Raw genomic sequence first — 747,721 nt, 5'->3', positions numbered from 1 at the left:
GATTAGTTTTTAAGTTAATCTGGTGAGAATAGGACAATGGACACACCTGTACCCATACCGAACACAGAAGTTAAGCATTAGTCCGCTGATGGTACTTGGTTGGCAACGACCTGGGAGAGTAAGTTATTGCCAGAAAGGGACAAAAGTCCCCAATAGTCTTAGGTAGCTCAATGGTGGAGCAACCGGCTGTTAACCGGTAGGCTGTGGGTTCGAGTCCCACCCTGAGAGCCAATAAAAAAGACAAGCCGGGGTGGCGGAACTGGCAGACGCACAGGACTTAAAATCCTGCGGTGGTTAAACACCGTATCGGTTCGATTCCGATTCTCGGCACCAAAAAGAAATAGTAGCCGGGTAAAAATGACGCGGGATGGAGCAGCATGGTAGCTCGTCGGGCTCATAACCCGAAGGTCGAAGGTTCAAATCCTTCTCCCGCTACCATAAAAATATATGGCGGCGTAGCTCAGTTGGCTAGAGCATACGGTTCATACCCGTAGTGTCAGGAGTTCAAATCTCTTCGCCGCTACCATTTTCAAATTAACGGTTTGTGATACATAAACCGCCACCATATTAGGCCCTGTGGTCAAGCGGTTAAGACACCACCCTTTCACGGTGGTATCCCGGGTTCGATTCCCGGCAGGGTCACCAGATGGACGCATAGCTCAGTTGGGAGAGCATCTGCCTTACAAGCAGGGGGTCATAGGTTCGAGCCCTATTGTGTCCACCAAAATTGGGCCTGGTAGTTCAGTTGGTTAGAATGCCAGCCTGTCACGCTGGAGGTCGTCGGTTCGAGCCCGATCCAGGTCGCCAATTAAAATATAGTAAATTTATTTTTAATAAGTGAGATGCTGGTGTAGCTCAATTGGTAGAGCAACTGACTTGTAATCAGTAGGTTAGGGGTTCAAGTCCTCCCACCAGCTCCAAAAAATCTTATTAGGACTTACAACATGGAGGAGTTCCCGAGTTGGCCAAAGGGGACGGACTGTAAATCCGTTAGTTTTACTTTCAGTGGTTCAAATCCACTCTCCTCCACCAAATTTTATATAATTTTTATTTATGCGGGTGTAGCTCAGTGGTAGAGCCCCAGCCTTCCAAGCTGGTTGCGAGGGTTCGATTCCCTTCACCCGCTCCATATTAAGCACCTATAGCTCAGTTGGATAGAGCAACGGACTTCTAATCCGTGTGCCGGGGGTTCGAATCCTCCTAGGTGCGCCAACTAATTATTGGGGTGTAGCCAAGTCGGTAAGGCACCAGACTTTGACTCTGGCATGCGTAGGTTCGAGTCCTGCCACCCCAGCCAAGTGAGACCCATTAGCTCAGTCGGTAGAGCACTTGACTTTTAATCAAGGTGTCGCGCGTTCGAATCGCGCATGGGTCACCATTTTTTTTAATTAAATATTTGTGGAGAGGTACCGAAGTGGTCATAACGGGGCGGTCTTGAAAACCGTTAGGGTGCAAGCCCACAAGGGTTCGAATCCCTTCCTCTCCGCCATTTTAATCTGTGGTTAACACAGATTTTTTATTGAAACTTAATAAGACCCATTAGCTCAGTCGGTAGAGCACTTGACTTTTAATCAAGGTGTCGCGCGTTCGAATCGCGCATGGGTCACCAAGTTAGCTGTGAACTTTTCACAGCTTTTTTTGTTACAATTTCTGACTGTTAAGAATAATATATAATTAAAGAGGAAATGTTATTACTAGTAATTAAGGTGTAAGATGTTTTAATGGATATTCAGCTTAAGTTTGTTTAGTTGTTTGTAGAGAGTTAACAAGTTGTTATTTATGAAGTTGATTTTTTATTTGAGTTGGAGCTTATTATTAACTTAAAAATTTTTTTATAAATTGAGATAATTAAGTTTTCTTAACCTTATCTTTACACCCTAAATGCTATACTACTTGTGAGGTGAAAACATGAAGGATTTTGCAGAAAAGAAGTTGTCGTATCTTATGTTATTTTTGTCTATTGCTTTTGTTATTTATGGAGCTTATAGGCAAGAAGTGGACACTGTACTTTCTAAAGCAATAAGAATTTGTTTGGAGTGCGTTGGAATTGGCTAATTTAATAAATCTTCTAAAGAATATTGGTAAAAAACGAAATTTGTTTCAAGGATGCTTTGCCCTTCTCACAAACTTACATATTCCAAACTTCATAAAGGGAACTATCTATACAGGTAAGACTAAGAGCCTTTGTGTTCCAGGACTAAATTGTTATTCTTGTCCGGGAGCTGCCTTCTCTTGTCCAATAGGATCCTTTCAAGCACTTGTTGGCTCGTCAAAATTTAATTTTGCCTACTATGTGACGGGACTAATGCTTTTCTTTGGAACCCTATTTGGAAGGCTTATCTGTGGTTTTATGTGTCCCTTTGGATTTTTTCAGGATCTCTTGTATAAGATTCCCACAAAAAAATTCTCTACAAGAAAATTTACTTTTCTAAAATATCTAAAGTATTTAATTTTAATTTTTGTAGTTTGGCTTTTTGGAATATTTTTGACTGACGAACTTGGAGGGGCTTCTCCATACTTCTGTCAGTATCTTTGCCCACAGGGAATACTCGAAGGAGGAATACCTCTTTCTATTGCTAACAAATCTATCAGAGCTGCCCTAGGAAATCTATTCAAGTTAAAGTTTGCAATTCTCACACTAATAACTTTACTTTCAATATTTTTCTATAGACCCTTCTGTAAATATCTTTGCCCTCTAGGTGCATTTTATGCAATAACCAATAAGTTTTCATTTTATAAATACCATGTGGATGATTCTTGTATTTCTTGTGGCAAGTGTAAGAGAGTTTGTAAGATGGATGTGGACATGTCAAAGAATCAAAATGCTCTAGAATGTATAAGGTGTGGGGACTGCCTAAGGGCTTGCCCTACTTCTGCAATTTCCACCTCTATTAGTAAAAATAAAATTGATGAAGGAGTAAGTTATGAATAAAGTTTTTAATAAGATAAGTAAGTTATTTGTTCTTATGATTTTATTGGTATCTATGTCTGCCTGTACAAGCAAGGCGCCAGAAGCTACTGATATTTCTGCTGGAGACTCTTTCCCTAAGTTTGATGCAGTAGACTTTAAGGGTAACCCAATAAACAATGATGTTTTTAAAGACCACCCTGTTACAATTTTAAGTATTTGGTTCACAGGTTGTAAGGGTTGTATTGATGAAATGCCAGCTTTACAACAAATTAGCGAAGAATTAAAGGACAAGAATGTAAAGGTTATGTCAATTTGCCTAGACACTTATGAAGATAAAAAAATAAAGGAAGAAGCAGAAAAAATCTTAGAAGCTAAGGGTGTAAAGTACACTAACCTTGCTGTTAAACCTTCTAAAGAAATTGATGCTTATCTTAAAAATCTAACTGCCTTCCCAACAACTTTATTAATTGATAGACAAGGAAAGGTTATAGGAGATGTAAGTGTGGGTTCAGTTGATGACAAGGATAAGAAGGCTGAACTTTACAAGAAAATTGACGAAGCTATAGCTAATGACAAAAAATAATTTTTTATAAGTGATCACTAGATAAACCCTCATTAATATACACCTATTGAGACCCTGTATGGGGTCTCTTTTTTGTTTTATTGTTGCATATGCAACAGAAAAGTTTTTCTTTACCTATTAAAATATTTTTAGAAGTTAAGAATCTTAAGAATTTTAAAAGTAGAAGTTGAGAATTTTATAATTTTAAAAATAGAAGGGATGAAGATTATGGATATGTTTTGTTACCAATGTCAAGAAACTTTAAACAACAAGGGCTGCACTAAGAGGGGAGTTTGTGGAAAGACTGCTACTGTTGCTAACTACCAAGACTTTTTAATTTGGATCACTAAGGGACTTTCTGAGATTGCTCTTAAGAGTGAAAGGGAAGATAAGGATGTAGTTGATAGAGTTATTTTAAACCTCTTTACTACTATCACTAATGCAAACTTTGATGATGGGCAAATAAAAAATAGGATCGTAGAAACTATTGAGCTTATGAACTCTTTGAGAGAAGAAAAAACTTACAGCGATGCAGGAGCTTGGTCATCTGTAGACTTTTCTGAAATCAACGAAAAAATTGCAAGTCACCAAGTTTCTATTCTTAAAGAAGAAAATGAAGACCAAAGAAGTTTAAAAGAACTAATAACTTATGGACTTAAGGGTATGGCTGCCTACACAAGACATGCTAAAGTTTTGGGATATGAAGACGAAGGAGTAAATAAGTTTATTTTAAGAGCTATGGCTGACCTCTTAGAAGAGAAAAGCTTGGATGAATTAATTGCCTTGACACTAAAGACTGGAGACATGGGTTATAGGGCTATGGCGACTCTTGATGGGGCCAACACAAAGACTTACGGAAATCCAGAAATCTCTGAAGTAAACATTGGGGTAAGAAAAAATCCTGGCATCTTAGTATCTGGCCACGACTTAAAAGATTTTGAAATGTTACTAGAACAAGCAAAAGATTCTGGGGTGGATATTTACACTCACTCTGAAATGCTACCAGCAAATTATTATCCTAAGTTTAAAAAGTATGAAAACTTTATTGGCAATTATGGGAATGCTTGGTGGAAGCAAAGGGAGGAGTTTGAGTCTTTTAATGGTCCAATCCTAATGACAACTAACTGCATTGTCCCACCAAGGGAGTCATACAAGGATAAGCTATTTACCACTGGAGCTGCAGGATATCCTGGCTGCACTTACATTGAAGAAGGTAATAATGGTCACAAGAACTTTTCAAAAATAATTGAGCTTGCAAAGACTTGTGAGCCACCAGTAGAAATTGAAAAGGGAAAAATTGTGGGAGGTTTCGCTCACAGTCAAGTCATGGAACTTGCTGACAAGGTAATCGAGGCTGTAAAAAATGGTGACATCACAAAATTTGTTGTCATGGCAGGTTGCGATGGAAGAATGACTGATAGAAATTATTATGAAGACTTTGCCAAGAAGCTTCCTAAGTCAACTGTAATTTTAACTGCTGGCTGTGCCAAGTACAGATACAACAAGCTAGACCTTGGTGACATTAATGGAATCCCAAGAGTTCTCGATGCAGGTCAATGTAACGACTCCTACTCACTTATCCAAATTGCCCTTGCCCTTGTGGATGCCTTTGGGGTGGAAAGTGTAAATGATCTTCCAATTGCTTACAATATTGCTTGGTATGAACAAAAGGCTGTAATAGTTTTACTTGCTCTTTTATCACTAGGAGTTAAAAACATCCACCTTGGACCGACTCTTCCAGCCTTCTTATCAAAAAATGTAGTAGATGTTTTGGTAGAAAACTTTGGAATCGCTGGTATCACCAGCGTGGAAGAGGACATGAAAATTTTTGAAATAAAATAAATATTATGCTTGACATTTAAAATCTAAGCTAATATAATAATAAGTAATTCAAAAATAAACTTTTGAGAAGAAGAGTAGCTTAAAATTTTGATTAAAGAGAGCTTCGTTTTGGTGAAAGAAGTAGATGAATTTTTTGTGAACATGGCCTTCTCTAGGAAATACTGATATTAGGTATTTACGGGTCTTCCCGTTACAGAAGTAGAGTATGATGGTACTTGAAGAGGTTGCTTTCGTGAGGAAGCGATGAATTAAGGTGGTAACACGAGCTTTCGTCCTTATGGGATGGAAGCTCTTTTTTATTGTTTTGGAGGAAAAATGATTGAAGTAAAAAATTTGGTTAAAGATTTTAAAACTGATGGAAGAAGTTTTAGAGCCATAAATGATGTTTCTTTCAAGGTCAATAGGGGAGAGATTTACGGTGTCATCGGTTTATCTGGTGCCGGCAAGTCAACCCTTGTTAGGTGTATCAACAGACTAGAAGAGCCAAGTTCAGGAGAAATCCTAGTAAATGGCAAGTCTATTATTGGTCTAAATGAAAAGGAACTCAGGGCTGCTAGAAAGGATATTGGAATGATTTTCCAGTATTTCAACTTATTCATGCAAAAGACTGTGGCAGAAAATATTGCCTATCCACTAGAAATCTCTGGGGTGTCTAGGGAGAAGATAAATAAGAGGGTAGATGAACTTCTAAACTTTATAGACCTAGTAGATAAGAAGAACTCTTATCCAGCAGAATTGTCTGGTGGTCAAAAGCAAAGGGTGGCAATAGCAAGAGCAATTGCAACAAACCCATCAATCCTACTTTCAGATGAAGGGACATCAGCACTTGACCCGGCAAACACAAAGTCAGTCCTAAGTCTTTTAAAGAAGATTGTGGATGAATTTGACATGACAGTTATAATGATCACCCATCAAATGGAAGTTGCTAAAGAAATTTGTGATAGAATTGCAGTTATGGAGGCTGGAAAAATTATTGAAGAGAACAACACAAAGGAACTCTTCACTAATCCAAAGACTGCTGTAACAAGATCCTTTATAAAAAATCTTGAAGACGATGTGGAAGAAGGCTATGTAAGGGCAAGCGACTACAAGGGAGATGTCCTTAGACTATCCTATGCAGATAACAACTATGACAAGCCAATCCTTTCCCAATGCGTCAAGAAGTTTGACATAGATTTTTCCATCTTATCTGGGAATATAAACAAGCTAAATGCGGCAAATGTTGGTTACCTTACAGTTCAAATCCTTGGTAAGGATGAAGAAAGAGCAAGGGCAATTGAATTCTTGAAAGAAAATAATGTAATTGTGGAGGTGCTTTAATATGGATAGGATAATAGATATAGTTTTACCAGCAATTCCACAAACTTTAGTAATGGTAATTGCTTCGACAATAATTGCTCTTTTAATAGGTCTTCCCTTGGGAATAATTTTAACAACAACAAGACCTGGAGGACTTACTGAATCCTTAAAAGTTTATTCAATCCTAGATGGAATCATAAACATCCTAAGATCTTTTCCCTTTGTAATCTTGATGATAGTAGTATTTCCACTTTCAAGATTAATTGTTGGAAAGTCCTACGGAACTGCAGCGATGATAATTCCCCTCTCAGTTTCAGCAGCACCCTTTGTTGCTAGACTAATGGAAGGTTACCTTATCCAAGTTGACTCAGGAATTATTGAAGCAGCTAAGTCTATGGGATCATCTAAGAGGGAAATAATATTTAAGGTCTTGATACCAGAGGCAATGCCAATGATAGTGACAGGTATCACAATGACAGTAATAAATGTTATTGGTTACTCTGCTATGGCTGGTGTCATGGGAGGTGGCGGTCTAGGAGATGTGGCAAATAGGTATGGTTACCAAAGAAATGAGCCCCTTATCCTATGGTCAGCAGTTCTTGTTATTATAGTTTTGGTTCAAATAGTCCAATTTGTTGGCAACTTTTTGGCTAAGAAGATTGACAAGAAAAAATAAAAAAAGCGGAAGAAAAAATAAAGAAGAAAAAAGGAGGAAAAAGATGAAGAAGACAAAAATTTTATTTACACTAATTGGACTTATTGCCATTTTAACGGCATGTGGAAAAGACAAGCAGGCAGAAGAAAAGGACACAAAGACGGGAGAACTAACAAAGGTGACAATAGGTGCATCAGAAACTCCTCACGGAGAACTTTTAAAGGCCCTTGAACCAGAATTTAAAAAGGAAGGAATTGACCTTAATCTTGTAGTTTTCTCAGACTATGTTCAACCAAACCTACAACTTGAATCAGGGGATCTAGACTTAAACTTTTACCAACACCAACCCTACCTTGACAACTTTAACAAGGATAGGAAGACAAATATAGTTTCCCTAAAGGATTCAAAGGTATTTATAACACCCCTTCTTGGATTTTCATCAAAGATAAAGGACATCAAGGACCTTGAAGATGGGGCAGAAATTATAATTCCTAATGACCCAACAAATGGAGCAAGAGCCCTACTAATTCTTGATAAGGAAGGACTTATAAAATTAAAGGACAAGAACAACTTAAACTCAACTGAAGTGGACATAGTGGAAAATCCAAAAAATTTAAAATTCACTGCAGTTGATGCACAAAATATTCCAAGAGTTTATAAAGATGCAGACCTTGCCTTTATAAATCCAAACTTTGCCATAGCAAGTGGACTTGATCCAAAGGATGCAATAATTACAGAAGCTAAGGACTCACCTTATGCAAACATAGTAGCAGCAAGATCTGGCGAAGAAAATAAAGAAATTTATAAAAAGGTTGTAAAAGTATTACAATCAGAAGCAAGTAGAAAGTACATTGAAGATACTTTCAAGGGAGCAGTGCTTCCAACATTTTAATATTAATTAGTTAATAATTTTTTTAGAGGAGGATATATATATGAAAAATTTTAAAAAATTATTTTTACTAGGATCAGTGATCCTATCACTTGCCCTAACAGGATGTGGCGGTACAAAGAAAGATGACGCAAAGGCAGAAGCCCCAGCAGATGAAGACAACAAAATTGTTATTGGTGTATCACCTACACCTCACGGAGAAATCATTGAAGGTCTAAAACCAGAATTTGAAAAAGAAGGTCTTGATGTAGAAGTTGTTAACTTCGACGACTACATCCAACCAAACCTTCAACTAGAAGCTGGTGACCTTGACGCAAACTACTTCCAACACAAACCATATCTTGACAGCTTTACACAAGAAAGAAACATCAAAGACCTTGCAATCTTAGGTTATGTTCACGTTGAACCAATGGCTATATACTCAGAAAAATATAAGTCAGTTGATGAAATCGAAGATGGTGCAGAAATCATCATTCCTAACGACCCAAGTAACGGTGCAAGAGCCTTAATTTTACTTGAAGACGCTGGACTAATCAAGTTAAAGGATAAGACAAATCTTAACGCAACAGAAAAAGATATTGCAGAAAATCCAAAGAACCTAAAGTTCACGGCAATGGATGCACCTTCAATTGCACAAGTTTATAAGGATGCAGGTGCTGCAGTTATTAACGCAAACTTTGCCATTGGACAAGGACTTGACCCAACAAAGGACTCAATCTTCTTAGAACCAAAGGATTCACCATACGCAAACTTAGTTGCAATTAGAAAAGATGACGCTGATAAGGAAAAATTTAAAAAGTTCTTAAAGGTTCTTAACTCTGAAGAAGCTAAGAAATTTATAGAAGAAAAATTCAAGGGAGCAGTTATACCAGCTTTCGAAAACTAAATCTTTTAAAGAGATCCGAGAGGGTCTCTTTTTTTATTTAAGTGAAAAATATAAGTCAATTTTTAAAAGGTAAGATAGAAAATTAAAGAGAAAAATTATGTGGAAGTCATTTCAAAAAGCTTTTATTATAAATTCATTAATCTTTCACAAAACCATACTAAGATAAAGTCATAAATTATTAGAGGAGGAAAAATGAAGATGAATGACAATTTAAATAAAAACCCTGGCATGGGAAAGATAGTAATTATTATTGCCCTAGTTTTTTCCCTAATTGGGGGAATAATTGGTTCAGCAATTACAACTTACAAGCTTTTGCCACAGGGAGATACTAAGACGTCAAATCAGGATTCAAACATAACTATTTCTGCTAAGGACAATGTAACAGTGGCATCAGCCGTTGCCAAGAAGGCTATGTCCTCTGTAGTTGGAATAACAACTAAGGGACTTCAACAATCCTTCTTTGGACAAGTTGAAGTCCAAGGTGTGGGTTCTGGTGTAATTGTTGACCCAAAGGGTTATATCCTTACAAATGCTCACGTTGTTAAACTAAACAACCAAGTTGTAAAGGATGTAACAGTTAGACTCAACAATGAAAAGGACATCCAAGGTAAGACAATTTGGGCAGACGAAATGATTGACCTTGCCATTGTAAAGATTAACACTGATGAAAAATTAAATGCAGCAAGTCTTGGTGACTCTGATGCTCTTTCAATCGGAGACACTGCTATAGCAATTGGTAACCCAATTTCCTTACAATTTTCTCAAACTGTAACCCAAGGTATTATTTCTGGACTTGACAGGTATGTTGGGGCAGTAAGTGGTGGAGGCTATATGACTGGTCTTATCCAAACTGATGCATCAATAAATGGTGGTAACTCTGGTGGTGCCCTATTAAATGCTGAGGGCGAAGTCATCGGCATCAACACAGTTAAGGTTCAATCAGCAGAAGGTCTTGGTTTTTCAATTCCAATTAACTTCATCAAACCAATTATTAAACAAGTTATTGAAACTGGAAAGTACAAGGAAATGTCTATGGGTATGTTGACTATGAATGTTAATGTTGCATCTCAAATCTTAAATGAAAAGCCAGATGTTGATAAGGGAATCTTTGTCTACAAGGTTTACGATGGATCACCTGCAGCAGCAGCTGGACTTGAAGCAGGAGATATTGTTACAAGAATTGGCAAGGACCAAGTGGATGATAACAATGCTCTAAAGTCAATTCTTTATAAGTATCAAGTTGGCGACAAGGTAGAAGTTGAATACCTAAGAAGGGGAAAGAAGATGACTACTGAAGTTAAATTTACTGACTACTCTATAGAAAATGACAAGGAAGCTCAAAAGGATTTGAGGGCACAAGATAGAGAAAAGTTTGCTGAAGAAGAAAGGGCAAGAAGCCAAGAAGATTTATTCAATAGGTTTAGACAAGAATTTGAAAATAATTTTTAAAGACGAGTTATTGAAGAAAAGATAAAAGGATTTTATAAAGTAAAAGTGACACCACCTGGTGCCACTCTTACTTTATTTTTTTGCAATTCTTTCTAATTTTTCTGCGTGGAAGGAATTAAAATATTCTTCCAAGAGGTCTACAAATCTCTTGGCATACTTGGTGATGTAACGATTTTTATTTTTTATGGCATAAATGCCAAGGGTAACAGGTTCATCACCAGAATAAAGAGGGAAGATGTTGATGTCGTCATCAAACTCCTCCAGCCACCTCTTGATGTTCATTTGAGAAATAAAAACTGCAGCAATTGCCTTGTTGCAAATAGATAGGGCAATCCTTGAGTAGCCTGTCTCAATGTAGTCATTGGGTCTTACATCTGCCTCCTTAAAGCTTTCGTTAATGAGGCTCCTTATCCTGTTGTCCTGTGTATAGAGTAGGAAGGGAACCTTGCTGAAGTCCTTAAGATTAACTTTTTCAAAAGATTTTTCCTTTAAAGATTTAAGATTTCTCACATGCTTTTTAAGTAGTCTGTCGCTAACACAGAGGTAAAGTTTTTCATCTAATAGTAGTTGAGATTGTAAATTTTCGTTCTGGTAGTTCTCGTCAATGGAGATGGCAAGGTCTAATTTATTTTCAAGACACATAGACTCCAGATCTTTGGATTGCTTCTCGTGGAGAACAAGTCCAACATGGGGGAACTCCTCAGTAAATTTTTCTATAATCGAAGGGATAAACATATCAGCACGAGGGGAAGAAGCACCTAAGATTAGCTTACCAGTATCCTCGCTTTTTAGGTCCCTAATCTTATTTATCATATCGGACTCATTAGTTAGAAGTCTTTCGGCATAGGCAAGGTACTCTTCACCAATAGGTGTTAGCAATAACTTTGGCTTTCTAAAAAAGAACTTGGCCCCGTAATAGTCTTCAAGTCTTTTAATATGGTTGGAGAGAGTTTGTTGTGAAATGTAAAGTTTTTCTCCAGTTTCGTTCATATTTAAAGTCTTTGCAAGTTCTGTGAAGTAGTAGATACTTTCAAAATTCATATATCCTCCTGTCAAAAATATTTTGTTATTTTTACAAATTATTATTAATTTATTTTGTCGTACTTTTATTATATACTAAGTCTATGATAATTGTGAAATAAAATATTAAGAATCCCTTATAGTTTACCAGTTTTTTTTCCTTAATATCACAATTACCGGAATCCCCTTGCACCCACCTCCTTGGGTGCATTTTTTTTATTCAAGTAATTAAGTCTATGGGATTTTTAAATTGAAAAGCTATGTCTTTATAGGATGCTATAACTTTATAAAGATTTGTAAAGTTGTAAATAATTATGGCTTTATAAATATTTGTAAAGTTGCAAAGAGCTGCGACTTAATGAGCATTAGTAAAGCTTATAAAAAATTAGGAGTCTATGAAAAATTATAAACTTCTAAAATGATACAAGTTTATAAGGATTATTCAAGTTAAAAAGAATAAAAGGGAGTCTTTAAGTAAATTACGATAAAATAATTTTGATAAATTTTATCAAAAACTATTTACAAAATAAAAAACCTATACTATAATAAACACAGTTAATGATAGTCAATGTCATTTAACAAAAATTACTTTGATTTTGGGAACCCCATAACTCCTAAGATTAATAATAAAATTATACCAATCTTCACTCTGAAAAGAGAAATTAAGACTGCTTCGGCAGTCTTTTTTTTGCGAGAAAATGAAATTTTTAAATAAATTAAATTAATATTTTGAATAAATTAAAACTTCTAGGCTTATATTAACTTATGGACAAGTGGAAGCTTAACTCGTGGTATGACAGATATTGATGAAAAAGGGGAAGCCAAGCTTAAAGAGTTTGATGACTTTTACAAAAACTCCCCAAAAATTTAAGAATATTATATAATTGAAAATTAGAAGGTGATTAGATGTTTAATAAAAATAAATCAAAGGAGGTCAAGGCCTTTAGTATCCATGACATTTTGATTCATGGACTTTTTGGATTAATTATTGGTCTTGCTATGCTAACATTGGCACCAGGCGGAGGTCTGCCTGGTAAGTTAATAAGGACTCCCTTAGTCTTGATTTTAAATTTCATTCCAATATTACTTACAGGAATTTTATTTCAAGGACTTCTAGGTAGAAGAAGACCTGCCTTAATTTTAAATTCCATTTTTTACTTAGTGATTTTTGTTGTAAACAGGAATAAGGTTTTTTATAGGAATGCGCCACTTAAAATTTCTGACATAAGACTTGCTGGCGAAGCTCTTAATATGACTAAGAATTCTTATTATCCAGACCTAAGGGGAAGTCTTACAGCCCTTGCTGGGTTAATTGTCTTGCTAGTCTTGGCATTTATATTTAAAAGTAAAAAAATCAGATTAAAGGATAGAATAATTTCAGTCCTTGTAGTTTTAATTTCATCAGCCTTGCTTGTTACTTGTGTATACTCTAAGGATGATCTATACTACAAACTTCCAGTTAAGGGGAATATTTATAATTCAATTGATCAGTGTAACTCCAAGGGCTTTAATTATTCCTTCTTATACAATTTGAAAAATTCTTTTATAAGGCCACCAGAAGGTTACAATGAAAAAGAAATTGCAGAGCGTGACTCCAAAGACCAAAGTAAAAACATCGAAGCAATAAAGAAGATGGAAAGGCCAAATATAATTTGGATAATGGGAGAGGCCTTTACAGACTTGTCACAAGATCCACAATTTACTTTTGAAAAGGGCAATGACCCTAATGAAAACTTTAAAATCTTGCAAGATAAATCTGTCCTACATGGTAGGGTTGTAGTCCCTGCATATATTGGTGGAACAGGTGATACAGAGTTTGATGTTTTGACAGGGGCGATGACTATTAATTGTGCACCTGACAACAACTACGCTTTTAATGCCATAAAAAGAGATGTTGGTTCCCTTCCAAATCTTTTAAAGACTATTGGCTATAAGACTTATGGTTTTCACCCTGGCTTTGCCTGGTTCTATGGAAGAAAAGATGTCTATCCAAAGATTGGACTTGATGACAATATCTTCCTAGAAGATATAAAGGAACCTCTTATGAAGGGTGGATATGTAGATGAAAAACAATTTACAGAAATTTATAAGGAAAGATTTTTAAAGGCAGTAAAGGAATCTAAGGAACCAGTTTTATCTTACGCAGTTGATATCCAAAACCATGGACCTTATGATCTTAGCAAGTATGGAGAAATTTTGCCCTTCACTTGTAAGTCACAACTTACTGAAGATGTAAAGAACAGTATTGGTTCTTACTTCTTGGGGGTAAAGGCCATGGATACAATGTTGGGTGAAATGTACAAGACTATGGAAGAACTTGACGAGCCAACTATTATGATATTTTATGGGGACCACTTGCCAGGACTTGGCACAAATCAGTCAGGCTTTGATGAAATTGGGAAGCATCTTTCCAATGACAATATTGACAAGGAAGTAGAATTTTACTCCACTCCTTATATAGTAGTTGCTAATGAAAAGGCCAAGGCCCTTATGGACAAAAAGAGAGTTGAAGTAAAGGATGGTCAACCTATTGCTGCATGCTATCTTTCATCAACTGTCCTAGATATGTTGGGCTTTAACAAGGTGGATAATTTCTTTATCTACAATTCAGATTTGAGGAAGAAGCTCCCAATTATTTCAAGAAATTATGTTTTTGATGGCAAGGAAGCTTATCCAAGACAAGAAGTAAAGGGCAAGGCAAAGGATTATTATGATGACTACAGGAGATACCAATATTACAGGATTAACAAGTAGGTGACTTATGGAAAATATTTTAAAAATTGTTGAAGAAATCTCTGGTGAACTTGCTTCACTTAGAAAATTTATTTATGATAACCCAGAGATTGGCTTTGAAGAGTACAAGTCTTCAAAGGCCCACATTGATTTATTAAAAAAGCACGGCTTTGATGTAGAGTGTCCTTATCTTGGATGTGAGACTTCCTTTAAGGCAGTTTACGATTCAAAGAAAGCTGGCAGGACGATTTCTTACTTGTCAGAATATGATGCCCTACCAGGAATTGGTCACGGATGTGGTCACAACATCCTAGGAGCCACTGCCACAGGAGCAGGAATAGTCTTATCAAAGTTAATTGATGAGATTGGCGGAAGAGTTATTGTCTTTGGAACTGCAGCAGAAGAAGTTGGCGGTACAAAAATTGAACTTGCTAGATCAGATGAACTAAAGGATGTTGATGTTGTCATTGAGATGCACCCAGGTGACATTAATTCAGTTACACCAAACTCCTTGGCACTTGCCACAAGAAGGTTCGAGTTCTTTGGCAAGACTGCACACGCTGCAGACACACCTCATGAAGGGATTAATGCCCTTGATGCACAAATAGTTTTATTCTCAGCCATTAATGCCTTAAGACAACAAACAAAGGATGGATCAAGAATACACGGCATCATAAAAGATGGAGGCAAGGCTGCCAACATCATTCCTGACTACACTGATTCAAGATTTTATGCAAGAAGTCCAGAGAAAAAATATCTCTTAGAACTTTTGGAAAAACTTGAAGCTTGTGCCAAGGGTGCTGCCCTTGCAACAGGATGTCAAGTTAAAATTTCTGAATACGAAAAGGGAAATGACAACACAGTTAGAAATCTTGCTTTTAATGAAGTCCTAATGGAAAAAATGAAAAAATATCTTGATGAAGAAGTTAAGGACATAGAACTAAACTCAGGCTCCACTGATGCAGGAGATATTTCTCATGAAGTCCCAACACTTCACGGCTATTTTAAAATCGCTGAAGAAGGAACACCATCTCACACAGTTGAGTTTAGGGATGCAACAATGACTGACTATGCCTTTGACCAAATGAAAAAAACTATTGCAGCCATAGTTGAAGTTGGAATAGAAGTTTTGCAAAATGATGAAGTTTATGAAAAAATTATTAGTGAGTTTAAAGCAAGTGTAAAAACTGGTAAAATTATCCCTCACAAGAATTAAATAGCTATAAGGTATTAAAAAACACCTCTCTTCTTGGTATAATATTAAGAATAGAGGTGTTTTTTGTGAAAACAGAAATATTTAAATTTAAAGGGAACGGCAAAGATAAAGTTTATCTAAAAAAAATCAGTCAGACCCTAAGAGATGGAGGCCTCGTTGTCCTGCCAACAGAAACTGTCTACGGACTAGGTGGCAATGGACTTAACAAGAGGACTTGTAAAAAAATATATGAAGCCAAGGGCAGACCTAGCGACAACCCACTAATACTTCACATAGCAGACAATTCACAACTAGATGATTTAGTTGCAGAAGTACCTGAAGTGGCAAAAAAATGTATTAAGAAGTTTTGGCCAGGTCCCTTAACAATAATTTTTAAGAGGTCAGATAAGATACCTGACGAAGCAACAGGTGGCCTTGACACAGTTGCCATAAGAGAGCCAAGCAACAAGATTGCCCACGACATTTTAAAGTCAGTGGATTTTCCAGTAGCTGCTCCTTCAGCAAACCTATCTGGCAGACCTTCCCCAACTAAGGTGGAACACGTAATAGAAGACCTTGATGGTCGAGTTGATATAATTGTAGATGGGGGACATTCCGTTGTTGGAATAGAATCAACAGTTCTTGATGTAACAGTTGACCCACCAATGATTTTAAGACCAGGCAAGATTACCCTTGAGGACCTACAAGAAGTTGATGAAAGAATAACTATTGATACAGCAACTATTGATTCCAAGTCCCAGGAAGTGCCAAAATCACCAGGACAAAAGTACAGGCACTATGCTCCAAGGGCAGAGGCAATTTGCTTTGGTGGTAGACTTGATAAACTTGTAAATGAAATCAAGAAGAATATAGAAGAAAACAAGGGCAAGAAAATTGCAGTTCTTGCAACTGAAGAAACCTATGATGAATATGTAAACAATGGCGTAGAATTACTTATTAACCTTGGATCAAGAGAGCATTTGGAAGAGGTTGCTGCAAATCTTTTTGATGCACTAAGAAGATGTGACGAAGAAGATATTGACATAATTTTTGCAGAAGGTTTCGAGCTTAGGGGAATGGGTCTTAGCATAATGAATAGGCTCTTGAAGGCTTGCGGTGGCAAGGTAGTCATGAGGATTTAGGAGGAAATATGAAAATAGGAATTGGTTCAGATCACGCAGGTTTTTATCTAAAAAAAGACCTAATCCAATATCTTGAAGAAAAAAATATTGAAGTCAAGGACCTGGGACCCTTTGATGATTCAAGGGTAGACTATCCAGACTATGGTCACGCAGTAGGTCATGCTGTAATAGATGAAGGTCTAGACTTTGGCATAGTAATTTGTGGATCTGGAATTGGGATTTCAATTTCTGCAAATAAGGTAAAGGGAATAAGGGCAGCACTTTGCTCCGAACCCTACTCAGCAAGGCTTGCAAGACGTCACAATGATGCCAATGTTTTGGCTCTTGGAGCAAGGCTTATAGGCCACGACATGGCAATAGAAATACTAGATGCCTTCTTAGATGAAAAATTTGAAGGTGGAAGACACATTAATAGAGTAAAGAAAATCGAGGAGGACTAAAATGGGATACACTTTAATAAAACACCCACTAATTGATCACAAGATGACAATATTAAGAAAAAAAGGAACAAGCTCCATGGAGTTTAGACAAGTTGCCAATGAAATAGCAACGCTCATGGGCTACGAAGTTACAAGAGACCTTGAAACTGAAGAAATTGAAATAGAAACTCCTATTTGCAAGACTACAGGAAGAGTTATCTCTGGTAAGAAGGTTGGAATTGTTCCAATCCTAAGAGCAGGACTTGGTATGGTAGAAGGTCTACTTACAATTATCCCAGCAGCAAGAGTTGGTCACATAGGAATGTACCGTGACCCAGAAACTCACAAACCAGTAACTTATTATTCAAAGCTTCCTAAGGACGTTTCATCAAGACTTATGCTTGTTGTAGATCCAATGCTTGCAACTGGTGGTTCCCTAATAGAAGCCATAGACGAACTTAAAAGAAATGGTGCAAAAAACATCAAGTCAATAAATCTATTAGCAGCCCCAGAAGGATTAGAAGCTGTGCAAAAAGCCCATCCTGATGTAGAAATCTATCTTGCAGCTATTGACGAAAGATTAAACGACGACAAATATATTGTACCTGGCCTAGGAGATGCAGGAGATAGATTATTTGGAACTAAGTAAGAGGTTAATATGTATAAATTTGTAATTCCTTTTTTAGCGGCCTTTATACTGACATTTATTCAAATGCCCTTTACTATAAAGTTCGCAAAAAAGAAGGGTTTTTTAGATGTGCCCAAGGATGAGAGACGTGTCCACAAAAAACCTATACCAGTAGGTGGTGGCATAGCCATGGTGATATCTGTTTCCATCCTTATGGTCTACTATCTGCCAATAAATAAAAACTTAATGATGACACTTATTGCCTCCCTTATCATTGCCATATCTGGACTTTATGATGACAAGGAAGGTCTAAGTCCCAAGTTAAAATTTCTTTTTCAAATTTTAGCGGCTGTCATATTAATTCTTGGTGGGATGAAAATAGAATTTTTCACAAATCCCTTTGACTCCCATGATGCCCTACTTATTTTAAATATTTTGTCCATACCAGTTACAATTTTTTGGGTTTGTGGAATAACTAACACAATTAACTTAATTGATGGACTAGATGGACTGGCATCAGGAGTCTCAATGATATGTGCCATCTCCATGTTCTTTATAACATATAAGATGGGAAGGTACGACGTGAGCCTTGTATGTGTCTTAGTAGCAGGTGCATGTCTAGGATTTTTGCCCTTCAACTTCAATCCAGCAAAGATATTTATGGGAGATACGGGAGCCCTTTATCTTGGGTTTATGCTTTCATATATAAGTATTTCTGGATTTTTAAAACAAGCTGCCATATTAATGATATTTGTGCCAGTTTTAATCTTGGGAGTGCCAGTATTTGACACAGCCTTTGCCATGGTTAGAAGAAAGTTATCAGGTAAGTCCATGGTGGAAGCTGACAAGGGTCACCTCCATCACAGACTCTTGAAGATGGGACTAAATCAAAGGCAGACTGTTGTAATTCTCTATTCTATATCTGCGATCTTTGGAGTTCTTGCAAATTTAATTTCAAGATTTCATTCATCCATTGCCCTTGTAATTTCTATAGGAGTTTTACTTATAATAATTGCAACGGGAGTGGCAGCAGGTATGTTAAAAAACAAGGAGGAATAAATTGAAGGTATTATTTGTATTTGGTACAAGGCCTGAGGGCATAAAGATGGCACCAATAATAAAGGAAATTCAAAAGAGGAAGAACCTTGAGTGCTATACTTGTGTCACAGGTCAACACAGAGAAATGCTGGACCAAGTGCTAGAAATTTTTGATATAAAACCAGACTACGATTTAAATATTTTTAAGAAGGGTCAATCTCTTACAGATGTAACTACAAAAACTCTTTTAGGCCTTGAAGGAATCCTAGATGAATTAAAGCCAGACATCTTACTTGTCCAAGGAGATACAACTACAGTATTCGCTGCAGCTCTTGCTGCCTTCTACAAAAAAATAAAAATTGGTCATGTTGAAGCAGGCTTAAGATCAGGCAACATTTATTCACCTTATCCAGAAGAAGCCAACAGGAAACTAACAGGTGTAATTTCAAATTATCATTTTGCACCAACTGAATCAAACAGGCAAAACCTAATCAATGAAGGCTATGATGAAAGAAATATTTTCATAACTGGCAATACTGTTATAGATGCCCTTAAGTATTCTGTTAAAGAAGATTTTATATTTGACGATGAAATTTTAAACAATTTAGATTATAATAGAAATGTAGTGTTACTTACTGCACATAGGAGAGAAAATTGGGGCAAGCCAATGGAAGATATTTTCAAAGCCATAAGACGTGTAGTCTTGGAAAAGGAAAATCTTGAAATTGTATTCCCAAGGCACTTAAATCCTATAGTAAGGGAAGCTTCTGAAAAGTATTTTGCTGATTTAGATAGGGTTCATTTAATTGAACCACTTTCCTACCTTCCTTTTTCAAACTTAATGGCAAGGGTAAAATTTGTCGTTACAGATTCAGGAGGAGTTCAGGAAGAAGCACCTGCTCTAGGGAAACCCGTTCTAGTTCTTAGAAATGAGACAGAGAGAATGGAGGGAGTAGAAGCTAAGACTGCAAAACTTGTTGGTACAAAGGAACAAGATGTTTACGAGTCTATAGTTGCCTTACTTGAAGATAAGGACCTATATGATGAGATGGCAAAAGCTGTCAACCCTTATGGGGACGGTCATGCAGCAGAAAAAATTGTTGATGTACTAGAAGGTATGATTTGATTTTAGGATATTAAATCTATTTAGCTAGCAGTATAAATTGGCATAACTTTTAATAAAAGTTGAAATAAGAGAGAAATAATATTTTTACTCACACAACTTGTACAAATCAAAGGGAGATAGTGTTTTAACTAGTGGCAATTGCCACATGGCACTAATAAGGAGGAAAACATGGAAGATAGAATTGTTATAGCATCAGCTGCAAGAACAGCTGTGGGTAGTTTTGGAGGACAATTTAAGAACACTCCAGCAGTAGAACTTGGTTCAATTGCAGCAAAAGAAGCTCTTAAGAGAGCAAATGTTAAACCTGATATGGTTGACGAAGCTTACATCGGTAATGTTCTTCAAGCAGCACAAGGACAAAACGTTGCAAGACAAGTTGTACTTGGAGCAGGAATTGATATTAAAACTCCAGCAGTTACACTTAATATCGTTTGTGGATCAGGACTTCGTGCAGTAAGTTTAGCAGCTCAAGTTATTAAGGCAGGAGATGCTGAAATCGTACTAGCTGGTGGTACTGAATCAATGTCAATGGCACCTTACGCTCTTACAAATGAAAGATGGGGAGCAAGAATGGGCGACAAAAAAGTTGTTGATACAATGATTAACGACGGACTTTGGGATGCTTTCAACGACTACCACATGGGTATTACAGCTGAAAATGTAGCTGAAAAATATGGCATTACAAGAGAAATGCAAGACGAACTTGCTGCAAGATCTCAAAACAATGCAGAAAGAGCTAAAAAAGAAGGAAGATTTAAAGACGAAATCGTTCCAGTAGAAATTAAAGATAGAAAAGGCAATGTAACAGTATGTGACACTGACGAATTTATTAGAGATGGTGTAACAGCTGAAGGACTTGCAAAACTTAAACCAGCTTTCAAAAAAGATGGTACAGTTACAGCAGGTAACGCATCTGGAATCAACGATGGTGCAGCAATGCTTGTACTAATGAAAGAATCTAAGGCAAAAGAACTTGGAGTAGAACCTCTTGCATACATTATTTCTTATGCAACAGCAGGTGTTGACCCTAAGATTATGGGTACAGGACCTATCCCTTCATCAACTAAGGCACTAAAAATTGCTGGACTAAAGGCAGATGACCTTGACCTAATCGAAGCTAACGAAGCATTTGCTGCTCAAGCTTGTGCAGTTAACAAGGAAATGGGCTTTGACATTAGCAAAGTTAACGTAAACGGTGGAGCTATTGCAATAGGTCACCCAATTGGAGCAAGTGGTGCTAGAATTTTAACAACTCTATTATTCGAAATGAAGAAGAGAGATGCTAAGAAAGGACTTGCAACACTTTGTATCGGTGGAGGAATGGGAACAGCTCTTATCGTAGGAAGGGACTAATCTAGATGGACTATAAATATCTAATAGCAGAAGAGAAACCTAATGGAGTTGTTCTTATAACACTTAGTAGAGAAAAGAGCCTAAACGCTCTTAACTCTGCTATGTTAAAAGAAATTCACCACTTCTTCTCAAATGTTGGAGAAGATGTAAGATGCATCATAATAACAGGTGCAGGTAAATCCTTTGTTGCTGGTGCCGATATTGCAGAAATGGCAAACTTCACAGCCAGTGAAGCTTATGACTTTGCAAAACTTGGTATGGATACTTTTATGGAAATTGAAAAATGTAGAACACCAGTTATTGCAGCAGTTAATGGTTTTGCCCTTGGTGGTGGATGTGAAATTGCCATAGCTTGTGACATAAGACTAGCATCTACAAAGGCAAAATTTGGTCAACCAGAAGTTGGTCTTGGAATTACACCAGGCTTTGGTGGAACACAAAGACTTTCTAGAGTAATTGGACCAGGATACGCAAAGGAACTTATCTATACAACAGAAATGATTGGTGCAGACAAGGCTTACCAAATTGGACTTGTAAACCATGTTTACGAACCAGAAGAACTTATAGATAAGGCTGTTGAAATGGCAAATAAAATTGCATCTCACGCTCCTAAGGCTGTTGAATACGCTAAGCAATCAATTATCAACGGATCACAAACAGACATTGATACAGCTATGCAAATTGAAAAAACTCACTTTGGCCTATGTTTTGCAACTAATGACCAAAAAGAAGGCATGGATGCATTTTTAAATAAGAGAAAATCAGAATTTACAGGGGAATAAAAGAGGGATAACAATGAAAATAGCAGTAATTGGATCAGGTACTATGGGAGCAGGTATTGCTCAAGTACTTGCAACTCATCATGAAGTAATAGTTAGAGACATTGCAGCAGAAGCATTAAAGAATGCTGAAAGCAAAATCATAAAGGGTTACGAAAAAAATGTTTCTAAAGAAAGAATGACAAAGGAAGAAATGGATAAGGCTCTAGCAAATCTTAAATATTCAAGTGATATTGAAGACCTTGTTGACTGTGACCTTATCATTGAAGCAGCCACAGAAAATCCAAAAATTAAAAAAGCTATATTTACAGAATTATGTGAAAAATGCGACGCAAAAACTGTTCTCGCATCAAATACTTCATCTCTTTCAATAACTGACATTGGCGCAGCTACAAAAAGACCTGAAAAAGTAATTGGCATGCACTTCTTCAACCCAGTTCCAGCAATGAAACTTGTTGAAGTAATTTCTGGAAAGAAAACTGATCCTAAAGTTAAGGATATGATTATCGAACTTTCTAAGGAAATCGGCAAGACTCCAGTAGAAGTTGACGAAGCTCCTGGTTTCGTTGTAAATAGAATTTTAATTCCAATGATTAACGAAGCAATTGGTATTTACGCAGAAGGTATTGCATCAGTTGAAGATATTGACACAGCAATGCAACTTGGCGCAAACCATCCAATGGGACCTCTTGCTCTAGGAGACCTTGTAGGACTTGATGTTGTTCTTGCAATCATGGAAGTTCTTTACAATGAATTCGGCGATCCAAAATACAGACCTCACACACTTCTTAAGAAGATGGTTAGGGCTGGACTACTTGGAAGAAAAACTGGCGAAGGATTTTACAAATATTAATTATTTAAACTTTAAAGAAGGCTTAGGCCTTCTTTTTTTTATCAGCCACTTTGTTAAAGCAAGGGCAATATAATTATAAGAAAGAGTTATTATTTAATTAAGCCTCCCGATAATTATATACAGCAAAATATTAAGAAGGCTTATGTCCTTTTACTCTGAAAAAATTAATTGAATTTTAATAATTCTTCTATTATCATAATAATTATTATTAGTAGTATATATGTCCTAACATATTATACGCATTGGGAGGATTTAATAGGAGTGGCGTTAATAAAAACAATATGGATTAATGGAATCTAAAAATGTTTAAGCTTACATATTATATACATTCATTGGGATTAATATAAGGACAATGGTGTAAGTAGGGAAGGCTTTTATAGTTTTAGAAAATATTGTGTTTATTATAATTTAAATTAGGAGGAATTATGAGAAGAAAGATAATATCATTACTCTTGGCATTACTAATGGTTGTTGAGATTGTGTGTCCATCTGTGCAAATAGTATATGCAGATTCTAGTGCTTCACAAGCTGATTTAGAGTTAGAGAAAGAGAAAAAAGAAGATAAGGAATCAGACCTTAATATTAGTAATCAAGATGTAAAACAGGAAAATGAAACTAAAGAGAAAAGTGATTTTAAAAATGAAAAAATATCTATTGAAGATGAGAAGTTTAATAATATTAAAAATCTAGGAAATAGTAAGGAGCTTTCTCAAAATAGAGAAGCTTCAACTGAAAGTGAATCTAAAAACTTATCTGAGATTTATCTTGATAGTAAAAATGGTAATGATGATAATGACGGTACAAAAGAAAAACCGTTTAAAACTTTCGCTAAGGCAATTGAAAAGGCTAAAGACGGGGATACACTTAATGTTGTAAGTCTTTCTGAAACAAATATAACAGTTGATAAACAAGTAACTTTAAAATTTATTAATGATGTAACTATGCAAGGCAGTGGAACGGGTATTGACCTTTCAGAAGGAAGTCATTTAACTGTAGCTGATGGAAAAACATTAACAATGACAGACTATGCTACCGCTATTAATGTTAAAAAAGATGCAGAGATAAATGACGGAAATTATGTTTTAGATAAAAATGAAACTGCTTTTAGTTTGGCTGACGGAGCAAAAATCAATGGTACATCTAAAGATAAGTTAAAAATTTCTGCAAAAGAACAAACAGGCAGTGGATTTTCTTATTCTTCTGATTCTTGGTTTATTGGCTGTAGCGTTTATGTTGAAGGTAAACTTGGCTCAAGTGAACAATATTCAGGACTTTATATGAAAGATGCTTCTCTTACAACTAAAGATGTATGGTATTATTTTAATCCAGATAAACAAACAGATGGAACATTTAAAGGGGGACTTCATTTAGATAATTCTGAATTTTATGTATATAAAGCAAAAGGAGTTTCAGGATATAAGAATTCATTTGGACTCTTTGGACCATCAGAAATAAAAAATAATTCGACAGTTACAGCAGATGGCTCAAGAGTTACAGTTTCAGAAAAATTAGTCGTTAAAGATTCAAAATTTATAATAAAAAACAGTACTGATGGTGGACTTAATATTAACTATAGTCCAGGAGAAGTTATTTTTGAAAATTCAACTTTTGAAACCACAAATATGAAATGGACACCTTCTTATGGAACGGGAAGAACAGATGGACCTTGTTATTTAACTTTCAAAGGAAATTCTGTAGTAAATACAGATGCAAAAAATAGAGATGCTGATTGTGGTGGGGCAAATAGAAACACTAACAGCACTTATGTAGTAACAGGTGGCTCATATCTATTAGCCTATGATTCTACTTATAATTATAATGTTACAACTCCAACAAATGGTAAAGAAAATGGAGATGAATATTTATCTTATTTTACTCTTAAAGACAGTAATATAAATGAATTAAAACCAATAAATAAAAATGGTCAAGAATATACTTATACAGTAGCTAAACCATCAAAGGACAATAAAAAACACGTTTTTGTACCAGGAGCTAAAGTAACTTTTAAATTAAATAATGCTGATGCAAGTTTTGCTGATAATACTAATGTAGATAAAGAATTTAAGACAATAAGAGGTTATAAACTTGATGATGTTGTAGGAAATGTAAATCCTGGTGATCCAACAGATAAAAATGGGGTTAAATTTTTAGGATGGTACTACAAGACAGCTTCCGGGGAAGAAAAAGCATTTGATTGGAATGAAAAACTAACTGCTGACACAGAAGTTTACGCAAAATGGGAAAGAAAAACAGTTATCTATCACAATGGAGCAGGTAAAGACTATATATCTTCTGTAGGTAAAGATGCAAAAGATATAGAAGTTTTATCTTTTGATGATATCTTAAAAGAAAAAGCTGATTTTATAGTAGAAGGCAAAAAATTTATAGGCTGGACAATAACTCCTAACGGAAGCGGAAAAGTTTATAATGCAAAAGAAAAAATAGACTTTGCTGAAGGTCAAAATCAAATAGATTTATACGCAAAATACACTGATAATGAATATAAAGTTTCTTTTTCAGCAAATGGCGGAACATTTAGTGAAAATTCAATCTTTAAGAAAAATACAGATGTCTTTACTATAGAAAAAGATGCAAATGGTGGCGAAGTTGCAGTACTTAAGAAAACTGCAAAATATAATGATAAATTATTTGATTTACTGGGAACATTTGACCATAACAATTTAAAACCAGATAAAGATGCAACAAAAGCAGGTTTTGTGATTTCAAATCAGAATTATTTTTCAAATAGTGCAGAAGCTGGTGGAAAAACAATAAGATTTGATGATCATAAGAATTTTATCTTTAATACTTCAGGTGAAAATCCACAAATAACTAAAGACACAACTTATTATTTAATTTGGAAAGATGATCCGAATATTCCTAATGAAAATAAAATTTCTTCACAAGAACCAATAGACTCTGACATTTGGTCGGACAGCAAAGAAACAAGCAAAGATATAAAAATCATTTCTGAAAATAAAGAATTTGCTTTAACAGGTGAAGTAAATGTTTCTTCTATAAAAGATAAAATGAAAGCAATTGAAGAAATATTTAATAAAAAAGAAGAAAAAGATTTTGATAAAATTTCCTTAACTGGAGCAAAATCAACTTTTACTGCTACTTTAACTTTACCTAAAGAAGTAGAAGCTCCTAAAAAATTACAAGTAGAAGCTAAAGGACTTGGAGATTGTTTTGAAGTTATTGATAAAAAATTAAATGGACAAAAAATAACTGTAACATTTAAACTTAAAGACGGAATGACTGATTATAAGAAATTAAAAGATGCAGTCTTTTCAACAGGTGGTAAAGATAATACACTTTCAGTAACAGTTAGTGGGCTAAAATTAAAAGATTTTGATAAAGTAAAAGACGGCGAAAAATTCACGATTAGAGGAGAAGTTAAAGGTGATTTTTCTGCAGTAGCAAAAGATGGCGATACAATTAAAAAATTCGACTTTAAGTGGACTGGAAACCAATCAATAGAGGGAAAAGATTCAGAAGCAAAAGATGACTCTTCTATCCAATATACAATAATGGTATCAAAACCAACTCAATTAACTCTTGGTGGCGATTTACTTGTTAAAAAAGGAGAAGAAGAATATAACACAGAACATGATAGTATTTATCCAGTAGATAAAGAGGACTTTTTAACATTTGACGGAAAACTTGATGTTTCTTCAATTAAAAATCAAATAAAATCTTTAAAAGATGATTTTGATAAAAACAACAATAATACTTCAAATGAAATAACAACTAAAGATGTTAAAAGTGAATTTATAGCAGAGCTTACAATTCCAGAGGGCTTAGAATTACCAAAAGATTTAAAAGCAACATTAACTGAAAATAATCTTTTTAAAGTTGAAAGCACAGAAGCTAATGGGAATAAAATCACTGTTAAAATGACACTTAAAAAAGACTATACTAAATTTATTGATTTATATACAGATGTAACAAGTGTTTTAGATACATTAGATTTAGAAATTTCAAATATTAAAGTAAAAGATACAGCTAAAGGTAATTTAACAGTAAATGGGAAAGTAACAGGCACATTTACAGGAGTTGCAACAAAAGATTTAAAAACAAAAGTATTTAATTATAAATGGACTGGAAAACAAACACCAGACGGAAAAGACTTCACTCAAAGTGAAGATGATAATGACTCAATTAATCTTACAGTTAATCTTCCACAAGAACTTACTTTAGGTGGAGATATTTTAATAGGTGAAGATACTGAACATGATGCCTTACATGAAGTTAAGGCTGGGGATGTTCTCGAATATACTGGTAGACTTAATGTAAGCAGTATTAAAAACCAAATAAAATATCTAAAAGACAGTTATGCAGGAGATTCTGACGCTATAAAAACAAAAGATATAAAAAGTGAATTTACAGCTACTCTAGAAATTCCTAAAGGTTTAGAAATTCCTGCTGATTTAAAAGTGACATTAACAGATAATAAATTATTTGAAATAAAAAATGGTGATGTTAAGCGTGATAAAAATAAAATCATTGTTAAAATGACTTTGAAAAATGCAAATTACACTAAGTTTTCTAATTTATATACTGATGTAACAAGCGTCCCAGATACCTTAGATTTAAAAGTTCCAAAAATTAAAGTGAATGATAATGTATCTGATGGAAGTAAGTTAACTGTTGTAGGAAAGGTTCATGGTAATTTTAAAGGTAAAGCTACTTCACAATCTGGTAAAAAAGAAGTTTATAATTATAAATGGACTGGAGAACAAACTGAAGATGGAAAAGACTTTTTAATTAAAGATCAAAGGGATAATAAAACAATCCAATATACAATACTTGTAAAAAATCAAGTTAAACCTTCACCAAAGCCTGAAGCAAAACCTGAGCATAAATATTATTATCATCATGAAAAAATAGGAGAACCAATCCTAAATATTAATGACCATTACGCTTATATGAAGGGTTATCCGGACAAAACTTTTGAACCTGATAAAGCAATGACTAGGGCAGAAGTAACTATGATGTTTGCGAGATTGTTAAAGGAAAGACCAGAAAAGGGCAGAAAATATATTATGCCTTATAAAGACATTAAAGAAAATGACTGGTATGCTTACGCTGTAACATTTATGAGTGAAAAGAAATTAGTTTCTGGTTATCCAGATGGAACATTTAAAGCAAATGCTCCAATAACAAGAGCAGAGTTTGCTTCAATTGCTTCAAGATTTGATAATTTGTCAGAAGAAGCAAGGCTAAAATTCTCTGATGTTAAGGAAAATTATTGGGCATATAAATTTATTTCTTCAGCTGAGGATAAGGGATGGATAAGTGGATATCCAGATGGTACCTTTAAACCTGAAAAGAATATAACAAGAGCAGAAGTGGTAAGTTCAACAAACAGAATTTTGAATAGGTATGCAGATTTAGATTTTGCAAAAGCTCATGCACAAGAGCTTGCACCTATGATTGATATGGATGATAGTCACTGGGCATATGGACCAGTAGTTGAAGCCATGAATGGCCATGACTATAAAAGACTTTCTGATGGAAAGCACGAAAAATGGATTAGGTTAAATGGGAAGAGATTTACTTTTCCTATTCCACCTTACGGAGAAGAAAAATAAATTATTTAGTAGTTTATTTTATAAGAAGATATTAATTAAAGATAAAAGGCAGCTCTAAAATGGGCTGCCTTTTAAAATTTTAATTTCGATTTTCTTTTATGGTATATTTTTATTTTTAATGAATTATAGGATTTCTAAAATTTCTTTTATGGAGTCAATTTTATAAGTTGCATCTTTGCCTTCTTCTGGTCCGAAGCCGTAGGTGCAGAAGATGCTCCTCAAATTATTTTTGCGGGCTGCCTCCATGTCGTGGTGTCTGTCGCCAACAAAGATAATTTCTTCTCTAATATTTTTTCTTTCCTGCTTAATGATTTCGTCCTTAGGGATGAAGTCAAAAGTTTCTGCTGCGTAGTATTTTTTGAAATATTTTTTTATTCCATAGATATCAAGGGCTTGGTCCAGGTAGGACTCACGACAGTTGGAAAGGATGTAGAGGTCATAGGACTTTGAAAGTTTTTGCAAGACTTCTTCTGTTCCATCATAGAGCTTGCCAACCCTGTTTTTTATATTTTCATCCATCTTTTGACCAACAAGAGTCATGACTTTTTTCTTAAAGTCATGGTCAGCACTAGGTGCTAAAAGGTCGTAGGCAAAGTTTGGCCTTTCTCCTAAAAATCTTTTTACATTGTCTTCAGAAAGTTCAAAGTCCTTGGCATATCCATGGTCCTTTAAAATTTTGACTCCCTCAGAGAAGGCAGGGTAGTAAACTTTTATTGTGTTGTGAAGGGTTCCGTCAAAGTCAAAAATTATGCTTTTGATATTTTTAAGTTCCCCTCTTATATAATTCTTATCCACGGATCTCACCAAGAAGGTTTGCCATTTCAATAGCAGCTGTTGCAGCATCGAAGCCCTTGTTGCCAGCCTTTGTGCCTGCTCTTTCAATTGCTTGTTCAATATTTTCTGTTGTGATAACTCCAAAGATAATTGGCACTCCAGTTTCAAGTGAAGATGAAGCGATTCCCTTGGCAACTTCAGCCGATACAAGTTCGTAGTGAGTTGTTGCTCCTCTTATAACTGCGCCTAGGGCGATAACTGCGTCGTATTTTTTTGTTTGCGCAAAGGCTTTGGCAGCTAGGGGGATTTCAAAGGAGCCTGGCACCCAAATTACTTCAATTTCTTCGTCAGTTACTCCATGTCTTTTAAGTCCATCAAGGCAGCCATCTAATAATTTTGAAACTATAAACTCGTTAAATCTTGCTAAAACTATTGCATATTTCTTTCCTTGTGATTGTAAATTTGCACTGTAAACTTTCATAATTCCTCCAATTTTATTTTAAAATTTTATTAAATGTAATTAATTTACTAACTTACTTATTTGTACTAAATTCTGACAAGATGTGGTTCATCTTTTCTGCCTTAGTCCTCAAATAGAACTCGTCGTCTTTTGTTGAGTGGATTTCTATTGGAACTCTTTTTTTTATCTTCATGCCAAATTCTTGAAGTGAATAAACCTTGTCTGGGTTGTTTGTAAGAAGTCGCAACTCTTTAACTCCAAGGTCTTGTAGGATTTGGGCACCAGTTGCATAATCTCTTGCGTCTTCTGGGAAACCTAGAGCCAAGTTTGCTTCAACTGTATCCATGCCTTGGTCTTGAAGGGCATAGGCCTTGATCTTATTTACAAGTCCAATTCCACGACCTTCTTGACGCATGTAGAGGAGGATGCCTCTTCCTTCCTTGTCGATTTGATTCATGGCAAGGTGAAGTTGGTTGCCGCAGTCGCATCTTGATGAGCCAAAGCAGTCACCTGTTAGACATTCAGAGTGAACTCTTGTTAAGACGTCCATGCCGTCGCCAATTTCTCCCTTGACAAGGGCAATGTGGTGTTCGCCAGTTACCTTATCAATGTAGGCATGGGCTCTAAAGTCTCCAAACTTTGTTGGAAGTTTTGCCTCAGCAACTTTTTCTACAATTTTTTCGTGTCTCTTCCTATAAAGAAGTAGCTCTTCAGTTGTTGTAATCTTCATGTCAAGCTCTTGGGCAAGTTTAAATAAATCTTCACCACGCATCATGTGACCATCGTCTTGCATTATTTCACAGCAAAGTCCAACTTCCTTAAGTCCAGCAATCTTAAGTAGGTCCACAGTTGCTTCAGTGTGACCACGTCTTACAAAGATTCCATCTTTTTTTGCAACAAGAGGGAACATGTGACCAGGTCTTCTAAAGTCCTCTGGCTTTGCATCATCTTCTGCAAGCTTGTTTGCAGTTAGGGCTCTCTCCCAAGCTGAAATCCCAGTAGTTGTGTCTACGTGGTCAACGGAAACTGTAAAGGCAGTTTCATGGTTGTCTGTGTTGTCTGCAACCATTTGATTTAATTTTAATTTTTCCGCGTATGCCCTAGACATTGGCATACAGATTAGGCCCTTGGCAAGGGAAGCCATGGTGTTTAGACTTTCGCCAGTGGCAAACTCTGCTGCCTGAATCATGTCACCTTCGTTTTCTCTATCTGGTTCGTCAGTTACTATAATGATTTCTCCCTTTTTAAGAGCTTCAACAACTTCTTCAATAGAATTAACTTTCATTTTATCTCCTCTCAATTAAAAACCATTTTCTAGTAAAAATGATTCAGTAATTTTGCTTTCACTTTTTGCATTTACAAAATTGTAGACATAGCGACCAATTATGTCGGTCTCAATATTAATCATATCTCCAACTTTTTTATTTATAAGATTGGTGTCCCTAATAGTTGTTGGAATAATTGAAACTTCAAAATATTTTTCTCCAACCTTTGAGACAGTAAGACTTATACCATCAAGTGCAATAGACCCCTTGGGAGCAATGTACTTAAAATTATCGGAGTCGAACTTTATCCTGTAGACAATTTCATTTCCATGGTTGTGGATAGAAATTATTTCTCCAAGCCCATCAACGTGACCTTGTACTATGTGGCCGTCAAGTCTCTTTGAAGGGCTTAGGGCTCTTTCAAGATTTAGCTTTTCGCCTCTTTTTAAATTTTTAAAAGTTGTGGACTTTATAGTTTCCACCATTACATCAGCCTTGTAAAAGTCATCGCCTAATTCTGTTACTGTAAGGCAAACGCCATTAGTTGCAATAGAGTCGCCCACATTTGTTCCCTCCAAAACTTTTTTGCAGGAAACTCTCAAGCTGTAGAGGTCGCTTTCTCTTTTAATATCAGATAGGCTGCCAATTTCTTCTATAATTCCTGTGAAAATTTTAATCACACCTTCCAGTGACAAGTATGTCATCAAATAATTTTTCGCACTTCATATCCTTTATCCTAATTGCATCTTTGAGCTCATCAATTTCAAGGTCGCCTATGGCAGGTATCCCCTTGGACCCAAGTAAGATTGGGGCAATGAAGAAGTAAAATTTATCAACTAAGTTATTTTTTAGCATTTCTGCATTTAAGGTTCTTCCACCTTCAAGTAGGATGGAGGAGATGTCGTAGCCCTTTAATTTTTCCATAAGATCTTTAAGGTCAACCCTCTTGTCCTTATCCTTACAAATTATGACTTCAACATTTTTCATTGCCTTTAATTTTTCTAACTTATCCTTGTCGCAGTTTTCTGTTGTAGCAAGAATACAAATAGAATCTAAGTCATCTCTTAGGACTTTTGCATCAAGGGGAATCCTCAAGGATGAATCTGTGATAATCCTTATGGGGTTGTTTTTATATTTGCCGTGACGGGTGTTAAGGGTAGGGTCATCTGCAAGGACTGTTCCTATTCCCACCATTATTGCATCAAGTTGACCTCTTAGTTCATGACCCTGAGCTCGTGAAAATTCTGATGTAATCCACTTGGACTCGCCAGACTTTGTTGCAATTTTTCCGTCAAGAGACATGCCAGCCTTTAGGACCACAAAGGGCCTCTTGTTTTTTAAGTAAGTGAAGAATCTTTCATTTAGGTTTAAACATTCTTCTTCGCAAAGACCTTCTGTAACAGAAATGCCTGCATCCTCCAAAATTTTTATTCCCCTGCCAGAAACTTTTTCAAATGGGTCAGATGTTCCAATGACAACTCTTCTTATTCCTTCCTTTACAATTCTTTCAGCGCAAGGAGGAGTCTTGCCATAGTGGGAGCAGGGCTCCAGGTTGACATAGAGGGTTGCACCTCTTATGTCTTCGCCACGAGACTTTGCATCTAGGATGGCATTTACTTCTGCATGATTGTCACCAAACTTTAGGTGGGCACCTTGGCCAATTATCTTGTCATCTTTTACAATTACGCAGCCAACGAGGGGGTTGGTCTTTGTCTTGCCAGTTCCCTCTCTTGCAATTTCAAGGGCACGCTCCATGTAAAAGATATCGTTAAAATCTTCTAAATACATTAAATCACCTATAAAAAAAGAGCCCATGCAGGGCTCAAAAAATTTAAAATTTATCTTCTTTCATCCAGACTATACTGTCGGTATTGGAATTTCACCAATTCAGCTTTCGCTCGCGGACTTTACCGCCGGTGAGGAATTGCACCTCGCCCTGAAGAGTTTTATTAACTTATGAATTTATAATAACACTAGAAATTAAATTGTCAAGAAAAAGCAAATCATTTTCCCTCTTTGATCTTTTTTATTAAGGTGATGACATCCTCAAAGACAGAGTCTATATCCCTGTCGGCATCAATGATATAGTCAGCGTAGGGGTCAAGGTCTTCCAAGACATCAAGTCTCTTTTCTATATCATTTGCACTGTCGTGCCTCTTTATCATCCTATCCCTCAAAGTATCCCTGGAGCACTTTAGGTAAATTGATTTGGCATTTTCAAATTCTTTTTTAATAGCTATGACGCCTTCCTTGTCCACAACAATAACGCAGTCCTTGTGCTTGTTGTTATTCTTTTCAAGGTCTTCCTTTAAGGTTGAGTAGTAGTTGCCAACGTAGCAAGTTGTCCCAATAAATAAATTCTCCTTGTCCATCTTCTTAAAAAGCTCTGAGTCGATGAAGTTATAATCCATGCCATCCACTTCAGAGATTCTTGGTTTTCTTGTAGTGTAAGTAATAATTTTTTCGATTCCGTGTGAAGTCAAGGCATTTCTTATTGTAGACTTGCCTGAACCAGAGTGTCCTAGTATTAAATAAATCATAATTGCTCCTTAAAATTTAATTTATTAAAGTATAACATATTTTTTCTATTATACTTTACAATTATAAAAATTTGAAGTAATATAGAAAAGATAAAATATTAGATGGAGGTTAGGATGAAACATTTAATTGAGCCACTAGATTTTACAACTGAAGAGTACGAAGAAATTTTTAGACTAGTTGATAACATTATCGCAAATCCAGATGATTATTCTCATGTTTGCGACAATAAGTTATTGGCTAGTCTTTTTTTTGAGCCTTCCACTAGGACAAGACTATCTTTTGAGACAGCCATGCTAAGACTGGGAGGACGAGTAATTGGATTTTCTGACGCAGGTGTAAGCTCATCATCAAAGGGAGAGACCCTACTTGATACCATTAGGGTTATAGAAAATTATGCGGACATTTGTGCTATGCGTCACCCAAAGGAAGGGGCAGCCCTTATGGCATCAAAGGTAGTTAAGACAATGCCTATTATAAATGCAGGAGACGGGGGACACTTTCACCCAACTCAAACTCTTGCAGACTTAATAACAATAAGGCACTACAAAAAATCCTTTGACAATTTAACTATAGGACTTTGTGGCGATTTAAAATTTGGAAGGACAATTCACTCTCTTGTAAGAGCCCTTAATCGCTATGAAAATGTAAAATTTATTTTTATTTCGCCAGAGGAGCTCAAGATGCCAGAGCCCTTTAAGAACTTTATAGACGAGGAAAACTATGTTGAGACTAGGGACCTTGTAAGCGTGATTGATGACTTAGACGTCCTCTATATGTCAAGGGTTCAAAAGGAAAGATTTGTATCCTCTGATGAGTATGAAAGGTTAAAGGACTACTACATCTTAAATGAAGAAAAATTAAAAAATGCTAAGGAAGATATGATAATCCTTCATCCTCTACCAAGAGTAAATGAGATTGCACCAGAAGTGGATAAAGACCCTCGTGCAGTTTACTTTGAGCAAACAAAATTTGGAATGTACGGCAGGATGGCTTTGATTATGAAACTTTTGGAGGCTACAAAATGATAAATGTTTCAAAAATAAAAAAGGGAATTGTACTCGACCACATAGAAGCAGGCAGGGCTCGCGTTCTTTATAGAGCCCTTGAACTTGATAAGGTCACAGATACAGTTGTACTTATGCAAAATATTTTTTCAACTTCTATGGGCAAGAAGGACCTAATAAAGATAGAAACAGATTACAACTTGGACTTCACAGTCCTAGGACTAATTGCTCCTCACACAACAGTAAACTTCATTGAAGATGGGGAAAGGGTGAAAAAAATTCGCATGGAAATGCCAGAGCTTGTTGAAGGTGTATTGACTTGCAAGAACCCAAGATGCATCGCAAACTCTGAAAGAGAAGTGCCAGGTCACAAGTTTTTCCTCTACAACAGGGACAAGAAGGAGTATAAGTGCGAATATTGCGACACAGTAACCACATACGGAGAATGATATGGCGAAGGTAATAGAAAACATTGAGGTGTGTAAGGACTACTTCATACTTAGGACAGACCTAGATGTAAAAGTTTATCCAGGACAATTTTTTATGTTAAGGGCATGGGAGTCTTATCCAACTCTTTCGAGGCCAATTTCTGTCTATGACTTCACTGATGGAGTTGACTTTCTAATTGAAAAGAGAGGAGAGGGGACAAAGATACTTGAAAAATTGCAAGCAGGCGACGAGATAAAATTATTTGGTCCCTTTGGCAATGCCTTCTACGCCAACGTAGATGAAGTTGCCCTAGTAGGTGGTGGAGTTGGTCTTGCACCCTTTCACTATCTAATTAAGGAAATTCAAAAACTTAAAGCAAATTCAAAAATCATCCTCTACATTGGAGAAAGAGAAGAGCTTGAACTTGAAAATGCCTTTAAAGATATTAGTTGCGACATAAAAATAAAAAAAGGCGGCTTCATAACAGATATAATTGATTTCCAAAACCACGACCTAATTTACACTTGTGGGCCAGAAATTATGATGAAAAAAGTTGTTGAACTTGCAAAAGCTCATGACATAAGGACCTATGTATCTCTTGAAAAGAGAATGGGGTGTGGCGTAGGTGCCTGCCTATCATGTTCTTGTGACACAAAAAAGGGCAGAAGAAGATCTTGCAAGGAAGGGCCAGTATTTAAGGGGAGTGATCTACTTGACTTCTAGGACTGAAATAGATTTAGCAGGAATAAAATTAAAAAATCCAATAATAATGGCAAGTGGTACCTATGGATTTGGAGAAGAGTTCAAAGACTTTTACGACCCGAAGATTCTTGGAGGGATTTCTTCCAAGGGGATCACAAGACATCCCAAGAAGGGAAATGAAGGCATAAGAATTTGGGAAACTCCATCAGGAATTTTAAACTCAATAGGACTTGAGAACCCAGGAGTTGAAGAATTTGTAAAAACAAAAATCCATGACATGAATAAACTTGGGACAGAAGTCTTCGTCAACCTTGGTGGCAATACTATAGAAGAATACATTGAGTCAGCAGAAATTTTAAATGACTATGACTTCGCTGCCATTGAATTAAATATTTCTTGTCCCAACGTCAAGGAAGGTGGCATGGCCTTTGGTATGGACAAGGACTCTGCTGCAAAAGTTGTAAGAGAAGTGATGAAGGTGACAAACAAAAAAGTTTTTGTAAAGCTTTCTCCCAACGCTGGCGACATTGTTGGCATAGCCAAGGCAGTGGAAGCTGAAGGTGCAACAGGACTTTCTCTTATAAATACAATTCTCGGCATGGCAATTGATTTAGACAGAGGAGAAATTCCCTTTAAGAATACTTACGCAGGCCTATCAGGTCCAGCAGTAAAACCAATTGCTTTAAGGATCCTCCACCAAGTTGCAAAAAATGTAGATATTCCAATAATTGGTATGGGAGGCATATCTAACTACAAAGATGTCTTAGAGTTTTTAATGGCAGGAGCCACAGCAGTAGAGGTTGGAACCTATAACTTTATGAACCCCAATGGAGGAGCAGAAATTATCTCTGACCTTGAAAGGTATTTGGAAGAAAAAAATAAAAACGCAAAGGACTTTATAAAAAAATTAGTTTAAAGATTACAAATTTTGATTTTAGGACTCCTGATTAGGGAGTTCTTTTTTATTCTTTAAAAGTTTTAAAAAAATTTTTCCAAAATTAAAGCTAGCTGGTTGCAAACAAAATTTTTATTAATCTCAACTTACTAATGCAATAAATTATTTTACTAAAATATTGTTTAACTTTAAGCACGAAGTTGGATATAATAAGAGTATATTAAGTCAGTATAAAAACCTTACATACTAGGAGACTTACTGATCTAATAAAAATTTTTTATAAGGAGATGAGTTTATGGATTTATTAAGTATTCTAAATTCAAAACCCCTATACCTACTAGTAGGTATATCACTTGCAATTATTTTTGGAATGTGTATCTTTTTTTGCAAAAGGGCAATAAAAAGAGCAGGAGAGCTTAATATTGGTAAGGACAAAATCAAATCAGTAATAAGAACTTCAATAATATTTTCAATTGTTCCATCAGTTTCCATCATTATAGGTCTTATTACACTTGCACCAATCCTTGGAGTACCTTGGCCATGGTTTAGACTTTCAGTAGTAGGATCACTTCCTTACGAACTTATGGCAGCTGACTTATCAGTTAAGGGAGCAGGCTTTGAAGGCTTTGAAGATTTTTTATCTAATGGAACTCCTGAAGTTATTGGAGCAATAATGTTTGTAATGAGTATCGCTATTATGGCAGGTATGGTTTTTAACATTGTTGCATTAAAAAGAGTTCACACAGGTGTACTTAAGGCTGGAGAAAAGGATACTCCTTTTGGTGATCTTGCATTATCTGTTCTTGTAGTTGGTATGATGTCAGTATTCGTACCAGTTCAATCAGTTAAGTCAACTATTCACTTACTTACAATTATAGTTAGTATGTTGATAACAGTGATTTGTTCAAAGATTGCGACAAAATACAAAGTCACTTGGTTAAACGATTTTACAATGTCCTTTGCCCTTGTTGGAGCAATGGCAGCATCAGTTATTTTCACTAATATGGGAATAGGAGGTTAATTATGCAAATGTCAAATTATATGAAAAATACTTATAGATATGGAATCATTGCAACCCTTATAGCAATGGCTCTTATGCTAGGTATTCCTGCAGTAATGTGTACAATTTATGGAATGTGGCCTGAGTGGTCTCTTATAGCATCTGTTGCTGGTCCGCTAATGGCACTTTTTGTACCGACAGCCTTGGCAGAACAACTTTCTATGATTCCAATTGGTGGTACAACTTGTTATCTAAATTCAATTCTTGGTAATGTTATGAATATCAAATTTCCTTGCTACCTATCAGCTATTGCAACTGTAGATGCAACTCCAGGTACAGAAGAAGCTGACGTTATGGGAATGATAGCAGTTACAGTTTCAGGAATGGTTTCTATGATAACAGTAGTTCTTGGTGTAATTCTTTTGGCACCATTAAAACCAATTCTTCAAACAGAAAGTGTTGCTATTGCAACCAACTACATCCTTCCAGCCCTATATGGGTCAATGGGAATCTCTGCCTTTATATCAAGAGGAGCTGGTTCAAAATACAAGGCACCAAGAAAGCCTCTTATAGCTATAACATCTCTTATTATAGTTTATGCCTTTAACTTCTTAGTGATGCCAATTGCAGGTAAGGAAGGTTACGCTATGCTCATTATGCTTGGAGTAACTTTACTAATTGCTTACGCTTATTACAAGTCAGGCATAGTTAAGTTAGAAAAAAAGGATTAATTATGAATTTGGATAAATTTTTAGAATCAGTAATTGATTATGGAAAAAATTTTACAAGCCAAGGAAAGCTTGTAGACTATATAGAAATTTTAAAAGACGCAGATAAAAATGCTCTTGGGGCTTGCATCATTGACAAAGATGGAAAGGTTTATGAAGCAGGGAGGTCTCGTGAAGAATTTGCAATTATGTCAATTGTAAAAGTACTGCTCTTTGAAATTGTTTTAGAAAATTATGAACTTTCTGAAATCAAAGAGTATATGAGACTTGAAGGATCATCAAAGGCCTACAATTCTATATTGGACTTGGAGGCAGAGGGGGGTAAACCTGTTAACCCCTTTATAAATGCAGGAGCAATTACTTCAGCCTACTTAATTTATAAAAAATTTAAGGATAAGTCTGTTGAAGTCTTAATGAAAAGAGCAAGACTAGTAATGGAAGATGAGAGTCTAGACTACAGTCAAACCCTACTTGATACAGCAAGAACAGGTGGAGAGAATAACCTTGCCCTTGCTTGGATTCTAAAAAAACATGGAACAATTGATAGGTACACTTCTGTAGAAGATGTTATAAACTTATACAATCTTGCTTGTAGTATTATGGTTAACACTAGAGACCTTGCAACCTTTGCTTCTATGATTTCTAAAGATGGGAAAAATTTAGAAGGAGAGCAAATAATTAAGAAGGGGAATGCAAGAATTCTTAGAACACTAATGGCAATTTGTGGAACCTATAACTATTCTGGTGACTTCGCAATAGACATTGGGCTACCTGCTAAGAGTGGAGTAGGCGGAGGCATAATGGCAACTACAAACAAAGAAATTGGCATCTGTACATTTTGCCCAGGACTCGACTCCTTTGGAAATTCTGTTGCAGGTCTTAAGATGCTAGAAAAAATTTCTAAGGAATTGGATTTAAACTTTTATTAAACTTTTTAAGTTTTCTTTGCTTGAAAAAGTTCAAGAGTTTATAAATTATAAAGAAGAAAGATTGATGAATTCATAAATAAAATTTTAAGGAGAAGGATATGGATAAATACAATAAAGAGCTAATAGACCTTGCAAAAAATATTTGGGAATATGCTGAAATTAAATGGAAAGAAATTAAGTCCATTGAAGCTCAAAAAGAAATTTTAAAAAAGCATGGTTTTAAAATAAATGATAACTTGGCTGATCTTCCAACAGCTTTTTCTGCTGAATATGAAAGAGGCAAGGGAGTAACAGTTGGTTTCTTAGGCGAGTTTGATGCCCTATCTGGACTTTCGCAAGTTGAGGACTTGGCTGAAAGGAAGGAAAAAGTTGATGGAGCTTGTGGACATGGTTGTGGTCACCACCTCTTAGGTACTGCATCAATAGGTGCAGCCTTAAAGTTAAAGGACTACATGGATGAAAACAAGCTAGAGGGCAAGGTAGTTTACTTTGGCTGTCCGGCAGAAGAAGGTGGAAGTGGTAAGGCCTTTATGGCAAAGGCAGGTTGCTTTGATCTAGCAGATATTGTCATTGCATGGCACCCCTTTAACGCCAATGCAATTTTCACAGGATCTCTTCAAGCTAACAAACAAGTTTATGTTAGGTTTAGAGGTAAGGGAGCTCATGCAGCAGCATCTCCTCACTTAGGAAGATCTGCCCTTGATGGACTAGAGCTAGTTAATATTGGTGTTCAATTCTTAAGGGAACACATGCAAGACTTCGAAAGAATTCACTACTCAATCATTGATCCGGGATCAGCATCACCTAACGTTGTCCAACCTTATGCTGAAGGACTTTACCTAATCAGATCAAAGGACACAGAACATGTTAATAGACTTTACAAGAGATTTGAAAAAATTGTTGAAGGTGCAGGACTAATGACTGAAACTGAGCCAGAAATAATTTTCGATAAGGCTTGTTCCAATGTAATTCCAAATCCTGTAATTGAAGAAGAACTTTACAAGGCCTTCTTGGAAGAGGGACCAATTGACTTTACAGAAGAAGAATTAAAATATGCAGAGAACTTTAGGGCTACTTTCCCAGAAGAAAATATTGAAAGCGAACAAACTCTTGTCTATGCAGTTGACAAGGTTGATGAGTTAGCCTACCTAAAGGATCACATACTTTATGATAAGATTTTGGACTACAAGCATTCCGATGAGTTGGGAATGGGATCATCAGATGTTGGTGACTGCTCTAATGTTGTGCCAACTGCACAAATTATTACAGCTTGCTTTGCAATAGGAACAACAGCTCACTCTTGGCAAGAAGTTGCTCAAGGGAAGTCCTCTATGGCTATGAAGGGAATGTTAAAGGCATCTAATGTAATGTCAAGAGCTGCAAGAAGCTTTATAGAAAACCCTGAACTTGTTAAGAAGGCTCACGAAGAATTTATAAAGGTGCGTGGAGAAAAATTCATATCACCACTACCTGATGGAGCAAGACCAAGGATGTAAGTTAATAAAATAAATTGTTAGAGGTCTCTTCGGAGGCCTTTTTTAATTTGCTATTCAAAATTTTTCTACAATGAATTCTTTTGTTTTTCAAAGGTCAATATCATTTTACAAACTCACTTTATCGTATTATAATATCAAAAAAGGTTACAGTATATTTAATTTTTTTAAAGGAGAAAAAATGGATTATAAAAATGGATACAAGGAAACTATAAAGGCGAGAGAAAGAATAGGGGATTTTATTTATGAAACTCCTCTAGTAAGACTTAATCATATTTCAGAAATGCTTGGCACATCTATTTATGCAAAACTTGAAAATATGCAAAAGACAAATTCCTTCAAGATAAGAGGTGCTCTAAATAAAATTAGAAAACTTTCTGAAGAAGAATTAAAAAAGGGTGTTGTCACAGCTTCTAGTGGTAATCACGGCAAGGGAATTGCAACTTGCGCAAAAATGTTAGGGATCCCAGCTAAGATTGTCCTATCAGATACTTCTACTGAAGCCAAGAGACAAATGATAAAAGATCTTGGTGCAGAAATTGTAATCACAAGCGTTGAAACAAGATTTGAAGTTGCAAAGGAAATTTCTGAAAAGGAAGGAATGACTTTCATTCATCCTTATGACGACTTAGATGTTTCTGAAGGTCAAGGAACTATTGCAGTGGAAGTCTTAGACAAGATGGACAACTTGAAGATGATTGTTCCTATTGGTGGTGGCGGACTAATCTCTGGTATCGCCATGTATACTAAGGGAGTTTCAAAAGGATCCAAGGTCATTGGAGTTGAACCAGAAAATGTTGCAAGATATACTTTATCACTTAAAGAAGGTGAGCCAAGTCAAGTAAAGAGGGGAGCAACTCTTGCTGATGGACTTCTTTCTGTTAAACCTGGAGACCATGTTTTTCCAATTGTAAGAGATCTTGTTGATGACATTGTAACTTGCCAAGATAAAAATATTAAAAAAGCTTTAGATTTATTGTATAATAAAGAGAAATTAATTGTTGAGCCATCTTCTGCAATAGGTCTTGGTGCAATCTTAGAAGGCAAAATAGATTATGATGACAAGGACAAATTAGTTCTCATAATAACAGGTGGCAATGTAGAAGGCAGAGCAATTGAAGAAATAATAAATTCTTAGGGAGGAAATCATGAGAGATTTTATTTGTAGTAAGTTTAATAAGGTTGGGCCATCTGGCATTAGAAAAATCAATGAAAAAACCCTTGAGATGGAAAGAGCTGGCAAAAAAATCTACCACTTCGAAGTAGGCAGACCAGACTTTGACACTCCAAAGGTAATAAAAGATGCTACTATAAAGAGCATCGAAGATGGAAATGTTTTTTATACATCAAATTATGGCGTAATGCCTCTAAGAGAAGCTGTGGCTGAAAAACTTAGAAATGAAAATAATTTAGACTATACTGCAAAGGAAGTCTTGATAACAGCAGGAGCTACTGAATCTATTTATGATTCTTATTCACTAATCCTTGAAGAAGATGACGAGATTCTTTTACCAAACCCATGCTGGCCAAACTATGTTAACGCAGCTTATATTATGGGAGCTGTGCCTGTAAGATATAGTCTTGCAGAAGAAAATGACTTCCAAATTGATTTTGATGAACTTGAAGGTCTTGTTACAGAAAAGACTAAGGCTATTGTAATTATTAACCCATCAAACCCAATTGGATCTATGTTCACACTAGAAACTTTGGAAAAACTTGCTGACTTTGCAAAGAAAAAAGATATCCTAGTAATTTCTGATGAGATTTACGAAAAGATTATTTATGGAAACAAAGAGCATGTATCCATTGCATCTCTTGATGGAATGAAGGAAAGAACTATTACTATTAATGGTTTCTCAAAAACTTATTCTATGACAGGCTTCCGTCTTGCTTATATTGCAGCCCCAGAAGAATTTATTAGGGTCCTAAATATTATCCACCAACACAATACTTCTTGTGCAACTTCCTTTGTTCAACATGGAGGTATCACTGCCCTTAAAGAAGGAAATGAAGGCGCAGAAGAAATGGTTAAGGAATACAAGAGAAGACGTGATTACATTGTCGATAAAGTTAACTCCATTGAAGGACTTAGCCTAAATGCACCTGATGGTGCCTTTTATGCCTTTATAAATATCAAGGGACTAGGAGTTTCTTCAGAAGAATTTTGCAACTACCTTCTTGATGAAGAATGTGTTGCAATTGTTCCAGGAACAGTTTTCGGAAGTGCTGGAGAAGGCTTTGTTAGATTTTCCTACGCATCTTCTTACGAAGATATAGTTGAAGGTCTTAATAGGATGGAGAAAGCTTGTAAGCATTTTTTAAATAAGTAAGCTCATTGGATTTTAAAAATTATTTATTCAGTGGTCCTTGTTAAGGAGGATTTAATATAGCAAAAGCATTAAAAATAGAGTAGGTTTCTCATTGAACCTACTCTATTTTATTTGCATAAGTTTTTAAAAATATACCAACTACCTTGTGGAAGCGGGCGATGTCAGTTATATAAGCGTAGTCATTGCCGTAAATCTTCTTGATGTTCATACTTTCTGCCTCTTTGCCAGTGAAGACTCCAAAGGTGTTGATCCCTTTAAGTCTTGTCAAGAGGACTTCCTTTGATGTGTCCATTACAGCTTCTTCGTCCTTGTAATTTTCTCCAGGCGTCTTTGATGCACCAACTATTCCAATGTCGATTTCGTCAAAGGGAAGGCCATCAGTTAGAACAATTAAAAATCTTCTTGCGTCTCTGTTTTTTGAAATCAGGTGTCGCATAAATTTTATTGCAAGGCCATCTCTATTAGATCCCGAAGGAGAGTACTTGAAGATGTCCTTATTTTTTATTTTTGGATCATTGTAGTCTCTGTATTTTTTTATTACAAGATAATTGTAAAAGTTGTTGTAAGAGAAGACCCTAGTTTTTATATTTAAAGATGTTAGGGCCTCTGCAATGATATAGGTTTCTGTTGCAAGAATTTCCTTCCTATCATTTTGTGAAGCAGAGGAGTCCAAGAGAATGTCTACATAAATTTCATTGGAGTCCTTCCTGTTAATTTTTTCAAAAATCCTATCTTCATTTAACTCTCTCGTCTTCCAAATTTCTGATGGAATAATTTTTCCAGAAGTGGATTTTAATATTTCATCTTCAGATTCTTTTAAGAGGGAATTTTTTACTACGCCAGCAAGTTCTCTTATGGCACGAGAATTTTGCAACTTGTTGCTCTCATAAAAGTTTAAGTTGTCAGAGTAATTTCCCTTCTCTTCTTGGGCATAGTATGAAGACTTATTTTCAAACTTTCCCACAGGGAAGAAAAATTTTATTTCCTCGTGGATGCCAGTTGAAATCTCTTGGGCAATCCTATCAGCCGTGTGTCTTTTTATTTTTTCTATCCCATATCGTTTGACTAGAGCCTTGTAAATACTTTTGTCTCCAAAGTTATTTACTAGAGTGTCTTCTTTAACGTTTATGTCCCTGTAGTCGTCATTAAAGAAGGTGAACTCAGCTGACTCAATGTTGTACCTCTCAAGGAAGTCCTTGTCTATGAAATTTTTTCTCTGGTAGGGAGAATTTTTCTTTGAAGTTGAGTTGGACTTAGCTTCTTTTTTAAATTCATCGTAGGACTCTTCTGTGTCATGGGGAAGGTCCTTGTTGATGTGAAAATATTTTTTGAAAAGATATCTTAAGAAGTCAAGATACTTAAAAGTATCTTTCTCCTTAAAGTTATAAATTTCTCCTAACATCTCTTCTAAGACTCTTTGGACCTTTGGATATTGACCTTTTTCTTTTCTGATGTAGCCAATTTTAAGTTCCGTAGTCATAATAATTTTTTGTCTGCTTAGATTTTTTAAAATTTTTTCATCGTGGCCATTTTTAAAATCCAAGGTCCCTGGTCTTTCCAAAATCATTTCTTGTGAAAAAATATTTTCCAAAACTAATTTTGAAATTTCCCACAAGTCCCTTTTGTTGTTTAATGAATTTACATACTTCTTGAAGAAGTCATCAAGTACATAAAAATCAAAATACCTACTGGCATGACCAAGAAGGGCAGCCTCGTAGGAGTCTTCAGGTTTAAGTGAAAAATTAAAAATATCAAAGTCGTAGAAGTCTGATAAAGTCCAAAAAATATTTTTTAGCCTATTTTCATCCTTCAAAGAGATCAGCTCTTTCAATATTTTTTACAAAAAGTGTGTCAATGACGTCATTGACAATTTCCTTTTCGTAGGAGTCAAAGGTCTTGTCAACAATGCCAAGGTCAAGGGACTCTCTTATGCCAAGTCCACGATTCATTAGCTCAATACTTGACATAAGTCCACGAAGGTCTATGGCCTTGGAAGAAATTTCTGAGTTAAGAGATTTCTCTTGAAGGTCTAAAAATAATCTTGTGAAAATTTTTATTGCATCTTTGTTGAGTCTTGTGTTTTCTTTAAACAACTTTGCAAGGTCCTCTTCAGTAATAGTTGGCATATCGATTACCAAAAATCTTGACACCAAGGCTTCGTTAAGATCACGAGTACCAATGTAGCCGTAGTTCATTGTGGCGATAAATCTTGTTGCATCGTTTAGCATAAGTCTGTCGTAACCAGAAATATCAAGAACCCTTCTGTAGTCAAGAGTGGAGTGGACAACGGAAAGGGCTTCGTTCTTAGCCATATTTATTTCGTCAAAGACTGCAAAGCCACCTTCTTCTGCTGCTTCATAAACTGGTCCCTTCTTAAGAGTTACTTCGTTGTTCTTGAAGGTATCAGATCCAATTAAGCTTGAAGGGTCTGATGCAATGTTTAAAGAAACTGTCCAGAGGGGTCTCTTAAAGAGATATGCCAAGTTTTCTGCCAAAACATTTTTGCCCGTTGCCTTTGGTCCAGAGAGGAGGATATTGTCGCCAGATAAAATTGCAGCGATGGCCTTCTCCCAAGTTTTTTTGCCGTAATATTTGTATTTTATATTTGGAATTCTATATTCAAAATCCTTATTTAAATTATGTTTTTTTATAAATTCGTCTACTCCCTTAAGTAGATCCTTTGAAACGCCTTGTGAAAGTAAGAAGTCTCTCATTTCATCACCTCTTGCCTATTATAACAAAAAGAAAAAATATGTGTGGGAAATAAATTTTGTAAAAGATTTATTTTATTGTTATAATGTAAGAAAGTATAAAGGAGGAATCATTATGGCTTTTACTTCTAAATCACTTATTGCTTTAATCTTAGGTTTTGGGGTCTATGTAGGAATTTTTGTACTTATTATCTTGGCAATACTTGCCATTATAAAGTATCTTAAAAAATAAAAAAGGCCTTGCAGCCTTTAAAAATAAAAATCTTGTGTTATAATATAGATAAAGAGGACACCGTTTAAGACGGTTGCTCTAAGTTGATATTTATTTAATACCACTTGTAGTGCAATACAGGTGGTATTTTATTTTATGCTATTTCTTATTAAGAAACAGGGCTAATATAGCAATAATCAAACCAATGAATTTTAGCACAAGGCTTAATATTTCAAAATCTGACATTGCAATCACCCCCTTTACTATAAAAGTAAAGAGCAACCACCTTGGTATGTCCTCATTCCTATTATACATATTTTATAAAACTCCATCAATTAATAAATTGGTAAGAGTAAGTCATAAATAAAAAAAGGCCTTGTAGCCTTTAAAAATAAAAATCTTATGTTATAATATAGATAAAGAGGACACCGTTAATACCCATTCGGGCACAAGCAGCGGTCGCCTTATAGTTAGTTTTATACTAAAACCACTTGTAGTGCGATACAGGTGGTTTTTTCATTTTAACTACTTTTTATCGTAAAGTGTTAAGATGATGACTATTAGTGTTGCAAATTCTATTATTAAGGATAGAATTTCATAGTCACTCACGTGTGCCCGAATGGGTATAGTCGTCCCTCCTAATATTTTTATTAGGCAACCACCATCTGTATGTCCTCACTCTTATTATAATCATTTTTAACAACGCAATCAATTGAAGTTACTTTAAAGGACAAAAAGCTTGAACTTATTTTTACTTATGTTATAATAAAAAAAACTAAAAAAGGCGATAATTGAGAATAGTAATTTTAAAAAGTTTTTAAGAGAGCAGGTGGCTGGTGAAAACCTGTAAAATTTTTAAGATGAATCCACCTCATAGTCTATGAAATTTTAAGTGAACCATTTGGTTAATTAGGGTGGCAACGCGGGTCTCTCGTCCCTTTAGGGATTGAGGGGCTTTTTTTATTTTAAGGGAGGATTTATGTTAGACATTAAATTTGTAAGAGAAAACCCAGAAGCAGTTAAGGAAAACATTAAAAAGAAGTTCCAAGATGACAAACTTCCACTAGTTGATGAAGTTATAAAGATTGACGAGGACCTAAGAGCAGCAAAAACTAAGGGCGACAATCTTCGTGCAGAAAAAAACCAAACTTCAAAAGCAATTGGTGGCTTTATGCAAAAGGGAGAAAAGGACAAGGCAGAAGAAGCAAAGAAAAAAGTTGCTGAAATTAATGAAGAGATAACAAATCTTGAAGCTACTGAAAGAGACCTTGCTGAAGAACTTAAGAAGAGGATGCAAGTTATTCCACAAATGATAGATGAAACAGTGCCAATAGGAAAGGACGACAGCGAAAATGTTGAGCTTGAAAGATTTGGCGAACCAGTAATTCCTGATTTTGAAATTCCTTACCACATTGACATTATGGAAAGCTTTAACGGAATTGATCTTGATTCTGCAAGAAATACATCAGGTGCAGGTTTCTATTATTTAAAGGGAGATATTGCAAGACTTCACTCTGCAATCCTAGCTTACGCAAGAGACTTTATGATAGACCGTGGCTTTGAATATCACATTCCACCTTTTATGATTAGATCAGATGTAGTTACAGGTGTTATGAGTTTCACAGAAATGGAAAACATGATGTACAAGATTGAAGGCGAAGACCTTTACCTAATTGGTACTTCTGAACACTCAATGATTGGTAAATATATAAATACAATTACTCCAGAAGAAGATATGCCTCTTGCACTTACTTCATATTCTCCATGCTTCAGAAAGGAAGTTGGAGCTCACGGTATTGAAGAAAGAGGGGTTTATAGGATTCACCAATTTGAAAAACAAGAAATGGTTGTAATTTGTAAGCCAGAAGAATCAAAAGACTGGTACGTAAAATTATGGCAAAACACAGTGGACTTCTTCCGTTCATTAGATATACCTGTTAGAACTCTTGAATGTTGTTCTGGTGACTTAGCAGACTTAAAGGTTAAGTCTCTTGACGTTGAAGCCTTCTCTCCAAGACAAAATAAATATTTTGAAGTTGGATCATGTTCAAACCTTGGCGATGCACAAGCAAGAAGACTTAACATCAAACTTCGTGGCAAGGATGGCACATACTTTGCCCACACACTAAACAACACAGTTGTTGCTCCACCAAGAATGTTAATCGCCTTCTTAGAAAACCTACTTCAAGAAGATGGCAGCGTAAGAATTCCAGAACCACTACAAATGTATATGGGTGGAATGACAAAGCTAACTCCAAAGAAATAAAAATAATTTATTAAGTCTTATTCATTGTTTTAAAGAAAGTAATTTGATATAATTTACTCACTTAGGGGAGTAACTTTTAAATTTTCAGTCGTCATTACGGCATTGCCCGGCTGGAAAGCTTATTATGTAAGTATGTGAGACCGACGTAACAGTCGGTCTCTTTTTTGTATTATAGAGGAGGAAGTATGGAAAAAAATTGGTATAATCAATCTCCTGATGAAGCCCTAAAAAATCTTTCTACAACTAAAGATAAGGGACTAAGTCAAGAGGAAGCCAAGGTTAGGCTTGAAAAATATGGAAAAAATGCTCTCGAAGCAGAAAAGAAAAAATCTTTTGGAGAGAAGTTAAAGGAACAAATCCTTGACCCAATGATTATCATCTTAATGCTAGCAGCCCTTGTATCAGCCTTCAATGGTGAAGCACTTGATGCAGGAATAATTATTGCCATTGTAATTGTCAATGCCTTTTTATCAATCTACCAAGAAGGCAAGGCAGAAGAAGCTATTGAAGCCCTACAAAAGATGTCGTCACCAAAGGCCAAGGTCATAAGAGATGGCGAACACATTGAGGTTGACTCCAAGGCACTTGTGCCAGGGGATATTATCATCCTTGAAACAGGTGACATAGTACCAGCGGACTTAAGACTTTTAGAGTCTTCAAACTTAAAGATTGACGAGTCATCCCTAACTGGTGAATCAGTTCCAGTGGAAAAGGAAGCCTCTGTAGTCTACGATGGCAAGATGGAAATTGGTGACAGAGAAAACTTAGCTTACTCATCAACTATTGTAACTTACGGCAGGGGTATGGGACTTGTTATAGAAACTGGTCACGAAACAGAAATTGGAAAGATTGCAACTTCAATTGCAACAGTTGGAGATGAACAAACTCCTCTTCAAAGAAAACTTGCAAAATTATCAAAGACTCTTGGTATTTTAGTTCTTGTAATTTGTGCAGTAGTTCTTGGAGTTGGCATACTTTATAAGCACGACCCAAGAGAAATGTTTATGACTGCAATTTCTCTTGCAGTAGCAGCAGTGCCAGAAGGATTACCTGCCATTGTAACAATTGTACTTTCAATTGGCATGGGCAAGATGGCAGAAAAAAATGCCATTGTTAAAAAACTTTTGGCAGTAGAAACTCTTGGAACAACTACAGTAATTTGTTCCGACAAAACTGGTACTCTTACACAAAATGAAATGACTGTTGTAAAGGTATTTACTGACGGACATATCTATGATGTTTCAGGAACTGGTTACTCTCCAGAAGGTGACGTAACAAGAAAAGATGCAAAAGTTACAATTGAAGAAGACGAAAACCTTAAAATTTTATCTTCTATCGCAGCCCTAACTAATGATGCAAAATTACAAGTTAAGGGTGAGGAAGCATCAATCATTGGAGACCCAACTGAAGGTGCCCTTCTTACCTTTGCAGAAAAGGCAGGTAATGGTCTTAAGGAACTTTACAGTAACTTTGACAGAATCGAAGAAATTCCTTTTGATTCTGATAGAAAGATGATGACAACTTTCCACGACAAGATTTTTGATGACATTGCATCCTTTACAAAGGGAGCACCAGACGTTGTCCTTGAAAGATGTAGCAAAATCTTAATAGATGGAAAAGAAGTAGACCTTGATGAAAAATTAAGAGAAGAAGTCTTAGCAAAGAACAGTGAGTTTGCAAGATCTGCCCTAAGATGTTTAGGCTATGCTTATAGAAAACACAGGGATATGCCAAGTGAAATCACATCAGAAAACATTGAAAAGGACATGGTTTTTGTTGGACTTACAGGTATGATTGACCCTTCAAGACCAGAAGCAAAGGCAGCAATAAAAGAATGTAGGACTGCAGGCATAAGACCAATTATGATTACAGGTGACTACCTTGAAACAGGTCTTGCTATAGCAAAGGACCTTGGCATTGCCACATCAGATGATGAAGCAATCTTGGGTAGAGAACTTAATGAAATGTCCGAAGAAGAACTTAGAGAAGTTGTAAAGAAAAAATCTGTCTTTACAAGAGTCTCTCCAGAAAATAAGGTTCAAATTGTTACAGCCCTAAAACAAAATGGCCACATAACTGCTATGACTGGTGACGGAGTTAACGATGCACCAGCAATTAAGAAGGCAGACATTGGTATTGCCATGGGTATAACAGGTACTGACGTTGCAAAAAACACTGCAGAAGTAATTTTGACAGACGACAACTTTGCAACAATTGTAAACGCAGTTGAAGAAGGAAGAATTATTTATTCTAACATCAAGAAGTTCGTTGCTTATTTACTTTCATGTAACCTTGGGGAAGTTTTAATAGTATTGATTTCAATCCTAATGAACCTCCCTGTGCCACTAATTCCTATTCAACTACTTTGGCTTAACCTTGTTACAGATTCCTTCCCAGCACTTGCACTTGGAGTTGAAAGAGGAGAGGCAGACATAATGAAGGAGCCGCCACGTGATCCAGACGAACCAATCCTTGACACAGAAATTAAAATTACTGTTGCCATCCAATCTATCGCAATCACACTTGCAACACTACTTGCTTACTTGGTAGGACTTAAGTGGTATGGCACAGGTGAAGGACTTGGACACGCAAGGACAATGGCATTCTCAGCATTAATTATTTGTGAGCTTCTAAGAGCTTACACATCAAGATCAATTGACAAGACTGTATTTCAAATTGGAGTCTTCACAAATAAAAAATTGGTGCTTGCAACAGCCTTCTCCTTCTTATTAATGCTAGTAGTAATTTATGTACCAGTATTAAACGACGCCTTTGGACTTATGGACTTAGGACCAAAAGAAATCGCAGTTGTACTTGGTTCATCAGTTATCCCGCTAGTTGCAGGAGAAATTCAAAAGAAAGTAAGATTCAAGAAAAAATAAAAAATATAAATCCAAAGTATCCTTAAACTAATAAAGTCTAAGGATATTTTTTTATTGAAAATTTTTATAAAATCTTGACAAAATTATTTACTGGGTTTATAGTGTAAATATAAAGTATATACACTTAAAATTTAGATTAAGGAGAGTGAGAGATATTATGAAAAAAGATTTAAAAATTTTTATTGGCATATCATTCATTATTCCCTACTTAATGGGATTTGCTATTTACTATTGCAAACTACACAATATAAGCACAAATATTTATCCTTTATTTCAAATGTTCATTCCATTTTTGGGTGTGATTGCACTGTTGTATAAAGAAGATAAAAATATTTTAAAAATTGCTGCTCTAAGAATATATTTTGTGGCAAGTCTTATATTATTCGTACTTTCAATAATAAATATTTTTTATCAAGAGTTTAGCGGATTGTCTGAACTAGTTATTTTAATTTCAGCTATTCCAATGATAATATCTATTTATAAAATGGACAAAAACTTGAAAAAGAAGTTAGCACTAGATAATCCAAATAAAAAATTAACCTTACTTATGTGCTTACTTTTTATAATTATATATTTTTTGAGAACTTTTTTAGGTTATGTATTGCAAGGGGAAGCAAATGAATTTTTTAAAATCTTAAATCCAAAGAGTTTAAGAATTTTTATTTCAATTTTTATTTTTTCTTTTTTAAATATTATGCCATACATAGGAGAAGAATATGGTTGGAGGGCTTATCTAGCACCAAGGTTAAAAGAAATTTACGGATTTAAAAAATCTATTCTACTTACAGGTTTTATTTGGGGAATTTGGCATTTACCACTTAATTTATTTTATTACTCAGATGGACTATTGACATCACAAATTTATTCCATACTTGTACAACTTGTATTCTGTACATTTTTAGGGATATTCTTAACTTATGCCTACAATAAGACAAAGTCAATCTGGGCACCAGTTATGATTCACTATTTAAACAATAATCTTGCCCTACTATTTGTCACAGATTTTTCTAAGGATATATTTTCTGGACAACATTATGATTTAAAAGGAACTTTATTTTCAATAGTAGGTTCAATAATATTTTTTGGAATTTTTATTTTTTCAAAATACCTTAAGGATGAAAATCTCTGGGAAAAATCTGTATATGAGAAGATTAAAGAATCTTAATCATTTTGTACTTTTACAAAATTTATAAAAATTATTAAAATCACTAAAACAAGTATTGTGTAAAAGCAAAAAAATAAAGTATATAGGCTTAAAGGTGGTGTGATATGAAAATTATTATTTCAAATGACTCTGGCCTTCCAATTTATGAGCAGATTAAAAATCAAATTAAGGCTCAAATCGTTGCTGGTGACCTAAGGGCAGACGAAGCTCTTCCTGGTATGAGGACTCTTGCCAGCGACTTAAAGGTTTCTGTCATTACAACAAAGCGTGCCTACAACGACTTGGAGCAAGAGGGATATACTTATTCCATGCCAGGCAAGGGTTCCTTTGTAAAAAAATTAAATGAAGAAGTTGTAAGAGAGAATGCTCTTGCAGAGATTGAAAAATATTTTACTGACGCAATGACTGTTGCCAAGGCTGCAGGAATTGAAATGGAAGAATTGCAAGAAATTTTAAAGACATTAGATGAAGTGGGTGAAGTATGAAAGCAATAGAAATAAAAAATTTGAGAAAAGAATTTAAGGACTTTGACCTTGATATAGAAAATTTAGAAATTCCAGAGGGAGCAGTCCTTGGACTAATTGGGGAGAACGGTGCAGGTAAGACAACACTACTTAAGTGCATCTTGGACCTCTATAGGTATGATGGGGACATAAAAGTTTTTGGAGAGGAGATTCACAAGGAGTCCTTTGAAAAAATTGGGGCAGTGATACCTGACTCCTTCTTTAACGATACTTTTAAGATAAAAGACGTTGTTGATATTTTAAAAGTTGCCTACAAAAATTTTGATGAAGAAATGTTTTATGACTGTGCAGATAAATTTAAGATGCCAAGGGACAAAAAGTTAAATGAGCTCTCTACTGGTAACTTAATGAAGTTAAAAATTATTTCTGCAATTTGTCACGACCCTGACCTCTTGATTCTTGACGAGCCAACATCAGGTCTTGACCCAGTTATTCGTGACGAAATCATAGGATTTTTATTTGACTACATCAAGGACGGGGACAAGACAATTTTATTTTCATCACACATCTTGTCTGACATAGAAAAAATTGCCGACTATATAATTTATATCCACGAGGGAAGAGTAATCTTATACGATGAAAAGGACTCCCTAATAGAAAAATATGGAATTTTAAAAACTTCTGAAGAAAACTTAAAAAATTATGGAGATTTTATTTTAAAGACAAGAAAAAATAAGTACTCAACAGAAGCTCTAATAAAAAACGTCCAAGTTTTTAAAGAATTTTATCCTAACGAAGTTGTGGATAGGGCAAATGTGGAGGACATAATGATATTTTTATCAAGAGGTGGACAATGAAAGCAGTTTTATATAATGACTTTAAACTTGTAAAGAATATTGTCCTACCAATTGTTATATTTGTTACTGCAATACTTTTTATAGGTTTTTTGATAACAGGACAAGTTTTCAGCAAGTTTTTTAGCCAATGGACTCTTACAATGATCTTTATCATTAGGGCACAAAGCGTCTTTGGGGATAACTTCAAAGATTTTCAAAAGTTCATGACTATGCCAATATCTATTGAGGACTATTCTCTTGCGAAGATAATAAAAAACTTAATTATCTTTGTAATTACTTCTCTTGTTTTGCTAATGGGATTAATTCTTAGTAATGAGGAAGATAAAAACATTATCATAGACATTTATATGAGCCTATTTATAGCCATGGACTTTATGGCACTTAGCCTTAGCCACATTGTTTTTACAAGATATCAAAGGGGACTTGTAGTTTTCCTTTATACCTTAATTGGGATAATTTTTGGAGCAGGCTTAGCTTTTATTTATTCAAGTTTTTATGAAAGCTTTGCTATTTACAGACCAATATTTATAGGTGTATCAATAATAATTTGCATCTTGTCCTTTAGCTTAGACTACAAATATTCTACAAAATACTTGAGAGAGAGGGGGATATTATGAAAACACTCCTAGTAAATGATTTAAAAATTAGAAAAAAATTTATTATTGTCTATCTCATATTTATTGCAATGATTTTTGCCATTAAGAGCCTAGGACTTTTTACAAAAGAATTTAGCTTCTTTGCAGAAAAACCCTTTGCCACACTTTTTCTAATAGCTATCCTATTACACTATGTCTTATACGTAATAAGTAGTGAAGGAATGATAATTGACAAGAGCAAACCCTATTTACTATGTATGGGTGTATCAAGAGCTGACATAATAAATGTAAAGTTCTTGAAGGTATTAAGTATATTTATAATAGATTCACTTTTAATGACTTACATCTTGCAAAATGTTGAAATAAATGGTCTTGAATTTAAGGTTGGACTTTTCGTTATATTGTATGTGATGGTATACTACCTTATAGGTATCCCCATCTATCTTTACTTTGGACAAACAAGTGGAATGGGCACAATCTTTACATTATCGCCAGCTCTACTTCCCTTGCTTGACAAAATTGGAAAAAATCCAGCAGGATTTTTCTTAGGCATAATAAAAAATACAAGCTCCCTTAAATTAAGTTTCTTCTTAATCATCTTTGTCGTAGCAATTTATATCATCGCTCGAATAATAGGAGAGAGAAAAGATTATTAATAAAGAAAGACTTTTGAAGCCCCTGATGTGTACCCATAAAACTGGACACAATATTCAATTAACTAATTGTAGTGGATGCTAACCTATACTTTGTAGGTGGCATCCATTTTGTTTTGGATTGAATTCTTTCATTATTGTAATAATCAATATATTCCTCTATTGCTCTCGAAAATTCTTCAAAAGAGCTATAGCTCTTTTCATAACCATAATAAATTTCATTTTTTAATCTTCCAAAGAATGTCTCCATAATGGAGTTATCATAACAATTTCCCTTCCTTGACATTGATTGTCTTATACCATGTTTTTTAAGCTCATTCACATAATATTTATGTTGGTATTGCCATCCTTGATCTGAATGCAGTATTAGATTATTTAGTTTTGGAAATTTGTTAAATGCTTTTTCTAGCATATTGGATATTTGTTTTAAATTAGGGTGTAAGGATAAGTCATAAGAGATTATCTCATTTGTATACATATCAAGTATTGGAGATATGTAGCATTTACCCCAAGAAAATTTAAACTCTGATACATCAGTGGTCCATTTTTGCAGAGGTCTATCTGCCTTGAAATCTCTATTTATTATATTATCAGCTACTTTCCCTATCTTACCCTTATATGAGTGATATTTTTCCTTAGATCTTTTTCCGAATAGTTTTAACTCATGCATTATCCTTTGAACTCTTTTATGATTTATGACATAACCTTGACTTAGCAACTCCATATATACTCTTCTTACTCCATGTCTTCCTTTGTGTAAGTTAAATATTTGAGTTATTTTATCTGCCACATGACTATTCTTAATTTTTATTTTATCAATTTTATTTATTTCAAAATAGTATGTTGACCTTGGCATATCAATAGCTATTAAAAGATATTTTAGTCTGTATCCTTTTTCTTTGAGTTCTTTGACAATCGCTGCTTTTTCGCCTTGAGTTGCGCAGCGTAGCGTTCTTCTCTCAAGGCGATCTCTTTTTTTATTATTTCATTTTCTGCCTTTATATATTCATTTTCTGCTCTAAGTTTTATTAGCTCTTCTCTTTCAGATTCATTAAGTTCTTTTGCTTTATGGTTATTTTTACTTTTCATGCTTGGATTTTTGGATTTACGACCTTTCTTTTTATTAACAAGACCATTATATCCATAATTTTTATACTTGTTAACCCATGAATAGAGTTGTCCATCATTAATTCCATATTCAATTGCTATGGACTTTATTGAATTTCCAGCTAACACTTTAGATACCATTTCTAATTTCTCATCAGGTGTCCAATTGATATTATTTCCATGTTTTAAAATTTCTGGTCCATGAAGTTCTTCTAACTTAAACCATATTCTAATTGAATTATGAAAGATTTTTTCTTTTGTTCCTTCAGGTGTATTGGGCCATTTACCTTCTCTATACAACTGTACACATTCTTTTTTGAATTCATAACTATATTTCATAAAAAATACCCTCCTTACTGGTTTGTCCAGTAAAGAGGGTACATATCACCCACTTCAAGAGTCTTTTTTTATTACTTAAAATTAAATAAAAGAAAATAAAAAAAATATTATCATCACACTTTCATTTGTCTTGCAATGTGATAGAATAAAAAATGTATTTTATATGAGGAGGAAAAAATGGAAACAAATTCAAGTTTTTTAGAAAGAACATTTTCTCTTAATGAGAGAAAGACTAATGCCAAGACAGAGTTTTTGGCAGGGCTTACAACTTTTATGACAATGTCATATATCCTTGTTGTAAATCCAAATATGTTATCTGAAACTGGAATGGACAAGGGTGGAGTTTTCACTGCGACTATTATTTCGTCAATCATTGCAATGATCTTTATGGGATTGTATGCAAACTTGCCCTTTGCACTTTCAGCAGGAATGGGACTTAATGCTTTCTTCACTTACACAGTTGTATTAAGCATGGGTCACGATTGGTCCTACGCCTTAACGGCAGTATTCGTAGAAGGTGTCATATTTATAGTGATGAGCTTCTTCAACATTCGTGAAGCAATATTTACTTCAATACCGATGTCACTTAAGAATGCAGTATCTGTTGGTATAGGCTTATTTATAACCCTAGTTGGACTTACATCAGCAGGAATTATTGTAAATAATGATGCAACTCTAATTTCTCTTGGAGAAATTGCATCAAGACCATCCTTTGTATTCATAGTATCACTAATGGTTATGGCATTTCTTACTGCAAAAAAAGTCAAGGGAGCACTTTTATATGGAATTATAACAGGAACTGTACTTGCTCTTATCTTAGGAGTTAGTCACTTGCCTGATGGAATGTTATTTTCACTTCCACCATCACTTAGCCCTGTTGCCTTTAAACTTCACTGGGGAGACATCTTCACTTTTGATATGTTCTCTGTTATGTTTACATTCTTATTCGTAGACTTATTTGACACAGTGGGAACTCTTACTGGAGTTGCAACTAAGGCAGACCTAATTGATGAAGATGGAAACCTACCAGGAGTTGGTCGTGCACTCTTATCTGATGCCATTGGTACAGTTGTTGGTGCCCTACTAGGTACATCTACTGTTACAACTTTTGTTGAATCAGCATCAGGTGTTGCAGACGGAGGAAGAACTGGACTTACAACTATATCATGTGCCTTCTTCTTCTTTATATCACTATTTTTATTCCCAATTTTTTCAATTGTGCCAGCACAAGCAACATCGGCTGCTCTTGTAATGGTAGGACTTTTTATGATTAGTCCAATTAATCAAATAAAATTAGATGACTACACAGAATCAGTTCCAGCCTTTTTGACAATGGTGACAATGCCCTTTGCATATTCAATTGCAGAAGGTATTTCTGTTGGAATGATCTCTTATGTAATTTTAAAAGTAGCAACAGGACGTGGAAAAGAAGTTTCACCTGTTATGTACCTATTGGCTCTTATCTTTACAATAAGATACCTAAGACCAATTCTACCTTTATAAGAAATTTATAGTAAATTTTTAGGACTTCAAAAATTATTTTGGAGTCCTATTTTTTTTATGAGTGATTTTTAATTTGTAAGTGATAAATTTTTATGAAGTTATAATTTTTTATGAAGTCGCAATTATTTATAAAGTCGTAATTATTTATGTAGCTTTAAATTTTTTTGAAGTCGTAAATATTTATTAAGTCATAAATTTTTACAAAGTTCTATGAAAATAATTTTTTATGAAAGCTTTTTAGTAAAAATTTATTTTTTATTTAGGATGACCTCCTTACATTAAAAAAAGCCGAGTTTATTGAATTGTTAAAGCCCCTTTAGTATAATTATAAATATATTAAGGGGGCATTCTAATGAAAAAAATGTTTTTATACATTCTTATGGCTTTTACTCTTTTTGTAAATGTTTTTGCCGCTGAAGACATTCAAGTTGTCCTAGAACAACCTGGTTTATCTCAGGCAAAGAGTGGAGACAGCCTAAAGTATAATTTAATTGTAAATTTGCCAAGAGATTACAAGGAGAAGTATTCATCTTTTTCTGTGACTCTTTTGTTGGATAAGGCACTTGAGGTCAAGGAAACAAAGTTAATTGATGAGAAGGAAGTAACTGGTAAGCTAGATATTAGGGAAACTTCTATTAAGGGCAAGGAACAAAGCATCGTCACAATCAATGCTAACGACTTATCTGTTATAAAGGGCGACAGACTAAACCTAGAAATTAGCACTAGGGTAAAGAATGATGTTGGATCAAGCTCCAACTTGAAAAACTCCTTTGTCCTATCCTATGTAGATAAGGAAGGGGACACTAAGAGTGACCAAAAAAATCTTGAGTCCTCAACAAAAACTCAAAATGGAGTTTTGATTATCAAGGACCTTTACGATGGGGCAAGTGAAATCCAAGGTACAACAGAAAAAAATGCTGATTTAAGACTTGCTATTGATAAAAAACTTGTGGCAACTACTAAGGCAGATGAAAAGGGGAACTTTAGATTCCAAGGGCTTGACTTAAAAGAAGGATCTTTTCTCAGAATAGTTGCAAGGACAAAGGACAAGGAAGCAAGCCTTGACTATTTGGTAAAGGCCAAGCTTGAGGCAAAAAAATCAACAGAACTTGTAAATGAAAATAACGTTGAACTAGAAACTTATAGCACAATAAAAACTCTTGAAAAGTTAACTGACTATGTTGACTTTGCGAAAAATCTTTCCACTGCCAAGGCAGGTATCCAAAATGAAAGGAGACTTCGTGCAGCCATTGCCTCAGCTGAATATGTTGTAGTAAAAAGCGAAGTTTCAACTGATGAAGTAAATAAGTCTCTTGAGGAGCTTCAGAAGTCCATAAGTCTTGTTAGACTCCCATATATGTCAGGTATATCAAGTGATAAATTCGCTCCAAACGAAAAAATAACTAGGGCAGAGGCTGCTTCAGTTTTAAAGAGGTTGATTAATGACAAGGCCAAGGCCAATGGAGAGACTAACTTTAGTGACTTGAAGGAGGGCCAATGGTTCTATGACAATATTGTCTTTATAGAAAGGCAGGGCCTAATAGCTGGTTATGAAGATGGAACTTTTAGACCAAATGAGCCAATGACTAGGGCACAGTTTGCCAGCATGATGGCAAATTATTTAAAATTGAATGTGGGCAACCACCCAATTGATTTCAAGGACGTAAAGGGAAATTATTGGGCAAGTGATGCTATAAATGCCTTGTCAAGTAATGGAATTATGGTTGGAAAGTCAAAAAATGAATTCAAACCAAATGACAAGATTACAAGGGCAGAAGCTGCCACAATTTTCAACAAGATTTTGTATAGGAAGATTAACAAGTCTTTCTTAGATAAATATTCAAGCAACCCCTTTAAGGACCTAAACAGGGACCACTGGGCATATTATCAAGTTATAGAAATTACAGCAAAGTAAACAGAAAGGAATAAAAAATGTCAGATATTAAATTAAGATTTGCACCATCACCAACAGGTTACCTTCACATTGGAGGTTTGAGAACAGCTCTTTACAATTACTTATTCGCAAAGAAAAATGGCGGCAAATTTGTCTTGAGAATCGAAGATACAGATAGGACAAGATATGTTGAAGGTGCCATAGAAAACCTAATTGAATCTCTTGAATGGGCAGGCATAACTCATGACGAAGGTGTTATTGTTAAGGACGGCAAGCTAACAGAAGTTGGCGACTGTGGTCCTTACATCCAATCAGAGAGACTTGACATCTACAAAAAATATGTTGATAAATTAATTGAAGATGGCCACGCTTACTACTGCTTCTGTTCTAAGGACAGACTAGATAATCTTAGGGAAGAACAAAGAATTAAGGGAAAGGTGCCTAAGTATGATGGGCTTTGCCGTGGAATTCCTCTTGAAGAAGCTAAGAAGAGAGTTGCGGCTGGAGAAGACTATGTTGTAAGACTTAAACTTCCAAAGAACAAGGACATCACTTTTATGGATGCAGTTCGTGGAAAAGTTACAATTAACACTGACGAAATTGACGACCAAGTCCTAATGAAATCAGATGGTTTTCCAACTTACCACATGGCTGTAATTGTTGACGACCACCTAATGGGTATAACTCACATTGTAAGAGGGGAAGAATGGCTTCCATCTACTCCAAAGCACGTTTATCTTTATGAATGTCTTGGCTGGGAAGCACCAGAATTTGTTCACCTTCCAACAGTTTTAAACAAGGACAGAAAAAAACTTTCCAAGAGACAAGGAGATGTTTCTGTAGAAGACTTCAAGAAGAGGGGCTACCTACCAGAAGGTATTGTAAACTACCTTGCACTTGTTGGCTGGTCTCCGGAAGATGGAGAAGAAATTATGTCCCTAGATGAGCTAGTAGAAAAGTTCTCCTTCGACAGAGTAGGAAAGTCTGGCGGAATCTTTGACACTGACAAGTTAAACTGGGTTAACTCTCACTACATGAAGTCCTACGACTTAGAAAAACTTGCTGAACTTGCTATACCATTTGTAACTGAGTCAGGTCTACTAAGTGAAGAAGAAATTAGAAACAACTTTGAATGGTACAAGATCTTAATTGATACAGTGAGAGAAGCTTGTGACAAGTTAGAAGACATTCCTGGACACATTAAGTTCTTATTTGGCGACATAGAAATCACAGAAGACCAAGCTAAGGAAGAGCTAGCACAAGAACACGTGCCTGCACTTCTTGACTCCTTTATAAAGATTGTAAAGTCACACGATGAAATTGACATGGAAACTGCCAAGGGACTTATGAAAGAAGTTCAAAAGGACTCTGGCGTCAAGGGCAAGCAACTTTACATGCCAGTAAGAGCAGCAATCTCTGGAAATGTTCACGGACCAGAAATGCAAAATATCCTTTACCTCTTAGGCAAAGACAAGTTAATTGAAAGAGCAGAAAAAATTAAAAATTCACTTTAATTAAAAAAATTGGACTAGTCATAGAGATTAGTCCTTTTTGTTTAAAGATTGAGACCTAAATTTTTCTAAAAAATAATTTTTAATGATAGATATTTTTTTATTTTATAAACTATAATATTATTACAAGTATTTTTTAGGTGGGGGATATAGTTGACAACAAATATAAAAAAATTTTTGAAGGTAATCTTTTGGCAGTATCCTAAAAAATCTAATATAATTTATAGGATTTTAATTCATGCCTTTATAATATTTTTAAGCTTGGGTTGGGCTTATATTTTTATTGATAATATAAATATTACTTTTATTAAAGTTTGTCTTATTATCTATACTTATCTCAGTTTTCTATCTTTTTTACCCAGCCTTCTTATTGTTGGAAGTCTAGATGAGAAAAGTGGAAAGTCTTTATTTATTGTATATATATTATCTTCTTACATCTTGGCCTTTATCAGCCTATTTATTTTAATCTACTTAATAAAAAAGGACTTAGTTTAATATAAAATTAATAATCTTGTTTTAATTTATAATGACTTAAGGCAAATAAAAAGAGGACTGAAAATAAATCAGTCCTCTAAATTTTTATAAACTTGTTAAAAATTAAAGTTATTTTAAAAGTCCAAATTCATAGTCCCTGTCTCTGAAGTATTTTATAACTTCTGATAGGGAGTCGGCTGTTAGTTGTTTGTTTATTGCGTCGTGAGAAAGTACGACGGCAATTTTTGTGTTCTTGTTTTCGTTTAAGCTCTTGTCAAGATATTCGATTTGACCTTGGATTGTTGTTGGTCTCACAGATTTTTTCTCTGCATCACCAACAAGGCAGTTCCAGTCAATCCAATTTATATCTTTTGATGCTAGATATGAATCGCAAGCTTCAATATTGTTCCATGACATTTCGCCACCTGGATACCTAAAGACCTTTGAATGAAAATCATCGCCTAAAATATTTTTTAGTCTTTCATTAGTCTTTTCTATTTCATCATAAACTCTTTCCACATTTACAGTTCTTCCTGGGTAGAGGTAGTCGTAGTCGTGGGTGAAGGAGTGAGTACCAATGGCGTTACCATTTGCTAGAATTTCTCTTATACGTCCTGCAGTTTTGTCACCAATAGACTTGCCGACAAGGAAGAAAGTTGCACGAGCATTTTCCTTCTTTAAGGTATCTAGAACTTGTGGAGTGATTTCATTATTTGGTCCATCGTCAAAGGTCAAGAATACAATTTTCTTTTTGCCCTTGTAGTTTTGGTGGACTGTGAAGTCACGAATTTTTTTTGCGTCATAGGCATACTTGTCAACCTTCTTTAGGTGGTTGGATCCCTTGACTATGAATTCATCTTCCATTTGACCTAGTTTGTCCAAGACAACATTAGAGATGTATTCTTTTTCATAAAAGATTGGTCTTGGCCTGTCCTTATAAATTTCATTTGTGTAGTACCACATTAGGGCAGGTGAAACTTCTGTGTCTTTTGAGTTTTTTATTCCAGAAAAGATTTTTGAAAATATAAAAATAAGTATTAAGACAAAAATTGAAATTGAAATAGTTTGTCTTATTCTCTTCTTTCGTCTAGCCCTTTGTCTTCTTAATCTTTTTCTTCTATCGTAGTTTGTTTGGGTCATAAAAAACCTCCCAGTGATAATATACATCAGTGGGAGGTAAGATGCAATTACAAAAGAATTACAATTACTTCATTGAGTTATAGATTAAATATAGAACTTCTTCGAGGGTCATTTCCTTATTGGGGTCTATGTCGCCATTAATATAGGCGAAGCCCTTGGCGATTATATAATAAGATTCATAATCGCCTAAAGACTTTTGATTTTTAAAGATGTCCTCTTTAAAAATTCCCTTGGCTTTTGTAAATCTTTCAAGATTATTTTTTGTAACAAGAATCTTGACTACATCTTTTTCTAAAATATTTTTGTCCTTTAATTTTTCAAGGTCAAGTCCAAAATTATCCATGTAGGAGGAGTTCATTCCATTAGGGCCATTTAGAAGTTTAACAAAGTCTTGATAGTTAATCTTGTCTGAAAGTTTTCTTCCAATGAAACCAATGCCCATGTCCTTTAGATAAAGAATTGCTTCCTTGTCCCTTGCCTTGTTAAGGTCTGGATAGGATATTTGTTCTTTAAAGTTAATAATCTCGCCATTGTAGTCCCTTAGAATTTTATCTTGACCAATGACTGGGTCGAAGTCCCTTATCTTGCCGTAGAAAAGTTTAGGTCCCTTGTCAGTTATTACATACTTTAGTCCAAAGTTTTTAGAGGATAAGAAGATCTTGTTGGCTTCTTCTTGAGTCAAGCTATTGTCACTTGCCTTAGAGAAATCAATTTTTGTTGAAGTCCTTTCATAAGATGAAATTTTTTTATCTTGGTCTACAAAAATATTCACTCCTTCTTTTAGGACAGGGAGTTTATTTACATATCTTGGGATGTAGATAGAAGTCCCCATCTTTGATGACTCAATAGAAATTTTATCTAGGTTGAGCTCAGTCTTGTCACCATATTTTTTCAGAAAGTCAAGGGCAAGCTTTTTTGCATCTGCTTCTTTAAGCTTGTTGTTGTAAACTTTTTTGTCAGTCCATAGGTCTAGGGAAATAAGATTTAAGTTCTTGGCATTTAGCGTGAGTCTGCCATAATTTTTATCTTTCTCTAGGCTTATATTGTAGTAGAAGTTTTCCTTGTCGGAGTCTAAAGAAATTGATGTAATTTGGTAACCATCGCCAGCAATTTCATAGGCTCTTTTCTTGGCTTGTGATTTTTCCTTTAAGTCCTTTAGACCCTCAATCTTTTTAATTTCCACATCGGTTAGGCCTTCAGCCTTGGCAGCTTTATCCATCTCATAGGGCATAAGTCCCAAATTATTATTTTTTACAAGCTTACCATCTTCTGCATCTATATCAAAAATTTCTGAGTGGTAGACCTTGGCTACGGACTTGCCATCATTGGAAATCTTGTAGGAAAGCCTAAGTGGAAACTTTTCTCTAAATATTTTTTCTGCTTCTTCTTGACTTAGCTTGGCCTTGTCTTTAAAGTCCTTGTCACTTAAGAAGGAAGTAGCAGGACCGAAGTCGGAGTTGATTCCCATATTTCCAATTTCTTTAGAAGTAAGGGAGATGTTTACATAAAGAGAGTCTGACGCAAGTGGTATTCCATGTATTATACTATCATATAAAAAATTTAATTCCTTTCCATCATCTAAGAATGAAAAATCTCTTTATTTATATTTTTTAGAAAAGTCGGGAATAAGCTTTGCTAACTTTTCTTCTACAATTTTTTGAGCCTGGTCTTTTGAATTTTTTTTGGAATTTTTATTGTCATCTTGATCCTTGCTCCACTTTGAATAGGAATAGAAGTCGCCATCACTTGTGTAGGCAACTTGTAAGTTTCCTAAGTTTTCATCAGACCATTGGTAGGAGTCAATAGTTTTATTCTTTGCTTTATTATTTAAGTAAGTAGAACCTGAGTCAGAATTAATAGGATCCTTAATCAAATTAAAATCTTCATAGGCTTCTCTGATATTAAACAATTCTTTTATCTCTTTAACTTTTTCCTTTTCCTTCTTTGTTATGTCAACTGCCACTGCCTCATCAGTAGGAGTGTAATTTGTCTTTTCAACTGAAGCCACAACTGGTCCCACGAGAAGGGCTAGGGAGAGTGCATAAATTATTTTCTTTTTCATATTTTTCTCCTTTGTAAATCGTTAAAGTATTTATGTAAAAAAAAGAAGAGGCTCTGCCTCTTCAAAATTAAGCTTTAGATTAAGCATCTGCTTCTTCTTTGCTATCTTCATTAAGAGCAGCTACAAGCATATTGGGATCTATACCATGAACCATTGCTGCTTCTTCAAGACTTTCCATTTGAGAAGATGGGCACATAATGCATCCCATTCCAAAACTCATTAGAGTACCAATTGATTCTGGTTTTTCTGAAAGAATTTGTCCGATTAACATTTCTTTTTTAATTTTCATTTACTAACACCTCCCTGATTAATATACCCAAAATTATTTATACTTAAAAGATGAGTACTTAACAAAATGGTCCTTGCTTTTTGTTCCAAGGCTAATTTCAAATTCACTTGTGGAGTCGAAGCCCTTTGATGTTAAAGTTTTTGCAACTTCAAATCCCTTCTCATAAGGGAAGACTTCCGACTTATCTCCTTGCTCAATCTTTATATAAGGAGTGTACACTAGCTTGCCATGGTACTTAGCAGAAGTTGGTAGGACTTCAACAATATTTTCTGACTTAACATAGGTTGACTCTCCACTTAGCTTGCCTTCTTCAGATGTTGCAAGTACTTCGTTCTTTATATTAGCAAGAAATTTTGAAATGTCAAGAAGAGGGTCCTTTAAAATGTCTAAGCTCTTCTCTTCGTAGTCAGTTACGTAGTCAACAATTTTTACATTGACTTGGTTGTTGACAAGAGAGCGACCAGGAATTGATTTTGAATCAATTTGGACAGAATTATTTTTTTCGTCGAAGTTAACACTGAAACCAATTGTCTTACCAAGTTGCCTCAATTGAAAATAATTATAGCCGTCAATTGTGTACACGCTAAAAGAATGTCTAACTCCATTTACAAAGACCTTGTGAGTTGAACTTTTTACTTCACTGTCGCTGTCCTTTAAAGGTACAAGATCATTTTCAGTTTTCTTGTAGTCAGACTTGCTAGTGATGATGACAGCTTCTCTGTCGCTGTCGTAAGATACATTAAACTCAGCGTCCTTTTCATCAAGAAGAGCTGCAATGTCTCTTAACTTAAAGTAGTTGCTGTCGGCAATGTTGTAGCCCTTAACGCCTGTGTCCTTTCCATCAACTAAGACGCTTTGACTAGAAACTTTTGCGCTAGCAAATACATTTGTAATTAAAACTAGGGATGTAAGCCCTATAGAAATTATTTTTTTCATAACACGACCTCCTAGGTCTATTGTATTTTAAAAGATTGCCCTCGACAAGACCAAATATTTAACCTATAATTTAATAAGGTGATTTTATGAGTAACTTACTTATGGGTTTTAATATTGTATCGCCCGTGTTTATAGTTTTGCTACTGGGATACTTTGCAAAACAAAAAGGATACATTGACAACAACTTCGTAGACAAGGGAACCTGGATAGTCTTTTACATGGCCTTGCCCTTTAAATTATTTTACGACATAAAGAATGCAAGGATTGAATCCCTTCATCCAAAATATGTTGCCTACATCTTATTGGGAATTATTTTTATAATTTTTATTTCTCTTATAATAGGAAAGACTTTGAGGATTAAAGACAAGAGAAAATTATCTGCCTTTATTCACTGTGCCTACAGGTCAAACTTTGTCTATGTTGGCTTTCCCATCCTAGACATAATTTATAATGGTGCTCCTTCAATGGAACACATGATAGTAATAATTGCCTTTGGTCTTACTCTTTATAACATAGCTGCTATTGTAATCTTGACTTATTATTCTGAGGTAGAAGATAAATCAATTTCTGTTGCTAATATTCTTATAAAGATAATAAAGAACCCAATGATTGCTGGTGTAGTCTTTGGTTCAATTTTTAACTTTTTAAACATACCAGTTTATCAAGGAATTGATAAGGCAATAGAAATGGTGGCAAAGATTTCAACACCAATGTCACTTATATTAATTGGGGCAAGTCTAAACTTTGAATCATCAAAGGATGATTTTAAATTTATGTTTATAGCAGCCTTTATCAAGACAGTTTTAGCTCCACTTATGCTTATACCAATAGGAGTTAAGCTTGGCTTTACAAATATGGAGTTGGGAATAGCCTATATATTTTGGGCAACTCCTTGTGCAGCCAACTGCTTTATCTTTACAAAGCAAATGAAGTCCGATTATGAATTTGCATCAAAGGTAATCACTCTTTCTTTTATCATGAGTATTATTACCTACCCAGTGGGCATATCCATAATGAACTATTTTAACTTGTTGCACTAAAAAAATTTAAGTGCTATAATCAAAATTACAAAATATAAATAATACCTTATTGAGAGTGGTGGAGTGAATGGGCACTTTGAAACCCGGCAACCTAGTTGGTGCTAAATCCCACAGATTTTTATCTGGAAGATGAGGTTTAATGGTCCTCACTTTTTGCGTGGGGATTTTTTTATGGATTAAAATTTTATATGACTTTATAAATTTGACCAAATAGAAAAGAGAAAATAAATTCATACATTAAATCAAGGTATTTAAAATGGAGGAAAGAAATAAAATGAAAAAATGGCAATTTAGTTCAGAGTCCGTTACAGAAGGACATCCTGATAAAGTTTGCGACCAAATATCAGATGCCATCTTAGATAAGATTTTGGCAGAAGATAAAAATGCGAGAGTGGCATGCGAAACTATGGCATCCACAGGAATGATAGTTATAACTGGAGAAATCTCAACAGAAACTTATGTGGACTTCGAAAAAACTGCAAGAGAAGTCCTAGAAGATATTGGATACAACAGAGCAAAGTTTGGTTTCGATGGAAGAACTTGTGCAGTCCTTTCTGCAATCAAGGAACAATCTTCTGACATAGCCATGGGTGTTGACAGGTTTAAGGAAGAAGGAGTAGACGAACTTGATTCCTTTGGAGCAGGAGACCAAGGTATTATGTTTGGTTTTGCCTGCAATGAAACTGAAGAGTTAATGCCACTTCCAATTTCACTTGCCCACAAGTTATCAAGAAGATTAACTGAAGTAAGAAAGAATGGTACACTTGACTATCTAAGACCAGATGGCAAGACTCAAGTTACAGTTGAGTATGAAGAAGACAAGCCAGTAAGACTTAAAAATGTTGTAGTATCATCCCAACACGCTCCAGATGTAGCTATGGAACAAATTAGGGAAGACATAATTAGAGAAGTAGTTGAAAAAGTTGTGCCAAAAGAATTCATTGACAAAGACACAGAATTTTTCATTAACCCAACTGGTAGATTTGTTATTGGTGGACCAATGGCTGATGCAGGACTTACTGGTAGAAAAATAATTGTTGATACCTATGGCGGCTTTGGAAGACACGGCGGTGGAGCTTTTTCAGGAAAGGATCCAACAAAGGTTGACAGGTCAGGTGCCTACTACGCAAGGTACATTGCAAAAAATTTAGTGGCAGCAGGACTTGCAGATAAAGTTGAAATTGGACTTGCCTATGCAATTGGTATTGCAAGACCAACTTCAGTTTATGTAGAAACTTTTGGCACTGGTAAACTATCTCATGAAGAAATCGAAAAAATTATTATGGAAAACTTCGACATGAGACCAGCTGCAATTATTCGTGACCTAGACCTATTGAGACCAATCTACAGACAAACTGCATCCTATGGTCACTTTGGTAGAAATGATCTAGACCTTCCTTGGGAAAGGACAGATAGGGTAGAAGACCTTAAGAAGTATCTAAAGTAAGACTGAGTTAAAAATTAAATTTCGGGTAAGATAGGATTAGCTGTTAAAAAATACTAACTTAGTATGCTATAATTAAAGAGCAAATTTATTTTTAGAGTCGAGAAGAGGATGGTTATGAAGAAAACTTTTAATTATTTTAGAGCGAACCCATGTGGAAATATAACAGGCTTTGTTGTTGCTCCTGTTTATCCAGGCTATAGAAAGGCCTACACAGACTGCATTATTGAACAAATAGATAAGGACGTTGAACAAGTTGGATTTATTTCTCCAGCTTATGAAGGTGCACCCCTTAGGATGGATATGATGGGTGGAGAATTTTGTGCCAACGCTACAAGAGCTTATGGACTTTACTCTGCAGGCTTCTACGACACAGATGGGCTTGTTGATATTGAAGTTTATGTAAGTGGTCATAAAGGAACAACTGATGTAATTGCAGATGTTAAAAATCAAAAGGCATATGTTGCCCTTGATGGTCCTATTGAAAGAGAAAACTTGACAATAGATGGCAAGGACTGCACTCTTATTAAACTTCATGGAATTAGTCACTTAGTTGTTGAAGGAGAAGAAGACAGAGACTTTGTAGATAAGGCACTTGAAGTCCTTAAAAAAGATTACAAGGATGATGCCTATGGAGTTCTTTTCTTCAACAAGGAAAAGCTTGAAATGATTCCTTACGTTTATGTAGAAGGTTCTGAAACTTTATTTAGAGAAGGCTCCTGTGGATCAGGAACTGTAGCTGTAGTTAATTATCTTGAAAGCGACATTGAAAAGCTTGATGAAGATTACAAGATTGCAATAAAAAACCCAGCAGGAGAACTTGAAGTCTTTGTTTATGAATTTGAAAATGGAAAGAAATTCTGCGTTGGTGGCAAGGTTGAACTTTCTGAAGTAGAAAAGAAATCTATTGAAATCCCACAAGACGTTGCCCTAGCAGTTATAGCTGAGCACGATAAGATTGTTGAAGAGCACAAAAAGAAAATGGCTGAAGAAGAAAATAAAGAGCCAGTTGACGAAAACGACTTAACTGATGAAGAACTTAAAATAATGAGAGAAAAATTTGGATTTGATTAATCCTTATGAGGAGGGGGCAACCCCTTCTTTTTTTGCAAAATTTAAAGATACAAAATTTGAAAAACTTGAAGTCTTTGAAAAATAATTTTTTTCTTATTAGTAAGCTTAAAATATTTTTCTACAAGATAGGCTAAAGTAAAAAATCATTTCCACTTGCAAAGCAAAGAGATAATAAAAAATTTTTTATAAACACTAAGACTTTATGTGTATAATGTTATCAGGTGATTTGAATGATAAATGTTGTTGGACTTGGATCCACTTCTTCAAGAGACCTTACCCTTGAAGCAGTAAAAATTATGAAAAATGGGAATAAAAACTTTTTGAGGACTTACAGGCATGAAGCCCTTTCTTTTTTTAAAGAAAACAAAATAGCTTACCAGTCCTTTGACTACTTGTACGATGAGATGGAAAGCTTCGACCAAGTTTATAATAAAATTGTAGAAATATTAATAGAAGAATCTAAGAAGGAAGATATAAATTATTTTGTGCCAGGCACTCCATTAGTTGCAGAAAAAACTGTAAAACTTTTAATCGATAAGAAGGAAGACATAAATATTGTAAATGGAATTTCTTTTATTGAACCAGTTCTTGCAGGAGTTGGACGAGATGCTGTTGATGGACTTTTATTTTTAGATTCTGATGCAAAGAAGTTTGACTTTGACACAAGACGTGACACACTGATAACTCAAGTTTACAACAAGAGGATTGCATCAGACCTATCACTTCTTCTCCAAGAAGTCTACAAAGAAGAGGACATGGCTTATGTTATTACCAACGCAGGTCTTGATGATGAGATGGTGAGAAAGGTCGAGATTTATAAACTTCCAAGACTTGATGACTACAACCACCAATCCTGCATCTACATCCCAAGGACAAGTGGCAAAAACTTCCAAATAATTATGGACCAGCTAGAAAATATTTTAGAAGACAAGGAACTTTACTTAGATGATGAAAATTTTGATAGAATTAAAAATCTATTAATGGAAAAATCTAAGGAGATTTCCATGGACTATGAAGATGAAATTGACACCTTAATCCTGTCTTTATTGATGCTTTTCTTAAAGGAGAGAGAGGGTTTAGTGGATTTTCGTGAAATATTTGATGAAATCTATAAAAAATTGGATAAAATAGCGATTATTTTAAAATAAATGTAGAAAATAAAGCCAACTTAGGTTATAATTGTAACAGTCTTAGCAATAGAGCTCTAGTAGGCCTTACATATCAAAGACTTATAGGGTTTTGTAACTAAGGAAAGACTATAGAGAATTCTTCAAGGAGGATATAAAATGAACAAATCAGAATTAGTAGCAAGCATTGCAGAAAAATCAGGTCTTACTAAAAAAGACGCTGAACAAGCTTTAAACGGATTTATTTCTTCAGTTCAAGAAGCTCTTGCAGACGGAGAAAAAGTTCAATTAGTTGGATTTGGAACTTTCGAAGTAAGACAAAGAAAAGCTAGAGAAGGTAGAAACCCTAGAAATCCAGAAGAAGTTATTAAGATTCCTGCATCTAAAGCTCCAGTTTTCAGATCAGGTAAAGCTCTTAAAGAAGCTGTTAATAAGTAAGAAAAGAAAAGAAAAGAGAAGGCAAGGCCTTCTTTTTTTATACTCAAATTTCTTCATAGTATTGAAATTTTCTAGTTTTTTTGATATATTTTTATTTGGAGTATAATATGAGATTAGATAAATTTTTAAAAAACTCAAGACTTATAAAAAGAAGAACTCTAGCAAAGGAAGCTTGCGAAAAGGGCCTTGTCGAAATTAACGACAAGCTTGCCAAACCATCAGATTCTGTTAACATTGATGACATTATTTCACTCCAACTTGGCGAGAGAAAAATTAGGGTCAAGGTTAAGGATATTTCTGATGTGAATTCCAAGAAGGATGCAGAGACTCTTTATGAGAGAATAGATTAATTGAGACTTTTGATCTAATTGTATATAAGGTGGGAGAGACTTATGAAGGTAAAAAGAAGAAGGTTTCCCTTGGCTCTTGCCATTATAATTATAGGGTCTGTACTTTTTGGATCTGTAAAAATTGGCAAGTCAATAGCTCTAAGAAATCAAAAACTTGAGATTATTTCTGCCAACAATAGAGAAATTTCTAATTTAAAACTTGAAATAGATAATCTAAATTCTGAACTTAAAAATTCTTCCTCTACTGATTTTATTGAAAAGGTAGCAAGAGAAGATTTGGGAATGGTTAAACCAAGAGAAGTTATCTATGTTGATAAGAACAAGGATAAGACTACAAATACCGATAAGGATATTTAAAATAAAATTTAGGAGGAAGTTATGGATTTATCGCCAGGCGATATAGTTGAAGGTGTAGTTACTAAGGTTGCTAAATTTGGAGCCTTTGTAGATTTAAAAGATGGCAAGAGTGGTCTAGTACATATTTCTGAAATTGCAGATACTTTTGTTAAGGACATCAATAATCACATTTCAGAAGGTGATGAGGTTAAGGTCAAGGTTCTTAGCATTGACGAAAAGGGAAAGATTGCCCTTTCAATTAAGGATGCCATTGAAAAAAAGGAAGAGCCTAAGGATGAAAAAGTAGACCAAAGATTCGAAGACATCTTGAGCAAGTTCCTCAAGGAAAGCAATACAAAGCTTGACGAAGCTAGAGCAAGATACAATCAAAAGACAAAGAAGAAGAATTCTAGAAATTAGTAGTGGTAACTATCTTTTGATAGTTTGCCACTTTTTTTATTTTAACAATGGATAAGATATTTTACGAGAACTTAAAAAAACTAAATATTATAAAAAAATCTGACAAGCTAAGTCTTGGTGTATCTGGTGGAGCTGACTCTATGTATCTCTTTTATAATTTTATGGATTTAAAAGAAGAATGGAATCTTGATATAATAGTTTGCCACCTAAATCATGGCATAAGAGAGACTGCAAATAGGGATGAAGAGTTTGTAAAAAAATCTTGTCAAGCTTATGGAATAAAATTCATAAGCAAGACAGTGAACATGGATGAATTTGCAAGAAAAGAAAAAATTTCATCAGAAGAGGCTGGAAGGATTTTAAGGTATGAATTCTTTAGAGAAAACTCGCAAGGCAGGAAGATTTTAACAGCCCACAATGCCAATGACAGGGTGGAGACACTTCTTTTTAATATTATGAGAGGGACAGGTCTAAAGGGTCTTTCAGGTATAACTTATGTCAATAAAGACATCTATAGACCCCTCATAAATATTAAGAGGGAAGAGATCGAAGACTACCTTCATAAGAATAAGCTTCCATACTTTGATGATGAAACAAACTTTGAAGAAATCTACACTAGAAATAAAATTAGGCTTGGACTTATACCACAACTTAAAAAATTCAATCCAGACATAATCAATTCTCTTCTTAGACTTTCTGAGAATGCAGAAGAAGCTAATGACTTTATAGGAGAAATTCTAGAAGAAAATTATAATAATTGCCTGGGAGATAATTTTTTAATTCCATCTGAGATAATAAAATTAAAAAAGTTTATAGGTCAAGAAGTAATAAAAAAATACTTAGAAGAGAATTTTTATAGTGAAAATATTTTAAGTAGGCCCAACATACTTGCTATTTATGACTTATGCCTTGGCGACTCTGGAAGACAAATTGATCTTGGCAAAAATATTTCTGCTAGAAGGTCCTACGATAAGATTTATATAGAAGAAGTGATTGACCAAGAAGAAAAGACAAAGAAGGACTTAAGTCTTGGAAGAAACGTAACAGACTTTGGAGAAATTTTTATCGCAAGAGATGGAGAAGAAAGTCATGAGGATTCCTTTATAAAAGTAATAGACTATGATAAAATAAAGGGTAGTCTTAGCATTAGGAAGAGAGCCCCAGGGGATAGGTTTAAACCACTGGGTATGAAAAATAATAAAAAGCTAAAGGACTATTTTATTGATAGAAAAGTTGACAGGCTTTTAAGGGATGAAATAGGTCTTATATGTGATGACGAAAAAATCATCTACATACTTGGGATGGATATCTCAGAAGATGTTAAGATAGATAAAAACACAAAAAGCAAACTCGTTTTGGAGGTTAAGAATGTCAGACATTAAAGCAGCTCTTTATTCTGAAGAAGAAATCAGAGCAAAGGTTAAAGAGCTTGGTGAAAGAATAACAGAGGACTACAAGGATAAAAATTTATTCTTGCTTGGAATCTTAAAGGGATGTGTTCCCTTTATGGCAGATATTATGAGAAGTATTGACTTAGAGCTTGAATATGACTTTATGGATGTTTCTAGCTACCAAGGCACAAGGTCTATGGGTGAAGTTAGGATCCTAAAGGATATTTCCATTTCAATAGTTGACAAGGATATACTAATCGTTGAAGACATAATTGATACAGGTGTGACTCTTTCTTACTTGACTAAACTTTTGAAGTCAAGGGGAGCAAGGTCCATAGAAATTGTAACTATGCTTTCAAAGCCATCTAGGAGAAAGGTTGACCTACCTGTTAAATACAATGGATATGAAATAGATGACCACTTTGTAATTGGTTATGGAATGGACTACAACGAGAGATTCAGAGGACTTCCTTACATTGGAATACTAGATGAGTCTGTCTATTCTAATAGTGAGGAGTGATATTATTGAATAAAAAATTTGGAGGAGCAGGATTTTATATTGTCCTGATCCTTGTGTTAATACTATCTATTAAGTTTTTTGGACCACCAGCAAATGTTGTGGAAGAAAAATCTTTTACAGAGTTTGTAACTGAACTTGAAAAGGACAATGTAAAGTCCGTAAGCTTGCAAAATGGAATTGACTCCATTGCCAGCGTAAAATTAAAAGATGGCGACACTTTTAAGACTATAATACCACAAGAGGCAGCAGATACTTTTTATAAGGATTACCTAAAGGAAAAATCTGATGCTGGTACTATTAATGTAGTTTCAAGTCCAACTAAGCAAACTTCTTTCTTAGTTGAGTGGATTCCAACTCTTCTTATGTTTGTCCTAATTGTTTTCTTCTGGTACAGGATGATGCAACAAACTGGTGGCGGAGGAAAGATGAGTTCCTTCGGCAAGAGCAAGGCAAAACTAATTAACAAAGAAGATGGCAAAAATCTAGTTAAGTTTAAGGATGTTGCAGGCTTAGAAGAAGAAAAGGAAGAACTGGAAGAAGTTGTTGACTTCTTAAAAAATCCTAAGAAATTTATAGATATGGGAGCTAGAATTCCTAAGGGAGTCCTACTAGTAGGTCCTCCAGGGACTGGTAAAACTTATCTTTCAAAGGCTGTTGCTGGCGAAGCAGGAGTTCCTTTCTTTATAATGAGTGGATCTGATTTCGTAGAAATGTTTGTTGGTGTTGGTGCATCAAGAGTAAGAGACCTTTTTGAATCTGCAAAGAAAAATGCACCTTGTATTATTTTTATTGATGAAATTGATGCAGTGGGAAGAAAAAGAGGAACAGGTCTTGGCGGAGGTCATGACGAAAGAGAACAAACTCTTAACCAACTTCTTGTTGAGATGGATGGTTTTGGAACTAACGAAGGTGTTATAGTTATGGCTGCAACAAATAGGGCAGACATACTTGACCCAGCAATCCTAAGACCAGGTAGATTTGACAGGACAGTTTATGTTGGTAAGCCAGATGTTCGTGCAAGAAAGGCAATACTTGAAATTCATTCTAGGGGCAAGAAGCTTGCAGATGAGGTAAATCTTGAAGTAATTGCAAAGAGAACTCCAGGCTTTACTCCAGCAGATCTTGAAAACTTAATGAATGAATCAGCCCTACTTGCTGCAAGACGTAGCGAAAATGCAATCTCTATGGAAGATGTTGATGAAGCATCAATAAAGGTCCAAGCAGGTCCTGCAAAGAAATCTCGTGTTGTTTCAGAAAAGGAAAGAAAGTTAACAGCAGTTCACGAATCTGGTCACGCAATTGTATCAAGACTTCTTCCAGAAGAAGACTCAGTTCATATGATTACAATTATTCCAAGGGGAATGGCCGGTGGTTTTACTGCCTACCTACCTGAAGATGATGTTTCTTTTATGACAAAGAAGAAGATGGAAGCTTCCATTGTATCTCTTCTTGGTGGAAGAGTTGCCGAGTCCCTTGTCCTTGATGACATTTCAACTGGCGCATCAAATGACATTGAGAGGGCTACAAAAATTGCTCGTGCTATGGTAACCCACTATGGAATGAGTGAAAAGCTTGGGACAATTAACTACGACTCATCAGAAAATGAAGTCTTTATAGGAAGAGACTTGGGACGTTCAAGAGATTATTCTGAAAGAACTGCAGCAGAGATTGATGATGAAGTTACAAGAATTATAAACGAGGCTTATGCAAAGTGTAAACAACTTTTAAGTGATAACTTAGACAAGTTGCTCGCATTATCAGATGCCCTATTGGAAAAGGAAACAATTTACTCCAAGGACTTTGAAAAAATCTTCAATGGCGAAAAGCTTGATGAAGAATCTATTGACCTTGATGACACAATAAATGAAGATGACTTATCCGATGAAGCAAAAGAACTCATCCAAAAAAATGATAAAGGTGATAAGAAGGATGAAGTTGATAAGAAAAATTCAGAAGATAGTGAAAGTTTATAAAATCTTATAAAACAAAAAAAGCTCCGATAGGGGCTTTTTATTTTGTCAATTTTTAATAGCTATGCCATTGGAGGGCTTGAATTATGTGTAATATATTTTAAATTTTAATATTATTGATTTGCTTAATCGATAAAATAATTAATTTATACTTAAGTCACAAGTCCTAAGAAAGGAATTTAGAAGTATAACTTGCTTATTAAAATAGTAATTTTGAATTTTAATTACATAGTATGGACCAGTAATATAACTCTTTAAATGTATTTAAGATGAATTAATGAGAAATAATATAATGCATATTAATTCAAATAATATTTTTTAAAGATGATTTGTGAATGAAAATATAATTAAAAATTAAAATTTCAAATAAGATGTGTAGTATTAAAACTTGCAACAAAAAGGTGATGTTGCAGAATAGATGATTCTACTCTGCGACATCATTTTTTTATCAAATATTTAAGTTTAGCCATTATGTTTTTTGCTTTTAAGTTATTTTCTGGATAGATTTATCTTGTTTCATATAAAAATGGGTGCACTTAATAAAGCTGGCTTTAATGAATATTTTTTTCTTAAGCAGCTTTGTATTTTATGATTTCTAGGTTATTATTTTCTATTTTTGATGTCAGTTTATTTAAGTTTAGTGCTATTGATATGAGGCATATCTCACTTTTTATATTTTCTTTTCCTCTGTGGTGGAATCTGTTGTAGTTTAAGCCTGATTTTATTTTGGAGAATGCTCCTTCGGCTTGTATTGATCTATTTATTCTTTCTTCTATTCCTTGGTCGGATTTTATGTTTTTTAAGGATTCTTCTCTATATTTTTGAAATGTTTCTGATATGTAGATTCCTTTGGTTTTTTGTCCTTCTTTGTTCCAATCGAAGCATCTGTAGACTTTTGTTGTTGTTACGTATCCACTTTTTCTTTTTCTGTATCTGTCACTGCATCTTATGAATTCTTTGCCTTCTTGTGATGTGTATTTGTCTTGTCTTTCATCGTATTTTAAGCTTTTCTTAAATTCTTGCTCTTTTTTATATTTTCGTGTTTTTGACTTTTCATAGTTTGATGGTTTTATGTAGGATGTTAAATTATTTTCTGCTAGATATACATAGTTTTCTTCGCTTTCGTATCCTGCATCTGCTACTATCTTGTTTAGCTTGTTTGGATTTTTTTCTAGAAGGTCTTTTAAGAATGGTTTTAGGGTGTACATATCAGATGGATGGTGGGATATGTTTTCTCCTATGATGAAGCCTGATGCACTTGCTAATTGGATATTGTAGGCTGGTTTTAGTTGACCATTTTTCATGTGGTCTTCTTTCATTCTCATGAAGGTTGCATCATGGTCTGTTTTTGAGTAGGAGTTTCTGTTGTCTCCCATTATTTCTAGATGTTTCTTGTAGCTTTCTAGTTTTTCTTTCCATTCTTTTAAATGTTCATAGTCTCTTTGTTCTTTTGTTTTTCTTTTTCCTTTTCCATAAACGAATTTTATTTTTTTCTCTTTGCAGTATTTTCTCAATTGCTTAAAGATTGTTGTTACTGCTTGAAGTACTTGGCCTGGAATTAGACTTTTACTTAGTCCTAGTTCTTCTTTTATTTTTTCTATTAATTTTTCTTGCCATTTTTCTATACTTCCTCTCCATACAAAACTATATCTGTTGGCATAGGCTTCTATCTTTGTTCCATCTATATAGATGCTTGATAGGTCTATCTGTTTTTCTTCTATCAGTATTTGTACCATTTGATTTAGTAGTTCTGGTGTTAGTTCTTGTATTTTCTGTCTAAATCTATTTATTGTGCTATGGTCTGGTGGTTGTTCTGTATCGAGTAGGTACTTAATTCTTAAATCATATTTGCATGATTTTTCTATTTCTCTTGATGAAAATATTCCTTCTGAATAGCAGAATATTATTATTTGAAGCATTGTTACTGGATTTACAGTAGGTTTTCTTCCAAGTGATGAGTAGACTTTTTTTAGTTCTGATAGATTCATCCTTTCAATTATATTTTTTACAAGCCTTAGTTTAACATCATCTTTTATATATATTTCTGTATTAAAGTTTAATCTTAGTTGAATTGTATCATTAACTAGTGTATAGTTAGTTAATGATGATGTATTTTTAGCGGTTTTCATAAATACATTGTATCAAAAAAGACGAGGATTTTTATGTTTCCTCGTCTTTTTTCTATGATGGGACTTTTGCAACAGCCCCTTTTAATCCTCATTATTAATAATTGACTTAGAAGATTTTTTCTTCTTTTTACTTGGCTTGTTGCTGTTGTTTTCATTATTTGATGATTTCTTTTTTCTCTTCTTCTTCTTCTTGTCGCCATTATTATTATCGTTGTTGTTATTGTTATTGTTATTATTATTGTCCTTCTTCTTATCTTCTCTACTCTTTTCTTCAGAAGCTCTGTAGAAGCTGTACTTATTAACGTAGTGAGGCTTAGTTCCGTCAGCAAAGATTTCTCTTCTACCACCTGAATACTTAGTGTAGATACCTTCAGGTTCTTCGAACTTTTTGCTGTCAAGATCTTGGTGAACAGACCTCATAATTTGCTTCCAAAGATAAGCTGATTGAGTTGATCCAAAGGCAAGCTTTTGATTTTTGTCGTTACCAATCCAAACTGAACAAGTGTAGTAAGGAGTGTAACCAACAAACCAAACGTCCTTCTTGTCACTTGTTGTACCAGTCTTGCCGGCAACTTCTTGACCAGGGAAGGAGGCGTTCCTACCTGTACCACGTCTTACAACATCCTTTAACATATCTGTTAAGATGTAAGCATTTTGTGGAGTGGTAATTTCTCTCTCCTTAGGATTAACTTGGTAAATTACATCGCCAGTGTTTGATTCGATTTTTGTAATTACATAAGGGTTGGCGTACTTTCCTTCGTTGGCAATTGCAGTGAAGGCGCCAGCCATTTCAAAAGGACTTATTCCATAACTCATGCCGCCAAGTGTAAGAGGGGCATAGTCTATGTCATTCCATGTAGGGTTGTCCTTCTTCTCAACTATTGTAGAAACTCCAATTGATTTTAAAGTATCAACCATCTTACTAAGAGATTCTTCATCGTTATAGGCCTTAGAATAAGTTGAATTTTTATTTACTTTTGCATCCTTGTCGGCAGAAATATCTCTAGCAACTTGGTAGGCACCAACGTTTGATGATTGACGAAGAAGATTTCTTATAGTTGTCCAACCTTGATAGTAGTTGCCTGCGTTCTTAGGTGAGTGGCCAAATAATTTTTCTGGCATCTTTTGGTCTAGGTAAACATCCCCTGCAGTTGCTCCGTTGTTAAGAGCTGTAAGGTAAACTGAAATAGGCTTAATTGATGAACCAGGTTGTCTTGGAACAAGAGCCCTGTTTAAAAGTCTACCACCACTTACATTTCTACCGCCAACAAGGGCCTTAACTTCGTGAGTTTTTTGGTCGATGATGACAGATGCAACTTGTGGTTGGATAATTCCATTCTTGTCTGTGAAGCCACCATAATAATATTTTGGATTGGAAACAACTTCTTCAAGAGTCCTTTGCATATTTATATCCATTGGAGTATAAATTTTTAGACCTCCATTAAAGAGTTTGTTTGTAGCTTCTTCCTTTGAGTATCCAGATTCTTTTAAGATTTTTATAGCATTCTTTTGAACAACGTCTGTATAGAAAGAAGAAATTCCGCTTTCCTTACGAGAGCCAATGTTGATTTCAATTTTTTCATTTAAAGCCTTGTCGTGATCTTCTTTAGTAATTAGTCCTTGAGCGAGCATCCTCTTTAATACAAGTCTTTGTCTTTCTTGTGAAGTTTCATTAAAGACAGCCTTAACAGGGACTAACATGTCGTTTTGAATTTGAATTAAATCAAAGTTATCAATTTGTCCAAGTTCGTTTAAGTTCTTGGCAATTTTTATAATCCTGTCAGAGTTTGGCTCAGAGTTTTCACTTTTTGGAAGAAGAACAACTTCAATGTTTCCTAAGTCATCTGAGTCTTCTATATTTTTTGTGTTGTAAGGAGTGTACTTTTCTGGAAGGTTTGTTACACCAGCTATAAGGGCACACTCAGCAAGGTCAAGCTCTGATACGTCTTTGTTAAAGAAAGTTTTTGCAGCAGCTTGGACTCCAACAGTTCCCTTGGAGAAGCCTGCAGAGTTTAAGTAAGCTTCAAGGATTTGTTCCTTAGAAAGTTTTTCTTCTATTTGATAAGAATAGTAAATGTCAGTTATTTTTCTCATTACACTTTTTGAGAAGGAAGTGTATAAGTTTTTGGCAAGCTGCATTGTTATAGTTGATGCACCTTGTTCAAAAGACCTAGTTTTTAAGTCGTGAACTATGGCACCAGCGACTCTCTTGTAGTCAACGCCATTATGTTCAAAAAACCTCTCGTCTTCTATTGCCACTATGGCATTTACTAAGTTCTTAGGTATGTCCTCGTAGGGAACGAATTCGCTAAACTGATCAGAGATAAGTGATTCAATTAGCTTTCCATCACTTGAATAGATCCTAGAAGTTTCAGAAAGTTGTGATCTATATTCTGATGGATCTATCACAGGAGCTTTTTTAAAAATACCTAACACAATTGATGCGACAAGTGAGCCTAAAATAATAATTGCAGCCGCAACAATTAAGAGAAGTATTTTTATTACGCTTGAAAGTTTTATCATTCCACGAGGTTTATTGTTTCTATTGTCTTTCATAACAACCTCCTATTTTGTTATTATATCAGAATTCTTAGCATATAACTATAAATATAAATGAAAAAAACCTCGCCGCGAAGCGAGGTTCTTTCGAAGTTATTCTATTAATCATGAATTAAATTATTTGATTGCCTTTAAAATTCTTGGGGCAATAATAGCAGCTACTATAGCCTTTGCCATGTCAGGTATAATGAAAGGAATCATTCCAACAGAAAAAACTTTTGAAATGTCCATGGCATTACCCATGACAACATTTAAGATGTAGTACATGTATGGAAGTCCAATTGCATAGAAGATAACTTCTGCAAGAACTAAGACCACCATAATCTTTCCAAAGTTTTTTTCGCCGTGAGCAAACTTAGATATAAATGCAGCTCCAATTATAAAAGCAATTAAAAAACCAAAGCTTGGTTTTAATACAGATTGGACACCACCAGTGAAACCTGCAAAAATTGGCGCACCAATTAGGCCAAGTAGGACGTAAATAAAAACTGTAAGTCCTGCGTAAAAGGGTGTAAGTAAAAGTCCAGCCATAAATACAAAAAAGCTTTGTAATGTAAAGGGAACTGGTCCAATGGGAATAGAAATAAAAGCTCCCACTGCTATAAGTGCTACTAAGAGTGCTATCTTTGTTGTGTCTTTTGTTTGTATTTTCATTTTTAACCTCCAAAGATATCTTACACAATGTTTACCTAAGTGTCAATAAGGTTAACCTAATAATTTGTTGCAAGGCTTTATTTATCAATCTTAAGAAAATAATTAGTTGAAAGTGTTGGTCTTAAAATATATAATGAATACAATTTGTTAAATAGAGGTGTAAAAATGTTATTAGTAATAGATGTAGGAAATACTTCCATAACTTGGGGTGTCTTTAAGGGAGGAGAGCTGGTCAATGATTTTAGGACTTCCACTGTGAAAACTAGGACATCTGACGAGTATGGTCTTATCTTTATAAATACTCTTCTTCATGCCAACATAGATCCACAAGATATTGAAGATGTTATTATTTCTTCAGTTGTGCCAAACCTTATGCACACACTTCCTTCCATGATTATAAAATACTTTAACAAGAGCCCAATGGTCGTAAGCACAGACCTTGAACTTGGACTTAATATTAAATACGACAATCCAAAACAAGTTGGGGCAGATAGAATTGTAAATGCTGTTGGGGCTATAGAACTTTATGGCGAGCAATCAATTATAGTTGACATTGGAACTGCTATGACTTTTTGTGTTGTAGATAAAGAAAGAAATTATCTTGGTGGACTTATTATGCCGGGTATTGGGATTTCTGCTGAAGCTCTTTTTATGATGACATCAAAGCTTCCTAAGATAGAAATAATTGCTCCAAAAAAAGTTATTCAAGCTGATACAGTTGGTGCAATGCAAGCAGGACTTTATTACGGCTACACTGAAATGATTGATGGAATTGTTGCAAAGCTACTAAAGGAATTAAATTGGAAGGAAGAAGACACTAATATTATTTCAACTGGTGGCTTCTCCACAATGTTAACTAAGGATTCAAAATATAATTTTATTATTAACAAGTTTTTGACACTTGAAGGTTTAAAAATTATTTATGAAAAGAACAACAAACTTGAAGGAATAGATTGAGAGTGATTTTTTGTTAAAGATTTTAGCTCCCATGGCAGGTTATACAGACATAGCCTTTAGGGAAGTGGCTACTGAAAAGGGTGCAGACATAACTGTAACTGAAATGGTGTCGGCCATGGCACTTGTATATGAAAACAAAAAAACTATAGACCTCTTGGACATATCTCCCAAAGAAAAGAAAGTTGCAGTCCAAATTTTTGGCAGCGACCCAGATGTCATGGGCGAAGCTGCAAGAATTTTAAATGATTACGACTTTTCTTATGTAGATATAAATATGGGCTGTCCTGCACCAAAGATTGTAAAAAATAATTCAGGATCCCATCTTCTAAGTGACCCATCATTGGTCTACGACATTGTAAAGTCTGTCGTAAAAAATTCTAACAAGCCTGTCACTGCAAAGGTCCGCAAGGGAATAGGTGGAAGGTCTTCTATGAAGGCCATAAAAAACATTGAGGCTGCAGGGGCAAGCTTTGTCACAGTTCATGGAAGAACTAGAGAAGAATACTACACAGGCAAGGCTGACTGGGACTTCATAAAAGAAGTAAAGGAAAGTGTAAAAATTCCTGTCATTGGAAATGGAGACGTTGATAGTCCAGAAGATGCCATAGAAAAAATAAACTACTCCAAGGTTGATGGACTAGCAATAGGTCGTGGCGCAATAGGTAATCCTTATATCTTTAATCAAATCGAAGAACTTATAAAGACTGGCGACTACTATAAGCCAAGCAACAAAGAAAAATTACTTTTAATGGTTGACGAGCTTGAAAGAAAAATTTCTTACAAGGGAGAGAAGCTTGGCATACTTGAAATGAGAAAGGTCTATGCAGAATATTTTAAGGGAATGAAGGACTCCAAAGAAGTTAGAAACAAGTTAAACAACTTAAGGGACAAGGAAGAAATTTTAAAAATTATAAGTGACTATATAGAAAAAATTTAAATTTTTAAACTCTGTAAGCTTTGCAGAGTTTATTTTTTTTATAAATTTTAATAAAATTGATGAAAGTCTTATAGGCACTTAATCTTCTTGACATTTAGCAGCCTATAAATTATAATGGCTTAGATTAAAAGGTTTTGTGAAAGGCGGCTGACGCCTTATTTTTTATATAATTGAGGGAGAGAGAGTTTTGGAAAAAGATATATTTTTTACACCGGAAGGTTTAGAAAAAATCGAAAATGAAATTGAGTATTTAAAAACAGTTAGAAGAAAAGAAGTTTCTGAAAGAATTAAGGTAGCTCTTGGCTATGGTGACCTTTCTGAAAACTCTGAGTATGACGAAGCTAAAAACGAACAAGCACAAGTTGAAGAAAGAATAGCTAAGCTTGAAATGATGGTTCGTAATGCTAAAATCATAGATGAAAAAGATTTAAATACTGATGTTGTTAACATAGGATCCAACGTAAAAGTTAGAGAACTTGACACAATGGAAGAAGACGAGTACACAATTGTTGGTTCAGCAGAAGCAGATCCACTTGAAGGAAAAATTTCTAACGAATCACCAGTTGGTTCAAAACTTATTGGCAACCGTGTTGGCGATGTAGTTGAAGTTGAAGTTCCAGATGGAATTATCAAGTATGAAATTTGTGGAATAACAATTTAGGAGGCAGTTTGTGAAGAAAACAGAAGATGCAAATCTAAATGAAATGCTTTTGTTAAAGAGACAAAAGCTTGATGAATTAAAAAAAGAAGGCAAGGACCCCTTTGTCAACGAAACTTATGATGTAACTGCACATTCAGTGGGAATCAAAGAAGAATTCAACGAAGCAGATGAAAGAGAAGTTTCTATTGCTGGACGTATTATGAGCAAGAGACGTCACGGAAAAATTTGCTTCCTAGACCTTAGAGATTCAGAAGGCAACATCCAAGTTTTCGCAAGGAAGGATGTCCTTGAAGACAAGTACGAAGATGTTAAGGGCATTGACATTGGAGATATTGTTGGTGTTAAGGGAATTGTATTTAAGACAGAAGCTGGAGAAATCACAGTTCGTGCAACTGACATAACTCTACTTTCAAAGTCCCTACAAATTCTTCCAGAAAAATTCCACGGACTTAAAGACCCAGACCTAAGATACAGACAAAGATATGTTGACTTAATTGTAAATCCTGAAGTTAAGGATGTATTTATTAAGAGAAATAAAATTATCAAGAAGATTAGAGAATTCTTAGACAACAAAGACTTCCTAGAAGTTGAAACACCAATCCTTGGCACTGTAGCAGGTGGAGCAAACGCAAGACCTTTCTACACTCACCACAATACTCTTGACATTGATATGCAACTTAGAATTGCCAATGAATTATTCCTAAAGAGACTAATTGTTGGTGGCTTCGACAAGGTTTATGAAATGGGCAAGATGTTTAGAAACGAAGGAATGGATACAAGACACAATCCAGAATTTACAAACATCGAGCTTTACCAAGCCTATGTTGACTACGAAGAAATGATGAGGATTACTGAAGACCTATTTGAATACGTAGCTCTTGAAGTTCTTGGAACAGATACAATTAACTACCAAGGAACAGAAATTTGCCTAAAGGCACCTTGGAAGAGAATTACCATGATTGATGCAGTTAAAAAATATGCTGACGTTGACTTTAACGAAATTGATACAGACGAAAAGGCAAGAGAAATTGCAAGAGAAAAGGGCATCGAAGTTCATGAAAAGGACACTTGGGGGAAAATTCTTTCAGAAATGTTTGAAGAATTCTGTGAAGAGCACCTTGTTGAACCAACTTTTGTAATTGGTCACCCAGTAGATGTTTCTCCACTTGCAAAGAGAAACCCTAAAGACCCAAGACTTACACAAAGATTTGAAGCCTTCATTAACACTTGGGAATTTGCAAATGCCTTTTCAGAACTTAATGATCCAATAGATCAAAGACAAAGATTTGAAGCTCAAGTTGCAGAAAAGGCAGCAGGAGATGACGAAGCTCACCCAATGGATTCAGACTTCATCAACGCAATTGAGGTTGGTCTACCTCCAACAGGTGGACTTGGTATTGGTGTTGACAGGATGATTGTCCTTCTAACAGACCAGCCAAGCATTAGAGACGTACTTCTATTCCCAACAATGAAACCACTTGGAGCTGAAGTTGCTGAAATTAAAGCTAACAAGGCTGCAGATGAAAAGGCAAGTGTAAAGATTGACATGTCAAAGGTAAAGGTTGAACCTCTATTTGAAGATATGGTTGATTTTGATACCTTCTCAAAATCTGACTTCAGAGTTGTAAAGGTTAAGAACTGTGAAGAAGTTCCAAAGTCAAAAAAACTTCTCAAGTTCACACTTGATGATGGATCAGGTCAAGACAGAACAATCCTATCAGGAATCAAAAACTTCTACGAAGCAGAAGAATTAATTGGCAAGACTCTTGTTGCAATAACAAACCTTCCACCAAGAAAGATGATGGGTGAAGAATCTTGCGGTATGCTTCTTTCAGCAGTATGCGACTATGATGGAGAAGAATTATTAAATCTTGTAATGCTAGAGGACAAAATCCCAGCAGGTGCAAAATTATATTAAAAGAATACGCTAATTATTAAACTGGGGTTTGTTATGAATCCCAGTTTAATTTTTATAATGGATTAATGGAATTATTAAGCAATACAATAAAATCAATTTAAAGAGAAAAATATTAGATAATAACTGGCGATAGAAATTAAAAATGCTATCGTCTTTTTTTATACTCAAAATTAGGAAATTAAGGGGGTTGAAAAAAATTTTTATTGGTGGTATTATTAAATCGATAAGTACACATAAGTACACTTTTGAAACAGGAGGTGCAATATCAATATTATAATAAATACCGATTCTAGCGAACCGATTTATGAACAAATCGAAAATCAGATAAAAAAACAAATTATGAATGAAGATTTGAAAACTGGAGATTCTATACCATCTATGAGAGTATTGGCTAGAAATCTTAAGGTAGCTGTAATTACAGTTCAAAAGGCTTATGAAAATTTACAAAAAGATGGATTTATTGAAACTATTCATGGCAAAGGCAGTTTTATATCAGCAAGGAATATTGAATTACAAAAAATAGAAACATATAAAGAAGTGGAAGATTTAGCTAAGAAAATTGTCAAGAGCATACAATCAAGTTCTATTTCAATAGATGACTTAATAGATTTAATAAAAAAGATATATGAGGAGGGACAATGATGGATTCTTATGAAAATGAATTAGCATTAAAGGTATCTGGATTAAATAAAAATAATAAAACAAATGATTTTTCTTTGAAAAATATAAATATTGAAGTACCTTATGGTTCTATTGTAGGAAATATAGGAAGAAATGGAGCAGGGAAAAGCACTACTATTTCTTGTATTCTTGGAATGTTTCAAAAAGATGAGGGAAAAGTAGAGATATTTGGTACTGAATATTGTAATCAAATAGATATTAAAAAACACATAGGTCTTGTTTTAGATGATCCAAACTTTTCATTATTATTAACTCCTAATGAGATAAATGAGGTAATGAAATTTAATTATAGTAATTGGGAAGAAGATAGTTTTAAAAATTATTTGAATCAATTTAATTTACCAATAGACAAGAAAACTAAGCAATTTTCATTTGGAATGAAGAAAAAGTTATCGTTGGCTATAGCATTGTCTCACGAAACAAAACTTCTCATATTAGATGAAATTACTTCAGGGTTAGATCCAGTAAGTAGAGATGAAATTTTATGTATATTATTAGAATTCATAGAAAATCCAGAACACTCGGTATATATATCATCACACATTACAACAGATTTGGAAAAAATAGCTGACTATATAGTTTTCATGGATGATGGTAGGGTTGTGTTAAGTGAAGAAAAGGACGAATTATTATATAATTATGGGATACTTCGTTGTACTGATACAGAACTAGAAAAAGTGGAAAAAACGGATATCATTTCGTACAGGAAAGAATTTGGAAGGGTAGATATTTTAGTAAAAGATATATCTAAGATAAAGAATAAGTATAAAGAATTTGTTGTGAATAAACCAAATTTTGATGAAATGTTATTAATATTAACAGGAAAGGAGGACTAATAAATGAAAGGGTTGATGTTAGAAATATATTATAAAAACATTAAAAATTTTTATATAATGAATGCGTTTTTAATTCTAGTATGGATTCTAATAAATTTATTTGCTGACATACAAATGATTGTTTTTGCGTATTTTGCAGCAGTAATCTTCACTAACAGTTTATTGGTCCTTTTATCTCAAAGAATAGATTATGATTTAAAATTATACAAATATGAATTCATGCTACCAATAAAAAGTAAAAATATAGTCTTATCAAAATATATAATTCAAGTAGTTATAATTCTCTTTTCTATATTGATGTTGATTATTTTGAATTATATATCAATTTATCTAGGTAAGAATTATTTTGATTATGGATCGTCTGACTTAATAACTTTGTTAAATGTCCTATTAGCTCTTATATTACAATTAGTATCAATCTTCTACTTAGCCTTGTACTTTATTGATTTAGAGAAAGGTGACTTGTGGATAGTTTTAGGCTTGATTGGGTCTATAATGCTAGTATCAATAGAAATATTTGCAGTAAATAGGCTTGGATTTTCTAAGTCAGATGGAAATATTGTACTTTGTATAATATACTTGGTAATATTTTCAATGTCTTTTGCATTGAACTCAAAGAAAATGGAAAATCTAAAGTTAGACATTTAGGATAAATGATAGATATAGAATTAATAAGTGTAATAAGTGATTATAATAAGATTCAGATCTGCTAGGATTAAAATATAGTCTTGTAGTATGGAGATAAAAACTTATTAAGTAGAAAAATATTAAAACATGGATATCTTAGGCGATAGAAATTAAAAAACTCTATCGTTTTTTTTTAATACAAGAAAGGAGTTTTGCATGAAAAAACTAAAACAAATAAGACAAGAGTCAAAAGAAATAAAAGATAAAATTGACGATACAGAAGAAAGATTAAGGCAACTAAAAAACCAAGAAAAGAAAATATTAAAACAAGACATAATAAAAAGAAGAAAAGAAAGAACTCATAGACTCATAACAAGAAGAAAAGAAAGAACTCATAGACTCATAACAAGAAGAAAAGAAAGAACTCATAGACTCATAACAAGAAGAAAAGAAAGAACTCATAGACTCATAACAAGAAGAAAAGAAAGAACTCATAGACTCATAACAAGAAGACCAATCTTAGAAAGCCTTATAGAAAATGCAGAAGAACTAACAGATGAAGAAATAAAAATCCTACTAGAAAAAGCAAAAAAGACAAAAGAATTTAAAGAAACACTAAAAATAATGAGCGAAAATTAAAAAAAAAATAAACAGGAAGATTTTTAAAATGAGCATACTGCATAACTTATTTTGTTTAAAATTTTTAAGAAATATCTGAAAGAATACTTAGGAGAAAGCAAGATCTTAAATATATCTCAATGGAAATCGTAATTTGCCACTATGAAGAAAGAGAAAATAACCTTTACAATCAAATATTAGGGATATGAGAAGAAGTTGAACAAACAGAAAAAGTTAAGACTTGCATAGAGCTGTTACAGGAACAAGAAAAACGACTATCACAGGTAAAACAGAACGAGTTAGACCAATAAAAACAAAAGTGAAATATTTATAACTTAAGCATTGATATCCGGTTTTTTGTGTGATATATTTATAACATCAAGTTAGAAATATATCACTTTAAATTATACGTAAGGAGAATTTGACATGAAAAACAAAGTATCTATACGAGAAGTTGTTGCAACAAAAATTATTATTGCAATTTTAATTGCGGGATATTATTGGTTGTGGAGCAGAAGCGACTATCAGCCTGAATACCAACAGTTTTCAAGCTATTGGGGTTTTATTCTATTTTTGATGCTGATAGTGCATTATTTTAGAGTAAAAAAGTATAAGAAAGAATACTTTGATGAATTTGCGGAAAAAAATCTACACAGATGTGATTCAATATGCTTAAAAATTTTTTGCGTGTTAATAGTTATTATAGCGTATTTAGGAGGGATTTTAGGTCATGTAAACGGAATTTCAACAGCGTTGATGGGATGGCTAATTATTGGAACAGTAATTACAATTACAATACTTCGTACGATTATGTTTATAATTATGGATTCTAAAGGGGTATAATTGTGGCACTAATAACAAAAGTTAAGGAATATAGAGAAAAGGAAAAATATAAACAATCTGAACTTGCGGAAATGGTAAATGCCAGAAGAGAAACTATTGTACATCTTGAAAATGGAAAATATAATCCGTCATTAAAATTAGCTATGGATATTGCAAAAGTGTTTGATGTTAGCGTAGAAGATTTATTTGAATTTACAGATGATTGAGGCACACAATTTAATTTAGGAAATATAATATGCAATTCACAGGATTGCAATGGGACGATCTAGATTTTGATAATGGTCTTATAAATGTAAATAGGACTTTGGTATATTATAGTAAAGGTAAGGGATTAAACAATAGATATGCTATTAATACACCGAAGATAGAATCAGGTAAGCGAAGTATTCCTATGGTTAAAAAAGTGAAAGATGCTTTTATTATGGAAAGAGAGTTACAAAAGACTTTTGGAATCAAATGGTGTGATTCAATCGATGGGTATAAAGATTTTGTATTTTTAAATAGATTTGGAAAGGTTCACAATAATGGAACACTTAATAAAGCTTTAAGAAGAATTATTAGAGATTGCAATTTAAGTATAATGGATAAAAATAAATCGAACTCTAATGATATTCTATTAGTTCCACACTTAAGCAACCACATTTTTAGACATACCTTTACTACAAGGCTTAACGAACAAAATATAAATACAAAAGCAATGCAGTCTATTCTAGGTCATTCTGATATTAGTACAACAATGGATATATACGTAGATGCAACAGAAGACTTTAAGATAGAACAGATGGGAGAATTTGAAAAAGCAATGAAATTTATATTTTAGAATTTACGACAGCTTACGACAAATTTACGACAATTTGCTAGAAATCTATGGGCACTTATAGAGAGTTAGCAAATTGTCGTAAATGGAGAAGTACCATAAAATAGACTTTTATAGAGATTTAGACAATTATCTAAGGTAAAGGGGATTTTCCCAACAATGAAACCACTTGGAGCTGAAGTTGCTGAAATTAAAGCTAACAAGGCTGCAGATGAAAAGGCAAGTGTAAAGATTGACATGTCAAAGGTAAAGGTTGAACCTCTATTTGAAGATATGGTTGATTTTGATACCTTCTCAAAATCTGACTTCAGAGTTGTAAAGGTTAAGAACTGTGAAGAAGTTCCAAAGTCAAAAAAACTTCTCAAGTTCACACTTGATGATGGATCAGGTCAAGACAGAACAATCCTATCAGGAATCAAAAACTTCTACGAAGCAGAAGAATTAATTGGCAAGACTCTTGTTGCAATAACAAACCTTCCACCAAGAAAGATGATGGGTGAAGAATCTTGCGGTATGCTTCTTTCAGCAGTATGCGACTATGATGGAGAAGAATTATTAAATCTTGTAATGCTAGAGGACAAAATCCCAGCAGGTGCAAAATTATATTAAAAGAATACGCTAATTATTAAACTGGGGTTTGTTATGAATCCCAGTTTAATTTTTATAGGTATTTATGAGATGAATAATTAAAATAATTTTATTACCAGTAAGATTAGTATTGAGCTTGCTCATAGCTTTTTTGATTTTTATATTAAACTTGATACTACATTATTAAACGTAGTTTCTACTTTAGACCTATATAACACTTCAGAAACAAGATCAAATCAAAAATCTTTTGGTCTAAATTACCAAAAAACTGGCAAGGAACTTATGAGCCAAGATGAAATAACTGTAATGGATGGTGGTAAGTGTATTTACCAACTAAGGGGAGTAAGACCTTTCTTGTCTGATAAATTTGATATTACAAAACATAAAAATTACAAGTTAATTGAAGATTATGATAAAAAGAATTTGTTTGATGTTGAAGATTTTTTTGAAAAATAGGGATAAAGCTAAATCAACTCCAAAATCTAAGGTATTAAAAATAAAAATATAAAAAACTAATTATAAGATTGAATATAGCAATAAACGATAGATGGTAAAAAATCTATCGTCTTTTTTATTTAAGAAATTATAAAAAAAGCAAAGTACGCTTGACAAAAAAAGCAAAGCAAGCTATACTATATATGTAAAGCAAGCTTGCTATTGGAGGAGGAAAATGAAAAATACAATTTCTCAATTAAGAAAACAACATAAAATAACTCAAGAAGAATTGGCAAATGAAGTTGGAGTAACAAGACAGACCATAACTTCCATTGAAACTGGAAAATATATAGCGTCCCTGCCGTTGGCTTTTAAAATTGCTAAGTTTTTTGATATGAGTATTGAAGAAATATTTAGTATAGAGGAGGATGATTAGTATGAACAAATTAGAAAAATATAAAAAAGGAATAGGATTTAGAATTAATATTTTATTGTTATTATGTATAGTTGCCTTACTCGCAGTTGTTATTGGCAATTTTTATTTAAAATATAAATTTCCATTAAAAGAAGATATGACAGATTATGTAGTAGGATTTTTTATTGGACTTGAACTAGCATGTGTATTCTATATGTCAATGTTTATTAAAGCATATAGGAATAGAGATATATTGGAAAAGATGTATACTAAAGAAACAGATGAAAGAATGATATTAATAAAGATGAAGTCAGGAGCAAATATAATACCTATATTTTCAATGGTTATTGTAATTGTTTCTTTAATTGTAGCATATGTTAGTTATGAAGCCTTTTTAGCTTTAATGATAGTTGCATTTGTACAAATAATATTTTCTAAATTATTAAAAGTATATTGGTCAAAAAAGATTTAAAAATATAATAGTAAATGTATTAGGCGATAGAAATTAAAAAGTCTATCGTCTTTTTTTGTGGACTTTTTTATGGGTCAAGTCTTAATAAGCTTTAAGGACTTAGCAAAAGTTTGTGACTTGATAAAAATTTATAAGTTAATAGAAGTTTATAAAGCAAGAATGACTTACAAGTTAGTAATGTTTTGTGACCTAATAAAAGTTTGCAAGTTAATAAAAATTTACAAGTTCATAAAAACTTACAGCTTAATAAAAACTTACAGCTTAATAAAAACTTACAGCTTAATAAAAACTTACAGCTTAATAAAAACTTATGACTTAAGAAAAATTATATTTTTATTTATATTCATAAAGCTTTCCTTAAACTTCAACTCTCAACAATTTATGGTATAATTTAAGTGATAATTTGACGTAATAAATCGAAAATAAGAGGTGTAAAGTGAAAAAAACTATTAGAGATTTTGATTTTAATGATAAAACTGCCCTTGTTAGGGTGGACTTCAACGTTCCCCTAAAGGATGGAGTGGTAACAGGCGACGACAGAATTATTAAGGCAATCCCAACTATTGATTACTTAATAGATAATGGTGCTAAAGTTGTTCTTATGAGTCACCTAGGTAGACCTAAGGGCGAATACAAGGAAGACCTATCCCTTGAACCAGTTGCAAAAAGAGCTTCAGAACTTTTAAAGAAGGATGTAAAATTCCTTCCTTCTAAAGAAGTTGTAGATGATGAAGTTGTAAATCAAGTTAAGAAATTAGAAAAGGGTCAAGTTGCCCTTCTTGAAAACTTGAGATTTGTTAAGGGAGAGGAAAAAAACGACAAAGACTTTGCAAAGAAGCTTGCATCTCTTGGGGACATCTTTGTAAATGATGCCTTTGGAACTGCCCACAGGGCTCACGCATCAAATGTTGGTGTGACTGAATTCCTACCATCATGTGTAGGTCTTCTAGTTGAAAAAGAAATTAAATATTTTGAAGATGCTTTAAAAAATCCAGAAAAACCTTTTGCAGCAATTCTTGGTGGATCAAAGGTATCTGACAAGATAGGGGTAATCGAAAACCTACTAGAAAAAGTTGATGTCCTTGTAATTGTTGGAGCCATGGCCAATACCTTCCTAAAGTCCAAGGGACTTGAAGTTGGAAAATCTCTTGTAGAAGATGACAAGCTAGACCTTGCGAGAGAAATTATGACAAAGGCAGCAAAAAATCATGTTGAGATAATTCTTCCAAGGGACGTGATTGTTGCTCCTGAATTATCTGATGATGCAAAGGGAACTTTAAAAGACGTGGAAAATGTTGGTCAAGATGATATGATTCTTGATATTGGAAGGGAAAGTCTAAAGGACATTGAAAGATCTCTTGCTAAGGCTAAGACTGTAGTCTTAAATGGACCTTGTGGAGTTTTTGAAATTGAAGAATTTTCTCACGGAACTGTTGCGCTTGCAAAAATTTTGGCTAAACTTGATGCCACTGTAATTGTTGGCGGTGGAGACTCTGTTGCTGCTGTTGAAAAGGCAGGAGTTGCAGACAAGTTAACTCACATCTCAACTGGTGGTGGAGCAAGTCTTGAAATGCTTGAAGGAAAAAAACTTCCAGGTATCGAGGCAGTTGAAGAAGCATGAGAAGAAAATACATTTGTGGGAATTGGAAGATGAATAAGACATCTTCTGATGCCCTTGAATTTGCAAAAGAAATAAATGAATTTGAATTTAATAAGGTTGACGTTCTTCTTGCACCAAGTTTTGTAACTCTAGAAAGTTTAAGAAAAAATTTAAAAGATAAAATAAAAGTGGCTGGGCAAAATGTTTCTCAGTTTGATGAGGGAGCCTACACTGGCGAAGTTTCAACTACAATGTTAAAAGACATTGGTGTAGATGATGTAATAATCGGTCACTCTGAAAGACGTGAAAAGTTTTTGGAAAGTGATGAGATTGTAAACTCCAAGGTAAAAAAGGCTCTTGAAGATGGTCTATCAGTAATTCTTTGCATAGGAGAATCCCTTGAAATAAAAGAAGAGGGTAAGGAAGTTGACTTTGTAAGAGAAGAACTTTTAAATTCTATTGATGGAGTTAAAGACATAGAAAAGGTTACCCTTGCTTACGAACCTATTTGGGCAATTGGAACTGGAAAAACTTGCTCATCAGAAGATGCAGAAATCATGTGTAGGGAAATAAGAAAGGTAATTGATGAAAAATACGGAGAGATTTCTCAAAAGACGAGGATCCTTTATGGTGGATCTGTTAAGCCATCTAATGCGGGAGAAATTTTATCCATGGAAAATATTGATGGAGTCCTAGTTGGTGGTGCAAGCCTAAAGGCTAGTGACTTTATTGAAATAATAAAAGCTGGTGAAAATCTATGAAACCAACAATGTTAATAATCCTAGATGGATTCGGAATAAATGAAAGCAAAATTGGCAACGCAGTTAAACTTGCCAAGACTCCTGTTCTTGATGAACTTTATAAAACTTCATCTCATACAGAAATTTATGCCAGCGAAGAATATGTTGGACTTCCTCATGGGCAAATGGGAAACTCTGAAGTTGGTCACTTAAACATTGGAGCAGGTAGAGTTATTTACCAAAATTTGACAAAAATTACTGAGTCAATTAAGTCAGGAGAATTTTTCGAAAATCCTGAATTTAAAAGGGCAATAGACAATGCCAAGAAAAATAATTCAAGCCTTCACCTCATTGGACTTGTATCCAAGGGAGGAGTTCACTCACACCTTGACCACTTAAAGGCCTTAATAAAACTCATGAAGGAAGAGGGAATAGAAAAGACTTATATCCATGCTATTACAGATGGACGTGATGTTTCCCCTCACGCAGCCCTTGATGATATAAAAGAACTTCAAGAAGAAATAAAAAAAGTTGGAAATGGAAAAATTGCCACAATTTCTGGCAGATACTATGCCATGGATCGTGATAAGAGATGGGAAAGAACTAAAAAATACTACGACAACCTAGTAAGTGATGTGAACTTCACTGAAGAAGACATCCTTTCCTATATAAAGTCATCTTATGATAAAGATGTCACAGATGAATTTTTAGAACCTGCTAAATTTATAAAAGATTCTGAAATTAAAGATAAGGACTCAATAATTATTTTTAACTTTAGACCAGATAGGGTTAGACAAATTACAAGAGCCCTTGTTGATGACGACTTCACAGGTTTTGAAAGAGAAAAAATAAACACAGTCCTTGTTACAATGACAGAGTATGACAAGGAAATAAAAAATAAATTTGTTGCCTTTAAGGACGAGATTCCAAAGGATACCTTAGGAGAAGTTCTTGAAAAAAATAAAATCAAGCAACTTAGAATTGCAGAGACAGAAAAATATGCCCACGTTACATTTTTCTTTAACGGGGGACGTGAAAAACCCTTTGAGGGCGAGGACAGAATCCTAGTTCCATCTCCAAAGGTTGCAACCTATGACTTAAAGCCAGAAATGTCTGCCAATGAAGTTACAGATAAGGTTGTTGAAAGTTTGGAAAAGGACAAGTACGGCCTAATAATTTTAAACTTTGCAAACCCAGACATGGTTGGTCACACAGGAGACTTACAAGCAGCCATAAAAGCAGTTGAAACTGTGGACCATGACCTTGGAAGAATTTTAAAAGTCTTAAAAGAAAAGGACGGGGCAGCAATAATAACTGCAGACCATGGAAACTGTGAATATATGATTGATGATGAAGGCAATGTTGTTACAAGCCACAGCACAAATCTTGTCCCCCTATTTTTATTTAATAGGGATGAAAAATTAAGATCAGGCGGAGCCCTTTGCGACTTGTCACCAACAATTTTAAAAATCATGGGCTTAAAACAGCCAGAACTTATGACTGGCAAGTCTTTGTTTTAATAGAATTTACTAGAAATTTATTTTAAATTTAGGAGGAATTATGAGTTTAATTGATTACGTTTATGCGAGAGAAGTTCTTGATTCAAGGGGGAACCCAACAGTTGAAGTAGAAGTTGGAACACTTAACGGTGGTTTTGGTTCTGCAATTGTACCAAGTGGTGCATCAACTGGTATCCACGAAGCTGTAGAACTTCGTGACGGCGAAGATAGATACAATGGCAAGGGAGTTGAAAAGGCAGTTGAAAATGTAAATGAAAAAATTGCCGAAGAATTAATTTGCTTTGATTGCTTTGACCAACTTGGCATTGACAAGATGCTTATTGAACTTGATGGAAGTGAAAACAAGGGAAATCTTGGAGCCAATGCAATCCTTGGTGTATCAATAGCAGTTGCAAGGGCAGCAGCAAATGAAGCTGGACTTCCACTTTACCAATACCTTGGTGGAGTTAATGCAAAGACTATGCCAATCCCAATGATGAATATAATCAATGGTGGCGAACACGCTGACAACAACGTAGACATCCAAGAATTTATGATAATGCCAATAGGAGCAAAAACTTTTAAAGAATCTTTGAGAATGGGTGCAGAAGTTTACCACGCACTTAAAAAAGTTTTAAAGGACAAGGGACTTTCAACTGGTGTTGGCGATGAAGGTGGCTTTGCACCAAATCTTGAATCCAACAAAAAAGCCTTTGATTGCATACTTGAGGCTGTAAAGTCAGCAGGCTACCAAGCAGGCAAGGACATTGTACTTGCAATTGATGCCGCAGCTTCAGAATTTTATGACGAGGACAAGAAAAAATATATTCTTGCAGGCGAAGGTCGTGAGTTTACATCAGAAGAACTTTCAAAATTCTATGAAGAATTAGTAAATGAATATCCAATCTATTCAATAGAAGACGGACTTGCCGAAGACGACTGGGAAGGCTGGAAGCACTTGACAGACCTACTTGGAAACAGGGTTCAATTAGTTGGCGACGACTTTTTCGTAACAAACACAAAGAGACTTCAAGAAGGAATTGAAAAGGAATCAGCAAACTCAATCCTAATTAAGCTAAACCAAATTGGAACAATAACAGAAACTCTTGACTCTATAGAACTTGCAAAGAGACACAACTACACTGCAATTATTTCTCACAGGTCAGGAGAAAGTGAAGACTCAACAATAGCAGACCTTGCAGTTGCAACTAACGCTGGCTTTATAAAAACTGGAGCACCAGCAAGATCTGAAAGAGTTGCAAAATACAACGAACTTCTAAGAATTGAAGACGAACTAGGGGACTTAGCAATTTATCCTGGCTTTGCTGCCTTCTACAACATTGATAGAAAATGAAAATTTATTTTATAAGACATGGCGAAGCAGAAATTTATGCTGAAGATGACTTCAAGAGAAAGTTGACAACAATAGGAAGAGTTAAATTAGAAAATTCCTTTAAGGCCTTTGCCAATAGGTTAGAAGACAAGAGGTTCTTCAAGATTTACTCTTCACCTCTTGAAAGGGCAAAGGAAACTGCAGAAATCTTGGCGAAGCACTTAGACTCAGACTATGAAGTAAAGGACTATCTTGCAGGTGGAAGGATAAGAGATATTTTAAAAACTCTAGACCAAGATGGAAATTATATTTTCGTATCTCACGAGCCCTTTATATCAAATTGGATTTACCAACTAACTGGTGAGATGAAAATTATATCAAGGGGCAGTATAAATTTTGTGGAGATAAATCCACAGGAATTTGCAGAATAAAAAATAAATATTTTGAAATCTTAATCCTCTTTTGTTACCCTTAATAAGAGAGGATTAAATTATTTTAGGAGGAAAAATGAATAAGAAAATTACACTAGCATCAGTAGCTCTTTTATCACTAACACTAGTTGGCTGCGGAGCAAAAAATGATGCAAAAGAAAACGCAGCTAAAGAAAACTCTACAAAGGTAGAAGCAACAAATAATGCAAAGACAAGTGATGAAGCTGCAGCATTAAAAGACGGAACTTACACAGGTAAGTCATCAGAAGATGATTTCGGTGGACACATGGAAGTTACAATTACAGTAGCTGATGGAAAAATTTCTGAAACTGAAGTTAAGAATCTTCAAAAAGACGGAAGTGAAAAGGGAGAAGACTACGGTAAAGAAGCTGGCGAAGAAGGACACAAGACAGCACAAATGACACTTGAAGCTTCACAAACTTACGGAAAAGAATTAACAGAAAAGGGTTCAGTAGAAGAAGTTGAAGCAGTAAGTGGCGCAACACAATCCTACAACCAATTCGTTGAAGCAGCAAATGATGCAATCAACCAAGCAAAATAATTTTTAAAAATTAAAAGATTTAAAATCACACGCACTGGCAAAAGCTGGTGCTTTTTTGTTGGGAAGATTTAAAAGAACCCAAAATGATTAAGAATTCTTTTAAAAACTAAAGTGTGATAGAATTTGTTTACAAGATTGTGTTAGGTGATTAAATGAAAAAAATATTATTAATAGAAGACGATGAAATTTTATCAAGAGGGATTGAGTCCTACTTATCAAAAAATGATTTTGAAGTGGAAACTCGTAAAAGCTTTGAAGAAGCAAAGATAAAAATAAATAATTCTTTTGACTTGGCAATCTTAGATATAAATTTGCCTGATAAAGATGGGATCGGTTTGTTGAAGACTTTGAGAGAAAATGATGTTAGAGTAATAATCACAACAGTAAAAAACGATGAGAAATTTATCGTTAGAGCCCTAGACAATGGAGCTGATGATTATATTACAAAACCCTTTAAGCTTTCTATTTTAAGAGCAAGAATTGATAAAACTCTTAGAACTGCTCTCGTTAAAGATGATATTATTAGCTTTAAAGACTTAAGTCTAAATAATAATGAAGGAAGCTTTTATTATAAAGATAAAAAACTAGATTTAACTTTATTAGAATTTGAAGTTATGAAATTATTTATAAGTAATCCCAATAGAATTTTTACTAGGGATTTTTTACTTGAGAGATTTTGGGATAGGCGAGAAAAGTTTGTAAATGATAATACACTTACTGCTACTATTAAAAGAATAAGAGACAAAAGTGGCAGAGATATTATTAAGACAATACGTGGAATAGGTTATAGGATGGACTGATGATTTATTTATTTTACCCTGCGAGCTTATTGCTACTTTATTATTTTTTAAAGAGAAGACAAAAGAAAAGGATTAAGGACTTGGAAAATCTTATAGATAGATTGGGAGAAAAGAACTATTCTATTCCCATGGTTCAAGATGACTTTTCAATACTGGAAGATAAGATTTATAAGATTTTTATAGAACTTGTTGAGGCGAGAGAAAGCCTTGAGATAAATTCAAAAAAGCAAAGGCAAAACCTAGAAGACATTGCCCATCAAATAAAGACTCCAATTACTTCAATGGTCTTTGACTTGGAAACAATTGATAAGACTGAAGAAAATAAAAAAGAGCTTGAGGGGCTTGACCTCCAACTCGAAAGGCTTAACTCTCTTGCTGATATTTTATTAAAGCTATCTAGCCTTGATGCAAATATAGACAAGATGGAGAAGAGAGAGGTTTTGATTTCAGAAATACTTGACTATGCTTTGGATATTTTGAGGAAATCAATTGAAGAAAAAAAGGTGAAGGTTATTTGTGACTACGAGGATTATGAGGTTAAAGTTGATTATTATTGGACTTCTGAAGCTTTAATAAATATTATAAAGAATGCCTTAAGCCTTGATGATCTTACAAAAATTAAAATTTCTACAAATAAAAATCCAATTTATACAGAGATAACAATTGAAGATGACGGTGGAGGTATTAAGAAAGAAAACTTTAAAAAAATATTTGAAAGATTTTATAAAAGTCCTGACTCTAAGGGATTTGGCATAGGACTTGCCATGGCAAAATCTATTGTTGAGGCAAACAATGGAGATATCTCTGTGGAAAATGGAAAAGATGGTGCGATTTTTAAAATTAAATTTTACAATGTCACTTAAAAGTCATTTTAACCCTTTATTATAAAGACAAATAGAGGGAGGTACATATGGAAATTGTTAGAACTGAAAATTTATCAAAAACTTATGGAAGTGGAGAAAATCTTGTAAAAGCAATTGATAATGTTAATTTAAAAATAGAAAAGGGAGAATTTATTGCAATTGTTGGACCAAGTGGATCAGGCAAGTCAACTCTTCTTCACTTGTTGGGTGGAGTGGACAATCCAAGTTCAGGGAAAATATTTATAGACGGCAATGACATCTCAAAATATACATCAAAAGAATTAGCACTTTTTAGGAGGAGAAAAGTAGGGCTAATTTATCAATTTTATAATTTAATCCCAAATTTAACTGTTAGGCATAACATTGAGTTGCCCCTAAAACTTGATAAGAGAAAAATCAATGAGGAATCTCTACTAGATATAGTTAGAAAGCTAGGAATAGAGAACAAGTTGGATTCTTTTCCAAGTGAATTATCAGGAGGCCAGCAACAAAGGGTTGCCATAGCAAGAAGTCTTATCTATTCTCCGTCTCTTGTACTTGCCGATGAGCCGACGGGAAACTTGGATCGAGAAAATTCAAGAGAAATAATTGAAATTTTAAAATATTTTAATAGGACTTTAAAACAGACAATTATAGTAATAACTCATGATGAGTCTATAGCCCTAGAGGCAGAAAGAGTAATAACAATTGTTGATGGGAAAGTAGTGGGAGATGAGAAAAATGAATAAGAAAAATCTCTCAATTTCCCTTTCGTTTTTTATAACTGCAATTTTCTTTACATTTTGTGTTTACTTTGGATATGTAAATAATAAGTTCAATTATGAATATTTTAGGAACAGATCCATTTATGATGCTAGAATTATACCTGATACAGTTTCTGGTGACTCAAGTAAATTAAAAGAAATAAAAAACATTAAAGAAGTGGGAGAAGTTGCAGTAGAAAATAATTCTGCCAAGCTATCTCAAAATGTCTTAGTGGTAAATTACACAGACCAGGGTTTTAATAAGATGTTAGAAGATAATATGTTAAAAGAGGGAAGCTTTGCCACAAAAGATAACGAAATTACCATACCAAAAAGTCTTGCAAAAAAAGAAAATTTAAAAATTGGGGATAAGATAAAAGTAGAATTTGGAAATAGATTGGTTGATGGAAAGCTTATAAAGGCAGTTTCAAGTGTTACTAAAGATGAAGAATTTGCAAGAAAAGATATTAAGGAATATGTAATAAGTGGTCTCACAAGAAATCTTTACAATGAGAATATGAAGATTTTTTATGCTTCTACTGCCATAGGAAAGGATGCAAAGACCAATAGCTTTGTAAGATTTCATAATTTTAGAAAAGCCTACAATAATAAAGATAATTTAGAAAAAGATCTTGCATCTGCATTGAATAAAGATAAAGTAGAACTTGAATTTAGCGAGATAATGAAAGATTACTATAATATGGATGGAAGTCTTTTACAACAAAATAGGCAGGTGATTGTAGACACTCTTTTAATTTTTGTTACAATCCTTATTTTTATATTTTTTGTAAAAAACATTTTTACAGTTTGGGGACTAAGAAAGATAAGAGAAGTTTCAATGTACAAGTCCATTGGATCAACAGATTATCAAATTTATAAATTGCTTTTAAAAGATGGATTAAAAATTTCTCTTTTACCAATAGTTTTAGGACATATTTTCGGATATGGAGGAATCAACCTCCTCTATCTTGGCCTTCAAAAAATTGTTGAGAAAGAAGAAAAATTTGAGTTTATAGAATTTTCGCCAAGGCTTTCACTTGTAGTTTTATTAATTTGCTTTTTTATAATTTTTATAGCAATACTTGCTCCAGCTAAAAAAATCGCAAAGATAAATATAATTGATGGTATAAAGGGCAACTTTAATGACAAAAATATAAAATTAAAGAGGAATAAAGATATTTGGAAAGAATTAAAGATAAATAATTTAAAAACTATTTCTTCTCAGAGATATATTTCTGCAATTGGAATGATAATTGTCTCAATTTTTTTGATAGTTTTCTCTATGGCAAAGTACAATAGGGTGAAAAATACTTATACTTATAATAGGAATATAAATATACTAATTCATTCAAATGAGGCTGAAGTTCCTGATGTATTAAAAGATGTAATGAAGACTACAAAAAATGACAGAGCCTTCCTTTCAACTGAAAAATATATTTCTCTTAGTAAGGATCAAAATTATTCAGATGAGTTTAAGCATTTTAATTTAGATGAAAAAATGCGAAAATATTATGATGGTGGCGAAGATTTTTATCTAGATGGAATTATTACGGCCTTAGATGACCAAACTTTTGAAAAGATAGGTGGCAAAAAGGGAGAAGTTTTGCTATTAAATAGGGTCCAAGTTAATCCAAATGCACCAATTGATGGATCAGAAACAACAAAATATTTTGAAAATATGGATATTTTAAATTACTCTATAAAAGAAGATAAAGATTACAATTATTCAATCAAGGTAGATAAACTAATTGATGACACAAAGGACTTTAGGCAAAGAAGGCTACCTTTCTATGTGTATTTATATGTTGACTTTGACACATACTTTAAACTTTTAGATGAGTGGAATAAATATTATTTAAAAAACAACAATGACTTGAGAAGAAACACCTACGAACTCTCAATGCAAGTTGATGAAAATAAGTTAGACGATATAAAGAATGAAATTAAAGATAGATTAGATTCTTCCATTGCCTATAATGAAACTTATAATTTAACTACAAGAAAAGATGAAGAAGCAAATCGGATGAAAGACGTAAAAACTTTTGGACTTATGATAATTTCTATTGCAAGTATAATTTTCATTTTAAATATAACAAATGGATATTCTTCCATTAATTTAAGTTTAATGGCAAGGAAAAAAGAAATTGGATCTTTAATGTCTTGTGGAATAGATGAGGAAGAACTTAAAAATAAATTTATAAGGGATTTCATATTAGAAGAAATTAAATCTCTGGCAATAGTTTTAATAGTAAGTTTTGCTTCTTTATTTATAATTGCAAAAATTTCACCAACAATGGATATAAAAATTTTGTTGTCTTATTTTGAATATAAATATTTCCTTGCTTTTGCAATTTTGATTTATGGTATAATTATATTAATCTACAATTTAACCTTAAAAGGGATTTTAAAGATTGACCCAATTGATTTAATAAGAGGATTTGACTAGGAGGTAATCATGAGAAAGAATATTAGCAAGTATTTATTTTTCCTTGGTATAGGAGTTTTTATAATTTCTTATTTATTGCCAGTGGATATTTTTGGAAATTTTACAAACCTAAGACCCACAGGTCTTACGAGTTTATTTGTCTGCAGGATAATAGGACTTATTGGTCTTGTCTTCGCAATCAAAGATAAGTCAGTTTTGTTTGGGATATTAAATTTTTTGTTAATTAAATTATAATTTTCCCTATCGTTATGCTAATTAACAGTTTCATATAAAATCACAAGCTTTGAGTTTAGGCTCAAGGCTTTTTTATTTGTGCGTGACATGATCTTATAAGCTATCACAAATAAAAATCAAGACTTTCGATTATAATAGAAATAAATAAAAAATATTAAATCATTTCGAGTATACTCGAAATGTACTTGAAAAATAAATTTGATTCGAGTATACTCGAAATGAATGGAGGGATTCAAATGGATTATATTTTTAGAGCTAAGTACATAGAAAGAATTAAAAATTTTATTGATAAACCAATTGTAAAAATTATGACTGGCATGAGGCGTGTTGGGAAATCTACTATTCTAAATATTATCAAGGATGATGTCTTAAAGGATATTCCTGAAGAGAATAAAATTTATATGAATTTTGAATCCTTTGAATTTTTTGAAATTAAGGATGCAGCGTTATTAAAAAATTATTTAAATGAAAATTTGAAGGACAAAGAGGGAAAAGTTTATTTTTTCTTTGATGAAATTCAGCTAGTCGAAGATTGGGAGAATGTCATAAATGCTTTAAGGGTGAGCTTTGATTCAGACATTTACATTACTGGATCCAATTCAAAATTAATTTCTGGTGACTTGGCGACACTTCTTGCAGGTAGATATGTTGAATTTGAAATCCAACCCTTTACCTTTGATGAGTTTTCTCAAATTTATAAAAATTTAAATTTAAACCTAGATGAATTGTTTCAAAAATTTATAAAAATTGGTGGTATGCCTGGTTTAAAATATTTCAATCTCGAAGAAGAAGTTTCTCAAAAATACTTAAATGATATTTACAACACAGTACTTGTAAAGGATGTTTTAAATTATAATAATTTAAGAGACGTGGATATTTTTAATAGGATTCTCAGCTTTGCAATGCAAAATATTGGGGCAACTTTTTCTGCTAGTGCCATAAAAAATTATTTAAAGAGCGAAAATAGAAATATTTCAGTAGATACTGTTTTAAATTATTTGGAATATTGCAGTAGAGCCTTTGTCTTAAAAAAAGTTCCAAGATTTGATTTAGGAGGCAAAAAACTTTTAAAAGTTGATGAAAAATATTATTTGACAGATCATGGATTTAGACAGTCCATGGGTTTTTATAATGTGAAAGATATTGAAAGAACTTTAGAAAATATTGTCTACATTGAACTTTTGTCACGAGGATTTGATGTAAAAATTGGAAAAGTAAAAGATAGAGAAATTGATTTTGTAGCAAAAAAGGGAGAGGAGATTTTTTATTTTCAAGTTGCCTATCTAATGGAGAATGAAAAAACTAGGGATAGGGAGTTTGGAGTTTATGATTTAATAAAAGACAATTATCCAAAGTATGTCCTCTCTATGGATAAACTTGATTTTTCACAAAGAGGCATCATTCACAAAAACATAATTGATTTCTTGTTAGAGAGTGAGAAATAATTTTTTTCACAATAGAAGTGAGCTTGTAAATAAAATTAATTAACTATATAATTACTTGGGGTTTAACCCAAGTTTTTTTATTTAAAGGAGAAAAAATGAAAACTTCTTATATACTTATGATAATCACAATCCTTTCCAAGGTCTTTGGACTCTTGAGGGAGAAGGCCCTTGCTTACTTCTTTGGAGTTGGTATGGTAGCAGATATATTTTTAATTGCCTTTCAACTTCCTATGACTTTTACCAATGTCATTAGTGGTGCAGTTGCTAATGGATTCATTCCTATGTACGACTACATAAGGGAGAGAGAGGATAAAAAATTTGCCGACAAGTTCACTGCCAATCTCTCTAACATTATCTTTGTAGCCTTTACTTTTGTGACAATACTTTCAATTGTGTTTGCAAGACCTCTTGTCAAGTTAATGGCTGAAGGCTTCTCTGGAGAAAAGCTTGAGCTTGCAATTTTTGTATCAAGACTTGCTATGCTATCAATTGCTGTCACTGCAGTGAGTTCAATTTATAAGGCCTACTTACAAATCCATGAAAAGTTTGTAATTTCTGTTCTTCACTCAATAATTATGAACATCATAATTATTATTTCCATGGGCCTTGCCTACAAGATGGGAATAAATTATCTTGCAGTGGGAATTCTTTTAGCTTTTGTCCTTCAATATGGAATTTTTATCAGACCAATTAAGAAGCTTGGCTACAAGCATTCTTTAAAAATTGATTTCAACAAAGACATTAAGAACTTATTCACTTCTATACTTCCAATTTTGATTTCAACTTCTGCCATTGAGATAAACTTTATTATTTCACGTTCTTTTGCATCGGGAGCCTATGCTGGTGGGATTTCAATTTTAAATTATTCTTACAAGCTACAAAGTTTTGTAACGGGAATAGTTGTAACTTCAATTATCACTGCAACTTATCCTAAGCTTGCCAAGTTTGGATCCAAAAAGGACTTGGTAAATTTAAAATCTGCCTTGTCAGAAGGTCTTTCCAATATGCTAATACTTGTAGTGCCGGCAGCCTTTGGTCTTTACATTTTTTCCTTCCCGATAGTAAATCTTTTGTTTGTTGGAGGAGAATTTTCTGTTGAAGATGCCAAGATAACTGCCACAGTTTTATCCTTCTTTGCCTTTGGTGTAATAGGTATTGGAGTTCGTGAAATTATTTCCAGAGCTTTTTATTCTCTTGGCGACAACAAGACTCCAGTTTATAATTCAGTAATTATACTTGGAGTCAATGTTGCCCTTGCACTTTTACTTTCAAAACTAATTGGTATAAGAGGAATTGCCCTTGCAACTTCAATTTCTTTTATTGTGGGAGCTCTTACAATGTACTTCTCTTCAATAAGATTAATAGGAAATGTTTTTGACAAGAAGCTTTTGATGAACTTAATAAAGATTATAATTTCATCAGGACTTATGGCTCTTGGATCAAAATTAGTTTATGAAGTGCTTACAAAAAGTCTTAGCATAAATTTATCTCTTCTTCTTTCTATAATTGTAGCTGGTGGAATTTATCTTATCCTTCTTATTGTTTTAAAGGTTGATGAAGTTAAAGAAATTTTAAAAATAATATTGAAAAAGTAGGAATTTCTCTAATAAGCTTCCCTTTTTCTCTTTATTAGTGTAAAATATTAACTAAGTAAGGAGTGATACATATGAAGGTAATTTTTCACGTAGTAGAACAAGACAAATGGTCTTCTGTAATATCAAACGTAAGAGACTTGTTAGATAGCTTTGAAGACATCCAAGTTGAAATAATTGCAATGGCTAAAGCTGCTGCATTATTTAACAGATATTCAGGAGTGGACTTCCAAGGTATCATAGGAAACCCAAAGGTAAATATTACAATTGGTAAGAGAGGATTAGAAGAAAATAGGCTTACACCAGATCTAATTCCTTCAGAAATAAAAGTTGAGGACCTAGTAATAACAAAAATCGTAAAACTTCAAAATGAAGGTTACGCATACATTAGACTTTAAAAAAAGAATTCTGCCTTTTGGCAGGATTTTTTTATTTAAACAACTTGCAAAGTTTCAGGAAAAATGATAAAATACCTATTTGCATAATAATGATTAGAGTGGTGATTTGGACTCTAATTGGATACACTCATTTGAAAGGCTAGGGTGAGAAAATTAATGGTACATCCTGTTAAATATGGGAAACGTGAGAGAATGAGTTTTTCTCGTGTAGACGAAGTTATGTCACTACCAAATCTTCTTGACGTGCAGACTTCTTCATACAAATGGTTGATTGAAGAAGGATTGAAGGAAGTTTTTGATGACGTATCTCCTATCGAGGATTACTCTGGAAATTTAATTTTAGAATTTGTGGACTATCATTTATCTGATGAAATCAAATATGATATAGACGAATCTAAACAGAGAGATACAAATTATTCTGCGCCATTAAAGGCAAAGGTAAGACTTATTAACAGTGAAACTGGCGAAGTTAAGGAACAAGAAGTCTTTATGGGCGACCTTCCACTTATGACACCAACTGGCACATTTGTAATAAATGGGGCAGAGCGTGTAGTCGTTTCACAACTTGTAAGAAGTCCAGGAGCATATTATAAGGAAGAAAGAGACAAGACAGGTAAGAAAATCTATTCGGCAACACTTATACCAAATAGGGGAGCTTGGCTTGAATTTGAAACTGATGCTCAAGGCGTTATCAATGTAAGAATTGATAGGACAAGAAAAATTCCAATTACTATCTTATTAAGAGCTCTTGGTATTGAATCTAACCAAGAGATTATGGACGTAATTGGAGAAAGTGAAGCTGTACTAAAGACAATTGAAAAAGATACTACTACAAATAAGAATGAAGCTTTACTTGAAATTTATAAAAAATTAAGACCAGGCGAGCCACCTACTATTGACTCAGCTCAATCACTATTTGAGAATATGTTCTTCGACGATAGAAGATATGACCTTGCTAAAGTTGGTAGATATAAATTCAACAAGAAGTTAGGAATTTCTGCAAGACTTGAAGGCAATATACCTGCTGAAGACATAGTTGACCCAATGACTGGGGAAATCTTAGCAGAAGCTGGCGAACTACTAAATAGGGCAAAGGCTGAAAAGATTGAAGCAGCTGGTGTTAACCAAGTTCTAATAAAAACTGATGAAAACTATGAACATGCCAGTGAAAACACAATAGTAATTGGTAACAACTTCACTTTTGTTGATGCCTATGAACTAGACTTCGATATGGAAGAACTTGGCTTTAAAGAAAAAGTTTATAGACCACTTTTTGATGAACTTTATGAAGAATATTCTGAAAACACAGAAAAGTTTAAGGAAGAGCTAGTAAAGGCTCATAGAGAATTATCTCCAAAAAATATTTTAATCGACGATATTATTGCTGGTATAAATTATCAATTTGGACTTATGAATAACGTGGGATCCGTTGACGACATCGACCATCTTGGGAATAGAAGAATTAGATCTGTTGGTGAACTTCTTCAAAACCAATTTAGAATTGGTATTTCAAGAATGGAAAGAGTTATCCGCGAAAGGATGACTGTTCAAGATGTTGATGCAACAACACCACAATCACTAATAAACATAAGACCTGTTACAGCAGCCATAAAAGAATTCTTTGGCTCTTCACAACTTTCACAATTTATGGACCAAAATAATCCTCTATCAGAATTAACTCATAAGAGAAGGTTATCTGCACTAGGACCTGGTGGGTTGAGCAGAGATAGAGCTGGATTTGAAGTGCGTGACGTCCATAATTCACACTACGGAAGAATGTGTCCTATTGAGACACCAGAAGGTCCAAACATTGGACTTATCACATCACTTACAACTTACGCAAGAATCAATGACTATGGATTTATTGAGACTCCATATAGGAAGGTTGTTAACGGAGTTGTAACTGATCAAATTGATTATCTAACTGCCGACGTTGAGTACGAACAAATCATTGCTCAAGCTGACGAAAGACTTGATGAAAATAATAGATTCGTTGAAGATAGAATTGCTGCCAGAGGTCATGGCGGTAATGCCGATATTTTCGACATTAAAGATGTAAACTACATGGACGTTTCTCCTCAACAAATTGTTGCTGTAGGTACTTCCATGATTCCTTTCTTGGAAAACGACGACGCCAACAGAGCCCTAATGGGTGCCAACATGCAACGTCAAGCAGTGCCTCTATTAAAGACTGAGGCTCCTGTTGTTGGAACTGGGATTGAATACAGAGCAGCAAAGGACTCAGGTGTTGTAATTGTTTCTAAGAACAAGGGTAAAATTAAAAAAGTTGATTCCGTTCACATTGAAGTGGAAAGAGAATCTGACAAGGGAATTGACAACTATAAACTTCACAAGTTTATGGGTGGTAACCAAGGAACTACAATTAACCAAAGACCTATTGTCAAAGAAGGAGACCTTGTAGAAGCAGGCGAAATCATTGCTGATGGTCCATCAACTGATATGGGAGAAATGGCTCTTGGTAAAAATATCCTAATAGCCTTTATGAACTGGGAAGGATATAACTACGAAGATGCCATGCTTGTAAGCCAAGAGCTTGTTATTGACGATGTATTAACTTCACTTCACATTGAAGAATACGAATCAGAAGCAAGAGATACAAAACTTGGACCTGAAGAAATTACAAGAGACATCCCTAATGTTGGGGAAGATATGTTAAAGGACCTTGATGACAGAGGTATTATAAGAATTGGTGCAGAAGTTAAACCAGGAGATATCCTAGTTGGTAAGGTAACTCCAAAGGGAGAAACTGAACTTTCTGCAGAAGAAAGACTTCTTCGTTCAATCTTTGGCGAAAAGGCAAGAGAAGTAAGAGATACTTCCCTAAGACTTCCTCATGGTGAACATGGTATTGTTGTTGATGTTAAGACATTTAACAGGTCTGAAGGAGACGAACTTCAACCAGGTGTTAACGAAATGGTAAGAGTCTTTGTTGCTACAAAGAGAAAGATTCAAGTTGGAGATAAGATGTGTGGTCGTCACGGTAACAAGGGTGTTATCTCTAGGGTTATGCCAAAGGAAGATATGCCTTACATGCCAGATGGTACGCCAATCCAAATTGTTCTTAACCCACTTGGGGTTCCTTCTCGTATGAATCTTGGGCAAGTACTAGAAGTTCACTTGGGACTTGCTGCCAAAAAACTTGGATGGCACGTTGCCACACCAGTATTTGATGGTGCTAATGAAAATGACATTTTTGATACACTTGAAGAAGCTGGATATTCTAGAGATGGAAAAATTCAACTAAGAGATGGTAGAACCGGAGAAGAATTCGACCATCCTGTAACAGTTGGTTACATGTATATGTTGAAACTTCACCACTTGGTTGATGAAAAGATCCACGCTCGTTCCACTGGACCTTACTCACTTGTTACACAACAACCTCTTGGAGGTAAGGCACAATTCGGTGGACAAAGATTTGGAGAAATGGAAGTTTGGGCTTTAGAAGCCTATGGTGCCAGCCATACCCTACAAGAAATGCTTACAGTTAAGTCTGACGATATCGTTGGTCGTGTTAAGACTTACGAAGCTATTGTTAAGGGCGAAAATATTCCACAACCAGGAGTTCCTGAATCCTTTAAGGTTCTAATAAAAGAACTTCAAGCACTAGCTCTTGAAATTCAAGTTCTTGATGAAAAAGGAAATGAAGTCGACCTTGAAGTTGATGAAGATGAACTAACAAAGATTGATAACATCGATGATAATAATACAAAATCAGACGACGATGAATTAAAGGAACTAATAGAACAAACTGGAACTGCAAATATTGGAATCAGAACAATTTCAACTGATGAAGTTGAGTCTTTTGAAAACAGTCACTTCTATGAAGACGAAGACGGTGACTATGAAGACGATGATGAATCCGATGAATCTGAAGATTAATTATTATTTTAATTAATATGAAAGGAGAAGTGCTCCTTGAGCGAACATGAATTATTCCATTCAATAAAAATTGGACTAGCTTCACCTCAAAAGATCAGATCCTGGTCTTATGGAGAAGTTAAAAAACCGGAAACTATAAATTACAGGACATTAAAGCCTGAAAAAGAAGGTCTATTTTGCGAAAAAATATTTGGACCTACTAAGGACTGGGAATGTTCCTGTGGAAAATATAAAAGAGTAAGATACAAGGGAGTAGTCTGCGAAAAATGTGGCGTTGAAGTCACAAAGGCTAAGGTTCGTCGTGAAAGAATGGGTCATATTGAACTTGCTGCTCCAGTATCACACATTTGGTACTTCAAGGGAATCCCTTCAAGGATGGGTCTTGTACTAGATATGAGCCCTAGGGCCCTTGAAAAGGTACTTTACTTTGCGTCTTATGTAGTAACTTATGTTGAACCAGGCGAAACAACTCTTTATGAAAAGCAACTATTATCAGAAATTGAATATAGGGAATTCAAGAGAGAATATGGGGACAAGTTCACTGCAAAGATGGGTGCAGAAGCTATTAGAGACCTTCTAGAAAAAGTCGACCTTCAAAAGGAAAATGATGAACTAACAGAAGAGCTTCAAGATGCAACTGGACAAAAGAAAATTAGAATCACAAGAAGGCTAGAAGTTATTGATGCCTTTATCCAATCAGACAACAAGCCTGAATGGATGATTCTTGATGCAATTCCTGTTATACCACCAGACCTAAGACCAATGGTACAACTTGATGGTGGAAGATTTGCAACAAGTGACTTAAATGATTTATATAGAAGAATTGTAAACAGAAACAACAGACTTAAGAAGTTAATGGACATAAATGCTCCAGATATTATCGTTAGAAATGAAAAGAGAATGCTACAAGAATCTGTAGATGCTCTTATCGACAACGGTAGACGTGGAAGACCTGTTACAGGACCAGGAAACAGACCACTTAAATCTTTATCAGAAATGTTAAAGGGTAAGCAAGGTCGTTTCCGTCAAAACTTACTTGGTAAGAGAGTTGACTACTCTGGTCGTTCTGTAATCGTAGTTGGACCAGACCTTAAATTTTACCAATGTGGACTTCCAAAGAATATGGCACTAGAACTCTTTAAACCTTTTGTAATGAAGGAACTTGTTTCTAGAGGCCTAACTTACAACATTAAATCTGCAAAGAGAATGGTTGAAAGAGGAAAAGAAGAAGTTTGGGATGTACTTGAAGAAGTTATAAAAGATCACCCAGTTCTTCTTAACCGTGCACCGACACTTCACAGACTTGGTATCCAAGCCTTTGAACCTGTCCTTGTAGAAGGAAAGGCTATTAAGCTTCATCCACTTTCTTGTACAGCATATAACGCCGACTTCGATGGTGACCAAATGGCTGTCCATTTACCACTATCAACTGAAGCACAAGCTGAAGCAAGGTTATTAATGCTTTCAACTAACAATATCTTGGCACTAAAGGATGGTAAGCCAATTACTACTCCTACACAAGATATGGTTCTTGGTTCATATTATCTAACTCTTATGAGAGAAGATAAGCTAAAGGGTGACGGATCAGTTTATAGAAACTATGATGAAATGTTCCACGCTTATGAATCAGGATTCCTACACCTTCAATCTAAGGTATCTGTAAGAAGATATGCAGATGAAAATGATAAGAGGGGTAAGATTGTCCCATCAACTGTGGGTAGATTTATTATGAATGAGTTTATCCCACAAGACCTAGGCTTTGTTAACAGGGATGAAGATAAATATTCACTTGAAATAGACCAAGTCGTAGACAAGAAACTTCTTGGAAAAATAATCGAAAAAACTTACAAAAAACATGGAAATATAAAAACTGCTGAACTTCTTGACAACATCAAGGCAACAGGATACCACTACTCAACTATTGGAGCTATATCAATTTCAATGGGTGACGTACAAATTCCTGATTCTAAACCAGAAATCTTGGCAGCAGCTGAACAAGAAGTAGCTAAGTACGAAAAAGCCTTTAGAAAAGGTCTTATCTCTGATGAAGAAAGATATGAAAAGGTAATTGAAATTTGGAACAAGGCAACAGATGACCTAACTGATGATGTAATGGACGGCTTCGATGCCCTAAACAACATCTACATCATGGCAGACTCTGGAGCCAGAGGTTCTAAGAACCAAATTAGACAACTTGCAGGTATGCGTGGACTTATGGCATCACCATCAGGTAGAACTATCGAAGTTCCAATCACTTCAAACTTTAGAGAAGGTCTTTCAGTACTTGAATTTTATATGTCAGCCCATGGTTCTAGAAAGGGTCTTGCCGATACAGCTCTAAGAACTGCTGACTCTGGTTACTTGACAAGAAGACTAGTAGACGTTTCACAACAAGTTATTATCTCTGAAGAAGACTGTGGTACAGATGAATATCTTGTAGCTAGAGCCTTTAAAGATGGAAAAGAATTAATAGAATCTCTTGCAGATAGAATCGAAGGAAGATATTCCTTTGAAGATATATTTAACCCAGAAACTGGAGAGTTGATTGTTGGAGCTAATGAAGCCATCTCTGATGACGATGCAGCCCTAATTGAATCTCTAGGAATAGAAGAAGTTAAGGTTAGATCAATCCTTGGATGTAAGAGTAAGACTGGAGTATGTGCCCACTGCTATGGTAGAAACCTTGCAACAGGATCACACATTGGAATTGGTGAAGCAGTTGGTGTAATTGCTGCCCAATCAATTGGTGAACCAGGTACACAACTTACAATGAGAACCTTCCACACTGGTGGTGTAGCGGCAGCTGCCGATATCACTCAAGGTCTTCCAAGAGTTGAAGAACTTTTCGAAGCTAGAAAGCCAAAGGGTCTTGCAGTTATTGCAGAACGTGCTGGGGTAGTTGACGTTAAAGAAACTAACAAGAAGAGAGAAGTTCTTATTACAGCTGAAGATGGGACAGTAGACACCTACAACATCGTTTATGGATCAAGACTAAAGGTTAAAGCAGGCGATGAAGTTGAAGCAGGAGATGAACTTACACAAGGTTCTGTATATCCACAAGACCTACTACGTGTTAAGGGCGAAAAGGGTGTACAAGAATACATTGTAAAAGAAGTTCAAAGAGTTTATAGACTTCAAGGGGTAGACATCAACGATAAGCACATTGAAATCATTGTTAGACAAATGCTATCAAAGTGCAAGATAGAAGATGCTGGAGACACAGACTTACTTCCAGGATCCCTTGTAAATGTTGTTGACTACAAGAGAGCAAACCAAGAAGCTATTGAAGCAGGTAAGGAACCAGCAATTGGTCAAATCAATTTACTTGGTATAACAAAGGCTTCCCTTGCAACAGAATCCTTCTTATCAGCAGCATCCTTCCAAGAAACTACAAGGGTTCTTACAGATGCAGCAATCAAGGGTAAGGAAGATAGGCTTGAAGGTCTAAAGGAAAATATTATAATTGGACAACTTATACCAGCAGGTACAGGTGCTCGTATTAATTCCAAGGTTCAAATTGGAATCGACGAAAGCCTAAGAGAAGATTACAATATCCTAGAAGACTCTGAAGTTATTACAAATGATGATGTTAAAATTGAACTTGAAACAGTTGAAGAAGAATAAAATTTTATAAATTAGAAGTAGGCTTAGAGATAGGCCTACTTTTTTTGTATAAATTTTTATGGAAAAATCATTTGTTAGGAAGATTATTATTAAGACCAAGTTAAAAATTTTTTAAAACTTTATAAGTTTCTCTGAGTTGAAAAATTTTTGTAAACTTTTATGAAGTTATGAAGCAGGGAGTTTTTGTAAACTTGTAAAGAGTTATGAAGCAGGGAAGTTTTTACGAACTTGTAAGAATTTATGAAGTAGAAAATTTTTACAAGCTTATTCTAGGCTATGAGCTAACAATTTTTTGCAAGTTTATAAAAATTAAAAAGTGATAAATTATAAATTAAATTAAAAAATGCAAGATGAAAAAATTTATTGAGGCTAGACTTAGGTCTGGTCTCTTTAAATTTATAATGTATGCGACCTCCTACTTGTGAGGTCGCTTTCTTATATATATTTTACAATAGACACAAAATAAAAAAATTTTTGATTTCTTAAATTAATGAAATGAAAAAAGTTTTTTTTATCAAGATTTCTTTTGCAATAAATAATTTATTTTACTTGAATTATAAGGATTTAAGCTACTTAAAAAAGTCTAATAGTGAAATAAAATAAAGTTTTTTATAAATTTATTTTTGATAAGAAATATCAAAAACTAAGCATTAAGAATGACCATTTTTAAATGATGATAAAGATTTCCTAAATTGAGTTTTTTAAGTATAATAATGTACTTTAATAAAATTTGGTGTTATAATTATAACAAATGGTAAAAAAATAGGCTTATGCCAATTAAGGGGTGAAGTTTTATGAGTTCAAGAAATCTCACTTTTTCCGTAGGTGGAGTTCACATGGACGAACACAAAACTTTGACAGAAAAAATAGCAATTGAAAGGATGCCAAGTCCAAAGATTGCCTACATACCTATGTCACAACACATTGGAGCACCATGCTCACCTCTTGTGTCTAAGGGCGATTCTGTTAAGGTTGGTCAAATTGTTGGGAATTCTGATGCTTTTATTTCAGCAGCTATACACTCTTCTGTATCAGGTACAGTTAAAGAGATTAAAAAAATGTATACAGCTGATGGAAGGTATTGTGATTGCGTCGTTATCGAAAACGATGGCAAGGATGAAATGACTGATGACCTTAAATCTTTTAAGGATTATAAAGATCATCCAATTGACGATTTAATTCCTTTTATTAAAGAAAAGGGAATCGTAGGAATGGGGGGTGCTGGTTTCCCACTTCACGCTAAGTTAAAGAGTGAAGATCCAGCTTTAGATGAATGTATAATCAATGGGGCAGAATGTGAGCCTTTCCTTACATGTGACCATAGAATTATGCTAGAAAAAACTAAGGAAATATTAGAAGGTCTCGATATCTTCTCATATTATTACAACAAGGAAGCTTCCTATATGGCAATTGAAGAAAATAAACCTGATGCAATTGCTAAAATGGAAGAAGTTATAAAAGAAAATCCTAATTGGAATCACTTAAAGGTTGTTGGATGTCAAACTAAGTATCCACAAGGTGATTCAAAGAGACTTTCTGAAGCTGTAGTTGGCAGAATTGTTCCACAAAATGGTGTAACAAATGATGTTGGAGTATTCCTAACAAATGTTGGTACTACTCTAGCCTTCTATGAAGCTATGATTGAAGGTAAGCCTTCCTATGAAAGAGTTATAACTGTTTCTGGTTCTGGTATTAAGGAACCTAAGAATATTCTCGTTAAAATTGGTACTCCTGTAGGAGATATCCTAGACTTCTGTGGGGGAGTTAAAGACAACTTCAAGGAAATCATCTGTGGCGGTCCTATGACTGGTAAGTCTGTATTTAATCTTGACTCTCCAGTTACTAAGACTACTTCTGGTATCTTAGTTTTCACTGAAGAAGAAGTCACAGAAAGAATTGAGTCTCCATGTATTAGATGTTCAAGATGTGTTGACCACTGTCCAGCTCATATAAATCCAACTGATATTAATCATGCGATATTAAAGGGCGATGTGGATATATGTATGGCTCTTCACGCTGATCAATGTATGGAATGTGGTATATGTTCCTTTGTATGTCCAGCCAAGAGACATCTTACAGCATCTATTAAATTAGCTAAACGAGAAATCAGAGCTAATCAAAAGAGATAGGAGGGATCAATTTGGAAAATAATAAAATTAATAAGGATCCGATGACAGCAAATGAGGCACGCTTTGTTTCACTAGCTCCTCATATTAGGTCAAATGACACTGTTAGAAAGATTATGCTTGATGTTATTATTGCACTTGTTCCTGCAATGATTGCTTCTGTTTATTTCTTTGGAACAAGAGCTATAGCTCTTTTGGCAGTATGTGTTGGCTCTTGTGTATTTACTGAACTTATTACACAAAAATGCCTAAAGAAAACTGTACAAATCGCTGATTTATCTGCTGTTGTTACAGGGATATTGATTGCACTTAATATGCCCCAGTCTTTCCCATTATGGATGGCAGCTTTCGGATCAGTTTTTGCAATATTAGTAGTTAAAGAATGTTTTGGTGGTATTGGTTTCAACTTTATGAACCCAGCCCTTGCAGCAAGACTTGTACTTATGACATCTTGGCCAAAACAAATTACAGATTATATTTCACCAGAAATATTGAAGCAAGGTATTACAACATCATCTGCAGCAGTGGATGGAATATCTTTTGCAACACCTCTTCAAATAATTGCTTCTGGCGATTTTTCAAATCTTCCATCAATGGGAGATATGTTTATGGGAAATATTGGTGGTGTAATAGGAGAAACTTCTGCAATTGCACTTCTAATTGGCTTTGTTTACCTAGTAGCAAGAAGGGTAATTACTTGGGAAATTCCAGTTATCTATGTAGCAACTACTGCAGTATGTCTATTTGTTCTTGGAATCCCAATGGAACTACTACCTTATGAACTACTTGCAGGTGGTTTGTTACTTGGTGCTATCTTTATGGCAACTGACTACACTACAAACCCAATAAACAAAAAGGGAAGAATTATTTTTGCCCTTGGATGTGGTATCTTAACAGCAGTTATTAGGGTTAAGGCATCACTTCCTGAAGGTGTTTCATACGCAATATGTCTTATGAACCTCGCAACACCATTAATTGACAAACTTACAGTATCAAGTGCATATGGGGAGGCGAAGTAAATGAAAGAACCAGTAAAATTTGGAATAATACTTTTAGTATTCTGTGCCCTATCAGCAGGTCTACTTGCAGCTGTAAATAGTTTCACTGCTCCAGTAATTGCAGAAACTGAACTTAAAAATACACTTGCATCCTATGAAGTTATTTTTGGTGATAATGCAGATAGTTTCGAAGAATACGATGAAGCTAAGTTAAATGCAATAAAAGAAAAATATCCAAACATCGAAAAAATCTTTGTTGCCAAAAAGGGACAAGATGTTGTTGGATACGGTGTAAATGTAAAATCAAATGGTTATGGTGGAGCTATGGTTAACGCCATTGGATTTCTACTAGACGGTGATAAAATCGCTGGATTTAGAAATATATCCAATGGAGAAACAAGTGGATTTGGTTCCAGAATCACAACTGATGAATACTATCCATCCTATGAAGGCAAGTCTGCTACAGGTCCATTAAAAATATCTAAGGATCCAAAGGCCGACAATGAAGTTATGTGGCTAACATCAGCAACAATTTCTTCAAAGGGTGCCCTTGCAGGTTCCAATGACGCCATCAAAGTTTATAACGAAGTTCTAAAGAATGAATAAGGAGGTTTAAAATGAAATTATCTAAAGTATTTTTAGACGGTGCTTTCAAAAACAATCCTGTATTCATACAACTTATAGGACTTTGTTCAACACTGGCTATTACAAACAGTTTAACAAACTCACTAGCAATGGGTATAGCAGTTACCTTCGTACTTATAATGAGTAACGGTGTAGTATCTGCCCTTAGAAAAGTAATTCCTGATAAAATAAGAATTCCTTGCTTTATCGTAGTAATTGCAACTTTCGTAACCCTAGTACAAATGATCCTTCAAGCATATGCCCAATCAATTTATGCAGCACTTGGTATCTTCCTACCACTAATCGTAGTTAACTGCTGTATACTTGGTGAAGCAGAAGGTTTCGCCTACAAAAACAAACTTATCCCATCAATAGTTGACGGAATAGGAACAGGAGTAGGCTACACAATAGCAGTTCTTTCAATGGGACTTGTACGTGAATTCTTCGGTTACGGGACACTATTTGGAAAGAACATTCTTCCAGAAGCCTATCCAGGAATTGGAATTATGGGAGCTCCAGCAGGCGCCTTCATACTTCTTGGATTCTTAATAGCAGGATTTAAAATATTATTAAATAGGAGGGCAGACTAATGTTAGAAAGTATTTTAACTATTTTAATCTCAACAATACTTGTAAATAACTATGTTTTTGCTCAGTTCTTAGGAATATGTCCCTTCTTAGGTGTATCTTCCAAGACAGAGACTGCCCTTGGAATGGGAATAGCCGTAACCTTTGTAGTTGTACTTGCATCTGCAATAACATGGCTAATTCAAATTTTTGTATTAGATAAATTTGGACTTGAGTATTTACAAACAATTGCATTTATACTTGTAATTGCATCCCTAGTACAATTTGTAGAAATGTTTATTAAGAAGTCATCACCTTCACTTTATCAAGCCATGGGTGTTTACCTTCCACTAATTACTACAAACTGCGTTGTACTTGGTGTAACAGTATTAAACGTGCAAAACGGATATAACTTAATAGAAACAATCTTTAGCGGATTTGGAGCTTCTATAGGCTTCACACTAGCTTTAGTATTAATAGCAGCCCTAAGAGAAAAACTTATGCTAGCAGATGTACCTAAAGCACTTCAAGGTGTTCCTATTGCACTTGTGAGTGCTGGTCTTATGGCAATAGCATTCTCAGGTTTCGGCGGATTGGTATAGGAGGTAATTATGGAACTAAGTACAATACTTACCCCAGTAGTCTTTTTAGGAATTGCGGGAGCCTTCTTTGGAGTGGTACTCTCCATTGCATCAAAGGTATTTTTTGTAGAAGTTGATCCCAAGGTAGCTGAAGTTAGAGAAGCCCTTCCAGGAGCAAACTGTGGAGCTTGTGGTTTTCCAGGTTGTGATGGACTTGCAGAAGCAATTGCCTCTGGCAAAGCACCAGTAAATGGTTGCGTAATTGGTGGTGCAGACACAGCAGAAAAAGTCAGCCACATAATGGGTGTCAATGCAGGAAATGTTGATAGAAATGTTGCCGTAGTTCACTGTCAAGGTAGCTGCAACAAGGCAAAAAATAAATACGACTACAATGACCTAGTTGACTGTAGACTTATAGCCGACTACCAACAAGGTGCAAAAGCTTGTAACTTTGGTTGCTGTGGTGGTGGAACATGCGTAAGCGTATGTGAATTTGACGCCATCCACATGGTTAATGGAGTAGCAGTAGTTGACAAGGAAAAATGTGTAGCTTGTATGAAGTGTATCAACATTTGTCCTAAGAAAATTATTTCACTTAGACCTTACAAATCAAAAACAGTTGTAGAATGTAAGTCACTTGATTCAGGAAAAGTTGTAAGGACAAATTGTAGCATTGGTTGTATAGGATGTGGCATCTGTGAAAAGAACTGCCCTAAGGATGCAATCCATGTAGAAAACAACCTAGCATCAATAGACTATAGCAAGTGTATCAACTGTGGAATTTGTGTTTCAAAATGTCCAACAGGAGCAATCTATTGCGAATATCCTGAAAGAGTGGAAAAGATGAAACAAAAGGAAAAAGAAAAGAAAGAAAAAGAAAGACAAGCAAAACTTGCAGAAGCCCAAGCTAAGAAAGTAGAAGCAGAAAAAGAAAAAGTTAATGCTTAAACTTTAAAATTCAAATTCAAATCAAAACTGTCGTGTGAAAGCGACAGTTTTTTTGTGTTCAATTTTATAAAGTGAAAAAATGAAAATTATTTTGGAAGTAATAGGAGAGAGTAAAGAGGAAAGAATAATAAGTAATGAATAATAAGTAATGAATAAAGAAGAAAGAAGTAATAAGCAATGAAGAAAGAAGAATGAAGAAAGAAGAAAGAAAAATTGAGCAAGAGGTAAGAAGTAAGAGGTAATAAGTAATAAGTAATAAGTATTAAGTAATAAAAAAAAGTTAAGTTATAGATTTAATATTAAAGAGCAAGGAGGGAATAGAGCAAACAAGAAGAGCAAAAATAAAAAGAGTTAATGTAAAATAAAATTAGAAAAGAAATTCTTAGATAGCAAACATTTTCTTTGTAAGAAAGGCCTAAAAATGATATCCTATTTGTGTATAAGGACTTTTAAATACTTTTATAAGAAGTCATACAAAACAAAATAATAAAAGATGAAAAATAAATAAGAGAGGTAAGATAAATGGCTGATAAGATAAAAGAAAACTTAGAGACAGTACAAAGAGCAGAGCTCCATAGAAAAATATGGGCAATAGCTGATGATGTTAGAGGAGCAGTAGACGGCTGGGACTTCAAACAATACATATTAGGAATTTTATTTTACAGATTCATTTCAGAAAACATTACAGAATTTTTTAACAAAGCAGAACACGAAGCAGGAGATTTGGAATTTGACTACGCAGAAATTTCAGATGAAGAAGCAGAGCAAGACTTTAGACCAAACACAGTAGAAGATAAGGGCTTCTTTATCTTGCCAAGTCAACTCTTTAAAAATGTAGTAAAGACAGCAAAAAATAATGAAAACTTAAACACAGACCTTGCAAATATATTTAAAGACATTGAAGGAAGTGCTGTAGGTTTCCAATCAGAAGACGATATAAAAGGACTCTTCGAAGATGTAGATACAAGAAGCAACAAACTAGGCGGAACAGTCGCAGAGAAAAACAAAAGATTATGTGACATATTAATAGGGATAGATAAAATAAACTTTGGCGACTTCAAAGACAATGACATAGATGCCTTTGGCGATGCCTACGAATATTTAATCTCTAACTACGCAAGCAATGCAGGTAAGTCAGGTGGAGAATTCTTCACACCACAAACTGTATCAAAACTCTTGGCAAGGATAGTAATGGAAGGCAAGACAAGCATCAACAAGGTTTATGATCCTACTTGCGGAAGTGGGTCCCTGCTCTTGCAAATGAAGAAGCAATTTGATGAACATATAATTGACGAAGGCTTCTTTGGTCAAGAAATCAACATGACCAACTTCAACCTAGCCCGTATGAATATGTTCCTTCACAATGTCAACTACAACAACTTTTCTATAAGAAGAGGAGACACCCTAATAAATCCCCTTCATGGAGATGAAAAACCCTTTGATGCCATTGTTTCAAATCCACCTTACTCAATAAAGTGGATAGGAGATAAGGATCCAACCCTTATAAGTGATGAAAGATTTGCCCCAGCAGGCAAGTTGGCACCAAAATCTTATGCAGATTATGCCTTTATACTCCATTCACTTTTTTATTTATCAAGCCAAGGAAGGGCAGCCATAGTTTGCTTTCCGGGGATTTTTTATAGGAAGGGAGCAGAAAAAACAATTAGGCAGTACCTAGTAGACAACAACTTCATCGACTGTGTAATACAACTACCAGAAAATCTCTTCTTCGGAACATCAATAGCAACTTGCGTCCTCGTAATGGCGAAGAACAAGACAGAAAATAAAATCTTATTTATTGATGCAAGCAAGGAATTTAAAAAGGAAACTAATAACAACATCTTAGAAGAAAATAACATCAAGACAATAGTGGAAGAATTTAAAAATCGTGAAGAAAAGGAACACTTCTCCAGATATGTAGACATAGATGAAATAGTAGAAAATGACTACAACCTTTCAGTTTCCACTTATGTAGAAAAGGAAGACACAAGGGAAAAGATAGACATCAAGGTCCTCAATAAGGAAATTGATGTAACTGTAAAGAAAATAGACGAGCTAAGAGCTTCTATAAATGAAATAGTAAGGGAGCTTGAAGATGAGTAAGATAGATGAATTATTAAAGAATGAAAAGGTCGAGTGGAAGAAGTTAGGGGAAGTTTGCGAGATAAAAACAGGTCAAGCTATAAGTAAAACCAAAATTGAAAAAAATAAAGGTATATATCCTGTCATAAATAGTGGGAAAGATCCTCTTGGTTACATAAATATTTGGAACACAGAAGATGATCCAATCGGAATAACTTCAAGAGGAGCAGGAGTAGGATCAATTACCTATCAATTAGGAAAGTATTACAGAGGAAATCTAAATTATTCTGTAACTATTAAAGGTAAAGAAATTTTAAGAGTTAGATTTTTATATCATTTATTAAATAATTTACAAACGGATATTCATAAATTATGCAGTTTCAATGGAATACCAGCACTAAATGCAAGTGAATTAAAAACTTTAAAAATTCCAATCCCATCTTTAGAAATTCAAGAAAAAATTGTTAAAACACTTGATAAATTTACAAATTATGTTACTGAGTTACAGGCTGAGTTACAGGCAAGAAATAAGCAGTATGAGTATTATAGGGATACGCTTTTAAGTGAAAAATATTTAACCAAACTCACTAATGAATTCTGTCAAATAGAAGATTTAAAAAGCTTTGATTTTGTTAAAATATCTGAACTATGTCTAAGACAGAGAGGTATAAAAATAACCGCTGAGCAAATGAAGAGCTTAGATAAGGAAAATTCTAGTGTTAAAGTATTCGCTGGTGGAAATACTACAGCAAATCTTTCGACTGAAGAGGTTGGTATTGAAAATATTATAAATAAGCCAAGCGTAATAGTTAAGTCAAGAGGAAACATAGACTTTGAATATTATGACAGAGATTTTACTCATAAAAATGAAATGTGGTCTTATTCAAGTTTGGATGAAGAAAAATTAAATATAAAGTTTTTATACTATATTTTAAAAAATAATTTGAAATATTTCAAAGATAATGCAATTTCAGGAAAGTTACCCCAAATAGCAACTGGCCTTACAGATAATTATAAGGTGCCTTTACCAAGCATACATGTTCAAAATAAGGTTGTTGAGGTTTTGGATAAGTTTCAAGAATTGCTTTCTGATAGTCAGGGTTTGTTGCCAGAGGAGATTGAAGAAAGGCAAAAACAATATGAGTATTATCGTGAAAAACTCTTGACATTCGAAGACAAGAGTGATAGCACGCCGCACGCCGCACGCCGCACGCCGCACGCCGCACGCCGCAAAATAACTCTTAGGAGTTACTTTGCTACATTAAAGCAAGCGTGCGATATTGTGGGAATTAGATTTATATATAATGTTAGTGATTTCTTATTAAAAGATATAACAAATTATTCTAATGAAAAAATTAATGTTAATGACTTGAACAACAGCAATTATGTTGGTGTAGATAATTTGTTAAAAGATAAATGTGGGAAAGTTGATTCTTCTTATTTACCGCCGGAAGGAAAAGTTAATATATTTAGAGAGAATGATGTTTTGTTAGGGAATATTAGACCTTATTTAAGAAAAATTTGGCTCTCAGATAGATTTGGTGGAGCAAATGGAGATGTTCTTATTTTTGTAATAAAAGACGATTGGAAGAATAATATATTACCAAAATATTTATATCAAGTATTATCTTCTGAGAAATTTTTTGATTATAATATTAATTTTTCAAAAGGTGCGAAGATGCCAAGAGGGGATAAGAAAAAAATAATGGAATATAAAATTTTAGTGCCACCAATGGAGGTACAAGAAAAAGTTGTTTCTATCCTAGACAAGTTTGATAGGTTGGTAAATGACATTAAGGAAGGCTTACCTAAAGAGATTGAGTTAAGACAAAAACAGTATGAGTATTATAGAGAAAGGCTTTTGAATTTTCCTAAGTAGAAAGGAGTTATTATGTCCGAGAAAATTATAAATTACAATACGTCGACTATTGCTGAGTTGACCAATGGAATTATTCTAGCAAATTTTAAAAGGGATTTAAGTGCTAGAGAGTCTTCTTATCAAAGTGAAGGTGATCTTGAAAGGAAGATGATTGATAATTTAGTTTCTCAGGGTTATGAGTTTATAAAGACGAGGAACAGTGAGGAATTGTATAGGAACTTGAGGCTACAAATTGAGAAGTTAAATAGCATTTCCTTTTCTGATGATGAGTGGAAAAGATTTTTAGTTGAGTATTTAGATGCTCCCAGTGATGGGATGGTTGAAAAGACTAGGAAGATTCAAGAAGATTATATTTATGATTTCACTTTTGATGATGGTCATTTGAAAAACATTAAGATTATTGACAAGAAGAATATTCACAATAATTTCTTGCAGGTTACCAATCAGGTGAAGGGAGAGGGCAAAAGTCATAATCGTTATGATGTGACGATTTTGGTAAATGGCTTGCCCCTTGTCCATATCGAGCTTAAAAAAAGAGGGGTAAACTTGCATGAGGCCTTTAACCAAATTCACAGGTATAGCAAGGAAAGTTTTAATAGTGATAATTCTCTCTATAAGTTTGTCCAAATTTTTGTAATTTCTAATGGGACTTACACTAGGTATTTTGCAAATACCACTGCTCAAAACAAGAATAATTATGAGTTCACTTGCGAGTGGGCTGATGCTAAGAATAAAGTTATCTGTGACTTAGAGGATTTTACTAAGACCTTTTTTGAAAAGCGTGTTGTGCTTGAAGTCCTTACTAAGTATTGTGTCTTTGATGTCAACAATACTCTTTTGATTATGCGTCCTTATCAAATTGCTGCAACTGAAAGAATTTTATGGAAGATAAGGTCTAGCTATGAGGCGAAAAAGTTTGGCAGACCTGAGGCCGGTGGTTTTATTTGGCACACTACTGGGTCTGGTAAGACTTTAACTTCTTTTAAGGCGGCAAGGCTTGCTACTAATTTGGACTTTATTGACAAGGTCTTCTTTGTTGTTGATAGGAAGGATCTTGACTATCAAACTATGAAGGAGTACCAAAGATTTCAACCTGACTCTGTCAATGGTAGTAAGGATACTAAGGAGCTTAAGAGGTGCATCGAAAAGGATGACAACAGGATTGTTGTAACTACTATTCAAAAGTTAAATGAGTTTGTGAAGAAGAATCCTAATCACGATATTTATGATAAGCAGTGTGTTCTTATTTATGATGAGTGTCACCGCTCTCAGTTTGGTGATGCACAAAAAAATATAAGAAAGGCTTTTAAGGAATACTACCAATTTGGCTTTACTGGTACGCCAATTTTCCCAGAAAATTCTCTTGGTGGCGATACAACTGCAGGAATTTTTGGAGCGCAGCTCCACTCTTATGTAATCACTGATGCCATTCGTGATGGAAAGGTCCTAAAGTTCAAGGTTGATTACAACAACATCAAGCCTAAATTTAAAAATGCTGAAAAAGAAGAGGATGAAAAGAAGTTAGAGCAATTGGAAAAGAAAATGCTTCTTCATCCTGAAAGAATTAGTGAGATTACTAAGTACATTCTCGATGTCTTTGATACCAAGACCCACCGCAATGAGTTTTATGATTTAAAACATAGAAGGCTCAATGGATTTAATGCTATGTTTGCTGTTCAAAGTGTTGATGCTGCTAAGTTATATTATGAAGAGTTTCAAAGACAACAAGAATCTTTGCCTGAAGATAAGAGGTTGAAGGTAGCTACTATTTATAGTTTTGCAGCTAATGAAGAGCAAAGGGCTATTGGAGAAATTTCTGAAGAAAACTTTGATCCTTCTGCTATGGAATCTTCTGCTAAGGAGTTTTTGGATAAGGTAATAGATGACTACAATGGTTACTTTAAAACAAACTTCTCTACTAACGGAAATGAATTTCAAAATTACTACAAGGACTTATCTCTAAAGGTAAAGGATAAACAAGTTGACTTGCTTATTGTTGTTGGTATGTTTTTAACTGGCTTTGATGCTCCTACTTTGAACACACTCTTCGTTGACAAAAACTTAAGGTATCACGGACTTATTCAAGCTTTTTCAAGAACTAATAGGATCCTCAATAAGGTAAAAACTTTTGGAAATATTGTCTGCTTTAGGGACTTGGAGAAGGCGACAAAGGATGCGATTAAGACCTTTGGGGATGAAAACAGCGTAAATGTTATTTTGGAAAAGTCTTACGAAGAATACATCAATGGTTTTAAGGATGAGGAAACTGGCAAGGTTCAAAAGGGCTATGTAGAAATTTGTAATGACTTAGTTTCAAAATTTCCAGATCCAACAGAGATTGTTTTGGAAGCAGACAAGAAAGAATTTGCAGAACTTTTTGGAGAACTCCTCAAGGCTGAAAATATTTTGAAAAACTTTGATGAGTTTGAAAACTTTGAAAAGATTATTTCTGATAGACAGATGCAAGACATGAAGAGTGTCTATGTTGATATTAGAGAAAGTGTTTTAAGTTCTAAAAGGGAAGGTAAGTCTGATGAGGGAATTGATTTTTCTGACCTTGAATTTCAAATCGACTTGCTTAAAACTGATGAGATTAACCTAGACTATATTTTATCTTTAATTTTGGAAAAATCTAAAGAACATGAAGATGTTGAAAGTATTAAAGTTGAAGTAAGAAGGGTAATTAGGTCCAGTCTTGGAACAAGAGCTAAGGAAGAATTAATTATGGATTTTATTAACTCAACTAGGTTGTCTGAATTAAAAAATACTGATGACATCTTAGAATCTTTTTACACTTTTGCCAAGAAGGAGAAGAGTAAAAAGATAGAGGACTTGATTGAAGATGAAAAGTTAAAGGATGATTCAAGAAGGTTTATTGAAAAATCTATTAGCAAGGGATACGTGGACTATGCAGGGGATGAACTAGACCGCATTCTTCCACCGACTTCACGTAGACATGGTGCAAGGGAAAAGAAAAAAGATTCTGTCCTTGATAAGATTAGAAAAATTGTTGAGGTCTTTGTGGGAATTTAAAATTTTGCATCAGGTTTTTATTGAAGTCTTAAAAAATAAATTTCAAATTCAAATCAAAACTGTCGTGTGAAGGCGGCAGTTTTTTTCTGTTCAATTTTATAAATCTAACAAAATGAAAATTTTTAAAAAAGTATTTGACAAGATGTTTTTTATTTCCTATAATGTAAAGCAAATCATAATTTTATTTATAAAAAATATTGGAAAAAACGAGTAGGTTTATTTAAGTTTTCAGAGAGTAGGCGTTTGGTGAAAGTCTATAATGGAGATAAATTCGAAAATCCTTTTTCTTTATGCAAGTCTGAACCTCAGTAAGATTTGCCGCTTTAGTAGGCGTTATCTATACTCGGCATTGATTGATGCTTGTTAAGAGAGCTTACATATTTGTAGGAACTAAGGTGGTAACGCGATAATTCGTCCTTTGTCTATTATTTAGACAAAGGACTTTTTTTATTTATAAAATTAAAATTTAGGAGGAAAGTATGAAAAATTTATCAAGAAGTCAGTTTACTCAAGTGAGCATAATGCTCTTTGGATTGTTTTTTGGAGCTGGAAATTTAATTTTCCCTCCTTTCTTAGGAAATCAAGCAGGGAATAAAACTATAATTTCTCTTTTGGCTTTCTCTATCACTGCAATTATCTTCCCAGTCCTTGGAGCTATAGCTGTTGGCAAGACTGACGGACTTAAAAATTTATCTTCAAGAGTTGGAGAAAAGTTTGCTCTAGTTTTTACTACTGCAATATACCTTTCTATAGGACCTGGTCTTGGAATACCAAGAGCTGGATCTGTTCCTTTTGAGATGGCAATAGCACCTTATGTACCTGAAACTTTTAACTTATCTCTTGTAAGGCTTGCCTATACCTTTGTATTCTTTGCTGTTGCAATGTGGGTTTGCTTAAAGCCTAACAAGTTAGTTGCAAGAGTTGGAAAGTATTTAACTCCAACACTTTTACTTTTAATATTTATAATGTTTGCAAAAGTTATGACTTTACCAAAGGCCCCTGCAATGGCAAGTGGAAATTACAAGGACGCTCCTGTTGTTGCTGGCTTTCTTGCAGGCTATGACACTATGGATGCAGTGGCAGCTCTTAATTTTGGTTTTGTTGTCACTCTTGCTATAAGAAGATTTGGCATTGAAGATAAGAAGCTTGTTACTTCTTACACTGCTAAGGCTGGTCTACTTGCAGGTAGTGTTTTGTTTGTAGTTTACCTAATGCTTTCAACAATGGGTATGGTTACTTCAAAGGCTTTCGCTGGTGTAGAAAATGGCGCAGTTGTTCTTACAGAAGCTGTTAAACTTGTATTTGGCAACTTTGGTTTAGTTCTTTTGGCTTCAATATTTACTCTTGCTTGTTTAACAACTTGCATAGGTTTAATATCAAGTGGATCTGAATATTTTTGCACTCTCTTTAACCACAAGATGTCTTATGGAAGATGGGTTTTCCTTTGGACCTTCTTCTCCTTTGTAATGGCAAACTTTGGTCTTAATAAACTTCTTGCTTTATCAGTGCCACTACTAACTGTAATATATCCAGTTGCCCTAGTCTTAATACTTCTAGGATTTACTCACGACTTTGTTGGCTACTCTAAATACTCTTATAAGGCATCAGCCTTCTTTGCAGTTGCCCTACCACTTGTGTCTGTTGCCAAGTCAACATTTAATCTAAGTCTACCTCTTTTGACAAAGCTTGAAGCAAGCCTTCCAATGGCATCAAGTGGTTTGTCTTGGGTCCTACCAAGTCTTTGTGCTGTAGTCTTAGTTGAAGGATACTCAAGGCTATTCTCACCATCAAAGGCTAGCCTAAAAGCAGAAAATTATATGTAAAACAATTTAGAATTTTTTAAAACAGTCTCACATGATGAATGTGGGACTTTTTTTATTGATTTCTTGCAAAGAGAGGATTAATAAAAAATTTTGTATGCTTGTGATGAAAGAAAAATATGACAAATAAAATCTAATTGAATATAATTAAAAATTTTTTTGAATAGAAAAGAATTTTTGTTAAGAAAATTGAAAAAAGAAATACTATAATAATCTCGATAATTGTTATCAATTTTTTTTTAATTTAATAAAGAGAGGTGTTATATTTTGAAATTATACAAAAAATTATTTTCCTACATACCTGAGAGAAGGCTTCACGGTTTTCTTGCAAGTCTACTTACAATGGTGGGCATTGTTTTAGAATTTTATGCCTATTATTTAATTTGGATTTTGCTAAGGAATGTTTTTACTGGTGGGGTCTTGTCAGAAGGGAGAAGTCTTGCCATAAGAATTTTAATTTTATTTATTGCCTATGGTCTTTTATATTTTATGGGACTTTGGATGAGTCACTTGGCAGGCTTTAGACTTGAAACTCGTCTTCGTGAAAGAGGTATAAGGCATCTTCTTAGGGCATCTAATACTTTTTTTGATCTACATAATTCTGGAGAAGTGAGAAAAATAATTGACAATAATGTTGAGCAAACTCACATGATTGTTGCCCACCTAATACCTGATCAAACTGCAGCATTTTTGACTCCCATACTTATGATAATCTTGACCTTCGTCTTGGATTTCTACCTTGGAATATTTTTTGTGGTCATTGTCCTAATAAGTTTAGTTCTTGTAAAAAATATGATGGGTGATCAGTCCTTTATGAAGAAGTATATGGATATGCTTGATGAAATGAATGCAGGTGCAGTTGAGTATGTAAGGGCTATGCCTGTAGTAAAGATTTTTAATGCACCCCTCATTGGTTTTAAAAAACTTTATGATTCAATCCTCATTTATAAGGAGATGGTCTACAAGTATTCTATGTCCTGTAGGGTTCCCTTCGTCCTATTCCAATGGCTTTTAAATATTTTTATAATTACGCCAATATTTTTTGGAATCTTTATGGTAAATAGGGGAGCTGATCCTGGCCTTTGGGCTGCAAAAATTTTATTTTTCACTTTATTCATGGGGATATTCTTTTCTAACACAATGAAAATTATGTATGTAGCTATGTATATCTTCCAAGCCAACTCTGCTGTTGATAATCTTGAAAATTTATTCCAGGAGATGAAGGCTAAGGAAATAGAATTTGGAAGTCAAAGAGAATTCACAAATAAGAATATTGAGTTTAAGAACGTGGACTTCTCTTATGATGGAAAAAATAAAATTTTAGATAAGTTTTCTCTCAGTCTTGAAGAAGATAAGGTCTATGCCTTGGTGGGTAGTTCGGGTTCAGGTAAGTCGACTATTGCAAAATTAATTTCTGGCTTGTATCCCGTTGACTCAGGAGAAATTTTAATTGGAGGCAAAAATGTTTCTTCCTATGACAAGGAAAGTCTTATGAAAAACATAGGAATTGTTTTTCAAAATCCACAACTCTTCCAAGGTATTTCTATTTTCGAAAATGTCAAGCTTGCGAAAAGTGATGCAAGTGATGAAGAAGTTTTAAGGGCATTAAAGCTTGCAAGGTGTGATGAATTCATAGGCAAATTTAAGGATGCTTATGATGTAGTGATTGGAGCAGAAGGGGTAAATCTTTCTGGTGGAGAAAAGCAAAGGGTAAGTATTGCTAGGATTTTCTTAAAGGATCCAAAAATTATAATTATGGACGAAGCTTCAGCAGCTGCTGACCCTGAAAACGAGTATGAATTACAAATTGCCTTTAAGGAATTAATAAAAAATAGGACTACAATTATGATTGCCCACAGGCTCACTTCCATAAGGGGAGTTGATGAAATTCTTTTAATTGAAGATGGAAGGCTAGTTGAAAGAGGTAGTCACCATAAACTTTATGAGGAAGATGGTAAGTATAAGAAGTTTGTGGAAATGTATATGAAGGCAAATGAATGGAGGGTTGACTGATGAAAAATTATTTGAAAAATCGCTATGGACTTACAGACAAGGGGGCAGAGGGTGCCCTAGTTGCAATAAGATATTCCAGCCTAAAGACCCTTTCTTATATGCTACCTATGTTTCTTCTTATGTATGTAATGCAAGGCTTGTTAAACTTAGGGGACTTTAGTCCAAGGCTTTCAATCATCGCCTATATAATAATTGCCCTTCTTATGATTTTTGTAATTAATAGGGACTACATTACAACTTACAATGAAACCTATAAGGAGTCTGCAAATCTAAGGATAGAAATTTCTGAAATAATTAAGGACTTGCCTCTTAGCTTTTATTCAAGCAGAGATTTAACAGATCTTTCTCAAACAATAATGAAGGATGTAGAGGCAATTGAGCATGGACTTTCTCATGCAGTGCCAGGCTTTTATGGCTTCATAATAAATCTAATAATTATTTCGATTTTACTATTGGTTGGGAATTTTAAACTTGGACTTGCAGTTATAATTCCAATTTATATTTCTGCTATTTTGAATTTGCTTTCCAGCAGGATACAAAAGAAGGGAATAAGGTCTTACTACAAGGAGCAAAGAAAGTCCTCAAAGATGTTCCAAGAACTCATTGACCTATCAACAGAGATCAAGTCCTACAACTTGACTGAAGAAAAGGAAAAAAGTGGAGTTGACTTTGTAAGGTCCTTAGAAAAGGAACACATTAAGTCAGAACTGGGACAAGTTATCCCTATTGTTTCTGCAACAGTTGTGGCAAACTTATCTCTTGCCCTTGCAATATATGTTGGATTAAACAGCTTGATAGATGGAGAAATAAATATCTTGTATTTTGCAGGCTACTTATTTGCGTCAGCAAGATTAATTGATGGAGTTGCTGCCTTCAACCAATTTTATGGAGAGCTAATGTATATTGATTCGCCAGTTGAAAAGGTAAAGGCCCTAAGAAATGAAAAAATTCAAAAAGGAAATAGAGCAGACTTGAAGTCCTTTGACATTAATGGAAGGAAGCTTTCCTTCTCTTATCTCGATGACAAAAAAGTTATAGATAATATTTCCTTTAAGGCTCTGCAGGGGAAGACTACTGCCCTTGTTGGTCCATCTGGTTGCGGTAAGTCTACCCTAATAAAATTAGTGGCAAGGCTATATGATTATGACTCTGGAGAAATCACAATTGATGACAAGGAGATAAAAAATATTGCCACACAAGACTTGTTCAAACACATTTCTATGGTCTTTCAAGATGTAACCCTCTTTAATGGATCAGTGATGGAAAATATTAGGCTGGGCAGGTCCAGTGCCAGTGATGAAGAAGTCCTTGAAGCGGCAAGACTTGCAAACTGCGATGACTTTGTAAAGAAATTGCCAAGGGGATATAAAACAGAAATTGGCGAAAATGGTTCAAACTTATCTGGAGGAGAAAGACAAAGAATTTCCATTGCGAGGGCCTTCTTAAAGGATGCAGAAATAATTCTTTTAGATGAAATTGCTGCATCACTTGACGTGGAAAATGAAAAGTACATCCAAGAGTCTTTGAATAAATTAACAAAGAATAAAACTGTTATCATAATATCCCACAGGATGAAGTCAATAGAAAATGTAGACCAAATAATTGTTATGAGAGATGGAAAGATCGAAGACTTTGGAAGACATGAAGAACTACTAGAAAGAAGCAAGACTTACAAGAAGATGATTGAGTCATCAAAGAAGTCAGAAGAATTTGTATATTAGGAGATGATAAAATGAAAAAATTTGGAATTCGGGATTTAGTAAATGCCGGTGTATTTTCGCTTTTAACTATAATGGCAACTTGGTGTGGAGGTATGATAGGTTTTATACCTGTCCTTATGCCCCTAGTTCCCTTCGCTTGCGGTTTACTTTCAGGACCAGTCTTTATGCTTTATTCAACAAAGATAGATAAGTTTGGCATGGTCTTTATCATGGGTATAGTCTTTGGGCTTGTATTTTCAATGTCAGGTCATGGGGCAATAGTTCTGCCTGCCATAATTATCTTGTCTTTAATTTGTGAAGTGATATTAAAAAAGGGTGGCTACAAGTCAGTAAAGACTGCAAGACTAACTTATACAGTATTTATGCTTTTTGGAGCTGCAAATTTAATACCAATTTATTTTGCTAGAGATGCCTTTGTTCAATCTTTAATTGATAGAGATTATGGAGCTGAATATGCAGAAAAACTATTATCTGTTATGCCAACTTGGTCCTTTATACCTGTAGTTCTAGTAGGTATGTTAGGTGGATACTTGGGTTGCACTATTGGAATTAAAATCCTAAACAAGCACTTCAAAAAAGCAGGAATGGTTTAATGAAAATCGACTTTAGGACAAAAATATTTTTAACAAATGTAATAGGGATTGCTGCTATTGAAGGTTCTCTTGGAAGGAGATATTATTATCTTGGGATTCTAATAGCAATCTTTCCCTATTTACTTGCATTATTTGATAGAAAGTGGTCCCTTTTAATTAAGGGACTTTTATATACTTCTGTTGCAGTCCTAGCACAAGGTCTCTTGCTTAATCTTTCGCAAAACTTTTTTACAATGATTTTAAATCTTTATGCAGGGATAATTATAAGAATCTTGCCTGGGGTTATGATGGGTTACTACGCCCTAGTTACAACAAAAATGAGTGACCTTGTTTACTCTTTACAGAAAATAAGATTGCCAAATTTTTTGATTATTCCAGTTTCTGTAATGTTTAGATTTTTTTATTCAATAAAGGAAGATTACATTAAAATAAATGAGGCCATGTATATGCATGGACTAAGTATGAAAAATTTTTTCAAAGAGCCTGGTAAGATTATGGAATATAAGTTTGTCCCACTTTTAATGATCACATCACAGACTGCTGATGATGTTGCCATATCAGCTATGACAAGGGGAATGAGAGTTGAGGGCGATAGGTCATCTATTTCAAATGCAAGCTTAAGATTGCAAGATTATGTCTTAATGGCCTTTGGAATTTTTATAATTGTTTTATTCATCAGGGGGAAAATATGTTAGAATTTAAAAATTTTTCCTTAGCCTATGAAAATTATGAGGGCAAAGAAAACACAATATTTGAAAATATTAATCTGTTCTTTGAAGGGGGCAGTGTAAATGTAATAAGTGGCGAGTCAGGTTCAGGCAAGTCAACTTTTATAAAGCTAATTAATGGAATTATTCCAGAGATAAATAATGCCAAAATTTCGGGTCAGCTTTTATTTAAGGGAAAAAATTTATTTGACGACAATATAAGCGAGAGGAGTCAATATATTTCTACAGTTTTTCAAAATCCCAAAAATCAATTCTACTGTATCAATTCAAGTGATGAGATGGCCTTTGCTCTTGAAAATAGAAATGTAAAAAGAGAGGACATACTAAGTAAAATAGATTACTATACAAGGATTTTTGGGACAGATAAATTACTTGATAGGGATTTATTCAAATTGTCAGGTGGGGAGAAACAGCTTGTTGCTATAACATCTGTTGCCCTAATGGATAATGAAATTTATATTTTTGATGAGCCCTCTGCCTCTCTTGATAATCAATCCATTGAAAGACTAAAAAATATTATCGAGATATTAAAGGAAAAGAAAAAAATTATAATTATTGCAGAGCATAGGCTTTATTACCTAAGGGATATAATGGATAAGCTCTTTGTCATCGAGGATAAAAAAATAAATTCCTACGAAAGAGAAAAGGTAAATGATGAATTTATAAAAAATCATAAGCTTAGGACCCTAAGAGAAATAACAAAGGAAGATTTGAATAAGGATAAATACATAAAAAAATCTTTTTTTGATAAAAATTTTGATCGTGACAAGATAATGGAGTGTCGAAACTTTCGCTGTAAGTATAGGGGGAGTGAAAGTGTGATTTTTGATTTCAACCTATCCTTTGACAGGGGAATTTATTTTATAATTGGAGCAAATGGAATAGGAAAGACCTCCTTTATAAGAAATATTTGTGGACTTAATAAGGGGCAAAGGGGAGACTTATATTATGGGTCTGAGAAGATAAAGAGACCCTATGAAAAAATTTCTCTTGTCATGCAAGATGTAAACTATCAATTATTTACAGATTCAGTTTACTCAGAAATTTCCATAGTATCAGATGACGACCTCCTAAAGGAAAAAATCTTGCGTGATTTGGGACTTTGGGATAAGAAGAACAGTCACCCTCAAGCCTTGTCTGGAGGAGAGAAGCAGAGGCTTGCCCTTGGACTAGCCCTTGCTAGCAAGAAGGAAATAGTTTTGTTAGATGAACCAACTTCTGGCTTGTGCCTAAAGAATATGAAAAAATTAATTGATTTCTTAAAGGAAATGAAAAAGCAAAACAAAACAATTATTATAATCACACATGATTATGAATTTATTAAGAGTACAGATGAAAATATTTTGGAGTTTGTAAATGAAAAATAATAAGTATTTAGCTTCCTGGGACTTTGAGGTCGTAGATGATAATGATGATTTTATAGAGTATAAAGGGATAAGCCATCCAAAAAATAAAATGAAAAATTATAAACTCTTCCCTGGTCTTATGCTAATGTATATTGACTTAAGGGAAAGGTACCAAGTGCAGGCTTCTAATAGTAAGGGGATGAAGGGTTATAGGATTTCTTATAGCTATGAGGGCAATTACTTTACCTATATCAATGATACAAAGATTTTAATAACGAGAGAAATTTTTATTGGCAAGGCCCTTCCCTATGCAAGGGAATCTTATACAACCAAGGACAGGGTTCAAGCCTTTAATTTTATTATTTTTGAAAATCAGATAGAGAAGGATTCCTTTCAGGGAAAAATCTTAGGGGAATTTTTGAAAAAAATAAATTCCATAAAGGATGTGGGTTTTGTCTATAGGAATGAAAAACTAATTCAAAGGGCAAATGAACTTATTCAAGTCCTAAAAAGTGAAGACGTCTTGGGGATTTCTATAAAGGCTCTTGATTTAATTTACGATATCACGAGAGAAAAAACTTCTGAAATACGAAAATCTTATCAAAAGGAAGAAAGAAACGAAAAAATTATTTTAATTGAAAAGTTTATTAAAGAGAATTTAGACAAGGATATCACTTTAGATTTGCTTACAAAGAAATTTAAAATCTCTAAGTCAAACCTAAACAAAAAATTCACCAGAAAATTTCAGTACACTCCTATTAAGTACCTCAACAATTTGAGGATGATTAAGGCAGAGGAAATTTTGACTAATACAAATAAAAACATAACAGAAATTTCCATGGAACTTGGTCTAACAAGTCCATCGAATTTTACAAGGTCCTTTAAAAAATTTACAGGCCTAAGTCCAAGTGAATACAGAAAAAAAGAAGCTCTAAGTGAATGAGCTTCTTTTTAATGTTTAAATTTATAAAGTAAAGGAAGCGATGTAATAATATTTACCTGCGTCCTTTAGGTCGATTGTCCATTTCTTTTCGATGCCAATTGTCTTAAGCATTTCTTCCATATAGAAAAGGATAACGCCCATGTCTATTAATGATCTTGAGTCTTCATCAGATTTTACCATGTAAGCTTCAACAACTGAACCCTTTAGTACGAATCTCCAAGGTTGGAAGTTCTTGTGGCTTGGTGCAAATCTAACAGATGAGAAGACATCAAAGACTCCGTAGTTTTCTAGAGTTTCAATGGAAATTGGATTTCCTAGAGTATCAGCAAAGACAATTTCTTCCACAGTAAGTCTTGAGCTTGTAACTTCTGGATCAAAAAATTTTTTCTTTTGACCGTAGCCAATCCCTATAAGATAGTCGATGCCTGTTCCCTTTTCGCCAAAGATTGCCTTCTTAGTATCGTGGTCAACATCGTCTACTGTTATCCAACAAGTATCTAGATCAAGGTCAACGATTTTTGTGTTTAACTTTTCAAGGCAGTAGCCACCCTTTAATATGTTTAGTGGTTTGTCATTTTTAATATCTAGTGCAATGTAGTGTGGAGCTTCAATCATAACTCCTGCGTATCCTGCCTTGCCCCTAAGACCTTCTGCTACGATCTTTCCATTTTCGTAAAGTGAAAAATTAATTTCTCCTTCTTCTCGGTCTAGCTCATCCATAAGTAATTTTATATTTTCCAAAGAATCCCTTGGCACAGTATCCTTTTTAAAATTTCTAACTGATTTTCTTTTTTGTAAAAAGTTTGTCATTAACATAGTAATCCCCCCTAAAACTCTTATATACTTAGATTATATCACAAGCTAAGGCTCAAAAATAGATTTAAAATAATCACCCTATAGTTTAAACTATAGGAGGAGGGATAAAGTGAATTTAACACCAAGTCAATTAAAAGCTGTAGACCACTTTGAGGGTCCTGCCCTTGTGTTGGCAGTTCCTGGTGCAGGTAAGACTACTATGATCTTACACAGGACCAAAAAATTAATAGAGAGGGGAGTGGACCCCAAGAGCATCCTCACAATTACTTTTTCCAAGGCTCAGGCTGTGGACATAAAGAATCGTTTTGTAGAAATGGATGGCGACAGGACTGTTCACTTCTCCACCATCCATGCCTTTTGCTATTCAATTGTAAGGGACTATTCCAAGAAGTCTGGCAAGTCTCTTAGCTTAATTGACTCCAATATGAAGAAGAAGTACGAGATCCTTAGAGATATCTACAAATCGGTGAATAATTCTTATCCCACAGAAGAGCGAATTGAAACTGCGATTTCGGAAGTTGGTTATTGCAAGAATATGATGTTGTCGCCCCAGTCTTTTGCCAAGTCCAAGAGGTGTGACACAGATAATTTTGTAAAGTTCTTTGAGACCTATGAGAAATTTAAGAAGGACAGGGGACTTATAGACTTTGATGATATGATAAACCTATCCTACGATGTCTTAAAGAATGACCCTGCAATTATGAAGAAGTACAGGGACAGATTCAAGTTCATCCAACTTGATGAGGGTCAAGACACTTCAAGGAGTCAGTTTATGGTTTTGAAACTCCTCGCCAAGCCAAACAATAATTTATTTGTCGTTGCCGATGACGACCAGTCCATCTATGGCTTTAGGGGTGCCAACACTGAAGAACTTTTTAAATTAAAGGATGAATACAAGGACATAAAGACCTTTTATATGGAAGACAACTTTCGTTCCACTAAGAACATTGTAAATATTGCAAATATTTTTATTGGTCAAAATGAGAAAAGGTTTGAAAAAACTCTTGTAACAGACAACCCCTTTGACAAACCTGTAAGTATTATTAAGGTCAAGGTGCCAAAAGACCAGTACGCCTTAATAGAAGAAGAGTTGAAAAAAGAAGATGGTGACATAGCTGTCCTCTACCGAAACAACTTATCAAGCATTGGCCTTGTGGAATACTTTGAGAGAAAAAATTATGAATTTAATATAAAGGACAAGAAGACCAAATTTTTCTCCCACTTTATAACTCGTGACATCTTGGATATTTTAAACTTTGCTGGGGACCTTTCAGACATAAACCTCTATGAAAAATTTTATTTTAAATTAAAGGGGTATATTTCAAAAAGACACATTGAATACCTAAAGAGGCACAGGGGAAAAAATATCTTCAACATCCTAAAGGATTATCCAGGACTTCCATCTTATTACCACAAGAATATCAATGGACTCTTAGTAGGCTTTAAGAAGATTGCAAGGGTAGACGTCTATGAGGCAATAGATTATATTGACAAGGAAATGGGCTATGGCGACTACCTAAGAGAAAATGCCAAGAGGTTTATGGAAACAGAAGCGACCTTAAACGAATACCTCTACTACCTAAAGATGATTGCAAAGTCGACGAAGTCCTTGGACCTATTTATTGGCAGGCTCAAAGAATTGGAGTATGACCTCTTAAAGGCCAAAGACACTGATGCCAAGCTTACCTTCTCAACTATCCACTCAGCCAAGGGACTTGAATTCACTCGAGTTTTTGTTGTAGACTTGTATGAGGGGACCTTGCCTTCAACAGCAAGCATGGAGGGTCTAAGAGAAGAACCAGACCTTTATGAAGAGGAGAGGAGACTCTTTTATGTAGCCATGACTAGGGCAAAGAGGGAACTCTACCTCATGTATTCCCACTACACAAATGGAAAGAAAAATGAAATTTCTTCCTTTGTTACAGACTTAGAGACTTTAGCAGGAGGAAACAGTGAACATAATAGATGAAATAAAAAATATAATATTAGAAAGAGATGAAGTAAAAGCCAACGAGCTCTTTGAAGAATATCACCCCGTCGATATCTCGCTGGAGCTTGAAGACCATGAAGACGAAGAAATAGAAATCTTTGTAAAACTATTAAACAAGGAAAATCTGGGCATACTCTTAGAGTCGGCAGAAGAAGAATTAGCAAGAATAATAATGAGTTTTTTTACGAATGAAGACTTAATAGAAACTTTTGCCTTTATAGAAAACTCCATTGTGGCAGACCTTCTTGGATTTCTTTCCACAGTTAGGAGAAAGGAAATCTTGTCACTAATAAAAAGTGATAAGCGAAACATCCTAAAGATGATTCTCTCCTTTGACGAAGAATCTGCAGGCTCAATTATGACAACAAACTTTATAGCCCTAAAGGAACACTTGACGGCAGACCAGGCAGTAAAGAAAATAATTTCAATTTCTCCAAAGACAGAGATCATTGACAAGATTTTCGTTACCGATGACAAGCATAGACTTAGTGGGATAGTGACTATGAGGGACCTCTTAGTTTGTCAAGCAGACACTCTCTTAAAGGACCTCATGGTAGATGACGACTTCTATGTATATGGGACAGATGACCAAGAAGTTGCTGCCAACCTCTTCTCCAAGTACGAGTTAGACATCCTTCCTGTTGTAAATAACAAGATGGCAGTCCTTGGTGTAATTACATCAGATGACATCATCGCAGTCATTGACCAAGAGCACAACGAAGATATGTTGCAGATGCACGGGGTTAATGCCGATGAAGAATATGACTCAAGTATTTTTGAATCCTTTAAGTCAAGAACACCTTGGCTTATTGTTAACTTGTTGACTGCCTTTTTAGCGTCATCAGTAGTAAAGGTATTTGAAGGCACTATATCTCAGGTTGTAGTATTATCAGCTGCAATGTCAATTGTAACAGGAATGGGAGGTAATGCAGGCTGTCAAACCTTATCAATTATTATAACGTCTCTTGCAAGGGGAGAATTATCCCTAAAGGAAGACTACAAATTAATTTTTAAGGAAATCATCTTGGGAATTGCTGAAGGGGCAATAATTGGGATTATAACTGGTGGAGTCTTTATATTATGGCATCACAATTTTTATCTTGGTTTAATTTTATTCTTGGCAATGATCTTCAATATGATAATCGCCTGCTCTATGGGATTTTTAATTCCACTTATGCTTGACAAAATAAAAATTGATCCAGCCACTGCATCATCAATATTTTTGACAACCTTCACAGACACCTTTGGATTTTTTATCTTCCTAGGTCTAGCAACAGTGTTTTTACCAAAATTAATATAAAAATTCATATAAAAAATAAGATTTTTACAGTAAAGAACATATCGAGGTCAGAGCTTGATATGTTTTTTTAATATATTATAAAAATAATGTTAACAAGATTATTTTAATTACATATATTATGTACAGATAACATCTAAAATAAGGAGAGTTTATGAATAAAAAAATAAAAATTTTAGCTGTTTCTACGGCATTAACAAGTGTAGTTTTGTTAAATAATACTTATGCATTGAATTCAAATAGCTTAGCTAATAATAAGTCTATTGATGTAAATAATCTTATCTATACAGTCGAAGATTTTGTAATTAAAGGTAATAAAATTTATGGATTTTCAGATAAGGGTCTTAAGAAATTGAAAGAAAACCCAATTGTTAAGTTACCAAGTTTTGATGAGGAAGGAAATCCGATTACAAAAATTGCTTCTTTTGCCTTTACAGCAAATAAGATGGTTGCAATAGACGAGTTTCTATTAAAAGACGAGTCGCCAGATTCTGAAACTTATGGAAAAGATTACTATGGAGAAAAGGTTGAAAAATTAGGCGGAGTTTTTAGAAACACAGAGATTAAAGAAGTTATTATACCAGAAGGCTATGTAGAAATAGGACCAGATGCTTTTAGAGATAATAAAAATCTTAAAAAAATCACATTCCCTAGTACGTTAAAGCATATAAAAGATTATGCGTGTGCACATACATCTATTAATAATCTTGTTTTAAATGGGGGACTAGAAAAAATTGATGATACATCTTTTTTTGATTCTGAAATAAAAGGTAAATTAGTAATACCTGAAAGTGTTTGTGATATAGGTGAGAGAGCTTTTAAAAACAATCAAATCCAAGAAGTTATTTTCAATGGAGAAAAATTAGAAGAATTAAAAGAGCAAGTTTTTGAAGATAATCAAATTGAAGAAATAACAATTCCAAGTTCTATAAAGAAGATTTCTCCTGACGCTTTCAACGCTAACACAGGTAGCACAAGTTATGCTAGGCGTGTAGTTGTGAAGTACAATGGAAATATTGATCTATTAGATGGCGCAAATTTTTATGTAAATCCAAGTGAAGATAAAAGAACAGAAGGCTTAGATATAGATGCAAGTGAGTGGAATCTTTCCGATTTTATTATTGAAGGCAAATCTATTAAAGGATTCAGCACAAGTGGATTTTTAAAAATTTTAAAAAATAAAAACTTAATACTACCAAATAAGAATAAAAATGGGGAAGATATAGTAGAAGTAGCAGCAGATGCTTTTAGAAATGTTGATTTCGATGAATCGAGTATAAAGAAATATGATATTGAAAGTGTAGTTTTACCAAAGAATATTGAAAAGATTGGAGATTTTGCATTTCAATCTAATAATATAAAAGAAATTGATTTTTCTGAAAATAATAATCTTAAAGAGATTGGTAAGGGTGCATTTATGAATAATAAAATTGAATCTTTATCATTAAATGATGAAATTGAAAAAATAGATGATGCGGCTTTTCATATAAATAAAATAGAAATGTTGTTTTTACAAGGAGGACATCTAAAATATATAGGCAAATCTTCTTTTAGACAAAATAATATCTCAATTTTATATTTAATTTCTAATGAATTAAAGGAAATTTCTGATATGGCTTTTCTAGAGAATGATATAAAAGGTGAGCTTGACTTATCAAAATTACCTAATTTAAAGAAAATAGGAGTACAAAGTTTTAGGAACAATAACATTGAAAAGTTAAACATTCCAGATAGTCTAGAGGAAATATCAGCAGAGGCATTTTATAACAATAAAATAGAAACATTAGACATATCAGATAATTTAAAATCAATAATGTTTAATGCTTTCGATACTAACGATGGGTCAGGTAAATCTGTAATTATTAATACAGTTGGGAATAAAAATATTAACAATATAGCTGATGGCAATAATTTTAAAATTGATCCTAGTGTACTAGCTGTAGATAAAACTGAATTAATTAAGATTGTAAATGAAATTAAAAATCTTGATAAAAGAGAACTAAGAGAATCTACAAGAAAACAATTTGATGATATTATTACAAATGGAGAAGAATTAATAAAGAATGAAAAACTAACCAGGGGTCAACTTCTTAAATTTGTAAAAGATACTAAATTTTTCTTAGGTAGAGTTAATCTCGACAAGGCAATGGAAAAGGCAAGTAAGGCAATTTTAAATAAGTCCTTAAAAGAGAATGAAATTAAAATTTTAAAAAACAAGTTAAATTATGCCAATACAGCTTATAATAATGCAGCATCACCTAGCTGGAAGATAGAGAGGACAAGCAAGGAATTAAATTTATTGTCAGATTTATGCCTTAATAAGGGAGAAATTTCTGAGGCAAATATGGTTCAAGGAGTTTATAAATTAGAAAGTCCTCTTCCAATTCCGCCATACTATATAGGTGTAAATATGTATTTTGATAATCAGGGCAAGATTTTATATGTACTTGATATGTCTTATACCATAGGAGAAGGAACAAAAAATGAATTTGGTGCTGATGTTTTAAATGTTGATGAAGATAATGAAGGTTACCATGAATTGGCTATAAGAAGTCTAAGTCAATATGATGGAAAAAATATAAAAGACATTCTAAATTCGGATTTTTCAATTATAAAAGACTACGGTGACTTAGAAAAGTATCACGTTGAGGGCATTTTCAATGCTGTAAAAGATGCTTGTAAAGATGCAAAGATTCTTTTAGATAAAAAGAGTTCAGAAAATTCAAATTCCCTAGATGAAAATATTGATGACTTTAGAGAACTTCCCAAAATTTCAGTAAGGAATAGTAGTGTAAAGGGAGAGAAAGTCTATGTTCAAGGTAAATTAAATAGTAGTTCAAGAAGTGAAAGAAATACCAAAGGTAAAAATAAGAAGGTAATATTAAAACTTGATTCTAATAAATATTTTGAAATTACACCAAGTGGAAAAGTCGAAAAAGAATTTGAATTCAAACCCTTTGTTAAGGATGGAAGAACTATGTTACCTATTAGATTTATAGCGGAATTTATCGGATTAAAGGTTAATTGGATAGAGGATACAAGGACTGTTATTTTTGAAAAAGATAATAAAAAAATAAGTATAAATGTAGATGATGATAAAATTATAGATGAAAATGGTAATGTAATTAAAATGGATACAAAAGGAGTAATAAAAAAAGATAGATTTTATTTACCTTTGACAAATGTTTCTAAACTTTTTAATTTAACTAATGGAAATCTAAAAGATAATAAAGAAAATGATATCGAGTATAAAGAAGATACGAGAGAAATATTAATAAATATAAAAAATTGATAAACGATGAGAAAAACTCCTGGGGACAGGAGTTTTTTCTTTTACATTCTTTCCTTATAATTTTCAATTTCTCTTTGACTGGAAACTACAACTTTTCCATCAGGACCCAAGAGGGGAGTGATTCCCATCCCATAACCTGCACCGACGTAGAGATAATTTACTCCAGTCTCTGTGTCTAAGAGAATTTCCATGGACTCAGTAAAAGCTCTTTCTTTAAAAATTTTTATAAATCTTTTGTCATCCTTATCTTTAAACATTTTAACCTCACAATTCTTTCTCAAAGGCAAATCTTTCATTCTTGCCAGAGAGATAAACTAATCCGACATATTTATAATTTAAAGACTTAAAAAGCCCTTGCATTGTTTTATTACCCCTGTGGGTGTCAATCCTCACAGACTTAAAATGATTTTCTCTTGCATAAGATTCGGCAAGTTCAATAATCTTTCTTCCGTAACCCTTTTTGCATTGGCTCTCAAGTGTACCAATCCTGTGAAGAGCCACATAAGGCTTGGGACTTTGCCATCTTCCATCTAAATTATTTTCGTAGTCTATGTCGTAGTCATAAATAATTACACTTGATACAACTTTACCTCCATCATCCAAAACAAAAATATTTTTATTCGCTATAAGCTTTTCAAAATTATCAAGATTTGGTTTGTCTTTACCCTGCCACTGGTCAAGTCCCAAAGCTTTTAACTTTTTTGATCCATCATCATAAATTTGTAAAATTATTTCTCTATCATCTTCTCTTGCGAGTCTTAATTCCATCTTTCCTCCAAAATAACGGGAACTTCCTTGTTAAGTTCTATTGAATTCCTTGTGACTACCGAATCATAGGCGAGGACTTTGACTCCATTTTCACTTGCCTCCCTAAGTCCTCTTGAAAAACTTGGGTCAGTCAAATAATTTGGTGTAAAAAATTTAACATCTTCCATTTGAATTACAAATAAGACAAAGGTCATAAAGTCCTTGTGAGACTTATCTAGTCCCTTGACGTGCTTAAGTCCTCTCTTAGTTGGGGCATCAGGGAAGGCGACGATGCCCTCCTTCTCAAGGGTAACGCCCTTTACTTCCATAAGAGCTTTTTGTCCCTCGCCTTCAAGATAAAAGTCAAATCGTGAATCCCCATGTGTGTATTCTCTTTTAATTTTCTCGTACTTAAAGCCCAAGTCGATTTTATTTTTTAACAAGGCTTCTTCTACGACTTGGTTGGGAGCTTGTGAGTCAATATTAATAAGTCTGTCGCCCTTCACTACTCCGATTAAGGTGTAGGAAGTCCTCCTATTGGGGTTATCATTGTAGGTCAAGAAAACTGTTACCCCTTCAATGAGAAGCTCCTTGCAGCGACCTGTGTTTGGCACGTAGACCTCCAAGGTCTTAGAGCCCTTCTTGCAATAGGATATAAATCTGTTCTTTCTATATAAAAATTCTGCTTTGATAACGCTAGTGTATTTCATAAGTCACCCCAAAATATTATACAGGCAACTTTAATTTATGTAAAATATGGAGTAAGATAGAGAAAAAGGAGGGAGCTAATGGACATTTTAGTAGTTATTGATATGCAAAATGATTTTATTACAGGAGCTCTTAAGACCAAGGATGGTGAAGGGCTCTTAAAGGAAGTTGCCAAAAAAGTTAAGGACTTTAAGGGTAAGGTGGTTTACACCCTAGACACTCACTATGACGATTATCTCTCAACAAATGAAGGAAAGAATCTTCCTATAGAGCACTGCATCAAGGGGACTTGGGGTCACGATATTCCAGTAGACTTAAAGATGACAAAGTCCTTTGAAGGAGCAAAGAAGTTTGAAAAAAATACCTTTGCTTCAGTAGAACTAGGAGAATATTTAAAAAAGTTAGATGAAGAAGAGGGAATAGGGGACATATATTTTCTTGGATTAGTTGCAGACATCTGTGTGGTTTCTAATATTTTATTAGTTAAGGGCTTCTTACCAGAAAAAAATATTTATCTTTATAAAGATCTTACAGAAGGACTTACAGATGAAAAGAAGGCATCAGCCCTTGATGTACTAGAGTCCTGTCAAGTAAAAATAATTTGAGAAATAAGAAAAATTTAAAAATTAGAAATTAAAAAGCACACAACTATTATGTGACAAGCATAAAGTAGTGTGCTTTTATAATGCAATTAATTACAAAAAAATATTAGTTGAAGAACAAATAAACTTTTCAAATAAAAAAGACTCTTGAAAAATAAAATTTCAAGAGGCCAAAAATAAGCAAAAAAATAAGTACCAAAGACTTGGTACTTATTCTGGTGCCCAGAGCCGGAATCGAACCAGCGACACGAGGATTTTCAGTCCTCTGCTCTACCGACTGAGCTATCTGGGCAAGTTAATGGTGGGCCTTCAGGGACTTGAACCCGGGACCTACCGGTTATGAGCCGGGCGCTCTAACCAACTGAGCTAAAGGCCCTCACCATTGGCGGAGAAAGAGGGATTTGAACCCTCGCGACCCTATTCGGGACCTACTCCCTTAGCAGGGGAGCCTCTTCAGCCACTTGAGTATTTCTCCAAATCGAAGGTCACTCTTTAGCAACTTACTCTACTCATTCTAAAGTAATGAGTTTCTTTTGTCAACTGTTTTTTAAAAGTTTTTAAATTTTATTAAAAATCTATTTAAAAATTTTTAAAACAATTTAGGGTCATCTCTTGCTTAAGTATTATCTCATAAAAGCTTAAAAAAATAAAGACAAAAAATCTATTGACAATCATAAGGGATGAAATATAATGAATATATGAACAAGTATCGAAGTATTAAAAATAAAAAGGAGAAATTTATGAATAAATATATTTTTCACTTAAGAGGACTTACTTGTGCCAACTGTGCAGGCAAGATAGAAGAGGAACTTAAGTCAAGAGATGAACTCAAAAATCTTCACTACGATTTTCTAAATGACGAGCTTGTCTTTGAATCAGAAGAAGAGACAAGTGAACTAAGAAACAAAATCCAAGAGATTGTTGACTCCATAGAGGATGGTGTCTTCGTAACAGAAGACCTTGGTGAAGAGATAGAAGAAGAGGAGGAAGAAGAAAGTTTCTCCATATACAAGTCTATTATCGTCTTAGTAGGACTTGTGATTTTACATTTTGCAAAATTAAATGAAAAATTTACAATTATTTCTTATTTAATTCTATATCTTATTATTGGTTACGATGTAATAAAGCCTTCAATAACAAAAATTGTTACAGGCAATTTTATGGATGAAAAATTTCTTATGACAGTGGCATCTCTTGCTGCCATAATTTCTGGCGAGTATGCAGAAGCTGTAGCAGTTATGCTTTTCTACAGCGTGGGTGAAATTATCCAAGACAAGGCTGTGGACTCTTCAAAGAAATCCATAAGAGAAGCTTTAAAGTTAAAGCCAGACTTTGCCAACTTAATGATTGATGGAGAGATTAAAAAAGTTGACCCAAGTGAAGTTGCTATTGGACAAGTTATTCTAATTAGGCCAGGAGAAAAAGTTCCCCTAGATGGAAAAATTTTAAAGGGATCATCTAATCTCGACACTTCGAATATCTCTGGAGAGTTTGCTCCAGTTTCTCTTGAAGAAGGGGACGTAATCATATCTGGTTTTGTAAACCTAGACTCTTCTCTTGAAGTTGAAGTTACAAAAACTTACAATGAGGGAACTATTGCAAAAATTATTGACATGGTAAAGAACGCCAGCGTCAACAAGGCAGAGGTCGAAAAATTCATAACACGTTTTGCAAAAATTTACACTCCAATAGTAATAGGCCTTGCAGTAATTTTATTTTTAGTTCTTAACTTTGCAACAGACCATACTTTTAAGGAAGCACTTTACAGGGCAGCAATATTTCTAGTAATTTCTTGTCCTTGTGCCCTTGCTATTTCAGTTCCATTGACAATTTTTGCAGGGATAGGATCTCTTTCAAGAAGGTCAATCTTTGTTAAGGGAGGAAATTCTATTGAAGCCTTAACTGACATCCGTGGAGTTGCCTTTGACAAGACTGGAACAGTAACTAAGGGAGAATTTATTATTGCAGAGGTAGAAGAAATCTCAGCGTCAAGAGATGAAATATTAGAAATTGCTTCCGTGGGAGAAGCTTATTCAACTCACCCAATAGCCAAGGCAATCGTAAAAGCCTTTAAAAGTAAAAAAACACCTGACCACTTGAATAATCTTGGCGGTAAGGGAATAGAATTTGAACTTGAAGGCAAGTCCTACCTTGTTGGAAATAAAAAATTAATGGAAGACTTTGGTATAGACCTTGAAGGGAACAAGGAATCAAACTTCGTTGACGTATTTGTTGCCGACAAGGAAAAAGTCCTTGGAGTTATAAAACTTAAAGATCAAATAAAAGATGGAGTTAAGGACAGCGTCAATAAACTTCATCAAAGAGGAGTTAAGACCTATATGTTCTCAGGCGACAAGGACAGGGTTGTTGAAGAAATCGCAAGAGAAGTTGGAATTGATTACTACAAGGGGTCTCTTCTTCCAGAAGACAAGGTAAATGAAATCAAGAAAATTGAAAAGAATAAAAAAGTTGCCTTCGTTGGCGATGGAACAAATGATGCTCCTTCACTTGCATCAGCCTATCTTGGTATCAGTATGGGTTCAGGATCAGATATTGCAATAGAAACTTCAGACATTGTTCTCCTAAAAAATGATATTTCTTCTATTGTAAGAGCAATTGATATTGCTAAGAGAGTAAAGAAGATCGCCTACCAAAATATTTTTATAGCCCTATTCTTAAAGGTCTTAGTATTAGGACTTGGGGCAGTGGGTTATGTGTCCATGCCTTTAGCAGTTTTTGCTGATGTTGGAGTTGCCTTGATTTGTATCCTTAATGCCCTTAGAGTTTTTAAAGAATAATAAATCACAGTAAAATGCTATGGTTTATTAGTTTTAATGAATACAAGAATTGATAAAAAAAGCTTAATTGATAATTCAAAAATTTTAAAATAGGACTTAAGCCTTGTAAATGCTTAAGTCCTATAATTTTTTACAAAATTAGCGATATTTTATCATAAAAAAAGGATAATAATGATTGAAAAATTAAAAGTATTATGTTAATATAGTGACATAAGATTATGAATAAGGGAATTCATAAATTTTGGTATAATTTTTTATGGAGGTAATTTAATATGGCATATGTAATTAACGATTCTTGCATCGCATGTGGTGCATGTCAAGCAGAATGTCCAGTTGGATGTATTAGCGACGGAGATATCTATACAATTGACGATTCTCAATGTATCGATTGCGGTAGCTGTGCAGCTGTTTGCCCAGTAGGTGCTCCAAATCCAGAAGACTAATTTACTTAAAGAAAAGATAGGTTTCGGCCTATCTTTTTTGTTTGCTCTAAAACATAGCTCTAAAATGGTGATGTTGCAGAATAGATGATTCTACTCTGCGACATCATTTTTTTATCAAATATTTAAGTTTAGCCATTATGTTTTTTGCTTTTAAGTTATTTTCTGGATAGATTTATCTTGTTTCATATAAAAATGGGTGCACTTAATAAAGTTGGCTTTAATGAATATTTTTTTCTTAAGCAGCTTTGTATTTTATGATTTCTAGGTTATTATTTTCTATTTTTGATGTCAGTTTATTTAAGTTTAGTGCTATTGATATGAGGCATATCTCACTTTTTATATTTTCTTTTCCTCTGTGGTGGAATCTGTTGTAGTTTAAGCCTGATTTTATTTTGGAGAATGCTCCTTCGGCTTGTATTGATCTATTTATTCTTTCTTCTATTCCTTGGTCGGATTTTATGTTTTTTAAGGATTCTTCTCTATATTTTTGAAATGTTTCTGATATGTAGATTCCTTTGGTTTTTTGTCCTTCTTTGTTCCAATCGAAGCATCTGTAGACTTTTGTTGTTGTTACGTATCCACTTTTTCTTTTTCTGTATCTGTCACTGCATCTTATGAATTCTTTGCCTTCTTGTGATGTGTATTTGTCTTGTCTTTCATCGTATTTTAAGCTTTTCTTAAATTCTTGCTCTTTTTTATATTTTCGTGTTTTTGACTTTTCATAGTTTGATGGTTTTATGTAGGATGTTAAATTATTTTCTGCTAGATATACATAGTTTTCTTCGCTTTCGTATCCTGCATCTGCTACTATCTTGTTTAGCTTGTTTGGATTTTTTTCTAGAAGGTCTTTTAAGAATGGTTTTAGGGTGTACATATCAGATGGATGGTGGGATATGTTTTCTCCTATGATGAAGCCTGATGCACTTGCTAATTGGATATTGTAGGCTGGTTTTAGTTGACCATTTTTCATGTGGTCTTCTTTCATTCTCATGAAGGTTGCATCATGGTCTGTTTTTGAGTAGGAGTTTCTGTTGTCTCCCATTATTTCTAGATGTTTCTTGTAGCTTTCTAGTTTTTCTTTCCATTCTTTTAAATGTTCATAGTCTCTTTGTTCTTTTGTTTTTCTTTTTCCTTTTCCATAAACGAATTTTATTTTTTTCTCTTTGCAGTATTTTCTCAATTGCTTAAAGATTGTTGTTACTGCTTGAAGTACTTGGCCTGGAATTAGACTTTTACTTAGTCCTAGTTCTTCTTTTATTTTTTCTATTAATTTTTCTTGCCATTTTTCTATACTTCCTCTCCATACAAAACTATATCTGTTGGCATAGGCTTCTATCTTTGTTCCATCTATATAGATGCTTGATAGGTCTATCTGTTTTTCTTCTATCAGTATTTGTACCATTTGATTTAGTAGTTCTGGTGTTAGTTCTTGTATTTTCTGTCTAAATCTATTTATTGTGCTATGGTCTGGTGGTTGTTCTGTATCGAGTAGGTACTTAATTCTTAAATCATATTTGCATGATTTTTCTATTTCTCTTGATGAAAATATTCCTTCTGAATAGCAGAATATTATTATTTGAAGCATGGTTACTGGATTTACAGTAGGTTTTCTTCCAAGTGATGAGTAGACTTTTCTTAGTTCTGATAGATTCATCCTTTCAATTATATTTTTTACAAGCCTTAGTTTAACATCATCTTTTATATATATTTCTGTATTAAAGTTTAATCTTAGTTGAATTGTATCATTAACTAGTGTATAGTTAGTTAATGATGATGTATTTTTAGTTCTTTTCATAAATACATTGTATCAAAAAAGACGAGGATTTTTATGTTTCCTCGTCTTTTTTCTATGATGGGACTTTTGCAACAGCCCCATTTTTTTGCAAAAAACACTTATACGTATTTAGGCCTAGACTTAAAAGAACTAAAAACCTAAAGCTAGGAGTTACATATAAGGGCAAAATAATAAGATGAAATTATTGGTTTTAAAGATTTAATTTTTGATAGTTTTTATAAGGATAATAACTTTCTTCTTTTGACGAGTTTGTTAAAAGTGGATACTCTTTTTCTTCTTTACATAAAAAAGAGACTCGATTGATTTAACGAGTCTCTAAAATATTTGAAATAGTTCTTAAATATCTCTATATTTATTTAATATTTTGGCTTATCGCCACCACAGGGATGAGTTCCTTGTTATACTGTCAAGCTCTTTATATTTAAATATAAAATTTAATTTCTACTATAATACAAGTTACGATAGTCGATAATTTTTCACAAATTATCTTTTAACATAAGCCTACTCATCTTCCAAAGTTATTGAGGTGTGGTAAGTAGACAGAAGTCGCTCCTTAATCCTTAAAGGAGTTACTTCCTTGGCATAGGCTGCATTGCGTATTAAATTGAAAGATTCCCTCAAGAATTTAACAAAGTCCGGGTTGTTAGAAACAATGTATTTAAAACGCCATTTTGAAGAGGAATACAATTTTTTGGCTACGAAGGTGTGATCAGTCATGTAAAAAGATAGGGGAAAATCCCAATCTAAAGGTTCATTTGCATAAGGGTCAATCATATAAAAATGAGAGGCCCTCATGGACTCCAATCCTTTGGACATAAGATCAATACATTTTTTCATATCGTCATTATCCATTTTCAAGATGTGAGATGCTAATGACAATTTATGTTCTCTAAGAGAACGGAAAAAAGGAACTGAGTTAATAGTAATAGTCATATTTCCATTATGGTAAGTAGCGTTTTTTAATTTTAAGGTATTTTTTAATACTTCGCTATCAAAGTTCTTAATGTGATTTTGCTTTAAAATTTTGTTAATCAAGCTTTCATTTAAGAAAAAACCATCGAAAAAAGAAGCAAAAATATGAAGATTATGATCACGGTAATTATTTCCTTGGAAAAAATCTACCTCAAAATAAGGGTCTTGAATAGTTTTCATCAGCGTATGCTGATGAAGATTTAAAGACTTTATATAAGCTTCCGTTTGTTCGAGTACATCAGGATCAGTGACGTAATTACAAATAATTGGCAAGCCATTTTCATCCATATGGAAATAAAGAACAAAATGATTAGGCACATATATAAACTCTGGTTGACCAGCGGAAACTGTACGATTATAAATAAAAAGATCGTAATAAATCATTTCTGTCAAAATATAATAAATATCATAAAAATCATCAAATTCAAAAAAAGAACCAGGATTTTCTAAGATAAAATGAACATCCACAGGTGTTTCGTTTGAAAATAGAAGCAGGTTCTGATAACTGCCGAAGATGCTCTTAAGGAAAGAATAATTAATATGATAAAACAAATTTACTTTTTCATTACCCAAGGGTTTTGAATAGAGCGAAAACAAAAATTGTTTAATTGCATCTAATCCGACAATGGTTTGAAAAGGATTGTCACCAATTAACATTAAATTTTTATTGCGTTTGTAAAAGCTTTTAATATAGGAAGAATTTAATGCGTTATATATGATTTTTTTCAAAATCACATTTGAAGCCAAATCAAGATTACCTGGTAAAAAACCACGCACATCTTCTTGGAGGTTATTACGATAAATAACATCTGCAAAGCGGTTGGACAAATAAGAGTTTGTGGATTCAACCTGACTTAAGCTGGGCAAGTAGTGTCCATTTAGCCACTTGCTAAAGTAAGATGAATCGTAATGCAACTCTTGAGATAGGTCTTTTGATTTTAAATGGGTTACTTTAATTAATAATTTTAAGAGAGTCTCGTAATACATACAACGATGTCCTTTCAAAACAAAATGTAAGAATTTTTATATTTAGTATAAAGGAGTGAAAAAGAAAAGTAAATAGAAGTCCCCATTAAATAGGAAATTAGTTAAAAATAATTGAAAGTTTAAATATAAAAGTAAAAAAAACCTAGGGGGGGGGTAGAAGAAAAGCCGTAAATTCAAGGGTTTATACATAAGGATTAAAGAAACTTGAAAAATAGGATTGTGAATTCAATAAAATTGGAAAAACGCACTGGAAGAACATACACGGAAAGAGTATAATAACTTAGAAAAGTTCAGGTAGATTCTTTTTAGGGGGGATTGAGTATAAAATGAGAGTCTGAACTGTAGAAAATAACTGCAAGAATATAAGCTAAAAAAAGGAGGAATTGATTATGAAAAAAAACCCTAAGCATTTAGGGAATTTGATAGTCTTATTTGTCTTAATAATTACCATATCAATTGTACCAAACGTTTCCTTTGGGAACGGATGGCACGGAGGTTTTGGGCAAAATAAACAAGGACAGAAAACCATAGACATTCGAGATGATGCCATGGAAACAGTCACTAGAGATGATAACTTCCAATACTCTTATGATGATTATGTCAATATCAAAAGAACAGAACATCCCGACACGGGGAAGATCGACTGGGAAGTTGACTTTATGCCCACAGGTGGTATATGGCGAAGCAAGTTAACCAGTGGTAACGGCGGCGGGATAAAACACGTCTTATTTTTGCCACACATGGCCGATGATAGCGCCAAAGATGTAGTTATAAATCGAACAAAATGGCGCTATGACTACGGGAAAGGCGGAGACTGGAATGTTGCCTCCAAAGATGTACTTAATGTAGGAATCGACCAAGAAGGAACCAACGGCGTTCAGAGATTCAACAACCCGGACAAAAACCGCTGGCGTTCTGAAGATGACGGTAAATATCAATATAGAAACAATACCAACTACTTCAATATGAACTATAAGTACTTGGAAAGCGCCTTCCAAGGAACAGATCTTTTCGACACCTTGAATTTTTGGCGTCGATACAATGTTTTAGAAGGCGTTGGAGACGGCAAGTATGGAACCTTCCGCTACTGTCTCAACGACTGGGCAAGCCAAGCCGATGCGTCGAGCACTTGGAAGTTCACTACCAGTCACGGCAAGGGAACAGACCTTTCCAAGGTTGTTTTGATTGCCGGTACTCGCGACTACGGCAACAATCTGTATTCTTACCAACGACACTTTAGAGTATCCGGGTCCATGGGTGTGGGAGCCATTGCCCGTATGGACATGACCAAGGATATTTATGTAGACAATAAGTTGCAATTAACAGATACAGAAAAAGCAGCTATAGAAAAACTATTAAAGGAAGATTCCAAAAAGAAAACAGAAGCAGCAATGAGGTCTGTGGGAACTTTAAGTAAAGCAACCCAAGATAAGGTACTAAATGCAATCCAAAACAGTTCCGTAAGCTACGAGATTGATCAAAAGGCGAAAAAAGTTGTAGCCAAGATGAATTTAAGCTATACCATGAGGGGTGCTTCTGGAGCAGACCTTACCTTTAATCAACCGGTGAAGATGGATATTACAGACCATCTAAAGTTAAAAAGAGATTTGATTAAGGGTTCGGAAGGAGAGCCTAAGGAATTCTTAGCCTACAATGGCGAAGATGTTAAGAAGGATTATGTAAAAGTAACTTTTGACTATAACAGTTTCCAAGGTGGAAAACTTGTAAATAAAGCTGAAAAACCAGAAAGCTTTTACTACATCCACAAGAATAAAAAAATCGACAAGGCGAAAAAAACAGGGATGGATCCAGAACTCGGTTATCCAAACAATGTTTACCCTGGTGTAGGGGAAACGGCTGAACTAGAAAATATGGTTTTCTCCCACTGGGCTTGGTCTAGAGATGGAGAAGAGAGTAAAAAAGATGCCTTTGATAAAACAAACGATGTATTTTATCAAAGCGACAAGAAAGAACTTGAAGCTAAGACTCTTTACGCTGTTTATAAGCCTATCTTAAAGATAGTCCTTCATAATGGAAAAGATGGTAAAGATGAAAGAATAAAAGAAATCCCAGTTACTAAGGATATGTTCCAAAATAGAAAGGCATCAGTTAAAATTGATCAACCTTATTACAACTCAAGTACACCGGGAAATCTTGGGGATGACTTTAAGATGAAGGATCAATCCTTCGTTGGTTGGACAATCCAAAAAGGCTTAAATGTATCCTTTGGAGATCACTTAGTAGACAATGCCAACCAAATCTCTGCAAAAGCATCGGGTAAGTATATGGTTTACACCTTGAAGCAACTGCAAGACGGCAAGAGTTTGACAAAAAAAGATGGAAAGTATGTAAATCCACCATATCTACCTAACGGATTCAACTTGGTTCTTGAAGGGGACTTACAACAGATTGCAAAGGACAACCAAGGTGTAATTGATCTATATGCCAACTACAAGCCATATATCACTGTAACAGCGAAAAAAGAATTCAAAAAATACGATTGGACTAAGAAGAAGTACGAGGATTACAATGGGGATAAACCAAAAGTTTATATGGGTCTTCTATACAGAACTCATGTAACCAACTTTAATGACCCAACAGTTCACGTAGATGCAAACTACCACCCTCTAAGACCAAGAGACTATGGTGTAGATGAAACGTCTTGGGATGCTTACAAGCAAACAGTCCTAAAAGAATATAAAGGAAATAATACACCGACATGGAAAGTTAGAGGCTATGACGAATTTGGTGTACGTATATCCTACTCACTTGTAGAAGTGCCTGATGAATATATGAATGATTACATGAATTTTACAAATGACTGGGCGACATTGGGAGTACAAATCTTCCACCACGCATCAGGAGCCGGAATCAATCCAGATGCTCCAGCAGATCCATGGAGTGATGGTAGACAAGTTGCAAAATTGCAAACAGTAACCATCCCTAGTGAAAAAAATAAGGGACAAGTTGATGCCTTTACAGCAGCAACTACTAGAAAAACAATTCAAAGCAAAGAACAAGAAGGTACTAATGACTACAATGGGTACGAAATTAAAGTTGCAAATATTCCTGTTGATGTTCCAAATCCAAACGTAGATACCATAACCCATAGTGATACTGAAGCTATCATTAGCTACAGTGAAAATAAATCTCCTGGTGCACAAAATGTAGATAAGATTCACATTTATTATACTCCTAAAGATAGTGAAACCTATGAATATGAATTGACTTTAGACAAGGCAAAAGGAACATGGACAGTCCATGGAACAACTGCATCTCCAGATTTGTTCAAGGCGGAATTTACAGATAAAAACCATACTGCTGTTCGATTGGCTTTTAAAAATCCGGATGTTAATAAATTCTTCTGTACCGAAAGCAGTGATGGTAAACAAAAGACTGATAAAATGAGGGTATCTAACAAGAAGGGTCAAAAAGAATCAAGATTTACACCAGTTACCTTTGAACCTTTGCGTGATTCCAATAGGCTTGTACACTTAAGACAAGAGCACAATGAAACGAAAGACAATAAAGAATATACTGTAATTGCAGCGACACTTCCTTCTCCAACCCTTTATGAAGCAAAACAAGGAACAGTTTACGCCCTAGTGAATAAGAAAGAGTATGATAAAGTCCTCAGTAAAGTTCCCGGAGCACAACAAAACCCGACATTTGCTCAAGGAATTGTCGATGCCGATGCACAGGAAAAAGCCAAAGCTATCAGTGCAGAAGTAGACAAACAAATTGCGGCGGATAGCAAAAACGGACACAACTACAAGGTAACGGTAAATGGTGTAGACTACTACACTTATTACCTACGAGAAGCCTTGCCTTCCAACAGTACCATCTATTTCAAGATTCCAAAACCGGAATCAGAAGCTTTGGATGACAATACTTTTTATATTGTAAGTATGGAAAAGAAGAAAAAGGCAGTTTACTCTGAAGAAACCTTAAAACTTGATACAAAGGCAAAATTAGATAGGGCAGAAGCCATTACAAGCCCAGGTTCTTTAAGAGCAAGTATCAAGGCAATTATGAGTGAAGATGTAAAACCGAGCCATACAATTAAGATAAGCTATCCTGGTAAGACTAGAGAGTTCCAACTCAATAGCGTAAAAGTGAACAATGATGGAACAAGAGAATTTATAGGCACAAGCATTGCACCTTTAGGACAAGACATTTCCGTAACCTATATCGATTACTTTGGAAATAGCAAAACCATAAAGACGAAAATCAATGTGCCGGAATTCATTACACTTGGAGTTGTAGAACCTAAACGTTATTCAAAATATATCTATGTTAATAGAAGAGATGACAGCCAAGGCGCAAGTGTTACTGTAAAAGTTATTAGAGGTGGTACACAATTCACCCTAAGTGAAGTCGGTAATACAGGTAGATTTAGGTTTACAGGAGGCGGCAAGGATGATCGTCTAAAACCTGGTGATATTATTGATGTTAGTGGCTCATTAAATGGTAAAACAACTTACCCATATAGGGTTAAGGTACGTTAAGGAGGTATGATATGAAAATTTCAAATAGAATATGTTCAATCCTCCTAGCAGGTTTAATGTTACTTCCATCCGCATCTGTTTGGGCAGAGGAGGACACTCAAAACAAGTCTTCCCAAAGCTACCAAACAAGAGATGCAGGAGATGAAAATGACGCCATTCCTATTGGCGTACAAAGTAAAGTCAGCGCTCAGGGTTTAAAAGGCAAAGCATTCCCATGGAACACCTACTTTAAAAATATGGGATATGGACAAATAGGTGTCTATAAACAATGGATTACCTACTTTAAGGATAGTTCATCCTACCAAGCCGATCCTAACGAAGGCTCCCATTTTTCAACAGGCTATGAAGATGGATCAAGACCAAAGAACATTCCGACATTAACTTGGTCTTTTGATATTCCACCTCTTAATGGAGAGTTTTACGGTTTCCATTCCGATAACAACTTTAGCGAGAGAAAAGACATTCCAGCAACCTACGAAGAATCAACCGGTTGGATACAAGAAAAAGCCAACCATAGTGTTTGGAGTAAGGGTGAACTTCATGGTGTTTACACTATGGAAACAAAGATTATGGAACACCACAAGCCAATGCTAAATGTAAGCTACAAGACCCCCTATGGAACAGAATTTAGTGCATCCGATCAGGGCGATATTAGTGACATGGTGCCGGAAGAGTTAAAGGTAAAATTCTTGACAAGTGATAAGGCTACTAACGATGACATTGATGCCTTCGATTTACCAAAGGAACCGGGCGACTACAACCTTTGGGAAATCGGAGACCAAAACGGAACCTATGTTTTCGATAGCTATGCCTTTACAAAAGAAATGCCGCAAGTAGCTGTCTTAGATAATTACGGAACCAATCTTGTCGGCGACAGGGTTTGGACGAGAAACTTTAGACACGGCAAACGCGTTAAAAGCATTAAGTCAAGCTACGTGGAAGGCGTCGGCGGGAAGATCGAACTAGAGCTTATGCCGAAAATTATGGAAGTGCCGGCAGATCAAGCTGGTAAAGTTCCCGATGGATATCAACGTATTACCCTAGATGCTAATGGTACAACTATTGGCAATCAATCAGTAAGTGGTAAAATCCAAAATGGAAACTTTAAGAAACAAGCGTGCTCCTATCTTGATGTGCGAAATGAAACAAAATGGAACGACGGGGAATTGCTTCAAAAGCTTAGGGCTATAACAGCCCAAGGAGATAAAGGCGAAATTCAAAATGAAGAGCATCCTTGGACGGGTAAAGGCTTAGAAAATATATTCTCAGGAAAAACAGATGATTATGTTGAAACAACAACCTTAAAGGCCAACTATGAACCGACTAAGGTTATCATTCCAAAAGATGATGTAGCTGACAATCCTGGCGACAACTATGTAACTCTTACACTACACGGAACAAGTAAGGCAAGCACAAAAGAACGTGGTGACGGTAAAATCTATAGAAAAAAAGATGGAAAAGATGAAACAAAGGGCAACCAAGTAAACTTTTGGATTAGAAAAGAAACCCCTATTGACTTTGCTACTATAGACCAAATTATGCAGGCAACAGACGGATACTATCCAAAGGCAGATAGTCCATTTATGACCTTTAAGGCATGGCACACAGATGAAAGAGCAACTGATGCCAATATATTAGGAGAAGTTAAAAACGGCGTCCACACTCCAGAAAAGTTAATAGCAGATAGCCACGACGTCAACTTATATGCATCATATGAGGATCAAAAGATGGCGGACAAATGGAAAAATTATCTACAAGTTAAAGATATAAATGTCCTTCAACGTCGTATATTAAATCCTGAAGATGATGACATTAAGAATATATCAGATCAGGCAGTTAAGGATAATGTAATTAAGGACATCCAAGACCTTTGGAAAGGCGCCGTTGAAAAACGTCAACCAAAGCCTGATGAAACCTTCCCTGAAGAAATTCAAGGTGATATTCCAATAGAAAAAGTAGAAGACCAATCTAGTAGAAATGCCGATACGGCGGGAGATAAAGTCGGCAACATAAAAGTAACCTTTAAAGATGGATCGACTTTAGAACTTAAAAATCAAAAAGTTAAAGTAGAAGCTTATCATGCAGACTATGACAACAGCACAGTCTTCAAGGCAGGCGACACTCAAGAAAAAGTCACTTTGAGAAAAGAAAAACCAGAATACAAGGGCGGTAGTGTTGCTATCGCACTATTAGACGGAGAAACACAAAAAGAATTGTTAGGAAAAGCAACTCTGGACTCCACTGGGAACTATATAGTTGAAACCAATAGACAACTTGTTGCAGGAGAAAAAATCCGAGTTCAAGTAATGCATCCTGGCTATAAGACAGAGGGTCACTGGTGGACTAAGTGGGTTCAACTAAACACTGGACCACTAAAGGAAAGCTATGACCTTGGTAATAATCTTTATGACAAGCTTGGTAAAGACAACACCTTGGATAAGACTAAGAAGGATGCCTTAAAGAAAGCTATCGACAAGGCTAAAGAGTTGATTAACGACGATGGAAGTCCAAAAGTTACAACGCCAAATGAAGAAAATCAAAAGGCATTGGATAAAGCTAAAAAAACAATAGATGAGGCTATCAAAAATCTTGGTGGTAATGACCTATTGACTTTACTTCCATACTTGCAAGTAAAAGCCCTTGCAGTTTGGGAAGGAGAAAAGCCAAGTCAAGATGACTTTAAGGCACAAGTCGGACTAAATGACAATGTAGAAAGTGATCCGAATAAAGACAAAATAAAAGCAACTTGGGATAAAGTAAAAGATAAAATTACTTTTGAAATTCCAGAAACCTTAGATACTAACATACAAGAGCCAAAGGCAATGAAGATGATAACAAGTCAAGTAAAGATTAAACTTGACGAAAATACAAGTCTTAACAAAAACTTTGACCTTTATGTATATCCGGACCTTGCAATTGATCCTAATAAGGACAAGCAACCAAGCGACATAGGATTCTTGCCACTGCCAAAAGATTATGGATATTTAGCCTTTGTACCAGGTACTGGAATAGAAAAGATAAAAGACAACAGTCTTTATATCTATAAGGCAAAAGATGATTTCAAATTACTTGAAAATCAATTCCCAATCCTTAGTGCAGACGGTGAAAAAGTTAAAGATGCCTTATTGCCAAGCTTGAAATTAAAAGCAGGATCTACAGCACCAGTAACTTGGAAGGCTATGGATGCATATGAAATCACAAAACCTGCATCAGGTAGTGCAACTTATATGACAGAAGAAGACTTGCTTAACAATGACTTCAAACAAGATCCAAAACCGACTTTAAAGGAAGAAGAAGTCAATAATAACACTGTTCTTACAACACTTCCAAAAGTTAAAGTCCTTGGAGAAAAGGGAAAAGAAGTCACAGTCCTTGTAGCAAACGCAAAACCTACAAATCAGGCACAATTGCCAAAACCTGTAATAAGTCAAGGACATAATACAGATAATGGTGAAACAACAATCACAGGAACAATCACAGGCCAACCACAAGGAACAAAACTTGCCCTCTATATTTTAGGAAATAAAGTGGACATAGATCCAATTCCTTATGATAAAGAAGGTAAATTTACTGTAACCTTACCAAGTACCTACAACACATCAGGAGTAGAACGAAAAGTTTACCATGGTGATTCCGTTGAAGTGAAAGCCTACTACGAAGGAACTGATGCAGCTTACGGAGAAAACGTCAGTGATAAGCTGATTTTAGACAAAAAGGCACCTGAAATAAAAAATATTGTTTCTGAAAATATGCCAGGACAAGCACAAAAAATTTCAGGTTCAATACAAGATGAAAACTTGCCAGGAAAAATCACTTTAAAAACTTCAGACAATGCAACTATTAGAACAGTTGATATAGGTGATAATGGAACATTTATTGCGACAATCCGTAAACCTGCAAGAGGGGGAAGTATAGTTCTTATAGCTGAGGATAAGTTTGGAAATAAGACTGATGAAACTGATATGAGAAATCTTGCAGATCAACCTCAAATTAGTGTTAGCGTTGAACAACCTTTTGCTGGTGAAACAGAGATTTTAGTTTTCACAGTTCCGGGAGCTAAAGTAGAAGTATTTACTAAGAATGGTGAAACGGAAACGTTAATTGGAAGTGCAATTGCAACTTTTGATTCTATGACAGTAGTAAAGCTTGAAAGTTCACTTGTAAAAGAACAGACAATTTATGTTAAAGCAAGTAAATATGGTTATCAAAGTCAGGCTACAGATACAGTAATAACTGTTAAATAAGTTATATAAATTCTTATGACTTTATGTAAAATTAAAAAAGGAGAAAGTATGAAAAGAAAGATTATTTCAAGCCTTCTTTTGCTATTCATGCTAATGAGCACAATCATAGCCCAACCAGTATTAGCAAAGGCAGAAGGAAATGTTGTAGGTCAAAAGTTGACCTTCAATGCTAAAGATTTTGGGCTTTCAGAATACGAAAGCACTCAAACAAAAAGAGAACAAAGTTATCGTGCAAAAAATCCAATACGAGTTAAGAGATATGCTAGACTTTTCTCAAATGGCGTTTCATTTAGAAGTGCACAACCAGATCCTCAATTGGGATTTGACCCAAAAACAGAGTTTTTGTTTCCTCTAAGATTACAAATATTGACTAAAAATAGTAAAGCAGGATCTGACGCAGGAGGAATTAATCTTAATGATATTGGATTAAAGGATGGATTTAAAATCAAGATTAATCAAATAGACTCTAGGGGAAACATTAAAAATGTTTTTGAATCAGATAAGATTCTTCAAGCTGGTCTTGAAGCTACAGATACTAAAACAGGGAATGCAAAAGGAATTGTAACCTTTAAATATGCTGCAGGATCTGAAGATGTTACAGAAGGAAGAAGACAAGCTGGAGAAAAGGCAGATAATGTCAGAATTTATGATGACTACGGCAAGGCATTTAGCTACGAAATTGTAGCGGAGGATTCAGTAGAATATAATATTCAATTAAGAGTTCGAAAGACCAATGCAGACCCTGCTTATAATAAAGATTATATTCATATGGAGTTACACTTAATTCAAATTGCAAACTCTACTATGAAAAATGAAGTTGTTGATAAGAATGGAAAAGATATTAAGTCAGAACTTAAAGATGGCCAAAAGTTAATAGCTTATTTTGGCAGAATTCAAGGTGGAGCCAATTACTTTATTGATTTTTCTAAGAAACAAACAGTCCTAAGAAAAGACTTTGGAGATCAAAAATTAATAGCTTTAAATGATTTGTCTATTATTAGTAAAAATAGATATCATCTAAGAAGAGCAGAAAATTTCAGTTGGAACGAGGATGGCTATGTAACTTTAAAAGATAAACAAGATAAAGATATAGCATTTAAGGTTGAAACATCTTATGACTGCGTTAAGGGTGGACTTGTTAAATTTATTAAGCAAGACAAAGTTATAATTCCAGATGAACCAGGTCAAGGTGAAACACCTACACCATGTCCTTCAACACATTATGAAGTAAACTTCAAAGCTGGAGCAAATGGTACATTAAAAACTGGTATGAAGACAAGATTCTTTGTACAAAAAGGCTTAACTTGGGGCGAAGCAAAAGAAGCTGAACCTAAACTTACAGTACCTGTACCAGTACCAAATACTGATTATAAGTTTGATGCTTGGTATAAAGAAGTAAATGGTGCATTAGATAAAACAAAAGCTGGCTTACCTGAAGATACTACAACAGTGGAAACTGCAACTTATCAAGCTGAATTTACAGGAAAGGATAAGGTTGTAGACAAAACACCAGATGATCCAAATGTTACACCAGAATTGCCAAAGAAACCAAACCCTGATTTTGATCCAAGTCAACCTGAAGGTGATAATAATAAGAGAGAAATACCTGATGATGATTATGAACTAATCACTTTCAAATCTGATGAACACGGATTCTTAAATGCAGGCAAAAATATTACTCGTAAAGTTTATGCTGTTTTAAAAACATCAACTTGGGCTGATGCAAAATCAGCAGATCCTAAGATGGACGTACCATCTATTGACAGCACAACTTTAAAATTAACAGGAGCTGACAACTACACCTTCACAAAGTGGACAAAAGATGGTAGCACTGAAATTTCATTACCTGAAGGAACTAAAAAAATTAGTGAACTTACAGATAAGACTTTCATCGCAAAATTCGAACAAAATGAAATCAAGAGAGGCAAAGAAACAACTGAACCAATTCCAGATGGATATATTCGTCTAAAATTCTCTGCTGGTGAAAATGGTACAATTGCTACTGACAATAAAGCCGACCTAATTATCGATGTCTTAGAAAAGGCAAATAAAAAAGTTGGCGATTACACAAAACCAAAAATTACACCAAATGTAGGATATAGCCAAAAGAAAGATCCAAACGCTTGGGACAAGGCAGACACACTTGTTATTAATAGTACAAATGCAACAAGTGAAGATAAGAAAGAATTGATTGTAACAGCTCAATATGATAAGAAAAAGAGCATTATAGACATTACACCAAAGCCACCTACACCACCGACACCAGGAACTGAACCTGAAGATCCTAAAGGACCTACAATTCCAGACAAAAATATACCAGATCCAGACTATATAGTTGTAGCTTTTAAAGCAGGAGCAAATGGTAAGATTAAGGGTGGAAATAAGTTCTATGCCATCTTAAAGAATATGACTTGGAAAGAAGCCAAAGAATATACTCCTGATACAACAAAAGGAGAAGCAAAACTTGTTATTCCAAGTGAATTTGAACCAGAAACTGGTTATGGATTCGTAAATTGGAATCCGACTCTTCCGACTGATGAAAATAAGAAATTGGAAAAGCTTGTACAAGCAGGAGAAACTAAATTAACTTATATCGCTAAATTTGATAAAGATATCAAAGAAGATGACAATAAAGATGAAGAAGGATATCTAAGAGTTGTTTTTGATGGCAACGGAGGTATCTTAAAAGGAAATGTTAAAAATTCATACAAGGTAAGAGTAGGCGTAGCAGGAGTTGCAGGTTCAGAATCTTCTAAAAAAACTTATGCAGATCTAGCAAGATTTTCTGCTACTAACTTCGTAGCCACAGATAATACTACTGATGATGGTATCACTCCACCAATAGATCAAAAATTTAAAGAGTGGAGAAAAGGTGAAGAGACAAAAAAACTTGATGGAGCAATTGAAATTCAAGGTACAAGTAAGAGCGTAATCACTGTCAAAGCTTACTACGAGTCTGAAACAGCCTTAGTGGTACCAAGCATTACTCAAACAGTAAGTCCAGCTCTTCCTGCTGATAAAAAAGATGATGATAATACTGCTCAAAAGGTACTAAAAGTTAACTTTTCAAATGATCCAACAACAGGAGCAACTTATAAAATTGTAAAAGAAGATGGTACAGAAGTAGCTACTGTCACAAATCCACAAAAAGGCGATAACTATGTAGAAATTCCAAACACTGTAGTGGATAAAGACATTGTAAAGGTTAAGGTAACAAAACCGGGAATGAATGAAAAGACATCAGATTCTATAACTCTTGATTTGGCAGGACCTACATTTGCTGACTTGAAGATTGTAAAGAAGACACCTCATATAGCAACAATAACTGGAAAGGTAACAGATACACCGGCAGGAGTTTATTGGGTTAAGATTAAAGGAAAAGGTCCAAATCAAACTGATACATTTGTTGAAATTGGTACAGATGGAGCATTTTCAATAGATATGCCTATAACTACTGATGATGAATACACTTTAACTGCCAAGGATAATCTTGCAAATATTTCTGAGAAGAAGACATCAACTGGTGATGTAGATAAAAACAATAGCTTCGATAAGAGCAAAATCAAAAAAGTAACTATTGAACAAGGATATGCTGGCGAAAAAGAAATACTTGTATTTGCTGAAGAAGGTGCAACTGTTAAGTTATATAAAGTCAATGGTGGAAATGAAATAAGTTTAGGAGAAGTTACAATTTCATCAGGAATGGGAAGTTTAAGTATTTCAGATGAAAATGGATTGGTTGCCAATGAACGTATTTATGCTATCGTTATAAAAGATGTATCAAATAATGATATCAGTAAATTCAACACACCAGCGATTATGACAGTAAGACCAGTGACAGGGGAAAATGTTACTCCTCCTACAAACCAACCACAAGCAGCAGCAGAAGGATCACAATCATAAGCAATGAGGATAAGCCCAAGTATTTGGGCTTTATCCTAAATTTAAAGGAGGTAAAAGATGAAAAATAGAATACTTTCATTTGTTTTGTCTTTACTGTTTGTATTAACACTTCTTCCAATAAATATTTTTGCTTATGGAACTAAAACGAATCAACAGAGACTTGTAGTTGAACCTCAGTGGAATGAAAAAGACATTCAAGATGTCTATAATCTTCTAAATAAAGATGATAAGGAGTTTGAAAGTCTTTTCGATTTTGAAGCCATGAAAAACCTATATAAGGAACATGGGAAAAATTCTTTTCAATCTTTGGTTAAATCTGCCAATAAAAATGGTGGACTGGAAATTGAGAATTTAAGAGCAGGCAATTTAAGAATGAATCATGTAAATCAAAATATTGATCCCGATATTTTGAAGATTAAGCATGAATTAATTGTAAAGGTAAATCTTAAAAATTTCATTGACCAAAGTGGCCATAAGAATATGGATATATTCCACGAAAATTCTCCAAAGATAGTTATTCAGAAATTAAAATATGATGAAAATGGAAATGAAGTTAGTGTAGGAGCTCCTATAACTACGACAATAAATCAAGCAGGAGAAGTTTCTTTAGGGGAGACAGAGGCCTATTACGTTGTAAATAATGAAATAAGGTTCTACCATTATGCTCATGATTTTCAGAGCGAAAAGTTTAAGTTCAATTTAAAAGAGTTCTATTCTAATGGGTCTTATAAAGAAGGAAATAAGCAGCTTGTATTTGATTATGATATTTATCAAGTAGCTGCTTCAAAGATAAAGCTTGAACTACCTGCGGGCATCGAGTTAAAAGAAAATCCAATTGGGCTCTTTACTGGAAGAACTAAGAATGGAACTCAAAAACCTGTTCGATATTATCTTCCGAAAGCAGGTGGAGAAACCATCATAAGATCTGATAGCGGAAATCAAAGACTTTTAAATCCAAGAATCTATTTACCTAATTTAGATGAAGTTTATTTAGGAACTATTAAACTAGAGGGTCAAACAAATGAAAATACAATTTCTTGTGTTTTGAAGGATGGCACAAGTAGAACTTTTAAGGTTTCTACATCCGGAAACTTTGTAGATGGTTGGACCATCCAACTGCTACCAGAAAATTCTTTTACTGTAACTTTTGATGCAAAGGGCGGGAATCCAACACCTCCTGCACAAGTCATTGAAAAGAATAAGACTGCAAAAGAGCCTAGTGCCCCTAAAAAGGAAAATTTCATTTTTCAGGGCTGGTTTAAAGCAGGAGAAGAATCAAAATTTAATTTTTCTACACCAATTAGTGGGAATACTAGTTTAGAAGCGAAATGGAAGCAAGTAACCTATGGGCCATTTGATCCAGACCAACCTGGAGGGGAACCACAAATTCCTGATACCGACAAAGACCAGTATGTAACTGTAATGTTTGAAGCTGGAGCTAATGGTAAATTAATTATGCCGAGGACAATTCCAGAAAAATTGGTGAAGAAAGTTGCCTATAAGGTTCTAAAAGAAACTCCTTGGTCAGAAACGGGAATTACATTCCCTCAAACCCAAGGTGATCCAAAAGATAAGTATGAACTAGATAAATGGGATAAGGCTATACCAAGTACAGGCAAGGTAAGTCAAGGAGAAACATTTAATGCATCTTTCAAAGAGAAAGTTGCTCCAAATCCACCGACACCACCTGTACCACCACAACCTCAACCACAACCTCAACCTGTACCTGATTCGTCAAATGATGGTTTACCTGGAATAAAGTTCCACGAGCCAGTTGAATCTATTCCTGTTTATGTTCACAGACAAGAGGAGATAGAAAAGGGCATCCATTATATTTATATTTATGGTTATGAGGACAAGACTATTCGTCCTGAAGGTAAACTAACTCGTGCAGAGGCAGTTGCTATGTTACTTCGCTTAGTTGGGGCGGATTTATCAAACAAATCAAAACTTGACTTTGTAGATACTCCATCTGCTTGGTATAATGGTGCTTTAAATGCTGCCATGAAGAAGAAACTTTTAATTGCTGATGGTAATAAGTTACGTCCAAATGAACCTATTACTCGTGGAGAGTTTGCTTATGCTTTGTCTAAGATGGATTCTATGAATGATGCTAAGGCACCTTATAGAGATATCAGAGGTCATGTATTTGAGGATGCCATAAACCAAGAATATGGTAATGGTCGAATCAAAGGATATCCTGATGGAACTTTTAAACCTGATAATAATTTGACTCGTGCTGAAGCTGCAACTCTTTTAAATAATTTTGCAAGGAGAAGGGTTACTCAAGCAGGTCTAGTTAAAGTTAAGGATAAGGTCAAAGTATTCCCTGATATTGATGAAAGCCATTGGGCTTATTACGAAATTGTTGAAGCTGGACATACTCACCGTTATGAGCGTCCAAGTCATACTTTAGATGAAACATGGGTTGAGATTTTGGAATAAATCTTAGCATAATTTTGTTTTAAAATTTTAGGAAGATTAAATATTTTTAAGGACATGGCGAGATTACTTTTGATCTATGCCAAGTCCTTTTATTCTATGAAAAGGAGTTTTTATGAAGTTAAGGAAGTTTTTATTTGTTTTTATTTTGGCTGGATTATTGTTTACTTGCCAAGTATTTGCTGAAAGAGATATTAAGATTTTAGTAAGGGGTGATGAGGTTAAGAGTGACGTTATGCCTGTTATTGAAAATAATAGGACTCTAGTACCTATTCGTGTTATCAGTGAAAGTTTAGGTTATGTTGTTTTATGGGATAATGATAATCGTGAAGTGAAAATTTCTAAGGATGATAAAAATCTTATTTTAAAAATCGACTCTAAGCTTATTAGTCTTAATGATGGAAAAAAGAAGGATGAAGTTTCTATTGATGCACCGGCTAAAATTATTAAGGATAGGACTTTTGTTCCACTAAGAGCTGTGGCAGAATTATTTGGCGAAAAAGTTAATTGGGATGATAATACTTCTACTGTTTTTGTGGGTGATATTCCTGAAGCTATTTCAATAGAAAAGAAGAATAAAAATGATAGTAAGGAAAAGAAGGTTATTTTAGATAATAAAATTTCTGTTAAAGAAAGAAATCCAGAATCTTATCTTAAAGTCTTGCAAGAGAATGTAAGTGATCGTGGTGCTATTACTTTTGACAAAAAAAATGCTACTTTCAATCTCACTCCTAAGGATATGGCTGCAAATTTTTATAGGTATTTAAGAGATAATGATTCTTTAGAAAAGGATTTTAAAGATGCATTTGATGAGGAGATTAGTGTAATTAAAGATTATAGCTTACAGATTAAAGATGATAAGGGTGTTAATTATGGTCTTAGAATTACTGATCCAGATAATGTCAACAAGACTCTAGTGCTTATTCGTGATGGTAAGGTTATTGAAAATAATTTAAAAAGTACTAAGTAATTTTAACAAGATAAGTCTTTTGTAGAAAATTTTAAATTAAGTATTCTTTAATAAAAGACCTCTATAATATCTGTTGGGGATTAAATCTCTAACAGATATTTTTATGTAAAAATTTTTCCGGTCAAAGAAATTATAAAAGCATATAATGATAGTAGGGAATAGAGAAACATTTACAAAATAAAAATTACAAACTAAGATAAAAAGAAAACTAAAAGGGAGTAATAATATTGAAAGAAATAAGAAATCAAAAGGGACTAAATTATAAATAAAAAAGAAAAAGATGAAAATATAAAGCATAAAGTTTATGATAAAATATAACATAAATAGAGTATTAAGCTTGGATAAAAATAAGTGGTATTACTTTAATGTGGCTAAAAATAAAGAAAGCATTGGCAAAATTTTAAAGATTTGTTATAATATTTTCATAAATAGCAATAATCCATAAGTATGCAATAAACTATATTGAAGTAAAGACTTATGGACAAAATTTAGGAGGGATAAAAATTTTAATATCCAATAAAATTAGAAAGGAGATAAAAATGGATAAAAAACAAATGAGTCAAAGATGCTTGGCTTTTTTCCTAGCAATAATAATGATAGTAGGAGTAATGCCATTAAATGTTTTCGCAGGGCAAGATGGAGATACGACTTCTAATAATGAAGGTAAAGTTCCTATTCAATATGTAGATGAAATGGGTAACGCTATTAAGGAGAAATACCATATTGTTGGTCAAGAGTATCCAAGTGAGGCTAAAGGTAAGGTTGGCGACGATGTTGATGCAAACTTGATTCCTCAGCCTAAATTTATCGGATATGTAAGAAAAGGAAATATCGTTGTAGCTGATAGAAAGTATGTGGAAAATGGTGGACGCCCAGTGGAAGTACCTTACGAAAAACTTCTTGACATTATCCCAGCTAAGGATGATTATGGTAATGACAATCCAAAGGCAACTGAGGATGTTAAGGCGACTTACAAGTCTGTTACTATTAAGGTTGACGGTGCAAAGGGTCTATTCAGAAAAGGTGACACTGCTAAAACAGAGACTTCATTTGTTTACTATGTAAATCCTGTTGGAGGGAAGACTTTACAAGATGTATTAATTGCATCAGATTTGACTGCTGAGTCTAAGGATGAAAATGCTAATAAGATTGATGCTAATAAAGAGTGGAAATTCACACCAAATAAGACAAAGACAGACACACCAGCAGATGTTGCGTTAGGAACAGCAGTTACAGAGGAAAACTTTAAAAATGAAAATGTTGTAATGGAAGTTAACTTCAAACAAACTATGGCTGACCAACTTAAAGATAAGTTAGAGGCAGTTGATATTAGGGTTTGGGTTGGCGATCAAATTACTTGGAAAGACGGTGTTAAGCTTAAAGAAGCAAACACAGAACTTCAAAATCTTTTAGATGAAATCGCTACAACATTTACTGACCTTGGAAAAAATGACACAGATCTTAAAGAAAAAAGAAATTCTTCAAGGCAAAATCTTCCTAATGGAGCTACAGGCAGTATTGAAGTAAAATTTGGCGACAAGTCAAGAATAACTGTCCCTAATCAAACTTTGTATGTAGCAAATGAGAAGAATGTTGTTAAAGCTGGCGAATCAAATCAAATCAATCCAGAAAATTTACCTGATGGTAAGTTTGCAGTTGAATTTAAGCTAGGCGAAGGTGTTAAGATTGGAGATAAAGAAGGTAATACTACTCCAGTTCTTTATGAAACATACTATGTAAAACCAGGAACAAGTTTAGATTCTAATGAAATTCCTGCAACTACTCTTCAAAATGGTTACAAGGATAACAAATGGTACAATGGAACAAATGACCTTGAACAAGCTGATTATACTAATATAGAATCAAATAAAGAATTTGTAGCAAAGGCTACCAAAAAGGATCAAAAAACTGTTGAGTACTCTTTTAAGTTCTATAATAGCAATAAGCCAACAGCTGAAATTCCAAAATCTGTTCTTACAGGTAAATTTGAACCTACTGTTCCATCATCAGAAACCAAATATGAAGACGATGATATTACATTACCTACAATTACACCAGCAGAACATTCAGTTAATTTTGGAGATATGACAGGAATTTGGAAGTTTGATGGTTGGTATAAAGATGGAAATAAGGTAACAAATATCCCGAAAGTTTCTGCATATGACAATGAAAACAAATTTGTTGGTAAGTGGGTACTAACTGAAACTGAAAGAAGAGCAGTTACACGTAAATTTGATATTGATCAAGATGTTATTGGTCAAGGGAAACCTGTTCCACAAATGCATCGTTTACCTGAGGGTGTAAAAAAACAAAACCATCTAGTTGAAACTCAAAATTATATAGGATCTACACAAAAACCAGGTCAAAATAATTTTACTAAAGTCTTTGAAGAGATTGGTGGAAAGAAAGGTAATTGGGAATTTGTTAAATGGAATCCATCAGAATTAATTGTAAGTGAAACTGAAGCAAACAACGTGTTTACTGGTACTTGGACTTGGAAAGAAAATGACAAATTTACAGTTAAGTATGAATTCAAAACTAATCCAGCTAACAAAGGACTTCCACAAGATCTTAAGGCTTTAAAACCTGCTGATGGTACTGGGGAAGTTTACGAAACTGATGTAAAGAAACCACAAGATTTAAATCTAAGTGCAGAAGCTGTACAAAAAGCTCTTGTTGAAAAAGATCCTAGTGGAAAGGAAATAGGTACTTGGACAGCAAGTGGATGGTCTGAACCAGTTAAAGATACAGAAAATAAAACTTTAACTTACACTGTAACTTGGACTTTTACAAAGAAGGAGGAACCAGCACCTCAACCAAAGCCAGAACCTCAACCTAAGCCTGAAGTTAAACCGGTTCCAGAAATAAAGATTCCTGAAATCAAGATTAGGGACCACCACACTAGAACTTCTCCAGTTTATGTTAGTGTAGCTAAGCCTAGTATAGCTAAGGAAAAGAAATCTGATACAGTTAGGTATATCTTCCACATAGACAAGTTAATTTTTGAGGAAGTAAGAAATAATGAGACAATAACTCACAAAATGGATGTAAAACCTGTTATTAGGAATGGAAGAACTATGATTCCATTAAGATTTGTGGCGGAAGCTATCGGTGTCGATGTTAAATGGGACAATAAAACAAGAACTGCTATATTTACTAATAATGGTTTAACTGCCAAAATCCAAATTGATGGTGATGAAATTGTTCTTTCAAATGGAAAGACTATAAAGATGGACTCTAAACCTCTTAACATTAATGGCAGAATCTTAGTTTCTGTGGTTAACGTAGCTAATGTTTTCGGACTTACTAATGGCAATACTCAAGATGGAGTAGATCATGATATCGAATGGAATAATGAAAAACCAGGCACAGTTGTGATTAGAAGATAATTCTTATAAGTTGTTAGATGTTATAAGATAAAGAAAGGCCGAGCAATCGGTCTTTTCTTTTATGTATTTTAAATAGACTCTATGTCAAATATTTAGGAGGCTCGTTAATTCGTGCCTCTTTCTTTGTAATCATAACAAGTAGTTAAGTGGTGATTTAATTACAAAAAATGCTTTTACTATTACAAAAATCATTAAAGTAGTTTATAATAAACAAAAGCAATTGTTAAGAAATGTCAAACTTCTTAATAATAAAAATCAAACTTTTTTAAAATATTTGTTGTATTTGCAATTAGAAAGTGCAATAATTATGTATCTCAGAATGTATATCAATCTTAAGTAGGATTAATTTATACATAAAACTTAGTGGCTTTTATTTTGAAAGGGGAAAGTGGCTATGCTAATTCACATGGGATTAGATGTTGGTTCAACTACTGTAAAACTTGTAATACTCGATGAAAAATTAAATATTTTATATAAAACTTATAGAAGGCATTTTTCTGATGTAAGAAAAACTGTGAAGGATGTTATTAATGAAGTCTATCCACAGTTTAAGTATGATACAGTAACTGTTAATGTAACAGGATCAGGAGGACTTTCTGTTCACGAATTTTTGGGGATTGATTTTGTCCAAGAAGTTGTGGCAGGTAGGGAAGCAATTTCTTGCTTTATTCCAAAGACTGATGTGGCAATTGAACTTGGTGGGGAAGATTCAAAAATTACTTACCTAAGGGGATCTGTTGAACAAAGGATGAACTCCATTTGTGCTGGTGGTACAGGTGCCTTCATAGACCAAATGGCTTCACTTCTTCAAACTGATGCCTCAGGTTTAAATGAAATGGCAAGGGACTATGAAAAGTTATATCCTATTGCGTCAAGATGTGGAGTTTTTGCCAAGACTGACGTTCAAGCTCTAATCAACCAAGGGGCAAGCAAGGCTGACATAGCTATTTCAGTTTTCCAATCTGTTGTAAACCAAACAATTTCTAACTTAGCTTGTGGTAGACCGATAAGGGGTAATGTTGCCTTCTTGGGTGGACCACTCCACTTCCTTCCTATGTTAAAGGAAAGATTTGTAGAAACTTTGGACTTAAAGGAAGATGAAATTATCGCTCCAGAAAATTCACAAATTTTTGTTGCTTTGGGTGCTGCCCTTTCAAGTTTTGATTCCAAAGCCATGTCTTTTGTGGAACTTTACAACAAGGTGAACACAAGTGCAGAAATTCTTGTAAAGGAAAGTGACGTCATGCCAGCCCTCTTTACAAGTGATGAAGAAGTTAAAGACTTTAGGGAAAGACACAAGACAAAATCTCTTAAAAAAGTTGACCTAAAAACTTATGAGGGACCAATTTATCTTGGAATAGATTCAGGTTCAACAACTTCGAAGCTAGTAGCAATTTCTGACAAAAATGAAATCCTCTACACTTTCTATGGATCCAACAAGGGTAATCCACTTGACATAGCTATAGAAAACTTAAAGGAAATTTATGAAGAAAAAAATGACAAGGCCTACTTTGCTGGTTGCGGCACAACTGGTTATGGGGAAGAATTTTTAAAGGCTGCCCTAAACTTAGACCTTGGAGAAGTTGAAACCATAGCCCACTTCACTGCGGCAAAGTATTTTGATCCTGATGTTGATTTCATTTTAGACATTGGTGGACAAGATATGAAGTCTATGAAGATAAGGGATGGAGTAATTGAGTCCATCCTCTTGAATGAAGCTTGCTCAGCAGGATGTGGTTCCTTCTTGGAAACCTTCGCCCACTCAGTAAATATGACTGCAGAAGAATTTGCCAATGAAGCTACAAGGTCTAGGGAGCCAGTTGACCTTGGATCACGTTGTACAGTTTTTATGAACTCTAATGTTAAACAAGCTCAAAAGGAAGGGGCATCTGTCCCAGATATTTCTGCTGGACTTGCTTACTCAGTAATAAGAAATGCTATCCAAAAGGTTATAAAGGTGAGAGACCCTAAAGACCTAGGCCAACACATTGTTGTTCAAGGTGGCACCTTCTTATCTGATGCAGTGCTTAGAGCCTTTGAAAACTTAACTGGAGTTGAAGTTACAAGACCAGAGATAGCTGGACTTATGGGTGCTCTTGGCATGGCTCTTATTGCAAAGGAAAAATCCACAGGCAAATCAAATATAATTTCCAAGGAAGACTTGGATGCCTTTAAATATAAATCAATCTCAACAAATTGTAGACAATGTACTAACCAATGTGCCCTCTCTGTAAATATATTTCCTAATGGAAAGAGATATATCACAGGAAATAGGTGTGAAAAGGGAGCAGGTCAGGTTAGGAGCAAGGAAGATCAACTTCCAAATATGTTCGTCTACAAGTACAAGAGAGTCTTTGACTACAAGTCTCTTCCAGAAGAAGAAGCTCCTAGGGGCATTGTCGGAATCCCTAGAGTTTTAAACATCTATGAAAATTATCCCTTCTGGCATAGCTTCTTCACAGAGCTTGGCTATTCAGTAGTCTTATCTTCTAAGTCATCAAGAGAGATTTACGAAAAGGGAATCGAAACAATAACAAGTGAAACTGCTTGCTATCCTGCAAAAATTTCTCACGGACACATAGAAGATTTAATAGAAAAGGGAATAAAATTTATATTTTATCCAGCAGTCTTTTATGAAGAAAGACAATTTAAAAATGCAGACAACACATTAAACTGTCCTGTAGTTGCAGGATATTCTGAAGTTATAAAAAATAATGTGGATGACATAGTTGATGGCAAAGTCAAATTTATGAATCCTTTTATCTCCTTTGACGATAGGAAAAAATTGGAAAAGAGATTGGCTGAAGTCTTTGACTTTATACCTAAGAATGAAGTTAAGAAAGCAGTAAGAGCTGGATATGAAGAACAAGATAGGTATAGGCTTGATGTCTTAAATGAAGGCAACAGGATCTTAGAAGAAGTAAATTCTAAAAATCAAAGAGCCATTGTCCTTTCAGGTAGACCTTACCACATAGACCCAGAAATAAATCACGGCATACCTGAACTCATTACAAGTCTTGGTCTTGCAGTTATTTCTGAAGATGGTATTGCAAGGAATGTAGAAATTGATTCAAGACTTAGGGTTCTTGACCAATGGAACTACCATTCAAGACTATACAGGGCGGCAAAATTTGTTGGAGAGCACGAAAACTTGGAGCTTGTACAACTTAACTCCTTTGGTTGTGGTATTGACGCAGTAACAACTGACCAAGTCCAAGAGATTTTGGAGTCCTACAATAAAATTTACACAGCCCTAAAGATTGATGAAGTTTCAAATCTTGGTGCAGTAAAAATTAGGATTAGGTCCCTTATAGAAGCAGCTGAAAAGAGAGAATTTGAAAAAATTGATGCAGAGCTTGAAGGTCTACTAGACGATAAACCAGTTATCTTTACAAAGGAAATGAAAAAGGACTACACTATTTTGATGCCACAAATGGCGCCTCTTCACTTTAGCATCTTTGAACCAATCCTAAGACAAGAGGGAATAAACATAGAAGTCCTTCACGACACAGGTCACAAGGTTGTCAATGAAGGTTTGAAATATGTAAACAACGACGCTTGTTACCCATCAATTTTCGTAGTGGGACAATTTATTGATGCTGTAAAGTCTGGTCAATATGACACAAATAGGTTGGCACTCTTAATGAGTCAAACTGGTGGAGCCTGCAGGGCATCAAATTATGTTGGCTTTATTAGAAAGGCTCTTAAGGATGCAGGCTACGGTCACGTTCCTGTAATAGGACTTTCCTTCCAAGGGATAGAAGAACATCCTGGCTTCCAATTTGATAAGAAACAAATGGTTAGGATTGGTCGAAAATTAATTCAAGGCTTGCTTTACGCTGACTTAATAATGAGACTTACTCAAGCTACAAGACCTTATGAAGTCATAAAGGGTTCAACAAATATCTTGCGTGATAGGTGGGTTGACCTTACAAGTTCAGAAAATTTGATTTACGACAAGACGACTTTTAAGAAAAATGTAAATCAAATGGTAAGTGAGTTTGACAGACTTGAAATTACAAAAGATAAAAAACCAAAGGTTGGAATAGTTGGAGAAATTTTAGTTAAGTATCATCCAGCTGCCAATAACCACCTTGCAGACCTACTTGAAAGGGAAGGGGCTGAAGTTGTCATTCCAGACTTGACTGACTTTATGATGTACTCCTTTAAGAACGCAAGGGCAAAGGCTGACGAACTTTCAAAATCAAAATTATCTGCCTTTATTTGCGAAATAGGAATTTCTTACATTGAGTCTTATAGGAAGTTTGTGAGAGAAGCTCTTAAGGGTACGAGATTTACTTCTCCAGAAAAAATTGAAGATATAATCAAGTACGCAGAAAAATATGTTGACCTTGGCAACCAATATGGAGAAGGTTGGCTCTTAACTGGTGAAATGGTTGAGTTAATCGAGTCAGGTGTTGAAAATATTATTTGCGTTCAACCCTTTGGATGTCTTCCAAACCACATCACAGGTAAGGGTGTCATAAAGGCCATAAGGTCTTCCTATGAAAAGGCAAATATAATTCCAATTGACTACGACGCATCAGCTTCTGAAGTAAATCAATTTAACAGGATCAAGCTTATGCTTTCACAAGCCAAGAAAAATATGGAAGAAGGCGAAGACAAATACAACAGAGGCTACCTAAAGAAAAAGGCAAGTTTGAAAAATTAAAAAGTTTGAAATAGACAAAACCCCTCATTCATTTGAGGGGTTTTTCATATGCCGAAATTTAATTGTTAAAAATTATAAATTAAAGATTTTTAATAATATTTTTGAAAGTCTTGTCTTGTAACAAGTTAGTAGTTGAATTTTGTTTTTCCTTTTGGTCCTTGTAAACTTCTATGTCTTTTTGTACCTTGTAGTCCTCTCCCTTAAGAGCAGCCTTAAAGGAATCTGTAGCTTCTTGTAGTTTAACTTGGAAGTCATTTAATTCCATTATAAAAGCTTTTGCAGCTTTCTCGTCCTTGGATAGGATAGAATTTTTTAGACCTGGAAGAATTTCTAGGGCCTTTTCACTTGCCTTTAAAGTGTATTGGTGAGAAGCTTTAAATTTTTCTGGCACATCAAGGACCTTAAGCTTATCTAGTGTTGCCCTGATTTCTCTATCTGCTCTTTCGTAAGCATTAGTTAAGTCAGCATCACTTAGCTTTGCAGCATTTTCAAAGAAGGATGACTTTAAATCCTTCATAGACTTACTCAAATCTCCTTGAAGAGAAGTAAGCTCTTTTACATACTTATCTTCTTCTGTTGTAAGGTCAATAATAGAAGATGCTTGTCCCTTATTGTCATTAATAATAACCTTGAAGTTTTTGTTGTCCCACTTAACTTCAGCCTTTAGATTTTCAGCAACAAATCTTAGGGGAACGAAAGTACGATCCTTCTTAATTGATGCAGGAGCATCAAGCTTTAATTCCTTGCCATTAACCTTAGCCTTAGTGGAATCAATCTTAAGACTTATTTCTGTGTCCTTGCCACTAATGCCAACTTCTCTCTTGTCCTTATCCCAAGTAACCTTGTAGCCAAGAGTTTCTGAAATAAATCTTATGGGAACCATAGTCCTTTCATTTTTGATGTAGGGTGCCACATCGGATTTTATAATTTTTCCATTGTACTCAATAAGAGGACTTCTTCCTGCAAAAACATTTGAAGTCACAAAAATCATGAGAACAAGTGAAAACAATACAGACTTAAATTTTTTCATTTTTATCTTCCTCCTTATTTACTCTTAATTGATGAAGTGTGAGAGTTTGGATCAAATTGCTTTTCAATATAAATTAAGTTTGAGTCCTTGTCTCCTTGCAACTCAATGAAGGCTCCATCTCTATCAGTTGGAGAAACTTCTCCCTTTTCGTCATCCTTGTAAAAAACTAAATATTCTTTGTTAGGACTTAAGTTCTTTGGAATATCTACTTGTATTTGAGAAAGGTCGCCCTTGTAATCCTTTAAGAAGGCTGTTGACATTCCCTCAGCAGTAGATGTTGAAATTCTAATTCTTGAAATATAATCAGAGTTTTTGATGAGTTCGTTAACAGCTTCTTTGTCAAAGTTTGAAGTTGCAACTTGCTCTTCATCAGTTTCTTTGTTAGTAACATCTGATGCAACTTTTGCATCACTAGCTCCAGCCTTAGCTTGATCTTTTTTGCCACAGGCAGCAAGACTAAGACTTAGGAGTAATGACATTGAAATAATAAAAATTTTTTTCATATTCTACCTCCAATTTTAGTTCATTATATCACAAGACAATGGCTTAATTATATAATTTTAAATTAAGAACAAGAATGTTATAATTAAAAGGGTGATTGAATGCCAAAGGATGTCCTATTTATTTTAAACAAACTAAGAGAAAGTGGCTTTGAGGCCTACATAGTTGGTGGGTCTGTGAGAGACAAGCTAATGGGTATTGAGCCACATGATTACGACATAACAACTTCTGCAAGGCCAGAGGAAATTAAAAAAGTCTTTCAAGACTATAAGACTGTCTTAGTTGGAGAAGACTTTGGAACAGTTGGCATTTTATTAAACAATACTCTCTATGAAGTTACAACTTTTAGGATTGACGGAGCTTATATAAACAACAGGAAGCCAGAGAAGGTTACTTTCTCTAAGAATCTCACAGAAGACTTAAAGAGAAGGGACTTTACCCTTAATGCCATGGCAATGGATGGAGATGGAAATCTTTATGACCCCTTTCATGGTCAAGATGATATAAAAAATAAAATCATTAGGGCTGTGGGTGATCCAAATGAAAGGATAAGAGAAGATGCTCTTAGGATGATGAGAGCCATTAGATTCGCTGGAAGGTTTGGATTTTTTATTGAGGAAGAACTTTTTGATGCCCTATCCTTAAATGCAGGACTCTTAAAGAAAATCGCTCCAGAGAGAATTTTTGATGAGTTTTCCAAGATGATCACAGGAGAAAATCCATCTCATTATTTATTATTGATGGAGGAGACTGGGATACTTGATGTGATTTTCCCAGAGCTAAAGAGGACAGTTGGCTTTGTTCAATTTTCTCCCTACCATGACAAGACCCTCTTTGACCATCTTATTTGTGTTATGGATAATGTGAAGCCAGATCTAAGTCTAAGGCTTGCGGCACTTTTCCATGACATTTCAAAGGTTGACACTCTATCAATTGGAGAAGATGGCAGGGGACACTTTTACGGACACGAAGTCCTTGGTGCAGAAAAGGTTGAAGAAATTTTAAAAAGATATAGACTTCCCAACAAAATAATTGAGAAGGTAAAAATTTTAATCTTAGACCATATGAAGGTCCATGCAGAGATGACGGACAAGGCCCTAAGAAGACAAATAAAAAGAGTGGGAAGAGATAAGGTCCTAGACCTTTATGACTTATTAATTGCAGATTGTATGTGCACAAGGGCAGATAGGGACGCTTCCTTTATTATAAATAGAAAAAATAGGGTAAAAGTCTTATTAGACGAAAAAGAAATGAAAACTGAAAAGTTTTTGGAAATTAATGGAAATGATATTAAGTCCTTGGGATTCTCTCAAGGGAAAATTATTGGAAGGATTTTAAGGGACCTTGAAGAAATGGTCTTAGATGATCCAGAAAAAAATAATAAAACTTACTTAATAGATTATATAGATAAAAATTACAGGTGATGAAATGACAAGATTATTTGGAACAGATGGAGTTCGTGGAATTGCTAACAAGAAACTAACTCCAAAGCTTTGCTATGATATTGGAAGGGCAGCAGCCTATGTACTTGCCAAGGGCAAGAAGGGCAAGGTCCTAGTTGGAAGAGACACAAGACTTTCAGGAGACCTAGTTGAGTCTTCTCTTGTGGCAGGTTTTATGAGTATAGGACTTGATGTGGACTTGGCAGGAGTGATACCAACTCCAGGTGTTGCTTACTTAACAAGGACTGGCGACTACCTATGTGGAGTATCTATTTCTGCATCTCACAACCCTTATGAACACAATGGAATTAAATTTTTCTCATCAGAGGGGCTAAAGTTAGATGATGAAGTAGAAGATGAAATAGAAGAAAAAATTCTTTCAACTACAAAAATATACAAGGACGTAACAGGAGAAGAAATTGGAAGGCTAAATAGGTCCCCTGAATTTACTCAAAAATATGTGGACTACTTAAAGAATTTAGTTGATCTTGACTTCTCAGACTTTGAAGTTGCAGTGGATGCAGGCAACGGTGCCCAATCTCACATAGCCGAAGAAGTCCTAAAGTCCTATGGTGCCAAGGTTAAAATTATCAACAATGAACCTAATGGAATGAATATAAACGACTCTTGTGGTTCAACAAATCCTGATCTAATTCAAGAGCTTGTAAAAAAAGAGGGAGCCGACATTGGTATGTCCTTTGATGGAGATGCTGACAGAATTATTGCTGTTGATGAAGAAGGCAATATTGTAGATGGCGACCACATACTTGCCATTGTTGCAACTTACTTAAAGAAGAATGGCAGACTAAAAAACAATGCAGCAGTGGGAACAATAATGTCTAATGTGGGTCTAAAGAAGTATCTTGAAAAAATTGACGTGGACTTTGTTGAGACTAAGGTTGGGGACAGGTACATCCTAGAAAAGATGCTTTCCGATGATTATGTAATTGGAGCAGAACAATCTGGTCACGTAATCTTCCTTGACTACAATACAACGGGAGATGGGCTTGCAACAGGTATCCACCTCTTAGAAATTATGAAGAAGACTGGGGAAAAATTATCTGAATTAAATAAACTAATGAAGAATTATCCACAAGTTCTTAAAAACGCAAGAGTTCGTGATGACTTGAAAAATAAATACCAAGACTTCCCAGAAATTATGGGTGCCATAAGAGAAGTTGAAGAAAACTATAATGGATCTGGTAGGGTTGTAATAAGACCATCAGGTACAGAGGCCCTTGTTCGTGTAATGATTGAGGGAGAAGACCAAGATAAACTTTCAAGTGATGCTGACAAATTAGTAAAGCTTATTGAAGATAAATTGAATTAGGAGCAAGCAATGTACAAGATTATATCAGACACAAGTTGTGACTTAAGAAAAGATGAAGTAAGGGATTTGGGGATAGAGTATGTTCCCTTTAAGATCTCTATTGATGGAAAAGATTACACAGACGATGAAAATCTAAACTTAGATGAATTCTTAGAAGTAATGAAAAAAACTGAAAATCCAATTCACACAGCCTGTCCATCTCCCTATGATTATTTTAAAATAATTGAGGAAAATAAGGACAAGGACATTTATATTTTGACAATTGGATCAAAACTTTCTGGGTCTTACAACTCTGCAAAGGTAGCAGAAGCTGAAGCAAGAGAAAAGTTTGAGGGAATAAATATTCACGTTATAGACTCCAAGGCAGCATCAGCAGGAACTACTAGGATTGCTTTAAAGTTACTTGACCTTGTAAAGGAAAAGGACTTTGATGGAGTTGTAGAGGCAATTGAAAGGGAAACAGACTTAGAGACAACTATGTTTGTCCTAGAATCTATGAAGAACCTAATCAAGAATGGAAGAATAAAAAAGACAACAGGCCTTATTGCCAATGTCCTAAATATTAGACCAATTATGATTTCCGATGATGGAGAAATTGAACTCTATGAAGTCAATCGTGGAATGAAAAAGTCTCTTGATAAAATGGTTAAGGCAATAGAAAGCAAGTGCAAGAGAGAAAAGCCAGACCTTATTACAATTTCTTATGTGGAAGATGAGGACAGGGCAAAAAAGTTAAAGGAAAGAATTGAAGAACTTTATGAGGGTGCCAAGGTCCACCTTAGACATACTAATGGACTATCCTCTGGATATGCTGACATTGGAGGAATCGTCATAGCTTTTTAAACAAAAGCTGGCTTTTTGAGGTGAAGAATGAGAAAAGATAGGGAAAAAAATTTTCAAGACAAGATAAACGACGCCTTTAGACAAGAAGATTTTAAGGAAATTGGAGAAATAATTGGCGAAGGAATAGACACAGCTATTGATGTGACAAAAAGATCTATAAGTAGCTTTGTGAATAAAAATAAGAGAAAATTACCTTATAGTATTCAAAATGATGACAGAATAATAAATCAAAATCCAAAGACTGTAAACAGGGTAAAGACATGGGGATTTGTCGCAAAAGTTTCAATTGTGGGTCATCTTTTTGCTTTGTTTGGTTTTCTCATGGATATGTTTGATACTTATGGATCAATAAGAGAAGATTTGCCAGCCTTAATTTTTTGGGTAATTCCTGCCCTTATTATTTCTTTTTATGCAAACTACAGAATAAAAAAGACTAAGGACCAAATTATTAGATTTAGAAAATACAATCGTGAAATTGGAAACAACACTGTTATACCAACAGCAGACCTTGCAGCAATAACTGCTAAGCCTCTTGATTTTACTATCAATGATCTCCTAAATATGATTGAAAGAGATTATTATAGGCAGGCAAGGATTGTTGAAGAGGGAAAATTGTTTATCTTAGATTCAAAGACCTATAAACTTTATAAGGAAGAAGCCCTAAGAGATCCTCATGAAAAGATGGAGGAACTTGAAAATCAAGAAAATAGTGAGATGGCAGAAGAACTTATCCTAAGGGCAAGGTCCTATGTGACTGAACTTACACAAATTGAAGGAAAGATTTCATCTCCAATGGATGAAAAAATCAGAGAGCTTTTGAAAATAGTTGGAAAGATTTTTGAACTCTTAAAAGAAAATCCAAGCACAGCTGGAGACTTAAACAAGGCTATAAATTATTATCTGCCAACAACTCTTAAGCTTTCCAACTCTTACTTAGAGATGAAGGAGAAGCCAACAGAATCTGTTAAAGGATCTCTAAAGGATATTGAAGACACAATGGACATTGTAATAGATGCCTTTATGAAAATTCTTGACAATATTTACCAAGAAAAAATTATGGATTTATCATCAGACATGAGCGTATTAAAATCCATGCTAAAGCAAGAAGGACTCTTAGATAAGGATGAATTTAAAATTGGGAGGTAAAAAGTGGATAGAGAAATAAAATTATCATTATCAGATGACTTTGATGTAATTCAAGAAGAAGAAAAAAACAGCTTGAAAGAAGTTGAAGCTGATAAGGAAATTAAACTAAGCCCAGAAGAAGAAAAACAAGTAAATGATTTTGCAAAAGAAATCGACATAACAAATTCAAACATTGTCCTTCAATATGGGGTTGGTGCCCAAAGGAAGATTTCAAATTTTTCTGAGAAGACTCTAGAGTCTGTTAAGACTAAGGACCTTGGAGAAGTTGGCGACCTCTTATCTGGCGTTGTAAATGAACTTAAGTCTTTTGACCTTGATGAAGAAGACAATAAGTTACTTGGATTTTTCAAAAAGCAAGCCAACAAGATGACTTCAATTAAGACTAAGTACGACTCAGCAGAAAAAAATGTAAACAACATTATAAAGACTCTTGAGGACCATCAAGTTACTCTTATGAAAGATATTGCTATGTTGGACCAAATGTATGACTTAAATGAGTCCTATTACAAGGAACTCAGCATGTACATACTTGCTGGGAACAAAAAGCTTGAAGAGGCAAAAAATATTGAGCTACCAAAGTTAAAGGAAAGGGCAGAAGAGACTAACCTACCAGTGGATGCACAGCGTGCTAATGATTATGTAAATATGATTTCGAGGTTTGAAAAGAAGCTTCACGACCTAGACCTTACTAGGATGGTTTCAATTCAAATGGCACCACAAATTAGGATGGTCCAATCTTCTAACACAGTTATGGTTGAGAAAATTCAATCTACAATTGTGAACACAATCCCTCTTTGGAAGTCCCAAATGGTTATTGCCCTTGGAGCAAATCATTCAAAGGAAGCAGCCAAGGCAACTAAAGAAGTGACTGATTTGACTAACCAACTCTTGAAGAAAAACGCAGAAACTTTAAAACAAACTACTGTTGTAACTGCAAAATTATCTGAGAGGGGAATAGTTGACATGGAAACAATTAGGTACACAAATGATCAACTTATCTCAGCCTTAAACGAAGTGCGTGAAATTCAAATTGAAGGTCACAAGAGACGTGAAGAAGCTTCACAAGAGCTTAGAAGAATAGAAGAAAATTTGAAATCATCTTTAGTCGAAATTGCAAACAAATAAATTTTAAAGTTAATAGGATGATAAGAGCCGAGAGAAATCTCGGTTTTTTTATTTTAAAATTTTTTGTGAAGGCTCATAAGTTGTTAGGAGTTAACAAAAAATTATTGGGAATGAGATAAAAATTAACGAAGACCTCTTAGGCAAAATAAAAAAGCTCCCAATGTTTTTTAACATAGGGAGCTTATGAGTTAACTAATAACAACTTATCTAAAAGTAATCTTTCCATCGTCAATGGAATCAATAATTGCTAGAGAGAGAAGGTCGTAACCCATATCCCTAATAATCTTGCCACCATCTTGGAAGCCCTTTTCAATGGCAACAGAAACTCCAGAGACTTTAGCACCTGCTTGCTTTGAAACGTCGATTAAACCCTTTAGGGCATTTCCTTCTGCTAGGAAGTCGTCAATAATAAGTAAGTTGTCTTCAGGAGATAAAAATCTCTTGGAAACAGTAATAGTATAATTTTTCTTTGTAGTGTAGGACTCAACCTTTGACTCGTAAACATCATTGCCAATGTTTAAAGTTTTTTGCTTCTTGCAAAAGACCACCATGGCATCGTCAAAGTGTTTTGAAGCAACAGTTGCTAGGGCAATCCCACTTGCTTCAATAGTAAGTATCTTGTTTATTTTTTTGTCCTTGAAATAATTTGCCATCTCTTCAGCAAGCTTGTCCAAGAACTTTATATCAAGTTGGTGGTTTAAAAATGAATCTACCTTAACAATATTTCCATCTAAAATTCTTCCGTCATTTATAATTCTTTCTTCTAATAATTTCATTTTACACCTCTAGAATATTTTAAGGCATAAGAAAGAAGTTATCAAGTTGAGGGCAAGCTTTTATAAAAATAAATTAAAAATCTTAAGATTTTTCATAGACCTTTACTAAGTAGCTAAGATATTGTTGCAATTTTTACTTATATAAAGTTAATATTTTCTACAAAAAATATTAAGACACAGAGGTTAAAAAAATTTTATTATTTAATAAGTTGTAAAATTAAATGCGACACAAATAAAAAATAAAAACTCATACTAACTTCGTGTAAAATGTTAATAACGACAAAAACACACACGGAGGTTAATATGAGCTATAAACATCTTACACTAAACGAAAGAAATAAGATAGAGGTATTAAACAAAGAGGGCTATTCTTCTAGAAGAATAGCGAAAATTTTAGGATGTCATCATTCCACAATAGCTAGAGAGCTTAAAAGATGTGATACTGAATACGAAGCTGGCCTAGCAGAAAGAGATAAAGAATCTAAATCATCATTAAAAGGAAGAAAAACTAAAGTAACTTATGAAATATTAGAAAATATCAAAGAAAAGCTTAATTCTAAATGGTCACCTGAGCAAATTGTAGGTTGCCTTTATAAAGGAATATTAAGCTTTAAAACAATATATAACTGGATTTATTCTGGAGTAATAGATTTTGATATTTCAAGATTAAGAAGAAAAGGTAAGTCTAGAAAAAGCAAAGAAACAAGAGGAAAATTTAACATAGGTACATCTATAAGAAAAAGACCAAAAAACATAAAGTATAGGGTTTCCTTCGGACACTGGGAACTTGATACAGTTGTGTCTTCTAGAGGAAAAAGCAAGGGGTGTTTAGCAACATTTGTTGAAAGAAAAACAAGGTTTTATATAGCATTACCAATGAAAGATAGAAGCAAAGATTCAATGTTTGAAGCAATCAATAAACTTGTTAAATCACTTCCAAAAGAAGCCTTAAAAAGTTTTACATCAGATAGAGGAAAAGAATTTGCTTGCTATGATGAAGTTGAAAAGCTTGGGATAGACTTTTACTTTGCTGACCCATATTCAGCATGGCAAAGAGGAAGTAATGAAAATTCAAATGGTCTATTGAGAGAATATTATCCTAAAAAGACAGATTTAGCAGAGATATCTGAAGAAGATCTTATTAAAAATTTAATGGAGCTTAACAGCAGACCTAGGAAATGTCTAAATTATCAAACTCCATTTGAATTATTTTTACATGAACTTAGTTTAATTTAGGTGTCGCAATATTATTTGCAATTCATCATTTAAGAAGAGAAAATTTTTCTAATATATGTCATTATAAATTATTTGTGATATCATAAAACAAGGTGATAAAATGATTTTGGAAGCATTGATTATTGCCCTAGTAAGTATGGTTTTTATTAGGGACAAGGACTTTAATAATTTAATAAATTTTAAATTCAAAAGAGTTTATCTTGCCATTTATGGAATAGTTTTAATGATTTTAATAAACTTTATAACGGGAAGGGATTTTGGAAGTCTTACTGAATTCTATGTAAAAAACTTTAAAGTCTTTCACATCCTATTTCTCTTGCTCATTAGTCTTTCATTTTTTTCGAATTATGAGAACAAGGGACTTTTGATTTGTGGACTTGGAACTTTTTTAAACGCCCTACCAGTGATGGCAAATGGAAAGATGCCCGTATCGGCAAGTGCCCTAATGAAAATAGGCAACGAGAGAATTATAAAAATTATTTATATGGGCGGGAGCCTAAGTCATGGGGTCTTTGATAATCCAAAACTTTATTTTTTGTCAGACTTCATATACTTAAAAAGATTTATTGGGCCCTCTAAGGTCATTAGCCTTGGAGATATTTTAATAGCCCTTGGTTTATATTTTGCACTAATAATTATTGTTAGAAAGAGAGGTGCTTAGGATGGAAAAGTTTAGCAACTTATTAAATGTTATAAATTTAAGAGATGTGGTGGACATACTAATTGTTACCATCCTTATCTATTACGTTTTAAAGCTAATTAGAAACACCAGAGCAGAGCAAGTTTTTAAGGGGATTCTTTTTATCCTCCTCTTTATAAAAATTTCACAATTTTTCCAACTTTACACAGTTAACTGGATCTTCACTAGGTTTATCAATGACGGTATTGTTGCCATTATTGTCTTGTTTCAACCAGAAATTAGAAGAGGTCTTCAATATCTTGGGCTTACTTCCAATATAAAAAATAGCTTTAGTCAAAATAAGGACAATGTGCCAGAGACTGTAGAAGAAATTACGTCTGCTGTTGCATCTCTTGCTAGGCAAAAGATTGGTGCCCTTATAATTATTGAAAACGAAGTTGGACTTACAGAAGTTATTGAAACGGGAACTGAAATAAATGGAAAGGTTAGCAGCGGACTTCTTATTAATATATTCATCCCTAACACACCCCTACACGATGGAGCTGTTATTATAAAGGGATCAAAAATCAAGGCGGCAGCTTGCTTCTTGCCCCTATCTGATAGCCAAAAGATTTCCAAGGAATTGGGTACAAGGCACAGGGCAGGAATTGGAATTTCCGAAAAGTCTGATTGCGTATCTATTATGGTTTCAGAAGAAAATGGAACTATTTCAACAGCTGAAAATGGAGTTATCTCAAGATACTTGGATATAGAAACTCTTGAAGCAAAACTTCTAGAAATTTACAATCCAGACTACAAAGCGAAAACTATTTTCTCAAAGCGTGGTGAAAAAGATGAAGAAAATTAATTTTAGAAATGACAGAAGTTTGATGCTTAAAGTTATGTCTTTGATTTTTGCCATAATTCTTTGGTCCTATGTAAAGGGTGAGGCAAACTTTATTAGTTCAACAAACTTTAAAAATATAGAAGTCACTTATGACGGACTTAGTCATCTAAAGGAAAGGAACCTAACCATAATATCTCCCAAGGAGTCAACAGTTGATGTCAAGCTCCAAGGTTACAATTCCTACATGAGAAATGTCACAAGAGATGGGATTGTTGCCAAGGTTGATGTAAGCAAGTTAACTGAGGGAGAGCACTCAGTTCCTATAAATGTTTCCTATATTGATCTTGGAATTTCTGTTACTAACACCACACCAAGAAGGATTCCCTTTAAAATTGACAAGGTGTTAGAGGAAAAGACTGAGGCAAATATTGTATTTTTAAATAAGCTAGAAAAGGGTCTAACTCTTGGGGACTTAAATAAACAAGTTAATGTTAAGGTCAAGGGACCTTCTACTTATGTCAACAAGATTAAAAAGATTGATTCTTATATTGATCTTTCAGACATCACACAAACAACAAGCATTGAGGCAGAAATTTTTGCCTATGATGATGCTGGGAAGATAATAAAGGAAGTTGAAGTGACTCCTGCGAGCGTAAAAGTTGACCTTCCAATTTTAAAAAGTAAAACTGTGCCAATTAAATTAAAATTTAATGAAAATACTAGTAAAAATATTGTGACAAGTGACTTTTCAATTGAGCCATCTTCTGTTACAATTAGAGGAAATTCTGATGTAATTGATTCTATTAACTTCATAGAAACTAGACCAATTAATTTTTATAATTATAAAAATGGAAATGATTTAGTTAAATTGAATTTGCCAGATAAGGTTACATTAGTTGACGAGAATATTGACTTCAGGTTGAAGCCAGTAGGAAAAGAAGATTAATGTCTATTAATAATCAGGAGGTAATATGGAATTTTTTGGAGAAGGACTAACATTTGACGATATTTTACTTGTGCCAGCAAAATCAGAAATTTTGCCTAACGAAGTTGACTTATCTACAAACCTAACGGAAAAGATTAAGCTAAACATTCCTCTTATGTCAGCAGGCATGGACACAGTTACAGAACACAAGATGTCAATTGCCATGGCAAGAGAAGGTGGAATTGGTATCATCCACAAGAATATGTCAATTGAAGCGCAAGCCTTAGAAGTAGACAGGGTAAAAAGATCTGAACACGGAGTTATAACTGATCCCTTTTCACTAACTAAGGATCATTCTATTGCAGATGCTTCTGAACTTATGGAAAGATACAGAATATCTGGAGTGCCAGTAGTTACAGAAAAGGGTGTCTTAGAAGGAATTATTACAAACAGGGACATAAGATTTGAAACTGATCTTTCTAAAAGAATTGGCGAGGTAATGACTTCAGAAAAACTTATTACTGGAGATCCTGACATTAATTTAAACCAAGCTCTAAATATTCTAAAGAAATATAAAATTGAAAAACTTCCTTTAGTTGATAAGGACAATGTATTAAAGGGACTTATCACAATTAAGGACATTGAAAAACACGAACAATATCCAAACTCAGCAAGAGATAAGTCAGGAAGACTTTTAGCTGGAGCAGCTGTTGGAGCAACTAAGGACGTTTTGGACAGAATCGAAGCCCTTGTTAAGGCAAAGGCTGACGTTGTTGTTATTGATACAGCTCACGGTCAATCTAAAAATGTATTAAACACAATAAAGAAAATAAAGGATGCCTTCCCAGACCTACAACTTATTGCAGGTAACGTAGCAACTTATGAGGGTACAGAAGACCTAATTAAGGCTGGCGCCGACTGTGTTAAGATTGGTATTGGACCTGGTTCAATTTGTACAACAAGAGTTGTAACTGGTATTGGGGTTCCACAAATTACTGCTATCATGGAAGCTTATAGGGCTGCCAAAAAGTATGGGGTTCCAATAATTGCCGATGGTGGTATTAAATTCTCTGGTGATGTTGCCAAGGCTCTTGCAGCTGGTGGTAATGTTGTTATGATGGGTTCACTTTTCGCAGGGACTGATGAATCTCCAGGAGAAGAAATCTTCGTTGAAGGTAGAAGATTTAAAGCCTATAGAGGTATGGGTTCTCTTGGCGCCATGAGTGCTGGTTCATCTGATAGGTACTTCCAATCAGGTACAACTAAGTACGTTCCTGAAGGAGTTGAAGGTAGGGTTCCTTACAAGGGACTTGTTGGTGACATAGTATTCCAACTTGTTGGTGGAGTTAAGTCTGCTATGGGTTATCTTGGTGCAAAGGACCTTGAAACTCTTAGGGCAACTGCTAAGTATGTCAAGATCACACAAGCTTCACTTACAGAATCTCACCCACACAATATTACAATTACAAGAGAAGCTCCTAACTATTATTAAGACATTAATAAATCCACTTCAATTGAATTTGGAGTGGATTTTCTTTATAATTACAAGTATAGAGGTGATATTTTGAAAACAAAAGTCTTGCTCGTTGAAGACGAAGAATCAATTAGAAAATTTGTTAAAATAAATCTTGAAAGAGAAGGCTATACAATTTTTGAAGCTGGCAGTGGAGAAGAGGGAATCGAAATTGCTAGACGTGAGCTTCCAGACATTGTAGTCCTTGATATTATGTTGCCAGGCATTGACGGTTTTGAAGTCTGCAAGACCTTGAGGGGAGAGTTCCCAAGTCTTGGTATCATTATGCTAACTGCAAAGGCAGAGGACTATGACAAGATTATGGGCCTTCAATATGGGACTGATGATTATTTGACTAAACCCTTTAATCCAACTGAGCTTACCCTTAGGATAAAATCCATTGAGAGAAGGCTTGAGATTGGTGAAGAAAATGAAAGCAACTTAATCACAGATCCACCTTTTAAAATAGATTCTTATTCAAGAAAGTTTTATAAGGACGATGTGGAACTAGAACTAACCCCTACAGAATATCAAATCATAAAAATATTTATGACTAACCCAGGCAAGGCAATGACTAGAAATGAAATTTTAAAACTCGTTTGGGGCGACGACTTCTTAGGTGACTCAAAAATTGTTGATGTAAACATAAGAAGACTTAGGTCAAAGATTGAAACTAATCCAGCAAAACCAGATTACATTGAAACTGTTTGGGGAACTGGCTACAGATGGAAGTAGGTTTATAATTGAAAAATAAAATTGGGAAAAGACTTGTAAAAAGTTTTTTAATAATAATTTTAATTACAATTTCAATTATAGATATATTCTTGCTTTTTGCTTTTAGTTCCTACTTTTATAACAACATCTCCAAGGAATTAATTCAGAGGATGGAGGTCTCACTTGAAATATATAGGAGGGACTATTCCGACAAGTCCATTGAAGATTTGATTTACGAAGACAGTGACATCTTCTTGTCTAACACCAATGCAGAGGTTCAAATTCTTGACAAGGACAAGACCCTATTATCAGATTCCATTGGTAGGTTGGCATCAAAGCCCATAGAAACTTCAGATGTCTTGGCAGCTGAAAGGGGAGAGATAAAAACTTGGAGGGGTGAAGAGTCACAAACTGGTGAATCAATAATGTCAGTTGCAGGCCCCATAAAAAACAATGAGGGAGAGACAATTGGCTACCTAAGGTTTATATCTTCTATGGAAGAAGTCAAGGCTGCAATTTTTAAAACTATTATAAGTTTACTTATCTTTACATTATTTGTTGCCCTAGTGACAACTATGGTTTCACTCTTGATTTCTAAGTCTATTGTAAGGCCAATACTTGAACTTACAGAAGTTGCCAAGACTATGTTAAAGGGCAATTATGAAGAGAAGGCCAAGGTCTTTGAAGATGATGAAATTGGTGAGCTTGCAAAAACCCTTAATGCCATGAGTGATGAAATTATAAATAAGGATAGGATCAAAAATGATTTTATCTCTTCTATTTCTCACGAGCTTAGGACTCCTCTTACATCCATAAAGGGTTGGGCAGTTGTCCTAAAAGACGCAAAGGAAGATGAAAAGGACCTAGTGGAAGATGGCTTAAACATAATAGAAAATGAAGCCGACAGACTTGCAAAGATGGTAGAAGAACTTTTAGACTTCTCAAGATATATATCTGGAAGGATAACTCTCAATAAGGAAATAATTGATATTTCTCAAACTTGCCTTGATGTATCTAAGCAAATGAGGCCTCGTGCCAAGTCCAACAACATTGAACTAATAACTGACCTTCCAAAGGAGTCAATCCTTATTAACGCAGATGAAAATAGGATTAAGCAGCTGCTAATAAATCTTTTGGACAATGCCATTAAGTTTACATCAGACAAGGGCTGGGTTAAGTTCCAAATGCTCAAGGAAGATGATAAAGTTCAAATAATGATTTCGGATAATGGTATGGGGATGACTAAGGAAGAACTTGCCCACGTAAAGGAAAAGTTCTATAAAGGCAAGCACTCCAAGAGCCACAGTGGGATTGGTCTATCCATAAGTGATGAAATAACTAAGCTTCATCAAGGAAACCTTGAAATTTTCTCGGAAGAAAATATTGGAACTACAGTCAAGGTTAGTTTGCCTCTCGATATTGATAAAGAAGTAGGTGAAAACAATGATTAAAAAAATAATTTTTTACCTTTCACTATTTTTCCTTGTCCTACTAAGTGGTTGTTCCTTCTTGGCTAATCAGGGGACAAATGTTAAGAGACCAGAGATGGGTCAAGCTCCTATCTATGGCAAGTGGACCATAACTAAATTTATTTCCAACAAGAAGGGCAACCAAGACAACTTTAGGTTCAAGGATATAATAGGAGAGGACCTTTACTTTAGTAACAATTCAGTCCTTCTAGCTAATGACTACATCAAGGATGCTTCCTACAAGACCAAGTACGTTAAACTTTCTGACTACTTGTATGAAAAGTTCAACCTTGATTATAAGAACTTAGGAGTGGAAGACTCTGATGTATTTACAACTTATGTATTTGATTCAAATTCCAACTCTTCCTTATATTATGAAGTCATAAAGACAAGTGAGAACACAGCTCTCTTGTTTGACAACGGCATTACACTTGAGATAAAGCTTGTAGACGACAAGATTGACAATGAGGACTTAAACTCTACTATCTTAGCAAGGAAGGATGAGGTCTTGGCAAAAAGCAACTTATTTGATCTAAATGGCGACAAGGGATTTTTAATTGGATTTAAGACAAAGGTGGACTCAGATATTCCATCATGGAACTACAAGACCCTTTATCTAAAATTTTCTGATTTGAAATTGGAAAATGTCTACGAGATGAACAACATAATCTTGCCAAGAGATGACAGGTTCTTTGAAGTAAGTGTTCAAAGAGAGTCAAAGGCTGAGGAAACTACAGATAGGTTAATCGCAAAGGAATATAAGACTTCAAACCTTCTCAATAAGGATCCAGAGATTCCAAAAATTGAAACTGAAGAGTTAAGGGATGATAATTCACTAAAGACCATCAACTTTATTACCAACAATTATATTAATGTTGAGAGTTTAGATAGAAATGCTAATGAGAAATGTCTTAGGATTTATAATCTCGATAACTTAGAAGATAAAAAGGCCCTAAGTTTTAAGGACTTTATTTCTGAGGATGCCCTAGAGAGTGAAGGCAAAAACATTGAAGCCCTAAATAAAGATCCATACAACATAGGAATCTATAGGGACAATGGTTTTTGGAAATTAAAGGGAAGAGTTAATTCAGAAAATGGAAATTTTTCTGATTTTGATTTAAACCTAGTTCTTCCTTACGAGGTTAACAAGTATAACAAAATTAATATTCCAATGGCACAGATTAAAAATTTCAAGTCATCAATCAAGGATGGATTTGTATCTCCTGACAATAATTTTTTAATAACATTGGAAAATAATTATTTAAAAATATATAATATAAGTGAAGGGAAAATTCTTCCTAACCCTATCTTTGAAAGGGAAATTGGAGAAGAAGCTTCCACTATTATGACTGAGTGGGCTACAGGCCGCTACGCAAATATTTGGCAAGATGAACTTTCATCTAATAAATGAGGTGTAAAATGAATAAAATCATGGAATTAGTTGGGGAAAATTCTCTTTACTTGCTCCTAACTCTAGGTGCAATATTAATTGGAGTTGTCCTCACCTTTATAGTAAATTTTGCTGCGAGAGATTTAAAATTTATAAAATACTTACCAGGACTTGCCTTGGTATTTATTGGAACAATATCTCTTTTCATCGTGATCAATAAACTTTTTGATCCAAGCAGCTTAGACAATTTAATTATCTTTGTAGTTGGAGTTTCATCTGGATTAGTGTCCCTAATCTTTGCTCTAATTATAGGCATAGCCACTTCAGATAAAAATCGCTACAAGAGAAACCCAAGAAAGAGATAAAGATAAAAGCTCAAGATAAGAGGCACTTAGGTGCTTCTTTTTTCTTGAGCTTTTTTATTAGAAAGGATATGAAAAATATAAAATTTAAAATTTATATCTGCCAAGAGCTTGCAGCTTAAAAGTACATAAGCAATGATTAATTAAAAATTAATAGGTGGAGATGTAGTCCTTCATTGATTCAAACTTTTTGTCCCCAATGCCAGGAACATTTTTTATGTCCTCAATAGAAGAGAAAGAATTATTTGCCCTGTAGTCTAGTATCTTTTGAGCAGTTTTTTCTCCAACGCCAGGAATTTTTGTTAGCTCGTTTAAGTCTGCTGAGTTAATATTTATCTTTGAAGATGAAGCACTTGATGATGGACTGGAGGCAAGACTAGAAATATTACTTTGGACTTCGCCAATCTTTGGAATGTAAATTTTTTCTTCGTCGTGAAGCTTTGCTGCAAGGTTAATCTTGTCGAGGTCTGCATCATCTCTTGCACCACCAGCAAGGTCAAGAGCATCAACGACACGCTTATTTGAGTCAAGCCTAAGTATGCCAGGCTTATTGACAGCTCCTGAGATGTGAACCATAATCTCTTCCTTTTCGTCAGAAGCCCTTTCTATTGCAAGATCACTTGACCCTGACTCGAGAGCTTTATTCTTATCGGTTACGCCAGAGGTATTAATTTTTAAAAATTCTTTGGCATCATCATCTTCATTATGAGAATCGTAATACTGATAGCCGATGACTAAGAGCAAGGCTACTATTATTATGTAGGGAAGGTTATCTTTTTTCAAAAATTTAAAATCCATTTACACCACTCATTTATTAATAATATTATATTTATAAGCTTGTAATACCCTAAACAGATAAATTTTACACAGTTTTCAAATACTAAAAATTATGTTATAATTTATTCATCGAAACGATTTCAAAAAAATTAATATATTTAGGAGGAAAACAATGAAAGTTTATACAACAGATAAGGTAAGAAATCTTGCTCTTGTGGGACATTCTGGCTCCGGAAAGACTAACCTAACAGAGGCTATGTTATTCCAAAGTGGAGCTACAAAAAAGCTTGGAAATGTTTCTAGCAAGAATACAATCTCTGACTTCTCAAAGGAAGAAAGAGAAAGAGGAACATCAATAGCTACATCAATTATTCCTGTTGAATGGAGAAATTATAAAGTAAACATAATAGATACTCCTGGATTTCTTGATTTTGTTGGAGAAGCTCACAGTGCCCTAAGAGCTAGTGAAGCTGCAATTATGGTTATAGATGCAACTAAGGGAATCGAAGTTGGAACAGAAAGAACTTGGAAATACACAGAAAAAATTGGACTTCCAAGAATTATATTTATAAATAAAATTGACGGAGAAAATGTAAACTTTAGAAAGCTAATGGACGAGCTTGAAGCCGCCTTTGGTAAAAAAGTTATTCCTTTCTCTGTACCTATTGGCGAAGGAGAAAACTTTATTGGTGTAACTGATGTAATCTTCCAAAAGGGTTACAAGTATGTGAACTCTGCACCACAAGAAACTGAACTTAACCACGACCAAGTTAAGGCAACTGAAAGAATGTACGAAGAAATTGCAGAAGTTGTTGCAGGTTCTGATGAAGTTCTTATGGAAAAATATTTCTCTGGAGAAAAATTCACAAGAGAAGACCTTTTAAGAGGAGTTACAACAGCCCTACTTGAAGGTGATGCAGTTCCACTACTTGTTGGATCTGGTGAAAAGGGAATAGGTATTGATATTTTACTTAACACTATAGTTAATTACATGCCAGCACCAGACGATGATCGTGCCCACCTTGGATTTAGATACAAGGAAGGGGAAGAAAGAAAGGTTTCAGCAAAGGATCCTTTTGCAGCAGTTGTATTTAAAACTGTATCCGACCCATTCTTAGGAAAAATTTCTATCTTTAAGGTAATTTCTGGTATTTTAACTAAAAATACACCTTTATATAATGTTAATAATGGTGAAAGTGAAAAACTTGGCGGTCTTTTCGTAATGAGAGGTAAGGAACAAATAGAAGTTGACGAAATTTATGCAGGAGATATTGGCGCAACAACAAAACTTGCTGGAACCTTAACTGGAGATACGCTTTGCGATAAAGACCACCTAGTTGAATACAAGAAGTTAAAACACCCAACTCCAGTTTTATATTATGCAATTGAACCTAAGACTAAGGGCGATGAAGAAAAACTTACTCAATCTCTAAAGAAGATTAGGGACGAAGACCCAACATTTACTATAGAAAGAAACACAGAAACTAAGCAAATGACTATTGGTGGTCAAGGTAAGGTTCAACTTGACGTTATCCTTGAAAAATTAAAGAACACTTATGGAGTTGAAGTTGAAATTGTTCCATTTATAATTCCTTACAGAGAAACAATTAGAAAGACTGCAAGTGTTCAAGGTAAGCACAAGAAACAATCTGGTGGAGCAGGTCAATACGGTGATGTTTGGATTAGATTTGAACCTTGTGAAGCTGAATTTGAATTTGGCGAAGAAGTATTTGGTGGTGCAGTGCCTAAGAACTACTTCCCAGCAGTTGAAAAGGGTATCATTGAATCTAAGGAAAAGGGAGTTCTTGCAGGCTATCCTGTTACAAACTTCAAGGCTGTTCTATATGATGGATCTTACCACGATGTAGACTCCAACGAAATGTCTTTCAAGCTTGCTGCAAATCTTGCCTTCAAGAAGGGTATGCAAGAAGCAAGCCCAGTTCTTCTTGAACCAATTATGAAGGTTGAAGTTACAATCCCAGAAGCATATCTTGGGGATGTAATGGGAGATATGAATAAAAGACGTGGAAGAATTCTTGGTATGGACCAACAAAATGACGGCACTCAAGTTCTTATTGCTGAAGCTCCTCAAGCTGAATTATTCACTTACCTAATTGATCTTAGATCACTTACTCAAGGTAGGGGAACTTTCAATATGGAATTTATAAGATACGAAGAAGTTCCACAAAATATTGCAGATAAAATTATTGAAGAAAGACAAGCAGAAAAATAATATAAATTTTTAAAGGTTGGGCTTAAGTGCTCAACCTTTTTTATTATAAAACAATTAAAGATATTGAAAAGCAACATTGATAGTTTTATAATTTAGTTAGGTAACATTATATCTTATAGAAAGGGGATAAAAATGAAAACTAAAAAAATTGTATTAATTTTGATATCTTTGGCTCTTGTGTCAATTATGTGTGGATTTTCTTTTTTAAATTCAAAAAAAGAAAACTATGATTTTCATATTGATGTTTGTGATGAAAAACCAAACTATGAAAAAATTATTAATAATTTAAGTTATGATAGTTTGTACAAATATAAGTTAAAAGATGTTATAGTAAGCAACAAGATTATGGAAGAACAGGGTTTTAAATTTACAACAAATAAAGATGCGGATTATTTATTAATATTTGCTAATAAAGATAATGAGAATGCACGTATAGCAGTAAGAGTTTCTGATATGAGTTTGAGAATTTCTAGTTCTAAAAAACATAGTAGTTATGTACTTATTACTGATTCAAAAAATTCAAAAAAAGATTTAGATTTCTCTTCTAATAGTGGTATTCCAAAAGGATCATTTACTATTTTAGAACTAGAACGAGAAAAAGTCGCAAATAAGTAAAAAAGAATTAAATGGCTTGAAAATATCTGTTGGTGAGTTAAAACCCAACAGATATTTTCATTTAAAAAATTTACTATTTTTATGAATCCATTTCTTAACTTTTTAATAAAATAATTAAAGTAATAATTATTTAAAAACAACAAAAAGCATATAGGGTTAAAAGGACACGAAACCAAATACTTTACAAAAGCCCTAGTTTATATTAAACTAGATATAGTAAAAGATAGTCAGTTTTTTTATAATTTAAAAGACAAAGATAGTCAAAGGAATGGTTTTATGTCAAAATTATCCAATTCCATAGAAGATTTTTTAACTGAATTAATATTTGAATCTGGTGGAGTTGTTGAAATACAAAGATCAAAAATTTCAGACCAATTTAACTGCGCCCCTTCACAAATAAATTACGTTTTGACAACGAGGTTTACGCCCTTTAAGGGCTACTACGTTGAGTCAAGACGAGGTGGCGGCGGCTACATTAGGATTGTAAAAGTTAAAATAGAAGATGATGATGAAAGGCTGGAGAGATTTTTGGACTTCGTAGGGGACTCCATTACAAAAAATAACTCAGATGATCTTTTGGAAGAGCTTGTTAGACTTAAGAAGGTCACTAGAAGGGAAATGGAACTTATGAAGGTGAGCCTATCTGATAGGTCTCTAAGTCAATGCGAAAATAGAAATGAACTGAGGGCAGATTTGTTAAAGAATATGCTCCTTGTCATTTTCAGCTAGGAGGGAAGAAGATGTTGTGCGACAACTGCAAAGAAAGAGAATCAATAATTTCCTACACAAGGATAAATAATGACGAAGTGGAAGAAGTTCATCTCTGCCAAGTTTGTGCTGAAGAAAAATTTAAAAAAGAATTTCAGGGTTATCAAAATATAATTCCTCAACTAGAAAATGCCCTAAAAAATATTTTTAAATTCACTGCCAACTCTTACAATGAGGAGGAAGATGACATAAGATGTGAGTATTGTGGCAGGAGCCTAAGTGAACTTAAAAACACAGGAGCCTTGGGTTGTCCAAAATGTTATGACTCCTTTGGAAATGAAATTAAGTCTTACCTAAAGGCCCTAAATATAAATTTAAAATACAGGGGAAAAATTCCCAAGAACTCAGAATCCTATATTTACTACAATAGGAAGCTTGAAGACCTTAGGGAAAAGTTGGACCTTGCTATTAGCCTAGAGGAATATGAAAGGGCTGCAGAAATAAGGGACGAGATAAAAGCCTTAAAGGAAGATGCCAATGTCTAATATTATTTTGGGAAATAAGGTAAAATTATATAGAAACATTGACGGCAAGAACTTCGTCAACACTATGTCTGATGAAGAATTAAGAGAAAATTTAGAATTTCTTGACCCAATAATAAGAGGAAGGGGTTATGAAAATCTTGATATTGAAAAGATGCCATCCCTCAAGAAGTTAAAACTTATTGAAGAGGGGAGATTTGGCAAGACTTTTGTTGATAAGAAGAATATTGGCTTCTACCAAAAGGATGATGAGCCAGATATTTTGATTAATTCCAGTGAACACCTAGAACTTTCAAAGTTTTCTAGGACTCAGTCCCTTGATGAACTTTACAAGGAAATCTATGACCTGGAAGGAAAGCTTGAAGAAAAAATAAACTTTGCCTTTAGTCCAGAGTATGGCTACCTGACTTCAAGGGTTTTTAATGCAGGAACTGGTTTTAAACCCATAGCCTTTTTGTACCTGCCAGCTCTAAATTATTTTGGGATAAATGAAATTGCCAAGGGTCTATCAAGGCTTGGTTACACATTGGGGTCTTACAGGGACAAGTCCAAGAAGGCTCTTGCAAGTATTTACACCCTTTCCTTTGAGTCAAGCTTGACAGAAGAGGAAGGATCTTATATAGAAAAATTAAAACTCATTAGCGAGGAGATTGCTGATGTGGAAAGAGAAAATAGAAAAAAACTTTATCTTGATAATATTATTAGCCTTGAAGACATGGTCAACAGGTCCTACGGTCTACTTGCCAATGCAAGGTTATTGTCGGAAGAAGAGATGATGCAGTCCATGAGCATGATAAACCTTGGGGTTGAACTTTCAATCTTAAAGCCAAATAGGGAATTTGACTTTTACCAAGAAATTATGAAGCTTAGAAATGGACACTTACAAATTGAGAGAGGCTCAATCTTAGACCTTAGGTCGAGAGACATCCTAAGGGCTAACAAGTCGAGAGCTCTCATGAAGGAGGTTTTCAAATGAGTATGTTTGGGAAGTTTAGTGAAAAATCACAAAAAGCCATCCTCTTTGCTCAGCAAGAAGCAAGGGAACAGAGGCATTCATATATAGGGTCAGAACACATCCTTCTTGGAATTTTGCGAGAAGGAACAGATGCAGGTGCCCATATACTTTCAAAGCTTGGGATAGATTACAAGAAGGCAAAGGAAACTACTATGGATATAGTTAGCCAGGGTCAAGGTCCAGTGGTGTCAAGCATTGCTTACACTCCAAGGACTAAGAGGATCTTTGAACTTGCCTTTGAAGTTTCAAGAGAGATGGGCGAGAACACAGTGTCAACTGATCACCTTCTCCTTGGTATCCTAAGAGAGGGTCAGGGAGTTGCCATCCTAGTTTTAAAAAGACTAGGCATTGACATAATGAGTCTTGAAAATGATATTTTAAATAATATGGAAGACTATGAAGATTATGAAGAAGGCGATGAAGCTGGATCAGAAGCTTTAGAAAAATACACAACAAACTTAAATAAAAAGGCAGAAGAAGGAAAAATTGACCCTGTAATTGGAAGGGAAAAGGAAATTAAAAGAGTTATCCAAGTCCTTTCAAGGAGGACAAAAAACAACCCAGTCCTAATTGGAGAGCCAGGTGTTGGTAAAACTGCCATAGCTGAGGGACTTGCTGCAGAAATTGTTGCAGGAAATGTTCCAGAAATTATGAAGGATAAAATTATCCTAACTCTTGATATTTCTCAACTTATTGCTGGAGCAAAATACAGGGGAGACTTTGAAGAGAGATTAAAAAATGTAACTAATGAAGCAAGCAAGAATAAAAATATTATTTTATTCATTGATGAGATGCACGTCATCATTGGTGCAGGGTCAGCTGAAGGATCTCTTGACGCTTCAAATATTTTAAAACCTATGCTTACAAGGTCTGTCCTACAAATTATTGGAGCTACAACAATTACAGAATACAGGCAAAAAATTGAAAAGGACTCTGCCTTTGAAAGAAGGCTTATGCCAATAATGGTTGATGAACCAAGCACAGAAGACTCAATTAAAATCATCCAAGGTCTTAAAAAGATTTACGAAGACCACCACCATGTTATTATTCCAGATGAAAGTATTGAAGCAGCTGTAAAATATTCTGACAGATACCTAAATGATAGGTTTTTGCCAGACAAGGCCATTGACCTCATTGATGAAGCAAGCTCAAAATTAAAAATTGAGTCCTACAAGGTTCCAGAGTTTGAAGAAAAATATAAGCTTGACCTTGAAGACATTGAAGAAAAGAAAAGCCAAGCAGTGAGAGACCAAGACTACGAACTTGCAGCCAACCTTAGAGATGAACAAAAGCGAGTTGAAAGGGAATTAGAGGACAAGAGAATTGAATTTAGAGAAAAAGAATCCAAAAAGGAAGTTTCTCCAGAGCTTATAGCTGACATAGTTTCAGATTGGTCCAAGGTTCCTGTTACTGAAATGACAGAAGAAGAAACAGAAAAATTAAGAGACCTTGACATCAAATTAAAAGAAGACGTCAAGGGACAAGACCAAGCTGTTGAGGCTCTTGCCAAGGCAATAAAGAGGTCAAGGATTGGACTTAAGGATCCAAACAAGCCAATAGGTTCCTTTATCTTTGTTGGTCCAACTGGTGTTGGTAAGACTTATCTTGCAAAGAGCCTAGCCAAAAACTTATTTGGCAAAGAAGAAAATATGATTAGGTTTGATATGTCTGAATATATGGAGAAATTCACTGTATCAAGACTTGTGGGTTCACCTCCAGGATATGTTGGTTACGACGAAGGTGGAGAGTTAACAGAGGCTGTTAGGACCAACCCTTATTCAGTTATTCTTTTGGATGAAATTGAAAAGGCCCACCCAGATATATTTAACATCCTTCTACAAATTCTTGATGAAGGAAGGCTAACTGACTCCAAGGGAAGGACTGTAAACTTCAAAGACACTGTTATAATTATGACATCCAATGCAGGTGCTAACCTCTTAGCTAAGAATTCAGTTCTAGGCTTTTCAACTTCAGATGATTCTGAAAAGAAAAGTGAGTATGAAAATATGAAGAAGATTATAGACCAATCCTTAAAGGATATGTTTAAACCAGAATTTTTAAACAGGGTTGATGATGTAGTAGTCTTTAAGGCTCTTGAAAAAACTGAAATCAAAGACATTGTTAAGAATATGCTTGCTAGTCTTAACATTAGACTTAAGGACATGGGCATCAAGGCAACTTACACAAATAAACTTATAAACTTCTTAGTTGATGAGGGATATGATAAGGTCTTTGGCGCAAGACCTCTTCAAAGAACTATTACAAAATTAATCGAAGACAAGATTGCCGATGAATTCTTAGATGGAAAGATCAAGGATGGCGATGGGATTTCTGTAGATGTTAAATACAAGAAGGTTCAAATAAAAAAACTTAAAAAGACAAAAAAGGCAAAAGATGAAAAAGAAAATAGTCTATCAATGTAATAAATGCGGTTACATTTCTCATGGATTTTTTGGGAAGTGTCCCAACTGTGGTTCTTGGAATAGCTTAGAAGAAAAGGAAGAGGAGTCCTCATCAGGAAAGACTTCCACAAGGACCAAAAAAGTTAAAAAGGATGCACAAAAATTAAATACTGTTGCAGTTTCTTTAGATGAGAGAGTAAAGACTAGCATAGAAGAATTTAACAGGGTCATGGGCGGGGGAATAGTTCGTGATTCTGTTAGCATCTTGACGGCAAAACCTGGTTCAGGTAAGTCAACTCTTCTTATGCAGGTTGCCAATGACCTTGCCAACAAGGGGATGAGGGTCCTCTATGCATCGGGAGAAGAATCAGAAACACAAATTAAGATGAGAGCAGAGAGGATTCTCGACAAGCTTTCTGAAAATATTTGGGTTTACTCTGTAACTTCACTTAACTCTGTCCTGGACCAAGTTGAAAAAATTGATCCTCAACTTATAATCATAGACTCAATTCAAACCTTTACTCTTGATGAGTTTCCACAAAGACCAGGGACGCCAACACAAACTATGGAGTGCGCCTACAAGATGACAGAAGTTGCCAAGGATTTAGAAAAGCCTCGTATGGTTTTCTTAGTTGGTCAAATGACTAAGCAAGATGAACTTGCAGGTGTGAGAAGCCTTGAACACTTAGTGGATACTGTCCTCTTAATTGATGGCGATTCATCAGAAGACTTGAGGTCCCTTATGACAACAAAGAACAGGTATGGGTCCACTGGTGAAATTGGATTTTTTTCTATGACAGAAAGGGGAATGATTTCAATTGACAACCCATCAGAATATTTTATGACCAAGAGGGCAGTATCAGACCAAGTACCAGGCTCATCTCTTTCAGTTATAAGAGAGGGAACAAGACCAATAATTCTTGAAACAGAGGCCCTTGCCTCTAAGTCCTTCCTTCCTTATCCATCAAGGATTTCTGAATCAGTTAGGAGGGAACACCTAAACACTCTTGTTTCAATTCTTGAAGAGAGGGCAGGTATGACCTTCTTAGACAAAAACATAGTAGTCAAGTCAACTGGTGGCATAAAAGTTAAGGAGCAGGCATCAAACCTTTCAGTAATGGTTTCTATTGTGTCATCAACTCTTAACAAGCCCGTTGAAGCTAACTCAGTTTTTGTTGCCGACGTGGGACTTACGGGAGAACTAAAAAATGTTCCAAGCCTTGACGTAAGACTTAAAGAAGCAGAGAGAATGGGCTTCAAAAAAGCCTACGTTTCTAAATATTCCAATGTGAAGGAAGAAAATTACAAGGACTTAGAAGTTATTAAGATGTCAAACATCTCTGAAGTCCTAGCAAAAATTTTTAACTTATAAAAATTTAGACAATAAAAAAAACTCTTGTTACTTAACTAATAAGTAATAAGAGTTTTTCTTTTGCATTTTTTAAAATTTTAGGCTTCCTTAGTGTGTCTTGTAGATGAAATCGCAAGAGCAACTAAAAGTCCAAGGATCATTGGGCATACCCATCCAAGACCAAACTCAGTAAGTGGTAATTTTGTAAGCATTTCTCCAAATCCACCAAGAAGTCCCTTGCCTTGTAGGACGAATAAGAAACCAAAGGCTAGTGAAACAAGAGAAGGAAGCTTAAAGACTAAGTCGTCTTTAATTTTTTCGTTAAATAGTCCTAGGATGACAATTGTCATTGCACATGGATAAATAATTTCAAGAATTGGTGCAGAAATTTTAATAATTTGTGTAACACCAAGCATTGATATTAAACATGAAACAATGGAACAAAGAACAACAACTCTTTCGTAAGAAATTTTGTTGAAAGTTAAGTCGTTGAAGAAGTTACCAGTTGCAGAAATAAGTCCAATAGCAGTTGTAAGACAAGCAAGAGCAGTAATAATAGCAAGGATGTAAACCCCAATGCCGCCAAGAACTCGATTTGTAATATCAACAAGAAGTAGAGTAGAATCAGTGTCTGCATTATAAATGCCAAGGAGTGAAGTTTGAGCTCCAAGATATAAAAGACCTCCGTAAATTAGTGCCAATAAAATTACTGCAATAACACTTGATAAAATAGTTGCCTTAATCTCAACTTTTTGTGAAGAATATCTTCTTGTCTTAACTGCGCCAATAACAACTAGGGCAAACATACAACTTGCAATGGCATCCATTGTTTGGTAGCCATCAGTGATACCCTTTTTGAGGACATTGTCGATCATTGTAGTGTCTGCAACTTCGCCTATTGGAGTGGCAATTCCCTTTATAATTAGAACTGTCATACAAAGTAAAAGTGAAGGAGTAAGAAACTTTCCAACTATGTCAACAACCTTGCTAGGTCTAATACTTAGTAGACAAGCAACAACAAAGAAGATAACAGAGAATAAATACCTGTTAAAGGACTCACCAAAGATTGGCAAGATTGCAATTTCATAAGTAGTGGCAGCAGTTCTTGGAGTTGCCAAGAAGGGCCCGATACATAAAATAATAGCCGTAGACATAACAATTGCAAAAGTCTTGTTAATCCTTGAAGCGAGGACGTTGAGGTTACCTTCATACTTAGAAAGGGCTATGATTGCCAGTAGTCCTAAGCCTGCATCTGTAATCGTAAAACCTAAAAATCCTATCCACCATTGGTGACCCGACAACAAACCTAGATAAGGGGGAAAGATTAAGTTACCAGCTCCGAAGAACATTGCGAATAATGCGAAGCCAATAATGAATAAATCTTTCGTCTTGATTTCATTGTTCATCTTTTTACCTCCATAATAATATTTTTTCTATTCTATCACATAGAGAGGCTTTTGGATACACAAATTATTGATTAGATGTAAATATTTTGATAATATCAATATTATTGAAAGGAAGGTTTATATGGATTACAAAGAAGCAGTAGCTTGGCTTGAAAATAGAAACATACCTCTTGGAGAATTTACTCTTGATAACATCAGAGCCCTATTAGAAATTTTTAATAGACCCCAAGATAAATTAAAAATAATTCACATAACAGGAACTAATGGCAAGGGATCAGTTGCAAGTTTCATCACCAATGCCCTCATAGAAAATAATTATTCAGTGGGCAAGTTCACATCACCCTATATAACAAATATTCGTGAAGAGATAGAAGTTAATAGGGAAGTCATAAGCGAAGATGACTTTGCAAAGCTTGCCAGTGAAGTAAGAAAAGAAGTTGAAGAACTTGATAAGAAAGAAATTTTTGTTAGCGGCTTTGAAATTTTAACTTCAATAGCCTATATTTACTTCGCAAGAAAAAACTTGGACTTCGCAGTAATGGAAGTTGGTATGGGAGGACGAGTTGACGCAACCAATGTAATGGAAAAATCCATCCCAGTCTTTTGTCACATAGCTCTTGACCACGCAAACATCTTGGGAGATACCCTAGAGAAGATTGCAAAGGAAAAGGGTGGGATAATAAAAGAAAACTCTCATGTTTTTTCTTATCCACAAGCTGAAGAAGCAAAAGAAAAGTTAAAGAGTCTTGCAAAAGAAAAGTCCTCTAGCTTTAATGACTTTGACTTTGATGAAGTTGAAATAATTTCTTCTAATGAATTTGGAAACAAATTTAACTTTAGAGACTATAAGGACCTAGAGACTTCCCTTGTAGGGGATCACCAAGTGTACAATGCAGCCCTTGCCCTTATGGTTTTGGATTATTTAAGAAAAGACTATAAGTTGGATAAGGAAAAAATAAAAGAAGGAATAAAAAAGGCAGAGAACATTGGAAGGATAGAATGTATTTCAAGAGATCCCCTTATTGTAGTTGACGGGTCCCACAACCTAGACTCCATTGAGGGCATAGAAAAAAGTGTAAAGAAGTTCAGCTACAATAAATTAATCTTAGGTTTCTCCCTCTTAAAGGACAAGGACCACAAACACATCTTAGAAAAAATTGAAGGACTTGCAGATAAGCTTGTCTTGACAGAAATAGATAACGATAGGCGAACAGACATTGACTTGCTAGAAAAGGAATTTAAAGAAATATCAAGCAAAGAAATATTTGCCATCAAGAACAGGAGAGAAGCAGTAGAAAAAACTCTTGACCTTGCAGACCAAGGAGATATGATCCTCTGGTGTGGATCTCTCTACCTCATCAAAGACATAAGAAAAATAATTTTAGAAAAGTTAAAATAAAATTGCAAGCAAAAAGCCCCTTGATTACTGTGGTGACCCCATAAAGTTGGACCTAATACCAGGACTGGTAGTTTACTAGTTCTGGTATTATTTTATTGCTTTCCACCCCTAGGGGTGGAAAATTTTTTATGCTGCGTTTAACTTTCTATATTCCACTGGACTTAAATATCCTAATTTTTCTTTTATTCTGTCTTTATTGTAATATTCTATATACTCTTCTATTGTTTCTTTTAATTCTTCATATGAATAGAATTTCTTGCCATAGTAGATTTCTTGTTTAAGTATCCCGAAGAAGTTTTCCATTGGGGAGTTATCTAGGCAATTTCCCTTTCTTGACATCGATTGGGTTATCCCTTCTTTTTCAAGTCTTGATGTATATTGTTTTATTTGATAAGCCCATCCTTGGTCTGAATGAAAGATCCTCTTATTCTTGTTAGTGCTTGTTATTTCTATTGCTTTGTCTAAGGCTTTTAGTATTGGTTCTAGTGTTGGTTGTTTTGATATCTCATAGGATATTATTTCACCATTATACATATCTAAATATGGATTTAGATAAAGTTTTTTTACTTGATAGTTGTCTTTTGTATCTTTTTCTAGATACTTAAATTCTGTTGTATCTGTTGTTATATATGTGTAGGCTTTTTCTACTTTAAAGTTTCTATTTATTTTATTGTCTGCTACTCTACCTATTGTTCCTTTGTATGATGAGTATTTTCTTGTTTTTCTTGAGAAGTTTGTTACTTGAAGTTTTAGCTTTTGTACTAGTCTTTGAACTTTCTTTTTATTTATCAAAAGCCCTGTTTTCTTTAACATTGCTGTTATTCTTCTGTATCCATAGTTTGGATTATCTTTTCTAATCTCTAGTATTTTCTTCTCTACTTGCTCATCTTTGTTTGGTATGTCTAAGCGTTGTTGCCAATACATGTAGCTTGATTTTGGAAAGTTAAAGTATTCTAAAAGATCCTTTAGTTTGAATTTATCTCTTAATGATCTAATGACCTTAGATATTCGTCTATTTCTGTTTCTGTCATTTGAGAGAATTGAATCTTTTTTTTTAGAATTTCTACTTCCATTTGAAGATAGTAGTTTTCTTTTCTTAGTTTTTCTAATTCACTCAATTCTTTTTTGTTTTATTATGTTTGTTTTTTAAATCTTTATTTTTATCTGTATTTGGCATATTTGAAGGTCTTCCTCTCTTTTTTGGTTTCAGTCCTTCTATGCCTTCGTCTCTAAATTCTTTTACCCATCTAGCTATAATGGATGGATTACTGATTTTAAGTTCATTTGCTAGGCTTTGATAGGACATTTCTCCTGTTAAATACAAGTCTACTACATTTAGTTTTAAGTCTAAAGAGTAGTTATTATTTTTTCTTGATACTTTTAGTCCTTCATAGCCTTGAGATTCATAAGCATTAACCCAAGTTCTAACGATATGTTTATCTGGTATGGAGTATTTTTTCGCTAAGTCTTTGTAACTTACATTTCCTTCAAGATATTCTTTTACTACTTTAACCTTAAATTCTGTTTTGTATTTTGCCATTTAAAAACTGACCTCCTTAAGTTGGTTTTTAAGTCCAACTTTTGGGGGTCAGTTCATACTCAAGGGGTTTTCTTATTGAAACTCCACTAGGGAGAATATGTAAATCCTAAATAAAAAAAGGATCTTAACCAAGACCCTTAATTATATAGCTCTTTCGACTTTACCAGATCTTAGGCATCTAGTACATACGTTAATTCTTTTTCTTGATCCATTAACTACAGCCTTAACTCTTCTAATGTTAGGAGACCAGCTTCTGTTAGAACGAGAGTGAGAGAAAGAGATTTTATTTCCAAATGATTTTTCTTTTCCACAAATTTCACATCTTTTAGCCATAACGCACCTCCTTTAGTTATTAAGCAGACAATATTTTATCAAAAAAGCCCGCTAAGTGCAAATATTTTTTCAATATGTTATTATTTTACACTAAATTATAATTTTTTACAAAGGATATTTTGAAAATCTGTTAATATAGGACAAGTTCTGATATAATGTATTAGATAAGGAGGTGCCCTCATGCCGGCAATTATAAATAGAGAACTTGGAAACATTGTAATAGAAGATAGCGTACTTGCAAATATAGCAGGAATTTCAGCTATGGAATCCTACGGAATTGTTGGAATGGCATCAAAAAATGCCGCAGATGGAATTTTTGAATTATTGAGATTCGAAAATCTTTCAAAGGGAATTGTAGTAAAGACTGACGAAAATGAAATTTCTATAGAACTTCACGTTGTACTAGAATACGGAGTTAAAATTTCTACTGTTGGTGAAAATATTATAGAGAGAGTTAAGTTTAATATAGAAAATTTAACAGGACTTGAAGTTGACAACATTGAGGTCCTAGTAGAAGGTATTAGACTTAAGTAGTGGAGGTAAGATTTTGGAAATAAATAAAATTAATGGTCCCCTATTAAAAGAAATTTTTAAGGGAGCCGTAAATTATCTAATATCCAGAAAGGAAGAGGTCAACGCTCTTAATGTGTTCCCTGTTCCCGATGGAGATACAGGAACTAACATGAGCCTTACATCAAAATCTGCCTTAAAACAAATCGACAGTTTAGAAGGAGATTTTACTGCTGCAGATGTTTCAGCTGCTGCAGCTCGTGGTGCCCTTATGGGAGCTAGGGGTAACAGTGGTGTTATTCTTTCACAACTTTTAAGAGGTTTCTCAGAAGGTCTTGAAGGTATAGACGAAGCAAGCACTTCTGACCTTGCTCATGCCTTCAAAAAGGCAAGTGAAACAACTTACAAGGCTGTTATGAGACCTATTGAAGGAACAATCCTTACAGTTGGAAGAGAAACTGCTGACTTTGCAATTAGACATCACAAGAAGGCTGAAGACTCAATTACATTTTTAGAAGATGTAATAGTAGAAGCAAATAAAGCCCTTGATAATACACCAAACCAACTTGAAGTTTTAAAGGAAGCTGGAGTTGTTGATGCAGGTGGTAAGGGTCTTGTTGTTCTACTTGAAGGGGCTCTTAAGGTTCTAAAGGGCGAAGACATTGCTGATCAAAGCGATGACGAAACCCTAAAGAAAAAGGCCCAAAAAGAAATTCAATTCACTGAAGCAGATACTTCTTTAAAATATGGTTACTGTACAGAATTTATTATAAATACCGACTATGAAGACATTGATAGCTTTAGAGAAAAGATTTCTCCACTAGGAGACTGCCTTCTAGTAGTTGGGGGTGGTGGAAGTCACCTTATTAAAGTTCACGTTCACACAAATGACCCAGGAATTGTCCTTCAACATGCTTGCGAGCTTGGACTACTTCAAGATATTAAAATCGACAATATGAGATACCAACACAGGGAAGTTCTCTTTGACGATGCAGAAGTAGCTGAAGCTAAAAAGAGAGAAGAAGAGGGAGAAGTAATCGAAGAAAAAGATTATTCCTTCATCACTGTTTCCATGGGAGATGGAATGACAGAAACTTTTAAATCTCTTGGAGTAGATTATGTTGTTGCAGGTGGACAAACTATGAACCCATCAACAGAAGACTTCTTAAAGGGAGTTGACAAGGTTGGTGGCAAGGTAATCTACCTAATTCCAAACAATAGCAACATAATTTTATCAGCAGAACAAGCAAGAGATATTTCTGATAGGGAAATCATTGTAATTCCATCAAAATCTGTTCCACAAGGTATAGCAGCTATGCTTGCCTTCAATGAAGATGCTTCAAAAGAAGAAAATCAAGAAAATATGATGGAAGCAATCCAAGATGTAATTGACGCATCAGTAACTTATGCCGTTAGGGACACTACAATCAATGGAAAAGAAATTCACAAAGACGACATTATTGGTATTGCAGCCAAGGATATAATTTCTAGCGGCAAGACTGTCTATGATGTTGTTTTAGACACTGTGGGCAAGCTAATGGACGAAGACATTTCACTTGTTACACTATTCTATGGAGAAGATGTAACAGAAGAAGATGCAGAAGTAGTTCGTGAGGCTATCGAAGGAAAATATCCAGACATTGATATAGATGTAATAGAAGGCGACCAACCAATCTATTACTACATCATATCTCTTGAATAAATTTAGATTATTAATTAGCCCGAAGTTTTGCTTTGGGCTTTTCTTATATGAAATAAACTAGGAGACAATTATGAACTTATGGGACCATATAAAAAGCTTAAAGGGGATTGGACCCAAGAGGGCAGAGCTCTTTCATAAGCTTGGAATTTATACAATTGAAGACCTCCTCCACTTTTATCCAAGAAGATACGAAGACTCTTCAAAGGTCACTAGGGTTTCAGAAGTGAAGATTGGAGAAAAAAACACCCTTAGAGTTAGAATACTTTCCAAACTCCAAAACAGGAGAGTAAGGAAGGGACTTACCCTAGCTAGCTTCTTGGCAGAAGATGAATCAGGTCAAGTAGAATTATCCTTCTTCAATGCCTTCTATCTTCAAAATAAAATTTTGCCGGGAAGATACTACCTAGTCTATGGAAAGGCAGACTACTTTAGGGGAAGGGTTACTATGTCAAGTCCTGAAATTGAAGAAGTCGATAACTTAAAGAAGCTTGGCAAGATTTCTCCAATTTACAATTTAACAGAAGGTCTAAACAACTTTGTCTTTGAAAAAGTTGTAGATCAAGTAATAGGCGAAAATCTTTTTAGAGAAAACCTACCAAGAGAAATTATAGAAAAATATTCTTTTCTAAGCAAAAATGATGCCATAAGGTCCATCCACTTTCCCAAGTCAAGAAAAAATTACATACAAGCTAGGGAGCGACTTATCTATGAAGAGCTATTTTTGTTTGAGCTTTCCATTTTAAAGAACAAGGTCCAAAATGAGAGACGAGATGCCATAAAGTTTGAAATCAAAGATCAGGTTTTGGATTTTATAAATAAATTACCTTTTAAGTTGACTGAAGGACAAGATACAGTCCTAGAAGAAATCTTCGGCGACATGAAAGGGGGCAAGGCCATCAACAGACTTATCCAAGGTGACGTTGGTAGTGGTAAGACAATTATTGCTATTATAATAATGTACCTTGCCTACCTAAATGGTTACCAGTCATCAATAATGGCGCCAACAGAAATTTTAGCAAAGCAACACTTCGAGTCCTTTGTAGAATTACTAGAACCCCTTGGCATAAAAGTTGGACTCTTAATTGGTTCAACTTCCAAGAAGGCAAAGAGGGACATCTTAGATAATTTGGAGATGGGATCACTTGACATCCTCATAGGAACTCACGCATTAATAGAAGAAAATGTAGTCTTTAAAAAATTGGGAGTAAATGTTATTGACGAGCAACATCGATTTGGAGTTGTCCAAAGAAATATGCTCCAAAATAAAAACAAGGATGCAGCAACTCTTGTTATGTCGGCAACACCAATCCCAAGGAGTCTTAGCCTTGTCCTCTATGCAGACCTTGACGTCTCCATAATAAAGTCAATGCCAAAGGGACGAAAGCCAATTAAAACTATAGCCATAAATGAAAATATGCTGGAAAAATCTCTTGCCTTTATAAAAAAAGAATTATCAGAGGGAAGGCAGGCCTATGTAATCTGTTCCCTAATAGAAGAAAACCAAGACTACGAAAACTTGCAAGCAGTGGAAAAAGTTTATGAAGAACTAAGTCAATACTTTAGTGATTTTAATCTAGGACTTCTTCACGGCAAGATGAAGGCAGAAGAAAAAAATCGGGTTATGAATGACTTTGCAGAAAATAAAATCAAGCTCTTGGTATCCACGACAGTAGTAGAAGTTGGAGTCAACGTACCCAACGCAAGCGTCATAATGATTTACAACGCAGAGAGGTTTGGTCTCTCAACCCTCCACCAACTTAGAGGTAGAGTTGGAAGAGGAGACCAACAATCCTACTGCATCCTCTACAATCTTTCTAAAAGTGAAATTTCCTGGGAGAGAATGAAGATAATGACGGACTCTAATGACGGATTTTATATTGCCAACAAGGACCTAGAGCTTAGGGGATTTGGCGACATACTTGGTACAAGACAATCAGGCATGCCAAACCTAAGACTTGCCGATCCCTTTAGGGACGAAACAATTTTAAAATACGCAGCAGATGACGTGAAAAAAATCCTAGAAGTGGATCCAAACTTAGAAGGCGAAAAATATTCCTACCTAAACAAAGAAATCACTGAATTTTACTCAGATTTGAACTAAATATCTTTTAAATTATCCTTTCTTATGGTAAAATAAAACTAATTTGGAGGCTTTATGAGAATAATTTCAGGAAATAGAAGGGGACTCAAATTAATAGCTCCCAAGGGACTAGATACAAGACCCACAGAAGACAGGGTCAAGGAATCGGTTTTCAACATCTTGGGACAAAACTTCTTTGATGTCACAGTCTTAGATTTATTTTGTGGCTCCGGAGCCAATGGAATAGAATTTTTATCAAGGGGAGCCGAAAAAGCTTACTTCCTTGACAAGTCAAAGGAAGCCATAGACTGTGTGAAGAAGAACCTAGACAAGGCCAAACTCACAGACCAGGCCATAGTCATAGAAAACCATTTAAACCAGGCTATAAAAAAACTTGATGTAGACTTCGACTACATCTATATGGACCCACCCTTCGAAAGACGAGATTTATACAAAAAAGCCTTTAAACTAATAAGAGAACATAGAATACTAAAGCCCAATGGAAAATTAATTGTGGAATACAGCACAGATAAGCCACTTTTAATTGGTGAAGGCTTTGTAGAAATAAAAAACAAAAAATATGGAAACACATCAATTTCCATATGCGGATGGGATGAAAATGAAAGTAATATATGCAGGTAGCTTTGATCCAGTGACCAATGGCCACCTAGACATAATAAAAAGAGCAAGAGAAATCTTTGGAGAAGTCATAGTTGCAGTCCTAGACAACACTTCAAAAAAGGGACTTTTCACAGTGGAAGAGAGGAAAGCCTTCCTTCATGAAGTCTTAGATGGCATGGAGGGAATAGAAGTAGATTCCTTTGACGGACTCTTAGTAGAATACGCAAAAAGGAAAAACTGCAAAGTAGTAGTTAGGGGACTTAGATCAGCAACAGATTACTTCAGCGAATACACCCTTGCCATGGCAAACAAAAATTACAAAGACAGCATAGAAACAGTCTTTTTATTGTCATCCAATGAAAATTTATTTGTGAGTTCATCACTTGCAAAAGAAGTAGCCAACTTTGACGGAGATACAGATTTATTCGTGCCTCCTATTGTAGGAGAAGCTATGAAGAAAAAATTACTTAGGAGGAAGATATGAATTTAATTGATTTAGTTGAAGAATTAGAAGACCTAGTGGAAACATCATCACAAATTCCACTAACAAGCAAGGTAATGGTAGACAGGGAAGAGTTTTTAGAAATTGTTAGCGAATTAAAAACACAAATTCCTGGAGAAGTTTCAGAAGCACAAAAAATTGCTCAAGACAAGGAAGACATCATCAATGGAGCTCACGACGAAGCAGACAAGATTATCTCTGCAGCAAGAGCACACTCAGAAAAGATTATTGACGAAAACGAACTTGTAAGACAAGCAAATGAAAGAGCAGCTGAAATATTAAAGTCTGCAAAAGAAGAGTCAACTCAAATAAGAGAAGGCGCAAGAGACTACGCAGACGAACTACTTGAAAACACACAAGTAAACCTTTCAGAAATTATAAAAATGCTTAACGAAAATAGACAAGAGTTAAGAGGATAAAATAAAGAGATAGACCTGAGTCACAACCTTAGGTCTTTTTTGTTGCAACAAATTAGATCAAAGAGAAAATAGAATAAAGTATAAGAGAAAGTGCAAGTAGAAAGCAAAATCTAACTTGCACTTTTTTGCTGCGTAAATTTAATAGTTTATAAATCAGTATATAATTATGACTTCACAAACTTATATGAAGTCATAGAATCTCACAAAGCGATAAAAATTCATAAGATTATAGAAAACTATGAGTTAAGTAAAATTTAAAAATTGAATCTTACAAGGTGATAGAAAACTATGAGTTAAGTAAAATTTGAAAATCAAAATTTATAAAGTCCTAGTAAATTAACAATCAATAAAAAATAAAAAACCAAAATTTATAAACTAATGAGGAGCAAAGAATAAAGTAGAACTTAAAAATCAAAACTTGTAAGTTTGTTAAAAATTTAAAATCGAATGGAACAATTCAAAGTCTAATAAGAATGAAAATTAAAACTAACAAGCAATAAAAGGCAAATAAAAAACTGACCTCCTTAAGTTGGTTTTTAAGTCCAACTTTTGGGGTTCAGTTCAAGCGATACGGGTGGTATTTTTTCATTCTAACTACTTATTTTTGAAAAGTGTTAGGATGATGACTATTAGTGCTGCAAACTCTAGCATTAATGATAGAATTTCATAATCACTCAATTAGTCATTCCTCCTAATAATTATATTAGGTGACCACCTTCGTATGTCCTCAAGCTAATTATAACATCTTTTTATTTGTTTTATTTTTCTATGGTTGGGAAGTCTTTTCTGCCTATAAGATATTTCAGATGTTAAATAATATTATCTTGTAAAAGTGTACGAGTTTATAAAAGTTTGTTAAGTTAAAAAAAGTTAGGACTTAACAAATATTTACGAACTTGTAGAATCTAATGAGTTATTATAAACTTGATACTTTATAAGAATTTGTTAAGGTATGAAAAGTTTGGACTTTATAATTATTTACTAATTTATGAAAACTTATGAGTCAATAAAAGTTTAGGACTCTGCAAAAATTTGTTGAGTCTATAGAATAATATAACCTTATAAAAAATTACGAAGTTGTAAAATGCTAGGGCTTTATAAAAAAGTCAAGACTTTAAGAAAAATTATGAAGTTGTAAAAATTTATGACTTTATGAAATTTTATGAAGTTGGAAAAATTAAAATTTAAAATCAAAACTATTCAATTCAAAACACAAACTCAAAATTTATTCCTATCTTCCAACAAAATATTAGTGTGATTATAGCAACTGTGTTATACTAAAATAAGCAATACAAAGGAGGATTTTTATGGAGCAAAATATCTATTTAGATAAGGAGCGCCTGGAAAATTCCAAGCTTACTACTAAGTCTCTTGGTGAATCTCTTGAGATAGATTCTCTTAAGAAAAAAGTTGTTGAGCTAAACAAAAAACAAATGGAACCAGGTTTTTGGGAAGACAATGAAAGTGCCCAAAAAGTTATACGTGAAACTAATTCATACCAAAGAAAGATAGATCAATACGACAAGTTAATTAACTTGATTGCTGATGCAGAGGACCTTATTGCCCTAATGGAAATCGAGGAAGATTACTCTTCTTATTCTGACTTCCAAAATCTTGTTAATGAGATTGAAAAGGACACTGCTGACTTTAAATTAAATACTTTATTAAATGGCGAGTACGATTCCCACGATGCAATTCTTTCTATCCACGCTGGTGCTGGTGGTACTGAGGCCCAAGACTGGGCAAGTATGCTTCTAAGGATGTACACTAGGTATGCTGAGAACAAGGGCTTCAAGGTTGAAACTCTTGACCTCTTAAAGGAAGACGAGGCTGGTATTAAGTCTGTTACTCTTAAAATTTCTGGAGACAATGCCTATGGTTATCTCAAGGGTGAAAAGGGAGTTCACAGACTTGTTAGGATTTCGCCTTTTGACTCCAACAAGAGGAGGCACACTTCCTTCTCATCTGTGGATGTCTTCCCAGAAATTGATGACGATACAGAAGTTGAAATCAAGGATGAAGAATTAAAGATTGATACTTACAGGTCATCTGGTGCTGGTGGACAACACGTTAACACTACTGATTCAGCTGTTAGAATCACTCACATTCCTACAGGGATTGTTGTTCAATGTCAAAATGAACGTAGCCAAATCCAAAACAGGGAAAAGGCAATGAATATGTTAAAGGCAAAACTTGTTGCCCTTGCTGAAGAAGAAAAGAAGGAAAAAATTGAGGACCTTCAAGGAAATTATTCACAAATTGCTTGGGGTTCACAAATTAGGTCTTATGTCTTCCAACCTTACACTATGGTCAAGGACCACAGGACTAATGTAGATGTTGGTGACGTGGAAAGGGTAATGGACGGAGATTTAGATATCTTTATTAACGCCTACTTGCAAGATAAGGCGACTGGAGAAAGCTGAGGTTAATATGGCAAAGGATGTAATTATTGCACTAGATTTTCCAAGTGGAGATAAGGCTCTTGATTTTTTAAAGGACTTTAAAGATGAAGAGGTCTATGTAAAGGTTGGGATGGAACTTTTCTACAAGGAAGGTCCAAGTATTATCAGGGAAATAAAAAAGCTTGGTCACAAGATTTTCTTAGATTTAAAAATTCACGACATTCCAAACACTTGTAAGGGAGCAACAAATTCCCTTATTGCTCTTGATGTTGACATGATTAACTACCACATTGCTGGTGGCAAGAAGATGTTAAGTGATGCCAGCGAAATTGTTAAAAGGGAAAAAAGTGACCTTATAACTTTAGGTGTTACTATGTTAACTTCTACTGATGAAGATGTGATGCACAGGGAACTTCAAATTGACAAGGACAAGTCCATTGATGAGGTTGTTCTTGCCTATGCAAATATTGCCAAGGAAGCTAACTTAAGTGGTATTGTTTGTTCTGCTCTTGAAGTGCCAAAGATAAAGGATAACTTGGGTGAGGACTTTATAACAGTTACTCCAGGTATTAGGAAGGTAAAAGGCACTGATGACCAAAAAAGGGTTGTAACTCCTAGCGAGGCAAGAGAGCTTGGGTCTGACTACATTGTTGTAGGTAGACCAATCACTAAGGCAGAGGACCCACTAAAGGAATATAGAGAAATCAAAAAAGACTTTTTAGGAGGAAAATAATGCGAGAAATTGCAAAAATTTTATTAAAATTAAAGGCTGTTACTCTTTCGCCAGAAGAGCCTTATACTTGGGCATCTGGTATAAAATCTCCAATCTACTGTGACAACAGACTAACTCTTTCTTATCCAGAAGATAGAAGCATAGTAGAAAAGGGTCTTGTTGATTTAATTAAGGAAGAGTATCCACAAGTGGAATATATAATGGGGACTGCAACAGCAGGCATCCCTCACGCAGCTATTATTGCTGACAAGATGGGTCTTCCTATGGGCTTTGTAAGATCTTCCAACAAGGACCACGGAAAGCAAAATAAAATTGAAGGTGCAAAGATTGAAGGAGCAAAAGTTGTAGTTATCGAAGACTTATTCTCAACTGGTGGCTCATCAATTGAAGCTGCAAAGGCCCTTGAAGAAGTGGGCTATGAAGTCCTTGGCATAGTTAGTATCTTCACTTATAATATGAAAAATGCTGAAGAAAACTTTAAGGCAGCTGGCTTTAAACACCACTCACTTACAAACTTTGATGAGTTAATAGAAGTTGCACACGAAATGGACTATATAAAAGAAAGTGAAATTGAAAAGTTAAAATTATTTAGGGACAATCCAAAGGATTCTTCCTGGATGAATGCCTAATTTCTTTTTGGGTAAAGAAATCAAGTAAGGGAAGTGCAAATTTTAACTTAGGGGGAGAAATTTGAATTATTACAGAACTTTGAAAAGGCTGATGCCCTATGCCCATCAGGTTTTTAAAAACAAAGATAGGCTTAACAGGGTTGTTCAAGAGTCCATGTCAAGAACAAATAAAAAGGAATTGTTCAAAAAGATTTCACGAGAGCTTATGCTTGCCCTAGGTCTTGTAATGGATTATTCTAAAGGCAATTATAGGGAAGTAAAAAAGAGGGATATATTTTTAATCTTGGCAGGCTTTTTATATCTTTTAAATCCTGCTGATATAATACCAGATTTTATTTTATTATTTGGATTCTTTGATGACCTAAGCGTGCTAACTTATATAGTTAAAAAATTTGACAAGGAATTGGAAAAGTATGATGTCTGGAAAAATTCTAGAGATTGATTTTTTTAAGAGAGACACAGTTGAAGTTGCAAAATCATTAATAGGCAAGAAAATTATCAGAAATATTTCTGGTAATTTTTTCTGTGCAAAAATAGTTGAGACTGAGGCTTATCTTGGTCTTGAGGATAGGGCTTGTCACTCCTATGGGGGAAAGATAACTGATAGGAATAGGACTCTTTATCTTCCAGGTGGTCACATCTACGTTTACTTGATTTATGGAATGTATGACCTCTTAAATATTGTGACAAGGGATGAGGACCATCCTGAGGCTGTATTAATTCGTGGAGTTGAGCCTATCTACAACTTAGATGGGATTGCAAAAAATCGCTTTGGCAAGTCCTATGATAATCTCTCTGCCTATCAAAGAAAAAATTTAACTAACGGACCAGGCAAGTTATCAAAAGGTCTAGGGATTGATAGGTCTCTAAATGGAAAGATTTTGTCAGAGGACTATCTCTACATAGGAGAGGGAGAAGCTGTCCCTGAAAAGGACCTTGTAATTACAAAGAGAATTGGAATAGATTATGCAGGCGAGGACGCTAAACTTCCCTTGAGATTTTGTCTTAGAAATAACCCCTATGTATCCAAATAAATTTTATAGATTTTTGTTAAGTTATCCTTTATAATAGGTTAACATAAAGGTGATAATATGATTAGTATAAAAAATTTGTCTTTTAAATACGACTACGAAGATGAAAATGCAATTCAGATTTTAAAAGATATAAATTTAGAAATAAAAGAGGGAGAGTTTGTTGCCTTGCTAGGTCACAATGGGTCTGGTAAGTCCACTCTTGCCAAGTTAATAAATGGTCTACTCTTACCAGGTCAGGGTGATGTCCTTGTTGATGGAATGAATACCAAGAATGAGGAAGAAATTTGGGACATAAGAAGGACTGCAGGCATGGTTTTTCAAAATCCTGACAACCAATTAGTAGCAACAATTGTTGAAGATGAAGTTGCCTTTGGACCAGAAAATATGGGAGTTGAACCAAGTGAAATTAGAAGAAGGGTTGACAGAGCCTTAGAAGATGTTGGCATGGGTGACTACAAGAAGAATGCTCCCCACCTTCTATCTGGTGGACAAAAGCAAAGGGTAGCCATAGCAGGGATTCTTGCCATGTCTCCTAAGTATATAATTCTTGATGAGCCAACTGCCATGCTTGACCCAAGTGGTAGGAGGGAAGTAATGGATACCCTTGTTAAGCTTAACAAGGAAGAAGGCAAGACAATTATTTTAATAACCCACTACATGGAAGAGGCTGCCATAAGCGACAGGGTTGTAGTAATGGAAGATGGCAACATAGTCCTAAGAGGGACACCGAGAGAAGTCTTTTCTCAAGTTGATAAGATTAAGGGACTGGGTCTAGATGTTCCTCAGGTGACAGAGCTTGCCTATGAACTTAAGAAAGATGGACTAGAAATTTCTACGGAAGTTTTAAATATAGAAGAAATGGTGAAGGAAATATGTCACTGATAGAAATTAACAACTTAAAGCATGTCTATAGTCCAGGTCTACCCTTTGAGAAAAAGGCTGTGGATGACATAAGCCTAAAAATCGAAGAAAATGAATTTATTGGCCTCATCGGTCACACAGGATCAGGCAAGTCAACCTTTATCCAACACCTTAATGGACTTCTAAAGCCATCATCAGGTGAAATTATTATTGATGGAACTAGGGTGGATAAGTCTGGATCAAACTTAACTGACCTTAGAAAAAAAGTGGGTCTAGTCTTTCAATATCCAGAGTACCAACTTTTTGAAGAAACGATTGAAAGAGATATTGCCTTTGGACCAAGAAACTTAGACATAAGTGAAGAAGAAGTCCAAGAAAGGGTCAAGTCTTCTATGGAGTCCGTTGGTCTCGATTACGAAACTTATAAGGACAAGTCACCCTTTGAACTTTCTGGTGGACTAAAGAGAAGGGTAGCCATAGCAGGTGTCCTTGCTATGGAGCCAAGAGTTTTAATACTTGATGAGCCAACAGCAGGGCTTGACCCAAGAGGTCGTGACGAAATCCTAAGTGAAATAAAAAGTATTCATGAAAATAGAAAAATCACAGTAATTTTAGTTTCCCACTCCATGGAGGACGTGGCAAAAATTGCTGAGAGAATTATTGTCTTCGACAAGGGCAAGGTCTTTTTGGATGGAGAGCCAAGGGAAATCTTTAGGAATGAAGATAAGCTACTTGGTGTTGGACTAGGAATTCCACAAATCACATCTCTTATGAGGACTTTAAAGAAGAAGGGTCTCGACATAAATGAGGATGCTATCACTGTGGAAGAGGCCAAGGAGTCTCTAATAAAATATTTGAGAGGTGCTTCTAATGTTTAAAGATATAACAATTGGTCAATATTTTCCTGGTGAAAGTGCCGTCCACAAGTATGATCCAAAATTAAAAATGATAACTATGATTTTATTTATATGTTCGCTCTTTTTTATAAAATCTGTTTTCATGTATGTGCCAGTAGTCTTATACTTGCTACTTATAATTGCAAATGCCAAGCTACCTCTTGGTATGGTCCTAAAGGGTCTAAAGCCACTTAAGTGGATTATCCTAGTTACTTTTATTATTAACTTGTTTTTCACACCTGGAGACCCAATTTACACTTTTAAATTTTTAAAAATTTCTCAAGAGGGACTAGACCTTGCAGTCTTTATGGGCATTAGACTTATCCTCCTAGTTCTTGGAACAAGTTTATTAACTTACACAACTTCTCCAATTGAATTAACTGATGGGATTGAATCACTTCTAAGACCCTTCAGGAAGATTGGAGTGCCAAGTCACGAGATTGCCATGATGATGACAATTGCCCTTAGGTTTATCCCAACTCTTATTGAAGAGACTGACAAGATTATGAAGGCTCAAATGGCAAGAGGGGCAGACTTTGAATCAGGAAATATTATTAAACGTGCAAAGAATTTAGTTCCACTCCTTGTGCCACTTTTTATTAACTCCTTTAGGAGGGCAGAAGAACTTGCCACTGCTATGGAAGCAAGATGCTACAGGGGTGGAGATGGCAGGACAAAGATGAATGCTTCAAAAATCGTGGGTAAGGATGTCTTAATTTTCCTTGGCAACCTAATCTTCTTTGTAATAATAGTTGTGGTTTCTAAGTTATGAAAAATATTTTAATAAAAATAAATTACGACGGGACCAACTTTCACGGCTTTCAGATGCAACCAAATGAGAGGACTGTGGAAGGGGAATTAAATCTTGGAATAGAAAAGACTGTCAAGCACCCAGTGAAAATTTTTTACGCAGGGAGAACTGACAGGGGAGTTCATGCTGAGGGACAATATGCAAATTTTTATTCTGACACCACAATTGACATTGGAAATCTTCCTAAGGTTTTAAACTTTAACCTGCCAGATGATGTATCAGTTGTTGATGCTAAGTATGTTCCTGATGACTTTCACGCAAGGTTTGATGCAAAGTTAAAGAAGTATCGCTATGTGGTTCACAGGTCAAGATACAGGCATGCCCTTTTATGCAACCGTGCCTATGAATATCCCTATGAAGTTGACCCAAGTAGGATGAGGGTGGCTCTTGCATCTTTAATAGGAGAACACGACTTCAATTCTTTTATGGGAAAAGGTGCCATAGTCAAGGACTCCATAAGGAGCATTGAGCGAATTGATGTCATTGAAGATGGAGATTTTTTGTATTTTGATTTTGTGGCAAAGAGCTTTTTAAAAAATATGATAAGAATTGTAACGGGAACTGTCCTTGAGATAGGACGTGGTCAAAGAGAAATTGAATATATGAAGGAAGCCTTGGAGAAAAAATCTCGCAAGGCTGCTGGACCAACAGCACCTGCCTGTGGACTATACTTGGTTGACGTCAAGTATTAAGTCCGCGGGCTTTTTTTATTTTTATGACCTTGTAGGATTTCATAACTTTATAAAAATTCATAACTTTATAAAAATTGTCTAACTTTATAAAGATTTATGACTTATTTTTTTCTTACAACTTCATAAAAATTTATGACTTTATAAATTTTTACAAAGTCATAAATTTTTATCACTTAAGTCTTTCTCAAAGAGCTAGAAATTTTTATTAAGTCATAAAAAAATTAAAATCCTCTTCCATAAGTCTTTATACTTTTAAATATCTTATTAAAAAAGTCAGGCAAAGTGCAATAAATTGATAATATAAGAAGTATTTGGTATAATTATTTTAGTTAATTTGGAGGTGTAATAGTGGATAATAAATATCTTGTTAATGGTAATGAGGCAGAAGGAAAAGTTAAGATTTCTGAAGATGTTATCGCTACAGTTGCATCAGTTGCAGCTGAAAATGTTGATGGTGTTGTTAAGGTTGGATCTAACTTCAAGTCTCAAGTTACTGACATTTTAAATACAAAAAATTTCAATAGGGGCGTCAAAGTTAATATTGGCGAGAGAGAAACTATTGTAGACGTATATATTACTATTGAATATGGAATAAAAATTGTTGAAGTATCTGAAAGGGTGCAAGAAGAAGTTAAAGAAGCTATTGAAAATATGACAGACTTTGATGTTGTAGAAGTGAATGTTCACATCTCCGGCATTGCTGTAAAAAATTCTGAAAAGACTGTTGTCAAATGAGTAGGAAGAGAGCAAGAATAGGGGTCATGCAGGCCCTATTCTCCATGGATCTTAATGATGATTTTTCCACTGACAAGCTAGATCTTTTTATGGAAAATCATGAATTCCAAGGAGACGAAGTTGACTACATCAAGAGGACTGTGCCAGACATTTTGGACAAGCTTGAAGTAGTTGATGAGACAATAGAGAAGAACTTAAAGGGTTGGACTATGGCAAGACTTGCCAAGGTTGACAGGCAAATCCTTAGGATTGCTGTCTACGAATTTCTCTACAAGGATGATATCCCTGAAGAGGTTTCTATTAATGAAGCTGTTGAGATTGCAAGACTTTATAGTTCTAACGAAGCACCTAAATTTATAAACGGAATTTTGGGAACAATTTACAGGAGTTTTTAATTTGGCAAAGTCTGCTTTTAATGTAAGTGAACTGAATAATTACATCAAAAAGCTAATTTCTATGGACTATATCCTAAGGGATATTAGCATCACTGGGGAGATTACCAATTTAAATTTCCACAAGAATGGAAATATTTATTTTTCTCTCAAGGATAAGTTCGCCCGCATTGATGCCATGGCTAGCCAAGAGGATATAAAAATAAATTTATTCGATGGCGCTAAAGTTATGGCAAAGGGAACTGTCACTTACTATGAAAGGAGTGGCAGGGTTTTTTTATATATTAGCCAATTAGAACTTGATGGCAAGGGTAACCTCTATCAGGAGTACCTGGACTTAAAGGAAAAGCTCACTAAGGAAGGGCTTTTTAATCCAGGACATAAGAAGAGCCTAAAGAAGTACCCATCAAGGATTGGACTTATTACATCAACTAGTGGTGCAGTCATTAAGGATGTTATAAATATTTTTAGGACGAGGAATAAGACTTGTGACATTATTGTTTATCCAAGTCTTGTTCAAGGAGCCTATGCTGCTGAGTCTTTGATTGCAGGTGTCAAGTATTTTAACCAAGAAGAACCAGTTGACACCATAATAATTGCTAGAGGTGGAGGAAGCTTTGAGGATCTCTTTGTCTTTAATGACGAGGACCTTGCAAGGGAAATTTTTGCCTCAAAAATCCCAGTGATTTCTGCTGTGGGTCATGAGGTGGACTACACTATTTGTGATTTTGTGGCAGATATGAGGGCGGCAACTCCAACTAATGCGGCAGAGCTTGTGACTATTAGTGAAGATGAAATTCTCTCTGAACTTGAAAAGAAGAAGTCACAACTTACAAATCTCATTGAGAGAAGACTTGATTACAATTGCCTAAGACTCTTAAACCTATACAAAAATATTTCTATAAAAAATCAAGTTTATAAGATTAATGAAAGGACTAGGGACCTATTGAGGGCTCATGCCCTTTTAAATTCTGCAATGAAAAATATTATTGAGGGTCAAGAGTATGATCTTCAAGAGAAAAAATTTTATCTGGAGAATTTTAAGCTTAAGGAGTCCAAGCTAATCGAAAATTATTCTTATAGACTAAAAAATATTTCTGTAAATATAAATTCTAGACTCAATAAGAATATTGAGAGTCTAAATTTTGATAAAAAACTTTTAAATTATTATTTTAAATCCTATGTTAATGACAATCACAGGAAGTTTAAAAACCTTGAAAAGTTTTTTACATCCTATGACCTAACATTAAGGTTAAAAAATGAGAGAAACAGGTTAAATCTCTTGAAGTTGGGACTTGATTCAGCCTTTGAAAAGATAAGTAAGGTTGAAATCTTAGGAGCAGATGGTAAGAGTCTTAAGTCTGCAAGAGATGCAAGACCTGGAGATATTATTTCTCTCAAGTTTAAGGATGGCAAGCTAGAATCCAAGGTTCAAAAGGTGGAAGTGAGGGATTAAATGGAAAGAGATTATGAAAGTTCCTTTAGGGAGCTTGAAAATATAATAAGGGAACTTGAGTCTAAGGACATTAGTCTTGAAGATTCCATAAAAAAATACGAAAAGGGGATTGAACTTTACAAGTATTTGAACAATACCCTAAAGGCCTATGAGGGCAAGATTAAAACTATTGCAGAAGAAAATTCTGAGTTTATTGAGGACAAAAAAGATGAGAGATTTAGATAATTTACTAGAAAAATTTAATAATTATTTGAGCTCCTTACTTGAGTATGACAACAGCCCACAACATAAGGTTATTGACTCTATGAAGTACTCCTTGTTTTCTGGTGGTAAGAGGATAAGACCCCTTCTTTCTCTTATAACTTTTTGTGAATTTTCTGAAGATTCTTTAGACAAGATTCTTCCCTTTGCAGCTGCAATTGAAATGATACATACTTATTCACTTATTCACGACGACCTACCAGCCATGGATGACGATGACTTTAGAAGAGAAAAACCAACAAACCACAAGGTTTACTCTGAGGGAATTGCAATCCTAGCAGGAGATGGGCTCTTAAATATGTCTATGGAAATTCTTTTAAGACACATTGAAAACATCGAGGATTCTGAGGACCTAAAGCGTGCCATGAGGGCAATGAAATACATCTACAATGCCTCAGGTGTAAATGGAATGATTGGTGGTCAAACAATTGATATAAGCAGGGATGTTGCTGATTACACAGAAGATGAATGCGAAAATATGTACAAGCTAAAGACTGGCGCCCTTATTAAGGCCTCTGTTGTAGTTGGTGGAATCATAGCAGGTCTTGACCCAGACAACATCAATAAGCTTGCAAGATTTGGCGAGTCCATAGGTGTTGCCTATCAATTTGAAGATGACCTCTTAGATGAAGAAAAGGATCCTGACAGCGGAGAGATCAATATGCTTGTCTTTAAGGACAAGGAAGACCTTAAAAATGAAGTTATCGACCTAACAAATGTCGCCTATGAAGCACTTGAAGGCCTTGAACTTAAGGATGATGCATTGAAGACTTTTGCAGCAAAGCTAGTAAATAGGAGTAGGTAATGGCAAAAAAGCGAGCAGATGTATTATTAGTCGAAAAGGGTCTAATTGATTCAAGGGAAAAGGCCAAGAGGCTAATAATGGAAGGCAAGGTTTTTATAGGGACAGACAGGGTGGATAAACCAGGAACCCAACTAAAGGAAGATGAAAAAATCTACATAAAGGGCCTTGAAGATTCCTTTGTATCTCGTGGTGGTCACAAGCTTGAAAAGATGATCCATGACTATGAAATTGATCTTAAAGATGCAGTTTGCCTTGACATTGGAGCTTCAACTGGAGGCTTTACTCACTGTATGTTAAAGCATGGGGCAAAAAAAGTTTATGCCATAGATGTTGGATACAATCAACTTGACTACAAGCTAAGGATGGACGAGAGAGTTGTCTCTCTTGAGAGGACCAACATAAGATATTTTGATAAGGACATAATAGAAGAAGATGTTTCTTTTATCTCTATTGACGTTTCCTTTATTTCACTTGAACTCGTTCTTCCAGTTGCCAAGGACATCTTGGGAGATCGAGGTGAGATTGTCGCTCTTGTTAAGCCCCAATTTGAAGCTGGCAAGGGAAAAGTTGGCAAGGGTGGAATTGTAAGGGAGAAAAAAGTACATATTGAAGTTATAGAAAAAATAATTGACCTTGCAGGAGAGCTAGGATTAAATATCAAGGCCCTTACAAATTCTCCAATTAAGGGGACAAGTGGCAATATAGAATTTTTAATTTACTTGTCAAATTATGGAGAAGCTTCTGGGAATTTTGATGCCAAGGAAATTGTAGAAAAGGCTTATGAAAATTTAAGTGATTAGGTGAAATATGCTTTTAGAGTTAAATATCGAAAATTTTGCAATAATTGAAAATATGAAAATTGAATTTGAACCTGGTCTTAATGTCTTAACTGGAGAGACAGGTTCTGGTAAGTCAATAATCATAGATTCCCTTGGACTTGTTCTTGGTCAAAGGGCCAACAAGGACATTATAAAAAAGGGGAAGGACAGGGCCTTTATTGAGGCTGTTTTTTCTTCTTATGACAAGGAAACCAAGGATCTTCTTCTTGAGTATGGCATCGAGTCTGGTGACCTAGTAGTTGTCTCAAAGGAAATTCGTGAAAAGGGGCCAACTATTACAAGAGTCAACAACAGGACAGTGACATCGCAAATCCTGTCAAAAATTTCAAGTCACCTCATCGATATTTTTGCTCAGCATGAATCCATCTCCCTTATGGACAACAAGAACCAGTTAAGGTTAATAGATGACTTTTCTGGTAAAGATCAAGGAGAACTTCTTGGAAATTTAAAGGACCTTGTGCATGAGATAAATTATTTAAAAAATGAGTATCATGACAAGTCTACTATGGAACAAAATAAGGACAGGGAGATAGACCTTCTTGAATACCAAATAAAAGAAATTGAAGACGCAGGTCTAAGTGACTATGACGACGAAGAACTCTATGACGACTTCAACGTCCTTAACAATATGACAGACACTTTGATAAAATTATCTGAGGCCAAGTCCTTAATCAATGAGGGTTACGAAACGTCTTCTCTTGAAGACATCTTAGACAAAGTAATTGCAAATGTAGTTGAAGTAACAAGATACAACAAGGACCTAAAGGAAGTCGAAGAAAACTTAGAGGACATAAGATTTAGGATTTCTGATATTGCTAAGGACCTTGATAGGTATGTGAACTCTAGTGAAATTGATGAAGAAAGGCTTCAATTTTTAAGGGAAAGAATAGACCTTGTTAACAATTTAAAACTAAAGTATGGAAACAATGTAAAGGTTATAAATTCTTTTTACGAAGAGATTAGTGAAAGGCTTAGGTTTTTACAAAACTTTGAAGACAATTTAAATAAACTCTTAAAGAAAATTGAAGAGAAAGAAGCTGAAGCCTTAGTCCTTGCAGAGAAGATTAGTAAGAACAGGAAGAAGACTTCAGAAATTCTTGAGAAAAAAGTTGAAGAAGAGATCAACAAGTTAAATATAAAAGACGCAAAATTTAAAATTGAAATAAAAGAGAAAGAACTTTCCTTTGATGGAATTGACAAGATTGAATTCTTAATTGCACCAAACTTAGGTCAAGACCTTATGCCAATGGCAAAGGTTGCATCTGGTGGTGAAATGTCAAGAATTATGCTTGGCTTTAAGTCAATAATTGCAGAAAAGGACAACATCCCAACTCTTGTCTTTGATGAAATAGATACGGGTATAAGTGGAAAGACTGCCCAAATAGTTGGCAATAAGATAAAAGAAGTTTCAAAGGATAGACAAGTTATAGTAATTTCTCACTTGCCACAAATTGTTGCCCTTGCGGACACGCACTTTGCAATAAAAAAAGATGTGGTTAACAACAGTACAATTTCTACAATTGACAAATTAAACTACGACGAGAGAGTTAATGAAGTGGCAAGATTAATTGGCGGATTGAATGTAAGTGAAATTGCAATTGAGACTGCAAAGGAAATGATTGGTGATTAAATGACAAATACAAATTATGAAGAAAGAACTATGAAATCGACAAAGATTTTTGACGGTAAGGTCCTGCAACTAAGGGTTGATACTGTTGAGATGGAGGGACAAAAGTACACTAAGAGAGAGATAGTGGAAAGGCATCCATCTGTAGGTATAGTTGCCATAACTGAAGAAGATGAAATTATTCTTATAAAACAATATAGGAAGGCCATTGACAAAGAAATCTATGAGATACCAGCTGGAATGGTTGACTTTGGAGAGGAACCTCAAAGGGCTGCCTTAAGAGAACTCAAAGAAGAAACTGGTTATGAGGCTAAGAAGTCTGACTACCTTGCAGAAATTTATTCTTCACCAGGTTTTACTAATGAAAAATTATTTATTTTTTATGCAGAGGACTTAAGTCTTGGTGACCAAGACCTTGATGAGTTTGAACACCTTTCTGTTGAAAAGATAAAATTTAATGAAGCTCTTAAGCTTGTTAACTTAGGAGAGATAAACGACTCAAAGAGTGTGGCAGGTATTCTTTACTACAATAACTTTAGGAGGAATAATGAATAAATCAATTGATTATATAAAAGAAAAAATTAAAAACCAACTTGAGATTGGTATTGTACTTGGATCAGGCCTAGGCGACTTTGCCGATGCCATTGAAGATAAAATTGAAATTCCTTACAAAGAAATTCCCGGCTTTCCAGTTTCTACAGTTAAGGGACACGATGGAAAATTAATTTTTGGTCAAATAAATTCTAAAGAAGTTTGCGTAATGAAGGGAAGGATTCACTATTACGAAGGCTACGACATCAAGGAAGTAGTTTATCCAATAGAAGTTCTTGCAGGTCTAGGAATTAAAACTATAATTCTAACGAATGCAGCAGGTGGAGTTAACACTGACTTTGAACCAGCTGACCTTATGATTATTACTGACCACATCAACCTAATGGGCAAGAATCCACTTATTGGACCTAACGATGAAGACCTTGGACCAAGATTCCCTGACATGACAGACCTTTACAACAAAGAACTTGTTGAAGTAGCAGAAAATTCTGCAAAAAAACTAGGCATCGACATTAAAGAGGGAGTTTACATGTACTTCACTGGACCTTCTTATGAAACTGCAGCTGAAGTAAGGATGGCAAGAATCCTTGGAGCAGATGCTGTTGGTATGAGTACAGTTCCTGAAGCAATTATTGCAAGACACAGGGGCCTAAAGATTTTAGGTATTTCAACGATAACTAATATGTCTACAGGTATTCTTGACACGCCACTTGATCACACAGAAGTTGTAGAAGTTGGAAAAGAAGTTGCAGGTAAGTTTAAAGAATTATTAAAAGAGATAATTGAGGAAATTTAATGAATTTTTTAGATATTATTCAAAAGAAAAAAGAAAATAAAGTTTTAAGTCAAAGTGAAATAGAATTTTTTATAGAAAATTATGTCAAGGGAGAAATTCCTGACTACCAAGTTTCTGCCTTCTTAATGGCAATTTATTTTAATAAGTTAAACCTAGATGAAACTTACTATCTTACAAAGGCAATGATTGACTCAGGAGAAACTGTTGACTTATCAGAAGTCCCTGGATCAAAAGTTGACAAGCACTCAACAGGTGGAGTTGGCGACACAGTTACCCTTGTTCTTGGTCCCCTACTTGCATCAGTAGGTCTTGTTTTTGCCAAGATGAGTGGAAGGGGACTTGGCCACACAGGAGGAACTCTTGACAAGTTAGAAGCCATTCCTGGCTTTAACATAAATATTGGCGGAAGAGATTTTATTGAAATCTTAAAAAAATCTAATATTGCAGTAATTGGTCAAACAGAAAATATTGTTCCAGCAGATAAGCTTTTATATGCCCTAAGAGATGCAACAGCAACTGTTGATAATGTTAGCTTAATAGCATCCTCAATCCTTTCAAAGAAAATTGCATTGGGAACAGACGCCTTAGTTCTTGATGTCAAGGTTGGCAATGGTGCCTTTATGAAGGACGTTCCATCAGCAGTAGAACTATCAAAGCTAATGGTTGAACTTGGTAAAAAATTTGGAAGAAACACTAAGGCAATTATCACTAGCATGGAAGAGCCTCTTGGTGATGCAATTGGCAATAGCCTAGAAGTTATTGAGGCAATAAACATCTTAAAGGGCAAGAAGGAAGGTCACTTAAAGGACATTGCCCTAAGGATTGGTGCAAAGCTAATGCTAATGGAAGGCATTTCATCTTCTGAAGATGAAGCAATAAAAGTTCTTGAAGGAAAAATAAGTGACGGATCTGCTATTGAAAAGTTCAAAGAAATGGTTGAGCTACAAGGTGGAGACAAGACTTATATTGATGACACAGACAAGTTTAAAAAATCTTCAATAGTAAGAGAAATTTATGCTGAAGAGTCTGGCTACGTAAAATCCATTGAGGCAATTGAGATTGGAATTGCGTCAAGAGACTTGGGAGCTGGCAGACATAAAAAAGGTGATGTCCTTGATTTATCTGCAGGAATATATCTTCACAAAAAAATTGGCGACCTTGTAGAAAAGAGCGACAAGCTTGCTACAATTTACACTGAAAAAGAAAATGAAGTTGAGGGAGCAATCCAAAGAATAAAGTCTGCCTATGCTTTTTCCGATAAGAAGGAAGATTATAAATTAGTTATAGAAGAGATTGATTGAGATGGATAACTTAGATATTGTATCAATATTAATAAACATTGTCGCCCTAATGGTGGCAATAATTCCTCACGAGATAGCTCACGGTTATGTGGCATATCTCTGTGGAGATACAACTGCAAAGGATGACGGAAGACTTAGCTTAAACCCACTACATCACATTGACCCTGTGGGTTTAATTTCTATGGTTATTTTTAGATTTGGTTGGGCAAAGGCTGTTCCTATTAATCCCTATAGGTTTAAGGGGAATAGAAAAGTTGCATCACTTTTAGTTTCTCTTGCAGGAGTCTTTACTAACTTTGTTCTTGGACTTATATCTGGGATAATTTTAGTTTACTTAAATTACAAGTCATCTGCCTTGGTGCCACTTTTCACATCAATCTTTTGGTACAATATTATGCTTGGCGTATTTAACCTTGTGCCCCTTCCACCACTTGATGGGTCAAAGGTCTTGGCGACATTCTTGCCAGAAAATTTGGAATACAAGTTTTATAAGTACGAAAAATATTTTTACTTTGTATTAGTTATAATGATTTTTTCTGGACTTGTTGACAAATTTATTGGGCCAATTGTCTATGGAATAATCAATGGAATTATTTCTTTGGGAATTAATTTATGGAATACAATATTGTTTTAAAAACTTATGAAGGTCCAATGGATCTTCTTTTAGATTTAATAAAAGAAAATGAAATAGATATTTACGACATACCAATTTTTAAAATTACTGAAGAATTTTTAAAATACATTGAGAATATGAAGAAGTTAAACCTAACTCTCACATCGGATTTTATTTTAATGGCCTCAACTCTTTTAGAGATAAAGTCTAAGATGCTGTTACCTAAGAAGGAAGACTTTGATGAAGATGGAGAAGAGGAAGAAGACCCAAGACAGGACTTGGTGGAAAGTCTCTTGGAGTATAAGAGGTATAAGGAAGCTTCAGAAATTTTAAAAGTTCAAGAAGAGTATGAGTCTAAGTCCTTTTACAAGCTTAGGACAGAAATTTTTTCTATGAGCGAGATGGACTTCTTAAAGGATTCTAACGTGGACAAACTTTCGCTTGCTTTTTTTAACATCTTAAAAAGATACAAGGACAAGGAGGTTGTTGGGATTGAAAGGGAGTACTTCAAGGTTGAAGATGCGGCCAGAAAGATTAAACTTGCTCTTCACAAGAATAAGGAAATTAAATTTAGCGACTTACTTGTGGACATAGTTTACAAGGTGGACGTCATAACTTATTTTTTGGGTATGTTGGAACTTATTAAGAATGAGTATATTTATGCAGAGCAAAGTGATAACTTTGCAGATATTTTAATTAAAGAGAGAGAATACAATGGACAGGAACAAGCTGAAATCAATAATTGAATCAATACTTTTTATCTGGGGCGACCCCATAAGCTTAGAGGATCTTGCATCTACCTTAGAACTCAGGAAAGACTACGCAAGAGAGATTCTTTTGGAGATGAAGGAAAACTATAAAAACGAAACATCAGGACTAAGGCTTAGGGAAGTTGATGGTAAGTTTCAACTTGGGACTAAGCAAGAAAATGAACCCTATTTAAAAAATTTAATTCAAGAAAAAAATGAAAAAAATCTTTCGAAGCCTGCCCTTGAAACTCTTTCTATAATTGCCTACAAGCAGCCAGTGACAAAGTTAGAGGTAGAAGAACTAAGAGGAGTTAATTGCGACTCAACTATTAAGGGACTTTTGGATTTTGATTTAATAGAAGTTTCTGGAAAGCTAGATAGGATTGGTCATCCTAATCTTTATTCCACAACAGAAAAATTTTTACAAAAATTTGGAATGGAAAACTTGGAAGAGCTACCTGACTTGAAGGAATTAGAGGAGGAATCTAATTGAGATTACAAAAATACATGGCTCACTGTGGAGCTGCATCGAGAAGAAAGTGCGAAGAGTTTATAAAGGAAGGACTTGTTAAGGTTAACGACGAAGTAGTGACAGAACTTGGAACAAAGATTGATCCCAATGTGGACAGGGTTTACCTTGATGGAAAAAGGCTAACACTTGAAGGCAAAAAAGTTTATATGATTTTAAATAAACCTATTGGAGTTGTAACATCTGCATCTGATGAAAAGGACAGACCAACTGTGACAGACCTTGTGCCAGATGACTACAGAGTTTATCCAGTGGGAAGACTTGACATTGACACAACTGGTCTAGTCTTTCTTACAAATGATGGCCAACTTGCAAATATTATGATGCACCCAAGATATAAAATTGGCAAAAAATATATTGTAACAGTTGATGGAACTCCCAATGCTCATGAACTTTCTCTCTTGAGAGAGGGACTTAACATTAGGGACCTAAAAACTTCTCCAGCAAATGTGAAAATTTTAAAATCCTTTAAGCAAGATTCTATTCTTGAAATTGAAATTTTTGAGGGACAAAACCATCAAGTGAAGAGGATGTTTGATTACATTGGCCACAAGGTTAAGAAGTTAAAGAGAATTTCTATGGGAGAAATTCAACTTCTAGACCTTGAACCAGGGAACTACAGATATCTTAGTGAAAAAGAAGTTAAGTATCTAAAGGGATTAAAATGATAGTAAAGGAAAAGTATTTTGAGATAGTGGATGAAGCCCTATCTCATAATTTTTTAGGGAAAATTGCAGTTGATGCAACTGTGGGCAAGGGCAATGACACTCTAAAACTATTAAAGGCTGTTGGCAAAGATGGTTTTGTCTATGGATTTGACGTTCAAGAAGAGGCTATCAATAAGGCAAGGATCTTATTAGAAGATTATGACAATTATGAATTATTTTTGGATTCTCACGCAAATATTGATAGGCTTAAAAATTTTGATCTTGTGATTTATAATCTCGGTTTTTTACCAGGATCTGATAAAAAGGTTACAACTTTAAGAGAGTCTACTCTTGAGTCCTTGAAGAAGGCCACAGAAAAAATAAATGAAGCTGGAATAATAATTGTGGTTTCATACCTGGGTCACGAAAACTCTCTTGAAGAAAGAGAGGGTGTGGATGAGTTCTTAAAGTCTCTTGATCAAAAAATCTTTAAGGTTGAGAAGAGAGAATTTTATAATCAAAAACACAATCCACCCATTGTTTACTTAATTGAGAAGAAGGTGACGAGATGAGAATAGGAATTATTGGAGGAGGACCTGCTGGTATGATGTGTGCCATTAAGGCAGGAGAAAACCATGAAGTTGTCCTCTTCGAGAAAAACGAAAAACTTGGGAAAAAATTATTTATCACAGGCAAGGGAAGGTGCAACTTAACAAATTATGTAGACGAGAAAGAATTTATGAAGAATCTTGTGAGGAACCCTTCCTTTATGTTCTCATCGATTTATTCCTTTTCTCCTTTCACAACTTACTATTACTTTGAAGACCTAGGCCTATCCTTAAAGGTTGAGAGAGGGGACAGGGTCTTCCCAGCAAGTGACAAGTCATCAGATGTCATAAGGACCTACGAAAAAAAGTTAAGACAAGTTGGAGTCGAAGTAAGACTTAATACAGAAGTGAGGTCTATAAAAAAAGATAGAGAGGTCTTCATCTTAAATGACAGGGAAAAATTTGACAAAGTTGTTATAGCAACAGGTGGTCTTTCTTACAAACTCACAGGGTCCACTGGCGACGGATATAGGTTTGGAAAAGAATTTGGTCACAAGCTTGTAGAACCTAAGCCAGGGTTAATTGGTATCAATCTTTCAAATAATTTTGACTTGGCAGGTCTTAGCCTAAAGAATGTTGAGCTAAGAGTTGAAAAAGATAAGAAAGTTATCTCGAAAGAGTTTGGAGAGATGCTCTTCACTCATAGGGGAATATCAGGTCCCATTGTCTTAACAAGTTCAAGTAAAATTAATAGGATGGGGGACTTTGATTTATATTTGGACTTAAAGCCTGCTCTTACAAGTGACAAGTTAGACAAGAGAATCTTGAGAGACTTTGATGAAAATCAAAATAAAAATTTAGAAAATGTTATGAAAAATCTCCTTCCAAAAGATTTAATTTCTTATGTCCTTGATGAAGCAAAAATTCACGGGGACAAGAAGGTAAACCAAATCACCAAAGAAGAGAGAGAAGGACTTGTTAAAACAATTAAAAACTTTAAATTAATTTTTGATAGCTTAGACGACATCAACAGGGCAATAGTAACCAGTGGAGGAATCGACGTCAAAGATCTTGACCCAAAGACTATGGAGTCAAAGCTTGTTAAGGGCTTATACTTTATTGGCGAAGTCATAGATGTTGATGGACTAACTGGTGGATATAATATTCAAGTTGCAAACTCAACAGGATACTCCTGCGGCATCAATCTCTAAGCCTTTACTTATTTTCAAAAATAAAATATAATAAACACAAGAATAAGAGTCACTACAGAAAGTAGTGATTTTTTTTGGAGGTAAAAATGAAAATTGCAATAGATGGACCAGCAGGCTCTGGCAAAAGTTCCCTTGCAAAGGAAATTGCAAAGAGACTTGGCGTCCTATACGTGGATACAGGGGCAATGTATAGGGCAATCACACTTAAACTTTTAAAGACAGATGAATCTTCTTACGAAGAAATTCTTAAAAATACAAAAATATCTTTTGATGGAGATAAAATATTTCTTGATGGAAGAGATGTCTCAAAGGAAATCAGAGAAAATGAAATTTCCAACAAAACTTCAGAGATGTCTAAGAAGAAAATCATAAGAGATTATCTTGTGAAGATGCAAAGAGAAATTGCATCTGACAAGGACGTTGTCATGGAGGGAAGAGATATTGGATCAGTTGTCCTAAAGGATGCTGAATACAAATTTTTCTTAACTGCTGATGTAGAAACTCGTGCCATGAGAAGGTACAAACAAATTAACGACGACAAGGTTAGCTTTGAGGAAATCTTAGAAGACTTAAAGGTAAGAGACTACAATGACTCTCACAGGGCAAACTCTCCACTTATTCAAACAGAAGATGCAATCTTAATTGACAGTACAGACTTAAATGCTGAAGAGACAATTGAAAAAATAATTTCTTATATAAAAAGGTGATTTATGTTTTACTTTGCTGTTAGAAATTTTGTGGGATTTTTTATAAGACACATTTATAGGATTGAAGTCTTTGGACTTGAAAATATTCCACAAGATAATGAAAGATTAATAATTTGTGGCAACCACAAGTGTAACCTAGACCCTGTAGCAATATCAGCAGTTTTTGACAGACAAATTTTTTGGATGGCAAAGAAGGAACTATTTAAAAATAAATTATTAGGTGCTTTCTTATCTAAGTTGGGGGCCTTTCCCATTGATAGACAGGGTAATGACCTTGTAGCCATAAAGAAGGCTCTGAAAATTTTGAAAAATGAAAATGTCCTTGGAATCTTTCCAGAAGGTACAAGGATGAAGAAAGTTGACTACACGAGAATAAAGTCAGGCATTGCACTTATTGCACAAAAGACAAATTCAAGAGTCCTCCCAGTTTATATTGAGGGAGATTACAAGCCCTTTAGGAAGACTAGGATTCACTTTAGGAAGCCTGTAATGGTTAAGAAGGAAATAAAATATTCTCCAGAGGAACTTGAAAATATTTCACAAGACATAATGAGAATAGTATATGGTGATGAAGTCAAATGGAAATTATTGTAGCTGAAAAGCATGGATTTTGTGGCGGTGTAAAGAGAGCTGTTAAGATGGCCTTTGACAATGCAGGCAAGGGAGTCTACTCCTATGGTGATCTTGTACACAATGAAAGAGTTGTAAAGGAACTTGCTGACTTGGGAGTTATTACTATTGATGATACAAGTGTAGAGAACTCTAAGGTCATAATAAGAAGTCATGGAGTCCATGAAAAAATTTTAGAGGAACTAGAAGAAAAAAATAATGAAATAATAAATTGTGTTTGTCCCAAGGTAGAAAAAGTTTATAATATAGTAGATAATTTCTACAAAAAAGGATATAATGTAGTAATTATAGGGAATAGAGACCACCCCGAAGTGGTGGGAATTAATTCTCGATGCAATGACTCTGCAATAATTATTTCCAAATTGGAAGAGATTAAAATCCCAGAGGGAAAAATAGTTATAGTCTCGCAAACTACAAACAAGGTAGATTTTTTCGAAAAAGCAACAAATCTTATAAAAGATATTTCAAAAGATGAAGTTTTAGTTTATAATACTATATGTAATGCAACTTTCGAGAGACAAGAGAGTGTTAGAGATTTATCGAAAAAAGTTGACGCCCTAATCGTTTTAGGCGGCAAAAAATCTTCCAACACAAAAAAACTTGCAGAAATTGCAAAATTAAATTGTAAAAATGTATTTTTAATTCAGTCCATTAGAGATGTTGATTTAAATATATTTAAAAAATTTAATAAAATAGGTATTACCGCCGGAGCATCCACACCGGAATCGGTAATCAAGGAGGCTGTTAGTAGGATGGAAAATTTTGACAAAGGTGAGATGATGGAAGCCATCGAAAATTCTTTTAAAAGAATTAGACGTGGTGAAGTAGTAACTGGAGAAGTTTTATATATAACTGATTCAGAAGTAATGGTAAATCTTGGATACAGATCAGATGGTATCATTTCAAGAGATGAACTTGCAGGAGGACCTGATGTAAATCCTCAAGATCTTTATGAACAAGGTCAAGAAATTGATGTTTATGTTCTAAAGATGGATGATGGAGACGGCAATGTTGTTCTTTCAACAAAAAGAGTTGCTGACATGAAGGTTTGGGATGAAGTTGAAGAACTTTATAACAACAAAGAAAACATAAAAGTAACTGTTAAGAACCAAGTTAAAGGTGGACTAACTGCAGATTTCAGAGGACTTAATGCATTTATACCTGCATCTCATGTTTCTGTTAGATTCCAAAAAGATTTAAGCAAATTCATTGGAGAAGAATTCGAAACTGAAATTATCGACTTTGATAAGAGAAAGAGAAGAATTGTTCTTTCAAGAAAGAACGTACTTCAAGAAGAACTAGACAAGGTTCGTGACGAAGTATATGACAAGCTTAAAGAAGGAGACATTATCGAAGGAACTGTACAAAGATTAACTAACTTTGGTGCATTTGTAGACGTTGGAGGAGTAGATGGACTTATCCATATCTCTGAACTTTCTTGGAACAGAGTTAAACACCCTTCAGATGTAGTAGCACCTGGAGACCTTGTTAAGGTACAAGTTCTTAATGTAGATAAAGAAAAGAATAGAATCGCACTTGGACTAAAACAAACTATGGAAAAACCATGGGATGTATTTACTAAAGAAGTTAAAGTTGGCGACGTTGTTAAGGGTAAGGTAGTTAACCTTCTTGACTTCGGTGCTTTCGTTAGACTTGAACAAGGCGTGGATGGTCTACTTCACGTTTCTCAAATCTCAAGAGAACATGTTGAAAAACCACAAGATAAACTTTCTATTGGTGAAGAAGTTACAGTTAAGGTAACTGACATTGATGAAGAAAATCAAAAGATTTCTCTTTCAATCAAGGCTCTAATTGAACCTGAAGAAAAAGAAGAAGGCGAAGAAGCTAAACCAAAGGAAAGAAAACCTAGAAAAGAAAGAAAAGCTCCAAAGAGAGAAAAGAAAATTGAAGAACCTAAACAAGATGACTTCAATATGACTATTGGAGAAATGCTAGGAATTAACTTCTCAGATGCAAGTCTTGACGCTGATTTAGTTGATGAAGATGTAGTTGGAGAAAAAGTAGCTGAAGAAGAAAAAGCAGATCAAGAATAATAATTCTTATTTGAATTTTAAATATCAAGAGACTCGCAATCCGGGTCTCTTTTTTGTTACTCTTTTACATATAAAATTAATTTACTTGTCATTCTAAACTTTCACAATCTTATCTCACAGACCAAGCTTATAAAAAATTATGGCTTGTGGTAAAAATTCTTAAAAATAATGTGTTAAACAAATAAATAAATTGTTAAATTAAATGATATAATCATCTTATGAGATACATAATTTTTTTACTTATTTTTTTGACAGGATGCAGGGGCAAGGAAGCTATAGTTCTAGATAAGGCTGCTCATGTTAATCTGGATGCTGAAATTATTTCTCTTGATGGAAGATATGGGAGCGAATTAAAAATTAAAAGTAAGGGAAGAGAATTTTCTATTGATGTAAGTGACATAAGACCTTGGAAGATTGATTTTTGTAATGTGGATGGAGGTGAGATGGAGCTTGCACTTGGTGTTTACAAAAAGACTCCCTTTGATAAAAAGTTTGACAGGAGGTGTTTCTTATATAACATTGACTTTAAAAACAAAAAGATAAGGCCAAAACTTAGAATATCAAGATTATACAATCCCATTAAAGATTTTAACTTGTGCGACCTTGATGGAGATGGTTACGATGAAATTATTTCCATAGAAAAAAACCTTGATGGCAATTATTTATTTGGTGTCTATGACTGGACTAATTTCGCTGTCGAAAGAAATCATGGGAGCGAAGTCTTAAAGGATGAGCCAAAATTTTTAGACAAGGAGAAAAAAGTTGAGATAGATGGAAGCGAAAGAGAATTATATTTAGAAGGAGATGAAATAAAATGGAAGTAAAGAAAAAAATACTTATAAGTTTCCTTGTAGCACTTACGCTTTTGACTGGATGCAAAAATGTTAAGGGGATTTTGTCAGACAAGGAGGCTGCAAATATTAAACTTCAAGATACAAAGTTCTTGGATGAAATGGAAAATAAAACTACTCACATTGATTACAAGCTTTCTGATTTCACACCAAGCCTTAAAGATTATAAAGTTGCAGATGATTTTTCAAATGTAGTTAATTTTTCTGACTTTGGAGATTTTACTGAAAAACAAAAAGAAATGCTTTTAAAAAATGGTTTTGTAATTACAAGACCAAAAAATTTGGAAAACAACGCGTACAGTGAAAACCCATGGGATTATGAGTTCGACCAAATACACCAAGTTTATGAAGACAATGAATATAAAAATTTGGCAAGTTTTGTGACAACTGATTCAGTAACTCACATCTTCCACATTTTCTATGATGGATTTTTGAGAAATTTGGAAAAGGATGAACTTTATCCAAAGTCTATTGAACTTAATAAAAACTTACTTGCAGAAAATATAAATCTTTTAAGTGAAATAAAAAACGAGAGGTTAAAAGAAATTCAAAATAGAAATATCGCCTTTATAGCAACTGGCCTTAAGCTCTCGGGAATTGAACCAGAAAATTTACCATCAGAAGCCAAGAAGATTTATGAAGAAGAGATAAAAAAGGCAAGCTCAGAAGAAGTTGCTTCTTCAGCTATCACTGGAAGGGACGTAGATTTTTCACAACTTAAACCAAGAGGTCACTACACTAGAAGTGAAGATTTAAAAAGATATTTTTCAGGCACAATGTACTTTGGTCAAGTTGGACTATTTATAGAGAACGAAGGAAAGCCTGATGAAGACAGTATCTTGCAAGGACTACTTCTTACTTATTCAATTTATAAAAATCCTGAAATTTTAAAAACTTGGGAAGATTTAGTTGAGCCAATTGACTTTATGGTGGAATCTGCTGACGACCTTTCTATAAGAGAATATGCTAGAACTCTTTATGGAGTGTATGGAAAAGATTTTGACATTAATAAGCTTGATGATAATAAAAATTTAAAAACTGCCTATGAAGTTTTAAAGTCCTATCCAGATCCACAAGTTGCAGGTTTTATGGGCAAGTCCTTTAGGTATATGCCACAAAGAGAAGTTATGGACAGCGTATTGATGCAAAATGTTGTTGATATTGCAAGTCCAAAACACTCGTCTGATAGACCAATATATTCTGGCTTGGACCTTATGGCTGCCTTTGGAAATGAAAAGGCGAGAGAAATTTTAAATAATGACTCCTACAATTCTCACTGGGATAAGTACAAGGAAAAAACTGATGAAAATATTTCAGTTGTGAAGAAGATGGAAGATTTAGATTGGCAAAAAAATATGTACCGTGGCTGGCTATGGATGCTAAAGTCCTATGATCAAAAATTTGGAGAAGGCTATCCAATGTTTATGAGAAATGATGCTTGGGAAAGAAAGGACCTAGTATCTGCACTTGGATCTTTCGCAGAGTTAAAACACGATACAGTATTATATGGCAAGGCAGTCATGGCAGAAATGGGTGGCGGAGGAGATTTTGAAATTCCAAAATCCTACGTTGAACCAAATGTAGAACTTTACGAAAAATTAAATTGGCTACTTGAATTTACAAAAATCAATTTAAAAAATCGAAACATGTTAAGTGAAAAGTATGAAGAAAAATTAAATAATTTCCAAGCTATGGTTATTAAGTTTAGGAATATTTCTATTAAAGAACTTCAAAACGAACCACTTACTGAAGAGGAAATTATTGATTTACTAAACATTGGTGGGGAAATGGAAAGAATAATGGTTGACTTCGTTGAATCCTCTGATGAAAATAATATTTCTTATTGGTATGAAATTCAAAATGCAACTGACAGGAGGATGCCAGTAGTAGTTGACCTAATGAGAGTTGCAGAAAACAGCGTGGGACTTCCAGAAGGAGAAATCTCTCACATAGGAACAGGCAAGCCAATGGAAATTTTTGTAATCTATCCTCACCAAGATAAACTTTACATGGGTAGGGGAGCAACTTTTTCTTATTACGAATTTTTAAATAAGGAAAGACTTACTGATGAAGATTGGCAAAAGATGGTTTATGATGAAAAAACTGATTTTCCATCATGGTACAAGGACCTTGTGACAGAAGAAAAGAAAGCAATAGAATTTCATAGTTATGGATCAGATTATGAAGAAAGCATGTATAAAGAGTAGTTAAAGAGGGCGAGTCCCTCTTTTTTTCTTGCAAATTTTTAATTTTGAAATTACTATGTGTTATAATACTTTGAGGTGATGATATGCTTTTAGATTTAGTTGAAAAGAGAAGAAGTATAAGAAAATTTACTGATGAAAAAGTTTCTGAAGAAGACGTGAGAGAAATCTTAACAATTGCACTTCATGCCCCAACGGCAAAAAACAGAAACCCAGTTAGATATATAATTATTAGAGATAAAAAAAGATTGGAAGAGCTTTCGAATTTTAAAGTTCATAGTGCCAAGTTCTTAGCTGGCGCTGACCTCGCTATTGCCATTGTAACAGATAGTGAGATTGCACCGAACACCAACCACCAAGATGCCTCTATTGCTGCAACTTATATTTTACTAGCAGCAGCTGACCTTGACCTTGGAGCAACTTGGGCAAATGTTGTTGATGCAAAACACGAAAGTGGAATTACTGCTCAAGAATTTTTGCACAAGTTCTTTGACCTTGAAGACAAGTTTGATGTTGAGTGCATAATTGGCATAGGTCATCTAGCTGAAGAAAAGTCAGAGAAAGTTCCTTTTGAATATTCGGAAAGTGTATTTGAGGATTTACATGATAAGCTTAAATAATTTAGAAGAAACAGAAAAATTTGGATTATTTCTTGGAGAAAATTTAAATCCAGGAGATGTTGTCTGCCTCAATGGTGACTTGGGAGCAGGAAAGACTACCCTAACTAAATCTATTGCCAAGGGACTTGGAATTGATGACTATGTAACAAGTCCAACCTTTACCATCGTCAATGAATATTATGGCAAGACAGATCTATATCACATCGACACTTATAGACTTGATGACAAAATTGATGTGGACTATCTTGGCTTTGATGAATATTTTTATTCTGATGGAGTTACCATAGTTGAGTGGGCAGAAAAAATTAGAGATGCCCTACCAGAGGAATATATGGAGATAAATATTAAGTCCCATGATAATAAAAGAGACTTAGATATTAATTACATTGGAGATAGATTTGATAAATTGAAGGAGAAATTAGATGAAAGTTTTGGGGATTGATACTTCCACAAGAACAACTGCTATTGGACTAATTGAAGATGATGAGGTCCTAGCTGAATACAACTTAAGAGGTCGTGTTTCTCATTCAGAATCTGTGACAGATATGATTGAAGAGATTTTCAAAAAATTTGAATTTTCTTTAGAAGACATCGACTTAATTGCTGTTGGCATAGGACCAGGATCCTTTACAGGACTTAGGATTGGAATAACTATTGCCAAGGTCTTGGCATTTTCACTTAATAAGGACCTAGTTGGAGTTTCTTCTCTAGTTGCAAATGGTATGTCCGACTATGGTAAGGTTGCAACTATTGTTGATGCAAGACGTGGAAATGTATATGGATCTATAATTGATAATAAAGAAGAGCCAGCAGTTTTATTTGAAGACTCTCTCTTGCCCTTTGAAAAGTTTAAGGAAGAATTAAATAAGTATGATGAAGTCACTCTTGTGGGACTTGATGCAGAAAAGTTCTTGGGAGATCTCCCTCAAGGAAAATTATCCAAGAATAAGGGAATGAGGGGGACAAACATTGCAAGGCTAGGTCTAATAGATTATAAAAAGAAGGGACCTATGGATGTCTTTAATCTTGTCCCAAATTATTTGAAACTATCACAGGCAGAGGCTCAGTATGAAAAGAATCACGAGACTGGCAAATAAGTCTGACATAGATAGGATTCACGAGCTTGAAGTTGAGAATTTCGAAAACCCCTGGTCAAAAAAATCCATTGAGAATGCCATAGTTTCTGATGAACTTTCAGATATTTTAGTGGTGGAAGTTGATGGTGACATAGGAGGTTTCATTTCTTTTATGAGGATTTATGACGAGATCCACATAGGGAATGTTGCAGTCGGAAAGAAATATCGTGGACAAAAATTTGCTAATGACCTCTTTGAAGGTCTAATAGATCTTGCAGAGAAGGGGTCCTATAAGATAACCTTAGAAGTTGAAAACTCTAATAGGATTGCCTTTAATTTGTATAAAAAATTTGGATTTATTATCCAAGGAATGAGAAAAAATTATTATGGCATCGACAGGGATGCCTATATAATGTGGAGGGAGTGATGAGATGAAAGTTTTGGCAGTGGAATCCTCTTGCGACGAAACTTCTGTTGCTGTAGTTGAGGATGGACGAAAAGTTTATTCCAATGTAATTGCATCACAAATTGATACACACAAAAAATTTGGTGGAGTAGTGCCTGAGATTGCATCGAGACAACACGTTGAGGCAATTAACACAGTCTTAAAGGAAGGACTTGATGAGGCAGGAGTGGACCTTAAGGATATAGATATTATTGCAGCCACAAAGGGACCAGGACTTATTGGGGCCCTACTAGTTGGTCTAAGTGCAGGAAAGACTCTTGCCCTTGCAACTAATAAACCCTTTGTTGGAGTTAACCACATAGTGGGACACGTTTGTGCAAATTATATTTCCTTTAAAGAGTTGGAACCACCCTTTATTGGTTTAATAATTTCTGGTGGTCACACTTACTTAATTGAAGTTAAGGACTATGTTGACTTTACACTTCACGGAAGAACTGTTGATGATGCAGTGGGAGAAGCCTTTGACAAGGTGGCAAGGGCCATGGGCATTGGTTATCCCGGTGGACCTATAGTTGATAAACTTGCTAAGGAAGGTAAGGAGACCATAGACTTCCCAAGAGTTATGATCAAGGAAGACAATTACAATTTTTCTTTTTCAGGACTTAAGACTGCAGTCCTAAATTATTTAAACTCAACTAGGCTTCGTGGGGAAGAAATTATAAAAGAAGATGTTTGCAGGTCCTTCCAAGAGGCAGTTGTTGATGTCCTACTTGAAAAGGCCTTTAGGCTTGCAAGAGAAAAGGGCATGGATAAGATTGTCCTTTGCGGTGGAGTTTCAGCAAACTCTAGAATAAGAGAAGCCTTTGAAGAAAGAGGCAAGGAAGAAGATATTAAAATCTTCTATCCTGAACTAAAGCTTTGCACAGACAACGCAGCTATGATTGCATCTGCAGCTTACTACGAATACATGGCTGGCAAGCTTGATGAAGAAAATTTTGCAAATCCAAATTTAGGTTTGGAATAAGTCAGATATTAAAAAATCTAAGTCGTGGAATAAAAAATATTTCATGGCTTAGACTTTTTTATTTAGTAGTAAAAGTTTACAAGCTTATAATTTTGTAAAAAGAAGTAAATTCATGTGAAGTTATAGACTTTTATAAAGTTAAAAGATTTTATGAAGTCAAACTTTTTTACAAGTTAGTGAAAACTTGTGAAATCAAAAAATTTTATAAAAAAAAGTGCATTTCTGCACTTAATTTTATAAAGAATTAATAAATTTTAAAACTTCTATCTTAGAAAGATTGTTTTCAATAACTTCTAGGTGGTCAATGCCCATGACTTCGTGGGCAGTTTTTATGCCCTTCTTTACCAGCTTTTCAACAGAGTAAAGTTCTCCAAAGTCAGAAGCCTTCGATGAAAGGAAAATTAAATTTGAAATTTGATTTATATTTTTATTGTAAACTTCGCCAGGAAGTTTTTTGTAATTTTCCATCAAGGAAATAGAAACGGATTTTAAATTAAACCTAAGCTCGCCAAAGTCATCTTCAAGTCCAAAGAGTTTAATGAGTTCAAAGAAAAAGTCTTCGCCATTTAATGCCTTAAAGACATCGCCAATAAAAATTGAATTTTTATTTGGATTTAAAACTTTTAAGATAATATTATTGCCAAGGATTTTTGCAGAAATTCCAGACTTAGTCTTAAAAATAAAGAAGTCGCTGCCTCTCAAATTATTTTTGATTTTCTCTGAGAAGATAGGATAAGAGAAGTCAAAGTTTACATACAAGATACCTGAGTCAGAAGTCCTACCTTGGATTTCCTTATAGATGTTATGGCTAGAAATTTTTTCACTAAAGTAATAGGTGTTTAAAATATTTTCTGGCAGGCTTTGTGTGTTGCCAAGATAAAGATTATCCAAGTAAGTTGGCGATTCAATGGAAATAATATCCTTTAAATCTGTATAAACTTCTTCAATATGTTCATCTTTTTCAAAGACAAGCTTGTCAACGTGAGTATAGGCAGAAGAAAATTCGACAAACTTGTAGCCATCTAAAAATTTAACACCTGCATCTTCTAAGTAAGTACGGAGCTTTTCATAAATAATATTGGAATCCAAGTTGAAGTAAGAAGTTGATCCAATATAATCAAGTATAGCTTCCTTAAGTTCACTAACTGGGGAGGATGCTTTTAAGTTGTAGATACTTGCCAAGTAGTAAAATAAGTTTGAATTCACAAAGTCTGAAGATAAAAAGTACTTCTCAATACTTGATTCACTAGCGAAATCAAGGGGAGATAGCATTAGCTTGTAGATTTTCTTCTTGCTAACTTCATCTATCTTATTCACATCATAGGATGCATTCATAGACAAGTCCAAGATTCTTGGGCTTTCTTTTTTTGCAATCTTTTTATTTATGTCTTGAAGTTCTTCTTCACTCATTATATTTTTTAAAATCTCAAGTGTGTTTTTAAAATTGTATTCAGAAAACCTATTGTCAAAGGTCACATAAGTATCTTCTCCCTGAGAGGTATTTGTAAACTCGTTAAAGCCCTTTATATAAATATTTATATTTTGGGGATCTAAGTTTGCGTGATTAATAAGTCCATAGGCAAGAGCTAGGTTGCCAAAACCATCGCCTAAGAGATAGGCAAGTGAGCCTTCGTCACGATTTGGCATTAGGACCTTTACATCATCATCAGAAACTTTTTTTGCAGCAAGGATGGCTGCAGATATTGTGGCAGCTGCAAGAGCTAATTTTTTGATGTCATCTTTTCTTGACATAATTTCACCTCAAGTAGACTTTACCCAATAAATAGCTACTTAATTCTAGTTTGTTAAATTGTTTTTGAACAAGTATAATGGACCTTGGAGGGATTAACTTGAATAATTATAAATTAATCGAAGAAAAATATATAGACGAGGTTGCATCCACTTGCAAGGTCTATACTCATATAAAGACAGGAGCAAGAGTCTTAACTCTTGAAAACAATGACGACAACAAGGCCTTTGGCATTGGATTTAGAACGCCACCTGTAAGGGGCAATGGTGTTTGCCACATCGTTGAGCACTGTGTCCTTTCTGGTTCAAGAAAGTTCAAGACCAAGGAACCTTTTATGGACTTGATTAAGTCATCACTACAAACTTTTTTAAATGCCATGACTTTTCCAGACAAGACAATTTATCCAGTATCTTCAAGAAATGAAAAGGACTTTTACAACTTGATGGACGTCTATCTTGATGCAGTTTTCCACCCAGCAATTTATGAAGAAGAAAAAATATTTCTTCAAGAGGGATGGCATTATGAATTAAAGGACAAGGATGACGACTTAAAATACAATGGAGTTGTTTACAACGAGATGAAGGGAGTTTACTCTTCATCAGAAAATATTGTATCAGATGCTATGGTCTTTGCCCTTCATGAGGGCTCATCCTATGGAGTTGACTCTGGTGGAGATCCTAAACTTATCCCTAGCCTAAGCTACCAAGAGTTTAAGGACTATCACAAAAAATACTACCACCCATCAAACTCCTACATTTATCTTTATGGAAATCAAAATATGGAAGAAGCCTTAGACTTCATCGACAAAAATTATTTACAAGACTTTGACAAGGCTGAAATCAATTCAAAAATTATTTTAAATGACGAATTAAAGAAAACTAAGGATGTGGAAATTACATTTTCTGCATCAAAGGAAGAAATGAAGGACAAGATTGACTACCTATCCAAGGGTTGGACAATTGGCTATGCCGACTCCAAGATGGATGTCTTTATGCGTGACTTCTTGGCAGAACTTTTAATTGAGGCTCAAGGAGGACCACTAAGGAAGGCAATATTAGATGCAGGTCTTGCTGAAGATGTTTATTCAGAAACTTCATCATCACTTCCTCTTGACCTTTCTATAGTTTTAAAAAATACTGACGCAGATAAGAAAGATGAATTTTTAAAAGTTTTAAAGGACACTTTAGAAAAACTTGTTGAAGATGGAATTGACAAGGACCTACTTGAAGCAACTTTAAATAAATTTGAATTTATCTTTAGAGAAGGTGGAGGAACTCAAAAGGCAATAATTTATTATATTAGGTCTCTTAACTCATGGCTTTACGACCAATCGCCGCTCGATGCCCTCTACTACAACGATGTTTTGGAAGTAGTTAAAGAAAAGCTTGACGAAGGTTTCGTAGAAAATTACATCAAGGAAAAAATTATAGATAACGAGTATTCTGTAAATTTACTTGCAAGACCTGAGTTAAATAAAAATGACAAGGAAGAAGAGGTAATGAGAAAAGAACTAGAAGACCTCAAAGCAAAAATGTCAGAGGAAGAGATTGAAGAAATTGTAAAGAAGTCAAGAGACCTTGAAGACTATCAAAACGTCGAAGACTCCAAGGAAAACAAGGACACAATTCCTTCACTAGACTTAGCTGACATAGACGAAAAAGTAACTAAATATCCAGTGGAAGAAGATAAGATTGGAGATGTGATTTATCTAAAATCCAATCAAGAGACAAATGGCATTGTCTACACAAGTCTATCTCACGATATCTCTTTTATTGAAAAAGAAGAGATGGAGACAATGTCCCTTCTACTTTCCTTGATTGGTCTAATTGATACAAAAAACTACACTTATGAAGAATTAAATAACGAAATTTATAAGGCAAGTGGTGGAATTTCCTTTAACCCTGTTGTATATGTTGATGAAAAGGACAAGACAAAATATGTCCTAAGGATGAACATTAAGATGAAGTCCACAGCAGATAAGTTTGGACGAGGGCTTGAAATTATAGATGAAATAATGAAGAGGTCAATCCTTGATTCTAAAAAGAGGGTAAAGGAACTTCTAAACATTTTAAAATCAAGAATTGAATCAACAATGCTACAAAATGGTCACCAATTTATAATTTCAATTTTAAAATCCTACTATTCAAAAGTTGCAGACATTCAATCCCATCTTGGGGGACTAAACTATTACAACTTTATGAGAGACCTAGTGGAAAACTTTGAAGATAAATGGGAAGATTTTGAAAAAGACGCAGAAAAAATTTATGAAAAACTCTTTGTCAGGGACAATTTAATTATTTCCACAACAGGAAACCTAGCTGACTTAAATAGACTTAAGCCTGAGCTAGAAAAATATATTAACTCCTTAGAAGTGAAAAATATAAAGCCAGCGACTTATGAATTTGTAAGAGAAAATAAAAATGAAGGACTTTATACAACTTCAAATGTTGTCTACGTATCAAAGGGTTATGACCTAGAAGACTTGGGATTAAAATACAGAGGCGACCTAACAGTTCTCGCAAATATTTTGAACTCATCCTTCCTTCACAATGAAATCAGGGCCAAGGGTGGAGCCTATGGCGGAGGAATTTCTATTGGAAGGTCTGGCGATATGGCAACTTACTCTTATAGGGACCCAAATTTAAAAAATACAGTCAAGGTTTATGACTCTATTGGAAATTTTGTAGAAAATTTAAAGATGGCAGACGAGGACCTAAAGAACTTTATTATTGGATCAATGAATTCCTTTGACCCACTACTTTCTCCAGAACAAATTGGAGACATAAACCTATCAAGATTTATAACTGGACTAACTATTGAGGACTTAGAAAAATCTAAGAAGGAAGCTCTTGAAACAAGTGTGGAAAGATTAAAGACCTATGGAAAATTCTTTGATGAAGCTATGAAGAAAAATTATCTTGCTGCCTTTGGTAGTGAAAGCATAATTAGGGATGGAGCAGACCTCTTTAAGGCAATAAAATCCATTAAGTGATTGGTGAACTATGATTAATTACGAAGACCTATTAAGTGAAATTGAAAGACTAATGAAGGAAGCTTCAAAAATTTTCTTTGATCTAGACCCAGAAAATAATTTTGAGATGAAGGGGAGAAATGACTTTGTAACAGAAGTCGACTTCAAAGTCCAAGAAGTTTTGGGGGGAGAACTTTTAGAACTAATAGAAGGCTCTAACCTCTTGGCAGAAGAAAGGGACAAGTCAAGTGCAGAGATAAAAGACTACACTTGGGTCCTTGATCCCGTTGATGGAACAAGCAACTTAGTCCATGGATTTCAACACTCAGTCATTAGCCTTGCCCTAATTGAAAAATCAGAAGTTGTCATAGGGGCAGTTTATGATCCCTATAGGAATGAATTTTTCTCAGCAATAAAAACTAAGGGAGCAAGACTAAATGACAAGGCCATTAGAGTATCTGACAAGGAAGAACTTGCCAACTCTCTTATTGGTGTTGGAACTGGTGGGGGAAGACTGGGAAGAGTTGATGAGACCTTCGAGATGATGAGGTATATCTACGAGAATACAAATGGAATAAGAAGGATTGGGTCCGCAGCACTTGAGATGTGCTATTCTGCTTGTGGAAGATATGACGCCTTCATAGAAGATGACTTAAATCTTTGGGACTACGCAGGAGGAACTTTAATAGTTAGAGAAGCTGGCGGACAAGTCATCAATATGCATGGAGAAGAAGTCATGACAGAAAGAAGAGGCGGAATAATATCTGGATCCAAAAAAATTGTTGATGAATTAAAAAGATTTACCTATTAAACCAAAAATTTTAATTTTATAAGATCAAAAAACTTTTAAGACAGGATGAAATTTCATTCTGTCTTTTTCGTGAATTGAAAAATAAAATAGGAAAGAAGAAATAAATTGAAGAAACAATCTTACAAAAAATTATAAAAATCAAAAAAATTTTTTTATAAAAATGCACCTTTACTTTTTAAATAGGTCTATTTTACGTTATATTCTAAGACTTTATTAATTATTCTCTAGTTTATAAAAACTATTGACAATTAAAAACTAAATTGTTACTATCTAAGAGTACGAGAGCTCTTATCATGAGTGAAAGTGTACCTAGGGATCCAGGCATTGCCAAGGACCGAGCGGTACGGGTACTTTTATTAAAGTATCACACCTTAGGGAAAAAAGCCCAGAGGGGTAGGTTTTACGAAATCTGCCTCTTTGGGCTTTATTTAATTTACTGGAGGAAATTATGAAAACTATTTACCAAGGAAAAACTAAGAATGTTTTAACAGAAGACGGAAGATGTTACTTACAATTTAAGGATGACATGACAGGAACTGACGGAGTTTTTGATACTGGTGGAAACCAAGTAGCTGGTAGTATTGAAGGTGCAGGTAAAGAATGTTTAAAGGTTACTAAATACTTCTTCGAAAAAATCAACGAAGCTGGAATTAACACTCACTACATTTCTTCTGACCTTGACAATAATTTGATGGAAGTAAAAAAAGCAACTGTATTTGGTAAGGGCCTTGAAGTTATAACAAGATTTAAGGCTGTTGGATCTTTCTACAGAAGATATGCTCTATATGTAGAAGAAGGTGCCGATCTTCCAGAATATACTGAAATCACTTTAAAAGATGATGGAAGAGACGATCCACTTATTACTAAAGATGGACTTGTTACCCTAGGTATCCTAAAAGCTGAAGAATATGATACAATAGTAGAAATGAACAAAAAAATTGCAAATATTGTAAAAGACCTTTTAAAAGAAAAGGGACTTGACCTTTACGATATTAAATTTGAATATGGTAGACTTGAAGGATCTGACGAAATCGTCCTAATTGACGAAGTTAGTGGTGGAAACATGAGAGCCTACAAAGATGGAGAATATGTAAAACCTCTTGATGTTTCAAAATATCTAGGAATTTAAGGAGCAAAAATGAGAGTATCAATTATTATGGGTTCAATTTCTGACAGAGAAATTGCAGACAAGATTGTTGCAAAATTAATGGAATTTGGAATTGAATATGAAGCCAAAGTAATTTCTGCTCACAGAGCCTTAAAAGAACTACAAGAATATGTAAAAAATGCTGAAGATGAAAGCCAAGTATTTATTTCTATAGCAGGCAAGGCTGCCCACCTTGGTGGAGTTATAGCAGCTCTTACTACAAGACCTGTTATTGGAGTTCCTGTTAAGAGTTCAACTCTTGACGGACTTGATGCACTTCTTTCCACTGTTCAAATGCCAAGTGGAGTACCTGTTGCTACAGTTGCTATTAATGGTGGAGAAAATGCTGCAATCCTTGCTGCAGAAATTTTGGCTATTTCTGATGACAATTTAAAGGAAAAGCTAAGACAATTTAGGTCTGATATGTCAGAAAAAATTGCAAACACCGAATATATTTACGAAGGATAAAAGGAGCGGAGATGGCAATTAATTATAAGAATGCAGGCGTAGATGTTGATGCCGGTCAAAGAGAAGTTGAATTAATTAAGGGTATTGTTAAAAAAACTCAATCAAGGGATGTCTTATCATCCCTTGGGGGTTTTTCTGGTTTATTTAATTTAGACCTAGATGAAATTAAAAATCCCGTGCTTTGTAGTGGTACAGATGGTGTTGGGACCAAGGTTATCTTGGCTCACATGCTTGATAAGCACGACACTATTGGTATTGACTGCGTGGCTATGTGCGTAAATGATATTTTATGCCAAGGTGCTAAGCCACTTTTCTTCTTGGATTATATTGCAACTGGCAAGTTAATCCCAGAAAAGATGGAAGAAATTGTTAAGGGAGTTGCTGAAGGTTGCATCCAATCTTCTGCATCACTTATTGGTGGCGAAACAGCAGAAATGCCAGGAGTTTACCAAGAAGACCAATATGACCTAGCAGGCTTTGCTGTTGGAGTAGTTGATAAGGATAAGATTATTGACGGTTCTAGCATCAAGGAAGGTGACATAGTATTTGGACTTTCTTCCAATGGCATCCACTCTAATGGGTATTCACTTGTTAGAAAAATTGTCTTTGACCACTGCAAGCTTGATTTAAATGAAGAAATTGATGAATTAAATTGTACTCTAGGGGAAGAACTTTTAAAGCCAACAAGGATTTATGTTAAAGAAATTCTTGAACTTTTAAAAACTGTAGATATAAAGGGAATGAGTCACATCACAGGTGGTGGCTTCTACGAAAATATTCCAAGGATGATACCAGATGGACTTTGCGCAAAGCTTGATGCATCTGTAATAGAAACTCCTAAAATATTTAAGCTATTAAAGAAGTGGGCTGATCTTAAAGATGAGGATATGTATGCTACCTTTAATATGGGAGTTGGATTTACCCTTGTTGTATCTCAAGATGATAAAGAAAAAGTTGTTGACTTCTTTAAGAATACTGACTTAAAGCTTTATGAACTTGGAAAAATTGTAGATGGAGAAGATAAAATTGATCTTAGCCTCTAAAAAAAATATTGCAGTTTTAATTTCAGGTGGTGGCACAAATCTACAAGCCATCATTGACAATACAGAAAACAATTATATCAATGGAAAAATAAAAATTGTCATTTCTAATAAAGAAGATGCTTATGGTTTAGTTAGAGCAGAGAAGGCAGGTATACCTGGCTTCTTTATAAAAGATGATGAAGAACTTATAAGCAAGTTAAGAGAATATAATATTGACTTAATCATTCTGGCAGGGTACTTAAAAATCTTGCCAGAAAAAATTATAAAGATTTATGAGAATAAAATAATAAATATACATCCATCATTAATTCCCGCCTTTTGTGGCAGGGGTTATTATGGATTAAAAGTCCATGAGGCCGTCATTGAAAAAGGTGTCAAGTACACTGGTGCCACTACTCATTTTGTAAATGAGGGGGCAGATGAGGGTCCTATTATCATGCAAAGAATTGTTGAAGTTGAAGGGGAAAGTCCCGAAGAGCTCCAACAAAAAGTTTTAAAGGTTGAGCACGAAATTTTGCCTCTATCTGTAAAATATTTTTGTGAGGACAAGTTAAAAGTTGTTAAGGGAAAAGTTGTAATTGGAGGTTAGGATGAGGGCACTTATTTCAGTTTATGACAAAGAAGGAATTGTTGAGTTTGCCAAGGAACTTGTTAATAAAGGTTGGGAAATCATTTCTACTGGGGGAACTTATAATAAGTTAAGAGATGCAGGAATAGATGTAATATCTGTAGACAAGCTTACTGGCTTTCCAGAAATTTTAGATGGAAGAGTGAAGACTCTTAACCCAAAAGTTCACGCTGGCATCCTTGCTAGACGTGACTTAAAAGAACATATGGCAACTTTAAAGGAAGAAGAAATTGGGACAATTGATATGGTTGTAAACAATCTTTATCCCTTTGAAGAAAAGCTACTTGAAAATGCTGATCACGAAACTATGATTGAGAACATAGATATTGGTGGGCCTTCTATGATTAGGGCTGCTGCCAAAAATTATAAGGACGTCTACATTGTAACTGATCCAGCAGACTACAAACTTGTACTTGAGTACATAGATAAAAGTGATCCAAAATTTAATGAATATCTTGCCAACAAAGCCTTTAGCTACACTGCCCATTATGATGCAGTAATTTCAAATTATTTCGCAAAAAGACAAGGGGAAAGATTTCCAAGATATATTAATAAGTCATACAAGCTTGTTGAAGAGTTGAGATATGGAGAAAATCCACATCAAAGTGCCGCCTTCTATGAAGACTCTTATACACCAGACAAGGTTGAATACAAGGTTCTTCATGGAAAACAAATTTCCTACAACAACTTAAATGATATGTATTCTGCCCTTAATGCACTTATAAATTTTGACAAGCCAGCAGCAGTTGCTATTAAGCACACTAATCCTTGTGGAATTGGAACAGGTGACAGTCTCGAAGAAGCCTTTGTAAAGGCCTATGAATGTGATGACGAATCAATTTTTGGTGGAATCATTGCACTTAATAGGGAAGTTGATGTAAAAACAGCAGAGCACCTTTCAAAGATTTTCTTGGAAATTGTAGCTGCTCCAAGTTTTTCTAAGGAAGCCTATGAACTTTTAGCACAAAAGAAAAATATAAGACTTATAGAAATCCCTGACTTTGAAAAACTATATAAGCCTGGCTTTAAATTTAAGCAAGTTCTAAATGGGATTATTATCCAAAACTCTGATGATGTGATTTGGGACCAAGATAAACTTGACTTTTTTTCAAATAGAAAGCCAACAGAAAAGGAACTTGAAGAATTAAAATTTGCCTTCACTTGCTGCAAGACAACTTTTTCAAATTCAGTTGTAATTGCTAAAGAAGGAGGAACTCTTGCCCTTGGTCAAGGTGAAACAAAAAGGTCATGGTCAGTAGAAGAAGCCATTGAAAGAGCTGGAGAAAAAATAAGGGGAGCAGTCCTTGCTTCTGATGGGTTCTTTTTCAGGGACACAATTGAACTTTTATACCAAGCAGGAATTGATGTAATAGTTCAGCCAGGTGGATCTGTTAAGGACCAAGAAGTTATAGATTTTGCAAATGAAAATAATATTTGTCTTGTCTTTACTAATATGAGACATTTTAGACACTAGGAGGCCAAATGAAAGTACTTGTAATTGGAAATGGTGGAAGAGAGCACGCACTTGCATGGAAGCTTAAAGAAAGTAAATCAGTAGATAAAATTTACATGGCTAAGGGAAATGGTGGAACAGAAAACTTCTGCGAGAACCTAGACATTGACCCAACAGATATTGAAAAACTTCTTGCCTTTGCAGTGGAAAATAAAATTGATTTAACTGTAGTGGGTCCAGAAGATCCCCTTTGCGGAGGAATAGTCGATGCCTTTAATGAAAAGGGACTTAGGATATTTGGACCAAACAAGGCTTGTGCAAGATTTGAAAAGTCCAAGGAATTTACAAAAATATTTCTAGAAAAATATTCTATACCAACAGCAAAATATAAGAGCTTTGAGTCCTTTGATGACGCAGAAAAAGGTCTTGAAGAATTCTCTTACCCTTTAGTTGTAAAGGCAGATGGACTTTGCCTAGGAAAGGGAGTTATAATTTGCAAAGACAGAGAAGAGGCAGTTGATGCTCTTGAAAAAATCTTTAAGGACAAGATCTTTGGAGACCAAGGCAAGACAGTTGTTATTGAAGATTTCTTGACAGGAGAAGAAGCATCTGTCCTTTGCTTAGTTTCAAAAAACAAATTATTCCCACTTGAAAGAGCCAAGGACCACAAGCAAATCTTTGATGGAGACAAGGGACCAAACACTGGTGGAGTTGGTACTTACTCTCCAGTATCAGCAAGTCCTAAGTTAGAAGAAAATCTTGAAAAAATTTACAAACAAATTGAAGATGGACTTAATAAGGAAGGACTTCACTATTCAGGAATCCTCTTTGTTGGATTTATGATTGAAGATGATATGCCAAAAGTCCTTGAGTTTAATGTAAGATTTGGAGACCCTGAGACAGAAGTCCTAATGCCAAGACTTGACGTTGACTTGTGCGAACTTTTAAACAAGACCATAGATGGTAAGCTTGAAAAAGATGACATAAGATGGAAAAATGAAAATTGCCTCACTCTTATAATGTGTTCAGGTGGTTATCCAGGATCATATGAAAAGGGAAAACTTATTGAAGGACTCGATAGAGTTGACAGCGATATAATTGTCTTCCACAATGGAACAAGGAAGACTGATGGACTTTACACAAATGGTGGAAGAGTCTTATCTATTACGGCTCTAGGTAAAAATTTAGAGGAAGCTCGCAAGAAGGCCTACGACAATGTAGAAAAAATTTCCTTCGAAGGAGCTTACTATAGAAAAGATATAGGAAGCAAATAAATATTTTTCTTCCCACAAAAAATAAAAAATAAAAAATTTGCAGGTAATTGATTACAATTACCTGTTTTTTCTTGCAGAAATTTATTTTTGTATTAGACTATATGTTGGTGGTTAATATGAAATTAAAATCTTATGAAAACTTACACGAAACTTTTTTGGTATTGATATTTATAACTTTGGCAGGAGGCTTTCAAGATGCCTACTCCTATCTAATGAGGGGGAAGGTCTTCGCCAACGCACAGACAGGCAACATAGTTCTCTTATTTAAAAACATAGTGGACTTAAACTTTAAAGAATCTATAGCCTACTTAATTCCAGTTCTTTCGTTTGTACTTGGTGTTTACGTTGCAGTTCGTTTTGAAGATGCAATAGAAAAAAGAATTCTTCACTGGCGCCAATATATAATTGGTTTTGAAATTATAATTATGATATTAGTTTCTATGATTCCAGAGAACTTAAATAACTTAGCTAACGCCCTTCTATCATTCTCTTGTGCCATGCAAGTCTACTCCTTTAAAAAAATTTATGGACTTAGCTTTGCAACAACAATGTGCATTGGCAACTTAAGATCAGCAACAGAAAATCTCTCCAAGTATCACATCACAAGACAAGATGTATATTTAGAAAATGCAAAAAAGTATTACGCAGTTATAATAATCTTTGGATTAGGAGCAGCCCTTGGTTATTTAACTTCAAAGACTTTTGGCTTTAAGTCAATCTTAATAGTAGCAGTCCTTTTGACAATTTCCTTCTTTATTTTATTCTTAGAGGATCGTGGGGAAATTTAATTGTTTTGAATAGGACTTTGAATCTTAACTATACTTAAAAAATTAAAAATATTAATAAAAAAATATTAGATTAAAAAAGCTTTATATAACATTTAATTTTTAGCCTGACTTATGTCAGGTTTTTTTAATTTAAAACACTTTAGATTGTTAGGGGTTAAAATGGCAAAAGTTTTATACTTTTATAAGCTTATAAAAATTATCTTTTTATAAATTAAATCTAAAGACAAGATTTTAAAAAATTTTTAGAATATGTTAATATCAAGCTTATTTTAAGTACATAAAACTTATTAAACCTATAATTTGAAATGTAGACATGTGAAATTATTGTATTTTTATTTTTAAAAATATGAAAATTAAATCATATTTCCATTGTATTTTGCCATTTAGTGTGATAAAATCTCTATAATTTATAAACCAATATTAAATAAATTAAAAGAGGTGTTAAAAATGAAAAAATTTAAAGGGTTTATGGGTATCATGCTTTTAATGCTTATGGCATTAGCATTCACTGGTTGTCAAAAAGTAGACAACGGAGCTGCAAAGGAAGGCAATGATGCTTCCAAGACTGCAGCTTCAGGACAAAAAGCAAAGTTTGAAACTCTCAAAGATGGCGAAGAATATCACATAGGAATTGTTACTGGTACAGTTTCTCAAGCTGAAGATGAGTTCCGTGCTGCTGAAAAAGCAATTGAACTTTACGGTTCTGCTGATAACGGTGGAATTATTAAACATGACACTTATCCAGACAGATTTGAAGCTGAACAAGAAACAACAATTTCAAAAATTGTTGCTATGGCAGACGATCCTCTAATGAAGGCTGTAATTGTTAACCAATCAGTTCCAGGAACTGTTGCAGCATTTAACCAAATTAGAGAAAAAAGACCTGATATCCTTCTTGTAAACTTAGTTGCTCAAGAAGATACAGTAATGGTAGAAAATGCATCTGACCTTGTAATGGATGCTGACAACGTATCAAGAGGATACAGAATTATTGCAGCTGCTAAAGAAATGGGAGCTAAAAAATTTGCACACATCACTTTCCCAAGACACATGTCTATTGAACTTCTAGCTCTTAGACGTGCAATCATGGAAGAAGCTTGTAAGGACCTAGGCCTTGAATTTATTTCATTAAACGCACCAGATCCTACAACTGATATTGGTGTTCCAGGAGCACAACAATATATAGCAGAAAACATCCAACCATGGATTGATAAGTATGGTAAAGACACTGCTTTCTTCTGTACAAATGATGCTCACACTGAACCACTTCTTAGAGGTGTTGCAGCTGGTGGAGCAATCTTTGTAGAACAAGATTTACCATCTCCAATTATGGGTTATCCTAAGGCATTCTCAGTAGACATCCAAAATATGGCTGGAGACTGGAAGGCAATCAACGCAGCTGTTGAAAAAGCAGTTATCGCAAAAGGTGGAGACAAGAGAATGGGTACTTGGGCATACTCTCTAGGTTATTCATTAACTCTTGGTGCTGTTGACCATGTTATGGAAGTTCTTAAGGGTCAAGGCGAACTTCTTAACAAAGAACAAATCCTTGCTTCTATTCAAAAGCATACTGAAGGTGCAAAATGGATGGCTGAAAACTATATAGATAGAGCAACTGGAGAAACTAAGGACAATCACTTCTTACTAGCTCAAGACACTTATGTATATGGTAGAGGATACCTAGGAATGGATAAAGTTAAAGTTCCTGAAAAATATCTAAACCTAAACGTAGACTTAGATGCTATTAAGGAAGCTCAAGAACACGCAGAAGGAAAAGCGGAATAATAAAATTATTCTAAAAAATAACAAATAAGTAAATATCTTATTAAAAAAATTAAAGTCAACGGGCTACCGTTGATTTTAATTTTATAATTATGAAGATGGAGGGATTTTGTTGACAAATAGTTTACTTGAAGTCAAGAATGTCAGCAAGAGTTTTGGCGAAAACGCCGTCTTAAAAGATGTTAATTTCTCTCTCAATAAAGGAGAAATCTTAGGGCTTGTTGGAGAAAATGGTGCCGGTAAGTCTACTCTAATGAATATAATTTTTGGAATGGAAGTTATTAGAGATACAGGCGGTTACAACGGTGAAATTTATTTTGACGGAAAATTAATTGACTTTAAAAATCCAATTGATGCCTTAAATGCAGGCATAGGAATGGTACATCAAGAATTTAGTTTAATCCCTGGATTCACAGTTGCAGAAAATATTACTCTAGATATGGAAGAAACAAACTCTTCTGTAATTTCTAAAATTTTTGGAAAAAAATTAGAAAGTATTGATGTAAAGGAAAATATAAAAATTGCAGGAAAGTCTTTAGACACTCTTGAAGTTAATATTGACACTAATGCACTTGTTTCAGAAATGCCTGTAGGTCACAAGCAATTTATTGAAATTGCAAGGGAAATGACAAGAAAAGACGTTAAGTTAATTATTATGGATGAGCCAACAGCAGTTCTTACAGAAAGTGAGGCTAATAACCTTACAGATTCTTTGAGGACTCTTGCTGATCTTGGCATTTCCATAATATTCATCACTCACAGGCTACGTGAAATCACAAGTGTTTGTGATCAAGTGGTTGTTTTAAGAGATGGTGAAATAATTGAAGATAGAAAAAATGAAGACCTATCTATTGAACAAATAGCTCAATGGATGGTTGGAAGAGATGGAGAGAAGAAGCTAGCCAAGGAAAAACTTGAAAAGCACCTTGAATCAAATGACCATATAATGGAAATAGAACATCTCTGGGTTGATATGCCAGGTGAAGCTGTATATGATGTTAATCTTTCAGTTATTAGGGGAGAAATTCTAGGTATTGCTGGTCTTGCTGGTCAAGGAAAGCTTGGCATACCTAATGGAATCCTTGGAACTTATCCTGTAGGTGGTAAAATAACTTACAATGGAAAAGAATTAAAACTTGGGGATACTCTAGATATCTTAAAAAATAAAATTGCCTTTGTATCTGAAGATAGAAGGGGAGTTGGACTTTTACTAGAAGAGCCAATATTTTGGAATATTGCCTTTAATGCAATGCAGGTCCAAGAAAAATTTATTAAAAAAATATTTGGATTCAAATTCAGAGATGAAGTTAAGATGAGAGAATTATCTGACGAATATATTAAGTCTCTTGCTATCAGGACTACTGGTTCTGATCAAAAGGCAGGGAACCTATCTGGTGGTAACCAACAAAAAGTTTGTCTTGCCAAGGCCTTTGCCATGGATCCAGAACTTCTATTTGTATCTGAACCTACAAGGGGTATTGATATAGGTGCTAAAGAGCTTGTTCTTGATGCCCTAAAGGAATCTAATGAAAAGGATAATACTACTATTGTAATGGTTTCATCAGAACTTGAAGAACTAAGAAGTATTTGTGACAGGATAGCTGTTATCTGCGAAGGTAAAATCACAGGAATACTCCCAGCTAGTGCTGATCCAACAAAGTTTGGACTTCTAATGAGTGGGGAAGGAGAGCTTGGAAATGACTAAAAAGAAAAGTTTAATACAACAAATAGGAATACCAAGACTTATTATTGGAATTTTCCTCTTAATGCTTTTTATAGCTGCTCCAATGGCTGGCGTTTCTCTAACTGACTCAGTCCAAAACGTGCTTTCAAGATTTGGAATGTTCTCTGTTTTAGTTCTGTCTCTTGTGCCAATGGTACAATCTGGTTGTGGACTTAACTTTGGTATTCCAATTGGAGTTGTAGCAGGAATACTTGGTGGAGTTACATCTATTGAGTTTGGTTTTAAAGGTTTTACAGGTATTTTTATTGCAATGATATTTGCTGCTCTTATAGCAGTAGTTTTTGGATTTTTCTACGGAATTTTATTAAATAGGATTAAGGGCGATGAAATGCTTATAGCTACTTATGTAGGTTATTCATTCACAGCCTTCATGTGTATTGCTTATTTAATCCTTCCATACAAGAATCCAGTTTCCGTATTAAGTTATAGTGGTAAGGGACTTTCACAACAAGTTCCAGTTGCAGATTATTGGATGAAGTCCAAGGTCCTAGAAAATGGAACTAAAATTACAGAAGGTCTTTTAAACAACTTATTATCTATTAATATACTTGGAGTTAGGATTCCAGTTGGAATGTTCTTAATTTTTGCTCTTATGGCTTTTATTGTTTGGGCATTCTTCAAGACAAAGACTGGTACAGCTATGACAGCTGTTGGATCAAACCCAGAATATGCAAGAGCATCTGGAATTAATATTAACAGGGTAAGGCTTGTTTCTGTAATATTCTCTACAGTACTTGCTGCAGTTGGAATTATTATTTACCAACAATCTTATGGTTTTATCCAACTTTACCAAGCTCCGCTTGCCTTTACTTTCCAAACAGTAGCGGCCCTACTAATTGGTGGTGCAAGTATTAACAAGGCATCTATTCCAAATGTTATAATTGGTACATTTTTATTCCAAGGTGTAATTACACTTACTCCTACAGTTATAAATGGTGCACTAAATATAGATATTTCAGAAATACTAAGAATGATAATCACAAATGGAATGATAATTTACGCACTAACAAGGAGGAGTAAAGATGAATAAAAAATTTAATTTAAAAGAATTTTTATACAGATTTATGGTTCCAATTTTGTTTATAATCATAGTTGTGGCAGGTCTTATTATTGCCAAACCACCACTATCTTATATAACAAATGAACTTTCAAAGAGAATGGTAAGAAATACTTTCTTAGTACTTTCTCTTATTATTCCAATCATAGCTGGTATGGGAATTAACTTTGGTATTCCTCTAGGAGCTATGGCAGGACAAATTGGAATAATATTTGCCCAAGATTGGGGATTCACTGGAGCAACAGGGCTTCTTATTGCTGCTCTTATTGGTACTCCAATTGCAATTTTACTTGGACAATTTTCAGGTAGAGTTCTTAACAGAGCAAGGGGTAGAGAAATGATCACATCAATGATGCTTGCATTCTTTATCCTAGGTTGGTACATGCTATTCCTACTTTACTTCTGCGGAACTTTAATTCCAATGAGAACTAAGTCTATGGTCCTTTCAGCAGGTTATGGTATTAAAAACTCTATAACACTAGCGTCTGCTCAAGGCTTTGACAACATTATGAAGTTTAGAATTAATATTCCTATTACTCCTAAACATCAAATACTTTTTGATGTTCCAGTAGTTACTCTTGCAATAATCGGTCTACTTTGCCTATTCATCGTATGGTTTAGAAATACAAAACTAGGTCACGATATGAAGGCAGTAGGTCAAGATCAATTTGTTGCACAAAATGCAGGAATGAATTCTGATAAAATAAGAATTGCATCAATTGTTATGTCAACAGTTCTTGCTTGCTACGGACAAATTATTTATCTACAAAACATTGGTACTCTTGCAACTTATGCAGGACAAGACCAAGCAGCTCTTTATGCAGCAGCATCAATTCTTGTTGGTGGTGCATCTGTATCAAAGGCTTCAATACCAAATGTTATCTTGGGTACAGCCCTCTTCCACCTAATGTTTATAGTTCTTCCACAAGCGGGAAGAGTTTTAACAGGCGATGCTATGATGGGTGAGTACTTCAGAACATTTATCTCTTACGGAGTTGTAACTCTTGCACTTATACTTCACGCTTTCGAAAGAAAGAGAGAGCTTGACGCAAATAGGTTAAAGCTAAGAGAAGACAAGATAAATAAGGGAAACAAAGTAGCTGAATAAAAATATAATTTTAGGCAAAATAAAAATTGCTCCATGTAAAAGTGGAGCAATTTTTTTTGAAAACTTTTAGATTTTATCCTATAAACTATGAGAATTTAAAATTTTAAAATTCTCATACTCAAATATTATTAAACTAATTAAAGGTCAATATATCTATCATTATCCATAATGAAGGGTGGTGCTACTTCTGGGTCCACATAGTCCTTGTACTTATCTTTTAAATACTTATAGGCATCTTCTTTCTTGGAAAACTTTATTGCTTGATAGGGTTCCTCAAAGGAAATTTTTTCCAAGAATAAATAACCATCATCTATTGGAAGTAGAACTCCAACATGACCTATAAATAAATAATCACCATCTAAATTGTCATTGAGAACTACTGATAGCATACGGACATCCCTTGGGAAGTTAAACTTCGACAAAAACTTTTCCATGACCTTAGCATGAACCTTTGGGTCCTTAGATGAACTTGTCTTGACTCTTGAAAATAATTTATAAAATTTTTCTAAGTCTTCTTCATTAAATAAGTTAGAAGACCTTAGGGCTTCCTTGTCCATAAAAAGAATTTCATCGTCTATTGGAAGCTCATCTTTAAGTGATAAGTTGTCCTTTAAGAGTAAGAAAGAATTTATCCTGCAATTAGTGTCAGGGTATGAATGCTTAATAGATGATCTCATCTCCAAAATTTTATCAAGCTTATCTTCTTTAGGGGGCTCCCTAAAGTCACCACTTAATAATTCTTTTGGGATTGATTTATTGTAGTCACTTACAAGACTTGCAAAGACTTCTCCATTCTTCTTATTTAAATTCTTTTCGATTGCTGATTTTATAAAATTAAGTGAGGTTTCGTCATTCATATTTGAAACAAGATAATCTCCACTTTTATTTTCATCAAGATTGACCTCTTGAATTTTTTCAGCTTTATTTTCTATTTTATTAGTTTTATTTTTATTTCCACAAGCAGAAGTCAAAAGACTAAAGCAAGTGATAAATATTATAGATTTTTTATTCATCCTTCCTCCATAAAAAATATTTTCTAAACTATTATACAATAGAAATTTAAAATTTAATAAAAACTAATTAAACTCAAATAAGTAGATTAAAAATCAATATAAATATTTAAGACTTTGAGCAAGCCCAAGAATATTTGAAAAGATAAAATAGGCGTGAACTTTTATTTTAAATGGGTAACTTCTAAATAGAAAGATTTAAAATAGGAGGTCATCATGGAAGTTAAAAAAGGTAGAAATTGTTATTATATAGGAGAAGGCGAAAATAATTATAAGGGAATTTTACAATATGTTGAAGAGGGTCATGTAATAGATGCTCAGCACACAATTGTTAAGCCAGAATTTGGTGGCCAAGGTCTTGCAGGTCAACTTGTAAAACAACTTGTGGCGGACGCAAGGAGAGAAAACAAAAAAATAAAAGGAACTTGTTCTTACGTAAAAAAGAAACTTGAATCAAGTGACTTTGATGATGTGAGAGCTTAAAGAAATGTGAAATAATGTAAGATCATAAAAGAAGATGGGGCAACCCATCTTTTTTAGTGCAATAAACTTTCATTCTCTTTTAAAAATTTTAAACTTTATAAGACTTAATAGATAAAAATATATTTATATAAAAAAAATTAAGTAATTGACAAAGTGAAGTTAATCCTATAAAATTTATTACATAAAAAAACTTAACTAATGGAGGAGAAAAATGAATTTAGAAAATTTAAAGAATATTATTGCAAATAACTTTGGTGTAAAGAAAGAGGAAATCAAAATGGAGTCAAACTTACAAGATGACCTTGGTCTTGACTCTCTTGATGCAGTTGAACTTTCTATGGCAATTGAAGAAGAAACTGGAAAAGAGATACCAGATGAAGAATTTCAAAAATTCATAACAGTTGAAGATTTGATAAATTTTTTAAATAAATAAAATGGAAAAATATTTAGATCTTACAAACAAGCTTATTTCTTCTTTAGAAAATTCATCTTTAGAGATATTAGAATTTAAAATGGAAAATTTTTCTTTGATGCTTAAAAAAAATAAACCTATAGAGAAGAATCTTATATCTGAAAGAGAAGTTACTAGAGAACTTGATAAAGATTCAGTAAATGTTTCTGACTTTGATAAGAAAGAAGAAGTTGAAGCTAATAAAAATATAAAAACTTTAAGGACTCCAATTTTAGGAGTCTTTTACTCTTCAAAAAGTCCTGACTCTGAACCCTTTGTAAAAGTGGGAGACCAAGTTAAGAAGGGGGCTACTCTTTGCATAATTGAGGCAATGAAGATGATGAATGAGCTAAAGGCACCCTATGATTGCAAAGTTATTGCTTGCCTTGTGAAGAACGAGGACTTTGTTGAATATGATCAAGAAATCTTTAAGTTGGAGCAAATATGATTAAGAAAGTTTTAATTGCCAATCGTGGCGAATGTGCTCTTTCGATTTTAAGAAGTGCAAAGGAACTTGGCATTGAAACCCTGGTTATTTATTCGAAAGCAGATGCTTACCAATACTATATTTATATAGCTGATGAAGCAGTTTGCATAGGCGATAAGTTTTCAAAGGACACTTACTTGAATATGGATGTCATAATTACTTGTGCTAAAGAGAGAGGCTGCGATGCAATTCATCCTGGTTATGGTTTCTTGTCCGAGTCTTATGAATTTGCAAAAAAAGTTTGTGATGCTGGAATTATTTTTATTGGTCCCAGCCCAAATCTTATAAAACTAATGGGAGATAAGATTGGGGCAAAAAATCTTATGGAGGATATAAAAGTTCCTGTGGCAAAGGCACACTCTCTTGATGGTGAATCGGAGGAAGAAATCTTAAAAATTTGTGACAAAATAGGATACCCAATAATTTTAAAAGCAAGGTCTGGTGGTGGAGGCAAGGGAATGAGAAGGGTTGATTCTCCTGAAGATCTCTTTCACAAGATTGATTTGTCTAAGGCTGAAGCCAAGGCATCCTTTGGGGATGAAAGAATATTTATAGAAAAATTTATTGAAAACCCAAGGCACATTGAAGTCCAAGTTTTGTCTGATGGAAATAAGGTCCTTCACTTATATGAAAGAGAGTGCAGTTTGCAAAGAAATAATCAAAAAATTCTTGAAGAAGCTCCTTGCAATTTCATTTCAGATGAATTAAAGGGAAAACTTTATAAGGCCAGCCTTGATTGTGTCAGAGCCACTGGCTATCTTGGGGCAGGTACTGTAGAGTTTCTAGTTGATAAGGATGAAAATTTTTATTTTTGTGAAATGAACACTAGGCTTCAAGTTGAGCATGCTGTGACAGAAATGATAACGGGACTTGACATAATTAAGGAACAATTTAGGATTGCTTCTGGTCTTGGCCTATCAATTAGTCAAGATGATGTAAAAGTTTCAGGTCACGCAATAGAAGTTAGGATAAATGCAGTTGATCCCATGAAAGACTTTACTCCATCAAGTGGCAAGATAAATTTTTTGTTTACACCTGGAGGCATGGACACAAGATTTGAGTCTGCAATCTACAAGGGATTGGAAATTCCCATTTATTATGATTCAATGATTGGAAAAATAATTGTGAAGGACCAGAGGAGACTCTCTGCAATTAAAAAACTAAGAAGAGCTATAGAAGAAACTATGATTGATGGAATTGAAACCAATCTAGGTTTTATGTATTCAATTTTATTTGACTTAGATTTTATAAGGGGCAATATAAGCACTAATTTTATAAAAGAAAAAGAAACTGATCTTCTAAAAAGAATGAAAGAGGTGAGGGATAATGTCACTTAAAGATTTCAAGAAAAGAAAAATCTTGTTAAACACTATAAAAAATTTAAGTAAGCTCACAAAAAATTCATCCTTTAAAAGAAATAATCAGGAGAGAATTTTATGCAAGGCTTGTGGGAAATTTATTTATTCTGATGACTTAAAAAATAATTTATTTATTTGTCCTCAATGTTCTTCTTACTTACCACTAACAGGCAAAGATAGGTTTGACCAACTCCTAGATAAGGGTTATAGGCTTATTGATTTTGGAACAAAAAAATTAAATCCTATAAACTTTCCTGATTATAGAAAGAAGGATGAAGACAAAAATTCTGAAGCAGTAAAGCTTGCAAGGGGAAAAATCTTGGGCAATCCTGTCATGGTTGCTTCTCTCATTGACCAATATATGATGGGAAGTCTTGGTACCTATGTTGGGGAAGAGATAACAAGGATGATTGAAGAAGCTGAAAAATATAAGCTGCCAATTATTATAATTTCCCTTAGTGGTGGGGCAAGGATGCAAGAAGGAATGTTTTCTCTTATGCAAATGGCAAAGATAAGTTCCGCCTTGGCTTCTTTTAAAGAAAAGGGCGGACTCTACATAAGTCTTTTAACAAACCCAACAATGGGTGGTGTAAGCGCAAGCTTTGCGGCTCAAGGTGATTATAATATTGGCGAGCCTGGTGCCATAATAGGTTTTGCTGGACCAAGAGTAATAAAAGAAACTCTTCATGAAAGTTTGCCTGAAAATTTTCAAAGGGCAGAGAAATTAGAAGAGTATGGTTTTCTTGACATGATCCTAGAAAGAAAGGATCAAAGAGAAGTCCTTGGCAAAATTTTGAGGATGCACAGGAGGAAGTATGGACGCTTATGAAAAAGTTGTAAATGCCAGGTCAAAGGACAGAAGCATTTCGAAAGAAATAATTGAGAACTTATTTGATGATTACTTTTATGTAAAGGGTGACAGGGCCTTTGGCGATTCACAAGCAATAATAGGTGGTCTTGGTGAGCTTGATAAATATACTATGACTTTTATAGGTATTCAAAAGGGTCACGAGATAGAAGAAGCCATTAAAACAAATTTTGGTATGCCAGAGCCTCATGCTTATAGGAAGGCAATTAGACTTATGAAGGCTGCAGAAAAATTTAAAAGACCTCTTGTAACTTTTATCGACACACCTGGAGCCTATCCTGGAGTTGAAGCAGAAGAAAGAGGTCAACACCAATTAATAGCTGATTGTTTGATGACAATGGCAGGCCTAAGGGTTCCAAGCCTTGCCTTTATTATAGGAGAAGGAGGGTCTGGCGGTGCCCTGGCACTTGCCCTTGCCAATAAAATTTATATGGGAGAGGGAGCTGTGTTTTCAATTCTTTCTCCAGAAGGTTTTTCTTCAATTTTATACAAAAACAAGTCTAGGGCAAGAGAAGCTGCTGATTTAATGAGATTAACTGCTAAGGATTTATACGAAGATAAGATTATTGATGGAATAGTGGAAGAAGTTGACAACAAAATTAAAATTTCTAATCTTAAAAAGACAATTCTTGAAGACTTGAAATACTATTCAAAACTATCTTCGGATAAGATTCTTAAAGATAGACATGAAAAATTTAGAAGGATAGGTGTTTAATGGGTTTAAAGTTTATAGAAGCTCACAAGTTTGATATTGATGACTTCTTAGATAATTCTTACTTTGAAAAATATCTTGATACAAGTTCAGAGTGGATTGAAAAGAGAACGGGAATATTTACCAGACAATTTTCTAATTGTGGAAATGATCTTATGGCATTGGACCTAGCCAAAAAATTTAAAAATCCAATGCAAGACTTAGATTTAATTATCTGTGCCTCCTTCACATCTAAAAAAAGGATGCCATCCATATCAAGTATAGTAAGAGATGAACTTGGAGGAAACAAACATTGCCTATGTCTTGACATAAACCTAGCCTGCACTGGTTTTGCTGCGGGCTTAATTATTGCAGAGTCCTATCTCAAGATGGGGAGAAGGGCTTTTATTTTTGCAAGCGAAAAAATTTCTGACTATATGGATATGACAGACAGGAGGACAGCCATACTTTTTGGAGATGGAGCTGGAGGAGTCTTGGTAGAGAAGAAGGATAAACTTTGGGAAACAGATATTGCTTCATTTCCCCATGAAGACACCTTGAACTTGGATGAAAATTCTTTTATTACTATGGATGGCAAAAAGGTTTATAGGTTTGCGGTGGAAGAGGTTTCAAATTCTATAAGAAGACTTTTAAATAAAAATAATTTAAGGGGAGAAGATGTAGATAAATTAATTTTGCATCAAGCTAATGAAAGAATTATTAATCAGCTTATAGGTAGACTGGGAATAAACAAAAATAATTCTCTAAAGAATTTAGAAAAATATGGAAATACTTCTGCTGCATCAATTCCCCTTGTGATTGCAGAAAATATTGATTTATTTAAAGATAAGGAGAAAGTCATTTTATCTGGATTTGGGGCAGGACTTTCACTTGCAAGTATCTTAATGGAGTGGTGATATGGATTTAAAAGATTTACTTAATATAGACTATCCAATTATACAGGGTGGAATGGCACACATAGCTAAGGGAGAATTTGCTGCAGCTGTATCAAAAGCTGGAGCCTTAGGCATAATAGGTTCTGGTGGTATGGACAAGGATGAACTAAGAGAGAATATTAAAGCTCTTAGAAGAGAAACAGATAAGCCCTTTGGTGTTAACTTAATGATGCTTAGGCCAGACATTGATGACTTGGTCAAGGTAATTTTAGAAGAGGATGTAAAGGTAATAACTGTGGGGGCAGGAACCTATAAAAAGTTTGCAGATGATTTTAAAAGAAAAAATGTAAAAGTTATTCCCCTTATATCTTCTCCAGTACAAATAAAAAGGTACGAAGCATTAGAACCTGATGCCTATATAGCTGAAGGTATGGAAGCAGGTGGTCATATTGGTCAAATGACAACTATGACTTTATTACCACAAGCTTCAAAAGAAACTAATAAAAAAATTATAGGAGCCGGTGGAATTGCATCAGGTAAAGAAATTTTCGCCGCTGAAGTCTTAGGTGCAAGTGGAGTACAGATTGGGACTGGTTTCTTATTTACAAAAGAATGTCCCCTTCATGAAAATTATAAAAATCTTTTATTGAAGTCCAACTCCTCAAAGGTAACTGTTATTGGAAACCTAAAAGGGATACCAATGCGACTAATTAAAAATAAAATGACTAGAGAATACCAAAAGTTAGAGAGAGAAAACTCCTTGATGGAACTTGAAGGCTTTACCCTTGGCAGACTTAAAAGGGCAGTAGTCAATGGGGATGTAGAAAATGGGTCTGTCATGACTGGCCTATCAATTGGATCCTTTGACAGGATTGTTAGCGTAAAAGACTTTATAGAAAAGCTAATGAGAGAATACCAAGAGGTTAAAGATGTCTATAAGAATAAAAAATAAGTCCATTGACATCCCACTTGTCCAAGGTGCAATGGCAATTGGTATGTCAAGTCCTGACCTTGTAGGTGGAGTTGCAAGACGTGGGGGCATAGGCACCCTCTCTATGGTCAACCCTGGTTATAAGGAAAAAGATTTTTTGAAAAACACCTTTGAAGCCAATAAGAGAGCATATATAAAAGATTTAAAATATGCAAAAGAAAAATCTCAAGCGAGAGGAATTATACTTACTAACCTAATGCAGGTTGTGGAAAGATTTGAAGATTATTTAGATTTTTTAAACACAACAGATGTTGATGGCATAGTTGTAGGTGCTGGCCTTCCCCTAGACCTGCCAAAACATATATCTAAGGAAAAGATAATTGGCCCCATAGTATCTTCAGAGAGGGCCTTGAGGCTCATTATGAAAAGGTGGGACAAGTACAATAGAAGACCTGATTTAGTAATCTTGGAAGGACCAAAAGCAGGAGGTCATCTTGGATTTAAAAGAGAAGATTTAGAAATAAATATTTTAGATGAACTAGAAAAAATTTTAAAAATTAGTGATGACATACCAGTCTTTGTTGGTGGAGGTCTTGGTAGACCTGAAAAAGTTAAAGAAGCCTTAAATCGTGGTGCAAGTGGAGTACAAATCGGGACAGGATTTTTATTTACAAAAGAATCTGGACTTCCAATATCAGCTAAAGAAGAAATCTTAAAGAGAGTAAAGTCATCAAAGATGAAAAATCTTATCTTAGAAAGTCCAGTTGGTCTTTTAGCGAGAGGAATGGAAACTAAACTTGTAAAGAAGATGGTAACAGAAAATATCCCTCCAAGTCACTGCCTTTCTTGCATAAGAACTTGTAAAAGAAAAGACACCAAATACTGCATAAGTGAAGCACTTATTAATGCTGTAAGAGGAAATCTTGATTCAGGACTTTTCTTTGCAGGCACAGATGTTGAAAAGATTGAAAAAATTAGGTCTCTTGATGAATACATAGACTGGTTACTGGAGGAAGAATGAAAAAGATAGGAATAGTTTTTGGTGGGCAAGGATCTCAATACCAAGGAATGGGCAGAGACTTTTTAAAGCACCCAAAGACCAAATATATTTATGAAGAAATTGATGAGTATAAAGATATTATTTTAGATGGAAGTTTAAGTGACCTTTCTAGGACGAAGAACCTTCAACCAATAATGTTAGCCTTTCAGCTTTCTGCCCTTGAATTTTTAAAAGATAGGGAAGATATTGTCGCTACTTGTGGACTTAGTCTTGGAGAGTATGGAAGCTTAGTTCTTGCAGATGTACTCACCTATAAAGAAGCTCTTTCACTTGTGAAAACTAGGGGAAGACTAATGGATGATGACAGTCAAAAGTTAGAAAGCAAAATGCTGGCAATTTTAAATAAAAATGAAGATGAAGTTAAAGACCTGATTTTAAATTCATCACTAGATAAGGAAATTTTTATATCTAATATAAATAGCCCAAGGCAAGTTGTTGTGGCAGGAGAGTCTAGCAAGATAAATATTTTTAAGGAATTTTTGAAAAATGAAAGAGTAACAAATATTGAGATGAAAGTTAGCGGGGCCTTCCACACAAAGTTTATGAAAACTGCTGGAGAAAAATTTTATCAAGACTTAAACAAAGTCAAATTCTCCCAACCAAGGCTGGACTATTATTTGAATTTAAGTGGGAAAAAATATGAAGGAGAAGACTTGAGTCTTGTCTTGTCTCAACATATTTATAATCCTGTTAGACTTTTTGATGATATAAAGAGCATGGTAGACCAAGGAGTAAGTGAGTTTATAGAGATTGGACCAGGAGATGTTATTTCAAAAATAATTAGGAAAAACTTTAAAGACCTTGAAGTTAGGTCTCTGAAGAATGAAGAGGAAATTATACGAGGTGAGAAATGAGTAATAAAAAGTATGCACTGATAACAGGTGCTAGTGGTGGAATTGGAAGGGAAATAGCAAGAAGACTTGCAGGAGATTATAAGCTAATCCTCCACACAAGAAGTCGAGAAGATAAAATAAATGAATTAAAAGATGAGTTGGATACAGAGGCTATTTGCGTGAAGGGTGACCTATCAAAGCAAGAAGATTGTGAAAAAATTTTTAACTTGTGCCGTGAAAAAAATATAGAGGTTGAAGTCCTTGTTAATAACGCAGGAATGACAAGAGACAATTTAATTTTTAGGATGAAGGAAGAAGACTTTAAGAAAGTTATAGAAACTAATCTCTATTCTGTTTTTTATCTCTCAAAATTATTTGCAAGGCAGATGATGAAGAACAAGGGTGGAAGGATAATTAATATTTCATCTATTAGTGGGATAAGAGGAAATGCAGGGCAAACAAATTACAGTGCATCAAAGGCAGGTGTGATTGGTTTTACAAAAGCACTTGCCAAGGAAGTGGCTTCAAAAAATGTTTTAGTGAATGCAGTTGCCCCAGGATTTATAGAAACAGAAATGACAGAGGCTTTATCAGATGAAGTTAAAAAACAAATTCTTAGTGACATACCAATGAAGAGATATGGACTTGCTAAGGACGTAGCTAATGTAGTTAGTTTTCTTGCAGGAGAGGACTCTTCTTACATAACAGGACAGGTAATCTCTGTTGATGGAGGCATGAATATATGAGAGTTGTTGTAACAGGTTTTGGGGCATTGACACCTCTTGGTTCAACAAGGGAAGAATTAATTAAGGCAATGCGTGAAGAAAAATGTGCCATTGATGAGATAAGTAGGTATCCAATAGATGATAGGGAAGTTACTCTTGCTGCTGAAGTAAAAGACTATGATGAAGAAAAAGAGTTTTCGAGAAAAGAATTAAATAGGTTGGACAGGGTAAATCAATATGCATTACTAGCAGCTAGAAGGGCAATGGAAGATGCAAAGATTTCGAGAGAAGAAATAGAAAATAGAAGAGTTGGTGTTTATATAACATCAGGTATAGGTGGCCTTAGAACTATTGAAGAAGACTATCAGAGGGGTATGAAAAGAAGTTTTGATAAGCTAAGCCCATACTTTATTCCAAAGGCAATTATAAATTCCGTAGGGGCTAATGTTGCCATAGATATGGGAGCTCATGGAGCTTGCCTTTCAATGGTGACAGCCTGTGCCTCATCAACTAATGCAATAGGAGAAGCCTACAGGGCGATAAAAAATGGTTATGAGGAAATAATTTTTGCTGGTGGAAGTGAAGCATCAATAACCTATCTTGGCATTGGTGGTTTTACTTCTATGAAAGCCTTAAGTAACTCCAAGGACAAAAACAGGGCGTCAATCCCCTTTGACAAGGATAGGAATGGTTTTGTAATGGGAGATGGAGCAGGCATTTTAGTTTTAGAAAGTTTGGAGTCTGCCCTAAAGAGGGGGGCAAATATAATAGCAGAAATTGTTGGCTACGGAGTTAACTGTGACGCATATCACATAACATCTCCATCCCCAAGTGGAAAGTTTGCAAGAGAGGCCATGGACTACGCAATTAAAGATGCAGGTATAAGTCCAAGTGAAATTGATTATGTGAATGCACATGGGACATCAACAAATTTAAATGATAAGCTTGAAAGCCTAGCAATAAAAAGTATTTTTGGAAGCAAGAGGGTCAAGGTTTCCTCATCAAAATCTCAAATGGGTCACCTCTTAGGTGGATCAGGAGTTGTTGAGTCAATACTATCTATACTTGCAATGAATGAAAACTTTTTGCCACCATTAATAAATTATAAAAACAAAGATGAAGAATGTGATCTCAACTTTGCACTTAAGGCTGAAGACTACAAAATAAATTATTTTTTAAAAAATTCCTTAGGTTTTGGTGGACACAATGCCTGCCTAATTTTTAAGAGGTACTGATTATGGAAATAAGCTTTGATGAATTAAGAAAAATTTTACCTCATTCCTACCCCTTTATACTTGTTGACAAGATTGTAGAAATAGATAATAATAAATACGCAAAGGGAATAAAAGCTGTATCCGGTGGTGAATATTTTTTTCAAGGACATTTTCCAAAGGAAGCTATTATGCCAGGAGTTCTTCAAATAGAAGCTGTTGCACAAGTTGGTGCTGTTGCCTTATTAAAAGAAAACCCAGGCAGGCTTGCAATACTTGGAGGTGTAAAGAGAGCACGCTTTTATAAACCAGTGAGACCGGGTGACTATTTAGAAATAAATTGTAAAATGATAAAATTAATAAAAAATCTTGGCATTGCAGAGGGTTATATTTCAAGAAGGGGAGAAAAAATTATGACCTGTGAAGTATCCTTTGCACTACAATAGGAGGATAGTATGGACAATAATTTGGAAGAAAAATTTAACGAAGTCTACGATAAATTTAAGTTGAACTTGTACAAAAATATGTTTGCTAAGCTAGAAGATAGGGAGGCAACATTAACAGCAACAGAAACTTTCACAATGGAAGTAATACACGCATTAAATAGACCTAGAGTAAGTGACGTAACAGACTTTCTTGAATGGTCACATCCAAATATTGCCTATAAGTTAACAGCTTTAATAAAGAAGGGTTATCTTAGAAAAGTTCAATCCCAAGAGGATCGAAGAGAGTACTTTCTTGAATGCACAGATAAATTTTATGAATACTATAGTATGAAAACATCTTATGTAAAAGTAGTCTTAGATAGACTAAGAGAAAGAGTGGATAAGAAAGACATAGAAACTCTTGAAAATATTCTGGATATAATGAGCAGTGAACTTATGCCAGAAGTTACAAATTTTATTAATGAAAGAAAAAATGAAAAGCTTTGATATAATAATTTAAAAAATTCGAACACTAAAAAAGACGAGCATGTATTTGTGCCCGTCTTAATTTATTTAAAGTAAAGTTTCATATCACCATCTTGAATTAGACCCTTCCTGTAGAGAACTTCATAAATCAAAAAGGTCACAAGGCCTGGCAAGATTATGTGCATTAGTAAAACTATTCCCAAAAGTTTAGTGAAAGGGACATCAGGCATAGCAGCAAAGGTTGAAATTTGTCCCACAAGCCCACTGGTTCCCATACCAGAACCTAGTGGAGTATTTTCAAGTTTAAAGACCATTGTTGATACTGGTCCTAGGATTGCTGATGAAAGTATTGGCGGAATAATTATTAGAGGCTTTCTCACAATGTTTGGCATCTGTAGCATGGAAGTGCCAAGACCTTGAGCCACAAGACCTTCAATCTTATTGTCACGATAGGACATAACTGCAAAGCCAACCATTTGACAGCAGCAGCCAATAGTTGCAGCTCCACCAGCAAGGGATGAAAGTGAAAGCATCATTGAGAGGGCAGCTGATGAAATAGGAAGCGTCAAGACAATTCCAACAACCACTGAAACAATTATTCCCATAAAGAAGGGAGCCTTGTCTGTGGCGCTAATAATAATTGCACCAAGTAAGTTCATAAAGTTGCCAATAATAGGACCAACAAAGTTTGCAACAAAGACTCCACTTAAAACTGTGATAGCAGGAGTAACTATTATGTCGATTTTTGTTCTTCTGCTCACAAGCTTTCCAAATTCAACAGCAATTATAGTTGCAATATAAACCCCCATGGGACCGCCAAGTTCATTACCGGCAATCCCAACAACAGTTGCCGCATAGACAACAAGACTAGGAGCAGCCATAGCTGTGGCAATGGCAACTGCAATAGCAGGTCCCGTTGCCTTTTGAGCTAGGGGCCAAAGGACATCTGTCAAAAAGGCAATATTAAATGACTTACCAAGAGTATTTAATATTGTACCAACTAAGAGAGTTGCAAAAAGTCCAAAGGCCATAGCGCCAAGGGCATCAATAAAATATAATTTTGCCTTTCTCTTTATAAAATCAGAAAAACTTTTTTTACTTGTACTCATTATAATCTCCTTACAATTTCATCTAGTTTATATTTTGGAACTACATAGTTCCCATCATCATCTAAGTAATAAGATTGATCTTCTTCTAAAGCAATTTCTTTTATAGAAGACTTTATCTTTGGATAGCCAAAGGCAATAAGGATGTTGCAAGTGTATCTCTCATCATAAGATAAAATTTCACGCATCTTATCATCAGTGACACTTCCAATTATACAAGACCCAATTCCTATTTCAGCAGCAGCAAGAGTTAAATTAGAAATCACAAGTCCTTGGTCAACTCCGTCAAACTTTAATTTCCTCTCCTTGTCACTTAAGATGGCAATAAAATAAACTGGCCTTTCGCCTTCCTTAGGTCTGCCAAGACCATTAGGAAGAGAGGCAGCCCATCTTGTATTTTCAAAAATTTCTAAAACTTTTTCCTTGCTCTCAACAGAAATGAATCTGAGAAACTGTCTGTTGTTTGCACAAGAAGTAAACTTAATAGAAGATAAGATCCCATTGATGTCTTCCTTAGAAATTTCTTTATCTTCATCAAATTTTCTGTAAGATCTTCTCCACTCTAATAACTTTTCTAATTTCATAATTCCTCCAATTTCAACAAATAACTTCTTTTAGTTTTATATTTTACAACAAAAAAAGAATTAAGCAATTAATAGATTAATAGATGGTAAATTTTTTAAATTAGGGTATAAATGCAAGTGAAAAAAAAGCAAAAATAGCCAGCACAAAAATATTTTTAAAAATTTTTAAAAATATTGTGAAAATGTTTTGACACTTAATTAAAGATGTTGTATACTTTAGTTAATGTATACCGTATTGGTGTATCTTTTGTTTTTAACTTTTTAAAGTAACAAATACTTTAATTATCTTTAATCTTAAAAGGAGGAAAATATGTCAAATATGTACAAGACAACTGCAGAACATGAAGCCCTTCGTAAGGCTATCAGAGAATTCGCAGAAGCAGAAATCAAGCCATTATCTTTTGGACTTGATCAAAACAATCAATTTCCAGAAGAAATTATTAAGAAGATTGGAGAAAACGGTTGGATGGGTCTTCCATATCCAAAAGAAGAAGGCGGAGCAGGTAAAGATGTTATCTCTTACGCCATCGCTGTAGAAGAACTTTCAAGAGTAGACGCAGGTGTTGGTGTTGTATTATCAGCTCACACTTCACTAGGCTCTTATCCAATTCAAGCTTTCGGTACTAAAGAACAAAAGGAAAAATACTTAAAACCTCTTGCTCAAGGTAAAAAACTTGGTGCCTTTGGATTAACTGAACCAAATGCTGGTTCTGATGCAGGTGGTACAGAAACAACTGCAGTTCTTGATGGAGACTACTACATCTTAAATGGTAATAAAATCTTCATCACAAACGCTCCAGCTGCTGACACTTATGTTGTATATGCAGTAACTACACCAGGAATCGGTACACACGGAATTTCTGCTTTCATAGTAGAAAAGGGATGGGAAGGATTCACATTTGGAGATCACTATGACAAGTTAGGTATTAGATCTTCAACTACTGCTGAACTTCAATTTAACAATGTTAAGGTTCCAAAGGAAAACTTACTTGGTAAAGAAGGTCAAGGATTTAGAATTGCAATGCAAACACTTGATGGTGGTAGAATTGGTATAGCATCTCAAGCACTTGGTATTGCACAAGGTGCTTTTGAAGCTGCACTTGCTTATGCAAAAGAAAGAATTCAATTTGGTAGACCAATTGCTCAACAACAAGCAGTTGCATTTAAGATTGCAGATATGGCTACAAAGATTAGAGCTGCAAGACTTATGATCTATTCAGCTGCCGAAATGAAACAAAATCACGAAAACTATTCAATGGAAGCTGCAATGGCTAAGACAGTTGCATCTGAAGTTGCTATGTGGGTTGTTAACGAAGCTCTTCAAATCCACGGTGGTAATGGATACCTAAAGGGTATGGACGTAGAAAGATTCTTCAGAGATGCTAAGATTACAACAATCTATGAAGGTACTTCTGAAATCCAAAGAGTTGTAGTTGCAAGTCACCTTATTGGTAAGGCTCCAAAGAAAAAAGGTAGAGCTGCTGTACTAGATAAAAAAGCTGGCCCTATCACTGGAGAAAGAAAAAGAGAAATTATAAAAGCAGACACAGCAAAAGAAGCTGTTGATATATTAGTTAAAAACCTTAAGAAAGATGGATATGACTTCTCTGTAGGTATTGATATTAATACTCCTGTTTACGAAGCTGAAAGAGTTGTTTCAGTAGGTAAGGCAATAGGTGGAGAAGAAAATATGGATATGGCTAGAGAACTTGCTCACGCAGCAGGTGCAGCACTTGGTTCTTCAAGACCAGTTGCAGAAACTCTAAAACTTCTTCCACTTGAAAGATACGTTGGTATGTCAGGACAAAAATTCAATGGCAACCTATATATCGCATGTGGTATCTCAGGAGCCAGCCAACACTTAAAGGGTATTAAGAACGCATCAACAATTGTTGCTATCAATAAAAACGCAGGTGCTCCAATCTTTAAGAACTGTGACTACGGTATAGTTGGAGATATATTCGAAATTATGCCACTTCTTGCTGAAGCTCTTGGAACTGGTAAGAAAGAACCAGCACCTACAATGGTTAAAGTTAGAAGGTCTAAACCTAGAAAGTTAGCTCCAAATTATAAAGTTATGGTATGTCCAGGTTGTGGATATGAATATGATCCAAACTACGGAGACCCAGAAGGAGAAATCGATCCAGGTACAGATTTCGAAAAATTACCAGAAGATTGGACTTGCCCAGAATGTCAAGAAGAAAAGCAAAACTTCATTGAAGAAGATTTCACTGCTGATAGAAAGTAAGGAGGCTCTTTAAATGTTAAATAATAGAAAGATAACAGATGATTTATATTTTGTAGGGGGAAATGATAAAAGACTTGAACTTTTTGAAAATATGTTTCCTATTCCAGATGGAGTTTCTTACAATTCATACCTTTTGATGGACGAAAAGACAGTTCTTGTAGATTCAGTTGATTGGTCAATTGCAAGAGATTATATACAAAGCATTGAAAATATATTAGATGGACGTAGCCTTGATTATATGCTAATCCACCACATGGAACCTGACCACTGTGGAGCTATTGAAGAAATATGTATAAGATGGCCTGATATTAGAATTATATCAAGTGAACAAGGTTTCCAATTTATGAGACAAATGGGATATCACATTCCAGAAAACCAACTAATAATAGTTGAAGAAGGAGATACAATTTCCTTTGGTAAGCATACATTTGCTTTCATTGAAGCTCCAATGGTTCACTGGCCAGAAGTTATTATGTCTCTTGACGTAACTGATGGAGTATTGTTCTCAGCAGACGGATTTGGTTCCTTTAAGTCTATGGATGGTAAATTATTTGCAGATGAAGTTGATTGGGAAAGAGATTGGCTTGATGAAGCTAGAAGATACCTTACTAACATCGTAGGAAAATATGGACCATTTATCCAAGACGTTCTTAAAAAGGCTGCACCACTTCTTCCACAAGTTAAATATATCTGCCCACTTCACGGACTTGTTTGGAGAGATAACTTTGGATTTATCCTAGACAAGTATGACAAATGGTCAAGATATGAACCAGAAGAAGAAGGCGTGTTAATAGTTTATGCATCAATGTATGGAAATACAGAAAGAGCTGCACAAGCTTTTGCAAATAGCCTAGTTGAAAGAGGAGTTAAAAAAGTAGAAGTATATGATGTTTCTAAGACAGATATATCCTACCTAATAGCAAAAACATTCCAATACTCTCACCTTGTCATAGCATCTGTAACTTACAATCTAGGAATCTATCCTAAGATGAAAAACTTCTTACACGATTTAGAAGCACTAAACGTTCAAAACAGAACAGTTGGTATCATTGAAAATGGTACTTGGGCTTGTACAGTTGGCGATAAAATTGAAAACTATATAGATGAAAATCTAAAACTATTTGATGTTCTTCCAGAAAGAGTTACAATCAATACATCTCTAAACGAAGCTAACGAAAACGACATGGAAGCTCTTGCAGGTTCTATTATCGAATCTATGGAAAAGATTAGAGAAATTAAAGCAAAATCAGCTGAACAAAAGTAAGCTTGAAAATATATTTGTTTTAAAAATATAGAGAGAGGCTATATCACTTGATATAGCTTCTTTTTTTGTGAGATTTTTTTGAATGAAAATTTGTTAAACGGCAAATATAAAAAAACTAAGAAACAGATACAAAATGAAAAAGTAAATACAAATAAAAAATTCCAATAAAATAATCAGCCTAGGCTGAATACTTATCCCTTCTTATAAAACTTAGTTTTAAATCAAAGAGGAGAAACTTGCCCCAAGTATTCAAACTGGCTGATAAAATTATTTTCTGAACTTGCAACTTTTTTAAAAATAAAATAATGGTCCCTAGAGTCTGCAGAATTTATAGAATTGAGGAGGAAGTAGGAGTGACCTGTGGCAAACATGTGAAGAAGTAGGTCCTCGGTCAAAAAAATCAAGGGGATATTAACATTTGAAAACTCGTAAAAAGTCTCCTCAAAATTTTTGTAGTTAATAGAAAAATAATCAAATTGAATAGAATTTTTTTCCAAGTCCTTCATAGGTCCTCCGCTAAAACAATTTTAATAATATCCTCAAAAACAATGTTGAGAGGTTCTTCTCCACTTAAATAAATACTTTCATCAAAAATTTCCTTAATCCTACCAAGGTAGGGCTCTTGCCTGTAACTTGTAAAGACCAAAACCTCAAGACTATTTACATAAACTTGACTAATCAAAAGGACTATGTCCTCATTAGACATTTGAGAAGAAAAATCTATGAAGTCCCCCATGTGGGAGAGGGCAGTAGTGTGTTCCGAGATAAAAAATCCCATCCATTTTGCCATCCCCCTATCCATATATTCTCTAGCAGACTTAAAGGGCAAATAAGATCTGTCAACCATAAAGACACCTCCTAAATCACTATAAACCATCCATGCCACCGCAGTGACCACCAATTAACTTGCTTCTTTCAATTACCCTAGACCCTTCCATGAGAGAAGTCGCCCTTTGTAGAGAAGTGAAGCCAAACCTGTCCCTAATTTCATCAATAGCATGGTCGAGATTTTCTTCTCTTTCAATAGCTCTAACATCATCAAAAAAATCAAAAACAGTAGAAGACTGGTCCACCAAATTGTCGTAAGTAACGCCAAGATTTCTCACAGCACCGCCCTCATACCTTTCCCTAAAAAGATTTAGAACTTCATCCTGCAAGACCCTAGTAGATTGACTAGGCCTAATAGTTCGCCTAGCATTAATAGACTTCTTGTTCTCTGTGTGAGAAAAGCCAACGTAAATGGCGACAACAGAAGCCTTCTTCCTAATACGTCTAATCCTAACAGCAACTTGCTCGGCAATCTCAGATAAGACAATTTCAATTTCATATTGTGACTTGTAATCACGAGGTAAGACCTGAGAGTTGCCAAGTCCCTTGGACTTAGACTTATAGGGTCTTGATACCTTAGACTCATCAACACCATTGGCGTGAAACCAGAGCTGAAGACCCATAACACCAAAAACTTTTTTCAAGATATCAGGATCATAATTTGCAAGATCACGAACAGTGTAAATCGACATAGAATTGAGCCTTCTCTTGAGCCTAGACCCAATTCCCCAAAAGTCACTTAAATCATTAATAGCCCAGACCTTGGACTCCACATCCTCATAGGACCAGTTAGCACGCATAGTCCTAGTCTTCTTGGCCTCATTATCAAGAGCAAGCTTAGCAAGAAGAGGATTGGCATTGCTCATGCCAACAGTAGAATAAAGACCAGTAGACTCCCAAATCTCCCTTTGAATCATAGAGGAAACAAGGTCCAACTTGTATCGCCTTGAAACATTTTTGTCGGGGACAAAATAATTGAGAGAATTAGTGAGATCAATAAAACCCTCGTCAATAGAGTAGGGAAGGATGTCCTCCCTAGGAGCATAATTTTGGAAAACTTTTTGAACTTTTAAGTTCTCCTCAATGTAGAGAGCCATCCTTGGGGGGACAATAAAAGTTTTCTCCGCCCAGCTCTCGATAAAATCAATATAAGACTTCGTAATCTCAATATTTTGTCTCCTAGCCTTGTCAAAACTAAACTTTCTAGTATCAATATCAAAGGGAAGTTCGCTAGACCTGCCAACATTATTTTTGCCGTAGACACGCTTAAAGAGGGGAGAGCTTGCAAGGATTAGGCCATTAGAATTACTAGACCTACTCATAACACAAAGGCAAGTAGATAGAGGGTCCAAGTTCCTCTTGACGCACTCAACACTGGCGTAGAAAGACTTGATGTCCACAAAAGCAATATCAGATTTAGGTTCCAAAGAATAATCAATAAAAGTCATAAGCCACCTCGAGGTAAAACCAGTAAAATAAAATTAAAAATTATGTAAGTAAATTTATTTAATAAGCAAGCACTTAAATAAAAATAATTAAATAGTAATAAAAATTTTAGTTATGTATTAAATAATAACGAATACATATTTAAACAACAGTTTCAGTTAAGTATATTTTAGAATAAATGAGCGAAAAACACAAGTTCCAAAAATTGTGAATTCATAAAGATTAATGAAGTTCTAAAGATTGATGAAGTTATAGAAATTCAAAAAAGTTATAGAAATTCAAAAAGTTATAAAGGTTGACGAGTTTGTAAAAATTTAAAAAGTTATAAAAGTTGATAATTTTGTAGAAGTTGAAAAAGTTATAAAAGTCCATAAGCTTGTAGATATTTATGAGTTTATAAAAATTACTTAAGTTATGAAAGTTAACAAAGTCGTATAAACTAACTACGAAGAAATAATCTTAAAATGTAAAAGACTAATACAAATTAAAATAATGAGTTAGTGTATCTAAGAAAATATAATTAAAAAATAATATGCAAAAGAATATAAAATATAAAGTAATGTTTAATTAACATTTAAAGATGAGAAAAGTTATAAAAAGGAAATTTTGCTTTCAAGCTATGATATAATTAATTCAAAACTTTTTAAATTAATTATATATTTTAGAGAGGTGGATGTTTTGGAACAACAAGTAAAACTAATTGACAATGTAAACAATAGATTAAAAGATGATTTGCAATTAGAAATAAAAAAATCCACAAAAATATCAATAGCAGCAGCTAGTTTTTCGATATATGCCTTTGAAGAATTAAAAAAAGAATTAAAAGAAATAGATGAGCTGAGATTTATCTTTACTTCTCCAACCTTTATAAAATCAAAAGAGAAAAAAGAAAAGAAACAATTCGATATTTTTAGAAAAGAAAGAGAAAGAAGCTTATATGGGACAGAGTTTGAAGTAAAACTTAGGAACGAAATGAAACAAAAAGCTATTGCAAGGGAATGTGCCCAATGGATAAGAGAAAAAGTTTGCTTTAAATCCAATATATCAAACGAAGAAATGATGGGATTTATAAACGTAAACAATAAGAGTTATGCTCCAATACGAAACTTTACAACAGTAGACCTAGGTTGTGAAAGGGGAAATAATGCTTACTTTATAATCCAAAAAACATCAAGGCCCTATAGCGAAGAGTATCTAAGAGTATTTGACGAATTTTGGAATAATGAAGATAAATTGGAAGATGTAACAGATCAAATAATTGAAAGTATAACAAATGTATACAATGAGAACTCACCAGAATATTTATACTTTGTTACCTTATATAATATTTTTAATGAATTTTTAGAAGATGTATCAGAGGACGAACTACCAAACGAAGCTACAGGATTTAAGAACAGCAAAATTTGGAATATGTTATTTAACTTTCAAGCAGATGCAGCCTTGGCAATTATAAACAAGTTAGAGAAATATAATGGATGTATATTGGCTGACTCAGTAGGACTTGGTAAAACCTTTACAGCACTTGCCGTAATGAAATATTATGAAAATAGAAATAAAACAGTCCTAGTTCTCTGCCCAAAAAAGCTATCAGAAAACTGGAATACATATAAGGGCAATTACATTAACAATCCTATAGCTGAAGACAGGATGAGGTACGATGTATTATTCCACACAGACTTAAATAGGGATGGTGGATATTCCAACGGAATAGACCTAGATAGGATAAACTGGGGAAACTATGACTTGGTTGTGATAGACGAGTCTCACAACTTTAGAAATGGTGGAAATATATCTGAAGATAATGAAAAAGAAAATAGATATGCAAAACTTCTCAACAAGGTAATAAGAAGAGGAGTAAAGACAAAAGTATTAATGTTATCTGCAACACCAGTAAATAATAGGTTCAACGACTTAAAAAACCAACTAGCCCTATCCTATGAAGGAGATAGCAGTTTATTAAATGACAAATTAAAAACAAGCAAGAATATAGAGGACATATTTAGACAGTCACAAAGAGCCTTTAATAACTGGAGCAAACTAAGCCCAGACGAGAGAACAACAGATAGACTTTTAAATTCTCTGGAATATGACTTCTTTGAACTACTTGACAGTGTCACAATAGCAAGATCAAGAAAGCACATTCAAAAATACTATGACACCAAGGATATAGGGAGCTTTCCAAAGAGAAGAGTACCAATATCAAAAAGACCAGGTCTAACAGACTTAAAGACCACAGTAAATTATAAAGATATTGCCGAGGTATTAAGCTCATTAAATTTAGCAATCTATACTCCATCAGACTTTATACAAGACAGCAAGATTTTTAAATACACAGATAAGTACGACGCAAAACACGTTCGCGGAGGACTAACACAGTCAGGACGTGAAAAGGGAATAAGGAGACTTATGGCTATAAACCTAATGAAGAGGTTAGAAAGCTCAGTCCATTCCTTTAACCTAACCTTAAAAAGAATAAACGAACTTATAACCGAGACAATTAATAAAATTGACAACTTTGAGAAAAACAAGATGAATGCAACCCTAGACTTGGAATATTTTTCAGACATGGATCTTGACGGAGATGACATGGAGGACGATAGATTTGTAATAGGGCGAAAGGTTCAAATAGACATTGAAGACATGGACTATATATCTTGGAGATATGCTCTAGCTAGGGACAAAGAATACCTAGACCTTTTAATATCCATGGTAGACGATATAAGACCAAAGCACGACATAAAGTTACAAACCCTTTATGAACTTATTGATGATAAACAAAGACATCCAATAAATCCTGGAAATAAAAAGATACTAATTTTCACGGCCTTCGCCGATACAGCAGACTATCTTTATGAAAATGTATCAAAATATGTCAAGGACAAATATCACTTAGAGACAGCCCTTATTACAGGAACAACAGATGGAAAGACAACACTAAAATCAGCTAAAACAGATTTAAACACAGTCCTTACTTTATTTTCACCAATATCAAAGGGAAAAGATCTTATATTCCCAAATAGAAAAGAAGAAATTGATATCTTAATAGCAACAGATTGTATATCAGAAGGACAAAACCTTCAGGACTGCGACTACTTAATAAACTATGACATACACTGGAATCCAGTTAGGATAATTCAAAGGTTTGGAAGAATCGATAGAATTGGTTCAAAAAACAGTGAAATCCAATTAGTAAACTTTTGGCCCGATGTAGACCTAGACGAATACATCAACCTAAAGGGAAGAGTAGAAGGAAGGATGAAGGCTGTCAATCTAAGTTCTACAGGCGACGACAATGTCCTTACACCAGAGGAAGAAGTTGAACTAGAATACAGAAAGAAGCAGCTGAAAAAACTTCAAGAAGAAGTAGTGGACTTAGAGGACATGAACACTGGAGTAAACATAATGGACCTAGGACTAAATGAATTTAGACTAGACCTCTTAAACTATGTAAAAAGTCATCCAGAGATAGAAGAAGCACCTAGGGGAATGAATGCAGTAGTTGGATCAAGAGAAGGACTTGATCCAGGAGTAATCTTTGTCCTTAAAAACATAAAATCAAGTGTAAATATAAACAATCAAAATAGACTTCACCCCTTCTATATGGTTTATATATCTAATGAAGGGCAAGTTCTAATAAATCACTTGCAGGCAAAATCCATCCTTGATGCCTTTAGATTACTTTGCAAGGATAAAACAGAAGCAGATAGAGAACTCTGTAGACAATTCAATAAAGAAACGAGAAATGGAAAGGACATGTCAGAGTATTCGACACTCTTAGAAGAAACTATAGGGTCAATAATAGAAGTCAAAGACGAAGATGAAATAGACAGCTTTTTATCTGGAAAGGAAATGAGTTTCTTTGACGAAAAGATTGAAGGCTTAGATGACTTTGAACTAATAAGTTTTCTAGTCGTAAAGGATCAAGACAATGTTTAAATTACCAGAATCTACAAATATAAAAAAAATAATATTTAAAAACAAAATATTTGACAAGTATAGGGATGAATTAAAAGGTAAGAAAAAGGAAAAATTTGATAGGGAAATTGGAAGAATAATTATCATAAATGAAATCTCAGAAAAAACTATTAAGCTTCCCAAGACCCAAGAAATATCATCAATCTTTGTAATAAAAATTGAACTCAAGACCAGGGACTACACAGACTCTAATATAGTCCTAATAACAAAACTTTTTGGGCAAAATATACTTTATATCCTAAACTTTGAAGATGAATATAAGTTGGCAGTCTACAAGGATAAATTAATCACAAGTCCATGGAACAAAGAGGACCAAATTGATTTAAGCCTACAAGGCCTAGACCTACTAAGCGTCTGGGAAAATTTAATAATAAAAGTTGGAGACATAGACCTTGAAGATGGAAAGACCCTGGAAGAACAAATAGAGATAGATGATAGAAGGACAAAATTAGAAAAACTAATAGAGCAAACAAGAAAGAAAATGGGAAGAGAAGTACAGGCAAAGAGAAAACACGAACTATTTAAAGAAATAAGAAAGTACGAAGAGGAGCTAGAGAGGTACAATGGATAAGCTAAATATGCAGACAAAAAACTTGGCAGATGAAAAGTTTGAAAAATTAAAGGAACTTTTCCCAAATGCAATTACTGAAAGCATAGATGAAAATGGTAATCTTGTAAGGGCAATAGATAAGGATGTACTTGCACAAGAAATATCCAATGAAGTTGTAGAAGGTAGAGATGAAAGATACCAGTTTACTTGGCCTGAAAAAAGGAAAGCAATCCTAAATGCCAATGCACCCATATCAAAAACCCTAAGACCTTGCAGGGAAGAAAGCCTAAATTTTGATGAGACAGAAAACTTATATATCGAAGGCGACAACCTAGAAGTTTTAAAACTCTTACAAGAAACTTATTTAGGCAAGGTAAAGATGATTTACATAGACCCGCCATATAACACAGGCAGTGACTTTGTTTATAACGATGACTTCGATGCTTTGTACAATGACTATAAATTTATAAATGGCGACTATAATAAAAATAATGAAAGATTAGTTCAAAATAAAGAAACTAATGGACGCTTCCACACAGACTGGCTCAATATGATTTATCCAAGACTAAAATTAGCTAGGAATCTATTGTCTGATGATGGTGTTATTTTTATAAGTATGGATGATAATGAATATGCAAATTTAAAGAAAGTTTGTGATGAGATATTTGGAGAAAAAAATTTTATATTTGATTTGATTAGAAAAACCAAATCAACAACAAATGATGCTAAAACAGGTGTTAATATACAGCATGAAAATTGTTTAGTATATGGAAAGCAATATGATGCTGTAAATTTATTGGGAGGTGAAAAGAAACTTGATAGATATTCAAATCCAGATAATGACCCAAATGGAGATTGGATATCAGATAATCCTAGTGCTAAAAGCGGTAATATGGAAACTGGATTTTTTCCGATTGTGAATCCATATACTGGAAAGGCAGACTATCCTCCGAAAGGTGCATTCTGGAGATTTTCAAAAAACACAATGCAAAAACATATAGATTACGGAACTATAACTTTTAAAAAGGAGCATAGAGATAACGAGAGAGGATTTATATATAAAAGATATAAAAAAGACTTAAAAACAACAAAGAAAACAATGGATAGTTTAGAATTTACAGATAATCAGTACATGAATCAAAGAGCTACTAAAGAATTGTTAAGCTTAGGTTTAGTAGAATTTTTTTCATATCCTAAAGGAATAGATTTTATAAAAAAAATGGTATTACATGGGTCTGATGAGGAATCAATTATTCTCGATTTCTTTTCTGGCTCAGCAACTACCGCTCATGCCGTTATGCAACTAAACGCCGAAGATGGTGGCAATCGTAAGTATATTATGGTGCAACTTCCGGAAGAAACTGATGAAAAATCTGAAGCCTACAAGGCTGGTTATAAAAATATCTGTGAAATAGGTAAGGAAAGAATTCGTCGTGCTGGTAAAAAGATTCTCGAAGACAATAAGGACAAGGATGGGATTGAAAATCTAGATATTGGCTTTAGGGTTTTAAAGACTGACACTTCTAACATGAAAGATGTCTTCTATAGACCAGGAGAGCTAAATCAAAACTTCTTAGACAACTTAACAGATAATATCAAAGATGATAGAGGAGCTGAAGACCTCTTATTCCAAGTAATGCTAGACTTGGGAGTGCCACTTTCATCTAATATCCAAGTTGAAAACATTGATGGAAAGGAAGTTTATCTTGTGGACCAAGGCTACCTAATTGCATGCTTTGACAGAGATATTGACGATGACTTAGTGACAAAAATTGCCAAGAGGGGACCTGCTTTTGCAATCTTTAGAGATTCCTCCATGGTAAATGATTCTGCCTTAAATAATTTTGACCAAATATTTGAAAGACTTAGTCCTGAAACTACTAGAAGGGTGATTTAGTATGAAATTTAATTTTAGGATACAGGATTACCAAACTAGGGCTGTAGAATCTCTTGTAGATGTATTTAAGGGACAGAGGAATTCCAGCGGTATCAAGTACAGGATTGATCCAGGTACAAAAAAGATTACTAAAAACCAACAGAGAAAAATGGACTTTGATAATACTGATAAAGTTTTTGATGATGAAGTCATTGAATTAGGTTTTAAAAACAATGAACTTGATCTTGGCAAGACTGAAATGCTTAATAATATAAGGAGTGTTCAGTTAAACAATAATATAAGGACTTCAGACTCCCTTATTGATGGGCAGGGTGCCTGTTCTCTTGATATTGAAATGGAAACAGGGACTGGTAAGACCTATGTTTACATCAAGACTATGTATGAGCTCAACAAAAATTATGGATGGTCCAAGTTTATAATTGTTGTTCCTTCTATTGCTATTCGTGAAGGTGTTAAGAAGTCCTTTGAAATGACTGAAGAACATTTTATGGAGATTTATGGAAAGAAAATTAGGTATTTTATTTATGACAGTAAGAATTTAAATCTAATAGACACTTATTCTTCTGATGCTGGAATTAATGTCATGATTATAAACACTCAAGCCTTTAATACCTTGAAGGAGGGTGCAAATAACTCAGCAGCAAGAATTATTTACAGTGAGAGGGACGAGTTTGGATCTAGAAGACCTATTGATGTTATAAAGGCAAACAATCCGATTCTTATTTTAGATGAGCCACAAAAGATGGGTGGAGCTGCCACTCAAAATGCTCTCAAAAATTTCAATCCCTTATTTTCTATTAACTATTCGGCAACCCATGCTAAGGAACACAACCTAGTTTATGCTCTTGATGCTGTTGATGCTTACAACGAAAGACTTGTGAAGAAAATAGAAGTCAAGGGTTTCCAAGTTAAAAACTTTAGGGGAACTGATAGGTATTTATACTTAGATGAAATTATTTTATCTGATAAAAAACCACCAAGGGCAAGACTTGAGTTTGAAATTAACTACAACAAGTCTATAAATAGGGAAGCTAGAATCTTATCTGTTGGCGATAATTTATATGAATTATCAAAAAACATGGAGCAGTACAAGGGATTTTCAATTGCTGAGATTGATCCCATAGGTGGACTTGTAAAATTCACTAATGGAGAAGAAATAAGAAAGGGAGATGTCTCTGGTGATGTGTCTGAGAAGGACATGAGGCTTATCCAGATAAGAGAGACAATAAAATCCCACTTTGAAAAGGAAGAAGAATTATTTAACAAGGGAATAAAAACCCTATCCCTATTCTTCATCGATGAAGTTGCAAAGTATAGGCAATATGATGAAGATGGGGAAGAAGTTCTTGGCGAATATGGAAAGATTTTCGAGAGGGAATATAAGTCAATTTTAAATGAATATATAACTTTGTTTGATACCGATTATGTTAAGTATTTGAAGTCAATTGATGTTCATGATACTCATAAGGGATACTTTTCCATAGACAAGAACGGTAGAATTGTTAATAGTAATGAAAAGGGAACAGAAAAAATTTCCGATGATATTTCTGCTTATGATTTGATATTGAAGAATAAGGAGAGACTCCTTAGCTTTGAAGAACCTACTAGATTTATTTTTTCTCACTCAGCCCTTCGTGAAGGTTGGGACAACCCAAATGTATTTCAAATCTGCACCTTGAAGCATGGCAACAGTGCAACAATGAAGAGACAAGAAGTTGGTCGTGGCCTTAGACTTTGCGTTGATAAAAATGGATACAGGATGGATTCCAAAACGCTTGGCAGGGATGGAGTTCATGATATAAATAAACTAACTGTAATAGCAAGTGAATCTTATAAGGATTTTGTAAGAGACCTGCAAAAAGAAACTAAGGAAAATCTTCACGATAGACCACTAAGTGCTAGCAAGGAATATTTTGTTGGCAAAGTTGTCTACAAAGATGGTGAAGCTCATAAGCTCACAGCTCAAGAAGCAAGCATTTGTTATCAGTATCTTGTTAAGAATGATTATGTGTCTAGTGATGGGGAAGACAAGATAAGTGAAAAATACCATGCAGATTTAGAAAATAACAATCTAGCTCCAATGCCTGAACTTTTAAAAGAAGTAGAAAGAGATGTTCATACCTTAATTCAAAGAGTCTTTAATGACAGTGATTTGGATAAGATGATAGATGATGGACACGAAACTAAAGTGCTTGACAATAATTTAAATGACAATTTTTATAAGAAGGAATTTCAAACTCTTTGGGGATATATAAATCACAAGTATTCTTATATTGTATCTTTTGATAGTGATGAACTTATTGAAAAGTCAATTAAGTCAATAAATGAAAATTTATATGTTTCTCGACTTCAATATACAGCTTCTGTATCAGAACAAAAAGACAATATAACTGTTGAAGAAGCTAAGGAAGGATTTTTATTTAAAGCTGAGCAAACAAAAACTCATAATCTTGACTCCTATGAGACAAGTGATATTGAGTATGACTTAGTTGGTAAAATTGCAGAGATAACTATTCTTACAAGAAGAACTGTTGTTAGAATTTTAAAGGGAATAAATCCATATAAGTTCTTTATGTATAAAGAAAATCCTGAAGAATTTATCAGCAAGGTTTCTAGGCTTATAAAAGAACAAAAGGCTTCAATAATTGTAGAACATATTTCTTATGACGAGATTGATGGCAAGTATGACGCATCAATATTTACTACTGAAAAGAATGGAACAATTGACAAGGCTTATAGGGCTAAAAAACATATAAAACCTTATGTATTTACAGATGGTAGTGCAGACAAGTCTGTTGAAAGAAAATTTGCTGAAGACTTAGACGGTGCTGCTGAAGTTTGCGTTTATGCGAAGCTGCCAAGAGGATTTTCAATTCCAACGCCAGTTGGTAATTATTCGCCAGACTGGGCCATAGCCTTTAATGCAGGAACAGTTAAGCATATTTTCTTTATTGCAGAAACAAAGGGGACTATGGAAAGTCTACAACTTAGACCTATTGAAAAGGCAAAAATTTCTTGTGCAAAAAAACTTTTTAACGAGATCTCAAATAAGGATGTAGTTTATCATGATGTAGATAGTTATGAAAGTTTATTAAATATTATGTCTACCTTATAGGTTTTAGAATTTAAAATGAGAATTAATTATAAGCTCGGGCTAGGCTCGAGTTTATTTTTTATGCTATAATGTAGTAAATTAAATCTTGGAGGTGGCTACTATGAAAAAGGAATTTAATTTAAAAAAATTTTTTATTGGACTTACTATAGTTTGTGCTTTAATTTTATTATTTTTCTATATTGCTTTTTTCGGAAATCCTATTTCAAGAATTATGGCAGAAAAGTCTGCTACTAAATATATCGAGAGTCACTACAAGGACTTGGATTTAAATCGTGACAGAGCTTATTATAATTTTAAGGACGGCTACTATATTGTAAGACTTCGTGATAAAAAAAGTGAGGACACTAAGTTTTATTTGGGCTTTGATTCTTTTGGAAAGTTAAAGCAAGATACTTACGATGATATTTTATTTAACACTGAGATTAGATTATCTGACGAGCTAAGAGAATACGGGTCTAAGCTCCAAGAGAAGTATAGTTTTCCTTATGAAATTTCTTTGACTACAGTTAATGATGGTCTTGAAGAAAAACTCATTCTAGACCAAAAATTTGATTTTAATAATTTTAAGGAAGATTTAAATGCTCAGGCCTTTGGTTATGTTAAAAAGCCAAGCCTTGAAGATTGTTTTGATGCTCTTTGCGATTTGCAAAAAATTATGGATAAGACTTCTTTGAAGGTCACTAAATACTCTGCTATTTTAGTTCCAGAGGAAAATAAGAAGCCTGATGGGGAAGCTGAGTCCTGGGTAGGTTCTATTAGCGTCCACGATGTTCCTCAAGAAGTCTTGAGAAATAAAGATATAAAAGAATTTAAAAATATTTATGAAAAGTCAATAAGCGAAACTAAAGACTAATAAAAAACTCTCATTCTAAGATTTCCATTTTAGGATTTCTTAGGATGAGAGTTTCTTTTTGCTTTTAATTAAAAAATTTGATTTTTTATAAGTTTATAATTTTTTATAGACTTCTCTTGTGAAGTCTGTTTTTAATTTTCCACTTTTTATGTTATACAAGTCACTTGCCAAAACTTCCTTATCAAGCAGCTCTTTTGTGATGCCTGATGATGTGTCGTAAAAGGATTTAAAGGAATAAATTTTATTTTTATTTTTTGATTTTTTAAAAATTTCTAGACCTCTCTCGTCGCAAGCGAGGACCCTTGTGTAGGGATCTTTCAAAGAATTTTTTATTAAGTCTTTTTTGATGTCTAAGAGGATTTCTATGACTAACCTCTTTATCCTAGACCTGCTGTGTCTTTTTGAATGGACTTTTTCTATGAGGTCCTGAAAATTTTCTGCATCGAGATTTTCCAAAATTCTATTTTCAAGTCCTTCTTCATAATCAAAGTAGTCCTTAAAATTTATTTTTTCACTTAGCATCTTGTACTTGAAGATGTCAAAGTAATTTTCTAACTTATTTTCCGCTACTAAGTCATAGCCTGGCAAGAAGTTTGAGACATCTTCACCTTTATAGACTAGGCTTCTAATGTGTGATGCTGATGCAAAGTCATCAAGGGCAAAGTCATCGTGGTGGTTAACATTTTTTCTCTTTATTGAGTGAGCTTCTATAGATGAATTTAATTTTGCAAGGCTCCTAAGGTATTCCATGCCCAAGATGTTGTTGGGTTTTTTTAAAATTTCTTTTTCATCTTCATCTAAGAAGTTCATGGCAAGTTGGCGAGACTTTATAAAGGACTTGCCTTCTGATAAATATTTTTTTAACTTAGCTTCATCAAAGTTCTTGTCAATTTTTTCTTGAAGACTCCTTAAGACTTCAACATTATCTTCGCTTCCAAAGTAAAGTCGATTAATTATGCCCATGGAGTTTAAAATATTTATAGCCCCGAGAGCAAATATTTCTGCGTTAGAAGTTGCGTAGGGAAGGGGGAGCTCTAGGACAAGACTTGCTCCATTGTCTACAGCCTGCCTTGCTCTTTCGTATTTATTAATAATTGCAGGCTCGCCCCTTTGAACAAAGTTGCCAGACATTATGACTACAATGAAGTCTGTGCAGTCCTCTTTTATTTTATTAATTTGATAGGCGTGTCCCTTGTGGAAGGGATTGTACTCGGCTATTATAGAAGCAATTTTCATATTTTTAAATCTCCAATTATTGACTAATGGCTACAACTGTTATAAACTAATTATTAGTTATTATACTATATTTAATAAATTTAAAAAACCGAGGAGGAAATATGAAGATATTAGTTATTAATTGCGGATCATCTTCCCTTAAATATCAACTTATTAACATGGAAACTGAAGATGTGATGGCAAAGGGTTTAGTTGAAAGAATCGGAATTGAAGGTTCAAGAATTAAACACGAAACAATTGGTAAGGAAAAGAAAACTATTGAAACTCCAATGCAAGACCACAAGAGGGCTCTTGAACTTGTAATGGAATCCCTAACAAATGAAGAATACGGTGCAATCAAATCACTTGATGAAATTGATGCTGTAGGTCACAGAGTAGTACACGGTGGCGAAGACTTCGCTCAATCAGTTGTGATTGACGAAAAAGTCCTAAAGGGAATTGAAGATAATGTTGAAATAGCTCCTCTTCACAACCCACCAAACATTATGGGAATCAAGGCTTGTCAAAGACTTCTTCCTAATGTTAAGCAAGTTGCAGTTTTTGATACAGCTTTCCACCAAACTATGCCAGAAGCAAGCTACATCTATGCACTTCCATACGAATATTACGAAAAATATAAAATTAGAAGATTTGGTTTCCACGGAACTTCTCACAGATACATCACTAACAGGGCAGCAGAATTACTTGGTAAGGATGTAAATGAAGTTAACCTAATCACTTGTCACCTTGGCAATGGTTCAAGTATCTGTGCAGTTGAAAAGGGTAAATCTATTGATACATCAATGGGCTTCACACCACTTGAAGGACTTGCAATGGGTACAAGATCTGGTGACTTAGACCCAGCTATTCTTCCATTCATTATGGAAAAAGAAAATCTTTCTACTGAAGAAATCAAAACTCTAATTAATAAAAAATCAGGTGTACTAGGAATTTCTGGAGTATCAAGTGACTTTAGGGATATTGAAGAAGCTAGAGACCAAGGAAACAAGAGAGCAAAACTTGCACTTGATATCTTTGAAAAGAGAGTTTGTGGTTACGTTGGTTCTTACATGACTGAACTTGACCATGTTGATGCAATTGTATTTACAGCTGGCGTTGGTGAAAACTCTATTGAAATGAGAGAATCAATTTGTGCTGGATTAAAATCTCTAGGCATCAAACTTGACCCTGAAAGAAACAATGTAAGAGGAGAAGACAAACTTATTTCTTCTGACGATTCTTCAATCAAAGTTTTTGTTATCCCAACTAACGAAGAGCTTATGATTGCAAGAGATACAAAGGAACTTGTTTAAGTTTAATTTTCAATATAGTATTGACAGACTAAATTTTAAAAGTTATAATGATTTGTATGTATTTTTGAGGTGAGTAAATGAAATTAGATCTTAGTACTTTTTTGTCTTCTGATGAAGTCAGATTAGACTTTGAGGGTATTCTAGAGGAAAATGACACGGATTTGAATTTAGAGGATCTCAATCTCATCTATCCCGTAGAGTACAATGGATATATTCATGATTTGACAGGGGAGTTAGAACTTTGTCTCAATATTTCCTACAAATTTAAGGCTAACTGTGACCGATGTCTCAAAGAATTTGTAAATGAAAAGGAGACAAGTTACATTGCTTACAATTTTAAAGACACAAGTCTATATGATGAAGATTCTGTAGACGAATACTTTAAAGTTAAAAATGATTCCATAGATCTTTCGGAAATTATTTTTTCACAAATACTTACTTCCATTAATGGAAAGAATTTGTGTAGCCAAGATTGCAAGGGATTGTGTCCACATTGTGGCAAGAACTTGAATGATGGCCCTTGTGATTGTGTGGAAGAAGAAATTGAAGAAGAAGTTGTGGACCCAAGATTTGGGAAGTTATTAGATTTATTTAAAGATGAGGAGGTGTAGAAATGGCCGTACCTAAGAGAAAAACTTCAAAACAAAGAAAGAACAAGAGAAGAGCATCTTCTTACAGATTAAATAAAGCAACAGTAGTTGAATGTCCTAACTGCCATGAAATGAAATTACCTCATAGAGTTTGTCCTTCTTGTGGACACTATGCAGGCAAAGAAATTGTTACAGAAGCAGAATAATAAAGTGAGACTTTGGTCTCGCTTTTTTTATTTGCCTTTTGAATTTTAAAAATTTTATATGCAAAAAATTAGAGAGGTTTCGCAACCTCTCCTTTTTATTAGTTATCAAATTTTTTTAGTAAACCAAAGATCCTTCCAAGTAAGTAAAGTTTTATAAATTCAAGTCCTAAGTTTAGGATCAAATGAATTCCTATTCTTATTGTTTCTGTATATTTTTCCATAAGATCACCTCTTATTACTGATTTCTTTTAGCTTATTCAATATCAAAACAAGAAAAATTATTTCTACAATACTTGTTATGTAGTTGGGTTGTAAGAATGTTAAAAATTTGATTGTTTGTGGACTCATAAGCTCCTCCTTTAGTTTCTAAAGTTTTCTTATTTACAGTTTACTACTTTAGTAAAAAAATCAAATTAGAATTAAAATAAATGTGATAAAAGTCACATTATTTTTTTGCAAATAATGGTAAAATTGAAATAGAAAAGAGGGATACTATGAGTTTATTTTTAGGATACATTCACCATTTAATGTACGGAAAGATTTTATTTCAAGAAGAATTGTTAACAAGTTTGCTTGACTTAGCTGATGAAGATGAAAAAATTAGTTTAAGCAAGGACCTTGATAAGGAATTTCCCATAGAGAAGGGTGACTTAAAGGATATTATTGACGAAGGTAATATTCACGGATGGCTTGATGAAAGAGTGAGAAGAAGTGAAAACCGACTTGCTAAGACAGTGGGAGTTTTGTTAAAGGACTTTGACATAGAAGATTTAAAAAACAAATTCTACGACTTTGGAAAATTTTATGAGGCTGGAGATACTCCTGATGAAGCCTTCAACTTCATTACTTCAAAATTTTTAGATGGGATGCCCTGCGATCACTCTCTTATGATTGTAAAAAATGATGAAGATGAATTTGTTTTTGAGGTTGTAAGAGACCTTCATAGAGATATTTGGGAAGCTTATGTTAATCCAGATCTTTATTGGGACCTAAGAGATGCTTTTATAGGTGGAAGTTTAGCAAATTCTGGATTAAAGTATGAAAAGATAAATGAAACTTATGTAATTAGGAAGTGAATAAATGGATACTTTAAAATTTACGATTGAATATTTGGAAGATGAGCACGAAGAAATTCTTGCTTTTTGTAATAAAATTGAAGATAAGTGTTTGGAAATTCTTCACGGAAATGTTGATAAAGAATTTTTTAGAAAAGCTATAAGTTTTATAAGATTATATGCCGACGGTCTTCACCACAAGAAGGAAGAGGACATTTTATTTAAGGCAATGCTTGATAATCTTGGACCTCTTGCAGAAAAAGTTGTACGTGGTGGCATGCTTGTTGAACATCAAATGGCAAGGGGCTATGTAATGGAGCTTGAAAATAATTTAAATTTGTTTGAAGAAAATTCAGATGATCTTGCAAAGTTACACATAATAACAAATGCTATGGCTTATGTTGAGCTACTTAGAAATCATGCAGAAAAGGAAAACAAAACAGTTTATCCCTTTGCAGATAAAAGTCTTCCAGAAGATGTGAAAGAAGAAGTTGCAAGAGAAATGAAAGAAAGGGTTAGGGAGGAAGAGAAGTCTCTAGAAGATAAAAAGAATTTGATGAAGTCCTTGGGAATTTAATTTAAAATCCCACTTAATTTTATATAAATTCACTTTCATCTATTAGTATAAAGATTACAAATTGATTACAAAGTCTTGATAAACAAGACTTTTACAATACTTTCTGATATTATAATTCTTCGAGGTGAAAGAATGAAAAGAATACTCATATTGATGATAATTTTAATTGCAGCACCCTTTAGTGTTTTTGCGTCTAAAGAAGTGGCAATGCCTTTGAATGTAAGTGCAATTAAAGAAAGTGATATTTATAATTTTGAAATTAAAAATGCTAAAGATAAGGACCTAATAGAAATTGAAGTTAAGAGCGAGGGAAATGAATCCAAGGGAGTGTTTAAGAAAAATATTATCTCCAAGGATAACAAGAAATTTATTTCTATAAGCCAAGAGGAATTGGATTCTCTTGTTGGACCATCAAGTGGCTATGCCTTTAGACTTAGGTTTGCCAATAATGAAAAGTCCTTAGGATTTTCCAACGAACTTCACTTAGGTAAGGCTCCTGTTTTTAGAAATTATAGCAACTGGGCTTATCAAGATTTATTAAAGGCAGAAGGTTTAAAACTTTTTTCTAAAGAAGTAGCAACTGATACAAGAGCAAAAATTACTAGGGAAGAGTTTGCAGAAATTGCAGTTAAGGCCTACAAGATAAAGTATGAGAGATCTTCTCAAGGAACTGTGAAGCACTTCAAGGACACAGACAATCAATATGCTAACATGGCTTATGACCTTGGCATAATGAGTGGAAAGGGCGATGAAACTTTTTCTCCAAAGGCTCACATGACTAGGGAAGACTATGCAGTTGTTATTGCAAATATTTTTGAACTAAATAACAGCAAAAACGTAAGTATGAAGGATAGGAAGAAGATTGCAAATTATGCAAGAGAATCTGTTAACAAGGCACTTAATGCAAAGTATTTGACTTTGGATGAAAAGAAAAACTTTAATCCAAAGAAGGAAATGAATAGGGAAGAAGTTATTTCTTCTATAGTACGTCATATTTAATGAAAAGTTTACAAAAAATTTATTTAAATTATAAAATTAAATAATCTATGATATAATACTTCCAGGTGAGATAATGAAAAAAGTAATTTTTGACATTAGTCCACTTGGAAGTTTTCAATTTTCTTGTGAGACTTACATAATTTATTATAGGGAAAAATATGGAAAAGATATTTTTTTCTACACTAGAAAAGATGGAAAGTACATTAAGGTAGAGGACAGTGAAGAGCTAAAGAATTTAAATAACAGGGTTATTGTTCACAGAGATTTGGGACCCGTTGTTGAAATGATTCCTCACGACTTAGGCACAAGAGTCTTGCCACTAGATGAAGAGCAAGAAGAAGATGAAATCCTAATTGATATTGTTGAGAGATTAGGAGATAGAGCAAGCTGGAAGAATTCTAAGATTCAGGTTGTTGAAGTTCAATAATTAATAGGTAAAGTAAAAGAGATTCGTAATCGAATCTCTTACTTTTTTAATAAATAGTAAAATATTTAAAAATAAGAAAAATTTATAAAAGACTTTTTTAAAAAAAGTGCTATAATAACAAACTGTACAAAATATTTTTTAGTAATTTTTTGTACAAAAATTTATAGGAGGTTTTATTATGACACTAGAAAACGTTCTTGGTTATTTTGGGACTTATACTCCTGGCAAAAACGGTGAAGTTGCATCCTTCCAATTTGAATACTTATGTACTCTTGGTATCGCAGCTTTAGTAATTTTTGCTGGTAGATGGTGTGTAAGCCACTCAAAAGCCTTGAAGAAGTACGCTATTCCTGCTCCAGTTGTATCAGGGCTAATTTTTTCAATAATTATAGCAATAATTAAACTATCAGGATTCATAGCACTTAGCTTTGATGCTAAGATTACAAAGGATTTAGCACAAAATATATTCTTCTTAACAGTAGGATATGGATTTTCTGCTTCATTATTTAAGAAGGCTGGGGGAAAACTTATATTTAATATTGCCTTCGCAGCTTGCTTACTTATAACATTGCAAGATATCTTGGGAGTAGTAGTTGCTAAAGCAATTGGTATGCACCCTCTATTTGCTCTTCAATGTTCATCAGCAGCTATGTCTGGTGGAGTTGGAACAGCATCTGCCTTTGGACCAATTTTTGCAGATTGGGGAGCACCTGATGGTGTAACTGAAATTGGTGTTGCTGCTGGTACAATGGGTAACATTATGGGTTCACTAATTGGGGGACCAGTTGCTGCATATTTAATTCACAAGCACAACCTAAAGGCTGATCCAAATGATAAGCCAGAATCTGCAATTAATAACGAAGTACATCCATTAGTAGACAGCAGGATGATTGTAGCTTTTGCTATGGTTCTTCTTATTTCCGCACTTGGTATGCCAATTTACTTCCTTCTTGATAATATTCCTGGAATTGAAATGCCTAAATTTATTGGCTGCCTATTTGCAGGTGCAATTGCAAGAAATGTTATTGAAAAATTTGGAAGAGATACTTATGTATCTGAAGTTAGTGCTATTGAGCATATGTTCCTAGAACTTTATCTAGCACTTGTTTTGATGACAATTGACATTACAAAGCTATTAAGTCACTTAGGCCAAATGGGTATTGTTTTGGCATCACAAGCAGTTTTAATGGCATTATTCGCTTTACTTATTTCTTACAGAATGTTTGGAAAGAATTATGGAGCAGCAGTAATGGCAGCAGGAAACTGTGGCTGGGGCTGTGGTTCAGGACCAAATGCTGTTGCAAATACAAAGGCTGTAATGGACGCTTATGGTTACAATAATATTGCGTGGATTCTTTATCCTTCCTTCGCAGTAATTATTGACGATATTTACAATCCATTATTCTTATCTTTCTTTGGAAAGCTTGTAAGTGGTATGTAATAAAATTTTTATGAATAAAATTTTATAGGCAAAAAAAGAGATTCAATTGCGAATCTCTTTTTTTGTACGCTTTAGCATGAATAAACCACCAGCTATGCTGGTGGTAGGAAAATAAGCTTTAGCTTCAAGCAAAAAACCTCCCGTGATAAACTATTAATGTTACTGGCAGTAGCATAAATAGAAAAGGGAGGTATCCTAAAATGGATAAAAATAGTTTATCACATACATCCTGGAATTGTAAGTATCATGTAGTATTTGCTCCAAAATACAGAAGGCAAGTAATATATGGAAGATTAAAACAAGATATAGGAAAAATATTAAGGGATTTATGTGATAGAAAAGGAATAAATATAATAGAAGCGGAATGTTGTCCAGACCACATTCATATGCTGTTGGAAATCCCACCAAAATACAGCATATCTCAAACAATGGGATATTTAAAAGGTAAAAGTAGTCTAATAATATTTGATAGGCATGCGAATTTAAAATACAAATATGGGAATAGACACTTTTGGTGTAGAGGATATTATGTAGACACAGCAGGAAAGAATGCGAAAAAGATACAATAATATATAAAAAATCAATTAAAAGAAGATTACATGGCAGATCAAATAAGCATTAAAGAATTTGTAGACCCGTTTACGGGTGAGCAAGTAAACAAAAGCAAAAAATAAGGTGCTTTAGCACCAGATGTGAAAATTGGTGCACGAGAAAGAAAGTTCAAAGCATGGAATGCTGCCGGTAACAGCCCCTTATAGGGGCAAAACAAACCACCGGCTTAGCCGGTGGTTATGATTTTACAAATTTTTATTTCTTTATATCTGGTGGGAAGTCCACAAGAATTTTTTCAATCCTGTTTTTTGTCTTTTTAACAATTGTAAATTTAATGTCGCCAATTTTTATGACTTCGTTGAGTTTAGGGAACCTGTCAATATTTTCGATTATATAACCACCAAGAGAGTCAAACTCTTGGCACTCAAGTTCTGTTCCAAAGATTTGATTTATCTCGTCAATGTTAATTGAGGCTTCAATAATATATTTGTTTGGACCCACTTGTAGGATGTCTTCGTCCTCTTCTGTGTCGTACTCATCAGATATTTGTCCTACGATTTTCTCAAAGATGTCTTCAAAGGTAATCATACCTTCAGTTCCACCATATTCATCTGTAACAATAGCAACAGATAATTTTTTTTGCCTCATTTCAGAGAAGAGGGTTCCTGTTGGTTTGTACTCATAAGTAAAGAAGGCTTTCTTGAAAAACTTTTTGTTATCTGCAAGGGACTTGGTCCTATTCATGTGGAAGATGTCTTTCACATTTAATATACCAATAATATTGTCGAGGTTGTCTTCATAGACTGGCATTCTTGAATAAGAATATTCTGAAATTTTTTCTATAACTTCATCAAAACTTTCTTCAATGTCTATGGCTACTATGTCAGTCCTTGGTGTCATAATGTCCTTGGCGTAGTTATCCTTAAAGTCAATTACATTTTGGATCATCCTTGACTCATTTTTATTTATGATTCCTTCTTCCATACCAAGGTCCATGGCATCAATAAGGTCTTCTTCTGTTATTATTGGAGCCTTGTAGTCCTTGTCCTTAATAACAATTTTTATTATAGATTGGGACAATAGGTTTATAAAAATAGAAAAAGGTCTCAAAATTGTAATTAAAAAATTTAAAAATTTTGCATACTTTGGCACAATTTTTTCGCAGTTATTCTTGCCTAAGTTTCTTGGCAAGCTTTCGCCAAAAATTATTATTACTATGGTTGAAATTATTATTCCTATAATAAGTCCAGGGATGTAAAAGGACAAGTAGAAGAAAAGTGAAGTAAAAATAATTGAAAGAGAATTAGAAAAATAATCCAAGATCAAAGTTGTTGAATAAATATTTTCTTTCTTCACAAGTTTTTTTATCACAGAAATATTTTTTACTTCTAAGTCTTCAAGCTTAGATAACTTTACCGAACCAAGAGCCAAGTAGGCATTCTCGATTAGGGTAAATAAATAGGAAAAATATATTGCCACAAGGGCCAAGATTAGGTATATATAATAAGCCATAAAATTCAACTCCATTTTGTTTTTTATACCCAAATAAATTTAATCTAAAAAAGCTGCCCACAGGCAGCCTTTTGATTATTCAACAGTTACTGATTTTGCTAAGTTTCTAGGTTTGTCTACGTCATTGCCAAGTAATACTGAAGTGTAATAAGCAATTAATTGTTCAGGTATTACTGCAAGAAGTGGTGTCAAGAGATCAATAGTCTTTGGAATCTCTATTATTTCATCTGAAGAATCCTTAACAAATTCGTTTCCTTCTTCTGCAATGGAAATAACTTTTGCTCCTCTGGCAATAAGCTCTTGGTTATTTGAAACAGTCTTATCAAGAATTTTGCTATAAAGTGCAACTGAGATAACAGGTGTGCCTTCTTCTATAAGGGCAATTGAGCCGTGTTTAAGTTCTCCAGAAGGGAAGGCTTCTGTGTGAATGTAGGAAATTTCCTTTAACTTTAGGGCTCCTTCTTTTGCTGTTACATAATCAAGAGATCTACCAGTGTAGAAAATTGACTTTGAATTTTTGATTGAGTCTGCAATTTTTTTAAAGTCTTCCTTGTGCTTTAAGATTTCTTCAATTTGTGATGGAAGTTTTTCCATATTTTCAATTATATTTTTAACTTCATCTTGAGAAATTTTATTTAACTTAAGGGCAATATCCATAGCCAAGAAGTAAAGTGAAATAACTTGTGTTGTGTAAGCCTTAGTAGATGCAACAGAAATTTCTGGTCCTGCATAGCAATAGACAACCTTGTCAGCTTCTCTTGCAATAGATGAACCCAAAACATTTGTAATAGCAAGAGTCTTTGCTCCAATCGCTTTTGCTTCTCTAAGAGCTGCTAGGGTGTCAGCAGTTTCACCAGACTGAGAAACAAAAATTACAAGAGACTTGTCATCTAGGAACATATTCTTGTATCTAAATTCAGATGCAATTTCTGAAATTACTGGAATACCTGCAAGATTTTCCATTGCATACTTGCCAGCTTCGCCTGCGTGGAAGGCAGTTCCACAAGCAGTTATATAAATCTTATTTATATTTTTAAGTTCTTCAAGAGAAAGACTTCCTTCTGCTGGAAGATTTATCTTGTAGTCCTTGTGTTTAATTGAGATAACTTCTTTTAAGATGTCTGGCTGTTCGAAAATTTCCTTAATAAGGAAGTGGTCGTAGCCTTCTTTTGATGCATCTGATGCAGAAATTTCAACTTCAGAAATTTCTCTTTCAACTTTATTGTGGTCCTTGTCATAGATTGTGTAAGAATCTTCTCTCATATCAACAACATCGCCATCTTCAAGATAAACAATCTTATTCGTGTGTTCAATTACAGATGTAATATCACTTGCTATGAAGTAACCATCTTCACAAATAGCAAAGAGAAGGGGAGAAGAATTTCTGACAGCTATAAGCCTATTAGGTTCATTTTCATCAATGATTCCCAGACTGTAGGCTCCCTTTAAGATGTCAGTTGATTTAAAAACAGCGTTTAAGATGTCGCCATCATATACTTCTGAAATTAAGTTAGGGATAACTTCTGTATCTGTTTGTGAAAAGAAAGTGTGTCCCTTATCTACTAACATATTTCTAAGCTCTAAGTAGTTTTCTACGATTCCGTTGTGAACAACAGAAACTTTTTTGTCTGAACTTAAGTGGGGGTGAGCATTAATTTCATTTGGCTCGCCATGAGTTGCCCATCTTGTGTGACCAATACATACATTAGATGGGTACTTATCAAGATCAAAGGATTCTTCAAGAACCTTAATACGCCCCTTCTTCTTAAATGTTACTAACTTATCATCTTTTATAAAGGAAAGTCCTGCAGAGTCATAGCCTCTGTATTCTAATTTTTTTAGACCTTCTAGTACTAATTTCGTTGCATTATTTTTTCCGATATATCCAACTATACCGCACATATTTCTACCTCCAATTTTATTAGAGACTCACTACATTTATTTTGTTATAAAATTACTTTTATTTTTTGTAAAATGTTTAGGCTGTGAAACCTTTGAGGCATCCGCCGATTTTCGATAACCTCATACCTCGTCAGCCACTAGGGCTCAGGCGCTTAATAAATTTTTATCTCTTTCTGTAAATTTTACCATAAGGAATATTTAAAGTAAACTTAATAAGGTTGCGAGGCCTCTTGTACCTATGAATTAGTAAAATTATGTTAAAATAAATTTGGAGGTTCTTATGAAAATTTTTTGTAAAGATTACGAAGCTATGAATTTTTTATCAAGTGATGGAGAGTTAAAGCTCAATCAGCTTGTGAGTTATTTAATAGAGACTTCAAACTATCAATCAATTAATCTTGGCCTTAGTAATGAAAAGTTATTAGACATGGGTTACACTTGGATGATTTATAAGTGGAATATAAAAATTAAGAGCTACCCAAGAAGTCATGAAGAAATAAAAATTAAAAACTTGGGCGAGCGGATTTAAAAATATAAATGCCTTTCGTGAGTTTGAAGTTTATTGTCAAGGTGAAAAAATTCTCGAAGCTTCGGCTGTACTTTTGTTAGTTGATATTGAGAAGAGAAAGCCTATAAAAATTCCTGAAGAAGTTGCAAAAATTTATGGAGATAATGGCAGAAGAATTTTTAAAAGTATAGATAGAGTCAATGAGCCAAGTGAAGTGGAGAGAGCAAATAGGATTTCTTATAAAATTTTAAGACGTGACCTTGACTTTAATAACCACGTCAATAACGCCGTCTATCTTGAACTTATTTATGAAGCTCTAACTGAAGAGTACTCTCGTGTGAAGTTTAAAGACATAAGCGTAAACTATGTTAATGAATTGAAGTTTGGCTATGAGATTGTAATTGATTTTTATAAGGAGGAAGACAAGTTTTATTTCTTCTTCAAGAGCAAGGACGAGAGTCAAATTTATGCAAGGATTTGTGGCGTATCTGCGACCCCAATAAGTTGAAAAAATAATTTTCTAATGTTAACATTACTTATAGAAAAGATACTAAATAAGAAATAAAATTACGGAGGTAATAATGGATAAAGATAAAGTTTTAGCAGAAGTAAATGGCAAGAAAATAACAGGAGTTGACTACAACTTATTCATTGATTCACTTAACCCACAATTAAAACAATATTTTGGCAGAGAAGAATTAAATAAAGACGTAGTAAATGAATTAGTTTACCAAACTCTTTTATATGAAGATGCAATGGAAAAGGGTATGGACAAGGAAGATGAGTTCATACAAGTTGTTGAAAAGACAAAGGAAAGTATGTTAAAGACCTACGCCCTTGGAAAGCTTCTTGCCACTGCTGAAGTTAAAGATGAAGATATTAAAAGATTCTATGAAGACAATAAAGATGCCTTTAAGCAAGCAGAATCTGCTGATGCTTCTCACATCTTAGTTGAAGAAGAAGACAAGGCAAGAGAAATATATGAAAAAATTAAAAATGGCGGAGACTTTGAAGAACTTGCAAAGGAATTTTCAACTTGCCCATCAAAGGAAAAGGGTGGAGACCTTGGAACTTTTACTAGGGGACAAATGGTAAAAGAATTTGAAGATGCAGTTTTTGAAAACGAAGTTGGAACTATCACTGAACCAGTTAAGACTCAATTTGGTTACCACATTATAAAAATCAATAAAAAGAATCCTGCAAGGGAACTTTCTTTTGACGAAGTAAAAGATAAGATTGTGGAACAAGTTAGAAGACAAAAGGAACAAGAAATTTACAACAAAAAGATTACAGAATTAAAAGATAAATACGAAGTGAAGATGAATATCTAGGTGAACTATGAAACTTGAGCTTTTTAATTACATTGATGATGTAATGGATCTTTTTGACTACCATAAAATTGAACTTGCAGGAGTTAATAAAGAGCTTAAAAAGTATTTTACAGATTTATTTTTAGATGATGATAGGCTTACAAATATCACCACAAGAATGAAAACTCAGGAATCCTTACGAGAAAAACTCATTAGAAGAAATTTTTTCATGAGGTTTCCCGATCCTGTTAGTGGATTTAAGTACATTCAAGATTTAGTTGGTATTAGAATTGAGTGTCGTTTCATCAAGGATGAGGAAGACCTCTACAAAAAGATTATCAAGGACTTTACTATAAAATCAGACAGGGGTTATTATAGGTCTAATAAAAATAGAAAGGTTAGGCTTAAGCTAGATGACCCACAACCTCAAACTCTTGCAAATGGTTTCAAGATGTTTAAACTTGACGGTGAATATGATACTGGGTCTTATATCTATTGTTTTGAGCTTCAGATAAAGTCCTTTGTAAATGTATTTTGGGGCGAAATTGACCACAAACTACTTTATAAAAACTATAACTACATTGTGACTGAAGGTTTCTTTAGGGAAATCATGAATTCCATTAATGACAACTTAAAGATGATTGATAAGCAGCTTATGATACTTTACGATCATGTAAAGAAGCAAGACGCTTCCGTAACTATTTCTGCTGAGTACCAGCTAAAGAAACTTTTGTCGAAGATTCTTCACGATGTTTTCACTACAAAAATTCACGAAGAGTTGGGACTATACTTAAATATAAAAATTATAACAGACATAGTTGTTGATTTTCTCTTTATGAAGTCATCGAGGAATAAGGACCTAAGTTATGGAGAAAATTTTATAAATTTAATTAATAAGGTGAACTCTGTCTCTGGAAATGAAATGGATTTCGAAGAGTACATTGTATTTAAGAACAAGCCAAGATATTATGACAATTTTTCCAAGGGACTAATAGAAGTTTTTAGCAAGGTATTAAACAATGATCTCGATTGGAATATTTTCTTCAAGATTTTACAGAGATTGTTGCAAGAATCATATAGTGATATATTAACTGAGTTTATTATTTTCGTTAGATATGAATATACTTGTGAGCTAAAAAAACTTTACGAAGACAAAGAACTCCCACGAGAAAAGTCTCAAGAATTTGAAAAAGAAGTTTTATCTCTTGTTTTAGAAGAGTTTAATAAGACACCCACTCTTGAGTTTTTAATGGATAAATCTCTCAATAAGTTTAGAAACGTACTTTGTGAAATAAATGAATCTGAAAGCAAATCAAGGGGCAGAATGCTTAAAATATTTAAAGACAATTATACTTTTTAATCTGTAATTCTTAATGCTTCTTATGTATAATAGACCTAGGAGGTTTAAATGAAAACTAAAGATACCTTATTAGAGAACAGAACGTTTTATTATTTTGATAAATTGACAAAAATTCCAAGATGTTCCTATGAAGAAGAAAAGATAAGAGATTATTTGATTTCTTTTGCAAAAGACCACAATTTGGAATATAGGACTGATACAATTGGAAACGTTGTAATAGTTAAAGAAGCCACAAAGGGCTATGAAGATGTGGATAGCATTATCTTGCAAGGCCACATGGATATGGTTTGTGAAAAGACTCCAGAATGTACAATTGATTTTTCTAAAGACTCAATAAAGTATGAAATTGATGGAGACTTAATTATTGCACGTGAAACAACACTAGGTGCCGACAATGGTATTGCTGTCGCAATGACACTTGCTCTATTAGAGTCAGAAGAATACAAACATCCTAAGATTGAAGCCCTCTTCACTGTTAACGAAGAAAGTGGAATGACAGGTGCAGGAAATCTTGAAAAGGGAATGGTAACATCTAAGAGACTTTTAAACATTGACTCCGAAACTGAAGGAGTTGGATGCATCTCTTGTGCAGGTGCAGAAAGGGACCTATTAAAACTTAAAAAAGAATTTAAAGATATAGATAAGGACAAGACTTTTTATGAAGTTATTGTTAATGGACTAAAGGGTGGCCACTCAGGTCAAGAAATCCAAGTTGGTCTTGGCAACGCAGTTAAAATTTTAGGAAGAAGTCTTTATACACTATTCCAAAAGGTTGACGGAGATTTAATTGAAATCGAAGGTGGAGCAAAACCAAATGCAATCCCAAGATATGCAAGAGCTCTTGTGGCAGTAAAAGATGAAGACATAAAAAAAATTCAAGATGTTATTGTGGAATTAAATTCTGAATTTGTAACTGAACTTGGAAAAGTTGATCCTGATGTAAGACTTAACTTTGAAAAATCAAAAGAAACTTGTGACAAGGCTTTTAAAGATGATTTAAAGAATAGGATAGTTGATCTTATTAACCTACTACCTAATGGTGTTATTGCAATGAGCAAGAACATCGAAGGCTTAGTAGAAACTTCTGTAAATGTTGGAGTAATTGAAAATCATGAAGATGAAATTCACATTATTTCAAATATAAGATCTTCTGTATCATCTGCTAAGGAATACATTGGCAGTGTAAACAAAATTGCTGCAAAAAATCTTGGAGCAGAAGTAGAAATTATTACAAAATATCCTGCTTGGGAATATAAAGAAGTGTCACCTCTTAGAGAAGTGGCAAAGGAAGCTTACAAGGAAGTAAGTGGAAAAGAATTTAAGCTTGAAGCAATTCACGCAGGTCTAGAATGCGGCATTTTTGTTGAAACAATTGGAGATATAGATATGCTTTCTATTGGTCCAAATATGAAGGGAGTGCACGCACCTGGCGAGCACCTTTCTATTTCATCAACTGAAAGAGTATTTGACTTCTTAATAAAGATATTAGAAAAATTAAAATAAATTTGGAGGAAATATGAATAACGAAGAAAAAAACCTACACCAACACGACGAAGATTGTGGATGCGACTGTGGTTGTGGACACGACCATGATCATGAAGATGGCTACCAAACTATCACCCTTACACTAGAAGATGAAAGTGAAATGGTATGTATAGTTCTTGGAATTTTTGAATGTGAAGATCAAGAATACATTGCCCTACTTCCTGAAAATGAAGAAGATGGCGAAGATGTATTTATTTACAAGTACAAAGAAATCAACGAAGAAGAAGTTGAACTTGATACTATTGAAACTGAAGAAGAATTTGAAAAAGTTTCAAAGACTTTCGAAGAAATTTTTGACGACGAAGACGAAGAATAATTTTCTATATGGCTTATAGAAAATACTCGGACTTTTTAAGAGATAAGTTTGGCGAGAAAGTTTATAAGCTTCCAGTCAAACTTGACTTAACTTGTCCCAACAGGGATGGAACTTGTGGAAGAGGTGGATGTATTTTTTGTGGTGAAGAAGGTGGCTCTTTCGAAAACAGTGAAGGAAGTGTAAGAGAGCAACTTTTAAAAAATATGGATCACATAAAAAAGAAATACAAGGCCAAAAAATTTATAGCCTATTTTCAAAATTTTACAAACACCTACATGCCCTTTGAAGATTTTAAAAGGGTAATAGAGGAGTCTCTTATTGAAGATGTTGTTGGGGTCAGTATATCAACTAGACCTGATTATCTTCCCAAGAGACACCTAGACTACTTAGAAGAATTAAATAAGAAATACTTCGTAACTCTTGAAATTGGTCTTCAAACTTCAAATTATCACAGCTTGAAGAAATTAAATAGGGGACACGGACTTGCAGAGTTTATTGATGCAGCTATTAAGTTAAAAAATAGGAATTTAAATATTTGCACTCACATGATTATTGGCTTACCTTGGGATGACGACTTAGACATTGTTGAAGGGGCAAAGATATTAAATGTCCTTGGTGTTGATGAAGTAAAGCTCCACGCCCTTTACATCTTAAAAGGCACTGCCCTTGGAAGAATGTATGAAAGGGGAGAGGTAGAACCTATTTCTTTAGAGGACTACAAGAAAAAAGTTATACTCTTTTTAAGAAATCTTAAAGATGATATAATAGTTGAAAGAATAATTGGAAGAGCACCTTATGAAGATTCTCTCTTCTGCAATTGGAATACTTCCTGGTGGAAAATTAGAGACGACATTATTAATGAGATGCAAGAAAACGGATACACCCAAGGTGATCTAGTGAAAGGAGAATTACTATGATAAAGTATATTTTAGGAAGCAAAGGCTCTGGAAAAACAAGATGGTTAATCGACAATGCTAATGAAGATATGAAGCAAGGCGATGGAAATATTGCTTTTGTAGAAGTTGATGACGATCACATTTTTAGTCTTGATTATAATGTAAGACTTATTAATGCTACTGAATACAGATTAAACTCAATTGATAGTTTCTACGGTTTTATCTGTGGACTTCTTGCAATGGATTATGACCTACACAAGATTTATGTTGATGGAATTTATAAAGTTCTTAAACTTAACGTTGAGGACCTAGAACACCTATACAACAAGATTGCTAAAATTCCTGATGCTGAAAACAAAGAAATTTTTATTAACGTTGATTATTTAAAGGAAGACATGCCTGAATCATTAAAGGATAAATGTCTAGAAGTTACTGGTAAATAAGGTGTTGTAAGTGGATAGAAAAACGATGGTTAGAATTATTGCGATTTTACTTGTTATAGCAATGGTAATCCCAGTATTTCTTAGTGTGATTAATTGGTGATTCGTGGTTTTAAATAAAAAAAGAGGAGTATTTGAAGATTTTTTTGAACACAGGTCCTTTCTCATAAGCCAATACACAAATGGCGATCTAACCAAGAGGGAGTTTTTGCAAAAAAATTTTGATTATTTTGCAATGAGGAATGCTAGACCTTATATAAAGGTTGACTCCTATGAAAAGGGAATGTACAACTACCAATACTACAATGTGATGGCAAAGTATTATAGATCTCTTTCAAAGGACGTAAGAAATACAAAAAAACATTCAAAGTACTACAACTATTATCTGAATTTAACAAATAAATACTACGAGCTTAAGGACAAATCTGTCTTAAATATTTTAAAGATTCAAGACTTTAGAAATATGAAAGCTTATTATATAAAGTGCCAATCAAAGGCATTGAGAAATGAGCTTTATGAAATAGTCCTAGAGGACAAGAAAGAGGCAATCTTTCATTCAAAGGCCGACTGGCTTTTGAAGGTCCTTCAAGAAGAAAATATTTTTGATGATAGAATTAAGACTTCCATAATAGATCACTATATCAATGAAAAATATTATTAAATAGAAAGACTGAAACAGAAATTTGTGGTGACCCCATAAAGTTGGAATTAAAAACCAACTTTATGGGGTCAGTTCACTTTCTGATTCAGTTTTTTGTAATTAGAATGCCCTCGGTCCAACCGGGGGTATTCTAATTACAAAAAATGCCAACTAATTTTAGTTGGCATACAATATAATATAAAATTTATTTTGCTTTTCTTCTTATTTCGATTAGGAAGGATTCCATAATTCTTGTTAAGTCATCCTCTTTACATTGAATGTCTAGGGTGTACATGTTGCCTGTTCCAGTGAAGCTGAAGTGGTCTTTTAATTTTTCAAAAATCTTTTTAAGATCAAAGTTTAGATTTTGTGATCTTAGGATTATAATTTTTGATTTTGATCCATTTTTAAGGCCATAAATTTGTATAAAGTTATCTTCTTTTAAAATGTAATTTGAAATTTCACGAAGTTCTTTTAAGTTTATATCTTGAAGGACCTTGTATATATAATTTAGACCAGAAAATTCAGTGGAAAAGTTTTTAAAGCTTTCTACTGCTTGATAGAAGAGGGAAGTTCTTTCATCATCTTCTTTGTTGCTAAGTTTTATAGAAGAGGCATCTTTTTCGTTTGAATTATTATTTTCTAACTTATCCTTCTTCAATGTAACTTTTTCTGTGTTGTCACCTTTATTAGGACTTGTAAATTTATTTAAGTCTTTGAAGGATTCAAGTTTGTATTTTTCGTGGAAGAATTTTGCATCGTATTTTTCTTCATTTTCAACCTTAGCATTTCTTTCTTCTTCATTACTAATTTCTTTTTTATTAGTTTCAATTGACCCCTTGGCTTTGTTAGGACTTGTAAATTTATTTAAGTCCTTGAAGGATTCAAGCTTATACTTTTTGTGGAAGAAGTCTGCATCATACTTTTCTTTCTCTTCTTTGGTTTTAATATCTAATTCTTTTGCGGCTTCTTTTTTAATTTCTAAAATTTTATCTGATTTTTTATTTACAGTACATTCACTGTCATCTAAAAGTTTTTTATCCATATCAATATTCTTATCGTCCATAGTTTCTGTTGATTTATTAGAATTAACAGACTTATCTTTTTCAAAATCTTTATTAAATCTTTTAACCTCATCATCTTCAACAAGCTTATGAGGATTTTTTGATGAACTCATATTAGCTCTTAACTTTTTAACATCAGAAAAGACTGAGTTAATGCTATCGCTATTTAGATACATCTTCATATTGTCTAAGATATTTAAAGAGTTGCGGGCTAACTTGTAGGCATTTTCTCCTGATGTGATTGTAAGCCTAATTAGTGAATTTAGCTTCTCAACAGAAGAAATAAAAATCATTCCAATTTCACCAGTTCTAGATAGGGCTGGACCTTCATAAGGGATGTCTGCAAGTCTTTCGATAGAAATGTGGTCGTCAAAACTTTCGATGGCGAGGTTGGAGAAGACTGCGTAGTTGGCAAGAGACTCAATATTTTTTGCAGTCATAAACTTAAAATCTTTTGCAGACACATCAATATAGGACGAAGAATTCTCAACCTTGTAGCCAATAATTTCTATGTTTGTGTTGGCTGTTAAGAAATGTCTTACAAGGGCGTTGCCAAGATTTTCTTGCATAAGAAGGAGTCTATTCTTCCATCCAATTTCAATTTCTACATTTTTTGCATCTTCATCAATTTTAAAATAGGACTTGTTGCCCGATAAAAACTTAGGCTCTTCTCCATTTATTATAATTTGGTCAGCTGAAACTCTTTCACTACCTAAGAAGTAGGGAGGATTTGCAAGCTTCCCATAAGTAATTCCGTTGCGATTTATTTTATCAATTATTTCTAATTTGTATTTTGTCTTGTAAGGGTTTTTGTAAACTAAATTCATAATTACCTCCTCTAATATATTAACATATTTCATGGTCCATGACCTTAAAAAGATATATAATGAAGAGGGGTGCCTATGTACTTATTCGCAGGAGTAATCTTTGGAATTATACTTTCAATTTACATAAAATCCTATCTTCTTGTGGGAATAATTTTACTTATTACCAGTGCATATATTTTATCCTTGAAAGATAGAAATAAATTTTTATACTTACCTCTTGTAATCCTCTTTGTTTTTATAAATTTTAACTTCAGGGATTACAGCTTAAAGACCTTTGATGGACAAGTCATGGGTAAGGTTATCTTATCTAATGAAAATAAATCTATTATTAAGACAGAGACTATCAACAGAAAAAAATTTAAGACTAAGGTCTTAGTTTATGAAAAGTTGGAAAGAGGAGGAAGGTATAAAATTCAGGGGAAATTTTATCCGCCTCTTCCTGCAATGAACAAGGGGACCTTTGACTACGAGAAGAATAATAAGTCTCAGGGAATTTATCTCCTTGGAAAGATTAGTAGATATGAAAAAATTTCTGACCCAAGGGGGCTCTACAAATTTTCAAATCTTTTTCTCGATAGGGCAAAATATTTTTTTAATAAATATTTAGATGAAAGAAACGCTGGTTTGCTTGGGTCTTTAATCTTAGCTGACAAGTCCTTAGTTGATTCTTTGGATAGAGATAGGTTTGACTCTCTTGGTATGAGTCATATCTTAGCTGTGTCTGGACTTCACATTGGAGTTCTAGCTCTCTTTTTAGAATTTATAATTAAAAAGTTGATCAAGAATAAAAAATTTACGGACTTGGCCCTTGTGATTATTTTATTCTTTTACATAATGGCAATTGGCTTTCGAATTTCAGCTCTACGTGCCTACTTGTTTTACATCCTTTACAAGGGCAACACTTATTTGGAAGAGGACATTGATAATAAGGATATTTTCTTCTTAAGTCTATCAATAATTCTTTTAATAAATCCCATGGCAATTTATTCCATCTCTCTATTGTTGTCATACGGGGCAATTTTTGGTTTGATTTTTGTCTATCCAAACCTCATTGAAAGAGTTTCGAGTAGGAGCCTAATTAGCAAGTCGTTTGTTGGGACCTTGTCAGTAATAATTTCAGTTTTCCCATTAATAAATTATTATTTTTCAGGTTTTTCCATTTTAGTTTTTCTTGCAAACTTAATAATAGTTCCGATTTATTCTCTTATCATCTCCTTAGGTTTTCTTATGGGCTTGGGAATATTTCCAGGCTTACTTGGAAGATTTTTAAATTTACTAATGAATGCTACTTATGGACTAGAAAGTCTCCTGCTTTCCAAGGGGTCAATATTTTTAACAATAAAGGCCTTTAAGTTCGAGTATATTTTCATCTACTACCTCTTACTTCTTGTAATTCTAAACAGGAGTAAATTAGATGAAATCATTAAACTTAACTTAAGAATAATAGAAATCTATGGGGCTCTTGCATTTATCCTAATGGGCTATGGCATATACAGAGACCTTATTACCTTTGAGATAAGTCAACTTTATATAGACCAGGGGGACTGTGCTTTGATTTCTTATAAGGGAAGGAATTATCTCATTGATACTGGCGGGGCTAGGTTTGAAAATAAGATTGCAGAAAAATATTTATTTCCAAGTCTAAAGCTAAGAGGTGTTTCTACAATAGATGGGATTTTTATTTCTCACTTTGATGAGGATCACTTTGGCAACTTAAATAAAATATTAGAAAACTACAAGGTAAAAAATATTTTTATAAATCATCTTCCAGAAGACCCAAGTATCTTAGAAGAAGGAGAAAAATATTCAAAAATTATAAAACTTTCTAGGGGAGATAAGGTAAAACTTTTTAAGGACACAAGCATGGAAGTCTTGCTAGATAATGAAAAGAAGGAAGAAGAAAACGACAAGTCCATGGTCTTACTCTTAGACCACAAGGGTTTTAAGACTCTTTTCACAGGAGATATATCAGCAGAGATTGAGAGAGAAATTAATTCAAAGATAGACTTGTTAAAAGTTGCTCACCATGGATCTAGGACTTCAACTTGTGATGAATTTTTAGAAAAGACAAAACCAAAACTTGCAGTGATTTCTGCAGGCTATGAAAATTCTTATGGTCATCCCCATAAAGAGAGTCTGGAGAATTTAGAAAAACATGGTATCATATACTATGTTACTTCAAGAGATGGGGAAGTTGATTTTAGAATTTTAGGAAATCAACTAAGGATAGAAGTGAACAATAAGGAGCAAGATTATAAGCTTGATTTAATTTTGATTATTTTAAACACTAGCTTATTATATATTGTGGCGAGGAAAAATTATGAACTACAAGAAAATCTACAGAGATAGCGACCACTCAGGAGCCTACTTATTTTTTGGACAAGAAAAATATTTAATGGAAAATGCAGTGGGCTATTTAATAAATAAATATGTAAAGGGTACTGAGGTCTTTAACTATACTAAGTTAAAGGGAAGCGAAGCCAAACCGGAGGATATTATCTCAGCTTGCGAGACCTATCCAGTGATGAATGACAAAAAAATTGTCCTTGTTCGTGACCTAGTAGACTTTTTAAGCGAAAATGACTTAAAGGATTCCTTTTATGATTTTTTGGACAACTTATCTGACTTTGTAATTTTAATTTTTTGGGATACTGCAAACATCAAAAAGACGACAAAATTTTACAAGGCTTTTAAGAAGAAAGATAGGGACATGGACTTTGCAAAGTTAAACCCTGTGGACCTAAACAACTTTGTTAAAGGCTACTTCATTAGGAAGGGAAAGGAAATTAGTCAAAGTGAAGTTTCTCTATTTATAGGAGAGAGTGGTTATAATTCAAAAAATGAAGATGTAAGCCTTCTGGACCTCAAGACAGAAATGGATAAGATTGCTTCTCACGCTAAAAATAAAAAAATTTCAAGAAAAGATATATCTAGCACAATCACAGAAAATATTGATACAAATATTTTTAAGTTTTTAGATGCCATGATGGGGAGAAGTAGAGAAGAATCTTTAAAGGAACTTCACAATCTCTACAAGCTTGGAGAGCCTTCTCTTAAGATTTTTACCATGGTAATTAGACAGGTTAAAAACTTATTATCATATAAGATTTTATCTACAAAAAACATAAGTCAAAATGACATAATGAATAAGATGGAAGTAAAAAATTTCGAGTTAAAAAAAATAAGAGACTTTGAGAGAAACTTTTCTAAGGAATTTTTAATTAATTTTTATGAGGAATTAATAAAAACTGACGAGCTTTTTAAAACTTCCTCCATTGATGAAAAATTAATTATGGAAACTTTAATTGTTAAATATTGTAATAAGAATTAGAATTTGCAAGACTTCTTGAAAATCACTTGCAATGATTTGTAATTCGTGGTAAAATAGCAAAAGCGTTAAATATTGGAGGTGAAATAATGGCAAATATTAAATCAGCTATCAAGAGAATTGATGTTGCTAGAAGAAATTCTGAACAAAACAAACCAATTAGAACTGAAATGAAAAATGCAGTTAAAAATTTTAGAGCAGCTCTTAATGAAGATAGAATTGACGATGCTAAAGAACTTCTTATTGTTGCAGATAAAAAGTTAAAGAAGGCTGCAAATAAAAATATAATCCACAAAAATCAAGCTTCCAGAAAGCTAAGTCGACTAGCTAAGGAACTTAACAGCAAGATCGCTGGCTAAGAGAAATTTTCCCGGGAAAGTTTCTCTTTTTTATTTAAAAGTGGTAAATAAATTCTAATAAAATAAAAAAGAGAATGAGAAAAAGAGGTAGATCAAGGGTCTACCTCTTTTTTGTGCGTGCTTATTTAAAGAAATCTAATTCAACTTGGTTGGAAAGGTCACGACCCTTTTCAGTAAGTCTTAGATTATTATCTTCTAATAAAATTAAATTTGATTTTAAATTTGTTTCTATTTCTTTATCATAAATTTTTAAAAAGTCTTCATTAAATTTTTTATCGAACTCATCTATGTCCACACCAGAGTTAAGTCTCAGACCCATCATTATAAACTCATTCATCCTGTTAGTTTTACTTAAGTTTTCTAAGAAGCCTATAGGTTTTTCATTTTTATCAAGAGCCTCATAATAATCTTTAAAGTTATAATAATTTGTGTATCTCAAGTTATCAATATTTGATGACGCAGAAAGGCCAAAGGAAATATAATTTCTTAACTTCCAATAGGTTATGTTGTGTCGACACTCATAGCCTTCCTTGGCAAAATTGGAAATTTCATATTGCTTGAGACCAATATTTTTAAGCTCATCTACTACATAGTGATACATAATTCTGTCTTCATCTTCAGTAGGAAAGGATAAAGGAGACTTCTCATGATTTTTAAAAAGTTTAGTCCCTTCTTCTAATATAAGTGAGTAATAAGAAATATGTGGAAGATTTAATTCTTTCACTTCCTTTATAGACTCTTCAATATCAGAAAATTTTTGACCAGGTAGGGCAAGCATTAAATCTAAATTTATATTTTTAAAACCTGCTGATCTGGCATTCTCGAGGGCCCTATAAATATCATCTTTTTTATGAATTCGTCCAATTCTTTTTAAGATTTCTTCGTTAAAAGATTGGGCACCGAGGGAAATTCTATTTATGCCAGAAGAAAAATATGCTTCTGCCTTTTCTCTAGTTAGAGAGTTTGGGTTGGACTCTATACTTATCTCTCTGTCATTAGAAAACTCAAAATCAGATAAGTCTTTCATAATTTCTTTTATAAAGCTAGAGTTAACTGAAGAGGGAGTTCCTCCTCCAATAAAGACTGTGTCAATGACCCTATCTTTTAAAAAGTCCTCGTGAAGTTTAATTTCTTTTCTCAAATATTTAAAATATTTTTCTACATTAGACCCAGGTAAAAGAGAAGAGCAGAAGTCACAATAGTGACATCTACTCTCACAAAAGGGTATATGAATATAAATTGAAATCTTATTTGTCTTCATCATATTTTAAAACAGATAAGAAGGCATCTTGTGGAATTTCTACGCTACCCACAGTACGCATTCTCTTCTTTCCTTCTTTTTGCTTTTCAAGAAGCTTTCTCTTTCTCGTAATATCTCCACCATAACATTTTGCAAGTACGTCCTTTCTAAGGGCACGAATAGTTTCTCTTGCAATTATTTTATTTCCAATTGCAGCTTGGATTGGCACTGCAAATTGGTGTCTAGGGATTACATCCTTTAATTTTTCACAAACATTTCTAGCACGATTGTAGGCAGAAGATTCGTGAACAATTAAGGAGAAGGCATCAACAAGCTCTTCATTAATAAGGATATCTAACTTAACAAGGTCAGATTTTTCATAACCAATTAATTCGTAGTCATAAGATGCATAGCCACGAGTTTTTGACTTTAAGGCATCAAAGAAATCATAGATAACTTCATTAAGTGGCATGTGGTAGGTGATAAGGGCTCTAGTTTCTTCTAAATATTCCATATTCTTAAAGACGCCACGTCTGTTTTGACAAAGTTCCATAACTTGACCAACGTAATCTGTTGGGGTCATAATTTCTGCCTTAACAATTGGTTCTTCCATGTAGTCAATTTCAGTTTGATCAGGAAGGTTAGATGGATTTTGAATTGAAATCATCTCACCATTTTTTTTCATTACATTGTATATAACTGATGGAGCAGTAGTGACAATATTTAAGTTAAACTCTCTCTCAAGTCTTTCTTGAATTATTTCCATGTGAAGAAGACCTAAGAAGCCACATCTAAAACCAAAGCCAAGAGCAACAGAAGTTTCAGCTTCAAAGTCAAGGGCAGCATCATTTACCTGTAGCTTTTCTAAGGCTTCACGAACGTTGTTGTATTCTTCACCTTCGCCAGGGTAAACCCCACAGAAGACCATAGGCACAACTTTTTTGTAACCAGGCATTGGTTCATCAGCCCTATTATTCTTAAGGGTAATGGTGTCACCAACTCTTGCGTCTTTAACATTTTTAATAGAAGCAGTTATGTATCCAACTTCACCAGCACTTAAAGAATCAAGAGGTATGTGACCATTTGAAGTAACTCCAACTTCAACAACTTCAAAGGACTTACCTGTTGCCATCATAATTATTTCGTCGCCAGGTTTAACTGATCCATCAACAACTCTCACATCACAAATTACTCCCTTGTAAGAATCGTAGAAGGAGTCAAAGATTAAAGCCTTAAGGGGAGCATTATGGTCTCCACGTGGGGCAGGAACTTTATCAATAATTGCGTGAAGAACATCATCAATACCAATGCCTTCCTTTGCAGAGATAAGAGGAATTCCTTCAGTATCAATTCCAATAATATCTTCGATTTCTTCTTTAATCTCTTCTGGTCTAGCACTCGGTAGGTCGATTTTGTTTATTACTGGTACAAGTTCAAGATCTTGGTCAATTGCTAGATAAACATTGGCAAGGGTTTGAGCTTCAACACCTTGGGCAGCATCAACAACAACAATGGCACCTTCACAAGCTGCAAGAGAACGAGAAACTTCATAATTAAAGTCTACGTGACCTGGAGTGTCAATAAGATTTAAGATGTACTCTTGACCATCTCTGTCGTCTTTATAGATTAACCTTACTGCCTTTAATTTAATTGTAATTCCTCTCTCACGTTCAAGGTCCATGGAGTCAAGGACTTGTTGTTCCATTTCTCTCTTCGTAAGCATGCCTGTTGATTCGATTAATCTGTCGGCAAGAGTAGATTTTCCGTGATCAATGTGTGCTATTATTGAAAAATTTCTTATATTTTTCTGATTTCTCAAATTTTTACCTCCGAATTCAAGGGGATTAAATATTTTAAATTTTTCCTCTAGTACTTAGAGGTAAAATCCTATATACTGCTGCTGATTTTATTCTTTTCTTTTCAATTGGTCCAAAGTATCTGGAGTCAATACTCATTCCTGGAAGTCTGTTGTCTCCCATTACAAAATACTCATCATCTTTTAATTTAAAGCATTCAACATCAGACTCTGTATAGTCTGATGAAGTATAAGCTTCTTCCAAAACTTTTCCATTTAATATAACTTTTCCATCTTTAAATTCTATTGTGTCGCCAGGCTTTCCAATTAATCTCTTAATATAATTTCTATTGTCATTTGGCGCATCTATTACCACAATTTCTCCACGAGGAAGGTCAGTGTATCTTTTATAAGAAAGACAAATCAACTTATCTCTTTCGTTTAAAGTGGGGTGCATGGACTCTCCATTAACTACAGCTATATTAAAAATAAAATTTCTCACAAAAAGTGCAATTAGAACTGCAGCTACAATTGTAAGAACAAAAGATAGGGTTTCATTTTTTTTCATGTGATCATCTCCAATTTCTAATTTTATCATAAATAGGCAAAAGATTGGATAACTATTTCTCTTATAAGTTGAAGGAATGTTGTTACAAAATAAAATAAAACTTATACGTTAAATCAACTTATAAAATTTTAAATAGAGAAGTGAAGTAAATTTTTTTTCACAAATTGTGCAAAAATTTTTATAAGTTTATGTTGTGGAGGGTCTCTATAGACATAGAGACTATAAAAAATAAAAATTATATCATATAAATTTGTATCAAGAGGGTCAAAGGAGCCTGCAGGGTTTAAAAATTTTTTTTATTTTATTAGTTAAAAATTAGTTAAAGAAAAACAATTTTAGGAAGGGATGACTTTATAAAAAATTTTAAAGTTATATTATCTTATGAGCACACAAATTTTTGAAAAAAATTTTTTGCAACTTTGTTGAGGGAAACTAAAGTAAAAAACAAAACAAATTAAGTGTAATAACCTTATGAAAATTTATTAACCGAAGACATTTTAAAATTTAAAGTTCTAAAAACTTCTTAGATAAAATAAATAAATTAAAGAAAGTCAAAAAAAGTCAAGATTATTTATAAATATCCTTGACAAAGCATTAGGTGTGAAGTATTATATAAACAGATTAGCACTCGGGGATAAGGAGTGCTAACAAAGGAGGAGTTATGGATACTAGAAAAATTAATATTTTAAATGCCATAATTGAGGCGTATATAGATATGCCAACTCCAGTTGGTTCGCGAACCCTTTCCAAAGATTACGACCTTGGAGTTAGTTCAGCGACTATAAGAAATGAAATGGCAGATCTTGAAGATCTTGGTTTTTTGAATAAGCCACATCAGTCAGCAGGAAGAATTCCATCTGAGCAGGCTTACCGCTTCTATGTTGATGAACTCTTTAAAAACTTTAATAGTTTTCACGACACAGATGCCTCTGGAAAAATCATGGAGCGACTCTTATTAACTTCGAGAAATCACGAAGACTTTTATAAAAATGCAGTCAATCTCCTAGCCAATTTAAGTTCTTGTACGGCTTTTCTCATAACACCACAGAAGGCTGATACAAAAATCAAAAGACTTACTCTAGTTAAACTTGATGATTTCACAGCTCTTTTAGTTCTCATAGGGGACAAGGGAGTTATTGAGAAGTATTTTTTAGAGATAGAAAATATTTCTGACGAAGATTTTCATCTAATAGAGAAGGTCTTAAATGAAAAAATATCAGGAATTGATTTTAATGAAATTGAATCACTTAAGATTTCACTTTCAGAGGACATGATAAGACATGGCAAGTTTATTTCTGATGTTGTAAAAATTGCTAGTCAATTTAATAAAAAGGTGTCTTCCATTGACATTTATTATGACGGTCTTACAAATATTTTAAACTTTGATGAATATAAGGACCTAGACAAGGCTAGAGATTTTATGAGCTTAGTAGAAGATCGGGACAGCTTATTCCAAATCCTAAAAAATGATAAGTTCACCAGTGATGTTGAAGTTATTATTGGATCAGAAAATAGCGCAAGTCTCATGAAGGAAAATACTATTATAAGAGCTCCCTTCGCTAAGGAACATGGAGTCTATGGAAGTATTGGAATCATTGGACCAGTTAGAATTGATTACATTAGATTGGTCAAGGTCGTTAAAACTTTTAGCGACGCAGTGAAAAGTGGATTGAAAGAAATGTGAGGGAGTACATGACGAATGAAGATATAAAAAAAGATAATTTACAAAATGATGATATAGATATGAAAGAAGAAAATCTTGATGTGAATGATGAAGCTGAAGTAGACGCTTCTGATGATGAAAAGTATCAAGGTTTAATGGATAAGTTTATGAGACTTCAAGCAGACTTCTCCAACTACAAGAGAAGGACTGAGGGACAAAAGTCTGAGTATGTTGAGCTTGGAGTAAAGAAAATTGCAAATGACTTACTTCCTGTCATAGATAACTTTGAAAGAGCCTTGGACTCAATTGTAGATAAGGATTCAACCTATGAGGGAATATTAATGATAAAAAAACAACTTACTGACGTACTTGCAAAGGACGGCATAGTTGAAATGGATGCATTGGGAAAAGAATTTGATCCAATGTATCATCACGCAGTACTCACTGAAGATTCTGATGAATATGACAGTGGTTATGTTATAGAAGTATTGCAAAAGGGTTATTTAATTGACGATAAAACACTAAGACCTGCAATGGTCAAAGTTTCACAATAAGGATTTAGGAGGAAATATTTATGGGAAAAATAATTGGAATTGATTTAGGTACAACTAACTCTGCAGTAGCAGTAATGGAAGGTGGAGAATCTGTAATAATTCCTAACATTGAAGGTAACAGAACTACTCCATCAGTAGTAGCTTTCACAAAAGACGGAGAAAGATTAGTAGGTGAAACTGCTAAGAGACAAGCAATCACAAACCCTGATAGAACAATCTCATCTATTAAGAGACATATGGGTTCTGATTTTACAGTAAAGATTGATGGAAAAACTTACACTCCACAAGATATTTCAGCTATGATTTTACAAAAATTAAAAGCTGATGCTGAATCTTATCTTGGCGAAAAAATTACAGAAGCTGTTATTACTGTTCCAGCTTACTTTACAGATGCTCAAAGACAAGCAACTAAGGATGCAGGAAGAATTGCAGGACTTGATGTAAAGAGAATTGTAAACGAACCAACTGCAGCAGCACTTGCTTATGGAGAAGACAAGGACAAGGATGCACAAACTGTTATGGTTTATGACCTTGGAGGTGGTACATTTGATGTATCTATCCTAGAACTTTCTGATGGTGTCTTTGAAGTACACGCAACTCGTGGTAACAATAAACTTGGTGGAGATGACTTCGACAATAGACTAATTGATTATATTGCTGAAGAATTCAAAAAAGAAAATGGAATTGACCTTAAGGCTGACAAAATGAGCCTACAAAGATTAAAGGAAGCAGCTGAAAAGGCAAAGAAGGAACTTTCTTCTACAATGTCAACAAATGTTAACCTTCCATTTATCACAGCTTCTCAAGCTGGTCCACTTCACTTAAATATGGATATTACTCGTGCTAAGTTCGACGAACTTACAGCAGACCTTGTTAAAATGACTGAAGAACCTGTTAAGGATGCTTTAAAAGACGCAGGACTTTCTGCAAATGAAATAGATAAAGTTCTTCTAGTTGGTGGTTCTACAAGAATTCCAGCAGTTCAAGAATGTATTAGAAAGTTAACTGGAAAGAATCCTCAAAAGGATATTAACCCAGACGAATGTGTAGCTCTTGGTGCAGCTATCCAAGGTGGAGTTCTTTCTGGAGATGTTAAGGATCTACTTCTTCTTGACGTAACACCACTTTCTCTAGGAATTGAAACAATGGGTAACATTACAACAAGACTTATTGAAAGAAATACAACTATCCCAACAAAGAAGTCACAAATATTTACAACTGCAGCAGACAATCAAACTTCTGTAGAAATTCACGTACTTCAAGGTGAAAGACAAATGGCAAAAGACAACGTAACTCTTGGTAGATTTACACTTGATGGTATTGCACCAGCAAGAAGAGGAGTGCCACAAATCGAAGTAACTTTTGATATTGATGCAAATGGTATTGTAAATGTAAGCGCTAAGGACATGGGTACTGGTAAAGAACAACACATCACAATTACATCTTCAACTAACTTAAACGAAGAAGAAATCGAAAAGAAAGTTAAGGAAGCAGAAATGTATGCTCAAGAAGATGCTAAGAAGAAAGACTTAATTGAAGCTAGAAATAACGCTGACTCAATGATTTATCAATCTGAAAACACACTTAAGGATGTAGAAGGAAAGATTTCTGATGCAGATAAGACTAAGATTGAAGAAGCAATCAAGGGACTTAAGGATGTAAAAGATGGTGAAGATCTTGAGGCTATTAAGTCTAAGACTGAAGAATTAACTCAAGCTTTCTACGCAATTTCAGAAGAAATTTATAAACAACAAGCTGGTCAAGGTCAAGCTGGTGGCTCACAAGCACAAGCTGATGACGATGTAGTTGACGCTGACTATGAAGTTGTAGATGAAGACGAAGAATAATAATTAAATAAAAATGTTGCAGTTTCGGCTGCAACTTTTTTTATGTAGAAAATTTTTTTGGAATTCTTATAAATTTACTTTTTAAAATTAAATTATAAAAGTTTAAATAAACTTTATTTTTTCTAGTTTTTATATTAGAATATAGAACTATTGAGGTGGAAGATGAGAAATTTTTATGAAATTCTTGAAGTTGAAAAAAATGTAAGTAAAGAAGAGTTAAAGAAATCTTATAAGAAGCTTGCTAAAAAGTATCACCCCGACTTAAATCCAGGAGATGAAGTTGCTGAGGCAAAGTTCAAAGAAATATCCTATGCCTATGAAGTCTTAGCTGATGATGAAAAGAGACAAATTTATGATGCCTATGGTGAAGAAGGACTTAAGGGCAACATGGGTGGATCAGGAGGAAGTGGCTTTGGAGGTTTCTCTGATATCTTTGATGACATCTTTGATATTTTTGGCGGCTCAAGATCAAATAGATATGAATATGCAAACAGAAAAGATATGCCTAAGAAAGGACCTGATGCAAGAGTAGACGTAACTCTTGATTTCTTTGAAGCAATATTTGGAGTGGAAAAAGAAATTTCTGTTAAGGTTAGGGAAGAGTGCTCCCACTGTCATGGCAGCAAGATGGAACCGGGTAGTGAAAAACATACTTGTGAAACTTGTCATGGTACAGGTCAAGTTACTTCAGAACAAAACACACCATTCGGAAGGTTCGTAAGGACTTCAGCTTGTGAAGACTGTAAGGGAACAGGAGAAGTTATAGAAAAACCATGTAAAGAATGTGGTGGAAGAGGAAGCAAGCTAAGAACTAAGAAGTTAAAAGTAAACATTCCTAAGGGAGTTGACACAGGAAATATAATTTCACTTAGGAACCAAGGTTCTGTTGGAGAGAATGGTGGCGAGAATGGAGACATCTTCGTCTATATTAGGGTTAGATCAGATGCAGTCTTTAAAAGAGAAGGCAACGACATCTACTTAAATATTCCGATTTCTTACTCAGATGCAGTTCTTGGAGCAAAGATTAAAGTCCCAACTCTTAAGAAAATCGTAGACTATGATATCCCTAAGGGAACTACAGGTGGAACAATTTTTAGGTTAAAGGGAGAAGGAGTCCCTTATGTCAATAGAGAAAAACAAAGAGGAGACCTCTTCTTCAAAGTTGATATTATTATTCCTAAAAAGGTTAGCGACGAACAAAAGAAACTTCTTGAAGAATTAAGAGAAACTGAGCCAGAAGTTGCAGAGAATAAAAAATCATTTTTAGATAAATTAAAGAACTTATTTGATTAATGCGAATCACTGATTCGCATTTTTTAATTTGTATAAAGAAATTATCTATAATATAATGAAACAAGGTGATTAGATGAAATACATTGAAATGACAATAAATACTTCAAAGGATAAAAAAGATATCATTGAAGGAATTCTATTTGATTATGGAATTTATACAACAGAAGAAATTTCTAGCGACATAGTTGAAGAGTTAGAACAAAACGAAAAGGATTGGGACTTTATAGATTATCCTCTTTTAAACTCAAAGGAAGGTGTTTTTGCACTTAGAGTTTATCCTGAAAATATGGAAGATGCAAAGAGTTTAAAAGATGACTTGAGTGAAAAAAATCTTGGTCAATGTCTTATTGAAGAAAAGGATGACGAAGACTGGGCTAACAATTGGAAAAAATATTACAAACCACTAGAAATTGGTGAGAAGATTGCCATTGTTCCTGAGTGGGAAGCTTATGAAAATGAAAATGAAAATAGAATAGTTATAAAAATAAATCCAGGTATGGCTTTTGGAACAGGAACTCATGAGTCAACATATATGTGCCTTGAACTTTTAGAGAGATATGTAAAAAGAGATGACGAAACCTTTGATATAGGTTGCGGGTCAGGTATCCTTGCCATAGCGGCTTTAAAGCTTGGAGCAAAGAGAGCCCTTGCAGTTGATATTGATGACAAGTGCATTGATGCTTCTCATGAAAATGCAAGTCTAAATAATATCGAAGACAAGATGGATATCAAAAAGGGAAACCTTCTTGACGTGGTAAAGGGTAGAGCAGACCTAATAGTTTCAAATATTATTGCAGAAATAATTGTAGATGAAATTAAAAATCTAAAGAACCACATGGATAAGGGTGGAATTTTTATAACTTCAGGAATTATAAAAGAGAGAAGACAAATGGTAATTGATGCCCTAGAAGAAAATGGATTCGAAATTATTGACGAGTTGGAAAAAAACAATTGGGTTGCTATTGTAGGAAGATTAAATGTATAGATTTTTTGAAGATAGAGAGTTTCAAGGCAATACGAATTTAAAGGAGGAAACTCTTCATCACTTAAAAAATGTAATAAGGATAAATGATGGAGAAGTCTTTCAAGTTGTTTTTGAAGATGGGATTTTTTCCTTTGCTTATGAAGGCGAAAAAGTAAAAAATCTTGGGGAAGTCAAAGAATCTAATGAATCTAAGGTTAGACTTTCCTTATTTTTTGGAGTTTTAAAAAATAATAAGTCTGAAGATGTTTTAAGGCATGCCACAGAAATTGGAGTTAGTGACTTTTATCCTCTTATAATGGATAGGTCTATCTCAGATATTTCCAAGAAAAAAGAAAAGAAAATTGAAAGATTTCAAAAAATTGTGGAGTCAGCTGCAAAACAATCAAAGCGAGATGTAATACCTATAGTCCATGACATAATAAAGACAGAAGATATTTTAAATTTTTCTGGCGATTTAGTTTTATGTTATGAAGATGAAAGCAAGACGCAATTGGGCGATGTAACAAAGTCTTTAAGCAATAATGTAGGACTTGTTATCGGACCAGAAGGTGGTATTTCAGAAAGAGAACTTGAAATATTAAGTGAAGCAAAAAAGGTCGGACTTGGAAGGAGAATCCTTCGAGCAGAGACTGCAGCTATTACAGCTTCTTTTTATATAATACACGCAAAGGAGTGTGAGTAATGGAAAAAACTTTTTCAATTTTAACTCTTGGCTGCAAGGTTAATCAATACGAATCAGAAGCCATGAGCGAACTCTTTGAAAGTAGGGGATATAGACAAGTTGAAAATGATGACTTTAGTGATGTTTATATAGTTAATACTTGTACAGTTACAAACTTATCAGACAGAAAATCAAGGCAGTTTATTAGAAAATCCAAGAAGATTAATCCAGACTCAGTTGTTGCAGTTGTGGGATGTTATTCACAAGTTTCTCCTGAGGAAGTGAAAAGCATCGAGGGAGTTGATGTTGTTGTTGGCACAACAGAAAGAAATAGGATTGTAGACTTAATAGAAGAGTCCAAGAAAAACAATGAAAAGATAAATATTGTTAAGGACTTAAAAAATGTCCGTGAATTTGCCAATACAACAAATTTTGATAGCAACAACAGAACTCGTGCCTATATGAAGGTCCAGGATGGTTGCAACAGATTTTGTACCTATTGCATCATTCCCTTTGCAAGAGGACCAATTAGGTCAAGAACAATTGAAGACTCAGTTAGAGAGGCGAGGGCCCTCGCTGATAGGGGTTTTAAAGAAATTGTTCTAACAGGAATTCATATTGGTTCTTTTGGCAAGGACCTTGGGGATATGAGATTAATAGATTTAATAGAAGCCATAGCTGAGGTGGATGGAATTGAAAGGATAAGACTTTCATCTGTTGAACCACTTATTATAAGTGATGACTTTATGGAAAGGGGACTTAAGACTGGAAAGTTATGCGACCACTTCCATCTATCTCTTCAAAGTGGATCAAACAATATTCTTAAAGCTATGAATAGGCGATACACTCGTGAAGAGTATATTGAAAAGGCAAATATTATCAGGAAGTATATGCCTCATGCAGGACTTACAACAGATATAATTGTTGGTTTCCCTGGAGAAAGTGATGAGGACTTTAAAGATTCAATGAATATTGTAAGAGAAGTTGGCTTTTCAAGGATTCACGTCTTCAAATATTCTAAGAGGAAAAACACAAAGGCCGCTGTCATGAAAAATCAAATTGATGGAAATGTTAAGAAGGAAAGGTCTGAAAAATTAATTGATCTTGGAGAAGAATATCAAGAAATTTTTGAAAGAGAAAATATGAAGACACCACAGTCTGTTTTATTTGAAGAAGAACATGATGGAGTTTATTATGGGTACACTACTAACTACATTAGGGTTAAGACAAAATCTAAGGAAGAGCTTACAAATAAAATTAAGAAAGTGAAAATTTTAGATACGGGCGAAATTGCAAATTGTGAAGTTCTTGGTGATTAAATGTTAAATATAAGAGCTCACCATCTCTTGTGCACAAAAAATTTTGTTGGTCAGGGTTACAGTGATGATTTTTCAAAAAATATGACAAGGCTTATTAAGGAACTAGAAGAGAACCCAGAGGTTAAGCTACTAGCTGACCTTGATGATATTTGTGGTCCTTGTCCAGAAAACCTTGGATATAAGTGCAAGAATGACGACTTAGTTAAGTCATACGACAAAAGAGTTTTAGATTTTTTAAACCTAACTCAAGATGAAATTTATTCCTGGGAGGACATAAAAAAGCTTGCCTGTGATATAATATTTTCAAAGAATAGGCGAGAAGAAATTTGTAGAGAATGTCAATGGAATGAACTCTGCAAAGAAGTTGAAGCCAAAAGGAGGTAAGGATGGACTGTTTATTTTGTAAAATAATAAAGGGAGAAATTCCTTCAACAAAACTTTATGAAGATGAACTTGTGTATGCCTTTAGAGACATAGACCCACAAGCACCTACTCATTTTTTAATTGTTCCAAAGGAACACATAACATCAGCAGATGATCTTGATGAAAACCACAAAGACCTAATAGGTCACATCTTCTTAGTTGCAAAGAAACTTTGTGCTGAAGAAGGTCTTACTAAGGGTTATAGGATCGTAAACAATTGCAAAGAAGACGGAGGTCAAACTGTAGATCACCTTCACTTCCATGTACTTGGAGGAAGAAGTTTAAATTGGCCACCAGGTTGATAAAAATTTTTACTAAAGCTGGGATAAATGTCCTGGCTTTTTTTATGTCTTTTTAATTTTTAATAAGAAATTAAAAAAGTCAAAGTGATGAACTGGTTTATATTTATTTTGTGGATGCGAAAAATAATTTAAGAGAGACGAAGACAAATAAAATTTTTAATTTTTCTAGAAGATTTTACTTTTAAATTTGATTAGTAAAAATAAAAATTAAAATTTAAATAAGAAAAATATTATTGAAGTTTTGGGACTTATAGAGTATAATAAACCTAAATTGGCCGGAAGGTCATACTCTTTTCTACGAGAGGAGGTTAAAAAATGTCCGAAATCAGGGTTGGTGAAAATGAATCTTTAGACAATGCGCTAAAAAGATTCAAAAGACAATGTGCCACTAGTGGAGTTCTCAAAGAAGTAAGAAAAAGAGAACATTACGAAAAACCAAGTGTTAGAAGGAAGAAAAAATCCGAAGAGGCACGCAGAAAAAAACACAGATATTAAAGAGGGTGTTCTTATGTCTCTAAAAGAGAGACTCATGGCTGATTTAAAGGATGCTATGAAAAATAAAGATAAACTTCGCAAAGATGTTATCACCATGGTTCGTGCAGCTATTAAACAAAAAGAAGTAGATGAACGAGTTGAGCTTGACGACAGTGATATTGAAAATATCATTGGCAAGCAGCTAAAAGAAAAAAAGTCGTCAATTGAAGAGTTTAAAAAAGGTAATAGAGAAGACTTGGTTGAACATACAAATCAAGAAATGGAAATATTACTTGATTACTTACCTGAGCAATTATCAGATGAAGAATTAAAAGAAATCATACAAAAAGTAATTGACGAAAATGAAATAACATCAATGAAGGATATTGGAAAATTAATGAAAAATGTCATGCCTTTAATTAAGGGCAAGGCAGATGGCAAGCAAGTTAATGCTATTGCCAAAGAATTATTAAATTAAAACTCGGGGAATTTCCCTGGGTTTTTTTTTTACAATTTTTTATCTTGCAAGTTTTAGATAGAAAAACTTAAAGTATTAATTTTTTATATTTCATTAATAAGGAGACTTATATGAGTGAGAGGAATTATTTAAGAAAACATAAGGAAAGGCTTCCTGTGATTGCTATTTGTTATGATTTTGATAAGACACTGACACCAAATGAGATGCAGGCACAAGGCTACATTCAATCTTTGGGTTATGAAGCCAATGAATTTTGGAATAAATCAAATGGAATAGCAGAAGATAATGATATGGATGAGAACTTGTCTTATATGTATATGATGGTAAACGAGTTTAAGGATCATCATAAGTTAGATAGAAAAACTTTAGAGGCTTATGGAGCTGAAGTAAAATTGTTTTTAGGTGTTGATGATTGGTTTAGACGTATAAGAGAGTATGGATTAGAGAGGGGAGTTCTTGTAGAACATTATATAATTTCCTCTGGAATCAAAGAAATGATTGAAGGCACAGAAATTGCTAAAAAGGGTGAGTTTGAAAAAATTTATGCAAGTTCCTTTTATTTTGATGACAAGGGCATAGCAAGATGGCCAGCACAAGTTGTTAATTACACTAACAAAACTCAGTTTCTTTTTAGAATTCAGAAGGGAACTTTAGATATTAACGACCCAGGTATTAATGATTATTTTCCACCTGATGAGATAAGGGTTCCCTTCAGAAATATTGTTTATATTGGAGATAGTGATACTGACATCCCATGTATGAAATTAGTGAACACTTATGGGGGATTTTCTGTTGGAGTTTACAATCCAGCGCAAACTAAAGACAAGGTTTATAAGATGATCAAGGACAACCGAATTAAATATTTTGCTCCTGCAGACTATAGAGAAAACAAAGAGCTAGATCTTTTAATAAAAAATATTATAGAACGAACAGTCTTTAATGAAAAGTTAGAATCACGACACTACAATTGCTTTAAAGAAGCTATGGAATCTTAAAAAATTTTAATAATGTCAATACCTAATCTTAAATAAGATTTAGATTATTCATAAAATCTTTGGGGTAAAATGGTAATAAGTGCAAAGGAGGTTAAATTGAAGAAACATAAAAATTTATTTTACAGTCTCCCACTTTTGATGTTTTTAATAAATTTTGTTTATGCAAAAGCTGAGGGGACAGGATCTTTAGAAAGTATCTTTTCTAATGATTATATTTTTTCTATTTTACTTATTGTGGCAATTGTTACAGCCGTTTTTGAAGTTTTAACTCCAGGATTTGGTATATCTGGAATCCTTTCAATAACCTGCTTTTTTACCTTTTTCTGGGGATCTATAAGAATGGGAAATACAAATATTTTTGAAATCTCCTTATTTGTTATAGGCTTGCTCTTATTAGGATTTGAAATGATGATACCAGGCTTTGGCGTTGCTGGGGTCAGTGGAATTATTGCAGTTTCTGCTGGTTTAGTCTTGTCAATGAGTGATATTTATTTTGCCTTGTTTTCACTAGCACTTGCCCTAGTTATTGCATTAATTCTTGGATACGGGTTAGTAAAAAGAGGAATTAAATCTGAAGCAATTAATAGGCTTAGACTTTTTAAAGAAAGTTCCACCGACAAGGGTTATGTTAGTGTTAAGGCTGCAGAAGTTTCTCCAGGAGATATATTAATAACAAAAACTCCCCTTAGGCCAACAGGTTATGCTATATTAGGAGATAGAAAGATAGAAGTAGTTTCAAATACTGGATTTATCGGAAAAGATGAATCAGTAGTTGTTGTTAAAATTAGCGGCGCAATAGTTTACGTCGAAAATAAATAGGAGGATTTATGTCATATTATCCAATTGGAAGTATTTTTATAATTGCAGTAATCATCATAGTAGTTTCCATGTTCTTGTCCTTCGTGCCCGTTGGACTATGGGTAACTGCATTTTTCTCTGGTGTTAAAATAAAAATATCAGAGCTTATTGGAATGAAACTTAGAAGAGTAAAACCTTCAAGAATTGTTAGACCAGCTATAAAGGCAACTAAGGCTGGACTTAATCTTGAAATATCTAGTCTTGAAGCTCACTACCTTGCAGGTGGTAATGTTAATACACTTGTAGATGCACTAATAGCAGCACAAAGAGCAAATATACCCCTACAATTTGAAAGGGCAGCTGCCATTGATCTAGCAGGTAGAGATGTGCTTGAAGCAGTTCAAGTTTCAGTAAACCCTAAGGTAATTGAAACACCAAATATTTCTGCTGTTGCCCAAGACGGTATTGAAGTCATAGTTAAGGCAAAGGTAACTGTTAGGGCCAACATAGAAAGACTTGTTGGTGGTGCTGGAGAGCAGACTATTATTGCAAGAGTTGGAGAAGGTATTGTAACAACAGTGGGTTCATCAAAGAGTTATAAGTCAGTTCTAGAAAATCCAGATTCAATTTCAAGAGTTGTTCTAGATAAGGGACTTGACTCAGGTACAGCTTACGAAATTTTATCAATTGATATAGCAGATGTGGACGTTGCAAGAAATATTGGCGCAAGACTACAAACTGATCAAGCTGAAGCTGATAAGAGGATATCTGAAGCTAAGGCATCAGAAAGACGTGCTATGGCCCTTGCTCGTGAACAAGAAATGAAGGCTGAAGTAGAAGCTATGAGGGCAAAGGTTGTAGAAGCAGAGTCTCAAGTTCCAATTGCTATGGCAGAAGCTCTAAAAAGTGGAAATCTTGGAGTCTTTGATTATTATAAGATGCAAAATATAAACTCTGATACTGATATGAGAAAGTCAATTTCAAAAATCCCTGAAAAAAATCACAAAAAGGAAAATAAATAATGGGATCTATTTTTAGTCTTGTAATTGCTATTATTTCTCTCATGCCAGCCATAATATTCATTGTTATTTTCAAAGTCCTTTTAACTATTCTTAGCAGAGGTAAAAAGAAAATGACGGAGGATTTTTATGAAGCTGAGAGAAATAATCCAAACTCTAAAAATATTCATGGCGATGTGAAATCAGATTCAGAAAGTTTAATTGATGAAATAAAAAAAATAATCAAAGAAGAAAGGGAAAAAGAGAAAGAAAAAGATAAAAAGGAAACTTTAGGTAAAAGTTTTAAAGAAATCTTTAAAGAAGAAAAGGATAAATCTAAAAATAAAGTAAAAGAAAAAAGTGATAGAAAACTAATCGATAAAGATCCTATCCACGCTCAAAAAGAACTTAAGAAAAATTCTTTGGAAAAGAAACCTTCACTGGATAAAGACTCAGGAAAATCCAAAGATGAGAATAACAAAGAGGTTTTGGAAGGATCCATTAATCTAGAAAAGATACCCGAGAAGATTTTTGAAAGTGAATTCATAAAAGAATGTGAATCAGACAGGGTTATTTATGAAGATGAAGAGGGCGAAAACTTTATTGATGCTTTCTTAAACTTTAACGAAGAAGACTTACCTAAAATTCAAATTTATAAAGAGATTTTTGATAAACCTTTAAGTCTAAGATAAATCAAGGCTTGCTTTCCATAATCTATGGAAAAGTAAGCCTTTTTATGGTATTATTAAAGTCACGTTTAAGGGGGTATATTTTTTGACTAAAATGGAAAAATCCATTGAAATTAATGATATAAACTTAATGTCAATTTTATTTGGCAAGCTAGATGAAAATATTGCTCTTATAGAAAAAGAACTTGGGCTTAGTATTAAATCCAAAGCAGACAAGATTTTTATAAGTGGGGAAGAAGATGTAGTTGGAGATGGGGCAGTTCTTTTGACAAACTTAGTTGAAACTGCTAGGCAACAAAATTCTTTAAGCTTATCAGATGTAAGATATGCGATTTCACTTATTAAAAATAATGAAAAGAGACCAGTAGCAGAGCTCTTAAAGGATACCTTGGTTTATACATCTATGGGCAAGCCCATAAGAGCTAAGACTCTTGGTCAAAAGAGATATATTGATAATATAAATAATAATGACATTGTTTTTGGAATCGGACCAGCTGGTACTGGAAAAACATACCTTGCTATGGCAGCAGCAGTTCGTGCCTTTAAGGCAAAGGAAGTTAACAGAATTATTTTGACAAGGCCTGCTGTAGAAGCTGGAGAAAACTTGGGTTTTCTTCCTGGAGATTTACAAAATAAAGTAGATCCTTATTTAAGACCCCTTTATGATGCATTGTTCGAGATACTTGGACACGACACCTATAACAATTTATTTGAAAAGGGACTTATTGAGGTTGCACCACTTGCTTATATGAGGGGTAGAACTCTTGATTCAGCCTTTGTTATCCTGGATGAGGCACAAAATACAACTAATGAGCAAATGAAAATGTTTTTGACAAGACTTGGATATGGATCTAAGGCTATTGTCACTGGCGATGTTACACAAATAGACCTACCAAAAGGTAAGCAATCTGGTCTAAAGACTGTGTTGAAAATTCTTGATGGAGTAAAGGGAATTGGGATAACTTATCTCAATAAAAATGATATTGTTCGTCACGCCCTTGTTCAAAGGATAATAGATGCTTATGAAAAATATGAAAAGACAAATGAAAAGGCTAAAAAGGTAATTGAGGCTAAGAAGTCAAAGAACTGGAGAAAGTAATGGAAGTTTATTACGATGACAGACAAGATGATATAGAAATAACTGATGAAATAAAATCTTTAGTTGAAAAATCTATTGCTTCTGTTTTAAAAGTTGAAGGTCTTGATGATGAAGTTGAAGTATCTGTTTCCTTTGTTGGAGATGAAGAAATTAAAAATTTAAACAGGGATTACAGGGGAGTAGATAAATCTACAGATGTTTTATCTTTTCCTATGGATGATGAATTTATTATAGACAAGAGGATTCTTGGAGATGTTATAATAAATACAAGAAGAGTAATGGAGCAAGCAGAGGAGCTTGGTCATTCTCATGAGAGAGAACTTTCTTATTTAACAGTACACAGTATTCTCCACCTTTTAGGATACGACCACATGGAAGAAGAAGACAAAAGAGAAATGAGAGAAAGAGAAAAGTTAGCCATGAAGGAACTTGAAATTTATAGGTGATTTTATGAAAAAAGGACGCTTTATTTCATCATTTAATTACGCAGTCCAGGGAATTATTTCTGTTTTAAAGACTGAGAGAAATATGAAGTTTCATTATCTTGCTGCTCTCGGAGTTATAATTTTATCACTTTTCTTTGATATATCATCTACAGAATTTCTATTAATGTTATTTGCCATTACACTAGTTGTATTTGCAGAAATGATTAACACTGCAATAGAGAGAACTGTTGATTTAGTAGTACAGGAATATAACCCTATTGCTAAGTATATAAAGGACGTATCGGCTGGAGCAGTTTTAATTACGGCGCTAAATGCTGCCGTTGTAGCTTATTTAGTATTTTATGACAAGTTTGCATCCTTTGGAGACTTGCTTTTATTTAAGATAAAAAATATGCCAAATCACTTGGCCTTTGTATCCTTGCTAATAATTATCATAGCAACAGTTGGAGCCAAGCTTATAATGGCTAAGAAAAGTGGAGGCACTTATTTTCAAGGAGGAGGTCTAAGTGGACACTCTGCAATTTCTTTTTGTGCAGCCACAATTATAACTATGATAGCAGAAAACTCTCTTGTGACACTTTGCTCCTTTGGACTGGCCTTTCTCGTTGCAGAAAGTCGTGTTGAAGGAAAAATTCATAAGGTTTCTGAAGTTGTCGTTGGAGCAATCTTGGGAGTTTGCGTTGCAATATTTGTATTTAAGGTAGTTGGTTAAAATGGAATATAAAAAATTGATTGAACTTGCACTTGATGCAAGAGATAATATGACATATACACCTTACTCACACTTTAATGTGGGGTGTGCAGTTGAGATGGAAGATGGATCAGTTTATGTTGGCGGCAATATTGAAATAGCTTCTTATTCTCCAACTAATTGTGCAGAGAGAACTGCAATATTTAAAGCAGTATCTGAAGGTAAGAGAGAAATTAAAAAAATAGCTATAGTTGGGGACAGTGATTATACATTCCCTTGTGGAGTTTGTAGACAGGTTATTCGTGAATTTTCAAAAAATCCAGAAATAATAATAGCAAGTTCTACTGAAGACTATAAAATATTTGGAATGGAGGAAATTTTGCCTCATTCCTTTGGTCCAGAAGACCTAGATGGAGATGAAAATGATAGATAAAATTTTTAAATCGGGCTATGTATCAGTAATAGGGAGGCCCAATGTTGGGAAGTCTACCTTATTAAATGCAATAATTGGAGAGAAAATTTCAGCTATTTCTTCAAAACCCCAAACAACCAGGCAAAATATTACCTTTATCCACACAGATGAAGATGCACAAATAATATTTTTAGATACACCTGGAATACAAAAACCAAAAAATAAGTTGGGAGAGTTCATGCTAACTGAATCAAAAGAGGGTATAGAAGATTCAGATGTGATTACCTATATAGTTGACACTTCAAAAAAAATTGGTAGAGCTGAAAGATCAATTATAGATATCTTAAAAGAATACAAGGGGAAGCTACCTATTATACTTTTAATAAATAAGGTTGATACAATAAGAAAAGATGAACTCTTAGAAATTATTTCAATGTACGCAGAAGAAGATATTTTTGACGAAATAATTCCTATTTCTGCTATGAAAAATGATGGAGTAGATATTTACTTAGGAAGTCTTAAAAAATATTTAAAAGCAGGACCGATGTACTATCCAGAAGACATGATTACTGACAAAAATGAGAGATTTATTGTCGCAGAAATCATAAGAGAAAAAGGACTTATGTACTTAAATGAAGAAGTTCCCCATGGTCTTGCAATCTCAATTGAAAAATTCAAAAAAAGAGAAGATAAAAATATGTATGATATTGATGCAAACATCTATGTTGAAAGGGATACTCACAAGGGAATTCTTATTGGAAAAAATGGTTCTATGTTAAAGAGAATTGGGACCGAAGCAAGAGAAGACGCTGAGAGACTTTTAGACGCCAAGGTAAATCTTCAAATTTGGGTTAAGGTTGAGAAAAACTGGAGAGACAGAGATAATTTGGTAAAGAGATTTGGTTACGACAAATAATTACACTCTAGGTATAGTCATAAATGAAATGGAATTTGGTGAATCTTCTAAGATAATTAAGGTTTTCACCAAGGAGTATGGGAAAATTTCCATTATGGTAAAGGGAGCTATGAGCCCTAAGTCCAGAAATTTAAGTGTTTCACAAATATTTGGTCTAAATGAATATCTCTTAAAAAAGGGACAAAGTTTTTTCTATATTAGTGATTCAAAAATCTTAGAGTCAAACTTTAAAATTAGGGAAAATTACGATAATCTAATTCATGCATCCCTATTATTAGAGATTATAGATAAATCATCTATAAGTGGTGAGGCTAACAAAAAAGCCTTTGATCTCTTAAGAAAAACCTTAAAATTTTTTAATTTTACCACAGATCCAATAGGACTTGCTCTTGCCTTTGAATTAAAATATCTTAGCTTTATAGGTTACAGACCAAAACTTGATATTAATGAAAAATCTTACTTTTCAATTAGGGAAGGAATAATTGATTTTCAAGATCCTTATTCCTTTTCACTAACAAGAAGAGATTTGCATTTTTTAAATTCAATTCTTTATGGCAAGCTTGAAGAATTAGAAAACATAGAAGATTTTGAAAAAAGCAGAAAAAAATACCTGCATAATATTATAATAAAGTATATAAAATACAATTTAGATATAAGCAGTTTTAAGTCTGACAAGCTGTTTAATTAAGGAGGAAAAAATGTATTTCCAAGATTTAATAATGACATTGGAAAATTATTGGAAGGAAAAGGGAGCAATAATCATGCAACCTTACGACATTGAAAAGGGTGCGGGAACAATGAATCCTAATACATTCCTAAGGTCTCTTGGACCTGAAGAATGGAAGGTAGTTTACGTTGAACCTTCAAGAAGACCAGCAGATGGTAGATATGGTGAAAATCCAAATAGGCTTTACCAACATCACCAATTGCAAGTTATTTTAAAACCATCTCCAGAAGATGTTCAACAACTTTATCTAGATTCTCTTTTTGCAATTGGAATCGATCCAAAAAAACACGATATTAGATTTGTTGAAGACAATTGGGAGTCTCCTACACTTGGCGCGTGGGGTCTTGGTTGGGAAGTCTGGCTTGATGGAATGGAAGTAACACAATTCACTTATTTCCAACAAGTAGGTGGAGTAAACCTTGATCTTGAAAGTGCAGAACTTACTTATGGACTTGAAAGAATTGCTATGTATCTTCAAAATGTTGAGTCAGTATATGACATTCAATACAATGAAAATATAACTTACGGAGAAGTATTTAAAAGAAATGAGTATGAACACTCTAAATATGCCTTTGAAACAGCTGATATTGATATGTTGAGAAAACTTTTTGATATGTATGAAGCTGAAGCTCAAAGAACTATAGATGAAGGCATTGTTATAGATGCCTACGACTACACTCTTAAGTGTTCACATGCCTTTAACTTATTAGACGCTAGAGGAGCTCTTTCTGTTTCTGAAAGGACAAGTTACATTCAAAGGGTTAGAAACCTTGCTAGAATTGTAGCAAAAACTCATTTAAAACACAGGGAAGAAATGAATTATCCCCTTCTAAATAGAGGTGAAATAAATGAATAATTACTTACTTGAAATTGGAGTTGAAGAGTTACCATCAAGATTTGTCAATATGGCAATAGAACAACTCAAAGAAAAATCACAAAAGTTATTGGTTGAAAATGAACTTGGATTTGAAGATGTGAAAGTTTATGCAACTCCAAGAAGGCTTAGTCTTATTATTGAAGGGCTAGATGAAAAGCAAAGGGATATTACAAAGGAAGTAAAGGGACCTGCCCTTAAGATCGCTTATGATGATGAAAAAAATCCTACAAAACCTCTTTTAGGCTTTATGAATTCACAAAAAATCACTGAAGAAGATATTGTTATTAAAGAAGTAAAGGGTACTGACTATGTTTTTGCACACATTTCATCAATAGGTAGAGACTCTGCAGAAATTTTAAAAGAAATAATTCCTGGTCTTATTAAAGATATAAATTTTCCTAAGAATATGCGTTGGGGCGGAAAAAATATTAGATTTGCTAGACCAATAAGATGGGTTGTTTCACTTTTAAATGATAAGATTGTTAAATTTGATTTTGAAGGAATTCAAGTTAGCAACATAACAAAGGGCCACAGATTTTTAGGTTCATCAGAAATAAAAATTGACAAGGTAGAAAATTACGAAAAATTGCTTAAAGACAACTATATAATACTAGATCAAAATAAGAGACGTGAAATTATTAAATATGAATCTACTAAGATTGCAAAATCATTAGGTGGAGAAATTCATGAGAATGAAGATCTACTAGAAGAACTTACTTACATTGTTGAGTATCCTACCCCAATTAAGGGAAGCATCAAGGAAAAATACCTAAGTCTTCCAAAGGAAGTTGTAACAACAACTATGATTGATCACTTAAGATTTACACCAATCTATGCCCAAGATGGGGGACTTTTGCCATATTTTATTACTGTAAGGAATGGTACAAGGGATTACGAAGATATAGTTATTGCTGGAAATGAAAAAGTTCTTGGAGCAAGACTAGAAGATGCTAAATTCTTCTATGATGATGATATTTCAAAACCTCTTGAAGATTATGTTGAAAATCTAAATGGAGTTCTTTTCCACGATAAGTTAGGAACAATGCTTGAAAAAGAAAAAAGAGATGGTGTAGTTGCAAATAAAATAGCAGAATCTCTTTCCTTTGCAGATGAAGCTATTGATGCAATAAAAAGGGTAGCCCACCTCTCAAAAGCTGACTTAACTACAAAAATGGTAATTGAGTTTACAGAACTACAAGGTGTAATTGGTGAAATTTACGCTTTAAAGTCCGAAGAAAAAGAAATTGTTGCAACTGCAATAAGAGAACAATATCTACCTAAGTTTGCAGGGGATAAACTTCCAGAATCAAGTGTTGGTTCAATATTCTCTCTTGCAGATAAAATTGATACTATTGCTGGACTTTTTGCTATTGGAGAAATTCCTACTGGTTCAGCAGATCCATTTGCACTTAGAAGGTCTGCCATAGGAATAATAAATATTATTAGAAATAATTCTTGGAAGTTTGATTTAGACGAAGCTGTGGAAACAAGTTTATATGAATATATTAATGATCTTGGTCTAACATTTAACCATGAGGAAGTTATTTCTAATGTAAGAGATTTCTTCTTTGGAAGAATTAAGACTATGCTTCAAGATGAAGGTATAAGATACGATATTATTGATTCTGTTTTAATTCCTGAAAGTGAAATCCATAATATCTTTGATAAAGCTAAAGAATTAAATGAATGGTTTAAGGAAGATAGAAGCAAGTTTGTTGATGCCTATAATAGAATTAATAACTTGACTAAGAATGTTGATTTACTTGAAGTAAATGAAGATTTATTTGAGGAAGAAGCAGAAAAAGATTTATACAAAAAATTTGTAGAAATTGATGGTAGCTTTAAGGAAGCCCTAGCAGAAGAAAATTACATGGATGCTATGGACTTATTAAATGACCTTGTACCATCAATTGATAAATTCTTTGATAATGTTATGGTAATGGTTGATGACGATAAGATTAGAGAAAATAGACTTGGACTAATCAATAGGATTGAGGAAAATATTCAAAATATATTAAAAATCGAAAATATTGTAGAATAGGTCGGTGAGTAAATGAAATTCAGCGATAGGCAGACTGAAATAATTGAAATTGTAAAAGAAAAGGGACCTATTACTGGCGATGATATTGCAGAAATTCTTGGGCTATCAAGGGCTACAATAAGATCAGACCTTTCTGTTCTCACTATGATTAATATATTAGGTGCACGACCAAAATTTGGATATTTTTATACAGGTAAATCCATTTTTTCTCAATTGTCAAAAGATCTTAAAAGTTTAAATGTTAAAGACTATATGTCACTTCCTTTTTCCTGTGACCAAAAGACTTCGGTGTATGATGTAGTAGTAGACCTTTTTATGGAAGACCTATCTTCTATGTTTATTACGGAAGGTGGTTATCTTGCTGGAATCGTATCTAGAAAAGATTTAATTAGGTTTATGATAGGGGATGCTGATATAAAAAAGACTCCTGTCAGTGTAATTATGACAAGGATGCCTAATGTTTTTTATGTAAACATTGAAGATAGTGTCTATAAGGCTGCCAATTTAATTGTGACAAAGGGTATTGACTCCCTTCCTGTTGTTAAAGTAAAAAATGAAAAGGATCTTGAGGTTGTAGGTAGATTTACGAAGACCAATGTTACAAGGCTTTTTGTAGATGTATGCGACCAAGAGATCGTATAGGAGGAGAAATGAATAAAGACGATAATCAACTCACTATTTTTGTAATTTCTGATTCAATTGGAGAAACTGGAGAGTTAATTGCAAAATCTTCTGCAAGACAATTTGAAAAAGAGAATTATGAGATTATTAGATATCCTTACCACAATAGTATTGAACAAATAAAACCAGTGCTGGAAAAGGCATCTGAAATCAAAAATAGTCTTATTGTTTATACAAATGTTGTTAAAGAAACTAGAGACTTTATTGAAGAAAAAACTCATGAGTTAAAGCTTCACACAGTCGATGTTATGGGTGAGCCACTACTTCAAATACAAGATATTTTAGGCTATGAACCTCTAAGAGAACCTGGTCTTATAAGAAGGCTTGACGAAAATTATTTCAAGAAAGTTGAGTGTGTTGAGTTTGCAGTTAAATACGATGACGGTAAAGATCCTCGTGGTGCAAAAAAAGCCGACATCTGTCTAGTTGGAATTTCAAGAACTTCAAAGACACCTCTCTCTATGTATCTTGCAAATAAATTATATAAAGTGGCAAATATTCCTCTAGTTCCAGAAGTTCCTGTGCCAAAAGAAGTATATGAAAAAGATGTAGACAAGATAATTGGTCTTACAGCTAATCCAGAAAAGATTATATCTGTTAGAGAACAAAGGTTAAAGTCTCTTGGGCTAACTTCTGGTGCAAAGTATGCAAACTACGATAGGATAAGAGAAGAATTAAATTATTCAAAACAAGTTATGGAAGAGCTTGGATGTTTTGTTATAGATGTATCTGACAAGGCAATAGAAGAAACAGCGGAAATTATTATTAACCACATGGAATCCAGGAAGTGATTAGATGAATCTTCGAGTTGAGAGAGAAAAACTTGAACATAAGATGTTATTTGAATATGCCACTTTTGCAGATTCAACTTTGGGGAGAAAAACGGAAGAAGAAAAATGTAATCTTAGGACTGACTTTCAAAGAGATAGGGATAGGATAATTCACTCAAAGAGTTTTAGAAGGCTAAAACATAAGACTCAAGTCTTTATTTCTCCTGAAGGAGATCATTTTAGGACGAGACTCACTCACACTCTAGAAGTTAGTCAAATAGGCAGGACAATAGCAAGAGCTTTAAGGTTGAATGAAGACCTAGTAGAGGCTATTGCTCTTGGTCATGATCTTGGTCACACACCTTTTGGCCACTCAGGTGAAGCTGTTTTAAATGAATTAAAGTCATCTGGTTTTATTCATGGAGAGCAGTCTTTAAAGGTAGTAGACTTTTTGGAAAGATCTGATCAAAGAATTGGATTGAATTTAACAGATGAAGTTCGTGATGGTATAGTAAATCATTCAGGCAGTGGAAATGCAAAAACCCTTGAAGGAAAAATTATTAAGTTTGCAGATAGGATTGCCTATATAAATCACGATATTGACGATGCCATTAGGGCAGGTATTATTTCTGAAGCTTCATTGCCTAAGGAGTTGACAAAAGTCCTTGGCAATACTTCTTCGAAAAGAATTAACAAAATGATTAATGCCTTAGTTGAAAACTCTTATGGCAAAGCAATTGTTGAAATGGAAGAGGAAGTTTATCAAGCTACAATGGAACTTAGACAGTATATGTTTAAGAATGTTTATATGGATTCTGTAGTAAAGAGTGAAGAAATAAAAATTAAGAGGTTATTAACAGAACTTTATAATTTTTATATGGAAGATTTAAGCAGGATTCCAGAAAATCACTTAAGTCTTTATGATGATAGAACTCACAATGATGAAGATATTGTGTCAGATTATATTGCAGGTATGACTGACACTTATGCTAAAAAACAGCTAAAAAATATTTTTATACCGAAGGGATGGAGCATTTAATTGTATGTAATAAATGACAATGTTCTTGATGAGATTAGAGATAGGGCAGATATTGTTGATTTAATTGGAGAGTATGTTGACCTTAAAAGGTCAGGATCCAATTATATGGGACTCTGCCCTTTTCATTCTGAAAAAACGCCCTCTTTTTCTGTTTCACCTTCCAAAGGAATTTTTAAATGCTTTGGATGTGGAGTAGGTGGAGATGTAATTACCTTTGTAATGAAAAGAGAAAATCTTAGTTTCCCTGAGGCTGTAGAATTTTTAGCAGACAAGTATAGTGTTAGACTAGAAGTTTATAAAGATGAAAATAAAGAAGCCCGTGACAAAAGAGATAGATTATATGAAATTAATAGGGAAGCTGGACTTCACTTTTTAAAAAATTATCAGACATCACAAAAAACGCAATTATATTTAAAAAATAGGATGTTAAATGATAAGACTATAAGGTCTTATGGAATTGGATACTCAAAAGATTCATGGACAGATCTCTACGATCACTTGACAAAATTGGGTTACAAGGAAGAGGAGCTTTTAGAACTTAATCTAATTTCAAAAAGTAAAAATGGCAACTATATAGATAGATTTCGCGATAGAGTTATGTTTCCAATAATCAATAGGAATAATAGGATAATAGGTTTTGGAGCAAGAGCTTTTGGAGATGAAAAACCAAAGTACTTAAACTCAAGAGAAACTCCAATATTTCACAAGGGAAATAATGTTTTTAATATGAATATTATTTCAAGAGAATCCACTAGAGAAAGAATAATCTTGGTAGAGGGCTACATGGATGTTATTTCTCTTTATAATAGTGGTATAAATTATAGTGTAGCAAGTCTTGGTACGTCACTCACTATAGACCAGGCCAATATTATAAAGAAAATGGCAAAGGATATTTACATTTGTTATGACAGTGACAATGCAGGTATTAATGCGACTTCAAGAGCTATAGATATATTTTTAGAAGCCTCTGTAAAACCAAAAATAATAGAACTTGAGGGCGGTCTTGATCCCGATGATTTTATTAAAAAATATGGAATGGAAGGCTTTGAAAATAAAATAAAGTCTGCCATTTCTTATATTGAATTTAAAATAAAAAAGCTCAAAGAGAATTTTAATTTAGAAGATAGTGAAGGGCTTAGCAATTTTACTATTGAATCAGCTAAGATTCTTTCAAGTATCATCAATCCTATTGAAAGAGATATTTTTGTAAAAGACTTTTCGAGAAAGTATAATATTTCCTTTGCAGCAATTGAAAATTATATTAATTATTTAAATAGAAATAAGCTAAAGGAAACGAAGAGAGAAAAATTGAAGGTAAAGAAAAATACAAATGTTGTGAAATCTAACAAGGCTAGAGCACAAGAGGAATTATTATCTTATTCTTTACTAGACAATGACATTTACAAGTATATCAAGAATAAAATTGAGGTTTTTTATTTTACAAATGCAATGACAAGGGCAGTATTCGAAGAGATACCTAGGCTTTATAAAGAAGAGATGGAAGTTAAGGACTTTCTATCACTTTTAGAGTCCAACAGACTTGTAGATATAGAATTTGTTGGGAATATACTTAGTATTATTAGTGAAATTCATGTTGATGACAAGATAGTTGATGAATTAATAAGAACTATTGAGGGAAATTATCTCCGAGATCGAAAAAACAAAATTCTCGAAAATATCGAAAAACTTCAAGGCGAAGAGAATAAAAATCTTCTACTCGAGGCTTTAAAAGAATTGCAAGAAATTAATTTGAAGCTAAACGAGTTGAAAGAGGAGGGCAAGTATGAGTGAAAATGTAAAAAACAATGAATCAATAGAGGAAATAAAGGACCAGCTCTTAAAGGATGGTAAAAAGGATGGTAAACTTACCTATGAAGAAATAGGTGATGCCTTCGAAAAATATGAGATTGATTCTGATGATATAGATGAACTATACAAGGTCTTTGAAAAAGAAGGCATTAATTTAGTTGATAAAAAAGATTCAAAAGATGATGACGATGAGGTAGATGTTACTAAAGAGGATTTATCTGTTCCTAAGGGTGTTACAGTAGACGACCCTGTAAGGATGTATCTTAAAGAAATTGGGAAAATTTCCCTTTTAACTGCTGAAGAAGAAGTTGAAATAGCAAAAAGAATGGAAGAAGGCGACGAATTGGCTAAGAAGGAACTTGCAGAAGCCAATTTAAGACTTGTAGTTTCTATTGCTAAGAGATATGTTGGTAGGGGTATGAGCTTCTTGGATTTAATTCAAGAAGGCAACCTTGGACTTATGAAGGCGGTAGATAAGTTTGACTACACAAAGGGTTTTAAGTTTTCAACATATGCTACTTGGTGGATTAGACAAGCTATTACAAGAGCCATTGCAGATCAAGCAAGAACTATTAGGATACCAGTTCACATGGTAGAAACTATAAATAAGCTTGTAAGAGTTCAAAGACAATTAGTGCAAGATCTGGGACGTGATCCTCTTCCAGAAGAAATTGCAGCTGAAATGAATTTAGACGTTGAGAGAGTTCGTGAAATTCAAAAGATTGCTCAAGAACCAGTTTCACTAGAAACTCCAATTGGAGAAGAAGAAGACTCCCACTTGGGAGACTTTATACCAGATGATGAAATTCTTTCTCCACAAGATGCTGCTACCTTTACTCTTTTAAAAGAACAACTTAACACGGTGTTAGAAACTTTAACTGATAGGGAAAAGAAAGTTCTAACACTTAGGTTTGGACTTGATGATGGTAGAGCTAGGACACTTGAAGAAGTTGGCAAAGAGTTTGATGTTACTCGTGAAAGAATTAGACAGATTGAGGCGAAGGCTCTTAGAAAGCTTCGTCATCCATCAAGGTCAAAGAAATTAAAGGATTATTTAGAATGATAAAATTATCAAAGAGGCTTAATAAAATTGCAGAACTTGTTGATTTTGGAGCTTCGGTAATTGATGTGGGCACAGATCATGGATATGTGCCCAATTTTTTATGCGAAAATAAAATCTCAAGGGACGTTATTGCAACAGATATTTCAAAAAATTCTCTGGAAAAATCTATAGAACTCACAAGAGAATTAGGGAACGAGAAAGAAATTAGAAACATTTTGGCAAATGGAATTGTAAATGAAGAGAGGGACAATATAATTATTGCAGGTCTTGGTGGAATTCAAATTGCTGAGATAATCGCTAAGTCCATTGACATTGCAAAGTATTCAAAAAAATTAATTTTGCAGCCCATGCAAAAGACTAACATCTTGCGTCGTGAATTAAATAATATGGGTTTTGAAATTTTTGATGAAGAAATTATCTATGAAGATGAAAGATACTTTGAGATAATACTTGCTAAATTTTTAAACTATAAAAATGAGGACTTAAAAGAAGAGGACTTTTATTTTTCAAAAAAATTAATTGAAAAGAAAGATAAGATTTATCTTGAATATCTTAAGGAGAAGAAAGATTATTTAAGGTCTATTATAAAAAGCTTTGATCCAAATAGCCAAAGGTCAAAGAAGAGGAATCAAGAATTAAATAGTTTACTAAAAAAAGTGGAGGAGGCAATTGATGAAATATCAAGTTGAAGAAATAAAAAATTTTATGGAAGCTTGGGCAAAAAATGAATACCAACTTTCTTGGGACAACTCTGGTAGTCAAATTGAACTTAAAGAAGAAACTGGAGCAGTAGTTCTCGCTATGGATGTAACAGATAAAGTTGTAGACAAGGCTATAGAGATGGATGCAAAATTAATTATAAGCCATCACCCAATGTTTTTCACTGGCTCAAAAAATATTGTTGAAGGAACTTATCTTGGCGACAAGATAATAAGACTCATAAAAAATAATATTTCTGTTTTTTCTTATCACACTTCAATGGATATAGCTGAGGATGGAGTTAATGATACTTTATTTGAGAAATTATATTTAAAGAATAAGTCTGTATTAACTTATGAAGAAGACAAACCGATGGGTCTTATTGGTGAATTTGAAACAGAATTGCCGCTTAAAGATTTAGACAAGTTCTTAAAAGATAAACTACAAGTTAGTAAAATTAAATATTATGGAAGAGAAGAAAAAAGTATTAAAAAAGTTGCAATCCTTGGAGGAAGTGGATCAGACTTTATTAGTCAGGCTAAGGAGGCAGGAGTAGATGCCTACATTACTTCTGATATCAAGTACCATGACGGACAAAGAGCCTATGAAGACGATTTAATTTTAATAGATGTGGGACATTTTTTTTCTGAAAGAATAATTCTTCCAAAGATTAAGAAGAAGCTTGAAGAAAACTTTAAAGATTTAAATTTTTATATCCAAGAGACATCAAGCTTTGAGCTTGATATTTAAGGACTTAAGTGGTAAGATTATCTGGTAAGTAAATTGGTCAACTGCACATATGTGAGGAAAGTCCGCGCTCCACAGAGCAGGGATGCTGGCTAACGGCCAGTGGGGGTGACCCCAAGGCTAGTGCAACAGAAATATACCGCCCTAGGGTAAGGTTGGAAAGGCGAGGTAAGAGCTCACCAGGTCATTAGTGATAATGATGCTATGTAAACCCCATTCGGAGCAAAACCAAATAGGAATAACAGATGTTGCTCGCATCTGCCGGTAGGTAGGTTGCTAGAAATTATAGGTAACTATAATTCAAGATTGATAGTTGACAAAACAGAACGCGGCTTATAGATTTGCTTACTACATACAAATAAATACAAATTTAAACAAAAGTTACAAAAAAGTTAAAATTATTTTAACAATTTTGTAACTTTTTGTTGTTTTTCTGTAATTACTTTGTTATACTTAAACAGTAACCAAAATAGTACGAATATAATTATTATAAAAATACAAAGTATAGGAGTTGTTAGTATTGGTTTCCTTAAAAAATAAATTGCCACTAGGACTATTTGCACTATGTGCAGTTTCAATAGTGGGCATGAAAGATACAGGGGTATTTATTAACGAACATGTACAGAAGACATACAGTGGCAATGAAATAGACTTTTCTATTGGAGAAAAAGTTGAAGTTCTTGAAAAGAAGGGTAATGACTACTTTGTTCAAAAGGGCAAGGCTAAGGTTACTATTCCACAAGATAAATTATTACTTACAGAAGTTAAAGTTCCAACATATAAGGTTATAAAGGCTAGTCCAATCTTAGACGATAATGGCAAAATTATAAGAAGCTTATTTATCGATGAATATGTAATTGGAGTTTCATCTAGTAACGACAAAGTTAAGGTTAAATGTAACGATGGAACTGTTGGTAATGTAGATGTAAAAGCACTTAAAAAGATTGCTGATAAAAGAAATAATGTAACTAATGTTGAAGTTAGAAACAAAACAGTAGCTACAAATCAAAATGGAAAGAAATTAAATCTAAATAAGAAACAAGTTGTAAATGTTGTTGACTTTGTAGAAGGTTTCTTCATTATTGAAGACAACGGATCTAACTACAATGTTCCAGCTAAGGATCTTAATATTGCTTCTGGCAATAAGATAGATAGATCTTTAGACAACAATGAAGCAACCATTGTATCTAATGACGAAAAAGAAATTCAAGAAGTTATAAAAAATAAAGAAGCTATAAAGGTTAACTACGCTGCAAAGAAAGTTGCAGGACCAAATGCATCAATAGCAAATAAGGTTATCACTTCTGCAGAAAGCAAACTTGGATCTACATATGTATATGGAGATACTGGTAAGGCAGGATTTGACTGTTCAGGTCTTGTTTATTCAATTTATAATGACGAGCTTGGTATTTCAATTCCAAGATCTTCTAGATCACAATCAACTTTTGGAAAACAAGTTGATAAATCAGACTTACAAGAAGGAGATTTAGTATTCTTTAACACAACAGGTAATGGCGTTAGTCACGTTGGTATTTATGTTGGCGATGGAAAATTCATCCACGCTTCATCAGGACAAGGAAAAGTTATGACTTCTTCTTTATCTGAGGCATACTACCAAGACAGATATGTAAACGCAACACGTATATTATAATTAAATTTTAAATTAAGAGCCTATTGGCTCTTTTTTTTTATATGGATTTTTGTAAAAGAAGGCTTTGTTGTATAGCCACCTTTGTAGAAATAAATACTTGAAGCTAAATTCACGAAAAAATTATAATCAAAACAAATTTATTTTTATAAATAATTAAAGCAAAATTTTACTATATTTATTAGAATTCAATGGTAAAATGTTAAGAGTAATATTGTTAAAACAAATTTTATAAGGAGGAGAAATGAAAAAAAATAATTTTTTTAATTCTTTGGTTTTTAAACTAATATTAGGAATTATTATAGGAATATTTGTTGGTAGAATTTCCAACGAAGGTGCAATTGTTGCCATTGATTCAGTTAAAAGAGTTATCGGTGATTTAATAGGCTACATAGTACCCCTAATTATTTTGGGATTTATTACTCCAGCTATAGTTTCCTTAAAGGAAAGTGCAGGTAAAATTCTAAGCGTTACACTTATAATTTGTTACTTGTCTACTGTTGGAGCTGCCACAATGTCATTCTTGGCAGGAAGAGCAATTATACCAAACCTTAATATAGCTTCAAATGTAGATGCGGGTAATGCCATACCAGAATCCATATTTAAACTATCAATTGATCCTATTATGCCTGTTATGACAGCTCTTGTGACTTCAATACTATTTGGTATAGCAGTTATTGTTACAAATTCTGAAACATGGGAGAAAATGCTTATTGAATTAAATAAGATTGTCCTATCAATAGTAAACAATGTTGTTATAAGAATTCTACCGGTTTATATAGCAACTACTTTTGCAGTTTTATCTTACGAAGGTGTAATTATTTCTGAGTTGCCTGTATTCTTGAAGATTATCATAATTGTAATTGTGGGTCACTTTATCTGGATGACTGTTATGTATTCTTTTGCAGGTTTAATTTCAAAAACAAATCCTAAAGAGGTCTTCAAACACTACCTACCAGCTTACTTAACAGCAGTAGGAACTATGTCATCTGCCGCAACTCTTCCAGTTGCAATTGAATGTGCTAGAAAATCTTCTACACTTGATCCAAAGATAAGGGACTTTGGGATTCCACTATGTTCCAACACCCACCTTTGTGGATCAGTTTTGACAGAAGTATTCTTTGTAATGACAGTTTCTAAAATTTTAACAGGTCAGCTTCCGGAGACAGCTAATATGATAGTTTTCATACTTTTACTAGGAATCTTTGCCATAGCAGCTCCAGGAGTGCCTGGAGGAACAGTAGTAGCATCTCTCGGTTTAATAACATCAGTCCTAGGATTTAACGACACAGGAACAGCACTTATGCTTTCTATATTTGCATTGCAAGATAGCTTTGGTACTGCTTGCAACGTAACATCTGATGGTGCAGTTGTATTAATGGTAACAGGTATTTTTAATAAGGTACCTGGAAAAAATAAAGAAAGTATGAAGAATTAAAAAATTTATTAGATCGAAAAACCCAGGATTATTAAGCCTGGGTTTTTACGTAGATAAAATGATTAATTATTGATTCTTATTTTACGAAAGTTTTTATAAATGCAAGTACGATTGGTTGATAGATTATATCTACTAAGAAAGCACCAACAATTGGAACAATCATCATAGCCCTTCTACTTAAACCGTATTCATCATTTATAGCAGTCATATTTACAATAGCTGATGGAGTTGCACCTAGACCGTGACCACAAAGTCCAGCACTCATAACTGCTGCATCATAACTTTTACCAAGTACTCTAAACACAACAAAATATGCATAAATTAGCATAAAAATAACTTGACAGATTAGAACAACAAGAACTCCGCCCATTAGATCTTGAAGTTCCCAAAGTTTTAAGGTCATAAGGGCAAGTGCAAGGTATAAGTTAAGCATAATATCTCCAATACCATCAACTAAGGAACCATTAAACTTATAGATATTAATTTTTTCATTTAAATTTCTTAAGATAACTGCTATAAACATAGCTCCTACATAATCTGGAAAATCCATATTAATTAGTGTTCCAATAAATTTTGATACGAGAGTTCCTAATGCCATTGAAATGATAATTGCAGAAACATTCTTCATAATATCTAAATTTGTTAATTCAAATTTTTCTTCGGTAAATAAAGCGTCTAATTTTGATGAATCAAAGTCATCATTATTTGGAGTAAGTCCATTTTTAACAATTAGTCTTCTTCCAAGTGGACCTCCAATAACAACACCAAAAATAAGACCAAATGTAGCTGCAGCCGCTCCAACAACAGGTGCTTGTTCGTAACCCATCTTAGCAAAAGTTGACCCATAACTCATAGCAGCTCCATGTCCACCAATCATTGATATAGATGATGCAAGCATTGCGTATGCAGGTTCAAGTCCAATAATTTTTGCGACTCCAATGCCAATTGAGTTTTGAATAAGTGAACAAAATCCACACACTAACCAATAAATTATAAGTAAAATTCCTCCGGATTTTAAAATCTTAAGGTTTGCTCCGAGCCCAACAGTGGTAAAGAATGCAAGCATAAAAGTTGGTTGAAAAATATTTTCATAAGTAAAATTAAAGCTGTTTGTTTTATAACCTATAAAAGTTATAAACATAAACAAAAATCCACCTACTACAGGAGCAGGTATACAATATTTTCTTAAAAATAATGATCTATTTTTAATACCATATCCAGCTAACAATACAATTACAGCAAGGGCAAGAGTTAATATTGAGTCTAAATTTATATTCAAAACTCCATTTTCTTTAATAAATTCCATTTTTACCTCCTTTATTAACATTTTATCTGATTAAAATTTTATCATTTCTGTAATTTTATGACAATAAATTATTATCAGTCTAAAAGATTGCTCTATAAAGCATTATAAAAAGGAATTAATAAAATTTAAAAAATTATAATAATTTATATAATTATATCTTTTAAAAATATATTAAAATTAAATCAATTGATAAGAGATATCAAAAATAATTTTGGAGGGAATAAAAATGAAAAAAGTAAATGTAATATACTGGTCAGGAACAGGTAACACAGAAAGAATGGCAGAAGCTCTAGTTAGGGGAGCTGAAGGCGAAGGTGCTGATGTTAAACTAATTCAAGTTGGATCTGCTACTGAAGATGATGTAAAAGATGTTGATAGACTAGCCTTTGGATGTCCTGCAATGGGATCTGAAGAATTAGAAGAAACTGAAATGAGACCTTTCATGGATAAGGTTAATCCTCTTCTATCTGGTAAAAATGTAGTTTTATTCGGATCTTACGAATGGGCAGATGGAGAATGGATGAGACTTTGGCAAGAAGAAGTTGAAGGAACTGGTGCAAAATTACTTGCTGATGGTTTCGCAGCTTATGACGACCCTGATCAAGATGCTTTAGAAGAATGTGAAGCTTTAGGAAGGGATCTTGCGAGGTCATAATGTATGATAAAGTTCTAATCGAATTTTTATCTTACATCAATAACTTTAAGGACTTTGATTATATATTGGCTCTTATTAAGTCTACAGTTGCACCAACTAATAACAACTTGAAGCTTGGAACCATGATGAATCTAAGAAATGCCAAAAGGCCCTTAAAGGATTATTGGATGAAGAACAAATTTATATTAAAAGATGCCTTGGGACTTGATTTTTATGAGTTAAAAGAGGGAGAGGACTTTGTCTTAGTTTATTTTTTTAAAAATGATAGACTTGAAAAGAAACTTTCTCAAGTTAAGATTAAGGACTTTTTAAATTCTCATGGTTATGAATCTTGTCTTACCACAGGCGACTACTTAAATTTATTGAGGGTTAGATTTGCTGAAACTTGTCCAGATGAAATTGGAGTGTTTTTAGGTTACCCCCTAAAAGACGTAATAGACTTCAAACATAGGGACAAAAAGATATGTAAGTGCACAGGTTATTGGAAGTGCTTTAATAATGAAAAATCTTCCCTTGAAGCCTTTAAAAGGTTTGATGAAGTAAAGGTTATTGAAATGAAAAATATTTTACAAAGCCTTTATTAATTTGAAAAATACCTAACTAATATTAATAATAAAACTCTATACCATATTTCAATCCAAGAGGACCGAGTAATTTAACTTGGTCCTTTTAAATTTGTGGAATTTTTCTATTATAAGTATTATCTAAGTATCTATCTAGATTATTCTTAAATTATATTATAAAATCTTAATAGGATTTAATAGTTGATTTCTTTTTGAATATTTAAATAAAAGAGGTGGGTATGGAAGAATTAGTTTTTAAATTTTTAGAAAAAGAAGATATTGACGATATTTATGATTTGACTTGTGAAGTCTATGAAGGCATAGAGAACAAAGAAATTTTTTCTCAGGACTCTAAAGAAGAATTGGAAGCTTTAATAGATGGGGGAGGCTCCTTTGTCGGTGTATTTGATGGGGGAAAGCTTGTAGCCTATAGGAGCATAAAGGTGCCAAGTCATAAAGACAACCTTGCCCACGATGTAGACTTCTATATTGAACCTGAGTCTGTAATTGTCAATGATACAGTTGTAGTTTTAAAAGAATACAGGGGAAGAAATTTACAAAATATAACTAGGGAAAAGCTTGAAGAAAGATATAAAAATTCAAAATTTACAAATAAGATGTCTACTATTTCTCCTAAGAACTACAGATCTTATAAGAATACTTTAGATTCTGGATATATGCTAGTATCATTAAAGAAAAAATATCCAGATGAGTTTTCAGAAGATGGTTATGATAGATTTATCCTATTGAAGTCTGATGACTTAGATATAAAGATGACAGGTAAGGAGAGGATTATTCACTCAAGTAAAACTGATGAACTTAAAAAAGCTTTCGAAGATAGCTACTTTGGTCTTGCAGTGGATGAGGATGGCTATATACTTTTTAGAGAAGTAGAAATTTCATAATTTTAAATCTTGGTCAGAAGTTTTCTGACCATTTTTTATAAAAATTTTGCAAAATAAAAAACCGAGATAAACTCGGTTTTCTTAAAAAAGTGTTACAAATATAAAATTAATAATGAACCATATCATCTTAAATAGGAGTTCAAAAAGTGTAAAGGAAATTGCATACCAGCCTACAAAGTTTATCTTTGATCTAGCAAAGAAATTGTCCTTATATTGGTTTAATCCTATTAGAAGTGAAAGTCCAATTATAATTAATGTTGCAAGAGGCATAGGGGTTAAGGCTTGGAGCATGTTGTATTTGAAAAAACCGCCAAAAGGTGAAATTAAAAATCCAACAAATAATACAGCCTTACAAATTATCCAGTTTATTAAGGCAAATTTTTTGACTTCTGAAGAAGATGTATCAATATAATCTCTGCCAGTTGCAATATTTAGTGGGATATAAAACTCCAAATAATCAAAAGCTATTTTTAAAATTAAAAATGGAATTAAAATTAATTTAAAAGTTCCACTTCCAATAAGGAGCATGATTAGATTTAATAATATACCAAGTCCAATTATTTTTTTACTTTCCTTAGAACCAAAGTCACCAATATAATCAGATAATTTTCCTGTTAGCTTATCTAGGGAATCAAGAAGCTTATCTATTTCTTTGTCAGACTTATTAGTTACCTCCATTACCTTTTCTGAAATATTATGTTCTATGGATTTTTCAAATTCAGAAGAAACTTCTTCTATATCCTTAACAGGTTTTTCTCCCTTATCAGCAAAGCTGAATAAGTCTTTAAGATTTCTTTTCTTTTTAGATTTCTCTTTAACTTCAGAATTTTTAGGAGCTTCTTTAACTTCTATCTTTTCTTTTTTTGAATTATTTTCTGGAGTTTTATTTACTTTTTCTTTTTTGACCTTAGATTTCTCTTCTTCAGCTTCTTTGATAGCATTTTCAATGTCAATCTTAGGTGTGCTAAGTGTGTTTTCAAAGGATCTGTCAGTATCTTCAACAGATTTACTTATTTCTAAGTTTCTAGTATCCTCTTTTTTCTTAGTATCGTCTCTTAGGTCCCCAAAGATTGAATATTCATCGTCATCCTCTTTTATAAAATTATTCCATTTTTCTTTTAAAGAGAATTTTTTTTGAGACTCTTTAGTCGTTTCTTCTTCAAAAACTTCTATAGGGTGGTCAGTTTCATCGTTAGAAGACTTGGGAGTTTCAGATGAAGTCTTATTTATATCCTTTTCATCAAAGCTAGATTTTTTTAGTTCTTCTTGAACCCTACGAACCAATTCTTTTTGGCTCATTTTGTTAGAAGAATCAGGATCTTTAAATTCATCTAAGATATTTTCATCAAACTTATTTGAATCAATACTTTTTGACTTATCTTTATTCTTTTTTTCTTTTTTATTTTTATTTTTATTTTTTTCTGAAGCTTCCTCAGGCTTTGCTTTTGATTTCTTTTCTTTTTCAGAAGCTTTTGTCTGAAGATTATTATTTTCATAATCTTTTATATTTTTAGAAATAGTCCTATCAACTTCAGCAATAATATTTTTTAGTTCATCAGTAGTGTCAATTGCATCTAGAGATCTTGGATTAAAGACTCTTGTGTTTTGACTAACTTTTTCCACCTTGTTGGTGTCTCCAAAGCTTTGATTGTTTTTTGATGTAATATTTATTTTTACGTCTTTTAAGTTGTGACCACATGAAGCACAAAAGTTATCATTTTTAGAAACTTGGTTTCCGCATTTTGGACAAAACAATGTAACACCTTCTTTCATAAATTCTATTGAAGTAATTATATCATATTTTTTTATTTAGATTAATCTTTTATATGCTAAATTAGAAGATTACTAAAAGATTTTAAGAAAATTTTATATAAAAAAAAGAAGCCTCGAAAGGCTTCTTTGAAAGTTAAGCTAAATTATTTTGCTTTTTCTTCTTTAGCGTTATCAGCTTTAGCGTTATCACATTTAGCGTTGTTTGCTTTAGCGTTGTTTCCTTCTTTAGCTTGTTCTTCGTCAGCTTTTGCGTTAGCTTCTGCTTCTTTAGCGTTAGCTTCAACTTTTGCTTTGTTAGCGTTAGCTTGTTCTTCTACTGCAGCATTTTTAGCGTTAGCAGCTTCGTTAGCTTTTTTGTCAGCGCCTTGGCATGCTACCATACCTAGCATTAATACTGAAATCATTCCAACGCTTGCTAATTTCTTTAAATTTTTCATTTTAATAAATCCTCCTAAATTGAAACATATTGTTTCTTTAATTTGTCTATATCTTATACTTGCCATGTGAAAATTATGTGAAGATGATGTTAAATCTTTTCGAAGAGATTTTAATAAATTAGTCATAAATGGAATAATTTAATTTATTATAAAAGTTTTTAATGTATAATTATTACAAGGTGAGAGAATGTATAAAGCTTTATATAGAAAGTATAGGTCAAAGACCTTTGATGAACTTTACGGTCAAGAAGCTGTAATAGCTTCATTAAAAAATCAAGTTAAAAATAATGAAATAAGTCATGCATATATTTTTCAAGGAACTAGGGGAACAGGCAAGACATCTGCTGCAAAAATTTTATCTCGTGCAGTAAACTGTCTTCACCCCGTAGATGGCAACCCTTGTAATGAATGTGAAAACTGTAAGAGGATTTTAAATGAATCAGTCCTAGATGTTGTTGAGATGGATGCAGCTAGTAACAATGGTGTAGATGATATTAGAGATTTAAAGGACAAGGTAATCTATCCTCCTCAAGCTCTAAAGTACAAAGTCTACATTATTGACGAGGTTCACATGTTATCAAAAGGGGCCTTTAATGCTTTACTTAAGATACTAGAAGAGCCACCGAGACATTTGATTTTTATCTTGGCGACAACAGAAATTGAAAAAATTCCTGCCACAATCTTATCAAGATCTCAAAAATTTAATTTCAAAAGAATATCTGTAGAAGATATTGAAAATAATTTAAAGAGAATAACTGAGCTTGAAGGAAAGTCTTGCGATGACGAAGTCTTTACATTAATAGCAAAGACAGCTGACGGTGCCATGAGAGATGCCCTATCAGTTTTAGACCAACTTCTTACTAAGAACAAGGACCACATAAAACTAGAAGATGCTATGGAAGTCTTAGGCATATCATCTTCTGACTTATTATTTTCACTTTCAAGTGCAATGATTAAAAGAGATATAAATTCTTCTCTTAATGTTATTGATGAGATTTATAGGGAGGGTGTGGACTTTAATACACTGTCCTCGCAAATATTAAGTCACTTTAGGGACATCTTATTAGTAAAAACTCTAAGTGATCCAAAAAAGATAGTTTATACAACTTATTTGAAAGAATTTCGAAATCTTGCTGGAAGCCTTGAACTTGAAGACATCTTAGATATTATTGAGGTCTTAAAAGAATTGGCTCTTGAGATTAAATATGCAGATAACAAGAGAGTTGTATTTGAAATGAATGCAATTAAAATTTGCAACAGGTCTAGCAAGAAGGATTTAGAGGGAAGAATTAAATTATTAGAAGATAGAATTAATAATTTGGGAAGCAGTAACCTTAGTAATTCTTTAAATAATCAGATTAATAATTCTGCCAATAAGATAGAAGATAGCTACAATAATTTCGATGATAATTACTATAATCCTGGAGATTATTATAAGGCAGAAGTAAGTCCTACAGAAAAAAAATTTACTAGTGCCAATGAAGAAAATCCAATTGAAAATATAAAAGAAGCTAGTAGTCCGACAATTGAAAAAAAAGGGCAATCTGCTATAATTGAAAATGACGAGAAAATAAATATTAGTAAAGAAGATAATGCTATTAAAGATATAAGCCTTGATAGGATAAGATCAGACTGGGACAAGATAATAAGTGAACTTGTATCTAGGGGCAATAAGGGTTTTGCTGGTTTTGTCTGTCATGCTAAAGCAGAAGGTCTTCATGATAATATTTTAGAGTTAGTATTTGAAGAAAAAGACAGCTTATTTTATGATTACTGCGTAATGCCAGAACATAAAACTATTTTACCTGAATTAATTAACAATATTTATGGAACAAATATTGATGTCAGGATGAAATTGCAAAAGCCTGGTATAGATAAGCTAGAAGAAATTTTTGGTAAAAATAATATAGAAGATATTTAGGAGGAAAAATGGCTAGAGGTGGATTTAACGGCTTCCCTGGTGGAGGCGGAAGAAATAATATGATGAAGCAAATCGAAAAGCTTCAAAAACAAATGGAAGAGATGCAAGAAAATTTAGCAAATGAAGAAATTACTGCTACTGCAGGTGGTGGAGCAGTTTCTGCTACTGTGAATGGCAACAAGGAACTTATTTCTATTAAGCTAGATAAGGATGCAGTAGATCCTGACGATGTTGAAATGCTTGAAGACCTAATTGTTGCCGCAGTTAATGAAGCATTGAGAAATGCTGATAGCAAGATGAGCTCTCAAATGGGTAAATTCACAGGTGGATTAAACATACCGGGGCTATAATATGACAAAAGAAATAGGACCTATTGAAGACTTAATCAAGAGATTAAATCGTCTACCGGGAATTGGTTCTAAGACTGCTCAAAGACTAGCCTATTATATAATTGGACTTGAAGAAAATGAAGTTAGGGACTTAGCAGAGGCTTTAATTTCTGCTAAAAACAACACTGTTGAATGTTCAATTTGTATGAACTATGCGGATAGTGATCCTTGCGAAATTTGCTCCAACAAAAATAGGGACGATTCAATAATTTGTGTTGTAGAAAGTCCAAAAGATGTTGACGCAATGGAAAGGTCTTTAAGTTTTCGTGGCAAGTATCATGTACTTCACGGAGTTATTTCACCCCTTAAAGGCAAGACTCCTGAAGATGTTACTATTAAAGAATTAATAAAAAGAATTGAAGAGGGAGACATAAAGGAAGTAATAGTTGCAACTAATCCAACTGTAGATGGAGATGCGACAGCAAGGTATATTAAAAATATCCTAGAAGATTACGACATTATTGTCTCAAGAATTGGCTACGGACTTCCAGTTGGCGGCGACCTTGAGTATTATGATGAGATAACAATTCAAACGGCAATGGAAAATAGAAGAAGACTAGACTAATTTTGGGACTTGGTCCCAAATTTTTTCTTTATTAACCTTTAAGAGGGGGAAAAATTTGTCAAATAAAAATAATGATTATAAAAAATATATTCCCACAATAATTTACGTAATCTTGGCAATTGTAATTTTTTACACAGTTGCCATAGTAGTCTTACCAAGACTTAATAAGGATTCAGAAATAAAAGAAATTGATTATGTTTCCTTTGTAAATATGGTAAATGGGAATCAGGTAAAAAAGGCAGAGGTAAGAGATAGAACTATTGCCTTTGAAGTTGAAAAAGACGGAAAGAAAATTAAATATGAAACTAATAGGATGTATGATCCTAATTTAGTCGATAGATTAGTAAATAAAAATGTAAAGTCAGCCCAAGTTTATAAACCCGAGATGAATCCAGTTTTATCCTTTATCATCTCAACTGTTGCAACCTTTGCGATATTTATTGCTTTTTGGCTCTTACTTTCCAAATTTATTTTCAAAAAAATGGGGGACGTTGGTCCAATGAATTTTGGCAAAAGTGGAGCAAAAATTTATGTGGAATCAACTGATGGTATTAAATTTGATAATGTTGCAGGTCAAGATGAAGCTAAGGAGGCTCTATCAGAACTTGTAGACTTTTTACACAATCCAAAGAAATACACAGAAATTGGGGCAAAACTTCCAAAGGGGGCTCTACTCGTTGGACCTCCAGGGACAGGTAAGACCCTATTAGCTAAGGCTGTTGCTAGTGAAGCAGAAGTACCTTTCTTCTCTATATCAGGTTCTGCCTTTGTAGAAATGTTTGTTGGGCTTGGTGCAGCCAAGGTGAGAGACTTATTTAAGCAAGCAGTGGAAAAGGCTCCTTGTATTATATTTATTGATGAAATTGACACTATTGGAAAGAAGAGAGATGGATCAGGTTTTTCTGGCAATGATGAAAGAGAACAAACTCTAAATCAACTTCTTTCAGAAATGGATGGCTTCGATGCAAAGGCTGGAGTAGTAATTTTAGCTGCAACTAATAGGCCAGACTCCTTAGACCCAGCACTTTTAAGACCGGGAAGGTTTGATAGGAGAATTCCAGTTGAATTACCTGACTTAAATGGTAGGGTTGAAATTTTAAAGGTTCATGTCAAGGATATTAAAAAAGAAGAGAACATTGATTATGAAAAAATTGGTAGAGCAACTGCAGGTGCAAGTGGGGCAGACCTTGCCAATATGGTAAACGAAGCGGCCCTTCGTGCAGTTCGTCAAGGTAGGGACAAGATGAGTGAAAGAGACCTTGAAGAATCTGTTGAAGTTGTATTAGCTGGTTATGAAAAGAAAAATGCTGTTATATCTCCTCGTGAAAAGAGGATTATAGCTTATCACGAAGTAGGTCATGCTCTTGTAGCTGCAAAGCAAAAGGGTTCTGCACCAGTTCATAAGATAACAATTATACCTAGGACCTCAGGAGCTCTGGGTTACACTATGCAGGTTGATGAAGAAGAAAAATTCTTAATGACTAAGGAAGATGCTATCAACAACATCGTAACCTTAACTGGGGGACGATCAGCAGAAGAATTAATCTTTAACATAAGGACAAGTGGCGCTTCAAATGATATTGAAAAGGCAACAAAGATTGCCAAGGCCATGGTGACAAGATTTGGTATGACAGATGAATTTGGTTTTGTAGCACTTGAATCTATGACTAATGCTTATCTTGGTGGAGATACTTCTCTACAATGTTCACCACAAACTCAATATGAAATTGACGCAGCTGTTCAAAAAATTATTGATGATGCTCATAAGGAAGCAAGAAAAATTTTAAGAGAAAATATAAAAGCCCTTCATGCTATTTCAGAATATCTACTTCGTCAAGAAACTATTACTGGTGAAGAGTTTATGGATATCTTAAAAAGATATGAAGAAGAGGAAGAACTTTCTCAAGAAGATAAGAATGAAACAATTGAAGAAGATAAAAATGAATCTTCAATAAATTAAGTAATTAATAATTATTTAAAAAAATTTAATTGTTGATGTGGAATTAATTAATATCAAATAAAGGTAAAAGACTTTTCTAATTTAGTGAAAAGTCTTTTTTTTTGGGTATATTTTATCATAGAATATATATTGTAAGCATATAATTTAATAGAAAAGGAGAAGAAATGATATTTTCAAACGCAGTAGTGCTGTCGGTAATTATTTTGGCAGCTTTATGTTTAGTAAAAATTCCTGTATTTTTTGCTCTAATGATCTCAGCAATTTCTGCAGGACTTATCTCAGGTATGGGTATTGCTGAAACAATGAGCACCCTAATAGGTGGTATGGGAGGTAACGCTGAAACAGCCTTGAGTTATATATTGCTAGGATCTTTAGCTTATTGCATGGAAGAAACTGGTGCAGCAGCGATAATGGCAAAAAAAATTGGATCCTTAGTTAAGGGAAACAAGATTTTACTTTGTGGGATAATAATCGTAATAGCCATAATGGCAGAAACAATTATACCAATCCACATAGCCTTTATTCCAATTTTGATTCCACCTCTTCTTTCACTTACTAATAAGATGAAAATGAATAGAAAGATGCTTTCTGTTTCCTTTGGTTTTGGACTTAAGGCACCCTATATTGCGATACCTCTAGGTTATGGTGCAATTTTTCATGGCTTAATAATTGATTCCTTTGGAAGATCAGGACTTAACATTACAGATAAAGATGTAACAGGAACTAACTGGATTGTTGCAGCTATTATGTTTTTAGGTCTATGTTCTGGTTTATTATTCTTTATAAGAGATAGGGAATATGACACTAAGGATGTAAAAGGTGAAATTGTTGAAGTAGGAGATGAATTAGAAAAGAAACACATTCTAGTTTTACTTTCTGGACTCATTACAGTTGTGGTACAAATATTAACAGAGTCCCTTCCTCTGGGAGCCTTAGTGGGACTTATATTTGTAGTTATAACAGGCGTAATAAAGTGGTCTGATATGCAAAAGATGCTTGATGGTGGCATTAGCATGATGGGCTTCATAGCCTTTGTTATGTTAATTGCTGCTGGTTATGCAAATGTAGTAATAAAGTCAGGTGCAATAGATGACTTAGTTCAAGTTGCCCAAAACCTACTTGGTGGATCAAAACTTGTAGCTTCATATGTAATGATTTTGCTAGGACTTATGATTACTCTTGGAATAGGAACTTCCTTTGGTACAGTTCCAATTATTTCTGCAATTTATGTTCCAATAGCAATGAGTTTAGGATACTCCCTTAAGGCGACTATCCTACTTGTTACAATTGCAGCAGCTTGTGGTGATGCAGGTTCACCAGCATCAGATACAACTCTGGGACCAACATCTGGTCTTTCAGTGGATGGTCAACACGATCATATAAAGGATACTTGCATTCCACAGATTATATTCTTTGGATTACCACTAATTGTATTAGGTGGATTTGTCACAACATTAATATAAAAATAAAAGAGACTTACTGCGGGGTGTACAGTAAGTCTCTTTCATTTTCAAAATATAAGTAAAGGATAGTAAAATAATTCAAATATTATTTCACTAATATAATTATAACCCTAAACAAGAAAAAGTAAAGAAAAATTTTGCCATACGAAGTCTATTCCATATTATGAAATTAATTCTTTTGACATTCTGGACAAAGACCCTTTAGCTCAACAAGGTGACCTATAACTTTAAAACCAGTTTCTTCTTCAGCAATTTTTTCAAAATCCGAAATAGGACATTCTTTTATTGGAGACACCTTGCCACACTTTGAGCAAACTATATAATGTCTATGTTCAGATTCAGCAAACTCATAATAGAAGAGACCATTAGAGTATAAATTTTTTCTTATTATTCCTTTTTCTGATAGCTCATTTAACATCCTATAGAGGGAAGTAAGACTGGGAATAGAATCCTTGTCGGCAGATTCAAAAATTTCTTCTGTATTCATAGGAACTTTTGATTTATTTAATTCTTCTAAAAGTGCAAGACGACCCTTAGTAACCTTCAAATTATGTTTTCTTAAAATATCATCAAATATTTTCATAACCTCACCACCTTTAATAAGATAATTATAACAAAATTTAAGTTAATTTAAAAAACACCTTTTATTATTATTTTTTTCTGTTATAATTACTAATGCAAATCATTATTGTTTAGGAGGAAAAAATGAAAAATATTAAAAAATTTATATTTTTATTAGCAGGAATTATTTTATTATCAGGATGTTCTAAAGGAGGAGAAGCTAAGAACTCTAGTGAAGCTAGCAATAAAGACAACAAGCTAAAGGTTTACGCTTCTGTATATCCTATTTATGATTTTACAAAAAAAATTGCTGGTGATAAGTTAGATGTTGAAATGGTTATGCCACAAGGAACTGAGCCTCATGGATGGGAACCAGATTCTGACGCAATTAAAAATCTAGAAAATGCTGATATGCTTATATACAATGGAGCTGGTCTTGAATCTTGGACAGATAAGGTTATTGGTTCACTATCAAATAAAGACCTAAAAGTTGTTGAAGCATCAAAAGGTGTAGAACTAATTAAGTCAACTCATAGTCATGACGACGAAGATGAAGATCATGACCACGAACACGAAGCTGATAATCACAACCATGAAGCTGAAGAAAATCACAATCACAATCATGAAGCAGCAGAAAACAACCACAATCATGAAGAACATGACCACGAAGGGCACCACCATGGACCAATGGATCCACATGTATGGATGTCACCAAAGAATGCAAAAATAGAAATGGAAAATATTAAAAATGCCCTAGTGGAACTTGACAAAGACAATGCAGATTATTATGAGTCAAATTATGAAAAATATGCTAAAATGTTAGATGAACTTGATGCAAAATATAAGGAAAAATTAGCAAATCTTCCAAAGAAAGAAATTGTTGTAGGTCACGAAGCCTATGGATATCTATGCAAGGACTACGGCTTAACTCAAATTGGTGTTAAGGGAGTAAATGCAGAAACTGAACCAGATGCTAAGAAGATGGCAGAAATTATTTCTTATATAAAAGAAAATAATATTAAAACTATTTTCACAGAAGAATTAATTGATCCAAAGGTTTCAAACATTATTGCAAGTGAAACTGGTTGCCAAGTTAAGGTTCTTTCACCAATTGAAGGTTTGAGCCAAGAACAAATAGATAATAAGGAAGATTATTTTAGCATCATGGAAGAAAATCTAGAAAATTTAGTAGGTGCTTTAAAATAGTGAAGGAAAAATTGTTAGAAATTAAAAATCTAAAATTTAAATACAATGATGATTTAGTTTTAGATGATATAAATTTTGATGTCTATAGGGGCGACTACATCGCCCTTATAGGATCTAATGGTGCTGGAAAGTCGACTTTGGTTAAACTTATTTTAAATCAACTTAAGCCGCTAGAGGGCACTATTTCTTTTTATACAGAAAATGGAATAGAAAACATTGGTTACGTTCCACAACTTTCTGTACCATCAAGCCTTGAGTTTCCAATTACAGTTTCAGAACTCTTGTCGCTAGCTCTTTATCCAAGGAATAAGGGGTTTAGAAAATTAAAAACTTACCATAAAGAAAAAATAACCAATGCCTTAAATTTAGTTGGCATGAATGATTACAGGGAGAGACTTTACACAGAATTATCAGGTGGACAAAGGCAGAGAATTTTAATTGCCAAGACCTTGGTTGCAACTCCAGAATTTTTAATTCTTGATGAACCCATGACTGGCGTAGATAAGGAGTCTAAGGAATCTTTATTTCACCTTTTAAGTCACATAAATCAACAACACAATATTACGATTCTTATGATAACTCACAACCTTGAAGAAATAGAAGAGAATGTTAACAAGGTTTATGAGATAAAAGATAAGAAGATAAGGGAAGTGAAATAATGGAAATTTTTCAGTATTCATATATGATAAAGGCTTTAATAGTTGGAGCTTTTTTATCAGTAATAATCCCTTGCATGGGTGTTGTGGTTGTAAATAAAAAAATATCTGTAATTGGGGATGCCCTATCCCACGTATCCCTTGCTGGTGTAATGCTTGGTCTCATTACTTCAACTTCTCCTGTTATAGGAGCCTTAATACTCTGTGTTGTTGGCTCTATATTTTTGGAGTATGTTAGGACGAAATTTCCTGGTTATCAAGAAATTTCTTCTGCTATATTAATGAGCACAGGAATAGGTCTCGCATCACTTTTTTCAGGCTTTGTTAAGACAAGTGCAAATTTTGAAGAATATTTATTTGGATCCATAATTGCCATACCACAATTAGATTTCTATCTAATACTTGGGGTTTCAATAATAGTATTCTTTTTGTTTTCCTATTTATTCGTGGACTTAATGTATATTTCCTTTGATGAGTCCTCTGCAAGACTTTCTGGAGTCAACGTGGATAGAATAAATTTAATTTTCATGATTCTTATAGCTGTTACAATTTCTGTATCAGCAAGGACTGTTGGGATTCTAATTATTTCATCCCTAATGGTAGTGCCAGTAGCTTGCGCTATGCAGTTTAAGTTTGGATATTTAAAGACCACTATTCTTGCTTCATGCTTTGGTTTTATTTTTACCATGCTTGGACTTGTGTCATCCTTTTACTTGGGATTAAAGCCAGGTGGTGCCATCGTATTAATTGGAGTTTTATTTTTAACAATTTTACTAATTATAAAGAGAAAATAAGAGTGAGGATTTTTATATGACCTCACTCTTTATTAATATCTTATGTTTTAATTTTAATTATATATATAATCCAAGCTGATATACACAAACAAAATAGGCAAAAACAATGAAAGCTATAACAGTGCAGAGGTATGTAAGAATATAATATTCTTTTTTGAAGGATTTTTTAAAATCAGAAAATCCTAGTTTTCCGAGTATGATAGGGTAAAAGGGTAATAGAATAATTAAAAACTGTCTAAATAAATAATTAGAATAATCGCTCATATAATCACCTCATAAATATCATAGTACATTTTTCATCAATGTACAATGATATTTTGGTAAAGTATGAATAAGAATATTTTATACTAAAAACAAGTATAATCTTTATTTATGAGTGCCTATGATTTATGATAGAGAGAGTGAATACATAGAGGTGTTTTATGGAAATACAAGTAAAAGAAAATAATTATAAAATAGATATTGATTATAAAAGTGACGACAAATTAAAAGATTTTTTAAGGGGAAGAAGCGAATCAAAATTTTTGATAGTTACTGACGAAAATGTTTTTTCTTTATACGAAAAAAGAATGAAAAATATAATGAAGGGCTTTGAATATTTTGTTTTCACAATTACTCCAGGGGAAGAATCAAAATCCATTGAAAACTTTGTGAAAATTAATCAGTTTCTTGTAGAAAATAATTTTAACAGGGGCGATGCAATCATAGCCTTTGGTGGAGGAGTAGTTGGAGATCTTGGTGGCTATGTTGCCGCAAGTTACCTTAGAGGTATTGATTTTGTTGCTGTTCCTACAACTTTACTATCAATGATTGACTCATCTGTTGGCGGAAAAAATGGAATAAATTTTATGAATTTAAAAAATCAGATTGGGTCTTTCTATTTTCCAAAGTATGTGCATATTGATTACAGTTTTTTAGAAACTCTTGATGAGAGAAATATTAATAACGGACTGGCAGAAATTTTCAAGTATTCGGTTTTAAAGGATAGGGAACTTTTTGATTATTTAAAGTCAGCTGATGAATTGGATTATGAAAAGATTATTTATAAATCTCTAAATATAAAACTAGATTTTGTTAGAGATGATGAAAGAGATAAGGGTAAAAGACAACAATTAAATCTTGGCCACACAATAGGTCATGGTATTGAGTCTCTATCAAACTACCAACTTAACCATGGTGAAAGTATTGGAATAGGAACTATTTATATGGCAAGGGCAGCTTATAAATTGGGTCTTGCAGAAGATGACTTTTATAAAGACCTAATTGATGCTTTTAAAAATCATAATTTGCCAATATTTTATGATTTTGACTCAGATGAAATTTTGGAAGTATTAAAGCATGACAAGAAGATAAAAAATAATAAAATAAACATAATTATTCCAACAAAAATTGGTGAAGTTGTAAGTAAAAGAATTGATTTTGATGAATTAAGGGAAATAATAGAACTTGGGAAAAATGGTTAATAGACTCATTGAAAGTAAAAAATTATATGGAAAAATTTCAGGAATAACATCAAAATCCTATGCTCATAGGGCAATCTTTTGTGCCGCTTTGGCAAGAGGTGAATCTATTTTAGAAATCGACAACTTGTCAAAAGATATAGAAGCATCCCTAAATGCTGTAGAGTCTTTAGGTGTAAGAGTTTCAAGAGAAGGAAGTAAATTTCACATTGAAGCTCCAGAAGAGTTTAATAAAACACTTATTGATGTAGGAGAAAGTGGAAGCACCCTTAGATTTATTTTGCCAATTTTGGGAGCACTTGGAATAGAAGCAGAAGTTATAAGAAGGGGGAGCCTGGTAACAAGAACCAACTCCGTTTACTTTGATTTATTTCCAAAACATGGGGTTTCTATAAAAGAAGTTGGAGAAAAAATTTTAATAAGTGGAAAATTAACAAATTATAATTTTGAAGTGCCAGGAAATATTTCCTCTCAGTTTATTAGTGGTTTATTGTTGGCAGGTGGATCAGGTCAGGACTGCACTATTAAACTGACTAGTGAAAGAGAATCAAAGCCCTATATTGATATGACTATAGATGTAATGGATAAATTTGGAGTAAAGGTTCTAGAAGATAAAAATACTTATTTAAGCAGGGGAAGATTTGTAGGACAAGATTATATTGTTGAAAAAGATTGGTCTAATGCCCTTTTCTTTCTAGCAGCTGGAGTAGAAGTTAGAGATTTAAATAAGTCTTCAATTCAAGGAGACAAAGAAGTATTAAGGTATTTTAATGAACTTGGACTTGAAAATATTTCAGATATTGGCTATAAATTTATAAAGAAAAAAGATGCTAAGGAAAAAATTATAATAGATGCAAAAAACATTCCTGATACAATTCCAATCCTATCAGTTCTTTGTGGAATTTATGGAAAAAAAGTAGAGATCATAAACATTGAAAGGCTAAAATTAAAGGAAAGTGACAGGGTAAAATCAACAATTGAAATGCTAGAAAAGCTTGGGGTAGAAGTCTGTCTAAAAGAAAACTCCTTTTCCTTTAGAGGAGTTGAAATTTTTAATTCATGTAAGATAAATTCCTTTAATGATCACAGGATAGCTATGTCTGCGTCTATTGCTGCAGGTTTTGCCAAGGGTCCTATAGAAATAATTGATAGCGAATGTGTAGAAAAATCCTACAGAGAATTTTACAAGGACTTAGCTTCAATAGGAGGTAAAAATCATGTCTTATAGTTTTGGAAAAAATTTCAAAGTAACATTATTTGGGCAGTCCCATTCAAGTGAAATTGGTCTTGTCATTGACGGAATTGAGGCTGGATACAAAATTAACAGAGACCTAATTGAAAAAAATCTTGATAGAAGAAGACCTGGGAGAAATGAATTTTCAACTTCTAGAAAGGAAGAGGACTCTTATGAACTTGTTAGCGGAGAAGTAGACGACATAACATGTGGTGCACCTCTTTGTGCAATTATAAAAAACAAAGACCAAAGATCTAAGGATTATGAAAATCTAAGAGATATGCCTAGACCATCTCATGCAGATTATCCAGCCTATGTGAAATTTGATTCTCACAATGATATAAGAGGTGGAGGCCAGTTTTCTGGAAGGATGACAGCTCCCCTTGTAATAGGAGGATCAATTGCCGAAGACCTTTTAATGAAAAGAGGAATAAAAATTTATTCAAGGATTAAAAGGATAGGTTTGGCTGAGGATAGTGAAATAAATTTAGAGGATATAAACGAAGAAAATTTTTATGACTTTAAAGATCAAGTTTTTCCTGTAATAGACCTATCTTCAAGAGAAAAAATGGAAGCAGAAATTTTAAAGGCAAAGGATGAAGGAGACTCCATAGGAGGTATAGTTGAGACCTTTATTTTAAATATGCCTGTGGGGATTGGGGAGCCCTTCTTTGATTCACTAGAGTCAGTGATTTCTCATGCAGTTTTTTCCGTACCTGGCATAAGGGGGATTGAGTTTGGAAGTGGTTTTGAAGCTGCAAAAATGCTAGGAAGCAACCACAATGATCCTTATTATTATGAAAATAATAAAATAAAGACTAGGACTAATAATCATGGGGGAATAATAGGTGGACTTTCAAGTGGTATGCCAATTGTTTTTAGGACTGCTGTAAAGCCAACAAGTTCTATAGCTAAGCTTCAGGATACTGTTTCATTTAAGAACAAGAGTAATACAAAGCTAAAAATTGTAGGAAGGCACGATCCATCTATTGTGCCAAGAGCACTCGTTGCAATAGAAATGGTTACTGCTATAGCCCTTCTTGACCTAGTGATGGAAGGTGAAAAATGAGAAATTTAAAAGAAGATAGGGAAATCCTAGATAAAATTGATAATGAAATAATAAAACTACTTGAAGAAAGAATGAAGATCATTAAAGATATAGGTCTTTATAAGTTAAATAACAATTTAAATACAGAAGATAAAAATAGGGAAAGAGAAATTATCAAAAATTTAGAAAATAAGATTGATGGAGAATTTAAAAATATTGTAGACCCAATTTACTCTTCAATCTTTAAAGAAAGTAAAAAGCTTTCAGCAAAAATAAAAGATGAAAATTTTACTTATGGATTGATTGGCGAAAGCCTATCTCACAGTAAGTCCAAAGAAATTCACGAACTTTTAGGATACTACCCTTATAACTTAAGAGATATAAAAACAAATGAATTAGATGAATTTTTTAAGTTGAGAAAGTTTAAAGGAATAAATGTTACTATACCCTACAAGGAAGTTTCAATGTCTTATCTAGATGAGATAGATGAACTTGCCAAGGAAATTGGAGCTGTAAACACCATAGTAAATAGAGATGGAAGGCTGATTGGATATAATACAGACTACCTTGGTTTTGACTACAGTTTAAAATTTTATGGAATTGATTTAAAAGATAAAAAAGTATTAATTCTAGGATCAGGTGGTGCTAGCAAGATGCTACAAAGGTTAGTGATGGATAAGGGAGCCAAGAAATTTGTAGTTATAAGCAGGTCCACTGAAAACAATTATGAAACTATAGAAAAATTTGCTGATTTTGAAGTTATAATTAACGCAACACCGCTTGGCATGTATCCAAATAATATGGAATCCAAAGTAGATCTGGCTAAGTTTAACAAATTAGATTTTGTCATAGACTTAATTTATAATCCACTAAAGACTAAGTTAATCCTCGATGCAGAGAAATTAAATATTAAAACTATGTCAGGTCTTATGATGCTAGTTGCACAAGCTTTCTTTGCCTGCCAACTTTTCTTAAATAAAAAACTAGATGAATCTATAATTATAAAAATTTATAAAAAATTAAAATTTAATATGGAAAATATCCTTTTAATTGGTATGCCATCATGTGGTAAGACAAGTATGGGTAAGATGCTTGCAGAAAAACTTAAGAGAGACTTTTATGACACAGATAAGTTAATAGAAGAAGAGGAAGGCAAAACAATTCCAGAAATTTTCGAAGAAAAAGACGAAGATTATTTTAGAAATTTGGAAAGCAAAATTTTAAAAGATCTTAGTAAGAGGAATGGTCTAGTAATAGCTACTGGTGGAGGAACACCTCTAAGAGAAGAGAATAGATATTATATCCAACAAAATTCTCTAGTTATATATCTTAATAGAAATCTAGAGAACCTAGAAGCATCTGGCAGACCTCTTTCAAAAAATTTAGATAATCTTAAAAAGCTTTATAAAGAAAGAAAAGAAATTTATGAGGACTTAGCTCATATAAAAGTAGATGTAATTGAAGATAAAATTAAAAATTTAGACTTAATTCTTAAGGAAGTGGAAAATTATGAAAATTCTTGTGATTAATGGACCTAATATAAATATGTTAGGGATTAGAGAAGTAAATATTTATGGCAGTGATAACTATGAAAAACTCTTAGATAGCTTAGAGAAAACTGCTAATGAAGAAAAAATAGAACTTGAACACTTTCAATCAAATCATGAGGGAGCTGTTGTTGATAAAATTCAAGAAGCCTACAAGAAGTTTGATGGCATTGTAATAAACCCGGCTGCATATACTCACACCAGTGTCGCAATACTTGATGCCTTAAAGGCAGTAAGCCTTCCAACCGTTGAAGTTCATATTTCAAAAGTATCAGAAAGGGAAGACTTTAGACAAGTAAACTTTATAAGGGACTACGCTATAAAGTCCTTTGAAGGATTAGGAATATCTGGATATAAAGAGGCTATTATTTATTTAAAAAATTATTTAAAGGAGCAAGGATGAAATCACTTATAATTGACAATTACGATTCCTATACTTACAACCTCTATCAATTAATTGGAAAAGTTTCAGGTCTTGAGCCCATAGTAATTAAAAATGATGAAATGACATTTGATGAAATTTTAAATTTAGATTTTGACAATGTAATTATTTCTCCAGGGCCAGGTAGTCCAGACAAGGAAAAAGATTTTGGAGTATGTAAGGAAATAATCGAAAAATTAGATAAACCAATCTTAGGGATTTGTTTAGGTCATCAAGGAATTTATCATTACCATGGTGGGAAAGTAGTAAGGGCAGAAGAACCTATGCATGGAAGACAAAGTTTCATTAGACACAATGGAAAGGGTTTGTTTAAGGGAATAAAAAATAATTTTATTGTCACAAGATATCATTCTCTTACTTGCCAGGACGAAGAACTTGATGATATTGAAATTGATGCAAGAACTCCTGAGGGTATAGTAATGGGAATATCTCATAAGACTAAACCTATTTATGGTCTCCAATTTCATCCAGAATCCATAGCAAGTGAATGTGGAGAGGAATTAATTAAAAATTTTATAAATATTACTAGAGACTTTTATAATAAAAATCAACTTGCCTATGAAATAATTGAAAAAGATCTTGATACAGGTGAGCTTTATGAGAGACTTTATAGTTATGATGACAAGACTCTTTGGCTTGATAGCAGCAAGGTGGAAGAAGGACTTTCAAGATTCTCAATTTTTGGCTTGCAGGGCGAAAAAAGAGGACACACAATTAAGTATGATGTTGATAAAAAATTAGTGGAGAAAACTTTTGTAGCTTCAAAGAAAAAAGAAATCTACGAAGAAAATATATTTGATTTTTTAAAGGCTAATAGACTTAGATGGGACTATGACGAAGCTCTTCCTTTTGACTATCAACTAGGTTATATTGGATATTTTGGTTACGAGTTAAAAAATGACACAGAGAATGTTTCAAATAATTATTCTTATTCCTATCCAGATGCCTATTTTAAATATTGTGACAGAGCACTTGTCTACGATCACTTAGAAAAGAAATTATATCTACTTTCATACAGAGATGATTTAGAATGGAAAGAAGAAATAAAAAATCTTTTAAATAAAGATTTAGAAAGTAAAAAAGAAAAAGAAGTAAAAAGAGATTTTCCAAAATCAAAGTTCGTAAAAGATAAAAAAACTTACATAGAAGATATTTTAAAAATAAAAGACTTAATTCGTGCTGGAGAAACTTATGAAGTTTGTTTAACAAATAGACTTGATATCTTTGACAAAATTGATGGAAAGAAGTATTATATGGAGCTCAGGGATAAAAGTCCTGGACAATATAGTGCCTTCTTGCCACTTGATGAGTTAAAGATTGCATCTTCATCAATGGAAAGATTTTTGAGAGTAGATAAAAATAAAATTGTATCAACTAAGCCTATCAAGGGTACTATAAAAAGAGGAGAGTCAAAGGAAGAAGATGAGAGGTTAATCGAAGAACTTAGGAGTGAAGAAAAAACTAAGTCAGAAAACCTAATGATTGTTGATCTTCTTAGAAATGACCTTGGCAAGTACTGCGAGATTGGTACTGTTGAGGTACCAAAACTTATGGATGTAGAGACTTATAAGACACTACACCAACTTGTAACTACAGTCTCTGGAAAAATTAAGGAAGATGTTGATATAATAGAAGTTCTTGAAAAAACTTTTCCAGGTGGTTCTATGACAGGCGCACCAAAGAAGAGGACCTTAGAGATTATTGACGAACTTGAAACTTATCCTCGAGGTGTTTATTCAGGAACAATTGGATATATATCAAATAATTCAACCATGGATTTTAATATTGTTATAAGGACTGCTCTTATTGAAGAAGATAAGGCTACAATAGGAGTTGGAGGAGCCATAATCCTTTTATCAGATGAAGAAGAAGAGTTTGATGAAATTGTCTTAAAGACCAAGGGTTCACTTCTTGCACTCCAATCTTATTACAATAATTTTGATGAAATAGATATTGAGGTAAGCAAATATTAAAATGAGAGAAAATTTAAGCAAAGCTAAAATTGTAAAAATTAGAGATATAAATCTTGGAGATGGCAAGCCAATATTAATTGCAGGGCCCTGCTCCATTGAATCACGAGACCACATAATAAATGAAGCCAAAGACTTAAAAAGATTTGGCGTTGACATAGTAAGAGGAGGGGCTTTTAAGCCTAGAACATCTCCCTTTGATTTTCAAGGCTTGGGATTTGAAGCTGTTGAATATTTAAATGAGGCATCAAAGGAAGCTGATGTCCCAGTAATAACAGAAGTTTTAAGTGAAGATCACGTTGAACTAATAAAAGATTATGTTGACGTATTTCAAGTTGGATCTAGAAATATGTATAACTATGCTCTTTTAAAAAAAATTGGTAAGACCAACAAGCCGGTAATTTTAAAGAGAGGATTTTCTGCAACTCTAAAAGAGTGGGAATTGGCAGCAAAATATATTGAAGTTGAAGGAAATGAAAATATAATTTTCTGCGAAAGAGGAATTAGAACTTTTGAAACTGAAATGAGAAATACTCTTGACCTTGCAGGAGCTTACATGATAAAAGAAAAAACTGGTTACCCTGTAATAGTGGATCCAAGCCATGGAACTGGAAAGAGGGAACTTATTGAACCTATGGCCAAGGCAGTTCTTGCTCTTGGACTTGATGGGGTTATGGTAGAAGTTCATCCAAAGCCAGACCAATCTATAAGTGATGCAGCTCAAGCAATAGGTTATGACATCTATAAAAGAATTGTAAAACATTTTGAGGAGTTTAATGAAAATAGAATTTGATGATGGTTATTACTTTGGAAGAGGGGCCTTTGAAACCATAAAAGTAGTTGATGGGAAGCCTCTCTTTCTTGAAAAGCATTTAAGGAGACTAAAAAAATCTTTAGAATTCTTTGGAATTGAAAGAGATATTGATGAAGAAAAAATTTATGAGCATATAAAATCTTCAGAAGAGAAAAATTTTGCCTTAAAGCTAATTGTTTCTGATAAAAACTTTATAGTGACAAGTAGACCTGACAATTATAGAGAAGATAATAAGAAGTTTAAATTAATTGTTTCAGATGTTAGGAGAAACTCAACTTCAAAAGTGGTCTATCACAAGTGCCTTTCTTATTATGAAAATATTATGGAGCATAGGTGGGCACAAGATAGAGGATATGACTCAGCTCTTTTTATAAATGAAAGAGAAGAAGTTTGTGAAACATCCTTTGCAAATATTTTTTGTGTGAGAGAAGGAGAAATTTTTACTCCAACTCTTTCTTCTGGACTTTTAAAGGGAACTATGAGGGACTTCATTTTGGAAAACTACAAGGTTAAGGAAGAAGTAATTTGTTTTAAAGACTTGGAAAGTTACGAAGAAGTTTTTATTTCTAATTCACTTATGGGAATTAGAAATGTATCCTCAATTAATGATGTAAAATTTAATAAGGACAAGGAAACAAAATTAATTCAAAGTTATTTGAAAGAATTTGGTTTTTAAATTAAGCTGGCAGTAAGCCAGTTTTTTATTTGAAAAATTTATTGTTAATATGAGCAAAAATTTTTAAACAGATGAAGAAAAATTATTTTTGTTGTAAAATTAAGACAGATGAAAAGGTGATTTTATGAAAAAAACTAATGCAATGAGAATTCTTGAAAGTGAAAAAATTAATTTTGAAATAATTGAATATTCCACTAAGGATGGAATAGGTGGAGTAGACGTGGCTGAAAAGTTAGGAGAAGATCAAGACATGGTTTTTAAAACTCTTGTAACAGAAGCCAAAGCAGGAGAACACTTCGTATTTGTAGTTCCTGTGTCATCAGAGCTTGATTTAAAAAAAGCTGCAAAGGTGTCAGGAACAAAAAAAGTTGAAATGATTCCACAAAAAAAGCTCTTGCCACTAACTGGTTATATACATGGAGGTTGTTCACCAGTTGGAATGAAAAAGGAATTTAAAACTTTTGTAGATTCTTCTGCAGAAAATTTAGATTTCTTTTATGTAAGTGGTGGAAAAGTTGGGATGCAAATAAAAGTAAATCCAAAGGAATTGGTTGGCTTAATAGGTGGAGAATTTGCTGATATAAAAAAGGAGTAAGTATGTATAGAGATATTTATGAAGAGTGGCTTAAAAGTGATAAAGTAAGCCAAGACTTAAAAAATGAACTATTAAAAATGAAAGACAACGAAGAAGAAATAGAAGATAGTTTTTATAAAGATCTTGAATTTGGTACAGCTGGTCTTCGTGGAATTCTTGGACCTGGAACAAATAGGATGAATTATTTAACTGTAGGTAAGACTGCTCTTGCCCTTGCTGATTTAATCGATGAACTTGGAGAAGATGCCAAGAAGAGGGGAGTTGTAATTGGTCGTGATATAAGACATGAATCTTATGAATTTTCTATACTGACCGCAAAAATATTAGCAGATAGGGGAATAAAAGTTTATTTGTTTCCAGGAATTTGTCCAACTCCACTTTTAGCTTATTCTATAAGATACTTAAAGACTATTTCCGGAATAATGATTACTGCGTCTCACAATCCAAAAAATTATAATGGATTTAAACTCTATTGGGAAAAGGGATCCCAAATTCTAAATGATATTGCTGAAGCAATTGAAGAAAAATCAAATAGAATAAATATTTTGGATTTTGATTTCAATAGTTTAAAAAAATTAGGTGAGTACAAAGAGATTAAATTCTTGGGAGAAGCTGTAATAAATTCTTTTTATAAGGATACTCTAAGTCTATCCTTAACAGATGATATCGACAAGGATATTAAAATTGTTTATACACCACTTAGCGGTTGTGGAAATAAATTTGTAAGAAAAGTTTTATCAGAGAGGGGTTTTAAAAATGTTTATGTTGTATCTGAACAAGAAAATCCTGATGGAGATTTTACTAATGTATCCAATCCAAATCCTGAAGATATAAGAGCTTTTGATAAAGCCATAGAACTTGCGAAAATAGAAGATGCTGATATCATAATTGCAACGGATCCAGATTCTGATAGGGTGGCTGTCCTTGAAATGGGAGATGAAATTTTAAGAATTAGCGGTAACCAAATGGGATTTATCTTAGGCAACTTCTTGCTTGAAATGAATATCCATAAGAATATAGAAAACCCTGCCTTTGTTAAGACAGTGGTAAGTGCTGACCTAATTAAGAAAATTGCAAAAGATTATGATGTTGAAGTTTTTGAAACTTTAACAGGATTCAAAAATATTTGTAACTTGCCAAATATTTGGGATGAAAGTAAAGAGCATAACTTTATCTTTGGATATGAAGAATCTATTGGTTATGTAATTGGAAACCATATTAGAGATAAGGATGCAGTAGGAACTTCTATGATAATTGCTGAGATGTCAGGATATCTAAAGAAGAGAAATCTCAAAATAAAAGATTACATTGAAGAAATTTACAAAAAATATGGCTATTTTGAAGAATATCTTGACTCAGTCTATTTCGAAGGAAAAGATGGAAATGCTACTATGAAAAAAATTATGGAAAGTTTCAGAGAGCTTGATTCCTTTGAAAAAATTGGCGACTTAAAGAAAAAAGAAGACTTTATAAAAGATGAAGAAAAACCACAAGATCTTTTGAAGTTTTATTTTGATGATGAAACTTGGTTTGCCCTTAGACCTTCAGGTACTGAACCAAAATTAAAAATTTACGCTTATGTGGTATCTGATAATAAAGTCGAAGCCAAAGAAAAAATAAGAATTATGAAAGAAGAGATAATGGAAAAAATTCATACAAGTAGGTGAAAAAATGATTCTTTATTGTGACTTTAATCCGAAAATTGTTAGAGAATTTAATTTAAAAGATGAATCAAATGACATTATTGAGTCCTCAAAGATTTACCCAAGTGGTCATGGGATATATATGGCTCTTTTTGCAAAAACACTTGGCATTGATTCAGAAGTTTTTATGTTGAAGGGCAATAAAAGAGGTAGAGAAATTGCATTGTCCCTAAGTCAACTGGGAATTGATGTGAACTTTACAGGTCTTAAGGATGAAAATGTAGAAGAAGTTTTAATAAAATCCAATGATTCTAAAAAAGTTTATAGGACTGAAGACCCAAGAATTACTATGGAAGACAGGTCTGATATATTAAACTCCTTTGAAAGATCCTTATACAATAAAAAAATAGTTGTTATTCCCAAAATTGATTTAAAGGGTTTAGATGATGACATTTATGAAAAACTCGTAAATATTTGCTATCAAAAAAATGTTAAGGTTGCTGTTAATCCTATAAAGCTTGATAAAATTGAAAAGGCCAATCCCTATATACTAATGTTTGATAAAAATGACATAGAGAAAGATAAAAAAATTAATTATACTGGAGAAGTAATTGAATTCAACAAAAAATTTATAAAGTCTGGAACTAAAATTGTTTTTGTTAATAGTAAAAGGGCAACAATTATTTCAACAGAAGAAAAAAATTATAGGGCCTATATAAACAAGGAAAAATTAGAGAATAAAGTTTTGACAGAAAAGTTTGACACAAGTCTTTGTCTTTCAGGTCTTGCTATAGCTCTTGATAGAGATTATGATTTTATAACTTCAATAAAACTTGCAATCTCTTGTGGAGTGTGGGAAAATTTTGTTGAAAAAGATAAAATTGAAATGAGCGCTATAAAAAGAATTATGAATAGCGTTGAAGTGGAAGAAATTTTATAAATATAGGAGGGAATATGAAAAATTTTCACTTAAATAGGGAAGATGTTGTTTTTACCTTTATTGATATTCAAGACAAATTATTAAAGGCAATGTACAATAAGGATGAAATTGTTAAGAACTCAACTGTATTAGCAAAGGTGGCAAGCACAATTGGCGCCGAAGCAATTTATACAGTTCAATATCCAAAGGGACTTGGTTTTACTAATGAAGAAGTTAAGGCTCCCCTTAAAGATAAAAAGGAATTTCCTAAGTTAACTTTCAACTCTTATGGAGACGAAGAAATAAAAAAAGAATTTGACAGACTTGGTAAAAAACAAGTAGTTCTTTGTGGAATGGAAACTCATATTTGTGTCTTCCAAACTGTTAGAGCTTTACTTGAAGCAGGGTATGAAGTTTTCGTTGCAGCAGATGCCTTGGGTTCAAGAAGTGAAGAAAACTCCAAAAATGGAATGGAACTCCTTCGTGAAATGGGAGCAGTTATTTCTAATACAGAAACAATTTTGTTTGACCTTGCAGGTATAGCAGGAACAGATGAATTTAAGACTTTGCAAAAATTAATAATTTAATAAAATTCTTAAGATGGGAGCATCCACATGGATGCTCATTTTTAGTCTAAATCTGTGATATAATTATTTTGGTGATAAGATGAAAATAATTCACACTGGTGATTTACATTTAAAAAAATTTTATAAGGGACGACTTCCTTTAGAAGTTTCAAATAAACTTTTAGAGGATTCTTGGCGTGCTCTCTATGAAGTTTTTGAATTTTCAAATGAAGTCCAAGCTGACATTATTTTAATTGCTGGTGATTTATTTGAAAGAGAATTTTTTAACTTAAGAGATTTAAATAGATTTTTAGACTTGGTGAAAAAACTTAATGCTAAAGTTTTTATTGCCTTTGGTAATCATGACTATCTTTCTGAAGATAATTTATTTTTAAAGGTAAACTTGCCAGAGAATTTATATATCTTTAGTAATGAACTCGATTATTTTGAGTTAAGTGAATTAAAAACGAGAATTTATGGAATTTCCTACGACTCTTTTGCATTTAAAAAAGATTTTAATGATATAAAATTGGACCAAAATTTTGTAAATATAGGTCTCTTTCATTCTGACCTAAAAGATGAAAGGTACCTGCCATTAAGTAAGGATTTCTTGGAGAAGTTTAACTATGTTGCCCTAGGTCATATCCACAAGAGGGGGAAGGTCTTTGACAATACTTATTACTCGGGATCTTTAATTCCTCTTTCTTTTAAAGACCAAAGCAAGAGAGGGATAATTTTTTTAGATGATGATAAAAAAACAATTGAGTTTAAAGATTTTTCAAGAAGAGAGTTTGTAAATCTTGAAATAAATTTAAAAAAAGAAATGACTTATAGTGAAGTCCTAAATTTAATTCAAGATCAAATCGAACAAAATAATCTTTATAGGATAATACTCAAGGGAGAAACCCTTCATCCAAGAGATATCGAAAACTTCTTAAAAGAAAATTTGTCAGCATTTTATTTTGAAATTCAAAATGAATTAGTTGATTCTTATGAAGAATATGAGATAAGGGACAAGTATATAATTGATCTCTTAGATAGTTTTGCTTCTAGTAAGATGGAACAAGAAGCAAGAGAACTTTCAAAAAAATATATTTTGGAGCAAGGCTATGATAATTAAAGAATTAGGACTTTTAAATTTTGGAAAATTTGAAGATAAAAAGATTGAGCTCCAGGAAGGAATAAACCTGATTTACGGCAGAAATGAAAAGGGCAAATCAACAATCGTAAATTTTATAGATGGGATTTTTTATGGTTTTAGTCGTGACTCCCTTGTGAAGAAGGTTCGTGATGATTTATTTGAAAAATCGATACCTTGGAATTCAAATTTATATAGGGGTTACATTATTTTAAATGACAAGGGAGAGGATTTTTGGATTAGCAGAGACTTTGATAAGGACGAATGTTCAATTTTAAATCTCAAAACTGCTGATAACCTATCAGATGACCCTAGAATTTTTATGTATTCTAGGATTCCTCAACCAGGGGTTTTGTTTTTTGATTTAAACAGAAAAATTTATAAATCAACATTTTTTATTGGTCAAAGATTAAGTCAGCTTGATAGTGGTGCCAGTGTAGAATTACAAAATAGGATTAATAATTTTTCTGTTTCTGAAGATGAAAATGTTGATTTGAGTAAGGTCATAGAAAGGATGAAGGAAGACCTCTATGATATAGGAACAAAAAAGAGAAAATCATCAGAAATCGGAAGGATTAATGATGAATTAGAAAAGATATCAAAGGACAAGGTTAACTTCATAAGTCTTAAGGAAACCTATGAGAAGTCAATTGATAAATACAAGTCTTCTAAAGATAATTTAAGAGATTTAGAAGACAAGCTTAGGGGACGAAAGCTCTTTGAACTTGAGAACTTAAAAGAAAAACTAAGGGAATGTCATGAAAGTAATTCAGAAAATGATGAAAAATATAATTTTGCCGATCTTGAAAAGGCAATTGAAATAAACAGGAGTCTTGGAATCTACTCTAGTAAGCTTGATGATTTATTATCAGTTGAAAGAGAAAGCTTTGATGTCGACCTTGATCTTGAAGAGGACTATCAAAGATTTAAAGAAATAAATAGGGAGATACAAGCGTTAAACGAAAATAATTATTCTAAAGAAAGAGAAATAATTTCATGGGATATAAAAAATACCGAAAAAGAAGTTTTTAAATATATTTTAAAATTTCTTTCATCTTTTGTAGGTGGACTTCTTGTAGTTTTGATTTCTATTTATTTAAAAAAATATTTGATTTCTACCCTATCTTTTATATTGTTTGCTTATTCATATTTTAGGATTGTAAAATATAGAGAGAATAAGGATCTACTAAATAGATTGAGAAATAAATACCAAGATTATAAAAAGAAATCTCAGGAAAAAACTTTAATAAAGAAAAAATTTGATAAAGAAATTGATGAAATTTTAATTAAATATGATGCTAGAGATAAAAAAGAACTAAGTGAAATTTTTGATTTAAAAATCGAAGAAAACTTAAAAAATATTTCTAAAAATGAATACAATAGAGAATGGATAGAAAAAAACTCTCTAGAAATAGATGATACTAAGAGAAGCATTTTTAATCTTGAAGGAGACCTTCAAACTATATTCCAAAAATATGAAGTTGAGAATATTAAGGATTTGAAAAATCTGTTTTATGAAAATAGAGATGCAAATAGGATAAGTGAATACAAGTATAGGATTAAAGAACTTGAAAAAGAAAATATCACAGGAAATATTTACAGAGAAGAATCTATTGATGAAATACAAGAAAAAATAGATTTTGAAAAAAATAATATTTTAAACTTGGAAGGAAGCTTAAAAACCCTTGAGGACTCCTTAGAAAAATTAAGAGTTTTAGAAGAGAGATCCTTTGAGTTAAAGGACAAATTAAAGAAATTAGTATATAAGAAGGAATTGTTAGAAATATCTATCGAAAGATTTGAAGACTATGTAAAGGCAAGAAGAATAGACAAGCTTCCACTTCTAAAGAAAGAAATTTCAATATATTTGGATGCAATGACTTCTGGTAAATATAATGAAATTTTAATTGATGACACCTTTGGCATAAGGGTTTATGATAGAGACATAGAAAATTACGTTGGATTAGATAGTCTAAGCCTGGGTACTATTGATCAGATTTATCTAGCTTTTAGACTATCTATATCAAAAATTATTAGTGACAAGGAAATACCTATAGTGCTTGACAGCCACTTTGATTCTTATGATGACTTCAGACTTAAAGAAGCTCTTGAAATTTTACAAAATAATGAACAAGTTTTAATCTTTACAAGCACAAATAGGGAAAAAGAGATTTTAGATAAATATAGTATGACATATAAATTAATTACAATTTGAGGTGTATATGATATTCGCAATTGGGGATCTTCACTTCGACTACACACAAGAAAAACCTATGAATATTTTTGGAGATAACTGGGAAAATCATGAAGAAAAAATAATTAAGAACTGGAAAGAAGTTGTCAAAGAAGATGACTTAGTTCTTTTACCAGGAGATATTTCTTGGGCTCTTAAACTTGAGACAGCTACTTATGACTTAAAAAGAATTGATGACCTTCCAGGAATAAAAATAATTTCCAAGGGAAACCACGATTATTGGTGGTCTTCGCTCAATAAGATGAATAATCTTGGCTACAAGACCATACATTTTATTCACAACAACTCCTTTGAATACAAGGGTTATTCAATATGTGGTACAAGAGGATGGGCTGCTAGAGATTCCTTTGAGTTTTCTGAAAATGATGAAAAAATTTATTTGAGAGAAGTTCAAAGATTAAAAAATTCACTAGATTCTTGCGTAAATAAAAAAATTATTGCCATGATTCATTACCCACCCTTTAATCAAGACCTAAGTGTCAATGAATTTTCACAAACTTTAAGCGATTATGAAGTGGAAAAATGTGTCTATGGACATCTTCACGGAAAGGGACACAAGTTTTCTTACGAAGGAGACATGGCAGGAGTTGACTACCACTTTGTGGCCAGTGACTTTTTGGATTTTAAATTAAAGATAATTGAGGAGGACTAATGGAAAGAGAGATAGAGGTTAAACTTCTTGATATTGATGTAGAAGAATTTGAAGATAAAATAAAAAAGATTGGTGGCAAATTTGTTAAAGAAGAAAATCAAACCAATATTACTGTAAATTCAACAGCTCATAAGATTTACAAAAAGAAGGGGTATTTGAGAATTAGAATTTCTGAATCCTCTGATGGAGAGAAAAAATATTTTACCTTTAAAGAAAATGTTTCTGATTTTAAGGTTAGGGACAATATAGAACACACAACAGAGATTACCAGTGTAGAGGATCTTATTAATATTTTGAAGTGCCTTGGATATGACATATATCACAAGGGCTTTAAGCATAGAAAAAAATATTCCTATAAAAAATTTATTATTGACATAGATACTTGGGACAAGGATACTTATCCAAAACCATATGTTGAGATAGAAGCACCTAGTATGGAAGATATTTATCACTTAGTAGATATATTAGAAATACCTAGAGATAAAGTTTCAACAATGTCTATTGATGAACTTAGAAAATCTTTAAAAAAGTAGTATGACATATATAATATATGTGTTATAATATTTTTAGAAAACAAGGAGGAATTATGTCTAAGTATAATTATATTAAATGGTTTGATGAAATCGGTAAAGAAGATGTAGGAATTGTTGGAGGAAAGGGAGCTAATCTTGGTGAGTTAACTAGCTTTGGTCTACCAGTGCCTCCAGGATTTTGTGTAACAGCAGAAGCATACACTAAATTTATTAAATACGCAGAACTTGATGAAGTTGTTAAATTATTAATGGAAGCTGTAGACGTTGAAAATGTTGATGACCTTACTAATGCTTCAAAGGAAATTCAAACTAAGATTAGAGAAAAAGACTTTGACCCTGAACTTGAAGAAGAGATCCTAAGAGCTTACAGAGAATTTTCTGAAAACATTGGAGTTAAGGACCCAGAAGTTGCAGTTAGATCATCTGCTACTGCAGAAGACCTTCCAGATGCATCCTTTGCAGGACAACAAGATACTTACTTACACATTAGTGGCGAAGAAGAACTTTTAAACCACATTAGAGATTGCTTTGCATCCCTTTGGACATCAAGAGCAATTTACTACAGAGAAAAACAAAACTATGATCACTTTGATGTAGCTCTTTCTGTTGTAATTCAAAAAATGGTTAACTCAGAAAAATCTGGAGTTATGTTCACAGCAAATCCAATTAATAACTCTAAAGATGAAATGATGATTAACGCATCTTATGGACTTGGAGAAGCTGTTGTATCAGGTATAGTTACTCCTGACGAATATATTATTGACAAAAAGACAAAAAAAGTTATTGAAAAAAATATTTCTGAAAAAGAATATATGGTAATTAAAAATGAAAATGGTGTTGGAACTAGGACGGTTAATGTTAAAGATGTTTTAGGAGAAGATGCTATAAAGGCAGAAGCTCTAGCACCAGAAGAACTTAACACTCTAATTGAAAGAGGACTTAAGGTAGAAAAACTTTACGGATCAGTACAAGACACTGAATGGGGATTTGATGCAGATACAAAAGAATTTTACTTCCTACAATCAAGACCTATAACTACTCTTGAAGAAGAAAAGGAAGAAAAATTAGTTACCCTTTGCAAGGGTCTACCAGCTTCTCCAGGAATTGGAAGAGGTAAGGTAAAACTTATTAAAGATATTTCCGAAATCAACCTTGTTGAAGAAGGTGATGTTCTTGTAACTGCTATGACAAACCCTGATATGGTACCTGCTATGAGAAAGTGCGCTGGTGTAGTCACTGATGAAGGTGGAAGAACTTGTCATGCAGCAATTGTTTCAAGAGAATTACAAATACCTTGTATAGTTGGAGCTAAAAATGCTACAAAATCTCTTAAGACTGGTGATAGTGTTACAGTTGATGCAGTAAGAGGTATTGTTTATGAAGGAGAAGTTCTTAAAGAAAAAGCAGAAAAGAAAACTGAAAGTCAATCTTCAGGACCAAGCCTTGGAAATATTGACGAACTTAGAAATTTGTTTGCACCAACAACTGCTACTAAGATTTATATGAATCTTGGCGAACCAGGACTAATAGATAAATATAAAAACCTACCAATGGATGGTATTGGTCTAATGAGAACTGAATTTATCTTCACTAACATGATAGGTGCTCATCCAATGTATCTTGTAAAGACTGGTCAAGGAGACCTAATGGTAGACAAACTTGCTGAAGGTATCTCTAAAGTTGCTCAAGCAATTTATCCTAAGAATCTTGTTGTAAGAACAAGTGACTTTAGAACAAATGAATTTAGAGGTCTAAAGGGTGGAGACGAAGTTGAACCAATCGAAGCAAACCCAATGATTGGTTGGAGAGGTGTTTCAAGATATATTTCTCCAGAATACGAAAAAGGATTTAGACTAGAATGTCAAGCAATCAAAAAAGTTAGAGAAGAGTATGGTCTTACTAACGTAATTGTTATGCTACCATTTGTTAGAACTCCACAAGAACTTAAGGTTGTTAAGGGAATTATGGCTGAAGAAGGTCTAGTTCAATCAAAGAACTTTAAGATTTGGATAATGGCAGAAGTACCTGCAGTAGTTCTTCAAGCAGAAGAATTTGCAGAACTCGTTGATGGATTCTCAATTGGATCTAACGACCTAACACAATTAGTAATGGGAGCTGATAGAGACTCAGGAATCCTTAACAACATGGGATACTTTGATGAAAGAAATGATGCAGTTAAGATTGCTCTTAAGACAATAATTGATGCAGCAAATAAGAAGGGAATCACTTGCTCAATCTGTGGTCAAGGACCAAGTCAATATCCAGAACTTGCAGAATTCCTTGTTGAATGTGGAATAACTTCAATGTCAGTTAACCCTGATACAGTTGAATATACTAGAAGACTTGTTGCAAGTGTTGAACAAAAAATAATTCTTAAAAAACTTAGACAAATGTAAATAAAATTAAATTTTATAAAGGAAATAACCTCATGAAATGTGGTGACCCCATAAAGTTGGACCTAATACCAGGACTGGTAGTTTACTAGTTCTGGTATTATTTTATTGCTTTCCACCCCTAGGGGTGGAAAATTTTTTATGCTGCGTTTAACTTTCTATATTCCACTGGACTTAAATATCCTAATTTTTCTTTTATTCTGTCTTTATTGTAATATTCTATATACTCTTCTATTGTTTCTTTTAATTCTTCATATGAATAGAATTTCTTGCCATAGTAGATTTCTTGTTTAAGTATCCCGAAGAAGTTTTCCATTGGGGAGTTATCTAGGCAATTTCCCTTTCTTGACATCGATTGGGTTATCCCTTCTTTTTCAAGTCTTGATGTATATTGTTTTATTTGATAAGCCCATCCTTGGTCTGAATGAAAGATCCTCTTATTCTTGTTAGTGCTTGTTATTTCTATTGCTTTGTCTAAGGCTTTTAGTATTGGTTCTAGTGTTGGTTGTTTTGATATCTCATAGGATATTATTTCACCATTATACATATCTAAATATGGATTTAGATAAAGTTTTTTTACTTGATAGTTGTCTTTTGTATCTTTTTCTAGATACTTAAATTCTGTTGTATCTGTTGTTATATATGTGTAGGCTTTTTCTACTTTAAAGTTTCTATTTATTTTATTGTCTGCTACTCTACCTATTGTTCCTTTGTATGATGAGTATTTTCTTGTTTTTCTTGAGAAGTTTGTTACTTGAAGTTTTAGCTTTTGTACTAGTCTTTGAACTTTCTTTTTATTTATCAAAAGCCCTGTTTTCTTTAACATTGCTGTTATTCTTCTGTATCCATAGTTTGGATTATCTTTTCTAATCTCTAGTATTTTCTTCTCTACTTGCTCATCTTTGTTTGGTATGTCTAAGCGTTGTTGCCAATACATGTAGCTTGATTTTGGAAAGTTAAAGTATTCTAAAAGATCCTTTAGTTTGAATTTATCTCTTAATGATCTAATGACCTTAGATATTCGTCTATTTCTGTTTCTGTCATTTGAGAGAATTGAATCTTTTTTTTTAGAATTTCTACTTCCATTTGAAGATAGTAGTTTTCTTTTCTTAGTTTTTCTAATTCACTCAATTCTTTTTTGTTTTATTATGTTTGTTTTTTAAATCTTTATTTTTATCTGTATTTGGCATATTTGAAGGTCTTCCTCTCTTTTTTGGTTTCAGTCCTTCTATGCCTTCGTCTCTAAATTCTTTTACCCATCTAGCTATAATGGATGGATTACTGATTTTAAGTTCATTTGCTAGGCTTTGATAGGACATTTCTCCTGTTAAATACAAGTCTACTACATTTAGTTTTAAGTCTAAAGAGTAGTTATTATTTTTTCTTGATACTTTTAGTCCTTCATAGCCTTGAGATTCATAAGCATTAACCCAAGTTCTAACGATATGTTTATCTGGTATGGAGTATTTTTTCGCTAAGTCTTTGTAACTTACATTTCCTTCAAGATATTCTTTTACTACTTTAACCTTAAATTCTGTTTTGTATTTTGCCATTTAAAAACTGACCTCCTTAAGTTGGTTTTTAAGTCCAACTTTTGGGGGTCAGTTCAGAAATCATGAGGTTATTTTAATATTAACGCTTATATTAAATTAAATTACAATTTACTCACTCTTTTTTATTAGAGTAACAAAAAATTCACTAGCCTTAACAGCATAAATAGAAATATAATTTTCACCATCAAACTTCAAAACCTTACCTGGTTCAAACTCTCTATCTTCTTCATCATTTAATAGTACTTTTATTTCACCCTTAACAATAGTTACAAGTACAGTAAAGCCAGGGTGCTTGTGTTTTTCAATAATTTCTCCAGGAGCCAAAACTTTTTTTACTAGAGTAAATTCTTTTTCGTTAAAAACTTTTCCAGGCATACTTCCTACATAACCAATCATTTTATACATCCTTTCTTGATTATATTACTTATCAAACTTATCTAAATCTTTAAAAGAATCTAAATTTAAATTTGATTTATCAAGTTCTTTATCCTTTGAGATGCTCTTTGCATCATTAAGGTTCCTTTTTATAATTTGATCATTATCCATTGTAGATTCTTTTTCAGACTTAATTTCTTCTCCCTTTTCAATTGAATCAATTAAATCTTCTGATGATTTTAAATCCTCAATCTTATATCCAGGCATCTTATCTAGGAAAGTTGAAAGGTTTATAGTTTCACTTTCATAAAGCCTTCTGATAATTTCGTCAATGTTTTGTGAATTTTTACGAACTAATTCTGATCTAATTTCATTTAGAATATTAATTTTTTCAATGCTATATTTTTTTGAAAATTTTTCTAAATCTTCAAAAATAATATCAGTAATAGTTGGGTTAATCCTAGGAGAATTAAGTGAAAAAGTTAAAGGTCCTCGTTCAATAGATTTATTAATAGAGATCAAAGACTTAGACAAGATGTCAAACCTTTGATAAACCATTTTTCTTGAAAGAGCTCTTTTTTCTAAAGCTTCATTTACTTCGAAGTTTTCAGTAGCTATTAGTACATAATCATAGCCCATAAACATAAAGTCTTTATCAACTTCGTGTTCCTTTAATTTAATTCTGCCTTGGGACTTCTCAGCAATATTTACAATATTTGTTGTAAAAGAATCTCCAATCATATAAATTTCTGCATCTGAATCAATAACAGACTTTAAAGCAGAATAGGCAAGATAACCTCCACCTAAAATTAGGATTTTTTTGTCGAGAGTATCTAAGCTCACTGGCATATATCGCATCTTATCACTCCTTTAAAAATTTTTTACATTAGTGTATGTGTCACTTAGCTTAATTATACCAAATAAGAGCTAAGTTTATTCAATATATTGTTTTAATAGATACTTTTCCTTGTTAATTTAATAGAATTTTAATAAATTCTAAATTTCATAAAAGTAGATTTATGTTATAATGATTAAAAGATTTAGAAAGAAAATGGAGGTTTTATTATGAAATCCAACAATTTAAAAAGAGCTGCTGCTCTTGGACTTGCAGCTTTGATGCTAGCGCCAAGTGCAACTTTTGCTAAAGAGTTCAAAGATGTGAAAAAGATAAACAACAAATATTCTTGGGCTTACGATGCTATCGATAAATTAAGTGACAACAATATTATTAATGGACACCCTGATGGAGAGTTTAAACCAGCTGAGTCTGTTTCTCTAGAAGAGCTTCTACAACTAATCAAACAAGTTTTAAGACCAAGCGATCAAGAGTTAAAAACTGCTAAAGAAAAATATTCTAAAATTGCTAAAGATAACGGTGTAAACTCTTGGGCAGAAGAAGCAATATGCCTAGCACTTCACAGAGGTTACCTAGATGAAAGCTCTTTAAAGAAAGCAAATGAAAGAGGTTTCTTTAAAATAAGTGGTAGAGAATACCCAACTAGAAGCGACATAGCAATTTTCTTTGCAAGGGCACTACAACTTAGCCCAAATGGAAATACAAGCCTTTTAAAACATAAGGATAAGGATAAGATGAGCGAAACTCTTAAGGGTTATTTATCTTCTCTTGTAGATGCAAAAATATTCGCGTCAACTGGATCTGATGGAAACTTTGAAGGTGATAGAGCAATCACTCGTGCTGAAACTGCAATAATTACAAAGGCTTCCTTTGACTACGCAGAAAAAAATAAAATTGAAGCAAAAACTGAAAAAATGAAGGGTACAGTTATTCTTTCATCAAAGCTTAATAATGTTAATGTTGTTATCATCGAAACTAAAGGCACAAAATATTCTTTTGATATTGATAGTAATACAAAGTATAAATTAAAAGATAAGGATATCAAGCTTGAAGATATTAAGGCTGGTCAAGAAGTTGAAATTGAATATGCTAAGGCTAAGACTGGTGAAAGAGAAGGAACTGCAAAAACTATAACAGTTACAAATTCAATGCTTAATATGGTTGGATATGTAAACTCTAAGGGCAACAATCAAATCACTCTTAGATACAGAGAAAACTCTGATTCTATAAACTTTAGAACTACATCAAAAATCTCAACATCAGATACAAAAACTTTTGATTTAGATAAAAATGTAAAAATTAAGGCTTATGGCAAAGATTTAAAATTAGAAGACATTTCAGTAGATGACTTAGTTGAATTTAAAACAAATTCTGATAATAAAATAACAGAAATAACAGTATTCCCTAAAGAAGCTAATGTTACCGGAAGAATCATTTCAGTAGACACATCTAATAAAGATAGAGCATCTTTGAAGATAAGATTAAAAGATAATAAGGATTACGAATTTTATATCACAAATTCTACAAGAGATTTAGATAGAATAACAATTAATGATAATATAACACTTTATGTAAACTATAAAGTTGCTATGGGACTCGCATCAAATAACCAAACTAATACAAATGTAGTGGGAGATGTTGTAGGATATAGTGGAGATGAATCATCCTTTACGAATATAAGATCAAATAGATATATAGATATAATTACAACTGATGGATATACAAGGAAATATTATCTTGCTGATCGTTATGAAATAAAATCTTATAATGGTGTTAAACAAACTCAAGTTACAGAAAGTTATTTAAAAGGAAAGAGTGTTCTTTTATCATTAAATAGTTTCGGTGATGTTGAAACAATTACTTTGGTGGATTCTAACCTTAAATTTAGTGCAATGTTTCAGGTTGTAAGTAAGGTTGATGTTGGTTATAATTACAATGTTTTTAAAATTGGATTAAGAGTTATTCAATCAGATAATACAAAAATAGAACCAGGAAAAGTAATTTATTTCCAAACTGGACAAAATTTAGATTTATATGATGTTGTGTCTTTTGACGGTTATTTAAATTATGACGGTGAAATTATTGCAGATTCAAATAATAAATATATAGAAAATCCGAGAGTTTATTTAAACTATGCAAATAGAACTACTAATAAGAAAGACTTTCAAGATTACAGATATTTTTTAAATACTAATCGTTACAATAGTGATTATAACAGAAATAACTTTAATAAAAATAATGGAGTGCCGAACTTCTAATAGTTAAGATAAGATAGGAACCCATGAGGGTTTCTATTTTTTTTATAAAAATTTGTGCTATAATTTAGGACGGAGTGATGATATGAAAAAGAAAATTATAGTAATAAACTTACTTCTTTCCCTTGTATTGGCTCCAGGAAGTATTTTTGCTAAATCATTTACTGATGTAAAGAATAGTGGAAAGACAGAATGGGCATACAAATATGTGGAAGAACTATCAAACAAAAATATTTTAAATGGATATGAAGATGGAACTTTTAGACCAAACAATCCTGTTAGTTTTTTGGAAACTATGCAAATAATAAAGACTCTTATAAATCCTAGTGAAGATGATATGAGATTAGCCAGAGAAACTTACATGGAAACAGCAAATGCTAATGGAGTTATAGACTGGGCAAAAGATGCAATTTGTTTCAACTTATACCACGGCACAATCACTGAAAAGACATTAATAAATGCTCGCGAAAGAGGATTTCTAGATAATAAGCTTTACCCAAATAGAAACTCCATAGCTGTTTATTTTGCCAGAGCTTTAAATATAAATAAGAGTAAAGACACAAGTAATTTAAAATATAAGGATAAGAAAAAAATTAATCCTCTCACTATTGAGTATCTTCCAAATCTAGTAAATTCAAAAATTTTTACTAGTACAGGATCAGAGGGCTATTTTAATGGAAATCTTGCAATAAGAAGAAGTGAAATGGCTGTCATTACTTCTAAATCTCTTGAACATTTTAATAGTAATTTAGACAAGGTAAGAAAACATAAAGAAGTCAATGCTGAAGATTTATTAGTTAATACAGAAGAAAACAATAAGGATATAAAAAATAATTCTTTAGACAAGGATAACAATATTGATAAAAATACAATCTTAGATAATAATGACTTAAATACTAAGCCACACGATGGTGTTGGAGAATTAGAAGCTGCTGAAGCTAACATCCCAATTAACTTTAAGGGTCAAGTTATTGAAATTATAGACAGTAAAAATGTAAGTTTTATTAGGATTAAAGTTATTGAATCTGATTCTGATAGATTTGGCACTGGACAAATAATAACTGTTAATACTTTTAGAAAGCATAATATAAACGACATTGTTGAGGGCAGTGGTATCCTTGGCGAAAATAGTTTAACAAACATAAAATTAAAATGATATTAAAAGGGCTGTTCATTTGACGGCCCTTTCAAATTGGAGGAAAAGTGGAATTTTTAAGTAGAACTGAAAGAATGATTTCAAAAGAAGATATTGATAAAATAAACAATAAATCTGTAATTGTATTTGGACTTGGTGGAGTTGGAGGATCTTGTGTTGAGGCTTTGGTAAGAGCAGGAATAGGAGAAATAGGTATCGTTGATGGGGACGAATACGAGATAACAAATGTTAATAGACAAGCCTTTGCCACTACCAAGACTTTGGGAATGAGAAAAGTTGATGCTTGTGAAGAAAGACTTCTTGAGATTAATCCAAATTTAAAAATAAAAAAGTATGACTTATTTGTCAGTGGAGAAAATATAAGAGATATCGATTTTGAATCTTACGACTATGTTGTAGATGCAATTGACACAATCACATCTAAACTATTAATCATAAAAGAAGCATGCGATAGAAATATAAAAATAATTTCTGCAATGGGAGCAGGAAATAGGTTAGATCCTACAAAGTTTCAAATTATTGATATTGAAAAGACAAAAAATGATCCAGTAGCAAGAATTATGAGGAAAAAATTAAAAGATATGGGAATAAAAAAACTAAAGGTAGTATGTTCAAATGAACTTCCAATTAAAACAGGCGATAGGACTCCTGGCTCAATTTCTTTTGTACCACCAGTTTGTGGCATGGTATTAGCTTCTCAAGTAATAAGAGACATCTTAAGAAGTTGAAAATAAGGCAAAAAAAACATATAATATTTAGCAGTAAGGAGAAGTCATGGATATAAATACATTAAACGATAAACAAAAGGAAGCACTTTTGGCAACAGAAGGACCTTTACTTATTCTAGCAGGGGCTGGAAGTGGCAAAACCAAAGTTGTAACTTCTAAAATCGCATATTTAATCGAAGATTTGCAAGTTCCATCATGGAAAATTTTGGCAATTACATTTACAAATAAGGCTGCAAATGAAATGAGGGATAGAGTTTCAAATTTAATCGACGAAGATATCTCCTCAATGTGGATTGGAACCTTCCATTCAATTTGTGTTAGAATACTTAGAAAAAATATAGATAAAATCGGCTATAGCTCTAGTTTTACTATTTATGACAGGGACGATCAAATTACTGTTGTAAAAGAAGCAATAGCGGAACTAGGACTAGATAGGGATATTTATAAACCAAGAGCTCTTGTTAATGACATTTCAAATATCAAAAGTGAAGGATTAAGTCCACAAGAATATATAGACCTAAATAAAAACAATTTTTTTAAAGAAAATCTTGGTAAAATTTATGAGATTTATGAAAAAAAATTAGTAGGCAATAACGCCTTGGACTTTGATGATCTCCTAATAAAGACAGTTAATATTTTAAGAGATTACGAAGATGTAAGAGAATTTTATAGAAATAAGTTTGAATATATCTTCGTTGATGAATACCAAGATACTAATAAAATTCAATATGAATTTATAAAATTAGTGGCAGGCAAGGAACCCAATCTTACAGTTGTTGGAGATAATGACCAATCCATTTATAAGTGGCGTGGTGCTGATATTAATAATATCTTAAACTTCCATAAAGATTTTCCTGGTGCAAAAATTGTAAAACTAGAACAAAATTATAGATCCACACAAAAAATTCTTGAAGTAGCTAATAAGGTTATAGAAAACAACACAAGTAGGATTGATAAAAATCTTTGGACTTCAAGAAATGAAGGTAGTCCTGTAGTTTATAGAGAATTTCCACATTCAAATGAAGAAGAATATGGAGTAGTAAATAAGATAATAGGTCTTCATTACAAGGGTGAAGAATTTAAAAATATGGCTATCTTATATAGGACCAATGCTCAGTCAAGAGGTTTTGAAGAGGCTTTAGTGAGAGAAAGCATACCCTATAAGATTGTAGGCGGACTTAAATTCTACGACAGGATGGAAGTAAAGGATGTATTAGCTTATTTGAGAGCTATAAATAATACAGATGATAATGTAAGTCTATCTAGGATAATAAACAGACCAAAGAGAGGTATAGGAGATACATCTCTTGCTGATTTACTAGATTATGCTGATAAAAATGGTATTTCACTTTATGACCTTGTGACAAATATTGATGAATTTGAAGATTTGAATATTAGGGCAAGAAAAAATATTAGAGACTTTGGAAGTATTTTAAAGATTTTAAAGGATAGATCTGAAAAACTTTCAATAGGGAAGCTTTTTGAAGAAGTATTATATGAAAGTGGTTATGTAGAAGATTTAAAAAATCAAAATACAATTGAAGCCAAGACAAGGCTCGAAAATATTGAAGAGCTTCATTCTAATATAATGGAATATGATAGAGAAGGAGTTGAACTTGCCGAATATTTAAATACCCTTTCCCTTTTATCTGATGTTGATAAGACTTCCGAAGAAAGTGGAGTCAATCTTATGACCATGCACGCTGCAAAGGGTTTGGAATTTTCAACAGTATTTTTAGTTGGATTTGAAGAAGGTCTTTTTCCATCTAACAGATCTATTGAAAGTGAAGAAGAGGTTGAAGAAGAAAGAAGACTTTGTTATGTAGGAGTTACGAGAGCCTGCAACAATCTATTTATTTCATCTTCTAGGACTAGGTCTTTGTATGGTAAGTTAACTCCTGCAAGAAGGAGTAGATTTATCAATGAGATGGGCGAGACAATAGAAATTATTGAAGATAAGAGTAGAGAACTATTAGAAATTCGCGACTATAATGAAGGAAATAAACCTTCAGTTAATAGGAAAAATAAATTCTTTGGAATAGATAAGAAGGACGAAGTCAGTAAGAGTGTTAATAAACCAACTAATGTGAACATAAATGTTGGGGATAAAGTTAAACATAAAATATTTGGCAAAGGCATGGTAGTCCAAAAGAAAGAAAAAAATGGAGATTATGAAGTTGTTATTTCCTTTGATAAAAAGGGATTAAAAAGACTAATGCTGTCTGTTGCTCCTATTAAATTAATTGATTAGTTGGTGACTTATGAATGAAAAAATAAAAGAAATGGAAAACTTAATCAAGGAAATTGATAAATTAAATTACCATTATTATACTCTTGACGACCCACTTCTTTCTGATGCAGAGTATGACAGACTTTATGACAAGTTAGTTAACTTAGAAAAAGAAAGTGGAATAGTCCTTCCTTATTCACCTACGAGTAGAGTAGGAGGTGCTGTCCTTAGTAAATTTGAAAAACATATTCATCTTGCAAGACTTTATTCAATGGATAAGGCTCAGGGAGATGAAGCTCTTCTTGGATGGTTTAATAGAATAGAAAAATTTGTAAGTGATTATAATCTAAATAATGTAAATAAATTGCCAGAACCAGAGTTTATAGTTGAGCTTAAGTTTGATGGACTTACAATTAACCTAACATATGAAAATCAAAATCTTGTTATGGCATCCACTAGGGGTAATGGAATAATTGGTGAAGAAATCCTAGAACAAGTAAAGACAATTTATTCTGTTCCTTTAAGAATTTCTTATCCAGGGAAAATTGAAGTTCAGGGAGAAGGTCTGATGCCTTTATCTGAACTAGAAAAATACAACCAAGAAAATGATGAGAAATTAAAAAATGCTAGGAATGCAGCAGCGGGTGCTCTAAGAAACTTAGACCCAAAGGTTACTAAGAAAAGGCACTTGACAGCTTTTTTCTATAATGTTGGCTATATTGAAGAAGATATCTTTAAATCAGATGATAATATTAAAAAATTCTTAAGAGATAATAATTTTAAAGTTTCAAAATATAATTTTAAAGTTAAAACATTTTCAGATATAATACAAAAAATAAAGGAAATTGGTGAAAATAGAAACAAGCTAGATATTTTAATCGATGGAGTAACTATAAAGGTAAATGACATAGAAACTAGAAAAGCTCTTGGTTATACAAATAAGTTTCCTCGTTGGGCAGTTGCTTATAAATTTGAAGCAGAAGAAATTTCAACTACACTTCTTGATGTAGTTTGGAATGTTGGAAGGACAGCTAAGGTTACTCCTTCAGCCATTCTTGAGCCAGTTGATATTGGTGGAGTAACGGTTCAAAGAGCAACCTTAAATAATTACGATGATATACTTAGGAAAAAAGTTAGAATAGGCTCAAGAGTTTTAATAAGAAGGTCCAACGATGTTATACCAGAAATACTTGGGACTCTTCCAAGTGATAACGAAACACGTGAAATAGAAAAGCCAAAAACTTGTCCTTATTGTGGGTCTCACCTTTATCAAGATGGAGTTCACATATTTTGTCCTAACACCCTATCTTGCGTGCCACAATTAGTTTCAAGACTTACACATTTTGCATCAAGAGATGCCATGGACATTGAGGGTTTTAGCGAGAAAACTATTGAAAAGTTAATGGCTACAATTGGATTGAAAGAAATCCCTGATATTTACAAGCTTAAATATGAAGATATAATTAAAATAGAAGGTTTTAAAGAGAAGAGGACCAATAATCTTTTAAAAGCAATTGAAAACTCTAAAAAATCACATTTATCAAACTTTATATATGCACTTGGTATACCTAATGTTGGTATAAAAACGGCTAGAGACTTAGCTAATCACTTTAAGTCTTTTGATAAATTAAAAAATTCCAAGGAAGAGGAACTGGTTTCTATAGGAGATATTGGAAGTATCACTGCAAAGGAGATTGTAGAATTTTTCCACGATGATAGAATTATTGGGGCAGTAGATGAGTTATTTGATTTAGGTTTAAATCCTGTATATGAAGATGATAATAATGGGCCTAAGCCACTTGATAAAAAAACTTTTGTATTAACAGGAACTTTAGAAATTTCTAGAAAAGAATTAGAAGAAAAATTAATATCTTTAGGTGCTAAAGTAACAGGATCAGTAAGTAAAAACACTGATTATGTTGTTGTAGGAGAGAACCCAGGATCAAAATATGAGAAAGCAAGGTCCTTAGATATAAAAATTTTGAGTTTAGAAGAACTTGAAGATTTAGTAGGAGGTTTAAATGAATAAAGAAGACATAAGGCATATTGCAAATATTGCTCAAATAGATTTCACTGATGAAGAGCTAGATAAGTTTGCACCAAGCTTTGATGAAAATATTGAACTTGTAAATAAAATAAAAGAAATTGACACAGATGGTGTTGAAATGGTATTTCAAGTCAATGGAACAGAAAATAATATTCGTGAAGATAAAACAAGAGAGTCTCTTTCTCAAGAAGAGGCACTAGAAAATGTCGCTACTAAAAAATACGGTTATTTTAAACTTATCAAGTTTGTAGAATAGGAGGGACTCATGACTTTTAGCAAATTAAAGGCCTGGGAGATAGCTCAAGGTTATAGAAATAGAGATTTTTCCTGTGAGGAAGTTACAAGAGAATTTCTAGACAATATTAAAGAAAAAGATAAAGAAATAAATGCCTATATCACAGTTACAGAAGAATTGGCATTAAAAAAAGCGAAGGAAGTGGATGAAAAATTCCATAATAGAGAAGAGATGTCTCCTCTAGCGGGTATTCCTATTTCTATTAAAGACAATATTTCTGTAAAAAATGTAAAAATGACTTGCGGCTCTAGAATGCTTGAAAATTATATTTCACCCTATGATGCCACACTAGTTAAAAAAATAAAGGATAATGATGGGGTTATATTAGGTAAGGTAAACTTGGATGAGTTTGCTATGGGAGCATCAACAAAAACATCATACTTTGGTGTTACAAAAAACCCACTTGATACTACAAGGGTTTCTGGTGGATCCTCAGGGGGTTCAGCTGCGTCTGTTAGTGCTAATATGGCAGCTATTTCTATTGGATCTGATACTGGTGGGTCTGTAAGACAACCTTCAAGCTTTTGTAAGACTGTTGGTATGAAACCAACTTATGGTTCAATTTCTAGATTTGGTATGGCTTCAATGGCAAATACCTTTGACCAACCTGGAGTTATTGCAAATGATGTTAGAGATCTTACTATGATGTTTAATGTAATAGAAGGTAGAGATGAAAGAGATGCGACTTCTGTTGGAAATCCTGGATTAAATTATGATTTTGATTTTTCAGATGAAGTAATTAAAAATCTTGAAGGTAAAAAGTTTGCTATTCCTAAAACGTATTTAGAAATGGATTTGAATGAGAGAGTTAGAAGAGAACTTGAAAAGGCAATTGAAATTTTAAGAGATTGTGGTGCAAAAGTAGACGAGTACGACATTGAATCCTTAAACCACACTATAGAAACTTATAACATCCTCGTCAATGGAGAAATCGCATCTAACTTGGCTCGTTTTGATTCCATAAGATATGGTCACAGGACAGACAAAAAATTTGAAACAATTGAAGAAATGTATCGTGCTTCAAGAAGTGAAGGCTTTGGTGATGAAGTTAAGAGAAGAATTATGATAGGCACTAATATTCTATCTATGGATAATGCTGAAGAATTTTATTACAAGGCTCTAAAGGTTAGAGGTTTAATTAAAAGAGATATGGATAGAATGTTTAAGGATTACGACTTTATGATTTGTCCAACATTCCCAGTTCTTCCTTTAAAAATTGATGATAATGTAAGCCCAGTTGAAGCATATCAAGCTGACTTATTTACAATCCCAGCTAATATGGTGGGATCCCCATCAATTTCTCTACCAATGCCAGCAGGTGAAGATGGACTTTCTATAGGTATTGAATTTACAGGTAAGAGATTTAAGGACAAGGACCTACTTCAAGCGTCCCTAGCATTTGAAAGGAGCTTAAACAAATGAGATATAAAACAATTGTAGGACTGGAAATTCACGTAGAACTTTCAACAGAGACAAAGGCATTTTGTTCATGTAAAAACTCCTTTGGTGATGAGCCTAACACAAATGTATGTCCAGTATGCTTGGCTCTTCCTGGTGGGATGCCTGTCCTAAATAGAAATGTAGTCAACTATACTATAATGGCAGGAACTGCTTTTAACTGTAAGATTAATAACAAATCAAAATTTGATAGAAAAAATTATTTTTATCCAGACTTAACAAAGGGTTTTCAAATTACCCAAAATGATAAACCAATTTGTACTGATGGCTATCTTGAAATAGACACAGAAGATGGAAAGAAAAAGATTGGGCTTTTCCAAATTCAAATGGAAGAGGATACAGCAAAAAGTCTTCATACAGAAGACAACGAAACACTAATGGATTACAACAGATGCGGTGTTCCTCTAATAGAAATCGTAACTAGACCAGATATTTCTAGTGGAAAAGAAGCTCGAGACTTTCTAGAAAAATTAAAGTCAACTCTAAGGTTCTTAGGTATATCTGACTGTAAGATGGAAGAAGGGTCCCTTAGATGTGACGTTAATGTAAACGTCAAGGATATAGAAACAGGTGAAAAGACTGCTATAACAGAAGTAAAAAATCTTAACTCCTTCAGGGGTGTTGAAAAGGCAATTGATTTTGAAGTAGAAAGACATATAAAACTTCTAGAAAATCATGAAGATGAAATTAGGACTACTAGAAGATGGGACGACGCAAAAAATGAAACTATCTTAATGAGGGTTAAGTACACTGCAAATGACTATAGGTTTGCACCAGAAGGTGATCTTCCAATAGTTCATATTACAGATGAAGAAATAAAAGAAGTAGTAGATAAAATGCCAGAACTACCCGAGCAAATGATTGAAAGGTTTGTAAAGGAATATGAGATTACACTTGAAGATGCGCAAGTTTTAACTGCATCAAGAGAACTTGCAAAATTCTTTGAAGAACTTGCAAAGGAATTTAAAGACTACACTCTTTTATCAAACTGGATTCAAACAGAAATTTTAAGAAGAGTTGAAATTTCTGATGATGAAGATTTTAAACTACCTTTTGAAAATAAAGAATTTATAGAGTTATTAAATTCAATCAAGAGTGAAAAAATTAGCAACAATGCTGGTAAAAAAGTTTTAAGAGAAATGTTTGAAACTGGTGATGGAGCAAAAGAGATTATTGAGAGACTTGGTCTTGTACAAATGACAGATTTATCTGCAATAGAAAAAATTGTAGACGAAGTTCTAGATGAAAATGAACAGTCAATTATTGATTTTAAAGAAGGAAAAGATAGAGCTCTTGGATTCTTAGTTGGACAAGTAATGAAAAAGTCAAGAGGAAAGGCAAACCCAAAAGTTGCAAACGAAATGCTTGTTAAGAAATTAAACGAGAGATAATTAAAAATTAAATAAAAATATAAATTTAACCCTAGGCAAAATTACCTAGGGTTTTGTACTGTCTAAAATAATAAATCTACTATTGACTCAAATTATTGCTTAATCTATTGCTTTTATAATTTCTAATTAATTCTCTTATTATTCTTACGATACCTTGAGACAAAACTATTCCTAAGGCAAGTGCAGAAGTCGTTAATGTTGTTTTTATAACATGCTCTCTCATGACAACATAATCAGACTCTATGAAGTAATACATGATGTAGTACATTCCGGCTCCTGGTACTAGAGGTACTAGGCAGGGAAGTGTGAAGACTGTTGCAGGTTTTTTAAAACAAACTGCGAAGGATTCAGAACACACTCCAATTAAAAAGGAAGATAACAAGTAAGAAACCATATAGTTATCACTAAAAGCGAAGAGGAGTTCATATACGACCCAAATAAAACCTGATAAAGCTGATGTTATTAACCTGACTCTTTTTGGAAGTTTAAAATAAATTGTAAAACCGTAAGTTGCAAGAGTTGATAATAAAAATTGGATAATACTTTTTTTAATCATAATATAAACCTCATTAACTTAAGACCAACACCGACTCCAAAGGCAATGGCTAGGGCTAAAAAAAATGCTTTAATCATGGTAATAGCTCCAGTAATAAATTCTCCACTCATAATATCTCTAACAGAGTTTGTTATAGCTACTCCTGGTACCAAAAGCATAATCACACCAATTATAATCATATCTATATTAGAACCAAGGCCAAAGTAAACGCAAATAATTGCAAGAATTGAAGTTATAAATGCACAAATAATATTATTTATAAAAAATGAAAGTTTTAAATAAGACAACTTTTCTAAAACAAGCGAGATAAGTATTCCAATAAAGAAACTAGCAGCAAAGTCTTTAACGTCTCCTCCGAATAAAACAGAGAAGAAGGATGCTGCTATTCCACCGCCGATATAAATTTTTTTTGAGTTTTCTTCTGTTCCATCAATTTCAAAAAGTCTGTCATAGGCTTCTTTGATAGAAAGGTCATGAGAAACAAAATCCCTAGAAAAAGAATTTACTCTGTCAATTTTATATAAATTTGTATCAGAAATTGTAATTTTTCTAAAGTTGCTAAGAGTTTCTCCCTCAAATTCCATTGAAATGAAAATTGCAGAGGGAAGAGCATACGCTGATACATTAGAAATATTTGAAACAGACTTACAAATTCTTTCAATTGTATCTTCAGCCCTATAAGATTCTGCTCCATTTTGGATTAAAAGAGCACCTGTATAGAGAGATAAATTCATTAAGTCCTTAGCATCTTTAATATTATTTAAGACTTTAGCCATGCTATCACCAAAATCATTATACTATGGAGTTTTTTTATTCTCAACGAAATTAGTAAATTGAATAAAATAATCTCCTTTGATATAATAATTAAGATAGGGGTGATTATATGGAAATGCCCATAATTTCAATAATTGGCAGACCAAATGTAGGCAAATCTACACTATTTAATAAAATAGTTGGCAGGAAGGTATCAATAACTGAAGATACTCCAGGTGTTACTAGAGATAGAATTTATCAGCCTGCAACTTGGCTTAATTATAAATTTTTATTAGTTGATACTGGTGGACTAGATCTTAAAGATGAAGATATTTTTATGTCCAGCATTAAGGCACAAATTGATCTAGCTTTAGAAACTTCAGATGTTGTAATCTTTGTAGTTGATGGAGCTGAAGGTGTAAATCCAACAGACAGAGAAATTTCTAATTTTCTAAGGAAGACAAAGACTAAGGTTGTACTCGCTGTAAATAAGTATGACTCTAAAATAACAAAAGATAATATTTATGACTTTTTCGAATTAGGTCTTAGTGAACCTATTGGCATAAGTTCAGAGCAGGGCACAGGAGTTGGAGATCTTTTGGATGAAGTTGTAGATGGTCTAACTCCAGTTGATGAACTGGAAGAGGATGATAACATAAGAGTAACCTTAATTGGTAAGCCAAATGTAGGAAAGTCTTCTTTATTAAATTATTTAACAGGAGAAAACAGGTCCATTGTAACAAATATTCCTGGTACAACACGTGACTCTATTGACTCTCTTATAAAGTATAAGGGGAATGAATATATATTTGTAGATACAGCAGGTTTAAGGAAGAAAAAGAAAATTGTACCTGGTGTTGAACGTTACTCAGTTATTAGGACTTTAACAGCGATTGAAAGATCAAATGTATGTGTTCTTATGATTGATGCCCTAGAAGGGGTAACTGAACAGGATTCTAAAATAGTTGGTTATGCTCATGACAACAATAAGGCAATTATAATTGCTGTGAATAAGTGGGATGCGCTCGAAAAAGAAACAAAGACTATGAGAAACTTCGAAAAAAAGATTAGAGAAGAGCTTCCTTTTGTAACCTACGCACCAATTGTTTTTATATCTGCTAAGACAGGACAAAGAGTAAATGAATTCTTAGACATGATTGAGCTTGTTAATAACAACTACAACCATAGAATTCAAACTGGTGTTTTAAATGATATTTTAAACAAGGCTGTTTTAATGAATCAACCACCTTCAGATAAGGGGAAGAGGGGAAAATTATATTATGGTTCACAAGTTAGTGTTAGACCACCAAAATTTTTGTTATCAGTAAATGATAAAGAACTTTTCCACTTCTCATACTTAAGGTATATTGAAAATCAAATAAGAGATACTTATTCCTTTGACGGAACACCAATAATCTTGGAACTAAAAAATAGAACAAGCCCAAGAGCTGATAAGGGTCCAAAAAGATGAACCATTTTTTAACTTTATTAATATCTTATTTTGTGGGAACTATTTCTGGCTCCTACATAATTGGAAATATTTTTTTACACAAGGATATTAGAAAATACGGTTCGGGAAATGCTGGAACTACTAATGCCATGAGAGTTCTTGGGAAAAAAGCTGGTGTCCTTACTTTTGTTATAGATTTTTTAAAAGGAGCCTTGGTTACTATTCTTATAAGAAGATTATTTGGTAATGAGTTTGTTCCATTAGGAATATTTGGAGCAGTCCTTGGTCATGATTTTCCCTTTTATATGAAGTTTAAGGGTGGCAAGGGAGTCGCTACAACTCTGGGAGCCTTAGCCTTATTTAATTTTCCCTTGACTTTAATATGCTACATTGTATGGGTCTTTGGAACTTTATTAACGAAGATGGTTTCTGTAGGTTCAATATTATTTTTTGTTTCGATTATTATTGTCTATACCTTTATGTCTAACTTAACATCATATAATATTGCAATAATTGATGTTATTGCTATTATTGGAATAATTAGACACAAGGATAATATTAAGAGAATTATCTTGGGAAATGAGAATAAGATAGGAGGAAAGAAATGAAAATTACTCTTTGTGGTGGAGGAAGCTGGGGAACTGCAATAGCAAGACTTTTGTCCAATAAGGGTCATGAATTAAACTTCTATATTAGAAATAAAGAGGTAATTGAAGACATTAGGAAAAACAAAGAAAATACAAAGTACCTTCCTGGAGCTAAATTTGGAAAAGAAATTAATTTAACAAATAATTTGGATAGTGTGCTTCAAAATATTGATGTATTTATAATTGCAGTTCCAACTTCAAGTATAAGAGAAGTTTTAACTAATATTAAAGGCAAGATATCTAATGAAACTATTATAGTAAATCTTTCCAAAGGTATTGAGGTAGAAAGTTTAGATAGAATATCAGAAATTTCTGCTGAAATATTAAAAGATAATCCTTTTGTTGCACTTTCTGGTCCTTCTCATGCTGAAGAAGTTGGTAAAGACATACCGACGACTCTTGTTGCATCCTCTGAAAATCTAAAAGTTGCACAAACTATACAACATGAGTTCTCCACTCCAATTTTTAGAATTTACACAAATCCAGATCTTGTAGGTGTAGAAATGGGTGGAGCTTTAAAAAATATTATTGCCTTAGCAGCAGGCATGAATGACGGATTAGCTTATGGAGATAATTCTAAGGCAGCACTTATGACTCGTGGTATTTATGAAATGAGTAAGCTAGGGATTTCATTGGGTGCAAATCCACATACTTTTAATGGATTATCTGGCATTGGGGACTTAATTGTTACTTGCACAAGTATGCATTCTAGAAATAGAAGAGCTGGTATATTAATTGGAGAAGGTAAGTCTATGGAGGAAGCTTGTAATGAGGTTGGACAAGTTGTTGAAGGCGTAAAAACTGTTAAATCGGCCTATAAACTTGCGAAGATAAAAAACATAGAAATGCCGATAACAAATGCCCTATATAAAGTCCTTTATGAAGGATACAATCCAAACAAGGCAGTGTACGAACTTATGACTAGGGAAAATAAAGACGAAATAGAGCAAATCTTTTTCGAATAATATCTTATTATAAAACTTTATGATATAATAATTTGGTAAATAGGTGGTTTTTTGAGCAATTTTAAAAATAAAAATAAATATATAAAAAGAAGAGCTTTTGCTCTTTTGATTATTTTATTTTTGCTAATGGTTTTTGGAAAGTTATTAAGGGGAAATCGAGTAAATGATTATAAAACAATTTTCCCAACTTTAACCACTTTTGAAAAAGACATTGACACAACAATATATAATCTTTTCGAAGAGAAAGCTTACTATGCAAATGGCGATGGAGTAGTAGTTTTCCACGCAAGTGAAGGTCAAAAAGTTCCTTCTGGATATGAAGTTGCAAGTTTAAACTTAATGGGCGATGTATCTTCTTTAAAAGATGAATTAGCTAAGGTAAATGCAGCTATTAAAATTAAAAAGGGAATTGAACCCTTAGAAAAAGAAAATTCAAAAACTTTTACAAAGAATTTGCAAGAAGAGATAAAAAATAAAAATTTTGCTGGTGTTTATTATGATATAAACTCCTCAGATAATGGGATTGGTGAAAATATAAACACGGCTGAACTAAAAGAGTATCTTGAAATGTCTGAAGCTGCTTTAAATAATAAAAAAGAAGAATTAGAAAAGGAGATTTCTAAATATAACTTTTCTTATAAATCAGAATTTAGCGGAATTGTTTCCTATAAAATTGACGGAAATGAAGAGTACTTTAATAATAATGACGTTGATAAGTTTACATACAAGTATTTAAATAGGAATTATAACTTTAAAAATCTTGAAATGGAAACAAAGGTTAAAAAAGGAGAACCACTCTTTAAGATTATCAACAATTTAAATTGGAAGGTAGCCTGTACTATTTCAAATGCATCAAATATTGCTAACTATAACATAGGTGATTCTGTAAAAATTCAAATACCAGATATAGAAGATATGTTTGGTGTTGTGGAAAAAATAAATAAAGATGAAAACCATGCAGTTATTATCGTTAGTTTAGACAGATATTTTGAAAATATGTACTCAAATAGAGTTCACGATGGTAAAATAATTGTAAATAAAACTAAGGGTTTTGAAATTCCAAAATCTACTTTGATTGAGAGAAATGATCTCACAGGAGTTTATGTACAAGAAATCAAAGGACTTGTAAAGTTTGTGCCAGTTGATATTGTAAGTGAATCAAATGACACAGTGTTTATTAATAGAGGCAATAAGCAATCTGTATTTAGCATAGGAGAGAAATCCTACAAGACCTTAACTGTTAATGACGCGATAGTAATTAACCCAAAAACAGTTGATGAATCAAGAATATTAAACTGAGGTGATAAGTTGAACTTAAAAGATAATTTAAAAAAACTTTATGAAGATATAGAAATAGCCAAGGACAAGTCTAACTTTAATAGAAATGTTAAGCTAATAGCTGTTTCTAAAACTCACCCAGTGGAAATGATTGATGAATTTAACAAGCTAGGGGTCAAAGATTTTGGTGAGAATAAAGTCCAAGAACTTGTTTCTAAGATTGAAGATGAAAAAATCAAAGAAAGTTTAAAAAATAATGAATTAAATTTTCATTTAATTGGAAATTTACAGACTAATAAAGTAAAATATATTTATAATAAAGTTAAATTAATTCAGTCACTTGATAGGATTAAGCTTGCCGAAGAAATTGACAAAAGAGCAAAAAAAGATGGCATTATTGTTGAATGCTTAGTTCAAATTAATATTGGGGATGAAGATAGTAAGTTTGGTATAAAGTATGATGAAACAGAAGCCTTTATATATGAACTTCTTGAATATAAAAATTTAAAAATTAAAGGTCTTATGGCTATTGCTCCAAATACCGAAGATGAACTTTTGCTAAGAAAATTATTTGAGAAAATGAATAATAAATTTGAGGAGATTTCATCAAAGAGATTTGAAGGCGTAGAAATGAAATACCTTTCAATGGGAATGAGTCATGATTTTAAATTGGCTATAGAAGAAGGTTCCAACATGATTAGAGTTGGTTCTAAACTTTTTGGAAATAGAAATTATAATTAGGAGGATATTATGGCAGAAAAAACAATGGATAAACTAAAGAAAATCTTTGGTTTTGCAGACGAATATGAGTATGAAGATTTTGATGATGAGTTTGAAAATGAGGCAAGTGAAAGTGAAGCTGTAGAACCAGCTTATACTCCTAAGCCAGTAAGTCACAAGCCAGTAACAAAAACTAAGGTTTCAGCAAGCAACATGGTAATTACAGTTCATGAACCACTATCTTATGATGAATCACCACTAATTGTTGATGATCTTAGAGACTTTAAGGCAGTAGTTCTTAACTTTGAACAACTTGATGTTGATGTTAAAAGACAAATTTTTGATTTTGTTAGTGGGGCTCTTTATGCACTTGATGGTAAGATGCAAAAGGTAAATAAGGATATCTTTATTCTTGCACCAAACAATGTTGAAATTGATGGATTAAAGGAACAACTTAAGAACAACGGAATGTTCCCTTGGTAAATTTAAACAGAATAGATTTAATTAATCACATTAACAGACCTGAAGAAAAGATTTCTATTAGAAGAGTAATTGACAAAATGGAATCTGTAATGAATAGTCATATTTCGACTTCAACAGACTTCCTAAATCCTCACGAGATTAATTTATCTATTTCCATATTGAATAGGTTTAAGGACAACATATCTTATGAAGTTGATGGGGGATATGAAGATAGCGAATCTAGCATTATCTACATATACCCCTCTTATATGTATGAAAAAGAAGATGTTGGCATCGTACTATTTAAGTTTGAAACTAATAATAAAATTAAACATGGTGATATACTAGGCTCTATTTTAGGACTTAGTGTAGACAGAGGAAAAATAGGTGATATTTTAATTGGGGAAAAATACACTTATTTTTTTGTGAAAAGAGAAATTGCAAATTTTGTTGAAATTAATCTTACAAAGGTATCAAGGTATAATATATTACTTTTAAGAGAAGATGATATAAGTGGTCTACCAAAAAAAGAGTACGATTATAAAAAGATAATTGTTTCTTCTTTTAGGTTGGATAACTTAATTTCAAAAGTTTTTAATCTTTCAAGGTCAAAAGTTAAGGATATGATAAAGTCTGAGATTGTTAAGGTCAACTTTGCGAAGGAAACAAGGTCTCATCTTGAATTAGAATTGGGCGATCTGGTTTCTCTTAGACATTATGGAAGATTTAGGATTTTTAATATAGAAGGAAACACCAAAAAGGGAAATTTTGTATTAATCGTGAGATTAAACAAATGAGGAGATATTTATGTTTGTTGCTATTTTTAGCATTATTTTAATTATTATAGACCAGTTCACAAAATTTTTAGCTGCAAGTAATCTAGCTAATGAAGATTCTGTTGTATTAATAGATAATTTTTTAAGACTTTATTACATAGAGAATAGAGGGGCAGCCTTTGGAATTCTTCAAGGCTTTAGGTATCTATTTGCAGTTATAACATTGGCAGTTCTAATTATATTAATTGTATTTTTAATTAAGAATTATAATAAAATTCCCTTTATCTATCTACTTAGTTTTAGTCTATTAATAGGTGGTACTATAGGAAATTTTATTGATAGGATAAGACTTCACTATGTTATAGATTTTATTAGTATGAAATTCTTTGGATATGATTTTGCCATTTTCAATTTTGCTGATGTATTCATAGTTGTGGGAACAATTTTGATTTCTATAGGAATACTGCTTCACGATAATAAAAGGTGATTTATGTATAAAAACACTTTTAATGTAGATAAGGAATCAGTAGGACTAAGACTAGATAAGTTTTTAGAGAAAAATCTTGAAATAAACAGGTCACAAATAAAAAAAAATATTTTAGAAGGAAATATTTTAGTTAATAATAAAAAGGAAAAAGCTGGTTATAACTTAAAATTAGATGACGAAATATCAGTAGAGTATGAGGACGATTTTAGTTTGTCGCCAGAAAAAATTGATTTTGATGTTTTATATGAGGATGACTATCTAGCTGTGATATCAAAACCACAAGGTCTTATAGTACATCCTGGTGCTGGTAATAAAAATGGGACTCTTGTTAATGGGCTTTTATACAAATTTAAAGAGCTTTCTAATCCTATAGATTCTGATAGACCAGGAATAGTCCATAGACTTGATAAAGATACATCTGGTCTAATGCTTGTTGCAAAAAAAGATGAAGCCTATTACAAATTAGTTGATATGTTTAAAAATAGACAGATAGAAAAACACTACCTGGCCATTTGTCAAGGAAATATTTACGAAGATTTTGAACTTAATGCTCCTATTGGAAGAGACCCTAATAATAGGACTAAGATGAAGGTTATTGATGAAAATTCTAAAGAAGCTTTTACTAGTTTCAAAGTCTTGAAAAACTTTGATAAATATACTCTATTAGATGTTCGCCTTCACACAGGAAGAACACATCAAATTAGAGTTCACTTGGCCTATGTAAATCACCCAGTAGTTGGCGATGAGATTTATGGAATAAAAAATAAATTTAAAATTAATAAACAGCTTTTACATGCTTATAAACTTAAATTCACACACCCAATAAGTGGAGAAGAATTAGAAATAATAGATAAGTTCCCAGTAAGATTTGAAGATTTTATAAATAATTTTAGTTAGGAGATATAAAATGAAAGACTATGATGTAATAATTGTAGGAGCAGGCGCTTCTGGTGTATTTGCTTCTTATGAATTTAAAAAAATTAACTCAGACCTAAGGGTTCTAGTTATAGATAAGGGAAATTCAATTTACAGAAGGCAGTGCCCTATAAAAACTGGAAAAGTTGAGACTTGTATCTCCTGCAATCCTTGCAACATTATGAATGGTTATGGCGGAGCTGGAACTCTATCAGATGGAAAATATAACATCACTACAAATTTTGGCGGACAAATGCATGACTTCCTTGGTAAGGAAGATTCCATAGAACTCATGGAATATGTCGATAAAGTTCTTTGTGACTTTGATGGAGGAGACTCTAAATTATACGAAACAAAATCATCTAATCTAAAGACCCTTGCGTTAAAACATGACTTACACCTTCTGGATGCAAAGGTAAGGCACTTTGGAACAGATAGAAATCTTAAAATTCTAGAAAAAATATATGAATGGACTAAGGATAAGGTCGAAATAATTTTCAACACAACTATTGTTGATGTTGATAAGAAAGATAAATTTATTTTAACTAGTGACAAGGGCGAAAGCTATTCATGTGATAAATTAGTTCTTGCTTCTGGTAGAAGCGGATCTAAGTGGATTTCTGAAATTTGTAAAAAATTTAATATTAAGTTATTTTCTAACCAAGTTGATATTGGTGTTAGGGTGGAATTGCCAGCAGAAGTCTTTAAGCATATAACAGACGCTGTATATGAATCTAAAATAGTTTACCAAACAAAAGTGTATAATGACTTAGTAAGAACCTTTTGTATGAACCCCTATGGGCAAGTAGTAGCTGAAAATACTAATGGTATAATCACAGTTAATGGTCACTCCTATGCAGATCCAAAACTCCAATCAGAGAATACTAACTTTGCCCTTCTTGTTAGCAATAAATTTACGGAACCTTTTAAGGATTCTAATGAGTATGGCGAATCAATTGCTAAGTTATCTAATATGCTTGGTGGAGGTGTTCTTCTTCAAAGATTTGGTGATTTGGTCAAGGGAAGAAGATCAGATGAGAGAAGGATGCAAAAGTGTTTTACAGAGCCAACTCTTAAGGCTACACCTGGAGACTTATCTCTTGTAATACCTAAGAGGCAACTGGATTCTATAATCGAAATGATTTATGCTCTTGATAAAATTGCTCCTGGTACAGCCAACGATGACACACTTTTATATGGAGTAGAAGTTAAATTTTATAATTCTAGGGTTGAAACGGACAACAACTTTGAAACTTCAGTTGATGGATTATTTGTTGTAGGCGATGGTGGCGGTGCAACTCATTCTCTTTCACAAGCATCTGCTTGTGGCGTTTACGTTGCTAGATATCTAAATAATATATTATCTTAAGAGTATGCTTATGCATACTCTTTTCTTGATATAGCGGTTATTTTTCAGGTATAATATAAAGATATGAAATGAGGATGTAGTATGGATAATAAAGAATTAATTAATGATATAAATAACAACGTAAATGAATATATAAGAAATATAAAAGAGGGTTATGATGATAAGAAGGCACTTGTTATAACTCATGGATGTCAAATGAATGAGCACGATTCAGAGAAAATAACTTGGCTTCTTGAGAAAATGGGCTATAGCTTTGTCAATGAAATTGATGATGCAGATTTTGTTATTTTAAACACTTGCTCAGTAAGACATTCAGCAGAAGATAAAGTTTATGGTCAACTGGGCAACTTAAAAAATTTAAAGTCAAAAAAGAAAAATATTAAAATTGCAGTTTGTGGATGTATGATGCAAAGGGATGAATCTAGGAATTATGTTATAGAAAAATTTCCAAATGTAGATATAATTTTTGGAACGAATAATATTTGGAAATTGCCGGAACTCTTAACTGCTTCATACAATGGGACGAAGCTTGCTATGGATATTGAAGAAAATGCCCTTAGTATTGACGATAAGCTTGGAGCCAATAGACTTTATAATTTTAAGTCCTACGTTAATATTATGTATGGTTGTAACAATTTCTGCTCCTATTGTATAGTTCCTTACACAAGAGGGCGAGAAACGAGCAGGAGACCAGGTGAAATCATAAGAGAAATAGAAGATTTAGCAAGAAATGGAACAAAAGAAGTAACGCTACTAGGACAGAATGTAAATTCCTATGGGAAAACACTTGATGAGAAATTCTCCTTTGCTAATCTCTTAGAAGAAATTAATGACATAAAAGGCATTGAGAGACTTAGGTTTATGACCTCACACCCTAAGGATATTTCAGATGAGCTTATTTATTCTTTTAAAAATCTAGATAAGCTTTGTAATTTTTTACATCTACCTGTTCAAGCAGGTTCATCAAGAGTTCTTAAAATGATGAACAGAAAGTACACTAAGGAAGATTATCTTAGAAAAATTGATAAGGTAAAGAATGTAAATCCAAACATTGCACTTTCAACTGATATTATGGTTGGTTTTCCTGGAGAAAGCGAAGAGGACTTCTTGGATACTTTAGATTTAGTAAAAAGAGTTGAGTACGATACTGCTTTTACCTTTATTTATTCTGTTAGAGAAAATACTCCGGCTGCTAATAGGACTGACCAAGTTCCAGACAAGGTAAAACATGATAGGTTTGAAAGATTGCTTGATGTTCTTTATCCAATTCAAGAAAGAAAAAATAAGGCATTCATTGGTAAAGAAGTTAATGTACTTGTTGAAGATATTTCTAAGAAAAATGAAAGTAAGGTAAGTGGAAGAACTGATGAATTTAAATTAGTTAACTTCAAAGGCGATAAAAATGATGTAGGAAATATTGTAAAAGTTAGGATAAAAGACGCAAATAGTTTTTCTCTAGTAGGTGAAAAGATTGAATCGTGAAAAATTAACTCCAATGATGCAGCAATATCTTGCTGTTAAGGATGAGAATCCAGACTCCATTTTATTTTTTAGACTTGGAGATTTTTATGAAATGTTCTTTGATGATGCCTTATTAGCGTCAAGAGAACTTGAAATAACTCTTACTAGAAGAGATGCTGGATTAGAAGATAAAGCTCCTATGTGTGGTGTCCCATACCACGTAGCATCTTCTTATATTTCAAAGTTAATAGATAAGGGTTATAAGGTTGCAATTTGTGATCAGGTTGAAGATCCGAAGCTTGCAAAGGGTATAGTAAAAAGAGAAGTTACACAGATTATTACTCCTGGAACCTTTACTGACACAGAATATTTAAAGAGTGATTTAAATAATTATCTCCTATCCATTTATATTCAAGGTTACTCTTTAAACTTAACTTATTCAGACTATTCCACAGGTGAAATTTACTTTACTAATAGGACTTTCTTATCTAAGACAGAACTATTTAGATTTCTTCAAAACCAAATAGATAGGATTAGCCCAAATGAGATTCTAATTAATGAAGATGCCTTAGCTACTTTTAAAAAGGAAACTAAAAAGAGCAATGTATTTTTAAACCCATATATTGCTGAGAATCTTAAAGAAAGTAATATATTCAAGAATTTTGGGAACTATTTTAGTGATAATTTTAAAAACAACTTAAAAGACTTCCTATCTGATAATAAGATAGCTGATTTCACATCACTAAAAAAGATTTTGCAATATTTAGTTGTAACTCAAAAAATCAATTTAAAGCATATAAATAATATTTCTTATTACAATAATTATGATTTTTTACTTTTGGATGAAAGCTCAAAAAGAACACTTGAGCTAGTTAAAGGATTAAACACTTTTACAAAAAAAGGCTCTCTATTAGATGTCTTAGATAAGTGTAGTACATCTATGGGGTCAAGGAAATTAAAAAAATGGGTGGAAAGTCCCTTAGTTGATTTAAATAAAATAGAGGAAAGACAAAATATTATTGAATCTTTTACAAGAAATTTATTATTGCAGGACAAGATAGAAAAAATTTTAAGAGAAGTCTATGATATTGAAAGACTTGTAGTAAAGATATCAAATGGAAGCATAAATCCCCGTGAGTTATACTCTCTTAAGTCTACAATAGAAAATTCAAATATAATAAAAAGAATTTTAGAAGAACAAGGCAATAAGTATTTAAATTCACTTTCAGAAGAATTTATTAACTTATCTGATGTTTACGATGAAATTGATAAAGTTTTAATAGAAAATCCACCAGTAGTAATCGAAGAAAATAGGATTATTAAAGAGGGATATTCTTCTGAATTAGATGAACTCTTTAAAATTTCAACAGAAGGAAAAAACTGGTTACTTGACTTCGAAGAAAAGGAAAGAAATAGGACTGGAATAAAGAAATTAAAGGTTAAACACAACAAAATATTAGGTTATTTTATTGAAGTAACAAAGTCCTTCTTGGACCAAGTGCCAGAGGATTATATCAGAAAGCAAACCTTAGTGGGTTCTGAAAGATTCTTTTCTATGGAATTAAAAGATATGGAAGGAAAGTTGCTTGGGTCAAAAGAAAGAGCCTTGTCTATGCAGGCTGAAATCTATAATAATTTAAAAGATTTTATTGGCAAAGAAATTTATAGAATACAAATTCTTGCAGATAAACTTTCAAAGCTTGATTCTCTTTTATCTCTTGCTAAAGTTTCAAGCTTAAACAACTATGTGAGACCTAAATTTAACAAGGAAGGATATATAGAAATAAAAGCAGGAAGACATCCAATAGTTGAGTCTTATATGAAGGATGATTTCTTTGTGCCAAATGATACCTTTATAGATACTAAGGACAATATGATACATATTATAACTGGTCCTAATATGGCGGGTAAGTCAACCTATATGAGACAGGTTGCACTTATTACAATTATGGCACATATTGGTTGCTTTGTGCCTTGTGATTCTTGTAATCTTTCCCTTGTAGACAGGATTTTTACAAGAATAGGAGCTAGTGATAATTTGGCTATGGGTCAATCAACTTTTATGGTTGAGATGCAAGAGGTTGCCGATATAATACAAAATGCATCTTCTAACTCTCTTTTAATACTAGATGAAGTGGGAAGAGGAACAAGTACCTTTGACGGCCTTGCAATAGCAAATGCAATAATAGAGTACATCGCAGAAAATATTAAGGCAAAAACACTTTTTGCAACACATTACCATGAATTAGTCCATCTTGAAGATAAATATGATTCCGTTGAAAACCTAACTATAGCTGTAGATAGACAAGAAGATGACATTATATTTTTAAGGAAAATTATTAAGGGATTTACAAATAATTCTTATGGAATTGATGTAGCAAAACTTGCAGGCATTGATGATAGGATAATTAATAGGGCAAAAGATGTTCTAGCTCTTATTGAGAAAGAAAACGAAGGACTCAATATTGATCTTAATAAGGAAATTATAAGAGAAGAGAAATCCAGCCCAGAAGTCGAAAACTTTATCAATAAATTAAGAGATATAAACATACTTGAAGTAAGTCCCATGGAGGCCTTTAATTTATTAGATGAAATAGTTAAAAAATCTAAGGAGTTAAAATGATAAGACTTTTAGATGAACAAACAATATCAAAAATTGCAGCAGGAGAAATAATTGAAAACTCTGCGTCTATTGTAAAAGAATTAGTTGAGAATTCAATTGATGCTGGAGCAGATGACATTTTAGTTGAGCTAAGAGGAGAAAGTACTAATTATATAAAAGTTTCTGACAATGGTTTAGGATTTTCTGAAGAAGACCTTGAATTAGCCTTTTTACGCCACTCTACATCAAAACTTCAAGTAATTGAAGACCTTGAAAAAATTAGAACTCTTGGATTTCGTGGTGAAGCCCTTGCAAGTATTTCAAATATTTCTAAAATAAAACTAATGACAAAAAGGGAAAATGACTTAGCAGGGAATTCCCTTGTCATAGAAAATGGAAAAATTATCAAAAAAATTAAAGTTGGAATGCCAAAGGGTACAACTTTTATTATTAATGATGTTTTTTACAATACTCCTGTTAGGAAGAAGTTTCTTAGAAAAGATTCTACAGAGATAAGTAATATAATTGATATTGTGCAAAAAATTGCCCTATCAAATAATAATATTAAATTTACCTTAATAAGGGATGGAAAGACTATTCTCAATACAGGAAATGACAAAGATCCTATTAATAGAATATTTTCCATCCTAGGCTCAGAAATAGCATCTTCTCTAAATGAAGGAAGATTTGAATCTGAAAATTATACAATTAGAGGATTTTTCTCTGATAATAAGTTATTTAGGTCTAATAGAGACAGTCAATATATTTTTGTAAACGGAAGGTTTATAAGAGATATAAATATTTCAAGAGCGGTAGAAAAAAATTATAATTCCTTGATACCCTTAAACAGGTACCCTGTGTTTATCTTATACATTGATATAGATCCTAAATTAATTGACGTAAATATTCATCCAAAGAAAAACGAAATTAAAATTTCAAATGAAAATATCTTAACAGCACTTCTATCTGAAGTAGTTGAGGAAGTTATTTTTCCTAACAGGTCTATAAGGGAAATAGAATTTGAAGATAAGAAAGAAAATATAAATGTTTTCGATATTTTTGATGAATATGATCTTGAAGAATCTCTAGATTCTATTGAAACAACAAAGCCAGGAGATAATAATGGACTCAAAAGTCTATGGGATTTAGAGAGGGAAAATGAAGAATTAGAAATTCGAGAAGAAAAAGCCTTTAATGAAGAAGCTTTGTTATATAAAGAAGAGAAAAGTGATTTAAAATCCTCTAATGAACAAGAGCAACATCTAGAAAAAAACTTTTTATTTAATAATGAAGCTAGTCGAATTGATGAAGGACTTTTAAACACAAGAATAAGTGGAGTTCTATTTAAGACTTATATTTTGTTGGAAAATCAAAAAGATGGCAAAGTTTTTGTCGTTGATCAGCACGCAGCTCATGAGAGAGTAAACTATGAAAAATTTCTAAATATGTATCTCAACAGTGAAATATCTTCACAAATTTTAATTAAACCGGAGATTATTGAATTAAATCAAATTGAGTACGACAAAATTCTAACATATCTTGATTTATTTACTAAGCTGGGATTTAAAATTGAAGATTTTGGAGATGGGTCTGTTGTCCTAAGAGAAGTTCCAATGATTTTTGGACTTCCAACTTATGTAAATTTTATTAGGGATATAATAGACTCTCTTGATAAAGAGATTTCATCGAATTATGAAGCAGATCTTTATAAAATTATGAGAAAAGCATGTAAGGCTTCAGTTAAGGCGGGAGATGACTTGTCTGATATTGAAATAGAAGCTTTGATAAGAGACTTGAAAAATTGTGAAAATCCCTACACTTGTCCCCATGGAAGACCAACGATAGTAGAAGTTTCAAAACACACAATTTCAAAATTATTTTTGAGGGAATAAATGGAAAATTTATTAATACTTACTGGACCAACTGGAATAGGTAAAACTGAAATTTCATTAGAACTTGCTAAAAAATATAAGGGAGAAATAATTTCCAGTGACTCTATGCAAATTTATAAGAAATTAGATATTGGTACAGCTAAGGTTGATCTTGAAAATACAGAAATCCCTCACCATATGGTGGATATAATTGATCCTGATAAAAACTTTTCCGTTGCAGATTTTAAATACATGGCTGAAGAAATTATTAGTGAAATAAATAATAGGGGAGGACTGCCACTTGTAGTTGGTGGTACAGGCCTATATATAAATTCTCTTGTCTATAATCTTGATTTCACTGAAACAGAAGCAGACTACGCTTATAGAGAAGAGTTAAATAAAATCTTACAAGAAAGAGGCAGTGAATTTCTTTACACTAAACTTTATGAACTCAATAAGGATATGGCAGAAAAAATTCATCCAAACAATGGTCAAAGAATTATTAGAGCCTTAGAAATTTTAAAAGACGGAAATGAAAAAGGAAATAATTTTCGACAAGAGAATGGTGACTACAATTTAATCTTTATTGGCTTAAATATGGATAGAGAAAGGCTTTATGAAAGAATAAATAAGAGGGTTGACAAGATGATAGAGCTTGGTCTTGTCGAAGAAGTAAAGGGCCTTTTAGATGCTGGTTTAGATAAAGGCTCACAATCCCTTAAGGCAATTGGATATAAGGAAGTTATATCATATCTTGATGGTGAAATTGAATATGATGAAATGATTGAACTTATAAAAAAGAATTCAAGGCACTATGCTAAGAGACAATTAACCTGGTTTAGAAGAGATAATCGCATACAATGGTTTGATAGGGAGTCAGATAATTTATTAAAAAAAATTGAGACTTACATCGATAGTAAATTAGACTGAGGTTTTAGGAGAAAAAATGACAATATACGATAATTTATTTAAAGAAAAATATAATATAGACCCGAAAATAATTGAATTTGTAAATAGAATAGAAGACTCTCTTCAAGAGAGGTTTAAAGAATTTAGTGACATAGCCCAATATAACCAAGTTAAAATTTTAAAAGCTATGCAAGAAGAGGGACTTAAGGCAACAGACTTCAATTGGACAACAGGATATGGTTATGGAGATATAGGAAGGGATAAGGTTGAATCCATCTATGCAAGAATTTTTAATGTAGAGGACAGTCTTGTTAGGTCTAACATTGTATCAGGTACCCATGCTATTACACTTGCAATTAAAGCTATTTTAAAGCCAGGAGACCATTTCTTATCCATTACATCAACTCCCTATGATACCTTACAAAAGGTTATAGGTTTAAGGGGAGACAGTCCTGATTCTTTAATAAAATCTGGGTATGAATACTCTGAGATCCCCCTAGTGGACAATATGATAGATATAGGTGGCATAAAAGATTATATACAAGACAATACTAGCCTTGTTATAATGCAAAGATCCACAGGTTACTCTAATAGGAGGGCATTTACTGTTTCTGAACTTAAAGAAGCTGTAGATGAAGTCAAGAGAATAAATAAGGATATAAAAATTTTTGTAGACAATTGCTATGGAGAATTTACAGAATTAATTGAGCCTAGTGAAATCGGGATTGATATAATGGCGGGGTCCTTAATAAAAAATCCAGGAGGAGGACTATGTTATACAGGTGGATATGTTGCTGGTAAAAAAGAGCTTGTTGAAAGGGCAGCCAATTTTTTAACTGCACCAGGAATAGGCAAGGACTGTGGACTAACATTTGGTATGACTAGACAAATATTACAAGGACTTTTTATGTCACCCAAAATTGTTGAAGATGCAATAAGAGGTGCGACATTATTTTCAAGATCTTTTGAAGAATTAGGGTTTAGAACAATACCAACAAGCACTGATCCAAGAAGTGATATTGTTACAGCAATAGAACTTAAAAAACCTGAAATTCTTGAAATATTTTGTAAGTACATTCAATTTTCATCTCCAGTTGACTCAGAATTCACACCAGTCCCTTGGGATATGCCAGGATATGACGACAAAGTAATAATGGCTGCAGGAGACTTTATAGAAGGCTCATCTATTGAATTATCAGCAGATGGACCTATGAGAGAACCTTATTATGTATATTTTCAAGGAGGTCTCTCTTACTATCATATAAAATTTGCTCTAATTAATTTATTAAATGCATTATATAAAGAAAGTCTAATCTTAATTTAATTTGATTGTTAATAAGAAAATATAAGCAAAGGCATATTATAAAATGCTAATTTTTAAACTTAAATAACCCTACTGTTGTATAGCAGTAGGGTTATTTTGAATTAGTTAAATCGTCTATAAAGTCCAATGATTTTACCAAGTATATCAATTTTGTCAAAGTAGAGGGGTTCCATTGTATCATTTTCAGGTTGTAGCCTAAATCTATTTTCTTCTTTGTAATATGTTTTAATTGTTGCTTCGTCCTCAATTAAAGCTAAAACTTTTTCTCCATTATTTGCGCAATGTGTTTTTTCAATAATTACATAGTCACCATCAAAAATTCCTACATTGATCATACTTTCGCCAGAAACTTTTAAAATAAAAAGTTCTTTATCTGAAACGAAGTCAACTGGTAAAGGCATAGTGTCTTCAATGTTTTGAACGGCTAATATTGGGGCACCAGCAGTAACCTTTCCAAGCACAGGGACATCAACTGTTTTCTTCTTGAGCATTAAGATGTCATCATCTTGGGGAACAATTTCAATGGCCCTGGTTTTTGATGCATCCTTTCTTATATAGTTTGTAGTTTCAAGTTTTTCAAGTGCGTAATAAACAGTTGATGTTGATTTAATGTTACAGCCTGCACAAATTTCACGAACAGTAGGTGGGTAGGACTTAGATTCGATAAATCTTTTAATAAAAAATAAAATTTCCAGTTCTCTTTGGTTTAAGTCTTCGTACATGGGATTACCTCCTATTTTTATTAAATTAATAATATCATATTTGAACAAGTATTTCAAACTCTAGTTTAAAAAACTTGTTCTTTTTAGTTGACAAAAAAGAACATAAGATGTAACATATGTTTAGAACTTTTATTTGATACGGTTGTTTGATACATTAGTTTAAACTAAGGTTGGAAGATATTTTTGAGGTGATGAGATGAAACGAACTATTATTATAAAGAAACAAAAAGTTTTAATTTTTTTATTGTTAATTTTTATTTTTAATTCTGGATTAATTTTAAAAAACGAATCAGATTTGAATATTAAAGAAGAAATTAAGTATGACGTTTACACAGTAAAAAGTGGAGATACGATTTGGTCAATATCTGAAAATTATAATTATAAAAATAAAATGAAGTTTGTAATGGATATCGAAAAGGCAAATAGTATTTCATCTTACGATATTAAACCGGGATATAAATTAGCTATTCCTATTTATAAAAGCAAATAGAATTAGCTTATATACACGCTTTTCTGTTTGACTTATGCTTTTAAAAGATATACAATTATTTTAAGGCTTGTGCCTTAATAATGATTTTAAAATTTGAAACATGAAAACTAAATAGGAGGTGTGTAAAATGGGTTTTAGTAGTACTTTAATATCTATTGTTATCGGTATTATTGGCTTAGCTATTGGCTATGCTGTTAGAAAATATATTTCTGAAGGTAAACTTAAAAATGCTGAAGAATTATCTAAAAAGATAATATACGATGCTGAAAATCAAGCACAAACACAAAAGAAAGTTTTGCTTGTTGAAGCTAAAGAAGAGATTCAAAAGTTAAGATCTGAGCAAGAAAATGAAGCTAAGATCAGAAGGGCTGAAATTAAAGAATTAGAGGACAGGGTTATATCTAAAGAAAAGCTTTTAGATAAAAAATCTTCTCAAGTTGAAAAGAAAGATGAAAAACTTAGCAAAAAATTAGAAGGCTTAAGAGAAAAAGAAGAGCAAGCCGATGAACTTGTTAAACAAAGAGAGGAAGAACTTCAAAAAGTTGCTGGCCTCACTAAAGAAGAAGGTAAAGAAATTCTTTTAAATGAACTTAAAAAAGAAATAACTAATGAATCAGCACTTATTATTAAAGAAAATGAAAACAGGATTAAAGAAGAATCTGGTAAATATGCTAGAAATGTCATTGCTCAGGCTATTCAAAGGTGTGCAGCCGACCAAGTTGCAGAATCTACTGTTGCTGTTGTAAATCTTCCAAACGATGAAATGAAGGGAAGAATAATAGGGCGTGAAGGTAGAAATATTAGAGCTATAGAGTCAATAACAGGAGTAGATTTAATTATTGATGATACTCCAGAAGCAGTTGTTCTATCTTGCTTCGACCCAATTAGAAGAGAGATAGCCAGAGTGGCTCTAGAAAAGCTTGTTAATGATGGTAGAATTCACCCTACAAAAATCGAAGAAACTGTTGAAAAGGCTAAAAACGAAGTAGAAACGATAATTAAGGAATCAGGCGAACAAGCAGCTTACGATGCTGGAGTTCACGGTCTACATCCAGAAATTATTAAATATTTAGGTAGACTAAAATACAGAACTAGTTATGGACAAAATAACCTTAAACACTCAGTAGAAGTTGCAGAGATTGCAGGCATCTTAGCTGGGGAAATTGGAGCTGATGTTAAACTAGCAAAGAGAGGCGGACTTCTTCACGACATAGGAAAGTCAGTCGATAGAAATCTCGATGCTCCTCATGTTGATATTGGTGTTGAAATTGCAAGAAAATATCATGAATCCGAGCTTGTTATTAATGCAATTCAAGCCCATCATGGAGACGTTGAGCCTATATGTGTGGAATCTGTCTTAGTTCAAGCAGCAGATGCTATTTCTGCAGCTAGACCAGGAGCTAGACGTGAAACAGTTGAATCTTATATCCAAAGGCTTGAAAAACTTGAAGAAATTGCAAATGAATTTGATGGAATTGAAAAGTCTTATGCAGTTCAAGCTGGACGTGAAATACGTATAATTGTAAAACCTGAAAAAATTTCCGAAGCAGAAATAACTATTACTGCCAGAGAAATTGTTAAAAGAATTGAGTCTGAACTAGATTTCCCTGGACAAATTAAAGTTAATGTCATAAGAGAAACTAGAGCAGTTGAATACGCAAAATAATTAAGAACCTGACATATGTCAGGTTTTTATTTTTATAGGAGGTGATGACTTGATTAATTCGAATTTAATTGATGATTTTTTAGATTATATGAAATCAACAAAGGGTGCATCTTATAACACTGTTAAAGAATATTATTATGACCTAAGGATGTTTGCAAGATTTATTAAAGGGAGGAAGGGTCTTGTAGATTCAAATATTAATTTTGACGATATTACAATTGAAGATTTAAGTCCTGAGCTTCTTGAAAGTGTTAGTAAACAAGATATTTATGCCTATAACGCATTTTTAGAAAGAGAAAGGAAAATTTCAAATAGATCCAAATTTAGAAAGATCTCCTCAATTAGAAGTTTTTATAACTATCTTCACGCAAAGATTGATATAATTAAGGTAAATCCAGTAATAGATATTGATATGCCAAAGGTCGAAAAGACTCTTCCAGTTTATTTGACTTTAGATCAGAGCCTAAATTTACTAAAAACTATAGAGGAATCCAAGATTAAACCCCTTTATAAAAAGAGAGATTATGCAATCGTAACTTTGTTTTTAAATTGTGGCATGAGACTTTCTGAACTTGCTGGTATAGACATATCCCATTTGCAGGAAGATAAAACACTAAAAGTTATTGGAAAGGGTAATAAGGAAAGAATCATCTATTTAAATGAAGCATCACTTTATGCTATTGAAGAGTATCTAAAGCTTAGGCCACAAATAAAGGATGATGCCTTGTTTTTATCAATGAGACAACAAAGAATGAGCAATAGGTCTATACAACATATGATAGAAAAACACATGAAAAATTCAGGACTAGATACCAATATTTACTCAGTCCATAAGTTAAGACATACTGCTGCAACTCTCTTGTATGAATATGGCAATGCTGATATAAGGGCACTTCAGGAAATCCTAGGACATGAGTCAGTTAACACTACTGAGATCTATACTCATGTTAACAAAAAGGCTTTAAGAAAAATGGTGGACTCTAATCCACTTTCAAAACTTAATAATTTTACAAATAACAAAGATGAAAGTAATGAATAAAGGAGATTTTATGAGAAATATAAAAAAATTAGTAGGTATTGGAATAATGTCTGTTATGCTAAGCACATCTGTTTTTGCTGCAGGCAAATTACCAAAAGAAGCATCTGATAAAGATATTAATATTTATATCAACGATAATATACAAAATATTCCAGAAGATATGGGAAAGGCTTATCTTGACAAGACTAACAATAGGGTAATGGTACCAGTTAGATATATTACAGAAAATCTTGGTGCCAATATAAACTTCTATCAAAGAAAAGATACTAATACTAGTGGTATTCTTATTGGGGCAATAGATATACTAGTTGAGCTAGATATTAATTCTACAAAGGCTAAGGTAAATAACGGGGAAAGCGAAAAAATATTAAATCTTGATTCTCCTGCAATACTTTATGATGGTAGGACTTATGTTCCTATTAGATTTATTTCTGAAACTTTAGGGCTTAATGTAGATTGGAAGAATGATTCAGTTTATATTACAGGAAACTTTAAAACTAAGGGTAAGAGATATAACTATGAAGAAGATAAGAAAGCTTCAGAGAAAAAAGAAAATGATTTAAAGGATTTAAAAAAGGAAGAACAAAAAGATTTAAAAGATATAAGAAATAATTCTACAAAACAAGAAAATAAAAACTCTCTAAATTGCAACAATAAGTTAGCCACTTTTGAATGATAAAGTAAACTAAGTGATAAGACTTCCCTAGCTAGCTAGGGAAGATTTTTCTATTAACTTTAATTCCTTCATAAATGCTTCTTCGGCAGTCATATATCCTAAAATCTTTCTTGGATAATTATTCATCCAATTCATTATTCTTTCTATTTGTCTTTCTGTGTATTTACCTATTTCTTCGCCCTTTTTTATGAATCTCCTTATTAACTTGTGTTGATTCTCACTTGTTCCTCTTTCATAGGAACTATAGGGGTGACAGTAATAAATTTTTACATATTCACATATTTTTGTTAGGCTTGAGAATTCAAGTCCATTGTCTGATGTTATTGTTTTAAATACTTGCTCTTTTAATGGACTTTTATCTTTTAGAAAACTAAGCCCTTCTTCTACTGCTTTACTTGTTTTGGAATCTATCTTTATTATCAACTCGTATCTTGTTTTTCTTTCTGTTAATGTTATTATTACTGGATCTGTCTTTTTCTTACTTCCTATGACTGTATCTATTTCCCAATCCCCAAATTCTTCTCTTGTTTCTATTTCTTTTGGTCTAGTCTCTATTGATTCTCCTAACATCATCTTGTTTTTTCTATTCTTTTTGTTGTTCTTGTTAGGTTTTCTTTTTAGTTTAAGCTCTAGGTCTATATTTTTTGTTTTCATTAAACCTTTATCTATCCAGTTATACATACTTTTTACTGAAGGGATTTCATCTTCGTTAAAAAACTTTTTTCTCTTTGCATAACCTACACAGGCATCAACAGACCAATTTTCTTCAAGAATCTTCTTATCTGCCCAATTTAAAAATTTTTCACAAGTTAAAAACTTAGGTTTTCTACCACAGTTTTTTCTATTTTCAAGATATATTCTATGATTAAGATCAGCAAAGTATTTTATATCTTCATAAACATAAACTTTTGAATTTTGTAGTACTTTCCTCATTTGAATAACGCTAGCTTTTTTAACTGCGTTGTTTATTGTTTGATGACATCTACCCAATTTTTTAGCAATCTGTCTATTGCTATATCCTTCGCCTTTATACGCCTCTATTAAAATCATTTCTTTTTCTGAAAGATGGCTTCCTTTAATGTTTCTCTTTGTGTTATTATTTAGATAAGTCATGTAAATCTCCTTTGTGAATTTGGTTTTTTGGTCATTACTAATATATCACAAATTTTACATGACTTTTTTAGTTTTATTTGGCTAACTTCATTTTACAATCTTCCAAAATAAAAACTCATTATTTGGTTTTTAATTTGAAAAACAGTTTTTATTATATTTTAGTTTGGTAAAAATATCGTATTTTTGTTTATCTTATTATAAGTAGGGAAGTAAATTATTCATAAATAAGTACAAAAAAATCAAAGAAAAGAAGAAGAATTTAGTCACAAAATAATAATTTTGTGACTATTTTTAAATGTGTAATCTTAAATTTATAATTTAGTTAATTGTTTATAAATTTTTCCTTTTTTAATTAGCTCTTTATGTTTTCCAAATTCAACTATTTCTCCATTTTGTAATACTATAATTTTATCTACAATATTTAAAAATCTATGAGCAATGATTATGCCAATTTTATTTTCTAAAATATTTTCGTATAGATTAGAAATTTCTTTTTCTGTAATAGAATCCATCGAAGCATTTGGCTCATCTAAAATGTACAATAATATTGGAATAATCATAATAACTATTACAAGCCAAACTCTAAAACCTATTAATATAAAAATATAAGAAGAAAGAGTAATCAATTGAGTTATTATAGACATAAAATCTCTATAATAAGATAAAAGATTATCTCCTCCTTGATTCTGTGCCCTATTCATTATGTCATAAGTTTTTGAATTCTCATAATCAGACAAAGATAGTCTAGATGCCTTTAAATATATTTTTTCAGAAAAATATAAATTAAATTTCATTGTATATTTAGTATTATAATATCCCAGAATGCTTGAATATATCGAGTTAAATAAGTCTATAGAAATATAAAATATAATATAAAAAATTATAATATTTAAGTTTTTTCTAATTGGACTCCATTTATAATCTCCTGCATAACAATAAGAGAAATGGAGGAAATAATACCATTTATTATAGTAACTAGTATAGATATGAAAATATATTTACTATCAATTTTTCTAATATTATGAATAATCCAATTTGAATGTTTAAATATATTTTTATCGTACTTTTTCATTCTTAGTTCCTATTATTTTTGTCAATATGTACATTATAAAAAAAATTGTAAACATAATTAAAAAAGATAAAAACATCCAATTTTCGCCCAATTTTTCTTGTGGATCAAATAATTTTATTATTGGCAAAATTATAATTGAGTCCACATTAATTATATAGTGAAGAAAAATTGAATAGACTAATCTTTTTGTTTTTAAAAAGGTTACAGCTAAAAAATATCCAATTATTGTAGCACTTATTATTGAAAGAATATCTACAGAATGAATAAATCCAAAAGAAAATGCACTAATTAATGCGATAACTTTCTCACTGTATTTTTCTTGTAATACTTTCACTAAAGTAAATCTAAAATAAAATTCTTCAAGAATAACATTTAAAAGAACAATAATTAAAATTTTCATGGTATATTTGTCAAAGTTATTAATATTTATAGTATCATTTGAGTAAATCATACTATCAAAAAAATTCATATTGCATTTTATAATTACAAGGAAAATTATAAAAAAAATAAAAAAGATTATACTTCCGTATTTAAACATATTATTAATATTGCTAAGTAAGTGATCATTGTTTTTATTCTTTAAAAAACTAATATTTTTGATTTTAAAAAGTAATAAAAGCAACAATATAAAAGACAAAGCTTTTACAAAATTAAAAAACAGTAAATAATTAGTATCTTCAATAGTAAAATTTGGAAATATTAATTGATATATTAAATTAAAAAAATAAAAAATAACACTGGAAATTCCACTCACAAAAATAGTTTTAATTATCATTACAAATCCCTCTTTTCTATAATAAATGCTAACATCAATAAATAATTAAGAAATAACTTGTTTATACTTTATTTTACATACTTTGTTATTATATCGTTTATCATCTTAATGGTTCGATATTTCCAGTTGCATTGTTATTTGCTTTTAAATTATCACACATACCCATATCAGTTGGAGATATAGTTGGGCATAAGGTTGAATCTGGAGGTTGAGGACGTCCTTCTGAACAATTTGGATTTTTTAGAGAAGGACATTTCCACTGAGATAATATACAAGGTATACATGTAATTGCTATACTAGGAATGCCTGAATTATTTGTTTCGTTTTTTACTATATTTAAATCTAGAACAAAGTCTTCTTTTACAAAAGAATCGCTAAATCGCTGAAACATTGAGCCTTCTTTTGGAGCTCCTCCATTGGGACCAACTATTAAATCGTAGGCTCCTTTTGATTTAGTTATGTATAAATTTAAGTCAAATCCTTTTGTAAGATTTAGATTACTATTATCAATATTTTTAAAATCATTTTTTGTAAGATATACTTCTTCACCATTAAATATAGCCTTTTCAATTTTATCTGTAATTATTTTACTAATCTCTATTTCCATATCACTTGGATTATAAGAATCATTTAAATAGATAAACCCATTAAATTTATTTTCGTCAAATATCTCAATTATCTCAATTTAATCAACTTCTATATTACTTCCGTATTTTTCTATAAACTTATTTTTAAAGTTGCTTAAAAATCCATAATTATTAATTTCAGGGTTAATTTATGATATTTTCTAAGATCTTTATTAAATAAGTTAATATATCAGTGCAATAAGCTGGAAGTCTTAAATTAGTAAACAAATATTCATTTTCCATTAAATTTTTAATTATATTTTGAAGAAGTAAATCATCAACATCTTCATATTCATTTTTTATGATATAAAATAAATCATTATATTAAATAAATTTTTTGGAGTTGCTTTTTACTAACTTTCCAAGAATTGTAAATCTAATACTATTTTCTTTAATCTCCTCAGAACTATTTGTTAAATTTCCTCTATTTGAAAAATAAGGATTTTTCAGTCTATCTCCGCTAACATAGCAAATATCATTAAAATTTAAATATAATTTTTTAAATATTGTTGAGTCATCCTCTAATTTTTTTATTAAACCATTAGCCCAATCTGTATCTACTTTAATATCTATTATTTCATATTCTTTTTCAATTTTTGTATTTTTACCAGATTTCTTCAATCGATACGTTTGCAAAACTCCAATAGGGGGTTGGTCTAGAACTTGCTCTTATAAAATACTTTAATAAACCTTGACATAGATTTCTATATTTTTTTCCTTTTTCAGGCTTATTTATATATGAATAATAAAGTGATTTAGAAGATATTAAAAGAGCATTTTAAGAAAATTATCTAAAAATTCATTTTCTGAAATAAATTCATAAATATCTTTATTTGAATTTCTATATTCTTCTAAATAACAAAAAGGAATAGTTGGTGTTCTAATCATAAAAGAATCCCAAATATCATAATCCATAACAACATCCCCTTCTAATGATAACGATACCACTTCTTTTCATATTTTTCAAATTTGTATACTCTTTTTTAACTTTTAAAATAATTAATTTTAAAAATTTTTAATATATGTGTCCTTTTCCTTGAATAAAGTTAGTTATCTATGGAAGATATATTAGAATTTCTTCCTAAAGAATATTATGATTTTACCAAAGTTTATAATATAAAATCATCAGTATCTAAAGGTTTTGATGAAAATATTGCCATCAGAAAATTTTAAAGAATGGGATTAACTTTTACTTAAAAAATTTAAAATTATGACTTTTTTTTAACCTGTAACCTGTGATCAATAAAATATTGTAACAAATATTTTGTTTAAAATGCAAGAGGGAGAAAAAATTCAAGGATTAATTCAAGGTGATGTTGGCTGTGGGAAGACTATAAGCAGCCTTTCTATTAATGTTTATAATGGCAGACAATAGATAGGATTGGCGTAAGATAAAGATAGAGCTTGTCTAATACGTATAAGAATATTCATAGTATATCAATGTCGGCTACTCCTATACCTAAATCCTTAGACCTAATAAGTCATTGTAAGAATATCGAAATTTATTATATATTAGAGTTGCCTAAAGGAAGACAGATAGCAAAAACAGAAGTAACAACAGACACAGAGGAAGCTTACGCTCATATAATTTGAGAAGTTAAGAAAGGTCATCAGAACTATATAATTTCTCCTTTAATTGATTAAGAGAAAATATAAGCTAAAAAAGTAATAGATACTAGATTTGGCTTTGAAAACAATTTTATCTTTTATATGATTTATTTTTTATATTATTATTTATGTCTTTTACTATTCATTGAATTTACAAGCCAGATTCAACTCAGGAATTCAACTATTTTTTACAAATATCAATAAAATTTAAGTATGTTTCTTATTGATAATATATTCTATAAATTAGTCTTTTCTATATAATATATGCTTTCTACTTTCATTTAACTTCTTATCTCATATCATATATATCATTAATGTTAGTTCTAAATTTTAAATTTTAACTCACGATGTGTACACACGTTCTAAGCTATCGTTTCAATATTTTGTAAAATTGATTTTATAATATATGTTATAATAATTTTCAGGTGATAAAATGTCATTAGATGGAACAGTAGTAAAACATTTAGTTTATGAAATAAATAATCGTGTCAATGGTGGCAGAATAGATAAAATTTACCAAAATGAAAGCAATGATCTTTTAATAAATATAAGAGCTAATGGTAAAAGAGAAAGACTCTTTATATCTATTTCTGGAAGTCCTAGGATGTATTTTAGTGAAGAGATTTTCGATAGTCCTCAGAATCCACCTGCTTTTTGTATGCTTCTTAGAAAACACCTTGAGAATAATCAAATTTTAAGTGTAAAGCAATATAAGATGGATAGGATTGTAGAAATACACGTTAAATCTCGAGATGAACTTGGCTTATATAGTGAAAAGTCTCTTATAATAGAACTTATGGGCAAGCACTCCAATGTCATATTAATTGATAATGAAAGCAAAAAAATTATTGATTCTCTTAAGAGAGTAAACTTTAATTTATCAAGTGTTAGAGAAATTCTCCCAGGACTTGTTTATAATGAGGAGGATATTTCTCAGGGTTATAATCCTTGTGAAACTAAAACTATTATAAAACTAATAAAAGATTGTGAAGAAAATTTAAATTTAAAATCTTTCTTTTTAAAGACTTTTACAGGAATTAGTCCCCAAATGTGTGAAGAGATTGAATACAGGACTAACATTGATTTTAAAAAGAATATTCTTTCACTTAATGATGAAGAGATTGATAATTTAAATAAGGTTTTCGTCGATATTTTTGAAAATGTTAAAGAAAATAAATTTTTACCAATAAAAATTTATAGAGAAGAAATTTTTAAGGATTTTTATTCTATAGATTTAAAATCCTTGAGTGAAAAAGATAAGGTAATAACAGATAGCATCTCTTCCCTACTTGAAGAGTTTTATAATTCAAAATTTCTGCGTGATTCTCTTGGATCTAAGAGTAAAGAGCTTAGAAAGGCTGTTAAGAAGCATATTGATAAAATTAATAGGAAAATATCAAACCAATCAAATGAACTCAATCTAGCCCTAAATAGAGAGAAATATAAAGTTTATGCAGACCTTATTTCTTCAAATTTTCACAGAATAAAAAAAGGTTCTAATAATGTTATAGTCGAGAATTTTTATAATGAAATGGAAGAAATAGAAATTCCACTTGATTCGAAATTAGATGGGCCTGGAAATGCTTCTAAGTATTACAAAAAGTACTCTAAACTAAAAAACGCAGCTGTATATTTGGAAGAACAAATAAATATAGGAAAATCAGAAGTTGATTACTTAGAGTCAATTTTATTAAATATAGATTTTGCTGAGACTCCTGATGATGTTGATGACTTGTATGAAGAGTTAGAAAAAGAAGGTTACTTAAAAAAGAGAAATAAAAACAATAAAAAGAAAAGGAAAGATTCACAAGAAAATTATATTAAAATAAAAACTGAAGACGGATTTGATATTTATATTGGTAGAAACAATAGGCAAAATGACTATCTAACCTTAAAAAAAGCTAAAAAAAATGACCTATGGTTTCACGTAAAGGACGCACCAGGGTCTCATGTAATATTAAAAAATGATAATAGGGATTTTTCAAATGGTGCAATGATGACTGCGGCTAAACTAGCAGCAAAGTATAGCTCTTTGTCAAAATCGCAAAACATTCCTGTTGATTATACCTTTAAGATGAATGTAAAAAGACATCCAGCAAAAAAGCCTGGTTTAGTATCCTATACAAATTATAAAACTATAAATGTAAGCATATAAAAAAGAATAAGGAATTCCTTATTCTTTTTCTTCGTCTTCATCTATAAAGTTCAATCTTTGTAAAACTAATTTATATCCATCGGAACCGTAGTTTAAAGATCTATTTATTCTAGAGATTGTAGCTGTTGAAGCTCCAGTTTCACTTTCGATTTCATGATAAGTTTTGTTTTTAACTAGTAGCTTAACAACTTGTAGTCTTTGTGCAATTGCTTGCAATTCCTTAACTGTACAAATGTCTTCAAAAAATCTATAACATTCTTCTAAATTTTCAAGTAAAAGAATAGCTTCGAATAAACCATCGATATCTTTATTCTTTAATTTTGAGTCGTAAATCATTATACATCCTCCTGACTTAAAGTTAATATTAATATAATACATAAACGCTCTATATGCTCATTAATATACTAACAATTTTGTTCACTAAAGTCAAGAAAATATTACTCTTCATATAGGCTTACTTCACTAATTCCCTTCTTATTTCTGACCTGAAAAGCCCTATCAGAAATTTGTGATAAATGTGGATTGTGGGTTACCATTATTATTTGTCTGTTGAAAATATTTGATGATTGCTTTAAAAACTCCCCAAGATTAAAAATATAATCATTACTCACATGCTTTCCAGGTTCATCCAATATCAAAGGACCAGATAATATTGGTTGGTTTTGTTGCAAGAAAGCAATCCTAAGGGCAAGAGAAATTATATCAACAACTCCCCCACCTCTTGCTATCTCAGGCTTTGTCTTTATGCTGTAGCCTTCAGTATAGTTAGATTGAACAAAAAAGTCTGCAATAGGAACTGATCTTGCTTCTGATAATTCTATTAGAAACTCTATGTCTGTTTCAAAAATAAATTGAAGACATTTAGTTACAGTATCTTCAATCTGTCTCTTCGATTGTTCCCTAGCGAATTCAGAAGTCTTTTGAAAAAGTAGTGAGACTTGAGTGAGAACTTCGCTATATTTTTCTTTTTCTTCAAGTTTTTTCTCTACTTTTTCCAACTGGTCATTTAAAATTTCAATTTTACCTTCATCGCTTAAAATCTTATTATTTAATTTATTTAAGTTTTGATCTAATTCTTTAAGGTCCAAGTAATCACAACCTTGGCATTAAGTCATTGGCTTCAGCAAAAAGCCTATCAATTTCACTTTTTAAATTTGATATTTCATTTTCAAGATCTTCTGGTTTAATACCTAGCTTTTCAATTTCATTTAAGATATCCTTCTTTTGGGCATTAAGTTGCTCAAGCCTTGCTTCAGATTTGTACTTCATATTTTTTAATCTATCTAATTGTTCTTTTAAATTTTTTAAATTTTCTTCGTAATTCATTTAATCATTCCTCAAATGGTATTTTATATGCTCAATGGACTCCTTATTTATTTCGCTATAACAGAAGGGACAAACCCCAATTTCTAAAATGGTTTTCTCGTATGTTTCTGTATAATTTTTTAAATTATTATTAACTTCAGTAAGTTTATTAGTCTCTCGCATATATTCATTTTGTAGTTCATCTAATTTTCTTTGAATATCTGATAAAATAAATAAATTTTTTATATATTTCTCCAATTGTTTGGAAATATTTTCAATATTATCATTATTAGAAAAGTTCTTTATATAATCATTACCATAATTTAATTTGTCATTAATCACTAGAAGACTTTCTCTTCCTGAAAAAATTTTATTATATAGACTTATCTTTTCATCTAAAGTCTTATTAATTTCTGCAATCTTATCACTATTTTTTAAAGAATCTAAATCTTTTTTTGTATTGAGAATTTGATTGGAGGTATTTTTATATTTATGGAAGAGTTCGGAAAAAGAATTTAACTTATTTTTTTTGATTTCGATGTCTTTAGTTTTGTAATTCAGAGATTCAATATTATTTAATTTTTCTAAACTATTAGAAATGATAGTAACTTCAGATTCAGTCTGATTTAGTCTATCAAAAAAAGATTGGTAAGTGCTTCTTTTAATTAGATTAGTTTCAATTTTAGGAATAACAGAATCTATCGCACTTAAATTCTTAAAATTTTCCAATAAAATGCCAATATTATCTATTTCCAAATTATATTGCTCATAAGTATCTTTTAGATTAGATACTAAATTTAATCTTTGGTTTAAATCACTTATTTTATCTCTAATATGAGAAAGTTTTTGAAATTTATCTTTATAGTCTTTGATATAGTCAAATTCTTTTAATTGTTCTTTAAAATCATCTCTACTTGCTCTAAGATTATCAATTTCTTGATTAATTCTTTTATTATCTCTTACAACGGTCCTAAGAGCATCGTCTACATAATTAACTCCAATAAGTCTGCCAATAGCAGAGGCCCTCATAGAGGCTTGATCATTAAGTAAAAAAGGTCCATCTAGTTGTTCTGCAATATTTAGAATAACTTTGTTATTAGAATTATCTAATGAAACTTTATACATATGGATAGCATCAGTTATTTCTTTTGGGACATCTAACCCAAAACCTTCGAAACGCATTTCTTGACCTTCAGCATCCATAAGATAATAGGAATTTTTAGATGGAGTTCTTGATCTCTCAACCACAACCCCATTGGAGAAGGTAACTTTAACTGATACATCCTTCTCCCCTTGTCTAATAAAATAATCACCTTTTGGTTCATTGAAAAGAGCCCACTTTATAGCCCTTAGAATTGCAGTTTTACCAGCATCAGAATTACCGAGGATAACATTAAGACCTCGGTCAAATTCTATTTCTGTATGATTGTGAGATTGGAAATTTCTAAGTTCAACATTTTTTATATATATCATGAGTAGTTAACCTCATTAATTTGAGCTTCTTCTACTCTCTTTAGAGCTTCACTTTTAACTTCCTCACTAATATTTTCACTTTTAGAAATTCTTAGGAGCAAATCAAAAATATCGAGGCTCTTATAGTTTGCAGAAGCTTCTATACTCTCTTTAAATTCTGCCATCTTAATTCCCTTAAATTGATGTCTTTCCATTTCGGACCTATCAAGAACTTCTTCACCAGGTTTAGCAGACTTAAGATATCTCTCTTCTATCTTAATTTCTTCTCCTAAGTTGATGATATCAACTTTAGGCCTTCTTTTCATCTCAATTTTCGAATTTGAAATTCTTATCAAGGCACCAGGATTTACGAAAAACTTATTATCGATTTCTACAGTTTTAAATCCAAAATGATAATGTCCCCCTAGAGTGATGTCTGCTTTTGTATCTTTAATATCTTCTATTAAAGTATGGCTGACTTCTTTCATAAAGGGCTTGTCGATTAAAAATCCATGAGTCATATGTATTGCATATTTACAGGATTCATCAACTTCAGTAACTTTATAGTTATCTCTATTGGAAAGCTCATCCATGGAATAAATATAAGGAGATCCTGTTAACTGAACTCTTAAATTATCTTTTTCTAAAATAATTTTTTTATAGTTCACAAGATGCATAATTCCAAGATTACATAAAAGACCAAGCATAGTTCTATCTAAGGTATCTGGATTGTGACCAAATATATCATGATTTCCGCTTATTATATATATAGGCACACCAAAAGATTGAAAAATTTGTGCAAATTCGGAGACTATACTAACAGACACATCGGGCCTGTCAAATAAGTCTCCTCCATGCAAAACATAATCAACTTTCTCTTCCTTAATAATATTTGAAATTTCTTTTAATTTTTCTTTTAAAGTTTCACAATAATCATCTAATCTATTCTTCGGATTAGTACCTCTTATGTGAGTATCTGTTAAATAAAGTAATTTCAATAAATCACGCCTTATTCTTCATTATTAGATGTGTTTTCTTCCTCATCTTTTTCTATATTTTCATCATCTGAAATTAGATTGTAGTGAAGTCTTACTTTGTGGTCTATTTCCTTTAGTAGTTCGGGGTTTTCTTCTAAGAAGTCCTTAGCATTTTCTCTACCTTGACCAAGTCTTTCTTCACCGTAAGAATACCAAGCACCAGCTTTTTTAATTATGTCAGCTTCAGCGGCAACATCAAGTATATTGCCTACGCTGGATATTCCCTTACCGTACATAATATCAAACTCAGCTTGTCTAAAAGGTGGAGCTATCTTGTTTTTAACAACTTTAACCCTAACTCTGTTACCAATTATTTCATCACCTTTTTTTATATTTTCAGACTTTCTAATATCAAGTCTTACAGATGAATAGAACTTAAGTGCCCTACCACCTGTAGTTGTTTCTGGGTTACCAAACATAATACCAACTTTTTCTCTAAGTTGGTTAATAAATACAACAGTACATTTTGACTTGTTAATTGCTCCAGTTAATTTTCTAAGAGCTTGAGACATTAGTCTTGCTTGAAGACCAATTTGTGCTGCTCCCATGTCACCATCAATTTCTGCTTTTGGAACAAGGGCAGCAACTGAGTCGATAATAATCAAATCTACAGCGTTAGATCTTACAAGGGCTTCAGTTATTTCTAGGGCTTGTTCGCCTGTATCAGGTTGAGAAATAATTAAATTTTCTACATCTACCCCAAGGTTTTTAGCATATCCAGCATCAAGAGCATGCTCAGCATCTACAAAAGCACCTGTACCACCCATTTTTTGTGCTTCGGCTAACATATGTAGAGCCAAAGTAGTTTTACCTGATGATTCTGGTCCATATATTTCTATAATTCTTCCCTTAGGAATTCCACCAATTCCAAGGGCAATATCAAGAGCAAGTGATCCAGTAGGTATAGATTCAATATCTAATTTAACATCGTCACCTAGAATCATTACGGATCCTTCACCGTATTGTTTTTCAATTTTTGATATGACGTTGTGAAGAGCTTCTTGTTTTTCTTTACTTAAATTGCTTTCTTTCATAATTACTCCTTAAAATTTTTTCTAAGTAAATAAAGAATTTGAGATAAAACTCTATTTACAGTGCTTCTGCGTATTTTATTTCTGTCTCCCGAAAAGAAATAATGTTTTGTATTGTAATTATCTTCACCAAAATATATACAGGTAAAGACATTTCCAACTTCAGTTTCTGATGGATTAGGACCGGCTTCACCAGTTGTAGAGACTCCAATATCCGCTTGGGACTTTTCTTTTACTCCCTTTGCCATTTCGTAAGCAGTATGCTCACTTATTGCACCAAATTTCTTCAGTGTATTCTTAGATACATTTAAATTCTTATTTTTTGAATCATTGGAGTAAGTGATAAAGGAGCTTTCAATAACACTAGATGCTCCACTTATATCAGTAATAGCTGATGCTAACATTCCACCAGTTATAGATTCTGCGAAAGAAACTTTTAAATTATTTTTTCTTAAAATATCTACAATTTGTTTTGCAACATCTTCGTTATTTTCTGAATAAATGTGAGTTTTAAATTCCCTATAAAGAGAATTAACTGTTTCTTCTATAGAAGACTTAAGTTTTTCTTTATTAGAATTTTTTCCGATTATTTTAACCTCTGTATAAGTCCCGTGGGCAAAAGTATTGATTGAGATACTCCTGTCATTAAAGTCCATATGTCTTATTCTATCTTCAATAACAGATTCACCGAGACCAATAATATCTATAGATTTTATAATAATATTATCTCTTGTAAAAGATTTATTGGCAATATAATAATCAAGCATTGGTTCCATTTCATTTGGAGGTCCAGGTAGTAGGATAATTTTTTTATTATCGAACTCTATAAACTCTCCAAGAGCAACGCCCCACTGATTGTCAATTTTTTCTGATCCTTCTATAAGCATAACTTGTTTAAGATTGTTTGGAGTCATTGCCCTTCCAAGTCTATTAAAACTGTCTTCTAATTTTCTTTTTTCGTCTTGGTCGAGATAGACCCTTCTATTTAAAAATTTTGCTACAGCATCTCTTGTTAAGTCGTCATCTGTAGGCCCAAGTCCTCCACTTATAATTATTAAATCAGAAGATTTGGAAATATAGTCTAACTCTTCGACAATTTCTTCCAAGCAATCATCCACTGAGACCTGTCTTATAACATCTATCCCCATGTCAGTTAATTTTTCTGAAATATATTTTGAATTCGTGTTTACAATTGAACCAATTAGGATTTCTTTACCAATTGTTAGAATACTTGCTTTCATAATTCTCCTTATATATTTTCTAAGTCCAATACTTTTTTGTTTTTAATAAGGTAATCAGCACCAGAAATAATAGTAAATACTACAGCTAGATAGAATATAATCATTCCAATGCCCCTTAGACTTTCCAAACCTGTTAAAAGTAGAATGTTTGAAATTAGTTGTGTAACTGTCTTAAATTTTCCTAAGGGACTTGCAGCAATAGTAATATTTTCAGAAGCTGCTATAATTCTAAATCCAGTAATAGTAAACTCTCTTGCAATAATTATTATTACAGCCCAAGCTGGCATTTCGCCAGTACTAACTAACATTATCATTGCAGAGCATACTAATATTTTATCTGCAAGGGGATCAGCAAATTTACCAAAATTTGTAACAAGATTGTATTTTCTTGCTATGTGACCATCTAAAAAGTCAGTAAATGATGCCACTGCGAAGATAACTGTAGCTATTAACCTAGAATTATTAAAATCTAAATACATACATAGGATAAAAATAGGAACCATTAAGGTCCTCATTAAAGTTAATTTGTTTGGAGTATTCATATAATTTCACCTACTAAGTCATAATCTAAACTATCAACAACATTTACCTCTACAAAGCTACCAATTTCAAGTTCTTTATTTGAGTGAACATAAGTAACGCCATCAATCTCTGGAGAATCCATATAGGTCCTACCAACATAGTTTTCCTCATCAACTTGTTCTTCAATTAAAACTTCAAGTCTTTTTCCTATATTTTTTGATAGGATGTCAGCAGAAATTTCGCTTTGAATTGCCATAATTTCATTTTTTCTTTTCTCTTTCACTGAATCAGAAATTTGTTCATCTAAGGAAGCTGCCCCTGTTCCCTCTTCCAAAGAGTACTCAAAAATACCAAGTTTATCAAATTTTATATCTTCAATAAAATCAACTAATTGGTTAAAATCATCATCACTTTCTCCGGGGAAACCAACAATGAATGTTGTTCTAATCACAATATCAGGGACAGATTTTCTGAGGTTCTTTAGAGTTTTTATAATGTGGTCCTTACTTGTCTTCCTATTCATCCTTTTTAAAACATCATCTGAAATGTGTTGAAGTGGCATATCCACATAATTTACAAGTTTATCATTGTTTTTAAACTCTTCGATTAATTCTTCTGTGAAGTGATCTGGATATAAGTATAAAACTCTGATCCATTTTAAATCCTCTATTTTGGAAATCTCTTTTATTAATTTTGCTAAAGAGTACTTAGAATATAAGTCTATTCCATAGTCTGTAGTATTTTGAGCAATTAATATAATTTCCCTTGCACCTTTACTTACAAGGTAGTCAACTTCACTATAAATATCTTCTATTTTTCTAGATCTATTTTTCCCACGGAGTGAAGGAATTATACAGTAGGAACAATTATTATTGCAACCTTCAGAAATCTTAACATATTCTGTAGTCTTAACTACTTCTTTTCTAATTCCTTCTATATAAGCTGAGTTTAAATTATCTGTCTTTATGAATAAATCCCCAGCAAGACTCCTATCTAAAAGTTCATTTATATAATCAATGTTTCCTGTCCCAATTATTCCGTCAATCTCAGGTATTTCTTTAATAAGTTCTTCAGGGTATCTTTGAGCAAGGCATCCAGATAATAGAACTTTTTTACACTTACCTTCATTTTTATATTCCAGAGATTCAAGTATTGTATCAATGGATTCTTCCTTAGCTGCATCTATGAAACCACATGTGTTTACTATTAAAATATCAGCTTGGCTTGCTTCATTAACCATTTGATATTTATTTTTATCTAATAGTGAATACATCATAGAAGAGTCCACATCGTTTTTTGAACACCCAAGGGTCACTATGTGAACATTATTCATCTTCTTCACCTAAAATCATATCCAATTCTTCCTTTGTTTTTAAAAGTTTACGCGGTTTTGAACCTTCGTGAGGGCCAATTATGCCCATTTCTTCCATTTGATCAACAATACGACCAGCCCTTGAATAACCAACCTTTAATTTCCTTTGTATATAGGAAATAGAAGCTTGTTCATCATTAACTACAAGCTCCACTGCTTCTTTAAAAAGAGGGTCCCTTTCGTTATCAATTTGTACCTTTCTATCTTCAATTGCTTGTTCAATTTTTGACTCAACATTATTTTTAATTTCGTTGTTATTTTTGACAAAGTCGACAAGTCTTTCCACTTCTCCATCACTTATGAAAGCACCTTGAATTCTCTTTGGCTTAGGATATTTACTTGGATAGAACAGCATATCTCCCTTGCCTAATAACTTTTCAGCACCAGCCATATCAAGTATTGTTCTAGAGTCTACAGAAGAAGCTACTGCAAAAGCAATTCGAGATGGAACATTGGCCTTAATAGTTCCAGTGATAACATCAACAGAAGGTCTTTGAGTTGCAAGTATTAAGTGCATACCAGCAGCTCTTGCTTTTTGAGCAAGCCTAGCTATATATTCTTCTATTTCTTTAGAAGCAACCATCATAAGATCAGCCAACTCATCTACTATTATTAAAATTTTTGGAAGTTTTTCGTCTTCTTTTCCTTCTGCCATCATTTTTTTATTATAGCCCTTTAAATCCCTTACATGATTTTCTGCAAAGGCTTGATATCTCTTTTCCATTTCGTCTACTGCCCAATTAAGAGCAAAGGCTGCTTTCTTTGGATTAGTAACAACATCAATTAAAAGATGAGGAATTCCGTTATATACACTTAGTTCAACTACCTTAGGATCTATTAGCATTAACTTTACATCTTTAGGAGATGATTTGTATATTACACTAGTGATAATCGAATTTATACAAACTGACTTACCTGAACCAGTTGCACCAGCTATTAAAAGATGCGGCATATCTTCCATACCAGAAATTAAAATATTACCTTCTACATCCTTACCTAAGGCTAAAGGAATATCGGATTTTATATTTTTAAATTCTTTTGACTCAATTAATTCCTTAAGGGCAACTGAATCCTTTTCATTATTTGGTACTTCAATACCAACTACGGTTTTCCCTGGTATTGGAGCTTCAATACGCAAATCAGAACTTGCTAGTGCCATAGCTATATTGTCACTTAAACCAACTATTCGGGATAATTTTATTCCTGGAGCAGGCTTTAATTCATAGGATGTTATAACTGGTCCGCGATTTATAGCAACAACCTTTGACTCAATCCCAAAATTTTTCATGGTATTTTCGATTATTCTACCCTTTTCTATAACTTCATTTTTAGAGAAATTTCCCTTTGATGGGATTCTTTCTAATAGCGCTGGGTCTGGATAAGTATAGACAAACTCTTCCTCTTTTTTGTGTTCGATATCATCTTTTATTGTATCAATTACTTCTTCATCTTCTTGACTATCTATTAAAGAATTATTTGGTCCAATATTTTCGCTACTTTCATTTATCTTTTCAAAGTCATTATTATCAGTAGCTTCTATAATATTATCTTCAGAATAATCTTTTATGATTAAACTTTCTGAAATATCATCACTATTATTTTCAGACTCATTTTTGTCAATGTTTTTTGATGCATCTTTTTTTCTAATTTCTTTTAAGGCTTTTTTCTTTTCTTTTTCTTCAGCCTTTAATTTTCTAGCAGCTTTCTTATTCTCTAAAGCTTTTTTTCTATCTTCAAGGCTCTCCCCTAGATCTTCAAAAGCCATAATAATTTGCTCCATATTAGGTCTGAGCATAAAGTATATAGAGGCAATAATTATCAAGCCTAGGATTAAATAGGTACCAAGAGATCCTAAGAGTTTATAAGAAAAGAAACCAAAAATAGCTCCGATTATTCCACCGCTTCTAGTAATATCCATATACTCTGTTGACTTTATAATTCTTTCAATAAGTGTCATATCCATTTCCTTTGATCCATCCAAGAAAACTAAAACACATAAAAATATTATAAGTGAAAAAATTATATAGCGATTAACGTGTAGTTTTGTTGCTTGAATATTAAAAAGTATTCCCCAGAAAATTAGAAGAAGTGGAATTATAAAATTGCCTGAACCAGATAAGGCTGAGAATAATTTGTAAATTAATGAACCAACAATTCCCATTTTTTGACTATAAAGGCAAATGAAGAAGACTATACCAATTACTATTAAAAATAGTCCCATTATTTCTTGACCACTACCTATATCTGAATTTTTATTTCTTTTATTAACTTTTTTATTATTTTTCTTTTTTGTAGGTTTTTTATTTGATTTAAAAAATTTTTTCAAGAGCTAGCACCTCATTAATATTATAACAATTTGTGCTCTTAAAGACCAGTGTGACCGAAGCCTCCGTCACTTCTTTCTGTCTCACTTATTTCTTTAACTTCTACTACGTCGGGAAGCTCAATTTTCATAAAAACTACTTGGGCAATCCTATCGCCATCTTCGATTACAACATCTTCCCTACTCATATTAATCAAAATAACTTTTAACTCTCCTCTGTAGTCTGAGTCAATTGTTCCAATACCATTTGGAAGTCCTAAACCTTTTTTTAATGCAAGTCCAGATCTTGCCCTTACTTGTGCTTCATAACCTTTTTCAAATTCAAAGTATAAGCCTGTAGTTACTAGAACTCTATCAAGAGGTTTTAAAACTAAACTTTCATCTAAGTTAGCTCTTAAGTCCATACCAGATGAACCTTCAGTTTCGTATTTTGGTAGTGGGTGTTTACTTTTATTTATAACTTTTAATTTCATAATTTCTCCTTTAAAAAAATCGCATTAAAATAAATTCTAATGCGACTAAAATTTTTCTTATTTATTTTCTTCTTTTTTTGAATTATCTTCTCTTTCAATTAGAGCTTTTCTTGATAGTGAAATCTTACCAGTGTCTTTAGCTATATCAATTACTTTTACTTCTACTGAATCGCCAACTTTTAATACATCTTCGACGTTATTTGTTCTTTCGTGGGCAATTTCAGAGATATGAAGAAGACCTTCAGTTCCTTTTTTAAGCTCTACGAAAGCTCCAAACTTAACAATCTTTTTAACCTTACCAAGGTAAATTTCTCCAACTTCGATTTCTTTAACGATATCTTCAATTATCGCAATTGCTTCTTTAGCTTTTTCATCATTATCAGATAAAATAGAAATCTTACCGTCGTCATCAATATCGATTTTAACACCAGTTTGTTCAATAATTTTATTTATTATCTTTCCACCAGCACCAATTACTTCTCCAATTCGTTCAGGGTTAATAGTAATCATATGGATTATTGGAGCATATTTAGAAAGTTCTTCTCTTGGTTTTTCAATAGTTGTTGCAATATGATCTAGGATTTCAAATCTAGCATCCTTTGCCCTATCAAGAGCAGTCTCAAGAATTTCTTTTTTGATTCCTTCAACTTTTATATCCATTTGAATAGCAGTGATACCTTTTCTAGTGCCCGCTACCTTGAAGTCCATATCGCCAAAGTGATCTTCTAAGCCTTGAATATCAGTAAGTATTTTCATAACTCCATCTTCTTCAATAAGCCCCATAGCTATACCAGCTACTGGTGCTTTAATAGGAACACCTGCATCCATAAGAGCAAGTGTAGATCCACAAATAGATGCTTGTGACGAAGATCCATTAGATGATAAAACTTCAGAAACAACCCTTATTGTATAAGGGAATTCTTCAGAATCTGGGATAACTGGAATTAAAGCTCTTTCAGCAAGAGCACCGTGACCGATTTCACGTCTACCAGGAGATCTCGATGGTTTTGTATCCCCAACGCAAAATCCTGGGAAGTTATAGTGGTGAATATATCTCTTAGGCTTATCATCTCCCAACCCATCAATAACTTGCTCTTCAGAAAGTGCTCCAAGAGTAGCAATTGAAAGGACTTGAGTTTGACCTCTAGTAAACAAACCTGAACCATGAGTTCTTGGTAGGACACCAACTTCTGAAGAAAGGTGTCTTATCTCAGTTAATTTCCTATCATCAGGTCTCCTTTCTTCCTCGATAATACCACGTCTAATTTCATTAACTTCAATTTCATCAATTGCAGCTGAAATATCTTTTTCGTGTTCTTCCATAAGGTCTTCAAAGTGTTCTCTAATAGCTTCCTTAGCTTTTTCAGTATTTGCTTCTCTAACTACTTTATCCTTTTCTCTAATAGCATTAACAAGTAAATCTTGACCAAACTCTTTAACCTTAGCAACAATTTCTTCGTCAGCTTTAAATACTTCGTATTCAGCTTTTTCTTTGCCAATTTCCTTTGCAATTTCTTCAACGAAATTACAAATTTCTTTAATAACTTCATGACCATCTAGAATAGCTTCGAGCATTTCTGCTTCGCTAACTTCTTGGGCACCTGCTTCTACCATCATAATGGCAGTTTTTGTTCCAGCGAGAGATAAATTTATTTTAGAATTATTTCTTTCCTCTTCACTAGGATTAATTATATATTTTCCGTCAATATATCCAACTTCAACTGAACCAGTAGGTCCATCAAAAGGAATATCAGAAATAGAAAGAGCAATAGAAGAACCTATCATGGCAACAATTTCTGGTGAATGATCTTGATCAACACTTAAAACAGTTGCTACTATGTGTACATCATTTCTATAACCTTCTGGGAAAAGTGGTCTTAGTGGTCTGTCAATTAGTCTAGCTGAAAGAGTAGCTTTTTCGCTAGGTCTTCCTTCTCTTTTAATAAATCCGCCAGGAATTTTACCAACAGCGTACATTTTTTCTTCATAGTCTACACTTAGAGGAAAAAAGTCGATTCCCTCTCTTGGATTAGAAGATGCTGTCGCTGTAACAAGTACAACAGTATCTCCATATTGTACTAAACAAGCACCATTAGCTTGTTCAGCAACTTTTCCAATTGTTACTTTTAACTGAGAACCTGCAAGATCCATAGTATAAGTTTTTTCCATTATTTCCTCCTTCTAATAAGAAAGAGCGGGATTACCGCTCCTATTATCCTCTTATTTGTAGTTTTTTAATAAGTGTACGATATCTTTCTATATCACTATTTTTTAAATATCTTAATAAGTTTCTTCTCTTACCTACCATTTTAAGAAGTCCTCTTCTTGAATGGTGGTCTTTTTTGTGAATTCTTAAGTGTTCGTTTAAATCGTTAATTCTTCTAGTAAGAAGAGCAATTTGTACTTCTGGTGATCCTGTATCACCTTCGTGAGTTTTAAATTCGTCAATAATAATTTGTTTTATGTTTGTTTCTAACATATTTTCCTCCTAAATTTTTAGATAAAGCTAATCGAAGTAGGCGTCGAGGAGCGACCAACTGCGAATAGCTATTTAACCTTAGATATCTTAACACATAATAACTTACTTGTAAAGTCATCTATTCCTTGTAACTAAAACATCTTTAGCGATTTGTTTAAATAATTCTTCAATAGAAGCAAACTTTAATTCTGGTCTAACAAAATCTAATAGTTCAAGCTCTACAATTTCTCCATAAATATCTCTATTAAAATCAAGTATATGGGCTTCTATTTTTATTCCATCGTGTTCAACGGTTGGGTTAGTTCCAATATTGGTTGAGGCCCTAAACCTCTCTCCCTTGATTATAATATCTGTATCATAAACGCCGAACCTTGGGATTACAAAATTATCTATTAACTTTAAATTGGCAGTGGGATATCCCATTTTTTTGCCTAAGCCTTTGGCATGAATAATTTCGCCTATTAATTTATAGGGCCTAGATAAAAGTTCATCTGCTTCTTTAATCTTGCCATCTTCAATTAGTTTTCTTATAAGAGTTGATGAGATTTTTACACCGTGTGAAGAAATTTGTTCTATAACATCCACACTTTTAAATAAATTTTTATTTTTATTTAAAAATTCAACATCTCCAGATTTTTTATAACCATAGGTATAGTCATAACCTACAACAACACCTTTTATTTTTAGATTATCGGCTAGAAAATCTTTTAAAAACATCATTGGTGTATAAGCCATAAAATCTCTAGTAAAGTCTATAAGATAGATAATATCTACACCTAAGTCCTCAATTATTTCAAATTTTGTTTGGTTAGTTGTTATGATATCTTTCTTTCCAACTTTGACTAGGTTATCAGTATGCTCATTAAAAAGTAATAAACTAGATTTAATATTTAATTTTTTTGCATTTTTAACTGCCCTATTTATTAATTCAATGTGCCCCTTGTGGACCCCATCAAAATTCCCAAGGGCAATAACTGATTCTTCATCTGCTACATAATTTAAGTCAATTTCAATTATTTTCATAAATCACCTATTAATTTCTTCTTCATTTTTAGGTAGGCTTTATTATCAATAAATTTTACTTCTCCAATGCCTAAAAACAAATTATCACAGTAGACTCTGTAATCTTCGTCTTCTAGTTTATTGTTTAGTTTATAAAATTGTCCATTAAGAAATTTCTGACAAAAACTTTTATCTATCTCAAGCCTTTTAAAATTACTTAAAGCTCTATCCATAGGCAAGATTTTTTCTTTTATTTCATCAAGAGACATTTCTTGAAAGGATGAAGTCGTTATAGAATCTTCAATTTTAAAATCTCCAGTCCTAGTTCTTCTAAGTTCAGTAAGTGTTCCATAAGTGCCAAGGAATTCTCCAATATCATTAGCAATAGATCTAATATAAGTTCCTTTAGATACCTTTACTCTTATCAAAAACTCGTCATTTCCATTGAAGTCTAATAGATCATTATTATAAATCTCAATATCTCTTTTTTTGATTTCAACATCTTTGCCTTCCCTAGCATATTCATAAAGTTTTTTTCCTTTTACTTTTAAGGCAGAGTATATTGGAGGTTTTTGAGTCATTTTACCAGTGAAGTTCTTAAGTGCATTTGTGATTTCGTCTATTGTAAAAGTTACCTTTTCTTCTTTTAAAATTTCGCCAGTAATATCATAGGTATCTGTTAGAATACCGAGTTTGACTCTAGCCTTATATTCTTTGTCACTAGAAATTATATAATCACTAGTCTTAGTGGCCTTACCAATAGATATAACTAGGACACCTGTTGCCATTGGGTCAAGGGTTCCAGTATGTCCTACTTTTTTTATACCTAACTTGCGTCTGACTTTATACACTAAGTCGTGAGAAGTGATTCCTTTTTCTTTGTCAAATATTAATAGACCATCAATCATAGCTCTTCTTCTGCCACTTTTATCAAATCTTTTTTAGCCTTAATAAGGTCAGTGTGATTAATTGTTCCACCTGAAGCTCTTATATGACCACCACCATTAAATTTTGAAGCTATTTTTGTGCAGTCTACATAAGATTTGGACCTAAGAGACAATCTTATACAATCATCCTTTTCTTTTAGAAGCACAGCAAGTTCAACTGAATCGATATCTCGAACAAACTCAACAATCCCATCCGCATCTGATTTTGCAGCTTTAGTTTTTTCCATATCGTCTTTAGTAACAATAACTACCGCTATTTTATCTCCATCAAAGTATTCAATAGAGTTCATGGCTTTAATTAAAAGGTCGGTTTTTTGTCTAGATCTACTTTGATAAACATTTTGTGTTACTTCATTAATATCAATATTATATTCAAATAATTCTGAAGCTATTTCAAAGGTTTGTGATGTAACAGAGCTATATTTAAATGATCCTGTATCAGTTGAAAGACCAGTAAATAAAGAAGTCGCGATTTCCTTATTTAAATCAAGTCCAAGACACTTAAAGACCCTAGCAAGTATTTCACAAGTTGCTGGTGATTTTTCATCTACGATATTCAGATTAGCATAATTTTTATTGCTAAAGTGGTGGTCTATATTAACAGTTTTAATTGATTTATTAAAGATTTCTTTTACCCTATCTCCCATCCTATCTTCGTCTGATGAGTCAAGAGCAATAAATAAATCAAAACTTGTGTCAATATTGTCAGGATTTTTTGCAAAGGAGAGATTTGGTAAAAATTCAAAGGTCGATGGTATTAGATCATCCAGAACAAAAATAGGATTTTTACCAAGTTTATTAAGCATGCCAATCATTGCAGTCACAGACCCCAAATTATCTCCATCTGGATTTAGGTGGGATGCAACTGCAATAGTTTGGCTACTATCTATTAAAGTTTTTAATTCAGAGGATACTTCCTTTAAATTAATCATTTTTGTTATTTACCTCTTCTATAAGTTTGTCTAGTTCCATAGCTTTTTCTATAGAGTCATCTTTAATGAAAATTAATTCAGGCATAGCCCTAAGTTTTACTCTATGTGCTAATTCTTTTTTAATAAAGCCCTTAGCAGAATTAAGTCCTTCAACTGCTTCATCTCTATCATAATCATCCCCTAAGACAGAAACATAAACTTTTGCAAAGGATAAATCGTTAGTCACTTCAACATGAGAGATACTTGTAATAGATGGTATTCTAGGATCCTTTAATTCATTTTGAACAATATTGGAAATAGTTTTTCTTACTTCTTCAGAGATTCTATTTATTCTTTTATTATTCATTATGATCTCTCAACTTCCTTCATGATATATGATTCAAGAAGGTCGCCCTCTTTTATATCATTAAATCCATCTATAACAAGTCCACCTTCAAAACCTGTTGCAAGTTCTTTAGCGTCATCTTTGAATCTCTTAAGTGAAGCAATATCACCTTCATGAATAACAACATCATCTCTTAGTACTTTGACTTTTGAATTTCTTAAGATTTTGCCACTTAACACATAAACTCCTGCAACCATTTGATTGTTAGGTAATTTAAAGGTTTGTCTAATTTCACATCTTCCGAGAATTTCTTCAACGATATCTGGATCAAGCATACCCTTAGCAGCTTGTTCGATATCATTTATAATTTCATAGATAACTCTATAAGTTCTTATTTCTACATCTTCAGTTTTTGCAAGTTCGATGGCATTAATATTAGGTCTAACGTTAAATCCTATAACAATTGCATTAGATGCAGAAGCTAATGTTACGTCAGATTCATTAATTCCACCAACTCCAGAGTGAATAACAGAAATCTTAACTTCATCAGTAGAAAGTTTTAATAGCGATTGGTTAAGCGCTTCAACTGAACCCTTTACGTCAGCTTTAACAACAATATTAAGTTCTTTTACATCTTCTTCTGAAATTTTTTCAAATAAGTTGTCAAGGCTAATCTTAGTAGTTTGACTTAGTCTCTTTTCTCTTGAGATCTCTTTATTCTTGTCAGCAATAGCCTTTGCAGTTTTATCGTCGTTTACTGCATAGATTGTATCTCCAGCATTAGGAACATCATTAAGTCCTAGAATTACAACTGGCATTGAAGGGCCTGCTTTTTTAACTCTTTTACCCTTATCATCTTCCATTGCCCTAATTCTACCTGAACAAGTTCCTGATACTACAGCATCACCAAATCTTAAAGTACCATTTTTAATAAGAATAGTCGCCATAGGTCCCTTAGCTTTATCTAGATTTGCCTCGATAATTGTTCCTACAGCACGTCTGTTAGGATTAGCCTTTAGTTCTTTCATTTCAGCAACTAATAGAATCATTTCAAGCAAGTCATTTATACCTTCTCCAGTTTTAGAAGAAACACCAACAACGATTGTATCTCCTCCCCATTCTTCGGGAACAAGGTTTTCGTTCATCAATTCTTGCTTAACTCTTTCAGGATTTCCTTCAGGTTTATCTATTTTTGTAATTGCTACAATTATTGGTACATTTGCTGATCTTGCGTGCGAAATAGCTTCAATAGTTTGTGGCATTACCCCATCATCTGCTGCTACAACAAGAATAGCAATATCAGTAGTTTGAGCTCCTCTTAGTCTCATAGAAGTGAAGGCTTCGTGACCAGGAGTATCAAGGAAAGTTATCTTCTTTCCTGAAAGGTTAACAGTGTATGCTCCTATATGCTGAGTAATTCCACCAGCTTCTGATTGTGTAACGTGTGTTTTTTTAATTGAGTCTAGTAAAGAAGTTTTACCGTGGTCAACGTGCCCCATAACTGTTACAACAGGTGGTCTTGGCTTAAGGTCTCTCTCTTTATCTCCCTTTAAAAGTCCGTATTCTTCCTCAACAGATTGGTCAAGATTTGGGGCTTCAATTTCTATTTCTACTCCAAGCTCATCGGCTAGTAAGACACAAGTATCTTCATCAATACTTTGATTTTGATTTGCCATAACCCCAAGTCCTATTAGCTTTGTTATAACTGTTGAAACTGATACTCCTAATTGGTTAGCAAAATCTTTAACTGTAATAGGTGCAATCACTATTATAGAATCATCTCCCTTATCTTCCTCTTCAACTTTATGTTTTGATTTAACTTTTTTCTTAGGTTTTTTCTTAGTTAAATCTCTTTTAAAGAAGTTGTTATTATCATCTTTATCATCTTTATTCTTAGACTTATTCTTCTTCTTATTTTTTTTGTCAAGAAGTTTTTTATCCTCCTTTAATTCATAAGTATTAGAATTTGAGTCTTTTTTTAAATGTCTGTCTTTGTTTTCTTTCTTACTCTTTTTGTTATCTAAATTTTTTACGTCTTGTTTTTCCCTATTAGGATTGTTTTTTTTGCTCTTATCTCTCTTTTTATTCGAATTTTCATTCTTTACAGGAGATTCATTTTTTGAAGAAGTTTTATTGTATAAATTTCTTATTTTTTCTTCTTCAGCACTGTCTAATGTTGACATGTGATTTTTTACTGATATTTCAAGTTCCTCTAATTTTAAAAGTAGTTCTTTACTTGTAATACCAATTTCTTTTGCCAACGCATGTACTCTAATTTTTGACAAATTGAACACCTCCTAAAAAGAAGCTTAATCTACAGAATTAATTAGTTTTTCATAAACTTCCTCACTAATTTCTGTTTGAAATGCCCTATTTAAAGCCTTTGACTTTATCGCTTTTTCCAAACAACTTTTGTCATTACATAAATAAGCTCCTCTTCCATTTGCCTTTCCAGTTTTATCAATAAAGATTTCATCTTCTTTGTTTTTTACTACTCTGATTAAATCTTTTTTTGCCTTTTGTTCTCTACATCCTATACATGTACGCATAGGTATCTTCCTAATTTTAGCCATTATTTACTCCGTTAAATTAAGAATTTTATATTTCATTTTCTTCAACAGAAGATTCTTCATTTGCATCCTCTAAATTGTCAGAATCTTCATTTGTTATGTTATCTTCTCCTAAAGCTTGTTCTTCTTCAGGCATATTAATATCTTCTGTTACTTCTTCTGTACTCTCTTTTACAGAATTTTCGTATTCTTCTATTAATTCCTCTTCTGTCATATTTCTTTCTTCAAGATACTCTTCAAACTGAAGATTTGACTTAATATCTATCTTCCATCCAGTCAATTTTGCAGCAAGTCTAACATTTTGACCTTCTTTACCAATTGCAAGAGAAAGTTGATAATCAGGTACAATCGCAAGAGCAGATTTTTCTGCTTCGTTTACAAAAACCTTCTCAACTTTAGAAGGACTCAAAGAGTTTGCAATAAACTTATCAATTTCTTTTTCGTATATAACAATATCAATTTTTTCATTGTCAATTTCATCTACAATTGCATTAACTCTTTGACCCTTGTAGCCTACACAAGCTCCAAGGGGATCAACTTCTGGGTCTCTAGAAAAGACAGCTATTTTTGTTCTTGAACCAGCTTCTCTAGAAATTGAATAGATTTCTACTATTCCTTCACTAACTTCTGGAATTTCTAATTCAAAAAGTCTTTTTACTAAATCTGGGTGAGATCTTGAAAGAACTATTTGAGGACCTTTAGTAGATTTTTCTACTGATAAGATTAGCATCTTATATCTATCTCCATGATTATAAGATTCTCCACTAATTTGCTCACTGTAAGGAAGTATTGCCTCAGTTGTACCTAAATCTACGTAAACATTATTGTAAGATTTTCTTTGAACAAGTCCTGTTATAATTTCCTTTTCTCTTTCAACATACTCATCAAATACTATATCTCTTTCAGCATCTTTAATTCTTTGAATTACAACTTGTTTAGCTGTTTGAGCAGCAATTCTTCCAAAATTTTTTGGGTGAATTTCTTGGTTATATACATCTCCAATTTCATAGTTTGGATTAATTTTCTTTACTTCTTCTAAAGAAACTTCAAGTTGAGGATCCTCAACTTTTTCTACAATATTTTTAGAAGCAAATAATTTAATTTCTCCAGTTTCTCTATCCATGTTTACAATAACATTTTCTGATGTACCATAGTTTTTTCTATAACTAGAAACTAAAGCTGATTCCAAAGCTTCAAAGACGATTTCTTTAGAAATTCCTTTTTCTTTCTCGATTTCACTTAAAGCGTCAATAAACTCTTGATTCATTTATTCCTCCATTAAAATTTAATAGTTTGTTTCATTGATGAAATTGACTTAATTGGTATTGCAAATTCTTTTTCATCAAGAGTACAATATACATTTTCATCGTCGTACTTGTCTAAAACAAAACTAAATTCTTTTCTTCCGTCTATTGGAGCATAAAGTTTAACATCTACTTCATTTCCAATATTTCTTCTGTAGTCATCTTGTGTTTTTAAAGGTCTATCAAGTCCCGGCGAAGAAATCTCAAGATAATAAGGATTTTTTAAAATTTCTAAATTGTCTAGTTTTTTTTCTAGACTTCTACTCATATCAGTGCAGTCATTTAAATCAATTCCTTCTTTCTTATAAATAAAGATTGATAACAAATCATGCTTTGATCCATTTTGAAATTCAATGTCTACAATTTCGTAACCAAGTTCTTCTGCTACCTCTTCAGCTAGTGGGTAAATTTCTTTTTTTAATTCTTTTTTATTCACTTAACACCTCACTACTAAAAAACAAAGAGTGGGCTCACCCACTCTTTACTCTAAAATATCTTTCTTATTTAAGATTATAACATAAAATGCTATAAATACAAGTTTTTCAAAAATTAAATAATGAAATTTGGTTTGTTTCGTCTAAGTTATCAAGCATACCATTTTTTTGTAAAATTGTTATAACAGAATTTCCTGCACCAGTTCGTTTTGAAAAGTCTTCAATGGATAGATAGTTTGATTTTTTTGATTCTTTTTCTATCTTACTAGCACAATTTTCTCCGATTCCAGGAACTGCTCGTATAGGCATTCTGATTTTTCCATCTTCAATGGTAAACTTAGATGCCATTGACTTATAAATATCTGCTTTTAAAAATTGGAAACCTCTAGCATACATCTCAAGTGCAACTTCTGAAACTCTAATTTCTCCCTTATCCTTAGCTGTTGGTTTTTCAATTTCTCTTAAGATTTTAATCCTATTCTTCAAAAAGTTCGGTCCTTCAATAATATTTTCTCCATTAAAGTCTGTTAACTTAATAGTGAAGAAGGTTGCATAGAAGGCCAAAGGATAGTTTAATTTATAATATGCGATTCTAAAAGAAAGCATAACATAGGCTACTGCGTGAGCTTTAGGGAACATATACTTAATTTTTTTACAAGAATCAATATACCATTCAGGTAAGTCTAAGTTCTTCATTATACTTTCTTGTTCTTCAGTAAGTCCCTTGCCCTTTCTAACTTTTTCCATTGTGTCAAAGGCCATTTTATTTTCGGCACCAGCATTAATAAGATAAACCATAATATCTTCTCTTGTAGCTATAACGTCTTTAAGCTCAGCTCTGCCAGAGTCAACTAGCTCTTGTGCATTAGAAATCCATACGTCAGTGCCATGAGATAGACCAGAAATTCTAACGAGGTCTGCAAAGTTCTTTGGATTTGTTTCTAAGAGCATTGATATAACAAAAGAAGTTCCAAACTCTGGTATTCCAAGAGTCCCTGTTTTACAAGAAAAAATTTCTTCGTCCATATTAAAGGCATTTGCACTATTAAAGATTGAGAGTGTTTTTTTATCGTCAAATCTTATTGTATTGGAATCAATTCCAGTGAAGTCCTCCAACATTTTAATAATTGTTGGACCATCGTGACCAAGTATATCTAATTTTAAAATCTTTCCATGGATAAAGTTATAATCAAAGTGTGTTGTTATTACTCCAGAGCTTGGATCATCTGCAGGATACTGAATTGGTGTAAAATCAAAAATTGAATTTGATTTAGGAACAATCATTACACCACCTGGATGTTGTCCGCTAGTCCTTTTTCCATCAGTTATGGCTCGCGATAACCTATCAATTTCTATAGGAGAAATATGTTTATTTTCAAAATATTTCTTCACATAACCATAAGCAGTTTTATCTGCAATTTTTCCAATAGTCCCTGCTCTAAATACATAACCTTCACCAAACAATTCTTCAGTGTACTTATGTGCCCTTGGTTGGTATTCACCGGCGAAGTTTAAATCAATATCTGGTTCTTTATCACCATAAAAACCTAAGAAAACTTCAAAAGGAATGTTGTGTCCATCCTTTTTAAGAGGACTGCCGCACTTAGGACAAACTTTATCTGGCATATCAACTCCACTACCATAAGTTAAGTCTTCTGTGAATTCAGAATATTTACAATTTGGACAAATGTAGTGTGGTGGAAGTGGATTTACTTCTGTTATGTCTGCCATTGTTGCGACAAAGGATGAACCAACAGAACCTCTTGATCCTACTAAGAAGCCATCATCATTAGATTTTTTTACAAGCTTTTGAGCAATTATATAGAGGACTGAGTAACCATTTGAAATAATTGACTTTAGTTCTTTTTCTAATCTCTCCTCTACAATTTTTGGAAGTTCATCTCCATAAATATCATGTGCTTTTTTGTAGGTCATTTCTCTTAAACTTTCATCAGAACCTTCAATAACTGGAGGATAAGTTCCATCTGGAATTGGCTTAATATCATTTATAGAATCCTTTAACTTTTTAGTATTTGTTACGACAACTTCATAAGCCTTGTCTTGCCCTAAATAAGAGAACTCATCAAGCATTTCTTCTGTAGTTTTAAAATAAAATTTTTGATTTCTGCTGGCTCTAGGATCTGGTCTTCCTGGTTTACCATTAAGCACTATTCTTCTAAGTACATCTTCAGATTCTTCAAGATAATAAGTGTCAGAATCAGCAACCACAGGTATATTTAATTCTTCACCTAAGGATATTATTCTTTTATTAATTTCTCTTATATCATCAATAGTGTATTTTCCGTCTTCAATTGCAAGAATGTTATCACTTGCTGGCTGTATTTCTAAAAAGTCATAATATTTTGCAATCTCAAGCAATTCTTCTTGAGGGCACATCCTGTAAATAGCATCGAATAATTCTGAATTAGCATTACCTGAACCTACTAATATTCCTTCACGATATTTATCCAGAAGGCTTCTAGGCACTTTAGCTACAAAATTAAAGTATTTCATGTGAGAATCTGAAATTAGCATGTATAAATTTTTCAAGCCAATTTCATTTTTAACTAACAACAACAAGGATGACTCGAATAAACGTTTAGAATCTATGTTTATTATTTCTCGATTTAGATTTTCAAAATTAAATTCTTCTTCTCTTTTTATCTTTTCAATTAACTTAATAAATACTTCAGCAGTAGCCTCTGCATCATTCACTGCTCTGTGTGCACCTACAAGGGATACTCCAAGATTTTTACAAAGGGTTCCTAGGTTAAACCTCTTCATATCTACCATCGTTGCTCTTGCAAGGACCAGAGTATCTAAAATAGGATGATTAAATATTAAATTATTGTTTGCGTACTCTCGTCTTATAAAAGAAATATCAAATTTTGCATTGTGAGCTACTAAAACTGCATCTTTAGAAAAGTCATAGAATTTGAGAATTACTTCTTCTATAGTGGGTTCATTTTCAACTAAAGCATTGCTAATCCCTGTTAGTTCAACAACAACTTGCGGTATTTCCTTTTCTGGATTAATAAGTTGTGAAAATCTATCCACTATTATTCCGTTTTTAATCTTAACAGCTCCAATTTCTGTAATTTTATCATTTTTTGAAGAAAGTCCTGTGGTTTCTATATCGAATACGACATAGGTATCATAAGTTTTTCCATCTTCATAGTTAGTAACAATTTTTTCTTTGTCATCAACAAAGTTAATATCAGTACCGTATAGAATTTTTAATCCAGTTTTTTCTGCGGCCTCCATAGCTTCTGGAAAACCTTGAACATCATTTGTATCAGCTATACCGATAGAATCTTGTCCCCAAAGTTTTGCTCTTTTTGCGAAATCAGTAAAAGAAGTTACACCGGACATTTGTGACATCTTAGAATGTATCCTAAGTTCTGTTCTTTTCTCATCTGAATAATCCATTCTAAGAACCTTATCTTTTTTTTCAATGTATCTAATCATGATAGTTTCGCATCTAGAAAAATTATCATAAGAAACATTTCCTGTGATTACTACATGGTCTCCTTTATTGAAGCTTTCTAAAAACTCTTCTGCCTTATCGGGTTTCAAAAATATTTTTGCTAGGGTAGAAGAAGTATAGTCTGTAATAGAAAGTGATATTAAGAGGTTTCCATTTTTTAACTCTCTGTTTTCAACATTAAATATATCAACTTCAACACTAACTTTTTGTGAGTTTACATTTACATCGATTAATTTTTCTATTGTTCCAAGATCTTTTTTACCATAGGAGTCAGATTTAGTTATTTTTTTCTCTTTTGATTTTTTTTCAATCTTAGTTTTAACATCTTCTTCTTGCTTTGTGGAAATTACTTCTTCAGCTTCTTCAATATGAGATATAAAGTCCTCAATATTTTCTTCTTCAAATTCATTTTTGACAAAATCAAATTTAATAGTAAAATCTCCAAAAACTTTTAATTCTTTTTGAAGATAGTTGGCAAAACCCTTTTGACTTAAACTATAAAAAGCTTCTTCACTAGGTAGGATTATGTCAATTGTTCCTATTTTTTTATTTTTATTTATTTTAATATCATTTATCCAAATTTTTGAAGATGGATTGTATTTTAAAATTTCTGCACAAATTAAATCATCTTCACTGGTATATAGAGAAGATGATTTAAAGTCAATATATATTTTGTATTCATCTAGGTTTTTGGAAAAGATATTTTTAATTTCGCCTTTAAAAGTTGCATCTAAATCATTTTTTGAATTAATTACAAAATAAACTTCATTAGTGGTTTTATTTCTTTTAATGGTTTCTATAAAAATTTCCTCAGAAATATTTTCGTATGAAGTATTTAATTTTTGTAAAATATCTTTTAATAAAATCAAATTATCACCCATTTTTTTCTATCTCAGATAAAAGCTCCGATAATAGTTTATCTTCAGGGATTTTTTTTATTATTTCTCCCTTTCTAAATATTAATCCTTCACCGTGTCCACAAGCAATTCCTATATCGGCTTCCCTTGCCTCGCCAGGTCCATTAACAGGGCATCCCATTATTGCTATCTTTAAATTTTTGTTGATACTATAAAGCCTTTCTTCTGCTTTATTAACTATTTCAATTAAATCAACCTTAGTCCTAGCACAAGTTGGACATGAAATTAAATCTATACCCTCTCTTTTTAAGTCAAGAGCTTTTAAAATATCCTTGCCAGCAATTACTTCATCAAGAGGATCTGAAGTTAGAGATACTCTTATAGTATCCCCTATACCCTCAGCTAAAAGTGTTCCAATACCAATTGCTGACTTTACTATACCCTTCTTTGGACTTCCAGCCTCAGTAACTCCTAAATGTAAAGGATAGCTTGACATTTCAGAAAATTTTCTATAACTTTCTATAGTTAAGTTTACGTTAGAAGCTTTTAAAGATACTGCTATATCATAAAAATTATTTTTTTCTAATAATTCAATTTCTTCTAGTGCACTATAGCATATAGAAGATGCGTTCACTCCTTTAAACTTATCCAAAAAAGCTTGCTTAACTGATCCTGAGTTTACGCCGACTCTTATGGGGATGTTATGAAACTTACAAGCTTCAACAACTTCCTGAACCTTCCACGGTGCTCCTATATTTCCTGGGTTAAGTCTTATAGCATCAGATTCATTCTCACAAGCCGCAAGAGCAAGTTTATAATCAAACTGTATATCCGATATTATTGGAATGTTAATTTCTTTTTTTATTTCCCTTAGAGCAGCTGCATCATCAAGGTCATTGACAGCCATTCTGATGATGTCGCATCCTGCATTTTCAAGCTTTGTTATTTGGGAAACAGTAGATTTTACATCTTTAGTGTTGGTGTTTGTCATTGATTGGATTGAAATAAAAGAATCTCCACCAATTGGAACATTTCCAACATAAATTTTTTTTGTTTCTTTTCTATTTATCATTTATTAAACAACCTTCCAATATCATTAAAAATAGTTACATATATCATCAAAGAAAACAAAAGGCTCATACCAATTAAGGAAAGTCCCTGCTCAATTTTTTCATTAATTGGTTTACCTCTTAAAGCTTCTATTAACAAAAATAAAAATTTCCCTCCATCAAGTGCTGGAATAGGAAGCAAATTAAATACACCAAGATTAACTGAAATTAAGCCCAAAATTTGTAAAAAATTCAGGAATCCCTTTGATGATTCAGAACCTATTAGTTGAATAACTCCAACTGGTCCTGATAAGTATTCCAATTTAAAGGAACCGTTAAACATCATCTTAATACTTTGAATAATCATTTTTGAAATTTGTAAAGTCCTATCGGCACCTAGACTTAGTGACTTTAAGATTGAATGATTGATTTTTGATGTGATTCCAATAAGATACATTTTATTTTCTTCAGAATACTCTGGTTTAATTTTAATATTTAAGATTTCTCCTTTTCTATCAATTGAAAAATTCATTTCTTTGTCATTATTTTTAGAAATAAGAGAATTTATGTCATATATATCCCTAGTAATTGATTCATTAATTTTAATAATTTTATCGCCAGATTTTAGTCCTGAAATCATAGCTGGAGTATTTTCCATAACTTTATCTATTTCATTAGAACCATATCCAACTATAGAAAAAATAATGGTGAAGGCTAGAAAGGCCAAAACAAAATTCATAAAAACACCAGCCAAAACAACAGCCATTCTTTTTAAAATATGAACATTATTAAAGGCTCTAGGGTCTTGTGAATTTTCTTCTTCCCCTTCCATAGCAACATAACCTCCAACTGGAAGGGCTCTTAGACTATATAAAGTTTCCCCTTTTTGCTTTTGATAAATTTCTGGACCCATTCCTATTGAGAATTCATTTACTTTAACGCCAGATAACTTGGCAACTGTAAAGTGGCCAAGCTCATGAAGTATAACTACAAGTATAAATACAAGTAATGAACTTATTAAGGTTATCATTTTTCCTCCTTAAATAAAATGGTACAAAATAAAAACAAGAGGGCTTATAAAAATCAAACTGTCAAATCTGTCTAGAATACCTCCATGGCCTGGTAAAATTTGTGCATAGTCTTTTATTCCTGTATATCTTTTAATTTTTGATGCAAATAAATCACCAAACTGACCAGCTATTGAAGCGAGCATTATTATAAAAATAACAAGAAGGTTAATATCGTATATATAATTATACTTATTAAGCATTATGAAATAGAAAGAAGTTAAAATTATAGCAAAAAATGTTCCGCCAAAAGCTCCTTCAATGGATTTGTTTGGACTTACTCGCTCAATTAACTTGTGCTTTCCAAAAGTTGATCCTACAAAGTAGGCAAAAGTGTCAGTAGAGAAGGCTATTACAAATGCTGAAATAATTATATAAATGTCATCTAGACTTCCAAGTAAATTTAGAAAAAACACAAGATAAAAATAAGCCATATTTGTAAAAGAGTAGTTGCTCAAAGTATAGTCTCTTGAAATAACATATAACGAAGAATTAAATATAAAGTATAAGACTAGGGCAAAAGTTAAATTTTTATCCAATATAGAAAATAAAAATGTTATAAAAGCACCAAAAAGTAAGCTTGGTAAATAGAGTTTTATACCTTTATTAATAAGAGCATTATTAAGTTCTCTTATTGCTTCTATTGTTACAATAAAAATCGAAAATTTAATTGCATTTAACCCTAAATAAAAAATTAAAATTAATACAGCAATACCCACTATACCTGTGGAAACTCTTTTTTGTAAGTCTGTCAAGATCATAATCCTCCATACCTTCTATTACGATTTTGAAAATCGCAAATGGCCTTATAAAATTCTTCTTCATGAAAGTCTGGCCACAATATATTTGAGAAATAAAACTCACTATAGGCCAACTGATAAAGTAAAAAATTTGAAACTCTAAGCTCGCCGCTTGGTCTTATAAGTAGGTCTAAGTCATCTTGCCCTCTTGTGTATAAATAATTTTTAAAAGATTCAGTATTTAATTCTTCCAAAGAAATTTTACCAGCTATGACATCTTCACAAATCATTTTACTAGCCCTAACAATTTCGCTTTGACCACCATAATTTAGACCAATATTTAATATCATTTTATCATTTGATTTTGTTTCCTGCAACGCAGCGTCAATTAGCTTTACGATTTTATCAGGTAATACTTTATAATCTCCTAATACATTTATCCTAATATTATTTTTCTTTATTTTTTCTAGTTGACTTTTTATATAAAAGGCAAGTAAATCCATTAGTTTAGAAATCTCCTCTTTCGGTCTTTTCCAGTTTTCAGTTGAAAAAGCATAGAGTGTGAGAGATTTGACATTAATCTTATAAGCTGCCTCAACAATCTCTATAACTCTTTCAGTTCCTTCTCTATGACCGAAAGTTCTAGGCATTTTTCTGTTTTTTGCCCATCTACCATTTCCATCCATAATGATCCCAATATGTTTTGGTATATTGTTTAGATCTAATTTTTCGAAATAATTCATAAAACTCCTTAAAAAAAGAGCCTTAGAATAATCTAAGGCTAAAAATTAAATTTCCATAAGTTCTTTTTCTTTTTCTGCTGCTACGCCATCAACATCTTTAATGAATTTATCAGTTAACTTTTGAATATCTTCTTCATAAGTCTTTCTGTCATCCTCGGATATTTCCTTAGCTTTTTCAGCTTTTTTTATATCCTCCATGGCGTCTCTTCTAATGTTTCTTATCGAAACCTTAGCTTCTTCAGCGTATTTTCCAACTAACTTTGTAAGATCTTTTCTTCTTTCTTCAGTTAGTTGAGGTATAACAAGTCTAATAACCTTACCATCATTTGAAGGAGTTATTCCTAAGTCAGATTTTTGAATTGCTTTTTCAATTTCTGGAATTAAATTAGCATCCCAAGGTTGAATAGCAAGAAGTCTAGCTTCTGGGGCAGAAAGACTTGCAACTTGATTAAGTGGAGATTGTTGTCCATAGTAGTCAACATAAATCCTATCTAGTAAATTTGTATTAGCACGTCCTGCTCTAATTGACTGAAGTGATTCAGTAAGTGAGTCAATTGATTTTACCATTCTTGACTCAGTAGTTTTTTTAAGATCAGATATCATAATATCCTCCTATTTAACATTAGTACCAATGTCCTCGCCACAAACAACCTTGTACATTGCATCTTCTTCGTCAATTCCAAAAACTTGAAGTGGAATATTGTTATCCATGCAAAGCGTAGTTGCTGTGCCATCCATGATTTTTAAGTTTTTATTTAAAATTTCCCTATATGTTAACTTGTCAAATTTCTTAGCATCAGAATTAATATTAGGATCAGAATCGTAGATTCCATCAACGCCCTTCTTGGCTAATAATATTATATCAGCATCAATTTCCGCTGCCCTAAGTGCAGCAGCTGTGTCTGTTGAGAAGTATGGATTACCTACTCCTGCTGAGAATATAACTACACGACCCTTTTCCAAGTGTCTTATAGCACGTCTTCTAATATAGGGTTCGGCAACCTGCTTCATTTCAATAGCAGTTTGCACACGAGTAATAACGCCTAATTTTTCTAAAGAGTCCTGCAATGCCAAAGCATTCATTACAGTACCTAGCATACCCATATAATCAGATGTAGCACGGTCAATATTGTTTTCGTCACGTCCTCTCCAAAAGTTTCCGCCACCAACAACAATACCAGTTTCTACTCCTGAGTCGTAAATCTTCTTAACTTGCTTGGCAATTAAATTAACATAATCCATGTCAATACCAAGAGTATTTGATCCTGCTAGTGCTTCTCCACTGAGTTTTAAAACAATTCTCTTATATTTTGGCATTTACTCCTCCAATTTGTTATCTTATTTGTTTTGCTACTTCTTCAGCAAAGTCTTCTTCTCTCTTTTCAAGACCTTCGCCAACTTCATATCTAACAAATCTTCTGATTTTAATATTTTCACCAATTTTTGCAATAAGCTCATTTAGAATGTCTCTAATTTTCTTATCTGAATCTTTAATGAAGTCTTGGTCAAGTAGACAAATTTCTTCATAGAATTTTTCAAGCCTTCCTTCAACCATTTTTTCAATGATGTGTTCAGGTTTATTTTCTCCTCTTGCTTGTTCAGTTAATACGTTCTTTTCGTGTTCAACTTCTTCAGCAGGAACTTCTTCACGGCTAACGTATTTTGGAGCAACTGCTGCGATTTGCATTGCAATGTCTTTAACAAAGTTCTTGAATTCTTCATTTTTAGCTACGAAGTCAGTTTCAGAGTTAACTTCAACTAAAACTCCAATTCTACCACCGTGTATATAAGATTCAACAATACCTTCGGAAGCAATTCTTGAAGATTTTTTTGCAACAGAAGCTAGTCCCTTTTCTCTTAAAAAGTCTACTGCCTTATCCATATCACCATTTGTTTCTGATAAAGCTTTCTTGCAGTCCATCATACCTGCGCCAGATTTTTCTCTTAATTCTTTAACCATTGCTGCTGTAATAGCCATTTTAATTCACTCCTTATTTATTTTAAAAAAAGAGAGTTATAAAGGATTACTTTAGAACTCTCGAAATATCTTTACTCTTCTATAGCTGACTTTTCATCCTCAACTGCTTCTTCTTCAGAAACTTCTTGAGTGGATTCATCATAATCTGTATCTTCAATTTGACTGCCTTGTTTTCCTTCGATAACTGCATTAGCAATTGTTTCAGTAATAAGTTTTACTGCTCTAATAGCATCATCATTTCCTGGAATTGGAATATCAAGTTCTTCAGGATCACAGTTTGTATCAACGATACCGATAACAGGAATTCCTAAAATATGCGCTTCTTTAACTGCAATATTTTCTTTTTTAGGGTCTACTACAAATAAGGCTTTAGGCATACCCTTCATTTCCTTAATTCCACCTAGGAATTTTTCAAGCTTTTCTCTTTCATGAAGTAATTGAGCGACTTCTTTTTTAGGAAGAACATCAAAAGTTCCATTTTCTTCCATTTCGTATAACTTATAAAGTCTTTCAATTCTATTCTTAATAGTTTTGTAGTTAGTTAAAAGACCACCTAACCATCTTTGGTTAATGTATGGCATACCGCATTTAGTAGCTTCTTTTTCAATTGCATCTTGGGCTTGCTTTTTTGTACCTACAAAAAGTACTTCTCCACCATTAGCTGCAATTTCTCTTACAAAGTCGTAAGCTTCTTCTACTTTTTTAACTGTTTTTTGAAGGTCGATTATATAAATACCGTTTCTTTCGGTAAAAATAAATCTCTTCATTTTAGGGTTCCATCTTCTAGTTTGGTGTCCAAAGTGTACACCAGCTTCTAATAAGCTTTTCATTGAAATTACTGACATTTAAGCCACCTCCGTGTTTTTTTCCTCCATTTTCATCATTTATCATAGGGACCGAATTGGCAACTCCAGTGATATCAGAAAATGTGTGTATTTCTTACCGGATAAAAGTATACCACAGGCAAGAGAAATTAGCAATAAATACTTTATTTTATAATTAGTTTTTAAATTGTATAGATAATTATTTCTTCATCTTTCATAAAAAAGTCTCCCCATCACAGTGATGAGGAGACTTTCCCTAACAAAAATTAATATGCAACAAATTTGCTTCCTGCACATCCGCAGATTGGACATTTCTCTTCTTCTTCAAAAGCAATATATCCACATACTGGGCATAGGTAGATGTTTTCAACATCTAAATCTTTTCCAGCATCAACAGCTTCTTTAGCTGTTGCAAATCTCTTAGCATGAACTTCTTCAGCTGCTGTAGCAAATTTCATTGCTTTAACAGCTCCTTTTTCGTCTTGCATTTCTGCAACTGCGATAAAAGCTGGGTACATTTGAGTTGATTCAAAAATTTCTCCGCCTCTAGCAGCTTCAAGATTTTCAGAAGTTGAATTAATTCCAAATCCTGCCATTGATGTTACAGCGAAATCGCCTGAAACATCTTTCATAGCCTTGAAGTGTAGTGTAGCGTGAATTTTTTCTGCATTAGATGTTGCGTCAAAAAGTCTCCTAACGTTTTTGAAGCCATCTTTTTCTGCTGCTTCGCCCCAGATATTGTATCTAGTACGTGCTTGAGATTCTCCACCGAATGCTGATCTTAAATTGTCACTTGTCATTTGATTCATAATATTACCCCCATAATATTTAATAATAAAACTACCACAATCATTATAGAATAATATTTATGAAAAATCAAATAATGTATTAAAAATATACTAATAATATTTTAAAAAAAGCATTTAAGATATTTTTTCGATTTTTTGTGTTTGATCATAAGTGATCAATGCATCAATTATTTCATCAAGGTCTCCATCATTTATTGCATCAATTCTGTGAGATGTTAAGTTGATTCTATGATCAGTTACTCTTCCTTGAGGATAGTTATAGGTTCTTATTCTTTCAGACCTGTCGCCAGTTCCTATTTGAGACGACCTTTCCATGGATTCTTTTTCACTTTGCTCTTGAAGTTTTAAATCATAAAGTTTTGATCTTAAAAGCTTCATCGCTTTTTCCTTATTTCTTAGTTGAGACTTTTCGTCTTGGCATGAAATTACTATTCCAGTTGGAATATGAGTAAGTCTAACAGCAGAGTCAGTTGTGTTTACACATTGTCCGCCATTTCCAGAAGCACGGAAAACATCAAACTTTATTTGTGTTGGATCTATTTCTATATCAACATCTTCTGCTTCGGGTAGCACGGCTACTGTTGCAGTAGAAGTATGAATCCTTCCTCCACTTTCAGTTTCTGGTACTCTTTGAACTCTGTGTACACCAGATTCATATTTAAGTCTTGAATAAGCTCCATTTCCAATTATCATAAAGACAATTTCCTTGTAGCCACCAATTCCTATTTCATTTGATGAAATGGTTTCAACTTTAAAACCAGATCTTTCTGCATACCTAACATATTGTCTGTAAAGAACACCAGCAAATAAGGCAGCTTCATCTCCACCTGCTCCAGCTCGTATTTCTACCATTACGTTCTTATTGTCATTTTTGTCCTTTGGAATCAAAAGAATTTTCAGCTCGTTTTCAAGTTTTTCAATTTTCTTACTTGCTTCATTAATTTCTTCTCTTACCAATTCTTTAAAGTCATCATCCAATTTTTCTTTTATTAATTCTTTATTTTCATTCAGTGATTTTAAAGTTTCTTTATAAGCCCTATACTTTGTCACAATAGGTTCAATTTCAGCATGTTCAATTGCCTTTTGTTGATAAAGTTTTGAGTTATTAATAACCTCAACATCACTAAGGTCTTTTTCTAATTTTAATAATTTATCTTCAAAAACCGAAAGTTTTTCGTACATATTTACTCCTACATTTTTAACTGTCCAACTATTACTCTATCTAGTTTGTTAAAATCTTTATAAACTTCAACCTTAAAATTATCTTTCATCAAGTTATAGATATCTTCTGCCTCATCATACCCTATTTCAAAAACTAAAAATCCCTTGCTATTTAAGAATTTAGGACAGGTTTTTATTATACTTCTATAAAAGAAAAGTCCATCTTCTCCGCCATCAAGGGCAAGCCTTGGTTCGTAATTTTTTACCTCGACTTGTAGTTTTTCGATATCTCTTGATTTTATATAAGGTGGATTTGAATATATCAGGTCAAACTTCTCTGTAACATTGGAAAATAAATCACTCTTTAATATTTTTATATTTGAATTCAGCATATCTCTATTTATAGTTGTATTTTCTATAGCTTTGTCACTAATATCAACAGAAGTTACATCAACTTTTGTTTCTAAATCAATACTAATACTGACTATGCCACTCCCACAACCAATTTCTAACATATTGTTTATAGGATTGTTTTCTATTATATTTAAGAGTTTTTCTACTGATATTTCTGTATCCTGTCTTGGAATTAAAACTCCTTCAATAACCTTAAAGGTTCTCCCATAAAAATCTTCTTTACCTAAAATATATTGAAGTGGAATTCCTTTTTTTCTTTTTGCTAAAATTTCAAAATATTTATTTTCTATCTTTGAATCTAATAAGTCATCGTCATGAGATACCAAATAAGATAAATCCTTCTTTAATAATTCACTTAAGATTCTTCTAGTTTCATAAATTGGATCAGTGTATTCTAAATCTTTTAAATAATCTCTGCCTTCTATTAAGGCTTTTTTAATTTTCATAAATTTAAGTAATAAAAAAGGTTAGCTATGCTAACCTCATTGTCATTTATTTCTCTTATATCTGCTATTGAATTTTTCAATTCTTCCGCCGTGATCAGAGAGTTTTTGCTTTCCTGTAAAGAAAGGATGACAAGCTGAACAAATTTCAACTTTTAAATCTTCTTTAACGGATCCTGTTTTAAAAGTATTGCCACAAGCACAAGTTACTGTAGCTTCTTTATAATCTGGATGAATTCCTTTTTTCATTGTTTAGCCCCCTTAAACTTATTTTATAACTCAATTTTAATATTATAACATAATTTTCACTCTAGTGCAAACACAACTATTTGCTTAATTATTATACAATATTCAAATAGATTTATCAAGATTATGAAAAATAAAATCTCGATTTAAGATTTCTTCATTAGAAATTCTTCATTGTTTTTTGTTTTTGATAATTTATCTAAAAACTTTTCTGTTACTTCCTCTATATTTTCTTGACTTAATTTATTTCTAAAATCATAGTTAAATTCTAACTCTTTTTTATTCAATAGAAGTTCTTCCTTTCGAGTTCCAGACTTTAAAATATCAATTGCAGGAAATATTCTTTTTTCAGATAAGCTTCTATTTAAATGGAGCTCCATATTTCCTGTGCCCTTAAACTCTTCAAAGATTACATCATCCATCCTTGAACCTGTGTCAACAAGGGCTGTAGCAAGTATAGTTAGACTTCCACCCTCTTCTATATTTCTAGCAGCTCCAAAAAATCTCTTTGGTTTGTGAAGTGATAAGGGATCAAGACCTCCTGATAAAGTTTTGCCACTTGCTGGAGTAATTAAGTTATAAGCTCTTGATAGTCTCGTTAGTGAGTCAAGTAAAATTACAACATCTTCCTTGTTTTCTACTAATCTTTTCGCTCTATCAATTACCATCTCTGCTACCCTAGTATGATTCTTTGGATTTTCATCAAAGGTTGAATATACAACTTCTCCCTTGACAGATCTTTTCATATCAGTAACTTCTTCAGGCCTTTCATCAACTAGTAATACTATAAGGTGAAGATTTGGATAGTTTGTGTTTATAGATTTAGATATTTTTTTAAGTAGAGTTGTTTTACCTGATTTTGGTTGGGAAACAATAAGCCCTCTTTGACCAAGGCCAACTGGAGATAAGAGATCTATGACCCTCATAGCAGTATCCTCAGTCTCTAAATCTAATTTCTTTTTTGGATAGATTGGTGTCAAGTTATCAAAAAATGGTCTATTAATAATTTTTGAAGGATGAAGTCCATTTACTGACTTAATATATAAAAGAGCATTAAAGTTTTCGCCATCTTTTGGTGGAGATTTCACTCCAAGAACTTCATCGCCATTTCTAAGTCTAAATTTTCTTATCTGTGAAGGAGATACATAGATATCATCCTCGCTTGGTAAATAGTTTATCCTTCTTAAAAAACCATATCCATCTTGATGTAACTCTAAAATTCCTTTTACATAGTCTTTATCATCAAGATTTTTTAAAGCTTTTGCTGCATTATCTGATAAGTCAAGTTCATCTATTTTTTTAGATTCTCTTTTTTCTTTTATAACTTCAACAAGTTGTTCTTTTTTTAAAGAATAAGCTTTTTCAATGCTATATTCCTTTGCTAAGTCTCTAAGCTCTGAAACTTTCAGCTTGTTTAAGTCTTCATCACTTAGTGATTTATTTGGAAGTTTACCCTTCTCAATAAAATGTTTTAATTCTTCAATATTATAATTATCTGCATCTTGAAGACCTAAAGAAGAAGAAATTTTTCTCAGGTCTTCAATTGATTTATTAATCAATTCATTATTATTAGTCATAATTAGAATTATTTAGCATAATCTGGCTTTAGATCAAGAGAGTGAACAGATTTAATAAATCTTTGAGTTCCACTTGGAAGTCTTAATACAAGAGTATCTGTCTTAGCCTTGTTGTCGCCATAGTATTTTACTCCATCAAGGATTTCTCCTGAAGTAATACCTGTTACTGAAAAGATAACTTCATTTCCCTTTACAAGATCATCAATTGAATAAATCTTTTTTAAATCTGAATGAAGATCTCTACATCTAGCTTCTTGTTTTTCGTCTGTTGGATGAAGTCTTCCTTGGAAGTCACCGCCAAGACACTTAAGAGCAGCTGCAGCAATAACTCCTTCTGGTGCTCCTCCCCTACCAATAACAAGGTCAATACCAGAATCTTCATAACAAGTTTCAATTGCAGTTACTATATCTCCGTCAGAAATCTTTTTAACTCTTGCACCAACAGAAATAATTTCATTTATGATTCCTTCATGTCTTGGTCTATCAAGTACTGCAACTGTTATTTCATCAATATTCTTATTAAGTGCCTTAGCTACTCTTTTAACATTTTCAGATGGAGAATCATCTAGCTTGATTGCTCCTTTGGCCTTTGGACCACATGCAATTTTATCCATATAAATATCCGGTGCATTTAAAAGGCATCCCTTAGGTGCAACTGCAAGAACAGCTATTGAATTGTCAGTTCCATTTGCTATGGAGTTTGTTCCATCTATTGGGTCTACAGCAATATCTACTTGATCGTCACCTTCTCTAGTACCAATCTTTTCTCCAATGTAGAGCATAGGAGCTTCGTCGATTTCTCCTTCACCAATAACAACAGTTCCATCAATATCAACTGTGTCGAACATTCTTCTCATTGCATCTACTGCGGCCCCATCTGCGGCATTCTTGTCACCTTTTCCAAGCCATTTACCAGCTGAAAGTGCTGCTGCTTCTGTTACTCTTGCTAAGTTTAATGCTAAATTTCTGTCCATCTTACTTCTCCTTTGTCTTTACGTTTTTAAAATCTTCTAAGAATTTTTTCAAACCCTTATCTGTTAACTCATGCTTAATCATTTCTTTAAATATCTTATAAGGAATAGTCCCTACGTCTGCACCCGTTTTTGCTACATCTTCAACATGCTTAATATGTCTAATACTTGCTGCTATGATTTGAGTATCATATCCATATTCTTTGAAAATATAAGCAATATCTGCTACAAGATCTATACCAGACTCTCCTATATCATCAAGTCTACCCATAAAAGGGCTGACATAAGTAGCACCAGCATTTGCTGCAAGAAGGGCTTGTGAAACTGAAAATATTAATGTCACGTTAGTCCTTATACCTTCTTTACTAAGGATACTTACAGCCTTTAGTCCTTCTTCAATCATTGGAATCTTAATTACAATATTTTTTGAAATTTTTGCAAGTTCTCTTGCTTCCTTAAGCATTCCATCTAGGTCTGTAGAAATTACTTCAGCAGATATATCTCCATCAACAATATTAGTAATTTCTTCAATTACATCTTCAAAAACTCCCCCATTTTTTGCTATTAGGCTAGGGTTTGTTGTAACTCCTGACAGGACTCCCCAGGAGTTAATTTCTTTAATTTCTTCAATATTAGCAGTGTCAATAAAAAACTTCATTTTATTAATCATCCCTTTCAAGTAATACAACAGCTTGGGAAGATATTCCTTCTCCTCTTCCAACAAAGCCAAGTTTTTCTGTAGTAGTTGCTTTTATAGAAATATTTTCTATATTTGTATTTAAAATATTTGCTATTGTCCTTCTCATTTCGTCAATATGGCTTGCAAGTTTTGGTGCTTGACAAGCAACAACAGAATCTACATTTCCGATTTTATATTTCTTTGATTTCATTATTTCATAAACTCTATTTAATAAAACTTTTGAATCAATATCCTTGTACTCATTGTCATTATCTGGAAAGTGATATCCAATGTCTCTTAAGGCAAGCGCCCCTAAAATAGCATCCATTATGGCATGGATGAGTACATCTGCATCAGAATGACCTAAAAGTCCCTTGTCATAAGCTACCTCAATTCCACCAAGTATAAGTTTTCTATCTTTGACTAGTTTATGAACATCATAACCAATACCAATTCTCATATTTTCACCTTCTTCACTAATATCTGTGCAATAGATAAGTCTTCTCTTGTTGTAATTTTTATATTGTCATAGGAGTTGTATATTAGTTTAACTTTGACTCCAGTTTTTTCAACTAAGGAACAGTCATCAGTACCATAATAGCCTTCTGAATAAGCCTGACTGTATGCCTTCATTATAATTTCTTTTTTAAAGACTTGCGGCGTTTGCACCTGCCAAAGTTTATCCCTGTTTGGAGTATAGTCTACAGTTTCTCCATCAGTAGAAACTTTTATAGTATCTTTAACTGGGTTTGCAAGAACGCAAGCACCAGTATCCATTACACTCTCAATAGCTTCGTCTATTTTATCAACTGATACAAAAGGTCTCGCTCCATCGTGGGTTAAGACAATATCAGTTTCATAAGGCATATTTAATAGTCCATTGTTAATTGAGTCTTGCCTCTCCTTACCTCCATAAACTATTTTATATGCCATATTAATCTTATATTTATCAATGATATCATCTACATATATCATGTCGCTTTCTTTTACAATTAGAATTAAAAAGTCAACGTATTTGGATTTTTCAATTTTTTTAATAGTGTGGGCAAGAATTGGAATTCCATCAATTGTTAGGAACTGCTTGTTAATCCCCATTTTCATTCTTTTGCCCATACCTGCTGCTGCAACTATGGCAGTAACAAATTTTTCCTTATACACAAAATCACTCTTCTTCAAGTTGTAAATTCTTAACAGCGTACTTTAAAAGTTCTCCAGCAATAGGTGCTGCGGCTTGAGATCCATAATCTTTTACATTAGGTATAACTACTGAAATAGCGACTTTAGGATCATCTGCTGGTGCAAATCCAACAAACCAAGCATTATTAGTTCCTTCCTTAAGGTCTAGTTGTGCAGTACCAGTTTTACCTGCAACCTTTATACCTGATACATAGGCTTCTGTACCAGTACCATTGTTTACTACATTAACCATATATTTTGTAATTAGGTCGGCATTTTCTTTAGATGTAACTTCACTTAAAACTGTTGGAGTATTTCTCACTACATTTTTGCCATCAGATGAATCAATTTTTTTAACTAAATGAGGCTGCATCATAACACCATCATTTGCAATAGTAGATGCAATCATACACATTTCAAGAGGTGTTACTAGAATAGTATCATGACCAATTCCACCTGCAGCAAGTGCAGTCCTGTCAAAGCCATTTCTCTTGTAAGTCCAAGTTGAAGTTTCCAATGGAAGTTCAAAATTAACTTTTTTATTAATCATATACTTTTCAGAAACCGGACCCATTATGTCAATTCCCATATCAACAGATTTTCTTACAAAGTAAGTGTTAAGAGAGTTTGTAAAGGCCTTTCTAAGATCAACTCTTCCGTAGGATTTGTTTTCAGCATTCTTAAATTCTCTACCATTGTCTATCTTTTCTACTCCCTCATCAGTGTATTTTTGGGAAATTCCTGACTCAAGAATTGCAGTTGTTGTTACTATCTTATATACTGATCCCGGTGCAAACTTACCCTTTGTAGCACTGTTAAAGAGAGCTCCATTGTTTGCTTCATTAATTTTCTGCATGTCCTGTGCAATATTTTGAGAATTGAAGTCTGGTAGAGATACCATTGAAAGAACCTCCCCAGTTTTTGGATTCATTATTACAACAGACCCCTTATCTGAATTTGCAGATAAAACTGACCTAGTCTTTTCTTGCAATTCTGTGTCTGTTGTAAGTGTGATATCATCTCCCGTATATGGATCGTAATTTTTATTTATTATTGACTTGAAGGTTTTTAATAACTTCGATCCTTCTTTACCAACTAAATAATCATTTAATTCCTTTTCAAGTCCATACTTGTCAACTATCTTATCTGAATAACCTATTATGTGAGAATAAATTATTGGCTGATTGTATATCCTGTGATAATTATATTTTTCTCCATTAGAGTAGGCTAAAACTTCGTGATTTCTATCATAGAAAGTCCCTCTTTTAACAGAGTTTTCTCTTAGCTCACTTCTCCTATTAGCAGGGTGCTTTACAATATCATCTGCCTTAAATACAGTGAAATAAGTTAAGTATATTATTGGAGCAACTAAAAGAAACATTAAAAAAACAAGTAGGAATAAAATTCTTTTATTATCTTTACTATTCATTGTCCACTCCTTTATCGTATTTGTATGATAAATCCTCACTAGTAACCTGCAAAATTCCTAGGGAAACAAAACTTGAAATTAAGGAACTTCCTCCATAAGAGATAAAAGGCAAGGTTAAACCAGTCATAGGTATAAGCTTTATAACTCCACCTATGTTTAAAAAGGCTTGCACTGTAAAAAGAATTGCTACTGATAGGGCAAGAATCCTATAAAATAAATATTCTTGATTAAGAGCAATCTTAATGGCCCTATAAACTAATAGCATATAGAGCATTATTATTCCTATTCCAGTTAAAACTCCCATTTCTTCGCAAATAGCTGAGAAGATTACATCTGAATAGGCAAAGGCGATTTGCTTTGGATAACCCAAGCCTATACCCTGACCTATAAATCCTCCCTCTCCTATTCCGAATAGAGATTGGACAATCTGTCTTGCAGAATTAACCACCTTATCAGCAGTCCAAGGATTTAACCATATATCTACCCTGTTTCTCACGTGGGAGAATAAAAAATATCCTGCAACAGATCCTACTACCATTAAACCAACATTCAAAAGAATAGACTTCCTATCCTCGTCATATATATACTGGATAAGTGTGTAAATAGCAATGAAAATTGCAGCAGTACCTAAGTCCCTTTGTATAAACAAAAATCCCACAAAAATATATATTACTCCCATTAAGTAATATGAAGTATATTTATAATTTAATTTTTTTAATCTTGTTTGGAAAGTTGTATAAAAAGAAGCTATTAAAAATATAACTAAAATTTTAGTGAATTCGGATAACTGAATTGTTATACCTTCAGAAATTTCTATCCAGTTTTTAGCTCCGTACTTAGATGGAGCAAGAATAATCGTTAATAAGAAAAATAAAATAGAAAGTCCTAAATAAAGACCCGTCATATACTCTAGTCTTCTCATTGCCCTTATTATAAAATAAGTCAAATAAAAAACTAGAATACCAGCCAAAACCCATATAAGCTGTCTTAAACCAAGTTTTGGCGACAACCTATATATAGTTATTATCCCAAGGCTCAAAAGCATTGATACTATTAAAAATATATAATTATCCCCAGTAGAAACTTTACCAAGGACTAAATTTGAAATATAAACAATTAAAATTAGACCTAAAAATAAAATCACTATGTACCTATCAATATTATTGTCGTTGAAATTAAATAGTAATAAGATACTTAAAATTTCAAAAATTAATAGTAGGTTTCTAGGTTTTCTCTGTTTAAAAATTTTATCTAACACAATTTCACCTTTTATCTACAAAAATAAATTGAATGAAGCCAACTCCTATTTTGTCATTGTTTTGGAGTTCAATTAGCTCATTAGGATCAATTTTTACACCATTTAAAAAAGTTCCATTGGCAGAACCCAAATCTTCTAAATAATATCTTTGGTTCTTTTCACGGATTAACAAATGATTTTTACTTACGAATTTATCTTTTATTACAACATCGTTCTTTGAACTCCTGCCAAGACTTATATCACCTTCTATGACATAATACTCCTGCATTTTAAAGTTCAAGGAATCAAGTCTATTTACAACTTTTAGATAAGCCTCATCAAGGGAGCCTCCCCCACTTGTTATGCTCTTAACATCGAGATACATAAGTCTTAAAATACTAAAAATAAAAAGATATATTAAGATTATAAACACATACCTCAACACTTGCGAGATTAACTCAAACATTTTACACCTCTCTCAGTCTTAAACTCTATCTAATTATATACTTTTTACTCTTAATTTTCCAATATTTTGTTAAATATGATGAATTGGGGATTCTTATGATTTATGATAAAATAACTTTGGTGATATAAATGATTATTTCTAATATAAGTTTTGAAAAGAAAAAATTTCACGTTAGCTTTGATAATGGCGAGGAGATAAAAATTTCTGAAGATACTCTCGTTAACTTTGGACTTTATAAGGGACAAGAAGTTGAAGAAGTATTCGTTGAAAATTTGAAGTTTGAAGATGAGAAGTCTGAAGCCCTACTCTTGTCTTACAAGTTTTTACAAAGGAACAAGACTAGGCAGCAGTTAGTGGATTATTTATATAAAAATAAAATTCAAAGAGACATAATTGATCTTATCTTACCTATGCTAGAAGAAAAAAATTATTTAAATGATGAGGACTACGCAAGGAGATATCTTAGTGATGCATTAAATATAAAGAAATACGGCAAGATTAAGTCAAGATATATGCTTATGTCAAAGGGCATTGATAAAAATATTATCGAAAAAGTTATGAAAAACTATGACTACGAGCTTGAATATATGAATGCCCTTGAACTAATAGAAAAACGAATATCAAAAGATGAAACTGATCCAAAAAAAATTAATTCTACAAAGAATTATCTTCAAGGTCGTGGTTTTGAGTTTGAAATAATTAATTTCACTCTTGATGACTATCTAGGTGATGAGTAATGGCATCCTACGTTTATATTTTAAAATGTTCCGATGGTAGTCTATATACTGGCTACACAGTCGACCTTGATAAAAGATTAAAAACTCATAAGGCCGGCAAGGCATCTAAATACACTGCAATAAGGCTGCCTGTAGAGATGGTCTTTAGTGAAGAGTGTTTAGATAAGTCTGACGCCCTAAAGAAAGAACACTTTATAAAAACTTTATCGAGGAATAACAAATTAAAAATAATCAATAAGAAAAAATCACTACAAGACTTATATGATGCCTATCTTATAAATAAATCAAAAAAATAAAGACCTAAGTTTAAATCGAATTAAACCTAGGCCTTTTCTTTATTTTATCTTATACATTTCCGTTAAGAAGTTTGTCTCTTTTTCAATCATTTCTATTTCACATAACTTATCCAAATTGTTTTTAAATTCATCATAGGACAAATTATCTCCAGATTTTTTGTTGTAATTCATAAGAGCTCCATTTAAATTGGAAGTGTCAATTGGAAGCAAGTCTTTTATGTCTAAGAAGAACTTTTCATAAACTTCATTGTCGTGAGCTGTCAATTCGTCAAAGGGATTTTCTGTATGAGGTGAAACTGTATTAGCAGCCCTAATTCTAACAAAGGAAGTCCTTCCCTTCTTTGCCGAAGAAATGAAAACATCCCCTGAACTCAAATAAGGAAGTCTCTTTGTCTCATCTGATGAAAGGTCAGTTTCTTCTCTAATAGTATCAATGTCTGATGCTCTTACTGTTCTGAAAATTAGTTTTGTATTTAGCTGAGCAGTTATTGTTTCATCAAGGAGTGTTGGCCTTTGTGTTGCAAGTATCAAAAACACGCCATACTTTCTTCCCTCTTGTGAAATTTCACGCAAGATAGACTTTGAAGGAGTGTCAAAACCCTTAGGAGCAAAGTTGTGAGCCTCATCAGTAATAATGATAAAAGGTGGGAAATAATCTACCTTAACATTATTTCTATAAAGTTCGTCTCTATATTCCTTTCTCAAATAATATAATTTTGACAAAAGATAAGTAGAGAATACATTTATCATCCTTGTTGACCCTTGAAGGACAACTAACTTTCTTCTCTTTAATAGGTCCAAAAGCTCATCAATATTATGTGAAAAAATTCCTTCGCCTTGGAGGGTCATTAACCTCCACAAGACTCCACGAACACTCATTGAGTTGCAAGTCTTGTCATATCTTTCATAAATATCTAAAACTTCTTCAAGTCTATCTCTTCTCGTTTGGTCTTCTTCAATTGCTATCTCTGATAAAATTTTATCTCTTGAACCTATTTCTTGTCCTTCAAGTAATAAGTCCAACTTATTTTTAAAGGATTCAAAGCTTGCGCCCTTTGAAAGCATAACATCAATTACGTTGTTCATAGAATCAGTTAAAGGCGAGGCTGCATTTAAAAGATTTTTTAAATCTCTTTTTTGTAGTTCTTGAAATTTTATTCCTGTTTGAATTCCAATTTCTAAACACTTAAATTTGTCAGTGTAGTCCTTATTAGAAATTTCAGAATTATTTGTAAAGTCCATTTCGTAATGAGGGTCCATTACAATTGCAGGCACACCCATTTCCATAAGTTCTTCTAAAAGAACTCTAATGCCAAAGGACTTACCACTACCTGAGCCACCAAATACACCTATGTGAGGGTACTGGTGCATAGACTTATAATCAAATAAATAAGGAAGTTCCCTTTGCTTTATAAATTCCTTATTTTGAAAAGTTGAAAATAAATCCCTATAAACATCATCCATTCCTTCTGCAATATTGTCAGTGTTTTTTATAGAACCTAAAATAAGTGATTCTTTTGGAAGGGTATCTATTAATAAATTTTTTATTTCATCAAAGACTGGAGCTCTTAAGTCACTACCAGTTAGTGGTGGATATAAAAGTTCCTCAAAGAATCTCAGCTTTGCTACATAAACTGTTTCATCTCCAACATCATATCCCATTGATCCAAGGGATGATAAGACATCGCTATCAACAAAGTCTCCACCAATATCAAGAGGAATGAAACGGTTAAAAGTTTGCGAGTCCACAACTTCTCCAATGATATCACCTTGAACTGGGTCTTCAACTATTAAAAATTCATTGTTCCTAAAGTTTTTGTCCTTAGAACCAATATATACTTCTCTTGTTGTTGTTACTCCAAGTACCTTCATATTTCCTCCTATAGGCTTCTCTTATCTCTTTCAGAAATAAAAAATCTTTCATAGACATCTCTATCTAGGTATTCTTCTAAAAGAGTTGTCAATATTTCATCGGTTATCTTTACATCCTTATCAACTATATCAAGCCAAAGGGGAACTCCCCTTGATGACATTGGTGTTAGGGTGTAGATGAGGCTAGATATTTCTTCCAAATATCTTTCTTGTGTGTCTAAGATATCAAGACCTACTGCACCAGGGAACTTTGATGTTCTCATAAAAGCTGATGAAAATCCTTCCCCCAAACCATCCTTGATAAACTTTTTATTAATTTCATTACGAATTAAAACTGCTTCACCAGTCTTAAGTCGATTAAATAAAATTTCTCTGTCATAAATACTTTCGTCGATTTCAAGACTTCTTGCAATTACATTTGTCTTTAAGTCCTTTATAACTCCAAAGAGTATTATGTTTTTTGCTTCACAAGTCTCTCTTAACTCCGTAAACAAATTAAGACAGTTAATCTTATATCTTATAAAGCCACCATCCATCATTAAGTAATCAAAATCATATTTGTCTATATATTCAAGTGCAGTTTCAATTTCAATTGTTGCAAGATATTTTTGCGAAAGATTTTTATCCTCGTAAATATCATTTAGTGTGGGTGTGTAGACCTTATTTTTATAAATTTCATTACCATCAGTTGACTTGGCAAGTCCTTGGAAAATTTCTATGAAGTGAGGAAAGGCGCCACCAGACCTGTTGTTAGATCCATCTACTCCAACAGTCCTCTTATATTTAGAAAGTTTTTCCTTAGGAAATTTTTCCATTTTAATAAGTCTTCCAACATTTTCTGTAAGCTCTTTTCTAAAAGCATCATTGTCTAGGCTAAAGATGAAATCATACTTGTTTCTAAGACTCTTATTTACTTCTCTAAGCTGACCTTCAAGATCTTGTAAATTAATCATAGGTCTAAACTCTCCTTGTAAACATCATTTTTAGGAAGATTATATTTTTTTGAAACTTCTTTTACTGCCTGAGACTTTTTCTTTCCAGACTTCAACTCTTCTTCAAGAAGACTTTTAATATCGTAAACTTTTTCTTCATTATTTCCTTCGAGAACTATAACAAACTCTCCCTTTTCTACAATGTCTCTTTCTAGAATTTTTGATGTTGTAGTCCTAATAGTTTCTTCAAAGACTTTTGTAATTTCTCTCGAGATAGAAATTTTCCTTTCGCCAAAAACTTCATATACATCTTGTAAAAAGTCTCTTATTCTGTGAGGCGCTTCATAAAAAATCAAAGTGAATTTTAAATCTTTAAGGCCTTCTAAGTCTTTTTTTCTGCTACTAGATTTACTTCCAGTAAAGCCATAAAAAGTGAAATGATCTGTATCAAGTCCTGATAAAACTAAGGCTGTTAAGGCTGCATTAGATCCTGGCAAAACCCTAAAGTCAATATTTTCTTCAATGAGTTTTTTAACTAAGACTGAACCAGGATCACTTATACCAGGCATACCTGCATCAGTTACCAGGGCAATATTTTTGTCGTCTAAATGTTCAATAATTTTTTCAGACATTTCTGCCTCATTAAACTTATGATAAGTCCTCAGTTCCTTATTAATATCATAGTGATTTAAAAGTTTTAAAGTAACTCTCCTATCTTCTGCATAAATTATATCTACTGACTTTAAAATTTCTATTGTCCTAAGACTTATATCACCTAAGTTTCCTATGGGAGTTGGGCAAAAATAAATCACAAGATCACCTCATTTCTGTAAACTCTCTTCATCTCGTCTGTATAGTCCTCCCCTTGTCTTATGTAAAAATCTCTAAAATCATTGCCAAAGTTTCCCTGTTTTCTTGCAATTACTATAGAGTTCTTTGGGTCCTTATGAAGGTTACCATGGATGTTTATTATATGTTTTACTCTCAACCCTGCAAGATTAATCTTATAAATAAGTTCAGCCAACCTATAAGTTGGATAAACAATATAAAGATTTCCAGAGTTTTTTAAGAGATAATTAATTATGTAAAGGCTCTTTTCGATATCAAAAAAGTGCTTTGCCGGAATTGTTTCAAATTTTATATTTTCATAATCATAGTAGGGTGGATTAAAAACTATAGAATCAAAATAATTTGTTTCATAAACTTCTTTTAAATCAAAAATATCTTTTTCTAATATTTTTATCTTATCCTCTAGTTTATTTTCTTTTAGAGACTCCCTAAAGTTCCCTAAAACTATTTTGTTAATGTCAACAGAATGAATTTCAAGGAACCTATCAGCTAGTCTTAGAGAAAGTATTCCATTACCACAGCCTAGATCAAGAGCCCTCCTTCCCCTTTTAACAAAAGAAGAAAGTATTAAAGAGTCAGTGGTGTACTTAAACTCATCTTCATCTTGAAAAATTATAAAATTTGTACCTGGTACTTGGTCCTTTTTCATATCTCACCTTGTAAAACCCCAAGGGCATCCTTGTATTTTTTATCGGCAGAATTTTGTAGAGCCTTATCTATACCTCCACTTAATTTTCCACCAGGCCTTATATCTTGAAGTTTAACCACATCATAATTAAGCCTTCCCTTTGCCCTATACCTATTGACATAAGTTGGTTGGACTTCATAGGATTTTAAACAAGTTACCCCACTTATATTATCCTTTTCGATTTCAAGTTTAACAAGGACGCCTGTGTCAACTCCAGATTTTTTTAAATTTTCAACTCTTTGGTTGGAAAGAGCATTTCCCATAGAATAAATAGTAAAGAGTTTTTTGTTATTAATCTCTTCTACTTCATATCTTTGCAAAATATGAGGATGAGAGCCTAAAATGATGTCTGCCCCATACTCATGGAGTTTGTTTTTTAAGTAGATTTGTCTTTCGTTTGGATGGACTTGGTATTCATTTCCCCAGTGAGGATAAACTATTACAATGTCAGATTTATCCTTAAGTTTTTTTATATCTCCAGCGACATCTTGTGAAAAAGTGTTGACGGAATACTCCTTATTTCTCATTAGCGAGTCCATACCATTTAAGGTATCTGTAAAAGAGATTAATCCAATTTTTATTCCATTCTTCTCTACAACTATTCCCTTCTCGCCCTCTTCTGCAAGGGTACCAAAGGATTCCATACCACTTTCTTTAATGTGACTTAGAGTTTCAGCTACTCCTTCAAGACCTGTATCAAGTGAATGATTGTTAGCAGTAGACAAAATATCAAATCCAGCATTTTTTAAAGAATAAATAGACTCCTTGGGAAAGTTAAACATAGGAAAATCAGATAATTTTCTATTTGAGTTTACGGATCCTTCGAAGTTTGCAATAGCAAGATCTGCTCCCTTAATATCTTCTGATATATTTGCAAAAATAGGTGTGAAATCATAAGTATTACCAGTCCTATAATTTTTAACAATGGGCTGATGAAAAATCATATCACCCATGGCAAGAATTTTAACTTGAGTCTTGTCTTCTTTTAAGTTAGCCTTATCTTTATTTTTTTCTATCTTTTCATTACTTACATTATTTATATTCTCAAATTTAAAATCAGTTTTATATGCAACAAATAAGCTCAAACTTAAAAAGAAAACAAGAGAAATTATAAAGATGTTTTTAAAATTTTTCAATCTTTACTCCTTGAAAATTCACAACCACAATAATCTTGCCTATACATATTAAACTTTTCTGTTAACTCTACAGACCTTTTAAACCCATTTTTTTTCTTAAAGTCTGAAAATAAATATTTAACATTGTATTCCTTGGATAAAAAATCTCCCAATTTATTTAAAATTTGTGAGTCCTTGTGGGGAGAAATAGAAAGTGTCGTTGTAAAATAGTCGTACTTATTTTCAGCAGCAAATTCTGCTGCCCTTTCCATTCTCTGCCTGTAACACTTAAAACATCTAGGACCACCTTCGCGATATTTTTCAAAACCCTTGATGTAATCAAGAAACTCATTATGATTATACTTAATTACTTGTACTTGAATTTCATCATTTAGTCCTAAATTCTTCACAAGTTCCACTTGCTCCTCGGCTCTTCTGTAAAATTCTTCTTCCCTATCAATGTTTGGGTTGTAATAAAATACATCAATGTCGAAGTATTCATTAATTCTTTCCAAGATTGCAGAAGAACAAGGACCACAACAAGAGTGCAAAAGTAGCCTTGGCTTATGGTTTTTGTCTATAGTTTTTATTACTTTTTCCATTTCCAAATTGTAATTAATCTTATTCAAAATACCACCTATAAAATTAGACTAGTCGCCTAGTCTAAAAATCATTTATTCTCTTGTCTACTTTTTGCTATAAATCTTATGGCAAGTCCAAAGACAATAAGTCCAAGACTCACAAGTTGGGAAACCCTAAAGGCACCAATGTAAAGAGAATCAGTTCTCATTCCCTCAATAAAGAATCTTGCGATACCATAGCATATTAAATAAAAAGATATTAATTGTCCTTCAAACTTTTGCTTTTTTGAAAGATAAAAATATAAAAATAAAAATATCAAAAAATTTACAGAGGATTCATAAAAAAATGTTGGATGAACCCTTTGTCCATCAACTAAAATTGCCCAAGGCACATTAGTAACTCCACCGTGAGCTTCTCCATTAATATAGTTCCCCCACCTGCCAATTGATTGGGCAAGGGCAAGACCAGGTGCAATACAATCTGTCAAAGTCCAAAAATTTACTTTTTTCACTCTTGTGAATATATAAATTGTTAGACCGCCGGCAATAATGCCTCCGTAAACTGCTAGTCCACCATTTCGGATTGCAAAGATTTCATTTAAATGTTGACTATAGTAGTCCCATTCAAATATTACATAATAAAGCCTTGCTCCCAAGACTCCAATTATAACTGCAAATAGAGAAACATCATTTGCAATATCCTTGTAAAGTCCATTTTTGTAAGATTTCTTCTTTGCCATGGACTCTGTTATAAGGATAGCCAAGAAAACTCCAAGAGCAATTAGAATTCCGTACCATTTAACTTCTAATCCAAAAATTGTAAAGGCAACGGGATTTATATTCATAGTGACTTGCTTTCTTTGTAAATATTAACTCCGGCAGACACACCAAGTCTATCGGCTCCATTTTCAATCATTTCTAGGGATTTTTTGTAGTCTCTTATGCCTCCGCTAGCCTTAACCTTTACTCTTTCTGATACAGATTTTCTCATCAAGGCAACGTCATCAGGATCTGCTCCTGAAGTTGAAAAACCAGTAGAAGTCTTAACAAAATCTGCTCCGGCTTCATCTGAAAGTTCACAAGCTTTAACAATTTCTTCTTTTGTTAGAAGGCAATTTTCAAGTATAACCTTTAAAAGGGTCCCATTATTATGACAAACTTTTGCAATCTCATGGATTTCTTCTTTAACTAAGTCGTATTTTTTTGACTTAAGAAGTCCAATATTTATTACCATGTCAATTTCATTGGCTCCATTTTTTATAGCATTTTCTGTTTCAAAAACTTTAACTTCTTTAGTATTAGCACCTAGTGGAAACCCAATAACTGTACAAACTTTTACATCAGTGTCCTTTAAACTTTCAGCACATTTTTTAACCCACACTGGGTTTACGCAAACTGAGAAAAAATTATATTCTTTGGCTTCTTCTATTATTTTTTCAATTTGTTCTTCTGTAGATTCTGGTTTTAATAATGTATGGTCAATAATCCTATTAATTTCCATTAATCTCTCTCCCATGATGTGAACACATCTGTTACATCATCGTTGTCCTCTAAGGCATCAATTAACTTTTCCATATTCTTAATATCATCTTCATCAGCTAAAGCAGTTTCAGTTTGAGGGATGTAAGTTATATCAGATTCAATAAAGGAATGACCTTCATCTTCCAAAGCCTTTCTTACATTGTGATAGTCTTCTGGCTCAGTAATAATTTCAAAGGCTTCTCCCCTGTCGACTACATCTTCTGCTCCAGCATCAATTGCAATTAAAGTAAACTCATCTTCGTCAAAGTCTTCTTTTAAGACACCAAGTATTCCCTTTTTATCAAACATAAAAGATACACAACCTGGTTGACCAAGATTACCTGCATATTTATCAAATAAATGTCTTATTTCAGGTGCAGTTCTATTTCTATTATCTGTTAGGCAGTGAACCATAACAGCAACCCCACCTGGACCATATCCTTCGTAAACAATTTCTTCAAAGTTATCGTCGTTGTCGCCACCACCAGCTTTAGCAATAGCTCTTTCTATGTTGTCATTAGGCATATTTTCTGCCTTAGCCTTATCAATAGCAACCTTAAGTGATGGATTGTAATCTGGATCAAGTCCAGCTTCCTTAGCTGCTACAGTTATTTGTCTTGCAAGTTTTGTAAAAATTTTACCTCTTCTTGCATCTTCCTTACCTTTTTTATTTTTAATATTATTCCATTTAGAATGTCCTGACATCTAATCACCTTTCTATATAAATCGATTTTTAAGCATATAGATTATTATATTACATCACTTTAGTAATCGTCAATATTATGGGCATAAGATGATGCTTATCACTTCATTATTTTTATTTCAAATCAAAAATAAAAGACACACTTACAGCTTGATCATAATTTTCTATTTTCATCACGCCCTTATGCAAGTTACAAATTTGTTTTGATACAAATAAGCCCATTCCATGTCTTTGAACATCGGATAGATTTTCTTCGTTAAGTCTTTTTATAACACTATAATCAATTGGACTTCCTTCATTCGTAATGGATATAAGCAAGCTGTCATATAAAATCTCATAATTTATATAAATTTTCCCCTCTCCATATTTAATACTGTTGTTTAAAATATTTTCTAGCATCCTGTAAAATAAATGATTATCCATTTTTATTTTTATTTCTTTATTTATTTTATTTTCAAAAATAATTTCTTTATTAGGATTTTCATTTAAACTATTTACGATTAACTTTCTTATAACAGAGATTGGATCCCTATACTCAAAATGTTTGTCGCTAAGGTTCTCAAGGCTATTTGTTAAATTTAAGTCCTCGATAATTCTGCTTATTTTTATAACTTGATCTTCAATTCTTTTGACTTCATCTAAATTTTCTTTTGTCTTGATTCCTTCCATCTCCCAAGAGATTTTTGTGAGAGGAGTCCTTATGTCGTGACTGATTCCTCTGAGCCAACTTGCTTGGCTTTTTTTAAGATTAATAAATTTCTCATTTGCTTCATTAATTGTTTTAGAAATTTCTTTTAACTCTCCCTCTTCTTCAAGTCCCTTATAATCTTCATCAAAAACATTATTGATAGCTTCTTGAAGTGGGTTTAATTTTTTAAAAATACTTTTAACTTCATAAACATAAAATACATAAACAAGTAGAGCGAAGAAGAGAATACTAATAAGTAAAATAAGGAAGTTTATCTTTGCTAATTCATAAGAATAATAATTAAAGGGAAACTTATCTAAAGAATTTTTTGGATAAGCAAGAACTAATACTCCATCATCTACTACAAAAGTAAAGACAGGATAATCATTTAAGTAATACCTTGTAAACCTAACAATATCACTTATTTCAAATTTATTTTTAACTTCTTTAGGCTTGTTAAAGCTCTCAACAACTTGTCCATTTTTATCAATTCTTATTGCCCAAATATTTTTATCTTCTAAGTATTTCTTATTTTCCTCTGTAAAATAAATTTCTTCAGCCTTATTTTCCTCTTTATTATTTTCTACAAATTCAAATACATTGCTTGGCTCTGTATATTTTTTTGAAAATTTAAAACTTGTATAAAAATTTCCAATTAAACTCAAAATCATTAAGACTAATAAAATTAATATAAATAAAACAAATTTCTTTAGTTTTTTTAAAAAATAATTTAACATTCTTTATTATCCCCAAGTAACTTGTAGCCCAATCCCTTTACTGTAATAAGAATTTTTGGATTTGCAGGATCTGTTTCAAGCTTATCCCTTAGTCTATAGATGTGGGTTATTAACGTGTTTTCGTAACCAAAGCTATCTTCCCAACATTTTTCTAATATTTGGTCTATTGAAACAATTTTATTTAAATTAGTAGCAAGATAATCTAAAATTTTAAATTGTTTTGCCGTCAATTGTATATCCTCTTCATTCTTTATTAGCATTGCCCTCTCTCTATCAAAAATAATTCCACCTGATAAGATAATTTTTTCATTTTTATTTTGATAAGTTCTCCTAAGCACTGCCTCTATTCTCCACAAGAGGTCTTCAGGCAAAAAAGGCTTTACTATATAGTCGTCTACTTCTAAATCGAAACCTTCTTTTTTGTCATCAATACCACTTAAGGCTGACAATATAATTACAGGTAGGCTTGACTTCTTTCTAAGGTCCTTTAATAAGTCAAAGCCACTCCCATCGGTGAGCATTATATCTAATATCATTAAATCAACTTTATTGTTATTAAGTTTAAATCTTGCTTCTGCAATATTTTTTGCTGTGAGTATCTTTTGGTATCCCTTGTTCTTTAAAAACTTGTACATACTATCAATCAAATAAGACTCGTCATCAACTAATAAAATGCTTGCATCTCTAAAAATATTCATTTCTTTCTCCTTTAAAGCAATTTTATCACATAAAAATTTTAATTTTTAAAATGTGATGTAAAAGTAATCTACTTAAAATCTCTAAGTTATTTCCATTTTTTATAATCATTTTGAATTTGAGAAAGGAGAATATCATGACAAATATTTTAAAAATTGAAAATCTTACGAAATCCTATGACAAAAACACAGTCTTAAAGAATGTAAATTTAGAAATCCAAGAAGGAAGTATCTTTGGACTTATTGGGCCCAATGGTGCTGGCAAGTCCACCCTTATGAAGTCTATTCTAGGTTTAGTTAAAAAAGATTCTGGAAAAATAAGCTTGTATGGAAAAGAAGTAAATGAAAAAAATCAAAAAGAAACAAATAAGAATTTAGGTTCATTAATCGAAGCCCCGTCCTTTTATGACCACCTCACAGCCTATGATAACTTAGATCTTATCTGTGACATGAAAAATATAAATAAAAATATGATTGATCAAACCTTAAGAGATGTTGGACTAATAAAAAGTAAAGACAAAAAGGTCAGAGAGTTTTCACTGGGTATGAAACAAAGACTAGGTATTGCCATAGCCCTTATTGGAAATCCAAAATTTTTAATCTTAGATGAGCCTATTAATGGACTTGATCCCTATGGTATTGAAGAGATGAGAGACTTGTTCAAGAGTATCGTTAAAAATTCTAATACTAGCATTTTAATCTCTTCACATATCTTAGATGAAATTGAAAAAATATCGACTCACATTGGCATACTTAAAAATGGGTCCTTAACTTACACTGGTTCTTTAAGAGACTATAGGGACCTCCATCCACCAGTGATTGTTTTAAAAACTTCAGATAATCTTAAGGCATCAAAGTTATTAGATCTTCCTCAGTCAAATATTGTTAACGACTATTTAGTTCTTGGAAATAAAAGTAAAGAAGAAGTTGCAAGAATAATAAAAAATCTTGTCAATGTTGTCGATATTTATAGGGTCGAAAAAAGAAAAGAAAGTCTTGAAAAGTTATTTATTCAAGAAACAAGTGCAAGGTGATCCTATGAAAAACTTAGAAATAAAAAAGAATAAGGGGCTGAAATTAAATTTAACAATTTTAATTTTATTTGCCATACATTTATTTTCAATCCTTATAGCCTTCAAGACAAAAGACTTTCAAACTAACCAGTATCCCCTTGCAAGGATATTAGATTCCTATCTAGCAATCTCTTTATTTTTTAATCCCATCGCCCTATCATCCCTTGTTAAAAAAGTAATTGAGATTGAAGAAAAAAATAATATGTGGCAAATGCAAATGAGCCTTGGTTTAAAAGTTCAGAAAATTTTATTGGATAAAATTAAAAACTTGTCAATAAAAGTTTTCTTACTACAAATTATTGAGTGGTTGATAATAATATTTTTAGCAAGTAAAAATATAAACTTTGACTTAGATATAGAGGTAATAAAAAGAATAGTGATTTACTTTTTAACAACTTTATCAATTAACATTTCTATGCTATTGATCTTCACAATAATTGAAATTAAAAGTAAAAAAATTTATTTCTCCCTCTTCTTTTCAATTGTTGGAGCAATGTCTGGAATAATTACTATGCTAACATCAAAAGTATTATCACAAATAAATCCCTTTGGACTCCTTGCTACTATCTTGAATATAAATTATGTAAAAGATGGACAAGTATACACACAGACTATGAATAATATAAATTATCTCACATTGTTAGTAAGCTTAATTTATATAATCCTCAGTCTAATTTACATCACAAGACTTAATAAATTTACACTCTCTAAGGACATATAGGAGGCATAAATGTTAAAAATAGAATTTAAAAAATTAAAATTGTTTTCACTCTTAACTACAGTATTAATAATTCCCTTGCTCGCAAATATTTTTGGGACTATAAATTATTTACTAAATCAAGAAATCTTAAAAAACAAATTGGAAAGTCTTTGGACTCAAACATCTTTATTCTACTTTACGTTTTTTATAATCCCCCTTATATCCATAATAGTTTCAAGCCTTTGGTCAGTTGAACATAAGGCTGGCTTAAAATTAATAAGAACAAGTCCTATTAAAAATATAAATTTCATCAGGGCAAAGTCTTTTATTGCCTTTATCATAATAGCCTTCACTCAAATATATTTTTTATTACTATTTGTATTAAGTGGCAAATTTATATGTGGTTTTAATATTGAAAGCTTAGGATTATACATCTACTACATCGGAATAAGCATTCTATCTTCTATTCCAATAATTGCGATAATGAATTATCTTAGTTTAAAAATAAAATCTCTAGGCTTAATAGTTCTTGCGTCAGTCTTGATTTCAATTTTTGGCTTTGGTATTGTGGCACAAAATATATTGCCACTATTTCAAAATATTATTGCTTCAAGCAAGCTGGCTATGGCGACAAATCATTTTGACTTAATAAATAAAGTTGAAGGGATAAAAATGTTTTTGTTTTCGTTAATTGAAATCTTAATCTTTACAAAACTGTCTAATAAATTATTAAAATATGAATAAGAAAAAGGGTAGGTCCAATTTTAGGCCTACCCTTTTATATCCTATGAAGTTATTAATCTTATTAAGTTAATAAAAAATTTTTATTTTAGAATTGCGCCCTTGTCTGAACTTGTAACGCATCTTCTGTACCTGTCGAGCCATCCTGAAACCTTATTTATTTCTAATGGTTTAAAGTTTTCCATTCTTTTCTTTAACTCCTCATCAGAAATTTTTAAATTTATTGAATACTTAGGTATATCTATTTCAATAATATCTCCTTCTTCAATAATTCCTATTTCGCCACCAAGGGCGGCTTCAGGAGATACATGACCTATTGATGCTCCTCTTGATGCTCCAGAAAACCTACCATCAGTTATAAGTGCTACCTCCTTGTCAAGCTTCATACCTGCAAGAGCTGATGTCGGGTTAAGCATCTCCCTCATACCAGGACCTCCCTTTGGTCCTTCATAACGAATTACAACTACATCACCCTTATTTATTTTTCTTCCATAAATAGCTTTAATAGCATCATCTTCTGAATTGAAAACTCTTGCTGGTCCAGAGTGTCTTAACATACTTTCGTCTACAGCAGATCTTTTTACAACGCAACCTCTTCTTGCAATGTTACCGAATAAAATTGCTAAGCCACCAACCTTTGAATAAGGATTTTCTAAATGTCTAATAACGTTATGACTTTTAATCTCGACACTTTTTAAATTATTAGAAAGCTTTTCTCCACTCACTGTTATAACATCTTTATCGAGAAAATCTCCCTTTAGAAGTTCCTTTTGCACTGCCCCTATTCCACCACTTAAATATAAGTCTTCCATGTGATGAGGTCCTGCTGGAGCAAGATGACACAAGTTTGGAACTTTTTCGCTTATTTCGTTAAACAAGTTAAGGTCTACATCAAGTCCAGCTTCAGATGCAATTGCTAAGAGGTGGAGAACGGTGTTAGTAGAACAACCTAGGGCCATGTCACAAACTATTGCATTCCTAACTGACCTATCAGTTATTATGTCCTTTATTCTGATGTCCTTCTTAAGTAGTTCCATAATTTCAAATCCTGAATCTTTTGCAATTCTATATCTTTCAGAATAGACTGCTGGGGTTGTGCCATTACCTGGCAAGGCTAAACCTATCGCTTCTGAAAGGCAGTTCATTGAGTTGGCAGTATACATCCCTGCACAAGATCCACAAGTTGGACAAACTGATTTTTCAATTTCATATAGGTCATCATCACTTATCAAGTTAGCCTTGTTGGCACCAACAGCTTCAAAGGCATAAGAAAGAGAAATTTCTTTTTTATTATTTTTCCCAGCAAGCATTGGTCCACCGCTAACAAGTATGGTTGGAAGATTTAATCTAAGAGCACCCATAATCATACCAGGCACTATCTTGTCACAATTGGGAACTAGAACAAGGGCATCAAGTCCATGGGCAATTGCCATAGTCTCTACACTATCTGCGATTAAGTCACGACTTGGAAGAGAATACTTCATTCCAAGATGACCCATGGCTATGCCATCGCATACTCCAATTGATGGAATAGTAATTGGCGTTCCTCCATTCATTAATACTCCTATCTTTACAGCATCTGCAACCTTATCAAGATACATATGTCCTGGTACAATCTCACTATAAGCAGAAATTATTCCAACAAGAGGTCTCTCAAGTTGTTTTTTAGTATATCCAAGGGCGTAGAAGAGAGACCTATTTGGCGCTCTCTCTGGTCCTTTTAATACTTCTTCACTATTTAACTTCATGCTTGACCTACTTCTTTAACCAAGTCATCATTGATCTAAGTTCTCCACCAACTTTTTCAAGTTGATGTTCTGCTTCCCTTCTCCTTGTTGTTAAGAATTGGATTTTTCTTCCACCACTAAATTCTTGCATAAACTCACTTGCAAAGGCACCGGATTGAATGTCATCTAATACTTTTTTCATATTATCACGAGTTTCTTTTCCTATGATTTTTTTACCAGCATGATAATCTCCATACTCAGCCGTGTTAGAAATTGAATTTCTCATATTTGCAAATCCACCTTCAACTATCATATCAACAATTAACTTCATTTCATGGATACATTCAAAGTATGCCATTTCAGGTTCGTAACCTGCCTCAACAAGAGTTTCAAATCCTGCCTTCATAAGTTCAGTTACGCCACCACAAAGAACAGCTTGTTCACCAAATAAATCTGTCTCAGTTTCTTCCTTAAAAGAAGTTTCCAAAATTCCAGCTCTTCCTGCTCCAAGGGCAGATGCATAAGCAAGAGCTACATCCTTGGCCTTGCCACTTGCATCTTGATAGACTGCAACAAGTGAAGGAACACCATATCCTTGTTCGTATTGACTTCTAACAGTATGACCTGGTCCCTTTGGTGCAACCATAGACACATCAATTCCTTCAGCTGGCTTAACAAGATTGTAATGAACGTTAAATCCATGAGCATACATAAGTGTATCTCCAGCTTTTAAGTTTGGTGCAACTTCATTATTATATATATCTGCAGAAACTTCATCAGGAACTAACATCATAACAATATCTGCTCTCTTTGCAGCTTCGGCAACTTCCATTACCTCTAGACCAAATTCTTCAGCCATCTTTCTTGACTTAGAAGATTTTCTAAGTCCAACGATTACATTAACTCCACTTTCTTTTAAGTTCATTGCATGAGCATGACCCTGAGATCCAAAACCCATTATAGCTACTGTCTTTCCACTTAATAAAGATAAGTCACAATCTTTGTCATAATATTTTTTTATCATTTTCTTTCCTCCTAAAATTTTTTGATTCCTGTTATACCAGTTCTTATTACATCAACTACTTTATACTTAGAAATAATTTTTAAAAAATCATCTAAGTTTTTCTTATCCCCAGTCAATTCTAAAAATAAATTTTCTGAAGAATAATCAACAATTTTTGCACCATACAAATTAGTCAGTGCATTTAACTCCAAATAATCTCCGCTAGAAATTTCAAGTCTAATTAATAGCATCTCACGAGATATGAAGTTTTCATTATTCATAATTTCCAAATTAATTACATCTTCTAGTTTTTCAATTTGATTTACAACTTGCCTAACTGAATCAGGTTCTTCAGATATTGTGGCAATGATCCTTGTCTTGTTATCGTCTTTATTGACAACAGCAGCATTAATACTTTCAATGTTGAAATCTCTCCTTGCGAGAATAGATGAAATTCTCGTAAGAATGCCTGCATTATTGTAAACTAGAATATTTATTGTGCTTAAACTTTTCATCTCTTCACTCCATTATCACATCCTCAACAGAACCACCTGCTGGTATCATTGGCAATACTAATTCATCCTTATCTATTTCAACTTCAATCACAACGGGTTTATTTGCCCTTATTGCCTTCTCAAAAGAAATTTTAAATTCATTAAAACTCTTACAAGAATAGGCATCTGCACCCATAGCTTTTGAGAGATTAACGTAGTCAAGACCACTTACCATATTTGTTCCTGAAAATCTATCATTATACAAGATATGCTGCCACTGTCTTACCATTCCAAGAGCACTGTTATTCAACACAACTGTTATGATGTTTACATGATTATTAACAGCTGTTATGACCTCGTTAAAGTTCATATTAAAGGAACCATCTCCTGTAATATGAACCACAGGTCTATTAGGATTTCCAACTTTAGCTCCTATGGCTGCACCATACCCAAATCCCATAGTCCCAAGTCCACCACTTGTCAAAAAAGATCTCGGATGTGTTCTTCCACAGTACTGGGCAGTCCACATTTGATGTTGACCAACGTCAGTAACAAAAATCAAATCTTCCCCAAGTGTCTTTGAAATATATTTTATTACTTGATGAGGTTTAATCTCGTCTTCAGAAGATTTTGGGACGTAGTCGTTTTTTCTTAATTCATTAATTCTACTTATCCAATCTCTTCTCTCCATTGAATTAATATGAGGTAAGAGCCTAGTTAATATTTCCTTTACATCTCCAATTAAGCTAAAATGTGTAAAAATATTTTTATCTATTTCAGACTTATCTATGTCGATATGAATTATATATGCGTTTTTTGCGAATTTTTCTGTATTAAGTGCAACCCTATCAGAAAATCTAACTCCACAAGCTATTAGTAAATCGCACTCGTCAATGGCCTGGTTAGTGCTATACCTCCCATGCATTCCAAGCATCCCAAGATTTAATTCATCTTCATATCCAAGAACGCCAATCCCCATTATTGTGTTGCAAGCTGGAATGTTAGATTCTTGAATTAATTTTCTAAGTTCTTTAAAACTTCCCGAGGCTGTTACACCACCTCCACAGTAAATAATTGGTTTCTTTGAGTTGTTAATATAATTAGCAACTTTTAATATGTCCTCTTCTTTTATATCGAAGTTATTTTTTTCACTTAATTTTTCTTTTGGTTCATAATAAGTAAAATCTGCCATTACATCTGATGGAATATCAATAAGTACAGGTCCCTTCCTTCCAGAGTTTGCAATTTTAAAAGCCTTTCTAATTGTTTCTTGAAGTTGAGATACATCTCTTACAATAAAATTGTGTTTTGTAATTGGCATTGTAATACCAACTATGTCTATTTCTTGAAAGGAATCCTTTCCAATTAATTTCCTGCTTGCATTTCCTGTGATGCAAACAAGAGGAATTGAATCCATAAAGGCAGTGGCTACTCCCGTCACAATATTTGTAGCTCCAGGCCCTGAAGTTGCAATAACAACTCCAACCTTGCCAGTGGATCTTGCAAAACCATCAGCAGCATGAGCAGCCCCTTGTTCATGACTTGTCCTAATTAATTTTATTTTGTCCCTGTAGTCATAGAGAGAATCAAAAACTTGTATTACAGAGCCACCAGGATAACCAAAAAGGGTATCCACACCTTCATCTATTAAAGTTTTTAAAATAATCTCCGAGCCTTTAACTTTCATTTTCCTTCACCCCTTAACACATGTATTATTGGTCTTTCATCCCTTGGGAATTCTATATTTAAATTCAAACCGTAAAGTTCTGAAAGATTTTTATCTGTTAACACTTCTTCCCTTTTCCCCTTTTTAAATATTCTTCCATCCTTAATTAGGACAACGTGAGTAATGGTTGGTAATATTTCTGATATGTCATGACTTATATAAATTAAATTAGTCTTTATATCCTCAATAAAATTTAAAATTTTTTCTTTTTGGTACAAGTCTAGACTTGCACAGGGTTCATCTAAAACTAATATCTCAGGTCTTGCAATTAAACTTCTTAAGATCAATACCTTTTGCTTTTCTCCAGCAGATAAAACTTTGTACTTCTTATCTTTCATATAATAAAAATCAAAATCTCGCAAAAAGTGATATGTACCCTCTTTACTGGACAAACCAGTAAGGAGGGTATTTTTTATGAAATATAGTTATGAATTCAAAAAAGAATGTGTACAGTTGTATAGAGAAGGTAAATGGCCCAATACACCTGAAGGAACAAAAGAAAAAATCTTTCATAATTCAATTAGAATATGGTTTAAGTTAGAAGAACTTCATGGACCAGAAATTTTAAAACATGGAAATAATATCAATTGGACACCTGATGAGAAATTAGAAATGGTATCTAAAGTGTTAGCTGGAAATTCAATAAAGTCCATAGCAATTGAATATGGAATTAATGATGGACAACTCTATTCATGGGTTAACAAGTATAAAAATTATGGATATAATGGTCTTGTTAATAAAAAGAAAGGTCGTAAATCCAAAAATCCAAGCATGAAAAGTAAAAATAACCATAAAGCAAAAGAACTTAATGAATCTGAAAGAGAAGAGCTAATAAAACTTAGAGCAGAAAATGAATATATAAAGGCAGAAAATGAAATAATAAAAAAAGAGATCGCCTTGAGAGAAGAACGCTACGCTGCGCAACTCAAGGCGAAAAAGCAGCGATTGTCAAAGAACTCAAAGAAAAAGGATACAGACTAAAATATCTTTTAATAGCTATTGATATGCCAAGGTCAACATACTATTTTGAAATAAATAAAATTGATAAAATAAAAATTAAGAATAGTCATGTGGCAGATAAAATAACTCAAATATTTAACTTACACAAAGGAAGATATGGAGTAAGAAGAGTATATATGGAGTTGCTAAGTCAAGGTTATGTCATAAATCATAAAAGAGTTCAAAGGATAATGCATGAGTTAAAACTATTCGGAAAAAGATCTAAGGAAAAATATCACTCATATAAGGGTAAGATAGGGAAAGTAGCTGATAATATAATAAATAGAGATTTCAAGGCAGATAGACCTCTGCAAAAATGGACCACTGATGTATCAGAGTTTAAATTTTCTTGGGGTAAATGCTACATATCTCCAATACTTGATATGTATACAAATGAGATAATCTCTTATGACTTATCCTTACACCCTAATTTAAAACAAATATCCAATATGCTAGAAAAAGCATTTAACAAATTTCCAAAACTAAATAATCTAATACTGCATTCAGATCAAGGATGGCAATACCAACATAAATATTATGTGAATGAGCTTAAAAAACATGGTATAAGACAATCAATGTCAAGGAAGGGAAATTGTTATGATAACTCCATTATGGAGACATTCTTTGGAAGATTAAAAAATGAAATTTATTATGGTTATGAAAAGAGCTATAGCTCTTTTGAAGAATTTTCGAGAGCAATAGAGGAATATATTGATTATTACAATAATGAAAGAATTCAATCCAAAACAAAATGGATGCCACCTACAAAGTATAGGTTAGCATCCACTACAATTAGTTAATTGAATATTGTGTCCAGTTTTATGGGTACACATCAAAGTTCTCGACCAGATTTTTTTCATCCTCACTTTCTTCCTCATAAATCCCAATTTTATTTTTTAATCCTGATAAAACAATCTCATAGACCGATTCCTTATAAAGAACATCCTTAAACTTATCCATAGTAGAAGATACAATTCTTATCTTTTCTTTTACACAATTCCAATTATCAAAGCCAAAGCTTTTACCAAATACTTCAATGTCTCCGGCACTGGCAATTGTGTAAGCCTTTAACAAAGAAAACAAGGTAGACTTCCCTGACCCATTGGGTCCTAAGACCAACCAATTTTCATTTTTATTTATTTTTAAATTAATATCTTTCAAGATGTAATCACCATCTCTAATAAAATTTATATTTTTAAACTCTATCATGGTTCCTCCAATAATTTTAGGTATAAAAAAAGTCCTCTGTCAGTTATGACAAAGGACGAAAGTTCCGCGGTACCACCTTTATTCTTATAAAAAAATAAGCGCTCAAGCATCAATCAATGCTGGGTAATGATAACGCCTACCACTGCGACAAGACTTACTATTATTTCTGCCCTGCATAAGAAAAAGGATTTTCGAAATCACTCCAACTATAAGCTTTCACCAAACGCTTACTCTCTATAAGTCTTTATGAGTCTACTCGTTTTTTCTAATATTTTTTATATTGCATATCATATTAAGACCTTCAAGAAATAAAGTCAAGCAATTTTTTAAAAATTTTACAAAAATATTTTTTAAATATTTAATAATATTAAAAGCAAAAGCTTCTATCTCTCTAATTTAATTTAACAACCGATCACTTATAAAAAAATTCTTTAAAAAAATTTTTATTATCTTATTGACAAATAGATTTACCCAAATTATAATTCAATACATAGACTTTGAAGAGGAGAGTACATTGTAAAAGTTTTTACAGAGAGATTTCGCTTGGTGAAAGAAATCAAAATGGATACTTTGGAACATGGCCTTGGAGTTATCGCACCGAGACAAAAGTTTAGGCTGCGACAGGTACGCCTGTTATAGCGTTCGGAGTATGTTGGTACTCTATGAGGTTATTTTAGTGATAAAATAATAAAAAAAGGTGGTAACACGAAGCTCAAGCTTTCGTCCTTTATGGACGGGAGCTTTTTTATTTTATAAAAGCTTTAAATATAAGTTACTATCTTTTGAGTTGCCGACAAGTATATAAAATCTAGGAGGATAAAATGACAAAGAAAAATTTAGGAACCTTATGTGTGCAAGCAGGATATGAACCAAAGAATGGCGAACCAAGAGTTGTGCCAATTGTTCAATCCACAACCTTTAAATATGATTCATCTCAGCAAATGGCAAATCTTTTTGACCTAAAGGAAGCTGGATATTTTTACACAAGACTAGCCAACCCAACAAATGATGCAGTGGCAAATAAAATTACAGCACTTGAAGGTGGTGTTGCTGGAATATTAACATCATCAGGACAAGCTGCAAACTTTTATGCCCTACTTAACATTGTAAATGCAGGTGATCACATAGTAGCATCATCAGCAATCTATGGTGGAACATACAACCTTATTGCCAATACAATGAAAAAGCTTGGCATCGAAGCAACTTTTGTTGAACCAGATGTGAGCCTAGAAGAATTAAATAAGGCCTTTAAAGAAAATACAAAAGCAGTCTTTGGTGAAACTCTTTCAAACCCATCCCTAAGTGTTTTAGACATTGAAACTTTTGCTAAAGCAGCACACGACCATGGAGTGCCACTTATTGTGGATAACACCTTCCCTACACCAATTTTCTTAAGACCAATTGAATGGGGTGCAGATATTGTTACTCACTCAACAACAAAATACATGAATGGATTTGCTAACTCAGTTGGTGGTGTCGTTGTTGACTCAGGTAACTTCGATTGGTCAAAGCACAAGGACAAGTTCCCTGGACTAACTGAACCAGACGAATCTTATCATGGTGTTGTCTACACAGAAACCTTTGGCAAGGGCGCTTATATAACTAAGATGACTACAACTTTAATGAGAGACTTAGGAAGTATTCCTTCCCCACAAAACTCTTTTTACTTAGGAATCGGACTTGAAACCCTCCACCTAAGAATGCCAAGACACTACGAAAATGCACTTGCACTTGCAAAATATTTAAAGGCTAACGACAAAATTTCTTGGATCACTTTCCCGGGTCTTGAAGGCGACTCACAATATGAACTTGCACAAAAATACTTGCCAGATGGATCCTGCGGAGTAATTGCCTTTGGCATTAAGGGTGGAAGAGAAGCTGCAACAAAATTCATGGATAGCTTAAAACTTGCTGCAGTTGTAACCCACGTTGCTGATTCAAGAACTTGTGTCCTTCACCCTGCATCAACAACACATAGACAAATGAATGATGAAGAACTTGCTCATGCTGGAATAAGCCCTGACCTAATAAGAATGTCAGTGGGCATAGAAGATGCTGAAGACATCATTAAAGACGTAGAACAAGCATTAGCAAAGTTATAATAAATATAAAAATATAAAACTACTTCAATACCCTCACATAAGCTTCCCCATGAGATTAATTTCTTATGAGGAAGTTTTTTATTTATCCCTTAAAGAAAGTAAAAAAAAGAACTTAGTTCTTGACTAAGTCCTTTAAAAGTTTTTATTTATTTAAGTTTATTTCCACTGTCTTAGTATCGCCATCCCATTCGATGTTATGGTCAACGCCATCTTTTGTATTTCCATTTGTAAGTCCAAATACATTGGCAACGTTAGATACTGGAAGTAAAATTCTTCCCTTGATGTTTAATGGTTTAGAGTCCATCTTGATGACCTTGCCATTGGAAAGGACTATTTCATTTCCATCAATTTGGATTTTTGCTACCATATCCTTGTTTGTAAAGATTGCTGTCCTTGTTTCTTGATCCCATTCAACTTTTGTACCAATCATTTCTGCTAGACTTCTAAGTGGAAGCATAAGTCTGTCATTTTTTATAAGAGGCTTAACATCCATTTGTCTTTTAATAACTTGCCCATTTATAAGAACTTCATATTCTCCACTATTTAAAGTCAAGGTATATTTTGCAGTCTTAGAAAAAGTCTCTTTCTTTGATTCTGTCTTAGATTCTTTTTTTGTAGTTCGAGTGTAAATCTTATTGGAAGAAGACTTATTTTCATTTGCTTTTATTCTTGGGAAAGTATTATTAGACTTATTATTGTTTTTATTGTCCTCTACCTTTGAATTATCCTTTGGTTTATTTTTATTTTCTGGGCTTTCTTTCTTGTCCTCTTCTTTACCAGGATCAGGCTTTACTTCTGGATTAGAATTTTCTTCTACTTTGCTCCTAGTCCAAGTTCCCTCAAAATTTTTATTTTCATTTATAGATAGAGGTCCAGTAGGATTCCAACCATTAAATTTCCACTCGTACTTATTCTCTCCACTATTTTCATTTATTGTATCTTCAAACTTATCAGGATTAAATGATTCTCCCTCTTTAATTTTTTGCTCTTGAGGTAGCTTATCCTTTATTGCCTTAGGTAACTTATCAGAGCTAATATCTGTTTTTGAATTCCTATCATAGCCAACAAATTTGAAAGTCATAGTAAATAACTTACTTGCAGTAGCTGTAAAAGATTTATTATCTTCTCCAACCTTGCCATTTTTAGGTTGCCATTTTACATCAGTGTAATTATCATTAATAGGTTTAGCACTTATAGTATCAAAAATATTTTTCTTTGTCGCTAATAACTTGTATTCAGAAACATCAGTCCCTGGCTTAACCTTATAGGTCCTATAAGGAACAGGATTTTCTTTGTTGCCAATCTTTTCTTCCTTATCTAAAGAAACCTTGACACCTTCACCTAAAAAGAAATTAGTCTTAATTGCATCCTTAGGCGCATTAATATTATCAGAAGATGTAACCTTGTTTATAACAAGTAAGTTTTGGTCATTTAATATTACTTCTGAATTATCTGAAAATTTGACCTTAAGTCTTCCCTTCCAATTCTTTTCTGAACCAGCAGAAGTGTTACGATTATCAAGATCAGTAACAACAGCATCTTTTAAATAATTTTGGAATTCATCTTTTTGTTCTTTTAACTTGATGCCATCTTTCCAATTTACTTTATCTTCTTCCCATACAGTAATATCCTTAGCCTCTAGTTTGCCTTCTATCTTTTTAGCAATTGTATCTTCCTTAGCTTTATTATCTACGTCAGCTCCACTTTGAGACCCATCTCCACTATTAGGGAGACTTACCTTCGCTAGAACTTGAGAATTTGCACTAACCTCATTATCGGGCAAAGCAAAGGTATTAACCGGAAATGAAAGCCCAAATAACAAAGTAGCCATAGTAGTTGCTACAACTTTTTTCATATTTTCCTCCAAATTATATTTTGGTATCCCTAATAAATTCTTAGAAGCATTAAATTAACTTAAAATTTGTCAGAATAAATTAAAATAAATTGCCTACTACTTTATCTTAAGTTACCTAAATAACAAATAAAAAAAATATAATTAACTTAATGTAAAGATACCAAGAAAATATTAGCATAAGTTTACTTTAAGGTAAATAAAAAATATTTTTCTCAATTAAAAATTTAACATTTCTTTGACATTGTTGTTTTTTTCTTAATAAAAAAATATCCATTAAGGAATTACTCCCTAATGGATATTCAAAAACTCAAAGTTATTAATCATTTAAAAGTTTTGTCCATCTTTCAAGTTCACTATTCAATGAATCTTTTCCATTTCTAGTTTCTGATTCATGATTATTTGTTGCTTCTACCATTTCATAATAGTACCAAGCATTTTTGTCTAAGTCACTAAACTTATGAATCTTATCTTCAAAGCCCTTAAGTGCTTCAGCATTTGTTACCCTATTGAAAACTCTGTTTAAAATAGATGCAGCTTCTGCTCTTGTCAAGAAGGCATCAGGCTTAAAGCTTCCATCTTCATAACCAAAAATATGTTTGTTGCTATAAAGTTGGTTTATTTCTTTTTCATACTTATGACCTGCAATATCATTAAATGGTGCCTTTTCATTTCCAGCCTCATCTATTGCAGCAACCATCTTTACAAATTCTCCTGTAGTCACTGGTTCATTAGGTCTTAAATTTCCCTTTTCATCAGCATCTAGCATACCAGCCTTTAAACCAGCATTGATATTTGGTAAATACCAAGCCTTATCCTTTAAGTCTGCATAAGGTGCTCTTGACTTATTAGATAGATCTAATTTAGAAAGACGAGTAACCATAGCTACTGCTTCTGCTCTAGTTAAAGTATTATTTGGACGAACTGTATTGTCAGGATAACCCATGATATATGCAATGTGGGCTTCCTTAACTACTTTAGTATTTTCTTCCTTAACTGTTTTAGTTTCTTTCTTATCTTCATCTCTCCTGCTTACACTTACATAAACTGGTGTGCTTGGAGTAGAATCATGATGTCTAAATGTTATATATTCCCAATCATGATTTACTTCTGGTTCAGGTTGAGGTTGTGGTTCAGGTTGAGGTTGTGGATTTGGATCAGGTTGTGGTGCATTTATTTTTTCATAAATATACTTAACGCCATTGTCTGTGGCTTCTTCTCTTAAGAATTTATAACCTTCAATTTCCTTAGGTCCCTTTTCTTCGCCGACAACCGGCTCTTTTATTTTATTACCCTTATCGTCTACATATTGGGTTGTAATCTTGTTTTTTTCATAAATATACTTGACACCCTTCGCTGTGTCTTCTTTTTTTACAAAGCTATAACCAGGAAAAGTCTTTTGTTCGCCTACTTCTTCTGCGACAACCGGGTCTTGTAATTTATTGCCCTTATTGTCCACATATTCAGTTGTAATATTCCAAATCGCTTTTAAGGTTATCTTTGACTTTTTTTCAGTAAGTGTAATTTTAGCACCTGGAGCGTAATCTTTATTCCCATCTCTCCAACACTTAAATTCTCCACCTTTTGTACGTACGGCAGCTCCAAGTTCAATTTCTTTTTCCTTCAAGGTCATATTATCAAGGTTGATACCAAGAAATCCCTCTTCTCCTGGAGTCATACCATCTCCGCCATTAGCATCAAATTTTAATTCATATTCCTTATCCCACACAGCCGTTAAGGTCACAGTTTTGCTGTATCCAAATAGAAGTGACATCTCATAATGAGTGAGGTTTGCCGGTCCCTCATATGCGTTGCCTGCACCAAGGGTTTGATCTGTATAGATTTCTTTAGGATCAGGATAAAGACCTTTATTATACCAGAAGGCAAACGTATAGCCATCTCTTACAGGCACATCGCTAATAATATCTACATCTGCCGTTGGAAGAAATGCACCCGGTGCTTTTTTCCCTTCTACACGGCCTTTTACATCATCAAATGTTGCTTGTCCCCTGATTGTACCGCCATTGGCATCATAAATTAGACCGCCCTTACCAGGTGTTACCTTAATCTTATAGCCAAGGTATCCTCCACGGGTAATCTCTTGTCCATTGGCTGCCTTCCCATTTACAGAATAGTGATAGTAAACATAGACATCCTTACCTTCAGTGGATTTCTTTCCTTTAAATGCATAGGTGATTGGGTTGCCGCCGGTTTGGTTTTTAATGTCATAGTTTACAGAAACAGCAGATTGAACATCTTGAGTCACATAATCCGTCATCTTATCGACATTGCTGGTATCGTTTTGAATGTCATAATACTGTCCATCAACTACAACGCCTGAAAGGGATGTTGAAAAGGTTGTTGTGCCATATTCCAAATCTCCTGCTACTGCCTCAGCTGTCTTAAAGGTGTTGATAAAACCAGTATCCTTGACAGTCTGTCCTACTTCAACTGTAATTTCTCCAACCGTTGTTGCTGCTGCAGTTGGTTTACTTGTGCCAAGAGTTTTCGTGCTTTCCAGTTTCTTGTCACCAGAAAAGATACTTATAGGACCTACTGTACTTCCTTCAGCGTAGATACCCCCCCCCACGCATGTTAGCATGGTCATTGTAGCTAATAAAGCTACAAAAAATCGTTTAAATGTTTTTTTCATAAATCCTCCTATTCTCAAATATATAAAATTCTTTCTATTACATTGTATACCACTTATAATTTTTATTCAATCGTTTACAACTTATAATTGTTTGTTATTTTATATTTCAACTTAATTTATTCTTTTTTGATTTCCTATATCAATTAACACATTTTTAAGGGTTTTCAATAATATACTCCTAATTCTTTACTAAGCAGATACATAGGGAATATTTTTCTATCCTGATGTTTTTATAAATTATTATTTTTATTCAACTTCTTATAATATTAATTTATTCTAATCATTTTTATAAGTTTTAAGATCTTACTTTATTGATAACTTCTTTATTTCTTCCACTTTTAAATGTTTATTCTTTTTTAAGTTATATGACTGACTTCTTAGGTGCAATTAATTTAGTGTTTTAAAAAAATCTAAATAATTTTTGAACATAAAAAATCCTCCCTACTGTTTCCAGCAGAGAGGATGTTATTTCTCTTCTAATTAAAATTTTATACTTGCAAGTGAACCCATTGGGTCCCAAGGTTTTAGGTGTCTTGCTTCTTCTTCGTAGGCCTTTATGACCCTTTCATCTAAATATTTTTTGTTGATTAGACATTGATACATATACTCGTCAAACCACTGGTCACTCATTACGAGATAACCCCTATCTCCTGCATCCTTACCCCAAGAGTTTTCTACCTTGTACCTATTTATCTTATTAGTTTTTTCATCGTAATCGCAACCTACAAAGACCATGGCATGGGTCATTAGTGATTCCTTGTAGTCAAGTCTATCTTCCTTAGAAAAGTCGTATTGAACATCTAATAAGTCATAAATCTTTACTGTTGATAGGTCAAGATAGGATTCCTTTCTGTAGAAAAATTGTCCTACATCGCAACCAAACCAAACTGGTTCTCCATCTTTAAGTTGCTTTAGTATTCCACTTTTCATTACTTCTACTGGGACATTTACATATTTTACCTTGTCAAGTTCCATTACATTGCCAAGAAAGTCCACTGTGTATGATTTGTAATATTCTTTGTCCCTTGTTGGTGCATTGATTAGAGAAATATAATCATCTAGGTTGACTTCTATATGTTTCTTGAAAAATTCTTGTGGTGTCAAGTTTTTGTCTGAAATAAATTCTTCATCTTCGTTTCTAACTTCGAAGTCGAAGCGTTCTGGTGGTGTGCCTAGGGCTATGGAAAGTATGTCATATACTTTTATCATGTATTCTTCTTGCATTATTTTTAATGTTTCTATATCTTTGTCCTTTTCATAAGACTTACGCAAGTTTTTGGCATACATCCTCAATACCTTTGTCAAGTAGTTGTTTAGGTTTGCTGTTGCAGATGAGTTTACTGATTCCTTCATTGCATAGGCTGGCACAAGTCCATACTTGTTTATTATGTTTTTTATCATATCCCATTGTCCACCGTCGCCCATGGGATCTGTCAAGATGTGTGATACTAATCTTCCATCTAAATCCTCATCTACTGTCTTTATTATTGAATCCAAGAAGTAGTTGCATCTTTCTAACTTGTCATAGAATAGGGTATAATTTTTTGAAAGTTCAAAGCCCTTTAGCTTATACTTGGTGCAAAGTTTGTATTCCATTAAATTTAGGGCTGCAAACATCCAACATCTTCCAGATTGTTTTTGGTTTCTAATTTCTTTTTCTTTTAGTTCGATGTTAAAGCTATGTCTATTTGTCCTATCTTCCACCCTGTCTATGGAGGCTTCTAAAAGTCCATTGTTTACCGCTGCTCTTTGTGCAATCCTGTTTCCTCTATTTTCAAAAAATCTTTTTCGGTTTTCTTCTAAAAATTCTCTAGTTATTTCCATAAAATATATCCTTTCTTATTTTTCTTTTATAATAAGATATTTTTTTATTAATTGTTCAATAAATTAACTTTCTTTTCTTATACTTTTTATTATTAGGGTCTTAAGGGAATCCTTCTTAGTCATCAAATAATAAATTCATCATTCTTTCTGGCTCATCTAAGAAGGTCTTAGTCACACTATAGGATTGTGTTTCCCTATAGGACGTCTTTTCTATGCCAGCTTGACTAAATTCATAAATATCTGCATTAGGATAGGCAAGTATAATCGGCGAGTGACTTGCAATTATAAATTGAGAATCTTTTTTTACCAGTTCGTCTATTAAACATAAAAGAGACATCTGTGAAGTTGGAGAAAGTGCTGCCTCTGGTTCATCGAGAAGGTAAATTCCCCTAGGTCTAAACCTATTTAAGATTAGGGACCTAAAACTCTCACCGTGTGATTGGTAATGAAGTGACTTGCCTCCATAAGCATCATAAAAACTTGAGGATGCAGATCCTCCAAGTTCATCAACTTCTGTTGCAAGATTGTAAAAGGACTCGGCTCTAAGAAAAAATCCATCCTCTTCTCTTCTTGATCCTCTAGCAATTTCTAATAGGTCACCAAGTTCTGAGTGTGTTTTCTTGGTTTCAAAATTAAAATTTTTGGATCCACCTTCTGGGTTGAGACCTAGGGCTATAGCTATTGCTTCAAGAAGAGTTGATTTACCACTACCATTTTCTCCAACAAAAAATGTTACTGGTTTTTCTATTTTTAAACCCTGAAAAATTTTCAATGAAGGAATATTTCTCAGGTACAAGTCTTCTTTCAAGTCTTCTAAATTTATTTTATAAACTTCTTTTAAGTATTCCATAGTATGACCTCGCAATCTCTAATCAATTATATCATTTATAAAAATTTATTTTATTGGGTCACCACATTTTGAACTCTCCAGTCTTTATTTTAATAACTCTTTTAATCATCATACTTTTCAATTATAAACTTCGTCTTATTAAGTGGAAAGGGCACATCCTCCTTGTTATAGTATTCAACTTTTACTACAAGGGCTTCTGCTTCATGGTTGTCAGACCCTACAGGAACTATTACCAAATCCCCTTCTTCTATATTGTCATCTTCGGTCCTGTAATAGTAGGTCTTTTTACTACTTCCAAAGGTTAAGCTACAATAAATATATTGATATTTTAATCTCCTAACTTTTTTATAAAATCTTGGATTTAAAATTTCTTCAAAGTTACATAAATTTATAGAATCCTGAAGTCTTGCAGCGAAGTCAGAAAAGTCTTTTGGCAAACCTCTCTTGTCAAAATCTCCTTCAATAATTAGCTGTGGCTTTTTCTCATAATCAATAGTAATCTTATATTTTCTTATATCGCCAGGTATATCTACAGCATCATCCGGATTCCCTTTGACTTCTTTAAACAAGTCTTCTTCAAAATCTTCAAGAATATTATCAATTAAGCCCTCTACTTCAAATTTTTGAGAAATTTTACGTCCTTCTCCAATTATTTTAATATGCTCAATAGTATCTTCTTTCCTATCAATTACTAGGGATTCCTTGTATTCATAAACCATCTTAAAAGGTTCCAAATAGTATAGAAAGTAGTTTATTGGGTCTTCTGTTGTTCTACTGTAGTCAATAGCAATCTTTTTAATTCTATCAGTCTTAGCATCACCGTTAAAAACAAATAAGTCCCTTCTCCCAAGTAAGGTCCTGATAAGGGTAGACAAATAGTCAAGATTCTTGTGATAGTTTTTAATCAGAGGTCCATTAAATGTATATTTTTCACCTGCTGTGTTTTCTATCACTGCATCCCAGCTTCCCACATCCATAATCATAAGTTCAAAGGGATCATATTTAGATTCAAAATATTTTTTAAGTTCATAAAAAATTTTAAAAGTTTCTCTTATTCCAATTTTAAAGTCCCTTTTTTCCACATTATTTTTTGCCCCTACTTGTCTAGTATATTTATAAGACTTAATTGAAACTCTTCCTTTGATATCTAAGTAAATATCCTGACTAAATACTTGACCTTCTTCAGGACCTAGTCCAAAAACCATAGCATCAGATTTTAAAATAATACTTTTGATTTCACCCTTGAATAAGAATTCATTCTTTGCTGCAAGGCGTTCTAAATGACTTAGTGCTAAGATAAACCAATTAATATTATCTTCTTTTAATATTTCACTTTGATCATAAGACCAGTGATTAAAATATCTCCATTTTAGAAAAATAACAGAACCTAAAAGATTAATTTCATTTATATCTTCAATAATTTCTTTTAAGTTAGCTAACTTTCCAGAAGCTTGTCCATATTTTCGTATAAATTCATGTCCACTTTCTAGTGAAAAGCCAAGTCCTAAACAATCATCTGCCATTGAACCATCCATTAAATCAAAAAGTTTCGGCTCTTTATCCGAAAATTTTTTCAACCACTTATCTGAAAATGCACAAATTTTTTTGAAGTCAGTCACACTATTTCACCCCCAGCTTACTTAAGCCTAATTAATTATTAGTTAACTTAATTATAATATAAATTTCGCAAAAAAATGGGGCTGTTGCAAAAGTCCCATCATAGAAAAAAGACGAGGAAACATAAAAATCCTCGTCTTTTTTGATACAATGTATTTATGAAAAGAACTAAAAATACATCATCATTAACTAACTATACACTAGTTAATGATACAATTCAACTAAGATTAAACTTTAATACAGAAATATATATAAAAGATGATGTTAAACTAAGGCTTGTAAAAAATATAATTGAAAGGATGAATCTATCAGAACTAAGAAAAGTCTACTCATCACTTGGAAGAAAACCTACTGTAAATCCAGTAACCATGCTTCAAATAATAATATTCTGCTATTCAGAAGGAATATTTTCATCAAGAGAAATAGAAAAATCATGCAAATATGATTTAAGAATTAAGTACCTACTCGATACAGAACAACCACCAGACCATAGCACAATAAATAGATTTAGACAGAAAATACAAGAACTAACACCAGAACTACTAAATCAAATGGTACAAATACTGATAGAAGAAAAACAGATAGACCTATCAAGCATCTATATAGATGGAACAAAGATAGAAGCCTATGCCAACAGATATAGTTTTGTATGGAGAGGAAGTATAGAAAAATGGCAAGAAAAATTAATAGAAAAAATAAAAGAAGAACTAGGACTAAGTAAAAGTCTAATTCCAGGCCAAGTACTTCAAGCAGTAACAACAATCTTTAAGCAATTGAGAAAATACTGCAAAGAGAAAAAAATAAAATTCGTTTATGGAAAAGGAAAAAGAAAAACAAAAGAACAAAGAGACTATGAACATTTAAAAGAATGGAAAGAAAAACTAGAAAGCTACAAGAAACATCTAGAAATAATGGGAGACAACAGAAACTCCTACTCAAAAACAGACCATGATGCAACCTTCATGAGAATGAAAGAAGACCACATGAAAAATGGTCAACTAAAACCAGCCTACAATATCCAATTAGCAAGTGCATCAGGCTTCATCATAGGAGAAAACATATCCCACCATCCATCTGATATGTACACCCTAAAACCATTCTTAAAAGACCTTCTAGAAAAAAATCCAAACAAGCTAAACAAGATAGTAGCAGATGCAGGATACGAAAGCGAAGAAAACTATGTATATCTAGCAGAAAATAATTTAACATCCTACATAAAACCATCAAACTATGAAAAGTCAAAAACACGAAAATATAAAAAAGAGCAAGAATTTAAGAAAAGCTTAAAATACGATGAAAGACAAGACAAATACACATCACAAGAAGGCAAAGAATTCATAAGATGCAGTGACAGATACAGAAAAAGAAAAAGTGGATACGTAACAACAACAAAAGTCTACAGATGCTTCGATTGGAACAAAGAAGGACAAAAAACCAAAGGAATCTACATATCAGAAACATTTCAAAAATATAGAGAAGAATCCTTAAAAAACATAAAATCCGACCAAGGAATAGAAGAAAGAATAAATAGATCAATACAAGCCGAAGGAGCATTCTCCAAAATAAAATCAGGCTTAAACTACAACAGATTCCACCACAGAGGAAAAGAAAATATAAAAAGTGAGATATGCCTCATATCAATAGCACTAAACTTAAATAAACTGACATCAAAAATAGAAAATAATAACCTAGAAATCATAAAATACAAAGCTGCTTAAGAAAAAAATATTCATTAAAGCCAACTTTATTAAGTGCACCCATTTTTATATGAAACAAGATAAATCTATCCAGAAAATAACTTAAAAGCAAAAAACATAATGGCTAAACTTAAATATTTGATAAAAAAATGATGTCGCAGAGTAGAATCATCTATTCTGCAACATCACCAATTTTAATATTATCGGCTATTTAATTTTTTAATCCTAATTTTTATATAATATTAAATAGATAAATTAGAATATTATTATAAGACTTAAACGTCTAGTCTTTTATCCTGTATTATAATATAATCTCAAGTATAGGAGAGGCTTATGGACGAGAAAAGAAGACTTAAATTTATTTTATATGCTTTTTCTCTCTTACTTATTTTAGGAACAGTGGGTTTTAGGATTCTACTAGATGTAGATATTGTCGATGCCTTGTATATGACAGTTATAACTGTATCTACTGTTGGCTTTGGTGAAGTTGGTACCACGAGCAATACATCTGAAATATTTTCAGTTATCATGATATTTTTGGGTGTTGGTATTGTTGGTTATGCCAATGCAAGTATTGTTGCTATTTTTGTTGAAGGTAAGGTTTCTGATTTATGGAAGGAAAGTAAGCAGAAATACCAAGAAAAACTGGTCTCACTGTTTTAGCAATAAAAAAGATTGAAGATGAAAAGATGCTCTTTAACCCTCCAATTGATTATACTTTTAAGATTGGATTTGTCCTTATAATACTTGGAAGAGAAGAACAAGTTGATAAACTTAGGAATTTAGGAGATGAAATAAAGTAACATTTATATATGAATTTTGACATTATAGGAGGAAGATTGATTGAAGAATAAGAATCTGAGAGGTTTGTTTTTTGCATCTATGGGTGCTTTGAGCTGGGGAATTTCTGGTGTTTGTAGTCAGTATCTTTTTATGAATTATGTTATTGATTCATCTTGGTTAACAGCAGTTCGTATGGTCTTATCAGGCATTGTACTTTTAATTTTAGCAGCCTTTAAAGATAAGGATAAAGTTATAAAAATTTGGACAGTCCCAAAGGATGTATGCTGGCTTTTTGCCTTTGCTATCTTAGGACTTTTAATGTGTCAGTACACCTTTGTAAGTGCTATAAAATATTCTGACTCAGCGACTGCGACAGTCCTTCAAAGTCTTAACGTAGTAATAATGATTGTCTTTATGTCCATAGTTACAAGAACAAGAATGAAACTCTCACAAGTTATAGCTGTTTTTCTAGCTGTCTTTGGAACTTATTTAATCTCAACTGGTGGAAATCCTGGTAATATGACAATTTCCACAGCAGGACTTGTCTTTGGATTGTTATCAGCATTAGGCGTTATCACATACACACTTTTTTCTAGACCTATTATACTTAAATGGGGCAACATACTTGTAACTGGATGGGGTATGCTCATCGGTGGTCTTGTAATATCCATAATTACTAAGGCTTGGATTATACCAAGGGATCTAGACTTCATAGCATGGTTAATGATAGCAATTATAATCCTAGTGGGAACTGCTGGTGGCTTCTCCATCTTCCTTGAAGGGGTAAAACATATTGGACCAGTTAAGGCAACCCTAATAGGATGTCTAGAACCAGCTTCAGCTACTTTGTTTGCTGCTATATTCTTAGGAATGAGATTTTCCTTAGTAGAGTTAGGAGGATTTTTCTGTATATTGTTGACTGTCTTTTTATCAGTTAAGGATGATGATGCAGAGAATTAAATTGCGTAGTATAAAAAATTTTTTTAGATATTAAAAATTATTTTACAAGTATCCAACACAATTTTTATTTTGTAATAAAACAAAAGCATCTAACTTTATGATGAATTCATAAGGCTAGATGCTTTCTTAATTCATTTACTTTTCCTCCTAAACCAAGGTATTACTCTATTTACTTCTCTTAAGTATATTTCATATTCTTTTCCAAATTCATTTTTTAACCATTTTTCTTCTGTAGTCTTAATTAATACTGTTAAGAGTAGCCAGAAAATAAATGGCAAAACTAATAAAATATAGTTTGTCATAAGTAATAAAATGCCTGTAAAGATAAATAAAAATACTGAATACACAGGATTTCTTACAAAACTATAAACTCCACTTGTAATCAACTTTTTCTCTTTAACTTTCATATTTATTTTTTGAACAATAACTGCCTCTATCCATAAATATATACCAAAAAGTATAAAGAGAATTCCAAAAATAATAAAATATATTTTCCCCTTGATGAATTCTCCTCCATATAAATATCCTTTGATATGTAGATATATCCCTAGCATTGTTAAAAACAAACAAGTTAGGACATAGATTGGACCAACTCCAAAAACTGGCATTTTAAAATCTTGTGATTTCATTTTCAAACCTCAGTTATTATTATAAATTTAATATTTTCATTTGTTCCACTATGTAAATTGATATTAACGAAGTAAAGCTTCTTTAAAAAAATCTTTTATTTAGTTCACTCCCTATCGCCTCTTATAAAATAATCGCAACAATCTGCTCCATTTGCTATGGTATCTTTTCTGTGAAGTACTCCATGTTGAAGACTTATCATTAGATCATCCAATTCACAGAATAAAGGCATTAATTCAGCTACTCCTAGCTTCTTTGTGTAAGCACAAATAGGGCAACGAGTAATTCTATAATAACAGGCTCCCTCATAAGGTTCTCCCTCAAAATCAATTTTAAAGGAAGTAGGATATAGCTTTTCTTTTTCCTCTGTGTACCACTTGTAATACTTAAGTATATTTTTCTTATTCGTCTTTTTTCCCCTTTTAGTATTAAGATTAGTTAAGGAAAAATACCATCTAAGTGAATAAAGGGCTCTCCTCATCATTTCTTGTACTATCTCAGGGGGAATACTTTTCTCACTTGCTATATAGGGAGCAACAAAGGCAAGGGCGAACATCTCATTGTATGCCATGGGATTGTCATCGCCGATATCGTCAGCTTCTTCTATTAATTTTTTATAAACTATTTTGCTTTTTGTGATAATTTCTCTAGCATAATCATGTCCATAATTTTCTAGTAAGACTTTTTTCATAGGATATTTAAATAGATTGAAATAAAAACTATGATATTTCATAATTTATCCCTTGCACCTTTCTTTAAATTATTTACTTTGTTGCAATAAATAAGATTTGTTCCTTTTTATCTAAGTAATACTCACATTTAAAACCAACATCTGTGAGCATTTTTGTTAGGTCTTGGGGTGTATAAACTTCGAATCCTATAACACTCGATAGTTTCCTCACATCTTTTCTTTTATTAGATGAGGCTTCATTGCATATTAAAAATTTTCCATCTTTCTTTAACACTCTATAAATTTCTTTAAAGCATTCATCTATATCATTCCAAAAGTAAATAGTTTCAAAAACTGTTATAATATCCATGGATTCATCTTTTAAGGGAAGGCTCTTTGCATCTCCAACTAATATTTTACATCTACCAGACTTTATTGCCTCTTTATTAATTTCACTTGCCATCTTTACACTTGCCTCTGAATGGTCAAGGCCATAGACTTTATTAGCTTTAGTTAAAAAATATTCTATGTTTCGTCCTCCACCACATCCCAAATCTAGGACAGTATAAGCTTCATCAATATTTAAGTAAGACCTTCCCCACTTTGCTAATTTTTCATGTCCCCTATTCATACTTTTTAAAATAAATCTTCCTCCAAAATTATCTTTTGGTTTTTTAAAATTTTCTAAGAAACTCTTAAACATTTCACCCTCCTATTGATACTAATTATCACTTGTATTATATCACTTTTCATTATTTTAAACACAAATACTATTTATATTAATTAATTAAAGGAAAATAAAATAATGACCTCATTGATTTTGCGTTTTTAATCGAAATATTTGCAAAAATCATAATCTATTAGTATTTCTTTATTTTAAAAACATTTACTTACATTTCCTTTTCCTTCCATTTTTGACACTAAAAAAGACGATAGATTATAATTTCTACCGTCTTTAAATATCTAAGAATTTTCTATTTATGGTTTTCAATTAAGAAAGCATCAATAGCTTTTATTGATTCGATTTTTGCTTTTTTATTGTCTTCAGCTGTTCCACCCGTTGCAATCCTCACATTTTTTACATTAATGATACCATTGCCAGCAAATATATGCCCTGCACCTTTATAAGAATAAATCTTTGCCTTTGGATTTTCTTCTTTTATTTTATTTGCCATGGCAAGACTATCCCACATCAAATCATCTTCGCCTACTAACATTAATATATTCGCCTTGACATCTTTTACTGGGATTAGTTTTTCTTGGCTTGATGAGTCTTTCTCTATTGCACTATTATAAGTATCTTTAAAACTAATAGGACTTTTTATAATGGCTGGAACAATAATATTTTTCAAAAATGACTTAAATGATGATTTTTTAATATCTATATAAGGAAGCTCCTTTCCTTTATATGTCCATGATGAACCATAATCTTTAAAATCTAGACCAGCAAAATTATAAGATGAAGGTGCTATTAAAACCAAGTTATCTATCTCATGATATTTGCTAGCCAAATTAAGTGCATATTCTGATCCTTTTGACGCCGCCAAAATACTTATTGGTTTATTATCTTTTACATTTTTATTTATATAATTGATAACATCTTCAAATTGTTCTAAGGGAATTTTTCTCAGGGTTTGTTCTTGATTTTTCATACCATACATAAATAGGGCAAAAGTTTCATAACCCTCCTCAGCTAATCTTTTTGCATTATCAAAATTTGGACTTCCGTCAGAACCTCCAAAACATATTACAAGGCCCTTATGTATTTTTTCTTTGGGTACAAATCTAAAGCCTTGCATTCTTCCTTCATCAACATAGGTTACATCAACTCCGTCAGTAGCAATGGGATATAGACTTATATCATTTACATCTTTATAATATTCAGGTAACTTCAAGTTATTGCTATCTTTGTACTTATGGTCATTATACATTCTAAGAATAAAAACCAAAGCCAGTAAAATAATAACAATTGAAAAGACTCCAAAAAATATTTTTTTCATTTTATCTCCTTCCTTTGTAATAATATGAAGCTTCTTCTAGTACCTAACAAAAATTTAATTGAACTTATTATATCATCCTTAGTGTATTAATTACACTAGCCACAATAATTCATTAATAAGTCCTATTAAAAGATGAATTACAATAGAATTCCCGGCTTTCTTATATAGTTTGCTTGAGTCTTTTTGACGTATCCTTCTTCGTCTTTTTCAAATACAAAATGCTTATAAAACTACTTAAAATGAGGGATTTCTAAGTTTACATCTTTTGTATCAACGCTATAGCTTCTCTTTTCATAGTTCATGGAAACATATCAATTCTCTTTTATGTTGTTTGTTAGTTAGTGAAAACATATCAATCTTTATAAATTAATCCAATTATTCAGTTGTTCCCATTCCAACCTCATATGCACTGATAAATTTATTCATGGTTTTCATAGCAATCTTCATAGCATGCACTGATTCTTCGGCGCTCTTAATTTTAGTTTTCAGTTCTTTCTTTTCTTTACTGTCCGCAACATTAGCCTTCAATCTTAGTTCAATTAAACCTTTTTCGATTTCAGTTATATTCTGAACATACTTTTCATAAACAGACTTAGAGTATTCAAGATCTTTTTCATCATTCATGAATACTTCTCTAACTGATACCATTAACTTAGCAGACTGTAGAATAGTATTCTTCTTTCCCATCAGGCTAATAGCACCAGCTGCACCACCTATACCAGCACCTACGCCTATTCCAAGAATTGCTCCACCTCCAACGATAGCAATCGTACCGCCTACCATGCCAAATCCACCAGCAGCAATTGCACCGCCACCTAAATATGCTAGACAAGCACTTGTTAAGGCCGCTCCACTTAACCCAGCAAAATTCGACCCTACTAAGGCTACTGCAATAGTTGAAGCTAATGCACCTGCTGTTGCTATAGTGGCTATTGCGACTCCTGCTGTTATCGTGATTGATGTAATGGCAGTCTTAAGTACTTCATTCATTTCACGACAAACCTTGTCATAACACTTCCTAAGACGTTTAACATACCCAGGAAACTTATGCCTTCCAGAAAACTCACTATCAAGATACCTATCCCCTTCGGACTTCTTATATCCCGTAATCGGAGCATTTATATAAGAATATTTATTACTTGGTACTTCTTTACCCTTTTTATCTGTTTCAGTTTTAAGCGGAAAATATGGTTCAAAAAGCATTGCCTCAAGTAAAACAAGTCTAAACCAAGGTTTCTCTGAACTATTTAATCTTATTTTCTCGTGAAGTTCTTCAAGAGAATACCAATTAAGTTCAGCATTCATACTATTCATAAATCCTTTGAAGCCTTTGGTCATGTATCCTTTCCACTCATTAAGCCATTCAAGTTTCATTTGACGAATCTTTTCCCCACCAACAGGAAGTTTAGATCCATAAGCATCATGAAGGGTCTTGTAATATTCAAGATTATAAAGAATCGCTGTTTGTTCTTCATTTAATCCAAGCTTATCATAATCCATACCATCACCCATTCTTTGATATATCCTTTGATCTGTGTAGGTGTATGTATTCCTATAAATAGCTTCATACATATCCTTTATTAGACGTATATCTCTGCGTTTTAAAGCCCAAACCATTTCATCGCCTAATGCTAAGGTAAATCTTCCTACTCCCACATAATTAATTGACACCCAGTATTCTTTAGTAACCACTGCTTCGGACACATCAAGTGCAGTGAAAACACCAGTTGATATGGTAAGCATCCTTGTAAGTGTCGGAGAATTAAAAGGAAGTATTTCTTTTATGTTTATCTTTTTAAAATCTTCAATCCTTGTTATTTGAATTTCTTTAATCTGCCTTGCAAGTTGCCTAATCATATAAAAGGTTTTAACTATACATTCATTTACAATAACCGGGATGGCTTGTTTTCCAATCTCCACCGCAAAGCCCATTTCACCCCTAAAATCTAATTTTACAATACTATCTCTAATAATTTGTCCGTTCTCATCGTGTTTAGCAAAAAGAGTTCCGTTAAACATTTTTGATAGAAGCACAAACAAAGACGTGCCATTTTTATGAATACTTTTAAATATAGGTAGACAAGACATCTCTTTGGCGATTGACAAAATCGGTCCTGGAATTCCAGTACCACCACTTAGACCTGCAGTGCTACTCGAACCAGCTATATCACTAATTAAATGAAAAAACCAAGCAAAAGTTCCATTTATTATTTTTAAACTAGTATCTTCTCCTATAAAAACTCTGCTTTTCTCCGGAATATCGACAATCAAAAAATTTCCATTAACATCGGTTCCATATGACTTATATGTGAATTGAGTCAATAAAGAAAAAATCAATCCGACAATGGTAGGATGATGTGCAAAATCTCTGATATGGTGCTGTAGTCCACCCCCAAAATCTGGTGTGTTCCCATCTGAAGGAATAGGGAACTTATCCTCTAAGAACTTAACACACTTTTTCAAATCATAAGATTCGCATCCCATCATTTGGGCTGTTTTTTTTACAACATTTTCGATCTTGTTATCAGCGATATCTCTCCCTTCAATAAGAGAAAACTCCTTAGTCCAAAGAATGTCCATCATTGCACAAGCAACACCTGATCCAAGTGCAACTAAGCAATCCCATTTATCTACTTTGCTAGAGAGCATATCAATTTTAGAATCAAGGTTAAAAATAATACTTTCAAATTCATTAACTTCTGTAGGATATACTTCTTGATTAGATAATAATTCAACCTCTATATTATTAATTTCATTCACTTTATTCACCTTGCTTTTTTCTCTTTACATATGTAATTTCTATATCGTAGCCCAGGGCTTCAATCATCTAAACAAAGGTTTTATTAACAACCCCATCTTTTTTCTTAATGATCCGGTTAACATACTGGCTAGAAATACCAATCTCTTCTGCAAGTTGCACCTGAGTCTTTCCGGATTCAACACACTTTGCTTTTACGTCCACTTCAATATTATTCGTTATAATAGAATTCGCCTTTCAATAGGATGTACAAAATTATCCTTATTAGTTATATTGTAACACCTAAGTCAATGTCTCTACACCAATCAAAACTATCAGCTTAGCTGGTAGTTTGCACAGTGCGCCTATAAGGCGTGAATACCGGCGCGTCTCTATTGGGGCTGTCGAGTATTCTATCACATGCAACACTTTCCCAACTACTACTTAAGCAGTTTTTTTATTTGTTTTTATTTAACTTCCTCTCCCGTAAACGGGTCATAGTATTCCTTTATACTTATTTAGTCTGTGTAATAGTCTTCTTTTAATTGATTTTGTATATATTCTTTTATTTTCTTTTCATTTCTTCCCACTGTATCTACATAATATCCTCTACACGAAAAGTGTCTGTTTCCATGTTTATATTTTAAGTTGGCGTATCTATCAAATATCATTAACGAACTTTTTCCTTTTAAATATCCCATTATTTGTGATATTGAGTATTTCGTTGGAATTTCTACCAACATATGAACATGATCTGGACATAGTTCTGCTTCTATTATTGTTATTCCTTTTCTTGAACATAATTCTCGAAGTATACTTCCTATATCTTTTCTTAATTGTCTATATATTACTTGTCTTCTATATTTTGGTGCGAAAACTATATGATATTTGCATCTCCAGCTTGTATGCGATAAAGTATTTTTATCCATGATTACCTCCTTGTTTAATTGTGCATGTGACTATCACAATTATACTTTAAGGAGGTTTTCTTGGTGCTTGAAGCTAAAGCTAATTTCCTCCACCTGCATAGCAGGTGGTTTTTTGTTTCGCTCTCTTTCGTTCGCTCAACTCACTTAAGTGGACAAAAAATGAGGACTTATGCTATTAGGCATAAATCCTCTTAAGAGAAATAAATTTGTTTTTTACCTATAATTTAAATTTGATTTTTTATGATAATTACCAGTATCAAAAAGGTCTATTTTTTTTCTATATGAATAACAGACCCTAAATAATACATAGCAATTACCTCCATTATTTAATCCATTTTTCCCTCACAAATAAATATTGATTAAATCACTCCTGCTTTTTCAAAATGTTTTTTGAGTATCTTTGTTGCAACGAATGCTCCTATGCAAGCAAGAACAAAAGTTATCAAGCCAAATCCTACTGCCCACGAAACTTTGAAATAAGATAATGCTTCATTTATTTGTGCTTCGCTCATTTTCCATTTTGATGCTCTTTCCACAAAAGAAGCTGTCCCGAATAAAATCACAGGAATTACTGTTCCTAAAAAATCTGCTAATGCAAATATCCCATATCCAATAATCATTCGTCCCTTGCTCTCATAATTTCCTATAATCAAATCACATATAATTCCACCGATTACAGCAAAGACTGCATGAGGCAAATGTCCTCCTGACAATGCAATTAAACCAAGAAGCGTTCCTGATATTGTAAATACGCCCTTCTTTTTAACTTTCAAAGCCATAAGTATATAAACGGTAGCAGCTACCATAAAGCTAACTCCTGAAGCAATAAATCCTCCAATCACTGTTGTTGCCATAGCAAATGCAACCACCATGTATATGACAATTCCAATTGCATTAAAGATTCCGATTGTAATAAAATCACGACCATTTAATTTGTTTTTCATAAAAGTCCTCCTAATAAATTTTCTGTATTACTATCACAAGAGCAATCATCAAAGCTCCTAATAGTCCAATCAACAAATCCGCCCATCTAAACCTCAATTTTGTCAATGTAACCCTGTTCTCATCACTATCAAGTCCTCTAATGAGTGCTGAAGCTGACAGTTCATCTGAAATCTTAATCATCCTCATTAAAAGTGGAACAAGCGTATATTCAATATATTTAAATGGATGTAGCAACGGGAAAAATCTACTTGTTACGATTCCTCGAATCTTCATATTCTCTTTTAATGCCTTGAGTTCTATTCTTATAGTTGGTACAAACCTAAGCAAAACACTAAAAGGTATACCAATGCTTCTTGGTACTTTCATTCTATTTAATGCTTCAAGCATTTCACTTACACTTGTAGTCTTTGTTATATATCCACCAAACATAGCAATTAAGGTCATCCTTGATGCAAAGTAAATAAACATATATATTGCAAATACGATACTTGCTTCACGAAACTTTCCAAGCCCTAACTCTATGCAGTATAAAAGCACAAAAAACAAAATAAAGCGTAATGCTCTTTTCCACATACTACTGTATACATACAGAAAAAAGGCAAAGACAATCAGTCCGAAAAGTAGGATTGTATCGCTTATAAAAAAGCTGGTAAAGGAGGCAATTGGAAGTAGAATAAGTTTTATTCTCGGATCGACTGTTTTTCTATCTATCAAGTTCTCTACCTCCTCTCATCTTGTCTAATATGAGAAATTTGTTACTTTCACTCATATCTAAAACAGTTTCTATTTTTCCATCTCCCATTACCCACAGATCGCTTACTGTGTTTGCTAAAAACTCAAAATCATGACTTATTACCAAGACTGTTGTCCCATTTTTTAATTGTTCTTCAATCAATTTTGCCACCGAAAGCATTGAGTCTTTATCACAACCTGATGTTGGTTCATCATAGATAAAAACTTTTGCCTGTTTCATCATTCCACAAGCTATTGTCAGTCTTTGTTTTTCTCCTCTTGATAAAGCAAACGGATGCTTATCAATGTATTTGTCTAAGCCAAGTACACTCAAAATAGACTTTGCCTTTTGAGTATTTTCTTTTTTATCTTTACTTGAAATACCAAGTAGCATTTCATCAAGTACACTTTCCGAAAACAACTGATAGTCTGAATCTTGAAAGACAAAATATGACATATCCATTAAATCTTTATGATTAAGCGACTTATCTTTTCCAGCCCATATTGTTCCCTCTTTTATCTTCTCAAGTCCTGAAATCACTCTTGCAAAGGTGGTTTTCCCGGTACCATTTAAGCCTATAAGACCAATGGCTTTTCCACACTCCATATTGAAATCAAGATGATTTAAGATGTACTTGTTTTGTTTCTTTCCATCCTTAGCTACATTCGGATAGCAAAATCTCAAGCCTTTTCCGTTGATACTTTCATCATTTAATTGATATGAATCTTTCTTCTCACTTATCCTGTATTCTTCTAATTCAAGAGTTCTTAGCCCATTTTCATCCCAAAACTCCCCTTCAAGACGGATAACTTCTTCCCGACTCAAGTCCTGTGCAATCTCTCCATCTTTCACCAAAAGAAAACGGTCAAATAAAGATTTTACATAGTACAAACGATGCTCAATTAGAACAACTGTTGTTCCTTTTTTCTTTAATTTCTCCAAAATTAAAAACAGGTCAAATGTTGCTTTCATATCCAAATTTGCTGAAGGTTCATCCAAAATTAAAACTTTCGGATTCATCGCATAGATGCTTGCAATAGCTATCTTTTGTTTCTGTCCGCTTGATAATTCAAAAACAGATTTTCCTTTCAGTTCCTCAATATCCAGTTCTGCATATACTTCTTCTACTCTCTGTTTGATTTCATATCTTGATTTGCAGATCGTTTGAAGCCCAAAAGCTATTTCTTCATCTGTAGTTGTTGTAAAAAACTGACTTCTTGGATCTTGAAATACAGTCCCTACAATATGCCCTATTTCATGAAGTAATAATTTGCTTATATCTTTTCCGGACACAAAGGCTTCTCCTTTCATTTTGCCTTTGTAATAATGTGGTATAAGACCATTCATTACACTTCCAAGAGTGCTTTTACCACTTCCACTTTTCCCTGAAATTAAAACAAATTCACCTTTTTTAATTTCAAGATTGATATTTTTTAAAGCAGTTCGCCCATCTTCCCATTCATAAGAAACATTTTTTAACAAAATCATGATTATACCTCGTACTGAGCTTTCCATAATTTTGTGTAGTAACCATCTTTCTCAAGAAGTTCCCCATGCTTTCCTTTTTCAAGTAAATTTCCTTTTTGAAATACGAGAATTTGGTCAGCTTTTTGAATGGTTTTTAAATGATGAGCCACTACAAGTACAGTTCTATTCTTTGCAAGTTCTGTAATAGCATCTTGTATCAAAGATTCATTTACAGGATCAACATTACTTGTCATTTCATCAAGAATTAAAATAGGTGCATCCTTTAGAAAAGCTCTTGCAATAGATATTCTTTGTCTCTGTCCACCTGATAAAATCCCACCATTTTCTCCAATATCAGTTTCATAACCTTTTGGTAAACTCATAATGAAATCATGTATCCTCGCTTTCTTTGCAGCTTCAATGATTTCTTCTTTCGTTGCTCCTTTTTTACCTACCTTGATGTTTTCTTCAATGGTATTATCAAACAACTGAACATTTTGCATGACAATACTAATACGATCTAAAAGCTCATCATAAGGAATATCCCTTATATCAGTTCCTCCGAGGGTAATTTTTCCTTTATGCACATCATAAAATCTTAAAAGCAAGTTGGTTATAGTAGTCTTTCCACTACCTGATTCTCCAACTAAGGCTGTCATAGTTTTTTCAGCAATAGAAAAGCTCAATTTTTCCATTTTAAATTCATCTTTTTCATAGGAAAAATCTATGTTTTCAAAAGCTATATCATTATCCATCGGAACAATTCCATTCACTTTATCCGGGATTACATCTGCATATAAAATTCTTGAAAGTCTTTCGTAACTATCTACCGCCGAAACATAGTTCATATAGTGTTGTTCCATAGAAGCGAACGGCTTATAAAACTCTTTTGAAATTACTGCAAAGATAATAAAATTAAGTACATCAAGACTTCCCTTTATAACAAGTATTGCTCCTGCAATTAAAAGAACTAAATATCCAATATCCAGTAAAAACCCAAATATAGATAGCTGTTTTGCCTTGAATCTTGAAGCTACTTTGCTTGTTTCTCCAAACTTTTTTGTCTTGTTCATAAGCTCATTATCCAAGCTTTTATTGTTTGAAAAACTCTTTAGTACAGGTATTCCTCTAACATATTCAACAAATAAGCTAACCATATCAAGAAGTGCTGAATTATTCTGATTCTCTATTCTTTCAGATTGCTTAATTGTCAGATATAGAAAGACAAGTGCAATCGGAACAGATACAGCCATTAGAATAGCAAGTTTGAAATCAATACTTGCAAGACCGATAAATACGACTGCACCTATCAAAAAATCGCCAAACATTCTCGACCACATGTGTCCTACAACAAGAGACATATTATCAACATCTTTGTGTAAAATTGTATTGATCTCTCCCAGTCTTTCATTGGTATAAAATCCCAAACTGAATTTTTTCAATTTAATAATCATGCGTTCTCTGATTTGCTGAACAATATCAAAACCTGCACTATGCTTTTTCATATCTGCAACCATATTACAAATGCCTTTGAATACTACAAGTAACCCAATTGCAATAAAACCTTTATATAAACTTGCTAAACTCGTCCCATCAAATATCTGAAACAGTATAGAAAATACGATAACAATCATGGCTATGGAGCTTAGTCCATAAAGGGCAAAGAATACACTTGATATAATCAAATCTCTCTTGCCGGTTTTTGTAAGCAGCTTTAACATTTCTCTAAACATTTTCTGTTACCACCTCTTTCAAATTCCATCTATCTACCTTGTTCTGTGCTTCAACCATATCCTTATAGAACTCACATCTTTTCATCAACTCTTCATGGCTTCCTGCATCAAGAACAACACCCTTATCCATAACTATAATTTGGTCTGAATCTCTAATTGTGTTTAGATGATGAGCAATTGTAATAATGGTTTTATCCTTGCTTAAATCGTCAATTGCTTCGCCGATTAGTCTTTCATTTTCACTATCAACAGCTGCCATTGCTTCATCTAATATTAAAATCGGTGCATTTTTCAGTATCATTCTTGCTATGGAGATTCTTTGTTTTTCTCCACCAGATAACTTAACTCCCATTTCACCTACTCGTGTTTCATATCCATTTGGCAATGCTGAAATAAAATCATGGCATCTTGCTTTTTTAGCAGCTTCTATGACTTCTTCTTTTGTTGCATTTAGTTTTCCAATTGCTATATTTTCAAAAATACTTAAATCAAAAAGGATAACTTCTTGTTGCACACTACCAATCAGCATTGAGATATTTTCTTGACTATATTCTTTTATATCTTTTCCATTTATCAGTATTTGTCCTTCATCTGCATCCCAAAATCCCATAAGCAAATTAGATACAGTACTTTTCCCACAACCACTTGCTCCTACAAAGGCGTTCAAACTATTTTTCTTAAAATTCAAATTGATATTTTTAAGCTCAAAGCTATCTTTTCCGTATGCAAAATTCACATCTTTAAATTCTATATTTCCAAATTCTAAACCTTGTTCTGTCTTTTTCTTTGGAAGCGGAACTGTTAAAACTTTTCCAATCGCCTTTAGTGCTTCCTTAAACACAATAGAAAAATGTTGCAATGTAGCCGTCTTACTTATAGATGCAGTAAAAGCAGACGATAAAATAATGGCAAGTATAAAATTAGGGGTTGTAATATTTCCATAGTAAAGAAATATACTTCCCAAAATCATGACAATAACTACTCCAATTTCCATAAATATGTCAATGAGTCCCATTGGAATTGTAATTGCTCCCATGCTCTTTTTAACCCAGTAAATATATTCTCTTGCCGTTTTTAATGTTCTTTCACTAATCTCCTCTTCTTTAGCAAAAGCCTTAATCACAGAAATATTTTTTACATATTCCATTAGCTCTTCTCTCATCTTATTTTCATGGTTAAAGTAAATAGCAAAGTTTTTATCCATTGTTTTCTGTGAAAGAACTTTTACCAAATACATGAGTGGAACTCCAGCAATCATTCCAAGAGCAAGACGCCAATCAACAAAAATCATAGCTACAAAAATAATGGTAGGCAGAAGTGTAACTGCCATTATTTCAGGAAGACCATGGGCAAGGTATACTTCCACTTGCTCTACATCATGTTGAACAATGTTGGTAAGCTCTCCTGTATTATGTTCTTTAAAGAATCCCAAACTTAGTTTTTTCAGATGACCGATAATATCTAACCTAAGTTCTGTTAATTTTTCGTATGCTTTCTCATGGGCAACCTTTGTTGCAAAATAATAAAACACTCCTTTTAATACAAACGATATAAAGATTCCCAAGAATATATACTTTAAATTACCTTCGTTAATATTGTTTGTGATTAAAGAACTAATCAAATATACAAGTAAGATTTGTGGTATCAAATCAAATACTATTTTTAAAGCAAGAAGTGAATTGGATAAACTATTTTTCCCAATCACTTTTTTCCTTAATTCTTTTTCCGGCATGAACAACTCTCCTTTCAAAATTGAATAATATTGAATTTTAATTCAGTATTAAGGTTTAAAGTAAGACTTTGCTGATTACGCAAAGTCTATTTTATCCGATCACTATATTTTTTTAAATTACTGTATCAGCAAATCAAAAATTATAGCACAATCTTTTTCCATTTTCTAATCTTAGTTCTAAACGTTCCAAAAGGGGCAACCGTATTAACATGAATAAACTTATAAACTTCCCATGTCGCTGTTTTAGTAGCTTCATCAGCCCATTTTCTCATATGCGGTTGAAATAATTCTTCTTCACTTAGTGTATCAATCATTGTATAGATAGATATAATATTTTCTTTCAATCGTTTCTTTAATTCTTCTATCGATAAATGAGCATAAGTATCGGTAAACCACTGATATAATTCTCCAAGTTGATTCCATTTAAACATATCCGACGGTGTCTTTACTTCAAAACCGTTTTTCTCATCTTTTTCCCATTTCAAAACTAATGTTGTCCATCCGAGTTGATAAGCAAGATTTTCTGCTGGTGTTCTGTCAACTTCAGGGACTCTCTTATCTTTGAGAGATTCAGGAATAATATCAAATTCAGAAATATACTTTTCAAAACTTTTATTTATCTCAGATTTCAGTTCTTCTTTATCTTTATATATCTTCAAAATATCTCCTCCAAAAATTTAAATTTATCGCATTTAAATATCAAATCAACTTACAATGATTCCACTCCCTTGTAATAACACTTTGCAATAAGTTTTAGCATATCTTTTGCCCACTTTTCACTTTGATAATGCCTTGCTATTTCAAGAAGTCCCTCTGTAAAGTTACTGGCTAAAATATGGGCAAGCATTGGATCATATTCCTGTTTCGATTGTCTTTTTAAACTTACTTCAATATGAACCTGCATTTGCGATATGAGTTTTTGTTTTGCTTCTGTATGCTTTGTACCTGAGCTTTTATCCATTAAAATAATTAACTTCTTACGATCTTTTAAAAGTTCATGAATATAATTTTCTCCAACTTCATCAAACCTTTCAGAAGCAGAACCTTTTTCCAAAGATTCTTCCTCATTAAAAGCTGACTCGAAGTTTATATAAACAGAACTTACTACTGCATCAAACAAAACTTCCTTATTTTTGAAATAGGTATAAATTAGTGCCACAGGAATATCTGCTTCTTTTGCAATTTCTATTAATTTAGCACCTCTATAATCATTTTTATAAAATACTTTTTCTGCTGCATCAATTATTCTATTTCTGACTTCTTCTTTTAGTACTTGTGCCATATCACACCTCTTTCTATTTTAATACTGAATTTATATTTAATAATAAATCATAATTCAATATTTATCAAGATAGCTGTAGAAAAACCACTACTTTTGTGTTATAATTTATTTAATATTTAAAACTTGCTTAACGCTTGTATTACAAATCATTTTTTTGTAGCTTTTGTAGCAAGCACAGTAAGTGTGTACCCACTTACGAAAAATCGATGAAGCAGCCCCTCGTGGAGTTGCTTCTTTTTTTATCAATTTTAGCTTGTTAGGGAGTACCCTAAGACCCCAATATTTTATGATAAGGAGATATACTATGGATAAAAGAAAGAGAAAAAATCAGCTTAAAATATATTTAACAGATGAAGAAAAAGAAGTTTTTGAAAAGAAAATGAAACTTGCTAATTGCAAAACTATGTCCCACTTTCTTAGGAAATGTGTATTAGAAAAAGAAATTTATGTAGTAGATTTAGAACCATTTAGGAATCTACAATGGTTACTTTCAAATGCTACGAATAATATAAACCAGATTGCAAAAGCAACTAATACAACTGGTGTTATTTACAAAAATGAAATTGAATCAATGAAGAAACAGATAGAAAAATTATCAAGAGAAATATGGCAGATCCATTCCCTAGTTCTTAATAAATCAAAAGAAAGTTCTGGTGATTAGTATGGCAATTACAAAAATACATCCTATAAAATCAACTCTAAATTTGGCAATAGATTACATTACTAAGAGTGAAAAAACTGATGAAAAAATCTTGGTATCTTCATTCAAATGTCATCCGTCTACTGCACACATTCAGTTCATGAAAACATGGAAAATCATGTTCTATATAATGTTTTGAAATAAAAAGAAGTAGATTAATTCTACTTCTCGTCCTTAATATTTTCTTGTCTATGATTTGCGAAACACTCTATGTTAAATTATATCTCGTTTATCCTATTTGATAAAATTGTTACCACATCAACTACCTTATCAAAGCTCAAATCTCCAATATACTTATTCTCACTAAGATATACCTCCCACAAGGATCTTAGGTATGAATCTTCTTTTATGTCCTCGATTATTTCCTTATAGTCTTGCATTATCTCCTGACTTCCTCTTCTGTTTGAGGTTCTTTGTATTGCTTTTTTTTTAAAATTTCATAGTTTTTTTAGTTTGTAGAGGATATATAGGTCGTAGAAGTCTCTCATTCGTGTTGTTGTTATATTTCTTCTGATTATGGTTTCGTATTTTTCTGCTAATATTGTTTCTAATGGATATGCCATTATTTTTATAGCTTCTGTGCTAAAGATACATGGATATGTGTATTCTATTTCTCTTGGTGTTATTGCATCTCCTGTTGTTAGGTCAAGTTTCATAGAATTTTTTATTCCTTCCTATTTTTATTAATAGCCATCAAAAAAGCACCTACCATTTTGATAGATGCCGTTAAACAAATTTAAATTATTCTTTTACTATAGGAACCCATAATTCCATTTTATAATCTTCTGAATTAGGGTCTCCATCTCCATATACTTCAAAATCAGGACTTTCATCATGTCTATATCCTTCTTTTGGGAAGAAATATGAAATAATATACTTCCATCCTTCGTGAATGCACTTAGGTATAGGTCCTTGTAAGCTTACAATAGCATACTCTTTTTCAGGAATGCTGAGTATATCTAAACCTAACTCCTCGGCTTTTACTTCATCCGTTAAATCAAAACCAGCTAAGTATATAAATGAATCTTCTTCATCCATTATATAGTCATATCCTACGCCAAAGATTTGACCATTACCAAACTCTTCAAATTTTTCTCTTGGTACTTTTTCAACCAGTCTATCCCAAACTTTTTGGAAATTTGAACTTTTAGTTACATCTGATTTAATTCCAGCTACTTTAAACGCTTTCTTTTTCTCAATCTTAATATCCATTTGATTTCCTCCTTGAACTGAAATTGAAAAGTAGATTCTTGGGAAATATTGATACTTTTGTCCTCTTTTTACTTGTCCTGGAGTTAGCTTATGAAAATTTTTAAAAGCTAAGGCAAAAGAATCTTGAGAATTATAGCCATATTTTATTGCGATATCTATAATTCTTTTATCTGAATTTTTTAAATCAATTGCAGCATTTGTCATCTTTCTTAACCTTATATATTCAGATAATGAATATCCTGATATGATTGAAAATATTCTTGAAAACATTGGAAATGAATATCCTGTTATCCGTGTTATTTCCTTTTCATCAAGTTCATCAGTTAAGTTTTCTTCAATATAGTCTATTGCTAAATTAAAAGATCTCATTATATCCATATTCCCACCACCTTTCATTTAAATTGTACAAGGATTTATAAAATTATACCCGATAATGTTAATACAAATATTATAGCATCACATGTTTATAATATTTTTCTTCTCTGCTAAGCTTCTTATCTTGCCCTTTATACTCTCGATATTAATCACGATAATACCTCCATATATTTTCTAATTTCAGATTCTATTTTAAATAGTCTACTGTATTTTATTAGTCGTCTTAGATTCTTATTTTGTGATTTAAAGTATCTTTTTATGGCTTCTGTGAAAATCTGCTTATCTATTTTTTCTCTGTCGATTATGATATCGCAAATTGTTCTTTCAATATCATAAACTGGGATAAGGTTGCCTTGTGGTGATTTTATTTCTGTCTTGCCAATCTCGTACAAGTCTTTTTTTACATAGTGAACTTGGAGGTCTTTATATCTATTTTTGATATGACTTGCATTATAGCCTTGGGGTACAGATATATAAAATACATTTGGAGTTCTGTCGGATAGGTCGTGGAGGTATAGGGCTGTTTGATGTGAAAATATAATTCGATTACTATTGGATGATATTAAAACAAAATCATCTATTACTTTTCCTTTTAATTGATATAGTCCCGGTCTTAATCTTTCTAATTTTCCGCTCTTTGTTAATTCTGATAGATTATGCCTACTATATCCAAGCTCTTCTGCTTCTTTGTTGGTGATTATTAAATTTTCTTGTATGTATTCTTTAAGTGTATTTATAGTCGCCCACCTCTCGTTTACGCTTTTATTATATGTTATAAAAGCGAAGATGTGAAGTTAGGCTATGATTGTTTTATATTTTTGAAAAAGAATGCACCGATTTCTTATATACAATGAAAAAGAGCAGCCTTTTAAGCTACTCTTGTAGAAAGTACAAAATGAGTTAATTATATTTTTTGTGTTTCCTCATACCAGTTGTAAAACTACTCTTACATCCATGTAGTTTTTTTGAGTCTTTTTGACCTATCCTTCTTCATCTTTTTCAAAGACAAAATGCTTATAAAACTGCTTAAAATACAAGATATCTAAATTTACATCATTTGTATCAACGCTACCGTCTCCACATGGCTTGAGTGGTCAGTATGGATAAAATTTCATATTTCTCAAAAGCCTCGTATGTGGGAATATATTAATTTTCTAACACCCTTCTTCCCAGTATATCGAATGATTCACCTTTTAAGATTTCAATTGTACACACATACTCCTCTTTCTCATTAAAAAAATTAACATAAATCCTATTGCTAGCGTCATTTAATTTATTTATTATAAACAAATTAATTTCTTGACAAAAATTTATTTTTGCTATTGTATAAAATCCAAATTTAAAGTTCCCTATATTTATCTCTATTGTTTCATCTTCATTTTTATAAATTTCAGAACATATAGTTTTATTATTACTAGTTAATTTTTTATAATCCACTTTTGCGTTAATATAGAGCTCTTTATGTTCATTGAATTCTAGTATAACAGAATTATCACTTATAACATATTGATTATTTGGTATTTTATCTTCACTATAAAAATCTTCAATCAATATTTGTTCAATAATGTCAAATATTTTTTTAAATTCAACTATATTCAATTTATCAAAACCATCAACTTCTTTAAGAACATTTTCTGCAAAATCATTTTTCGATAAAGTTTTAACCTTTCTAATATTTTTGTTTTTTGAATTAATTAAATTTGATAGTTCTTCTTTGCTTTTTATAGCTTCATCTGTTAAATTTTCATAAACATCCGAATCTATTATCAAATAAGGTCTATCTGCGTTCATTTTTCTAGAATAATATTTATGAACATCTTCATCAAACTTGAATTCTTTACTCAAAAATAACCTTCTACCTTGCTTATCTTTAGCTTTTATATCTTTATCATCATAGTAATTCTCTATCTCGAAACCATTAACTGACGATTTATTTGATGGATCTGGAATAACTATGGCATAAACGTTATTACCTAAATATTTATATCCTTTTTCGTCTGAAAACTCATCTAATATGTTCTTTGTGTCACTATCAAAAATAAATATTTTTTTCTTATTGTTTTTAAATAATGCATTGTAAATACAAATAGTTTTAAGAGTTGAATTACCCTGTAACTTTTTATCTAATAAATTTATATTTTGTTCTTCTAAACCTGTTTCATATTCTAAAAATTTGAAGTCCAAATCATTGTATATGCCAGCCCTTTGAAATCTTTTTAAGGCAGCTTTTAGATGTTTCCAATCGGTCTTTCCTTCTGTAACAACTATGTTCTCTTCAGAGTCAACTATGTCTTGAAGTAGCCCTCTCACTTCGAAATCTGGAATAAATTTTGAAATATATAATTCTGACCAATAAATATCCTTTGTTATTATTAAATGAAATGATTTACCTTCTTTACATTCAGACTGAGACAACGTGCCTAAATCAAGTATCAAGCGTTCTTCTTCTTTATAACCATAAATATATACAAAATCTTCATCTGATACTGCATCAACATTTTTCACTTTGAATGAAAACTCAGTTGAAAATAATTCATTCAGTATACATTGACTACTATAATTACTTATAATCTTGATTTTTATCCAAGAGTTTTTAAGATTTGGTAATAATTGTAACAATTTATCTTTTTCAATTTTTTCATAACCAAAATCTGATTCTAAATTATTATATATTTTCACTTTTAATCACCATTATTAGTATACCATTTGTAGGCAAAGAAAAACAGCCCTATATCTAGAGCTGTCTATTTGCTAATCTCGAATTCCAATCCTGATTTAAATATTACTTTAAGTTTTTCTTCATAAACCACTATCTTCTCTATCAGTCTCCTTACCAATTCTTCATCATAGCTTTCTATTTCTAATTCTTGATTATTTAAAAATTCTTCTAATTCCATTAGCCTGCTTTGTTCATTTTTCTCTTCTGCCATAGTTAGGAGTATCTTTTCTTTTTCATTCCTTAATTCTTCCACCCTGTCTGCAAGGTCAGTGTAGTCTTTCTTGGCATTAGCTACTTTTAAAAGCTCTTCTTGAACATTCAGCATTTCTTTGTCTATTGTTTCTATCTGTCTACTTCCATCACCTGTGATGGCATTTTTAATGTTCTCTTTTATTATTTCTTTTAATTCACTGCTTTCAGATATAAGTTGATTGATGGCTTCTACAACTGCCTCTTGTAGGTCTTCTTCTTTAATGGTTCTAGCATGGCAGGCATCTGGTCCATGGGTTACTCTTGTACAACACCTCCAAACGGTGTACTTTTTCCCCCTGTTATTCCATGCTATTCTTCTGTAAATATCCCCACATTTAGAGCAATAGACAATACTTGAAAGGGCATATTTGCTGGAATAAATTCTTCTTTTCCCCTTGCCACTTACCATATTAACTCGTCTGTACATTTCTTCTCCGACTCGCATGAAGATTTCTTTAGGTATAATGGCTTCGTGGCTGTTTTCTACATAATATTGAGGTGCAATTCCATCATTCTTTACTCTTTTCTTATTTAGAAAATCTACCGTATATGTTTTTTGTAAGAGTGCATCTCCCATATATTTTTCATTAGTTAAAATTTGATTGAGGTTTGATACATGCCATTTCTTATTTCCTGCTCCATTTATTATCTTATCTTTTTCAAGTCCTTCTTTTATATCTCGTAGGCTTGCTCCTTCCAAGTATTCTCTGTAGATCCTTTTTATAATTTTTGCTTCTTCAGTAACGATGACAAGTTTTCCCTCTTCGTCTTTTGTGTAGCCTAAGAACCTATTATGATTTACTTGGACTTGGCCTTGTTGAAATCTATATTGAAAGCCTAACTTCACATTTTGTGACAAGGACTGACTTTCCTGTTGTGCAAAAGATGCCATAATGGTAAGGAGGACTTCTCCCTTGGCATCCATGGTGTTGATGTTTTCTTTTTCAAAATAGACTGGGATGTTGTTTTCTTTAAGTTTTCTAATATACTTTAAGCAGTCTAGTGTGTTTCTAGCAAACCTCGATATGGACTTTGTGATGATGTAGTCGATATTTCCTTCCATGGCTTCTTCAATCATTTTGTTGAAGCCATCTCTTTTCTTGGTATAAGTTCCACTAACACCCTCATCAGAAAATACTCCTGCAAATTCCCAGTCTGGATTTTTCTTAATATAATTTGTGTAGTGGTCTACTTGAGTGTCATAAGAAAGTTGCTTGTTCATCGCTGTCTGTCGATACCCTTGCATAGGCGGCTACTCTTAACTTCTTCTTTTCTGATTCCTTGATGGAGTTTCCTTTTTTCTTTTTAGCTGGTATGACTATGACCTTACTATTCATCATCTATCACCTCGATTAAATTGTACTGGTGGCTTGCTCGTTCAAGGGGATCTATAGGTAAAGCCACTTCCTCTTTATATCTAAACTTACAAGGAGCTCTAATAATCTCTTCTTCCTTTTCCCAAACTCGTCCCATGGCCACTGCCCTTTCCTTTAACATTTGACCTGCCTTATCAAAGCTCCCTCTATCTATTATCTTGGGATAGATATCATTTCCTAAATAATTTTTATTGGTGAGGATTCTTTTTACACTTGAGCTGTTTTTCTTTAAGCCTGCAAGGTCTGCCGACTTTATAAGGGCATTGCCAGCAAGATAGTTTTTAAAGATTTTTCTTATATTCTCCGCTTCTTTTTCTTGAATTTCTAATCTTCCGTCTCTTATGGTATAGCCATAGCATAACCTAGACATTATTTTTTACTTCCTCTCTTAATACAAGTCCACACTTTAAATGAAACTCAAAGGTCTCTCTATTGACAACTTGAATTTGGTCAATGATTTCTTCAAACAAGTCCCCTTCAAAGTGATCTATCATTTCACTTTTTCCTAAGATTCCTATTAGTTTTTCAAGCTCTCTTATTTCTTCATCGTTTCCAAGGATGGCTTTTTGACTTCTCTCCTTTTCCTTAAGTAAGTTTCTTTCTTCGCTTGAAATCTCACTGCTTTCTTTTGTGTAAATACTTGCATCTAAAACTCCTGATGTTATCAGTTTGTTTAGGACCTCTTTTCTTTCCTTTATTTTTTCTAAGCTTTCTTCTATTTTTTCTATCTTCTCTACTTCTTCCTTGCTGTCTATTCTCTTTATAGATTCTAAGAGTGGTGTAAGGATATTATCTTTTCCAAAGATTAGCTTATTGACTAAAGTTACAAAAGCTAGTTTTATGTCCTTGTCCTTAATAAACTTCATGGAGCACTTATTTATATCTTTTAGGTGCTCACTGCAAGTCCAAGCTATATATTTATCTTTGCCATTATAGTGATGTCTTCTTTTAAAGCTTGAGCCACATTCTCCACACTTGATTTTTCCAGATAGACCATATCTATTTTGATATCTTTTAGTGTTTTCTCCATTTCCTTTTGCTATGGCTCTAAGTCTTATTAATTCTTGTACTTTTTCAAAGTCCTCTCTACTTACTATAGCTTCATGGTTATCTATTATCTTATACTGGTCTTCTTCTCCCTTATTCTTGTGTCTCTTATAACTATCGTCTGTATAGGTCTTTTGGTAGATGACATCCCCTGTATATTTTTCATTTTTTAAGATGCCGTTTATAGTCGACCCATGCCAGCTTGCTCCTCTTTGTCCTTTGATCTTTCTCTTATTTAAGCCTTCTGCTATTTTGTGCGTTCCCTTACCTGAAAGATACTCTTCAAATATTTCTTTTATTATTTTTCCTTCTTCTTCATTCACTACCATCTTTCCGTCTATATTCTCATAGCCATAGGGTGGGCTTGATATGATAAAAGTTCCATTCTGAAATCTTTTCTTTATGGACCATTTGTTATTTTCTGAAATAGACCTGGATTCACTTTCTGCAAGGGATGAAAGTATGGATAACATCAACTCGCTTTCCATTGTCCTGGTATCAATGTTTTCTTTTTCAAAATAGATACCAATATTTAGGTCAAGGAGTCTTCTTACGATTTCCAAACAGTCTGTCGTATTTCTTGCAAGCCTAGATATTGATTTGGTTAGGATAAAATCTATCTTCCCATTCTCACAATTTTTTAGCATTTTTAAAAGACCGTCTCTGCATTCTTTCTTTGTTCCAGTAATGCCTTCGTCAAAGTATAGACCTGCAAAAGTATATGACTTGTTTTCAGATATAACCTTTTCGTAGTGCGCTTTTTGTGTCTTAAGGCTTACAAGCTGAGCGTCTTCATCAGTCGATACTCTGGCATAAGCAGCAACTCTTAATGTAGATTCTTCTTTTTGATTAGCTTCTATTTTTGTTATCTTTTTCATCCATTCAACCTCCTTTCTGCTAGTGCTATGTTCCCGTACAAGTGAGTATTTATCAAGTCTTATAGCAATAATTCTGAAAGAATAGGTCTGAATTTTTTAATGTTTTCTCTCCTAATTTTCCTGTATTCTTCAAGGCTGATTTCGTCTAACAGAAATAGATCTTGGATGAACTTATCCGATAGATAGAAATTAAGCTCTGCCTTTAAATCCCTTTCAGTGTATTCGGTTTTTAAAGTTTCTTTTCTACCTTCAAACTTTTCTACTCTCATACTCCACCTCCTATATCACAGTCAAAGAAATCAGTTCTATTTTTAACCTTAATTTTCTTTCCTCTATATTCCTTAGGACATATGGAGTGACTTTGAGTAAAAATTAAATAATTAAAAGTTTAGATAAAAAAAGACCTATCAGCATTTATGTGCGAATACCAATAGGTCTAATATAATATTAGATTTTTATGTAATGATACTGTTCTTTAAGGAGGGTCGGGCTGGCGCAGGCCGGAAAAAAGGTGCTTCTCATTGACTGACAGCCCTCCCTGGGTATGCTTACGGTCAACGCCCATGCAGCCGAGGGCAAGAGCATCTTCGCCCACGATCCGGGTGGCAAAGTGGCGGAAGGTTATGCAAATCTGATCAAGGAGGTGTTGAAACTTGAACAGCAGTGCGAAAAAAGTAGAACTGGCATCAGTAGATGACCTGTTCTCCACAGAGGAAAATCACACCGACGCGGGGCGGGAAAAGATGGTGGAAATCCTTCTGATCGAGATGCACCCGTTCAAGGACCACCCCTTTAAGGTCAAGGACTATGAGGCCATGATGAAAACTGCCGACAGTATCCTGCAGTATGGGGTGCTGGTTCCGGAGATTGCCCGCTCTGACCCCAATGGCGGTTATTAACTGGTAACCGGACACAGGCGGCATCGGGCCAGCCATCTGGCGGAGAAAGAGACAATGCCGGTCATTGTCCGGGATTTGACGATGACGTCGCCACCATCATCCTGGTTGACAGCAACTTGCAGTGAGAAGAACTCCTCCCCAGTGAAAGGGCTTTTGCCTACAAGATGAAGTTGGAGGCTATGAAACATCAGGGTGAACGTATGGATTTAACTTGTGCAAAACTTGGGCACAAGTCCAATGGAAAGAAATCCAGGGATATTTTGGCGGAGCAGATCGGACAAAGTAAAACTCAGATTCAAAATACATTCGCCTGACAGAGTTAATTCCCGAACTATTGAACATGGTGGACGAGAAGAAAATCGCCTTTAATCCGGCCTATGAGGTGTCTTTTCTCAAACCAGAGGAACAGCAGATGCTTTTAGAAACGATGGATTATGAGCAGGTCACCCATTCTCTCTAAGGTCCAGCGCATGGAGGAAACCATCATCAAACTGCTGGAACAATGGCAGCGCAAGGGAGCCGCAGCTATCCTTGAGCATTTCTTGCCGGTATTTACTATTTTGAGATTCATTGTGATACATATAATGAATTGGGCACACGCTGCACTACCTTTATGGAAATGTAGGAGGAATTTAAAAATATCACTTTCAGCACAGTGGAAGATGACGCAGGAACGTTCAGGAAGGGTGGAAGCTTTTACGCATGATTTAAAAACACCAGGGTGCTTTTCAAGAATTAGATGCAATTATTTGTAGCATCATTTTAGATATTTCTTTTGGAGACGGACGATTTTCCATTTGAATCCATTCGGAAAGAAGATTCCAAAGTGCACCGGCACTGACGAGCAGTGCAGCTTTCCTTTCAAAGATGCTGTCGTACAAATTTTGATTTCCACGAACGGTATCATGAATCACAGGTAAGGCCTGATTGAATTCTTCCAGCAGATAATAGAATAGATGATTCTGTTGCAAAAGACGCAAAAAGTCGATTTGTTTCTCCCAAAAGGTAAAAAACACTTCCACAATCTGCTCCAGTGTATAGTGCCTGTCTTTTTGAAAATAAGTAATGTAGTCCTCACATCTTTCTAAGAAGCATTGCTGTAATACCTGCTCCTTCGAATCAAAGATCCTATAAAAAGTTCTTCTTGATAAAAGCGCATGTTCGGCGATTTCTGTTACGGTAATACGAGCGTAGTCTTTTTGGCTCATAAGATCCAACAAGGACTGCATAAACCATTGACGGGATTGCTCAGCGATGGGATTCTTTTCCTTTTTTACCAACCTCATTTTGTTCCTCCTGTCACACTTTTTCGGGATTGTAGCACTTGAACCGCTTATATTGACAATCATGTCTTATTGAGTATACTATAAATTAGAAAGTGACACAAGTGAGACAGATAAAGGAGGCTCAATTTTATGAATACAATAAATACGATTGTTTGGCTGTTCCCTGTTATTTTTATGCTGCATGACTTCGAGGAGATTATTTTTGTGGAGGCATGGAAACAGAAATATAAAAGAAAAATACAAACAACAAAAATGAAGAAGATTCCATTTGCCGATTTGGGAAGCACACCGTCATTTTCCATTGGTGTATTGATTGAATTTTTCATTATTTCAGCTTTATCCCTCTCTGCTTGTATCTTTGATTGGTACTTTTTGTGGCTGGGATTATTTTTTGGATTTACCTTTCACCTTATTGTGCATTGTATGTTGGCGTTGCAATTTAATGGCTATGTACCCGGAGTGGTCACCGCAATCCCGTTCCTTCCGTTATGCTTTTATATCATTTGGGTTTCAAATAAATTCCTTTCTTTTACCACAGCTCAATTATGGATCAGTTGTGTAGTAGGCGCTATTTTGATGCTCTTAATGGTGGCTATTTTGCATAGATGTATGAAATCTTTTGAAACTTTTATCAAAAAGTGGGAAATTTAATTACACACAAATAGCAAATTTTTAAGGAGGTCTTTTGCATGGAGTTGAAATTTAAACAAGGTATGTATCACCTAAATCCTGATCCTAATTTTAACTTTCAGCTTAACCGCGTCATTCTTTGGAATGGCGGGAATTTAAACGATGTGATGCAGTCTGCCAAAAAGATTACAGACAGCACAAGCTGGAAGAAGGAAATGATTTACCTTGGGGATCATGCACTCTCTCAAAACAGAATCCCTCAGGCAATTTCATATTACCGAATGAGCGAATTTTTTGATGTAAATCCTGGCAACAAGGAATACTATATAAAAGCCACGGAACTGTTTTATGAGTATTACCATTCTTATTTCGATGAGGGACGTGTCCAGAAAATTCAAGTTCCATATGAAGATGTTATGCTGCCAATCATGGTTGCAAAAGCTCAAAAACAATGTAAGGGCACCATTCTTTTACACGGTGGTAACGATTCATGCTTTGAGGAAATGTTTTTGCCGATGTTATATCTTTCTGAACAAGGGTATGATGTATATCTATTTGAAGGTCCTGGACAAGGCAACGTTATTCGTGTTCAAGGGAAACACTTTACATATGCTTGGGAACATCCAGTCAAAGAAATATTAGATTTCTTTCACTTGAATAACGTCATTATTATTGGTGTTTCTTTGGGAGCTATGCTGGCCCTGCGTGCTGCTGCATTTGACAAAAGAATTACAAGGGTTGTATCTTGGTCTGTTTTACCGGACTTTCTAGACGTGGTTCTCGACCAAATACCAAAAAATGTAGGCGGTATTGTTAGGTTTATGTTGAAACATAATCTCAGCATCGTTCTCAGCCCTATTCTTTGCATGATGAAATTGATACGTAAGAATGACCCATTATTTCAATGGGGTGTCAATCATGGAATGTACGCCTATGGAGCTGACAGCATTTATGATTATCTGAAGAAAGTGAGTAAATATCAGATTATGGATGTGGCCTCCATGATTGAACAAGATGTATTGATTCTTGGTGCCAACCAAGACCACCTCGTTGATTACCGAATGATCGGCAAAGAAATCAACGCACTTACCAATGCGAACTCTCTCACATTTCGCCTTTTTACTGAAAAAGAAAATGCGGGAAATCATTGCAATTTAGGAAATGCCAAACTGGCTTTAGATGTGATACTGCAATGGTTGACATTTTTAAAACATCGTGATTTAGAAGTTAGAAAGAATTGAATTCATTTCAAGAATATCATGTACATCTATCGTGCAGGGTATAAGGTCTTTGTACGTTAACATATATATTACCGATGCCAATTAGCCTTGCTATTGTTCGAGACACTTCACTTGGTGTATAGGATTGCCCTTTGCTCTTACCTGATTCTTGAGCAAGTTTCATCATAAAGTACTCATAAGCATCTCCGATAATGTCATCGCCACTTGCCATGTTGCTTTTGAAATCAATAGCAGGGTCTTGAAATACTTTAATATGGCCTGAAACCTTATCAACCAGTTCCTTGCCTTTACCAAGCTCTTCCGGATTGTTAAAACTTACATCAGGAAGCAAGCCTTTCAGTTTGTTATTTTCTAAAAACAGTTGAATGATGATATTGAACTGACCCCCAAAAGTTAGACAAAAAAAATAACTGAAGGATGTCAGTTCAAACTTCTAAATTAGAAGTATATCAGGATTTAATTGATATATTAAATTAATTCGTTTACTCTCCTCTGAATAGCATAATAATCGTATCCAGCGTTAGTTAACCTTCTTTTTCTTTCTTCTCCATTTCCCCAATTTCCTGCAATTACCTCTCTTGCTAAGGTATCAACACTCTTTGATGGAGCACTTGCTACCGGATAAAGAGATCTACCATTTGCATCATAGACAGCATATCCTGGATTTGCATTGACACACTTTTTAGCATTTTCTAAATTCTTAAATGCTCCTTTCTGGCTTTTTACATCAGACCAGGATTTTCTAACTCTATATAGTCCACCTGTTGGTTTGCTAACAGTCTTATTGCATCTTAGTCTTTTATTTACTTCATTTGCTATATATGGAAACTTGCTGCCAAGATATGGACCAGGACAGTTAGTACTTTTATACCATTCGTGTTTTTGAAGAACACCATCCTTACCTCCAGTATAGGTACAAGGATAGATTCCATTTCTTCTACAGATGTCTGTTACTAAATCAATTAGTCTATTTAAAACGTAATCAGAAACTAACCACTGAGGTCCTCTCGTAGAGTTCCCTACTTCAATTGTTACTGCTCGATTGTCACACCAGGAAGATGAAGTTGTCCACGCTCTGTTGGATTCATCTACTCCTAAAACAATGACTCCATCGGATCCTAAGTTGTAGTTCGCTGATGCTCGCCTTGACTTTGGCACAAATACTCCAGCAAGATTTCTACCATTTATAACTCCAGCTGCGTGGTGGATTGCTATTTTAGTTATCTTTTGATTTCTTCTACCGCTATGGTTAGGTGAGAGAATTCTTGCTTGTACTAATGGACTATTACTCATTTATTTTTCCTCCTTGAATTGTTTTAAAATCGCCTTTAGTTTTTCTGGTACTGGCAAGCCTAGTGCTACAGAGTTTTCCAAGATAGAGAGCCCTTCATTTGCTATATAAAAAAAGATGATGGCTGTTCTTATCATTGTTCCATCACCTTTAATTAAATTTACATCACATAGGTTTGCGATACCTACAACTATAAAAATCATAATCTTTTTAGCTATCCCTTTAAATCCTATGGATGAGGATAGCTTTCTTTCGACCCCTGCTCTTAAAACCCCTGTTAAATAGTCAGCTATTACAAAAGCAAGAAGTGTGTAGATAAAAGCATCTACACTTCCAAGATAAAATCCCAACCATCCTCCAATGGCTGTAAAGCATACTTTTAATATTTCTAAAAACTTATTCATTTTATTCCTCCTCTGTTAGTGTGTAAGTTATTTTCATTGTCTTATCTGCCGTTTTTAATATTGGGCTTGAAAGGTTATTAATTGTTCCAAGATATTGCGTTTGAAGGAATAGAAGTTTATAAAGAGTATAATTTCCATAGCCTGCATCGGTATCGTAACCAATCATAAATGGACCAATATTAATTAAAGGTGTAGTTAAAAACTTCATATCAACATTAGCTGTATAAATAACATTGTCATTTTTATCAATTAAAAACTGTCTGGTTGCTACATAATCTCCATATTTGTAAAAATACTGATTTGTATATTCTCCTCTTAGAATATCAACTTCATTTTCAAGATTAATCAATGTAATGTCCACTGGATTATTAATATTTATTTTATAAACACCATTTTTTTTGTAATTTAAACAATACAAATATTTACCTCTAACCACACTTCCTATCGTCCTGTAATGGCTTTCATTTTCAGAACTTGGATATCTACCTATACTTTGCAGTTGTACATTTTCTAACACCCACTTATCTTCTGTAAATGAAAAATCTTCCTTCTTAATCTTTATTGTATATATTTCAGCATTTCCCCTGCTGTTCGTTTCCCCTTCCGTTGAAAATCCATACCAATATCCATCTTCCCCATCATGGAAGGAACAGTTAATGCTATATCTACTTGGGAAAAATTTTTCAGGTTTAATATAATTTACTTCAACATCTTGTGTAGGCATACCTAAAATCGTATCATTAAGTCCTATATTGAAAAATGACTCTTTAATTTTAGCTATTTGAATTTGTCTATCGGGCATAGGCCAAATAGAATAAAAACTTTGGTCTTTTAAGTTTACTTCAACAAGACCTGCATAATAAGATAGAACAGCTTTGTCCGTTTTTGTACTAACCTTGTTTAACATAAGAATTCCAGATTCTCTGTCATAAGAGTTCCCATAAAAGCTTTTGCCTCCTCTATAATGAGTTAAAGCTAAGGATGAAATCCTTCCATTTCCTTGTGAAGTTGAAAAGTCCCATACAAATTTATATCCTCTATCTATTGGTTTGGATTCCGTCAGGTTCGCAGATCCTCTTTTGGAATTGTCAGTATCATTAACATCATTTGATGCATAACCAATAATTGGATTGTCTGAAGGTGCAATTATTTTATTTGGATCCTCCTCCAAGGGATTTTCAAATAATAATATTCCACCATAACATTTATTAGCTATGGGAAATATTTCATCTTTAAACTGAACTGTTCCATTATCTAATGGATACATAAGACCCGATGGATTCAGTCTTAATAAATCTGGGACTGCATTAGTTATTAAGTTTTCATCTTCATATATCTCTTTCTTATTTGTCCTCACATCAGTTAGTTCAATAACTGATTTACCTTTTAGCATTTCCTTCCTCCTTATCTTTAAATTCTGTAGTAATTTCTTCCTTATATTTTCCAAGCATTAATCCTTGATATTTGAATCTTCCTACCTTTTCATTAAATATAATCGGTGTTGGTATTTGTCTTTCTACTTTGTAGTCTGCTTTAAGTTTCCTAAGCAAGAATGAATGACTAAGTTCTATTCTCTTCCAAGACTCATCAATCTTAAGCTTTCCATCCCAAGCCTCTGTAGAACCTAGAGATTGACCAGATATAGCTGCGATAGCATTATCTTTTCCAATCATTGCTTGACCAGACTCAAGCCTAATTAATACCGAGAAGTTGTTCATCGTCTTTTCCTGAAGTTTAGTTAACGGATAAAAAAGATTTAAAATATGGTCACCACTTAAGTAGGTTTCTTTTGGAATATGATGTTCTATTTTCGTATCATTAAAAACATAGGTAACAATAATCCTTGTTGGTATTTCTATGTTTTCAATAAAGTCTAATTCTTCTACTTCCTCTTTTTCGCTTGTGCCCTCTTGGGTATCAAACTTTGGAGGATCATAGGATTTTCCATCATTATTTAAAACCTCTACTTGTTTCTTAACCTTTCTTGATATCTTTCTAGTTTTTTCTTCAGTATCACAGATGATATTTAACAAGATAGATGCATTAAAAATTGCCTCCGTTTCTTTATTGGAGGCAAATTCTATACGAATTATCGGCGTGTCTGTTGTGGAAAGATTAAAAGCAGAGTAATTTGAGTAAGCATGAACTACTAACTTTTCAGATTCAATTTGATTTAACAGTCCTACTATATTCTTATCATTCTTACTCTTAGCTTTAGATAAATAGGGATTTTTTCCTACACCAAGAATTCTATGCTTGCTATTTATTTTATATTCTATGTCAGTGATAAGTCCTTCAATCTTTTCTTCTTCATAAGAAATAGCTATTCTGTCTCCTACATCAAGACTTGGGTCTCCTATTGTTACCATATCAAAAGGTGTGTGATGAATTTTGCAAATTTCAGTAAGAAGTGCCTCACACATCCTTTTTCTTTTTTCTGGAAGTCCTAACTGCATCAGTGGATTTATCCCAAGATTCATAGTTAGTCCATCATCATTTTCTAAAGAGTAATATTCAGCTATTTTAGTCTTGGCATTTGTTGAGTTGATGGCTGTATATCTTGTCTTAAAATCTGATATTGATGAAGAAAATCTTTCTCTTGTTTTAATTTCAGTTGATATGCTTTCTGCATACTTCTTTAAAACCAACTTACCATCACGAGAAACCCCAGCAAAAGCACCAAGAGTCGATGCTATATAGTGAATAAAGTCCCTGTAGGTTTCTATATCATGGTCTTGATAAATTGCCAAAACTTCCTCACCATTTACAAAAGTTCTTACCTCATCTTCTGTCATACCTAATTCTACCTTACACTTCTCACATGAAAGACTTAGTAGTTCAAAGGCTGTGCCAAAGGTATCTGTAACTGGGAAGTTCTTATCAAACCTAAGCATATAATCATAGCCTTTTAATTCTAAAATCTTCTTAGACCTATTTGCCTCAGTAACATCAAATATTCCCATTGGTATAGTTTCTATCTTTTTATTTTCTAGTTCTTGATTATAAAAAAGTTCTAGCTTTGAATCCTCTAGAGAATACCTATCTATATTTGAAAAAAGGCTAATTCCAAACTCTCCAGCATAAACTGTCCCTATTTCAAGTTCAGAAGATCCAGAGCATGAACGATGAATGTATCCAGACCCTTTAAGAATATCTTTATTGGTAAATGGAATGATTGTTTCATCTTTTAAGATGATATTTCCCGTCCAGTAAAATTTACGAGAATTCTTTTTGATTGCTTTTTTATATTCATTGCTTATTGGATACATCAATACTCCTCCAATGAAAAAGATACTTCCCACAATCCCTTATAAGAAGTATCTTTTATTAATTTGACTTGAAACTTGTCTATATACATTTGTGTCTCTTTAAGTTCCAATGTTTCTGTATCTAAGAATTTAACTTTAAGGTTAGACTTGTTAGTAAGACTACTCAATCTCTTTACAAGCTTAGGACTACAAGAAAAACTTACAGAAATACTCGCTACTTTATTTCTAACAATATCCCTCTGAATTGTACCTGCCTCTGTTTCTCCTCCAGTATCTGCCTCAATATCTCTAAACTCCAAATCATAAGAATTTGGTAGTGGTAGGTCTACTCCTTCAATAATTAAATATGATTGATATTTCATTACCTTCCTCCACTTCTTAAATTCTTACGCATAGATGCATTAACAATAACTTCATCAAGGAGTGTGCCTCCAAGATAAACTGGGATAACTATATCTCCAGTATTTTCTGATTTTAAATTAATGTTTGCAAGTGCATCGGATATTTGTCTTCCTATATCAATTCCATTTATAGCTGATTCTTTATCATGTCCACCTATGCCAACAGCTGATATATTTGGGCTTAAAACCAAATCACTTGCGACATTTTTCATTGAAGATTGTACTAATCTTCTGCTCTTTTCTATCCCCTTAGATAGACCTTCCATGAAGTCTGGCATCCAAGATTCATAGTCGGTAAGTGGGCCAACATCTGGAACAGAGAAGTGCAGGTAGGACCTAATAGTTGATGCTACATTAGAAACAGCAGATGTCACATTGCTAATTGCACTTCTAATCCCTCTAGCAATTCCGTTAATCATATCAGCTCCCCATGTATAGGCTTGTGATGCCAAATTCTTAATGTGATTAACTGCATTATTAAATCCATTTCTAATAGTGGACTGAATATTTGACATGGTCGATGAAATGCTTGATCTCATAGAATTAAAGGCAGACGATACGGCTGACTTCGCAGTATTTACTGCAGAGGAAATAGTCGACTTTATGGAGTTCCAAGCAGATGAAACTAAGGACTTAATGTTATTCATTGTTGATGAGATAAAGGTCTTTATCCCATTCCAGATTGATTCAAGGACTGTCTTAATAGAAGTCAAGATAGTCTCAATTGTTGTTTTTATGTTTGTCCAGGATGTAGAAATAAATTCTCCAATAGCAGTAATGACTGTTGTTAAAAATTCTTTTAGTCCATTCCAAATAGTCTCTACTTTTACTTTGATTGCATCAAGAACTGTTGAAATTAAAGTCTTAATACCTTCCCAAGTAGTTCTGATAAACTCACCAACTGCTGTAAATATTTCTGTAGTTGTAGTTGAAATAGCTGTCCATATATTGGTAAAAGTAGTTTGAATTCCCGTCCAGAGGCTTGTAAAGAATTCTCCTAAACTTTGCCATAAACTCTTGGCTCCCTCGATAAAGGTATTCCAAGATTCAGTTAGAAAAGTTGTTATAGATGTCCAGATAGTATTCCAGCCTTCAGAAAGTCCATTCCATAGATTGGCGAAGAAGTCCTTGATGCCGTTCCAAGTATTTTTCACTCTTTCAATAAATCCAGTCCAAAATTCTGATAGAAAACTTGTGATTTCAGTCCAGGTACTTGTCCATGAATCAGATATCCCCTGCCATAAGTTTACGAAGAATTCTTTTATTCCATTCCAAATGGCAACAGTTGATTCCTTAATAGTTTCCCATATGGAGATGACCCCTTCTCTAAACCAGTCGCACTTCTTCCATAAAAGAACAAGACCAGCTATTACTGCACCAATAGCAATAGGAACAATACCTATGGCTGATACTACTGCAGTGATTGCTGGTATAAGTGTACCTGTAAAGATTCCAACTATCTTAGTTATTCCTCCTACTATTAGAGGACCTTTAGTCATAATAGTTCCTATTGACCAGATAAGTTTTCCTACAATCATTAGTACAGGACCAAGAGCAGCTATGAAAAGACCGATACCTGCAATAATGCCTTTTACTGGACCTGGAAGTGCATTAAGTCCATTTACCAGTTTTGTTAATATATCTACTGCTTTTCTAACAGCAGGCATTAAAAGTTCTCCAAAGGATATGGCTAATTCTTCTAAGGCAGATTGTAGGATTTTTAATTGACCAGCTAGGTTATCCTGCATAGTAGCAGCCATTTTTTCTGCTGTTCCATCTGCGTTATATATGGCATCACTTAAACTGTTATAGTCTTTTTCACTGGCATTTATAATTGCCAGCATTCCAGACATGGCATTTTTACCAAATATCATGGATGCTGCTTGTGCTTTTTGAGTTCCATCTAAATTAGCAAAGGCAACTCTAAAGGTGCTTAGAGTCTCATCAAGTGAAAGGTCCTGCACATCTTCAATAGATAAGCCCAACATGTACATTCCATTAATAACTTCTTTAGTTGGTGATGCGAGTCTTGTTAGTCCAGACCTTAAAGCTGTCCCTGCTTGTGAACCTTTTATTCCTGCGTTAGCCATTAAACCTATAGCTACTGCTGTATCTTCAACTGAATAGCCAAGTGTACCAGCAATAGGTGCAGCATATTTAAAGGTTTCACCCATTAATGAAACATTGGTATTTGCATTAGATGATGCAGCAGCAAGAACATCAGCAAAGTGAGAAGAGTCTTCAGCTTTTAAACCAAAGGCTGTAAGGGCATCTGTAACGATATCTGAAGTAGTAGCTAGATCCTCACCACTAGCTGCAGCAAGGTTCATGACTCCTTCAATACCACTAATCATATCTTTACTTTTCCAACCAGCCATGGCCATGTAGTTCATAGCCTCTGCCGCTTCAGATGCTGAGAACTTTGTCTTGGCTCCCATTTCACGAGCCTTTTCTCTTAGGGCATCAAAGTCGGACCCTGTTGCACCAGATACTGCTTTTACCTTTGACATACCAGAGTCAAAATCTGACGCAGTCTTTACAGCTGCTACTCCAAGACCTGCTACTGCAAGAGATACTGGCATCATTTTTCTTCCCACGTTTTCTATATTTTGTCCTGTGTTTTGCCATTTTTCCCCAGTAATAGCTATGTTTTGCAGGGTTTGATTAGTGGTTGCCCCTTGTCTTTCTAGAGACTTTAGGGCTTGTTCTGTTTCAATAATCTCTCGTTTAAGAGCATCATATTGCTCTTGTGAAATTTTACCTTCTGCAAGAGCCTGTTCAGCTTGTTTTTGTGCCTCTTTTAATGATTTTAGTTTATTCTTTGTTTCTTCTAATGTCTGACCTAACAGTTTATGTTTTTGTGAGATAAGTTCAGTGTTGCCAGGATCAAGTTTTAGAAGTTTATTGACATCACGAAGTTCAGATTGAGTATGTTTAATCTCCGTATTTACTTGTTTTAGTGCAGTCTGTAATTTGGTAGTGTCCCCACCAATCTCAACAGTTATCCCTTTTATTCTATTTGCCAATATCTCACCTCCTTAATTTTAAGCACAAAAAAGCACCTACCATTTTGATAGATGCTAAAAATTAATATTCGTCATAAAATTCTTCGTCCATATAAAATCTTAACTCTAATTCATCATTTATAGCTTTTTGTACATCAGCTTGAGTTAATTTATTCTTTTTATTTTTCCTACCACCTATGATAAACATTATGTTATCATCAGCTGTATTGACTTCGTAATTTTCATATCTGCTGTCGAGAGCAATTAAGGTCATTTCCAGTTGATTAAAATAAATTCTTACAGTCTCTGGAGATTTATTATATTTTTCAACTGCCTCTAATCTAATTAATTTTGGAATTTGGTCTAAACGAACCTTAGGTGCTCTTCCTCTATTCTTTTTACCCACTGTATCACCTCTATTACAGTGATTATACCATAAGTAGATTAAAATTTATCAAAGTCTTCTTGTGTAGCTACTTCTTTGTATTTATAGTCGTCATTATTCTTTTCTGTGAACATATCATTTACAAGTCCAATTGTTAATAGGGATAAATCAGAAACAGAAAGACCCAATTCTACAGCCCTTAATAGAAACAAGGGTGTGGTCATTAGTCTTTCTGTTGGCCTTACTTTTTTTTAGGAACTTCTTCCGATTTTATATTAAGTCCCCACAACTCAATTAGCTGAGGTAGAATTTGATAAATTGAAAAGGTTGAGAAATTATCTAACCATTCCTCTGGGCTATCTGGCACAGATTTATCTCCATGCTTTGCCATTACATAGGCTATATTTTCAAATAACTCAAGTGAACCTATATCAAGATTAGATTTATCTTCATCATTTTTCTTCATGGATTTTTCAAGTTCCATTAAGTCTTTGAAGATATCTCTTCCAAATTTAAGTCTATAGATTCTTGGGATTGCTGCTGATGCACGGAAAACAACTTCTTTCCCATCGATTTGAATTTTCTTGGTTAGTGCCATATTTATTTACCTCCAACACTTGCTCTTGAAGGTGTTACTGTATTTTCTGTTGGCATATAGACTGACTTGTACCAACCATCATAAGTTTCCTTTGTAGTCTCTTCGCCTGTTCTAGCCTTTACATTTCCATTTGGAAGTGGTCTTGCTTGAATAGACAAGGTTTCTGGTTGGACTTCTCTTGATTCCTCGTTGGTTTCTCCTTCAAGAGTAGGTCTTGCTGCTGAGCAGTTATACATGACGTGACGGATTTTCTTTTGGTCACCATCAAACTCAAATAACAGTGCAAAGTTTGCAGTTTCGGAATTTGAAGACTCAATAAGAACTTTATTTGAATCTGATCTTTCCATCAAAACATCAGTCCTAAAGGATTCTGGAATAAGAGCGATTTCCAAATCTCCGTCATATCCCATATTGTTTGAAATAGTGTAGTATTCAATTCCATCTGCATAAAAGCTTTCAGGCTCTCCATTAGGATCCAATGAAATTGAAACAGCACCAGGCATTGGCACTGGTGTCTTATATTTAATAACGCCCTCTTCGGCTTTATCGAAGAGAGCGTAGTGTACATTACAAATATTAAATTTAACCTTATTAGCCATTATTATTTACCTCCGTAATTTTTAAATTAAGTGTGAATTCATACAAAACTTCATAGAGTCTTTCTGATTCAATCCAAACTTCAGATTTTTCATAATAGACTTCTTCTCTATCAAGTATCTCTTCTATTTTTTCTTCTAGTTTTAAATCTTTCTTATCAGTATAAAGTTCTAAGTCTATCTGTGTGTTTTTATAAAAAACCACTCCATCTGCACCAAAGTGTTTATTTTTTGGAAATAGATAAACCAAAAATGGTGGGTCTGGACTTTCTCCTTCAGCAAAGTGAGAGTATGCAAATGGGAGTCCTATCTTTTCAATTATTTTTAATAGCCTATCCATCTTGTAATTTCCTCATTATATTTTCTTCCAATTCTCTTACTCCTTTCTCTTCAGCTGGTCCAATGTGTGGCTTAGCAGATACTCTTCCTCCCTGCCTAAGAACATGACCTTTTTCAAGTAGATGAGCCAGTTGATATCTATTTCTTGAGTGAACCACAAGTTCTATTGAATTTGAAGTTTCTTTCATAGTTTTTACAGACCAGGACTTAGAATATTTCCTTGTTTCTCCTACAGGTGCATTTTCTTGTATGTCTTTTCTAATATTACTACCAGTCTTTTTAACTTCCTTTTTGACTTCGTCTGTTGCCATATCAGAATATTCTTCTAAGCCTTTCATTATTTCACTGGCGAGGTTTTCAATTTTTACATTCATCTACTCACCTTCCTACTTCTAAACTTTATAAGTCTATTTTTATAGTTCATAAAGTCAATTGATATGATATTGTACATTTCATCATCAAATAGAATTCTGTATTCTGAAGTGTTAATATTCTTTAACCTATTTTGAAATCTTACAGTAAAAGAAATGTCTGACCTGTCTACTTCCATTCCTAAAAAAACCTCTTCACCTTTTCCTTGAAAGGAAATATAGGCTGATGTTGTTAGATAGTCCATCCATACTGATTTATGGTTACCAATTCCATCCACCTCAACATTTTTATTTTGAAAGATTATTTTTCTATTTAAATCCGATATCTTCATTAGAACTCAGCCTTTCTCATTCCAAATAATAAAGCCCTTAGAGTTAAGTTTAGTTCAGAATAATCTGCCTCTTCTCTGTGTTCATAAAGATAAGCGGTCATATAGAGGACAGCTATCTTTCCATTTGGATTTTTAGAAAGTTCTTCTTCACTATCAACCCTGGCTACATCCATGGAGTGCTTTATTGATGATTGGATGAAAGAATTAATCATCTCATCCTCATCATCAAAATCCACCCTTAAATATGACTTTGCCTCCTCAAGAGTAATCATAATCTACTCCTTAGGCAGTAGCACCAATTTTTAATAGTTTAACTGCCTCTCTTAATACAAGGATTCCATCTACTCTTTCTTTACCTAAGAAACCAACCATTCCATTACCAGCAAATAGTTCCTTTAAGTCTTGGAAAGATCTATTTCCTCTATCTCCAATCTTGTAATAAGAAAAATCGCCAAAGGCTACTGCAAGTTTTCCTTTTTCAGCTTTTGGAGCAAAGGCTGATGTATAAGCAGGATATCCTAAAAGTCTATCTGGTTCTCCATCCTTAAGTGAAGGTTGCCAAATATATGCACCATTAACATCTTTAAGCTTTCTAATTTGAGCAACTGTTGCATCATTTAAAATGAAGGCTGCTCTCTTTCTATATGGTCTATCTAGAGAGTAAACTAAATCAATAAGTTCATCTGCAGTAATTGTTTGAGCCTTTGTTGTTACCCCAAGTTCTCCACCTTTTTTAGAGTCAAAAATTCCTGTAGGTTTATTTACTCCATCTCCATTTAAGAAAGCGTCCTCTTCAGCATTTGCTAGTGCTCTAGTAAATTCTTCAGTGATGTATTTTTCTAAATTAAAGGCTGAATCATATAAAAGTTCTTCAGTAACTTTAATACCAACATGGAGTTTGTGTGCATCTAGAGATACTTGATCGAATGTGCCATCTCCAAAGGTTAGTTGACCACCTTCTTCTACCCATAGGGCTGCTGGTTTCGTAGCAGCAATGTTAATTTTATGAAGTCCAGAAGTTTGAACTTTTGTAGCTAGTTTTCTTACAATATTTTCATCTTCAAGTCCATTTACAATATCTACTTCCATTTCTTCTGGAACTAAATATCCACCACTTTCATCTGTACCAACTTTTAATTCATTGGAAATATCTCTAAAGTTAGTTCTTAATGCCTTCATCATGGATTTCTTATAGGTATTTCTTGCTCTCATTGGCTTTTCTTCTTCATTAAAAGTAGCAGGTTCATTTGTTAGTGCTTGAGTAGTAGGTTTTTCCAAGGATTTATCCATTTCTTCTTCCCTCTTCTTTCTTTCAATTTCACGAGTGTAATTCTCGATAGTTCTTTCCATCCCTTCATATGTCTTGAAATCTTCGTCAGACATTAGACCCTTTTCATCTGTCTTAGACTCAGCAAATGCTTTTGCCTCATCCCAAGCTTTACTTCTCTTTTCTAAAAGTTCTTTAATATTCATAATTACCTCCAAGTATTTTTAATATTGTTTAATCTGCCTTCGACCTCACTCATTGAGTGAGTTTTCACTTCTTTATTTATCTTTGTTAAAAGGGAGTTTGTAACTGCTCGCCTTGAAAAGACCATGTTCGTAACTTTTTCATCTTTTCTTTTGTCAGTGAGAGTTCCATCACAAAAACCCATCTCGATGGCCTTATTCTTATCAAACCAAGTCTCTCCATCCATTAGATTAGAAATCTCTTCTCTGGATAAACCTGTCTTAATCTCATAGGCATTGATGATTGACTCCTTAACTTCCTTTAACATATCTATGGCTTTTTGCATTTCTTTTGAGTCACCAATAGCTACAGTTAAAGGGTTGTGAATCATCATTAATGATGTTGGACTCATCAATACTTCAGTTCCTGCCATTGCAATGACAGATGCTGCTGATGCTGCAAGCCCATCAATCTTAATTGTCACATTTCCTTTGTGCTCTAAAAGCATGGTGTAAATTCTCGATGCAGCTATACAATCACCACCAGGGGAGTTGATCCACACAGTTATATCTCCACTTTTGTTTTTTAATTCTTCAAAAAAGAGCCTTGGTGTGATTTCATCATCAAACCAAGACTCTTCTGCAATAACTCCATCTATATAGAGTTCATTTGAATCCTTTTTCCAATTCCAAAATATTTTATTGTTCTTCATTAGGACTTATCACTTCTCCTTTCTGCTGATAAAAACTACCTGCCTTATCAAGTGGTAGCATATTTCCATTTACAAGATATAGGTCTCCACCTTCTTCAGCCGAGATCCTATCTAAATTTTCCAGTTCTCTTATGTCGTTTGCACTCATCCAGCCATTCTGTCTTCCTACAGCATATCCATTCATCCTTGATTCATAGTCTCCTCTTAGAAGTCCATCAAGATTAAATTTAATAAAGTAGGATTCTTTTTCTTTTTTTGTTAGCAGTGCTCTTTCCAAAGATTGTTCCCAACGAACAATCCAAGGATCAAGTGTGTATTTAACAAACTCAAGTGACTGCTGTTCTATATTTGAAAATGACGACCTCTCTAAATCACCAATCATATGAGGTGGTATTCTAAATATTCTTGCTATCTCATTTAACTGAAACTTTCTAGTTTCCAAAAACTGGGCTTCACTTGGTGCAATAGCAATCGGTTGGTATTTCATCCCTTCTTCAAGTACAGCCACTTTGTTGGCGTTCTTAGGCCCTTGAAAGGCTGCATTCCATGACTCCCTTACTCTCTCTGGGTCTTTAATTATGCCTGGATGTTCTAAAACCCCACCTGGTTGTGCTCCATTTTGGAAAAAGCTAGCGCCGTAATCTTCACAAGCCATAGCCATACCAATTGCATTCTTGGCCATGGTAATTGGCGAGTAACCAATAAGACCATCAAAACCAAGTCCAGGTATATGAAGAACATCTTCTTTTAAAAGATAAACTTCTTCTGATTTATGATTGTATTTATAAAAGATTTCTCCATCTTCACTTCTCATAACAGTCATCTTATTTGGCATTAGTGGATAAAGTCCGATGACCTCATTTCTTCCATTGCGAATTATTTGAGCATAGGCATTACCCCATAAAAGAAGATGAGTCATTAGTGTTTCTCTAAATACAAATGAAGTCATCTCAGTATTAGGTTCATCGTGTAAGAGAAAATATATGGCGTGGTCTTTTGCTTTTTCCTTTGAATTAGAATCTCCCCTTTTATATAGATGAAGTGGAAGTCCTGCTAAGGTTTCAGCAAGAACCCTCACACATGAATAAACTGCCGTCATTTGCATAGCAGTAAATTCGGTTACATTCCTTCCTGCCGTTGTTCTCCCAAATAAAAAAGACGATGAAGATATCCTCTCCCCGTCTTTAGGTTTGTCTCTCGACTTACCTGTGCCCTTATGGGTGAATATTAAATTTAAAATGTTTATATTACCACCTCCTAAAAGTAGGTATGAAAAAAGCACCTACTAATGTAGATGCTCTAAAGATTATAAATTAATTTGGATAATCTGCTTGGTCTCCTAAAATCCAAAAATCACATATTTCATCACCATCTGCTAATGTATTATGTCGAATTAACTTACCCTTACATGCCTTTATAGTCAAATAATCCAGCTCACAAAATAGATGTGTATATTCTTCTAAACCATTATCTTTAAAATATTTAGCAATTGGACATTTTGTAAAATAATAATAACAACCGTCTTGATGAGAATCATCAAAGTTAAACTTCCATGTACTTGGATATTTAATTAGGTTTTCATCTGCCCATTTCGAATTTTCTATCATCTTTTCTTTAAACTTTTCCATGTCTTTACTATTATTGAAATCCTTTTTATTCAATTTGTTTATTATTGGATGAGTGATAACATACTCCATTAATTCTGCCAGAATGCTTTTGTTTATTAAAGATGGATTTCCGTACAAGAATGAAAAAAACAAGATTGAGTAATATAAATTTGATGCCATAGGATTATCTTCACCTATATCCTCAGATTTTACCATCAAATTTTTATACTCTCGCTTTGCATTTTTAAATATCTCACGAACTTGGTTTTTCGGAAATCGAGACTTTAAATAACTTTTAATAAAAGGATATAAAATAATCCAATAACTGAACTTTGGTCTCATGATTTGTGCCTCCTGAATTTTGTATTTTCATCTTTATTCCATTATATCAAATCATAATTGTTATTAAACTCTATTTTGGTTATATCAGAAGTAATCCCCTATCATCATAGACCGATTCACTTATATCATTACCACACCTTATAGCCCTGTCAAGTGCCATAATTGTAGCAATTACACCATCAATCTTTTCTGTAGATTTTTCCTTGTCCGCCTTAATATTTCCAGCAGGATCTGTTCGTATGAAGATGTTATCCATCATCCATCTTAGAACGGGATGTCCTCCATGGGCTATTTTTCTTTCAAGGGTAAGTTTCATTAATTCTTTTGTTGGTGGAGACATATCTTTAAATCCTTGACCAAAGGGAACTACTGTAAAACCCATCCCTTCTAAGTTTTGAACCATCTGAACTGCTCCCCATCTATCAAAGGCTATTTCTCGGATGTTATATGTCTCACCTAAGTCTTCTATGAATTTTTCAATAAAGCCATAATGGACTACATTACCCTCTGTTGTCTGAATGTAGCCTTGTTTTTTCCATATGTCATAGTTTACATGGTCTCGTTTTACTCTTAGGTCAAGATTATCTTCTGGCAACCAAAAGTAGGGTAATATTTGATATTTATCATCTTCATCTAATGGAGGAAAGACTAAAACAAAGGCCGTAATATCTGTTGTTGATGATAGGTCAAGACCTCCATAACAAACTCTTCCTCTTAGTTCTTCTTCATTAACAGCAAAGTTACATAAGTCCCATTTTCCCATGGGCATCCACCTAATTGCTTGTTTGACCCACTGATTTAATCTTAACTGTCTAAAGGAGTTCTCTTCAGTTGGATTTTGCTTAGCAGATTCACAGGCTTGTCTTACTTTTTCTATTGGAACTGTGATTCCAAGAGACGGATTTGCCTTATGCCATACTTTTTCATCTGTCCAATCGTCTTCTCTATCTGCTCCATAAATAACAGGATAAAAAGTTGGATCAGTTTTTCTGCCTTCAAGTATGTCGACTGCTTTTTGATGTGTTTCGTAGCAGATTGATTTTGTATCTGTTCCAGCAGTTGTTATAAGAAAATATAGGGGTTGGGTTCTCGCATCACCAGACCCTTTTGTCATGACATCAAATAACTTTCTGTTAGGTTGGGTATGAAGTTCGTCAAAGACCACACCATGAATATTAAATCCGTGTTTAGAATAAGCCTCTGCAGATAAGACTTGATAAAAAGAATTTGTCGGTTTATATATCATTCTCTTTTGTGATGCTAGAATCTTTACTCTTTTAGAAAGGGCTGGAGACATTCTTACCATATCAGCTGCAACATCAAAGACAATAGTTGCTTGCTGTCTATCGGCAGCACATCCATATACCTCTGCTCTTTCTTCTCCATCACCACAAGTAAGGAGGAGTGCTATGGCAGCTGCAAGTTCAGACTTTCCCATCTTCTTTGGTATTTCAATATAGGCTGTATTAAATTGTCGGTATCCTGTATCTTTTACAATTCCAAATAAGTCTCTAATTATTTCTTCTTGCCAGTCAATAAGCTTGAAGTCTTTACCTGCCCATCTACCTTTTGTGTGTTTAAGGCATTCTATAAAGGTAACGGCATAATCTGCTTTGTTTTTATCATAGTGAGATGTAGGTAGCATAAATTTTGTTGGTTTATATTTCATTTGACCTCCTTCCTCTAAAACTGAATATAAAAAATACTAGCCCTAGCTAGTTCACTACGAGAAAAAGAGCCTTCGCTCAATTTCTTGGTTTTTAATTATTTTGTTTTCCTAATTCATAAGCCTCTTTTAACATTTCTTTTAATGACCATACTGAAACTTCTAAAAAGTCTTCTGAATCATTGTTTCTTTTTTCTAAGTCTCCTCTTTCTTCTATTGCATAAGAATGTTTCTTTGCAATTTCTAAAAGTGCTCGATCTCTTCTTTCATTAATTCTTTTGGTGGCTTCTAAAAAGCATTGTCTTTTCAATTCTTGGTTTGTCATTTATCTTACTCCTATTTTCTTTTTCTTTTGGAGATTATCTATAAAGTCGTCAAACCACTTTGCTCCAATCTCAATCCTTATCATTGGAAGTCTTCCAAGTTTATTGTATTTTAAACTTACTATCCTTAAGTCTTCAGGAAGGCTAGTTCCATAAAATTCGTTGATTGTTTTTCCCATCGTGATGTAAATTGTGTCATCTTCAAGGTAGTCTTTTAAATAATCTTGAAAAGCTAAGTCTCCATTTTCTCCTTCATAAAGTCCAAGCATTGTAATTGCTGAAGAGTTGATTAACTCATTTAAATCTTCCTGTGTTTTCATGTATTTGTATGCCATATTTTTCTCCTTACCTTTTTTTGTATGTACATATAACCGTACTGTCAAAAATAAGTCAAGTTAATTAGAGAATATAATGGCTATATCTCAACCTTTACTCGATATTTTTTTCTATTCTATCCACTCTGAAAATTACATTTAACATCGAACCATTATCCCATTTTACTAGGATTGATCCAATGGCATCCACCCCATAAACTGTGCCTAAAGTTCCAACTGGAGGTGCTTGGTCATCTTCCATTTGGATTAGTTTTACTCTTGTACCTACTGGATATGTCTCTTTTAATTTTTGTATAATTTCCCTTGAAATCATCTAATCCCCTCACATACATATATCACTAAATCTAGGATTTATATCAAGTCAGATTAAAAACATCTTCATACTTATACTCTTTTCCATCTCTTAAAAGGCTTACATCTTTATCACTGCCAACCAATTCAATAAACCTATTTACAATCACATCTACAAATTTTTCATCAAGTTCTATCATCCTACAAATCCTATCAGTTTGCTCACAAGCTATTAGTGTACTTCCACTTCCACCAAAAGGATCAAGTACAATGGAGTTTGTCATTGATGAATTTTTAATTGGATAAGATAAAAGTGGGATAGGTTTCATAGTGGGGTGGTCGCCATTTTTTCTTGGTTTATCAAATTCCCAAATGGTAGACTCCTTCCTTCCTGTATACCAGTTGTGTTTTCCTTTTTTCTTCCAACCATAAAGAATTGGTTCATGTTGCCATTGATATGGACTTCTTCCAAGTACAAGGGACTGTTTCTTCCAAATACAAGTGCCAGATAAATAAAATCCAGCATCTTGGAATGCTTTTCTGAAATTAAGTCCTTCTGTATCAGCATGGAAAACATAAATAGAACCATCATCTGCGAGAAACTTTTCCATATTTAAAAAGGAGCTTAGTAAAAATTCATAGAATTTACCTTGCTCCATATTGTCATTTTTAATTTTTCCTGCTGTTCCTTCATAGTTTACATTGTATGGAGGGTCTGTGATGATAAGATTTGCTTTTGATTCTCCCATCAATTTTTCGTAAGTGATCTCATCTGTAGAATCTCCACAGATGACTGTATGCTTGCCTAATGTCCATATATCTCCAGCCTTTGAAAAAGTAGGTTTTTCTAATTCTTCCTCTACATCAAAGCCATCATCTTCTGTATCATTTCCTAGATCAAAAATATTAGATAGTTCATCTGGTGAAAACCCAGTAAGTTCTAAATTAAAACCATAATCTTCTAGAGATTCAATTTCTACTCTTAATAGTTCTTCATCCCATCCAGCATCAAGAGCCATTCTGTTATCAGCTAAGATATAGGCTTTCTTCTGTGCCTCGTTTAGATGGTCTGCAAAGACACAAGGTACTTCTTTTATACCTTCTTCCTTTGCTGCCATAATTCTTCCATGGCCTGCAATAACTCCGTAGTCTTTATCAATAATTACAGGATTGATGAAACCAAACTCTCGAATTGATGAGCGTAGTTTATTAATCTGGTCTTGTGAGTGAGTTCTTGCATTATTTACATAGGGAACAAGTTTTTCGATATCAACTAATTTCATTTCTTTTGTTGTAATCATATTAGCCCCCACTTAGCAAATTCCTCAAAACCACCAATAGAGTTAATGTAGTTTCTAGCAATTTCTACAATTTCTGAATATGGTCTACCATCAACAGTTTCATCCCCGATTGCACAGGATAATTCAATCTCTCTTTTTTCTTCTTGTGCCTTCAGGTGGGCATAAATATTGACAGATACATCAGCCTTGGATAGGTCTTTACCATGAAGACCTCCACCAGTTACTGCTCTTCCCATATCTGAGCCGAGTTTTCTATTAGTTGCTCCAGTATCAACATTATATCCTCCAGTCCAATCTCCTAATGGATTTACAATTGCTCTTGGATAAATTGATTTTAAAATTTCTGTAGATACATTTGACTGACAAATAATAAGTTTATCTCCATCAAGAATATATTTCCCATCATAAGGATAATTAGAGTATATTTCACGAGCAATTAAAGATAGTTTATTTTCTTCATCTGATGTAGGCACTCCTTTAAATATTCCATTATCCCCACATCTAATCTTTTCTTTTTGATTGTTCGATAGGTGGATATCTTGTTCTACAATTTTAATATCTGCTGTGACATCTCCAGCTATCCTCCTAATTGCTGTTTCAATTTCTTTTTTATTTAGAGTGCAGTCCGTTTCTATAATCACATGACAGTCTCCATGACCAAGCAAAACCTCGACTGCAATTTTAGGGTTCTCCTTTTCTTTATATGCTAAATCTACAATTGCACCTGCAATACAATCTGCTTGTTTGTCAGGGTGCTTTGGATTTACTTTTTCAAACATTTAATCACCTTACTTTCTACTCCTTAGTAATTTTTCCATCATATCTTCTCCATAGTCTTCATATACTTCCGTGCAGTTTTCTTTAACTATGTCATAAATCTCGTACCATAGAAGATTTGCCGTCTTTTGAAACTGGCTAGACATCTGTACAAATGGAGATGCAATAACTCCACCAGTTGTAGGATGCTTTCCTAAAAGTCCAAATTGACTTATTGCCTCTTCACATTGAATGTATCTTGCAAAAGCCTGGGAGTAGGATTCTAATAATCTTGGATTTACTAAGTTTTCACAGTTTCTCTGTTTTAACCAGCCCCAAGTCTCTTTATATATTTCATCTGCACCAAGTGGTATTCCATTCTTTTGCTTTGCAGATAGATAATCACTTGGTGTAGGCATATCCGTTCCATCAAGAACTGCACCATCTGGTAAATCTACTGCATCTATTTCCTCTGGAGAAAATGTAGGAATATCATTCATAAGTATTTCTACTTTTTTACCTTTTTCTATTTTTTCAGCAGCAGGCTGTGGTTTCCCTCCTGCTTTTACTCTTCTTCCACCTCTGTATGTTCCGTCTTTAGCGATAGTATCACCTCCTAATTCTTCATCTTCTTTAATAGGGCCTTTGAACCCGTTTTTTTGTGCGTGAGAGGGCGGCACCGTTGATAGGGAAATCAGTCACAGAGATTAATACTCCCCCTCCCCACGGAAAACTATCCTCCAAATCTATCTCCACTCTTTGCATGAATCTTTGAATGACAAGATTTACAAAGACTCATAAGATTGTCTTCGTCATTAGTTCCACCACGAGAAAGAGGAAGTATGTGATGTACTTCCTCTACCTTTGTCATTCTATTTTCTTTTAAACACATCTCACAAAGCGGGTGCTCTGCTACATATCTTTTTCTAATAACTCTCCATGCTTTTCCATAACGCTTATGAGTTCTAGGATCTCTTTTATATTTTTCATAGTTTCTGTTGTATTCTTTCTCATGTTTCTTGCAGAATCGTCCATCAACTAATTCAGGACAACCTGGATGTGAACATGGTCTCTTAGGTTTTCTCGGCACTTTATCACTCCATAAAGAAAGCCCTGAAGATTAAATCTCCAAGGCTCTTTTAATTATTCTTTTGCTATTTTAATAATACTACAACTCCATAGTGACATTCTATGACATTTCATGACAGGATTTGATTAGCTTTGAAGTTTCTTTTAACCCCAGATTGTGAAGTCTATGAATATGTCTAATATCATAATTCATATCAACTGCTATCTTCTCCCAAGTCTCAAAGCAAAGATATCTTTTTTCAAGAATGACTTGAAGTTCCTTGTTTTGAATTTGTTTAATTGTTCCAACCATCTCTGCTTTCAAATCTACAAGTTTATCTATATCCCTATTAATCTCTTCTTGAAGATCTACAATCTTAACAATAGTATCTTCAAGTTTAGATGTTCCTCTACTAGGACTCTTGGGCATATCTGATAAGGTCGATGTAGCTTTTGTAGCTAAGGCATTTAAACTTTCAACTTGCTCTAGCTTACTGTTAATTCTCTTGTCTAAATAAAAAGCTTGTTTTAAATATTCTTTTGCATTCATTTCTTACCTCCATAAGTATTGAGGTAAGTTCTCTATAGAACCTCTACTCATTTTAGATTTGCTTTTACTGCATCAATAAGTGCAGCTTGTGTTTTATTCTTATTTTCTAATGCTTTCATAACATCTTCATCAATAGTTCCTTTTGCTAAGATATGATGAATCACAACTGTTTCTTTCTGTCCTTGTCTATAAAGTCTGGCATTGGTTTGTTCATAAAGTTCTAAGGACCAAGTAAGAGAAAACCAAATAAGTGTTGAACCTCCCGCTTGTAGGTTAAGTCCATGACCAGCAGATGCTGGATGGATAATGGCAACTGGAATCTTACCTTGATTCCATTCTTTAAAGTCCTCACTTGTCTTAAGTTCTCTTACATCAAACTTATCTTTTATTCTTTTCAAATCTGACTTGTACCAATAAGCTATTAATACTGGTTTACCATTTGCGCCTTCTATTAAATCTTCCAAGGCATCAAGCTTTCTATCATGAATATGAATCATATTTTTATCTTCATCATAAACAGAACCTGACGCCATTTGAAGTAACTTATTAGAAAGTGCAGCAGCATTAACTGCATCTATATCTTTATCCTTAATATTAACAACCAAGTCTTTTTTTAAGGTCTCGTAGATATCTCTTTCTTTATCTGATAGATTTACAAAAACTTCATTGTTTATCTTCTTTGGCATTTTTAGATAGTCTTCAGCTTTCATAGAAACTGTGATATCTGATATCTTTTCATAGATTGCATCTTCAGCAAAAGGAAGTGGCTTATAGGAATAAATGATTGGTCCGTTTCTCTTATCTGGTTTGAAGTAGATTTCCCTGTACTGACCAATAAATCTTCCAAGTCTCTCTCCCATATCAAGGAGCCTAAACTCAGCCCACAAATCCATTAGGCCGTTAGATGATGGAGTTCCAGTAAGACCAACTATTCTTTTTACCTTTGGTCTAACTTTCATCAAAGCTTTAAACCTCTTTGACCTATGAGATTTAAAGGATGATAGTTCATCAATTACGATCATGTCGTAGTTAAAGGGTATTTCACTCTTATTTATTAGCCAGTCTACATTTTCTCTATTGATTAGATAAATATCTGCTTGTTCTTCTAATGCTTTTATTCTTTCTTTTTCACTTCCTATTGCTACTGAATATTCTAAGATATCAAGGTGAGACCATTTTTCTATTTCTTCCTTCCAAGTGTCCCTGGCAACTCTTAGTGGTGCTATGATTAAAACTTTAGAAATTTCAAAAGAATCAAAGAGTAAATCTTTTATAGCTGATAAGCTTATAACCGTCTTGCCGAGACCCATGTCCAGTAGAAGTGCAGATTCCTTATTTTCTTTTATAAATTCAGTAGCATAATTTTGATATTTATGTGGAGTATATTCCAATTAGTCACCTCCGATTCTCTTCATTATTTCATCAATGTTTTCTTTTGAATCAAGAACATAAACCTTAAAACCTAAATCTTTAAATTGCCTTATTCTCTTTTTCTGAATTGGTCTTGGTTCTCCTCCAGGTCTTTTTGTTTCAACAAATCCGATTTTACCTTTAGGTAGAAGTATTATCCTATCTGGTATTCCCGTCATTGATGGAGATGTAAATTTAAGACAAAGACCTTCATGGAGTTTCACTTTATCTACCAATGCTTTTTCTATTTCATTTTCTAACATATAAACCTCTATTTTTAGACATTGTGCAAGTCGTGAAACTCTATTATATAACCTTTATATATAACTAAAATTTAATTTACTTACTATATAATAGTTATATATATGACATTCACGACCTGCACTTCTTGTATTTTTACACAAAATCTGACTTTAATTTAAGTCCATTAATCACAATTCCTTGATTAGTTTTTCTCCTCATAAATCCATTGGATGAAAGAGCAGAATAAAAATCTGTTGTAGACCTTACATAATCTCCAGTTCTTAAACAATAGGCTCTATATTCTTGATAGACTTCTCCAGACTTTTCTTCATAGGATGAATCAATCTCACAACACTCATTTAAGAAATGCTTGAACCAGTTATTTGATTCCTTATATTCATTGATGGCATCTGCTACTTTTTTAGGTAGGCTGAATTTAAAATCTTCATCAATAGCCTTTTTAGCACCCTCGATTAACCACTTGAGAACTGCTCCCCCAGCCTTATCTACTAAATAATCAGTGTAGTTTTTAATATCACTACTGCCCTCTATCTTTGCCTCAAATGGAATTACAATGAGTCTTCTCCAGGTTCCTTCATCTAAGGCACCCACCTTTGGTAGGTGGTTAGTATATAGGACAAGGGTATGAGAAGGTATGAACTTAAACGGATCTCGATATTTTTTCTCTGCTACAATTTCATCCGTAGAACAAAGCTGTTTTACGTTTGAAGTATTTAACCTTAATCCTTCTTGAAGTTCAGCTGCAATTAAAAGCCTTTTGCCTCTTGTTTCAGCAAGTTCTGGTTTAGCATTTCGCTTAGAATTAACTGTAAGAATATCTGCAGAGATTGACCCACTGTAAAGATTTAGAACTCTTGAGATAGTATTCCAAAATGTGGACTTGCCATTTCTTCCATCACCATAAGCTATAATGAGAGCCTCAATATAGACCTTTCCTATTAGAGAAATACCTGCTACTTTCTGAACATATTCTATAAGCTCACTATCATTTACAAAAAATGTATCCAAGGCACCAAGCCATATATCCATATTTTCATCACTTGGATCTACAGATGTTTCTTTGGTTATATAGTCTTCTGCTTTATGGTCTCTACAATCTCCAGTTTTTAAGTCAACTGTAAAAGAGGGAGTATTTAGCAAGAACTCATCCGTATCAAGTTCTCTTTGATCTATTTCAAGCATTGGTTTTGATTCTTTTAAAGTTGCATGGATTGCTCTGGTATCACCTCGTTTTACAGCATATTTCTTATATGCCTCAAGCGAAGTTAATTTATAATATATAGTTTTTTGATTCTTATCAAAAACCTCCATAGCCTTTTTCTCGCTCATTGAGGATATGATATCTCTAACTCCCGATTTCTTAATGTCCTCATCCATTTTCAAAAGTTCATTGTCTATTTCCTCTATCTGTTTTAAAACTAAGTCTTGAGAATATCCTTGTGCCTTTAGTTCAGATTCCTCCCAGTAGGAGTCGTTGTAAACAAGAAAACCTGTAGAAGGAGAAAATCGAATTCTGTCTTGATATTCTCTTACAAAAACTTCTGCTTGACCTATGTCTGAAAATTCTGACGGTCTTAAATTTATACCTTCAGTGTATTCTTCAGGTGGAACATAATCTTCACTTGCAGCTATTTTTTTATAGAATTTGCAAGCAGACCTCCATATTTGTTCTAGTTCATCATCTGGAAGTGGTGGTGAGCAAAGACTAGCTTTTTTATCGAATAATTCTCTTGCCTCATCTGTATTTCCATATCGAATTAGAATCCTACCAGCAAAATGGTTCATAGTTGAATTTCTAGAGCCTTGCTGAATTAAGTCTTGAGAGTTATCAAAATTTTCAAAGTCATCTTTTAAAATATCAGTTACATATTTCCTTCCCCTAACTATTTCAACAGCAGGATTCTTAACTCCAAAGAAAAACCTCGCCCCATCTAAGGCATTGCCATCAAAGAAAGTATAGGTCTCCGCTAACCTTTCTTTGATTCCTACATATTCAGCTAAATTTGTAATCTTAGGAATTGGGAAATATATGTGCATCCTTGGTCTTGCAGCTTTTCCATTTTTTTCTTTTCTATGGTTTCTGCTATAAACTATGGCAAATTTAACTCCGTCAAATATTCTCTTTAAATCATTAGCTGAAATCCAATCATCTGGATTTTCTGAATGGTCGTTGTCTATATCCATGGGAACACATTCTGACTCTATAAAATTATCATTGGACCTGTAGGAATTTTTATACTTAGCCATTACATGGTCAAAACTCGCAGCTTTCTCAAATGACCTAACATCTACTGCATTAACCTCATTTGGATAAACACAGTTTGACTCCACTCCTATTAAATTTGAGGTGTATATTTTCAATTAGGCTACCTCCTTAATATATCGAATCTCCATTTTCCTATTCTCAGCAATCTTTATTTCTTCAGCCATTCCAGCACTTATATAATCACCAAAGACCCACACTTCTTCACATTTTCCAAGAAGGACATAATTAAAATGCATGGCAAGTCTTCTCTCACTTTCATCACTCATAAACTGAGGAAATAAAAGATGTGGTGCTATGGGAATATTTCCTTTATCCAAAGCATAGCGAGAGTACTTCTGTGCCTTGATGACATTATTTTCAACATCTCCAGAAAATGGACTGCAGATATATACCAATGGATAGTATCTTTTCTCTGTATTTTTAATTGCTTGATAAGGAGTGGGGTCCTTGCACCCACTCCTGTTGTATAATTCTTTATTCATAAATATCCCTCATTGTTTCACTGCAAGTATTACAGCAAACTTGAGTAGAAAATAGATCTCCTTCTTCCAATTCTTCAACTAAATCTACTCGAACTTCTTTTCCGCACTTTGGACAGGTGCAAAAGACATTCTCATAATTTATTTCAATACTTATTTCCATAGAATCATTGATTCTTTCTTTCACATAAAACATTTTGTACCTCCAATTTTTGCTTGTACCATTCAAGGTGTTTCTTTCTGTCTTGATAATTAGGAAATGCTACTAATAAACCAATATCTACCTTTTGCAAGGTTTCAATCATCTCTATTTGTGATTGATTCAGATATGGTCTTATACTTTTTCCTTTTGGTATATCATTTTCTAATCTAAATTCTTTTGCACTCTTACCTAAAACGATACGATTCAGCATGTTACACTCATTACTAAAGTGATAAGCTTTTGGATTGTCATGAAGCAATCTTATATTCTCGGTTAAAAGAGGGAATTCATTTCTAGCTGATACTAGAGTCTTTATGAATTCTTCCATCTCGTTAAATTTCTTAATATAGAGCTCTTTAAATTTCATGGCTTTTTTGCCCGTGTAACCCATAGCTAAAATAGTAAATCCATCTCTAGTTAATAAATAACATGGTAGATTTCTTCCAGTTACATCCTTATAACTGCTGAGCTCAAAATTGAGTTCAATAAATTCTTCACTGAGCCCAGATTTGGGTTGAGTGATTGTTTGTATATCTCTTATAACATTAGAGTGCCTCTTTTCAAAAAACTCTGCTACAAATCTACTGTCCACCCTTGCAACATCATTGTGATCTGCAAATATTCCATAATCGTTCTTTGGTATTAATTCCTTCATTGAATTACCTCCTGTGAATTTTTAAGAGGTTTCCCTCCTAAATCACAGGCAAAGAAATAGAGGGGATTTTTAACCCCCTCTTTAATCTTTTTTATAAAATTCACTTTCAAATCCATCTGCATCTAAGATAAGTCCAGGTGCCCAACTAGGAACTATGGACATGATTTCATTTATTTCTTCGATACTAGATGAATCACTTTCTATTACAACTTCATCATGAATATGCATGACGATATTAAATCCTTTTTTCTCAAGTCTCATCATAGCCTCTGCTAAAATATCTCTTGCGATGGCTTGAACTATATTTTCTACAAATTTTCCACCATAGGATTCAATCTTGTCCCACTTATTTCCAACTACGATTCCTTCATAGACTATTGATTCTCCACCGAATCGATTCATCCCGATTTTTGCTTTTGGATAAGAAAGTCTTCTTTTTGAAGGAAGTTCTATAAAAAGAATGCCTTTTTCATAGCTAATAACTAGGTTCTTGTATTCTTCTTTACTTCTAGTCTTTACAACTCTTTTTACGACAGAATCTATATCCCACCACAAGCTTACGATGTTAGGATTCGCCTCTCGCCAGGAATCGACTATTGATTGAAGTTCATCTTCAGATAAACCCATCTCAATACCACCCATTGCTTTAAGGGCACCTAAGGCCCCTTGATAACCACAGGCTAAAGTCGCTATTTTTCCTTTTTGCCTGAGATGTCCATTTACCCCATGTTTTTCAACTGGCACTCCAAACATCCTCGATGCTGTTCTACAATAAATATCTTCTCCATTTTCAAAGGCTTCCAATACCCATTGTTCTTCTGCAAGCCAAGCAAGGACACGGGCCTCGATTGCTGAAAAGTCAGAAATAATAAACCTGGTGCCTTCTTTTGCTATAAAGGCTGTCCTTATTAGTTGGGATAAAATATCAGAAGGAGATTCATAGAGAATTTCCATAGTTTCATAATCTCTATTTTTTACAAGACTCCTAGCTAAGTCTAAATCTTTTAGATTGTTTCTCCTTAAGTTTTGAACTTGAATAAGCCTGCCCGAATATCTTCCAGTTCTATTTGCTCCATAGAATTGGATCAGACCTCTTGCTCGATTATCTTTTCCTTTTACATTTTTCATAGCATCATATTTTCTAACTGAAGACTTAGATAATTCCTGTCTAAGTTCCAGTACTTCTTTAATATCTCCTTCAGCATTTTTAAGAGCAGACTCTACATCTTTTTTAGCTAAGGAATCTATCTCTAAGCCTTTTCTATTAAGCCATTCTTTAAGCTGTAAGGGAGAATTTGGATTTTCAAGACCAGTTAATTCTATGGCTCTATCCATGTTTTCATCTCGTAATATCTCATCAAATTTAATAGCTGAATCAACTAAAACTTCATCAATTAAGATTCCTCTGTCATTGATGTTTTGGTCTACCCAGTAGTTTTCCCATTCTGATTGAGGCATAGGAAAGGCTGATAGTTTTTTCTTTATCTCCATTTCTGTTTCCACATCTCTTTTGTTATATTCCTTAAAAGTAGACCACTTTTCTAAGTCGTGATGTGGTAGATTTCTTGTCCTCATACCATTGGTTTTAGTTGGTTTACAAGGAATAGAAAAATATCTTATGAGAGCCTTGCCTTCATTCATCTTTTGCTTATCAAGTCTTAAAACCTCTCCTACTTTTTCAAGCGATAGAGGTAGACCAAGATAGGCTGACCAAATCATAGTGCAGTACCAACCTTGAGGTTTTAGTCTCTTACCTAAAAACCTAGATAGACACACCCTTTCAAAATTTGCATTAAAGGCCCACTTTTCTATGTTTTCATCACTAAGGGCTGACAATATTTCTTCAGGAATAATCTCTCCACTTGCCAAATCCATGACCTTAACTTCTTCATCATTAATAGAATAGGCAAAGAGGAGGATTTCAAAATCCTCACTCTCGGCATATTTGTATACACCACTTTTGCCTAAATCAACTGAAGAATAGGTCTCAAGATCTATGGACAATTTCTTCATAGCTATCACTAAGCTTTGTTAATTCTGCTAAATTATTTTTTCTATCTTCTTTTATTTGTTTTTCTATTTTTCTGATATCTCTATCTAGTTCTTTTAACTGAGCTTGTAAAAATCCAAGCTTATACCATAAAAAGGACCAAATAGCTAAAACTATCGCTGTAATTAAATAATCCATTTCTTCCTCCTATGCTAAGAAATCTTCGTCATCATCGTCCATGGCATCAAAGTCATCTGCTGCATTAGACCTATTTCCTAGAGGCTGACCATCTCTCAGTTTTTGAATATTTCCGAGGCCAACCGCTACGCCCTTATTACCATTTACATTGTAGGCATAAAAATTTAGTGATACCCTCGCATATACTCCTGAGTAAACTTCACTTCTTTCAAGAATTGGTTCTACATTTCTATCCACAATTTGAGGTGCTGTCATAGAGTTAGCATTTAAGAAGTATGCGTCAGCATAAGCCTCATCATCTTTTTCTGTGTCTCCATCTCTTAATGGAAGTTTGATAGCTTTCTTATTAGGTTTTTTTCCATTGAATTTAGAAAGTCCTTCATCAATGGCAGCATCTACTGCCTTTTCAATCTTCTCAATTGTCTTTTGGTCGCTCTTTGGGATAATGACAGATACTGAGTACCTTTCTTTACCACCATTGATTGACTTTGGTTCCCAAACATTCGCATAGCTTAATCTAACTTCACCAGTAATTACTTTTGTTTTATTTTGCATAATTAAATCCTCCAAATTCTTCTTTAACATTGTCAATTTTTACTTCTTCTCGCTTGTCATCAATACTTACTAAGGTCAACTTTCCTTTTGGTTTTTCTAATAAGTCGCTGATATTTTCATCAAAGACTTTCTTACCTAGTAACTTAGTCATAGCTGTGATGCCAAGTAACTTTTCTTCAAAGGGATTAAATCCCAGTTCTTTTACTTTGTTAATAACTTCATCTTCATCTCGGTATTTTCTATTAGATCTACCTTCGACAAGTTTTAGATCCTTCCATCTATGACCCTTCATTGCTCTTTCTAAAGCGTAAGCCTTGATATCTTTGACCCATTGTTCCAGTTCGTCTAGTCTTGGTAAAATCTCTTCAATTTCATCGTCAGATAGTTCTGGTGGTAGAGTAAATTCATCTTGTGCTAGTTTCAGATTCTCTTCTGCTCTTTTCCTGCATCTGTTCTTTGCTTTGCAAAAGATGCACCATTCTCCACATGAGAATTCTCCTTCTCCTTTGTAAGCTTTCTCTGCAATCTCTCGTACAGATTCTCCCCACTTATAAAGTTCTATCTTATTGATTTCATAAGTTGATATGTTACATCTTCTTGGTTGATATATGTGAAGAACTACTTTCTCGATATCATAAATTCCATCAAAGAGAGTCAATGCACCAAGTCCGTATAACATGAGTTGTGAATTATCTTTAGCATCTACTAAAACTCCCTGACCATACTTTAGATCTATTACATGAAGTTCTTTTCCTCCAACAACTACACAGTCAGCTGTACCAAATGACTCTTTAACATAGTCTGATAGGTCAAGTCTTTCTTCCACGAATACGGCTGTGCTTTCATACCTACTTATAACTTCCGTTACATATGAGGCATATCCTTCGGTTAGGTCATCCATTTCCTCATCATAAAAATCCAAATCATCAGAAGGATCTTTTACATTAAAGCCTAATATCTTTTTTAGCTTGTATTCTGCTAAGGCATGAGCTGATGTGCCTTCAAGTGCATAAGGACTAACCTCATCTGCATATTTTTGAGAAAGCCTAACGCTTGGAGGGCAGTGAATCCAACGTGAACTACTTGAGGCAGACAATATTGCGTGATCACCCATTAGAGTTTCTCCACATCTGCTACCAAGTCTTTATAGTTGCCTGGATCAATCTCAGATAGCTTTTTAGCCCCATACTTTTCTAATAGTTCTCTTATCTTAGCTGTATGGCCTAATCTTGATTTGTCGGCTAGTATCTTTCTAACATCTTCAATCTCATAAATCTTTTCTTCTTGTTTTACCTTTTCTTCTTTAGGTAGTTCCTCATCACTTTCTAGTGCTGTGAGAAGGACACCTATACTAGATGCAAGATTCTCTGCATCTTCTTTGATTTCCATTAGTAGCTTTATTCTTGACACTTTTTTCTCCTTTCTCGATTTCTCTAACATCCACTGAATCAACTGTCATCCCAGGGTCTAATAGATAAATCTGTCTGTAATCTCCAAACAAAAATTTTATTAATCTGTTTGGAATTTTCCCGACTGCACCTTTAAGGACATTTGTTTTTTGTCCTTTCTCATTTGTTACATTGATGATTATTTTATGCCTCATGTTTGCCTCCTTTCTGAAAGGGTCATCTCCCTTACAAATCACAGGCAAAGAAAAAGGACGAGTTTTTAACCTCGTCCTAAAATATTTAAAAATTATTTTTGATTGTTTCTTTTGCCTTATCCAAATGTTTCTTAACCGCAGCTGAAGATATGTTCATTAAATCTGCAATTTCTGACTGCTTGTATCCATCCACAAACATCAACTTGATTACTAATCGCTGTTTATCCGTTAATAAAGAAAGTATATTTTCCATATGCTCCGACCATTCAAATTCTTCATTCATGTCTTTGGATTTAATAGTTGCTATTAATCTTTTATCTGGATCAATATCCCCATCGTTATCGAAATCAAGAGATAAGTTATAGTTCCTTGGGAATCTTTCCTCCACTTCTCCTTTTAACAAATCCTCATTAGGTTCATATCCATTACTCTTTTTAAAGTCGCTTATAAATTCTTGTTTCCACGCATCTATTTCAGCTTTCTCTTCTTTAGTTCGTTCAGGTCTTAGATTCTTGTTGTTATAGTAAACTTCACTGTCGTCTAAAGCATGTAGTTTTTTGATGTCCACTTCTGTTATCCCATCTTTTCCTGGTTTTAGTTCCACTTTTGTTTCATCTGCAAACCTATAAACATACGTGGTTCTTTCGTCCGATCTAGTCTTTCTAATTTTCAAAATATTCCTCGCTTTCTTGCCCGATAGCAAGGAGCGAGAAATACAAATTTTACCTACAGTTTATGGAGCATAGTTGTCTTTCACCTAAAAAAGGCTATAAGAAACTAGAGGTACTCCATATACTTCTTTCAAAATTGATTGAAATTAGTTTATATGTGTATCTCACGCCCTTATAGCTAATCAGGCTTGATATAATTTGTAATAAAAAAAGCCTAATTCATCCGTTAAGATAAATTAGGCCGTCTTGCAGCTCTTAAAAATTTATGCTGATTTTTTGTAACTCTTTATGTCGTACTCTGTTTTATCTATTCTTTTAACTAAGGTGATACATCCACCTCTAGCTAGTTCAATACTTTGTCCGACTTCAAGTCTAACTTTAATTTCTTGTTTTTTATAGATATTTTGTAATATCCCAGTTTCTGCTTCAATTTTACAAATAAGTTTATTATTTGCATCTTTTACTTCTTGAATTTCTTTAATAGGCATCTTCCTTTCTTTATATTTTAGCTTGTGATAAAATAACTTCTTTCTTGTTGTTGATTTAATGGAACGCTCAACTTAAAAAAATATAGAAGTTATCTCGTTCCATCTATTCAACATAAATTATACCACAAGTGTTGATTGCGTGCAACACTTGTGGTATAATTTTATTACAAGGAGGAAGTTTTATGAAAGATACTTTGGGAAAGGTTATATCCAATAGACGTGAAGAACTAGGAATATCTCAGCGTGAATTGGCAAAAAAAGTAAAAATTAGTAATTCTACAGTTTCAAGAATTGAAAACGACGATAAAATAACTCCAGATAATAACACTCTTAAGGCTATATCTGAAGTTCTACAAGTCGACTATAACTATCTGCTTGCCTTAAATAAGCAAATAGATGATGAACCAGAAATTCGTATTATTCAAAGAGCAGCAAGAAACATGGATCAAGGAAAAAAAGAAGAGATGTTAAAGGTATTAAAGAAGCATTTTGAAGAAGAATTCGGCGATGCAAATGGAGATATGTAATAGTGAGGTATGCTCCAGATTATAAGATTTCCCTAGAGAAATCATATGAATTGTTGGAAGATGCCGAAATCTCTGAAATTCCTATTGATTTAGATAAAATTATTGATTGCTTTAGCAATGAAATCAGTGTAAAAACTTACTCTGAATATATGAATTATGCTAACTGTTCTTTACAAGATGTGATTGATTTTTTCGATAGCGATTTAGGTGCCTGTAGTTATAGGCACGATACAAATAAGTATATTATTTATTATAATGACGTAGATAAAACTGATAACTGGATTAGATTTACCATAGCTCATGAACTAGGACATATTTTTATTGGTCATCACCAAATGTATGGTGTTGATGTTCTATCCAGAAAAGGTGTTGGTAAACACAAATACGAAGAACTTGAAAAAGAAGCAAATAATTTTGCTAGGAATCTATTATCACCTGCACCTCTTGCTGAACAAGTTGTTATGTTTGAAAAAAAGAAAAATCCTAGCACACTATCTGATTTATTTAGCATAACTGTCCCAGCTGCTGAGGTTAGATTACAATATATTTCAAGAGACTTAAGAGATTTTTCTAATTCTATGCTTTCTTTCTTTAAAAACACATTTAATCCTCTCAGTATATATTGCCCTGAATGTGGTGTTGAACACGAAAAAGGAACAGACTATTGTGCTAATTGTGGTTCTAAATCTTTAGCTTTTGGATTTAAATATAAGCGTTTATCTGATAGTAACAATTCTATTAAGTATAGTACTTGTATTATATGTGGTCATAACAACTTTAATCGTCATGCAAAATTTTGTCCTATATGTGGGGTTCCTATATATAACTCTTGTTCTGATAACAAGGATCATGATGTTAAATTAACTGATTATTACTGCTCAACATGTGGAAGTCCCACTACAATGAAAGATTATATTAAAGAGATTACAGAAAAAAGAGGTGAAAGAGATATGCTTTATGAAGATGGTGTAGAATTTGATGAATCAACAATGAAAGTAAAAATTTGTCCTAAATGTGGAAACGAAGAATTTAGTGATGATGCATTATTTTGCAAAATATGTGGAACGAACTTATATAATGATTGTGAAGGAATTCATACTCAGAATTTTAATGGCTTTGATGATATTGGTGAAATACATCATAACCCAAGTAATGCCAGATACTGCGAAACTTGTGGGGCTAAAACAAGATTTTTTATAGATGGAATCTTATGCGACCACAGTGAATACAATAAAGATTTTACTGATGATTCTAATTCAGGATTTGATTTTCCAAGTGATGATCAGATTCCTTTCTAACTAAAAGAACTAGCCTATTTATTTTTGGCTAGCTCTTTTTTTAATATATTTTATATATCTATTCTGTTCACTCTCCCTATAAATATCTATCCTGTCTACACACCCCTACGATTTTTACTATTAATATGTTCCCACAAGGTATTTTTCAAATAGAAAAATGGCTTTTAGGATTTCTTCTAAAACCCCAAAAGCCATTGATTTCAACAGTCTTATAACCTCTTATATTATTTTCTTGACATCAATACTACACTCTCAACATGTGCAGTATTTGGAAAGAGATTTACTAGTGAAATTTTTTCTACACTATACACTTCTTTTAAAGACTTTAAATCTCTTGCTTGGGTTGCTGGGTTGCAGGAGATATAGACTAGTCTTTCAACGGGATTTTCTTTTAAAAAGTTTACTAGTTTTTCATCTAGTCCTTTTCTTGGTGGATCTACTATAATTTTATTTGGTGCAATTTTTTCTTCTTCCCAAAGTTTATCTATAGTTTCTTCTGCTGGTCCATGCACAAATCTTGCCTTAATATTATTTTTCTCTGCATTTTCTCTTGCATCATCTACTGCACTTTCAACAATTTCTATTCCTATGACTTCAGGACCAGACTTTGCCACTGAAAGGGATATGGATCCAACTCCACAGTAGAGGTCGTAAATCTTATCATCCTCTTTAGGTTCAAGATAGTCTATTGCCTTCTTGTATAATTTTTCCGTTGCAGGTCCATTGATTTGAAAGAAGGACTCTGGAGAAATTTTATAATTTATGCCAAGTAGTCTTTCCTCTATTGTGTCGTCCCCATAAATTTTTTCAAACTCTCGTGAGTAGTGAGTCTTATCTTCCTTGTTATAATTTAAGTAAATTGACTTTACTCCTGCATCTATGAGGTTGGACAAGATATCTTTTATCTCTAGTCTTCCCTTCTTGCTCACAAGTATTAAGAGAATATCTCCCTTGTAATTAGTCCTAATTCCTATTCTCTTTAGGTCCTTTAGTTTTTTATAGTCCCACATTATTTTTATAACTTGATTAGCTGAATCTTTTTGCATAATGCAGGTCTTTATAGGAACAATTTCTTTAGAATTTTTGGCAAAAAGTCCAATCTTTCCATCCTTAACTTGGAACTGCATATTGTTTCTATAATGTGTTTTATCTGGAGAGTCAATAACTTCTTCTACTTCTAGGTCAAGGCCAGCAAGTTTATTTAAATTTTTATTTACATCTGCTTCCTTCCATTTTAATTCCTTATCATCAGAATAATTTAGAAAGTCACAGCCACCACAATCTTTAAAATAAGGACAGGGGGATTCCACTCTGTCCTTAGATTTTTTTATTATTTTTAAAATTTCTCCTTTGGCGAAGTTTTTCTTTTTCTTAGTAATTATATACTCTACTTCATCACCAATGACGCCCCCATTTAAAAATACTGGGCTTCTATTGAGCTTGGTTATGCCAAGACCCTTGAAGTCAAAGTCTATAATTTCTCCCCTAAATTTATTTTCTACCATATCTTAACTCTATTTTTGTATCGTAAATGTTTATCTTCCTATTCTTGTAAAGATTGCCTACTGCTCTTTTGTAGGCTTTTTTACTTAGACCTGTTACGTCTTTAATTACTTCTGGATCTGACTTGTCTCCTAATTCTAGAACTCCATTGTTATCTTCAAGTATTTCTAAAATTAAGTCTGCATCAGCATCAATTTGCTTGTAGGCTTTTTCTCTTAAAGTTAAGGTTATAAAACCTGTTTGAAGAATTCTTTGAACTCTTGCCTCTACTTCTTCTCCAACCTTATAGATTCCCTTGATTTCTTCTATAGGAATCATACCGTCGTATTTGTTATCAATAGCGACAAAGGCACCTGGTCTACCAATGCTATAGATAGTTCCCTTTACAATGTCATTGACCTTAAAGTTCCCTTCTGTGCTTAGCTTGTCCTTTATATTCATTGTAAGTGCAAGCCTATCGCTCTTGTCGTGGTAAAGATAAAGCAGGTATTCATCGCCAACTGTTAATCTTCCAAAGGATTCTTTAAAGGGTAAGAAGATATCCTTGCCAATTCCATTATCTACGAAATAACCAACCTTTGCCTTGTCAACAACCTTTAACTTTTTTAATTCTCCCACTTGAGCATAGGGTCTTTTCAAAGTTGCTTCAAAGTCTTCGTGGATGTTATAGACAAAAGCTTCCACTTCTTGTCCTACTTTTAAATCGTCTCCTTCTCCTTTTGCAAGATAAACTCTTTCTCCATCTTGGTCTTTAAGACTTACTTTTCCATCTTTTTTAGATGCAACTGTTAATTTTTGTATTTTTCCTAATTCCATGCCTTCTCCTCTATTATCTCTCTTCCAATCTTCGTCATACTTTCATACAAATCATCTATTATGCCGTAATCTATATCCTTTAAAACATCTATCCCATAATAAATAAAGGCTGGATGTTTTAATAAGTTCAAAAATATTTCATAAGCCCTTGCCACTTCTCTGAGATTGTAATACTTAGCCATGAGCATACCAAACTTCACGCACTCTTCATTCCTCGAATCTCTCATAAGTAAAATTGAAAGGCCAATTAATTTACTTTCATCAAATTCTATTTTTTGAAGTAAGAATGTCAAAAAATTTCTCTCTGCTTCAAGAGCCTTTTTATCCTTAAAAAATTCTTCAAACTCTTCAATTGCCTTATTATCTCTTAAATAATAATCATCTAGAGCCTTGTTCAATTCTCTTGTCTTGATGTGATTTATTTTTTCCTCTCCCTTTATGATGCTAAGTTCATAAGATCCATTAGATAGGTTTATATCTTTTATCTCAGAGAGCTTTTCTAAATCAAAATTATTTTCTAGAAGAACTTTATAAATTGACTTATTCTTTTTAAATATATTAAATAGTCCCATAAACTTATTTTATCACAAATGCTTCCATAATATTTATTAAATGAAAAATACTTGTCAATACGCTCACGCTGATTAATATAAAAAAATTATTTTATAAACTAACTTAAAATTTCAAAAAAATAAGAGCCAAAGCTCTTATTAAAAATTTTTTTAAGATTTCTTCTTGTCTTTAGACTTTTTGGAATCCTTACTATCCTTAGACTTCTTTGACTCCTTACTGTCCTTAGACTTCTTGCTAGTCTTACTACTCTTGCTATTATTATCTTCATCATCATCTCTATCATTAGAAGAAGTCCCTGTACCAACTACTAGGACCTTACTCTTTGGAATATAGTAAGATTTTGAAATTTCTTTCTTTTCTACTACCTCTCCGTTTTTTACAACTTCCTTGTATGTCTTGTAGGAGTAACCATTTTTCCCACTTTCCTTTACCACAGTTTCGCCTTCTGGTAGGGAGTCAGAATATGTTGTCTCTACATCAGGACTTACTACTCCAAGTCTTTCTGGGATTATGTTTATTTTGTAATCTCTGTCAGTGGAATTTCCCAAAACTTTAAAATCAAGTTTTTGCCCGTCAGCTTGAGCCAAGATAATAATAGGATTACTTGTATTGTTTTTAAATTTTAAGTCCTTATATCCCCTTGCCACTGCAGCGTCTGTTCCAAGATCAACATAGTTAATTGGTCTAGAGTGATTGTGCCTTTCAACAATTTCTAAGTCAGATAGGATAAGTGAATTGTACAAGGTTGTTGAAACTTGACAAATTCCTCCACCAATTCCCTTTTCATATTCTCCTCCAACAATAACTGTTGCATTTTTGAAGCCATTAGCTTCACTTATTTCACCCACAATATCATTAAAGGAAATTTCATCTCCTGGTTTTAACTTCATATTGTTGAATTTTTCCGAAGCAAGCTTAATATTTTCTTTCCTATTCTTAATGGAAGAGGAATAATCTGTGCTAAAGTCACCTAGAACTTTATCGATTCCTTGAAAATAATCTGAATGTATTTTTGGTTCTGTATCATAAACAGGAAGATCAATCTTTTCTTTATGCAAGATGTCTGTTTTTAAAAGTCCCTTTGCTTCGTTTAAGTCAAGATATCTACCCTTCTCTGATTTTGCTATGCTTATGGTTCCATCTTCATTAAAAATTGGATGGGCATCAAGAGGAATCTTGTGAACTTCTTTAGCTAAATTATCCAGTACAGCATCCTTATTTGTTTCATCAAAGCTTGACTCTGCTATAATATTTTTCTTAAAGATTAAACTAGAAACAATATCAAAATAATTGCCAATAATTCCTTTACTTCTTCCATGATTATAAGCCTGGTTTACTGCATCTTCTAAATTTAATGAGTAACCAAAGTCCCTTAAGGCAATGGGAAGATCTCTATCCCCATAATGGAAATTTATATTTTTACTCTTAATCTTTTCTTCAGTAATTTTCGATACCTTTTTTAGGGCTTCATCCTTAGATAGGTTGGATACATCAACATCTTCAACTTTTATTCCCCTATAAATTCCTGTATTTAGTGATTCACTTGTAAAGTAAATTACTGAGACAAAAAACAGCATTAAAAAAATTGCTAGACCTATTAGCGCTTTATTATTTATATTAAAAAACTTATTTCTTAAATTCTTCATTTAAGTCATGTCTCCCCATAATATCTACAAAAATCCTTTATAGTGCAAAAGTCACATTTAGGACTTCTAGCAGTGCAACATCTTCTTCCATGGAAAATAAATAAGTGATGGGCCTTAGTCCACCTCTTTCTATCAATTTTATTTTCTAAGGCTTTCTCTGTCTTTTCTACATTATTTTCACTAACAAAGCCAATTCTATTCGAAACCCTAAAGACATGAGTATCAACAGCTATAGCAGGGACTCCAAAACAAGTTGATGCTACAACGTTGGCTGTCTTCTTTCCTACTCCAGGAAGCTTCATTAATTCTTTAATAGTTTCAGGTACTTTGCCATTAAATTCTTCCAGTATTACATTAGAAGTTGCCTTTATGTTCTTGGCCTTGTTTCTGTAAAGACCACATTCTTTTACAAGTCCCTCCAAAGTCTTTATATCCATCTCGGCAAAGTCTTCCGGCTTATTGTATTTTTTAAACATCTCTCCAGTCACCTTATTAACTCTCACATCAGTGCATTGAGCTGATAGGATAGTTGCCACTAAAAGCTCAAAGGGGTTCCTGTGTTCAAGTTCACACTTTGCATCTGGATAAGTCTCTTCTAAGACGTCAAGGCACTTGTCGGCCTCTTCGTGGCTTAAAATTCCCTTCATCTTTATTCCCCTTAATTTTATAATAATTCCCTTTTAATACTTATAATTTCGATTTCACTATAGGAGTCAAAAAAGTTTATTACTTTATCCATAGTTTCTTCAACAACCTTCTGCTCATTAGAGATAGTTGAGAAGGCAATAATAGATTTTTGCCATTTATCATTGTCTCCCACTTCAGCAATTGATATATTAAATCTGTTTTTTGATTTTTCAATAATACTTTTAACTACAGACCTCTTGGACTTAAGAGAGTTTGCATTAAAAATAAAAATTTCGCAAGTACAAATTCCTATTATCATATTAAATATTATAACATGAATATGAAAATATTTTCATATTAAAAAGCCTACCCTGTCTTGAATTCAATCTTCTCTAAAAACATATTAAGCAAATTAAAAGCTGCAAATAACAAAAGTTACTTACAGCTTCATTTTATTTTAAGATTTCTCTTAATTCCTTATTGTTTTGTTGCCTGATTTTATTTATTTGTTTTCTAGCTTCGTAGCCTTCTATAATTTTTTTCTCTTCAAGACTTTCTCCAATAATTGCTGGAATCTTACCTGGCTCTGCTCCCTTGCACTTAAAAGTTAAGAAACAAAAGGCTGCAAGTTCAGTTTCACCAGTCATAGGAACTTCTTTAGTAAATTTTGTAAAGACTTCTACAGAAGTGTTCCCCACTCCTGAAATAAAAGTTGTCGCAGTTAAAAAATCTCCTTGGTTAATTGGCTTATGAAAAGTAAAGTTATCACATGAGATTGTGGCAACTCTTCCCCTTGTGTGTCTTATGGCACAAGTACCAGAACTGTGGTCTGCTATCTCGAAAAGTCTGGGTCCATAAAGTGTGCCTCCAGTGTTTAAATCTGTTGGCATGATACCGTAAGTAAAGACTACCTTTGATTCTGAAACTTTTTTTGAATTAGTAGAGATATTTTGCAACTTCAGCACCTAATCTTGCGTTGTTTTTTACAAGAGCAATATTTGCTTCAAGAGACTTTCCTTCTGTAACTTCAAGAACCTTGCTTAATAAGAATGGAGTTGTTTCCTTTCCATGAATTCCTTTCTTTTCAGCTTCAACAAGAGCTGTTTCAATTGCCTTATTAATTTTATCTTCATCCATTGAATCTGATTCTGGAATTGGATTTGTAAGAAGAATTCCACCAGTTAGGCCAAGATCCCATTGAGTGTTTGCGGCTTCTGCTGCTTCCTTTGGAGTCTTAATATTGTAGTCAACTTTAAACTCAGATTTTCTTGTAAAGAAAGCTGGCATGTAGTCAGTTTGGTAACCAAATACTGGCACACCCTTTGTTTCAAGATATTCAAGAGTAAGTCCAATATCAAGGATTGATTTACAACCTGCACATACTATCATAATGTCATTTGATGCAAGTTCATCAAGGTCTCTTGAAATATCAAATGTTGTTTCAGCGTGTCTGTGAACTCCACCAAGTCCACCTGTAACAAAGATTTTGATTCCAGCAAGCCTTGATGCAATAATTGTTGATGCAACAGTTGTAGCTCCATTAAGTCCACGAGAAACGATGTAAGCAAAGTCTCTTCTTGAAGCCTTGATGATGTCTTTTGAAGTTGCCATAAATTCTAACTCTTCTTCGCTAAGACCGATTTTTATTTTTCCTCCAATTATTGCAGTTGTTGCAGGAACAGCTCCATTTTCTCTAATTATTTCTTCACAAGCCTTAGCTGTTTCAATATTTTGTGGGTAAGGCATTCCGTGAGAAATAATTGTAGATTCAAGAGCAACTACTGGTTTGCCTTCTTCCATAGCTTTTTTAACTTCGTCACTGTACTCAACATATTTTTTTAACATTTCATTAGTAATCATAAATTTCTCCTTTTAAATTATTTTCATTCATATCCTTTGAACATGAGTCTGAACTCATAAGTGCTATCCTAGCCGCAGCTTCTGCTGTAGCCATTCTCTCTTCTATTTCTAGGTCATTGTAGAGTCCATAAGCATAGCCTGCCATAAAGGCATCTCCTGCTCCACTGGCACTAAATACCTTAACTTCTCTTGGCTTTCTCATCATTTTAAAATCTTTTTCAAAATAATACGATCCTTGACCTCCAGCAGTTATTACAAGACTTTCTAGTCCCTTATTGATTAGGTCTTCTCCAAGCCTATCTATATTATCAGTTTCTAAGCCTGAAAGGGCTTGGGCTTCGTAAATATTTACCTTTAAGAAGTAAATCTTATCAAGCAAATCTTTAATCTTAATTACCTTCTTAGTTGAAACCCCATCTATTAAAAACTTTCCCTTTAAATTTTTTAGGACATAGTCAAGAGTTTCTTCTTCAAGGTTTGTATCCATTACTGTGAACTCAGCGTTCTCAATAATCTTTTTATTTTTCTCTACATAATCCTTGTCTATATTTTTTATAAGTTCCATATCTGATATGGCTACGTACATATCCCTTGTTTCATCAAGGATTGCAAGATAGTGTGGAGTGATACCATCAGTTATTAAAACTCTTGAGCTATCAACATTAATCCTATTGAGCTCAGTCAAAATATTTTTGCCAGCATCGTCTCTTCCTACCACTGATAGGAGGCTTGTATTAACTCCAAGCCTTGCTAGGTTCTCACAAATGTTTCTTCCAACACCGCCACTAGAGTATTCAATTTTACCTGGGTTTGAGTCTCTCTCCTTTAAATTGTCAAGGGTTGAACCTGTTATATCCATATTGCAGCCACCAAGTATTGCTACATAGGTGTCCTCTCTTAAGATATAACCCCTGCCCAAGATATAACCCGAAGTCATCAAGTTATTAATATGGGCAGATACACCTGACCTTGTGATCTTTAACTCATCAGCAATTTCTTGCTGAGACATTCCAGGATTTTTTTTCAAAAGATTTATAATTTCTTTCTCTCTTGGAGTCAAAAAAATCACCTCTAATCATTTACTTATATTCTAGTCAAATGATTAGAGGATGTCAATATCTTATAAAAAGTTTTCTTGATTTTTTCTTAGCTTATCTTCTTCTCTTGCTTCCCTGTAGCATCTTCTACAAAGTGGTTCATATTCTTCTACTGCTCCCAGCTCTACCCTCTTGTCGCTCTTGATTTTTCTATGAGAAACCCAGGCATCTGTTCCACATTTCTTGCAAACTGCATGATGTTTGTTGAGGTAGTCAACCTTGGGCATAAGTTCCTTTACTATTTCAAAGGGTTGAGCCATGTAGTCCATATCAAGACCTGCCAAAACAATGGTAATCCCCATATCGAGAATTTTTTCTAAGTCTTCTAATACAAGTTCAGGAGTGTCGCACAAAAATTGTACTTCATCAATACCAACAACTTGTGGAGAGTATTTTTCTACATAATCTAATATTTCTCTTATTGATTCTACTTCAACAGCGTCAAGGGAAATCTTGTCATGTGTGACAATTTCACTTTTAGCATACCTCTTATCCATAAGTGGTTTAAAGGCAACCACCTTGTAGTTGGCAATAGAAAATCTCTTTAGGTCCTTTTCGAGTGAGCTTGTCTTACCTGAAAACATTGAACCTGTGTGTAAAATCATTCTTCCTCTATATTGATGCATGACCTTATCCCTTATACTCTTCTACAAGTGCTTCTTCTATTACAATATCATTAACTGGCTTATCCATAAAACCAACTCTAGTCCTTGCAATGTCATCAACTACATCCATTCCTTCAAAAACTTGTCCAAAGACAGAGTGCTTTCCATCAAGCCAAAAAGCTCCACCCTTTTCTTCGTAGGCTTTTACAATTTCTTCAGGATAACCATTTTTTTCTCCAGCTTCTTTCATTTGGGAGATTATATCATCAGATAGCTTGTCCCCTTGAACAATAAAAAATTGAGATCCATTTGTATTAGGACCAGCGTTTGCCATGGAAAGGGCTCCCCTAAAGTTTCTAAAGTTTACATCAAACTCATCCTTAAAAGGTTTATTCCACTTACTTTCTCCTCCACGACCTGTTCCACTTGGATCTCCACCTTGAATCATAAAGTTTTCTATAACCCTATGAAAAATTATTCCATCGTAGTACTTGTCTTCTATAAGTGAAATGAAGTTTTCAACAGCAAGGGGTGCTGCTTCTTCAAATAATCTAATCTTAATATTGCCTTTATTAGTCTTTAGCACTGCAATCTTTTCTCCAATTGCAGGTTTTTCAAATTGTTTTAACATTCTATCTCCCTTTCATAAATAACTTTTCATATTAATTCTAAAACCTTTAGTCTTTTTTCGCAAATAATAATACATAAAAGTTAAAAATATTCCCTTTAAAACTGATGATAGGGTCATGGCCGTCCATATTCCATTTACATGTAAAATTTGCATTAATAAAAGAGCCATAGGAATCCTTGACACATTAAATACCATAGAATTTATAGCGGGATACCTCGTGAGGCCAAGTCCATTTAACATACCTGTAGTACCAATTTCTAAAGTCATAAAGTATTGCGAAAAAGCTAGAATTTTTAAATAATCTATACCGGCTATAATGGCCTCAGGGTCCTTAGGTATAAAGAGTCTAAATAAATTTTCTGCAAAGAAAAATAAGAGGACTGTAGCAAAAATTCCAATTATGTTTATAATTTTCAAGGCCTCTCTTCTTCCATGATGAAGCCTTTCATAATTTTTTGCTCCAAAATTTTGACCAAAAAATGCTGAGAAGGCAACGGAAAAACCATCAGCAGTCATCCAGGAAATAGACTCTACTTGCGATCCAATGGAATAAACAGCAATGTATAAAGCTCCAAAGCTTGCTATATATCTATTTAATATCATACTCACTGAAGCATGAATTAAAGACTGGAGTGATGCAGGCAAGCCAAGATTTAGAATTGATTTAAAGTAAGAGCTTTCAGGCATCTTAAAATAATTTGTCCTCACAAATATTTCTCTATTTACTACTCCAACGTAAAGATACAATAGGCTCGATACCATCTGGGCAAGAACAGTAGCATAGGCTGCTCCCCTTATTCCCATTTCTGGAAATATCCAAATTCCAAAGATGAAAAAGGGATCCAGGATTAAATTAATTATTAGGGAAATAATTGAAATCTTAAAGGGTGTTATTGAATTTCCCTTAGCAAAAAAAGCTGAAGATAAGATTGGATTTAAAAAAGTAAAAATAAGTCCTCCACTGACAATTAATAAATAATCAACTGCCATAGTGTGAACAGATTTTTCTAGTCTATAAAAGCCAATAATATTATTTCTCATACTTATGTATAAGGTCATTAAACCTATACAAAAGATTGAATTAATTATAAATCCTGCTATCCAAACTTTTTTTGACGACTCCTCATCATTCCTTCCAAAGGCCTGAGACAGTCCAACAGAAACTCCTGTCTTGGCAACAAGGGTTATGGCCTGAGCCATCCAAACTAAAAAGGAACAGGCCCCTACAGCAGCTACTGCTTCTGTAGAGAGTCGTCCCAACCACATTAAATCTACAAGAGAATATGCCATTTGAACAAAGGCAGTTCCCATTAGCGGCAAAGCCATTTTTAATAGGGCAGAAAAAATATTTCCCCTTAGTAAATTGACTTCCCTCATTTATTAACAATCACCTTGATCTGTAATAATTATTGGACCATCCTTTGTTATCGCAATTTGGTGCTCATATTGGGCTGAAAGAGAACCGTCCTTTGTCCTTGCTGTCCAACCATTATCGTCAATTGTAAGTTCCTTCTTGCCCATATTTATCATTGGTTCAATAGTAAATACCATTCCCTCTTGGATTCTAAGACCACGTCCAGGCTTTCCATAGTGTAAAACTTGTGGGTCTTCATGCATTTCTTGTCCAATGCCATGGCCAACAAATTCTCTTACTACAGAATAGCCATTGTCTTCAGCGTGTTTTTGTACTGCTGCTCCAATATCGCCAAGTCTATTTCCTATTACAGCTTTTTCTATTCCCTTATACATTGCTTCACGAGTAACTCTTAAAAGTTTTTTTGCTTCAGGTGAAACATTGCCCACTTCATAGGACCAAGCTGAATCGGCAAGCCATCCATCCACATTTACAACCATATCAACTGTAATTATGTCTCCGTCTTTTAATTCATATTCAGTTGGAAAACCGTGGCAAATTTCATCATTAACAGAGGCACAAACTGAATAAGGATAGCCTTCGTAACCCTTTTGTTCAGGATAGGCTCCTCTTTCCTTTAAATAATTTTCCACGAATCTGTCGATTTCAATTGTCTTAACACCAGGCTTAATAAAATCTCTAAGCTTGTGGTGAACGTCTGATAAAACTCTACCAGCAACTTGCATTTTCTTAATTTCCTCTTCTGTTTTTATAATTATCATTTTAACTCCTTTACTATTTCGCTTAAATCATCGTCCTTCAATGCCCAGTGATAGGCATCTGGATTTATATCTATAGCTTTAATAATCTCTTCTTTAGCCAAGTCATCTCTCCCAAGCAAGTGGAAGGAGCAGGCCTTGTTATAGTGAAGATTTACCGACTTTGGAAAATCTATAAGTCCCCTGTTTAATATATCAATAGCAGCTTTATAATCCTTTTCTTCAATATAAATTGCTGACATATTTAAAAATAAAAAGGGTTCTTCAAATTTTCCTATGGCATCATAATAATATTTAAGTGCCAGCTTGTTGTCGCCCTTCTTTTTACTAAGGACACCCATATTATAGATGGCTCTCCCATAATCTTGTTTAATATCTAATGATTTTTTTACATAATTTTCTGCCAGTTCATCTTCATTTAGGACTTCATAGATAGACCCTAGGTCATTGTAGGCTACAAAATCAAATTTATCTATGTCAATAACTTTTTTTAATTCATCTATGGCAAGCCTACTCTCTCCCATTTTGTCATAGGCTTGAGCCAAGTAATAGTGAGCCCTGTCATAATTATCATCTAAGTTAATGGCTCTTTTATAATTTCCTATAGAGTAGCCTATGTCTCCACCCTCGAAGTCATTGGTAATGGCAAGTCCATAATAGGCACCAGGCATTTCCTTTAAATCTAAAATCTTTTCAAAATAATTTTTTGCCTCATTATAAACTTCTTTTTTTAGATAAATATCAGCTAACTCAAAGTAAACTGAAATTCTTTCATCAATGTCTTTGGTAGATGTAAAGTTAAGCGACCTTAGTAAAAGGTCCTCAGCCTTATCATAATCGCCATCAATTAAAAAATCTTCTGCTAAAATTAAATAGTTTTTAAATTTTAAGTCCATTAAAAAACCTCAATTCCTATTCTATTATATAGTATTTTTTTCAATTTCACAGAGATAGAAATAATTTTTAATTAAATATATAATGAATGTGGTGATAAGTGTGAGAAGATTTTTATCCTTTAATGATTTTTTTAAAGAATACTTTGGCGGCAAGACTGTCAAGCTTTCTCTTGATGGAGGATTTTCTTGTCCCAACAGAGATGGCAGACTGTCAAATACTGGTTGCATCTTCTGTTCTGATGAAGGCAGTGGAGAGTTCGCTAGTTCAAAGTATTTAAGTATAGAGGAACAAATTGAAAGTCAAAAAAAGTTTTTAAAAAATAAATGGAAAGCCGAGAACTACATAGCCTACTTTCAAAATTTTACCAACACCTATGGGGATCTTGATGATTTAAAAAGAATTTATGATCAAGTCGCAGACCGTGATGATGTGAGTGGTATTTCAATTGCAACTAGGTGTGACTGCCTTGATGATGAGAAGATTGAGTATTTAAAAGAAATCTCTGAGAAAAAAACTCTTTGGCTTGAACTTGGGATGCAATCAGTTAATGAAGAAACAATTAAGCTAATTAATCGTGGCTACTCTCACAAACTTTTTGATGATACTATAAATAAGCTAAAGGATGCAAATATTTTATTTTTGCTTCACGCTATCTTCGGGCTTCCCTATGAAAGCCAAGGGGACTTCGATAAGACAATTAATTATATAAAAGATCTTGCACCCTTTGGAGTAAAGTTTCACAATTTATACATCTTAAAGGATTCGCCAATCTATAATCTATACAAAAATAAAAATTTTAAAATTCTTTCAAAAGAGGAATATGTTGATCTTATTCTTAGAGCCCTAGATAGGATTGACGAGAAAACTGTAGTCCACAGGATAACTGGGGACCCACCAAAGTCAAAACTTTATGAACCTAAGTGGTGTGCTGACAAGTTGTCTGTGATTTCTGAAATCGACAAGGCTTTAAAGGAAAGTAATAAAAAAATAATTTCTCAAGATGAGATAATAAAAATTTCAAATTATTGGAAGGATAAGGATAAGGCTTTTTACCAGTTTCCTTAAATTTTCTTTTCTACTGGTGTATAATGTATAAAGATATAGCGACTAAATAAATTTATCGATAAAAGGAGAAACATGAAAAATATTCCTAGAGATTTAATAAAAAAATATAAAGTTAAGTTTGTAATTCTTGGTTCCGATGAAAATGCCTATGGGATTGCTCGTATTTTAAATGACAACTATGGTCTAATCTCCACAGTTTTTTGTCAAAAGGCCCTTCCTGCTACAGACAATTCAAAGATTCTTGATAGAAAAATTATAAAAAACTTTTCTGATAATGAAGTTTTTGTAAATGAAATGATAAAATTTGCAGAAGCTAATAAAGATGCCAGCCTGATTACAATTCCATGCGGTGACGAGTATTCCAAGTTGCTATCAAACAACAAGGAAAAGATAAAACAATATTACAAGTTTAATACGCCATCAACAGACTTAAATGAAAGGCTTGAAAATAAAATTGATTTTTATAATACCTGCGAAGAACTTAGCATACCCTATCCTAAATTTGCAATAATAAATTCTTCTAAGGAAATTAAAGACCTTGATTTGCAATTTCCACTTATACTTAAGCCCAACGATTCTATTTCCTATGTGAAATTATCTTTTCCAAACAAGTATAAGGTCTACACAATATCTGATTATGAAGAACTTGAGTCCGTTGTAAAAACTATTTACGATGACAACAACTATGAAGGTACAATGCTTGTCCAAGAATTTATTCCTGGCCCTGCATCAAACCAAGCCTCCTTTAACGCCTACTGTGACAAGAATGGAAAAGTTAGGATGATGGTATATGGTCAAATTCTTCTTGCCGATCCACTTCCACTAAGGATTGGAAATAATGATGCGATTTACACAAGATATATGCCAGAACTTTTTAAATTCTATAAAGAAAAGTTAGAGTCAATTCACTACACTGGCTTTTCAAACATAGACTTAAAATACGATCCACGAGACAATAGCTTCAAGGCCTTTGAAATGAACCTAAGACTTCCACAAAGTCACTACTTTATGGCTGCTGGTGGCGTAAACGTTCTTGATTTTTACATTCGTGACCTCTTAGACCTTGGCTTTGAAGAAGAGGTTTACTACCACAAGGATACTTCAAAAATTTGGATGAATGCCCATCCAAAACTTTTAAAAGAATACACAAATAAAAAATACCACAAGACAATTGATAAGCTTTTAAGGAATGGCTATGAGTTTACAATTAACAACAAGAAGGACTTTAGCATTTCTAGAGAAATAACTTATCTAAAGAGAAAGTATGGATCAATAAAACACTACAAAATGTATTATAAATTAGAAAAATAAAAATTAACCAGCTCTTTGATATGGAGCTGGTTATTCTTTGACCTTAAATATTAAGTAATAAATTAATATTTAAGAGCTATCTATAATTTACTTTCTAATTCTTATTTAAAATTTTAAATTCATATGTTTTTCGATGCTTATAAAAGAAAACCCAAGCTTCTTAAAGCTTGGGCTTAATCTTAATCTCTCGACTGAATGATAAAGGCTGAGCCAGAATTGATTTTTATAGTAGCACTATCTCCCACCATTTCATTACTAACTCCCCTGCTAGGATTTTCTGAATTAATTTCAAGGTTTTCTACTTCGTAATAAAGCCCCTTAGTTGTAAAGTTCATCCTATCACCAGCATTTATTAAAGAAAAATATTTTTTATTGGTTTTTACGAAGTCATAAGTTCCTTCTTCTACATAAATAACTTCATTATAATCGTCTTCTATTTTTGACTTTATTCCCTTTTTGTATAATTTTTTAAGATTCAATAAGTTGGCAAGCTCATGGTCAAGTCTTGTTCCCAGTGCACCAAGAATTACAATATCCTTGTAGCCTTCATCAACTAGGTAAGATAAGGCCAGCTCTGTGTCAGTGAAATCTTTTTTTGCAGGAAACTTTTTAACTTCTATCTTGTGTTCCTTAATATAAGTTAGGGCTTCCTCTCCAATAGAATCAAGATCACCTAATAGAAGATTGGCTCCTAAATCATACTTCATAAGAAGTCTCGCGCCACCATCTGCCACAATTATAAACCTATCAAGATACTTTTCTATTAGTTCTTTAGAAACTTGCCTGCCACCAGAAATTAATAATGCTTTTTTCATAACAATTCCTTAAATGCCTTTATATTTTCCCTAGTCTTATTTTTTTGAAAAATTGCAGAGCCTGCAACAAGTATATCAGCTCCAGCCTTTAGAACTTCTCTTGCGTTGTCTAGCTTAACCCCACCATCAACTTCAATTAGGGTCTTGAGCTTTCTTTCTTCAATCATCTTCTTTACTTCAGATATTTTTCTAAGAGCAGATGGGATGAATTTTTGTCCACCAAAGCCTGGATTAACACTCATAATTAATACTAAGTCAAGCTTGTCTAAAGTATAATCTAAGACTTCAAGACTGTCTGATGGATTAAGGGCAAGGCCTGCCTTTATACCATGGGACTTAATAAGTGAAAGTGTCCTATCAAGGTGCTTGGTTGTACTTGGATGGATAGTTATAATGTCAGAGCCTGCATTTTTAAAATCTTCAATGAAATTTTCTGGTCTTTCAATCATTAGGTGGGTGTCAAAGGGAATATCTGTTAAAGGCCTCAAGGATTTCACTATACCAGGACCATAGGAAATATTTGGCACATAGTTCCCATCCATGATATCAAGGTGAAGAAAGTCAACTTTCTCTTCCTTGAGTATCTTTATTTCTTTTTCTAAATTTGTAAAATCTGCTGAGAGTAGTGATGGTGAAATCATTAGTATTCTCCTTTGCTTTTTAATTCTTCAAAAATGTATAAGTAGTTATCGTATCTTTCTTTTTCAATTTTTCCAGCCTTAAGAGCTTGCTTAACCCCACACTGTGGTTCTCTTATGTGGTTGCAGTTGTTAAACTTACAAGATGAATATTTTTCAAATTCTCTAAAATAATTTTTTAAATCATCACTGTTAATATTTAAGTTTAAGGAAGAAAAGCCTGGTGTGTCAAAGATATATATATCATCCTTAAATAGGATTTCTGTGTGTCTTGTTGTATGCTTACCTCTTCTCGTCTTGTCAGAGACTTTCCCGACTTCAAGCTCCTTATCCAATATCCTAGAAGTAATCGTTGACTTGCCTGCACCACTAACTCCACATAGAGCAACTGTCTTTCCCCTTATATAATATCTTAAGTCCTCTATAGAATCATCTTTGTAAGAAATCATAAAAGTTTTAAATCCAGAGTTCTCATAAAGACTTACAAGTTTCTTGCTCACTTCCCTATCTAGGTCACACTTATTTATTATAATAGCCACATCAATGCCTTGGTGCTCTGCCTGTATAATAGTCTTGTCTATTGTCATTAAATTATATTTTGGATCCATAACAGGAACCACAACTAGAGCCATATCAACATTGGCTACCTTTGGCCTTGTGAGCATATTTTTTCTGGGATATACTTTTTCAATATATCCCAGAGTTTTTTCTTCATATTTAAATTCTACCTTGTCACCAACTATTGGCTCCACCTTGGAATGTCTAAAATTTCCTCTTGCCCTAGTCTCATAAACTTGTCCCTCAGCAAGAATGTAGTAGAAGCCACCAATTAGTTTAATTATCTTTCCAATCATTATCTTATCTTTTCAGTTTTTACAAGGTTGCCATCAACATATATGTTGTAATCACCAGGACCTATAAGTTCAACACTTGCAACGTCTCCAGCTTCAACATTATAGTTCCAAACAGTTTGACCACCTGTTTTATTTCCATTGCCATCTCTTACCCTGTCAGCAGAAACCTTGTGGCTATCTCCATCATCAGGAACCTTAATCTTTATATGATTTACCTTGTTAAAATTATCATCCTTGTTGTTATCGTCACTATTTTTATCTTCATTCCTATCATCAGCATCTGTTTTAGGTCCCTTTGATATATAAAGTGTGACAGTTGATCCCTTTTCCACACTTGTTTTTGATTTTGGATCCATGTCATAAACTTGACCCTCAGAAACCTTGTTACTATATCCGTTTTCTATAACAACAGTTAGCCCAAGACTCTTTAATTGATTTACAACAACATCTTGGTCCATACCCTTGTAGTCGCCTAAAACAACTGGAGTATTGTCAGCCCCCTTAGATACAATAAGTTTTACAGCTGTTCCTCTTTTTACAGAGTAACCTCCATCAGGGTTTGAATAAATGACCTTACCTTCTTCAACAGTGTCATTAAATTCTTCTTCTACAGAACCTAATTTTAGTGAATTTTCTTCAAGTAATTTTTTTGCTTCATCTTCTGACAATCCCTTAAGTGGTGGAACTGGAACAGAATCAGGAAGTTCATTAATTTCAAGTGTAACTGTGCTTCCTTTTTCGACGGTAGTCCCTTCTTCTGGATTTTGTCCTAATACTACTCCATCTGGTTCATTTTCATTTTCCACGGTATTAACATCTAATACTAAGCCCTGAGCCTCTATAAGTTCCTTTGCTTCTTCACGAGTCTTTCCAATGTAATTTTCAATAGAAATTTTTTCAACTACGTCACCAGACTTCATACCCTTTATTGCCTTTGGAACTACATAAATTAAGAGAGCAATAATTACAATAGCCGAGAATATCCCCAATATGGCTGGAGCCACAGATTTTTTCTTTTTAAGAACTTTTTTTGGTTTGTTAGGTCTTTTGGCATCCAAATTATTTGAGTGATTCCTATTTGGCCTTCTATTAACAGGTGGAGTGACAACTGTTGCATCCTCATCTTCTTCGTAAACTCTATTTACTGAGAAAGTCTTTGCCCCCATTGTGTAATCTTTAATGTCCTTAATAAGTTCAAAGACATCCTTATATCTATGATCTGGATCTTTTTCAGTCATCTTTAAAACTAAGGCATCAACAGATGGGTCAAGACTTTTTATAAATTCAGAAGGTCTTGGCATCTGAGATTGCACTTGCATCAAAGCAACAGATACAGGATTATCTGCATCAAAAGGCAACCTACCTGTTAACATTTCAAAAAGAACTATACCCAGAGAATAAATATCAGACCTGTTATCTACCTTTGCACCCCTAGCTTGTTCTGGTGAAAAATAGTGAACAGAACCCATAACAGCATTTGTAGCTGTCACAGTTGTGTTGTCTGCTACTCTCGCTATTCCAAAGTCTGTAACCTTTATCCTATCATCCCTTGTGACCATAATATTTTGAGGCTTTATATCTCTGTGGACTATATGCTTAGAGTGGGCAACTTTAAGGGCTTCAGCAATTTGTATGCAGTAATTTAAGGCCCTCTTTTCGGAAAGTCTTCCTTCATCATTAATTAAGTCCTTAAGAGTTTTTCCATCAATGTACTCCATAACAATGTAGTGGACTTCCTTATCTTGAATTTTTTCAGTCCCAACATCATAAATGCTAACTATATTTGGGTGAGAGATGCTTGCTGCTGCAAGTGACTCTCTCTTAAATTTTCTTATAAAATTGTTATCTTCATTATATTCTAATTTTAGAACCTTAATGGCAACTATCCTATCAAGTTTGCTGTCATGAGCCTTAAATACATTGCCCATACCGCCAGTGCCAATTTTTTCTAATATTTCGTATCTATTTCCTAAAATTTTATTAATCATTGCCCACCTACTCATTAAATACTAAAATAAATGTAATATTATCCATGCCACCATTTTTTAGGGCTAAGTCAAGAAGCATATCCCTAGCTTCTTCAGGGCTGTTCTCTTGTACAATCTTAAATATATCCTCATCAGGAACCATATTTGTTAGCCCGTCTGAACAAAATAAAAATACATCCTTATCCTTAATGTTAAGAGTGTTAACTATAACCTCTATATCAGATGTGGTCCCCATAGCCTTAGTTAAGACATTTTTCTTGGGGTGATTTTTTGCTTCTTCTTCCGTAATTTCTCCAATTTCAATTAGATAATTTACAAAGGAATCATCTTGAGTTATTTGTTCCATCTCTTCATTTATCCTATAGATTCTAGAATCTCCTATATTAGAATAAATAAGAACATTATCCAAAATAAGTCCACTTGATAAAGTGGTTCCCATTCCCCTATAATCTTCATTTTCTTGGGAGCTTTCATAAATTTTTTTATTGGCATCTCTAATTGAAGAAGAAAGGATCTCTATTGCATCGTCAATGCTTACTACCTCTCTTTCACTTGCAAAATCTTCACCAATTATTTCCGTTGCCATCTTAGATGCTCTTTCACCTGCAAGATGGCCTCCCATTCCATCAGCTAATAGATATAAGTTTTTTGACTCATTTACATAAAATGAATCTTCGTTGTTTTTTCTGTAGTTACCTACATTTGTTGCTGATACTACTTTCATTCATTTCACCTCGATCTTACGCCTAAGTTGTCCACATGAGGCACTGATGTCGCTACCTAGTTCTCTTCTTATCGTTACATTAAATCCCTTTTTCTCAAGCTTGTTTTTGAAGTCGTTAATTTCAGCCTTAGAAGGCCTCTTCTCATCGAATTCTTCTATGGGATTTAAGGGAATTAAATTTATGTGACACTTTAAATTTTTTGCAAAATTATATAGGTCATCAATATTTTTAAATCCATCATTTTGATTTTTTATCATTGTGTATTCAAAGGTAATCCTATTATTTGTCTTATCTACATAATACTCCAAGGATTTCTTTAGTTCAGCAAGATTAAAACGCCTATTAATTGGCATAAGTGCTGACCTATCTTTGTCATTCGTTTGATGTAGACTTACTGCCAGGTTAATTGGAAGATTTAAGTCTGCAAGATTATAAATCTTATCGGCAACTCCACAAGTTGAAATTGTAATATTCCTATATGATGTATTATGACCCTTCTCGCTGTGAAGAAGTTTTATAAATCTAATCACTTCATCAAAGTTATCAAGGGGCTCGCCACTTCCCATTAATATAAAATTTGAAATCTTTATATTATATTTATTTTCGATTTCATAAACCTGTCCAAGCATTTCACCAGCACTAAGGTTTCTCACAAGTCCCGACTTTGTTGAAGCACAAAAATCGCAACCCATTCTGCAACCAACTTGAGTAGATACACATTGAGAATAACCATGCTTGTACTCCATTAAGACACCCTCAATTAGGTTTCCATCCTTTAGTCTAAAGAGCATCTTTTTTGTTTCATCTAGGTCTGAATCGAAACTTTTAAATATTTCTATTTTATTTACTTCTTCATCTTTTATAAGTGAGATGGCCTTTGCCGAAAGATTTGAATTCTCCACATCATATCTTTTTTTATCGTGGAAAAAAGTAAAAAGTTGCGTGCCTCTAAAGGTCTTCTCTTTTCTATCTTCAAAAAATTTGCGCAGTTCATCTTCATACATAGAATTTAATTCCATTAAAACCACCTATTCATCTAATCATTATACCATTAGACATCTACAAATAAAAAGAGATTTAATGAAATTAATCAAATACAAAAAAGACTGCGAAAAATTTTCACAGTCTTGATTAGTTTATGAAGTTTTTTCTAAGAGACAAATGGAAAAACCATCTGAACCATCAACTGATGGGAAAAGTTTTAAGACTTCCTTGTCTCTTAATTTTTTTATTTTAAAGTTCTCGTTCTCTTTTAAAAAGTTATCAATTACATCTTCGTTCTCAGTCTTTGATAGAGAACAAGTTGAGTAGAGTAAGAGTCCTTTTTCTTTTACATATTCTTTAGCCCTGTTTAAAATTTCTAATTGAATTAGTCCAAGTTCCTTTAAGTCCTCAAGACCTTTATTCCATTTTATGTCTGGCTTCTTCCTATAAAGACCAATGCCAGAACAAGGCGCATCAACTAAGACGTAATCAAACTTATTAATAAACTCTTCCTTCAAGACTCTGGCATCATTAATCATTGGTGATATGTTTTTGCAACCGAGTCTCTCTGCATTTTCTTTTATTAATTTAATTTTTCCCTTGGACTTATCACAAGCGATAATTTCTCCTGTGTTATCCATAAGCTCTGATAGGTGACTTGTCTTCCCACCAGGTGCTGCACAAAGATCAAGAACCTTTGAATCCTTGCTTGGATTTAAAAATGTAGAAACTAAAATGGAGCCTAAGTCTTGTACATAGAAGTGCCCTTTGTCAAAAAATTCAGTGTCTATAATTCCATTGGGATTTAAAACATTTAAGGAATTCTTATAAGTTGTTTCTTCGATGTCAAAGCCAGCCTTAGTTAAGTTTTTAATAAGTTCATCCCTATTAGTTTTTAAAGTGTTAACCCTAATAGTAAAGGGTGGCTTTTCGTTATTAGACTTAAGGAGTTTTTTTGTAAATTCTTCTCCATAGTTTTTATAAAAATACTCTGTATAAAATCTTGGATGAGAATAATAAGTTGAGAGATTATCTATTGAATTCTTCAAAGTAACTTGAAGAGGCTTCTTTTTTGAAATACTTCTTAGAATTCCATTGGTAAAAGAAATTGATCCCTTGTTGCCATAAATCTTTGCAAGATTTACAGATTCATCAACTATGGAGTAATCAGGAACCTTGTCGAGAAAATACATTTGATAAATAGCCATCTCCAAGATACTAAGTATAATTTTGTGAATCCTATTGAAGCTAACTTTAGAATTTTCTCTTATAACGTAGTCTAAGTAACTTTTATTTCTCACAACTCCCGTACTTATTTCTTTAATGAAGGCAAAGTCTCTTTCATCAATATTTGATTTTTTTAAAATTTCTAAACTTTCCTCTAAAAATGTCCCCTTATAGAGGACATCATTAATTATTTGCAGTGCTTTATCTCTGGCGTTCTTCATTAATCTCTTCTTCCAAATATACTAAGTAATCTCAAAAATTGTCCAATTGCAACTAAAGTTGATGCAACGTATGTTAGTGCTGCTGCACTTAAAACTTCTCTTGTGCCTTTTAAATCTTCTTCAGATATAATTCCCATAGCAAGCTCTTCTTTCGCCCTATTAGATGCGTTAAACTCAACAGGCAGGGTAACTATTTGAAATAAAACTACAAAGAAGAATAGAGCAATACCCAGCTTAGTAAAAAATATAGAAAAGAAAAAGCCTAGTATTATTAAAAAGAAGGAGACTTGTGTGCCAAGATTTGCAAGTGGAACTAGGGCTGCTCTAAACTTTAAAGGAGCATAGTCCACTGAGTCTTGAATGGCATGACCAACTTCATGGGCTGCAATAGAAACTGATGCAATTGAATTTTTATAATAAACATCTCTTGATAGGTTTAAAGTTTTATCTCTAGGATCATAGTGGTCCGAAAGTTTCCCATCAACCATCCTAATACTTACATTAGAAAGTCCATTTCTATCTAAAATTTCCCTGGCAACTTCTGCGCCACTTAAATTTGTTGACGCTGGAATTTTTTTATATTTTTCATAGGCAGAGCTAATCTTTGCCTGTGCATACATGGCTAGAATTAAGCCTGGTAGTATATAAATTAAATAAGAGAAATCATAAGCATAAAAATATGGTCCAAACATTATTTTCCTCCAATCACATAATTTTCTTGGAATTTATTTCCTCGTAAAAAATCATCTATTCCCATTGCTCTTTTTCCTGGTGCTTGTATTTCTTTAACAGAGATTGCCCCATCACCTGTTTTAATTATTAATTCTTTGTCTGATTTTATAATTGTTCCTGCTTCTTTTTCACAATTATCATCAAGTTTTTCTGCCTTGTAAATCTTATAGAACTTGTCATCATATTTGAACCTTACTCCATAGTGTGGACTAAGACCCTTTATTTTATTTACGATGTTTAAAGAAGTGTCATTAAAATCTAAGTCTAAATCATTTTTTAATATCTTACTAGCATAAGTTTTTTTGGATTCATCTTGTTCTATAAATTCTACTGGTCCTTTAGAAGCTTCTAGGATAAATTCTTCTAGTAAATCTGCACCCATTTGTGAAAGTTTTTCTTCAAGTTCTCCTGCATTCATTTCTCCAATTTCAATTTCTCTCGCAGAGGAAACTGGTCCAGAATCAAGACCTTCCTCAACCTTCATTAGACTGACCCCAGTCTTTGAGTGGCCTTCCATAATGGCCCTATTAATTGGTGCTGCCCCTCTTAGATAAGGTAAAAGGGAAGCGTGAACATTTACTATATATTTCTTTGGCAGGTCTATTATAGCTTTGCTTAAAATTTGACCATAAGCAACAACAACAATAATATCAGCTTGAACTTGTCTTAATTTCTCAATTGCTTCAGGAGAATTTACATCTGCTGGTTGGAAAACTTCAAGTCCAAGTTCCTCTGCCTTTTCTTTTACGGGAGTTTTAGTAAACTTTTTTCCCCTGCCCTTTCTCTTATCTTCTTGAGATACTACAAGGGCAACTTCTCCTAATTTATTTAATCTTTCCAAAATGGGAACGGAAAATTCAGGAGTTCCCATAAAGATAAACTTCATTATTCACCACTCTCCACTTCATACATTTCTATTGCCTTGTCTGTATAAAGTATTCCATTAAGGTGGTCTGTCTCGTGTTGAATAATCCTAGCCAAAAAGTTTTCTGCTTCCATAATAATCTCTTGACCTTCTAAGTCATTGTACTTCACCTTAATGTGTTTTGCCCTTTTAACTGTCCCTTGTTTTCCAGGAACTGAAAGACATCCTTCCATTGAGACTTCTTCTCCATCTTTTTCTATAATTTCAGGATTTATCATATAAAATCTCATGGGCTTTTCGCCTTCTTCTTCCTCGTCTTCCCTATTGTCAACAACAATTAATCTTTTAAGGATTCCTATTTGAGGGGCAGCAAGACCTACTCCATAGGCCATATCCATGGTTTCGTACATATCCTCTATTAAAAGTTTTAATCTATCATTGTAATTAGTAACTATTTTTGATGTTTTCCTAAGAATTGGATCTTCATCTGTTCTAATTTTTCTTATTGCCATTAAATCACCTAAAATTCTATATTTAATATTATTTTTCTTTCATCTTCTATCTTGCTGTTATTTATTACCCTATTAAGACCTTCAATTAACAAAGCCAGGTCCTTAGGCTTGACCTTAAGGGAAAATTTAGTCTTGTTTATATTCTTTATCTTAGGCATCTTGATAAATTTTGTTACCATGATACTCATACCCTTTAAGTCAATAGACATTTGTTGTAAAAATTTTTCTGCCCAAACTTGAGTAAGGTTTTCATCGTAGGATGAAAATTCAAGTTCAATTAATTTTGTATAAGGAGGATACAAAAAAGTCTTTCTCTCTTCAATTTCATACTCGTAGAAGTCTTCATAATCTCCCTTAGCAGAGTAATTTATAATTTCACTGTCGGGACTGTAGGTTTGAATTATAACTTGTCCCTTCTTTGATGCACGTCCTGCCCTTCCTGAGACTTGAGTTATAAGTTGGAAAGTTCTCTCTCTTGCCTTGTAATCAGAAATGTATAGAGATAAATCTGCTGCAACTATACCCACAAGAGTAACATCTTCAAAGTCAAATCCCTTAGATACCATTTGAGTACCTATAATAACATCAGCTTCCTTATTCTTTATCTTCTCATAAAATTCATTAAAGGAATCTTTCTTGCCAGTTGTGTCCCTATCCATCCTTAGGACCCTAGCTTCTGGAAAATATTTTTTGACTTCTTCCTCTACCCTTTGAGTTCCAACTCCAAATTGTTTTATGAATTTAGATCCGCATGAAGGGCATAACTTAGGCAGTGGCTTTGTCTTTCCACAATAGTGACATATTAATCTATTCTTTGACTTGTGATAAGTCATAGATATGTCACAGTCATCACACTTTATAACTTCCCCGCAGGACCTGCAAGAAATAAAATTAGAAAAGCCCCTCCTATTTAAAAACAATATAACTTGTTCCTTATTCTTTAACTTTTCTTCTATAGCTTTTTTTAGGTCTCTACTAAATATTGAGACGTTGCCCATGATAAGTTCGTCTCTCATGTCAACTATTTCTGTATCTGGTAGGAAGGCTCCTTTCTTGGCCCTGTTTTTTAATTGGCAAAGATTATAAAATCCCTTCTTAGCATAAAAATATGATTCCACAGAAGGAGTTGCAGATCCAAGAACTACCTTGCCCCTATCCTTCATCCTATTAATAGCAACTTCTATAGTATCATACTTTAAATTATCGTGAAATTCATAAGAAGAGTCGTGGGCTTCGTCAACTATAACCATTTTTAAATTTTTAAAAGGTACAAAGACAGCAGATCTCACTCCAACGACAACCTTTACTTGGTCATTTAAAACCTTTCTGTATTCATCATATCTTTCACCTGAAGATAACTTAGAATGAATTATTGCCACTTCCTTGTCAAACCAAGATTTAAATCTCTCAATCATCTGAGGTGTTAAACCAATTTCTGGAACAAGAACAATAACTTGTCCACCATCTTCTATGACTCTTGATGTTAGATTCAAATAAACTTCAGTCTTACCGGACCCAGTGAGACCATGGAGTAGTGATACAACTTTGTCAGTCTCTTCTATACTTTTTAAAGCTTCTTGCTGCTCATCATTTAGTGCCAACTTATTTTTCTTATAAGGATTTTCTATAGGTTCTCTATTAACTTCTTTTTTATATTCTTCTATTAAGTTTCTTTTAATCAAGGTCTTTATTGGAGAATAAGATATATTTAGTCCCGTCATAGCATCCACTCGAGAGATATCTTTCTTATCTTTTATAAAATTAAATACCTGAGCCTGTTTTTCGCTTATGCCCTCAAGATTTTTTGAATCAAAATCCTCTGAAACTTTTAAATAATTAACAAGTTTTGGCTTTATAGCTACTAGTGAATCATAAATATATTTTAGATAGCCCTTGGTCCTTAGTCTCTTAATAATAATTTTTTCATCTTCACTTAAGTCTTCAAAATATTTTGACAGATCAATAGAGTTTAAGTCCTCTAGATCCTTGCCATGGGGATACTTCTCAACAAGGATTTTCTTTTTAATTTTTTGTAGGTTCCCAGGAGGTAAGATTGGAGAAAAGGCCTTTGAATAACCTACGAGGTATCTTTCTTTCATCCATAATCCAAGTTTTATTAAATCTTCAGAAATTATTGGTTCATCATCAATGACTGAATGAATTTCTTTTAATTTTTCTAGCTGGTTTCCAGAATAATTTTCGTGCAAAAAAAGGACGATACCAACTCGGTGAGATTTACCAAAATTTACGAGAACTCGCATACCAGGTTGAACATCATCTTTTACTATATATGTATAAAGTTTATCTATTTTTTGAAAATTATTTTCTATAAAAATATCTGCAAACATATCTTCACCCACAAAAGAGCTAGATTTCTCTAGCTCATAAGTTTTTTTGCCCTATCTAAAATTTCTCTTGCAAGTTCCGTCTTGCTCATAATTTCTAAATCATCAATCTTGTCTCTTGAAATAATAGAAACTATGTTAGTGTCGCTGCCAAAACCTGCGCCTTCTCTTTTAATATTATTAACAACGATAATATCAAAATTCTTTTTAATTAGTTTTTCCTTTGCATACTCGTATATGTTAGTTGACTCAGCTGCAAAACCAACTATAACTTGATTTTTCTTTAGACTACCATAGTGTGCAGCAATATCTGGATTCTTTTCCATCTCAATAAGATTCATCTGACTGTCGCTACCCTTTTTAATCTTTTCTTCACTATAAGTCTTTGGTCTATAATCACTTGGAGCTGCGGCCTTGATTAAGACGTCACAGTCATCAAAATATTTTCCAACAGCCTCAAACATTTGATGAGTTGAATCTACCCTAACAAAATTATCAACCTTTGGAACTTCTATTTTAGTTGGACCTGAAATAAGAGTTACCCTTGCTCCTCTTTTTTTTGCATTATCAGCTAGAGCATAGCCCATTTTCCCTGAAGAGTAATTGGAAATAAATCTAACTGGATCAAGTGCCTCTCTTGTAGGGCCAGCAGTTATTACAATGTGCTTGCCTTCAAGATCTTTCTCAGTAAGAGCCCTGTCGATTTCATCGACTATTTCGCTTGGCTCTAGCATCTTACCACTCCCGTAGTCATTACAAGCAAGAAGGTCCTCTTTAGTGTCTAAGATTATAACGCCCCTATCCCTAAGAGTCTGCATATTTTTTTGATTAGGCTCTGAGTTTAACATCACTGTATTCATACCAGGTGCCAACATTACCTTAGACCTTGAAGCCATTAGGACAGTTGATAGCATATCATCAGCTATACCATTGGCAAACTTCCCAATAATATTTGCAGTAGCTGGTGCAATAACAATTATATCTGCCCACTTAGCAAGAGATATGTGCTCAACATCCATATTTAAAAGTTGATTAAACATATCACCATGCACAACATTGTTAGACATAGTCTGAAAAGTAAGAGGTCTTACAAATTCAGTAGCATTTTTGGTCATTATAACCTTAACTTCTGCTCCTAATTTTCTCAAAAGGCTACAAATACCTGGGGACTTATAAGCTGCAATTCCACCTGTAACTCCAAGTAGAATTTTTTTACCTTTTAACATCTTATTCCTCTTCTGCTTCCTCTTTATTTAAATCTTCAATCTTTTTTTGTTTGATTTCTTGGATAAGATTTTCTTTTTCTTCAGCGATTTTTTCTTCGTATTCAGAGTCGCTTAATTTTTCTCCAAATTTTATTTTTCCAGCCATGATTTCTTCAATAGCTATTGAAACTGGCTTATTGCTATCTGTATCAACAAGAGCTGGGTTTCCATCAATAAGCTTTCTTGCTCTTTTTGATACTAGGATTGCAAGTTCATATCTTGAATCTGTAACTTCTTTTAATTCTTTAAAAGATGGTATAATCATTTGCTTCTCTCCTCTTCTGCTTGAACTTCCTTCTTAATATTCTTGTGCCTTTTAACCCTAAGTTTTTCAGCAGCTATAATAGTTTCGATATCCTTTACAGCATTATCTATAACATCATTGATAACAAAATAGTCATATTCTCCTACGAAGTCAAGTTCTCTAAAGGCATTTCTATATCTTGTTTCAATTTCATCTTCAGTTTCTGTATCTCTTTTAACAAGTCGAGATCTTAATTCATCCATTGTTGGTGGAATTAAGAAAATAAAAACTGCTTCCTTATATTTTTTTTTGATTTGAAGGGCTCCTTGTACATCTATTTCAAGTAGGACGATTTCACCCTTGTCTATTTCATCAAAAACAAATTTCTTTGGTGTACCGTAGTAGTTGGTGTGAACAAAGGCATGTTCCAAAAGTTCATCCTTTTCTACCATTTCTTCAAATTCTTCTCTTGTGGCAAAAAAGTAATTTTCGCCATTAACTTCTCCTGGTCTAGGTGTCCTAGTGGTAACAGAAGTTGAGAAAATTATATCGTCATTATTTTTCATTAAAGCTTCACTTACTGTTCCCTTTCCGGAACCAGAAGGACCTGATAAAACTAATAAAAATCCGCCGTCCAAATAATCACCATCCTAATTTTTATTATTCAACATTTTGCGCTTGTTCACGCAGTTTTTCTATTTCTGATTTTAGCATTACTACTGTGCTTGTAAGTTCTATATCGTTGGATTTTGAACCTATGGTATTAGCTTCCCTATTCATTTCTTGAATTAGAAAGTCTAATTTTCTTCCAATTGGTCCCTCTTCATGTATTATATCATTAAAATTTTGAATATGGATTTTAAGCCTTGTAATTTCTTCGTCAATTGAAAGTTTATCTAGCATTATAGCAATCTCTGTTAGAATTCTATCTTCATTTATTTCACTTGCTTGTAGAAATTCGGCTACCCTATCTCTTAATCTATTTTCATTTTCAATTAAGCTTATAGGGGCCCTCTCTTCAATAAAATAAGTAAGCCTTTCAACTTCATTAAGCTTTACTTTAAAGTCTTCCCTAATCTTTTCTCCTTCAAAGGCTCTTGATTTAATAAAATCTTTTGCTGCTTCATCAAGAACTCTTAAAAGTTCCTCCTTAATATAGTCGCCATCAAAATCAGCTTTTTGTGGTTTCACTATATTTGAGTCCTTCATAATTTTGGAGAAGGATAGGTCTGAACTTAATCCAAAATTTTCCTCTAATTCTTTACTTATAATAATATACTTATTTAAAAGCTTATAGTCAATATCTATTTCAACCTGGCTTGAGTCCAAGTATTCAAAGTTTACGAATACATCAACCTTGCCTCTTTTGATTTTTGACTTTATAAAAGATCTTACAGCTTCTTCTGCATACATAATTGAGCTAGGCATCCTTATGTTCATGTCAAGATACCTGTTGTTGACAGATTTCATCTCTACTTTTATATAAAAATCTTCACACTTTTTTTCAAAAAGGCCGTAGCCAGTCATGCTATTCATAAATTACTCCTCATAAAGAACAAAAAGCACTAAAAAGTGCTTTTCATTTTATTTTACTACAATATTAACTATCTTATTTGGAATATAAATTTTCTTAACTATACTTTTGCCTTCAGTATTTTTGGCAAAAAGTTCGTCCTTTTCTGCCATTTCAAGTACCTTGTCTTGTGAAGCATTTCTTTCAATTTTAATTGTATATCTTACTTTTCCATTAAATTGAACTGGAATTTCAATTTCATTATCAATAGTTAATTTTTCTTCAAATTCAGGCCAAGCTTGGTCAGATAATACTCCACCTAAGTTGCAAACTTCCCATAATTCTTCTGTGATATGAGGTGCAACTGGATTTAATAAAATTAAGAAAGTTCTAAAATCCTCTTTAGTAATCTTTCCAAGGTCACTAAATTCGTTGGAAAGAGTCATAAGTTGTGCGATTGCAGTGTTGGCTTTTAAGTTTGCATAATCTTCAGTTACTTTCTTGATAGTCTTATGCATTTGAGAAACTAATTCATTACTATATCCATCACCATCAACAACAATTTCTTGTAGATTCCAAACTCTTTCTAAAAATCTTCTACAACCCCTAACACCATTTTCTGACCAAGGTACAGGTTTTTCAAAGTCACCAATAAACATTTCATAACATCTCAAGGTGTCTGCACCATAATCTCTAACTATATCATCTGGGTTTACAACATTTCCCCTAGACTTTGACATCTTTTCATTGTTTCCTCCAAGAATCATACCGTGAGACGTTCTTTTTTGATATGGTTCCTTAGTTGGAACAACGCCAATATCATATAGGAACTTGTGCCAGAATCTTGAATATAGTAAGTGAAGAGTTGTATGTTCCATACCACCATTGTACCAGTCTACTGGAGTCCAATACTCAAGAGATTCCTTGCTTGCAAGTGCCTTATCGTTGTGAGGGTCAGTATATCTTAAGAAGTACCAAGATGATCCAGCCCATTGTGGCATTGTATCTGTTTCCCTCTTTGCTGATCCACCACATTTTGGACAAGTAGTGTTAACCCAATCAGTCATCTTAGCAAGTGGAGATTCACCAGAGTCAGTTGGTTCATAGTTTTCAACTTCTGGTAGTAATAGTGGAAGTTCTTCTTCAGGAAGAGCTACGTAACCGCATTTATCACAGTAAACTATTGGAATTGGTTCTCCCCAGTATCTTTGTCTTGAGAATACCCAGTCTCTTAATTTGTAGTTAATTTTTCTATTTCCAAGCTTGTGTTCTTCAAGATAGTTAATCATTTTAGCTATTGCATCTTTAACTTCAAGTCCATCTAGGATACCTGAGTTAATCATTTTTCCAGTAGCAGTTTCAGTGTTTGCATGTTCTGACACATCTGACCCTTCGATTACTGGAACAATATTAAGACAAAACTTCTTTGCAAAGTCATAGTCACGGTCATCGTGGGCAGGTACAGCCATGATAGCACCTGTTCCATAAGTCATAAGAACATAGTCAGAAATCCAAATTGGAATTTCTTTATTTGTAAGAGGATTAATTGCCTTAATTCCCTTTATTTCTACACCTGTCTTGTCTTTTTCAAGTTCAGTTCTTTCGAAGTCACTCTTCTTAGCACACTCTGCCTTATAGGCATTTATTTCATCTAGATTTTCAATCTCATCAGCATGATTTTCGATTAATGGGTGCTCTGGTGCTATTACCATATAAGTTGCCCCGTAAATTGTATCTGGTCTTGTTGTGAAAACTTCAAGTTTTTCATCATAGTCCTTAAGTGAGAAGTTAATACTTGCTCCTTCACTTCTACCAATCCAATTCTTTTGTTGTGTTACAACCCTATCAATAAAGTCAAGATCATCTAAGTCCTCGATAAGCCTATCTGCGTATTCAGTAATCTTAAGCATCCATTGGCTCTTAACACGTCTTACAACTTCTTCACCACATCTTTCGCACTTTCCACCAACAACTTCTTCGTTGGAAAGTCCTACCTTACATGATGGGCACCAGTTTATTGGCATTTCTTTCTTATAAGCAAGTCCTCTTTTATAAAGTTGTAAGAAAATCCATTGTGTCCACTTATAATATTCTGGGTCAGTTGTGTTAATTTCTCTAGACCAGTCAAAGGAAAAACCTATTGACTTTAATTGTTTCTTAAAGTGAGCAATGTTATTTTTTGTAACAAGTGCTGGATGGATTTTATTTTTTATTGCATAATTTTCTGTTGGAAGTCCAAAGGCATCCCATCCCATTGGATAAAGTACATTGTAGCCTTGCATTCTCTTCATTCTAGAAACTATATCAAGGGCAGTGTAAGGTCTTGGGTGGCCTACGTGAAGTCCTTGTCCTGAGGGATAAGGAAATTCTACTAGAGCATAGAATTTTTCCTTATCTGAATTGTTTTCGCATACAAAGGATTCATGCTCATCCCAAAAATCTTGCCATTTTTTTTCTATATCATTTGGTGTATATTTATTCATAATAACTCCTAAAATTTCAAATATTAAAATTCAGCATTTCCAACAGTTCTAGGGAATGGAATTACGTCTCTTATATTCTTCATTCCAGTAATGTACATTACTGCCCTTTCAAATCCTAGACCAAATCCAGAGTGAACTACAGATCCGTATCTTCTTAAGTCAAGATACCAATCGTAAGTTTCCATATTCATTCCTATGTTTTTCATTTTTTCTTCTAGAACTTCAAATCTGTGTTCCCTTTGGCTTCCTCCAATTATTTCACCAACACCTGGTACTAGGAGGTCCATAGCTGCAACAGTCTTTTTATCATCATTTTCATACATATAGAAGGCTTTGATTTCCTTTGGATAGTCAGTTACAAAAACTGGCTTTTTATAAATTTCTTCTGTAATGTATCTTTCGTGTTCTGTTTGTAAGTCAATTCCCCAACTTACAGGATAATTAAATTCCTTGTCAGCTTTTTCTAGAATTTCAATAGCTTCTGTATAAGTTATTCTAGCAAATTCATTTTCCACAACATTGTGTAGCCTTTCAAGTAGACCCTTGTCAATGAAGTTATTGAAAAATTCCATTTCTTGAGGTGCATTTTCTAGGACATAAGAAATGATGTATTTTAACATTTCTTCTGACACGTCCATATTTACATTTAAGTCAGCAAAGGCCATTTCTGGTTCAATCATCCAGAATTCAGCAGCGTGTCTTTGTGTGTTTGAATTTTCTGCCCTAAAAGTTGGACCAAATGTATAAATATCTCTAAAAGCTTCAGCAAAAGCTTCTGCTTCTAGTTGTCCAGACACTGTAAGGTGTGTCATCTTATTGAAAAAGTCCTTAGAATAATCAACTTCTGTTGATTCAGACTTAGCAAGCTTATCAATATCAAGAGTTGTCACTTGGAACATTTCTCCTGCTCCTTCAGCATCTGAAGTTGTAATAATTGGAGCATGAACGTAAACAAATCCCTTTTCTTGGAAGAACTTGTGAATTGCATAGGCAATTAGTGATCTAACTCTAAAAACAGCATTAAATGTGTTTGCTCTTGGACGTAGATGAGCTATTGTTCTCAAGTATTCCATTGTGTGTCTCTTCTTTTGAAGTGGATAAGATGGGTCTGATGAACAAATTGCTTCTATCTTATTTGCTTGTAATTCAAAAGATTGATTTTTACCAGGTGATTTAACAATTTTACCGCTTATTTCAAGTGAAGAACTTATAGGAAATTTTTCAACTTCGTCAAAGTTTTCTAATTCTTTACCATAAACAACTTGAATTGGTTTGAAAACTGTTCCATCAGTGAGTTCAATAAAACCAAAGTTTTTTGAAGCCCTAGATGTTTTCACCCAACCACTTAATACTATTTCTTTATCTAAAAAATCTTCTGGATTTTTAAATATATCTCTAATGCTAATTGACATAATTCCTCCTAATTTTCAATTTCTTACTTAATTGTTAAGTATATAATTAATTGCTCTGTTTGTCAATTTTACTCATTTCAAACTATCTAAATATTCTTTTATTTTTCTTTCATAGCCAATGTCTTTTGGCTCGTAATATTTTTTCCCCTTAAAATTGTCAGGCATATATTTTTGTTCCACGTAGGCATTTTCATAATCGTGGGGATATAGGTATTTTTCATCTGTTTCATTTTGTGGATTTCTCTTGTCTCTTATATACTTTGGAATATCAATATTATTTGAATTTTTTACATCTTCCATAGCCTTATTTATGCCACGATAGGCTGCGTTAGATTTTTCTGATGTTGCAAGATAAGTAGCTGTCTGTGCCAAAATTATTCTTGCTTCAGGCATTCCCACAGCATTTATGTTATTAAAACAAGCTGCAGCCACTTGAATAGCTTGAGGATTTGCATTTCCAACATCTTCTGATGCAAAAATTATAAGTCTCCTTGCAATGAATTTAATATCTTCTCCACCTTCTAGCATCTTTGCAAGATATATCAAGGTAGCGTCAGGATCAGACCCTCTCATAGACTTAATAAAGGCTGAAATTGTGTCGTAGTGCTCATTATTATTCTTATCGTACTTGACGTTTTTTATAAGTAGGGAGTTTTCAATGACATCCCTATCAATTAATATTTTTCCATCAACTTGATCGGTCGAGAGAACTGCAATTTCTAAACTATTTAATAAATACCTTCCATCTCCATTGGAGTTTTTTATTAAAATATTTTTTGCATCCTCACTGATTTTTATATTTTTTTTGCCAAGTCCACGTTCCTTATCATTTAAGGCCTTATCCATCATAACTTCAAGGTCTTTATCTTCAAGTGGATGCAAGTTTATTATTTGCATTCTTGATAGAAGGGCCCTATTTACTTCAAAATAAGGATTTTCAGTTGTAGCACCTATTAGACTTATAACACCTCTTTCAACAAAGGGCAAAAGAGCATCCTGCTGACTCTTGTTAAATCTGTGGATTTCATCAATAAAAACTATAGTTGATACATTGTCAAACTTCATAGAGTCTTCAGCCTTTGCTAAGACTTCACGCAGTTCTTTTAAATTTGAAGTTACAGCAGAGAGCTTTACAAAATTTTTATTAGTAGTTCTTGCAATAATTTCTGCTAAAGTTGTCTTCCCAACTCCAGGAGGTCCATAAAACAAGACTGAAGTAAGCCTGTCACTTTTTATTAACCGAGATAGATACTTCCCTTCACCAATAATATGGTCTTGACCAAAAAATTCTTCTAGAGTCCTTGGTCTCATCCTATCAGCAAGTGGTGCCTTGGTCTCCAAATTTTTTTGCATACTAAGTTCAAATAAGTCCATATTAATTCTTCTTCTTTACAAAGTTTTCTAATTCGTCTATAAAGGATTGAAGATCTTTGAACTCTCTATATACAGATGCAAACCTAACATAAGAAACTTCATCAAGGTCCTTTAACTCATCCATTACCATTTCGCCAACTTCAAGAGAACTGATTTCCTTCTTCATAGAGTTTTCAATTTTCTTTTCTATATTATTAACAGCTTCTTCTATATCAGCAGCAGAAACTGGTCTCTTTTCACAAGACTTTATCATCCCTCTAATAATCTTTTCCCTATCAAAGGCCTGCCTGTTTCCATCCTTCTTTATTACCATAATTGGTGACTGTTCAATTTTTTCATAAGTAGTAAATCTCTTTTGACACTTTAAACACTCACGTCTTCTTCTAATTGTATTACCTTCATCAGTAGGTCTTGTGTCTAGTACTTTGGAGTCATCGTATCCACAAAAAGGACATTTCATACTTTTCACCTCATTCAAATAAGGTCCAAAAGGACCATTTAACTAAATAATATCACTTAAAAATTTATTAATCAATTGCAAGACAATATAAAAAAGCTGGACACTAATGCCCAGCTAATTAATATTAACTAACTTAATAATCTTATTAAATACCTCGCCCAACATTTAGGAGTTTTGTGAAAAGTTCTGCATTGACTCTTTGATTAACTACAAGGACTTAATGTCATATTAAAAAATTTCACCCAACCAACTTGGAAGATGTTAACCCCTACTTTACTTCCCCTAAGTTGCTAACTTATTCTTGCAATCAAAAAATTGTAAATTCTTTACTAACTTATTTGCAATCAAAAAGGACATTGTCTCCAATGTCCTAAATCTTTGATTAATTTATTTTCTGTTAATTCTTAAGAAAGAAGGGATTTTAAGTTCTCCATTATCTTCTTCATTATCTTCAAGAGATTCAATGGGAGACTTTTGACCAAGTTCTCCTTTATTATCCTTTTTGTCTTTCTTGTCATCTTTGTATTGTTCAAATTCAGTAGCTATAACTGTAATCTTAACTTCATCCTTAAGTGATTCATCAATTCCTGCTCCAAAGATAATATTAGCATCTTCAGATACGCAATCTCTAATAAGATCAGCTGCTTCATTAACTTCAAAAATACCAAGGTCTGAACCTGCTGTAATGTTTAAAAGAACAGATTTTGCTCCTTCTATTGAAGTTTCTAGTAGAGGAGAGTTTATTGCAAGCTTAGCTGCTTCTGTTGCTCTGTCATCTCCAGATGCACGTCCAATACCCATGTGAGCAATGCCCTTGTCGAACATAATTGTCTTAACGTCAGCAAAGTCAAGGTTAATTAGGTTAGGAACAGAAATTAAATCTGAAATACCTTGGATACCTTGTTTTAAAATATCATCAGCCATTTCAAAGGCTTGTGAGAAGCTAGTCTTTTTATCTGCAATACTTAGAAGTCTGTCGTTTGGAATTATAACTAATGTATCAACTTTTCCCTTAAGAGCATTAATACCTAATTCAGCTGATTTTGCTCTTTTTCTACCTTCAAATGTGAAAGGTTTTGTAACAACACCAACAGTAAGTAGACCTAATTCTTTTGCTACATCTGCAATAACAGGAGCAGCACCAGTACCAGTACCTCCACCCATTCCTGCAGTGATAAATACCATATCAGCACCAGTTAGGGCTTCTCTAATTTCATCTAAAGATTCTTCAGCAGCTTGTTCACCAATTTCAGGATTAGCACCTGCTCCAAGTCCCTTAGTAATTTTTTCTCCAAGTTGAATTTTAGTTTCAGCATTTGAATTTTTAAGTGCTTGTCTATCAGTGTTGAATACTAAAAATTCAACGCCCTTTACACCAGCATCAATCATTCTATTAACAGCGTTATTTCCGCCGCCACCAACGCCAACTACTTTAATTTTGGCAAAATCGTCTTGGTCCATATCGAATTCCAACATAAACATCCTCCTCGTATACTAAATAATTATTTTTATATTCATTACTACCATTTTATAGAAATAGTGTGAAATAGTCAATATATAAAGGTTAAAAGTGTCCTTTAATTTGCATTTTATCTAATCTTGATTTATTTCTCTATAAGATTTATCTTTATTTTCTTCTTTTTTTAAATTTTTATTTTCTTCTTTGTCTGATTTAGAATCTTTTTCTCCATCAGTAATTAAAACTGGGCTGTCTCCCTTTTCCATTTGAATTAAAACTGCATTTTTATTTGTAGTGCTAATGTCCTTCAAAATTAATGAAAGCATCTTAAGTTTGTATTCAATATTAGAATAAGATCCAAATTCAATTTTAATTCCATCTACTGTAGTAAAAGTTGAAATAGAATCTAAGAGCTCAATATCTCTAATATTTCCACGAAGTGAATACTCGTCATTTCTAAGTTCCAGCAAAAGATTCCTCTTTTCTTGATCCTCTTTATTTGTGAGTATATAGTTCCCAGCCTGTGGGTTCTCAACATTAAATCCAGATAAGTTAACTAAGTTGTCTCTTTTCTTATCTGAGTTTTCAAGAATTCTGAAGTTATCATCAACTAATAAGTAATCATTGGCATCTATTTGGTAATAAGGAAGTCTTTCCTTTACCTTTATTTTCACTCTACCCCTTAAGCTGTAAGAAATTTTAGCGTCTTCTATATAAGGAACCTTTTTTAGTTTTTTAATTCTATATTTTTTTGATACCACAAAAAATTTACTTCCCTTATGTAAGTCAGTAACCTTTTTTATCTTAGCAGAGCTCACATTTTTATTGCCCTCTATGGTGATACTTGTTACATCAAAAAAATTTGAGTTTTTAAGAGCAAAGATTATCAAAAAAATGAAGGAAAAGAATATAAAAAACCTACTAAAAATTCTAAAATATCTTTTCTTTTTATTCAGTTTTCTTTTTCTCTTTTCCATCTTTTTCATAAAATCACTTTAAAATCATATCAACTATTTTTGAAACTGCATCTGGACTGGCGAGTTTCTTTGAATTTTTCGCCATCTCATTTCTTTCTTCATCATCATCAATAATTTTATTTATTTCTTCCAATAGCACATTTCCATTTAAGTCCTTTTCTTCAATAACCCTAGATGCACCCATATTTTTGTAGCTCATGGCATTATAATATTGGTGGTTACCAGCAGTGTAAGCCTTTGGGATTAATATAGATGCAAGACCTAATGCAGATATTTCTGCAAGGGTCATAGCAGATGATGATGCTATAACAAGGTCTGCACTTGATAGGTAATCATAAACCTTATGTGTATAATCTAGTATTTCAACATTATCTGGAAGTTCATCCACCTTTTCCATAAAAGCCTTATAATGTTCTCTACCAGTGACATGAGTTAACTTAAAAGGAAGACTCTTATTCTCTTTTAGAATTTCTAAAATTGCATCATTTGTAGATTCTTGTCCTCCAGATCCACCAAAGGAAAATACAAATTTTTCTTTATCTTTAATGTTTAATTCTCTTCTAGATTTCTCCCTATCTAAATGAGAAAATACATCTCTCACAGGATTACCTGTGAAGATGATGTTGTCGTTATCTAAATACTTTTTAGCTTCTTCAAAGTTAATAAAGACATAGTCAGCCTTCTTGGCAAGAATTTTATTTGTCTTACCTGGGTAGGCATTTTGTTCTTGCACTACTGTCTTTATCTTTTTTTGTTGAGCTTTAAAAACTATAGGAGCACAAACATATCCACCCGTTCCAATTACAAAATCTGGTTTAAAATCATGAATTATTTTGCTACATTCCCTTAACCCCTTCATGAGGTTAAAGAAAGTTATGACTGTATCTTTATTTAATTTTTTTCTTGGAAGGCCAGAAATATCTATTCCCTTAAAATCAAAATTATACTTCTCGGCTAATTCTTCTTCTAAAGAATTTTTCTTACCAACGTATAATATATCTGCTTCCTTGTCTTTCTTTTTAATTTCTTCTCCAATTGCTAGAGCTGGATATATATGTCCACCAGTACCGCCACCGGATAAAATATATTTCATAGCGTACCTTCTTTCGAAATTTTTAATAAAATTGCTGTAGATACAAGTGCCATTACAAGAGCTGTACCCCCATAAGAAATAAAGGGTAAAGTTATACCAGTTACTGGAAGAATCTTGGCACAGACCCCCATATTAAAAAAGGCTTGAATACCAATATATGTTGTCATCCCAATAGCTGTAAACTTATCAAAGTAATTAGTAGCCTTAAAGGCAATCATGTATCCCCTGTAAATATATATTACAAATAATAATATTACTATAAAAGTTCCAATAAAACCAAATTCTTCCGCAATTACAGAAAAAATAAAGTCTGTATAGGCTTCTGGTAGGTTAGTGTACTTTTGTCTAGACCTAAATAAACCTACTCCAGAATATCCTCCTAGGGCAAAGGCATATAAAGATTGCCTTGATTGATAAAGGGCTGCTGATTGATAATCTGTTGAATCAGACACAAATCCTAGAATTCTCATTATTCTAAATTTATTTTCTGGATCCTTTAAGATTACATAGATTAAACCTATACCAAGTAGGATTAAGAATAAAAATTGTTTTTTTGTAATTCCACTTGCTAGTAAAATAGCAAATAGACCGACTCCAATAACAACTGCTGTTGAGAAGTCCTTTATCATAATTGGTCCAACAGATATACCCATTATAGCTACTGCCGTTAAGAAAATTTTTTTATCTCTTAAAGAGTAGATGTGCTTAGCCAAGTACTTGGCTAAATATATTATTGACGATAATTTCAAAATATCCGAAGGTTGAAACCTAATTATTTTTAAGTCTAGCCATCTTACTTGACCCTTTGACTTGTCTCCTAGTGGCGACCATAGAAGGAGTATCAAGATAATACTAAAGGGGAATAACCAATCGATATTTTTATAAATTACTGCCCTTGGCATTTTTATTATCATAAATAGGGCAACAATTCCTATTATTAAGAAACCAGATTGCCTAGCTAAGTAATGGAAACTGTTTAGATTATATTTTTTTGCTGTGGGAAAGGAAGCTGATGTAACTGCTACAAGACCAATCACAATAAGAAAAATTGTAGTCAAAAGCAACATCAGGTCTATATCTTTCATTTCCTTTTTTAACTTCATCTACACCAACTCTTTTACAAGGTCTTTAAAGTGTTGACCCCTCACTTCATAGCTCTTATACATATCCCATGAAGCACATGCTGGTGAAAGTAAGACGTCATCACCCTTTACAGCAAGTTTTTTTGCTAGTTCTACTGCCTTTTTTAAGTCTTCTGTAATATAAAATTCTACTCCATACTTCTTACATGACTCAGAAATTTTTTCTGCTGTTTGTCCAAATAGAATAGCTGTCTTCAATTTATCCTTAGATTTTTCTATTAAGTTATCAAAGTCAGCACCCTTGTCGTAACCACCAGCGATTAAAACTACATCTCCATACATAGCGGCTACTGCAACTTCAGTAGAGTCTGGGTTTGTTCCCTTGGAATCGTTATAGTATTTAACTCCATCAACTTCTCTTACGAATTCAATTCTATGTTCAACTCCAGTAAAAGATGCAATTGATTTTTTTATAATATCTAAATCAATATTTAAGAGTTTGCAAGCAATTATTGCAGCCATAATATTTCTTACGTTGTGGTCTCCAGGTATTTTTATATCCTTAACATCTAAAATTTCTTCTATCTTAACTCCGTCGTTGAAATAAATTTTACCTTGGTCAAGGTAGGCTCCCTTTTCAGAGATTTTTTCCATAGAGAAATAATATCTTTCTGCTTTTAAATTATATTTATCTGCAAGATCCCTATCTTCATAATTTAAAATTGCAAAGTCATTTTCATCTTGGTTTTTGAAAATCTTAAACTTTGCATTCACATAGTTTTGTCTAGTCTTGTGCCAGTCTAAGTGGTCGCTTGTCACATAAGTAAGCACTGCAATATGTGGTTTAAAATAAATGGTATTCTCTAGTTGGAAGGAAGACGCTTCTATAACAACATAATCTTCAGCCTTAGATTTTTTAGTTATTTCAAGAATTCCTCTTCCAATATTTCCCACAACAAAAGTTTTTGCTACCCTTCTTAGGATATCCCCAAGAATGGTAGTTGTTGTAGTCTTTCCATTAGTGCCAGTAACTGCAATAATATTCTTTGTTTTTAAATTTCTATAGCTAAGTTCAATATCAGAAATAATTTCAATATTCTTTTCTCTAGCTTTTTCTAAGAGTTCATGGAAGGGATAAATTCCTGGACTTTTTACTATCAAATCAATATTATCAAGATCTTCATCTTTGAAAATAATAAAATCTTCTTCAACATTTAATTTTTGAAGGTCTTGATTGCTATCATAGACATAAATTTTACATGGAAATTCTTTTAAAAACTTTAGTGCTGTCTTTCCAGTAACGCCAAAGCCCATTATTAATATATTTTTGTTTTCTAACATCTCAAATCACCTAAAATAAAATTAAGTAGGAAATCATACAAAGTATAAGTTCCACTAATGAAAATACTGCAACTATTTTTTTCTCATGCCATCCCTTTTGTTCAAAATGATGGTGAAGTGGTGACATAAGGAAAACTCTCTTTCCCCTAGTTTTAAAACTAACTACTTGAATTATAACTGAAAGTGTTTCAATAAAGTAAATTCCACCAGCTATAGGTAAAATTAGAGGCACATTTAAAAGAAGGGCAATTGCAGATATTGCACCTCCTAGGGCAAGAGATCCTGTATCTCCCATAAAGACCTTAGCTGGGAACTTATTGTAGTATAAGAAGCCAATTAGCGCCCCAGCAAGTGCTAAGCAAAATCCTGCAATTTCATATCTTTGAAGTTTAATTGCTACAAAATTGAAAAATAAGAGACAGATAATTGTCACACTAGATGAAAGACCGTCTAACCCGTCAGTTAGGTTTACTGAGTTTACTGTCCCAACAATTACAAAAATTACAAAGGGAATATATAAAAATCCTATTGATCTGTAATCCTTTATAAAAGGAATATAAAGGTCTGTCCCTATTTCTTTTGAATTATATTGATAAATTATTAAAATTACCGCAACCAAAATTTGAAGAAGAAGTTTTTGATATGCACGTAGACCTAGGTTTCTCTTCATAACAACTTTGATGTAGTCATCAATAAATCCAACTGCTCCAAAGGCAAGTGTTGAGAAAAGTATCATTAAAACTGATAACTTAAAATTTGCCGTAACAAGACTTGTTATAATTACTGATGCTAGAAAGATTAAGCCACCAATAGTTGGAGTCCCACTTTTAACTAAGTGAGACTGAGGTCCATCTTCTCTTATACTTTGTCCTGCGTGTAACCTTCTTAATAATGGAATTATAATCCTGCCCAAGATTATGGATAGAATTAATCCCACTCCTATATTAATTAAATAATTCATTATACTTTATCCTAATTCCTTTTACTTTTATTACTTTCTTTATTATTTTTATCTAAGTTTTCCTTAGACTTCTTTCTTTTACTTTTTGACTTCTTACTATCTTTTTTATTCTCTTTTTTGTTTTCTTTATTCTTATTATTTACTTCAGACCTTTTATCACTGTTAGAATTTTTCCTCTCATTATTAGTCTTATTGTTAGAATTTTCTTCACTAGACTTATCAAAATCCTCATCTCTTTTTGAGTAGTTAAGTGTGACAAGTTCACTGCCACTTAATTTTTGTCCAGGTCTTGGACTTTGTGATATAAAGTCGCCATTTCCTTTGATATTATACTCTAAATTCATAGAATTTAAAATAGATTGGCTTTCTTTTCTAGTCTTCTTGCTAAAGTCAGGCATTATTAATAGACCACTGTCCTTATCATTAACTGCAAGATCAACTATGGTTCCCTTTAGCACATTAGATCCTGCTGATGGATTTTGGTTTGTGACAACAGAATAAGGTAATACAGTTTCAGAGTTATTGTTAAACTTAAGCCCTGCATCTATTAAAATCTTACCTGCATCCTCAAGAAGAAGTCCTCCAACATTTGGAACAGATACGTACTCATCTTTCTCATCAACTTCTTCAGTTTTTGGTATCTTCAAATAGTTAAGAGACTTAGACAAAACTTCTTGTACAACTGGTGCTGCAACTGCCCCACCAAGAATTCCTTCCTTAGGGTTATTGACAACAACAAGAACAGTAAGCCTTGGATCATTTAGAGGAGCTACACCAACAAAGGATGAGTTATAAGCATCAAGATAGCCAGTTGGTGTTGCAATATTAGCAGTACCTGACTTACCTCCAACTATATATCCTGGAATTTTGGCAAGCTTACCTGTACCCTTTTCTACTACCCTTCTCATCATCATCTTCATTTTGTCAGAAGTTTCTTCGGATATTACCCTTCTCCTAAGCTCAGTTCTTTTTCTCTCTATTACATTTCCATTGGCATCTACTATTTCCTTTATAAGAGTTGGCTTGTTTAAGAAACCTCCGTTGGAAATGGCACTTATTGCATTAATAAGTTGTATAGGAGAAACTGCAATTGAGTGACCATAGGACATTGTTGCTAGATTAACCTTACTTATATCCTTGTATGACCTTGGAACAATACCAATAGATTCACCATAAAGCTCAATTCCAGTTTTTTTACCAAAGCCAAAGGCCTTGATGTACTTTAAAAACTTTTCAGCCCCCAAACCTTGACCAACTTGAATCATAGTCATGTTACAAGATTCTTCTATTGCCTTGGCAAGAGTCTTTTTCCCTCTAGTATGACTTGTACAAGTTAATCTACTATTTCCAATTACCATTGACCCATTACAAACATATTGCGAATCGGGTTGGGCTGTGTTTTCTTCTATTGCAGCCGCTGCTGTTATAAGTTTAAAAGTTGATCCTGGTTCATACTGGTCGTTGACATTGAAGTCTCTCCAGTTGTCGTAGAGGATATCCATCTTCTCTTCTTCGCTTAAATTATCCCACTCTTCTTCTTGTTTTTCATTTATAGGTTCTCTTGGATCATTTAAGTTATAGTCATCCTTAGTTGTCATTGCCAAGATTTCTCCAGTCATTGTATCCTGAACTATTATAGAAACCCTATCTGCCATATTTTCCTTTTTTGCTTTTGTAGCTGCAGTTTCTGCAAACTGTTGGATATTGGAATCAATAGACAAGACAACGGAATAACCTTCCTTTGGCGCATAAGTCTCCTCATCTGTAAGAGGAATTTTATTTGAAGCATTGTCCTTTAGAGATACATTTTTCCCTGAAATGCCTGATAATTCTTCGTCAAAGGATGCCTCAATACCATATTGACCCACATTTTCGTCATTTGTAAAACCAATTATATAAGATGCCAAGTTGTTGAAGGGATAAAGCCTTCTTGTTACATCATCAATGGTCATAGGAATGAGGTTAGATTTTTTATTGTCTTTCTTTTCTTTATTTTCTTTAATTATTTTTGTCCTAATATCCTTTAATTCTTGTGCCTTACCTCTGTCAATATTTGTAGCAAGTCTTACAACCTTATCTCCTTCCATCTTAGACCTAATTTCATCATAGTCTATACCAGTTACATCAGAAATAATTTTTGCATCTTCGTCATATAACTTTTCTTTCCTATTTTTGAAGTCACTTTCACTTTCGTCCTTCCTCTCCTTCAAATAATCCATGTTATAAAAGACGTTGCACTTTGTTATGTTAATTGCCATTTCCTTTCTATTTCTGTCATAGATTATTCCACGATTAGAGTTTATGACCTCAGTCTTAGTTAGTTGGTTTAAGGCTGCGATAGTTAGTTCTTCTGACTGGACAATTTGAATCCAGAGAAGTTTTACGATTAATAATACAAACAAAAAAGCTAGAAAGATAAAAAATACAAATATGAATCTATTGGCATTGTTTGTCTTGGCCTTAAATCCATTTTTCGTTTTTTTATCTCTAGCTTTAATTTTATTAGTTTTCAATTATATCCTCCTAATCTCTTGTAAAAGACCTGAGGACAGAGACAATTGGGCTCAAAAATACGTTATAGTTAATGTCTCCCACTTTTTTTTCTTCCCCTGAATCAATGTAAACTATTTGGTCTTCAGAAGGATAAACCATTCCAAGTTTATACATCGCTTCTTCTGCAATTTGAGCAGATGACTTTACGGCTTTAATATCGCCTACAAGAGTTGTTTTTGTTTTATTTAATTCTTCGATTTCAGCCTTTTGTTTCAAAATTTCTCTGTCAAGACCTGCAACTTGAGAATAAAGAATAATAACAGCTGCAAATATTATAATAACAATTGCCATTGTAAAAATAAAAGGCCTATTATTTAAAAGTCGATTTCTATATATATTATAACTTTTATTTGAAATTTTAGTTAATCTTTTTGCCATTTTACACCTCTAATTTTTCGGCAATTCTTAGTTTCGCTGAGTGAGATCTCTTGTTTTCTTTTAATTCTTCATCACTTGCAGTTATTGGCTTTCTAGTTAAAATTTTTATTTCTTTTTTCTTATCACAAGTACAAATTGGAGACGATGGGGGACAAATACAATCCTTCTCCAAGTATTTGAAGGCATTTTTCACTATCCTATCCTCTAGGGAGTGAAAAGTTATAATTGCAATCCTGCCACCTGGGTTAAGTCTATGGACAAATCTCTCAATTGAGTCTTTAAGAACATCAAGTTCCCTGTTAACTTCAATCCTCAAAGCTTGAAAAGTTCTTTTTGCTGGATGAGGTCCATTTCTTCTTGCAGAAGCTGGAATAGCATTTTTAATTATTTCAACAAGTTCAAAAGTTGTTTCTATATCTTTCTTCTTTCTCTCTTCTACAATGAACTTGGCAATCCTTGATGCCCACTTTTCTTCTCCATAATCTTTTATAATTCTAGTAATTTCGCTTTCACTATAGGTATTTACGATGTCCTTCGCAGAAATTTCAAGGTCTTGGTCCATCCTCATATCAAGTGGGGCATCAAACCTATAAGAAAACCCTCGCTCAGGATTGTCGAATTGGTAAGATGAAACTCCAATATCAAGTAGGACCCCATCAATCTTATCAATTTCAAGCTCATCAAGAGCTTTTTCAAAATTTATGTAATTTAAATTAAAAAATTCTACATTTTTATAGTCAGTAAGTCTTTCCTTTGCAACTTCAAGGGCTTCTATATCTTGATCTATCCCAATTAAAAGTCCACTTCCCTTTAGTCTTTTTAGGATTTCACTGCTGTGGCCTGCCCCACCAAGAGTTCCATCGAGATAAATTTTTCCTTCTCTAATGTTTAATCCTTCAATTGTTTCATCTAAAAGAACACTTTTGTGTGCAAATTCCATTATATTCCCAACTCCGACATTTTTTCAGCAAGTTCTTCATAGGATAGAGCTTCTTCTTCATTGTACTTATTCCAGTTTTCTTCTGACCAAATTTCTGCCCTGTTTGAAAGTCCTATGATTACGCACTTGTCAATTAAGTCTGCATATTCTCTTAGGTGTTCTCCAATTAGGACCCTTCCCTGCTTATCTAGTTCGCAGTCTACAGCCCCAGAGAAAAATGTTCTCACAAAGGACCTTACAGCCTTGTTAGTCATTGGGAGTTCCTTTAGTTTGTTTTCAATTTTCTCCCACTGGTCGCTTGGATATAAAAATAGGCAGTCGTCTAAACCCTTCGTCATTACAAAGGACGAAAGGTCTTCTCTAAACTTTGATGGAATTGTTACTCTTCCCTTAGGATCGAGGTTGTGTCTAAATTCACCTATTAACATAAAATTCTCCACTTTATTCCATTTCGACTATTTTTTACTCCACTTTGCTCCACCTAAGTTAATTTTACTACACAAAGTCTCTATTTTCTAGTGTTTTAATAAGTTTTCAAAAAATAGGACTAAGGGCCCGAAATTTTTATCCTGAATAAAAAATGTTTTCATAAAATACAATTTTAACCTTCAATATAGGCTTTTAGATCAATAACAAAATTTTATAATTCTTTCTTAATGATTTTTTTGTTATGAATTAATAAATTTCTACAACTTTTTTAATCTTAATAAGGCCAATGAAACTTTTTCATAAATAATTAAATAAATTTTTTCACAAAAAAATCGACTATCTCTAGTCGATTTAATCTCTTATTAAATTATTTCTTTCCTACAAAGTAGAAGTCAGAACCCTGACCTAATTTTGAATTAACTCCATAATCAAAACCATGAAGTTCCATTATTGTCTTTACAATATAAAGTCCCAGTCCAGTTCCTATCTCAGGCCTTGTGTGGTTGTTGCGAACTCTATAAAACCTATCCCAAATTCCCTTTATATCTTCTTCACTTATTCCTATTCCCTTGTCAATACAATGAAATTCAGTTTTCTTATCATCGCCCTTGATAAGTAATTTTATTTCTTTATTAACTGGCGAATAATTTATAGCGTTGTTAATTAAATTATAAATTACCCTGCTTATCTTAGACCTGTCTGCAAGAATTCTCGTGTCACCAGAAACTTCTATCTCAAACTTGTAGTCTGCAAAATCTTTATTAATCTTAAACCTATCTAAGACTTCCTCCAAGGAGTCCTTAAGGTCGTATTCTTCCCTCTTTATTTCTTCTAAGTTAGACTCAATCTTTGAAAGGTCTAGTAAATCATTTACAAGTGCCGTTAACTTATCTGCCTCACTAATAATTGTATCCAAGTGCTTGTTTCTCAAAACTTCATTAGGTCCAGATATATCCCTTATCATCTCTCCATAGGATTTTATAACTGTGAGTGGAGTCTTCAAGTCATGGCTGACATTGGCAACAAGGTCCTTCCTCATTTCAATTGTCTTTGTAAGTTCATTTTTCGCATAGTTAAGAGTGTTGGAAAGATCATCTATTTCAGTGTACTCGCCCTTTTTGAACTTAACCTTGTAGTCCCCTTTTGCAAGCTCCTTGGCAGTGTTTGACATCCTAACAAGGGGTCTTGAAAGTCTCTTAGATACAAAGTAGGCTGTAATAGATGCAAAAATAAGTGACAAGAAGGAGATTATTATAAGTATTCTCCTTATTACATCAACAGTTGCATCTACTGGCTTTAAAACTGAATTAATGTAGAGGTAATAATCTTCGCCATTAGTTTTGCCAAGATAACCTGCATAAATAATGGAAGGGTCCTTTAGGTTTTCATACCTAACTGTATAAATTTTATAAGTCCTGTTGTCTCTACTTAAGGATCCAAAAAACTTATCAAAGTTTTCCCATATCATCCTTGGTCTTTCTACAAATTCGTCAAATAGTCTTAGGGGGAATACCCAAGCTCCATTTTCATCAAGAACTTTTATCTCAAGTCCCTTAGTATTTGCATAGTTTGAAAGCTTACTTTCAAAATCTTGTGACTTGTATTCATTCCTAAGTTCATTCCCAACCTTTGTAACTTCACGAATTTTCATAGTTTCGTAAAAACTCGAAAGGAAAACTGTTTGAAAGAGCCAAATAGAAATTAAGATTAGTCCAGCGAAAAAGACAAAGTACTTCCACAGCTTAAAGAGGATGCTGTTTTTGTCAATTTTTATCCTCCTCACTTCTTTAATTTCTCGTATCAAACTTATATCCCACTCCTCTTACTGTAATAATAAATTTTCTGTATTCTTTAATAGAATTTCTAAGCATCTTAATGTGGGTATCCACTGTCCTGTCTTCTCCGTAAAAATCATAACCCCAAACCTGGTTTAAGAGCTTGTCACGAGAAAGGGCAATGTTTTTATTTTTAACCATGTAAACTAAGAGGTCATATTCCTTAGGTGTTAAATCAACCATTTCATCATCAACAAATACAACACGACCATCTAAATCAATCTTAAGTCCTTCAAACTCCATAGTCTTATTTTCTTCAACCTTGTTGTGACGATTTACGATAACATTTAGTCTCGCCATAAGTTCCTTTGGGGAGAAGGGTTTTGTAACATAGTCATCTATACCAATTTCAAATCCAAATAATTTATCGTATTCCTCACTTCTTGCAGACAGCATTAAGACAGGAATATTTTTTATTTTTTTTATTTCCTTGTAGGATGAAAAACCATCAAGCCTTGGCATCATTATATCCATGACAATAACATCGAAGTCTTCTTCTTTTACCTTATCTATTGCATCAAGGCCGTCTACTGCTTCAACAACTTCATGACCTTCAAACTCTGCGTAGGTTCTTATAACTTCTCTAATGCTTTTTTCATCATCTACTACTAAAATTTTAAACATTTCATCACCAACTTAATTATAATAAGAATTTGTGAATTTTTTATGAAAGCTTTGTTAAGCCTCTTCTTATAAATTCTCTCAACTTTTGATTTAATTATATCAATAAGAAAAATTTTTTGTTAGAATCTTTTACTTGCATAGGTGTATCAGACCACTTACCCTCTCTATACAACTGTACACACTATATTTTAAATTCATAACTATTTTTCATAAAAATACCCTCCTTACTGGTTTGTCCAGTAAAGAGGGTACACATCAAATTCATACAGACTAAAATGTTTTATTAAATTATACTATGAATAATTTTTGATCCTGCAATAATAGTTCCAATAGATGAACCTAAGTTAGCAAGTATTACTACTAAGAGAGCCTTCAAAAACTTGTTGTGAATCCATGACTTAAAGTTAAATATGTCATCAGGTATTTTGTTTACGTCCTCAACTGTTGGCTTCTTTAAACTTGCTTCAACTAAACCTGCAAACCATCCACAAGCAAGTACAGGGTTAATTGATGTAAAAGGTGCAGCCACAAAAGCGGTTAATACACTTAAGGGATGTGGAAGACATAAAGCTGTAAAGGCAGCCGCTAAGACTGAATTGAATATAAACCAGGACTTAATTTGAGATAGACCTGTATTCATACTTTGTTTAAAGCCCAAGGCTATTAAAATTACAATAAGGGCTGGTATTATCCAAGGTAACAACTTGCCCATAAAAGATTTTTCTGGAATCTTTTTAAGCTCTTCAATGTCTTGGTCCTTAAAGACTTCTTCTTCAACCCCTGGTGTGTGAGCTGCTCCAAGAATAGCAATGACTTTTTTACCTGGTGCATTCTTAATGTTATAAGCAAGAAACTTGTCCCTTTCGTGCAAAAGCGTTGCAGCAATTTGCGGGTAGTCCTTACCCATATCTTCAATAGCAAGTTCAAGATTATCTCTTTCAATTAGTCTCTGAAGGTCTTCTTCAGATACATCTTCATCCTCATCAAGAAACATTAAAGAAAAAAGCAATTTTATTTTTTCAAAAAATCCCATCTTTCTCCATATCCTCATGAAGGTTGTTTGTATGCTCCTATCAGCTAGGACTAAGTTAATTCCCATTTCTTCAGAAGCTTTAATACCTTCCATCATTTCTTGACCTGGCTTTGTCTTTAGTTTTTTTGCAACATTTTTTTGGTATGATGAAAGAATAAGGTTTGCTATTAAAAGTGTAACCTTCTTCTCCTTTATAATATCTATAATATTTGTGTTTTTCCAAGCCTCAGGATTTTTTATATTTTTATACCTTTGGTCGTCAAGCTCAATGCAAATTGAGTCGGGCTTCTCTTCTTTTATAGTTTCCCTAACTAAATTAACACTTTCTTGAGAAACGTGAGCCGTTGGTATTAAAATAATTTCCTTACCTTGGTAATCTAATCTAATTAATTGATCCTTCATTTTTCTCCTACGTAGAAGTTTTATTCTTTTTCTTCACTAAGGGTGTAGGCTTTTTCATCTACATCCCTATAATAATTTGTGATTAGCTTCTTATCTTCTATTTTTTCTGTCATAAGTATCTTGTCTTTAGATTTAAACTTATTAAGGCCATCTTCATTTTTTATCTCATAGCCCCTTAAATAATTAATTGAAGAGTTTAAAATATCTAGACAAAGAGCATTTAAGATGTCTTCTTCATCTTCTTCTTTGTCCTTGACGTCCTTACTAGCGTTTAAATTTTTATTTTTGGAATTCTTATTTAATCCATAAATATTTTCAGAAACTTCTAAAAGATTGTTTTCTTTTTCTAAAATTTTCTCTTTTTCATCCTTTAACTTTGTCATCTTAGAGGAATCATTTAAGAGAATAGACTTAAGAAGATAATTATCTCCCTTTAATAAGTATTCAACAAGACCAAGGTTTTCAAATCCCTTGATGTTGTGCTTTCCTATGGACCTATTCAAGTCATAAGTGTAATGAGAATCTACAAAAAATGGCATAAGTCTTAAGTTGTCTTCCATATCTTCTCTATTTAAATTCTTATCAATAAAATTACCCCTTAGTGGTGTAAAAGAAATTATTTTGTCCTTTGAAATTTCAAAAAATTTAAATTCTCTATCATCTTGAAAGGGAATTAAAGAATCTCCTAATTCCTTATTAAGGTCTTCTATTTCTGTTGACTTGTTTTGTAAAACATCAAATTTTTCAATTTCTCTTGTTATTACATCTAACTTGGAATTTTTTAAGTTTATTTCTTGGCTGAGATTTTTAATATTCTCCTGAGTCTTATTCCTCTTCTCTATTAGAGAAGAGTTTTCTCTTGTTAAATTAAAGTAGGAAGACTCCATATACCTTAAGTTGGAAAATCCAAGGTAAGATAGTATAAGGCTAAGAATTATAAAGATGAAAGACAAAAAAGATTTTTTATTTTCATTCATTTTTATCACTCTTTTCCAAAGCCCTTATAATGCCATAGTTTTTATAATATTCTGAAACTTTTTCATCTACAAAGTTTTTTAAATAAGCTAACTTTTCTGATGACAAGTCACCAGTCTTAAAGGATTTATTTTCCATTTCCTTGTAGATATTTAATAAGTTGTTAAGATCAACATAAACTTCAGAGAAAGGCACCTTGTCATCCTCTACGAAGTTATAAATACTTGAAGAATATATTGATGCATAGAATACAAATAAGTTTACTTCCTTTGATGGCTTATTTTCTTTTATTAGATAAGAGGCAAATCCATCTAGTTCTTTAAAAAGGCTTCCAATTTCTAAGTCCTTGTAAATATTCTTATTTTTTTCAAGACTTTCTTCTCTACTTATGCTTAAGAAGTCATCTACTATCCTGTCATAATTTTCTTTTTCATAAATATTTGAATTAAAGAAAGCGCCATAAGCCTTTAGCCTTTCTCTAACTTCAGCTTTTATAACTCTGTTTTTCTCTTCATAATCTGTTTTAATTTTTTTAATCTCGTCAGATTTATTGGCTTCAAATTGGTATCCATATTTTTCATAGAATTCTTGAGACTTTAAATTAAATTCAATTTCTAAGTCTTCTATTTCTTTGTCATAGGCCTTAGACTTATCTTCCAAAGATTGTATCTCTTGTGCTAAAGCTTTATTTTCTGAAATAAGCTTTGTTGAAAATTTTTTATTTGCAAGAGAATACATATAAAATAAAAAAGACAAGACTAGGATACAAAGGGAAAAAATATAGAGAACCTTGTGCCAGTTTTTACTACTCATCTTTCACCTACATTTTTTCAAGAAGAATACTGGCTCTACTTGTCTTTTCATAGTTTTTATCAATGCTCCTAAGAATGATAAAAGATATGATAAAGGATAAAATCCCTGCTATAAGAGACATTAAGTCCTTGTTAGCAAGACCCATCTTATTAAAAATATAATAAGATAAAGAAATTGCTGACATAAATAGGACTAGTGGCAAGCCGTAAACTAAAAATTTATAGGAAAGCACTGACTTGTCATTGGTTTTAATCTTAACTAGATCTCCAACTTTTGCAGAAATTGTATTGTTAAACTCAAAGAGCTCTTGTTCAGATTCAGCACACTTTGCATTACAAGACTCACAAGATTCTCCGCAGGCACTTTCTCTAGTAAATTCTACAAATATTTTGTTGTCCTTTTGAGCTCTTACAATGCCAATACTTTCCATAAAATCACCTATTCTTAATCTTCGATTACCTTAATGTGAACTTCTTCTAATTGTTTTTCTGTAAGTCCTGTTGGTGCTCCTGTCAATAGACAAGTTGCAGCTTGAGTTTTAGGGAAGGCTATTACGTCTCTTATGCTCTTAGCACCTGTAAATAACATTACAAGTCTGTCAAGTCCATAAGCAAGTCCTCCATGTGGTGGAGCTCCATACTTAAAGGCTTCTAGAAGGAATCCAAATTTTTCCTTGGCTTCCTCTTCTGATAAGCCTAGTGCTTCAAACATTTTTTCTTGGACTTCTGGGTCGTTAATTCTAATACTTCCTCCACCCATTTCGTCCCCATTTATAACAATGTCATAGGCCTTTGCTCTTGCATTTTCCTTGTCACTTACTAATTTATCCACATCTTCGTCAAGTGGACTTGTGAAAGGATGGTGCATAGCAACATATCTTCCTTCCTCTTCATCATATTCAAATAGCGGGAATTCAGTTATCCAAACAAGTTTATAATCATCTTCATTAATTAAGTCCATGTCCCTTGCAATCTTGTTACGAAGGTTGCCTAGGCCACTAAATACAACAGAATTTTTATCAGCAAGAATTAAAATTAAATCACCTTTTTTTGCATCAAAAGCAGAGATGATTTCTTGCATTGTTTCTTCAGATATAAATTTAGCAATTGGTGAATCAATTTCTTCATCAACTCTTATCCAAGAAAGTCCCATTGCCTTATAGTCCTTGACAAAGGATTCTAATTTTTTCAATTGTTTTTTGGAATAGAAGTCGCTTCCACCATCAACCTTGATACCTCTAACGCTTTTACCCTTTTCAGTATTTCCTTCAAATACCTTGAAGCCGCAAGCTTTTACTAAATCAGAAATATCCTTTAATTCCATACCAAATCTAAGGTCTGGTTTATCTACCCCAAACCTATCCATAGCTTCAGAATACTTCATCCTCTTAATAGGAAGTTCGATGTCTTTATTTATGACTCCTTTAAATAATTTTTGAAGAAATCTTTCATTTATTCCCATTACATCTTCTTCGTCAACAAAGCTAAGTTCCATATCAATTTGAGTAAATTCTGGTTGTCTATTGGCTCTTAAATCTTCGTCTCTAAAGCACTTAGTAATTTGGATGTATCTATCCATCCCTGCAACCATTAATAATTGCTTCATTAATTGTGGTGATTGAGGAAGAGCGTAAAACTCACCTGGGTTAACCCTACTTGGGACTAAGTAGTCTCTCGCTCCTTCAGGAGTTGGCTTAGTTAACATAGGAGTTTCAACTTCTATAAATCTATTTTCATAGAAGAAGTCACGAGTAATTTTATAAATCTTTGAACGAGTCATAAGATTTTTTTGCATACTTGGTTTTCTTAAGTCAAGAGTCCTGTACTTAAGTCTCATATTTTCTGCAACATTGTCATTGTCCTTAACATAAATTGGTGGAACTTCAGATTCACTTAAAATTTTAAGTTCACTAGCTAGGACTTCAACTCTACCAGTTTCTAGGTCTTCATTGATTGAAGATCTCATACGAACTGCACCCTTAACAGCAATTACAAACTCTCCACGAAGGTGAGATGCCTTTTCTAAAAGCTCTTCAGATGATGTATCATCAAAAACAATTTGTGCAATCCCACTTCTATCTCTTAAGTCAACAAAAACTATGGATCCCAGTGACCTTTGCTTTGCCACCCAACCCATTAGGACAACTTCTTTTGAAATCATATCTTCTGAAATCTCATTACAATAATTTGTCCTTTTGAGATTTCCCATTTTTTCAGCCATATTTCCTCCTAAAAATTAAACTCCAAGCCTCAAATGGTTTGGAGCTTATTCGTTAACATTTTTTATAATCAATTAGCCATTTATATTGTTTTTATTCCATAAAAATCTATTTTAATTATAAAGCAAGGCCTTTCAAAATTCAACTTTAACAGATTCTCTTGTCTATTCTGTGAGAAAAGCCTTTAATATCTTTCACCTTGTTTTCTCTCAAAAGTTTATCTTTTACAAAGCCTGCTCCCTTATCCATACCCTGGCAACCTGCAAGAAGTAATACATCATCTTTATCAAGTAAATCAATTGTATCGTTAATGGACTCTTCAAGGGTGTCATATACTTTGCAAGCAATCTTATTCTTTTCTAAAATACTTTTGAAGACCTTTAATTCTTCATCAGTTACCCTGTCCTTTTCCTTAACAGTATCTCTTGATAAAGTTGCAGTAAGTGATTTTGGTTTTAAAATTTTTATCCACTTCACTAATCGTTCTGTAATTTCACGATTAACTTCAACTCCTCTTTTGCCTCTTATGGCATAGAGAATGTTGAGATTTTTATAATCCATTTCCTTTAGAGTTTCCATTGTTGCATCGATATTTTTTTCATTGGCAAAGTGATCATCTAAAATTTTAAATTCTTCATCAAATATTAATTCAAATCTTCTCTCTACTCCCTTAAAATCCTTTAGGGCTCTCTTTATAATTTCTATATCAATCTTTAAACAGAGGGCAATTATTATTGCAACGACAGAATTCATTACTGATGAGTAACCAACTGATCCTAGTTCAATCTCAAATTGATATTTTTTTAAGATAAAATCTTTTACTTTTATGTCTCTATTTATTTTAAAAATAAATTTTCCCTTACCACTTGAAAGGTCAAGATTTTGGATTCCAAAGTCAGCTTCATTGTTTTCTAAAGAGAAGCTAAGAACTTGTGCCCTTGTCTTATCCCTTAGAGAATAAATTTTTTCATCATCTGCATTTAATATTGCAAGGGCATCTTCTTTTGCGTGTCGAATAAGTCTTGATTTAAACCTAAAATAATTTTCAAAGCTTCCATGTTGGTCAATGTGTTCTCTGCCAAGATTGTTAAAAGTCACAATGTCAAAATCTATATTCTTGTTCCTATATAATTCTTGAGCAGATGAAGATACTTCCATAGTCACATCGGTTACTCCCTTGTCCTTCATATCCCTAAAATAGGATTGAAGAGTTAGGGACTCTGGAGTTGTAAGTACAGATGGAATCATTACATCGGCATATCTTGTTAAGACAGTGCCAATTATCCCAGTATTTCTTTTGTCTTCTTCTAAAATAGAGTTAACCATAAAAGCAGTAGTTGTCTTGCCATTAGTTGCAGTGATACCTATTACATTCATATCTCTTGAAGGATCTCCATAAAAGTTTCTCGCCATATCTGCAAGGGCAATCCTAGAATTTTCAACTCTAATTTGCTTAATATTCTCTTCAGAGTAGTTTTCAACTACAGCAATTTCTGCTCCCTCTTCTTTTGCTTTCTTTATAAACCTGTGGCCATTTGTGACATAGCCTTTTATGGCAACAAAAATACCGCCCTCAACTACATCGTCTGTGTGAAAGGCGATATTTTTTATTTCTATGTCTTTATCTATTTCAAAATTTGCATCAATAATTTCTACATTATTTAAAATTTTTTCTAATTTCAAGATTATCTTCTCCTTAGAAAGTCTTCAAGGTTTTTAGAATTTAAATTCCTCTCAAACTTTCCCTTCTCATTCAAAATCTTTGTGCTTGCACCTAGACCAAAACCAATAATGTTTTCAAGTTCTTCCATCATTACAATATTATAAATTGAGGCATGACCCTTCTTTGCATATCCAATGTTCTCTGATGAAATTACAGATTTTTTCTGTCTGTAGAGATAATAGGGCTCATAATTATTTTCCATTAAAAGTTTCTTCGATTCTTCCAAAAGATTTCCAAAGTCTTCATCATTGTGGTAGGAATTTTCAAAAAGCTTTGATCCATTCTTAAGAGCTAGGGTATGAAGAGTTATATTTTCCGGAGAAAAATTAATTGCCTTCTTTATAGAATCAATAATACTTTCTTTATCTTCTCCAGGAAGACCCATAATCAAATCCATATTTATAGTTTCGAAGTCAAGCTCCCTTGCTTTATCAAACCAAAATCCAAAATCTTTATTTGAAACCCTATTTAATTTATTTATTACCTCTCCATTAAAGGTCTGTGGATTAAGAGAAATCCTATTAACTCCCTTGTCCTTTAGCATCTTTAAAGTATCAAGGCTCAAGCTATCAATACGTCCACATTCAACAGTAAACTCTCTCGTGTGACCAAACTTATCGATAAGTGCATCAATAATTTTTTCCAAGTTTTCTAAGCCAATTGAAGTTGGAGTTCCCCCTCCAATATAAATTGAATTAGGCTCCTTAGAAAATTCAAGCTCGTGAGAATTTATATCGTTGGTTAAATTTTTGGTATATAAATCCATCTTTCCCTTGTTCTCTATTGTTGTATCAAAGGAACAATATAGACACCTTGATGGGCAAAAGGGTATGTGAACATAGACATTATAATTACTAAATTTAGAGTTAAGCCTAAGGGCTTCTTGATTTTTATAAATCTTATATAAAAACTTCCCTTCGCCACTTCCTATCCTGTACTTGTCCCATAAAATTTTAAGGGACTCATCATAGGAAGAGCCCTCAAAAACTTTTGAAATAAGTTTTAAGGGCCTCACTCCAGTTAGAATTCCAAAGCTTGAATCAAAATTTTTTTCCTTGGAAAACAAGTCAAATAAATATCTCTTTATAGTGAAGTGAGCTTTTTCATCTTGAATTTTAAGCCTTTCACTAGCCTTTATCTTGTCTCCAAAAATGCTAATAAAAATAATTTGGTCTTCAATTTTTATTTTAATGTTAAAGTTTAAATCTTTGTAATCTTTAGGAAGCTTCATCCTAAAAAATTCAAAAATTGACTTCTTTAGACCTTGACTTTCATTTTCTATCTTAATCATACTTGTCTAAGATAAGGGTTAGTCATTTTCTCATAGGACATTTGTGACTCAGGACCGTGACCTGATAGGACATAAATCTCATCGTCAAGTTTTTTTAATTTCTTTAGTGATTCCACCATTAGACTATGGTCTGACTCTGGGAAGTCAGTCCTTCCTATTGAACCATTAAAAAGTGTGTCACCTGCAAATAAATAATTTTCAAATAAATAGCAAACTGATCCAAGAGTATGACCTGGTGTTTCAATAACTTTAATAGTGCCTCCTGAAAAAGGAATTTCATCACCATCTTTCACGAAAACATCTACATCAGCTGCTTCAATTTGCATACCAAAGGCAGAAGCTCTAACTTCCTTTGGACTTTCTAAGAAGGCCCTATCTTTTTTTGATATATAAACTGGAGCCTTGTATTTTTCCACAAGAGCAGCAACAGCACCTACATGATCAAAGTGACCATGAGTTAACAAAATATATTTTATATTTAATGAATTCTTCTCAATGGCTTCAATTATATTTTCACTTGATTCACCTGGGTCAACCACAAAGGCATCCTTGTTTTCATCAAAAAGGATAAAGCAATTTTCTTGTAATTGCCCAACAACTAACTTCATAATTTTATATTCCATTATTTCACCTAAAATTCCTTATTTGAATCCAATAAAATAGTAACTGGTCCATCATTAATAAGTTCCACATCCATATCTGCACCATATTCACCAATAGAAACCTTAATACCTAATTTTTTCATCTCTTCAATGAATTTTTCATAAAGAACTATTCCGTCGTCAAACTTAGCCGACCTAATGTAAGAAGGTCTATTGCCCTTTCTGGCATCTCCATAAAGGGTAAATTGACTTACAACTAAAATTTCAAGACCATAATCAAGAAGCGACTTATTCATAACCCCTTCTTCGTCATCAAAAATTCTCAGTTTACTTACTTTTTTTATAATATAGTCTAGGTCATTTTCGTCATCATTAACTTCTATACCAAGTAAAAGCATAATTCCCTTGTCAATTTTAGAAATTAATTTTCCATCAACAGATACACTTGCTCTTTTTACTCTTTGAACTACTCCACGCATTTTATCACGCCTTTATCCTGTAAACTTCAAGGACATTGTTTATCCTCTTTAGTTTTTCCATTAGTCTTTCAAGTTCTTCACTGTCAGTTATTTCAACAGTAATATCTATGACAGCATCCCCATTTTTTACAACTTTTGCATTTAAATAGGACATACTAAGTTTTGATTCATTTACCCTACTTGCAATATCAGCTATAACATTAGGTTTATCAAAGGCCCTAATCTCAATGGAAGCACTGTAACTTGTTGAATTTGAATTTTCCCACTTAACTTCTACAAGTCTTTCTGGGTCAACATTATTTTGTAGGTTTTTGCAGTCCTTTCTGTGAACTGAAATGCCCCTTCCAATAGTGATATAACCAACAATTTCATCTCCAGGGACTGGTGTACAACATTTTGCAATCCTAACACTTACACCATCAACACCCTTGACTTCAATCCCTTGGTTGTTATATCTCCTCTTAGATTCCACAATTTCTTCAATGGCTTTTTCGTCTTTCTTATAATGCTTGTTATAAATGTCTTGCAACTTTGCAGTTACCTGGGAAGTAGTTATACTTCCAAAACCAACTGCTGCATACATTTCATCAAGACTAAGCATATTTAATTTTTCTTTTACTTCTTCTAACCAATCATCACGCAAAATCTTGTGAGTTTCGTAACCAAGCTTCTTTACTTCCCTCTCAATGGCATCTCGTCCTCTTTCAATATTCTTTTCCTTGTCTTTAATCTTGAAGTATTGCAAGATTTTTTTACGAGCTTGAGGACTCTTAACAATTTTTAACCAATCAAGAGATGGGCTTGTATTTGGATTTGTTATAACATCAACTATGTTACCACTTTGTAAGGTATAATTAAGTGGCACAATCCTACCATTAACCTTAGCACCTACGCAGGTGTTACCAACTTGGGAGTGAATTCTGTAGGCAAAGTCAATTGGGGTTGAGCCTTCTGGTAGGTTTATAACATCTCCCCTTGGAGTAAATACAAAGACCTCATCAGCGAAGAAGTCAATCTTTAGGGTATCCATGAAGTCTCCTGGATCATTTAAATCCTTTTGCCATTCCAGCAATTGTCTAAGCCAAGTCAAGTTTTCATCAAAAGCTGTTTCTTTAGAAACTCCTGCCTTGTACTTCCAGTGGGCAGCGATACCATATTCAGCAGTTTGATGCATTTCATAAGTCCTAATTTGAACTTCAAAAGTCTCTCCATTGTTGTCGATAACAGTTGTGTGAAGAGATTGGTACTTGTTGGGTTTAGGCATGGCTATATAGTCCTTAAACCTGCCTGGTATTGGTTTAAAGAGTGTATGAACAACACCTAAAGCACCATAACAATCTTTTACAGAGTGAGTCAAAATTCTTACTGCAGAAAGGTCATAAATTTCATCAAAAACCTTTCCTTTTTTCTTCATTTTCTTATAAATTGAGTAAAAGTTCTTTGGTCTTCCTTTAATTTCGCACTCAATTCCAACGTTCTTTAGGTTTTCTTCAAGTTGTTTTATAATGTGGTTGATTAAATCTTCTCTTTCATTTCTCCTCTTGTTGACCATATCAACCAATTCATAGTAGCCCTCTTCATCAAGATACCTAAGTGAAAGATCTTCAAGTTCCCACTTAATCCTGCTCATACCAAGTCTGTCTGCTATTGGCGCATAAATTTCAACAGTTTCTTTTGCCTTTTCAATCTTTTTGGCATCAGTCATATACTCGAGAGTTCTCATATTGTGAAGCCTATCAGCCAATTTAACAATAATAACCCTAATGTCCTTTGCCATGGCAAGAACCATTTTTCTTATATTTTCAGCTTGTTTTTCTTCCTTGTTTTTATAATTTAATTTCTTTAACTTTGTAACCCCATCAACAAGCTCGGCAATTTCCTCCCCAAATTCTTTTTTTACATCTTCAAGAGTTACATCTGTATCTTCTACAACATCGTGAAGAAGACCAGCAACAATAGTGGCTGTATCCATGTTCATATCAGCCAAAATCAAGCTAACATTAAGAGGATGAATAATATAATCTTCACCAGAATTTCTCTTTTGACCTCTGTGATGTTCATTAGCCATCTTATAGGCACGTCTAATCATGTCTATATCAGCATTTTCATTATAGGATTTTACTTTTTCAATTAATTCATCTATTAATAACATTCTTTTCACCTGTGATTCTATAGCTTTTTATCTTTAACTGAACAGTAACATTCCCATTAAATTTATTTAAGTCAAGATTAAAAACTATATCTATTAAAATATTGGAAGGCTTTCCATTTAAAAGACCCATTACTTCTTCCCTTCCATAGGAACTAGCAAGCTTCCTTAAAAATACTTTAGAATCTTCAAATAAAATTCCGGTATAATTTATATTTTCTTGGGACAAAGTCATCTTCAAAAAGTTTTTGTTTTTGCCCAAGATATTAAGTGATTTTATCTGCAAGTTTTTGGCACCAAACTTTGGGGCAGAATTTCCATTCCCAAAGGGAGCCAGAGACTCTATATCTTGAACAAGCTTCATACTAATGTATTTAAGTTTTAAGTTTCCGTCTATATAAACCTTCCTTATTAAGTCATCTTCTGTTAGACTTTCCTTCTGGTCTACATCTTTAATAAAGTCTTCGAGATTTTCTAAGGGAAGAGCTAAGCCACAGGCCATCTTGTGGCCACCAAAACTCTTGAGGTATTCCTTTGATTTGGAAAACTCTTGGAACATATTGTATTCTTCAATACTTCGTCCAGACCCCTTAATTAAATCTTTGGAATCACTTAAAACTACGCTGGGTCTATAATACTTTTCTTTGATCTTTCCAGCAACAATACCAAGGATTGATTCATTTAAGCCCTTCTCATAAACTATAAGGATTTTATGCTTATCTAGCAATCCATCCTTTTGTATCTTCTCATCTATTACTTCAAAGGCATCACTAGTTAGCTTTTGTCTCTCATAATTGAGGTCTCTTAATTTCTTAGCCTTTTCAAGAGCAAGTGAATAATCCTTCTCCAAAAATAATTCTATAGATTCTTTAGCAGATTCTAGTCTTCCACTGGAATTAATCGTTGGTCCAATGATAAAGCCGATATGATAAACATCAATATCTCCTTTTTTTATATCAGAAGCCTCTATTAGGGCATTAAGTCCCAAATCCTTAGTTTCCCTTAAGAGCTTAATTCCCTCAGAAACTATTACCCTATTTTCATTTGTTAGTGGCATTACATCACATACAGTTGCTATGGCAGCGTAGGGTAATAATTTTTCATAAAACTCTTCCTTATCTACTCCTCTAATTAAAAAAAGGTACTCTATGAGTTTAAAGGCAACTACTCCACCACATATTTCCTTAAAGGGATAGGAACAAGAAGACTGCTTTGGATCTATAACTGCACTTGCCTCTGGAATAATCTCAACTTCACTTCCATCTTTAACAATCTTCGGCACCTCATGGTGATCAGTAACAACTACATCAATACCTAAAGACATAGCATAGTCAACTGCATCTCTTGCAGCAATTCCATTGTCGCAAGTTATAATGCACTTGACTCCATCCTCGTGGGCCTTGTCAATTAAATTCCTATTAATACCATAGCCATCTTCAACTCTATGGGGTATGTCATAAGAGACATCTCCGCCAATAGTCCTTAAGCCTTCATACAAGATATAAGTTGATGTTACACCGTCAACATCATAGTCTCCAATGATTCTAATTTTATTCTTCTTAGCCAAGTGACTTAGAATTATATTTGAAGCCTTAACCATGTCCTTTAACAAAATAGGCGAATTTAAATTTGAAAGACTTGGTTCTAAAAACTCTCGAATGTCTTCTCCTGTATTTATTTCCCTATTAAGTAAAATTTTATATATAACATTATTTATCCCTAATTTTTTATAGTCGATACCAGGATCACTTTTGTTTTTTATAAACCATCTTTCCATTCAATCACCACTTTATGTATAAAGATAATTATATCAAAAATTATCATTAAGGTAAAACAATTAGGCTATCAAGCAACAAAAAAAGAACCCTCATAGGGTTCTTAAAAAATTTTTATCACTATTCATTAGCTAGAACTGAAATTGCACACTCAATTCTTTTCTTTTCCATTTCGCATCCAACCTTGTAAGGCTTGCTTAAGTCATTGTTACTGTAGTAAGCGTTGGCGTGACAACCACCTGAGCAGTAATATCTTGCCCAACAAGTAGGACAGTCTTCATTAGTATAGACGTTAGAATTTTTAAAATTATCTCTTAACTCAGTGTTTGTAATTCCATCATCAACATTACCAAGTAAGAAGTCTTCTTCACCAACAAATTGGTGGCAAGGATAAATTTCTCCTTGGGGTGTTATAGCAACATACTCTGAACCAGCTCCACATCCAACAGTTCTTTTAACTATGCAAGGCCCTTGTGATAAGTCGATAATGAAGTGGAAGAAAGAAAAGTCTTTGTCTTTCTTTCTTATCTCAATGTAATCCTTAGACATCTTCTCATATTCATGAAGTATTTTTTCAAGGTGCTCTTCTCTAATTGCGTAAGGCTCCCTCTCATCAGTAACTACTGGTTCAATAGAAGTTTTTTTAAACCCATGAGAGTAGAAGTCTTTTAAGTCTTCAGAAAAGTCTAAATTTTCATTTGTAAATGTTCCCCTGATGAAGTAGTCCTTGTCTCCTCTTTTTTCAATTAATTCTTTGAATTTTGGAACAATAATGTCATAAGACCCTTTACCATTTGTAGTAGGACGCATTTCATCATTTATTTTTTTTCTTCCGTCAATAGATAGAACAACATTGTCCATGTTCTCATTAATAAATTCGTCTATTTCATCATTTAGTAGAACACCATTAGTTGTAATTGTAAACCTGAAGTGTTTATTATATTTTTTTTCTTCTTCTCTACCATAAGCTACAAGTTTTTTTACTAAGGCAAAATTCATTAGAGGTTCGCCACCAAAGAAATCTACTTCAAGATTTCTCCTGTTACCAGAATTTTGTAGAAGAAAGTCTAAGGCCTTCTTACCTGTTTCAAAGTTCATAAGGCTTCTGTCGCCCTTAAAGTCACCTTGAGATGCAAAACAATACTTACATCTTAGGTTACAATCGTGAGCAACATGAAGGCAAAGTGCCTTTACTACATTTTGAGGATTGAATCTAGGAAGTTTAAAGTGTTCATCTTCAGAAAATAATAAATCTTCTTTAGCCAAGTAGTCTATTTCTTCATAAGCTTCTTTAGCGTCTTCTTTATTATATAGTTTTGAATATTTATCAATAACTTCATCCTTTGACAATTTTTCATAATCATCAATCATTTCATATACAATTTTTTCTACAATATGGACTGATCCACTTGCTATATCAAGGACAACATATCTATTATTTAAATAAAATTTATGAATTCTTTCTTCCATCTTCTCTCCTTTACTTAACCCCTAACAAAATAAAAGCAAGGTTTCCCTTGCCTTAGTTTTCAGAATTTTCACATTTTTGATTTCCTACGGTACAGCTAGTCTTGCAAGCTGATTGACAAGATGTTTGGCATTCTCCACATCCGCCTTTTTCGTAAGTTTTCTTAAGATTTTTTTGTGTAAGTGTTTTAATGTGTTTCATAATATCTCCTATTCTTCTTCAACGTCTTTTAGATCAGTATTCTTTTTATAAGTACCATTAATTCCCCACTTCATAATTTCAAATTTTGTATTGTCAGATGAAGTTTCGATAACTAAGTAATCTTCCTTAACAAGGATAATTTTTCCAATAATACCGCCGATTGTAATTATTTTATCTCCAACCTTTAAGCTTTCACGCATTTCATTGATTTCATTTGCTTTTTTCTTTTGTGGTCTTATTACAAAGAAATAGAAAACAGCAAACATCAATATTAAAGGAAGGAAATTTAACATTGCTCTTTGATCCATTATTGACCCCTTTCTTCTTAATATTTAATAATTATATTATACATTTAAACTCATAACTTAACAAGAATATCTTTAAGTCTTTACTTGTAACCATATTTTTTATAAAAATCTTTTTTATATTCAAGGAAGTAGTCTCCCCTAATGGACTCTCTAATGTTTTCCATCATATTTATTAAGAAATAGAGATTGTGAATAGTTGCTAGTCTCATTCCAAGTATCTCGTCTACATTAAATAAGTGTCTAAGATATGCCTTTGAAAAATTCCTGCAAGTGTAACAGTCACATTCATCATCAAGCCTTGAGAAGTCCTCCTTATAAATTGCATTTTTTATTGGAATTCTTCCTTGATGAGTTAAGACACTTCCATTTCTTGCAATTCTTGTAGGAAGAACACAGTCTGCCATGTCCACTCCTCTTTCCACTGCTTCGAATAAGTAATCTGGACTTCCAACTCCCATTAGGTATCTTGGTTTGTTTTCTGGCATAAAGTCTGTTGTGTAATCCAAAATCTCAGTCATTAAATCAATAGGTTCTCCAACTGAAAGCCCTCCAATGGAATAACCCTTAAAGTTCATATCAACCATTTCTTTTGCAGAAATTTCTCTTAGATCCTTGTACATCCCTCCCTGGATAATTCCAAAAAGAGTTTGATTATCTACATTCTTGTGATGGTTCTTACATCTTTCAGCCCATCTAAGAGTTCTTCTCATTGAATGATCAATATATTCATGACTTGCTGGATAGGGTGCACATTCATCAAAAGCCATAATTATATCTGACCCCAAAATGTTTTGTATATCAATTGACTTTTCTGGAGAGATAAACATCTTACTCCCATCAATGTGACTCCTGAAGTGAACACCTTCTTCAGTAATTTTTCTATTATCGGATAGAGAAAAAACTTGAAATCCTCCTGAGTCTGTTAGAATTGGTTTATCCCAATTCATAAACTTGTGAAGACCACCTGCCTTTTCTATTATCTCTGTCCCTGGTCTTAAAAATAAATGATAGGTGTTTGATAAGATTATTTGAGCTCCAATATCTTTTAGCTCATCAGGTGTCATTGTCTTAACTGTAGCTCTTGTCCCTACTGGCATAAAAATTGGGGTTTCTATTTCCCCATGATTTGTCGTTATCTTTCCAAGTCTTGCCTTTGAATCCTTAGAAGTTTTTAATAATTCAAATTTAAACATAAAACCTACCTTATAAACATGGCATCACCAAAGCTGAAAAATCTATATTTTTTCTTTACTGCTTCTTCATAGGCCTTTAAAATAATTTCTCTACTTGCTAGGGATGACACGAGCATTAGAAGGGTGGATTCTGGCAAGTGAAAGTTTGTTATAAGTGCATCGACACATTTAAACTTATAAGGTGGATAAATAAATATATTTGTAAATCCACTTTTCTCACATACTCTTCCATCTTCATTGGCAATTGACTCAACAGTTCTCACACTTGTAGTCCCAACTGCAATCACTCTGCTTCCCCTGTCTTTAGCTGCATTAATTCTATCTGCAACTTCCTTTGTCATTACATAAAACTCAGAGTGCATTTCATGTTCGTCAACATTTTCTACCTTAACTGGTCTAAAAGTTCCCAGTCCAACATGAAGAGTAATGTAACAAATTTCTACACCCTTATCTTTTAATTTTTCAAGAAGTTCTTTTGTGAAGTGAAGTCCTGCAGTTGGTGCTGCAGCTGATCCTTCTTCCCTGGCATAAACTGTTTGATACCTATTTTTATCCTCTAGCTTTTCTGTTATATAGGGAGGAAGTGGCATTTCTCCAAGTTCATCTAGGATTTCTTCAAATATCCCATCGTACTCAAACTTTAAAAATCTGGATCCATCTTCGGAGATATCTACAACCTCAGCAGAAAGTTTGTCACTAAAAATAATTTTTGTTCCTAATTTTGCTTTTTTACCAGGCTTAGATAAACATTCCCAAATATCATCTTTTCTATTTAAAAGAAGAAATTCAATCTTTTCTTCTCGCCCTTCCCTGTGTCCATAAATTCTTGCAGGCATTACCTTGGTGTCGTTTAATACCAACAAATCACCCTTTTTAAGATAATCTATTATGTCATAAAAATGTTTGTGTTCCATTTCTCCAGTTTCTTTATCTAAAACTAAAAGTCTGGAATGGTCTCTCTTTTCTTCAGGATGTTGTGCTATTAATTCCTTTGGTAAGTCGTAATAAAAATCTTTTGTTTTCATTTTTGCCTTTCTATTATTTTATCTTTTCTATATTTATACCTGGAAAATAAAATCCAATAATATCCTTGTAATTGCTTCCTTTTTTAGCCATTTCGACAGCACCATACTGACTCATGCCGACACCATGTCCGTATCCCTTACCACTTACTAATATTTTATTTCCTATTACATTTACATCAAATAGGGTTGACTTTATAATTGTATTGCCAATTTTTTTCCTAAAATCAGTAGCCTTGATTTTTACATCTCCATTAGATGTAGAAAAAGTCAAGTTATTAACTCTATTTGAATTATTATAGTCAAGACTAACACTAAATACGTCAGATAAATTTAACTTCTTTAAGTCACTATCTTTAAGCTCATAATTCCATGGATGAACTGAATAAGGATCTTCTTGTGCTATAAGATAAGGAACACTATTTCCGCCCCAAGCCTCAGAAGATGAAACTGTATAACCACCAGAAGAAGCGCAAAAAATTGTCTCTGCAACTTCACCCTTATACTTAATAACTTGTCCAATAGTTTCTTCTACAGCCTTATTTGTAGATTTATTTTCAACATCTTTTCCATAATATACTTGTGATCTTGTAGTATCATCAAGATTGTAACCATTTTTTTTGAACTTGTTGTAGTTGTTTATGGCAAAAGATCTTGAGCAAAGTGCTTGAGCCTTTAAAGATTCCATTGGAAAGCTTGGGCTCATTTCTTTAGGAAGAACTCCCTTTAAGTATTCATCTATCTCCACCCTATTTACTACATCAAGTTTTTTATTGTTAACTCTAAAGGAAATTGCTCCTCCATAGTTTCTCTTAATCTTGTCAACGTAAATCGGCGAATCAGAAGATATTAAAAAAGCTCCATTTTGAGGGAAGTTTTTTAATGTAAAGTTTTTACCATCTATGTTAATTTTACTACCGTCAAATATAATATTAATCTCTTTATTATTTGTATTATTAATGACTTGTTCATCAGAAGTAATAACTTTTAGATTAGATTTTGATTTTAATTTTAAATTTTCCCCAACAGAAATAGATTTTCCAACTTTTATGTCAATCTTGTCATAGTCTTCCTTAGCAAAGATATTTAATGGCAGTAAAACCAAAAATAAAGCTAACAATAATATTTTTTTCATTTCATTCATCCTTATACTCCAAACCAAAATGATCATAGGCCCTCTTAGTGGCCACTCTTCCTCTAGGCGTTCTAATAATAAAGCCTATTTGCATTAAATAAGGCTCGTAAACATCTTCTACTGTTCCCTTATCTTCACCAATAGCTGCTGATATCGCATCAATTCCCACTGGTCTTCCGTTGAATTTCTCAATCATAGTGAGTATTATTCTTCTGTCAATATTGTCTAAGCCAAACTTATCGATTTCAAGAAGGTTCAGTCCCTTTATAGCAACTTTTGTTGTTATAACTCCACCTTCTTTTACTTCAGCATAGTCCCTTACTCTCTTTAAAAGTCTATTGGCAATTCTTGGTGTTCCTCTTGATCTTCTCGCAATTTCTAAAGCTCCCTCTTCTTCTATGGGAACATTTAAAATTTTTGCCGACCTCATTATAATCTCAACTAGAGACTTACTATCATAAAGGTCTAGCTTAAGCATAACCCCAAACCTATCTCTAAGAGGTGATGTAAGCATACCTGCCCTTGTAGTTGCCCCAATAAGTGTAAAGGGTGCAAGGTCAAGTCTTATAGACCTTGCAGAAGGTCCTTTGCCTATTATTATGTCTAAAGCATGGTCCTCCATAGCAGGATATAAGATTTCCTCCACAGACTTATTTAACCTGTGAATTTCATCTATAAAAAGAACATCATCATTATTTAAATTTGTAAGAATACTCGCTAGGTCTCCCTGTTTTTCAATTGCAGGACCAGATGTAACTTTTAGGTTAACACCCATTTCATTGGCAATTATACCAGCAAGTGTAGTTTTCCCAAGTCCTGGTGGCCCACTTAAAAGTGTGTGATCCAAGGGCTCTGACCTGTTTTTGGCAGCTTCAATAAAAATTTTTAAATTCTTAACTACCTTTTCTTGGCCAATATACTCTTCTAACCACTTAGGTCTAAGACTTACTTCCCTAGCATCGCCATCAATAAGCTCTGGCTCCACTAATCTATTTTTTTCCATTTTATCAACCCATTAATTTTAAAGCTTCTCTTATTCTCTCAGAAATATCAAGTGAAGGATCTACTTTGTCTAATGCATTTTTAGCATCATATACATTATAACCCAAGGAAATTAGAGCCTCAACTGCTGAATCATCCTTTTCCTCGATAATTTCTACTTCATCAGTCATAGAAGTCAAGTCTAAGTCTAACTTCTCAACCTTGTCCTTTAATTCAAGGATTATCCTCTGAGCAGTTTTTTTACCAACACCTGGTAATTTTGTAAGAGATTTTTCATCCTTTGATACAATGTATTTTGCAATGTTAATTACATCATCGCCATCAAGAATTCCCATTGCTAGCTTAGGTCCAATTCCCGTAACACTTGTAAGAAGATCGAAGGCATCTCTTGTTTCTATATGTCTAAATCCATATAAAATTGCTGCATCCTCTCTTAAAACCAGCCTGATGTTAATGAAAACTTCCTCTTTTTCATAAAAAGTGTGAAGTTCCCTTTCTACCATATTTACAATATAGCCTATTCCATTGGATTCAAGTACTAGGTACCCCCTATCAGTAGAGTGAACTCTTCCCTTTAAAAATTCTATCATTATATCATCCTAAAACTTTCTTTAAACTTAATTGAGCTTCCATGAGTTATTGCAACTGCCAAGGCATCTGCAACATCATCTGGTTTTGGAACTTTCTCTAAGTTTAAAATAATCTTTACCATCTCTTGAACTTGATTTTTTGTAGCTCTTCCATAACCAACTATGGCTTGTTTTACTTGAAGAGGAGTGTATTCGTAGAGTCCTGCTCCAGATTCTTTGGCAACTAAGACTTCAACTCCACGAGCTTGAGCAACTGTTATTGCTGTCTTTACATTCTTGTTAAAAAAAAGTTCTTCAAAGGCTATGTCATCGGGTTTATACCTTTCTATAAGATCATTCATATCTTGGTATATTGCATTTAGCCTTTCTGGAAGTGGAACTTTTGCCTCTGTTGTTATTGCTCCGTAATCCAAAACTTTATAAGAATTCCCTTTGAGTTCTATAAATCCATACCCAACAATAGCTATCCCTGGGTCAATCCCCAAAATTACCAATTTATCACCACTTTAAAAAGGATAGTATAAAACTATCCTTACTTGTATCTCTTTAAAACTCTGTCGTTAACTCCATCCCAAAAAGCATTTCTAAAAACTCTGAAACAATCTATGTATAGAAATTTAGAAATCTTATTATTTAAAATTTCAATTTCAGAATCAGTTAAGTATGAGTCAACTTCTTTTATTTCAACGTCGTCATCTTGACTTCTAAAAATAAGCTGCAAGTCTAGGTGGTCGTTTATACTTTGGATCTTACTATTGAGAAGTCTTTTTCTAACATCAGTAAGAGTGTTTTTTATAAAAATCCTTATTTGCCTATCTTTTCTTATTTCCTTGAAAACTAACTTCTTAAAAGATAAAACTTCCTCGTTCTTAAATTCATATTGAAAAAGTTTCTTTCTATTGTAAAGTTCATCTATAGTAAGGTGCTTCAAGGTTATTATCTCAAGCATATTAATGTGCTTTTTTGAGTTAAAACCGAGCCTATATCCCTCTAAGTATAAATATAGTTCAAGCCTATTTATATCATCATGAATAAGATTGGAGAGGTTTCTCGATATAAGTTCAATTCCCTCTTTTTGCCTATAAACCTTTACAATATCCTTTCTCAAATTCTCAAGAGTAACATACCTTGGATAAATGTTTTCAATAGACTCGTAAACATTGTAAAGATTCAGTAAAATGTTTATGCTATCCAAGTCGCCCTTGTACAAGAAGTTTGCGATTAGGTATTTTTTTATATCTTTAAAGGCAAGCCTTTTATAAGGTGTCTGATTTAATTTTTCAGCCAAATCCATAAAAAATCCTCCGTTAGTTCGTATAAAATAATTATACTATAAGTCACGGAGGATTGAAATCCAAATTGTAAATGTAATGTAATTATAATAATTTAATTTTGTTTTCTTTACAGAAGTCTAAACTCTTTTCATCCCAAACGCCTACTTGAACTTCACCAATGTGTTGCTTTTCTAAGAAGAACATACAAATTCTTGATTGACCAATACCTCCACCTACAGTGTAAGGTAAATCTGCATTCATAATATTTTGGTGATAAGGAAGTTTAAACCTTTCAGTTGTATTTGTAAGTTCGCATTGGCTCTTTAGAGATTCTTCGTCAACACGAATACCCATACTTGAAACTTCAAGAGAGTTATCTATGACTTCATCCCAGAACAAGATGTCCCCATTTAGGTTCCAATCATCATAGTCAGGTGATCTAAGATCGTGTGGCTTGCCAGACTTTAGTTCATGACCAATTCCCATGATGAAGACTGCTCCCTTTTCCTTACAAATTAATTTTTCTCTTTCCTTAGGAGTTTTTCCTGGATACTTATCTTCTAATTCTTGGGAAGTTATAAAGAAGATTTCTTCTGGAAGTTTCTTTGAAAGAATGTAAGGATAAGTTTGATTAATATATTCTTCAGTTCTTTTAAATACAGAATAAATTTCTCTTACAATTAAGAAAAGATACTCCTTATTTCTATCAGACTTATTTATAATTTTTTCCCAGTCCCATTGGTCTACATAGGAAGAGTGAATTTCATCAAGCTCTTCTTCTGCCCTAATGGCGTTCATATCAGCGTAGATTCCTTCATACATATTAAATCCGTAATCCTTAAGGGCATTTCTCTTCCACTTAGCAAGAGATTGAACAATTTCAACATTGATTCCATAATGTCTAAGATCAAAGTCTACAGCTTTTTCTCCATTTAAGTTGTCGTTAAGCCCTGTTTCAGGTCTTACAAATAGAGGGGCAGAAACTCTTTGTAAGTTTAGAGTGTTTGCTAAATCTCTTTGAAAGTAATCCTTAACTGACTTGATTGCTATCTGTGTCTCTCTAAGATCTAATTTTGTAGCACTAGAGTTGTTCCTCATTTTTTTCCTCCCTAATTATAAAAATCTTTCACCCACAATAAGCGAAAGATTTCTTTTAAATATATTGTATATCAAAATCTCCTTGAAATTGGAGACTTGATTCAATAACTAAAATAGAAATATTTGTACAAAGATTTAAAGCAAAATTTAAATCATTGTCAAAAGAATGATCTGACCCCTTGTATTGGTCTATAACATCTATTAAATACTTCATAACTCTTTCTTCAAGTTTCATATCAGAATCTTCTAAAAAATTAATATCATCAACACTGATTACTGAAGAAAAATCTTTTTCTAGGTATTTATTCTCCCTTGCATAAAGAGCTAAGTCTTGCTCGTACTTAACGTGTTTTCTCAAATTTTCTACGAAAGTCATTCTGTAAGCATGAGGATAGCAAACAAAATCACATAGATAGTGCATTATTATGCCAAGCCTCTTGCTCACATAGTTAATTAATAATTTGCTTTCATTTCCTTCTGAATAAGAAAATCTTGAAAAGAAAATTAATTTAGTAATTTCCTTTGCTATATATTCTCCAGATTCGTCGAAATAATGTCTCTTCAACTTATAATAAGGAAGGACATCAGGGGCAACTGATCCCCAAAGCACTTTTCCTAAATTTAAATTGACATTGTATTTGTCTTTTATTCTATCGTGGACAATCCTTGCCACGATTTTATGTGTATCTGGTAAAATTTTTAAACACATCCTAAATAAAAATTTTCATCATATTTACAAAAAGATTTTATACTTTTATAGCAAAATTGTCAATTTTTAGTTTGTCTTGTCTAGTTCCTTTGATATTACGTCCCAAATATTTGAAGTTTCAAAGCCAAGTCTCCAGCTTCCAACTCCTGCTAGATTATATTTGTTAACAAGGGATACCTTCTTTTCAAGTGAATTTGCATCTTCAATCCAAATTTTATAGTTAGCATTGTTTTCTTGATACTCAACATAATTTTGTTGTGACTCTTTATCCCAAACTGGTCTCAAGCCTTTGGCAGCGATTATTCTAGCAACTTCATCCATAGAAATTGTCTTAGAAGTTACCTTGCCACCAGCTTCCTTCCACATTCTAGTGTAAAGTGGGACTCCAAGAATCATTTTTTTATTTGGTATGCTTCTAAATAATACATTGACTGATCCTTCTACCCACTTGTATTGGGCAACAGATCCAGCCTTGTCAGAAGATCCCCAGTGTTGGTCGTAGGCCATCACTACCATATAGTCAGCAATATCAGCAAGAGCCTTTCTATCATAAGGTTCCTTTGTAACATCAGCTGATATTTGTGGTGTAACATCAACAGATATAATGAAGTCATCACCTACAGCTTGCCTAAACTCTTTTACAAAGTCTGTTATATAATCTCTATCGTCTACCCTTGTATGTTCAAAGTCAATATTTATTCCCTTCATTCCATACTTCTTGCAAAGTTCTAAGGTTTTATTTATAACTTTCTTACGAGTGTTTTCATTTGATAGGGCCTCATGAGTTACATTTGGATCAAAGGAGTTGTCAAGATATGCCCAGACATCTATTCCAAGGTCCTTGTATTTTTTAATATAATTTTGATTTCCCCTGTCAATCATATCCCCATTTCCATTCCTAATGGAGAACCAAGTTGGTATTATAACATCAAGTCCCTTAATTTCTTTTATTTGGTTTATTTTGTCTTCAGAATGTTCTGCATAAGTGTAGTCCCAAGTTAAGTTTATTGGATTGGCAAATGTATTTTTTGAAGTTGACTTAAAGGAAACTTTCTCAAAGTTTTCATCTAGGTCCTTCTTTAAAACATAACCAGCATATCCTTCAGGCATTCTGACCTTGCAGCACTTACCCTTTTCTTCATATACATATAGTTCCTCTCCCTTAGGTAGCTTTTTAATAATTGGGCTCCTCTTAGAATCAGATTCTCTTAATAAGGTTTCAGATGTAGTTTTTGTTAAATCATAATCCTTATCCCTGTAGTCAAGAAGAAGTAGTCTAATGTCCTTGTTGTATCTTAACCTAACATCATAGTCATAGATAAAGGCTTCAATTGGAAGCATAATCTTTCCATTTTTTTCAATAACAGGAGCACGCAAATCAATTGTACCGCTGTTGAACTTTGCTTTGTATTCATTTAATTTTAAAATTTTATTAGCATGATCGTTGTTGATTTTAACTTCTCCAGTTGACTTATCATATTCTACACCCTTATCGAGGTATTCTTTTATGTAGTCAAGGGAAAGATAAATCATTCCATCTTCAATGCAAAAATCGTCCTTATCAATGTCCTTGTCTTCTGTCAAAAAGTTAAACTTATCGTACTTAGTTGAAATTTTGCTAGTTCCTCTATTTTCAACAAATAAAAATGCACCAGCTGCTAGGACAATAATTAATAAGAGTCCCACAAAAAGTTTTTTCAAATTTATCACCCTTTTTTAATTTATTTGCTCAAAATAAAAGATACTAAAAATAGGACTTAAAGTCCCATTCTCAGTAGTTTGTTTTTTCTCTAACTTTTGCAGCCTTACCTTGTCTATCTCTAAGATAGTAAAGTTTAGCACGTCTAACTCTACCCTTTCTTGTAATAACAAGATCAGCAATTCTTGGTGAGTTAAGTAGGAAAGTTCTTTCAACTCCAATACCGTAAGAAATTCTTCTTACTGTGAAAGTCTTTCTAGCGCCTTTTCCTTGAATTTTTAAAACAGTACCATCGAATACTTGGATTCTTTGTCTTTCGCCTTCGATAATTCTGTAGTGAACGCTAACTGTATCTCCAACATTAAATTTAGGTAAGTTTTCATTTATTTGTTCTGCTTCAATAGCTCTAATATAATCCATTGTCTTTACCTCCTTCCAGTAAATCTTTCAAAATATCTTTTTCTTCATCATTTAAAGTTTTATCTTTTAATAAGTCAGGCCTTTTCTGTAAAGTATTTTTTATAGACTCTCTGAGCCTATACTTCCTAATTTTTTCATGATCTCCACTTAAAAGAATATCAGGAACTTCAAGTCCTCTAAATTCTCTTGGCCTAGTGTATTGGGGATGTTCTAAAAGTCCATTGTAGTGTGATTCATCCTCAAAGGACTCCTCACTAGCAAGTACACCATCAAGTAGTCTTGACACGCCATCAATAATAACCATAGATGCCAACTCTCCACCAGTTAAAACATAATCACCAATGGAAATTTCTTCATCAACATAATTTTCAATGACCCTATTGTCAATACCTTCATAGTGACCGTTTAAAAGAATAATGTGTTCTTCATTTTTTAAGTCTTTTAGCTTATCCTGTGTAAGCACCTTGCCCTGTGGGGACATATAATAAACTTTAGATCTTTCTGTCTTTACAGATTCTATTGCCTCTACTATTGGTTTAATTTGCATTAGCATACCAGGTCCACCGCCATAGGGGTAATCATCGACTTGTAAATATTTGTTGACGGCAAAATCTCTAATATCTACAGTTTCTAATTCTAGCTTTCCTTGGCCAATAGATCTTCCAACAATAGAAAAATCTCTAATATTATTTATGAATTCGGGAAATAATGTTAAAACACTAATTTTCACAAAATCATTCCTTCTATTAACTTAATAGTTATTGTTGAATCTATTTTTTTTATAAATTCTTTTACTCCAGGCACCTGATAAGTTTCCTTGTCCTTGCCTTCTACGACAAAAATATCATTAGCAGGGTATTCCAATACTTCCTTTAAGACTCCAATGTAATTGCCATCAGTGTCATAAACTTCTTTTCCAATTAAATCAGAAACATAGTATTGGTCTTCCCTAAGTTCTAACCTGTCTTCATCCTTAATATAAAGCTTAGACCCTTTTAGATTTAGAACATCGTTTATATTTTCATAGCCTTCAAAGCTTAAATAGACAAAATCATTAACTCGAACTTTTTTAATAAAAAATTCTTTTAAATCTTCACCTACAAAGACGCTCTTAAGTTTAGAAAACCTCTTTTTGTCAAAGGTATAAGGATCAACTTTAAGTTCCCCCTTGATACCATGAGTATTAATAATTTTACCAATGCAAGTAATTGAATCTTTAATATTCTTCAATTTCCAAATTAACCTTTACATCTTCTTTTAGTGAAACAGCTTTTAAAATTGCTCTTATTGCCTTAGCAATTCTACCTTGTTTGCCAATAACTTTTCCCATTTCATTTGATGCAACTTTAAGAGTAATATAAATTGAATTATCATTCTTAGTCATTGCTACATCAACTGAAGAAGGATCGTCAACTAAAGATTTAGCAATATATTCAATTAATTCAACCATTTGGTCCTCCAAACATACTGTTATTCAGTAGCTTCTGATTCACTTGCTTCTGCTGTATTATTTGAGTTAGCACCAGCGCTGTACACTGAGTTTTCTCTGAAAAGTCTGTCAACTGTATCAGTAGGCTTTGCACCATTCTTAATCCAGTTGTTAGCTTTTTCTGCATCTACAACAACTTCCTTAGGAGTTGTAAGTGGGTTATAATAACCAATCTCCTCGATGAACTTTCCATCTCTAGGGCTTCTAGAGTCTGCTACAACTATTCTATAAAAGGGTTTTTTCTTAGCACCCATTCTTCTTAGTCTAATTTTAACTGCCAAATTATTCACCTCCACAAAAAAATTTATATATTAAAATATATAAGCTAACTTAAAAGGAAAAAGGTAATTTAAACTTTCTCTTTCCCATTGTCTTGGACATATTTCCAAATTGTTTCATCATCTTTCTCATGTCCTTAAACTGTTTAATAAGTTTGTTTACATCGGCTGGACTAGTTCCAGATCCCTTTGCTATTCTCTTCCTTCTGGAAGAATCTATAATTTCTGGCTTTTGTCTTTCCTTCTTAGTCATAGAAAGAATAATAGCCTCTACTTTTGCAAATTCATTATCAGGTAAGCTAATACCCTTTAGAGCCTTGCTGTTCATACCAGGAATCATTCCTATTATATCTTCAAGTGGCCCCATATTTTTCATTTGCTGCATTTGGTCTAGGAAATCTTCAAAAGTGAAAGTTGACTTCCTAAGCTTTTCTTCAAGTTCCTTTGCCTTCTTATCATCAACAGCTGATTGTGCCTTTTCGATTAAGGAGAGCACATCTCCCATTCCAAGTATTCTTGAAGCCATTCTATCTGGATGAAAGACTTCAATATTATCCATTTTTTCACCGCTGGCGATGAACTTAATAGGAACATCTGTAACCGACCTAATTGATAGGGCAGCACCACCTCTGGCGTCACCATCAAGTTTAGTTAAGATAACACCTGTTAACTTTAACATGTCATCAAATGTGTCAGCAACATTTACTGCATCTTGACCTGTCATTGCATCGAGGACAAGAAGAACTTCAGATGGTTCAAGTGCCTCGTGAATATCTTGAAGCTCCTTCATAAGGGCTTCATCTATGTGAAGTCTACCTGCAGTATCTATGATGACTACGTCATTTCCATTTTTCTTGGCATGTTCAAGAGCTGCCTTGGAAATATCTACTGGAGAAATTTTATCTCCCATAGTAAATACTGGAGTATCAACAGACTCACCAACAACTTGAAGTTGTTTTATAGCTGCTGGTCTGTAAACGTCACAAGCAACTAAAAGAGGTCTTTTTCCATCTTTTTTTAATTTATTGGCAAGCTTACCACTTGTAGTAGTTTTACCTGCACCCTGAAGACCACACATCATTATAACTGTTGGTTTCTTTGAGAAGTCAATTTTAACCTCGCTAGTACCCATTAAACTTGTGAGTTCTTCATTAACAATTTTTATTACTTGCTGGCCGGGAGTTAGGGATTCTAAAACTTCTTTTCCCAAAGCCCTTTCCTTTACTGCCTTGACAAAGTCTTTTACAACTCTGAAGTTTACGTCAGCTTCAAGAAGTGCAAGTTTTACCTCACGCATTGCCGCGTCAATATCTTTTTCAGATAATTTGCCTTTACCTCTTAAGTTTTGCAAAGTATTTTGCAATTTATCGGATAAACTTTCGAATATCAAAAATCCACCTCCTAGTCAAAAAGTATTTCTCTAAGCTCTTTAATTTTTAAATTATTATTTTGACTTAGACTTTCTTTTTCTATACTTTCTAAAATGCTTTCTATTTTTTCATTTTTTATTTGTTTCTTAGCTTCTTCTTTTTTTGCATTTTTTATAAGCTCAAGTTTTGCTTCAAAATCTTCTAAGTTGTTCTCTGCTCTCTTTAAGTTATCGAATACTGCTTGCTTAGATATATTAAGTTCAGATGAAATCTCATTGATTGTGCAATCATAAACATAATACATTAGGGCAGCCTTCATCTGCTTTTCAGTAAGAAGCTTTCCGTAGAAATCAAGTAAACTGTTCATCCTGAAAAATTTCTCATTCATTATATCACCTCACCATTTTTCTCATGAGGTCAACCTCTTTACTTGACCTATCTAATTCTAACTAATTGCCTACTTAATGTCAACATTTATTTTAAAGTTTTTTAATTTTTTATGAATTTTTTGGCTTCTCCACTATCATCAGTTAACTTTTAATGGAAAGAGTATGACAACTTATTAAATTTTTATTATGTAGCAAAATAATATGACTCCACAAAACTTTGTAACTTATTAATTTTCTGTTAAGTCATAAAAATTCTTTGCTTTGTAATTTTCTATAAAGCCATAAATTTTTATTACTTTATGATTTTTTGCAGTTTTGTTAGTTTATATAACTTAATGACATTTTATTTTTCAATTTTTCTAACTAGATTTAAAATTATTTTCCACAATAGGGCTTTCTATAATTTTTTGTGGACTTAACTTAAAAGTTTGTATTAAAAAAGTAGGTCCTAAGACCTACTAAATAATTTTATAAATTTTAACCAAAAATTGTTTCTAAGAAGCTATCAATGTTAAAGTCTTGAAGGTCATCAATTCCTTCCCCAACTCCTATAAGCTTAATAGGGATTCCAAGTTCTGATTGAAGGGCAACAACAACGCCACCCTTGGCTGTTCCGTCAAGCTTTGTTAGTGCAATTCCTGTTATGTCAGTTGCTTCTCTAAAGGTCTTAGCTTGGTTAATTGCATTTTGACCTGTTGTTGAGTCAAGTACCAATAAGTTTTCTCGATTTGCTTCTGGGAACTTGTTAGAAATAATCCTATTAATTTTTTCAAGTTCCTTCATTAGATTAGACTTGTTGTGAAGTCTTCCTGCTGTGTCAACTATAAGGACGTCAGTTTTTCTAGCCTTTGCTGCTTCAATTGCATCGAAAACAACCGCCGCAGGATCTGACCCTTCAGCGTGACTAATTATATCAACGTGGGCCCTATTGCCCCATTCTTTTAACTGATCAATAGCTGCTGCCCTGAAGGTATCTGCTGCACAAACAAGAACTGACTTGCCATCTCTTTTAAATCTTGAAGAAAGCTTACCAATAGTTGTTGTCTTACCAACTCCATTTACTCCAACTACTAAAATAATCACTGGTGGATCTGTCTTAATTGGAGTGTTTAACTCTGGATTCATAAGTTTTTTTGCTTCTGCCATTAAAAGTGGCTTAACCTCTTGTGGATCATTAATCTTTTCCCTGATTATTGTTTCACGCAAGTTGTCAATTAGCTTCATTGTGGTTTCCATTCCAATATCTGCTGATATTAAAATATCTTCTAGATCTTCAAGCATTTCGTCATCAATTTTGACATAGGCACCTAAGACAGTGTTGATTTTAATTCCAACTTCTTTTCTAGTCTTGTCTAGACCTGCCTTTAGTCTTTGGAAGAGAGAAACTTTTTTTGGCTCTTCTACTATCTCTTCTACTTCTTCTACTTCTTCATTATCATTAGCTTCCTTAGTTTCTTCTTTAGTTTCTTCTTCTACTTCAGAAAGATTTCTTTCCTCTGAACCTTCTTCAAGCTCTTCCTTAATTTCTTCTCTTTCTTCTTGAACTTCTTCTGCTTGGATTTCTTCCTTTTTATCTAAAGCTTCTTCAACAACTTCCTTGTCTATAGAAGCTTCCTTTGTGTCTTCTATTTTTACTGAATTGTCAACATCTTCATCAGAAAGTTTGCCTTCCTCTGAAGCTTCTTCTAACTTTTCTTCTATTTCTTCTAACTCCTGAGCTTCTTCTTCCCTAATCTCCTCATTAGTTAAAATAATTTCTTCATCAGCATCTTCCTTGGGTGCAACTTCTTCAGAAAGCTTCTCTTCAATTAAGTCTTCCTTAATTTCTTTGTCATCTTTTTTCTTAAATTTATCCTTAAACCAATTAAACATATCTATCTCCTAATCCTTTAATTTTACAGAGAACAATTTACTAATTCCCTTCTCTTCCATTGTAACACCATACATAGTCTTTGCAATCTCCATTGTTAGCTTCCTGTGTGTTATGATTATAAACTGAATTCCTTTAAGAGTTAAAAGGTAATCAGCATATCTCTTGATATTTGCATCGTCAAGGGCCGCATCAATTTCATCTAGGATACAAAAAGATGCTGGTCTATACTTTAATAGAGCGAACAAGAGAGCTACTGCAGTCAGGGACCTTTCCCCACCAGATAATAATGAAAGAGATTGTAATCTCTTACCTGGAGGCGAAGCCTTGATCTCAATTCCCGATTCTAAGACATCTCCCTCTATACTTATCTCTGCTCGACCGCCATTAAATAAAATTTTGAAAATCTCAGTAAAGTTCCCAGAAATTTCTTCCATAGCTTCGTTAAATAATTTTTTCATTTCATGGTCGAGCTTGTTTAGAATAGATTTTATTTCTTCCTTAGAATTAATCAAGTCATCCCTTTGTGAAGTGTAAAAATCGCATCTCTCTTTTACAAGTTTGTACTCTTCAATAGAAGAAATATTTACTTCTCCATAATCGCGAACTTTTTTCTTTAATCTTCTAAGAGTTCCCTCTTTTAAGTCCTTTAGATTTTCGTCAATAAAGTCATGATAATCTAGGATGTCGTAGTCTTCCTTTAACCTATCCACTTCACTAGAAATTTTATTTCTATTCATTTCAATTTTTAGTTCAGTTTTTTCTATTTCAGAACTTATTATTAGGAATTTCTCCTTAAGGTTTGAAAGCTCCTCTCTCTTGTCTAAGTAAGCTTTATTTTTCTCATCTAAGTCCTTCTTAACTTCCTCTAATTTGAGATTTAAGTTGTCTATAAATTCCCTAATTTCTTCAAGAGATTTTTTATTTTCTTCATTAGATTTAGTCTTTGCTTCAATATTAGCTTGAGACTCTTCTAATATTTTCTTATTATTATCAAGTTTTTCATCAATCGCAGAAATTTCAGACTTTATTCTTTCAATTTCCCTGGACTTGTAGAGGATTTTTTCTCTATTTTCCCTTTCAAGTAGTTGAATTTCTATTTTTTCATTCTTTAATCCTTCAATTTCTTTTGAAAGTTCTTCTAGCCTATCTCCACTATCAACTTCTTCTAAGAGCTCTTCAAGTAACTTATTCTTGCTTTCAATTTGAAGCTTGTTGTCCTCTAAACTATTTAAGTCTGCTTTAATATTTTCTTCAAGCTCATCTCTTTCTCTTAGATACTTGTTTAAGTACTGGGAGTTAAGCTCATTGTCATTTTTATTTTTGTAAATATTTGACTCAATTTCATTAATCTTGAGGCTTATAGAATTTCTCTTTTCCATATAGGTGCCTGCAAAATCATTGAGGCCTGAAATTTTTTCTTCAACTTCCTTCTTTTCTGCTTCAAGTTTTTTAAGTTGACTTTGAACTCCCTTAAACTTATTTTGAAAATCAGTAATTTCATTTTTACGCAAGATAAAAGAACTATTGTAGTTGTTAAGTGACCCACCTGTTATGGCTCCCGATGGATTAAAGACCTCACCCTTTAGAGTTACAACCTTAAGCTTATGTTTTTTTGAAATCCTTGAGGCATTTTTAAAATTGTCAGCTATTATAACTCTTCCAAGCAAATTATAAAAAATTCCCTTAAATACTTCATCAAACTTTATTAAGTCACAAGCTATGCCAACCATACCTTCTTCTTTGGAGTTAATACTCACTCTACTTCCAGAAACTCTGTCTAGTGGAAGAAAAGTCGCCCTTCCCATCTTATTTTTTTCCAAGATTTTTAACATCTCTGAGGTATCCTTAGTAGAGGATACAATTATGTTTTGGGACATGGACCCAAGAGCAACAGAAATTGCTCTTTCGAAATCTTTTTCCACATAAAATTTTTCTGCAACAGGACCATAAAGTGAATCCTTGAAAATATTGTTTTTTGAAGAAAAATTCATAAAGGATTTGACAGTCCTGTTGTAGCCTTCGTAGTTGGATTCCATATTTTCAAGAATCTTTAACCTTGCAAGGATTTCATTTCCTTCATTTTTTCTTTCTATTAAATCAGATTCAAGCTTTTTATTTTCATCATCAAGTCTCAAAAGATCTTTTTTGGTTTTTTCAAAGTCTTGGTCATCACTTTCTAGTTTTTCCTTTAAATTTTTTAATTCTAAAGTATCCCTATCAATGATTTTTTCAAATTCAGTTTGATTTTCTCTTAGATTTTCTATGGACTTATCAAGATTAGACTTCCTGTTGTTTTTTTCTTCTATTATATCTTCAAGGGTTTCGCTCTTGAATTTTATATTTTCTATTTCATTTTTTAGCTTATTTTTATTTTCAAAATTTAAGTTGCCAAGATCTTCTAGGTTCTTAAAGTCGGCTTCTAATTTTTTTATTAAGTCTTCTTTTATATTTAGTTTTTCAAGAATTTCTTCTTTGGAAGAATTTAATACTTCCCTATCTTTTTCAATTTCACCTATTAATTCTCTTGACTTTAGTAATTCTTTATCTATGCTTTCATTTTCAAAGCCAATTCTTTCAATATCCCTTTTTAGAGAATTTATTTTTTCCTCATCTAGGTTTATTTCTAAATTTAACTTATCAAAGTCTTCTTTGTAACTACTTAATTTTTCACTAGAAGTCTCGTTTTCTTCCTTAAGACCTTCAAGCTTTTCTTGAATTTCTTCCAGATTTTTGGATAAATCTTCCCTATTATTTATGATTTGATCAGAATCGGACTTTAAAACTTCAAGTTCCTTGACCTTGTCGAGTAAGTCCTCTTCACGTTTTTTCATATCCTTGCAAGAAAAGTTTATGTCGTAAATCTTCAGTTCTTCATAATCTTTTAAATAGGACTCAGCTTTTTCTGCTTGAGTTTTTAAGTTTTGTTCCTGAACTTCTATTTCTGAAAGAATATCTTCAATCCTAATGAGGTTCTCCTCTGTCTTTAAAAGTTTATTCTTAGATTGAATTTTCTTATACTTGTACTTTGAAATTCCTGCAGCCTCTTCAAAGATATTTCTCCTGTCTTCAGGTTTAGAACTAAGGACAGACTCAATCTTTCCTTGACCTATAACAGAGTAGCCGTCCTTACCAATTCCTGTATCCATAAAGAGTTCTTTAATGTCTTTAAGCCTGCACTTCTTGTTGTTAATTAAGAATTCACTTTCAAGGGACCTATACATTCTCCTAGTTACAGAAACTTCGCTATAATCCACATTAAGGGACTTATCTGAGTTGTCAAATACAATAGTTACCTCAGCCATGCCTAGGGGCTTTTTGGAGTCAGTTCCAGAAAAAATTACATCCTCCATCTTACTTCCACGAAGGTTTTTGGCAGAAGATTCCCCCAATACCCAGGTTATTGCATCTGTAATATTACTTTTTCCACTTCCATTGGGTCCGACAATTGCCGTAGTGGTTTCATCTAATTCAATTTTTGTTCTATTTGCAAAGGACTTAAAGCCCTGCATAGTAACGGATTTTAAAAACATTTGCTCACCTGTAGTAGTTTCTCACATCAATAACTTCGTCTTTCTTTGACAAAATTTCCACTTCAAAATCAGATAAATTTTTTTGCCTAAGATTTATTTTTTTTATTCCAATTTTTTTTATAATTTCCTTCTTGTTCTCTGACCCTTGTCCGCTAATGTTAGAAATATTTTTCCCTTGGGCAAGTAGTGTAATTTCATCAGCAAGATTATTCGAATCCATAAAATAATTTATAAGTGCATTTTTAAAATAAAAAGATTCTACCAATTGCCTATAAGCTGGATGAAAGGCACCTGCCACAATATCTACACCATAGTTTATATTATCTGTTGGCTGAAGACCAACCCTTATTACATTAATATTATTTTTATAATAAATATTTAGAATATCAGCCACATATTTTATTGAATCTCCTAATTCAAGGGACTTGTATGATCCCTTTTCAAGATTTTTACAAAGGGCTGTCTCTTTTATAACAAGTGTTGGATATATCCTAACGCAATAGGGCTTTAATTTTACGAATTCCCCTGCAGTATAAAGAGATTTTTCTAAAGTATCTCCTGGTAATCCCACCATTTGTTGGAGACCTAACTTAAATCCATAAGACTTGATTAGATTGGCAGCTTCATATACACAAGATGCATCGTGTCCCCTGTTGGATAACTTTAAAACTTTAGGATCAAGACTTTGAACCCCAAGTTCAATTATATCTACTCCATACTTTTTTAAGTTTTCTAAAATTTCATCATCTATGGCATCTGGTCTTGTTGAAAGTCTTATATACTTAACTAGGTCTTTTTCCTTATATGAATGAGCCACCTTTAAAAATCCAACTTGTTCTTCAAGTGGGATAGCAGTAAAGCTTCCACCATAAAATGCAACTTCAACATTATCCTTCCTCTTAAAATAAGAAAGATATTCCAAAATAGTATCTTCAACATCACTATTTGAAATATCTGTAGACATACCTGTAATTTTTCTCTGGTTACAAAAAACGCAATCATTGGGGCAACCGTAGTGAGGAATGAAAATAGGTATAATATTTCTCTTAGACATTCCTTTTCCTTTCTAGAGCTTCCCTTGCAGCTTCCTGTTGAGATTCCTTCTTAGTCTTGCCAGATCCTCTACCAGCCAAAACTTCATCTAAGTATAATTCTGTAAAGAAAGTTTTGTCATTATCAGGTCCCTCTTCTTTTACCAGTTTATACTCAGCTTTTTGACCAGACCTTTGGACCTCTTCTTGCAGCATAGTTTTGAAGTCAATATTAAAGAGCTTATATCCATCTTCTTTTAAGAATTCATCAAATAAATTCAAGACTATTTTCTTTGCATTATTAAAGTTTGAATCCAGGAAAATAGCCCCAATTAGAGCCTCCAAAGCATCAGCAGAGGTTGACTCCCTCTTGTTGCCGCCATTTTTCTTTTCCCCTTTGCCAAATCTTATAAAGTCTCCCAGTTCCAGACCCTTGGAAATGAAAAATAAGACCTTCTCATTAACAGACTCTGCCCTCATCTTAGTTAAAGACCCTTCTAGGTCTCTTGGAAAGCTTTTATAAAAATACTCTCCAATAACTAGACCGAGAACAGCATCCCCAAGAAATTCAAGTCTTTCATTGCTTTCATATTGTTTCATTTTGTTTTCATTTACAAAAGATGAATGAGTTAGGGCGGTTTCTAAAAGACCTTTATCCTTAAAATTATAATTTAATTTTTTTTCAAGATTTTTTAAGTTGGAAAAGATCATGTAATTATTGTTCCAAATCTTCTACATATTCTATTACATCGCCAATAGTCTTTAACTTTTCAAGATCTTCTTCAGAAACTTCTGTCTCAAATTCTTCTTCTATAGTCATTACAAGTTCTACAAGTTCAATAGAATCAGCATTTAAGTCATCTTGAAAGTTCATATCTTCTGTAAGATCATCTTGATCAATGTTAAATTGTTCAGCAATAATTTGTAAAATTCTATCCTTCATTATTTTTCCACCTTATCTTTTATTTTTTCTACAATATTAGATTCTGCTATATCTATGGCGTACTTAGCAGCATTTTTTATAGCTCTAGCATCAGAATTTCCATGGGCCTTAATAATATTTCCATCAATTCCCAATAGAATTGTACCCCCAACTTCTTTAGCATCTAGATTTTTAAGCTTCTTCATCAAAAATTCAGTAAAAGCCTTTTTACTTTTGTCATCTAGGTCTGAAGTTGCAATCCCGTGAAATATACTTTTTGTTGTAAAATCTACAAGACCTTCAATAGATTTAAGAAGAACATTTCCATCAAATCCATCACAAACTAGTAGGTCTACATCATTGTCCATAATATCTCTAGCTTCCACATTACCTACAAAGTTTAAATCAGATTCTTTTAATTTTTGGTAGGCACCTTTATAAAGAGTATTGCCCTTGCCTTCTTCTGCACCCACATTTAAAAGTCCAATTTTTGGATTTTCTATCTTATAGTATTCTCGTAAAAAGACATCGCCTAAAATTGCGAATTCTTCTAAGAGTTCTGGGCTTGTGTCCATATTGGCACCTGAATCTATAACAAGTGTATTTGACTTAAGACCTGGGATTAGAGTTGGAAGAACTCCTCTTTTTATTCCCTGTATCCTACCTACAATAAAGATTCCACCGCCTAATAAAGCGCCAGTACTTCCTGCAGAAATAAATGCATCAGCCTTCTTTTCTTTTAATAGGGTCAAGGCCTTTACAATAGAAGAATCTTTCTTTTTTCTTAAAGCAAAAACAGGTTCTTCATTATTTTCTATATTTTCACTTGCATCCACTATTTCAACTTTATCTTTATTATAATCTAAACCTTGAAGATTTTCTTTTATAAAGTCTTCTCTTCCCACAAGGATGACTTCATTATTGAATTCGTTGGAAGCATCAATAGCTCCCTTAAGGATTTCAAGCTTGTTGTCGCCACCATTTATATCAAATATTAATTTCATTTCGACCTCCATTAATAAACTTAATATTATATTAAATGACTAAAAAAATCAATCTTTTGCCATTATTTAATAAGATTTCTTAACTTCTATCGAAACAAGCAAAATTATAATTTAGCTGTATGATGAATATTACTTTTTTTCTAATGATGCTAATTTTAATTTCCTAAAAAGAAATTCATTTCTATTCAAGTCCCTCTTAAATTAAATTAACTTCCTTAAAATCCAAATAAACGTAAGCCATCAAAGTTAAAATTTTATTTTCTACAAGCTAATAAAAAATCATTAAGTAGGATTTTTTACAACTTATTAAACATTCACGACTTTATAAAAATTCATCACTTATTAAAATTTCATAGTTCAGCATTAATCTACAAGAGTTTCAAGTTTTACTAATTAATAAGAAAATATTAACTTGATAAGTTTCATAAACAAATTGCTTATTACTTCACATAAATTTATAACTAATCAATTCCAAAAAACAATTATTTAAATACCATCAAGCTGCAATAAGAAAAATGAAGTCATAGAAAATATAAAAGTCAATAAAAAAACTCGCTCAAGTTTCCTCAAGCGAGTTAAATTTATTTATTTAGAAATTGTATTATTTGACAAAAATTATTCTTCACCTTCTGCTAATGCAAGATAACCTTCGTATCTTTCCTTAGCATTTTCTTCAGCAACTTCGTAAAGTTTTTCTGCTCTTTCAGGGAATAACTTCTTAAGAGATGTATATCTTACTTCTCCATCAAGGAAGTCTCTGAATGGTTTAGTTGGTTCTTTAGAGTCTAAGATGAATGGATTCTTTCCTTCTTCTTTAAGTTCAGGGTTGAATCTGTATAGGTGCCAGTAACCTGTTTCAACAGCTTTCTTTTCTTCTTCAATTGAGAAGCCCATACCTACTCTAATACCGTGGTTAATACATGGTGCGTAAGCAATGATTAATGATGGACCATTGTAAGCTTCAGCTTCTTTAATTGCCTTGTAAGCTTGGTTCTTGTCAGCACCAAGAGCAATTTGAGCTACATATACATAACCATAAGTTGTTGCCATTAGACCAAGATCTTTCTTCTTAGTTAACTTACCAGCTGCTGCGAATTGTGCAATTGCTGCTGTTGGAGTTGACTTAGATGCTTGACCACCAGTGTTTGAATAAACTTCAGTATCAAGAACAAGGATGTTGATGTTTTCACCAGATGCTAGAACGTGGTCAACTCCACCGAATCCGATGTCGTAAGCCCAACCGTCTCCACCAATGATCCATTGACTCTTCTTAATTAAGAATCTTTCAAGACCCTTAAGGTCATCAATGATTTCATCTGCCTTGTCGTTGCCGAATTTCTTATCAAGAACTTTTACTACACTTGCACTTGCTGCCTTAGAAGTTTTGTAGTCATCCATTCCTTCAATCCAAGTCTTGAATGCTTCGTTTGCTTCTGCATCAAGGTTAAGTTCAATGAAGTCTTCCATAAGGTTTTTAATTCTATTTCTTGTTTGAGTTTGAGAAACAGCCATACCATATCCATATTCAGCATTATCTTCGAATAGGGAGTTAGCCCATGATGGTCCATTTCCACAATCGTCAGTACAATATGGCATTGATGGCGCTGATCCACCCCAGATTGATGAACAACCTGTAGCATTAGCAATACTCATTCTATCTCCAAATAATTGTGTAACAAGTTTTACATAAGGAGTTTCTCCACAACCTGCACATGCTCCTGAGAATTCAAGATATGGAGTTTGGAATTGAGAATTCTTGAAGTTGTTTGGTTCAATATTTTCTTGTTTTGATTTTATATTTTCAAATGCATATTCCCAGTTAGCTGCTTGAACATCTAATTCATTTTCGAATGGTGACATAACAAGTGCTTTTTCTTTTGCTGGACATACTTGAGCACAGTTTCCACAACCTGTACAGTCTAGTGGAGAAACTTGCATTCTGTATTCATAATTTTCAAGTCCCTTACCTCTAGCCTTAACTGTTTCAAAGCTTTCTGGTGCATTAGCCTTTTCTTTTTCATCAGCTAGGAAAGGTCTAATTACTGCGTGAGGACAAACTAGTGAACATTGGTTACATTGGATACAGTTTTCGCTCTTCCAGTGAGGAACATTAACTGCAATACCTCTCTTTTCGTAACGGCTTGTTCCTGATGGGAATGTTCCGTCAACCATGTTGATGAAAGTTGATACAGGAAGATCGTTACCTTCTTGTCTGTTCATTGGGATTAGGATGTTGTTGATAAATTCAGGAGCTCCATTGATTTTGAAGTTCTTAGTTGTATCAGCATCTCTCCAAGAATCCTTAACTTCTACCTTGTGAAGAGCTCCAATACCTTGATCTACTGCAGCGTAGTTCATATTAACAATATCGTCACCCTTTGCACCGTAATCTTTTACGATAGCTTGTTTTAGAAGTTTAACAGCTTCATCTAGTGGAAGTACTTGAGAAAGGTTAAAGAATGCAGCTTGCATTACCATGTTAGTTCTTCCGCCAAGTCCAACTTCTGCAGCTATTTTAGTAGCGTTGATTGTGTAGAATTCAATTTCATTTTCAGCAATATATTTCTTCATATATCCTGGAAGGTGTTCGTCAAGTTCTTCGTCATTCCAAATAGTATTTAGTAGGAACTTTCCACCCTTCTTAAGTCCTCTTAATAGGTCATAAGAGTAGACGTAAGATTGTTTTGAACATGAAATGAAGTCAGTTTCTGTTAGTAGGTAAGTTGATGTAATTCTGTTGTGACCAAATCTTAAGTGAGACATTGTAACCCCACCAGATTTTTTAGAGTCATAGTCAAAGTAACCTTGTGCATACATGTCAGTGTTATCACCGATAATCTTGATAGCAGATTTGTTTGCACCTACAGTACCGTCAGATCCGAATCCCCAGAACTTACATCTAATAGTTCCTTCAGGTTCAGTTGTGATGTTTTCTTTAATTTCAAGTGATTTGTGAGTTACATCATCAACAATACCAATTGTGAAGTCGTTCTTAGGTTGGTCAGCTTTAAGGTTTTCGTAAACTGTTAGGATATCTGTTGGGTTAGTGTCCTTTGAACCTAGACCATAGATACCACCAACGATAAGTGGTTTTTTATCTGATTCGTAGAAAGCATCTCTAATGTCAAGGTAAAGTGGTTGTCCAACTGCTCCCTTTTCCTTAGTTCTATCAAGAACTGCAATTCTTTCAACAGTTTCTGGAATTGCTGCCATTAAGTGCTTAATTGAGAAAGGTCTGTAAAGATGAACTTTAATAAGTCCTGTCTTTTGTCCCTTTGCATTTAAATAATCAACAACTTCTTCTATTGTTTCAGTTACTGATCCCATTGCTACGATAATATCAGTAGCATCTTTTGCACCGTAGTAGTTGAATAGGTTGTATTCTCTACCAGTTAATTTAGAAATGTCCTTCATATAACCTTCAGTGATATCAATGATATCAGTGTAATAGTGGTTTGAAGCTTCAATTTCTTGGAAGTAGATATCAGGGTTTTGTGCAGTACCTCTAATTTCGGGTCCGTTAGGGTTAAGAGCTCTTTGTTTGAAAGCCTTAACTGCTTCTTTATCTACTAGTTTTGCTAAATCATCGTAATTAAGTACTTCAATTTTTTGAACTTCGTGAGATGTTCTAAAGCCATCAAAGAAGTGAATGAAAGGTAAACTTCCCTTGATAGCAGCTAAGTGAGCAACCCCAGCTAAGTCCATTGCTTCTTGAACTGAACCAGATGCTAACATAGCAAGTCCTGCAGCTCTTGCTGCCATAACGTCTTGGTGGTCTCCAAAGATTGAAAGTGCGTGTGATGCTAGTGCTCTAGCAGCAACGTGGAATACACCTGGAAGTAATTCCCCTGCTATCTTGTACATGTTAGGTAGCATAAGTAATAAACCTTGAGATGCTGTGTAAGTTGATGTTAAAGATCCAGCTTGTAGTGAACCGTGAACAGCTCCAGCAGCTCCTCCTTCAGATTGTAACTCCTTAACCAATACTTCTTGACCGAAGATGTTCTTTCTTCCGTGAGAAGCCCAAGCATCAATATGCTCAGCCATTGGTGAAGAAGGTGTGATTGGGTAAATACAAGCAACGTCAGAGAACGCATAAGCTACGTGAGCGGCTGCTTCATTACCGTCCATTGTTTTAAATGTTTTAGACATATTTGCCTCCTAATTATTAATAATATAAATATTAACTAACCATACTGTTTATATTATAGGACTTAATTTAATAAATTTCAATAATATTATTAATAAAAGTCTTAGAAAGATTGAAATTAGCGAATTACGAAAGGCATTCCATAGTACGGAATTTTACTTTTTATTTTTCTATTTTCTACTACTATTAATAATAGTAAATAAAAACTTATACCTAAGTTATAACTAAAATATTTTTAATCTTTCATTCCACCCATAAGTCTATTATTTAAGGCTTCTGCAGGATTGTATCCCAACTCTTTTTGCTTGTAGTTTTTAGTTGCTACTTCAATTATGAGGGCTGTATGTCTTCCTGGCTTAACTGGTATGTCAAACCTAACAACATCTATTCCAAGTATGCTTTGGTATTTGTTATCTAGTCCAAGCCTTTCATATTCCTTTGACTCGTCCCAATCTTCTAAGTTTACAACTACCTCTATTTCCTTTTCTTCCATTACAAAGCCAACGCCAAACATTTTTTGGATGTCAATAATGCCAACTCCCCTTATCTCCATAAAATATTTTGTTATTTCTGGTGACTTTCCAATTAGTCTCTTATCTAAGTTTTTTATAATAACTGAGTCATCAGAAATTAATCTTGCACCATTAGAAATAAGATCTAGGGCAGTTTCACTTTTACCTATTCCACTTCTACCAGTTATTAAAACTCCAATACCAGATATATCTAAGAGAACGCCATGCATCCTCATAGTTGGTGCGAGCTCATCTTCTACAAGTGAAATTATTTTGCTGAAGACTTTTGAAGTTGAGTCAGGACTCCTTAGAATTGTTACATTATATTTTTTTGCAAGTTCTATGGCTTGGTGAAATATTTCAGCATTTCTAGAAAAAATTACTGCAGGAATGTCATAGATAAATAATTTTTCTAGGGTTTCATATCTCATCTTATCGTCCATAGCATTTATATAGTGCCACTCTTGAGTTCCTATAAGCTGAATCCTATCCTTAACAAAGTTTGAGTAGTAACCATTAAGTTGCAAACCAGGTCTATTGATGTCACTGCTTTCTATTTCAATATCCTTGTAGTCTGTCGATGCGTGAACGAGTTCAAATTTTAATTCATCAACTATATATTTTATCTTAACGCCCATTATTTCCTCCCCTAAAGTGCTGGTAAATGGAATTAGCACTTGCTTCATTCATAGATTCAACTTCCATTAATTCTTCTAGACTTGCATTTTTTATCTTGTCAATTGATTTAAAGTGCTTTAAGAGGTTTTCCTTTCTCTTTGGTCCAATTAATTTTATATCATCAAGTTCTGACTTAAACATAGTCTTTGACCTTAAATTTCTGTGATAATTTATTGCAAACCTGTGAGCCTCTTCTTGAATTTTATAAATCATCTTATAGGCACGTGAGTTTAAATCAATTTTAAATTCCTCATTGTTGTAAATAATTCCACGAGTCTTGTGAAAGTCATCCTTTACAAGTCCACAAATTTCTAAATTTAATTTCAACTTGCCTAAGATTTCTTTGGCAGCATTGACTTGTCCCTTGCCACCGTCCATCATTATAAGGTCTGGGAAATTTGAAAAGGAAGATGACTTCGAAGTTTTCTTTTCTTCAACTCCCCTTGTAAATCTCCTCTCGATAACTTCTTTCAAACTCGAATAGTCATCGGGTCCCACAACACTTTTTATTCTAAATTTTCTGTAGTCACTTTTCTTAGAGTCTCCATCTTCAAAGACCACCATAGACCCTACAGACTCAACTCCAGAGATATTTGAAATATCGTAAGCTTCTATCCTCCTAGGAGTTTCCTTTAGACCAAGTAGATCCCTAATATCTTCAAGGGCCTTTTTATTTGTTTCAGCACGCTTCTTGAACTTGTCACCATACTTTTCAATCATATCCAGGGCATTCCTCTTAACCATCTTAACAAGTTCCTTCTTGTTGCCCTTAATTGGAACTACAATGTTAACCTTATTGCCCCTCTTTTCTGTGAGCCAGTCTTCTAACAATTTAAGATCAAGAGGTTTTTCTTCTATTATAATTTCCTTTGGTATATAAGATGCCCCAATGTAAAATTGCTTCACAAAAGACGAAAAGATTTCTTCATAGGAATCATTGTAATAGTCCCTTATCATGTAGTGCTCACGACCAATAATTTTTCCATTTCTAAAGAAGAAGATTTGAATGATAACTTCATCAATTCCCTTGGCAAGGGCAATAATGTCCTTGTCGTCGTTGGCTTCTGGGTCAGAAATAAGTTGTCTTTCCTTTAAGTATTCAAGATTTTTAATTCTGTCACGAATGTCTGCTGCATTTTCATAATCAAGATTTCTCGAATAGTCCATCATCTTCTCGTGAAGCTTATCCACTAGCTTACTGTTTGATGAAGATAAAAAACTTAGGACTTCTTCAACCATTAAATTATAATCCTCATCTTTTACTTCTCCAGTGCAGGGTCCCAGACACTTGCCAATGTAGTAGTTTAAGCAGGGCCTAAAGGGTTTTTCTTCCACATTTTCAAGATTCAAGTTGCAGGTCCTAAGGGGATAAATTCTCTCAAAGGTTTCAATAGAGCCATTTACTGCAAAGACATCTGGATAGGGTCCAAAGTATTTTGCTCCGTCCTTGGCAACCCTTCTTGTCTTCATAACCCTTGGAAACCTCTCGTTGACCTTGACCTTAATGTAGGGATACTGCTTATCATCACGCAAGAGGATGTTGTATTTTGGAAGATTGTCCTTTATCAGATTGGATTCCAGCACTAGGGACTCAACTTCATTTTCTACTATTATATATTCGAAGTCGTGAATCTTTGACACCATGCTGGCAACTTTTTTTGAGGACTTTCCATAGGATCCAAAGTATTGTCTAACTCTTTTTCTAAGAGATTTAGCTTTTCCAACATAGATTATCTCATCTAATTCATTTTTCATTATATAAACTCCTGGTTTGTCAGGAAGTTTATCAAGCCTTTCTCTTAAATCTAACAATTATCTATACCTCTCTCGTTGCTTCTTTCAAGTATTCTAAAATTTCTCCTTCAAGATGTGGACTTAACTTTTCAAAAACTTCGTTGTGGTAGGAATTTAAAACTTCTACTTGTCTATCTGTCAAAAGACTCACATCAATTGCATTAAGTTCAAAGGGACAGATGGAAATTGTCTTAAACTTATTAAAGATTGAGTCCACAGTTTCGCAGTCGTAGACAACCCTCATAATATTTTCAATCCTTATTCCATGCTTGCCTTCCTTGTAAACTCCTGGCTCATTGGATACAATCATGCCTTCTTTCATTCTAACTGCAGGATCCCTTGGAGAAATTCTCTGTGGTCCCTCGTGAACTGAAAGGACAAATCCAATTCCATGGCCAGTGCCACACTTGTAGTCCATCCTCTCTTGCCATAGGGCATATCTTGCAATCCCATCAAGGGCTAGGTCATAAGTTCCCTTTAAGAAAACTGCGTCCATTAAGTTTATATGGCTCTTAAGTGTCAAGGTGTAATCCCTTATCTCTTCTTCACCTAATTCTCCCATGGCAATTGTCCTTGTTATATCAGTTGTCCCTGAATAGTATTGTCCACCTGAGTCTACAAGATAAAGTCCCTTGTCTTCTATTATTGCTTGGCTTTCCTTTGTGGCATGATAGTGCATCATGGCAGCGTTGGAGCCATAGGCAGAGATTGTGTCAAAGGAATTGGAAATATAAAGTGGGTCCTCTCCACGAAGTCCATCTAGCTTCATAGCAGCTTGGTATTCTCCAATTTTATTTTTTACATTCTTCTTTAACCAATAGATGAACTTAAAGAGTGCCACTCCATCTCTAACATAAGTGTCTTCAAGATTTTTTATTTCAACTTCGTTCTTTATAGCCTTTAGGTCTTCTGAAATATTTCTTCCAAAGATAATTTCATTCTTATCGCAAAGGCCCTTGTAAATTCTTTCGTTAATAGATGCAGGGTCAAGATAAATTTTCTCGTCCTTATAAGTTTCTAAATATTCATAAAAATCTGAGTAATCTTTTATTTCTAAGACTTTATACAGTTCTTCTTCTATCTTCTTTGTCTTAGACCTATTTGTAAACAAGATTACCTTATCATCTTCAATTATCATAAAGGAAATTAAAACTGGCGTGTCCTTTATGTCCAAGCCACGAAGATTAAGAGTCCAGCCAATGTCAACAAGTGAAGAAACCACTGTCATTTTGGCATTTTTCATTTTTAAAACTGCTCTAATTTCAGAAATTTTTTCTGTTGCTGACTTGCCCGCATATTTTATATCCAACAAAAAGGCATCATCAGATGGAAAGTCATACCTATCTTCCCAAAGGTCCTTTATCAAATCTATATCAAGAATTTTAATATTCTTATTTTTCAATTTCTTTGAAATAGAAGAAAACTCTTGATGAGAAAAATATTCTGCATTAAGACCAAGGGTCATTCCCTCTTTCATGTTTTCTGCAATCCACTCATCATAATTTAAGACTCCAGCTTGTCCTTGTTTTTTAAGTTCAAAGCCAAAATCTTTTATCTCTCTTGCAGCTTGAATGTAATATCTTCCATCAGTCCAAAGGAAAGCCTCATCTCTTGTCACTACAGCAGTCCCTTGTGAACCAGTAAAGCCCGTCAAAAATTCTCTTTCCTTGTAATAATCTGGCAGATACTCTGACCCATGAGGATCCTTTGTTGGCACAAGATAAAAATCTATTTTATTTTCTTCCATTAAGTTTCGTATTTTATTTAAAATCACATTATCACTTCCTAAGTCCTATCTTATCACAAGAGAAAAATTGGGCAAAGAAAAAAGTCCGGTTAAATATTTTCAACCGAACTTTATTGAAATTTAAGTTATCTTATTTATCTGATTCAGTATAAATTTGTGTAGGTCCATCAGCTCCACCAATCATTTCTACTTCACCATCTTGAGTCATTTTTCTCCACTCATCCTTGGAAATTTTCCTATTTATTAATTTTTCCATTTGAGTTTTTGTCAGACCATGATTCTCTTTTGCAATAGTTTTATTTACAAAGAATCCTGTAAAAAATGACAAACATATAAGAAATATAGCTAAACCTTTCTTCAAAATATTACCTCCTTTTTATTACTTTCTAGGATTTGTTATTATGCTAAATCGACTGCTTTCTCCCATAATATTTTAAAATAAAAAGTAATATACAATTTCCCACCATGTGTAACTTATATATACTAATAAGAGTAGTACTATTATCAATATACTTTTAATTATTAAAGCTTGATTTTCCTTAGTAATTTTCTTATTAACATAAAAATTTATAGTTTTATACCCTCCATACAATATAGGAATGTTGATTACAATGCACATTAAATTTAAGTAAGAGTTTATAAATTTATCAGAACCTAAAAAGTAAATATTATATTTCCTGCCAAAAAATTTAAGACTAACAAATAATATTAAACTTAGTAATGAAATTCCATACATAGTTCTTTTTTTATTAGTACGCTTATTTAATAAATAAACTAATATTAAGTATATTATTATACTTATGATGTAAATTAAAAGCTGTTTTGTCCTCAACTTATCTCTCCTTTTAATATTTATTAATCAGTACACATTCTTCCATCACTATCATAACTACTTATGTTTATTTTATAAGTCAATGGATTTACAGACTGATTAATTATAATAACTTTGTAAATACTTACACTATTAGCTTTAATTTTTAAATTTGTAGTTTTATCGAATCTTGCCTCATATATTAAATTTCCATTTTCTTGTATGATAATTGTGTAATCAACTCCACCTTTACAATACATCTCACTTGTTCTCACAGTAAAACCATTGTGGTCTTTTCCATAAATTGAATTCATATTAAATGTATAAGACTCATGATCTAATCCTTCAATTCTAATTTTTTCATCTACATTTGCTGATCTTAATTCATTAGTTGGAATTTTATATAAATCTAACTTCTCATACTCTTCATCTGTTATTTCTTCAACTACATTGTCCACATTTACATAAACTTCTTTTATTTCTTTTGTATCTGAAATAACTTCGTTTTCATCTACTACTACGGCATTTGTAATTACGGGTATGTACAACATTAATAAAAATACTAAAGTAAATGTACCTGATATTGTTTTTTTCCAATTTTTCATGGTCAGCATCCTTTCTCTAGTTGGGCTTAAATTTAAGACAAATTTATCATTTCCTCTTTGTCTTTCTACTAATTTAAGCAGTGACTGGCAATAATTTTTTCTGTTTTCTAGGTTATCTCCTATTTTTTCTATAACTATTTTGTCGCAGTTTATCTCTATATCTTCTTCAAAATATTTTAAGCTAAGTATTAAAAATGGATTATACCAGTAAAGACATATTATTAAATTTTTTAAGTGACTTAATGCAATATGATATTTTTCTATATGAACTAGCTCATGTGTTAATACATGATTTAATAAATCATAATCCTTTAAAATACTTTCTTGTAAAATTATTTTTGGTTTCACTATCCCATAGGTTATAGGCGTATCTATTTCATCATTAATATAAATTTTAACTTCTCTTTTTATATTAAATTTTTTTTGACATTTATTTAAATGAGTTCTTTCTTTTAATTCATAAGAATTACTAATAACGTTTTTAAATTTTATAAATTGATATAGTGTATAAATAACAAGTAAAATTGAGCCAACTATCCTATTAATCCTTGATAGTGACGGAAATTTGTATGTAATATTTATTGCTGCTTGATTTATCAAAATTGATGGTGCAAAAATTATTTTTATAAATTTTGATCCTTCATAGGTTTCTAAACTGAATAGTATATCTTTTGGAAATATTAAATAGATTAAAAGAAGAGTCCATAATATAGTATTGGCACCTTTAATACTTTTTAAATTTAATCTCTTTCTAAAAATTAAAATTATAAATATTATTAAAATAGACTTTAAACTTTTATAAAGAAGTGCTGAACTTACTAAACCTATTCTCATTTTTCTAACTTTTCAAAATCTTTAATTATATCTTTCATCTCTTGAATTTCTTCTTTACTTATTTTTTTATCCTTTAAAAATGTTTTACAAAAACTTATAAAAGAACCTTGAAAGAATTTATCTATGGCTTCTTCTCTTTGTTCCTGCAAAGCTTCTTCTCTTGTAACTATGGGTTTTATTGTGTACTTAGGATACCTCCTTGCTATTGCTCCCTTTTCTAAAAGTCTGCCAAAAAATGTGTAGCAGGATGTTTTACCCAAGTCGTATTTTTCATATAATACTTTTGATAGTTCTAAGGCTTGAATTTCTCCATTTTCATCTAAGCATTCGCCTTCCCACAAAACTTCCATTACCATTAGTTCTCCATTTGATAGCTCCATTTTTTTCACCCCATAAATCATTTTATTTTTGTCGACATTTATATTTTCATCTTGAGTATATAGTATCGCTTTATCTTTGTCAAGTTTTAATAAAAGAAAAAAGTCCGGTCTCCCGAACTTTCTCCTCTTTATTAAATTTATTTTTAAAATTCAATTGTAACTTTGAATAAGTCTCCGTCAATATCAATGTCAAAGCTTGCTCCGTGAGCTCTCACAAAGGAGGATGCTATTGATAGACCAAGACCTGATCCTGAAGTTGTCCTTGATTTTTCTCCACGAGTGAATCTTTCCATAAGTTCCTCTGCAGAAATATTAAGTGGATACTTAGAAATGTTTTTTATTGTAAGCTGAACTCCCCCTTCATCTCTTAGGTCTACATAAACTCTTGAGTTTTCTAGGGCATACTTAGAAATATTTGAGAATAAGTTGTCTAAGACTCTTGAGAATTTTTGTCCATCAATCTTAAGCATAACTTTTTCTTCAGGAAGATTGGAAATTATCTCAATATTGTTTTCTTTAATTTTATCTTCCCACTCTCCTATTGATTGGGCAACGAGAGAATTAAAATCAAGCTCTTGTCTATCAAGTTCAATGTTATTTGATGTTGCCTTTGAAACTTCAAACAAGTCTTCGATTAAGACTCTTAACTTGTTGGACTTTTCGTTAATTATCTTTGCATACTCTTTAGCTTCCTCTTGTGAATTATCTTCCTTTGAAAGCAAGTCAGAATAATTGAGTATTGAAGTAAGAGGTGTCTTTAGGTCGTGACTCACATTTGTTATAAGTTCAGTCTTTAACCTTTCAGACTTAACTGCATCTTCAATAGCATTGTCTAAGTTAGATCCAATGTTGTTAAAGTTATCAACTATGCCGTCATAAAGTCCACCAGTTTTTTCAATCTTCTTCTTATAGTTTCCGCCTACAATTTCGCTTGCTTCCTTATTAATTCTCGCAACTTGGTTAATGTTTTTAAGAATTATAAAGTAGATAAAGCCTGCAAAAATAATCATAGGAATAAGAATTGCTTCAGATGCTGTTGCAAACATGCCTGCGAAGAACATTAAGAGTAGAAATACTACAATGCACAAGACAAGATAAACAAGGGTGAATTTCATCTTGGCATTGTTTATTTCCTTATTATCGAATTTGTCTACTCTTGAAAATTCTGCAATGCTTGCCTTAAAGGCCCTATAGATTAAAGCATTTTCTACTAAATAATTTTCTGTATTCTTATTAAAGATTGACTTTATAAGAATTACAAAATAGTTTGCTGTTAGAGAAATTATCATAAGACCTACTAGGTATAAGGCATAAAAGATAAATAGGTTGGTATAAACTTGATTCATGCTTGATATTCCTGCACTGGAAATTACAAATATTATAAATAAGATAATCACAGCTTCTATTGGAAACTTGAAAACTTTTCTCAAGCTTTCACTGCCGTCAACTTTTTCCATATTCATAAATAGTCCAACAAGAAGAGATAGTATTGCAGCTATTAATACGCTAACTCCAATTTGTACTATAACTTGATCTCTAAAGACATCTCTTTCAATATCTTTAAAGACTTCATCGTCTAATGATGCGTAATAAGCAAACTTTAAATTTTTTACGTCGTTTTTGCTATTTATTTCATTAAAATAGTCGTTCATCTTAGATTTAAAAGATTTATCAATAAAACTATAATCACTATCCATAAGTCTTTGAGTCTTTTGAACTTTGTCTATAATAATTCTATTGTGTTGGACTGAACCTGTGATTAAGAAATCATTATTTCTCAATTCAATATCTAGTGGATCAAATTCATTTTTTTCATATTCATTAGTTAAGTAAAAAGTTTTGTACTCAGATTTTAATTCTGGTTGTTCTAGCATCCAAGCTTCTAAATAGTCTTTTGGATCAAGTCCCTTGGCCTTAAGTTCATCCTTTTTCTTTTGAGCATCAATAGTTGCCCTTTCTAAAATCTCATTTCCACTTTGATCAAAATATTTTAACTTATATGACTTAATAGCATAATTAAAAGAAGCCCCACCACTATAATAATTGTCATTAACTGACTGGGCTAGAGTGTCATAAATTCTTTGCTCTGTCAAAATTCTTCTATAAGAAGAGCTAGGATCCCTTGAAAATAAAAATATACCTGCTAAAAGTGAAATAAGTGATATACCTAAAATTATTAAAGCATAATAGGATAATTTGTAAGAATTTTTTTTCATTATTTTCGCCTCAAATCTTCGAACTTATATCCAAGACCCCACTGGACTTTTAAGTACATTGGCTTCTTTGGATTTACTTCGATTTTCTCTCTAATACGTCTGATGTGAACTGTCACAGTCTTTGCCTCCATGGCTGGTTCATTCCAGACACTTTCGTAAATTTCTTCAATGGAAAAAACCCTGTTGGGATTCTTCATCAAGAGTTCCAAAATTTTAAACTCAATAGAAGTAAGTGCCACTGGCTTGTCCTCTACATAGGCAATTTTTTGTGACAAGTCTAACTTGATGCTGCCTATCTCAATAAAGTTCCTGTCCTTTTTTAAATCATAGGCATAAAATCTTCTCAGGTTGCTCTTCACTCGAGCAATGAGTTCCATTGGATTGAAGGGCTTTTGAACATAATCATCAGCACCAATGTTGAGTCCAAAAATTTTGTCTGTGTCCTCTGATTTTGCAGATAGGATAATTATTGGGACAAAGGAAACTTCTCTTAACTTAATTATTGCTTCCTCGCCAGAAAGTTTTGGCATCATGAGGTCCATTATAATTAAATCAATTTTTTCATTTTTAAAAATTTCTAGAGCTTCAAGTCCATCTTCAGCATAAAAAATTTCAAAATTTTCATTTTTTAGATAAATTCCAATGGACCTTGCGATTTCCTTATCGTCCTCGGCAATTAAAATACTATACTTATCCATTACATCCCTCCTTCTGACTTTATAATAGCAAATAATAATTACAAAACTTCTTACTAATTCTTACAAATTTATTAATTCTTAATTCAAAAAGCTTTTATTACAAGAGTCCTTGCAAGATAGATTGCAAAGAGAGATAAAACTATGCTAAGGCCTGCATAAAAAATTCCTGTACCAAACTTTTGATTGTCTCCCAAGTTAAAAATTTCAAAGGCAAAAGTTGAAAAGGTAGTAAAGCCTCCACAAAAACCAACCTTTAAAAATAAAACAAGTCTTGAGTCCAAATTATTTTTCTCTGCGTAAAAAGCTATGAGGCCAATTAAAAATGATCCCACTACATTTATTAAAAAAGTTCCAAGAGGGAAGTCCCCATGACTTTTTATTGCAGTGGATAAAAAATATCTTAGTAGAGAGCCCAAGGCTCCACCGAGTCCAACAAAAAAGTACAATTTTTTTCCTTTCTATACATACAAATATTGTTACTTAAAAGTGAATGTGTTAAAATTTATTCAACATTATTATATGAGAAATGAGGTTTATTGTGAAGAAATATTATGGTATGAAACTTGAATATGAAGTTGACGACAAGCCAGATTTTTTGAAATCATCTCTACTTGGTTTTCAAAATATTTTGACTGCCTTTAGTGGTATTATTGCAGTGCCACTTAGTATTGCTGCTATCGCTGGCACAAATGTTTATGATACTTCGGTACTTATCTCTGCTGCCCTTCTTGCTTCGGGTATATGTTCATTTATCCAAACAAGAGGGATTTTTAATGGCAAGGCCAAGGTTGGTATAGGTCTACCGACAATTATGGGAACGGACTTTGGATTTGTTCCACCAGCCAACGCTGTTATTAATACCATGGGCGGAGGTCTTGCTGGTTACTATGGCGCTACAATTTTGGGTGCCCTATTAGAATTAATTCTAAGCTTTTTTATAAAGCCACTACTTAAATTCTTCCCAGAAGTTGTAACTGGAACTGTAATCACTCTTATTGGTATTACAATGATGCCTGTTGCCTTTGACTGGGTTGGAGGAGGTTATGGAGCAGAAAATTATGGGGACCCACTCTTTATTGGGATAGCTGTCTTCACCTTCTTGCTTATAATTTTTATAAATCATTATGGAAAGGGCTTTGCAACAACAGCATCAGTTGTCATTGCCATGACTATTTCATACTTAATTTGTATTCCGCTAAATCTTGTTGACTTTTCACAAGTAGCTGCTGCTCCTTGGATAAGAATTCCAAGTTTATTTCCCTTTGGACTTAAATTTGATTTGAAATTTGTCATCCCCTTCATAGCAGGCTACCTTGTTACAATTATTGAAACTGTTGGAGTTATGAAAACTCTTGGCGAAGTTTGTGAAGTTGATCTTGATGACAACGACATTGCATCTGGTGTAAGAGCAGACGCTATTGGCTCAATGCTTTCTCCAGTTTTTGGATCTGGTGCAGCCCAAACCTTTAGTCAAAACGTTGGACTTATTCCACTTACAAAGTGTGCATCAAAAAAAGTTGCAATTTACTCTTCATTTATTTTGATTATAATGAGTCTTTGTCCAAAGTTTGCAACTCTTGTTTCTATTATGCCAACACCAATCCTTGGTGGAGCAGGTATCCTTATGTTTGGAACAATTTTAGGTTCAGGTATGCAGGCCCTATCAAGAGCTAAGTTCTCATCAAAGAACCTAATGATTATTGCTGGTGGCATTGGAGTTGGAATTGGTATTACAATGAAACCAGATATAGTCGCAAAACTTCCAAGCATAATTGCAGCTCTCTTCTCTTCAGGTATTTCTGGAGGAACTATTGTAGCTGTCATTTTAAACATCTTGTTAGTAGATAAGGAATATTAATTAAACTGCCTAAGGGCAGTTTTTTTATTTTCAAAAGATTTTTATTTATTTCCTGTGATATAATAAAAAAAGCAACTTTTAAACTCTTAATCGAAAGGATAATAAGATGAAAGATTTTTTAACAAGACCTGCTTGGATTGAGATAGATCTTGATAAATTTGAAAATAATATGAAGATAATAAAGGACAAGGTTGGAGAAAAAACTGAAGTCATGAGTGTTGTGAAAAGCGATGCTTATAGACTAGGTGCCCTTCCCCTATCACAAGTTTCCCTTGACCTTGGAATAAATAATTATGCAGTGGCAACTCTATCAGAGGCCCTAAGCTTGAGAAAAAAATTTCCTAAAGTTAACATTTTGATCTTGGGTTACACTCCTCGCCATCTATATGAAGATGCAATAAGAAATCACATTACACTTACAATTTATTCCCTAAATGATGCCCTAGTTTTAAATGAGCTTGCAGGTGACTTGAAAGAAGAAGCTAAGATACATATTGCCTTTGACTCTGGTATGTCAAGAATTGGTTTTACACCTTGTGACGAAGCAAAAAAAGAAATTTGTGAAATCTTTAAACTTGAAAATATAAATGTGGAAGGAATTTTTTCTCACTTTGCAGCTTGTGAAGCTGATCCAGAATTTACTGAAAGACAGTTCAAGACCTTTACAAAATTTATTGATGACTTAAAGAATCTTGGATGCAAATTTAAATTTAGGCACATTGCAAATTCTCATTCAGTTCTCTTCCATGACGAGTACGACCTAGATATGGTTAGACCTGGTATAATTCAATTTGGTTACACTGATAGCGATCATCTACCTGAGGAGTTTGGTTTAGAAGAAATTATATCCTTGAAGGCACAAATTTCTTCTATAAGAGAAGTAAAGAAGGGCGAAACTGTTGGCTACGAAAGATTTTATAAGTGCCCAAGGGACACAAAAGTTGTAACTCTTCCCCTTGGCTATGCAGATGCCTTCCCCCGTATCCTCTCAGAAAAAATTGAAGTTTTAATTAATGGCAAGAGATGCAAACAAATTGGTCTTATATGTATGGATCAAATGATGATTGATGCCACAGATGTGGACTGCAAGATTGGCGATGACGTTGTCTTAATTGGTCGACAAGAAGGCGAAGAGATAAAGGTTCGTGATATCTGCATCCATTCTGGCGATTGTGAAACATCCTTTATAACCCACTTCAATAGGAGACTTCCAAAATACTATTACAAAAATAAAGAACTTGTCCACGTGAGCAAGATGGACTGACACAGGCTATGACTTTCATAGCCTTTTTTTATTTTTATTTTTTATTGCGTCACCTTTACTTTACAAGTTTACATAAAAAAAAGAGGGTCGATGCCCTCTCAATCTTTAAATTTTATTCTTCGATTATTTCTTCTACTTCAACTTCAACAACTCCACCATCATTATCTTCTTGGTCAAGTTGTTCCTTGACAGAATAATATTCTTTAAATACAACATCTTCAAGTTCTTTTCTTGCTTCAGCACTAATAGGATGGGCAATGTCTCTGTATTCATCATTAGGAAGTCTTCTGCTTGGCATTGCTAAAAATAATGATTCTTTGCCTTCTATTATTTTTATGTCGTGAAGCACGAATTCGTTATTAAAGGTAACAGATACTATTGCTTTAAGTTTTCCTTCAGTTGGCAATTTACGTAGTCTTACATCAGTTATGTTCATAGAAGTATCCCTCTCTTTCTTTATCACATTATAACATAATCTGATTATTAATTGAATATATTACTTCAATATTTTCTCTGAATTTACTTAAATGACAAGTTAAAAAATTTTCTCACCTTAGAAAATATGTTATAATTAAAGAGAATTGGAGGAAGTAAATTGTTTGAAATTAATATAGATAAAAGTGATTACAAAAATATATTTTTTATTGGCATCGGTGGCATCTCTATGTCTGCTCTTGCAGAGTTAATGTTGGCTAAGGGTTATAAGGTTTTTGGAAGCGACAGGAGTCCTTCCATTAACACAGAAAAATTAGAAAAGAATGGTGCTACTATTTATTACGAACACAAGAAAGACCACATTAATGGAATGGACCTTGTCATCTTTACAGATGCAATCTCCTTTGATAACGAAGAATATGTTGAAGCTGTAAAACAAAAAATAGATCTTGTAGACCGTGCAAGTTTCCTTGGAGCAGTGATGAAGAACTACGACAAATCAATTGCCGTTTCAGGAACACATGGCAAGACTTCTACTACATCAATGCTTACAGAAATTATTAAGGACCTTGATGTCAATCCTACAATTATGCTTGGTGGTCAACTAAAGGATATTGATGGAAATATAAAAATTGGGGATAAAAAATTATTTTTAACTGAAGCCTGCGAGTACAAGGCAAACATCCTAAAGTATTTCCCTACAACAGAAATTATTTTAAATATTGACGAGGACCACCTAGATTACTTTGACAACATTGACCACATAATAAGAACCTTTAAGGCTTACGTTGATAACTTAAGTGAAAGTGATTATGTAATTATAAATATTGATGATGAAAATACAAAATCCCTCTTGCCTATTACAAACTGCAAGGCCTTTACTTTTGGAATAAATAATCATGCAGACCTTATGGCTAAGAATATCGAGTTTAGCGAAGAAGGTTTCCCAGCTTATGACCTCTACCTTAGGGGCGAAAATCTTGCCCACGTTGAACTTTCAGTTCTTGGCAGACACAATATTTTAAATTCTCTTGCAGCAATTGGGGCAGCCTATGTAAATGGAATTTCAATTGAGGATTCTATTGCTGGTTTAAAAACTTACAAGGGCGTTGAGAGAAGACTTGAAGTGAAAGGATTCTACAAGGGTGCTAAGGTAATGGACGACTATGCCCACCACCCAACTGAAATAAAATCATCAATTCATGCAATTAAAAATGCCTGCAAGGGTAAACTCTACACAGTTTTCCAACCTCATACTTTTACAAGAACAAAGCTTCTTCTTGATGCCTTTGCAAACTCCTTTGACGAATCTGATGTGATTATAATCACTGATATTTATGCAGCTCGTGAAAAGGACTATGGTGATATCCACTCAAAGACTCTCAGAAATGCTATTGCTGAACACAGGGACAATGCCTTTTACATCTCTGGTTTTGAAGACATAGCTAAGTTTGTAAAAGAAAATATTTCAAAGGACGATATTTTTGTAACTATGGGAGCTGGTGACGTTTATAAAATTGGCGAGATGCTCTTAGCTGAAGATAACAATAATTAAAAAAATTAGGAACTCTCGTGAGTTCCTTTTTTCTTACTCTTATAAAGATATTCTTTCATTAAAAAATCTCCCCTCAGGGAGATCTTTTAATTTAATATGCTCTTATTGTTTTGATTTACATTTATAGCATTCTTATTTGTTTCTAAGTTCTTATTCTTAATAGCCTTATTGGCTTCACTATTATTTGCATTATTCTTAGAGTTATTTACATTGTTACTAGAAGTATTAACATCTCCATTAGCTTCAATATTTTTCTTATCTAAGTCTTTTTTATCTTCGAAGAATGAAATTTCAATTTCACGACTTTCATTGATGTAGTTTACATTCATACCTAAGTTCTCTGCAATAAACCTAATTGGCACATAAGTCCTGTCGCCCTTAATTATTGCAGCTTGATCAATAGCAATTTCCCTTCCATCAACTGTGATTTTCTTAGAATTAATTGGAAGAATTATATTTTTGCCATTGCTATTTACTGTCACTACCCTACTATCTCCATCCCATTGAACATCTCCGCCTATTGCCTCAACGATAAATCTAAGAGGGACAAGGGTCCTTGAGTTTGAAATAAATGGTTTTGCATCCATCTTCTTAACTTGACCATTAACTGTGTAGTTCACATCATTTATTTTCATCTTTATAAGTCTTGTGTTTTCATCATAAAGTGAAAGGCTTGTAGTTTTAGCTCCAAGTTTTACAATAATCTTTGGATTTTTTCCATAGTCATTAATTTTTATATTAAAATTATTTGGATTTACTTCAGCCTTTAAGTCTTCAAAGGAGTAAGTTAAAACTCTTGGAGAAATATTAATCTTTCTTCCCTTGTACTCTCCTGTTGCATCAACTTTAATTTCGCTACCCTTTTTAACAATATTGTTTTTTGTTGAAAGCTTTAGATTGCTATAGCTTGATGGATCAGCAACATTAAGCTCCTTGCTAAAGCCATCGCCCTTATCAGCTTGAAGCTTAATTGTAAACTTGCCAGGAGTTAATGGAAGATAGCTTTGACCATTTAAGATATTTGCTCCATTGGAAGAATCTGAAATAGTGTAAGTCCTTGTATTTATATCAATTGGGTTTAAAAATTCATCCCAAGCTGATTTTAATTTTAAGTTAACTTGTTCACCAACAATAGTGTCTACATCACTTTCAAATTTTCCATCAGTAATTAAGCCAGTGTTCTTACTTGTGTTATAAACTCCAAGTCCATTTACAACCCTTCTCTCAGCACCATTTCTCTCTGGATTTGTTGCCCTAGTCCTGTTTAAGTCTCCAAGATTTCTAATAGCCATGGCTGTTGAGCCACCACCATCAAGGTTCATAGCCTTATAAACTCCTATTTCCTGCATAAATTTTGCAAGTTCAGCAATTGTTAAGCCTGACGATCTTTTAGTCCTTCCCTCAGCAGTTACTACATAAACTGTTTTACCATCTTGACTAATTCCAACAGCAGTCCTTGCCCTTACACCGTCAATAAATTTAATATCTCTTGTGTAGGGTTTTACAGCTCCATTGTCAACTAAGACTGCGTGACCACCAATCATCATCTTCCAGTTTCTATTAGGTTCAATGTTGTATTTTATGCCTAACTTGTCTCCCACTTTTACATTGTCTTGGATAAATTTGATGGCGGAACCAGAAAATTGTAGGATTTTCTTTCCCTTAGGGATAGACATATCAAGTCCCTTATTGTAAGAAATTTGTTCAACTTCATTGTTTTCATTTAAGAGGACTTCTCCACCATTTTTATCTCCCCTAGTCTTAGCTGTCCAGAAGGAATCATACAATTGAATTTTATTTTGGTGGGAATACTCCATAGATGGTTGGTACCAATACTTAGTTTTGTTTAATCCATCAATATGAAAAGATCTACCATTAGGAGCAGTGACGCTTCCAACAAACTTTGTAAGTTCAATAAAAGCCTTGTCATTACTGTCAATTCCAAAAGACCAGATGTCATTTAAAACTGCTGGCGATGATTTAGTCTCTCCATTAATAACTGATGGACCTTGTGGAGCACCTTCTAACTGCATAGTGAAGAAGTCACCATTGACAAGGGCTATTGCATTAGTCCTATTTGCCATTTGAGAAACTGTGGCCTTATTAGTATAAGTTCCACCACCAGCTACAGTGTTAATCTTTGCATAGGGATTGTTTAAATCAACCTTTATTACATTTACCTCTGCATTTCCTTTACCTCTCTTAACTTGGTACTTGTATCTTACAACTCCAGGACCTATTGGCTCTTGGAATAGCAAATTGTTCTCTGCAAATACCTTTGAACTTATTAAGAGAAAAAATAAAATCAATGCAATACTAATTTTTTTCTTATTCATTTAATCTACCTCACTTAATTAAAAATTATAAATCATAGCTAAGCCATTCACAAAGAATATTGTGACTTGTAACAAAAACTTAATTATAAATTAAAAAGACCCAGATGAGAAATTTTTACTCCCCATCTAGGTCTTTGTGAAAATAAATTTTTTATTTATTTAGAATTTCGTCAAAAGTTTTTGTAAACTCTTTAATATCTTCTAGTCTTGTGTCGCCCATGTGACCAACTCTAAAAGTCTTGCCAGCAAGTTTTCCATAGCCGTTAGAAATTAAAAATCCCTTCTTCATAAATTCTTGGCTTATAGTATCGAACTCCAAGTTTCTTGTATTCTTTACACAAGTTATTGTTGGAGAAAGGTACTTCTTGTTGCCAAAGACTTCAAAGTTTTCATTAGCCCACTTCTTAAAATACTCAGACATTTCTTCATGTCTTTTGAATCTGTTTTCAAGTCCTTCTTCATTAACAATATAATTCAATTGATATTCAGCAGCAACCATATTAGAAATAGCTGGAGTTGATGGATATTGGTAGTTGTGTTCTTTTACATACTTGTATAAAAGAAGTAAGTCAAAGTAGTGACCCCTATTCTCAACAGTCTTTGCCTTTTCTACAGCCTTTTGTGAAAAAGATGCAAAGCTAAGTCCTGGTACAAGACTTAGACATTTTTGTGAAGAAGTAATTGCTATATCAATTCCATACTTGTCTTGATCAATTGGAGTTCCACCAGCAGAACTTACTGTGTCAAGAGCCCAAATAATATGAGGATACTTGTCAATAAGAGGCTTTAATTCATCCAAACTATTTAAGATACCAGAAGATGTTTCGTTGTGAGTTATACCAACAAAATCATATTCCTTTGCCTTTAAAGCTTCTTCTAACTTATTTGGGTCAGTAGCTTCTCCGTCATCTGATCTTAAGATGTCAGTTTCTATTCCATTTTCAAGTCCCAACCTTTGCCAAAGTTCTCCAAAGGATCCTATGGCACAAATAAGAGCCCTCTTCTTAGTACAAGACCTAATGGCACCTTCCATAAGTCCAGTACCTGATGATGTTGAAACAAGGATTTGTTCCTTAGTTCCAAATATCTTTTGCATATTTATTGTAATTGATTTTTGAATTTCTGATGCTTCCTTAGTTCTATGTCCAATTACAGGTTTGTCAAATTGTTTTAAAACTTCACTGCGAACAGACACAGGACCGGGTAAAAATAATTTCATTTTCGTTCCCCCTTATCTATTAAGAAATAATAATACAAATCAAAACTATAGTCAAACAAAAAACTTTTTAACTTATTACAATAAAATTTGTTTATTAAGTATATATTCTATGTTTTATTAAAAACTATATACTCCTAATATACAGATGTTAAATATATTGCTTATTTCTTTTATATGCTTTATACTAAATATAAATAAAATATTAGGAGGAAATTAAATGGAAAAATTAAATATTTATTTAGCAAATCTTGCAGTTGAACATATTAAGCTTCACAATCTTCATTGGAATATAGTTGGAAAACAATTCGTGGCTATTCATGTATATTTAGAATCCGAATATGATAAAGCTGCTGACAGACTTGATGAAATCGCTGAACTTATTAGAATGAGTGGACAATTCCCAACAGCAAGCTTTAAAAAATATCTTGAAGTTGCAACAGTTAAAGAAATTGAAGACTCTAAGGAAATTCCAACAAATGAAGCTTTAGAGATTCTTCTTGCTGACATTAAGCTACAAAAGGAACTTGCATTAGAAATTAGAAAAGAAGCAAATGATAAGGACAACTTCCCAGTAGCTAATACTATGGAAGACCATATCTCAGACTACAATAAACAAATTTGGTTTATTGAATCAAGCTTAAAATAAAATAATAATTCTTAAATAAAAATAATCATTAGATTAAAATACTTAATCTAATGATTATTTTTTTATTTTAATTTTGCAAAAATCATCTTGCCTGCTGAAGTTTGAAGAGCCGATGTAACAACAACATTTACCTTTTCTCCAATTAAGTCCTTGCCATTTTCAACAACAATCATAGTGCCGTCATCTAAATAAGCAAGACCTTGGTTGTGCTCCTTACCTTCTCTTACAATTAAGATATCCATCTCTTCGCCGGGAAGATATAGAGGCTTAACTGCATTGGCAAGCTCATTGATATTTAAAACATCTAAATTTTGAACCTTAGCTACCTTGTTTAAATTAAAATCATTAGTCACGATTTTTCCATTTAATTCAATGGCAAGCTTCAAAAGTTTGGAATCCACTTCAGGAATTTCTTCAATCTTGCCCTTGTAGATTATAACTTCAACATTTTTTAGCTCTTGAATTTCTGCAACTGTATCAAGACCTCTCCTGCCACGATTTCTCTTTAAGCCATCAGCAGAATCAGCTATGTGTTGTAGTTCTTCAAGTACAAAAACAGGAACAACAAGAGGGCCTTCAATAAACCCTGCCCTTGCTATGTCAAGTATCCTTCCGTCAATGATAACAGAAGTATCCAAGACCTTGGGAATGCCTGTGCGATCCTTTACCACATCCTTGGGCTTTGCATTTCTTTTAACAGCCAATGATGTAAGATCCTTAACTTTTTCTGATATAGTGTCCTTATTTGACATCCCAATATTAAGACCTAAATAACCAAGCATACCATAAAGCAATATTGAAATTACCGAACCCACATAGGGGATTGGAATCTTGTAAATAGGTTGTGAAATTAAGAATGCTATTATGAGACCAAGAATTAGTCCCACAGCGCCTAGTATAACTTCTGTAAAAGATTTTCTTTGAATTTGTCTCTCCCAGATAGCCAACAAATCTTCCAAAGCCCTAAAGGCCTTTGGAGAAAGCATAAAAAATATAAGTGCAAATAAAAGTACAACAACAACAGAAATGCCTGTTGTAATTTTTTGGCTACCAATAGCTTTTACAAAGTTAACATCTGATAAAACAGATACAATAAAAACACCTACTAACGCGCCTATTACAGTAAATAGAAACTTAAAAATTTTGGACACAATTTTTCGGTTTTTGCTAATAAAAATCCCTCCTTATCCAAAAATGGCATCATCAATTAATTTTGTCACTTCTTCAACATTTTTTTCAAAAACAAGAACCATCTCTGATACAATAATCTGCTTTGCCTCATTCAAGATCTTCCTCTCACCAGTTGATAGGGACTTTTCTCTATCTAGGCTCTCAAGAGATCTTACAACATCAGCAATTTCCATTAAATCACCAGATTTAATCTTGTCAAGATTGTATCTATATCTTCTATTCCAATTTTTTGGCATAGAAATTATCTCTCCAGAAGATAGGTTTTTTAAAACCTTCTCCATAGTATCAGCATCAGAAATATCTCTAACACCAACTTCTTTTGCATTTTTTACAGGCACCATGACCTTAAGGTCATTTATAGGCAACCTCACTATGTAGTACTTGTGTACATCTCCAAGGATCTCTCTCTCTTCAATTGCTACAATTTCACCGGCACCATGCATAGGATATACAATCTTATCACCAATATTAAACATTTTTTACCTCCTATTGTCCCTTATACTAGTATAACAGAGCTTTTTAGAAAAGTAAACGTAATACTATATCATAATCCATTACATTATGCAAAGATTTTTTTTAATTTTTTGTATTTTATTTATTATAATTTTTCTTTGTGAAAGATATAGATGGGCATTGTGAAATTTTATTGAAGTAAATAAAAAAACTATTAAATATTTAATGTATTTTTATTAAGAATAACAGTTTAATAAATTTTTATTTAATATTTCCTTTGAGTCTTGCAATAAAGTTTAACCTTATAAGACCTTATGACTTTGCTTTTTATTCTTACTTTAGTAACAAACTATAACTTTGCTTTTTTTTATTAACTTGTAAGTCTTTATGAGTTCATAATTTTTTACAGCTTAGCAAGCTCTTATAACTTTGTAATTATTTTCTATTTAATAAATTCTCATAACTTTATAGAATCTTATAACTTTGTATTTGTTTTCAACTTCATAGAATCTTATAACTTTATAAGTATTTTTAACTTAATAAAAAGTCACAAGCTTACTTTTAAATGCTTCTCTCACAATATTTAAGAACCTTACATTTTCTTGCCATAACACCTTGTTAAAGGGCAAAAAAATCCCCTGAAAAAATCAGGGGAAATAATTTATAAATTATCTCTTGTTAGTTCTTCTCCAGATATTCATTCTTTCTGCTTCCTTAATTAGGTCATCCCTAAATTCTGGTGCAGCTATGTTAATGATACCTTCTGCTCTTTGCCATGTTGCTTGGCCCTTGCAGTTGAACTTACCATATTCAGTTACTAGCCAGTGAGTGTTAGGTCTTGCAGCTGTAATAGCTGAGAAAGTTTCAAAGTTTGGAACGATTCTTGATTCTTCCTTACCTGTTTTCTTGTTCATAAACTTAGAAGATAGACAGATAAAGGACTTTCCACCCTTAGATAAATAAGCTCCTAGGACGAAGTCAAGTTGTCCACCAGCTCCAGAAATGTGTTTTGATCCTGAAGATTCAGAACTTACTTGTCCGAATAAGTCTACGTTAACAGCGTTGTTAATTGAAATAAAGTTGTCAAGTTGAGCAATTACTCTTGCATCATTTGTGTAAGAAACAGGAGCAGACATAGCATCAGAATTAAAATCTAAATAATCATACATTTCTTGAGAACCTGCTGCGAAGGCATAAACTTGTCTAAATCTATCAATTGACTTCTTTGAACCACTTAACTTACCCTTCTTCGCCATATCTACGAAACCATCAACATACATTTCTGTATGAACTCCAAGGTCCTTTAGGTCAGAGTCAGCAATTAGAGAGCCAACAGCATTTGGCATTCCACCAATTCCTAGTTGAAGTGTTGCACCGTTAGGAATTTCTTCTACAATTAATTCTGCAACCTTTTTATCAACTTCACCGAAGCTTCCCTTTGGAAGTGCAGCAATTTCTGGATTTTCTCCTTCGATAATGTAGTCTACATCCTTAATATTAATTTCGTGTTCGAATCCTCCAAGGCAAGTTGGCATATTTTTATTAATTTCAACAATTACCTTGTCAGCAACTTCTGTAACTGCTCTCAAATGTGAAGCATTAAGACCAAAATTAAAATTACCATGCTTATCCATTGGAGGAGTTACAATAACTGCTATATTAACCTTGCAATTTTCCCTATACATTTTTGGAAGTTCTGAGTACCTTAATGGAATATAAAAACCTCCAGGTGTTTTGTTAATTCTATTTCTATCTGGTCCACCTGCGTGCCAAGAATTCCAAACAACTTTTTCTCCTGTTGGGTCCTTTTTAAATACTTCTGGCTCCCAAAGAAGTACCCCGCCTCTCAAATAAATTTCATTTAATTCATCTAGTCTTTCAGCAAGAGCCTTGTCAAAGGCAAGAGGTGTACTTGCACCCCAAGCGTAGTCAATCCACATCTTGTCCTTAACCAGTCCGGCTGCCTCTTTGGCTGTAATTAATTTCTCCTTATAGTCCTTAGAATAATCCATATTTCCTCCTTAAAATAAAATTATAAATAATCCCTTAATAGCTTGTGAGACCTTATAAACTTAATGTAACTTAAGAATTCATCCATTACTTTTTTATATTTTTCATCGCTTGTCTCTACAACTATTTTATTTTTACCCCTTAGGTCAAATATATATGCTGCCCTTATCTTAACTTTATATAGGTTCTCATAGATTGCTGAATAAAGTATTAGTTGCTTCTCGTAGGTCTTTTTTAAATCTTCTACACTACCCTTGCTGGTCTTTAAATCAATGATATAATAATCGCCACTTATATTTATAACTTGATCCATATAACCCTTTACAAGAAAACCTTTTAAGTCATAGTAAAATAAAAGCTCTTTATCTATTATACATTCTTCTTCCATTTCTAGGTAGTTAGAAATTAATTGTTTTGAAAGACTTAGTTTATCTTCATTTAATTCTTCTTCATAATATACAAATATGTCTTTTATAAGCTCATCTATGTTCTCACTCTTTAAATCATTTTTCCCATGCCTATAGGCAAACATATGAACAATATTACCAAGAGTCTTGGGGTCCATTACTTGATCTGTGCCTTGACCCTTGGTGTACCTGTCTATTCCCAAGAAGTACTTGTAGAAAAAGTCTTTCCTACTTCTCACGAAGTTTATAAAATCTGTGACTGTGTAATATTCTCTTATCCTATTTTCAAATTTTATATCTATATCAAGTGGAAGAAACTTTTCTTCTACTCGCCTTTCTTCTACATTAGAAAGTTTATATTCTCTTAGATTATTAAGATCACCCAAGAGAGAAAAGTAAGAACCTGCCCTTGCATTTTCATGATCCCCAAATAAAACTAATTCTTTTTTTGCCCTAGTCATAGCTACATAGAGAACCCTAATCTCTTCTTCCTCATCAATTGCCCTTAGTTTATTTGCAATTTCCCTGTGAGAATAATTAGAAAGGTCTGAATTTATTCCAAGTCCCAAGTCCCTATCCACTATTATCCTATTGTTACTAGAAAGCTTCTTACCCTTGTCCATGTGAGAAATTATTAGGCCATCAAACTCTAGACCCTTGGACTTGTGAATGGTAAGAAGATTAATCCCATCTTCAAGGTCTTCAAAGGTCATTGAAAAAATTTGCCTTTCAAAGGCCCTAAAGTCATTGGAATAATTTTCTACAAAGTCCCTTGCTTCTTCCTTGAACCTATAAATATATTCCCAGTCACTTCCTCTTAAAGTTCCAAGCTTATAAAAATAATCCATCAACTCATCAAGAACTTCATCTATCATTAGGTAAGATGACTTTTCTCTTATCTCCCCTAAAAAGTTCAAAAAGTTTTTTATGTTTTCTTGAGATGATTTGTAGTTTAATAAGTCTTCTGAGTTATTAATTCCCTCATTTAATATTGTCACCAAATCTTTGAATTCAAAGTTCAAAAGCTTTGAGTTAAAGAGTGATAAAAATTCTAAAAATTCCTTTGGACTGTAAATTGCAGAGAGAATGTTTTTAATAAGTCGCAAAATTTCAATTTCATCAAGTCCTCTCTCGCCCTTCTTATACTTAATTCCCCTTGCAGATAAGACTTGACCAATCTCATCAATTTGGGAGTTGGACCTTGATAGGATTGCAATATCCTTTGGCTCATATTTTTTTAATAAATCTTCTGCTAGATCTGCTATTTCAGAAATTTCAGGAGAATTATAGAGGTAGACTCCCCCACCCTCCCTATAAGAAAATTCCATTTCTTCATAAGGGTCAATTAAGTCCTTAAATTTTTCATTTATAAAATTTATTATTTGACCATCAGACCTATAATTCTTGTTCATTAAGAGGGAAACTCCCCTGTCTTCTATATCCCCAGAAAAAGAAAAATAAGATGAAAGGTCTGTTCCCCTAAAGGCATAGATGGACTGCTTGGGGTCACCAACTATAAAAATATTTGAAGAAGAAAAGGCCCTAATGATTTCATTTTGAATTTCGTTTGTGTCCTGGTATTCGTCAACAAGTATGTAAAAGTACCTAGACACAAGTTCAGACTTGACAAGAGGATTTCTTAAAAGAAGCTCTGCATAAGAAATTATATCTTCGTAATCAAGCCCCTTTAAAGCCTCCTTAGAATCCTTATAATTCTTGTCAATCTCCTTTAATATTTCTATTATGACCTCATAATAGTCCTTGTTCTTATCTTCCAAGTCCTTCTTCAATTCTTGGATAAGGTCTTTGATTTCTATAAGCTTGTCATTGTGTTTTGTAGATGTGCCAAGATTATCTTCTATTTCATTTAAAATTTCACTGTCAAAGGTCTTTAAAGATTTTATTTCATCGATCTTATTATCGTAAAAGGTCTTAAATTTATTTCCACTTAGGTTTCTGAATTCATCTAAAAGTACAAGCAAGTCATCAAAACTTTTTTCTGTCCCAGTAAAATTTAAGGACTTATTTAAAATATCATCAAAATCCAAGTTGTTATTTTTAAAATCCCTATAAAGACTTATAAAAATATTTTTTTCTTCAAAGGGAGAGGACTTGAAAGCCAAAAGATAATTTTTAAATCTTTCATCTTCGAAATTATTTAAGCATTCTTTAACAGCTTCCTCTAGGAGGAAGTCTGATTCTATGTCATCTAAAATTTTAAAGCGTGGATTTATTCCAAGAATAAAAGAATAATTCTCAACAATTTCAAGAGCAAAGGAGTGAATTGTCATCACATTGAGATCCCTTTCTTCGAAGTCAATATTGTTGAGAACAAGTTCTTTTGATATTCTCCCCAGCATTTCCTGAGCAGCTTTTTTTGTAAAAGTTATCGCCAAGATTTGCTTAGGATTTATATTATTTTTTACAATATTTATAAACCTGCTAGTGAGGACCCTAGTCTTACCAGTGCCAGCTCCTGCCATTAAGGATATATCTTTGTCAAGAGTGTAAACTGCTTTTTTTTGAACTTCACTTAGTTCCATAATTGTAGCCTTCCTTACTAATCGAAGAGAACTTTAGCAAGTCGTAAAATAAATTCACTTTCCACCTTGTAATAGATTTCTGTTCCCCTTCTATTTGATACTAAAATTCCAGCTCTCCTAAGCTTGCCTAGGTGAGCTGAAACAACGGGTTGTTGGATTTGAAAGATTTCTTGCATAGATCCAACCTTAGTTGGTCCATTGTCAATTAAATTTTTTAAAATCTTAAGTCTAACTGGATGAGCCATAGCCTTTAAAAGCTCAGTTGTGTTTTCAAACTTGTCTATTTTCTTCTTCAATTCTTACCTCCAAGTGTGTGCGAGTCACAATTTAATTTTATATATTTAGGTTATGTAATAATAAAACATTTGTCAACATCTTTTGCATAAGTGGGACTCATACAAATATTTACAAGAGAATAGCTTAGCAAATAAGACTCGTATTTTATAAAATTAAAATTTTTTAATTCCTCAAATCAAATATTTCAAGCATATAAAATAAAAATTTTTAATTCACAGATAAAAGGCTTCTCAAAAAACAAAAAAATCCCTCATAAAAATTATTATGAGAGATTTATAAAAATTATTTACTTATCTTTACACTTCTTGTTGAAGCATCCCAATCTACTTTAGCACCTAAGATTTCTGAAATTGCTCTTAGGGGTACAAAAGTTCTTGCATCCTTAATCACTGCTGGTGAATCAATTGCAATTTTCTTTCCATTAGCTTCAATTTCTTTTTCACCAATTACAAGACTTGCTTTGTTATCACCAATGATAACAGTTTTTGTATCAGCCTTCCAATCAACTTTTTCACCAAGAGCTTCAGAGATAAATCTTAGAGGAACCATTGTCCTTCCATTTTCAATGTAAGCTGGAGTCTCTGGTTTGATTTCCTTGTCTGACACAAAAATTTTAATATCAGACTGAGCTGAAGATTTTTCAGCCTTTACATCCTTCTTGCTTGCAGGTTTAGAATCCTTAGCTTCCATGGCCTTTGCATTAGCCCAGTCAAACTTTAGGTAAGCCTTTTGTTCTCCTGAACCCTTTCCACCGCCAGCAATAGCATCCATAGCATCAACCCATACAGCAACAAGAATTTTATCTTCCTTTGGATTAGTTCTTACAAACTCGTGCTTCTTTGTGTATTCACCATTAATAGGGCTTTGCTTAGTTTCAACCCTCTTAGAGTCCTTATCGCCATCATAGATAAATAAATTTGTAAGTTCACCTTCCATATTCATAAATTCCATCTTCTTTAGAAAAATATTGTAAATAAATTTACCATCCTTTTCTTCAACTTGGGCAACTTGTTTTAAAGAAGGATTACCCATAGAATCCTTGTCTGGTTCACCATACTTAACTAACTTTACTGGTACTTCATAAGAACTTGCAGCAAAAATAGCATTAGGTAATAAAACTAAAACTAACAATAATGATAAAATAATTTTTTTCATATTACACCTCATTTTTATCTAAAGGGACTCTTAATTTAAAAGTCCCTTTAAATTATTAAACTTAATTGTGATCAATATTGTAAAGAACTTGTGCAACTTGTGCTCTTGTAAATTGAGATTTTGGTGCGAAGCTTCCATCGCCCATACCACTTACTATACCAAGTCTTGCCATTTCTTTTACAGAATCCTTAGCCCAGCTTTGAATCTTTTCTTCATCTTTGAAGCCATTAGTATTACCCTTGGCATTGAGATTCTTGCCTGATACCTTTAAGAACTTAGTCATCATTACAGCCATTTCTTCTCTTGTTAGTTCTTTATCAGGTGCAAAGTTTCCTTGACCTACTCCTGATACTATTCCAACTTTGTTTGCCCATGTGATGTATGGACTGTAATACATTCCTGACTTAACATCTTTAAAGTTTTGATCCTTGTAGTCATTTACATTGACCTTCAACATTCTTCCTAGAACACTTACAAATTGTCCTCTTGTTATGGACTTGTTTGGTCCAAACTCAGTATTGCTTAGACCTGCAAAGTATCCCTTGCTTACAACGTAATCAATAGCTGTCTTAGCCCAGTGTCCACTTGTGTCTGTAAAGTTATTGGATGCGCTGTTATTTTGTACTACTTGTGGTGCTTGCTTTTGTTGATTTTGGTTTTGTTGATTTTGTTGGTTTTGGTTGTTGTTGTTTCCGCCAACTCTTCCTACTTCTCTTGCATTGTTCCAGTTAAAGGATAGGATTGCATCTTGCTCTCCTCCACCTTGTCCCTTGCCTGCTATTTCATCCATAGCATCAACCCAAACTGCGATTTTAACCTTGTCATACTTGCCATTCATAACCCATGACCATACATTTCCAGATGATTGCTCTGCTTGATACTTGCTTCCATCGTAGATAAATAGGTTATATAGGTTGCCTATAAATGTCTTGCCAGCAAATTCCCTTTGCATTGGTCCAAATTGTACACTATACCTGAACTGTCCATTTCTTTCTTCTACTCTTGCTGTGTGGTTTATTGCCCCATTAGCCATAGAATACCTATTTTCATGTGCGTGAATAACTTCAACAGGCACTTCATATTGGATTGTTACTGGTCCATTATTTTTATTGTTATTTTGGTTGTTGTAAACTCCCCATGATGAGTTGTTATTCCAGCCTTGGTTGTTATTGCCATAACTTCCCCATGAAGAATTGTTATTTCCCCATCCGGAGTTATTGCCCCATCCTTGGTTGTTATTGCCTGAATTATTTGGCTTACTTGTATCTAAAGTAAGGCTAGTTACAGCAGATTTAAGTTCATCAATAGCAGATTTAAGTTCGCTTTCTGTAACTATCGATTTGGATAATAAGCCCATTAAAGAATTATAAGCATTTACATATCTCATATTGCTTTGATAAGTGTATTGAGGTCCACCTAAATTAGAATATCTCCTCAAAGCATCTATAACAGCCTCCCTATTCGGTACATTTGGAGTAGGTGTTGGCACTTCTCCGCCTGGTTTATCTTCAGTCATTTTGCTCTTGTCAAATACAACTCTTGCATTTTGTTCTCCAGAACCAGGACCACGACCTGCTATACTGTCCATAGCATCTACCCAAACTTTTACATAAAGAGTGTTGTCTTTTAAGTTATCAAAAGCATCCTTAGTAAGTTTAATTCTAAATACCTTGGGGAATTTCGTTTTAAAGCCGTCCATGGCATTGTCTTCCACTCGTTCTAAAACTTCAGCCTCAATTGCCTCTTCACTAAGGATATTGTCCTTATAGCTAAATAAATTAGTTAAATGTCCGTAGAATTTATTTGTGCCCAAAGGTACTTCAATACCTTTGAAAGTTAAATCAATATTTACATCATTGCCTTTTATGCTTACCTTAGCGGGAGAAATTAGGGCTTTATTGCCCATAGACTCCTTATTTTGAACTAAGTGCATAAGCTTAACAGGTATAGTATAAACTTTTTCTCTTATTTCCGGTGTAACAGTTACATCAGCACTGTTATTAAAAGCATCTATGGCTTTGTTTAAATTAGTTAAAGCTTCGTTGATTTGCTCTTGAGTATTAGCACTGTTTAAAATATTTTTAGCGGCTTCAATCGCAGCCTTTAAAGTTTTAAAAGCATCTTCGCTTTTTTTACCTTGGCTTATCTTGTCTGCATCCTTTATCTTAGCGTCAAGAGCTGTTTTGTTTAATTCTACTTTCTTATCTTGACTAGAGTTAAAAGTTTGTATAGCTTTATTTAATTCATTTACCGCACCATCTATTGCAGTTTGTTCACTTGCACTACTTAAAACTTCTTCAGCAGATTTTATTGCGGCTTTAAGAGCATTAAAAGCTTCGTCTGTCTTCTTGCCTTGTTCAACTTTCTTAGCTTCTTCTATTTCTTTTGTTAAAGCTTCTTTTTTTAGTGGTGCTTGCGTGTCTGCATCTAGTGTTTTAACTAAATTATCTATTTTATTTATATATTCTTGAACTTCTTCATCAGTAAGAATAAAACTGTCACTTGCAACTTTAGCTTTCTCCAATATTTTTTTTAATTCATCCACTTTATCCTTATTAGAATTATCTTTATATTTATTTATATTCACTGTTGCAATCTTATTTTTTAGGGTATCTCTATTACCGGGATTATATTTTTCTATACTATTAGTAAAAATTGTGGGTTTAGCGAATTGATCTCCCATATCTTTTTGTATATGTTCCATTATAGGGACAAAGACTCTTACTTGTATACTCTTGGCATCAGTGTATTTTTTGTTATATAACTCTTTATATTTCTCTATATTTTTCTTAGTTTTAAAATCTCTATACATCTCCCATGTTTTAGTTTCCATATTATCTAATGGTAAACGTATTACTTTTGGATACCTTTCATTAGCATCTTTTCTGAATTCTTTTAATAAAGAATCTTCATAATCCTCATATCTTGAGTCGACACTTGCGGGATTGAATTTTTCGTGTTTATCTTTAACTTTTAAGTTTAACAAATATCCACTAAAATGTAATCCACTCAATTTTTGATGCAATGGAATCATTTTTATTATTAATTCTTTTTTTCCATCTTTAACAACAATTTTCCCAAGTTTGTATACTGCATCATCCATCATAGATAATTTAGGTTCAGGTAATCTTCTTCCAAGCATTTGTCCTGTAATATCATTATATATACTTAAATCAACTACATATTCACCATTTTTAAGATTATCTATTATAAGTGGAGCATTATTTAAACCAGCTTTTTTGTATTTATTATATTTTTCAACAAATTCTTTATATATTTGATTAAATAATTTTATCTTACCATTAACATAATCTAGTGTTAATAAGTCCATTTTTTCCATTTCTTCAACAGCTTTAACATCTTCTGTTAATGCATATTCTAATATATCAAAAATTTCTTTACACTCACTAAACTTTTTATTTGATTTTACTACCTCATATCCTTTTATTTTATCTATATCTTTGAAAACATAATCTTCAACACAGCCTTTTACTAAAGATGGTGTTTGACATTTATTTATTTCTGTTATTATACTTTCAGATTCTTGCTTGTTTATTCCTTCTATTTTAGGAACTAAATTTATATAGTATTGTTTTACTTCGTCAACATTTTTTATGTCTATACTCTTCTCGGCAAATATATTTAATGGAAATAATATAAAAAGAAGTAATAGAACATAACATAGTTTTTTTTTCATAATAACCGACCTCACAATAAGTAATATTAATGCAATTCATACTATAGAAATTTATAAACACCTATAATATGAATTGCACATTTCATATTATTTAAAACTATCTTGATATCCTGCTAAAATTTGACCAGTCTATAGTAGGACATGCAACTTGAGCTCCTTTCATAGCTTTTTCAGCCATGGCCTTTGAGTATACCTCAACATATTCTTTTTGCACAATTTCAGATGGTTTAGATATTGGGAATTTGATTTCTTTAGGATGTTTATTTCCTTTTAAGTCAGATTGCCAAGATAATACAGTAGATGGTTGCTCGTTTTCTTCATCATCATAGTATTTTAACCAATCTAAATAGCCTATAACTTTTTCGTTATTATATTCTACTAAAATGGGTTGCAAAGTTATATCTAAATAATAATTTCCAGCACTATCTACTATTACTTTTGTTTTTTCTGCAATAACAGCTCCATTCATCATAGATTCATGATCTTTTTTATTAGGATTTGCATTCATAACTTTCATATTAACTTTATATTCACCTTCAGGAAGCTTTTGATAATTTAAATCGTTAGCTCTTACTGAAGCTTCTTTTACAAGATTTCCACCAAATAAACTATTATTATCATTTAATGTCTTGCTACCTTCTGCAAAAACAGAACCACTTGCTATTATTGCAAGGCCTAAGCCTGCAACTACTAAATTTTTTGAAATATTTTTCATTTTATTATCTCCTCTTTAATAATTTATTATTAATCTAGCAACAGGTCTTGCATTTCCCATTGCATCATTTTTAACTCTTATATAATATTCACTACTTGGTCTATCTCCTAATTCAATAAGAATTTTTTTGTTGTAAAATTCAACTCCTTGGAGTCCTGTATCTGAAAACTTTGATATTGGAGTAAGATTTAATAGCCTTGAACCTAGACCATTTTCAAAAACTTCAAGATCAAGTAGGTGGGCTCTAATATTTCCAAAGTACATTGTTTTTAAGCCAAGTTCCAAATAATATTTTCCATCTATTTGTAACAATTTTCCTTGATTTTCAAAAACATTACTTGCCATAGATCTTTGATTAGAGTTTTCCTTTAGTATATTTATATTTACAGCTTGTCCCTTACCCTTATATGAAAGATTATTTAAGGCCTTATCGAGATTTTTTATAGAATCCCTTAGACTATTAAGGTCATTATTACTAATAGCATATTGAAGTCTATCTCTTGTCCCTTGTAGTTCATTTTCACTAGACTTATTTAAAATATTTTTATTTAATATTTCATTTGCTACTTGGACTAATACCTTAGCCTTTTCCTTATAAAATTCTGGGGATTCATCACCAGAAGATTTTGCTAAGTTCATAGTTCTTTCAATCTTTTCAACTCCACTTAAACAGATATAAGGAGTTTTAAATTTTCCAAGGTCATTTTTCGCCTTTTCTATATCTCCTTCTAAGATAAGTGAGTATAGGTTTACTTCTCCGCTGTTTAAATAAGCTTCTGCTTCTTTAATCTTATTAGACAATAGATTTATTGCCATTTTCCTAACACTATTTTTATCAACTTGTCCAATAACATAATATCCTTGGTTACTTGAAATATTAAATGCAAGTTCCCTTGGGCTTGCCTTTGTTGCCAATGGAATTAACTTACCATCCTTATATTCATAAGCGAAATAATTGCCTAAATTATTTCCCTTTAGTTTTACTGTGGCAAGAGGACATACATTGGCATTCCATGAACCATTATAATTTAATTCTAAAGGCTTATTGCCATCATATAGGCTTAACTTTACAAGGCTCGGATTATAAATCCCCTCTTCTTCTACAAGATTGTTTAATTCCTCCTGCATATTGTAGTCTGATAATTCCTCTGCATATATCATTGAATTCTTTGGTAATGCAGCTTTTTTACCAGTGCTTAAAATCATAGGACATCCTAGGTCTGGCATAGTATCTCCCTTGACTTCTGATATAGTTTCCTTGTCGTAAGGTATAACATAAGTTTGGGTATTACCTACTCCCATACCATTTTTATCAAAGGCTTTTACCTTTAAAGTTACATTTCCACCCATAGAAGATATATTTGTCATATTAAAGGGATCAATTTCAACATTATAATAAGAGTCTTCATGAAACTTACTTTGATTGTAAAAACTTAAATCTGCATCAAAGGAAGATTCATTAGGTTCACTCCCATCTAGGGTATATTTAATATTTCTTATATTACTTGTAAGGAATGAATTTTTATTAAATATAAACCTTACATCTTCACCATCTCTTGTTAATCTAAACTTATTTCCATCTATTGATGTGTAAGGTGAATATAAGACTCCTCCTATATTGAAATCATAAGGAAGTTTATTAGACTTGTTTTTCTTTACACTTACATCATCTTGTTTTACAAATTCAAGTTTTAAGTCATCTGAATTGGATTTTGCTGGTGTCAATAGGCTTAAATTAATTTTAGCAGATTGCTCATATCTTTCTTGTTTGTACTTTGTTGTTTGGAATTTACCATAAAGATAAATTTCTTCAGCCCCATCTATTGGAATATAGGCTTCTGATAGTTGGTATCTGCCACCAATTTTTCCTTCTTCTATTACTTTACTTTGTAAGCTATAACGTGTTTGGTCTTCTCCGTAGGAGTATTCTAAAGTTTCTGTACCATCATCATATCCACTACTATCAAGTTTTAAATTGAAGAAGTTAATATATAAGTATTTTTTCCCTTGGTATTCAACAACTTTTCCAACTTGGTCAACTATCTTCCTTAGTTTTGGTTGTGCAAATTTTGTATCCGCTAAATTGATATTTACAAATTCGCTTGAATCCTTTTCTTGAAGAGTGTCCCAATATATAGTTGGTCTTGCATATTGAGTCCCCATTTCTTCGCCTTTTTTACCTATTTCTTCCATTATTGGAACAAATACCTTTACTCTAGTTTCTTGTATTTTAGAAATATTTTCTTTTTCAATAGGATACATAATTGTTTCAGGATATTTTAAATTATATTTTTTTGAAAGTTCATCTTCAAAATCATAATATTTTAAAACCTCAACTTTATTCTCATTATTTTTAGAATCAATATAATTAATATCCCCTAAATAACCTTTTGCTTTGAATTGTGCAAGTTCTAAAGGTAACATTTTAAACTTGAGAAAATAATTACCATTCTCTACTACAATACTTGCTGGTTTTTCCACAGCATCATCCATCATGGATAATTTAGGTTTTTTGATATAAAAATCTTTTCTAACTTCAATCTTTACACTATATTCGCCATCTGGCAAATTCCTGTAGTCAAGCTTTGTCTTTGCAAAAGTCTGACCTGTTAATATAAAGATTAATAAGCTAAAAAATATGAAACTTTTAATTTTTTTCATTTCAGCTCCTCTCTCTTAACATTAAAAATACAAATGCCTACGTTCTTACTTGTCGCTTATTATGTCCTAAATTTTTTAACCACCTTCTTTTTTATCTATTTACTTATAAATCTTGTTTTCTCCATCATTAAAACACTTTTCTTTTATTTGTTTTTATGAAATTTTATGAGATTTTTTTCAATAAATATTAAGTTTCTTAAGGCCATCCTCATTAGGTTAAGGATAGCCTTAAGAAATATTTTTAATTGTGATCAATGTTGTAAAGAACTTGTGCAACTTGTGCTCTTGTAAATTGAGATTTTGGTGCGAAGCTTCCATCGCCCATACCACTTACTATACCAAGTCTTGCCATTTCTTTTACAGAATCCTTAGCCCAGCCTTGAATCTTTTCTTCATCTTTGAAGCTATTAGTATTACCCTTGGCATTGAGATTCTTGCCTGATACCTTTAAGAACTTAGTCATCATTACAGCCATTTCTTCTCTTGTTAGTTCTTTATCAGGTGCAAAGTTTCCTTGACCTACTCCTGATACTATTCCAACTTTGTTTGCCCATGTGATGTATGGACTGTAATACATTCCTGACTTAACATCTTTAAAGTTTTGATCCTTGTAGTCATTTACATTGACCTTTAACATTCTTCCTAGAACACTTACAAATTGTCCTCTTGTTATGGACTTGTTTGGTCCAAACTCAGTATTGCTTAGACCTGCAAAGTATCCCTTGCTTACAACGTAATCAATTGCTGTCTTAGCCCAGTGACCACTTGTGTCTGTAAAGTTATTAGATGCACTGTTATTTTGTACTACTTGTGGTGCTTGCTTTTGTTGATTTTGTTGATTTTGTTGATTTTGGTTTTGTTGGTTTTGGTTGTTGTTGTTTCCGCCAACTCTTCCTACTTCTCTTGCAGCATTCCAGTTAAAAGATAGGATTGCCTTTTGTTCATTCACGGCAATTTGATCCATTACGTCTACTTTAACGCTGATATTTACTCTGTTATATTTGCCATTCATAACCCATGACCATACATTTCCAGATGATTGTTCTGCTAAATATTTATTACCATCATGAATAAATAGATGGGTTAAATTTCCAACAAGTTTTTGTCCATTAAATTCTCTTTCAAGAGGATTGAATTGAACGCTATACCTGAATTGACCGTTTCTTTCCTCTACTCTCGCTATGTGGTTTATTGCTCCATTTGCCATAGAGTATCCATCTTGATAAGCGTGAAGAACTTCTACAGGTACTTCATATTGGATTGTTACTGGTCCATTGTTTTTATTGTTGTTTTGGTTGTTGTTGTAAACTCCCCATGATGAGTTGTTATTCCAGCCTTGGTTGTTATTGCCATAGCTTCCCCATGAAGAATTGTTATTTCCCCATCCGGAGTTGTTGCCCCAGCCTTGGTTGTTATTGCCCCAAGAATTATTATTGTTTTGGTTATTCATACTACCCTTATTGTTAATAACTGCATTGTTTAGGGCTTGTGTAGCACTTAATATTTCTTCTCTTGATGCGTATGGGTTGTTAGCAATTGCACCTGCCCTTGCCATTGCTGCTACTAAGTTGGAGTCAGCTCCCTTACTCATAGATGCACTTGCACTTGCCATAGCAGAGCCTAGCGCAGATCTTTCTATAGCAAAATTTTGGAAGGAATATCCTGGCGTGCTAGGATTACTTGGGTTGCTTGGATTAGATTGGTTTTCATCTCCCCATCCAGTCCATTTTTTTGCTTTAGATCCCATAATTTTCAATTTTGCATTTTGTTCAGCTCCACCTAGTTTTTCCATAGCATCTACTCTTACACGACAATAAATTTCTCCATCTTGTGTTTTAAACTTAGGATCTATCTCAAATTTGAATAAAGATGGAAATTCTTTTTCTTCATTTCCTAGTCCTTTATCTCTTTTGTTCTCAATTATTGTCGATTCTATTTTGTCAGAGTTAAAATCATTTTCTTTGTATGTCCAAAATTGTAATAAATGGCCACGCATACTCATAAAATCAAGACCCTTTAATTTTATAGTCATATAAGTTTTGCCATTTTCTTCTTCAATTTTTGCCTTTTGAACTAAAGCACCATTACCCATAGAAGGATTATCTTGGTAAGCATGCCATAGCATAACAGGGACTTCTAAGCTTTCTACTTGTTTTGGATTTTCAATTTTTGAATTAGTAAATTCTTCTATAGCCTTGTTCAAAGCTTTGAGCGCTTCATTTACATTATTTTGATTTTCTGTTTCATTCTTTGCTACATTTTCTGCTGATTCAATGGCTTTAGTTAGCTTATTAAAATCCTCCCCAGAGTGTTTCCCTATTTTTATGCTTTTAGCATCCTCTATTGCTTGATTTAATTTATCTTTATTGATTTCTTCTATCTTTTCTACTAATACCTTTTTCCATATATCATAGTTTGGTATTTTAAACATCCTTTCTACAGGATCTTCTGTTTTCTTAGGAGCTAAAGTCATTCTTCCATTATCTTCTACACTTATAAACCTAGCATTAATTAATCCTATCTTTTCATCTCCATATTCATCTTCATCACCAATTGACAAAGGAACATCCTTTAACTTTATCTTTGTTATTCTATTTTTATAAGTGTTCTTTTTGTTTGTAACGGTAAAATCCTTGCTTTCCAATACTTCTGCATCTTTTATACTTCCATCAGATGACTTATATTGGATGGGTTTAGAATCATCAATTTTTACTATCCCAGTCTCTCTAATCTTTTTTTCTTTCTTGTATTGTTCAGCCCAATACACGGTAATATCCGCTTTATTCTTTTTTATTTCCAAATCGTATATTGGTATAATGCTTTTTCCAGGATCGAATCTAAGTGATTTATAGTTTCCTTTGAATAGTTCATCAATGTATTGCTCTTTCGTGTATTTTAACTTATTATTTTCCTTATCCCATAAAGTATCAAGCGTAGCTTGGTTTGCTGGTAAACTTATTATTTGCAAAGCTTTATATTTACCACTTTGCAAATCTAACTTTTCCAATTTCATATCTTCCCATCTCATTAGAAGATTGAAATTTTGTAAAGAATTACCCATCGCATCAACCTTTACTTTAAAAAGTTTTTGAGATTCATAATTTGTCGAACCATTTTCATATTTTAATGGTATTTCATAAATTTCCGGAAAAGATAATTCAATACCATCTACTTCTTCTGAATAGTATTTCTTTAAGTATTGTGGATTATCTAAGTCTATTTCCCTTGCTGTAAAAACTGTAGGAGCTTTCATATATTGATCAAAATCATTTACTGAATTATAAGTCCACAGTTTCATGAGATGCCCTGTAATAGGTTTTCCTCCTGTATAAGCAGGATCACTCAATGTCATTGCATTGAATTTTATTCTCAACTTAATAGAACCATCTTGCCCCACAATTAGTTTTCCATTATCTCCTACTGCACCATCTGCCATTGAATATTTTCCTGGTGAATTTGAATACCTTATAGATAGGGGAATATTATAAGTCCCCGGAAGCAAGTCTTTAGGTATTGGCTTAGGCCAACCCTGAAATATATATATCCTAAACTTGTCATGTGTACTTTGGTAATAATCTACCGGTTGGAGGCTAAGATCTATTGAATATTTCCTTCCATCATGGCTTGATTTATAATCCTGTATTACCAAAAATCCTTTCCCTTGGTCGTCATAACCTCTTCTTTTATCTAATTTCTTAGGTTCACTCCATGAATTAGTGGATTTATCGAAGTATGATAAATACATTTCAACTTGTTCAGGCCAAATGTTATACATACTTCCGTCATCAATACCAGAACTATTTATATCAAAATTACCATAAACTGCGTACCCAACATTTTGCATTAAGTCTAATTCATAAGCATTCCATTGAGGCGCATCCGCTTTATTAAAAGCTGCTTCATCTTTATGTTTTTCTCTAAATTCTTTAAAGTTTTGATCATCATCAGGTATTTTTTTGCCTGACATCCTTAATCTACTTTCATCAAATAGGGGATAAATTACCTTTTGATCCGTAGATACTTCTTTTCCTTGAGCCCATCTTTTATATACTTCTGGATGGATTTCAAAGTGTGCTCTCTTATCTCCAGTAATTGGAATTATACCAGAATGGTCTGCTGCTAATACATTAGACCCACTTGCGAATAAAAATACCAGTAAAAATAAAATAAAATTTATACTTTTTTTCAATTTATTTTCCTTTCTTTTTTATATAGTTAATAGATGTATAGGTCTATTCGCTATACATCTATTACTATTCACAATAAACATCTTTTGAATTGTAAATTTTTAAGGATTAGTTATTTATTATAATTTATTTTACAAAAAATCTTGCCTCTGGTTTCATCATAGCTGCACCGATTTTTCCTAAAAATCCAGAGTCAGCTAAATTAGTTGTAAATTTAATTTTAAAATAATTATTATATTCTCCTATACTTTCTTCTTCTAGGTCATCCTTTAATACAGTGAATTTAAAACCTTCAGGCACAGTCTTATTTTTATTATTTACAGCTTCTTTAGAACCAAAGGCTTCTACTTTAATTTCTTTTCCATCTATAACGGGTGTAATTCCTGTACAATCTGCGTAGTATACATTATTAAGCATTTCTTTACTAACTGGCTTTGTATATAAAGTTATTTCGTAGCTGTCGCCCTTATCTTCAACTTTTGATAAATCTTTATTGAATGCATCATCAGCCATAGAAAGTTTTGCTTTTGTTATGTGATATATAGCAAAATCTGCTACTTCCCTTACGGATCTATCAGAATATTTAAATCCATACAGTTCTGAATCAGAGTAGTCTATAGTTTCTTTAATTTGCTCCTTTATGGCTTCTAGATTCATTTCTTGAGCAAATGTAAAAGTTGGAACTAACATCATTAATACTAATAGTAATAAACTAATTTTCTTTAAATATTTCATATTTTTTTATCCTTTCTTTATATTATTTATTTTTTCATAACTAATCCTTATAAGGTTATAAACGTACTTTCCTAATCCCACCCAACCACCCACTAATTTTATAAATTAATTAATTTTTCATAGAAGTAGTTTGCTGCTTCTTCTAGTTCTTCATCTGTTGCATACCTAGACGCATAAGATGTTTCTATCATTTTTTCTTTTATCTTTTTTGGAACTACTAGTCCTGTTATTCCTTTTAATTTTTCTATCATCTTCGGGTCTACTAGTCCTGGACATATGTACTGTCCTAGTGAGTTTCTATCTTTTAATAGGTCTTCTAAATTTTTTATCACATTTCTTCCATGTTCTGAGTCTGGCATTGCTCCCAAGGTCGCAAATAAGCCAAGTTTTTTATCTTCTATAGTCTTTAAGAATTTTAGTGTCTTTGGCTCTAAGGTCCCTCTATCTATCCAGGCACCCAAGAGTATAAAGTCATAATTTTTTATATTTGGTGCATTTCTTATGTCCTTTATAGTCATTAGGTGTTCTTTCTTTAAGACTTCATAAATTTTTTCTGCCATTCTCTTAGTGTTGCCTGTCTTTGATGAATATAGTATTAGTCCCTTCACTTTTCCTCCTTAATCTTCTGCAAATACAAATTTTTTATCTTCAATGTCTATTATTTTTAGTTTTGTGTCGTAGATCTTACTTATATTTTCTCCTGTCAAGACTTGACTTGCCTTTCCTTGAAATTCAATTTTCCCCTTCATCATTCCCACTATGGTGTCTGAATATTCTAGGGACTGGTTGATGTCATGAAGGACCATGATTATTGTCTTGCCAAGATTTTTATTTAAGTTCCTTATTAGTTTTAAAATTTCTATTTGGTATTTGATGTCTAAGTAGGTGGTTGGTTCGTCTAAGAGAAGTAGCTCGCTATCTTGTGCTATTGCCATGGCTATCCATGCCCTTTGGACTTGCCCACCTGATAGGGAGTTGACTCTCTCTTTTCTTATTTCTTCTAAGCCACAAACTTCTATTGCTTCATTTATTTTGTTTTTGTCTTCTTGGTTTGGCTTTTGCATAAAACCTAGGTAGGGGTTTCTTCCATAGGCAACAAGTTCTTCGACTTTGATGTCGCCTGCTATTTGATTTTTTTGTCTAACTATGGCAACTTTTTTTGCAAATTCTTTTCTCTCTATATTTTTTATATTTTTGCCGTCAAGACTTATGAATCCCATTTTTGGTTTTTCTACTCTTGTTATTAATTTCAAAAGTGTTGACTTGCCACAGCCATTGGCACCTAGGAGGGTTGTGATTTTATTTTTTTCTATTTTTAGAGAAAGATCTTTTATAACCATATTTTTGTCATAGGCGAAAAATAAGTGATTAATTTCCATAATTTTTTCCTCCTACTTTTAATAGGCCTATAAAGAATATTCCGCCCACTACTGTCATTACTACTGATGGCTTTATTTCGTAAGGGTAGGCTATCACTCTTCCCAAGGTGTCTGATAGGAGGAGGGTTATTGCTCCCAGTATCATGGAATAGGGTATTAGGTTCTTGTGGTTTGAGCCAAGAATTATTCTTGCTATGTGTGGCACTACTAGACCTAAGAATCCTATTACACCAACTATGGCTGTGGATACTGATGCTAGTATTATTCCTATTAAGGCTAGGATAAATCTATCTCTATTTACATTTACTCCCAAGGCTTGTGCTGTTTGGTCTTCTAGTTGAAGTAGGTTTGCTGACCTTATTGTGAAGAGTGATATTATTAGAAATAGGATTCCATAAACTGCCATAATTTTTACATCTGCCCAAGTTTTTTGTGCTACATTGCCTTCGATTATTGATTGAACGTTCGTTAGGTTGCCACCCATCATGGATTTTATTCCTTCGTTTACTCCCATAAGGGTCATATTAAGTGCTACACCCACGAGGATTAGTTTTATTGGGTTGGATCCTCCATTCCAGGCTAGTGAATATATTAAGAGGTAGGCTAGGAGTCCTCCCACTACTGAAAAGAATGGGCTAAAGGCATATAGTCCTGGGAATAATATCATTACAAGGCTTGTTGATAGGCTTGCTGCTGATGATATGCCTATTATCCCTGGATCTGTGAGGGGGTTTTGCATTACTGCTTGAAGGAGAACTCCTGATGTTGCAAGAGCTGCCCCAGCTAGTATTGATATTATTATTCTTGGAAATCTAAGGTCATATATTGTCGCTACGTCGGGATCATATTTTATGAACAAGCCTTTTATTAATTTGCCAAAGGTCATTTCTATGGAGCCTGTTTTTGCTGAATAAAGTATGAGTCCTATTAGGACCAGGATTGAAATTGTGTAAACTAGGATGATTTTATTTTTTTTCATTTGTCTTATCACCTGTATTTCCTACTTCATTTGAGTCTTTTCCATAGAAGAGTTTGTCTAAGTCATTTAAGGCTTCCTTGTAGTTGAATTTCGCACTCATACCAAATTTTTTGTAGTCAAGGTCGTAAACCTTTCCCTCTTGAACTGCCCTAAAGTGTTTCCAAATGTCATTTTCTGCAAAGTCTTTTTTGAACATTGCCATTACTTGATCTGGTAGAGCATGGGCTGTTCTAAGGATCATGTCTGGGTCTTTTTTCAACATATCTTCTGTGTTTATTGTTATGAATTGTTGATTTGTCCCTTCATATACATTTTCTGCACCTGCAAGTTTTACAAGGCTTCCTGCATAGGAGTTTTCTGTTGCTACTACATAGGACCCTGGCAAACCCATAAGAATTAATACTTTTGGTGCTTTTTTGTCCTTGTGCTTTTCTTTGTAGTCGTCTATGAATTTTTTGTAGTCGTCAATTAAGGCTTTGGCCTCTTTTTTTCTGTTAAGTAATTTTCCCAGATCATCTATTGACTTATACATTCCATCTGTGTTGTTTAGATTCAAAAATCCATAGTCTAGGTCTGCTGCCTTGTATTTTGGAAGTAGGTCTGAGATTAAGGACACTGGTGAGAATACATAGTCTGGATTTATTTGTTTTAATTTTTCTATGTCTGGTGTCATTGCCATCCCTACCTTAGGGACATCCTTATATCGTTCTGGCATTGGATCGATCTTTGAGTCTGGTACTGCAACTAGGTCTATGTTTAATTTTTCCATAATATAAACTGTTGCCATTGATGTTGCTGCTATTCTCAGCTCGCCATTGTTTGCTTTCTTGCCAGTTTTCTGACTTACGCAAGACGTTAATAATAGACTTGCAAGAAGAATGCTTAGAATTTTTTTTATCCTATTCATAGATGTTTCTCCTTCTTTCTTCTAGTTCATCTTCTACTTTGTTCTTGTAGTTATATGATAGAAGGGCTAGTATGATAAATCCTCCTGTTAATATTACAAATAGACCTATTAAGCCATAAATAAAAGCCAAGGTTATTTTGCCTAATTTTGTCTTAGATGTTTCTTTTTCATCTTGGTCATCTGAATAATATAATTTTTTAATTATTGGAGAATCCTTTGTTAATAGTCCGTGGTCATAACCCAAGTCACCAGCAGAAAATTTTGAGTTAACTGGTTTTTGTTCTATTACTTCTCCTTGGTTAGGAGCTTGTAAAACTTCTCCAACTTGCTCGCTATTGTCTATTGGTTTTAAATTGCTTAGGTTAGGTATAGTGTTCTTTGTATTTGTCTTGGGAATATTTGCCTGTGCCTGTGGTGCTCCCGCTGCTACTTCTTGTTTATTTGTGTGTCTTGAAGAAGCATTTTGAAGGGTTGCAAAGTCTGTGTTACCTTTAACAAGGTCTGATATTGTGTAGTAAAATATTACATCCCTTCCCATTGGTCCTACAAAAAATGTTGCCCTTACGATTACATTTTTGCTTGGTATCTCAAATCTGTAATCTCGTGTTTCTGCTGTCTTTCCTGTAACTTCTGCTGGTACAGAAATGAAACTGTTGTCGCCATAATTTTGGACTGCGAAGGTTTCATTTTTTATATAGTTGGCTAGGTTATAACGGACTGACAAAAATATTCTTCCATCATCTGTTGTTTCTACCAAGGCTTGTGGACATACTACATTTTCTGTCATACCCTGTCCTATTCCTGGATTGTTACCGGGGTCCTCTATGACTCCTGTAACCGGATGGATATAGTAAGGTGTTGCCTTTGCTATTTCTTGTGAATAGGCAAAGGTAACATTTATTAGACTTATAAAAATGAGAGCCATAAGACAAAGGCTATTTATTATTTTTTTCATTTTCTTTTAGCCCTCCTAAAAACATCATTTCATCTTTCATATCTTTTACTTCTTGCAAATTTTTTCTAATTACAACAAAGGCTGTTGCATTTAATCCTATAAATATTAGGAGTATTAAAATAATGATGCCCTTTGATTCTTTTTCTTCGATTTCTTGTCCCTCTAATCCACCCTCTTTATTCTTATTTTCTTTGGAGGATGCTCCCTTGTTTTCTTGGCTTGCAATTTTACTTTGTAGCGAACCTATAGAAGGTGGACTTGTGCTTAGTGGTGTTGAACTAACTTGTGGTCCTTCTACTGGCATAGGAGATGAGGAATCTGAAGAGCTTGTTATTTTTTGTGCCTGTGGTTTTTTTACTGTCGCCATAAAGGCCTTTGCCCTTTCTATCTTTGAGCTACTTGGGCTTGTACTTATATTGCTTAGTGTAGGTAAATTTGTATTATCTATAAGCTTATTTACTTGCCCACCTGAGCCAGCACCTTTCACCACTATAAAGATTGCTGAATCTTTTGTCTTAAATTCAAGGTAATCTCCATTGACTTTGTAATTTATCTTCTTTTTTTCTCCATTCTTTACTTCATAAAGGCTTAGCTTGTCTTGTCCTTTGAATTTTAAAAGAGGTAATTTTAAATCAAATTCTTTGTTCGCATAAATCTTTTTTCTCTTTGCTTGAATGCTTTCTTCCTTGCCTGTTATTTCTTCTAGGGGCCCTAAAAACTCAATCTTAAAAACATTCACTTGATCTAATTTATCAAAGGACTTTGTAAATTCTTCTGCCTGCTTGCCTGATAATTTGTTCCCGTAAAATGAAAATTCTTCCTTAAATGTTTCTGGCCCGTAGTTGACTATTAAGTTTTTGTTTTGTACTTCTCCAGCTTCCTTTGAATTAAAGTCTGGTTTCTTTGGTCCGTCTTTAAACTTCTTTATTAAAGTTGCTTCACTTTCATTTATTTTTTTTATTTTGTCAAAGTCTAATTTTATTCTTGCCCTTATTGGTTCGTCCCCCATGGGCTCTACCTTTGGATCTACATAGACCTTTGTCATTTCATCCATATTAATTAGGGATGTCCTAAATACTCTTGGTCTTTTGTCCTTTTCCTTAGGTACTTCTAGGTCATAGCAACCTGCTTCTGCCCTGCGATAAATTCCATCTTCCTTTTGGAAGTAAATATTTACCAAGGACGCTGTTATGGACATATATTCCATCTTGTCTGACCCTATGTATAAGTTTGCTTCTTTGTTCTTCACTTCTATCTCGGCTCTTTGTATAAGGGCCTTGTTACCCATACTAGGTTTTTCTTCAATGGCATGCCACAATTTGATTGGAATTTCATAGCAACCATCTTCTAAATTAATTTCTTTTTTCTCTGGTGTGCTTTCATTATCCGCAAATACAAAATTTGTTAAGAATAATAAAGATAATAAAAATACTAGAGATATATAAATTTTTTTATTTTTCATTATAAAACCCCCTTATAATATAATAATCTAGGCTAATGATATTACTTATCAATTAAATAAACCATAAAAAATTTCCAGAATTTTTGTTAATGTCGGTTTACTTATTTATAAATATATTATTTTAATTTTTGTAATAAAAATAAATCCTAGTCAGTGACTAGGATTTAGAATGTTTTTATTAATTTTATAGTGTATAATTTTAAGTTTTTAAGTTAAACAAAGGTTAACTATAAATACAAAATTTGCTTTTTTTGCATGAATTGTTATACCCATTTGAGATTTAATTTTTAAAATCAAGGATGCTTCCAAAATTATTCCATCCGATGTTGACCAGTAGTCTATTAAGTCGAGAGGTATTTTAAAAATCTTGTCTTTAGAATCTATTTCTATTTCTTCCCCTTGGTCGAAGTAAAATAACTTTGTGGCAATTGCTTTTTTAAGATAACCGTGATGAGCTCTCTCTATGGTCCTAGTAGAAAGTTCTATGTAGGGTTCTTCCCCCATTACCAAGTAGGCGAAATCATTAAAGCCCATAAGTGCCATCGAATTTTCAACAAAGGATCTTTTTCTTTCTTCATCAATCTTCTTAATTGCAAAATTAATTTTATGTCTTCCTTTTTCTAAATATTGGGATATATCATAAATTTTTTCTCTAGCTTGAATATCCTTGGATAAAATCAAACTTTTGTATCTTTTATCCAATGCTTCTTGATAAGGAAGAAGTCTTTTTGACAATATTTCAAGGCTTATGCTTTTGGCAAGATCATCATCAATATCCAAAAATTTTTGCATAATAAATAAATTCTTTTCAAGATTTGCATTGTAAAATTCTGAAAGCTCACATCCTATTTTTGTTAACTTATAATCATTGTCTTCCTTGTAGAGCATACCTGTAAGAATCATTTTATCTAAAATCTTTTTTGAGTTAGCACGAGAACATTTAAAAAAATAGCTTGCTTCTGTTATAGTCTTCCTGCCTTCATAATTTCTTATAAACAATAAATATTCGATTTGTATTTTAGTTATATTAAAATTCATCATAAAGTTATGACTCCATTTCTCTTTTTACTTCTACTATTCTGTCACAAATCCTAAGGGAACTGTCCCTGTGAGATGAAATTATAATATTTTTATTTTCCCTCTCCTTATATAGGGACTTTAAAATTATCCCTTCGTTTAAAGCGTCTATGTTGGCTGTTGGCTCATCAAGTAGATATAACTTGGACTTTCGTAAAAAGATTCTTGCTAAAGCAAGCCTCTGAGCTTGTCCAGTGGAGATTTCATTATTTTCTTTTACTATCTCTGTGTCAAATCCCTTTTCAAGGGTCATTATGAAATCATAAATATTTGCCTTCTTGCAAGCTTCTATTAATTCATCTTCACTTGCATCTTTTTTTGCAATTTTTAAGTTATCTCTAATGCTTCCCCTAAAGAGATGAGTTTCTTGACTTAGGTATGAGATGTTCTCTCTTAAATTTATTGTATTTAGGTCTTTAATATTTTTTTCATTTAGACAAATCTTACCACTCTTTGTGTCATAAAATCTCATCATTAATTTTATTAAGGTTGACTTGCCACAACCACTTTTGCCTTTTAACCCTATTATCTCATTTAATGAACTATTAAAATTAAAACCATTAAGGAGTTTTGTGTCATCGTAAGAAAAGTTTACACCATCAAGACAGATATTTTCATAATCAATTTCTTCTCCATGATCATTTATTGGTGTGATAGGATCCTCTTCTAAAAGTTCCATAACTCGCTTGCCACAAGCAAAGGTCAAGACTAAATTATTTGCAAGTGATGAAAGTGCACTTGTGGGTCCAAAGGAAGAAATGAAAACTCCCAAGGGAAATAGTAAGCCGCTAAGGTCAAGGATTGACTCCTTATAAAGCTTAAATGCCACCAAAGTAAAAATTAAATCTGCAAGTATTATTGTAAAAGATGTAAGAGCAAAGTTATTTGATGACTTTTCTGTAAGTGCCTTTGTAGACCTATTTAACTTGTTCGCTTCAAACTCAATCTCTCTACACCTATCTTCAAAATAGGAAAAATTAATAATTTCTTTTATTCCCTTAAAGCTTTCCAATATTAGAGAATTTAAAGTTGATAAATTCTTCCTTTGTTTTCGCCCAATTTCTCCCGCAGATTTCTCTGTAATAATTGGGATAATTATAGCTAGTGTTAAGTGAAAAGCTAGAAGTATCCAAGAATAAATTGGATTAAATCTCCATAAGATAATAAAGAAAAATATAGTGTGAACTAGGGCTATACAAACTGGCGAAATTGTGTGTGCGTAAAAGACTTCTAAGAGCTCTATATCTGATGTGATTATAGAAATTAATTCTCCCTTATTTTTTCCATTCATCTTGGCTGGTCCCAAAGCCCTTAGTTTTTTGAAGATTTTATCTCTTAATATTGCTAAAATTTTGAAGGCAATATAGTGGTTTAAGAGCTGTTCTAGGTACTTAAAAATCGCCCTTAGTACAGCCAAAGTGAACAAAATCCCAATTATTAATTTTATATTTATAGTTTGATTTAATAATACTTTACTTAGGTATAGTAATCCTAGTGATGGCAATAAAGTGGCAAATATGTGTCCACTTGCGCCAAAAAATATGGCAAAAAACATTTGTAACTTCAAATCGTCCACAAGAGATAGGAGTTTCCCTATTAAATTTTTATATTCAATTAATTTTTTCATTTAAACCCCACATTTCTAATTCCCTTTGATACTTATAAATACTAGAGAACAATTCACCCTTACTTATTTCTTCAAAATTTCCTTCTTCCGCTACCTTCTTATTGTCAAGATAGTAAATATAGTCTGCCTGAAGGACTGTGTTGAGCCTATGAGTAATAAGTATTATGGTCATTTTTTCTTTTAATTTTTGTATAAGCTTTAAAATTAAGTCTTCAGATTCCTTATCTATATTTGATATGGACTCATCTAAAATTAAAATCTTTGGCTCTTTCAAAAGGACCCTTCCTATAGCTAGTCTTTGTTTTTGTCCACCTGATAAGTTGTTACCAGCACTTTCCAAGATACTATCTAAGCCACCTATTTTTTTAAAGTAGGAATAAAGACCCACTTCTTCTAAAACTTCTCTTAACCTATTATCATCTGCATTTTTATTTGCAATTTTAAGATTATATCTAAAACTTTCCTTAAAGAAGTATGGGTTATTGTCTACTAGCATTATATTTTCATTAAGAGAATCATTTGAAACTTCACTTAAGCCGTTGTAAAGTATCTCTCCATTATAATTTCTCTCAAATCCTCCAACTAATTTTGCAAGGGTAGACTTACCGCAACCACTTGCTCCTACTATGGCTGTGATTTTGTTCGACTTAATCTTCATATTTAAGTCTTTTAAAATTTCCTTTTCTCCGTAAGAAAAATTCAAATTTCTTACTTCTACATCCACTTTCTCATCCTCTATGATATCTTCAAAATCTTTTATGTTTTCAAGATCTAAAATTTCAAAAAGAGAATTTGCAGCTGTAATCCCATTCATCGCAACATGAAAAAGTGCCCCTAGTCTCCTCAATGGCAAGAAAAATTCTTGGCTCAAGAGTATAAAAGAAAAGGCTGCAAAGACAGAAAGCTGTCCCTTGGAATAATAATAAATTGATAAAATTATTCCCAAGGCTGATCCTGAATAAGAAATTAAGTCTAAGGCTGTAATATTATTTAGTTGCATCATGAGGAGCTTCATAGTTTTGCTCCTAAAGTCTTCTGCCTTCTCATTTAACAAGTCATTGTAGTCTTCATCTGCATTAAAAACTTCTAAACTTGTTAAGCCATATAGGAAGTCTATAAAAACTTCTGAGAGGTTTGTATATGATTTCCAATAAGTTTTCACAACTTTTTTTGCAAGTTTTTGCACCATCATTATGGCAATAGGTATTAGTGGTATTAATAGGAGCATTATTATCGCTATTTTAAAATTTAAAAATGAAAGTATGCAAAATAAAATTATGGGTCCTATTAAGGCGAATAGAAGTTGTGGCAAGAGGGCAGAGTAAAATAAGTTGAGTTGCTCTATTCCCTCTACTCCTAAATTTATAAGTTCTGAAATAGAAACTTTGCTGCCATACTCCATCTTAAAAGAAAAAACCTTTTTCATTAGTCTCTCTCTCAAGGTATTTTTAATCCTATAGGAAGCTTTGTAAGATATACTTGCTTCTATTTTTATTAAGAAAATATTTAGTCCAATTAATATGAGCATAAATAAAATAAATTTGCTCCCACTAAAATTTGAATTAATTATACTTTCTATTGACTTACCTATTAAAAAAATCATGGCAACATTAGTGGCCATTTGTAAAATTTTTATAAGTAAAAGCTTTAAAATTTGTATCTTCTCACTCTTTAACTCATTAAATAATTTTTTGTTAAACATCTCTACTCCTCGATTGTCTTGATTTTAAAAATAAAATATATGTAATGAAAAATAAGCACTAATAAGAGTGTAATTTTCGCATGCAAGTTGTTTACAAAATAAAATGATATAGCTAAAAAGAAAGTGATTGTCATAAGAATCTTTATCTTCCTCTTCCTTGTCATTCCACTCTTATTTTTTATTGGCTCAATATTATTCTTGTAAAATTTAGTAGAAATAAAATAGTCATTAAACTTCTTTGATCCTCTTGCGAAGCAATAGGTTGCTAGTAACAAAAAGGGAGTCGTAGGTAATAAGGGCAAATATATTCCAACTATTCCTATCCCCAAAAATATAAATCCAAATATTAAAAATAAAATTTTCAATTATTTCCTCCTTAACTTTGTTTTCTCAATTTTTCAAAATAAATACTAGCAGAGAAGTTTTTGTAAGTAAATAATATTGATAGCTTATATCATTTTGTTTTTCTTAAATATATTAATCGTATTTGCCCTATGCCTTGATTTATAGGGACTGCAACCTTGTTAACCGTAGTTAATTTTATGTGCAAATCAAGGTAAAAAAATAAGGCCCTGGTTCCCCAGAGGCCTTAAGCTTATAAGCTTTACATTTTTTCAATATTTATTTTAATGTCGTGACCATTTAGGCTTTCAACTTCTGCTTCGTTGTCTTCCTTTACAACTTCAAGTGCAAGAGTTTCTGATTTGATAAATTCTTTATCTGCTTCAATAGCTCTTTCAACTTCATCATCAGACTTGTATGAAATCTTAATGTTGTCAAGAATATCTAAGTCTTTCTTCTTTCTTAGTTGTTGGATCTTTGATACAAATTCTCTTACATAACCTTCATTTAGAAGTTCTTCATTAAGTTCTGTGTCAAGGATAACAAAGAGGTTGTTTTCCATTATTACGTCAAAGCCTTCTTTTGCAGAAATTTTTACTTCAACAAAGTCTCTTTCAATTTCTGTTTCTTCGCCAGCAAGTTCAAGCTTAACTTTACCTTCTTCAAGTTTAGCTAGTAGGTCTTTTGCATCTGCTTCTCTAAGAGCCTTGCCAAAGTCCTTAACCTTTGCACCTAGGATGCTACCACAAACTTTAAAGTTTGGTTTAAGTTCAAATTCCATATATTCTGAAAGGTCATGTTCAAATTGAACTTCCTTAACGTTAAGTTCTTCCTTGATAAGTTCTGTTAAGTCGCCAATGATTTCCTTGTACTTTCCATCAATGATAACCTTAGAAAGTGGTTGTCTAACCTTTATCTTTGCTTCTTCTCTTGAAGCTCTTCCTAGAGTTACAAGGTCTCTTACAAGGTCCATCTTTTCTTCAACCTTATCCTTAATCATATTTTCATCATAATTTGGATAGTCAGCTAAGTGAACTGATTCTTCATCAGTAAGTGACTTAAATAATTCTTCTGAAAGGAATGGAACCATAGGAGCAATTAATTTTGTCACACCAAGTAAAACTTCATAAGTTGTCTTGTAAACGGCAATCTTTGTGTTGTCCTTGTCAGTCTTCCAAAATCTTCTTCTATTTCTTCTGATGTACCAGTTGGAAACATCTTCTATAACAAAATCTTGAATTTCTCTTACAACTTTTGTAAGTTCAAATTCATCCATATCTTTTCTTACGTTTTTAACAAGTCTGTTGTACTTAGACAATAACCACTTGTCAATTTCTTCTAAGTCATCATAGGAAACCTTAACTTCTCTTGGGTCAATCTTATCTGTGTTTGCATATAGGCTGAAGAAGTTGTAAGTGTTTCTTAAAGATCTAAAGAATTTTGATTCAATTTCACGTAGTCCATCTTCGTCGAACTTTGTTGGAGTCCATGGTGGAGATACATAAAGTAGGTACCACCTTACAACGTCAGCTCCATACTTGTCAAAGAGTTCAAAAGGAGCAACTGTGTTACCACGAGATTTTGACATCTTCTTGCCTTCCTTATCAAGGATAAGGTCATTAACAAGTACATTCTTGTAAGGGCTCTTGCCAGTCATATAAGTTGATATTGCAATTAGTGAGTAGAACCAACCTCTTGTTTGGTCAATTCCTTCACATATAAAGTCTGCTGGGAATAGTTCGCCAAAGTTGTCCTTGTTTTCAAATGGATAGTGCCATTGAGCAAAAGGCATAGCTCCTGAGTCAAACCAAACATCAATTACGTCTGCTTCCCTTGTCATTGGCTTGCCACACTTAGGACATTTAAGATGGATATCGTCGACGTAAGGTCTGTGAAGTTCAACATCTTCTGCCACATCTTCTATTGCCTTATTTCTCAAATCTTCTATTGAGCCAACAGATTCTGTGTGACCACACTCACATCTCCAAATTGGAAGTGGTGTACCCCAATATCTTGATCTAGAGATTGCCCAGTCATTTAAGTTTTCTAGCCAATTTCCAAATCTCTTTTCTCCTACGAAGTCTGGGAACCAATTTACTCCATTGTTGTTTTCAATTAACTTGTCCTTAAACTTAGTTACTTCTATATACCATGATGGGTGTGCGTAGTAAATAAGTGGAGTGTGACATCTCCAGCAGTGTGGATAATTGTGAAGTACCTTTTGTTTTGCGAATAAAAGATCGTGATCCATTAGGTAGTGAAGAACATCGTGGTCAGCATCAATTACAAATTGACCCTTCCAAGGTGTATCTGTAAACTTACCTTCTTCATCAACTGGTTTTAACATTGGAAGGTCATATCCTCTTGCAGTTTGATAGTCATCTTCACCAAAGGCAGGAGCAATGTGAACAATACCAGTACCATCTTCAGTTGTAACATAGTCAGCGCAGATTACATAAAATGCTTTTTTATCTACTTTAAGGAAATTAAGGAGTTGTTCATATTCTGTGTATTCAAGATCCTTACCAAGGATTTCTTCTAGGACTTCATATTCATCATCCTTAAAGACTTGCTTAGCAAGAGATTTTGCTACATAGTAGATGTGTCCGTCAGCATGCTTAACCTTTACGTATTCAACTTTTGGATTAACTGCTAGGGCAACGTTAGATGGAAGTGTCCATGGTGTTGTTGTCCATGCCAAGAAGTATTCATTTTCCTTATCTTTTAACTTAAATCTACAAGTTGCTGTTGTAGTTTTTATTTCTTCATAACCTTGTGCAACTTCGTGAGATGCAAGTCCAGTTCCACATCTTGGGCAGTAAGGAACAATTTTGTGGCCTTCATAAATTAGACCATCCTTAAACATCTTGTCTAGGATGTGCCAAACTGATTCAATATAAGAGTTTTCAAGTGTGATATATGGGTGGTCTAAGTCGATTAAGTAACCCATTCTTCTTGTAAGAGTTCTCCATTCTTTTTCATATTCAAAAACAGATTGTCTACACTTTTTATTAAAGGCTTCAACCCCATAAGACTCTATGTCTTGTTTGTTGTGAAGACCTAATTTCTTTTCTACTTCTATTTCTACAGGAAGACCATGTGTATCCCAACCTGCTTTTCTCTTAACTTGATAACCAAGCATTGTATGGTATCTACAAGTTAAATCCTTAAGAGTTCTTGCCATTACATGGTGAATGCCTGGCTTTCCATTAGCAGTTGGAGGTCCTTCATAGAATATATAATTTTCTCCATCTTTTCTTGATTCCACAGATTCATGTAGAAGATCAATTTCGTCCCAAAACTTTGAGACTCGTTCTTCTCTAACACTTACACTATCTTTAGATAATTCTTTAAATACTTTCATCTAAATCTCCTTTTCTTCCAATTTTTGTATAAAAAAAGTCCCCTCTCAAAAGAGAAGGGACGAACTAACCGCGGTACCACCCTAATTATAGGAAACTATCACTTAATATCTTAACGCAAAATTACGCAAGAGCTTTTGACTCTTGAGCTCCAAGGTGATCTGTAAAATTTCGAAAGGCAGTTTTGCACCAACCAACTGTTCTCTAACTTTCTAGAAATTACCATCCTCATCAAAGCTTATATAAAGTTGTCAATTGTTTGACTCTTAAACATCTTAATAATATCTGATTGCATACCAGCAAGGGCACGGTGGAATTTACAACTTCTTTTGTATCCATCAGGATGCTTGCTACAGAATGAATCCTCTTCTTGTAGACACCTATTGATTTCAATAGGACCATCTACTGCTACAATTATATCATACAAAGTGGTTTCTTCCTTAGGCTTCTTTAAAAAATATCCGCCCTTAGAGCCTCTCTTCGCATCTGTAATTCCAGCTAAATTCAATTTTCTTAGTATTCTTAGGGTAAATCTTTTTGTAACACCTTCGCTTTCAGCTATTTGTGGCGCTCCAACAACCTTTCCCTCATTTGCTGCTAGATAACTTACAATACGAAATGCATAGTCTGTTTCTTGTGTTATTCTCATATTATCACCTATTTACGATATTATACCATCAAAATTTAAATTTTAAAATAGTCATCTTGAATTTTTCGCAAGTTTACTATTTCCGAATCCATATTTAAGGATATATCATCATAAGTGAGCAGGCTTCCCTTTTTAATATCTCTTTTTGCAAAGGATCCTTCTGTTACTATCCCTATTGGTAGATGGTTGCCTCTTTCTTGTTCTTCTTTAGTTTCAAGACTTCCAAAAATCATCTCGCCGCCAATGGAGTCAAACTTCTCTCCCTTCTTGATGTCTCTCTTTGCAACTGAAACTGTTTCTGCAAAGGGTCTACCAAGTGGAGCTATTGATTCATCTCTTAATACAACTGCCTTTATAATAGAAATAATTGTCTCGATGCTAGTCAAGTGGTAGGGCCTGTATATTGTATAATTTGGACCATCACCCATAGATAAGTATTTCATTTCCATATCTATTATGTCTGACTTAGGTCTTACTACTGCAAAGACTCCTGGAGCAATTCCTGTAGCGAAGTCAACAACCCCATAGGAATTTAAAATTCCCCCATCTTCCTTTAGCTTAAAGTCTTCGGCTATATTTTTTGGTTCAGTACTAACAAAGTGACAACCTCTTACATCTGGCACAAATCCAAGAGCATTACAAACTGCATTGAGCTCAATCATTGTGTTTGTTCCATCAACAAAGGAAGTTAGCATCCTTGGGTTAATTCCCTTTTTCTCTGCAGCTTCTCTTAAACTATCTGGCGTTGCATAATTATTTAATTCATTATTTTTTCCCTTACCTAGGACTAGGACGTCAAAGCCACAGTTTTGTGCAAACTCAAAAATTTCCACAATGGCTCCTGGCTCATCGCCCTTGGTTCCAGAATAGACTACGCCCTTTTTATCTGCCAAGACTTTTAAGTATGGGCCAACTGTTGCATCCATTTCTACATTGAGACTTACAATATCAACCTTATTCTCAATGGCAACAAGGGATAATTTTGTACCAGTTTCTGTGTCCCCAGTACAGTCCACTAGACAGTCCACAAGGGATGCCGCTATTAAATTATTTGTAGTGGCGATGTATTTCTTTTCCTTTAAAAGTTTCTTTGCCTCTTCAATGTCATCTGTAAAGGCAAGTTCATCCTTATTTATATTTGCTGCTTCAATAGCAGACTCTAGTGTCTTTTTATTTCTTGAGGAAAACACTATGGGATAAAAATTTTCATTTTGGCTAAGCAAGGTGAAAAGCGAACTTCCCATAATACCTGAGCCAACAATTCCAACAGAAATATTCCCAAATTCCTTTAATTTTTTCTGTAAGTAGAACATTCTTCCTCCAAATCTATTGCAAAATCTATAAAAAATTATTCACAAAAATTATTTTAATCTGATTTTACTTCTATTGCAAATTACTTTTGTAAATTTTTTTCCCTCAATAATTTTCCAAGTCTATAACCGCATCCAAAAGCGAAGTGTAGATTATAGCCTCCACAGTCTCCATCAATATCAAGAGCTTCACCAATTATATATAGGTCTTTAAACTTTTTTGACTCATAATTTTCTGGGCTGACTTCTTCTAAAGAAACTCCACCCCTTGTCACTTGGGCATTTTTAAATCCAGTGTTGCTTGTTACTTTAAAGTGAGATTTTAAAAGAAGTCCAATAATTTTTTCAAAGTCTCCCATAGAAATCATATTCATCGCTGTGTTCTTGTCCATATCAAGTGAGTCCACAATATAGTGGATGAACTTCTTGTCAACAAGCCCCATTAAAAATTCTTCAAGGGAAAAATCTGGAAACATATAGTACCTGTTGTAGACCATATCAATGCTGTCCTTCTTTAAGTTATTGATTAGAGGTACTTCAATGATGTCGCCCTCCTTAGCATTAATAGACATATCCAAGATTGGTGGACCACTTATACCATAATTGGTAAATAAAATTTCGCCCTCTCTCTCCTCTATGACTTTTTCATCCCTTAGGAGTCTTGCACGACCTATTACCTTTGTCCCACTTAGGTGCTTTAAATATTTTGAATCAAGCTTTAATTGAGTAAGGGCTGGCTTTAGGTCAGTCACCCTTATCCCCATCTTCTTTAGAATTTCAAAACTCACACCATCAGAGCCACTTGCTGGCATGGCCTTCCCTCCAAAGGCAAGTACTACCACATCGGCTTTAAAAATTTCACCATTAGTTATGACTTCATAGCCTGTTTTTATTTTCTTGATTTCCTTAACCTGGCTCTTGGTTTTCACTTCAATTCCCTTTTTCTCAAGCCAGTAAATCAAAATATTTAAGACAGAATTTGCCTTTAGGCTTATGGGATATACCCTATTACCATCAAGTGTAGATTCAAGACCTAACATTTTAAAATAATTTATTAAATCTTCATTAGAAAATTCTTCTAGAGTTCTCTTTACAAAGTCAGGCGAAGAATAATTTTTCTCTGACAAGATCATATTGGTGTAGTTGCACCTGCCGTTGCCAGTTGCCAATAACTTCTTCCCAATCCTATCATTTTTCTCCAAGAGAATAACCCTATTATTTTCATTCTTTGCATTTATAGCAGTGACAATTCCACTTGCCCCTGCTCCAATTATAATTATATTCATATTATCACCCCTAAATTATATCCTAAGTTCACATATTATTACAAGATTTAAGCCATTTTATGTTATAATGTCTTAGAAATTTGGAGGATTTATGAAGAATAAAATTTATATTACTGGTCACAAAAATCCAGATACTGATAGTATATGTTCTGCCATTGCACTTGCAGAATTAAAAAACAAGATGGGGCAAGACGCTGAAGCAATTAGGTTGGGAAACTTAAATAGGGAAACAGAATTTGTCCTTGATTATTTTAAGGTGCAAAAGCCAAGGTTAAAGACTTCTATCAAGCCACAAGTTCGTGACATTGAAATTGATGCTGCCTACTGTGTCAACCCAAGCCTATCAATGGCTTCTGCCATGGATCTAATTCAAAAAAATAATATTAGCTCTCTTCCAGTTGTTGATGACGAAGACAACTTAATTGGAATAGTTAGTCTTTCCAACATAGCATCAACTTACATGGAGATTTGGGACGACTCCATCATTGGAAGGTCCAACACAAGCTTTGAAAATATTTTAGATGTACTTAGGGGCAAGGTTCTCTACCTTCCCGAAAAGCCAAGAAGTCTCTCAGGTAAGATGGCTGTCAAGGCAATAAAAAATCAAGACCTCATAAGTGAAGGAGACATTGTAATAGTTGGCGATGATGTCAAAGACCAAGAATCTGTAATAAGAAAGGGAATATCTCTTTTAATCCTAACTATATCAAGCAAGCTTGATGATAGACTTATGAAACTTGCAAAAGAAAATAATGTTGCAGTAATTTCAACTGGCCTTTCAACTTTTATGGTGGCAAGACTTTTGCCCCAAGCTGTTCCTGTTGAATATGTAATGACAAGAGATGACTTAGTAGTCTTTCACAAGGATGATTTGATTGACGACGTTAGAGAAAAAATGTCCCAATCAAGATTTAGGTCCTACCCAGTTCTTGACAACAAGGGCAAGGTTATAGGAAATATTTCAAGATACCATTTGATTTCAAACTTGAAGAAAAAAATAATCCTAGTAGACCACAACGAAAGAAACCAATCCATTGACGACATAGACTCAGCAGAAATCATTCAAATTGTGGACCACCACAGGGTGGCAAATGTGTCTACATCTTCCCCAATTTATTTTAGGAATGAACCTGTTGGATCAACTGCAACTATTGTGTCAAAGATGTTTTTCGAAAATGGAATAAAACCATCTCGTGAAGTTGCTGGACTTCTTTGTGCAGCAATTATTTCTGATACCCTACTCTTTAGGTCACCTACTTCAACAGAAACTGACAAGTATGTCCTAAACAAGATGAAGAAAATTGCAGCCATAAATGTAGAAGACTTTGCTATGGAAATGTTTCGTGCAGGTACCAGCCTTGAAGGTAGAAAACCTGATGAGCTTCTAAAGTCTGACGTCAAAAACTTCTCCATTGAAGGAGTTAATGTTAGGGTCTGTCAAATCTTTACTATGGACCTTGACTCCACAGCTTCGGTAGAAAATGACCTCAAGGAAGCCATGGAAAACTTTGTAGCTTCTTCTGATGCAGAATCCTTCATCCTAATGATCACCGACATCTTTAAGGAAGTTTCTGAAGTAATCTTGGCAGGATCTTTCAAAGAAGCAATTGCAAGAAAGTTTGACAAAGAGCTTGTGGGCGATAAATTCTTATCAGAGGGTCTCCTATCAAGAAAGAAGCAACTACTTCCAAAAATTTCATCTGCTATATCAGAAGAACTTTCATAAAACTATGTACTAAAATAAGAGCCTATCACATCACATGATAGACTCTTTTTGTTTGACTTTTAATTGTTACTAGACCCACCACAGTCACATGACTTGTCCTGGTCTTCCTGTGACGAGCAACCACAAGAATGATCATGGTCATGATGGTCGTGGTCGTGGCTTTCTTCTTGCCCCATCTCATCTATATAGACATTGACTTCTCTTATCCCATAAACTTTTTCAAGTTCATCAGAAAATTCTACAACAGTTTTTTTATCAAAGCCATAGATGTAGACTTCGCTGCCATAATTTAGGATTTCCAATTTTAAAATTCCATCATCATAAAGGCTGAGGCCCATAAAGTTTAGTGCCATATGACCAATGAGATTTTTTAAAATCATTTCTTTTAAGTCCTCATCTACAATTCCCTGAAGGATATACTCGTATCCATTCTCATCAGAATAAACTGCAAAGTCGTCAAGAATTTTCTTCGACTTCTTGTCTTCTTTTAAGATTGTAATTTGATAAGAATCGCACCTATTTAAATAAATCCTTACAAGGTCCTTTAGGTGTGAAAGGTCTATGTTCTCATCAATAAAAACATCATTTTCAAAATTTATATAATACATCTTATCCCTCCTACTTAGTCAAGAGATAGAATTCAACGTAGGCATTCTCAATATTGTCTTCATTTCCAAAATAAATATTTGTGAAATAAATTTTAAAGTTTACATCCTCTATTGCTAGGTCATCAAGTTTTATTTCATCTTTAGTCTTCTTTAGGGTCTTTAGCTTATCCCTAAGTGCAAGAAGGTCAATTGTCTTTTGAAGCTCGTAGTCACCTTTAGATTTTTTATAAATATTTATTTCCTTCTTCTTTTTCTCAAACTTGTAATCTCCACAAGTGGAAATATGATCAAGAGAATAGACGAAAATCATATTTTTGTAACCTTCTATGTCAATATTAAATCCAAGATCTCCCTTGTCTACAATGTTATCTGTGTAAGAGTATCCAAGATAAGATTGATTTTCAACCTTATTGGAGAAGCCAAAAACTTTTGTGAAGTTCTCTTCGCTAAGTTTAAAGTCCTTTGGAAGATACTTTAAGTCCTCTATCCTATCTCGCTTATCCATGTAGGAGACTATATCTATTAGTTGGTTTTTTACGTAGCTATCAATATTTACATCAGACCTTATGTCCTCTCCTGCAATCATGTTGTTTTCCTTTAACAATCTTTCAAATCTTGCATTTTGTGACCTAACGCTAAGTCTAGTAGCCGACGCCGGTCCAATGCCAGTAACTAAAATTATTGCAGCAAGAAAAATTGGGACAGTGATGTTTGAATTTTCCCTATAAAAAATATAATAAATTAGGGATAAAAACACCCAAAGTCCTCCCGCTATTACTAAGTACCTGTTTTCAGTTAGCCCATACTCCCTAACTCTTAAATAAATGGCAAAGAACATCATGCCAAGGAGCGGGAACAAACTTATTGGAAAAAATACCTTTAATTTATTTATAAATCCAATTGAGTCCACCCTTGATAGGAAGAATAAGTACACAACTGAAAAAGCTGCAAACCAAATTACAAGATTTACTATTAAATTATTTGGAATTTGCCAAAGAGCTAAAATCTTTATAAAGTAAGCCAATAGAATTAGGGTGTAGATAATCACAAGTGGTGTGATTATATATACCAAAAGAATTCCAATGGGCTTTGGATACTTGTAATCGGTGAAGGAATCCCTTACCTTTGGAAAATCTTGAAAAAAAGTTATGACGTTAAATAAAATAAAGGAAAAAATTCCAATCCTCAAATAAACTAAGGATCCAAACTCCAATTTAAAAAGTGAGTCTAGGGCAAAAACTATACTTGAAATTCCTACAAATACTATGAAGCTGTAAATATTTGATATTATAAAGGCTCTTAAAATTTTTGCCACATAGGCAACATAGTCTTTGTGGTAATTAAATTTTGCCACAAAGGAGGTCCCCACAACTAAGAAAGCAATCAAGCTAAAATATACAAAATTGTCATTATAGTTTGAGAGAGGTCCTGCCTCGTCATAAACTAGCTCATAAATTCCATAGAGTATGGGCAGAGTTATTATATAGGAAATTACTTTTAATAAATTATTGTTTTTTAAATTTTTCAGGTCATAAAAATTTCTAAGTCCCTCGTTAAAAAGTTTTATAAAAGCATATAAAAAAATTGCAAAGGCAAAGACCAGACCATAAGAAATCATCTTGTTGTTAAAGTCTTCTGCATATTCATCATAAGTAGCTATAATAAAAAATATACTTGCAAGTGTTGCTGATGTTATTGTCAATGGAAATCTTTTAAAGGTATCTTTTATACTTTTAAAATCCAAAATTTTTAAATTTAGTTTTTTCATAACTACCTCCTTTTTTTATCATATACTAATGAAAAGGATTTTTAAAGAATTTGTGCAAAACTTTAATCATTGTATCCACTTTGACATATTTATTTTTTGAATACAATTTTTCCTTCAGAAATTGTATATAGGACTTCTCCTCTCAAAGTTTTGTCCTTAAAGGGTGTGTTAGAAGATTTTGATTTATATTTATCTATCTTGTACTCACTTTCCAAGTCTATTATTGCAAGGTCTGCAATCTTACCTTCACCAATTTCTCCTCCTTCGAGTCCATAAATTCTCGCTGGATTTGTAGACATAAGTTCTATTAACTTCATTAAACTAATTTCCTTTGTCAAAACTAAATTTTCATAACAAATAGAAAAAGAAGTTTCAAGTCCAATGATGCCTGATGGTGCCTTAGTTAATTCCTTAGCTTTTTCTTCGGCTGTATGAGGTGCATGGTCTGTTGCAATTATTTCTATTGTTCCTTCTTTTATTCCCCTAATGATTCTAAGTCTATCCTCTTCACTTCTTAGGGGTGGATTCATCTTGGCAAGACTACCATATTCTAATACTGCTGAATCATTTAAGGCTATGTGATGAGGAGTTACTTCTGCATAAATATTTGCTCCCATTTCCTTGCCAAACTTAACTAGGTCCACCCCAAGTCCTGTGGAAATATGTTGGATGGAAATTTTTGCTCCCGTATAAATTGCCATTGCTACATCCCTTGCTATAAAAGATGTTTCTGCAATGTTTGGCGATCCATAAATGCCAAGTTTATCAGAAACTTCTGAGTGGTTTATTCCATTTTGCTCAATTAATTCTGGGTCTTCTTCGTGAAAGGATATTATTGCACCAAGTTCCTTTGCCCTATTCATTGCTTCAAGTATAAGTTTTGAATTTCTATTTGGGATTCCGTCATCTGTGAAGGCAATAGCTCCCCTCTTAAAATTTTCTTCCATGTCAACAAGTTCCAAGTCTCCAAAATTTTTTGTTAGTGCTGAAACTGTATATACCTTTAGAGCTAGGTCCCTCGCCCTTTTGTAATGTTCTATGATTTTTTCTTTTGAATCAATTTTTGGACTTGTGTTTGCCATTTGGACTACACTTGTAAATCCACCAGCAATAGCAGCTTGACTTCCTGTCACTAGGTCTTCCTTTTGAGTTTGACCAGGGTCTCTAAAGTGAACGTGGACATCAATAAGTCCAGGTACTACAAGTTTTCCTCTTGCATCTATGACTTCTTCTTTGACATCAGAAGCTTCAATTTCTTTTACAATTTTTACAATCTTGCCCTCTTCAATTTTTATATCTAAAACTTCATCTCTTTTAGATAGGGGATCAATTACTCTTCCACCCTTGATTATCATAGTATCTCCTTTGTTTTAAAAAATTATATTAATATTAATAAAAATCTACATCCTAAAAAAGACGAGGTCACCCTCGTCTTTTAAAATATTTTATTCTTCTTCTGCTTCTTCTTCGTCTTCGTCATAAATATCTAAGTCGTCAAAGTCGAAGTCATCATCGTATAATTCGAAATCAATGTCGTCATTTTCATAAACATAATCTTCAAGATCAGCAAGATCTTCTTCGATAATGTCTACATAGTCTTCGATTTCTTCACGAGATTCTCTCATCTCATCAATAACATCACTTAGGATATCTACAAGTTCGGAAATAATTTTTCCTTCATTTGTAGTAGTGTCTAAATCATAACCGTCACAAAGACCTTGTAGGTAAGATATTCTCTTTAATAAATATTCCATAATCCCTCCAAATTAAACTCTAGACATATATTCGCCATCTCTAGTGTCAATTCTTATCATATCGCCTGTATTGATAAATAGTGGCACATTAAGAGTAAAGCCTGTTTCAACTGTAGCTGGTTTAGATCCACCACTTGATGTATCACCCTTAACTCCTGGTTCAGTTTGAGTAACTTCCAACTCAACAAAGTTAGGAGGAGTTACCCTAAATGCCTTACCCTTGTAGAAGTTAATAGTTGCCATGTCATTTTCCTTGATAAAGTTAAGTGCATCTTCAACCATATCTTTTTCTAGTGGAATTTGTTCGTAAGATTCTTGATCCATGAAGTAATAAAGTTCACCATCAGAATATAGGTATTGCATTTCTTTGTTTTCAATAACAACTTTTTCAAATTTTTCAGATGGGTTAAATGTTGTATCTCTAATTCCACCAGTAAGTACTGATTTAATTTTACTCCTTACAAAGGCAGCACCCTTTCCTGGCTTAACGTGTTGGAAGTCAATAACTTCCCAAACATCTCCATCCCATTCAAATGTAAGTCCTTTTCTTAATTCTCCTGCGTTGATCATATTATCCTCCATATTTAAGTATTATCTTCTATGTCATAGTAGTTAAGTGAAATTGGCTGAAATTTTATGTATTCAGGCAACAAATAACCATAGATCCTGAAGACTTGTGATGAATATTTAACTCCTATACCTGAGTTTCTGTCATATAGGTCTATTAAATATCCATTTAAAGTACAAGTATTAGCAATTTGTGCATTTTCCTTTAGAATAATTATACCAGATAATGCATTATCATTAAACATTACTTTATCATTTATTATTAAAATTTGAATAGGGTTTATGGATAAAATTTTCAAGCTTCCAGATTCTTGAATTATTATTTCATTGTCCTTTAGCTTATAAAGTGGATTTAGTTTCTTTACATAGCTTTGACTCTTTTCATCAAAGACTTCTAACTCTTCATAGATTATGTAATTGCCATTTTTGAAATCATAAACAAAATCTCCATCTAAATAAATTTTTTTCTTGCCCTTGTCTAACCACTTATCGTCCTTAAATTTTTCTTTTAGGACTGAGAGATAGTCAGGACTAACTTTTGAAGAATTAAGTACACCATCTTCTTCTTTGTAAATCCTATTCATATAGTTGCCCTTTACTTTTCCACCAACTAAGGTGTTTTTATATTTTATCTGACTGTTTAAGCTCACCATATCGACAAGCTTTTTATTTTCATCTCGGTAGTCTTCTAACTTGAAGTTAAGGCTTAGGACCTCAGTGTCCTCTGGAATTTTTTCTAAGCTTAACTTATTTGTTGTTTTATGAAAAATAAAATTTTCCAATTCATCTTGGAAGTCATCTTGTGATAATTTTATATTTAATGTTGACTCAAGAGCATAATTTGCCTGTATGGACTCCAACCTATTTTTATTTATGTAAGTAGAGCTTGTCATGTAGGAGTACATAAAATAAAAAAAGATTGCAAGAAGGCTAATGAGTAAAATTGTAAAAATATAAATGTATCCCTTTTTTCTTTTACTCATAAAGCCTTGACCTCTTTGCAATCTTTCTTGTAATTTTTTCTTTATCCTTGTATCCAATTTTTACAGCAAAATAATCGCCATCATCTTCAAGGGAAAATGAATTGACATTATCTATTAGGGCGTTAACTCCGTCGCTGTGAATTTTATTTCTCTTTTTTAAACTATCTATTAAGATAGAATACCTGTATAATTTTTTCTCATTGACTCCAAAGGATACATAATTATATTTTTTGCCCCTTGGCTGAATGAAATATATTTTGCCGTCTATTACAGTGTAATAATCAGCAGCACTAATTTCATCTTTTATGTACTCCACAGCATAGGACAAGTCCGATGAAATATTTTCATTCTCGTAAGTTTTTGTAAGAGCCTTTTGTGATACTCCTAAAATTGACGTGATTACCATACCAATAATTAGGAGCATGGCCATGGACATCACAAGTTCAATCAGTGAATAGGCCTTGCTTTTTGAGGTAAACCTCCATCTTAATTTCTTCATCAGAACCTCGTCTCTTTCCTCTTAAAGTTAGGTGGTTTAGCTTGTCGCTAGAATCATTTTGTATTTCTATTTTAAATTTGTCATTATGATTTTCTGAAGAATCAAAATTAAAATTCAAGTCCTCATTGTTGTAAGCACTTCCAATAATTTCTTCCATCCTTGAAGTCATAAGACTAATTAACTCTTCTCTTTCTCCAATGTAGTTCTGATTTTTTAAAAGACTTATTGCATTTGGAAGTATTGTCGTTGCAATTAATGCCAAGAGAGCAATAGAAAATAAAACTTCAAGCATTAAGTGTCCCTTGTTTTTATTCCTTAATTTCAATAAAATTCACCTTACCTGTAACTGGCTGAATTGTTATCTTGTACTTCTTATCTCCAATAGAAAAAATCATTGTACCAGCAGATGACTTTTCTTCTAAGTAAGAAGGCTTACCCTTACTTGAAAAAGTAATTTTATCCAAGTTTGTAGATTCCAACTTCACAAGAGAATTGAATTTAACAGTTTTTTCTTTCTCACCAAAATTTATTGAATATCCACCATCACTTAAGGTCAATGATGTCCTTATGTTGTTTATTTGAGAATAATTTTTCAAAAATTTTAAATCAAGAGCCAGTTCCTTTATTTGTTCCCTAGCTTGAACCCTGTCTCTTATCTTAAAGTTAAGTCCTCCAATGCTAAAGAGAAGTAAAATTATTCCAATACAAATTACTAGCTCAATTAGGGTAAAGGCTTTGTTCTTCTTCATGGTAATCAACTTCTTTTATAAAGATAAGTAAGTCCTTGTCGTCTTCTGGCATAAAGTAAATGTAGCTTATATCATTTTGATATAGGTCTATTCTCGTCCACTCGCTTTCTAAAAATTCTCCCCTATAAGGTAAGATTTGTCCAGCAATATTTATAGTCCCCATCTCTTTAAAGGACTTATTTGGAATATAAATTGAAAGAGACACACCATTACAGTGCCTATCAACACCAAGTTTAACAAGATCTTTTATATCCTTCTTACTTGCGTAGACAGATGTTATTTTATCTTCTGGGTAATAGTCTAGCTTTATACCATCGCTTTCAGCAAACTTTAACCCTTCATCCACCTTATTATGAGCAAAATCAAATATACTTTCGCTTTTCTTTTCTTCAGGCAAAATTGAAGGTATCACTGCAAAATGATTTTTCTTTAACTTATTTATTTTTTCTTCGTGAGCCTTAATTTGATTCTTGTGCTTATAATTTGTTTTCTTACTTGTTTTTGTTTGCTTTTTATTTTCTATCTTTATATTCTTCTTAGAGTTTGTAATTTTTTCAACTTTATTTTCTTCACTTGCAACTTTCTTTTCTTCTTGTAGCTTAACTTCTTCTTTAAGATTACTTTCTCCAAAGTAAGCCTTCTTTAAGTCATTATAAGAAATTGCCTTGGAAGGTTTTTCTGCCTTAAAGCTATAAGTGAAGTTTCCCTCATCACTTCTTAACAAGTCAATGTTTGAATAGCCATAATAATTTGTAAGACTTTCAATTGTATTTAAATCCAGTGAGCTAACTTTTCCACTAATAATTAAACTTTCAATATCACTTTGAGAGTCCTTAGAAAAACCTTCTTTACTTATATTGCCTTCATTAGAAATCTTTTCAAGCTTGTCTTGTGAAAAGTCATCAAAACCCTTATATGTAAATTCATCTTCTATTGGGGCTCGATCTTCTTTCAAGTTTGATTCTGATGTACTTTGAACTTGGTTCTTTAATAAGAAGGTGTAAAATAAGAATTCAATTACAAGTAAAATCAAAATACTAAATAAAATTTTTTCTCTCTTAGAAAGTTTTCTATATCCAATTTTTTTGCAAAAAATATCATAAATATCCATTTAGTTTTTCCTCAAGATAATCTGCTAGTTCTTTATGTAATTTGATGTTTGGATGAATACCATCGATTAAATCTTCTTCAATGTAGTTTGATTTTGCATAGTCATAAAAGGAAATGACCCTGTAGTCTCCTTCTCTTTCCTTTAAAAGCCTATCAAATTCTTTTATTTTATTGTTTACAGATGTGAAGTTGATAAAACTCTTATAAGCTTCGTCGAAATTTAAAAATGAAGTGGGGTATGGCGTGATTATAAAAATTTTTCCCTTATTCTCTTTGAGCTTTTCTACAATTTTTATAATATTCTTTAAAACATAGTCAAGAGACTTTCCGTTGTAAAAATCATTTAAACCAATACAAATCAAATTTACATCGTAGGGAATTAAATTGTCTAGAGTCAAAAGTAACTCATCACTTGTTAGACCATTAACCCCATAGTTATCTATATCATAACCTTTTCCCGATAAGTAATAAATTAAGGATTTTCCTCCAACTAAAAATCCCTCAAAAATAGAATCGCCTAAGGCACAAAACTTCATAAGACCTCCTACAAAAGTCCTTCTTCCAAAAAACTAAAGTACTTGTTATCCCCAATTATAATGTGGTCCAAGATATCTATCCCAATAATTTTCGAAGCTTCAACTAAATCTTTTGTTAATTTGATATCTTCCTTTGATGGACTTGGATCACCAGTTGGGTGATTATGTAATAAAATTATGCTGTGGGCATTGTCAGATATAGCTGTCCTAAATACTTCTCTACAGTGGACTATAGTCATGTTAATAGTCCCCTTAGAAATTTCTCTAATAAAATTAATTTCTTTTTTTGTGTTTAAGGTCATTATCCTAAAGTGTTCTTGTTCTAGGACACTCATCTCACTTAAAACATAATTCGCAGCGATAGAAGGTGACGTAACCCTTATCTTCGTTCCATTACTTGCAACAGCAAGTCTTATACCCAATTGAACTGCAGCAAGAATCATTGCAGCCTTGGCTTCTCCAATTCCATCAACTTCCATTAGGTCTGAAAGACTGGCATTTTTAAGGGAGTTTAGACCATTAGAATCATTAGCTGACCTAAGAGACCTTAAAACTTTAGTGGCGGTGTCAATGGCAGAATCCCCCTTACTATTTCCTGTCCTAATAATAAGAGCCAAGAGCTCTGCATTAGAAAGATAATCAGGACCAAACTTAATTAATTTCTCCTGAGGCCTCTCATCTGCTGGCATTTCCTTTATAGTGTACTTCTCAAAATCTTTCTCTTTCATTTAAATCACCATTAAAAAATTTATTACCACAAATTAAAATCAAATAATTTAATTAAGTCCCTATTTATTTTCCCAATAGGAAGTCCAACAATATTGAAAAAATCGCCTTGGATTTCTTCAACTAGAAGTGATCCCTTGCCTTGGATTCCATAGGCACCAGCCTTGTCCTTATACTCTAAAGTATCTAAATAATCTTCAATTTCCTCATCACTTAGGTCATAAAATTTTACAGAAGATTTTTCATAATCCACGTACTTTATTCCCTGAGATAATTTAAAAATTGCATATCCTGTGAATACATTGTGGGTCTTTCCTCTTAGTGCTCTTATCATGTCCCTTGCATCATTTCTATCCTTAGGTTTTCCCATTAATTTTCCATCAAGTTCCACCAAGGTATCAGCTGATAAAACAATAGAATCTTCATTTTCCTTGGCTACCTCTATACCCTTGCCAAAGGCAAGACCCATTACTGTTGTCCAAGGAGAAAAGGCATCATCCTTAACTTCATTTATTTCTCTTGTGATGATTTCAAAATCTATAAACTCCCCAAGAATTTCTCTCCTCCTTGGAGAATTTGATGCTAAAATAATTTTTTCCATAAGCTCCTCTATTTAGAAATATTTGTATTGTCAACTATGAACATAGAAGTAAGTCCAACAAAAAATCCTGTGAAAATTCCAAGAATTACCAAAATTGGCAGGTAAGCAAGAATTTCAGTAGTTTTCATAATAAAGGAAGCTACAAGTACCTGACCAAAGTTGTGAAAGAAGGATCCTATTTCACTAATGCCAATTAAAGATAAGTGCTTTCTCAAAAATTTGTGAGCCATAATCATTGAAATAGAACTTAAGATTGCCCCACCCATTGAGAAAAATAAACTTGATACTGCTCCTGTTACAAGTCCCAAAAGTATAGTCTTAAAAATAGCTACAAAAAATCCCTCCTTGTAACCAATGGCAACTATAGTAACCAGGACAACAATATTGGATAGACCAAGCCTTGCTCCTGGAATAGCTACAGGTAGTGGAATCAAGGACTCAAAAAGACCAAGCACAATACCAAGAGCACTTAAGAGGGATAAGTAAATTAACTTTGTGTTTTTTTTCATCTTATAATCATATCCAAACTCTTATCGTTAGGTTTATCTTCTACAATCTTAACCATGAGTCTGTTAGGTAGGCAGATAATAGAATCTCCTGGCAAACTAATCTTTCCCATCTTCATGCAAATTTTGTCCTTGCAATCAGACTCTAGCATTTGGACTTCTCCATTCTCAATATGGACTTCATTATTACCATATTGTGTATTTACATTAATATCTAAATGTGTATTTTCTTTTAAATCAACTTCCTTAAAAATTTTTCCATCAACGGTGATCACAACTTTTTTAGATGAAGAATCTTTTCCCTTTGGGAGTTTGTTAGTAAAAAAATAAATAAGAAATGAAGAAATTATTATTAAGAAAATAACAAAAATATCAGCTTTTTTTATCTTATTCATAAATTCATTATAGCACACTTCTATTTACTAATGACTTAATAAATAAAAATTAAATTTTTATAACTTACAAATAATTTAAATTTGAATTAATAAGTTGGTGTAAAAGTGGTGTAAAAATTTTTTAAAAGCAAAAATATAAGTAAATCTTTTTATACTATCAACTTAATTAATAGCATTGGTGGTAAAAATTTAATGTAACAACAATAAAAAACTCCTACAAAGTTTTACATGATCACAAATTTGTGATAGTAAACTCTGTAGGAGTAATAAAATTTTGTGGTGCTAAAGATGGGACTTGAACCCATACGATCTTTCGATCGCCAGATTTTGAGTCTGGTGCGTCTGCCAATTCCGCCACTCTAGCATAAATAAAAAAGAAGTGCCAGGCACTTCTAAATATTGTGGGGTGGATAGTGGGAATCGAACCCACGATCTTCAGGACCACAATCTGACGCCTTAACCAGCTAGGCCATATCCACCACGAACAATAAATATATAATAGCAAAATAAAAAAGTATTGTCAATAAACTTTTATAAGTTTATATCTTTTATAGGTTTTCTAACTTTTCTCTGAGATTCTTTAGGGCTCTTGCTCTGTGAGAAATTTGGTTTTTTTCTTCATGAGACATTTCTGCAAAAGTTTTATCAAAGCCATCTGGTATGAAGATGCTGTCGTAACCAAAGCCATTGTCTCCTCTTTCAACTTTTGAAATTCTTCCTTGGCAAACTCCTTCAATTGGAATTATATTTTTTTCAGAATCAATTAGAATTATTTGAGTTTTAAAGTAGGCAGACCTATCTTCCTTATCCTTTAAATTGTTTAAGAGTTTCTCTCTATTTTTCTTGTCGTCATGCTCTGATGCATATCTTGCTGAGTGAACTCCTGGCTCACCCTTAAGTGCATTTACAAAAAGTCCTGTGTCATCGGCAAGGACTGCTAGGTCTACTCTTTTTGCCATGGCATCTGCTTTTTTTAATGCGTTGTCATAGAGGGTGTCTCCATCTTCGACTACTTCAAAATCAAGTCCTTCAATATCAGACTTTCCAAAAATTTCTATGTCTAGGTCTTCTAAAATTTCTCTTATTTCTCTTAATTTATTTTTGTTGTCAGTAGATAAAACTATTTTCTTCATAGGTTTTGCTCCAAAATTTCAAAATAATCAAAAATTTCTCCAATGCCTCTTTTGGCTCCTTGTAAAAATTCATTTAACTCTTCAATAGAAAATGTATCTTTTTCTCCAGTACCTTGAATTTCTATAAGTTGGAAGTCATCATTCATCACAACGTTTAAGTCTACATCTGCATTGGAATCTTCTTTAAAGTCTAAGTCAACTAGCTTTACTCCATTGACTTTCCCAACACTAATAGCTGCAACTTTTGAAACAATTGGATCTTCTTCGAACTTATTGTTCTCTAAGGCTTTTTTAACTGCAAGTTTAAGGGCAATGTAGGACCCTGTTATTGATGCAGTCCTTGTGCCTCCATCTGCAGATATGACATCGCAATCAATCCAAATAGTTCTCTCTCCAATTTTATCTAAATCTATACAAGTTCTTAAGGCTCTTCCTATTAATCTAGAAATCTCACTACTTCTTCCATCAAGCTTCCCCTTTGATATGTCTCTAACTTTTCTAGTAGGGGTTGAGCCTGGTAGCATTGAGTATTCACTTGAAAGCCATCCCTTATTCTTTCCTCTCAAAAATCCTGGAACCTTGTTTTCTATCATGGCACTACAAATAACTCTTGTCTTGCCACATTCTATTAAAACTGATCCATCGGGATGCTCTAAATAATTTGGAGTGATTTTAATCTGTCTTGCTTCGTCATTTTGTCTATCTTCTCTCATATTTTCCCTTCTACTTGTCTACATAGGTATTCATATAATCTACTATACCATTATAGAGTCCTTGAGCTAATTTATCAATGTAGGCAGGGTCTTTAATCTTTTCTAACTCATCTGGATTTGATAAAAATCCAAGCTCTGCTAAGGCTGCAACATTTTTTGTCTTATTCAAAACAATGATTGCAGGTCTATTTATAATTCCACGGTTTACTGCTCCAGTTTCTTTTATAAGAGCTTTTTGAAGACAGTTTGCAAAATTTTTTTGAACTGTATCCTTTATTCTTATATTCTTTTCTGATGCATAAAGGACTTCTATTCCCTTGGCACTAGAGTTGTCAGAACTATTAAAGTGAATTGACAAGAATAAGTGGGCATCTTCATTATTAGAAACTCCTGCCCTATCTAAGAGCTGAATGTATTCATCTCTAGTTCTTGTTATTGTTGGACTTATTTCACTATTTGCACTCAACTTATCCATAAGTTTTTCTGCAACTAAGAGGTTGACAGTTTTTTCATAAGTTTCTCCGTCAAGGGCAATAGCACCTGAATCTTTTCCACCATGTCCTGGATCAATTACAATTTTTAATTTTCCATTTACTTCAATTCTGTCTTTTATTACTCTTTGTGCTTTTTCATCTGACTTTTCAAGGTCTGCTTGGTCAAAGACTTTTTCCTTATTGCCGTCCTTGATTTCCTTCTTTATCTTATTAGTTTCTTTCTTTTCTTGATTAGATTGAAAATAATCATTATCAAAAATAGATTTTGAATCAATTGACTTATTCTTGGATTTAGTCTTCTTGTTGTTCTTGGAATTTTTATCCTTCTTAGTATCTTTTGAATTTTCTTTATCGTCGCCTTCAGCGATTGATTTAGACTTATCAGTCTTTATTTCTGCCCTAAGCTCATCATTATTCCAATCAACTTCATAACCAAAGGTTTCTGATATGAACCTCAAAGGAACCATTGTCTTAGTTTCTTTTCTAGGACTTGAGTATAGAGTAAGTTGAGGAGCTTGTGCATTATCTAGGCTAATTTTTTTGCCGTTTACACTTACATTGGGGCTGTTAATCTTCATATCAATTGTATCGCCATTAAGACTAATCTTAATTGACTTATCCAAGTTATTCCACTTTACTTCTGCCCCAAGATTTTCTGTGATTTCACGAATAGGCACGAAGGTCCTTCCCTGTTTTATGTAGGGAGAAAATTCTGTTTTCAAGACTTTGTCGTTCACAAGAACTCCAGCCTTCTTAACTTGAAACTGAGTTCTACCTATGCTTACATTAAATAGATTATTGGCAAATACTGGACTTATAAGTAGTGCCAAAGACAATATCGAAATTTTAATAATTCTTTTCATTTAATTCACCTAGATAAGAGTTTATAAATTTTAGTAATTAATGTCAACAGTGTAACTGAATTGTAATAATTTTAAACCACCTTATAAAGTTCATCAGGATCTGGATCTTGTAAGATAATTTCTCTGTCCTCATACTTAACTACAGCTTGGTCTTCATTGTTTACCTCGCCAACTTTTGTAACCTTAATGCCACTAGCTTCTGCTTCTTCTTTGAAGTCATTAAATTTTTCGCCATCAAAAACCATTAGCATAGACCCAGATGAAATTAATTTCATTGGATTGATTTTATAAAAATCACAAATCTTTTTTGTCACATCAAGTAGTGGGATTGCATCGGCAAAAATTTTAATTCCATGACCTAGGGCCTTAGAAGTTTCCCACACTGCACCAAAAAGTCCACCTTCAGTTATATCGTGCATGTGCTTAACACCATACTTGCCTGCAAGCTTTGATTCTTTAAGGACAGAAAGGTCCCTTGAAAGTGATATTGCAAGTTCATATTCTTCTTCGCTTAAAAAACTTTTTACTTCATCCTTCTCATGAGCAATTATACTTGTGCCTTCAATTCCAAGATGTTTGGAAACAGCAAGGACATCTCCTGCCATCACTGTCTTTAGGTCTGGTCTTCTCTTTTTATTAACTCTTCCAATAACAGTTGTTGAAATTACAATTTTATTTACAGCGTCAGTGACTTCTGTATGACCTCCTACAATATCTACATTTAATTCCCCTGCTGTTCTTGTCGCATCATCTACAATTTCTTTTAAGTCATCAAGACTAGCTGATGGTGGAATTAAAAGTGTCATCAAGATTCCAACTGGATCTGCACATTGACAGTTCACATCATTTACAGAAATGTTTATTGCAAGAGAGCCAAGATTTTTTGTCGCTCCTGTTATGGGGTCAGTTGATGCAACAATAAGGTCTCCTCCAAAGTCCATCACTGCATTGTCAAGGCCTGTTCCTCCGCCCATGATAACTTCTTCTCTATTTGAAACTAGCTTGTTGAAAATATATTTTTCCAACAAATCTGTTTTTAATTTTCCAATCTCCATTTTTTTACACCTCTCAAGAATTTTACACTTATTTTATTTGCATTTCAAATTTGTTAAATCCATTTTCCTTGTAAAAATTCTTGCTAACAATATTTAGGTCTTTAAATTTTTTGTTAAAATAAGACTCATCTTTGACAAGTCCCTTAACCATTATTCTTCCCTTGTCAAAGTTATAAGAAGTTATAACCAAGTTATCGTCTTCAAGTTTTTGTATCTCAGCAATCTTTTCTATAAATTTTTTATTTTTTTCTTGAAACCTATCAGATGATAAATCTATTCTTTCGTTAGCTTCTACTTCTTGAGAACTTTTCATTTTACTTGTAAGTTCCTTTTCTTTCTTAAGCTTATTGTAGTAGATGAGGTTGGAAGTTATTAAAATTAAAATAGCCAAGGGAAGGATGAAATTAATATAATTTTTATTTATTCTAGCCTTCTTCTTTTCTTTTGCATCTGGAAGACTAACTTCCAAATTTTCTCCAATATACTCAAACTCTAAATTGCTATAAGACTTTAAAAGGTCCTTTATGGTTTCTGAGTCAGCAATCCTTCCAAAGATATAAATTTTATCTCCTCCAGCAAAGTTTTCTAGCTTGCTTATGTACCTAAGGAAGAAATTTCTATACTTAAAGAGAAAGTCCTCTTCAACCTTCTGCTCTTCTATGTCATAGCAAAGATTAATTATGTTAGAGGCATTTTTTTCTTCTAGTTCATTGTCTCCAATCATACCCTCAATGTTCTCATCATAAATTTTCTTGTAAGTTTTTACCAACTTGTCTTCAAGAGAAATTAACTTTATGTAAGCTGCTTGTATCTCTACAAACTTACCATCTCCAGATAAGCTTTGAGCCTCTGGGAGAATTTCATAGTTTGTAACTTCTAACTTTTCTAAAACTTCTTTTAAAGCTTCAATCATTTTCTTAGGAACAAGGTCAATAGAAAAATCTAAAGTACTTCCTATAGAGTTTTTCTTGTAAAAAATTTCATAATCACTTAGATTAAAATCTCCATAATCTTCTAACTCAAGCTTTAAAAAGTCTCTTATCTCACTCTCATCAATTTCTGGGACCTTGTAGTTGATATGGATGAAGGAAGTAGAAGCAAAAATAATAAAGACTTTGTCCTTCTTATTTAAGTCTAATTTTTTAAAAACTTTGCCCATCTTGTAGAAAAAATGATGATAATCTAAAATATTCCCATCCCTATAAATCCTATAGGGCATGGGAATACTAATCTTTTCTTCTTCTTTTTTCGTCTCATCAAAAATATTTATAAATCCATCGTTAAGTTTAATTTTTATTTTTCTGTCAAACATAATTCACCTGCAAATAAAGAAAATAATTATAGCTGTAGTCATAAAGGGCCCAAAGGAAATTGAATCCTTAAGGGTCTTCTTCTTTAGTAAAAGCAAAATCAAGGATACAATGCCAGCAATTATAAAGGAGTCGCGAAATAATAGAAAGGCATCAAATAAATTGTTGGCAACTAAACCCATGATAAAAGCATAGTAGACATCGCCTAGCCCCATCATTCCTGTGAAATAATACAATAAAAAAAATATAAGGCCCATAGCAAGAGAAAACTTTATAGAAGCAAGTACCCCTCCACTTATAAAAATTTTATAGATTATCACAAAGAATAAAAGTATAAAGAGGTCAAGGTTATAAATGTATCCTGTCTTATAATCAAGGGCTCCTATAAAGCTTGCTACTATTACAATAAAAATAATTATTAGGGCTTCAAGAGAAATCTTGTATCTAATGAAAACCAAGAGAGCTAAGAGAGAAGTTAAGACTTCTATATAAAAGTTTTCTCTCCCAATTTTTTCTCCACAGGAAGAACAGCTTCCTCTTAAAAATATATAAGAAAAAACTGGGACCATCTCATAAAACCTCAAAGTCTTATTACAAGAGTTGCAAGAACTTCTTGAAAATATAAAGTCTTCTCCTCTTTCTCTTCTCTCAATAAAAACTTGGTAAAAGGATCCAAGAGACCCACCAAATAAAAATACTAATAAAGATATAAAAATAAAATATAAATTAACTTTCATTCTCTTTGACTAACTTCTTATCTTGAACCTTAAGTGGACCTGGACTAACTGTCACGTCTCCATCTTCTGTTGAAGTAATAGTAAATTTTTCTACTTTTAAATGCTTAGCAGGCTTTGGTATCTTTCCTCCTTCAAGGTATGGTTTTAAAGCTTCGACATTAATACTTTTATCAGAATCTGGATGATCAATTAGATATAAGATGCCTGCACTCTTTAAGACCTTGACATTGGCATTGTGAGCTGCTGCCTCTGCTGCTAAGTTCGTTGAGCTGTACTTCATCGCTGCAATGGAAATTAAAATTGCAATAATGGCTATTACGATAACCAACTCGATTAGGGTAAATCCCTTATTTTTCTTTGCGTTCTTCATATGTCCCTCCTAAAATTGATTTACCATGTCAAAAATTGGAAGTGCAATAGATAGCACTATAAATCCAATTATCAATGCCATAATTATTATTAAAATTGGTCCCATTAGACCGAGAATTTTTTGGTTGCGAGAGTTTAATTCTTCTTCATAGTAAGAAGACATAATAGAAAAAATTTCTCTAAGGCTAGAGGACTCTTCACCAACCCTAATCATAGAAACTAAAACCTTTGAAAACACTCCTGCTTCTTGGGCACCTTTATAGAGAGGCTCGCCTGACTTTAGTTTAAATAAAATTTCTTGATACTTTTCTTTTAAGACCGAGTTCTTCTCCATACTAGAAATTATTTCAAGACTCCTGTCCACTGTTAAACCAGATCCAAGTAAGAGATCCATATTAAAGGATAAGTTCATAGACCTTGTCATCTTGTAGTAGGATGACTTGAGCAGTAAGGAATAAAAAGTCTTCGGCTTCTTTTTATTATGAACAAGTGCAATCGCTACCACAAATATTAAAAGTAAAATTATAAATAAATAATACTTATAAACAAAATTTGAAAATCCCATTAAAATTCTTGTTGGAAGTGGGAGCAAATTATTGTTGTCAGCAAATATTTCTCCAAAACTTGGGATGACATTTATAATTAGAAAATTAATTATAAAGATTGAAGTCACCAAGAGGATACAGGGATATGCCATAGCCTCAATTATTTTAGACTGGGTCTTTCTCTTTTTGATGTAATAGTCAGATAGCTTATCAAAAATTTTGCCTAGGCTCGAAGTGTTCTCTCCTACATATACCATATTTATCACAAGACTTGGAAAGGCTCCCGTCATCTTCATTGAATCGGATAGGTCACTACCAGACCTTAGGCTGTCTCTTATATCACTTAAAATTTTTCCCTTGTCCTTTGGAAATTGTGAAGGTAGTATCTCAAAGGCCTTTTCTATATTTATTCCAGAGTTTATAAAAAGAGAAAGCTGTCTAAATAAAATATAGAGATCTTCATTCCTAAACTTCTTCTTGTATCCAAAGGAATTTGATGACTCGATATTTTCTTCAATCTTTATGGGTCTAAGTCCCTCTCTCTTTAATTTTTCTTTGGCTTCTTTTAAGTTGTCAGCCTCAATATTTCCCTTAACTTTTTCACTGCCCCTAAAGGCCTTGTACTTGTAAATCATAACTCACCAACAGTATTTATGTTTTTGTAAAACTCGTCAAAAGTTGTCTCGCCAGCTTCTATTAAATTTAAAATTTCACTTGATAGGGTCTTCATTCCCTTTTCTATTGCCAAGGCTTTTATATTTTTAACAGACTCTCTCTTGCTTATCATTTCTCTAATTTCAGAATCAACAATCATAATTTCAAAGACCGCCATCCTGCCTAAGTAACCTTGATTACACTTATTACATCCTTTTGCCCTATAAATAAATTCACTTTTTACGAGTGGATTAGTGTTTTTAATTTTTTCTTTACAATGTGGACAAAGTCTTCTTATCAACCTTTGAGATATGACTCCAATAAGACCTGCCGAAATTAGGTAGGCTTCAATACCCATATCAAGAAGTCTTCCTATTGATGCTGGAGAAGATTCTGTGTGAAGAGTAGACAAGACTAGGTGACCTGTTATAGAAGATGAAATTGCAATATGGGCTGTATCTTCATTTCTTATCTCACCAATCATTATCTTGTCTGGGTCCATCCTCAAAATTGCCTTAAGTCCCTTTTCAAAACTTAGACCTGTGTTGGGGTTTACTTCAATTTGATTTATCCCATCGATTTTATATTCAATTGGGTCCTCAATAGTCATGATGTTAATATCATCATCTTGAATCTTTCTTAGAAGTGTATAAAGGGATGAAGTCTTACCAGTAGATGTTGGTCCGCAAATTAAAATTAAGCCTGAGGGTTGAGAAATTAATTTCATTACCTTGTCATAATTTTCTCCCACAAGACCAATGCCCTCTGGAGTGTAAGAAATTCTTTGAATATCCAAAATTCTCAAAACTATTTTTTCGCCGTTACCAGTTGGTGTACTTGCAACCCTAATGTCAATTTTCTCTCCCTTGAAGTCAAAGGAAAATCTTCCATCTTGAGGAAGTCTCTTTTCAGAAATATCTAATTGAGACAAGATTTTTATCCTGGTAACAAGATAGGGATAAATCTTTTTAGGCAAATCAATTAACTTATTTAGGGCTCCGTCAATCCTAATTCTTACTATTATGTTATCAAATCTTGGTTCAATGTGAATATCGCTGGCATTTTTCTCAATACTTTCTCTAAGTATGTAATCAAGGACCCTAACTGCCGGCGAATCTTCCTTGTCCTCATCTTCTAAGACAATTAAGTCCTCATATTTATTATTTATGTCTTCTAAGAGATAATCTTTTCTGTCGCTTTTGTAGATCTCATCTAAGATTCCATTAATCTTTTCTAAGGAAGCTTCTTCAAAAGAAATTTTCCTTCCAAGTTTTTCGCTGAGATTGTACTTTAAAATCTCATCATTAATATGTAAAGAGTAGAAGACCACAAGGTCGCCTTCTTCTCTATTGGGAGCTATAAAATTCTTTCGGCAGAAGTTTTCTGTCAAAATCTTTTTAATATCAAATGAAAATTTATTCATTTTCCTCTCTCCTGTAGTCGCAAGTAGAGTTACTACATTTTATTGTCTTTTTATTTCTAGAATTCATTTCTGTTAAGATGCTGCCGCATTTTGGACATTTTTCATTAATTGGCTTGTTCCAAGATACAAATTCACACTTTGGATAATGGTCACAGCCATAAAAAATTCTTCCCTTCTTAGACCTCTTAACAACAATTTCTCCATCGCCGCAGTCTGGGCACTTGACTCCAATTTTTTCAACAAGAGGTTTAGTGTTCTTGCATTCAGGAAAGCCTGGGCAAGCTAAAAACTTTCCATATCGACCCATTTTAATAACCATATTCCTGCCACACTTGTCGCAAATCACATCAGTTACTGGGTCTTCAATTTCAACTTTTTCTATATTTTCATAGGCCTTGTCGAGATCTTCCTTTAAATCTCCATAGAAGGACCTCACAAGTTCCTTCCAAGGTTTTTTACCTGCAGCAATTTCATCAAGTTCGAATTCCATCTGCGCAGTGAATTTCTTATCGACAAGGTTGTCAAAATTTTCTACTAAAATTTCGTTTACTGTGTTACCAAGCTCTGTTGGAACAAATTTCTTTTCTTCGAGAACTACATAGTACCTACTTTGCAATGTTGAAATTGTTGGTGCATAGGTAGAAGGTCTTCCAACTCCTAAGGCTTCTAACTCTTTGATAAGTGAAGCTTCATTGTATCTTGGGGGTGGACTTGTAAAGTGTTGTTCCTTTGTTATATCTTTTAATTTTAAAACTTGTCCTTCTTCAAGAGGAGGGAGTTCCTTTGCCTTTTCAGGATTGTAGTCATAAACTCTTAGGTATCCATCAAAGTTCAAAGTTGATCCGCTTACCCTAAATATTTGATGTTTAGAAATTATGTCAGCTGAAATTGTATCAAAAATTGCATTTGCCATAAGTGATGCAACAAACCTGTTCCAAATCAAAGAATATAATTTAAATTGATCCTTTGAAAGGGAATCTTTAATAGAGTAAGGAGTCTTTGTAACATCTGTTGGCCTAATACATTCGTGGGCATCTTGTACATTTTCAGTTTTTTTGGCAGGTGCTTTGGACTTACCAAGATAGTTTTTGCCATAGGACTTTTCTATGAAGCTGAGGCAGGCATTTTGTGCTTCTTGGGAAATTCTCACAGAGTCAGTTCTCATATAAGTGATAAGTCCCACTGAACCTTCCTTAGGAAGTTTTACACCTTCATAAAGACTTTGTGCAACCATCATAGTCTTCTTTGTAGAAAAATTAATTCTCCTAGAACTCTCTTGTTGCATTGTAGATGTGGTAAAAGGATTTGGAGACTTTCTAACTCTTTTTCCCTTCTTCACAGAGTCCACTGTAAATTTATCCCTATCAATATTTTTTATTACCTTGTCGGCATCTTTTTCAGTTTTAAGTTCAACCTTCTTAGCCTTATCTTTTTCCTTTACACCATAGTATTCTGCAAGAAGTTTTCGTCTTCCAGCCCTTAAATCAGCTTCAATAGTCCAATATTCTTCTGGGATAAAGTTGTTAATTTCTTCTTCCCTATCGCAAATTAATTTTAAGACAGCTGATTGAACACGACCTGCTGAAAGACCAGACTTAACTTTTTTCCATAGTAGTGGAGAAATCTTATAGCCTGCAAGTCTATCAAGTTCACGTCTTGCTTGCTGAGCATCAACCAAGTTCATATCTATTGCTCTTGGATTTTTGATTTCTCTTTTTACAGTGTCCTTAGTTATTTCATTAAAGGTAACCCTATTCTTGTCATCTTCCTTCATATCTAAAATATAAGAAAGGTGCCAAGAGATTGCCTCACCCTCCCTATCGGGGTCGGTTGCGAGAAATATCTTATCAGCCTTTTTCGCTTCAGCCTTAATTTCTTTTATAAGGGCTCCCTTGCCATATATATTCATGTATTGTGGTTCAAAATCATTTTCTATATCGATGCCAAGCTTTGACTTAGGTAGGTCTCTAACGTGGCCTACAGATGCAATTACATTGTAATTTGTGCCAAGCATCTTTTTTATTGTCTTTGCCTTAGTGGGCGACTCCACTATCACAAGATTTTTTGCCAAAATATCATCTCCTTCTTCCTCTTGTTTATTTTAAAATTTGAAATTCATTCATAGAAATTTTTTCAATAATTCCCTTAAGTTCTAACTTGGTCAACAGCTTATTTATATAAAATACCTCATTATTTAAATTATTGCAAATATCATTTGTGTTATTTATCCCCTTCTCTATGAGATTATAGACTGCCATCTCTTCAAGGTCTAAGTCTATCTTTTCTTCCCTTTCCTTTTTAGTTAGGATACCTGGATAAAAGTCTAGAATATCTTTTATCTCAACTAGAGGTATGGCTCCATCACGTATCAACTTATTAGTTCCAACTGAATAAATAGAAGTTATATTTCCAGGAACTGCAAAAACTTCCCTGCCCTGTTCTGCGGCTAGCCTTGCAGTTATAAGACTGCCTGACTTGTCCTTTGCTTCGACGACAACAACAGTTTTTGAAAGTCCAGAAATTATTCTGTTTCTCAAAGGAAAAGTAAATTTGTTGGCTTGTGTTCCAAGAGGAAACTCACTAATGACAGCTCCCTTCTCAGAAATTTCTTCATAGAGAGACTTATTTGACTTGGGATAAATAACATCTATTCCCGTTCCCAAGACAGCAATCGTGTTTAAGTTATTTAGAAGCGCCCTCCTGTGAGACAAGGTATCAATCCCATATGCCATACCACTTACAATTGTAAAATCATAAAATCTTAGATCGTCGATTATCTTATTGACAGCCATGTTCCCATAAGAAGAATGTGACCTAGCTCCTACAAAGGCAATAGGGTTATAAACTTTTAAGTTACCTCTAACATATAAGACAGAAGGTGGGTCTTCAATATACCTAAGTTCATCGGGATAAGCTTCATCGAGAATAGTGACTATGTGAACTCCAATTGAATTTATTTTTTCACTAATTTTTTCTATTATAAGATCAAAGTCCCCAGCTCTTTCATCTAATCGATTGGCACTTCTTTCAGTAAGAACTTGTTCTTCTAAGAAATCTACCTTATAAAAATCTTCAAGAGGAAGGTTTTTATCCATTAAATAATCTAGAACTTTTAGAGAATTTTCGCTAGAAAAATTTATAGCATTTAAAAAAATAAGTAAGTCTCTTTCCTTCATCTTTCAACTCCTAATTGCCCCAGAATTTTTTATCCATTGTCCTGTACTGAATACTTTCAAGAATGTGATCTTCTTTTATATTTTCACAGCCATCCATATCGGCAATGGTCCTTGCAATTTTTAAAATTTTGTTGTAAGTTCTGGCACTCATTCCATATTTTTTAAAGGCAAGCTCTAGTATCTTTTCAGAATTTTTATCGAGAGGGCAATACCTCTTTAATTTATTCTCAGGAATTTCTGAATTATACTTAAAGGACTCATCTTTAAACCTATCCTTTTGAAGTTCTCTAATATACTTGACCCTATTCCTTATAGCTTCAGAGGATTCGCCAGACCTCTCTGAAGATATTTCCTTGTAATTAACTTCTGGCACTTCAAGATGGATGTCAATCCTGTCCAAGAGTGGATGAGAAATTTTTGAAAGATACCTTTGAATTTCATAAGGCGAACAAGTACACTCGTGGGTCTTTGAGTTATGATATCCACAGGGACATGGATTCATTGCTACGACACATTTGATACAATTCTACGATAATTAAACTTTTGCACCCCCCTTACTTCTACTATTTTCTTCTATATATTATATTGCTATCTATTGAAATTATTCCACTGAACTTTGTTCGATTTTTTTTGGTATTAAGCAAATTGTATTTATTATACCACATAAAAAAAACACCCCACAACTGTGGTGACCCCATAAAGTTGGACCTAATACCAGGACTGGTAGTTTACTAGTTCTGGTATTATTTTATTGCTTTCCACCCCTAGGGGTGGAAAATTTTTTATGCTGCGTTTAACTTTCTATATTCCACTGGACTTAAATATCCTAATTTTTCTTTTATTCTGTCTTTATTGTAATATTCTATATACTCTTCTATTGTTTCTTTTAATTCTTCATATGAATAGAATTTCTTGCCATAGTAGATTTCTTGTTTAAGTATCCCGAAGAAGTTTTCCATTGGGGAGTTATCTAGGCAATTTCCCTTTCTTGACATCGATTGGGTTATCCCTTCTTTTTCAAGTCTTGATGTATATTGTTTTATTTGATAAGCCCATCCTTGGTCTGAATGAAAGATCCTCTTATTCTTGTTAGTGCTTGTTATTTCTATTGCTTTGTCTAAGGCTTTTAGTATTGGTTCTAGTGTTGGTTGTTTTGATATCTCATAGGATATTATTTCACCATTATACATATCTAAATATGGATTTAGATAAAGTTTTTTTACTTGATAGTTGTCTTTTGTATCTTTTTCTAGATACTTAAATTCTGTTGTATCTGTTGTTATATATGTGTAGGCTTTTTCTACTTTAAAGTTTCTATTTATTTTATTGTCTGCTACTCTACCTATTGTTCCTTTGTATGATGAGTATTTTCTTGTTTTTCTTGAGAAGTTTGTTACTTGAAGTTTTAGCTTTTGTACTAGTCTTTGAACTTTCTTTTTATTTATCAAAAGCCCTGTTTTCTTTAACATTGCTGTTATTCTTCTGTATCCATAGTTTGGATTATCTTTTCTAATCTCTAGTATTTTCTTCTCTACTTGCTCATCTTTGTTTGGTATGTCTAAGCGTTGTTGCCAATACATGTAGCTTGATTTTGGAAAGTTAAAGTATTCTAAAAGATCATTTAGTTTGAATTTATCTCTTAATGATCTAATGACCTTAGATATTCGTCTATTTCTGTTTCTGTCATTTGAGAGAATTGAATCTTTTTTTTTAGAATTTCTACTTCCATTTGAAGATAGTAGTTTTCTTTTCTTAGTTTTTCTAATTCACTCAATTCTTTTTTTGTTTTATTATGTTTGTTTTTTAAATCTTTATTTTTATCTGTATTTGGCATATTTAAAGGTCTTCCTCTCTTTTTTGGTTTCAGTCCTTCTATGCCTTCGTCTCTAAATTCTTTTACCCATCTAGCTATCATGGATGGATTGCTGATTTTAAGTTCATTTGCTAGGCTTTGATAGGACATTTCTCCTGTTAAATACAAGTCTACTACATTTAGTTTTAAGTCTAAAGAGTAGTTATTATTTTTTCTTGATACTTTTAGTCCTTCATAGCCTTGAGATTCATAAGCATTAACCCAAGTTCTAACGATATGTTTATCTGGTATGGAGTATTTTTTTGCTAAGTCTTTGTAACTTACATTTCCTTCAAGATATTCTTTTACTACTTTAACCTTAAATTCTGTTTTGTATTTTGCCATTTAAAAACTGACCTCCTTAAGTTGGTTTTTAAGTCCAACTTTTGGGGGTCAGTTCACAACATGTGAGATGTTTTAAATTTCGACTTTTACTACGGTTCCACCCTTAAATATCACCTTTGCTATACCTTCTTTATCCATTTCTATATAGTCAACTAGCCCAGCCCATAGATCTTTATCAAAAGATTTATAACTGTTTTCCATAGAATCTATATTTTTTATAAAACCTAAGATTTCATTTTCTTTATCTTTTTTTTGCTTAATTTCTTCATCAATGTTTTTAAATTTGTTGAATTTCTCGTTGTATATATTTCTTAATCGCTCTTCTTTTCCTATAAAATTGACCTGGTTTCCATTACTCATTGCATTTTCTCTAACCAAGTCTTCAATTCGTTTACTTATAATAATCAGTTCTTCCTTAAGATTTTCAGATTCTCTTTCTAGATCTGCGGTGTTGTAAACTGTTTTAAGTAGTGTTTGTAAATTTTGTTTTACTTCTTTTTTTATAGACGCCAATGAATTTAGCGACTTGAGAAAAATTTCTTTTATTTGCTCTTCATCAATAGTAGGAGAGTTGCATGGTTCTTCTCCCTTTTTATATTTTTTATTGCACCTATAAATCTTATGTCTATACTTTGTATTAGAGTGCCATACCTTTTCTCCATACCATGCGCCACAGCAACCACACTTTATTTTACTTGAAAATATTGAATTACCACTTTTTCTTCCTTGAGATTTTCTTCTATCAATTTCTAACTGGACGAATTCAAATTGTTCAGGACTTATTATTCCTGAATGATGGTCTTCAACATAGTACTGAGGGATTTCGCCTTCGTTCATTTTTCTAGTCTTTTGTAAAAAGTCAGTTGTATATTCTTTTTGTAGTAAAGCGTCTCCCTTATACTTCTCATTGGTTAGTATTGATTTTATTGTAGAAGCGTGCCATTTGTCTTTTCCATAGGTTGTTTTAAATCCTCTCTTTTCTAATTCCTTAGCAATAGCTGTATAAGAAAGTCCCGTTATAAATAGCCTATAAATAAGTCTTACAATTTTTGCTTCTTCTTCATTGATTTTAAAGTCTTTATCATAACCCAAGAAATGTTTGTATCCAAGGCTTACTTTTCCTTCAGCGAATTGTTTTCTTTTTCCCCATGTCGTATTTTCAGAAATACTTCTTGATTCTTCCTGTGCAAGTGACGACATGATGGTTATTAAAAGTTCTCCCTTGGCATCAAGCGTCCATATATTTTCTTTTTCAAAATATATTTCTACGCCTTTCTCTTTTAATTTTCTTACATTTTGAAGGGAGTCTACAGTGTTTCTTGCAAACCTAGAAACTGACTTAGTTATTATTAAATCAATTTTTCCATCTAAGGCGTCATTTATCATTTGTTTAAATCCATCTCTTCTTTTCGTGTTAGTGGCACTGATTCCTTCATCAGAATACATTCCTACAAACTCCCAATCACTTCTTGATTCGATGTAGTTCTTATAATAAGCCATTTGTGTTTCATAACTTGTTGCTTGTTCTTCACTGTCAGTAGAAACCCTAGCATAACCTGCAGTCCTTCTTTTTTTCACTTGTGATAAGGGTTGTGAGGATATTAAATTTAGTGTAGCAGGTATTTTTGTTACTCTCTTTGCCATATCTTCTCATCTCCATTCTTAAAAAGAAATTCTAACTTATTTTTTGAAATATTGATTATTTTAATGTGCTCTACTACTTTTCCTTGAAAGTTACTCCCTAGGATTTTAAATGCCGCCTTTTTTAATTCTTCTTCAGATAATGGTTTGAAATCTCTGTTTGTACAAAACCAAGCTTTAGATTTTCCGTTGTTGTGTCTAATGCATTTACTCCCACATTGTTTACAGTAAATTTTATTAGTGAATGGATTCGAACCCCTCTCTCCAGTGTAGGTTCTTTCTATAACTTTAATCTTTCCATTCTTGAGTTTAAACTCGAGTCTGTCTCCAAAGATTTTTATTTCTTTAATTCTATCTTTAAACTCCTCGTTACTGTATCCACTAAGCCCAATTACCTCATCAGATGCTTTTATCAATTCTTCTTCCTTAATTGGTCTACTATCACAACAGTCTAATCCTTTACGTTCCTTTGTGTTACAAACCCATTTCTTTTTATTTCCTGCCGTTCTTCTGCTAATCCCACTTCCACAATTTCCACATTTTACTAATCCTGAATAAGGTGTCAAAATTGGATTTTTATTTGGCATTTTTTCTGCTCTTTCTCTTCTAATATTAAGAGCTTTTTGATAATCTTCTTTTGAAACTAAGGGTTCATACATGTTTTCTACCAAATACATAGGAAGTTCGCCTTTATTTCTTTTTCTTACTTTAGATTCATCAATGTAATTTTTTTGAAGGATCATATCACCTGTATAAGAGATACTTGATAGAATGTCCTTAACCGTTGTTTGTTCTAATTGTCTACCTTGTCTTCCAACTATTCCTCGGTTACCTAAATCTTTAGCAATTGCATAGGCAGATTCTCCCTTTAGATATCTTTCATATATTTCTTTTACGACTTTACCTTCAAAAGGAATTATTCTATATTTTTCTCCGTCCCAGTAATACCCATAAGGAGCAATGTGACCATTTTCTATTCCTTGTTCAAAGTTCTTTTTTATACCCCATTTAACATTTTCAGAAATTGATCTTGATTCTTCTTGAGCAAATGAGGCCAGTAATGTTAGAAGAAGCTCTCCCTCAGAAGTTAAAGAGTTTATTCTTTCTCGTTCAAAATATAC

688 protein-coding genes, 20 tRNA genes, 1 rRNA gene, 1 other RNA gene, 6 pseudogenes, 2 riboswitches and 5 other annotated features (1 of these 723 only partly in view) are annotated in these 747,721 nt (G+C 33.2%); of the genes and pseudogenes, 361 read left to right on the top strand and 355 right to left on the bottom strand.

Annotated elements, in window-relative coordinates:
• Nucleotides 1–18: 18 nt before the first annotated feature.
• From rrf to CAN42_RS08785, 25 genes are all read left to right on the top strand, one after another.
• Nucleotides 19–135: ribosomal RNA gene (rrf, locus tag CAN42_RS08900) — 5S ribosomal RNA — on the top strand.
• Nucleotides 136–156: 21 nt separating this feature from the next.
• A tRNA-Asn gene (locus CAN42_RS08895) sits at nt 157–231 on the top strand.
• Between the two features lie 13 nt (nt 232–244).
• A tRNA-Leu gene (locus tag CAN42_RS08890) sits at nt 245–333 on the top strand.
• Between the two features lie 28 nt (nt 334–361).
• A tRNA-Met gene (locus CAN42_RS08885) sits at nt 362–438 on the top strand.
• 11 nt (nt 439–449) lie between these two features.
• Nucleotides 450–526: transfer RNA gene (locus CAN42_RS08880), tRNA-Met, on the top strand.
• A 44-nt stretch (nt 527–570) separates the two neighbouring features.
• Nucleotides 571–645, top strand: a tRNA-Glu gene (locus CAN42_RS08875).
• Between the two features lie 3 nt (nt 646–648).
• Nucleotides 649–724: transfer RNA gene (locus CAN42_RS08870), tRNA-Val, on the top strand.
• Between the two features lie 6 nt (nt 725–730).
• Nucleotides 731–807: transfer RNA gene (locus tag CAN42_RS08865), tRNA-Asp, on the top strand.
• A 37-nt stretch (nt 808–844) separates the two neighbouring features.
• Nucleotides 845–920 (top strand) — tRNA-Thr (locus CAN42_RS08860).
• Between the two features lie 26 nt (nt 921–946).
• Nucleotides 947–1,032 (top strand) — tRNA-Tyr (locus CAN42_RS08855).
• A gap of 23 nt (nt 1,033–1,055) precedes the next feature.
• Nucleotides 1,056–1,129 (top strand) — tRNA-Gly (locus CAN42_RS08850).
• Nucleotides 1,130–1,135: 6 nt separating this feature from the next.
• Nucleotides 1,136–1,212 (top strand) — tRNA-Arg (locus CAN42_RS08845).
• A 9-nt stretch (nt 1,213–1,221) separates the two neighbouring features.
• Nucleotides 1,222–1,297: transfer RNA gene (locus tag CAN42_RS08840), tRNA-Gln, on the top strand.
• A 5-nt stretch (nt 1,298–1,302) separates the two neighbouring features.
• Nucleotides 1,303–1,378: transfer RNA gene (locus CAN42_RS08835), tRNA-Lys, on the top strand.
• A 22-nt stretch (nt 1,379–1,400) separates the two neighbouring features.
• Nucleotides 1,401–1,489: transfer RNA gene (locus CAN42_RS08830), tRNA-Ser, on the top strand.
• A 44-nt stretch (nt 1,490–1,533) separates the two neighbouring features.
• Nucleotides 1,534–1,609 (top strand) — tRNA-Lys (locus CAN42_RS08825).
• A gap of 299 nt (nt 1,610–1,908) precedes the next feature.
• On the top strand, nt 1,909–2,055 hold the full coding sequence (locus CAN42_RS09030; protein ID WP_167627564.1) for a CD1871A family CXXC motif-containing protein: 147 nt from the start codon (nt 1,909–1,911) through the stop codon (nt 2,053–2,055).
• On the top strand, nt 2,048–2,932 hold the full coding sequence (locus CAN42_RS08820; protein ID WP_085876387.1) for a 4Fe-4S binding protein: 885 nt from the start codon (nt 2,048–2,050) through the stop codon (nt 2,930–2,932). Before CAN42_RS09030 ends, CAN42_RS08820 begins: the two co-directional genes overlap by 8 nt.
• Nucleotides 2,925–3,494, top strand: coding sequence for a TlpA family protein disulfide reductase (locus CAN42_RS08815; RefSeq protein ID WP_085876368.1), 570 nt, complete (start codon nt 2,925–2,927; stop codon nt 3,492–3,494). Before CAN42_RS08820 ends, CAN42_RS08815 begins: the two co-directional genes overlap by 8 nt.
• Before the next feature lie 213 nt (nt 3,495–3,707).
• Nucleotides 3,708–5,315, top strand: coding sequence for a hydroxylamine reductase (gene hcp, locus CAN42_RS08810; protein WP_085876386.1), 1,608 nt, complete (start codon nt 3,708–3,710; stop codon nt 5,313–5,315).
• 315 nt (nt 5,316–5,630) lie between these two features.
• Entirely contained in the window at nt 5,631–6,635 is a 1,005-nt protein-coding gene (locus CAN42_RS08805; RefSeq protein ID WP_085876385.1) for a methionine ABC transporter ATP-binding protein, read from the top strand.
• 1 nt (nt 6,636) lies between these two features.
• Nucleotides 6,637–7,290, top strand: coding sequence for a methionine ABC transporter permease (locus CAN42_RS08800; protein ID WP_085876367.1), 654 nt, complete (start codon nt 6,637–6,639; stop codon nt 7,288–7,290).
• A 43-nt stretch (nt 7,291–7,333) separates the two neighbouring features.
• Nucleotides 7,334–8,161: a MetQ/NlpA family ABC transporter substrate-binding protein gene (locus CAN42_RS08795; protein ID WP_085876366.1), complete on the top strand. Its 828-nt coding sequence runs from the start codon at nt 7,334–7,336 to the stop codon at nt 8,159–8,161.
• A gap of 40 nt (nt 8,162–8,201) precedes the next feature.
• Nucleotides 8,202–9,044 carry a MetQ/NlpA family ABC transporter substrate-binding protein gene (locus CAN42_RS08790; protein ID WP_085876365.1) on the top strand — a complete coding sequence of 281 codons (843 nt, stop codon included), beginning with the start codon at nt 8,202–8,204 and terminating at the stop codon, nt 9,042–9,044.
• A gap of 192 nt (nt 9,045–9,236) precedes the next feature.
• Entirely contained in the window at nt 9,237–10,493 is a 1,257-nt protein-coding gene (locus CAN42_RS08785; RefSeq protein ID WP_085876364.1) for a S1C family serine protease, read from the top strand.
• A 72-nt stretch (nt 10,494–10,565) separates the two neighbouring features.
• Here the strand turns inward: CAN42_RS08785 and CAN42_RS08780 are convergent, their stop codons facing one another.
• The gene (locus CAN42_RS08780; RefSeq protein WP_085876363.1) at nt 10,566–11,534 is read right to left on the bottom strand and encodes a LysR family transcriptional regulator; all 969 of its coding nucleotides are present in this window, start codon (nt 11,532–11,534) and stop codon (nt 10,566–10,568) included.
• 885 nt (nt 11,535–12,419) lie between these two features.
• Here CAN42_RS08780 and CAN42_RS08775 point away from each other — a divergent pair.
• The 11 genes from CAN42_RS08775 (at nt 12,420) to CAN42_RS08725 (ending at nt 28,376) form a co-directional block, all read left to right on the top strand.
• Complete coding sequence (locus CAN42_RS08775; RefSeq protein WP_085876362.1) at nt 12,420–14,267, top strand: LTA synthase family protein; 1,848 nt, start codon at nt 12,420–12,422, stop codon at nt 14,265–14,267.
• Between the two features lie 7 nt (nt 14,268–14,274).
• Nucleotides 14,275–15,462: a M20 family metallopeptidase gene (locus tag CAN42_RS08770; protein WP_085876361.1), complete on the top strand. Its 1,188-nt coding sequence runs from the start codon at nt 14,275–14,277 to the stop codon at nt 15,460–15,462.
• A 65-nt stretch (nt 15,463–15,527) separates the two neighbouring features.
• Complete coding sequence (locus CAN42_RS08765; RefSeq protein ID WP_085876360.1) at nt 15,528–16,583, top strand: L-threonylcarbamoyladenylate synthase; 1,056 nt, start codon at nt 15,528–15,530, stop codon at nt 16,581–16,583.
• Between the two features lie 8 nt (nt 16,584–16,591).
• Nucleotides 16,592–17,023, top strand: coding sequence for a ribose 5-phosphate isomerase B (rpiB, locus tag CAN42_RS08760; RefSeq protein WP_062571849.1), 432 nt, complete (start codon nt 16,592–16,594; stop codon nt 17,021–17,023).
• A 1-nt stretch (nt 17,024) separates the two neighbouring features.
• Nucleotides 17,025–17,651, top strand: a complete 627-nt coding sequence (gene upp, locus CAN42_RS08755; protein WP_062571848.1) for a uracil phosphoribosyltransferase — start codon at nt 17,025–17,027, stop codon at nt 17,649–17,651.
• A gap of 9 nt (nt 17,652–17,660) precedes the next feature.
• The gene (locus tag CAN42_RS08750; RefSeq protein ID WP_062571847.1) at nt 17,661–18,689 is read left to right on the top strand and encodes a glycosyltransferase family 4 protein; all 1,029 of its coding nucleotides are present in this window, start codon (nt 17,661–17,663) and stop codon (nt 18,687–18,689) included.
• A gap of 1 nt (nt 18,690) precedes the next feature.
• Nucleotides 18,691–19,794, top strand: coding sequence for a non-hydrolyzing UDP-N-acetylglucosamine 2-epimerase (wecB, locus tag CAN42_RS08745; RefSeq protein ID WP_085876359.1), 1,104 nt, complete (start codon nt 18,691–18,693; stop codon nt 19,792–19,794).
• A gap of 168 nt (nt 19,795–19,962) precedes the next feature.
• On the top strand, nt 19,963–21,147 hold the full coding sequence (locus CAN42_RS08740; RefSeq protein WP_062571845.1) for an acetyl-CoA C-acetyltransferase: 1,185 nt from the start codon (nt 19,963–19,965) through the stop codon (nt 21,145–21,147).
• A 5-nt stretch (nt 21,148–21,152) separates the two neighbouring features.
• Complete coding sequence (locus CAN42_RS08735; RefSeq protein WP_085876358.1) at nt 21,153–21,929, top strand: enoyl-CoA hydratase-related protein; 777 nt, start codon at nt 21,153–21,155, stop codon at nt 21,927–21,929.
• Nucleotides 21,930–21,942: 13 nt separating this feature from the next.
• Entirely contained in the window at nt 21,943–22,779 is an 837-nt protein-coding gene (locus CAN42_RS08730) for a 3-hydroxyacyl-CoA dehydrogenase family protein (RefSeq protein ID WP_085876357.1), read from the top strand.
• A 425-nt stretch (nt 22,780–23,204) separates the two neighbouring features.
• Entirely contained in the window at nt 23,205–28,376 is a 5,172-nt protein-coding gene (locus CAN42_RS08725) for an S-layer homology domain-containing protein (protein WP_085876356.1), read from the top strand.
• A gap of 123 nt (nt 28,377–28,499) precedes the next feature.
• Here the strand turns inward: CAN42_RS08725 and CAN42_RS08720 are convergent, their stop codons facing one another.
• From CAN42_RS08720 to CAN42_RS08695, 6 genes are all read right to left on the bottom strand, one after another.
• A complete protein-coding gene (locus CAN42_RS08720) occupies nt 28,500–29,171 on the bottom strand; it encodes an HAD family hydrolase (RefSeq protein ID WP_085876355.1) in 672 nt (223 codons plus the stop codon).
• Entirely contained in the window at nt 29,164–29,631 is a 468-nt protein-coding gene (gene ribH, locus CAN42_RS08715; protein ID WP_085876354.1) for a 6,7-dimethyl-8-ribityllumazine synthase, read from the bottom strand. Before ribH ends, CAN42_RS08720 begins: the two co-directional genes overlap by 8 nt.
• Nucleotides 29,632–29,683: 52 nt before the next feature.
• Nucleotides 29,684–30,895 (bottom strand): bifunctional 3,4-dihydroxy-2-butanone-4-phosphate synthase/GTP cyclohydrolase II, encoded by a 1,212-nt coding sequence (locus CAN42_RS08710; protein ID WP_085876353.1) that lies wholly within the window; start codon nt 30,893–30,895, stop codon nt 29,684–29,686.
• Nucleotides 30,896–30,910: 15 nt separating this feature from the next.
• Nucleotides 30,911–31,555 (bottom strand): riboflavin synthase, encoded by a 645-nt coding sequence (gene ribE, locus CAN42_RS08705; protein WP_085876352.1) that lies wholly within the window; start codon nt 31,553–31,555, stop codon nt 30,911–30,913.
• The gene (gene ribD / locus CAN42_RS08700) at nt 31,548–32,663 is read right to left on the bottom strand and encodes a bifunctional diaminohydroxyphosphoribosylaminopyrimidine deaminase/5-amino-6-(5-phosphoribosylamino)uracil reductase RibD (protein WP_085876351.1); all 1,116 of its coding nucleotides are present in this window, start codon (nt 32,661–32,663) and stop codon (nt 31,548–31,550) included. The genes ribE and ribD overlap by 8 nt, the downstream gene beginning before the upstream one ends.
• Nucleotides 32,664–32,711: 48 nt before the next feature.
• Nucleotides 32,712–32,823, bottom strand: a riboswitch (FMN riboswitch).
• Between the two features lie 55 nt (nt 32,824–32,878).
• Nucleotides 32,879–33,415 (bottom strand): guanylate kinase, encoded by a 537-nt coding sequence (locus tag CAN42_RS08695; protein WP_062571838.1) that lies wholly within the window; start codon nt 33,413–33,415, stop codon nt 32,879–32,881.
• Between the two features lie 114 nt (nt 33,416–33,529).
• Here CAN42_RS08695 and pyrB point away from each other — a divergent pair, with 114 nt between their 5' ends.
• The 10 genes from pyrB (at nt 33,530) to CAN42_RS08645 (ending at nt 42,926) form a co-directional block, all read left to right on the top strand.
• Complete coding sequence (gene pyrB / locus CAN42_RS08690; RefSeq protein WP_085876350.1) at nt 33,530–34,441, top strand: aspartate carbamoyltransferase; 912 nt, start codon at nt 33,530–33,532, stop codon at nt 34,439–34,441.
• Nucleotides 34,438–34,869: an aspartate carbamoyltransferase regulatory subunit gene (locus tag CAN42_RS08685; protein ID WP_085876349.1), complete on the top strand. Its 432-nt coding sequence runs from the start codon at nt 34,438–34,440 to the stop codon at nt 34,867–34,869. Before pyrB ends, CAN42_RS08685 begins: the two co-directional genes overlap by 4 nt.
• A gap of 1 nt (nt 34,870) precedes the next feature.
• A complete protein-coding gene (locus CAN42_RS08680) occupies nt 34,871–35,572 on the top strand; it encodes a dihydroorotate dehydrogenase electron transfer subunit (protein WP_062571835.1) in 702 nt (233 codons plus the stop codon).
• On the top strand, nt 35,562–36,467 hold the full coding sequence (locus tag CAN42_RS08675; protein WP_085876348.1) for a dihydroorotate dehydrogenase: 906 nt from the start codon (nt 35,562–35,564) through the stop codon (nt 36,465–36,467). The genes CAN42_RS08680 and CAN42_RS08675 overlap by 11 nt, the downstream gene beginning before the upstream one ends.
• A 274-nt stretch (nt 36,468–36,741) precedes the next feature.
• Nucleotides 36,742–37,467 (top strand): DUF5058 family protein, encoded by a 726-nt coding sequence (locus CAN42_RS08670; RefSeq protein WP_085876346.1) that lies wholly within the window; start codon nt 36,742–36,744, stop codon nt 37,465–37,467.
• Nucleotides 37,468–37,469: 2 nt separating this feature from the next.
• The gene (locus CAN42_RS08665) at nt 37,470–38,177 is read left to right on the top strand and encodes a hypothetical protein (protein WP_085876345.1); all 708 of its coding nucleotides are present in this window, start codon (nt 37,470–37,472) and stop codon (nt 38,175–38,177) included.
• Between the two features lie 2 nt (nt 38,178–38,179).
• On the top strand, nt 38,180–39,103 hold the full coding sequence (gene glsA / locus CAN42_RS08660) for a glutaminase A (RefSeq protein ID WP_085876343.1): 924 nt from the start codon (nt 38,180–38,182) through the stop codon (nt 39,101–39,103).
• Nucleotides 39,104–39,201: 98 nt separating this feature from the next.
• A complete protein-coding gene (locus CAN42_RS08655) occupies nt 39,202–40,599 on the top strand; it encodes an amidohydrolase (RefSeq protein ID WP_085876341.1) in 1,398 nt (465 codons plus the stop codon).
• 178 nt (nt 40,600–40,777) lie between these two features.
• Nucleotides 40,778–41,734: a threonine ammonia-lyase gene (locus CAN42_RS08650; protein WP_085876340.1), complete on the top strand. Its 957-nt coding sequence runs from the start codon at nt 40,778–40,780 to the stop codon at nt 41,732–41,734.
• Between the two features lie 10 nt (nt 41,735–41,744).
• Nucleotides 41,745–42,926: a pyridoxal phosphate-dependent aminotransferase gene (locus CAN42_RS08645; protein WP_085876339.1), complete on the top strand. Its 1,182-nt coding sequence runs from the start codon at nt 41,745–41,747 to the stop codon at nt 42,924–42,926.
• A gap of 97 nt (nt 42,927–43,023) precedes the next feature.
• On the opposite strand, the gene CAN42_RS08640 is transcribed toward CAN42_RS08645, so the two are convergent.
• Together CAN42_RS08640 and CAN42_RS08635 are read right to left on the bottom strand one after the other, a co-directional pair.
• On the bottom strand, nt 43,024–44,739 hold the full coding sequence (locus tag CAN42_RS08640; protein ID WP_085876338.1) for a vWA domain-containing protein: 1,716 nt from the start codon (nt 44,737–44,739) through the stop codon (nt 43,024–43,026).
• Nucleotides 44,729–45,640 (bottom strand): AAA family ATPase, encoded by a 912-nt coding sequence (locus CAN42_RS08635; RefSeq protein WP_085876337.1) that lies wholly within the window; start codon nt 45,638–45,640, stop codon nt 44,729–44,731. The genes CAN42_RS08640 and CAN42_RS08635 overlap by 11 nt, the downstream gene beginning before the upstream one ends.
• A 986-nt stretch (nt 45,641–46,626) precedes the next feature.
• Nucleotides 46,627–46,790, top strand: a binding site (T-box leader).
• A 37-nt stretch (nt 46,791–46,827) separates the two neighbouring features.
• Here CAN42_RS08635 and serS point away from each other — a divergent pair.
• From serS to CAN42_RS08600, 7 genes are all read left to right on the top strand, one after another.
• Complete coding sequence (serS, locus tag CAN42_RS08630; protein ID WP_085876336.1) at nt 46,828–48,114, top strand: serine--tRNA ligase; 1,287 nt, start codon at nt 46,828–46,830, stop codon at nt 48,112–48,114.
• Nucleotides 48,115–48,299: 185 nt separating this feature from the next.
• Nucleotides 48,300–50,996 carry a cation-translocating P-type ATPase gene (locus CAN42_RS08625; RefSeq protein ID WP_085876335.1) on the top strand — a complete coding sequence of 899 codons (2,697 nt, stop codon included), beginning with the start codon at nt 48,300–48,302 and terminating at the stop codon, nt 50,994–50,996.
• A gap of 157 nt (nt 50,997–51,153) precedes the next feature.
• Complete coding sequence (locus CAN42_RS08620; RefSeq protein WP_085876334.1) at nt 51,154–52,161, top strand: CPBP family intramembrane glutamic endopeptidase; 1,008 nt, start codon at nt 51,154–51,156, stop codon at nt 52,159–52,161.
• Between the two features lie 104 nt (nt 52,162–52,265).
• The gene (locus CAN42_RS08615) at nt 52,266–52,646 is read left to right on the top strand and encodes a GntR family transcriptional regulator (protein ID WP_085876333.1); all 381 of its coding nucleotides are present in this window, start codon (nt 52,266–52,268) and stop codon (nt 52,644–52,646) included.
• Entirely contained in the window at nt 52,643–53,482 is an 840-nt protein-coding gene (locus tag CAN42_RS08610) for an ABC transporter ATP-binding protein (protein WP_085876332.1), read from the top strand. Before CAN42_RS08615 ends, CAN42_RS08610 begins: the two co-directional genes overlap by 4 nt.
• Nucleotides 53,479–54,099, top strand: coding sequence for an ABC-2 transporter permease (locus CAN42_RS08605; RefSeq protein WP_085876331.1), 621 nt, complete (start codon nt 53,479–53,481; stop codon nt 54,097–54,099). The genes CAN42_RS08610 and CAN42_RS08605 overlap by 4 nt, the downstream gene beginning before the upstream one ends.
• Complete coding sequence (locus tag CAN42_RS08600; RefSeq protein WP_085876330.1) at nt 54,096–54,734, top strand: ABC-2 transporter permease; 639 nt, start codon at nt 54,096–54,098, stop codon at nt 54,732–54,734. The genes CAN42_RS08605 and CAN42_RS08600 overlap by 4 nt, the downstream gene beginning before the upstream one ends.
• A gap of 58 nt (nt 54,735–54,792) precedes the next feature.
• Here the strand turns inward: CAN42_RS08600 and CAN42_RS08595 are convergent, their stop codons facing one another.
• Together CAN42_RS08595 and CAN42_RS08590 are read right to left on the bottom strand one after the other, a co-directional pair.
• Nucleotides 54,793–55,647 carry an IS3 family transposase gene (locus CAN42_RS08595; protein ID WP_135100561.1) on the bottom strand — a complete coding sequence of 285 codons (855 nt, stop codon included), beginning with the start codon at nt 55,645–55,647 and terminating at the stop codon, nt 54,793–54,795.
• Nucleotides 55,611–56,177, bottom strand: a complete 567-nt coding sequence (locus CAN42_RS08590; protein ID WP_085875244.1) for a helix-turn-helix domain-containing protein — start codon at nt 56,175–56,177, stop codon at nt 55,611–55,613. The genes CAN42_RS08595 and CAN42_RS08590 overlap by 37 nt, the downstream gene beginning before the upstream one ends.
• A 177-nt stretch (nt 56,178–56,354) precedes the next feature.
• Here CAN42_RS08590 and CAN42_RS08585 point away from each other — a divergent pair, with 177 nt between their 5' ends.
• The 3 genes from CAN42_RS08585 to gltX all read left to right on the top strand — a co-directional run bounded on the left by CAN42_RS08585 (nt 56,355) and on the right by gltX (nt 61,088).
• On the top strand, nt 56,355–57,680 hold the full coding sequence (locus CAN42_RS08585; RefSeq protein WP_062571819.1) for an NCS2 family permease: 1,326 nt from the start codon (nt 56,355–56,357) through the stop codon (nt 57,678–57,680).
• A 352-nt stretch (nt 57,681–58,032) separates the two neighbouring features.
• Nucleotides 58,033–59,595 carry an S-layer homology domain-containing protein gene (locus CAN42_RS08580; RefSeq protein ID WP_062571818.1) on the top strand — a complete coding sequence of 521 codons (1,563 nt, stop codon included), beginning with the start codon at nt 58,033–58,035 and terminating at the stop codon, nt 59,593–59,595.
• Between the two features lie 17 nt (nt 59,596–59,612).
• The gene (gltX, locus tag CAN42_RS08575; RefSeq protein ID WP_085876328.1) at nt 59,613–61,088 is read left to right on the top strand and encodes a glutamate--tRNA ligase; all 1,476 of its coding nucleotides are present in this window, start codon (nt 59,613–59,615) and stop codon (nt 61,086–61,088) included.
• 600 nt (nt 61,089–61,688) lie between these two features.
• Here the strand turns inward: gltX and CAN42_RS08565 are convergent.
• From CAN42_RS08565 to CAN42_RS08550, 5 genes are all read right to left on the bottom strand, one after another.
• Nucleotides 61,689–62,699, bottom strand: a complete 1,011-nt coding sequence (locus CAN42_RS08565; RefSeq protein WP_062571815.1) for a polysaccharide deacetylase family protein — start codon at nt 62,697–62,699, stop codon at nt 61,689–61,691.
• A gap of 64 nt (nt 62,700–62,763) precedes the next feature.
• Nucleotides 62,764–64,167 carry a YcdB/YcdC domain-containing protein gene (locus CAN42_RS08560; protein WP_135100560.1) on the bottom strand — a complete coding sequence of 468 codons (1,404 nt, stop codon included), beginning with the start codon at nt 64,165–64,167 and terminating at the stop codon, nt 62,764–62,766.
• Nucleotides 64,168–64,296: 129 nt separating this feature from the next.
• Nucleotides 64,297–64,761 carry a hypothetical protein gene (locus tag CAN42_RS08950; protein ID WP_135100559.1) on the bottom strand — a complete coding sequence of 155 codons (465 nt, stop codon included), beginning with the start codon at nt 64,759–64,761 and terminating at the stop codon, nt 64,297–64,299.
• A 79-nt stretch (nt 64,762–64,840) separates the two neighbouring features.
• Nucleotides 64,841–65,050 carry a DUF1858 domain-containing protein gene (locus CAN42_RS08555; protein ID WP_062571813.1) on the bottom strand — a complete coding sequence of 70 codons (210 nt, stop codon included), beginning with the start codon at nt 65,048–65,050 and terminating at the stop codon, nt 64,841–64,843.
• 33 nt (nt 65,051–65,083) lie between these two features.
• Complete coding sequence (locus CAN42_RS08550; protein WP_085876327.1) at nt 65,084–65,986, bottom strand: hypothetical protein; 903 nt, start codon at nt 65,984–65,986, stop codon at nt 65,084–65,086.
• Nucleotides 65,987–66,072: 86 nt separating this feature from the next.
• Here CAN42_RS08550 and CAN42_RS08545 point away from each other — a divergent pair, with 86 nt between their 5' ends.
• The 11 genes from CAN42_RS08545 to ftsH (CAN42_RS08495) all read left to right on the top strand — a co-directional run bounded on the left by CAN42_RS08545 (nt 66,073) and on the right by ftsH (CAN42_RS08495) (nt 76,099).
• On the top strand, nt 66,073–67,026 hold the full coding sequence (locus tag CAN42_RS08545) for an AEC family transporter (RefSeq protein ID WP_085876326.1): 954 nt from the start codon (nt 66,073–66,075) through the stop codon (nt 67,024–67,026).
• A gap of 43 nt (nt 67,027–67,069) precedes the next feature.
• A riboswitch (SAM riboswitch) is annotated at nt 67,070–67,162 on the top strand.
• Between the two features lie 138 nt (nt 67,163–67,300).
• Nucleotides 67,301–68,473, top strand: coding sequence for a methionine adenosyltransferase (metK, locus tag CAN42_RS08540; RefSeq protein ID WP_085876325.1), 1,173 nt, complete (start codon nt 67,301–67,303; stop codon nt 68,471–68,473).
• Between the two features lie 114 nt (nt 68,474–68,587).
• A complete protein-coding gene (locus tag CAN42_RS08535) occupies nt 68,588–69,544 on the top strand; it encodes a histidine racemase CntK family protein (protein ID WP_085876324.1) in 957 nt (318 codons plus the stop codon).
• 230 nt (nt 69,545–69,774) lie between these two features.
• The gene (locus tag CAN42_RS08530; protein WP_085876323.1) at nt 69,775–70,692 is read left to right on the top strand and encodes an SAM-dependent methyltransferase; all 918 of its coding nucleotides are present in this window, start codon (nt 69,775–69,777) and stop codon (nt 70,690–70,692) included.
• A 138-nt stretch (nt 70,693–70,830) separates the two neighbouring features.
• Nucleotides 70,831–71,109, top strand: a complete 279-nt coding sequence (locus CAN42_RS08525) for an HU family DNA-binding protein (RefSeq protein WP_005957971.1) — start codon at nt 70,831–70,833, stop codon at nt 71,107–71,109.
• Nucleotides 71,110–71,216: 107 nt separating this feature from the next.
• Nucleotides 71,217–71,459 carry an RNA-binding S4 domain-containing protein gene (locus CAN42_RS08520; protein ID WP_085876322.1) on the top strand — a complete coding sequence of 81 codons (243 nt, stop codon included), beginning with the start codon at nt 71,217–71,219 and terminating at the stop codon, nt 71,457–71,459.
• 42 nt (nt 71,460–71,501) lie between these two features.
• Nucleotides 71,502–71,816: an FtsB family cell division protein gene (locus tag CAN42_RS08515; RefSeq protein WP_085876321.1), complete on the top strand. Its 315-nt coding sequence runs from the start codon at nt 71,502–71,504 to the stop codon at nt 71,814–71,816.
• A gap of 21 nt (nt 71,817–71,837) precedes the next feature.
• Complete coding sequence (locus CAN42_RS08510) at nt 71,838–72,215, top strand: S1 RNA-binding domain-containing protein (protein WP_062571805.1); 378 nt, start codon at nt 71,838–71,840, stop codon at nt 72,213–72,215.
• Between the two features lie 47 nt (nt 72,216–72,262).
• The gene (tilS, locus tag CAN42_RS08505) at nt 72,263–73,597 is read left to right on the top strand and encodes a tRNA lysidine(34) synthetase TilS (RefSeq protein WP_085876320.1); all 1,335 of its coding nucleotides are present in this window, start codon (nt 72,263–72,265) and stop codon (nt 73,595–73,597) included.
• On the top strand, nt 73,584–74,126 hold the full coding sequence (hpt, locus tag CAN42_RS08500; RefSeq protein WP_085876319.1) for a hypoxanthine phosphoribosyltransferase: 543 nt from the start codon (nt 73,584–73,586) through the stop codon (nt 74,124–74,126). The genes tilS and hpt overlap by 14 nt, the downstream gene beginning before the upstream one ends.
• Before the next feature lie 5 nt (nt 74,127–74,131).
• Nucleotides 74,132–76,099 (top strand): ATP-dependent zinc metalloprotease FtsH, encoded by a 1,968-nt coding sequence (gene ftsH / locus CAN42_RS08495; RefSeq protein ID WP_085876318.1) that lies wholly within the window; start codon nt 74,132–74,134, stop codon nt 76,097–76,099.
• A 566-nt stretch (nt 76,100–76,665) separates the two neighbouring features.
• Here ftsH (CAN42_RS08495) and CAN42_RS08490 read toward each other — a convergent pair.
• The 3 genes from CAN42_RS08490 to CAN42_RS08480 form a co-directional block, all read right to left on the bottom strand.
• A complete protein-coding gene (locus CAN42_RS08490; protein ID WP_085875246.1) occupies nt 76,666–78,225 on the bottom strand; it encodes an IS1182 family transposase in 1,560 nt (519 codons plus the stop codon).
• 81 nt (nt 78,226–78,306) lie between these two features.
• Nucleotides 78,307–80,781, bottom strand: coding sequence for a transglycosylase domain-containing protein (locus CAN42_RS08485; RefSeq protein ID WP_085876317.1), 2,475 nt, complete (start codon nt 80,779–80,781; stop codon nt 78,307–78,309).
• A 120-nt stretch (nt 80,782–80,901) separates the two neighbouring features.
• Nucleotides 80,902–81,438: a biotin transporter BioY gene (locus CAN42_RS08480; protein WP_085876316.1), complete on the bottom strand. Its 537-nt coding sequence runs from the start codon at nt 81,436–81,438 to the stop codon at nt 80,902–80,904.
• A 165-nt stretch (nt 81,439–81,603) separates the two neighbouring features.
• Between CAN42_RS08480 and CAN42_RS08475 the strand changes: the two genes are divergently transcribed.
• The 49 genes and pseudogenes from CAN42_RS08475 to CAN42_RS08240 all read left to right on the top strand — a co-directional run bounded on the left by CAN42_RS08475 (nt 81,604) and on the right by CAN42_RS08240 (nt 136,454).
• On the top strand, nt 81,604–82,395 hold the full coding sequence (locus CAN42_RS08475; RefSeq protein WP_062571799.1) for a type III pantothenate kinase: 792 nt from the start codon (nt 81,604–81,606) through the stop codon (nt 82,393–82,395).
• 10 nt (nt 82,396–82,405) lie between these two features.
• Nucleotides 82,406–83,332, top strand: a complete 927-nt coding sequence (gene dusB, locus CAN42_RS08470) for a tRNA dihydrouridine synthase DusB (protein WP_085876315.1) — start codon at nt 82,406–82,408, stop codon at nt 83,330–83,332.
• A 187-nt stretch (nt 83,333–83,519) separates the two neighbouring features.
• On the top strand, nt 83,520–83,993 hold the full coding sequence (greA, locus tag CAN42_RS08465; protein ID WP_005958008.1) for a transcription elongation factor GreA: 474 nt from the start codon (nt 83,520–83,522) through the stop codon (nt 83,991–83,993).
• A 43-nt stretch (nt 83,994–84,036) separates the two neighbouring features.
• A complete protein-coding gene (lysS, locus tag CAN42_RS08460; RefSeq protein ID WP_167627569.1) occupies nt 84,037–85,911 on the top strand; it encodes a lysine--tRNA ligase in 1,875 nt (624 codons plus the stop codon).
• Nucleotides 85,912–86,175: 264 nt separating this feature from the next.
• Nucleotides 86,176–86,553 (top strand): GntR family transcriptional regulator, encoded by a 378-nt coding sequence (locus tag CAN42_RS08455; protein ID WP_074017833.1) that lies wholly within the window; start codon nt 86,176–86,178, stop codon nt 86,551–86,553.
• Nucleotides 86,550–87,428, top strand: a complete 879-nt coding sequence (locus CAN42_RS08450; RefSeq protein ID WP_085876313.1) for an ABC transporter ATP-binding protein — start codon at nt 86,550–86,552, stop codon at nt 87,426–87,428. The genes CAN42_RS08455 and CAN42_RS08450 overlap by 4 nt, the downstream gene beginning before the upstream one ends.
• A 3-nt stretch (nt 87,429–87,431) precedes the next feature.
• Nucleotides 87,432–88,076 (top strand): ABC-2 transporter permease, encoded by a 645-nt coding sequence (locus tag CAN42_RS08445; RefSeq protein WP_085876312.1) that lies wholly within the window; start codon nt 87,432–87,434, stop codon nt 88,074–88,076.
• A 195-nt stretch (nt 88,077–88,271) separates the two neighbouring features.
• Nucleotides 88,272–88,421: pseudogene (locus CAN42_RS09270) on the top strand (DUF3847 domain-containing protein); the annotation flags it as partial.
• A gap of 108 nt (nt 88,422–88,529) precedes the next feature.
• Nucleotides 88,530–88,694: pseudogene (locus CAN42_RS09265) on the top strand (DUF3847 domain-containing protein); the annotation flags it as partial.
• Between the two features lie 405 nt (nt 88,695–89,099).
• Nucleotides 89,100–89,516 (top strand): hypothetical protein, encoded by a 417-nt coding sequence (locus CAN42_RS08435; protein WP_085876310.1) that lies wholly within the window; start codon nt 89,100–89,102, stop codon nt 89,514–89,516.
• Nucleotides 89,517–89,518: 2 nt separating this feature from the next.
• Nucleotides 89,519–89,722, top strand: coding sequence for a helix-turn-helix transcriptional regulator (locus CAN42_RS08430; protein ID WP_085876309.1), 204 nt, complete (start codon nt 89,519–89,521; stop codon nt 89,720–89,722).
• 32 nt (nt 89,723–89,754) lie between these two features.
• Nucleotides 89,755–90,336, top strand: a pseudogene (locus tag CAN42_RS08425) (site-specific integrase); the annotation flags it as partial.
• Between the two features lie 144 nt (nt 90,337–90,480).
• A pseudogene (locus CAN42_RS08420) lies at nt 90,481–90,942 on the top strand (lysine--tRNA ligase); the annotation flags it as partial.
• A gap of 177 nt (nt 90,943–91,119) precedes the next feature.
• Nucleotides 91,120–91,377, top strand: a pseudogene (locus CAN42_RS08415) (VirD4-like conjugal transfer protein, CD1115 family); the annotation flags it as partial.
• A gap of 214 nt (nt 91,378–91,591) precedes the next feature.
• On the top strand, nt 91,592–91,792 hold the full coding sequence (locus CAN42_RS08410; RefSeq protein ID WP_012994121.1) for a helix-turn-helix transcriptional regulator: 201 nt from the start codon (nt 91,592–91,594) through the stop codon (nt 91,790–91,792).
• Between the two features lies 1 nt (nt 91,793).
• The gene (locus CAN42_RS08405) at nt 91,794–92,243 is read left to right on the top strand and encodes a hypothetical protein (RefSeq protein ID WP_085876307.1); all 450 of its coding nucleotides are present in this window, start codon (nt 91,794–91,796) and stop codon (nt 92,241–92,243) included.
• Nucleotides 92,244–92,312: 69 nt separating this feature from the next.
• Nucleotides 92,313–92,633: a hypothetical protein gene (locus tag CAN42_RS08400; protein WP_085876306.1), complete on the top strand. Its 321-nt coding sequence runs from the start codon at nt 92,313–92,315 to the stop codon at nt 92,631–92,633.
• Nucleotides 92,634–92,679: 46 nt separating this feature from the next.
• The gene (locus tag CAN42_RS08395; protein ID WP_085876305.1) at nt 92,680–93,864 is read left to right on the top strand and encodes a phosphoglycerate kinase; all 1,185 of its coding nucleotides are present in this window, start codon (nt 92,680–92,682) and stop codon (nt 93,862–93,864) included.
• Nucleotides 93,861–94,604 carry a triose-phosphate isomerase gene (gene tpiA, locus CAN42_RS08390; protein WP_085876304.1) on the top strand — a complete coding sequence of 248 codons (744 nt, stop codon included), beginning with the start codon at nt 93,861–93,863 and terminating at the stop codon, nt 94,602–94,604. Before CAN42_RS08395 ends, tpiA begins: the two co-directional genes overlap by 4 nt.
• Nucleotides 94,601–96,103 carry a 2,3-bisphosphoglycerate-independent phosphoglycerate mutase gene (gene gpmI / locus CAN42_RS08385; protein WP_085876303.1) on the top strand — a complete coding sequence of 501 codons (1,503 nt, stop codon included), beginning with the start codon at nt 94,601–94,603 and terminating at the stop codon, nt 96,101–96,103. The genes tpiA and gpmI overlap by 4 nt, the downstream gene beginning before the upstream one ends.
• 40 nt (nt 96,104–96,143) lie before the next feature.
• Nucleotides 96,144–97,436: a phosphopyruvate hydratase gene (eno, locus tag CAN42_RS08380; RefSeq protein WP_085876302.1), complete on the top strand. Its 1,293-nt coding sequence runs from the start codon at nt 96,144–96,146 to the stop codon at nt 97,434–97,436.
• Nucleotides 97,433–97,846 carry a SixA phosphatase family protein gene (locus tag CAN42_RS08375; RefSeq protein WP_085876301.1) on the top strand — a complete coding sequence of 138 codons (414 nt, stop codon included), beginning with the start codon at nt 97,433–97,435 and terminating at the stop codon, nt 97,844–97,846. Before eno ends, CAN42_RS08375 begins: the two co-directional genes overlap by 4 nt.
• 76 nt (nt 97,847–97,922) lie before the next feature.
• On the top strand, nt 97,923–98,408 hold the full coding sequence (locus tag CAN42_RS08370) for an FMN-binding protein (protein WP_085876300.1): 486 nt from the start codon (nt 97,923–97,925) through the stop codon (nt 98,406–98,408).
• 152 nt (nt 98,409–98,560) lie between these two features.
• Nucleotides 98,561–99,208, top strand: a complete 648-nt coding sequence (locus CAN42_RS08365) for a response regulator transcription factor (protein ID WP_085876299.1) — start codon at nt 98,561–98,563, stop codon at nt 99,206–99,208.
• Nucleotides 99,208–100,071 (top strand): sensor histidine kinase, encoded by an 864-nt coding sequence (locus CAN42_RS08360; protein ID WP_085876298.1) that lies wholly within the window; start codon nt 99,208–99,210, stop codon nt 100,069–100,071. The genes CAN42_RS08365 and CAN42_RS08360 overlap by 1 nt, the downstream gene beginning before the upstream one ends.
• A 47-nt stretch (nt 100,072–100,118) precedes the next feature.
• Entirely contained in the window at nt 100,119–100,799 is a 681-nt protein-coding gene (locus tag CAN42_RS08355; protein WP_085876297.1) for an ABC transporter ATP-binding protein, read from the top strand.
• Nucleotides 100,792–103,260 carry an ABC transporter permease gene (locus tag CAN42_RS08350; RefSeq protein ID WP_085876296.1) on the top strand — a complete coding sequence of 823 codons (2,469 nt, stop codon included), beginning with the start codon at nt 100,792–100,794 and terminating at the stop codon, nt 103,258–103,260. The genes CAN42_RS08355 and CAN42_RS08350 overlap by 8 nt, the downstream gene beginning before the upstream one ends.
• A 9-nt stretch (nt 103,261–103,269) precedes the next feature.
• The gene (locus CAN42_RS08345; RefSeq protein WP_085876295.1) at nt 103,270–103,494 is read left to right on the top strand and encodes a hypothetical protein; all 225 of its coding nucleotides are present in this window, start codon (nt 103,270–103,272) and stop codon (nt 103,492–103,494) included.
• A 236-nt stretch (nt 103,495–103,730) separates the two neighbouring features.
• Nucleotides 103,731–104,939, top strand: coding sequence for an ATP-binding protein (locus CAN42_RS08340; RefSeq protein WP_085876294.1), 1,209 nt, complete (start codon nt 103,731–103,733; stop codon nt 104,937–104,939).
• 95 nt (nt 104,940–105,034) lie between these two features.
• Nucleotides 105,035–106,534, top strand: coding sequence for a murein biosynthesis integral membrane protein MurJ (murJ, locus tag CAN42_RS08335; protein WP_085876293.1), 1,500 nt, complete (start codon nt 105,035–105,037; stop codon nt 106,532–106,534).
• Nucleotides 106,535–106,605: 71 nt separating this feature from the next.
• Nucleotides 106,606–106,929, top strand: a complete 324-nt coding sequence (locus tag CAN42_RS08330; protein ID WP_085876292.1) for a DsrE family protein — start codon at nt 106,606–106,608, stop codon at nt 106,927–106,929.
• Between the two features lie 156 nt (nt 106,930–107,085).
• The gene (rpoB, locus tag CAN42_RS08325; RefSeq protein ID WP_085876291.1) at nt 107,086–110,829 is read left to right on the top strand and encodes a DNA-directed RNA polymerase subunit beta; all 3,744 of its coding nucleotides are present in this window, start codon (nt 107,086–107,088) and stop codon (nt 110,827–110,829) included.
• 36 nt (nt 110,830–110,865) lie between these two features.
• The gene (rpoC, locus tag CAN42_RS08320; protein ID WP_085876290.1) at nt 110,866–114,453 is read left to right on the top strand and encodes a DNA-directed RNA polymerase subunit beta'; all 3,588 of its coding nucleotides are present in this window, start codon (nt 110,866–110,868) and stop codon (nt 114,451–114,453) included.
• Nucleotides 114,454–115,247: 794 nt separating this feature from the next.
• Complete coding sequence (gene rsxC / locus CAN42_RS08315; protein WP_062570893.1) at nt 115,248–116,582, top strand: electron transport complex subunit RsxC; 1,335 nt, start codon at nt 115,248–115,250, stop codon at nt 116,580–116,582.
• Nucleotides 116,583–116,593: 11 nt separating this feature from the next.
• On the top strand, nt 116,594–117,598 hold the full coding sequence (locus CAN42_RS08310) for an RnfABCDGE type electron transport complex subunit D (protein ID WP_085876289.1): 1,005 nt from the start codon (nt 116,594–116,596) through the stop codon (nt 117,596–117,598).
• On the top strand, nt 117,599–118,183 hold the full coding sequence (locus CAN42_RS08305) for an RnfABCDGE type electron transport complex subunit G (RefSeq protein ID WP_085876288.1): 585 nt from the start codon (nt 117,599–117,601) through the stop codon (nt 118,181–118,183). It abuts the gene before it with no gap.
• 11 nt (nt 118,184–118,194) lie between these two features.
• Entirely contained in the window at nt 118,195–118,791 is a 597-nt protein-coding gene (gene rsxE / locus CAN42_RS08300) for an electron transport complex subunit RsxE (RefSeq protein ID WP_062570890.1), read from the top strand.
• A complete protein-coding gene (rsxA, locus tag CAN42_RS08295; protein WP_060799671.1) occupies nt 118,791–119,369 on the top strand; it encodes an electron transport complex subunit RsxA in 579 nt (192 codons plus the stop codon). The genes rsxE and rsxA overlap by 1 nt, the downstream gene beginning before the upstream one ends.
• A gap of 9 nt (nt 119,370–119,378) precedes the next feature.
• Nucleotides 119,379–120,296 carry an RnfABCDGE type electron transport complex subunit B gene (locus CAN42_RS08290; protein ID WP_085876287.1) on the top strand — a complete coding sequence of 306 codons (918 nt, stop codon included), beginning with the start codon at nt 119,379–119,381 and terminating at the stop codon, nt 120,294–120,296.
• A 522-nt stretch (nt 120,297–120,818) separates the two neighbouring features.
• A complete protein-coding gene (locus CAN42_RS08285) occupies nt 120,819–122,399 on the top strand; it encodes a type I restriction-modification system subunit M (RefSeq protein WP_085876286.1) in 1,581 nt (526 codons plus the stop codon).
• A complete protein-coding gene (locus CAN42_RS08280; protein ID WP_085876285.1) occupies nt 122,392–124,257 on the top strand; it encodes a restriction endonuclease subunit S in 1,866 nt (621 codons plus the stop codon). The genes CAN42_RS08285 and CAN42_RS08280 overlap by 8 nt, the downstream gene beginning before the upstream one ends.
• Before the next feature lie 12 nt (nt 124,258–124,269).
• The gene (locus tag CAN42_RS08275; RefSeq protein ID WP_085876284.1) at nt 124,270–127,290 is read left to right on the top strand and encodes a type I restriction endonuclease subunit R; all 3,021 of its coding nucleotides are present in this window, start codon (nt 124,270–124,272) and stop codon (nt 127,288–127,290) included.
• 189 nt (nt 127,291–127,479) lie between these two features.
• Nucleotides 127,480–127,712 (top strand) — a binding site (T-box leader).
• Nucleotides 127,713–127,769: 57 nt separating this feature from the next.
• Entirely contained in the window at nt 127,770–129,113 is a 1,344-nt protein-coding gene (gene brnQ, locus CAN42_RS08270; protein WP_085876283.1) for a branched-chain amino acid transport system II carrier protein, read from the top strand.
• Nucleotides 129,114–129,377: 264 nt separating this feature from the next.
• Nucleotides 129,378–131,123, top strand: coding sequence for an ABC transporter ATP-binding protein (locus CAN42_RS08265; protein ID WP_085876282.1), 1,746 nt, complete (start codon nt 129,378–129,380; stop codon nt 131,121–131,123).
• Nucleotides 131,123–132,844, top strand: a complete 1,722-nt coding sequence (locus CAN42_RS08260; protein WP_085876281.1) for an ABC transporter ATP-binding protein — start codon at nt 131,123–131,125, stop codon at nt 132,842–132,844. Before CAN42_RS08265 ends, CAN42_RS08260 begins: the two co-directional genes overlap by 1 nt.
• An 11-nt stretch (nt 132,845–132,855) precedes the next feature.
• The gene (locus tag CAN42_RS08255) at nt 132,856–133,437 is read left to right on the top strand and encodes an MptD family putative ECF transporter S component (RefSeq protein ID WP_085876280.1); all 582 of its coding nucleotides are present in this window, start codon (nt 132,856–132,858) and stop codon (nt 133,435–133,437) included.
• Nucleotides 133,437–134,132, top strand: coding sequence for an energy-coupling factor transporter transmembrane component T family protein (locus CAN42_RS08250; RefSeq protein WP_085876279.1), 696 nt, complete (start codon nt 133,437–133,439; stop codon nt 134,130–134,132). The genes CAN42_RS08255 and CAN42_RS08250 overlap by 1 nt, the downstream gene beginning before the upstream one ends.
• Entirely contained in the window at nt 134,126–135,532 is a 1,407-nt protein-coding gene (locus CAN42_RS08245) for an ATP-binding cassette domain-containing protein (protein ID WP_085876278.1), read from the top strand. Before CAN42_RS08250 ends, CAN42_RS08245 begins: the two co-directional genes overlap by 7 nt.
• Nucleotides 135,522–136,454, top strand: a complete 933-nt coding sequence (locus CAN42_RS08240; RefSeq protein ID WP_085876277.1) for a helix-turn-helix domain-containing protein — start codon at nt 135,522–135,524, stop codon at nt 136,452–136,454. Before CAN42_RS08245 ends, CAN42_RS08240 begins: the two co-directional genes overlap by 11 nt.
• Before the next feature lie 21 nt (nt 136,455–136,475).
• On the opposite strand, the gene CAN42_RS08235 is transcribed toward CAN42_RS08240, so the two are convergent.
• Complete coding sequence (locus CAN42_RS08235; protein WP_085876276.1) at nt 136,476–137,270, bottom strand: nitroreductase family protein; 795 nt, start codon at nt 137,268–137,270, stop codon at nt 136,476–136,478.
• A 109-nt stretch (nt 137,271–137,379) separates the two neighbouring features.
• Between CAN42_RS08235 and CAN42_RS08230 the strand changes: the two genes are divergently transcribed.
• The 3 genes from CAN42_RS08230 (at nt 137,380) to CAN42_RS08220 (ending at nt 143,849) form a co-directional block, all read left to right on the top strand.
• Nucleotides 137,380–139,239 (top strand): ATP-dependent helicase, encoded by a 1,860-nt coding sequence (locus CAN42_RS08230; protein WP_085876275.1) that lies wholly within the window; start codon nt 137,380–137,382, stop codon nt 139,237–139,239.
• A complete protein-coding gene (gene mgtE / locus CAN42_RS08225) occupies nt 139,223–140,560 on the top strand; it encodes a magnesium transporter (RefSeq protein WP_085876274.1) in 1,338 nt (445 codons plus the stop codon). Before CAN42_RS08230 ends, mgtE begins: the two co-directional genes overlap by 17 nt.
• A 151-nt stretch (nt 140,561–140,711) precedes the next feature.
• On the top strand, nt 140,712–143,849 hold the full coding sequence (locus CAN42_RS08220) for a leucine-rich repeat protein (RefSeq protein WP_085876273.1): 3,138 nt from the start codon (nt 140,712–140,714) through the stop codon (nt 143,847–143,849).
• 41 nt (nt 143,850–143,890) lie between these two features.
• Here CAN42_RS08220 and CAN42_RS08215 read toward each other — a convergent pair whose 3' ends face one another.
• Genes CAN42_RS08215 through sfsA form a run of 3 tightly spaced genes read right to left on the bottom strand, consistent with a single transcriptional unit; the run spans nt 143,891 to nt 145,306 of the window.
• Complete coding sequence (locus CAN42_RS08215; protein ID WP_062572220.1) at nt 143,891–144,106, bottom strand: DUF6440 family protein; 216 nt, start codon at nt 144,104–144,106, stop codon at nt 143,891–143,893.
• 7 nt (nt 144,107–144,113) lie between these two features.
• Complete coding sequence (locus CAN42_RS08210) at nt 144,114–144,617, bottom strand: GNAT family N-acetyltransferase (RefSeq protein WP_085876272.1); 504 nt, start codon at nt 144,615–144,617, stop codon at nt 144,114–144,116.
• Nucleotides 144,608–145,306: a DNA/RNA nuclease SfsA gene (gene sfsA, locus CAN42_RS08205; protein WP_085876271.1), complete on the bottom strand. Its 699-nt coding sequence runs from the start codon at nt 145,304–145,306 to the stop codon at nt 144,608–144,610. Before sfsA ends, CAN42_RS08210 begins: the two co-directional genes overlap by 10 nt.
• Nucleotides 145,307–145,384: 78 nt before the next feature.
• Between sfsA and CAN42_RS08200 the strand changes: the two genes are divergently transcribed.
• Nucleotides 145,385–145,909: a cysteine hydrolase family protein gene (locus CAN42_RS08200; protein WP_085876270.1), complete on the top strand. Its 525-nt coding sequence runs from the start codon at nt 145,385–145,387 to the stop codon at nt 145,907–145,909.
• Nucleotides 145,910–146,122: 213 nt separating this feature from the next.
• On the opposite strand, the gene CAN42_RS08195 is transcribed toward CAN42_RS08200, so the two are convergent.
• The 3 genes from CAN42_RS08195 to CAN42_RS08185 all read right to left on the bottom strand — a co-directional run bounded on the left by CAN42_RS08195 (nt 146,123) and on the right by CAN42_RS08185 (nt 146,381).
• Nucleotides 146,123–146,198 (bottom strand) — tRNA-Phe (locus tag CAN42_RS08195).
• A gap of 7 nt (nt 146,199–146,205) precedes the next feature.
• A tRNA-Ile gene (locus CAN42_RS08190) sits at nt 146,206–146,282 on the bottom strand.
• Nucleotides 146,283–146,289: 7 nt separating this feature from the next.
• Nucleotides 146,290–146,381 (bottom strand) — tRNA-Ser (locus CAN42_RS08185).
• A 265-nt stretch (nt 146,382–146,646) separates the two neighbouring features.
• On the opposite strand from CAN42_RS08185, the gene CAN42_RS08180 reads away from it, so the two are divergent.
• Together CAN42_RS08180 and CAN42_RS08175 are read left to right on the top strand one after the other, a co-directional pair.
• Nucleotides 146,647–148,704 (top strand): heavy metal translocating P-type ATPase, encoded by a 2,058-nt coding sequence (locus CAN42_RS08180; protein WP_085876269.1) that lies wholly within the window; start codon nt 146,647–146,649, stop codon nt 148,702–148,704.
• Nucleotides 148,705–148,976: 272 nt separating this feature from the next.
• On the top strand, nt 148,977–149,147 hold the full coding sequence (locus CAN42_RS08175; protein ID WP_062572225.1) for a DUF362 domain-containing protein: 171 nt from the start codon (nt 148,977–148,979) through the stop codon (nt 149,145–149,147).
• Nucleotides 149,148–149,382: 235 nt separating this feature from the next.
• Here CAN42_RS08175 and CAN42_RS08170 read toward each other — a convergent pair whose 3' ends face one another.
• Both CAN42_RS08170 and CAN42_RS08165 read right to left on the bottom strand, forming a co-directional pair.
• Nucleotides 149,383–150,942: an IS1182 family transposase gene (locus CAN42_RS08170; RefSeq protein ID WP_085876017.1), complete on the bottom strand. Its 1,560-nt coding sequence runs from the start codon at nt 150,940–150,942 to the stop codon at nt 149,383–149,385.
• A 501-nt stretch (nt 150,943–151,443) separates the two neighbouring features.
• Nucleotides 151,444–152,901 (bottom strand): hypothetical protein, encoded by a 1,458-nt coding sequence (locus CAN42_RS08165; protein WP_085876268.1) that lies wholly within the window; start codon nt 152,899–152,901, stop codon nt 151,444–151,446.
• 389 nt (nt 152,902–153,290) lie between these two features.
• On the opposite strand from CAN42_RS08165, the gene CAN42_RS08160 reads away from it, so the two are divergent.
• From CAN42_RS08160 to CAN42_RS08130, 7 genes are all read left to right on the top strand, one after another.
• Nucleotides 153,291–157,409: a hypothetical protein gene (locus CAN42_RS08160; RefSeq protein WP_085876267.1), complete on the top strand. Its 4,119-nt coding sequence runs from the start codon at nt 153,291–153,293 to the stop codon at nt 157,407–157,409.
• An 11-nt stretch (nt 157,410–157,420) separates the two neighbouring features.
• Nucleotides 157,421–161,653, top strand: a complete 4,233-nt coding sequence (locus CAN42_RS08155) for a hypothetical protein (RefSeq protein ID WP_085876266.1) — start codon at nt 157,421–157,423, stop codon at nt 161,651–161,653.
• A gap of 48 nt (nt 161,654–161,701) precedes the next feature.
• Entirely contained in the window at nt 161,702–165,556 is a 3,855-nt protein-coding gene (locus CAN42_RS08150; protein ID WP_085876265.1) for a hypothetical protein, read from the top strand.
• 57 nt (nt 165,557–165,613) lie between these two features.
• The gene (locus CAN42_RS08145) at nt 165,614–168,001 is read left to right on the top strand and encodes an S-layer homology domain-containing protein (protein WP_085876264.1); all 2,388 of its coding nucleotides are present in this window, start codon (nt 165,614–165,616) and stop codon (nt 167,999–168,001) included.
• 112 nt (nt 168,002–168,113) lie between these two features.
• Nucleotides 168,114–168,968, top strand: a complete 855-nt coding sequence (locus CAN42_RS08140; protein ID WP_085876263.1) for a copper amine oxidase N-terminal domain-containing protein — start codon at nt 168,114–168,116, stop codon at nt 168,966–168,968.
• A 539-nt stretch (nt 168,969–169,507) separates the two neighbouring features.
• The gene (locus CAN42_RS09025) at nt 169,508–172,357 is read left to right on the top strand and encodes a stalk domain-containing protein (protein ID WP_085876262.1); all 2,850 of its coding nucleotides are present in this window, start codon (nt 169,508–169,510) and stop codon (nt 172,355–172,357) included.
• A gap of 394 nt (nt 172,358–172,751) precedes the next feature.
• Nucleotides 172,752–177,029, top strand: a complete 4,278-nt coding sequence (locus CAN42_RS08130) for a 2-hydroxyacyl-CoA dehydratase (RefSeq protein ID WP_085876261.1) — start codon at nt 172,752–172,754, stop codon at nt 177,027–177,029.
• A gap of 79 nt (nt 177,030–177,108) precedes the next feature.
• Here CAN42_RS08130 and CAN42_RS08125 read toward each other — a convergent pair whose 3' ends face one another.
• Entirely contained in the window at nt 177,109–178,059 is a 951-nt protein-coding gene (locus CAN42_RS08125; protein WP_085876260.1) for a copper amine oxidase N-terminal domain-containing protein, read from the bottom strand.
• Between the two features lie 14 nt (nt 178,060–178,073).
• Entirely contained in the window at nt 178,074–178,562 is a 489-nt protein-coding gene (locus CAN42_RS08120; RefSeq protein ID WP_062572234.1) for a hypothetical protein, read from the bottom strand.
• Between the two features lie 99 nt (nt 178,563–178,661).
• On the opposite strand from CAN42_RS08120, the gene CAN42_RS08115 reads away from it, so the two are divergent.
• The 5 genes from CAN42_RS08115 to CAN42_RS08095 are packed head-to-tail and all read left to right on the top strand — an operon-like array spanning nt 178,662 to nt 184,446.
• The gene (locus CAN42_RS08115; RefSeq protein WP_085876259.1) at nt 178,662–179,984 is read left to right on the top strand and encodes a CCA tRNA nucleotidyltransferase; all 1,323 of its coding nucleotides are present in this window, start codon (nt 178,662–178,664) and stop codon (nt 179,982–179,984) included.
• A gap of 4 nt (nt 179,985–179,988) precedes the next feature.
• Nucleotides 179,989–181,332: a phosphoglucosamine mutase gene (gene glmM, locus CAN42_RS08110; RefSeq protein ID WP_085876258.1), complete on the top strand. Its 1,344-nt coding sequence runs from the start codon at nt 179,989–179,991 to the stop codon at nt 181,330–181,332.
• A gap of 9 nt (nt 181,333–181,341) precedes the next feature.
• On the top strand, nt 181,342–182,175 hold the full coding sequence (locus CAN42_RS08105) for a DegV family protein (RefSeq protein ID WP_085876257.1): 834 nt from the start codon (nt 181,342–181,344) through the stop codon (nt 182,173–182,175).
• A gap of 27 nt (nt 182,176–182,202) precedes the next feature.
• Nucleotides 182,203–183,321, top strand: a complete 1,119-nt coding sequence (locus tag CAN42_RS08100) for a 5-bromo-4-chloroindolyl phosphate hydrolysis family protein (protein WP_062572238.1) — start codon at nt 182,203–182,205, stop codon at nt 183,319–183,321.
• 3 nt (nt 183,322–183,324) lie between these two features.
• Nucleotides 183,325–184,446 (top strand): toxic anion resistance protein, encoded by a 1,122-nt coding sequence (locus tag CAN42_RS08095; RefSeq protein ID WP_085876256.1) that lies wholly within the window; start codon nt 183,325–183,327, stop codon nt 184,444–184,446.
• 203 nt (nt 184,447–184,649) lie between these two features.
• Here the strand turns inward: CAN42_RS08095 and CAN42_RS08090 are convergent, their stop codons facing one another.
• Entirely contained in the window at nt 184,650–185,222 is a 573-nt protein-coding gene (locus CAN42_RS08090) for a xanthine phosphoribosyltransferase (RefSeq protein ID WP_085876255.1), read from the bottom strand.
• Nucleotides 185,223–185,525: 303 nt separating this feature from the next.
• Here CAN42_RS08090 and CAN42_RS08085 point away from each other — a divergent pair, with 303 nt between their 5' ends.
• The 9 genes from CAN42_RS08085 to CAN42_RS08045 all read left to right on the top strand — a co-directional run bounded on the left by CAN42_RS08085 (nt 185,526) and on the right by CAN42_RS08045 (nt 194,300).
• On the top strand, nt 185,526–186,458 hold the full coding sequence (locus tag CAN42_RS08085) for an IS30 family transposase (protein WP_085875111.1): 933 nt from the start codon (nt 185,526–185,528) through the stop codon (nt 186,456–186,458).
• A 100-nt stretch (nt 186,459–186,558) separates the two neighbouring features.
• Nucleotides 186,559–187,119, top strand: a complete 561-nt coding sequence (locus tag CAN42_RS08080) for a DUF5317 domain-containing protein (RefSeq protein ID WP_085876254.1) — start codon at nt 186,559–186,561, stop codon at nt 187,117–187,119.
• 1 nt (nt 187,120) lies between these two features.
• Entirely contained in the window at nt 187,121–187,945 is an 825-nt protein-coding gene (gene cdaA / locus CAN42_RS08075) for a diadenylate cyclase CdaA (RefSeq protein WP_085876253.1), read from the top strand.
• Complete coding sequence (locus CAN42_RS08070) at nt 187,932–188,870, top strand: CdaR family protein (protein WP_085876252.1); 939 nt, start codon at nt 187,932–187,934, stop codon at nt 188,868–188,870. Before cdaA ends, CAN42_RS08070 begins: the two co-directional genes overlap by 14 nt.
• A 25-nt stretch (nt 188,871–188,895) precedes the next feature.
• Entirely contained in the window at nt 188,896–190,341 is a 1,446-nt protein-coding gene (guaB, locus tag CAN42_RS08065; RefSeq protein ID WP_085876251.1) for an IMP dehydrogenase, read from the top strand.
• Between the two features lie 72 nt (nt 190,342–190,413).
• Nucleotides 190,414–191,097, top strand: coding sequence for a response regulator transcription factor (locus CAN42_RS08060; protein ID WP_005955634.1), 684 nt, complete (start codon nt 190,414–190,416; stop codon nt 191,095–191,097).
• An 8-nt stretch (nt 191,098–191,105) separates the two neighbouring features.
• Complete coding sequence (locus CAN42_RS08055) at nt 191,106–192,527, top strand: sensor histidine kinase (RefSeq protein ID WP_085876250.1); 1,422 nt, start codon at nt 191,106–191,108, stop codon at nt 192,525–192,527.
• Entirely contained in the window at nt 192,520–193,956 is a 1,437-nt protein-coding gene (locus tag CAN42_RS08050) for a hypothetical protein (protein ID WP_085876249.1), read from the top strand. Before CAN42_RS08055 ends, CAN42_RS08050 begins: the two co-directional genes overlap by 8 nt.
• Before the next feature lie 8 nt (nt 193,957–193,964).
• Nucleotides 193,965–194,300 carry a cytochrome C biosynthesis protein gene (locus tag CAN42_RS08045; RefSeq protein WP_085876248.1) on the top strand — a complete coding sequence of 112 codons (336 nt, stop codon included), beginning with the start codon at nt 193,965–193,967 and terminating at the stop codon, nt 194,298–194,300.
• Nucleotides 194,301–194,447: 147 nt separating this feature from the next.
• On the opposite strand, the gene CAN42_RS08040 is transcribed toward CAN42_RS08045, so the two are convergent.
• Nucleotides 194,448–195,095 carry a helix-hairpin-helix domain-containing protein gene (locus CAN42_RS08040; RefSeq protein WP_085876247.1) on the bottom strand — a complete coding sequence of 216 codons (648 nt, stop codon included), beginning with the start codon at nt 195,093–195,095 and terminating at the stop codon, nt 194,448–194,450.
• Between the two features lie 151 nt (nt 195,096–195,246).
• On the opposite strand from CAN42_RS08040, the gene fusA reads away from it, so the two are divergent.
• From fusA to radA, 7 genes are all read left to right on the top strand, one after another.
• The gene (gene fusA / locus CAN42_RS08035; protein WP_085876246.1) at nt 195,247–197,307 is read left to right on the top strand and encodes an elongation factor G; all 2,061 of its coding nucleotides are present in this window, start codon (nt 195,247–195,249) and stop codon (nt 197,305–197,307) included.
• Between the two features lie 132 nt (nt 197,308–197,439).
• On the top strand, nt 197,440–197,922 hold the full coding sequence (locus CAN42_RS08030) for a hypothetical protein (protein WP_085876245.1): 483 nt from the start codon (nt 197,440–197,442) through the stop codon (nt 197,920–197,922).
• Between the two features lie 276 nt (nt 197,923–198,198).
• Entirely contained in the window at nt 198,199–198,651 is a 453-nt protein-coding gene (locus CAN42_RS08025; RefSeq protein WP_062572253.1) for a CtsR family transcriptional regulator, read from the top strand.
• Between the two features lie 11 nt (nt 198,652–198,662).
• Nucleotides 198,663–199,175, top strand: coding sequence for a UvrB/UvrC motif-containing protein (locus tag CAN42_RS08020; protein ID WP_085876244.1), 513 nt, complete (start codon nt 198,663–198,665; stop codon nt 199,173–199,175).
• Complete coding sequence (locus CAN42_RS08015) at nt 199,168–200,148, top strand: ATP--guanido phosphotransferase (RefSeq protein WP_085876243.1); 981 nt, start codon at nt 199,168–199,170, stop codon at nt 200,146–200,148. Before CAN42_RS08020 ends, CAN42_RS08015 begins: the two co-directional genes overlap by 8 nt.
• Entirely contained in the window at nt 200,145–202,610 is a 2,466-nt protein-coding gene (locus tag CAN42_RS08010; protein ID WP_085876242.1) for an ATP-dependent Clp protease ATP-binding subunit, read from the top strand. The genes CAN42_RS08015 and CAN42_RS08010 overlap by 4 nt, the downstream gene beginning before the upstream one ends.
• Entirely contained in the window at nt 202,582–203,961 is a 1,380-nt protein-coding gene (gene radA, locus CAN42_RS08005) for a DNA repair protein RadA (RefSeq protein WP_085876241.1), read from the top strand. Before CAN42_RS08010 ends, radA begins: the two co-directional genes overlap by 29 nt.
• 77 nt (nt 203,962–204,038) lie before the next feature.
• On the opposite strand, the gene brnQ (CAN42_RS08000) is transcribed toward radA, so the two are convergent.
• On the bottom strand, nt 204,039–205,346 hold the full coding sequence (gene brnQ, locus CAN42_RS08000; protein ID WP_085876240.1) for a branched-chain amino acid transport system II carrier protein: 1,308 nt from the start codon (nt 205,344–205,346) through the stop codon (nt 204,039–204,041).
• Nucleotides 205,347–205,467: 121 nt separating this feature from the next.
• Between brnQ (CAN42_RS08000) and CAN42_RS07995 the strand changes: the two genes are divergently transcribed.
• Nucleotides 205,468–206,745 carry a bifunctional folylpolyglutamate synthase/dihydrofolate synthase gene (locus tag CAN42_RS07995; protein WP_085876239.1) on the top strand — a complete coding sequence of 426 codons (1,278 nt, stop codon included), beginning with the start codon at nt 205,468–205,470 and terminating at the stop codon, nt 206,743–206,745.
• Between the two features lie 126 nt (nt 206,746–206,871).
• On the opposite strand, the gene CAN42_RS07990 is transcribed toward CAN42_RS07995, so the two are convergent.
• From CAN42_RS07990 to rpmB, 4 genes are all read right to left on the bottom strand, one after another.
• On the bottom strand, nt 206,872–207,741 hold the full coding sequence (locus CAN42_RS07990; protein WP_245149820.1) for an IS3 family transposase: 870 nt from the start codon (nt 207,739–207,741) through the stop codon (nt 206,872–206,874).
• Nucleotides 207,729–207,863 (bottom strand): hypothetical protein, encoded by a 135-nt coding sequence (locus tag CAN42_RS09175; protein ID WP_280630423.1) that lies wholly within the window; start codon nt 207,861–207,863, stop codon nt 207,729–207,731. Before CAN42_RS09175 ends, CAN42_RS07990 begins: the two co-directional genes overlap by 13 nt.
• Nucleotides 207,860–208,285 carry a helix-turn-helix domain-containing protein gene (locus tag CAN42_RS07985; RefSeq protein ID WP_135100549.1) on the bottom strand — a complete coding sequence of 142 codons (426 nt, stop codon included), beginning with the start codon at nt 208,283–208,285 and terminating at the stop codon, nt 207,860–207,862. Before CAN42_RS07985 ends, CAN42_RS09175 begins: the two co-directional genes overlap by 4 nt.
• A gap of 141 nt (nt 208,286–208,426) precedes the next feature.
• The gene (gene rpmB, locus CAN42_RS07980) at nt 208,427–208,618 is read right to left on the bottom strand and encodes a 50S ribosomal protein L28 (protein ID WP_005955693.1); all 192 of its coding nucleotides are present in this window, start codon (nt 208,616–208,618) and stop codon (nt 208,427–208,429) included.
• Nucleotides 208,619–208,798: 180 nt separating this feature from the next.
• Here rpmB and CAN42_RS07975 point away from each other — a divergent pair, with 180 nt between their 5' ends.
• From CAN42_RS07975 to tsaD, 41 genes are all read left to right on the top strand, one after another.
• Complete coding sequence (locus tag CAN42_RS07975; RefSeq protein WP_005955743.1) at nt 208,799–209,152, top strand: Asp23/Gls24 family envelope stress response protein; 354 nt, start codon at nt 208,799–208,801, stop codon at nt 209,150–209,152.
• Between the two features lie 13 nt (nt 209,153–209,165).
• Nucleotides 209,166–210,830, top strand: a complete 1,665-nt coding sequence (locus CAN42_RS07970) for a DAK2 domain-containing protein (protein WP_085876238.1) — start codon at nt 209,166–209,168, stop codon at nt 210,828–210,830.
• A gap of 70 nt (nt 210,831–210,900) precedes the next feature.
• Nucleotides 210,901–212,931, top strand: coding sequence for an ATP-dependent DNA helicase RecG (gene recG / locus CAN42_RS07965; RefSeq protein ID WP_085876237.1), 2,031 nt, complete (start codon nt 210,901–210,903; stop codon nt 212,929–212,931).
• A 54-nt stretch (nt 212,932–212,985) separates the two neighbouring features.
• Nucleotides 212,986–213,552 (top strand): 16S rRNA (guanine(966)-N(2))-methyltransferase RsmD, encoded by a 567-nt coding sequence (rsmD, locus tag CAN42_RS07960; RefSeq protein ID WP_085876236.1) that lies wholly within the window; start codon nt 212,986–212,988, stop codon nt 213,550–213,552.
• Nucleotides 213,530–214,015, top strand: a complete 486-nt coding sequence (coaD, locus tag CAN42_RS07955; protein ID WP_085876235.1) for a pantetheine-phosphate adenylyltransferase — start codon at nt 213,530–213,532, stop codon at nt 214,013–214,015. Before rsmD ends, coaD begins: the two co-directional genes overlap by 23 nt.
• On the top strand, nt 214,012–214,452 hold the full coding sequence (locus tag CAN42_RS07950; RefSeq protein ID WP_085876234.1) for an ATP synthase subunit B family protein: 441 nt from the start codon (nt 214,012–214,014) through the stop codon (nt 214,450–214,452). The genes coaD and CAN42_RS07950 overlap by 4 nt, the downstream gene beginning before the upstream one ends.
• A gap of 1,307 nt (nt 214,453–215,759) precedes the next feature.
• Entirely contained in the window at nt 215,760–216,875 is a 1,116-nt protein-coding gene (gene prfB / locus CAN42_RS07945) for a peptide chain release factor 2 (protein WP_062570818.1), read from the top strand.
• 7 nt (nt 216,876–216,882) lie between these two features.
• A complete protein-coding gene (gene pyrF / locus CAN42_RS07940) occupies nt 216,883–217,587 on the top strand; it encodes an orotidine-5'-phosphate decarboxylase (RefSeq protein ID WP_062570819.1) in 705 nt (234 codons plus the stop codon).
• On the top strand, nt 217,587–218,216 hold the full coding sequence (gene pyrE, locus CAN42_RS07935; protein ID WP_062570820.1) for an orotate phosphoribosyltransferase: 630 nt from the start codon (nt 217,587–217,589) through the stop codon (nt 218,214–218,216). Before pyrF ends, pyrE begins: the two co-directional genes overlap by 1 nt.
• 61 nt (nt 218,217–218,277) lie before the next feature.
• On the top strand, nt 218,278–218,658 hold the full coding sequence (locus CAN42_RS09020; protein ID WP_062570821.1) for a YkvA family protein: 381 nt from the start codon (nt 218,278–218,280) through the stop codon (nt 218,656–218,658).
• Nucleotides 218,633–219,250 (top strand): DNA-3-methyladenine glycosylase, encoded by a 618-nt coding sequence (locus CAN42_RS07925; RefSeq protein WP_082718884.1) that lies wholly within the window; start codon nt 218,633–218,635, stop codon nt 219,248–219,250. Before CAN42_RS09020 ends, CAN42_RS07925 begins: the two co-directional genes overlap by 26 nt.
• Before the next feature lie 57 nt (nt 219,251–219,307).
• On the top strand, nt 219,308–220,132 hold the full coding sequence (locus tag CAN42_RS07920) for an energy-coupling factor transporter ATPase (protein WP_062570822.1): 825 nt from the start codon (nt 219,308–219,310) through the stop codon (nt 220,130–220,132).
• Nucleotides 220,123–220,989 (top strand): energy-coupling factor transporter ATPase, encoded by an 867-nt coding sequence (locus tag CAN42_RS07915; RefSeq protein ID WP_062570823.1) that lies wholly within the window; start codon nt 220,123–220,125, stop codon nt 220,987–220,989. Before CAN42_RS07920 ends, CAN42_RS07915 begins: the two co-directional genes overlap by 10 nt.
• Complete coding sequence (locus CAN42_RS07910; protein WP_062570824.1) at nt 220,982–221,779, top strand: energy-coupling factor transporter transmembrane component T family protein; 798 nt, start codon at nt 220,982–220,984, stop codon at nt 221,777–221,779. Before CAN42_RS07915 ends, CAN42_RS07910 begins: the two co-directional genes overlap by 8 nt.
• A complete protein-coding gene (gene truA / locus CAN42_RS07905) occupies nt 221,776–222,510 on the top strand; it encodes a tRNA pseudouridine(38-40) synthase TruA (protein WP_062570825.1) in 735 nt (244 codons plus the stop codon). Before CAN42_RS07910 ends, truA begins: the two co-directional genes overlap by 4 nt.
• A gap of 348 nt (nt 222,511–222,858) precedes the next feature.
• Nucleotides 222,859–223,245, top strand: coding sequence for an Asp23/Gls24 family envelope stress response protein (locus CAN42_RS07900; protein ID WP_062570826.1), 387 nt, complete (start codon nt 222,859–222,861; stop codon nt 223,243–223,245).
• The gene (gene nusB, locus CAN42_RS07895; RefSeq protein WP_062570827.1) at nt 223,242–223,640 is read left to right on the top strand and encodes a transcription antitermination factor NusB; all 399 of its coding nucleotides are present in this window, start codon (nt 223,242–223,244) and stop codon (nt 223,638–223,640) included. Before CAN42_RS07900 ends, nusB begins: the two co-directional genes overlap by 4 nt.
• A gap of 1 nt (nt 223,641) precedes the next feature.
• A complete protein-coding gene (gene xseA / locus CAN42_RS07890) occupies nt 223,642–225,093 on the top strand; it encodes an exodeoxyribonuclease VII large subunit (protein WP_085876233.1) in 1,452 nt (483 codons plus the stop codon).
• Nucleotides 225,094–225,318: an exodeoxyribonuclease VII small subunit gene (xseB, locus tag CAN42_RS07885; RefSeq protein ID WP_060799977.1), complete on the top strand. Its 225-nt coding sequence runs from the start codon at nt 225,094–225,096 to the stop codon at nt 225,316–225,318.
• Nucleotides 225,302–226,159: a polyprenyl synthetase family protein gene (locus CAN42_RS07880; RefSeq protein ID WP_085876232.1), complete on the top strand. Its 858-nt coding sequence runs from the start codon at nt 225,302–225,304 to the stop codon at nt 226,157–226,159. The genes xseB and CAN42_RS07880 overlap by 17 nt, the downstream gene beginning before the upstream one ends.
• Entirely contained in the window at nt 226,159–226,959 is an 801-nt protein-coding gene (locus CAN42_RS07875) for a TlyA family RNA methyltransferase (RefSeq protein WP_085876231.1), read from the top strand. The genes CAN42_RS07880 and CAN42_RS07875 overlap by 1 nt, the downstream gene beginning before the upstream one ends.
• A gap of 7 nt (nt 226,960–226,966) precedes the next feature.
• Nucleotides 226,967–228,628: a DNA repair protein RecN gene (gene recN, locus CAN42_RS07870; protein ID WP_085876230.1), complete on the top strand. Its 1,662-nt coding sequence runs from the start codon at nt 226,967–226,969 to the stop codon at nt 228,626–228,628.
• Nucleotides 228,629–229,180, top strand: coding sequence for an NUDIX hydrolase (locus tag CAN42_RS07865; RefSeq protein WP_085876229.1), 552 nt, complete (start codon nt 228,629–228,631; stop codon nt 229,178–229,180). It abuts the gene before it with no gap.
• Nucleotides 229,173–229,973: a purine-nucleoside phosphorylase gene (locus CAN42_RS07860; RefSeq protein ID WP_085876228.1), complete on the top strand. Its 801-nt coding sequence runs from the start codon at nt 229,173–229,175 to the stop codon at nt 229,971–229,973. The genes CAN42_RS07865 and CAN42_RS07860 overlap by 8 nt, the downstream gene beginning before the upstream one ends.
• Nucleotides 229,973–231,274 (top strand): thymidine phosphorylase, encoded by a 1,302-nt coding sequence (locus CAN42_RS07855; RefSeq protein ID WP_085876227.1) that lies wholly within the window; start codon nt 229,973–229,975, stop codon nt 231,272–231,274. Before CAN42_RS07860 ends, CAN42_RS07855 begins: the two co-directional genes overlap by 1 nt.
• A gap of 1 nt (nt 231,275) precedes the next feature.
• Nucleotides 231,276–231,908, top strand: a complete 633-nt coding sequence (locus CAN42_RS07850; protein WP_085876226.1) for a site-2 protease family protein — start codon at nt 231,276–231,278, stop codon at nt 231,906–231,908.
• Nucleotides 231,887–232,633, top strand: a complete 747-nt coding sequence (locus tag CAN42_RS07845) for a segregation and condensation protein A (protein WP_085876225.1) — start codon at nt 231,887–231,889, stop codon at nt 232,631–232,633. The genes CAN42_RS07850 and CAN42_RS07845 overlap by 22 nt, the downstream gene beginning before the upstream one ends.
• Nucleotides 232,602–233,129 (top strand): SMC-Scp complex subunit ScpB, encoded by a 528-nt coding sequence (scpB, locus tag CAN42_RS07840; protein WP_062570837.1) that lies wholly within the window; start codon nt 232,602–232,604, stop codon nt 233,127–233,129. Before CAN42_RS07845 ends, scpB begins: the two co-directional genes overlap by 32 nt.
• Entirely contained in the window at nt 233,126–233,833 is a 708-nt protein-coding gene (locus CAN42_RS07835; RefSeq protein ID WP_085876224.1) for a pseudouridine synthase, read from the top strand. Before scpB ends, CAN42_RS07835 begins: the two co-directional genes overlap by 4 nt.
• Entirely contained in the window at nt 233,830–234,384 is a 555-nt protein-coding gene (gene mnmM, locus CAN42_RS07830; RefSeq protein WP_085876223.1) for a tRNA 5-(aminomethyl)-2-thiouridylate-methyltransferase MnmM, read from the top strand. Before CAN42_RS07835 ends, mnmM begins: the two co-directional genes overlap by 4 nt.
• A complete protein-coding gene (locus tag CAN42_RS07825; RefSeq protein ID WP_085876222.1) occupies nt 234,381–235,571 on the top strand; it encodes a BaiN/RdsA family NAD(P)/FAD-dependent oxidoreductase in 1,191 nt (396 codons plus the stop codon). Before mnmM ends, CAN42_RS07825 begins: the two co-directional genes overlap by 4 nt.
• A gap of 86 nt (nt 235,572–235,657) precedes the next feature.
• Nucleotides 235,658–236,278, top strand: a complete 621-nt coding sequence (gene cmk, locus CAN42_RS07820) for a (d)CMP kinase (protein ID WP_085876221.1) — start codon at nt 235,658–235,660, stop codon at nt 236,276–236,278.
• Between the two features lie 3 nt (nt 236,279–236,281).
• Nucleotides 236,282–236,872, top strand: a complete 591-nt coding sequence (locus CAN42_RS07815) for a lysophospholipid acyltransferase family protein (protein WP_085876220.1) — start codon at nt 236,282–236,284, stop codon at nt 236,870–236,872.
• Nucleotides 236,857–238,962: a bifunctional 4-hydroxy-3-methylbut-2-enyl diphosphate reductase/30S ribosomal protein S1 gene (locus tag CAN42_RS07810; protein WP_085876219.1), complete on the top strand. Its 2,106-nt coding sequence runs from the start codon at nt 236,857–236,859 to the stop codon at nt 238,960–238,962. Before CAN42_RS07815 ends, CAN42_RS07810 begins: the two co-directional genes overlap by 16 nt.
• A gap of 218 nt (nt 238,963–239,180) precedes the next feature.
• Complete coding sequence (locus CAN42_RS07805) at nt 239,181–239,786, top strand: hypothetical protein (RefSeq protein ID WP_085876218.1); 606 nt, start codon at nt 239,181–239,183, stop codon at nt 239,784–239,786.
• Nucleotides 239,777–242,020 carry a DUF3160 domain-containing protein gene (locus CAN42_RS07800; protein ID WP_085876217.1) on the top strand — a complete coding sequence of 748 codons (2,244 nt, stop codon included), beginning with the start codon at nt 239,777–239,779 and terminating at the stop codon, nt 242,018–242,020. Before CAN42_RS07805 ends, CAN42_RS07800 begins: the two co-directional genes overlap by 10 nt.
• 83 nt (nt 242,021–242,103) lie before the next feature.
• A complete protein-coding gene (locus CAN42_RS07795) occupies nt 242,104–242,637 on the top strand; it encodes a nitroreductase family protein (protein WP_085876216.1) in 534 nt (177 codons plus the stop codon).
• Nucleotides 242,621–243,079: a tRNA (adenosine(37)-N6)-threonylcarbamoyltransferase complex ATPase subunit type 1 TsaE gene (gene tsaE, locus CAN42_RS07790; RefSeq protein ID WP_085876215.1), complete on the top strand. Its 459-nt coding sequence runs from the start codon at nt 242,621–242,623 to the stop codon at nt 243,077–243,079. The genes CAN42_RS07795 and tsaE overlap by 17 nt, the downstream gene beginning before the upstream one ends.
• Nucleotides 243,060–243,734, top strand: a complete 675-nt coding sequence (tsaB, locus tag CAN42_RS07785) for a tRNA (adenosine(37)-N6)-threonylcarbamoyltransferase complex dimerization subunit type 1 TsaB (RefSeq protein ID WP_085876214.1) — start codon at nt 243,060–243,062, stop codon at nt 243,732–243,734. The genes tsaE and tsaB overlap by 20 nt, the downstream gene beginning before the upstream one ends.
• Nucleotides 243,706–244,140, top strand: a complete 435-nt coding sequence (gene rimI, locus CAN42_RS07780) for a ribosomal protein S18-alanine N-acetyltransferase (RefSeq protein ID WP_062570849.1) — start codon at nt 243,706–243,708, stop codon at nt 244,138–244,140. Before tsaB ends, rimI begins: the two co-directional genes overlap by 29 nt.
• 4 nt (nt 244,141–244,144) lie before the next feature.
• Nucleotides 244,145–245,143 (top strand): tRNA (adenosine(37)-N6)-threonylcarbamoyltransferase complex transferase subunit TsaD, encoded by a 999-nt coding sequence (gene tsaD / locus CAN42_RS07775; RefSeq protein ID WP_085876213.1) that lies wholly within the window; start codon nt 244,145–244,147, stop codon nt 245,141–245,143.
• 234 nt (nt 245,144–245,377) lie between these two features.
• Here the strand turns inward: tsaD and CAN42_RS07770 are convergent, their stop codons facing one another.
• Nucleotides 245,378–246,895, bottom strand: a complete 1,518-nt coding sequence (locus tag CAN42_RS07770; protein ID WP_085876212.1) for an oleate hydratase — start codon at nt 246,893–246,895, stop codon at nt 245,378–245,380.
• Nucleotides 246,896–246,993: 98 nt separating this feature from the next.
• Between CAN42_RS07770 and CAN42_RS07765 the strand changes: the two genes are divergently transcribed.
• The 13 genes from CAN42_RS07765 to CAN42_RS07705 all read left to right on the top strand — a co-directional run bounded on the left by CAN42_RS07765 (nt 246,994) and on the right by CAN42_RS07705 (nt 263,167).
• Nucleotides 246,994–249,885, top strand: a complete 2,892-nt coding sequence (locus CAN42_RS07765; protein ID WP_085876211.1) for an insulinase family protein — start codon at nt 246,994–246,996, stop codon at nt 249,883–249,885.
• A 10-nt stretch (nt 249,886–249,895) separates the two neighbouring features.
• Nucleotides 249,896–250,675, top strand: a complete 780-nt coding sequence (locus CAN42_RS07760) for an inositol monophosphatase family protein (protein WP_085876210.1) — start codon at nt 249,896–249,898, stop codon at nt 250,673–250,675.
• A gap of 448 nt (nt 250,676–251,123) precedes the next feature.
• The gene (locus CAN42_RS07755) at nt 251,124–251,804 is read left to right on the top strand and encodes a phosphoribosylaminoimidazolesuccinocarboxamide synthase (protein WP_085876209.1); all 681 of its coding nucleotides are present in this window, start codon (nt 251,124–251,126) and stop codon (nt 251,802–251,804) included.
• A 9-nt stretch (nt 251,805–251,813) separates the two neighbouring features.
• Complete coding sequence (gene purE, locus CAN42_RS07750) at nt 251,814–252,290, top strand: 5-(carboxyamino)imidazole ribonucleotide mutase (RefSeq protein ID WP_005955862.1); 477 nt, start codon at nt 251,814–251,816, stop codon at nt 252,288–252,290.
• Nucleotides 252,291–252,301: 11 nt separating this feature from the next.
• Nucleotides 252,302–253,333, top strand: coding sequence for a phosphoribosylformylglycinamidine cyclo-ligase (gene purM, locus CAN42_RS07745; protein ID WP_062570855.1), 1,032 nt, complete (start codon nt 252,302–252,304; stop codon nt 253,331–253,333).
• Nucleotides 253,302–253,922 (top strand): phosphoribosylglycinamide formyltransferase, encoded by a 621-nt coding sequence (gene purN, locus CAN42_RS07740; RefSeq protein ID WP_085876208.1) that lies wholly within the window; start codon nt 253,302–253,304, stop codon nt 253,920–253,922. The genes purM and purN overlap by 32 nt, the downstream gene beginning before the upstream one ends.
• Before the next feature lies 1 nt (nt 253,923).
• Nucleotides 253,924–255,435: a bifunctional phosphoribosylaminoimidazolecarboxamide formyltransferase/IMP cyclohydrolase gene (gene purH / locus CAN42_RS07735; protein ID WP_085876207.1), complete on the top strand. Its 1,512-nt coding sequence runs from the start codon at nt 253,924–253,926 to the stop codon at nt 255,433–255,435.
• Between the two features lie 8 nt (nt 255,436–255,443).
• Nucleotides 255,444–256,688, top strand: coding sequence for a phosphoribosylamine--glycine ligase (gene purD / locus CAN42_RS07730; RefSeq protein ID WP_085876206.1), 1,245 nt, complete (start codon nt 255,444–255,446; stop codon nt 256,686–256,688).
• A 116-nt stretch (nt 256,689–256,804) separates the two neighbouring features.
• Nucleotides 256,805–257,476, top strand: a complete 672-nt coding sequence (locus CAN42_RS07725) for a YoaK family protein (protein ID WP_085876205.1) — start codon at nt 256,805–256,807, stop codon at nt 257,474–257,476.
• A gap of 447 nt (nt 257,477–257,923) precedes the next feature.
• Entirely contained in the window at nt 257,924–259,261 is a 1,338-nt protein-coding gene (locus CAN42_RS07720; protein WP_085876204.1) for a DUF3798 domain-containing protein, read from the top strand.
• Between the two features lie 109 nt (nt 259,262–259,370).
• The gene (locus CAN42_RS07715) at nt 259,371–260,963 is read left to right on the top strand and encodes a sugar ABC transporter ATP-binding protein (RefSeq protein WP_085876203.1); all 1,593 of its coding nucleotides are present in this window, start codon (nt 259,371–259,373) and stop codon (nt 260,961–260,963) included.
• Complete coding sequence (locus CAN42_RS07710; RefSeq protein WP_062570862.1) at nt 260,956–262,032, top strand: ABC transporter permease subunit; 1,077 nt, start codon at nt 260,956–260,958, stop codon at nt 262,030–262,032. Before CAN42_RS07715 ends, CAN42_RS07710 begins: the two co-directional genes overlap by 8 nt.
• Nucleotides 262,025–263,167: an ABC transporter permease subunit gene (locus CAN42_RS07705; RefSeq protein ID WP_085876202.1), complete on the top strand. Its 1,143-nt coding sequence runs from the start codon at nt 262,025–262,027 to the stop codon at nt 263,165–263,167. Before CAN42_RS07710 ends, CAN42_RS07705 begins: the two co-directional genes overlap by 8 nt.
• Nucleotides 263,168–263,304: 137 nt before the next feature.
• On the opposite strand, the gene CAN42_RS07700 is transcribed toward CAN42_RS07705, so the two are convergent.
• The gene (locus CAN42_RS07700) at nt 263,305–264,180 is read right to left on the bottom strand and encodes a DUF4300 family protein (RefSeq protein ID WP_085876201.1); all 876 of its coding nucleotides are present in this window, start codon (nt 264,178–264,180) and stop codon (nt 263,305–263,307) included.
• Between the two features lie 213 nt (nt 264,181–264,393).
• On the opposite strand from CAN42_RS07700, the gene CAN42_RS07695 reads away from it, so the two are divergent.
• The 14 genes from CAN42_RS07695 to CAN42_RS07630 all read left to right on the top strand — a co-directional run bounded on the left by CAN42_RS07695 (nt 264,394) and on the right by CAN42_RS07630 (nt 275,103).
• Complete coding sequence (locus CAN42_RS07695; RefSeq protein ID WP_062570865.1) at nt 264,394–264,660, top strand: GNAT family N-acetyltransferase; 267 nt, start codon at nt 264,394–264,396, stop codon at nt 264,658–264,660.
• A 211-nt stretch (nt 264,661–264,871) separates the two neighbouring features.
• Nucleotides 264,872–265,093 (top strand): acyl carrier protein, encoded by a 222-nt coding sequence (gene acpP / locus CAN42_RS07690; protein ID WP_005958178.1) that lies wholly within the window; start codon nt 264,872–264,874, stop codon nt 265,091–265,093.
• A 1-nt stretch (nt 265,094) separates the two neighbouring features.
• Complete coding sequence (gene accB / locus CAN42_RS07685) at nt 265,095–265,559, top strand: acetyl-CoA carboxylase biotin carboxyl carrier protein (RefSeq protein ID WP_085876200.1); 465 nt, start codon at nt 265,095–265,097, stop codon at nt 265,557–265,559.
• Complete coding sequence (locus tag CAN42_RS07680) at nt 265,556–266,935, top strand: acetyl-CoA carboxylase biotin carboxylase subunit (protein ID WP_085876199.1); 1,380 nt, start codon at nt 265,556–265,558, stop codon at nt 266,933–266,935. The genes accB and CAN42_RS07680 overlap by 4 nt, the downstream gene beginning before the upstream one ends.
• Complete coding sequence (locus tag CAN42_RS07675; RefSeq protein WP_085876198.1) at nt 266,925–267,785, top strand: acetyl-CoA carboxylase carboxyltransferase subunit beta; 861 nt, start codon at nt 266,925–266,927, stop codon at nt 267,783–267,785. The genes CAN42_RS07680 and CAN42_RS07675 overlap by 11 nt, the downstream gene beginning before the upstream one ends.
• The gene (gene accA, locus CAN42_RS07670) at nt 267,772–268,539 is read left to right on the top strand and encodes an acetyl-CoA carboxylase carboxyltransferase subunit alpha (RefSeq protein WP_085876197.1); all 768 of its coding nucleotides are present in this window, start codon (nt 267,772–267,774) and stop codon (nt 268,537–268,539) included. The genes CAN42_RS07675 and accA overlap by 14 nt, the downstream gene beginning before the upstream one ends.
• The gene (locus CAN42_RS07665; RefSeq protein WP_085876196.1) at nt 268,539–269,432 is read left to right on the top strand and encodes a 3-oxoacyl-ACP synthase III family protein; all 894 of its coding nucleotides are present in this window, start codon (nt 268,539–268,541) and stop codon (nt 269,430–269,432) included. Before accA ends, CAN42_RS07665 begins: the two co-directional genes overlap by 1 nt.
• Before the next feature lies 1 nt (nt 269,433).
• Nucleotides 269,434–270,363 carry an NAD(P)H-dependent flavin oxidoreductase gene (locus CAN42_RS07660; RefSeq protein WP_085876195.1) on the top strand — a complete coding sequence of 310 codons (930 nt, stop codon included), beginning with the start codon at nt 269,434–269,436 and terminating at the stop codon, nt 270,361–270,363.
• A complete protein-coding gene (locus CAN42_RS07655) occupies nt 270,341–271,363 on the top strand; it encodes an NAD(P)H-dependent flavin oxidoreductase (protein WP_085876194.1) in 1,023 nt (340 codons plus the stop codon). Before CAN42_RS07660 ends, CAN42_RS07655 begins: the two co-directional genes overlap by 23 nt.
• Nucleotides 271,360–272,256 carry an ACP S-malonyltransferase gene (locus CAN42_RS07650; RefSeq protein ID WP_085876193.1) on the top strand — a complete coding sequence of 299 codons (897 nt, stop codon included), beginning with the start codon at nt 271,360–271,362 and terminating at the stop codon, nt 272,254–272,256. Before CAN42_RS07655 ends, CAN42_RS07650 begins: the two co-directional genes overlap by 4 nt.
• The gene (gene fabG / locus CAN42_RS07645) at nt 272,253–272,981 is read left to right on the top strand and encodes a 3-oxoacyl-[acyl-carrier-protein] reductase (protein ID WP_062571597.1); all 729 of its coding nucleotides are present in this window, start codon (nt 272,253–272,255) and stop codon (nt 272,979–272,981) included. Before CAN42_RS07650 ends, fabG begins: the two co-directional genes overlap by 4 nt.
• Complete coding sequence (gene fabF, locus CAN42_RS07640; RefSeq protein ID WP_085876192.1) at nt 272,978–274,195, top strand: beta-ketoacyl-ACP synthase II; 1,218 nt, start codon at nt 272,978–272,980, stop codon at nt 274,193–274,195. The genes fabG and fabF overlap by 4 nt, the downstream gene beginning before the upstream one ends.
• Nucleotides 274,196–274,197: 2 nt before the next feature.
• Complete coding sequence (gene fabZ, locus CAN42_RS07635; protein WP_085876191.1) at nt 274,198–274,617, top strand: 3-hydroxyacyl-ACP dehydratase FabZ; 420 nt, start codon at nt 274,198–274,200, stop codon at nt 274,615–274,617.
• 9 nt (nt 274,618–274,626) lie between these two features.
• Entirely contained in the window at nt 274,627–275,103 is a 477-nt protein-coding gene (locus CAN42_RS07630; protein WP_062571594.1) for a MarR family winged helix-turn-helix transcriptional regulator, read from the top strand.
• 62 nt (nt 275,104–275,165) lie between these two features.
• Here CAN42_RS07630 and CAN42_RS07625 read toward each other — a convergent pair whose 3' ends face one another.
• Both CAN42_RS07625 and CAN42_RS07620 read right to left on the bottom strand, forming a co-directional pair.
• Nucleotides 275,166–276,191: a PTS sugar transporter subunit IIC gene (locus tag CAN42_RS07625; protein WP_085876190.1), complete on the bottom strand. Its 1,026-nt coding sequence runs from the start codon at nt 276,189–276,191 to the stop codon at nt 275,166–275,168.
• A complete protein-coding gene (locus CAN42_RS07620; protein ID WP_085876189.1) occupies nt 276,191–276,772 on the bottom strand; it encodes a nitroreductase family protein in 582 nt (193 codons plus the stop codon). Before CAN42_RS07620 ends, CAN42_RS07625 begins: the two co-directional genes overlap by 1 nt.
• Before the next feature lie 310 nt (nt 276,773–277,082).
• On the opposite strand from CAN42_RS07620, the gene CAN42_RS07615 reads away from it, so the two are divergent.
• Both CAN42_RS07615 and CAN42_RS07610 read left to right on the top strand, forming a co-directional pair.
• Nucleotides 277,083–279,020 (top strand): acyl-CoA dehydrogenase family protein, encoded by a 1,938-nt coding sequence (locus CAN42_RS07615; protein ID WP_082718911.1) that lies wholly within the window; start codon nt 277,083–277,085, stop codon nt 279,018–279,020.
• A gap of 13 nt (nt 279,021–279,033) precedes the next feature.
• The gene (locus CAN42_RS07610; protein WP_062571591.1) at nt 279,034–280,284 is read left to right on the top strand and encodes an FprA family A-type flavoprotein; all 1,251 of its coding nucleotides are present in this window, start codon (nt 279,034–279,036) and stop codon (nt 280,282–280,284) included.
• A gap of 221 nt (nt 280,285–280,505) precedes the next feature.
• Here the strand turns inward: CAN42_RS07610 and CAN42_RS07605 are convergent, their stop codons facing one another.
• From CAN42_RS07605 to CAN42_RS09260, 3 genes are read right to left on the bottom strand one after another with little or no spacing between them, the layout of a single operon-like run.
• Nucleotides 280,506–280,790 (bottom strand): DUF5960 family protein, encoded by a 285-nt coding sequence (locus CAN42_RS07605; protein ID WP_085876188.1) that lies wholly within the window; start codon nt 280,788–280,790, stop codon nt 280,506–280,508.
• Nucleotides 280,787–281,161 carry a hypothetical protein gene (locus CAN42_RS07600; protein WP_245149861.1) on the bottom strand — a complete coding sequence of 125 codons (375 nt, stop codon included), beginning with the start codon at nt 281,159–281,161 and terminating at the stop codon, nt 280,787–280,789. Before CAN42_RS07600 ends, CAN42_RS07605 begins: the two co-directional genes overlap by 4 nt.
• On the bottom strand, nt 281,151–282,560 hold the full coding sequence (locus CAN42_RS09260; RefSeq protein WP_085876187.1) for a Y-family DNA polymerase: 1,410 nt from the start codon (nt 282,558–282,560) through the stop codon (nt 281,151–281,153). Before CAN42_RS09260 ends, CAN42_RS07600 begins: the two co-directional genes overlap by 11 nt.
• A gap of 676 nt (nt 282,561–283,236) precedes the next feature.
• Between CAN42_RS09260 and CAN42_RS07590 the strand changes: the two genes are divergently transcribed.
• From CAN42_RS07590 to CAN42_RS07570, 5 genes are all read left to right on the top strand, one after another.
• Nucleotides 283,237–286,494 (top strand): helicase-related protein, encoded by a 3,258-nt coding sequence (locus CAN42_RS07590; RefSeq protein WP_085876186.1) that lies wholly within the window; start codon nt 283,237–283,239, stop codon nt 286,492–286,494.
• Entirely contained in the window at nt 286,487–287,104 is a 618-nt protein-coding gene (locus CAN42_RS07585; protein ID WP_085876185.1) for a DUF4391 domain-containing protein, read from the top strand. The genes CAN42_RS07590 and CAN42_RS07585 overlap by 8 nt, the downstream gene beginning before the upstream one ends.
• The gene (locus CAN42_RS07580; protein WP_085876184.1) at nt 287,097–288,980 is read left to right on the top strand and encodes a site-specific DNA-methyltransferase; all 1,884 of its coding nucleotides are present in this window, start codon (nt 287,097–287,099) and stop codon (nt 288,978–288,980) included. The genes CAN42_RS07585 and CAN42_RS07580 overlap by 8 nt, the downstream gene beginning before the upstream one ends.
• 1 nt (nt 288,981) lies before the next feature.
• Nucleotides 288,982–292,095 (top strand): type III restriction-modification system endonuclease, encoded by a 3,114-nt coding sequence (locus CAN42_RS07575; RefSeq protein ID WP_085876183.1) that lies wholly within the window; start codon nt 288,982–288,984, stop codon nt 292,093–292,095.
• Between the two features lie 100 nt (nt 292,096–292,195).
• Nucleotides 292,196–292,948, top strand: coding sequence for a YfjL-like protein (locus tag CAN42_RS07570; RefSeq protein ID WP_085876182.1), 753 nt, complete (start codon nt 292,196–292,198; stop codon nt 292,946–292,948).
• 93 nt (nt 292,949–293,041) lie between these two features.
• On the opposite strand, the gene CAN42_RS07565 is transcribed toward CAN42_RS07570, so the two are convergent.
• The gene (locus CAN42_RS07565; RefSeq protein ID WP_085876181.1) at nt 293,042–294,184 is read right to left on the bottom strand and encodes a nucleotidyltransferase; all 1,143 of its coding nucleotides are present in this window, start codon (nt 294,182–294,184) and stop codon (nt 293,042–293,044) included.
• Between the two features lie 101 nt (nt 294,185–294,285).
• On the opposite strand from CAN42_RS07565, the gene CAN42_RS07560 reads away from it, so the two are divergent.
• From CAN42_RS07560 to rpmF, 3 genes are all read left to right on the top strand, one after another.
• Nucleotides 294,286–295,476 carry an acetate kinase gene (locus CAN42_RS07560; protein ID WP_085876180.1) on the top strand — a complete coding sequence of 397 codons (1,191 nt, stop codon included), beginning with the start codon at nt 294,286–294,288 and terminating at the stop codon, nt 295,474–295,476.
• A gap of 77 nt (nt 295,477–295,553) precedes the next feature.
• Complete coding sequence (locus tag CAN42_RS07555) at nt 295,554–296,087, top strand: YceD family protein (protein WP_085876179.1); 534 nt, start codon at nt 295,554–295,556, stop codon at nt 296,085–296,087.
• Nucleotides 296,088–296,089: 2 nt separating this feature from the next.
• Nucleotides 296,090–296,272 (top strand): 50S ribosomal protein L32, encoded by a 183-nt coding sequence (gene rpmF / locus CAN42_RS07550; protein ID WP_005957570.1) that lies wholly within the window; start codon nt 296,090–296,092, stop codon nt 296,270–296,272.
• Nucleotides 296,273–296,370: 98 nt separating this feature from the next.
• Here rpmF and CAN42_RS09170 read toward each other — a convergent pair whose 3' ends face one another.
• Nucleotides 296,371–296,493, bottom strand: coding sequence for a hypothetical protein (locus tag CAN42_RS09170; RefSeq protein WP_277250818.1), 123 nt, complete (start codon nt 296,491–296,493; stop codon nt 296,371–296,373).
• Between the two features lie 4 nt (nt 296,494–296,497).
• Nucleotides 296,498–296,620: a hypothetical protein gene (locus CAN42_RS09165; protein ID WP_277218151.1), complete on the bottom strand. Its 123-nt coding sequence runs from the start codon at nt 296,618–296,620 to the stop codon at nt 296,498–296,500.
• A 146-nt stretch (nt 296,621–296,766) separates the two neighbouring features.
• Between CAN42_RS09165 and CAN42_RS07545 the strand changes: the two genes are divergently transcribed.
• The 6 genes and pseudogenes from CAN42_RS07545 (at nt 296,767) to tnpA (CAN42_RS07520) (ending at nt 301,445) form a co-directional block, all read left to right on the top strand.
• A complete protein-coding gene (locus tag CAN42_RS07545) occupies nt 296,767–297,348 on the top strand; it encodes a hypothetical protein (RefSeq protein WP_085876178.1) in 582 nt (193 codons plus the stop codon).
• A 4-nt stretch (nt 297,349–297,352) separates the two neighbouring features.
• Complete coding sequence (locus CAN42_RS07540; protein WP_085876177.1) at nt 297,353–297,904, top strand: hemerythrin domain-containing protein; 552 nt, start codon at nt 297,353–297,355, stop codon at nt 297,902–297,904.
• Between the two features lie 132 nt (nt 297,905–298,036).
• Nucleotides 298,037–298,903 carry an S-layer homology domain-containing protein gene (locus CAN42_RS07535; protein ID WP_085876176.1) on the top strand — a complete coding sequence of 289 codons (867 nt, stop codon included), beginning with the start codon at nt 298,037–298,039 and terminating at the stop codon, nt 298,901–298,903.
• A 73-nt stretch (nt 298,904–298,976) separates the two neighbouring features.
• On the top strand, nt 298,977–299,330 hold the full coding sequence (locus tag CAN42_RS07530; RefSeq protein WP_085876175.1) for a hypothetical protein: 354 nt from the start codon (nt 298,977–298,979) through the stop codon (nt 299,328–299,330).
• A gap of 178 nt (nt 299,331–299,508) precedes the next feature.
• Entirely contained in the window at nt 299,509–300,771 is a 1,263-nt protein-coding gene (locus tag CAN42_RS07525) for a sodium/glutamate symporter (RefSeq protein WP_085876174.1), read from the top strand.
• A gap of 200 nt (nt 300,772–300,971) precedes the next feature.
• Nucleotides 300,972–301,445 (top strand): annotated as a pseudogene (gene tnpA, locus CAN42_RS07520) (IS200/IS605 family transposase).
• 133 nt (nt 301,446–301,578) lie between these two features.
• Here tnpA (CAN42_RS07520) and CAN42_RS07515 read toward each other — a convergent pair.
• The gene (locus CAN42_RS07515; RefSeq protein WP_085876173.1) at nt 301,579–302,835 is read right to left on the bottom strand and encodes a hemolysin family protein; all 1,257 of its coding nucleotides are present in this window, start codon (nt 302,833–302,835) and stop codon (nt 301,579–301,581) included.
• A 75-nt stretch (nt 302,836–302,910) separates the two neighbouring features.
• Nucleotides 302,911–304,737: a glutamine--fructose-6-phosphate transaminase (isomerizing) gene (glmS, locus tag CAN42_RS07510; protein ID WP_085876172.1), complete on the bottom strand. Its 1,827-nt coding sequence runs from the start codon at nt 304,735–304,737 to the stop codon at nt 302,911–302,913.
• Between the two features lie 280 nt (nt 304,738–305,017).
• On the opposite strand from glmS, the gene CAN42_RS09115 reads away from it, so the two are divergent.
• The 9 genes from CAN42_RS09115 (at nt 305,018) to CAN42_RS07470 (ending at nt 311,773) form a co-directional block, all read left to right on the top strand.
• The gene (locus tag CAN42_RS09115; protein WP_245149860.1) at nt 305,018–305,266 is read left to right on the top strand and encodes an acyl-ACP thioesterase domain-containing protein; all 249 of its coding nucleotides are present in this window, start codon (nt 305,018–305,020) and stop codon (nt 305,264–305,266) included.
• Between the two features lie 4 nt (nt 305,267–305,270).
• On the top strand, nt 305,271–305,753 hold the full coding sequence (locus CAN42_RS07505) for an acyl-ACP thioesterase domain-containing protein (RefSeq protein WP_245149865.1): 483 nt from the start codon (nt 305,271–305,273) through the stop codon (nt 305,751–305,753).
• Between the two features lie 73 nt (nt 305,754–305,826).
• Nucleotides 305,827–306,576: a peptidylprolyl isomerase gene (locus CAN42_RS07500; RefSeq protein ID WP_085876171.1), complete on the top strand. Its 750-nt coding sequence runs from the start codon at nt 305,827–305,829 to the stop codon at nt 306,574–306,576.
• A gap of 7 nt (nt 306,577–306,583) precedes the next feature.
• The gene (locus CAN42_RS07495; protein ID WP_085876170.1) at nt 306,584–307,915 is read left to right on the top strand and encodes a GTP pyrophosphokinase; all 1,332 of its coding nucleotides are present in this window, start codon (nt 306,584–306,586) and stop codon (nt 307,913–307,915) included.
• 48 nt (nt 307,916–307,963) lie between these two features.
• Complete coding sequence (locus tag CAN42_RS07490) at nt 307,964–309,418, top strand: aminoacyl-histidine dipeptidase (RefSeq protein ID WP_085876169.1); 1,455 nt, start codon at nt 307,964–307,966, stop codon at nt 309,416–309,418.
• A 13-nt stretch (nt 309,419–309,431) separates the two neighbouring features.
• Nucleotides 309,432–309,776 carry a DUF1292 domain-containing protein gene (locus CAN42_RS07485; protein WP_062571794.1) on the top strand — a complete coding sequence of 115 codons (345 nt, stop codon included), beginning with the start codon at nt 309,432–309,434 and terminating at the stop codon, nt 309,774–309,776.
• Between the two features lie 8 nt (nt 309,777–309,784).
• Nucleotides 309,785–310,693, top strand: a complete 909-nt coding sequence (mnmL, locus tag CAN42_RS07480) for a tRNA modification radical SAM protein MnmL/YtqA (protein ID WP_085876168.1) — start codon at nt 309,785–309,787, stop codon at nt 310,691–310,693.
• Nucleotides 310,690–311,115 carry a hypothetical protein gene (locus CAN42_RS07475; protein WP_085876167.1) on the top strand — a complete coding sequence of 142 codons (426 nt, stop codon included), beginning with the start codon at nt 310,690–310,692 and terminating at the stop codon, nt 311,113–311,115. The genes mnmL (CAN42_RS07480) and CAN42_RS07475 overlap by 4 nt, the downstream gene beginning before the upstream one ends.
• 103 nt (nt 311,116–311,218) lie before the next feature.
• Nucleotides 311,219–311,773, top strand: coding sequence for a DUF6648 family protein (locus CAN42_RS07470; protein ID WP_085876166.1), 555 nt, complete (start codon nt 311,219–311,221; stop codon nt 311,771–311,773).
• Nucleotides 311,774–311,957: 184 nt separating this feature from the next.
• On the opposite strand, the gene CAN42_RS07465 is transcribed toward CAN42_RS07470, so the two are convergent.
• Nucleotides 311,958–313,643 (bottom strand): alanyl-tRNS synthetase, encoded by a 1,686-nt coding sequence (locus CAN42_RS07465; RefSeq protein WP_085876165.1) that lies wholly within the window; start codon nt 313,641–313,643, stop codon nt 311,958–311,960.
• A gap of 75 nt (nt 313,644–313,718) precedes the next feature.
• Here CAN42_RS07465 and CAN42_RS07460 point away from each other — a divergent pair, with 75 nt between their 5' ends.
• From CAN42_RS07460 to rpsT, 3 genes are all read left to right on the top strand, one after another.
• Nucleotides 313,719–315,992 (top strand): DNA internalization-related competence protein ComEC/Rec2, encoded by a 2,274-nt coding sequence (locus CAN42_RS07460; RefSeq protein WP_085876164.1) that lies wholly within the window; start codon nt 313,719–313,721, stop codon nt 315,990–315,992.
• On the top strand, nt 315,964–316,974 hold the full coding sequence (gene holA, locus CAN42_RS07455; RefSeq protein WP_085876163.1) for a DNA polymerase III subunit delta: 1,011 nt from the start codon (nt 315,964–315,966) through the stop codon (nt 316,972–316,974). Before CAN42_RS07460 ends, holA begins: the two co-directional genes overlap by 29 nt.
• An 86-nt stretch (nt 316,975–317,060) precedes the next feature.
• Nucleotides 317,061–317,330 (top strand): 30S ribosomal protein S20, encoded by a 270-nt coding sequence (gene rpsT / locus CAN42_RS07450; RefSeq protein ID WP_005957552.1) that lies wholly within the window; start codon nt 317,061–317,063, stop codon nt 317,328–317,330.
• A gap of 121 nt (nt 317,331–317,451) precedes the next feature.
• Here the strand turns inward: rpsT and hemW are convergent, their stop codons facing one another.
• The 3 genes from hemW to lepB are packed head-to-tail and all read right to left on the bottom strand — an operon-like array spanning nt 317,452 to nt 320,933.
• Entirely contained in the window at nt 317,452–318,591 is a 1,140-nt protein-coding gene (hemW, locus tag CAN42_RS07445; protein WP_209019221.1) for a radical SAM family heme chaperone HemW, read from the bottom strand.
• Entirely contained in the window at nt 318,578–320,389 is a 1,812-nt protein-coding gene (lepA, locus tag CAN42_RS07440; protein ID WP_085876161.1) for a translation elongation factor 4, read from the bottom strand. Before lepA ends, hemW begins: the two co-directional genes overlap by 14 nt.
• 34 nt (nt 320,390–320,423) lie before the next feature.
• Nucleotides 320,424–320,933 carry a signal peptidase I gene (gene lepB, locus CAN42_RS07435; protein ID WP_085876383.1) on the bottom strand — a complete coding sequence of 170 codons (510 nt, stop codon included), beginning with the start codon at nt 320,931–320,933 and terminating at the stop codon, nt 320,424–320,426.
• A 661-nt stretch (nt 320,934–321,594) separates the two neighbouring features.
• On the opposite strand from lepB, the gene hrcA reads away from it, so the two are divergent.
• From hrcA to CAN42_RS07270, 33 genes are all read left to right on the top strand, one after another.
• On the top strand, nt 321,595–322,617 hold the full coding sequence (hrcA, locus tag CAN42_RS07430) for a heat-inducible transcriptional repressor HrcA (RefSeq protein ID WP_085876160.1): 1,023 nt from the start codon (nt 321,595–321,597) through the stop codon (nt 322,615–322,617).
• A gap of 8 nt (nt 322,618–322,625) precedes the next feature.
• Nucleotides 322,626–323,150 carry a nucleotide exchange factor GrpE gene (gene grpE / locus CAN42_RS07425; protein ID WP_085876159.1) on the top strand — a complete coding sequence of 175 codons (525 nt, stop codon included), beginning with the start codon at nt 322,626–322,628 and terminating at the stop codon, nt 323,148–323,150.
• A 20-nt stretch (nt 323,151–323,170) separates the two neighbouring features.
• Nucleotides 323,171–324,997 carry a molecular chaperone DnaK gene (dnaK, locus tag CAN42_RS07420; protein WP_085876158.1) on the top strand — a complete coding sequence of 609 codons (1,827 nt, stop codon included), beginning with the start codon at nt 323,171–323,173 and terminating at the stop codon, nt 324,995–324,997.
• 162 nt (nt 324,998–325,159) lie between these two features.
• Nucleotides 325,160–326,290, top strand: a complete 1,131-nt coding sequence (gene dnaJ / locus CAN42_RS07415; RefSeq protein ID WP_085876157.1) for a molecular chaperone DnaJ — start codon at nt 325,160–325,162, stop codon at nt 326,288–326,290.
• Nucleotides 326,291–326,363: 73 nt separating this feature from the next.
• A complete protein-coding gene (gene prmA, locus CAN42_RS07410) occupies nt 326,364–327,275 on the top strand; it encodes a 50S ribosomal protein L11 methyltransferase (protein WP_085876156.1) in 912 nt (303 codons plus the stop codon).
• Entirely contained in the window at nt 327,268–327,957 is a 690-nt protein-coding gene (locus CAN42_RS07405) for an RsmE family RNA methyltransferase (protein WP_085876155.1), read from the top strand. The genes prmA and CAN42_RS07405 overlap by 8 nt, the downstream gene beginning before the upstream one ends.
• Entirely contained in the window at nt 327,957–329,255 is a 1,299-nt protein-coding gene (mtaB, locus tag CAN42_RS07400; RefSeq protein ID WP_085876154.1) for a tRNA (N(6)-L-threonylcarbamoyladenosine(37)-C(2))-methylthiotransferase MtaB, read from the top strand. The genes CAN42_RS07405 and mtaB overlap by 1 nt, the downstream gene beginning before the upstream one ends.
• Nucleotides 329,256–329,639 carry a DUF1284 domain-containing protein gene (locus tag CAN42_RS07395; RefSeq protein WP_085876153.1) on the top strand — a complete coding sequence of 128 codons (384 nt, stop codon included), beginning with the start codon at nt 329,256–329,258 and terminating at the stop codon, nt 329,637–329,639. It abuts the gene before it with no gap.
• A gap of 2 nt (nt 329,640–329,641) precedes the next feature.
• The gene (locus CAN42_RS07390; protein WP_062571503.1) at nt 329,642–329,980 is read left to right on the top strand and encodes a histidine triad nucleotide-binding protein; all 339 of its coding nucleotides are present in this window, start codon (nt 329,642–329,644) and stop codon (nt 329,978–329,980) included.
• Nucleotides 329,981–330,295: 315 nt separating this feature from the next.
• The gene (gene rpsU / locus CAN42_RS07385; RefSeq protein ID WP_005957648.1) at nt 330,296–330,475 is read left to right on the top strand and encodes a 30S ribosomal protein S21; all 180 of its coding nucleotides are present in this window, start codon (nt 330,296–330,298) and stop codon (nt 330,473–330,475) included.
• A 13-nt stretch (nt 330,476–330,488) separates the two neighbouring features.
• Entirely contained in the window at nt 330,489–330,932 is a 444-nt protein-coding gene (locus tag CAN42_RS07380) for a GatB/YqeY domain-containing protein (RefSeq protein ID WP_062571504.1), read from the top strand.
• Nucleotides 330,933–331,042: 110 nt separating this feature from the next.
• Nucleotides 331,043–331,927, top strand: a complete 885-nt coding sequence (locus tag CAN42_RS07375; protein ID WP_062571558.1) for an HAD family hydrolase — start codon at nt 331,043–331,045, stop codon at nt 331,925–331,927.
• A 96-nt stretch (nt 331,928–332,023) separates the two neighbouring features.
• Complete coding sequence (locus CAN42_RS07370) at nt 332,024–332,746, top strand: NfeD family protein (RefSeq protein WP_085876152.1); 723 nt, start codon at nt 332,024–332,026, stop codon at nt 332,744–332,746.
• A gap of 8 nt (nt 332,747–332,754) precedes the next feature.
• Complete coding sequence (gene floA, locus CAN42_RS07365; protein WP_062571556.1) at nt 332,755–333,747, top strand: flotillin-like protein FloA; 993 nt, start codon at nt 332,755–332,757, stop codon at nt 333,745–333,747.
• Nucleotides 333,747–334,415 (top strand): hypothetical protein, encoded by a 669-nt coding sequence (locus tag CAN42_RS07360; protein ID WP_085876151.1) that lies wholly within the window; start codon nt 333,747–333,749, stop codon nt 334,413–334,415. The genes floA and CAN42_RS07360 overlap by 1 nt, the downstream gene beginning before the upstream one ends.
• Before the next feature lie 82 nt (nt 334,416–334,497).
• The gene (locus CAN42_RS07355; protein WP_135100557.1) at nt 334,498–335,511 is read left to right on the top strand and encodes a PhoH family protein; all 1,014 of its coding nucleotides are present in this window, start codon (nt 334,498–334,500) and stop codon (nt 335,509–335,511) included.
• Entirely contained in the window at nt 335,511–335,957 is a 447-nt protein-coding gene (ybeY, locus tag CAN42_RS07350; protein ID WP_062571554.1) for an rRNA maturation RNase YbeY, read from the top strand. Before CAN42_RS07355 ends, ybeY begins: the two co-directional genes overlap by 1 nt.
• A 4-nt stretch (nt 335,958–335,961) precedes the next feature.
• Nucleotides 335,962–336,669, top strand: coding sequence for a diacylglycerol kinase (locus CAN42_RS07345; protein ID WP_085876150.1), 708 nt, complete (start codon nt 335,962–335,964; stop codon nt 336,667–336,669).
• Nucleotide 336,670: 1 nt separating this feature from the next.
• The gene (locus CAN42_RS07340; protein WP_085876149.1) at nt 336,671–337,081 is read left to right on the top strand and encodes a cytidine deaminase; all 411 of its coding nucleotides are present in this window, start codon (nt 336,671–336,673) and stop codon (nt 337,079–337,081) included.
• A complete protein-coding gene (gene era / locus CAN42_RS07335; protein WP_085876148.1) occupies nt 337,071–337,976 on the top strand; it encodes a GTPase Era in 906 nt (301 codons plus the stop codon). Before CAN42_RS07340 ends, era begins: the two co-directional genes overlap by 11 nt.
• The gene (gene recO, locus CAN42_RS07330; protein WP_085876147.1) at nt 337,960–338,664 is read left to right on the top strand and encodes a DNA repair protein RecO; all 705 of its coding nucleotides are present in this window, start codon (nt 337,960–337,962) and stop codon (nt 338,662–338,664) included. Before era ends, recO begins: the two co-directional genes overlap by 17 nt.
• Before the next feature lie 10 nt (nt 338,665–338,674).
• Nucleotides 338,675–339,559 (top strand): glycine--tRNA ligase subunit alpha, encoded by an 885-nt coding sequence (locus tag CAN42_RS07325; protein ID WP_085876146.1) that lies wholly within the window; start codon nt 338,675–338,677, stop codon nt 339,557–339,559.
• Nucleotides 339,552–341,621, top strand: a complete 2,070-nt coding sequence (gene glyS, locus CAN42_RS07320) for a glycine--tRNA ligase subunit beta (RefSeq protein WP_085876145.1) — start codon at nt 339,552–339,554, stop codon at nt 341,619–341,621. Before CAN42_RS07325 ends, glyS begins: the two co-directional genes overlap by 8 nt.
• A gap of 12 nt (nt 341,622–341,633) precedes the next feature.
• Nucleotides 341,634–342,263 carry a transcriptional regulator CcpN gene (ccpN, locus tag CAN42_RS07315; protein ID WP_062571547.1) on the top strand — a complete coding sequence of 210 codons (630 nt, stop codon included), beginning with the start codon at nt 341,634–341,636 and terminating at the stop codon, nt 342,261–342,263.
• 8 nt (nt 342,264–342,271) lie between these two features.
• Entirely contained in the window at nt 342,272–343,093 is an 822-nt protein-coding gene (locus CAN42_RS07310) for a pyruvate, water dikinase regulatory protein (RefSeq protein WP_085876144.1), read from the top strand.
• A gap of 4 nt (nt 343,094–343,097) precedes the next feature.
• Nucleotides 343,098–344,111: a deoxyguanosinetriphosphate triphosphohydrolase gene (locus tag CAN42_RS07305; RefSeq protein WP_085876143.1), complete on the top strand. Its 1,014-nt coding sequence runs from the start codon at nt 343,098–343,100 to the stop codon at nt 344,109–344,111.
• A complete protein-coding gene (dnaG, locus tag CAN42_RS07300) occupies nt 344,112–345,902 on the top strand; it encodes a DNA primase (RefSeq protein ID WP_085876142.1) in 1,791 nt (596 codons plus the stop codon).
• Entirely contained in the window at nt 345,895–346,983 is a 1,089-nt protein-coding gene (rpoD, locus tag CAN42_RS07295; protein ID WP_062571544.1) for an RNA polymerase sigma factor RpoD, read from the top strand. Before dnaG ends, rpoD begins: the two co-directional genes overlap by 8 nt.
• Nucleotides 346,980–347,672: a tRNA (adenine(22)-N(1))-methyltransferase gene (locus tag CAN42_RS07290; RefSeq protein ID WP_085876141.1), complete on the top strand. Its 693-nt coding sequence runs from the start codon at nt 346,980–346,982 to the stop codon at nt 347,670–347,672. Before rpoD ends, CAN42_RS07290 begins: the two co-directional genes overlap by 4 nt.
• Complete coding sequence (locus CAN42_RS07285) at nt 347,656–348,432, top strand: Nif3-like dinuclear metal center hexameric protein (protein ID WP_085876140.1); 777 nt, start codon at nt 347,656–347,658, stop codon at nt 348,430–348,432. Before CAN42_RS07290 ends, CAN42_RS07285 begins: the two co-directional genes overlap by 17 nt.
• A 25-nt stretch (nt 348,433–348,457) precedes the next feature.
• Nucleotides 348,458–348,781, top strand: an RNA gene (gene rnpB, locus CAN42_RS07280) — RNase P RNA component class A.
• 168 nt (nt 348,782–348,949) lie between these two features.
• Nucleotides 348,950–350,080, top strand: a complete 1,131-nt coding sequence (locus tag CAN42_RS07275; protein WP_085876139.1) for a C40 family peptidase — start codon at nt 348,950–348,952, stop codon at nt 350,078–350,080.
• A gap of 241 nt (nt 350,081–350,321) precedes the next feature.
• Nucleotides 350,322–351,515, top strand: coding sequence for a dicarboxylate/amino acid:cation symporter (locus tag CAN42_RS07270; RefSeq protein WP_085876138.1), 1,194 nt, complete (start codon nt 350,322–350,324; stop codon nt 351,513–351,515).
• Nucleotides 351,516–351,591: 76 nt separating this feature from the next.
• On the opposite strand, the gene gltS is transcribed toward CAN42_RS07270, so the two are convergent.
• The gene (gltS, locus tag CAN42_RS07265; RefSeq protein WP_085876137.1) at nt 351,592–352,821 is read right to left on the bottom strand and encodes a sodium/glutamate symporter; all 1,230 of its coding nucleotides are present in this window, start codon (nt 352,819–352,821) and stop codon (nt 351,592–351,594) included.
• Nucleotides 352,822–353,047: 226 nt separating this feature from the next.
• Here gltS and CAN42_RS07260 point away from each other — a divergent pair, with 226 nt between their 5' ends.
• From CAN42_RS07260 to CAN42_RS07250, 3 genes are all read left to right on the top strand, one after another.
• Complete coding sequence (locus CAN42_RS07260; protein WP_062571539.1) at nt 353,048–353,476, top strand: flavodoxin; 429 nt, start codon at nt 353,048–353,050, stop codon at nt 353,474–353,476.
• Entirely contained in the window at nt 353,476–354,060 is a 585-nt protein-coding gene (locus CAN42_RS07255; protein ID WP_062571538.1) for a DUF3793 family protein, read from the top strand. The genes CAN42_RS07260 and CAN42_RS07255 overlap by 1 nt, the downstream gene beginning before the upstream one ends.
• Nucleotides 354,061–354,278: 218 nt before the next feature.
• Nucleotides 354,279–354,944, top strand: a complete 666-nt coding sequence (locus tag CAN42_RS07250; protein ID WP_085876136.1) for a GNAT family protein — start codon at nt 354,279–354,281, stop codon at nt 354,942–354,944.
• A gap of 81 nt (nt 354,945–355,025) precedes the next feature.
• Here the strand turns inward: CAN42_RS07250 and CAN42_RS07245 are convergent, their stop codons facing one another.
• On the bottom strand, nt 355,026–356,699 hold the full coding sequence (locus tag CAN42_RS07245) for a zinc ribbon domain-containing protein (RefSeq protein WP_085876135.1): 1,674 nt from the start codon (nt 356,697–356,699) through the stop codon (nt 355,026–355,028).
• 161 nt (nt 356,700–356,860) lie between these two features.
• A complete protein-coding gene (locus CAN42_RS07240) occupies nt 356,861–357,154 on the bottom strand; it encodes a hypothetical protein (protein ID WP_085876134.1) in 294 nt (97 codons plus the stop codon).
• Between the two features lie 187 nt (nt 357,155–357,341).
• Here CAN42_RS07240 and dnaX point away from each other — a divergent pair, with 187 nt between their 5' ends.
• From dnaX to CAN42_RS07215, 5 genes are all read left to right on the top strand, one after another.
• Nucleotides 357,342–359,075, top strand: coding sequence for a DNA polymerase III subunit gamma/tau (dnaX, locus tag CAN42_RS07235; RefSeq protein WP_085876133.1), 1,734 nt, complete (start codon nt 357,342–357,344; stop codon nt 359,073–359,075).
• Between the two features lie 8 nt (nt 359,076–359,083).
• On the top strand, nt 359,084–359,425 hold the full coding sequence (locus CAN42_RS07230) for a YbaB/EbfC family nucleoid-associated protein (RefSeq protein WP_062571533.1): 342 nt from the start codon (nt 359,084–359,086) through the stop codon (nt 359,423–359,425).
• 1 nt (nt 359,426) lies between these two features.
• Nucleotides 359,427–360,029, top strand: a complete 603-nt coding sequence (gene recR / locus CAN42_RS07225; RefSeq protein WP_062571532.1) for a recombination mediator RecR — start codon at nt 359,427–359,429, stop codon at nt 360,027–360,029.
• Nucleotides 360,030–360,084: 55 nt separating this feature from the next.
• Nucleotides 360,085–361,989 carry an ATP-dependent zinc metalloprotease FtsH gene (gene ftsH, locus CAN42_RS07220; protein WP_085876132.1) on the top strand — a complete coding sequence of 635 codons (1,905 nt, stop codon included), beginning with the start codon at nt 360,085–360,087 and terminating at the stop codon, nt 361,987–361,989.
• Nucleotides 361,990–362,153: 164 nt separating this feature from the next.
• Nucleotides 362,154–363,452, top strand: a complete 1,299-nt coding sequence (locus CAN42_RS07215) for a Na+/H+ antiporter NhaC family protein (RefSeq protein WP_085876131.1) — start codon at nt 362,154–362,156, stop codon at nt 363,450–363,452.
• Nucleotides 363,453–363,621: 169 nt separating this feature from the next.
• Here CAN42_RS07215 and CAN42_RS07210 read toward each other — a convergent pair whose 3' ends face one another.
• Nucleotides 363,622–364,035 (bottom strand): Fur family transcriptional regulator, encoded by a 414-nt coding sequence (locus CAN42_RS07210; RefSeq protein ID WP_062571529.1) that lies wholly within the window; start codon nt 364,033–364,035, stop codon nt 363,622–363,624.
• 122 nt (nt 364,036–364,157) lie between these two features.
• Here CAN42_RS07210 and CAN42_RS07205 point away from each other — a divergent pair, with 122 nt between their 5' ends.
• The 20 genes from CAN42_RS07205 (at nt 364,158) to ppsA (ending at nt 386,556) form a co-directional block, all read left to right on the top strand.
• The gene (locus tag CAN42_RS07205) at nt 364,158–365,219 is read left to right on the top strand and encodes a metal ABC transporter substrate-binding protein (RefSeq protein ID WP_085876130.1); all 1,062 of its coding nucleotides are present in this window, start codon (nt 364,158–364,160) and stop codon (nt 365,217–365,219) included.
• Nucleotides 365,219–365,878: a metal ABC transporter ATP-binding protein gene (locus tag CAN42_RS07200; protein ID WP_085876129.1), complete on the top strand. Its 660-nt coding sequence runs from the start codon at nt 365,219–365,221 to the stop codon at nt 365,876–365,878. The genes CAN42_RS07205 and CAN42_RS07200 overlap by 1 nt, the downstream gene beginning before the upstream one ends.
• On the top strand, nt 365,878–366,669 hold the full coding sequence (locus CAN42_RS07195) for a metal ABC transporter permease (RefSeq protein ID WP_085876128.1): 792 nt from the start codon (nt 365,878–365,880) through the stop codon (nt 366,667–366,669). The genes CAN42_RS07200 and CAN42_RS07195 overlap by 1 nt, the downstream gene beginning before the upstream one ends.
• Nucleotides 366,670–367,091: 422 nt before the next feature.
• A complete protein-coding gene (aroB, locus tag CAN42_RS07190) occupies nt 367,092–368,132 on the top strand; it encodes a 3-dehydroquinate synthase (RefSeq protein WP_085876127.1) in 1,041 nt (346 codons plus the stop codon).
• Complete coding sequence (locus CAN42_RS07185) at nt 368,125–369,357, top strand: 3-phosphoshikimate 1-carboxyvinyltransferase (RefSeq protein ID WP_085876381.1); 1,233 nt, start codon at nt 368,125–368,127, stop codon at nt 369,355–369,357. Before aroB ends, CAN42_RS07185 begins: the two co-directional genes overlap by 8 nt.
• Nucleotides 369,347–370,432, top strand: a complete 1,086-nt coding sequence (gene aroC / locus CAN42_RS07180) for a chorismate synthase (protein ID WP_085876126.1) — start codon at nt 369,347–369,349, stop codon at nt 370,430–370,432. The genes CAN42_RS07185 and aroC overlap by 11 nt, the downstream gene beginning before the upstream one ends.
• A complete protein-coding gene (locus CAN42_RS07175; RefSeq protein ID WP_085876125.1) occupies nt 370,429–371,940 on the top strand; it encodes a shikimate kinase in 1,512 nt (503 codons plus the stop codon). Before aroC ends, CAN42_RS07175 begins: the two co-directional genes overlap by 4 nt.
• Nucleotides 371,921–372,361, top strand: coding sequence for a type II 3-dehydroquinate dehydratase (gene aroQ, locus CAN42_RS07170; protein ID WP_085876124.1), 441 nt, complete (start codon nt 371,921–371,923; stop codon nt 372,359–372,361). Before CAN42_RS07175 ends, aroQ begins: the two co-directional genes overlap by 20 nt.
• Nucleotides 372,358–374,373, top strand: coding sequence for an aminodeoxychorismate synthase component I (gene pabB / locus CAN42_RS07165; RefSeq protein ID WP_085876123.1), 2,016 nt, complete (start codon nt 372,358–372,360; stop codon nt 374,371–374,373). The genes aroQ and pabB overlap by 4 nt, the downstream gene beginning before the upstream one ends.
• 1 nt (nt 374,374) lies before the next feature.
• Nucleotides 374,375–375,163: a 3-deoxy-7-phosphoheptulonate synthase gene (gene aroF / locus CAN42_RS07160; RefSeq protein ID WP_062571559.1), complete on the top strand. Its 789-nt coding sequence runs from the start codon at nt 374,375–374,377 to the stop codon at nt 375,161–375,163.
• Entirely contained in the window at nt 375,147–375,860 is a 714-nt protein-coding gene (locus CAN42_RS07155) for an aminotransferase class IV (protein ID WP_085876122.1), read from the top strand. The genes aroF and CAN42_RS07155 overlap by 17 nt, the downstream gene beginning before the upstream one ends.
• A gap of 124 nt (nt 375,861–375,984) precedes the next feature.
• Entirely contained in the window at nt 375,985–376,455 is a 471-nt protein-coding gene (gene ybaK, locus CAN42_RS07150) for a Cys-tRNA(Pro) deacylase (protein ID WP_085876121.1), read from the top strand.
• A 2-nt stretch (nt 376,456–376,457) separates the two neighbouring features.
• The gene (locus tag CAN42_RS07145; RefSeq protein ID WP_085876120.1) at nt 376,458–378,122 is read left to right on the top strand and encodes a phospho-sugar mutase; all 1,665 of its coding nucleotides are present in this window, start codon (nt 376,458–376,460) and stop codon (nt 378,120–378,122) included.
• A 4-nt stretch (nt 378,123–378,126) separates the two neighbouring features.
• Nucleotides 378,127–379,038, top strand: a complete 912-nt coding sequence (locus CAN42_RS07140) for a 1-phosphofructokinase family hexose kinase (RefSeq protein WP_085876119.1) — start codon at nt 378,127–378,129, stop codon at nt 379,036–379,038.
• Between the two features lie 14 nt (nt 379,039–379,052).
• On the top strand, nt 379,053–379,604 hold the full coding sequence (locus CAN42_RS07135; RefSeq protein ID WP_085876118.1) for an isochorismatase family protein: 552 nt from the start codon (nt 379,053–379,055) through the stop codon (nt 379,602–379,604).
• 79 nt (nt 379,605–379,683) lie between these two features.
• Nucleotides 379,684–380,703, top strand: coding sequence for a metallophosphoesterase family protein (locus CAN42_RS07130; RefSeq protein WP_085876117.1), 1,020 nt, complete (start codon nt 379,684–379,686; stop codon nt 380,701–380,703).
• The gene (locus tag CAN42_RS07125) at nt 380,693–382,936 is read left to right on the top strand and encodes an ATP-binding protein (protein ID WP_085876116.1); all 2,244 of its coding nucleotides are present in this window, start codon (nt 380,693–380,695) and stop codon (nt 382,934–382,936) included. The genes CAN42_RS07130 and CAN42_RS07125 overlap by 11 nt, the downstream gene beginning before the upstream one ends.
• 7 nt (nt 382,937–382,943) lie before the next feature.
• On the top strand, nt 382,944–383,627 hold the full coding sequence (locus CAN42_RS07120; RefSeq protein ID WP_062571513.1) for a metallophosphoesterase: 684 nt from the start codon (nt 382,944–382,946) through the stop codon (nt 383,625–383,627).
• On the top strand, nt 383,627–384,160 hold the full coding sequence (locus tag CAN42_RS07115) for a class IV adenylate cyclase (RefSeq protein WP_085876115.1): 534 nt from the start codon (nt 383,627–383,629) through the stop codon (nt 384,158–384,160). Before CAN42_RS07120 ends, CAN42_RS07115 begins: the two co-directional genes overlap by 1 nt.
• Nucleotides 384,161–384,213: 53 nt before the next feature.
• A complete protein-coding gene (gene ppsA / locus CAN42_RS07110; protein WP_085876114.1) occupies nt 384,214–386,556 on the top strand; it encodes a phosphoenolpyruvate synthase in 2,343 nt (780 codons plus the stop codon).
• A 136-nt stretch (nt 386,557–386,692) separates the two neighbouring features.
• Here ppsA and CAN42_RS07105 read toward each other — a convergent pair whose 3' ends face one another.
• The 5 genes from CAN42_RS07105 to CAN42_RS07090 all read right to left on the bottom strand — a co-directional run bounded on the left by CAN42_RS07105 (nt 386,693) and on the right by CAN42_RS07090 (nt 389,339).
• Complete coding sequence (locus tag CAN42_RS07105) at nt 386,693–387,562, bottom strand: IS3 family transposase (RefSeq protein ID WP_245149820.1); 870 nt, start codon at nt 387,560–387,562, stop codon at nt 386,693–386,695.
• Entirely contained in the window at nt 387,550–387,684 is a 135-nt protein-coding gene (locus tag CAN42_RS09160; RefSeq protein WP_280630423.1) for a hypothetical protein, read from the bottom strand. Before CAN42_RS09160 ends, CAN42_RS07105 begins: the two co-directional genes overlap by 13 nt.
• Nucleotides 387,681–388,106, bottom strand: coding sequence for a helix-turn-helix domain-containing protein (locus tag CAN42_RS07100; RefSeq protein ID WP_135100549.1), 426 nt, complete (start codon nt 388,104–388,106; stop codon nt 387,681–387,683). Before CAN42_RS07100 ends, CAN42_RS09160 begins: the two co-directional genes overlap by 4 nt.
• 108 nt (nt 388,107–388,214) lie before the next feature.
• The gene (locus CAN42_RS07095) at nt 388,215–388,502 is read right to left on the bottom strand and encodes a DUF1637 domain-containing protein (RefSeq protein ID WP_085876113.1); all 288 of its coding nucleotides are present in this window, start codon (nt 388,500–388,502) and stop codon (nt 388,215–388,217) included.
• A gap of 24 nt (nt 388,503–388,526) precedes the next feature.
• On the bottom strand, nt 388,527–389,339 hold the full coding sequence (locus CAN42_RS07090) for a precorrin-2 dehydrogenase/sirohydrochlorin ferrochelatase family protein (protein ID WP_085876112.1): 813 nt from the start codon (nt 389,337–389,339) through the stop codon (nt 388,527–388,529).
• Between the two features lie 207 nt (nt 389,340–389,546).
• Between CAN42_RS07090 and CAN42_RS07085 the strand changes: the two genes are divergently transcribed.
• From CAN42_RS07085 to gatB, 8 genes are all read left to right on the top strand, one after another.
• The gene (locus CAN42_RS07085) at nt 389,547–391,595 is read left to right on the top strand and encodes an S-layer homology domain-containing protein (protein WP_085876111.1); all 2,049 of its coding nucleotides are present in this window, start codon (nt 389,547–389,549) and stop codon (nt 391,593–391,595) included.
• Nucleotides 391,596–391,677: 82 nt separating this feature from the next.
• A complete protein-coding gene (locus tag CAN42_RS07080; protein WP_085876110.1) occupies nt 391,678–392,748 on the top strand; it encodes an S-layer homology domain-containing protein in 1,071 nt (356 codons plus the stop codon).
• Nucleotides 392,749–392,795: 47 nt separating this feature from the next.
• Nucleotides 392,796–393,476 (top strand): tRNA threonylcarbamoyladenosine dehydratase, encoded by a 681-nt coding sequence (locus CAN42_RS07075; RefSeq protein ID WP_085876109.1) that lies wholly within the window; start codon nt 392,796–392,798, stop codon nt 393,474–393,476.
• 46 nt (nt 393,477–393,522) lie between these two features.
• Nucleotides 393,523–395,727, top strand: a complete 2,205-nt coding sequence (locus CAN42_RS07070; RefSeq protein ID WP_085876108.1) for an ATP-dependent helicase — start codon at nt 393,523–393,525, stop codon at nt 395,725–395,727.
• Between the two features lie 10 nt (nt 395,728–395,737).
• The gene (gene ligA / locus CAN42_RS07065) at nt 395,738–397,735 is read left to right on the top strand and encodes an NAD-dependent DNA ligase LigA (RefSeq protein ID WP_085876107.1); all 1,998 of its coding nucleotides are present in this window, start codon (nt 395,738–395,740) and stop codon (nt 397,733–397,735) included.
• Complete coding sequence (gene gatC, locus CAN42_RS07060; protein ID WP_085876106.1) at nt 397,728–398,009, top strand: Asp-tRNA(Asn)/Glu-tRNA(Gln) amidotransferase subunit GatC; 282 nt, start codon at nt 397,728–397,730, stop codon at nt 398,007–398,009. Before ligA ends, gatC begins: the two co-directional genes overlap by 8 nt.
• A gap of 9 nt (nt 398,010–398,018) precedes the next feature.
• Nucleotides 398,019–399,470, top strand: coding sequence for an Asp-tRNA(Asn)/Glu-tRNA(Gln) amidotransferase subunit GatA (gene gatA, locus CAN42_RS07055; protein WP_085876105.1), 1,452 nt, complete (start codon nt 398,019–398,021; stop codon nt 399,468–399,470).
• A complete protein-coding gene (gene gatB, locus CAN42_RS07050) occupies nt 399,467–400,897 on the top strand; it encodes an Asp-tRNA(Asn)/Glu-tRNA(Gln) amidotransferase subunit GatB (RefSeq protein ID WP_085876104.1) in 1,431 nt (476 codons plus the stop codon). The genes gatA and gatB overlap by 4 nt, the downstream gene beginning before the upstream one ends.
• A gap of 79 nt (nt 400,898–400,976) precedes the next feature.
• Here gatB and CAN42_RS07045 read toward each other — a convergent pair whose 3' ends face one another.
• Together CAN42_RS07045 and CAN42_RS07040 are read right to left on the bottom strand one after the other, a co-directional pair.
• Nucleotides 400,977–401,453 (bottom strand): threonine/serine exporter family protein, encoded by a 477-nt coding sequence (locus tag CAN42_RS07045; protein WP_082718895.1) that lies wholly within the window; start codon nt 401,451–401,453, stop codon nt 400,977–400,979.
• The gene (locus CAN42_RS07040; RefSeq protein ID WP_085876103.1) at nt 401,450–402,229 is read right to left on the bottom strand and encodes a threonine/serine exporter family protein; all 780 of its coding nucleotides are present in this window, start codon (nt 402,227–402,229) and stop codon (nt 401,450–401,452) included. The genes CAN42_RS07045 and CAN42_RS07040 overlap by 4 nt, the downstream gene beginning before the upstream one ends.
• Before the next feature lie 107 nt (nt 402,230–402,336).
• Between CAN42_RS07040 and der the strand changes: the two genes are divergently transcribed.
• The 15 genes from der (at nt 402,337) to CAN42_RS06965 (ending at nt 419,442) form a co-directional block, all read left to right on the top strand.
• On the top strand, nt 402,337–403,677 hold the full coding sequence (der, locus tag CAN42_RS07035; RefSeq protein ID WP_085876102.1) for a ribosome biogenesis GTPase Der: 1,341 nt from the start codon (nt 402,337–402,339) through the stop codon (nt 403,675–403,677).
• The gene (gene plsY / locus CAN42_RS07030) at nt 403,674–404,264 is read left to right on the top strand and encodes a glycerol-3-phosphate 1-O-acyltransferase PlsY (RefSeq protein WP_085876101.1); all 591 of its coding nucleotides are present in this window, start codon (nt 403,674–403,676) and stop codon (nt 404,262–404,264) included. Before der ends, plsY begins: the two co-directional genes overlap by 4 nt.
• Nucleotides 404,261–405,268: an NAD(P)H-dependent glycerol-3-phosphate dehydrogenase gene (locus tag CAN42_RS07025; protein ID WP_085876100.1), complete on the top strand. Its 1,008-nt coding sequence runs from the start codon at nt 404,261–404,263 to the stop codon at nt 405,266–405,268. Before plsY ends, CAN42_RS07025 begins: the two co-directional genes overlap by 4 nt.
• A 51-nt stretch (nt 405,269–405,319) precedes the next feature.
• Entirely contained in the window at nt 405,320–406,567 is a 1,248-nt protein-coding gene (locus CAN42_RS07020) for a biotin/lipoyl attachment domain-containing protein (RefSeq protein ID WP_085876099.1), read from the top strand.
• 9 nt (nt 406,568–406,576) lie between these two features.
• Nucleotides 406,577–407,287 (top strand): YggS family pyridoxal phosphate-dependent enzyme, encoded by a 711-nt coding sequence (locus CAN42_RS07015; protein ID WP_062571201.1) that lies wholly within the window; start codon nt 406,577–406,579, stop codon nt 407,285–407,287.
• A 9-nt stretch (nt 407,288–407,296) separates the two neighbouring features.
• A complete protein-coding gene (locus CAN42_RS07010) occupies nt 407,297–407,749 on the top strand; it encodes a cell division protein SepF (protein WP_085876098.1) in 453 nt (150 codons plus the stop codon).
• The gene (locus tag CAN42_RS07005) at nt 407,743–408,525 is read left to right on the top strand and encodes a YlmH family RNA-binding protein (protein WP_085876097.1); all 783 of its coding nucleotides are present in this window, start codon (nt 407,743–407,745) and stop codon (nt 408,523–408,525) included. The genes CAN42_RS07010 and CAN42_RS07005 overlap by 7 nt, the downstream gene beginning before the upstream one ends.
• A 10-nt stretch (nt 408,526–408,535) precedes the next feature.
• A complete protein-coding gene (lspA, locus tag CAN42_RS07000) occupies nt 408,536–408,991 on the top strand; it encodes a signal peptidase II (protein WP_085876096.1) in 456 nt (151 codons plus the stop codon).
• Between the two features lie 3 nt (nt 408,992–408,994).
• Nucleotides 408,995–409,888, top strand: a complete 894-nt coding sequence (locus CAN42_RS06995) for an RluA family pseudouridine synthase (RefSeq protein WP_085876095.1) — start codon at nt 408,995–408,997, stop codon at nt 409,886–409,888.
• A gap of 10 nt (nt 409,889–409,898) precedes the next feature.
• The gene (locus CAN42_RS06990; RefSeq protein WP_085876094.1) at nt 409,899–411,275 is read left to right on the top strand and encodes an NAD(P)/FAD-dependent oxidoreductase; all 1,377 of its coding nucleotides are present in this window, start codon (nt 409,899–409,901) and stop codon (nt 411,273–411,275) included.
• A gap of 81 nt (nt 411,276–411,356) precedes the next feature.
• Nucleotides 411,357–412,757 (top strand): tRNA (N6-isopentenyl adenosine(37)-C2)-methylthiotransferase MiaB, encoded by a 1,401-nt coding sequence (gene miaB / locus CAN42_RS06985; RefSeq protein WP_085876093.1) that lies wholly within the window; start codon nt 411,357–411,359, stop codon nt 412,755–412,757.
• Nucleotides 412,738–415,359 carry a DNA mismatch repair protein MutS gene (gene mutS / locus CAN42_RS06980; RefSeq protein WP_425330845.1) on the top strand — a complete coding sequence of 874 codons (2,622 nt, stop codon included), beginning with the start codon at nt 412,738–412,740 and terminating at the stop codon, nt 415,357–415,359. Before miaB ends, mutS begins: the two co-directional genes overlap by 20 nt.
• Nucleotides 415,356–417,230, top strand: a complete 1,875-nt coding sequence (gene mutL, locus CAN42_RS06975) for a DNA mismatch repair endonuclease MutL (RefSeq protein WP_085876091.1) — start codon at nt 415,356–415,358, stop codon at nt 417,228–417,230. Before mutS ends, mutL begins: the two co-directional genes overlap by 4 nt.
• The gene (miaA, locus tag CAN42_RS06970; protein WP_085876090.1) at nt 417,231–418,139 is read left to right on the top strand and encodes a tRNA (adenosine(37)-N6)-dimethylallyltransferase MiaA; all 909 of its coding nucleotides are present in this window, start codon (nt 417,231–417,233) and stop codon (nt 418,137–418,139) included.
• A gap of 16 nt (nt 418,140–418,155) precedes the next feature.
• The gene (locus CAN42_RS06965; RefSeq protein WP_085876089.1) at nt 418,156–419,442 is read left to right on the top strand and encodes a methionine gamma-lyase family protein; all 1,287 of its coding nucleotides are present in this window, start codon (nt 418,156–418,158) and stop codon (nt 419,440–419,442) included.
• Between the two features lie 101 nt (nt 419,443–419,543).
• Here the strand turns inward: CAN42_RS06965 and lexA are convergent, their stop codons facing one another.
• Nucleotides 419,544–420,164, bottom strand: a complete 621-nt coding sequence (lexA, locus tag CAN42_RS06960; protein WP_062571212.1) for a transcriptional repressor LexA — start codon at nt 420,162–420,164, stop codon at nt 419,544–419,546.
• 196 nt (nt 420,165–420,360) lie between these two features.
• Between lexA and CAN42_RS06955 the strand changes: the two genes are divergently transcribed.
• The 4 genes from CAN42_RS06955 to CAN42_RS06940 all read left to right on the top strand — a co-directional run bounded on the left by CAN42_RS06955 (nt 420,361) and on the right by CAN42_RS06940 (nt 424,035).
• On the top strand, nt 420,361–420,654 hold the full coding sequence (locus CAN42_RS06955; RefSeq protein WP_085876088.1) for a LysM peptidoglycan-binding domain-containing protein: 294 nt from the start codon (nt 420,361–420,363) through the stop codon (nt 420,652–420,654).
• A gap of 127 nt (nt 420,655–420,781) precedes the next feature.
• On the top strand, nt 420,782–422,320 hold the full coding sequence (gene rny, locus CAN42_RS06950) for a ribonuclease Y (RefSeq protein WP_085876087.1): 1,539 nt from the start codon (nt 420,782–420,784) through the stop codon (nt 422,318–422,320).
• Between the two features lie 49 nt (nt 422,321–422,369).
• Nucleotides 422,370–423,359 (top strand): tyrosine recombinase XerC, encoded by a 990-nt coding sequence (locus CAN42_RS06945; protein WP_085876086.1) that lies wholly within the window; start codon nt 422,370–422,372, stop codon nt 423,357–423,359.
• 10 nt (nt 423,360–423,369) lie between these two features.
• Nucleotides 423,370–424,035, top strand: coding sequence for a copper amine oxidase N-terminal domain-containing protein (locus tag CAN42_RS06940; RefSeq protein ID WP_085876085.1), 666 nt, complete (start codon nt 423,370–423,372; stop codon nt 424,033–424,035).
• Nucleotides 424,036–424,062: 27 nt separating this feature from the next.
• Here the strand turns inward: CAN42_RS06940 and CAN42_RS06935 are convergent, their stop codons facing one another.
• The 6 genes from CAN42_RS06935 to CAN42_RS09015 all read right to left on the bottom strand — a co-directional run bounded on the left by CAN42_RS06935 (nt 424,063) and on the right by CAN42_RS09015 (nt 428,536).
• Nucleotides 424,063–425,148: an IS30 family transposase gene (locus CAN42_RS06935; RefSeq protein WP_085876084.1), complete on the bottom strand. Its 1,086-nt coding sequence runs from the start codon at nt 425,146–425,148 to the stop codon at nt 424,063–424,065.
• A gap of 311 nt (nt 425,149–425,459) precedes the next feature.
• Nucleotides 425,460–425,792, bottom strand: coding sequence for a hypothetical protein (locus CAN42_RS06930; RefSeq protein WP_085876083.1), 333 nt, complete (start codon nt 425,790–425,792; stop codon nt 425,460–425,462).
• A gap of 411 nt (nt 425,793–426,203) precedes the next feature.
• Nucleotides 426,204–426,995, bottom strand: a complete 792-nt coding sequence (locus tag CAN42_RS06920) for a CPBP family intramembrane glutamic endopeptidase (RefSeq protein ID WP_085876081.1) — start codon at nt 426,993–426,995, stop codon at nt 426,204–426,206.
• Nucleotides 426,996–427,095: 100 nt separating this feature from the next.
• Nucleotides 427,096–427,602, bottom strand: coding sequence for a hypothetical protein (locus CAN42_RS06915; RefSeq protein ID WP_085876080.1), 507 nt, complete (start codon nt 427,600–427,602; stop codon nt 427,096–427,098).
• Between the two features lie 343 nt (nt 427,603–427,945).
• On the bottom strand, nt 427,946–428,242 hold the full coding sequence (locus CAN42_RS06910) for a lantibiotic dehydratase (protein ID WP_085876079.1): 297 nt from the start codon (nt 428,240–428,242) through the stop codon (nt 427,946–427,948).
• 144 nt (nt 428,243–428,386) lie between these two features.
• The gene (locus CAN42_RS09015; protein ID WP_167627563.1) at nt 428,387–428,536 is read right to left on the bottom strand and encodes a hypothetical protein; all 150 of its coding nucleotides are present in this window, start codon (nt 428,534–428,536) and stop codon (nt 428,387–428,389) included.
• Nucleotides 428,537–429,662: 1,126 nt separating this feature from the next.
• Between CAN42_RS09015 and CAN42_RS06905 the strand changes: the two genes are divergently transcribed.
• Nucleotides 429,663–431,384 carry an Rqc2 family fibronectin-binding protein gene (locus CAN42_RS06905; RefSeq protein ID WP_085876078.1) on the top strand — a complete coding sequence of 574 codons (1,722 nt, stop codon included), beginning with the start codon at nt 429,663–429,665 and terminating at the stop codon, nt 431,382–431,384.
• A gap of 18 nt (nt 431,385–431,402) precedes the next feature.
• On the opposite strand, the gene CAN42_RS06900 is transcribed toward CAN42_RS06905, so the two are convergent.
• The 42 genes from CAN42_RS06900 to CAN42_RS06695 form a co-directional block, all read right to left on the bottom strand.
• Nucleotides 431,403–431,720 (bottom strand): YerC/YecD family TrpR-related protein, encoded by a 318-nt coding sequence (locus CAN42_RS06900; protein ID WP_062571224.1) that lies wholly within the window; start codon nt 431,718–431,720, stop codon nt 431,403–431,405.
• Nucleotides 431,721–431,821: 101 nt separating this feature from the next.
• Nucleotides 431,822–432,472, bottom strand: coding sequence for a P-loop NTPase family protein (locus CAN42_RS06895; protein ID WP_085876077.1), 651 nt, complete (start codon nt 432,470–432,472; stop codon nt 431,822–431,824).
• A 4-nt stretch (nt 432,473–432,476) separates the two neighbouring features.
• A complete protein-coding gene (locus CAN42_RS06890; protein WP_005956548.1) occupies nt 432,477–432,710 on the bottom strand; it encodes a hypothetical protein in 234 nt (77 codons plus the stop codon).
• Nucleotides 432,711–434,162 (bottom strand): AAA family ATPase, encoded by a 1,452-nt coding sequence (locus CAN42_RS06885; RefSeq protein ID WP_085876076.1) that lies wholly within the window; start codon nt 434,160–434,162, stop codon nt 432,711–432,713.
• Nucleotides 434,159–435,139, bottom strand: a complete 981-nt coding sequence (locus CAN42_RS06880; RefSeq protein WP_062571227.1) for a metallophosphoesterase family protein — start codon at nt 435,137–435,139, stop codon at nt 434,159–434,161. Before CAN42_RS06880 ends, CAN42_RS06885 begins: the two co-directional genes overlap by 4 nt.
• An 11-nt stretch (nt 435,140–435,150) precedes the next feature.
• Nucleotides 435,151–436,212, bottom strand: a complete 1,062-nt coding sequence (gene recA, locus CAN42_RS06875) for a recombinase RecA (protein WP_085876075.1) — start codon at nt 436,210–436,212, stop codon at nt 435,151–435,153.
• Nucleotides 436,213–436,214: 2 nt separating this feature from the next.
• Entirely contained in the window at nt 436,215–437,450 is a 1,236-nt protein-coding gene (locus CAN42_RS06870) for a competence/damage-inducible protein A (protein ID WP_085876074.1), read from the bottom strand.
• An 8-nt stretch (nt 437,451–437,458) separates the two neighbouring features.
• The gene (gene pgsA / locus CAN42_RS06865) at nt 437,459–437,992 is read right to left on the bottom strand and encodes a CDP-diacylglycerol--glycerol-3-phosphate 3-phosphatidyltransferase (RefSeq protein ID WP_062571230.1); all 534 of its coding nucleotides are present in this window, start codon (nt 437,990–437,992) and stop codon (nt 437,459–437,461) included.
• A complete protein-coding gene (gene rimO, locus CAN42_RS06860; protein WP_085876073.1) occupies nt 437,989–439,305 on the bottom strand; it encodes a 30S ribosomal protein S12 methylthiotransferase RimO in 1,317 nt (438 codons plus the stop codon). The genes pgsA and rimO overlap by 4 nt, the downstream gene beginning before the upstream one ends.
• Nucleotides 439,298–441,565: an FtsK/SpoIIIE family DNA translocase gene (locus CAN42_RS06855; protein ID WP_085876380.1), complete on the bottom strand. Its 2,268-nt coding sequence runs from the start codon at nt 441,563–441,565 to the stop codon at nt 439,298–439,300. Before CAN42_RS06855 ends, rimO begins: the two co-directional genes overlap by 8 nt.
• 143 nt (nt 441,566–441,708) lie before the next feature.
• Nucleotides 441,709–442,140, bottom strand: a complete 432-nt coding sequence (gene dut, locus CAN42_RS06850; RefSeq protein ID WP_085876072.1) for a dUTP diphosphatase — start codon at nt 442,138–442,140, stop codon at nt 441,709–441,711.
• 57 nt (nt 442,141–442,197) lie between these two features.
• Nucleotides 442,198–444,309: a polyribonucleotide nucleotidyltransferase gene (locus CAN42_RS06845; protein WP_085876071.1), complete on the bottom strand. Its 2,112-nt coding sequence runs from the start codon at nt 444,307–444,309 to the stop codon at nt 442,198–442,200.
• Nucleotides 444,310–444,352: 43 nt separating this feature from the next.
• Complete coding sequence (rpsO, locus tag CAN42_RS06840) at nt 444,353–444,619, bottom strand: 30S ribosomal protein S15 (protein WP_062571235.1); 267 nt, start codon at nt 444,617–444,619, stop codon at nt 444,353–444,355.
• A 114-nt stretch (nt 444,620–444,733) separates the two neighbouring features.
• Complete coding sequence (locus CAN42_RS06835) at nt 444,734–445,642, bottom strand: bifunctional riboflavin kinase/FAD synthetase (RefSeq protein ID WP_085876070.1); 909 nt, start codon at nt 445,640–445,642, stop codon at nt 444,734–444,736.
• Nucleotides 445,639–446,529 carry a tRNA pseudouridine(55) synthase TruB gene (gene truB, locus CAN42_RS06830; RefSeq protein ID WP_338091442.1) on the bottom strand — a complete coding sequence of 297 codons (891 nt, stop codon included), beginning with the start codon at nt 446,527–446,529 and terminating at the stop codon, nt 445,639–445,641. The genes CAN42_RS06835 and truB overlap by 4 nt, the downstream gene beginning before the upstream one ends.
• Nucleotides 446,526–447,500, bottom strand: coding sequence for a DHH family phosphoesterase (locus tag CAN42_RS06825; protein WP_085876069.1), 975 nt, complete (start codon nt 447,498–447,500; stop codon nt 446,526–446,528). Before CAN42_RS06825 ends, truB begins: the two co-directional genes overlap by 4 nt.
• A complete protein-coding gene (gene rbfA / locus CAN42_RS06820; RefSeq protein WP_062571238.1) occupies nt 447,493–447,846 on the bottom strand; it encodes a 30S ribosome-binding factor RbfA in 354 nt (117 codons plus the stop codon). The genes CAN42_RS06825 and rbfA overlap by 8 nt, the downstream gene beginning before the upstream one ends.
• Nucleotides 447,846–450,110 (bottom strand): translation initiation factor IF-2, encoded by a 2,265-nt coding sequence (gene infB, locus CAN42_RS06815; protein WP_085876068.1) that lies wholly within the window; start codon nt 450,108–450,110, stop codon nt 447,846–447,848. The genes rbfA and infB overlap by 1 nt, the downstream gene beginning before the upstream one ends.
• 24 nt (nt 450,111–450,134) lie before the next feature.
• Nucleotides 450,135–450,398 carry an RNase P modulator RnpM gene (gene rnpM / locus CAN42_RS06810; RefSeq protein WP_085876067.1) on the bottom strand — a complete coding sequence of 88 codons (264 nt, stop codon included), beginning with the start codon at nt 450,396–450,398 and terminating at the stop codon, nt 450,135–450,137.
• A 25-nt stretch (nt 450,399–450,423) separates the two neighbouring features.
• Nucleotides 450,424–451,662, bottom strand: a complete 1,239-nt coding sequence (nusA, locus tag CAN42_RS06805) for a transcription termination factor NusA (protein ID WP_085876066.1) — start codon at nt 451,660–451,662, stop codon at nt 450,424–450,426.
• Between the two features lie 11 nt (nt 451,663–451,673).
• The gene (locus CAN42_RS06800; RefSeq protein WP_062571242.1) at nt 451,674–452,135 is read right to left on the bottom strand and encodes a ribosome maturation factor RimP; all 462 of its coding nucleotides are present in this window, start codon (nt 452,133–452,135) and stop codon (nt 451,674–451,676) included.
• 106 nt (nt 452,136–452,241) lie between these two features.
• The gene (locus CAN42_RS06795) at nt 452,242–456,501 is read right to left on the bottom strand and encodes a PolC-type DNA polymerase III (protein WP_425330844.1); all 4,260 of its coding nucleotides are present in this window, start codon (nt 456,499–456,501) and stop codon (nt 452,242–452,244) included.
• Nucleotides 456,494–457,549 carry a flavodoxin-dependent (E)-4-hydroxy-3-methylbut-2-enyl-diphosphate synthase gene (gene ispG / locus CAN42_RS06790; protein ID WP_085876065.1) on the bottom strand — a complete coding sequence of 352 codons (1,056 nt, stop codon included), beginning with the start codon at nt 457,547–457,549 and terminating at the stop codon, nt 456,494–456,496. Before ispG ends, CAN42_RS06795 begins: the two co-directional genes overlap by 8 nt.
• Entirely contained in the window at nt 457,546–458,556 is a 1,011-nt protein-coding gene (gene rseP / locus CAN42_RS06785; protein ID WP_085876064.1) for an RIP metalloprotease RseP, read from the bottom strand. Before rseP ends, ispG begins: the two co-directional genes overlap by 4 nt.
• A 9-nt stretch (nt 458,557–458,565) precedes the next feature.
• The gene (locus CAN42_RS06780) at nt 458,566–459,354 is read right to left on the bottom strand and encodes a phosphatidate cytidylyltransferase (RefSeq protein WP_245149859.1); all 789 of its coding nucleotides are present in this window, start codon (nt 459,352–459,354) and stop codon (nt 458,566–458,568) included.
• The gene (locus tag CAN42_RS06775) at nt 459,351–460,076 is read right to left on the bottom strand and encodes an undecaprenyl pyrophosphate synthase (protein ID WP_085876063.1); all 726 of its coding nucleotides are present in this window, start codon (nt 460,074–460,076) and stop codon (nt 459,351–459,353) included. Before CAN42_RS06775 ends, CAN42_RS06780 begins: the two co-directional genes overlap by 4 nt.
• A gap of 45 nt (nt 460,077–460,121) precedes the next feature.
• Entirely contained in the window at nt 460,122–460,679 is a 558-nt protein-coding gene (frr, locus tag CAN42_RS06770) for a ribosome recycling factor (RefSeq protein WP_085876062.1), read from the bottom strand.
• A 9-nt stretch (nt 460,680–460,688) separates the two neighbouring features.
• Nucleotides 460,689–461,393, bottom strand: coding sequence for a UMP kinase (gene pyrH, locus CAN42_RS06765; RefSeq protein WP_085876061.1), 705 nt, complete (start codon nt 461,391–461,393; stop codon nt 460,689–460,691).
• Between the two features lie 16 nt (nt 461,394–461,409).
• Nucleotides 461,410–462,054, bottom strand: coding sequence for a translation elongation factor Ts (gene tsf / locus CAN42_RS06760; RefSeq protein WP_085876060.1), 645 nt, complete (start codon nt 462,052–462,054; stop codon nt 461,410–461,412).
• 71 nt (nt 462,055–462,125) lie between these two features.
• Entirely contained in the window at nt 462,126–462,899 is a 774-nt protein-coding gene (rpsB, locus tag CAN42_RS06755) for a 30S ribosomal protein S2 (protein ID WP_085876059.1), read from the bottom strand.
• A gap of 245 nt (nt 462,900–463,144) precedes the next feature.
• A complete protein-coding gene (locus CAN42_RS06750; RefSeq protein ID WP_085876058.1) occupies nt 463,145–463,687 on the bottom strand; it encodes a rubrerythrin family protein in 543 nt (180 codons plus the stop codon).
• A gap of 114 nt (nt 463,688–463,801) precedes the next feature.
• A complete protein-coding gene (prfA, locus tag CAN42_RS06745; RefSeq protein WP_062571250.1) occupies nt 463,802–464,869 on the bottom strand; it encodes a peptide chain release factor 1 in 1,068 nt (355 codons plus the stop codon).
• Nucleotides 464,870–464,877: 8 nt separating this feature from the next.
• Nucleotides 464,878–465,708: a peptide chain release factor N(5)-glutamine methyltransferase gene (gene prmC, locus CAN42_RS06740; RefSeq protein ID WP_085876057.1), complete on the bottom strand. Its 831-nt coding sequence runs from the start codon at nt 465,706–465,708 to the stop codon at nt 464,878–464,880.
• A gap of 42 nt (nt 465,709–465,750) precedes the next feature.
• Nucleotides 465,751–465,954: a 50S ribosomal protein L31 gene (gene rpmE, locus CAN42_RS06735; protein WP_005956574.1), complete on the bottom strand. Its 204-nt coding sequence runs from the start codon at nt 465,952–465,954 to the stop codon at nt 465,751–465,753.
• Between the two features lie 143 nt (nt 465,955–466,097).
• Entirely contained in the window at nt 466,098–467,528 is a 1,431-nt protein-coding gene (rho, locus tag CAN42_RS06730) for a transcription termination factor Rho (protein WP_085876056.1), read from the bottom strand.
• 8 nt (nt 467,529–467,536) lie between these two features.
• Nucleotides 467,537–468,502 (bottom strand): class II fructose-bisphosphatase, encoded by a 966-nt coding sequence (gene glpX / locus CAN42_RS06725; protein WP_062571253.1) that lies wholly within the window; start codon nt 468,500–468,502, stop codon nt 467,537–467,539.
• Between the two features lies 1 nt (nt 468,503).
• Nucleotides 468,504–469,157 (bottom strand): fructose-6-phosphate aldolase, encoded by a 654-nt coding sequence (gene fsa, locus CAN42_RS06720; protein ID WP_062571298.1) that lies wholly within the window; start codon nt 469,155–469,157, stop codon nt 468,504–468,506.
• A 4-nt stretch (nt 469,158–469,161) separates the two neighbouring features.
• Nucleotides 469,162–469,638, bottom strand: coding sequence for a 2-C-methyl-D-erythritol 2,4-cyclodiphosphate synthase (ispF, locus tag CAN42_RS06715; RefSeq protein WP_062571254.1), 477 nt, complete (start codon nt 469,636–469,638; stop codon nt 469,162–469,164).
• Nucleotides 469,635–470,336: a 2-C-methyl-D-erythritol 4-phosphate cytidylyltransferase gene (gene ispD, locus CAN42_RS06710; RefSeq protein ID WP_082718900.1), complete on the bottom strand. Its 702-nt coding sequence runs from the start codon at nt 470,334–470,336 to the stop codon at nt 469,635–469,637. Before ispD ends, ispF begins: the two co-directional genes overlap by 4 nt.
• 4 nt (nt 470,337–470,340) lie before the next feature.
• A complete protein-coding gene (locus CAN42_RS06705) occupies nt 470,341–471,783 on the bottom strand; it encodes a peptidoglycan D,D-transpeptidase FtsI family protein (RefSeq protein WP_085876055.1) in 1,443 nt (480 codons plus the stop codon).
• Complete coding sequence (locus CAN42_RS06700) at nt 471,776–473,041, bottom strand: FtsW/RodA/SpoVE family cell cycle protein (protein WP_062571256.1); 1,266 nt, start codon at nt 473,039–473,041, stop codon at nt 471,776–471,778. The genes CAN42_RS06705 and CAN42_RS06700 overlap by 8 nt, the downstream gene beginning before the upstream one ends.
• Before the next feature lie 4 nt (nt 473,042–473,045).
• Entirely contained in the window at nt 473,046–473,486 is a 441-nt protein-coding gene (locus CAN42_RS06695; protein WP_062571257.1) for an FHA domain-containing protein, read from the bottom strand.
• A 128-nt stretch (nt 473,487–473,614) separates the two neighbouring features.
• Between CAN42_RS06695 and CAN42_RS06690 the strand changes: the two genes are divergently transcribed.
• Nucleotides 473,615–474,223: a regulatory protein RecX gene (locus tag CAN42_RS06690; RefSeq protein WP_085876054.1), complete on the top strand. Its 609-nt coding sequence runs from the start codon at nt 473,615–473,617 to the stop codon at nt 474,221–474,223.
• Entirely contained in the window at nt 474,223–474,519 is a 297-nt protein-coding gene (locus CAN42_RS06685; RefSeq protein ID WP_085876053.1) for a GIY-YIG nuclease family protein, read from the top strand. The genes CAN42_RS06690 and CAN42_RS06685 overlap by 1 nt, the downstream gene beginning before the upstream one ends.
• A 39-nt stretch (nt 474,520–474,558) precedes the next feature.
• Here the strand turns inward: CAN42_RS06685 and CAN42_RS06680 are convergent, their stop codons facing one another.
• From CAN42_RS06680 to CAN42_RS06630, 11 genes are all read right to left on the bottom strand, one after another.
• Nucleotides 474,559–476,391, bottom strand: coding sequence for an ATP-binding protein (locus tag CAN42_RS06680; protein ID WP_085876052.1), 1,833 nt, complete (start codon nt 476,389–476,391; stop codon nt 474,559–474,561).
• A gap of 8 nt (nt 476,392–476,399) precedes the next feature.
• Nucleotides 476,400–477,344, bottom strand: coding sequence for a DNA double-strand break repair nuclease NurA (locus tag CAN42_RS06675; RefSeq protein ID WP_085876051.1), 945 nt, complete (start codon nt 477,342–477,344; stop codon nt 476,400–476,402).
• The gene (gene rsmI, locus CAN42_RS06670) at nt 477,341–478,135 is read right to left on the bottom strand and encodes a 16S rRNA (cytidine(1402)-2'-O)-methyltransferase (protein WP_085876050.1); all 795 of its coding nucleotides are present in this window, start codon (nt 478,133–478,135) and stop codon (nt 477,341–477,343) included. Before rsmI ends, CAN42_RS06675 begins: the two co-directional genes overlap by 4 nt.
• Nucleotides 478,132–478,821, bottom strand: coding sequence for a tRNA1(Val) (adenine(37)-N6)-methyltransferase (locus CAN42_RS06665; protein WP_085876048.1), 690 nt, complete (start codon nt 478,819–478,821; stop codon nt 478,132–478,134). Before CAN42_RS06665 ends, rsmI begins: the two co-directional genes overlap by 4 nt.
• Entirely contained in the window at nt 478,818–479,996 is a 1,179-nt protein-coding gene (locus tag CAN42_RS06660) for a CapA family protein (RefSeq protein ID WP_085876046.1), read from the bottom strand. The genes CAN42_RS06665 and CAN42_RS06660 overlap by 4 nt, the downstream gene beginning before the upstream one ends.
• Nucleotides 479,993–480,604, bottom strand: a complete 612-nt coding sequence (locus CAN42_RS06655) for an epoxyqueuosine reductase QueH (protein WP_085876045.1) — start codon at nt 480,602–480,604, stop codon at nt 479,993–479,995. Before CAN42_RS06655 ends, CAN42_RS06660 begins: the two co-directional genes overlap by 4 nt.
• A 41-nt stretch (nt 480,605–480,645) precedes the next feature.
• Nucleotides 480,646–481,401 carry a prolipoprotein diacylglyceryl transferase gene (lgt, locus tag CAN42_RS06650; RefSeq protein WP_085876043.1) on the bottom strand — a complete coding sequence of 252 codons (756 nt, stop codon included), beginning with the start codon at nt 481,399–481,401 and terminating at the stop codon, nt 480,646–480,648.
• Entirely contained in the window at nt 481,398–482,057 is a 660-nt protein-coding gene (deoC, locus tag CAN42_RS06645) for a deoxyribose-phosphate aldolase (protein WP_085876041.1), read from the bottom strand. The genes lgt and deoC overlap by 4 nt, the downstream gene beginning before the upstream one ends.
• Nucleotides 482,057–482,782, bottom strand: a complete 726-nt coding sequence (locus tag CAN42_RS06640; protein WP_085876039.1) for a YebC/PmpR family DNA-binding transcriptional regulator — start codon at nt 482,780–482,782, stop codon at nt 482,057–482,059. Before CAN42_RS06640 ends, deoC begins: the two co-directional genes overlap by 1 nt.
• A 112-nt stretch (nt 482,783–482,894) precedes the next feature.
• Nucleotides 482,895–484,205 carry a sensor histidine kinase gene (locus CAN42_RS06635; protein ID WP_085876038.1) on the bottom strand — a complete coding sequence of 437 codons (1,311 nt, stop codon included), beginning with the start codon at nt 484,203–484,205 and terminating at the stop codon, nt 482,895–482,897.
• On the bottom strand, nt 484,199–484,903 hold the full coding sequence (locus tag CAN42_RS06630) for a response regulator transcription factor (protein WP_085876036.1): 705 nt from the start codon (nt 484,901–484,903) through the stop codon (nt 484,199–484,201). The genes CAN42_RS06635 and CAN42_RS06630 overlap by 7 nt, the downstream gene beginning before the upstream one ends.
• A gap of 134 nt (nt 484,904–485,037) precedes the next feature.
• On the opposite strand from CAN42_RS06630, the gene CAN42_RS06625 reads away from it, so the two are divergent.
• Genes CAN42_RS06625 through CAN42_RS06615 form a run of 3 tightly spaced genes read left to right on the top strand, consistent with a single transcriptional unit; the run spans nt 485,038 to nt 487,417 of the window.
• Entirely contained in the window at nt 485,038–485,934 is an 897-nt protein-coding gene (locus tag CAN42_RS06625; protein WP_085876034.1) for an ABC transporter ATP-binding protein, read from the top strand.
• A gap of 4 nt (nt 485,935–485,938) precedes the next feature.
• A complete protein-coding gene (locus CAN42_RS06620; RefSeq protein WP_085876033.1) occupies nt 485,939–486,694 on the top strand; it encodes a hypothetical protein in 756 nt (251 codons plus the stop codon).
• 9 nt (nt 486,695–486,703) lie between these two features.
• Nucleotides 486,704–487,417, top strand: a complete 714-nt coding sequence (locus CAN42_RS06615; RefSeq protein WP_085876032.1) for an ABC transporter permease — start codon at nt 486,704–486,706, stop codon at nt 487,415–487,417.
• A gap of 80 nt (nt 487,418–487,497) precedes the next feature.
• On the opposite strand, the gene ilvD is transcribed toward CAN42_RS06615, so the two are convergent.
• The 5 genes from ilvD to CAN42_RS06590 are packed head-to-tail and all read right to left on the bottom strand — an operon-like array spanning nt 487,498 to nt 492,702.
• Nucleotides 487,498–489,162 (bottom strand): dihydroxy-acid dehydratase, encoded by a 1,665-nt coding sequence (gene ilvD, locus CAN42_RS06610; RefSeq protein WP_085876031.1) that lies wholly within the window; start codon nt 489,160–489,162, stop codon nt 487,498–487,500.
• Between the two features lie 7 nt (nt 489,163–489,169).
• Nucleotides 489,170–490,165, bottom strand: coding sequence for a ketol-acid reductoisomerase (ilvC, locus tag CAN42_RS06605; protein WP_085876030.1), 996 nt, complete (start codon nt 490,163–490,165; stop codon nt 489,170–489,172).
• A gap of 11 nt (nt 490,166–490,176) precedes the next feature.
• Nucleotides 490,177–490,659, bottom strand: coding sequence for an acetolactate synthase small subunit (ilvN, locus tag CAN42_RS06600; protein WP_062571276.1), 483 nt, complete (start codon nt 490,657–490,659; stop codon nt 490,177–490,179).
• A 4-nt stretch (nt 490,660–490,663) separates the two neighbouring features.
• The gene (gene ilvB / locus CAN42_RS06595) at nt 490,664–492,325 is read right to left on the bottom strand and encodes a biosynthetic-type acetolactate synthase large subunit (protein ID WP_085876028.1); all 1,662 of its coding nucleotides are present in this window, start codon (nt 492,323–492,325) and stop codon (nt 490,664–490,666) included.
• Nucleotides 492,322–492,702, bottom strand: a complete 381-nt coding sequence (locus tag CAN42_RS06590) for an ATP-binding cassette domain-containing protein (RefSeq protein ID WP_085876027.1) — start codon at nt 492,700–492,702, stop codon at nt 492,322–492,324. Before CAN42_RS06590 ends, ilvB begins: the two co-directional genes overlap by 4 nt.
• A 76-nt stretch (nt 492,703–492,778) precedes the next feature.
• On the opposite strand from CAN42_RS06590, the gene CAN42_RS06585 reads away from it, so the two are divergent.
• Both CAN42_RS06585 and CAN42_RS06580 read left to right on the top strand, forming a co-directional pair.
• Nucleotides 492,779–493,345: a helix-turn-helix domain-containing protein gene (locus CAN42_RS06585; RefSeq protein ID WP_085875244.1), complete on the top strand. Its 567-nt coding sequence runs from the start codon at nt 492,779–492,781 to the stop codon at nt 493,343–493,345.
• Nucleotides 493,309–494,163, top strand: coding sequence for an IS3 family transposase (locus CAN42_RS06580; protein WP_135100538.1), 855 nt, complete (start codon nt 493,309–493,311; stop codon nt 494,161–494,163). The genes CAN42_RS06585 and CAN42_RS06580 overlap by 37 nt, the downstream gene beginning before the upstream one ends.
• 19 nt (nt 494,164–494,182) lie before the next feature.
• Here the strand turns inward: CAN42_RS06580 and CAN42_RS06575 are convergent, their stop codons facing one another.
• Nucleotides 494,183–494,572 carry an ATP-binding cassette domain-containing protein gene (locus tag CAN42_RS06575; RefSeq protein ID WP_085876025.1) on the bottom strand — a complete coding sequence of 130 codons (390 nt, stop codon included), beginning with the start codon at nt 494,570–494,572 and terminating at the stop codon, nt 494,183–494,185.
• Between the two features lie 48 nt (nt 494,573–494,620).
• Nucleotides 494,621–494,849: a binding site (T-box leader), on the bottom strand.
• 211 nt (nt 494,850–495,060) lie between these two features.
• Nucleotides 495,061–495,303, top strand: a binding site (T-box leader).
• Between the two features lie 90 nt (nt 495,304–495,393).
• Between CAN42_RS06575 and CAN42_RS06570 the strand changes: the two genes are divergently transcribed.
• The gene (locus tag CAN42_RS06570) at nt 495,394–496,674 is read left to right on the top strand and encodes an O-acetylhomoserine aminocarboxypropyltransferase/cysteine synthase family protein (RefSeq protein ID WP_085876024.1); all 1,281 of its coding nucleotides are present in this window, start codon (nt 495,394–495,396) and stop codon (nt 496,672–496,674) included.
• A gap of 142 nt (nt 496,675–496,816) precedes the next feature.
• Here CAN42_RS06570 and CAN42_RS06565 read toward each other — a convergent pair whose 3' ends face one another.
• The 5 genes from CAN42_RS06565 to CAN42_RS06545 form a co-directional block, all read right to left on the bottom strand.
• On the bottom strand, nt 496,817–498,529 hold the full coding sequence (locus tag CAN42_RS06565; RefSeq protein ID WP_085876023.1) for a stalk domain-containing protein: 1,713 nt from the start codon (nt 498,527–498,529) through the stop codon (nt 496,817–496,819).
• Nucleotides 498,530–498,845: 316 nt separating this feature from the next.
• Entirely contained in the window at nt 498,846–501,179 is a 2,334-nt protein-coding gene (locus CAN42_RS06560) for an S-layer homology domain-containing protein (protein ID WP_085876021.1), read from the bottom strand.
• Between the two features lie 480 nt (nt 501,180–501,659).
• On the bottom strand, nt 501,660–503,003 hold the full coding sequence (locus CAN42_RS06555) for a C1 family peptidase (RefSeq protein ID WP_085876020.1): 1,344 nt from the start codon (nt 503,001–503,003) through the stop codon (nt 501,660–501,662).
• A gap of 115 nt (nt 503,004–503,118) precedes the next feature.
• Complete coding sequence (locus CAN42_RS06550; protein WP_085876019.1) at nt 503,119–503,853, bottom strand: AAA family ATPase; 735 nt, start codon at nt 503,851–503,853, stop codon at nt 503,119–503,121.
• A 101-nt stretch (nt 503,854–503,954) separates the two neighbouring features.
• The gene (locus CAN42_RS06545; protein WP_085876018.1) at nt 503,955–505,472 is read right to left on the bottom strand and encodes a hypothetical protein; all 1,518 of its coding nucleotides are present in this window, start codon (nt 505,470–505,472) and stop codon (nt 503,955–503,957) included.
• Nucleotides 505,473–505,628: 156 nt separating this feature from the next.
• Here CAN42_RS06545 and CAN42_RS06540 point away from each other — a divergent pair, with 156 nt between their 5' ends.
• The 4 genes from CAN42_RS06540 to CAN42_RS06530 all read left to right on the top strand — a co-directional run bounded on the left by CAN42_RS06540 (nt 505,629) and on the right by CAN42_RS06530 (nt 508,910).
• Nucleotides 505,629–507,188, top strand: coding sequence for an IS1182 family transposase (locus tag CAN42_RS06540; protein ID WP_085876017.1), 1,560 nt, complete (start codon nt 505,629–505,631; stop codon nt 507,186–507,188).
• A gap of 312 nt (nt 507,189–507,500) precedes the next feature.
• Nucleotides 507,501–507,830: an ion channel gene (locus tag CAN42_RS06535; RefSeq protein ID WP_425330843.1), complete on the top strand. Its 330-nt coding sequence runs from the start codon at nt 507,501–507,503 to the stop codon at nt 507,828–507,830.
• 26 nt (nt 507,831–507,856) lie between these two features.
• A complete protein-coding gene (locus CAN42_RS09250; RefSeq protein ID WP_425330842.1) occupies nt 507,857–507,970 on the top strand; it encodes a potassium transporter TrkA in 114 nt (37 codons plus the stop codon).
• Nucleotides 507,971–508,010: 40 nt separating this feature from the next.
• On the top strand, nt 508,011–508,910 hold the full coding sequence (locus CAN42_RS06530; RefSeq protein ID WP_085876016.1) for a DMT family transporter: 900 nt from the start codon (nt 508,011–508,013) through the stop codon (nt 508,908–508,910).
• 131 nt (nt 508,911–509,041) lie between these two features.
• Here the strand turns inward: CAN42_RS06530 and CAN42_RS06525 are convergent, their stop codons facing one another.
• From CAN42_RS06525 to CAN42_RS06460, 14 genes are all read right to left on the bottom strand, one after another.
• On the bottom strand, nt 509,042–509,539 hold the full coding sequence (locus CAN42_RS06525) for a methyltransferase family protein (protein WP_085876015.1): 498 nt from the start codon (nt 509,537–509,539) through the stop codon (nt 509,042–509,044).
• Nucleotides 509,540–509,643: 104 nt separating this feature from the next.
• Nucleotides 509,644–510,270 (bottom strand): L-2-amino-thiazoline-4-carboxylic acid hydrolase, encoded by a 627-nt coding sequence (locus CAN42_RS06520; RefSeq protein ID WP_085876013.1) that lies wholly within the window; start codon nt 510,268–510,270, stop codon nt 509,644–509,646.
• A 31-nt stretch (nt 510,271–510,301) separates the two neighbouring features.
• A complete protein-coding gene (locus CAN42_RS06515) occupies nt 510,302–510,910 on the bottom strand; it encodes a class I SAM-dependent methyltransferase (protein WP_085876011.1) in 609 nt (202 codons plus the stop codon).
• Nucleotides 510,911–511,181: 271 nt separating this feature from the next.
• On the bottom strand, nt 511,182–512,207 hold the full coding sequence (locus tag CAN42_RS06510) for an acyl-CoA thioester hydrolase/BAAT C-terminal domain-containing protein (protein WP_085876009.1): 1,026 nt from the start codon (nt 512,205–512,207) through the stop codon (nt 511,182–511,184).
• Nucleotides 512,208–512,582: 375 nt separating this feature from the next.
• Nucleotides 512,583–514,967, bottom strand: coding sequence for a hypothetical protein (locus tag CAN42_RS06505; RefSeq protein WP_209019209.1), 2,385 nt, complete (start codon nt 514,965–514,967; stop codon nt 512,583–512,585).
• A 67-nt stretch (nt 514,968–515,034) separates the two neighbouring features.
• Nucleotides 515,035–515,169: a helix-turn-helix domain-containing protein gene (locus CAN42_RS09185; RefSeq protein WP_338091443.1), complete on the bottom strand. Its 135-nt coding sequence runs from the start codon at nt 515,167–515,169 to the stop codon at nt 515,035–515,037.
• Nucleotides 515,170–515,462: 293 nt separating this feature from the next.
• Nucleotides 515,463–515,873 carry an IS200/IS605 family transposase gene (gene tnpA / locus CAN42_RS06495; protein ID WP_085876007.1) on the bottom strand — a complete coding sequence of 137 codons (411 nt, stop codon included), beginning with the start codon at nt 515,871–515,873 and terminating at the stop codon, nt 515,463–515,465.
• A 359-nt stretch (nt 515,874–516,232) separates the two neighbouring features.
• A complete protein-coding gene (locus CAN42_RS06490) occupies nt 516,233–516,817 on the bottom strand; it encodes an MptD family putative ECF transporter S component (protein ID WP_000791750.1) in 585 nt (194 codons plus the stop codon).
• A 10-nt stretch (nt 516,818–516,827) separates the two neighbouring features.
• Entirely contained in the window at nt 516,828–517,532 is a 705-nt protein-coding gene (locus CAN42_RS06485) for an energy-coupling factor transporter transmembrane component T (protein WP_000567178.1), read from the bottom strand.
• Complete coding sequence (locus CAN42_RS06480; protein ID WP_000601967.1) at nt 517,522–519,039, bottom strand: ABC transporter ATP-binding protein; 1,518 nt, start codon at nt 519,037–519,039, stop codon at nt 517,522–517,524. Before CAN42_RS06480 ends, CAN42_RS06485 begins: the two co-directional genes overlap by 11 nt.
• 2 nt (nt 519,040–519,041) lie before the next feature.
• Entirely contained in the window at nt 519,042–520,751 is a 1,710-nt protein-coding gene (locus tag CAN42_RS06475) for an ABC transporter ATP-binding protein (RefSeq protein ID WP_000488162.1), read from the bottom strand.
• The gene (locus CAN42_RS06470; RefSeq protein WP_001114256.1) at nt 520,744–522,483 is read right to left on the bottom strand and encodes an ABC transporter ATP-binding protein; all 1,740 of its coding nucleotides are present in this window, start codon (nt 522,481–522,483) and stop codon (nt 520,744–520,746) included. Before CAN42_RS06470 ends, CAN42_RS06475 begins: the two co-directional genes overlap by 8 nt.
• A 140-nt stretch (nt 522,484–522,623) precedes the next feature.
• Nucleotides 522,624–523,142 carry a ClbS/DfsB family four-helix bundle protein gene (locus CAN42_RS06465; RefSeq protein WP_000708365.1) on the bottom strand — a complete coding sequence of 173 codons (519 nt, stop codon included), beginning with the start codon at nt 523,140–523,142 and terminating at the stop codon, nt 522,624–522,626.
• A gap of 50 nt (nt 523,143–523,192) precedes the next feature.
• Complete coding sequence (locus tag CAN42_RS06460; protein WP_085876006.1) at nt 523,193–523,765, bottom strand: TetR/AcrR family transcriptional regulator; 573 nt, start codon at nt 523,763–523,765, stop codon at nt 523,193–523,195.
• 304 nt (nt 523,766–524,069) lie between these two features.
• Between CAN42_RS06460 and CAN42_RS06455 the strand changes: the two genes are divergently transcribed.
• Nucleotides 524,070–524,426, top strand: a complete 357-nt coding sequence (locus tag CAN42_RS06455; RefSeq protein ID WP_085876005.1) for a plasmid mobilization protein — start codon at nt 524,070–524,072, stop codon at nt 524,424–524,426.
• Between the two features lie 257 nt (nt 524,427–524,683).
• Here CAN42_RS06455 and CAN42_RS09245 read toward each other — a convergent pair whose 3' ends face one another.
• The 10 genes from CAN42_RS09245 to CAN42_RS06410 form a co-directional block, all read right to left on the bottom strand.
• Complete coding sequence (locus CAN42_RS09245) at nt 524,684–524,845, bottom strand: hypothetical protein (protein ID WP_425330841.1); 162 nt, start codon at nt 524,843–524,845, stop codon at nt 524,684–524,686.
• Nucleotides 524,846–524,902: 57 nt separating this feature from the next.
• Nucleotides 524,903–525,121 carry a nucleotidyl transferase AbiEii/AbiGii toxin family protein gene (locus CAN42_RS09240; protein ID WP_425330840.1) on the bottom strand — a complete coding sequence of 73 codons (219 nt, stop codon included), beginning with the start codon at nt 525,119–525,121 and terminating at the stop codon, nt 524,903–524,905.
• Nucleotides 525,122–525,206: 85 nt separating this feature from the next.
• Nucleotides 525,207–526,055 (bottom strand): AraC family transcriptional regulator, encoded by an 849-nt coding sequence (locus tag CAN42_RS06440; protein WP_085876003.1) that lies wholly within the window; start codon nt 526,053–526,055, stop codon nt 525,207–525,209.
• A 146-nt stretch (nt 526,056–526,201) separates the two neighbouring features.
• Nucleotides 526,202–526,789, bottom strand: a complete 588-nt coding sequence (locus CAN42_RS06435) for a type IV toxin-antitoxin system AbiEi family antitoxin domain-containing protein (protein ID WP_085876002.1) — start codon at nt 526,787–526,789, stop codon at nt 526,202–526,204.
• Between the two features lie 409 nt (nt 526,790–527,198).
• Nucleotides 527,199–528,731, bottom strand: coding sequence for a hypothetical protein (locus CAN42_RS06430; protein WP_085876001.1), 1,533 nt, complete (start codon nt 528,729–528,731; stop codon nt 527,199–527,201).
• Nucleotides 528,732–528,796: 65 nt separating this feature from the next.
• Nucleotides 528,797–530,245, bottom strand: coding sequence for a recombinase family protein (locus CAN42_RS06425; protein WP_425330839.1), 1,449 nt, complete (start codon nt 530,243–530,245; stop codon nt 528,797–528,799).
• On the bottom strand, nt 530,223–530,363 hold the full coding sequence (locus tag CAN42_RS09235) for a hypothetical protein (protein ID WP_425330838.1): 141 nt from the start codon (nt 530,361–530,363) through the stop codon (nt 530,223–530,225). Before CAN42_RS09235 ends, CAN42_RS06425 begins: the two co-directional genes overlap by 23 nt.
• Nucleotides 530,353–530,769, bottom strand: coding sequence for a serine integrase family protein (locus CAN42_RS06420; protein WP_085876000.1), 417 nt, complete (start codon nt 530,767–530,769; stop codon nt 530,353–530,355). Before CAN42_RS06420 ends, CAN42_RS09235 begins: the two co-directional genes overlap by 11 nt.
• Nucleotides 530,762–532,324 (bottom strand): recombinase family protein, encoded by a 1,563-nt coding sequence (locus tag CAN42_RS06415; RefSeq protein ID WP_085875999.1) that lies wholly within the window; start codon nt 532,322–532,324, stop codon nt 530,762–530,764. Before CAN42_RS06415 ends, CAN42_RS06420 begins: the two co-directional genes overlap by 8 nt.
• 59 nt (nt 532,325–532,383) lie before the next feature.
• On the bottom strand, nt 532,384–532,593 hold the full coding sequence (locus tag CAN42_RS06410) for an SHOCT domain-containing protein (protein WP_085875998.1): 210 nt from the start codon (nt 532,591–532,593) through the stop codon (nt 532,384–532,386).
• 384 nt (nt 532,594–532,977) lie between these two features.
• Here CAN42_RS06410 and CAN42_RS09230 point away from each other — a divergent pair, with 384 nt between their 5' ends.
• Nucleotides 532,978–533,223, top strand: coding sequence for a ParB N-terminal domain-containing protein (locus CAN42_RS09230; RefSeq protein ID WP_425330837.1), 246 nt, complete (start codon nt 532,978–532,980; stop codon nt 533,221–533,223).
• Nucleotides 533,224–533,951: 728 nt separating this feature from the next.
• On the opposite strand, the gene CAN42_RS06395 is transcribed toward CAN42_RS09230, so the two are convergent.
• Nucleotides 533,952–534,509 carry a TetR/AcrR family transcriptional regulator gene (locus CAN42_RS06395; RefSeq protein WP_066130492.1) on the bottom strand — a complete coding sequence of 186 codons (558 nt, stop codon included), beginning with the start codon at nt 534,507–534,509 and terminating at the stop codon, nt 533,952–533,954.
• Nucleotides 534,510–534,638: 129 nt separating this feature from the next.
• Here CAN42_RS06395 and CAN42_RS06390 point away from each other — a divergent pair, with 129 nt between their 5' ends.
• Complete coding sequence (locus CAN42_RS06390; RefSeq protein ID WP_085875996.1) at nt 534,639–535,160, top strand: HXXEE domain-containing protein; 522 nt, start codon at nt 534,639–534,641, stop codon at nt 535,158–535,160.
• 38 nt (nt 535,161–535,198) lie between these two features.
• A complete protein-coding gene (locus CAN42_RS06385) occupies nt 535,199–536,380 on the top strand; it encodes an alpha/beta hydrolase (protein ID WP_085875994.1) in 1,182 nt (393 codons plus the stop codon).
• A gap of 16 nt (nt 536,381–536,396) precedes the next feature.
• Here CAN42_RS06385 and CAN42_RS06380 read toward each other — a convergent pair whose 3' ends face one another.
• The 42 genes from CAN42_RS06380 to CAN42_RS06180 form a co-directional block, all read right to left on the bottom strand.
• Complete coding sequence (locus CAN42_RS06380) at nt 536,397–536,711, bottom strand: N-6 DNA methylase (RefSeq protein ID WP_245149858.1); 315 nt, start codon at nt 536,709–536,711, stop codon at nt 536,397–536,399.
• Between the two features lie 137 nt (nt 536,712–536,848).
• A complete protein-coding gene (locus CAN42_RS06375; protein ID WP_085875992.1) occupies nt 536,849–537,673 on the bottom strand; it encodes an N-acetylmuramoyl-L-alanine amidase in 825 nt (274 codons plus the stop codon).
• Complete coding sequence (locus CAN42_RS06370) at nt 537,674–538,075, bottom strand: phage holin family protein (protein WP_049690784.1); 402 nt, start codon at nt 538,073–538,075, stop codon at nt 537,674–537,676.
• A 1-nt stretch (nt 538,076) separates the two neighbouring features.
• Nucleotides 538,077–539,468 carry a hypothetical protein gene (locus CAN42_RS06365; RefSeq protein WP_084229875.1) on the bottom strand — a complete coding sequence of 464 codons (1,392 nt, stop codon included), beginning with the start codon at nt 539,466–539,468 and terminating at the stop codon, nt 538,077–538,079.
• Complete coding sequence (locus CAN42_RS06360) at nt 539,455–541,344, bottom strand: hypothetical protein (protein WP_085875991.1); 1,890 nt, start codon at nt 541,342–541,344, stop codon at nt 539,455–539,457. Before CAN42_RS06360 ends, CAN42_RS06365 begins: the two co-directional genes overlap by 14 nt.
• Nucleotides 541,344–541,706: a hypothetical protein gene (locus tag CAN42_RS06355; RefSeq protein WP_008901317.1), complete on the bottom strand. Its 363-nt coding sequence runs from the start codon at nt 541,704–541,706 to the stop codon at nt 541,344–541,346. The genes CAN42_RS06360 and CAN42_RS06355 overlap by 1 nt, the downstream gene beginning before the upstream one ends.
• Nucleotides 541,706–544,771 carry a phage tail tape measure protein gene (locus CAN42_RS06350; RefSeq protein WP_085875990.1) on the bottom strand — a complete coding sequence of 1,022 codons (3,066 nt, stop codon included), beginning with the start codon at nt 544,769–544,771 and terminating at the stop codon, nt 541,706–541,708. Before CAN42_RS06350 ends, CAN42_RS06355 begins: the two co-directional genes overlap by 1 nt.
• A 61-nt stretch (nt 544,772–544,832) precedes the next feature.
• On the bottom strand, nt 544,833–545,156 hold the full coding sequence (locus tag CAN42_RS06345; protein WP_085875989.1) for a hypothetical protein: 324 nt from the start codon (nt 545,154–545,156) through the stop codon (nt 544,833–544,835).
• Nucleotides 545,157–545,194: 38 nt separating this feature from the next.
• On the bottom strand, nt 545,195–545,359 hold the full coding sequence (locus CAN42_RS09010; protein ID WP_004816339.1) for a hypothetical protein: 165 nt from the start codon (nt 545,357–545,359) through the stop codon (nt 545,195–545,197).
• A 17-nt stretch (nt 545,360–545,376) separates the two neighbouring features.
• Nucleotides 545,377–545,733 (bottom strand): hypothetical protein, encoded by a 357-nt coding sequence (locus CAN42_RS06340; RefSeq protein ID WP_019117844.1) that lies wholly within the window; start codon nt 545,731–545,733, stop codon nt 545,377–545,379.
• Nucleotides 545,734–545,735: 2 nt separating this feature from the next.
• Nucleotides 545,736–546,332, bottom strand: coding sequence for a major tail protein (locus tag CAN42_RS06335; protein ID WP_019131814.1), 597 nt, complete (start codon nt 546,330–546,332; stop codon nt 545,736–545,738).
• A complete protein-coding gene (locus tag CAN42_RS06330; protein WP_085875988.1) occupies nt 546,325–546,669 on the bottom strand; it encodes a hypothetical protein in 345 nt (114 codons plus the stop codon). Before CAN42_RS06330 ends, CAN42_RS06335 begins: the two co-directional genes overlap by 8 nt.
• The gene (locus CAN42_RS06325) at nt 546,662–547,042 is read right to left on the bottom strand and encodes an HK97 gp10 family phage protein (RefSeq protein WP_019131817.1); all 381 of its coding nucleotides are present in this window, start codon (nt 547,040–547,042) and stop codon (nt 546,662–546,664) included. Before CAN42_RS06325 ends, CAN42_RS06330 begins: the two co-directional genes overlap by 8 nt.
• Complete coding sequence (locus CAN42_RS06320) at nt 547,039–547,371, bottom strand: phage head closure protein (protein ID WP_019131818.1); 333 nt, start codon at nt 547,369–547,371, stop codon at nt 547,039–547,041. Before CAN42_RS06320 ends, CAN42_RS06325 begins: the two co-directional genes overlap by 4 nt.
• Complete coding sequence (locus CAN42_RS06315; RefSeq protein WP_019131819.1) at nt 547,371–547,643, bottom strand: head-tail connector protein; 273 nt, start codon at nt 547,641–547,643, stop codon at nt 547,371–547,373. The genes CAN42_RS06320 and CAN42_RS06315 overlap by 1 nt, the downstream gene beginning before the upstream one ends.
• 10 nt (nt 547,644–547,653) lie before the next feature.
• The gene (locus tag CAN42_RS06310) at nt 547,654–548,844 is read right to left on the bottom strand and encodes a phage major capsid protein (RefSeq protein WP_085875987.1); all 1,191 of its coding nucleotides are present in this window, start codon (nt 548,842–548,844) and stop codon (nt 547,654–547,656) included.
• Between the two features lie 2 nt (nt 548,845–548,846).
• The gene (locus tag CAN42_RS06305) at nt 548,847–549,533 is read right to left on the bottom strand and encodes a head maturation protease, ClpP-related (RefSeq protein ID WP_085875986.1); all 687 of its coding nucleotides are present in this window, start codon (nt 549,531–549,533) and stop codon (nt 548,847–548,849) included.
• Nucleotides 549,520–550,704, bottom strand: coding sequence for a phage portal protein (locus CAN42_RS06300; protein ID WP_425330846.1), 1,185 nt, complete (start codon nt 550,702–550,704; stop codon nt 549,520–549,522). Before CAN42_RS06300 ends, CAN42_RS06305 begins: the two co-directional genes overlap by 14 nt.
• 142 nt (nt 550,705–550,846) lie before the next feature.
• Nucleotides 550,847–551,482, bottom strand: a complete 636-nt coding sequence (locus tag CAN42_RS06295) for an L-2-amino-thiazoline-4-carboxylic acid hydrolase (protein ID WP_085875984.1) — start codon at nt 551,480–551,482, stop codon at nt 550,847–550,849.
• Nucleotides 551,483–551,561: 79 nt separating this feature from the next.
• Entirely contained in the window at nt 551,562–553,151 is a 1,590-nt protein-coding gene (locus tag CAN42_RS06290; RefSeq protein WP_085875983.1) for a terminase large subunit, read from the bottom strand.
• A gap of 91 nt (nt 553,152–553,242) precedes the next feature.
• On the bottom strand, nt 553,243–553,473 hold the full coding sequence (locus CAN42_RS06285; RefSeq protein ID WP_085875982.1) for a DUF6900 domain-containing protein: 231 nt from the start codon (nt 553,471–553,473) through the stop codon (nt 553,243–553,245).
• A complete protein-coding gene (locus tag CAN42_RS06280) occupies nt 553,474–553,806 on the bottom strand; it encodes a hypothetical protein (protein WP_085875981.1) in 333 nt (110 codons plus the stop codon).
• Between the two features lie 94 nt (nt 553,807–553,900).
• The gene (locus tag CAN42_RS06275; RefSeq protein ID WP_085875980.1) at nt 553,901–554,119 is read right to left on the bottom strand and encodes a DUF4314 domain-containing protein; all 219 of its coding nucleotides are present in this window, start codon (nt 554,117–554,119) and stop codon (nt 553,901–553,903) included.
• 43 nt (nt 554,120–554,162) lie between these two features.
• Complete coding sequence (locus tag CAN42_RS06270; protein ID WP_085875979.1) at nt 554,163–555,398, bottom strand: site-specific DNA-methyltransferase; 1,236 nt, start codon at nt 555,396–555,398, stop codon at nt 554,163–554,165.
• A complete protein-coding gene (locus tag CAN42_RS06265; RefSeq protein WP_085875978.1) occupies nt 555,395–556,177 on the bottom strand; it encodes an S-adenosylmethionine synthetase N-terminal domain-containing protein in 783 nt (260 codons plus the stop codon). Before CAN42_RS06265 ends, CAN42_RS06270 begins: the two co-directional genes overlap by 4 nt.
• 9 nt (nt 556,178–556,186) lie before the next feature.
• Complete coding sequence (locus CAN42_RS06260; RefSeq protein ID WP_085875977.1) at nt 556,187–556,834, bottom strand: P27 family phage terminase small subunit; 648 nt, start codon at nt 556,832–556,834, stop codon at nt 556,187–556,189.
• Between the two features lie 53 nt (nt 556,835–556,887).
• Complete coding sequence (locus CAN42_RS06255) at nt 556,888–557,244, bottom strand: HNH endonuclease (protein WP_085875976.1); 357 nt, start codon at nt 557,242–557,244, stop codon at nt 556,888–556,890.
• 99 nt (nt 557,245–557,343) lie between these two features.
• Nucleotides 557,344–557,772, bottom strand: a complete 429-nt coding sequence (locus CAN42_RS06250) for a hypothetical protein (RefSeq protein ID WP_049690764.1) — start codon at nt 557,770–557,772, stop codon at nt 557,344–557,346.
• A 47-nt stretch (nt 557,773–557,819) separates the two neighbouring features.
• The gene (locus CAN42_RS06245) at nt 557,820–559,163 is read right to left on the bottom strand and encodes a DEAD/DEAH box helicase (protein ID WP_085875975.1); all 1,344 of its coding nucleotides are present in this window, start codon (nt 559,161–559,163) and stop codon (nt 557,820–557,822) included.
• On the bottom strand, nt 559,164–559,445 hold the full coding sequence (locus tag CAN42_RS06240; protein ID WP_085875974.1) for a VRR-NUC domain-containing protein: 282 nt from the start codon (nt 559,443–559,445) through the stop codon (nt 559,164–559,166). It lies immediately after the preceding gene.
• A 133-nt stretch (nt 559,446–559,578) separates the two neighbouring features.
• Nucleotides 559,579–561,807, bottom strand: a complete 2,229-nt coding sequence (locus CAN42_RS06235; RefSeq protein WP_085875973.1) for a phage/plasmid primase, P4 family — start codon at nt 561,805–561,807, stop codon at nt 559,579–559,581.
• The gene (locus CAN42_RS06230; protein ID WP_085875972.1) at nt 561,808–562,194 is read right to left on the bottom strand and encodes a DUF7768 domain-containing protein; all 387 of its coding nucleotides are present in this window, start codon (nt 562,192–562,194) and stop codon (nt 561,808–561,810) included. It abuts the gene before it with no gap.
• Nucleotides 562,187–562,387, bottom strand: coding sequence for a hypothetical protein (locus tag CAN42_RS06225; protein WP_085875971.1), 201 nt, complete (start codon nt 562,385–562,387; stop codon nt 562,187–562,189). The genes CAN42_RS06230 and CAN42_RS06225 overlap by 8 nt, the downstream gene beginning before the upstream one ends.
• Nucleotides 562,359–563,048: a Rha family transcriptional regulator gene (locus CAN42_RS06220; RefSeq protein ID WP_085875970.1), complete on the bottom strand. Its 690-nt coding sequence runs from the start codon at nt 563,046–563,048 to the stop codon at nt 562,359–562,361. The genes CAN42_RS06225 and CAN42_RS06220 overlap by 29 nt, the downstream gene beginning before the upstream one ends.
• An 81-nt stretch (nt 563,049–563,129) precedes the next feature.
• Nucleotides 563,130–565,061: a DNA polymerase gene (locus CAN42_RS06215; RefSeq protein WP_085875969.1), complete on the bottom strand. Its 1,932-nt coding sequence runs from the start codon at nt 565,059–565,061 to the stop codon at nt 563,130–563,132.
• Nucleotides 565,036–565,236 carry a hypothetical protein gene (locus tag CAN42_RS06210; RefSeq protein WP_002834902.1) on the bottom strand — a complete coding sequence of 67 codons (201 nt, stop codon included), beginning with the start codon at nt 565,234–565,236 and terminating at the stop codon, nt 565,036–565,038. The genes CAN42_RS06215 and CAN42_RS06210 overlap by 26 nt, the downstream gene beginning before the upstream one ends.
• Nucleotides 565,237–565,245: 9 nt before the next feature.
• A complete protein-coding gene (locus CAN42_RS06205) occupies nt 565,246–565,791 on the bottom strand; it encodes a DUF2815 family protein (RefSeq protein WP_085875968.1) in 546 nt (181 codons plus the stop codon).
• The gene (locus CAN42_RS06200) at nt 565,781–566,905 is read right to left on the bottom strand and encodes a DUF2800 domain-containing protein (RefSeq protein ID WP_085875967.1); all 1,125 of its coding nucleotides are present in this window, start codon (nt 566,903–566,905) and stop codon (nt 565,781–565,783) included. The genes CAN42_RS06205 and CAN42_RS06200 overlap by 11 nt, the downstream gene beginning before the upstream one ends.
• The gene (locus CAN42_RS06195) at nt 566,905–567,201 is read right to left on the bottom strand and encodes a hypothetical protein (RefSeq protein ID WP_085875966.1); all 297 of its coding nucleotides are present in this window, start codon (nt 567,199–567,201) and stop codon (nt 566,905–566,907) included. The genes CAN42_RS06200 and CAN42_RS06195 overlap by 1 nt, the downstream gene beginning before the upstream one ends.
• The gene (locus CAN42_RS06190; protein WP_049690754.1) at nt 567,143–567,394 is read right to left on the bottom strand and encodes a hypothetical protein; all 252 of its coding nucleotides are present in this window, start codon (nt 567,392–567,394) and stop codon (nt 567,143–567,145) included. Before CAN42_RS06190 ends, CAN42_RS06195 begins: the two co-directional genes overlap by 59 nt.
• A gap of 85 nt (nt 567,395–567,479) precedes the next feature.
• Nucleotides 567,480–568,067: an RNA polymerase sigma factor gene (locus tag CAN42_RS06185; RefSeq protein WP_085875965.1), complete on the bottom strand. Its 588-nt coding sequence runs from the start codon at nt 568,065–568,067 to the stop codon at nt 567,480–567,482.
• A 261-nt stretch (nt 568,068–568,328) separates the two neighbouring features.
• Nucleotides 568,329–568,553 (bottom strand): hypothetical protein, encoded by a 225-nt coding sequence (locus CAN42_RS06180; protein ID WP_019117877.1) that lies wholly within the window; start codon nt 568,551–568,553, stop codon nt 568,329–568,331.
• Nucleotides 568,554–568,735: 182 nt separating this feature from the next.
• On the opposite strand from CAN42_RS06180, the gene CAN42_RS06175 reads away from it, so the two are divergent.
• Together CAN42_RS06175 and CAN42_RS06170 are read left to right on the top strand one after the other, a co-directional pair.
• Nucleotides 568,736–569,080 (top strand): helix-turn-helix domain-containing protein, encoded by a 345-nt coding sequence (locus CAN42_RS06175; protein WP_019117878.1) that lies wholly within the window; start codon nt 568,736–568,738, stop codon nt 569,078–569,080.
• Nucleotides 569,081–569,082: 2 nt separating this feature from the next.
• The gene (locus CAN42_RS06170; protein ID WP_085875964.1) at nt 569,083–570,378 is read left to right on the top strand and encodes an ImmA/IrrE family metallo-endopeptidase; all 1,296 of its coding nucleotides are present in this window, start codon (nt 569,083–569,085) and stop codon (nt 570,376–570,378) included.
• A gap of 224 nt (nt 570,379–570,602) precedes the next feature.
• Here CAN42_RS06170 and rlmD read toward each other — a convergent pair whose 3' ends face one another.
• From rlmD to CAN42_RS06100, 14 genes are all read right to left on the bottom strand, one after another.
• Complete coding sequence (rlmD, locus tag CAN42_RS06165) at nt 570,603–571,883, bottom strand: 23S rRNA (uracil(1939)-C(5))-methyltransferase RlmD (RefSeq protein WP_085875963.1); 1,281 nt, start codon at nt 571,881–571,883, stop codon at nt 570,603–570,605.
• The gene (locus CAN42_RS06160; protein WP_085875962.1) at nt 571,870–572,697 is read right to left on the bottom strand and encodes a CvfB family protein; all 828 of its coding nucleotides are present in this window, start codon (nt 572,695–572,697) and stop codon (nt 571,870–571,872) included. The genes rlmD and CAN42_RS06160 overlap by 14 nt, the downstream gene beginning before the upstream one ends.
• Nucleotides 572,688–573,269 carry a hypothetical protein gene (locus CAN42_RS06155; protein WP_085875961.1) on the bottom strand — a complete coding sequence of 194 codons (582 nt, stop codon included), beginning with the start codon at nt 573,267–573,269 and terminating at the stop codon, nt 572,688–572,690. The genes CAN42_RS06160 and CAN42_RS06155 overlap by 10 nt, the downstream gene beginning before the upstream one ends.
• A 150-nt stretch (nt 573,270–573,419) precedes the next feature.
• Nucleotides 573,420–574,916 carry a VanW family protein gene (locus tag CAN42_RS06150; RefSeq protein ID WP_085875960.1) on the bottom strand — a complete coding sequence of 499 codons (1,497 nt, stop codon included), beginning with the start codon at nt 574,914–574,916 and terminating at the stop codon, nt 573,420–573,422.
• Between the two features lie 5 nt (nt 574,917–574,921).
• A complete protein-coding gene (nth, locus tag CAN42_RS06145; protein ID WP_085875959.1) occupies nt 574,922–575,563 on the bottom strand; it encodes an endonuclease III in 642 nt (213 codons plus the stop codon).
• 17 nt (nt 575,564–575,580) lie between these two features.
• A complete protein-coding gene (locus tag CAN42_RS06140) occupies nt 575,581–575,862 on the bottom strand; it encodes a DUF503 domain-containing protein (protein WP_062571166.1) in 282 nt (93 codons plus the stop codon).
• A 133-nt stretch (nt 575,863–575,995) separates the two neighbouring features.
• The gene (locus CAN42_RS06135) at nt 575,996–576,508 is read right to left on the bottom strand and encodes an acyl-CoA thioesterase (protein ID WP_245149856.1); all 513 of its coding nucleotides are present in this window, start codon (nt 576,506–576,508) and stop codon (nt 575,996–575,998) included.
• Nucleotides 576,480–577,403: a pseudouridine-5'-phosphate glycosidase gene (locus tag CAN42_RS06130; protein ID WP_062571165.1), complete on the bottom strand. Its 924-nt coding sequence runs from the start codon at nt 577,401–577,403 to the stop codon at nt 576,480–576,482. Before CAN42_RS06130 ends, CAN42_RS06135 begins: the two co-directional genes overlap by 29 nt.
• Nucleotides 577,393–578,472 carry a carbohydrate kinase gene (locus tag CAN42_RS06125; RefSeq protein ID WP_245149855.1) on the bottom strand — a complete coding sequence of 360 codons (1,080 nt, stop codon included), beginning with the start codon at nt 578,470–578,472 and terminating at the stop codon, nt 577,393–577,395. The genes CAN42_RS06130 and CAN42_RS06125 overlap by 11 nt, the downstream gene beginning before the upstream one ends.
• Before the next feature lie 51 nt (nt 578,473–578,523).
• A complete protein-coding gene (locus CAN42_RS06120) occupies nt 578,524–579,126 on the bottom strand; it encodes a thymidine kinase (protein WP_085875957.1) in 603 nt (200 codons plus the stop codon).
• A gap of 4 nt (nt 579,127–579,130) precedes the next feature.
• The gene (locus tag CAN42_RS06115) at nt 579,131–579,736 is read right to left on the bottom strand and encodes a peptidylprolyl isomerase (RefSeq protein ID WP_085875956.1); all 606 of its coding nucleotides are present in this window, start codon (nt 579,734–579,736) and stop codon (nt 579,131–579,133) included.
• Between the two features lie 12 nt (nt 579,737–579,748).
• Nucleotides 579,749–581,113, bottom strand: a complete 1,365-nt coding sequence (locus CAN42_RS06110; RefSeq protein ID WP_085875955.1) for an MATE family efflux transporter — start codon at nt 581,111–581,113, stop codon at nt 579,749–579,751.
• Nucleotides 581,114–581,116: 3 nt separating this feature from the next.
• The gene (map, locus tag CAN42_RS06105) at nt 581,117–581,872 is read right to left on the bottom strand and encodes a type I methionyl aminopeptidase (RefSeq protein ID WP_085875954.1); all 756 of its coding nucleotides are present in this window, start codon (nt 581,870–581,872) and stop codon (nt 581,117–581,119) included.
• Nucleotides 581,869–582,765, bottom strand: coding sequence for a tetratricopeptide repeat protein (locus CAN42_RS06100; RefSeq protein ID WP_085875953.1), 897 nt, complete (start codon nt 582,763–582,765; stop codon nt 581,869–581,871). Before CAN42_RS06100 ends, map begins: the two co-directional genes overlap by 4 nt.
• Nucleotides 582,766–582,865: 100 nt before the next feature.
• Between CAN42_RS06100 and mnmL (CAN42_RS06095) the strand changes: the two genes are divergently transcribed.
• Both mnmL (CAN42_RS06095) and CAN42_RS06090 read left to right on the top strand, forming a co-directional pair.
• A complete protein-coding gene (gene mnmL, locus CAN42_RS06095) occupies nt 582,866–583,831 on the top strand; it encodes a tRNA modification radical SAM protein MnmL/YtqA (RefSeq protein WP_085875952.1) in 966 nt (321 codons plus the stop codon).
• A gap of 72 nt (nt 583,832–583,903) precedes the next feature.
• Nucleotides 583,904–585,142, top strand: coding sequence for a carboxylate--amine ligase (locus CAN42_RS06090; RefSeq protein ID WP_085875951.1), 1,239 nt, complete (start codon nt 583,904–583,906; stop codon nt 585,140–585,142).
• A 179-nt stretch (nt 585,143–585,321) separates the two neighbouring features.
• On the opposite strand, the gene CAN42_RS06085 is transcribed toward CAN42_RS06090, so the two are convergent.
• From CAN42_RS06085 to crcB, 78 genes are all read right to left on the bottom strand, one after another.
• Nucleotides 585,322–585,957, bottom strand: a complete 636-nt coding sequence (locus CAN42_RS06085; RefSeq protein ID WP_085875950.1) for a thiamine diphosphokinase — start codon at nt 585,955–585,957, stop codon at nt 585,322–585,324.
• A complete protein-coding gene (gene rpe, locus CAN42_RS06080; protein WP_085875949.1) occupies nt 585,954–586,598 on the bottom strand; it encodes a ribulose-phosphate 3-epimerase in 645 nt (214 codons plus the stop codon). Before rpe ends, CAN42_RS06085 begins: the two co-directional genes overlap by 4 nt.
• Complete coding sequence (gene rsgA, locus CAN42_RS06075; RefSeq protein ID WP_085875948.1) at nt 586,598–587,449, bottom strand: ribosome small subunit-dependent GTPase A; 852 nt, start codon at nt 587,447–587,449, stop codon at nt 586,598–586,600. The genes rpe and rsgA overlap by 1 nt, the downstream gene beginning before the upstream one ends.
• Nucleotides 587,449–589,437, bottom strand: coding sequence for a Stk1 family PASTA domain-containing Ser/Thr kinase (gene pknB, locus CAN42_RS06070; protein WP_085875947.1), 1,989 nt, complete (start codon nt 589,435–589,437; stop codon nt 587,449–587,451). The genes rsgA and pknB overlap by 1 nt, the downstream gene beginning before the upstream one ends.
• Before the next feature lie 7 nt (nt 589,438–589,444).
• A complete protein-coding gene (locus tag CAN42_RS06065; RefSeq protein WP_085875946.1) occupies nt 589,445–590,161 on the bottom strand; it encodes a Stp1/IreP family PP2C-type Ser/Thr phosphatase in 717 nt (238 codons plus the stop codon).
• Nucleotides 590,162–591,181 carry a dual-specificity RNA methyltransferase RlmN gene (rlmN, locus tag CAN42_RS06060; protein WP_135100553.1) on the bottom strand — a complete coding sequence of 340 codons (1,020 nt, stop codon included), beginning with the start codon at nt 591,179–591,181 and terminating at the stop codon, nt 590,162–590,164. It abuts the gene before it with no gap.
• Between the two features lie 117 nt (nt 591,182–591,298).
• Nucleotides 591,299–592,594, bottom strand: a complete 1,296-nt coding sequence (gene rsmB, locus CAN42_RS06055; protein ID WP_085875945.1) for a 16S rRNA (cytosine(967)-C(5))-methyltransferase RsmB — start codon at nt 592,592–592,594, stop codon at nt 591,299–591,301.
• Nucleotides 592,594–593,286: a zinc metallopeptidase gene (locus tag CAN42_RS06050; RefSeq protein WP_062571149.1), complete on the bottom strand. Its 693-nt coding sequence runs from the start codon at nt 593,284–593,286 to the stop codon at nt 592,594–592,596. Before CAN42_RS06050 ends, rsmB begins: the two co-directional genes overlap by 1 nt.
• Nucleotides 593,286–594,212, bottom strand: coding sequence for a methionyl-tRNA formyltransferase (gene fmt / locus CAN42_RS06045; protein WP_085875944.1), 927 nt, complete (start codon nt 594,210–594,212; stop codon nt 593,286–593,288). The genes CAN42_RS06050 and fmt overlap by 1 nt, the downstream gene beginning before the upstream one ends.
• Entirely contained in the window at nt 594,212–594,703 is a 492-nt protein-coding gene (def, locus tag CAN42_RS06040) for a peptide deformylase (RefSeq protein ID WP_062571147.1), read from the bottom strand. The genes fmt and def overlap by 1 nt, the downstream gene beginning before the upstream one ends.
• A gap of 8 nt (nt 594,704–594,711) precedes the next feature.
• Nucleotides 594,712–597,051, bottom strand: a complete 2,340-nt coding sequence (priA, locus tag CAN42_RS06035; protein WP_085875943.1) for a primosomal protein N' — start codon at nt 597,049–597,051, stop codon at nt 594,712–594,714.
• A 29-nt stretch (nt 597,052–597,080) separates the two neighbouring features.
• Entirely contained in the window at nt 597,081–598,274 is a 1,194-nt protein-coding gene (coaBC, locus tag CAN42_RS06030) for a bifunctional phosphopantothenoylcysteine decarboxylase/phosphopantothenate--cysteine ligase CoaBC (RefSeq protein WP_085875942.1), read from the bottom strand.
• Nucleotide 598,275: 1 nt separating this feature from the next.
• Nucleotides 598,276–598,578, bottom strand: coding sequence for a DNA-directed RNA polymerase subunit omega (gene rpoZ / locus CAN42_RS06025; protein WP_085875941.1), 303 nt, complete (start codon nt 598,576–598,578; stop codon nt 598,276–598,278).
• A complete protein-coding gene (gene gmk, locus CAN42_RS06020) occupies nt 598,575–599,195 on the bottom strand; it encodes a guanylate kinase (RefSeq protein ID WP_085875940.1) in 621 nt (206 codons plus the stop codon). The genes rpoZ and gmk overlap by 4 nt, the downstream gene beginning before the upstream one ends.
• Nucleotides 599,196–599,217: 22 nt before the next feature.
• Nucleotides 599,218–600,093 carry a YicC/YloC family endoribonuclease gene (locus tag CAN42_RS06015; RefSeq protein WP_085875939.1) on the bottom strand — a complete coding sequence of 292 codons (876 nt, stop codon included), beginning with the start codon at nt 600,091–600,093 and terminating at the stop codon, nt 599,218–599,220.
• A gap of 48 nt (nt 600,094–600,141) precedes the next feature.
• A complete protein-coding gene (leuS, locus tag CAN42_RS06010) occupies nt 600,142–602,553 on the bottom strand; it encodes a leucine--tRNA ligase (RefSeq protein WP_085875938.1) in 2,412 nt (803 codons plus the stop codon).
• 23 nt (nt 602,554–602,576) lie between these two features.
• On the bottom strand, nt 602,577–603,965 hold the full coding sequence (gene asnS, locus CAN42_RS06005; protein ID WP_085875937.1) for an asparagine--tRNA ligase: 1,389 nt from the start codon (nt 603,963–603,965) through the stop codon (nt 602,577–602,579).
• Nucleotides 603,966–604,037: 72 nt separating this feature from the next.
• Complete coding sequence (locus CAN42_RS06000; RefSeq protein ID WP_085875936.1) at nt 604,038–605,339, bottom strand: replication-associated recombination protein A; 1,302 nt, start codon at nt 605,337–605,339, stop codon at nt 604,038–604,040.
• A gap of 1 nt (nt 605,340) precedes the next feature.
• Complete coding sequence (gene nrdR, locus CAN42_RS05995; protein ID WP_005956710.1) at nt 605,341–605,799, bottom strand: transcriptional regulator NrdR; 459 nt, start codon at nt 605,797–605,799, stop codon at nt 605,341–605,343.
• 387 nt (nt 605,800–606,186) lie between these two features.
• Nucleotides 606,187–607,275, bottom strand: a complete 1,089-nt coding sequence (ftsZ, locus tag CAN42_RS05990; RefSeq protein WP_062571137.1) for a cell division protein FtsZ — start codon at nt 607,273–607,275, stop codon at nt 606,187–606,189.
• 117 nt (nt 607,276–607,392) lie between these two features.
• Nucleotides 607,393–608,235, bottom strand: coding sequence for a cell division protein FtsQ/DivIB (locus tag CAN42_RS09155; RefSeq protein ID WP_280630436.1), 843 nt, complete (start codon nt 608,233–608,235; stop codon nt 607,393–607,395).
• Between the two features lie 13 nt (nt 608,236–608,248).
• Nucleotides 608,249–609,328, bottom strand: a complete 1,080-nt coding sequence (gene murG, locus CAN42_RS05980; RefSeq protein WP_085875934.1) for an undecaprenyldiphospho-muramoylpentapeptide beta-N-acetylglucosaminyltransferase — start codon at nt 609,326–609,328, stop codon at nt 608,249–608,251.
• Entirely contained in the window at nt 609,325–610,431 is a 1,107-nt protein-coding gene (locus CAN42_RS05975) for an FtsW/RodA/SpoVE family cell cycle protein (protein ID WP_085875933.1), read from the bottom strand. Before CAN42_RS05975 ends, murG begins: the two co-directional genes overlap by 4 nt.
• Nucleotides 610,432–611,751, bottom strand: coding sequence for a UDP-N-acetylmuramoyl-L-alanine--D-glutamate ligase (gene murD / locus CAN42_RS05970; protein WP_085875932.1), 1,320 nt, complete (start codon nt 611,749–611,751; stop codon nt 610,432–610,434).
• 10 nt (nt 611,752–611,761) lie between these two features.
• Nucleotides 611,762–612,712, bottom strand: a complete 951-nt coding sequence (gene mraY / locus CAN42_RS05965; protein WP_085875931.1) for a phospho-N-acetylmuramoyl-pentapeptide-transferase — start codon at nt 612,710–612,712, stop codon at nt 611,762–611,764.
• An 11-nt stretch (nt 612,713–612,723) separates the two neighbouring features.
• Nucleotides 612,724–615,225 (bottom strand): penicillin-binding transpeptidase domain-containing protein, encoded by a 2,502-nt coding sequence (locus tag CAN42_RS05960; RefSeq protein ID WP_085875930.1) that lies wholly within the window; start codon nt 615,223–615,225, stop codon nt 612,724–612,726.
• Between the two features lie 10 nt (nt 615,226–615,235).
• Nucleotides 615,236–615,643 carry a septum formation initiator family protein gene (locus tag CAN42_RS05955; RefSeq protein ID WP_062571130.1) on the bottom strand — a complete coding sequence of 136 codons (408 nt, stop codon included), beginning with the start codon at nt 615,641–615,643 and terminating at the stop codon, nt 615,236–615,238.
• A gap of 1 nt (nt 615,644) precedes the next feature.
• Complete coding sequence (gene rsmH, locus CAN42_RS05950; RefSeq protein WP_085875929.1) at nt 615,645–616,583, bottom strand: 16S rRNA (cytosine(1402)-N(4))-methyltransferase RsmH; 939 nt, start codon at nt 616,581–616,583, stop codon at nt 615,645–615,647.
• Nucleotides 616,583–617,011, bottom strand: a complete 429-nt coding sequence (gene mraZ, locus CAN42_RS05945; protein WP_005956849.1) for a division/cell wall cluster transcriptional repressor MraZ — start codon at nt 617,009–617,011, stop codon at nt 616,583–616,585. The genes rsmH and mraZ overlap by 1 nt, the downstream gene beginning before the upstream one ends.
• Before the next feature lie 368 nt (nt 617,012–617,379).
• Entirely contained in the window at nt 617,380–618,816 is a 1,437-nt protein-coding gene (locus CAN42_RS05940; protein WP_085875928.1) for a sensor histidine kinase, read from the bottom strand.
• On the bottom strand, nt 618,800–619,471 hold the full coding sequence (locus CAN42_RS05935) for a response regulator transcription factor (RefSeq protein ID WP_062571127.1): 672 nt from the start codon (nt 619,469–619,471) through the stop codon (nt 618,800–618,802). The genes CAN42_RS05940 and CAN42_RS05935 overlap by 17 nt, the downstream gene beginning before the upstream one ends.
• 283 nt (nt 619,472–619,754) lie before the next feature.
• Nucleotides 619,755–620,906 carry a TraB/GumN family protein gene (locus CAN42_RS05930; protein ID WP_062571126.1) on the bottom strand — a complete coding sequence of 384 codons (1,152 nt, stop codon included), beginning with the start codon at nt 620,904–620,906 and terminating at the stop codon, nt 619,755–619,757.
• A 20-nt stretch (nt 620,907–620,926) separates the two neighbouring features.
• On the bottom strand, nt 620,927–621,883 hold the full coding sequence (locus CAN42_RS05925; RefSeq protein ID WP_085875927.1) for a hypothetical protein: 957 nt from the start codon (nt 621,881–621,883) through the stop codon (nt 620,927–620,929).
• The gene (locus CAN42_RS05920; RefSeq protein WP_085875926.1) at nt 621,876–622,694 is read right to left on the bottom strand and encodes an OmpH family outer membrane protein; all 819 of its coding nucleotides are present in this window, start codon (nt 622,692–622,694) and stop codon (nt 621,876–621,878) included. Before CAN42_RS05920 ends, CAN42_RS05925 begins: the two co-directional genes overlap by 8 nt.
• A gap of 7 nt (nt 622,695–622,701) precedes the next feature.
• The gene (locus tag CAN42_RS05915) at nt 622,702–623,124 is read right to left on the bottom strand and encodes a SoxR reducing system RseC family protein (protein ID WP_085875925.1); all 423 of its coding nucleotides are present in this window, start codon (nt 623,122–623,124) and stop codon (nt 622,702–622,704) included.
• A 14-nt stretch (nt 623,125–623,138) separates the two neighbouring features.
• Complete coding sequence (gene aspS, locus CAN42_RS05910; protein ID WP_085875924.1) at nt 623,139–624,914, bottom strand: aspartate--tRNA ligase; 1,776 nt, start codon at nt 624,912–624,914, stop codon at nt 623,139–623,141.
• 145 nt (nt 624,915–625,059) lie between these two features.
• Nucleotides 625,060–626,595 carry a Mur ligase family protein gene (locus CAN42_RS05905; protein WP_085875923.1) on the bottom strand — a complete coding sequence of 512 codons (1,536 nt, stop codon included), beginning with the start codon at nt 626,593–626,595 and terminating at the stop codon, nt 625,060–625,062.
• 2 nt (nt 626,596–626,597) lie between these two features.
• Nucleotides 626,598–627,926 carry a coproporphyrinogen dehydrogenase HemZ gene (gene hemZ, locus CAN42_RS05900; RefSeq protein WP_085875922.1) on the bottom strand — a complete coding sequence of 443 codons (1,329 nt, stop codon included), beginning with the start codon at nt 627,924–627,926 and terminating at the stop codon, nt 626,598–626,600.
• A complete protein-coding gene (locus CAN42_RS05895; protein ID WP_085875921.1) occupies nt 627,923–628,549 on the bottom strand; it encodes an MBL fold metallo-hydrolase in 627 nt (208 codons plus the stop codon). The genes hemZ and CAN42_RS05895 overlap by 4 nt, the downstream gene beginning before the upstream one ends.
• An 8-nt stretch (nt 628,550–628,557) precedes the next feature.
• On the bottom strand, nt 628,558–629,007 hold the full coding sequence (gene dtd, locus CAN42_RS05890; protein WP_085875920.1) for a D-aminoacyl-tRNA deacylase: 450 nt from the start codon (nt 629,005–629,007) through the stop codon (nt 628,558–628,560).
• A gap of 4 nt (nt 629,008–629,011) precedes the next feature.
• Nucleotides 629,012–631,159 (bottom strand): RelA/SpoT family protein, encoded by a 2,148-nt coding sequence (locus CAN42_RS05885; protein ID WP_085875919.1) that lies wholly within the window; start codon nt 631,157–631,159, stop codon nt 629,012–629,014.
• Nucleotides 631,143–632,933, bottom strand: coding sequence for a single-stranded-DNA-specific exonuclease RecJ (recJ, locus tag CAN42_RS05880; RefSeq protein ID WP_085875918.1), 1,791 nt, complete (start codon nt 632,931–632,933; stop codon nt 631,143–631,145). The genes CAN42_RS05885 and recJ overlap by 17 nt, the downstream gene beginning before the upstream one ends.
• Before the next feature lie 118 nt (nt 632,934–633,051).
• A complete protein-coding gene (scfB, locus tag CAN42_RS05875) occupies nt 633,052–634,401 on the bottom strand; it encodes a thioether cross-link-forming SCIFF peptide maturase (RefSeq protein ID WP_062571115.1) in 1,350 nt (449 codons plus the stop codon).
• Nucleotides 634,402–634,453: 52 nt separating this feature from the next.
• Nucleotides 634,454–634,600 carry a six-cysteine ranthipeptide SCIFF gene (scfA, locus tag CAN42_RS05870; RefSeq protein WP_005956826.1) on the bottom strand — a complete coding sequence of 49 codons (147 nt, stop codon included), beginning with the start codon at nt 634,598–634,600 and terminating at the stop codon, nt 634,454–634,456.
• Between the two features lie 8 nt (nt 634,601–634,608).
• Complete coding sequence (gene yajC, locus CAN42_RS05865) at nt 634,609–634,908, bottom strand: preprotein translocase subunit YajC (protein ID WP_062571114.1); 300 nt, start codon at nt 634,906–634,908, stop codon at nt 634,609–634,611.
• An 80-nt stretch (nt 634,909–634,988) separates the two neighbouring features.
• A complete protein-coding gene (tgt, locus tag CAN42_RS05860; RefSeq protein WP_062571113.1) occupies nt 634,989–636,101 on the bottom strand; it encodes a tRNA guanosine(34) transglycosylase Tgt in 1,113 nt (370 codons plus the stop codon).
• 5 nt (nt 636,102–636,106) lie between these two features.
• On the bottom strand, nt 636,107–637,126 hold the full coding sequence (queA, locus tag CAN42_RS05855) for a tRNA preQ1(34) S-adenosylmethionine ribosyltransferase-isomerase QueA (RefSeq protein ID WP_085875917.1): 1,020 nt from the start codon (nt 637,124–637,126) through the stop codon (nt 636,107–636,109).
• A 13-nt stretch (nt 637,127–637,139) separates the two neighbouring features.
• A complete protein-coding gene (locus tag CAN42_RS05850; RefSeq protein WP_085876375.1) occupies nt 637,140–638,258 on the bottom strand; it encodes a SpoIID/LytB domain-containing protein in 1,119 nt (372 codons plus the stop codon).
• Between the two features lies 1 nt (nt 638,259).
• Nucleotides 638,260–639,261: a Holliday junction branch migration DNA helicase RuvB gene (ruvB, locus tag CAN42_RS05845; protein WP_062571111.1), complete on the bottom strand. Its 1,002-nt coding sequence runs from the start codon at nt 639,259–639,261 to the stop codon at nt 638,260–638,262.
• 4 nt (nt 639,262–639,265) lie between these two features.
• Complete coding sequence (gene ruvA, locus CAN42_RS05840; RefSeq protein WP_085875916.1) at nt 639,266–639,850, bottom strand: Holliday junction branch migration protein RuvA; 585 nt, start codon at nt 639,848–639,850, stop codon at nt 639,266–639,268.
• Nucleotides 639,850–640,344 (bottom strand): crossover junction endodeoxyribonuclease RuvC, encoded by a 495-nt coding sequence (gene ruvC / locus CAN42_RS05835; protein ID WP_085875915.1) that lies wholly within the window; start codon nt 640,342–640,344, stop codon nt 639,850–639,852. The genes ruvA and ruvC overlap by 1 nt, the downstream gene beginning before the upstream one ends.
• A 38-nt stretch (nt 640,345–640,382) precedes the next feature.
• Nucleotides 640,383–641,144, bottom strand: a complete 762-nt coding sequence (locus CAN42_RS05830; RefSeq protein WP_062571108.1) for a hypothetical protein — start codon at nt 641,142–641,144, stop codon at nt 640,383–640,385.
• Nucleotides 641,145–641,226: 82 nt separating this feature from the next.
• Nucleotides 641,227–642,222, bottom strand: a complete 996-nt coding sequence (gene asnA, locus CAN42_RS05825; RefSeq protein ID WP_085875914.1) for an aspartate--ammonia ligase — start codon at nt 642,220–642,222, stop codon at nt 641,227–641,229.
• Nucleotides 642,223–642,277: 55 nt separating this feature from the next.
• Nucleotides 642,278–642,931 carry a zinc dependent phospholipase C family protein gene (locus CAN42_RS05820; protein WP_062571106.1) on the bottom strand — a complete coding sequence of 218 codons (654 nt, stop codon included), beginning with the start codon at nt 642,929–642,931 and terminating at the stop codon, nt 642,278–642,280.
• A gap of 66 nt (nt 642,932–642,997) precedes the next feature.
• Nucleotides 642,998–644,641 (bottom strand): glycosyl hydrolase family 18 protein, encoded by a 1,644-nt coding sequence (locus tag CAN42_RS05815; protein WP_342364441.1) that lies wholly within the window; start codon nt 644,639–644,641, stop codon nt 642,998–643,000.
• Nucleotides 644,642–644,702: 61 nt separating this feature from the next.
• Nucleotides 644,703–645,050, bottom strand: a complete 348-nt coding sequence (gene rplS, locus CAN42_RS05810; protein ID WP_062571104.1) for a 50S ribosomal protein L19 — start codon at nt 645,048–645,050, stop codon at nt 644,703–644,705.
• Nucleotides 645,037–645,780: a tRNA (guanosine(37)-N1)-methyltransferase TrmD gene (gene trmD / locus CAN42_RS05805; RefSeq protein ID WP_085875912.1), complete on the bottom strand. Its 744-nt coding sequence runs from the start codon at nt 645,778–645,780 to the stop codon at nt 645,037–645,039. Before trmD ends, rplS begins: the two co-directional genes overlap by 14 nt.
• A complete protein-coding gene (rimM, locus tag CAN42_RS05800; protein WP_062571102.1) occupies nt 645,777–646,280 on the bottom strand; it encodes a ribosome maturation factor RimM in 504 nt (167 codons plus the stop codon). The genes trmD and rimM overlap by 4 nt, the downstream gene beginning before the upstream one ends.
• Nucleotides 646,267–646,500, bottom strand: coding sequence for a KH domain-containing protein (locus CAN42_RS05795; RefSeq protein WP_085875911.1), 234 nt, complete (start codon nt 646,498–646,500; stop codon nt 646,267–646,269). Before CAN42_RS05795 ends, rimM begins: the two co-directional genes overlap by 14 nt.
• Before the next feature lie 20 nt (nt 646,501–646,520).
• Nucleotides 646,521–646,820, bottom strand: coding sequence for a 30S ribosomal protein S16 (gene rpsP, locus CAN42_RS05790; RefSeq protein ID WP_005956761.1), 300 nt, complete (start codon nt 646,818–646,820; stop codon nt 646,521–646,523).
• A 49-nt stretch (nt 646,821–646,869) separates the two neighbouring features.
• Nucleotides 646,870–648,207 (bottom strand): signal recognition particle protein, encoded by a 1,338-nt coding sequence (ffh, locus tag CAN42_RS05785; protein ID WP_085875910.1) that lies wholly within the window; start codon nt 648,205–648,207, stop codon nt 646,870–646,872.
• 11 nt (nt 648,208–648,218) lie between these two features.
• A complete protein-coding gene (gene ylxM / locus CAN42_RS05780) occupies nt 648,219–648,575 on the bottom strand; it encodes a YlxM family DNA-binding protein (RefSeq protein WP_062571099.1) in 357 nt (118 codons plus the stop codon).
• Between the two features lie 478 nt (nt 648,576–649,053).
• On the bottom strand, nt 649,054–650,448 hold the full coding sequence (gene ftsY / locus CAN42_RS05775) for a signal recognition particle-docking protein FtsY (protein ID WP_085875909.1): 1,395 nt from the start codon (nt 650,446–650,448) through the stop codon (nt 649,054–649,056).
• A 9-nt stretch (nt 650,449–650,457) separates the two neighbouring features.
• Entirely contained in the window at nt 650,458–653,979 is a 3,522-nt protein-coding gene (smc, locus tag CAN42_RS05770) for a chromosome segregation protein SMC (RefSeq protein ID WP_085875908.1), read from the bottom strand.
• Nucleotides 653,980–653,983: 4 nt separating this feature from the next.
• The gene (locus tag CAN42_RS05765; protein ID WP_085875907.1) at nt 653,984–655,033 is read right to left on the bottom strand and encodes an elongator complex protein 3; all 1,050 of its coding nucleotides are present in this window, start codon (nt 655,031–655,033) and stop codon (nt 653,984–653,986) included.
• A complete protein-coding gene (gene rnc, locus CAN42_RS05760) occupies nt 655,026–655,721 on the bottom strand; it encodes a ribonuclease III (protein ID WP_085875906.1) in 696 nt (231 codons plus the stop codon). Before rnc ends, CAN42_RS05765 begins: the two co-directional genes overlap by 8 nt.
• Nucleotides 655,722–655,725: 4 nt before the next feature.
• On the bottom strand, nt 655,726–655,953 hold the full coding sequence (gene acpP / locus CAN42_RS05755; protein ID WP_062571094.1) for an acyl carrier protein: 228 nt from the start codon (nt 655,951–655,953) through the stop codon (nt 655,726–655,728).
• On the bottom strand, nt 655,953–656,936 hold the full coding sequence (gene plsX / locus CAN42_RS05750; protein WP_085875905.1) for a phosphate acyltransferase PlsX: 984 nt from the start codon (nt 656,934–656,936) through the stop codon (nt 655,953–655,955). The genes acpP (CAN42_RS05755) and plsX overlap by 1 nt, the downstream gene beginning before the upstream one ends.
• A 615-nt stretch (nt 656,937–657,551) precedes the next feature.
• Entirely contained in the window at nt 657,552–661,088 is a 3,537-nt protein-coding gene (nifJ, locus tag CAN42_RS05745; protein WP_085875904.1) for a pyruvate:ferredoxin (flavodoxin) oxidoreductase, read from the bottom strand.
• 233 nt (nt 661,089–661,321) lie between these two features.
• A complete protein-coding gene (gene hprK, locus CAN42_RS05740; protein ID WP_085875903.1) occupies nt 661,322–662,236 on the bottom strand; it encodes an HPr(Ser) kinase/phosphatase in 915 nt (304 codons plus the stop codon).
• Complete coding sequence (uvrC, locus tag CAN42_RS05735) at nt 662,226–664,088, bottom strand: excinuclease ABC subunit UvrC (RefSeq protein WP_085875902.1); 1,863 nt, start codon at nt 664,086–664,088, stop codon at nt 662,226–662,228. Before uvrC ends, hprK begins: the two co-directional genes overlap by 11 nt.
• A 4-nt stretch (nt 664,089–664,092) precedes the next feature.
• Nucleotides 664,093–665,844 (bottom strand): aminopeptidase P family protein, encoded by a 1,752-nt coding sequence (locus CAN42_RS05730; protein ID WP_085875901.1) that lies wholly within the window; start codon nt 665,842–665,844, stop codon nt 664,093–664,095.
• Between the two features lie 103 nt (nt 665,845–665,947).
• A complete protein-coding gene (locus CAN42_RS05725; RefSeq protein WP_085875900.1) occupies nt 665,948–666,178 on the bottom strand; it encodes a hypothetical protein in 231 nt (76 codons plus the stop codon).
• A 494-nt stretch (nt 666,179–666,672) separates the two neighbouring features.
• A complete protein-coding gene (locus CAN42_RS05715) occupies nt 666,673–668,067 on the bottom strand; it encodes a M56 family metallopeptidase (RefSeq protein WP_062571086.1) in 1,395 nt (464 codons plus the stop codon).
• Complete coding sequence (locus CAN42_RS05710; RefSeq protein ID WP_085875899.1) at nt 668,064–668,447, bottom strand: BlaI/MecI/CopY family transcriptional regulator; 384 nt, start codon at nt 668,445–668,447, stop codon at nt 668,064–668,066. The genes CAN42_RS05715 and CAN42_RS05710 overlap by 4 nt, the downstream gene beginning before the upstream one ends.
• Before the next feature lie 143 nt (nt 668,448–668,590).
• Entirely contained in the window at nt 668,591–670,663 is a 2,073-nt protein-coding gene (locus CAN42_RS05705) for a sensor histidine kinase (RefSeq protein WP_085875898.1), read from the bottom strand.
• A complete protein-coding gene (locus CAN42_RS05700) occupies nt 670,663–671,361 on the bottom strand; it encodes a response regulator transcription factor (protein ID WP_062571084.1) in 699 nt (232 codons plus the stop codon). The genes CAN42_RS05705 and CAN42_RS05700 overlap by 1 nt, the downstream gene beginning before the upstream one ends.
• Nucleotides 671,362–671,444: 83 nt before the next feature.
• Nucleotides 671,445–671,807 (bottom strand): fluoride efflux transporter CrcB, encoded by a 363-nt coding sequence (gene crcB, locus CAN42_RS05695; protein ID WP_085875897.1) that lies wholly within the window; start codon nt 671,805–671,807, stop codon nt 671,445–671,447.
• A gap of 92 nt (nt 671,808–671,899) precedes the next feature.
• Here crcB and CAN42_RS05690 point away from each other — a divergent pair, with 92 nt between their 5' ends.
• Both CAN42_RS05690 and alr read left to right on the top strand, forming a co-directional pair.
• Entirely contained in the window at nt 671,900–673,219 is a 1,320-nt protein-coding gene (locus tag CAN42_RS05690) for a uracil-xanthine permease family protein (protein ID WP_245149854.1), read from the top strand.
• A 106-nt stretch (nt 673,220–673,325) separates the two neighbouring features.
• Entirely contained in the window at nt 673,326–674,483 is a 1,158-nt protein-coding gene (alr, locus tag CAN42_RS05685) for an alanine racemase (RefSeq protein ID WP_085875896.1), read from the top strand.
• Nucleotides 674,484–674,595: 112 nt separating this feature from the next.
• Here the strand turns inward: alr and spoVG are convergent, their stop codons facing one another.
• The gene (gene spoVG, locus CAN42_RS05680; RefSeq protein WP_085875895.1) at nt 674,596–674,919 is read right to left on the bottom strand and encodes a septation regulator SpoVG; all 324 of its coding nucleotides are present in this window, start codon (nt 674,917–674,919) and stop codon (nt 674,596–674,598) included.
• A gap of 159 nt (nt 674,920–675,078) precedes the next feature.
• Here spoVG and murC point away from each other — a divergent pair, with 159 nt between their 5' ends.
• The gene (gene murC / locus CAN42_RS05675; protein WP_085875894.1) at nt 675,079–676,473 is read left to right on the top strand and encodes a UDP-N-acetylmuramate--L-alanine ligase; all 1,395 of its coding nucleotides are present in this window, start codon (nt 675,079–675,081) and stop codon (nt 676,471–676,473) included.
• An 86-nt stretch (nt 676,474–676,559) separates the two neighbouring features.
• Here the strand turns inward: murC and CAN42_RS05670 are convergent, their stop codons facing one another.
• Both CAN42_RS05670 and CAN42_RS05665 read right to left on the bottom strand, forming a co-directional pair.
• A complete protein-coding gene (locus CAN42_RS05670) occupies nt 676,560–678,809 on the bottom strand; it encodes a stalk domain-containing protein (protein WP_085875893.1) in 2,250 nt (749 codons plus the stop codon).
• A gap of 151 nt (nt 678,810–678,960) precedes the next feature.
• The gene (locus CAN42_RS05665; RefSeq protein WP_085875892.1) at nt 678,961–680,028 is read right to left on the bottom strand and encodes a pyridoxal-phosphate-dependent aminotransferase family protein; all 1,068 of its coding nucleotides are present in this window, start codon (nt 680,026–680,028) and stop codon (nt 678,961–678,963) included.
• Nucleotides 680,029–680,245: 217 nt separating this feature from the next.
• Between CAN42_RS05665 and CAN42_RS05660 the strand changes: the two genes are divergently transcribed.
• Nucleotides 680,246–680,674: a Dps family protein gene (locus CAN42_RS05660; protein ID WP_085875891.1), complete on the top strand. Its 429-nt coding sequence runs from the start codon at nt 680,246–680,248 to the stop codon at nt 680,672–680,674.
• A gap of 62 nt (nt 680,675–680,736) precedes the next feature.
• Here CAN42_RS05660 and CAN42_RS05655 read toward each other — a convergent pair whose 3' ends face one another.
• The 25 genes from CAN42_RS05655 to CAN42_RS05535 form a co-directional block, all read right to left on the bottom strand.
• Complete coding sequence (locus tag CAN42_RS05655; protein ID WP_062571075.1) at nt 680,737–681,825, bottom strand: PIN/TRAM domain-containing protein; 1,089 nt, start codon at nt 681,823–681,825, stop codon at nt 680,737–680,739.
• 33 nt (nt 681,826–681,858) lie between these two features.
• Nucleotides 681,859–682,341 carry a CarD family transcriptional regulator gene (locus CAN42_RS05650; protein ID WP_062571074.1) on the bottom strand — a complete coding sequence of 161 codons (483 nt, stop codon included), beginning with the start codon at nt 682,339–682,341 and terminating at the stop codon, nt 681,859–681,861.
• 645 nt (nt 682,342–682,986) lie between these two features.
• Nucleotides 682,987–684,330: a butyryl-CoA:acetate CoA-transferase gene (locus tag CAN42_RS05645; RefSeq protein ID WP_085875890.1), complete on the bottom strand. Its 1,344-nt coding sequence runs from the start codon at nt 684,328–684,330 to the stop codon at nt 682,987–682,989.
• Nucleotides 684,331–684,350: 20 nt separating this feature from the next.
• On the bottom strand, nt 684,351–687,278 hold the full coding sequence (locus CAN42_RS05640) for a UvrD-helicase domain-containing protein (protein ID WP_085875889.1): 2,928 nt from the start codon (nt 687,276–687,278) through the stop codon (nt 684,351–684,353).
• 17 nt (nt 687,279–687,295) lie between these two features.
• The gene (locus tag CAN42_RS05635; RefSeq protein ID WP_085875888.1) at nt 687,296–687,574 is read right to left on the bottom strand and encodes an ArsR/SmtB family transcription factor; all 279 of its coding nucleotides are present in this window, start codon (nt 687,572–687,574) and stop codon (nt 687,296–687,298) included.
• Nucleotides 687,575–687,857: 283 nt separating this feature from the next.
• Nucleotides 687,858–688,730 (bottom strand): stalk domain-containing protein, encoded by an 873-nt coding sequence (locus CAN42_RS05630; RefSeq protein WP_085875887.1) that lies wholly within the window; start codon nt 688,728–688,730, stop codon nt 687,858–687,860.
• A gap of 61 nt (nt 688,731–688,791) precedes the next feature.
• Complete coding sequence (locus tag CAN42_RS05625) at nt 688,792–692,427, bottom strand: S-layer homology domain-containing protein (protein ID WP_085875886.1); 3,636 nt, start codon at nt 692,425–692,427, stop codon at nt 688,792–688,794.
• Nucleotides 692,428–692,524: 97 nt separating this feature from the next.
• Nucleotides 692,525–693,142, bottom strand: coding sequence for an NEAT domain-containing protein (locus CAN42_RS05620; protein ID WP_085875885.1), 618 nt, complete (start codon nt 693,140–693,142; stop codon nt 692,525–692,527).
• A gap of 15 nt (nt 693,143–693,157) precedes the next feature.
• On the bottom strand, nt 693,158–695,803 hold the full coding sequence (locus CAN42_RS05615; RefSeq protein ID WP_085875884.1) for an NEAT domain-containing protein: 2,646 nt from the start codon (nt 695,801–695,803) through the stop codon (nt 693,158–693,160).
• Nucleotides 695,804–696,044: 241 nt separating this feature from the next.
• Nucleotides 696,045–699,992, bottom strand: coding sequence for an S-layer homology domain-containing protein (locus CAN42_RS05610; protein ID WP_085875883.1), 3,948 nt, complete (start codon nt 699,990–699,992; stop codon nt 696,045–696,047).
• A 124-nt stretch (nt 699,993–700,116) separates the two neighbouring features.
• Nucleotides 700,117–700,725, bottom strand: a complete 609-nt coding sequence (locus tag CAN42_RS05605; RefSeq protein ID WP_085875882.1) for a hypothetical protein — start codon at nt 700,723–700,725, stop codon at nt 700,117–700,119.
• Nucleotides 700,726–700,823: 98 nt separating this feature from the next.
• The gene (locus CAN42_RS05600) at nt 700,824–701,333 is read right to left on the bottom strand and encodes a flavodoxin family protein (protein ID WP_085875881.1); all 510 of its coding nucleotides are present in this window, start codon (nt 701,331–701,333) and stop codon (nt 700,824–700,826) included.
• A gap of 9 nt (nt 701,334–701,342) precedes the next feature.
• On the bottom strand, nt 701,343–702,104 hold the full coding sequence (locus CAN42_RS05595; RefSeq protein WP_085875880.1) for an ABC transporter ATP-binding protein: 762 nt from the start codon (nt 702,102–702,104) through the stop codon (nt 701,343–701,345).
• Nucleotides 702,094–703,083 (bottom strand): FecCD family ABC transporter permease, encoded by a 990-nt coding sequence (locus CAN42_RS05590; RefSeq protein WP_085875879.1) that lies wholly within the window; start codon nt 703,081–703,083, stop codon nt 702,094–702,096. Before CAN42_RS05590 ends, CAN42_RS05595 begins: the two co-directional genes overlap by 11 nt.
• A complete protein-coding gene (gene isdE / locus CAN42_RS05585; protein WP_085875878.1) occupies nt 703,070–703,990 on the bottom strand; it encodes a heme ABC transporter substrate-binding protein IsdE in 921 nt (306 codons plus the stop codon). The genes CAN42_RS05590 and isdE overlap by 14 nt, the downstream gene beginning before the upstream one ends.
• Nucleotides 703,983–704,945 carry a heme-binding Shp domain-containing protein gene (locus tag CAN42_RS05580; RefSeq protein WP_085875877.1) on the bottom strand — a complete coding sequence of 321 codons (963 nt, stop codon included), beginning with the start codon at nt 704,943–704,945 and terminating at the stop codon, nt 703,983–703,985. The genes isdE and CAN42_RS05580 overlap by 8 nt, the downstream gene beginning before the upstream one ends.
• Nucleotides 704,926–706,407, bottom strand: a complete 1,482-nt coding sequence (locus tag CAN42_RS05575; protein ID WP_085875876.1) for an NEAT domain-containing protein — start codon at nt 706,405–706,407, stop codon at nt 704,926–704,928. The genes CAN42_RS05580 and CAN42_RS05575 overlap by 20 nt, the downstream gene beginning before the upstream one ends.
• A 207-nt stretch (nt 706,408–706,614) precedes the next feature.
• Complete coding sequence (locus CAN42_RS05570) at nt 706,615–707,448, bottom strand: hypothetical protein (RefSeq protein ID WP_085875875.1); 834 nt, start codon at nt 707,446–707,448, stop codon at nt 706,615–706,617.
• Nucleotides 707,449–707,452: 4 nt separating this feature from the next.
• The gene (locus tag CAN42_RS05565; RefSeq protein ID WP_085875874.1) at nt 707,453–709,111 is read right to left on the bottom strand and encodes an amino acid ABC transporter ATP-binding/permease protein; all 1,659 of its coding nucleotides are present in this window, start codon (nt 709,109–709,111) and stop codon (nt 707,453–707,455) included.
• Complete coding sequence (locus tag CAN42_RS05560; RefSeq protein WP_085875873.1) at nt 709,095–710,813, bottom strand: ABC transporter ATP-binding protein/permease; 1,719 nt, start codon at nt 710,811–710,813, stop codon at nt 709,095–709,097. Before CAN42_RS05560 ends, CAN42_RS05565 begins: the two co-directional genes overlap by 17 nt.
• A 2-nt stretch (nt 710,814–710,815) precedes the next feature.
• Nucleotides 710,816–711,178, bottom strand: a complete 363-nt coding sequence (locus CAN42_RS05555; protein ID WP_085875872.1) for a YbaN family protein — start codon at nt 711,176–711,178, stop codon at nt 710,816–710,818.
• Between the two features lie 239 nt (nt 711,179–711,417).
• Nucleotides 711,418–714,519 (bottom strand): isoleucine--tRNA ligase, encoded by a 3,102-nt coding sequence (ileS, locus tag CAN42_RS05550; protein ID WP_085875871.1) that lies wholly within the window; start codon nt 714,517–714,519, stop codon nt 711,418–711,420.
• A gap of 52 nt (nt 714,520–714,571) precedes the next feature.
• Nucleotides 714,572–714,761 (bottom strand) — a binding site (T-box leader).
• Nucleotides 714,756–715,166 carry an RrF2 family transcriptional regulator gene (locus CAN42_RS05545; protein ID WP_085875870.1) on the bottom strand — a complete coding sequence of 137 codons (411 nt, stop codon included), beginning with the start codon at nt 715,164–715,166 and terminating at the stop codon, nt 714,756–714,758. (Overlaps the previous feature by 6 nt.)
• Before the next feature lie 35 nt (nt 715,167–715,201).
• The gene (locus CAN42_RS05540; protein WP_085875869.1) at nt 715,202–716,479 is read right to left on the bottom strand and encodes an NAD(P)H-dependent oxidoreductase; all 1,278 of its coding nucleotides are present in this window, start codon (nt 716,477–716,479) and stop codon (nt 715,202–715,204) included.
• 80 nt (nt 716,480–716,559) lie between these two features.
• Nucleotides 716,560–717,762 carry an aminoacetone oxidase family FAD-binding enzyme gene (locus tag CAN42_RS05535; RefSeq protein ID WP_085875868.1) on the bottom strand — a complete coding sequence of 401 codons (1,203 nt, stop codon included), beginning with the start codon at nt 717,760–717,762 and terminating at the stop codon, nt 716,560–716,562.
• 91 nt (nt 717,763–717,853) lie between these two features.
• On the opposite strand from CAN42_RS05535, the gene CAN42_RS05530 reads away from it, so the two are divergent.
• Nucleotides 717,854–719,488, top strand: a complete 1,635-nt coding sequence (locus CAN42_RS05530; RefSeq protein ID WP_085875867.1) for a putative manganese-dependent inorganic diphosphatase — start codon at nt 717,854–717,856, stop codon at nt 719,486–719,488.
• Nucleotides 719,489–719,547: 59 nt separating this feature from the next.
• On the opposite strand, the gene CAN42_RS05525 is transcribed toward CAN42_RS05530, so the two are convergent.
• From CAN42_RS05525 to CAN42_RS05365, 33 genes are all read right to left on the bottom strand, one after another.
• Entirely contained in the window at nt 719,548–720,096 is a 549-nt protein-coding gene (locus CAN42_RS05525) for a hypothetical protein (RefSeq protein ID WP_062571653.1), read from the bottom strand.
• A 10-nt stretch (nt 720,097–720,106) separates the two neighbouring features.
• Entirely contained in the window at nt 720,107–721,864 is a 1,758-nt protein-coding gene (locus CAN42_RS05520; RefSeq protein WP_245149853.1) for a DUF4153 domain-containing protein, read from the bottom strand.
• Between the two features lie 89 nt (nt 721,865–721,953).
• Nucleotides 721,954–723,219 (bottom strand): dihydroorotase, encoded by a 1,266-nt coding sequence (locus CAN42_RS05515; RefSeq protein WP_085875866.1) that lies wholly within the window; start codon nt 723,217–723,219, stop codon nt 721,954–721,956.
• Between the two features lie 90 nt (nt 723,220–723,309).
• Nucleotides 723,310–723,618 carry a CD1247 N-terminal domain-containing protein gene (locus CAN42_RS05510; RefSeq protein ID WP_062571656.1) on the bottom strand — a complete coding sequence of 103 codons (309 nt, stop codon included), beginning with the start codon at nt 723,616–723,618 and terminating at the stop codon, nt 723,310–723,312.
• Nucleotides 723,619–723,630: 12 nt separating this feature from the next.
• Nucleotides 723,631–724,188, bottom strand: coding sequence for an elongation factor P (gene efp / locus CAN42_RS05505; RefSeq protein WP_005955873.1), 558 nt, complete (start codon nt 724,186–724,188; stop codon nt 723,631–723,633).
• A gap of 14 nt (nt 724,189–724,202) precedes the next feature.
• On the bottom strand, nt 724,203–725,168 hold the full coding sequence (locus CAN42_RS05500) for a hypothetical protein (protein WP_085875865.1): 966 nt from the start codon (nt 725,166–725,168) through the stop codon (nt 724,203–724,205).
• On the bottom strand, nt 725,161–725,667 hold the full coding sequence (locus CAN42_RS05495; protein WP_245149852.1) for a PilW family protein: 507 nt from the start codon (nt 725,665–725,667) through the stop codon (nt 725,161–725,163). The genes CAN42_RS05500 and CAN42_RS05495 overlap by 8 nt, the downstream gene beginning before the upstream one ends.
• A complete protein-coding gene (locus tag CAN42_RS05490) occupies nt 725,612–725,992 on the bottom strand; it encodes a type II secretion system protein (RefSeq protein WP_245149851.1) in 381 nt (126 codons plus the stop codon). The genes CAN42_RS05495 and CAN42_RS05490 overlap by 56 nt, the downstream gene beginning before the upstream one ends.
• Complete coding sequence (locus CAN42_RS05485) at nt 725,976–726,416, bottom strand: type II secretion system protein (RefSeq protein ID WP_085875864.1); 441 nt, start codon at nt 726,414–726,416, stop codon at nt 725,976–725,978. The genes CAN42_RS05490 and CAN42_RS05485 overlap by 17 nt, the downstream gene beginning before the upstream one ends.
• The gene (locus CAN42_RS05480) at nt 726,385–727,527 is read right to left on the bottom strand and encodes a hypothetical protein (RefSeq protein WP_085875863.1); all 1,143 of its coding nucleotides are present in this window, start codon (nt 727,525–727,527) and stop codon (nt 726,385–726,387) included. Before CAN42_RS05480 ends, CAN42_RS05485 begins: the two co-directional genes overlap by 32 nt.
• On the bottom strand, nt 727,514–728,062 hold the full coding sequence (locus tag CAN42_RS05475) for an SGNH/GDSL hydrolase family protein (RefSeq protein ID WP_085875862.1): 549 nt from the start codon (nt 728,060–728,062) through the stop codon (nt 727,514–727,516). Before CAN42_RS05475 ends, CAN42_RS05480 begins: the two co-directional genes overlap by 14 nt.
• 8 nt (nt 728,063–728,070) lie before the next feature.
• A complete protein-coding gene (radC, locus tag CAN42_RS05470) occupies nt 728,071–728,790 on the bottom strand; it encodes a RadC family protein (protein ID WP_085875861.1) in 720 nt (239 codons plus the stop codon).
• A 23-nt stretch (nt 728,791–728,813) separates the two neighbouring features.
• Nucleotides 728,814–729,389 carry a Maf family protein gene (locus CAN42_RS05465; protein ID WP_085875860.1) on the bottom strand — a complete coding sequence of 192 codons (576 nt, stop codon included), beginning with the start codon at nt 729,387–729,389 and terminating at the stop codon, nt 728,814–728,816.
• 8 nt (nt 729,390–729,397) lie between these two features.
• Nucleotides 729,398–729,898 carry a Gx transporter family protein gene (locus CAN42_RS05460; protein ID WP_085875859.1) on the bottom strand — a complete coding sequence of 167 codons (501 nt, stop codon included), beginning with the start codon at nt 729,896–729,898 and terminating at the stop codon, nt 729,398–729,400.
• Complete coding sequence (locus CAN42_RS05455; protein ID WP_085875858.1) at nt 729,895–730,290, bottom strand: NusG domain II-containing protein; 396 nt, start codon at nt 730,288–730,290, stop codon at nt 729,895–729,897. Before CAN42_RS05455 ends, CAN42_RS05460 begins: the two co-directional genes overlap by 4 nt.
• Nucleotides 730,291–730,567: 277 nt before the next feature.
• A tRNA-Leu gene (locus CAN42_RS05450) sits at nt 730,568–730,654 on the bottom strand.
• Nucleotides 730,655–730,692: 38 nt separating this feature from the next.
• Nucleotides 730,693–730,769: transfer RNA gene (locus CAN42_RS05445), tRNA-His, on the bottom strand.
• Nucleotides 730,770–730,838: 69 nt separating this feature from the next.
• Nucleotides 730,839–731,423: an RdgB/HAM1 family non-canonical purine NTP pyrophosphatase gene (gene rdgB / locus CAN42_RS05440; RefSeq protein ID WP_085875857.1), complete on the bottom strand. Its 585-nt coding sequence runs from the start codon at nt 731,421–731,423 to the stop codon at nt 730,839–730,841.
• Entirely contained in the window at nt 731,420–732,136 is a 717-nt protein-coding gene (gene rph, locus CAN42_RS05435) for a ribonuclease PH (RefSeq protein ID WP_085875856.1), read from the bottom strand. Before rph ends, rdgB begins: the two co-directional genes overlap by 4 nt.
• 10 nt (nt 732,137–732,146) lie before the next feature.
• Nucleotides 732,147–733,493, bottom strand: a complete 1,347-nt coding sequence (locus tag CAN42_RS05430; protein WP_085875855.1) for an N-acetylmuramoyl-L-alanine amidase — start codon at nt 733,491–733,493, stop codon at nt 732,147–732,149.
• A gap of 71 nt (nt 733,494–733,564) precedes the next feature.
• Nucleotides 733,565–734,548: an AIR synthase family protein gene (locus CAN42_RS05425; RefSeq protein ID WP_085875854.1), complete on the bottom strand. Its 984-nt coding sequence runs from the start codon at nt 734,546–734,548 to the stop codon at nt 733,565–733,567.
• A 28-nt stretch (nt 734,549–734,576) separates the two neighbouring features.
• Complete coding sequence (locus CAN42_RS05420; protein WP_085875853.1) at nt 734,577–735,860, bottom strand: type IV pilus biogenesis protein PilM; 1,284 nt, start codon at nt 735,858–735,860, stop codon at nt 734,577–734,579.
• Nucleotides 735,861–735,863: 3 nt separating this feature from the next.
• On the bottom strand, nt 735,864–736,595 hold the full coding sequence (locus CAN42_RS05415; protein WP_085875852.1) for a prepilin peptidase: 732 nt from the start codon (nt 736,593–736,595) through the stop codon (nt 735,864–735,866).
• Nucleotides 736,585–736,965: a prepilin-type N-terminal cleavage/methylation domain-containing protein gene (locus CAN42_RS05410; protein ID WP_085875851.1), complete on the bottom strand. Its 381-nt coding sequence runs from the start codon at nt 736,963–736,965 to the stop codon at nt 736,585–736,587. Before CAN42_RS05410 ends, CAN42_RS05415 begins: the two co-directional genes overlap by 11 nt.
• Before the next feature lie 9 nt (nt 736,966–736,974).
• On the bottom strand, nt 736,975–738,144 hold the full coding sequence (locus CAN42_RS05405; protein WP_085875850.1) for a type II secretion system F family protein: 1,170 nt from the start codon (nt 738,142–738,144) through the stop codon (nt 736,975–736,977).
• Nucleotides 738,141–739,586, bottom strand: a complete 1,446-nt coding sequence (locus CAN42_RS05400) for a GspE/PulE family protein (protein ID WP_085875849.1) — start codon at nt 739,584–739,586, stop codon at nt 738,141–738,143. The genes CAN42_RS05405 and CAN42_RS05400 overlap by 4 nt, the downstream gene beginning before the upstream one ends.
• Complete coding sequence (topA, locus tag CAN42_RS05395; RefSeq protein WP_085875848.1) at nt 739,579–741,657, bottom strand: type I DNA topoisomerase; 2,079 nt, start codon at nt 741,655–741,657, stop codon at nt 739,579–739,581. The genes CAN42_RS05400 and topA overlap by 8 nt, the downstream gene beginning before the upstream one ends.
• Nucleotides 741,658–741,682: 25 nt before the next feature.
• Nucleotides 741,683–742,762, bottom strand: a complete 1,080-nt coding sequence (gene dprA / locus CAN42_RS05390; protein ID WP_085875847.1) for a DNA-processing protein DprA — start codon at nt 742,760–742,762, stop codon at nt 741,683–741,685.
• A 10-nt stretch (nt 742,763–742,772) separates the two neighbouring features.
• The gene (locus CAN42_RS05385) at nt 742,773–743,282 is read right to left on the bottom strand and encodes a magnesium chelatase subunit ChlI family protein (protein WP_280630435.1); all 510 of its coding nucleotides are present in this window, start codon (nt 743,280–743,282) and stop codon (nt 742,773–742,775) included.
• 262 nt (nt 743,283–743,544) lie between these two features.
• Nucleotides 743,545–744,414 (bottom strand): IS3 family transposase, encoded by an 870-nt coding sequence (locus CAN42_RS05380; protein ID WP_245149842.1) that lies wholly within the window; start codon nt 744,412–744,414, stop codon nt 743,545–743,547.
• The gene (locus tag CAN42_RS05375) at nt 744,402–744,959 is read right to left on the bottom strand and encodes a helix-turn-helix domain-containing protein (protein WP_085875108.1); all 558 of its coding nucleotides are present in this window, start codon (nt 744,957–744,959) and stop codon (nt 744,402–744,404) included. The genes CAN42_RS05380 and CAN42_RS05375 overlap by 13 nt, the downstream gene beginning before the upstream one ends.
• Nucleotides 744,960–745,031: 72 nt before the next feature.
• On the bottom strand, nt 745,032–746,603 hold the full coding sequence (locus CAN42_RS05370; RefSeq protein WP_085875845.1) for a recombinase family protein: 1,572 nt from the start codon (nt 746,601–746,603) through the stop codon (nt 745,032–745,034).
• Nucleotides 746,588–747,721: the 3' portion of a recombinase family protein gene (locus CAN42_RS05365; RefSeq protein ID WP_085875844.1), read on the bottom strand. Its footprint extends 357 nt past the window's final position; only the last 1,134 of its 1,491 coding nucleotides appear in the window; its start codon lies beyond the right edge, outside the window — the gene reads right to left on this strand; the stop codon is at nt 746,588–746,590. Before CAN42_RS05365 ends, CAN42_RS05370 begins: the two co-directional genes overlap by 16 nt.

It is taken from the genome of Peptoniphilus vaginalis (genome assembly GCF_900176605.1).
Classification (GTDB): domain Bacteria; phylum Bacillota; class Clostridia; order Tissierellales; family Peptoniphilaceae; genus Peptoniphilus_A; species Peptoniphilus_A vaginalis.
The sequence above is the reverse complement of the archived record's forward strand: the minus strand, read 5'-3'. Positions and strand labels throughout refer to the sequence as shown.

Excerpts from the sequence above, each read along its gene's own strand:
- ftsZ (WP_062571137.1), bottom strand. The coding sequence starts at position 607,275 with ATGTTGGAATTCGATATGGACCAAGACGATTTTGCCAAAATTAAAGTA.
- CAN42_RS05460 (WP_085875859.1), bottom strand. The coding sequence starts at position 729,898 with ATGAAAAAAAACACAAAGTTAATTTACTTATCCCTCTTAAGTGCTCTT.
- CAN42_RS05415 (WP_085875852.1), bottom strand. The coding sequence starts at position 736,595 with ATGAAAGTTAATTTATATTTTATTTTTATATCTTTATTAGTATTTTTA.
- CAN42_RS06490 (WP_000791750.1), bottom strand. The coding sequence starts at position 516,817 with ATGAAAAACAAATTAAATGGTCGTGATTTTATTACAATCGGAATCTTT.
- CAN42_RS08240 (WP_085876277.1), top strand. The coding sequence starts at position 135,522 with ATGAAAAATAATAAGTATTTAGCTTCCTGGGACTTTGAGGTCGTAGAT.
- CAN42_RS05830 (WP_062571108.1), bottom strand. The coding sequence starts at position 641,144 with ATGGATTTGGCTGAAAAATTAAATCAGACACCTTATAAAAGGCTTGCC.
- rplS (WP_062571104.1), bottom strand. The coding sequence starts at position 645,050 with ATGGATTATATTAGAGCTATTGAAGCAGAACAAATAAATGAAAACTTA.
- CAN42_RS07755 (WP_085876209.1), top strand. The coding sequence starts at position 251,124 with ATGAAAACTATTTACCAAGGAAAAACTAAGAATGTTTTAACAGAAGAC.
- CAN42_RS09250 (WP_425330842.1), top strand. The coding sequence starts at position 507,857 with ATGCTCTTTAACCCTCCAATTGATTATACTTTTAAGATTGGATTTGTC.
- CAN42_RS06890 (WP_005956548.1), bottom strand. The coding sequence starts at position 432,710 with ATGAATTACGAAGAAAATTTAAAAAATTTAAAAGAACAATTAGATAGA.
- smc (WP_085875908.1), bottom strand. The coding sequence starts at position 653,979 with ATGTTTTTAAAATCCGTTACTATGCAGGGCTTTAAGTCCTTTGCAAAT.
- CAN42_RS09235 (WP_425330838.1), bottom strand. The coding sequence starts at position 530,363 with ATGATGAATAGTAAGGTCATAGTCATACCAGCTAAAAAGAAAAAAGGA.
- CAN42_RS07290 (WP_085876141.1), top strand. The coding sequence starts at position 346,980 with ATGATAAAATTATCAAAGAGGCTTAATAAAATTGCAGAACTTGTTGAT.
- CAN42_RS05565 (WP_085875874.1), bottom strand. The coding sequence starts at position 709,111 with ATGAAAAAATTAATTGAATATAAAAATTTAATAGGGAAACTCCTATCT.
- CAN42_RS05580 (WP_085875877.1), bottom strand. The coding sequence starts at position 704,945 with ATGAAAAAAATAATAAATAGCCTTTGTCTTATGGCTCTCATTTTTATA.
- rpoB (WP_085876291.1), top strand. The coding sequence starts at position 107,086 with ATGGTACATCCTGTTAAATATGGGAAACGTGAGAGAATGAGTTTTTCT.
- ruvA (WP_085875916.1), bottom strand. The coding sequence starts at position 639,850 with ATGATAGAATTTTTAAAGGGAAGAGTTCACTCTACTGATAGGGGGTAC.
- CAN42_RS06775 (WP_085876063.1), bottom strand. The coding sequence starts at position 460,076 with ATGAATTATTTCGAAAAATTAGATCTAAACAATATACCAAAACATATT.
- CAN42_RS07495 (WP_085876170.1), top strand. The coding sequence starts at position 306,584 with ATGAAACTTGAGCTTTTTAATTACATTGATGATGTAATGGATCTTTTT.
- CAN42_RS08290 (WP_085876287.1), top strand. The coding sequence starts at position 119,379 with ATGGAACTAAGTACAATACTTACCCCAGTAGTCTTTTTAGGAATTGCG.
- CAN42_RS05515 (WP_085875866.1), bottom strand. The coding sequence starts at position 723,219 with ATGATAATCAAGGGTGGAAGAGTAATTGATCCCCTATCTAAAAGAGAT.
- CAN42_RS08405 (WP_085876307.1), top strand. The coding sequence starts at position 91,794 with ATGAACAAATTAGAAAAATATAAAAAAGGAATAGGATTTAGAATTAAT.
- era (WP_085876148.1), top strand. The coding sequence starts at position 337,071 with ATGATAGATAAAATTTTTAAATCGGGCTATGTATCAGTAATAGGGAGG.
- fabZ (WP_085876191.1), top strand. The coding sequence starts at position 274,198 with ATGGAAATAAGCTTTGATGAATTAAGAAAAATTTTACCTCATTCCTAC.
- CAN42_RS06570 (WP_085876024.1), top strand. The coding sequence starts at position 495,394 with ATGACAAAGAAAAATTTAGGAACCTTATGTGTGCAAGCAGGATATGAA.
- CAN42_RS08565 (WP_062571815.1), bottom strand. The coding sequence starts at position 62,699 with ATGACCCAAACAAACTACGATAGAAGAAAAAGATTAAGAAGACAAAGG.
- CAN42_RS07760 (WP_085876210.1), top strand. The coding sequence starts at position 249,896 with ATGATTAATTACGAAGACCTATTAAGTGAAATTGAAAGACTAATGAAG.
- CAN42_RS08800 (WP_085876367.1), top strand. The coding sequence starts at position 6,637 with ATGGATAGGATAATAGATATAGTTTTACCAGCAATTCCACAAACTTTA.
- CAN42_RS06385 (WP_085875994.1), top strand. The coding sequence starts at position 535,199 with ATGGAGTTGAAATTTAAACAAGGTATGTATCACCTAAATCCTGATCCT.
- CAN42_RS06115 (WP_085875956.1), bottom strand. The coding sequence starts at position 579,736 with ATGTTAAAACAATTTGAAAAACCTGCAATTGGAGAAAAGATTGCAGTG.
- ylxM (WP_062571099.1), bottom strand. The coding sequence starts at position 648,575 with ATGAATGAGAAATTTTTCAGGATGAACAGTTTACTTGATTTCTACGGA.
- CAN42_RS08045 (WP_085876248.1), top strand. The coding sequence starts at position 193,965 with ATGAATAAAATCATGGAATTAGTTGGGGAAAATTCTCTTTACTTGCTC.
- CAN42_RS07975 (WP_005955743.1), top strand. The coding sequence starts at position 208,799 with ATGCCGGCAATTATAAATAGAGAACTTGGAAACATTGTAATAGAAGAT.
- CAN42_RS08080 (WP_085876254.1), top strand. The coding sequence starts at position 186,559 with ATGATTTTGGAAGCATTGATTATTGCCCTAGTAAGTATGGTTTTTATT.
- CAN42_RS08435 (WP_085876310.1), top strand. The coding sequence starts at position 89,100 with ATGAAAAACAAAGTATCTATACGAGAAGTTGTTGCAACAAAAATTATT.
- lepB (WP_085876383.1), bottom strand. The coding sequence starts at position 320,933 with ATGAAAAAAAATGAAACCCTATCTTTTGTTCTTACAATTGTAGCTGCA.
- mnmM (WP_085876223.1), top strand. The coding sequence starts at position 233,830 with ATGATAGTAAAGGAAAAGTATTTTGAGATAGTGGATGAAGCCCTATCT.
- CAN42_RS06690 (WP_085876054.1), top strand. The coding sequence starts at position 473,615 with ATGATTATTTCTAATATAAGTTTTGAAAAGAAAAAATTTCACGTTAGC.
- CAN42_RS09015 (WP_167627563.1), bottom strand. The coding sequence starts at position 428,536 with ATGGATTATGATATTTGGGATTCTTTTATGATTAGAACACCAACTATT.
- CAN42_RS08480 (WP_085876316.1), bottom strand. The coding sequence starts at position 81,438 with ATGAAAATACAAACAAAAGACACAACAAAGATAGCACTCTTAGTAGCA.
- CAN42_RS08515 (WP_085876321.1), top strand. The coding sequence starts at position 71,502 with ATGAAGGTAAAAAGAAGAAGGTTTCCCTTGGCTCTTGCCATTATAATT.
- CAN42_RS08785 (WP_085876364.1), top strand. The coding sequence starts at position 9,237 with ATGAAGATGAATGACAATTTAAATAAAAACCCTGGCATGGGAAAGATA.
- CAN42_RS05375 (WP_085875108.1), bottom strand. The coding sequence starts at position 744,959 with ATGGCAAAATACAAAACAGAATTTAAGGTTAAAGTAGTAAAAGAATAT.
- CAN42_RS06440 (WP_085876003.1), bottom strand. The coding sequence starts at position 526,055 with ATGGATATAATGAGATCTTTTAATTTAGCAATAGACTATATTGAAGAA.
- rpe (WP_085875949.1), bottom strand. The coding sequence starts at position 586,598 with ATGATTTCACCATCACTACTCTCAGCAGATTTTACAAATTTAGAAAAA.
- acpP (WP_005958178.1), top strand. The coding sequence starts at position 264,872 with ATGAATTTAGAAAATTTAAAGAATATTATTGCAAATAACTTTGGTGTA.
- CAN42_RS07405 (WP_085876155.1), top strand. The coding sequence starts at position 327,268 with ATGTATAGATTTTTTGAAGATAGAGAGTTTCAAGGCAATACGAATTTA.
- CAN42_RS06640 (WP_085876039.1), bottom strand. The coding sequence starts at position 482,782 with ATGTCAGGACATTCTAAATGGAATAATATTAAAAATAAAAAAGGTAAG.
- CAN42_RS09115 (WP_245149860.1), top strand. The coding sequence starts at position 305,018 with ATGAAAATTTTTTGTAAAGATTACGAAGCTATGAATTTTTTATCAAGT.
- CAN42_RS08150 (WP_085876265.1), top strand. The coding sequence starts at position 161,702 with ATGAAAAGAAAGATTATTTCAAGCCTTCTTTTGCTATTCATGCTAATG.
- CAN42_RS07025 (WP_085876100.1), top strand. The coding sequence starts at position 404,261 with ATGAAAATTACTCTTTGTGGTGGAGGAAGCTGGGGAACTGCAATAGCA.
- CAN42_RS05410 (WP_085875851.1), bottom strand. The coding sequence starts at position 736,965 with ATGAAGAACGCAAAGAAAAATAAGGGATTTACCCTAATCGAGTTGGTT.
- CAN42_RS06130 (WP_062571165.1), bottom strand. The coding sequence starts at position 577,403 with ATGATTACTAATGAAATGTTAAAAAAATATGTTGAGTACAGTGACGAA.
- lexA (WP_062571212.1), bottom strand. The coding sequence starts at position 420,164 with ATGTACGAAGACTTAAACCAAAGAGAACTGGAAATTTTATTTTTTATT.
- tsf (WP_085876060.1), bottom strand. The coding sequence starts at position 462,054 with ATGGCTATTACAGCAGCAATGGTTAAAGAATTAAGAGAAAAATCTGGC.
- CAN42_RS06525 (WP_085876015.1), bottom strand. The coding sequence starts at position 509,539 with ATGAAATCACAAGATTTTAAAATGCCAGTTTTTGGAGTTGGTCCAATC.
- CAN42_RS06370 (WP_049690784.1), bottom strand. The coding sequence starts at position 538,075 with ATGAATAAGTTTTTAGAAATATTAAAAGTATGCTTTACAGCCATTGGA.
- dnaX (WP_085876133.1), top strand. The coding sequence starts at position 357,342 with ATGTATAAAGCTTTATATAGAAAGTATAGGTCAAAGACCTTTGATGAA.
- ccpN (WP_062571547.1), top strand. The coding sequence starts at position 341,634 with ATGAAATTCAGCGATAGGCAGACTGAAATAATTGAAATTGTAAAAGAA.
- CAN42_RS07250 (WP_085876136.1), top strand. The coding sequence starts at position 354,279 with ATGGAAGAATTAGTTTTTAAATTTTTAGAAAAAGAAGATATTGACGAT.
- CAN42_RS06550 (WP_085876019.1), bottom strand. The coding sequence starts at position 503,853 with ATGGAATACTTAAAAGAAGTTTATAAAATAAATTTAGAAGACTTGAAA.
- rpoZ (WP_085875941.1), bottom strand. The coding sequence starts at position 598,578 with ATGATTATACCATCTTTTAAAGAATTAAAAGAAGTTACAGATTCAAGA.
- CAN42_RS05700 (WP_062571084.1), bottom strand. The coding sequence starts at position 671,361 with ATGGATAAGTATAGTATTTTAATTGCCGAGGACGATAAGGAAATCGCA.
- CAN42_RS05930 (WP_062571126.1), bottom strand. The coding sequence starts at position 620,906 with ATGAAGGATCAATTAATTAGATTAGATTACCAAGGTAAGGAAATTATT.
- CAN42_RS07145 (WP_085876120.1), top strand. The coding sequence starts at position 376,458 with ATGTATAGAGATATTTATGAAGAGTGGCTTAAAAGTGATAAAGTAAGC.
- CAN42_RS08650 (WP_085876340.1), top strand. The coding sequence starts at position 40,778 with ATGGATTATAAAAATGGATACAAGGAAACTATAAAGGCGAGAGAAAGA.
- CAN42_RS06330 (WP_085875988.1), bottom strand. The coding sequence starts at position 546,669 with ATGGATAGGCTATTAAAAATAATTGAAAAGATAGGACTCCCATTTGCA.
- CAN42_RS05645 (WP_085875890.1), bottom strand. The coding sequence starts at position 684,330 with ATGGATTATTCTAAGGACTATAAGGAGAAATTAATTACAGCCAAAGAG.
- CAN42_RS05500 (WP_085875865.1), bottom strand. The coding sequence starts at position 725,168 with ATGAGTAAAAGAAAAAAGGGATACATTTATATTTTTACAATTTTACTC.
- truB (WP_338091442.1), bottom strand. The coding sequence starts at position 446,529 with ATGATTGATGGTCTATTAATATTTGACAAAGAAAAAGGAATCACTTCT.
- purH (WP_085876207.1), top strand. The coding sequence starts at position 253,924 with ATGAGGGCACTTATTTCAGTTTATGACAAAGAAGGAATTGTTGAGTTT.
- CAN42_RS08070 (WP_085876252.1), top strand. The coding sequence starts at position 187,932 with ATGAAGAAAATTAATTTTAGAAATGACAGAAGTTTGATGCTTAAAGTT.
- CAN42_RS05510 (WP_062571656.1), bottom strand. The coding sequence starts at position 723,618 with ATGGAATATTTATTAAAGAGAATATCTTACCTACAAGGTCTTTGTGAC.
- CAN42_RS09245 (WP_425330841.1), bottom strand. The coding sequence starts at position 524,845 with ATGCAAGACTATAAGGAAATAATCGAGGACATAAAAGAAGATTCATAC.
- CAN42_RS08950 (WP_135100559.1), bottom strand. The coding sequence starts at position 64,761 with ATGAAAAAGAAAATAATTTATGCACTCTCCCTAGCCCTTCTCGTGGGA.
- frr (WP_085876062.1), bottom strand. The coding sequence starts at position 460,679 with ATGATATCTGATCTTAAAAAAACTACTGAGTCAAGAATGGTAAAATCA.
- CAN42_RS06420 (WP_085876000.1), bottom strand. The coding sequence starts at position 530,769 with ATGTCTAGGTTATGCTATGGCTATACCATAAGAGACGGAAGATTAGAA.
- CAN42_RS09165 (WP_277218151.1), bottom strand. The coding sequence starts at position 296,620 with ATGAGTCCACAAACAATCAAATTTTTAACATTCTTACAACCCAACTAC.
- CAN42_RS08600 (WP_085876330.1), top strand. The coding sequence starts at position 54,096 with ATGAAAACACTCCTAGTAAATGATTTAAAAATTAGAAAAAAATTTATT.
- CAN42_RS07485 (WP_062571794.1), top strand. The coding sequence starts at position 309,432 with ATGAATAACGAAGAAAAAAACCTACACCAACACGACGAAGATTGTGGA.
- CAN42_RS07260 (WP_062571539.1), top strand. The coding sequence starts at position 353,048 with ATGAAAAAAGTAAATGTAATATACTGGTCAGGAACAGGTAACACAGAA.
- CAN42_RS07875 (WP_085876231.1), top strand. The coding sequence starts at position 226,159 with ATGGCAAAAAAGCGAGCAGATGTATTATTAGTCGAAAAGGGTCTAATT.
- CAN42_RS07305 (WP_085876143.1), top strand. The coding sequence starts at position 343,098 with ATGAATCTTCGAGTTGAGAGAGAAAAACTTGAACATAAGATGTTATTT.
- CAN42_RS08130 (WP_085876261.1), top strand. The coding sequence starts at position 172,752 with ATGCTAATTCACATGGGATTAGATGTTGGTTCAACTACTGTAAAACTT.
- mraY (WP_085875931.1), bottom strand. The coding sequence starts at position 612,712 with ATGAATTATTTAATTAATATAGGAGTGGGATTAATTCTATCCATAATC.
- holA (WP_085876163.1), top strand. The coding sequence starts at position 315,964 with ATGAACTACAAGAAAATCTACAGAGATAGCGACCACTCAGGAGCCTAC.
- CAN42_RS08275 (WP_085876284.1), top strand. The coding sequence starts at position 124,270 with ATGTCCGAGAAAATTATAAATTACAATACGTCGACTATTGCTGAGTTG.
- CAN42_RS07115 (WP_085876115.1), top strand. The coding sequence starts at position 383,627 with ATGGAAAGAGAGATAGAGGTTAAACTTCTTGATATTGATGTAGAAGAA.
- coaD (WP_085876235.1), top strand. The coding sequence starts at position 213,530 with ATGAAAGTAATATATGCAGGTAGCTTTGATCCAGTGACCAATGGCCAC.
- CAN42_RS06395 (WP_066130492.1), bottom strand. The coding sequence starts at position 534,509 with ATGAGGTTGGTAAAAAAGGAAAAGAATCCCATCGCTGAGCAATCCCGT.
- brnQ (WP_085876283.1), top strand. The coding sequence starts at position 127,770 with ATGAAAAATTTATCAAGAAGTCAGTTTACTCAAGTGAGCATAATGCTC.
- CAN42_RS09030 (WP_167627564.1), top strand. The coding sequence starts at position 1,909 with ATGAAGGATTTTGCAGAAAAGAAGTTGTCGTATCTTATGTTATTTTTG.
- CAN42_RS08115 (WP_085876259.1), top strand. The coding sequence starts at position 178,662 with ATGCCAAAGGATGTCCTATTTATTTTAAACAAACTAAGAGAAAGTGGC.
- guaB (WP_085876251.1), top strand. The coding sequence starts at position 188,896 with ATGGAATTTTTTGGAGAAGGACTAACATTTGACGATATTTTACTTGTG.
- CAN42_RS08560 (WP_135100560.1), bottom strand. The coding sequence starts at position 64,167 with ATGGGAATCAACTCCGACTTCGGTCCTGCTACTTCCTTCTTAAGTGAC.
- CAN42_RS06620 (WP_085876033.1), top strand. The coding sequence starts at position 485,939 with ATGAAAAACTTAGAAATAAAAAAGAATAAGGGGCTGAAATTAAATTTA.
- CAN42_RS05520 (WP_245149853.1), bottom strand. The coding sequence starts at position 721,864 with ATGAAAAAACTAAATTTAAAAATTTTGGATTTTAAAAGTATAAAAGAT.
- CAN42_RS06870 (WP_085876074.1), bottom strand. The coding sequence starts at position 437,450 with ATGAAAGCAAGTATTCTAACAATTGGTAAAGAAATCCTAATTGGTTCA.
- CAN42_RS06705 (WP_085876055.1), bottom strand. The coding sequence starts at position 471,783 with ATGAATAGTAAAGATAATAAAAGAATTTTATTCCTACTTGTTTTTTTA.
- scfB (WP_062571115.1), bottom strand. The coding sequence starts at position 634,401 with ATGGAAGAAAGAATTCATAAATTTTATTTAAATAATAGATATGTTGTC.
- CAN42_RS08025 (WP_062572253.1), top strand. The coding sequence starts at position 198,199 with ATGTCAAAATTATCCAATTCCATAGAAGATTTTTTAACTGAATTAATA.
- glmS (WP_085876172.1), bottom strand. The coding sequence starts at position 304,737 with ATGTGCGGTATAGTTGGATATATCGGAAAAAATAATGCAACGAAATTA.
- CAN42_RS07090 (WP_085876112.1), bottom strand. The coding sequence starts at position 389,339 with ATGCGATATATGCCAGTGAGCTTAGATACTCTCGACAAAAAAATCCTA.
- CAN42_RS07345 (WP_085876150.1), top strand. The coding sequence starts at position 335,962 with ATGAAAAAAGGACGCTTTATTTCATCATTTAATTACGCAGTCCAGGGA.
- pyrH (WP_085876061.1), bottom strand. The coding sequence starts at position 461,393 with ATGCCAAAATATAAGAGAATTGTTTTAAAACTCAGTGGAGAAGCACTA.
- CAN42_RS08305 (WP_085876288.1), top strand. The coding sequence starts at position 117,599 with ATGAAAGAACCAGTAAAATTTGGAATAATACTTTTAGTATTCTGTGCC.
- CAN42_RS06965 (WP_085876089.1), top strand. The coding sequence starts at position 418,156 with ATGACAATATACGATAATTTATTTAAAGAAAAATATAATATAGACCCG.
- CAN42_RS07325 (WP_085876146.1), top strand. The coding sequence starts at position 338,675 with ATGTATTTCCAAGATTTAATAATGACATTGGAAAATTATTGGAAGGAA.
- murJ (WP_085876293.1), top strand. The coding sequence starts at position 105,035 with ATGAAAACTTCTTATATACTTATGATAATCACAATCCTTTCCAAGGTC.
- CAN42_RS07360 (WP_085876151.1), top strand. The coding sequence starts at position 333,747 with ATGGGATCTATTTTTAGTCTTGTAATTGCTATTATTTCTCTCATGCCA.
- CAN42_RS06270 (WP_085875979.1), bottom strand. The coding sequence starts at position 555,398 with ATGATTACAACAAAAGAAATGAAATTAGTTGATATCGAAAAACTTGTT.
- CAN42_RS07920 (WP_062570822.1), top strand. The coding sequence starts at position 219,308 with ATGATTAGTATAAAAAATTTGTCTTTTAAATACGACTACGAAGATGAA.
- CAN42_RS05620 (WP_085875885.1), bottom strand. The coding sequence starts at position 693,142 with ATGAAAAATATTTCAAAAAATTTAGTAGTTGCAGGCTTAGGCCTTGCA.
- CAN42_RS05400 (WP_085875849.1), bottom strand. The coding sequence starts at position 739,586 with ATGAATAAATTTTCATTTGATATTAAAAAGATTTTGACAGAAAACTTC.
- CAN42_RS07210 (WP_062571529.1), bottom strand. The coding sequence starts at position 364,035 with ATGAAAATATTTGATGATATTTTAAGAAAACATAATTTGAAGGTTACT.
- CAN42_RS09010 (WP_004816339.1), bottom strand. The coding sequence starts at position 545,359 with ATGACCACACCCTTGTTTCTATTAAGGGCTGTAGAATTGGGTCTTTCT.
- CAN42_RS07610 (WP_062571591.1), top strand. The coding sequence starts at position 279,034 with ATGTTAAATAATAGAAAGATAACAGATGATTTATATTTTGTAGGGGGA.
- rpsB (WP_085876059.1), bottom strand. The coding sequence starts at position 462,899 with ATGTCAGTAATTTCAATGAAAAGCTTATTAGAAGCTGGTGTACACTTT.
- hcp (WP_085876386.1), top strand. The coding sequence starts at position 3,708 with ATGTTTTGTTACCAATGTCAAGAAACTTTAAACAACAAGGGCTGCACT.
- CAN42_RS06150 (WP_085875960.1), bottom strand. The coding sequence starts at position 574,916 with ATGAAGAATTTAAGAAATAAGTTTTTTAATATAAATAATAAAGCGCTA.
- leuS (WP_085875938.1), bottom strand. The coding sequence starts at position 602,553 with ATGAATAAATATACACCAAATGATATAGAAAAAAAATGGCAAGATTTT.
- CAN42_RS06210 (WP_002834902.1), bottom strand. The coding sequence starts at position 565,236 with ATGGATTATTTAATTACAGCGATAGTTTTAGCTATTTGGTCCTTTTTA.
- CAN42_RS08100 (WP_062572238.1), top strand. The coding sequence starts at position 182,203 with ATGAGAAAAGATAGGGAAAAAAATTTTCAAGACAAGATAAACGACGCC.
- gltX (WP_085876328.1), top strand. The coding sequence starts at position 59,613 with ATGTCAGATATTAAATTAAGATTTGCACCATCACCAACAGGTTACCTT.
- CAN42_RS05715 (WP_062571086.1), bottom strand. The coding sequence starts at position 668,067 with ATGAGAATAGGTTTAGTAAGTTCAGCACTTCTTTATAAAAGTTTAAAG.
- pknB (WP_085875947.1), bottom strand. The coding sequence starts at position 589,437 with ATGATTAATAAAATTTTAGGAAATAGATACGAAATATTAGAAAAAATT.
- CAN42_RS08250 (WP_085876279.1), top strand. The coding sequence starts at position 133,437 with ATGAAAATCGACTTTAGGACAAAAATATTTTTAACAAATGTAATAGGG.
- CAN42_RS06905 (WP_085876078.1), top strand. The coding sequence starts at position 429,663 with ATGTCATTAGATGGAACAGTAGTAAAACATTTAGTTTATGAAATAAAT.
- CAN42_RS08085 (WP_085875111.1), top strand. The coding sequence starts at position 185,526 with ATGAGCTATAAACATCTTACACTAAACGAAAGAAATAAGATAGAGGTA.
- CAN42_RS07460 (WP_085876164.1), top strand. The coding sequence starts at position 313,719 with ATGTACTTATTCGCAGGAGTAATCTTTGGAATTATACTTTCAATTTAC.
- CAN42_RS07950 (WP_085876234.1), top strand. The coding sequence starts at position 214,012 with ATGAATTTAATTGATTTAGTTGAAGAATTAGAAGACCTAGTGGAAACA.
- ftsY (WP_085875909.1), bottom strand. The coding sequence starts at position 650,448 with ATGTTTAATTGGTTTAAGGATAAATTTAAGAAAAAAGATGACAAAGAA.
- CAN42_RS06320 (WP_019131818.1), bottom strand. The coding sequence starts at position 547,371 with ATGAAGATATCGGATTTAAATAGAAAAATAATCTTTCAAAATAAAAAT.
- yajC (WP_062571114.1), bottom strand. The coding sequence starts at position 634,908 with ATGGATCAAAGAGCAATGTTAAATTTCCTTCCTTTAATATTGATGTTT.
- CAN42_RS07600 (WP_245149861.1), bottom strand. The coding sequence starts at position 281,161 with ATGGTTTATAGTGATTTAGGAGGTGTCTTTATGGTTGACAGATCTTAT.
- CAN42_RS08030 (WP_085876245.1), top strand. The coding sequence starts at position 197,440 with ATGAAAACTAAAAAAATTGTATTAATTTTGATATCTTTGGCTCTTGTG.
- CAN42_RS08355 (WP_085876297.1), top strand. The coding sequence starts at position 100,119 with ATGGAAATTGTTAGAACTGAAAATTTATCAAAAACTTATGGAAGTGGA.
- CAN42_RS08790 (WP_085876365.1), top strand. The coding sequence starts at position 8,202 with ATGAAAAATTTTAAAAAATTATTTTTACTAGGATCAGTGATCCTATCA.
- CAN42_RS06295 (WP_085875984.1), bottom strand. The coding sequence starts at position 551,482 with ATGAGACCAAAGTTCAGTTATTGGATTATTTTATATCCTTTTATTAAA.
- CAN42_RS08215 (WP_062572220.1), bottom strand. The coding sequence starts at position 144,106 with ATGTTTAAAGATAAGGATGACAAAAGATTTATAAAAATTTTTAAAGAA.
- CAN42_RS06200 (WP_085875967.1), bottom strand. The coding sequence starts at position 566,905 with ATGGGTGATCACGCAATATTGTCTGCCTCAAGTAGTTCACGTTGGATT.
- dtd (WP_085875920.1), bottom strand. The coding sequence starts at position 629,007 with ATGCGTGGAGTAGTTCAAAGAGTAAAAAGAGCAAGTGTATCTGTTGAT.
- CAN42_RS05530 (WP_085875867.1), top strand. The coding sequence starts at position 717,854 with ATGAAGAATAAAATTTATATTACTGGTCACAAAAATCCAGATACTGAT.
- CAN42_RS06390 (WP_085875996.1), top strand. The coding sequence starts at position 534,639 with ATGAATACAATAAATACGATTGTTTGGCTGTTCCCTGTTATTTTTATG.
- CAN42_RS06285 (WP_085875982.1), bottom strand. The coding sequence starts at position 553,473 with ATGACAAACCAAGAATTGAAAAGACAATGCTTTTTAGAAGCCACCAAA.
- priA (WP_085875943.1), bottom strand. The coding sequence starts at position 597,051 with ATGTTTGCAGATATTTTTATAGAAAATAATTTTCAAAAAATAGATAAA.
- CAN42_RS08285 (WP_085876286.1), top strand. The coding sequence starts at position 120,819 with ATGGCTGATAAGATAAAAGAAAACTTAGAGACAGTACAAAGAGCAGAG.
- rseP (WP_085876064.1), bottom strand. The coding sequence starts at position 458,556 with ATGATAACCTTAATAAGTTCATTACTTGTATTTATACTTGTAGTTATA.
- CAN42_RS06065 (WP_085875946.1), bottom strand. The coding sequence starts at position 590,161 with ATGAAAGTAGTATCAGCAACAAATGTAGGTAACTACAGAAAAAACAAC.
- serS (WP_085876336.1), top strand. The coding sequence starts at position 46,828 with ATGTTAGACATTAAATTTGTAAGAGAAAACCCAGAAGCAGTTAAGGAA.
- CAN42_RS08340 (WP_085876294.1), top strand. The coding sequence starts at position 103,731 with ATGGATTATATTTTTAGAGCTAAGTACATAGAAAGAATTAAAAATTTT.
- acpP (WP_062571094.1), bottom strand. The coding sequence starts at position 655,953 with ATGAAGGATAGAATTTTACAAATTATTGCTGAACAATTTAACATTGAT.
- CAN42_RS06460 (WP_085876006.1), bottom strand. The coding sequence starts at position 523,765 with ATGGCACAAGTACTAAAAGAAGAAGTCAGAAATAGAATAATTGATGCA.
- CAN42_RS06475 (WP_000488162.1), bottom strand. The coding sequence starts at position 520,751 with ATGTTTAGAGAAATGTTAAAGCTGCTTACAAAAACCGGCAAGAGAGAT.
- CAN42_RS05765 (WP_085875907.1), bottom strand. The coding sequence starts at position 655,033 with ATGTCTAAGAGAAATATTATACCTATTTTCATTCCTCACTACGGTTGC.
- CAN42_RS08145 (WP_085876264.1), top strand. The coding sequence starts at position 165,614 with ATGAAAAATAGAATACTTTCATTTGTTTTGTCTTTACTGTTTGTATTA.
- CAN42_RS07185 (WP_085876381.1), top strand. The coding sequence starts at position 368,125 with ATGGTTAATAGACTCATTGAAAGTAAAAAATTATATGGAAAAATTTCA.
- CAN42_RS08350 (WP_085876296.1), top strand. The coding sequence starts at position 100,792 with ATGAATAAGAAAAATCTCTCAATTTCCCTTTCGTTTTTTATAACTGCA.
- CAN42_RS05430 (WP_085875855.1), bottom strand. The coding sequence starts at position 733,493 with ATGAAAAGAATTATTAAAATTTCGATATTGTCTTTGGCACTACTTATA.
- CAN42_RS07130 (WP_085876117.1), top strand. The coding sequence starts at position 379,684 with ATGAAAATAATTCACACTGGTGATTTACATTTAAAAAAATTTTATAAG.
- CAN42_RS08520 (WP_085876322.1), top strand. The coding sequence starts at position 71,217 with ATGAGATTAGATAAATTTTTAAAAAACTCAAGACTTATAAAAAGAAGA.
- CAN42_RS07880 (WP_085876232.1), top strand. The coding sequence starts at position 225,302 with ATGAGAGATTTAGATAATTTACTAGAAAAATTTAATAATTATTTGAGC.
- CAN42_RS07925 (WP_082718884.1), top strand. The coding sequence starts at position 218,633 with ATGTCTGGAAAAATTCTAGAGATTGATTTTTTTAAGAGAGACACAGTT.
- CAN42_RS06930 (WP_085876083.1), bottom strand. The coding sequence starts at position 425,792 with ATGTCTATAATAACTCAATTGATTACTCTTTCTTCTTATATTTTTATA.
- CAN42_RS06140 (WP_062571166.1), bottom strand. The coding sequence starts at position 575,862 with ATGATAATAGGAATTTGTACTTGCGAAATTTTTATTTTTAATGCAAAC.
- lspA (WP_085876096.1), top strand. The coding sequence starts at position 408,536 with ATGTTTGTTGCTATTTTTAGCATTATTTTAATTATTATAGACCAGTTC.
- ppsA (WP_085876114.1), top strand. The coding sequence starts at position 384,214 with ATGTCTAAGTATAATTATATTAAATGGTTTGATGAAATCGGTAAAGAA.
- CAN42_RS06100 (WP_085875953.1), bottom strand. The coding sequence starts at position 582,765 with ATGGACTTAAAATTTAAAAACTATTTAATTTTAGCAGAAGATTTTTTA.
- CAN42_RS05710 (WP_085875899.1), bottom strand. The coding sequence starts at position 668,447 with ATGGAGCTATCAAATGGAGAACTAATGGTAATGGAAGTTTTGTGGGAA.
- aroF (WP_062571559.1), top strand. The coding sequence starts at position 374,375 with ATGAGAGAAAATTTAAGCAAAGCTAAAATTGTAAAAATTAGAGATATA.
- CAN42_RS08625 (WP_085876335.1), top strand. The coding sequence starts at position 48,300 with ATGGAAAAAAATTGGTATAATCAATCTCCTGATGAAGCCCTAAAAAAT.
- glmM (WP_085876258.1), top strand. The coding sequence starts at position 179,989 with ATGACAAGATTATTTGGAACAGATGGAGTTCGTGGAATTGCTAACAAG.
- CAN42_RS08450 (WP_085876313.1), top strand. The coding sequence starts at position 86,550 with ATGATGGATTCTTATGAAAATGAATTAGCATTAAAGGTATCTGGATTA.
- CAN42_RS06375 (WP_085875992.1), bottom strand. The coding sequence starts at position 537,673 with ATGAGTAATAGTCCATTAGTACAAGCAAGAATTCTCTCACCTAACCAT.
- hemZ (WP_085875922.1), bottom strand. The coding sequence starts at position 627,926 with ATGATTAAGATAGAAAATGAAAGTCAAGGTCTAAAGAAGTCAATTTTT.
- rsxE (WP_062570890.1), top strand. The coding sequence starts at position 118,195 with ATGAAATTATCTAAAGTATTTTTAGACGGTGCTTTCAAAAACAATCCT.
- CAN42_RS08375 (WP_085876301.1), top strand. The coding sequence starts at position 97,433 with ATGAAAATTTATTTTATAAGACATGGCGAAGCAGAAATTTATGCTGAA.
- CAN42_RS07705 (WP_085876202.1), top strand. The coding sequence starts at position 262,025 with ATGAATAAAAAATTTAATTTAAAAGAATTTTTATACAGATTTATGGTT.
- CAN42_RS08605 (WP_085876331.1), top strand. The coding sequence starts at position 53,479 with ATGAAAGCAGTTTTATATAATGACTTTAAACTTGTAAAGAATATTGTC.
- CAN42_RS05975 (WP_085875933.1), bottom strand. The coding sequence starts at position 610,431 with ATGAAGTTAAAAAAGGAAATGAAAGATATAGACCTGATGTTGCTTTTG.
- recN (WP_085876230.1), top strand. The coding sequence starts at position 226,967 with ATGCTTTTAGAGTTAAATATCGAAAATTTTGCAATAATTGAAAATATG.
- recG (WP_085876237.1), top strand. The coding sequence starts at position 210,901 with ATGAACTTATGGGACCATATAAAAAGCTTAAAGGGGATTGGACCCAAG.
- CAN42_RS08040 (WP_085876247.1), bottom strand. The coding sequence starts at position 195,095 with ATGGATTTTAAATTTTTGAAAAAAGATAACCTTCCCTACATAATAATA.
- ilvD (WP_085876031.1), bottom strand. The coding sequence starts at position 489,162 with ATGAAGTTAAATAGTGAAGAAGTATTAAAAGGACCAGAGAGAGCGCCA.
- ybaK (WP_085876121.1), top strand. The coding sequence starts at position 375,985 with ATGAAAAAAACTAATGCAATGAGAATTCTTGAAAGTGAAAAAATTAAT.
- CAN42_RS08665 (WP_085876345.1), top strand. The coding sequence starts at position 37,470 with ATGCAAATGTCAAATTATATGAAAAATACTTATAGATATGGAATCATT.
- CAN42_RS06510 (WP_085876009.1), bottom strand. The coding sequence starts at position 512,207 with ATGAAAAAAATATTTTTTGGAGTCTTTTCAATTGTTATTATTTTACTG.
- CAN42_RS07680 (WP_085876199.1), top strand. The coding sequence starts at position 265,556 with ATGATTAAGAAAGTTTTAATTGCCAATCGTGGCGAATGTGCTCTTTCG.
- ileS (WP_085875871.1), bottom strand. The coding sequence starts at position 714,519 with ATGAAAGTATTTAAAGAATTATCTAAAGATAGTGTAAGTGTTAGAGAA.
- rnc (WP_085875906.1), bottom strand. The coding sequence starts at position 655,721 with ATGATCTTTTCCAACTTAAAAAATCTTGAAAAAAAATTAAATTATAAT.
- CAN42_RS08445 (WP_085876312.1), top strand. The coding sequence starts at position 87,432 with ATGAAAGGGTTGATGTTAGAAATATATTATAAAAACATTAAAAATTTT.
- CAN42_RS06415 (WP_085875999.1), bottom strand. The coding sequence starts at position 532,324 with ATGAAAAAGATAACAAAAATAGAAGCTAATCAAAAAGAAGAATCTACA.
- CAN42_RS07695 (WP_062570865.1), top strand. The coding sequence starts at position 264,394 with ATGGAAGTTAAAAAAGGTAGAAATTGTTATTATATAGGAGAAGGCGAA.
- tsaE (WP_085876215.1), top strand. The coding sequence starts at position 242,621 with ATGATAAGCTTAAATAATTTAGAAGAAACAGAAAAATTTGGATTATTT.
- CAN42_RS06280 (WP_085875981.1), bottom strand. The coding sequence starts at position 553,806 with ATGGCATACAAATACATGAAAACACAGGAAGATTTAAATGAGTTAATC.
- CAN42_RS08235 (WP_085876276.1), bottom strand. The coding sequence starts at position 137,270 with ATGTTAATGACAAACTTTTTACAAAAAAGAAAATCAGTTAGAAATTTT.
- recR (WP_062571532.1), top strand. The coding sequence starts at position 359,427 with ATGACAAAAGAAATAGGACCTATTGAAGACTTAATCAAGAGATTAAAT.
- CAN42_RS05820 (WP_062571106.1), bottom strand. The coding sequence starts at position 642,931 with ATGTGTTTAAAAATTTTACCAGATACACATAAAATCGTGGCAAGGATT.
- nrdR (WP_005956710.1), bottom strand. The coding sequence starts at position 605,799 with ATGAAATGTCCTTTTTGTGGATACGATGACTCCAAAGTACTAGACACA.
- CAN42_RS06230 (WP_085875972.1), bottom strand. The coding sequence starts at position 562,194 with ATGAATAAAGAATTATACAACAGGAGTGGGTGCAAGGACCCCACTCCT.
- CAN42_RS06900 (WP_062571224.1), bottom strand. The coding sequence starts at position 431,720 with ATGATTTACGACTCAAAATTAAAGAATAAAGATATCGATGGTTTATTC.
- nusB (WP_062570827.1), top strand. The coding sequence starts at position 223,242 with ATGAGTAGGAAGAGAGCAAGAATAGGGGTCATGCAGGCCCTATTCTCC.
- CAN42_RS07120 (WP_062571513.1), top strand. The coding sequence starts at position 382,944 with ATGATATTCGCAATTGGGGATCTTCACTTCGACTACACACAAGAAAAA.
- CAN42_RS06780 (WP_245149859.1), bottom strand. The coding sequence starts at position 459,354 with ATGATCTTGACAGACTTACAAAAAAGAGTTTCCACAGGTATAGTGGGT.
- CAN42_RS07675 (WP_085876198.1), top strand. The coding sequence starts at position 266,925 with ATGTCACTTAAAGATTTCAAGAAAAGAAAAATCTTGTTAAACACTATA.
- hprK (WP_085875903.1), bottom strand. The coding sequence starts at position 662,236 with ATGGGCGTTAAGATAAAATATATAGTTGATGAATTAAAATTTGAACTC.
- CAN42_RS06325 (WP_019131817.1), bottom strand. The coding sequence starts at position 547,042 with ATGAATGTAAAAATTGAAAACCTCGCCAGTGAAATAATGAAAGGCTTA.
- CAN42_RS06695 (WP_062571257.1), bottom strand. The coding sequence starts at position 473,486 with ATGTTTGAGTTAATCTCGCAAGTGTTGAGGTATGTGTTTATAATCTTA.
- asnA (WP_085875914.1), bottom strand. The coding sequence starts at position 642,222 with ATGAGGAACAACTCTAGTGCTACAAAATTAGATCTTAGAGAGACACAG.
- alr (WP_085875896.1), top strand. The coding sequence starts at position 673,326 with ATGAAAGATTTTTTAACAAGACCTGCTTGGATTGAGATAGATCTTGAT.
- rpsO (WP_062571235.1), bottom strand. The coding sequence starts at position 444,619 with ATGTTAGAAACAAACATAAAACAAATTATTATTGACGAATTTAAAACT.
- CAN42_RS07615 (WP_082718911.1), top strand. The coding sequence starts at position 277,083 with ATGTCAAATATGTACAAGACAACTGCAGAACATGAAGCCCTTCGTAAG.
- tilS (WP_085876320.1), top strand. The coding sequence starts at position 72,263 with ATGGATAAGATATTTTACGAGAACTTAAAAAAACTAAATATTATAAAA.
- CAN42_RS07285 (WP_085876140.1), top strand. The coding sequence starts at position 347,656 with ATGAAATATCAAGTTGAAGAAATAAAAAATTTTATGGAAGCTTGGGCA.
- CAN42_RS07565 (WP_085876181.1), bottom strand. The coding sequence starts at position 294,184 with ATGAAAATTGCTTCTATAATAGCCGAGTACAATCCCTTCCACAAGGGA.
- gatB (WP_085876104.1), top strand. The coding sequence starts at position 399,467 with ATGAGATATAAAACAATTGTAGGACTGGAAATTCACGTAGAACTTTCA.
- eno (WP_085876302.1), top strand. The coding sequence starts at position 96,144 with ATGAGTTTAATTGATTACGTTTATGCGAGAGAAGTTCTTGATTCAAGG.
- pgsA (WP_062571230.1), bottom strand. The coding sequence starts at position 437,992 with ATGAATACTCCAAACAAATTAACTTTAATGAGGACCTTAATGGTTCCT.
- CAN42_RS08670 (WP_085876346.1), top strand. The coding sequence starts at position 36,742 with ATGGATTTATTAAGTATTCTAAATTCAAAACCCCTATACCTACTAGTA.
- CAN42_RS05605 (WP_085875882.1), bottom strand. The coding sequence starts at position 700,725 with ATGAAATATTTAAAGAAAATTAGTTTATTACTATTAGTATTAATGATG.
- CAN42_RS08200 (WP_085876270.1), top strand. The coding sequence starts at position 145,385 with ATGGACATTTTAGTAGTTATTGATATGCAAAATGATTTTATTACAGGA.
- CAN42_RS07560 (WP_085876180.1), top strand. The coding sequence starts at position 294,286 with ATGAAGATATTAGTTATTAATTGCGGATCATCTTCCCTTAAATATCAA.
- fusA (WP_085876246.1), top strand. The coding sequence starts at position 195,247 with ATGAAAGTTTATACAACAGATAAGGTAAGAAATCTTGCTCTTGTGGGA.
- CAN42_RS08725 (WP_085876356.1), top strand. The coding sequence starts at position 23,205 with ATGAGAAGAAAGATAATATCATTACTCTTGGCATTACTAATGGTTGTT.
- nifJ (WP_085875904.1), bottom strand. The coding sequence starts at position 661,088 with ATGTCTAAAACATTTAAAACAATGGACGGTAATGAAGCAGCCGCTCAC.
- CAN42_RS08220 (WP_085876273.1), top strand. The coding sequence starts at position 140,712 with ATGAATAAAAAAATAAAAATTTTAGCTGTTTCTACGGCATTAACAAGT.
- CAN42_RS07665 (WP_085876196.1), top strand. The coding sequence starts at position 268,539 with ATGGGTTTAAAGTTTATAGAAGCTCACAAGTTTGATATTGATGACTTC.
- CAN42_RS07070 (WP_085876108.1), top strand. The coding sequence starts at position 393,523 with ATGGATATAAATACATTAAACGATAAACAAAAGGAAGCACTTTTGGCA.
- def (WP_062571147.1), bottom strand. The coding sequence starts at position 594,703 with ATGGCAATAAGAAAAATTAGAACAGATGAAGATCCAATTCTTAGGAAA.
- rsmH (WP_085875929.1), bottom strand. The coding sequence starts at position 616,583 with ATGGAATTTGCACACAAAAGTGTTCTTTTAGATGAAACAATTGAAGGA.
- ilvN (WP_062571276.1), bottom strand. The coding sequence starts at position 490,659 with ATGAAAAGTTTAAGCACAATAAATATTCTAGTTTACAATAATGCAGGC.
- CAN42_RS07580 (WP_085876184.1), top strand. The coding sequence starts at position 287,097 with ATGGATAAGCTAAATATGCAGACAAAAAACTTGGCAGATGAAAAGTTT.
- CAN42_RS05455 (WP_085875858.1), bottom strand. The coding sequence starts at position 730,290 with ATGAATAAGATAAAAAAAGCTGATATTTTTGTTATTTTCTTAATAATA.
- ilvB (WP_085876028.1), bottom strand. The coding sequence starts at position 492,325 with ATGAAAGTTAAAGGCTCGGAGATTATTTTAAAAACTTTAATAGATGAA.
- rpoD (WP_062571544.1), top strand. The coding sequence starts at position 345,895 with ATGAGTGAAAATGTAAAAAACAATGAATCAATAGAGGAAATAAAGGAC.
- miaA (WP_085876090.1), top strand. The coding sequence starts at position 417,231 with ATGGAAAATTTATTAATACTTACTGGACCAACTGGAATAGGTAAAACT.
- radC (WP_085875861.1), bottom strand. The coding sequence starts at position 728,790 with ATGAAAGAGAAAGATTTTGAGAAGTACACTATAAAGGAAATGCCAGCA.
- rsxA (WP_060799671.1), top strand. The coding sequence starts at position 118,791 with ATGTTAGAAAGTATTTTAACTATTTTAATCTCAACAATACTTGTAAAT.
- CAN42_RS08245 (WP_085876278.1), top strand. The coding sequence starts at position 134,126 with ATGTTAGAATTTAAAAATTTTTCCTTAGCCTATGAAAATTATGAGGGC.
- xseB (WP_060799977.1), top strand. The coding sequence starts at position 225,094 with ATGGAAAGAGATTATGAAAGTTCCTTTAGGGAGCTTGAAAATATAATA.
- CAN42_RS06750 (WP_085876058.1), bottom strand. The coding sequence starts at position 463,687 with ATGAATCAAATGACAAGTGACAATTTAAGATCAGCATTCGGTGGAGAA.
- rimI (WP_062570849.1), top strand. The coding sequence starts at position 243,706 with ATGAAAAGAATCACGAGACTGGCAAATAAGTCTGACATAGATAGGATT.
- dnaJ (WP_085876157.1), top strand. The coding sequence starts at position 325,160 with ATGAGAAATTTTTATGAAATTCTTGAAGTTGAAAAAAATGTAAGTAAA.
- CAN42_RS05370 (WP_085875845.1), bottom strand. The coding sequence starts at position 746,603 with ATGGCAAAGAGAGTAACAAAAATACCTGCTACACTAAATTTAATATCC.
- aroC (WP_085876126.1), top strand. The coding sequence starts at position 369,347 with ATGTCTTATAGTTTTGGAAAAAATTTCAAAGTAACATTATTTGGGCAG.
- CAN42_RS05480 (WP_085875863.1), bottom strand. The coding sequence starts at position 727,527 with ATGGATATTTATGATATTTTTTGCAAAAAAATTGGATATAGAAAACTT.
- CAN42_RS05670 (WP_085875893.1), bottom strand. The coding sequence starts at position 678,809 with ATGAATAAGAAAAAAATTAGTATTGCATTGATTTTATTTTTTCTCTTA.
- CAN42_RS07545 (WP_085876178.1), top strand. The coding sequence starts at position 296,767 with ATGAGTTTATTTTTAGGATACATTCACCATTTAATGTACGGAAAGATT.
- scpB (WP_062570837.1), top strand. The coding sequence starts at position 232,602 with ATGGACAGGAACAAGCTGAAATCAATAATTGAATCAATACTTTTTATC.
- CAN42_RS07985 (WP_135100549.1), bottom strand. The coding sequence starts at position 208,285 with ATGGCAAAATACAAAACAGAATTTAAGGTTAAAGTAGTAAAAGAATAT.
- aroB (WP_085876127.1), top strand. The coding sequence starts at position 367,092 with ATGGAAATACAAGTAAAAGAAAATAATTATAAAATAGATATTGATTAT.
- CAN42_RS05885 (WP_085875919.1), bottom strand. The coding sequence starts at position 631,159 with ATGTTATTAATAGATGAATTAATTGAAAAAGTAAAATCCTATAATGAA.
- CAN42_RS08530 (WP_085876323.1), top strand. The coding sequence starts at position 69,775 with ATGATAAATGTTGTTGGACTTGGATCCACTTCTTCAAGAGACCTTACC.
- CAN42_RS06455 (WP_085876005.1), top strand. The coding sequence starts at position 524,070 with ATGGATAAAAGAAAGAGAAAAAATCAGCTTAAAATATATTTAACAGAT.
- CAN42_RS08210 (WP_085876272.1), bottom strand. The coding sequence starts at position 144,617 with ATGGAATTAAGACTCGCAAGAGAAGATGATAGAGAAATAATTTTACAA.
- miaB (WP_085876093.1), top strand. The coding sequence starts at position 411,357 with ATGGATAATAAAGAATTAATTAATGATATAAATAACAACGTAAATGAA.
- brnQ (WP_085876240.1), bottom strand. The coding sequence starts at position 205,346 with ATGAACAATGAAATCAAGACGAAAGATTTATTCATTATTGGCTTCGCA.
- CAN42_RS08615 (WP_085876333.1), top strand. The coding sequence starts at position 52,266 with ATGAAAATTATTATTTCAAATGACTCTGGCCTTCCAATTTATGAGCAG.
- cdaA (WP_085876253.1), top strand. The coding sequence starts at position 187,121 with ATGGAAAAGTTTAGCAACTTATTAAATGTTATAAATTTAAGAGATGTG.
- CAN42_RS08050 (WP_085876249.1), top strand. The coding sequence starts at position 192,520 with ATGATTAAAAAAATAATTTTTTACCTTTCACTATTTTTCCTTGTCCTA.
- deoC (WP_085876041.1), bottom strand. The coding sequence starts at position 482,057 with ATGGAAATTAATAGGATTATTGACCATACATTATTAAAACCAGAATCT.
- CAN42_RS05660 (WP_085875891.1), top strand. The coding sequence starts at position 680,246 with ATGGAAAAATTAAATATTTATTTAGCAAATCTTGCAGTTGAACATATT.
- CAN42_RS06680 (WP_085876052.1), bottom strand. The coding sequence starts at position 476,391 with ATGAAGGTACTTGGAGTAACAACAACAAGAGAAGTATATATTGGTTCT.
- CAN42_RS09240 (WP_425330840.1), bottom strand. The coding sequence starts at position 525,121 with ATGAAACTTGACCTAACAACAGGAGATGCAATAACACCAAGAGAAATA.
- prfB (WP_062570818.1), top strand. The coding sequence starts at position 215,760 with ATGGAGCAAAATATCTATTTAGATAAGGAGCGCCTGGAAAATTCCAAG.
- CAN42_RS07825 (WP_085876222.1), top strand. The coding sequence starts at position 234,381 with ATGAGAATAGGAATTATTGGAGGAGGACCTGCTGGTATGATGTGTGCC.
- floA (WP_062571556.1), top strand. The coding sequence starts at position 332,755 with ATGTCATATTATCCAATTGGAAGTATTTTTATAATTGCAGTAATCATC.
- pyrB (WP_085876350.1), top strand. The coding sequence starts at position 33,530 with ATGAAACATTTAATTGAGCCACTAGATTTTACAACTGAAGAGTACGAA.
- CAN42_RS08260 (WP_085876281.1), top strand. The coding sequence starts at position 131,123 with ATGAAAAATTATTTGAAAAATCGCTATGGACTTACAGACAAGGGGGCA.
- CAN42_RS06305 (WP_085875986.1), bottom strand. The coding sequence starts at position 549,533 with ATGAAGAACAATAAAATATTTTGGAATTGGAAAAAGGATTCAAATGAA.
- CAN42_RS06355 (WP_008901317.1), bottom strand. The coding sequence starts at position 541,706 with ATGAAATATCAATCATATTTAATTATTGAAGGAGTAGACCTACCACTA.
- CAN42_RS07605 (WP_085876188.1), bottom strand. The coding sequence starts at position 280,790 with ATGAAGGACTTGGAAAAAAATTCTATTCAATTTGATTATTTTTCTATT.
- CAN42_RS05485 (WP_085875864.1), bottom strand. The coding sequence starts at position 726,416 with ATGAAGAAGAACAAAGCCTTTACCCTAATTGAGCTAGTAATTTGTATT.
- rpsU (WP_005957648.1), top strand. The coding sequence starts at position 330,296 with ATGTCCGAAATCAGGGTTGGTGAAAATGAATCTTTAGACAATGCGCTA.
- CAN42_RS06425 (WP_425330839.1), bottom strand. The coding sequence starts at position 530,245 with ATGAACAAGCAACTTTCTTATGACACTCAAGTAGACCACTACACAAAT.
- CAN42_RS08750 (WP_062571847.1), top strand. The coding sequence starts at position 17,661 with ATGTATAAATTTGTAATTCCTTTTTTAGCGGCCTTTATACTGACATTT.
- prfA (WP_062571250.1), bottom strand. The coding sequence starts at position 464,869 with ATGTACGAAAAACTTTCGGTTTTTGAAGATAAATTATTAAAATTAGAA.
- metK (WP_085876325.1), top strand. The coding sequence starts at position 67,301 with ATGAAAAAATGGCAATTTAGTTCAGAGTCCGTTACAGAAGGACATCCT.
- CAN42_RS07800 (WP_085876217.1), top strand. The coding sequence starts at position 239,777 with ATGGAAGTAAAGAAAAAAATACTTATAAGTTTCCTTGTAGCACTTACG.
- CAN42_RS08680 (WP_062571835.1), top strand. The coding sequence starts at position 34,871 with ATGGCGAAGGTAATAGAAAACATTGAGGTGTGTAAGGACTACTTCATA.
- CAN42_RS05915 (WP_085875925.1), bottom strand. The coding sequence starts at position 623,124 with ATGGAAAGTATTGGCATTGTAAGAGCTCAAAAGGACAACAAAATATTT.
- fabG (WP_062571597.1), top strand. The coding sequence starts at position 272,253 with ATGAGTAATAAAAAGTATGCACTGATAACAGGTGCTAGTGGTGGAATT.
- CAN42_RS06310 (WP_085875987.1), bottom strand. The coding sequence starts at position 548,844 with ATGAATATTAAAGAACTTTTAGAAAAGAGAAGTAAAGCTTGGGATGAG.
- CAN42_RS07375 (WP_062571558.1), top strand. The coding sequence starts at position 331,043 with ATGAGTGAGAGGAATTATTTAAGAAAACATAAGGAAAGGCTTCCTGTG.
- CAN42_RS08180 (WP_085876269.1), top strand. The coding sequence starts at position 146,647 with ATGAATAAATATATTTTTCACTTAAGAGGACTTACTTGTGCCAACTGT.
- tnpA (WP_085876007.1), bottom strand. The coding sequence starts at position 515,873 with ATGGATAAAAATACTTTATCGCATACAAGCTGGAGATGCAAATATCAT.
- CAN42_RS07630 (WP_062571594.1), top strand. The coding sequence starts at position 274,627 with ATGGACAATAATTTGGAAGAAAAATTTAACGAAGTCTACGATAAATTT.
- fmt (WP_085875944.1), bottom strand. The coding sequence starts at position 594,212 with ATGAAGTTTATCTTTATGGGAACTCCTGAATTTTCCGTTCCCATTTTG.
- coaBC (WP_085875942.1), bottom strand. The coding sequence starts at position 598,274 with ATGTTAAAAGGTAAAAAAATTCTACTTGGAGTTACAGGTGGAATTGCA.
- CAN42_RS05475 (WP_085875862.1), bottom strand. The coding sequence starts at position 728,062 with ATGAAGTTTTGTGCCTTAGGCGATTCTATTTTTGAGGGATTTTTAGTT.
- rph (WP_085875856.1), bottom strand. The coding sequence starts at position 732,136 with ATGAGAGAAGATAGACAAAATGACGAAGCAAGACAGATTAAAATCACT.
- CAN42_RS05560 (WP_085875873.1), bottom strand. The coding sequence starts at position 710,813 with ATGTTTAACAAAAAATTATTTAATGAGTTAAAGAGTGAGAAGATACAA.
- CAN42_RS09170 (WP_277250818.1), bottom strand. The coding sequence starts at position 296,493 with ATGGAAAAATATACAGAAACAATAAGAATAGGAATTCATTTGATCCTA.
- map (WP_085875954.1), bottom strand. The coding sequence starts at position 581,872 with ATGATAATTATAAAAACAGAAGAGGAAATTAAGAAAATGCAAGTTGCT.
- nusA (WP_085876066.1), bottom strand. The coding sequence starts at position 451,662 with ATGAATCAAGAGTTTATTGACGCTTTAAGTGAAATCGAGAAAGAAAAA.
- CAN42_RS05640 (WP_085875889.1), bottom strand. The coding sequence starts at position 687,278 with ATGGAACTAAGTGAAGTTCAAAAAAAAGCAGTTTACACTCTTGACAAA.
- hemW (WP_209019221.1), bottom strand. The coding sequence starts at position 318,591 with ATGAAGACAAATAAGATTTCAATTTATATTCATATACCCTTTTGTGAG.
- CAN42_RS06845 (WP_085876071.1), bottom strand. The coding sequence starts at position 444,309 with ATGGAAAAAACTTATACTATGGATCTTGCAGGTTCTCAGTTAAAAGTA.
- CAN42_RS06635 (WP_085876038.1), bottom strand. The coding sequence starts at position 484,205 with ATGTTAAATTATTTTTTAAAAAAACTAAAGAAATTTGTTTTATTTATA.
- CAN42_RS06915 (WP_085876080.1), bottom strand. The coding sequence starts at position 427,602 with ATGGAAATAGAGATTAGTAAAATAATTACAGATAAAATTGAAAAGGCT.
- CAN42_RS05895 (WP_085875921.1), bottom strand. The coding sequence starts at position 628,549 with ATGGAATATAAAATTATGAAGTTAGTTGTTGGGCAATTACAAGAAAAT.
- ruvB (WP_062571111.1), bottom strand. The coding sequence starts at position 639,261 with ATGGAAAAAAATAGATTAGTGGAGCCAGAGCTTATTGATGGCGATGCT.
- glyS (WP_085876145.1), top strand. The coding sequence starts at position 339,552 with ATGAATAATTACTTACTTGAAATTGGAGTTGAAGAGTTACCATCAAGA.
- CAN42_RS06565 (WP_085876023.1), bottom strand. The coding sequence starts at position 498,529 with ATGAAAAAAGTTGTAGCAACTACTATGGCTACTTTGTTATTTGGGCTT.
- tsaB (WP_085876214.1), top strand. The coding sequence starts at position 243,060 with ATGAAAGTTTTGGGGATTGATACTTCCACAAGAACAACTGCTATTGGA.
- murG (WP_085875934.1), bottom strand. The coding sequence starts at position 609,328 with ATGAAATATATTTTATCCGGTGGCGGTACTGGTGGACATATATATCCA.
- CAN42_RS06250 (WP_049690764.1), bottom strand. The coding sequence starts at position 557,772 with ATGAATGCAAAAGAATATTTAAAACAAGCTTTTTATTTAGACAAGAGA.
- ispF (WP_062571254.1), bottom strand. The coding sequence starts at position 469,638 with ATGAGAATTGGTATTGGTTATGATGTTCATAAACTAGTCAAAGATAGA.
- pabB (WP_085876123.1), top strand. The coding sequence starts at position 372,358 with ATGAAATCACTTATAATTGACAATTACGATTCCTATACTTACAACCTC.
- mutL (WP_085876091.1), top strand. The coding sequence starts at position 415,356 with ATGATAAGACTTTTAGATGAACAAACAATATCAAAAATTGCAGCAGGA.
- ybeY (WP_062571554.1), top strand. The coding sequence starts at position 335,511 with ATGGAAGTTTATTACGATGACAGACAAGATGATATAGAAATAACTGAT.
- CAN42_RS08140 (WP_085876263.1), top strand. The coding sequence starts at position 168,114 with ATGAAGTTAAGGAAGTTTTTATTTGTTTTTATTTTGGCTGGATTATTG.
- CAN42_RS07085 (WP_085876111.1), top strand. The coding sequence starts at position 389,547 with ATGAAATCCAACAATTTAAAAAGAGCTGCTGCTCTTGGACTTGCAGCT.
- CAN42_RS07240 (WP_085876134.1), bottom strand. The coding sequence starts at position 357,154 with ATGAAAAATTTAAAGAAATTAGCAAGCGTTGGAATGATTTCAGTATTA.
- CAN42_RS06575 (WP_085876025.1), bottom strand. The coding sequence starts at position 494,572 with ATGATAGAGTTTAAAAATATAAATTTTATTAGAGATGGTGATTACATC.
- CAN42_RS05575 (WP_085875876.1), bottom strand. The coding sequence starts at position 706,407 with ATGAAAAATAAAAAAATTTATATATCTCTAGTATTTTTATTATCTTTA.
- CAN42_RS07655 (WP_085876194.1), top strand. The coding sequence starts at position 270,341 with ATGTCTATAAGAATAAAAAATAAGTCCATTGACATCCCACTTGTCCAA.
- spoVG (WP_085875895.1), bottom strand. The coding sequence starts at position 674,919 with ATGAACATAACTGATGTAAGACTACGTAAATTGCCAACTGAAGGAAAA.
- CAN42_RS06410 (WP_085875998.1), bottom strand. The coding sequence starts at position 532,593 with ATGAGAGTAGAAAAGTTTGAAGGTAGAAAAGAAACTTTAAAAACCGAA.
- upp (WP_062571848.1), top strand. The coding sequence starts at position 17,025 with ATGGGATACACTTTAATAAAACACCCACTAATTGATCACAAGATGACA.
- CAN42_RS06180 (WP_019117877.1), bottom strand. The coding sequence starts at position 568,553 with ATGCCTATTAAAGAAATTCAAGAAGTAAAAGATGCAAATAATAAACTT.
- pyrF (WP_062570819.1), top strand. The coding sequence starts at position 216,883 with ATGGCAAAGGATGTAATTATTGCACTAGATTTTCCAAGTGGAGATAAG.
- CAN42_RS05590 (WP_085875879.1), bottom strand. The coding sequence starts at position 703,083 with ATGAAAAAAAATAAAATCATCCTAGTTTACACAATTTCAATCCTGGTC.
- CAN42_RS08170 (WP_085876017.1), bottom strand. The coding sequence starts at position 150,942 with ATGAAAAGAACTAAAAATACATCATCATTAACTAACTATACACTAGTT.
- CAN42_RS08410 (WP_012994121.1), top strand. The coding sequence starts at position 91,592 with ATGAAAAATACAATTTCTCAATTAAGAAAACAACATAAAATAACTCAA.
- CAN42_RS08580 (WP_062571818.1), top strand. The coding sequence starts at position 58,033 with ATGAAAAAAATGTTTTTATACATTCTTATGGCTTTTACTCTTTTTGTA.
- ligA (WP_085876107.1), top strand. The coding sequence starts at position 395,738 with ATGAATGAAAAAATAAAAGAAATGGAAAACTTAATCAAGGAAATTGAT.
- CAN42_RS08805 (WP_085876385.1), top strand. The coding sequence starts at position 5,631 with ATGATTGAAGTAAAAAATTTGGTTAAAGATTTTAAAACTGATGGAAGA.
- CAN42_RS08770 (WP_085876361.1), top strand. The coding sequence starts at position 14,275 with ATGGAAAATATTTTAAAAATTGTTGAAGAAATCTCTGGTGAACTTGCT.
- tsaD (WP_085876213.1), top strand. The coding sequence starts at position 244,145 with ATGAAAGTTTTGGCAGTGGAATCCTCTTGCGACGAAACTTCTGTTGCT.
- purD (WP_085876206.1), top strand. The coding sequence starts at position 255,444 with ATGAAAGTACTTGTAATTGGAAATGGTGGAAGAGAGCACGCACTTGCA.
- rsxC (WP_062570893.1), top strand. The coding sequence starts at position 115,248 with ATGAGTTCAAGAAATCTCACTTTTTCCGTAGGTGGAGTTCACATGGAC.
- CAN42_RS05525 (WP_062571653.1), bottom strand. The coding sequence starts at position 720,096 with ATGTATTATATAAATTTTGAAAATGATGTTTTTATTGATGAGAACATA.
- CAN42_RS08120 (WP_062572234.1), bottom strand. The coding sequence starts at position 178,562 with ATGAAAAAAATTTTTATTATTTCAATGTCATTACTCCTAAGTCTTAGT.
- CAN42_RS07465 (WP_085876165.1), bottom strand. The coding sequence starts at position 313,643 with ATGAATTTAGTTTACAAAAACCCTTACAAGACAAAATACAAATTAGAA.
- CAN42_RS07100 (WP_135100549.1), bottom strand. The coding sequence starts at position 388,106 with ATGGCAAAATACAAAACAGAATTTAAGGTTAAAGTAGTAAAAGAATAT.
- CAN42_RS06175 (WP_019117878.1), top strand. The coding sequence starts at position 568,736 with ATGAAAGATACTTTGGGAAAGGTTATATCCAATAGACGTGAAGAACTA.
- ispG (WP_085876065.1), bottom strand. The coding sequence starts at position 457,549 with ATGATAAATAGAAAAGAAACAAAAAAAATTTATGTTGGAAATGTTCCA.
- mraZ (WP_005956849.1), bottom strand. The coding sequence starts at position 617,011 with ATGTTAATAGGTGAATTTAGACACAACCTCGATCCTAAGGGAAGAGTA.
- CAN42_RS07850 (WP_085876226.1), top strand. The coding sequence starts at position 231,276 with ATGGATAACTTAGATATTGTATCAATATTAATAAACATTGTCGCCCTA.
- pyrE (WP_062570820.1), top strand. The coding sequence starts at position 217,587 with ATGCGAGAAATTGCAAAAATTTTATTAAAATTAAAGGCTGTTACTCTT.
- CAN42_RS08645 (WP_085876339.1), top strand. The coding sequence starts at position 41,745 with ATGAGAGATTTTATTTGTAGTAAGTTTAATAAGGTTGGGCCATCTGGC.
- der (WP_085876102.1), top strand. The coding sequence starts at position 402,337 with ATGGAAATGCCCATAATTTCAATAATTGGCAGACCAAATGTAGGCAAA.
- CAN42_RS08345 (WP_085876295.1), top strand. The coding sequence starts at position 103,270 with ATGAGAAAGAATATTAGCAAGTATTTATTTTTCCTTGGTATAGGAGTT.
- CAN42_RS07910 (WP_062570824.1), top strand. The coding sequence starts at position 220,982 with ATGTTTAAAGATATAACAATTGGTCAATATTTTCCTGGTGAAAGTGCC.
- CAN42_RS08160 (WP_085876267.1), top strand. The coding sequence starts at position 153,291 with ATGAAAAAAAACCCTAAGCATTTAGGGAATTTGATAGTCTTATTTGTC.
- dut (WP_085876072.1), bottom strand. The coding sequence starts at position 442,140 with ATGAAATTAAAAGTTATAAATAAAAGTAAACACCCACTACCAAAATAC.
- nth (WP_085875959.1), bottom strand. The coding sequence starts at position 575,563 with ATGAAGGGAATTTTAAGCCACGAAGAGGCCGACAAGTGCCTTGACGTC.
- CAN42_RS05630 (WP_085875887.1), bottom strand. The coding sequence starts at position 688,730 with ATGAAAAAAATTATTTTATCATTATTGTTAGTTTTAGTTTTATTACCT.
- CAN42_RS06340 (WP_019117844.1), bottom strand. The coding sequence starts at position 545,733 with ATGGCACTAACCAAGAAAATTCAAATCGATGGGAAAGAAGTTGTTTTC.
- CAN42_RS08365 (WP_085876299.1), top strand. The coding sequence starts at position 98,561 with ATGAAAAAAATATTATTAATAGAAGACGATGAAATTTTATCAAGAGGG.
- mnmL (WP_085876168.1), top strand. The coding sequence starts at position 309,785 with ATGGCTTATAGAAAATACTCGGACTTTTTAAGAGATAAGTTTGGCGAG.
- plsY (WP_085876101.1), top strand. The coding sequence starts at position 403,674 with ATGAACCATTTTTTAACTTTATTAATATCTTATTTTGTGGGAACTATT.
- CAN42_RS07620 (WP_085876189.1), bottom strand. The coding sequence starts at position 276,772 with ATGAAATTAGAAAAGTTATTAGAGTGGAGAAGATCTTACAGAAAATTT.
- CAN42_RS08685 (WP_085876349.1), top strand. The coding sequence starts at position 34,438 with ATGATAAATGTTTCAAAAATAAAAAAGGGAATTGTACTCGACCACATA.
- CAN42_RS06290 (WP_085875983.1), bottom strand. The coding sequence starts at position 553,151 with ATGAAATATAAACCAACAAAATTTATGCTACCTACATCTCACTATGAT.
- CAN42_RS05925 (WP_085875927.1), bottom strand. The coding sequence starts at position 621,883 with ATGAATGAAAATAAAAAATCTTTTTTGTCTTTCATCTTTATAATTCTT.
- CAN42_RS07270 (WP_085876138.1), top strand. The coding sequence starts at position 350,322 with ATGAAAAAAAATAATTTTTTTAATTCTTTGGTTTTTAAACTAATATTA.
- CAN42_RS07095 (WP_085876113.1), bottom strand. The coding sequence starts at position 388,502 with ATGATTGGTTATGTAGGAAGTATGCCTGGAAAAGTTTTTAACGAAAAA.
- rnpM (WP_085876067.1), bottom strand. The coding sequence starts at position 450,398 with ATGGCTAAAATTAGGAAGATACCTATGCGTACATGTATAGGATGTAGA.
- CAN42_RS05495 (WP_245149852.1), bottom strand. The coding sequence starts at position 725,667 with ATGAAGAAATTAAGATGGAGGTTTACCTCAAAAAGCAAGGCCTATTCA.
- rpmF (WP_005957570.1), top strand. The coding sequence starts at position 296,090 with ATGGCCGTACCTAAGAGAAAAACTTCAAAACAAAGAAAGAACAAGAGA.
- accB (WP_085876200.1), top strand. The coding sequence starts at position 265,095 with ATGGAAAAATATTTAGATCTTACAAACAAGCTTATTTCTTCTTTAGAA.
- CAN42_RS08360 (WP_085876298.1), top strand. The coding sequence starts at position 99,208 with ATGATTTATTTATTTTACCCTGCGAGCTTATTGCTACTTTATTATTTT.
- prmC (WP_085876057.1), bottom strand. The coding sequence starts at position 465,708 with ATGAAAATTAAAAAAGCCTTAATAGAAGGCAGAGATTATTTAAAAGAT.
- CAN42_RS07845 (WP_085876225.1), top strand. The coding sequence starts at position 231,887 with ATGGAATACAATATTGTTTTAAAAACTTATGAAGGTCCAATGGATCTT.
- CAN42_RS06585 (WP_085875244.1), top strand. The coding sequence starts at position 492,779 with ATGAAATATAGTTATGAATTCAAAAAAGAATGTGTACAGTTGTATAGA.
- CAN42_RS09260 (WP_085876187.1), bottom strand. The coding sequence starts at position 282,560 with ATGACTTTTATTGATTATTCTTTGGAACCTAAATCTGATATTGCTTTT.
- CAN42_RS07045 (WP_082718895.1), bottom strand. The coding sequence starts at position 401,453 with ATGATTAAAAAAAGTATTATCCAATTTTTATTATCAACTCTTGCAACT.
- CAN42_RS06590 (WP_085876027.1), bottom strand. The coding sequence starts at position 492,702 with ATGAAAGATAAGAAGTACAAAGTTTTATCTGCTGGAGAAAAGCAAAAG.
- CAN42_RS06000 (WP_085875936.1), bottom strand. The coding sequence starts at position 605,339 with ATGGACTTATTTGAACTTAGTATGCAAAAAAATTTGGAGACCAAGGCA.
- CAN42_RS07525 (WP_085876174.1), top strand. The coding sequence starts at position 299,509 with ATGACACTAGAAAACGTTCTTGGTTATTTTGGGACTTATACTCCTGGC.
- CAN42_RS06795 (WP_425330844.1), bottom strand. The coding sequence starts at position 456,501 with ATGGGTGATAATTTGATTTTATTAAAAGATATTTTACAAAAATTAAAT.
- CAN42_RS07860 (WP_085876228.1), top strand. The coding sequence starts at position 229,173 with ATGAATAAATCAATTGATTATATAAAAGAAAAAATTAAAAACCAACTT.
- dnaK (WP_085876158.1), top strand. The coding sequence starts at position 323,171 with ATGGGAAAAATAATTGGAATTGATTTAGGTACAACTAACTCTGCAGTA.
- CAN42_RS07340 (WP_085876149.1), top strand. The coding sequence starts at position 336,671 with ATGGAATATAAAAAATTGATTGAACTTGCACTTGATGCAAGAGATAAT.
- CAN42_RS05705 (WP_085875898.1), bottom strand. The coding sequence starts at position 670,663 with ATGAAAAAAAATTCTTACAAATTATCCTATTATGCTTTAATAATTTTA.
- CAN42_RS06050 (WP_062571149.1), bottom strand. The coding sequence starts at position 593,286 with ATGTTTGGACCATATTTTTATGCTTATGATTTCTCTTATTTAATTTAT.
- rlmN (WP_135100553.1), bottom strand. The coding sequence starts at position 591,181 with ATGGAATTAAATTCTATGTATGAAGATGAACTGCGCAAATTTTTTGAA.
- CAN42_RS07720 (WP_085876204.1), top strand. The coding sequence starts at position 257,924 with ATGAAAAAATTTAAAGGGTTTATGGGTATCATGCTTTTAATGCTTATG.
- hrcA (WP_085876160.1), top strand. The coding sequence starts at position 321,595 with ATGGATACTAGAAAAATTAATATTTTAAATGCCATAATTGAGGCGTAT.
- CAN42_RS06515 (WP_085876011.1), bottom strand. The coding sequence starts at position 510,910 with ATGTTTAAGAGTTTCTTAGAAAATTTTAAAAAACCAAAAGATAATTTT.
- CAN42_RS08475 (WP_062571799.1), top strand. The coding sequence starts at position 81,604 with ATGTTATTAGTAATAGATGTAGGAAATACTTCCATAACTTGGGGTGTC.
- CAN42_RS09155 (WP_280630436.1), bottom strand. The coding sequence starts at position 608,235 with ATGGAAAAGAGAAAAAGAAAACTGAATAAAAAGAAAAGATATTTTAGA.
- CAN42_RS07710 (WP_062570862.1), top strand. The coding sequence starts at position 260,956 with ATGACTAAAAAGAAAAGTTTAATACAACAAATAGGAATACCAAGACTT.
- CAN42_RS07575 (WP_085876183.1), top strand. The coding sequence starts at position 288,982 with ATGAAATTTAATTTTAGGATACAGGATTACCAAACTAGGGCTGTAGAA.
- queA (WP_085875917.1), bottom strand. The coding sequence starts at position 637,126 with ATGAAAACAAAAGATTTTTATTACGACTTACCAAAGGAATTAATAGCA.
- fabF (WP_085876192.1), top strand. The coding sequence starts at position 272,978 with ATGAGAGTTGTTGTAACAGGTTTTGGGGCATTGACACCTCTTGGTTCA.
- CAN42_RS07135 (WP_085876118.1), top strand. The coding sequence starts at position 379,053 with ATGAAAAATTTTCACTTAAATAGGGAAGATGTTGTTTTTACCTTTATT.
- CAN42_RS06085 (WP_085875950.1), bottom strand. The coding sequence starts at position 585,957 with ATGAAAAAAGCATTATTAATTTCTGGTGGCAGGCAAGTTTCTAAAGAA.
- ribD (WP_085876351.1), bottom strand. The coding sequence starts at position 32,663 with ATGTATTTAGAAGATTTTAACGATATCTTTTACATGGAGCGTGCCCTT.
- CAN42_RS08010 (WP_085876242.1), top strand. The coding sequence starts at position 200,145 with ATGAGTATGTTTGGGAAGTTTAGTGAAAAATCACAAAAAGCCATCCTC.
- accA (WP_085876197.1), top strand. The coding sequence starts at position 267,772 with ATGGACGCTTATGAAAAAGTTGTAAATGCCAGGTCAAAGGACAGAAGC.
- CAN42_RS08535 (WP_085876324.1), top strand. The coding sequence starts at position 68,588 with ATGAAGAAAACTTTTAATTATTTTAGAGCGAACCCATGTGGAAATATA.
- CAN42_RS08490 (WP_085875246.1), bottom strand. The coding sequence starts at position 78,225 with ATGAAAACCGCTAAAAATACATCATCATTAACTAACTATACACTAGTT.
- CAN42_RS06120 (WP_085875957.1), bottom strand. The coding sequence starts at position 579,126 with ATGCATCAATATAGAGGAAGAATGATTTTACACACAGGTTCAATGTTT.
- CAN42_RS09025 (WP_085876262.1), top strand. The coding sequence starts at position 169,508 with ATGGATAAAAAACAAATGAGTCAAAGATGCTTGGCTTTTTTCCTAGCA.
- CAN42_RS06480 (WP_000601967.1), bottom strand. The coding sequence starts at position 519,039 with ATGATTTTGTTAAAAAATGTTTCTTATGAATGGGAAGATGGGCGAACT.
- CAN42_RS07140 (WP_085876119.1), top strand. The coding sequence starts at position 378,127 with ATGATTCTTTATTGTGACTTTAATCCGAAAATTGTTAGAGAATTTAAT.
- CAN42_RS06190 (WP_049690754.1), bottom strand. The coding sequence starts at position 567,394 with ATGAGGCATAAAATAATCATCAATGTAACAAATGAGAAAGGACAAAAA.
- fsa (WP_062571298.1), bottom strand. The coding sequence starts at position 469,157 with ATGAAGTTTTTTATTGACACTGCTAATATTGAAGAAATTAAAGAAATT.
- CAN42_RS06110 (WP_085875955.1), bottom strand. The coding sequence starts at position 581,113 with ATGAGGGAAGTCAATTTACTAAGGGGAAATATTTTTTCTGCCCTATTA.
- CAN42_RS08175 (WP_062572225.1), top strand. The coding sequence starts at position 148,977 with ATGGCATATGTAATTAACGATTCTTGCATCGCATGTGGTGCATGTCAA.
- isdE (WP_085875878.1), bottom strand. The coding sequence starts at position 703,990 with ATGAATAGGATAAAAAAAATTCTAAGCATTCTTCTTGCAAGTCTATTA.
- purE (WP_005955862.1), top strand. The coding sequence starts at position 251,814 with ATGAGAGTATCAATTATTATGGGTTCAATTTCTGACAGAGAAATTGCA.
- CAN42_RS06520 (WP_085876013.1), bottom strand. The coding sequence starts at position 510,270 with ATGAAATATCATAGTTTTTATTTCAATCTATTTAAATATCCTATGAAA.
- CAN42_RS08015 (WP_085876243.1), top strand. The coding sequence starts at position 199,168 with ATGTCTAATATTATTTTGGGAAATAAGGTAAAATTATATAGAAACATT.
- radA (WP_085876241.1), top strand. The coding sequence starts at position 202,582 with ATGAAAAAGAAAATAGTCTATCAATGTAATAAATGCGGTTACATTTCT.
- CAN42_RS07535 (WP_085876176.1), top strand. The coding sequence starts at position 298,037 with ATGAAAAGAATACTCATATTGATGATAATTTTAATTGCAGCACCCTTT.
- CAN42_RS06955 (WP_085876088.1), top strand. The coding sequence starts at position 420,361 with ATGAAACGAACTATTATTATAAAGAAACAAAAAGTTTTAATTTTTTTA.
- CAN42_RS05425 (WP_085875854.1), bottom strand. The coding sequence starts at position 734,548 with ATGGAGATTGGAAAATTAAAAACAGATTTGTTGGAAAAATATATTTTC.
- CAN42_RS07855 (WP_085876227.1), top strand. The coding sequence starts at position 229,973 with ATGAATTTTTTAGATATTATTCAAAAGAAAAAAGAAAATAAAGTTTTA.
- CAN42_RS07175 (WP_085876125.1), top strand. The coding sequence starts at position 370,429 with ATGAGAAATTTAAAAGAAGATAGGGAAATCCTAGATAAAATTGATAAT.
- CAN42_RS07010 (WP_085876098.1), top strand. The coding sequence starts at position 407,297 with ATGGCAGAAAAAACAATGGATAAACTAAAGAAAATCTTTGGTTTTGCA.
- gatA (WP_085876105.1), top strand. The coding sequence starts at position 398,019 with ATGACTTTTAGCAAATTAAAGGCCTGGGAGATAGCTCAAGGTTATAGA.
- CAN42_RS07540 (WP_085876177.1), top strand. The coding sequence starts at position 297,353 with ATGGATACTTTAAAATTTACGATTGAATATTTGGAAGATGAGCACGAA.
- recJ (WP_085875918.1), bottom strand. The coding sequence starts at position 632,933 with ATGGAAAGATGGTTTATAAAAAACAAAAGTGATCCTGGTATCGACTAT.
- CAN42_RS08780 (WP_085876363.1), bottom strand. The coding sequence starts at position 11,534 with ATGAATTTTGAAAGTATCTACTACTTCACAGAACTTGCAAAGACTTTA.
- CAN42_RS07490 (WP_085876169.1), top strand. The coding sequence starts at position 307,964 with ATGAAAACTAAAGATACCTTATTAGAGAACAGAACGTTTTATTATTTT.
- CAN42_RS06665 (WP_085876048.1), bottom strand. The coding sequence starts at position 478,821 with ATGAAAAAGGACCAAGTACCAGGTACAAATTTTATAATTTTTCAAGAT.
- rlmD (WP_085875963.1), bottom strand. The coding sequence starts at position 571,883 with ATGGTAGAAAATAAATTTAGGGGAGAAATTATAGACTTTGACTTCAAG.
- CAN42_RS06630 (WP_085876036.1), bottom strand. The coding sequence starts at position 484,903 with ATGAATATTTTTAGAGATGCAAGCATTTTATTAGTTGATGACGAGTCT.
- rpsT (WP_005957552.1), top strand. The coding sequence starts at position 317,061 with ATGGCAAATATTAAATCAGCTATCAAGAGAATTGATGTTGCTAGAAGA.
- rpmB (WP_005955693.1), bottom strand. The coding sequence starts at position 208,618 with ATGGCTAAAAGATGTGAAATTTGTGGAAAAGAAAAATCATTTGGAAAT.
- dprA (WP_085875847.1), bottom strand. The coding sequence starts at position 742,762 with ATGAAGGAAAGAGACTTACTTATTTTTTTAAATGCTATAAATTTTTCT.
- CAN42_RS05465 (WP_085875860.1), bottom strand. The coding sequence starts at position 729,389 with ATGGAAAAAATTATTTTAGCATCAAATTCTCCAAGGAGGAGAGAAATT.
- CAN42_RS05795 (WP_085875911.1), bottom strand. The coding sequence starts at position 646,500 with ATGGTTGAATTAATTGAATATATTGCTAAATCTTTAGTTGACGATCCT.
- CAN42_RS06935 (WP_085876084.1), bottom strand. The coding sequence starts at position 425,148 with ATGACTTATCTAAATAATAACACAAAGAGAAACATTAAAGGAAGCCAT.
- CAN42_RS08280 (WP_085876285.1), top strand. The coding sequence starts at position 122,392 with ATGAGTAAGATAGATGAATTATTAAAGAATGAAAAGGTCGAGTGGAAG.
- CAN42_RS08795 (WP_085876366.1), top strand. The coding sequence starts at position 7,334 with ATGAAGAAGACAAAAATTTTATTTACACTAATTGGACTTATTGCCATT.
- CAN42_RS08510 (WP_062571805.1), top strand. The coding sequence starts at position 71,838 with ATGGATTTATCGCCAGGCGATATAGTTGAAGGTGTAGTTACTAAGGTT.
- CAN42_RS08730 (WP_085876357.1), top strand. The coding sequence starts at position 21,943 with ATGAAAATAGCAGTAATTGGATCAGGTACTATGGGAGCAGGTATTGCT.
- CAN42_RS06215 (WP_085875969.1), bottom strand. The coding sequence starts at position 565,061 with ATGAAGAAATTGTCCATAGATCTTGAGACCTATTCTTCAGTTGATTTA.
- CAN42_RS06220 (WP_085875970.1), bottom strand. The coding sequence starts at position 563,048 with ATGAAGGAATTAATACCAAAGAACGATTATGGAATATTTGCAGATCAC.
- cmk (WP_085876221.1), top strand. The coding sequence starts at position 235,658 with ATGAAAATTGCAATAGATGGACCAGCAGGCTCTGGCAAAAGTTCCCTT.
- CAN42_RS06560 (WP_085876021.1), bottom strand. The coding sequence starts at position 501,179 with ATGAAAAAAACATTTAAACGATTTTTTGTAGCTTTATTAGCTACAATG.
- CAN42_RS07570 (WP_085876182.1), top strand. The coding sequence starts at position 292,196 with ATGAAAAAGGAATTTAATTTAAAAAAATTTTTTATTGGACTTACTATA.
- rpiB (WP_062571849.1), top strand. The coding sequence starts at position 16,592 with ATGAAAATAGGAATTGGTTCAGATCACGCAGGTTTTTATCTAAAAAAA.
- CAN42_RS05545 (WP_085875870.1), bottom strand. The coding sequence starts at position 715,166 with ATGAGAATAACACAAGAAACAGACTATGCATTTCGTATTGTAAGTTAT.
- CAN42_RS06275 (WP_085875980.1), bottom strand. The coding sequence starts at position 554,119 with ATGATTTCAAGGGAAATTATACAAAAATTAAAAGAGACATATCCAGTA.
- rsgA (WP_085875948.1), bottom strand. The coding sequence starts at position 587,449 with ATGATTGGAAAGATAATTAAACTAATTGGTGGCTTCTACTACATTCTT.
- CAN42_RS06825 (WP_085876069.1), bottom strand. The coding sequence starts at position 447,500 with ATGATTAATTTAAAGGAAGTATCCTCTGAATTAAAAACTTTAATAGAT.
- CAN42_RS06540 (WP_085876017.1), top strand. The coding sequence starts at position 505,629 with ATGAAAAGAACTAAAAATACATCATCATTAACTAACTATACACTAGTT.
- glsA (WP_085876343.1), top strand. The coding sequence starts at position 38,180 with ATGAATTTGGATAAATTTTTAGAATCAGTAATTGATTATGGAAAAAAT.
- rho (WP_085876056.1), bottom strand. The coding sequence starts at position 467,528 with ATGACTAATAATAATGAATTGATTAATAAATCAATTGAAGACCTGAGA.
- CAN42_RS07040 (WP_085876103.1), bottom strand. The coding sequence starts at position 402,229 with ATGGCTAAAGTCTTAAATAATATTAAAGATGCTAAGGACTTAATGAAT.
- murD (WP_085875932.1), bottom strand. The coding sequence starts at position 611,751 with ATGTTAGAAAACAAAAATATATTAATAATGGGCTTTGGCGTTACTGGA.
- CAN42_RS06335 (WP_019131814.1), bottom strand. The coding sequence starts at position 546,332 with ATGGCTAATAAGGTTAAATTTAATATTTGTAATGTACACTACGCTCTC.
- CAN42_RS06990 (WP_085876094.1), top strand. The coding sequence starts at position 409,899 with ATGAAAGACTATGATGTAATAATTGTAGGAGCAGGCGCTTCTGGTGTA.
- CAN42_RS08655 (WP_085876341.1), top strand. The coding sequence starts at position 39,202 with ATGGATAAATACAATAAAGAGCTAATAGACCTTGCAAAAAATATTTGG.
- CAN42_RS07390 (WP_062571503.1), top strand. The coding sequence starts at position 329,642 with ATGGACTGTTTATTTTGTAAAATAATAAAGGGAGAAATTCCTTCAACA.
- CAN42_RS08815 (WP_085876368.1), top strand. The coding sequence starts at position 2,925 with ATGAATAAAGTTTTTAATAAGATAAGTAAGTTATTTGTTCTTATGATT.
- CAN42_RS07205 (WP_085876130.1), top strand. The coding sequence starts at position 364,158 with ATGAAAAATATTAAAAAATTTATATTTTTATTAGCAGGAATTATTTTA.
- CAN42_RS08550 (WP_085876327.1), bottom strand. The coding sequence starts at position 65,986 with ATGAAAAAAATAATTTCTATAGGGCTTACATCCCTAGTTTTAATTACA.
- CAN42_RS05540 (WP_085875869.1), bottom strand. The coding sequence starts at position 716,479 with ATGTTCTACTTACAGAAAAAATTAAAGGAATTTGGGAATATTTCTGTT.
- CAN42_RS06855 (WP_085876380.1), bottom strand. The coding sequence starts at position 441,565 with ATGGGACTATTTTTAATAGTAATTGGTATAGTCTTCTTCATTTGCCTT.
- CAN42_RS07795 (WP_085876216.1), top strand. The coding sequence starts at position 242,104 with ATGCTTTTAGATTTAGTTGAAAAGAGAAGAAGTATAAGAAAATTTACT.
- scfA (WP_005956826.1), bottom strand. The coding sequence starts at position 634,600 with ATGAAACACATTAAAACACTTACACAAAAAAATCTTAAGAAAACTTAC.
- CAN42_RS05615 (WP_085875884.1), bottom strand. The coding sequence starts at position 695,803 with ATGAAAAAAATTAAAAGTTTCATATTTTTTAGCTTATTAATCTTTATA.
- CAN42_RS05935 (WP_062571127.1), bottom strand. The coding sequence starts at position 619,471 with ATGTTTAAAATTTTAGTAGTAGATGATGAAAAAAGCATTAGAGAAGTT.
- CAN42_RS07195 (WP_085876128.1), top strand. The coding sequence starts at position 365,878 with ATGGAAATTTTTCAGTATTCATATATGATAAAGGCTTTAATAGTTGGA.
- tpiA (WP_085876304.1), top strand. The coding sequence starts at position 93,861 with ATGAGAAGAAAATACATTTGTGGGAATTGGAAGATGAATAAGACATCT.
- CAN42_RS08585 (WP_062571819.1), top strand. The coding sequence starts at position 56,355 with ATGGAAACAAATTCAAGTTTTTTAGAAAGAACATTTTCTCTTAATGAG.
- asnS (WP_085875937.1), bottom strand. The coding sequence starts at position 603,965 with ATGTCAATTAGCATTAGAGATATATTTAAAAATCCAGAAGATTTTTTA.
- purM (WP_062570855.1), top strand. The coding sequence starts at position 252,302 with ATGGCAATTAATTATAAGAATGCAGGCGTAGATGTTGATGCCGGTCAA.
- rimO (WP_085876073.1), bottom strand. The coding sequence starts at position 439,305 with ATGAATAATGTTCACATAGTGACCCTTGGGTGTTCAAAAAACGATGTG.
- CAN42_RS08020 (WP_085876244.1), top strand. The coding sequence starts at position 198,663 with ATGTTGTGCGACAACTGCAAAGAAAGAGAATCAATAATTTCCTACACA.
- purN (WP_085876208.1), top strand. The coding sequence starts at position 253,302 with ATGGAGAAGATAAAATTGATCTTAGCCTCTAAAAAAAATATTGCAGTT.
- CAN42_RS06995 (WP_085876095.1), top strand. The coding sequence starts at position 408,995 with ATGTATAAAAACACTTTTAATGTAGATAAGGAATCAGTAGGACTAAGA.
- CAN42_RS08545 (WP_085876326.1), top strand. The coding sequence starts at position 66,073 with ATGAGTAACTTACTTATGGGTTTTAATATTGTATCGCCCGTGTTTATA.
- CAN42_RS06470 (WP_001114256.1), bottom strand. The coding sequence starts at position 522,483 with ATGCCGGAAAAAGAATTAAGGAAAAAAGTGATTGGGAAAAATAGTTTA.
- CAN42_RS08590 (WP_085875244.1), bottom strand. The coding sequence starts at position 56,177 with ATGAAATATAGTTATGAATTCAAAAAAGAATGTGTACAGTTGTATAGA.
- prmA (WP_085876156.1), top strand. The coding sequence starts at position 326,364 with ATGAAATACATTGAAATGACAATAAATACTTCAAAGGATAAAAAAGAT.
- lysS (WP_167627569.1), top strand. The coding sequence starts at position 84,037 with ATGCTTTTGTTAAAGAGACAAAAGCTTGATGAATTAAAAAAAGAAGGC.
- CAN42_RS07395 (WP_085876153.1), top strand. The coding sequence starts at position 329,256 with ATGTTAAATATAAGAGCTCACCATCTCTTGTGCACAAAAAATTTTGTT.
- CAN42_RS08735 (WP_085876358.1), top strand. The coding sequence starts at position 21,153 with ATGGACTATAAATATCTAATAGCAGAAGAGAAACCTAATGGAGTTGTT.
- CAN42_RS07810 (WP_085876219.1), top strand. The coding sequence starts at position 236,857 with ATGGAAATTATTGTAGCTGAAAAGCATGGATTTTGTGGCGGTGTAAAG.
- CAN42_RS08620 (WP_085876334.1), top strand. The coding sequence starts at position 51,154 with ATGAAAAAAGATTTAAAAATTTTTATTGGCATATCATTCATTATTCCC.
- rsmD (WP_085876236.1), top strand. The coding sequence starts at position 212,986 with ATGAGAATAATTTCAGGAAATAGAAGGGGACTCAAATTAATAGCTCCC.
- CAN42_RS08740 (WP_062571845.1), top strand. The coding sequence starts at position 19,963 with ATGGAAGATAGAATTGTTATAGCATCAGCTGCAAGAACAGCTGTGGGT.
- CAN42_RS06685 (WP_085876053.1), top strand. The coding sequence starts at position 474,223 with ATGGCATCCTACGTTTATATTTTAAAATGTTCCGATGGTAGTCTATAT.
- grpE (WP_085876159.1), top strand. The coding sequence starts at position 322,626 with ATGACGAATGAAGATATAAAAAAAGATAATTTACAAAATGATGATATA.
- gpmI (WP_085876303.1), top strand. The coding sequence starts at position 94,601 with ATGAAACCAACAATGTTAATAATCCTAGATGGATTCGGAATAAATGAA.
- recA (WP_085876075.1), bottom strand. The coding sequence starts at position 436,212 with ATGAAAGAAAGCAATTTAAGTAAAGAAAAACAAGAAGCTCTTCACAAC.
- CAN42_RS08610 (WP_085876332.1), top strand. The coding sequence starts at position 52,643 with ATGAAAGCAATAGAAATAAAAAATTTGAGAAAAGAATTTAAGGACTTT.
- CAN42_RS07080 (WP_085876110.1), top strand. The coding sequence starts at position 391,678 with ATGAAAAAGAAAATTATAGTAATAAACTTACTTCTTTCCCTTGTATTG.
- CAN42_RS05420 (WP_085875853.1), bottom strand. The coding sequence starts at position 735,860 with ATGTTTGACAGAAAAATAAAAATTAAACTTAACGATGGATTTATAAAT.
- glpX (WP_062571253.1), bottom strand. The coding sequence starts at position 468,502 with ATGGACAGAAATTTAGCATTAAACTTAGCAAGAGTAACAGAAGCAGCA.
- aroQ (WP_085876124.1), top strand. The coding sequence starts at position 371,921 with ATGAAAATTCTTGTGATTAATGGACCTAATATAAATATGTTAGGGATT.
- CAN42_RS07915 (WP_062570823.1), top strand. The coding sequence starts at position 220,123 with ATGTCACTGATAGAAATTAACAACTTAAAGCATGTCTATAGTCCAGGT.
- truA (WP_062570825.1), top strand. The coding sequence starts at position 221,776 with ATGAAAAATATTTTAATAAAAATAAATTACGACGGGACCAACTTTCAC.
- CAN42_RS05665 (WP_085875892.1), bottom strand. The coding sequence starts at position 680,028 with ATGAAATTATTTTTACCCGGTCCTGTGTCTGTTCGCAGTGAAGTTTTA.
- CAN42_RS08485 (WP_085876317.1), bottom strand. The coding sequence starts at position 80,781 with ATGAAAGACAATAGAAACAATAAACCTCGTGGAATGATAAAACTTTCA.
- CAN42_RS08165 (WP_085876268.1), bottom strand. The coding sequence starts at position 152,901 with ATGTATTACGAGACTCTCTTAAAATTATTAATTAAAGTAACCCATTTA.
- CAN42_RS05625 (WP_085875886.1), bottom strand. The coding sequence starts at position 692,427 with ATGAAAAAAAAACTATGTTATGTTCTATTACTTCTTTTTATATTATTT.
- CAN42_RS05570 (WP_085875875.1), bottom strand. The coding sequence starts at position 707,448 with ATGATGAATTTTAATATAACTAAAATACAAATCGAATATTTATTGTTT.
- CAN42_RS06675 (WP_085876051.1), bottom strand. The coding sequence starts at position 477,344 with ATGATTAATTTACAAGATCTTGAAGGTCAGCTTAGAGAAGTAAATAAG.
- CAN42_RS08125 (WP_085876260.1), bottom strand. The coding sequence starts at position 178,059 with ATGAAAAAATTTAAGTCTGTATTGTTTTCACTTGTTCTCATGATTTTT.
- CAN42_RS07660 (WP_085876195.1), top strand. The coding sequence starts at position 269,434 with ATGGATTTAAAAGATTTACTTAATATAGACTATCCAATTATACAGGGT.
- CAN42_RS07215 (WP_085876131.1), top strand. The coding sequence starts at position 362,154 with ATGATATTTTCAAACGCAGTAGTGCTGTCGGTAATTATTTTGGCAGCT.
- CAN42_RS06940 (WP_085876085.1), top strand. The coding sequence starts at position 423,370 with ATGAGAAATATAAAAAAATTAGTAGGTATTGGAATAATGTCTGTTATG.
- CAN42_RS07650 (WP_085876193.1), top strand. The coding sequence starts at position 271,360 with ATGAAAAAGATAGGAATAGTTTTTGGTGGGCAAGGATCTCAATACCAA.
- CAN42_RS06265 (WP_085875978.1), bottom strand. The coding sequence starts at position 556,177 with ATGTTTGAAAAAGTAAATCCAAAGCACCCTGACAAACAAGCAGATTGT.
- efp (WP_005955873.1), bottom strand. The coding sequence starts at position 724,188 with ATGATCAACGCAGGAGAATTAAGAAAAGGACTTACATTTGAATGGGAT.
- CAN42_RS07770 (WP_085876212.1), bottom strand. The coding sequence starts at position 246,895 with ATGTCAAGAAAAGATGACATCAAAAAATTAGCTCTTGCAGCTGCCACA.
- CAN42_RS05405 (WP_085875850.1), bottom strand. The coding sequence starts at position 738,144 with ATGATTTACAAGTACAAGGCCTTTAGGGGCAGTGAAAAAGTTAAGGGA.
- CAN42_RS08400 (WP_085876306.1), top strand. The coding sequence starts at position 92,313 with ATGGGTCAAGTCTTAATAAGCTTTAAGGACTTAGCAAAAGTTTGTGAC.
- hpt (WP_085876319.1), top strand. The coding sequence starts at position 73,584 with ATGTCAGACATTAAAGCAGCTCTTTATTCTGAAGAAGAAATCAGAGCA.
- CAN42_RS05850 (WP_085876375.1), bottom strand. The coding sequence starts at position 638,258 with ATGAAAAAAATATTATTGTTAGCTTTATTTTTGGTTTTACTGCCATTA.
- CAN42_RS05535 (WP_085875868.1), bottom strand. The coding sequence starts at position 717,762 with ATGAATATAATTATAATTGGAGCAGGGGCAAGTGGAATTGTCACTGCT.
- lgt (WP_085876043.1), bottom strand. The coding sequence starts at position 481,401 with ATGAATATAAATCCCGTTGCCTTTACAATTTTTGGATTAGAAGTTAAA.
- CAN42_RS06885 (WP_085876076.1), bottom strand. The coding sequence starts at position 434,162 with ATGATATATATAAAAAATGTTGAACTTAGAAATTTCCAATCTCACAAT.
- CAN42_RS06160 (WP_085875962.1), bottom strand. The coding sequence starts at position 572,697 with ATGGAATTAGGAAAAATACAAAAATTAACAGTTGCATCTAAAAAAGAT.
- CAN42_RS07530 (WP_085876175.1), top strand. The coding sequence starts at position 298,977 with ATGAAAAAAGTAATTTTTGACATTAGTCCACTTGGAAGTTTTCAATTT.
- CAN42_RS05595 (WP_085875880.1), bottom strand. The coding sequence starts at position 702,104 with ATGGAAATTAATCACTTATTTTTCGCCTATGACAAAAATATGGTTATA.
- rsmB (WP_085875945.1), bottom strand. The coding sequence starts at position 592,594 with ATGAAGAACGCCAGAGATAAAGCACTGCAAATAATTAATGATGTCCTC.
- sfsA (WP_085876271.1), bottom strand. The coding sequence starts at position 145,306 with ATGAAATACACTAGCGTTATCAAAGCAGAATTTTTATATAGAAAGAAC.
- tgt (WP_062571113.1), bottom strand. The coding sequence starts at position 636,101 with ATGTTTAAATTTGAATTATTAAAAACTTCTAAGGATTCAAAGGCAAGA.
- CAN42_RS06625 (WP_085876034.1), top strand. The coding sequence starts at position 485,038 with ATGACAAATATTTTAAAAATTGAAAATCTTACGAAATCCTATGACAAA.
- CAN42_RS07725 (WP_085876205.1), top strand. The coding sequence starts at position 256,805 with ATGAAATTAAAATCTTATGAAAACTTACACGAAACTTTTTTGGTATTG.
- CAN42_RS06015 (WP_085875939.1), bottom strand. The coding sequence starts at position 600,093 with ATGAATAGCATGACTGGCTACGGCCTTTTTGAAAAAAAGTGTGAAGAT.
- CAN42_RS05650 (WP_062571074.1), bottom strand. The coding sequence starts at position 682,341 with ATGTTTAATATTGGTGATAAGATTGTATATCCTATGCATGGTGCCGGT.
- CAN42_RS07555 (WP_085876179.1), top strand. The coding sequence starts at position 295,554 with ATGAAATTAGATCTTAGTACTTTTTTGTCTTCTGATGAAGTCAGATTA.
- gatC (WP_085876106.1), top strand. The coding sequence starts at position 397,728 with ATGAATAAAGAAGACATAAGGCATATTGCAAATATTGCTCAAATAGAT.
- CAN42_RS06365 (WP_084229875.1), bottom strand. The coding sequence starts at position 539,468 with ATGCTAAAAGGTAAATCAGTTATTGAACTAACTGATGTGAGGACAAAT.
- CAN42_RS08555 (WP_062571813.1), bottom strand. The coding sequence starts at position 65,050 with ATGAAAATTAAAAAAGAAATGTTAATCGGACAAATTCTTTCAGAAAAA.
- CAN42_RS07125 (WP_085876116.1), top strand. The coding sequence starts at position 380,693 with ATGATAATTAAAGAATTAGGACTTTTAAATTTTGGAAAATTTGAAGAT.
- rbfA (WP_062571238.1), bottom strand. The coding sequence starts at position 447,846 with ATGAATAATAAAAGAATAAATAGAATCTCTGAAGAAGTAAGAAAAACT.
- plsX (WP_085875905.1), bottom strand. The coding sequence starts at position 656,936 with ATGAAATTAATATTTGATATAAATGGTGGCGACAACAAGCTTGAAATC.
- CAN42_RS06615 (WP_085876032.1), top strand. The coding sequence starts at position 486,704 with ATGTTAAAAATAGAATTTAAAAAATTAAAATTGTTTTCACTCTTAACT.
- CAN42_RS08710 (WP_085876353.1), bottom strand. The coding sequence starts at position 30,895 with ATGAAAGTTAATTCTATTGAAGAAGTTGTTGAAGCTCTTAAAAAGGGA.
- ilvC (WP_085876030.1), bottom strand. The coding sequence starts at position 490,165 with ATGATAAAAAAATATTATGACAAAGATTGTGACTTATCTTTATTAAGT.
- ribH (WP_085876354.1), bottom strand. The coding sequence starts at position 29,631 with ATGAAAGTTTACAGTGCAAATTTACAATCACAAGGAAAGAAATATGCA.
- CAN42_RS06155 (WP_085875961.1), bottom strand. The coding sequence starts at position 573,269 with ATGGGACTATTTAATATATTTAAAAAGAATAAGTCAATTTATAAAGTT.
- CAN42_RS08105 (WP_085876257.1), top strand. The coding sequence starts at position 181,342 with ATGTACAAGATTATATCAGACACAAGTTGTGACTTAAGAAAAGATGAA.
- CAN42_RS06090 (WP_085875951.1), top strand. The coding sequence starts at position 583,904 with ATGAAAAATATTCCTAGAGATTTAATAAAAAAATATAAAGTTAAGTTT.
- CAN42_RS07500 (WP_085876171.1), top strand. The coding sequence starts at position 305,827 with ATGGATAAAGATAAAGTTTTAGCAGAAGTAAATGGCAAGAAAATAACA.
- CAN42_RS06315 (WP_019131819.1), bottom strand. The coding sequence starts at position 547,643 with ATGATTACTCTTGAGGAGGCAAAGTCATATTTAAGGGTGGATTTTGAT.
- CAN42_RS06920 (WP_085876081.1), bottom strand. The coding sequence starts at position 426,995 with ATGATAATTAAAACTATTTTTGTGAGTGGAATTTCCAGTGTTATTTTT.
- CAN42_RS07805 (WP_085876218.1), top strand. The coding sequence starts at position 239,181 with ATGAGATACATAATTTTTTTACTTATTTTTTTGACAGGATGCAGGGGC.
- CAN42_RS08635 (WP_085876337.1), bottom strand. The coding sequence starts at position 45,640 with ATGAGAGACTTCTTACTTTCACAAGGCGTTTCAAAGGATCTACTTAAG.
- CAN42_RS08370 (WP_085876300.1), top strand. The coding sequence starts at position 97,923 with ATGAATAAGAAAATTACACTAGCATCAGTAGCTCTTTTATCACTAACA.
- CAN42_RS06535 (WP_425330843.1), top strand. The coding sequence starts at position 507,501 with ATGGACGAGAAAAGAAGACTTAAATTTATTTTATATGCTTTTTCTCTC.
- CAN42_RS07155 (WP_085876122.1), top strand. The coding sequence starts at position 375,147 with ATGAAAATAGAATTTGATGATGGTTATTACTTTGGAAGAGGGGCCTTT.
- CAN42_RS07515 (WP_085876173.1), bottom strand. The coding sequence starts at position 302,835 with ATGGCTTATTATATATACCTAATCTTGGCCCTTGTGGCAATATATTTT.
- CAN42_RS08255 (WP_085876280.1), top strand. The coding sequence starts at position 132,856 with ATGAAAAAATTTGGAATTCGGGATTTAGTAAATGCCGGTGTATTTTCG.
- CAN42_RS07310 (WP_085876144.1), top strand. The coding sequence starts at position 342,272 with ATGAATAAAGACGATAATCAACTCACTATTTTTGTAATTTCTGATTCA.
- CAN42_RS07625 (WP_085876190.1), bottom strand. The coding sequence starts at position 276,191 with ATGAGTACAAGTAAAAAAAGTTTTTCTGATTTTATAAAGAGAAAGGCA.
- CAN42_RS08695 (WP_062571838.1), bottom strand. The coding sequence starts at position 33,415 with ATGATTTATTTAATACTAGGACACTCTGGTTCAGGCAAGTCTACAATA.
- CAN42_RS06555 (WP_085876020.1), bottom strand. The coding sequence starts at position 503,003 with ATGGAAATAACTAGAGAATTTTTAGAAGAAAACCGAAAAAGATTTTTT.
- gltS (WP_085876137.1), bottom strand. The coding sequence starts at position 352,821 with ATGGAATTTATTAAAGAAAATGGAGTTTTGAATATAAATTTAGACTCA.
- CAN42_RS08775 (WP_085876362.1), top strand. The coding sequence starts at position 12,420 with ATGTTTAATAAAAATAAATCAAAGGAGGTCAAGGCCTTTAGTATCCAT.
- CAN42_RS08090 (WP_085876255.1), bottom strand. The coding sequence starts at position 185,222 with ATGAAATTATTAGAAGAAAGAATTATAAATGACGGAAGAATTTTAGAT.
- CAN42_RS07230 (WP_062571533.1), top strand. The coding sequence starts at position 359,084 with ATGGCTAGAGGTGGATTTAACGGCTTCCCTGGTGGAGGCGGAAGAAAT.
- CAN42_RS06240 (WP_085875974.1), bottom strand. The coding sequence starts at position 559,445 with ATGTTAGAAAATGAAATAGAAAAAGCATTGGTAGATAAAGTGAAACTC.
- aspS (WP_085875924.1), bottom strand. The coding sequence starts at position 624,914 with ATGGCTGAAAAAATGGGAAATCTCAAAAGGACAAATTATTGTAATGAG.
- CAN42_RS07700 (WP_085876201.1), bottom strand. The coding sequence starts at position 264,180 with ATGAATAAAAAATCTATAATATTTATCACTTGCTTTAGTCTTTTGACT.
- rpmE (WP_005956574.1), bottom strand. The coding sequence starts at position 465,954 with ATGAAAAAAGGAATTCATCCAGATTATAAAGAAGCTACAGTAACTTGT.
- CAN42_RS07380 (WP_062571504.1), top strand. The coding sequence starts at position 330,489 with ATGTCTCTAAAAGAGAGACTCATGGCTGATTTAAAGGATGCTATGAAA.
- CAN42_RS07475 (WP_085876167.1), top strand. The coding sequence starts at position 310,690 with ATGATAAAGTATATTTTAGGAAGCAAAGGCTCTGGAAAAACAAGATGG.
- rdgB (WP_085875857.1), bottom strand. The coding sequence starts at position 731,423 with ATGAAGAAAATAGTTTTATCTACTGACAACAAAAATAAATTAAGAGAA.
- CAN42_RS07255 (WP_062571538.1), top strand. The coding sequence starts at position 353,476 with ATGTATGATAAAGTTCTAATCGAATTTTTATCTTACATCAATAACTTT.
- CAN42_RS08525 (WP_005957971.1), top strand. The coding sequence starts at position 70,831 with ATGAACAAATCAGAATTAGTAGCAAGCATTGCAGAAAAATCAGGTCTT.
- CAN42_RS06205 (WP_085875968.1), bottom strand. The coding sequence starts at position 565,791 with ATGCAAAATAAAACAAAAGTAATTACTGGTGAAGTTAGATTAAGCTAT.
- CAN42_RS07995 (WP_085876239.1), top strand. The coding sequence starts at position 205,468 with ATGGATTACAAAGAAGCAGTAGCTTGGCTTGAAAATAGAAACATACCT.
- mtaB (WP_085876154.1), top strand. The coding sequence starts at position 327,957 with ATGGAAAAAACTTTTTCAATTTTAACTCTTGGCTGCAAGGTTAATCAA.
- CAN42_RS05920 (WP_085875926.1), bottom strand. The coding sequence starts at position 622,694 with ATGAGTAGTAAAAACTGGCACAAGGTTCTCTATATTTTTTCCCTTTGT.
- CAN42_RS07815 (WP_085876220.1), top strand. The coding sequence starts at position 236,282 with ATGTTTTACTTTGCTGTTAGAAATTTTGTGGGATTTTTTATAAGACAC.
- CAN42_RS08155 (WP_085876266.1), top strand. The coding sequence starts at position 157,421 with ATGAAAATTTCAAATAGAATATGTTCAATCCTCCTAGCAGGTTTAATG.
- CAN42_RS06360 (WP_085875991.1), bottom strand. The coding sequence starts at position 541,344 with ATGTATCCAATAAGCAATGAATATAAAAAAGCAATCAAAAAGAATTCT.
- CAN42_RS08330 (WP_085876292.1), top strand. The coding sequence starts at position 106,606 with ATGAAGGTAATTTTTCACGTAGTAGAACAAGACAAATGGTCTTCTGTA.
- CAN42_RS05955 (WP_062571130.1), bottom strand. The coding sequence starts at position 615,643 with ATGGCAAAAAGATTAACTAAAATTTCAAATAAAAGTTATAATATATAT.
- rny (WP_085876087.1), top strand. The coding sequence starts at position 420,782 with ATGGGTTTTAGTAGTACTTTAATATCTATTGTTATCGGTATTATTGGC.
- CAN42_RS07585 (WP_085876185.1), top strand. The coding sequence starts at position 286,487 with ATGTTTAAATTACCAGAATCTACAAATATAAAAAAAATAATATTTAAA.
- CAN42_RS06835 (WP_085876070.1), bottom strand. The coding sequence starts at position 445,642 with ATGAAAATAATTGAAATTGACTTAAATTATGTAGCAGATGAAGAATCA.
- CAN42_RS07865 (WP_085876229.1), top strand. The coding sequence starts at position 228,629 with ATGACAAATACAAATTATGAAGAAAGAACTATGAAATCGACAAAGATT.
- CAN42_RS06225 (WP_085875971.1), bottom strand. The coding sequence starts at position 562,387 with ATGTTTTATGTGAAAGAAAGAATCAATGATTCTATGGAAATAAGTATT.